The organism is Mesorhizobium sp. INR15, assembly GCF_015500075.1.
Classification (GTDB): domain Bacteria; phylum Pseudomonadota; class Alphaproteobacteria; order Rhizobiales; family Rhizobiaceae; genus Mesorhizobium.
This window is the reverse complement of the sequence record NZ_CP045496.1, coordinates 2,094,687-3,017,432: the sequence shown is the minus strand read 5'-3', so window position 1 is coordinate 3,017,432 and position 922,746 is coordinate 2,094,687. Positions and strand designations below refer to the sequence as shown.

The following is a 922,746-nucleotide window of genomic DNA, read 5'->3' as shown; positions in this document are numbered from 1 at the left end:
GAACACCACATCGGCGGCTTCCGGGTCGCCATAGACGTTGAACTCCGCCGCGGGCGTGATGTTGCCGCGCGTGTAGGCTCCGCCCATCGCGACAACCCGCTTCACCCGCCCGATGATGCGCGGATCCTTGCGGGCGGCTAGCGCGATGTTGGTGTAGGGACCGACCGGCACCAGCGTGACGGTCTTCGGCTCATGCGCCATGACGGTGTCGATGATGAAGTCGACGGCATGCCGCTTGTCGAGATCGAACGACGCGGGCGGCAACACGGGGCCGTCGAGCCCGGTCTCGCCATGGATCTCGACGGCCAGCACCTGGTCGATGATGAGCGGACCTGGAGAGCCCTTCGCCACCGGCACCTTGATGCCATAGGCGGTGCACACGGAAAGCGCATTGCGTGTGGTGTTCTCGACGTTGTGATTGCCCGAAACCGTCGTGATGCCGAGGAGATCGATGTTCGGATTACCCGCCGCCAGCAGAATGGCGATGGCGTCATCATGCCCAGGGTCGCAGTCCAGGATGATTTTTTCCATGATGGCACCTCTCTCGTCGGCGGATTCTGCCGGAACAAGAGACCGCCGCGCCGGCGCAGTCAAGGTTTTGGTGCCAACCGGCTAGGGCGGCCCCGCCCCTCCGAAGATCTCACAGCGCCGCGTGCACGCCGGCCACCAGGCTGCGTCGCGGCAGTCCCCAGGCCAATTTCGATCGCCTGATCAGTCCATCAAAAGCACCAGAGCGGGATGCAGTTTCTTCAGGTTCGGCAATGATTTCGATTGCCAGGGTATGTCGGGCGTTCCGCGCACGACGAGCCGAACATCGGGATGCTTGCGCACCTCGATGGTAAACTTCGCCAGCAGGTTGATGCCGGAAGAATTGAGGAACTGAAGGTTCTTCAGGTCGAGCGTGATGGAAGCGGGATTTGAGGCAAGAACATTGGTCGCCAGGGCCGTGATGGGCGCACCGGCTTCGGAACTGGCAAGCCGCATGGCACCATCGAAGAAAATATCGCTTCCTTCAACCCACACGCGGTATTCGTCGGTCTTGATTTCCATAGCCGGGCTTCGTTCCATCTAGGAGCCCGTCCAGTTAGCGTTCCGGTCGGGTTCATTTCATTAGATAGTCTGATTGCGACAGGCTCTCGGGTGACGATAGCCTGGTCAGGAGGCCCTGAGGAGGCTTCCCAGCTTCACGAGGTTGTGGGCGGTGCAGATAATCGCCCATTCGGCACGCACGTTTGCCAGTCCCCGCAACAGGAACTGGCGGAAGCCGCGTGCCTGCTTGATCTGCCCGAACACCGCCTCCACGATCTGCTTTCGCAGTCGGTAGGGGGTCTCGAAGCCGCCGTCGGCGATCTTTTTTCTCATTGCCTGTGTCAACGGTCCGCCGCCCTTGCCGTTGTCGGCGGTGGGGTGTTTGGCGCGTCCGGTGGCGATGTAGCCATCGATCCCGCGTTGGTCGAGGCTGGCGAGGTTGACTTCGCTCAGATAGCCGCTGTCAGCGGACGCTTGCTCCGGTTTGCGGCCGAGATTGGCTTGGATGCCATCGACCAGCGGCACCAACTGGCCATAGTCGCTCGTGCTCGGCGTCAACCCGTGTGCAACGATGATCTGCGCTTTGCCGTCGACGGCCGCCTGCGCGTTATAGCCCTGGATGAAACCATCCTTGGTTTTGAGAATGCGGCTTTCAGGATCGGTGAAGTTGCGCTGGGCCTTCGCGGCGGGCTCGTCGGATGGCGCAGCCGCGGGCTTGCCGGTCTTCTTGCGGCCCTCGGCCTCGCGGCTCTTCTGCTTCTCGGCCTCGATGCGGCGCTCCTCGTCGGCCGCGGCCTTCGCCTCGGCCTCCAGTTCAGCCTTGGCCTGGGCGATCCTGGCGATCCGCCTCTGTTTGTCGGCGACCCAGCCGGGCAGTTCGTCACCTCGTTTGTTGCCGTGCAGCTTGTCCTCTTCGGCATCCGCCGCCTCAGCGGCGGCCAGCCAGCGATCGACCTCCGCCTGCAACTCGGCTTGGCGCTTCTTCATGTGCTGATAGCTCATCGCCTTGTGTTTGGACGCGTTCGCCTTGATCTTGGTGCCGTCGAGCGCGACATGCCCGAGCCGCACCAGCCCGGCCTTCTCGGCCAGCTTCAACACCTGCACGAACAGCCCGGCCAGCTGTTTGAGGTGCCGCTTGCGGAACTCGGAAATGGTACGGAAATCCGGCGCATCCAGCGCCGCGATCATCATGAAGTCGGCGCGCTCAACGCACGCCTTGGCGATGCGCCGGGAGGAATAGAGGCCGCTCGCATAGCCGTTGAGCAGCAGCGCCACCATCAGCCGCGGATCGAACGGCGGCTGGCCAAGCGCACTCCTATAGCTGCTGGTAATCTCGCTCAAATCGAGGCTCTCCCGCACCAGATCCACGATGAACCGTGACAGGTGGTCCCTCGGCACAAAATCCTGCACGCTCGGCGGCAACAACTGCGGCTGATCAATCTTCCACGCGCGAAAATGCTTGCTCATGGTCGCAATTAGAATCAGACTCGTGCCCAATTGAACAGCGACTACTCGGACAGGCTCCTAGTTGTGAGTTTGCGAGATCGGAATGGAGGCATATGTCTCCACGCAGATCCGGTCGCTTTGGTCGGCGGGGCTGAATATCCAAGCCAGGCGTGCGCCATAGTCGCTCATCAACGTCAGCAATCCCAGCCCCGAGCCTCCCACGTCGGGGTTCGCGGCATTCGCTTCAATGCGCTCTATCAACAGGTCGCTGGGGTCGCCAACCGTGATGGTCGCCAGGAGATTTTGGAACCCGGACGCGGTTTCACCATCGACATCATTCGAAACCTTGATCTTGAAGCATCCTGAATCCATCGATGCCTCTATCACGATCTCACCTGGCGCCCGAAACTTGACGGCATTTTCGATGAGTTCGTTGACCAGATATCCGATGCTGTGCCGCGCTTCCCTGTAGTCATTACGGGAAGATTGGAAACGCAACGCGAAAAGATCGGCGATGAAGTCCGCGGTCGTCGCACAATGACGCCAGCTCAAGTCGAGGGGCCCGTCGTACAGCCGCACGCGACTGGCGCTTTCCATCATCCCGATTGCAAGCTCAGGGGTACCGAACAGCGTGGTCATTCCTATCTGTGCCTTATGATCACGAGGGTGATGTCGTCGTGGATCTTCTGGATTCCGATGTGAGCCATGAGATCCTCGATAATGCCTGTCTTGATTTCCTCGGCGCTCTCGCCTTGACGTTTTCGCGCGCTCTGGCAGAGCCGCTCGAACCCGAACAGCTTCTTGTCTTTGTCTTCAGCCTCGGTCACACCGTCGGTGTGCAGCACGATCACGTCGCCGCGGCTAAACAGGATGTCACGAGTGGCGATGAACTGCGAGATGTCATTCTCAAGACCAACCGGCATGCCCAGATCGATCGTATCGATGCGTTCCACGCCCCCATCCGCACGCACGACGAGAACGTCCTCGTGTTGGCCTGACAGCGTTACCCGCTCATTCTCAAAGTCAAGAAAGGCCAGCGAGAGATGCTTGTTGGTATTGGTGCGCTCGATGTTCTTGTAGATCGCCCGGTTCAGCCGATCCAGAAACTGGTGCGGATTCCCCTCGCTGGTTTCCTGCAGCGCGCGTGCCACGGATTGGACCATCAGCATCAGCACGCCGCTCTCAAGACCATGACCGGTCACATCGCCAATGCCGATCTTGACCCGTGACCCGTTCTGAAGGACGTCGTAATAGTCACCGCCGACCTCGTCGGCCGGCCGCATATAGGCTGCGATCTCCAACCCGGGGATCGCCGCGAGTTCGGAGGCTTTCGGCAGGACCATCATCTGGATCTGCTTGGCAACAGCGAGCTCGGCGCCGAGGCGGACGTTCTCGTCCCGCAACTTTTCGTTGAGCGCGGATATTTCCTGATTTGCGTCGCCGAGCTCCCTGGTTCGCTCATCGACGAGTTGCTCGAGATTCTCCGTGTGGAAGCTGATCTGCTCAGCCATCCGGTTGAAGGCGATGCCCGCCGCTCCGACCTCGTCGCGCGTCGGAATGCTCACGCGGACTGAATAATCCTTGGACTGCAGCCGCTGGGCAGCGCTGGCAAGCGCCCGGAGGCCCGCGGTGATCCGCTTCGAAATGCCGAGCACGGCCGCGAAGACAATCAGAAGCGAGACAGCGATCGCCGCGATCTGAAACAGCAGGATACGATTGGTCGCGCGAGAAATACTCTCCTGCGCGGCGAACAGGGATGCATAGATCTCCCGTTCGGGGACGACGATTCCGACCGACATCGTTTCGGACTTGACCGGTCCCGAACTCCACAGGTTGGTCGGCTTCAATCGCTTGAGGACAACAATATAGGGGACGCGTTCGCCCTTGTCGTTGAGCATGATATGCTGAATGACACCGTCATTGTTCCGGTCGAGAGGCAGCGTCGCGATAGCGGGCTGTGCACTCCCCCGCAGGGACCTCTCCAGGCCGGTGACGCCCTGCGTGCCCGCATCGTTCGATGCCGTCAGGCCGATAATCGCCTGGCCCGCCGGATTGATCGCGACCACGTTGCCGTTCGACATCGTCAGGAAGCCGAAGCCGGTTTCAGCGATCTTCACCCTTTCGACGACCTCCGCGAGCTGGTCGAGAGTGATATCCGCACCCGCCGTGCCGGCGACATCGGTGCGATCGCGCGTCCACAGCGGGTGGAAGAAGCTGACGATCAGCTTTCCCGTAATCGCATCGGTGTAAGGCGCTGTCTGGGTAATGTCGTCGGGGGCCGGACGTGAGGCCGGATCCTTGGCCCATTGCTGCCATGAGCCATAGATTCCCGGAAAGAAGAATTCCCAGAATTCCGACTTGTTGTGGCCGGGATAGAGCCGGTCGAAGGTTTGTGCCTGATCCGTATACGGCACCGTCCTGAAGATCGGCCGTTCTTTTGGACCAATATAGTACATCTGCAGTTTGGACGCCCCGCTGGCCATGAGAGTCGGCGCGACGAGATCGATCACGGTGCTGTTTTCTATCTCCTGCTGAACGCCCGGCAGCGGACTGTGGTCGGCGCCCAGCAGGTAGCCCCAGACGCTTACCACGGAAGGCGCGCCCGGCAGGTTCTGCGCCCAATCGCCCCGCGCATCGTAGGCGAGCTTGACGGAGCCGGGCGCCTCTTGCGAAAGCGTCGCTCCGACCTGCTGCTGCCTCTTTGGATCGTCGATCTGGACCTGCAACACGCCGGCCAGCGCCTTGACGTCCCCATGCACCCGATCGAGCAGCAGGTCGACGCTCAACGCTGTCGAATCGGCATAGGAGCGAATGTATTCCTGGTTCGCGGTCGTCAGGCCTTCACCGACTTCCGATGTGGCGTCGCGCGACAGCTTCTGAACGTTCCAAAGCGCCAGGCCCCCGCTCAGCAGGAGGTCGAACAGGACCGCGCCGCCAACGACCAATACGAATTTCGCTCGAAAGGAGCGCATGCCGAAGCGCGGCGTCGCCTCATTGTCGGCTTTCATTGCGGCCGCCGCCCCGATGCGACCCAGATTGGCCAACCGGCATAGCCCTTGGGGTGAAGTGCCGCGAAAATGTGGTCCTGGAAGCCCTGCCGGAACCGTTCGACGAATTCCGGTCCGTCACCGCGTCTGGCCGCCATCTCGCCCGCATAGACATCAGACCAGGCTTCAATGACATCGGCGAAGTCCTGCGGGTCGCCGTCCAGGTTGGTGACCATGAAGGACTCGACACGTATATCCTCGAAGCCGGCTTCAAGCAGGTATCGCCTGCTCTTGGGTCCAAGCTCGACGTCCATCTCGAAATGCGCGAACAGCTTCGCCACCTCGTTATAGGTCCAGTTGATGCTTTCGGAGCGCGGCTCGCCGAGGCAATGCGAATTCTTCTCGTTGGTGATGTAGACCCGCCCGCCTGGCTTGCATATGCGGTAGAGTTCCTTGAGGATCAGTTCAGGCCGATTGAAGATCTGCAGGGAATGCCGGCAGGTGACGAGGTCGAACTGGGCTTCGTCGAGCAGCATCTCCGACGCATCGCCATAGGTATATTCGATGCCCCGGATATCGAACTCCCGCATCACGCGCCGGGCGTAGCTGAGGCTTGTCATGGAGTGGTCCAGAGCGACGATCCGCGATGGCTGGAACTCCTTTTGCACGAGCACGGCGAAATCACCGATCCCGCAACAGATGTCGGCCATGACGATCCCGGGCCGCATGCCATGTCGCGGAAGGATCGCGCGCTCGTGGCGCCAGGTCATCTTTGTCTGTGTGCGCAGGATCGGAACGAACCCGCCCTCCTCCAGGAAGCCCTGCCCCGGATAGAATTCGCTGTCATACTCCTCGACCGTGATGTTCGGTTCGATCCCGCTCAAGCGCCCGAATTTTCGCGAGGTCCATCCCACCACGCTTGATGTGATGACGACGAATTTGAGATCGGGCCGCGCACGGCAGGCATCAAGGATGATCCTCGAAAAGGCATGAAACGCGGCGTTGTTCATCTGCGTCAGGCGTCTGACATTGACGTAAAGAACGCCGCGCACACGACCGATCGCATCGCGAAGCAAGGCTATGCTGGACCCGAGATCATCGGCGGTCTGCGGCCGGACCACTCCCGATATGGAGAACTCCTGGTTGTTCGCGTCGTATTGCGCCTTGAAGCGCGGGTGAAGGTCATAAGGGCTCAATTTCGCAAGCCTTCAAGCGGAAGATCAACGACAAGCCTGATTGCATCACCGGCTGCTTCCTCGACCCTGAAAGTCGCGTTGTAGTCGACGGCAAGCTCCAGCAGCACGACCTCCCGGCTGGGCGCGAGATCACCAGACACCGAGCTGAGGTATCGCTCCCTGGCCTCGAATCCCGCGACTTGCGACACGGCCTCCTGGTAGAATTGGCGATCCCCCGGCACGCAGGGGAATGTCAGCTCGATCCTGTCCGTGGCGCCATGGCGAGACACCCTGCATGCCAGGTCGCCGCCGGCATGGCGCGTACGAAATGCGACTTCCAGCAGTTCGTTCAAGGCCGAGGAAAAGAGATTTGAGTGCCGGACCGAGTCCGACCTGTTCTGACTGATCATGCGGGCCATGTATGTCGAGACGTAATCGCAGTGTCTCCAGGCGGAGACGAAAGCCTTGATCTCCATGTCGACCTGGATCGTGGGTTCAAAAGTCGGCTCGCCAGCCAGTTCATGTTGAACAGGTCCCATCGGCATGCTCCCTTGTTCCATCAGCATTGAGCCCTGGCAGGGCGATGAACGCCGAGGCGGAAAATCTCACCACGCCCGGTCATGAGTCAGTCTCGCACGGACTGAAAGGATTGCGCGGTATCTGCCTCGATGGCCCCTGCTAATCTCGACTTCACCGTTAACAAAGGGTGCAAGGCGCTAGACCGCCCGATTTGATTCCTCCATCGCTCTCACAACCCTCAGTGGGGACCGCCCGATGAAATCATTGGTTGCCTCGACGCCGAGTGGCCGCCCCAGGAAATTGCCTTGCAGGGAATCGCAATTCTCCTTGATCAGCCACCGTGCCTGCGCCGACGTCTCGACCCCCTCGGCGGTAACGCTTATTCCCAGGCCATGCGCCAGATTGATGATTGACCGCACGATCGTTTGGCTTTTGAGGTCGGTCTCCAGGTCCGTGATGAAGTATTGGTCGATCTTCAATGTGTCGAACGGGAAGTTCTTGAGGTAGCTCAGCGACGAATAGTACGTTCCGAAATCATCAAGCGATATTCGTATTCCCAGTACGTTCAACGTGTTTAATGTATCGATGTTGTCGATCGTCTTCTCAAGAAGAACCGTCTCGGTGATCTCAAGCTCAAGCCGATCAGCAGGAATTCCAACCGCGTCGATGATCTGGGCAATCGTGTCCGTCAGCGAGCTGCCCAGGAACTGCGCCGGCGACAGATTCACCGCGACTGTCAGCGAGGAAGGCCAGGTCAATGCCTGGCGGCAGGCTTCCTCGAGCACCCATCGGCCAATCTCGTCCATCAAGCCGTCGGCTTCGGCGATCGGGATGAACACGCTGGGAGGAATGATGCCGATCTCGGCGTGCCGCCAGCGCAGCAGTGCCTCGAAACCGATCACCGACGAGGGCGGCCGGATCAGGGGCTGATACTCCAGAAAGAGCTCGCCGCGCTCCAGCGCGGTTCGAAGGCTGCGCCTCAGATTCTCGCGCTGCTCGAGCAGCAGCAGCATCGAACGGTTGAATATCCGAGCGCAGCCGCGTCCATCCGTCTTGGCTGAGTAGAGAGCAATGTCAGCCGCTTTCATCAACTGCTCGCCATCCGTGCCGTGTTCCGGCCCGAACGCAATTCCAATACTCGAGCCGACAAAGACGGGGATGCCGTTGATGATGAACGGTTGCTTGAACGCTTCGATGAGCGATCCGGCGAGGCGCTCGGCCTCTGCTGGCTGCTCTTTTCCCAATTGAATGACAGCGAACTCATCGCCGGCATACCGGTACGCGGACTCGCCATCCCGCAGCGCGTCGCGGATACGACCCGCCGCGAGTTGAAGCAGCGTATCGCCTGCTCCATGGCCGAGCGTGTCGTTGACCGCTTTGAAATCGTCAAGGTCGATCTGCAGCAGGGCGGCTTTCAGCTTTGGCTCGCCAAGGGCCGCCAGCGCTTGCTGCAGCCGCTCGCCAAATCGCCGCCGGTTCTGCAGGCCGGTCAGCACGTCATGCGTCGCCTGATGGAGCAGAGTTACATGCTCTTGCTCCTCGGCGACGCTCCGTTCACCGCGCGCCCGTTTTTCGATGATTCCCACACCATTGGCGGAGGCGAAAACGAAAACGGACCGCGGCGCTTCGCCCGATGATCGCGGCAAATCGATGCTTGCCGGCGCGCCACCGTGGAACACACGAAGAAATTCGTCGCGAACCCTCGCATCGAGGAAACCAGGGTAGATCTCCCAAACGGCGGCACCCGGCGTCACCGCGTCTCCGTACACGCCTTTGAACATGGTCGCGTAATGCGTCAGGCAGAATTCGCGGTCGTAGAATGACAGAAGCTCGGTTGTGTGTGCCAAAAGGTCGGCGAGCAACGCTTCGCCGAGACGTGGAACATCGCTTGGGGAAGACCCCTCACGCTCCGGGTCGACGCCTGATGCGTCTTGATGCAATAGCCACCTCCATAGGCGGTGCGAATCCACGTCCCCCAGTCCAGAAGTAGCATAACCGTCAGGCTTGGCAAACGTTCAACGCGGGGTCTTAACAAGTGACGTATGCGGCGTAGTTGCAATGTATGCTCCGCCGTGATTGCAGCCGGAAAAGACGAACAGTCCAAGTTGGTTAACAAATTGTTAATTGTAAGATTTACTTACACGATCCATGGCTTGTTTGGCGCAATACGCACCTCGGCCTGCGATTGGAGTAACATTAACCAAGCGCTTGAATACCTGACCTGTTCGACCGATCTTGAGATTTGTCATGGATCGCGCCGATCTATGTCAGTGGCCGCTTACAGGAGCGCTCAATCCACACATGCAGGGTGGCGGAAACTGATCGGGAACGAGCGGCTGCTTGCCGGCTATCTTTCCGGGCAGACGGATCTCTTGCGGCCAACCGCGGTCATTTCGACGCGGCTGGCCTCCTTGGGACACTCAATGCCATCGTCAATCCGTTGATTGAGTGCCGCCCAATCCGTGTCACGCCCGTACCCTGCCGCCAAAACTCCGCATCAGCCCCTTCGGCAGGAACAGCATCGCCAGGATGATCGTCAGGCCCGAGATCACCGGGTGGTAATCCGGCACCACGATGCGCGCGAGGTCGAACACCGCGTACATGACGAAGGCGCCGAGGATGGGCCCAAGCAGCGTGCCGGTGCCGCCCACCACGGTCATCATCAGCGGCAGCAGCATCCAGTCGAGGTCGAACACGGAGTCGGGGCCGACATGGAAGAGGTAGTAGGTATAGAGGCTGCCGGCGATGCCGGCGATGAAGGCGCTTCCGGCGAAGGCGGCGACCTTGACCCTGAGCGTGTCGATGCCGTTGGCCGAGGCCGCCATCTCGTCGTCGCGTACCGCGATCAGCGCCAGACCATAGCGCGAGCGCATCAACAAGCGGATGGCCAGCGCCACGCCCACCATCAGGCCCAGCCCGACCAGATAGTGCGGCAGCAGCGTGTCGAACGTGCTGGCCGGCGCGACGACGCCGAAGGCGCCGCCGGTGAAGTCGCCACCATTGATGAACATCACCTTGACGATCTCGCCGAAACCCAGCGTGCCCAGCGCGAAATAGTCGCCGCGCAGTTTGGACAGAAGCGGCATGCCGATGATGATCGCGGCAAGTGCCGCGACCAGGCCGCCCAGCACCATGGTCACCGGGTCGAAATAATAGATGCGCGGATAGGCCTCGTAGAGCGAGCCCCAGAGGTAATTGCCGCTCCACAGGATGGCGGTCGTATAGGCGCCGAGCCCGAAGAAGGCGTGATTGCCGAGGCTGATCTGGCCGCCAAAACCGGCCACCAGATTCCAGCCCTGCGCCATGATGGCGTAGATGAAGACGAAGAACAGGAAGGAAAAGGCATAGGAGTCGATCGCCCCCGGCAGCAGCGGCAGCAGCACCAGCGCGGCGACGACGAGGACGGCGACCCCCGTCCAGATTTGTTTCGGCCAGGTTTGCTTCAACATGGCCTCACGCCTTCTTGTAGGGCCGGCTGAACAGGCCTTCCGGCTTGAACATCAGCACGGCCAGGAACACGCCGTAGGCGATGGCGTTGGTCCAGCCGCCCGAGATGAAATACTGCACATAGGCCTCGATCAGCCCGAGCAGGATGCCGCCGGCCAGCGCGCCGGCGACATTGCCGATGCCGCCCAGCGCCAGCGCCACCAGCGCCTTGAGGCTGAAGATGAAGCCGGCGAAGGGGTTGAACGGAAATGTCGTCGCCACAGCCACGCCGGCTGCCCCTGCCAGCGCTATGCCGATGGCAAAGGCAATGGCGTTGACGCGGTGCGGGCTGATGCCCATCAGCGTCGCCGCCTCCATGTCCTCGGAAGCCGCGCGCACCGCCTTGCCGACCAGCGTCTTGCGCAGGAACAACACCACCAGCCCGGTGCCGGCAAGCGCGATCAGGAAGCCCATCGAGCGCGTGAACGAGGTGCGCACGCCGAGAATCTCGATACCGCTTGCCGTATAGGAGGTGACGACGGCGGCGGTGTTGCCGCCCCAGATCACCGTCATCAGGTTCTGGATCAGGAACATCAGGCCGACCGCGATCAGCAGCGAGATGTTTCGATCCTCTGCCGCTGCCGCCCTGCGGAACAGGCCTTGGTACATCAGCCAGCCAACGCCAAGCCCGACCGGCACGACGATGAGCAGCGACAGGAACGGGTCGATGCCAAGGCCGTAGAACAGAGCCCGAACGAAATAGGCGGCGAGGATGATCATCGCGCCCTGCGCCAGGAAGATCAGCCGCATGGTGCCGAAGATCAGGCTGAGGCCGACGGCGGCAACGCCGTACATGGCGCCGCCCAGCGCGCCGTTGAGCGACAGTTGCAGCAGGATATCTGGAGGCGGAATGTTGAATGTCATGGCTACTCCAACACGCCCATATAGGCCTTCTGGATTTCGGGATCGGCGAGAAGGTCGGCGCCTGTGCCTTGCATGGCGAGTTCGCCTGTCTTCAGCACGAAGGCATAGTCGGCGACCTTCAGCGCCTGGTGGATGTTCTGCTCGACAAGCAGGATGGTGACGCCCTGCTTGTGCAAGGTCTCGATCAGTGAAAACATCTGCTGCACCACGATCGGGCTGAGCCCCAGCGAGGGCTCGTCGAGGATCAGCAGCGACGGGTCCGACATGGTGGCGCGCGCGATAGCCAGCATCTGCTGCTCGCCGCCCGAGAGCGACCCCGCCTTCTGCCCTGCCCGCTCCTTGAGGCGCGGGAAAAGCGTGTAGGCCTTTTCCAGCGACTGCTTGAAATGCTTCCGCACCTTGGGCTGGAAAGCGCCAAGCTCGAGATTTTCCAGCACCGTCATCTGGCGGAACAGGCCGCGCCCTTCCGGCACATGGGCAATGCCCATGCTGGCGATCTCTTCCGGCGCCTTGCCGGCCAGCGGCACGCCGGAGAGAAAAATCTCGCCGCGCTTCGGCTTCAGCAGGCCGGAAACGGTTTTCAAAAGCGTCGTCTTGCCGGCGCCATTGGCGCCGACAATGGCGACGATGGTGCCGGGGTCGACATGGATCGACACGCCCCACAGGGCGCCGACGTCGCCATAGGCGACTTCCAGTTTGTTCACTTCAAGCAGCCGGTTCGCCAAGATAGGCCTCGATGACTTTGCGGTTGGCGACAATTTCGCGGGGCGTGCCGTCGGCGATCTTCTCGCCGTGGTCGAGCACGATCACCCGGCTGCACACTTTCATGATGGCATCGACCTTGTGCTCGACCCACAGGATCGAAACGCCTCGTTCGCCGCGCACCCGGCGGATGACGTCGACCATGCGCTGGATCTCGGTCGGGTTGAGCCCGGCCATCGGCTCGTCGAGCAACAGCAGCGACGGGCAGGACGCGACCGCCCTGGCGATCTCCAGCAAGCGCCGGTCGGACAGCGTCATGTGCGCGGTCCTGATGTCGCGCTTGGCGGTCAGGCCGACCAGCTCGAGCGCTTCTTCGGCAGCAGTGGTGGCATGCTTCACCCGGCCGCCGGCGCCATAGACCGCGCCGACCATGACATTCTCGAAAGCCGTCATGGTCAGGAACGTGCGCACCAGCTGGAACGTGCGCGCGATGCCGAGGCGGCAGATGCGATGCGGCGCCGTGCCGGTGATATCCTTGCCCCGAAACCGGATCGATCCTTGCGTCGGCGTGTAGATGGCGGTGATGATGTTGAACAGCGTCGACTTGCCGGCGCCGTTGGGGCCGATCAACCCGATCAGTTCGTTGGGACCAACGGCGATGTCGATGTTGTTGAGGACGACAAGCCCTCCAAAGCGTTTCTGGACCGCTTCGAGGCGAAGCAACGTCTCGTCCGGCTGCATCGTGTTTCCGTTCTCCATGTCAGTAGACGGGCGGGGTCAGGCGGGTCAATGGACAGGCGGGTGCCCGGCTTCGCAATCAGGCACCCGCCTCCCCCCTGCGCGACCCCCTCGCGTCGGGGGCGTCTGGATCAGTTCGCGATCAACCGGGCAGTGATCCAATCGTCCATGCCCGGTTGATCAGCGTCCCGTCGTTTAGCGCCAGTTGATCAGCGCCAGTCGGTCAGCGCCAGTCGGTCAGCGCCAGTTGGTCAGCGCTTGTCCCAGGCCGGCGCCGGCTTGTAGGTCCAGGTGCCATTCGGGAAGATCAGCTGGTGCTTGCCTTGCCACCATTGCGTGGCGACGCTGGGGATCAGGGCAAAGCCGGTCTGGTCGAACTTGAGATCGCCGACGACCGTGTCCTTGAACTCCTGGTTGAAGATCGCGTCATGCAGCGCATCGGCATCGGTGGAGCCGGCCTTTTCGATCGCCTGCGCCAGGACCTGTGCGTTGGCGTAGAAGGCGCCGACCGTCACCGAGTCCTTCTTGAACTCGGCTTCGTAGCGGTCGCCGAGGCTCTTGGCGCCGTTGTAGGGGTAGCTCGCCGACCAGAAGCCGTCGGTCATGATATAGTCCGAATCCGCCCCAAGCGCCTCATGGAACTCACCCGTCCAGGTGCCTTTCCAGCCATGCAGGTATGGCACGCTGAAGCCGAGCTCCTTCATCTGCCGCAAGAGCGTGATCGTGTCGGCTGGTGAGCCGAACACCAGCATGGCGTCGACATTGGCGGCCTTGAGCTTGGTGATCAGAGCCGAATAATCGGTGGCGCCGATCGCCCATGGATCATCGACCGCGAACGTGTAGCCGTATTTCTTGGCCGCCGCCTCGAAGGCGCCGCCAAAGCCCTTGCCGTCTGGCGAATCCTCGGAGACCAGCGCCGGGTTCTTCGGCTTCTCATTGGCCGGCAGCTTGTCCCAGATCTCGAACGGCACTTCGGCGCCCGGGCCCGGATGGAAGAAGAACAGGGCCGAATATTTCAGCTTCAACGGCTGCCATTCGAATGGGAAGGCCGTCGTGATCATGTAAAACTTCTTGTACTTCTCGGCGACGATGGCGCCGGCGATGTTCATCGGCCCGGAATGGGTCGACAGCAGCGCATCCACCTTCTGCACCTTGATCAGGTTTTCCAACGCCGAGGCGACCTTGCCTTCCGAGCTTTCATCGTCGGCGACCACGAGGCGCACTTGCAGCTTCTTGCCGGCCGACTTGACCATGATGCCGCCGGCCTTGTTGATGTCGGCCACGGCCTGCTCATAGGCCCATTTCTGCTCCTTGCCGTCACCGGCCAGCGGGCCGGTCAAGGAGATCGGCGCGCCGATGACGATCTCGTCGCCGGCGGCATTGGCCGCCCCCATGCTGCCGACCTCCAGCGCGGTCGACAGCACCAGGCCCGCCATCATTCCTTTCAGACAGATTCCCATTTCATCCTCCTCCCAGGTTTTCATCGGGCGGACGGCGAAGCGCCGGGCCCGCATGCACGTGCCGACGCCTCAAACCGTCGCCGCGGCGACCAGCTTGGTGTCGGTAAACTGCTCGAAGCGCACGGCCTTGCCGTCCGCCATGTCCCAGACATGGACGACGCGCGCCGCCATGGTCTTGCCGGTCTTGCGGTAGACGCCGGAGTAATTGCCGAGGCCGACGATTGTGGTGCCGCCATCGACCAGTCTTTCGAGCGTGAACGAGTAGCCTTCCCACTCCTCGCCGATGCGCTTGAAGACGCCTGATATGATGGCGTCAGGGCCGACATAGGTGCCGGCATAGGGAAAGCCGGCCATCTCGGTCCAGGCCGTCTTCTCGGTGATCGGCGCCATCATCGCCGCGAGATTTCCGACGTCGGAACCGGCGTAGTGCGCCTTGATGGCTTCGTAATTGATGTTCATGACGTTCTCCCGCGCGCTCAGACCGGCGCCTTGTCCTTGTCGTAGGAGGCTCTGGATTTCTTCTCGATGAAGGCGCCGGCGGGCTTGTTCTCGATCTTGCCCTGGCTGGTCACGCCGAGGAATTTCCCGGTCGAGTGCATGACGTCCCAATTGTAGAAGAACAGCGACGCGACCGGGATGATGAACTCGCGGAAGCCGAACACATACTGGTTCTCGGCGAACTTCCAGGTTGTCGCCAGGTCGACATCGCCATGGCCGCGCTGGATGCCGACAAGGTTCTGCCAGGCATAGCGCTCCGAGGAGAGATAGATGTGCTCGTAGACGTGGTTAGGGCTGTATGTGTAATGCGCGGTCAGCCCGATCAGGTCGCGGGTCGGCGCCGGCTCAATGCTGGTTGGCGGCATCGATGGATCGCCAAGCACACCCGCCGACCAGACCTGCGATACGCGCGGTTCGCCGGGCGCCTCGCTGGCGTCGCGCACCCGTTCGCGCACCGACAGCACGCGGCGTGTGGTCGTGTTGACGATGAAGGCTTCGTCCTCGGCCGAGCGGGCGGCGAAAGTCATGTTGATGAAGAACACGTTGGAGGCGACTTCCAGCGCCTCGTACCAGTCGGCGCCGGCATCACTGCCTTCGCTCCAGGCCACGGTGTCGGCGGCGGTGAAGGCCAGGTCGATGGTGCGGCCGGTGTTCAGCGTGATCTTGAAGGTCTGGCCGCGCAGCGCGCCCGTCGTCGGCAGCCGGTTGGTGGCGATACCGGCGGCGAAGTCATCGAAATGCTTCCAGTCGGTCGGCCTGTTCTGGTCGTTCATTCTACTCTCCACATCGATCGGCAAAAGCCGGATCAGTCCACAAAAGCCAGCGTCGGCAGGTCGACCACGGTGGCGCCGCCATCGACGGTCAGGATCGAACCGTTCATCATCGCCGCCTCGGGCGACGCGACGAAACAGATGACGTTGGACACTTCTTCCGGCGTCGCCGGACGGCCGAGCGGCACGTCCTTGGTCACCAGCCGGTAGGCCTCGTCGATCGAGCCCAGCCCGTGCTTCTCGACGATCACTTCCATCTGCTCGTCGGCCATGTCTGTCGACACCCAGCCCGGGCAGATGATGTTGGTGCGCACGCCCTGGCGGCCATAGTCGCGCGCCAGCGATTTGCCGAAGCCGACGCAGGCATGTTTCATGGTGACGTAGCCGGCGGCTTCCGGTCCGGCGAACAGGCCGGCGATCGAGGCGATGATGACGATGTTGCCCTTGCGAGCGATCAGGTCGGGCAGGCACTCGCGGGCGCAGACGAAGGCGGTGTCGAGATTGCTGCGCGTCGCCAGGCTCCAAGTCTCGTCGCTCATCGAAATGGTCGGCCCGACGCCGTGGCCGCCGGCATTGGCGACCAGGATGTCGACCGGTCCGATTTTCTCATGCACTTCGGCCAGCGCGGCGCGCACGGCTTTCGGGTCAGCGGCATCGCCCTGCACCACCAGCCCGCCAATGTCCTTGGTGACAGCTTCAAGCGGCTCGCGCCGCCGGCCCATCAGCACCACCTTGGCGCCATCGGCGGCCATGCGCCGCGCCACTGCGGCACCGATGCCCGTGCCGCCACCCGTGATGAAAACCGTCTTTCCCGAAAATCTCATTGCATGTCCCGAATATTTGTCCTGATTGCCAGGCACGCCGACCACGGCCCGATCCTCGATAGGGATAGTGCATTGCCGGCCGCGCGTCGTCTTGTCCGAGGAGGAACTTTGTTTTGACTGAGCGCGCACTTCGCCGCGTGCCGGGAGACGTGCCGCGCGTCCCTGGGCGCGCGGCACTTTTTCGAGGCGCCTATTTCTTGATTGCTTCGAGATCGATGACGATCTCGACATCCGGTCCAAGGCCGAAGCCGGCAGCCGCCTTCGCCATCGGAAAATCGGCGGTGCTGACCTTGCCGGTGGCGGTGAACGCCGCCTTGGTCAGCGTCGCATCCCAAGGCGCCGGCGCCTCGTTGATGAGGGTCACGTCAAGCGTGATTTCCTTGGCAACGCCGCTGATGGTCAGGTTGCCGGTCACCTTGCCGGTCGTGTCGCTGACCTTCTCCACCTTGGTGCTCTCGAAAGAAATCTTCGGAAACTCCGCCGCGTTGAAGAAGTCCGGCCCCTTCAGGTCGCTGTCGCGCTGGTCGTAGGCGGTGTGAACCGAGCCGACATCGATCTCGGCCTTGACGCTGCTCTTCGAAGGATCGGCCTTGTCCATCACGATCGAGCCTGACGCGGCGTCGAACTGGCCATGCGCGATGCCATAGATGCCGTGCTTGATGGTGAAGGTGATCCAGCTGTGCTGGCCGTCGATCTCGAAATTGTCGGCATAAGCGCCAGATGCCAGCGTCGAAGCGCCGATGAAGGCAAGGGCGGCGATTGTGTTGCGTAGTCTCATGCTGGTCTCCCCAATCAGGTTGTTGTTGCAGGCTAGGAAAAGCCGAGGGCCGCGCCATGCGGCGCCCGGATGATGGCGATGAGCACGGCCAGGATCGCCGGAACGGCAATCAGCAGCCCGGCGAGGAGCGGCCGCAGCAGGGCGGCACCTGGAAGTACCCCCTCTAGGCGACCAGGTGACAGCGCGGCGATGAACAGCGGCAGCGGCGACAGCATCAGCGCCGCCGGATCGGCCTTGGGCGCCAGCAGCGCCACCTGGATCAGCGCCGTGGCGGCGGCGAAGAGGAAGAGAAATTCGACACCCTTGCCCCAGCCGATGGCAGGCCGGCCACGCAGTACGGCGAGATATTCAAAGAGGCACCAGCCGCCAGTCAGCGCCGCCAGCGACCCGAGCAATTGCCCGACGACGATGGACGCGCCGAGCACCGAGATGATGGCCCCGGCAAGCGACAGGCTGAGAACGGCGGCGGGTGCCAGGAACGGTTGCTCCGCTGACGCCGACGGCTCTGGCCGCATTGCCATCAGCACACCCGCCCCGGCTACAGTCAGCAGCCCGGTGATCAGCGCGGCGGCCATCGGCAGGTCGACGGGACCAGCCGCGATGCGCCGCCAGCCGAGCCAGGCGAAAGCAGCGACGATGGCAATGGTAGCGAACACACCGGCCCAGGGACCGTCCAGGCGGCGCTCGGCCAGCAGGCCGGCAATGATGCCGGCAGCGGCCAGATAGACCAGCTTCTGGCTGGCGGCGATCGGCGGAAAAGCCGGCGCACCGACTGTATCCCAATAGAGGAATAGCACCGCCGCGCCTGCGATCAGCACGGCAAGGACCGGCGCCTTCGCCGCGCCAAGCCGGACGAGTAGCGCGAACGCAATGCCGAGCAGCAGCGGTAGCGCCGCCGTGGTGACCATCGGATTGCCCAGAAACGCGCTCAACCGCCGCAGCCCTCCGATGTCGGTTCCTGATCGAACCGCCGGTCCGATCGCATTTCTCAATCTTGATTGGCCGCGTGCCGCGCGTCTTGTCCGAGCGGGAACTTTGTTTTGACTGAGCGCGCACTCGCGCTGTCAGGCGCTTGAACCGGGCCGGCCCGCTCCATAACCCTCGGCCCAATGTGTTCAGCAGCAGTCGAGGAGGATGGCGTGAACGAGAGAACTGTGCCGCCGATCAGTGCGGCGGCCGCCGCTTTCCTGTCGCGGTCGCACCGGCCCTTCATCAATGGCCGCTTTGTCGATGGCCTTGCCGGTGACGGCCTCGCCGTCGACGATTCCGCCTCGGGCGAGATCGTCGCCCGTGTGCCCGAAAGCGGCCCCGAGCTGGTCGACCAGGCGGTGCGCGCGGCACGGGCCGCGCTCGAGGGACCATGGGCATCGATGCGGCCGGTCGACCGCCAGAACCTGATGCTGAAGCTCGCCGATGCTGTCGAGGCCGACGCCGACCTTCTGGCCGAGATCGAAAGCATAGAGAACGGCAAGTCGCTGGGCGTAGCCCGCATGCTGAGCGCCGGCGGCACTGTCGACTGGCTGCGCTATTACGCCGGCTGGGCAACCAAGCTCGAGGGCTCTACCTTCCAGGTTTCCATTTCGGTCCCGCCCGGCGCCAAGCATCATGCCATGACCGTGATGGAGCCGGTCGGCGTCGTCGGCGCCATCGTGCCGTGGAACTTCCCGCTGCTGATCGGCGTGTGGAAGATCGCGCCGGCACTTGCCTGCGGCTGCACCGTGGTGCTGAAGCCGCCGCAGGAAACGCCGCTTGGGCTGCTGAGGCTGGCTGAGCTGATCGAGGCGGTGGATTTCCCGCCCGGCGTCGTCAACATCGTCACCGGCAGTGGCAGCATCACCGGCGAAGCGCTGATCCGCCATCCCGGCATCGACAAGCTGACCTTCACCGGCTCGACCGAGGTCGGCAAGCGCGTCGGCCATGCCGCGATCGACCGCGTCGCCCGCTTCACGCTGGAGCTCGGCTCGAAATCGCCGATGATCCTGCTCGCCGACATGGAGGAAGGCATCGAGCCACTGATTGCCGGGCTCGGCATGTTCTTCAACCAGGGCCAGGTCTGCACCTCGGCCTCGCGGATCCTCATCGAGAAGTCGATCTACGACCGCACGCTGGCACGCCTCGCCGAGATCGCCGATGGCATGACGATGGGTGCTGGCCGCGACGCGGAAGCCCAGATCAATCCGCTGGTCTCGGCCAAGCACAGGAAGAGCGTCGAGGGTTTTGTCGAGCGCAGCCTGGCCGCCGGTAGCGAACGGATCAGCGGCGCGCGGCCAGTGCCCGGCAAGGGCCACTACGTCGCGCCGACCATCCTGCACAATGTGCGCCCCGACATGGAGATCGTGCGCGAGGAAGTGTTCGGTCCCGTCGTGGCGGCAATGCCGGTCGCCGATCTCGATGAGGCGATCCGCGTCGCCAACGACACGCGCTACGGGCTGTCGGCCTCGATCTGGACCCGCGACATGGGCAAGGCGATGACCGCCATCCATGGCCTCAAGGCCGGCACGGTGTGGGTCAATTCGCACAACACGCTCGACCCCAACGCACCGTTCGGCGGCTTCAAGCAGTCCGGCATCGGGCGCGAGCATGGCCGCGCCGCCATCGACGGCTATCTCGAGACCAAGACCGTGATCATGCGCTACGCCTGAACAGATGAGCGGCACCTACGACTACATCATCGCCGGCGCCGGCTCTGCCGGCTGCACGCTGGCCAACCGGCTGGTCAATGCCGGCAAGCGCGTGCTGATTGTCGAGGCCGGCCCGGCCGACAACACGCGTTTCATCGACATGCCCGCCACCTTCGCCAAGGTGATCGGCACGGCGCGCAGCTGGATCTACGAATCCGAGCCCGAGCCGAGCGTCGGTGGCCGCAGGGTGCCGGTGCCGCAGGGCCGCACACTGGGCGGCGGCTCCTCGATCAATGCCATGCTCTATGTCAGGGGCCAGCCTGAGGATTACGATGGCTGGCGCGATCTCGGCTGCCCCGGCTGGGGCTGGGACGAAGTGCTGCCGGTGTTCAAGCGGCTGGAGCGCAACGAGCGCCTGGCCGGCGAACGCCATGGCACGACAGGTCCCCTGCCCGTTTCGGATGCGCGCCATCGCCATCCGCTGTCGCTGGCCTATGTCAAGGCCGCCCAGCAGGCCGGCTACGCCTTCAATGACGACTTCAACGGAGCCAGGCAGGAAGGCGTCGGCTTCTATCAGACGACGACGGCGAACGGGGAGAGACAGTCGGCGGCAAAGGTGTTTTTGAAGCCATTGGCTGGCAACGCCAACCTTACTGTCGTCACCGATGCGCTGGTCACCGGCGTGACGCTGGAGAATGGCGCGGCCAGCGGCCTCGCCTACACCACATCGGACGGGCAGAGCCATGCGGCAATGGCCAAGGCCGAGGTGATCCTGACCGCAGGCGCGCTGGCGACACCCAAGCTGATGATGCTGTCCGGGCTCGGGCCCGCCGAACATTTGAGCGAGCTCGGCATTCCCGTCATCCGCGACCTGCCTTCGGTCGGCCGCGACCTGCAGGACCATGTCGCCGCGCCCGTCTATGCACTGACGCGCCAGCCGATTTCGCTGCTCGGCGAGGACCGCGGCTTCAAGGCGCTGCGCCACGGCATTCAATACATGCTGTTCCGCACCGGCCTGCTCACCTCCAACGTGGTCGAGAGCGGCGGCTTCTTCGACACCGACGGCGATGGCCGGCCAGACATCCAGTTCCACGTCCTGCCGGTGATGATTGAAAGCGCCGAGCATGGCTCGATCGAACGGCACGGCATGGAGCTCAATCCCTGTGTGCTCAGGCCGAAGTCACGCGGCACCGTAGAACTGCGCTCACGCGACGCGGCGGATCCGATCCGTTTCACCACCGGCTTCCTGTCCGATGCGGATGACCTCGCCTTGCTGCTCGCCGGAATGAAGATCGCCCGCGCCATCCTGCGCCAGCCGGCGCTGCGGGCGGTCATTTCGGAGGAACTGTCGCCCGGCGACGCCGACGATATCTCGGACCAGGCAATCATCGACCACATCCTTGAGCACGCCAAGACGGTCTACCACCCTTGCGGCACCTGCCGGATGGGCACGGACGAAGCGGCGGTGGTCGATCACGAGCTGAGAGTACGCGGTGTGCCGCGCCTGCGCATCTGCGACGCCTCGATCATGCCGCGCCTGACCAGCGGCAACACCAACGCGCCGGTGATCATGATCGCCGACCGCTGCGCCGACTTCATCCTTGGCGTCGGGCGTCACTGATCACCTGTTGATCTGCTCAGACGTCGAGCGCGACCATGATGCCGCGCACCTCGGCCATTTCGAGCAGCAGGTCCAGCAGACTGTCATCCATCAGCGCCGCGCTGGTTCGCGACAAAAGCTCCGCGATGCTCTCCTTCATCGAAATGACGGCGGCGCCGGTTTTCTCGGAAAGCAATTGTCCGATGGCGTTGCGGATCAGGATGTCCTGGTCAGACATGGGGCAAATTATCTCCCGGCAGCATGGCTTGGGCTCAGAGGCGGCGGCCTGCAGTCAGGCTTGAAGGTCGCCCGCACGAGCGCCGGCCAGTGCCGGCCCCAGCACCGACAAGGATGGCAGAACCGACCAGTTGGCGGGCCTCAGCGCATCATTCACCGTCAACAGCGCGAGCGGCACCTGGTGCCGGTACATGCCGATGAATGTCTGTCCTTCGACAGTCACCGGCAGCCCGGTGAGCGTGTCGAAAATCGAGAACTTGCCCGTAGGCTCCTCCAGGATCTCAAATCGGTCCATGCAATGCCCCCTCACGCACAAATGAGCCTCCCAACGCGCATGTGTGCCGGAGGTTCCTTCGGTCCGGTACTTTTTACGTTGGAGTCCTACGGCGAATCCGCCTGCCTCCAACGCGGCTCGAAGAAATCCAGAAACGCACTGATGCCGCGCAAAGTTTCACGGCCATCCCCTTGCTGCATGGCAGCGTGGCTGCTCACTATTTCGCGCATCAAATCCGAGGTGTTGCTGGCCGTTCAGAGTTGCCCTAAGAGCTTTCAAATGTCGAGATTAGCAAGATGGCTGCGTGAGAATAACATTCTCGGAGAGAAGAACCCGTTGCCGATTGGTGTGACGGTCGGACGCCATACCTATGGCGTGACAAAGCGCACGGCTTATATGCCGTCCAAGGCTGCCCCCTTGAACATCGGCACTTTTTGCTCGATCGCCGGTGAAGTAGTCATCATGTGCGAGGGCAATCACGCGATCGATTGCGCGACATCCTACCCTCTTCACATCCAGTTGTTGAAAAAGCCGTCCCCGGTAGAGAATGGCGGCAAGCTCAGCGGTGTGAACATTGGCAACGATGTCTGGATCGGAATGCGGGCAACAGTATTGCCCGGCGTTAATATCGGTCACGGCGCCGTCATCGGAGCAAACGCCGTGGTCAGCAAGGACGTTCCGCCCTACGCGATTGTCGTGGGAAACCCAGCAAGAGTCGTTCGATATCGTTTCGCTGAGGAAACCATCGAGAAATTGCTGGCGATCCGCTGGTGGGATTGGGATGACTACAAGATCAAACGTGAGGCCGACGCGCTGACCGGCCCGATAGAAGGCTTTGTCGAGCGGCATTTCCAGCCGGACATCGGCATGAAAAACAGCTAGGCCTGATTACCGTGTCACGTTCATCAGCCTGATATGGCGCGCGCCACCTTGGGTTGCGGCCGCAGCAGCAGATAGAATGCGGCGGCGTGCGTGATCATTAACAGGGGCACATAGATGACCGGGATCGCGTAGGCAGCGCCGAGCTCCCCTGCCAGTTCAGGAAGGCCAAGCTGAACGCCGTGATAGTAATCGATGACGATGTCGACACTTCCGACGAGATTGAACGCGATGACGAGCGGCCAGAAGAGCAAGGGCAGACGTGCCGTCAGAAGCGCCAGCATGGCCAGCAGTCCGGTTGCGAAGTCGGCATAGGCGGCAAAGGCAGCGAAGCCGGCAGGCAGATGGGAGCCGACGACTCCCGGAAGGATGAACACAAGCCCGAAGAAGCGGAAACTGTGCAGCGTGGCAATGGCGCGCTGCGCATCGAGGCGGTCCATCGACCTGAGCCTGGGCCAGACATAGGCGCCGAAGCAAAGCAGCCATGGCACGTAGCCCAGGGCAAGATGCAGTTGAAAGATCGTTGCGGGTGACATCTTCGCCTCCTGTCATTCGTTGCCTGGAATGGCCTCGAAGATGGCGGTCAGAACGCCCAGCCTGCCTTCCGCCAGGCTTCGTCCAAGGTTGGCGGCAAGTCCCGCGAAGCCGGGCCCCATGACGACGCCGAGATTGAGCTGAGGGGGCAATCCCGACGCCCTCATCCGTGCGAACCAGGCCGTGGCTGCGTCAGTGTCGTCTTGCCCCACCAGCATGCCGAACCCCGCTTCCTCGACCCGCTCTCGCGTTTCAGTCGCGGTCAGCAAAAAGCTCTCGGCCTGACTTGGCGCCCAAGGAACGGGATAGTGCGGGTCGCCGCCTTTCCGCACCACGTCGAACGTGGCGAATCTTCCACCCGGCTTCAGCACCCGCCTGATCTCGCGATAGAGACCTGGCCGATCGGCGATGTTCATCGCCACATGCTGCAGCAACACGGCATCGAAGTGGCTGTCGCCGAACGGAAGCGCCAGTGCGCTGGCGGCCTCGAACGTCACGCGCCCACTCTGCCCCGTTCGCTCGGTCAGATAGCGCGCGGCCTCGACGAAGGGCTCGCTGAGGTCGACGCCCGTCACCCGGCAGCCATGGGTCGCGGCCAGGAAGCGGGCCGGCCCGCCAAGTCCCGATCCAACATCCAGGACCAAAGTGCCGGCCCCAATCCCGGCCAGTCCGGCAAGCTCGGCGGTAGCCGCCAGGCCACGGGTGTGGAACTGGTCAAGCCCGGCCAGTTGCTCAGGCGTCAGCCTCTGCTCCTCCGGTCCGAGCGCTGCCAGCGCCGCCCTGAGACGCTCGGTCAGGCCGGCCGCGCTGTAATGCGCGCGCACGCGGTCGAGATCATGTGTCATTGCCGGCTCCTCTGGATTTCCAACGCTGACCGCAGAGATAGGACCGCTTTCGAACTGCTACTATCCACGATAATATCGATGCGCCATGAAGCAGAACTTCACAGTCAGACAAGGCGCGCTTGACGGCGTCGAGGCTTTCCTGAGCGTCGCCCGGCACCGCAATTTCCGCAAGGCGGCGGCCGAGCTTAACGTCACCCCGTCAGCGATCAGCCAGGCGGTGCGGACGCTCGAGGCGCGCATTGGCGCCGCGCTCTTCGTCCGTACGACGCGCAGTGTCGGCCTGACCGAGGCCGGTGAGCGCTTCCTTGCGCGCGCAAGGCCGGCATTCGAGGAACTGGTCGCCGCGAGCGCGGTTGCCCGCGACCTTGGCCAGCGGCCGACCGGGCTGCTGCGTCTCTCGGTGCCGCCGTCGGTCGTGCCGATCCTGCTGGAGCCGCTCATCGCTTCCTTCTGCCAGGCCTATCCGGAAATCGAACTGGAGATCGTGGCGAGCGGCGAACTCGTCGACCTTGCCGCCGAGGGATACGATGCAGGCATAAGGCCCGGCCAGTTTATCGCCGCCGACATGATCGCGGTACGGCTGACACCGCCGCTGCCATTCATGGTCGTTGGCAGCCCCGACTATCTGCGCCTGCGCAACGTGCCTGAGCGCATCGAGGACCTACGCGGCCATGCCTGCCTGCGCATGCGCCGTTCAAACGGGTCGATCGCGCCCTGGCCTTTTGTCGACGGCAACAAGTCGGTTGAGGCCATCATCTCAGGGCCGCTCATCGCGCATGACTACCCAACGCTTCTTGGCGCCGCGATCCAGGGGGCCGGGCTTGCGCAGGTGCCCGCACCGCTCGCCAGGACGCCGCTCGCGGACGGCCGATTGCAGGAAGTGCTGAGACCCTTTGCTGCAACATCGCCAGGGCTTTTTCTCTACTATCCCGGAAAACGTCAGGTCCTGCCCAAGCTGCGCGCCTTCATCGACCACGTCAGATACCGGGGCGACGCCGAGACCCCTGCCGCCTAAGCCTGGACTGAGTTGACGTCTACTTGCCGCAATGGTGATCGTTGATCTTGTTCAGCGCGTTCGCATCAGGTCCAACCCTGTCGTAGGAGCATTCGCCGGCCGCCGTCGTGAACAACTGCTGATCATAGTAACGCGGGCCACCGAACAGGACCTCGATAATATCGCGGTCGGCGGGAACGTAGCGTTCGGGTTGAGCCTGGTGATGCTTGGCCCCGGCGTACGCCGAGGAGGCGCTGCAAACTGTCGCGAACGCAAGAGCAACGATCGCAAGGCGTTTTATCGTCATCGGCAATATCCTCCTGCTCACCCAAAATCGCATCATACATGCAAAATCGCCAGCTGGACAAAAGTTCCAACCGGGGCAGTTTCATCAAAGCTGGGCCTGGCCGCTCCGAGATGATCAAGCATGGCACCGCCAGACGTGTCGTCGGCCACACTTGCAGCGTCCTACGTCTGTGCCTAAAATAAGCACAGACGTAGAGAGATACGATGACATGAACACCCGCTTCGCCGTTGCCGTCCATATCCTGACCTTTCTCGAAACCCAGGCCGGTTTGCCAGCGACATCTGAGTTGATCGCCTCGAGCGTCAACACCAACCCAACCTTGATCCGGCGGCTGCTGTCGCAATTGGCCAAGGCTGGACTGACGACGTCGCAGATGGGTTCCGGCGGCGGTGCGCTTCTTGCACGATCGGCCGAGACAATCTCGCTTCTCGATGTCTGGCGCGCCATGGACGAGGCGCGTGAAGTGTTTGCCATGCACGAGGCGCCAAACCCGATGTGCCCTGTCGGGCGGAACATCAAGAGGACGCTCGGGCTGCGGATCGCTGGAGTTCAGGCGGCAATGGATGCGGAGCTCGCCAGGACCACGATCGCCGCCATGGCGCACGATATCTCATCCGACGAACAGGCACGGATGGCGGCGATCGCCTGAACCGACGCCGCTTGGGCGAACAATCGGCTTGACGTAGATATGTATCCATATTAGTCACACGCATGTGCAATCAAATTGGATACATATAAATGACCCAGTCAGTTTCCCGCCGAGGACTCGTCGCGCTGGCGCTAGGCACCATCACGCTCGCCTCGCTTTCAGTCGCATCCGCAACCACCGCCTCTGCTCAATCGGAGACCAAAATGTCCATTCAGAAGAAACAGGTCGTGGAGCTGCTAAAAGCTATTGAAACCGGTGCCGGAGAACCCGTCGCGGTGATCAATCCCGACAAATACATCCAGCACAATCTTGGCGCCGCCGATGGCCTTGCCGGCTTTGGTGCACTGCTTGCCGCCTTGCCCCCGCATTCGGCGAAGGTAAACACCGTGCGCGTTTTCCAGGACGGCGACTTCGTCTTCGCCCACACCGAATATGACTTCTTTGGCCCTAAGATCGGCTTCGACATCTTCCGTTTCGAGAACGGCAAGATTGTCGAGCATTGGGACAATCTGCAGGAAACCGCAGGCCCGAACTCAAGCGGCCATTCGATGACCGACGGCCCGGCCGCAGCCGTCGATCTCGACAAGACGGAGGCCAACAAGAAACTGGTCACCGCCTTTGCCGACGACATTCTGGTCAATGGCCGCATGGACAAATTGGCCGGCTATTTCCAGGGCAATGGCGACAGCTACACCCAGCACAACCCGCTGATCGCCGATGGCCTGTCCGGGCTTGCCGCCGGTTTCACGGCCCTGGCGAAAGCCGGCATCACGATCAAATACGACCACATCCACAAGGTGCTTGGCGAAGGCAATTTCGTCCTGATCGCCAGCGAAGGAACGCTCGGCGGCAAGCCGACATCGTTCTATGACCTGTTCCGGCTTCAGGACGGCAAGATCGCAGAGCACTGGGATACGATCGAGGCCATCCCGCCGAAGTCCGAATGGAAGAACGGCAACGGCAGGTTCTGATTAGCCAAGTTCTGACCAGCCAAGTTCTGACCAGCCAAGGTTTGCTCGGCCAAGGTTTGGTCGGCCAAGGTTTGATCAACATGTGACAAGCAATCGCGGTTCTGGCCCGCAAGGAATCGCGATTGGACCTTGCCGAAGCTGGCGGCCACGCTCATGAGGAGCGCAGCCACAATGCCAGCTTGGGAACTCATGATGACCGATGACGGTTTTCACCTTGTCGAAGCGACAATCAAAAAGCTGCGGCAAGCGCTCGATACCGGCGCTGTCACCAGTGTCGAGCTGGTCGGCGCCTGCCTGCGCCGGATCGCGCATTACGACCGCCACGGCATCACGCTGAACGCTGTCCCTGTGCTCAATCCGGAGATGTTCGAGGAGGCCGCAGCCTCCGATCTGCGCCGCTGCGAAGGCACGACGCTCGGGCCTCTGGACGGCATCCCCTACACCGCCAAGGACAGCTACAAGGTCAAGGGCCTGACGGTTGCCGCCGGCTCGCCCGCCTTCGAATATCTCGTCGCCAATGAGGACGCCTTCACCATCGCGCGCTTGCGGGCCGGTGGCGCGGTGCTGATCGGGCTGACCAACATGCCGCCGATGGCCAATGGCGGCATGCAGCGCGGTGTCTATGGCCGCGCTGAAAGCCCCTACAATGCCGCCTACCTGACCGCCGCCTTCGCCTCCGGCTCGTCCAACGGCTCGGGCACCGCGACCGCCGCCAGCTTTGCCGCCTTCGGGCTTGGCGAGGAGACCTGGTCGTCCGGCCGGGCGCCGGCGACCAACAATGCACTGGTCGCCTACACGCCGTCGCGCGGCGTCATCTCCGTACGCGGCAACTGGCCGCTGGTGCCGACCATGGACGTGGTCGTGCCGCACACACGCAGCGTGCCTGACATGCTCGAACTGCTCGATGTCATCGTTGCCGAAGACGCCGAGACGAGAGGCGATTTCTGGCGTGCTCAGCCTTGGGTCGTCTTGCCCGCGATTTCGCAGGTGCGCCCGCCAAGCTATGCCCACCTCCCGCTGGAGGGATCGCTGAAGGGCATGCGGCTCGGCGTGCCAAGAATGTATATCGGCCGAGATAGTGAGATCAGAACACCGATCGAGACCCGCGCCTCGGTGCTGGCGCTGTGGGAAAAGGCGGCCGCCGACCTCAGGCGGCTTGGCGCCGAAGTTGTGGAGGTCGATTTCCCCGTCGTCTCCAATTACGAACGCGACCGGCCCGGCGCGCAATCCATGGTCGATCGCGGCATGGTGCCGGCAGCTTTCGATGCTCACGAAATCTGGGACCTGTGCATCTTCGGCTGGGACGACTTTCTGCGTGCCAATGCCGACCCTGAGATGCCCGATCTCGCCTCGGTCGATGGTGCGAAAATCTTCCCGCGGCCGCCGGGCACGCTGCCCGATCGCTATCAGGGCGACTTCATCCTCGCCGAATATGTCGAGCGGGCAAGGCGCGGCGTCACCCCGCTGGCTGATATCCCCGAAATGGAACGCGGCCTGAAAGGGCTGGAGGCGACAAGGCGGATCGACTTCGAAGACTGGCTGGACCAACACCGGCTCGATGCGGTGGTGCTTCCCGCCGCCGCCGATGTCGGGCCAGCCGACGCCGACATCAACGAGGCCTCCGCCATCCTTGCCTGGCGCAATGGCACCTGGGTCGCCAACGGCAATGTGGTGTGGCGCCACCTCGGCATCCCGACCGTCACCGTGCCGATGGGCACCATGGCTGACATCGGCATGCCGGTCGGCCTGACCTTCGCCGGCAAGGCCTACAGCGACACCAAACTGCTGCAACTGGCCGGCGATTTCGAACGCTCCGGTTCACGCCGCACCAGCCCTCCCCGTACGCCTGAACTGGCCGACGACGTCTTTGCGGCGCCATCAGCTACCAATCGGCCTGGCAAAGTTCCTCCCCTGGCCATCACACTCTCCGCTGCGGCCATTCATATCGGCGATCAGGTCGAAATCACTGTCGTGCTCGACCTGCCCGACGACGATGCTGGCATCACCGCCAAAGTCCATATCAACGGAACACCCATCGATACGCAGCGAAACGGCGCCCACTTCACCGGGCGCGCCGTTGTGCCGTCGGCGACACACAAGGGATCCCATAGTGTCTGGCGCGGTTCTTACGGTTCGATCGTCACCGCCATTGCGCGCCATGAAGACGGACGCACCGCCGGCGCCTATGTGGTGATCGGCGGCATAGGGTGAGGCGCGTAATTTTCACCGCCATCGGTCGACGGCCTGGAACGACGCCCGATAGGCCTCAAACCTCTTCGTAATCGCCGCGATCAACCCTGATATAGCCGCCCTCTCCGAGTGCCTCGGGGGTCATCACCTCGTTCTCGGCGACGGCGGGCAAAGCCTGGAAAGCGCTGGCCCAGTCATTTTCGAATATCCTGGTAAAATACTCCGCAATACCGGGATGCGTCAGCCACACGCCCGCTTCGCGGTTCTTCGATACTGCCGCATCCGACCAGTTCTGCGAACTTACCAGCACGCTGTTGCCATCGACCACGATCATCTTGTTGTGACAGTGTACGAACTGGTCCGTGTTGATGTAACGGATGTTGTCGGCCAGCTTCAGGCCATACTCTTGGGCAAGGTTCTCCAGGTTTTTCGTTTCCTTGACGACATCGCTTTTGCTGAACAGCTTGCCCAACACGATACGCACATCAAGGTCGGGTGCCGCTTCGCGTGCCTTGGCGATCGCGGCGAGGAGCTTGCTGACGAGCGGCTGCGACGAGCGGATATACTGCTGCTCGATCAGGATGGACTTGCGCGCCTTGGCGATAAGGCCGGGCATCACATCCATATAGTTGTCGGGGCTCAACACGGGCTGGATCGTCAACTGACCATCGAGTTGGAACTCCTGGCTCGGGAACAGTTGTGCGGGCATATGCTTCGGCGCGCTTTCCACAAGGAAGAAATCGTCATCGACCGGCTTGCGCAACATTTCGGGTACGGCCTCGACCAAGGCCATGTCGGACTCAAGAATGTCGGTGAAGAATTTCGCCAATTCGTTCGACTTGATTGCAAGACCAGTGTCGCGGTTGCCAGTTCGGAAATGGGCAGTGGCCTGCCCATCCTCGACATTCATGGGAATGCTGTTGGCGCTGTAGTTGCCGCTTTGCACCAAGACCCACTCGCCATCGATGACGATCACCTTCTCATGCGACGAGCTGAACACATGGACAGTAGGGTTCGCGCATGACGGCGCTGATACGCCGTGCACACCCATCTGCACGAGACGGTCGAACATATCGCTTTCGGTCTTGGAGTCGATGTCGAGCATCAGCGAGACCCTCACCCTGCGGGCCAGGGCGGCAAGCAGAAGCTCCTCCATATAGGGGGCGGTGAAATCGTAGATGCCGATGAGAATTGACGTCTGTGCGCCGTCGATCAGCTTCTTTGTTACCGCGAAAGTCGAGTCGGGCGAGGCATAGGCAATGATCTGCTTGCTCACCTGAAAGGTGGGAATGGCGCGTTTGTCATAGCCTTCCAGATGGCAGCTTCGTGGCACCATCTCGGGAACGGCGATCTCGATTGTGGTCAGTTCGGCGACCGCCTGCGCGGCGGCAAGAGCAGGCAAGCGTGTCTTCAGGACAAAGGTCGGCATGGCATTCCCCCATCTGCATCACTGTGCTTCGAACGGTTCCGAGTCTTTGACGACGACTGGCACGTCGACCGCCTTTCCTTCGTGCTCGGTCGTGAGGGCCGCTGGCAGGTCATGCACCGTGCCTGGTTCCACATACACAACCACAACCCATCCTTGGCGACCGAAGCTTTCCCCCTTCTCAACCCCTATCGCATGCGCTCCGATCTTGCCGAGATCATCAGCATGCTCTGCTCGTGCGCTGTTCGCCTGGCTTAAGGTGGCCATGAAGCCTCCGTCAAAAACTGAACTTCAATGTCTCCATGACGGCACGGATCGGTGTGAACACGCTGCCTTGGGGTGACCCGGCGAAATGGAGGCCGACGATCGCTCCGCTCTCTTGCGCCACGATCAGCGCCCCGGAATCGCCGCCTTCGGTATAGGTGTCGCAAAGGACCTGGCCAGTAAAGCCAACCACACCGACGCCTTGATATCGCACGAGGACACGGAAATCGACGTCACGCACCACCGATTGCGTATCACCCGAGGTTCGGCCGCGCTTCTTCACGACCATGTCGCGCTGAGGCGTGGCGACCTTTAACGGCGTCGTTGCCGACCAGATCTCCTCGTCGATGTCGCCTAGCCGATCCTCGTCGACTTCACCCAGAGCCGCGTCGACGGTGTTGGTGAAGCTCGGGCCGATCGCGAATGGTGAGAATGCGCTAAGCTTGGCAACCACGTCGGCGGGCTGCCTGCCATCGTCCTGCGGGCCAGGGTAGAGAAGCGCATCTCCCACGGCGCCCAATCCCGAATTAGCCAGGACATGGGAATTGCTCAACAGGAATCGCTTGCCGTCCTTCCTGACGACCGCACCGAGCGTGCCGGCTGTTACGTCCTTGTGGCCCACGCTGAAGCCGCTCTTAAGCGGGCTCTTCATGACATTGGCCTGAGGCACGATGTCGCCGATCTCGACTACGTCGGTGTAGACCGCTCGACCGTTGCTGGCTGCCATTACCGGCGGTAGCACGTGGTCAGGAAGAAGCTCGGCCGGAGGAATCTTGCGGCGCACGTAAAAGACGATGCTGAGATCTTTTGTCCGCTCTTCGCCCGCCACCTTTCGCGCGATGCCAGCGCCAATAATGTTTTCGTCCTCGAAAATCGTGCGAACACGGTCGTAGTGGCGACGGGTATTGAGACTGAGCGTTTCGGGTTCCGCGATGTCTGGCTCGGTCACACGATCCAATATATCTCGCAGTGTTCTTGGCGTCGACAAAGACAGCCTCCCCTTGAGCCGTCAGGTTGCTACAGGCGAACATTCGATGTCATCGCTCGAAAATAGTCAAGATAAATTCAAAGATTCTGATCCATTCTACATCAACAATATTAGCTGATTAATGAAGCTGTCGAGAATAATTACTTGATTGACAAGCGAAATATCTAAAAACAGTGACAGCTACGTTCGAGTGGCCTCTATCGCTTGAATCGGTCCACAGGAATGCGACATCGGTCACAGTCAACGACGACAGGCTGGTGAAGGGCTACTCCGCCGCCTCGGCATAATTCGCCGGGACATAGTTGAGGATCGGTCCGAGCCAGCGCTCGACCTCGGCCAGCGGCATGGCCTTGCGCCGGGCGTAATCCTTGACCTGATCGCGCTCGACCTTGGCGACGCCGAAATAGTAGCTTTCGGGTTGCGCGAGATAGATGCCCGACACCGAGGAGCCCGGCCACATGGCAAAGCTTTCGGTCAGGCTGACGCCGGCATTGCGTTCGCCGTCGAGCAGGCGGAACAGCGTTGCCTTCTCGGTATGATCCGGCTGCGCCGGATAGCCAGGCGCCGGACGAATGCCGCGATAGGGCTCGCCGATCAGGTCGTCGGGCACAAGGTTCTCGTCAGCGGCGTAGCCCCAGAACTCCTTGCGCACCTTTTCATGCAGGCGCTCGGCGAAGGCTTCGGCGAAGCGGTCGGCCAGCGCCTTGACCATGATCGAGGAATAGTCGTCATTGGCACGCTCGAACCGTTCGGCGATCGCCACTTCCTCGATGCCGGCGGTGACGATGAAGCCGCCGAGATAGTCGGCCTTGCCGCTGTCCGTCGGAGCGACGAAATCCGACAGCGCGACATTGGCCTTGCCGTCGCGCTTGGTCAGTTGCTGGCGCAAGGTGAAAAAGGTCGCCAGGTCCTGCGCGCGCCGGTCATCCGTGAACAGCTTGATATCGTCGCCGACGGCATTGGCCGGCCAGAAGCCGATGACGCCCTTCGGCGCGAACCATTTTTCATCGATGATCTTCTTCAGCATCGCCTGCGCGTCTTCGAACAGTTGCCGTGCGGCGGGGCCCTGCGCCTCGTCGTCCAGAATCTTCGGATAGCGCCCCTTCAACTCCCAGGTCTGGAAGAACGGCGTCCAATCGATATAGCGGGCGAGCTCACCAAGATCCCAGTTCTCGAACACCTTCACGCCGAGGAAGGACGGCTTCGGCGGTTCGTAAGCGGCCCAGTCGATCCGGTGTGCATTGGCGCGTGCCTTGGCCAGCGGCAGCCGCAGCTTGTCGGCCTCGCTGCGCGCATGCGCGTCGGCGACCTTCTGGTACTCGGCCCGGACCGTGTCGACATAGCCGCCCTTGGCCTCGTTCGACAGCAGCGCCGAGACGACACCGACCGCGCGGCTGGCGTCGGTGACATAGACCGTCTGCCCCTTGCTGTAGCGCGGATGGATCTTCACCGCCGTGTGCACGCGGCTGGTCGTCGCTCCGCCGATCAGAAGCGGAATGTCGAAACCCTCGCGCTCCATCTCGGCGGCCATGTGCGCCATCTCGTCCAGCGACGGCGTGATCAGGCCGGACAGGCCGATGATGTCGACATTTTGCTCGCGCGCCGTCTGCAGGATCTTTGCCGCCGGCACCATGACGCCGAGGTCGATTATCTCGTAATTGTTGCAGGCCAGGACCACGCCAACGATGTTCTTGCCGATGTCGTGGACATCACCCTTCACCGTCGCCATCAGAATCTTGCCGGCGGTCTGGCGCTCGCCAGTGTCGATACCATTGGCGGCATTGGCCAGCTTCTCGGCTTCCATATGCGGCAGCAGACCGGCCACCGCCTGCTTCATCACCCGCGCCGACTTCACCACTTGCGGCAGGAACATTTTGCCCGCGCCAAACAGGTCGCCGACGATGTTCATGCCGGCCATCAACGGGCCTTCGATGACATGCAGTGGCCGCTCGGCGGCCAGCCGCGCGTCCTCGGTGTCGGCGTCGATGAATTCGGTGATGCCATTGACCAGCGCATGCGAAATGCGCTGCTCAACCGGCCGGTCACGCCACGCGAGATCGCGCTCCTGCGCCTCCTTGCCGGCGGTACCCTTGAAGCGCTCGGCCAGTTCCAGCATGCGCTCGGTCGCCGAGCCGCCGCCTTTCGGCTCGCGGTTGTTGACGACATCCTCGCAGGCTTCGCGCAGTTCCGGGTCGATCGTGTCATAGACCGCGAGCTGCCCGGCATTGACGATGCCCATGTCCATGCCGGCCTGGATGGCATGGTATAGGAACACCGCATGCATGGCCTCGCGCACCGGCTCGTTGCCGCGAAACGAGAACGACAGGTTCGACACGCCGCCCGATATGTGGACATGCGGCAGCGCGCCGGTGATCTCGCGTGACGCCTCGATGAAGTCGACGCCGTAATTGTTGTGTTCCTCGATGCCGGTGGCGATGGCGAACACGTTGGGGTCGAAGACGATGTCTTCGGGCGGGAAACCGGCCTGCTCGGTCAGCAGCTTGTACGCACGGGTACAAATCTCGACCTTCCTGACCCTGGTGTCGGCCTGCCCGTCCTCGTCGAACGCCATCACGACCACCGCCGCGCCATAGGCGCGCACCAGCCTGGCATGATGCAGGAACGCTTCCTCGCCTTCCTTCATCGAGATGGAATTGACCAGCGGCTTGCCTTGCACGCATTTCAGGCCGGCCTCGATGATCTCCCATTTCGAGGAGTCGACCATGACGGGAACACGCGCGATATCCGGCTCGGCGGCGATCAGGTTGAGATACTCGACCATCGCCTTCTTCGAATCGATCAGGCCCTCATCCATGTTGATGTCGATGATCTGCGCGCCATTGGCGACCTGGTCGCGCGCCACGTCGAGGGCGGCGACATAGTCGCCCGCCGTGATCAGCTTGCGGAACTTGGCCGAGCCGGTGACATTGGTGCGCTCGCCGACATTGACGAAGGGAATCTCGTCGGTCAGCGTGAACGGCTCCAGCCCGGACAGCCGCATCTTGCGCTCGATCTCGGGAATGGCGCGCGGCGGATACTTTTTGACTGCCTCGGCAATGGCCCGGATATGGTCCGGCGTCGATCCGCAGCAGCCGCCGACGACATTGACCAGCCCTTCCCGCGCAAAATCCTCGATCTGCGCGGCCATGAAGTCCGGGCTCTCATCGTACTGGCCGAATTCATTGGGCAGGCCGGCGTTCGGATATGCGCAGGTGAATGTGTCGGCGACACCGGAAATCTCGGCCAGGTGCGCGCGCATCGCATTGGCGCCAAGCGCGCAGTTGAGGCCGATGGTGAACGGGCTGGCATGGCGCACCGAATGCCAGAAAGCGGTCGGCGTCTGGCCCGACAACGTGCGCCCCGACAGGTCGGTGATGGTGCCGGAAATCATCACCGGCAGATGCACGCCCTTCTCGATGAAAATCTCGTTGCAGGCAAAGATCGCCGCCTTGGCGTTCAGCGTGTCGAAAATGGTCTCGATCAGGATGATGTCGGCGCCACCATCGATCAGCCCGCGCAGCTGCTCGCCATACGCAAGGCGCAGATCGTCAAAGGTTACAGCACGATAGCCGGGATTGTTGACATCAGGCGACATTGAGGCGGTGCGGTTGGTCGGCCCGAGCGCACCGGCGACGAAGCGGCGCTTGCCGTCTTTCTGCTCCGCCCTTTTCGCCGCCCGCCGCACCAGCCGAGCGCCATCCCGGTTCAGCGCATAGACGGCATCTTCCATGCCATAGTCGGCCTGCGCGATCGACGTCGAGGAGAAGGTGTTGGTCTCCAGAATGTCGGCGCCGGCAATAGCGTATTGATAGTGGATTTCCTCGATCGCCTTCGGCTGCGTCAGGATCAGAAGGTCGTTATTGCCTTGCTGGTGGCAGGCGCAGCCGGCGAAGGTCTCGCCGCGAAAATGCTCCTCGTCGAAACCGAGACCCTGGATCTGCGTGCCCATGGCGCCGTCGAGGATCAGGATGCGCTCGCGCGCCGCCGCCGTCAGCGCCGCAAGCACGTCCGAACCATCCGATTTTGCAGCGGCAGGGCCGAAAAGGTCGTCCAGCGATGAGGTATTCTGCGACATTTTTTATCCCTTGGGCGACAAGCCTTCCATGTCACATAAGGATATCTTTATGTCAATATACGGCAATCGCTCCTCATTGTCACGCGCACGCTGGCGCTGAATTGATCACTTCTCCCGCGCTAGGCCGTGTCGAAAAAAGATGACGTACTTTCCACGATGCGGAATCCGTATCTTGTTTTGATATGGTTTCGGAAGAATCTTCCCGCATCGGCTTTCCAGGGAGGATACAATGTCGACAAGCATAAACCGGTCGCTGGAGAGCGACGGCGCCGTGAACCGTGTGGAGGGATTGATCGACGATCCTCACACCCACAATTTCAGAAAATCGCTTGGCGTCTGGCACGTCGTCGGGCTCGCCATGGCCGACGTGTCGCCAACCATGGCGGTGCTTCTGCTGACTGCCGGCGTGGTGTCGATAAGCGGCACCTTCACCATCGGCGCCTGCCTGATCCTGAGCGTCATCGTGGTGCTGATCGCGCTGTGCCTCGGCGAACTCTCCGCCATGAGCCCGTCGGCCGGCGGCATGTATTCGATCGTCAAGGACGTTCTGCCCGCCCCTGTCGCCTGGATCACACTGCTGAACTACCTGCTGCAGGGCATCGTCATCCCCGGCAGCCTGACGCTGGGCATCGCGATCTTCCTGAAGGACCTGTTCCCCGGCATTCCGCTCGGCAATGGCATCATCGCGCTCATCGCCCTGTTCGCGGCTGCCGCGATCGCGCTCACCAAAGTCGAAGTCGGCGCCTGGACAACCGCTGTCATGGTCCTCGTCGAGGTCTCGGTTCTCGGCCTGATCACGGTCGCCGCGATCCTCAACTGGAGTCAGGACCTCACCGCTGTCATCGTGCATCCCGTGCACCTCGTGGACGGCAATCTTCTGCCCGTCACCTTCGCGGTGGCGATCACCGCACTGGCGCCCGCCTTCAACATCATCAACGGCTACGATGCAGCACTTGGCTTCTCGGAAGAGATGCATGATGGCCCGCGCCAGATCGGCAAGGCCGTGCTTATCGCGGCAATCCTTGCCAGCCTGCTGATCACCATACCTTTCGCGGCTGCGGTCGTCGCCGCGCCCGACCTCAAGACCTTCCTCGCCAGCCCGACCCCGGTGGTCTATTCCGTCGAGCAGGCGCTTGGCCCGATCGCCAAGGCGGTGGTCGACATCGGCGTCATCATCGCGCTGTTCAACGGGGCGCTGTCGTTGCTCATGTACTTTGCCCGCGGCGTCTTCGCCACCGGCCGCGACAGCCTGTGGCCGCGCGCCGTCAGCCAACGTCTCGGCTCGCTCAACAGCAAGGGCGTACCGGGCTGGGGCGTGCTGGTGCTTGTCGTGCCGGCCATACCGCTGGTCTTCGTCAGTCAGCTCGACTGGCTGATCATCTTCTCCGGAACAATGATCACCGCCGTCTACTTCTGCGTTGGCCTCGCCGCCCTGTGGAGCCGTATCAAGGACAAGACCAGCCCCCGGCCCTTCCGCATGCCGCTGTGGCCGATCCCGGCACTCGTGGTCACGCTATTCACCGGCTTTGCCCTGATGCAGCAGGAGACGCAGTATCTGATTGGTGAAGTGGTGGTGATCGGCGCGGGCATCGTCCTGTTCGCGCTGTCCAAACTGTGGTCGGCGCCGGCTCGCTAAAACCGAGAATTGGGCTTGCATGAAGCAGCATGATCAAGATGGGTGAGACAATGCAAAAGACTATCATCGTGACAGGCGGAGGCCGGGGTATCGGCCTCGCCGTGATCAAGCGCTTCGTGGCGGATGGCGACACGGTTGTCGCCACCGACCTCAAGTTCGGCGACGAGGCAAAGGCTCTTGCAGCGTCGGCCAATGGCAAGCTCACGCTGGTCGAGGGCGACGTCTCGAAACCAGCCGATGTCGCCGCACTGGTTGCCGATGCCATCGCCCGGCACGGCCACATCGACATCCTCGTCAACAATGCCGGCGTGCTGCTCTCCAAGGCGACGGTCGATACAACCATCGAGGACTGGACGCGCGTCATCGCCATCAACCTGACCGGAACATGGAACTGCCTGCATGCCGTGCTGCCCGGCATGATCGCGCGGCGTTCCGGCAGGATCATCAACATCTCGTCCGAACTCGGGTTGATCGGCTTTGCCACCTACGCTGCCTATTGCGCCTCCAAGGGCGGCGTCATCGCGCTGACCAAGGCGGTGGCCAAGGAAGTCGCGCCGCATGGCGTGCTGGTCAACTCGGTCGCGCCCGGCCCGATCGAGACCGACATGCTGAAATACGACACCATTGAGTTCAACGACGAGACGCGCGAGCAGATCCCGCTGCGCCGTTTCGGCCAGCCGGACGAAATCGCCGCCGCAGTACATTTCCTGGCGGGGCCCGGCGGCAGCTACATGGTCGGACAGATCATCAGCCCCAACGGCGGCACCGCCATCTGATGGCACGGAGACAAGGCACATGAGCGAAGTCCAATCCCTCCTGCGCGGCCTGTCGATCCTCGAGGTCCTGGCCGAATTCGATACCAGCGGCGCGACGCTTGCCGACATCGCCGAGCGCACCGGCCTGTCGCCAAGCACTGCGCACCGGCTGCTGGCGACCTTCGTCGAGGCCGACTACGTCACCCGCGGCAAGGACCGCAACACCTACGTGCTCGGCCACCGCATCATTGGCGTGGCGGCCTCTGTGCAACTGCGGACCGCGCATCTGCGGGTGCTGGTTCACCCCTATCTCGAGGCCATCGCGCAGGAGAGCGGCGAGACCGCCAATCTCGTCGCGCTGGATGGACGCAGTTCCGTCTATATCGACCAGGCCGAAGGCACGCGCGTACTGCGCATGTCGATCCGCGTCGGCAGCACCTTTCCGGCCAACACCTCGGCGTCGGCCAAGGCCATACTCGCCTACCAGAATCCGGACGAAGCGCTGAACCTGATCTTCGGCGACCGGCGCGCGCGCCAGTACACCCGGCGCACCATCATGGACGCCGAGGCGTTTCGCGCCGATCTCATCAGCACGCGCGAGCGCGGCTATGCCATCGAACGCGAAGAGGTCGAGGATGGCGTCAGCTGCATCGCCGCGCCGATCCTTGGCCGCAACGGCGTCGCGGTCGCGGCCATCAGCGTGCCCGGTCCAACCACCCGCATCCTCAGCCCGACGCCCGAACGGCTCGGCGCACTCGTCGTCAGCCACACAACCAAGATCTCGCAGGCGCTCAAGGCCGAGAGAGCAAGGCGCGCCGGCTGATCCCCTATCCATCGCAAAGGACTGCACCAGAATGGCATCGATCCTCGTCACCGGCGGCCTCGGCTACACCGGCCGCACCATCGTCCGGCAACTTGCCGCCCAAGGCATCAACGTCGTCAGCTACAACCGCGATTATTCCGAGCTGGCGACCGACTTCGTCACCGCCGTGCAAGGCGAACTCTATGACGTGCCGCGCCTGGTGCGCACCATCGAGAAATATGGCGTCGACCGCATCATCCACACGGCGGCGATGTCGCACCCGGACCTGTCCATCGACCTGCCTTTGACCACCGTCGTCGCCAATATCGACGGCACCGTCAATGTCATGGAAGCGATGCGGCTTGCCGGCATCAAGCGGCTGGTCAACTTCTCCTCCGAGACCGTCTACGGCAACCATGCCGGCCCGATCGACGAGAACTCCACAACGACGCCGACCACGCCCTATGGCGTCACCAAGGTGGCGATCGAGCATTTCGGCCGTGTCTACAACGAACTCTATGGCTTGCAGACAGTGTCGCTGCGTTTCAGCGAGGTCTACGGTCCGGGCAACCGCATGCCGCAGATCCTGCGCGACATCGTCAAGACGGTGCTGCGTGGCGAGCCGTTCGTCATGGAGAGCGGCTCCGATCACCTGTTCCATTTCATCCACACCGAGGATGTGGCGCATGCCGCGATCCTTGCGGCCACCTCCGAGACCATGAAAGGCTCGGTGTTCAACATCTTCGGCGACCACGCCTGGACATTGGCGCAGTCGGCGGATCTGCTGCGAAAATTCTTGCCGCGGGCCTCGATCTCGATCGGCCCCGGCTATTGCCATCTCGACAGGCAAGGTCCGTGGGATCAGTCCGCCGCGATCCGCGAACTCGGCTATGCCCCGCAATACACGCTCGAGGACGGCCTGGCACGCTATGTCGATTGGCTGAAGACGAATGAGTACTGAGCCATGGGCGCACAACCGGATCAAAGGACTGACCAAGGGCTGGTCATATCGATCGAACAGCTGACGCGCGAGGCCTTCGCGCCGTTCGGCGATGTCATCGACGACACCGGCCCGCTCGCCTTCCCCACCAATGGCGGCACCGCGACACGCATCCACGAACTTGGGCTGGCTGACTGCACCGCAGATGGCGGCAGGACGCTTCTCAGCATGTTCCGCACCGACAGGCCGACAGTGCCGGAATTCCTGACGCTGATGGAGCGCCATCCGATTTCAAGCCAGGCTTTCGTGCCGCTCGGCGGCGAGCGCATGATCGCCGTCGTCGCGCAACCCGGACGGAGCCCTGCGGCGGCCGACCTGCGCGCCTTCCTCAGCAATGGCCGGCAAGGCGTCAACTACCATCGCGGCACCTGGCACTATCCCCTGATCACGGTCGACGCCGGCTCGTTCCTGGTCGTCGACCGCGCCGGCCCCGGCCCCGGCTTCGACCAGGACTACGAGGAAGTCGCCCTCGAACCGGGAACAAGGCTGGCCCTCGCCAGCGTCAACGCGTTCGGCACATCGAACAGAAATGGAACGGGACAATGATCACCAACGGCATTAAGTGGCCCAATGGCGCGAAATGCGCCGCCTGCCTGACCTTCGACATGGACGCCGACAGCCTGATCCATGTCGACTATCCCAATGACGGCGATCGCCGCGTCTCCGCCATATCGATGCTGCGCTACGGCCCGCAAATCGCGGTGCCGCGCATCGTCGACACCTATCGCGAACTCGGCATCAAGCAGACCTTCTTCGTCCCGGCCTGGTGCATCGAGCAATACCCCGATGCCGTCGAGGCAATCCTTAGGGGTGGGCATGAAATCGCCCATCACAGCTACATCCACGAAAACCCGCTCGAACAGACCGAAGCCGATGAGGCGCACTGGCTTGACGTCGGCATCGAGGTCATCAAGCGTGTCACCGGCAAGGCGCCGCGCGGCTGGCGCGCGCCGCTCTACAACTTCTCCGACAAGTCGCTCGACCTGCTGCTCGATCGCGGCTTCAAATACGATGCGTCGCTGATGGGCGCCGACATCCCCTATGTCATCAAGAGCCGCAAGACCGGCGGCGAAGTCATTGAACTGCCGAGCCATTGGGGGCTGGATGACTGGCCGCAATATGTCCAGTCCTTCGACCTGCACTACATGATGCCGGTGCGCAGCGCCCGCATCGGCTTTGACCTCTATCTCAGGGAGTTCGAAGCCGCCTATGCCTATGGCGCGCTGTGGGTTCCGGTGCTCCATCCCTTCGTCACCGGGCGGCTGTCGCGCTGGCATGTGTTCCGTGAGTTCCTGGAAAAGGTGGTCGCGCAAGGCGATGTCTGGTTCGCGCCGATGGAAGAGATCGCCGCCTATGTCCGCGCCGAGATCGACGCCGGCCGCCACAAGCCGATGGTCGAACTCATTCCGCAATATGAAAAGCCGGTCGGCCGGGTGCTGCCGCGCCGCTAGGACAATGCCAGGAAAAGCGCGCCAACGGCTTCCGTCTGGAATCTTATGAAAACAGAGGGTTAGAGCGGTCCGGTGATTCAATCGACGCCGGGCCGCTCTCCAGAGGGCGCGTGCCCATCATCGCAAGCAAGCAGAGAGGCCGCGTGTGACAAGGTTGCGTTTTGCAACGCCGGATGGCGGGGAGATCTTTCCTGCCGTCCGGCAACTGCTGCTGGCCGGATATTCCGGCCGCAGCGAAATCGATGTCGACAAGCATCTGGCCGAAATGCGCGCGCTGGGCGTCGCGGTGCCGCAGAAGGTGCCGGTCTTTCATCCCGCCATGACCTGTCTTTTGACGCAGGGCGACAGGGTGGAAGTGATCGGGCCCGACTCGCGGCCCGAGGTCGAATTCGTGCTGTTCGCATGCGAGGGCACGGACTACGTGACCGTCGGCAACGACCAGTTCGACCTCGCCACCGAGCGGCATTATTCGGCGCAGAAGTCGAAAAGCCTGTGCCAGAAGGTTGTCGCCTCGACAGCCTGGCCACTCAGCGAGGTGCGCGGTCACTGGGACCGGCTTGTGCTGGAATTGCGCTGCGGCGACCGGTTGCTTCAAGCCGGCAGCGTCGACGGCATCCTGACGCCAGCCAGCCTGGTCGAGCGGGTGCAAAAGCAGCAGGCATTCAACCGCGACCACGGCATCTTGTTTTCGGGAACTGTGCCGATGCTGGCGCCTGTCGAGCACGATATGCTGGACTTTTCCATTGCCCTTCGCGATCCGGTTCTGGGCCGGGTGATAGGCTGCGACTTCCAGGTGGTGGACATCACATGTAGGGTTGGCTGAGCCGGCGGTGTGCCCCCGCGCCGGCGGATTGCCTGAACCATGAATTGCGTCTGACGCTCTCCTGCTGACCCGGATACCCATGCTGGAACAATCCCGCCATATCGGGCTGCCGCCAATTGCCTGGAATCCGGATGCCGCGCGCAACGCCATCGATGAGATCGTGGCCGACGCGCTGGATCATTTCAGTTCGGACAATTTCTGGCCGAGCCACCCCGCCGAGGATCGTGTGCCGCATGGCCAGACGGGGTTCTACTACGGCGCGACGGGAACGATCTGGGCCTTGCACTATCTGCAGCAGGTCGGGGCAACGACACGCGCTTTCGATTTTAGAGGCAATCTGCCGCATCTGGTTGCCGCGAACCGCAAGGAGTTCGCCAGGCGGATGTACCGGAGGCACGGTTCGTTTCATTTCGGCGATATGGGAACGGCACTGCTGGCGATGCGGCTCGACCCGACGGCCGAGTATGCTGACCATGTCCATCAACGCGCCCAGGCCAACAACAAGCTTCCCATCCGTGAGTTCATGTGGGGCATGGCCGGGTCGATGCTGGCCTGCGTGCATATGGCCGGGCTGGAGCCGTCCCCGAGATGGCGTGACCTTTTCCAGCTTCAGGCGGCGCGGCTGCTGAAGGATTTGCGCGACAGCGATGACGGGCCGTTGTGGATCCAGGCGCTCTATGGCCGCAAGCTGCCATGGCTCGGCCCGGTGCACGGCTTCGCCGGCAACATGATCCCATTGCTGGCCGGCTGGTCCTGGCTCGATCCGCAACAGCAGATGCGGGTTCAGGACGCCATCTGCCGCGTCCTGGTCGCGACTGCCTGGCAGTCGCCGATGGGTGCCAATTGGGCTGCCCGCGCGAAGGAGGAGGAGGCGCCGAAAATGTGCCAGCATTGCCATGGCGCCGCCGGCATGGTGACCAGTTTTGCCTCGGCGCCTTTCACCACGCCCGAATTCGAGGACATCTTGCGCAAGGGCGCGGCTTTCACCTGGGAAGCCGGACCTCTGGCCAAGGGCTCGAATCTTTGCCACGGCACAGGCGGCAACGGCTATGCGCTGCTGAAAATACATGCGCGCACCGGCGACAGGATCTGGCTCGACCGGGCGCGCGGTTTCGCCATGACAGCGATCGAGCAATGCGACGAAACACGCAAGCATGTAGGCCGTGGCCGCTACAGCCTGTGGACCGGCGACATTGGCCTGGCGGTCTATCTCTGGGATTGCCTGACGGCCAGACCCAATTTTCCGACGATCGACGTGTTCTAGAGTGCTGCTGGAGAGGTGATCCGGTGAACCCGCGGTTCTGGCTCCGGCGACTATCCCGGCTTGAAAGCCGCGAACATTGCCGCCAGCCCCGCCGTGCCGAGATCAGCCTCGGCATGGGTCAGACCCGAGAAGCCGAACAGGAAACCGTGCAGCGGCATGGGCGCCACGTGCATCGGCGAAACCGGCAGGACCGCGACCCCATGCCGGCGCGCTGCCTTGGCCAGCGTGACATCGTTGCGCCCCGCGCCAAGCCGCGCCAGGAGATGGACGCCCTGATGCGGGGAATCCACCCGCAGGTGATCGGCCAGACGCGCATGCAGCAATGACACCAGCACGTCACGCGACGCGCGATAAGCCTCGCGCAGCCGCCGCAGATGGCTGGAGAAATGACCCTCGGCCAAAAAGTCGGCGACGACCAGTTGCTGGAACGGTGCCGGGAACCGGTCGAGCAGTGCCCGCATCACCCGAAACGCGGGCACCAGATCCTCCGGCACCACGAGATAGCCGAGGCGCAGACCCGGCAGCAGCGCCTTGCTGAACGTGCCGGCATAGATGACGCAATGATGCTCATCAACGCCCTGCAGGGCCGCCAGCGGACGATCGTCATAGCGGAACTCGCTGTCGTAATCGTCCTCGATGACCCAGGCTCCGGTGGCCGCCGCCCAATCGAGCAATGCCAGGCGGCGCGCCATCGAGAGAACCGTGCCGGTCGGATACTGGTGCGATGGCGTCACATAGATTGCCCGTGGCGCAGCGGCGAGCGCGGCAAGCGCGGTGACATCAAGGCCGTCGCCATCGACCGGCACAGCCGCCAGCCTGGCGCCATGAACAGTCAGGGCAAGCCGTGCTGGCGGATAGCAAGGATTTTCGACCGCCACGACATCGCCGGGATCGATCAAGGTGCGGATCGCCAGGTCGATCGCCTGTTGCGACCCGGCCGTGATGAAGATCTGGCTGGGTAGACAGCGCACGCCACGCGCCGCCAGAAGATAGGCGGCCACGGCTTCCCGCAGCACCTCCTCCCCCTGTGGATCGCGGTAATGATCCGACAGGGCGCCGAGATGGCGATGGGCAATGCGGGTCAGGACACCGCGTGTCTTTGCATCCGGCGGCGTCCGGCCCATGATGAAGGGTATTCCCAGGGGTGGATCGGCGAGCTGCGGGACCGGCGTCGCGACCGCGCGGGCGGCGCGCGAGATCAGGCGGCCGTGCTCCGGCGCGACCCACCCCGCCCCGCCAGGACGCGCGGCGCGCTCCGGCACATCGGTTGAGACATAGGTGCCGGAGCCGACGCGGCCGATTGCATAGCCTTCGCTCAGCAGCGTCTCGTAAGCTTCGGTGACCAGGCCGCGCGACACGCCCCAGAGGCGCGATGCCGCCCGCGTCGACGGAAGGCGCTCGCCCGGCGGCATGCGGCCGGCGACGATCCCCTCGCGCAGGGCGAGGTAAAGCTGCCGCGCAAGCGGCACATGCGAGGCCCTGTCGACCTCGATGTCAACCAGATGCGCGGTGCCTTCGCGCCGGCGGGTATCAGCTGATGTCACGATTGCCCCTCACCAAGTGGTTCTTGCGGCCAAATCCAAGTGGACCTGTCATTTGAGCATTATTGGCGGAATATGCAGGCCAATTGTAACAAGAGTCAAAACATCATGCGCGCATCCCATGCCTATTGCCTGTTTGTCGGCAGCTTCCTGACGGCGGCCGGCTACGGCGCGACCTTCCTTCTGACCGAGCATTTCCGGTCGCTTGGCGGCAGCGAGATCGAGACTGGCGTCACGCTTGCCGGCGCCATGGTTGGCACGCTGGTTGGCGTTCCCTTGGTCGGCTGGTTCGCTGGCCGCTTCGGTGCGGCCCGGATGGCGGCACTGGGTGCGCTGTCCGTCTGCGCCGGCTATCTCGCGCTTGCCGCGTTGCAGACCCTTTCGCCGCTGATCGGAGCTGTCGGCTTTCTCATCGGCATCGGTTGGGGTGTGTTCTATCTTGCCGCGCCAATGGCATTGTCGGAGCGCGTCACCGACCGCGAGCGCGGTTTCTGGTTCACCCGCTTCGGCGCGTTCCTGATGGCCGGCATCGGCGCCAGCCCTGTCGTCGCGGGCGCGCTGACGGGAGGCCTCGGCCTGTCCACCTCGATGGCCTTCTGCCTCGTGGCGGCGGCCTGTGTTCTTGCAGCGCTGCTCTTGTGGGTCTTCGAAGCCCTGTCGCCGAGGCCTGCCGCCACGACACAAGCAAGCAATGGCTGGGTGCGCAAACTGCCTGGCATCGCCAAGACGAGAGCCATCTATCCGATCCTTATGGTCGGCCTCGGCGCCTGCGTGTTCAGCGGCGTTCTGACGTTCCAGACATCCCTGGTGCGTGGCACCGGCCTGCAGGCGAGCACTTTCTTCGCCGCCTATGCCATGACAGTGGTGGCATCGCGCTTCGTGCTGGCCCCGATCGTCAGCCGGGCCAATGGCGACCGTGCCGCGCTCGTGCTCCTGTCACTGATGATCCTTGGCGTGGTGGTGGCCTTCGCGCTTCGCTATGGCGTGCTGGTCCAGATCGCCAGCGCTGTCCTGCTCGGCCTCGGCTACGGCCTGGTCTATTCGGTCATCCAGACACAGGCGGTCAACGATGGCCCTCCTGAGCAGCGCAGCGCCGCACTGACCTGGTTTGCCATCGCCTATTTTCTGGGGATCTTTGGATTTCCCATGCTGGGCGGATGGCTGATCGTCAAGGTCGGCATTGCCGGGTTCCTCGGTGCGGTGCTGATCTTCGCCCTGGCCGAGATGGGACTGGCATTGCTGCGTGTGCGCAAGGTGCCGCGCGCCCTGCCGCTGGCGGTGTCCTTCGACGAACCAGGTCAAACGGTGGGTCCGTGATGGCCCATTCGCTGACGGACCAGGGCGAGGAATGCCCCAAGACGAAAGCCGGCATCGGGCCGTTGCCCGCTCGGCCGGGGCACACCAGCCGGCGCCTGTGGCTCACCTTCTTGGATGCGTGGCTGTGGCGACGTGCAAGCCATTTGACCCGGCGCTCGTTCGATGTCGGCGCAAGATGGTCTGATCGTTGGGAGCGCGGCATCGCCGATTGCCAGCTTGGCCCCGACCAGGGCTGGCGCGACCCGCCACGATAGACGCGACGCAACCGGCCCGGCCGACCCTTCAGGAAAGTCGGAACGCCCGCGGCTCCGCGAGGGCGAGCGAGTTCACGAACCCGGAAATCTGGCCGGCGCCGCGCAGGTGCACGACCGGCACCAACGGTCCCTTCGCCAGCCGCTCCGCTTCGATATGCGGCCGGCTGTCCCGGTCGAAAGTCCAGACATAGCGCAGGAACGACAGAAAATCCGCGTCCGGCCGCTCGACACATCCGGCTGGCAGATCCGGCCGGGGGCGGTTCAAGGCAGTGCGCAGCACAACCCGCTTCAGACAGGTGGTGCGCGGCGTGTCCAGCCAGATCACCAGATCGGCACGCGGCAGCCTCAGATCAAAACTCTGCCGGTAGTAATTTCCCTCGCAGACCCAGCGCTCGCCGGAAATGGCTTCGCTGACCCGAGCCCGAAAAACCTCGTTCTCGGGTTTGCTCCAGTCCGGTCCCCAGAAAAGCCTGTCGAGATGGACGACCGCCAAACGCAGCCGGGCACCCAGTTCCCGCGCGAGTGTCGACTTGCCGCTGCCGACATTTCCAAGAATGACAATCCGCTGCATGACTGGCCGCCTGTCATGGATCCTCGAATTTGGGAACCGCTCATCTTCCAGCGAGTCGCCGACGGAGCGCCGGTATTCCATGCCTCGATCGGTCACCACAACCTCAGGTACAGTGCACGATCTGCATTGGCTCTTGAACCATCAGCGCGCACGCGCCTAAATGGCGCCACACCCTATGCTCAAACTGAGTCTGCCTTCCCAGGCTGGTTCCTGGAATAGTCTGGATATTGTCCTTGAATATGGATGCACCCAGCAGCGCCCAAAAGCGCGGCAAGTCCTTTTCCCATGTCGCCGAGGCGTCCTGGGGCAAAGGCCTTAGCACTCTCTTGCGCATCACCCGCATGACCTTGCGCCATCCCTGGCAGGTCGCGATTACCATCATCTCCACCTTCATCGCCGCGACGCTGCAGCTTTTCATCCCGCGCCTGCTGGGGCGCGCCATAGATCAGGCGCAGGGCGTCATCGCCGCCGGGGCCAGTGCCGCGGCGCAGCACGCGCTGTGGAACACAGCACTCACCTTGCTGGTCATCAGCATCCTGCGCGGCCTTTTCACCATGTCGCAGAACTATTACGGCGAGGCCGTCGGCCATCAGACCGGCTATGAACTGCGGCTGGCCTTCTACGAAAAAATCCAGCGCCTGAGCTTTTCCTTCCACGACCGTGTCCATACCGGCGATCTGATCACGCTCGGCCTGCTCGACCTCGACGGCGTGCGCATGTTCTTTTCCACCGGCCTCGTGCGCGTTGTCCTTCTCAGTGTGCTGATCGGCGTCGGCGCCTACCTGCTGATCAGCACCGACCTCGTGCTTGGGCTGCTCAGCCTGAGCTTCGTGCCCTTCGTCGCCTGGCGGTCCTCGGTCACCCAGCTCGCCTTGCGCAGCACCTGGCTGACCCTGCAGGAGCGGCTCTCTGTGCTGAGCCGGGTGATGGACGAGAACCTTGGCGGCATCCGTGTCGTACGCGCCTTCGCCGCCCAGAACCATGAGCTGGAAAAATTCGACCGCGCCAAGCGCAGCGCGCTTGAACTCGCCAACGAGCGCGTCGACATCCGCGTCGCCAACACCAGCGCGATGAATTTCTCCTTCCTCGCCGCCATGGGCCTGGTCCTCTGGTTCGGCGGCCAGAAGGTGATCGATGGCGAGATCAGCGTCGGCACGCTGACGCAGTTCCTCACCTTCATGACCATCCTGCAGATGCCGGTGCGCCAGCTCGGCCTGATGGTGAATTCCTTCGCGCGCGCCTCGACCTGCGGCACGCGGCTGTTCGACCTGCTCGACCAGGAACTCGACATCAAGGATGCGCCAGGCGCCAGGGACCTGACCATCACAGACGGCGTGCTGCGCTTCGACAATGTCGGCTTCCGCTATGAAGGGGCCGGCGAGCGCCAGACGCTGTCTGGGATTTCCTTCGAGGCGAGGCCCGGCGAGACCCTTGGCATTGTCGGTCCTCCCGGCAGCGGCAAGTCGACCATCGCCCATCTGGTGCCACGCTTCTACGATGTCGGCAGCGGCGCCATCACCATCGATGGACAGGACATCCGCGATGTCACGCTGCAATCGCTGCGCAAGGCGGTCGGCGTCGTGCAGCAGGACTCGTTCCTGTTCACCACCTCGATCGAGAACAATATCGCCTATGGCAATCCCTGGGCGCGCGAGACCCGCATCGAGCGCGCCGCCGAATTCGCACAGTTGCACAACTACATCATCGGCCTTCCCTCGGGCTACACGACGGTGGTCGGCGAGCGCGGCGCGTCGCTGTCCGGCGGCCAGCGGCAACGGCTGTCGATCGCCCGCAGCCTGATGCTGCGGCCATCCATTCTGATCTTCGACGATTCCACGGCGGCCATCGATGCCGGAACCGAGCAGCGCATCCGCACCGCGATGAAACGCTTCGCCGCCGATCGCGTCACGCTGATCATTTCGCACCGGCTGAGCTCGTTGATGCATGCCGACCAGATCCTGTTCGTCGAGAACGGACAGATCGTCGAGCGCGGCACGCATGAACAATTGCTGGCGCTTGGTGGCCGCTATCGCGCGCTCTACGACCTGCAGCTTCGGCCTGATGAAGGAGCGGCATGATGGCGCCCCAAAACGAAGACGACGATGACAATGAAAGCACCGGCGCCCGGCCGATCAAGGCCGTCGTCGGTTCGCACCGCGACGAGGAAGAGGTCTTCGGCAAGGTCTACGACCCGCGCATCGTGCGGCGCATCTGGAGCTACGTGAACCCGTACCGCGCGAGGATATTCATCTCGGTTGCCGCCGTCCTGGTGTTCACCCTGACGCAGCTGGCGATCCCGCTGATCATCCGCTACGCCATCGACCACGGCATGATGGCGGGCCGCTTCGACCAATCGGTGCTGGTCTGGGCGGTCGCCGCCTTCGCGGTGACCATTCTCATCAACTATGCCGCCAGCCATGTGCAGGAAAGTGTTGTCGGCAAGGTGGCCGAGAACGTGCTGTCGGACCTGCGCCGCGCCATGTTCAACCATCTTCAGCGCGTATCGTTGAGCTTTATGGACAAGACCGAAGTCGGCCGGCTGATGTCGCGCCTGCAAGGTGACGTCAACTCTATGCAGGAGTTCCTCGAAACGTCCGTGATGTCGGTCGGCGACATCGTGCTCTTGTTCGGCATCGTCAGCGTGCTGCTGTGGCTCGATCCACGGCTAGCGCTGCTGACGCTGGCGACCATGCCGGCGCTGTTTATCGTGCGCCTGTTCTGGCTGCCGCGCGCCAAGGTCGCCTTCATGGCCGCGCATGAAACCAATTCCATCGCCAACGGCGCGCTGGCCGAAGGCATTCACGGCGTCCGCACGGTGCAGAGCCTGGAGCGCCAGCACGTCAATTTCGAGCTCTATGACGAAAAGGTGCTGAGCAATCTCAAGGCGCATCTGAGATCGGCCAGATACGCGCAGGTGATGGTGCCGATCGTCGACACGCTGACCGGCATCGCCATGGCCACGGTCATCGTTGTCGGCGGCTCGATGGTGCTCTCTCACAGCCTCGACATTGGCATCATGGTGGCCTTCCTGTTCTACATCCAGCGCTTCTTCGACCCGATCCGTTCGCTCACCATGCAGTACAGCGTGATGCAGCGCGCCATGGCGTCCGGCCAGCGCATCTCCGAAGTGCTCGATGTGCCGGTGGATGTGAAGGACAAGCCAGGCGCCATCGCGCTGTCACGCGACATGGACGGTTCGGTCGAGTTCAGGAACGTCACCTTCGGCTACAGGAAAAACCTGCCGGTGCTGAAAAACATCAGCTTCCGCGTCAATCCGGGCGAGACTGTCGCGCTGGTAGGCCCGACCGGATCGGGCAAATCGAGCTCGATGGCGCTGGCGCACCGCTTCTACGATGTCTGGAGCGGGCAAGTGCTGGTCGGCGGCCATGACGTGCGCGACCTCAAGCAGGATTCGCTCGGCGACCAGGTGGCGATGGTACTGCAGGAACCCTTTCTGTTTTCCGGCACGGTTCTGGAGAACATCCGCTACCACAAGACGGCGGCCACCCGCGACGAGGTGGTGCGCGCGGCCCAGGCTGTTGGCGCGCACGACTTCATCGAACAACTCCCCAATGGTTACGACACCGAGCTCGAACAGCGCGGCGGCAACCTCTCGCTCGGCCAGCGCCAGCTGATCAGCTTTGCCCGCGCGCTGGTCGCCGACGCCAAGATCCTGGTGCTCGACGAAGCCACCGCCAGCATCGATTCCTACACCGAGATGCTGATCCAGAAAGCGCTGGTAAAATTGCTGGAAGGCCGCACCGGTCTCGTCATCGCCCACCGGCTGGCCACCATCCGCGGCGCCGACCGCATCATCGTTCTGCAGAATGGCGAGATCGTCGAAACCGGCAACCACGATCAGCTGATGGCCAGGAACGGTCTCTACGCCAAGCTCTACAACATGAATTACGCGTCATTCGACGACATTGCCGTGGACGGGCTGGAAATGGCCGCGCCGGTTGGAACGGCGACCTGACGCCGCGTTCTTGTGAAGATAGGCCCGCATGGCTCCGATCCCCTCTTCAATCCCGGCACGGCCAAAACCAATCCGAAATCGATTGTCGAGCGTGGGGTTGAGTTCGGAGCGGTACATGCTTGCGGGCAACAAAAGCACACCGGAGCTTTCGACGAGATCGCGCGCGAAGCTTTCGACACCATCGGCACGACACTCGGTGCCGCGATATCCGGCAAACTCGTCTCACGCCTGCCGCGTTACAAGTTCATGGCCGTTGGCGGCATGGCGCTTGCAGCGATCTGCCTGACGATGCTTGGCATGCTGGCCGACACATCCTCGCTCATTCTGGTGGAAGTGCTGCTGTTTGTCGCCGGCGCCGGCTTTGGCGCGATGTTTCCGATCGGCACCGTCTCCGTGCAGAACGCCGTCGAATACCGCAACCTCGGCATTGCCACGGCGACATTGACCTTCATGCGCAATCTCGGCTCCGCCATTGGTGTCGCGGCGATCGGCGCTGTGGCCTTGATGAGCGGCTTGCCGGGATTGAGGGACGGCGCAGGCGCCATCGACCTCGCGACAGCCGTCGCCTTTCGCCACATCTTCCTCGTCGCGGCCGCGCTCGCGCTGCTCGCCATGCTCTTCTTCATGGCGATGAAGGAGATCAGCCTGCGAACCACCGTCCGCAACGATTGATCAAACGCCGCACTGAGCCCGCCGGTGCTTCAGAACCTGTCCGAGGCCAGATGGGCGGCCTGCGCCCCGGCCTCGTAGTAGATTTCCCTGGAATGCCTGAACCACGGCTCCTGAACCTCGGTCCGGGGCAGCGGCAGGTCCGCCACGCTTTTCTCGCCAAGGATCAGCAAGGCGAGCTCGCGGCCGAACACGGTGCCGGGCGAGATGCCGCGCCCGTTATAGCCGGAGAAGCCGACAACGTTCCTGTCGAACGTGTGGAAGCGCGGCAGCGCATCGCTGGTCATGCCGATCTGCCCGTACCACTCATGCTCGAAGGCGACATCGCGCAATTGCGGGTAAAGCCGCGCCAGCGCCCGCCGTGCCCACGCCTTGTGAATGGACGTGCCGGAATTGCGCAGTGCGCCGACGCTGCCGAAAACCAGCCGCCCGGATCGGTCCAGGCGGAATGACGACAGGATCGTTCGCGTGTCCCACGCGCCCTGATGTTCGGGCAGGATGGTTCGCAGCAGATCGGCACTGAGCGGCTGCGTGGCCAGATTGAAATAGGGCAGATGCACCTGCTCCGCGCGCGTGCTCTGCCAAGGCCCGGTACCGTATGCATCCGTGGCCACCACCACCCACTCGGCATCGACGGTTCCATCCGCTGACCTGACCACCCAGCGGTCGCCCTTCTTGCTGGTCTCGACAACCGGGCTCGACGTGTGGATCGTCACGCCGGCACGCACACAGGCATGCGCCAGGCCGCGCGCATAGGCGAGCGGCTGCAATGTGCCGGCGCGCCGATCGAGCAAGGCGCCGGCATAGGCGGACGTGCCCAGCAATCTTTCGGTTTCCAGCGCGTCGAGGGCTTGCACAGGCGCGGCGCGCCTTTGCCATTGCGCCTCACGCTCCTTGATTTCCTTAAGCCCCTCCGGACCGACAGCGCAGTGGAGCGTACCGTTTCGCTGCAACTCGCAGTCGATGCCATGCCTGTCGATCAGTTCCATCACCAGCGACGGCCCGTCGCCGAGCAGCCCGAGCAGCCGCTCGCCATGCACAGGGCCAAGCGTGGTGATCATGTCGTCCGGCATCAGCCACAGGCCGGCATTGATCAATCCGACATTGCGGCCGGCGCCGCCGAAGCCGATCTCGCGGCCCTCCAGCAAGACCACCCGCCGCCCGGCTTCGGCCAGATGCAGGGCGCAGGACATGCCGGTATAGCCGCCGCCGACGACAACCACATCGGCGGATAGCGATCCACCGAGCGTGGTCGTGACTGGCGCCTGCGGCGCGGTCGCTTCCCAAAGGCCGTGCGAGCGGCGGTCATTCAACATCGGTCAATCCTGTTCCCAAGCAGCACTGGCTAGACGAGCTTCGCACAGGCGGCGGCAATGCGCTGCATGGCTTGCTTCAGTTCCGCTTCCGACGTCGCGTAGGAAATCCGGAAGAACGGAGACAGGCCAAAAGCCGCGCCCGGCACAACCGCGACATGGGCGTCCTCAAGCAGGTAGTCGCAAAAATCGGCGTCGGTCTCGATCCGTTTGCCGGCCGGAGTCGCCTTGCCGATCAGGCCGGCGCAGCCCGCGAACGTGTAGAAAGCGCCTTCCGGGACGCGGCAGTCAATGCCGTCGATGGCGTTCAGGCCGGCGACAACGAGATCGCGGCGATGGCGAAAACTTTCCGTCCTCGCCTTCAGGAAATCCTGAGGCCCCGAAAGCGCCTCGAGCGCGGCGGCCTGGCTGACCGATGACGGGCAGGAGCTCGACTGGCTCTGCACGACCGCCATCGCCTTGATCAGTTCGCGCGAACCACCGGCATAGCCGATGCGCCAACCGGTCATCGCATAGGCTTTCGAGACGCCGTTGACGGTAAGCGTCCGCGCCCTCAGGCGCGGTTCCAGCGCCACCGGCGTGGTGAAGCGGAAATCGTCATAGACGATGTGCTCATACATGTCGTCGACCAGCAGCCGGACATGCGGATGCCGCAACAGGACATCGATCAGCGCGCGATAGTCGGCCTCGCTATAAGCCGCTCCTGATGGATTGGAGGGCGAGTTCAGGATCAGCCACTTCGTCCTCGGCGTGATCGCGGCTTCAAGCTGCTCCGCTGTAAGCTTGAACCCGGCCTCGGCGCTGCAGGGAACACAGATCGGCTTGCCCTCGGCGATGGCGACGATATCCAGATAGGACGTCCATGCCGGCGTCGGGATGAGGACCTCGTCGCCGCTGTTCAGCGTCGCCATCATCGCATTGAACAGAACCTGCTTGCCGCCGACCGCCACCGTGATTTCATCGGCCGCGTAGTCAATGCCGTTCTCGCGCAGGAACTTCTCGCGGATCGCCTGCTTGAGTTCCGGGGTGCCGTCGAGCGCGGTGTATTTGGTGTCACCGCGTTCGATGGCCCGGCAGGCAGCCTGCTTCACATTGTCGGGCGTGTCGAAATCCGGCTCGCCCGCGCCCAGGATGATCATCGGCGCGCCGGCGCGTTTCATCGCCTGCGCGCGGGCGCCGATCTTCAGGATTTGCGAAACCCCGATGGTGGAGATGCGCGATGCCGGCACGAAACCGGCTTCGTCGATCCTCGTGTTGACGGTCATGGGCCTGTTCCTCACTCGATATCGAAGGAGACGCCCTGGGCGAGCGGCAGCGCCTTGGAGTAGTTCACCGTGTTGGTGGCGCGGCGCATATAGGCCTTCCACGCATCCGAACCGCTTTCACGGCCGCCGCCGGTCTCCTTCTCGCCGCCGAACGCACCGCCGATTTCCGCGCCCGACGTGCCGATGTTGACATTGGCAATGCCGCAGTCCGAACCATCGACACCAAGGAAGCGCTCCGATTCCTGCAGGTCGCGCGTGAAGATCGACGACGACAGGCCAGCGCCAACCGCATTGTGCTCGTCGAGCACGGCGTCGAAATCGGAATATTTCATCACATAGAGGATCGGCGCGAAGGTCTCTTCCGTCACCGGCGAGACTTGGCTTTGCATTTCGACAAGGGCCGGATGCACGTAATAGGCATCGGGATGGCCGTTCTCGACCCGCGTGCCGCCGGTCACCTTGCCGCCATGGGCGGTGGCTTCGCTCAGCGCCTTCTGCATGGCGTCATGCGCGGCCTTGTCGATCAGCGGCCCGACCAGCGACGACGTCTCCAGCGGATTGCCGACCGAGACGCTCTCATAGGCCTTCTTCAGGCGGGGAACGAGCTGGTCATAGACGCTGTCATGCACAAACAGCCGCCGCAGCGTCGTGCAGCGCTGGCCAGCCGTGCCCATGGCGCCGAAGGCAATGGCGCGCAACGCCATGTCGAGATCGGCGCTGGGGCAGACAATGCCGGCATTGTTGCCGCCAAGTTCCAGCACCGCGCGGGCAAAGCGCTTGGCCAGGCGCGGGCCGACATCCCTGCCCATGCGCGTCGAGCCGGTCGCCGAGACCAGCGGCACCTTCGGATGGTCGACCAGGATCTCGCCAACGGCGCGGTCGCCAATCAGCACCGGCGCCAGTCCCTGCGGCGCATCCGCGCCGAAGCGCTTGACGGCGCGGGCAAAGATCGCCTCGCAGGCAAGTGCGGTCAGCGGTGTCTTCTCCGATGGCTTCCACACCACGGCGTCGCCGCAGACCAGCGCCAGCGCTGCATTCCAAGACCACACCGCGACCGGGAAGTTGAAGGCCGAGATGACGCCGACGACGCCGAGCGGATGCCAGGTTTCCATCATGCGGTGACCAGGACGCTCGGTGGCGATGGTCAGGCCATAGAGCTGGCGCGACAGACCGACGGCGAAATCGCAGATGTCGATCATCTCCTGCACTTCGCCAAGACCTTCGGAGGGGATCTTGCCGACCTCGATCGACACAAGGCGGCCAAGCTCGCTCTTGTGGGCGCGCAGTTCCTCGCCCAGCAGCCGCACCAGTTCGCCGCGTCGCGGACCTGGCACCAGCCGCCACGACTGGAACGCCTTGTGCGCGGCATCGATGACCTTGGCGGCATCCGCCGGCGTGATCGTCTTCAGCGCCGCGATCCGCTCGCCCGTCACCGGGCTCCGCACGATCAGGTCACCACCGACAAGCGCATCCCTGGCAACGCCAAGTTTCGCCAAAAGCTCGGATGTTTCCTTGGCAACATCCACTGACTTGACTGCAATGTTCATGCGACGAACTCCTGTTTCTGATTATCCAAAACACACCGAGCCGAGGCTGCCTGGCGACGTCAGTCGCTTCAGGCCCGCGGCAAGGTCCTTGTTCTTTTGCTGGGTGTAACGATCGTAATAGGCCTGGTTCTTGCGGCCGATGCCGTGCTCGGCGCTGAAGCTGCCGCCGAACCGGTCGACAGCGACCGAGTAGACCCAGTCGCGCAGCCGCTGTTCGAAGGCGGCATCGACCTGACTTGCATTGCCGGCCACCAGATTGAAATGCACGCCGCCATCGCCGATATGGCCGAAGTCGAAAATGTCGACACCGGCGAATTCCCTGGGTAACTCGGCCTTCATCCAGTCGCAGAACGCCAGAACGTCGGCTCGGCGAAACGACAGGTCGAAAGCCACCAGCCGGCCCGCGTGCTTGACGCCTTCCGACAGGGCGTGACGCAGCGCCCACATTTCATGCGCCGGCCCGACAAAGGCATCGGCGAGCGGCGCGCCGTCCTCTTCCCAGATCCCGGCCAGCACCGTTTCGAGCACCGCATCCAGCGGCTGCTCGTCCGCGCGCGCCGCCCAGCTGCGTGAGATTTCGGCAAGGATGACATAGTCGGGGACATCGCCGTTCTGGAACGGATTGCGCAGCGCCGGAACATGGGCGAGCGCAGCACCGATCGCATTTCTCGACATGCCTTCGAATGCCGATAGATACGAACCAAGCCGCTCCTCCATCATGCGCAGCAACGGCATGACGGCGGCGGCGGTTCGCGGTACCAGATAGGCCGTCGAGACCTGCCTTGGCAGGCGCTCGAGATTGAGCACGCATTCGGTGACAATGCCGAAGGTGCCGGACGTTCCGACGAAAAGCTGCTTCCAATCGACGCCGGTGTTGTTCTTGCGCAGCCCCGACATCAGATCGACGACCGTGCCGGCCTCGTCGGCCAGAACGACCTTCACGCCAAGTGTGTTTTTGCGCACATCGCCATATCTCAGGAAGCGCGAGCCGCCAGTGTTGGTCGCCAGCATGCCGCCGATGCGCGGATCGGCGCCGAGGTCGACCGGAAAGAAAAGCCCGCTCTGCTCAAGCCGCCCGTTGATGTCGGACAGCCGGATGCCGGCATCGACATGGAGCGAGCGGTTGTCGATGTCGAGATCGAAAATCCGCGTCATGCGGTCGAGGCTGAGCACGGCCTGCGTTCCGCTGGCATCGGGCGTCGAGCCTGAGACCAGCCCGGTATTGCCCGATTGCGGGACAAGGGAAATGCCTTCGCGAACGCAATAGGCGACGCAGGCCGACACCGCCGCCGTGTCGCGCGGGCGCAGCACGAGCGCGGCACGGCCCTGGTCGTAGCGGGCGCCGCTCTCATAGGCGGCCATGCCGGAGCTATCCCCAACGACGCCTTGCGCGCCGAGGATTTCCGCCAATGCCACCTTGTGCCGCTCGCTGACCATGCCGGCTGCCTACTCCGCCGCCTGCAGGCCGCGCAGCGCACGCAGACAATTCTCGATCGACGCCTGTTCGATCGCCGCATAGTGCTCGAACTCATCAAGGACACTGGCGCCAAGGGCGGTTTCGAAACGCTGCTGATTGGGGCTGGCGACAAAATCCTGCCCGGCCTCGTCGCCGAGATTGGACTGGAAGATGCCGGCGGCGCTGACCGGCAGGAAATCCTCATAGACGATCGGATCGAAACGGACGTAGCCCTGCGCCACCAGCTGATCGATATCGTCATGATGAATGCCGTTGGCCTTCTGGCCGCGCTCGGTCAGCGAATAGGTGAAGTAACCGAGCCCGGCCGCACGGATGCCTTCCCACGTGTCGGGGAACGCTTCGAACGTCCTCGACAAGGCCGCGACATACTCAGCCGCATTCGACCCGTCAGCGGCCGGCCGGACAATGGCGCGGGTGGCCTCCAGCAGCCTGTCATAGAGCGCCCTGCCCTTGGGTGTGAGTGCGATGCCGCGCTGCTCGATCTCGCCGAAACGCGCCGTGTGCGAGCCTTCGGTCCAGCCCTCACCTGACTTGAACGACACCGGCTCGTCCAGCGCCTTGAATGATGTCTGCCGCAGCAGGATCGGACAATGGCGCGAAGGCGGCCCTTCGACCACCGCCTTGGGCAGGATGCCGTGCGCCGGCATGCCAAGCTGCACCGCATCGATGTCCAGCGTGCGTGGCGTCAAATGATTGATATGCGGCCCCCTGAAGGAGACCACATCGGCGACCAGCCGATGCGCCTGGTGCAGCCGGTGGTACATCTCGACGCTGACGCAGGCCCGATCATGCCAGCGGAAAGTCTCAAGAATCTCGGCGACAAACCGGTCCGCATCTTCGCGATGCAACCCGCCCTGCTTTTCGGCGAGATCGGTCAGCCTCGCCGCGTTGTCCGTGAATATTCTCCGCTCCGCGAGGATCCGCTGCGCTTCCGCCCGCAAGCCCTCGTCCGCGATCAGGTCGATCCGCAGCAACGAAGTGAAGACGCGAAACGGATTGCGGCTGAGCGCCTCGGCGCCGACCGGACGGAACGCTGTCGCATGGACCGGCACGCCGGCCGTGCTGAGATCATAATAGCCGACCGGAAACATGCCCATCACCGCGAACACGCGCCGCATCATCGCCAGTTCGGCTGGCGTTCCCAGGCGGATGGCGCCATGCCGCTCCTGCGAAACGCGCTCCAGCGTATCCGTGTCCTCGAGGCTTTTGCGCAGCCCTTTGTCAGTCGTCAGCAGGCTGGCATTCGCCTCGGCCACCAGTTCCATCAGCGTGCCGTAAGCCGGCACCTCGGCCCTGTACATGGCCGACATCGCCGCCGAAAACGCGGCACGGATATCATCGGAGCTTACAAACGCGGCGTCTCGCACGGTGCTGTCTCGCTTCTCAAAAACAGAGAGATCATTCCTGAAAAGGGTGATATCAATTAGTTGGCCTTATGGATTGCAACGATTTCGACTGACTTGATGCGAGTTACGCATGATATTGAGCAGAAAATTGATGCCCGACCTGATCGCCATCCAGGCGTTCGAATGCGCGGCAAGACATGCGAGCTTCACGCACGCGGCCAGGGAGCTCAACCTGACCCAGAGTGCCGTCAGCCGTCAGGTCAAGGACCTTGAAGGCCATCTCGGCACATTGCTGTTCGAGCGTGTCAGGCAGCGCGTGGTGCTTTCCGAGGACGGCCAGCGCTTTCTGCCCGAGGCACGAAAGCTGCTGCAGCAAGCCGAAGAGACGATGTTGCGGGCCATGTCGTCAGCCGACGCCAGATCAAGCCTGAGCGTTGCCACCTTGCCGACGTTCGGCAGCCGCTGGCTCAGCCCGCGCCTGCCCGATTTCCTGCGTCAGCACCCCGGCGTTGTTCTCAATGTCGGCTCGCGCTCGGCGCCGTTCGATTTCGAGGAAGAGAACTTCGAAGTCGCCATCCACTACGGCCAGCCGGTCTGGGCGAGAGCGACCTGCACCTACCTTTGCAGTGAATCGATCCTTCCTGTCGCCGGCGGCGCCTTGCTGATGTCCAAGCAAGCGATGACACCTGCGGATCTGCTGCACCAGCCGTTGCTTCATCTCGCCACGCGGCCAAGGCTCTGGTCGCAATGGCTGGAATGGGCCGGGCTGCCAGGCGAAACGGCATATCGGGGCCACCGCTTCGACCAATTCGCAATGATCATCGAGGCGGCCGTCGCCGGCATGGGTTATGCGCTTTTGCCGCGCTACCTGATCGAACAGGAATTGCGCTCCGGCGAGCTTCGCGTTGTGCTCGACCTGCCGATGCGGACCGAGAACAGCTACTATGTCGTCGTGCCCGATGCCATGAGCACAAACCCGCTGCGGCAGGATTTCACGGCCTGGCTGCTGACGCAGGTGACCAACACAATCTGACGCTGCTTAGCCCAGAAGATTGCGGGCCGTGCGCATGAATATCCGCGACCCGATCGGGATCAGGTCATCTGGAAAATCATAGTCCGGATTGTGCAGCGCCGGGTGCTGTTCGCCCGCGCCGAGGAAGAACATCGCCGAAACCGCGCCGTGGCCGAATATGCCGAAATCCTCCGAGGCACGCATCGGCAGGCCTTCCTCACCTTGCATGACACCTTCCTCGTCGAGGGCGCGCCGCAGGTTCTCCACCGCGTCCGGTGCGTTGACGCTGGCAACGAATATCTCGTGATAGTCCCACCGGGCGGAAAGGCCGTGCTGCCCCGCGATCTCGATGACCAGCGCTTCCGCCGCCGCGCACAGGTTTGCCATATTGCCGTCGCGCCGGGTGCGCAGCGTCGCCCAGACTTGCGCCTCGCCAGGGGCAATGCCGAACACCGCTTCGCCCATCGTGGCGTGGGTGACGGTAAGCATGCTGAAATCATCATCCGCGAAGGTCCCGCGCCCGAGCGTTGGCAATGCCGGCATCAACTGGCTGATCGCCATCATGGGCGACACGCCGGTCTCCGGCATCGACGAATGCGCCGTCTTGCCTTCGAGCGTAATGCGCATGCCGCGCGAGGCACAGTTGACCACGCCGGTCTTGAGCCGCACTTCGCCAAACGGCACGCCCGGCAGATTGTGCAGCGAGAACGCGAAATCCGGCGCGATCTCGCCAAAGCGCGGATCGGCGACGACACCGGCGGCGCCATTGCCGGTTTCTTCGGCAGGCTGGAACATCAGCACGACGCGGCCGCTGGCAGGCCGTTCCCGTCCAAGCTGGCGGCCAAGTGCCGCCAGGATCGCGGTGTGCCCATCATGGCCGCACATATGCGACTTGCCCGACACCAGAGAGGAGTGCGGCACACCAGAGAGTTCGTGGATAGGCAGCGCATCGAGTTCCGAACGGAACAGCACTGTCGGCCCCGCCTTGCCGCTCTCATAGACCGCCGCCACGCCGTGTCCGCCCAATCCGGTCAGCACCTTGTCGGGCCTTGTGTCGGCGAGGAAGTCGACAACCTCCCTGGCGGTCTTCTCCTCTTCATTCGAGATTTCCGGATGCTGGTGCAGCTTGCGCCGCCATGCCGTCAATTCGATGATGTCTCGATTGGTCAGGGTCACATTCCAACTCCGCTTGGGCTCAGCTCCGTATAACACCCGCCGTTGTCCCGGCGCGTCAACCGGCCTGGAGCGACGCAGCGACGATGGCAACGAAATTGCCTTGGTCCAGCCACGGGCGCCGCATCGTTCCTGGCGGGACTCGATCCACTGAATCCGGCAAGGGCAGCCGTGAAAAGATTGGGGTGTCGCACGTGAACGCGAACGTTGACGTTTTCGCTATAGCGTCAATGTTGCTTGAAAGAGTGAAAAATACTTGGAGTTCTATTCGGCCTCTCGATTGCCTATCGCGCGTGTTTTGGGCCAACCGCTGGCGACATCACTTGCACGGTTAACCACTCGCTGAGGTCATAAGTTAAAGAATTACTAATTTAGTTGACTCTTTTTCCCCCGAGTATATTTTTGCGATGTTGGGGTGTGCAATTTTGGCGAGCAATTTACGCTAGTGACATCAAGAGCACGGCGAAGATTTCGGACGAAATGGAATGCCGAGCGGCAACTCACATGCCGGACAGGCTTCGGTCCAGTAGGCTCAAAAAAGTAATTTCTCGCACATCAGCAGTAATGATTCCGCTTTCGCGGAGGATCGTCGCGCGTCGCAAGAGCGTGGCCGGTCGCGCTTTGTCTCAGCAACGCTTGCCTGGCCGCAGGGGTATGTAGTGCGTAGAGGGTTGGGCATGAGTAAGATTCTGGAAGGTATAAATTCTGCCCCCACGGCACCTACGTTATACCGCCAGGAAGTTTCGATCCGTGCGCGGAAGACAACTGTCGTCGGTTCTCTAAACCCGATGGAGCTCACCCGAAAACACAGCGCCTGGATATTCCAGGCCCTCATCTCGAACCACGACGGTCGCCCGTTTGTGACCAGCATTGCCGTCCACAAGTCGCGGCCTTTGCTTTCTTGTCACTTCCTTGTCCGCCGATGGGTGCTTCACTACAACCGCAGCGGGTCGCGAATGTGTGATATTTTTGCTACATTTTGCAACCATATGGCCAAAATTCGACCTTCAGCATGGTCTAAATCAGTAAACACTCACGCATTTCGTGAATCTGTTGGATAATCAATCGGAGCCAAGGGGTTGGCTTTGCTAGTCAGCGCTTTGAAAAGCGCGGAGTAAAAGTTGGGTGGGGAAATGAAGGCGACAAGTCTCGCGACCATTGGCAAGCGCCTTGGTCTTCTTATCACAGTTTCGATGCTGGCTTGCGGCAATGCCGATGCTCTTACGCTTAAGGAAGCCATGGCTGTTGCGGTCGAGTCCAATCCGGAAATCGGCCAGGCCATTGAAAACCGCGAAGCAATCGAATTCGAATTGCGTCAGGCGAAAGGGCTCTATCTGCCCAGCGTCGACATCGAGGCATCCGCAGGGGTGCGCCGTCTCGACAACTCATCGCGCCGCGCGCTGTCCATTGAGGATGACGCGCTCTATCCGGCGGAAGCCGATGTTGTCGTCACGCAGAAGCTTTACGACAATGGCGCACGGCGGGCCGAGCTGAGCCGCCAGGCATCGCGGGTTGATGGCGCTTCCTTCCGTGTCTTGGAGCGGTCCGAATTCATTGGCCTCTCCGTTGTCCAGGATTATCTCGAATACATGCTGCAGGCTTCGATCGTCGCCGAGGCGAAGAAGAACCTGGGCTTTCACCAGGCTATCCTGAGCGACATCCGCGCGGGCATCGAAGGTGGCGGGCTGAACGAGGCCGACCGGCAGCAAGCCGAGGAACGGCTCTTCGCGGCCAAGGCACGCATGCAGGAAGCTTCCGAAGAGCTGGAAGCGTCCAGGATCCGGTTTTTCAAGACCGTGGGCAAACCGCTGACAAGCGCATCGCGGCCCGCGTCTGTCGCCAGCGCGCTGCCGAGATCGCTCGACGACGCGCTTGGCCTGGCGCGCGCCAACAATCCGCGCGTGCACATGGCCAACAGCGATCTGGATGCTTCCGCCGCCCAGGTGGATGCCGCCCGGGCGAAGTACGGTCCCGAAATCATCGCGGAAGGCCGCGCCAGGGGCGGATATGACATCGACGGCGACAATGGCGACGCATCCGATCTGCAGGCACGGCTCGTGCTGCGCTGGAACCTCTATCGAGGCGGCATCGACAAGGCCAACGAACAAGAGCAGATCCGCCGCAACAGCGAGCAGCGGCTTGCGGTGCACCAGGTCTTGCGCGAAATCGAGGAAGCCGTGCGCACATCGTGGGACCGCCGCTTCCGGCAGGCGGATCTGGCAAAGACGCTGAAGCAACAGGCCGCCGCCAATGAAAAGCTGGTCGCTTCGTACCGCGAGCAGTTCAAGGTCGGGCAGCGATCCCTGCTCGACGTGCTTGACGCGCAAAACACAAGGTTCAACACCGCGACGCTGGCGGACACGGCGTCCTACGCCTCGCTTTTCGCCGAGTATCGCCTCCTGGCGGCGACCGGCCAGTTGCTGAAGACGATGGATCTCCAGCCGGCGAAGCAGGCCACCGCCTATGCTCAAACCGAGTTCGCGGTTCCTGCGACCCCTGACACCGAGACCTACGCGAGAACCCCGTCGGAACAGAAGAATGACCTGCCTTTCGACATCCTCGCACCGGTCAGGAAGAAGTGAACCGGCATGAGGATTGACTGAAAGTCCTGGCGTACGGATCGTGAATCAGCAGCCGCACATCCTCTCGCCCAAGGAGGCATTCAAACTATGCCTTTCGGCGATTGCTGCCTATCTGGGCAGGCCAAGCGCTGAAACCGTGCTCTTTGCGGGAGTGCCGATTTCAGAGACGCGCATTGAAGTCAACGAGATCAGGCATATCGCCGAACGCATTGGGCTTGAGGTCAACGAATTCAATCACCGCGACTTCCTGCGCGGAAAGGTCGACCTTCCAGCGATGCTTTTCCGCGTCAGCCAGCTGCCAATTGCCTTGCTGGCGGAAACCAGTGCCGGGGAATATCTCACGGCTCCCCAAGAGGATGGGCGCACGACAATTGGCCGGTCCGAGCTGGCCGCGAGCTACATCAGCGGCGGTGTCTCCTTCTCGATCACCTATGCCAATGCCACCGAGGAAATGAGCGTCGGATCCGCTCAGAAGATCGAGCGGCGGCATTGGCTGACGGGAACGATGGGCGCCTTCTGGCGCACCTATTCAAAAGTCGTTCTGTCAGCGGTGTTTATCAACCTTCTGGCCATTGCTTCCCCGATCTTCACCATGAATGTCTATGACAGGATCCTGCCTAACAAGGCGATCTCGACGCTCTGGGTGCTGTCGATCGGGATTGGCGCCGTCATCGTGTTCGACCTGCTTCTGAAGACGGCCCGGGCTTCGCTTATCGACTATGCCGGGCGAAAAGCCGATCTCAGGATATCCTACCTTTTGTTCGAAAAGGTGCTCAATTCATCGCTCTCGGCGCGTCCCGGATCAACCGGCGAGTATGCAAACCGGATAACTCAGTATGAGTTCGTGCGGGAGTTCTTCACCTCCAACACCATCAGTGTCTTCATCGATACGGCTTTCGTCTTTGTCTTTCTCCTCGTCATTTACGCAATCGGCGACTGGTTGGTGATCATACCGGCGCTAGCTTTCGTGTTGTCCGTGATTGTCGGCCTGGTCACCCAACGCCGCATCGGCAAGCGGGTCGCCGCATCGATGAATGAGGCCTCTCAACGCCAGGCCCTGCTGGTCGAGTCCATCTCCACGCTGGAGACGATCAAATCGCTGCGCGCCGAGGCCTATCTCTTGAGGAAATGGGGCGAGCATTCCAAGAATGCCGCCAACACATCCGAGAAGATCAAACAGCTCTCGGCCGCCGCCGGCAACATCACCCAGGCCATTCAGCAACTGGTGACGGTTGCCCTTGTCGTAGCCGGGGCCTATGCCTTTTCCGAGGGGCATGTTTCAACCGGGGCGATCATCGGCACAGTGATGCTGGCGAGCCGGGCGGTGGCGCCGCTGGGCCAGATCGCAATAACCTTGTCCAGATCCAGGCAGGCCATGCTCTCCTTGAGAATGGTGAACTCGATCATGGCTCAACCGGAAGACCGGCCGGACACGGTTGGCTTCGTCAACCGCCCCATCCGCAGTGGCGCTATGGCGTTCAAGAACGTCGGGTTCGTCTACCCAGGGTCGGAAACCGAGGTTCTGTCGGGTCTGAATTTCTCGGTCAAGCCGGGAGAGCGCATCGGCATCATCGGCCGTATCGGTTCAGGCAAGACAACGATGGGGCGCCTGATCGGCAGGCTCTTCCTGCCCACATCAGGCGAGTTGCTGCTCGACGGTATCGATATCCGCCAATACCACCCGTCCGAGGTCCGCAGCGCGGTAGGCATCGTCGCGCAGGCTGGCGACCTGTTTTCGGGAACGATCAAGGAAAACCTCCTGATGGCGTGTCCTGAAGCGACCGATGACCAGATCATCGAAGCCGCGAAGGCCGCCGGTGTCGACGAGTTTGTCTCCCGCCACCCTCGTGGCTATGACATGAATGTCGGCGAACGGGGCACCAATCTCTCCGGCGGGCAGAGGCAGACGGTGGCCATCGCGCGGCTGCTGCTCACCAAGCCGAAGATCGTCTTCCTCGACGAGCCGTCGGGCTCGATGGACCTTGCCTCGGAACGGCAACTGATAAGGCAGCTCAAGACCGCCTTTGACCACAACACCACGCTGATCGTTTCAACTCACCGCTTCAGCATGCTCGAATTGGCGGATCGTCTCATTGTGATCGAGCAAGGCAAGATAGTTGCTGATGGTCCGAAAGAACAAGTCATTCAAGCGCTGCAGAAAAACAGTGCATGAACAACAGAATCGTATCGGTCTCGAATTCGATATGATCGCGGGGCGTAGGAAATGCTTGCCAGGGAAGACCGCCCGCCGCTTTTCGCGACGGCATCCATATTTATCATAGCGGCGCTTTTCGTCGCCTTTGTCGCTTGGGCATCATTCGCCGAGGTCGACGAGATCGCGCGTGGCGACGGCAAGGTCATACCCGCCTCCAAGACCCAGATCATTCAGGCCAGTGAACCGGGCGTGGTTCAGGAGATCGCGGTAAAGATCGGCCAGGTGGTCAAGAAGAACGATCTGATCATTCGCCTCGACAACACGTTGAATACATCCAGCCTCGGCGAGCAACAGGCCAAGGCGCGCGCGCTGGAAGTGCGCATCGCCAGGCTCAAATATGAACAGAGTGGTAACATCACAGGCTCATTCCCCTGCCCGCAGGACATACAGTCGGTTGCTCCGCAGATCTGCGACAATGAGCAGAACCTGCTCGTTGCCCGGCGCGAGAACTTCGACAACAAACTGTCCGTGCTCAAATCGCGCCTCGACCAGCGCCAAAGGGAGCTGGACGAGGCGACCGCCAATTCCGATCGCCTGACCAAGAACCTGGCTGTGACCGACCAGCAGGTAAAGCTGGTCGAGTCGATGGTCAAAAAGGGCCTGATGGCGAGAACCGAGCAGCTCAAGGCCGAGCAGGAACAGACCGAACTCAACGGCCAGCTGAACCTCGCCGGCGAGACGATCAAGAAAGCCAAATCGGCCATCATCGAGGCACAGCTGCAGGTCGAGGAACTGGGTCTGCAGTTGAAACAGGAAGCGCTGGATGACCTCACACAGGCGCTGGCCGATCTTTCGGTGGTGGACGAGACCATTCGCGGCGCGACCGACAAGGTGGCGCGGACCGACATCCGCTCTCCTGTCGACGGCATCGTCAACACGATGGAATTGAACACTGTCGGCGCCTTCGTGCAGCCGGGCGCGGTGGTGGCCGGCATCGTGCCGACCTCCGAGACCTTGCTCGTCGAAGCACGCGTTTCGCCACGCGACGTCGCCTTCATCCGCCCGGATCAGGATGCCTTGATCAAAGTCACCGCCTACGACTTCTCGATCTTTGGCGGCATCGAGGGCAAGGTCTCCAACATCACCGCCGACAGCCTCGTCGACCAGAAGACCGGAGAGCCCTACTATCAGGTGCGCGTCGCTACCGAGACGTCGACGCTGCTGAGGGATGGAAAGGCGTACTCGATCATCCCTGGCATGATATGTTCCGTCGATATCAAGACCGGACGCAAGACAATCCTGAGCTACCTTTTGAAGCCGATCAACAAGGCGCGTCAGGAGGCAATGAGTGAGCGATAGCGCCACCTTGACCATGCCCTTGCGCGACCGGCCGCACCTGCCGCTCGCACCGGAAGATTTCGGGCTTGAGTTTCGGGTCGTGACGCGCGGCGGCACAAGGCGCGGCATCCGTCTGGAACGCGCTTTCTGGATCTCGCTGAAACAGATGGCGGAAAGCCGCAAATGTACGATCGGCATGCTGATCGACGAGATCGCCGAAAATCAGCTGGACAAGAAGAACCTGACTTCGGCGATCAGGGTGGCTTGCATACGCGCGCTGGCGGACGAAAATCTGACATTGCGCAGGCTTGCGTCGATCAAGACGATCAACGCCATTCTGGTCGCGTGTCCCTCCCCCGCCTTCGCCCTGGCATCGTCGAAGAAGATCCTGACGTTCAATGCGCCGTTCCAGCAACTGGTCAAGCGTCAGTTGCCTATTGGTCCCAACGACGATGCGCGGCAGGATCTGAGGTTGGCATTGGATCTCAATGTGACGGACATATTCGCCCGCCTCGACGCCAATGGTGAAAGCCCGGTCGCCAGCGGCTTCGTCATCGGCGCTGGTGACCGCCGCTATCGGGGCCAGCTGAACGCGGTGCGGGCACCGGTGGTGGAACCGGAATTGCTAATGGCGTTTGTCTTTAGCGGCTAATGCATGTCGCCCAAAAGTGACCTCGGTTTTGGGACGACGACATGCGTGAAAACAAAGACTTAAAGCGCGTCGCCTGAATCCGTTTCGACGCGACGCGCTTTAATAGGCATCGCCCAAAAACAGGATCGGCGTCGTGACGACGAGGGGCGCAGCATTCGGCCGCGCCGAAAGCGCGCCCTTACCTGATATCGGCCTGCAATCCCTCGCCCGGCGCCACGGTCTGGAGGCCACCCCTGAAGTCGGCCACCTGCGGGGCACCAGGCCTTGATCCATGGATCCATGCCCGATCGGTGCTGAACGAATACAGCGGCTGGTAGTCCGGCAGGTCGCTATCCCTAAGCACCTTGTTGCCAAGGCTGTCGAGAATGAAGGCGCCGCTCGCGGTGCTGACCGACAGCACGGCATGAAAGAAACCTCGCTTGCGGTCCTGGAGCACCACGAGCGACATGCTTTGTGCCGGGATACCGGCGCGCAGCAGCGCCGTCATCTTCAGAATGGCGAAATCCTCACAGTCGCCGGCTCGATGGGCAAGAACTTCCTCGGGTTTTGCCCAGTAGTCGAGCTTGCCGTAGACGACACTGTCCTTCCGGTAGGCAATGAGCCGATTGACACTGCTGTTGATGAAGGACAGTTTCTCTAGGAAGCCCTTGCCTTGTGCCGCGGAAATCATGCTGGCAAAGGCCGGGCTCTTGCGCTCGCAGGCGCTGCCCGCCGAGCAGCCGACTATCGCCTGATAGACAGGCGCCCAGCGCGCTGAAACGGGAAAGTTGCGCATGGACAGGGCAACTGACCCGAACACGCCCGGAATGATCGCTGCCGTCTGTACGGGATCGATCCCAGGAGAATCCTGCGCCATTGCCGGGTCAAGATCGCCGCTTTCGGGCGCTGGGCCGTAGCCGCTCGCGACAATGCCGGTTCGATAAGCCTCGGCGGGCTGCCAAGGCTGGTATCTATCCAGGGAAACACCGCCGAGACAAGGCGGTGCCATGACCGCCTCCAGCGAGCTCTCCCGAGGCAGATCAACCTTGGAATCCGGCCTGGCGTGGGCGGGCATCGCCAGCCCCGCGAAGCCGATTGCCAGCACAAGAACTTTGAGTCTGGTCGTTCCCAGGACGTTTTTTTGTTTTTTCATAGCGCCCACCTTTGACTGCGGACACTACCTTTCTTGTCTCAAATTATCGGAAAGGAAGGTGGATAACTTTGATGCAAGAAGCTTTGTCTATTTTGTGTAAAATTTTACACGTATTTATACTTCTATTTACCAAGCCGGCGTTGGCCGCGCGGGCGGAGATCGTGCTACCTCAGTCACCCTATAACCCAATATATCTACCCGGTTTACCAAGCGTAAAAAAAGCCATTACTCGCATATTCAGATATATCTAATATATTGACGGACCGTTGCAAAGGCTGGGCGCGGGCTGTCTCTTTCCGGGAAATGCCGGAGGGGTTTGGCTATGACGACCAGTATTGAGTTGGATAATGTTTCGGGCTCGTGGGACGAGCATTCCGTTTCCAGCAACCACAACGATCCGATGATGCCGTTCCAGGTCGCGCAGGCCGCTCCAGCAGAGCAGGCAGCGCCGACGGCTCAGGCCGCGCCTGCCGCGCCAGAACCTGTGCCGGTCGATGTCGGTGGCGGCGCACCGGTGGTCACCCCTCCCGTGGCGAACGCCCCGCATGAATATGTTGCTGATGCCAGCAACATCGTCAGGCTTCCCGCCAATGTCTCAATCGATAACATAAAGGTCGATGGCCACAACCTTCTGCTCGAGCAGGCCGACGGCTCCGTCATCGTCATCAAGGACGGCGCGCTGAATGTGCCAACCTTCATTATCGGCGACGTCGAACTGCCGCGCGTAGCCTTGCTCGCAGCCCTGGAAGGGAGCCATGTCGACGTTGCCTTTGGCGCGGACGGCTCCATCTCCGCTGGCGGCAACACGACCACCAGCAGTGCTGGCGGAAACTTCGAGATCCCCGCCGGCGGCATTGGCGACGGCTTCGGCCTGTCGGCATTGTTGCCGCCTACGGATCTGCAATTTGGGTTGCTGGACCGGCGTGAGCTGTTTGTAGGCCTCGCGGAAAAGAATTCCACCCCTTCGATCGGCGCCATCGGCGAAGCAACTGTCCACGAAGCGGGCCTTCCCGCACGCGGCGGCGAGTCCGAAGGCTCGGACGCGGCTTCAAATTCGGAAACCACGTCTGGCACGATAGGCTTCAACTCGCCTGATGGCGTGTCGGAAGTGTCATTGGGTGGCCATGTGCTGACCAGCGCTCCGCAGACCTTCAGCGATGCGACAGGATCGCTGACCGCCAGCTATGTCTTCGACCCTGCCACCGGCGTCGGCACGATCAGCTACTCATACACGCTCCTCGACAACACCTCGGGCGACCACACCAGCGTCAGTTTGGTGGTTGGGGTGACGGACGCCGATGGCGATCCAGCTCCGGCCGGCAACCTGATCATCAACATTGCCGACGACACCCCAACGGCGGTCGCCGATACCGATGCGGTGGCGGCGGGTGCCTTCGGGCCGGTCGCGGGCAATGTCATCGACGGCAGCGGCTCCGACGGCAACCCGGCGGGCGCCGACACCAAGGGCGCCGACGGCGCGACGGTGGTTGGCGTTGCCGCTGGCAACACCAATACCGATATCGACAACGCCGCCACCCTGGGCGTGCAGATCCAGGGCCTCTACGGCAAGCTGACGCTCGCCGCCGACGGTACCTACAGCTATGTGCGCGATGCCGGCTCGCAGGGCGGCCACAGCGATGTCTTCACCTACACCATCAAGGACGGCGACGGCGACACCTCGCACACCACGCTGACCATCGCGATCGGCGATTCGACCCCAGTGATCGCCGACCTGACGCCAGAAGCCCGTGGCGGTGACGTCACCGTCAATGAAGCGGCCCTGAACGTCGGCACGCCAGGTGGCCCAGGATCCGATCCGGCAAGCACGGCCGAGGCAGCGTCCGGAACCTTCTCCATCACCTCGCCCGACGGCATCGGCTCGATCACCGTCAACGGCCAGGTCATCACGGCCGCCGCCCTCGCCAACAGCGCAGCCGTGCATATCGACGTCACAACGCCGCTCGGCAACACGCTCACCATCACCGGCTTCAGCGCCGGTCAGGTCAGCTACACCTATACCCTCCTCGACAACGAGACCCATCCCGCCGCCGGCACGGATTCGATCTTCGACAACATGACCGTCACGGTGACCGACACCGACGGTGACACCTCCCTTCCCGGCACGCTGTCGGTCCAGATCGTCGACGACGTGCCGACGGCAAACCTCGACACCAACAGCATTGCGTCTGGCCAGTTCGGCCCGGTGACCGGCCAGGTGCTGACCAACGACGTGTTCGGCGCCGACGGCGCCACCACGACCGCCCCGGCGGGCGGTGTCGTGGGCGTGGCGGCCGGCGCAACGGCCGGCGGCGAAGACGCCAATGTCGGCAACCAGATCCAGGGCCTCTACGGCAAGCTGACGCTCGCCGCCGACGGTACCTACAGCTACACACGCGATGCCGGCTCGCAGGGCGGCCACAGCGATGTCTTCACCTACACCATCAAGGACGGCGACGGCGACACCTCGCACGCCACGCTGACCATCGCGATCGGCGATGCCATCCCCACCGTCGGCGACCTGACGCCGGATACCGGCGGCGGCGACACCATCGTCAACGAGAAGGGCCTGCCGGCAACATCCGGCTCGGAAGGCTCGGGCGAACTGGCCGCACCCGGCGCTGACGGCGACACTTCCGAGCACAACACCGGAACCTTCTCCATCACCTCGCCCGACGGCATCGGCTCGATCACCGTCAACGGCCAGGTCATCACCGCCGCCGCCCTCGCCAACAGCGCGGCCGTGCATATCGACGTCACAACGCCGCTCGGCAACACGCTCACCATCACCGGCTTCAGCGCCGGTCAGGTCAGCTACACCTATACCCTCCTCGACAACGAGACCCATCCCGCCGCCGGCACGGATTCGATCTTCGACAACATGACCGTCACGGTGACCGACACCGACGGTGACACCTCCCTTCCCGGCACGCTGTCGGTCCAGATCGTCGACGACGTGCCGACGGCGCATGCCGACACCAACAGCGTCACGGAAGGCGCGGCGGTTCTGGGCAATGTCCTGACCGACGGGACGGCTGATGTTCTGGGCGCCGACGGCGCGGCGCCTGGCGGCGCGGTGACCGGCGTGGCGACGGGTTCGAATGTCTCGAGCCCAGTCAGCGGCGGCCTGGGCGGCGCCGGTATTGTCGGCACCTACGGCACCCTGGTTCTGGGCGCCAACGGTGCCTACACCTACACGGCCAAACCCGACGCGGTGACCACCAATGCGGTCGACCACTTCGTCTACACCATCACCGACGGCGACGGCGACACCTCGACGGTGACGCTCGACATCACCGTCAACAACGTGACCGTGACGGCATCCGACACCGATGCGCTGGTCAGCGAGAAGGGCCTGGCGACAGGCAGCTCGCCGCTGGACGGCAGCCAGATTTTCAACGGCGCCATCACGCCCGCCGGCGGCACCGGCCCATACACCTATACGCTGACCTCGCCGGCTGCCGGCGGTTACGGCAATCTGGTGCTCAACGCCAACGGCACCTACACCTACACGCTGACCCACACCTATGACGGCGCGACGGCCAACAATGGCATCACCACCGAGCAGGACAAGGACAGCTTCACCTATACGGTGACCGACGCCCACGGCAACACCACCACCGGCTCCATCCTGGTCGACATCGTCGATGACGTGCCGACGGCGCATGCCGACACCAACAGCGTCACGGAAGGCGCGGCGGTTCTGGGCAATGTCCTGACCGACGGGACGGCTGATGTTCTGGGCGCCGACGGCGCGGCGCCTGGCGGCGCGGTGACCGGCGTGGCGACGGGTTCGAATGTCTCGAGCCCAGTCAGCGGCGGCCTGGGCGGCACCGGTATTGTCGGCACCTACGGCACCCTGGTTCTGGGCGCCAACGGTGCCTACACCTACACGGCCAAACCCGACGCGGTGACCACCAATGCGGTCGACCACTTCGTCTACACCATCACCGACGGCGACGGCGACACCTCGACGGTGACGCTCGACATCACCGTCAACAACGTGACGCTGACCCCTGTCAACCAGACCGCGCAGGTCAATGAAGCGGCGCTCGACCTGACGAAGGATGGCTCGGACCTCGCCGCCGGCACGGCGACGGGCTCAACCCCGTCGAGCACCGCCGAGACGGTGACCGGCCAACTCACTGTCACCGGTACCGGCATCACCTACACGCCGATCAGCACCACGACCGCGCATGGCGTGTTCCAGCTGCAGGCCAACGGTGCCTGGACCTATACGCTGACATCGCCCTTCGACAGCGGCGCAACGCAGGGCGCCAACGTGCTGGCGGCCGCGGAGAGCTTCACCTATACGGCGAAGGACGCCAACAACAACACGGTGACAGGCACCGTCAAGATCGACGTTGTCGATGACGTGCCAAAGGCCAATGTCGATACAGGGAATGTGACGGAAGGCGCACTGCTGACAGTGACAGCGGTGGCCGGCGTGCTGGCCAACGATGTCGCCGGAGCCGATGGCTATGCCGCCGCCGGCGGTGTGGTCGGGGTGCGTGCGGCAGGCGCCGACACCACGACCTCGGTGATCACCGGCGTCAACACCAGCATAACGGGCCAGTACGGCGTGCTGACGCTGCAAGCGGATGGCTCATATACCTACAAGGCGACGGCGAACGCGGTCTCGGCCAATTCGGTCGACACGTTCGTGTACACGGTCAAGGATGGCGACGGCGACCTGTCGACGACAACGCTGGCGATCAATGTCGCGAACGTGACGCTGACCCCTGTCAACCAGACCGCGCAGGTCAATGAAGCGGCGCTCGACCTGACGAAGGATGGCTCGGACCTCGCCGCCGGCACGGCGACAGGCTCAACCCCGTCGAGCACCACCGAGACGGTGACCGGCCAACTCACTGTCACCGGTACCGGCATCACCTACACGCCGATCAGCACCACGACCGCGCATGGCGTGTTCCAGTTGCAGGCCAACGGTGCCTGGACCTATACGCTGACATCGCCCTTCGACAGCGGCGCAACGCAAGGCGCCAACACGCTGACGGCCGCGGAGAGCTTCACCTATACGGCGAAGGACGCCAACAACAACACGGTGACAGGCACCGTCAAGATCGACGTTGTCGATGACGTGCCAAAGGCCAATGTCGATACAGGGAATGTGACGGAAGGCGCACTGCTGACAGTGACAGCGGTGGCCGGCGTGCTGGCCAACGATGTCGCCGGAGCCGATGGCTATGCCGCCGCCGGCGGTGTGGTCGGGGTGCGTGCGGCAGGCGCCGACACCACGACCTCGGTGATCACCGGCGTCAACACCAGCATAACGGGCCAGTACGGCGTGCTGACGCTGCAAGCGGATGGCTCATATACCTACAAGGCGACGGCGAACGCGGTCTCGGCCAATTCGGTCGACACGTTCGTGTACACGGTCAAGGATGGCGACGGCGACCTGTCGACGACAACGCTGGCGATCAATGTCGCGAACGTGACGCTGACCCCTGTCAACCAGACCGCGCAGGTCAATGAAGCAGCGCTCGACCTGACGAAGGATGGCTCGGACCTCGCCGCCGGCACGGCGACGGGCTCAACCCCGTCGAGCACCGCCGAGACGGTGACCGGCCAACTCACTGTCACCGGTACCGGCATCACCTACACGCCGATCAGCACCACGACCGCGCATGGCGTGTTCCAGCTGCAGGCCAACGGTGCCTGGACCTATACGCTGACATCGCCCTTCGACAGCGGCGCAACGCAAGGCGCCAACACGCTGACGGCCGCGGAGAGCTTCACCTATACGGCGAAGGACGCCAACAACAACACGGTGACAGGCACCGTCAAGATCGACGTTGTCGATGACGTGCCAAAGGCCAATGTCGATACAGGGAATGTGACGGAAGGCGCACTGCTGACAGTGACAGCGGTGGCCGGCGTGCTGGCCAACGATGTCGCCGGAGCCGATGGCTATGCCGCCGCCGGCGGTGTGGTCGGGGTGCGTGCGGCAGGCGCCGACACCACGACCTCGGTGATCACCGGCGTCAACACCAGCATAACGGGCCAGTACGGCGTGCTGACGCTGCAAGCGGATGGCTCATATACCTACAAGGCGACGGCGAACGCGGTCTCGGCCAATTCGGTCGACACGTTCGTGTACACGGTCAAGGATGGCGACGGCGACCTGTCGACGACAACGCTGGCGATCAATGTCGCGAACGTGACGCTGACCCCTGTCAACCAGACCGCGCAGGTCAATGAAGCGGCGCTCGACCTGACGAAGGATGGCTCGGACCTCGCCGCCGGCACGGCGACAGGCTCAACCCCGTCGAGCACCACCGAGACGGTGACCGGCCAACTCACTGTCACCGGTACCGGCATCACCTACACGCCGATCAGCACCACGACCGCGCATGGCGTGTTCCAGTTGCAGGCCAACGGTGCCTGGACCTATACGCTGACATCGCCCTTCGACAGCGGCGCAACGCAAGGCGCCAACACGCTGACGGCCGCGGAGAGCTTCACCTATACGGCGAAGGACGCCAACAACAACACGGTGACAGGCACCGTCAAGATCGACGCTGTCGATGACGTGCCAAAGGCCAATGTCGATACAGGGAATGTGACGGAAGGCGCACTGCTGACAGTGACAGCGGTGGCCGGCGTGCTGGCCAACGATGTCGCCGGAGCCGATGGCTATGCCGCCGCCGGCGGTGTGGTCGGGGTGCGTGCGGCAGGCGCCGACACCACGACCTCGGTGATCACCGGCGTCAACACCAGCATAACGGGCCAGTACGGCGTGCTGACGCTGCAAGCGGATGGCTCATATACCTACAAGGCGACGGCGAACGCGGTCTCGGCCAATTCGGTCGACACGTTCGTGTACACGGTCAAGGATGGCGACGGCGACCTGTCGACGACAACGCTGGCGATCAATGTCGCGAACGTGACGCTGACCCCTGTCAACCAGACCGCGCAGGTCAATGAAGCAGCGCTCGACCTGACGAAGGATGGCTCGGACCTCGCCGCCGGCACGGCGACGGGCTCAACCCCGTCGAGCACCGCCGAGACGGTGACCGGCCAACTCACTGTCACCGGTACCGGCATCACCTACACGCCGATCAGCACCACGACCGCGCATGGCGTGTTCCAGCTGCAGGCCAACGGTGCCTGGACCTATACGCTGACATCGCCCTTCGACAGCGGCGCAACGCAAGGCGCCAACACGCTGACGGCCGCGGAGAGCTTCACCTATACGGCGAAGGACGCCAACAACAACACGGTGACAGGCACCGTCAAGATCGACGTTGTCGATGACGTGCCAAAGGCCAATGTCGATACAGGGAATGTGACGGAAGGCGCACTGCTGACAGTGACAGCGGTGGCCGGCGTGCTGGCCAACGATGTCGCCGGAGCCGATGGCTATGCCGCCGCCGGCGGTGTGGTCGGGGTGCGTGCGGCAGGCGCCGACACCACGACCTCGGTGATCACCGGCGTCAACACCAGCATAACGGGCCAGTACGGCGTGCTGACGCTGCAAGCGGATGGCTCATATACCTACAAGGCGACGGCGAACGCGGTCTCGGCCAATTCGGTCGACACGTTCGTGTACACGGTCAAGGATGGCGACGGCGACCTGTCGACGACAACGCTGGCGATCAATGTCGCGAACGTGACGCTGACCCCTGTCAACCAGACCGCGCAGGTCAATGAAGCGGCGCTCGACCTGACGAAGGATGGCTCGGACCTCGCCGCCGGCACGGCGACAGGCTCAACCCCGTCGAGCACCACCGAGACGGTGACCGGCCAACTCACTGTCACCGGTACCGGCATCACCTACACGCCGATCAGCACCACGACCGCGCATGGCGTGTTCCAGTTGCAGGCCAACGGCGCCTGGACCTATACGCTGACATCGCCATTCGACAGCGGTGCAACGCAGGGCGCCAACGTGCTGGCGGCCGCGGAGAGCTTCACCTATACGGCGAAGGACGCCAACAACAACACGGTGACAGGCACCGTCAAGATCGATGTCGTCGACGACGTGCCGACGGCCCACAACGATACCGATACCTTCGGCAGCGCGGCGACAGGCACATCGATCTCAGGCAACGTCATAGACGGCACCGGCACCAACGAAGGCCTAAACGGCAGCGGTGCGGATGCTGCCGGTGCCGACGGCGCCAAGATCAGCGGTGTCGTTGGCTCGGGCGGTTCGGATGTAGATCCCACAGGCGGCTTTGTCGTCAACGGCCTGTACGGCACGCTCACGCTGCAGGAAAACGGCGGTTACACCTATGTCCGCACCTCAGGCTCGGCCGGCAGCGACGTCTTTACCTACACCTTGAAGGACGGCGATGGCGACACTTCCACGGCGAAGCTGACTATAGGCCTCGACGATACCGGCAAGATGATTGTCGGCTCGAACCAGAACGATGATGGCACCGGTTCTCACACCGATACCAGCTATGACCATATCGTCCCGAACGGTCCTGCTGGCACCGATGGCATTCTCACCGGCTCAGCCGGAAACGACACGATGGTCGGGGATCCGGGTGGCGTGACACTGACGGCGGGCGACAAGGCCAATATCGTGCTTGTGCTCGATCTTTCGCAGAGCATGACCACCAGTATTCCCTTCGGCGCGGGCAGCGAAGCGCGCATCGAGGCCCTCGAGGACGCGGTCAAGGCGCTGCTGACACAGCTTGCCGGCACCGGGGCATCGGATGTTCGTGTCCAGATCATCTCGTTCGAAATCAATGCCGCGACCGTCACCACGGTCGACATCATCAGCAACGGCGTTCCGATCACGAACGATGCGTTGGCGACACTCAACAGCACCACCATCGAGAATCTGAGCAGCCGCCTCCAGCCCGGGACCAACTACGAAGCTGGCCTGTGGGCCGCCGCACAATGGATCGGCAGCTCTGGCGCCGGCGCACCGTTGGCCGGCGCCAACGTCAACAAGGTGCTGTTCATATCCGACGGCGAACCGAATGCGTATCTGCAAGGCGATCACGGCGCCGCGGTTGTCGGCCAGGTGGGCAATACCGCTGCATCCAACCTGGCGATTGCACATGTTCTTGGCACCGCGCCTGGCGACACCACCAACGAGCTGGCGCTCATCCAGAGCGCCGGTTACAGCCTCAAGGCCATCGGCATCAACGTGGACGCCACAGCCGACAGCTATCTCGACCAGGTCGATGGGGGCCACAATGAGACGAATATAACCTCGGCCGCGCAATTGAGCTCGGTCGTGGGCGCGCTTGGCGGTGGCTCGGAGATACCGACCGTGGCGGGCAGCGACACCATCAACGGCGGCGCCGGCAACGACCTCATCCTGGGCGACGTGCCGTTTACCGACGCCTTGGCGGTGGCAGCGGGGCTGACGACGGGTACCAACGCGACGTTGCCCGGCGCCGGCTGGTCGGTGTTCCAGAAGCTCGAGGCGCATCAGAGCACGGTGGCCGGCTACATGACATGGAGCCGCGCCGACACCATCGCCTATCTCCAGGCGCACCCCCTGGCGAGCGCCCAGGAAAGTGGCCGCACCGGCGGCAACGACACCATCACCGGCGGCGCCGGCGACGACATCATCTATGCCCAGGAAGGCAACGACAATATCTACTTCGCCGTCGCCACGGATGGTCATGACATCATCAATGGCGGTTCCGAGCCGGTAGGCGGGGCCGACGTGCTGCATCTCGACATTTCGGGCGCTGGCGGCACCATCTACCTTGAAACCGTTGCCGCTTACGAGGCCCGCACCGGCAACAACTACGTGCTGCCGACCGGCGGCTCTCCGGTAGGCAACTTGCTGACCGCCAACGAGAGCGAGGTGATCCTTGTCTCCAACGCGGACTCGAACTCAGGGGCGGGCGTCGGCGCCGGCCATCAGATTTTCGTCCAGATGACGGAAATCGAGGAAGTCGACGTCACCGGCTCGAGCGCCAACGACACCTTTGTTGTTGGCGGTAACTTCACCGGCACCTCGCTCTCGCCCTCGACAATCCACTTCGATGGTCTTGGCGGCGACGACACGCTCGATTTGTCCGGCCGCCAGTCGGCCCATCGGGTCGTAGCCGACGGCGGCGCCAATACCGCCGCTGGCGACACGGTGAAGCTCGACTTCGCTTACAGCGCGGCCCACATCACAGCCATCACAGCCATCGCAAACGGGCTGACCATCACCCATGACGGGATCACCGACCAGTTCACGAACTTCGAGAATTTCGTGTTCCAGGGAGGGCAGACCCTGACAGCCGACCAGGTGTTGAACGACGCCCCGGTGATCGACCTTTTGGCAACCGCCGGCATCCAGACAACCGGTACGACGGCCGCTTTCACGGAAAATGGCGGCGCGATCGCAGTGCTTCCGCAGATCGACCTGACGGATGTCGACAGCGCCAACCTGGCGGGAGCAACGGTGACGCTGTCCAACGCCCAGGCCGGCGACGTGCTTACCGTCAATGGTTTGACCAGCGGCACGGTCGGCGGCGTCAGCTTCAATGTAGTGGGCAATGTCGCTACATTCAGCGGCAACGCTTCGGTCGCGGCCTACGAAGCCGCGCTGAAACTGGTACAGTTCAACAATGCGAGCGAGGCGCCCGACCCTACGAACCGTGCCTTCACGGTTCAGGTCGACGACGGCGGACTGTTCAACCATACCGCCAGCGCGACGGCCACGCTCACCGTAACCGCGGTGAATGATGCGCCCGTTTTTGCCGCCACCAGCTCTACGCTAACCCTCGTTTCGAATACAGGACCTGGTGCGGTTACCTTTACCGAGGCAGCTCTGGCGCAATATTTCACCGACGTCGATAGCGCTGCCGTCGGCATCGCGAGCGTCGCTATCGTCTCGAGCAGCCTCCAAAGTCTTACCTCCACTGGTCTAGGAGCGGGGAGCGTTGGCACTGTCGGCACGATTACAATTGATGACGATGGTACACTCGGGGGGACATTCTCGGCCATTGCCACCGATGGCACAGCCAGTTCGTCCTCAACCAATGTCACGTTCACGAACAACGCCATCGGGACGACCACTTTGAACGCAGCCGCGAGTGGAGATTCCATCATCGTCAACTCGCAGACTGCCGCGGCGACTTTGAATGGCGGTGCCGGTAACGATTACCTGATCGGCAATTCAGGTGCGGACACCCTTAACGGCGGTGCCGGGGCGGACACGCTCATTGGTGGGTTGGGTGGCGATACGCTCACGGGTGGAGCCGGCGCCGACAGGTTTGTCATCGCCGCGGGTGATTCGACGCCGATCACAGCGCAGGGAAGTAGCGGTAACAATGCCGCCAAAAATGAAAATGGCACCATTTCCGGTCATGACGTCATCACCGACTGGGGTGCTGGCGGGACGGCGGACAAGCTTGACTTCGCAGTCGCCCCCATTGCCGCCACCGCTACGTCGGGATTCAATGGCAACGACTCGACCCTGACCTTCGGCGGCCAGACGATCAAGTCCGATGCAATAGACGCCAACGGAATAATCACCTTCGATGATGCCAACACTTATTCAGCAGCGCTGAATCTAAACACTGCCGGCGGGGTTGCCGCGGCGGTTCAATACCTGATGGCGAACGACCTCGGCAACGCCGGCACAACCGTGGCATTCGTCGGAAACGGCAACACTTATGTGTACGAGCAAACCACAAACAGCGCCGGCGGCTCACTGGTTCAGTTGACCGGCATTACCAACATCACCAATCTGAACACTCTCATTTCGAATGGTGCCGTCGACCCCATCATCCTCGACCTGAACCACAATGGCTTCGCCTTCTCCGACCTGAACCACGGTGTCCAATTCGACATCAACGGCGATGGGCATAAGGACCAGGTCGCCTGGAACAGTTCCAATGACGGCATACTGGCGATCGATCTCAACCATGACGGCAAGATCAACGACGGCACCGAACTGTTCACGCCGAGCTTCAACGGCGGTCACTTCGCCAGCGGTGCGGCCGCACTGGCCTCGCTCGACAGCAACCATGACGGCGTCATCGATCACAACGATGCGGCGTTCGACAGTTTGCTGATCTGGAAGGACACCAACGCAAACGGCGTCAGCGACGCCGGGGAATTGTCTAGCCTTGCCCACAACGGTATAGTTTCGATCAGCACCAACCCCAACACGACGGTTGGCGAAATCGATGGGCAGACCGTGTCCGGCAACGGGACCTTCCAGATGGCCGACGGCACCACCGGCAACTATATCGAGGTCGAGCTCGACACGTCACTGGCCGCACAGGCTCCATCGACCATCGCCTCGGACGGCTCCAGGACTTTCACCATCGCCTCGCTCGAGGTCACCGACCTGATCGCCGACTTCCACGATGGCGCCGGTGGCGACAAGATCGATCTCTCGGCTCTGCTCAAAGGGCTGGCCGGTGTCGTCGATCTTGAATCGGCCGGTTATGTCCAAATCGCGCAATCATCGGCCAATCCGGCGAATGCCGAGGTCTCGGTCGACACGAATGGCGGCGGCGACAACTTCCACGCCGTCGCCGTGCTGGAGAACTATGTCTTCAACAGCGCCGCCGAAGCCGTGAAAATACTCTACGATGACGGCCATGGCACCAAAACGGACGTGGCTTGAGCTAAAGGAACGGGGTGGGAACATGAACAAAATCTTGCGTATCGCTTTCGCGGCCGGACTGTTGTCGATCCTCTCCACAGGGTTGCAAGCCGCCGACATCATCGGCGGCTCAACGGCAGACTATTGCCGTGTCGCCGGCAATTCGGATCTGGTGCGGACGGAAAACATCATCGACCTGAAGAACCAGGTCGTGAAGCTGATGGACGAGTCGGTCGCCGTCGCCAACAGTTCGGAATGGATCAATTCATCCCGGCCCGTCTTCTTGTGGGCGTCCGAAGCCAAGGTCGCCTGCGGCAAGGCCTACGGCTATCTGAAGACGAACTACCGTGATGAAGACTATCTCGACAAGTGCGAGTGTTTTCATGAACGCATGGTTGAGTACATGAACTGATCCGGAAACGCGGGAACGCGCCGGTTGCACCGATGATTGGCGATCAGACGCCGCTTGCCGCGATCGCTGAAGCGATCGCATTGGCCAGCCCCTTGCCGCTGGCCGCCCCGGCCAGTTCTCGCGAGTTTGAACAACCCTCCAGCGGCCAATGGGATGCGGCAGACCCGCTGCGGTGCAGGGTCCAAATGGCCGCAGCAGGCCTTCAAGATGTTCGCGACATGCCAGCCATCGCGCTCCGGCGTCGAGCCGGCGTTGGCGCATGCCGCGATGGAAATCGAAAGCAGGTCCGATCCTGATGTGCGCGGCGGCGTTTCTGTGAGACGATGAGCTGTTTTGGTCGACGACAGGCCGGGAAGGACGGAAGACCGCCATGTCAGGCGGCACATAGGGGTGGGGGCAGTCATGGAATTTGGCCGACAGGTCCATAGTCCACGGGCTTGGGCGGTAGCCTTGGTGCTGGTGGGAGCCTTGCTCGGCTGTCAGTCGAAAGGCAGTGTGTCGGATGCGCTCGATCCGGCTGCCATCAAAGCCGGCAATCCGCCGGCCGGCGGAGCTGTTGCCGGCCCAAGCCAGGCAACGCAGTCTCTCGGCACCGGGCCAACAAAGGTTGCGTTGCTGCTGCCCCTGTCCGCGCCTGGATCCGTAGGCGAAAACGGCAGAAAAATGCTCGATGCCGCCAAACTCGCGATGACCGACCTTGGCAATCCCCTGCTCACGCTGACGGTCGAGGACACGCGCGGAGACGTCGGCTACTCCCAGCAATTGGCGATAAAGGCCATAACCTCAGGCGCGAAAGTCGTCATCGGCCCAACCGAGCTGCCCGCGGCCCAGCATATCGCCAAACTGTCGGGCTCGAACCGGCCGCCGGTCCTGGCTCTGGCCGACAATTTTGCCGGCGGTCCCGGCGTTTACGCCGTCTGCCTCACCGAAGCGGACAGTGCCGCGGCCGGGGCCGGCGCGATCGCCGCGAAGGGCGGCAAGAAGTTCGTTTTGCTCGTGCCGGCAGGCGCGAATGCCAGTGTCGTCGAACACCGGGTCGCCAACAGCCTCAGCGTCTATGGAGCCAACATCGCCGTCACCATCCCCTACTCGGCCGGCGACAGCGGCGCGAAGGCGGTGGCAGACATGGGCTCGCTCGTCGACGTTCCCGACGCCGTTATCGTCGCCAGTGGCGACGGCAGTCCGGCGCCGATTCTCGTCGCCCTGAAATCAAAGGGCATTCCAGGAAAAACAACGTCGATTGTCGGGACAAACCGCTGGCTGGACCGTCCGATCGATCCGCTTTTTGAAGGTGCGTATATCGCCATGCTCGATCAGCGCGAAACCGGTCCCATCGCGGATCGGTTCAAGACAACCTTCAACTACCAGCCTGACGTCAACGTCGCTTATGCCTATGATATGGTTGCCCTGACGGCAGGGATCGCGAGCGCGCTTGGACCCGGGAGTTTCAACAGCAAGGTCTTCGAGAACCCAAGCGGGTTTCGTGGATCGACAGGCTTGTTCCGCTTTCGCGCCGACGGGTCCAGCGAACGGTCGATGCCGTTTTATCGGATTGAAAAAGGTGCGCTCAAGCTGGTTGCCAAATCGACATCGAGTTTCTGACTGGCCGGGGCTTCGCGCAACAAGGCCGGGCGCGGTGTAACGTGATGAGAATATCGCGCCGCGCCGGCATCACGATTGGGATCGGAAGCCTCCAGCTCCTGATCGGGATCATGATGATCGTCAAGGCCGCCTCGCTTTTTCCCGTCGACAGGCCTGTTGCCGACGCGCCTCCTCAAATCGGCACCGATCAACCTGAACTTCCGATCCGCCCCTTCGTCAATTCGGCACGCAGAATTGCTCAGGATCGCATCGCGCCGCCGCAGGTCGAGGCATCGGACATGGAGCGCGTCGAGCCGCGTTCGCCGCTTGGCGAACTCGGCCTTGCGCCAACGCCGAAAACGCCGATGCCGCGGGATTGGCGCGAGATGCTGCTCTTCAGCCCGCTCGCTACATCCTCGGCCGGCTTCGAAGCAATGGGGCGAAAACTGACAATCAGCGGTGTCGAGAGCGTCGGGATCGACAGGATGTGCCTGTCCGGCGCCAGTTCCTGGCCCTGTGGGCAGCGGGCTCGCGCGGCTTTCAACCGCTGGCTCCGTGGCCGGGCGCTGAAATGTTTCGTACCGCCGGAAGTCGACCGTTACCCGATCGCCGCGCCCTGCACACTGGGCAAGCAGGATGTCGGTGCCTGGCTTGTATCCAATGGCTGGGCTTTGGCCTTGCCAAGCGGTCCCTACGGCAAGGCTGAAGGCGTGGCCAGGACGGCGGGAATGGGGATCTTCGGGCCGCCGACATGAGGGCATTGGCTATTCGTCGGCACGATCCGCGACTGGTCCCTGAGGGCGGCCCGTAACGAAATGACCTGACCAATCCATCAAATTGTATTGTCCTTCGAAACCGAAATCGTAACTTGCCGGCTATATCCTTGTAGATTCAAACAGGAGATGGCCGTGACAAAAGCACTGGCGGACGCCCCAGCCCAACCATGGAAGAGCATCCTGCGGTTGGCTGTTCTGGGCACGATCGGCAGCCTGTGCGTGTCTCTTGCCTTGAACTATCTGCTTTTGTTCAGCGATGCCCTGACGCCATTCGGACGCGGCGTGATCACCGCAACGGTTCTGCCCGTGGTGATTTGCCTGCCGCTGTTTGTATTCATAGGCCTGAAGCTGGCCGAAATCCGCCGCTACAGACGGGAGCTGAACAGGGCAGCCACCTATGACGGACTGACCGGCTGCCTGAACGGCACGGTTTTCACATCATTTATCGAACGCAGAGCGGTCGGCGTTTCCACTGCCGGCTCGCGGTCTGGTGCTTTCCTCGTCATTGAACCCGAACATCTGCGCGCCATCAACCTGCGCTTTGGCCTTGGCTGGGGGGACGAGGCCTTGCGGCTCATCGCGTCGACCATCCGATCGTCCGTGCGCGCTGAGGATATCATTGGCCGCATAGGCGCTACGATGTTCGGAGTGTTCCTGCCCGGAGCAAGCGAGGACGACGCCAGGAACGTCGGCGAGCGCATTCGAGAAAGTGTCTCGCGCATCTATTTCGCGCCGCAAGGCGCCGAGGAGATCCTCGCTGTCAAAGTCGGTGGCGTGGTCTTTGAGCAGGAACTGGCATTCGAGGACATGTTCCGGCCCGCCGAAGAACGCCTGTTCGCGGCCCAGCCAGGAGACAAATTTGAACTGTCGCGTGTCACGAGCAATTGAAACAAGGATAATGTGCGCCGAAGGCGTAGGCATTTTGATGCCCGCCGCCATGGCGTTCTGAGCCGGCCTGGCTGGCCGCTACGGAACCGGACCCATGACAAGCACGATCGAGGCCAGGTAGGGCAGCGCCAGCCGCAACCGGTGCGGCACGCTGCACGCCGCCACCTCGCCTCCACAATATTCCGGCCGCCGGCATCATTGTTCTCGATTCAAAATTCTGGAACGAATAGACAATATCGGAAGAGGCTTATGGCAAAGGCGTTTGTCACGGCGGCTCGACACGTCGAGGCGTGAAAGGACTTGCCGCTTGGCGCGTGAACTTCTCATCGTGAAGCTGAGCGGCGACGCGGCGTCGTAGGGCATGAAGACCGAGGCGCCATGCAGTTACCTTGGCCGACATTCGCGGATGAAATCGGAGATATTTTGAAGCAGCCAGCAAAAGCCGACCAGCGACTTTCAATTGTGGCTGAACTGATCGCGGTGCTGGCCGCCGTAACCACTGGTCAGCCCCGCGTCATGACCGTCGAGAATGGAACGGCCCTGCCCTCCGGTCCGTTCGAGCTTGGGCACCGCTCGCTGCAGTCCGGCCTCAGGGGCTGGGTGGAACAACAGACGCGGCATCCCCTGGGCTATATCGAACAGCTCTACACGTTCGCCGACCGCGACCGGGCAACCGACGAAGCACACCGGGTGATTTCGATCAGCTATCTCGCCCTCGCCCGCGAAGAACAGGCAGCATCCGCCGACGAGGCAACCTGGCGCGGCTGGTACGACTATTTTCCCTGGGAAGATCACCGCGGCGGCATCCCGCCGGCGCTGCCGAACCTCATCGTCCCGCGCCTGAACGCCTGGGCGGAGGCCGCTGACAGCCTCCAGATGCGCAACGACCGCCAGCAGCGGACGGCAATCGCCTTCGGTCTCGGCGAACACGCCTGGAACGAGGAACTGGTGCTGCAGCGCTACGAGCTGCTTTACGAAGCGACGCTTGTCGCGGAGACACATCGCGACAAGGTCAAGGACAACACGCTGTCGGCGCTCGGCCCGGCCATGGCGGCGGATCACCGACGCATCCTGGCCACCGGCATCGCCAGGCTGCGGGCCAAGATCAAGTATCGTCCCGTCGTCTTCGAATTGATGCCGCCGACATTCACGCTGCTGCAACTCCAGCGCAGCGTCGAGGCGCTGGCGGGCCGGCTCGTGCACAAGCAGAATTTCCGGCGGCTGGTCGAGCAGCAGGAGCTTGTCGAAGAGACCGGCTCGATGACGACCGAGACCGGTGGCCGGCCAGCCAAGCTGTTTCGGTTCCGGCATGGCGTGCTGGCCGAGCGCGCGGTTGCAGGGACAAAATTGCCACTCTCACGTGCTTGACATTTCTTATGCTCAATATAAGCATATGTCCCATATATACTCATATGGAGCATATCTCGAATTGCAATGGCAAGCGAACAGACCCCGAGTTCCGCACTCTACGACCGCGTGCGGCGCGTCATTCCGGCCATCGAATGGCCGGCCTTCGCCGGCGATATCGACGCCATTCTTGACCTGAAGCGGCGGCGTAACGCCGTCATCCTGGCGCACAATTACCAGACGCCCGAGATCTTCCACTGTGTTGCCGACATCGTCGGCGACAGCCTGGCGCTTGCCCGCAAGGCAATGTCGACCGAGGCTGACGTCATCGTGCTGGCCGGCGTGCATTTCATGGCCGAGACGGCGAAACTGCTCAATCCGCAAAAGACCGTGCTCATTCCCGACCTGCGGGCAGGCTGTTCGCTGGCGGATTCCATCACCGCTGAGGATATCCGCCTGCTGCGGCAACGCTATCCGGGCGTGCCGGTGGTCACCTACGTCAACACATCGGCCGAAGTGAAGGCAGAGTCCGACATCTGCTGCACGTCAGGCAACGCGAAAGCGGTCGTCGAGTCTCTCGGTGTTCCCCGGGTGATCATGCTGCCGGACGAATATCTCGCCCAGAACATCGCTGCCCAGACCGACGTCGAGATCATTGCCTGGAAAGGCCATTGCGAAGTGCATGAGCGCTTCACGCCCGCCGACATCCGGCAATTGCGCGAGGATCATCCAGGCGTGACGGTGCTGGCGCATCCCGAATGCCCGCCAGAAGTGGTGGCGGAAGCTGATTTTTCCGGCTCGACCGCTGCCATGTCCGACTATGTCGGACGGCAAAAGCCGCCCCGCGTCGTGCTGATGACCGAATGCTCGATGAGCGACAATGTCGCGGTCGAGCATCCCGAGGTCGACTTCATCCGGCCCTGCAACCTGTGCCCGCACATGAAGCGGATAACGCTCGCCAACATCCGGACAGCGCTGGAGCAGAACCGCCACGTCGTGACCATCGACCCGAAGGTCGCCGGACCCGCGCGGCTGGCCGTCGAGAGGATGCTGGCCATATGAGCATCGACATCCACGGCCTTACCGGCCGGCCTGTCATCATCGGCGGCGGCATCGCCGGACTGATGACGGCGCTGCATCTGGCGCCCGGGCCGGTGCTGCTGCTGTCGCGGTCGCCGCTTGGCGCGGACGCCTCCAGCGCGTGGGCGCAAGGCGGGCTAGCCGCCAGCCTGGGCGCCGATGACGACCCTGCGCTGCATCTCGCCGACACGCTGGCCGCCGGCGACGGCCTTTGCGATGCGCAAGCCGCAAGGCGCATCCTGTACGCGGCGCCCGCCGCGATCGAGCATCTGGCGCGGCTTGGGGTTCGCTTCGATCGTGCCGGCGACGGAACCCTGCATCTGGGGCTGGAGGCCGCCCATAGCCGCCGGCGCATCGTTCATGCCGGGGGTGACGGCAGCGGACGCGAGGTCATGCGCGCGCTTGTCGCCGCCGTGCGGTCCACGCCGGGTATTGAGGTCATCGAAGGCGTCGAAGCGTGCCGGCTGGCCATGAACGACGGCAAGGTCACAGGCGTCCTGGCGCGTTCCACGACGGGCCTGCTGTTCTTCGCCACGGGACGGGTCGTTCTTGCCACTGGCGGCATCGGCGGCCTGTTCCATGACACGACAAACCCGCTCGGCAGTTGCGGCCAGGGCCTGGCGCTGGCAGCGCGTGCCGGTGCAACCCTCGCCGACCTCGAGTTCATCCAGTTCCACCCGACCGCGCTTGATGGCCCGGGCCGGCCGATGCCGCTGATCAGTGAGGCGGTTCGCGGCGAAGGCGCAATAATCGTCGACGAGACCGGGCAGCGCTTCCTCGATGGCGTGCCGGGCGCCGAACTCGCGCCGCGCGACATCGTCGCGCGCGCCGTCTGGAGACATCTTGGCGACGGCCATCGCGCCTTCCTCGACGTGAGCGAAAAACCGGGCGCGGCTTTCGCGAAGCATTTTTCAGAGATCGCCGCGGCCTGCCGCAACATCGGCATCGATCCGGCGCGCGACCTCATCCCCATTCGGCCGGCCCAGCATTACCACATGGGCGGCGTCGCCGTGGACCTGGCCGGGCGTACTTCCGTTGCGGGTCTCTGGGCTTGCGGTGAAGTCGCTGCGACCGGGCTGCATGGCGCCAACCGGCTTGCCAGCAACTCGCTGACCGAGGCCGCCGTCTGCGCGCGCTGGGTCGCCGAGAGCGTGGCGGGTTCTCCCGAGGGCTGCGCAACGCGAATGGAGGCGACGGAGCAGCCGGCGTCCGATCCTGGACCCATACGCCCTCTCCTGTCGCGTGCCCTCGGCGTCATCAGGGACGGCGAAGGGTTGGAAGCGACCGCGCGTGGCTTGCTGCCGCTGGCGCAACGCCAGGGCACGCCATCCGATCCCGCCATTGTCGGGCTGATGATCACGATTGCCGCCTTGCGGCGCCAAGAGAGCCGCGGTGCTCATTTCCGCACGGACTTTCCCCATCATGCGGCCGTCGCCCGCCGCTCCGAAATCACGCTTCAAGCCGCCTTGACGGCAGCGCAAGAGATCGCACACACGCCAGCGTTGGAAAGCGTCACATGACGAACCTCTCGCCACTACCCGCGATCATGCTCGAGCCTCTGGTGCGAACCGCTCTCCTCGAAGATCTTGGCAGGGCCGGCGACCTGACCACCGATGCCATCGTGCCGAAAGACAGTCATGCCAGAACAGTGCTTTCGGCGCGCCAGGCCGGAACTGTCGCCGGGCTCGATCTGGCGGTGCTGGCGTTCCAGCTCATCGATCAGAATGTCGAGATGACCATAAATCACGCCGATGGCAGCGAAATCGCGCAAGGCGACATCATTGCGTCGGTCAGCGGTCCGGCGCGGGCCATTCTCACGGCGGAACGCACGGCGCTCAATTTCCTCTGCCATCTGAGCGGCATCGCCACGGCCACGGCATCGGTCGTCGCGGCGATCCGCGGCCATGGCGCGAAAATCGTCTGCACGCGCAAGACCACGCCGGGATTGCGGGCGGTCGAGAAATACGCGGTGCGCGCCGGAGGCGGCTGCAATCACCGCTTCGGCCTCGATGACGCGATCCTGATCAAGGACAACCACATCGCCATCGCCGGCGGCATTCGCCCGGCCGTCGAGCGGGCGCGGGCCGGCGCCGGCCATCTCGTCAAGATCGAGGTCGAGGTCGACACGCTGGCCCAGTTGGAAGAGGCGATGGCCTTCGCCCCCGACGCTGTCCTGCTCGACAACATGTCGGCCGAGCAATTGCGCCAGGCGGTGGCGATGGTTGCCGGCCGGGCGATCACCGAGGCGTCGGGCAGGATCACGCCCGCGACAGCGCCCGCCATTGCCGCGACCGGTGTCGACCTGATTTCTATCGGCTGGTTGACTCACAGCGCACCGATCCTCGATATCGGTCTCGACTTCAGCGAGCTTGACGGTCCGGACTGACCGGTCGACCAACTCCAACGGATCGCGCGGGTCGCGGCGTCGGCCGAACGCGCTTGACAAAACAGCGCCGGACCGTTCAACTCCAGACATTCACCAGGGGGGTCCCGACAAGGGGCTGAGATACTGCTGGCTTTCGCAGCGCAGTGACCCGTTGAACCTGATCCAGTTCATACTGGCGTAGGGACGGTGCAAGCGCTTTGCGGGAATCCATGCCCGAAGACCTGTCTCGGCAGGTCAGCCAAAGCGTCTTTTCATCCTTCCGGCACAGAACTGGGTCTCCAATGCAATGAGCAAAGGAGCCTCATATGAATGCCTTGACCCCTGCGGTTTCCACGGGACCGCTGCCTGCCTCACGAAAAATCCACAAACCCGGCGTGCTTCATCCGCGGATCAGGGTGCCGATGCGCGAAATCTCTGTCCATCCGACAGCGGGCGAACCGCCCGTGACGGTCTACGATCCATCCGGCCCATATACCGATGAGACGGTCGAAACCAGCATCGACAAAGGCCTGGCGCGGCTTCGGCACGAATGGATCGCCGCGCGGGGTGACGTAGAAGCCTATGACGGCCGCCATGTCAGGCCGGAAGACAACGGCTTCGCCGTGGGCGAGCGTCTGACGCCGGAATTCCCCCTTCGCAACCGCCCGTTCAAGGGCAAGGCCGGCAAGGCGGTGACCCAGCTTGCCTATGCCCGCGCCGGCATCATCACACCTGAGATGGAGTTCGTCGCCATCCGCGAGAACCTCGGCCGCGAGATCCTGCATGGCAAGCTGCAACGCGACGGCGAAGCCTTCGGCGCGGAGCTTCCTGATTTCGTCACGCCCGAATTCGTGCGCGACGAGGTGGCGCGCGGCCGCGCGATCATCCCCGCCAACATCAACCATCCCGAGAGCGAGCCGATGATCATCGGCCGCAATTTCCTGGTGAAGATCAACGCCAATATCGGCAACTCCGCCGTCACCTCCTCGATGACCGAGGAAGTCGAGAAGATGGTGTGGGCGATCCGTTGGGGCGCCGACACGGTGATGGATCTGTCGACCGGCCGCAACATCCACAACATCCGCGAATGGATCGTGCGCAATTCGCCGGTGCCGATCGGCACCGTGCCGCTCTATCAGGCGCTCGAAAAGGTCGGCGGCGTCGCCGAGGACCTGACCTGGGAAGTCTATCGCGACACGCTGATCGAGCAGGCCGAGCAAGGCGTCGACTATTTCACCATCCATGCCGGCGTCAGGCTGCATTACATCCCGCTCACGGTCGAGCGGGTCACCGGCATCGTCAGCCGAGGCGGCTCGATCATGGCGAAGTGGTGCCTGCATCATCACAAGGAGAGTTTCCTCTATGAGCATTTCGAGGAAATCTGCGACATCTGCCGCGCCTATGACGTCTCGTTCTCGCTCGGCGACGGACTTCGTCCGGGCTCGATCGCCGACGCCAACGACGCCGCGCAATTCGCCGAACTGGAAACGCTTGGCGAACTGACGAAGATCGCCTGGGCCAAGGACTGCCAGGTGATGATCGAGGGGCCTGGCCATGTCCCCATGCACAAGATCAAGCAGAACATGGACAAGCAGCTCGCCATCTGCGGCGAAGCACCCTTCTATACGCTCGGGCCGCTGACGACCGATATAGCGCCAGGCTATGACCACATCACATCGGGCATCGGCGCCGCCATGATCGGCTGGTTCGGCACCGCCATGCTCTGCTACGTGACGCCCAAGGAGCATCTCGGGCTGCCGGACCGCAACGACGTCAAGATCGGCGTGATCACCTACAAGATAGCAGCGCACGCCGCCGACCTCGCCAAGGGCCATCCGGCGGCGAAAGTCAGGGATGATGCCCTTTCCCGCGCGCGCTTCGAGTTCCGCTGGGAAGACCAGTTCAACCTCTCGCTCGACCCGGAAACAGCCCGGTCCTTTCACGATCAGACCTTGCCGAAGGAGGCGCACAAACTGGCGCATTTCTGCTCCATGTGCGGGCCGAAATTCTGCTCCATGCGCATCTCCCATGACATCCGTGCCGAAGCGCAGAAGGAAGGGATGGCGGCGATGGCGGAAAAATACCGCGATGGCGGCAATCTCTACATGCCGGTGAGCGACACCGCGCTCAAAGGGCCAGAGCCGTCATGAGGGTACTGGTCAAAGGGGCCGGCGTCGCCGGCCTCACGGCGGCCTTCGAACTGGCCAGACGCGGCGCGGCGGTCACCGTCGCCGAAATCGGCTCTGGCCTTGGCGGCAACGCATCATGGTTTGCCGGCGGCATGCTGGCGCCATGGTGCGAGCGCGAAAGCGCCGAGCAGCCGGTGCTCGACCTCGGACGCGGCGCCGCCGACTGGTGGGAGACGGCCCTGCCCGGTCAGGTGACACAGGCCGGAACGCTGGTTGTGGCGGCACCGCGTGACGCCGGCGAACTGGACCGCTTCGCCGGCCGCACCTCGGGCCATCGCTGGGTCGATGAGGCGGAAATCGCGCGGCTCGAACCAGACCTCGCCGGGCGTTTCCGGCGCGGGCTGTTCTTCCCCGGCGAGGCGCATCTCGACCCGCGCCGGGCGATGGCGGCGCTTCACGGAAAGCTAGTCGCAATGGGTGTCGACATCAGCTTCGCCACGGACGCGCGGCAACTGTCCGGATTCGAGCACGAGATCGACTGCAGGGGAATGGCGGCGAGCGATGAAAGGCTGCGCGGCGTACGCGGCGAGATGATGATCCTGCACACGCCTGATATCGTGCTGTCGCGCCCGGTGCGGCTGCTTCATCCACGCTTTCCGCTCTACGCGGTTCCGCGCGCCAACCATCGTTTCATGATCGGCGCGACCATGATTGAGAGCGACAGTGCTGGACCAGTCACGGTCCGCTCAATGATGGAGCTTCTAAGTGCGGCCTGCACGCTCCATCCGGCCTTCGGCGAGGCCGGCATCGCCGAGACCGGCGTCGGTGTCCGCCCGGCTTTCTCCGACAATCTCCCGCGTGCCCAAGCGCGTGGAAACACCGTCGCGATCAACGGGCTTTATCGCCATGGCTTTCTTCTCGCGCCCGCCATGGCCCGCCTGGCGGCCGAGCTGGTCTTCAATCACGCCCAACCAACGGAGCTTGGTCATGAAACTGACCGTCAACGGCGAAGCGCTTGAGATTGCCGCCACCACGCTGGCGGCGCTGCTCGCCGCGCTCGACTATGAGGGCGACTGGCTCGCAACCGCGGTCAACAGCGACCTCGTGCATGCGGTCGACAGGACAGAATTCCAGTTGAACGACGGCGACCGGATCGAAATCCTCTCGCCCATGCAAGGGGGCTAGCGCCATGTTCGATCTTCTTGGAACGGCGCTCTCCTCGCGCCTGCTTCTCGGCACCGCCCAATATCCTTCGCCGGCCATCCTCGCCGACGCGGTCAAGGCGTCAGGCACGTCGGTGGTCACCGTCTCATTACGCCGCGAAATGGCAGGCGGCAGGTCCGGCGACAAATTCTGGTCGTTGATCCGCTCGCTCGGTGTCAATGTCCTGCCCAACACTGCCGGCTGCCACTCCGTCAAGGAGGCCGTCACGACCGCCAGGATGGCGCGCGAGGTCTTCGGCACCGCCTGGATCAAGCTCGAAGTCATCGGCAATCACGACACGCTGCAGCCGGACGTGTTCGGCCTGGTCGAAGCCGCCCGCATCCTGTGCGAGGACGGCTTTGCTGTCTTTCCCTATACGACCGACGATCTCGTCGTTGCCGAGCGGCTGCTGGAAGCGGGCTGCAAGGTCTTGATGCCCTGGTGCGCGCCGATCGGTTCGGCGCTCGGGCCGGTCAACATCATGGCCTTGCGCTCGATGCGCGGACATTTCCCTGATGTTCCGTTGATTGTGGACGCGGGACTCGGGCGGCCTTCGCACGCGGCAACCGTCATGGAACTCGGCTTCGATGCCGTGCTTCTAAATACGGCGGTTGCCAAGGCAGCCGATCCGGTCGGCATGGCGCGTGCGTTCGGCAAGGCCGTCGATGCCGGACGGGAGGCTTTCATCTCGGGAATGCTCGAGCCGCGCGATCTCGCAGTGCCGTCGACCCCAACCTTCGGCAAGGCGCATTTTTCATGAAACTCGATCCCTTCTACCTGATCGTCGACAGCGCCGCCTGGATCGAGCGGCTGGTGCCGCTTGGCGTCAAGCTGGTGCAGCTGCGCATCAAGGACATGGACGAGACCGCGTTGCGCGCGGAGTTCGGCAAGGCGAAGGCCTTGTGCGCCCAAAACCGCTGCCAGCTCATCATCAATGACCACTGGCGGCTGGCCATCGAAGAAGGCTGCGACTTCGTGCATCTCGGCCAGGAGGACCTGCAAGCAGCAGACCTGTCGCAAATACGCGCAGCCGGCGTGAAGCTGGGGCTCAGCACGCATGACCATGCCGAACTGGAAACGGCCATGGCCGCGCGGCCTGACTACATCGCACTCGGCCCCATCTACCCCACCATCCTGAAGAAGATGAAATGGGCGCCGCAAGGGCTTGAACGGATCGCCGAGTGGAAGCGCCTCGTTGGACCGATCCCGCTGGTCGCCATCGGCGGCCTCAACCCGGACCGGATCGGCGGTGTTTTCGAGGCCGGTGCGGACAGCGCCGCTGTGGTCACAGACATCACATTGAACGCCGATCCCGAGGCACGCACGCGAGAATGGATCGAAAAGACCGGCCGATGGCGCTAAGGCGAGAACCACATGTGCTTGTCGTCGGCGGCTCGGACTCAAGCGGCGGTGCGGGAATTGCTCGGGATATCGAGACGATAGCTTCGATGGGCCTGCGCACCTGCCTTGCTGTCACCGCGATAACGGTGCAGACGCACGACGCCGTCAGCGACATCCAGCATCTGCGCCCGGCACTGGTGCGCGATCAGATGCGGGCGGCACTTCAGGCCAACGAAGTGATGGCCATCAAGATCGGCATGCTGGCAACGGCTGGAGTCATCGCAGCGGTTGCCGCTGTGCTTTCCGAGAACCCGCGCATCCCAGCTGTGCTCGATCCGGTGCTGGCGTCTTCGTCAGGCAGGCTACTCCTGCAGACGCGCGCGATCGGCGCACTCAGGCGCGAACTTATGCCGCTTTGCCGTCTCGTCACGCCAAATCTCGTCGAGCTGGCCGTCCTGACCAGCTCCGAAATGGCAGGGGGTGACGATGATGTGCTGCTGCAGGGAGAGCGATTGCTGGCTGCGGGCCCGTCAGCGCTGTTGCTCAAGGGTGGCCATGCGACGGGCCCCTTGGCAACGGACATTCTGCTTCGCTCCGATCACCAACCTGTCCGCTTCGACACGCCTCGTCTTGCCGGGTCTATGCGCGGGACAGGCTGCATGCTGGCCAGCTCGATTTCAGCGCATCTGGCCAAAGCAACGCCGCTTGAAGACAGCGTGCGCGAAGCCAAGCGGTTTGTTTTTGAGACATTCCAAAGGGATGCCGCCAACTGACCATTCCGAAGCGGATCAAGTCCCGGAAGATCGGGCCCAATCGCGCGTATGTGCGATGATCTGAGTTAAACACTCTGCGATTATTCTGAGTCAGACATCAGGAGGATGCAACGTCGAAGAGCTTCCAGCCGGACGGTTGGCCCACAGTGACGCCAAGGATAATTACACAAGATGTGGAAGGTGTGGTGGCGTTCCTGAGAATGGTCTTCCACGCGTCCTGCGACATCAATCCGGGAAGGCCCGCCGAAGTGAGGATCGGTGACTCGATGGTTATGGTCAGTGACGGCGGAGGTATTCGCGACGCTGGCACCGCGTTCCTCTACGTCTATGTCGAGGACGCGGACCGCGCCTACCGCGACGCGATTGGAGCTGGCGCTGTCTCGGTCGAAGCCCCCACGACCATGCCGTATGGCGATCGGAGGGCGACGGTAGAAGACACATGGGGCAACATTTGGCAGATCGCGACCCGCCGTCGCGATTAGCAGGCCGGTCGGGCAAACCATCATCTCTCGCGCAGGGCCTCCTGCTTGTAGCGCATGAGAGGCGAAAGCAGGTAGCTGATGATTCGGCGAGAGCCGGTCTTGATCTCGACCGTAACCGACATCCCAGGCGAGAGGTCGGCGGACCTGCCCTCAATCTGCATCTGCGCGCTGTCGAGCGAAATGCGCGCTACATAGGTGAGCCCTTTTGTCTCGCTCGTTGAATTTTCCGCCGCGGATGGCGGTTCGCGGGAGGCATCGTCGCGCTGACCATTGATTACGGCATCGCGCGAGACACCGAGCACCCGCCCGTGCAGCAGCCCGTAGCGCGTGAAATTGAAGGTATCGACCTTGATCTCGGCCTTCTGCCCCGGAAAGACGAAGCCGATATCGTTGTTCGACACCATGGCCTCGATCTCGAGAGCGGCGTCGACCGGCACGATCACCGCGAGCGGCTGCGCCGGAGTGACCACGCCTCCGATCGTATGCACCGAGAGCTGCTGCACGACGCCGTCGACCGGGGCGGTCAGGGTTTGCATTTTGCCCTTGTGCTCTGCCTTGACCATGTCCTGGGCGAGACCAGCTTCCTTTTGCTCGGCCTTCGCCAGATCGTCGAAAAGCGAACGGCGATATTCGGCCTGGGCCCGCGCGCTGGTCTCCCTCAGTACCGCGACAGCCGCCTCGGCTTCGCGGCCACGGCTCTCCAGGACCGGGAGATCGTGCTGCTGGCCGATCAGGTCCTGCAAGTCGGTGAGATAGGTAATCTTGGAGGCAAGGCCCTTGTCGTAGAGGCTCTTGTCCATGCTCACACGCTCCTGGAGCGGCGGGAGGACTGCCTGCAGCTTGTCGATGGTGGCCGTGATTGTTTCGCCCTCCGCTTGCTTCTCGGCAAGCTGGCGCGTGATCTCGGCGAGTTTGGCGTCCTGCTCGGCTGTCTGCATCACGAGGAAGCGGCGCTGTGTCTCGATCAAGGCCTGGCTCGCGTCGGCGGGGGCGACGAAATCATCGAGGGGATTGGCATCCCCCGCGAGCGCCGCCCGCAGCCGCGCCACCTCGAGCTGCGCGGCGACGAGATCACTCTTGATGTGGTCGGTCTCCGCCGCGCTGACCGTCGGATCGAGCTCGATCAACACGTCTCCCGCCTTCACCGAAGCGCCGTCGCGCACATGTATGGCATGCACGATGCCGGTCTCGAATGGCTGGATGACCTTGACGCGGTCATCGGGCACGATCCTGCCGGGCGCGGTCGCGACGATATCGACCTTGCCGACCGTCGCCCAGGCGAGGGCCAGGCAGAAAAAGGCGATGATGGTCGCGCCGATGGCACGACCGATGGGTGAAGGCGGCGTCTCCATGACCTCGAGCGCCGCCGGCAGGAACGCGGTCTCGTGATCGCGGCGGCGAACCTGCCGCGTGGGAAATTCAACGATGTTTCCGGCGGCTGCCATTGGTATTCCCCGCTTGCAGCTGATGCAGGTTGGCGTAACGGCCGTTCGACCGTATCAAGTCGTCATGCGTGCCGTCCTCGACGATTCGGCCGCGGTCGATGGTGATGATGCGGTCGGCATGGCGTACCATCGACAGGCGATGGGCGATGATGATGACAGTGCGCCGTTCCGACATGCTGCGCATATTGTCCTGGATGATGCGTTCACTCTCATAATCGAGAGCGCTGGTCGCCTCGTCGAAGATCAGGATGCGCGGATCGCCAAGGAGCGCGCGAGCAATGGCAATGCGCTGGCGCTGGCCACCGGAGAGCGAGCAACCACGCTCGCCAATGACCGTGTCGTAGCCTTCCGGAAGCTCGAGGATGAATTGGTTGGCTCCGGCGAGTTCGGCCGCGGCGATGACATCCTTCATCGGTGTCGCGGGGTCGGCGAGCGCGATATTGTCGCGTACCGAGCGGTTGAAGAGCACGTCCTCCTGCAGCACGACGCCAACCTGCCGACGCAGCCAGGCCGTATCGACCATGGCGAGATCGACACCGTCGGCGAGGACGCGCCCGTTCTCGGGCACGTAGAGGCGCTGGACGAGCTTGGCGATCGTGCTCTTGCCTGAACCCGATGCGCCAACAAGACCCACGATCTGGCCTGGCGGAAATTGAAAGCTCACATCGTGCAGCACCTCCGGCCCGTCGATGCGGTAGCGGAAGTCGACATGCTCGAAAGTAATCTCGCCGCGGATCGGCGGCAGCGAGGCGCGGCCCGCGCCGAGCGTCGGCTCAGGTTGCGTATTGAGAATATCACCGAGCCGTTCGATCGAGAGGCGCGCTTGATGGAAATCCTGCCATATCTGCGCCAGTCGCAGCACCGGTGCGCTCACGCGGCTCGCCAGCATATTGAAGGCCACCAGTTCGCCTACAGTCAGCTTGCCATCGATGACGAGCTTGGCGCCGAAGAACAGGATGGCGGCGGTGACTATCTTGCTTGCGAGCTGGATAGCCTGACTTGCCATGTTGCCAAGGCTCATCACGCTGAAGCTTGCGGAAACATAGGCGGCAAGCTGTTCCTCCCAGCGGCGCTGCATCTGCGGTTCAACCGCGAGCGCCTTCAATGTCTCGACCCCGGTGATGCTCTCCACGAGCAGAGCCTGATTTTCGGCGCCGCACCTGAACTTCTCGTCGAGTCGCTTGCGGAAAAGGGGCGTCGCGCCCGCCGAAACGCCGATGTAGACGGGAAAGGCGCTCAGCACGACCAAGGTCAAGAGCGGCGAATAGATGAACATCACGCCGAGGAAGACCACGGTGAAGGCAAGGTCGACGACCAGGGTCAGGGCCGAGCTCGTGAGGAAATTGCGGATATTCTCGAGCTCGCGTACGCGGGCGATCGAGTCACCCGCGCGTCGCGCCTGGAAATAGGCGAGCGGCAGCGCCATCAGATGGCGATACAGGCGCGCGCCGAGCTCGACATCGATGCGGTTGGTCGTATGGGCAAAAAGGTAGGTGCGCAGCCCGCCGAGGACTGCCTCGAAGACCGCGATCGCAACGAGCCCTACGGTGAGGATTTCCAGCGTGCTTATGCCCCGGTGCACCAGCACCTTGTCGATCACGACCTGGAACAAGAGCGGGCTGATCAGCGCGAAGAGCTGAAGGAACAGGGACGCGACGAGGACTTCGCCCAAGAGATGGCGATATTTCCGGATCGCGCCAAGAAACCAGGTTATGTCGAAGCGCCGAGACAGGTCCGATAGCGAGGCCCGGCGCGTCATGAGGATCAGCCGCCCGTCCCAGATTTCCTCGAACTCGGCGCGCGACAATGCCTCCGGGCGCGGCGCATGGGGACGCTGGACGAGGACTTGCTCCTCCCCAGCCTTGCCGAGCAGCAGGAAGCCGCCATCCTTGAGCGCCGCAATGGCCGGCAAGGGCGTGCGGGCTAGGCGGGGCCAAGCGGTTTTGATGCTGCGCGCCTTGAGCCCGACGTCCTTGGCGCAGCGCAGCATCTCCGTTGTGCCGATGCGCGCCTGGCCGAGCCTGTGGCGTATCTGCGGCCCCTCGGCAGCAACGCCGTGGAGTTGCAGGAGCATGACGAGGACGCCGAGCCCCTGGTCGTCTTCCTGGCCAATCCCAGGGCCTCCGAAGGACATCTGCGGGTTCCTCTCAGCGCTCGAAATGGCCTGGCGTCGCCAGGAACGCCAGGGCATCGTGGCCACTCTGCAGATGCGATGTCTGCACGATCTCTCCGGCGCCTGATCGGTTGTCGTGAAAGCCCGATGCAACATACTGGTTGAACAAGGCAATGAGGTTCGATGTCGGCCCGGTCATGATCGCGGGGGGATCCGTAACCGTCATGGTCCGCGATGTCGAACTCGCTGTTTCGCCAAGGGTCGTATTGCTCGCAACGATCGTCAGCGTGGCGACGGGATGGCCCGTGCCGCCATAGGAGGATGCCAGTACGAGTCCTGAGATCGGCTTGCCGATCGTGGAGGAGGTCTCGCTGATCGTCCACGTATAGGTGCCGTTCAACTGCAACGCCCGGCTGACGCTGTAGCCGCTTGGGGCGGTGATCGTCTCATAGCTCGGCAGGCCCGCGATCTTCAACGTGACGCTATCGTCCGAATCGATGGGAGTTGCAGTTATTCCAAGTGCGATCGAGCCATGTGCCTGGACCGTCAGCGCGGTGTTTGCGATGACCAGGATCGGCGCTTCGGGCAGTTTGTCTTCGTCGACGATCAGGGCCCTGGTAGCGAGCGGTGCGAGATTGCCTGCCTTGTCCGCCACGTCGGCCGTCACGGTGTAGGCGCCGTCGGCGAGCGCCTGCGCCTGCGCACTCGTCACATTCACGGACCAGGCATTGTTCTGGTCGGTGGCCGTGTAGCTGTCGACGACAATGTTCTGGCTGTTGCGGATATTGACCGTCACGACCTGGCCGTTCTCGACATTGGTCGAGGTGCCGCTGATGGCGAATCCTGTCAACGCTTCCAAGCCACTGACGTTGCCGTTGCCGGCGATCGTGTTGATGGCGACCGTTGGTACCGTCGTGTCGATCTGCAGTGTGCCGGCCGGATTGTAGTTGTTGGCACCCGAGAGATTGGCATTGTTGGTTGCTAGATCAGTGACGGTCGAGCCGTTGAGGTTGAACGAGGAGACCGTCAGGTCGGAAGTGTTCTGGCCGACGGCAACGGTATAGGTGAAGGTCAATGCCGTCGTGCCAGATCCGCCGTTGTAGGTTGCTATTCCACCGTCGTTAAGAAGAAGCCTTGGCAAACCTCCCGCGGTGTTGACCGCTACCGCCTGGCTGAAATTCACCGCCAGCGTGACGGTCTTGCCGGCGTTCAGGTCGCCAATACCATTGGCTATTCCCGCGCCGGAGGTAGAAATCGATGCGATCGTCGGCACCGCCGTGTCGATCTGCAGCGTCCCGGCCGGATTGTAGTTGTTGGCGCCCGAAAGATTGGCGTTGTTGCCCGCGGGGTCAGCGATGGTCGACCCATTCAGGCTGAGCGAGGATACGGTCAGGTCGGGCGTATTCTGCCCGGAGGCCACGGTATAGCTGAAGGTCAATGCTGTCGTGCCCGAACCGCCGCTATAGGTCGCGATGCCGCCGTCATTGAGAAGAAGCCTTGGCGAACCTCCGGCGGAGTTGACCGTCACGGCCTCGCTGAAGGTGACAGTCAGCGCGACGGTCTTGCCGGCGTTCAGGTCGCCATTGCCGTTGGTTATCCCGGCGCCGGACGTCGCGATGCCGGCGATCGTCGGTATCGTCGTGTCGATCTGCAATGTGCCGGCCGGATTGTAGTTGGTGGCGCCGGAGATGATGGCGCTGTTGGCTACGCCATCGGCGATGGCCGATCCGTTTAGATCGAACGAGGATATGGTCAGGTCGGACGTGTTCTGCCCGGCGGCCACTGTGTATTTGAAGGTCAATGCCGCCGTACCCGAGCCGCCGCTATAGGCAGCGATGCCGCCATCGCCGAGGAGGAGTCTTGGCGAGCCTCCCGCGGAGTTGACCGTCACCGCTTTGCTGAAGGTCACGGTCAGCGTAACAGTCTTGCCCGCGTTCAGGTCGCCATTGCCGCTGGTTATCCCGGTGCCGGACGTGGCGATGCTGGCGATCGTCGGTATCGTCGCGTCGATCTGCAATGTGCCGGCCGGGTTGTAGTTGGTGGCGCCCGAGGGATCAGCGCTGTTGCCCGCGCCATCTGTGATGATCGACCCGTTCAGGCTGAGCGAGGAGACGGTCAGGTCGGGCGTATTCTGCCCGGAGGCTACGGTGTAACTGAAGGTCAATGCCGTCGTGCCGGAGCCGCCGCTGTAGGCAGCGACGCCGCCGTCGTTGAGAAGAAGACTTGGCGAGCCTCCGGCGGCGTTGACCGTCACCGCCTCGCTGAAGTTCACCGTCAGCGTGACGGTCTTGCCGGCGTTCAGGTCGCCATTGCCGCTGGTTATCCCGGTGCCGGACGTGGCGATGCTGGCGATCGTCGGTATCGTCGCGTCGATCTGCAATGTGCCGGCCGGGTTGTAGTTGGTGGCGCCCGAGGGGTCAGCGCTGTTGCCCGCGCCATCTGTGATGATCGACCCGTTCAGGCTGAGCGAAGAGACGGTCAGGTCGGGCGTGTTCTGCCCGGCGGCCACGATGTAACTGAAGGTCAATGCTGTCGTGCCGGAGCCGCCGCTGTAGGCAGCGATGCCGCCGTCGTTGAGAAGAAGACTTGGCGAGCCTCCGGCGGCGTTGACCGTCACCGCCCCGCTGAAATTCACCGTCAGCGTAACGGTGCTGCCGGCGTTCAGGTCGCCATTGCCGCTGGCTATCCCCGTCCCGGATGCTGAGATCAATGTCACCGTTGTCGTGCTCACCGGAGCGAAGGTCATGATCGGCGCCGTGGCACTCGAGCCCAGCGTCGGAAGGCCATACGTGTTTTCGATCGTATGCAGCAGCGAGTAGTGGTCGAAGAGCTGGCTGTTCTGTCCCACCCCGACACCTGCGCCCAAGACGATCGTTGCGACCTGATTGTTGCCAGAGCCGTCGTTTTCGTCGGAGGTAAGGACCAGAATGCTGTTATGGGTTTTAGCCCAATTCACGTAGGCGCTGAGATTGGTGCTGAGCCATTGGTCGCCCTGGGCGACCGTGCCGTCATGCATGTCGTTGTTGACGTTGGGGATGACGAAGGAGACGGTCGGAAGCTTGCTGAAATCGGTCGGGAAGTTGCTGAAATCCTGACCTGTGTTCTGCGAGTCGCCAAAGCTTGCCCAGGGCATGTGATCTTGTTCCGGAGGGGATTCCGCATAGCCGACAAAGCTGTCGCCAGCTTGCAACAGCTCGCCCGCTAGCGTTGGCGCCGTTGGAAAGAAGAAGGTGCCGTCCGTGGTGATTCCCTGCGTCGAGCCTGAGAATATCGCAAAATAATTTGGCTCGCTCGGGTGAGCGACCGCATGGTAATTGGTGAAGAGCGTGCCCTGACTGACGAGCGAATTGATGTATGGCGCGGCCGGATTTCCGATTAGATCTGAGTAACCGTGATTTTCTTCCACCACGATTACGATATGGTCTGGGGCCACTGCCTGGTAGGTGTAGGTGACCGGCATGCTGCTGCCGACGTTGCCAGCGGAATCCGTATCACGCGCCGTCAGGGTGTTCGTGCCGTTGGTCAAGGTGATATTGGTGCTCCAACTTCCGTTCGCCTGGACGGGCGCCGTTCCGACCTGGGTCGTACCGTCGAATATCGCGACCGTCGCGCCTGGACCGGAAACATCGGGGTCGCTGACCGTTCCTGTCACTGTCAACGCCGCCTGACTGGCCGTGCCGCCGGCATTGGTCATCGTCACCGCCGGAGGCGTGGTGTCGAGTGAGAAGGTCAAGGAGGCCGATCGGAGATTGCCGAGCGCGTCCGTCTCGCTTGCGACGATTGTATGCTGCCCGTCAGCAAGCCCCACCGGAGTGAATTGCCAGGCTCCCGTGCTGTCGGCCGTCGCCGTGCTGGAGATGGCGGTCCCGTCCACAACAAAGTGCACCACCGCATTCGCGGTGCCGGTGCCGGCCAGCGTGGCATTGCTCGTGATTTTGTCGCTCGAGGATGCGCCGGTGTCGTTGAGCAAACGCTCGGTCGGCGATCCTTGAACGGCGACTTGGGCGACGGCGGTCTGCCACCAATTGTTTGCGATATATTCGCTCGATATCCAGAAGGCGTTTGGATTGTTGGGATCGACGACCGCGGAAGAATTACTCCCCCACCGATTGGTATCCAGCGCAAACGGCTGGGAACTGGCTTGGTAGAGAACCGGGGTGGTGAACCCGAAGGACAGATTGTCCGTCTTGCCCAGCACATAGTAGTCCGACGGAAGCATGTTCGGACCACTGGCGTTGAAGTTGATTATCACATCTCCGGCCGCATCGACCGCGATCGACCCGTTGAAGGTCGCCACGTTCGCGCCGATGGTGTCGCCGGATATCGTGCCCTGTGCCGCCATCACGGGGCTGGCCGGATTGCTGACGTCGATCTTGAACCAGTGGACACTCGGAACGCTCGATCCCGGAGATTGGATCTCGTTCGTGCCGTAGAGGAAGCCGTTGGCGTAGACGAGATTGCCGATCCGGCCGTCGTTGACGTCCAAAAGCACGTTCGAACCTTGTTGCTGGGCGTAGTAGGTCGTGCCGCCGGTGCCCTGATCTATATTACCGAACGAGATGCTGGTGACCGATCCGAATGTGTTCGTGGCAACGTCGTAGACTTGCAGTGCCATGAAGCTTTGGCCGCCGTTGTCATAGGCGCTGGCGAAATAGGTCTTGCCGTTGTTTCCCGCCGCATCGCGGAAGATGCCTTGGCTGGGGTCGGTCAGTTGGGTCGCGATGATGGTCGGCGTGCCGCCGTTGTAGATGCCTCCGCCCGCCCCGGCCGTGTCGCTGATGACCCACAGTTCCGATCCCAAGTAACCAGGGCCGGAGGCGTTGTACTGCGGAGACGCTATGTAGATATTGGTTCCGTCGACCGCCAGCGTCGGCTCGTCGGATTCAGTCGCCACGCCGTTGATGGTCGTCGAGGTACTGATCGAACCGAAATACCAGCCATCATTCGGATTCGAACCCTTGGAAACCGCAAACACTTCGTTGGTGCTGCCAGGGCTGGAGTGAGGATTGAGGTTCTCGCTGCTGTAGACGAAGCGGTTGTTGACCGCATCGTATGCGCTGAACGTGTCCTTCAGGGAGCCAACCCATGAGTTTGCGCCGGCAGGTGGGGGGAAGAAACTGTAGGCCGACATGTTCGTGGCGGCGGCGCCGGCAAGATTTGTCCATTCGACCCGCTGCCCTTCGGCCATCACAATGCCGCCCGGCCCCACCGCTAGGCCGTTGTCCGGCGGATCGTCGGACAGATCGGAGAGGCCTGTGAACGTCGTCTGGATCGACGATGACGGCGTCGTGATCGTGTAGGTGACCGGAGCGCTAGTCCCCATATTGCCCGCCAGATCCGTGTTCCTGGCGGTCAAGCTGTTCGTACCGTTGCTCAAGGTGATGCCGGTGCTCCAGGTCCCGTCAGCCTGGACGGTCGCCGTACCGACCTGGGTCGTGCCGTCGAATATCTGGACTGTCGAGCCAGGCCCTGAGACATCGGGGTCGCCGACAGTTCCTGTCACCGTCAGCGCCGCCTGGCCGGTTGCGCCGCCCACGTTGCCGATCGCCACCGTTGGGGTCGTGGTATCGAGGGTGAACGTCAGCGACGCCGGTGAGGGATTCCCCGGCGCACCGGTCTCGCTGGCCACGATCGTATGCGGTCCGTCCGCGAGCCCACTGGGCGTGAACGTCCACGCGCCGCCCGCGTTGGCTGTCACCGTGGTCGCGATAGCGTTGCCGTCGACGGTGAAGGACACGACTGCGTTCGCCACGCCGGTGCCGCCGATTTTGGCATTGCTGGTGATCGTGTCGCTGGACGAGGCGCCAGTGTCCTTGCTCAGCCGATCAGTCACGTTCGCTGTCGGCGTCTGGATCACAACCTGCGCCACCGATGTCTGCCACCAGCCACTAGCGACGTATTCGCCCGACAACCAGAAGGAATTCGGATCGGAAGGATCGGCGGTCGCCGACGAATTGTTCCCCCATCGCTGGACATTTCCGCCATCGCCATTGGCCAGGTAGCTCGAGCTTGCCTGGTAGAGGACAGGGGCGCTGAATGTACCCGATGGGTCGGCCGCCGCCATGAAGCTGTAGTAGTCGGCGGGATATATGCCCGGGCCGCTCGCGGTGTAGTTGATGATGACGTCGCCCGCCTGGTCGACGGCGATCGAGCCGTCGAAGGTGGCGACGCCGCTGCCGATCGCAGCACCTGGAATATCGCCCTGCGCCACCAGGGTCGGGCTGCCCGGGTTGCTCACGTCGATCTTGAACCAGTGGACCTGGGGCGTGCTGGAACCGGCCGACATCACCTCGGAGACGCCGTAGAGGAAGCCATTGGAATAGGCGAGGTTCTGGATGTTCGCGTCGCCGGCATTAAGCAGGACGCTCGTTCCTTGTTGCTGAGCAGTGTAGTCCGATCCTCCGCCACCTTGATCGATGTTGCCGAGCGACACCGTGGTTGTCGGGCCGAAACTGTTGGTCGCAGGGTTGTAGGTCTGCAGGGTGATGAGGGTTTGGCTGCCGGTGTTCTCCGCCGAGGCATAATAGGTCTGGCCATTGTTGCCGGCGACGAGTCTGGCGATGCCTTGGTTGGGTGATGCGACCTGATTGGCCACGACTGTCATCGTGCCGCCATTGTAGATGCCGCCTCCGGCGCCCGTCGTGTCGCCGATGACCCATTGTTCCGTCCCAGCAAAGCCGGAGACATTGACGCCATATTGGGGGGTGGTGATGTAAATGTTGGTGCCGTCGAGCGACAGGGCCGGCTGATCCGCGGCCGTCAGTTGACCGTTGATCATGATCGATGTGTTCAACGAATAGAAATACCAGCCGTCATTCGGGTTCGAGTCCCGCGACACGGCGATGTCGACGTTGCTGATGGCGCCGCCCGAGCCGATATTGTCGATGGTTACGACATATCTCTGATTGACGCTGTCATATGCCGCGCGCGGATCGAACAGGGCATTCGTCGCGGTCGCCCCGAGCGAACCAAAGAACTGATAGACGGACTGCGAATTCATCGCGCCGCCGGACAGATCCGTCCACTCGACCTTCGATCCTTCCGCCATGACGGCATTGTTCGGTCCGACGGCGAGCGCATTGTGCGGCGGATCGCTCGATATATCCGAAATGCCGGAGAACAAAGTGTTGATCTGAGACGAGCTGGCCATTCGAAACCCCCGATCCATCAGAGTGGAGGATCTTCGTCTAGTGATGATCTAGACATCAATCCGACCCTCGCGAGATCGGACACCGCTCTCCGTCTCGCGCAAATTCCTCGATGCGTTCCGATCTTGGCGCGGCCGACGCGGTAGACGCCGGGTACTCCTCGCGTAACGCATCCTGAAGCAGTGTTCCGGAATAGGCCGGCGCAGCGCCGTACGCACCCTCCATTTGAATGATACTGCTGGCCGATCCCACAAGGAGGGCATGATCCGCGCTATTTTTGGCGCCGCGGATCATTTTCGCATTTCAATCGATGCCAATATTCTGCGCTGTGCAGTGCTGAAAGCCATGCCTGAACGCCGTTCGAATGATGCAATTCCGCGGGTGTAGGCGCATGTCTTTTATCAGCCGGCGTCCCTACCCCTACCTCAGCCGGTCAGGCCCGGCGGTGTGCCGATCGCCCCCGATTGCAACCGTCGGGCCGCCCCGCTCGTCGCGTGTGGCCGGGCTGTCCGCTCTTGATGGTAGCCACGCCACCTCTCAGCTACGGCCACTGCGGTCAAGCCCATTCAGTGCATCGACGACAGGCGTCGCAGCCTGCGAGTGGCCGACGATCCCAACCATACGGCACATGGCATTGCATTTGCCCCAACCCCTGGAGCTATTTTGTACTGGCTGGAATCAGGGCCTCTGGGGCGCACTCCCTGGGTCCCTCAGTGCGGCGACAAGCAAAGAGCAGTCGAGCTCCTCGGTGAACGAAATCTGTAAATCCGCCTCCGCCAGCAAAAACAGGGTACGAAGCGATTTCAATCTGGCCGTTTTGGCAGCGCGGCCGAAAGGCCTTGCCGGAACCCATTGCGCGCCGCTCCTGTCCCTACCGAGTCTCATGGGCTCTCGCATTTGTCGCCCTTCATTGTGATGAAGACAGGTCAGGCATGGCGGCTTATTGGCTGAAGCGCCGTCATCGGCCCTAAGGGGATCGGATGCGCGACGAACCGCGACGAACAATGTGTTCGTTCGAATGATGCCTTTCCGCCACCTCGCGCGCATATCTGCACCAGCCGGCGACCAGCATCCCAAAAGCCCGCCGGTTAGGCCCGGCAGCTGGAGCACATCCCCAACAAGGTGCCGGGCCGCTCCGTGACCAATGTGACGCGTTCGAAGCGCGGGCTTGCGATTGCGCGCCATGCTTTGCTCGCGTGCGCTCCCTTGCACCACACTTGATCCCGCTGACCCCGACCGGTGACGAGGCGTCTTCAATCAAACCCGCATCGCATGGCGCCTCGCCCACACCAGGCGCAAGTCCAGCCCTATGCCCGACAGACTCGCCTGTACGATGTCGCCCAATGCCAGGTTGACTGCAACCAAGTCCGTTGGCCGGCATTGATATAAGCGATGCCCTGTGGAGCCGGTGAATGCCAACCTACCTCGTTGAGGAAATGCAAAACGACCGTGCCACGAGATCACGGACGATTGATGCGCCCACCCCCCTCGTGGCAGCATCGAAACTGATCAATCGAAAACTCAACGGACGAACGTGGGAAAAGGATTGGATTCGGGTGACGGACGAAGCGCGCGGGAAAGTTTTTTCATACTCCATTGCGGACAAGGACACTCAAAACACGAAGGCTGCCCGGCGCGAAAAGCCTACTTCGGCATAGGTCGGGAGGACCTTGGCATCGTTTGATTGCACGAAGACGCTGACCTGATCCCTCGATATGTATCAGGTCATGAATTTCAGGGACCTGCTCAAGCGTGCCGACACTACGCACAAGGCAGTCGATGCACTCGAAGCTGACTTGGCCAACGCTGTCGAAGAATGTCTTCGTATGGATGACGTGCTGGAAAACCACACGTTTCCTGACGAGACGCCGTTGGAAAGGGATGACAATGCGCAATCCGAAGGCGGTGCGGTCATCCCCGAAACCACGAGGCGGCTGACCACTCATACGCAGAGCCGTATTGCTGCGTTGAGTTCCTTTGATGGACTGTTTCGCGATACAAAGCTCAATTTCGAGGAGATCAACGCGAAGCTGTCGGAGGTCGCGAACACGCACCACCTGACCCGCGACCTGTTCCACATCCTTCACGCCGACATTCTTCGCGCCAACGAACTGGAGTTGGCGAATCTAACCCTGACCACGGAGCAAAGGGGCCTGTCGGACAGGTTCAATGACCTGACCAGGAAACTGCATGAGCGTGAGAGCATCATGGAGGCTTTGCAACAGCACGAGACAACCCTTGCTCAAGACGGCGAAGCACTTCGCGGTGCACTGGCCGCTGCGAGGCTGGAGCTCGTGGAAGCAGCGAACACAAGCGCAAGGACCGAGGCGGAATTTGGCGACCTTACGAACACGCTCGCCAACGTAACCGTCGAGGCAGATAGGCGCGCGAGAGAGAACAAACTGCTGCGGGAGAAGAATGTCAGCTTGTTGATCGACCTCGAGAGAGCACTGAAGCGCGAAGATGAGGCGCGGCACAGACTCGACGAGTACTCAACGATACACGCCGGCGAAGCGACACGAAATTCCGAACTGCAGGGTGCGCTCGGCAAGAGCGAGAAAGAAGCGATACGGCTTCAGACGGCGCTTGAGATCGCCCAGGCCAAACTATCCGAGGCAACGGAAGCCGCCCGCATCATGGAAGGGGACAAGGGCGCCGAACTGGAGCGCTGCGGTGTCGAGATTCGAGGTTTGCGTTCAGAAATTCAGAACCTCCATTCGCGAGTTGAGCTTGCATCCGGCGCAAACAACGAGGCCACAAGCGAGATCGCCAAGCTCAAGCTTCAATGGAGCGATGCCGTGGCGGAAAAGCAGGTCGCCGATGAAAGACTGGCTGCGCTCATCAAGGAGACAGAAACCGACAAGCAGAACCTTTCGAAGGCAACCGCGAATTTTTCACAGCTTTCGCTGCAGCAGGCGTCCGATCAGATACAGCTCGATATCCGCCAGCAAGAATGCGAAGATCTGCGGGCCGAAATTACATTGGTCAACGCCCGGATCAGGGAACTGCTGCCCTATGAGAGGCTCCACCGGGCCACGAACACCATGCATCAGGACAAGGGCGATCTGACTAACGTCCCCGCGACGGCGGAGCAGGCAGCGCACGCCGTACGCCGCGCCCGCCGAAGGGTGCACACCGCATCGTAGCAGGGTAGAGCTGCTTCGCATTCGCGGCTCTCGCCAACGCGATCGATTGCGCCTCTCGGCGCCACAAATCGGCCGACAGCAGCTTTTTTCGCACCCGATCCTAGTCAATTCCCCATGTCATTGGCGGAAGGCTCGAGACATCTGATCGGTAAGCGGCTTCAGCAAGTAAGACCAGGCACTGCGCTGATCGGTGCTTATGTGGACTTCGGCCGGCATTCCCGGCTTGAGCACCTTTGAGTCCGTAAGGCAGTCCACTTTATTTTCGACACTGATGCGCGCGGAGAAATATGAGAGCTGGCGTTGCTGATCCTTGATCAGATCCGCTGAAATGCGCCGAACCGTGCCCTGGCAGGCCGGCGTTGTGCCGACATCGAAAGCGGGGAAGCGGATCGAGACGGGCTGACCGGGACGAACGTCATCAATACGCGATGGGGGGATAAGCGCATCCACCACGAGATTGTCGGCATCGGGAACAACCATCATGAGCACTTCCCCGGCACCGACCACGCCGCCGATCGTGTGGACGGACGATTCCTGTATTGTTCCCGACTGTGGGGCGCGGATGGTGGTCTTGGTCAGTTCGTCGTCCGCCACAACTCTGCGCTCGTTGAGCTCCGTCACCTTGGCTTCCGTCTCGCGGAGTTCGCTGGTGACGTCGCTGCGCCGTTGCTCGTCCAGTTGGAGGATTTGCAACGCGGTCTCGCTAACCCGGGCCTCCGCCTCCGCGACCGCCGCGGCAAGGCGTCCGGATTCTCCGTGGGCTCGCGTGGCTTCCAGCCTGACGTTGCTCAGCCTTTCCTTGGGCACCAGTTTTTTCGAATAGAGTGTTTCGACATCGGTCCGATCTCGATCCAGCAGGACAATGGACTCGTCTGCCGAGGCCTGCTGGGCCTTCAACCCTTCGATCTCATTTTCGAGTTGTTTCGAGCGGCTTTGCAACTGTGCCTTCTGTCCCGCAAGAGCAGCCGCGCGGCTTTCGAACAGCGCGCGTTCGCCATTGACAAGCCCCGCCAGTTCCGAATTGCCCGTCCGGACCTGTAGACTGGCGGGGAGCTTCATTTCCGGTAGCCCCTGCCGTTCGGCCTCAAGTCGCACAAGACGAACGGCCGCGCGATCGAGGTCCTCATTGATTATCTGCAAGTTCGCCCGCGTCACGGTGTCGTCGAGCCTGACCACCACATCGCCGGCCTGCACGTGATCGCCGTCTTGCGCGAAGATACCGCCGATGGTGCCGCCGGTCTGATGCTGGATTTTCTTTATGTTGCTTTCGACCACCACCGTGGCAGGCGCGATCACAGCGCCGGCGATTTTGGTCAAGCCAAGCCAGAGCCCCCCACCGACAACCAGCAGAACCGTGGTCATCAGGCCCAGGATCAGATTGGCGCGGATGCCGTCCGACGCTTCAAGCGGCCCGGTCCATCGGCTTCCACGGTCAGCCGGGGCGTGTGACGACATCGCCGCGTCAGACACAGAGTAAGTTCTCACGCACCGCCCACCCCTTTCTGCAGCGGGACGACCGAACCCGGCCGCTCGGCGACTGATGGGAAGGGCCGGATAACGTTCGCCAGGACCTCCTCGCGCGAGCCAAAGGAATGAACCATTCCATTCGACATGACGAGGACCTTGTCGATATTGGTGAGGGCGGAAGGTCGGTGCGCGACAACGATGACGATGCCTCCACGCCGGCGTACCGACAGGATCGCTCCGGCCAGGGCGGCATCGCCGTCTACGTCCAGATTCGAATTTGGCTCGTCAAGGACGACAAGAAATGGATCGCCATAGAGAGCCCTGGCGAGCCCGACGAGTTGCCGCTGCCCCGCGGACAGCGCGGTCCCTCCGTCGCCCACCCGTGTCTGAAAGCCTTCCGCCAGGCGCATGATCATCTTGTCGACGCCCGCGGTTCTGGCGGCTGCCAGAACTCCTTTGGAATCGCTTTTGCCCCGGAACCGCGAAATGTTGTCTGCAACGGTTCCATCGAACAGTTCAACATCCTGGGGCAAGTAGCCGACATGCGCGCCGAGCTGTTCCGGATTCCATTGGTCGAGTGAGGCTTCGTCCAGCCTTACCGTTCCGCGAAGTGGCTTCCACACTCCTACCAACGCGCGCACGAGCGTCGTCTTCCCAGAGCCGCTTGGACCAACGATGGCTAATCCCGCGCCCGCCATCAAATGGAAGCCAACATTGATCACCGTCGGTTTCTGTTGGCCTGGCGGAGCGATTGTCAGTTCCTCGACCACGAGCGTGGCCTGGGGACGTGGCAGTTCCATAGGCTCGCTCTTGCTACCGAAAGCAGCCAGCGCCGCCGCCAGTTGGGAATAGCTCTGCCGGAACGCCGCGAACCCCCGCCAGTTCGCGATCGCCGCATCGACGGGAGCCAGCGAGCGGCCCAGCAATATGGAAGACGCGATGATCACGCCTGGTGAAGCTTCGCCGCCTATCACGAGATAGGCGCCGAGCCCCAGAACGGAAGACTGCAAGGCCATCCGGAGTGCCCTCGACAGGGAACCGGTGGCGCCGACAATGTCGGAGAGCCGCTCCTGATGCATGAGATACGCGTGACTGACCTCGCTCCAGCGACCGACGAGCCGCTCCGAGAGACCCATTGCGCGTACGACCTCTGCATTGCGGCGGCCGGAATCGGCAAGGTTCCGCTGCGCCAGAAGTGTTTCAGACGCACGCTTGACCGGTCCACGGCCAAGGATTTCCGCGACCACCGTCAGCAGCATGACAACAATCGCGCCGGCCGTCGCCAGCATGCCGAGCGAGGGATGTAGCAGATAGATGACCGCCAGATAGAGCGGTATCCAGGGGGCGTCGAAGATGACAGTCGGGCCCAATCCGGAAAGAAAGTCGCGCAACTGGTCGAGATCACGAAGCGGCTGCACTCGGCCCGCGCCATGCCCGACAACGAGCGGCAGAGAAAGCGAGAGAGTGAAGACCTTTTGCTGCAGATTTTTGTGGACGCGATTGCCGATCCGAACGAGCAGGCGGAGCCGCACGAAATCGAGCAGTCCATAGGCTGCGTAAAGACCCAGCATCCCAATCGTAAATCCGACGAGCGTGGGGACGCTCTGCGAAGGCAGAACGCGATCATAGACTTGAAGCATATAGACGGAGCCAGTCAGCGCCAGAATGTTTATGACCGCGGAAAACAGGCCAACGCCAACCAGCCCTGGTACACAGCCCAACATGGCGGTGCGCAGGTCTAGCGAGCGCCCTTCCCTTGGCGTCATGACCTGCCATCTCCCACGCGAAAAGGCCGCATGATCTTGCTGGCGCCGCCGATGATGGACAACCTTCTATCTTCCCCGATCAGCTTGCAGCCGCTCCATATGAAATATTTACCACCGCTAATATACGTGGCCGGGCTAAATGCAGCGAAATCGTGACCCGGCCCTGAAAAACTCGAAGCTGGCTTGCCAAATCAGGGGATAAGGCACCGGAGACTGTGACTTTCGAGCTATCCGGTAATTGCGTCTTTCGGACCCGTCTTCGGTTCGGACGGGGCTGACTTATTGGACCGCGGCGCTTTCGAGGTCGCTCGTGAACCTGACCTCAACCGTATCGCCAGGCGCAACCTCCGTGTCTTCGTCGGCGGTCAGTTTTCGCCATTCATCACCTATTTTGCGGACGATCTTCACCTGGGCTCGGACCGTTTCGCCTGCAATCGGCAGGGGCAGCGCGGACGCTCCGGTTGGTTGCAATTTCTGGCTGGTGGCATGAAGCTTCGAAGTAAGGTCCGCCAGCAGCGCGTCGGTGTCCTTCAGTTCGGTCAGGAGGTCGATCTTTCTCTGATTGTCGCCGTGCTCGCGCTGCCTGGCGTAGTCCTCCTGCTGATGTTGCGTCCGCATCAGTTCGACCGATGTTTGGAGCGCCCCGCTGGACGAGAGAAGCAGGGCGCGGCGGACATCAGCCAGTCTGTTGTTGGTCAGGTTGCCTGCTTCGTACAACTTGGTCACGCGCGCCATGTCTTCCTCATCAGCCTTGACCCCCTCGGCCTCGACTCCCTGGCGCTTGGCAAGCACTTCGACCTGAGCCGCCGTGTCCTTTTCGGCCTTGTCGAGGAAACTCTGCTCTTGCTGATAATCGCCGAGAGCGATCTTGAGTGCCTGGCCTTCGGACTGGGCGATCGCCGCGCTGATGCTGTCTGGCAATGGCGAGCCTTGCGGCATCTGGATGTCAAAGGTGTCCTTGTTTTGAAGTTCGGCCCGGATGCGGGCGCCGTGAAGGTAGGCCTTGGTGTACTCTCCCCAGAGCGTTTCATAGTCGCGTCGCAAATCGACTGGATCAGGACCTGCCTGGCTTGCCCGTGTCCGCAAAAGGCTGAACCCACCTGAAACCGCGACCGCCTGCCGCACGGTCATCAGTGGACGGTATGCCTGTTGCCCCGGAGTGAGCACGTCGCCAGTCACGTAGACGGGGCGATAGTCGGCGATGACGGCGGTTACGTCGCTTGGGTTGATGACAATCGTCTGCTCTCGTCCATCGGACAGACGCATGGAGAAGATCTTGCTGGGCAAGATCGTTTCCATGCGTGCCTGCAGTTCGCTCGAAGTCAGGCCCCCCACCGAGATCACGCCGACTTCGGGAAGTGCGATCGTGCCGTCCATCTGGACCAAGGCACGCCGAGTCCGATCGGGGATGGAGGCAATTCCTATCTCGACTGTGTCGCCAGGGGAAATCTTGTAAGGGCCTTGGACGTCGGCCGCCACGGCCACATGCGTGGCGCAGAGCACGCCAATCGAGGCCAGCGCAATTCGACTAGTGAAGACCATTTGCGACAATCTCCGGTTGCTTCGCCGCCTCCACCCGAGGCCAGTCGAGGCGGGTGACGAAATCGTAGACCGGGCCGCCGGGGATTCCCCAATTGCTCGACCAAACCACCTGCGAACCATCCGGGGATGGCGAGGCATGGGTCTCGCTCCAGTAGTCGAACGGAACGTTGCGGGTCTGGACGACGCGCCGGACATCTCCGCTGCCATCAATGCGCAGTGCGATCACTTCTCGGGCATAGGGCGCCCAATCCGGATGTTTCGAGACCTGATCCGGACTGCCGCCATAACTCAGGAACACCCAGCCGGGCATGCCAAGGGACCTGAGTGAGGCATGCTGGGCCTCACCGTATTTCATCAGCGAGGTTACTTTCCCGTCGGACAGCCTCCGCTTGATGACCTGATACTTGTCCGGATCGGATTTGCTTATCCCTACGTAGATTTCACTGCCGTCGGCATCGACTGTCATGTCGCCATGGCCGGGCCGATGATGTTCCGTCCAACTCTGGGTCAAGGTTCCATTCACGGAGAAAATGAATGCCTGTTCGGTGCCGTCTTTCAACGTTTGAAAACAGAGAATGTCGCCACCGAGCGGAGAAATTGAACAGGCGCCATTGGTCCCGTCGAGTTGCGCAAGATCGATATCCGGGAACTTCCGCCGCTGCTTCAGGTCATAGGCGAAGACAACCTGGTGGCCATCCTCGCGGGTCGCCCGTACCACAATGCGGTTGCCGTCGAGGCTAGGATTGCCCTTGTATGGCCCAAACTGAAGATCGCGATAGTTCGTCGAAGCGAACTGAACCTCCTCGCTATCGGTGCGCGGCGCCCAGGTCGCGATCTGCCGACCGTCAACGCAGATCATCAGATTGGGATCGTGGGGATGCCATTCGCATTCAGTCGATCGGTCGCGGTGAAACAACGGGACGTAAGTCCGCCCGTCGAAAAAGCACATGCCGCCGCAGCCATTCGTCAAGACAAGCAGGCTCTGGTCCGCATTCCACGCCTGGGCACTTGAATAGCGGTGGCTACAGTAGTTGTTGCCGCAAACAATGCCTTGACCAAGCGCGCCCGGCTTGGTGATGCGGGTAGAGGTCGTGCCAAGAACCGGATCCTTCATCGAATGCAGATAGTCCGGCAGGTCCATCGCGACCGGTGCTTCGAACTGTCCAGGCGCGCTGCTCCCCCGGCTTCCGGCCACCGCCAGAAGCGAGGATACGGCCCCGGCAATCAACATCAGCGCCAATGCGTGCCGACGAAGCAAGGTCATGTCATATAGCCCTTTTCGCGGCGTACCCGGCCTTCACTTAGGCGCGCCCGCCACCAGGCGATGGTCCGCTCCAGGCCGTCATGCAGGGTGGTCCGAGCCCGCCATCCGGTTTCGCCTTCAAAGCGCGAGGAATCCGCCAGCAGGGCTCGGACCTCCGAGTTATGTGGCCGTAGACGGCTTTCGTCGCGATGGACCGGTTTCTTGGAGCCGCTTAATTCGATCACGAGATCCAGCACATCGGAAATCGTCACGGCACGCTGGCTGCCGGCATTGTAGGCATGGCCGAATTCGAGCTTGGCCAGCCCCGCGGTCAAGAATGCCGATGCCGTGTCTTCAACGAATGTAAGGTCACGGATCGGACTTGTGTCCCCGACCATGATCGCCGCGCAGTCTGGATCGAGTGCCTGCCGTATGATGGTTGGCACAATGGCCCTTTCACTCTGCCGTGGGCCATAGGTGTTGAAAGGCCGCATGATGACGACGGGAACGTCGAACGACCTGGCATAGGACTCCGCCATCATGTCGGCGCCAATCTTGGATGCCGAATATGGCGACTGCCCCTGCAGCGGATGAGTTTCGCTGATGGGCATGGTCAGCGCGGTGCCATAAACCTCGCTGGTCGAGGTGTGCACAACACGCTCGGTCTCCCACTGACGCGCCGCTTCGAGGACATTGACGGTGCCCAGGATGTTGGTTTCCACATACGACTGCGCCGCGGCGTATGAGTAGGGAATCGCGATCAGCGCTGCCAGATGAAACACCACGGCCTGACCACGCATGATCCGGTTCAGGAACGCGCAATCGCGAACGTCACCGCGAACGAGCTTCAACTGGCTTCGAATGTTGTCGGGAAGATCGTCCAGCCAACCATGACTGTCGAAGGAATTATAGAGAGCCAATGCCGTGACATCCGCTCCGCTGCGCACAAGCGCTTCGGTGAGATGGGACCCGATAAATCCATCCGCGCCCGTCACCAGAACTTTCTTGCCCTTGTAGCCCATGGCCAAACATTCCTTGTCTGATTTGCGGTGCTCACCCTGGGGATACGTGGATCCGCGGTGGCTGGACCCGGCCGAGAACCGCCAGAAGGCCCCACGCCATCCAGACGATGTCGGAGGCTATCGTGCGCTGCGGATAGTAAGAGAGATCAAGCCTCGCCTTGGCTGGAAACAGAATCTCACGGTAGAACAGCAGCGGATCGGTCGATTGAGGATAAAAGTGGGCTTCGTGTCGGAAGAGAACCTGGGCTGGACCCAGCAAGCCCGGCTTGTATCGTAGAACGGCCTCAAAGCCGCCATGGAAGCAATCGGCGAAGGCGAGGCTTTCCGGTCGCGGTCCGACAATTGCCATCTCGCCCCTGAAGACATTCCAGATTTGCGGCAGCTCATCCAACTTGGTGGCGGCGAGGATCCGGCCTATTCTCGTCATGCGACTGTCGCCGGCAACGGTCAGCGCGAGACCATGAGGGCTGCATCGAACGCCGAATTTGCGGAATTTGTACATGCGGAAGGGTCGGGCACCGGCGCCCATACGGGTCTGCGTGAAAAGGACAGGCCATCCGCTTTCGAGCAGAAGGGCCAGAGCAATCACCACCATCAGAGGTGCGAATATGATGGCCGCGGCACTTGCGACGGCGAGGTCAATGGCGCGCCTCGCAAACCCGTGGGCAGCGCTTGAAGCGAAGCGTCGATGCAAGGATAAATCCGGCGCATTCATGCCGCTGCTCCCGTTTGAGCGCAGTTGCTCAGCGCAATTGCCAGACCAGACACAACCGCCTCGACCACGGATGCGGTGATCTGGGGATGCAGGGGGATTGTCAGCTCCCTTTGGGCAAAATCCTCTGTCAGGGGCAAATGAGTGCCGGGAAACCGCTCGCGGTATAGCGTCATCTGGTGCACCGGCGGATAGTGGATCGTGGTCTGTATCCCTTGCGTCCGCAGCTCGTCGATAACGTCTTGCCTCTTTGCGTAGCGCGGCAGAAGGATAGGCATGATGTGATGAGCAGACGTCCGCGGCTGACTGAATGGAACTGCCACGGTCGGGCATTTTGTTGCAATCAGACGCCGGTACAGGACGGTCAGGATGCGTCTGATCTCGTTCCATTCCTGCAGGTTCTGCAGCTGAACCAGACCGATCGCCGCGCGCATTTCGTCCATGCGATAATTGAACCCGAGCATGGTAACATCATACTGCGGTGTGCGGCTGTTTAGCCGTTGATGTGTCCCTGTCGTCATCCCGTGCCCGCGGGCCTGGCGAATCCTCTCGCGCAGGTCGGGGTCTCGGGCAATCACAATCCCGCCCTCCGCCGTTGTCATGTTCTTGTTGCCATAGAAGCTGAAGGCGGCCGCGGCGCCGAACGTTCCCACCTCCTTCAGGCCGGGAGCATGCGCGGCATCCTCTATGATCTGCAGGCCACGTGCTCGGGCGAATTTTTGCCATTCCAGCCGATCGGCAAGGTAGCCCGCGAAGTGTACGAGAATGACGGCCTTGGTGCGCGGCGTGCACCGCGCTTCCGCCTCTACAATCGACATCAACGGCACATCGGCCGACTCGATGTCGACAAAGACGGGAGTGGCACCAACATAAAGCACTGCATTCGCGGTCGCCACGAAGGTCATCGAGGGGACCAGCACCTCGTCTCCCGGACCGATTCCCAATGCGTGCAGAATCAGATGAAGGGCCGCTGTACAGGAACTGACCGCGACGCAATCATCCGCCCCATGCATGGTGGCGAAGGCTTCTTCGAAGGCTCGAACACGTTCGCCCATCGTCAGCCAACCGCTATCGATGACCTTTGACAGAGCCGCCTTCTCGGATACGCCCAGAATTGGGGCACTCACCAAGAGCATCGTGACCTCCTAGACCTGTTACTTGAGGCTCAAGATCGAGACATTCGTCACGCAGCCGCGGCGGCGACCTCGATCGAGGCCGACTGTTCTTCCCAGGAAATCGCCTGAGCATTCTGAAAGTCGTCGACGCGACCGATGTCGAGCCACAGACCATCATGCTTGTAAACGTGCACGACCGTGCCGCCCTGCATCATCTGCAGCATCAGATCGTCGAACCCGAATGGTATTCCGGAAGGTATGAACTGAAGAACATCTGGGTTCATGCAGTAGATCCCCATGCTGACGAGATGAGTGAGCGTCGGCTTTTCACGGAAGATCTGCACCGCATTGTTGACCTCGTCTATGACGCCGAAGTCCATCTTGATCACCCTGGAGGTAGTCGCGATCGTCACGGGATCCTTGTGCATCCGATGAGCCGCCACAAACCGGCTGAGGCTTAGATCGGTAAGGACATCGCCGTTGAGCACGACGAAGGGCTCGTTCAATTCATCCCGGATCAACGAAAGTGGTCCGATGGTGCCGAGCGGCTCCATTTCCTGGGTATACTTGATCCTCAGGTTCCATTGCGAGCCGTCGCCACAGACACTGCGGATCAAGTGCCCGAGATACCCCGTCGTGACGTAGACCTCTTCGATGCCATTGCGCCGCAGCCACTTCAGAAGCAATTCCAGAACGGGTCGAGCACCGATCGGCATGAGGGGTTTTGGCAGGACGGATGTGAAGGGCCGAAGACGTGTCCCCATTCCACCGCATTGAATTACCGCTTTCATCTGATCCTCCCAAAGTTCGTTCAGTTCTAACCGCCATCGTCACGAGGCAGTTGCCGAATGGGTGCTCCGAGAGCCGCGTCGCAGGCCAATCCGGACATTGTGAAGTGAATGGTATGGCCACTCCGGAGGGGTGTCGTCGTGCATTCGAATGGCAACAATCCGCGGCTTCTGATGTTCAATGTCGAGCCGTCCCAGAAAGGCCGGAATATACGCAAAGGTCCAAGGCGGACTTATGCGATCAGGACTTGGATATGAGACCAATTGGAACCCGCGTGAGTGTTTGCGGCAAGGCCGCAAAATGTTGAACTGGCCCGCGACCGCTCGGCGGAAGCTCGTGCCAGCATCAAAGGAAATGTGCGGCACGCAAATTTTGGACATTGGGAAAGATCACGAGATCGTGCGAAAGCCTCACGTCAGGTTCCAAAGAAAAGGAGCACTTTCCGTTTTTTGGCGCTATATTAGCATCGCGATATGTTCGTGGTCGGGGCCACTGCAGAGTTCGCCTGAGATGTGTCGACTAGTGATTGGCCACGACTTTCAAGCTCGTCACGGTTCTGTGCATCGCGGTGGAATGGTACGGTAGGCTGGTAGTGACTTGCCCGCCGTGCGTCTGTGTAAGCGTTGGGGTAGTTCAATGTATCGGATCGTCATCGCCGACGATCATGGCCTGTATCGTCGCGGCCTGAGACTGGTGCTCACCGCAGGCATTGTTGGCGTCGAAATTTTTGACGCCGCGTGCTTCGACGCCGTGGTCTGTCTGCTGGAAGAGCACGCATCGATCGATCTCGCGATCCTGGATTTGAACATGCCGGGCCTGTTCAATCAGGAAGTGCTCGGCGACGTTCTGTCAGCCTATCCCAATACGCGCTTCGCGATCGTTTCCGCGGATGATTCACGCGCTGAGATACTCAAGGCGCTTTCGATCGGACTTCACGGCTACATCGTGAAATCGCAGAAGGACGAAGAGGTCGTGATGGCCGTGAACGAGATCCTCTCCGGCCGCATCTATGTTCCTGCGCTTCTGTCCCGATCATCCGCGGGACAGGGACAGCAAATATCTCCGCCGTCCGAGCGAGACCCAACCCGACGGCGCCTGGGCGCCCACAATCTTGGCAGGCTGACATCAAGACAGAAGGACGTCCTGAACTTGATGGCGGAAGGGTACTCGAACAAGGAGATCGCGCGCAATTTGGATATTGCCGAAGCGACGACGAAAATCCACGCCGCCGCCATTCTGCGCGAGCTTGGGGTACGAAACCGGACTGAAGCAGCCGTTTTACTGCAAACCTTGCTTGCTAGAAACGCGAGCTAGAATTCAATTTCCTTCCGCGATAGCCGCAACGAATATCTCAGTCCGTGCTCCGATATTTCCAGCTTTGGGGAATGACCGACAAGCGGCGCACCGTCCATGCCGATTATCATGGAACCGAAACCGTGACGCACGGTATTGGTGATCTTCCGCTGCCCCGATTCCACCCAATCGAACACGATATCGTCACCTGCCTCACCGGAGCCGAACCCCCAGTTTACTTCGACCCGGCCATGCGAATCCCCCAGCGCGCCATATTTCACGGAATTCGTCGTGAGTTCGTGAAGGATCATCGCAAAGCTCTCGGCAGCGCCAGCCGGCATCATGACGGAGGGGCCGGCGACGGCTATGTCCCGCGTCTCCACAAAGGGCTGCAACTCCTGCGCAACAAGATCATGGAGCTCCCCTGATGTGCCTGCGTGGCGTGAAAGGAGAAGATGCGTCGCTTCCAGCGTTCTGATCCGGTCGATCAACATCTCCTTGTATTTGACAACGTTGTTCTCGGGAGCATTGATCATTTTTACCAGGGCCGTGATGACTGGAAAAACGTTGCTGAACCGATGGCGGTCCTCGAGCATGGTGCGTTCGCGCTTCTTCACGGCAGCGCGCAGAAGTGTGGTTTGTCGACGTTCGGTCAGGTCAGCGGCCACACCGATACGCAACGGACGGTCACCGTGTTTTTCCTCGCGTCCACGAAGGGCGATCCAACGCACGTGGCCGTCCCCGCGCCGAACGCGAATCTCGGTGTCGTAGTTCGCTTCCGATGATTTCTTTATGGAGGCTGCCAGCTTTGGCCAATCGGCGGGATGGACGACGGCCGAGAGTTCTTCCAGGCGGCGGGTGGGAACCGGGGGCAGGCCGAGGATGTCCCAGAACTTGCCGGAGCCCATGACTGTCCCGTCCTTGAAATCGATTTGCCACGTGCCCAGGCGCCCTGCGGACAGGGCGAGATCAAGCCATTCCTTCTGGGCCCGCAGCGCCTCGCGGGCCGTCCGTCGCTCCGAGATATCGTCGACCACTACGAACACGCTCTCGGCAAGTAGCTGTTCATGCCAGGACGAAGAGAGGGTCAGACGAGCCCAGAATGTCGTGCCGTCTTTCCGCAACAGACGGACCTCCGCGCCAAACGAAGCCGCTCCGTCGCCCAGACCTCTCAACAACTCCAGCAAAGCGCCTCGACCGTCAGGATGAACGAGAGCCTCGAGCTGCAACTGGGAAAGCTCATTTTCGTCGTAGCCAGTCATCTCGCAAAGCCGTCTGTTGGACTGCAGCAACTCGCCGCGTCGATTGGTGTTTGCGAAACCCATGGCAGCCCGCTCGAAAGCCCAACGGTAGCGGCTCTCGGTCGCCTCGACGGCGGCGAGCCTGGCCTCCGCGATCTCAAGCGCCGCTCGCAGATCTTGCCGCAGGCGGTGGAATATCGAGGCGATTACCCCGCCCGAGACCAGAAGGAGAATGGCGCGCGTCCAGTCCTCAGAAGAAATTTGGCCATTCAGGACGCTCTGCGCCCATAGGCCCGCAGCCGCCATCACGAGCGTCGCGGTGATCGCGGCCACCCGGCCTTCAAGGTATACAATAACAATAATGGCAGGAATGAACGAAATAAACGCCCCATCCTGGCCAACATGCATTGAATTTGTTGCTTCAAATACTACCGAAGCTGCCAGCACCAATATGGAAGCAACATGGGCCAGCGGTGTGCCTGACACGCTCGAATTCAGCCAGCGCAAAAACGAACCCATGCAAGCAGACTACAACCTTCGGCCTAGCCCGTCGAGACTAGGCCGCAAGAGGGCAACCTAGTACCACCGTGGGATTGCTATGCCTTAGCCGACGAATAGAATCAGATCGTAGGGCTTCATCGGAAAGCATGTCTCCATTGAATGCGGCGGATCAAAATCCGCCGCGAACCCTTAGTCATGCTGGAATTCAAGTGGAAGGAACAGGTTCGGATCAGAAACAATCTCAAGTAATTCATGAAGAGTTCACTTCTGGCGGAAGAAACTATAGTTGGGGTAGAAAAATGACTCTGATTGACAGGCGCAACGATACGGTTGCGGGCGGGCGGTACATTGCCCTGAAGAATGCGTACGCGTGCCAGTCACACTCTACGCACTCTTCACATAGTTCAGATCGACCAGACGCCTGGCTTGACGGGCCGGAACGTCGCAGTTTGGAATCCATCACTGGCATGCTTGACCGCATCGGCTGCGGCTATCTCATACTGAGTCGGGAAAAAAAGGTGATTGAATGGAACGCAGCCGCTCAAAGCACGCTTGAGCGTCAGGGCGAAGCCGCTGATACGGCTGGCGAGCTTTCAGCCGCGCTAAGGCGGCTGGTTGCCAATGTTCCCGCCCATTTCCTGCCCGGTTCATTGTCATGGGTGGTGATCAGCGGCAGGAGCGACAGGCCGGCGGTGCTGAAGGAGATGGACTTCACCGCGCCTGACGGAACGTGTATCGTCGCGCTGCTGGATCGCGAGAACAGGTCGTCGGCCAATCCCCAGACACTGCAAAGGATGTTCGGCTTGACGAGCGCTGAAACACACCTTGCGTTGCGCCTGGCTCAGGGCGACGCCCCCTTGGAGATCGCTCGCAGTTGGCGCCTCAGCCGCACCACGATCCGTTCCCAGCTTGCATCGCTGTTCGCCAAGACCGAGACGAAACGGCAGGCGGAGCTGGTAGCTCTCTTGTGGCGCGTTTCGGTCTTGCCATAGGGCAGCAGTCCAGAGGTCGGGCCTGCGTCGCATGGCTGCGTCCGCTGTTTGTTCGAGTCAGGTCGCCGTGAACCGAAATCGACCGAGGCGCTCGGCGCAAGTGCGCCCAATCTGGTGCGCCCAATCTGGCTTGCGGTTCCGCCGACCCAGTCTGGCCGGCGGATACTCTGCGTGAATGCGGACGGTCGCGGCGCTCGCAATCCCGTCTCGATATGGTTCGACGATTACGATCCGAGGATGCTCGGCATGCTCAAAGCTTCCTCCAGATCGCGGCCTTGGCCGCACTGATGACGTCAGCCAGCGGCTGGCCGGCATCCACGCTCACCACAGTAACGTCCCCAAAGGCCAGTTGCTCCAGGGCTGGCACCCGCCTGCCGATGACCAGTGGATCCATGTCCGGCTCGCGCGCCATGATGACCTGGGGGGTTGTCTGTAACTTGATCACAAGATCTGGCGGCAGCCGTCGGGCAAGCGCATAGGCGTTGGCCTCAAACCGTCGAAGCCAGGCCGGGACATTTGCCAGTCGGGGCAGCAGCGGCGCGTCGTTGAAATCCGCGATCTGGTCCTGGGGGAATCTGTCGGCGATGACGACCATGCCTCGATCCGCTCCACGACGCGCGGCCACCAGCTTCGTTGCCTTCTCTACAGCCGCGACTGTTGCCCAGATGGCAAGAAGAATGCTGTAGAACGGTCCCGGCGCATGATCCGAGACTGGGCCGTGCGAACTGCCCGCGGGTTTGGTTCCAAGCACCCAAGTTGCCGCCGGTATCAGCAATTTGAACGGCAGCAGGAATAGCGACGGCCGCCCTCCTCCTGTGCCAAAATAGATGGGAAGCACATCGACCTCCGACCCAAGCCACTCGCGGACCGCCGCGACCAGCGTCGTCTTGCCGCTTCCGTCGATGCCAATCACCGCCACCACAATGCCACCACCGGGCGCGCGGCGGCTCCACGGACGGGGTATATGGAGAAACCGCTTGTTCAGGCTTCCTGCGGTCCATAGGGCGGCTCGTCCAGCGCCGCGCAGGATGCCCTCGAAGGCGTTGTAGGTTCGATACACCGCCAGGTCCCTGCGGATATGCCGGCGAAGGCGATGCTGAGCCGCGAGATGCGGCTCGAATAGTGCATCGGCAATTGCTTCCGCCAGATCATCTTTTACGAGCCTTGCCGCCAGATCACGAAGACCGCGACGATCGACGCGCGACGCCAGATCCAGCCGGTCTAGCTCGAATTTCTGTTGCGTCGCCCGCCAGTCACGAAGCGCGATGGGATCTCGACGCCTCAATTCGAAGCTGGCCCGCACCAACAGCAAAAGCGCTTCGACTGCCGGATCCAATAGCCGGATCGGCAGTGTCGGATGGGGAATCGCCGAGGCCAGAATGAGCCGTTCCCATGGAAGCTGATAATTTCTCAGAAGACGCTCGCCGACGACAAGGCGGAAGTGAAGATGGAGATGGATGATGCGGCCGCTCGGCTCGTCATAGCCCAGAAAGCTCTGTATCGCGGGATGGCTATGGCAATCTATGGACTCGAAGCGCTTGAGGCCGCAGGCGAGCAGCGCCTGAGCGGCCAGATGCTGATCGGATCTCGCGATAAGCAGATCGAGGTCAGATTCACCCAGCAAGACAGCAGGCAGGCGCCGGCTGCTCTTCCAGTAGCAGCATTCGACATTGCTTTGCCGCAACGCGATGAGCGCCATAAGCAGAATATCCAGCACCTGGAATTCTCCAGCCGGTTTGGCATTGGCACTTCCCACGCTGTCAGCCCTCGCAGCCGCTGCGGAATTGGGCTCAACCCGCGAAAGCCAGTTCTCCTGATGACCGGCAAATGTCATTGTACCGACCTCCTAAAGAGGGACATGCTGCTATCCCTATCGAGCCCTGAGTTGTCCCGACCTGATCGCCAAGGCAGCAAAGATCAGACCGGGCAGGATATTCAATCGCTTGCGGATATAGATCGCCATCGCCAGATTCCAGACGACCAGGGCGAGCACGACGCCCACTGCCGCTCCGATCGTGCCATCCAGCTTCATGCCAATCGCACAGGCCACAATGTTGACGGCGGCGCCGGCAACCATGGTCGTTGCAGCGGCCCATTCATGCCCGGTCATCGTCAGGAGGTTCAGCTGCGGTCCGCAAAACGCGGTGCAGACATAACCCATGATGAGAATCCGTGCGATCAGTGCCCCCGCCACAAAATCTTCGCCGAACCAACGCAGGAGAGGCTCGGTGACCAGCAGCAACGGACAAGCGGTAGCCATGGCCCCGCCGAAAGACAGAACAGCGGCGCGCGAGAACAGCCGCTGCAACGCCTCGTGATCCTGGCGAGCGTGAAGATCCGCCGCTGTTGGCGAGAACATCGTGCTGACGGCGACACTTGAAAGGCCCACCAGCAACGCCACGTTGAGGCCCAGGGCGAAGATGCCGGCCTCTCGAACCTGGCCGGTCGACCCCAGAAGCACGACCCCGGTCCGGCTTACGAAAACGTCAAGCCCGGTGATAAGCATGGTCGGGGGGACCGCGGACCACCACTGGCGTCCGCTATAGGCCGCCTGTGTGTCCCGCAGGCCGGCAGGCCGTAGTTTCGTCGCGGTGACGAGCACGAGCACCACGGTGACGGCCGAGCTCGCGACGACCGCCATCATCGCGAACCGGGCATCCAGGGTCCACCAACCCGAAAATGCCGCGCCACCCAAGAGAGCCAGCAGAAGTCCATCACGCGCAACGCGCTCGGGTAAAAGAGCCGACACGACACCGCCAAAGGCGCGGACCAGGGTTGCGCCAATGGCATAGGCAGTGATCAAGGGCACGGCAGCCATGCCGAGGAGCAGGGTCGCCTGAAGCTGCTGATCGAGGTGTTGCGAAGAGAGAAAGATGACGAGCGCGGCTCCAGTCAACCCCGCCAGTGTCGCCGCCAGCAGCGACCACCTCAGCGCGAAAATGATTACCCCGCGCGCCAGGTCCAAACGCCCGGCGGCCCTGTACGCTGGCACAAAGCGCAGAAGCGACACGTTGAAGCCAAGCATGGAGAGGGAGGCAAGAACCGTGCTCCAGGCAAGGGTGTAGGAGTAGATACCGTAGCTTGTCGCACCGACAAGGCGCGCGATGCCGAGCTGCGCCATGCTGGTGAGCCCCGCACCACCGATATAGACCAGGAGCGCGAAGATGCTTGCATGGACGAGGCGCCGGCCGACATCGTGACTCCCGGCATGCGTGGCGGTGGAGGCCGTGCCACCGATTGCGGCAACGGGCGGCGAGATACCAACGACCTCATCGGCGGTTTGATATTCCAGCGCATACCCCTCGGAGCGATCGTTCATGCCTGGTTCTTTCCTAGCCTGCGTTTGGCCGGCAAATCATTTCGCTCCCGCCCCTTGGAGATGGCCGAAACTTCGATCAGCGATAGCCGCGCCAGGATTTCCTCTTCCACCTGACGAAGGCCGCTGGAGGATGATTGCTGGTCGATTGATTGAATCGAAACGATGTTTCGGTGCGCGCTCACGAGAATCTCGCCGATGTCGTCGAATACGCGAAAGGCGTTCATGTTGTCCGCGATATCCACTTCAAGGAGCCGCTCCGCCGCCGCTTCGCATGTCATTCTTGCCCGCAGCCGTGTTTCCACCACATCGCGCGGCACGATTATCCGGACCACCAAATCGGCCTGGGGGGCGACTTGAAGCGCTTGTGCGATCAACGCGTCATCTGCCGCACTATTGAACATCGCCAGTGACCCGATTGCCTGAACAAAGCCCTGGTCAAATATTGTTATGTTCGTCGATCTCTGAGCCTGCTTCCAACAGCGCGACAACCGTATGATATATTGCCAAATACGCGCACGCCATTTTATACTTTCAGGAGGCATGATATTCAGCAATTTGGCGCTTATTTTTATCTCGTATCTTTCCCAAAACGATGAAAATAGTACCAAAAGAACAGAAAAAGCAGCCGAAGACATCCTGTAACCGACTGAGAATATCCCCAGGAAATCCCAGCCCTCGCCTCTACTCCGCGGCTGATAGCAGAGGATGACCTTGGCCATGTACCCTCTGTCACGCAGGCGGCTGGCAAGCGCATGCGCGAGGGTTGTTTTGCCGGACGCCGGCGGGCCGAAAAATTCAATGATCATGCCAATTCAAATCCGGAGGTCTCGTTGTCCCTGCTTGTCGCGATGGTCGTCGATCCGCGGCTGAAGCCGCCCGTCAAAGGTTGGTGAGCAAAAGGCCGCCACTATCCTCGAACCGATAGCTGGCGTGTTGTTTCAGATTGACCTGCGTCAGAACGCTGACCGTGGAAGCGGACAGATTCCAAGGCAGGCTCTCCTCGACCCCGATGGACTCAAGCACGCCGCGCGCGATGTTCCGCGGCGTCTCACCCCAGCGCACGGTCAACAGGACGGCGTCTGCCCAACCGGTTAGGAATCTCGCTTCCGGCCCCGGCAGCCCCGAGGGACCGTCTATGATCACGACAGTGTATTTCTCTCGCAACCTGTCCATGAGTTTCACACCGTCCACCGTCGATACGAGATGGAGGAGGTCGCGGGCAATCGGTGGCGCGGGCATCAAACTGACACCAATTTCCGGCATGTCTTCAACCGTTTCGGACAGAGCTTGACTGCCGATCAGGAAGTCGGCGACGTTGCAACTGGTCCTGGATTTGCTGAACTCATGGCGAAATTCGCGCGTCATCGGCGCTCCCTGCTGATCAAAGTCTAGCAAAAGGACCCGCTCTCCAAGCCGGGTCGCGGTCAATGCAAGGCTCCACGCGAGCGATGTTTTGTCTTCGCCGCCGTCACTGGCCATGACCAGAATTATTCCCGGTAACCGCAATCTCGAATTGGCCAGGGAAATCAGCAGTGAACCAACGGCGCGCGTATAGGGGGCCTTGTGTTGCCCCAGCAGCAGACCGCAAAGTCGCCTCGCGCGCGGCCGAACGATCATTGGAAGGAGACCAAGGCACGGAATCCCCAAGGCAGCCTCGGCTTCGGCCTCGCTGCGAAGAGTTCGATCGAAGCGCCGGCGCACGAGCACAAGAACGGCACTGGCGAGGCCAAACACGATCATCCCGGGGGGAACCAGAAAAATCGGAGATAACGTCACCGGACGCGCTGGCGGCCACGCCGCGGACAGGATCGCCACGCCCGGCGCCGGAGACCCGATCCGCTGTGACAAATCCTGTTGCCGCGCCAACAAGTCGTTGTAGCGTTGGGAGACGACATCGACCTGCAATTCGAGCGCGCGCAAGCCTGAAAGACGACTGACGGCATCGGCTGCGGCCGCCCTGAGCGTTCCGCTCCGCTCCTCAAGCAACGTTATTTGAGTGAGATAGATGCGCCTTTCCGCATTGAGCCGAGCGACCTGACGCTCGATCTCGCTCGCGATCGCCTGCCGCCGATCCGGGCCGCTCCCGGTCGCCGGCGTGGCGCCGGTGTCGCCAGCCGCGCCTGCGACGAGATCAATCAATGAGGGCGACCCGATTGCCTCCGCCAGATCCTTGACCGGCGCTTCGGTCTTGCGAAGGTCCTCAACGCGTCCGAGCCGCGCCTCGACCGCGATGAGACTCGCCTTGACCAAGGACATCCGCTGGCCGAGGTCAGCAATCTCCCGGCCGCTGTCATCCGCACTTCCACGATCAGGAGCACCATTGGTCAAGCGATAGGTCTGCAGTTGGTCCGTGGCGCGCGCCAGTTCGCCCTGCATCACTGTCAAGCGGGAGACGACCGAGGCAAGATCACGTTGGTCCGAGGCACGGTTTTGCTGCGCCATGTCCTCGACGTAGACAGTGGCAACCGTGTTGGCGACCTGAGCGGCTCGCGCCGGATCGCGGTCGGTGAATCCGATGCTGACGATTCTTGAGCGCAGTTCCTGGCCGACCCTCAGTCCGTCTTTCAATACCTTGAGCGCAGCCGCATCCGCCGCCTCCGGCGTTGCAGCGGCAGCCTGTCGATCGAACCAGCTCTCTGGCAAGAGACTGCTTGCCCGCGCCCGCGCCTTCAACAGCATCGCAACAACGGCACCGCGCAGGGAACCCGGTTCGGCCCCGGCGGAGGCCGAGCGCGCGGGACCCTGCTCCTCGTCCGCCTTGCGCAGGGCCGCAAGCACGTTCCTCAGATGCGCTTCCGACGAAAGCAAAGTCAGATGACCGTCGACAATGGCAGCCAGCATGTCCTGCGGCGCGTTCGCCGTACCGGCCGGCGAACCGTTGCCAGGCAGGTCAACGATCACTTGTGTGCTGGCCTCGTAAAGCGGGTGGCGCGCCAGTCCGGTAAATCCGGCCAGGATGCCGCCCAGAATGCCCATGCCGAGGACCAGCCACTTTTTCCTCCAAACGGTGACCGCGGCCTGCTGGAAGGGCATTGAGTCATCCGTCTCTTCAAGACGTGGCTGCCGCAATCGCACACTGGATCCGTGCGTTGGCACCGACGTTTTCTTTGGCCGTAGAAGTTGAACTTGGTTGACCATTTCAATCACCCATCAACGCGTACTCTCGGGACAAGGTTGTTTCTCTGGACGCGGCCAACTGCCCCGCCTCGTTGCGCCACGCTTGAAACATCAGCACCGGCCACAGATCGCGCGCGCGATCTTGTCTTCCGTCGATGTGGTCGCGCCAGCAGGCGTCAATCCTCGCAGAATCGAGAATCCCGTCGCCCGCGAGCCGTGCCCCGGCAATCAGGTCCGACGCCCATGCGCGGAGAGGTCCTTTAAGCCAGGCTCCAATCGGCACGTCGAAGCCTTGCTTTGGTCGGTCAATCAGCCGCTGCGGCACATACTGGCCCAGCAACTGACGAAGGATCCATTTGCCCTTGCCATTTCGAACCTTGGCGTTGGCCGGCAGCCGCCATGAGAATTCAACGACGCGATGGTCAAGAATCGGGCACCGGACTTCGAGGCCATTTGCCATGCTGGCGCGATCGAGCTTCACCAATATATCGCCGGGCAGATAGCCGGTCATGTCGTCGAACAGGAGCCGGGACAACAGGTCATCGAGTTGTGGTGAACCGGAATTCGAGGGCATTGGCTGGCGAGCAAGCAGGTTCCCGGTCAAGGGCCCCGTCAGCCGCTGAAGCAAATCATCCTCATCCGCCGCGTCGAGCAGACCCGCGAGGCGGTTCAACCGGTCACTTCGCAACATGTGCCGAACACGTGCCGAGAGCGGCAGGCTGCCGACGAGATCATGCAGCGCGGGTCTGGCCAGCAGCCCGGCCCCCGCGGCCAACATCCGGCGAACTGGTGATGGAAGCACCTGCTGCCTTCTCAGGCGGGTTGCCAGGAAGTGCCGGGAATATCCTGCGAAGCATTCGTCGCCACCGTCACCCGAAAGAGCGACCGTGACATGCTGGCGCGCGAGCCGAGACACCAGCAATGTCGGGATCTGTGATTCGTCGGCGAATGGTTCGTCCCAGACACGGGGCAGCTCTGGAATTACGTCCCGTGCAGCGGCCGCGGAAAGGTGGAGCTCGGTATGATCGGTGCCAAGGTGCCGTGCCACCGCGGCCGCATGTGGAGCCTCGTCAAACCCGGGCTCGCCAAAGGCTATGGTGAAAGTCCGCACCGGCTTTGTGGACTGGGCCTGCATCAGGGCGACCACGGTCGAGCTATCTATGCCGCCCGACAGAAAGGCGCCAAGCGGCACGTCGGCGACCATTCGTTCGCCGACCGCGCGTCGAAGCAGGCTGTCCAACTCGGTCGTAAGGTCCTCGTCGCTGCCGGCCGCCGGTTCCCGCTGCCCTTGCCTGGCGACCTCGGCCAGAGACCACCAGTACCGAATGTGGTGAGCAAGAGAGCCGGCACTGCGTGCGGCGGCAAAATCCGCGGCCGTCACCGACATGATCGAGCCGGGTGGCAGCTTCAATACCCCTTGCCAGATACAATTGCTGTCCGGCACCCATCCCCTTGAAAGCATCGCTGCAGCGGCACCGACATCGAGTGCGGCCGCGAAGCCCGGGAACTGGCTGATCGCCTTCAGTTCCGAAGCGAAAATCAACGCCTCGCGCGTCGAGGCGACGTAAAGCGGCTTCTTTCCCATCCGGTCGCGGGCGAGGTGAAGGGTACGGGTCTGCAGATCCCACAACCCAAGCGCAAACATACCGGCGAAACGCGTGAGTGCCGCGTCAAGGCCCCACGCCTCGATCGCGCACAGCATGATTTCGGTATCGCTGGTGCCGCGGAAGAAGTTGCCCGCAGCCTCCAGCTCGCGGCGCAAATCGCGGAAATTGTATATCTCGCCATTGAAGGTGACGACATATCGGCCACTTGCGGAATGCATGGGCTGGCGCCCAGCCTCCGACAGATCGACGATGGCCAGACGCCGATGACCGAACGCGATCCCGGCCTCGCGGTCCATCCAGAATCCATCGCCATCCGGTCCGCGGTGGCGAAGCGCTGTCGTCATTTGCCCTATCGCCCGCAGCGGCTTCGCATCGGCTGCGTCGGGTGCAAGAAGAATTCCGGCAACGCCGCACATCTTAGTACCCCCGGTGGCGAACGGTCGCCGGAAATGCGCGCGGAGTTCCCGCGACGAGGCACATGGTCAGCGCAAACCACACAATCGGATGCCGGATGATCAGATGCGGAATACTGAACACGATGATCGATGCGACGACCGCCAAAAGAGCGTCGGATTTTGCGCGCCATGCGGACAAGGTTGCCGAGCCGACGATCCACATCAGCGCCAAGACCGCGATCAGGCCACCTTGGGTGTAGAGATCGAGAACGGTGCTGTGAGCCTCGAAAGGCCTTGGCAGGAACTGCTTGTCGACGATGGGAGGACGTTCAAGATGCGGGCCCGGACCAAGGCCCAACGACCCGGATTCCCCTCCCTTGTCCAAGGCTTCACCCCAGAGAAAAAGACGAAGTGCGGCGGTTTCCTCGGTCGCCTCCCCGCCCCTGTCCTTGGTAAGGCTCTTGGCGAAATTCTCGACGCTGCCGGCCTCGGTGAGGGCGTAGGGGGCCAACGACATCGCCAAGGGAAGCGAGCCTACCATCAACAGGAGCACAATCTGCCGGAAAAGGCTGGCCTTGGCGCCGCCGGTCGCAAGCCAGGTCCTGACCCGCAGCGCTACGAATATCAAGCAGGTCAGGACGCTCGTATAGAGGTACGTATCGCTCTTTGTCAGCCTGCCGACATAGAAGGTCAGAACCAAGCTACTCAGTCCGAGTAACCTGCCCCACGAACTGCTGGTGGTCGTCGCGAGATGCAGGGCCAGCGGACCAAAGAGTGCGCAATAGAGCGCGAGCTGGTTGGGATTCTCCGACCAACCACGGAAGCGATCCCAATACCAGGGATCGACGCCGGATTGGTGAATCCAACCCCAGCCAAGCCCCACCTGAATGACGAAGCATGCATTCGCGACAATGACTATCCACCAGGCACTGCGGCGCAAATGCGCACCGGCGTCGGGCTCCGCGGCTGCCAGGCAGGTAACGCAAACCAACAGCACGTAAGCTATGGTGTCATGCAGCAGCGGATCCAGGTACAGCACCGTCGTCAGAAAGCCGACGACGGTGCCTATTCCCAGGGCGAATGTCAGGATCAGCCAGAAGCCCGCAAGCCGGGCCAGGGCCGGCGTGGCTTCCAGCTGGGCGCCAGCCAGGATCCGTCCGATCGACAGCATGATCCAAAGCATGAGGAACAGTTCGCCATATCCAAACGGCAACTTCGGGATGGTGAGCTGCGCCGCATAGGACATAGCGACACCGCATGCCAGGAGCGCGTCGCGGATCATTGTCGCGCCTCACCCAATCGCGGATTTCCCGCATCCTTTGCCGTCAACATCACAGGCGCCGATTGCGAAAAATTACCGTGGGTTCTGCCGGCAAGGACACTCTGGTACAGGTCGCAATACTGGTCGACGACCCCAGAGAGCGCAAACCGCTCGCGGACAAATCCGACCGAGCGGCCGCCCATGATTTTTGCCTGGGTGCGATCGGACAGGATGTCGATTATTCTGGATGCAAGGCCGTTCACATCGCGCGGCGCGACGAGATAGCCGTTCCATCCGTCTTTGACCACGTCATTGCAGCCGGGCATCCTTGAGGCCACGATTGGCAAACCGGCCAACCCGGCCTCCAGCAGGACGCGCGGGATACCCTCGCGATACTGCGTGGGAAACGCGAACAGATCAGCCATGCCAAGGAGGGCCGAAACATCCTGCCTCGGTCCAAGGGCCATTACATGAGGAGCCAATCGGTCGATCTGCGCCTTGTCGACACCAAACGGACCTTCGGATTCACGCGGGCCGACAAGCACGAACCGCGCATTGGGCCTTTCGGAAAGGATGCGCGGGACCGCCGCCAAGAGGGTTGGGATCCCCTTCTGACGGGTCAGACGGCCGACAAAGATCACGATTTCAGCAGCCTGAAGCCCGAACTCCTCGCGCATCGCCGCCGCGGAAGGACCGCTATGCCTGGCGGCTGCGAACGCATCCACGTCGATCCCGGAACCGGCGATCAGCCGTCCCGTGCCGCGTCCAACCAGCCGATAGCGCTCGAAAAAGGCCTGGTCGTCCCGATTTTGGAAAACGGTTGCGGCTGTCCAGCATGACGCTGCCGCCTGGAGACCGCAAAAGACAGGACGCAAGGCCACGGCCCGCGGCTCCAGCGAGGAAAAGATCCAGCCAAGGCCGTTGATCGTGCGGACGACCGGTACCTGCCCACGCACCGCCAGCGGCGTCAGGAGGTTGGGCTTGGTATCAAAGCTTTGAATAATGTCCGGCCGAAGCTTTGACATCAATCCGCGGACCGAGCGCAGAGCGCTCCAGTCTCCACTGCCACTGGCAAAGCGGTCGAACCCAAATCGGTGATGGGGAATGCCATGAGGTAAAAAGGCGGCACCATCGCCGCTGGAGACCGCGGTGACCTGGAATCCCCTGTCGCGCAGCGCTGTCAGGAACGCGATTCTCAAGGGGTGATCCTCACCCCCCACGCAAACCAGATGCGGATTCATCCGGCCTCTCCACGATGTGCGCGGTGCCTCAATCGGCTGGCGTTTGGATTTGCTCTCATGGCCGGTCGGATTGCTTCTGTGCGAAATAATACCCAGTTCACGCTAGGGGCATGCTTGTGCACTGTCCTCGTCCGTTTGAATGAAGCAGCGCTTGTTCCAACGCGGCGTCGCGCCGAGCCGGTTTCGGCGCCGACGCATCACATCAGAGGATCGGCGCCGCTTTGATTGCCCAGGTCCGACTTTGCATCTCAATCAGAAACGAAGGAAGCCGTGGAGGCAGCCGGCGCTCAAGACAGAGCCCGGGGCTGACGGGGTATCATCGGGCAGATGATTTCCGGTAGGCGGCTCTTCGCTTCCCTGATCAACTATTCTGACCAGCGGGTGCACGTATTTGACTTGTCGCTAATATGCCCATCGAGTAGCTAGGACAGGGGCTTGCCGAATCATACGAGGGAAATCGGATGACAACGCTCCATTACACGTCAGGATCAGGCGGATTGGGTACGAACATTGCGGCGGCCGGATTCAATCTGGTTGACGTCCAGTCCGTCGATCAGCTCAACGCGCTGCCGGCCGGCATGAAGGGTCTGGTGTGGCTCGATGAGGTCAATGGGACGTCATCCTCGTTCATCCAGAAAGTCACTCCCTTCATAGGCAATCCGAATCTTTTCGGTTTCTTCCTCGTTGACGAGCCTGACCCCACGGGCAAGTGGGGAACCTATGCGTCCGCCGCTAATCTGATGGCTGAATCCGACTGGATTCATAACCATTTGCCTGGCGCGAAGACCTTTATAACCATGATGAACTTGGGGTCTTCCGCCAACCCGGATTTCTCGAACACCTACAATCCGGCAAACACCCATATCGACTACTTCGGGCTGGATCCCTATCCGGTGCGTACAGGAACAACCACGATCGACTACAACATGATCGACAGAGCCGTGACCGCCGCCGTGGCGTCGGGCATCCCGGTCAGTCAGATTGTTCCCGTCTACCAAACGTTTGGTGGCGGCAGCTACGCCACCGACACGGGCGGCAAATATGTAATGCCGACCACGTCCCAGGAGCAGACCATGATGGACCATTGGGCTGCGCTGGACCCATCACCCGCCTTCGACTATGCGTATGCTTGGGGTTCCCAGCAAGGCGACACCGCGCTCGGCAGCGATCCGACGCTGCAAGCCTTGTTCCTCCAACACAATACCCAGAGCACCACCACTCCACCTCCAACCACCACTCCACCTCCAACCACCACTCCACCTCCAACCACCGTGCCGCCCCCAACGAGCGGCGGTACCTTCTACGGCACGCCCGGCGCTGACGTTCTTCATGGAACAACCGGCGCGGACACACTGATCGGCGGCGCCGGCAACGACACCTATTATGTCGACAATATCGGTGACAGGGTGATTGAGGCGATTGGTGGCGGCACGGACAAGGTGCTTGCTTCGGTGAGCTATGCGCTCCTGCCGGGTTCGGAGATCGAGCTTTTCGCTACCACGAATCCATCCGGCACCGCGCCAATCAAGCTCACCGGCAATTCGTTTGCCCAGACCATCCAGGGAAATGCCGGCGACAACGTCATCAACGGCGGCGGCGGCCACGATATCTTGACGGGAAATGGGGGGCACGACACCTTCGTCTTCAATAGCACTGTCAAAGCCGGCAATCTTGCCACGATTACCGACTTCAGCGTTATCCGAGACAAGATACAGCTCGACCACACCGTCTTTACAGGGCTTCACGCAGGCGCCCTGCCGACGGCAGCCTTCCACATTGGCACGGGCGCGCACAACAGCAGTCAACACATCATCTACAACAGTTCGACCGGAGCGCTCTCTTTTGACAGCGACGGCATCGGCGGCGCGCATCAGACACAGTTCGCCACCCTTTCTCCGCACCTCTTGCTTACAGCATCTTCATTCGTTGTGACTTGAGCCCTTAGAACATCCGTCTTGGTCAAGAACTATCGGCCGTGGGTCAGAACCCGCGTGATTGCATTTTGTTGCCGCCGATTGCCGCAGGTGGGCTGAACGACATTTTCTGGGTGCCGCGATCCTGTGCGCGCCATGGCGCGATCTGCCATGGCGACGCGGTAAAGATGATCGACACCTCCATTGTTCGCGTCCATCAGCAGGCGCGACGGCAAAAAAGGGAGGACCGAGATCATTGTCTCGGTCGATCACGAGGCGGGCTGACAACCAAAATCCATGCTCCTGTGGACGCCAAAGGCAGAGTTCGTTTCGACGACCGATGATGTGATGCGGCGGAAGAATTTGCCGGCGCGATCCCGACTCTCTTGGCCCGTACCGCATGCTTCAAATCGAACCGCCTGCTTTAGCGAAACCGGAGCGACGGAGTATCGGCGGTCGCACATACCGTCAAAATGGGGAAATATTCGTAGCTCCAATCGATTTCAATTTTACTATGTGTTGCTTTCAACATGACGCTTTTTATATTATCCGTGATTCGCAATATTTACTACTAAAGTTTACACTAATATAAAATCCTCCCCCATGGACACGGATCGCTTTGCCAAAGCAGGATTATCGGCGTGACATCGATGGCCTACGCGCAATCTCGGTTCTCGCCGTGCTGCTTTATCATCTCGGCATTTCAGCGCTGCCTGGGGGGGTTGTCGGCGTCGATGTGTTCTTCGCTATCTCTGGCTACTTGATCGGCGGGCGGATTTTCCAAGGCTTGGCGGCCGGACAATTCAGCTTCATCGATTTCTACGAACGGCGGGCGCGGCGGATCCTGCCGGCTTATTTCTTCGTGTCGACGCTGACCGCGGTTGCCGCTTACGCCTTGTTCATGCCAGCCGAATTGGTGAGCTTCTCGAAGTCCCTGATCGCCTCTTCACTGTTTTCGGGAAACCTTGCGACGCAGGACAATTATTTTGGACCAGACGTGGAGACGTTGCCGCTCCTCCACTACTGGTCGCTCGGGGTAGAGGAACATTTCTACCTGCTATTCCCGGTCATAACTCTGCTTGCGTGGCGGTTCGGCCGTCGAGCCTTCGCAGCGACCCTTGCGACCCTGCTTGTCGGCTCGCTCTTTGCCTCACAATTGATATTGCCTATCTCTCCGACCACGGCTTTCTACTGGCTTCCATTTAGAGCTTGGGAATTGCTCATTGGCAGCATGCTCGCCCTGCCGTTTATCGAGCCTCCGAAATCGGCTTTGACAGGCTCCATAGCCAGCGCTGCAGGCGTTCTCGCGATTGTGGTCACGCTGCTTCTCTATTCATCGGCTACCTCGTTTCCCGGTATCGCGGCATTGCCTCCGTGCGCCGGGGCGGCTCTCATGATCTGGGGTGGACAGCATCCGAATTTTGCCAGCCGCGTTCTTGGTCTGGAACCGCTGAACTATATCGGCCGCTGTTCCTACAGCCTCTATCTTGTCCATTGGCCCGTCATCGTCTTCGCCAGGCAACTTTACCCTGACGCATCGCCCTCGATGTTCCTGACAGGCACCGTCGCCATATCGTTGGGTCTGGCCGTGCTCTTCTACCAATTTATCGAAATACCGACTCGCAACCGAAAAGGGTTCTGGCGACAGCGCCGGATTTTCGAACTGTCCGCGTTGGGCGTCGTCGCATCACTCGCGTTGGCGTTTTTCACGTCAGTAAATGGCGGCTTCCTCAACAGACTGCCCGCCGACGTTCAGCGACTCCTTGCCTATAGCTCAAAGTACGATCTCCGCATGCGTGCGGACTATCGCTTTGGTCAGTGTTTCGTCGGACCCGGGCAGACCTACGCAGACATAGATCAAGCCGCCTGCCTTCCCGTCGGAGGATCGGTCGCGCTGCTTTGGGGCGACAGTTATGCCGCGCATTACACGGTTGGGCTTCGACCCATTCTTGAAGGTGAGGGTTTCGTGTTCGCCCAATTGAACGCTTCCGGCTGCCCGCCGATTATCGGGCTTGATTTTCCGCGGCGACCCAATTGCAGGGCCTTCAATGACGCTGCATTCGAGTGGATCAAGAAGAACCGGCCAAAGCTTGTCATCATGTCGTCAAGGTGGTTTTACGCGTCAGGACGGTGGTTTTACGACGAGCAGGCCATGCAGTTCTTAAAAAGGGAGATGTCAGAATTTCCCCCTGAAACGACCGTCGCTATCCTTGGACAATCACCGGCTTACGTGGAAGAGGTGCCTGTCATTCTAGCGCGTCGGTGGCTGCGGGGGGACCGCTCCACTGTTTCCGAAGGCGAGATCCGCAGCCGCGTTTTCGACGCGGATAAGGTGATGAAGGCCACGATGGCTGGGACATCGGCCTTGTATGTGTCCGTGCTCGATATCGTGTGCCCCGACCGGAAATGCCCGTTGTACGCCGACGAAACCCCTGTCCATTTCGACAGCGGGCATCTGACGGATGTCGGATCAAAACTCTTCGCGGAAGAGATCAAAGGGGAGATCGGGCTCATCCGAAAAGTTGAGCGCTAAATCAGCTGTTTTGACAACGCTGCGAATGCGATGTCGCAATACAGGCCAGAGCCGAGGCCTCTGGTGCAAGCTTGCAGGGCTTGCGAAGGTGCTGATGCTGCACGGACTAAGAAAGTCACTCGGCGTCTATCTCGCCGAGGCAGAGGCTTCGACCAGGCAGCTCATGGATGTGCTGGGGCACGACGACATAGACCACGCTGAACTGTATTCACGTGAGGCATCGCAGGTTCGTCTGGCGGTTCGGGGCATGGATCGCGTCGTGAGGCTCGTGACCCGCAAGCCGATGTCTGACCTCCAATTTCTCGCGATCGGCGACGCACACCGCCCTCCAATAATCCAAATCCAACGACGCTTGATTGTGGAAGAGTACACAACCTCGAGCGTCACCTTGGCTTGTCGCCGTAGAGGACCACCTCGGAGGCAAAAGCGGACCTCATTTCGCGGCCGCCGCCGCGGCTTTGCCTGCCACTGGCTCGGTGCGGTTTCCGAAGATCGCAAGCGGAGGGTTTCCTCCCTCATCCTCTGGCTGATCAGGTGACCCGCAACAGCTCGCGCAGCCGGACCGGCAGTCGCGGCGAGGCCTGCAGTTCGACACAGCTCGCCTCCCATCGCTTCAGGTACTCAGCGATAGGGATACCCGTGCGGCCAGGCCAACGGTTAAGTGCGCCCAGCGCCTCGACACAGTCCGGCGCGCGGTCGTATTCGGCGAGAATCGTCAGTGACATCGCCTGAGCGAATGGATTGAGGTTCGGTATCTCGATTTCTCTGCGATGATCGGCGAACCACGCCGCAGCGTCGCGAGTGAGCCCCTGGCTATCGGCGAGCACGGTATAGCCTTCGATGATATTCTCGCGATACTTGGCAATGGCATCGCCGAACGCGTTGTCGCCGGCGAAGGGCGGAGCCTCCTTCCAGCTTTTCGCCAGTCGCCCGAGCCCGCGTAACGAGTGGGCCTCCACCATGGCTTCCTCGAGCCATTGGCAGGGGGGCGCTGGCCTGGCGTCCGGCTGCCAGCTGTTGCAAAGGACATGGCCGAGCTCGTGGCCGAACTGGTAGGCGAGCTTCGACCAGTCTCGCTCGCCGATGTCGACGATGATCCACGCCATGCTGCTGCCATCAGGGTGCAGCCAGATGGCCGGCGAGCCGGACGTGTGCTCGTCGACGCGCAGCCGCGTCGGCTGGCGGTCGGAGAGCAGCCGCACGCCATCGAGGCAGGCATGCCGCATGCGCTCAACGACCTGCTCGGCGGAGCGAGGAAGCATGTGGCCCCAGTCGCCGGCGAGCTCGATGGGGGCGGTGAGCAACTTTTCCGAAGAGAGGGGTGTCACGGCTGCATAGCTCCTCTCGGGGTTCCTCCGCATCGCAAGCAGTGGCGGAAACACGCTGAAGCCCGCTGACGTGACAATTAGCGCGGCAAACTCTCTCCGCTTCATCACAGACCTCTGATTACCGGCGTAGGACTACAAAATTATCCCCGGAGTGGCCAAGATGAAAGGAAAACCCCTCTAAAACAAGCTTTCGCATCATTGCGTCTGTCACGGTCTCACCTGAAACCGCATAGTGTGTTTCCATGATGATCAGCCGAATGGCTGTCAAATCGGCCTCCATCAGGAGTTCAGTTTCCCCACCTTCGATGTCGCAGATAAGAACATTTGCAGCATGGGTGCATATGGCGTCTTCAAGGCAGTAGATCGGAATCTGTACTGTTTTTACGATTCCCGGTGTGGTCAAAGACGCATCGAGCCTGGAGGCCCAAAAAGCCTTGTCAATATAGAAGTCCACCGTTTCATCGCTTCCCGCGATCTTCCGTCGATTTTTTAACACACCGTTGCGCGACAGAATCTTGGAAAGCCCATTCCGGTCAAAGTTTTGCCGAGCGTGTTCGATAATGTCCGGATTCGCATCGAAGGTTAGGACATTTTCCGCCCCCACGATCAGTGCGGCCGTCATCGCCACTATCCCAATTGCGGTTCCAGCTTCGATGACACGGTCTGAGGGATGAAGTAGTTCGGCAGTCAAATGCCGCTCGCGGCGCTCATATGAGTTGTTGTCAAGGGCAGTAATAATGGTAGGAATATAGTCTCTGGTATCCACGAACACGCTAAATCCGCCTACGTTCGTCAGATATCCATCTCGCCCTTTCGGAATAGCGGTTGCCAAGCCTTCATTCTTCGTAATTTTCTCACGTGTCGCTTGATCAAGAGGGACACCAAAAACTTGGCATTCACTAAAGTGCAGGCATTCGTAACCATCAAGCTGCACTCTGACGAATCGGGCGGGATGATCTCCAGAGATATCCGCGACATAAGGGCGAGGATCGGAGTCACCAAAGATTGCGCTGTCGATTTTTCTATAGAAAACCGACCAGTGTTGACCATCCAACGATCTTAAAAGACTGAAGTGCCTCAACCTATGTGCTTGATGCTGCCGGTTATAGAGGATAACCTTATAGACTAAGAATTCATCCCCTAGGTCGACTTGCCACCACGGGTCCTGTTCTCGCTTAGTGTGAAAACCCATCTCGGTGGAGATATTGCCGTTGTTCCCACCCTTCGCATCTTCCTCAGGGCGCCGGCCAAATGACCACTCCGAAATAGAACTCTGTGTTGCGGGTTTGTTGAGTGCAAGGTTTGTCATGTCAATCTCCCGGCAAGCATCGTCTGATGCCCTCCACAGCGCCAGCGTAAGTTGCTATGTTGCCTTCGCGGCAGGGAAGAGCATTTGAATCGGCAGTGGCTCTGTTTTCTCACGCACCGATTTGCGTCATATCCCACAAACACATCGCCTTCGATGCGTAGTGCTCCTCCGGCATGACGAGGAGTGGTAGGGGCAACGAGAATGGCGGTTGCTGCAAGTTGAGAAATCCGAATCCGCCCGTTTCCAGCGCGATGTCCTGCGCGGAGGTCGAATGGCTTGAGGTGAACAGCCAGCGCGCGCCGCACCTCTTGAAGTTGCGCAGCGCGTGCCAGATATCGGGCTCGGTCAGATGCTGGAGACAGTCGCGTGAAAAAATGAGGTCGACATTGGGCAGGAGTTCGGCAGCTAGATCGAGCACATGGAATTCGCGATTAGCGTATCGCATGCGATTCGTTTCGATGACTTCCGGAACAATATCGCAACCGATGTAGTGCGTTTTACCCAAGTCGACGAAGCGCATCCAGTTGAAGTCGCCGCAGGGCGCATCGAGCATGGATTTTACATCAAGTGCCCGTAAAAGCATCGGCAATATGGTTCGCACGCGATGCGTCGTCGCGTGTGCTGAACCGAGGCCGGAGCGCGATTCCGCGGAGCCCCACTCGTTGCTTTGGTAAATGCGCGCGAAGGCTTCGCGGGAACCATCGGGCGTGCTTTGCGTCATCGAATGCACCTCATCGCCGACGGCAAACTAGCTCGGTTCTCGTTGATCCGCGGCTGTCCGATCTGACGTCTGCTCGTCATCATGGATGACGAGCGGCGGCATACAAACGAAAGCCTTCATAGAGTCGTACGCGGCTGACATTGCGCAGTCGATGCCAGTGTCGTCGAGGACTACTCCAGTGCCAGGGAATGGAATAACCCTTTTTCGTAGCGGCAGACATTTTTCAAGAAGTATTCGTGCGCCTCTTGGCGTGACTGTGTAGCCCTGAGTCCCAAATGAGTGCACTACTCTGATGAGGGATCTGGAGAATTTCTCGGACTGAAACAGGGCAGCGTTATTCTTGTATCGACGGTCGTAAAAATCGATCTTGGCCTTGGAGAAACCAAGGTCCAACCATAGGAACAATGGATCGAAAATGTACCCCCACAGGATCATGTCCCAGTCTCGAGGTGCTTGAGAGAGGATGGTGGCGGATTCCTCCATAAATCGCAATGACGATCGAACGTCGTCTTCGAAGATAGTGATTGTTTTGTTTTCTGAGACCGAGAGCTTCCACAGGTTGATGTGGGACAGCGCACATCCCAAAGCGCCTGCGGGATATGAGCAGTCATCGGCAATCAGACCCTCGTTTATGAGCGCCTCCCTGTCGAGGGAAACGCCATCAACGGCCGACACTCGAGTGGTATTGTGCACTAGATGCCAGTTATTGCCTTGATATCTGCTCCAGCGCTCGACGCTGCGGTCGAGGTTTATCAGGTGAATTTTGGGCGAATCCGTCTCGACAAGACGAGCTGGCATCGGTGTAGGGCCAGAGGGCGTGGCGCCAGTGAATGCGGGGGTGTCGCCTGCTCCGTGCAACAACTCTCGTGCGCGCTCGATCCCGTCGCTCAGATGGTGTTCACCGTCACCGAAAGTAATGTAGCCATAGACCTGCCTGTTATCCAGATACTGAACGATGCCGGCCTTCCTGGCACTGTCGGCAAAGATCACGTACTCATAGCGCGGTGTGTCGTCCTCGTATGTTAGCTCGGTCAGCACATCGGCACGGACGAGATAGGTGCAATGTACGAGCGGCATCTCTATGACGCCGCGCACATGGCGATTGAGCACCCAACCATATTGATCGCACTGCATGTAATAGCCGTTCGCGTCGACCTCGGCGTGGTAGTTCGAATAGTATTTGCCGGGCGAGATGGAGCGAAGCAGCGGAGCAACGATCGGCAGGTCGAGCGCGACAAGCTCTCGCAGCGTCGCCGACCGCACGAAATTGTCGACGTCGACAACAAAATAGAAATCGCAGCCGTGCTCGAGAGTTTTCCGCAAACTTATGTTGCGGATTCGGCCAAGCACCCTGAAACGCGTCTCATTCCATTCGTGCTCGCCAAACTGCTCGACCCGATCGACTACGTCCGAGGCGTCGATCTCAACCGCCGCATAGAGGTGGCCGACGCGCTCCAGCCATTCGCGCAATAGGTGCTCGGTCCTGTCGGTGTTGTTGTTTGTCCGGATATAGAGGACAATCGAGTCCTTCGGGTAATCGAGCGCCTCGATACATTCGAGGTAAAGCGCGAGCGCGGGCTCCTTCTGTTTTGCCAAGATCGACACCAGAACGCGTGGCATGCCCTTCAACCGCGACCGCAACGACCGCTGCGGAACCAGCTTGTGCTGTTCGACCAAGCTCTCAGCGCCGAGTGTCCCCGGTTTCGGCGGCTCATAAACTGGAAGCTTGTCGGCGGCAAAACGCGCGTTGGCTACCACTCGCTTTAGTATGTCCGTTGGCAATTTGTCGGAAGCCAGCAGCTTTAAGCAGGCATCGAGTGTCTCCCGGTATGCGCCTGCCCAGTATGCGTTGATCGAAAACTCATCGAGCAGTCCGTAGTCGTAGACCCAAGGCTGAACGAAAAGTCCGGCAGGCTCGGTGAGGCTCAAGCCGCGACGCGCATACTCCTGCCCTTCTGTGTTCCGGCCTTGGTTGCGGCAGTAACGGCTCGCCTCATGCAGCGCTTCCGCGCGGGTGGATACTGTCTCAGTCGCACGCTCGTAAACGGCGACGACCTCTTCGAATGGCCGGTCCAGAGCGGCCATCAGGTTACCAGCCTCAAGGAGGCTTACATAGACCTCTTCGGCCCAGAAACCCAGTTCCGCGCGCCTTAGGTAGTGCTCCAGCGCCTTCTCACGTTCACTGAAGTCCCTATAGCTCTGCGCCAAATAGAACGTGTACCGCGAAATCAGGAACGGGTCAGTCTCCGTGACAAGCGCATTTTCAAGAACGGCCGCGTCGTCCTGGTACTTTCGTGGATTTTGACTGCGCGCTCCGCCACGGCCCGTCGCGATACGAAAGCCCTTGGCCGTCTCGCGCGTTAAAGGGCCTGGCGGAGCCTCGAGATATTCATGCAGCACACCCTTGAAGGAGAAGGGCAATCTGTTGCGACATATCTGAGGGCGATAAAACGAAATGCCGGCGTGAGAGACTTCAACGTCGTATAGATCGTGTTCCATCCGCGACTTGAATGCGACTGGATCGAAGCTGGAATCCCGAATCAGAAAATCGTCCGCGTCGATGATCATCGCGTAGTCGACAGTCTCGACCTCGCGCAACCGGTCAAGGGCGAAAGTGCGGTTATATGCGAAGTCACGCCACGGTTCGTCGATAACAGCGCCCTGGACATTGTGAGCGGCGAGGAAGTCGCGGATGAGCTCTTGTGTACCGTCCTCGGAACCGGTGTCGACGATGAGCACATAATCGACAAGGGGCAGCACGCTGGTGAGACATTGCAGGATGACCTTCGCCTCGTTCTTGACGATCATGCATAGGCCGATGGTGCTCATGCTAATGCCTCCGCGGAGCGGCTTCGTTATGCGCCTGCTCGAAATTGTGGAAGGGAACCCATGCATTTCACTAGGACACATTGCGCGCGGCAACCGCGTCGAGACAGCGCTCGATATTTGCCGCCTCGTTCTTGACGATCATGTTGAGGCAGAGGCGCTTGCCGTTTGTCATCTGTGAATTGTCGACTCTCAATGTGCCGTCGGCTACGGGGATTTGTCCGAGTGCCGCCTTGCCTTAAGTTCCGCACTTCGCCGCCATTTGCTGACTGCCGTCAAGGTTGAGCAAGCCACGGCGATGACAACCTCGATTGTCGCGGATGCTGCGTTGCTGCACGTCATTCGTTTGAAGGTCGACCGGTTTTCCATTTCAGAGTTTGCTGACCAGTTAACGCCGAGCCTTCGGCGCGACCTGGGGAGGGATTGAGTAGTGGGGCGGATGATATCACCTGCCGACCGGTGCCGTGGTGCAACTCGCCGGTTCGATAGGCGCAAAATCGATTTGCAGCCAAGCGCTGGAAACGATCCTCCGGAGATTGGCGGGCATCCGTCCTCAGCTGCTGCATCCGGCGGCCCACGACGGAGTCGCCTCTGCTTCGACGATCCCCTCCACGAAAACCAATGCGGCGCAGTGGGATCCCACGGCGCCAGCCACCCAGCAGAGTCTATCCGCCCGCTCGCCGCCCGCTCGACCCGGCCACGCCAAGCGTCGCCAGCGAGCTTCCAGATTTGAACCCAATCCGAACCAACAGGATCTCGCCATGACCCGAGCCTCCGAACTGCTTTTCGTCGATCCCTTGGTGTCCGATCTCGGCACGATCCTGGGAAACTTGCGGCCCGAAGTCGAGGCGTTCGTGCTCGACGCCGATCGCCCGGCCGCGCGCCAGATGGCGCAGGCGCTCGAAGGCCGCGAACGTCTCGATGCCGTTCACGTCATTGCGCACGGCGCTCCCGGGCGGGTGAGCTTCGCCGCCGGCGAGTGGTCGGCTGAGACGCTAAAGAGCGAGGCGAAGGATCTGCGCTCGATCGGAAGGGCGCTGGGTGGATTTGGCGATCTGCTGCTTTGGAGCTGCAACGTGGGCGCATCCGCCGCCGGCCTGGGCTTCGTGGATGCGCTGTCGCGCGCAACTCGAGCGCCGGTTGCGGCGGCGAACGATCTCGTTGGATCGAAAGCGCTCGGCGGACGGTGGGAACTAGGGGCACGGGCGGCAGACGCGGCGAGGCAACCGCCGCTAACGGACGCCGGCCTGGCGGGCCACACGGGAGTGTTTTCCGTCACATTGAACTCAGCAGGCAAAGGTGAACGGATTGCCGTTTTCGGTCGATGGTCCGCCGGTACGGCTGCCGGCACGTATTTCATAGTATTAAACGACGGCGGTACGTTGAATATTATTGGGCAATTTATTGTCCCAACAAATTTCGGAGGTACTTTCGCGATTTCCGAAACCCTCCCGGCTGGAAATTACCTTGTAGGACCAAACGCTCCGGGTCCGAGCACTATCGCTGTCTACAACGGCAGCTGGAATTCTGCTGGCAAAAATGCCGGGACTTGGTCCGTTGGCGATTTCAACCCCAAGATAACGGCAACTCTGAACGACACAAGCGACGTCACCTCGAACCAACTCAGCCGGGGGGCAACAAGATGAAAAGCCCTCGCGAAATCGCCTTCATCGACCCGTCTGTCGCTGACGTTCCCATTCTCGTCGCAGGACTGAGGCCGGGCGTCCTTCCGGTGCTCCTCAGCGGCGCAATGCCCGCGTTGCAGGAGATCGCGCGCGCCTTGCACGGCCGCGAAGACCTCGACGCAATCCACATTGTCGTTCATGGCCGTTCGGGCGAACTCAGCTTCAGCGAAGGCGCGATCTCGCTCGCGAGCATTGATCGGTTCGCGGACGAACTCGCTGCGGTTGGGGATGCATTAAGACCTGACGGCGATCTGCTGCTTTGGGGCTGCCGCACGGGTGAAGGTGCCTGCGGGAAGGCTTTCGTTGAAGGCCTGTCGCGCGCGACAGGTGCGCCGGTTTCGGCGGCAACGGGCCTCGTCGGTGCCGCGGCCCGCGGCGGACGTTGGGAGATGGAGGCGGGGTCGCCTCGCAAAATGGTGCGGCCACCACTCACGGCGATGGGCATTAGTGCGTATGGCGACGTCTTAGCCAACAATACCTCTGCTCCGGCTGGGCTTAGCTTTGTCGAGATTACCTATCCTAGCAATGCGAGTGCCGGTCTTTATTTTGTTACAGCGTTAATAGGCGTAAATACAGTAGTAGTTGGGTCTTTTAATTTACCATCAGGCGTTGCAAATAGTGGAACAATTGTAGTTCCTATATATCTTTCTGCGGCAGCCACTGTTACTGTAGATTCTGGTCACTATGAGAACTCTGGTATTTGGTCAGTTTCTGCTGCGGTGAACACCAGTACTTGGGCCGTAGTCGATCTAACTGCCGCAGGTGCGACCGGCGCTACTGGCGCGACCGGCGCCACGGGTTCAACTGGCGCCACAGGTTCAACAGGTGCGACCGGCCATACGGGATCGACTGGCGCCACGGGTTCAACCGGCACGACCGGAGCTACTGGATCGACCGGTGCGACTGGCTCGACTGGTGCAACTGGCGCCACAGGCTCATCTGGCTCGACAGGTGCGACTGGATTGACCGGTGCAACTGGCGCCACAGGCTCATCTGGCGCAACAGGCTCGACAGGTGCGACCGGCTCGACCGGTGCGACTGGCTCGACCGGTTCGACAGGAGCAACAGGCTCGACCGGTGCGACTGGATTGACCGGTGCAACTGGCGCCACAGGCTCATCTGGCGCAACAGGCTCGACAGGTGCGACCGGCACGACCGGAGCAACAGGCTCGACCGGTGCGACTGGATTGACCGGTCCAACTGGCGCCACAGGCTCATCTGGCGCAACAGGCTCGACAGGTGCGACCGGCACGACCGGAGCAACAGGCTCGACCGGTGCGACTGGATCGACCGGAGCAACTGGCGCCACAGGCTCATCTGGCGCAACAGGCTCGACAGGTGCGACCGGCACGACCGGAGCAACAGGCTCGACCGGTGCGACTGGATCGACCGGAGCGACTGGATTGACCGGTGCAACTGGCGCCACAGGCTCATCTGGCGCAACAGGCTCGACAGGCGATACCGGTGATACGGGCGCAACAGGTGCGACTGGTTCGACAGGTTCGACGGGCTCAACCGGTGCAACAGGCTCGACGGGCGATACCGGAGCGACCGGCTCCACCGGCGATACTGGAGCAACTGGTGCGACTGGCTCGACTGGTGCGACCGGTTCGACCGGTGATACCGGCGCAACCGGCTCGACAGGTTCGACGGGCTCAACCGGTGCAACAGGAGCAACAGGCTCGACGGGCGATACCGGAGCGACCGGCTCCACCGGCGATACCGGCTCAACCGGTGCAACCGGCTCGACAGGTTCGACGGGCGATACCGGTGATACGGGCGCAACCGGTGCGACTGGTTCGACAGGTTCGACGGGCTCAACCGGTGCGACTGGAGCAACAGGCTCGACGGGCGATACCGGAGCGACCGGCGCCACCGGCGATACCGGCGCAACCGGCTCGACTGGTTCGACAGGTTCGACGGGCTCAACCGGTGCAACAGGAGCAACAGGCTCGACGGGCGATACCGGAGCGACCGGCTCCACCGGCGATACTGGAGCAACTGGTGCGACTGGTGCGACCGGTTCGACCGGTGATACCGGCTCGACAGGTTCGACAGGTTCGACAGGTTCGACGGGCTCAACCGGTGCAACAGGAGCAACAGGCTCGACGGGCGATACCGGAGCGACAGGTTCGACGGGTGATACCGGAGCGACCGGCTCCACCGGCGATACCGGAGCAACTGGTTCGACAGGTTCGACGGGCTCAACCGGTGCGACAGGAGCAACAGGCTCGACGGGCGATACCGGCTCGACCGGTGCAACCGGCTCGACTGGCTCGACAGGCTCGACTGGCTCGACTGGTTCGACCGGCACGACCGGTGCGACTGGCTCGACAGGTGCGACTGGCTCGACGGGTGCTACCGGCACGACTGGAGCAGCTGGTCATACTGGAGCGACCGGCACGACTGGCTCGACCGGTGCGACGGGCTCAACCGGCGCGACTGGCTCGACGGGTGCTACCGGCACGACTGGAGCAACTGGTCATACTGGAGCGGCCGGTGCAACTGGCTCTACAGGTGCTACAGGTTCGACTGGAACCACAGGTGCGACTGGCTCGACAGGTGCGACTGGCTCGACGGGTGCTACCGGCACGACGGGTGCTACCGGCACGACTGGAGCAACTGGTCATACTGGAGCGACCGGTGCGACTGGCTCGACCGGAGCCACCGGAACCACAGGTGCTACTGGTCATACTGGCTCGACCGGGCCGGAAGGCGATGATGGACACAAGGGTGACACCGGGCCAAAGGGTGCAACCGGCCCGACCGGTGCGACTGGCTCTACTGGTGCGACCGGCTCGACCGGGGCAACGGGCTCGACAGGAGCGACTGGCGCCACCGGCTCGGCGGGCGCGACGGGCTCTACCGGCGCCACCGGCTCTACCGGCGCCACCGGCTCGACGGGCGCAACCGGCTCGACCGGAGCAACTGGTTCGACAGGTGCGACCGGAGCAACTGGCGACACCGGCGCAACCGGAGCCACGGGTGCAACTGGAGCGACTGGCGACACTGGAGCCACGGGTGCGACAGGTGATTCCGGAGCGACTGGTGCCACGGGGGCAACTGGAGCGACCGGCGACCCCGGCGCAACCGGAGCCACGGGGGCAACTGGAGCGACCGGCGACACTGGAGCCACGGGTGCGACAGGTGATACCGGCGACACCGGAGCGACTGGTGCCACGGGAGCAACTGGAGCGACCGGCGACACTGGAGCCACGGGTGCGACAGGTGATACCGGCGACACCGGCGCAACCGGAGCCACGGGTGCAACTGGAGCGACTGGCGACACTGGTGCCACGGGTGCGACTGGTGATACCGGCGACACCGGAGCGACTGGTGCCACGGGGGCAACTGGAGCGACCGGCGACACTGGAGCCACGGGTGCGACTGGTGATACCGGCGACACCGGAGCGACTGGTGCCACGGGGGCAACTGGAGCAACTGGCGACACCGGAGCCACGGGTGCGACAGGTGATACCGGCGACACCGGCGCAACCGGAGCCACGGGTGCAACTGGAGCGACCGGCGACACTGGAGCCACGGGTGCGACAGGTGATACCGGCGACACCGGAGCCACGGGTGCAACTGGAGCGACTGGCGACACTGGAGCCACGGGTGCGACTGGTTCGACCGGCGACACCGGCTCGACCGGAGCAACTGGCGACACCGGAGCCACGGGTGCAACTGGAGCGACCGGCGACCCCGGCGCAACCGGAGCGACTGGTTCGACCGGCGACACCGGCTCGACCGGAGCGACTGGCGACACTGGTGCCACGGGTGCGACTGGTGATACCGGCGACACCGGAGCGACTGGTGCCACGGGGGCAACTGGAGCGACTGGCGACACTGGAGCCACGGGTGCGACAGGTGATACCGGCGACACCGGAGCGACTGGTGCCACGGGGGCAACTGGAGCCACCGGCGACACTGGAGCCACGGGTGCGACAGGTGATACCGGCGACACCGGAGCGACTGGTGCCACGGGGGCAACTGGAGCCACCGGCGACACCGGCTCTACAGGCGCTACGGGCTCTACCGGAGCGACTGGTGCGACTGGTGATACCGGAGCGACTGGTTCGACTGGTGATACCGGAGCGACTGGTTCGACCGGCGCAACTGGTTCGACCGGTGCGACTGGCTCGACAGGCGCCACTGGCTCGACCGGAGCAACTGGTTCGACAGGTGCGACTGGCTCGACAGGTGCAACCGGCTCGACCGGAGCGACTGGTTCGACAGGTGCGACTGGCTCGACAGGTGCAACCGGCTCGACCGGAGCGACTGGTTCGACAGGTGCGACTGGCTCGACAGGTGCAACCGGCTCAACCGGAGCAACTGGTTCGACAGGTGCGACTGGCTCGACGGGTGCCACAGGTTCGACCGGCTCAACCGGCTCGACCGGAGCAACTGGTTCGACCGGTGCGACTGGCTCGACAGGTGCCACTGGCTCGACGGGTGCCACAGGTTCGACCGGCTCAACCGGAGCGCCTGGTCCGACCGGTTCGACAGGAGCAACCGGCTCGGGCGGTGACGATGATAAGCATCATCATCATCATCATCATCATCACCATCACCACGCCAACAATGGCGACCACGACGACCGCAACGACAGCCGCAACCCAGGCAAGGGGCGCGACAAGGACGACCGCGACGACGATGGCAAGCCCGGCAACGGTAACACCGCCAAGGTCACGTCCACCTCGCTCGGGCTCAAGGATACGAAGCAATTCCTGCAATCCGGCTCGACTGACGGCAACGGCAGCCATGGGACGTTCCGCCACCTGATCGGCCTTGCGACGACTTCGGTGACGACAGACCTGCTGAATGTACTCAAGTTGATCAGTGGATTCGGTAACAACCAGAATAAGCCGTCAGGGGCGAGCACGGATCTTACCTCGGACCAGACCAAGCCAGGCGCCGGCTACGCCAGCAACGACCACAACACCAAGACCTCTATTAAGGATCTCTTGAAGCCGCACGAATGAACAGGGAATTTGAAGATAGACCACCGATGGGCAAGCGCGAATTCCGTGCGAAAGCGGAATTCGCGCAGCCGATCGGGGTACAATACCGCATCGCCGGAAATCTCGGCGGAAACTCCTCACTCTGGCCTTTGCTGAACCGTAGCTCGGCGTACCGGATGAGAAATCCATGGTGAACGTCCCTGTAAACACCGAAAACCAGCCGGTCTCGATCCGCGCCGGCACCAAAGTCGAGGGCGCCGGCGGTTTGGCTGGCGGCCACGAGGCGGCGGCGCGGCCCCCCGGCGGCCCCGCCGATCGCGAAAAGGTCGGGCCACGCCTCAAGGCCGTGTTGCATGCCGCCCGCTATCACGGTGTCGAGCTCGACCCGGACGAATTCAGGGCCGCGGGCGCGATTCCGGCCGCCGCCGATCTCTCCGAGTGGGCGCAGAACGCCGGCATGTGGGCGCGCGCCGTCCGCATTCGCTGGTCTCACCTTTTGCGCTTCCAGGACACCGGTCCGGTCGTCCTGTTGTTCAGCGATGGCGGCGCGGCTCTGCTTACCGGGGCGAGCACCGAGCGAAACATCGTCTTCCTCAAAAGTGCCGACGCGCCAGACGACGGTGAGGCCACCGCCATCGATGAACTGCGGCTGGCGCAGGTGTGGACGGGCGAGGCGGTGCTGCTGCGGGCGACACGGTCCCATGTGGCAGCGGATGCACCTTTCACCCTTCACTGGCTCGCCCAGTTGGTGCGGCTAGAAAGCCGGCCCCTGCGCGACATCGCCATTGCCTCGTTCACGCTGAGTATCCTGACCATCCTGCCACCGCTTATCGTCATGACATTGGTCAACAAGGTCCTGCAGTTCAACAGCATCTCGACGTTGGTGCTGTTGTCGGCGGTGATCGCCGTGGTCTTCGCCTATGAGACGCTTCTTGGCCATGCGCGGCGACTGATCATCAATGTTGTCGGCGCCCGTCTGGATACCAAGCTGCAACTGCACGTCTTCAGCCGTCTCCTGCGCCTGCCGCTCGACTATTTCGAACGACATCCGGCCGGCGAGACGATGTATCACCTGGCTCAAGTCTATCGTATCCGCGAGTTCCTGACCGGAAAGCTCCTCAGCACGTTCCTGGATATGATCACGCTTTGCGTGCTGGTGCCGGTCATGTTCTACATCAACGCCACGCTCGCCTGGATCGTATTGGCCTGCGCGGTCGTGATCATGCTGATCATCCTTGCCTTTCTCAGACCGCTGCGCCGCAGATACCAGCGAGTGGTCGAAGCCGAGACCTGGAAGTCGGCGGCGCTCGGCGAGACTGTCGTCGGTATCAAGACAGTGAAGGCGCTCGGCCTCGAGCCGCAGCGCAAGGCGCTCTGGGATGAGCGGGTGGCGGAAGCCGGAAAGGCTCGTCTTGCGTTCGGGCAACTTGCAAGCTGGCCGCAGACCCTGGTCACGCCGGTCGAACGTGTGATGGTGCTCGGCACCATGCTGATCGGCGCCTATCTCGCGCTGAATGACCGTTCGGGCTACATGGTCGGCAGCCTGTTCGCCTTCATGATGATCTCCCAGCGCGTGGCGCAGCCGCTGGTCGGCCTGGCGCGACTGGTTGAAGATTACGAGGAGGTCGGTGCAGCGATCGGCGAGGCTGCGTCGGTCCTCAACCGCCCGCTGGAGAGCAGTTCGAATTCCACCGGCCTGAGACCCAAGCTTGTCGGCGAGGTCGCGTTCAGTGACCTGACCTTCAGCTATATCGCTACCAAGACACCGGCGCTCGACCGGGTCAGTTTCCACATTCCCGCCGGCAGCATGTTTGGCATTGTTGGGCGCAGCGGGTCGGGAAAATCGACGATCGCGCGCCTCCTGCAAGGGATCAACCGCGACTACAGCGGCTTCCTTAAGCTTGATGGCGTCGACCTCAAGGAAATCAATCTGCGCCATCTTCGCCAAGGACTCGGCGTGGTTCTCCAGGACAACTTTCTGTTCCGCGGGTCGATCCGCGACAACATCATCGCCGGGCGCCCAGGCCTGACGCTTTCCGACGCCATGCGTGCCGCGCACCTCGCTGGCGCTCAGGAATTCATCGAGCGGATGCCGAATGGCTATGACACCTACATAGAGGAAGGTTCGCCCAATTTGTCAGGCGGTCAAAAGCAGCGGCTGGCGATCGCACGCGCCCTCATCCACGATCCGACAATCCTTATCCTCGACGAGGCGACCAGCGCACTCGACCCGGAGAGCGAGGCTGTGGTCAGCGCCAACCTCATGCGCATCGCCAGCGGGCGCACCATGATCATCGTTTCGCACCGGCTGTCGTCGCTGACCGAATGCGACAATATCCTGGTCATGGATCAGGGTAAGGTCCTCGACGTCGCGCCGCACGCGACGCTGCTCGAACGATGCGCGCTCTACCGCCAGCTGTGGTCGCAGCAAAACCGGCACCTCGATGGCCGCCATGGCCGTCCGGTCGCCATGCCGCCGCGGTTGGTTTGACGATGCCGCGGCTCATATGCGTTTCAGGTCCGGTAACCCATGAGTAGCACCTCTCTCATCGCCCTCCCCGCTCGGCGGCATCGGATGGAAACGAGGGATCCGACAACGCCAGCCATACTCGAGTTCCAGTGGCCGTCGGCGGCTGTCGCCAATGCGCCTATTCCTCGGGCGGCGCGCGGCATCGTCTGGATCATCGCGAGTCTGGTCATGGCGCTGATCGCCCTGGCAGGACTGATACCGGTCGATCAGGTTGTGACGGCCAGAGGGCTCGTGGTGTCAAAATCGCCCAACATCGTCGTGCAACCGCTGGAAACCGCGATCGTGCGCTCGATCGACGTTCGTGAAGGACAGCACGTCCAGGCCGGTCAAGTGCTTGCTCGCCTCGATGCGACCTTTGCTTCAGCCGACCTTGCGTCGCTTGCGATGCAGGTTTCGACGCTTGAAGCTGAAGTGGCGCGATTGAAGGCGGAAGCCGACGGCCAGGCCTTCAACTACGAGGGTCTCGACCCGAGCTGGACCCTGCAGGCATCGATCTTTGAGCGCCGCAAGGCAGTCTATGACGCCAAGGTGGAGAATTTCGACCGCCAGCGCGACGAACTCAATTCCGTAATCTCGCGTTCGCTATCGGATGCAGATGGCTACCGCCAGCGGCTCGCGGTCGCGGGCTCGATTGAAGAGATGCGCAAGCAGCTCGAGGCAAGGCAGGTGGGCAGTCGCCTCAATACACTGCTTGCCGAGGACAATCGCGCGGAAATGTCTCGGGCGCTCGGCAATGCCGAGCAGACAGCGGAAGCCGCAAAGCTCCAGCAGGCGGCGGTGGCGGCCGAACGCGACGGCTACATTCAGGGTTGGCGAGCGGATGTTTCGCAGAGCCTGTCGGAGGCGAGTTCGCGGATCTCCGACGCCCGCGAACTTCTCAACAAGGCAAAGCTGCGCAAGCAACTGGTCGAGTTGAAAAGCGAAGCAGACGCCATCGTTCAGTCAGTGGCCAAGGTCTCGGTCGGTTCGGTCCTGCAGTCCGGCGAGCGGTTGATCACGCTGGTGCCGGCCAACGCACCGCTTGAGATAGAGACAAACATCGTCGGCCGCAGCAGCGGCTTTGTGCATGTCGGCGACCAAGTGGTCATCAAGTTCGATACCTTCCCCTATTCGCAATACGGCCTCGCTCATGGCACCGTGCGGGCGCTCAGCCCTGATTCCTTCTCGGCGCAGGAGCAAGCACGCGATCCAAACAGCTCTCTGGCCATGCTGCCTTCTGACGCCGAGCCGTTCTATCGCACGCGCATTTCCATCGACCAGGTTGCCCTCCACGGCGTGCCCGCCGGCTTCTCTGTAAGCCCCGGCATGCCGGTTACCGCCGACGTGAAGGTCGGCCGCCGCACAGTGCTCAAATACATTCTCGGTGTGATGCTCCCGATCGGCCAGGAAGCGATGCGGGAGCCATAGAATCAGAGGCTTGGATCGATGGCAATCCTGGATCGGCTGACTTATCTGGCCTCCCCGGCAGCAGCGTTGCGCCGGGCGATCCAGCTCTCTGACAGCGGCAAGCCCGCGGATGCCTTTCCGCTTATGGCGACAGCGGCGCGCGCGGGGATCGTCGACGCCGAGTACCGGGTCGCGCGTTGCTATCTCGAAGGCTCGGGTGTGCCACCGAGCCGTATGGAAGGCGCACGATGGCTGCTGCGGGCAGCCAACCACGGGAACGCCGATGCGCAGGCGCTCCTCGCCGCTCTCTACGTCACCGGGCTGGTGACGGCGGAAACTGACGGCAAAGGCGCCGAATCGGAGCAATTATTCAAACGGGATTCCTCAAGCGAACCGGACTTTGCGGCTGCGTTCGGCTTTGCCACGAAGGCAGCCGAGGCAGGCTCGGCAACGGGGCAGGCGATCCTCGGTTACATCCTCACCAGCGGCCCCGAACCGATGCGCAATGCAGATGCGGCGCACCGCTGGTATGAGAAGTCGGCTTCTGCCGGCTGCGCCGAAGGATGTCTCGGCCTCGCCCTGTCGCTGGCCCGGCGCGGCAAGCGCGAAAATCGGGCCAGGATTGCAGACGAAGTGAGACGCGCGGCCGACGCCGGCCTGCCGACCGCAACCTATCTTCTCGCGGTCCTTACCGAGCACGGGCTCGGCGTTGCACGCGACATGGCTGCAGCCGCGCAACTCTATCAGGCTGCGGCGGAGAAGGGCCTTCCCTCAGCCCAGTTCCGGTTGGGATTGGCGCTGATCGATGGTGGACTGGTCGACCATGATACCGCTGCCGGAGAGGCGTGGATGCGGCGTGCCGCCTTGGCTGGCAATATCGAGGCAGCCAATCTTCTGGGCGATCGCTGTGTGAAGACGCAGCGGCCGGATTTTGCAGAAGCCGCAAACTGGTATCGGCGGGCGGCCGAAGCGGGCCATCAGGCCGCCGCCCGCGCTTTGGCCTCGCTCTATTTGACGGGAAACGGTGTGGCCGAGGACGTCGAGGAAGGGGCCCGCTGGCTGCGCACTTCTGCAAATGGCGGCAATCAGGAGGCACAGACCGACCTCGCCAATCTTGTGCTCGGAGGGGCCGGCGAGCCGGACGACGGTGCAAGCGTTGCCGGATGGTTCGAGGCGGCCGCATCATCGGGCGACCTCATCGCGGCATTCAACCTTGGGCTCTGTTTCGCCAAGGGCGTCGGCGTTCGCCAGGACGAGGGGCAAGCGGCACACTGGCTGCGGCGCGCGGCCGAAGGCGTCGCCGAGGCGCAATATATGTATGCCCGCCTCCTCCAGGATGGACGCGGCGTGGCGGCCGACCCAACTCAGGCCCGAGCGTGGTTTGCGCGGGCCGCCGACGCCGGCGTGCTTGATGCACGGGTGGCGCTCGCCGAGATGCTGCTCAACGGGCGCGGAGGCACGCGCGAGCCGACGGCTGCAATGCGGTTGTTCGAGCGGGCCGCCGCCGACGGTCACGCCGGGGCGATGTTTGCGCTTGGCGCGCTGTACGGAGCCGGCCACGGCCTGCCGGTCGACCAGACAGCAGCGCAGAAATGGTACGCCGCCGCTGCCGGACGTGGGCATAGCCAAGCTCAACTCATGCTCGGGCGCTATCTCTCCAAAGGTCTCGCCGGGGAGCGCGACCCGTCGGCCGGTCGCCTTTGGCTCGAGCGAGCGGCTGCGCACGGTATCAATGAAGCGGACGACGAACTCGCCGAGCTCTGACTGAATCAGAAGCGCGCCGATTTCGCCGAACCGCGACAACGGTCACACAAGTTCAGCACTCGCGACGACTGGATCGATTCGATGTCCTTGAAATGCGTAAAAACGCTTCGAGGTTCTTCAAACGAGAGTGGGTTCGAGCCCATATCGTAGGCCACTCTCGAAAAATACCGCGATAACAATGGCTTATCTGTAGAGACAAATTCTGGGCGATTCAGCTAACTGCTTGAAATTGCACCACCTGACAAATGATAGCGATTCACGCGCCAAACAGAAGCGATTCAAACGTTCAATATGGCTTCGATCAAGACTAGACTACCAGCCCATCAAAAAAAGGCCCGGCGGCATCAGCCCCAGGCTACTATTCAGTCATTTCTTGAAAAAGCGATTAACTGCCGAAATTACGGTGCCGGCCACACGATACCCGCTAGCGCGTGGGCAGTATCCGTGCCAGTTGCAGGACGTCTCTTCGGCGCCAGACGCGCCTCTTTTTGTAGGTGGTCGTGTAGGCGGGTTCGAGTCCGGAGCCGGACAAGATGCTGGATGTGTCCCAATCCTCAAGATCTTCGCTGCCGCTGAGCAGACGAGCGGCTTCGTTGCTCATGACAAACACGTCATAGAACTTTTGGACCTCGCTTAAGGTAGGCTGTCTGCTCAAAATCCCATCCTGTATCAGGGCATAGACGGATGGGGTTGGAAGATCGAGAAGGAAGCCGATATCGGCGCGTGTGAGCGGTGCGCGATCCGTCGGCTCAGGCCAAGTGAGGGCCCTTTCAGAAATGGGGGAAATGGCAGCTTCTTCCAGAAAGTACCTCCCGAGCAGAGCTTTCCCGGAACTACGCGAAAAGAGCTTAAGCTGCCCCTCAAGCACTCCTCGGAAGATGCCCGGCCAAGGGTTCTTGCTGGGCGAGCCGGCGAGCAAGGCGGCCCGGCGCAGATCCACGAGATTGGTTCGCGTCGAGATCGGATGCGCGCGGCAATCTAACTGTCCCAGCAAAGCATTGACCGTACCCTCGACGTAGTAGGAACCGGGCGCAAGGCCGACAGGGTTGGCTTTTTCCTCCAGGACGCCGGCCTTGGCCAAACTTTGCAGGACCATAACCGGAAATCCGAACTTTTTCGAAAGGGACGTGGCTGGCACGAATCCGTTCCTGGCCTTCAATATCGATTCAATTTCTTTTCGTGATACCAGGACTGGAGCTCTCTCCGCAGTTCCGGCGCGATGAGCGCCAATCGCCCCGTCGTCGACAAACCGACGCATGGTTTTTCGGGTGATGCCGAGATGTTTCGAGGCCTGCTGCATGGTCATCAGGTCCTCACGAAAAAGGTTCTCCTTCCGACGGACCATGGTGTGCCCAGTCGCGGTTCGCCGCATGTCCTGCTCGATCGCCATCCTAGACTCTTCGCGCAAGCCAGGTTCGATGTGGGGATCCAGCCTGAGCGCCAGGAGGGCGCCCAGTTCCTTTTTGATGCCGAAATGCCCTTTCCGAAGAGCGGCGTTCTCTCTCGCCATGGACGCCAGCCGATCGAATCCTTTCGGCCATGACAGGATGGTTCTTCCAGCTAGCGCAAGGACCTCAGGCGAAAAGCGAGAATACCCCCCCCGTGCCCCCGGTCGTGGCAGAAATGCGGTTACCTTCACGGGATCAGCGGTAATCGCGCATGCGAGCGCGACCGCGAATTCGAACAATCCACCTCTCGAGTAACTTTGAAGCGCTTCCGGAAGTGCCGGATGGAAGCTCGACCTCACCTCCGGATTAGGATCGATCAGTCCGGTAACGAAGTCGAGCGCCTCCATATCCTCAACTTCCACCCTCGGCTGCGGATAGTCCCTCAGATCGATGCGACCCCGGATGAAGCCCTCGGTGTCTTCGTGGAGGCACTTGCCGCAAGAGGATACCCCATAGCTGATTCCGTAACCGAGCCAGGTGCCGCATTCAGGACATTTGTCCAGCAGCGTTTCCTTCGTCGCAGGATCAAACGACAGAACCTTTACGGACCACACGGCCCGACCGTGGTTAGACTGCCGCAGGGCCAAAGGAGATACCCGGCGTCTGAGTACCTCCCGATGAGCAACGCGCATCGGCGTGCCAAAAAACTCGTGCCAACCAGGCCTGCCTTCGACCGGCCTATAGATCAGGTTGACTAGCGTTTCCTTCCCACCCTCAACACCTAGAGTGGAGGCAAGCGCTTGCTCATGCCCAATGGCGTTCGTGGCAATTCCTGCAGCGTAGCGCCCGGAGAGAAACCGGCCTGTGACCTCAACTAAGCCCCCCGAGCGTACCCTGATTTCCCGCGCCAGTGCCGTATATGAGGACGCAATATTCCTTCGGCTGGCCAGGCGGACCCGGAAGGAGATAGAGGCGCTCCTTCAGCGAACTAGCCGGATAGTCAAATCTACCGGTTTCGTTGCGAACTTGGATCAGCCATCACCACGGGCTGAGCAATTACAGGCCCCACATCATGGCTCCGATCGCGACACTGCCGCGATCCTCTTTCCAGCTCTGCGTGCCTCCACACCGAACTGTAGCTGCCGTGCTACCCCCTCTCTAACGCAGCATGGAACCGCGCGCCGTGCGGCGAGATAATCTGGGAAACGCGGAAGTCAGGACCAACCCTGGGGCGAAGGCAAGCAAGACAACGGCGCCTTTGTCCGTTTAGCTAAGGCTGCTTGGGAGATAATTCGAAGGATTCCGCCCTTGTCTATGCGCCACCCCATCGATCTTCGGCACAACAGGGTATGAAAGGACTCGTTGCGAATGATTCCTACTATAAGTTGTCAGAATCGCAGACGCTTAAAATGAATCCTTAGAGAATTTTACACGACGCTTAGTTTGAAAAACCACGTTGGAGATTTTTCCCTACGCATTACCTATGACAAGTTCTGAATTTCATCCGTTTCATAGGTAGACTGATGACACTATTGACTCTCAACCTGACTATACCCATCATGGCACCTCGCGATGCAGCAACGGCTTTCGCAAAGAGAGAACGCCGGATCGTTAGATCGAAACGATCAGCGAGAGGGGGCTTTACCAAATGGGAATGTAGCCGACTGTGCCGCAAGGTGGGGATTCTGCGACCTGCCTGCGCGGCGTGACCACCTTTGAGATCAGCACCCCCCGGACGGTGGTGTGTGCGTTACCTCGTTACAGGAAGCATCAATGCGGATTAATCTTTCAAGCGACGCGCGACCGAAAGGGGTGGCTAAGTCCCTAAAGAAAAACGCCGAAGCGGTCGGAATTTCGTTGAATCTGGGAACAGCCCAGCACATCACCGCAAATATCTACGGCTATCGCAACTGGCATGACATGCGTGCGTCGATGGGCATGATGCCACCGTCCGACTGGGACGACAGCGTGGAGCCGGCAGAGGCGAAGCTGCGCAAACAATTTCAGACTGACGTGGTGGCGTCCGCTCTCGGCATTGATGCGACGATTGCTGCGGCCCTGATCAGCAAGGTGCTTCCAACCCGTGGTCATTCATTCCCCGACGGAGCGTCGTTGCCCATCGGTGCAAGCGCCCGTTCGAATGCGCCTGCGCAAACCGTGTCACATCGGTCTGAGGTCGTCGTGGTCGTAAACAAGACTCGGAACATGCGGAAAGACCCAATGAGCAACGTTCGCGTGTTTGATTTAACTGTTTCTCCGTCCAAATCTTCCAAACCAGGCAGCGTCAAGGATGATTAGCGCCCCTCCGTCCGCCACAAGGGCTCGACGAAGCCCATAGGCTCACAATGAAAAAATCGCCAACAAGGAAAGCACCGACATTCGACCATTCCGAACTCGGTCTAGGGTCTGCCGAGCTCAAGGCCATACGAAAATGTGAGGCCGAGATCATGCTGCTAGGCCGAAGAACGACGGAAGAAACCTTCGATCTCGGCGATCAACTGAACATAGCCGCGGCGTTCATCCCTGACGGCATGTTCGGAAAATGGGCCGTCTCGGTATCTCGATATAGCCGCCAGCATCTTTTCAGCCTGATGAAGATTGCGACCGTCCTCAAGGATCATAGGACGCGTCTTGTAGAAGCGCGCATGTCCGCTACCGCCATGGGCCATCTGGCAAGTTCCCCAGAGCACGTGAACGAGGTTCTCGCCGAATTCGAAGCAGGGCGATCCTTAACGGCCAAACAGATCCAGGCAATTGTCGGTGGCGGTAATGAAAAACCTGACACCGATCTGCCAAACCTCGGCGGCGTCGCCGGTCTAAAGGCGAACGCACAGGCGAAGTTGAAGCTCGGCATTTCCGAGTTCACCCGAAAGATCTCCTCGATCATCGCGGATATCGAGGCTGCGCTCGTTCCGGCATTGGAAGGAAAGCGGGTGTTGAAAGGCCAACTGGCGGACAAGATCGAGCGCCCAGCGAGACTCGCCCGTTTTCAGCTGGAAAACGTTGCCACCTTCGTCGAACTGAACCCAAACAATTCGGCGGCATCCCAGGTGATCGGTTTTCCCAAAGGCAGCAAATGGCGGGAGGTGACCGACTTGCTGTGGGTGTTGGGCGGGCGCGACAGCTGGACCCGCGAGGAACTAGCCCCTTGGCTGCAAACAGGCGTGCTTCCGCTTCTCGCCTGGTCGGTAGGCGATGGGAAGGATGTTTCGACTGATCCGGAGTCTGAGTAGTCGGTAAAATGATTTTACAAACCGCCTACAGGCTGGGTGCTGACGGAGAAGGTGCAGCGACTGGTGCATCTGATTGTCAAACGGCTTCCCTCCCGAGGCGTCACGACATCTCACGCAATCTGATCCGGATACCCGGTCACGTCACGACGGTCTTGTTCCCGTTACTGCGGCCAGCGCCGGCCAGACCCAGCGCGAAATAGATTGCGCCCAGAACGCCAAACCAGGCAGCAGCGAAGTAGAATGCAATTCGCGTCTCGGGATCAAAGGCCATCAATATGACGATGACACCAACGAACACGAGAACAAGCCAATTGGTGACAGGAGAACCCGGAAGGCGGAACGCGACACCTGGTTTGCTGCCGTTTTGAACGGCCCGGCGATAGCGCATATGCGACACCATGATCACTATCCATGTCCATAACAGAAACACCAGGACACCGGTGATCGCATAGTTGAAAACGCTGGCAGGCACCAGATAGTTGAGCAGGACTCCCAAGAGCATCATCGCAACCGAGACGGCCAGGCACCGGCTGGGAACCTGGTGTTTGTTGAGATGTGAGAGAAAGCGCGGAGCTTGGCCGGAGCCGGACATGGAGTACAGCATCCGGCTGGTTGCGAAGAGCCCGCTGTTGCATGCTGACGCTGCTGCAGAAATCACGACAATGTTGACGATCGCGGCGGCGGCGGGAAGGCCTATACGCGCGAAAACCAACACGAAGGGGCTCGCCTTCGGATCGAGTTGGTCCCACGGATAGAGCGTCATGATCACCGTCAACGCGCCGATATAGAAGATCAGAATCCGGTAGATAATCCCGTTGAATGCTTTTGGAAGCGATTTGCTGGGGTCCTTCACCTCTCCGGCGGTCAGCCCTAGGACCTCGGTGCCGCCGAAGGAAAAGGCGGCGATGGGGAGCGCGAGCAGCACGCCCGTGGCGCCGTGCGGAAAGACGCCCCCGTGCGACCAGAGATTGGAGAAATCTGCAGGACCGGATGTGCCCTTCAAGCCAAAGAAAATGATCACCGAGCCCAATGCGATCATCGCCAGGATCGTGACGACCTTCACCAGCGACAGCCAGAATTCGATCTCGCCATACAGCTTCACGGAAATAACGTTCGCGCCATAGAGAACGATGACCGCGCAAAGTGCTGGAATCCATTGTGGCAGATCCGGGTACCAGTAGTGGAAATAGATCCCGATCGCGCTGACTTCCGCTATCCCCGCCAGGATCCAGTTCAACCAGTATGACCATCCCGTCAGAAATCCTGCCCAGGGGCCGATGAACTCCTCGGCATAGGACGCGAAGGATCCGGCGACGGGTCGATAGATCGCGAGTTCGCCAAGCGCCCGCGCAATCAGAAAGACGATGATCCCTGTAATCATGTAGTCCAGGAGCAGGCCCGGGCCGGCTTTGTGGATGGCCTCGCCAGAGGCGAGGAACAGGCCGGCGCCAATAGCCCCGCCGATGGCAATGAACTGGACCTGGCGATCGCCCAAAGCGCGCGACAATTGACCAGGTTCGGTCTGGACCACCGCTGCGGCGCCTGGACTGGTTACCGCTGCGGGCGGTGCCACAACCTGGCTGCCAAGTTCACCCAAGGTTGCCAACCTTCAGGCGTTGATTAGAGCGCGCAGAGGTCATTTCACTCGCCTTGGGCGAATCACTGCTTGGTGCCGTGGGTTGAGACCGGTCACGCGCGATGATCCGGCCAATTTCCTTTTTCATTATCTCGAGATAGGACTGCCAGCTCTCCGGATAGCTCGCGACCTTGACGATCCAGGGATGGAGCACGCAGCACCTGAGCACATAGACGTTGTGGATTCGGTTCCATTCCGCCTCCGGGATTCCCAGTCGGCCAACCAGTCCCATCGGTGCATTGCCATAGGAATCGAATTCAAGAACGGTGTGCGACGTAATCCAATCGTCCGCGTAGAGCGGGCCGCCTTCATAGGAGGACGCCTTGTAAATCTGGGCATTCAGATTGTTCATTTTGGTCAGATCGGTATTGCCCTTGTAGTTGAAGGCCATGCAAACGACATTGAAATCCGGTCCATCGAGGAGCTGCTCGCAGACGATAATCTTGTCACCGACCATGAATTCCCGAACGCTTTCCAGCGCCTTGGCAAAGTGCGCGGCACCGGCAACGCTGCGACCGATCAACTGGCCATACCCGGCGATGTTGAGCGGCAGCAGCCTGTGCGCCGCCCATACGCCGGCCGCGGCGGCACCGGACTTGGAGCCTTCGAGTATGACGCTGCCAAGGTTCATTTCCAGATTTTGCTTGTTGTCGAAGACGTAGGCCGCATCGTAGGAGACGAGACCCAAAATGCGCTTGTCCTGCAATGCAATACCGCCCGCAGCATAAGGAATGTAGCCCATCTTGTGCGGGTCGATGGTGATCGAATCCGCCGCAGGCATCGCGCGATAGGCGTTCCAGACGTCCTCGGACGGGAACATGGCCTCCGAAGCCGGAACGCCCATCTCGGCGATCTTGGCGCGAACCTCGGCGAAGCTCATGAAATGGCTTGCCTCGTCAAGGAAGACCGCGCGCCCGTAGCCGCCGTAAGCCGCATCGACATGGAAATAGAACGAAAGACCCTGCTTGGCATATTCGTCGCGCAGCGCCGCCACGGCGGCGATGTCATCGACGGCCCCCTCCTCCGTCGTCGCAACCACGGCGACGACCGATATGATTGGCGTCTTGGACTTGATACAAGCGTCGATCGCCGATCGGAGCGCACCGATATCCATGCGATAGCGATCCGTGACGGGAATCCGGATGAGATTGTCGACGCCGATGCCGAGGACATCGGCCGCCTTGTCCCAGGAGTAGTGCCGGGTCTGCGGCACAATGATCTTTCCGAGCTTGCCGCCGCCGGCGCCGCGCGCACGCGCCGATGCCTTCAGTACAAGACCAAAGGTCTTCTGCTCCTTGGTGCGATCGACCAGGTCAAGGATCTGGGTCACGGACAGGTTGAGCAACTGCCAGTCGTCGAGACCTTTGACAAGCTCGGGACTGACCTCCTTGACGGCTAAAGGGAACGACTTGAGGTTGCGGGCAAGCCACAGCGATTCATAGTTCGCGATTGTGCCGTCCGACGTGATGTGGCCCCAGGAACGATCCGGATCGTAGCCAAGCAATTTCGCGAAATCGCCACCGCACTCAAGTTCCATATGCGCGGTTGCGACCGAGGATTCGTAGGCGACATTGTTCGGGTTGTATAATGTGGCCGCCATCTGGGCGAGGTTCGCCACCATCAGCGTGTCCGAATTCATGTGGCCTAGGTAGCGTGTCGAGAACCAAGGCGTGGAACTGTCCTTCAGTTTCGCCGACACCATGTTCAAGACCGCCGTCGTGCGGTCGAGAGTGGAGGTAAACGGCTGCTGCCGCATTTCGCTCGGGGTGACCATTTCGTCATCCGCCGGATGGAAGTCACGCCGCCAGTGGACGTGCTCATCCATCAAAAAGTCGAGCGTCGTCTTGAAGAAGGCCTGGTTTTCCGATTTCGGCCCGAGGAAGAGGGCTTCGACGGCAATTGGTTCTTGGCTTACAGTTTTCACGTTTTGCACTCAGCTTTCAGGATTTTGCACAGTTAGTGCGGGGATGGTTCGACTGCTGATCCGTCTTCGCTTCCGGCGCTACGCTACGGGCAACGGAATGACCGCGATCTGTTTCCAGTTGGTTTTGCGGAAGCGATAGATCGCGATCGGGATGAGGCACACGACGATCGTACCGATGATCATGAAGAGTTCGAACGGCAGCGGGTCTTCCTTGACCTGCGTCGGCGGCAGCAGCGAGATCACGAAAATGAAGGCAGCCGCGACAATTCCCCAGCCCGCCATGAGCCACATGCCCAGCTTGCCGCCCGGAATCCGGAACTTTCGCGGTGTGTCCGGCTGGGTGTATCGCAACCGGATGGCGGCCGCGTACATGAAGAAATACATGACGATATAGACCGAGGTCGTCAGGGCGAAGAGCGCCCAGAAGCCGGCGCTGACGCCGCCTGGCAGTACGACGAAGACCGCTCCCCAGAATGTCACCAGAACCGCCTGCAGGAACATAAGCGCAGTCGGCACACCCTGCTTGTTTTCCTTTTGGAACACGGCAGGCAAAAGCCCGTCGCGTGCCGCCACACTAAGTCCGCGCACCGGGCCTAGCACCCAGGCGATGACCTCGCCCACCGCTCCGACGATGATGAGAACACCGACAACGGGGGTGATCCAGCTAAGCCCTGGACCAAACACGACTTGAAAACTTTGCATGATTCCGGCGATCAGGCTGAGGTCCTTCACCGGGACGATCCAGGCAACGACCAGTCCGCCGATGACGCTTGTGACCGCCATGATCACGCCGACGACAAGGATCGCGATCGGGTAGTCGCGGTTGGGATTCTTCATTTCATTGGCGTGTGCGGCAGAGACCTCGATGCCAATGAAAAAGAAGACGAATGTGATCAGGAGGACGAGATCGCCGGCATCGGAGAACCGCGGAACGAGGTCCTTTGCGGACGGGATCAGGGGAATGAGGACGGGGTGGCCTGACCAGATATAGAGAATACCGCCGCCTATCAGGACGATCATGGGAATGAAGGCGCCCAGGATTACGAAGAGCGTCGTCCAGCGGGCGTAGGTCTTCAAGCCTTGGAGGTTGAGCAGTGTGGCTCCCCACCAAACGCCGACAACCACCGCGAAGATAAAGATCTTGCTGTCGGCCAATGCCGGGTTGAACAGATAGGCGGCTGTGCCCGCGATAAAGGTCAGGATGCCGATGAAGCCTATGGTCATCTGAAACCACTGCAGCCAGATCGCGACGAAGCCGCATTGTTCGCCGAAGGCCTCCTTGACCCAGACATAGACACCGCCCTCCTTGGGCCAGCCAGTCGCAAGTTCAGCCGACACGAGCGAGGCCGGGATCAGGTAGAGGATGATCGCCAGGGCGTTGAAGGCGATGGTTTGCCAGCCGACAAGGGCTTGCAGCGGGAAGGTGCGGATGCTGATTAGGACCGCCGATGTGATCATGATGAACGTTGGGAGCGATAGGGAATAAGTGGCTGGTTTTGCGGCGGTCGCCATGAGGTCTTCCGATCCAATTATCTGTACGTGATGCTACCAATTACCCATGTGACCAGCGCGATACGTTCGGCTGGAGCGATGGCTCTCATCAGCTCGATCATGAGCGCGTGAGGCAGCTGTTGGATGGATTTGATGGCAAAGCGGATTTATTGGAAGGATCGGAATCTACCTATGGTCCGACAGGGACCGAAGCAAAATTACCGCTACTGTTTCGAGCGGCTGCGCGACACAGGCAAGGCCGAGCCATCGCGTGCCCGCTGAAATCTGATCATCCGTGAGGTGCTCGATCTCGATTGCCGCCCGATCCGAGCCGTTATGCCGCCTGCGTAGTTTCCGATCCTGTGGCCGCGATCTCAAGAGGACTAACGTCGGTTCCAGGCAGCATGCTGGCCGCAGACAAGACGATGAATCCTGCGCCTCTGGCCAGTTTCCCTGACCATTTCCCTTGGCCTGGTGATGCCTCTGGCATCGATGGCTGGTCCCGCTGCTGCATCAGTGAACCTGCGAAACAGACCACAGATACAAGGAAGCTCACAATGTTGAGGCACAAATCAGAAATCATCGGCTACGCCATCGCGGCAAGCGATGGCGCCATAGGCATCCGTTCGCAGCGCATGATCCGGCGTGTCGTAGTAGACAGACTTCAATCGGCGTTTCTTGTGATCCACAACATTTCTATGCAGGGTCGGCGCGGCGGCGATCGCGTCGAGCTGGTCCGGTTGTGCGACCAACATCTTGAGTTCGATTTCATGACCTGTCCCCGCCTTTGTGGCTGCCCGTGACGCATGGTTGGAAGCGATATGGTTGCCGGGAGGACGTATTTGCCCGCCTCGATGTTCGCATAGCGGCTTCATACGATCACATCCTCGACCGGGCGGCGTGGCGACCCAGGAAGGGTCGGACCATATCCATACCGCATCACTAAGTCGGGGCGCCTTCCAGGGACGCCTATCAGCGCGGCCAGTTCGGGACGCAAATCCGCCACCTCAACGGGCTGATTGATGAAGGCATGCTTCAATCCCAGTGCGGTCGCTTGCAGGGCGAAGCGCTGGCAGGCTTGTCCGGCCAGGATCCAATGCTCACGATCGGCCTTGGCCGCGACGAAAACGGCAACGCCCGGCGACGTCTTCAACTGACGCGCATACTTTTCGTTCTCAGATTTCGCTTGAAAGAAGAGGTCGAACATATGAGGCCCGAGCCATGTCGGAAGAATCGGACTTCCGCTCGCGCCACTGTAGAGGCCATCCCCAGAACGAAGCGCTTGGCGAGGATTGAACCGGAGCCAGCTCTTGAGTTCCTTGACGAAAGCCGAATCCATCATCTGCGCGTTGTTGCCGGCCATGACCAAGTCGCGAACGCGATCGATTGTGGGACGATCCGTGATCAGCTTTACATCAACCCCGGGTAACGCAGCGGCGGACGCGAGGATTTCAAGATCAGCCGTGCTGACCGTCCTGCCGTCATATTCGGCGCGAGTGGACTGTCGATGGGGGATCGCATCGAACAGGTCGGAGGGGCGACTTGACCCGTCAACGAACTCGAATACGGCGGCCCCGTCCTTTGCTCCGTCGAAACGCAGTTCGCCGGGCCGTCCTCGGGCGCTCGACGCCAATGCCAGGTTCTCGGCCGCACAGCCAAGGCTGACGAAAAGATGATGTTGGTCCGGATCAACGGCTGGCGTATGTCGGGAGAAGTCCGGCAATACCTCGATACGACCGTCCGATGACCGAAATCGCCAAGCCTGGGTGTTGTGGCTGTTTGCGGCAAGCGTTGCAAATCTGATCAAATCCCTGAAGTCGGGATTGCCAGGAAGCGCCCCGCGACCGGCGGCTATGGCGGTGTCATAGCCTGTCACCGACCCCATCTGGAGATAGCTGTATGACGCCGCGCCGGCGCCGGCGAGAACGACGGCGGTTCCGCCGACCAACATTGCTCGCCTGTTCATGGCTTCCTCTGATGCTTGCTCTAATTCTGCTGGCTGTGGGCCGCCATCGACCGTCGAATGCTCGACGGCGGGCCGCCCTCTCGATGAACATAGGCTTGGCGCGACCGGTTTTGGGAGCGTCGGAAACTACTCATGCCCGTCCGCCAGCTGAGCGCTTGGCGAATTCGAGGATCCGTCGCGTGTCAAAATCCGCTCGAAGACCCTCGTGTCGGGTTAGCCGAGATGCACGCCGAAGTCATAGCGATCAGGTGAAATGGGTGTCCCATCACCGGAACTTGCTGGAAGCGCTTGCCTGGTGTTGGGGATAAACAAGCGGCATTCCCGCAAAGCAGATCTGGCCTAGAAGTCCTAGTGCCCCGGCAGCCGAGCCCCAGCCCGCAGCGTAGCCGCTAAGGCTGGTGCCGAAGACCAGCACAGCAAGCATCGCCTCGACAACCATGAGCAGCATGAACGCAAGCAATCCCATGATGAGCCTCTCTGGCAGGCTGGAGATGGAGAACCGCTGCAGAGACCGCCCGCATGCCAGCCAGGAGGCGCCGAGAATGAAGGGAAGCTCGATCAACACTCCCCAAAGGTTGCCAATAGCTGGCGCGATCCAAAGGGTACGGGCCGTTCCTAATACAAAGCCTACGACGAAGACGCTGGCGAAGTAGACCATGCCGGCTATCACCGCAGCGGTGACCGAAGGAACCGCCATGCCGCCAGATGTGGCTTTCACTGAACTATTCCATGGCGGCCAGTCATCGTGACGATCTGGATCCGGTAGTAGACATATGATTTGGATGGCGCCTCGCCCTCGGCGTCGATACTGCCCGGCTCCCACCAGTTTGCGTGCTTCTTCAAGAGTTTCCAGGCAAAATCGCTGTCCTTGTCATAGTAGGGGCCGGGGGTCAGTTCTTCGAACCTCCCGTCTACCACAACCGTTCGCCATCCCCTCTCGCCATCCGCCTCGAAGACCTCCACCGCCACCAGTGGATTGGCTCGCATCCATTCGATCTTTTTGCCGACCGTTGAAAACGCATAAATCTGGTTGCCGGAGAATCCATATGAAATGGGCACGACATAAGGCTGGCCGTCCTTCGCGCAGGCCAGACGCGCGGTGTGGTTTCTGGACAGCACGTCGGAGCATACATTGCGTGACAAAGTTTCGATCCGCACCTCTTGCCTCCTAATCAGTTGCTTGCGGCATGGCCGACAACGCTGGCTTTTCGTTGGATGCGCCAAGCAGCGCGCTCGCAATGGCGCGCGCCAGGTCGGATTCGCGATACGGCTTCTGAATGACGACGGCGCGCGGATCGCGCGGACAGCCGGTGAGGATATCGCCACTCGCGAAGATGTGCGGAATAAATGCTGACTTGAGAATTTCCTCCACCGCCGCGATGCCGCTTCCGGTGCCCAGGCGTGCGTCCACGATCATGACATCGGGCTTCGTCGCCAGAGCGGCCGTTACCGTCTCCTCTTCAGTCTCCGCGGACGCGCACACCGTGTGACCCATCTCCTCAAGCATTTCGATGAGCATGATGTTTATGAACGGCTCGTCTTCCGCGACAAGTATCCGAAGCCCTTTCATTCTGGTGGCTCTCCGCCCGCGCCGCCCTCGTTGATCCAAGCCTCGATCTGATCGCGAACGAGCAACGCCGATGGATGCGGCCATGGCCGTCCGTCTGCTGCATCAACGTTTGTCGTAAAGTCGTGACGCGACCAAACCATTGTCTGGGCTCTCGGCTGTTTTGGCATTGGGTGCATTTCGTTCATTGGAAACTGCGTATCACTTGAGTTCCGGCTCGAAGCCGCGGGCGGAAAAGGTACTTTTGGTCTAACCATGCGGATGCTCCGCTGGCGGAGCCGAAAGAGTATCGAAATACTGGCCACATCAGATACGTCTCAGGAGCATCGAGCCGGGCCTTGGCCTTTGGTCACACTCGCCGTCGCGTGACCGGCCTGACGGCGAATTGGACGGCCATTCGCAGCCTGCCACGACCGACGCCTATCCGGGTCGTCCATGATCAAGAACCGGACGCAAAATCCGGGCTGCCAACCTGACGAGAGCACCATACCCTCTACAAATGCTCCCGGGAGCATCGGAAACTACTCATGCTGGTGACAGAGATTTCGATCGGTAGCCCAAGGAGTTCGGTCGTGGACACCTGCAATCGGTCAGGCAATAGCGTTTCCATCAATCTATGCCTGGAACGCGATGTCCCTGTTGAACGTTACCTGTGGGCCAGATCGAGAATTGATTTCAATCAAGACGGCAATTGCTGGCGATTGTTAGCACGCTCCATCCGCCCGTTCATTGGAGAGCAGGCTCAAAGGAAACCCAAAAAATGCCTGGGACCGCTCCCGATCATGCGGCGACGGTACGACCGCCGCCAAGTCGGGCTGTGGCATCCGCGCCTGCCAAAGAAAGCGATCCGACCAATTTCCCGGTTGTTGCTATTGGCGCTTCCGCAGGTGGATTGGAGGCGTGTCAAAAGCTGCTTGATGCGCTTCCGCCAAAACTGGACATGTCCTTCTTGCTGGTGCAGCATCTGGATCCCTCGCATAAAAGCCTTATGGTGGAGTTGCTCGGCCGCCATACGACGATGACGATCGTCGAGGCATCAAACGGGACGGCAATCGAACCAAACCACCTCTACGTAATCCAACCCGGAACATATCTTGCCGTAAAGAACGGGACACTTCTCGTGTCCAAGCCCAACGCCCCGCACGGCGCGCGCCTGCCATTCGATTTCCTGCTCAACGCTGTTGCCAACGAGTATGGCGCGCGCGGCATCTGCATAGTGCTTTCCGGAACAGGCGACGACGGCAGCGTCGGACTGAGGGTGATAAGCGCGCTTGGGGGACTTGTCATAGCGCAGGACCCTCATGAGGCGACCTTCGATGGCATGCCCAGAAGTGCCATAGCCACGGGTCTTGTCGACCTCGTCATGCCTGTCGGCCGGATCGCCGAAGCGCTGGTTGCGAGAAGCGAGCCGTCTGGCAAAGACATCATCGAACCACTCGATCCGCGCTCATCGGACCGACCGCGCGAGGAGATCATCGAATATCTGCGCACTGAAACCGGGCACGATTTTACGCACTACAAGACTGGCACGCTCCAGCGCCGCATCGAGCGGCGTATGGGCATGGCAGCGGTCAAGTTCGACGACATGACGGACTATCTGAAGCATCTCAAACAGGACGAAGTCGAACGTGATGCACTCGCCAAGGACCTCCTTATTCATGTCACGCGTTTCTTCCGTGACCCCGATGCATTTGAGTTTCTGACCAAGGAGATCGTCCCGGACCTTGTGAAAGCCGCGGCCCCAGAGCGCGCTCTTCGGATATGGATCGCCGGCTGCAGCACTGGCGAAGAGGCCTACTCCCTGGCCATCCTGTTCCGGGAGGCGATCGATGCTGCCAACAGCAGATCCAAGCTGCATGTGTTCGCCTCCGATATAGAAGCCGACGCCATCGCAACGGCACGCGAGGGCTTCTATGGGCATGCGATCGACGCCGACATTTCGGAAGAACGGCTCGCCAAATATTTTTACCGGGAAGACACCGGGTACCGTGTCTCGGCTGAGCTGCGCGCCAGTGTCGTCTTCACGGTGCAGAACGTCCTGTCAGATCCGCCGTTCTCCCGACTGGACTTCATTTCCTGCCGAAACATGCTGATCTATCTCGGGCCGGATGCCCAGAAGAAGGCGATTGCGCTGTTTCATTTTGCGTTGGATGACGGCGGAATGCTCTTCCTGGGAAGCGCGGAAACGGTCGGCAATGCCGAGGGTCGCTTTGAAGCCGTAGCCAAGTCCCAGCGGATTTATCGGCACATAGGCCGCAGCCGCCCCGGCGTGTTCGCCTTTCCGTTGGCCGCCGGTGCGGTCGATATGACGCATTCCAAACCCGGGCAGCGCCGAACCCTGTCCCGCCAGGCAACGCTCGGCGAACTTTGCCGTCAAATGATACTGGATTCCCACGCGCCTGCAGCGGTGGTGATCAACCGCAAGAATGACTGCCTGTATGCGGTCGGGCCAATCGACCGTTACCTGAGCGTGGCTCAAGGGTCACCGACGCTCGATCTGCTGGCTCTTTCGCGGAAAGGCATCCGCAACAAGATTCGTGCTGCCGTTCAGCAAGCGGTGCAGACAAATGCCTGTGCTCGGCTGTCGGGCGGCCAATCCGAACGAGATGGCGTCGCGATTTCCCTAAGCATCGATGTCCAGCCCTTCATAAGCGAAGGCGAAGACCTTCTGCTCGTTTGCTTTCATGAAGAGACATTTCGCGCGATGCATGGTGCTTCTTCCCTGCCTGAGGACGTTCCTCGGATAGCCGAACTGGAGAGAGAGCTCGACGACACACGAACGGAACTTCAGGATGCCATTCGCAACCTGGAGATATCGGGCGAGGAGCAGAAGGCGATCAACGACGAGACGCTCTCGGTCAACGAAGAATATCAGTCGACGAATGAGGAGCTGCTTACTTCGAAGGAGGAGCTTCAGTCGCTCAACGAAGAGCTGACGGCCCTCAACAGTCAACTTCAGGAAACGCTGGAACATCAGCGCACGTTGTCCAACGACCTTCAGAACGTGCTGAACAGCACGGATATCGCGACCGTGTTTCTCGACCGGGATCTCAATATCCGTTTCTTCACGCCGGCGACAAAACAACTTTTCAACGTCATTCCAGGCGATGTGGGTCGGCCGCTGGCTGATCTGGCCTCAATGGCCTCCGATGCCGCACTTCTGGTACATGCCCGCACGGTGCTTGAATCACTCGCCCCGATCGAAAGCGAGATCGAGGCTTCAGATGGCGCGTGGTACATGCGGCGGATCCAAGCTTATCGTACGCAGGACAATCGCGTCGAAGGGGTGGTGATCACATTCGCTGATATCACCAACCGCCGGCACGACGCGGACGCCCTGATTGCCGCGAAGCGTGAGGCTGAACAGGCGACGTCGGCGAAATCGCGGTTCCTTGCGGCCGCGAGCCACGATCTTCGCCAGCCGCTCCAAACGCTGACATTGGTACAAGGCCTGCTTGCCAAGACAGCCAAGGGCGAGAAGCAGGAGAGGCTGATCGCGCGTTTCGATGAGACGCTCGACGCCATGACCGGAATGCTGAACGCCCTGCTCAACATCAACCAGATCGAAGCGGGCATCGTTCGCGGCGAGATTGTAAATTTTGCGGTTGGTGACCTGCTGTCCCGGCTGGGGCGTGAGTTTGTCTATCTCGCCCAGGCAAAGAAAATCGAAATGTGCCTGGTCACGACCAGTTTGCGAGTCCGAAGCGATCCGCGTCTTCTCGAGCAGATTATCAGGAACCTGGTCGCCAACGCTTTGAAATACACGAAGGCTGGCAAGGTGCTGATCGGATGTCGTCGTCGCCTCGGCAAAGTCAGTATCGAGGTTTGGGACACGGGGCCAGGCATCGAGGGCGGTGATCTGCAGGCTATCTTCGACGAGTATTACCAGATCGACAATGCCGCTCGTGAGACAAACAAAGGGCTCGGCCTTGGACTATCGATCGTCAAACGCCTTAGCGACCTCCTCGGCCACAACGTTCGTGTTCACTCGACACTCGGAAAGGGCTCGGTCTTCGCGATCGACATTCCGCTCGCCTCGGATGAAGTTGAAGACGTGGAAGATATGGTTGCGGAGCAAGATATTACACCGCCCCCAAAGGAAAGAAGCGCTGTTGGTGCGATCCTTGTGGTGGAGGATGATCCGGAAGTCCTTGAAATGCTCGAGGACCTGCTGAAAGATTCGGGCCACCATGTGCTGGTCGCTCCCGATGGCGCTTCGGCGCTGGAACTGACGCTTCATGGGGCCATCAGGCCCGACATTGTCCTGGCGGATTTTGGCCTGCCGGGGAAAATGGACGGCGTCCAGACGGCAATTACGCTTCGCGAAAAGCTTCACAGATCCGTTCCGGTAGTAATCCTCACCGGCGACATTTCCGCCGACACTTTGCGGGTTATCGCACAGAATGGGTTTGCGCAGCTTCACAAGCCCGTTCGTCTTCAAGAACTGACCAACCTCATCCAACGTCTGCTATCGGAAGAGCGCGCATCATCAGTGATTTCCGAAGAACGCGCGGATACAGGCGGTGCCATCGCCGTGCCGACGATCCATATCGTGGATGACGACAGCAATATCCGCCAAAAAATCAAACGCGTGTTCGAAGATGACGGATACGCACTGGAAACGTATGAAAGCTGCGAGGCCTTCCTGGAGAGCACCAAAAGGAGGCTGCCGGAATGCTTGCTTCTCGATGCGTACCTGCCGGGAATGAGCGGCCTGCAGCTTCTCGAAAGGCTGCGTCAACGAGGCGATGTTCTTCCCTCGATCATGATCACCGGCGAAAGCGACGTGTCGATCGCGGTGGAGGCGATGAAGGCGGGGGTTTCCGATTTCATCGAGAAGCCGATCGGTCTGACCGAACTGCGTGCCAGCGTTCACCACGCGCTCGATCTGGCCAGGGATTCGAACAGACGGGCGCTATCGCAGGAATCGGCGGCGTCCCAAATGGCGGAGTTGACCCTCAGGCAGCACCAGATCATGGATCTCGTGCTTGCAGGTCATCCCAGCAAGAACATCGCGGCCGCCCTCGGAATCAGCCAGCGGACAGTCGAGAACCATCGTGCCGCCATCATGAAGAAGACCGGCTCGAAGTCGCTTCCCGCGCTCGCCAGGCTGGCGGTGACGGCTGTCAAGGTTCCAACGGATGCCAGACGCGCAGCCGTCGCGTTCGATGTCGAAATCGCCTTGCCTTCGCGAACCAGGAACGCTTCATGGATAGATACCCGATAGGCCCGACGTCGCAGCTTCGGGGTCGGCGAGCCGCAGCTGTGTCGATTGCGGCCTCGCTGTATTTCTTTGCTGCCGCGAATTGGATCGAAACATCTGGTCCTTGTTACTCGCCATGCTGCTGTTGAGGGCGCCGACGTTCCGGCGAGTTGATTGACGCAGTGCGACATCGACGACCACATTGGGCCAGGCCTTGTCGAGTTTGGCAGCTGGGTTAGCTCAGACAAGATGTCAGCCATTGGGACGACTGGCATCGAGCAGAGCCCAGGCATCGCGTCCGATCTGTTCATCCTCCTGTGATGGGAGAACCATCACTTTGCAGCGGGACGCCGGATCGCTGACAAGACAGGCGTTGGAACTGTTCCGGGTTTCATCAAGTCTGACGCCATTCCAGGACAAACCAGCGCAGATCTCGGCGCGAACATTTCCGTCATTCTCTCCAATGCCACCAGTGAAAACGATGAGGTCCACTCCATTCAGGGCAGCGTTCATCGCGGCGATCTGCTTGCGCACGGAATAGCAGAACATCTCAATCGCGAGACGCGCATCCGACGCGGTGCCTTTGTGTAGCTGTCGCATATCACCGCTCAAGCCCGAAATTCCGAGGAGACCTGAATGATGATCGAGCAGATCTTCGAGCATCGGCGCATCAAGCTTCTTCTCGCGCATCAGATAGACCAGCAGGCCAGGATCGAGATCGCCGCTGCGCGTGCCCATGATGACGCCACCAGTCGGGGTCAAGCCCATGCTGGTGTCGATGGACTTGCCGCCTCTGACCGCAGTGATGCTCGCTCCGTTGCCTAGATGAGCGATGATCACGCGCTCCGGTAGATCGCCGCCAAGCTGATGCAGGATCGATGCGCAGGAAAGGCCATGAAATCCATAGCGCTGGATGCCTTCTGCCCGCAATTCCTTGGGAACAGGAAGGACGCGGGCGATATCAGGCAAATCGGCGTGAAAGGTCGTGTCGAAACTCGCCGCCTGTGGCAGGTTTGGGAAATGCTCGCGTGCAAATTTTATGACGGATAGAGCTGGCGGCATGTGCAACGGTGCGAACGGGATAGCCGCTTCGAGTTGCTGCAGCACGGCATCATCAATCAGACACCGCCGCCGCAGGTTCGGTCCGCCATGCACGATGCGATGCCCGACCGCGTCAGGTGCGGGCGCCTCGGAGCCGGCGAGAAGCCGGCCGACGCGGATGACCGCCTCACGTTGATCGGCAATACGCCCCGTCACTTCCGGCAGTCTGGTTCCGTGCGCATCCGTCGCGTGGAACTTGCTGTTGCTCCCACCGATCGACTCGGCCTCACCCGCAAGCAGCATTTCGGTCCGCGAGGCGTCGACACGGTACAATCCGAATTTGAGCGATGACGAGCCACTGTTCAACGTGAGGACGACAACGTTCGGCTTGGCCTCTGTCATTGAGCATCCCGCTAGGGTGAGGTCAGGATTTCCAGCACCACTCGCGGATCTCCGGCATGTCGTCGCCATATTCGCTGATGTAGAGCTTGTGACGTTCCATGGCGGCCCAGTAAAACTCCGTCGCGTTCTGAACGCGATGACTGAACCTCGGGATTCGGCTGACGGCATCCAGCGCGAGCTGGAAGCGGTCCAGATTGTTCAACACGACCATATCGAAAGGCGTCGTCGTGGTGCCCTCCTCCTTGTAGCCGCGCACATGGATGTTGTCGTGATTGTTCCGGCGGTAGGTCAGCTTGTGGATCATGGCGGGGTAGCCGTGGAACGCGAAGATCACCGGCTTGTCCAGCGTGAACAGTTCGTCGAAGTCCTGATCTTCCAGCCCGTGCGGATGTTCCGACTGAGGCTGCAGGACCATCAGATCCACCACGTTGACGACACGGATGCGAATGTCGGGATAATGGGCGCGCAGAAGCTTTACAGCGGCAAGCGTCTCCAGCGTCGGGATGTCTCCCGCGCAGGCCATGACCACATCGACCTCGTCGCCGTCGTCGCTAGCCCACTGCCAGATGCCGGCACCGACAGTGCAGTGCCGCGTGGCGGACGCCATGTCGAGCCACTGCCATTCGGGCTGTTTGCCGGCGACGATCAGGTTGATGTAGTTGCGGCTTCGCAGGCAGTGATCGGCGACCGACAGCAGACAGTTCGCGTCGGGCGGCAAGTAGATGCGCACCACGTCCGATTTCTTGTTGGCGACGTGATCGATGAAGCCGGGATCCTGATGGGAGAAGCCGTTGTGATCCTGCCGCCAGACATGCGACGTCAGCAGATAGTTCAGCGAGGCGATCGGTTTGCGCCAGGGAATGGTCTTGCTGACCTTCAGCCACTTTGCGTGCTGGTTGAACATGGAATCGATGATGTGGATGAACGCCTCGTAGCAGGAGAACAGACCGTGTCGGCCTGTGAGCAGATATCCTTCGAGCCAACCTTCGCAGAGGTGCTCGCTCAGCACTTCCATGACACGTCCATCGGCGCTGAGATTGATATCGACGTCGTCAATCTCGGCCATCCACTCCTTGCCGGAAACGTCAAAGACGGCTTCCAGCCTGTTTGACGCGGTTTCGTCGGGACCGAAAAGCCGGAAGTTCTGCTTGCCGAGATTGAGCTTCATTACGTCACGCAGAAATGTGCCGAGAACGCGTGTCGCTTCCGCCTTGACGCCACCGGGCTCAGCCACGGTTACCGCATAATCATGGAAATGCGGCATCGACAGCGGCTTCAGCATCTCGCCGCCATTGGCATGCGGATTGGCTCCCATGCGGCTATGGCCCGTGGGAGCGAGCGCTGCGAATTCCTCGCGGAACTTTCCACCTTCGTCGAACAGTTCGTGGGGCTTGTAGCTCAGCATCCAGTCTTCAAGTTGCTTCAGGTGTTCGGGGTTCTTGAAATCCGCGATCGGAACCTGATGCGCACGCCACGTGCCTTCGACGGGTTTGCCATCGACGAATTTGGGCCCTGTCCAACCTTTGGGCGTGCGAAGGATGATCATCGGCCAGCGCGGACGCTGCGGTCCTGCGGCATCACCGGAAGCACGCGCTTCCTTCTGAATTTGCCGAATCCTGTCCAAGACCTTGTCGAGCGTGGCGGCCAGCGTCTGGTGCAGGATTGCCGGATCATCGCCCTCCACAAAATGCGGATCGTAGCCGTACCCGAGAAACAGTTGCGTCAGCTCCTCGCGGCTGATCCGCGCCAGCACCGTCGGATTGGCGATCTTGAAACCGTTGAGGTGAAGGATCGGCAGAACCGCGCCGTCACGCGCCGGGTTGAGGAATTTGTTTGAGTGCCAACTGGCCGCGAGCGGTCCGGTTTCGGCCTCCCCGTCGCCGACGACGCAAGCAACGATCAATTCGGGATTGTCGAAGGCCGCGCCGAATGCGTGCGTGAGGGAATAGCCGAGTTCCCCGCCCTCGTGAATCGAACCAGGGGTTTCCGGCGCTACGTGGCTAGGGATTCCGCCAGGCCACGAGAACTGTCGAAACAGGCGAAGCATGCCATTGCGGCTGCGCTCGATCGCCGGATAGCGTTCCGTATACGACCCTTCGAGATAGGTATTCGCCACGATGCCGGGGCCGCCATGGCCGGGACCTATGACGTAAATCATGTCGAGGTCGTTCTTCTTGATGAGCCGATTGAGGTGGACATAGAGGAAATTCAGTCCCGGTGTCGTGCCCCAATGGCCGAGCAAACGAGGCTTGACGTGTTCGATCTTGAGCGGGGCCTCGAGCAGCGGGTTGTCGCGCAGATAGATTTGGCCAACCGACAGATAGTTGGCGGCGCGCCAGTAGGCGTTCATTTTCGCCTGCAGATCGGGCGACAATGGACCCGGCGAAAGACCTGTTGCCGGATCAATCAACATCTTCATCTGTCCGGATCGAGGCGCCGCCCTTATGATCGTTTGACCGCCCTTGGGCGGAGTCCAGCAGTCGCCGCAGCTTCCTTGTCGCGCCCTCCACGGCCTCCTCGATGGTTGCGCGATTGTCGGTCACCGCCACTGGGTTGCGCCCAGCGGGCCGGATCTCGATGACGCAGCGCTTGTCGGCGTTGCCGGATTTGGCGGCATTCTCGTCGCTCAAACGGACCTCGATCGACGTGATCCCATCGCTGAACCGGGCAAGCCCGGCCTTGAGATTGGCTTCAACGTGACGCGTCAGCCCTTCATGTCCATCAAGATTGTGGTCGGTGCTGACGTGGATCTGCATAGATTTCTCCTGATGCTCCGAAGTTGCCGCCCAAGCGCCACTGCACCATGCGTCCGCCGATCGACTCGATCATCGGTCCGTGTCAGCCGCCTGCCGGAGCCGAGGGAGCCGCCTCTGTGACCTTTGCACCGACCTTGGATGAAAAAACCGGCGCCGTCATGCCAGGTGCCACGCCGAGAAAAGCGACCAACGACCATATCTGTTCGTCGGTTTGTGTCGGGGCGAACCCTGGCATGGCAGTCATCTTGACGCCGTACTTTATGAACTGGAAATTCTCGTCCGCCTCTGGCACCCGGCTCGCACGGAAGAGATCCGGCGGCTGTGGATTGAGACCACGCGAAATGTTTGTTCTCTCAAGTCCTGGCCCGCCGTGGCAGACGGAGCAATTCTGTGAAAACAGATGCGCGCCAGCCTCGATCGTCGCTGGCTGGTCCAGCCCGGACGGAACCTTGATTGCCCCAAGGCGTGCGCCGACCGAGCGATCCGACGTGGTGTGGACGGCCCAGGCAACAATCGCACTATCAGGGGTCGTTGCCGAAACATCGTATATGCCCGAATAGATGAAAACGAGCCCGCCGGCGGCCGCTACGACTAGACAACCGAGAATCGTCAGCAGTATTTTCATCACAGCGTCCATCCCATTATCGAAAGCACCAGCGTCTCGATTCCCGCATTTGGGCGCGAGGAACCAACGAGGTGTGACGAGCAAATCCTAGCTGACGTGGTTGGCGCGGTGGAGGTTCGGAATATACTCAGGCCGAGTCCGCATCGTGACCCTGGCAGGTCAAGGCACGAGAACCGCAGCACCTTCGAACCGCCCGGCGCGCAGGTCGTCCAGGGCTTCGTTGGCTTGCGGCAGGGGATATCGGGTTGTCCTGGTGACGATGCCGATTTTCGGGGCGAGCGCGAGGAAGTCGATACCGTCCTGCCGTGTCAGATTGGCAACCGAGACAAGCTGCCTTTCCTCCCAGAGAAGACTGTATGGGAAGCTGGGGATGTCGCTCATGTGAATGCCCGCGCAAACGACGCGCCCGCCCTTGCGGACCGCCTTCAAGGCGATCGGCACCAGTTCGCCCGCAGGCGCGAAGATGATGGCCGCATCAAGCGGTTCGGGCGGCGTGTCGCCGGAGCCTGCCGCCCAGACGGCACCGATCTCGCGCGCGAACGCCTGCGTCGCCAGATCGCCTTGCCTGGTGAAGGCGTAGACCTCGTGCCCTTGCCATTTCGCGACCTGCGCAACGATGTGGGCGGCGGCCCCGAAGCCGAAGAGCCCAAGCCGCTTGCCGGCGCCGGCAATCGACAGGGACCGCCAACCGATCAAGCCTGCGCAAAGCAGCGGCGCCAACGACGCGTCGTCACCGGCTTCGCCGAGGGGAAATGCAAATCGAGCGTCGGCAATGGCTGCGGTGGCAAATCCGCCGTCTCGCGTGTAGCCCGTAAACAGCGGATGATCGCAAAGGTTTTCCCGGTTGCTCAAGCAATAGGAACAGGCGCCGCAGGTGCGGCCCAGCCAGGGGACGCCCACGCGTTCGCCGTCCACCAGGCCGACAACGCCAGGGCCGATCGCGTCGACCCGGCCGACGATCTCGTGACCGGGAATGACCGGCAACACCGGGTTGGGCAGTTCACCGTCGACGACATGCAGATCGGTACGGCAGACCCCGCAAGCGGTAATCTGAATCCTTATCTCGCCCGGCCCCGGTTGCCTGTCAGGCAACTCCATCCATGCAAGAGGGGATTTTAGCCGATTCAGAACCATCGCCTGCATGGCTGTTCTCCATCTCCGGCCAATCCTGACGGATATGGTCGAATGTCGTCGGTTCCGTTCTAGGCGAAGTCGAGGACGATCCGGCCTGCCACCTTGCCGTGCTCCAGCCGATCGAAAACGGCATTGATGGCGGACAGAGGCTGCATCTCGATGTCGGCCTTGATCTTGCCGTCGGCGGCGAATGCAAGCGTCTCCGCCATGTCCTCGCGTGTGCCGACGAACGAGCCACGAATGGTGATGCAATTGGCCACCATGTCGAACAGAGGCACCGGAAATTCGCCGGGCGGCAGGCCGACCAGCACGCAGGTGCCGCGCTTGCGGGCCATGGCGATACCCTGTTTGAAGGCGCCAAGCGAAGGCGCGGTGATCAGCACGCCATGCGCGCCGCCTCCGGTGCCTTTTCTCACGGCCTCCACCGCGTCAGGGGATTTGGCATTGACCACGAGATCGGCGCCGAGGCTCTTGGCGAGCGCCAGCTTGCCGTCGTCGATATCGATGGCACAGACCTGAAGCCCCATCGCCTTGGCATATTGGATCGCCAGATGGCCGAGGCCGCCGGCACCCGAGATGGCCATCCACTCGCCAGGCCGGACATCGGCCACCTTGATCCCCTTGTAGGTCGTGATGCCGGCGCAGATCAGCGGCGCCGCCTCGCGCGGCGTCAGGCCATTGGGGATATGGGCGACATAGTTGGGGTCCGCGAGAATGTACTCGGCAAAACCGCCGTTCTTCGTATAGCCGCCGAACTGCGCCTCGCCGCACACCGTCTCCCACGCAGCCAGGCAATGTTCGCAATGGCCACAGGCGGAGTATAGCCATGGCACCCCTACCCGGTCGCCCTCCTTGACGATGGTGGCGCCGGCGCCAACGGCGGTAACCCGGCCGATGCCCTCATGGCCGGGAATGAAGGGGGGCGTCGGCTTCAAGGGCCAGTCGCCGCGCGCTGCATGGAGATCGGTGTGGCAGACGCCACAGGCTTCTGTCTTCACCAATATCTGGCCCGCGCCGGGAGTGGGTATATCCCACTCCCGGAACTCAAGTGGCTTTCCGAAACCTGTAACGACCGCGGCGTGCATCTTGGATGCCATGGGGAGATCCTTTTCTTTTTGAGTCTGGTGCCGGCTGTTCAGGAGCCGGCGTCAAGCAGCGGCTGACAATCCAAGGCTACGCACGGCCTCGATCATCTTGATGAGCACGGCCTGGGCGTCGCCGTAGACCATGTCGCAGTTGTCGCCGTAAAAGGGCGCGTTCTGGATGCCAGCGTAGCCTTTGCCCTCGCCGCGCTTCACGACGAAAACCTTCTTGGCCTTGTCGGCGTTTAGGATAGGCATGCCGAAGATCGGCGAGGATTTGTCCGTGCGAGCCGCTGGGTTCACCACATCGTTGGCGCCGATGACGAGGGCGACATCGGCGTTGGCGAACTCGTCGTTGATGTCATCGAGCTGGAAGATGAGGTCGTAGGGCACGCCGGCTTCGGCAAGCAAGACGTCCATCTGACCTGGCATCCGGCCAGCCACCCGATGAATGGCGAACTTGACCGTGACATCTGCCGACTGCAGCAGCTTGACGAACTCGTAGAGCTTCTGCTGGCCCTGCGCGACCGCGAGACCATAGCCCGGCACGATGATGACCTCCTTCACGTAGCGCATGAAGATGCCGGCATCACCGGCTGCGGCAGGCTTGAGGCTGCCCTTGATATCACCCTGCTTCTGCTTGGTGACGGCACCGAAGTTCGTGAACAGGATGTTGCTCACCGAGCGATTCATGGCCTTGGCCATGAGCAGGGTCAGCAGCAGGCCAGCGGCGCCGACCACCATGCCGGCGATCATCAGGGCCGGGTTCTGCAAAACGAAACCTTCCAGGCCGACCGCGAGGCCGGTGAAGGCGTTGTAGACGGATATCACCACTGGCATGTCGGCCCCGCCGATCGGCAGGGTCATGAGGATGCCGAAGACAAGCGCCAGGGCGAAGAAGAGATAGATCAGATCGGGCGTCGCAATCAACGGCGCCGCGCCTGCCTCAACGGCAAAGACAAGATAGCCCCCGACGACAAGAGTGGCCATGAACACAAGTCCATTGACCAGTTGCTGCCCTTTGAACCGAAGCGGCTTGTTGATCACACCATCGAGCTTGCCCCAGGCGATCAGCGATCCGGACAGAGACACGGCGCCGATCAGCGCGCCTGCCAGGGTGACGATGAGCTGGGTAGCGCCCTGGGATTTACCGCCGAACAGTTCCACGGCCGCGATAGCACCGGCCGCGCCGCCGCCCATGCCGTTGTAAAGGGCCACCATCTGGGGCATGGCGGTCATCGCGACCTTCCGACCGCTCCACCAGGCAGCGCCTCCGCCGACAACGAGTGCGACAAAAGCAAGCCCGATATTGGTCGCGAGGAAGGGCCTCGCTTCCGTTGTAACATCGAACGCGTAGAGAAAGCTGGCGAGGATCGCGACGACCATGCCAAGCCCGGCGACGAATATGCCCGAGGGCGCCGTCACGGGCGACGACATTCGCTTGAGGCCGTAGAGGAACAGGAAAGCAGCCGCTAGATCGGCAGCCCCGATCAGGAGTTGCGGGATGATGGTGAGCATGGCGGTTCCTCAGCCCTTCTTCGGGTGAAGGGCCTTGGCGCGGCCGGATTTTGCGTGCGCAGGCTGATGTTCGCTGGTCTGGAACATCGCGAGCATGCGATCGGTAACCGCGTAGCCACCCGCGGCGTTGCCGGCACCAAGCAGCACGGCAAAGAACCCTATTGCCTGTTCCAGCGTCGTACTCGCATTGAGCAGCGCAAAAATCCCGCCGACCACGACGATGCCGTGAACGAAGTTGGAGCCGGACATCAGCGGCGTGTGCAGGATCGCCGGAACATGGCCGATAATGACCCAGCCGGCGAAGCCCGCGAGCATGAAGATGTAGAGCGCGACAAACCCGCTGATCGAGATCGAGAAATCCATGGTGTTCTCCTGTGGCTCAGGCCACTTTCGCGGCCGGCACGGAATTGCGGTCCTTGCCCATGCCGGGGGGCGCGATGGTTTCCGCATGTGGCTTGGCCGCCTGGTTCTTTATCGCGCCGTCATGTGTGAGCACCGTCCCGGCGAGGATCTCGTCGTCCCAGTCGATCGTGATGATGTTGTCCTTCATCATCAGCGCGAGCAGATTGTACTGGTTGCTGGCATAGAGCCGGCTGGCGTCTTCGCCGAGCAATGACGGCACGTTCAGTGGCGCGACGATAGTCACCAAGCCGATCTGCGCCGTTTCACCGGGGCGCGTATCTTCGCAATTGCCGCCGCCTTCCGCGGACAGATCGACAATGACCGCGCCGGCCTTCATGCCGGCGACCTGCGCCTTGCTGATGAGCTTGGGTGACGGCCGTCCAGGAATGGCCGCGGTGGTGATGATAAGGTCCGCGGCCTGAATATGCGCGGTCAGCACGCTGGCAACCTTGGTCTTTTCCTCGGCCGTCAGTTCGCGGGCGTAGCCGCCCTTGCCTCTCGCATCGACGCCCGTCTCAACGAAGGTCGCGCCAAGCGACAAGGCCTGTTCCTGGGTTTCCGGACGCACATCATAACCCTCGGTCACCGCGCCCAGGCGATGGGCGGTAGCCAGTGCCTCCAGGCCAGCGACGCCAAGCCCCATGACCAGAACCTTGGCGGGACCAACTGCACCAGCGGCCGTCGTGAGCTTCGGAAGGATCCGGCCAAGATGCGTGGCGCCGAGTTGCACGGCATAATATCCGGCGAGCGCGGACTGGCTCGACAACGCGTCCATTGATTGCGCCCGTGTTATGCGCGGCAGCTTTTCCATGGCAAAGCAGGTGATCTTCCTGTCCAAAAGGCGTTCCACCAATGCCGGCTCCTTGTCGGCGTAGATGAACGAGATCAGGATCGCACCCGGCTTCATGGCATCGACCACATCCAGCGCGGGCGGCTGGACCGCGAGAACCACATCGGCGTCGGCAACCAGCTTTTTGCGATCGGGGATGAATACGACATCCCTGAAGGCCGAGTCCGCCAGCTTGATGGCGTCCCCTGCCCCTTTCTGCATGTGCAGCTTTCCGCCCAGCTTGACCAGCTTGGGCACGACCGATGGCACCATAGCCACACGCCGTTCATGCGGCTGCGTCTCTTTCAGAACGGCAACATTGACGTACATCGCGCCCTCCAATGTCTAGCGAGTGCCAGGGATCCGCGGATTCCGTTCACCGGAAAGCCTTTATCGCCGCGGCGAGCTGGACCTTGATCGACTTGTCGTGATGCAGGATTGGCGGCACCTCGCGGTCTATCTTGAGCAATTGATAGACGGCGATCTGAGCAGCCCGCACCGAATACTCCACGGTGAAGACGACATCCTCGGGGATTTCGACGAACTGGCTGACGAAGGCCAGATTGTTGGAATTTTTGGGAACGGGCAAAGGACGATCGCTGTGTGCCCGGGGCATGAACATGCTGGTGATGTAGGGCATCCGGCATGGAATGCAGTTCGCCGAGCCAACGGCTTCAAGGCCGAAATTCAGATGTCCGCAAAGCTCCTGCAGGATCTCCCGGCCGTTGCATTCGCTCATCGGTTTGGCGACGAAATTGCCGATGCGATCGGGATGGAGCCCGTATCCCCAGAACACCTGAACGCCCGCGGGCTGATCGGCAAAATGGGGTTGATGCGCCAGAACAATGGACATCAGCCAGTTCGAATCCTTCAGCGTCACCAGTCCGCCCGTTCCGGCTTCATTGCCAGTGAATTCTTCCATCCTGTCGAAGAATGGCGAACCCTTGAGCGTTAGGGTGAAGGACTCCCAGAACGATTCCGGTATGCTGGCGTTGAACGCTGCGGGATTGCCAAACTCCGGACGGCCAGTGGCCAATTTCTCCCATAGGCGCCAACCGCCGCTATCGGCTTTCGTCAGCGCCTTCGGCGCATGCGACATCGATCCAAAGCTCGATGCGTCGGTCATCGATCCGTTCTGGAAGAAGACCAGATCGCCGTCCGCGACAGGGATTGTCTCAACTGCACCGGCGCGCTCGCAGGCGATACCTTGGACGGTGATTCTTCCGCCCTCGGTCCGGAGATCGATATCCGTAACGGTGCAGTTGGTGATGAAATTGACACCCTGCCCTTCCAGCCAGCCAAGCAAAGGGCGCACCAGGGAGTCGTATTGATTGTAGACGGTGCGTTTGACGCCAGCGAGCGTCTCGATGCGCGTGAACTCGAGCATGAAGCGATGCAGGTAACGCTTGAATTCGATTGCGCTGTGCCAGGGCTGAAATGCGAAAGTCGTGGCCCACATGAACCAGAAGTTCGTCTTGAAAAACGACGGCGAAAGCCAGTCGGTGATCGGGCTCGTACCAAGCTTCTCTTCGTCGGCTTCGGTGATTTTCAGCAGCTCGAGCCGGTCAGCCATCGAGAAGCCCATGGATGTCACATCCATGCGGTGCCGATTGCGATCGACCAGCCGCGCCATGGCATTCGACTTGTGCCGATCGTTGAACGCAACGGTTTCGTCAAAGACACTTGTGCCAGGAGAAGCCAGCGAGGGAATGGTCTTGAAGAGATCCCAGGTGCATTCGTAGTTGTCGGTCGTCAGCATGCGGCCGCCACGCAACGTGTAGCCTTCCTTTGGATTGCCGCCGCCATCGAGGCTGCCACCCAAAATCGGCATCGCCTCGTAGATCGAGATCTTGTGACCCGGGATATGCCCGTCCCGGATCATGAAGGCCGCGGCAGCCAACGAACCGATCCCGCCTCCGACGAGGTGGGCTTTGTTGTTGGCTGCGGCCATTGCGGCCACGGATTGCTTTGCCATGTCGACGTCTCGCGATCTGGAACTGGAAGAAAAGCTTGGCCGTGGTGAACCCTTGGGGCCTAGGCCGGGGCCTTCATCGTCGCGACGCGGACCAGCTTCTTGTTGACGAACTGCTGGATGCCCATGTCGCCGAGTTCGCGGCCATAGCCGGAGTCCTTGATGCCGCCGAAGGGCAACTCCGCGTCGGACCAGTCGATGTTGTTGATGAACATCATCCCTGTCTCGACCTTCGAGGCGATCCGCTTGCCGCGGGCGACATCCTTGGTCCAGACCGAGCCGCCGAGACCGAAGTCGGAATCATTGGCGAGCGCAATGGCCGCATCCTCATCCTTGACCCGGAAGAACAGCGCCACTGGACCGAAGAACTCGTCGCGGAAGGCTGGATTGCCTGGCTTGATGTCCGTCAGAATCGACGGTTGCATGTAGGAGCCAGCCCGATCGACGCGCTTGCCGCCCATCAACAGCTTGGCGCCATTGGCGACGGCGGTTTCCACCTGCTTGAGCAGTTGCACCAGGGCCGCTTCGCTGGACAAGGGACCGAGCGTCGTCTTTTCGTCCATCGGGTCGCCCGCTTTGAGCGCTCCGAGCGCGGCCTGGAACCGTTCGATGAATTTGTCGGCGATGCTGTCTACCACGATGAAGCGCTTCGCCGCGCAGCAAGTCTGGCCGGTGTTGTACATCCGGCCCCAGACCGCCCAGGGGATAGTCAGGTCAAGGTCGGCGTCGTCCAGCACGATAAAGGCGTCGCTGCCGCCGAGCTCCATGGATGAGACCTTGAGGTTCTTTCCGGCGCGCGCGGCAATGCTCTGACCCGCCGCCACGCTGCCGGTCAGGCAGACACCCTTGATGCGGGGGTCATCGACAACCTTGTCGGCCTGATGATGGGAGATGAAGAGGTTGGTGTAGAGACCGACAGGCGCACCCGCGTCGAGCAACAGCTTTTCGAAAGCCAGCGCGCATTGCGGCACGATCCCGGCATGCTTCACCACCAGTGTATTGCCGGCCATCAGGTGCGGCCCGGCGATCCGCGCCAGTTGGTAATAGGGGAAATTCCAGGGCTCGACGCCGAAGATCACCCCGATCGGGCTGCTCTCCATATGCGCTTCGCCGACCGTCGGATTGAGCTTGACCGGGGCCAGGAAGCGCTCCGCATTCTCTGCGTAGTAAGCAAGAATCCTGGAACTGAACTCGACCTCGCCGCGAGCCTCGCCAATCCGCTTGCCCATTTCCGACGTCATGATCTTGGCGAACGTGTCGGCCTGATCGTGGAGCAGTTTGGAGGCCTTGGCGATGATCACCGCCCGTTCGGCGTAGCTCTTGTGGCGCCAGGTTTCGAAACATGTCTGGGCCGCTGCCAGCTTGGTCTCGTATTCTCCCGCGTTGATTTCGTCAAAGCCCTCGACGAGCTTGCCATTGAAAGGGTTGGTGCTTTGATAGGTCATGGACGTATCCTTTTCCGAACATTTGGGGCGTGCGATTTCGCTCTAGACGGTCAAGGTTCGATCATGACCGATCCGAGCCAGGCTGTTTGTCGGAGCGGACCGTAGCTATTGAGAACGCAGGTGCGAAAGCATCGGAAACTACCTAGGGGCACTGCCGTCAGGCGCTCAAAACGGGCGTAATGCCTGACGCGCGAGAAGCGGATTCTTGAGTAGTTTCCGAACCTGCTTTCCAGCGACGAACCCGCCTAATGTCGCGTCTTCGTGACCGCCGCCACCGGCCCAGAAAAGCAGCATTGCATGACGGCCGCGAAGCCGAACGAGCCTCGCGGCTCAGGCGCCGGACGACGACGCCTTTCCACCTGAAGGAGATCAAAAATGAAGACCATGACCGACGCAGCCATCGCCATATTTCCCGATCACGACGCGGCGGAATCGGCCGTAAAACAGTTGAGCGCCGCTGGATTTGCGATCAGCAGCCTGAGCGTCGTAGGCAAGGGCTACCATACCGACGAGAAGGTCGTGGGCTTTTACAATGCCGGTGATCGCATCACGTTCTGGGGAACACGCGGCGCGTTCTGGGGCGGACTGTGGGGTCTGTTTCTGGGCGGCATGTTCATAACGCTGCCACTGGTCGGGCCCGTTGTCGCGGTGGGCTACATCGCCGCTGCCTGGATTGCCGCACTGGAAAGCGCGATTGTCGTCGGTGGTGTGAGCGCGCTTGGCGCCGCGCTTTACAGCATCGGTGTGCCCAAGGACAGCGTCATCCAATACGACAGTGCCATCAAGGCCGACAGCTTCATGGTGTCAGTTCACGGAATGCCTGAAGAAGTGACCCGAGCCAAGGCCATCCTCGGCACCTTGAAGCCATCGCGCCTCGATGTGCATTCCGGCCTTGGAAAGAAGCACGATGACACCGCTGAGCTCGAATGCCTCGTCCTCACGTAGAAAATCACCTCGTCGGACGCATCGGCTGGCTGAGAGCGGCGGTGCTAGGCGCCAATGACGGCATCATCTCGACCGCAAGCCTTATTCTCGGCGTGGCGTCGGCCAGCCTGTCTTCCGGCAATGCCGTCCTTGCCGGAGTGGCGGGATTGGTTGCCGGCGCCATGTCGATGGCAGCCGGGGAGTATGTCTCGGTCAGTTCTCAGAAGGATACCGAGCAGGCAGACCTCGCGAGGGAAAGCACGGAGCTTGCTGCCGACCCGGTGTATGAGGCGCAAGAGCTGACCCGAATCTATGTGGCGCGCGGGTTGGATCAGGTTCTCGCGGGCCAGGTCGCCGCACAACTCATGTCGAAGGATGCGCTTGGGGCCCACGCCCGCGACGAGCTTGGCATTTCAAGTTTAACGACCGCGCGTCCCGTTCAAGCCGCGTTCGCTTCCGCCGCCACCTTTTCGGTCGGGGCGGCCGCTCCCCTTATCCTCGCATCGGTCGCGCCGACGTCTTGGCTGATCTGGTTCGTCTCGATCGGATCGCTGATCTTCCTCGCCCTTCTCGGCGCTATCGGGGCGAAGGTAGGCGGCGCCGACCTTTTCAGGCCGACTATTCGCGTCCTGTTCTGGGGGGCCTTGGCGATGGCCATCACCGCGGGCGTAGGCGCGGCGTTTGGCACAAATGTCTGAGCCGCTTGATCCCCACAAGCGGCATTTGAGTAGTTTCCGACCCTGACGACCGACTACGCCTCTCGGCTAACATCCCTGCAGATTGATAGCCCGACCCCAGAGCGCCTCAGGCTCTTCAGGTGGCGGATACAATCGTCAAAGTCGGAGCGCGGCTGGGATATGGCGCGGCTCCTGACATTTCCTGATCGGAGAATTCCATGAACAATGACAAGCGACTCAAGGACGCCGTTCTCGCTGAACTGAACTGGGAACCCAGCGTCAATGCTCCTCATATTGGCGTGACCGCGAAAGATGGCGTGGTTACCCTTTCGGGCCACGTCGAAAGCTATGTCGAGAAGCGGGCGGCCGAGTCTGCCGCGAAACGCGTGAAGGGCGTCAAGGCTGTTGCCGAAGAGATCAAGGTACAACTGCCGTTTGAACTCCAACGCGGTGACGAGGCCATTGCCTCAGCCGCAATCGACCGAATTGCTTGGGACGTTTCCGTTCCCAAGGACGCGGTCCAGATCAAGGTCGAGAACGGCTGGGTCACCCTGACCGGTCAAGTAGGCTGGCACTACCAGCAACTCGCCGCCGAACATGACGTCCGCGGCCTCCACGGGGTAGTCGGCGTCTTCAACCAGACAACTCTCAAGCCTCGCGTCAACACGTCGGATCTCAGCGACGACATCGAGGTTGCCTTGAACCGGTCGTGGTTCTTTGAACCGAACAGGGTCGACGTGAGTGCCGACGAAGGAAAGGTCCGCCTCAGCGGCGCAGTCCATTCGTGGCACGAGCGCCAGGTCGCTGAATCCACGGCATGGGCAGCACCTGGTGCTACTTCGGTCGAAAACAATATTTCGATTATCTGACCTGTTTCTACAAACTGCCCACCGACGGCCCATGCCGCCGGTGGATTTTTCAAATCCTGCTGCGTCCGCCGGGCCTCACAGCCGGATATTCCACTGACGTCGCTGCGTCGGTTCGCGACCTTGGACTAATGGGTTATCGAAATGCTGCTTCGCGAAGGAGATGCGCGGGACAATGACGTCGACCGCCGCCTTGCCAGCGCGCTCGCTGCCGTCGCCGGCGCGTTGAACGCGTCGGCATTTCACGCTGTTGGCTTTTTCTCCGCAAATATGACTGGCAATGTTTCCGCGCTTTCGGACCAGCTCGCGACGGGTGATTTCGTTGCGGCCGTTTTTTTCTTGGCGATCGTTCTTGCGTTCGTTGCCGGAGCCGCTCTTTCGACATTGTTGGTCAACGTCGGCAAGGAGAGACATACAGGCGGAATCTACGCCTACAGTATCCTCCTCGAATCCGTCCTGCTCGCACTTCTGGGAGGTGCGGATCTGTATCTGTCCGGTGCGCACCGCGTCACGACGCTCGTGTTGAGCCTGAGCTTTCTGATGGGACTTCAGAACGCTGTCGTCACCCAGATCTCCAATACACGCGTTCGTACGACGCACGTCTCGGGGATGCTGACGGATATCGGCATTGGCCTTGGCGTACTGTGCGACATTGCCTTTGGCCGGGAGCGCGACAAGGATTCGGCGGAAACCCGCGTGAAGTTGAGACTTCATTTGACGACCGTGCTGTCATTCTTTGTTGGCGGCATCGGCGGTGTTCTTGTTTACCGCGAGGTGGGCGGATTTCTGCTTTTCGGTGTAGCCTTGATCCTGTTCGCTATTGCGATCCCAGGCGCGCTGCGCAGCAGGGGCTGACGGCCCGACGGCTTGACTAGCCGGAGAAGGCACTTGTCGTGGTCGGGTTAGAAGCGCTCTGACAGCCAATTGTCAGCTGAGTCGTGAGACATTGCTTGTGAACCGCCGCGAAAATCGTCGGCGCAGGATTCGGTGTGAAACGGAAACAGCCATGAAACAGATCGCCCTGTCACTCGTCCTGATCGCCGCCTCGGGCGCCTATGTTTGGGAACAGGCTGGCAAGGCTCCCGTAGATGGCATGCTTAGTCCGGCACTGCCGGCCGATGCCGGGGAAAGAGGTTCTGCGTCGGCGGTCGTTCCCGCGGCACCAGCCCTCGATAGCCGGGTTCCCGAGCCGGACACGCCCGCGCCAGAGATTGGCCAGCAGAATGAGCAGGCCCAGCCTCGGATAAGTGGCCCGCCCGCAGTCAGCAAGGAAACGTCGGCCGCGATTGCCGCGCCGGCGCCAAAGCCGCAACCTGTCGCCAGGCCGGCGCAGGTTTCGCTGGCTCCTGTAGTACCCCCGCCGCCTGTCACGGATATTTCGGTGACAGGGGCCGTTCCTGCACCGGAAACGCCAGCTTTCACCATAACTCCGGCGGTTTACATCCCGATCCCGCAGCCGCGCCCTGACTACAAGGAAACACCCGCTCGCTTCATCAAGGTCGGCATGAAGCCATCCGTCAATCTCGGCCCCAAGCCGGCTGGGCATGGCTTTGCCGATGGTACCTACACCGGCCCCGTGACGGATGCCTACTACGGCCTCATCCAGATTCAAGCTGTCCGTCGTCAGAACATTCGGCTCAGTTTGCGGCGTAGCTTAGCGGAGTGTCGGCCTCATCTTGGGGTTGATGTTATGCGGCGATCTTGCGGTGCTGCAAGCGCCGATGTTGGATGGTTTGCCGTTTGATCCTTTCGCGCTGTTTGATGATGGTCTGGGCCCTGCCGAAGTAGGCGTCGGCTGGGGTCACGTTGTCGAGGCTCTCGTGGTAGCGCCGATGGTTGTAATGCTCGATGAAGGCTGCGATCTGGGCTTCGAGGTCGCCGGGCAGGAAGTAGTTTTCCAGCAGGATCCGGTTCTTGAGGGTCTGGTGCCAGCGCTCGATCTTGCCCTGGGTTTGGGGATGCATCGGGGCGCCCCGAACATGGCTCATGCGTTGGGCCTCGATATAATCGGCCAGTTCGCCGGCGATATAGCTGGGGCCATTGTCGCTCAACAGACGTGGCTTGTGGCGGACATGGGCCTGATCGCAGCCTGAGGCGGCCAACGCCAGATCCAGCGTGTCGGTGACGTCCTGCGCCCGCATGGTGCTGCACAGCTTCCAGGCGATGATGTAGCGGGAGTAATCGTCGAGCACGGTTGACAGATACATCCAGCCCCAACCGATGATCTTGAAGTAGGTAAAATCGGTCTGCCACATCTCGTTGGGCCGAGTGGTTTTGGTGTGGAACTCGTTCGCCGCCTTGATCACCACATAGGCCGGGCTGGTGATCAGATCGTAGGCCTTGAGCAGCCGGTAAACACTGGCTTCCGACACGAAGTAGCGCTTCTCGTCGGTGAACCGCACCGCCAGTTCGCGCGGGCTGAGCTCGGACTGCTCCAGCGCCAGTTCGATGATCTGGTCATGGATGGCAGGCGGGATGCGGTTCCACACGCGGCTCGGCGCCGATGGTCGATCTTCCAGCGCCTCAGGGCCGCCACCGAGATAGCGGTCATACCAGCGATAGAAGGTCCGTCGTGGGACCCCCAGCCGGTCCAGCGTTTTGCGGGTGGGCAGGTGCGACTGCTCGACGAGCCTGATGATCTCGAGCTTTTCGAATGCGGGATATCTCATTCTTGCTCGTCCCCATCTGCGATCATGCTTTTTTTGAGCAGGCGGTTTTCCAGCGTCAGGTCGGCAACGCATTCCTTCAACGCGCTGGCTTCGCGGCGCAGGTCCTTGACCTCATCGCTGGTGGCAGCACGCGCCGTATCGCCAGCCAGGCGGCGCTTGCCGGCCTCCATGAACTCTTTCGACCAGGTGTAATACAGGCTCTGCGCGATGCCTTCCTTGCGGCACAGCTCGGCGATGCTGTCTTCGCCGCGCAAACCGTCCAGCACGATCCGGATCTTGTCTTCCGCTGAAAAGTGCCGTCGGGTCGCCCGGCGGATGTCCTTCACAACCTGCTCGGCAGGCTTTTTGGCACTTGAGGATCTAGGGTTCATCTTGGTTCCTTCGTCAGCTGACGAGACCAAAACCCTCCTTAATTCACAACCTCAAATCTGGGACACAGGTGCTGACGGGGAACACCCCCGACGACCTACTAAGCGATAAACGAATGGGTCGAAAGCTGCGAGTAACAGTCGGGGAGACATCGGCATAAACAACATGGCACCCGAGTTGCCGAAACCATGGCCACCTAAGAAACGCTTCTGTACGTGGTACCTGTTCGTGTGCACTGCGGGATCGTCCGAGGAGATGAACTCGCGGACGGTTTCATTGACCAGTACGCAGGTTTCTAAATCTCCTATGGTTGGAAGGGTCGATTCGTACATTTCGATCGCCATTTCCACGAGTTCCGTATTGGTGCGCGTAAACTGCGCTAGAAATTCTGGTGTCCCCTCGTCTTTGAACATCTCCCGGTGGGCATCGAGGAGCGTACGCTCTCTGTCGATCCAAGCGGCGCTTCGAAACACCTGCAAGAACATCAGCGTGCGCAATGCAAGTAGGTCTGCCGTCTCTAAGCTGGACGGATCTGCCACAGCCTTCTTTGGGCATTGCGCGTAAAGCCCCTCTGGCTCCTGCAGCGCCTTTTCAAGCTCACCATCCTTGCCGTAGAAATATGGGCGCGCGCACTGGCCCCTAGCCACATGGCGCATTTCGCGGATGAACTTGACCGTGCGGAACGCGAACACGATCCCAAGGCCGATCGTGATGCCAGCGGCGGGATATATTCCCCGCATGGCGGAAGTCGCGCCGTTGCCGCATGCGTAAAGCCCATCGATCAGCTTGCCCCGCTCGTCGAGCACCCGCAATGGGTGTCCGTCGCAAGACCGGTCGCCGTTCCCAATGTGGCGGGAACGATCCGCAAGGCGACGAAAGGGCCGATCCTGATCGGACCGAGGTTGGGATTGACCTTGCCGACGGAAGGATCGCCGAGCGTCCGGTTGAACGCGGATTCGCCTCGCTGGAAATACGGATCGACGCCCGTTCGGGCATGCTCGTTATGCTGCTGAACTGTCTGTTCAAGCGCCTTAGGATCGAGGCCGATCTTGGCGGCCAGCGCCGCGAGCGTATCGGCCACCTGGATGTATCCGGCACGCTCGTAAGATTTCGTGCTGAGGGTCCACGGCCACGGAAGAAGTTGAACCATACGCGCTTCTTGAGAAATTCATGATCGCAGATGAAGTAGAAGCGCTCATCCTTCGGGTAGCGGTTCTCGAACATCGCAATGCAGATGTCGTGATACGGGTTCGACTCGTTGACGAAACGCCGCGCGTCCGGGCCGACGGCAATCACGCCAGGGCGGCCGCGGTCTAGCCAGCCGTCGCCCCGCCCTAACCGACAACAACCTGTTGGGGCTCTGCACCTAGGCCTTTGGCTTCGCCTTTCTAACATCCTCAATGGCCATGTTTAACGCCGTATCAAAGGCGCGCCTTAGGCCAGAAATTTTGTCTTTCCTAAGCGAGGCTGTTTGTTTTGAAATAGGCGCGAGTTCCCAAATGAGTGCGTTGCCTGTCTCCAGCAGGTGAGCCAGAGCTGCATCCGTTGCCTGGCTCGTTTCCAAAAGGTCGCGCGCCTTCCCAATGTTCATCTGCAAATGACGCGTGATCCCTTTCACGTTGCCCGCTTCCGCATGGATCGCCTCTCTGCGCAACTTATGCAGGTACTCCACCGCTTCTCCGATTGGCATTTGTTCCTCCCTGCTGTCGAATCCTAACGGATGATCGTACGCCTCATTCTGAACGAGGGCGCGCGATATCGTGGACTTGGCGAGTTAGGCAAAACCAACCAGCATTGGTGTTTCCTCCGCCGAACTGTTGCCATTCGCCCTGACACAGTCAGGGCCGGTTGAGCATCGGCCCCAGTAGGGTCTCCAAAGTCCCGCCTTCCGGAGAACCTTGATGGCAACAGTCCCTTTCGACTACGGCACTCATCATCCGCGAGCCGCGCCCGATCGAGGTCGTGGACGTTTTCGACAGCCTCCCGCGTGTTGCTGCTTCCAACGAGAGCAACGCGATTTTCCCGCTGAATGAACCTGTCCCGTTCTTCACTCATGAGGCCGACAAGATCGCTGCCCTCGGTGCATATATCGCCACCACAAAGAGCGTCGTCGGCTCGCCGTATTCTCCAAGCGACGGGTTCGCATTACGCGACCATGCAATCACACCGGCCTGCTTCCCCGCCACTTCGCTGTTCTCGTTGTCAGATAGGCTTGTGACTATCGGGAAAAGACGGTTAGATTGGGAATGAAACGGTCGCACTCCAGCATCTTGACGATAGGCTTTCTGGCACTTGGCATCGTTGCCACCGAGGCAAAGCCGGTTCAACTGACCGCCGATCAAATCGGAGTCGTCGAGCAGACCATAAGATCCCTGCTGAAAGACCAAACGAACGTATCATTCGGTAAACCCGCAGCCATTGCGACTTCAACCGGATCAATCATGGTTTGCGGTCGGTACAATGCAAAGAGCGGCTTTGCCGGGTATTCCGGCGAGACCGCCTACAGGGGCCAGTTCGATAGCGCCGACAGCGAGACAAAATATCTCCCAGCGTTCGACATTATCACAATGCCCGAAAATCAAACTGAAACCGACGACCTTGTAAAATTCTGCACCAATTCAGGTGTCGATCTGCCGCCGATCAGCAAATAGCCTGAAATGCTTCTCGCAGCCACGTGCCGACAACGCTTGATCAGCATGGCTGAAAGCCACGCCCTTAAGGGCAATTGGGGCCGACAGCGGACGATCCGGTTTCAACCAACTTCTGCGGTTAGCTGTCGTTCCGAAACCGACCCACAATCGGTCGCCGCGCTTGTCAAAGCCGCCTCCCGTACGAGTGCCGACCTCATCGTTGGCGAGTGGCCCAGTGTCAGACTTTCAAAAATCGAAAGGCGAAGCGATCGGTCTGACCCTTGATCGAGGGATCGAAGACCTTGATCGAGTGCGAATCGTCCTTGTTCGCGAGGATGGTGATTTCCGCGTCCAGTACGAAGCCGGCCGCCTCCACCTCCATGCGAACGGATGCAGGCTCAATACGATGCAGTGACTGGGCGTCGCTCGTACCCGTCCCAACGGCAGCAGCGTGGTCGACGATGACGTAGGACCCACCGGGCTTCAGCCGGTCGTAGACGGCTCGATTGAAGTCGGCCGCCGTCGCTCCCTTCTTCTGCATCAGCGCGGTGTGGAGATCGTGGTAGAACAGGTGCAGCCACAAGACATCCGCTGGTTGCGTGGCCTCCCGCATCGCCACGAGGTCCGCCGATACGGCCTCGACGTTCTCTCGGCCCGGCTCCTTCGCGAGCGTCCGCATGCGGCCAACCGGATCGTTCTTGAAGTCGGCGACTTCGGCCGGCACGAAGCTGTAGACCCGTCCTTCGGGTCCGACGACGTCGGAGAAGAGGCGCGTCCAGTCGCCGTCGCCTGGGTAAACGTCAATGACAGTGGAGCCCGCATCTACACGTGCGAACCGGATCAACTCGGATAGCTTGGATTGGTCGTACATCGGAATCTCCTTTACGGTGGGCATTTCGCTTGGATCGGATCGTGCGCGATCCGATCCAAGCGGTTGGCATGTGTTCATCCGTCGAACTTGACCAGGTCCTTAAAGACTAGATGGCCCCAGCTATTTCCGCGAGCCTGGACTAGCAGCCCACCTTCTGACAGCCCGCCAAGTTTGATCGGCGAAAAACCAAGATTTTCCGCGAGCGCACCAATCTCCGCTGCGCCAGCGTCGTCGTCGCTCGCCAGGAACACAATTCTCCTGCCACCATGCACGGCCGGGTCTTGGTCAAGGGTGGCAGCGCCCAAATGGTTGAAGCCCTTGACCAGCCTTGCACCGGAGAATGCCTGTGCAACGAACTTGGACGAAGGCTGTCCCCCCAGTTTTTCAGGAGGCACGCCGTAGGCATTGGTCACATCGACGATGGTCTTCCCCTGCCAGGTGGCGAGCGCCTTCGCGACATCCGGGTGCGACTCGAAACGAACAGCCAAAAAGATGATGTCCGCCTTGACGGCTTCCGCCAGTGTTTTGGGAATGACCGTGGGGCCGATCGCGGCCGCATCGGCTGAAAAGCTTTCAGGGTCGCGCGTGGTCGCAACGGACACGTCGATGCCCTTGCGCGAAAACGCCTTGGCCAGGGCCTTGCCGATATTGCCGAAGCCGATAATTGCGTAGCTCACAATATTTCTCCTATCTTGTGCTGGAACTAAAGTTTGAGAAGCGGGGTCACTACTGGCGGAGCTGAAGGGCCAGCCGCGGCACTGCGCCAGGCTCAGACCTGCGCCATGCCTCCATCAACGGCGAGATCCACACCGGTGATGTAAGAACTATCATCCGAGGCGAGGAACGTGACAGCGGCCGCGATTTCCTCTGGCTTGCCCCTGCGACCCATTGGAATCTGTGAAGCAAACTGGGCGACCGCTTGCTCGGCTTGCTCAGGGGTAAGGCCCGTTGTTGTCGCCAAGGCGGGGGTCTCGATGGCTCCGGGGCTCATCGTATTCACTCGGATTTTGCGGTCTTTCAGCTCTAGGGTCCAAGCGCGCGAGAAGTTGCGCACTGCCGCCTTACTCGCGGCGTATGTGCTAAACCCCGGCAACCCCAACACGTTCGAAACCGAAGAATTCAGAATAATCGAACCGCCGTCTTTGAAGAGGGGAAGGGCCTTCTGCACCGTGAAGAACAGCCCCTTCACGTTCACGTCGAAGGTCTGGTCAAAGTGGGCCTCAGTAGCTACTGCGAGCGGTGCGATTGTTCCCGCGCCAGCGTTCGCGAAGAGAACGTCGATGTGACCATGTTTCTCTTTGACGATGGCATAGAGCCGGTCCAGATCTTCCAAGCGTGACACGTCGCCCACGACCGTCGTAATATTAGTCTTAATGAAGGCTGCGGCCTCCTTCAGCTCTTTCTCTCGTCGCCCAATGATTACGACGTGTGCACCTTCTTCTGCAAAGCGCTTGGCCGTCGCCAAGCCAATCCCGCTGCTTCCGCCAGTGATGACTGCAATCTTACCTTCGAGTTTTTTCATAATCTTTGACCTTTGGTCGTGTTTGGTTTTGTCTCAAAGTTTGAGAAGCGTGGTCCCGCATGGGGTCAGAGTTGGGCCAGGCCGCCGTCGACGGCGACCTCGCTGGCGGTCATGAAGCTGCTATCCGACGACGCGAGGAAGGCGGCCACCGCCCCGATCTCCGCCGGATCGGCCATGCGCTGGAGCGGAGTCATCGCGCCGTAGGCCTTCTGGCCCTCCTCGCCCAGCGCTTCCTTCGCGAGTTCGGTCGCCGTCGCCCCGGGCGACAACACGTTCACCCGGATGCCGGTGCCCTTCAGGTCCGCCGCCCAGGTCCGCGCTAGATTGCGCACTGCCGCCTTGCTCGCGCTGTAGGTGGTGAACCCCGGGGCGCCCGTGGTGCCGGCGCTCGATCCGGTCAGGATGATCGAACCGCCCAGGCCCATCAGCGGCAAAGCCTTCTGGACCGTGAAGATCGTGCCCTTCACATTGGTGTCGAAGGTTTCGTCAATGTGCTCGGCGGTGATCTGGCCAAGCGGAAGCGGGCTGCCCACCCCTGCATTGGCGAAGACGATATCGAGGCTTCCGCGCTCGGCCGTCACCGCAGCGTAGAGCCGGTCGAGGTCGGCCTCATTCGAGACCGAGCCCTTCACCGCGCGGGCATTAGGCCCAAGGTCGGCCACAGCCGCGTCGAGCGCTTCCTGGCGGCGGCCGAAGATGAAGACGAAGGCGCCCTCCTCGACGAATCGCTTTGCCGCGGCGCGGCCGATGCCGGTGGCGCCGCCTGTGATCACGGCGGTCTTTCCATTCAGTCTGGTCATGACGTGCAGTCTCCTTGGTTCGCCGTCTCAAGTCTCTGGTTGCTCGAGTAGGCCCCTGAGACGCTGAAGATGGGTCCGCCGGAGTGAGGCGTTCAGTGCGCAAGCGCGCACATCGGTGGTGCGAAATCGATCCGGCTGGGCGACTGACGTCAGCGTGATGGTCGCCATACTTCCGGTCGATGTGCTAGATACGGGCTTGGAAGGCGCACCGTGCGGTGCCGGATTGCACCATGATCGACTGGGATGATGTTCGCTACTTTCTTGCCGTCGCACGCGGAGGCTCAGTGCGGGCCGCCGCCAAGCGCCTCGGTGTGAACCACGCGACCGTGCTGCGACGCATCGCCCAACTCGAGGACCGCCTGGGCGCGCATATGTTCGAAAAGCTGCCTTCGGGCTACCGCCTGACGGCCGCGGGCGAGGAGGTCCTCGATCTCGCGCACCAGATGGAAGCGTCGTCGCACTTGCTGGAGACGCGCGTCTTCGGTCGCGACCAGAGCGCGCGCGGGCTTTTGCGGGTGACGCTTCCACCGTTCCTCGCCACACACCTGCTCATGCCGGATCTTGCCGAATTCGCCCGTTTGCATCCGGACATCGAGATGGAAATCTTGACATCCGGCGAGGTGGCTAATCTGACCAACCGAGAGGCCGACGTCGCGATCCGTATTGTCGCCGACCGCAAAACCCTGCCGCTCAATCTTCACGGCCTGAAGGGACCGCAGTTGTTCAGCGGCGTCTACATGTCTCGCGATCGACTAGCCGCGTTGCGTGCGGGCGCGACTGATTCCACCCGGTGGATCGTCATAGAAAATCATGGAATTCCGGACTGGGCGCGCGACGGAGAAGTTCGCACCACGGGAGCTCCGTTCAGGACTCCGGACGCCGAGACGCAGATCATCGCGGCGCAGCAAGGGATCGGAATGACTAAACTGCCATGCTTCGTCGGAGATACCGACCCCCTGCTGGTCAGGGTGCCGGGCACCAACCTGCCCATGCATGGGACACTCTGGATTCTCACGCAGGGGGAGACACGCAAGACGAAGCGCGTTCGGCTCTTCACCGAGTTCGTATCCCGCAGGCTCGCAGCGTACGCGCCGCTTCTCGCGGGAGTGTCCCTACCGCGCGACTGACTGCTGGCAGGTCACCGGCTACGCTCGCCGTGGATAAGCAATGACTTGCCCATAGTAGCTTCATGAACCTGTCCGTGAGGAAGAGGCGCGGTGGTTGTATCTAATCAACGCTCAGGGTGACGTCCCTACGTTGCGCCATGCGTCCATGAACCAGGTCCCTTGCTCCACCGGTAGAAGCCGGCGCAGCACTCACATTGGCATCAGAATGCGCTGTCTTGAACGGCGTATCGAGGCGCCAAGAGCCGTCGGTGGCGACGGTGCAGCCGTCACCGGCCAGATGAGCGAATGGCGGCCTTTGGGAGCAAAGAACTTGGCACGAATGACCGAATGGAGGCGCATTGTTGTCCGGAGGTTTTGAACCCGAAAGTAGACAGTTTCTTCGTGAACGCCTATCTTCGCGCACCGCGCCCCCCCCCGTGAAATCCAATTGGGTTTGCGGGGAAGGTCAGTACGCTCTACTTCCCTCGCTTTTCAATCTTTAGGTTTGGGAGCTCGGGTCGCTTGGATTTCACACCGGCCTCCTTCAAGGCCGTGTATCCTACCTTTTTGAGGAGCTTCTCTGTTTTGGCGCGCTCCTTGTTGAGAGCGCTCTCACCTTTGACTTTGGGCATCCGTCCTCCATTTGGTTCGTTCTCGTTCGCTAGCAAAAAATTGCCAGCGATATCGCGCGATGTCAGCTTTGAGGCTGCGGCAGAGACTAGGTCAATGACCGAAATTGGGCGCGAAGCAGCCACCCGTGATCTGGCGTTGAAGTATCAGCTACTGGTCATTCTTCGCCTTCATCCATGAGCTACACGCTCAAGACCAGCGCTGGATCGAATACCGCATTCTCGTCATCGTATCCGCGCGGATTGCAGACGATCCGGGTGCTTCCGACTATGTAGTCGCAGCTGTCGTGCGTGTGGCCGTGAACCCAAAGAGTTGGGTGCCCGCTTTCGATGATCTCCGTCAGATCGGACGCGTAGGCGGCGTTGAGAAGGTCGCCTTTGAATCTCGAAGGAATCGATTTCGTGTGCGGCAAGTGATGCGTAACGACAACCGTGGCGATCCGATCAGCTTTCAGCGCGGTATCTATGAACCGGCGCGAGTCCTGATGCATCCGAAACGCCGCCTCCGGCACGAATCTTTGCCAAGGATTCCGCTGTTTCGCGATCTGCTTGTAATCATTCATGCGCTCCCGTGCATGGTACATCGCTACTTCCGGATGCCCTTCGATGCGATAGTCGGTCCACAGCGTTGCGCCTATAAAGCGCACGCCGTCGATGACGACGGAACCGTTCTCCAGGAAATGCACATCGGGGAATCCCTCAGCCGCCGATAGGCCGTCCTCAAGGCCTTCTTTGATCGAGCCCCGATAGTGTTCGTGGTTTCCCGCAACATAGATGCAAGGCATCGCATGGGCGACGTTTTTAGCCAGCCAAAAAACACCGTTCGCCGGCGCGCGACACAAATCGCCTGCAACCACACAGACGTCGGCATCCGGGATCGCCATCGGCTGCCGCAGATCCGCATATTCCAAGTGAAGGTCGGAAAACAGCCAGATTTTCATAGGATCGGATCCCTGATTTTCACGCTCGCGAGCCCCCAATAGGATTCACTTCCTGGCGCCGATGGGTCTCTTCATTCCGATCGACGTGCGATTATCGTGGTGAGGTCATCCGCTGCATGGCTTCGTCAGAACCTCACTCAAGCCTTCGCCCGCCAACGTTCCCCGCTCCACGCTGGCCTATTCGAGGGAGTCCCGGATTTCTGTGGGCATCCGTGACTCGGTCGGTGTCGAAACACGTGGGATTCCTTGTTGCGGAGCGGTCGCCATGTCACGAATCCTTCGAGACATCACTGACCGGTCTTCCCAGCTGATACCATCGGGATTCTGTTCTTCCCAAACCGAGTTGCTCGGAGAACATCCACAAGCCAGACGTCACGATCGCCCGTTGCTGGCCCGGAAGCTTCGGATGCCCTGTGGTCAATCCGGTGAGGCAAAGGGTCGGGCGAAGTGCCAAACGCCATTCCTCCAGGATCGGCGCATCACGTGTGACGCTCGACGCCGGGCACTTGTTGAGACTAATGTGCCAAAGGTCAGCGGCCAAAGCCTCAAGCCGGGCGATTTCCTCGCCGAAAGCTTTCAGATCAAGATCGATATCTGTTCCAAAGTGCAGCATGGCGTCTCTCTTCTCCTGTTACGGTGGACGGCTGTATTTGCAGTCCACTCCCTGCTTATGCCTACCGCAGAGAATTCCGGTTCCTTCGTTCACTGTCGCGGCTGATGCCGCCCCCTGGCCTCGACAACGGTTTCGATCAGCCGCTCGAGTTGTCTGATGGAGCCACCCGGCCAGTTGGCCGCCAACACCGCAAGCTCGGTCGCATCGAACGGCGTCGCCCAGCGTGGGTCATGCCCGGAATCCGCGTAAACGCGTTCGAGAATGCGGGGCGCGAGTACTGCAAGGTGTTCTGGGCCGGGTTCGGGAAAGGCAAGGATTCGACACCTGTCGCGCAGCACCGGCGGGATCGTCGCGACCGTGTTCGCCGTCATCACCCAGGAGACATGGGAGAGATCACAGGCGGATTCGACGTAGGGGTCGAACCAGCGCGACGAGGTTTCCTTCTCGAACTGCCCGATCAGGACATCGTGAAAGTTTCCGTTATGGCGACTGGTGCCGATCTTCTCAATCTCGTCGAGGACGATGATCGGGCCGGCATTGCGGTGGCGGCGGATTGCCATCACGGCGAGGCTGGGTTCCCCCGAAGACCAGCGCCTTGCCGTCCCGCCAAGCGCGCTGTCGCTTAAGCCGCCGCACGGGACAAGTTCGTAAGGGATCGCCAGTTCTTCGTATAACCGCCTGGCAAGGCGGGTCTTGCCGCATCCGGGCGTCCCGACAAGGATGGTCGGCCGCACATGGATATGCTTCCTGCCGACGAGACGCTTGAGGATGTCGTCGATTACCGCGATGGCGTAGGGAAACTCTACTGCAAGCTTGGCCCGCACCGGCGCAAGCTCCGGCGTCACGGGCAACGGCAGCGCTACGTCGAGCAATGTCTCGAATTCATTGACCACGCGCTTGCCCTCGGAGGTGGTGTCGTTACCGATGGAGCGGAAGACAACGACCGCGCCGTCCGTCCCTCTGGCCCTCTCCACCGGTTCGTCCAAGAAGTCGTTCCATTTCTTGGCAGCGGGTGGCTCCTTGTCCTTGAGCTTCTCGTCCGGTTCCTGCTGCCGGATCGCTGTCTCGAATTTTTCGGCGTAAGCGCAAACGTCGCGATCCACCTTGCTTGGCGACCACAGGACGGGGCCGTTTCGATGCATTAAGGCGTAGGAGTTGGCGACCTTGGCCCAGGCCAATGCTCGCGATACAAGTCTGAAATCCCCATGGTCGCGCATATCGCGAAGCGCCATCGCTGCGGTCTCGCCCGCGATCGCAGCGGCCGCTTGCGGATGGCCGTAAAACGCAAGGTAGACCTGGCAACGCAGCTGGGCGGCGTGGGTCCACATGACGTTGAAGGCCGCAGCCTCGGCCAATGCCGCCTCCACGACTTGCACCGCTTCGTCGTTTTGCTCGATCGCAAGGTCGTCCAGGGACGCAGCAAGCGGCGCGAATTCCAAACGTCTGAGCCGCTTCACCCTACGCGCCAGGCGCTCGCCGTACTCGTGGATGTCGCTGCGGATGTCATCACCTAGAAATGGCATGCCTCGCAGCAGCTCCACTTCGCTCGGCAGATGCAGGCCCGCCAGCGCCGCCTTGCTGCGTCGCTCGAAATGCCGGTCGAGACGTGAATCCTTGGCGGTCATAGCCTACACACTCAGGAATCGAGGCAGGAATGCTCGGCAGGACGCCCGAGTCGGTACCAGCGGCTGAGCGTCCTGCCCCAAGCCCGGTCTTCGGAGAGCGCCCATAGATCCGACGTGCCTATGAGCCGACCTTCGCCAACAAGCCGCGGATGTCCGGTCGATAGCCCGGCCAGACAGGGAACGGCCCGTTGGCCAATAATCCATCGGTCGAGAATTGGGGCTGCGCCACCGCCATTACTTCCGGCGGCACGCCACGACGGAGGCGCTCCAGATCAGCGGCCAAGTTGACAAGGCGGTCAATCTGGAAAGTGACCATCTCGTCGGTTGGCGTTTCGCGGCCAAACAGCAACATCAAAGCCTCCATGCTCCGATCGAAGGATCCGCTTGGGTGAGAATCCTTTGATTCGCGGGAATCAACTGCGCGATTCATACGGCGCCTGCCATGCGGCGTCCACGACGCCGCATGCGATTTCTAGGACGCCTCCAAGTTTCGAACTTCAGGGTTTCCGTGGGGACATCTGGAATGACGGGCCATTCCCGATGTAGGAGAGCGAATGGATGTCCCGAACGAACTCTTAAGGGCAGCGCGCGTTGCGCTCGGCATTGGCCAACGAGAGCTGGCAAAGCTGACAGGTGTCGGTCAGCGCACAATCCTGCGTATCGAGCGCAATGACGAAACGGTCACAGTGGAAACCCGTCGCCGGCTACAGGACGCCTTTGAGGAAGCGGGCGTCACGTTTATCCCCGATGACGGCACATCAGGACCTGGGCTGCGTGTGCGTCGGGATGTTCTGAAGCAGGGCAATTTGAGGTTCTGATCGTCGGCGTTGACTGCAAGTCGCTCAGTAGGCCGGATATGGACCGCCATTTCATGGCGGTAGGCCTTGCAAAATCTGAATTCGAATTTGGAGACGACAGCATCAGGCCACGGGGTCTGACTGCTTTAGTATGAATCAGGCATGGCGCTACGTCAGTGCTGATTTGCCGCTTAACCACGACGTTCGTCGTGCGGTCATGCCACATCACATCGCTCTGAACGTCAGCTTTGAATCGCTAGCACTTGTTTTTCGAAAGGGCGAATTGTGTCAAGAACAAGATCTGGCTGAAGCGAAGCAAGCGATATTTTGCGATGATCTGCACTAAAAGTGCTTTCAAATCAGAAGCTTAATGGACCATATATCTCGGCAATGAACCGTTATGATTTGGTTTTGAACCGCTCCGATTTGGTTTTGAACCGCTCAGGATTTGTTTCTACATTATCCGGATGTTCTGGTGGGCCCGGAGGGTGTACGACTTTTCAAGAAAATCAATGGTTTAGCGGATGGTTAGCCAACCCATATCCTCCGTATGATCTCGTATGGTCTGGCGACCCTGCGGACTAAAAGAAGGAATGATATCGCAAAGCTTGGGAGCGGCTCGTCGTTGGTGCGCGGCATGTGGTCTCAATGGCTGGCTCAAATCAGAAACGTTCAACCTCCCAAACTCAGTACGATCAGAAACGCAGGAACCGCTTCACCCACCTTGAAGCCGCGAGGCCAACGTCGCGAGCAGACATCAGCCGGCGCCGAAGACGCTTCGAGGCTGCTGCTAGCCGGTCTGAGTAAGCATCTCGACAAAGCGTGCGACCTTGGGCGGGCGGAACCGGCCGGCCGGATAGACGGCATGAATGCCGCCGGCAGGCAGCTTCCAGGCAGGCAGGACGGGCACCAGCCTGCCAGCCGCCATGTGATCGCCGACAAGGAAATCGGGAAGGACCGACATGCCGGCGCCGGCAAGAGTCGCCTCCAGCACGGCCGGCGTGCTGTTGATCGTCATGCCGGGCTTCATGCGCACTGTCCGCCGTTCATGCTCTCCCCGGGCAAACCGCCACACCAATGGCTCCTTCAGCGCGACATTCGCGACGAAAGGCAGGCTGGACAGATCCTCGGGCTCGCTGGGGGTCAGGTCTCGGGAAACGCTGGGCGCGGCGACCAGAAACTGCCGGAAGGAGCTGATCCGGCGCGCCTGCTGGCTGGAGTCGGTCAGCCAACCTACGCGGATCGAAAGGTCGATCTGATTAGCGACCAGATCCATCCTCGCATCCGAGAGGATGAGATCGACCCGGCATGCCGGATAGATGCGGCAGAATTCGGCCGCCAGCGGCGCGACGGTGGTCGTGCCGTAGTCATTCGATGCGGTGATCCGCAGCACGCCCATCGGCTGGGCATTGGTCTGGGCAAGCTCGTCAAAGGCCTCTTCCGCTTCGCGCAGGATCATCACGCACCGCGCGTGAAGCTGCCGGCCTGCCTCGGTCGGCTCGACCCTGCGCGTCGTGCGCAGCAGCAGGCTGGTCTTTAATTCCGCTTCGAGCCGCACGACCTGCTGGCTGACGACTGTCTTGTTGACGCCTAGCCGGTCGGCCGCGCGCGTGAACGAGCCCATGTCCACTACTGCTGCGAAGTAGGCCAGTCTGTTCAGGTTGATCGCTTCCATGGCCGTCCCATTTTTCAATTGTGCACTTATACCTCACATTGAATCCAATTCATTGATATTTATTGACCAATCGAAACAGTCCATCTTCTGCGTGTTGCCCAAGCTTGCAAAGGAGGAACCGCAGATGACGACCGAGACCTTTCCCGCGATCGGCCACGTTTACGAGGCCCGTTTCGGCGACCTCGCCTTTCATCTGAAGTTCGACGCCGACGGCGCCATCATGCGCTTTGCCCAGACCGACGCGGCCAACCTCGCCAAGGCGGAGGCCGTTCGCTATCGGGCGCTGGGAATCCGGCCTGATGTGTTCATGGTGACCTGGACCGAGGCTGACGGGACGACCGTCACCCATGTCGAGGACTTCGAGAACGGCGTCGTCCACACCAACATCACGCGGCCCGACCTGAGCTTCCTGAATTTGTCCGGCAGTTGGAGACGGCTGACCTGATTCCACTGTCGGGCGCGTAGCCCCGTTTGTTCATCGCCATCCAATCCGAGAGGAAATCCACATGCTAACGAGGAGACAAGCCATGAAAACCACCCTTGCCATCGGCGCTGCGGCCGTCTTCGCCCCCGCCGATATGGGACGTGCCGCCGGAACCGGACTTGCCTGGAAGCATTTCCCGGCTGGCCCGAACGGTTTCTTCCGTGCCCCTGTCCTGCTTTCCGGGACCAACGAGGCGCTGCTGATCGACGGCGGCTTCACCTATCCAGACGGCCGCGCGCTGGCCGAGGCCGTCAAGGCCAGTGGCAAGAAGCTTACCACTATCTATGTCAGCCAGTCGGACCCGGACTATTATTTCAGCCTGAAGCCGGTGCGTGAGGCTTTCCCGGAGGCCAAGGTCATCGCCGCATCGGACACGGTGGCTGCGATCAAAACCTCGGTCGAGAAGAAGCTCGCCGTCTGGGGACCCCAGCTCAAGGAAAACGGTCCGCAGACCCTGGCCGACATCGTCCTGCCCGAAGCCTTTGACGGTCCGTCGCTTACCGTGGACGGCGCGACGGTGGAGATCGTCGCCGCCGAGGGCCTCGCCAACCGCCGCTATCTGTGGGCGTCTTCGCTGAACGCGGTGTTCGGTGGCGTCATGGTGTTCGCCGGCGTGCACGTCTGGACCGCCGACACGCCGACGAAGGAAGAACGCGCGGCCTGGGTTGCCAATCTCGACAAGATCGCCGCGCGCAAGCCGGCTGTCGTCGTGCCGGGGCACATGACAGCGGAGGGGCCGGTCGACATCTCGGCCGTCGAGCACACAAAGACCTATCTGCTGGCCTTCGAGGAAGAACTCGCCAAGGCCGCCGACGCCGCTGCGCTGAAGGCCGCGATGGAGGCCCGCTTCCCGAACCTCGGTATGGGCGTTGCCCTCGACATCGGCTCGAAGGTCGCCAAGGGCGAAATGAAGTGGGGCTGACATGACCAGCAATCTCGAACTTGTGCGCCGGACGTATGAGGGAAGCTCAGAAGACAACGGTCGCAATCTTCTGGCCACACTCGCCCTCGATATCGAATGGACCGAGGCGGAAGGCTTCCCCTATGCCGGCACTTATGTCGGCGTGGAGGCCCTGATGGAAGGTGTCTTCAAGCGCCTGGGATCCGAGTGGAGCGGCTACCGCGCCGACGTGCATACCTATATAGCCGATGGCGACAAGGTGGCGGCATCGTAACGTTAACTGCGCGGCGATTGGCCTGTGCGATTTTGCGGCATGACCCACACTTTTCGTAATGCCCTTTATCGCCGCCACCGGTTCCCGGCTGAAGTCATTGCCCAGGCCGTCTGGCTTTACATTCGTTTTCCGCTCAGTCTGCGGATGGTCGAAGATTTGCTGGCGGCGCGCGGGATGATTGTCTCGCACCAGACAGTCCGCCTTTGGGTCGAGAAATTCGGTCGCCACTTTGCCAATGAAATCCGGCGCCGGCCAGCCGGAAAGCTTGGCGACAAATGGTATCTCGATGAAGTCGTCATCTCCATTGGCGGCAAGAAGCACTGGGTTTGGCGGGCCGTTGATCAAGATGGTTTTGTTCTCGACGTGCTGGTGCAGAGCCGTCGCAATACCAAGGCCGCCAAACGTCTGATGCGAAAGTTTCTGAAAGGACAGAGGCATGCGCCGCGCGTGATGATCACCGACAAACTGCGATCCTATGGCGCTGCCAAGCGAGACATCATGCCCGGCGTCGAACACCGTTCGCACAAAGGATTGAATAACCGGGCGGAGAATTCACATCAGCCGACACGACGCCGAGAGCACATCATGAAGGGCTTCAAGTCGGCTCGACATCTCCAGCGTTTCGTCTCCATTCACGACCCAGTCGCCAATCTCTTCCACATTCGACGCCACGACATTCCATCCGACCATCACCGCGAATTGAGAACCGCTGCCATGCTGATGTGGAACGAGATCGCACGCATACCAGCCGCATGAGCAAACGCCGCAGACAAGATTCTTGACCGGCGTCCTTTAAGTTTACGATGCCCCGTAGTCGCCACCATCATCCGATACGGCCACGCTCATACCAGCGCTTCAGCCGGAATTGCGGGTGCTTATGAAGCTTACTTGCTGATAGATATCGACAAGGTGTGGAATTCAGCAAACTGCCGCGGAAAATTATGGGCCAGGTACCGCACCACCGGAATGATCCATCAACCGGGCGAAACACGCCGACTGCATCAAAACAGGTCAAAGTCTCCAAAAATCTCGTTGCGCGATAGCCACGGAATCTGACGACCACTGGTTTGCCCTGCAACCAGAGACTTCAGCTCGGCGTACAGTTCATTGACACTTATCCTTCCGTTGCCGTCGCTGTCCGTCTTGCGGAGTTGATCGGTCAAGGCGTGCTGGAATGCGACAGAGAAACGCCCGCCGCCAATCGAGGAAGACTCCTCGCTGAATTGCCGGCCTTTCGAGGCTGATATGATGACAACTCCGGCACCAGAACGGGTGGTGAGCAAATTCACGGCATCGTCGTTGGATGCTACGCTGATCTGGCCCGATGCGCCTGCGTGACACACATCAAGGAGCACGATCACGCGAGCCTGAGCTTTCGCGACGCGGGACGCTATCTCGTCGAAATCCAGGCTGGTTTCTTCGATCGCATTGGTTGCCGTCGATGACAAAGCGAGCCTGAGACGCCCCCGGGCATCAAGCAGGCCGTGACCTGCGAAGGCGAGCAATATCGTGTCCCGAGCGTGTGCACTTTCGACGATGTCATCAAGCTTGGCTTTAATGGCGTCGATCGTGGCCGCCTCATCCAGAAGCGTTTCGACTTTGACGCCACTGTAGTGCGCGCTCGCACCCACGGTGGTGGCAACGCGCCTTGCGTCGGAGGCTGCGTATTTAAGGTCGCTTCCTGGCATTGCCGGGTACTTATCGATGCCAACAGCCAAGGCAAGAAGCTCACCTTTGCTTTTCTCGCTACTTGCCCCGAGCGTGAATTCGATGGGCGCGCTTGCCAGACCTGCCGTGTCGATGGCCGTGACGCTTGCAATGCCGCTGTCGCCGACTTCATCCGGCGAGAGCAAGACCTGGGCTTGCTTGCCATCGAGCGGTACGTTCCTGACAACACGACCATCCGCCAGCACGTGCAATGATCGCAGTCCGGTCAAACTGGACGCATCTATCCGCGCAGTTTTTCTGCCACCCGTTTCGTCAAAAGAGACCTGGAGCGATGGCGGTGCCACAGGATCCGGCGGCAGACCAAGGTTCTTGCCCTGGATCACCGCGTTTGCAAGGCCGGGAAAACGCAGCTGGGTGGCAAATTGCGAAAGCAGTTGTCGCCCCGGCAACCCCGGAATTTTCAGTTCGACATAGGCACTCGCATCCGGTGATCCGTCAAAGCGCCCCTTGCCGTCCGTCACGACGAGTTCGCCATCGGTCAGAATTCCGCTCAGGAGCCTCGATGGGCTTGAGCAGGAATAGACTTCAACGCCACCACCCTTGTTGATCTGGGCGATATTGCGGGCCCCTTCCATTAAGGCCAAGCGATCTATCGCTGCTTGGTTGTAAGGCTTCGAGACGATACAGATGGGCCTCCAGGTCTTGAGGTCGAAGGCGATCAACCGCACCACGGGACGCGTTACGAGCAAGAGATAACGGCTGTCGACGATCGAGACAAAACTCGGTCTATCGAATGCCGCGCCGAGACCAGTTCGCAAATCACCACGCTGGATGAGGCCTGAAGCACCGCTTCCTTCGGCATCCGATATATCGGCTTCGACGGATTTATCCTCCAAGAGGTCGGCCATCCGCAGGTGACGGCCATCCTCTCCAAGCAACGTGAAGCTGAAGGAATGACCAAGCCGACCGGATTCGACGGTCTGGGTCAGCCAGTAACGTTTGTCATTGGCCATCCAACGCCACGTGTCGCGGCCTGGCAGATTTATGTCGAATAGTATTGGCCCATCGTCTCCAACGCCCTGGTCAGGCTTGGGAAATGGCTCGGTATTGTATCGAAGCGGCTCATCGGCCGGCCATTTGCCGAATTTGACAACTTTCGGATCGTAGAATTTCGCTATCTCCCTGGCAATATCGTTCAGCGCCTTGCTAGGCGCTCCCGAGCGGAGTGCGCGAATTTCTGTTCCCGAATCCAATCCCAGGCCGACATCCGCGCCAACCACTGGCGTCGAGGCCACAGCGATAGGAACCGCGCCGCGCACACGGAAATCTGCGGATCCGGCAACATTCTGATCGGGCGTGGCGGCCTTGCTCGTCTGAGTGGGCTCGGCGGAGAATGCGATCGGGCTCTTCGGTTGCTCCTCGGTCCCGTCGGATGTCGCGGGCTCACCGTCCGGCCGCTGGCCATCGGAATTCCCTGCCGCTGCTTCAGCTTCCTGCATGCGACGGTAGGCTTCGCTGCTATAGTAATCGAAGCTGCGCTTGATCGTTTCATGCGCGTTCCAGCCGACCATCAACGGCTTTGCGACGCCAAATGAAGAGGCAAGCGTTGCACCGAGTTCAGTTCTGGTTGACGTTTTGATCATCGCGTTGCCACGGCACAGATCGATGACAAGCCCGTCCATCACATCACCGGGTTCCTGGTAGTCATGGGCCATCAGGCTCCAGCCGACAAACGCCATGACCCCGCCTTCCAGAGACAGGTCGAACCGCCAGGCCTCACTTCCAGCTGTAAAGGACAGCCCGAGTGCGCCAGGATCGATGTCTTCTGAATTGGCATCTATGCCGCCATCCAGCGGTTCATTTGGCGTTGGGCTGCCATCCTCTCGAAAGCTTGTGAGCAGCGCGACCTTAGGCGCGGACTCTATGCTCTCGCGTGTCCCGTGGAGCGTGCGGATAATCTGCATATCCGCTCCCCATTCCTGATCGAGATAGAGGAAGCTGTCGGCATGGCTCCAGTACATTGCCACGCTTTGAAAGCGTCCGATTCTTCGTTCGGTTAGCAGATCAAATACGTCACTGATTTGCGCCTCATCCGTGACGACCGACAGGAAACGTCCAGTTGGCGAAAAAGTGGGTTCGTGGCCCGTGGTTTGCAGCACGATCTCGCCGGTGTCGATGTTTCTGACCTCTACAAATCCCTGAAACACGGTCGCTCTGAATGGCCCCTTCGTCGGTGTGATTTCCTGCTCCGGTTTTGCTTCAGTGAACTGGTTCCTGGCGACGAGTTGTGGGGGGCCTGGCAAGATCTCGATGGTCCGTTTGCCTGATATGTCCGAAACGTGCTCGCCGCAGCTATCAGCCTGCACGATGGCCCATCCGACACTCATCTCGCCCGCTCGGTAGGGAATGATGTCGACCTCGCCAGCGGTTTTTGAAAAGCGCGTGTGAAGTGGGACGATCACCCTTGTGCGATCCGCACCAAACTTCAGTCCGTAGGGTCCCTTCGCACCGGCGGCGAGCGCGAAAAAGCCGGTCCCTTCGAACCGCACGGCGTCGGGTGTCAGGATCACCAGATAGGTTGGAACCTCAAATGCTGCCCTGTAGCTTGGCCCAGCGCTGGTGAGTTTCCAGTCAAACGGAAGTGCTTTGCCGACAACGGATGTTTCGGGAAAGACTCCGGCATCCAGATTGCCAGGAAATATTGGCCAACCGGCTGCGCAGTCGCGGCTTTCCCTGTTGGTAGCGGCACTGGCTGTCGGGGTAATGTGCAGCCAACCCGTCACGAGGATTATGAAAGCGATGATCGCGCACAATTGCGCCGCGAGCCGCAACGACCCCGAAGGTGCACCCATTTCAATCTCCCCACCCCAGTCGATGCGCCGCGATCAGCTTTTCACAAAAGAATTTACGCGCGGGCAAGCGGGCGCAATTGAAAGCTGACCACACGCGGTTTGTCGAAATCGCGAACATGGCGGCATCGTGTCCGCTCAAGCAATCCAACATGAAGAAGCCCGGCGGCAGAAATGAGGAGCTGAGGCCGAAGGCTGCGGCTTGGTCTGCATTTCAGACTGAGATACTGCCCCAAAATCTATTTCCGGTCCGCGCGGCCATGCCGCTGCCTTTAGGGCAGCGCTAACATGGTTCCAAAAGCGCCACCGGGTCAATGAGCGGCGCTAGGATAGGTTGAATTGATCAGCTCGGCGGTCACCCACAATGCGAGGCCGGCGAAAAATAAGATCGCGACCGCGATGAACAAAACCCGCATCGCCATCCGTGTCCCTAACCCTTTGCGCTCGATTAAGCCCGACAGCCCGCTACCGGGCAGATTGCGCAGGCAGCGGGCCATTGGTTTCGGCAGGTGGAGGCCCACCGGGCAGCAAAGTGCCGTTTGCCGCCGAAGGTTAAGGTTAGCTGGCGGTGCGCGGATCGACGACTTACGGATTCGTAAGGAGGGTTCCTTCGAGGAAAGTGGCGGTGATACCATGGCCCGCTCAAGGGCCAGGGAAACAACTAGAGCAGAATCTGATCATTCCGGCTCATATCCTGTTGCGGCGAAGTAGTTGGCGCACTCTGTTGGTGTGAAGCATGGCAGTGCGGCGCTGATGGTATCCCACAATTCCGCGACGGTTCGTGCGGCGGCTTTGCGTAGGATCGATTTCAGCTTGGAAAAGGCGTTCTCGATCGGGTTGAAGTCAGGAGAGTAGGGCGGGAGGAACATCATCCTTGCGCCGGTCGCTTCGATCGCCTCACGGGCGGCTGCGCTTTTGTGCGCCGGCAGGTTGTCGAGGATCACGACATCGTCGGGCCGCAGCGTCGGCACGAGAACCTGCTCGACATAGGCGACGAACCATTCGCCCGTCATCGGGCCGTCCAGGACCATTGGCGCGGTCATGCCAGTGAGGCGCAGGGCGCCGGTGAACGTCGTCGTCTTCCAATGGCCATGCGGGATTGGCGATCGGCACCGCATCCCGCGCTTCGTGCGCCCCCGCAGTCGAGCCATCTTTGTCGAGGCTCCGGTCTCGTCGATGAAGACCAGATGCTCGGGATCAAGATCGGGCTGGGCGTCGAACCACGCGTTTCGTCGCGCGGCTACGTCTGGTCGCTCCTGCTCGCTGGCGTGCGCCGTTTTTTTTGAAGGTCATGGAGTGACGATCGAGAAAGCGCCAGATCGTGCTCGTCGCAAACGACGCGCCATGCTCTTGTCGCAGCAACTCGGCGAGTTCGACCAGCGTGATGTCCACCCGCCTCTCGATCGCCGCCAGAAGGATGTCGCGATACGCTTCGACGCGGTGGGACCGCCTGTCGCCGCCCTGCGGCTTTGCGCAGGTGGATCCGCTCGCGCGCCATTCCCGGACCCAACGCACCGCGCTTGCCGCCGCCACGCCAAATCGCGCCGCTGCCGCCCGTCGCGACAGGCCGCCATCAACCGCTGCGACCACGCGAGCCCGCAAGTCTTCGGATAAGGATTTCGCCATGCCACGCCGGCCTCCTAATCCAGCAGATATGCTGAATCAGATTTCCAATCCCCACGAAACCCCTATCGATTCTATTCGCTCGGATTTTGCTCTAGGCAAGAGATGATTTCCATGAACATCAAAAACGTGTGCTTGGGAGCACTGGCAGCGACCGTATTGGCTGGCGCAGCTTTGGCCGGTGCCCTCGATGAGCCCAAGATGATGTCGCCATTCTTCACCGACGCGAGCATGAAGCATTCGAACGGTCAATATCGTCGGCAAAAGAGGGTCGAATAGGGCTGTCGGCGCCTCTGGCGTGGGAACGGAAGATTAAAGTAGCAGATCTCCCGTGTGCGATTTTTACACACTGCATCGCGCAATCGTTGATATTGTTTATCTATCTGGCATGAGAGAACACGACGAAAACACCGCCGCCCCGATCACCCCTGCCAAGTATAACATTGATGTTGATTGCATCGGTCACAACAGTAATACTATTCCCAGCGACCGCAATTTGCCCTGTCATCATAGCCAGGCCTACCTCCTTATGCGCGCTGTTGCCCATTGGCCTCAATTGATTCAAACCGTTTGCCGATGCGGCAGGCCCGATTGATTGCTGGGAATTCGCCGACCAGGCGAGCTGCCAGGCGGGATGGGTCTGTCGTTTCCGCCGATCGCAGTGGTGCCTATGATCGGCACCATTGGAGGCTCAAGTTTTTTTGCAGAACGCGAGGATTTGAGATCTTCAATCTCATCATCGCGCCGCACTATACGGCTCTCGAGATTGGCGATGCGCTCGGTCAAGAAATACCGCCCCACCCAAAAGCCCCCACTCCCAAATAAGATAGCAATGGTGGCGAAGGCGACGGGGTCGGCAGCCACGAGTGTCGCGTTCGTGTGGAAGAAATCGATCAAGTCGTGCACTTTATGATCCTCTGCACTGCCAGACAGCCAAGCCAGTGGATCGGATGGACTTGCAATTCCACGTACCAAGGCTGCAACCGCTGCTTCTCTCCGACTGGGCAGGCTAGAAGATAAGAATATATTCCTTTTTTGTCAAGACGCTCGCGGCCCTCAGTTGTTAAATTGCCTCACATACGGGACAGGCCGCCAGCATGATCGCCGAACTCGACCCGTGCCTTCTGACCATCTCGGCATGCCAGTCTCGAACCTATCCCTCGCGGGCCAATAGCTGTTCCATTTGCGTAGATAGCTCTCGGTCCTGCGGTCGGTAATTCGAAAATGTCTGTTACGTGGTCCAATGCAGAAACGACCGGATCGGTACGGGCATTCGCCCCGGTCTTGGGCTGGCGCCATATCCGCATTCCCGCTATCCATCGCGCCCAGCGCCTGGCTTGATCCACTACCCTCGTAGGTGGTGCAGTTGTTCTTGCCGGCACGCACCGACCCGTCACTGCAAACGAACGTGCTGTCTTGGCAATACGAGATTCCGCCCTTTCGGCCACTCAACGGAGTGTTCGATGCCAGAGACGGCTGAATTGCCAACGCCGCGGCGGGCCCGACTGCTACAAAATGCGAACTTGTCTTCAGCGCGTTGCGGCAGGGCGAGTACAGTTATCTTTTTTGATCCAGCTTGGCGGAATGATTGTACGGTATTGGTAAAATTTCTAGATAGTTCTGATCTCTTGGGAGCATTTAGAGACATCATGCGCAGCGCAATCTTTGCCGGATCACTTCTTTCGATACTTGTTCAAGCGCCCCCCGCCCTTGCCTGGTGGGACAAGGGACACATGGAGATCGCGGCGGCCGCCTATCCGCTGCTAGATCCCCCGGTCAGGGCAAAAGTCAACGCACTGATCATGATGAACCCTTACTACCCCTCGTGGATCGCGGGGGGCGACGAGGGATAGCCAAGCTGCGTATTGGGCCATTGTGCATGCCGCGACATGGGCGGATGACATCAAGAAGCCCGCGAGCGGCTATACGAATGAAGGCGAAAGCTCGCTCGTGCCTGGGGCAGGCCTCAACATCGGCTATTCCGATATGCTGATGCACCGCTACTGGCACTACAAGGATATTGAGTTTTCGACAGATAACACACCAACGCCAAATACGCCGCCGATCAACGCGGAGGCCGTGATCCGCAATTTCAGCGACACGCTCGCCTCGAGCGCCGCGCCTTACATCAAGTCTTACGACCTGGTCTGGCTTATCCACCTCGTGGGTGATGCTCACCAACCTCTGCACGCCGCGGAGCGTCAATCGCAAGCCCTTCATGGAGATCAGGGCGGCAACCTGATCGAGATTACGCCGGCAGGAGCGCCCAAAAGTCAAACTTCATGCCTTTTGGGATTCGCTGTTGGGCGAGACCGCAACGCCGGCGGAGGCCATTGCAGCCATCGCCTCGCTTCCTCCTCCGGATCCCATCCGCTCGGCCGTATCGGATCCTGGCGCCTGGTTCCACGAGAGCTACGATCTGGCGCGCCAATACGTCTACACGTCCGACATCAAGGAAGATAAGGGGCCTTATGCAGTGCCACAGAGCTATGTCGACGACGCGAAAACATTGGCGCAATCACAAGCAAGCATTGCGGCTGCACGTCTTGCGAACTTGCTCAACAACGCATTGAAATAGAGCCCTCAAGTTTTGTAAGGGATGCCCGCAAACGGACCGTCGGTGGCTTGGGGCACGTCGCCACCATTCCGCAGGCGCCTCGCTCCACCTCTTCGGTTACCAGCCTATCAAGGTTTTCGTTCAGGCGCTCTAGCATGCCGACGAGCGTCCGGAGCTGACGCTGCCGGATGTCAGGCAACATGCCGAGATGCGGGCCTAACCCATCTCTTGGCGTCAAGCATAAATGGGGGGGCGCGGAGGCGTGCGACGCTCCACGCTCCACGCCCCGTCAGTATGCTCAGTAGTTGCCGTCGTAATATCGGTCGTCGCATGGCGCGGTGTAGATGCGTCCGCGACGGTCCTGGTAGCGACAGAGCTGGTTGCTGCGCCGGTCCGGTGTCGTCGCGCTGCCCACGGCGGCGCCCAGAAGCGCGCCACCAGCGGCCCCAATCAGAGTGCTCTCGGTGTTTCCGCCGATGGCCTGCCCAACCAGCGCGCCACCCGCACCGCCGATGAGTGCGCCCGTTCCGGCTCTCTGCTGCCCCTCGGTCTGCGCACAACCCACGAGAGCGGTGGTCATCATCACGGCGGCAATGGCTTTATGCAAGTTCATGTGAGGTCTCCGTTGAAGGCCTGTATCCCTATGGCTTGCCACGTGCGGCTGTAATGCGGCGGAACGGGGGCACAAGGGCTCACGATATGAGTCATGGTTTCTCGGACGTTGATGGCGATCTCTTTAGCGCGGGCAATGAATAGTAGGTGTTGAACGGGCAATTCGGCGCGCATGGCGTATCCCGTCGTACCGGCGGGTCCGTTGCGGCCAGCACGGCGAGGCATCCCCGGGATAATTGACAAACCAACCTCGATAAGGCCTGAGAGAATGGCGGCCTCGATGACCGAAGCCGCGCCTCGGCGAGTTTCGATGAAGATTCTGAAGAAACCAATCGACGCCATTAGCCGCTCTCCCCTGGTCGGCAAGGTGAAGTCGATCCGCAACAGGTTGTCCTACCTGTTCTTTCAAGCCAAGGGCGCCAGCCGGGGGCGGGAGTTTTCGCGCCTGCTGAAAAAGTCGGGTTCGTCCCGCTTCTGCTTCACCATCGCGTTCAACACGCCCTGGGTGATCGATGCACTGACCAAGGCATGGCAGCTGCATCCGCCGGGCTTGTCGCTGGTGGTGGTCGACAATTCATCCGACGAGGCGGCCAGGAAGTTTATCGAGCATATCTGCTCGGTCAGGGGCGTGCCCTATTTCGGCCTGCCCAGCCGGCGCGAGCGGCACTGGTCGCGCTCGCATGGAACGGCGCTGACCTGGGTGTTCCACAACATCGTCCGGCACCTTCGGCCGGAGCTGTTCGGCTTTATCGACCACGATTGCTTTCCGGTGGCGCCACTGGACATTCCGGCGCGGATGGAAGGCAAGGCGGTTTATGGGCTGAAGCTCGCGGCAAATGAGAACTACCTGTTCAAGCCGGCCGAGAACGAAGCCGGATGGCACCTGTGGGGCGGCCTGTGCTTCTTCCGGTTCGCGGCGGTCGACGGGATGACGCTCGACTTCGGGCCGCGCATGGAACTTGGCCTCGACACCGGAGGCGGCAACTGGCGACCTCTGTTTTCGCGGCTGGGCGCGGGCGATATCGCCACTGCAACCGCTGAACCAGTTCACCTTGTGCTGGGTAGCGCGACGGGTGAGCATGAACTGTTCGATGGCGCGCTTTTCCACTTGGGCGGCGCTTCCTATGCCGCGCTCAAGACACGCCACCAGCGCACGGCCGAGCACCGCGACTTGCTGCGCGACTATATCTGGAACCAGTTCCTGGGTGGCGTCGCCGGGCGGATCGTCGACGACAGCTGATCGTGCTGACCTTGATGTCGGGTTGTAGGTCGGCACCGAGCAAAAATACGCGGCTTTAGGTGCCGCCCTCGCCACACCCGGTCTGCCTGCGACGTGGCCAAACATGTATGTGCCGGTGGACCGAAGCAGGTTTGGACGGCATGATACCGAGCCAGAAATCGTCGGGCTGAGCAGATGCTGCGAAGCCCGCCACCTTGAGGGAAGGTGACGGGCACTTTGGTGTTCGAAACACGGCTAGGGGTTGCGACCACCACTAGCAATACGCACAAGGCATGGTTTAGTTCCACAAATGGAAAAAGCCCCGCCGAGCGGAGCAAGTGCGCCAATATTGCTTGAGGACAGAGATGATCCCGACTGTCGACTTCGAAACCAAATGTTACGAGAACGATTGGGAGATCGTTCTCGGCAGGGGATATCTGCGAACCGTCGTGGATCGCTGCGCCCACGATTTTTCCAGGCGCCGGCTGATCATCAACAATGTAAAGGCACGCGGGCCAGTCGAAGAAGCCGCAAAGTCGGCAATCGCTCGCGGCGACCTCGACGAGTACCTGTTTACCGAGGATCACGCAGCGGCGGCCCTGGAGTTTTTCCAGATTGAAAAATCATCTTTCGGCCGAGGCTATCGCTACTCGATCAGCGAACTAGACTAGGGTCAGGACTCATTGATCCAGAAGATGAAGACAGCAGCGAAGGCGATTGCCGACAGGAAGGTATGAGCACATCGGTCGTATCTGGTGTGGATGCGCCGCCAGTCCTTGAGGCGTGCGAACAGGTTTTCGATCCTGTGGCGCTGGCGGTAGAGGACCGGATCGTAGGCGTGCTGGATGCGGTGGCTGGCATGCGGTGGAATGCAAGGCGTAATGCCGCGCTCGACGAGCGCCTGTCGGAAGGCGGCGGAACTGTAAGCTCGGTCGGCCAGCAGGGAGTTGGCTTGAGGCAAGGTTTCGATCACTGCGGCAGCGGTCTTGTGATCATTGGCCTGCCCTTCACTCAAATGCAGCAGCAATGGGCGTCCCTTGCCGTCGCAGACCACTTGCAGCTTGGTAGTCAGTCCGCCTCGGCTGCGTCCGATACATCGGGGTAGAGCCCCTTTTTGAGCAGACTGGCGGCGGTGCGGTGCGCCTTCAGATGGGTGGCATCGATCATCAGATTGTCCGTCTTGCCGCCCCGCGCCGCCAGTTCGGCCAGGATGCGGTTGAACACACCCAGCCGGCTCCAGCGGATGAAGCGGTTGTAGATGGTCTTGTGCGGAGCGTAACTGGCAGGAGCATCCCGCCAGCGAAGGCCATTGCGGATCACGAACAGGATGCCGCTCAGCACCCGGCGATCATCCACTCGCGGCACACCATGCGACAGAGGAAAATAGGGTTCGATCCGCCGCATCTGCTCCGGCGTCAACATCAGCAAATCATTCAAGGCAGCACCTCCTGCCACCTTGAATCATCGAATACTCTTCAATTCAACAAATTAATGGGTCCTGACCCTAGTTGGCCTCAAGGCCTGCACGGCTGATTACCTACTTCATTTCGCCAGCGACTCATATCCGAGGCGTCGTCACCAGTGGGTGGCATCCGCGATCGAACTTATGGAAAGCAGAAGCGATTTCGTAGTCGCCAACCTGTGTTGGAACAAACGAGCCAGAGCTGCAAGAGCCGAGAGTTTCGATCGGCAGGGTGAATTCTTCATCGGTTACGGCTTCTCCGATCAGTGTTATCTGGCAAAGACATCTGTCTTTCGCGCGCCGATCTACAATGAGCACAACGCAGCCTCGGAACGCTATCCAGACTATGCCGACGAGTTATTCGAAAAGCGTGTCGACGCGTATATGCGCAACCATGACCTGAAGCGCCTGACACATGTCCGGGATCGCTATACACACCGGAATATCCCCAAAGGCGGCATCATGAGAGCCTGGCGTCGGTTGCGGCCTCTGGCTTAGGCACCTTCTCGGTCAGACAACTGCGCCGCCAGTGTTACCGGAACACAGTCATTCCACCGGCGCCGACCTGAACCGCCGCACCAGCACCTCGAATACAATCCACTTCGCCGAGACACCGATGGCAGACGCCGCAGCCAGCGTCGTCGTCGGCTACCGGCAGTCCGGCCGCTTCTCCCTTTCGAATTGTATTAGGATCAGCTAAGGAGGCACCGGCACAGGCGACGTGCCATAAATTGAGGGGAAGCCGTGAATTGCCTGGTGATAAATCTCGACCGGTCAGTCGACCGGTTGGCTCATATAACCTCCGAATTCGCTAAGATCGGGGTCGCGTTCGAGCGAGTATCGGCAGTTGATGCCTCTCACGAGTTTCCGCTCCCTGCTTCGCCGCATCTCACCAAGTCGCAAATTGCCTGCTCTCTAAGCCACCGAAAATGCTGGCAGATCATTGCCGATGGAGCAGATCAATATGGCACAGTCTTCGAAGACGACGCCGTATTCAGCAGCGATGCCGGCCGATTTCTCTCCGATTATTCTTGGGTTCCGGTCGATGCTGATATTGTCAAACTTGAGACGTTTTTCGAGAAAACGAGGATCGGCAATCGGCAGATCGAGATCGGCAATGGATACGCAGTTGCCCGGCTGGTCGGCTCCCATTCCGGCACTGCCGGCTACCTCATTTCGAGATCGGCCGCCAGAAAGCTGCTCCACCACACCAGGCGGCGCATCAGCGGTGTGGCGGACCACTTCTTGTTCGATGCCACGTGCCTGACGTGCATTCTCAGCAGAAACTACCAGTTGACGCCGGCCATATGCACTCAAGCACAATTCGTCCATCTACAAAGCCCGCTTGCGACGCTCATTCAGATTAATGCTCCGCATTGGACCAAGGGGCCGATCGCCAAAATTCGCTCAGAATTTATGAAGGCTTTTGGACATTGTTGGAATGGAACTCTCTGGGGCACCAGAAAGGTGGGGTTCATCACGCTTGGACAATTAAGCCCAGGCCCTCGCAACGAGTTTTCAGCTTGCGTTTGTGATGCCGCTAGACCGCTCTTGGCCGGCGGCGCTACCCAGGGAAGGACTGCGCCGCATTCCCCCCAACTTCCGGGGTAAGGCGAGGTTCCAGCTTCGACCAGAGCCTGTTGGGGCCGGCACGTTAAATTCACTTGCCCGGAGCCATCGCCATTTCGGCAAAGGCTCCGGACGCACCCACGGCTAGTTTTCGTAGACCGTGGCCGAATCCGAAACGTTCATGCTGTGAAACATCAGTCGGGCCTGCGTTGGGACCAAGGTCTGACCTGATTAAGCAATGGTCTCAGCCTTGGCTCCAGGGAGGAATAAGGCACGCTTCGTTCTGTTGTTCGGTGCAATCCTGGGAGACGTTTATGGACAAGAGCATTAGCCAGGCGCGCTGGTTGTTGGCACCTGTATTTGCCGTGGCGATCACGCCCCTGGCGATTGGCGGAATACTTGCGTAGCGGCGCCAGAGAATTTGATCCAGCGCAATCCTAACTGTCCAAGCCAGTCCGGATTTTCTGGGCCACGCTTTCAATGCCCTTGGAGTGGAATAGCGCTGGCACGAGCTGTTGAACTGGCACCAAGGACGACAAGGCCAGACAGAGCGAGGATCGCTTATGTCAATGCGCCAGCCCTTGCTATCACCACGCCACCCTTACTTGAAACGCGGCACATATCGTCTTGATGATCAACGGGCCCTCCTGCACAACGGAACCCGACACCACCCTCTTTAGAACAGCTGCCGCTGACCTATTTGTCTGTAGGTCGGATGGCTCATTGCGTGCCTTCCCCCGCGCTGCTGTCATTTGACATTCGCGTATTGAGAGCTGAATCAAACAGAGCCGGAAAATGGTAAAGTCTGCATGAAATCAAGCGAGCCAAAGAATTTTGGAAAGCGCAAGTCCCCGGCAGAAGCTTTAGCGCGAGCGGGAGCCAAGCTTATCGGCATCGTCCGGAAACGAACACTGAACCGGACGACCGCCAGTAAAGGCGAAAAGACCTCCTCCCCTTCTTTGATGACGGAATGGCCGCTTGCGCCCGCGGCCACCTTGGGGTCCGCGGTTCGCGCCAAAGGCATCGAGCGCGAATTGCGTGCACGATTGCCATGGGCAGTGCGCACCCACCTCAAGGCGGAGACTGGTCGCATTGTCTTGCAAATGCCGGAAGGCGAGGCAGAGGCGTTCGAAATCGCTTCGGTCACCATTTCCAAGACGCTGCAAGGCATCGAAGACCTGCCCGTGCTTCCACGCGAGGCAGAAGATATCCTGACCATCTTAACGCGCGAGCGTCACAAGTGGCTCAAGGACGGCCGGTTACAAAGCATCGGCACCCGCACCGTCAAGATGCGCGGTCGCTCCAAGGCCGTCACCTTCCATGTTTTCGATCCGCGATACATCGAGGATGTGCTCGATCGTGATCTGTCGACGGTGTGGCGAGAGCAGGATGCGGTGGAGGTTGCTGAAAACAGGCGCCGGGGCGCGGGGAAGGCCGCGCTGACGCGTGCCGGTAAGGGCAAGCACAAAGATATGCAGGGGAGAAGACCCCGAAAGGATGAGGGCTCGCGGCCAAGATTGGAAGGTTGGGACGATTTCGAGGACGAGGGTTTGCTGCGCTAGTGCATTGCGCAGGCCCCGCTTCCTTCAGATTGCGCCTGTCCCGCCATTGGCGCCGAAGACACTGCCATCGGTGTATGTGATTTCACCGGAAGCCAGCAGGACGAATAGCGGCGCAAGCTCCGCCGGCTGGCCGGCGCGCCCCATGGGGGTATCTTGACCGAACTCGTTCAATTTGCCGGGCAACTGACCACCGGCAACCTGCAACGGCGTCCAGACTGGCCCAGGGGCGACGGCGTCGACCCGTATGCCTTGTTTTGCCAACTGCTTCGCCAGGCCTTTGGTGAATATCGCAATGCCGCCTTTCGTCGTTGCGTAGTCGAGTAATTCCTCGCCAGGATTGAACGAATTCACGGAGGCGGTGTTGATGATCGCCGCACCCGCTTTCATCAGAGGGAGCGCCGTCTTGGTGATCGATAGGGTGGAACTTGTCTTGGTCTTGACGGGATTTCACCGAGCGATTTCCGCAGCGGATTGGCAGGTTTTGGTGAAGCGGTGGCGCGTCGGCGCTGCAATGCAGACGACAGTTTTTCAAGCAGCTCTTTAACTTCCATTTGAACGCGTCTCCTCCCCAGAGAGCCCCCAATTCAGCGCTTACCATCTGGAGTCCAGGGCTGGCATTTAATTTTGATGTATTCTGTCGGAGGTGTTTGGCGGGGCGCACAGAAGGTTTCCCCATGGCAAAGCGATCGTGGGGCTTCAAGCTGGAAATGCTGACCGCCTCACTACAGTCCAAAGGTAGTTTCGTCTCTGGCGCACGGCAGGGTTCGCATCGGTGGCCGGGTGTTGATCTCCGGACTGCGACGAATGCGGCCTCGCTCGCAACACCCGCCCACATAAGGAAGTATCCATGGGGAGCACGATCAGCCAAGCGTCTGACCGTCGTGCGCCTAAATCGAGGCGCAGGGCGCCAAAGGCAAGGCTAAGAAGGCAGTTGGCGACGCGAAATCGGCAGTCAGGGATGCGAACAAAGTTGCGGCGAGACAAAGGAAAACCGCTAATCCAATCCAGGGAATGAGGATTGCCTTGCGCCCCCGCGCGGACCAGTTCTGCCACATCCTGTGCATCGGGCTCTTCACTGGGAAAGTAATTGATCGCTACGTCCGCCCCTTCGCGAGCGAAGGCAATCACGGCGGCGCGTCCGATACCGGAATCGCCGCCCGTCACCAGAGCCTTGCGGCCTGCCAAACGGTTAGAGCCGAGATAGCTGGTCTCACCACAGTCCGGGACGGGGTCCATGTCGCGTTGAAGCGCTGGCCATTCCTGGCGCTGTTCCTTGAACGGTGTGCTGGTGTACCTCGTCGCGGGATCGCGCATCTTTTTCTCCGTCAATCCGACAGGGGGGCTCGGCTTTTTCAGAGGTCAACTTTTGCGTTGTCGCCCACATTCGGCCTGGCACCGGTGACAGCGGCGAACACCATCTTCGCGGTAGCGACGACCAGCCCTGGACTGTCCCACAATTCGCCTTCGTCAGGGGCCACCGTTATCAGGCGAATTTCTGGATCGTCAGCATCGTCCCACCAGGCTGCGTCGGTCTTTTCCCAAAGAGTGGCGATCTTTGGCCTGTCATTGCCCGCAGCCGCCGATCAGGCCGGCGAGCAACATGTAGCCGTCGCCGCAAGCCGGCAGACTTTTGGATTTCAACCGCGCCAACGCATCCATGGATGGGAGGTTTCTAGCTCCGAGTGACGCTGCGGTCGGTATTTCGTGACGCGCGGAAACGCCGGAGCGTGCCACATCGACGGCTATCTCGTGAAGGCACCGGTCCTCCAATGGCCTGTAGAGGAAGCCGAAACCAGGAACCGTGTCTTGAGAGGGGAAATCGCTGCCCCGCTCGACGTGTCCAGCCGGATCGCCTGTTTTGGTGCTGGCCTCAATCCCCGAGCCTTGTTTAACAGAACGCTCTATCCAGCCAGGCCCGGGTAGTGTTTCACTTTCAGAAGTTTGGCCAGATGGGCGGCATTTGAAGCCGCCATCTCGATCATGCCGACAACCGCCTCGGGCGCTGCGGGGAGGTCTATATAATTGACGTCGCCCATCGCCTCGCCAACCCAGTAAATGCCAGAGTTTGCCGGAATAGTGAACCCGACATCGTTGAGTGCCTGGAAACACTCGGCGTGACAATGATGAGCACCATCCTCGTTGCCAACAATAGCGACGAGTGCAACCTTCCCGGCGGCTGGCATCCGGCCCTTGGCATCGGTTTCCGACAAGAATGCGTCCATGCGTTCAAGCATCCGTTTGGCCACGCTTGACGGCTGCCCCATCCAGATGGGCAGCCCGAGAATGAAGATATCGGCGCCGACAATCTTCTTGCGAAGCTCGGGCCAATCGTCGCCATCTCCCATATCTGAAAGGACACCAGGTTTGACGTCGTAATCCAATGCTCGGCTGATTTCGCCCTTGACGCCGTGCGGCACCATCGCTGCCATCAAGTCTCCAAGAAGTCTGTCCGTGGACGATTTCTCGGAATCAGCCGATGTCTTCAGGGTGCAGTTAAGAGCGAAAGCGGTGAGTGACATCTAAATCCGCCCCAGGACGACAAGTATGATCACGATGATCAAAACCAGCCCTAGGCCGCCGCCGCCGTAATAGCCGGTGCCATAGAACGGTCCACCGCCGAGGCCACTGAAGCCTCCCAGCAATGCCACAACCAGAATGATGATGAGAATGGTGCCCAAGCCCATGACGATTGCCTCCGTGCGCGCGGCCCAATCGGCCGCACGAAGCAACGCTGTCGAAGACTTCTCGTTCCCAGCACCAGACATTTCTAAACGCCGGTGGTGACAGCAAAGCCCAAGTCTTGGGAACCATCGGGCCCGATACGGATTGATTGAAAGGGGAACGGGGCCTGGTTCTCCGGCTTGACTCCCTGGTGAAAAAAGGGCGGGCGAGGTACTTTCCCACCGGCCTGGCGTTGAGCTGAACGGTGAAAAAATGCCACGCAGGGTTCATGAAAGTTGGGTTCTGCTTCGGGAAAGCGTTACCGGCTACATCACCGACAATGCTTTAAGCCACGGTGCAGCGATGGCATTTTACGCAACGACGTCGCTCGCGCCGATTCTCATCATCGTGGTCGCGATTGCCGGCCTTGTCGTGGGCGATGATGCGGCACGCCTTGCTCTGTCAGCCGAGATCTCCGGCGTGATGGGCCCGCAGAGTGCCGACCTTTTGAAAGCAACGCTGGAAACCGCTTCGCAGCGATGGTCCGGCACGCTCGCCACGGCGGTCGGGCTGGTGACCCTGTCCATCACCGCCTCCGGTGTGTTCGGAGAAATGCAGCAATCGCTGAACGAAATTTGGAAGGTGAAGCCGAATGGCGTCACCTTTTCGCGTCTGGTGCGGGCGCGGGCAGCCAGTCTTGGCCTCGTCGCGGCGCTGGGTTTCCTGCTTCTCGTATCGCTCGCAGCAAGCACCGCGATCTCGGCACTCGGCGACATTATCAATGCGCACCTGCCGTTTGGCGAAACGATTGTAAGTATCATCAACACCATCGTTTCCTTTGTGCTGATCGCCCTTCTCTTCGCCGCGATCTACAAGATATTGCCGGACCGGTCGCTCAAATGGCGCGATGTCGCCGTTGGCTCGGTCGTCACAACGCTGCTTTTCACAATCGGAAAATCACTGATCGGCTGGTACATCGGGACCGCATCGATCGCGACCTCATATGGCGCCGCGGGAGCTCTGATGGTCGTGCTGTTGTGGGTCTATTACTCGGCGCAGATCTTCCTCTTCGGGGCTGAGATCACGCGGGCCTATTCCGTGCGGCGCGGCAGCCGCAAGGACCTTGCGCGGGTCGTGGCTACAGCCGATAGTGGATCCCAATCAGTTGCCAACGCGCAGCATTCGCCGGTGAACATCGGACTTGCTCCGACCCGCGGGACAGCCGATGACAAAGACGTCCGCGCATGGATCGTGATCAGTGCCGTGATCACGGTGCTTGCCATGCGCCTCTTTGCTGCTCGCGATTAAGCTCGATTCACGAGCTTCGCGCGCTTCCTCCACTGCCGTCCCTAGCAGCCCCTCCTTGTTGGCGTTGCGGCAGGATCGGCATGGCGATGCACAAGCATCCACTCGGCCCCCTAGCGCCGGAAAATCTCGGTCATGGGCAATTTCATCTTGGTCGGCTCTCCGCCAATTTCACCCTCGAAATCCTAAAATCCAGTCCACAAACCAACGTCGTTCGAGGCCTGAGCCTGGAGGATGCTCAATATGGTTTGCTGCCCGTTGAGAAGGCCTTGGCGTCGGCAGCATAACGCGAAGCAACCCTGCGGCACCGGAAACCGAGCCGCCCGTGGCGGGAAAAAACGTTACCTCGGATCGCCGCCGCGCTAAAGCTTCTGCTCGCCGAGAGGCCAGGGCCTGTTTCGATTGCTGCAAGCATCACCGCGTTGCGGGCGAAGATTCGGATGGCGACCTGCAATCGTAAATCGGGACATTCGCTGCCGAGGGCGGGCGCGCGATTCAATTCGACCGTTCTACAGTTGAGTGGTCCTGCACCCGTGTGTTCAAGCGGTAGGCGCACGTTTCTTGTATCGAGCCTCCCGGAAGTCGAGCAACTTCTGAAACACCTCAAGCTGCTCGACGAAATTGCGCGCTAGATACCGCACGAGCTTGGGGTTGTTCAGCAACCGGTCAAAATAACTCGTGACGGCGATCAGGTTCAGCATTCTTGCGCCGTGGGCGCTGGCAGCGCTCAGATACTCATCGCAGACCTTGGCAAGATCGGTTTCCATCTCAGCCATTTGCGACGCGGAGACACCCTCGTATCTTTTTCTATGAGCCGAGGGATTGGTGAGTTGCGGCCGTGGTGTAAGCTCGATCAAGACCCTCGCTACTCGAAATTGGACGCGGTCCATCGCGAGCATTAGCCGGACAATTTCAAGCTGCCGGCTCGGCACGACCTCTCTTAACAAGCCGAAAATCTTCAAGGGGGCACCGAAATCATTCAGCATGTCGAGAACGTCGAGGCAGATGCCTCCGACAAGCCGCGGCTCGGCGACCGGCGGCAAGGGAGTCGCCTGGTCTTCGGAGATATCGGCTTTCGCTCCGGCGTCTGGCGAAGCTTGCGCCAAGATTGAAGGAAGCGTTACGAAACCATCCGCTTGAAGCAACATTCGAAATGCAGCGATGCGCAGAATTTGACCAAAGGCATCGACGACACTTTCCATCTGGTGTTGTACCGCGTCGCCTTCCCTGATGAATTCCTGCATATTGTCGAATTGGCGCTTGTAGGTCCGCAACAACCCGGGGCCACGCAGCGGGTTCATTGGGGCCTGCAAATCCTCCGTCAGCCGAATGGCATGCCGGTTGTTTGTGACGAAGCGTCGAAGCTCGGCCTTTGTCGTTCTCATACACTTGCCGGAATCGGTTCTCGTCTCGCCATCTCCACCACAGGATCCAGCGAAGCGAAGAGGAAGGCATCGAGGCGCACGCCATTGCCTGCCTTGAGCATGCGAAGAGCAGACTGCGCCTCATGAGCGGGCGCGATCAGGAAGTCACGAACAGTCTGATGATCGGACTCCATTCTGATCAAGATCGTCACGTCCGGCCCAACGAGACCCCGCTTCCAGAATGGCCAGCGTGGATAACCGGTGACGATAATCCGATATTGCGCAATCCAAATCGCGACGGAGAATTCCTCATTGACAAGCATAAGCTTTGTTCGGGGATCGTACCGCGCGGAGCCACCGACCCTGCCGATGTCCGATATCAAGTTGTCGATTGTTTCCTGCCGGATCCGATCGAGCCCGTTGCGGATGTCCAGTTTTCGAAAATTCGCCGACGCATCATATCCGATCAACTTGTAGGCGGCCTTCATGCTTCCAAATCGGTGCCAGTAAATGTTGGCCGAATGACAGCCGGGGGCCGCGTCAATGATTGGGCTGGACAGCTTCCCCCGCTCTTTCAGAAGCCTGGTAAGATCGGCCAGCAACTCCTCATCGGGTCTGACGTAAGTGCGCGCAGTCTTGATGGCTTGCGCTCGATCAAACAGCGCCCGGGTTACGAGCGGCTCGATGACATCGTCAGCGCGAACAAACGCGCTGGGCGGATTTCGCACCCGGTTTTGCAAGAGCCTATGGGATATCCGGTTCCATACACTGTTGCCGATATATTTCTCGCTGGCCAGGATCGAGCTTACGCACGCTCTGGTCCATGGCCGGCCAAGCTCCGTGACCAGGCCGCGCGCGTTTAAAGCAGACGCAATTTCGACTTCCGTTTTTTCCTTTTTCACGAACTGGTTGAATATCCATCGGACAGTCGAAATCTCACTCTTAGGCCCAGGGACAAGGATGACGCGGTCACTGGCCAGACCTTTTCGCTCGTCGCGATAAAGCATTGCCTTGGGATTTCCCGAGCCGTCAATAAGAAGGCGCCTGTAGCCGTATCCGGCGGGGCCACCGCCGCTGAAACCCAGTTTGATTATGCGGCTTTGACCGGCAAAGACCCTGTTCGACAGCATGCGGCTGTACTCCGCGGCCATGCTGCGCTTGATGGCCTTCAGTACGTCAGACCCGATGCTCCCGTCGTTGACGAACAGCTCGGCGCAGAACTCGATCCGCACCCCTGCCCTTTGGCACCGGTATTCATACGAGGCGCTTTCATCGGTATTCTGAAAGCGCCCCCATCGGCTGACGTCATAGACCACGACTGTTTCGAAATCGGCCCGCCGGCTTTCAATATCTTCGATCAGCCGCGTCAAACCCGGGCGCCCCCAGATGTTGAGCCCGCTTCGGCCGGGATCTTCATACGTGGCAACGATCTCGTAACCCATGACCTCTGCATAGTTACGGATCGCGTCCCTTTGATTGTTGATGGAGTAGATTTGCCTCTCCGTCGACATGCGTAGGTATTGGGCAGCGCGAGCCCTTCGCCTTTCAAAGTCGGCATGTATCGTTGCTTGGTCCATCGCCGCGCGCCATGGTACTCAGACCCAACGATTAGAAGCCGTGCCGCCTGCTATTTGGTTAGGGAAACCTGTCCAGTTTGTTTCGAATGCGAGCCGCTGGCCACGTCGGAGGTATACCTGTGCGCAACTATATCGGTCTGATCTATAAAGAGCAGGGACGCGATTTCGGGGCTTCCCTGGCTTTCTTGGCGTTGTCACCGCGGCCGGTAGCTTGGCCGAGGCGTGCAACATGGCCGCGCAGGCGCTTGCTTCCCACGTTGAAGGGCTCGTCAAGGATGGCGAAGGCCGCCGAACGGCAGAGATGAGGCCAATGAGGCCGCTCGCTACACCGCTATTGGATGGGGCGCTGGCTGCTCTTGGAGTGTCGTGAGCGGAGCCAGACCCAGTCCTGAATTCAGCCCGCCTTCACCTTCGGCTCGCGCGCCCAGAAGCGCAGATCGCCAAGCTTGGTCATGAAGCCTGAGATATCCTTGGCGGATACCAGGGCGATGACCCCCTCATCGCCTGCAATGCCGGCTTTGTCGAGGAGCGGGGCCGCCCCCTCAACGAAGCCGATGAACTTGCAGTGCGCGAAGGCATCGGCGACGAAGTCGCGGGCCGTGGATTCCTTCAACAGATCGGCCATTGCAGTCTTTGCCGGCAACAGCGCAACCGCATCGTAGAGAACGGACGGCGCGCCCGCGATCATCTGCTGCGCATCGATCCAGCTGCCGTCGCTCGCCTTTGCGCCGCCGACTTTCGGCGCAATGATGTCGAACGTCGCCCCGGCCTTGGTCAGTGCCTGCTTCAGGCCATTGAGCATACCGGCGTCCGTGCCTTCGGTCACCAATATGCCAAGCTTGCGGCCCTCGAAACGCCCGGGTCCATTCTTGAGGATGCTGAGCGCATCCGACGCGTGAAGGTCCTTGCGCGTCGGCACCGCCGCATCGGCGGGCTTCGGCATGGTTTTCAGTCCCAGCGCATCCGCCACCCTGCCCGCCATCCCGTCATCGATGTTGAGAAGATGGGATACGATCCGCTCGCGGATAACGGGGGTTTGCACCTTGCTCAACTCAAACGTCAGCGCTGCGGCGATGTGGCCTTGTTCGACAGGCTGCTGGCTTATGTAGAACTGGCGTGCCTGGCTGTAATGGTCGGCAAAGGTCTCCGAACGCAGGCGCGCCTTCGGTCCGGTTTCGACCTCGACGAAGGAGCGGAACCCCTTGGATGGCGACTCGCGCGGGCCGTCCTCCCAGGAATTGGGTTGGTAGTTGGCGCGCCCGACCGGGTTGCGCATCGCCATGTGACCGTCTTGCTGGAAATTGTGAAATGGACATTTCGGCGCGTTGATCGGGATGTGGGTGAAATTGGTACTGCCCAGCCGTTTGATCTGCGTGTCGAGGTAAGAGAAGTTCCGGCCCTGGAGCAGCGGATCGTTCGAGAAGTCCACGCCGGGCGGAACGTTCTGCGTCATGAACGCAACCTGCTCGGTCTCCGCGAAGAAATTATCGGGCATGCGGTCGAGCACCAGACGGCCGACCGGTATCGGCGGCAGCACCTCTTCGGGAATGAGTTTGGTCGGGTCCAGAATGTCGAAGTCAAAACTGTCGGCGAATGCCTGGTCGAACAGCTGCAGCCGCAACTCCCATTCCGGGAAATTGCCTGCCTGGACGGCGTCCCAAAGATCGCGACGATGGAAATCGGGATCGGCGCCGTTGATCTTGACCGCCTCGTTCCAGGCGACCGACTGCAGGCCGAGCTTGGGCTTCCAGAGGAATTTCACGAAGGTTGATTCATCCTTGGCGTTGAGCAGGCGGAAGGTGTGGACGCCGAACCCTTCCATGAACCGCAAGGACCGGGGGATGGCGCGGTCGGACACGGCCCACATGATCATGTGCATGCTTTCCGGGGTGAGCGAAATAAAGTCCCAGAAATTGTCGTGAGCGGTCTGCGCCTGCGGAAAGTCGCTGTTCGGCTCGGCCTTGGCCGCGTGAATCAGGTCAGGAAACTTGATCGCGTCCTGGATGAAGAAGACCGGCATGTTGTTGCCGACGATGTCCCAGTTGCCTTCCTGAGTGTAAAGCTTGACCGCGAAGCCGCGGACATCGCGGGCAAGATCAGCCGAGCCCTTGTTGCCGGCGACGGTGGAAAAGCGCACGAATGCCGGCGTCTTTTCGCCTGCGCGCTGGAAGATGTCGGCGCGGGTGTACTTGGCCAGCGATTCATAGGTTTCGAAATAACCGTGGGCGCCGTAGCCACGCGCATGGACCACGCGCTCCGGAATGCGCTCGTGATCGAAGTGGAAGATCTTTTCGCGGAAATGGAAGTCTTCCATCACGGTCGGGCCGCGGGCACCTACCTTGAGCGAGTTCTGATCATCGGCTACGGGGCCGCCCTGCGCGGTCGTCATCACCGGCGTGGCGCCTGACGCAGTCTGGTGCAGTTCGCCGCCTTCCCCGCGCTGTGGTTTCTGGTCGTGAATGGTGGCCACCGAGGCAGCCGCTCTTTTTGTTTGCTTTGCCATGCCGGAATCCTTGAGTTTGAGCGCGGGCTGCGCCTCCCGGTCAATGTCCGGGTTGGAAATCTGTTCCTTCCTGGTTTGGTCGATTCAACTACGACCTCGAACACGCTCCGGACGTTGGCTCGCCTGCGCTCGCCAAAGCGTGAAAACAATCGGGAACCACGCTCGTCCGAGCGGGTTGATTGACGTCCCTACTTCACGCCCGGATCGACGCCATGCTCAGTAAGATCGACAATTCGCCTATCGTCGTTGTTGACCGCCACCCGATACACGCTTTCCTGGTCCCCTTCCCTATGGCGTGTTTCAGCGGTGCCCTGCTGACGGATCTCACGTACTGGCGCACGGCCGAGATGATGTGGGCCGATTTCTCGGCCTGGCTTCTGGCCTTCGGTTTGGTTCTCGGCTTTTTAGCAGCGCTCGCCGGTCTGTTTGACTACTTCACCAACCGCTTGGTTCGCCGTGACGCGAGGGGTTGGCTCCATATGATCGGCAGTATCGCGGTACTCGCGCTTTCCCTTCTCAACGCGTTCGTCCACAGCCGTGACGCCTGGACGTCAGTGGTGCCAACGGGGATGATCCTGTCGGCCGTCGTGGTGTTTTTGATGATCGTTTCCGCATTCGCGGGCCGCTCCATCGCAGCGACAACCGCGACCGCAGGTCACCCATGAACCGCCCGTTGACGTTGCGGCATGGCACGCTGCGCCGCATTGGTTTGGCTTTGATCGCCGCGACAGCGCTGACGCTTGCGGCCTGCAGCGAGGATGCCGCAGACCCGAGCACCCAGATCGGCCCCAATCCGACATTGCCTGAACCGCAACAATATCTCATCCCGCCAGTGAACCTGGCCAAGGTTGTCGGATGGACAAAAGAGGAGAGGCCGACCGTCCCAGCCGGCCTGCGGATCAACGCCATGGCGAGTGGCCTGTCCCATCCACGGTCGCTTTACACCTTGCCTAACGGAGATGTCTTGGTGATCGAGTCGCAGGGGCCGGCAAGCGAGCCGGTCAAGCGGCCGAAGGACCTGATCATGGGCTTCCTGCAGTCGCTTGCCAGCTCAGGCGGCGGAGGCGAGCCAAAGCCGACCAACCAGATAACGGTGTTACGGGACGCGGACGGCGACGGGATACCGGAGACGAAGGCGGTTTTTCTGGATCACCTGAATTCGCCGTTTGGCGTGGCTTTGGTGGGCAATGACTTCTACGTTGCCAACACCGACGCGATCATGCGCTATCCCTATACGCCCGGCGAAACAAAAATCTCGGATCCGGGGACGGTGCTGACCCTCCTGCCCGGCGGCCCCATCAATCATCACTGGACGAAGAGCCTTGTCGCCAGCCGTGACGGGACTTTGCTCTATGTCGGCGTCGGCTCAAACAGCAACATCACCGAGAATGGCATCCAGGCGGAAAAGGATCGCGCCGCAATCTGGGAAGTAGACAGGGCCTCGGGCCGGTCCAGGATTTTTGCCAGTGGGCTGCGCAATCCAAACGGGCTATCGTGGGAGCCTAAGACCGGTGCGCTCTGGACCGTCGTCAACGAGCGCGACGAGCTCGGACCAAACCTGGTGCCCGACTATATGACCTCGGTCAAGGACGGTGCGTTTTATGGCTGGCCATACAGCTACTTTGGCCAGCACGTCGACCCAAGAGTCATGCCGCAGCGCCCTGATCTTGTGGCTAAGGCAATAGCACCAGACTATGCGCTGAGTTCTCATGTCGCGCCCTTGGGTCTGACTTTCTACACCGGAAGCGCGCTGCCGCAATCCTACCAGGGCGGGGCCTTTGTTGGCGAACATGGGAGTTGGGATCGCCCGGCACTCAACGGCTACAAGGTTGTCTTCGTCCCCTTCAAGGACGGCCATCCCGACGGTATGGCCCAGGACTTCGTTACCGGTTTTCTCAATGGCAAGGACGAAGCCCGAGGCCGTCCTGTCGGTCTGGCGATCGACAGGACTGGCGCTCTGCTGATCGCGGATGATGTCGGCAATACCGTATGGCGTGTCACCGCTACGGCAAAATGAACTCGCGCAAAGCCATGGCAATGAATCGCGATATCACCAGCAATGTCTCACCAGACAAGGACACTTCAATGACCGATCCCAAAACAGGCAAGCCCGTTACGGACGAGCAAGCGATCCGGCTGGCCGAACAGACCGACGTGTCGCCTAAACAGGCAAAGGAACTGATCGAGCAACACGGAGAGGCGGAGGCCAAAAAGAAGGCGAAGAACTACAAAGCCGAGGGATAGTCACCCGACTGTTCTCAACACTGGATAAAAACGTCACGCCCCCGATGCGGCTGGGGTCGAACCAAAAGAAAAGCCCGCCGGCCGAGACCAGCGGGCTTGACGCATGATAGGCAGTGGCTCAGTTAGCGCCGCCCAACATCTTCGTCTTCTTGCAGAAGTCGTCATGCGACTTGCCGATGACGTTGTCGCCGCAATCCTTCTTCATTGATGTGCGGTCATCGTCGGTCAAAGCCATCCAGGCCTTTTTGAAATCGTCATCCGACTTCATCGTTTTCATGCCGGAGTCGGTAAAGAACGGCGACATCTTCGCGGGATCATCGAGCGCCGAGCCGTGGATGCGCCGGCGAGAGCTGAACCAGTCATGATCGCGAGCAGGTCGGCAGCTTGTTTCACCAACGTCGCTTCGAAGGATAAGTTGCCGAACATTATCGGGAGGTCCGAAGTGACCAGAATGTCTCTCCCCGGCGTGTTGCGAGAGCGCGTCCGCGAGCAGCTTAGGCCTGTCCTTTAGACGCGTATTCAAAGGATCTGGAAGATGCATGCGGCGCTTTAGAGATTGATCAAACCAATACGCTTGGAACAAAGGGCCACACCGCGACTTCAATGTGTTGCAATCGTTCTGGTGCGTTGGCCAAGCCAAGGACGCAAACGGTGTCAGTCGCCCTGAGTGATGTGTCCCTTTCCCGGTTGAGTCGTCCATCGAATGTCACAAACAAAAACCAGACAGAAATCCGCCCGTTCAAAAGATCGCCGCACAGCGGAGGTTGAAATCGAAGGGCATGATGCCAAGGCCATGACCGAGGACGAAGACTTGGCCGTCCCGCCACCTGAAGCGAACGAACCAGGCCTGGATGTGACGCCCGAGGAGGCCGAGCAGGCCCGCAAGAAATACCTTCTCGAGCGGTTCTGGATAAGTGCGCGCGGATATTGGAGCCGCAATGGCGACAAACTGGCGTGGCCATTCACAATCGGCCTTCTGGCGCTGATCCTGATGAATGTCGGTTTCCAGTATGGCATCAACGTTTGGAACCGCTCCATTTTCGACGCTATCGAAAAGCGCGATGCCCACACGGTGTATATCCTCAGCATTGCCTTTTTGCCGCTCGTGGCCGGCAACGCGAGCCTCGTCGTTGCGCAAGTCTTCCTTCGCATGACCATTCAGCGACGCTGGCGGTCCTGGATGACCACCTCGGTCATCGGGCGGTGGCTGACCAACGGCCGCTACTATCAGTTGAATCTCGTCAGCGGCGACCACCAGAATCCCGAGGCCCGGATCGCGGAAGACTTGCGCGTCGCCACTGAGTCCCCTGTCGATTTTGTCGCCGGCGTCACTACCGCGTTTTTATCGGCCGCAACTTTTATCGTCGTGCTTTGGACGATTGGCGGCGCCCTTACCTTGCCACTAGGGGGCTCGATCATCACCATTCCCGGCTTTCTGGTGATCACTGCCGTGATTTATGCCGCGATCACCTCCACCTCGATGGTATTCATAGGCCGCCATTTCGTTGAGCTGTCGGAGCGGAAAAACCAGACGGAGGCCGAATTTCGTTATACGCTGACGCGGGTGCGCGAAAACGGCGAGAGCATTGCATTGCTTGGCGGCGAGGACGAGGAGCGTAGCGGCATCGACGCTACTTTCGCAAACGTTCTTAAGCAGTGGGCGCTGCTGACAGGCCAGCACATGCGCACCGCCTTGGTGTCGCAAGGGTCAAGCCTGTTCGCGCCGGTGGTACCCGTTCTGCTGTGCGCACCAAAGTTTCTCGACGGGTCCATGACACTGGGTCAAGTCATGCAGGCCGCCTCGGCTTTCGCCATCGTACAGGGAGCGTTTGGTTGGCTGGTCGATAACTATCCCCGTCTCGCCGACTGGAACGCCTCTGCACGCCGGATCGCCTCACTGATGATGTCGCTTGATGGCCTTGAGCGCGCCGAAAAGAGCGACGCACTCGGACGGATCAGCCACGGTCAGACGGATGGCGCTGCCATGCTGAGCCTTAAGGATCTCTCGGTTTCCCTTGATGATGGAACCGCCGTCGTCAAGGAAACCGAGGTCGCAATCGAAGCCGGCGAACGCGTCTTGGTTTCCGGAGAATCCGGATCGGGCAAGTCGACCCTGGTTCGGGCGATCGCCGGCTTATGGCCGTGGGGCGAAGGCAGCGTTAATTTTCATCCTGACAAGAGCATGTTCATGCTGCCGCAGCGGCCATACATCCCGTCCGGGACGTTGCGCCGCGCGACGGCTTACCCTGCTGCGGCCGATCGCTGGACATTGACCGAGATCAAATCCGCCCTCGAAAAAGTCGGACTTGGGCACCTCAACAACCGCGTCGAGGAGGAGGCTCCTTGGGACCAAACACTGTCCGGCGGGGAAAAGCAGCGTCTCGCGTTCGCGCGTCTTTTGCTCCACGCCCCCGACATTGTCGTGTTGGACGAAGCCACGGCGGCTCTGGACGAGAAGAGCCAGGACAAGATCATGGAGACCATCATACGTGAGTTGCCAAATGTGACCGTCGTCAGCGTTGCGCACCGGGTTGAACTTGAAGCTTTTCATAGCCGCAAGATTACTTTGGAACGCCGCAAGGGCGGGGCGAAACTCGTAAGCGACATCGACCTTATCCCCCGCAAGGGTGGCCGGAAATTTCTTGCCAGCCTGCTTAGGCGTCGGCGCAAATCAACCTAGGCCTTCCATGCGCGTCATTGGTCAAACGACAATTTCCCCTTTGCACCGGCTGCGCTCACGAAGAGCGTCCGTGCCGGTCAGGCAGGCATTGTTTGCGAATGAGGTTCGGAAAACACGACCTTTTCACAAGAGTGCAGGTCCGCTGCGCGGTGATGCCGATCTCAAGCTTCGGCATCATCCTCACTTGGCTTGGACGCGATACCTATCGTGTCACCATTTCCATGCACTTGGTCACGGTCCCAGTCATTTGTTTTGTCCAGTTTCGTGACCGACGCGTCTTGCTTTTCCTTTCCCTCGCCCTTGCGAGGTTTTGCGCCCGGCATATCGCGCGACGTCTTCAATCTCATGGTCTCCTCCTCGAGAGCTTACGCCCGCCTCGCTGCCCGCCGGTATGATTGGCCACCGCTTCAACCATGATTGCAAACAGGCTATCGACCTCGGCCTCTATTTCGCGCGGTGAAAGGCCGGCCCGAACCGCATCTGCAGTCGCGCGATCGGCAAGGCGTGTCATCAGTCCCGAATCCGCGGACGAACAGGGATGTTGCTTCCATCCAGTTCAAAAAATCCAGGCCACGTGCGCTCATCGAGCCATAAGCTGATTCAGGGCCTTAAGTTCCCTGCGTGGAGCAGTTGAGCCTCATTGACGCGTGCGGGGGCGCGGACAGCGCCGTCAAACGGGGTGACCAACACAAGCTTTGCAACAGCCCGGAACAAACATGTCGGCGGGAGGTTGGGATACATCGTCCCCTCCGACCAAGGAACTCCCGCATGACATTCAACCTATGCGTCGCTTCGCTTTCGATCGCCACCGCGATCACCTTTGCGCTGCCCGCGCTTGCGGCAGAGACGGCACAGGACTTCGTTACCAAAGCAGCCATCGACCCGGCGGGTCGCGGGTTACGGAAGCGGCTACACGACTGAAGCCTGGATGCAAAGCGTGTCATACAAAAGGAGGAACGACAGTGAATCCGCACAAAACACGAATTGACGACGGACAGATCGAGGCGCCGTCGATCGAAGAGCAAGACTGGGACGCGCTCAAAGGCGCAAAGATTCCTCCTGACACTATCTCGGAAGATGACGGCGGCGCCTCAAGCATCGAAAAGGACCGCGACCTCGCAGAGGAAGACGACGACAATGCCTACCAAAACAGCGACGACGCATTGCCCGACGATGAGGAAGAACGGGCCATCAGTCGCGACCCATCAAGGGAAGGCGGACGTTTTGATGAAGATTAGAGAACCTCGGTGGCCAAGCTCCAGCTTGCGCAGTACGGCCGCTGCATTTTGCCAATGGGGCAACCGTTTGAGCCCCTGAGTTTCGATCAAAACTATAGTCTGGATAGAGCGGCATAAGATCGACTTACGCTATTGCCGGGCACCTACCCGACCGCACGGCAGCATGTGGCGATCTCACAGCAGGCTTGCTCAGGTTGGCTTTTTCTGCTGCAGTTCAAGTGCGGCCCGTTCGGCTTCAGCCAGAGCACTTTCCATTGTTCTGTCGAGGCCGATCATCGCCCCGAGATGCCCATGATCAACGATCGACTTGCGCAACATACGTATTGCCAGGATCGCGTCCTGCAATGCCTGATCGACATTCTTTACCATGGAATCCTCTGTCAGGTGCCCGGTCGACGCGGGCGTTTGGTCGACATTGCCTCGCCCATCGACGGGCGACCCCGCTCATCGCCGCTCATCCCGAGCGCCTCGGCAGCGAGAGGGTCCGGCTCGCCTGCCGGCATGATGACCGCGCCAGGCATTGCCGCACCGGCCTGTTCGCCTGGCTGTCTGTCTTCACGCTCAGTTTCGGCGCTCGCCTGATCCCAGTGATGCTGATGCTCGCCGTGGCCCTCGCCACTTCTTTGCCAGATTTCATAGGCACGGCGCCGAATGCGATCGTCTTTATCGTCGACCATTTTTCGCTCCTTTGTCTCTCCTCTAACGCACGCCGAGCTCTATCGATCCACGCGACGTTGTCCGACAACGGCACGCACCGCTTCCTGCGGATAGGTGGCAGATCAGCTTCCTGACATTGCCGCCGCCACATTGGATGGGGAGCGGGCAGAGGTATTCCGTCGCATTTTCGCCTGCTGGTGCATTTCGACGCTTACCGTCGCCCTGACCTGCTCATATTCGCCAACGAATCCGGAAAATATTCTTCATCGGTCGACAGGGCATTGACTTACGTGTTCCTATTTTGTTCACTGACTGCGGAATTGGTGCAGGAGGCAGCGATGCCACTTCGATTGGTAATCGAGAACGCGACGTCGAAGGAACTCGCCAGAGGGGTCGCCGCCGCGAAGGCAGCATTCGAACGCTCTGGCATATCCATCCAAGATGCCATGAGTGGCATGCTCGCGCTAGAACTGTGGGACATGAAAGGGTTTCCTGAGGGGGAGCAGCCGACTGAGGAAGAAGAGGCAGCGGCTGGCGTCTGGTTCGAGGCCGAGAGAGAGGCATCTGAAGCCTGTTGTGCAAGCTGGCCTGAAGATAAGATCGTTCTAGCGCACGGCGTTTTGGGGTTCGGTCTTGGCGAACCGAAGGTGAAGACTGCCAACCTGGCGACCTGGGTTGACAGACAGCAGCGCTACCAGGAGGTCATTGAACGACTGGAAACGGCCACCGGTTCCGATCGGCAACTCGATATCGACATCTGCTATGTGATGGGATGGATCAATGAGCCCGGGACGCCTGAAGAAGCCGCGCAATTGGGTTTGCCATACCTCACCTCCAACCTGGCTGAGGTCGCAGCGATCACCGCGAAATCCATCCATGGATGGAAGATCGAGATTGACCAGCAACCCTGCGATGCTCGGATAGTCGAGCTTGATCTCGATGAAGATGACGAGGATAATTTGAGCGTTGCCGCATGGCGATGCTTTGACGGTCGCCTTCATATGATGAGGCCGCCGGCCAATGCCGCGATTGCTTTAACCCTCGCAGCCATGCGCCTCCAGGCCGACAGTTTTCTGCCAGGACGATAAATCGTCCGCGTATAGGCGTGGGTCTTCGCTGCAATGATGCACGACAACCGGTCGCCAGAAGACGCATGCGCCAACTTGCTCGCGCTTCAATTTGGCGTGCGGTCAAATGGATCACAAAAGCGCATGAGGCGCGTCGGACGAGCCGGCGCCAATTCAGGCAAGCCAGGCTCGTGCACGGTGGCATCGAGTACCGTTTCAGGACGCGGACCGTCTTCTCAATCTCCTCCATGCCGATGCTTCGCGCATCATTCTCTGTATTGCGTTGGCGACCAGATGACGACGGTACTGCTGATGGTCGCGGGGTTTTCGCGCAGCCATTCGTGTAGAAATCTGTTCGCATATGCTCATCCGCAAAAGGCCTGAATGCCAATCCAGGTTTCCCCACTCCGCCCTCGGAAGCCGCTAGGCGGCGGCGACACGCACATGCCTGATTGGTCTGCCGCCTGAAATCACCTCCGCCGCGAGCGTTATTCCTTGAGCATCGATGCCGTAGTGACGATACAGATCGGCGACGGTGCCGGTCTGCCCAAAATGCTCCACACCAAGCGACCGGATGCGGTGACCGTGCACGGACCCCATCCAGGCAAGTGTGACCGGATGGCCGTCGACGACCGTCACCAGGGTACAGTTCACGGGCACCTGGTCCAGAAGCCTTTCAATGTGGCTCCTTGCACCGGGCAAGCCGCGTTCACGCGCACGCTGGGCGGCGGTCCAGCCGGCGTTCAACCGATCGGCCGAGGTCACGGCAAGCAGTCCAACGTCTCGCCTGTCCTCTGCCATCATGCCGACCGCTTCGATCGCCTCGGGAGCTACGGCGCCGGTGTAGATCACAACGACTTCCGAATTCGGCCCAGGCTCACGCATCCAGTAACCACCGTTGACGATATGCCCGGAAAGTTCGGACCCGATCGTGCGCTTCGGCTGCTCGATTACACGCGTCGACAACCGCAGATAAACAGAGCCGCCGACCGCGTCCCGCAGCCAGGTCGTCTCGTCCGGACCGGAATCTCCCGAGCGCTGAACGTATTCGAACGAAAACCGCATGATCGCCGCCAACTCGTCGACGAAGGCGGGCTCGAAAGCGGCCAAGCCGTCCTGCGCCATGCCGATGAGCGGCGTCGCTATCGACTGGTGAGCGCCACCTTCCGGCGCCAGCGTCACGCCTGACGGAGTCGCGACCGCGATGAAGCGGGCGTCCTGGTAGCAGGCGTAGTTCAGGGCATCGAGGCCCCGCTTGATGAACGGATCATAGAGCGTCCCAACCGGCAGCAACCGTTCTCCGAAGATCGAGTGCGAAAGGCCCAGCGCCGAAAGCAGGATGAAGAGGTTCATCTCGGCGATGCCGAGTTCAATATGCTGCCCGCCAGGTGAGAAATCCCAGTTGAAAGTCGATGGAATTCGTTCCTTGCGGAAGAGATCGGCCATCTCGTTTCGAGCAAACAGTCCGCGGCGGTTTATCCAGGCACCAAGGTTGGTCGAGACGGTGACATCCGGTGATGTCGTGACAATGCGGCGAGCGAACTCATCATCCCGCTTGCTGATCTCATGCATCAGCAGGCCGAAACCCTGCTGGGTCGACATCTGCGGTTGCGGCGGCACGCTCAGCACCGCCGGCACATCGACACGAGCCGATGCGTAGCGTCTTCGTCCTTTGGCATTGAACGGGGCGTCGCGGACAAAGTCAGCAACAGCAGATGCTTGCGAAAGGCCCTCGAAAGGCTCCCACTCCCTGCCCTGCCTGACGCCATGCGCGGCGCGCAATTTGTCGACCTGGGCCGCGGTCATCAGCCCGGCATGATTGTCCTTGTGGCCGGCGAGCGGCAGACCAAAGCCCTTGACGGTGTAGGCGATGAAGCAGACCGGCCGATCATGTGTGCGCGCGGCGGCGAAGGCCTCGACCAGTGCCGGCAAGTCGTGACCGCCAAGATTGGTCATCAACTGAGCCAATTCTTCGTCGCTGCGGCTTTCTATGAGCCTGGATACCGCGCCCTGGTCTCCGATATCATCAAGCAGCCGTTTTCTCCATGCCGCGCCGCCCTGATATGTCAGAGCGGAGTAAAGCTGGTTGGGACAGTCATCCACCCATTGTTTGAGCGCCGCGCCGCCCGGCTCTGAAAAAGCGGCTTCCAGCAAATGGCCGTATTTGACCAGGACCACGTCCCAGCCAAAGTTTTTGAAAAGCGACTCGAATCGTTCCCACAGGCCTTCGCGCACGACCGCGTCGAGGCTTTGCCGGTTGTAGTCGACGATCCACCATGTGTTGCGAAGCCCATGCTTCCATCCCTCCAGAAGGGCCTCGAAGATATTGCCCTCGTCCATCTCGGCGTCGCCGATCAGGGCAACCATCTTCCCTTCTGGCAGCTGCTTGCCCAGCCCCTTGGTGCGCAGATAGTCCTGCACAAGCGACGAGAACAAAGTCTGGGCAACGCCCAGGCCAACGGAACCGGTCGAGAAGTCGACGTCGTCTGTATCCTTTGTCCGCGAGGGGTAGGATTGGGCCCCTTTATAGCCGCGAAAATTCTCAAGCTTTTCGCGGCTCTGATTGCCAAAAAGATACTGGATGGCGTGAAAGACCGGACTGGCATGCGGCTTGACCGCCACCCTGTCCTCGGGCCGAAGAACCGAGAAGTAGAGGACCGTCATGATCGTTGCCAATGAGGCGGAGGATGACTGGTGGCCGCCGACCTTCAGCCCGTCTTCGTTTGGCCGGATGTGATTGGCGTTGTGGATCATCCAGGTGGAGAGCCACAGGACCTTTCTCTCTAGCGCCGTCAGCAGATTGAGCTGTTGTGTGTCCATCATGCCGCCCTCATTTGACGGATCCGAAGATAGACGAGAGCCGAAAGCAATTTCGGCTAATTCATGCTGCGAAATGCCATCCAATTGGCTATATCGACGAATATTGTTCGCCTTGGAGACCAAAAATGTCAAAAATCGCGATCGACAGTATTGACCGCAAAATTCTGGCGATATTGCAATCCAACGCGCATGCCACGAGCGAGCAGCTGAGCGACGCGGTCGGATTGTCGCCATCTCCCTGTGCCCGCAGGGTCCGCAATCTCGAAGCAGCCGGTGTCATCACCAGCTATGTCGCGGTCGTCGATCAGTTGAAAGTCGGATTGCCCATCAGCGTCTTCGCCTCGATCAAGCTTGAGCGGCAGCGCGAGGAGGAACTCGACCGTTTCGCAACGGCGGTCCAGCGCTGGCCGGAGATCGTGGAGTGCTACCTGATGACAGGACAGCGTGACTATCTGTTGCGCATCGTCGTAAAGGACCTGGAAGCCTATGAGGCTTTTCTGAAGCGCACGCTCACCCGGCTTGAAGGGGTCGCGTCGATAGAATCGAGCTTTGCGTTAGGGCAAGTGAAGCACGCGCGGCCACTGCCTATTGAGTAGACCCTTGATGCGCGCTTTGCCGGCATCCCTGGACTAGTGCCTCTCCCTCCTTGCTTTCGCGAAGCCGCGATCGGTCGCGATGAACCGCTCGAGCATCGGCGCGATCAGGCGCACCGGGTCAGCAATGGGTTGCCCCGCCTCGCGCCCAAGAATCTCTGCATATGTCACCAGATCGCGATGCAGCGGAGCGGGCAATTCCACCGTGATCTTGACCGGCCTGTCGTCGGTGATCGCAGCGAGTTTCAGCTTGGGCATATTCAGCCTCCATAAGGTTCAAGCACAAGGTCGCGGGTGACAAGGACGCGAACGGGGAAGCCGGGCCGGATCGCAAGCGTCGGCGCGATGTCGAGCTGGCGCTTGACGATCTGCTGGCCGACCTGGTTGACACTTTCCGAAGTGCCGCTGCGCAGCGCGCGTGCGATGTCGCTCTCCTGGCCGGAGGAGCCGGCTTGCGCGCCGACGCTGAGAAGCGTCGAGAGTGCCGCCGCCTTGAACAAATCCGACCAATGGTAATCGACGCCGTCTTCCAGACCGGCATAGCCCCGCGCATCAGTACCGGGCTGCCGCTCGAGGACGATGGAGCGTCCATCGGGAAAAATCAGCCGGTTCCAGACAAGCAGCACGCGCCGTTGTCCGAAGCCAACGCCGTTGTCGTACTGGCCGACAATGCGTGTTCCCTGTGGAATGATGAGCGCCCGGCCGGTGGGACTGTCATAGACATTCTCGGTCACCTGGGCACTGACCTGACCAGGCAGATCCGAGCGGATGCCGGTGACGAGCGCGGCCGGGATCACAGCCCCGGCCTGAAGCACATAAGGTGACGCAGGGGGCATGATGCGATCAGGCGCCACGGTGCGGCGATCCGCGGCGGCGCCGAGGAAATCGGACTGATGGTCCTGCGCATTCGGCTGGCCGCCCTGCTGAGCGAGCTCGTCAAGACCCGGCACGGAAAGCGATCCAGGCGCAACGGCAGGCACCGCGCCTGTCTGTCCTTGCTGGAAGAAGACGCGCGAGGTTCTGGCCGCCTCCTCTTCGGCCTGCCGGCGCTGCTCTGCTTCGTCCACCGCCGGGGCCGCCATCATTGGCGGCACGACAGCCTGGCCCTTGTTCTGGGCATCGAGGATCGGTCTGCCCAGGTCGCCAGGCAGCGGCGGCCCAAGGATCGGACCGGAATAGTCGCGCGGCAAGCTTGCCAGTCCGTCGGCGGGCTGCCGATTGGACGTCAAGATCTGCTGCTCGCCCTGCCCGGTCGTGTCGCTGTCCCGCAACGCGTATATCAGCGCGCCGCCAATGCTGAGCGAGGTGGCCAACCCAATGCCTGCGAGAACCTTGCGCGACAGACGGGTCACGCGCGGCGGATCGGCGCGAAGCCGCATCGGTTCGAGAGCGATATCCTTCTCGGTCATGGTTGCCCTCCCCTTGTCCTTGTGCCCGGCACCTCCGGCGCGGCGCCAACGCCTGGCAACAGCCGCCGCCGATCCAGTTTTCCCCAATCGGTGCGGGCGATCCTCACCGTCTGCTGCCGGTCGCCGCTGCCAAGACGCAGTTCGGCCGCGCCAAAGAGACGGTCGACGATCAGGATGTTCTGGTAGACGCGGCTGTTGGCGATCTCGGCCTCGCCGTCCGGACCGATGACGAAGAGCGGTGGCATTTCGCCTTGAACAATCCCCCGGGGAAACTCCAAGTAGGCCCTGCGCCCGTCATCGTAAGCGTTCACGGGCCGCCAGGGCGGTGCATCGCCGCTAAGGCCGTAGCGATAGTTGCGTGCGGCGATCTCGGGTATGACCGGCGTCGTCGGGACGGCTTTTTGAACCGCCGCCGGCAGGACCGGATAGGACCAAGCGACGGCCGGCATATACGGCTTCGCCCCCGCACGCAGTTCGAGCATGTAGCTGCGGCGGTCCGTGGCGATGACTAGATTGGTCACGATGTCGGCGCGCGAGGGTTTCACCAGGACATGGACGCGCCGGGTGGCACCGGAACCGCTTTCGGTGTCGCCGATGATCCAGCGCGCCGTATCACCTGCCGCGATCGGACCCTCGCCTGCAAGGCTCTCGCCCGGCTCGAGAGCGATGTCGGTTATCCGGCCCGGCGTGGCGTAGACCTGGTAAAGCGCTCCTTCGCTCCAGGGATAGATCTGGATGGCGTTGTAGTAGCCCTCGCGGCGCGGTTCCACGCGCGCGGCCGCGTTGGCGTTCTCGACCCGCCCCGTGGGTGCCTCGCCAGCGGCCCCGCCACGCGCTGGGGGCCACCCTGGTGGCACAAGCAGCGGCCTTGGCCTTTCCTCTTTCGCGAGCTTCGGCAGCGCCGCCAAAGGCGGAACGTCGGGATCGTAACGGATGTTCGGCGGCTTCTTCGGTGGTATGGCGCAGCCCACGAGCAGCGCCGCTGCCGAAACCAGTCCGGCCCGCAGCAAGCCTCCCGTGACAAGACGCGACGCCGAGGTCATTGGCTCATCTCCCGCGACCAGTCGATGGCGTTGACGTAGATGCCGAGCGGATTGGCGCGAAGCCGCTCTGCGTCGCTCGGCGGCTGCGTCACGACTGTCAGGATCGCCGTCCAGCGTTCCGTTCCAGCGAGCTGGCCAAGTTCGTAGTGACGCTCGATCCAGGCAACGCGAAACGACGCCGGCGAGGCTCGGATGACCGACGACACCTCTACCGAAACCTGCTGCTTGCCGACCTTTGAAAACGGGTCGTTGGCGCGCGCGTAATCGTTGAGCGCCGCGGCACCTTGATCGGTGGTCCATTCATAGGCGCGCAGCCAGTCCTGGCGCACGACGATCGCATCGGCGGGGATGGAACGTACCTGCTCGATGAACCGGGCGAGATGCCATGCTATCTGAGGATCGGTTGGTTTGTAGCCGGCGACAGCCGGAGCGGTTGCCTGAGCCTGCCCGAGCCTGTCGACCTGCACCACCCAGGGCACGACGGTGCCACGCGACGACAGCCAGACAAGCGCGGTTGCGAGGCCGGCCGACAAGACAAGCGATCCGAACGCCATGACGCGCCAGTTCCGTGCCTGGACGCGAGCGGAGCCGATGCGCTCGTCCCAGATCTGCGCTGCCTTCTGGTAAGGCGTTTCCGGTTGAGGGGTCTTGCCGTAATGGACAGCGGGGCGCCGAAAGACATTCATTGATCATTCGCCTTCAGAAAGAGAAATCGATGCACCGCCGCCGTGGCTGTCGCCGGCGCGCACGGCATGGGCGGCAGTCTGGGCGCCATGAGACAGGCGCTGGGATCGCTGCAAACGTTTGGCCCATTCGGGCTGAGCGCCGGATGGGCTGCCGGGCCCTGGAGAAAGAGCCGAGGCCGGCGGGACGGCAACCGTAGGCTTGGCGGAAGAGCCGCCCGTAATCCCGGCAGCCGAACTGGCACCTTCGGCAAAGCTCGAATTCAGCGATTGACCGGCATGCGCCGCAGCGCGCTTGAACGGTGTGGCAGCAGCAACCGCGCCAGCGCGTGCGATGCCGCTGACGCCAGAGGCAACGCCCTCAGCGCCTCCCTGTCCGGCCGCGCCGAGCGTGTAAGCCGCCGAGCCGCCGCCCGCGAGCGAAGCCGTGCCGCGCGCTGCCGACGCCGCGCCCTGGAATGCGATTGTTGCGCCGCGCACTGCAAGACCGGCAGCGCCGGAGCCCGCGACAGCCATGCCGCTCGCCGCAAGGCCGGTGCCGACGGCAGCGCCGGCGCCCAGTTGCGGTCCGCCCGAAACAATACCGTTGGCGATCCCGGGGCCGAAGATGCCGAGCCCAAGCAATGACAGCGCCGCCAGGACGATGGCCATAGCCTGATCGATGGTCGGGCTCTCGCCGCCGAAGCCCCGGGTAAACTCCCCGAACAGCGTCGAGCCGATACCGATGACAACGGCCAGCACCAGCACCTTGATACCCGACGAAATGACGTTGCCAAGCACCCGCTCGGCCATGAAGGCCGTTTTGCCGAAGAGGCCAAAAGGGATGAGGACGAAACCGGCCAGTGTCGACAGCTTGAATTCGATCAGCGTGACGAAGAGCTGCACCGCCAGGATAAAGAATGCGAGCAGCACCAGAGCCCAGGCGAACAGCAGGCAGGCGATCTGGATGAAATTTTCAAAGAAGGAGACATAGCCCATCAAGCCGGAGACGGCCTCGAGCAAAGGCCGTCCGGCATCGAGGCCGGTTTGCGCGACCTTGCCGGGCCGCAGCAGGTCCTGAACCGAGAAGGCGGTGCCGCTGGCTTTCAGGCCAAGACCCGAAAAACTTTCGAAAACGATGCGCGCCAGGCTGTTCCAGTTGGAAATCAGATAGGCGAAGACACCGACGAAGAGCGTCTTCCTGACAAGCCTGGCCAGTATGTCTTCATCGGCGCCAAAGCTCCAGAAAAGCGCGGCGAGCGTCACATCGATGACGATGAGCGTTGTGGCGACGAAGGCGACTTCGCCGCCGAGCAGGCCGAAGCCGCTGTCTATATAGCGCGTGAATGTGGCGAGGAATTCATCGATGACACCGGTGTTGCCCATGTCTATCGCGTCCCGTCAGCGCTCGAGGCCGCAACACCCGATGCCGGATTCGCCGGCGGGCGTCTGAAGCCCAGAAAGTGATCGCGCTGCGCGGCCCACAGGCGCGTGCAATCGGTATCGAGCAGCGCTGCCTCACCGAGGCCCTGGCAGTGGCGAAGGCCTTCGCGCAGCGCACTTGGCACCAGGGCGATCGGCGGTCGCGAGGGCGATCCGGCCGAACCTCCCTTCGTGTGCGTCATCGCGAGCGCGGCAGCGCCAAGGGCGGCGCCGGCGAAGACCAGGGCACCTAGGCGAAGACGGGTCTTGCCATCCATGTCCCAGCGCCTCAGCGATTGAACATCGCGGCACTGCCGGCCGCGTAACCGGATCCGGCGGCCAGAAAGCGACGGCGCTGCTCGCGCCCCTGCTCCGCGGCCGCGGACATTTCCGCGTCCCTCAACGCCTGGGCGCGTCCATTGGCGGCGACAACAGCCGTGAGGTCAGCCAGTTGCTGGGCCTGGAGCGCCAGGAGCTGGTTGCCGGCCTGCGTGGCCTGCAGCGCGCCCGCCGCCGATTGGCTGGCGCCGACCAGCGAGGACATCTGCGCGCGGTTGGTTTCGATGTTCGCGACGGCGCCTGCCTGCACCCGCATCGCGTCCTGCAGACCGCCGACGGTGTACTGCCATCGCGAACGCGCGTCCGCGACAAGCTGCTGCTCCGGCGCGGAGAGGGAAACCTTGCCGTATTTCTCCTGGAACACCCTGTCGACCTGCTGGACGTCGAAGGCAATGTTCCGCGCCTGATTGAGGAGCTGTTGCGTGCGTTGCACCGACTGCTGCAGCTCCTGGAGCGAGGAGAAAGGCAGACTGGCGAGATTACGGCCCTGGTTGATCAGCATCTGGGCCTGGTTCTGCAGCGATGTGATCTGGTTCGTCACCTGCTGAAGCGACCGCGCGGCCGTCAGAACGTTCTGCGCGTAGTTGGAAGGATCGAAGACGATGAATGCCCGGGCTGGTGTTGTCAGCATCGTCGCCGGGACAGCGAGCGGCACCGCGAGCATGGCGCTGAGCAAAAGCATGTGTGCCCGCGAACGATAAGTGTTCATGACTGGACGTCCTTCTTGGGTTCGAGGTTGAGCGATGAAAATCCGGCAACGAGATCAGCGGCCCAGGTGATGTTTCGGGCGTGCAGCCAGGCCTCGAGAAAATCGTCGCGGCCATGTTCGGCGGCGACGCTGGCGATCAGGGCCTGGTCCGCCTTGGAGGACGCGGCGCAAAGCGCAAGGCCAACTTCGGACAGGCCGAGCTCGAACAGCCGGTTGCCGCGTCGGGACTGGCAGTAGTAGTCGCGCTTGGGCGTGGCGCGCGCCAGGATCTCGATCTGTCGGTCATTCAGGCCGAAGCGGCGATAGATAGCGGTGATCTGCGGCTCGATCGCGCGTTCGTTTGGCAACAACAGCCTGGTCGGGCAGCTCTCGATGATCACCGGCGCGATGTCGGACCTGTCGATGTCGGACAGGGACTGGGTGGCGAAGACGACGCTGGCGTTCTTCTTGCGCAATGTCTTGAGCCACTCGCGCAGTTGACTGGCGAAACCCCGGTCATCGAGCGCAAGCCAGCCTTCGTCGATAATGAGCAGCGTCGGACGTCCGTCGAGCCGGTCGCCGATGCGATGGAACAGGTAGGAGAGCACGGCCGGCGCGGCCTGCGTGCCGATCAGGCCCTCGATTTCGAATGCCTGCACGGAGGCCTGGCCGAGCTGTTCGGTCTCGGCGTCAAGCAGCCGGCCGTGAGGTCCTCCGACACAATAGGGCCGCAGCGCCTGCTTCAGCGTATTGGCCTGCAGGAGCACGCCGAGGCCAGTCAGCGTCCGTTGCTCGACCGGCGCCGAGGCAAGCGATGTCAGCGCCGCCCAGATATGCTCCCTGGCGTCAGGCGTGATATGGAGGCCCTCGCGTGTGAGGATCGCGACGATCCAGTCGGCCGCCCAGGCGCGCTCGTATGTGTCGTGAATGCGGGCGAGCGGCTGCAGCGAGACGGAAGCTTCGGCGCCCTCGGTCAGCCCGCCACCCAGATCGTGCCAGTCGCCGCGCATGGCGAGCGCGGCGGCGCGGATCGAGCCGCCGAAGTCGAAGGCGAAGACCTGAGCCTTGTCGTAGCGGCGGAACTGAAGCGCCATCAGCGCCAGCAGCACCGACTTGCCGGCGCCTGTCGGGCCGACGACCAGGGTGTGGCCGACATCGCCGACATGAAGCGCCAACCGGAACGGGGTCGAGCCTTCGGTCTTGCCGTAAAGCAAGGGAGGACCGGCCAGATGCTCGTCCCGTTCCGGTCCCGCCCACACCGCGGACAGCGGAATCATGTGGGCGAGATTGAGGGTTGAGATGGGAGGCTGGCGGACATTGGCGTAGGCGTGCCCCGGCAAGGAGCCGAGCCAGGCCTCAACCGCGTTGACGGTCTCGACGATTGTCGTGAAGTCGCGGCCCTGGATGATTTTTTCGACGAGCCGCAATTTCTCGTCGGCGACGCGCGGGTCGGCATCCCACACGGCGACGGTCGCGGTGACATAGGCCATGCCCGCCATGTCGGCGCCGAGTTCCTGCAGCGCGGCATCCGCATCCGCCGCCTTGTTGGCGGCGTCGGTGTCGATGAGCGCGGACGTCTCGTTTGTCATGACCTCCTTGAGGATCGAGGCGATGCTCTTGCGCTTGGCGAACCACTGGCGCCGGATCCTGGTCAGGAGCCTGGCGGCATCGGTCTTGTCGAGCAGGATCGCCCGCGTCGACCAGCGATAGGGGAAGGCGAGCCGATTGAGATCATCGAGCAGGCCAGGCGTTGTCGCGGTCGGGAAGCCGACGATGGTGAGCACGCGCAGATGCTGATGACCAAGGCGTGGCTCGAGCCCACCGGCGAGGACCTCATCGGCCACAAGCGCATCGAGATAGATCGGCGTCTCGGGAACGCGCAACCGATGGCGTTTGGTCGAGACCGTCGAATGCAGATAGGTCAGCGTTTCTCCATCATCGAGCCACCGGCATTCGGGCATGAGTCCGTCGAGCAGGGACAGCACACGCCCTGTCCGGTCGACATAGGCGCGCAGGATCGCGCGGGGATCCGCACTCGATTGCTCGCGGCCGTCGTAGAGCCATCCCTCGGCGCGCGCCGCGTCCTGAGGCGGCGGCAGGAACAGCAAGGTGAGAAAATAGCTCGAGACGAAATGAACGCCTGCCTCTTCGAAACCGGCTTTGCGCTCGGCGTCGAGCAGAGCGGACGCCGCATCGGGAAACGCGCTCTCGGGATAAATCGCCGCTTCGTGGCGTTGCGCCTCGACGAAGATGCTCCAGCCCGAGCCGAGGCGACGAAACGCATTGTTGATGCGCGCGGCGACCGCGACCAGTTCGGCCGCGACTGCGGAATCGAGATCGGGGCCGCGAAAGGTCGCGGTGCGCTGGAAGCTGCCGTCCTTGTTGAGCACGATGCCTGGCGCGACGAGCGCGGCCCAGGGCAGGTAATCGCAAAGGCTGCTGGCGGTCCGTCGATATTCGGCAAGGCTCATCATCGAGAGACCTCAAACCGCGAGATGCGCGGGCAGCCGCAGGTGCCGTCGCGCGACTTCGAAAAACAGCGGATCGCGCCGGGCGGCCCAGACCGCGCAGAAGTGGCCGAGGGCCCAGATGAGGAGGCCGGCCAGCCAGAGCCGCAGCCCAAGGCCGACCGCACCGGCAAGAGTGCCGTTGAGGATCGCGATCGCGCGGGGCGCGCCGCCAAGCAGGATTGGCTCGCTCAGCGCCCGATGAAGGGGAACCGTCCAGCCCGGCACGGCATCGAGTTGTTCGAAAGCCGTCGCCATCAGATCAGTGCCCCGCCGCCGAAGGAAAAGAACGACAGGAAGAAGCTCGACGCGGCAAAGGCGATGGACAGGCCGAAAACGATCTGGATCAGCCGCCTGAAGCCGCCAGAGCTGTCGCCAAATGCCAATGTCAGCCCGGTGACGATGATGATGATGACGGCCATGATCTTGGAGACCGGTCCTTCGACCGATTGCAGGATCTTCTCAAGCGGCTGCTCCCACGGCATCGATGAGCCCGACGCATGGGCTGCCGGCACCAGCACGAGGCTGACGGCAAGAGTGACCGCGGCGGTGGTGACGCGATCGCGGCACAGGCGCGCGAGCATGCGGATCATGAATTCTCTCCCGTGTTGTTCAAGCTGGCTTCAACGGTGCGGTAATCGCCATCGGGCCCGAGCCCTTCGACGCGTGTGAGCTCGGTCAGCCGTCGCGCTGAACCGCGACCGGCGAGGACCGCGACAAGGTCTATTGTGTCGGCGATCAGCACGCGCGGGACGGTGACGACGGCTTCCTGGACCAGCTGCTCCAGCCGACGCAGGGCGCCAATCCCGGAACCGGCATGAAGGGTGCCGATGCCGCCAGGATGCCCGGTGCCCCATGCCTTCAGGAGATCCAGCGCCTCGGCGCCGCGCACCTCGCCGATGGGGATGCGATCGGGCCGCAAGCGCAGCGAGGAGCGAACAAGGTCGGACAACGTGGCGACGCCCTCCTTGGTGCGCAGGGCGACAAGGTTGGGAGCGGCGCATTGCAGTTCGCGGGTGTCCTCGATGAGGACAACCCGGTCCACACCTTTTGCGACCTCGGCCAGCAGTGCGTTGGCCAGCGTCGTCTTGCCGGTCGAGGTGCCGCCGGCGACGAGGATGTTGGCGCGCCCAGCAACGGCGGCGCACAGGATCGCGGCCTGGCCAGCGGTCATGACGCCTGCCGCCTCATAATCATCAAGCGTGAACACGGCGACGGCGGGTTTGCGGATCGCGAAGGCAGGTGCTGCGACCACCGGCGGCAACAGGCCTTCGAAACGCTCACCGCTTTCCGGCAGCTCGGCCGAGACGCGCGGGGAACCGGAATGCACTTCGGCGCCGACATGATGAGCGACGAGCCGCACGATCCTCTCGCCATCGGCAGGCCGCAGCGTTTCTCCCGTATCGGCCAGCCCTTGCGAAAGCCTGTCCACCCAGATGCGGCCATCCGGGTTCAGCATGACTTCCACGATTGCTGGGTCGTCAAGGAACCGCGTGATGGCTGGTCCAAGCGCGGTGCGCAACATGCGCGAACTGCGCGCCATTCCCTCGGTATTGCTATGCGAGATGACCATCTTGTCCCTGTCTCGGCCGGGAACAATCGGAAAGGTCCCGGCCGGGGACGATCAAGAAGACCCCGGATCAGCCCGGTTCAACACCTTTCGGTCCTCCCCGTGGCATGGCGTGCAAAGAGAAGCGAACGGCGGCGTCACGGAGGAGAAGCCATGACGTTGCATGGCGCCTGATCAGCTCTTTCTTATAAACATGTACAAATGCAATAATTTGTACATGTTTATTGACAAGCATCGACTGCTCGATCTATCAGGAGCCAGCGACGGATGGTCATCCAGCCGATCGCCCTTGCCGATACGGAGGATGTCATGAGGTCGGGTTCGGGAATGCCTCGGCGAACAACCGGCTGTTTCGGATGCCATCGGGAGGTACCGGTCCCCTTGACGTCGCTATCCCGCATCGCGAAGGCAGGTGGCGCCCTGTGAGCACGTTCGATATCTGGCTCGGCATTCTGCAAGGGCTTCGCACCACGGCGGCGGTCACCGCTTACGGCCTGGTGTTCGCGGTTCCCTTCGCGCTTGTTTTTGGCATCGCGCAGTTTCTGAGCCGTGGGATAACACGCTTTCTGGTCACCGCCGTGATCGAGTTCTGGCGCAGTTCCGCGGTCATCGTGTTGCTGTTCGTCTTCTACTATGTGCTGCCAGTCGTTGGGGTCACTTTGTCGGCGCTGACGGTCAGTGCCCTTGTGCTCGGTCTCAACGCCGGCGGCTATGCCAGCCAGGCCGTTCGCGCCGGCCTGCAGTCCCTGCCTGCCGGCCAACGCGAAGCCGGCATGGCGCTCGGCCTCTCACGCTCAAGGATTCTGCTCCTGGTCGAGCTGCCGCAGGCCCTCGTTGCCATGAGCCCGACCTTCGTCAACACCCTTATACAGCTCGTCAAGGCGACGGCGCTCGTGTCGTTGGTGACGCTGACGGACATGACGTTCCGCGCCAAGGAAATCGCGCAGACAGAATACAATCCGGTCGCGATCTATTCGGCGCTGCTGCTTGCCTTCTTCGTCGTCTGCTATCCGATCGCGCTCGCAGGCCGGTGGCTTGAGGCGCGGATCAACTCCGGAAGAGGAACATCCCGTGGGATTTGACGCAGGCTTCGCATTATCGACGATCCCGACCATTCTCGGGGCGATCGGGGCCACCCTGATTGCCACCGTTTTGAGTTGCGTGGGCGCCTCGGTTGTCGGCTTTGGCTTCGAAATGATCCGCCGCGGGGGCGGCGTGCCAGGCCTTGCCGTGCGCTTTCTGATCGACTTTATCCGCTCGACGCCGGTTCTGGCCTGGCTGTATTTCCTGTATTTCGTCCTGCCCTTCTATGGGATCCGTCTTGGTGCCATGACGGTGGGCATCCTGGCGCTCAGCCTCTACTACAGCGGTTACCTCGCCGAGGTCTTCAAGGCTGGCATCGATGCTATCCCGAAGGGCCAGCAGGAAGCGGCACGAGCGTTGTCGCTCAACCGCCGCGATACGGTCATTTTCGTCATCGCACCGCAGATGCTGCGCAACATCGCCGCGCCGCTGGGCAACTACCTCGTGTCGATCCTCAAGGCGACCCCCTATCTCGCGATTCTGGCCGTGCCGGAAATGCTGGGACGTGCTTTTGACATCGCATCCGAAACCTATCGGTACGCCGAGCCGCTCACCGTCGCCGGCATTCTGTTTCTCGCGCTGGCGCTTGTCATTTCCTATGGGGTCAAGCGCATCGAGCAGCGTCTGCTTGCAACCGGGCGCCGCTGATGCCAGCTCAAGACACCCTTTCGGCGGCTCAGCCAAAACCCATTGTCCGGATCGAAGGCCTGAACAAATGGTTCGGCCCCTTGCACGTCTTGAACAACATCGACCTGACCGTTCGAATGGGTGCACGCATTGTCGTTTGCGGGCCCTCGGGCTCCGGCAAGTCGACGCTGATCCGTTGCATCAACGGTCTTGAGCATTTCCAGAAGGGGGCAATTCAGGTCCAGGGACTGACGCTGGGGCGAGGCGCTCGCGACGCGGCGACTGCGCGCCGGCAAACTGGCATGGTGTTCCAGAGTTTCAACCTCTTTCCCCACTTCACCGTACTGGCAAACTGTACGCTGGCGCTGCGGCGGGTGCTTGGCAAATCGGCACGCGAGGCGCAGGAGATCGCGATGCATCATCTGGAAGCAGTGCGCATCCCTGAAAAAGCGAACGCTTATCCCGCTCAGCTATCGGGCGGGCAACAACAGAGGGTGGCGATCGCGCGCGCTCTTTGCCTCGATCCAAGCATCATGCTTTTCGATGAACCCACCTCGGCTCTCGACCCGGAAATGATCAAGGAAGTGCTTGACGTCATGACCGCGCTGGCGCGAGACGGCGTGAGCATGATCTGCGTCACCCACGAGATGGCCTTCGCACGCGAAGTCGCGGATGAGGTTGTTTTCATGGATGCGGGCCGCATTGTCGAGCACGCTGCTTCCAGAGACTTTTTCGCGGCGACCGCTCATCCGCGCGCCCGGCTGTTCCTCGATACGATCCTGAGACATTGAGAGGACGCGGCCTGAAGGCCAGCAGGAATCGCATCGAACAAACGCGATTGCCTGATCTGGCTGAAAGTGCCTGCCGGTTACCAATCCGGCGCGAAGGCATACCCGGCCGAGCGGACGGTCCTGATCACATCGCTCCCGACGCAGGCGCGCAGCCTTTTGCGCAACCGTGCGATATGCACGTCGACACCCCGCACGTCGGTCGCGGCCGCGTGTTCCGGCCACGCGGTCGCAACGAGCGCTTCCCGGCTGAAGACCTTGCCGGGATTCGCCAGAAGGCTGCGTAACAGCCTGAACTCGATCGGCGGCATCATGATCTCTTTTTGCCTGAAGAAGGTCTGGTGGGTCCTGTGCTCCAGCCGAAAATCACCCTGTACCAGGTCGCCGGATACAGTTTCGCGTGACAGCTTTGCTGTGCCGGCCCTGCCCTGCAGCCAGGTTAGAAGCTGTTCCGGCGCGAACGGCCGCGAAAAGATCTCGTCGACGCCGGCCTTGATCAGATCCAGGTGCAGCTTGCCGGAACCTGGCGCGACCAGGCCCGCGACCGGGGTGCCGTTCGTTGCCGCGGTCGACTTCAACAAGATGCACTGTTTTATGACAGCACCGTCGCCCGCCTGGCAGTCCAGGATCACCGCGAGTGGCTTTGCCACCTCGGTGAGGCGGGCGACTTCCTTGTCTCCGGTGAGCTGTGTGTCGAAGCCCGCGACCGAAAGTATGTGTCCGAAGACCAGGAAAAAATCCGGATCCTTTGAGGATATCAGGACAAGGGGCCTCATAAGGGGAAGAACAGGGTTTGCCGCGCCATAAGGCTGACTACCGCGCTCGCGGGCGCGACACAATACGCTACAACAGTCGGCGGTCCGCGAACTTCCCCCCAACCGCTTGCGTATCGGCCGGGCTAAGCCTCATCCGCGAGGATGGCTCCGCTGATGGAATAGGCACGGCGCGTCGCCTGGATTGCCTGAAGCGTGACGTCGATCAGAAGTGCGACAATGTCTCCGTCGGGATGTTCAAGAACCGCGCCCAGCTCAGTCAGGGTCCAGCCAAGTGCGCGCAGGCGTTTCGGCCAGAACGCTTCACAGACAACGCTGATCTGTCGGATTCCGAGTCTTTGAGCCGTTTCGAGAAGGCCGCACAGGACCAGCCCCGCGACAGGCGAAGACGCACCTGCCGTGCGAAGCGTAGGGATGACGAAGAAACGCGTCCATTCGAATATATCCGCGGCTCGCGGAGGCGTTCCCCCGGCGAGAACAGGAAACACCTCGCTCATCAAATGCGGCTCCAGCGTCGGGACAAGGCGCGAGCCACCAACGATCTTGCCGTTGGTATCAAGCGCCAGAAGATACCGCGCATGCTCGGTATCGAAGGCGTCGATCTCGATGTTGATCGGCCGCGCGACGGCGCGCCACCGCCTCTGCCTGACGTAAATGTCGTACCTGATGCGAAAATAGCGCTCCAGAAGTTTCCTGTAGTGCTTCCTGTTTGCCCAGGTAACCAGATGAATACGAACCATGACGCCTCCAGCCGGACGTCGTAGGAAACCGCGCTTGGCGCACGTATGACGGTATTCAGGTATTGCTAAATCTGGATTTCCTGCCTTCGCAGAGCTTTGACAATGGCATGCGAAACGTTGATCGCATCGAGCTTGCCGCGAATGTTGCGATGATGACTTTCGACCGTGTTCCGGGTCAGGCCGAGGATGCAGGCTATGTCTTCGTTCGACTTGCCCTCCGCGCTCCATTGCAGCAGTTCGCGCTCACGCGCCGTCAGGGGCGCGGCCCCACTGCCTTGGCCGCTCGCTTCCAGCCCCGAGAGACGTCGGAACGTGTGGACGCAAAGCGTTTCGATAAGTGGCAATGCGCTCGCCGGCACGTCGATCCGATCACTCGCGGCGGTGACGACGCCTGGACCCGCCAGTGGCACGTGAATGGGGACACAGATGCCTTCCCGCATTCCAAACTCCGCCGCCTCGTCCATCACCAGTTTCGCGCGCGCGAGCATCCTTCCCGCCGGCAGGTCGTTCCACCGGAACGGCTGGGGCGAATGCCGGCATTGCGCCACGCAGGGATCGTGCGGAAAATGATCTTCCTTGAGGTAGCGAAGGGACCATTCGGGCGGCCAGCCATCGCCCAGAATCTCTCGCTGCCAGGCCGTGTCATGCGGGACGGGCAAACCGGTAATCAGAAAATGACGCAGTCCGTATCGCGCCATGGCAGAGCGAAACTCTTGCAGGATCGCATCCGCCGACCGCCCAGTGTCGATCCTTGAAATCGCTGCAAAGAGCTCACCAATACTATCATTTTCCATTGGAGACCTCGACCAATGTCAGGCCCAATCCCGGCAACAACTTAAGCGAGCAGAGACGTCACCTTCAATGGGACTTGCTGCGAATGTATACTGAAGGATTCATTAGCCGGGGCAAATACAAAGAAATATTAGCCAGTTCAATAACCTATCGAACGCTGATCACGTCACTCGGCTGATTTTGATGCAACCTGTTTCGCCACGCGAGCAGGCCGCCGATGTCCCTGGCTTGCCGAAATCAACTCCGCCGGTTCGACGCCCAAGGCCTTTGCCAGGATTTCGACCGTGTCCAGAGTGGCGTTGCGGCGGCCGGCCTCGACGCTGCTGATATAAGCCCGCGTGCGCCCCGAAATGAAAGACAGCTGCTCCTGCGAGAGTTTTCTTTCCCTGCGCAGCCGCTGCACGTTCAGACCGAAAACGCCGCGAAGTTTCATCAAACAACGGATGCTACGGCGCGCACTATGGTGCGACACACTATAGTGCACATTCCGCATTGACAGCCGTACCGTTGACTGTTTGAAACGACCGGCGAATTCATCGTTTCCTGGAAAAGGAATTGCCATGACGAGCCGGCCGTTTCGCGAGGTCTTGAGCAGCAGATCCGCGCATTCCAAGGTCGAAGGAAGCAGCAGTGACGTGGATCGAAACCGGCTCACTGAATTCGCCTGCATCCGATGCGGCGCCGCCTATCCAGCCGATCTCGCCATCGACTCCAGAGGATGCGAAACGTGCCGCGCAACCGCGCCGGCAAATCTCCGGCCGGTATATTCGCCTGCGCCCCCTCACCCGCTCGGCAGCGCCAGCACAGCAGGCTCGCTATGGCGTTTCGCACCGATGCTGCCTTGCGCGGCCGAGGACGCCGTGACGCTGGGCGAAGGCCTGACGCCGCTGCTCGCGGCGCCGCGCATCGGCGCTTTTCTCGGCGTGGCAGACCTTGCAATCAAGGACGAGGGCCGCAACCCGACCTGGTCGCATAAGGACCGCTTCTCGACCGTCGCCGTCAGCGTCGCGCGAGCCCGTGGCGCAAAGATCGTCGCGACCGCCTCGTCGGGAAACGCCGGCGCTTCGCTGGCCGCTTACGCTGCCCGGGCTGGACTGAAATGCATCGTCACCACCTTCGCGGGATCCGCCGGCGCGATGCTCTCGCAGATCCGCAAATATGGCGCGACGGTTCTCCCGCTGGTCACCAAAATGGATCGATGGTCGCTGCTTGCGCAGGCGGCGAACCGCTACGACTGGTTCATCGCCTCCCCCTATCACGGCCCCGTCGTTGGAAGCCATCCGCTCGGAATAGAAGGCTACAAGACGATGGCCTACGAGATCGTGGAGCAATCGGGTGGCACCGCACCGGACTGGTGCGTCCTGCCGGTCTGCTATGGCGATGCTTTGTCCGGCCTCTGGTCAGGCTTTTGCGAGCTGTTCGCACACGGCGCGATCACGCGCCTTCCCAGGCTCGTCGCGGCGGAAGTGCATGGTTCGCTGGCAGCGGCGCTCGCGAGCGGCGCCGATGCGCTGGCGGATCGTCAAATGGTCTTCGACAGCCTTGCCGTCTCGATCGGCACGCCGCGCAGCACTTTCCAGGCGTTGAAGGCGCTTCGCGAATCCCACGGCCACGCCGTGCCTGTTGGCAACCAGGGTCTGGTCGCAATGCAGGAGCGCCTTGCCCGCGAGGAAGGGATCTTTGCCGAACTCGCATCGGTTACACCGCTGATCGCGATCTCGACATTGCGCCAAAAGGGCATCATCGCCGCGACGGACCGCGTGGTTGCGGTCGTGACGGCCAGCGGACTGAAGGATCTCGACCGGTCCGTCACGCCGGACACCAATGATCAGATTTTCCAGACAACCCAGGATGCCTGGCGCTGGCTGGATGCCCATGAGCCCGGGCTCACGTCGTAACCGCCGGACGTGTCAATCAATCGGCTGGGCCTTGAGGACTGCCTGTGTTTCCAGCACATCGGCCAGGCCGCGCCGGTTCCAGACAAAGCGCGTCCATTGCGTTTCCGCCCTCGGCGCAATGATGGTCAGTGTGTTGGGTTCACTGACTGGTGCGCATGGCCAACCAGGCAAGGTTGAAAGCCAATCGTCATTGTAGACCGTCTCGACATGACGGTGACCTTCATCAGGCATGATGACAGCGACCTGGGCGTCCGGATTCTTGGCCGCGACCCATTGCGCCACCAGCGCCGCGGCGCCACTGGTCGGCCCCATGAAGATGCCGTGCTCGCGCAGCAACCGGTGGGCCGCCATGAAGGCAGGGTAGGCACCGACCCAATGGATTTCGTCGACGAGCTCGTGGCGAACATTTTTCGGCAGGACGCTGTTGCCGAGCCCGCGCAGCATGCGTTTGCCAACCGGTTGCCCAAACAGGATGCTACGATGGGTATCGACGGCAAAAACCCGCAGATGCGGAAAGACCGTCCGCAGGAACCATGCCGTGCCGCAAAGCGAGCCGCCCGTCCCGACACAGCCGACAAGGCAGTCAATCTTTCCCATCGCGCGGATCAGGAGTTCCGCCAGCCGCGCATAGGCGAGCCAGTTTCCCGGACTGTCGTATTGACGGGTCCAGAAGCCGTCCGGCTCCCTGGCCAGGATGTCGAGCAAACACTCGAGCCTGCCAGGCTGGTTGCCATCACCACGCGGGTCGTCCAAAGCGATGACGGTGGCACCGATGCGCTCGAGACGCGCCTGATATTTGGGATCGATGAGCGTTGAGGCGGTTACAAGCGTGAGGCGGTAGCCGCGCGCCGCGGCGAGCAGCGCCACTGCCATTCCAAACGTGCCCGACGTCGTCTCGACGATATGCGAGCCTGCCTTCACCTCACCATTCGAGGCCGCGCGGTCCAGGATGTATCGGGCCGGCATCAGTTTCATCAGCGGGAAGGCCGCGGCAACAAGATTTCGCGACAGATGCGCCAGGCGCGGGGTCTCGAGATCCCTGAAATAGTCGGCATCCAGGGCTACCATTGCCATCCCTCCCCGTTGACCAGATGAAGCTCGACATCCGTAAATCCGCCCTGTTCCACGTGTCGCGCAACCAGACTGGCCTTTCGCCGCAAGTCCTTGTCGAGGAGGTCGAAAATCACGCCGAACAGCGAGCCGCTGTGAGCGACTTGCACTCCGCACGCTCCGGCGTCGGCGGCCATCTGGACGACATTGTCGAAATCCTGTTTCGGCAGGTGCCGTTGGCTGATCAGGGCGCTGGCCGAGGCGGCGCGCCCCAGGAGATGGGGATCCTGAAAGCGGACGGCTCGCGCCACCAGGGCGCGAAGCACACCGAATTCATGTATCTCCGCACTGTCGTAACGCGCGGGCGGCAGTTGCAACGTGTCAACCGGGGCGCCACCGTTTGCCTTGAACCCCACCAGCAACAGCGGCGGCAAGGAACCGCCGAAGTTTTCGATCACCGTGCCTTCGCGCTGCGCAAACAGGACCGCGTGGTCATCATAGGCGATGGCGTCGCTCGCACGCTCCGCGGCCACGGCGAGACGGCCGACGCTCGATGGCCGCAACTGAATCTTGAGAGCCGCCGCGACAGCGCGGATCGAGGCGACAACGTCCGCTGTGGATGACCCATACCCATGTCCGACCGGAATTGAACTGCTAAGTGTCAACTCCCCGCCGCCGCCGGCATTCAAGAAATCAAGCGCCAGGCGCGCGGCGGCCCCTGCTTTGACCTTGTGATCGGGGGAGACAATGACGGGAGCGCCGTCGCCTTTGGCAAAGGTCGCCTCCGATCTCATTGCCGCGATTGGCAGTGTGACAAGGCCGCGCCGAAGATGCCCGGCATCATCCTTGAACACGCCTTGGATAAGCTCGCCGTGATGGGCAATTGCCGCAGCCGTTCCTGTCCAGGGCCGGGGCGTGTCACGGGTCTCGAAATCGCCTTCCATCGCCATCTTTCATCTCCGCGGCTTTTCCTCGCCACGGAAAGGCAATGATGCAAACCATCGACAGCCGCCCTCAATGAATTCCGGTATTGACGAGGTATTGGCTGGGTGAGCCCCGCCCGGACGAGCCGATCTCCAACACCCTCATGGTAGAAGGCTCGGCAAACCATCGCAACAATATTTGCAATATTTAGTATATATTTTGTACATATATATTGACGAACCGCCCGCCTCGCCCGTAACTTTGAGTTGCCGCGGCTGAACCGGATCGGGATGTCCGCGCGCAATCAATCTCACGGGAGGACTGTATGATGAAATTTCGAGCCCTTGGCTTGGCCTGTATCGCCTTTGCCGCAGTCGTTGGATGTGTGCTGCCGGCCAGCGCGGAAACGACGAAAGAACGCGTCCTGAGGGATGGACGCATCGTCATCGGGATCCATAACCGGGCCCCATGGGGCTACAAGAAGGAGGGAACGGGCGAGTTGATCGGATGGCATCCTGACCTCCTCAAAGCTGCGTTCGCCGACCTCGGCGTCAAACAGATCGACTTCGAGGTGACCGAGTTCGGAGCATTGATCCCGGGGCTGATGGCCGGCCGTTTCGATGCCGTGGCGTCCGGCCTGTCGATCACGCCGGAGCGGTGCAAGCAGGTCGCCTTCGGCGGTCCCGACCTGAAGTCCGACGACGCGGCGCTGGTGCTTTCCGGCAACCCCAAGGCGATTCACAGCTACACGGACCTGGCTGCCAAATCTGACCTCATCATGGGCGGCGGCCGCGGCAGCAACGTCATCAAGAATGCGATCACGGAAGGCGTGCCGGAAGACCGGATCCTGCAGTTTCCCGACATCGAGACCAACATCGCGGCACTGCGCGCCGGCCGCGTCGACGCGGCGGTGTTCTCGTCGCCGGCGGTGATCGGGCTGCTTGCCGGAAACAAAAGCCCCGATCTCGAGCGCGCCAATCCGTTCACCACGGACGAGAAATCAATCAGTTATATCGCCATAGCGTTCAGGAAGGACGATGGCGATCTGCGCGACCTCTACAACCAGGGGCTGGCGAAGGTCATGTCAAACGGCACAATCGCCACCATCATGGCAAAATACGGATTTGGACCGGCGGAAGCAGTGCCGACAGGACTGACAACAGCACAGCTCTGCGGTTCAGCCAACTGAGCTGCCCTGGCAGCCGCACCCGGCAGCATCGTGACCCGGCGACAGTGGCGCCGCACGCGCCTGCGGCGCCGCTGTCGATCAACAGGCTGCCTCGGCGGACTGTCAGTCAGCATCGCCGGACGAAGCGACATCCTCAGGGATTTCCTGGCGCAAGTTCGGCCCCTTGGCCAGGCGCTTGCCAAGAGCAGACACGAATGCGTTGTAGCGCTCGCTTGCCTTGGCGCGTGCTGCCTGAGCCATCGGTTCAGGCAGCGCGGGCGTTGTCGCCAGCCAGAAGCGAATGAACACCGCCAGCGTTTCGACCGAGATGCCGACATCGCGCTCCAATCGCGTCATGCGGCGGTCGATCTGATCGAGACGCTTGGACAGCGCCGCCTCACGCTGCGCGTCGGCATCGGGGGAGAGGAAGGACGCGATCGCCGCTTCGGCGATGAGCGACTGCGATCGGTCGCGCCTGGCGGCATAGTCAACAAGCATCAGCATCACCGCAGGGTCGAGATAGACGGAGATCTGCACCTTTTTCTTGCTCGCCTTCATGGTCGTCATAGCTCCATGCCATCGTCGCGATCTAGCGCGACTTGCCGCGCGACCGACCGCGCGGCGCGGGCCATCCGGCCGCTGCTCGCGGCGAGATCATCTGCCTCGTCGGCCGTATCGATCTCGAATTCGTTGGCTGGCGGCGGAGGCGCTGAAGGCGGGACACCATTGTCGAGCTCGGGCTGACGCCGCCAGCCGGAGTCGGTCGCATCCTGCATGCCTTTTGTGCGAGCAACCACGGCTGGTGGCCCCACGGACCGGACCGGCAATGGAAGGCTCGTCCAGTCGTCAGGCTTGATCACGGTTCGCGCGGTGAGCGCCGGCGGAGGCAGGACGCGGTCCTTCAACCGCCGGTCTTCGAAGTAGCGCGCCTTCTTCGCCCGGATCGGCGGCGTCCCGGCCAGCATGACGATTTCGTCGCCAGCCGGCAGTTGCATGATTTCGCCAGGTGTGAGCAACGGCCGCGCCGTCTCGGAGCGCGACACCATGAGATGTCCGAGCCATGGCGAAAGCCGGTGACCGGCATAGTTCTTCATCGCTTTCAGCTCGGTTGCCGTACCCAGGGCATCCGAAACGCGTTTGGCGGTGCGCTCGTCATTTGTCGCGAAGCTGACGCGTACATGGCAGTTGTCGAGGATCGAGTTGTTGGGCCCATAGGCCTTCTCGATCTGATTGAGCGACTGCGCGATCAGGAAGCTTTTCAGGCCATAACCGGCCATGAAAGCGAGCGCGGATTCGAAGAAGTCTAGCCGTCCAAGCGCCGGGAACTCGTCCAGCATCAGCAGCAGCCGATGACGATCCAGCCCTTCGGGCAGATCCTCGGTCAGGCGGCGGCCGATCTGGTTGAGAATGAGACGGATCAGCGGCTTGGTGCGACTGATGTCGGAGGGCGGAACGACGAGATAAAGCGTCGCTGGAGACGCATCCGCGACGATGTCGGCGATGCGCCAGTCGCATGAGCGGGTGACCGCCGCGACGACCGGATCGCGGTAGAGCCCAAGAAAGGACATCGCGGTCGACAGCACGCCCGAACGTTCGTTGTCGGACTTGTTGAGCAGCTCCCGTGCGGCACTGGCAATAACGGGATGCGGACCGCCCTCCCCCAAATGCGCCGTCGTCATCATCGCGGCCAGTGTCGATTCGATCGGCCGCCTGGGATCGGACAAAAATGCCGCGACGCCGGCCAATGTCTTGTCCGGTCCGGCGTAGAGCACGTGCAGGATCGCGCCGACCAGAAGCGCGTGACTGGTCTTTTCCCAGTGGTTGCGCCGCTCAAGCGAGCCTTCGGGGTCGACCAGAATATCGGCGATGTTTTGGACGTCGCGCACCTCCCATTCGCCCCGTCGGACCTCCAGTAAGGGGTTGTAGGCGTTCGACCTGGCATTGGTCGGATCAAACAGCAGCACCCGGCCGTGCCGGGCGCGAAAACCGGCGGTGAGCCGCCAATTCTCGCCCTTGATGTCATGGACGATCGCCGAGCCCGGCCAGGTCAGCAGCGATGGCACCACCAGGCCGACACCCTTGCCCGAGCGCGTCGGCGCAAAGCAAAGCACATGCTCGGGCCCGTCATGGCGAAGATAATGCGGCCCATACCGCCCCAGCACCACACCGTCCTGGACAAGCAGGCCGGCGGCCTTGACCTCGTTCCTGTCGGCCCAGCGCGCGGAACCGTAGGTCTCGACCTTCGTCGCTTCGCGGGCCCGCCACAGGGACATGCCGATCGCGACGGCGATCGCGATGAAACCACCCGAGGCGGCGATGAGGCCGCCGCGCATGAAGATCCCCGACGCATACGCGTCGTAGAAATACCACCACCAGAAGACAGCTGGCGGATAGTAGATTGGCATGCCGGCGATGACGAACCAGGGCGGCCCCAGCTGTGTCTGGTAGCCCAGTTGCCACGCCGACCATTGCGTCGCCCCCCAGGTGGTGAGAAGCACGACCAAAAAGACAACGGCAATCTGGCCCCAGAGGACTTTCGTTCCTGACATGCGTTCTCCTCGCTGGGCAGAGGTCAGGCAAACTGCATTTGAATTCAACGGCCGCTACGGGCCGATCGTGTGGTGTCGAGCTGTCGGCATGGAAGACAGGCGATCGGCAGCCGTGGACGCCGCTTCGTTCGGTCTGCAACGACAGGACCCGGCGTCGGCCACGTCATCGCCGCAGCTGGCAACTTCACGAAACGTCCGATTGATCCAAGACCGCCTGCGACGCGTATAGGGTCAAAAACGGAGTTTCTCGCGCGCTACCGGTATCTCGCTGCCCTGCCACTCCCGAAACTGAATCCAAGCTGAGTGGATATGGGTTCGCGACATGCGGAGGCCTGAAAGGTCGACGATCGCCTCTAGTTTAGACAGCCGGCCTGAGAGGCTTCCTGAACACAGCTTCCGATCTGGAGCAAAAGTCAGGTTATTGCATTTCGCCACGAAGCGCAGTGATCATTTCAACTAGCCCTACTTATCGGCAAACTTCTTGCCACCCCATGTTGGATCGAGGCCAAGCCCAATGACGGCCACTAACGCGCCAATCATCGTCTTATTTCGAAACGACCTGCGGGTCTCGGACAATGCGGCGCTCGCAGCCGCCAGCGCCACGGGCAAGCCGATCGTACCGCTCTTCATTCTGGACGAAGAGGCGAGGGATGAGCGTTCGGCAGGTGCTGCAAGCCGCTGGTGGCTCCATCATTCGCTTTCAGCGCTTGGAAATTCCTTGGCAAAGCTCGAAACGACGTTTTTCATGCGACATGGACCAACCAAGACGATCGTTGCTGAGGCAGTGAGCGCTACGGGCGCTGACTCCGTGTTCTGGAATCGGCGCTATTCTCCGTCAGCCGTGACGAACGACATGGCACTGAAGGCCGAATTGCGTGCAGCGCAGTTGGCCGTGGAAAGCTTTGACGGATTTCTCCTGCACGAGCCATCGCGTGTCGCGACACGTTCAGGCGACTTCTACAAAGTTTTCACGCCTTTCTACAAAAGGCTCGCGGAAGACGACCCTAGAGATCCCGTTGACGCACCGATATCGCTTGTCGCCTGGAAGGGTCGTCTGCGCTCCGACAGGCTTGAAGATTTCAAGCTTCTGCCGAAGAGTCCAGATTGGTCGTCCGGTCTGGCCGAACGGTGGCAGCCTGGTGAGCAAGGCGCAAAAGACAGACTGGTCACCTTTCTTGATGACAGACTGGAAGCTTACGCCGAAGACCGCAACGTCCCAGGCGTCGAGGGCACCTCGGGACTCTCGCCGCATCTTGCCCATGGTGAGATCACGCCGTTCCAGATGATGGCGGCGCTTCGGCGCAGGCGCGGCAACGGGGCTGAGACATATCGCAAGGAAATCGCTTGGCGCGAGTTCTGTTATCATCTCCTTTTCAATCGGCCCAAGCTGCATCTCGAAAATTTTCGTTCCGAATTCGATGCCTTCAAGTGGAGAAGTGCGCCAGCGGCGCTGAGGGCTTGGCAGACCGGACGAACCGGCTACCCCATAGTGGACGCAGGCATGCGCGAACTTTGGCAAACTGGATGGATGCACAACCGGGTTCGCATGATCGCGGCGTCGTTCCTGGTCAAGGACCTTATGATTGACTGGCGTGATGGCGAGCAATGGTTCTGGGAAACATTGGTCGACGCCGACGCTGCGAACAACCCCGCCAGTTGGCAGTGGGTGGCAGGATCGGGAGCCGACGCCGCTCCCTATTTCCGAATTTTCAACCCGGTCCTCCAAGGCGAGAAATTCGATCCCGATGGCAGTTACGTCCGGCGCTATATACCGGAATTGGCAAAGCTGCCCGACCGTTATGTCCATCGTCCCTGGGAAGCGCCGACAGAAGTCCTCAACGAATGCGGCGTCAACATTGCAGAAAATTACCCCACGCCGATCGTCGATCATGCAGACGCCAGGGAGCGCGCGCTGGAAATCTATCGCGGCACACGAGACGCATAGATATCGCCCAAATCATCCATCAATTCCTCAAGATGTCCGTCAATTCCTCAAGATGTCCGTCAAGAGCCCGGAAAGCCACGAAAGTCCAAAGCCAAACTCCGACAGACCGCGCGAGAGCCTAATTCGGCGCATACCTACTGCTGCGTTCTCCTTAGAGCCTGAACAGGGGCTGTATGAGCCGCCCAAGCCTGCTTTGAAGCTTGATGCTGCCCTGCAATGCGACGATGCAAATGCAGGGCGCGCCTTCGCCAACAGTGGGCTTGTGATCCATCGTTTCGTCGGCCTCGTCAAAGTCGCCAGGGCCGTAACGGCCGAACTGATGCTCGAATGACCCTTCGAGCACACATGTCCATTCGTATCCGCTATGTCTATGATGTGGCAGCTTGGTTCCCGGCGCCGCCTTCAGCATGAACACCTTGATATCGGCGACTTCCGGAACCGATACGGACCGTTGTCTCAGACCAGGCCCGACCCAGCGCCATGGCCCAAGTTCATATCGGTCGAGTGGTTCTTCCGGCGCGCTGTCAGGCGCCTCCGAGGTATTGTCGATCAGGCACAAGACGTTTTGAAGCGCTCCAGGCGCCAAGGATGCCAGCGGTGCTCGCTCAAGAAGCGCGCCGCCTATCGCCTCATACGTAACGACATTGCCGCTGCAGCAGGAGCACATGGACAGATGCATCGAAACGACGAGGCTGCGCGCTTCATCCAGCGTGCCCGAGGCAAAAGCAGCGAGGGTTTCGTCGGATGGATGATGGGTAATTGATTTCATCATTTCAGCTCACCAAGTCTGTCTCTCAGGCGCTGCAGAGCTAGCCTGATCCGCGACTTAACGGTGCCGAGGGGTATGCCGAGTTGATCCGCTATCTCGGCATGTGCGAGACCATCGAAAAATGACAGCCGGATGACCCGCAATTGTTCGTCCGGCAGGCTGATAATTCTCGATCTCACGAAGCTTTCGCGCTCGGCCACGAGAAGGTGCAGTTCGGGCTGATCCGGATCTATCTCTTCTGGCAAGGTCTCATCCTCTATCCAGGCAGTCGCGCGCCCTTCGCGACGAACAACATCGACGCTGACGTTGCGCGCAATCGAATAAACCCAGGCAGAGGCCGAAGCGCGGGTCGGATCATATTGTGCCGCCTTATGCCAGACTCTGATCAGCGTCTCCTGAGCCAGATCCTCGGCGCGGTCGGAGCTTGCACCACGCCGCATCATCATGGCCTTGATGCGTGGGGCGTAGTATTCGAACAGCGCCGAGAACGCGTCGCGATCCTGAGCGGCTGCGACACGTGTGACTAGCCGGTCTGAATCGAATTCCGCCATCGGTTTGTAGTATACGCTTAAGCTTGCTCCGGCTGGCAAGACCGCGCTCCGGGGTTTTATCACCTCATTACGCGTCGGTGGATCAATTGGATCACCAACTTGATGGGCGCCGGCAGCAAAATCGTATCCGGCTGATCTTTCTATCAGCCAATTGGATCTCTTACGCGATGAGTGGTGATCCATTTACCACCGACATCCGTAAACCCTCAGAGTCACATGAAGCGTCACAGTCGGAATGGCGTTGTAAATCTGGTCGAGTTGGCTGGACAAAATCCAGTTCTCCGAAGGCAGATGCTCGCGAGGCAGGCATGCGTGACGTTTGCCGGAGAGTGTGGGCCGACAAGCTGTCGGCCCACATTGATCACCTTTTGGAGAGGAACCCGCCGACGTGCCAAATATCGTTCTGATCGTCGGCAGTGCCCCAGATGCCGTCAGATGCCGAGATTGGCCCCGGGCGGCGTTTGCCTCGATCGTTGTCATCAACAACGCCTGGGGCGTGCGGCCGGATTGGGACTATTTGATCCACGCTGATGATTTTCCTCATGAGCGCATGCCGATGGATAAACGCCTGGGAGTGGCGTCGATCATAACATCCGGCGACTTCGTTCCTACGCAAAACGCATTCGGTGGCTTTGTCTATGCAGGGGGCACAATGGCGTTCACCGCTGGCTATTGGGCCCTTAAGGCACTCAAGCCTGAGGTGATTGCCTTTTTGGGTTGCGACATGATTTATCCCAGCAACGCACCGACGCATTTCTATGGGATTGGAACAGCCGATCCATTGCGCGACGACGTAACCCTGAAAGACCTTGAGGCCAAGTCTGGAAGGTTTTTCGTCAAGGCACTGCGTCACGGGACAGTCTGCCTCAACCTATCAAACCTTCCTGAAAGTCGCCTTGCAATACCGCGGGTGACGATGCCCACAATCGATCGACTGACCCCGGCCCGGATCAAAGCGATCAGAGTGATGCTCGAGGCCACTGTCGACAAGATTTCCATGGACAGCGCCAGCAGGCTTGAAACTGAGCTTGGCTACCTTGTCGAAGATGGACGGTACTGGGAACACACATCGGATTTCGATGAAGCAGCGCTCTGGAAAATTGATCGGCATTGGAGTGCATCGGTCGATCAAATTCCAAAATCGGTCGTTCCCAAAGGAGCCTGCTGGGCGCGCGGCCGCGCGCGCGTAGCCCGCCAGGGCCACCATCAGTCCCTTGCCACTGACAACGCCCGCCCAATTGGCGAAGGCGCTTAGGTCAAGGTGACAGACGAACTGGAGGCGCTTGGCATGAGGGCTCAACGGTGCTCACTCGAGACGACATAACAAAGCTCATTTTAAGAACAGGCGCTCAGGACCGACCTGCGTTCGATATCCTCTATCGTCACACTTGCGCTAAATTATTCGGCGTGTGCTTGCGTATTCTGGGCGATCGCGGAGAAGCTGAGGATGCCCTGCAGGAAATTTATATAAAGATCTGGGCAAAAGCCGATCGCTTCGCGATTTCGGAACTCAGCCCGATCTCATGGCTTGTCGCGATCGCGCGCAACCATTCGATAGATCGTATAAGGGCACGCCGCCCGCCATCTGTCGGACTTAGCGTGGCGCAAGACATAGCCGATCCGGCCCCAGGGCCGGATGCGCTTGTGATTGCGGCAACCGATGCCGAGCGTCTCCGGCGATGCATCGATGGACTCGCAAGCGAAAAAGCCGACGCCGTTCGTGGCGCATATCTTGACGGCGAAAGTTATGCAGAGCTGGCTCGGCGTTACAACGTGCCGATCAACACGATGCGGACCTGGCTTCGCAGAAGCCTCATCAAAATTCGAGCGCAGCTTGAGGGATGAACTCGCGCCATGGCGCGATCGGCCACGCGGCAGACTGGCGTTCGCGTCGCCGCGTTCGAGAGCGGTTGGCTTCGCGCCTGGGGTTTGGACGTTGTATAGCTTCTTGGCATGCGGCGATCCGCGTTTGGCATCGTCCATACGCCAGTTTCGAAGGTCCTGTCCGTTTTGGGGGGTGGCGGGAGGTACGCGGCTTAGCGCCGCAACAGTTCCTATCTTCTCTTGTAAGTTCGGCCAACAGATCACGGTTTATCCTTCCTATTCATGGGGATACTTCAACGACATCGGCCTGGATCGATTACCTTTCTGTTGGCGAATTCGATTGCCGGGTGTCGCTGCCGCGCATGGAACAATTGAAAATCCCGCCCGTTACGATCTTCACCTATGTCGGAGAGCCATGTGAACACAGATGACGCGTCACCAATCGCCTCGGGCGTGGCCGGGCTCGATCATATTTTGCGTGGCGGATACGCCAAGTATCGCTCGCATCTTATCGAGGGTAGGCCTGGATCGGGAAAGACTACCCTTGGTCTACAGTTTCTGATCGAGGGTGCGGCTCATGGCGAAAAATGCCTCTACATCACATTGTCGGAAAGCAAGCGCGAACTGCTTTCAGTCGCCGGTCGGCATGGCTGGGACCTGCAGGGCGTAGACATCCTTGAGCTGGTGCCGCCAGAACTTAGCCTCGACCCCTCCAAGTTGCAGACACTGATTCATGCCTCGGAACTTGAGCTTGGCGAGACTGTGCAGGCGGCGTTGGCTGAAATCGGGCGGATCAAGCCCGACAGGGTCGTGTTTGACTCGCTCTCCGAAATCCGGCTGCTCTCACAGGGCTCCCTGCGATATCGCCGGCAGGTTCTGGCGCTGAAAAGCTTCTTTCTTCTCAACAACGCAACGGTGCTGCTGCTGGACGACCTGACCGGAGAGGACGAAGATCTCAACCTTCATTCAATCAGCCATGGCGTCATTCGCATGGAGCAATTAACGCCCGTTTATGGTGGCGAACGGCGGCGGCTGCGTGTCATCAAGATGCGCGGAGTACAAATCCGGGGTGGCTACCATGATTTCGTCATCAGGCCCGGCGGCGTTACGGTGTTTCCGCGTCTTGTTGCGGCAGATCATAAACCAGCCCCGAATGGTTCGCTGGCACTCAGCGGTAATGCGGTTGACACGCTGCTCGGCGGTGGACTGGACCGCGGAACCAGCACCCTGCTGATGGGACCTTCCGGCGTTGGGAAATCCACAATTGCAACGTCCTTCTGCCACGCAGCGCTGGAGCGAGGCGAGCGTGTTCTTGTGCTGCTTTTCGATGAGACCGAACGGATTTTCCTGGCCAGGGCTGGTGGCGTGGGAATGGAGCTAAAACCATTTATTGCATCAGGGATGTTGGTGCTGGAGCAAATCAATCCGGCCGACCTGTCGCCGGGAGAATTGTCATCTCAGATACGGACTGCCGTCGAGAGCCGGGATGCCAGGCTTGTCGTCATCGACAGTTTAACTGGGTATCTCAATGCGATGTCTGAGGAGCAGCATCTGGTCCTCCAAATGCATGAGATTCTTACGTATCTTAACCAGAAGGGCGTGGTGACAATCCTGCTGCTGGCCAATCACGGACTGATCGGGCAAATGGGTGTGGACGTCGATATGACGTACCTGTGTGATGCTGTGATGCTGCTACGATTTTTCGAGAGTGGCGGGCGCATCCGGCGAGCGATCTCGGTGATAAAGAAGCGAGTGGGCCCGCACGAGGACACGATCCGAGAGTTTCGGATCGATGGTTCTGGTATCACTGTTGGTGAGCCGCTCAATCGTTTTCGGGGTATCCTAACGGGCATTCCAGTTTTCGAAGGCGAGCGGTCTGATCTTATCACAAACAAGGCATCCTGATGCAGGAGCCCCCGGTCCTCTTGCTCACGCCATCTGGACGCGACGCGCAGATCGCTGCCTCGATATTGGCGACAGGCAACATCGCGACCCGGGTTTGTCCCGCGTTGGAGGACGTGCTGCCACTTCTCGACAAGGCGCAATGTCTGGTCGCCGCCGAGGAAGCGCTTATCAGCGCCGGTCGACATGCGTTAGCCGGGTGGCTGGAGAGCCAGCCGGCCTGGTCGGACTTTCCGGTTGTGCTGTTGGTGAGGCGCGGGAGAGAGATCGATGGCCGCCTGGGGTTTCTAGATCGATACCTGATTGTTCTCGAGAGGCCTTTTCTCGCTTCCAGCCTGTCAAACTCGGTCCGCTCGGCGCTTCGCGCCCGCGCCCGCCAGCTTGAGGTCAAATCCTACATAGAAGAAAAACAGGAGGTCGCCGACCGCCAAAAACTTCTTATTAGGGAACTTCATCATCGGGTTAAGAACACGCTCGCCAATGTGCGCGCGATGATGGGGGCTACAGCACGGGCAAGCGGTGATATTGACGATTTCGTTCGCGATTTCTCGGCCAGGCTCGTGTCGTTGGCCGACACACATTCCATTTTGACAGACGATTACTGGCAAATGGCTTCGCTGCGGAAAATCCTGGAGGGTGAACTGAGACATTACGAAACGCGCGACAAGCCCCGGATTTCAATGGAGGGTCCGAATGTCGACCTCGTTGCCGATCTGGCGATACCGATTGGCATGGCATTCCATGAGTTGGCCACCAACGCCTCGAAGTTCGGTTCGCTGTCGCAACGGCAAGGGAGGCTTGAGGTGCACTGGACACTCGCCGACTCAGGCCAAGGGCCGGTTGTGACGTTTGATTGGCGCGAGCGTGATGGACCCCAGGTCGATCCGCCCAAGCGACGTGGTTTTGGCACCACCTTGCTGGAGAAGGTTGTGACCGTCCAATGCGACGCGAAAATAGCGTTGAACTATCACCGTGAGGGTCTGCATTTTACCATGGCGCTTCCACTGCGCGATACGAGACTTGTCCCCTCGTACTCCTGACGAGAGTGCAGCCTCTGGACTTTGCTTTGGCAATGGTAGGGGCAACGCATCACTGATATTGGTGTCGCTGACTTCCACTTAGGTGCGAAACATGACATCAGATTCAAATAAGGCGGAGGCCGTCGAGCAGCTGCTCGAAACGCCTGACCTTGTCACTGCGCTGGAAAGCGAACAGTTCAAAAAATTCCTCGACCAGGTCCCGATAGCCATCGCGGTGTCGGACCTGAGCGCTAAGGAACGCGTTGTTTATGCCAATCCCGAATTCGAAAAACTCTCAGGCCTTACAGCGGTGGCCCTTACCCGGAAGAACTGGGCAGCGCTCCCCGGCATCGGCATGCACCAGCAAAAAGACCGGACACTGGCCCAGGCCGTGGTCGAGGAAACCGATTTCGTCGGCACTTTCCGGCTGAAGCGCGACGAGGACAATCAAGCGCTTCTCGACGTCTATTCCAACCTCATCGAGGACGACAGCGGCAAAATCTGCTTCCGGCTGGTGGCGCTTGTTGACGTCTCCGCTCACGGCGAAACGGAAGATGAGCGCTCGGTCGAAGAACGTGTCCGGGAAAAGGACACGCTGCTGCGCGAGTTGCAGCACCGCGTGAAGAACAATTTGCAAATGATCACCGCATTGATCCGTCTGGAAACCCGCAATGCGACCGAGCCGGACCGGAAACGGTTCGAAAGGCTTGCTGGGCGCGTCGACGCGCTCGCGATCCTCTACCAGACGCTGTCAGCCGACGAGCAGAAGGACGAGGTCGACCTTGGTATCTATCTCAGCCAGATCGCATCAGCGGTCATGACATCGCACGCGGTCGAAGGCATTCGCCTTGATATGAAGGTCGACACCTATCCGGTGTCGATCAACGTCGCGATGCCGACCGGGCTGGTGGTCAACGAACTGCTTACCAATGCGCTCAAGCATGCCTTCCGCGGCCGCGACGGCGGCACGATAACCCTGCACAGCATCGTCGATGGCGATGGCTGCAGGATCGTCGTGGCCGACGACGGTATCGGGCTGCCTGAAGGCGAGACTTGGCCCAAGCAGGGCAAGCTCGGGGCGCTGATCGCGCGCTCGCTGACCGAGAACGCCAAGGCGGAATTCGACGTCAACTCGAGTGCCACGGAAGGGACGAAGGTGACGATCGTTTTCAGGCGGTCAGCTGCCACCGCGAACTGAATCGCCCGCGCGGGCAGCACGGACATGAAACCCACCACAGGCCGATTGAGCCTAGCTCGAAGCTTCAAGGGCGTGACATCGGCATGTAACCCATCTCCAGCTCAACCCAGCCGCTTCGCGCTGATCGCGGCGATGGGTTTGACCGTCCCGACCGGCTGGCTAATGACGACTGACGTCTGTTTCGGCGTATCATGGGTCGAGGCGGCGCAAGCTTGCCAGCGCACGGCATGCTGCTGCTTGTCCTCACGCACATTGGCGGTGTGACGCTGGCAAGCCTGCGCCATCGCGAAAATTCGGTCCAAGCCATGATATCTGGCGAAAGACGCAAGGCAGGACCCGGCTGACTACGCCCAGCGAACTGGCAACGCGGAAGTCTCGTTCTCCCGAACAGATCACAAGCCCAATCCTTGCTTGCGCCCGAAGCTCCAATCGATGCCACCGTCGCCGCGGGCAATGCCGGCGACATGTTTGCCGTGATGCCGCTCCAGCGATGGCGTCCAGGGCAAGAGTTGAAAGCCGAGCCCGTCATCGATCATCGCAAAACGGCCGGACGCCAGCGCGAAGCGCTGCCTGTAAATGCCGGACACGAATTCACCCTCACCTGCCCGGTTGAAGGGCTGGCCGGACACGGCCGCGAGCTTGCTGCCCAGGGCGGCGAGCTCCCTCCGGCGCAAAGTGTCGACCAAGCCGTTGGCGAAGACGATACCGCGCGCCTGCCGCTCAGCCAGACCCAGGCCGACCAGATGCTCGGAGCGCCGGTCCATCGCATGACGCACCTCAGTACCAAATCCGCCATCGGACAGCGCCGCCGGCGTTCTCGCGAGCGCCTGCCTGTCCAGCCAGGTCGCCCCACCGGCGATGACCTGGCGTTCGATGTCGAGGTCGCTGCGCACAGCAAGCGCAAGCCGCTTGCGTCCCTGGGCGTCGTCGAATTTGCGCAGCTCGACGATCGAGCCCGGCGCGCCATCACCCGCCGCGTCGAGATCCGACAGTCGGACATGATGGCAACGGCCGTCGACGCCATCTATGACCGCATAGGCCGTGCCCTTGAGTTCGTCATCCAGCCCGCGCTCGACGAGGCGGCCCAAGATGGTTTCGTCCAGCCTCTCCGCTGCCAGCACATAGTTCCCACTGGTCCGCTCGATGCCGCGTCCGGAAAGCGCTCGATGCAGGCGTCTGATGATATCGCCGCGCTCGCCCAGCTCACGCAGCGTCGCCTCGGCTTTGTCGCTGACGACCCACTGGCCAGGACCGATCTGATCGGCAAGGCCGAGCACCTCCAGTCTGCGCAGACGCCCGGCCTTGAAGGTGCCGAATTCGTCAGCCCGGCGATCGGCGTAAGCCGCAAGGTCGATGAGGCCATCCTCACCGGCATCGCGCATCAGCTGGCGGTCGAGCCCGGTCCAGCCATCCGCATCGACCTGTCGCTCGACATGCCGGCGGACTTCCAGATCGGAGCGGGGGCCGAGCTCGCGTGTGACCAGATCGCTGGCGCGATCACGCATGCCGCGGCTGATGTAGTCGCGCGAGATCACCAGGTCCTGACCATCATCGCCCCGGCCGCGCAAGATGACGTGGAGATGCGGGTTGTCGGTGTTCCAGTGATCGACCGCGACCCAATCAAGCGATGTGCCGACGTCCTTTTCCATCCGGCCCATCAAATCCCGCGTGAAGGATTTCAGGTCCGCCATTTCCGCAGCGTCCTGCGGCGAGACGATGAAGCGGAAATGATGCCGGTCATCCTTGCAGCGTTCGGCGAAATCCCTGGCCGCGACATCCTCGGCCTCGGGGCCGAACATGCGGGCTTTCTCGCCGTCGCGCGTCACGCCTTCGCGCTGCAGATAATTGAGATGGGTTGCCAGCGGCGGAGCGCGTTTCGAGTGGCGGACCACGCGGGTCTTGATCACCGTGACGCGGGAGCGGCTGGTCAGCAAGCGATTGGCCTGAATGCTGGCCGCCCTGCCCCGGCCGAATTGCGAATGACTGGCGGGCCGGATCCGGCCGGAGCGCGACATGCTGCCGCCAGCCTTTTTCGCGGCGGCAAGCGCCTGGGCGATGAAGGGCCGCGAGGACTGGGACCGCGTCGAGCGGACGCGGCCCGGACGGATGCGGAAGTCGCGCTCATCGGCCATGAAGATCGCCCGCAACGTGCAATGATCGCTGCAGAAACAACATCTTGTCTGGCTCCGGCACGTTGCGCCGAAGCGCAGCAATGTGCCGAACGACGCGAAAACCCCAACAAAAACAACCGACCGGCCGGCGCACAAGGTGCGCCCTTTTATCTCGCCATCCATCGGTTGTTGGGTCGTGGCCTCTCCATCGCGCACGCCACAACGCCCAACAGGACGCCCTGGCGCGAATTGAGATCAGATGCTTCATGGTGCCGACGTCCCGACATCGGGACCGCTGAACAGTTCGCGCGGCCGCGAACGGGCCGAAAAAAGATCGCCCGCCCGCAGCGATGCTGGCATGCCGGCCAATGCGCCCTCGGACGACAAGCGATCGGCCGCGGCGATGGAGCCGGAACGCGTTGTGAACAGCGGCGCGGCGGTCCATGCGTCGGCGTTGCGCCGAGCGGCGGGGAGCGCGCCGGAACCATCACCGCCGCCCCAGAAAGGGCGCAGTTTTGCGACGTAGGAACGGGTCTCTGCCGGCAGGGGACGGCCTGTCAAAGAGGCTTCGTAACGCCCCGGCCCCGCATTGTAGGCGGCCAGGAATCCCGGAGAGCCGTAGCGATCAAACAGCTCGCGCAGATAGGCCGTTCCGGCGAGGATGTTGTCGCGCGGATCAAAAGGATTACCGCCCAGATGATGGCGAAGGCGCAGTTCGGCAAAGGTCGCGGGCATGACCTGCATCAACCCCACCGCGCCTTTGCGCGAGACGGCTGCCGGGTCGCGAGCGCTTTCCAGGCGCATGATCGCCCGGATCCAGCGTTCTGGCATGCGGAAGCGATGCGACGCCTCGGCAATGTGCGCGGCATAGGGGTCGTCCGTGGACTGCTTTGAGACAGGTGCTGATTGTGCGCTGGCGCCCGTCAATCCATGGCAGAAGACCGCAATGCCGACAGCAAACAACAGAGTTCCAGGTTTTACCGGCAGGCTGCCGAGGAAGCGCATTGCGGCCGCACAGGTCTTCGCCGCGCGCGCGATCATCGTGCGCGATCCTGACGTGATTTCGGCCGGCTCCAGCGCAGCGACCAGGAACCCTCGTCCGCACTGGAACGGAACAGGTTGGCGCGGAAACGCCGACCAAACAACGGATCCTCCAACCGGCAGGACAAATAGTCGCCGGCCGTCTGTCCGTTCTCCTTCCAGGCGGCGCCGATTTCCGGACCGCTGCCGTCGCCAATATGGATGCGAAAGTCCGGCGCATTACCGTCAGACGTTCGCGTCGGGACGATCACCACCTCGGCATCCACAAGCAAAGTGCGAATGCGCCCGCGGTACCCGGATTCAGTTCGTTGGAAAACGCCGATCTCGGTCATGGACTATCTCCTTCCTGTTTTGGCTTGGCTGGTTTTCAGTTCGCTGGCGCGAGCCAGACGTAGCGTCCATCGCCGCTCTCGTCGGTCCAGAGCGGCAGCGCGCGTCCGATGATCGAGGTCATCGGGAAAGGGCCGAAATAGCGGCCGTCGAGGCTGTCCCCGACCTTCGGGTTCATCACGAAGATCTCGCCAGTGGCGATGATGCGGCAGCCCTGCCAGTCAGGCAGGGGACGTCCCGTATGGTCGCGCGCCAGCGCCGCGCCCAACGCGACACCGTCGACTGTGACAATGCGGCCGATACGGCAGACCTTCTGCCCAGCAAGGGCAACGATATGCTTCAGCATCGGCATGCCGGCCGGCAGATAGCCGCGCTGCGCGACGAACGAGGCGACCGGCTTGGGCGGTTCGATGACTGCGAGATCACCAACCGTCAGGCGGCGGCTCCTGCTGATGGCGTAGAGACCGATCGGCGCGCTCGCTGATGCGTTCCACATCAGCAGCGGCGGCATCTTCGCGACAGCCGGCGCGATGATCGCGGCGACAGCGCCAAGCGCCATGATCGAGCAAGCAATGCGGCTCATGACGTCGCTCGCTTGCGCAACCGAAAGGCCTGATGCTGTTCCAGCGAATAGGCGCGTGGGGCTCCGCCGGCGACCAGGCGGTTGTGGCTTTGGCGCCAGTAGTCGGGCGCCGCGTCTGCTGGATGGATGCCGATCGCCTCGATCGCATCGATCAGCTGGAGAACCCGCTCGACCTTGTCCCAGCCGGTGATCCTGAGCAGCATCTCGCCGCCGGGCCGGATGTGAGGCAGCGTCTGATAGGGCTCCCGAGGTCGGACGGCGCGCACGATGTCGATGCGCGAAATGACCGTGCCAAAGTCGTTTGCCGCCCAGCGCACAAAGGCAAAAACACTGTCCGGCGCGAATGCGAGAACGCGGCGCCGCCTGTTGACGATCGTCTCATGGACGGCGCGGCCGAAGCGGATGCGATGTTCAATCCGCTTCTCGATCCAGGTCAGCTCGACGCTCGTAAGCTCGCCACGCGGCACGGCTCGTGGAAACGACATCATGTGTCATCTCCCGCGCAGCGCCCGGCGTGTTGCCCTTCGCGTGTCGATCGGCCAGCATCTGGCGGCGTCTGTTCCTCACGCCCGTTGCGTGGCTGCCGCGCAAGACTGTTAGATTGACTGTTAGACTCTAAGTTAGGAGCGCGATTTTCCTCGCCCGCGCCAAGACTTAGGGCCGTTGGCGGTTCCCGATAGCACGATAGTGCGGTTCCCGATGGCACGAGGGTTCGGGTTCCCGATAGCACGAGCCTGTCAACAAGGGCCGGCATCGGTTCGAACGCCAGAAGGACGCGGCCGCTGGCTTCGACTTCCGTGAACAGAAGGTATCCCGGCAGGGGTTGGCGGCGCACGATGTCGCGCAGCTCGAAGGCGAAGCGTTTGAGCGGCGCAAGGCTGCCGGACTTTTGATGCAGGTGCCGAATGTCGAAACGCCAGCCGGCACGCTGGCGCCCGCCATGCTTGCGCACCAACCGGTAGAGCCAGCGATCGAGGCCGCCCGTCAGCCCAAAATAGGCACGATCAATCGTCAGGATCAGCGCATCGTCCAGAACGGCGCGGTAGAACCAATCGGGCAAAATCAGCTCAAGGCCGAGCGGGCGGCCGCTTCGGCCGGTACGCTCCTGCCACTCATTGATCCACGAGAAGCGATGGCGCCTGCCTTCGGCGGGTTGGCGGATCGAGGTGACGACGCTCGTCGATTGCAGGCGATCGAGCGCTGCCTTCAGGCGCAGATAATCTCGCTTCGAGACGCCGCGGCCGATGTAGGTCAGCATCTCGTATGGCGTCGCAGCCATCAGGCGCGAGGTGCGCAGCCCGGCATCGCGTGCGTTGACGATCTGGCTCGCGGCCCAGATCAGGATATCGGCGTCCCAGATTGTCGCCATGCCGTGGTCAGGCACGGCTTCCACCCTGATGGTGACATCACCGGCACGAAAGTCGATCGGCGCGATGCGTCTAGACTTGGCGAGGGAAAAGAAGGGATAGGCCATGAGGTCCTGCGCATCGCGTGGCGCGAAATCACCTGGCAGCGCATGGAACAGGTCGAGCTGTCCGCGCTCGGAGGGTTCGCGTGTTCGTGCCGACATCTGGAGCGCGGCCGCTTAGCGGGTTTCGCGCCCGGCATAGGGGATCAAGCGCGCGGCATGAGGCTTGGCCGGCAGGACGGAGCCATGCGGATCGGACGTCGAGGTCATTGCCCCGCGCTTCACCCAGGCCTGCAGATCGTCGACGGCGTAGACAACACGTCCGCCAAGCTTGCGATAGGCAGGCCCGGTCCCGTAGGTGCGGTGCTTCTCCAGCGTGCGCGGCGAGAGGCTCAAAAAATGCGCGGCCTCCGCGGTGCGCAGATAGCGCGGCGGCATTGCGGCGGTGTTGGCGTTCATGAGGTGTCTCCTTCCGGCCGTCGCGGTTGAACGGCGATCCATGGCCAGAATGGAGGAGCGAGGGGACGGTGATCAGGTGCGCAATTGACGGGCCCTGTTTCGCACCGTGGCAGGCATCAGGTGAGCCGTCGCCGCGCACGCAGCAATTGCCGATAGCCGCGCTCGACCATCTTCAGGCCGTCCCGCACCAGGCGGTGCGTCTGGTAGCGGAAGGCGGAGTCATGCCAGTCAGCCGCACTGACCAGCCGCCGGCCGAACAAGGCGGTCGCCACTTCAAAGTGAGATGCCTGTTCCTCCCGGCCATCGAGGCATCGCAGCATATGGCCAAGACGGCGGCGTTGGGCCGCGGTCAAACGGGCGTCGGGACAATGCTGCCTGGCGATCGAGCGGATGAAACGCTCAAGAGCCAGAAGCCGGTCGTGCGCCATGTCATCGAGCGGGATGATGGCCGCCAAAGCCCTGCCCGGCTTCGGGTCACCAAGAAGCGCCACTTGCGTGCCGCTCGGCTGAGCACGCGTGTGGAGGCCGATCTCGTCGCGCTCGCCTTCGGCAAGCGCAACGACGGAGGACCTGTCCTGAGTGGCGCGCAGGCCGGGGGGAACCTCAACGAGGTTGATGACGCCAGGGTCTAGTTGGGGCGACCAGTAGACGGGTTGTTCGACCGCAGACTGGTCAGGCCTGGCGGCGAAAATGCAAACCCCAGCGCTTGCGCAACGCGCGTATCGCCTTGGCCGATCGGGAGGCCGCGAAGTCTTGCTGATACCGCGGATTGCGCCGCAGAAACTCCCAGGCGATCACATCGGCGGCGGCACCTTTGACGAAGGCGTATGCCTGTGGGTCACGCCACTGCGATGTATCCGGTTTCATCCGCGTCTGGTCCCTTGTCAAAGATTTGATAGGGAGTCGCGTAATCGAACGAAATCCTTGGATTCCGTCATTGACGAAACCGGCAAGAAGCGATCACGGCGCTACATGATCAGCCGACGACTATCGAAACGCCTACTGCTTTGCGCCTTGCAGTGTCTTGAATGTCTGTGTCCAGGTTCGATAGGTTCGTCATCGCCCTGGCTCCAGGCAGCAAAGGCGCGCCAGGCGGCAAATGATGATGCGGACTGCCCGAACAGCGAGCCGATCGGCTCACCGCCGGGCCAACCGGCCGGACGGTCGCCCGCCGCGTCGTTTGTAAGCCGCCGCAGATCGGCCAATGCCGCGGCAATCCGCTGGTCGTTCGAGGCGGCTGATATAGAATTCCTCGCCGAGAACGGCGGTGCTGGCCTGCGTTTTGCACGAAGGTCTGATGAGACATGATCTTCAGGCGCGAGTACATAAGTGTCTCTCGCCCGGCCAGTGGCCGGGCGAGAGGATTGAGATTTACTCGCCGTTGCGGCGGCTCGGGCGGGACCAGATAAGGCTGTGGCCGTCGCCTTCCTCATCGGCGAAGAGGTTGGCGTAGATCGGAGCGGTGAAGCTCGGATCGTCCAGCTTGAGGCCGAGATAGTCGCGACCCTCGTTGGAGCGCTTGGACCAAGCGGCGCCGATTTCGGCCTTGCCGACCACGATGCGGTGGCTTGGAGCGTTCTCGCCGGTGGCGCGGGTGTCGGGTACGATGCGCACCCCCTTGGCATGGACGCTGAGGGTGACGATTTCGCCGGTGAACTCGTTTGCGTTGGTCTTCTTGAAAGTGCCGATGGTAGCCATTTTCAGTCTCCGTTCTTTCGTTTCCGAGCCCGCACCATGCGACCTCGATGGCGATCAAGAGGCCAAAGGCGACCGCCGCCGCATCGCTTGCGACCGCAGCGAAGCGGAGGATGGCGCAGGCACGAGTTTCTTGCCTCGCGAGGAATGGGCTTTGCCCAGGGGAAGAAAATCGCGACGCGCCATTGCGGGACAGGCGGTCGAGGCTTCAGCCGGCCTTCGGCCAGATCAGCCCGTTCGAGAGGTCGTTGGTGCGCTCTGTGAAATGGTCGACGGAGCCGATGGCGGCATCAGCGACTGACAGAGATGAAGCAGGACAGGTTCGCCCGCATGTCTTCGGCCAGCTGCCTGGCATGGACTGCATGATAGAACTGAACCGTCCGCTAGCCTGTGCTACCTAGCGACCGAGGCTTGGTTTGGCTTCGAAATACCCTTGGCTCCGCAGGCAACCCGACGTGTCTCGTTCTAAGTGAGAACAATTCTGATCCACTCGCTCAGGAGACCCACGGCGTTGGAGACGACAAAGCGTAAGGCTGCATCGGTCTCCTCCTCGCCGGTCCGGTTATGGGACTGTCGGCGGCGTCGGCGTTAGAAGCGTTCGAATACCGCTGGCTGGATTGCTCCGCGAATGTCTCATTGGGGGCCGGAAGCGGTCGGTCCGATGTCAGAGAGCGTTTGGCGAATAGCTGCTGCTTCTCGGGGGTAATGCGCCGACAGCGAACTGGAGCCACACCGAATATTGGGTCGGCGTAGTTTCGGCCTCCGGCTTCGCCGCATAAAGCTTAAGACGTCAAATCCTCGCCAGGTATTTCCGAGACGCGGGACTAGCATGCACTCGGGAGGTGGGCGATGGCCAATGTCTCGATCCGCCGGGCGGATTTCTTGATGGTCCTGGCCTATGCGTCGGACCTTGCGACAGGCCATTCTCGCGACTTCGCGCTGAAATCATGTGTGCTTGCAATGCGGATCGCCCAGCTTGCAGGCCTTTCCGTACAGGTTCGGTGCAATGCGTATCATCAGTCGATGCTGCGCTATGTCGGCTGCAACGCCGACACGGACCTTCTGGCGGCCACCTTCGGTGACGAAATCGCGCTCCGCCAGGATCTTGTCGGTCTCGACATGGGCAACCGTGCGGAACTGGGCAGGGTCTTCGTGCAGGCCTTCAAGCGCTTATACTACGACCTTGAGCCTGACGCGCAGGCCAAAGCGATCGAGGCCGGGATGTCTCAAGCGCTGGCGGTGGCCCGCCCGGTCCTCACCGCGCATTGCGAAGTCGCGCAACAAATCGGCGAACGGCTAGGCCTGTCCGAGGAGATCCGGCGCAACCTTGGACAGATCTACGAACGTTGGGACGGCAAGGGTCTGCCGCGTGGGCTGAGCGGCGAGGATGTTTTGCCGGCCGTGCGCCTGATTACATTGGCACAGGATGTCGTAGCTCTCAGCGATACCGTCGGTATAGACGCGATGGCCGAAACCATCGACAGTCGCGGCGATGGTCCATACGAAGCGGGCTTGGCCCGCCTCGTCGCCGTCAACGCCGCGGTGCTGATGGAGGGCATGGGCGCGACGGTCGAGCGCGAAACGATTTTGGCACTGGAGCCCGATCCGCCGGTGACGCTGGATGAGGCAGACTGCGACCAAGCATTCCTCGCCATCGCCGACATGATCGACATGCGTATGCCGTTCACGCATGGCCATTCACGGATGGTTGCGGAGCTGGCCGAGGGCGCGGGGCGGCGATCGGGCTGCCTCTCCCTGACATCCGTGCGCTGCGCTGGTCGGGCTGCATCCATGACATCGGCGAACTCGTGGTGCCGGTGGCGACCTGGATGCGGAACGGTCCGCTGTCGGTGCGCGAACGCGACGCGGCACAACTGCACGCCTATTACGGTGAGCGGGCACTGGCCTCTTTCGGCCGCGAGGGTGGTTTGATGGCCGCTCTTGTACTTCGCCATCACGAACGCTTGGATGGCTCCGGCTATCACCGCAAGGTCGGCGGTTCCGACCTGTCGCCGGCGGCGAGGATCCTGGCCGCTGCCGAGGCGTTCCAGACGTCGCGGGAGGAGCGCCCACACCGCAAGGCGTTGTCCAGCGAGGCGGCGGCGGCGGAACTCCGTACCGCCGTTCGTGAGGGCTGTATCTGTCCCGACGCCGCCGAGGCTGTACTGTCCTTCGCCGGACAGCGGTCGCGACGCCCGCCGCCCCGGCCGCTGGCCGGCATGACGCCGCGCGAGATCGAGGTGCTGCGCCTGATCGCCGGCGGCCTCACCGCTAAGGAGACGGCGCGGAAGCTGGATATCTCACCCAAGACCGCAGATCATCATATCCAGAGCGTCTATTCCAGGATCGGCGTGACCACCCGCGCCGCCGCCGCGCTCTACGCGGTCGAGCACGGCCTTATCCGACCTGGCGAAACGCAAGCATAGGGAATTCACCCCATGTGCGCCTGCCTCGAGGCGCGCATCCTGATCCTGTCGACGGACCGATGGTGGCCGCGACCGACAGGAGGAAATCAGATGCTTCTCGCAACGACAAAGGTGGCGGACGTCGACCGCTTCATTCGTATCTTTTCGACCAAGGGCGCCGACAAGCGCCGGCTGCACGGCTCGAACGGTGCGACCGTATTCCGCGACCCCAGCGAGCCCGACCGCGTCTGGGCGATCTTCGACTGGGACGCCGAGGGCTGGAAGAACTTCGTGTCGGATCCGGAGGTGCCCGCGATCCTGCAGGAAGCTGGTCACGTCGGCAAACCGCAGGCGGCGCTGCTGCTCGGCCACTACGAGGCCTGACGTCCGCGCTGGCGCACCGCGCGCCGCCGGCGGCGGCGCGTTCGATGAAACCCCTAGAATCGGAGAAATCAGATGGACTCGAAACCTATAAAGATCGGCCTTATCGCCGAACTCACCGGCCCGTTGTCCTTCATGGGCATCGCCAACGCAAACCTCACGACCATGCTCGTCGACGACATCAACGCCAAGGGCGGGCTGCTCGGCCGGCCGGTGAAGCTCGTCATCGAGGACGGCGAGACCACCGAAAGTGTCGCCAAGGAGAGGACCGCGAAACTGATAGACGTCGACAAGGTCGATTTGGTTGTCGGCGGCATCTACAGCTCGACCCGCCTGGCCATCAAGAGCGAAGCGGTCACACGCGGCAAGACACTCTACATCTACACCGAGCAATATGAGGGGCAGGAAAACGATCCCCTTATCTTCTGCACCGGCCCCGTCCCGGCACAGCAGGTCGAGCCATTGATCCCTTGGCTGATGAAGAGCACCGGGGCAAAGAAATTCTACCTGCCATCCGCAGACTACATCTGGCCGCATTTGTTGAACAAAGCCGCGAGCCGGGTGGTGCGCGCCAACGGCGGCGAGATCGTCGGCGAGGAGTACTTCCCCCTCGATACCGTCGATTTCCGGCGGATCGTACAGCAGATCATGGCGAGCGGTGCCGACGTGGTGTTCAACACCATCGTTCCGCCAGGCCTAACGCCATTCTTCGACGAACTGCACAAGGCCGGTTTCGGCAAGCGGGGCGGCAGGATCGTCTGCACCTACTTCGACGAGAACTTCTTCAATCTCGTGCCGTCCGAACAGATCGAGGGCCTCTACAGCTGCCTCGACTACTACCAGGAACTCGACGATCCGTTTGGCCGCGCGGTTTTGCGTCGCTATGGCGAGCGGTTTCCCGGCAGCGCGATGTTGACGGCGGGCAGCGGCTGCACCGGCCACTACCGGGCGATCAGGATGTGGGAAGCGGCGGTGAGGGAAGCCGGCACGGTTGAGCGCGACGCGGTCATCCGGGCGCTCGATCATGCCCGCATCAGCGAAGGCCTCGGCGGCCCAGCGGAAATGGTTCCCGGCCAGCACCATGTTCGCATGAATATGTACATCGCGCAGGCGCATGGCGGTCGCTTCCGGGTCGTGAAGAACCTGGGTCCGATCAATCCCAACGAACGCGTGCTTGCCGACGAATTCCAATTGAGCAATGCGGGATGACCGGCGACGCCGGTCACTGTTCTTGCAGGTGTCGGGGCGGCTGGATTGCCGCCTCTCCACCAACCTGCCGACAGTTTCAGTTTCAGTCACATCAAGAGGCGCCGAAAGTCGCTGACAGGCAATCATTCAACCTCCGCTCTTGGCAGGACCTCCAGTGTTTGTCGCCGGCAATGTCTGTTTTCAGGCAGAGACAAAGGTCACTGCAACGACTCGCCGGCTGAACAGGCCAAGAACTGCCTTGGATAGCCGGATTTCTTAAGCTGCCTACATTGTGGAACCAGGTTGAGTCGTCAAAGGCAGCGAGATGCTTGTCCGGCTATCCGCCAGCAAGACGCGGCAACAGGAAGATTTCAGCGTCTTTTGGCAATTCCTTCGACCATGTGTCGCGGTAGATCGTCCCGTCGATGGCGACGGCGATACCGCGGTCGATGAAGGGCTCGAATCCGGGATACTGTTCCGCCAGCTTCCTGAACAGCTCCCTGATGTCCTTGGCCTCGATATCGACCTTGTGCTTGCCACCGGCGAGCTGGCCGAGCGCGCCCCAGAGCGTGACTTCGACCATCAGCGCGAACCCATGCCCTAGCCTCGCCGTTCCGCCTCTATCGCCGCGAGGATGCGCGGTGGTGACATCGGGATGTGGGTTATACGCACGCCGGCTGCGTTCGACACTGCATTGGCGATCGCCGCCAGCGGCGGCACGATCGAGGTCTCGCCGACGCCGCGCACCCCATAGGGGTGGTTGGGATTGGGAATCTCGAGGATCTGCGTGTCGATCATCGGCAAGTCCGAGCAGACCGGAATGCGGTAGTCAAGGAACCCGGCATTCTGCAGCCGCCCGTCCTTGCCGTAAATATACTCCTCGTTGAGCGCCCAGCCGATGCCTTGCGCGGCGCCGCCCTGGTACTGTCCCTCGACATAGGTCGGGTGCACCGCCTTGCCGGCATCCTGCACGACCGTGTAGCGGATGACCTTGGTGGCGCCCGTCTCGGGATCAACCTCGATATCGCAGATATGGGTGGCGAAGGAGACGCCGGCGCCATCGGCGACGAGCTCGCTGTGGCCAGCGATTGGCCCGCCGGTCTTGCCGGATTGGGCGGCGATCTCCTTCAGCGAGAGTGCTGCGAGATTGCCGTACTTCTCGCCCCTGGCAAGCGCGTGGCCCCTTTCCCAGACAACGTCGTCGACGGGGATGTCCCACATCTGCGCAGCGCGCTCGCGCAGGATCTTGATCGCGTTGCGGGCGGCCGAGATCGTCGACATGGAGGAGGAGAAGGTGCCGCGGCTGCCATCGGTCATGTCGTTGTAGCCGAGGCTGGAGGTGTCGGCGACGATTGCCTTGACCTGCGAATAGTCGATGCCGAGCTCCTCCGCCGCCACCAGCGACAGAGACGCGCGCGAACCACCCACGTCGACCGTGCCGACGGCGAGCGACACCGAACCGTCCATGCCGATGTTGAGGTCGGTGCAGGTCTGGCCGCCGAAATTGAACCAGAACCCGCAGGCCATGCCGCGCCCCTGGTTTACTTTCAGCGGCGCCTTCATGTGCGCATGGTTCTTCGCCGCCTCCAGCGTCGGGCCGATGCCGATTGGGCCGTAGACCGGGCCGTACGACGACCTTGTGCCTTCTTGAGCGGCGTTCTTGATGCGGAACTCGACCGGATCGATGCCGATTTCCTTGGCCAGCTCGTCGACGGCACTTTCCACGGCAAAGGCTGCCATGGGCGCAGAGGGCGCGCGATAAGCCGCGGTCTTCGGCCTGTTGACGAGCACTTCGTAGCCCACAGTCTTGACATTATCGAGCCTGTAGCAGGCAAACGCGGTCATGGCGCCGATCTCGGCCCAACTGCCGGCATACGGACCGCAGGAATAGCGCAGCCTCGCTTCGGCGGCGGTGATGGTGCCGTCCTTGCGGGCGCCGATCTTGACGTCGATCGAGGTGGCGCTGGTCGGGCCCGAGGCGCGGAACACCTCGTCGCGGGTCATCACCAGCTTCACCGGCCGGCCAGCCTTGCGTGACAGAGCCAGCGCCACCGGCTCGGCCCAGACATGAGTCTTGCCGCCGAAGCCGCCGCCGATCTCCGAGGAGGTGACGCGCAGCTTCGAGGCTTCCATCCCAAGCAGCTGCGCGCAGTGCTGGCGATAGACGAAATGGCCCTGCGTGCAGACCCAGAGGTCGGCGGTGCCGTCGGACGAGACGCTCGCCACGCAGGCATGCGGCTCGATATAACCCTGGTGCGTCTGCTCGGTCTTGAAGGAGCGCTCGACGATGAAGTCGGCGTGGCCGAAACCCTGATCAACATCGCCATGGCCGAACTGGCTGCGCTTGGTGACGTTGGAGGGTTTTAGCGGCTTTTCCTCGAGGCCCTCCGTGAAGATGGTGTCGTTGATCAGGGGTGCTGAGTGCCTCATTGCCTCGTCGACATCGGTGACATGCGGCAAAAGCTCGTATTCGACCTCGATTAGCTTCAGCGCCTGCCTCGCCGTGCGGGCATCGACGGCGGCGACAGCGGCCACCGCATGGCCGTCATAGAGCGCCTTGGTGCGTGCCATGCAATTGTCGAGGATGTCGTACATGGCGGCATCGCCGTCGGTCAGGTCCGGCAGGTCCTTGGCCGTGATAACTGCCTTCACCCCGTTCAGCTTTTCCGCCTTCGAGGTGTCGATCTTCCGGATGATCGCATGCGCGTGCGGGCTTCTGAGAACACGCCCGACCAGCTGGCCGGCCATATTGAAGTCGGCGCCATAGCGGGCGCGTCCCGTCACCTTGTCGACGCCGTCGGGGCGGATAGGGCGCGTGCCGACGGATGCGAAGTTGCGCGAGGAATAACGCGGATCGAAATTCATGCGTGCGCTCCCTTCATCACGTGTGCGGCGTCCTGGACCGCGCGCACGATCTTGTCATAGCCGGTGCAGCGGCAAAGATTTCCCGCGAGGCCGAAGCGGATTTCCTCTTCGGTCGGGTCGGGGTTCTTGGCAAGAAGGTCCTTCGCCGCGATCAGGAACCCGGGCGTGCAGATGCCGCATTGCAGCGCCGCGTGCTCGAGGAATTTCTGCTGCAGCGGATGCAATTGATCGCCATGCGCCATGCCCTCGACGGTCTCGATGCGGCGGCCCTCGGCCTCCGCGCCCAGCACCAAGCACGAGCACACCAGCCGGTCGTCGAGTATTACGCTGCAGGCGCCGCAGTCGCCGGTGCCGCAGCCCTCCTTGGCGCCCGTCAGCCCCAGGCGATCGCGCAGCACGTCGAGCAGCGTCTCATCAGGCTGGCAGAGATATTCGATGGTGTCGCCGTTGATTTTCGTGGAAACCGCTATACCAGCCATAATTTGCCTCCTGCACGTGCATAGGCGGTGGTGGCGGCCCGCCTGGCCATCACACCCGCAACCTTTCGTCTGAACTCGATGGTACCGCGCTTGTCGTCGATGGGGCGGCAGGCCCCAAAGCAGACCTTGGCGAGCCGCTCGAGTGCGGCTTCGTCCAACTTCCTGCCGATAAGGGCCTCGGCTGCCTCTTCCACCAGAAGCACCGTCGGTGCGGCGGCGCCTAGCGCCACGCGGGCCGCCTTGACGACGCCGTGCTCGTCGAGCGTCACGTTCACGCCGGCGCTGACCACAGCAATGTCCATCTCGGTGCGCGGAATGAAACGCAGATAGGCATCGCCCGAGCGCGGCGCGCGCTTGTCGAGCAGGATTGCCTCGATGATCTCGCCTTTGGCCAGCGACGTCTTGCCCGGCGCGGTCGGCACGCTGGCCACGGGGACCGTGCGCCGGCCGCCTGGCCCGACGATCGATGCTCTGGCACCCGCCGCGACCAACGCCGGCACGCTGTCGGCGGCCGGCGAAGCGTTGCAAAGATTGCCCGCGATTGTGCAGCGGCCCTGTACCTGTTTCGAGCCGATCAGCTTGGCCGCTTCGACGACGCCCGGCCATTCCGTCTTCAGCGCAGCGCTTTCTCCCAGGACCGCGCAAGGAACCGCGGCGCCGATGCTGAAGCCGTCAGCCGTCTCCCGGATTTTGCTCAAGCCATCGATGGCTTTGATGTCGACGATAAGGTCGGGTTCGACAAAGCCGCCCTTCATCCTCACTAGAAGGTCGCTGCCTCCGGCAAGAATGGCGGCCGTACCGGTCGACCCGGCCAGCAGGCCAACAGCATCTTCGATTGAAAGCGGACGTATGTAGCGCATCGTCTCCCCTTGATCATCGCGACCTCGCCAATCGTTATAAACAATCGCCTCATAATGACCATCCGGTTGCTCGGCCGTGGCGATTGGGCCAGGCACCCAACCTGAAGTGGCGTGCACATTTCGAATCGGAAATTCTCCGAAATGGCGACTTGCGCGCAGCCTGCTTAATGGCTGCAAGGGGGCCGAAAGCGGTCGGGCAACTCAACTTATCTCAAACGTCGACAGCCGACGCTCAGCACTGACGGTTTTCAGCTTGCATATAGCGCTACGGTGCGCGGTCGACCGTCGCTGTTACTGTAACACGCAGTTACCCACAGCCTGGACTGGCCGCCATCTCCATAACCCCGGGTATTAAGCGAAATGGCAGCCCATCCAAACGGTGCTAACTATGCCGAATTTCCGTCCCGAGAACTTTCAGGCACTCCCGGATGAAGGCAGCAAGTGCTGTCCAACCCTTGGCCGATACCATCGTTCCATCGACATAGGCATCCGTCGGTGAGAGGTCGATATACGTGCCGCCAGCGAGTGTCACCTCCGGTTCGCAGGCCGCAAGCGCGGCGACCTTTTTGCCTCGGACGACGCCATCGACCGCAATCAGGATCTGGACGCCGTGGCAGATCGTGAAGATCGGCTTTTGGGCTTCATGGAAATGGCGGACCATCGCCTGAATACGCTTGTCGGTGCGAATGTATTCCGGGCCACGGCCGCCGGCGCAGTAGACGGCGTGATACTGGTCGAGCTGCTTCTCAGCTTCCGAGAAGGTTTTGTTGATCACCTGAAAATGGCCGAGCTTTTCGGTGTAGGTCTGGTCGCCTTCGAAATCGTGGAGCGAGGTCTTGATCAGGTCGCCTGCATTCTTGTCCGGGCATACCACATGCACGGTGTGGCCGACGGCTTCCATAGCTTGCTGATACACGAAGATCTCGTACTCCTCGGTGAACTCGCCGGTGAGCATCAATATTTTCTTGCCTGACATGGTCTGGTCCTCTTTCGTTAAAAAATGCGGGGCGAGCTGTGCTGCGCCCCGCGCTATTCGGTTTCGATTTAGAACGGGGAGTCAGGGAAATAATATTCCTTGGCGTTGTCCTTTGTGATCAGCGGCGCGTCGAGCTTGACGGCGCCCCGGACCGGTGCCTGACCGACGACGTTCGCCACGGTCATGTAGATGGCGGTTTTGATCATGGCTGGTGGGTAAGGCGTCTCGATGGGCGTCATCGAATCGCCATCGATCACCTTCTTGACGATCTCCTTCATGCCATTGGCCCCAAGCGCCAGTTTGATGTCGGTGCGACCGGATTGCTTGATGGCCTCGAGCACGCCTAGCAGATTGTCGTCGTCACTGGCCCAGACAGCATCGATGTGCGGATATTTGGCGAGGTAATCCTGCATCAGCTTGAAGGCCTCATCACTGTTCCAGTGGGAGTACTGCATGTCGAGCACCTTGATGCCGGTGCCTTTGATCGTGTCCTGGAACCCTTTGATGCGCTCGTCGTCGATGACGGTCGGGATGCCGCGCAGCACAACCACATCACCCTTGCCACCCATCTTGTCGATCATGAACTTCGCTGTGTTCCTGCCGACAGCGATGTTGTCGCCGGCAAGATAGAGGTCCTGGATCGACGGATCTGTCAGGCCGCGGTCGACAACGGTGATGAACGTCCCCATTTCCTTGACCGCCTTGACGGGTCCCGTCAGTTCCTCGGAACTGTAGGGCAGGATCACCAGCGCATCCAGCTTGCGGCTCGCCGAAAGGTCTTCGAGCGCACTGACCTGGTCCGCCGCCGAGGGCGACGTTTTGACGATCATTTCGACATTGGGGAATGCCGCATTGATTTCCTTGGCGGCGGCCTGCGCATGATAGACGACGCCTGCGGTCCAGCCGTGGTCAGCCGCTGGTATCGAAACCGCGATGATCTTCTTGTCCTCAGCCATGGCGTGGCCGCTTATAAGCAGCGAGCCAAGTGCGGCCGCCGCGATCCATTTTCTACTCAACATTGTCTTCTCCCATTGGACCTACAAAAATTTGCGCCGCGTGGTCCCGACACGGAGCTATTTCGAATTCGAAAACCGCTGGATGAGCATCGCGATGATGATGATGATGCCCTGGACGGCGGCAACCAGGTATTCGGAGACGAAATCCGAAAGCACCATGAGGTTGGCGATGAGTTCCAGGATGACGGCACCGGCGACGGTTCCCCAGACATGGCCCTTGCCGCCGCGCAGCGCGGTGCCACCGATCACCACGGCGGTGATCACCTGCAATTCCCAAAGCTGTCCGGTGGTCGGCGTTGCGGCACCCAGGCGCGGTACATAGCAGATCGCGGCGATCGCTACGCACACGCCCTGGACGATGTAAGCGATGGTGCGGGTCTTGATGACCGAGATGCCGGAATAGCGGGCGACATCCTCATTGGCGCCAACTGCCGCGCATTTGCGTCCGTATTTCATCTTGTAGAGGATGAAGGATGCGACCGCGGCGACGGCAATCGATATCAGGATTGGGACCGGGATACCGGCAACCGAGCCGAAATAGACCGGCCGATACGCTTCGCGCAAAGACCGGTCGATCGGTATTGTGCCACCGTCGGTGAGATAGGTGATCAGCGCCCGAAAAATCCCCATCGTGCCGAGAGTCGCAATGAATGGTTCGATCCGGCCGATGGTGACGATAAGGCCGTTGGCGAGGCCACACAGCAGGCCGACCAGAATAGCCACGAGCATTCCGGCCGGAATGGCCCATACCCCGACGTGTGGCGCGACCGAATTCATGAACATGATGGTAATGCCGGTGACGAAGGCCGCCATCGACCCGACGGAGAGATCGAGCCCGCCGGATGAGATCACGAATGTCGCGCCGACCGCGATGATGGCGATGAAAGCACTGCGGGTAATGACGTTGGCAAGATTGGTCGCCGACAGGAAGTCGGGATTGATGAGGAACCCCGCCACGAGCAGGGCAGCCAATGCCACAAAGGGCCCGACATCCGTCCAGGTGAGATTCAGATTGCTGAACCGGCGTGTAGTTGGGGACCCGGTTATGACAGCCATTGTATTGCTCCCTTGGCCTTTGGCCTCGGCTTGGGGCCACTGGTGGCCAGCACGGCCACGTTGCTTTCAGTCATTTCGGCACCGCTGACTTCTCCGGTGACGTGCCCTTCACGCATAACCAGGATGCGATCGCACAGGCCGATCAGTTCTTGCATCTCCGAAGAGATGACGATGCAGGCTTTTTCCTTGGCCACCAGGGCGTGGATGAAGGCGTAGATTTGGGCCTTGTTGGCGATGTCGATGCCGCGCGTCGGCTCATCGATGATGACCACCGATGGGTTGGTCAAAAGGACCTTGGCAAGCAGAAGTTTCTGCTGGTTGCCACCAGAAAGTTGGGCCGCCTTGGCACCCAGGCTTTTTACCCTGATATCATAGGTTTCGACGGCCTTTTCCAAAGCCTCCGTTTCGCGGCGGCGGCCCATCGAAAGGCCGGGATGGAACACATCCAGAGCCGACAGCGTCAGGTTGGGCGCCAAGCGCTCCTGCAGTAGCAGCCCCTTGCCTTTGCGATCCTCGGTCAAGTAGCCGACGCCGGCATTGATCGCGGCGCGCTGCGACTGGAAATGGATCGGCTTGCCTTCGAGCTCGACCGTCGCGCTCCCTAGGCGCAGACCGATGATGCCCTCGAACAATTCGGTTCGTCCGGAGCCAACCATGCCTGCGAAGCCGAGGATTTCGCCCTTGTGGACCGTGAACGATACGCCCTCGGCATAGCCAGGAACGGTGGCGTTGATGACTCTCAGCATTGGTACGTCTGACGGCGCCACCCTCCTTTCGGGATAAAGCGCGGCCAACTCGCGGCCGACCATAAGGCGAGCCATGTCCATCTGGTCCAGCGTCTTGCCGGGGTAGGTCCCGACCATCTTGCCGTCGCGCAGAACGGTCACCTTGTCGGCGACCCTTTGCACCTCATCCAACCGGTGGCTGATATAGAGCACGGCCGTGCCGTGAGCCTTCAGTTGCAGCACGATCTCCAGCAGCCGTTCGACTTCTCCGCCAGTCAACACTGCGGTTGGCTCATCGAAGATTACCACCTTGTAGTCGTCGAGCAGCGCGCGGGCGATCTGCACCATCTGCCGATCGGCCAGCGAGATGTCGCGCACCAGCGCGGTCGGCGATACGTAACAGCCGATTTGCGCCAGCTTCTCTGCCGCCAGCCGCCGCATAGTACGGTCATCCACGATCGGCCCGCGCGAAAGCTCGCGCCCGAGGAACAAATTGTCGGTGACCGTCAGCGCCTCGGCGAGCAGGATTTCTTGATGGACCAGCGCGATGCCGGCATCCTGCGCCTGATCGGGTTTGCTGAAGGTCATCTGTCGGCCGGCCATCGACAAGGTGCCGCTGGTCGGCTCAACGTAGCCGGACAAGAGCCGCATGAAGGTCGACTTGCCGGCGCCATTCTCGCCGATGATGGCATGAATTTCGCCGGGAAAGATGTCGAGCACGACATCCGAAAGCACGGTCACAGGGCCGTATTGCTTCGAAAGGTTTTGCGCGCGTAGCACCGGTGCCAAAGCGCCAAGCGTGTCGTCATAGGGCAGCGTTCTTCCTCCCTCCCCAGCAAAATTCGCGGTTGCGGACATTGGTTCAGGCCTCAATCGAACGCCGGTAACAAGCGATCGCGAGAGTGCTCGATGTGGAGACGCATCGCTTTTTGGGCGGCATCAGGATCGGCCAAGCTGAAGGCGGAGAGGATCGCTTCGTGCTCGTCTAGCGCTTCTTCCGTCACGCGCGAATGGAACATCAGTCGGAAGATGTGGAAGTGCGTGTGCTGATAGCTCAGCGTTTCGCGAATGAGCTCGTTTTCAGAAAATTCCATGATCTTGTCGTGGAAAATGGCGTCTTGCCTGGCGAAGTTCGAATAGCGCAACCGGTCGTCCTTACCTTCGCGGCGCGACATCACACCGGCCGCCTCGGCTAAGATGTCGAGCTTGGCCTCGTCCATGGCTACGGCGGCCCTGGCCGCACCGTGGGGCTCGAGCAGCAGGCGCATCTCGTAAAGTTCGTCGAAACGGCGCCGCGTGATCTGCGGCGCCGCGCGGTAGCCGATCAGATGCGTCTTGAGCACCAGGCCTTCGCCCTCGAGGCGGCCCAGCGCTTCGCGGATAGGGGTGTGCGAGACGTTGAATTCCTTGACCAGGTTGTCGACAGTGATGCGCGACCCCGGCGCGATCTTCAGAGACATCAGTTGCGCGAAGATGGCGTCGTAGACGTCTTCGACGAGGCTGTTCGATCGCTGGATGCGGCCGACGCCTAGAGAATTTTCGCCTACACCGCTGAAGTTTTCCGACTGCATTTTTCGACCCTTGACCGTGCAGACTGCTAACACGAGCATTTGACCGATGCAATACGATATCCTATAGGATTTTAAACAGCCAAGTTTTCAACGAACGCCACGAACATTCTCCTTTTCCAACAATTGCCCAAAGGATGCGCGCCACCATGAGCCTTTTCGCTGCCCTCCGGCTACCTCGCGAAATTCTGTTCGGGAAGGGACAGCGCCATGTGCTGCCCATGGTAGCAGGCAGGTTCGGCCGGCGCGCGGTGGTCTGCACCGACGAGCGTTTTGCCGGCACCACAGTGTTCGCGGAAATCGTCGAAGCGCTTCAGGCCGCGTCGATCGAAGTGCTGGTGCATGACCGCGTCCTGCCTGACGTGCCGCGTGACACTGTCGGCATCTGTGTCGATGAGGCTAGGGGATTCAAGCCTGAAATGGTGATAGGCATTGGCGGCGGCAGCTGCCTCGATTTCGCCAAATGCGCGACCTTGCTTATCAGCCATGGCGGCAAGCTTCAGGACTACTATGGTGAGTTCAAGGTGCCCGGTCCGACGCTGCCGTTGATCGCCGTGCCCACGACGGCCGGCACCGGTTCGGAAGTGACGCCCGTGGCGGTCATCTCTGATCCCGACCGGACGCTCAAGGTCGGCATATCGAGCCCCTATCTTATCGCCGCTGTCGCGCTATGCGACCCTGAATTGACGATGACCTGTCCGCCCGGCCTGACGGCGATCGCCGGCGCCGACGCCCTTACGCATGCAATCGAGGCCTTCACCGCCATGCGCAGAGGCGAAGACCCCAACCTGCCGCAACATCATGTCTTCATTGGCAAGACCGCGCTGACCGACCATTTCGCGTTGCTGGCCATCAAACTGCTTGGACGCAGTCTTGAAAAGGCTTGCGCCAACGGCGGCGACGCCGATGCGCGCGCCGATGTCATGATGGGTGCGCTGGCGGCAGGCTGCGCGTTTGGCACCGCGGGCACGGCGGCAGCACACGCTATACAGTATCCCGCCGGCGCCCTGACACACACGGCCCACGGTTTGGGCGTGGCGACGATGATGCCTTACGTCATGACCTACAACCGTCGCGTCGCCGCCGCCGAGATGGCCGAGATCGGTAACGCACTTGGCCTCGAGGCCAAAGGGCGGGACACTGACGAGATGGCGGGCGCGACTATCGAGGAAGTCAGCCGGATGTTCGCGGCGATCGGCATCACGCCAACGTTGGCCAGTCTCGGCCTTCCCGCCGACAAGCTCGACTGGACCGCCGAGCAAGCGCTCGGCATCGAACGGTTGATCAAGAACAACCCGCGCCCGTTTGATCTCGTCGCGATGCGACGCCTCGTTCAGGCGGCGCATGACGGCGACCTCCAAGCCTGCGCCATGTAAACCGACGGAACACGACAATGAACCTTCCCTTTGACGCCCAGCAGATCGACCAGGACGGCTACGACGTGCGCGGCTTTTCCCATGGACTTTACATTGACGGAAGATGGCGTTCCTCCTCCGACGGTCGGCTTATTGATGTCGTTGATCCCTCTTCCGGGGCGGTGATCGCGGCGGTTCCCGACGCGACGCTTGAAGACGCCGCTGCCGCTGTAGAGGCCGCCGCCAAGGCCGCCAAGGGATGGCGGGAGACGGCACCGCGCAAGCGCTCGGAAATTCTCAGGCGCTGTTTCGAGCTCATGGTCGAACGGTCGGAAACGCTCGCCATGCTGATTTCGCTGGAGAACGGCAAGGCGCTGCGCGACGCGCGCGGCGAGGTGGCCTATGCGGCCGAATTCTTCCGCTGGAACGCGGAGGAAGCGGTGCGCATCACTGGTGAGTTCGGCACCGCGCCGTCCGGCACCAACCGAATCGTGGTCGACTATGAGCCAATCGGTATATGCGTGCTGATCACGCCATGGAATTTTCCGGCCGCCATGGCAACGCGAAAGATCGCGCCCGCACTGGCGGCGGGCTGCACGGTGATCCTCAAACCGGCTAGCGAAACGCCGCTGACGGCCTATGCGCTGGCCGCGCTCTACAGCGAAGCTGGTGTTCCGCCTGGTGTCGTCAACGTGGTCACCACGACCAATCCCGGTCCTCTGGCATCGGCGATGCTGGCCGATCCGCGGGTGAGAAAACTGTCCTTCACCGGCTCGACCGGGGTTGGCCGGACCTTGCTCGGAGAGGCGGCGAAGCATGTGATCTCCTGTTCTATGGAGCTTGGCGGCAACGCGCCCTTCGTCGTCTTTGATGATGCCGATCTCGACGCCGCGCTGGACGGTGCTATGATCGCCAAGATGCGCAATGCCGGTGAGGCTTGCACGGCCGCCAACCGCTTCTATGTACAAGCGGGCATCCACGACGCGTTCGCCGACGGCCTGCGCAAGCGCATGGCGGCGCTGAACGTGGGGGCAGGCACTAATGCCGAAACCGAATGCGGGCCGATGATCACGAGGAAGGCTGTCGAAAAGATCGATCGGCTGGTCAAGGACGCGGTCGAGCGGGGGGCAAGGGTGCTGTGCGGTGGGTCGATTTCGGAAGAAGATGGCTTCTTCTATCCGCCGACCGTGCTGTCTGAAGTGCCGCGCGACGCCGATATGGCTCATGAGGAGATTTTCGGACCGGTAGCTCCGATCACGCGATTCGAAACTGAGGCCGAGGCTATCACCTACGCGAATGACACCGAATACGGCTTGGCTGCATATATCTATACGCGCGACGTGGGGCGCGGCATGCGTGTGGCGTCGGGTATCGAGGCCGGTATGATAGGCCTCAACCGCGGGCTGATGTCGGATCCGGCAGCGCCATTCGGAGGCGTCAAGCAGAGCGGTCTCGGCCGCGAAGGCGGCCAACACCACGGCATCGCTGAGTTCATGGAAGCGAAATACATTGCCGTCACTTTCTGAGCCCGCTCCCATGCCGACAGACCCCTTCCGCACCCGGGACCATGTTCCTGAATTTGACGACATCGTTGCCGACATCAAGGACCGCAGTGTCGCGACGCGCGTCAGGCTGCCTATGCTGGCTGACATCGCCTATGGTCCCCACAATGCCGAGCGGCTCGACCTGCTCTTTCCGCGCGACCGCATCGGGAATCTGCCGGTCCACATCTTCATTCATGGCGGCTATTGGCGCATGTTTTCCAAGAGCGACTACTCCTATATCGCCGATACAGTTACCAAAGCAGGAGCGATCGCGGTCGTTATAGAATACGCGCTTATGCCGGAGGTCAGGATGGCGACGATCGTCGACCAGGTCCGGCGGGCCAAGCAGTGGGTGTTAAACAACATCGCCGCCCATGGCGGTGATCCTAATAGGCTAACCGTCAGCGGTCACTCAGCGGGCGCCCATCTTGCCACATTTCTATTCGACAGGGATTCGCCGGGGGCCGTTCGGTCGACCTTGCTGCTCGGCGGGCTCTATGACCTCAGGCCATTACAGGATTCATTCCTGAAGCCACTAATCGGTATCACCGACGAGGAGGTCGAGGCATTTTCGCCCATGAAACGCGATCATCCGCCGCAGACCGACGTGATGATTTTGGTAGGTGAAGCGGAAACACAACCATTTCACCTCCAGGCATCGCGGTTTGCCAAGCTCTTAACGACACAAGGGCTTGCGGTGAACGAATTCATCCTTGAGGCCCGGAACCACATGAATAGCGTTCGTGATCTGGGCGACTATCAATCTCGCGCCGGCTGCTGCCTGGCAAGGCTCATCGAAGGCGTTCGTTAATAGATGATCCGAATGCGTGCTCGCTTACCGCAGTGGCTAGCTCTTCCTACGTCGGTCGCGAAAAACCTCCATCGCCAAGTCGCTTCTCTCGCCCGATTTTGACGCCGGGTCAGCGGTCTCCTGCAATAAGTCGTCCGCTCCCAAATCTTACTACCAAACTTGGCTGTCAGCGGCGTATGCTTTCGAGCAATGGAAAAGCAGCCTTAACGACCGAATGTGCACGCAAAGCTGCCAGACAAGGCGTGGGGGCTGGAAAGAGCCCGACTGCTTCAACGATGAACACATTGCCGCTAGGCAATGCCTAGAACGATAGAAGCGCCGGAGAAAGCAAGGTGAGGTCAGCAACCGGTATTATGAAATGCCGATAGCGCATCCGACGCGTCGCCGCCCGATCCTGCGCAGCCATGTCGACGCGTCGAAAAGTGTGAATGATTACCAGCGGCTATTGCCAATCGCAACAGACCGCTCACTGTCTCCAGATGGCGGCAGGTCATATTGAATTGGTGTTGTTCGAGCAGTCGCTTGCCGATGGTGACGGAATGCATCGGCCGTTTGGTGAGCGTATCGCCGATGCCGCAGACAAAACCTCGGGCCATGTCTTGTTCGATGTTCGTGTGGACGGTGACGCGCAGATTCGCAGAATGGCAGCGATAGGGTACGGCGATGCCGACGCTGCTATAGTCGTGCTTGAGAAAGGCGGCCAACTTAAATGCACATCAGTAAACGGTGATTCGACACTCCTGGTGGCAGACCTGGCTGCATGGGAGGCGGCTCCATTGAGGGATCATGTGAGAAATCAGTACCATGCGACGGCACTGATCCTGTTGTCGAAGCTTCGTGGGTCCGGTCACCTCACGTAATCGGCGCGGCGTCCACAATTTGCGATAATGCGATGTTGGATGAAAACGGGCTCATGTCTCACGGGTCGCAACCATTCTTACACTAGCAAAGTCAGCCTTGAACGGCCGTTCTGAGCTGCGAGGCATCCGTTTCGCCGAAGCCCGGATGATGATTCCACAACCACGGAAGGAAGGCGGGCGCCGCAGCGGACTCATCCCTTGACTCTTCCGCACAAAAAGCAGAACAAATAAAGAACATGCTTATATGCGCTTTCATGGAGGTCAACCACCATCTTGCGGCCGGAGCCCGCCATAGACTCATTGCGTGCGCGGATCGAGAAGATCGAGGGGCGCAATCGCCGCGCCAGATCGGTGCTGCCTTTCGGCATCGCCGCGTTGGATTCACGACTTCCCGGTGGAGGACTGGCGCTTGGCGCCCTGCATGAAATCGCCGGCGGCGGAAACGGCGCCATCGATGGCGCGGCCGCAGCACTTTTTGCGGGCGGCGTTGCGGCGCGCACACGAGGCAAGATCTTGTGGTGCATCACCCGGCCTGACCTGTTCGCGCCGGCGCTGGCGCAGGCAGGTCTGCCATCGGACCGCGTCATCTATGTCGAGGCCGGCGACGACAAGACAATTCTGGCCTGCATGGAAGAAGGCATCCGGCACGGTGGACTTGGCGCCGTCGTCGGTGAAGTCGCACGCCTGAGCATGACCTCTTCGCGGCGCCTGCAACTCGCCGCCGAGAGCGCCCACACGATCGGTATCGTGCTGCGAAGATGGCGGCGGCAGACGGAGGCAGCCGATTTCGGCCAGCCCACGGCCGCGATGACACGCTGGCGCGTCTCCGTCCTGCCCTCGGCGCCGCTGCCCGTTCCTGGCGTTGGCCGTCACCGATGGCTGGTCGAATTGATCCGCGCCCGCGCGGGTGAAAGTGCGGATTTCGAACTGGAGGCGTGTGATGACAAGGGTCGTCTCGCTGTTCCTGTCGACCTGGTCGACAGATCGGGCGCGGCGCAAGGCCGGCGACGCGGCGCCTCCGCCTGAGGCGCCGCTTGTCCTGATCGGCCGCGATAAAAACAGGCGTGTGGTGCTCGCGGCGGATGCCGCGGCATTCGCCGCAGGCCTGCGTCCAGGCATGCCGGTGACGAAGGCGCAGGTGCTGGTGCCGGGATTGGTGGTCCAGGACGCCGATCCTGCCGCGGACGCCGAGGCGCTCGAGCGGCTCGCCGTCTGGATGCTTCGATTCGCGCCGATCGTCGCGCCAGATCCTGCGTGCGGGATCGTCATCGACTCGACAGGCGCCGACCATCTCCATGGTGGCGAAGCCGCCATGCTGGAGGGCATGATCGGCCGCCTGGCAATGTCGGGGATCGCCGCGCGCGCAGCGGTAGCCGATAGCCGGGGCACGGCGCACGCTCTGGCCCGGCACAGTGGCCAGCCCATCCTCATTGCACCGCCCGGTCACGGTCGATCCATCCTCGAACCGCTCCCGCTCGAGGCGCTGCGGATCGCGCCCTCGACAGCAGCCGAGCTGAGAAGGCTCGGCTTCCAGCGCATAGGCGATCTCTTGAAGCAGCCGCGCGCGCCACTTGTCCTGCGGTTCGGCCCGGAGATCGGCCGCCGCATCGATCAGGCCCTTGGCGACACCGCCGAGCCGATCGAACAGGTTCGGCCGCCTGACATTGTCGAAGTCCGCCGCGCCTTCGCCGAGCCGATCGGCGCTGCCGAGACACTGGCCCTCTATATCGGCATACTCGTCGCTCAACTCTGCGAACGGTTGGAAAAGCGCGGCCTCGGGGCCCGACGCCTCGACCTCATCTGTCAGCGCGTCGACAGCCAGGCCCAGGCGGTCCGGGTCGGCATGGCGACGCCCGTCCGCGACGTCAAACGGCTGACAAGGTTGCTCTGCGACAAGATCGAGACCATTGCACCCGGCTTCGGCATCGAAATGATGACGCTGGCAGCGACATCGGCCCAACCCGTGGAGCGCAGGCAGATGGCGAGCGCGCTCGTCGACGACAGCGTTCCCGATGTATCCGACCTCATCGATACACTGATAAACCGTGTCGGCGAGCGCGCCGTCTACCGCTTGGCGCCCGTCGCCAGTGATGTGCCGGAGCGTTCCGTCGGCCGGATCGCAGCGATGGCCGCCGATACGGGCGTAACCTGGCCCGGACACTGGCCGCGGCCATCGCGCCTGCTGCCGCAGCCGGATCCGGTCGAAACCGTGGCGCTTTTGCCCGACCATCCGCCGGTCTCTTTCACCTGGCGCGGCGTGCGCCGGCGCGTCAAGCGCGCGGACGGGCCAGAGCGGGTCTTTGGCGAATGGTGGAAGCGTGACGCCGAACTCGCGGCGGTGCGCGATTATTTCCGCGTCGAGGACGACGCCGGCGAGCGCTACTGGCTCTATCGCGCCGGCGACGGCGAGGATCAAGCGACCGGATCGCACCGCTGGTTCCTGCATGGGGTGTTCGGATGAGCGCGGCCCGCTACGCCGAACTGCAGGTCACCTCGCATTTCAGCTTCCTGCGCGGGGCATCCTCGGCCGAGGAACTGTTTTCGCAAGCCGCCCTTCTCGGCATCGAGGCGCTCGCCATCGCCGATCGCAACGGTCTCGCCGGTATCGTGCGCGCCCATGAGGCCGCCAGGACGACCGGCGTGCGCCTGATCGTCGGTTGCCGTCTCGACCTCAACGACGGCAGATCGCTGCTTGTCTATCCGACAGACCGGGCAGCCTATTCCCGGCTATGCCGGCTGCTCTCGCTTGGCAAGGGACGGGCCGGAAAAGGCAAATGCCAGCTCGAATGGAGCGATGTCGTCGCCTATGGCGAGGGTCTGATCGCCATGCTGCTGCCTGACATGGCCGATGACGACCTGGCGCTCAGCCTGCGGCATCTGCGCGAAGCGTTCGGCGATCGGGCCTACATGGCGCTGACGCTCAGGCGCAGGCCCAACGATCAGCTTCGCCTGCATGACTTGGCCGCCCTTGCATTTCAGATGAAGGTGCCGACAGTCGTTACCAACGACGCGCTCTTCCATGAGCCTGGCCGGCGCATGCTGCAGGACGTCGTCACCTGCATCCGACACAATGTGACGATCGACGTGCTCGGCGACCGACGCGAGCGCCATGCAGACCGCTATCTCAAGCCGCCGGCCGAAATGCAGCGCCTTTTCGCGCGCTATCCCGAGGCGCTGGCCCGCACGCTCGAGATCGCCGACCGCTGCCGGTTTTCCCTTGACGAGCTTGCTTACCAATATCCTGAAGAGCGTGACGACCCGTCGCTGACGCCACAGCAGTCGCTTGAAGAATTGACCTGGAAGGGCGCCGACGAGCGTTACCCCGAAGGCGTGCCGGATGGGGTCGTGGCCTCGCTGCGCCACGAGTTGCGGCTGATCGAGAAGCTGAACTACGCGCCGTATTTCCTGACCGTGAACGCGATCGTGCGCTTCGCCCGATCGAAGGACATCCTGTGCCAGGGCCGCGGTTCGGCAGCCAATTCGGCGGTCTGCTATGTACTCGGCATCACCTCGATCGATCCCGGCCGCAACGACCTGTTGTTTGAGCGTTTCGTCTCCGAGGAACGCCGCGAGCCTCCCGATATCGACGTCGACTTCGAGCACGAGCGGCGCGAGATCGTCATGCAATGGGTTTTCGACACCTACGGACGCGACCATGCTGCACTCTGTTCAACAGTTGTCCGCTATCGCACCAAGGGAGCGTTGCGCGATGTCGGCAAGGCGCTCGGCCTGCCTGATGACCTCATCCGCACTTTGTCAGGCCAGGTCTGGGGCTGGTCCGAGGAAGGCGTCGAAGACAGACATGTCGAGGCGCTCAACCTGAACCTCGCCGACCGCCGCTTGCGGCTCGCGCTCGATCTCGCGCGTCAGCTGATGGGCGCCCCGCGCCATTTGAGCCAGCACCCGGGCGGCTTCGTGCTCACCCATGACCGTCTAGACGACCTGGTGCCGATCGAACCGGCAAGCATGAAGGACCGCCAGGTGATCGAATGGGACAAGGATGATATCGACGCCCTGAAATTCATGAAGGTCGACGTGCTGGCGCTCGGCATGCTGACCTGCATGAAGAAAGGCCTCGACTTGCTTGCCGACCACAAGGACATCCGGCTCGACCTTGCCACCATCCCGGCGGAGGATCCGCGTACCTACGCCATGATCAGGAAGGCTGACACGCTCGGCACCTTCCAGATCGAGAGCCGCGCCCAGATGTCGATGCTGCCGCGGCTGAAGCCACGCACCTTCTATGACCTCGTCGTCCAGGTCGCGATCGTGCGCCCCGGGCCGATCCAGGGCGACATGGTCCATCCCTATCTGCGCCGGCGCCAAGGACTGGAGCCGGTGCATTACCCGAAGCCGGAGCTTGAGAAGGTGCTCGGCAAGACGCTGGGCGTGCCGCTGTTCCAGGAGCAGGCGATGCGCGTCGCCATCGAATGCGCCGGCTTCACGCCGGGCGAAGCCGACATGCTGCGCAAGTCCATGGCCACCTTCAAGTTCACCGGCGGGGTTTCGTCATTCAAGACCAAGCTGATCGAGGGCATGGTCGACAATGGATACGAGCGCGACTTCGCCGAGCAGACATTCAGGCAGCTTGAAGGCTTCGGCTCGTATGGCTTTCCAGAAAGCCACGCGGCCTCCTTCGCGCTGATCGCCTATGCCTCGGCATGGCTCAAATGCTGGCATCCAGACGTATTTTGCGCGGCTCTGCTGAACAGCCAGCCGATGGGTTTCTACGCACCGGCACAGATCGTGCGGGACGCGGCAGCACACGGCATCGACATCCGCCCGGCTTGCGTCAACGCTTCGCGTTGGGACTGCAGCCTCGAGCCCGCTTCGGATGATGGCCGTTTCGCCGTTCGACTGGGACTGCGCATGGTGCGAGGGCTTGCCAATGCGCCCGCCGGCACGATCGTCGCCGCCCGGGCCGACCAGCCCTTCGCCAGCGTTGATGATCTGTGGCGCAGGGCCGGTGTGCCGCAGGCGGCTTTGGTTCAGCTCGCCGAGGCCGACGCATTCGGCCCCTCGCTTGGCCTCGCGCGGCGCGAGGCGCTCTGGGCCATCAAGGCGCTGCGGGATGAACCCCTGCCCCTGTTTGCCGCCGCGTCGGCCAGGGAGGCGGACATGGTGCCCGAAGTGATCGAACCGGCAGTCGCGCTGCGGCCGATGACCGCCGGCGGCGAGGTCGTGGAAGATTACCGCCACATCGGCTTGTCATTGCGCAGCCACCCGGTCTCTTTCCTGCGCGGCGATCTGCGCCGCCGCGGCATTGTCTCCTGCGCCGAGGCCATGGACGCGCGCGACGGCCGTTGGCTGGAAGCCGCGGGTATCGTTCTGGTCCGGCAGCGTCCGGGTTCCGCCAAGGGCGTCATGTTCATCACCCTCGAAGACGAAACCGGCGTCGCCAATCTGGTTGTCTGGGCGAAAGTGTTCGAGCAGTTCAGGCGCACCGTGCTGTCAGCGGGCATGGTCGCGGTGCGCGGCCGCATCCAGCGGGAAGGCGAAGTCGTCCACCTCGTCGCACGGCGGATCACCGATCTCTCGCATGAGCTGGCAAGTGTCGGCGAGCGCGAGGGCAGCTTCCCGGTGCCGTATGCTCGCGCGGACGAGGTGCGCTATGGCGGCGCGGGACCTGATCCGCGCCAGCTGCCGCCCAAGGGGCTGCGCACCCGAGACATCTACATTCCCGACCTGCGCATCGACAACATCAAGGTGAAGACACGGGATTTCAGGTGACGTTATTTTCTCGGCCGGTCTAAAACCGTAGGGTCGGCCGGTAAGGACACCCCGACATTACCCGACCTGCTCGACCAAAAGCGTTCCCGCCTGCAGGGGCTTGATCAGGGATTTCGCGGACACCGACGGGTCGAGCCAGCTTGCCCAATCCTTCCGGTCGAGGATGACGATCTGCCGGTCGTGATAGGGCGCAATGTCGGGACCCGGCTCCATCGTGAGCATCGTGAACGCTTCACCGACGTCCTCCGTTTGGCGCCAGATGCCGGCAATGCAGAAGATCGGCTCATCGCGTTTGGTGAAGAGCCACTTGTCCTTGCGTCTCTTTCCCGTCTCTGTCGGGTCGGTGAACTCATAGAAGCCATCGGCCAGGATCAGGCAGCGGTTCGATGCGAATTCGCGACCATCCGAGCGGAAATTGTAGACCGGTCGCTTGTTCTGTGCGGGCCAGCTCCAGCGCCGCTGGACCAGATCGCCCTCGCCGCCCACGCCGTCGAGCCCGCGGACAATTGGCCCGGCATCCGTGATCTTGATGTCCTGACGTGCCTCAACGTTCGGCATGCCTTCGCTGAAGCGTATCTTGATCTTGAGATCGGCGAAATCCTCCATGATCGAAGCGACATCCACCATCAGCCGATAATCATTGCACATGTGTCACCCGGTTTATTCGGTGTTGCGTGGCAAATTTGTTCCTGTTATGTTCTTTTGAGTATGAGCGCAAGAGCTTTCGATTTCGACGGACCGCTCGACGAACGCCGCGTCATCATAAGGCGCACCGGCCGCGATGTTGAGATGCTTGAGTTGCCGTGGGGCCTTCAACCCCAGGAACCAGGCGGCCGCCCCTTCACCACCGTGCGGGCGGAGGAGCGCGTGTTTGCCAGTCATCGCTGCCTCGTGCCGGCCTCCGAATTCCGCCATCACAGCCAGGGCAAGAATTACAGCTTTCGCCTTGCGGATGGCGACTGGTTTTATTTCGCCGGCATCTGGCGGCCCGCGACGCGCGATTGGCCGGAGGCTTACGCAATTCTTACGATCGACGCCAACGACGACATAGCGCCCTATCATGACCGCCAGATGGCCGTGCTGCGGCGCAACGAACGCTCGGCCTGGCTCGACATGACGCGTCCAGAACAGGACGTGCTTCGTCCTCTGCCTGGAGCGAGTTTTTTGATTTCGCGTCACCGGCAGGCCCGTCGGCAAGGTGAATTCGCGATCTGAAAATTGTAGGTTCCGGCAGCAAGAAGTTCAGACCCAGACGGATTGATAGTTGCCGGCAATGTCTCCTGTCCGCGCCTCAGGCCAGCGCAAGATCATCCACGTCGACATGGATGCGTTCTACGCTTCGGTCGAACAGCGCGACAACCCGGACCTTCGCGGCAAGCCGCTTGCCGTGGGCGGAGCAGCCGCGCGCGGCGTCGTTGCGGCCGCGAGCTACGAGGCCCGCGCTTTTGGCGTTCGCTCTGCGATGCCATCGGTCACGGCGAAGCGGAAATGTCCCGAGCTGATCTTCGTGCCGCCGCGCTTCGAGGTCTACCGGGCCGTCTCGGCGCAGATCCGCGACGTCTTCGCCGAACACACCGATCTCATCGAGCCGCTCTCGCTTGACGAGGCCTATCTCGACGTCACGGAAAACCGGCTCAACATTGCCGCTGCGACGACGGTCGCCGAGATGATCAGGGCGAGGATTCTGCTGGTGACCGGTCTCACCGCGTCCGCCGGCATTTCATACAACAAATTCCTGGCAAAGATGGCCTCCGACCAGAACAAACCGAACGGCCAGTTCGTCATTCCGCCTCGGCTCGGCGCGAGCTTCGTCGAGCAGCTGCCGGTCAAGAAGTTTCACGGTGTTGGTCCCGCGACAGCCGCAAAGATGCAAGGGCTCGGCATCGAAACCGGCGCCGATCTCAAGCAACGATCGCTCCCCTTCCTGCAGCAGCATTTCGGAAAATCAGGCCTCTGGTACTATCAGATCGCACGGGCCATCGACGAACGAGCGGTCGAGCCGGACCGGCCGCGCAAATCGATCGGCGCCGAGGACACCTTTGCGGCGGACATGTTCGATCTCGATGCTGCGCTTGGCGAACTGGCAGCGCTGGTCGCCAAGGTCTGGCGGCATTGCGAAGGCAAAGGCATTCGCGGCAGAACCATCACGCTCAAGGTCAAATTTGCCGACTTTCAGCAGATCACGCGCAGTCGCACGCTTGCGATGCCGATTGAGCTTACCCATTTCGAGGCACTCGCGGCCGATCTTCTGACGTGCTTGTTTCCGGTGAAGAAGGGCATCCGGCTATTGGGCATCACACTCTCGTCGTTGAGTGCCGAATTGCCATCGGAACAACGTCAACTGCGGTTCGAGCTCTAGGGTGAGAGGAGGTCCGGTCAAAGGCCTTCCGGGTCATCGCGCGTGTGGATCGATTTCGCGCACGATCTGCGAAGTCTCTCCGTCATATTCGTCGGCCGGCACGACGGTCAGGCTTCCGTCGCCGGCGCGGAAGATGACAATATTGACCATCAGCGACTTTGCGAGGCTGAAGGCGAAGGCATTTGCTTCTGAGATGGACATCTTCCCGGCTCCTGTTTGAGGCGGGGAGCGATCCCCGCGTGACAGGCGCCCGAAGAGACCGGCCGAGGGCCGCAATCACCGTGAAGGCGGAGCCGAAATGGCGGCACGCTTTGCGTAGTCCGACCCTTTACGGGTTGATGGCATCAGGTCGTCGGACCGGATCAAGGAATTGCGCCAAGAACGCAGGGATCGATCCACGCCCAGTCTGAGGAGCGGGCTGGACCTCGAACTCAAAGCTCACTGCCTTGCCGTCGTCGTGGCCTTGGTTTGCAAGAGTCCGCGCCGCGCCCAGGTCTCGCAGCGACTCGTGACAGGAATGCTGGTGCTGTCGGCTTGGCTCGGCCGAGGGACGACCATCAGGTCGTCCCAAACCTCATGACCGGGATGCCGAGCTTGCGGGCCTTATCGGCGAGATTATCCTGGATGCCAGTGCCTGGAAAATGGATCACGCCTATCGGCATCGTATCGAGCATGGCGTCATTGCGTTTGAACGGAGCGGCCTTGGCGTGCTTCGTCCAGTCGGGTTTGAAGGCGACTTGCGGCACCTTTCGGTTGTGCGCCCACTTCGCGGCGATCAACTCGGCGCCCTTGGGTGATCCACCGTGAAGAAGAACCATGTCCGGATGCTTGGCGTGCACCTGATCGAGCTTGGCCCAGATAAGGTGATGGTCACTGCAATTCAGACCTCCGGTAAAGGCGACCTTCGGACCCGAGGGAAGAAATGCCGTGACGTCGGCGACTTTTCTGGCGGCAAGGAAGTCCCGGCTGTCGATCAGGGCAGCCGTGAGATGACGGCGGTTGATCTTTGAACCGGTGCGCGGTCGCCAGATCGAATGCGTGTGACGCTCGAAGTGCTCGGCGGCCTGGTCACGCATCAACTCGAAGGCATCACGTCGTTCGAGCAAAGTCTGACCTTCGGCGATGAAACGCTCGAGTTCGACAGATTTGACCTCCGATCCATCCTGTTCCGCCTGGAGCCGCCGTTGCGCGCCTTCGTTGTCATCGAGTTCGCGTTCGATCCGTCCCGAAGCTCGATGGAACAGATTGACGGTGCCCCAGAGCAGTTCCTCCAGGTCCGGCTCGAGGCGCGTGTCCGACATCGCCACGACAAGAGCGTCAAAAATGTCGGCAATGCTGCTTGCGACAACTTGGCCCTCTGGAAGCGGGCGCGGATCGGGTTCGTCTTCGAAGGGTCGATAGCCATAAAGCTGGAGTTCGTGCAGGACGTGCGCGGTTGGTGAAGAAGCATGCGTCGGTTCAAACTCGATTTCATGATGGTCGTTCATGTCGCTTTCCTTTTGAAGGATCGGCCGCGCCCATCGCGGCCTTCATGGCGATGAGGGCGACGGGCGGTCCGGATCTGCACCCGCAGCGGCAGCGAAGGGCCGCAACGACGTGGAGGATGGCGAGGCCGGCTATTTTGTTTCGCGATGGAAAGCCCTGTCCACGCGGCGCTCCGGCCGCGTGGACAGGGCTTCAGGAAAATAACCGGGCGCAGCCATTGCCGATCCGGACTGGCCGGCGCACCGATCGCCCTCTGGAAGGCCGTGGGCCGCGGCTTTCCGGCAAGGAATACGACACTGCAGCGACTATGGATCAGACGCTGCTTTCTTCCCTTCCCGGATCAGCCTGCTTGCGTCTTCAGGTGCGTGACGTCCAGCGCGGAGATCTGGCGACGCAGGTTTGACCAGAGGGCAGCGGAACCAAGCAGACGCAGATCCTCGTTGAAGTCGCCTCGTTGCGGCGTCAGAACGATCGCCTCGATGGCCGCAGATCGGGCGCGCTCCAAAAGCGTTGCTACTGCTCCATCACCGGCGGGGTCGATGTCGCGAGCAATATAGAGCCGCTTCAGCCCGCCGGGGAAAAGCGTTGCCGACAGGTGGGCGGCTGACAAAGCGGCGATCACGGGCATGGACGGCAAGACTGTGCGCAGCGATAGCATCGTCTCGATGCCTTCACCGGCTGCCATCACATCGTGGCACACCCCAAATCGGACTGCGTGCCCAAGCAGTTCGCCCATGGCCCGTCGCGGCGTATCGAGCGGAGCGCGGCCGAGATGGGCCTCGCTGAAACCATCTGGATCGAGCCAGGTGCGATGCACGCCAGTGACGTTGCCATGGAGATCGGTGACGGCGGCAATCATCGCGGGCCAGGTCTCGGTCGGACCGCCATCGCCAGGGCGATAGTAACAATGAGGATGAAACCGCAGGCTGCCGGTTTCGTGCAACGCCGTTATGCCGCGAGCGCGCAAGTACCGTTCCGCCAGCGTACGGGCAATCGGTTGCGAAACGGCGATCAGTCGCCTTGCCGCTGCACTGGATCCGCTTGAGCCAGACGTACGTCGAATTCGGCGCCCGGTTGAAGCAGACGGTATCCGCGGCATTGACAAAAAGCGGCGCGCTTCGGCCGCAACGTCCTTGAAATTGAGCAGTCCAAGTGATTCCTGAATGACGTCGAGGAGATCGCCATGCTCGCCGGTCGCGGCGTCTGTCCATTTCCCGGCCGAGCCCCTGCCGGTTTCCTGCCCCTTCAGGCGGACGAACATTGAGCGTCCTGACGCATTGCGAACATCACCAACCAGCCAATATCTGCCCTCACGATGACCGCTGGACAAATAGTGCCGGCATACCGCTTCGGCCTCCCGGCTAAGCCTGGAAGCCAGTTCGGAAGCATCGTGGGAGGACATCAGGCAGCGTCCTTCTCGATGATCCGCAGCACCGGAAAATGTTCGAAGACCTTGGCGACGACAGTGGGGCCTTTCGCGTCGACGGGAATGAACATACGCAGTTTCCAGGAGATGATCTCGTGGAAGAGCCCGTAGGCCGAGAGCCGATCGCGCATGGCATCGGTAAAGCCACAGAGTTCTATGCGATCGGCACCCATGACGCGGACGCGCCGAAGCTGAAGATCATCAGCAAGATCGAGCGTTGCGCACCCGTCTCGTAGCACGTTGAAGGCATCATCCGCCGTCAACGTGGTCGCGCCTGTGCCGAGGGCGCCAGCGGCCCAGTCCGCGGAGACCTTGCGGCCAATGACGCGCTCACCGCAATCGGTCTGGAGCCGGTAGACGCGGGGCGACTCCTTGGGGAGCCGCTTCCAGATCGGTAACAAGAGACCGGCCACGATGTGGATGATGGAGTCTGTGAACTGCGGAACCGCAGAAAATTCGTCATTCCAGGCGGTCGCAAAGACGTCGCGCTCCGCTTGCTTCCAATGGCTGTCCTCAATCATGCGAAGCGCGACACGGTGTTGTTCCATCGGACGAATGAGGCGGACACACTGTTCGATTTCGCCACCATCGAGCATGATCGAGGGCACCGGGATCTGAACGGCGGCTCGTGCTGAGCGCTCATTGACGAGCAGGACGGCGCGTCCATCGGCGAAATGGGCGAATGCCTCGTCGATCGGCATCGGCCGATTGCGCTGACGCTGGGCAATTGTGAGAAGTTGCGTCTCGGCGCGCGTGTCCGGATGGCTGTAGATCGTCGCCCGGCCGGTGACGACGAAGCTTTCCGCCCGCAGCGTTTCCAACCCGACGTCATAGATGCCGGCGGCAATGGCTCCCTCCACCTTCGCGGCCAGCAGTTGCTCGAACGCGACGAAGAGGATGTTTTGCAGATCGATGGTGAGCGCCAGCAGTCGGTTGAGGAAGGTGGTGATCGGCGGCAGATTGTCCTTGATGCCGTTTTGGTCCAGCAGCTTCAGACCGGTCGTTTCCTCGAACAGTTGAAGCGAACATCCCTCGATCCTGCCACGCGCGATCAGAAGGTAAAGCTGGCGCAACGCGTCGCGCGCATAGTGCGATTCCAGATTGTCCTCCGGTCGAAACATGCCTTGCCCGCCTGTCTGGCGCTGGCCGCGCGTGATGGCGCCAAGCGTGTCAAGTCGGCGGGCGATGGTCGACAGGAAGCGCTTTTCCGCCTTCACATTGGTGGCGATCGGGCGAAAGAGCGGCGGTTGCGCCTGGTTGGTCCGGTGGGTGCGGCCCAACCCCTGTATGGCCGTTTCGGCTTTCCAGCCGGGTTCGAGCAGGTAATGGACGCGAAGCCTTCTGTTTCGCGCCGAAAGTTCAGCGTGGTAGCTGCGCCCTGTCCCACCGGCGTCGCTGAAGACAAGGACGCGTTTGACGTCGCCCATGAATGCCTGCGCCTCGAAGAGATTGGCGGAGGCCGCGCGGTTCTCGACCGCCAGACGGTCGCCCCGTCGCACGATGCGACGCGATCTTCCCGTTGCTTCAGCTATGATATCCGTGCCGAAGCGCTGGATGATCTGGTCGAGCGCTCCGGGAACCGGCGGCAGGCTGGCAAGCTTTTCGATCAGTGCCGTGCGGCGGTTGACGGCCTCGCGGCTTTCGACCGGCTGGCCGTCACGGAAGACCGGTCTCGACGACAGGTTTCCCTCGGAATCGGTGAACGGCTCATAGAGCTGAACCGGAAACGAGTGCGACAGATAGTCGAGCACATATTCGCGTGGCGTAATGTCGACCCGTACATCGGTCCATTCCTGCGTCGGAACCTCGGCCAGTCGGCGTCCCATCAGTGCTTCGCCGGTGGAGACGATCTGGATGACCGCCGAATGGCCGGCCTGCAGATCCTGATCGATCGAGCGCATCAGCGTCGGCGTCTTCATCGATGTCAGCAGATGACCGAAGAAGCGCTGCTTGGCGCTTTCAAAGGCCGAGCGCGCGGCCGACTTCGCCTGCCGGTTGAGCGTGCCGGTCTCACCGGTGACGTTGGCGGCTCGCAGGGCGGCATCGAGATGATTATGAATAATGGCGAAGGCACCGGCATAGGCGTCGTAGATTCGCCGCTGCTCTTCTGTCAGCCTATGCTCGACCAGGTCATACACGACGCCATCGAAAGACAGCGATCGCGCCGTGTATAGGCCAAGCGCACGAAGGTCGCGGGCCAGCACCTCCATCGCCGCCACCCCTCCTGCCTCTATCGCTTCGACGAACTCCGCGCGGGTCGCGAAAGGAAAGTCTTCACCGCCCCACAAACCGAGCCTCTGGGCGTAGGCCAGATTACCGACCGTTGTGGCGCCGGTAGCCGAGACGTAGACGACGCGGGCACCGGGCAAGGCGTGCTGGAGACGCAGGCCAGCGCGACCCTGTTGCGAAGGCGCGACGTCGCCGCGTTCGCCCTTCCCGCCTCCCGCGTTTTGCATGGCGTGGGCCTCGTCGAAAACCAGAACGCCTGCAAAGTCGGCACCCAACCATTCGACGATCTGCTTGACGCGCGAAACCTTGTCGGCGCGATCATCGGAGCGCAGCGTGGCATAGGTTGTAAACAGGATCCCTTGCGCCAGAGTGATGGGGCGCCCTTGAGCAAAACGGGACAACGGCGTGACCAGCAGACGCTCCATGCCAAGAGCGGCCCAGTCGCGTTGCGCGTCTTCGAGCAGCTTGTCCGATTTGGAAATCCAGACGGCTCTGCGGCGTCCCTGCAGCCAATTGTCGACAATGATACCCGCCGATTGCCGACCCTTGCCCACGCCAGTGCCGTCGCCGATGAAAAAGCCGCGCCGGAAGCGAATTGCTCCATCGGCGTCCTCCGCCGCCACCTTGACGAGGTCACAGGTTTCATCGACCGACCATGATCCCGAAAGGAGCCCGCAATGGGCCTCGCCAGCAAGGATTATCGTTTCGAGCTGCGCAGCCGAGAGTCTATCCAGGATATCGCAGGGAAGCGTGGGGCGGTAGCTCGGCACGGGCGGCGCCACCGATGCCATGGCCGCGGACTGCACCAGCTTGGTCGGATGCGGCTGGGAGCCCGGGATACGGATCGTCTGTAGTGCGTATTCCTCATAGATGGCATCGGTCATACGGGCGTCGTCGGTGGGAACCCAGGCGATCGTCTCGTAGTCGAGTTCCACACCCATCGGTTCGGCGAGTTTCGAGACGGCCACGACCGGCAAGCCTGCTCGATAGCCGCCTATAGTTCGAGGTAGGGACGAGGCATGGGCGAAATCGAGCCCGCCGGTGACCGGCAGCCGCGCCGGTAACTGCTCCTCTATCCAGCCGAGCAGCGTTGCGACATCAGGGGCAAATCCTGGCGAGGCTGGGAAGATTGAGGGATCGTCGGCGGGATGCTTGTCGATGACTGTCAGGCGCGTCTCGATGGCAGTACCGTGTTTGGCATAGACGGAGCCGTCGACAGCTGCGGTGAAGACGACGCGACCACGCTCCTGCAGTCGAACAAATGCATCCCGCCAGGCAGGCGCCTGTGGTCCAAGGTTCGCCGCCGTTATCGTGACAAGGCGACCACCATCTGCGAGCCGGGCAAGTGCTGCGCTGATGTGGCGACAGGCTGCATCGCCGACACGACCCTGAACATTGGCGAGGACCGAAAAGGGCGGGTTCATCAACACGACCGTCGGCACGACAGCCGCATCGAGATTGTCGTCGATCTGAGCGGCATCAAATCGCGTAACCGACAGCGCGGGAAACAGGGTGGAAAGCAGGGCCGCGCGGGTCGCGGCAAGCTCATTCAGGATGAGGGTCCCGCCGGTGATCTCGGCGAGGATGGCTAGCAGGCCGGTGCCGGCGGAAGGTTCAAGCACGCGGTCCCGCGCCGTGATGGCCGCCGCGGTCGCGGCAACGAAACCAAGTGCGATCGGCGTCGAGAATTGCTGGAGCGCCTGGGATTCCACGGAGCGTCGCGTATGTGTGGGCAACAGCGCTGCAATCTTGCCAAGCAAAGGCAGGACACCGCCAGCAGACCCAGCCTTGCGTAGAAGTGCCCTTCCGTATTTGCGCAGAAGAAGCGCGCTCGCGATCTCACAGGCTTCATAGGCAGCCTTCCAATTCCAAGCGCCGCTCGTGTCAGATGCCTGAAACGCCGTTTCCATCGCGTTTCGCAAAACGGTTGCATCGATGCGCCGCCCACGTTCGAGATCTGGAAGCAAATGCAGCGCCGCGGCATAAATGGCCGCGGCCGTTTCGGCATTCTCGGAGGTGGAAGAGACTGGGTCGCAGCCTGCGATCGCAAACGGTAGGTTCATCGGATTGGCCTCGGAGAGCAAAAGAGGGAAAGCCGTCGGCGCTCTCTGACCAGACAGGCTCAAATCCATCTCGGCCGGCCTCTCACTCTGTCTCGCGCAAAAAAAATGCCCGGCGCTCGCGGGAGCGCCGGGCAGTCGGATCAGAAACCTTCTGATTACTCGGCAGCGACGGGCCGATCCACCTCGTCGCTGGTCAAGTCGTTGTCGGCCTCGTCGGCGAGAAATTCGGGCAATGCCTCGCCGTCATCGGGCAAGTTGGCGCCGAGCGCTTCGGCGTCGGCAAGCCGTAGCGGCTCAGGAAGCCAGCATCTGTCCACCAGCAGCCGTTCCGCCTCCCTGGCCATGTCGCCCTTCTTGAGATGATCGATAAGCTGCGCGGCTTGCTTGCCCGCCCCTTCGCGAACGGCCTCGAGAATGCGCGCCTTGGTGACGCGGCCGAGATAATTGCCGACCGTCGGCCGCCACCCTGCAGTGATCATGTCCAGGCCGACGGCACGTGCCAGGTGATCGGCCTCGGCAAGACGCTGCTGCACGCCATGCGCCGAAATGGCGCCATTGCCGTGTCGATCGGCGCGTTCATAGAGGGCGTTGACGCCAAAGGACGCACAATGCGCGAACAACTCGCTTTGTTCGGCGTGGGTGAGTGCGGCAAGGGCGTCCCACAGTTCGCTGAGATCGGCTGGCAGACGCGCTTCCCAGGCTTGCTGACGCGCTTCGATCGCCCGCGCGAAGGATGTGTCACGAAGCTCGGCGGACTGCCCGGAAAAGGTGGTCCCTCGTACGGAAACTTCCATCGCAACACCCTGCGCGCTGTAGCGGCCGAAAACATCGCGAACGAATTTATGCAGCACGGCCAGAAATGCGGCAGCAGGATCGTTCGCAAGCTTGTCGCGCAGTGCCAGCGTGCGCTCGGCGGTCAGTTCCGTAATCAGGCGATCCGGCAATGGCTTGATGCCGTCCTCCTCGTCATCGTCTGGGTCGGTTGATTGCCCACCGATGGTGATGACTGCCCGCTGAACCGATCCGGCTGTCTCGGGGTCGCCAGCGGCGCCCCCACCAGGGCTGGAACCGCCCTTCGGGCCGTTGGAACTGTCATCCTCCGGCTTCACATAGCCCCGCTCGACGAGAAGCGCCCCATCAGCATCGACGCTGACAAAGACGCCGGCTCGCGCGACCTGCGCCGGATCGAAGCGTACTGGTCGTGTTTCCAATTGCCCGATGGCTGCTTCGAGTTCGCCCAACCGCTGGTCGACGTCATCTGGAAGCTCGTCAGCCTCTTCATACGCCGCCTGCAACGTGTGGAACTCATCGCGCAACGCGCTGAGTGTCGCCGTTTCCTCGTCATTGAGATCAACGGGCGTGCCCTCGAGTTCGCGCAAGCCGTGAGAAACGCCATAGGGCAAGCTGACCGCGACCTCGATCCACTTCCAGCCTTCATTGGCGATTTCGCTGGCCACCATGTGCAGCTTCTCGGTCACGAGACGATCGAGCAACGATGGATCTTGCAGCCATCCGCCATCGTCGGATTGAAAAAGGTCACGCAAAACATCTCCCCCCGCCGCCTCGTAAGCCTCAAGGCCGATGAAGATTGCTCGTTTGTCGGACGCGCGAACCGTGTTTTCGGTCAGCATCCGGCGGATCTGATATGGTTCTTTCGACCAGCTGTTGCTGATTGCCTCCCACACCTGCTCCTGCCTCGCGTGGTCATTGTTGACGCAGAACGCCTCGAGTTGGGCAATCGTCATGCCGTCTTCGGCGTAGATATCGAGGAGCGCCGGCGAAACGGTTGTGAGCTTCAGCCGCTGCTTGACGATATTGACCGATATGAAGAACGCGGCAGCGATTTCCTCCTCGGACATGCCGGCGTCGCGCAGATCCTTGAAGGCCCGATATTGGTCCAAAGGATGAAGTGGCGCGCGTTCAATGTTTTCGGCCAACGAAACTTCCTGCGCGAGGATGCCGCTGGAAGCACTGCCGACGACACACGGGACAGGCGCGGATTTGGCGAGACGTTTCTGCTTGACGAGCATTTCAAGGGCCCGGTAGCGGCGCCCGCCGGCCGGCACCTCGAACATCCCTGTCTCCTGGCCTTCGGCACCGAGCACCGGGCGAACATGTATGCTCTGGATCAATCCGCGTCGCGCGATCGAAGCCGCCAGATCCTCGATCGAGAGACCAGCCTTGATGCGGCGGACGTTGGTCTGGGCAAGCACCAGCTTGTTGAATGGAATATCGCGCGAGGACGACAGCGTGATCTTTTGAACGGAAGTGGTCATTTGAGGTTCTCCGCGACGGACCGCCGAGAGCCTCTCTCTCGGTCCCGAGCCCGTCACCAGATCCCTTCAAACCTCTTCCTCTCCATGCCTCCGCACCGGCCAGCACACCGTGATCGATGGCGGTGGCCTCGATGAGGCGTCATGTGCCGAAGCGAGGCGGATCAAGAGCCCAGGCACGTCATTGGCGCCATGATGAACATCAAGCCGCCCGCTTTTCAGTGGCCGAGTGAGACCTGATCGTTGGTTCGGCTAGAGAATGATTCAGGATCCAGTCTGCCGCTTTGCTTGCCTGGCTGGCGGCACGCACGATGGCGCGATTGTCTTCCCGCAACACCTCGAGCCAGGAGCCGATATAGTCCGCATGCCGAACCGTCGGCACGATGCCCAACGCCGCACAGCAGAAAGCCGCATTGACCTCTGCCACCAGCTCCTCGAACGCATACTTCTTCGAACCGAAAGAGCCAGAGAGATCGCGCGCCAGGCGTGAACCGTGGCCGGTCGCGTGGCCAAGCTCATGCAGAGCTGTGCGATGCCAGTTGATCGTCTCGAAGTAAGCCTGAGGAGGAGGCACCTGCACATAATCAGGGACGGGCACGTAGAAGGCCCTGTCACCCCCGATGCGGAATGGCACTCCGGTTGCCTTGATTAGCTTCTCAACCTGGGGCTCGATCAAACCTGCGGCAGGCGCTGGCCCCGAAGTCGCGACTTCAGCAGGCAGCCCCTCACATTGTTCGATGTTGAAAACAGTAAAGCGCTTCAGGAACGGGATCGCCTGGGCATCCTCGCCCGTCTCGCGAGCGCGCTTTTTCTCATCATTCGGGACGAAACGGTCGGCGTAGACGACCGTGCTACCACGCTCGCCCTTGCGGACATTTCCGCCGAGCCCGAGAGCCTGTCGGTACGTCACCCAGGCCTGTGTTGAATACCCGCGTTCGATAACGGCGCCCCACAGAATAAGAACGTTGATACCGGTATACGAGCGCTGCGTGCTGGCGTTCTTCGGCAAGGCAAGCGACGCATTGGCTGCGGAAGTCCCCCATGGCTGGACCCAAGGAAAACGACCTGCTTCCAGTTCGGCGATTATTTTGCCGGTGATCTCATCATAGAGGCTCGAACGCTCGGCGACAGCGTGGCCCCGATTGCTTTGGAACGTCATCATGGTTCTCCGCGACCGGCGCCGAAGGCCTCTCCTTCCGCTTTCAACTGGTCGCGGAAAACTCGGCCCTCCTCTTACTCTCCGCCGGGAGAGCGTCCGGCTCGCCCGGCCAAGCCAACAAGGGCGCACAAGGCGGAAGCACCGAAATGTCCGTCACCGAGATTCAGTCAGTTCGGTGCTGGAGCAGGTTCGTGGCCCTGAGACCGGTTCAACAGGGCGGCCGTAGGAGCATCAGCGTAGCGCCGCCATCAGGCGGAATGCGGGACCGACCGCCCCCGGCGAGGGGCGCCGTATGAAAACCTTACTCGGTAAATTGACTGCCCCGGGGGAGAGTTCAATGAGGCCGCGATAAACGACGCCAGCGGTGCGGAACTGCGCCCCGGGAGGAAGCGGCATAGGCCAGATCGGTGCGTGAATTCAGTTCCTGAGATAGCTCTTCCGGCCGCTGTCGGTGATGCAGTAGTGTCCCCCACGAGGCCCAGTGCAGAATTGCCCATTCCGGCAACCGCACTCGCTCTCACCGTTGGCAGGCGACATCTCGGAAGATCCGCCGCCAATGAGTCCAAGTGCCTGACCCGGCGATCCGCCCATTTCGGCCGAGCAATTCTTCTTGCTGGCGCTGACCGACCCGTCGTTGCAAATGAAGGTGCTGCCCTGGCAGTGCGAGATTCCGCCTTTATGCCCGCTGCAGGGTGTGTTCGTTGCGAAAGCCAGATGCGGGCCAAGAAGCATCAAAATCGCCGCGAGAAGAAAAGACCTGGACAGATGCAAAGAAAGCCTCCCAAGGCCAGTGCTCGAAGCGTAACCACAGGATTGAAGATTAGATAGTCCTGTCCGGCTTCTTCTGGTGGCAGATCGCTGCGTCCTATCACGCGACGTTCGACCTCGGCTATGCCGCTTATATCGTGTTCCTGGCGTTGCAGTTTTCGAATTTGATCGTCGCCGCCCGCGATGCTCGAACGGTTCATGACAAATTCGCGGGAAGCAGAGTGCCGGACAGTGATACCCTCAAAAGCGCAGCCGCATTCATTGCCTTCGTGCTTGCCGGCCTATGGGCCTATTTCCGGCCGCAGCGGCGCCCGGCAGCCGGTACGGTTCTTACAGGCGTCGGGCTTGAGCTCGGCACGCGAGAGCAAACCGCTCGTCTGATTGAATAGGTCAAGCGTATCGCCGACGCAGTCGAAAACAAGAACCAGGAGATGATTCAGGACAGCCTTGGGAATCTGGCGGACAAGGTCGACCAGGAATTGGGAACGGCGAGTGCGGTAACGTCCACGTGGAACCTAAGCCACCCAGCAGGGTTCATCGTCCGAAGAGGAGAAGAAGCCATGGAACCAAAGTCAAGCCGCGACATGCCAGGTGTAAAACCTCGCAAGGATACAGACCGCGAGACGAGAGAGGCGGTCGTGAAAACACCTGAAAAGACAAACGACTGGGATTGGGATCAGGTCCACGGTGACGGTAACACCGTCGGGATAAAGCCTGAACAAGGCGTAGAGTCTAAATAGCGACACGCTATCCATAATATGACGCGGGAGGCGCCGTCGACGCCCGCAGCCACCAGGCAAATTATCTGGGGCATGACAATTAGATGGCTCGGTCAGTTTTGGACCATGCCCCAAGTCGCGACCGCGATCATGGCTATAATTGCGACGTATTCCATCCACAGTCGACGAGAGGGCATGGATGGCCATTTTTCTTTTCAAATCGACACCGCGAGAAAGCGTCGACCTCCCGTTGGTCAACCCTGTCGCAACCAATCCTGCATCCGCAAGTTGACCCCCTGCTGGTTGATCCCAGCACACTCCAGACTTCGCCCGCCAGCCCACCCTGGCGGGCTTTTTCTTTTAGGCGAAACTTTTCCTTGTCAACGGAGTTTACGGAACAAGCTGCTGACATGGCAGTCTTAACCGGAGGAATTTTCCATGAACTTTAAGATGCTCAGCATGGGCGCAATGGCGCTTGCGATGATAACCGGCTCGGCTTTGGCTGGCGGCAGCACCGGCACTTCGGCGCTCGACGACCCGGCAAAGATGGCTCCTTTCTTCACCGATCCCGGAATGAAGACCATGAGATCCGAAGCTGAATTCAAGACTGCCTGGATGGCGATGAAGGAAGAGGATCGCGCCGGCATGATGAAGGAATGCGGCGATGAGGCGATTGCCAAATCGCATGACAATTTCTGCAAGATGACCAAGCAACTCGGCGGCGCCAACTAATCGCGGCACTTAAGCCTCTGTACGACGGCCCGTCAGCTCCGGCTGGCGGGCTTTTTTGTTCTCCCTTGGGAACCGCTGAACCCTGGCGAAGTTGGCATAGGTCAGCTGGAAAGCTGGTGACCGGCCCTCCGGTCGGCCCGCGTGCGTCCCGCCAGATTGTGCGCGGGCCATCCATCCGGGGAAACATGCGGGATTGATTTTGAACTACGCCAGAAAGCGAATAGCAGAAATAAAAGAAGATCGCCGAAAAGCGATATCGCGGGACGTATCAGTGCCGAAATGTGCAGCGATCTTAACCGCTCTCGCTCACCCCACACGCCTTCTAATGATGGTCTACCTCCTGGAGGGCGATGCTACTGTTGCAGACTTGCTAGCCAACGTAGGCGGCAGCCGCTCAGGGCTATCGCAACATTTGAAGGAGATGAGGGAGATCGGGCTGATAGACTCCCGCTCAGAAGGCACCTGGCGCATTTATTTTTGCAACTCGAACGAAGCACGTATTATCGTCAGATGGCTAGAGAAGCTTGCCGACCAGGGAAAGATATTGCAAAACAGTTTCATTTCTTGAGGGGATTTTGTTTGTCCTCAAGCTCGTTGTTGCGGCGCGCATCAACCCGTCGCAGCACCTCAATGCACGCGGCAACCAACCCCGCCCCCGCAAGGTGACCTCTGCTGGATGATCCTTATCGGCTAAGTGTCTACTCGCACCCGACGCCGTCGTGATCGCCGTCTAAGTGATTTGGGTCTGCGCCAGTGATCCGCACCGGACCGGCAACAACCGGATTGTTCCCTTTACCGCCAGTACAGTCTAGGTCCCCGCCGGACTGCGACGCGACACGACGGTAAGCGTTAACTACCGCCAGTGCTCGCGCCCCGTCGCCTTCAATATGAGTGTTCTGGCTGTTTGGGTTTAGTGGATCGACCGTCTGCAACATTAGGTTAGATTTGTTGGCATCGTCACTCGCGAGTGTCACACCGTCGTAATGGTTGATATAGTCTGCTGCGCAGCCGCTGAGAAATACGATAGACAGAATTGCCCTCGCAAAATGAATTCTCATGACAGCCCCCGAGACCAGGGGAAGACTATGCTGGAATTGATTTCATGTCGAATCGCTAATATTAATCTCATGAGCGGAACGGCGCGACGTTTAAAGCCTTTGGACTTCGACCAGCGAGGCTTTCTTGTTTCTAGCAACCAATCCCGCTGTTGCAGTTGATGTCCGCTGGGTATCACAGCACCGCTCCAGACCCCCTTGGCGGGCTTTTTGTGTCACCTTGACACCATGGAACAAACGGGCCGGAGCGATGTTAGGGCTAAAGCTGGGGGATGACACCTCATTCCCTGGCATCAAAAGCCTCGTCGCTCTCTCCCGTAAGCGGCAGGCTTTTTTCTTGTAGCAAACAGGTGTGCCCTACACGTCCTTGACATGGCCGGCTGCTTCGCCAATCTCACAGCTAGGGAAGACAACAAATGAAGAAGACCTACCAACGGCCGCAACTTGTGAAGAAGACGAGGCTCGCCACCATTACGGCATCGCCATCGGCGCCCATTCTGCTACCGCTTACCAACGGCTGAGTTATTCCGCGAAGAGAAGTCCGCTGCCGGAGGTGGCGGGCTTTTTTGCATTCTGGAACCGACAGCTTGTCGCGAGCTTATCTCGCCATGAGCGCACGCGGAACGAACTTCCTCCACGAATGGCTGAGTGAAAACCTGCCGACAATTACCGGCTCCGACATCATATCGGTCGCGGACGCGATACAACGGATGACGCGCGCCGCCAAATTGCGCGGCATCGGCATGGAAGAGATCGAGGAAGAGACCGGCAGCGTCTATGAGACGGTCTTCGACGCCATTGTTCACCATGACTCAGGGCACCACAATGAAGGGTAGGACCAAAAAACTGCTTGGCCCGGCCTATGTCATCTATCCGCCGCCTCTACACGGCTTGCCCTTCCTGGCGGTCCTTCTGAAACCCGACGGCTCCGTTCTCGCTCGACCGTTCTTCTCGGTGGATGAGGCCATCGCATTTAACAACTCAGCCTCGGAACAGCCGCCGAATTGATACTTCGGACTTTTGGAACCATTTCAGCGTAAGCTAATTGAATCGCGGTTTTGCGAGTCAGTTCATGCGTTTGAAGTTTGTCGAGCCGCTCATGCCAACCCTAGTGGAGAAGCCTCCAGAAGGGTGACGACTGGATTAAGGAAATCAAATTCGACGGCTACCGCTCGCAGATCATTCTCGACCAAGATGTCAGCATCTTCACCCGAAACGGTTTGGACTGGACGGCGAAATATCGCGACCTTGCCGGCGCGGCCAAGCGCCTCGGCTTGGCCAACGCCATCCTTGACGGCGAGATCGTAGTGCTCGACGGTGCTGGCCTGTCTGATTTCGGCGCCCTGCGAATAGCCATCACTGGGCGTCAGCATGATCTATATTTTGTCGCCTTCGATATGCTCCATCTCAATGGCCACGATCTGGGGGATATGGGTCTGGAAGACCGGCGGGAAATCTTCGAGAACATTGTCCAGCCTGGGAGTCACATACAATTCAGCGAGGCGCTGCCTGGCGATGCCAAGGCGATATTCGATCTGATCGATAAAGCCGGCATCGAGGGCATGGTTTCAAAGCGGCGCGACAGCAAATACCGCAGCGGCCGATCGACGAGCTGGTTGAAGATCAAGAGCTATGCAGTCGAGGAATACGATCTGCTTCGCGTCGAGCGGGAGCCAGGCAAGCCGGCCTTCGCACTGATGGCGGATCGCAAGACCGGGAAATATGTCGGATCCGCCTTCATCAACTCCAGCCGCATTATTCGTGAGCGGCTATGGAGACGCGTACAGGAGCATGCCGGCCCGGCGCCGAATGGCATGAAACGACCGGCGACGCAGTGAGTCAAGCCCGGGCTCGTCGGCCGGTAAAGCATTTGCGCGGCGAAGAGGATTTGCGTCACGCTTCCTTGCAGGACTTCCGTTAGGAATAGGGGGCAACTGAGCGCTGGGGGCTCGGCGAAGTTCGAATTCTTCGCGACGAGCGCCCACTGTGCACGGCTGGCGGTGTCGACATCGCGGAATGGATGGTGAGACGAGGCTTTGCGCTCGACCGGCCAAAATACAGCGCCGGATTCTACACAAAGCCCAAGACGAAGCTCGAATGGCGCAGCGCGGTGTTTGGGCCGGTCGTTCGACGAGCCTTGGGCGTGGCGCAAGAAAATGACGGTGAATAGGCTTTATCGGCGCCAGGACGGCAAAAGGCTTGGACGAACCCTCACCGTCGAACCCAACCGTCCCTTTCGTACGCCGCGACACTCCAATCTACCCGGCACCGGTCAAACCAGCTTTCCGTTGGCACGACGAGCCTCTACTTCCATCGCGAACCGTTTCACGCGATTTGAAGTGCGACCAGAGGACCAAGGTGATGAAGAGCGACACCCTCTCCTACCCACCGCGCGGCCTGTCACGCGATGACGCAGCAAGATACGTCGGCGTAGGCGTGACGAAATTCGACCAAATGGTCGCCGACCGGCGCATGCCGAAACCGAAGAAAATCGATAGTCGTGTGATCTGGGATCGCCTTAAACTGGAGGCCGCGTTCGTAGATCTACCCGGCGACGATGACGACAATATCGTCGACTTTCTCTTGCAAGGGAATCATCGAGGGTAATATTCTGGTTCTGCTATGGAACAGCGTCTGAAAGACAAATATCCGGGTGTGTCCTCTTATGAGGACCGCCATGGAAAGACGCGCTGGCGCTACCGCGCCAACGGACGTCTGGTGCCGCTGCCTGCTCCAAACGAGAGAGATTTCAACGAAGCCTATCAGGCCGCTGTCGAAGGTCGCAAGATTCAAAAACCGCCGGTTGTCACAATGCCGGGCGCTGCCTTGCCAGGAACCTTCGGAGCAGCGGAAAAGAGATTGAAGGCATCGGTCAAGTGGCTCGCCCATGATGACAGCACGAAATTCAAGAACAGCCGTCTGATCGAGGAATTTCTGGGTCTGCGGGTTGTCGAGGACCATCCACTCACATGGCGCGATGTGCCGGTTAAGAACTTGAGGCGGGTCCACGTCGAGGAGCTTCTGGGATGCTTCATCGCGACACCACACAAGGCGAAGCATCTGCTGGTCGCGATACGCAAGCTCGTCTATATCGCGATACGACTGGACTGGATCGAAATCGACCCTACTGCTGCGGTCGAGTGGCGTCCTGCCTATACGGGCTGGAAGGCTTGGCCGCACGAAGCCATGCAGAAGTTCGAGGAGCGCTGGCCGCTCGGGACTGCTGCGCGCACCTGTTATGGGCTGGCGCTTTGGCTGGGCAATCGTCGCGGCGATGTCGCCGATTTACGGTGGGACCAGAGGGTGACGCGCAAGGTCATGATCGATGGCCAAGAACGTCATTTCGACGGCTTTGACATCGTCCAGGGAAAGAACAAGAACAGGACCGGCGGCAAGCGGCTTTTCGTACCGATTACGCCCATGCTTGCCGAAATCCTTGAGGCCACTGACAAGCGCGGCGAAACCGTCCTGGTGACCGCTTATGGCCAACCCTTCTCCTCCAAATCGCTGACCGGGACCATGGCACGCTGGTGCGAGCTTGCCGGGCTTGCGAAAGGGCTGACTCTGCACGGACTGCGAAAGTCACTCGGCGTCTATCTCGCCGAGGCCGAGGCCTCGACGAGGCAGCTCATGGATGTTCTGGGGCACGACGACATCGATCACGCTGAGCTATATTCGCGCGAGGCATCGCAGGTTCGTCTGGCGGTTCAGGGCATGGATCGCGTCGTGAGGCTCGTGACCCGTAAGCCGATGCTTGGCGAACCTGTTGGCGAACCTGTTGGCGAACCTACTCTTAAGCCATTGATAAATAACGATAATGGTGGGCCCGGAGGGAACATTTTATCGTAGTATTTCATATAGTTACTAGGTGAAATACCACGCTTAGATACCACACTGTCGTAGGATGCATTGGGACTTATGGGTACATAACGGCTGGTCGTACTCACGCCATTTAACCGCCGCGTTGTGACCGGCAGCACCGCAGATCGTTCAAAGACGATCCGCGAAGGACTTGATCTCTTTGAAGGTGCTGCCCTCAAGCTTGACTTCAAACGCATGGCTTTTTCTGGTGCCAACCTTCTCGATCGTATCCCAATCGAGTTCATAGATACGAACAGCGAAGCCTTTCATCGGGACAACGCCAAGTACGATCGCGCCTTCCCGCGCGGCGTGCGGCACCAGGAAATACTGCTCGCCGTCCTCGCCCAACACCGTGTTGATGTGGAAGCGATAGTGAGCGCCACGGATGATCGCATAAAGGTCGATCTTGCTTGCCGTTGAAAGCGAATCGTTTTCGTCGGGAAATGAGGGATGCCCGCCGTCCATCTGAATGAAGCCTGCAACCAGGTTGACAGCGCCACCAGCCACAACGTTGTGCATCTTGCGCTGCGTGTCAGTGAACTCAGGTGACTTGCCCGTCGTCAGCCAAGACTCATCCACAGTCAGAATTCGTGCCAGCGCGATCATGGCTAAATGGCGCGGCCGGGTCTCGCCCGCAAACCACTTGCGGATAGTCTCCACCGACACCTTCACGTTGTGCTTTGCGAGTTGATCGGTGAACCAGCCGAGGCGTCCGTGGTTCAGCTGTGGAACATCGGGATTTCCATCGCAGGCTCGCTCAAGCCTACGTCCAAATTCAGGGTGCGCAATGTCTTTCATTGTGTCCTCCTTTCCATGCAATGCCTCGTCTGTTGCAATCAATAGCCGAATCTAAACGTGGAAATGTGAACATTCTACGTGAAAGTCAAGTCCGAAGCGTGAAATTGCGTATGATTCGATCCTGGGTGGCGTCTTTTGCGTTCAGAATGGTTAAGGCGCGCTCGTCGTAGGTCCCCTCGGCTATAATAGGATATATGAGAACTTGCTTACGTTGTCCCGGTCGCGGCAGTCTCGCGTTTGCCTGTTTCCACAGTTCTAGGGAGAACGTCAGGCCATACCAAGCGGCGATTCGACCCCCATATTGCAAATTTACGCCATGTCCGATCGAGGCAGGATGCGCCAGGCCGAGGCGAATTTTCCCTTTATTCCAGTCAGTTACGAAGTCTTTGCTCTCGTTGGCAACAACCGCGTGCGGAAAACGTTTTCGAATGGCATCCTTGTCGAACTTGAAGCCGTAAAAGAGAAGAATGCTTTCACCTTGGGCGCTGCCGATCAGTTCCTCAAGGGCATCCATTTTAGCGTCGTGAACATGCACGACGGAGCGATCCTCCTTGTACAGGTGTCCGTTGGCGAATTGCAGTAACTTGTTCGCGAGGACGCCATTTGACACGGCTTCGACATCGTGAGGTTCACTATAAAGTGTTTTCTCGAACTCCCGATAATCACGCATTGCCTGTTCCGGCAGCCGCACTTTCATCGGAATGAACTGCGCCTCTGCGGCAACGTTCTCCGAAGGAATTGTGACCATGATGTCAGCCACTCGCGCAAGAATTTCCGCCTCGGCGCCGGGCTTGAGCGTGACTTCATAGGTGTACTGGTTCTTGTCGAACCAACGTCGCTCGAACTCGCTCTTAGTGCGGCCGAGTCGTTCCCCTTGGTCCAGGGCGTAAATTTGTCCCCATAGATCGGCTACGCCCTGCGGTGTCGGCGTGCCGGTCAACTCGATCACGCGGCTGATTTTTCTCCTGGCGGTCGTCAGAACTCCGAACCGGGTGATGTTGCCACCTTTGCGGACTTTCACGATGCCATCCGCACCTTTTACTTTCATAGCCTTGGTGCGGCGCTGGCCGGATTTCAGTCTGCTTGATTCATCAACAACTACTGTGTCCCAAATCCAATTCTCAACGGAACCTATGTGTTGCGCCAGCCACGGCAGGTTCTCGAAATTCAGAGTCGTGATTTCAGCCTTCTTAGCGATGGCTGCCGCCCGTTCGGCGGGCTCTCCCACGGCGACGGCGTAGGAGAGAGCGCGGGTGTGAGCCCATGCACGAATCTCGTCGGGCCATGTATTCGCCGCAACGAATCGCGGCGCAATTACGAGCACATGTTGAATTTCGAACCTGCTGAGCATGACGTACAATGCGTCGAGCGTGGCACCGGTTTTGCCCTGTCCCATGTCCTGAACAATGAGCTTGGTGGGGTTTTCGCGGATGATGCGAGAGACGACTTTCTGGCTCTCTCGGAGAGCCGATCTCGGACGGGCCGTCATGGGGCAAGCAACCATATTGCGAGGGCTTTTTGTGCGCGGCGCCGCGCGTGGACAGCGGTCGAAGCTGCAGAGGTTTTGGCTCTGGATTCCGGTGTGGCCCGTGTGGCTTTCAACGACGCCAGCCGCCTGGCTCTAAGTTCGGGTCGAGCCCATTCTGCTTTCCGCGCAAGCGACATAGCTTCCCGAGCCTCATCGCTCGAATAGGCCGCCTTCAGTGCGGCCACGCGTCTAGCTTTATCACCGGGGCGAGCATGAGCAGTTCTGTGTGCGGCGGATCGTCTTGCTATGACATCGGAACGAGTGCAAGATTCCTTGGTTGCGGCCGATATCTTGGCACGAGTTTCGTCTGATGGTGGCGCTTTCATACGAGCAGCCACCGCCATTCTGGCCTTTGTTTCATCGCTAAAAATCACTTGAGCCGAACTGTCCAGCCGTAAATTGTAACCGAATGATCGTTCACAACTTTTATAATAGCCCATCCAATGAGCTTCGCGATCGGCAAGCAGAATTGGATCTAAAGTGTCAAATTTTTCTAGTATTTCGAAAGAAAAAACGGAAATCCCGTGCTTCTTAATGGCGCGTGCAAGATATCTATTTGCCGGCGCCCTCCGATGCCTAGCCCACCGCTGCTCAATTCTCTTTGATTTACCAATGTACAGTTTACCGTCAACGGTGTTACGGATGCAATAGATTCCTATCGTCATAGCAGGGGCATCATGCTTTCGAGGAATGCGATCGCATCCGCCCCGGTATAAAACACATGCACCGTCACGCCGCGATCCGCGTAGCATTTGAATTCTTCTTTCTGGCCGGCTGACAGCTTGCCATCCCGCGACGGGGTTTTGCCCTTCCGCTTCATCTCGATCACGAACATTTGCCCGTATCCGACGAACAGGCGATCGGGACAGCTTTTGCGCCCGATGTACTGAATTTTGCGGACCAGCCATCCATGGTTTTCTGCCCATGCCACGGCATCCAGTTCGCCGGCTTTTTCGTAGATTCTCGGGGTAAAATCGAAGTCATCAAGAACTTTCATGCTGCCACCTGGCGGCGCGGCGCGCGGTTGTTGAACGACCAGCGCTGATCTCGTGGGCAATCGTCCGCGCGGCTGGCAATTTCAGCCTCGGACGCGCGCGCCCGCTCTCTCGCCGCGTTCTGCTTTCCGATCCACTTCGGCGACTCGTAGCCGGATCGCGACCAAATCTTGGCCACCATCTCTTTGGCGAATGCTTCGGCGCGTCGATGAAACTCGGCATCGCGTTCGAGTTCATCGGTTGACATGTATTTCCTGCTGCTGCCGCTCATGGTGCCGTGCTCCAAAGTGCGTAGAAAATGAACCTGTTTGCTTTTGTGATCCGCAGCGGCTTGCGGGGCTCGACCTTCGGCCCGTAGAAGCCGAGATCGCTCAGGATTTCCTCGGCCTCGGACATGTATTTCTCGTAGTCGATGTCGTCGGGGAACTCGTCAGGAAGCCTCATGCACGGTGCCGCGCCGTCCGTTTTAGGCACCTTGGGGAAGTTGCCCGTGCTCGGGTGAGGTTTTGCCTTGAATATCGGCGCCCCATCCGTTGACCAGTAATACCGAACCACTTTGCCGAGGTATTCGTCCCGCCAGGTCGCACCGCCGTCCGATTTGATGACCGTGACGAACTGCTTGATGTCGTGGCAGCTGCGGATCGTCACTTCAACGGGCGTTCCGTCCTTGATCATGGCCAGCGCCGCGTCCGAGCAGATCGTCGCCTGCGGATTCTTCATCAACTGACCGCGCACCGGGTCGAAATCGTCTGGATGCTCGCTCCAGGGGTTGCCGAGCGGCCCCTTGCGCTTATGCCCGCCGTCCGCCTTGATCGTGAAATACGAATTCACCGACTGGTTATAGAGCGACCTATACTCGCCAAATTCGAGATCGAGCGTGGTGTCGGTTTCCCATTGCTGACAAATGTCGGCGAGCCGCGACGGCTTTAGACGGTCGCCATCCAGTCCCGCGTAGTGCTTGCGCGGACATAGGAACATGACGCCATCTGTGTTGCCGCTGACAACGCTGATGCCGGCGCGTTCGGCCCGCTCGATCAGCATCAAAAGCGTCAACTGTCCGGTCAGCGTGACCGAGATCAGGAGATGTGGTGCGTAGAGAACGCTGTACCGGCTGCCGAGCTTCCCGTAGACGCCGTTGAGAGCGATCTTGAAGCCCTTGTCCTTGACCTTGCAGGCTTCCAGTTCGGCTTCGAGCGCAACCTTTCGGTCGGGATCATTGACCTCTTTCAGTTCGATCTTGATGGCCTTGGCGCGCTTTTTCGCCTTCAGCCGCTCGCCCTTGATCTCGCGATAGACATCCAGGAAATGCTTGCCGAGGGCCTTCGGATACAGGCCGAGCATGAGGATGATGGCCGGATACTGTGAAGCCACGTCAGCATCGACGAGAACGTGGGTTTCGCTCGAATGGACGGCACGGTTGGACTCGGTTGAGTGCAGCCCGCCGATACCCATCTGATAGGTCGTATCGCCGATGGTAATTGCGGTGTCGGACAGCCACTTCGGCATGTCTACTTTGCCGTCATCAGTGATCGTGAAATCGGTTTCGCGAAGCTTGTCGAGGATTGCCTGCAACTCAGGCGTCTCGAACTTCATGAAATCGGGAATGGGATACCGGAACTGCGTACCGGCCTTCACACCAGCCTTTTCGGCCCGGCTGCCCGACAACTTCTCGACGCGCGACTTGACGATCATCTCGCCGATCTGCGCATCCGATTTGCACATGAAATTCTGGTCGTAGAGCGGCCCGAGGGCGCGGCGCAGGTCCAGCGGCTCCTTAAGCGCGTTGAACAGGTTCTCCGTGGCATCCAGATCGGAATGCAGGCAGTAGTTGCCGACGATCTCCATCTGCTCGGGCGTCAGCCACAGGTCTGGATCAAACGGCAGGTCCTGCAACTGTTTGCCATGCATTCGACCGTTCAGCGCCTTGAGACTGGCGAATGCGTTGGGCTGCGGTTCGATCAGATCGATGTGCCGCTTCTTCAGGTCGAATGGGATGCGGATGCCGAGAAGGTCTTCAACCTCCCACCAGGGCACGCGGCCCTTGATGATCCGGTCGGACGCGGCCTTCAACTTCTCATTGGTCACGTCGTCTTCGAGCGAATACCAGAGCATCGGCAAGTCATAGGAGAGACTGTTGAAGCCGATCGTCGTGTGCCGCAGCAACACGTTGCGCACGTAGGCGCGATCATAGACCGGCTGTCGGCTGCTATACTCGACACCGACGCGTTTGCCGTCTTCTTGCCTCTTAAAACCGACATAGAAGAAGCCGTGGTAGCACTCGATATCCGTAAATATTGTGCTCAAACCAGCAACTCGTCTTCGAGGTAGAAGAATTCGACGTGATGCTCGTCGCCGGTTATCGCCGAGAGTTTTTCTGCATCGGCATGTAAAGCAGCCTGCATTTCCACGCTGAAACCCGGCTTTTGACTGTGGGTCCAGGCCGTCAATGCCGCGTCGAGCGCTTCCTGGGGAGTATCCCCGAAGCACGTCTGCCCCGGCCCGACCTGAGCATGGATAGTCATGCCGCCGTTGGTGTAGCCGACGACCCAATCCGGCCCTGGTGGTATCTTGGAGATGTCGAGCGAACGTTTGCTGACCCATCGGCCGCCGATGTAGTCGAACTCACCACGATAAACCTGATCGAGGATCGCACTATCGACTTTCTCGCCGGGGCAATCGGTTGGCATCGCCCCTTCTGCGCCGCCGCAGATGGTGCAAAGGCCGAGGCCGCCACGGCAGACGAAGCATTCATGGTCGTTGCATTCGTGAAGGATATGCTGCATGGTGAGCCTCAAATATCGAGCAGATCGTCGGATGCCGTGGTGGGAGTTCCAACCTCGGTCTTGATCGGTGTCAGCCGGCGCAGTCCCTGCCAATAAACTGAGACCCAATTGGCCTGGTGCTTGGCATCATCGAGCGCGGTATGCGCCACTCCTTCGAGTTTGCCCGTAAAGCTCACAACACCATCGGCCAGTTCCTTGATCGTGCGACAGTCACGCACGTTCCAGAACTTCCATGGTGCCTGCTTTTCGAGGATGCGTCCGAAAGCGTATTCGAGGATCGAAATGTCGAAGGACGATCCGTTGCCCCAGGGGTGGATATCGTCGCCGTGCTTGCGGCAGAATTCGTGGAATTTCTCGAAGACGAGTTGCGCTGGATGCCTGCCACGCACCACTTTTTGCCGCGCTGCGTCACCTTGGCCGAGCCACCATTTCAGCGTCGATCCAGAGACGCGCCCGTATCGCAGCGCGTCCTCCACGTCGATCGCAGCGTCAAAGGTCTCGCCCTGCTCACCCGTATTTGGGTCGAAATAGACCGCGCCGATGGCAACCACGGGTGCATTGGGGGCTGTGCCCATGGTCTCAAGATCGATCATGCAGTGCGTGAATTTCATGTGATTTTCCCGTTAAACGTGAGAGAGAGACGGCGGCCGAAGCCGCCGCCAGTTGCCGGATCAGAGAAGCAGATCGTCGGACTCGGAAGACTTGCCCGACTGCGACGGGCCGCTGTCGAACGTGTCGTCGTCTTCCAGGTTGTCGAAGTCGTCGGCATCGACGTAGATACCGCCGCCCATGCGCTCGCCGTTTTCATGCGAACGGATGGCCTCGATCGAGCAGAAGATGCCGCGCGAGCCCTTGTCGGTTCCGTAGAAGGACAGGATCACGTCGGCATAGCAGCCGCCGTAGAAGATATCGAGGATTTCCCCTTCGCCGAACACCATGTTGGCCTTGATCTGCTCGCCGGTCGCCTGGTCGCGAAGAACGCGCTTGCGGCGATCGAGAAGCTTCGGACGCTTGGTGCCGCCGCTAGGCCCGTTGGCGGTGACGGCGCGATTGCCCTCATAGCCGGCGTAGACCTTGCCCTCCTTGTTCTTCCACTTCTCGCCCTTGCGGTAACAGACCCGCTTCGGAGCGTCCTCGGCGATCGTCTTGTATGCGTCCTCGTTCTTGAACGCCTGCAAGCCGGCCTCCTTGAGCGCCCCAACCACCTTGGCGTTATTCGCCTCGAATTCGGGCTGGTCAGCTTCGAGAATGAAGTTGCAGCCGTGCGTTTCCTTGTCGGATTCCGCGCTGGTGGTGGCCTTGTCCTTGAGGCGATTGGTGAAGGAAAGACGGACACGCTTCAACTGGACGGTACGACCGTCCCCTTTGTTGCTATCGGTAGCCATTTGCAATGTTTCCTGTTGTCAGTTGCTCGGTTGTGGCGGTTGCTTAGTCCAGATCGTCGAACTGGTCCGCGAGAGGCACTAAGGCCGGTCGGGGATGCTCGGCTGGCACCAACTTGGGTTTCCCAGGTGGCCGGTCTACCAGCTTAAGAAGGGCGTCCCAGGTCTCCGGGTGTCCCTTCTTTCTCTTGCCCGGCTTCACCAGTTTCTCGATCTCGGTGATGCCGATCAGATTTCTCGGTTTGAACGCCTTGTCGCCGAGCGCTGCTTCGAGCAGTTCTTCGGCCTTCTTGGCATCCTTGAAATATCGGTCGCCTAAGTCGCCATCGATAGCCTTCGAGCCCGGATCGGGGTTCCCGTTGATGGCTGCGTTCAGACTGTCTTCGTGCTGCTTGGCGAGCCACGAACGGATAACGCTGGTGTGCTTGACAATGTGCCAGCGGCGCTCGGGTGTGATCGTGATGCCGTCGATAAGCTTGGGCTCATCGCCTTCCAAGTCCTCGAACGCGTCTACGATCATGTTGATAACCCAAGCGTTACGGGCCGGGCAGCCGCCTTCGACATCCTTGACGGGGCACCAGCGGCACGCCTTATCGCCTGGGGCAAACTCCACGTCGCCCGCTTCGATCTTGGCGTAGACAAGCTTCATTTCTTCGCCAAAGGCCAGCAGTTCGGGGAGCGTGATGTCCCAATATTTCATGCCGCCCGCGCGAGGCTGGTCGATATTGAGTACGACCTTTTCCACATGCGGACGGCCGAGATACTCCCACACGCCGAGCGCATAGAGCCGCAACTGCTTCGTGCCAACGGCCTCGACCGGAACGCCTGCGCCGTACTTGAGATCGCTCACATAGAGCGCGGTGGTGGACAGCAGGAAGTCTTCCAGCCAGCCCGTGTCGCAGGTGCCGAACTGGCCCGGCAGCCAGGCCGACAGATCGACGCGGATTTCCACCAGCGGCGCGCCCGTATGCTCGCGCACCCAATCGATACCAGGCTGCAGGTGATCGGCCATTTCGTCATCGACGGTGTATGTGAACCCGTCTGCACTGATCACAGCGCCGACGAAGTGAGATGGATCGAGCCCGAAGTCGAGACACATCTCACGCACTTCATGCGCTACGGTGCCCTCGGCCGACCACTCCGACGACTCGCGGTCGCGTATCTCACCCGTCAGATGCAGACTGTCGATGAGCGCCACCGATGCAGTGCAAGTTGACCAGCGGTCGCAACCGGAAGGGGAAAGGCGTGCGTGGGCAGTCAATCGAAAACCTCCCTCACGATTTCCCACAGTGCCGCCTCACTCATGGCCGCGTGACGCATGAAGTCGTTATCGGGCTTCTTGCCGATCGGGCAGAACACGCGGACGGGAATGTTGCGCGGCTCGCCCTTGAGCATCAGCGTTGCGGTGGGCTGGTTCACGAACGTCTCATGGATCGAGCCTGCCGGCAGCCGGTAGCTTTCACCCACAGGCACTACATGCGCGTGATAGGGCGTGATCCGCACCGACTCGCCGAGCGGCACCAGAACCGTGTCTTCGCCCTCGCGGACCTGCGGCGTGTAAACGTCATGCGTCGCCGGCTGTATTCGCTGCGGATATGCCTTGTAGACCGCGTTGCACATCGCACCGCGCAGCACGAAGCTGTAGAAATCGAAGCGATGGTCGTGAAGCTGCGTCGCCTGGTTCTGGCGCGGGATGCCCTGGTGCCCCCAAACGTTGACCCGCTTGTTGTCGGGCAGGTCGATCTGGATGAAACCATTTCCGTGGACTCGAATGCCCGAGCCCTGCTTCACGATCTCGTCAAACGTGATCATGAGAAGTGCCTCACGATGACGGCTACCCACATGGCCACGCCCACGCCGAAGAATGCCCACGGTGCCACCCGGTCAATCCAGGCAAAGCGATCGGGGATATAATCCGAGCCGACTGTCGGCTTGTAATAGCGGGCCGATTTCATGGCCGGTTCTCCATGTCCCCATCGGCGGTGAACGGCCCCTCGAACGTAACTTCGGGGTGGCCGAACTTCCTGCGGGTGGCCTTGTCAAAGAGGCCATGGGTCGTCGAGTAGTTGTTGGGAGACTCCGTTAGGATTCTCGCAGGGAAACGCTTCTCACCGACCACGACCAGGTGTCGGTACTTTGGGAAAATGGCGGGCATGGTTACTCCAGTCGCGTTGTGAGAAATGCCGTCCACATGAGCATGGCGATGGTGAAGCTTACGAAGTAGACCGTTAAGCCCCACCAAGCGGCCGGCAGCGCGTAGATCGCTGGTGGGCCAAGCAACAAGATCGGCACTGCCAACTTGATCGGAATGCGAAGCAGAAAGCGCAACGCCAGTCTGATGAATAGGTTGATCGCTATGGACAACAGGAACATCAGGCGTTCGCCAAACAGCCGAAGCGACCTTTGACCTGTTCGAAGGGAATGCCGCTACGCTCCACGATGGTGTTGCATTCGGCAAGCTGACGCCGCGCCTCGGCGCGGTTCGCCCGATCGCGTCGAGCGCGTTTCTCATCGCCGCGATAGCTCGGGTAGATGCCCCGGCTCCGACGCCTGCCCACGGCCTTCATCGCGTTCGCCTCGTGATATGGGCCGGACGTTTTGAAAGATGACAGTGAGGCCATTGCGAGGGCGGCCAATGAGCCCATGAGAGAACCTATACGCATCGCTTTTCTCCTTGTGTTGAGGCGCTTGAGGGGCGAGCGGGAGGCCGCAGGGACAACCCGTATCCGAGAGCTTGGGAGGATGTGTCTCGGAGCCCGCTCGCCGCTGAAGCGCCTCCCGGCAGCGCGCCGGGAGGAACTGCGTTCAGTCGATGCGCAGGATCAGATGTCGAGGTCGTCGGACTTGGCTTCGGCCGGCTGCGTGATCGCCCCCTTGGCCTTGAGCGCCTCCATGTTCTTCTTGAACACGTCGACGGCGTCTTCCTTGATGTGATCGGCCGCCGTGGCCTTCTCGACTTCCGGCTTCTTGATCTTCTCGTGGTTCAGCAGGTTGCGGACCTTCTCCTTGCGGGCTTCGCGTTCCTCGGGACGGTCGATTTCGGTGACATAGCCCGCGATCATTTCCTTGATGCCCTCGTAAGGGTTCTTGCGGTCTTCGGGGCTGGTCGAAATCTGCCCCTTGTCGGCTTCGGCCACCTTGGTTTCGGTGGTCTTCGCGGTGTCAGTCTTGCCCTTGCCGGCGTTGACGGCAGCCGTGACCTTCTCCACGGCCTCAGTGCGCAAGGACAGCAGGTCCTTGGTGGCGGCAAGAAGGTCTTTCATGACGGCGGTATTCTCGGTGATGGCAGCTTCGAGGCTCATAATGTCTCCTAGTGATGGGTCAAATATCACGTCAAACGTGAATGCATCGTCGTTAAAACACGTTTGGTTTCACGTTTCAAGCCCGATGCGCAATAAATTCACGTTTAACTTGATTTTGTAGATCGAGACCGCTAAGGTCGGGAAAATCCAACTTAGGGGACACAATGCTACCCACGTCAGAAACGACCGAGGCAAAGCCGAGGATCACGGGCCGACCAAGCAAAGTCAGCGGGCCTCCCCTGTATGAGAAGGCCCTCTACAAGGTGCTGCTCGAAAAGCTGCCGTCCAAATTCATCAAGTTCGGTCGTCTGGACACCCAGGCGATTTGCGACGGGACGGGCAATGCGCGCTTCACCATCTACCGGTGGCTGAACGAACAGAAGCTTTCCAAGAACGCCATTCGGTCGCTGCTCACGCTGTCGTTCGAGAGCGACGAAGCCAAGAAAAAGGGCAAGTTGAAGAAGGCGGATTTGATCCCCTTCTTCGATCTCGGCGACGACCTCTGATTCCCGCAGGGGAAGGCGTAAAATGGCAAGTGCTCCCACGCTCGACGGCGTGCTCGGTTCCGTCCGCTCTCTAATCGAAGCGGGCGCGTCACTACATTGGCTTGTGCCGTTCGAAAAACGTCCGATCGAGACCGCATGGTCGACTGCTCCGCTGCAAACGGAAGCGGACCTACGTGATTCGTATCGACGAAACGCCAACATCGGCATCCGGCTCGGTGAGCCGTCGAAGACCGCTGCCGGCTACCTCCACGTTCTCGATCTCGACATCCGCAAACCGGAACTCGCCGCCGAGGCTTGGGCAGCGGTCGAATCGCTGTGGCCCGAGGCGCGTTCCCTTCCATCGGTGATCAGCGGATCAGGCGGCGAGAGCCGTCACCTGTATTTCGTCGCCGACGCTCCCCTGCGGAAGAAGACCCTGGCGCAGTCCACGGGCTCTGAGAAGTTTTGGGACGAGCGGCTGCAGAAGATCGTCGTCAAGCGTGACTGGATGATCGACCTGTTCGGAACGGGCGTTCAGGTCGTGCTGCCACCCTCGATTCACCCCGACACGAAGTTGCCCTACATTTGGGAACGGCCGCTCGATCTCGACATGATCGAGTTCGGCATCGGTCCGATCATTCCCGCCGCGACGGTCGAAGCTTGGGGCGCACGCACGTCGGTTGCGGAGGAACCGGAAGACGAAGACGATCTTTTCGCCATCGTCCGCACCGATCCGATGGACCTGGATGACGCGCAGATCGCAGACATCCTCAAACACATTCCCAACGACGCGGCCGGCGCTCACTATGACGACTACGTGCAGGTCGGCATGGCGCTGCATCACCAGTTCCGTGGCACCAAGGCGGGCTTCGACCGGTGGTGCGAGTGGGCGAAGCAGTCCGATAAGTTTGATGCGAAGAACGCGGCCGTGCGCTGGCGCTCCTTCAAGCAGGACTCCAAGAACCCCGTCCGCATGGCGAGCCTGATTCAGATCGCCAACGCCAACAAATATTCGCTCGATCTCGATCTCGAAGAAGACGACTTCGACCGCCCGACAAACCTACCCGTCGTCATCGACACCGGGAACGACCTGAGCGATTTGCTCGGCGACGCCAATGATCTCAGCGATTTGCTCGGCGACGCTTCTCCACCCGCCGCGAAAGCGGTCAAAAGCGACATTCTGGACCCTGACTGGCAGCAGAAGTTGCACCGCACCGAGGAAGGCGAGCTAAAGAGCACCCTCCCCAACGTCGCCCTGGTGGTCAACAACGATCCGCGCACGCGCACAGTGTCGGCCTTCAACCAGTTCACACAAGAGATCGTGCTGATTGCCGGGCCCGGCCGCGTCAAGAAGAAGCGCGACTCGAGCCACGAGCCCGTCAACCTCGAAGGCGAGCTTTGGGACTTGAAAGACCAGCTGAACGGCGACAACTGGACCGATAGCCACGACACCGCGATCCGCACCATCATCGAGAGCAAGACGCAGTTGAAGGGTTACGGCATCAAAGTCTCCGACCGCGATCTGCGTGGCGCAATCGACATGAGCGCTCGTCGCCGGTCGTTCCATCCGATCAAGAAGCTCGTTGAGTCCGTCACCTGGGACGGCAAGGCCCGCGTCGAGACCGTCTTCATCGACTACCTGGGCTGCGAAGCCAACGACTATTACCGCCAGGCGTCGCTGATGACCTTCGTCGGCGCCATTGCCCGCATCTTCCGGCCCGGACACAAGTTCGATTTCGTGCCGATCCTCGAAGGCGTGCAGGGCAAGGGCAAGACCACCTTCATCGAAATCCTCGGCCTGCAATGGTATAACGAACTGACCGGCGACATCAGCGATCCCAAGCAGATGGTCGAAGTCATGCAGGGCTCCTGGATACTGGAAATCGGCGAGCTTTCGGCCATGCAGCGCTCGGAAGTCAACGATCTCAAGGCGTTCGTCAGCCGCACGCATGACAAGGTGCGGCTGGCATGGGAGAAGCGGGCGAAGGAGTTTCCCCGCCAGTGCATCTTCATCGGCTCGACCAACGACCGCGAGTATCTTCGAGATCAGACGGGCGGCCGCCGCTTCTGGCCGATAGTTTGCCAGATTGTCGGGCAGATCGACAACCCGAAGCTGCGTCGCGAAGTCATGCAGATATGGGCGGAAGCCCTGCACATTTTCCGGGCCATGGAGCAGCGCTACAAGACCGATACCCTGCCGCTCTACCTGACCGACGAGGCCGCCAAGCAGGCCGTCGTGATGCAGGAAAGCCGCCGCGTCGAGAGCAGTGAGGAAATGCTGGCCGGCAAGATTGGGGCATGGCTTGAGCAGCCGATCGGCACCGATGACCGCTTCGACGACCTGGACCTGACCGCGCCAAAAGCCTTCCGCAATGAGACCTGCGTGCAGCACATTTGGGAGGAAATGCTCGGCCGAGACGGTTCAATCCCGCACACAGAGTCCATCAAAATCGGCCGAGCTATGCTGCTCGTCGGCTGGACCCGCACCGAAGGCCCGGTTACGGCGCGCGAGATCAACAAGAAATTCGGAAAATGCCGGGTCTACATTAGACCGGGTGTTGCATTATAATCGATCATCGAATGTATTGCACTTGAACCCGCTTCGGCGGGTTTTTTGTTGCCTGATGCACAGCAATGGATGATCGCATAGGTTCCACTTCCTATTTTTCGCAAATGGAACCTATCGCATTTCCTCCCCCCAATTCTCAGTCTCTCACACTCTCACATGGATTCCCATATAGTTTAAAATGGACCCCCTCACGACCACCTGCCGGCTTTAGCCTGTCTCTTGTTACTCCCTTTATATAAACTACCTTACTTTTAGACTGAGAAGACTGAGAGAGTGAGAGAGTATTGATTTTGTTACGTTTTTTCTCTCACTTAGGGCACAATCAGACTGAGAATAAGTGAGAACTCGTTTCACTGAGCAAAATTAACCAGAAACCGGTTAAACATGAGGAATACTTACGTTTGAAATCGTTTCTCTGTGCTGAATTTCAATTTGTATGTGAATCGCGCTCGGTGTCCCCCGCATCCCGGCGACCGGTCGAGGAAGGACCCAAAGCCACTATCCCATTGAAATCATTGACTTTTTCGCGTTCGAACGTATCGCATTTGCAGATTGATCCTATTCGATTTGACCTGCTAACCATCTGAATTCATTAGGTAAATGTGTCACGCTGCCGCCATTCGCCACCACCACGGGCAGCGCTGCAGCAAGTCAACGCGTTGAATTCATTAGGGAAAGGCGTTGCGATAGGTCGCATTTGAGACCTGCCGCCATGTCGCCGGCCTAGCTGCAATGGGCCCATGGGGCAGCACGGCAGCACGGCAGCACGGCAGCACGGCACCTGGCAGCACGGCACCTGGCAGCACGGCAGCACGGCACCTGGCAGCACGGCAGCACGGCAGCACGGCAGCACGGCACCTGGCAGCACGGCAGCACGGCAGCACGGCAGCACGGCACCTGGCAGCACGGCAGCACGGCACCTGGCAGCACGGCAGCACGGCACCTGGCAGCGGGGCAGCGGGCAGCGGGCAGCGGGGCAGCGGGCAGCGGGGCAGCGGGGCAGCGGGGCAGCGGGGCAGCGGGGCAGCGGGGCAGCGGGGCAGCGGGGCAGCGGGGCAGCGGGGCAGCGGGGCAGCGGGGCAGCGGGGCAGCGGGCAGCATGTCGCCGGCCTAGCTGGCACGGGCTCAGCCATGGAAGGAATCCCGCGCGCATGAGACGTGGCACAAAATAGCGTTTGACTCGGCAGATAGTTTCACGTTTAATGTGAAAGTCACTTAACGGAGTCGAGACCATGGGTAGACCTTTCTGGACTGAGCATATGATGTCGCAAGGCAAGTTTCAGCCTATCGCCGATTTGGTTGCATCTGGATCGCATAAGGTCGAGATTTTCGGCAGCGCTGCCGATGGTTGGCAAGCGTTTCTGGTCGACGCGGATGATTTGTGTTGCATCTCGATCAGCGGCATTTTCCACCGCGCAACGGGCGATACAATGCGAGCTTGCCGAGATGGCGCCGCGCGTTGCTATGGGCTGCCGGTTTCCAGCGTCAAGAAAACGCGCGACTGGCTCTAGCTTTCACCTTTAACGGGAGATTCACCAATGCTTGCAAAATTAATCGCTGCCACGCTTGCCACGGCTGCCGGCAGCTTCGCTATTGCCTTCGGCCTTCCGCCTGAGACCGCAACGGCGCCAGTCTATCAAATCGAAGTCACTACGTATGACGGGCAGCTTTTCATTGCCGGCAGCGGCGACGATTGCCGCGCGGCTTGGCAAGGCGCCGTTGTGCCGAAGGGTTGGCAAGAAATCGTTTGCGTTCAAGCCGGGCAGGCTGAGCTTTTCCCTTTTCCGGTCATTTCACTTCTAACGGGAGAATAACGCCATGAATCACGCTCACGCAATTTCGCTTATCACGCTGGCGCGCCACGCTTGGCAGCACGGTTTCCCGATAACGGCCGATGTCTACATGAGGCAGGCGCTGGCTTGCCTTAACCGGACAAAAGACACGCGGCACAAGGCGGCACTTTTCACCATTCGTAACAAAATGCGGCCGCATGTCGCGGCAGCGCTGAGCCCTTCGCGGGCAGGAGTCTAGACCATGTTGACCCAATTGCAGCATTTTGAATCAGCGCGGCGCCGTATCGCCGATGCCAATATCACATTTTTGGAATTGGTGAATCATCCTACCAATCCCCTAACGCGCGAAGATTTGGCAGCCAATATCAAGCGGCGCCCGGCGACCTGGCAGCGTTTCGCCGGTTTTCTCGATAAACTACCGTCGCGGGCAGGAGTCTAGACCATGTTCGCTTTCTACCAATTGAAGCGCTGCAGCGTTCTTTTCAACATGCGGCTGCAAATCGGCCTTTATGTCGATTGCGAGCGGAAAGAAGCTCATTTCAGCATGTCCGTCGACGGCCGCATTACGCCGATAACGTGGACTGAGCCGCGATGGTTTGAAGTCGAGACGCCAGCAAAGGCGGAAGATTGGTTTCGGCGCATCGCTATGGATTCAATCGCTGAGCGGCTTTGGATCGAAAAGCGCAACGCGGCTGCAGAGGCTTAGGCCGGCGCCGGTTTCACCAATTCACAAATCAAGGAGTCCACCATGTTCCATAGTTCATACAAAGGCGCTTCTATCTATCGCAACACTGAGCCCGGCTATCGCATGCGCTGGACTTCGCTTTGTTTCGGCAGGCGATACGCCGCAGACACGCTTGCGGGAATTCGGCAACTTATCAGCGACGACATAAGCCAATTGATTTTGAAGCGTCGCTGAATTTCACGGCCGCGCCGTCGCATTTCACAACAAATCAAGGAGTCCACCATGACAAACGACCTGCTTTTGAACGCGTATCGCTTCCACCGCTCGACCACTCGCACCGCTCGCAAGTGGGGAATTCCGTCGCGCAATCCCGCATGGGATGCTTTGAACTTGGCCCGCGCCGACGTTGCGGCCGGCAAAACCCGATATCCGCGCGACCATTTCGCGGCCGTTTGCTGGCAGCCGGTTGACGCTGATTCCCCTTCCTATGCGCGGCGCGCGGAACGGCTTGCTTTCGTCCAGAACGTCGACGGCGCCGGCTTGCGGCATGTCGGCAACGTGGAAGCGGAATGCGGCAGCCGCAACGGCTTCTGGTCAAACCGCGACTCGTGCGGCTGGTATAGCGACAATGATCAACAGGAAACGATTTACGGAGTCGTCTACCAGCTGACCGGCCGCGACGGTAAAGCCCGGTTTGTGGCAGGCTATGCAAGCGCGGGAGATTGCGACGGGCTGCCGACTCTCGACTTCGGCACAATCTACTCTGAATTCGTCGGCGATTATGCATATCGCGAAAGCGCAACCGATATCGAGGCAGCCCGCGACGCTGCCCGCGCGGCCGATAGCATGGCGCAACATGCGGCCGAGACAGAACGCGATTATCAAGCCGCATGGCAGGCCGGCAGCCGGTTTGCCGGGCTTGCCGAGACCATTGCAGCCAATCGCAAGGCCGCGCTTGAATTGCTGAGCGAACGGCGCCGGGCTGCCAGTGTCGACCAGGGCGCCACATACCAGGCAATTTGCAAGGCGATACGCGACAAGGTGGAGTCGCTATTGGAAGCGATGAGCGAAGCCCGCACGGAACGCGGCAAGCTTAAGGCAGGCGACCATATCAACGAATGGCTGCCCGGCTTCTGGACTGGCGACAAGCGGCTGCAGGCGGCATTTAATGATGGCGCTGGCGAATCCATCTTTTCCGTTTGACTCGCCTGTTAATTTCACTTAAAAGGTGAAAGTCACTTAAAAGGAATTAGCCAAATGCGCCGCAAGTCTCGCCTTTCCACGATACGCCGTCGCCGCGAAACGTTGCAACTTGTAGCGATCTCGGCCGGTTTTATCGTGGTGGCGCCGCTTGTCGCAATTGTTGCTTGGGCAATGGGTAGCGCCTTCTAAGCTTCACTCTTAACGTGTATATCAACATAAGGAGTCATGTCATGATGAAATATGAATCGCCTAATCGACGCGACACTTTCGCGAACCGTGCCGAAGGCCGAGTCCGTCGCGATACGCGCCGCAACGCCATTGCGGCAAAGCGGACATGGCTCGAGTCCTAGTCGTCGGGCCGCTCAGCTTCACAATCGATCAATCAAGGGAATCTCAAAATGTCGCTTTCCATTTCTGCCACCTATAGCCCGGAAGATAACAAAATCCGCCTGTATGCGTCGACGCGATTGGACGCTGAGACCTACGCACGGGTAAAGGCTGCAGGCTTTTCATGGGCGCCACGGCAAGAACTATTTGTGGCGCCCAAATGGTCGCCGAAGCGGGCAGATTTGGCAATCGAGCTTGCCGGCGAAATTGAGCCGGAAGAAATGACCATGGCTGAGCGGGCTCAGGCAAAGGCCGAGCGGCTTGACGAATTGGCGCACAAACGCCACCGGCAGGCAAACGCGTATAATCGCGCCGCTCAAGAACTGTCCGAAGCATTTTCGAACGGGCAGCCGATTCTTGTCGGCCATCATTCCGAAGCGAAAGCCCGGAAGACTCAAGCCCGAATGCATTCGGCTATGTCGAATGCAAACAAGGCCGAGAAACTGGCAAACTATTGGCTCTATCGTGCCGAAGGCGTGGAAGCTCATGCGAATTACAAAAATGATCCGCGAGTCCGCGCGGGCAGGATCAAAACGCTTTTGGCCGAGTTGCGCGACATGCAACGGGATATCAACCACGGGCATTTGTGCCTGGCCGCATGGGCGAAGATAACGCAAGATGAGGCAATCAAGATTGCAGTCGGGCGAAGCATTGCAACCGGTTCGCTTGCGCCATGGGATTTGTATTCCAAGGTCGACAAAGGCGAAGTGTCGCCACAAGACGCGCGGCAGCAATGTATCGACGCGGCGACGCGAACAATCAATAACGACTATCGGCGCCGCTATATCGAACATACCTTGAACCGGCTCAGCTATGAGCGCGAATTACTCGGCGCCGTGGCACGTTTCGAAGGCGAATTGACTCCCGTCATCCTGCAGGCATTTGCCCGCGAACATGGCGCCCATAAGCCGGAAGGCCGGAAAGTTGATGCTGAGACGTTCATAGTTGAAAGCTCGGCCGTGCTGCCGTTGCACATGGCAAATGACACGGTTTTGGAGCTTTCCGGCGACGAATGGCGCGACCTTATGCAATCGGCCGGCTATGAAGTGCCAGCGAAAAAAGACGGCATGGCGCCAATCTTGAATCTCAAATGCAAGGCTTTGCAGGCAAAACACCGCTACCACCGCGACCAAATCGAAACGTTTCCCGTTGTCGAAATGACAAAGGCGGAATATGGCAAAATTTACGCCGAGCAACGCGGCACGCGGCCGTCACTTTGCGGCGAATTCCGTTTCAAGATTTGCCCGAATCCAAAGTTTGACGGGCCGCGATACATGGCGGGATGGTGCGCCGTTTTCTTGACGGACTCGAAGGCGCATCCGCTGCCCGACTCGGTGGCAGCGCTTGAGAATGCCGAAGCGGTGGCAGCATGACGCGGCCGGCGATCTACTCGCGGCCGGCTAAGCCAATGGTGATTCCCGTCACAAGGCGGAATGACTTCGCGAAGCTTGCCGCGCCTTCAATCGCTGAGCCCGTCATGGTCGACAAGTTTACGGAATGCCATGTGACGCCTAGCGACGTTGCAGCGCGAATGGTCGGCTATCTCGGCAGGCAAGGCGACTATTTGACATTGGAGCCTAGCGCGGGCACTGGCCAGCTTTCTAAGGCGCTACTAGCGGCCGGACATAGCAAGTTTGAGCTTGTGCAGGTTGAACGGCATATCAAGCTTGCGGGCAGCCTGGCAGCCTTCGGCACGGTTCAGAACCGTTGTTTCCTGGAATACGCGGCCGAGATCGCCGGCAAGGTGGAATTCCCGCGTATCATCATGAATCCGCCATTTAGCGACGTGCGCAAGCACGTTGCAGCTGCCGTTAGTTTGCTCGGCCGCCATGGTCACGCTGAGCCGGCGACTCTAGTCGCACTTGTGCCCATTACTTTCGAACGCGGCGACGCTGAGACGCTGGAAACGCTGCCGGCCGATACATTCGCCACGGCTAAAGTTTACACGAAAATCATCCGAATTCGCCGCTAACGGCTTAACCGATTTCCAGTTAATTTAAGGATCAAACACAATGCCGAATTTTCATGACAATGCGCCGCAAGGTTATATGGGCGATTGGTCGCGTGGCGCGCCGCTAGGCCGCGTCTCGACCTTGCCGGAAACCGAGACGGCCGAAACCTTGGAAAGCAGCGCTCAGGTTATGGAAGCATACGCAAATCAGGCTGAGCGGCGAAAAGAGGACAGGCGGCCCGATGGTTTTAAGCAATCATGTTGGCAGCAAGCGGCGGCCGATTATCGCAACCGGGCGGCCGAGTTCCGGGCTCGCATTCCGGCCGCAAAAGCGATGGTTGCCTATGCGCCAAAAGTGACAATGCAGCGGATTCGCCTGGACTCGGGCGGTTATGATCCGGCCGGCGCCTATTGGGGAATCGGTTCGCCGCTCTATTGGGCCGCGACCGACGACGGGCAACTTGACGAAACGTTTCGTGCTTCCAGCCGCGACGCAGCAAAGGCGCATGTGCGGAAAACCATCCCGCAAGCTCGCTTTTATCGCTGAGCCGATTTCACCTTTAACGGGAGATTCACCAAATGTTACCGAAACACCTTTTCGTTTCTAGCGGCGACGGCGCCCTATACGATACGCGGGCAGCCGATTGGAGCAAGGCCGCGCCATTGCGCGCCACCTATTCGCGCCACGTCGCCGAGATTAAAACGGCAGCCGATTTCAAGGCTTGCTTGCGCGCTGGCGCCCATGCATGGCCTGGCGGATATCCGCTCTATTTCGTTACTCATAGCGGCGCGGCGTTCTCATTCGACGCTGCCAAAAGCGAAGCGCGGGAAATCATCCTGGCGTTGCTGAGCGGCGACAAGCAAAGCGATTGGCTAGTGGTCGCGCTAGAAACCAATTTCGAAGACTCTGACCTGATTTGCGACCATTCCGGCAAGCCTATCGAGTCGGCCTATGGTGAGGAGTCCGAGTCATGACTTATCACACATTCAACCGCGCCGACCTGGCCGCGTTCAAGTCAACATGGCCGTGCCACGGGCTGCCCGACTCGCTCAATTCCCTAACGTTTGAATTCGGCAGCAATGGCGATTTGGTCGACATCGAAGCCAAAGCCCGAAACGGCCGGCAGCTGGACTCGGCAGCCTTTGACGGCTCCGCAATGGTCGCGCTTTCTCAGGATGGTCAAAAGCTTGCGGCTGAGCCCATGACTCCCGTGCTTTTCAGGATCGATCGAAGCGGCAAACACCGCGATGTTACGGCGGTTTTCCCTACGCTGCCAAGCGACGCGGCCGGCCGCTTTATGACCTGTTACGCTCATATCGGGCAGCATGGCAGCGCCTCGCATCAATGGTACGTTTCGGCGACTCGGCCGGCGACGGCTGCCGAATATTCGGCTTTGAAATCTGAGCTTGAATCGGCGCCCTATAACTATCGGCTCCAGGTTTGCCAGCGGATGACGGCCGCGCACCGCGACGCGTTCAACGCCGCATTGTGCCGCCAATGACCGCGCTGCAACTCGGCAGCGGCGCCGCTATCCCGTGGCGCTACCTGGCGCGCCATGTCGGCATTTTCGGCGCCACGGGCTCAGGCAAAACAACGACTCTAGGGGCGATCGCTGAGCGGTCGCCTTGTCCGGTTTTGATCCTGGACGCGAAAGGCGACCTAGAGTCGCTTGGAGCTACGCTATTGCGGCCGGCAATGCGCGTTGACGCAATGGGCGCCGATTTGATCGCACGCGCGCTAGACCTGAGCGAGGCGCAAGCCGGCGCCCTTCAAATCGCGCTGGCATGGGCGGAAGATTCCGGCCGCGCCGTCGCCACGCTGGCAGACTTGCGCGACCTATTGAACGATTCCACGCGGCACGATTTAAGCCGCGACTATGGTTTGATTTCCCCGGTTTCCGTTGCTGCCGTTCAACGGGCTCTATTGCGCCTTGAACGCGGCGCGCCATGGGTTTTCCAGCCGTCGCGTCACGATCCGCGCGATACGCAAGGAATCACGGTTTACGGCTGCAGCGATTTAACTTCGCTGCCCGGCCTATATGGCGCCTTTGTCGCTCATACGCTGGACAGGCTTTATGGTGGACTCGCCGAAGTCGGCGACGTTGCCGCACCTGGCTTGCTTGTCATGATCGACGAAGCACATTTAATTTTCGACGGCGCAACGGCTGCCATTGTGCGGCGCATCGAACAAATCACGCGACTCATCCGATCGAAGGGAGTCGGTTTGATCTATGTCACGCAATCCCCTTCCGACTTGCCGCATATCATCGCCGGGCAGCTGGCAACGCGGATTCAGCACGCGTTGCGCGCGTCGACGCCATACCACCACAAGGCGCTAAAGGCGGCAGCCGAGACTATGCCGGGCAATATCAGCGCGGCAAGCATTCTCGGCCTGGCGACCGGCCAAGCCATTGTGAGCGTGCCAGACGCAAGCGGCGCGCCGCTGCCCGGCCGCGTAGTGGCAATTCAGCGCGGCAGCCTGCCGTTATGCGCCGTAGGGCTGCCGCCTGCCGTTGTGCCGCGACATGCGCCACGGCGCGACCTGGTAGACGCTCAGCCGCTCCATGTGGCAGCGCCACGGCCGCGACCGTGGTATTTTTGGCCGGCATTGCTGGCGCTGGCGCTATGGGGCGCCGTGGCGCTAGGGCACATCACCTAAGCAATCAAAGCCCGGCAGCAATGCCGGGTTTTTTGTTGCGACGGCGCGTTATCCCCTAATGCATTCGTGCTTGACGGAGTCGGCGAAGTTGCGGGCAGCCAGTGCCCTAGCGTCGCCGGTCGCGGCGATTGGTTCGCCATAGGCACGCGATACGATTCGACGCGCTTCGCCGCTCATATCCTGGCGCATGGCTGCCGACTCATCGCTGCCAAGCTGGCGCAACGCCATTGCAGCGCCTGCCATTTCCGCAAGCCGATTGCATTTGGCGAAGTCGATTTGAGCCACGGCCGGCCGCGACGGCGCGGCAAGTCGCGGGTTTACCATGGCGTTTGCGACCGCGACGGCAGCCAGACCGATAAGCACGATTCCGATTAGTCGCCGCATGTTCTGACTCCCCTGCCCGTTTCCGAAGGCCGGCAACATAGCGTCGACGCGACCTGGCGCGCAAGTCGAGCGGATGGAAGCCGGTTAACGGCAGGCTGCCGCATACTGTAATAATATAACATTTCATTAGGAATTTCGTCCTATTCGGCGATTCTGCCGCTGAAAAATGACCCTCGGCCGCGCTACCCTCCCCCAACCGGCACCCCGGAGAAATAGACCCCGGAGAAATAGAGTTAGACGCCCCGGAGAAAATCACAGGCTGGCCCGCCAGGCTCTCGGAGAAAATCAGCGCTCGCGGCTGAGAACCGGAACGGTTTTCGATTCCAAATCGCAGCTGCCGGTCGTATCTTCCTCGACGCGGCGCTCAATAGACCTCGGAGAAAATCTGAGATAGGCCAGTCCTCCAGAGAAAATCGGATACGAGCAATGTCAGACGAATCGGAAGAAGCCGCGCGCCAGAGGGCGGATCGCTTGCCAAAACCTCTCGTTTTCGCTGGCGCATTTCACAAATTCATTCCACCGCATCTGCTCCTAGCCAGGTTGTATAGGTTCACCTTCGAGGGGAAAACGCATGTCTATACGTCAGACCGCGAAGCCGTTCAGGTAGTTCGCCGATTGCAGGCGAACGTCCACTACTCGCACCCGGAGCAGGTAATACCCACCGTCGAAGTCGAGGTTATGAGCGTCCAGAAACTGACAAAGCTGAATGTCGTAGCGATCTTTGCAGCGGGACTTGAAAGCATCGTTATCGACCGCGAGATGCGGACCCTGCCACCCTTCACGCAGCTTAAGCGATACAAGCGCTACACGGTCGGCTTCATAAAGAAGCCGCGCAAGCCTAAGAAAAAGCCTTCGGAGAAAAAGACCTAACTGTATCGCTGTAAGATCGGCACGATCTTCGTGGCAACGTCATAGCCCCCTGTCTTGGCCGTCTCGATCACTCGACCGCCCTCACGGAAGACAACGTGCGACCATGTGCGTTGTGTCAGGGATGCCTCGAACGCGGCTTTGGCCACCGCGAAATTGTTGGCGATTATATATTTAGCGCACCCAGCAATAGGGGCGTTTACGGTTCTCCAATTCGTTGAGTTGAACTCTCAGAGAGGAGGCCATGGACTCCATCTTTTGGAAGACAACGAAATCCTATTCATCGGAAAAACCGCAGTTCCGATGGGTACTCAATCGATGACATTATATGTCAGATCGTTAGCGCTATGAATGAAGGCGCATTGCCGTTCACGTCGCCGATAGTTACATACACACAAAATCCAGCATCGAGAGATGACGGTTATGGCAATCTCGTGCACGATAGGGCCGTTTTCGAAATGAGAAGCCAAAGGCAGAACTCTTTTCAGTTATGCCAAAAGGTGACTATTTAAAGCCACCGAAAAAGTAAAGGCCACCTTGCGGTGGCCCTTTAGGTGAGACGACCCCGGGTAACTTGTTGGGCCCCGGCGCCTCCGTCTCGAAGACACATATATGCCATCCATGCGGAAAAGTCCACATTAAATGGTGAAAATCACACGAGCCCAAGCTTGTATGCGCTGAATGGCGCCGAGGCCGAAAAGCTTCCGGCATCACTCATCAAGCAGATCGACACGCTCATCTGGAAGACGGAGCATCTGCAGCGCAACATCGAAAGCCGCTGAGATGGCAGCCGAGACCCACGACTACTCGAACCTTTCCGACGACGGATTGGCTCGCGCATTGATGCCGCTGAAGCTCGAACTCAATGCCGGCTACGGAAAGAACCCCACTGCGGAACTGACGCGTTTTGCAGGGTTGCAGGCCCGCGTGGCGGCGATCCGGGCCGAGCAGAAACGTAGGGAGGAGAAATCAACATGAGGTTGATGCGCCACGTCGATGCTGTGCCAGAACACCTAAAATTCGGCTATCAGCGGAACAAAGAATGCGACGAACACAGGGCGCGCCTGATCGCCGAGGGCATGGAAGTCGGCAGTGTCCAACTGCACTTCGCCGTTGTCGCGGCTTACGATGAGGCCCACAAAAACGATCCGACATTCCGAGAGCGCCTGGCGGCGTGGCGAGAGAAGAACACTACGCAGGTGATCAACGTTCTGAGCGTCGAGGAAATCGACTACCTCGTCGAGCGCCTGCACGGCGCCAACGATCCGCTCGGCGTTTCGGCCTCGGAGAAATTAGTTCGCATGAGAGGCATTTGATTTTATCACGTTACTTTCACTTTTTAATTGACATTCACCATAAGACGTGTGAATTTTTGACCACGCCCAACGGAGCGCCATCGTGTCACCCACTCAAGCAGTCCTCATCATTCTCGGCGTCGTCGCTGCCAACATGAGCGTAGCCCTGCTGACGGTACACCTGACCAGGAAGTGGAAATGACCATGCGCAAGAGCCTGATCCTCGCAGCTATTCTATCATTGACGAGTTGATCGTCGCTCACGGCGACCGGCTTTGCAAGATCGCCACCGACTACTCGGTTGCCGACTATTCCGAGCACGCTGCGGCGGGCAGCGGGGAACCCTACGCGCTTGGCAGCCTGTTTGACAGCAAGGGGACACCGGAGACGCGCATTTGCCGCGCCTTGGGCGCAGCAGAAGCCAATTGCAGCGGCGTCCGCGCACCGTTCACAGTAAAAACCACCAGGAAGGAGATTGCCTGATGAACGCCATAACGAAACCTATCCATGCAATGGACCTAGCGGAGCGACACAAGACGCATTTCATCCTAGACTGCGACGGCGTGCTGCTCGACTGGACGGGCGGTTTCCGCCATTGGGTCTCCGTCAACCACGGCATCGAGCCAAGCGCCAGCGGCCCGAAATCATGGTCACTGTTCAACTGGCTAGGGCTGCCCGAGGCCCGCTGCTTCGAACTCATCGCCGAGTTCAACGCATCGCAGTCATTCGGCCAGTTGTCCGCTCTGCCTGGTGCGAAAGAAGCGGTCGCGAAGCTCAAGGCTGCCGGGCACAAGCTGACTGTGCTGACCAGTTGCTCGGACGATCCGGCAGCGGTTGCGAGACGCAGACAGAACCTGGATGGCGAGTTCGATGGTGCCTTTCAACGTATTATCTGCCTGGCGTTGCGCGAGAGCAAGGATCACTGGCTCGAAGTGCTGCGGGGCGGCGTCTGGATCGAGGACAATTACAAGAACGCCATGATGGGCGTGAACGCTGGCCACAAGACCATTATGTTGCGGCATTTGCACAATGCCGACGACGAACGCTCAACGGATTCCCGTATCCATTGGGTCGACGATTGGCGGCCAATAGTTTCACTTTTTAGTTGATTACTGGCGAGAAACGTGAAACTGTAAAACATGGCAACACCGATACTGCAGACACAGAGAGTCGCGCCTCGAACCGCATCCACTGTCGTGAGAGAATTGTTCGAAATCCTGCGGGCGCGACGCATCACCATTCTCGATTTCGCAACCGCCAATAACTACGGCAGCACGGCAATCAGTTTCTGGAAAAGCGGCAGGACTGAACCTCGCATCACCGATCTGGAAGTGGCTCTGAGCACTCTCGGCCTCGAACTCAAGATCGTTGAGAAACCGAACGGCAAAAGTCTGTTCTAAATATCACTTTTAAAGTGATAAAAGGAGACAACGTGAAACATTCCGATTTTACCTTCCACGGCTCGGTGACACCGCTCGAAATCGCGGCGGTCGAAGGACTGCGGGCTGCGCAAAAGCTTGCGCACCAGACTGCGACAAACGCCGGCTGGTATACTGACCCCAAGACGGGTGAGCCGATCGAGCGCAACTTCGGCGAAGTGGTCGCGCTGATGCATTCGGAACTGTCCGAGGCGCTTGAATCTCACCGGAAGAACAAGAGGCGCGACGACAAGTTGCCCCATCGCGGCGCAGTCGAAGTCGAACTCTCTGACGCGATCCTTCGTATCCTGGACACCGCTGCGGCCACGCAGATTGACGTGGCATCGGCGTTCCTCCCATGCCTGCGCCACCTGGCGGAATACGGCGATCTGCCGAAGCGGCTGCCGGGTCTCGATCAGTGTGCGGTGAATTTCGCCAACACCATTATCCGCATCCTCGAACTGTCGCAGACGCGCGGCGACGACCAGGCCGGATCACTTGTCGATAAGAACGCCTTCAACCGGACCCGCAGCGACCACCGGATTGCGAACCGGCAGGCCGAAGGCGGAAAGCGCTATTAAGATGCGCAAGCTCGTCAACATCGCCCGGTCAACGGTCGCCACCTACATCAACGTCCTGCGGCCGGTCTATGTCGCCTACGCGTGGCACTGCGCCGCTGTGGCGTTGCTCTGGCTGTTCCTGCCCTTCGACCGCGCCTGTCTCGTCTGGATCGTTCTCAATTTCGCTGGATGGGACGCGGCTGCGGGCTACGGGATCGCCAGCCGGCGTCGCAAGTAAACGCCATCAAATCTCAAAGGAGGATCGCATGAAAACTGCCATGCTTTTGCTTGCCACCTTGCTATCGCTCGTCGGATGCTTGGCCACACCGGAGGGCTCTAACTGCGCCTCTTGGGACAATGTGCCATATGACATCAGCCAGAAGCCGTGGCGCGAGTTCGATTGCCCTCTCACTGGGCAGGTGAACAGAAAATGACGCGCGAAGGGCTGGACGTAGACGCATTGGCGCAGGAAATCAGGCGTGTTGATGGAAACCACGACCTTGGAGCCGGGCAACTGGCCGAAGCTCTCATGCCGTTCATCGACGCCACCCGCGCCTCTGTAGCGCCAGTGCAGGTGAAGGGGCTGGGATGGCGACCTATGAAAATGTCAGGGGAAAGTTGGATATCAGATAGTTTGATTGGCGTTTATTTAATCCACAAATTTCCTAATGGTTTCGCATGGTTTCTAGACGGTATAGGACCTGGAACATTACACCCGACTGAAACCGAAGCCAAAGCAGCCGCGCAAACTGATTACGAAACGCGCATCCTCGCCGCCCTCACCGCCGCCCCTATACAGCCGGTGGCTGTCTTCGGGCACGGAAATCTCTTGGTCGATACAGGCACCTTCGGCGGTGTTCCAGCGGTATTCATCAAGCCTGTCATGCCTTCTGGCGAGATAGGGGCGCTCGCCCCCGCCGAGCATCAGGGGCCGCTAGATCGTCTTGTCGCGGGCGAGGTCTACCTGACTTTCCCGACGATAGGACAAGCCCAAGCCGTCGCTGACGCAATGGTTGCGCCCAACGCCGCCCCTGTACAGCCGGTGACCGGGGATTTGGCTAGGTTGGTTGAGCGGTTGAAAGCGCACGCCGATACTCAGATCGCTAACAATATTTCCTATATCCAAACAGCAGACATATTGATGCGCGAAGCCGCCGCCGATATCACCGCACTGCAAGCCAAGCTGGAAGCGATGAAGAAGGAACGGGACGAAGACCGGGATGACGCCGAAGTCAACAGGCAGATATTTTTCCACAATACCCGGCAGATGATATCTAGGTCCAATCACTTTCGCATCCGAGCCGAGCGCGCCGAAGCCACCGTCTCCGAGCTACTGGCTTGGAAGCCGACGCACCGCCATGTGAAGCGCGGCAGCGAGTACGCCATCGTCGGGCAGGCGCAAGTCCAGTGTGAAGACGGCCTGACGGACTACGAGATTGCCACAGTCTATCGCGGCAAGGATGGAGAACTTTGGGTGCGTCGCAAGTCCGAATTTGAAGACGGTCGTTTCGAAGCCCTCACACAGGAGTCGAAGCCATGAGCACACAAACGGAAGCGCTGCGCCTTGGCGATATTGTCGAGACGGTCAAAGGGGCCAAATTTTGGGGTGAGATCGACAGCTTCTACAAGGGCGGATGGGGTGCTGTCGTGGTCGCAACCGATCCCGGCTTTCTTGGGTGTACGCACGTCTACCCCTTGGCACAGTTACGTCGTCGGGAGCCGAAGCCATGAGCCGGGTTACGGAGGCGCAGGTCGAGGCGTTCCAGCATAAATACCGTGAGATTGCCGAGCGATGCCGGTGGGGGCACTCATGGCCAAGTCGCGAAACCAGTCGCGAGTTGATTGAAGCAGCCCTCTCCGAACCGGAGGGGAGCGAGGCGGCGGCAGAGTGCATGTGGACTGACAAGCCATGCACATGCGGCGGCGGCCACTGTGAGCAAGTGTCTTTCGGCGCGGATAACCCCGCATCCGACAATAGCGCGGTAACGGAGGCGGACGTTGAGCGTGTGGCCAGAGCGATTTGCAAGTCTAAAACCTGCGAAGGCTTCTTGTGTTGCCAGAACCCGGCGCAAATGGGCCGTACTACGAACTGCCCCGTCAAGCGGGGCGGATATGACGATGCCGCCCGCGCCGCTATCGCCGCGCTTGCATCGGAAATACGCACCCTTGCGCGTGTCGGCCAGCGCAATGAAGTTTGCGCGCAAGGAATCCGCATATCGCAGTTGGAAGGCGAAGCCCGCGCCCTTCTGGACGAACTGGCACGGGCTGTCGAGGCTATGACGGACATTGCCACCAGCGACGACATCAACAATGCCCTCGATCCCGCTCGCAATAAACGTGTTGCAGCCGCCTTCCTCGCCGACCGCTTCAGGCAGAAGGGGCCGCGCTGCTAACGTTGCTCAAGAAAACATGAGAAACATTCACGTTTAAAGGGAAAAACACGATGCACAATACTGTCATTGTTTCTGGCCCGCAAGGCTGCGGCAAGACAACCAACGCTCTCGCGCTGATGAAGTTCTTCGGTTGTGATACGCTCATCGACGGATGGTGCGACGGGCAACCGGTTGTGCCGCACGCGTTGCATCTGACAAGTGATACCATGACGCGGTGGGAAAGTGTGTATTATCCAACCCCTCGTAGGGGGTACGCGATCCACCGATACGCGGACGCTATGGCAGCCATCGCGGCGTCCACGGCAGGCAAGGCGACGAATCCAAAGGACGCGGTGGGCGTCCGCAAATGGCGTCAGTTTGCAACCATCCCCTTCACCGTCATCTGCGAAATCGGCGTGGCGATGATGGAAGGGGCGCTGAAATACGGTCGCCACAACTACCGCGTCGCTGGCGTCCGCGCCTCGGTCTACAAGGACGCCGCGATCGGCCACATCATGTGTTGGTGGGAAGGGGAAGACCTCGATCCCGACACCAAGCTCTCGCACATCACCAAGGCCATTGCGTCCTTGATCGTGCTCCGTGACGCTATGATCCAGCGCAAACTGAACGACGATCGGCCGCCCAAGGGCAACCTGGATGAGGTTCGAGCCAACTTGCAGGCGGTGGTCGACGCCATGTTCGACAAGTATCCCGCGCCCAAGGACGCCTTCACCGAGATCGGCGTTCGCGGTGGTCAAGGAATGACCGCGATAACGATTGACAGTAAGGTCGACCTTTCATCGATCTCTGCCAACGTCGGAACGATGATCGCCGGCCAGTTTCGGCCCGGTGGTGCAGTCTGATGCGGCGACCCTACCGAAAGTTGGCTCAGCGCTTCCTGGTGCGGCGCTACGTCAAATCAGTCAACGGCAACTGCACCTATCGCGAGATCGAGCAGGCGACAGGAATCCACCGCGAGACGGTACGGAAGATTTGCCACGCGAACAGCTACGCCGTCGAGCATGACAACCCTGCGCCCAGGTCACGCGTTGTGCCTGTCGACAGCTTTATTGCGATGCGGATGCCGTTCGCACGAAATATGTATTGACGCATCCATTTTCACGTTTATAGTGATATTCACCATTTCGGAGAAGCAGATGCCGTTCCCAAATAACACGGAAAACGAGGACGAACTGATCATGGACGACATCACCGACACCAGTCAAACCGTAGCGGCCGGCCAGTTGCGCGCCATCATCGAGCGCATCGAGCGGCTTGAGGAAGAAAAGAAGACGATTTCCGACGACATCAAGGAAGTCTACGCGGAACTGAAGGGGGCAGGCTTTGATTCGAAGGCCGTCAGAACCATCGTCCGTGAGCGCAAGAAGGATCAGGCAGAGCGTCAGGAAGAAGCGACGATACTTGATCTGTATCGCGCGGCGTTGGGCATGGTATAATGGCAACTCTTACCAATTCAATGAGATGGGAGTCGCATCCTGATTTCCCTCTCTACGAGGTTTCCGAATACGGGGACTGCCGTAGAATTGGTACAGATGCTAGAAAAGGAAGACGGCTTCGCGGCTCATTGGATGCTGACGGCTATCTACTTTATCATATTTACAACGCAAAGGGTATAAAACAGAACGTTCGTGCGCATTGCTTGGTTCTCGAAACTTTTGTCGAATTTGCGCCATCCTCGGAGCATGAAGTTGCTCACAACAACGGCTCACGTGTATTCCACCACTTTTCGAACCTCAGATGGGCATTGTCAGTCGACAATCATGCCGACCGAATCGAGCATGGCACGACTTCGCAGGGCGAACAGAACGGCAGAGCCCATCTGACGGAGACCGCCGTTTTGGTACTCAGACGCGAGCGGCACGCAGGCACTTTGCGAGGGGAGAGAGTCGTCGCATTGGCCAAGCAGTTCGGTGTGTCCTTTTCGGCAATCTATAACGCTGCCAGGGGCAAAACCTGGAAGCATATTTAAGTCAATCACCTAAATCGGAGACACAAATCATGAAGCTCGGCGAACTGCGCGCGGCGATCCGCAAGACGAAGGAGACACCCTTCGTGAACATCTATCCCTTCCCCGGCACCGATAAGGGCTTCCGTTTTGCCCTGCAGAAGACACCGCTTCTTGCCGAACTGGAACGCGTCTATCCTGGCGGCAAGGCCGCCGAAACCGGCCTCGAATTCAACGTCGATACCGGCAAGCTGAACTGCCCGACCTATGACGACTACATGGGTTCCAGCGTGGCAGACAAGGCAGCAGCGTTCGAAGGGTCGACTGTGCAGCCCGGCGCCGCTACCGAGGACGACGACCTGCTCGGCGACGTGCCGCTCATGGGTGTCAGCCTAATCGACGACGACGATTTGCTGGTCTGACCATGGATGACGCCGCACTCGGTCTGAAACTGGTATCGGCGCTGCGCGCCATCTCCAACTCGCGCGATGTGCGCGGCGCGCCTGTCAGGGGCAAGCTGACCAGCCTTGTCTTGAACATCGGCCCCGAAGGGTGGCAGGCGATCTCACAGTTCTGGTTTACCAACGACTGGAATGTCAGCGTCGGCAAAGACCCGGTTGCGTGCCTCGTCGAGGTTCTGACCAAGGAACCTGACCTATCGGAATCGTATGATCCGAAGAAGCGCCTGGCGTCGTTCGCAAAGCCTCAACTGCCGGTGAGCGAGATCATGGTTGCGGGCAAAGCTCCGCTGCAAGACGTTCGCAGCCAAGCGCCAGACTTAGATGATGACGATCTGCTCGTGTGATGCACCGCTACTCGTATGAATGGGTAGACCCCGAAGACGGTGAAGCCGCGCATTTCAGCGACGATCTCTACGCGATCTACGATTCAAAGCGCGGCTTCACCGATCCCTTTGCTTGGGGGTGGGACCGCAGCGCGACAGAACTCATCGTCGATGCTTTGAATGCACTCGACGAGCGTCTGCGTCAGGCACGGACAGCGCGGCAACGGCAGCAGTACGATTTGAGCGATCTGCTCAGTTAACGACTCACTTTTAACGGGATTGTCACCTTATGGGCGGCCAAATCACTCTGCATGATGGCGACAACCGCATCAGTCTACGCCGACTGATTGATCAAGGCGTTCGCGTCCATTCGGTTGTGACTGACCCGCCCTACGCCCTCACCAGCATCACGAAACGTTTCGGCAGGCAGGGCGCGGCGGCGGCTCGCAGCGAAGGTAACGACGGCAGCTTCTCACGGCTCTCGGGCGGCTTCATGGGCCACGGGTGGGACGCCACCGGCATCGAGCGCGACCCCGAGTTTTGGAAGCTGGTGTACGACATTCTTTTGCCAGGTGGCTGCGTCTTCGCCTTCTCAGGAGCCCGCACTGGCCACTGGCAGGCGTGCGCCATGGAGATCGCCGGCTTCATCATGCATCCGATGCACGGTTGGACCTACGGTAGCGGATTTCCAAAAGGTCACAATCCCGCTCTCCCCGGTTGGGAGGGCTGGAAACATGGCACGCAGACGCAGAAGCCGGCGCTGGAACCTATCTACCTCGGTCAGAAGCCATACGACTCCAAGACCTGTCGTGAGAACCTGATCAAGCATGGTGTCGGCGCCTTCAACATTGACGGCTGCAAGGTTGGGGACGGCTCCGAAAGCCGGTCACGCGACGGCGAGCTTGCGATGGATCGCCGGTACATCGACGACGGCTCGACTAATTTTGCGGCACTGCCGGGTTCTGCAAGGGGCGGATCGCCGGCTGGACGCTACCCATCCAACTTGATCCTCGACGGTTCGCCCGAGGTTGTGGCGCTGTTCCCGCAGGGCAAGAGCGGCAAACCGGGAACCATGCGCAAAGGAAAGAACGACGGTGCCTGCTATGGCGCAGAGAGTCGCGCACCAGGCACGCCGATGAGCGGCTATGGCGACGAGGGATCGAACGCTCGCTTCTTTCACCAGTTCGCGCCGACCGCCGAAGACTACCAATGGGCGATCGACACTGGTGTGATCTCCGAGGATCGCGGCGACGCCATCGTCTACAACGCGAAGGCAAACAAGGCCGACCGCGCCGGCTCCAAGCACCCAACGGTCAAGCCGATCACCCTCATGCAATATCTGATCCGCCACATCACGCCACCTGGCGGCACGGTGCTCGATATGTTTGCCGGAACCGGCACGACGGCCGAGGCGGCGCGGCGTGAGGGATTCGACTGCATTCTGATGGAAGCGGAACCGAGCTATCTCGAATTTCTAAATTCCCGCTTTCATTTTGCAAGTGAAACTCGTATAGGAGAACATTCCTATCTCGGTGAAGCGTCAAAAATCGAAGCCCCTAGCCCCTACGATAACGACTTGTGTCTTATTGACATTCTGAGTGATCGAATCGTAGTGAGCGACGAACTTCGAACAACGGAAGTGGTCGGGAGTGGCAGATCAGTAGCCGGCAATGATCTGACGGATTTGTTAAGTTTATGACTGGCGCAATAGGGAAGAAGATATGAAATTCAATGAACTATCATTTGTAGGTCAAGATACAAGCGGAGAGTACACGCGGCCTAGACCGTGGCACCCAAAGCGAACAGGTGACTATTCCAGGGATTGCTCGCAAGGTCGCGCATATTTTGACGAACTGTATCTTTTTATGGTTGAGTCCAACAATCCGACTTTCCTGTCACGCGTCCTAAGCGCGCAGGTGCAGGGCGGAATGTGGGAAGCCGTCGAAATCGGCTTTAGCCAGGCGATGGCCGAACGGCTATTCCAAGCTCGATAAAGCCGAGCAAAACTCAAATAGGATTGTAACGGTTCACCGGGGGAGTTCTCGGTGAACCTCGATTCCTACTACGCCGGCACCGTGAAGCGATCGACCTCACCACGGTCTTTATGCAACGTAATCGACACCATATTACGCGGGCTTTGATAGCCTTCACCCGCGTGCCAGGCATCCTTCGCCGCGAGCGTGTTGAAGCTCTCGGCGCGAAGACCGCGCAGCGAATTCCGGCTCAACTCTTTTTCGTTGTGGATGTGGCCGGTGTAGCCATACCTGTGGACAGTTGCTCCCCATTCGACGGGATACTGCGCGGCAGCGAAGCCTGCTAGATCGCCCATCTTGAGCATGTCGCCGTGGGTCGCCACAACCATGCACTTGCCATGCTGTTTCATATAGAAGCGGCTTGGGCTGGTGTTGACCTTGACTCGATCGTTGTTGCGGAAGTGCGCGGCCACCGCGACCGCGAGCATCAAACTGGTCTCGTCGTCATGGTTGCCGGGCGTCTTCCGGTACTCCACGAAATCGTGCTTCTGCAGCGCAAGCTCGACGCACTGGATGACCAGTTCGAAGCCGATCTGCACGACTTTGGCATATCTCGAGTCCACGTCGAGAGGATTGCCAGAGCGCGCCGTCTGGTTGCGGCTGTTGTCCGCATGGAAGTAGTCGCCCATGTCGAGAACCAGGGCAGTCTTCGAATTAGCGCTACGGGCCACCAGGTTGTTCATGCTCGATCTGAGCAGATCGGCAGCAATCTTTAGGTCGTAGTCGGCGCCGGTCTCTTTCGCCCACGAAAACATCCCGAGATGAAGATCGACGATCGGGTAGACCGTCAGTAGGTCGGCGTTGGTGAAGGGTGGAGCCTTTATCAGGGCTGCCGGTCGGTATGCCTCGAACGCTGCCCTGATGCCGTCCAGGAGGATCGGCTTGCTGTCCTCGGCGGTCTTAATCCACTTAACGATCTCGCGACCGTCTTCGTTGACCAGCGCTGAAACGGCCTTGATCTTCTGGCCGGCAGGCAGTTCGAATTTCTCGCCGCGCTCGGGCTTCTGCTGAATGAATTCGGCTGCCAACTGACCGTCGCGATAGACTGCGGTGGTCTGACTAATGCGGAAGCCTGGCACCAATGGTTCCGTGCCGCACATCTTTCGCTCGCCAGCCACCTTCAGCCGGCTATCGAAGGTCTTTGGGTTGAGGCCGAGCGCGGCTGCTGCAGCAGTCTTCGTGCCGTGGGCTCTGAATGCGTCTGCTGCGGCTTGTGCCAGGTCGTCGGTGAGGCGGGGAGTTGGCAAAATGATTGCTCCAACGTCAATGAACGATGATTAGGAATGACCTTTGAATGACGCCCATATGAGCCCAAGGATCGCGACAGTGACCGTGGCCACGGCAATCATTAGACCCTGACGGGTGATCGCCTCCGAACCGAGGCGCGTCTTGCGCACGAACAGCATGTCGGCCTGAGCTTCGAGCGGCTTGTTTGGATCGAAGCCGAGAGTCAGCAGGGTCTCTTTCACCGCTTCCCGTGCCGCCTGCCGGGCGATCTCATGGATTTGAGCTTCAGTCATGGCTTCGGCTCCCTGGCGTCGAAGTTCTTGGCGTACCAGGTGGCGCACCAAAGGGTCTGATCGTTCGCGGCTCCGAGGGCGATGTCGGCCTTCTCGTTGGCGGTATCGAGACGGTCTTGCAGCAGGACGCCGCTGCGGTGCGTCCGCTTGCAGCGTTCGGGATAGACCGGCATCCGGCGAGCTTCCTGCACGCGCTTCTCGGCCTCTGCGAGCGCCAGCGGCACGATCTCGGCTTTCGCCTTGGCCGTGTAAGCCTGGTCGAGCCGCATTTTATTTGTTGCGCAGCCGCTGAAACAGAAAGTCGTCAACACGGCAGCCGTCAGGAGTCGGCCTCGCTTCGATTTTTGCCAGGTCATCCTTTTTCTTTCTTTCGTCGATGTCGGATAGGGCGAGATTTGTTTCGAGTTCTTCGAGCGACTTGCGCTCGGTCTCGGCGACCTGGTTGGCTTCGGCAGCCTTGGCATCGCTCCACTGGCGGATGCGGCGTTCTTCAGTCAGCCTCGCGTTCAGCGCCTCGATCTCAGCGCCGGCCACAAGCTTGGTGACGGCGGCGCGGACGGCTGATGCCTTGTCGAAGTAAAGCCACGCACCGACGATTAGGAAGACCCACACCGGCAACGTGATGCCAAAGGTGAGGATGGGCAGAACCCATTTGCGCAGGAAGGCCGAGATTGCCAGCCAGGTCATTTGCTGAGACCCGACACGCAAAGCTCGGCCTCGCCGATGCGCTGTGCGTCTCCCATTTCGCGGCGCTTGACGAGACCGTCGACGACTGTGATTCCGACCTTGTTGAAGGCGGTCTGAGCTTCGCAGCCCTTGCGGTACTCGCCAGCCATGTGCCAGCGGGTCGCCGTTGAGCCAGCCATGCCTTTCCTGGATTTGACCGTGCCAACGCCGAAATTGTAGGCGCCCGACAGCATGGCCGCTTGGACGCTGATCGGGAAGTTTACGAAACCTGGAACTTCTTTGACCAGTGGCAGATAATACCCGTGGTAAATCTGCTCACGGGTCAGCTGCTCGCACTGCGGGCGCGTGAACGACATGTTCGGGCCGACAGGCTTGCCGTTGATGCGGGTGATGCCGCCGCAGATGTCGTAGATTTTGGCGAACCGGTCCCAATGGGACTTCAGCACCATGCCTTCCCATGGAAGGATCAGTGCGTCGGTTGCCAAGATCACGGCGGGCGGGAGAACCTTCGGTGTGGTGTCCTTTTGCGACTGCCAGCCGCCGATACCGGCCGCGACGATGGCTGCGGCAATGGCCGCCACGCCACGCTTGGTGCCCTTGATTTTGTTAATTGGCATCGGTCTTCTCCGGGGGAGCCAGCGTCTGCGGTTGCGGAGTTACCCGTGCCCAAGCAGCGCCGATCAGGATTGTCATCGTGAGGAAGGTGAAAAGGCCGTGGGGAATCCCAAACGAACCTTCGTCGATGTAGGGGAGCAGCCCTTCGAACACCTGGAAGGCGAAGGCCAGGTACATGAGCCTCATGCTCCAAGCCCGAAGCAGGATCGCGTGCCAGTCTCGCACGAGAAAAAGGTGAACGCGGCCAGCGAACGGTACGTGGAACGTGAGCTTCATGATTTCCGGTCCAGCCATTTGGCCAATTGCAGAGCGCAGTGGTTCGGCTCGATGAGGCGAGACATGATGCGGCAGAACAGGCACTGGACGCCGCGCCGCTCTGCCATCCGAGCGCACAGGGTTTGGTCTCCGTGTCCGCCGCAGAGCCGGTTCAAACGACCAGAGACTCGATAGAAGTTCATGCGCCACCACCGTGGATGGGGTTAAGCGCCATCTTTCGCACGTTCCTACGTGATTATCAAGCTAAACGTGATTTTAAGAAACGCGACAGCGCTCGATGGAAACCTTGCGTTCAGTGAGATAGGATGCAAGCGCTGCTGCGGCCGCGCTAGACCAGAGGCGGGTCTCGTCGCCCCCGACAATCCAGAACCAGTCCGACGGGAAATTATACATACTGGCCTCCTGTCGCTGTCGTTCCTGCGACGGTACCGGGGAAATAGCTTGCACCCGAGCCGGCTGTATAGATCACAGCATTCGAGTCGGCATTGTACCTCTTGCCCGTCACCGTGCCCGAATAAGTCGCACCAAGCCCAACAATGCCGGAACCAATCTGCGACTGCACAAACACTGTGAAGGTGGGTGAGCCAGTGATCGTGACCGTTGCCGCCCCAATAGCACGAATGCACGCACCGAACGTTTCGGTCCAGAAATGGAAGGTCGCGGCAGCCGTGATGTTGTAGGAAATACCTGAGACATCGATAATACCACCATATTTTGTGTGGTTGTGGGCTCCAGCGCATGCGCCGTAGTCCATCTTTCCAGATACCGCAATCTGCCCGCAATCGGCCGCGAGCAAGCCATCAGCACCGGACGACGCGACCTTCAGGCCCTCAACCGACAATTTCACGCTAGCGCCAGATGCGGTGATGCAGCCACCGGCCATAGATAGGGCTACGTTGGCTGGCGTGGTCGTGTCACCGCTGATCTTCAAAACGCCCCCAACGGCGGGACGAGTCATGAGGACGCCGGAGGCATAAGTCCCCGCGCCAACCTGAATGGTGACGGAGAAGCCGCCAAGGTCGAGCGTATCTGTAACTGTATTAATCGCCTTCTGTATCGTCAGGAACGCCCCACCACTGGTGTTCGCCAAGCCGGAATTGCTGTTGCTACCATCGGTTCGCACGTAATAGGTTCGATTGGCTGTAAGAACCTCCCGGCGAGCCCAACCAAGAATACCTGTAACGCTGGAGGACAAATCTGTAATCTGCCTCTGCAATTTGCCGACCGCTGACAACACCGTGTCTGTAGCCGTAATCGCGGCATTAATAGCAAACGAAACACCGGTCAGGACTGCTCCGACGTAGGACGGCAACACCGCATCCGCGATCTTTCCGTCCGCGTCGAGAACAGGCACATTGCCCGCTGCTTCGCCCGCCGTGAGCGCGGCAGCACTTCCGAGCGCAGGCTTGCCCATCAGATCGCCATAGGCTCCGCTGGTGGCGACTGTCGCCAGCGCAGGCTTGCCCATCAGATCGCCATAGGCTCCGCTGGTGGCGACAGTCGCCAGGTCAGCTGCAAACTTGGCGCTATCGGCCAAGTCCTTGAGAGGCGCACGCAAATCGGCAGGAGAGATTTCTTGCGACGTGTTGTCGGGAAGCAGCGTATCGATTTCGCTGTTGATTTCATCGCGCGTTTTGACGGTCATGAGTTGTATCCTAGTTAAAACCGGAATTGAAGCCGCTGCTGAAACTTGCCCCCAAGGCGACGGAGAGCTTCATGGCTTGCAGAGACTGGAGACTGGCTCGCTCGGCACTGGCGGTGATGATCAGCCGCTTCTTGCCGTTTAGATCAGCCAGTGGAATGATCTTCGACGTGCCGCTCAGGCCCGTGTAGGTGACGACCGGATCGCCTTCGAGCGTGGTCACGACAAGCTTTGTGGTCTGCCCGGCCTCACCGGCAACGTTTGCGTCGCCCCACTTCATTGCCTGGGTAGATTCCAGGATGCGGTTGCGGTTCGACCAAGTGACGGTCAGTTCCGTGATGCCGAAACCAGCCACTGTGCCGAAGCCGGTGCCATTGACCTTGACGTTCGCTGGCCGGTTCGGGAGATAGGGCCGCTCGCTCAAGGTCACATTGACCTGCGGCGCGTCGGTGAGATCAAGAAGTCCACCCGTTGTCCGCGTCAAAATCCAATAGGACGCATCCTCGAACGCCGATCGCACCGTTTTATCAACCAACGGGGCGGCAGCAGGTATGACGAACGCGTGGGTGCCGATCGGCCAGTTGCGTGGAACCGTGTCGAGCATCCCGCGATTTAGATGGAAGCCGCTACCGTCAACGGCCTGCACAGTTGCGATCTCGGTGTATTGGTCTGGCCCGGTGCCGATCAGGATGAAGTCGCCGGCAACGGGTTGTGCGCCGCGCAGGCCGGGCAGATCAGCCAATACGGTGGTTGCTTCCGGCACCATAGCTTCGATGAACGCCCAAGTGCCGCGATAGGCACTGGTCCCGAGCGCCGCCTGTGATGGCGTGCCGTTGACATCGGTGACGTTCGACACCAGGTCAAAGTTCACGTCATCGTCGCTGTCGGCGCCAACGGTGACGGCGCTGAGAACTTCCGGGTAGGTCAACTCGGACGGATCGGTGAGACGCAAGGTGGCCGCCGCCATGAAAGCCGGTGCGGTGCCCACCTGGTAGACCGTTGCCGGCGTCGGTCGCTGCGACGGGTTCACCCATCCAGTGTCGCCTGGCGTCAGGTAGCTTGCCTGATCGAGGCCGAAGATGTCCTCGTAAAGCGACAGGGTGACGGTGTTGTCGTCCTTACTAACTTCGGAGACTCGGAAGATGATTTGTTCGATGTTCCGTTCCGGCCACGATAGCTTCACCACGTCGCTGCTGACGGTCTTCCAGAACTCGCGGGTGACGGTCGCCTCGCATGTGGCGATTGGGTTGACCATGGTCGCGAGATCGCGGTCTGCCAGTCGGATGGCGAGCGCTTCGTGTGGCACGCCGTAATAATTCTGCGACGTGGATACGACGCCGCCCTCGGCGGCGATGCCGGCAAGGTCTTGGCTTGTGACCGTGGCGTCCTGACCGGTCTCGGCGTTAGTGTAGGTCACGACGACTTCGTTGGAAATCTCACCCCACGTCTTGCGCTTGAAGCTGGAGAGCTTCGCGTTGCTAGGATCGATGATCGGCAGCGCATCGAAATCGTAGTCGGCCCGCAGCAACTTGATCGTGTGCTTGCCCGTGGCCGGATTGACGAAAACCGCTGCTTGGATGTGCGTGTCGATCTCGCCGATGAACTTCCCGACTTCGCTCTGTCGGGTCCAGATCATGTTGAGGCCGAACTGCTCGTCGTAGATTGTCTGTGCAGCAGATTCGAACGACGCTTTGTCTATCGCCCCTGGAAGCTCGCCCATCCCCCAATCGGTATTGGTCAAAGCTTCGTAGATCATATGGACAGCGTTCGATGCAAACTGCTGATTGCCGTTGGAATCATCAGGAATACGGATCAGAGCGATGGCCGGATTCAGGCCGATGGATGGGCGTCGAACGCGAACGGAAATGGCACGCAGGTATGGATTGTTGGCGCCAAGGTAGAAGCCGGCATTGTTGTTGCCGGGCCATCCCATAAGTGCGTTCAGGATGCCGCCCGACCACCAGGGCGGGCTGCTTGGCTCGGTGGCGCCCTTCGTCCCGGTCAGGAAAATGGAACCGAGCCCCCTGAAACCAGGGCACGTCACGCTCGTAAGCCCAAGCTTCTTCGCCAGGGTCTCGGGCATTACCTGATTGGATTTGCCTGGCAGCCACCATAGGAGTCCCTTGACGCCGCCTTCCTTCTTCGAGCCGCCGAACAAGTCCGTTTTATCGATCGGCAGAACCGCCTGATCGACCTGGTTGCCGCGCCAGAATTCTTTGTCGCCGTATTTCATGGCGATAAGGCTCAGGCCCTCGCCGGCTGCACATACGCCGACATGCAGGGACATCGTGTATTCATGTATTTCAATTTTGTTGTCTGATTTACCGCCCATCGGACGAGCCTCGATCGCGGATCATCTCAACAGCGCGGTCAATCTGTGCGTCGAAACCGTGGCCGCGAAGTTCGGATGCCTTTGCGCCTTCCCTGATGAATTTGGGGAAGTCGACACCCGCACCTTCCAGGTGCTTCTTGACACCCTTCACGCAGTAGAGGACTCGAAGGTCAGCCATGGTCAGATGTGGATCGTCGTTCATGCGTCGATCTGCCGTGTCGTGGTCGCCTTGTCGCCGAACCAGATGATGTTGACGCCCTTCACCCACAGTTCGCCGAACACAACGGGAATCGGGCGTCCGCCTTCCGCTGTCGGGCTATCCATGTCGGTGACTTCTTCGGTCTTCTGGCTCTTGGACTTCGGCATCAAGAGATAGCCGAGCGCCTGCAGCCCGACGCCGATGATAAGGTTGATCAGCAATGGAAGAAGGAAGAACGGCATCGTTCACCAATTGCACGTTTCTAAGGGATTGTCACGTTAAACGTGATTTCTTAGTAGAACTGATTTTTCTGCGATAGAGGGTTTTCCAGTGGTATTGCGAACTGACCGCCGTAATTGTGGATGTTCGAACCACCCTCGACGCTGTTAGTGTGCTGGTTGCAACCCGTCATCTGGTGGTTGCAACCACGGCTTAGCGCCAGGTGCGTGCCAGCTGCAAGGCCGCGAGCAATACCACGGATGGTCACTTCAAGCCCGGCAGGATGCACCGCCGATATAGTGCGAAGTTCTCGACGACCATTGCTGGAATTCGCCCACTCAATCAGGCCACCGACATAGAGGCCGTAAGTGCCGCCGAGAGTTGTCTCCATCGTGATCTTGTTGCGCGACACCGACACGACTTCTCGCGCTACTGTCGCGGCTGGTTTGCTTGCACGGCACTGCGGACCATAGAGGACGTGCGGGCACCCCACTTGATAGTTGCGCCGCAAGCCGGGGCGCTTGATGGAGGTTGAAACGGGCAGACCTGACAATTCGATCTCATTGGTGTCACTGTATGCACCCGAGACGATGCGGCCCATCCAGGTCGCCGGGTAGTTCGCCTCCGTCACTTCATCGCCGAGATGGCCCTCAAAGATCGTCAGATTGACCACCTGCGACGGCGGATAGGCAAGGAACAGATCGTCCATTTCCGAACCGTTGGCCATGGTTACGGTGATGTCGGATTTGTCGAGCGTGCCGTCGTGCGAAAGGTCACTGTTCTTTATCGGCCAGGGTTGGAATTCAACGTTGACAGGGGCGCCCACGGCGTTCAGCACCGGCCGCGTGATAGGTGTCTCTCCGTTAGTGTAGGCGAAAGGTCCAAGCGGCACATCGTCGTCCGTGTTGACACCCTGAACAAGGTAGAGCTTGACGGGTTGGCCGGTATAGCGACTGGATTCGCGAGTGTTGAAGGTCATTGTGCTTCTCCGATGGAGGACCAGTCGATTGCCGCCGCCTGTCTGATTTGGGCTGGATTGCTTGCTACCCTCACGGCCGCCTTCGCACCGAGACGCTTCGCTTCGATCTGCGCAGACAGCACGGTCCATTGTTCAGCCATCGTCAGAACAATCACGGCCTGGTCAAAAGGCTCGATGCCATTCAGACTAGCTTCCGCGACGATGTGGGGGATCGTTGCGTGAGCCGTGGCAGGGTCAGTTATTAGCAATTCCGCCTCGACGCGCTTCTGCTGATAAACCATCTCTTGGCCGGGAATAGATGTGATGAATAGCTTCCGAAACTCCCCGGCAGACACGTCAATTTCAGACATGGCGGCGGCGCGCAGTGGTTCAAGGTTTTTACTCAGCAGGAGCATGTGCGACCACCTTCACGGTTTTGGACATATAGGGCCATTGGACGAATTCCAGTGTATATTCTGCCGGCACATCCGCCCTTAGTTCGAGTTCGTTGAGCACGTTGGATACGGTCAGGGGTTCCCCATCGACGGTGATGTCGCACGGGTCAGGGATTTCCAGTGTTTTGGTATCCGCTCCGTCAGCAATGAGTTCGACTTCATCCGGCAAATCGAACAAGGGCCGGGCCGTCACGACGCCTTCAAGGATGTAATCCCCGGCGATATCGCAGCGCTGAAAGATGACGCCAGGCGACACCATTTTCGGCGACCCATCTTCGTTATAGCGAAGCTCGCCAGTGTCCCAATCCCGCTCATGTTCGAGTGGCTTTTGGATAGGCGGAAGATTGAGCACGCCGCTCTCCCGCGTCAGCATCATTTCCAGAACCATAGGATGAACAGGGTCGGAAATGACGTGGAAAATTCTGCCGTTCTGCTCGTATTCGATGATCATAAGTCCAAATCCCATATAATGTATCGTGAAACCAGTCCGTCTTCTAATGGAGCATAGTAAGTAAAACTCGAACTCCCAACCCTGACGTATGCAGAAGCATTGGAAAGCGAGGCAGACAATACCCAATCATTGATGAACTGACTGTAGAAAGTCGCAGAACGCGTAACCAAAAACATAATCATCGGCATGTTTGAGAATGTTTTGCCGTAAGATAGTGTTCGAATTGTAGAACTTGAAAAAGTTACCGTCCCCTTCATGTGCATCGGCGCTTGGCTAAAGTCACTATTGAACAATAGGTCAGCGTCGGCGGCGGTCAGCACATTGACGCCCGCACCAGATACCTTCAGGCCACTCGGTTGCAATAACACTCTATTAGCCAACGGGAAGCCTCAGAACGACATATGTTACGGTTCCATCAGTAGAAATACCATTTGTCTCACAATGAAGTGTGATAGAAGAATTGCTATTGTATTTAGCCCACGATATCTGCGAAAAATTGGCTGAGAAGCTTGTCACTTTCGGAAAGAACATAACCATGGGCTTATAGCCGAGATCGGGAACTGTGATCGTCACTTCCTTGCTACCAGGGAGTGACAGCCTACCCGTCTGAACAAACTGAAATGCCTTCGCCCCCGTTGAGAAGATCATGTCGTCGTCGCCAGCCGTCATAACATCTATCCCCGGCTTGGAGATGAACAAGCCGATGTCAGACGTTCTCGCGCCAAGACAGAGCCTAGCTACCAAACTGATTCACCATTACAACATAATATATTATGTTGCCTGTGCTGCCGTTCTTGCTAAAGGCGATTGAGCTTAGGTCCGTTCGGAGACCAATGCTTCCGTCAGCATATATAACGTTACCGAAAGTGCTCAAAGGATAGAACACACCGCTAATACTGATCATAGCGATGACGGTTATTCTAGCGGTGAAGATCGGCAGCACGAGTTGAAGGACTCCGCTGGCCCCCATGGCCACGCTGCCGGTCATCAACACCTTTCCCGCATCACCCCAATCGCTGCTGAAGGCCAATTGCTCATTTGGGAGTGCCGTCGTGACATCGAAACCTGGTCTCGAAACCTTAAGTTTGTAGGAGCCGCCGATCGCACCAAGAAGGACTCGATTCGCCATCAGGTGTTGTCCGACATAACCAGGCGCGCATTGGTCAGGCTGAAATTGACCTTGCCGTCCGTAGACTGAACCGTTCCGGCCGTCAGCGTGCCCACGTCGCCTGTGATCGCAGAAAGGGTGCTGACGCTAAGCATAGCAGCCGTGATCGAGCCGGCGATCAGAATGCTCGTGCGGAAGGACGCGATGTCAGCCTGCGAAGCGGTGATGGAGCCCGTTTTGATATGCGAACCGTCGATGATCGTTCGACCGTAGTCGTTGACGAGATCAAGGGCCCCTTTATAGGTAGCCAGCACAACCCGATCGGACTGGAAGGCCGTCGCAGGGGTCGCCGTCGAGGCAAGCGCAGTGGCGCCCTTCACGTAATAGACGTAGAGCGTCCCGGTTGACCAGGTGCCATTGCCTGCGGTGATGTTGAAGCTGGCAATGTTCCCGTCGTCGCCGATATATTTTATCGTGCCAGCGGTCCATGAGACCTTGTTGGTGGTCGGGCTGTTCGCCTGAAACTCAAGTCCTTCAAGCGTGAGACCTCGCTGGCCGAACACCGCTTTTTCGGCCGTGACAGAACCTACCGACAGCATCGTTCCGTCGATGTAAGTTCCCCCGCCTGCGATCCAGTTCGAGAGCGACGTGCCCGATGAGATGTAGATTTGACCTGGAAGCACCTTGGTCGTGCCACCGTTGACGGCTGCACCCCCGTCATCGATTCGGTACGCTCCGTTGACGAGAAGTGATCCTGTCATGGTCGTGCCTGCCGTCAGTTTGGCGGCATCCAGTTCGACGATCTTAGCGTTGGTGATAATCGCGTCGGCGATCTGCGCCGCACCAGTGATGACCGCATCGTTGGTTACAAGCTGATTGGCGCCGATCGTCTGCGCGAGGATCAGACCTCCGTCCATGAACGCCTTGCCAAGCACAACCTGGAAATCTGTGCCGCCCTTGTAAACACCGAGGATCACGGAGTCGGCCGCGTATAGCGCCGCGAGTGATGATGTCGTGCTGATCGCCGTGTCACCTGGCGTGTAACAGACGTAAATCGTTCCGGTTGTCCAATCGACGTGTCCGCTCGATAGCGCCTGAATCGTCGGCGCATCACCCGCAACGCCGTAGCTGATACTGCCTGCGGTCCAGGTGAGACGGTTGCCTGTGTCCTGCGCAGGCGCAAACGTTACGCCGATCAGCGCTACCTTGATCTCGCCTCGAATCTTGCCGGTTTCGGCGTTGGTTTCAGCCGACCATGGCGAGGCGTTGCCCGACGTATCGACGGCACGAACCCAAAAATGGAGATGCGTTTCCATGTCGAGGCCGGCGCGCACAAAATTGTTTGCGAGCGTCGTGTGCGACGGCGTGGCGGCGTCGAGTGGCGTGGTGGCGCTTGCGCTTTCGTAAATCTCGTAGCGCGCCATGTCGGCCTCGGTGTTGGCCGTCCAACTGATCCAGATGGACTCGAGACCGGCCTTCGACGAGATACCAATCGGCATGGCTGGCGGGATTGTGTCCTTGGCAGTGGTGTGTGTGACGGTTGAACAGAACACCGAAGCGTTGCCACTCTTGTCCACGGCGCGGATGCGGGCGCTGAAGCTCACGTTAGGCTTGACGGCCGCAACATAGGTCTCGGCGGTAGTCTGGACGCCGATCCATTCGCCAGCGCCTTCCTTGATCTGGAAGTCGTAATAGAGGAAATCGTCTTCGCTATTGAAGTCCCAAAATGCGTTCAGGATCGTCTGCCCATCGACCACGTGCGACGTGAGCAGCAGGCCAGTCGGCACCGCTGGAGGGGTGTGGTCGAACATGGCCGCGAGTTCTTCGGGGCTGACCGATCCAAGACTGCCCGCAGCCGCGCCAGCGATCAGCAGGTTGATCTTTTCCCGAACGCTGAGACCAGCTTCGCCATTCTCGATAGGTGAAATGGAAACAGGCATCGCTCAGTCCTCCCAAACCGAGCCGTCTTGCCATTGGCCGGTATCGCGCCAGTAGCCGGTTGCCAGAATCCAGTTGTTGCCGAAGCTTTCTTCCGCAGCCAGGTTGGCCAACGTGACGAAGGACAAGACGACGTTGGCAACGCCATTCGTGACCCATTGAACGGTCAGCGAGTCGCTCGCAAAGCGAGCAACGAACATCCACGATATGATGTCTATCTGACCCGCCGTGGCACCGATCGGCCTCTCCGTCGCAATCAGGGTGTCGCCGCTGTCGGTGGTCATGCCGCTGATTTCGTGCGGTATCAGCGTGCCGTCGAGCGTGCGAATCAGGATTGCCTTGTGTGCCGGATCGGCGTGATAGGCATCGTAGAAGTCGGTTCCGGCGACGCGAATATTCGAGCCCGAGAGGCTCTTGATCGGCGGAAGATCGTTACCGAAAGTGGGGACATAGATTTCGCTTGCCCGGCCGCGCGCACGAATGAAGATGTCGAGCAGCGTCATCACGTCGGCGCGCGTCACTCCCATGTAGGTAGCGGTTAGTGTGCGCGAGATCATCGGGACAGGCGTGAAAGTCTTGGTGATGCCGCGCTTGTAGTCGACGGTCTCGAAACCCAGGTTGAACGCCATCTGCGGCTGCTGAAGATAGTTCGGCTTCCGCAGCAGAACATAGCGCCCATAGAACAGGCCAGCTGGTCCGAAGACCTGGCTTGTTTCACCCTGGGGACCGCCGTCGAAGGGCAGCGGGTCGGCAGTACGAACCACGGTGCCGGGCTCGACGGTGATCTTGAGTGACGACGTGGCAACGATCGTGGTGTACAGTGAAACGGTGTTGGTCGTGGCGAGAGACGCGGAAACAAGCGGCATAAGCTGCGCGCCCTGCCCTACGGCGCCGACAACGCCCATCGGCAGCGTGACCTGGTTGCCGGTAACGTCGGCAGCAAACAACTTGCGAGCCTTGCGTCCGGTCAGCAGCACGAAAGGCGCGCTGGTAACTAGCCACGCCGGAACGTGATCGACGTGGAGGATCACGCCGCCATTGGGGACGGTCTCTGTCAACGTGGCGCTATCGCCCGTGAAGTCACTGATTTCCACCTTGCCGTCGCGCGCCAGATGGATCGCGTCGGAGAAGGTGCGGAGCCGGTCGCCGTCCAGGATCACGGCCGCTTCAATCGAGCGTCGCGGCTGGTCACGCTGCGCCCGTCGCTGTTCACTACCGTCGCGGGTCGTGAACACGTTCGTGTTGAATTCGTAGGTGTCCCGCACACCGTTTTGCCAGTTGGGGACAATCGGAAGAAAAACGGCCATAGCAGCCCTTCACGTTCAGATAGTGAAAATACCGTCTAACGTGAAAATTGGCAAGCGCTAACCGCCATTTAGAATGGCCTGGAGTTTCTTCGGATTGCGCGTCAGGAAGTTGAAGAACACTTTCTCGCCTGCCACTGTTGAAAGTGCGTGCTCCAGCACGTCTGCCGGATCGAACAGGTTGACGTTCTTGAGGTTGACCGCCTGACCGCCACCGCTGCCGCCCTTGCCAAGGTTCTTGATGTGCCGTGGATCGTCGCTGGTCAGCATTTCCTCATCCTTGAGGCCAATGATCGGCACTTCGTTCGGCCCGAGGCCGAGCACGCCGCCACTGTGAAACCGCTGCGCTCCAGCAAACACGGCCGGGTTGACCATGCGCGACATGGATGAGCCTTCGCCGATCACGCCGCCGCCATGGAACAGGCTTGTGATCCAGCCAGCGATGCTACCGCCGATGCCGCCGCTGCCACCGGCACCCGCGCCGCCCGAGAGGGCGTTGAAGATCGCCTGCTTGACGATCGCCTTGCCGATCTCGATCAGGAAGTCAGCGAGACCCTGCTTGAGGGCATCGAAAAACGCACGACCGGCGTTCTCTCCATTGGCGAGCGCCTGCGCGAAGGCACTGAATGCATTGCCGCCGATATCGGCCAGTTGCTCGTTGAGTTGCTGTGCCTGCGGCAAGAACTGCTTGTCGATCCGCTGCAGCGTTTGCCCGATGCCTTCCTGAATGGCTTGGAGTTTCGCGATCTCCTGATCCGCACCGCTGCCGCCGATAGCCTGCCAAAAGGCGATGGCTGCAGGAATAGCGCTCGTCAGCTTTTCCTCGACCTGCGAAATGAGATCGATGGTGTTCGCGACCTTGCCCTGATCGCCTGCCTGTTGCGCGATCTGCAAGCTCTGGAACAGAGCCGTGCGCTGCGCGACAAGCTGATTGACCTGATCGTTGGCGTGCGCGCGATCAAATTCGGCGCCGGCCTGCTGCTTCACCAGGTCAAGCTGCTGCTGCGTGAGTTCGACACCAGCCTTCGTCGCCCGATTGGTCTCATCAACCACGGCCTTGTTGATGGCCGCCTGGCGCGTAACCTTGGTTTTCGCCTCCAGTTCCGCTTGCGCTGCATCCGTGCGCGCCGTGAAGTCCTTCTCGTATTCTTGGGTCTTCTTGGCCTGATCGGCAACCCCTTGATAAGCCGCCAGCAGCCCTTCGGCCTTGGCAGCATGATCGCCCATCTGCTGTGACACCTTGTCCAGGACCGTGCCGGGCGTCCCGCCATTCTTCTCGTCGGAAGCGTTGATGTTCTTTGCGTTACCAGCGTTGATCGCGGCGTAGATTTGCAGCAGCCCGTCACCGGCTTTCACGCCAGCGTCGGTGAGATACTTGCCTGCGGCCTCCATTTGCGCCGCGATCGAGGAGTCCTTACCCACGCCGTAACGCTCTCGGGCACCAGGGCCAAACTGAATGAGACCCTGGTAGTTGCCGCCAGCGCCGCCGACGATCGAAGGGTTGAAGGTGCCCTTAGTCTCGAAGGAGATCGCGGTGAGGATATCCTTGGTGCTCAGTTGCAGCTTGTCGGCAAGAATGGCGGCCTGCTTGACCACTTCGGCCATCTGCGAGGCAGATGCTGATCCTGAATTCCGCTGCGCAACGTAGTCAGCCTCGTAGTTCTTGTGCGTGGCGTCGTATGACAACCCTGCCTGCGCACGAATCTGCTTAGTCTGATCCGCAGTCAGCCCGAGGATGTCCTGGTTCAGACGTTTTGCTTCTTCCAGCGCAGAATTCTTGGCCTTGAGCAGTTCGGCCTCAATGTAGCGCTCACGGTTGGTGAGGTTTGCCTGTTTGGTTTCGAGCAGTAGCGTCTCGCCCTGCTTGTCGAGCACCGCCTGAATGTCGAGCCGCGCCTTCTTGTCGGCCTCGGTCTGATCGGCGACTTCCTTTTGCGCTGCCGCGCCGTCCTTGATAGCCGTCAACTCGTCTTGGCGCGCCTGGACAATATCCGCGAGGGCTGCCCGCTGCGCTTCCAAAGCGCTGGTATCTGCGTAGACAGCCTGGCCCGATTCCAGGAGCTTCGCCTGATCGGCGATCTGCCCGTTGATCTCCGCGAGCTTCGCCTTCACGGCATCCAGGTCGTTCGTGTCAACGTTGCCGGTGACGGCGTTCGAGACACTGCGGACCTTTTTGACAACGCTTTCGACTTTGCCTGCAATGTTTAGGAGCGTGTTTCCGGCATTTTCGGTTTCTTTTGCGATAACATCGACGACACCCGAATCTTCGATGATATGCACAAGATCGTCCCATGCGCGCCCGGCAGCCTTAGCCGCCTCGCCCCAAGACGAAGTTTTGTCAGCACTCATTGCCAGTTTGCCAGCCAGGATGTCCTGGGCCAAGCCGAGAGCACCGGCGCTGTTACCGCTCTTGGCCATGGACTCAATCTGCGCATACTGCGTAGCCGTCAGGAAGTTCAACTGCTTGTCGAGAACTCGAACATTATCGACCGTGCCGCTAAAGGCTGTGGAGATGCGTTTGCCAGCGTCAACGACGCCCTCTCCGGTGATGGCGCTCAACTGTTGGGCCATCTTGGCGAACGGAACGATGTCTTTATCCGCTACGCCATCGCGGACGAATTGCTTCACCAGGTCGCGAGCCTTGCTAGTGGCTATACCGAACTTGCCCATCTGGTCTGTCGCGGCGGCCAGGTTCTCGGCCGTGTATCGGCTGCCGTCAGCAGAGATCGCGAGTTCCTTCGAGAAGATCGCAACGGAGTCTGCCGTTGTCTTCAAGCGGAGCGCGGTCGCGATGAACGGTGCCAATACGGCACCAACGCCCGCAATGATCGGGATCGAGCGCGCGAGCGTGACCATGACGTTCGGCCAGATTTGTGCGAACTGGCCGGCCTGTTGCGAGAAGACCTGCAACGGCCGCTGACCCATCGCCAGGCCGGAAATAACGTCATTGATCTGGTAGCCGAGGTTCGTCAACTGGTAGGGCTTAAGACCGAAGACATCGACACTTTGGGCTTCGCCCTTGGCGCCGTTTGAGAGGGGTGCCCTTACGCCGCTACCGATCTTTGAACCGGATGCCACCGCCTGACGCCCGAGTGAGACGTTGGTCGCGTCAACCTTCTTTTTAAGGATGCCCTGTGCAGTGCCCGCCGCAGTCGACGCTGCGCTCATGGCGTTCAGTTCGACATTATCGCGTTCTAGGGCCGTCGCCATTTGATTGAAGGCACCAAAGCCGCTCCTGGTCACGCCGGTCAGGCCGTCCAGTGCAACACGATGCTGGTTCAGGGTGGTGATGGCTTCCAACGACCGCTTGCGCGTGAGCGAAATCGTGTCAGCAAGCTCGCGCATTTCAGATGCGCTGAGCGAGCCGGACTTCCTGCCGTTTTCCAGTGCGGTCTTGTAGCGATCGACCTCGCTGGTCAAGCGCTTATAGTTGTTGGTGGCAACCGTGATCTCGTTGTCTGCCACGCGTATTTTGCTGGCAGCTTGGGCAGCGGCGGACAATTTCGCCTGCTGCTGCCCAAGGTTGTTCAGGACAGCCGAGTATTCGTCGCGCGCCTTTACGGCGAACTCTACGACTCTTTCATTCGCCATCGATCATGCCCTTCAAGTGCTTTGAGAGTTCCCTGGCGGCAGTCTTTCGGGCGCTGTCTTTCACGCTCATGTTAGGAATGGTGGAGAGCGCCATCTGAAGAAGTGATGTCTGCATGGCCATGTGAGCGTTGATGCGTTTGACCACAAAACTTGCTTCTTCAAAAACCTTCCAGATTGGATATGACAGTGCGTCAGGGTGTCCGTGATCAACCAAAAGGCTGACCTGGCGTCGGACACCTGTTATCCAGCGTCCGAGGTTGACAGGGATGTCAGCTTTGCCGTTGCTGACATCGCCCTGGCGACGATCTCCATCAATTTTTCCAGCCCACCTTCACCTACCAGCGTCAGGCGCACGATCTTCTCGATGGCGTCGACCTGAACGGAGAATGGCAATTGGGCAGCCTTCTCCGTCTGCGTCGGCGCACCAGTTCCACAGGCGATGACCATGGCTGCAAGCGGGGCGAAATCGTCGATGATCGACATAGCGATCTGCTCAACGCTTCCTTCCAACTTGCCCACGATGGCATCGTTGTAGAGTTGGTCCAAAACTGCGCGATGATGGCGAACGATGTGCGTAATGTGGACCACGCCGAGACCGTAGACCGTGAGCGAAGCGCTCCCGACTGCCACGGTCTCGGATGGGATAATCAGCGTCTCCAACTGACCCATCATCGTGCCTTACGCTGCCGGCCGGCCGTCGCGATAAGCGAGCGCCAGGTTGCCCTTCTTGAGCGCTGTCACGGTCAGACCCATCGTCTGCCAAGCCGGCGATTCCGGGTCGTTGACCAGCGCCATATCGCCGTTCGGTGCGAGACTGACACGCGGAAGCGTGATGTCTGCCTGCTCACCAAATGCGTTGAAGGAGATGAATTTCAGTTCTCCCTCGACCTGGGAAACGCTTGCGGCGATCTGCTGGCGCGTCGAAACCAGCGTGTCGAAGTTGACCACCCACTTCGCCGCGTCGAGCAGCGCTGTGACGAGACCGAGTTCCGCGTCGACCTCGTAGTCGGTGCCGAGAACGAGCGTTGCGGGTGTGGTCGGGGCGCCGTCCGTGACTTCCACGTTGGTCAGCTTACGCGCGCCGGTCGGATTGGCGGTCGAGCGACCAACCTGGAACGTGTCGCCGGCCTTCACCAGCAAGTACGTCTCGACTTGGGCAGTCAAAGCCGTCGCCGAGATCGTGGATACGGCACCCATGAACCAGTACGACACATTCTCGGGACGCATATCGTTGGTCTGAACGGTGCCGTTGAGCGCGGTCGTGATCGGGATTTCCTCGTCCAGCACCTGCAGACCAGCCTGCGAAGAATAGTTCTTCAGAGTGGTGGCGGCGGCCGTCAGCGTGAGTTCGGGGCAGTTGCCGAGTTCGCGCAACGGGCCGGGGTTCTGCGTGCCGGGCAGGAAGCGCGCGAAGAACGCCTTTCCACGCGGAACGACGAGATTTCGAGATTGGGTATCCATCTGGCATTCTCCTTTTCGTGAATATCACGTATAACGTGATTTTAGATTAAGCGAAAGGTGTCTCAAGATTTTCTGCCAGGGTGAGAGTCACCGGGACCAGAAAATATGCGACGGCGGAAACTTCATCGTCGGGTGGACGATGAACGGGCTCTCCGATCGAGATGCCAGTCACGCAGGGACCGACGTTCCCGAGACCGAGGAAATTGTAATCCTTGACTTTTTTCGCCTTGGCAAGTGCCGAGACGACTTCTGCTGATGCGATGTACGCAGGATCGAGCGGATGCATCTTGTCGTCGGGCACGAACCCTTGGATCAGTAACCGCCACTGGTTCCCGGCCAACACTGATCCGCTGGCGTTATTGGGATCGCGGGAACGCGGGTCTTCCAGGACCGATAGCATCGGCAACGGATCGTTCTCCCCGTAGATCGTTCGGCCGCGAAACACGCGTTCGGCCGGCCGGCCGGCGTCGTCGGTAAAATCCGAGAAGTCGAGCCGGTAGCCGTTGGACGGCGCGATGCTCTTGAGCACGCCGCAAAACGCCTTGGCCACGCGCAGACGGAAAGGATCGGGCAGCACGTCATCAGCCATTTTCCAGCAACTCCATTTGGCGGTTAAATTCGGCTTCAAGGAATTCCAACGAGTCGTCGCTCATTTCCTCGAAGACGCCGCCGTCCTTCGACGCGGCGCTCAGAGCCTGGTCAACAGATGGCCCGTAAAGCAGCCATAGGTTCTTGCCGATCGGCTTTGGCCTGTAGGCGCCGTGAGGCGCTGAGCCGTTTGTTCGCACGGCCAGGCCAAGATTGTTGTTCTTGAGACGAATGATGAAAGCGCGGCTGATAGATTTCGTTTGGCCGGGCTTCACCGTCACGTTGATCTTGCCGCCACGGTGGCGAGTTCCGCCAGCCAAGGCGCTCTGCTTGCTGAAACGGGCGAGCGAGGTTGGCGTGCCGCGTCCCTCGATCACGGTGGTAAACGCGCCCTTGCGAGCGCGAGTCTTCACCCACAGTCGTTTGTTTGAGGGCGAGACGTAGGAGGCGGGAAAATTGATCTGAGTGCGCGCGGCTCGGGCGAACTTGGTGCGGTCTCGATCCGCTGTCCGGTTGAGCGCTCGGGTCAGCGCGGTATCGACGGCAGGGCTCATTTCCTTGATGAATGATACCTTGTCGAATTCCAGAACGATCACAGCCGCGCTCAAGAGATGATGCCTTCCCAAACGGTTCCGGTCGTATCAACCGATGAGAGCAGCGCGGTCAGGTCAGCTTGGGGAACCTCGGAGACTTCCACCCAAATGTAACCCTCGCGTTCGGGCTTGCTTGGGCCGGTGATGTAGGCTTCGGAGTTTCCAAAGATGACATATGCGCGGGTGTGGACCTTCGGCAGGGCCAACGTTTTCTGAAATTTGATGCGATTAGTCATGTCGAGCACCGTGGCACCGTTCGACCAGTCGTCGATTTGGTTCTGCTGCACGACCTGCGCAAGGTGGAGACGGACGTTGACGCGAACAGGCGTGCCGGCAGCGTGCGTGAGGTACACGGCCGGAATCTCGAAGGTCCCGTGGATATCCGCGAGAGCCTTCTGCTTCTGTTCGCGCCAACCGGCCATCAGACCAGCGACTCGTCGTCGGCAGCGGCCTTCTTGCCTTTGCCCTTTTTGTCAGCGGCAGTCTTGTCGGAGGCTTCCTTCTCGGCAGCAGCCTTGTCGGCGGCTTCCATTGCTGCAAGCTCAACGGCATCCCGCTCGGCCTGCTCAGCAGCAGCCTTGTCGGCGGCTTCAGGAATGATACCTGCCTTCACCAGGTCGGCCTCGGTGGCTTCCACGGCGGCGTTGGCAGCCAGCATTGATTCCAGTTCGGTCCCGTGCAGTTCCCCGACAGCACCCGCATGGATGACTGGCGGCGTGTCTTTTGGATCGCGCTGAATGGTGTGAATTGCCTTGATGTACATTTGCGGTGGTCTCCGGTTTTGAGAAAACGGCCCGACAACGATTTGCCGGGCCGCTGTTTGTCGCGTCAGTCTGGCTTACGCCAGCACGCGAGCCTTGAAGGTCCGGTTCGGGTAGAGCGGAACCGGCAGCGGCGACGCCTGGTGCATCAGGCAGTCGTCACCGGGATCGTCGGTCTTGAACGACTTGCCGAATACGCGGGCATTCGACAGACCGCTCTTGATGGCGTCGTTGTCGAAGATAGCGCCGTAGCACTTCACGCCGGTTGCGCCAGGCGCGACGAGCAGAACGTCCTTCGGATTGAGCAGGTCGATCTTGGTCTTGCCGCCAGCGCCATCCGGCACGTCGACAGTGTCCTTGTAGGCCCACACGCTCAGACCGGAGGCAAGCTGGCCGATGTAGGTCAGCGGCTGCTCCATCCGCATGATACCGAGCGAGATCGACACGGTGTCATTACCCCGGTAGTTGGTGTCGAGCGCAGCCTTGACGCCCGTGTTCTTGCGGAACAGCGGGGCGACGGAAGCACCCACGATCAGCTGCGCGGCAGAGCCGCCGCCGCTGGCGAGGAACATGGTGTTCATCCACCCTTCGATATCACTGAGGATGTCGGTTGCCGGATCGCTCCAGTATGCGCTCGACTTGACGACGGTGTGACCCGCCGCGCGGCCGAAGTCGAGCAGGACGGACGGATGTTTGGCGCCCTGATCGCGATCGTAGCTGATCTGCACCTTCCCGTCGATGAACGCCCGCGCAGCCATCCAGGCTTCACGCACGTCGATCGCGCGGTTGTGCATTTCAGTGATCTCGGAAACGCGCATGTCGTACTTCTCGCGAAGCGTGGGAGCGCGGCCGGCGTTGATGAAGATTTCCGAAGGGCGGACGTTCTTCAGGTCGGTCGGACGGATCGCGTTCTTGATCTTGATGTACGGCGCGGTGATTTCCGAGATGGACTCGGCCTTGGCGTTCTGCATCGGCTTGCCCTGTTCATAGGGCAGGACGAACGGCGCCAGGAAGCGATCGGAATCGGGCAGGTCCGCAAAGCGGATTGCGCCGTCTTCCGAGAAGTGGGTCTGCGTGAAGAACGTATCCAGGAAGTAGGACGGAATCGACTTGAATCGATCGTCCTGCCGCAAGGTGTACAGTTCCTTGGGAGTCCAAAGCTCGATTGCCATGATGGCTGGTTTCCTTCGAGTTCGAGTTTAACGGTGAACGACGATCGGTCGCTCGATTACGGGGCAGCCACGGTCGAGCCGAAGTAAACTTCGCGCACGACGATGTTGGTGGGAGTAGGCGCGCCGGCAAAGGCTGCGAACTTCTTCGCATCCGTGTCGAAGCTGGCCGGCCAGGCGATCATGTGCTTTGCGAGGCAAGCCGAGCGCAGGATCGGCACGCCGGGGTTCTGACCACCCGGAACCACGATCTTGTAGAGCGTGATGCCGATTGCCTTGATGCTGTTCGCCGGGGTGCCGGTATCCAGCAACGCCGCAACCAGGTTGCCCGAGCCGTCAAACCCAACCGGGGTATAGGCTTCGAGCGTCTGGCTGGCTGCCAGTTGCATGTCCTGAGTGACGACGGCCGGCGTTTCGCCGACAATCAGCCCTTCGAGGACTGGGTTGATGGTGTCGGTCCACTGCGACGGAACGCCAGCGGAAGGACCGAGGTTCGGAAGATTGACAGTCATTTCGTCTTCTCCTTACGGCTTCGGTTGCGCCTTGGGCTTACTTGCCCTTGACCATTGCGAGCGTCTTTGCGGCGCGGCTCATTTCCGTGTCCTTCTCGTCTGCGTCGGCGTCAGCGCTGATGCCGGCGCCGCCGTTCTCCATCGCCAGCCGCAGCATTCCTTCGGGAGCGCCAGCGGTGACGGCCGCCTCTGCGGGCAGATCGGCCAGGTAGGCGGTAGCTTCGTCGGCCGCCATGCTGGTCTTCAGCGCTGCGCCGAGTGCTGCCTTCGGACGCGCCTTGCCGGCGTCGCTGCCGATAATCGCGTTAATACGAACAAGTGCGGCAGCGGCGCCGTCCTTGGCACCTTCCGCTTTGCCTTCGGCGATGCCCTTGGTGTGTGCAGCGGCAACGGCAGTGTCGAGGTCGGCCTGAGTGATTTCGGCCATCTGTTCATCTCCTTCTGAGAAAGTGGCCTCAAAGGCCGTTATGGCGTCGTCGAGAGCCCCGATTTCATCGGCAAGCCCGTTGTCGATCGCCTGTTGAGCCATGAAGGTATGAGCCTTGGTCGCATCGACCGCCTCAAACTCCAATGACCTGTTCCTCGCCACTGACGTGACGAACTGCTTGTGGAATTCATCCACGCGCTCTTGAATCCGCTCGCGCGCGCCCTCCGACAGTTTTTCGTAGGGATTGCCCTCCATCTTGTCGGGCGTGGAGCGGATGATGTTGACCGTGATGCCCGAGGCTTCGAGCATCTTGGAATATTCCAGTGCGACGACGACAACGCCGATCGAGCCGACACCACCAGTGCGCGCGACCGTGACGTGATCGGCGGCGGAAATGATGTTGTAGGCGGCCGAGTAGGCGTGCTCTGCGGCAAAGCCACGGATCGGCTTCTTGCCACGGAACGCAAAGATGCGGTCCACCAGGTCGAAGTTGCCCGAGACCATGCCGCCGCCCGAGTTCACGACTAGCGCGATACCCTTGACGTTGGAGTCTTCCACGCCGCGCTTGACGGCCTGATAGATGTATTCGTAGCCGGTGGCGTAGTTGCCGTAGGCGTAGGTGAAATCGTTGAGCAACACGCCCTTGACCGGGACATGCAGGATGCCGTTCTTCACCACGTAGGGGCGATAGTAGGCACGCCAATCGTCTTCCGCGAACCAGAAGCTATCCGCTGCGGCGGCGTCGGCCTTTTCCAGTTCGCCGAGGCGAGCGGCGACGGCAGACAGGCAGCCTTCGAGCCAGGCGCTGTGGCCTTCTTCGATGAGTGCCGGCTGGTCCTGAAAGCGTGCGAGAATGGGGTTCATAGTGCTTCCTCCAGCGCGCCCTCATCGACATCGGTGTCAGCCATGGCCTTGCCTCCGTCGCGCGGTTTCGCCGTAAGCGAGTTCTGCATGTTCTTGGTGTTCTGGTCGTAGACGGACGGGTTGCCGTACTTCTCATCCAGGTCGCGTTCGCGCTTGATCTGGCGCGCGGTCTTGCGCCAGTCGCCGCCCGACATTTTCGCGATCTCGGTTTCCTTGGTGGACAGACCGTTCTTGATCTTGAGAACCGATGCCTGCGTTTCTTTCAATGGGTCAATCTGACCCTGGCCGGCACCAATCCATTCGCACGAGCTAAATGCTTCGGCGTTGAGGCCGTCGTAGAAGCGCGGCATATCGCGGCGCTTAAAGCATTCGAGTTCGTTGTAGTTGATCGCTTCTTCGAGCCAGAGGCGGTAGATGAAGTTGGCGGTCTTGTCGGCCACGATGCGCTTGAGCGACAGCATGGTTTTGAAGGTCTCGCCCAACGACGCACGCGCCGACGAATAGTTTGTCTGCGTGTAGTCGCGCGACAACTGTTCGTAGGACACGCCGAGGGCCGCAGCAATGTAGCGCAGCAGACTCTGCTCGAACTTGTCGCCTTGCGGACTGGCCGCGCCGGGGTTCTGGATTTTGAGCTTGGTGCCGGGCGCGAAAATCGGAATCTTGGCGCCGTCCATGTGCAAGTTCTTCGCACCACTGGAATACTGCGCGATGGTGGCGAGATAGTCGGTCATCCACTGCGTCGTGGCGTTGCCTTCACCGGAATTCGCAGCACCAAGCGCCGCAGCCACGTCGGTCGGGATTTCCGATTCGATGGATGCGGCATAGGTTGCCGCGACAACCGCGCGTTCCAGTTCCGTCTTTCGGAAGTGCTTGGTCATCCGCATTTCGGTGAGAGCGGAAACCATGGCAGAAACGCCGCGAGTCTGATCAGGGCGCAGTTCCTCGTAGACGTGATTGATCAACATGCGGCCCCACGGCTTACGGGCCGGGACACGCTTCCATTTCATGTTGTCGAGGTAGCCGTTCACGCCGCCATTGCGGTAGTCGGCCTGATGCGCGTTGCGGATATAGTAGGCGATCGGAGCGCCATACGTGTCGCTCTCCACGCCTTTGCGTAGGCGGCTGCCCTTGAAGGGTGCGAAAATGCGGTCGCGCGGATCGGACAACCGAGCCGGGTCAATCGTCTGTACGGCGCTGGCGTAGGGGCGCCCATCGTCGAACCATTCTGCGGATTGCAGCGATTCGCCGTTCATCAGATGTACGCCCACGGCCAGGCGCACGATATCCGTCAGCGTCTTGGTGCGGCGCGCGTCGGGCCAGCACTGATCGCTCTCGGCATAAAGCGTAAACTTGGTCTCGATTTCTTCCTGGGCTTCGGCTTCCCACGTCTCGTCTTCCTTGCCGAACAGGACTTTGGTTTCCGGCTTGGCGTTGAGAAGAAAGCGAGTTCCTACGATGGAGTCTTTGCGTATCGTCGCGCCGCCAGCCACGTAGGCGTCGTTGCGCCCCGTATCGAGCGAGCGTGCGTCGAGATCGTCCTTCGAAGGAAGCAGGTCGGCATCAGCCGAACGCAACGCAGGCTGCCAGTCGGCAAGTCGATTGAGCCTGTCGGCCCCGTCATAGGCGACACCGCCGCCCGCTGCCACCGCCGAGGCAACGGGCGGATGCGCCGCATGGATCGCCGGGGAGACTCCGGCATCTGATCCAAGCAGGTCTGTGAGATCGAGATTGTTCATCCCCACACCGGCCGCAGCGGACGGGCCACGGGCGAGCAGCCCGCAATCTCTGATTCGAGGGATTTGATGTAGGCGAGCAGACGGCTCGCATTGGCCGCCGTGTAGCGAATGGATTCGCCGTTGCTATCGCGAACTTCAACCGCCGCCGTCCCGATCTGCAATCGGTGATAGGCAGTTTTGGCTTCGATAAGGAGGTCGGCGGTAGTCGCCATCAGTCATCCAACTCTAGTTTCACGTATCAGTAGCGCAAACGTGAAACTTTTACAACAGTTGATTGAATTTCAATATAAAAGTGAAAGCCTACGCCAGCTTTGCCCCAAGCTCCGCGAAGCTCAATTCCTTCTTCGCGGCCTTTGTCGGTTCGGCGCCCCCATAGATTAATTCGTTGCTGTCCCAATCGGCCGCCCAGGTGGGGGGTTCATTCCAGTCCAGCCTGTCCATGTTGAAGGCGACGTATGGCACGCCCTGTTCGATCGGTCGGATAGCCATGCCGAGTGCATAATAGGCCAAGTCGAACGCTTCGTTTCGGCGCTTGCGGGGATTTTCCCATCCCTTTTCGGTGCGAATTTCAGTGGTCATCTGATTGTAGAACCACGCATCGAACCAATCAGGGTAGCGCAACATTCCGCCGACGCTCTCATTTTCCCCGGAGTCCTCGACGCGACGCGCCATCATGATAGAGATTCGATCCTTCATCAGGTTCGAGTTGAGCAGGATCACAGGCACGTCGCCCTTGGCGATAGCCAGCTTCCCCTTCTGCTTTGAGTCGGGCCAGGTGGTGTATGCGTGCGGCGCAGTCTTCGACACGTCACCCTTGAGCAGGCAGAAGCGACGATGCAGCCCATCGCCGCGCTTTCGCAGCCGACGCCAGAAATTATAGGCGTGGCCGGTAACGCCCTCGGCGCCGCCAGAGTCACCACCGGTTGCCCGGATACGCATTCGCCTGCCCGAACCGTCCGCCAGCGGATAGGTTTTCAGGATCAAACCGTCGATCAGAACGTCCCAATCCTCGGCAAACGCCGCAGGGTCTATTGGCAGTTTTTCACCGGCACCATTCAGCCGATTCGACAGACGCATTTTGAAGCCGTCGATCACCACTACGTCGCCGGTCGCGGTGAAACCGTGGACCTGAACGACGAATGCGTTCTTCTGGATGTCGGCCGTAGCGATCATGAATCGGACACCGTGCGGCACCGTTGGTTCGCTTTCGGTCGAGCCCCAATCCTCGGCCATATTCTTGAGGTCTTCTGGCGAACGCTCCGACAGGCGCGATTGGGGAATGTAATAGCTTCCCTGGTCGGTTGTGACCGTCTTGCGCAGCGGCGCGTCGTCGGCTGTGTCCTTCAGCGCCTTCATCGCGCGAAGATATTTTTCGACCAGCTGTCCCCAATCCTGATACGCGGCAGCTGGTCCCTTCATCCAGAAAGAGGCGATGCTCGATCGTGCCGCCCTCATACCGTTGCGCTCGACGATCTGCCTCTCAGCCGGCAGCCATATCATGCCGTCCTTGACCCACCGGCCAGACTCGTTCAATTCCTCTTTCATCGCTGGTTCGAGGATGCCGCCGCAGCATGGGCACGCCATGAACGTTTGCTCCCGCGCTTCCATGATATCGGCACTGTCAGGATAACGCAGCAGCTTGAAATCTGGCTCGAAGGCTTGCTCGCACTGCGGGCAGGACCAATACCAGCGCCGCCTGTCGCCACGGTTGTAAAGCTCGAAGATGCCCCGGATCGGCGGTGCCTCGTGCGGACTATGCGGCGGTGCCCGCCACTTCGGGTCTTGAATTTCCTTGTTCGGGTTTGGTGACGACTCGGCCACGGTCATGCCGAAGCGCTTGAACGTCGTCGTTCGCATTTGGAGAAGATCGAAAGGATTGCCTTCGCCGTCGACGTTGTCATCCATGCGGTCGTAATCGATCAACCAGCCGCGCGGCACGGTGATGCCAGACAGGTTGCTCGCCGTGGGATAGGCGAGCAGGAAACGCATCCCTGACTTGAACTCCTTGTCGAAGGTGTTGTCGTCCTGGCGGCTGGTGAACTGCTCCGCGCGGATTTCGGTAGACGACTCAAGGTATCGCTTGAGGTCGCCGTTCGACCATTTGCGCGCGTTCTCGCGATCCATATGAATGTAGAGCATGTCGGCCGGATCGGTTTTCACCGTATGTGACAGCCAATTTAGCGACATATAGGTTTTGCCCGTCCTCGCAGGCCCGACAAAGATCATGCCCTGGTAGTCGAGACTGGTGAGTGTGTCCTGCGGCTCTTGCAGGTATGGCGTGCGCTTCAACGACCACGGCGCGCTATGGCCACCGCCGCTACCGATGCGCGTGTATTTCTCAGCAGCCTCGGTCACGGTCAGACGATGCTGCGATTCCAGGCTCTCGAAGCCCTTGACCGCGATGTCTTCCAGCCGTTGATAGGGTGCCTGCTCGATCAATTCCTCGATCGAAGGCGGGCGCATTCTAGAAGTCATTCGTCACCCGGCATTTCGCCTGGCATCGGGCGCGTGTCGGTGCCGGCAAGCTCTGTTTCGATCTCGCGGGAATGCGCGTTCGTCTGATGCTCGCGGGGCAGCGTTTCCAGCTTCGTCTTGATCTGCTTGTTCATATCGGCGACGCGATCCATCAGGAAATTGTACTGCTCGTCGATGATCTTATCGCGGCCCGGCATATCCTCGATCCACATCTTGCTTTCCTGGCGGATCAGCATCGAGACGCGGGCAAAGGTCATCAGCACGTCTTCGTCGTGCCAAAGCTGCCCTGCTGCCGTGAGCGCGCGGATACGGGCGTTGGTCATCTCCCAATATGCTTTGGAGACGATCGGCGGCAACGACGCCTGGTTCTGCTGCGCCAGCCAGTCTTCAATGCTTCCCTGCGGCGCGATCAGGTACGACATACCTGTGAGAAAATCGTACATTGGATGAGGCTTGCCGCCGTGGGACTTCCACGAGTCAACGGGGCAGCGCTCGAGTCGCTTCTGAATTTGTTTGGGCTGCGCGCCGAGGATATCGGCGAAGAATGTCACGCCAACCGGGCGCCGGAATTCCGTGTAGTGGGGCAGAGCGGCAAGCGCCTGCGCCTGCAACTTGGCTGCGGCTTCTTCACGCGTCGGCCTTCCGCGTCTCGGGCGCGGCGCGGAGACAGGCTCATCGCCGAGCAGGTCCGACAGATCGTCGTCACTCATTCGGCCACCTCGACTGGAAGTCGAAGCGCATAGAACTGGTCGCGATCGACGTTGGTGACTATGCGCTCACTCGTGTTTCCAAGGATGGATTTGCCGTAGTCGTGTCGTGACCAGGTGCTGCCGCCGCTCCAGTGCGAGCCTTCTTCTTCGAGACGACAGTGCAGACAGATACGGCGCGCCGACAAACCGGACGATCTGTAAGCAGTCTCGGCCACGATCTCATGGGTACAACCCGCTTGGATGTGGAAAGCTGTGCGTGACAGATGCCTAGTGGCGTGCAGTCGCCCTTCAATCGCCGCTGCAATTTCTTGGTTAAGCCTACTCACGTTCAGAGTCCCCGTCCAGTTCGTCGAGGAACGGGGCGCGAGAAACCTCACCGCCGCATCCACAGAGTTCGGGATGGATTGATGCGCCGACATCATTTCGAGAGATCACTGTGTAGCCGAACGGAAGGCGCGTCACCCGACCTTGTGCCACGGCCTCGGCGATCAGGTCGGCTATGTCCTCGCTAGGCTGCACGGAGAAAGTCCGCCACCCAGGCGTCAACTTCAAGCTTGCTCCACCTGGCTACCTTGTGGGAGTGCCGGCGCTGCTTGGGAAATGTCCCTGCCGCGATCTTTCGGTAAATCTCGCTGCGTGAAAGCGCCGTCAGGCCAATCACCTGGGGCAGTCGCAGCAAACCGTCTTGTTCCATTGTTCACGTCTCCGAGTGCTGCCAACTTGATAATCACTTTTAACGTGACAATCAAGGAGAAACACGATAAAAGTGAAACATTGAGTTCGAGACGACCTTCAGCTATCGAGGGAGGCGACCATGAATTCGGCGGGTAATGCCGCCTACGGAGCGCGGGTTTCGGTTGGGTGCCCCATGTAGGCCAATGCTAAGTCTGCACAATGCAGCAATAGGCCGACGACCCGAAAGGGTAAACCGATGACAGCCGGCAAAGACCGGCAAAAAGAGGTCTAACGCTGAACACGATAACGATGGATAGTTCGTTCCACTAAGAGTGGTGTGAGCGTCAGATCAGAAACGACTTGGCCCGCTGTCAGTCTTGTGAGGCAGGGTGCGAGCCCCTGGCGCCACTGAGTGGCGATTTAGCAAGCGCATCAACCGGGCGGGCCAAGTCGTTTCCATATGCGAGCGTCGTCTAATGGTAGGACGGGCCTTTGGGGTAAGAACGCGCGGTTCGAATCCGCGCCGCTCGCACCCGTCATTCATCCCAATAGGTCAGTCAGATCGGTGTCCTTGGACAACAGAAAATTGCTGTACCAGTTCATCATTCGAACCCGCTCGTCCCAATAGAGAGCCGCATTATAGGCTGCCCTGACCTCGTTCTGCGGAACGTGCGCAAGCTGCCGCTCGATAGCATCAGGCCGCCAGAGGTTGCTTTCATTCAGGATCGTCGATGCCGTGCTTCGGAACCCGTGGACGGTGGCTTTCGAGTGGTAGCCCATCCTATAGAGTGCAAACAGCAGCGTGTTCTCTGAGATCGGCTTGTAGCCTTCGACACCTGGCAGAAGCCACTCACTGCCGTTTGACTCCTCTCGTAACTGTTCCAGCAGCTTCAAGACCTGCGGCGTGAGCGGCACCAGGTGCTCCTTGCGCATCTTCATTCTGTCTTCCGGTATCCGCCAGCGGTCTTCCCCGAATTCCGTCCACTTGGCGAACCTGATCTCTCCTGTTCGAACGAACGTATGCGCGACGATTTCAATTCCGAGTCGAGTAGCCTTCTCGCCGTCGTAAGCGTGCAGCCGTTTGAAGAAATCTGTCAAACCATCCTCACGCAGCGCGGCCCGGTGCTTCTGCCGAGGGTTCGTCTTCATGGCATCGGCAAGTGGCGCGGCCGGATCGACTTTGGCTTTGTCGTCAGCCACGGCGAACCGGAAAATGCTGCTCACAGTCTGCCGCACCCGCTTTGCCATTTCCAAGGCGCCGCGATCCTCCACGGTGCGCAGCATCTTCAACACCGCTGACGGCTCGATCTCAGCCACGTCGTCATCGCCGATAGCCGGAAACACGTCATCTTCCAGCCTGGCCCAAATGCGCTCTGAGTACGACGATACCCATCCGGTGGCGCGACTGTTGAACCACGCCTTTGCCACCGCTCGAAACTTTCGGTCGTCCGAGACGACATGGCCACCGGAAGGATCAATCCCCTTTGCGAGTTTGGACTTTGCGGCGTCGCGCGCTTTCCGCGCATCCCCGAGGCCGACGCCGGGATAGACCCCGATTGAAAGGGTCTTTTGCTTCTCGGCGAACGAGTAGTTCATTCGCCACAGTTTCGATCCCGTGGGCTTCACTAAGAGGTATAGGCGCCCGGAATCAGTCAACTTGTAGTCTTTTTCGGCGGGCTTCGCGTTCCGGCAGGCTGCGTCTGAAAGCGGCATTCTGTGGTATCCTCAAATTCAATACCACATTCGATACCACAGCCGCTAACTGGATGTACAGAGATGCATTGGGACGCATCGGGAAGTCATCACCTTGATTTGCAAGGCTTTCAGCCTCTATTTGGGACGTATGGGGATTTGTGGGGAAGGGTAATTGGTGGGCCCGGAGGGACTCGAACCCCCAACCAAGCGGTTATGAGCCGCCGGCTCTAACCATTGAGCTACAGGCCCCACGCGGGCTGGATTAATGTTTTTCCTTCACCGGCACAAGGCTTTCTCGACAGGCTCTCGGAGATCGCCCAAATCAGCCCATAATCGCGCCCTACTCGACCCTTGCGACTGGATCGCGGACCAAGGAGATTTTCATGACCAAAAATGTTTTTTTGCCCCTAGCGCTCGCCGCTGCAATCGCTTTTCCGGCGATGGCTGGAGCCACTGATTCGCAGACACCGCCCCGCATCATCGTTTCAGGCGAAGGCGAGGCAACCATTCCTCCTGATTTGGCGCTGCTGTCGCTCAGCGTCATGCGCGAGGCCAAGACCGCGCGCGCGGCACTTGATGCCAACAACGACGCCATGGCGGCTGTGATCGCGGCGATGAAGGCAGCCGGTATCAAGGACCGCGACCTGCAGACATCGGGCATCCAGATCAATCCGCGCTACAACTACACCAACAAGCCGGATGGCAGCCAGGATGCCGAGCTTGTCGCCTACCAGGTGACCAACACGCTTGCGGTGCGCGTGCGCGACATCGACAAGACCGGCGAGATTCTCGACAAGGCGGTATCGCTCGGCGTCAACCAGGGCGGCGGTATTTCCTTCACCAATGACAATCCGGCGGCAACCATCACCGAGGCCCGCAAGAAGGCGGTGGCCAACGCGGTGGCCAAGGCCAAGACGCTGGCCGAGGCCGCTGGCGTCAGCATCGGTAGGGTGCTGGAAATCAACGACCAGAACATCGCGCCGCCGCCCATGGCGATCAACGCCAAAGCCTTCGATGCCGCCGCCGGTGCGGCTGTGCCGACGCAGGCCGGCGAAAATTCCTACAACGTCCAGGTCACTGTCACGTTCGAGCTTAAGTAACGTCTGAACGTGGCCGAGCCCGTCTCGGCCACGGACCCGTTCCGGTGATTTCCGCGCATGAAAAACCCGCGAGATTGCTCTCGCGGGGTTTTGTTTGAGCCGCGCACTCCAGGGCGGAGGGGCTCGTACTACTCCAGGCTGATTTTCATGGAAAATCATGCCTCCAGGCTCGTCCTTGCAGCGGATCGCGCGCAGGCTGATTTTCATGGAAAATCATGCCTCCAGGCTGGTTCCGGCGGAGACCAGCCTCCGAATGGTTCAGCGGTAGATAATCGGGCAACCGCGCTCGTTGGCGAACACGATCACAACGCGGTCGCCATCCTGACGGCCCACGACCTTCACCGTACGGCGGCTGACGTCGACGATGCGGGCGCGGTAGAGGCCCATGCGCTCGGCCTTGTCGAGGGCGCGGTCCGGCGAGCAGCCGCGGCGCCAGTCGCCACGGCGGTCATCACGGCGATCGCGGTAGTCGCTGTTGTCGCCCTGATAGACGCCAAAGCGCTGGTCGTTGTTGTTGCCAAAGCCGAGATACAGGCTGTCCGCATGGGCGGGAACGGCTGCAAGCGTGCCGAGACCGACCAGGGCCGAAAGGGCTGCCGTCTTGATCGTGTTGAACATTGTCTTCTCTCCTTCTTGCGGGCTTTCGCCCGTCCTCTTGAACCGATGACGAGAGAATGCGCTTGCCTGTCTGAACTATTTACGAACCCGGCGTTCATGTCCGGTTCATGTGGCGGGAAAAGGGAATTTCCTGGCCTTTCGAAACACTTACGGCAGCCTGCGAATGATCCTCGAACGATCAGCAGCGCGCCTGGTTCCTCCCCGCGCGGCGACAGGACTAAACTGTCAGTATTCGTTGTCTCAGTTGCGAGCCCTGGTAGCTCGACGCCATGCAAGCCTTATGGCTCTTCGTCCAGCATATAATCAAAATAATCTTCCGGCTCGGCCAGATCGGTTTCGCTGGCGGTGACCCGGCCGCGCATGGAAATGCCGGCCTCGTGCACTGTCTCGGCGCTGCCCGACAGGAGCGGGTGCCACCAGTAGAGGTCGCGGCCCTCCGCCACCAGCCGGTAGGCGCAGGTGCCGGGCAACCAGCTGATGGTGCGCACGTTCTGTGGCGTCAGCCCGACGCAATCGGGAACGCGCGCCAGGCGGTTGGCATAGTCCGAGCAGCGGCATGTCTCGGCATCGAACAGGCGACAGCCGACGCTGGTCCAGTAGATTTCGCCCGTATCCTCGTCCTCGAGCTTCGACAGGCAGCATTTGCCGCAGCCGTCACAGAGCGATTCCCACTCGGCCGGGCTCATCGCCTCCAGCGTCTTGGTTTTCCAGAATGGCGTTTCCATTGTCGGGATGTGGCCCCGGCCGGCAACAAGGTCAAGCACCAGAACGGCCTGAATTCGGCCAGCATCGGACGAATGACACGAAGTTGCCTTCAAAATGCCGACCAATCGCCCTCTCGGGCCGCTAGCCATGCCAAACTGGAACCAATCCGGCTATTAGCGGTTTGGGCCAAGGATGGGACCCCACAAGGAGAATTTTCGATGAAACGCCAACCACGGATTCTGGCAGGCACCGCCCTTGGCCTGCTGATGGCATCCGCGCCGTTGGGCGCGTACCCGCTGCAAGGCAATGCCGCATTCGGCCCGGCCCAGCGCACGTCAGCCCCGTTCGTTCTGGCACAGGCCGCCTGCGCCGAAGGGGAATCGGCCGAAGCCTGCGCGCAAAAGCCAAAAGCTGAACCCGAACAGAAACCTGAAAAGAAGGCTGAGCCCGAACAGAAGGCGGCGCCCGTCGAAGCAGCCCCGGCAGAGGCGGAGCAGCCACGCAAGAAGAAGCAGCAGACCGAATCCGCTCCCGCCGAGCAGGCTGCACCTGCCGCCGAGGAACAGCAGCCGCGCAAGAAAAAGCGCGATCAGCAGCAGCAAACCGAGTCCGCCCCCGCCGAGCAGGCTGCCCCGGCCGTCGAGGAGCAGCAACCGCGCAAGAAGAAGCGCGATCAGCAACAGCAGACCGAATCCGCCCCCGCCGAGCAGGCTGCCCCGGCTGCCGAGGAGCAACCGCGTAAGAAGAAGCGCGATCAGCAACAGCAGACCGAATCCGCGCCAGCGGAAGCAGCGCCTGCCGAGCAACCGGCCACCGAGGAGCAGCAGCCGAAGCCGCGCAAGAAGAAGCATGATCAGCAACAGGCCGAGCCAGCTGAAGCAGCACCCGCAGGCCAGGCCGAACCAGCCAACGATAATCAGCCCGCCGAAGCAAAGCCCGGCAAGAAGCACAAGCAGGATCAGAAGGCTGAGCCAGCCGAGGCTGCGCCGGCAGTCAAGCCGGAAGTCGCCCCGGCACAGACCAAGAAGGAAGCTCCCGCTGGGGACGTGACGCCGAAGGCCGAACCGGCCCCGGCTGCCGAGCAGCCGGCACAGGGCGAGCAGCCTCAGGACAAGATGAAAAAGCATGGCAAGAAACCGGCAGCTGAACAGCCCGCGAATGGCGAGCAGCCGGCGACTGGCGAACAGCCAGCCAATGGCGCAAAGCCCGCGACCGGCGAACAGCCGGCCGCTGGCGAAAAACCCGCCGTTGGTGAGCAGCCTGCCGCCGGCGAAAAACCGGCCGATGCCACGAAACCCGCTCCCGCTGGTGAAAAGCCGGTGCAAGGCGAAGCGCCGGCCGATCCGAACGCCGCCCCCATTCTGGACAGCCAGAAGGATGCCGAGCGCAAGGACAAGGGTGGCCAAGGTCAAGGCAGCAAGGAAGGCGGAGGCAAGAAGCACGGTAACCAGGATGGCCAGCAGAATGGCGATCAGGGCCAGAAGCCGGTTGTTGCGCCGGTCGATCAGGGGCCGCCTCCGACCGACGACAAGGCAGCCCAGCAAGAGATCAAGCCTGAAAAACTCGTCCCGGTAACGGAGGAGAAAGGCAAGCGTATCGATCGCGCGCCCGAAGAGAACATCCGCGACCGCCGCCGCCCCGAGGGCGCCGACGTGCTCAAGCAGATCGGCAACCGCATCATCATCCAGTTCAACAACCAGACGATCGTCGAGAGCGATGACAGCCCGCGCATGAATCGTGGCGCCAAGGACGTCTACTACGAGGATCTGTCGGGCGGGCGCAGCCGAGAGACCGTGGTTCGCGACAACGGCAACCAGATCGTGACCATCCGCAACCGCAACGGCGATGTCATCCAGCGTTCACGCATCACGCCCGATGGCCGCGAATATGTGCTGAGCTATGTCGACGAGCGGCACTATGAGGATGTCCGCGACTGGCGCGATCCCGGCGACGACCTGCCGCCGATGCGGCTGACCATTCCGCGTCGCCAGTACATCCTTGATTCCGAGGATATCGAAAGCCCGGACGACTACTACGACTTCCTCGAACAGCCGCCGGTGGAGAAGGTCCAGCGCCTCTATTCGATCGATGAGGTGAAGCGTTCTGCCCGCGTGCGCGACATCGCACGCCGCGTCGATCTCGACACGCTGAACTTCGAATTCGGCTCGGCCTCGATCTCCGACACCGAGGTGCAGAAACTCGACGGCGTCGCCAGCGCCATGGAGAAGCTCTTGAAGAAGAACCCGGCCGAGACCTTCCTGATCGAAGGCCATACCGATGCTGTCGGCACGCCGGTGGCCAACCTGGCGCTGTCGGACCGCCGCGCCGAGTCGGTTGCGGAGGCTCTCACAAATGCCTTCGGCATTCCGCCGGAGAACCTGACGACGCAAGGCTATGGCGAGGAGTATCTGAAGGTCAACACGCAGGCGCCGAACCGCGAGAACCGGCGCGTCGCCATCCGCCGCATCACCTCGCTGGTGGCGCCGGTGGCCAGCAACAAATGATCTGGCTTTCCAGCGGCTTGAGACAGCTTCTGGAATCAGGTCGGCAGGAAAAAGCCCATCCCGGCAAAACCGGGATGGGCAGGATCGCGGACAGGTTCCGCTTCAACAAGAATTGTATCGACACCAGAGCCGGCTCATTGAATCGCCGCCGCACCCACCCCAGATTCTGGACAGGGCGTTCCCTGCCCCGTCCCGACTCCAGCGGGACGCATTGAGCCCCGCCGGCCCTCCCGGCGGGGTTTTTTGTCTTGCAAACAGTGCCGGGCTGACAGAAATACGGGCTCCGCTACAGCACGAGCACCCAACCGGAACCAGCCCATGAAGCGCCTCGAACTCGCCGTCGAATCGATCATTCTCGCTTCGCGCTGGCTGCTTGTGGTTTTTTACCTCGGGCTCGGCGTGGCGCTCGCCATCTACGCGCTATCGTTCGGCAAGAAGCTCTATGAGTTCGTCACCATGGCCTTCACGCTCGGTGACACCGACACCATCCTGAAGATGCTGGGCCTGATCGATGCGGCGCTGGTCGCCTCGCTGGTGGTGATGGTCATCATCTCGGGCTACGAGAATTTCGTCAGCCGCTTCGACGACCAGGATGGCGGCGTCCACTGGCTGGGCACGATCGATGTCGGGTCGCTGAAGGTCAAGGTCGCCTCGACCATCGTTGCCATCTCGTCCATCCACCTTTTGCAGGTGTTCCTGAACTCGTCCTCCTACACCACCGACCAGCTGATGTGGCTGACCATCATCCATCTCGCCTTCGTCGTCTCGGCCTTCATGCTGGCCTATATCGATCGGCTTATGGGCCTGAGCAAAGGCAAGAAGGACGAGGAGTAGGGGGCCAGCCTAGCGCATGGACTATCCCAGGCACATCTAGAAGGCTGTCTTGATCTTCGTATCGGAATTGGCGAACACCTCGTCCGGCACGAAGAAGTCGCCGGCCAGCGCCCCGGTCGCGCCCGGCGCATAGGCCGAGAAATCGCTGACGCCCTCGGCGCGCAGCACCTCCTCGTCGATGTAGAAGTTGCCGGTCGCCTCGCGCGAGGGCCGCATGAAGATCGCGTGCGCGGCATCGGCCATGATGTCGGGCAAGCGGCTCATCGCCGCCACAGTCGCGCCGCCCAGCAGATTGCGGATGGCCGCGGTGTCGATGGTCGAGATCGGCCACAGCGAGTTGACGGCGATGCCGTCCTTGGCGAACTCGGCGCTCATGCCCAGCGTGCACATCGACATGCCGAACTTGGCCATCGTGTAGGCAACATGGTTCTTGAACCACTTGGCCTTCATGTCGAGCGGCGGCGCCAGATTCAGAATGTGAGGGTTTTGAGCTAACTTCAGGTGTGGAATGCACATTTTGGAGACCAGGAACGTGCCGCGCGTGTTGATCTGATGCATCAGATCGTAGCGCTTCATGTCGGTCTCCAGCGTGCCGGTGAGCTGGATGGCGCTGGCATTGTTGACGCAGATGTCGATGCCGCCGAACTTTTCGACGGTCTTCGCAACGGCCTCGGCCACCTGCCCTTCCTCGCGGATATCGCACAGCACAGGCAACGCCTTGCCGCCAGCCTGCTCGATCTCCTCGGCGGCACTATAGATCGTGCCCGGCAGCTTCGGATGCGGCTCTGCGGTCTTGGCCGCGATCGTCACATTGGCGCCGTCGCGCGCGGCCCGCAGCGCGATCGCCAGCCCGATGCCGCGCGACCCACCGGAGATGAACAGCGTCTTTCCCTTGAGCGACATGTGCTTGGCATCCTCCCTTGCATGTGACCAGCGCAATCCTTGCGCGGCGCGGAAGCGCAGCGCAAGGCCCGACGCGCTTGGATAAGGGTTACGCAACGTCGGCCAAGGGAAGGTAGGACAAGGGGCTTAAACCAGCACCAGGCCCTGCCGCATGGCGATGGCGATGGCGTCGGTGCGGTTGGCGGCGCCGAGCTTGATCAGGATCGCCGCAACGTGGAACTTCGCCGTATGCACGGAAATGTTGAGCCGCCGCGCGATCACCTTGTTGGGTGCGCCTTCGGCCAAGAGTGCGAGCACTTCCGCCTCGCGTGGCGACAGCGCCGGGCGGGCACCAGCGTCATCATCGGGATGGTCTTCGTCAAACAGCCCGTCGCCGCCAGCGTCATGGAAACCATCATGTCGATCAGGGACGGCGCCGCTGTCGCTGGAGACGCGATAACCGGCAGCGGCCAGCCTCGCGGCGGCGGCGATCAAGGCGTGATCGGCCCCTGCGGGCAACACGGCAAAAATCGGCCCCGCCGCCTTTTCCAGATCTGGACGCGCGGACAACAGCACCTGAGGCGTCATAACAGCATTCCCTGCCGCCTCGGTGCTGAGAGCCTCATCGGTGATGACGACATCGGCTCTCACGCCACTGCCGGTCACCACCGGCAGCAGATCTTCGGTCGCGGCAAGCGATGCCGACAGATGCTCGGCGCGCGCGGCGTCACCAACCGCGACCAGCACAACCAGCTGCCGCGCGGTGATGCCGCTTTCCATGATTTCACCTGCCATGACCGCGTCCATCGATCGCCTCAGCTGAGCGGCTTTTCGCCGATGGCCAGCGCGACATCGCGCTGCTCGCCTTGACGCAGGACGCCAAAGGTCACCGTTGCGCCGGCACTGTCCGGCCCAAGCCTGCGGATAAGGTCGCGCGGACCATGCACCGCCTCGCCATTCCACGAAACGATGATGTCGCCGAGATGCAAACCGGCGGCCTTGGCCGGACCATTGTCGTCGAGGCTCATCACCATCGCGCCATGCGCGTCGCGGTCGCGCACCGGATGCAGGCCGGCGCCGAGATAGCCCCGTGCGACGTGACCCTTCTCGCGCAGGGTCGCCACCGCCCGTTCGATGGTCTCGTAAGGCATGACCAGCGCGCGCCGGCGCGGCCCAAACAGCAGCATGCCGATCAGCGCGCCCTTGGCGTCGAGCACCGGCCCGCCCTCGAAACGTCCGCCGGCGCCAACCGCCAGATTGATGCGCCGGTCGATCGTGCCGCCGCGCATCGAGCGCCAGGCGGGACCGACCTCGCCAACCGAACCCGAAACCGCCAGCGCCGAGCCGGCGCTGTTGCCGATCGCGATCGCGACATTGCCCGGCCGCACCGCATCCGCCTTGGCCAGCGACACGGCATTGGCAGCGCCAGCGGGTTTCAGCAAGGCAACGCCGGTCGAAGGATCACGGCCAATGAGTTCGGCCTTCACCGTCTCGCCGGAAGCCAGCGTCAGTTCGATCTCCTCGCCGGTCTCGACGGCCTCCTCGGCGGTGACGAAATAGCCGTCACGCCAGTGGAAGGCGCTGGCCGTGCGGTGGTGATGCGTGACGAAGCTCGCCGTCGCGGGTGCCGCCTCGGCGGCCAGATCGGCGATCGCCTCGGAAAATGCACTCAGGTTGAAATCGCTCATGTTGGTCTCCTGGGTTTCTCTCATGCCCCAGATATCGCTCGACAGCGCGCTCGGAGGTACTCGCCTGACGGCTAGTTGCTGGCTTGACTGGCCATCTGGTCAGGTCGCGGCCAATCGAACCGCTCCGCACATATAGTCATCGCTTGGTGGAAACACACGGTACCTGACCGATGGCCCTCGCCGCTCAAAGACTACAGTCCGACGACACCCTGCTTGACGCCTATTCGGAGACGGTGGCCGACGCGGTCGACCGTATCGGCCCCGCCGTCTGCCGCATTGAACGCGTCGGCGGCCAAGGTGGCCACGGCTCGGGCTTCGTCATCGCGCCGGACGGCCTCGTCGTCACCAATTTCCATGTCGTCGGCGATGCCAAGACGGTGCGCGTCTCGATGCCCGACGGTTCATCCAGCGAGGGCCGCGTGCTCAGCCGCGACCCCGATACCGACATTGCCCTGGTGCGTGCCGACGGCAGCTTCACCGATGTCGCGCCGCTGGGCGATTCCAAGCGGCTGCGGCGCGGTCAGATCGCCATCGCCATCGGCAACCCGTTCGGCTTCGAATGGACCGTCACCGCTGGCGTCGTCTCCGCGCTTGGCCGCTCGATGCGCGCCTCGACCGGCCGGCTGATCGACGACGTCATCCAGACCGACGCAGCGCTGAACCCCGGCAACTCCGGCGGACCGCTTGTGTCGTCGGCGGGCGAGGTCATCGGCGTCAACACCGCCATGATCCATGGTGCACAAGGCATCGCCTTCGCGGTCGCCTCCAACACAGCCAATTTCGTCATTTCGGAGATCATCCGCTTTGGCCGCGTGCGCCGCGCCTTCATCGGCATCTCCGGCGACACCACCAACCTGCCCCGACGCGCTGCCTTGCTGTCCCATGTGGCGAGCAAAACGGCGGTGCGCCTGCGCAGCGTCGAAAAAGACGGCCCCGCAGCCAAGGCCGGCTTGAAGGAAGGCGATATCATCGCCGCCATCGACGGCCGCCCGGTGACCGGCGTCGACGATCTCGTGCGCATGCTCGACGCCGAGCGCATCGGCCGCGAGACGTTGTGCACCGTCGTGCGCCGCACCGGCATCAGTCAGATCGCGGTGACGCCGGTGGCGAGAGCAAGCTGAGCCCTATCCTGCGGCGAACACCTGGCCAATCAGCGAGACCAGCAACGCCGCCAGTTCGCCAGTCGGATCGAGGTCGGGATCAAAGATCGTCACGTCCATGCCGACGCACTGCGGGTCGGTAACCAACCCGGCAAGGATGACAACGAGATCATCCGGGTCGATACCGGGACTGCCCGGCGAATCCACCGCCGGCATCACTGTCTGGTCGAGCACATCGATGTCGAGGTGCAGCCAGTAAGGCAAGCCGCTTCGAGCCAGCACCGCACGGGTCTTCTCCAGAACCTTGGCCGCGCCGAGATCGCGCGCGGCAAAAACATCGATCAGCGTCATGGCGGTGACATTGATGTCAGGCCAGGCGAAATCGGCGTCGCGGCTTTCCCGCTCGCCGATCTGGACCACGTGTTCGTCCGCGACGAGTGGCCCGGCAATGCCCGGCCATTCGGTCAGCAACGCCTCGCCGCGTCCGGTGGCGAGCGCGAGATCCATGCCGGCTGCGGAACCGAGGACCGCGTTGACATCGTAATTGCCGGGATGGCGGAAATCGCTGTGACCGTCGACATGCACCAGCGACAAGGGACCGGTGCGCCGCGCCGCCGCCAAGGCGCCGAGCAGCACGGTGCAGTCGCCGCCGATGATCAGCGGAAACTCGCCGCGCCGGAGCGCGTCGGCAACGACATCCGCCAGCTCCAGGCAAAAGCCGCGGATCGCGGGGCCGTTGCGCAGCCGCGTGCCCGGCTGCGGTTCGGTGCTGTAGGCAGGCCGCTCGAGATCGATCACGCTCGACGGTGAAAGCACTTCAATGAGCCCCGCCTCGCTCAATGCCCGCGGCGCACGCCACGTCCCGGGGATATGGCCTGGCCGCAAAGGGCGAAGGCCAAGGTTGGTGGGCGCACGGACGAGGCATATCTTGGGCATGGGAACGGTCCAGATTGCTGATCCACCTTAGAGCGGCGAGGCGCGGCCGGCCAAGCGTTGCAGACCTTCACGCTAAATCTGCCGACAGTTCCTGCCAGCGCAGCGCCGCTCAGGCGCCGGCGGCGCCTTCCGCATACTGCGCCAGGAATTCCTCGCTTGGCGGGATCGGCTTGATCACATCGATCAGCACGCCATTCGGATCCCTGGTGATGAAATGGCGCTGGCCGAACGGTTCGTCGCGCAAGCTGCGCAGAATTGGCAGGCCGGCGGCAAGCACCCTTTCATAGACCGCGTCCGGGTCGCGGACCTCGAAATTGATCAACAGGCCCGACGTGCGGCCCCGCCCCTCTTCCGGGATCGTCTCATGGTCGCCCTGAACGATGCCGAGATTGACGCGCTTATTGTCGGTCGACTGCAGATGCACGTACCAGTCGCTTTCAAACAGCGGCCGGAAGCCGAAATGCCTGACATAAAAAGCCGCCGTGCCGGCGACGTCTCCGGTCATCAGCACCGGGTAGTAGCTCGTGGTCTTCATCTTTCCTTCTCCTGCCAAACAACATACAGTCTGCATGTAAACCTGAATTAACATACAGGCTGCATGTATGCAACAGGAATCCGGGCGCCGTTCCAACCGTGATCGCACCGAAGCGACGCGCGCCGATCTCATCGCGGCAGCGCGGAAGCTGTTCACGGAAAAATCCTATGCCGAGACCGGCACGCCGGAGATCGTCGCCGCCGCCGGCGTCACCCGGGGCGCGCTCTATCACCATTTCGCCGACAAGCAGGCCCTGTTCGGCGCCGTGGTCGAGCAGGAGGCGGCAGCGGTGGCGCGCGAGATCGAAAAGGCATCGCCACCCGCGCTCAATGCCCGCGATGCACTGATCGCCGGCTCGGACGCCTATCTGACCGCGATGCGCGCGCCAGGCCGCACAAGGCTGCTGCTGCTTGACGGACCGGCGGTACTTGGCCGCGCCGGCATGGACGCGATCGACAACCGCCACGGCAACCGCTCGCTGCGCGAAGGTCTTGTCGCGGCCATGCGATCGGGGTCGATGAAAAAGCTGCCGCCGGAAGCATTGACCATGCTGCTCGCCTCGGCTTTTGACCGGGCGGCTCTGGCTATCGAAGCCGGCGGTTCAAGCGAAGACTATCGCGCCGTTCTCATGGCGCTGTTTGATGGATTGTCCCGCGCATAGTCGAACCGCGGATGCAGCCTTGAGCGCGCTTCAGACCGTCAGCCGACAGGGCCCGGCTCATTGTAAAGCTTTGGTTCTTCCTCGGGCATTTCGTTCGGCTCGAACTCGTTGAAAGAGCCGAGTTCCCGTTTGAACTGCTCGACAAGCCACGCCGCCGCCGGCTTCGGGCTGCGGTCACTGCGGTGCATGGCAAACATAGGCGAACTGACTTCCTTGAAAGGCTCGAGGTCGAGCTCCACCAGCCGGCCTTTTGCCAGATCCTCGGCAATCAGCCATCGCGGCAGGCCGCCCCAGCCAAGCCCCTCACGCATTAGTATATGCTTGGTTCGCATGTCGGTGAGCCGCCAGGTGCGGTAGGCGAAGACGCCGTAATCATGCCCGCGCGTCCGCTCCGACTGATCGGTGACAACAAGCTGCGTGTGTTCGCGCAGATCCTCAAGAGCGACCGGTTTCGGCAGCAGCGCCAAGGGATGGTGTGGCGCCGCGGCAGGCACCATCGACATGAAGCCGATGCGCACAAGATGCACATCGACATCGCCGAGCAGGCCGCCGATGCCGAGATCGGCCTGGCCATTGACGACGAGGTCGGGGATGAGGCCGAGCGTGCCGATATGCAATCGCAGCGTCACCGTCGGAAACTGCGCCTCGAAGGCTTTCAGCACCCTCACCAGCACTGGCGAAGGCAGCGCCACATCGACCGCCAAGGCAACCTCGGCCTCCAGCCCCTGATGGTAACCATCGACGCGCGAGCGGATGCGCTGCAGCACGCCGACCATGCGCTGTGCGTCTTCCAGCATCGCCCGGCCGATCCCGGTCAACTGCGGCTCCCGCGTGCCGTCGCGCTCGAACAGTTTCAGCCCGAGCTGCGCCTCCAGATTGGCGATGGCATAGCTGATCACGGACTGGGCCCGGTTGAGCTTGCGTCCGGCGGCCGAGAAACTGCCGGTTTCGGCGACGGTCACCAGGATCTGAAGCTGGTCAAGCGTGGGATTGGGCTGCATCGTCATATCCACTTTCTGGATGGATCATATGTAAATTATACCAGTTTTTCAAATGGGTCGAGAACTCCATATCTGGCTGGACAATTCATTCCAATCTGGAGAGCCCACCATGTCCATCCTTCTCGTCACCTCGAGCCCACGCGGCAATGCCTCGCACTCGACCCGCATCGCCACCGAATTCGCTGAAAAGCTTGTCGCCGCCGATCCGTCGGCCACGCTTGTCGTGCGTGACCTTGTCGCCAACCCGCTGCCGCATATCGATGCGGACTATGCGAGCGGCATCTACACCCCGGTTGAAGCCCGCACCCAGCGTCAGGCCGAAGTGGTCGGTGTTTCCGATGCGGCACTTGAAGAGTTGTTTGCCGCCGACACCGTCATCCTGGCCACCGGCTTCATCAACTTCAACATTTCCTCGACGCTGAAGTCCTGGGTCGATCACGTCGCCCGCTCCGGCAAGAGCTTCAGCTATGGCGAGAACGGCCCCAAGGGTCTCGTCACCGGCAAGAAGGTCTATATCGTGCTCGCCTCCGGCGGCATCTATTCGGAAGGCGCTGCCGTACAGATGGATCATGCGATCCCTTACCTGCGCAGCGTGCTCGGCTTCATCGGCATGACCGATGTCGACGTCATCCGCATCGAAGGTGTCGGCATGGGCCCTGACGCGGTGACCGCGGCGCTCGCCAAGGCGACCGCCAAGGTCGACGCCGTGGTGGCCGCGACCCAACAGATTGCTGTCGCCGCGTAAGCACTAGGCAATATCCAACTAAAAAGGCAGGCGCCCCGGCGCCTGCCTTTTTTGCTTTCGGTGAAATGTCCGGCGAGTCCCGCCACCTGTCGGCGCAAGTATGGGGAACCTTGACGAACCACCTTGGTTCATCAATATTCACAATGAACCAAGGTGGTGATTATGACTGCTTTTACGGTACGCCTTCCCGACGATACGACAACCAGGCTCGACCAGCTTGCCGAAAAGCTCGATCGCTCGCGCTCCTATGTGGCAGCGCAAGCCATTGAGGATTTTGTCGCCCGCCAGGAGTGGCAACTCGCCGAGATAGAGGCCGGAATGGCGGAGGCCGAGCGCGGCGAGTTTGCCAGCGAACAGGAGCTGGCCGCGGTGATCGCGAAACACGTCAGGCCCTCCGGCCAATCATGAGCCGCAGGACGATCCGCTGGACCAGGCGGGCGTTGCTTCGGCTCGACGAGATCGGCACGCATATCGAGAAAGACAGCGCAGAGGCGGCCGCTCGTGTCATCGCCCGCATCGTGTCGGCGGCGGAACTGCTGACCGAACAACCGGCCATGGGCCGCGTTGGGCGCGTCAAGGCGACGCGAGAGCTCGTCTTGGCCGATATTCCCTATATCGTCGCCTACCGCCTGAACGAGGGAACCATCGAAATCCTCACCGTCATACACGCAGCTCAACAGTGGCCGCAGCGCCTGTAGAGCTGTCTGGCCGCCTTTGGCCGTCCAATAATTCTGATGCTATCCGCCGATGACAACGCGACCGCCTGCGATCCAGCCAATATCACCTGAAAACCGCTTCGTTTTTAGACTGGATAATAAATGCAACCAGATTGTAGGATCGGGGGAAGCGCCGGCGTCCTTCGGAGGCAAGCGGTGCGGCCAAGCCAGGCCGTGCCGTCAAACAATGCCTTACGGCATGGGAGAAAACCATGAACCTTTCCTATCGTTGGGTCATCGTCGCGGCTGGTGCGCTGATGTCCTGTGTCGCCATCGGGACCATGTTTTCGCTGGCGATTTTCCTCGAACCGATGGCACTCGACACCAATTGGTCGCGCGCCGGCATTTCGAGCGCCATGACGCTCAACTTCCTCGTCATGGGCCTCGGCGGCTTCGCCTGGGGCGCCCTGTCGGACCGCTTCGGCGCCCGCATCGTCGTGATGATTGGTGCTGCGTTGCTCGGACTGGCGCTGGTTCTGGCCAGCCAGGCCGGCTCGCTCCTCAGCTTCCAGCTCACCTATGGCGTGCTCGTCGGCCTTGCCGCCAGCGCCTTCTTCGCGCCGATGATCGCGCTGACCACGGCCTGGTTCGACACCAACCGCAGCCTTGCCGTTTCGCTGGTGTCGGCCGGCATGGGCGTAGCACCGATGACGATCTCGCCCTTCGCGCGCTGGCTGATATCGGCCTATGACTGGCGCACCGCCATGTTCGACATCGGCATCACCGCCTGGGTGTTGCTGCTGCCGGCGGTGCTGCTGGTCCGCCAGCCGCCAAAGCCAATCGCCGCCGATGCGGCTTCCGCGCCGGTCGCCGAGGGCGGCGGGCTTACCGTGGCGCAGGCGCTGCGTTCACCACAGTTCATCGTGCTCGGCCTGACCTTCTTTGCCTGCTGTGCCGCGCATTCCGGGCCGATCTTCCACATGGTGAGCTATGCCATGCTGTGCGGCGTGGCGCCGATGGCCGCGGTATCGATCTACAGCGTCGAGGGCCTTGCCGGCCTCGGTGGCCGGCTGCTCTATGGCGTGCTCGCCGACAGGCTGGGCGTCAAACCGGTGCTGATTGCCGGGCTCGCGCTTCAGGCGGTCGTCATCGCCGCCTATCTCTCGATCAGCCAGCTCGACCAGTTCTACATGCTGGCTGTCATCTTCGGCGCCACCTATGGCGGTGTCATGCCGCTCTATGCGGTGCTGGCGCGCGAATATTTCGGCCAGCGCATTCTCGGCACGGTGTTCGGCGCCGCCACCATGCTGTCCAGCCTTGGCATGGCGATCGGCCCGCTGGCCGGCGGCATGGTGTTCGATGCCTATGCCAGCTACCACTGGCTGTTCATCGGCTCCGCCATCATCGGCCTCGGCGCGGTTGGCATCGCCATCGCCTTCCCGCCGCTGCCGCGCAAGGAGCTGTTGCCGGCTTAGGAAAGTCCTGGCGGGCGCGGGCGATGGCCAACGCCCGCCGCCGTCAGTGTCCGAACCAGCGGGCGCTGCGGCTGGAGCCAAACTTCTCCTTGTCCACCCGCAAAGCCTCCGACGGTTCGTAGAAGGCGCCGGTCGGTTTCGGGCCGGAGAAGAAATCCACATCCACCCTGGCGATCCTGTTGGCGCCGAACTCGATGTAGCAGGACCCCGCGCCCGGGTTTTTCGCCGTTGGTTCCTCATGGCGGAACTTGGCTATAAGGTTCGCGGCGACAGTGCGCGCCGCGCCCTCGGCGAAGACGCCCGCCTTGGGTGCGCCGGTATTGGCCAGATCGCCGATCGCGTAGACGCCGGGGAACCGGGTTTCCAGTGTCCGTGGATCGATGGTAACCCAACCGCCCTCGGTCAGGCCGGCCTCGACAACCACGTCGGGCGCACGGTTTCTGGGCACACCCAGGAACAGATCGCATGGCAGCTCGCTGCCATTGTCCAGCGCTACGATCTTGCGCCCCTCATCCACCGAGACCACGCGCGCGCTGGGGATAAAGGTGATGCCGCGTTCGGCGAAGGCTGTCAGAAGTGCCTTCGACGTTTCAGGCGAAGGCGGCACCGGGCTCGACATCGGGTTCACATAGGTGATTTGGCAGTTGCCGCGTACGCCTTTCTCGGTCAGGTAGTCGTGCAGCATCAAGGCGCATTCGCTGGGTGCCGGCGGGCACTTGTAAGGCGCGCCGCAGACGCCGATCACGGCATGACCGCTGGTAAAGCCGGGCAGCACCTGCGCCATATGGGCAGCGCCCGGCACCGAGTAGAACTCGTTGCGGCCGAGCGTGATACCGGGCGTGCCTGAAACGTCGTAGTCGGCGCCGAGAGCGACCACAAGTATATCGGCTTCGTGCACGCCCTTGTCCGTCGTCACACGCCGCCGTTCGGGATCGATGGCGGTAACGGTTTCGCGCTTCAACGTGACACCGGCCTTGGCGTAGTTGGCATATGGCAGCCGCACGGCCTTCTCGGTCGCGCGGCCGAACATCAGGTCTAGCTTGGCATAGCCGAACACGAAGGTGTCAGACTTGTCGATGAGGGTGACAGCGATGCTGTCACCCAGGGCTTCGGACAAGGAGGTGCTGAGTTCCAGCCCGCCGAAGCCAGCGCCGAGGATGAGGATGCGGGTTTTCATGATATCACCTTTCCTGTTGTGCGCTTGGGGAGGCTCAGGCGTTGCCGGCAGGCTGCGGGACGATGCGGATATAGGGCTTGGGCTGCTTCCAGCCGTCGGGATAGAGCACTTTGGCTTCATCGTTTGAAACCGAGCCGGCGATGATCACGTCGTCGCCCTGCCGCCAGTTCACCGGCGTGGCGACACGATGCTTGGCGGTGAGCTGCATGGAGTCCACCACGCGCAGGATCTCGTCGAAGTTGCGGCCCGTGGTCATCGGGTAGGCGATCATCAGCTTGATCTTCTTGTCCGGTCCGATGACGTAGACATGGCGCACCGTCTGGTTGTCGGCGGCCGTTCGCCCTTCCGCGCTGTCGCCCGCAGTGGCGGGCAGCATGTCGTAGAGCTTGGCGATCGCCAGCATCGGGTCGCCGATCATCGGGAAGTTCGGCGCATGGCCCTGGGTCTCGGCGATATCCGCCGCCCATCCGGCGTGACGCTCGACCGGGTCGACCGAGAGCCCGATAATCTTGACGTTGCGCTTGTCGAACTCGGGCTTCAGCTTGGCCATGTAGCCAAGCTCCGTGGTGCAGACGGGGGTGAAATCCTTGGGGTGAGAAAACAGGATGCCCCATGACGTGCCCAGCCACTCGTGGAAATTGATCGGGCCGTGAGTGGTTTCGGCGGTGAAGTCGGGGGCCATTTCGGCGATACGAAGCGACATCTGGATCTCCTGTACGAGGTTGGAATTGACTACCAGCCCAGACTAGGCAACCTATGTTCCGCCAGCGTTCCCTGTGGCCGATGCTCGTGTGACGGCTAGATTCCTGGCGGATCGGCAGCCCGTATTTCTGAAAGGGTGCTCTAGATTGCGCGTCCAGATCCAATTGCTCGGCGGGTTCAATATCCGTCTTGACGACCAGGCCATTCCGGCCACGGCCTGGCGCCGTGACCGAGGCGCGGCGCTGGTAAAGCTGCTTGCCGTCACCCGTTCGCACCGCATTCACCGCGAACAGGTGATGGAGGCCTTCTGGCCCGATCTCGATGCGGAAGCTGCCGGGGCGAACCTGCGCAAGGCTGTCCACTTCGCCCGGCGCGCCTTGGGAGTGCATGATCTGATCGAGCTGGCGGGTGACGTGATCGCCCTTGCCTCCGGCGCCGATCTCGAAATCGACGCCGAGGCCTTCGAGACCGCCGCCAAGCTTGCGCTGCGCGGCGCCGATCGCGCCGTCTGCGAAATCGCTGCGGATCTCTATGGCGGCGACCTATTGCCCGATGATCCCTATGTCGATTGGTTCGAGACCCCTCGCCAGGCGCTGCGGCAGCGCTACGCCCAGGTGCTGCGAGCAGGCAAGCTGTGGCAGCGGCTGATTGCCTTGGATCCAGCCGATGAACAGGCGCAATGCGCCCTGATGCAGGCCGCGCTCGATGCCGGAAACCGGGCCGAGGCGATCAGGCTGTTCAATCAACTGAGCGACAGCCTGCGCATCGACCTTGGCGTGGGACCTGGTGCTGAAACCGTGAAACTCTACGAAAAGGCATTGGCGGTGCCGTCGGTCGACCCGGTCGGACTGAGCGACCGTATCCGTGCCTCCCTCGCCTGGGGCCTGCTGCATCTGCAAAGCGGTGATTTCGCCAAGGCCGGCCAGGTCGGCAGGGAAACCCGCGAGCTGGCAATGGGAGCCGGCCTTGCGCGCGAAGTCGGCGAGGCCAGCGCCCTGATCGGGCTGGTGGCCCACATGCAAGGAGGATGGCGCGAACTGTTCCGGGCCGAGTTCATCGAATGGGTCCGCTCGAAACCCGCTTTCGTCTCCAACGTCTTCGACGGCCATCTTTGCCTTGCCGAATTCTGCCTCTGCAGCGCCAAGGGCCATCACGACATCGGCGCGGCCGCGCGTGAACTGCTTTCGGTTGCCGAGGGCGCCGGCTCCCTTGTCGGGCGTGGCCTGGCCTCACTCGTGCTGGGCGAGGCGGAACTCTTTTCGGGCCAGTTGGGCGAAGCCGAGCGCCTGCTGACCGAAGCGGAGAAACTCTATGCCGAGGCCGGCGCCGTCGCCGGCCGCGTCATCGCGCTGCAGCGCCTGACGGAACTCGCTTTGGCGCGCGGGCAGAAATATCAGGCGGGGCGGCTGATCCGGCGCGCCACGGCGCTCGCGCAAACCTCATGGCTCGCGCCCCATCTGCTGATCAGCCTCAAGGGCCTGGCGGTGAAGGCCGCATCATCGCCCGAGAAGATCGCGGAGACGATCCACGAAGGCGACCGCATGCTGTCCGCCGGAGGCATCTGCCAGCCCTGCTCCATGACCTTCCGCACGGCAGCGGCGGTTGCCCTGGCCGAGGCAGGCGAGGTGGAACAGGTCAACCGGCGTCTCGACGAGGCCGAGCGGGTGGCCGGCATGTGGAATGGCGGCCCCTGGGTTGCCGCTGTCTGGGAAGCGCGCGGCGTGCTGCGCCGGGCGGAGCGGAGCGAAAATCGCGCGATGGCGGCATTCGAAGAGGCGGCCACGCGCTTTGCCGCTCTTGGCAGGCCGATCGACGAGGCCAGGTGCCTGCAGCGGATGGCCGAGCTGGTCTAAAAGCAGAATTCCGACGGGATATGTGATACCAAGGCCTGATCAAATCAGATCAGCGCGAGGGCGTTATCTCCAAACCGACCTTCATCGATATCGCCCTCCGCGCCGGGGTCGGCACGGCGACGGTCGAGCGCGTGCTCAACGGCCGCGGCGGCGTCCGGTCTGAAACGGTGGAAAAGGTCGTCGCCGCCGCCCGCTCGCTCGACTATCCGCGCCGGCTGCCCGAGGCGCATCGCGGCATCATCCGCATCGAAGTCATCCTCGTTCGCCCGGATTCGACGTTCTTCTCCCGGCTCTCGCGCGCCTTCGAGCGTATCGCCGCGAGCCTCGACCGGACCATCGCGGTGCACCGGACATTTCTTGACGAGGAAGACCCGGTCGCCGTCGCTCGACGAATCCGCGAGCCCGGCCTTCGCCGTGGTGCGCTGATCCTGGCGGTGCCCGATCATCCGCTGATCTGCGAGGCGCTTGCCGAGGTCGAAGCCAAGGGGTTGCCAACAGCCTTGGTCGTGACGCGGATCCCCGGTTCCAGGGCTGACTATGTCGGCATCGACAATTATGCCGCCGGACGCATGGCAGCGCATCTGATGAGCGGCATGCAGCAGCGGCCCGGCACGATCGCCGCTCTGTGCCACAGCCACATCTACCAGGTGCATCGCGACCGTATCCGCGGCTTTTCGGACTATCTCGCGGAGCATCCACGGCAGGATCTCACTTTCACCGAATTGCTGTTCGGCCATGACGACGGCGGCCGAAGTGCCGATCTTCTTGCCGAGACACTGCGGCGGCGCCCAGATCTCGTCGGCTTCTATAACGCTGGCGGCGGCAATGGCTCTCTCAACCAGCTCTTGCGTAGCCACCCGCGCCGTCACGAGATTTTCTTCGTCGGCCATGAATTGACCGAAGGCAGCACCGCCGCCTTGCGCGAGGGCACGATGGACGTCGTGCTCGACCAAGCGCCGGAGGCTCAGGCGCGCCGCGCCATCGATCTCATGCTGGCGCGGCTCGGCCTGCATGACCTGCCGATCGACAACCCGCCGATCCGCTTCGTCACCTTCACGCCTGAGAATCTTTGACACGAGCCGATCCTTGATCTGATTTGATCAGGGAATCGCAGGCCTCTCGCCGGCCTTGCTGTTATGTCTGCCCGAAAGGGAGGACACCCGGTGACGAGACGGCTGACAGTACACGATCTGCTGAGCCAGAAAGGCAGCCGCAAATGGCAGCAGCTGCATGTCGACACTCCAGCCGAGGCGGCGGCGGCGGTCGCTTGCGACATCGTCATCCTGTCCTGCGAGCCCGATCATAACCTGGAATTGATCCGCGCTGCCGCTCCCCACGCCTTCCTGTCGGTCGGCATGCCGCATGGCGCGGTCGCCTCGCCCGACGAAGCGGTACGGCGCGGCTTTGCCATGATGAGCCGTGGCGCCGACGCGGTCTATTGCTCGCATTCGCCGCGCTTCATCGAGGCGATGGCGGCGGAAGGCATTCCGGTGACCGGCCATGTCGGCCTCGTGCCCAACCGCGCCACCTGGACCAATTTCCGCGCCATCGGCAAGACCGCCGAGGAAGCGCTGAAGGTGCTGCGCGCGGTGAAGGACCTTGAGAACGCCGGGGCGGCTTGCATCGAGGTCGAGGTGGTGCCGGTTCGCCTCGCCGATCATATCACCCGGACCACGCCGCTGTTCACCATGGGCATGGGCTGCGGCGCCGTCTGCGACACGCAATATCTCTTCTCCAGCGACGTGCTCGGCACGCATACCGGCCACTATCCGCGCCATGCCAGGCGCTACGCCGACTTTGTCGCGCTGGAGGCTGAACTGCAGGCAAAGCGCATCGCTGCGTTCCAGGCTTTTGCCAGCGACGTGGCCGAAGGCTCCTATCCCGAAGCTGGACATCAGGTGGAGATGGATGACGCCGCGTTCGAGCGCTTCCTGACCCTTTCCCAGTCCCTCTGAGGCAAACACTCGTGAGGCTGCAATGGACGATCTGAAATACGGCAAGCGCAACAAGCGTGGCGACTGGGGCCCCAACGAACCGGCCGGCACCGCGCCGCTCTTCGTCTTTCCGCCACGCCCGCTGGCGCTGCTGAAATGGCTGCCGCACTATTTCCTGCCCTACAATCTTCTGTTTGCCCTTTCGGCGGTGGCCTGGTGGCACTTCGTGCTGCCCGACGCCGCGGTCATGAAGACCCTCGCCTGGGGCTGGATCCTTTGGCTTTTCGCCGTCAATTGCGCGGCGCTTCTTGTCTTCTTCGGTGCCTTCGAGCTCCGGCTCTACACCTTGCGCGCGCAAGGCAACCGCTTCAAATACAACGGCAAATGGCCCTCGGAGCAGAAGAGCAAGGCCTTCTTCTTGGAGAGCCAGAACATCGACAACATGCTGCGCACCTTCGGCACCGGCCTGCCGATCTGGACGGCGATCGAGGTGGCTATCCTCCACGCCTATGCCAACGGCTACGTGCCGTGGCTGACCTTTGCCGACCACCCCGTCTACCTGTTCTGCCTGGCGCTGGCGGTGCCGGTCATTCACGAAACCCATTTCTTCATGCTGCATCGGGCGATCCACTGGGGTCCGCTCTACCGGTGGGTGCATTCGGTCCACCACAATTCGGTGAACCCCTCGCCCTGGTCGTCGCTTGCGATGCATCCGGTGGAGCAGTTCGGCTATCTCGGTGTCGCGCTCTGGCATCTGGTCATTCCGTCGAACCCGATCATGGCGCTCTATCAGCTGCACTACGCCGGCTTCGGCGCCATTCCCGGCCATATCGGCTTCGACAAGCTCGAACTCGGTGAGGACACCGCCGCCGATAGCCACGCCTATCTCCACTACCTCCACCACAAATATTTCGAGGTGAATTACGGCGACGGCCTGATCCCTTTCGACAGGTGGATCGGCACCTTCCACGACGGCAGCAAAGAAGGCGAGGCGCGCATGGAGGCCCGCTACGAGAAGAAAAGGGCGCGCGCCAACGCCGCCGCCGACAGCGGAAAACCGTCGGGCTGACCGGCATCCGGCAGCTTCGGTCCCACTGCGTCAAGCGACCCCAGAAAATCTGAAAATGCATCCGGCGTTCAAAGGTGAACCGGCACCGCAGGGAGGAACTTTATGAAAAAACTCATGCTCGCGGCGGCTTTCGCGACACTCATGTCGGGCACAGCTTTTGCCGCCAAGATCGGCGTCAGCATCGTCAACTTCGACAACAATTTCCAGACGTTGCTGATGCACGGCATGCAGGCCCGCGCCAAGGAGAAAGGCGCCGACATCCAGGTCGAGGATGCGCAGAACGACGTCGCCAAGCAGCTTGACCAGGTGAAGAACTTCATCGCCAGCGGCGTCGACGCCATCATCGTCACGCTGGTCGACACCAATGCTTCGAAGACCATCAGCGAGGAGGCCTCGAAAGCCGGCATTCCCCTCGTCTTCGTCAACCTCGAGCCGAGCGACATGGCCAACCTGCCCGGCAAGCAGGTCTATGTCGGCTCCAACGAAACCGAGTCCGGCACGCTGGAGGCGTTCGAAGTGTGCAAGCTCCTGCGCGCCAAGGGCAAGTCGGCTGGCGCCAAGGCCTACATCATCATGGGCAGCCTGGTGCATCAGGCCGCATTGCAGCGCACCAAGGATGTCGAGCAGATCTTCGCCACCGACATGTGCAACTTCATCAAGATCGTCGACAAGCAGTCGTCCGACTGGTCACGCGACAACTCGCAGAACCTGATGACCAACTGGCTGACCGCTGGCCAGGCACCGGACGCCGTCATCGCCAACAATGACGAATCCGCCATTGGCGCCATCCTGGCGCTGAAAGCCAACGGCGTCGACATGAAGAATGTCGTGGTCGGCGGCATCGACGCCACCCAGGATGGCCTGCAGTCGATGAAGGCAGGCGATCTCGCGGTGACCGTGTTCCAGAATGCTAATGGACAGGGCGGCGGCGGTGTTGATGCCGCACTGGCGCTCGTCAAGGGCGAAAAAGTCGACCGGGTCGTCTATGTCCCGTTCGAACTGGTGAGCCCTGAAAACATGGACGGATACCTGAGCAAGAATTGATCCAGCGGCGGTGACGGCCAGGCCGTCACCGCTCGCATCGCCAGCCCAAGCCAGCCACGAGAGACGAGATGACCGACTGGATTGCCGCCTGCAGCCTTGACGACATCGAGCAGGAAGGCGCCTTGCGCTTCGACCATGGCGGCAGGACCTATGCCATCTTCCGCTCCCCCGATGACGAAGTGTTCTGCACCGACGGCCTATGCACGCACGAAGCCGTCCACCTCGCAGACGGACTGGTGATGGACTACGAAGTCGAATGCCCGAAACATTCCGGCGCCTTCGACTACCGCACCGGACAAGCCAAGCGGCTGCCGCCTTGCATCAATCTGAGAAGCTATCCTGCAAGACTGGAAGGCAGCGTAGTGCTGATCAACGTACAAGAGTAATCAACCTGCCAGAGTAATCCTGACAGGCCCGCACCGCGGCAATCTCACGGCCCCTTGCAAATCGGCACCGGTTGCGGCGGCGGCGCCGGATGATCCGCCTTGTACTGGGCAATGACCGGTTCGAGGGTTTCCCTCGGCCAGAATTTCGGAGTGCCGATCTGCTTCAGGCAGGATGCATTCCAATAGGGTCCAGCACCTGAAAGCGCCCGGCCGCCCGCCGCTGCTTTAGCCACAGCCGCGATATCGCGCGATTCAGGATAGATGTAGAGCGTCGTCGGGTTGCCCTTCACCATCGAAATGATCTGCTGCGCGTCCGATGACGACCAGCTGGTGCAGCCATTGCTGCGGCCGCCGGCATAGTCCACCAGCGTGCCGAACGGCACGTAACCGTCATGATCGGCGTGCGAGCTGGTCGGATTTTTCCGCATGCACATTCCCTTCAGCACTTGCGCCGCATGCCCGCCGATGACCCGCTGCCTGGCGTTCGCGGCCTCGCCTTCGCCGTCGAATTGTATGAACGTGCGCATGAAGGCCGCGTCCTGTTTCGCGGCGACGCGGTAAAAGCCCTTGAAAGACGTTTTCGCCTCGCGGGTCATATAGGCGCCGCCAGCCGTCAACTCCGAATCCATGGCATTGCCGAAGTTCTTCGCGCACTCCCGTCCATTGACGAAATTCACCACCCCTTTCAGGTTCCGGCCGCCGCCATGACCTGACGAGATGGCGCGAAACGACTGGCTGGCTTCGCAGACAACGTAATAGCGGTGTCCAAGCACGCCACCACCGAGATCACTGGGGCGCGTCGCATCCATGGCGAAGTAGCAGGGGTTCTTGACCGCGCCCTCGTCCACCTTCTTGAGGTAGAGCGCACGCGCCCTCTCCAGCACCACCTGGGCGATCTGGTCCTGGCCCGCACCGACATGGGCTTGCAGCCAGGCCGGAACGCCCGATGCGGCAAAGGACCGGGCCGACGCCGTCAAGGCAATGACGACGAGAAGGCCGAGGATAGTGACGAAACCCAGAGGAACAGATCTCAACCGCACCGATCAATTCTCCTGTCGAGAGAGCTTTGCGTTTCCATGGCAGGTGCCGCCATCGGGAATCAATCATAAACGGCCTCGCCTCAATGGGCGATGAACATCTTCTTGAGCAATGCGCTTTGCCTGAAAGGAGGCCGGCCTAGCCGAACATCCTCTCGCCCTGCTCGTCGACCAGTTGCATGCCCTTCTTGATCGAGATGTCGACGGCGTCATCGAGCCCGGCGAAACGGTCGGCGCGGATGAATTTGTGTTCCTTCATGACGCCGCCGATCTCCTTGGAGACGATGCCGCAGGTCTGGTACTGGCCGCCATCGGACTTGTAGGGCGTGGCGCTGATCAGGAAACCCTTGTGCTCGACCTGCTTGGCCGGCGCTGAACTCTTTGGCTCGGCCGCTTCACCGCCGCCACCGCCGCCGAAAAGACGCTTCAGAAAAGACATCGCTCAAATCTCCATGTTCGCCCTGGCGCGTGGAAATCGCATGCGCCTGTCGTGGTCATGATTCACGACCTTGTCGTTCCAGCATGCGCGAATGTCCCGCCGCGTTCCAGTCCCCTGATGAAAACGGCGACAAGGAGGTCAATCTGCCGCTCGATCTCGTCGGCCTGCCGGCGGTCCGATCTCGCCGCGTAGCCACTGGTGACGATGCCATGCACGCTTGACCACAGGGTGCGCGCGGCAACCCCTCGCGTCTCCTCGTCAAGGTCGAAGTCGCCGCCGGCAAGCACGCCGCCGATGATCTCGAACAGCAGGTCGAGCCTCGCCTCATAGGCATCGGGCTCCGTGCGTACTGGGCGGCGGCGGTTGAAGGCCAGGAGTGCGGGCCAGCTGCCGGGATGCGCCTCGACGAAACGCATATATGCGCCGGCCAGCGCCAGCAGCCGCTGCCGAACATCCGTCACGCCGCGCTCCCGCAGGTCGGCCATGGCCGCCGCGCCCGCCACGCCCAGCCTGTCGAGCAGCCGCATGTTGACGGCGCGGTGCACCCCGTCGAGATCGGAGAACAGATTGTAGACCGAGCCGACCGAGATGCCCGCCTGCTCGGCGATGGCCCTTGCCTTGAGATTGTCCATGCCACCGCTGTTGATCAGCGTTTCGGCGATGACGAGCACGCGCTCGCTGATCTCTTCCTTGTCCAGTGCCATGACTATCCTTCTTGTATACGTCGCGCCGGAGCCGGCCAACGCAGCTTACGCCCCTTCATGTCGATCTCCGTTTACCATATCCGGGAAATCGTGAACAGCGTTCAAATTCCTCTTGAACGACGTTCATTTCCTGTTATGTTGAGTTTTTGAACATTGTTCATAACGATCGAACGAAGGGAGAAGAACATGCTTAGCCTGATCAGAACTCTACTGGACGGCGCCAGTGCGCGGGCCGAGGACGGACTGAAGGACCGCTTTGCCATCGACCTTCTGGCGCAGCGGATTCGCGACGCCGAAGCCGGTCTCACCGCCGCCAAGCAGACACTCGCCTCGCTGATTGTCCGCCAGCGCGCCGAGCAGGCCGGCCTTGAGCAGCTCGACCGCCGCATCGCCGACCTAGAGACACGCACGATCAGCGCGCTGTGCGCCGGCAATGAGGCTCTCGCCGAAAGTGGCGCCGGCGCCATCGCCGAACTGGAGAACGAACGCGAGGTCCGCCGCACGACAGTGAAGAGCCTTGGCGAAAAGACCTTGCGCATGCGGCTCTCGGTGGAGCGGGCGCACCGCCGCATCATCGACCTCAACCAGGGCATGATCTCGGCCCGGGCCATCGATGCCGAGCGCAAGGCGCAATCACGCTTGAACCGCTCGATCGGCCGGACGGCAAGCCTCAACGACGCGGAAGACCTGCTCGCCCGCATCAAGGATGGCGGCGATCCGTTCGAGGAGGCCGGCATTCTCGACGAGATCGATGGTGAACTGCGTCATGAGGCGATCCGCGACCGCCTCGCCGAGGCCGGACATGGGCCGGCGGTGAAAGTCCGCGCCAAGGACGTGCTTGAGCGCCTGAGGACCATCAACTGAAACACCGCATTGCAGGCCTGAATTCCATCAATCCAGATCAAACCAGACGGAGAACGACAATGAACGCCAACCAGACCTACATCATGTTCAACACCGCCGCTGTCGGCGCCGCTTACTTCATGCTCGGCCTGTCGCTGTGGCTGGCGCCGGTCGACCTCTCGACCAAGGGCTATTGGGCCATGGGCATCCTGCTGCTCACCGGCAGCCTGGTGAACCTCGTGAAATACCGCACCGACGAGCGCCTTTCGACTGAAATGACCGCCAAGATCGAAAAGGCACGCAATGAGAAGCTGATCAGCGAGTATGTCGGCAAGGAGTGATTTCCACACCGACGACGAAAAAAAGCCCGGAAATTCCGGGCTCTTTTTTTTGGCGGGCTTGGGCATAACGCCACTCGGTCACCCGCGCGACAGGGCTTCCAGAGCCTCGGCGGCGCCTTCTAGAACAGCGATCGCCTCAGCCTGCTTGTCGGCCGGCGCGTCGACGAAGTCACCCAGCGCAGCGCGTAGGCGATGGCGCACGGCGCGGAACGCGTCGCGGGCCTCCGAACGGTCGCCTCGCCCACCACGGCCGCCGCGACGCCCACCGTCCTCGCTTTCATCGTTCCAGCCGAACCAGTCGCGCGCCTTGGCCATCTTGCGGCCGAAACGCTCGAGATGCTCGAGCACGCCATCGATCATCTCGCGGTTGTCGGCAAGATGCGCCTGCCCCGCTTCGGTGATCGAGAATACCTTCTTGTTGCCGTCGGCGGCGGAAGAGGCATAGCCGGCCTCTTCGAGGAAGGTCAGCGTCGGATAGACCACGCCAGGGCTCGGGCTGTAGATGCCGCTGGTGCGCTCTTCCAGCGCCTTGATGATGTCGTAGCCGTGGCGCGGTGCCTCGGCCAGCAGCGACAGCGTGATCAGCTTGAGATCGCCATCGGCCAGCATGCGCCCGGCACGGAACATGTCGCCCGGGCCGCCACGGCCACCGCCACGACCGCCATGGCCGAACGGGCCGAAGCCGCCGCCACGGCCACCGAATTTGCCGGCCATGTGCATGAACATGCGTTCGCCGAAATGATGATTGCCAAAATGTTTGTGCATTGATTGCTCCTTGAGTTACATCTTACGATATATCTTAGTTAGGCTCGCCCTCCTGGTGAGTCAAGATATATCTTACGATGTATCTGAAGACGGCGCCACGGGCTTCCCTTCCGCTGGGCTTCACGAACACGTGCTGTCGCCCGCGAAACAAACCCGGCAAACGCCGCGAACCCCGGGAAAGGCAACGCAATGAGGTCGTGCCATGCCGTCAGGAATAGACAACAAGACAGCGCTTGTGCTGGCCGGTGGCGGCAGTTTCGGCGCCGTGCAAGTGGGCATGCTGAAGGCACTGGTCGCGTCCGGAATGACCGCCGACTTCGTCGTCGGCTCCAGCGTCGGCGCCATCAATGGCGCCTACTATGCCGCCGCCGGCACGGTGGAAAACATCGCTCGGCTGGAAACCCTGTGGCGCGGCATCACCCGCAACGATGTCTTTCCGGTCAGCTGGCGGTCAATGCTGGGCTTCGCGGCGCGGCGGGATTTCCTCTCCGCCTCGCACGGCATCCGCAATCTCATCGAACGCAATCTGCCCTACCGCAATCTCGAGGACGCGCCGATCCCGATCCACATCATTGCCACCGACCTGTTTTCCGGCGAGGCGGTGGTGCTGTCGAGCGGCAATGCCGCCGACGCGATCGCCGCCTCCAGTGCCATTCCGGTGGCGTTCGCACCGGTTAAGGTCGGCGACCGGCTGCTGATCGACGCTGCGGTGACCTCCAACACGCCGGTCCGTGTCGCGGTCGGCCTTGGCGCGCGCCGGCTGATCGTGCTGCCGACCGGCTTCGCCTGCAATCTGCATGCGGCTCCGCAGGGCGCCATCGCCAACGGCTTGCATGCATTGACCCTGATGATTGCCCGGCAACTGGTTCGCGAACTCGACAACCTGCCCGCTGAGGTCGACTACGCCATCGTGCCCTCGCTCTGCCCGCTGGCTGGGTCACCCTACGACTTCACCCGCACGGGCGCCCTGATCGATGACGCAGAGACATCGACGCGAAGCTGGATCGAGGGTGGCGGGCTGTTCGAGCGCGTCATCCCGAACCAGTTGCGCCCGCACAGTCACCACTAGGCACGTTGCGCTACCAGCGGCCGTTGCGCCGGTTCCAGGCATAGAGCAGGTCGGCGAAACGGTCGTAGCCAAAGCGCGTCAGCGGCAAGACAATCCGATTTCCAAACAGGCCTGCCAGCCAGCCCTCGCCCGGCGTTGCTTGCCAAACCGCGATCGCGACATCGGCGCCGACCAGAAGACGGCCGTCCGCGTCGGTCGCGTGCAGCCGGCGGCGGATGTCCTCCAGCGAGGCGCTAAACCCAGCCAGCGCAGCCGGCTCCAGATTGATGTCGCGAAACTCGATCCGCCCCGCCTTGATTGCGTCGATAAGCCGCCGCTTCTGCCTGCTGATGCCGGCATCGCAGACGGGACAGCGGGTGTTGTACCAGACGGTCAGCAAAGGCTTGGGGCTCTACCCATGGCTGTGCCGGTGATGCAGATCGGGATAATGCGGATGCTTGTGGCGCAGCGGCGTATGCACGTGCGGGTGTGAGTGCGGCTCCGTCACCGGCCCATCGTGATGGTGCTGGTGGTGCTCGTCATGCACATGGCTGTGCTCATGTTCGAGATGCTCGTGGTCGTGCTCGTGCTCGTGGCGCTCCGACAGATGCAGCCAGAGGCCAACGCCCATCAAAAGCCCCGCCATTGCCAACTTTAACGTGATGGGATCACCGAGGATGGCGATTGCCAGCAAGGCACCGATAAAGGGCGCCAATGCATAGTAGGCGCCGGTACGTGCGGTGCCGAGGTGACGCAGCGCCAGGATGAACATCACCAGGCTGACGCCAATGCCAAGAAAGCCGACGACGGTGGCAGCAGTGACAATGGAGATCGCTGGAAACGAAGCGCCGGCAATCAGTCCCAACCCGACATTGACGAAACCCGCCACCAGGCCCTTCAGCATGGCGATGACAACCGGGTCGGTTGCCGAGATCCTGCGCGTGAAATTGTTGTCCAGCCCCCACGCCAGGCAAGCCCCGGCGACCAGCAGAGCGCCAAGGTTGAAGGCGACGCCGCTGCCCTGCCAGGACAACAGAAGCGCGCCCACCAGGATGGCGAGGGCGCCGAAAAGCAGACGTCGGTCGACATTCTCGCGATAGACGAGCCAGGCAATCGCCATTGTCGCCAGCCCCTCTAGGTTGAGCAGCAGCGCTGAACTCGACGCCGTGTTGAGGGTCAGGCCGAACATCAGCAGCACTGGCCCGACGATGCCGCCGGTGCCAATGGCCAGCGCCAGCCACGGCAGGTCCTGGCGCTGCAGCTGCGCCTCGCCTGAAGCAGCCACCCTGCGGCGCAGCAGGCGATAAAGAGCCAGACCAACACCTGCACCGAGATAGAGCAGGCCAGCCAGCATGAATGGGTTCACGGCATCAAGCAGCAGCTTGGAAAGCGGCGGTGTCGCGCCGAACAGAGCGGCCGATCCGAGCGCGAGCGGCACGCCCGGCCATAGATGTGAATGATCGTCAGACATGGCCCTGTCCTATCACAATATAGCGCCTGCGATGGCGCATCACTTGCGGTGCATGGCGGCTTTGGGCCCGATGCACTTGTTGTCGCGAAACAGCGCCCACTCCTCGCACAGGCGTCCATTGGGCAAGCGGCAAAACCCGTATTCGTTGCCGGCCTTGTCCTTGCGCACGACAAAACGCCCACCGATCGCACCGCAATGGACCGATGCGGGATTGGCCATGCCGACCTGTTTTTGCGCGGCACCGGCATCGATTGGGATCAGCGATACCAGGAGAAGCCCGATGGCCAGTCCGGAAATTCTGTTCATCGCGCTCTCCTCCTGGCCACGGTGTCGGCATCCAAAACGTTGCAGCACAACCTTCCTCGATACGGTCATTATGACCGAAGGACTGCGTTCCAGGCACTAGCCCTGCAGCTGAAGAAGTGACCCCATCAGCCCGTCTGGACGGCGGAAGGCAACGATATCCTCGGAGAATTCCGGCGCGTCTCTTTCCCCTGCCCTCAGCCTGTCCTTCAGAGGCCCCCAGTCCGTTGGCTCGATGGAACCGGTGCTTTGATCGATCAAGGCCGCGGCAAAGCCGTTTGCAATCAGCAACTCACAGAGGTCATCTATGCTTGCCCCGCATTCCCTGAGCATCAACGGACACAGTTCGCAGACAAGGACGATCTCGTGGGGATGGTCGCCGAGCAGCCGTTGGCCGCCGCGCAGCGCGTGCCATTCGCTCCCCTGCACATCGAGCTTGATGACGAGCGGCCGACGCCGGATGCCAGCATAATCGTCGAGACAGCGGACTTCCACTTTCACAGCGGAGCGGCCGTCGCGCGACAGTCCGAGGCGGTGGTCACCCAGATTGTGGTCGCTCAGATTGAGCGCATCGACACGGTTGCTATCCGAAAGCGCCCATCCGTTCACAACGACATTTCCAAGGCGGCTTAGCGCAACATTCGTCCGCAGCTTCTTGAGATTCCGCTGCTCCGGCTCGAAGCAGTGAACCTGTCCCCTGTCGCCCAGGCGATGGCCCGCGACGACGCTGTGCCAGCCGATGTTGGCGCCGACATCAATCAAATCAGCGTCGTTTCGAAGCAACTCGAGAAGCAGCCCGGTCGTCGCTTTCTCCCAGATGCCCCAATGGTCGATAGAGCCGGAGATATGGACGTCTGCACGCCCGTGGGTTTCAAACCGGAACGGCGGAAGGCCATCGAGCGTGATGGCGCGCCGACGGGGTGGCCGCAGCCGCCGGAGGCCGTGCTTCATCCAGGCGAACGGGTTTCGCAATGCAGTCTTTCCTCTCACTTGCGGCGCATGGCGGCCTTTGGCCCGACGCATTTGTTGCCGCGAAACAGCGCCCACTCCTCGCACAGCCGCCCATTGGGCAGGCGGCAAAACCCGTACTCGTTGTCGGCTTTGTCCTTCCTGACCACGAAGCGCCCGCCGATCGCACCGCAATGGACCGATGCGGGATTGGCCAAGCCGACTTGTTTTTGCGCGGCACCGGCATCGATTGGCATCAACAACATCGAGACGAGGCCGGCAGCCAGTCCAAAGATTCTTCTCATCGCGGTCACGTCTCCGGGTGCAATGCCATCCTTTCAGACACGATGCGTTTCAGCGCGGCAAGTCAAGGTGACGCCGCCAGACAGACCGGGCAACTCGTGTCATACCAGACGGCCAGCAGTGGCGGCGCCGCGGCCGGACAGAATGGCACAGCCCGCAACAAGACGGACCGTTGCCACGCCGCCACAGCGCCTCAGCCGAGCGAAGCGACAATCTCGCGGTAGGCGAATTCCGGAAACGCCTTCAGCGTCCGCGTCTTGATGTTGCCGCCCGAAGCCATCAACAGAGCGAAACGCGCCAGCACCGCATCGTCGGGCGCTTCGACCACCGCCACCATGTCGCATTCGCCCATGGTCAGATAGAACTGCTTGAACGATCCGCCCATCTCTCCCAGCAACTTCTTGGCGGCATCAAGCCGCTTCGGCGAGTCCCGCACATTCTTGGCGCCGTGCTCAGTCCAGTTGATCAGCAGGATGTAGGTTGTCATGGCACACCTCCCTCCGGGCCACGGAGCACGGCGTCAGGTCATGAACTCACAGATCTCGTCGCGTGAGACCATGATCCGCGCCGGGGCGGGCATCTTGGTTATCGCCCAGAAAATGCATCCGACATTGAAACTATCCTCCCGATAGGCCCGGCCCGCAAGAGCACATGCACAAACGAAAAAGGGCGCCATTGGCGCCCTTCAATCGTTGTATCGGCAGGTCTCAGCTGTCCAGGAAGCTGCGCAGCTTGCGCGAGCGGCTTGGGTGCTTGAGCTTACGCAACGCCTTGGCTTCGATCTGGCGGATACGCTCGCGCGTGACCGAGAACTGCTGGCCGACTTCTTCCAGCGTATGGTCGGTGTTCATGCCGATGCCGAAGCGCATGCGCAGCACGCGTTCCTCACGTGGCGTCAGCGAGGCCAGGACGCGCGTCGTCGTCTCGCGCAGGTTGGCCTGGATCGCCGCGTCGATCGGCAGGATCGCCATCTTGTCCTCGATGAAATCGCCCAGATGCGAATCCTCCTCGTCGCCCACAGGCGTTTCGAGCGAAATCGGCTCCTTGGCGATCTTCAGCACCTTGCGCACTTTCTCGAGCGGCATGGCGAGCTTTTCGGCCAGTTCTTCCGGCGTCGGCTCGCGGCCGATCTCGTGCAGCATCTGGCGCGAGGTACGCACGATCTTGTTGATCGTCTCGATCATGTGCACCGGAATACGGATGGTGCGCGCCTGGTCGGCGATCGAACGGGTGATCGCCTGCCGGATCCACCATGTCGCGTAGGTCGAGAACTTGTAGCCGCGGCGGTATTCGAATTTGTCGACCGCCTTCATCAGGCCGATATTGCCTTCCTGGATCAGGTCGAGGAACTGCAGGCCGCGATTGGTGTATTTCTTGGCGATGGAGATGACGAGGCGCAGGTTGGCCTCGACCATTTCCTTCTTGGCGATCGCGGCTTCGCGTTCGCCCTTCTGCACCTGGTTGACGATCTTGCGGAATTCCAGGATCGAGATCGCCGTTTCGGTGGCGAGGTTCTGGATTTCGGCGCGCAGGTCGCGGATCGCGTCCTTCTCGTTCTTGGTGAATTCCTTCCAGCCGCGCGAGGTCAGGTTGCCGATCGAGCGCGTCCAGTTCGGATCGAGCTCCGAGCCCTGATATTCCTTCAGGAACTCCTCGCGGCGCACGCCATAGCTTTCGGCCAGGCGCAAGAGCTTGCCTTCGTTCTGCACCAGGCGCTTGTTGATGTCGTAGAGCTGCTCGACCAGCGCCTCGATGCGCGCCGTGTTGAGCGACAGCGACTTCACCGCCTTGATCAGCTGGTCCTTCAGCTCCTTCAGCCGGCGGTCCTGGCTGGGTGAAAGCGTGCCGGCAGCGGCCAGACGGTTCTCGACCTGCTGGTCCTGCAGCTTGCGGAGCTTCTTGTAGGTGTCGGCGATGACGTCGAGCGTCTCCATCACCTGCGGGCGGAGTTCCGCTTCCATCGCCGCCAGCGACAGGCTCGCTTCGTCTTCGTCTTCCTCGTCGTCATCGACCAGGCCGCGCGTATCGGCGCCGACATTGGTGATGTCGTCTTCCTCGTCGCGCGAACGGCGCGACTTTTCCTCGGCCTTGGGCGCTTCCTCGATGCGCTCGACCACCGGCGCCTGCTTGGCTTCGGGACCGGCATAGGTCGCTTCGAGATCGATGATCTCGCGCAGCAGGATCTTCGATTCGTTGAGCTCGTCACGCCAGATGATGATGGCCTGGAAGGTCAGCGGGCTTTCGCACAGGCCCGCGATCATCGTCTCGCGGCCAGCCTCGATGCGCTTGGCGATGGCGATTTCGCCTTCGCGCGACAGAAGCTCGACCGAGCCCATCTCGCGCAGATACATGCGGACCGGATCGTCAGTACGGTCGGTCGGCTCTTTCTTGGTGGTGGTGGCGGCAACGGCGGTGCCGGTCTGCTCGGCCAGCTCGTTGGCGTCTTCCTCGGCGTCGGCGGCGGTGTCGGCGGCCTCGGGCTCTTCGCCCTGCTCGTCATCCTCGACCACGTTGATGCCCATGTCGGACAGCATCGCCATGGTGTCCTCGATCTGCTCCGAGGTCACTTCCTCGGAAGGCAGCACCGAGTTCAGCTCGTCCATGGTGACATAGCCGCGCTTCTTGGCGGCCTTGATCATCTTCTTGACAGCATCATCGGAAAGGTCGAGCAAGGGCCCATCGGTGGCGCCTTCGCGTTCGGTTTCGACCTCTTCCTTTTCCTTAGTCGCCATAGTCTTTATCTTCTCCAAGCGGCCGAGCATCGAAGCCGCGTAGGCTGCCGGCCCAGTCAGATCGGTTGCGTTTGCCTTGAAACGCGCCTCACCGGGCCAGTAGCTGCATCATTCATTGTTGCGTGTGTGTCGTTACCCCAAACCGGTTTCCACTCTTGGGCGACATGCATTAAGTCCAGATTAACCCTGATATCTGTGGCAGGAGGCCTGCCTGTCCAGTGACCAATACCTCACATCGTTCATTTCCCGTCGATGCGGGTGCGGGTTAACGTTTCGAATCGTTCTGATTCCGCCATTCTGCCAGAAGGTCAAGCGCCTCTCGCATGATTCGCATCAAAAAAGCGAATCAATTACCCGACTTAGCCGCCACACACCCGCATGGGTGCACGGCAAAGCTCTCTTTATTTCACGCTCACGCTTAAGCCCGCCCGGCCCGACCCGAGGACACGCCAAATCCTTCGATCAGCGCTTCCGTTGCCTGTACATCCTGAAATTGCGCCTGAATTTCGATCAGGTGCCGGTAGTTTTCGTCAGTGGGATCGGTGGCGAGCGCCGCTTCCGCCTGTTTCAGTTCCTTATGTAAGGTGCGCGCGCTACGCTGCAAGTGCAACGCCTGGCTGAAAGCGTCGCGGGCATCGTCAAGCGCCGCGGTCTCCAGCGCTGGCCATTGCCGCATGCGGCGGATCAGGCCTACGGCGCGCTCCCAGATCGCGGCGCAGCCGGCCCGCTCGATCGTCGCGACAACGGCGTGGCGGTCATTGGCCATGTCATGCGCCATCGCATCGAGAATGGCGGCATGCAGCCGCTTCAGATCCGAATTGGCGAGATCGAGAAACTCGATATGGGCGAAGTTCTCGTCGATCAGCGCCGGATGGTTGACCAGCGCGACGATGATCGTCGCCTCGCGCACCGACATCATCTCGCCGCCCCGCTTGACCAGCGCCGAGCGTCCGAGGCTTTCGGTGATTGCCGTGCGCCCGCCGCCAGCCTTGGCGAACTGTCCGCCTGGCGGTGGCGGCTTGCCCTGGCCGCCTTGCCGGCCCCCGCCATCACGGCCCTGGCGCGCGCCGCGCTGGGCGCCGAAGAAGCTCTGTACCCGCTCGCGCATCTCCTGCTGGTAGTGGTAGCGCACGCTCTCGTCGCGGATGCGGCCGGTCAGTTCGCTCAACGTCTTTCCAAGTTGCGCCCGCCGCTCCGGCGTGTCGAAGACGCCGCCCGCTGTCTCGCGCATCCATAGGAGATCAGCCAGCGGCCGCGCCTCGGCCAGCACGATGCGGAATGCATCCGGTCCTTCTGCCTTGACCAGATCGTCGGGGTCCTTGCCTTCGGGCAGCAGCGCGAAGCGCGCCGTGCGCCCGGCCTGAACCACCGGCAGAACCATGTCGGCGGCGCGCCATGCCGCCTTCAGCCCGGCCTTGTCGCCATCGAAGCACAGCACCGGTTCACCGGCCATCCGCCACAACAGCTCTAGCTGGTTTTCGGTCAGCGCGGTGCCGAGTGGCGCCACGACATTCTCGAAGCCGGCCTGCGCCAGCGCGATGACGTCCATGTAGCCTTCGACGGCAATGACCGTGCCGCCCTTGGCCAACGCCCCCTTTGACATCGCTTGGCGGGCGCGGGCGAAATTGTAGAGCACGTTGCCCTTGTGGAAGAGCTCGGTGTCGGGCGAATTCATGTATTTGGCCAGCGCATCGGGCGCCAGCGCCCGCCCACCGAAGGCTATGATCTTGCCGCGCGAATCCGGGATCGGAAACATGATGCGGTCGCGGAACCAGTCATAGGAAACCGGGATATCGTCGCCATGGCGCACCAGCCCGCACGCCTCGATATCGGCTTTCGGCACGCCCTTGGCGGCGAGATACTCCTTCAGCGCGTTGCGGCTGTCCGGGGCGAAGCCGAGCCGGAACGACTGCTGCGTCGCCGGCGTCAGCCCCCGGTCGCGCAGATAGGCGCGGGCCTTGGCGCCTTCCGGCCCTTGCAGTCGCTCCTGGAAGAAGGTGGTCGCCATCTCCATGACATCGGTCAGGCTGGCGCGTTCCTTTTCGCGCCGCTCTTCCTGCGCGTCGCGCACCGGCATCGGCACGCCGGCCATCTCGGCGACCTTCTCGACCGCTTCGGGAAAGCTCATGCCGTCGAGTTCAGTCAGGAACTTGAAGTGGTCGCCGGAGACCGAACAGCCGAAACAATGATAGCGGCCCTTCTTGTCCTCGCAGTGGAAGGAGGGGCTTTTCTCGCCGTGGAAGGGACAGCAGGCCCAATAGTCGCCGCGCGGCGCATTGGTCTTTTTCCGGTCCCATGCGACGCGCATGCCGATCACCTGGGAAATCGGCACACGGTCACGTATCTCGTCGAGAAAGGCGGGTGGAAAGCGCATGTCAGGGAACGGCTCGTTTCCACACCATATAATCACGCTTGCCGGGTCCGACGACCCCTAATGCTAGCCATACCCGGTTTCCACAGGGCAAAAAGAAGGCGGCCATCGCGGACCGCCTTCCTTTTGAGTTCCGGCTTGGCGCCGGTCAGCCAATATTACCGCGCGGCGAGCGCGCCGAAGATCACACCGGAGACGATACCGACCAGCACATAATCGTTGCCGACACGGATCCATTCCTGGCCACGGCCGGGACGATGCAGACCGTAGCGGCCGTAGTCGCGGATCGGCTGGTGGTTCTTCCAGCTCGAATATTTCTGGCCGTTGCGCCAGTGGTCGCGCTTTACGACCACCACCTTCTTCTTCACCACGACACGCTTCTTCACATCGCGATGGTTGCCGGATTTCTGCCAGTCGACCTTGCTGTAATTCGACTGCGGCGCGGCCGGTGCATTGAGCGGTGCGGCCTGGCCTTGCAGCGACGTGGCGGCCAGCATCGAGAGAGCCATGATGGAAAGAACAATGCGTTTCATCTGAGATACTCCTTGGTTGTCGATGCCCCGAGAAGTAGCGGCCGCAGGATGAACCGAAACTGAATGGGCGCATTACAATTCTGTAATGAATTCCGTTGGTTGTAGCGTCAAATTCACCATGGCCTCAAGGCCGCGCCATGCCCCGTGTTCCAGCGTCACGAAACCTGACCAGCCCAAGGCGGCCGGGCGGCGCTGTCATTTCCGCGCTGACCCATTTCCGACACGGACCGTCGCGTGCCAGCAATCTGTCGCAGTGGACAAAATTTATTATCCGGCTAAAGTAAATCGACCTCATATTTGGCTACCCTGATGCTGATGATTCGCGCCCTCTTTCGCCCAAGCCCGCTCACCTCATTGCCATGGACGCGTGCCGGCTTGTCGAGGCTGACATGAGCGGTTCCGTCGTCCTTCTGCATCTGGCCGGCGCGGTGGCGCTGATGCTGTTTGCCACCCGTATGGTGAAAACCGGCGTCGAACGCGCCTATGGCAACGTGCTGCGCCACAAGCTGCGCGCCACCATGCGCAATCCGCTTATGGCGGTGCTGGCCGGCTGCGGCCTCTCGGTGGCCCTGCAAAGCTCCACCGCCGTGACATTGCTGGTCGGCTCCTTCGCCGGCGCAGGCATCGTTTCCGGCATGTCGGGCCAGCTGGCCGTGCGCGGCGCTGAAATCGGCTCGGCGCTGGTGGTCAAGCTGCTCACTTTCGATCTGACCTTGCTGGTGCCGCTCTGCCTGATCACCGGCACGGTCATGTTCATGGCGACCGAGCGGCGCGACTGGCGCCAGACCGGCCGCATCCTGGTCGGCATCGGCCTTCTGATCCTGTCGCTGGAAATGATCGGCCAGGCCTCGGAGCCGCTGCGCAACAGCCAGTTACTGCCGGTCATCCTCAACTACTTCTCCAGCGATTCCATCACCGCCTATCTTCTGGCGGCGCTGATCACCTGGCTGTTCCAGTCCAGCATCGCCGCCGTCCTGCTGATGGCGACGCTGGCCGGCCGTGGCCTGATCACCCCAGAACTCGGCTTCGTCCTCATCCTTGGCGTCAATCTCGGTTCGTCGCTCATCGCCCCGATGCTGACCCGCTCGGCGGGGCCTGAAGTGCGCGTCGTGCCGATCGGCAACCTTTTGATGCGCGGGCTCGGCTCTTTGATCATCCTGATCCTGTTCATGACCTTCAAGCCGCATGTCGCCTTCCTTGGCGCGACGGCCTCGGACCAGATCGTCAACGCCCACATCCTGTTCAACGTGGTAATCCTGCTGGCCGGCCTGCCGCTGGCGGGGCTCGTCTACCGCGCCTCGGAAAAGATCGTGGCGCTCGGCACCAAGCCCGCACCCGCGACGCTTGACGTGGTGGAACTGTCCGCCCTCAATGAAAGCGCCCTCGACGTGCCGAGCCAGGCACTGGCCAATGCCACCCGCGAGGTGGTGCGGGTCTGTGAGACGGTCGAGATCATGATCAAGCGCATTATCGAACTCTACGAAAGTGCCGACTCCGACAAGATCAAGGCACTGGCGGCCCTCGATGACCGCGTCGACCGCAAGCACGCGGCAATCAAGCTCTACCTCGCCAAGGTCACTAAGAACCCGCTGACCGAGGACGAGGCGCTGCGCTGCCAGGAACTGATCGGCGCCTGCGTCAAGCTGGAGCAGGTCGGCGACATCATCGTCCGCAACATGCTGGTGCATGTGAAGAAGAAGCTGGAGCGCGGACTGGAATTCACGCCAGAGGGCTGGAGCGAGCTCTGCGCCTTCCACACCTCGGTGCTGGCCAATGCACGGCTGGCCTTCAATGTGCTGGTGTCGCGCGACCTCGAGACCGCCCGCCAGCTTGTGCTGGAGAAGGACCGGCTGCGCGACCGCGAGAAGGAAACCAGCGCCAGCCACTTTGTGAGGCTGCGCGACGGCACCGCCAAGAGCGTCGAGACCAGTTCCATCCACCTCGACACCATCCGCGACCTTAAGCAGATCAACTCGCTGCTGGCCTCGATGGCTTATCCCGTGCTGGAAGAGCGCGGCCTGCTCGGCGGCACAAGGCTGAAGGCGAGCTGAGACAGCGGCTTCTCTGCCGCCGCTCTCCAAAAATTGCGCACTGCCAGTGTTTCGGCGGCAAAATTACCTTTGCCCCATTTCCACCGATCAGGATAAGCATCGCAGTCCAGACTTCGGAGGAAATCGATGGATACCCATTCGCGCAGTTTCGCCAAGGCGCTGTCCTGGCGCGTCACCGGCACCATCGACACGATGATCATCTCGCTCATCATCACAGGCAGCATCAAGCTCGCCGCGACCATTGGCCTGACCGAGGTCGTCACCAAGTCGCTGCTCTACTATTTCCATGAACGCGCCTGGTTGAAGATCCCTTATGGACGCAAGACAGCGGCCTAGGCTTGCCATGGATCAAGAAAAGCTAAACCGGCGGCGATAATTTCTGGATTGCCCACCGCGATCATCCGTGGTTTGAGCCCTTCCTTTCAAGGTCCCACTGCATGTCGCTGCCGCTGATTGCCCTGTTCATCGCCGCTTTCGCTTTCGGCACCACCGAATTCGTCATCGCCGGCGTGCTGCCGCAGGTGGCGGAAGGCCTTGGCGTCTCTGTTCCCTCGGCCGGCTATCTCGTCTCCGGCTATGCCGGCGGCATCGCAATCGGCGGCCCGTTGCTGACGCTGGCCACCAAGAGCCTGTCCCGCAAGACCTTGCTGCTCGGCATCGCCACCGCCTTCACCATCGGCCAGGCGGCCTGCGCGCTGGCGCCTGACTTCACCTCCATGCTGTTGCTGCGCATCGCGGTCGCCGTGGCGCATGGCGCCTATTTCGGTGTTGCCATGGTCGTTGCGGTTGGCCTGGTGCGCGAGGATCAGCGCGGCATGGCTGTCGCCGTCATCCTGTCCGGCCTCACCGTTTCCAACATTATCGGTGTGCCGGCCGGCACGGCCATCGGCAACATCTGGGGCTGGCGCGCCACCTTCTGGGTCATGTGTGGCCTGGGTGCGGCGTCGACACTCGCCATGGCGGCGCTGTTGCCGCGCACAACGGGGTCGTCGGCCAAGCCGGCCAGCCTGGCGCGCGAAGTTCGCGTGCTGGCCCGCCAGCAGGTCTGGACGTCGCTGATCCTGATGCTGATGCTGATGATCGGCCAGTTCGGCCTGTTCACCTACATCACCCCCACGCTGGTCGAAGTCACCGGCCTTGATGAAAGCCTGGTGCCCTGGGTGCTGCTGCTCAACGGTGTCGGCGCCACCATCGGCGTCTTTCTCGGCGGCAAGCTCGCCGACTGGAAGCTGATGCCGTCACTGATCACCATGCTTGGCCTGCAGGCGGTGACGCTTGGCGTGATCTATGCCGTCAGCCCCTACCCCGTGCCGATGGCCATCGCCATCGTCATCTGGGGCGGGCTCAACTTCGCCATCGGCACGCCAATCCAGACCCGTATCCTGGCCTGGACCGCTGACGCATCGAACCTTGCCTCGTCGCTGATCCCGTCCGGCTTCAATGTCGGCATCGCGCTTGCCGCATCGCTTGGCGCCGCCATGCTCAACAGCGGCTATGGCTACCGCAGCCTGCCACTGCTCGGCGTGCTGGCCATGCTGGTGGCGATGGTCGTCGCCGTCACGTCCCATATCTGGGAAGCCCGCAGCGACGTCAGGCCACCGCAGCCTGCCACCACCGCCTAACTCAAGCAATCATCCGCGCCAGCGCAGCAGGCGCATGGCGTTGGCGGTGACCAGCACGGTGGCACCGGTATCGGCCAGGATCGCCGGCCACAGGCCAGTGATGCCGGCGATGGTGGTGACCAGGAACACCACCTTCAGTCCCAGCGCCACGGTGATGTTCTGGCGGATGTTGGCCATGACCGCGCGCGATAGCTTGATCATGCGCCAGACATCGGTGACCCGGCCATGCAGGATCGCCGCATCCGCCGTCTCCAGCGCCACATCCGTGCCGCCGCCCATGGCAATGCCGATATCGGCAGCGGCAAGCGCCGGCGCGTCGTTGATGCCGTCGCCGACCTTGGCGACCTTGAGCCCCTCGCCCTGCAACTCGCCGACGATGCGCTGCTTATCCTGTGGCAACAACTCCGCCCGCGCCTCGATGCCGAGTGAAGCAGCGATCGCTTCAGCCGTGCGGCTGTTGTCGCCAGTCAGCATCACGGCGCGGATGCCCTCGCCCTTCAGCGCGGCGATGCCGGCCGCTGCATCCGCCCTCGGCTCATCGCGCATCGCGATCAGTCCAGCCACGGTTCCATCGGCGACCAGCACCGACACGGTCTTGCCCTGGCTGTTGAGACCGTCGATGGCCAGACGCTGCGCTTCGGTCAGCGTTGCGCGTTCAGCAGCTGCCTGCCCTGAGCCAAGGAAGACCGCGACACCGCCAACCTTGCCTTCGACGCCCTTGCCGGAGATCGCCCTGGCCGCCAATGCCGGCGGCACCGGCGCCTTGTCGGCCTTGGCCCGGTCGAGGATCGCCACGGCGAGTGGATGGCTGGAGCCTTGCTCCAGTGCCGCCGCCAGCGCCAGCACGGCGCGTTCATCCCGGCCAAACGGCAGCACATCGGTGACCACAGGCTTGCCCTGCGTCAGCGTGCCGGTCTTGTCGAAAGCCACCGCCGTGATCCCGGCAAAGCCTTCCAGCACCGCGCCGCCCTTCATCAACAGGCCGCGCCGTGCGCCTGTAGCCAGGCCTGCCGCGATCGCCGCCGGCGTCGAGATGACCAGCGCGCAGGGGCAGCCGATCAACAGGATCGCCAGGCCTTTGTAGATCCATTCGTTCCAGTCGCCGCCCGCCAGCAGCGGCGGCAAAAGCGCCACCAGCGCACCGACCACCAGCACCGCAGGCGTGTAGTAATGCGAAAAACGGTCAATGAACCGCTCGGTCGGCGCCTTGGCCTCCTGCGCTTCCTCGACCAGCCGCACCACGCGGGCAATGGTGTTGTCGGAGGCCGCCGCCGTGACCCGCAGCTTGAGCACGCCGTCGGTGCTGATCGTGCCGGCAAAGACTGCTTCGCCGACACTCTTGCGCTTCGGCGTGCTTTCGCCGGTCACCGGCGCTTCATCAATGTCGCTCGATCCCTCGATGATCTCGCCATCGGCCGGAATGCGGTCGCCGGGCCGCACGACGATCACATCGCCGACAGCGAGTTCTTCGGCGGCAAGCTCGACGATGTCGCCATTGCGCTCGACCAGTGCCGTCTTCGGCACCAGGTCGGCCAGGCCCTGGATGCTGGCCCGTGCCCGCCCGGCGGCGACGCCTTCCAGCATTTCGCCGATCAGGAACAGCACAACCACGGCGGCCGCTTCTTCCGTCGCGCCAATCATCACCGCGCCAACGGCGGCAATGGTCATCAGCATTTCGATCGAGAACGGCGTACCGGCCAACGCCGCCATCAACGCGCGCCTGGCGATCGGCACCAGCCCGACCAGCAGCGCCGCCAGAAACGCCCATCGTTCAACAGCGGGGACCACATGGCCGATGCCATAGGCTGCAAGCAGTGCTGCCGCACAGCTCAGCGTCAGTGCCGCGCGGCGGGAGCGCCACCATGCCTGCCCCGGCTCGGCATCGCTATGAAGATGAGACGAAGCCGCCGCTTCCTTGCCGGCAGGCTGGCCGCCATGATCATGGCCCTCATGGTCGTGGCCTTCGTGATCGTGGCCCTCGTGATCAGCATGGTTGTGATCATCCGCCTTGCCAGCCGAAATGCGCGCGCCGGCTTTGACATCAGCCTTGACGATGCCGTAGCCGAGCCGCGCCACCTGCCGCAGCACCTTGTCTTCGGGCAAGGCGCCGCCATGGCTGACCGTCATCGAGGCGCCGGTCACGGAAACCGAAACGTCGGCAACCCCGTCGAGGCGGCGCACCGCAGTGTCGATCTTCGCCGCACAGGAGGCGCAATCCATGCCGCCGATCTTGAACCGCGTCTGCTTGAGGGAAGCCGTCATCACATCACCTGTCTGTCTTTCCCCCGCGCGGCGTGCCGCCGCAGGGGTCTTGAACCCTGATGTCGGACACTGTAATTCCTCTAGTCACTAGAGCTTCAAGAGGAAAATTTTATGTTTTCGATCGGTGACCTGTCGCGCCGCACCGGGGTCAAGGTGCCCACCATCCGCTACTACGAGCAGATGGGCCTGGTTGCCGCGCCGGAGCGCTCCGAAGGCAACCAGCGCCGCTACTCCAGGCAGGAACTGGAGCGGCTGGCGTTCATTCGCCACGCCCGCGACCTCGGCTTCGCCGTGGAGGACATCCGTGCCCTGATCGAGCTCAGCGGCCACCCGGAGCAGCCGTGCGGCCACGCCGACCGCATCGCCGGGGAACAGCTGGTTTCCGTGCGCGACAAGATCGCCCAGTTGAAGCGGCTGGAAGCCGAGCTCGAGCGCATCGCGACGTGCTGCGACGGCAAGACGGTTGGCGACTGCTATGTCATCCGCGCGCTGTCCGACCACGCGCTATGCGCCGACGAGCATGGCTGACGTGGCCTGAGCAGGCCGAACGCGCCTTGCTGAGCCGACGGGGGCCTAAACGGCTGCCTTACAGATCGATCCGGAAGCGCAGGCTCTCCACCCCGCCATAGGCGGCGTGCTCGAAAAATCGCTCCACCAGCTTGCCGCCATTGGCCAGGATCACCTTGTGCGAGGCCGGGTTGCCGGGCTTGGCGGTGATCTCGACATAGGCGAGGCCAACCGCCCTTGCCTCATCCAGCATCAGCCGCAGCGCCTCGGTCGCATAGCCGCGCTGCCGCTTCCATGGCACCACGGCATAGCCGATATGGCCAAGCACATGCGGCGGCAGCGCCGATGTGCCCTTCTGCCAGCGAAAGCCGATCGAACCGGCCGCTTCGCCGTCCCAGATCCAGCGCCGGAAGCCCGGCAGGCGCGGCACCTCGCTGCCGTCCGGCATGGTGATCGGCGGCCCCTTGGCTTCTGGGTCGTCGAGGCTGGCCAGAAAACCAGCTGGATCCTCCTCGATGGCGGCAAGCTGCTCGCGCGTCGCTTCCATCAGCCGCACATTGTCCGGAGACCAGCCGCGCTCCAAGGCCGCCTTGTAGGACGGCAGATGTTCCAGCCCGGGTTTGACGATTTCAATCATGATCCATGTCCTGGCCCCGAAACGGGCATAGCCGAGGCCAGGACGTGTCTCAAGCCGGTGTCATCTAGAGCCGGATCGAGGAAGCTTGATCGAATTCGTCATCCGCCCTCGCTCAGCCCAGGAAATCGAGTACCGTCCGCATGAACTCGGCGGGGTATTCGACGTTCGACAGGTGAACCGCGGGCAGGACAACCAGCTTCGCCCCAGGCACCACAGCCGCGATCAGCTCGCTGTGGCTGGCCGCCGTCACGGTGTCGTGCTCACCGGCGATCACCAGTGTCGGGTTGGGAATGAGTGCGATGGGCCGGCGAAGGTCGGCATCGCGAACCGCCGCGAACAGGCCGGCCAGGCCGTGCCGGTCGATGCCGAGCAGCATCGCGCGAAATTCCTCGATGACAGGCTCATTTGCCGCCACCATGCGCGCGGGAAACCAGTTGTTGAGGAACACTTCGGCTGTTTCGGACATGTCCGGCGCCTGCAGCGTGGCGACAATCCGCTCGTCGAAATAACTTGCCGGCGACAAATGGGATGAGGTGTTGCTCAGGATCAGCCGGTCGATCCGCTCAGGCGCATGCACGCCGAGCCATTGCCCGACAAAGCCACCCAGCGACAAGCCGAGGAAATGCACACGTCCAATGGCGAGCGCATCAAGCAGCTCGATCACGTCGCGGCCGAGCCGGTCAAGCGAATAGGCACCGGCCGGAGCACTCGACCCGCCATGGCCGCGAAAATCGTAACGCAGGACGTGGAAATGCTGCGACAATTCGTCGATCTGTCCGTCCCACATGTGCAATGTGGTGCCGATGGAGTTCGACAGAACCAGCACCGGTTTCCCGGCCTCGCCGTCGAAGCGATAGGCGATGCGCGTGCCATCGCCGATGATCACGAAATTCAGCTCATTCATGGTGAAATTCCTTCTGGACCTTTGAATGAGGCAAAGCGTAGTCGTGGTCTGTTTTTGGTGATATTACAAAGATAAGACATTCTCTGTAAGAAAAGCCGACATGGCCGAATTCACACTGCACGACCTGCAATGCTTCGATGCGGTGATCCGCACCGGTGGCTTTCAGCCGGCGGCAGCCATACTCCACCGCTCGCATCCGGCGGTGTTCGCCGCCGTCGCCAAGCTGGAACGACAGCTCGACCTCATTCTCCTTGATCGCAGCGGCTACCGCGTACGGCCGACGGAAGCCGGACTGTCGTTCCACCGCCGGGCTCGGTCGCTACTGCATGAATTGGAAGGCCTACGCGTCCATGCCGCCCAGCTGTCGATGGGAGAGGAAAGCGATATCCATGTGGTGATCGGCGACCTCTGCCCGCGCCCACGGGTGCTGGGGACGCTGGGGCGGTTCTTCGCCCAATGCCCCGGCACGCGGTTGCACCTGCATTTCGAGTCAGTGTCCGGCCCATGGGAACGCCTCTTCGATGACAAGGCCGACCTCATTTTGCACTGGATCGACAAGGGCGATGCCCGGGTCGAATGGATCGACCTCGGCAAGGTGCCATTCATTCCCGTGGTGGCCCCGGGCTTTCTGCCGCAGCCCATTGAACAGCCGATCACGCTGGAAAAGATGCAGGCATTCACCCAATGCGTCATGCGCGACAGCGCCCGCCATTCACCGCAACAGGACTATTTCGTGATCGAAGGCGCGCCACAATGCATGGTGGCCGACCAGGGTATGAAGAAGGAAATCATCCTGCAGGGCCTCGGGTGGGGCCACATGCCCCGCTTCCTGATCGAGGACGAGCTGCGCGACGGGCGCCTGCTGTCCATTGCCGGCCGTCATCTGCCCGGCCGCATCGAGGAGCTGGTGGTCGCACGCCGCCGCGACCGGCCGCACGGACCGGTCGCGAGCCGCTTGTGGGATCATGTCCAGCAGGAAGCACCAGGTTTGCTGCGCGCGCTACCTGGGGAACTCGGCTTGTAGGCAAGTCGAGAACCGGGCGCAGAGTGAGGACGCCGTTTGGTCGCACAGGCTGCATACGTGCGAGCCGCGGCAAGCCTCCTACTGCAGCAGCCCCTTGACGATGCCGCTGGCCTTGCCGAAATCCATCTGACCGGAATATTTCTGCTTCAGCGCGGCGATCACCTTGCCCATGTCCTTCTGGCTGGCGGCGCCGGTGGCCGCGATCGCTTCGCGCGCCGCGGCGGCAATAGCGGCGTCGTCGAGCTGCGTCGGCAGGAAGTCGCGGATGATGCTCATCTCATCGCGCTCCTGCGCGGCCAGTTCCGGACGCTTGCCGTCATCGAACGCCTTGGCCGACTCCTCGCGCTGCTTCACCATCTTGGCCAGGATCTGCAGGATTTCCTCGTCGCTGGCCGGCTCCTTGGCCGAGCCGCGGTTGAGGATGTCGCGGTCATGGATGGCGGCCTGGATCAGCCGCAGCGTCGGCAGCCGGCGCTTGTCCTGCGCCTTCATGGCGCTCTTCAGGGATTCGGCGATTTTTCCGCGCATCATGCTTTCTCCTTCAATCGGCGCGGACAATAGCCTCGCCGAAAGCGCAAGGCAAACCCGGATTCCATCAAGCAAATCACTGATATTGTTCAGGGAAATAAATCGGTGCCGGCCATTGGCTGCATCATTGACCGTTCTGGCGCCTTCCCCTATGTACTCGGCCTTGCATATGACAATGAGTTCGTGCCGCCCAAAAGCGTCCAGCGGTTTTGGGAGACGGGATGAACAGGATAGAAGATTAGCGCGCAGGCTCGAGAAATCGCTGCCGCGCTGTTTGCTGCGAGGATCGTCCCGTTGCCGGGACAATCCGCAAGCAGCCTGTTAGGAGCGCCACCATGGCCACCACCGCGTCCACGCCCGCCTGGGCCAACGAAAAGCCGACCGCCTTGCTGGTCCTGGCCGACGGCACGGTCATCGAGGGTCGCGGCCTGGGCGCCACCGGCTCGGCGGTTGCCGAGGTCTGCTTCAACACGGCACTGACCGGCTACCAGGAAATCCTCACCGATCCGTCCTATGCCGGCCAGATCGTCACCTTCACCTTCCCGCATATCGGCAATATCGGCACCAATGACGAGGATATCGAGGACCTCAACCCCGTCGCGCGGGCCGGCGCTGTCGGCGCGGTGTTCAAGGCCGATGTCACCAACCCGTCCAATTACCGTGCCGGAGTTGGCCTCGATGAATGGCTGAAGAAGCGCGGTATCGTCGCGCTCTCGGGCATCGACACCCGCGCGCTGACCGCCCTGATCCGCGAAAAGGGCATGCCCAACGCCGTCATCGCGCACGCGCCCGATGGTGTCTTCGACATTGACGACCTGAAGCAGCGCGCCGCCGCTTGGTCGGGCCTGATCGGGCTCGACCTCGCCAAGGAAGTGACGTCAGGCCAGTCGTCGGTCTGGCGTGAAACACCCTGGGTGTGGAACGAAGGCTTTGGCGAACAGGCCGAACCGACCATGCATGTCGTGGCCATCGACTATGGCGTCAAGCGCAACATCCTGCGCCTGCTTGCCGGGCTTGGCGCCAAGGTCACCGTGGTGCCGGCCAAGACCGGCGCCGAGGAAATCCTCGCCATGCAGCCGGACGGCATCTTCTTGTCCAACGGCCCCGGCGATCCGGAAGCCACCGGCGACTATGCCGTGCCTGTCATCCAGGACCTGTTGAAATCAGACATTCCGGTGTTCGGCATCTGCCTTGGCCATCAGATGCTGGCCCTGGCGCTGGGCGGCAAGACCGCCAAGATGCATCAGGGCCACCACGGCGCCAACCATCCGGTCAAGGACCACACCACCGGCAAGGTCGAGATCGTTTCGATGAACCATGGCTTTGCGGTCGATGCCGACTCGCTGCCATCGGGCGTCGAGGAAACCCACGTCTCGCTGTTCGACGGCTCGAACTGCGGCATCACACTGACCGGACGCCCGGTGTTCTCGGTCCAGCACCACCCCGAGGCATCGCCCGGCCCGCAGGATTCGCACTATCTGTTCCGCCGCTTCGTCAACCTGATCCGCGCAAAGCGTGGCGAGGAACTGCTGGCCGAGCGGGCTTAGAGGAATTCCAGGAAAAAGGCGTAGCACTTTCCGTTGGGAATTGCGTAAAAACAAAGAGTTAGAGCAGTTTAGTGATTCTACCAATCACTGAACTGCTCTGATCCTCAAGCCACCGGCCGGCCTTCGCTGGCTTCCAGGAGGGAGAACCATTGCTGGCGGTCGAGCACGATATCGAGCGCCTTGACCATGGCAGCCAGCCGTTCCGGCTTCATCGAGCCCAGCACCGGCACCAGCCGCGCCGGATGCCGCAGCAGCCAGGCGATGGCGACCGTGGCGAGATCGCCGGCGCCGGTTTCAGCAGCGACGCTCGCCAGTGCCGCGCGCACCCGCGCCTCCCTCTGCTCCGTGCCCGTGAAGAGCGAGCCGCCGCCGAGCGGCGACCAGATCATCGGCGCATAGGCAAGCCGCTGCGCATGGTCGAGGCTGCCGTCGGTCAGCGCAGAGGTCTTCAGCACCGACATCTCGATCTGGTTGGTGACAAGCGCGAAGGGCAGCCGCGAGGCCAGAAGATCGAACTGCGATGGCGTGAAATTGGAGACGCCAACCGCCCTCACCTTGCCGGCCTTGACCAGGGCCGCCAGCGCCGCCGCCGTTTCGTCGGCATCCGTCAGCGGGTCCGGCCGGTGCAGCAGAAGCAGGTCAAGATAATCGGTACGCAGATTGGAGAGCGAACGGTCGACCGACGCCGTGATATGGCCGGCACTGGTGTCATAGTGCTTCAGCCGGTTTTGCGGGCGGTTGGCCGAGGCCAGCATGATATCGCATTTCGAGATCAGCTCGATCGCATCCCGCTTTCCGTGCCAGTGCGCCAGCCCGGCGCCAAAAGCCGCCTCCACCTCGTAGTTCCCATAGATATCGGCATGGTCAAAGCTGGTCAGGCCGAGATCGGCCGCCGTGCCGATCAGCCGGGCAACGGCCTCCGCGGCCGGAGGCACCGCGCCATCGAGGAGCCGCCATGCGCCGAAGACCAGGCGCGACAGCGACAGCCCATCGCTGGTCAGCCCAATGCGGCTGTCATGGCTCATACCTGCGCTCCCTCTTCCGCGACGCCGACCGTGACGGTCTTGAGCATTGCCGGCCGCGCGACCTTGGTGACGAAGACGATGAGCGCCAGGACGAGGAACACCGCGCCGAGGAGATAGGGCGCGCCGCCGAACACCACCGGCGCATTGGGGCCGGTGAACCAGGAAAATACCGCCGTATAGAGCAGCGGCGTGATGATCGAGGTGATCGAGAAGATCGAGGTCATCGCGCCTTGCAACTCGCCTTGCGCCGAAGGCGGCACCTTGCCGGCGGCCAGGCTTCTGAGCGGCGGGTCGGCCAGGGCTTCAAGGCAGCCGGCGACAATCACCGCGTAGATCATCCAGCCATGCGTCGAGAAGGCATAGCCAAGAGCGCTGAACGCTGTGAACGCGAGACCGATCGCCGCCGTCTTCCATTCACCGAGCCTGGGGATGACGCGCGGCAGGACGGTCGCCATGACAATCGCTCCGCACAGGCCGAAGGCGCCGAGCGAGAAGCCGATCTGCTGCTGGCTCCAGCCATAGCGGTAGCTGGAGACGAACGACCAGACCGCCGGATACATCATGTGCCCGAGCGTCATCAGGAAGAAGACGAGGCCGATCCAGCCGATGCCCTTGTATTGGCGCATCTGCAGCAGCGTGCCGACCGGGTTGGCGCGTTTCCACTCGAAGCGGCGGCGGTGCTTGTCGTCGAGTGTTTCCGGCAGCAGGAACATCGCGATCAGGAAATTCACGAAGGCAAGCCCGGCGGCGAAAAAGAACGGCACGCGCGGCCCGAACGTGCCGAGCAGTCCGCCCAGGACCGGCCCAATGACGAAACCGACGCCGAAGGCTATGCCGAGCAGGCCGAAATTCTTCGCCCGGTTCTCGTCGTTCGAAATGTCGGCGATGAAAGCCGATGTCGTCGAATAGCTGGCGCCCGAAATGCCGGCCAGCACACGCCCGATGAACAGCATGGGATAGGACCACGCGAGTGCGCAGATCAGGTTGTCGATGGCGAATGTGAACACGGAGGCAAGCAGAATTGGCCGCCGTCCGAACCGGTCGCTCAACCCGCCCATGATGGGTGCGAAGAAGAACTGCATCGCGGCGTAGACGAAGAACAGCCAGCCACCCTCGATGGCAGCCTCGCTGACGCCGACGCCGGTCAGTTCCTGCAGATAGGCCGGCAGCACCGGCATGATGATGCCGAAGCCGATAATGTCGAGCAGCAGCGTTGTGAAAACAAGCGCAAGGCCCCGCCTGGCGGTTTTGGGGTCTATCATGACGGGTCAAGCTCCTCAGCCGCACAGGTGCAAGCGGACGCACCTTATAGGCGAGCCCGCGAAAAGGAACAATGCGAGAACAGGCAAGAATGTTTGATCCTGACATTCCCTGACGGCTTCTTTGCCATCAGGAAATTGCGGTAGGACGAGTGCTTAAAGCGGGCCGCTCAGCGTGTCACAATCCGACAGCTTGCCGCTCTTGTAGCCTCGCGCCAGCCAGGTCTGGCGTTGCTGCGATGTGCCATGGTTGAAGCTTTCAGGCACGACATAGCCCTGCATCTTCTTCTGCAGCGTGTCGTCGCCGATCTGCTTGGCGGCGTTGAGCGCGCTTTCGATGTCGCCCTGCTCCAATATGCCCTTCTGCGCGGTGAAATGCGCCCACACGCCGGCGAAGCAGTCCGCTTGCAGCTCGATGCGCACCGACATCTGGTTGGCGTCGGCCTCGCTCGCGCCTTGCCGCGCCTGATCGAACTTCGCCATGGTGCCCAACAGGTTCTGGACATGGTGGCCAACTTCATGGGCGATGACATAGGCCCGCGCGAACTCTCCCGACGCACCGAATTGCTGGTCGAGCTGCTGGAAGAAGGTCATGTCGAGATAGACCTTGCGGTCGCCAGGACAATAGAAAGGTCCGGCCGACGAGGAAGCGGACCCACAGGCAGAGCGGATTTGCCCACTGAACAGCACAAGCTTCGGGTCCTCATAAGTCAGGCCTTGCGACTTGAAGATGCCGGTCCAGGTGTCTTCGGTCTCGGCCAGCACGGTCGCGACGAACTGCTTCATCTCGTCATTGGCGGGCGCGCCGGTGCCGCCGCCCTGATTACCGCTGTTGTCGGTGACCTGGCCGCCGCCACCCGGCAGCACGCTGCCATCGCCACCGCCCAAGATTGCCGAAGGATCGAAGCCGAAATACCAGCCGGCAATCACCACCAGGATGACCAGGATGATGCTGCCGCCACCGCCGGCGCTGCCACCAATCGGGATGCGGAACTGGCCCGGGCTGCCGCCGCCCAATCCGCCGCCGCCGCTGTCGCTGCGGTCGTCCTCGACATTGTCACTCTGACGACGGCCCTTCCAGAGCATGGCAACTCCTCGCGCTGCGAACTTCCCGGTTTGAGCCGGCACACAGGGCCAGCTCGACCCAACAAACAATTATCCCAATGGTTGCACCAAGTCACAGCATTTTTCGTGGCCAACCGGGGCGATGTGCCGGCTTCGCCACTCTGGCGGGGACGGCGCCAGGGCTGTAGCATCCTGGGCAAAGAGGGAAATGCGGCTTGCGGATATCAAACCTGATCCTGTCGCTGATTGCAGCGCTGTTCTGCCTTGGCTCTGACCCTGCCGGCGCGACAACGCTCGATTCCAGCGTCGCCGTCACCGATCCCGCCACCTTGCAGGCTTTGGAGCGTGACGGCCTGTCGATCAGCCGTTTGCTCGGGCCGGCTCTTGGCCTCACCCGCGATGTCGACAATCACGGCCTGTTCTCGGTGCCGGCACTAGCGACAGTCCGCGACGCCGTCAAACAGCAGATCATCGACGAACCGAAAGCCAGCCCCGACCCCTATGTCGCGGCGATGGCGAGGTCGAACGACACCAGCCAGAAATTCAACCCGAAATACATTGATGACGACGGCTCGACGCTGGATCTGACCGGCGTCATCAACCGCATGGATCGCGGCTATCTCGGCCACACCGAATGCGGCGAGATCCGGCTGGTCTACCGCTTCCACTATTCGGTCGAGGAGAAGGCGGCCAAGGGCAAGCCGGCACAACGCATTTCCTCGCGCCTGCCACTGACCATGAGCCTGGTCTTCAATGCAAAACCCACGCAGGCGCAGGCGCGCGCTTCGAAGGACTTGCCACGCGCCACCGATGCGTCCTGCGCCGATGTCGCCAAACGCTGGCTTGCCGCCGGGCAAAAGGACCTGCCGCCGGATCAGCTGGCGGCATGGCTGCGCTCAAGCGAAGGTCCCCTCTCCGGCGCCATGCTGAATTCGTCGCAGATCATGCGGCTTGAGCTCAACATGCAGGTGCTGCGCCTGTCGGCCTCGACACGGCGCGATTTCGGCGGCCATGCCGAGTATCTGCTGAAGATCTTCAAATGGGACCCGGCGACATCGAGCTTCCATGAATCGAAGATGGAAAACCAGATCGACCGCGCCACCGTGCTCGCCGACAAGCCGGCCTTCGCCAAATGGCTGCTGACCGACCGCAACATCTACGACCTCGACCATGGCCGGCTGCTCATCGATGAGAAATTCCTGGCCAAAAGCGCCGTCTCCGTGGCGCCCGGCGGCTTGAGCCGGTCGCAGAACAACATCGCCTACGGGCTGATCGATGATGCCGATATCGACAAGGCGCTGAAGGATTATGTCGCCAAAGGCAACACGCTCGGCAGCGTCAAATCGGTGGCCGGCTTCAACCTGCGCCTCAATGAGATGAGCTGCACCGGCTGTCACCAGACGCATGGCATCGCCGGATTCCACTATACCGGCGCTGACCCGGCCAGCGAGCCGCGCCGCAACGCCGTGTTCGTGCCGGGGTCGGCCGTCTTCTTCGCCGACCTGCCGCGCCGCCGCGCCATAGTCGAGGAATTCGCCGCCGGCGGTCATCCGGATTTCACCAAGGGATTCGCTGCCCGTCCGGACCCAAAATATGCCGAGGCGCTGAAAGGCACCGACCTCTACAATGGCTGGGGCTCGATCTGCTATCGCGGCAACGATGAGAGCTTCAAGGACTGGACCTGCGGCGAAGGCCTGCGCTGCGCCGGCGTCCACGAAAGCGCCATCCATCCCGGTTTCGGCACCTGCGTCAGCGAAAAAGGCACCGCGGTCGGCGACCCCGTGGAGTTCGGCGAGATCAGGATGTCGGCCTGGGGCAATGACAAATATTGCCGGCTGTCGCCGGCCACCGCCAAGGATTGCGCCATCGACCCGGCGCGCGACAAGAAGCCGGTGGTGAAACTCGCCGGCTACGGCGCGGCGCGGCAGCGCTATGACAATCCCGAGCAGAAAACCGGCGGCTTTCCCGGTGGCATGCTGCGCAAGGCGACATGTGACAAGCTGCCGGACGAGGCGAGTTGCGGCCGTCTCGCCAAGACCGGCTTCAACGATTGCATCGCATCGGGCAAGGACCACAAGTTCTGCACCAAGGAATTCACCAAGACCGCCGGCCTGCGCGCCTGCGACAAGGCGCATCCCTGCCGCGAGGATTACATCTGCACCGCCGGTTACGACGATCTGCCCGAAGCAAAACCCGGCGAAGGCACCTGCATCCCGCCCTATTTCATCTTCCAGTTCCGTGTCGACGGCCACCCGCGCAGCTGGAAGCAGGACACGCAGTGAGCGCCGCTTTCAACTGTCGAATTGATCGTTGCTAGATTTTCTGCTTGCTGCCAGCGCTCTTGCCGTCGGAGCTTTTCGATCGCTCCTCGAAGCGGGCAGCGCCCTTCTTAAGCGGATGACCGGTCTCGGCCTCGGTCTTGCGCTCGTCCTGCGCGGCGGCCTGCTTCAGCCCCTTGGCCGCCTGCTTGCCCTTCGCCGTCGGTGCCTGTTCAACGCCCATGATGTCCTCCTCTGCCGCGCGCCAATCGCGCCATGTCGGAGCAACGCATCGGAAGTGTCGCGGTTCCGCGAGTTTGGAAGTTCCGCGCTTGGTGGAGGTTTAGCGCGCCGCGGTCATCGCCTTGCGGAACGCTTCAAGTGTTTCGACGCTGACGTAATGCTCGATGCCTTCGGCATCGATGCGCGCCGTCTCGGCGCTGACGCCGAGCGAGCGCAGGAAGGCCTCTACCGTCTGATGGCGGATACGGCTCTCCTCCGCCACCTTGCGGCCAGCATCGGTCAGGAACACGCCGCGATAGGGTTTTCTCGATACCAGCCCGTCGGCGCACAGCCGCGTCAGCATCTTCGCCACCGTCGGCTGGGCGACGCCGAGCCGTGCCGCGATATCGACCTGGCGCGCCTCATTGCCATCCTCGATCAGGTCGGCGATCAGCTCGACATAGTCCTCGACCAATGCGCTGCGGCGCGCTTCGCGCGTCTGCCGGAAACCCTCCGAGTGAACGTCGGCATCAAGCAGCGGCTCGCGAGGTACCGGTCTGTTCTTCAGCGCCAATACGCGCTCCTCCTGAGTTTTGTTAGTCCTTGCGGTTATAGCACAGGCTCTGATTCTTCTCGCCGTTTATTTGCATTCCCCGGCCCGCGCAACCAGCGATCCATGATCCCTTCGCATCGGCGGCCGGAGGAGCCGATAGAAAGCACAAACAATGAAATATAGCCTATTGCATAATGTTGAGCCGTGGCATAGCTTGATGGAAACTGCCATCCAAGCCTGCGGAAAGCCTTTCGATGTCTGAAGCCGAAGCCACAGCCTCCCGATCCAACTGGCGGTTCGCCAAGCCGGAGGATGATGACCAGCCCAGCCTGCGTGAAGTCAATTCAACCATCGCGGTGCCGAGTTCAGGCGCCTGGTTCCGCCGGCTGTTCGCCTTCATGGGGCCGGGCTACATGGTTTCGGTCGGCTATATGGACCCGGGCAACTGGGCGACCGACCTCGCCGGCGGCGCCCAGTTCGGCTACACGCTTCTCTTCATCATCATGCTGTCGAACCTGATGGCGATCCTGTTGCAGGCGCTGGCCGCCAGGCTTGGCATCGCCACCGGCCGCGACCTTGCCCAGGCCTGCCGGGCCTATTACCCGCGGCCGGTCAATTTCGTACTGTGGGTCGCTTGTGAGCTGGCGATCATCGCTTGCGACCTGGCCGAGGTCATCGGCACCGCCATCGCCTTGCAGCTTCTGTTCGGCATTCCGCTGATTGGCGGCGCACTTCTGACGGCGCTCGACGCTTTCCTGGTGCTTCTCCTGATGAACAAGGGGTTCCGCTATCTCGAAGCCTTCGTCATCGCGCTTCTGATCATCATCTTCTCGTGCTTTGCCATCCAGATCTTTGTCGCCGCGCCGCCGGCCGGCTCGATCCTGCACGCCATGTTCGTGCCGTCGTCCGAGATCGTTACCAACCCGGCGATGCTCTACATCGCCATCGGCATCATCGGTGCCACCGTCATGCCGCACAATCTCTACCTGCACTCTTCGATCGTGCAGACCCGCGCCTATGAACGCACCGAAAAAGGCAAGCGCGACGCTATCAAGTGGGCAACGACCGACTCCACCATCGCTCTGATGCTGGCGCTGTTCGTCAACGCCTCGATTCTGATCGTGTCGGCCGTGGCCTTCCACAACACCGGGCATCAGGACGTCGCCGAGATCGGCCAGGCCTTCGAACTGCTGTCGCCGCTGCTTGGCCTGAGCATCGCTTCGATCCTGTTTGCCGTGGCGCTGCTGGCCTCGGGCCTGAACTCAACGGTGACGGCGACACTGGCCGGCCAGATCGTCATGGAAGGTTTTCTGCGCCTGCGCATCCCGAACTGGGCACGCCGGCTGTTGACGCGCGGCCTCGCCATCATCCCGATGGTGGTCGTCACCGCGCTCTATGGCGAGAAGGGCACCGGCCAGCTGCTGGTCTTCAGCCAGGTGATCCTGTCGATGCAACTGCCCTTCGCCGTGATCCCGCTGGTGCAGTTCGTCTCCGACAAGAAGATGATGGGCAATCTCGTCATTCCGCGTGGCGTAGCAGCGCTTGCCTGGGTTGTCGCGGCGGTCATCCTCGTGCTCAACTTCAAGCTCCTCTACGACACCATGTTCGGGGTCGGCTGAGTTTCACGCGGTCGGCTTTCAAGGTTTCCTCTTGCCTGGAAAAGGCAGGGGAAACACCGCGACAAACCGGCAATCGGCGCTATCTTCTCCCCCGTCATGACGAGGATCGAAGACGCCAGATCATTCTATGCCCGGCTGATGGCCGCCCATGCCGCCTCGCCCGATCCACGCCTCGAATCGGTTTTCGCCGCCGTGCCGCGCGAGGCCTTTCTCGGGCCAGGTCCTTGGACGATCATCGCCGGCAACGGCAAGATCACAACGCCGAGCGCCGATCCAGCCATGATCTACCAGAACGTGCTGGTGGCGCTCGATGCCGCGAAAGGCATCAACAATGGCGAGCCGTTCCTGCACGCTATGTGGATCGGGAAACTCGGCCCGAAACCCGGCGAGACCGTTTGCCATATCGGCAGCGGCACCGGCTACTACACCGCCTTGCTCGCCCGGCTGGTTTCGCCCGGCGGCACTGTTACCGCCTTCGAACTGGAGGCCGATCTCGCCGCCAAGGCGAAAGCGAACCTCGAAGCCTATGGCAACGTCACCGTCATCCATGGCGATGCTGTCATCGCGCCCCTGCCCCGGTCCGACATCATCTACGTCAATGCCGGCGTCGCGGCGCCACCAGCCGGCTGGCTGAAGGCGTTGCAACCCGGTGGCCGCATGATCTTCCCATGGCGGCCAGCCGAGCGGGTGCCCTTCGCGGTCATGGTGACCCGCACCGACAAGGGCCTCGCCTGCGACCCATTCATGCGCTCATGGTTTATCCCATGCTTCGGTGCATCTGTCGCGGACCTCACAGCCAAGATTCCGACGCGCGAGCAGGCCGCCCGCGGCCGCTCGATCTGGCTGACCGAGGACAAGCTGCCCGACCGCACCGCCACGGCCATCTTCGACGAAGTCTGGTTCTCGTCGCGCGGCCTCGCCAAGCCCCGCGATTGAGGCGCGGACCTCTATGACGACAAAATTGTCCATGGCCTGTCGGACCCTTAGCCGGTCGCGCGTCCTTGGGCTGAAGTCCGGCCACTACGGCATGGATCAAGGAAAAGGAAATATCCCATGAGAAAGATCATCGCCGCGACATTCCTCAGCCTTGACGGCATCATGCAGGCGCCGGGCGGACCGGAAGAGGATCCGGCAGGCGGTTTTCAGTTCGGCGGCTGGACGTTCCACTACTGGGACGACGCCATGGGGGCTGTCATGGGCGAGGCCTTTTCGAAGCCTTTCGACCTGCTGCTCGGCCGCAAGACTTACGACATCTTCGCCGCGCACTGGCCCTATCAGGAGAATGACCCGATCGCCGAGAGCTTCAACGCGGTCACCAAATATGTGGCGACGCACCGGCCCGACAGCCTGTCCTGGCAGAACACCCAGCCGCTTGGCGACGATGCCGTGGCAACGCTGCGCAAACTCAAGCAGGAGGACGGTCCGGATCTGCTCATCCAGGGCTCGAGCGAATTGATCCAGACCTTGCTTGCCAACGACCTGATCGACGAGATCAGCCTGCTGATCTTCCCGCTCGTACTGGGCAAGGGCAAGCGCATGTTCGGCAATGGCACGATGCCCAGCGCGCTCAAGCTGACCCGCTCGCAAACCTCGAGCACCGGTGTCATCATGGCGACCTATGAACGTGGCGGTGAGATCAAGGTTGGGTCATTCGCCCCCGAGACGCTGTCCGACGCCGAGATCGAACGGCGCAAGAACCTGAAATAGTAGGGTCCCTCGCCCAGCTGTGACGGTCGGCGTGCGTGCCGACCGCCGCAATCTTCCCTCAAGCCGCGTAGCGTGCCGCTGGCTTGCTGGCGTGCAGGCTGCCGTAGAAGCCCTGCCGCGCGCCAAGGAAAGCATCCAGCTTGGCCGCGTCGGCGAGCCCCGGCACGGTAACGGCTTCGCCCCGGGCCAGGCCGACAAGGGCTGCGTCGACCATATCGTCAGCCGTCATGATGATCTCCTTTGGAAGGTTATCGATGTCGCTTCCCGCCAGTTCCCAGAAATCGGTCCGGGTAGCGCCCGGCAGAACCGCCTGCACCTTCACCTCGGTGTTCGCGACCTCGCGCTGCAAGGCCTCGGTGAAGTTGACGACATACGCCTTGGTACCGCTGTAGATGCCGCCGAATGAGGTGTCGAAGGCCAGCACCGAGGCGATGTTGACGATGGCGCCTCGATTGCGCGCCAGCAGTCCCGGCAACACGGCACGCGTCAGACGGGTCAAGGCGATGACATTGACCTTGATCATGCGTTCGGCCTCGTCAGCGTCGGCCGTTGCCACCACTTGCTGGCCGCCAATGCCGGCATTGTTGACCAGCAGCGTCACGCTGTCGTCGGCGGCGATTGACTGCTCGACGCGACGCACGTCGCCGTCATCGGCCAGATCGGCGCCGATGACACTGACTTTGTGGCCGTAGGCGTAGCGTAGTTTCTCGGCCAGTTCCTCGAGCCGGTCGGCGCGGCGCGCCACCAGCACGAGATCATAGCCCTGCCCGGCCAGCCTGTCGGCATAGATCGCGCCGATACCAGCCGAAGCGCCGGTGACGACCGCCGTGCCCTTGTTTTCCCCAGTGCTCATTGTCCTGTTCCTTGTTCTGCCGGACGAGGCTGATGCCCTTCGTCTCATGGCCAATCTGAATTAGTGGCATATGCCACTTTCATGAAGTAGGCATATGCCACTATCTTGTCAACGACGGCGATAGAAACTATTTCTGCGGCAGGCCTGCGAATGCGTTCGCTGGTCAAGGAGTTCGCATGACCAAAGCTCAGCCGCCGGGATTCAGCCTCTGCAACAACGCCACACTGCGCCGCGCAGGACGCAGCCTTGGCCGTTTCTATGATGACATGCTGGCGCCTTCCGGGTTGAAGGGCACGCAATTTGGCCTGCTCTTTCAGATCCATGCCAGCACCGAGCCAGCGATGGGCACCCTGGCCGAGGCGCTGATCATGGACCTGTCGGCGCTCGGCCATACGCTGAAACCGTTGATCCGCGACGGCTATGTCGAAACCTTCGCCGACGCCAGCGACCGCCGCGTCAAGCGCGTGCGGCTGACGCCGCGGGGCGAGATGAAGCTCGAGGAAGCGATAAAACTATGGAGCGTTGCCCAGCAGCGCTTCGAGGCCGTGGTCGGTCAGCAAAAGGCGACGGACCTGCGCGCCATGCTGGATGAAGTCGCCGCGCTGGATCTTGAAACGCCGACGGCCGCCCCTTCTGCCTGAAGGAGCGGCCGCCTGACTGGTTCTGTCGGGAATTCTACTCCGCCGGCACGGCAACCGGCTTCGCCAGCCGCCCGGCCAGCACGATACCAAGCCCGATGATCGGGAACGCCGCGGCGATCAGGCCGAGGTCGGCCGGCGCGCCGTAGCGCAGCACACCGCCGCCAACCACCGCGCCCAGCGCCACGCCGAGATAGAGCGCCGAGCCATTGAGCGACAGCACGATCGGCGCCGAATCAGGCGCCAGCTTGATGATGCGGCTGGCCTGCGCCGGCGGGAACGCCCAGCCGACAATGCCCCACGGCACCATCATCGCCATCAGCACCGGCCCGGCGATGTCGCGCGGCAGGAAGGTCGGGACGACCGACAGCATGACCAGCATGGCGGCGCTTAGCGTCAGCGACCAGCCGACGGTGCGAGTGGCGCCGAAACGGTCTGCGGCCTGGCCGCCGACGATGTTGCCAATGACGGCGCCGACACCGAAGGCGAGCAGCATGCCGGGCAGCGCGATCTGGCTGAGGCCGGCGCCTTCGATGGCGAGCGGCGCGACATAGGCGAACACCGTGAACGCACCGGTCAACGCCAGCAGCGTGGTGAACAGGATCGGCATCACACCGGGACGGAGCGCCGCCGAAAGCCGTTGCCCGAGCGGCAGCTTGGTGCCGACAATGCCGCGCGGCAGCCGGTACCAAAGGATCGCACCGGCCAGCGCGCCAAGCCCGGCGATGGCATAGAATGTGCCGCGCCAGCCGGCAAAGGCCGCGACCAGCGCGCCGAGCGGGGCGCCGACGGCGACCGCCACCGTGGTGCCGCCAACGACGACGGCAATGGCGCGCGCCCGGTGATGGCTGTCGACCAGCGCCACCGCCGTGCCTTGGGCCGTCGCGGCGAACAAGCCGGACGACAGCGCCATGACGATGCGGGCGATCAGAAGCAGTTCGAAGGACGAGCTCATGGCGGCGGCAATGTTGCCGATGACGAAGAACACCAGCGTCCACAGTATGACGCGGCGCCGGTCCCATTCGCCGGTCAGCGTCGCCAGGATCGGCGTGCCGATCGCATAGGCGAGCGCGAAAGCGGTGATCAGCGTGCCAGCCAGCGGAATGGAAATGCCGGCGTCAGAGGCGATATCGGGCAGAAGGCTTGAGATGACGAAGCCCTCGGTCGAGATCGTGAACGATCCGAGCGCAAGCCAGAAGAGACGCTTGTCCATGTGGGATATCCCCTTAGTTCAAAAGTTATTGAACAATTGGACATAACAGGGCATGATGTCAATCAACCCTCGTGAAAATAGCTGAACCCTGCTGACAGCCCTGTGTCAGCAAGGATCGCTTCCGGAGAAACTCTGTGCACCCCCAGGAAGGACTGATGCGTTGAAATCCCCCCGAACTGTGCTTAGTTTCGAGGCATGACCTTGCCTCACCCCAATGCCGACCAGATCAGCCTGCCCATCGTGCTCGGCGTGCTCGGCGACCCGACGCGGCTTGCCATCGTGCGCTACCTCGCCAGCAAGGAAGGCGTGCCGCTGAACTGCAGCCAGTTCCTCGATCTCTGTTCGAAGACCAATCTCAGCTACCACCTGGCCAAGCTGCGCGAGGCCGGCGTCACCCGCGCCGAGGTGGTCGGCACCAGCCGGCTGATCACCTTGCGCCGCGCCGATCTCGACGCCCGCTTCCCAGGCCTGCTTGACAGCGTTGTTGCCGCTGCCGGCGATGACGCCGCGTTGCCGATGATCGGCGGCCACGAAGCCGAGAAGGTCCAGGCGTAGGACCTCGCAGAATTTGGCTTCCTCGCCCCACGGGAGTGGGAGAGAACGCTGCCTCGCCACAGGAGCTTCCCAATGCGCATTGCCGTCCTCGCTGATATCCATGGCAATGTGCTGGCCCTGGACGCCGTGCTGGAGGATTTGCGGCAGCGCGGCGGCGCCGATCTGACCGTCAATCTCGGCGACAGCGTTTCCGGTCCCCTGTGGCCCCGCGAAACCATGGAACGGCTGGAGGCGCTCGATCTGCCGACGGTGCGCGGCAACCACGACCGCCGCGTTGCGCAGGACCCCGCGAACGATGAGATATGGCCTTCGGATCTCTATGCGCAGCAGCGGCTGACACCGGCGCAGCGCAAGGTGCTTTTCGCCCAGCCGCTCACCTTGGAGATTGTGCCCGGCGTCATCGCCTTTCACGCCCGGCCCGACCATGACGAGAAATACCTAGCCGACGCGATAACCGACGGTCAGCTGGTGCGCGCGCCGCTGGCCGCCATCAGGCGCCGGCTGAAGATGCTAGACCCCCGATACCGCATCGTGCTGTGCGGCCACAGCCACCGCAGCGAGCTGATCCGCCTGCCCGATGGCCCGGTGATCTTCAATCCCGGCAGCATCGGCTGTCCCGCCTATGACGATTCGACACCACCGGCGCATGTTTCCGAGCAGGGCTCGCCACATGCCCGCTATGGCATCGTCACGCTGGGCGATACCGGCCAGCCCGACCGCTTCGAGGCCATCGCCGTCGACTACGACCACGAGGCGGCGGCCCGGCAGGCCGAACAGGCGGGACGCCCGGAATGGGCCCATGGGCTGCGGACCGGGTTCATGCCAGGTTGAACGCGCTCATCCGGGCGTTAAATTTTCAGGGTTACATCGCACCGCGTCGTCCCTTATAAAATCGGCTCGGTTCGCGGCGGTGCTTTTATGGCCGGTCGCGCCCTTGGTAACAGTTGATCGCCACGGCCAGGTAATGAGGCGCACGGTAACGTTACGGACGACGCTGCAGGCGCTGATTGTCGCCCCTGTGCTGCTGACCGCTTTGGCGGCCAGCGCCGAGGAGACGCCCGCTATCGTCTCCCCAACCATCGTTTCGATTGTCACGGGCCTGGCGCCGGGCGACCTGCTCAACATCCGCGCCAAGCCGTCGCCGATGGGCAAGACCGAGGCCCGCCTGCCCGATGGTTCGAGCGTCAACAACCTCGGCTGCAACGACATCGACGGCCACCAATGGTGCAAGGTCCAGGACATCGAGAATCCAAGAGTGAGCGGCTGGACCCCGGCGCGCTACCTGAACCCGATCAATCCGACAGCCATCGTGGATGCAGCACTTTCGGCGGACACGCCTTCTGTCGCCAATGCCGGGACAATCGGCGGAACCGCGGCATCTGCTCCTGTGAAGGAACCGTCCCTGGCGACGCTGCCGCCCGATTTGACGGAGCGCCTGGGTGGAACAGGCCAGGTGGCCAGCCCCTCCGTCGCGACGATAGCCATGCAGGATGCCTACGGCCTCGCCTTCGCGGCGCAGGAAAACCCGATGACCGGCGAGATCGAAGACCCGACGGCAGAGCAGGAGCCAGCCAGGTTGCCTGTACCGGTTCCGACGCAGAGGCCCGACCAGGCCGATGCCACATCGGCCGCCGACACCTTGACCGTCGCGCGAGCCGAGCCGCAGGCTGCCTTAAGCGCCGCCGACGCGCCAAGCGAAATCCCTTGCGCCCGCTATGTCGGCCAGCCGATGGTTGGCTGCCGGACGAGTGTCGTGCACACCGACGGCAATAAGGCCCAAGTCACCGTGAGCTGGCCCGATGGCGGCACGCGCGTCATTTCCTTCGATGCTGGACAGCCCGCCGGCTCGGACTCGCCCAGCGACTTCCGCTTCACCCGTGAAGGCAGCCTCAACATGATCCGCGTCGGCGTTTCCGAGCGCTTCGAGATCACGGACGCGCAGGCGCTTGGGGATTAGGGACTAGGCAGTAGCCAATAGGGAATAGGCAACAGACACTCGAACCTCCCTGCCTACTGCCTACTGCCTACTGCCTACTGCCCTAATCCCCAATCTCCCTCATTTTCGGGGTTACATCGGGCAAAACTCTTCCCTATAAGGCCCTCCTAGCCTGACACCAGAATCGCGAGCACAACCGGCCGGGTCTTCCCGTCCCGGTTTTTTGTGCAAGCCGCTTGCCGAACGGATTTTCGCCCATGCCAAGACGCACTGACATCAAGTCGATCCTGATCATCGGGGCCGGCCCCATTGTCATCGGCCAGGCCTGCGAGTTCGACTATTCCGGCACGCAGGCCTGCAAGGCGCTGAAGGAGGAAGGCTTCCGCGTCATCCTGGTCAATTCCAACCCGGCCACGATCATGACCGACCCGGAACTGGCCGACGCCACTTATATCGAGCCGATCACGCCCGAAGTGGTGGCCAAGATCATCGCCAAGGAGCGGCCCGACGCGCTGCTGCCGACCATGGGCGGCCAGACCGCGCTCAACACCGCTCTGTCGCTGCGCCGCATGGGCGTGCTCGACCGCTACAATGTCGAGATGATCGGCGCCGATGCGCATGCCATCGACAAGGCCGAGGACCGGGCCCTGTTTCGCGAGGCGATGCACAAGATCGGCCTGGAAACGCCGAAGTCGATGCTGGCCAACGCCACCGACGTCAAGAACGCCGACCGCAAGACACATGAGGCCGAGCGCGCCGCCGTCAAGGCCGAGGCGCCCGCCGATCTCGACGCCGCGCTCGATGCGCTGGAAACCCGCTGGAACCTCGGTGAAGGCGACCGCAAGCAGCGCTACATCAGCCATGGCATGGCGATTGCCGCCCAGGCACTTGACCATGTCGGCCTGCCCGCCATCATCCGCCCGTCCTTCACCATGGGGGGTACCGGCGGCGGCATCGCCTATAACCGCGCCGAATTCTACGAGATCGTGCAGTCCGGCCTCGACGCCTCGCCGACCACCGAAGTGCTGATCGAGGAAAGCGTGCTTGGCTGGAAGGAGTATGAGATGGAGGTTGTCCGCGACAAGGCGGACAATTGCATCATCGTCTGCTCGATCGAGAACATCGACCCGATGGGCGTGCACACCGGCGATAGCATCACCGTCGCCCCTGCCCTGACCTTGACCGACAAAGAATACCAGATGATGCGCAACGCCTCGATCGCGGTGCTGCGCGAGATCGGCGTCGAGACCGGCGGCTCCAACGTGCAGTTCGCGGTCAATCCGGCCGATGGCCGCCTCGTCGTCATCGAGATGAACCCGCGCGTCTCGCGCTCGTCGGCCTTGGCCTCCAAGGCGACCGGTTTCCCGATCGCCAAGATCGCCGCGAAACTCGCCGTCGGCTACACACTGGACGAGCTGGAGAACGACATCACCGGCGGTGCGACGCCGGCCTCGTTCGAGCCGAGCATCGACTATGTCGTCACCAAGATCCCGCGCTTTGCCTTCGAAAAATTCCCCGGTGCCGAGCCGGTGCTGACCACCGCCATGAAATCGGTCGGCGAAGTCATGGCCATTGGCCGCACATTCCAGGAATCGCTGCAGAAGGCGCTGCGCGGTCTCGAAACCGGCCTCACCGGCCTCGACGAGATCGAGATCCCCGGCCTCGGCCATGCCCTTGGCGACAGTCCGGACGACCGCAACGCCATCCGCGCCGCACTCGGCACGCCGACGCCGGACCGGCTGCGCATGGTGGCGCAGGCCATCCGCATGGGCACCTCGCTGGAAGACGTGCACGCCATGTGCAAGATCGACCCGTGGTTCCTCGAACAGATCGCCGGCATCGTTGCCATGGAGGCCCGCATCCGCGAGCACGGTATTCCGCAGGACGCCGTCAACCTGCGCATGCTGAAGGCCATGGGCTTCTCCGACGCCCGCCTCGCGTCGCTGACGAAGACCGACGCGGAAGTGATTCAGAAGATTCGCGAAAAACTCGACGTTCATCCAGTTTATAAGCGCATCGACACCTGTGCGGCCGAGTTCGCCTCGCCCACCGCCTACATGTACTCGACCTATGAAGTGCCCTTCGCCGGCAGCCTTGCCAACGAGGCGCATGTCTCGGACCGCAAGAAGGTCGTCATCCTCGGCGGCGGGCCGAACCGCATCGGCCAGGGCATCGAGTTCGACTATTGCTGCTGCCATGCCGCGTTCGCGCTGCGTGACGCCGGCTATGAAGCGATCATGATCAACTGCAACCCCGAGACGGTGTCGACCGACTACGACACCTCGGACCGGCTCTATTTCGAATCGCTGACGGCGGAAGACGTGCTGGAGATCCTGCGCACCGAGCAGACATCTGGCGAGCTGGTTGGCGTCATCGTCCAGTTCGGCGGCCAGACGCCGCTGAAGCTGGCGGATGCGCTGGAAAAGGCCGGCATCCCGATCCTCGGCACATCGCCCGACATGATCGATCTGGCCGAAGACCGCGACCGTTTCCAGAAGCTCTTGCACAAGCTCAACCTCAGCCAGCCGAAGAACGGCATTGCCTATTCGGTCGAGCAGGCCCGCCTCGTTGCCGGCGAACTCGGTTTCCCGCTGGTGGTGCGCCCGTCCTATGTGCTGGGCGGCCGCGCCATGCAGATCATCTACAACGAAGGCATGCTGCAGACCTACCTGCTCGACACCGTGCCCGGCCTGGTGCCGGAGGACATCAAGCAGAAATACCCCAACGACAAGACCGGCCAGATCAACACGCTGCTGGGCAAGAACCCGCTGCTGTTCGACACCTATCTCTCCGGCGCCATCGAGGTCGATGTCGACTGCCTCTGCGACGGCAAGGCGACATTTGTGTCAGGCATTCTGGAGCACATCGAGGAAGCCGGCATCCATTCCGGCGACAGTGCCTGCTCGCTGCCGGTGCACTCGCTGCCATCGGACTTGGTTGACGAGCTGGAGCGCCAGACGGCGGCCCTTGCCCGCGCGCTCAATGTCGGCGGCTTGATGAACGTGCAATACGCCATCAAGGACGGCACGGTCTATGTGCTGGAGGTCAACCCGCGCGCGTCACGCACCGTGCCCTTCGTCGCCAAGACCGTCGGACGTCCCATTGCGAAAATCGCCGCCCGCATCATGGCCGGCGAGACGCTGGAAGACGCCTTCGCCCATTACGGCCCCATGCCCGACCCCAGAAATCCCGGTCACATCGCGGTCAAGGAAGCGGTGTTCCCCTTCGCCCGCTTCCCCGGCGTCGACATCCTGCTTGGCCCGGAAATGCGCTCGACCGGCGAGGTCATGGGCCTCGACCGCGACTTCGCGCTCGCCTTCGCCAAGAGCCAGCTCGGCGCCGGCGTCGACCTGCCACGCTCCGGCACGCTGTTCGTCTCGGTGCGCGACGAGGACAAGGCCGGCATCTTGCCGGCGGTGAAGCGCCTCGCCGGCCTGGGCTTCAAGGTGCTGGCGACATCAGGCACGCAGCGCTTCCTGGCCGAAAACGGCGTCGACGCCCAGAAGATCAACAAGGTCCTGGAAGGCCGCCCCCACATCGAGGACGCGATCCGCAACCGCCAGGTGCAGATCGTCTTCAACACGACGGACGGCCAGAAGGCGGTGTCGGACTCCAAGTCGCTGCGGCGGGCAACGCTGATGCAGAAGGTGCCGTATTACACGACGCTGTCGGGTGCTGCGGCTGTGGCGGAAGCGATCGCGGCACTGAAGGCGGGGAGCCTCGAGGTGCGGCCGCTGCAGGAATATTTTGCTTAGCTTCGGGCAGACCTAGTAGCAAAAGATAGTAGACACTCGATGAGGCAGTGCCCGCTGAGCAAACTTCGCAGGGAATACGCGGAGTTGGACAGCTTGGCATTAACAAGAAAAATACGACGGACGGATTTACAACGGCGCAACTAAGCTCTTAGTTTGCAGAGGGGTTGAATTTCAGCAAAGCGACAATTCAAAAAGGGGAGATGGCATGTCGGATGGTTTTGGCGACGGCATAAATGACGGTGTGTCAAAATCAATTGCCCAACTGGTAGAGAAAACTTTTCTAGGGATAATGCAGAACTCAAAAGAAGGTGTGGGCTACCTTTCATCAAAATATTCCGTTGGATTTCAGAAATATATTTCGACGAAGCTAAATTCGTGCTCGAACGTAAAAACACTCATATCCACCAATCACCCAATTTCTCTCGAAAAAGCCTACGAACCAGTAAATTTAATTGGCCAAAACGAAATACACGTAGATATAGATAAGTATATATCGGATTTTGGAAAAAAATCAAAACACTCAGTGATCACAGCCACACTAGGGGCTGGAAAATCGTTTACAATGAAGCATATATACAGAACGTGGGCTAACGACCAAGATCTAAAGAGAGTACCAATATTTATTGAACTAAGATATATCAATTTTCAAGATCAAAGTATAATTTCATACATAACCCAGCAATTATTACCATTTAACAGCTTCGTATCAGAGAGATCGGTACAGGCTGGATTGAAGAATGGTGCGTTTGCTTTGGTAATGGACGGCTTCGACGAGATTTCTACGCGACATCGCGCCTCCGCTGAAAAACAAATATTACGAATGGCGGGAGATTACCCAGAGACGTTTATTATATTGTCTTCGAGGCCAGATATAAATCGATTCCTTGGTTGGAACACGTTTTCTGAATACAGCGTCGCTCCATTGTCCATTGAACAAGTCGAAAGAATGATAAGACGAATAGATTATGATGAAAAAGATAAGGCTTCATTTCTGAAGATGATACGAGAAGGACTCTACAAGACTCACGAAAAACTTCTATCTAATCCTCTTTTGGCCTCGATGATGCTTTTAACATTTCGAGAGTTCCAAGATATACCGTCCAAGATGCATGTGTTTTATGGAACAGCATTTGACGTACTATTCCGAAAACACGACACCACAAAGGCCGAGTACCATCGGGAGTTTGCGACAGGACTCGACCTGGATGACTTCAAAAGAATATTTATGACTTTTTGTTTCACTAGTTACGTCGACAAGAAGTATAGCTTTGATGAATCTTCATTGCGAAGATATTCAGAAAAGGCGATACAGTACGAAGACAGCAACGTAAAATATTCTGATTTTCAACACGACGCCATCAAGAACATCTGCATAATGCACAGAGAAGGTGAGGTAATATCGTTTATACATCGATCTTTTCAGGAATATTTTACGGCATTATTTCTTTCGAAAAGAAGCATACCTGAGGTGTACGAATTTATAGACTTTATCGTAAAGGACTCAGTCGATGTAAATGAATGCGTACAAATGTTTATTGACATCGACAGCGAGGAGTTCGAACGGAAATATCTAATACAGCGTTTAAATGACCTTGACAAAGCGATTGACGGCGCAAAGGGCACGAGAGCTTTGGCAGCGGTATTGGCACCGTATTACGTCATCGGAAAAATTTCCGACAGCACTGGCGAAACAGCCCGAGAAGAGCCTTACATTATTGCGCCGTGGACCCGATTTTACAAACAGTCGCCGAGTTTAGATTGTAATTATAAGCTGATTCAGCAGCTAACGCAGCACTACGAAGTTGATACGTATAATGTGTACGTGCACGGAGATTCCGACTGGTCTAAGAGCCTCTCAAGAAAATCGTTGGACGACACCCGGATTTCTCTGGTAGAGGCAGCCAAAATACCCGCAGCAACAGTGAAACGCGCTGGCCTTGTCAAATACGTTGCCAATTTATCTAAAGTAATTAAGAAGTTGATTAGAGAGCTGACAGAAAAACATGAAAGGAAAAGGAAATTACTATCTGCTTCCTTAAAAAAGTGAACGGGATAGTTATTTTATTGTCGCTCTGAAACATTGGGTCGAATACCTCACGCCACCGCCACACATTCAATCTCGATATCGAACTCCATCGGCCACGACGCCACCGGCACGAAACTCCGCGCCGGCGGATTCACGCTGAAGTACCTGGCATAAACCCGGTTGATGGCGTTGTAGAAGCCGGAATTGACGGCGTAGATGCGCACCATCACCACGTTTTCCAGCGAGGTGCCGGCCGCTTCCAGGCAATGTTTCAGCGCCTTCAGCGACGCGTCTGTTTGCGTTTCGATGTCGCCGCGCACCATATCGCCTGTTTCCATGTCCACCGGCGGCGTCGCCGAGATGAACACAAAGCCGTTGGCCTTCACCGCTGTCGAACAGGGCAGGCCCAGCGCCCGCACCTTGGCCGACATGACGGGCACTTCGATGACTTCTTTCTTCATGGTGGTCCTCCCCAGGGTTTTGAGGAGGGAGCTTAGCGGGCTGCGGGATGAACGCCAGCGCCGTTCTTCCCTTTTCCCCTTGTGGGAGAAGGTGGCCGAGTGAAGCTCGGACGGAGGAGGGGTGTTCCAGCTTGGCAACACCGCTTGTCCAGCCGTGACCGTATAACTGATTATCAGTGTCTCATTCCGCTGGAACACCCCTCATCCGGCTCGGCGCTGACGCGCCGATCCACCTTCTCCCACAAGGGGAGAAGGAAGGCCTGCGCCGCCCATCACCCCTGCCCCGGATACGGCGTCCCATCCCTGTGCAGGAACCGTCCATCGGAACTCGGGCTCATCATGTCGATGTCGGAACAGGTGATGACATCGTCCTGAGAGCGCGAGCCGACCTCCAGGTAGAGCGCCGTCACCGGGGACCGGTTGATCATATGGTGGCCGTTGCCGCTGTTCCTGGCGAAGGTCGCGCAATCGCCGGCGCGCAGCACCGTCTCGCCGCCATCCTCGACCAGGATCAACTCGCCCTCCAGCACATAGACAAGCTCGTCCTCATGGCTGTGCCAGTGGCGCTGGCTCGACCATCCGCCAGGCGGCAGGTGCATCAGGTTGACGCCGAAATCCGTGAGCCCGCCGGCATCGCCGAGACGCTGCCGCGTGCGGGTGGCGCAAGGCTGGTCGAAAGGCGCGGGATAGCCGGAGCCCTTGCGGACGGGCACCGCGGAGAGGTCGATTTTTGGCATGTGGGGCTCCTTTCACAGCTTATGTTTGGTGGACACGCCGCCGCGCTACTTCCCTTCTCCCCTTGTGGGAGAAGGTGGCCTCGCGCAGCGAGGTCGGATGAGGGGTGTTCCAGCTTGGTGTGTGCTTATGCGCAGCCCATCACCGCCACGGTTGCAAACTTGCATCTCGTACATAGGCGATAATGGTGTCGCAGACGGAATCCAATTCGCGCAGCACCTCATCATTCCAGAAACGCAAAATGCGGAAACCACGCAGCTTCAGTTCGTTGTCCCGCTCCCGATCAGAGCTAGAGTCCGCATGCTGACTGCCATCGATCTCGATGATCAACATGGCCTCAGCACAAACAAAATCGGCGATGAACCGCCCTATCGGGACCTGCCGGCGAAACTTGATGCGGTCGAGTTTTCGACCGCGCAGTTCGTGCCAAAGCTTGTCCTCGGCATCAGTCGGTTCTCGCCGCAAAGTTTTGGCGAAATGCCTTTTTGCCGGCAGTACGGGTTGGTGTGGCATGGTGAGAGGATAGGCGAGGTTGGCACTCACTGGAACACCCCTCATCCGACCTCGCTGCGCGAGGCCACCTTCTCCCACAAGGGGAGAAGGGAGAGCCGCCACCCCTAATGACAACACGCCGCGCCATACTGCAGCTGCTCGTCCCAGTCCGGGCGGCCCTCCGGCGTGAAGTCCATCAGGTTCCACAGGGTCTCGCAGGTGCCGAGGCCGCGCGGGTCCTGGCCGGGGTCGGTCGGCGCCAGGTCGAGCTCCGACGACCAGAAATGGCGGATGCCGTCGGCGTCGCGGTGAAACACCGACAGCAGCGGCAACTGCGCGCCGTCGTCGGCCTCGGCATTGTAGTCGCGCTTGAAACTGTTGCCGGCCGAAGAGACCAGCCGCATGTTTTTCCAGCCACGGTCGCGGCCGAGCGCCGTCAGGTTTTCAAGCGCGGTCTTGGCCACCACGGCGAAATTGAAACCGGCGGCCTCGAGATGGCCGATGGCGCCGTCGAACTGGTCGAGCAGGCAGGTGCATGAAGGGCAAGGCTGGTCGTGCCTGGCAAGCTTTGCGGTCTCGCCGCCCGTCGCCACATCGCGCTTTTCCTGGGGATGGCGGGGGAACATCATGTTGTAGAGGATCAGCGTGCCCTTGTCGGGCGCGAAAAGCTCCGACAGCTTGATCTTCGCCGGCTTGCCGGCATCGTCCAGCCCGTCGAATACATAATCCTGGCGGATCAGTCCGCCCGGCGGCAGGGCCCGGCGCGCCACCGCCACCGCTTCCATGGCGCGGCGCAGCTCGATTTCCCTCAGCAGCAGTTTTTGGCGAGCGGTGCGGTATTTGGCGGATTCGTTGGGAAAGGTGATCATGATCAGGCTCCTTCGGCCACAGCGCCGGCGTCCCGGCAAGGGTGCTCTACAGACGAAGGACGGATGGCGAAGATCGGTTCCGACAATTTACGCCACGAAAGATCGCCCTATATGCTTGCCTGCCATACCAAGGGGAGAATCATGCACGACGACGACGAGATCGACCTGCGCTGCCCCAAGGTGGTGGCCGACAACGCCGCCAAGGGCCTGCGGCTGCGCGGACAGTTTGGCCGTGGCGGCACCGAGATCGGCGTGGCGCGCGCCACCGAATTGAAGAACCGCGAGAAGCTGGCGCCCTCGACCATCCGCCGCATGGTCAGCTACTTCGCCCGCCACGAAGTCGACAAGCGCGGCAAGAACTACGGCAATGAGGCAAACCCTTCGGCCGGCTACATCGCCTGGCTGCTGTGGGGCGGCGACGAAGGCCGCGCCTGGGCGCTGGAACTCAAGCAGAAAATCGGCAACGCGCCCGACATCTGATCAGCCTGTCCAGGCGACCTCGAACATGCCGAGCCGTTCGTAGAGCCTGACGGCAGCGGCGTTTTCCACGGTGTTGGTCTTGAGGTCGACCTGCGATGCGCCGCGTTCGCGAAAGGCGGCGAAGGCATGCCACATCAGCGCCTCGGCAAGGCCCTGGCCGCGCGCTTCGGGGTGAACCGCCAGGTCCTTGACGAAAGCGCTCGTCCAGCACACGGCCGCACCCGCCAGCCGGCCCTTGCCGTCGATCGCCAGGAAGCACAGCGCCGGGTCGAATTCGGGGTCGCCTGATATACGCGGCCACCACGCCTCGAAGGGCCCGTCGGCGCCGTCATTGAACACTTCACTCAACAACGCATGCAAGGCATGCGCGTCGGCCGGCTCGAAACAGCGCATGACAAAGCCCTGCGGCCAGTGCGGCGCCACCAGTGTGTCATCGAGAATCTTGCGCAGCCGGATGTCGTTAGGAACCGGCGGGCGCGGCTCAGGCATCCGGCACGGGCTGAGCGCGACGGCGCTGGCGGTCGACACCGAGGCCGGTCGCCTCCAGCAGGCCCTTGCGCTTGGCGTCGAAATAGTAGCCGGTCTGGTAGAGCCAGTCGGCGCGCTTGGCGTTGCCATCGGACACCAGCCAGGCGCCACGCAGATATTTGACCGCGTATTTCAGGTTGGTCTCGGCATCGAACAGACCCTTGGCCGGGCCGTCATAGCCCATGCCCCGCGCCGTCGCGTGCTTGATCTGCATCAGCCCCCAATGGCCGTTGTTGTAGGCCTTGGGGTTGAAGGTGCTTTCGCGGTTGACGACATGGCGCACCAGATCCACCGGCACCTGATAGAGGGCGGCGTATTTGACGATCAGGCGATCAACATCGCCGCGCACACCCGTCGCATGCGGCTCTTCCTGCTGCTGCACGGGCGCGGCGGGAAACTGGACAAGGGCGGCCGGGTTCCTTGGCACGACATAGGCAACCTGCTGCACGCCAGGCATGACGCCGGCCTGAGCGGCCGTGCCGCTCGCCAGCGGCAAAGTAGCCTGCTTGCCGGCGGCCGGCGCAACGCCAGCGATCGCATAGGCGGACGCGGCGGTGGCATTGGTCTTGACGACGGCAGGAGCCGCCCCCGCGGTCATCACCGCCGGCACGGCGGGAACCGCCAGCGGGGTCGGTCCGGCAAAGGCGTTGGCCGGCTGCGCTGCCGGATCGAGCGGCAATTCAGCTGTCTGAACGGGGGCAATGCCGGAGGATTCCGGCAGCACTGTCACGGTCTCTGGCAGCGGTATGGTGAAGCCGGCATCAGCGCCAGCAGCGGCGACTGTTTCCGTGAAAGACGGCGCGGGCTTCATCTGTGAAGTGGAGGTGCAGCCACTGAGGCCGGCAACTCCGACGATCACACCGATCGCTATAAGGTTTAATCTTGCTGGCAAGCCGCGCTCGGGTCCGGTTCGTCGGGTCGTTAAGAAATCACTTACACCAGCGATTCCCGGCGGGCAATCGGGGCGCCCAGGTGGTTTTCGGGTGGCAAGACTCAGGCCGAACTGCCATATTGTTCCTGATATGTACTAGCGCGAATGCCGCTTTCCCGCCATTTTGCGAAAGGAGCAGACCATGCAAACGCCATCAGAGATCACAGCCGGCCACGCAGTGTTAGAAACAGTGATCGGTTTCATGGGCATCGCCTGGAGCGAAAAGGGCCTGATCCGGCTCTGCCTGCCCGAGCGCAGCCGCGAGGCGGTCGAGCGCCGGCTTCTGCGACATGCCGGTGTCGACGCCTCCAACCCAGGCCAGCAGCCAGCATGGGTGGCCGAGCTGATCGCCTCGATCAAAGCTTATGCAGCGGGCGAGGATATCGACTTCACCGGCGTGCCGGTCGACCTTGCCGGCGTCGATGATTTCCGCCTCGCCATCTATGATGCGGCGCGCAAGCTCGCCTTCGGCGAAACCACCACCTATGGCGAACTGGCCAAGACCGCCGGCCATGCCGGCCTTGCCCGTGAAACCGGAGCGGCCCTTGGCGCCAACCCGGTGCCGCTGGTCATCCCATGCCACCGCATTCTTGCCGCCGGCGGCAAGATCGGCGGCTTCTCGGCCCCCGGCGGTTCCGCCACAAAGGAAAAGATGCTGGCCATGGAAGGCGTGCGCGTCGGTCCCCCGCCGGCGGCGCAAGTCTCGTTCGGGTTCTAGGCCGGGCGACATCGACGAGCCGCGCACCGAGGCGTCTCGATGCCGAAGCCGGCATCACCGGAATCGGCAAAATCTTCAGTGGCGCCGGAAGAATCGGCGATGGAAATGATCGGTCTCCACGCGCTTGCAGATGTACACTGGGCAGGACTTGGTGTCGGCGCTCGGCACATAGGCGCGGGTCCTGACCTCGCCCATGGTGCAGAACTGCTGGCTCTGCACATAGCGGTCGTAAAGCGGCAGTCCTGGCACGCGGGTCGATTGATAGCGCAGGATCACGGCACCCTGCCGCGCGATGGTCGACTGAACCTTGCCGCAACTCATATGCGTCGGGTCATAGCGCGAGATCGCCTGCGCCTCGGCGGCCACCAGTGTCAGGCAGGCGGCAAGCAGAATGGTCTTCATGATCCTCTCCCAAGCCGGATCCCAAAGCCGTTGGCAACGCGATCCCACGCCGAGGTTTTCATGCGATTGGGGCGGCCATTGGGCAGCGGCCCGATCACAGCTTTCTCACGCAGTCTTGTTTTTCTTGCGAAAGCAGACTATATGCGTCCCATTGATATTTCGGCCGATCGATCCGGGCCTCGCGATCTTCGCGTTTGCTGACGTCTATCTCCAAAATCTCGATGCACACCGGCTGAATCCATATTCGGTCAAACTAAAGCAAATGTTGAAGGACTATCTAAAATGGCAACTGGAACGGTCAAGTGGTTTAACTCCACCAAGGGCTTCGGCTTCATCCAGCCTGACAATGGCGGCGCGGACGTTTTCGTTCACATCTCCGCTGTTGAGCGCGCTGGGCTGTCGACCCTGGTCGAAGGCCAGAAGATCAACTTCGAGATCGAGCAGGACCGCCGCACTGGCAAGTCGTCCGCTGGTTCTCTGAGCAAGGCAGCCTGATTTTGCGAATGGCGCGCGCCGGGTGAGAGCCCGGGGCGCACGGCAAGTCACGGATGTACTGACAGTCGCGCGAGAAGCGCACCGGAGCGAATGACCCGACAAGCTGGATCAGCAGATAGCTGCCAGCCCGGACCAAACGCTCCCGATCAGGCTACCGAAAATGGGAAGGCGGGATTTATCCCGCCTTTTTATTTGTCTAAGCCCCAGCGGCTGGTGGTTGGCTAAGGCGGCAGCACAGCCTCCTTCTCCCCGTCTCTATACGGGGAGAAGTGCCCGGCAGGGCGATGAGGGGCAGCGCGGCGCTTCAGGACTACCCCAAGCACGATATTGCGACAAAGGTCGGCGCTGCCCCTCATCTGGCTGCCGCCATCTTCTCCCCGTATAGCGACGGGGAGAAGAACGCTTTGGTCGAGGCCTTTGCCAATCCCTAATGTTCACCAAGATGATCCGCGGTTAGCGCCTTGGTCGAACAAACCTAACCCAGCCACTCGATGGGCACATGCCCGTCATCCGCTTCCACCCGCCTCAGCCATTCGACCACAGCCGGATAGGCGTCGAGCTGGAAGCCGCCCTGCTCCGCCGTGTGCGTGTAGGCATAGAGTGCGATGTCGGCGATGCTCAACGCCTTGCCGGCGAAGAACGCGCTGGTCTCAAGCTGCCTGTTCATCACACTGAGCGCCTTGTTACCGCGCTCCAGGGTTGCCGCCAGCCGTTCCGGCGTCGCGTCCCGGGCGCGTTCGGGAAACGTCAGCAATGCCTTGCGCACCGCTATATAGGGCTCATGGCTGTACTGCTCGAAGAACAGCCATTGATAGGCGAGCCCGCGTTCGTATTTATCATCAGGCAGGAACCGCGTGCCTTCGGCAAGATAGAGCAGGATGGCGTTGGATTCGGCCAGCCGCCTTCCGTCGTCGAGTTCGAGCAACGGCACCATGGCGTTGGGGTTCTTGGCGACAAAATCCGCTTTTCGCGTCTCGCCGGTATGCGAACTCACCTCGACATTCCTGAAGGCAAGGCCGAGCTTTGCCATCAACAGGCGCGGCTTGTAGCAATTGCCGCTGTCGACCATCCCGTAGAGTATCATTGCTGCTCGCCTCCCCGCTCCGGAAAGGCGATTATCGCCACGGCGGCAATTTCATCCAATCATTTGTTTTGGCCTGTGGCCATCAGCGCCGCTTATGCAACGGCACCACCTTGTCGCTCATGCCGAGCAGCGTCTCGATCACCAGCGGCTTCTCCTCGAACACAGTGCCGGCCAGCGCCGGGCGGGCGAGCAGATAACCCTGCAGCAGGTCGACGCCGCCTTCGAGCGCGACACGCAGATGCGTGGACTGTTCGATGCCCTCGACCAGCACCTTGGCGCCACGGTCATGCAGGGTCGAGACCAGCGGACGGAAGAACCGTTCGGCGGCGGCGTGGCGGCAGAATTCCCCGAACCACGTGCCGTCGATCTTGACGATGTCGGGGTTGAGCAAAGTTACCCGCTCCACGGTCGAGTGGCCGGTGCCGAAATCGTCGATGGCGATGCGGATGCCGTCGCGCCGCATTTCGCGCACCAGCCTGACCAGCAACGCATCATCCGCGGCCTGCTCGGTGATCTCGCAGACCAGCATGCCCGGCGCGAGGCCGAGGTCGCCAAGATGCCGGGTCATCAGCCGGATTTCGGCCAGCGCCCGCCCCAGGTGATCGTTGATCATCGGGTTGTAATTGAAGAACAGCTCAAGCCCATCAACCCCGATATTGCGGTAATTGCTGAGATGCAGCATCCGGCACATGGTCTCGACGAACAGGCGATCCTGCGGCGGCACGCCGTCGAAGAAGGTCTGCGCGGCGCCCGGCCTGCCGCCACGGTGCGGCTCGATCAGGCCTTCAACCGCGACGGCGCGCAGCAATCCGTCATGCGGCGCGAAAATCGGCTGATAGGCGCTGCGCAGCCGGAATTCGCCATAGACGCCGAACTCGATGCCGATCTCGTCGGCAAAGATCGCGTCGCCGACATTGCGCCGCCGCTCGGACCTCATTGCGCCGTCCTGCGCCCGAACGCTTTCACTGGCCGCCCCGATGGCAGCGCCGGTGCCGCGACAGGTGGTTTGTCCGCGTCGCGGGCCGCGGCGGCTGGCTGACTGCTCTTGCCGAAGACACGGAAGCTGGTCGGCGCCAGTTCCGGCCGCGCCAACACGAACCCCTGCACCATCGAGGCTCCCGACTTTTCGGCCAGCTCGAGTTGCCAGCCCTCCTCGATGCCTTCGAACACGGTGCGGATGCCTTGCGCCTCGAAGCCTTTCACCATGGTGGTCAAAAGCGCGAAGCCGGCGCCGGACTCCATCAGCTGCGTGATCCAGTAGGCATCGAACTTGACGATGTCGGGCTTGAGTTCCTTGATGCGGTTGATGTCGGAATCGTCGGCGCCATAGTCGTCGACGGCGATGCGAAAACCATTGGCACGCAGCGCTCCGACAAAGCTGTGCAAGGTGTCTTGCGATGCCGATCTCTGCTCGGTTACTTCGCAAACGACGCGGCGTGGGTCGATGCCGGCCTCATGCAGCACCAGCCGCATTTCGCGCAAGGCGTTGTCGGCAATCGAGCGCTCGGTGAACACCGAGGGGTCGAAATTGACGAAGATCGACGCCTCCTGCGGCAGGCAGGCGCCGGCGTTCAGAAGATGCAGCGTCCTCGTCAGCGCTTCGATATGCAGGCGGTCGGCGGCCGGACAGGTGCTGAAGAAAGCCATCGGCGACTGCGGCTCGCCATCGCGGAACGGCCGGATCACCCCTTCGAAAGCAGCGATCGAGAGCTTGCCTTCGTTGAAGGCGAAAATTGGCTGAAAGGCACTTTGCAGCGTGTAGATGCCCCAGACACCCGTGGAGGTGCCGTCGTCCTGGCGAATGATATGGGCAAGCCCGATGCTGCGCGACAAAGGTTCCTCGCTCCGCGATTGGAGTGCGATCCTGCCATGCAAGCGTCTACCGCCCGTTAATGAATTTATTGTTGCCGTTCACGCCACCTTGAGGGCTGGCTCAGCGGACAGTGCTTGCATCAGGCAAAATCATGCGACATGAGAAGCGCCGCGGCCATTCCTGGCCGCGCTGATCCTTTGTTGCCCCTTTGGAGACCTCAGATCATGGCCTTTCTTGCCGACGCCCTTTCCCGCGTAAAGCCTTCCGCGACCATCGCGGTGACGCAGAAAGCGCGCGAGCTGAAAAACGCCGGCCGTGACATTATCGGTCTGGGCGCCGGCGAGCCGGACTTCGATACGCCCGACAACATCAAGAATGCCGCGATCGAGGCGATCCGCCGTGGCGAGACCAAGTATCCGCCGGTTTCCGGCATCGCGCCGCTGCGCGAGGCGATCGCCAATAAATTCAAGCGCGAGAACAATCTCGACTACAAGCCCGAGCAGACCATTGTCGGCACCGGCGGCAAGCAGATCCTGTTCAACGCCTTCATGGCGACGCTGAACCCAGGCGACGAGGTCATCATCCCGCGTCCCTACTGGGTCAGCTATCCCGAAATGGTGGCAATCTGCGGCGGCACCTCGGTCTTTGCCGATACCTCTATCGACAATGGCTTCAAGCTGACGCCGGCGGTGCTGGAGAAGGCGATCACGCCGAAGACCAAATGGCTGTTGATGAACTCGCCGTCGAACCCGTCGGGCGCCGCCTACACGGAAGCGGAACTGCGGGCGCTGGCCGATGTCCTGTTGAAGCATCCGCATGTCTGGACGCTGACCGATGACATGTACGAGCACCTGACCTATGGCGATTTCGTCTTCAAGACCATCGCCCAGGTCGAGCCGAAACTTTACGAGCGCACGCTGACCATGAACGGCGTGTCGAAGGCCTATGCCATGACCGGCTGGCGCATCGGCTATGCCGCTGGCCCGGTGCAGCTGATCAAAGCGATGGACATGATCCAGGGCCAGCAGACGTCGGGCGCCTGCACCATCGCCCAGTGGGCATCGGTCGAGGCTTTGAACGGTCCGCAGGACTTCATCGCCAAGAACAAGGCGATCTTTCAAGGCAGACGCGACCTCGTGGTCTCCATGCTCAACCAGGCGCGCGGCATCACCTGCCCATCGCCCGAAGGAGCGTTCTACGTCTATCCGTCCTGCGCCCAGCTGATCGGCAAGAAGACCAAGGCTGGCAAGGTGATCGACACCGACGAGAGCTTCTGCTCGGAACTGCTTGAGGCGGAGGGCGTGGCGGTGGTGTTCGGCTCGGCCTTTGGCCTTGGCCCGAACTTCCGCATCTCCTATGCCACCTCGGAGACGCTGCTTGAGGAAGCCTGCACCCGCATCCAGCGCTTCACCGCATCGCTGACCTGATTGCACAGCGGATCGCAAGAATGAAAAACCCGGCTCAGCGCCGGGTTCTTTATTGGGATCACGCCTGCTGTTTGGCTTCCCTGGCCGAGCGCGCCTCGGCGGGCGAAAGTACGACAACCAGCAACGCCGCGGTGAGGAACGCGACAATCGCCGCCGTCAGCATCGCGGCGTGGAAGCCGTCGGCGTAAGCCGTGGCGAACAAGCCGCGCAACCCGCCCTCGCCCATGGCGGCATCGGTTGCGAAATCATGCCTGGAAATGGCCGCACGGGCCACCGCTTCGGCATTGGCAACACCGGCATCGCCAAGATATCCGGTCAACAGACTGGTCGCCCGCATGCTCATCAAGGCGCCGAGCAAGGCGATGCCGATGGCAAGACCGCTCTGGCGGGTTGCGTTGATGACCGCCGACACGATGCCTGAACGTTCGCGCGGCGCATAGGACATGGCTGCCGCGCTGCAACTCGGGATCGCCAATGCATTGCCCAGACCGCCAATGGCGAAGAGAAGGCCGATCGCGCCATAAGGCGTCGAAGGCCCGGCCCAGCACATGCCGAGCATGCACAGGCCGATCAAGGCATAGCCGATGGCCATCAGCGCGGAATGGCCATAGCGCGCGCTCAGCCTGCCGATCCACGGCGACACCACGATCTGGACGATGAATGTCGGCGCCATGCACAGGCCGGTCTGCGTTGGCGACCAGCCCTGCACCTGCTGCAGGAACATCGAATAGAGGAAGACGCTGGTGTAGGAGGTCAGGCCGAGCGCGAACGAGGCGACATTGGCAACAGCGAAGCGGACGTCGCGAAACAGGCCAAGCGGCAGCATGGGCCGCGCCGTCCGCGCCTCGAAGATCAGGAAGGCCGCCAGGCCGACGATGCCGGCAGCGATGGCCGTGACCGTCCTGGGATCGCTCCAGCCCGTCTCGCCCGCTGAGATCAAGCCGAAGGTCAGAGCGCCCAGCCACAGGATGCTGAGCGCCAGGCCGACAAGGTCGAGATGGGCATGTTCAGGATGCGCCGTCTCGCCGATCGACAGAGCGCCAAGCACGATCGTGACCAGGCCGAGCGGCAGGTTGATCAGGAAGATGCTTTGCCAGCCGACTGTCTCGACCAGGATGCCGCCCAGCACCGGACCGACAAGCAACGAGATGGCGGCGAACGAAGCCCAGCCGCCGATGACACCGGCACGTTCGCGCGGATCGGGAAAGGCCTGTGTCAGGATGGACAATGCGCCTGGAATGAGCAGCGACCCGGCGATGCCTTGCACCACGCGCCCTGCGAGCAACACCGCCAGGTTGGGCGCCACGGCACAGATCAGCGAACCCAAGACGAAGATGCCGACACCAGCCAGCCAGGAACGCTTGCGGCCATAGCGGTCGCCGATCAGGCCCGACGACAGCATGAAGGCCGACAGGCACAGCGTGTAGGAATCGACCACCCATTGCAGCCCGCTGAAATCGGTCCGCAGTGCTTGCTGGATGGTTGGCAGGGCGACGTTGACGATGCTGACATCGAGCAAGGCGACAAAGGAACCGAGATAGACGGCGGCGACGAGCGGCAGGCGGCGGTTCGGCATGACATATCCTGAATGTGATTTCAGTGCTCATATATGCCACTGACCGATGGTCAGTCAACTATGGTAAGTCATTTTAGGATAATTATAAAAGACTTGTGTGTTGAGCCAGAAACGGGATACTGGCGAACCAACTCATGCCTGCCGCCTCATATTCAAGGAGGTCCTATGACCGCCAAGAAAGTCCCGAAGCCGCGCACCAAGCCGGCCGAAGTCCGCCGCGATGAAATCCTTCAGGCGGCCGCGTCGATCTTCATCGCCAAGGGTGTCGGCCCCACGACCGTGGACGAAATCACCACCCGCGCCGAAGTGGCCAAGGGTACCTTCTATCTCTACTTCACCTCGAAGGAGGACCTGGTCGCGGCGCTGCGCGAGCGCTTCATCAGGGGATTTCGCGCCCGCATCCATGCCGCGATAGAGGCCTGCCCGCCCGGCGACTGGACCGGACGCCTGACGAGTTTTGTCCGTGCGGGGTTCGACGCCTATCTCGACGACTATCAGTTGCACGATGTTGTCTTCCATGACCACCGGCCCGACCAAAGGCGGATGAAAGGCGACAATCCTCTGCTCGGCGATATCTCTGCCTTGCTCAAGGCCGGCGCGGAGGCTGGCGCGTGGTCCGTCGCCGATCCGGATCTGGTCGCCATCGTGCTGTTCCAGGGGCTGCATGGCGCCGTCGACGATGCGATCGAGCGCGGCGTACGCGACGGGACGGAGCTTGCGGAAAGCCTGTCCGCCCTGTTTCTCAAGATGCTTCGGCCACAATAGTGGCAGGCTCAGCCGCCATATTGCTCCGCGCTCACCTGCTCCAGCCAATCGGCATGAACGCCGTCAAGCGCTTCCTGCATGGCGATATGCGTCATCGCCGATTTAGCGCCGGCGCCGTGCGAGTGCTTTTCGTCAGGCGCGAACGAAATGACGTCGCCGGCCTTGATCTCCTGGATCGGCCCGCCCCACGTCTGGGCGAGGCCCGCACCTGATGTAACATAGAGCGTCTGGCCAAGCGGATGCGTGTGCCAGTGGGTGCGCGCGCCGGGCTCGAAGCTGACCAGCGTGGCGCGCAGCCGCGCCGGCGCCTCCTTCTCGATGATCGGGGTTTGCAGCACTCGGCCGGTGAAATATTTCTCTGGTGCGATGACGGTCGGCACGCTGCCGCAGGCAATGATCTTCATAGTCGGTGATCCTGGGTCTTGGCGAGTGGAGGACGGCAATCCGCCCGCTCGTCGCCGTTCGATAGGCCATCACCTTCCTCCGATCGCACGCGTCGCGCAACAGCGGATGATCGCCACAACCGTTATCCGCATCAAGCTCCTTAACCATGAACGATCTATCATCCGCGCCGCCTGCCAAATTCGCCAGCCGATGGCGATAGCTCAATGTCTTCTTAACAGCTGCGCTCTAGCCGTGGGCCTGCATTGCAGAGGGCGATGAGATGAGCATTCTGGCGACGATCAAGGACCACAGTGGCCGCATCTATCGCGGCATCCAGTCCCTGCTTCTGCTCAGCATCGGAACGGCCCTTGTCGGTGCGTTCGATCCTTCCGAGACCATGTCCTCCGCGAGCGCCTTCACAGTCTCGATCATTGCCACCGGCCTGGCCCTGATGGCGTTGATGTACATGCGCAGCAGCGTCGTCCACCGCCTCAAATCCGCGGCAGCCGCCGAGGCGGAGAAGCACCATTTCCTGACCATGGACGCAATGACCGGGGCAATGACCCGCCGTTACTTCCTCGAAGCGTTGAGCGACAGCCTGGGCACGATGCGCGACTGGCGCGAGGCAGCCTTGCTCTTGATCGATCTCGATCACTTCAAGCAGCTCAACGACACGTTCGGACATCAGTTCGGTGACCGCACACTTGCCCACTTGGTCAAGACCGCCGAGCGCATCTTTGCCGGCAGCATGGTCGGGCGGCTCGGCGGCGACGAGTTCGGCATCATCGTGCCGCACAGCGATCTCATAACCATCAACAAGGACGTGCGACGGCTGCTCGATGCCATGCGGGCCGGAAAATCGCATGAAGGCAAGACCATCCCGCTTTCCATCTCGGTCGGCGTGGCGCTGGCGCCGTCGCATGCCTCCAACGCCACGGAGCTGATGCTGCTTGCCGACCTGGCACTCTACGAGAGCAAGGCCGGTGGGCGTGGGCGCGTCACGGTGTTCGACGAAGAAATGCTCTCCGACAAGCGCTATCGCCGCCTCGTTGAGCGCGAACTGCGCGCGGCGGTCTATCTCAGTGAACTCGAGCTTCACTACCAGCCGATCGTCAATGCCGACGGCTCTGCCTATGCCCTGGAAGGGCTGATCCGCTGGCGTCATCCGGTTCGGGGTCTGATATCGCCGGCCGAGTTCATCCCGATCGCCGAACGCTCGACCCTGATCGACATGCTTGGCGAGTGGGTGTTCAAGCGGGCCTGCGCCGACATCGGCCATTTTCCTGGCCGCCGCATCTCGATCAATGTCTCCGGCGAGCAGCTGAAGCGCGACGAGATCGTCACCATGTGCGACCGCGTGCTGAAGGAAACCGGGCACTCGGCGGCGCAGTTTATCATCGAGATCACCGAGACGGTGGCGACCGCCGCCACGCCCGAAATCCTGCGCCGGCTCGAAGCATTGCGCGGCCTCGGCTTCCATATCGCGCTTGACGATTTCGGCACCGGCCATTGCGGCTTCAACTATCTGAAGACCTTGCCCATCGACGGCATCAAGATCGACCGCTCCTATATCCGCAGCCTTGCCCACGACCAGGTGGCGCAGATATTCGTTTCGGCGCTGGCGCAGATCGCACGCATCCAGGACGTCACCATCGTCGCCGAGGGCGTCGAGACGCATGAAGAATTCGCGCTCGCCAAGGCCGCAGGCTGCAATCGCTTCCAGGGCTATTTCTTCGGCCGGCCGGCGCCTCGCGACAAGGTTGCCCCGCTGGACGCCGCCGAACCGCTACCGCTTGCGCTGAGTGCCTGACACGGTGCTACGGAACCGGCTCTATTTTTCTTGCCCTGCCGGCAAACAAGTGGGACGATGCCTTCGGGCAGGTGGCTATTGAAAAGAACCCCGCCCGCGACGGTCGAACAGGCCGGCCGCCGCTCAGGACCGATTGACCACGCCTGAACCATGCATGCCAGTCGGTCCTACGGGAAACGCCTGAGTGGAGGTCAGTCATGGGTACTCGCGCCGGAGGACGACGCACGGGACCGAAATGCATTGCCATAGTCGGTCCCTTCGCAAGCGGTAAGACAACACTTCTCGAAGCCATATTGGCCCGCACGGGCTCAATTCCCCGACAAAACCCGGTTTCATCTGGAAACACCGTTTCCGATCACTCACCCGAGGCGCGCGCCCACGCCATGAGCGTCGAGGCGACTGTCGCCACCACCGAATTCATGGGCGAGCAGCTGACCTTCATCGACTGTCCCGGATCGATCGAATTCTCCTTCGAGGCCGAGCCTGTGCTGGCCGCTTGCGACATCGCCGTGGTCGTCGCCGAGGCCGACGAGAAGAAGATCCCGGCCCTGCAGCTGATCATGCGCAAGCTCGACGATCTCGGCGTGCCGCGCATCCTGTTCCTCAACAAGGTCGACAAGGCGATCGCAGGCGTGCGCGACACGCTGAAGATGCTGCAGCCGGCCAGTGCCGTGCCTCTGCTGCTGCGCCAGATTCCGCTGCGCAAGGACGGCATCGTCATCGGCTCGATCGATCTCGCGCTGGAGCGCGCCTATATCTACCGCGAATATGCCGAGAGCGAGGTTGCCCAGATTCCGGGCGACGACAAGGCGCGCGAACTGGAAGCCCGCTTCTCCATGCTGGAGACGCTGGCCGACCATGACGACCATCTGATGGAACAGCTGCTTGAAGAGGTCGAGCCACCCAAGGACGCGATCTTCGACGATCTCGCCGCGGACCTGCGCGATGGCGCGGTAACGCCGGTGCTGATCGGCACCGCCGAGAAAGGCAATGGCGTGCTGCGCCTGCTGAAGGCGATCCGCCATGATGCGCCCGACATCGAGGCAACGCGCAAGCGCCTTGGCGCACCGGATGGCAGCGCCACTGTCGTCCAGGTGATGAAGACCATCCACACGCCGCATGGCGGCAAGCTGTCGATCTCGCGCATCCTGTCCGGCCAGGTCGCCGACGGCTCGGAACTGTGGCTGCCCGGCGGCGACACGGCCAAGGTTTCAGGCATTTACAGAATGCTCGGCAAGGACCAGTTCAAGCTGACCGGCGCCAAGGTGGGCGACACGGTGGCGCTGGGCAAGCTGGATGAGGTCAAGACCGGCCAGACGCTGACTTCGGCCAAGAGCGGCACGCGGCAGCTGTTCGGAGTCGAGCCGCCGCAGCCCGTCTTCGCCTTTGCCCTTCGCCCAAAGGAGCGCAAGGACGAAGTGAAGATGTCCGCCGCCATCCAGCGCCTCGCCGAGGAAGATCCCTCGCTTACCTTGCGCCACAATCAGGACTCGGCCGAAACCGTGCTTTCAGGTCATGGCGAGATGCATCTGCGTGTCGTGCGCGAGCGGCTGGAAGGCAAGAACCAGATTCCGGTCGAAGGCCACAGCCCGGCGGTGCCTTATCGCGAGACGATCCGCAAGACGGTGCAGCAGCGCGGCCGCCACAAGAAACAGTCGGGCGGCCACGGCCAGTTCGGTGACGTGGTGATAGAGATCAAGCCGCTGCCGCGTGGCTCCGGTTTCCAGTTCACCGACACGATCACGGGCGGCGTCGTGCCGAAGACCTATATCCAGTCGGTTGAGACAGGCGTACGCGACTATCTGAAGACCGGCCCGCTCGGCTTCCCCGTCGTCGATGTCGCCGTCAACCTTTCGGACGGCTCCTATCATGCGGTCGATTCGTCCGACATGGCCTTCCAGATGGCGGCCAAGCTGGCGATGAAGGAAGGCATGGCGGGCTGTTCGCCGGTGTTGCTGGAGCCGGTGATGAAGGTCGAGATCGTGACGCCCTCCGAGGCGACCTCGAAGATCATCGCGCTCATCCCGCAGCGGCGCGGCCAGATTCTTGGTTATGATGCGCGGCCCGACTGGCCGGGGTGGGATGTCGTCGAGGCGACAATGCCTCAGGCGGAGATCGGCGACCTGATCATTGAGCTGCGCTCGGCCACCGCTGGCGTCGCCAGCTACCGCGCCGCTTTCGATCACATGGCGGAACTCACCGGCCGGCTCGCCGACGACGCGATGAATGCCAACGGCAAGGCGGCCTGAAACATCCAGCACGGCAGCGGCTCAATCAGCCGCTGCCGGAGCCGCCATTTTGAGACCGCAATAAAACGGCGCCCAGATATCTGGGCGCCGTTTTATTGCGGACCGTTTTCGTGGGAGGTGAAACGGCAGGTCCGCCGCATGAAGCCGCCGACATTTCGTCGGAAGAATGGTTCGGACGCGGTAGCCGCCTGAGCCCGGGTCTTGCGAGTGATGCCCCCATCTCCCGCACGAACCACACCGCGTCCTATGGTCTGCCTAGCACCTTGCGGACGTCTTTGTCATGTTACCCGATGTTACATGTCACTGTTACGCGGCAATGAAGGTGGCATTTACGCGCGCGCTAACAGACCCCAAACAACAAAAAAGCCGGATCAACGAAGATCCGGCTGAGTTTGATGGAAGTGCCAGTTAAGGCTAACCTCCAGAGGGGAACACTCGAGGACGCTAATGGGAGGAGAACGCGTCCAGGAGATGATCTATATATCTGCTCATCATGCCCAAGAAACAAGCATCTATTTTGCAACACACGCATGCAAAAAGACGTAGGCTGTGGTCTAACCCATCTCCAGAGCCAATAGGACCAGCAAAATCAACGAAACGAAGCGCCACGCAGCACAATTGTCACTGCGGAATCGCAAATCGCGACAGGTTTTTGCCTCGAAATGTCCGAACTACGCAATGACGTGGAAACGGGCAGCAGGCGTACATTTTTACAGCAACCAGCCAGGACGCACCCAATGCGGACATTTTCGGCGATCGTCGGCAGCGCGGCTTTCTTCATCGCGGCCCCTGGCGTGGTTGCCGGGCTGATCCCCTGGCTGTTGACGGAACACTGGGGCTTGCCATGGTCGAGCCTGCCCGGATTCGTCCCGGGCGGCTGGCTTTTGATCGTCGTCGCAATCGCGGCGCTGCTCCACGCTTTCGGGCGCTTCGCACTGGAAGTGCCTCGGCACGCCTGCCCCGGTCGCGCCGACCGAGCGACTCGTCATCGGCGGCATCTACCGCCATGTGCGCAACCCGATGTATGTCGCCGTGCTGTCGATCATTCTCGGCCAGGCGCTGCTGTTTTCAAGCTGGACGCTTGCCGCCTATGCCGTCATCGGTGCGGTCGCGATGGGATCCTTCGTGCGCTTCTACGAGGAGCCGACACTCGCACGCCGCTATGGCGCCGAATACAACACCTACCGCCGCAACGTGCCTGGCTGGCTGCCGAGATTGACACCCTGGCGTGAGTGAGAGCTGGACTGCACCCTCTCTGGGTATGTTGAGAAGCCATCGTTCGCAGGCCGGCCTCACCTGAATGTCGACATACCCTAGAAGGACCAGCTGCGCGCCTTGGCAATGATGAAGTCGCGGAACACGTGCAGCTTGGCCTGGTTCTTCATCGCATCCGGATAGGCGAAGTAGGTGTCGAAGGAAGGCACCTCGGTCTCCGGCAAAAGCTGCACGAGGCCTGAGTCCTTGCTGATGACGTAGTCGGGCAGCATGGCAATGCCGGCGCCCCCCTGAACCGCGCGCTTGATCGACAGGATGTCATTGATCTGCAGCGTCGGCACTCTTTGCCCGCCGTCGAAATCACCAACCGTTTCCAGCCAGTTCAGCTCCGACAGATGTGAAGGCACCGGCACGCCGAAGGTGACGATGCGATGGCTTTTCAGCTCGGCGACCGAGTTCGGCTTGCCGTGCTTGGCGACATAGGCGGGCGAGGCATAGAGGTGGAAATGGACGGTGAACAGGCGGCGCTGGATCAGGTCAGGCTGCTGCGGCTGGCGCAGCCTGATGGCGCAGTCAGCCTGGCGCATGGTGAGGTCGAGCTCCTCATTGGCCAGGATCAGTTGCAGGCTGATTTCGGGGTAGAGCTCGATGAACTCCTGCACCCGCTCGGTCAGCCAGCCGGCGCCGAGGCCGACCGTGGTGGTGACGCGCAGCACGCCTGACGGCCGGTCCTTGGTCTCGGTCAGCTTCGACTTGATGGTCTCGAGCTTCATCAGCACGTCATGCGCCGTGCGGAACAGCATCTCGCCCTGTTCGGTCAGCACCAGCCCACGCGCATGGCGATTGAACAGCGGCACGCCGACATCATGCTCGAGCGCGCTGACCTGCCGCGAGATCGCCGATTGCGACAGATGCAAGGTCTCGGCCGCATGGGTAAACGACCCCGCCTCCGCCGCGGCGTGAAATACGCGTAGCTTGTCCCAGTCCAACGCCATGATTCCCCTCGTTCTGTTTTTGGCGTCTGAATGAAAAATCAGGCTTTTACACGGCGTTTCTCAGCCGTTTTTTGAAGTCTCTATTCCGCCGCTTCGCGGTGCACTTCGATGCCGGCCAGGTATTTTTCCGCTTCCAGTGCCGCCATGCAGCCGAGCCCGGCCGCCGTCACCGCCTGGCGGTAGATATCGTCGGTCACATCGCCGGCGGCGAACACGCCGGGCACGTCGGTACGGGTTGAATCCGGTGCGGTCCAGAGATAGCCGTTCGGCTTCTGCTTCAGCTTGCCGGCGAACAGTTCGACGGCCGGCGCATGGCCGATCGCCACGAACACGCCGTCGACCTTGAGATGCGTCTCGGCACCGGTTACCGCGTGCTTGAGTTTCAGCCCTTCCACCGATGGCGGCAGCGGCGTCTTGCCGGGACGGCCAGTGATCTCGTCGACGATCGTGTCCCAGATGACGCGGACATTGTCCTTCTTCAGCAACCGCTCACGCAGGATACGCTCGGCACGGAAATCGCCACGCCGGTGAATAACCGTCACGCTCTTGGCGAGGTTCGACAGATAGAGCGCCTCTTCGACCGCCGAATTGCCGCCGCCGATCACCGCGACATCCTTGCCGCGATAGAAGAAGCCGTCGCAGGTGGCGCAGGCCGAGACGCCGAAGCCCATGAAGGTCTGCTCGGTCGGAATGCCCAGCCACTTCGCTTGCGCGCCGGTGGCGATGATCAGGGCGTCGGCGGTGTAGGTGGCGCCGGAATCGCCCTTGGCGCGGAACGGCCGCACATTGAGATCGACCTCGGTGATGATGTCATTGATGATGTCGGTGCCGACATGCTCGGCCTGCTTCAGCATCTGTTCCATCAGCCAAGGGCCCTGGATCGGGTCGGCGAAACCTGGATAGTTTTCAACATCGGTGGTGATCATCAGCTGCCCGCCTTGCTGCAGGCCGGCAACCAGCATCGGCTTCAGCATGGCGCGGGCGGCATACACCGCCGCCGTATAGCCGGCGGGGCCGGAACCGATGATCAGGACGGGAGCATGCTTGGTGGTCATATAAAACCTCGGCTGGATAGCCAGCGATTGTGCCGTGAGATGGTGTCTGATGTCGCGCGTAATGTAAGTGTTGCGAAGCATGCCAGCAAGGCAATCGGCCCGTCGTCCCCGGAAAGCTTCAGCGCCTCTGTCTATTCGTTGGCGAGCGGCTTTTGTTACCACCTCAAAATCGTGCCCAGCAGGGCTGGCATAGACTCAAAAGTCGTTTAATTACAAAATCACGAAAGATTCTTTCGCCGATCCGAGACCGCCATGCCCCTGAAAGCCGACCTCGACGCCATCGACTGGAAAATCCTGCGCGAGCTTCAAGCGGACGGGCGCATGACCAATGTCGAATTGTCGAACCGCGTCGGCATCTCGGCGCCGCCATGCCTGCGCCGCGTCAAGCGGCTGGAGGAAACAGGCATCATCCGCGGCTACCGGGCCCTGCTCAACGCGCCCTCGCTTGGGCTCGACGTCGTCGCCTTCTGCCTGATCGGCCTGCACCACCAGGCCGACGCGGAGCTGCGTACCTTCGCCGAGCGCACGCGCGGCTGGCCGATCGTGCGCGACGCCTGGATGGTCTCGGGCGAGTCCGATTTCCTGCTGCATTGCGTGGCAAGCGACCTCGGTGCCTTCCAGACCTTCGTCATCGAGGACCTGACCTCGACACCCAATGTCGACACGGTGCGCACCGCACTGACCATCCGTCGGGTCAAGGACGAAGGACTTGTGGCGTTCAGCGCATCGTAGGCAGCAAGCATGTCAGCCGTCTGCCACCAGTCTTCGGGCGACTCTTGCTGGATTATACTGATTCTGATATAAAAACTCAGGATATGCCATGAAGGAGCTGAAATTCGTCGGTGACAGTTTGGAGCGTATTAGGGACTTCCCGTTCGGCGCTCGCAAGGAGATCGGGGTCCAGTTGCATATGGTGCAGCAAGGCCTTGAGCCCGACGATTGGAAGCCGATGACGGGTGTAGCGCAAGGGGTGCGGGAAATTCGTATCCGCGATGAAGCCGGAGCGTTCCGAGTGATCTATATCGTGAATATTGAAGACGCCGTCTACGTATTGCATGCCTTCCAAAAAAAGACGCAGCAAACAGCCAAGCGAGATTTGGACCTGGCTGTTGCTCGGCTAAAACAGATTTAGAGAGGCAGAACCTATGGAAATTCAGACCTTCGCCAATGTGTGGGATGCGTTGGAGGATACTCCTGAGGAAGCCGCTCACATGACGATACGGTCAAATCTCCTCATTGCTATCGGACAGCGTGTGAAAGGCTGGAACGTCACTCAGTCCGAGGCCGCGCGACGGCTCGGAACGACGCAACCCAGACTCAATGACTTGCTCCGGGGCCGGATCACGAATTTCAGCTTGGAGGCCCTGATTACCCTTGCTGGGAAGGCAGGGCTAGCCGTTCGACTCGACATCGCCGACGCTGCTTGAGCGGCGCTGTCGCAACCATTCAAAGACCTTCGATAGCTGCGTCGCAACTAACCTTGCAACATCTCGATCAAGACAACCAAATCGTCCAGATCATTCCGATCATTCAGCGGCGAGACCCTGAAACCGGCTTCATCGGACAAATTGCCGTCAACCAGCCAGCCATGCGCCAAGCCAGCGCGGCGGCCCGCCTCCATATCAGCCGGCTTGTCGCCGACGATCAGCGAGCGCGGAAGATCGATGCCGAGACGCTTGGCTGCCTCAACCAGCATGCCTGGATTGGGTTTGCGCATGGGGTGGTCGGCAATCGCCAGCGGCCCCGCGCCGGCTTCGTGATAAGCGCAGGCGAGAACCATGTCGACGAAGGCGTTCTGGTTTCTCAACAGGTCGAGCACGCGGCCGTTGACGGCGGAGAAATCACCCCAGCCGAAATAGCCGCGCGCAATGCCGGACTGGTTGGTGACGACGACAACCGGAATCCCGGCGCGGTTGGCGGCCTCGATGGCGGGCGCGATGTTGTCGCGCAGTCCGATCATGGCGGGATCATCGGGGTAACCGGTATCGATATTGATGGTGCCGTCGCGGTCGAGGAACAGCGCCGGGCTTGCCCCAGGGAAAACCCTGTCGCCGATCCGCTCGACCCATAGGCCCGGCTCGGCCAGCGGATACGCGCCCGAGATCCCTGCCCTGTCAGCCATCGCTGAGGCGCGCTTCCACCACCTCGCACAGATAGTGGTAGAGGCACAGATGTCCCTGCTGGATGATCGGCGTCGAAGTCGAGGGCACGTTGAGCAGGATATCGGTCAGCGGCTTCAGCTTGCCGCCGGTGTCGCCGGTCAGGCTGATCACCGTCATGTCCATCATCCGCGCCTGTTCGGCTGCGGCAAGGATGCTGGGCGAATTGCCACTGGTCGAGATGGCCAAAAGCACGCCGCCGGCCGAGCCATGCGCCTCGACTTGGCGCGAAAACACCGTGTCGAAGCCGTAGTCATTGCCCCAGGCGGTCAGCACCGCGGCATTGGCTGGCAACGCGATGACATTGTATGCCTTGCGCTCCTTGAGAAAGCGGCCGACCAGTTCACCGGCTATGTGGATGGCGTCGCTGGCCGAGCCGCCATTGCCGCAGATCAGCAGCGCCTTGCCCGACGAAAGCGCGGTGACGACGGCGCTTGCCGCGCGTTCCATCTCGGCGGTCAGGTCACGCTCGACCGTCGCCATAATCGCGGCCGCCGAGCGGACCATGTAGTCGTTCAGTTCGGACATGAAAACCTCAGTTTGTGTTGCCGCCGGCACGCAATTTGCCGATGGTTCCAGTCGTACTCTTGCCGGCGACGAGATCGACGAGCACCACGCGCCCGCCGGCCTTTTGCACGACATCGGCGCCAACCACGGTCTCGACCGTGTAATCCGCGCCCTTGACCAGGATGTCGGGCAGCAGCGCTGCGATTAGTGCCAGCGGCGTATCCTCATCGAAGACCACCACCGCATCGACCGAGGCCAATGCAGCGAGCACGCAGGCGCGGTCATGCTGATCATTGACCGGACGGCTGGGGCCCTTGAGCCGGCGCACCGAGGCATCGCTGTTGAGGCCGAGCACCAGCCGGTCGCACTGGCTGCGCGCCGCGTGCAGCAGGCTGACATGGCCGGCGTGCAGGATGTCAAAACAGCCATTGGTGAAGCCGACGCTCAGCCCCTCATCCTTCCACGCCGCCACCAGCCGTGCCGCGGCGGTCGCGTCGAGAATGGCATCCTTGTGGACGGTCGGGCCGTGCGAGCGGAACAACGCGCCGCTCAACTCCTCGACAGTCAGCCGCGCCGTACCGCGTTTGCCCACAACCACGCCGCCAGCGGCGTTGGCGAGCGAGGCCGCCGCCGTGCGATCCGTGCCAACCGCCAGGGCCAGCGCGAAAGTCGCGATCACCGTGTCACCGGCGCCCGAAACGTCGAACACTTCGCGTGCCTGCGTCGCGATATGGCTGACGTCGTCGGCGCTGACGACGCTCATGCCCTTTTCGCTGCGCGTCGCCACGACAAAATCGAAACCATGCGCCGCGATCTGCTGCCGCGCCGCCGCGACGATCTCGTCATCGGCGAACACCGCGTGGCCAACGGCCTCGCCGAGTTCCTTGCGGTTGGGCGTGATCGCCGTTGCGCCGGCATAGCGCGCGTATTCGCGGCCCTTCGGGTCAACCAGCACCGGCTTGCCCGCCTCGCGGCAGATCGCGATCAGTTCAGCGGCGACCCCGTCGAGAAGGACGCCCTTGCCGTAGTCGGAGAGAATGACGATGTCGGCGCGCGAAAGCGCCGCCTGGAAATGCCGGATCAGCGTTGCCCGTTCCGCGGCGCCGAGCGGCTTGATCTCTTCCTCGTCGAAACGCAGCACCTGCTGGTTGAGCGCGCTGAAGCGGCTCTTTGACGAGGTCATGCGGCCGCGCTCCTGCGCGAGACCCGATGTGTCGGCGCCGAGTTCACCCAGCATCCGCACCAGCGTGTCGCCGGCTGGGTCCGTACCGATCACCGAGACCGGAATGGCGGATGCGCCGAGCGAAACGATGTTTGCGACGACATTGCCGGCGCCGCCCATCGCCGAGATTTCGCCGCGCCCATGCAGCACGGGGATCGGCGCTTCCGGCGAAATCCTCTCGATGACGCCGTTGACGAAACGGTCGAGAATGAGATCGCCGACCACCAGCACGGTGGCGCCGCCAAACCGCGCAATAGCGCGGTGCAAGGGTTCTGGAGAAGGCGGATTGTGCTTCATCATCTCATCTGCAACGCGTGGGGAAAGCCGATCTCAGATAGGTTGAAACGCCCGATTTGCGAGGGCCAGCCGGTCATGGGCAAGCCGATATACCGCAATTTGACCCAGCGCAACGCCGGGCCCAGGGCGAACAGGTCAGGTTTTCTGCAAGGCAACGTGGACACCGAGCCCGACCAGCAGCGCGCCGCCGGCACGCTGCATCACGCGCTGCGCGCGGCTCGAGCGCCGCAGCCTGCCGATGATGGCACCGGCCAGGAAGACGCAGACGACATCCGCGAAGGAGAACATCAGGTTGACGATGGTGCCCAGCAACACGAACTGCAGCCACACCGGGAAGGCCGCCGAGGCATCGATGAACTGTGGCAGGAACGCCATGAAGAAGATCGCCGTCTTGGGGTTGAGCACTTCCACCGTGATGCTCTCGAAAAAGGCGCGGCGCGCCGATTTCCGATCGATCTCGGGCAGTGCCATATCGCCCCCTGCCCGCCTGCGGAACAGGGCAATGCCTAGCCATATCAGATAGAGCGCGCCGACGAGCTTGACCGCCATGTAGAGCGGCGGCACGGCGTGGAACAGGACTGACAGGCCGGCGGCGGCGGCGAAGACATGCACATAACCGCCCAGGTGGATACCGAGCACCGCCGTCAGGCCGGACCAGCGGCCGCGCGCCATCGTCTGCGCGGCGGCGTAGAGCATGGCCGGTCCCGGGATATAGGCGAAGATCGCCGTGGTGGCGAAAAACGCGATCAACAGTTCGGTCGAAGGCATTGTCCTGGTCCCTCAAGATCGGCTGGGCGGCTATGACCGACTGAAGCAGGCGCTTTGCGGCCTCACCGTGGCATTCGCGGCTCCGCTCCTCGTCAGCTTTATCGACAGCCCATCAAGGCTCCCTTATAAGGACCGGAATCGGAAGCAACCAGAGGCCTTCATGATCATCGTCACGGGCGGCGCCGGCATGATCGGCTCCAACATCGTCGCCGCGCTCAATGCCGAGGGTCACAGCGACATCCTGGTCGTTGATGATCTCACCGACGGCCACAAGATCACCAATCTCGCTGATCTCAGCATCGCCGATTATCTCGACAAGGACGATTTCCTGGCCACGCTCGAGGCCGGCGGGCTAGGCCGCATCGAGGCGGTCTTCCACCAGGGCGCCTGCTCGACCACCACCGAGTGGAACGGCAAGTTCATGATGGAGGTGAACTATGCCTGGTCGAAGCGGCTGCTGCATCAGTGCCTGGCGCTGCGTGTCCCCTTCCTCTACGCCTCCTCGGCTTCCGTCTATGGCGGCGGTTCCGAGTTTCGCGAGGAGCCGGACTGCGAGCGGCCGCTCAACGTCTATGCCTATTCGAAGAAGCTGTTCGACGACTATGTCCGCCGCACCGTCTTCGATACCGATCATTCGCCGGTGGCGGGCCTGCGCTATTTCAATGTCTATGGCCCGCGCGAGGCGCACAAAGGCACCATGGCCTCGGTCGCCTTCCATCTGTTCAACCAGGTTGAACGCGGCGAGAACCCGAAACTGTTCGGCGCCTATGATGGTTTCGGACCCGGCGAGCAGAGCCGCGACTTCATCCATGTCGGTGACGCCGCCGACGTCAATCTGTGGCTGTGGAAGCGTGGCCTGAGCGGCATCTTCAACTGCGGCACCGGCCGCGCCCAGCCGTTTCGCGCCATTGCCGAAACGGTGATCGACACGTTGGGAAAAGGCGAGATCGAGTTCATCGAATTCCCGGATCACCTCAAGGGTAACTACCAGAGTTTTACGCAAGCTGATATGTCCCGGTTGCGTGCAGCCGGATACAATGGCCAATTCAAGACAGTGGAAACCGGCGTCAGAGACTATGTCGAATGGCTGAGAGCCCAACGATCCTCGTGATCGGCCCACGCTGGGTGGGCGACATGGTCATGGCGCAGTGCCTGTTTTCGGCGCTGAAGGAATTGCATCCGAACGCCGCGATCGATGTGCTGGCGCCGGCCTGGGCCGCGCCGCTGGTCAAGCGCATGCCCGAACTCCGCCAGCAGATCGATTTTCCGCTCAAGCCCGGCGCGCTCGAATTCACCATCCGCCGCCGTTTCGGCCGATTGCTGCGCGGCCGCTACGACAGGGCCTATATCCTGCCGGGCAGCTGGAAATCGGCGCTGATCCCGTTCTTTGCCCGCATTCCGCGCCGTTTCGGCAATCTGCGCGAAATGCGCTATGGCCTGCTCACCGACATCGTGCCCCTGCCCGGCAGCGTCAAACGGCGTACCGCTCAAGCCTATTTCGGCCTCGCTCAGGGCGGCACATTCCGCGCGCCCCGGCTCTCGGTCGACGCTGGCAACCAGGCCGCGCTGCTGAGCCGGTTTGGGCTTGAGCCGGAGAAGTTCATCGCACTCATGCCCGGCGCCGAGTTCGGCCCGGCCAAGCGCTGGCCAAGCGAACATTATGCCGGGCTTGCCCGCGGCTTCATGGCCAAGGGTTTCCGGGTCGCGCTGTTCGGCTCAAAAAACGACCGCGACGTGACGGCCGAGATCGCGTCGCTTGCATCCGGTGTTGTCGACCTCGCCGGCCAGACGCGGCTGGAAGACGCCATCGACCTGATCGCCGCCGCCAGGCTCGCGGTGTCGAACGACAGCGGGCTGATGCATGTCGCGGCGGCTGTCGGCACGCCGGTCGTTGCCGTCTATGGCTCGACGTCGCCGGAAAACACCCCGCCCCTGGCCGAGCATCGCGAATTGGTCTGGCTCAACCTGTCCTGCTCGCCTTGCCATGAGAAGGTCTGTCCGCTCGGCCACCTCAACTGCCTGAAGACGCTTGAAGTCAGCCAGGTCGCGGCGGCGGCGGAGCGCCTGCTGGAAGTCCCGGCCGCCGTATGAAAGTGCTCATCGTCAAGACGTCCTCGATGGGCGATGTCATCCACACGTTTCCCGCACTCGAGGACGCGCGCCGCGCGCGGCCCGATATCGCCTTCGACTGGTGCGTGGAAGAAGCCTTCGCCGGCATTGTCGCGCTGCATCCGGCAATTAGAGGGATTCACACGGTCGCGATCCGGCGCTGGCGCAAGTCGCTGCTGGACAAGAACACCTGGCGCGAGGCAGCGCACCTGCGCTCGGCCTTGCGCGGCTGCCGCTACGACCTGGTGATCGATGCGCAAGGCTTGCTGAAATCGGCGCTGGTGGCAAAGCAGGCTTCAGCACCCATTTCCGGTTTCGACAAGGCCAGTGCCCGCGAACCATCAGCCACACTGTTTTACAACCACCGCTACGCCGTGCCACGCAACCTGCACGCCATCGAGCGGACACGGCGATTGTTCGGGCTGGCGCTCGGCTATCAGCCCGACCTTTCCGAACTCGGCTCGGGCATCGTGCCGCCGTCCGGCGACTGGGCGGGCATCGACGGCAAGACCGCTTTCCTGCTGCATGGCACCAGCCGCGAAGACAAGAAATGGCCGGTCGAAGACTGGATAAAGACCGCGCAAATGATCGTGGCGTGGGGCATGACGCCGGTCACCACCTGGTCGAACGCGCCTGAGCGGGCCGTGGCCGAGGCGATCGCCAAAGCCGAGCCACGGACAATGGTGGTGCCGAAATCGCCGCTTGCCGGCATTGCCGCCATTCTCGGCCGATCGACCCTGGTGATTGGCGCCGACACCGGCCTTACTCACCTCGCCAGCGCCTTCGGCCTGCCGACGGTTGCGGTGTTCCTCGCAACCGAACCCGGTCTCACCGGGCCACGCGGGCCATTTTCATCGACGCTGCTGGCTGCTTCCGGTGGTCGCGTGACGCCGGCCGAGGTGATGGCGGAGGCGGAAAGGCTGCTGGCGCTTAGCCGCGCGAATATCAGTAAAGATTGAATTTCAATCTGAAGGTCGGCGCTGCCCCTCATCGCCCTGCCGGGCACTTCTCCCCGTAAGTGACGGGGAGAAGGAAGCCTTCACCGATGATTTCGCCACTCATGAACGTTGCAGAAAATAGAGCCTATGTTGCGGCCAGCCTCTTCTCCCCGTCTCTATACGGGGAGAAGATGGCAGCAGCCAGATGAGGGGCGGCGCGGCGTTTCGGATTGATAGCCTGCGCCTTCGATGCCTAAATAAACTGCACCTGGACGATCTCATACCCCCTGGCGCCGCCAGGAGCGTTGACCTCGATGGCGTCGCCGACTGCCTTGCCGATCAACGCGCGGGCGATCGGCGAAGAGATTGAGATACGGCCTGACTTCACGTCTGCTTCCTGGTCGCCGACGATCCGGTAGGTTTTCTTCTCCTCGGTATCCTCATCGACCAGCACCACGGTGGCGCCGAACTTGATCTTGTCGCCGCTGAGCTTCGAGACATCGATGACCTCGGCCCGCGCGATGTAATCCTCCAGCTCGTTGACGCGGCCCTCATTCAGGCTCTGCGACTCCTTCGCGGCGTGATACTCGGCATTTTCGGACAGGTCGCCATGCGAGCGCGCTTCGGAGATCGCCTCGATGATGCGCGGCCGCTCTTCCTGCTGGCGCCAGCGCAGTTCTTCCTTCAATGACGCGAACCCTTCGCCTGTCATCGGGACCTTGTTCATAATGCCTGACCTTTCCTGCCGCCACCCCCGCGTTTCGGGGAAAGCCTTGTCGATGGGTACAAAAAGAAAACGGTCCGGAAGCCTCGGGCTAACGGAACCGTTTCACCGAAATTTGCCCTAATATAGCAATGTCGCCGGGTTTTTCACGCCAAAAAATCGGTTTTGGAAAAATCATCCGCTGTTTTCGCAAATGCCGCTGCGGCACTTCCGATCGAAGGGCGGCGGCAACAAAAAACCGGCCGCGATTGCTCGCGGCCGGTTTTGAAGAGCGTTGCGAGCAGAGTTAGCTCCGCATGAAATGATCGATCTGCTCCGACAGCATGCCGTACTCGCGCGAACCCTTGCCGGTGCGCTTCTCGATTTCCGACAACTGCTGCTGGGCGCCGGCCAGATCGCCGATCTGCAGATGCGCTTCGCCGAGATATTCGCGCACCAGCGTGTAGTTGGGGTCGATGCGCAGCGCTTCCTCGTAATAGCCGAGACCGACGGTGACACGGCCCGAATGGCGGTGCGAATAGCCTAGATAATTGAGAATGCGCGGATCCTGCTTGTTGGCGGCAAGGCTGAGCACGGCGATCGCCTCGTCATAGCGCCCGGCCAGTGCCAGCGCATGGCCGGCATCATAGATGCTGTCATCGTCCAGCATGCCTTCCTGCGGTGCGACGCACTTTTTCTTCTTCTTGTCCCAGACCTCGCCCTTCTTGCACTGGGTTACGGTCTGGTCGGTGCCAGAACTGTCGCCGCCGGCAGCGAACACCGGAACCGCAAAGAACTGCAGCGCCACAAGCGCGGTCGCCGCCTGGATAAGCAATCTTTTATGCATCGAGGCCTCCTTCAGGGTGAGAATGCAACACTAACGCCATGCTGCGGCCATTTCATCCCAGAAAAAGCAATGCCATCGAACATGACGTGACGGACGCTGCAAATCCGCTATCATCCGTCTAACGGAAGGACGGAGCCCACGGAGACGGCCAGTGCAGCGGCGCCTTGAAAAGGAATGGGAGCTTTCGATCGGTCCCGATACCGTGCGCCTGTTCATCCTCAAGGCCAAGGGATTGAGCGCCGCCGTCAATGAGGATTATGCCGATGGCGCCGAGCATGAGGTCGAGCTCGATGCCGAAGCGCATGTCAACCATCACCACGACGGCCTGGCCGAGGAAAGCTCCGAAAATCTGGCCGAAGTGGAGTTGCGCGAGCTGATCAACGATCTCAACGTCGACGAAGCAGCTGAACTCGTGGCCTTGGCCTGGGTCGGCCGTGGCGACTACGACGCGGCGGAATGGACCGACGCCCTGACGGCGGCACGCGAGCGCGCCAACAAACGGACGGCAAAATATCTGCTCGGCATGCCGCTGCTGGCCGACTGGCTGGAGGAAGGGCTGGAAGCGATCGGCGCGTAACGGCGCGGTTACCGTTCGTGATCGGGCCAAGGCAACCTCCAGGCGTCGGCGCCGTTGACGGCCATGACGTCGTTTGTCTTTTCGAGAATGTGCAAGATGGCGATGGTCATGACCGTTGGCGCCTTGTTCGTTGATCCAGCCGCCGCCAAACATCGATACCGGCACCATACGCCGCTGACACGGATAGAGCAGCCACTCTCGTCGCGCGTTGACCAGCCGCTGAAGCCGAGAGGCGCGAAGCGGTTGAAACACCGGCGCGCGCAGCAACCCGCCTCGAACCCGGCCCCACAGAAAACGCAGGATTCCGTGCCGCCGCCCGCCATTGTTCCGGTGCCGGAGCAGCGTCCAGCGGGCGCTCCGATAGTCGAAGAAACCCCGAAGACGGAAGAGCAGAAGACGCAAGGCTCGAAGACCGGCGGAGCGTCTGATCGGTTCAATGAAGAAAAGGCCCGCGAAAAAAGGCAGGCGCGCCCCGAACCATCGGCCCCCAAACCATCGGCCGATACGGAAAACGAACCCGAGCCCGCCAATACGGAAAACGAGCCGGAGCCGCCGGCAGTGGTACCAACACCAACACCAAGGCCTGATGTCCCAGAGCCTGCTATCCAAGGTCCTCCTATCCCCGCGCCCGAGGTTCAGCCGCCTGCTGTCGCCCCACAGCCTCCGCCAAAGCCGGCGGACGCGGGCGACAAGAAGATGCTGCCCGATCCCCGTTCGGCCGATCTGCCGGCCGACAAGATGCCTGCGGAGGAAGTCGCTTGCCGTGAGCGGCTGAAGACGCTCGGCGTCGAATTCGAAGAGCACAAGGCGGAGAGCAATCCCGACATCGGTTGCTCGATTCCCTACCCAATCGTCGTGAAGACGCTCGGCAAATCCATTGCCATCGGCTCCGGCACCGAGTTGAACTGCCAGATGGCGGAAGCCGCCGCGCGCTTTGCCGCCGATGTCATCCAGCCGGCGGCCAAGGCCGAATTCGGCGCCGATCTGAAGTCGATCAGCCAGGCTTCGGCCTTCGTCTGCCGGCCGCGCCACGGCACCAGAAAACTCTCGGAACATGCATTCGGCAACGCGCTCGACATTGCCAGCTTCACGCTTTCGGACGGCAAGAAGATCGAGGTCGGCCCGACCCCGCCGGAGAAAGAAGGCAAGTTCCTCAATGCCGTTCGCAACGCCGCCTGCGGGCCGTTCAAGACCGTGCTTGGCCCCGGCGCTGACCCGGATCACGAATTGCACTTCCACCTGGATCTTGAACCGAGGCGCCATGGCGGAACGTTCTGCCAGTGAGGCCCGCCGCATTTCGGCCTCAGGCGTGAACGCCGGCGCTGAGTTTTCCTTTACCCTTGATCGTTAAAATGCCGGATATCCAGGAACGGGATTCCGCCAATGGCCGCGACAATTCGCGCCGCATTGAAGGCCGCGCGCCAATCGAAACGCATGCGCGTCGCTGCCGCTGGGCTGACGGCCACGCTTGCCATTGCCTCCATCTCGGCCTGCAACACCGGCAATGTGCTGTCGCTGGAGCCGGCTGTCGATGTCGGCTCGCAAACGGCGGCCGTGCCACAATATACCGGCATGCAGAAGCTGGTTCCGTCCAACCCCTACATGACCGCCGCCTATCCGCGCATGGACGAGCCGATGTCGCCGGCCGAACAGATGCCGGCCAGCGAGACCGACTGCCGCCAGCAATTGAAGCGCCTCGGAGTCACCTACACCGATGTTACGCCAATCCATGAAGGCCAGTGCGGCATCGACTATCCGGTCAAGGTCTCGGCCATCGGCAGCATCGAGATGAAGCCCGCCGCCACGCTGACCTGCGACATGGCCGCCACTTTCGCTGGCTGGACGAAGAACGAACTCGTTCCTTCCGCGCGCTGGCGTTATTTCTCCGGTGTCAAGACCATCCACCAGGGTTCGAGCTATTCCTGCCGCAACATCGCCGGTGAGGGCGTGCTGTCGGAACACGGCAAGGGCAACGCGCTCGACGTGATGAGCATCGAACTCAACAACGGCGACGACATCGACGTGCGCAAGCCCGGCCTGTTCGCCTTCCGCACGCGAGGCTTCCTCAACAATGTGCGCGCCGACGGCTGCCAGTATTTCACCACGGTGCTTGGCCCCGGCTACAATTACGACCACCGCAACCATTTCCACTTCGACATCAAGAACCGCAAGAACGGCTATCGCGCCTGCCGCTGACCGTGTCGGCCCTTTGCCGAGGGCCTGATACGAGGCTTATCATGCGCGCGGAATCGAGCCGCATTGATGAGCAAACCAAGCCTCCGACGACGCGTCACCATCTGGCTGGCGGCCTTGCTCGCCGCCTATCTGGCGTTGGCCTATTTCGCCGCGCCGGAATTCTGGACCTTTCGCGATCGCGGATTTCGTTCACAGCGCTTCGAGATGGTGACGCACACGCCGCAAGGCATTCAAGGTGATCCGATCAACATCGGTCTTGTCGGCACGGAAAAAGAGGTGGTCCACGCCTTCGCCGTCGCCGGCTGGGACACCGCCGACGCGGTGACCCTGAAGACGGCGATCGAGATCGGCGAAAGCGTGCTGTTCAACCACCCCTATCCGGACGCGCCGGTCAGCCGGCTGCTGTTTGAAGGCCGCGCCCAGGATCTCGCTTTCGAAAAACCGGTCGGCGGCAGCGCCGACCGGCGTCACCATGTCCGCTTCTGGCGGACCGATGCGGCCGGCGACAATGGCCGGCCGCTGTGGCTGGGCTCCGCCAGCTTCGATCGTGGCGTCGGCCTGAGCCATGACACCGGCGCCATCACCCATCACATCGGCCCCGACATCGACGCCGAGCGCGATACCGTAATTCAGGACCTGACCGCCGCCGGCATGCTGATCTCGACCAGCGACATCGCCGGCATCGGCGCCACCCGCGCCGGGCGCAATGGCGGCGGCGATCCCTATTTCACCGATGGCAAGGCCGTGGTCGGCATCCTGAAGCCGTAGAGCCAGAAATCAGGCCGTGGTGATGACGATCTTGCCGAACGGCCCCTTCTCCAGATGCTGCATGGCAGGAAAGACGTCATCGAAGCCATAGACCTTGTCTATGACCGGCTTGATGGCCAGCGCCTCGATCGCCTGATTCATCCGCTCGAAGGCGCGGCGATGGCCAACCGACAGGCCTTGCACGACAATGCGGTTGCGCATGAACGGCATGATCGGAAAGCTGAGTTCCATCGAGCCCAGCAGGCCGATGATCGACAGCCGGCCATCGGCGGCAAGTGCATTCAACGACTGGCGCGCATTGTCGCCGCCGACCATTTCCAGAACATGGTTGACGCCCATGCCGTCGGTCAACTCGCGCGCCGCCTCGTCCCAGGCCGGCTGCGTGCGATAATTGATCACTTGCCAGGCGCCGAGCGCTTTCGCCCGCGCGAGCTTGTCGTCACTGCTCGAAGTGACAATGGCGCGCAGGCCGAAAGCCCTGGCGAACTGCAGCGCAAACAGCGACACACCGCCAGTGCCTTGAATGAGAATGGTCTGGCCCGGCACCGGCCGGGTCGCCTCGGCCATGGCGAACCAGGCGGTGAGCGCGGCTATCGGCAGCGTCGCCGCCTCGATATCGCTGAGCGATGGCGGCGCCAACACCGCGGCATCCTCGCCGAACACGACATGGTCCGAAAGCATGCCCGACAGCGTCGAGCCCAGCGTGTGCTTGTGCAGCACCGGCGGGGCGTCGCCATCCGGCCAGTCGGCAATCACCTGGCCAAGCACCCGCTGGCCGACCTGGAAACGGCTGACCGCATTGCCGACAGCCACCACTTCGCCGACCGCGTCGGATGTCGGCACGAAAGGAAAGGCAAGGTCTGGGATCAGCACGCCATCGACGACCATCTTGTCCTTGTAATTGAGCGATACGGCCTTGGTCCGCACAAGCAGGTCGTTCGGCCCGGGCACGGGAACCTTGCCCTTCACCTGGCTTAGCCTGGAAAGGCCAAAGCCGCTCATTTGCCAGGACCTGTTGATGTCAGTGCTCATGTCTTTTCGCGCTCCGTGATTGATGTCACGCGAGACATTTATGCCATTTGACTATGGAAAATAGTGCTTCTATGCGGCATATTATGCAACTGATTGAGGATTATGATTCTACAATAGGAAACCGGGATGGAATCAGTTGACCTGCAAGGCATCGTCGCATTCGTCCAGGCTGTGGAGGCCGGCAGCTTCACCGGTGCCGGCGAACGCATGCATGTGACGAAGTCGGCGGTCGGCAAGTCGATTGCCCAGCTTGAGCAGCGGCTTGGCGTGCGCCTGCTCAACCGCACCACCCGCAGTCTCAGCCCGACCAGCGAAGGCATCAGCTATTATGAAGCGTGTGTCAGGGCGCTGGCAGAGATCGAAACAGCACAGTCACTGCTCGCCGCGCGCCGGCAGGTTCCCTCCGGCCGGCTTCGGATCGATGTGCCGCTGGCCTTCGGCCGCCGCTGCGTCGCCCCCGTGTTGTTCGATATCTCCAAGAACTTTCCGGACCTGACGGTGGAGATTTCCTTCAACGACCGCCGCGTCGACCTGATTGAGGAAGGCATCGACCTGGCGATCCGCATGGGCGAACTCGACGACAGCCTGTCGCTCGCCGCGCGGCGCATCTATGCCCAGCGCTCGGCCATCTGTGCGGCCCCCGCCTATCTCGAGCGGCATGGCAGGCCACGCAAAGTCGAGGATCTCGCCGCGCACAGCGTCATCGGCTATGGCCGTGAGGGCGTCATCCGCCCCTGGACGATAAAGCATCCAGACGGTCACCTCGTGACATTCGTACCCAAGGCACGGCTCGTTCTCGGCCACGGCGAACCGATGCTGGATGCCGCCCTTGCCGGCTGCGGCATCTCCTTTCTGCCGACCTGGCTGGCCGCCGACAGTCTGCGAAGCGGCGACCTCGAAATGGTGCTGTCGGACTGCCTGGTCGAACACATCGTCGTGCATGCCGTCTGGCCAGTGACACGCGCATTGACGCCGAAAGTGCGGGTCGTGGTCGATGCGCTGGTCACGCATTTTTCAGCGCCGGCCTGGGACGCCGAATGAGCGATGATCACGTCATTGTCTAAAAAACATGGCGGGCTATTTTCGAAGACCGCGCCGCAATGCTATTGACCGCTCATGCTATACGTTGAAATCGCGATCGTGGTCGTCCTCATCTGTGTGAACGGCCTTCTGTCGATGTCCGAACTCGCCATCGTCTCATCCAGGCCAGCCCGCCTCAAGACCATGATCGACCGTGGCGTCAACGGTGCCGGCCGCGCTCTGGAGCTTGGCTCCAATCCCGGCAAATTCCTGTCCTCGGTGCAGATCGGCATCACGCTGGTCGGCGTGCTGTCCGGCGCCTTTTCCGGCGCCACGCTCGGCGAACGTCTGGCACAATATCTGGCTTCGAACGGCATCCGCGAAAATCTCGCCGACCCGCTTGGCGTCGGCATCGTCGTTGCCATCATCACCTACTTCTCGCTGATCGTCGGCGAACTGGTGCCCAAGCAGATCGCGCTACGCGACCCCGAACGGGTCGCGGCAAGGGCAGCCCCTGCGATGACCATTCTCGCGACCATCTCGGCCCCGCTGGTCTTCCTGCTGGATATTTCCGGCCGCGCCATCCTGTGGCTGCTTGGCCAGCGCGGTGAAAGCGAGGAGAAGGTCACCGATGAGGAAATCAAGATGCTGGTCGCCGAGGCCGAGCATCACGGCACCATAGAATCCGACGAGCGGCGCATGATCGCCGGCGTCATGCGGCTTGGCGACCGTGCGGTTCGTGCGGTGATGACGCCGCGCACCGAGGTCGACTGGATCAACCTTCAGTCCGACGAGGCGGCCATCAGGAAACTGCTGATGGAGACGCAGCACTCGCGCTTGCCGGCCGGCGACGGCGGCGTCGACGTCATGGTTGGCGTGGTACAGACGCGCGACGTGCTGGCGGCTCTGCTCGCCGGCCGGGCGCTTGACCCGCGCAAGCATGTCCGCGCCGCTCCGATCGTCTATGATCAGGCCGACGCGCTGGATGTTCTGTCCAAGCTGAAGGAATCGGATGTGCCGATGGCGCTGGTGCATGACGAATACGGCCATTTCGAAGGCATCGTCACGCCCGCCGACATTCTCGAAGCCATCACTGGCGTCTTCCGCGCCGATACCGACGCCGGCGACGAGGAAAACGCGGTCCAGCGCGAGGACGGCTCATGGCTGCTCGCCGGCTACATGCAGGCCGACGAGATGGCTGATGTGCTCGGCATCGACCTGCCGGAAAACCGCGACTACGAGACCGTTGCCGGTTATGTTCTGGCGCACATGCATCATCTGCCGGCGACCGGCGAATGCGTCGACGCGCAAGGCTGGCGCTTCGAAGTGGTGGACCTCGACGGCCGCCGCATCGACAAGCTCATCGCCACTCGCCTGCCCGGTGGCCATCGCGAACCGGGGCGCTGAGCGATCCGTCACGCTCGGCTGAAATAGCCCCAGAGCTCGCGCACTAAATTAGGTTTGCGATTGTGCTTTCGATTCCGGGCCACTTTGCCCCAGGCGTGGCTCTGTCCCAGCCAGCAACCGCTGAATGTTGGCACGATGGCGCACAATCACGTAAATGCCGCCGGCAATCACCAGCACCCGATAGGGCAACGGTTGCTCCAAGCCAGCAATGAGGGCGATCGCGGTCAACGCCGCAAGCATCGAACTGAGGGAAACAATCCGAACGACAGCCAGCACAACGCCAAAAGCCGTCGCGGCACCCAAGCCTACTGGCCACGATATCGCCAACAACACGCCCAGCCCAGTCGCTGCGGATTTTCCGCCTGCGAAATTCAACCAAATCGAACGGCTATGCCCCAGCAACACGGCAAGCCCTGCCAGGCAAACAGCCCTAGGCACCCAGGTTTGTGGATCAAGCGCTGTCGGTGGCGTGACGGACGGCAATGTAAGAGCCAAGGATAAAACCAGCGGGCAAGGACGATCGCCGCCACACCTTTCGACACATCCACCAGGAGCACCGCCAACGCGGGCCATTTCCCCAAGGTTCGCAAAACATTTGTCGCCCCAACGGATTTGGAGCCATGCTCTCGCAGATCAATGCGCCTGAGCAGTTTCCCAGCCAGATAGCCCGTGGGCATCGAACCCAGGAGATAGGCGATCACCAATCCAGCCACGCTCGCGATCCAGAAAGCCATGGGATTCACCTCGGCGACCAATTTCAGGCAATCATCATTTGGTCGTCTACGTTTTTGACCGCCAAGGCTCAAGATCCGACGTTCGATATTCAAGAAGCGAAGGTCGCGTCCAGGCACATATGTCTGCTCGGTATCATTTCCCGTCCAGCCGGCGGGCAAGTCGCACGCCTGGTCCTCCCCCTGGTCCCGGGAACGAAATCAATTCCTGCGCCTACCCATGCGCTGATGATCCATCGCAGCCGTGTTGGGACGGCCGCCTTGGTGATCGGCGGCTCGATCATCCGCGCCTCGCGCCTTTGCGAACCCGAACAGTCAGCAGTATCGTGCCCTCGGCGGCGATGAGGACGATGGCGGCCCAAAAGCCGACTTGAACCGGATCGCTGCCGCTGCCGCGCAACGCGTAGCCAAGGCAGAGGAACGGCCCATTCCACATGAAACAGCCGAGCAATGTTGCCGTCAAAAAAATTCTGAGCTGAAGCTTTAAAATACCGGCTGGCAGCGCCAGATAAATCCGGATCGCGGGAATGATCTGACCGGAAAGCGTCACCCAGAAATGGTTGCGTTGATACGCATTTGTCAACCGGTCATACAAGGCCGGTCTCAGAAGCACATATTTCCCATAGTGGGCGATTGCCGAGCGTGCCTTCTGTGGCCCGAGCCACCAGCCGATTGCATACCAGCCAAGCCCGCCAACAACGGATCCGAGTGTCGTGGCGACAATGGTCAGGACGAGGGTCGGGATATCTGGAACAGTCAATCCCAAGAGCATCAGCAGCACATAGGACGGGAAGAGAGGGACGAACTTTTCGGCAATGGCGAGACAGCCAACACCGACAAATCCGAAGCTCAGCAATAAAGAGACAATGCTGGACGGTTCCATGGCGAACTCAGGAACGGGCGTGGCGTCTGGATATCCGGTAGACGGACGCTGGCGGTAAGTTCCATATTGTCCGGCCAATGTGCGCCGCATGAAGGCCGAGCTGGTCGAGAACCGACGCTGGAACCGGACAGCGCGGACCGTAGGTGATTTGGTAAAAGGCTCCATCAGACCGCAGATATTTGAAAGCCCCGCCCAGGATGGCAGCGACCTGATGCGGGGGCATGCTGCGAAAGCCCAATCCGCTGACGACTGAACCAACAGGGGCATTTTCGAACAGGCTCAGATCGCCAATCCGCGCTGCATCCATTCTCAGGACACGCGCTTGCGGGAAGCGCTTTCTCAAGAGCTGGACGAAATCCGCGCTGAATTCCACGAGCGTGAGATTGTTCTCAGAGACACCGCGATCGAGAATGGAATAGGTAAAGGATCCAGTGCCTGGTCCCAGTTCAATGACAGGGCCTGTTTGGGCGTTGATCTCTTGCGTCATCAACGCTGCAACCCTGGCACCCGATGGGGTTACGGCCGCTATACGGCGCGGGTTGCGGATCCATGCGAGAAAAAAAGGCAGGATGTCAACTATCGGCATGTCGGCCATCCGAAGGTTGAAGTGTAAGCCCAAGTCATGATTCGTGGATCGGCCGCAAAGCCGATGGCGGTTGAGGTCATTGTTCTTTCCCTATTCAGATGACAATCCGGGGTATTTCACGCACGGATTGAGGGAACCTGTCATGAACGAGAAAAAACAGAATCGACTTGACGAGCCCAGAGGCGCATTGCTGACAATGCGCCATGTCCTGGAAGGCAAACCTTCTCGGCCATGATCCGTGATCGGATGGACGACAATCGATCAACCACGACGCCTACGGTATCCGTCTTGGTCAAGGCATCTGAGGCACCAGCACCACTTTGCCCGTTGAACGGCGCTCCTCCAGCAGCCGGTGGGCTTCGCCGGCCTGCTCGAGCGGGAAGCGGCTGCCCCTGGGCACCACAAGCGCACCGCTTGCCGCGAGCTGGAACAGCGAAGACAGGCTGGCGTTGATTGCACCGGGCGAAAGCAGCGGCAACAGCGCGAAGCCGCGCAGGGACTGGTTGCGGCCGATCATCGCCTCGAGATCCGACGCGCCGATCGCATAGCGGCCAAGCGCTGCGAACACCAGTTCGCCGCCTGGCGCCAGAGCCTGCAAGGAAGCAGCTGTCAGCAATCCGCCAACAGTGTCGTAGACGATGTCGACGCCGGCGCCACCGGTCGCCTCCTTCACCTGCGCCATCCAATCTGGCTCGCTGTAATCGATGGCCGCGTCAGCGCCGAGCGACAAGGCAAGATCGAGCTTGGCTGTGCCGCCCGCCACGGCGATGATGCGGCTCGCACCATCACGTCTGGCCAGTTGCACCAGCAATGAGCCGACGCCGCCAGCGGCGGCACTGACCAGCACGGATTTGCCTCGGGGCGGGCTTTGCCGTGACAGATGAAAAGCGGTCAGCCCTTGCACCAGGAGCGCGTTCGCATCTTCGAACGACAGCGCGTCCGGCAACGGCACGGCCAGGCTGGCGTCGATCGTCACATAGTCGGCGTAGCCGCCGTAGGGACGCTTTGACATGAACAGCGGCGCGGCGACACGGGTTCCAAGCAGCCCCTTGTCCACACCTTGGCCAACGGCTTCGACAACGCCCGCCGCCTCAACTCCGGGCACCATCGGCAATTGCGGCGTCACCGCGTAGCGGTCACCCCGCATCAGCACTTCGAAGAAATTGATGCCGACGGCATGGACGCGGACCAGCACTTCGCCGGCCTGCGGCTGCGGCGTTGGCAGGTCGACCACCTCCAGGACATCTGGACCGCCGAAACGGCTGAATTGAACGGCTCTCATGGCAAACTCCGATGGCTATGGTTTCATCGGCGGTTTGCCACTATCTGCGTGACCTCGACCACACACTCTTTTGTCCCCTGCTGACCAGGAGGTGACCATGACCAGACCAACGAAAAGACTGCCGCTGCTGCCGGCGGAACGGGCGCTCAAGGTGATTTCGGGGCGCTGGAAGGCGGTCATCCTCTACCATCTCTTCGATGGTCCCCGGCGGCTGAACGCGCTGAAGGCGATGATGCCCGGCATCACCCAGAAAGTGCTGATCCAGCAGTTGCGCGAGATGGAGGAACACGGCCTCGTCAGCCGCGAGATCTTTGCCGAGATACCGGCACGCGTCGAATATTCGGCCACACCACTCGGCCTCAGCCTTGAGCCCATCTTGCTCGCGCTTTGCCAGTGGGGCCAGCACCACGCCGATGAGCTGGACGAGACGCATCGCCTTGCCGACTGCATCATTCGGCCAAGGCAGTCACGGGATGCACACAGCAGCCCCGCGATGTAAAAAAGAAGGCGGCGCAAGCGCCGCCCCGTCTCCTTGGGAGGATTATGTCGAAGCGGTTCAGGCCGCCTTGACTTCCTCGGCCAGGATGTCGGCCTGACGCGCGGTCTTGAGCGCCTTGGCCCACCAGGCAACGTCGTTCACCAGCGCGGCTGCTGCCTGGTTCAGATGTTCGAAATCCTCGAGTTTCTTTTCGCCCTGACGCACGGCGAGGAAATCGGCCCAGGCGATATGGACGGCGGACTTGACCGGCGCCATCTGCAACTCGACGGCATGCATGCGCAGTTGCTCGACGGCACGCGCGCCACCGACGCTGCCATAGCCGACAAAGCCGGCCGGCTTCTTGTTCCACTCATTGGCGGCATAATCGATGGCGTTCTTCAGCACGGCGGTCGGGCCATGATTGTATTCGGCGGCGGTGAAGATGAAGCCGTCATATTCGGCGACCTTCTTTTGCCAGCGCAACGCCACTTCGTTGGTTGACGGCACCCACGCGGACGATGCAACCTCGTCAAAGAAGGGCAGCGGGAAGTCGCGCAGATCGACGACTTCGACGTTGATGTCGGCATGCGACTTTGCGATCTTGGCGATCCACTGGGTCGGAACGTCGGCGAAGCGGGCGGCGCGCGTCGAACCGACGATGATGGCGATTTTGGGCTTGGACATGGGGCTCTCCTGGTAGGAAGTACTGGTATCGTTTGGATACCGGCGCTATATGAGATACTGTCAACGTGACGCGCAAGGAGGCACCTTTTTGATACCGAGGCACCCACACCGCACCGAAGACTGCCGCGCCGTCTCGGAAATCCTGCAGCGCGTCGGCGACAAATGGACCGTTCTGGTGGTCGGCAAGCTTGGCGACGGACCACTGCGCTTCAATGAATTGCGCGCGGCTGTCGGCGGCATTTCGCAGAAGATGCTGACCACCACCTTGCGTGGGCTGGAGCGCGACGGTTTCGTCACCCGCACCGTTTTTCCGACCATTCCGCCGCGCGTCGATTATGAGCTGACCGAACTCGGCCACGAGTTGCTCGTGCCAGTTGGCGCGCTCGGCGAATGGGCCCGCATCAACACCGTGCGGGTTCAGGCGGCACGGGTAAAGTTCGACGACATGCATGTCTGAACCCCTTGCGATGCAAGGAGTTTGAGCACGGCTCGGCGCCATGTCCGGAGACCGTCCCAACTCCACGCCCCGGCCGGCGATTGTGATCGGATCAGTCTAGTCAGGTCACCCTGGCCGAAGCTGATCGGTACGCTATCCAGATCGCAGTGTCCTAGCTCCCGACCGTTGCTGAAGCCGCTCTGCCGGCGCTACGAGCCTTCGCCGTTCAGCGGCTCCGTTTCCTGGTCCGCCGGACTGCTGATGATGCGGTTTGCGTTGGCACAACACCCCCCGGCTTCACCCTGCTCGATCCCGATATAGGCACCGGCCGCCAGCAGGCAGAGCACCTCGACGAGCGCAACCGCCAGTGCGCCGTTCAGCAATCGTTGACGCATTGTCTCCCTTTGGGATCCGGCCACCAGCCCAGCCGAAAACATTGGAATTCGCATCTCCCGCGCGGATGACGCGAATGCCAGGAGCAGTCGTCGCAGTGCCGCGAATAAGCGCTCAGCTTTCCGCTGGAACCGCCTTCGGCTTGCCCTCGCCGTCCAAGGCGACCATGACGAAATCGGCGTGCGTGACCTTCTCCATCAGGTCGGAGAGATAACGCTGCGCCCAGGCCTCGACCTTCAGCACCATCGAGGTGCGGCCGACGCGGTCTACGTGGGTGTAAATGCACAGCGTGTCGCCGATCTTCATCGGCTTGGCGAAGGACATCTCCTTCACCGCCGCCGTCACCACACGGCCCTTGGCGCGCTCGGCGGCGCGGATGCCGCAGGCCAGATCCATCTGCGCCATCACCCAGCCACCAAAAATGTCGCCGGCGGCATTGGCGTCCGAAGGCATGGCGAGCGTGCGCAGCGTCAGATCGCCAAGCGGCCGTCCTTCAGCATAGTGCACCATGGGAAATCCTTCGCGATCGATTGGCTTCGATCCCGTACCGTCATGGCGCGAGCGCGTCAACGAACTCGGAGCGGGCTGGACTGAAATGTCGGTTCCTTGATGGCGTTTCCAAAACGCGCGCTGTCCCGGTCGCTTTTTTCACAACGCATGCCGGAACGCCCGGCGACTTCTGGACACCGCCGCGTCTAGGCTGGTGCCAGATTTCCGGAGCCGCTTGTTTCCATCATGCAGACCTATGACTTCATCATTGTCGGCTCCGGCTCGGCCGGCTCGGTCCTCGCCGACAAACTGTCGGCTTCCGGCCGTTTCTCGGTTCTGGCTCTCGAGGCCGGCGGTACCGACCGGCGCTTCTACGTGCAGATGCCGCTCGGCTACGGCAAGACCTTCTTCGACCCCAAGGTAAACTGGAACTACAAGCCCGAGCCCGACCCCGGCCTTGGCGGCAATGTCGATCACTGGCCACGTGGCAAGCTGCTCGGCGGTTCGAGCTCGATCAACGCCATGGTCTGGATCAGGGGCGCGCGCGAGGATTTCGACGACTGGCGCGACGCCGGCAATCCCGGCTGGGGTTTTGACGATCTGCTGCCCGCCTTCAAGGCACTCGAGGACAACGAGGCCGGCGCCGATACATGGCGCGGCACCGGCGGCCCGCTGCACATCAGCGACACCACCAACGCCGTCCACCCGCTGACGAAACGCTATCTCGCCGCCGGCCAGCAGGCCGGCCTGCCGCTCAATCCCGACTTCAATGGCGCGGCCCAGGAAGGCGTTGGCATCTACCAGATCTCGACCAAAAACGGCCGCCGCATGTCGGCCGCACGCGCCTTCCTGCGCCCGGCGATGAAGCGCGGCAACGTCCGCGTCGAGACCAATGCGCTGGCAAGCCGCATCCTGTTCGATGGCAAGCGCGCCGTCGGCATCGAATATCTGCAGAACGGTGAAACGAAAACCGCCCGCGCCGGCCGCGAGGTGATCCTGTCCGCCGGTTCGATCAACTCGCCGCAACTCTTGCAGCTCTCCGGCATCGGCCCCTCAGCACTGCTCGGCGGCCTGGGCATCCCGGTTGTCCACGCCAATGAAAATGTCGGCGCCAACCTGCAGGACCATGTCGGCATCAACTACACGTTCAAGGGCAAGGTCCCGACGCTGAACCAGATCCTGCGGCCCTGGTGGGGCAAGCTTCTGGTTGGCATGCAGTACATCCTTACACGCTCCGGTCCGCTGTCGCTGTCGATGAACCACGGCGGCGGCTTCTTCCGCACCGACCCAACGGCCACGCGGCCCAACATGCAGCTCTATTTCCAGGCTTTCTCGACCGTCATTCCGAAGAGCGGCGAGCGCCCGATCCTGACGCCTGATCCATGGCCTGGCTTCTCGATCGGCCTGTCCAACTGCCGCCCGTCGAGCCGTGGCGAGATCATGATCCGCTCGAAGAACCCGCTGGATTATCCCAAGATCGTCGCCAATGCCTATTCGACCAATGCCGATGTCGAGGAGATGCTGGCGGCGGTAAAATTCGTGCGCAAGATTGCCTCGATGCCTGCGATGGCGGAAATCATCGCGGAAGAAGTCTTGCCCGGTCCGTCGATCCAATCCGATGCCGACCTGGTGCAGGATTTCCGCAAGCGCTCGGGCACCGTCTATCACCCGGTCTCGACCTGCCGCATGGGGCCGGATCCCCAGCGCGCCGTGGTCGACCCGCGCCTCAAGGTGCATGGCCTCGAAGGCCTGCGTGTCATCGACGCCTCGATTTTCCCGGACAACATCACCGGCAACACCAACGCCGCCTCGGTCATGACCGGATGGAAGGGCGCCGAACTGGTTCTGGAGGACCATCAATGAAGATCACCGACGTCAAGACCTGGGTTGTCGGCAACCCGCCGCCCGGCATCGGCGGCAAGTATTTCATCTTCGTCAAGCTCACCACCGATGGCGGCGTGGTCGGCTATGGCGAGGCCTATAACGCCACCTTCTCGGCCCATGTCACCGCCAGGATGGTCGAGGACATGGCCGAGCGCTACCTTGTCGGCCGCGATCCGCACGACATCGAGACCTTCTTCCGCCGCGCTTATTCCTCCGGCTTCACGCAGCGTCCTGACGTGTCCGGCATGGGTTGTTTCTCGGCACTCGAAATGGCCTGCTGGGACATTATCGGCAAGGAGGCCAACAAGCCGGTCTACAAACTGCTTGGCGGCCAGGTGCACGAAACGCTGCGCTCCTACACCTATCTCTATCCGCATACCGGCAGTGTTCATTCCGAGGACGCGCCGGATGGCAAGAACGTCTACAACGACCCCGATCTGGCGGCGGCCTGCGCGCTCGAATATGTCGAGCAGGGTTTCAATGCCGTGAAGCTCGACCCGGCTGGTCCCTATACGGCTTTCGACGGCCACCAGCCGCGCCTCGTCGACATCGATGTCTCCACCCGCATGATCAAGGCGATCCGCGAAGCGGTCGGCACCCGCGCCGACATCCTGTTCGGCACGCATGGCCAGTTCACCGCGTCGGGCGCGCTGCGCATGGCCCGCGCTATCGAGCCTTATGATCCCTTGTGGTTCGAGGAGCCGGTGCCGCCTGATATGCCCGAAGTGATGGCGCAGGTGGCGCGCGGCACATCGATCCCGATCGCCACCGGCGAGCGGCTGACGACCAAGTTCGAGTTCGCCCGTGTCATCGAGAACCGCGCCGCGACCATCCTTCAGCCCGATCTCGGCCGCTCCGGCGGTATTCTCGAAACCAAGAAGATCGCGGCGATGGCCGAGGCCTATCACATCCAGATCGCGCCGCATTGCTATTGCGGACCGATTGTCGGCGCCGCCAACATCCAGCTCGCCGTGACGCTGCCCAACTTCCTCATCCTGGAATCGCTGAAGCAGTGGGACGGCTTCCACGCCACGCTGCTGAAGAAGAAGATCGAATGGCAGGACGGCAATGTCATTCCCTCGAAGGAGCCCGGCCTCGGCGTAGAACTCAACGAGGCGGTCTGCGATGCCCATCCCTACACCGGCAAGGACCTGCATCTGCAGATGATGCAGACGCCGTTGATGCCGTGAGCGAGAGCTACGCCTTCATCGGCCTCGGCCATCTTGGCGGCAACCTTGCCGCCAGCCTGATCCGCAACGGCTTCGCGGTCACCGTCTTCGATCGTGACCCGGCCGCTGTCGAGCGCCTCGTCGCGCTCGGCGCGGCAGCCGCGAACAGCCCCGCCGAGGCCGCCGCCCGCGCCGGCAATGCCATCACCTGCCTGCCCTCGCCCAAGATCAGCGAAGCGGTGCTGGCCGGCCCGGGCGGATTGCTGAAAGGCCTGCCCAACGGTGGCACCTGGATCGAGATGTCGACCAACGGCCGGGACGAGATCATGCGTCTCGCAGCGCTCGCTTCGGCAAAGAGCATCGACACATTGGAATGCCCTGTTACCGGCGGCGTGCATTTGGCCGCGGCCGGCAAGATCACCGCACTGGTTGGTGGCGATGCATCACTCTACCAACGTCATCGCCCGGCCATCGAAGCGATGTGCGCGAAGTCGTTCCTGATGGGTCCGATCGGCTCGGCGGCGGTGATCAAGGTCATCACCAACATGCTCGCCTTCATCCATCTCGTCGCCGCCGGCGAAGCCCTGATGCTGGCCAGGCAAGGCGGGCTCGACCTCGGCCAGTCCTACCACGCCATCGTTGCCTCCTCCGGCAACAGCTTCGTCCATGAGACCGAGAGCCAGCTGGTGCTGAACGGCTCCTACGATATCGGCTTCACCATGGACCTGGCGCTGAAGGATCTTGGCTTTGCGCTGGCCATGGGCGAAAAATCCGGCGTGCCGCTCGACCTGGCATCGCGCGTCAACGCGATTTTCGAGCAAGGCAAGGCGGCCTATGGCGGCGGCGCCTGGTCGACACAGATCGTCAAATTGCTTGAGGATGCGGTCGGCACCGACCTGCGCGCATCGGGTTTTCCGGCCAAGCTGGAGCTTTGATAAAAAACCAAAATCAAAGCAATTTCATCGGCCTGGTTGATTAGCCGGATTCGGTTTCGGAACCACTTGAATCAACTAGGCAACGACTTGATTCAATATCTGAGCGTCAGTGCGCCCGGCAGGATTTCAAAGGTCGCCGGGATACGCCCCGGCGATTCGCCGTCGATATCGACCAGCGCGCCGTTCTTTTCCACATCTCCGAGCGGTTCGACAACCACTTTCTTTCCGCGCAGGATGGTGATTGCCGGATGGTTGCGATGCCGCCCGCCATAGAGCAGGCGGATGTCCCAGATCAGCTTGAGCTTGCCCGCCGCGCGCAGGATGACGATGTCGAACTGCCCGTCCGTCAGCTCCGCGTCCGGCGCGATCATCATGCCGCCGCCGAAGAACCTTCCATTGGCCACCGCCACGAGCGCCATGCGCGCTTCAACAGGGGCGCCATCGTCGACAGTGATGCTGACGTCTTGGAACCGATAACGGATGAACTCCACGACGGTGCGCCACAGGAACAGCGCCTTCGCCGACATCTTGCCCTTGCGCTTGTCGGCATTGACAGCGCGGTCGGTGGCGCCTGACAGGCCGAGGCTGGCGATGTTGATGAAATGCCGGCTGGCCAGCGCGCCATGGTCGTCGATGTAGCAGATGCGCCCGGCATCGACCTTGCGCCCTTTGGCATCCGCGATCCGCTTCAGCACCGCGTCCACGTCGCGCGGCAGGCCGAGCCCACGCGCGAAGTCGATGCCGGTGCCGCATGGCAGGAGACCAAGCTCGGTTGCCCGCCCGCTCTCCATGGCGGCCTGTAGCAACCCGTCGGCCACCTCGCTGGCAGTACCGTCACCGCCCGCCGCGATCACCAGGTCGTAGCCGCTCGCGGCCAGGTCGAGCGCCAGCCTTTCCGCATCACCTTCGGCCTGCGTCTCGCGCAGTTCGAATTCGCCGAAATGCTTTTTCAGCGAGACGGCAACCTCCGCCCATTGCCGTTTCAGCCGGCCGCCACCCGCTATCGGATTGAGAACCACCCCGACTTTCAACTGTAGCCTCCCCCAGGAAACTCGAAGCCAGACGCGGCTTTCAAATCCTTTGCCGGCATTGAAGCCCGCGCCGCCCAGCGGAGCAAGGCGGAATATCGGGCGACGGCACCTGGCCCCAGAAATGGCCAGATTGGCCATCGATCGGGAATCTACGTCGCCGCCACGATCCGTCCCCGATAATCCCGCTATCCACAGGCCTGCCGCAGTTTCGCTAACCCCTTACCCAGCGTAGGTTTAACCCATCTCAGGCGGCTACCGATCGCCAAGCCGAAAGGCGAAGTGAAAGGCGGATTTCCTGAGGCCCGTACGGCCCCGATCGAGAGCAGGCTTGCCTGTTCAAGAGAGGAAGCCGAGACCTACGGGGCCGCGGAAAGCGTGCCAACGCCAACGGCGGACCGATGCTGCCATGAAGGACGGCAAAAACCTTCGATGGTGCGCAGGGCAAAGCCCGCAAGGGCCAGGACCGGCGTGGTCTGGAACGGACGAGGCCTTCGGGCAGCGGCTGGCAGGACCGTCAAAATCAAGGCCGGCATGGCGCGACGACTTTACGGAAGTTGCTGCCGCGACCGTGTCCTGATCTGACAGGGAGGCGCTGGGAGAAATCCCGGCGCCGACTGTCTTTATGCCCCCCGCGGTTCTTTCCCGGCAAAGTTGCGGGCGCCGCTTCACCGCGCGATAAAATCGGTTAGTATCGCCTTGTCAGAGTCCATTTGCGATGGGCTCCAAGACTGTTTCGAAACTCGCTTCGTCAGATGGCCGCCGGAGTAGAGTTTCCAAACAGTCTGCTTGAAGGGGGATACTTCATGACCTTGATCCAGAAGCTTGCCGTCGCCTATGCCTTCCTGTTCTTCGGCGTTGTCGCCATCGGCTACATACCGGCTTTCAACGATGCCAACGGCAATCTGTTCGGCCTGTTCTCGCTGCAATGGTATGACGACCTGCTGCACGCCTTCTCAGGCGTCTGGGCGCTGGCCGCCGCCTTCATCTCGCACCGGCAGGCGGTGTTCTATTTCAAGCTGTTCGGCTCGGTCTACCTGTTCGACGGTGTGCTTGGCCTGATCACCGGTTCCGGCTGCCTCGACGCCGGCATCTTCATCAACGGCTTCCGCTCCTTCAACGACATCGAGTTTCCAGCCCGCTTCTTCGCCAACCTGCCGCACATCGTCATCGGCGGCTTCGCCGTCTATGTCGGCTTCCGGCTGTCGAAGCGCATCTACGACCACTTCGCCACGGCCTGACCGGCCATGTTCCTGTTCCGCTGGCTAAGGCGCATCATCAAGACGATCCTCTGGCTGGTCGTCATCGTCATTCTGATCCCGATCGCAGGGCTCACCTATGGCTTCCTGACGACGCCGTCACTGGACACAGCGTCCTTGCCCGGCATTGCCGAAGGCGCTCCGCCAAAGGCGCTTGCCGACAAGGTCCGCGCGGAAATCCCCGGCTACCAGCGGCCGGAGGAATCGACCTTTCTGACCTATCCCGAATGGGCGATCGTATACGCCGCGCGCGAATATGCCGGCTTCGTCGACAGGAGCCAGCCGAGCGGCTTCCCCTACTTCGCCTATATCGGCCGCTTCTGGCAGGACTACGCGACGGTGATCCGCGCCAGTTCCACATACAAGTTCAATTTCGAAAACCATCAGATGCTGGTCATCATCGGCACCAGTCACACGATCGAGCACGCCCTGCAATGGGCCTATGAGAACACCGCCGGCCGCATCACCGAGGCAATTGCCGGCAAGCGGACCGCGGCCGACATCTACCAGGCCAAGGTGGCCGCCGACTATGCCGCCTTCCTCGATCAGGTCCCCTGGTATCAGTTCCCCTATGCCGAGAAGCGCGCCGAGTTGTTCGCCGTGCAGCCGGCGCCAGGCGACAGCACGGTGCGCAGCGGCGAACGCAAGCTTGCCTTCGGCCTCGCCGACACCATCAAGCAAGCCTATGCCGACCTGATAAAGCAGGCGCTTGCCGCGACCTCGGACCCGGCTTTCCCAGACATTCATGTCTGGGCCAAGGGACCGGTCGGCGAAGCCGCCCGCAACGAAGCCGACACCTTGCTCGAACGCGATCTTGGCGCGGACGGCACCATCTTCGTCACCAAGCGCTATCAGGTGTTCACCGAAATGATCCCGCGCCTGATCGACAAGGGCGTCTCCTTCGTCGAAATCGGCGGCAATGACGAAATCATGGTGACCGTTCTGTCGCCCGATCCGGTCACCACGCCGGACGGTGCCCGAGCACTGTTCAGCTATCCGCTGCCGGCCAAGCCGGAGATGCGCCGAACCGGGCTGACTATCGCCGTACGCAAGCTGCATCTCGTACTGCCGGCGCTGATGAAGGCCGGCGCGAAGCTCGAACACGTCTACGATTACTGAGGCGGTGACTGCCCTACGTGGAGCACAGGCGCGTCAATACACCGACCAGGCGCCGGCGCTGACGATGCCGCAAGTGTCGATCCAGTCGGCGGCGTCGCGCGCGTCAATCGCGAAGCTGGAAACGCTGTCGGCGCCGACCATGACGGTCGCCCATTCGGAAAACTGGTTCGTCAGCCCCCAGGCACCGGAATCACTTGGCCAGGTGGTGCCGGCAGGGGAATAGAGCTCGATGAGCGGCGAATAGCAGTAGTCGACGCTGTTCAGGCCAAGCTGCATCGCGATACAAAGCGACCGCACGCCGAACCGGTAGCTTGAGCGGCTCGCACCGACATCGACGATATCGCCTTGTGCGACGCTGCCGCCCAGTTTCAGGCCTGTGGCGGTCGCGGCCACGGACATCTCGACCAGCGCAAGATCAAGGCTGTTGATCGCACAGGTTGGGGACCCGCGCCGCGGATTGGGATGGCACACGCTGCCGCTTGCCATGGATACCTGGGTCGTCGAAGCCTTGACGTCCCCACATTTCCTTCCCGTGACATCGGTTACCACACCGCCACTGGCGACATGCGAGCACGTCAGGCCGTACACGGTGCCGCGATGATCGGCGATGAAGCCGCCGATCGTGCCGCTTTTACCACCCGATAGAATAAGGTCGCCGCTCGCGAACTGCAGCTTCATCGCGCCACGGCGCTGGACGGTCACGAAAAGCGGGCTGTCATTGGCAAGACGACGCACAATCTCGGCCTGGGACAGATCATATGCGTCCTGACGGACATGCAATTCGATGTGAAAGGGGTCTCGCGGTTTCTCACGTCCGATCAGATGTTCGCTGATTCTGTCGTCCTGGAACCGATCCTGCATGGCATCCCAATCCAGATCGGGCTGGTTTCGGCCAGGCATCATGAACGGATTGGCGAACTCCGGGCCAATCCACATGTCCTCGAAAAGCAGCGGATAGCCAATGGCATGCGACAGAAAATCCGAATACCGAGCGAATGCCCGGTAGCCGTCATAGTCCAGAAGCAGCCACGGCATGACGCGCACCGTAACCGCTTGCGCACTGGGCAATGCCATGAACTTCGAGAGCAAGTCGTCCAGGGCTTCCAACTCACGCGCCCGCGCTCCGATTTCCCTGATATCAATCATTGCCCACCTGCCCCTCGGACTATTTCTTCCCGTGTCCGGGCGGCTTCTTTTTGGACATGCCCGCCAGGAAGCCCGGACGTATGGCGCCACTGATCACGGTGAAGGTTGCCAGCATCACGCTCGCCAATGCGCCATCGTGCCAGGGCCGGAACGCCAGGGCGTCCACCGCATAAGCCCAGAACGGAAAGGCCAGCATCGACATGACGATGTTCGTGCCTGGAGCTTCCGCCTTGTCATCGGAATCACTCATTGATTTCAGATAGATCGGCGTCATCAGCAGCGCGATGATCAGCACGGTCCATGACACGGTCCAGACGCTGATGCCCGCCATGGTCACACCCATGATTGCCGCCTTCACGGCAGCGGGGATGTCCGCTGAATTTCCCGCCAATGCCGCAGCCACGGGTTTCTCAGTCGCGTTGTCGAGGATCGAGTTGACGAAGATGAAAAAGGCCACGATTTCGGCAGGCACATATTTGGCCACCCGGTCGAGATACCCGTCGCCGGCTTTCGACTTGCCGCCGCTCTTTCCCCCTCCGCTACTTCCACCTCCGCCGTCCAGGGCGGCTTTGCCGGCATGAAGACTGCCTTTGCCAATCTCCCCTTCCTGCCTGAAATACCCTTGTTCATCCTGATCGTCATCCGATGCGGACCGAACAATTCTTCCCATGTGAGCCCCCCGGCATCCATATGGTTACATGGGCTTCATCCTAGGAGAAAAGTTCAACGGAGAATAGTTGCCAGGAGATACTTGGCGATGTTTATTTTTGCTGCGGCTGCACCAAGACATAGCCGCGCTTTTGCTGAAGCTGAATCAACGTCTTACTCGAGGCGCCTGGGCAGGCCAGCCATGGCAAAATCGCTTGGTCACGCTCATTTCACAATCGCGGCCAAATCCCGCCTTGTTCGCGCGCGATGGGTTGCCTTGATATGCCGGGGGGCATCTCGAAGGGACAAGACCGTGATCAAGACCGCCCTTGTCGCCATGACCATTGTTGGCTGCGACTGCGACGCGAAGCTTTGCGAATATATCGGCGAGACGCCGGCCAAATGGTCGACAATCGCCGATTGCGAAGCCGCTATGAAAAGCCAGATGCTGCACGAGCGCGGTTTCAACTATCCGCTGATCTCGGGCATCTGCCGCCCCGCCCATTCGGCGTCGTCCTCGAAGCTTGCAGCCATCGCATCGGGACCGGAGTTGAAGCCCGCCAGCCGGATTGTCGAGACCACCGATCCGCTGCCGCCGGAACTCAGTCATCGGCCTAGTGTTTCTGTTGGCGCGCAGACAACGGCCGTGGAAGCGGCCGCGGCCCGGCCCGTCGCCTACGAAGCCGTGGTCGGCGGCGGAACCGGTGTGCTCTATCGCACCAAGAATGGCTACGCCGTGGTCAAGACCGACCTTGGCCGCGCCGCATTGGCGACGGTCAGCATAGCCCGGCGGTCGGCGAACTGGCTGGCGTCGAAAATACCGGACGGGCTGTAGCAGCCCGTCGTCAGAGCTTGATCTTCAGGCTCTCCCAGAACCTGTCGATCAGCGAGGCCTCGGCCGGTGCGTTTTCGCGGTCGAGCCGGGTGACCAGGATGATCCCCTGGTCGGTCGTGCCATAGCTAACCACTTCAAAATCGGCGCTGTCGGTGCGCGATTTCACCGTGGCGCGAAGGCCGCTCATCTCCTTGCCGTCGGCAAGTTTCCGCGTCGTCGGCTCCTGCGTCAGCTTCGCACCCGCCTGTACGGATTCCTTTGTCATTTCCTGCAGCATCAGCTGGTTGAGCGACACCGGATTCATCTTGCCGTATTCCTGGACGACGACGATCGTCCCCAGTGCCGATGCCATCAGATACTGGGTGATATGATCGCCGAGAGCGGTCTTGGTCACAGAAATGTCGCTCGGATGCACAAAGGAGAAATTCTCGCCGGAAAAGGTGGCGAAGTCATTCTTGTCGAGTGTCACCTTGCTCTGCTTGCCGCCAGGCAAGGTCACATCGAGGCTCTCGCCCGGATTGATGTCCACCGCCACGCCGTCGATCGTCAGCTTGAAGGCCTTGAGGTCTTCCGATTGGCCTGAACCAGCGCCCAGCATGATGAACGCGAGTGCCGCCGCCGTTGATCTGATCCGCATGACTTCTCCTGTCGTCTCTTACGCAACCCCGCTCAACGCCTTGATGGCACGGTAAAACGTCGAGGAAAACAGTTCCGTCGGGTCATATTGCCGTTTAACGGCCAGGAAGGCCGGCAGTTCCGGATAGGAGGCCAGCAACTCCTTGGCCGTGTAATGCAACTGGTAGGGCAGGAAAAACCGCCCGCCATGCTTGATCGTCACGTCGATCAACGCCCGTGTCAGCGCCCGCATCCTGGCACTGCCGTCAGCATCGGTCGGCTGGTTGATGTAGAGCACCAGCGAATAGGCCGGCTCCGGCGCGTAGGTCAGAGCGACATCCTCCTTGTGGACAATGCGCACCGAGGCGTTGAGAACCGGCAGGTCCTGGTTGCGCAGGATTTTACGCGCTTCCGTGATGAACCCGACATAGGCGGCGCGCGGGATGAAATACTCGTGCAGAATGTCGGTCTCATCCATCAGGTCGTTGAACAGATAGGGCACGGAATCATGCATCGGGTTGTTGCGTGTGACGAGACAGGCCTCGCCCTCGGCCATGGCTGACGTGCGCGGCACCGTGCAGTTCTCGAATTTCGGCTCCAGCGTCTTTTCGGTGAACCACTTCAATTCCTGGAACAGGCTGCCCCATTTCGCCAGGTTGATGATCACACGCTTCAGCCCCACCCCATCAGGCTCGCCAATCGCCGGCTGGCCGGCCGGCGGCTGGTCGGCAACCTTGTCGTAGCGGTAGACGATCATGTCCTCGAGGAAATTGCCCGGCGCCGTCGACAGATGGCCGTAGAACAGGCCGATATCCTTGTTCGGCTCCAGCACCTCGGCGAAGAACTTTGGAAAATCATCGGATTTGATGATCTCCCTCGATGTCCGGTAGACGGTGTTGTCGACGATATCGAGCGTCGCTTCCAGCACCACCCCGAACAGGCCGTAACCGCCGACGACATGGCGGAACAGGTCGTTGTTTTCGGTGGGCGAGCAGGTCGTTACCGAACCATCGGCCAGCATTACCCGCATCAAGCGGATCGAGCCGGCGACCGAGCCGGCCTGGTGGTCCATGCCATGCGCGTTGACCGACAGCGAGCCGCCGACCGAAAAGATGTCGGTCGACTGCATGGCCTTCACCGCGAAACGCGGATGCAAAAGGTTCTGGATATCGTGCCAGCGCGCGCCGGGCTGCACGGTCATGGTTCGGGCGGCGGCGTCGACCGTGACCTTGTTGAATTTCCTGAGGTCGAGCACCAATGCGTTGTCGTCAAACGCGTGCCCGCCCATGGAGTGGCGGATAGCGGCCAGCGACACTTTCAGGCCGTTGGCACGGGCGAAGGCCAGCGCCTTGGCGATATGGTCTTCCTCGCTCACCTCGACCACGCCATAGACCGGCGTCCTCGACAGGCCACTGGCATCGTTGAGGTCGCCGCCCTTGGCAGACCATGCCAGCGACGGGTCATAGGCCGGCGCATTGGCGAGCGGCTTCAGCGGCAGGGCGATACCGTCGATATCGGCGATGCGTCCGGCATTCTTCGGCCCTGACGGCCCGCGCGCCAGCCGCGCCACGGTGTTTCCGCCCCACAGCACCGCGCCGCCAACCACCGCCGCGCCCAGCAGCAGCCGCCGCGACAGGCGAAATGCCTTTTGCTCTTCCACCATGACCGCACCCCCGCTTCATCAGGGATAACGCGGCCTTTGGGCAAAAACCATAGTGGCACTATCGGGCGGCTTGCCGTTAAATCCAGTTCGCCGGGTCCGATCATCGAAATCAAAGAAAATGGCCGACCCAGAAGGGCCGGCCAAGTGTGGAACAGGGTCTGAAAAACGCCGTCAGCGGGACCGCTGACGAATTGCGCTATGTCTACGAAGCCTTCTTGATCGACGTCACGATGCCGGTCTTGTCATCGACGGTAACCGCCACCTTGGCGCCGACCTTCAATTTCCCGATCGCCGCTTCAGGCGACAGCTGGTAAATCTTGCCATCGTCGAGTGTGATCGACTTGGTCGTCGGGTCGACGGCCTGGATGGTGCCCTGAACGCTCGCGGCATAGGCGGTGCCCAGGAAGGCGAGCAGAGCGGCGGTGGTTGCAAGGGTTTTCTTCATCGGTAGGTACTCCGTTTCGGTTCGCCGGGGTCGCCGCTGTCTGAGCGACAACCGCCGACGGCCTGAAACTGGAACGGAAGGCAGGCCGTTCGCAAATCACGTTGAGTGACTTTTAGCAAACATAATCAGTGGCTTAATTCCGACACATTGTCATCGGCTCACGCAGCATCGGTCGTTAGGCCATCCGGATGTGACAGTGCTTTACCCAACAAATGAGTCGGTTAGCGGGCCGCTACGGCCGGCTTGTGACCATCTCAAGTCCGCCGTATTTGCCGGCCGGTGGCATCACGAAACGGCTCGCGAAAATCCCGGCGGACACATTTTGTTTCATGCCCCCTGCCCTGGGTCAGGCCTCGTCCTTCGCGCCGATCTTGCGCACCAGAGCCGCCGTCGCCAGGATCGCGCCCATGTCGGCGATCATCGGCGCGACATGGGTCTTGTAGTCGAGCGGCACCGAGATGGCAGGCAGTTCGAAAAGATTCCGGGTTTCGGGCAGCAGCAGAAAGCCGTCGCTGCCGTTGAGCGCGATACGCGCCGGATCGTCCGGCCAGGTTTCGCCCAGCCATTTCAGTGCCTGCGCCAGCCGGCCGGTCACCAATGGCCGCGCGGCCTCGATATTGTCGGAGCGGAACTCGTAGATGGCATCGAGCTCAGGAACGCCGGAGGACATTTCCTGCATCTTGGCTGCGAACATGCCGCGGAAGAAGCCGACGATCCCATCGGCCCGCCGCGCCGCCACCAGTATCCCGGGGAATGGCTCGATCGTCTCGAAGGCAACGACCACGCCCTTGAACGTCGTCGCCTTGTTCTTGGTCGCGCCCCCGTCCCACAGATCGGCTTCGTAGAGTTCGAACGGGAACCCTTCATAGCGCCCGGATATGATGTCGTCGAAGCGGCTCATGGTGAAGCCGCCAACTGTCTCGCGCGGCAACCGGTCGAAGGAATGCGGCGTCACGTCGTGCTGGTAGCGCATGTCGCCAATGAAGCCGAAGATGATCGGCACCAGCGTTTCGCGGAACGACTGCTGAAGCCGCGTCGCCGGCCTGATTGCCCTGAAGTAAAGCAGGATCGCCGCGACGAAGCCGATGACATAGAGAAACACATGTGGCGTCGAGAACCACTGTTCGTTGGGATCGGCCACCTTGTTGAACAGCCAGGCGATGAGCGCGACGATTACCAGCACCAGTCCGACGAACAGCGGCACGCGCCAGCGCACTTGCCAGACGGCAGAGGCCCTTGCGGCTTCATAGGCGTCGAGGTCCTTTCGGATCTTGGCGACGTCGGCCTCGCTCGGCATGAAATTTTCCATCGGCCACCCCACCGCCAGTGTTGCCGCATGATAGCCGCTTTTGTCAGAGCCGCCAGCCGGGGCTACCCCTTCTCCCCTTGTGGGCTCAGCCAAAAATCGCTGTCAGCCGCTTCAGAACCCTCGGCCTCATCGCCCCCTCCAGCCCTTCCACCGGCACCAGACGCTCGTGATCACCGGTGCGCAGGCGCATGAAAGGATGCATCCGGTAGGATGCGACTTTCCCGCGCGTCCCGGCGTCCGCGCTGACCTCGACCGTCAGGATGGCGCCGATGCGGCCGGGCCATGGTTGCCGCGCAAATGCGGTGCCTAGGAAATCGCCAAGGCCATAGGCAACAAGCGCCTCGCCGATCCTTTCCACGGGCTGTACGACATGCGCGTGGTGCCCGGCGATCAACCCAACGCCATGTCCGGCCAGCCGCCTGGCCAGTGCTCGGGTCTCGGCACGCGGAAAATGCCTGAACTCCCAATCCCAATGCGGCACGGCACAGAGAAGATCGACGCCGCTGGCGGCATCCCGCGGCCATCGCGCCGGGTCGCTCTCCATCGACACACGCGTGGCGAACACAGCTTCGTCGGCATTGCGCCAAAGCGTGAAGGCGGCCAGGCCAAGCATCAGCGGCCCGACGGCGACATGCTCTACCGGGCCATTCCCTGTAGTGCCGATGGTGCGGATCCCAAGCCGTTGCAGCGCCGCGACCGTTGCCTCAAAGCCAGCGAAGCCTTGATCAAGCACATGATTGTTGGCCAGCGACAGCACCAGTTTTTCCGGTGCGATGCCGACCGCTGCCAGTGCGTCGCCGAGAAAACGCTCCGTCATCGCGTGATGCGTGCCGAGCTTGGTTCCCAGCACCGCGCTTGGTTTTTCCACGATCGGGCTTTCGCAATTGCCAATCACCAGATCGGCGGCCCCAAGCAGTACCGCGATCGCCGGATCGCACGCCGGCGCGCGGCGATTGGCCACCGCCGAGATATCGCCGATGAAGGCAAGCCTTACCGTCTGGCCTGGCTGCGGTTCCATCACCCTCCCGGCCATTGGCGCGAAACCACTGGCATCGCCCAGGACCGACGGCTTCAGGAACCGCGGCAGCCATGACAGTTTGTAGGAGAGCGGATAGTTCGACACGCGATGCCCAGATTGTTTGCCCTATGTAGACCGTCCGTCGGGCCGGTTGAAGCATGTCCGCCAACAATCAGGGGGTTTGAAACGTGCTCGCCCAATCATTTGCCACCAGACATTCACCGCGCCGCCGCGACTGTGCCATTGAGCCGCCACGGTCGGCGCATTAGCATGGCCTGGGTCTTTGAATCTTTCGGGCGCGAAGATGGGGATGGCGGACCGGCATCGCGGCACCACGGACGCGGCTTTTTTGCTGGCGCTGTGCCTTGCCGTGTTTTTCCATGCATCGTCAGCTTGGGCTGAGGATGCCAGGCCGATGCGTGGCGTGGCGCTGGTCATCGGGGAATCCCGCTACGAACACCTCACCGCCCTGCCCAACCCGGCCAATGACGCCCGCGCCGTCGACCGTTTGCTCGGCGAGCTTGGCTTTGATGTCACCTCGGTCACCGATGGCGACAAGGCCAAGCTCGACCGCAGCTTGCAGCGCTTCGCCGAGGATGCCGCCGGCGCCGACGTGGCGCTGCTCTATTATTCGGGCCACGGCATCGAGGCCGGTGGCGAGAACTACCTGGTGCCGGTCAGCGCCGCTCCATCGTCGCTTGCCGATGCCGGCAAGAACCTCGTCGCGCTATCAGGCCTGTTGGCCGAACTAAAGGCCAAGGTTCCGGTCGCCATCGTGCTGCTTGATGCCTGCCGCACCAATCCGTTTCCAGCAGGCGCGAGCATCACTACCGCGTCCGGTCCGGCGCCCGTTGCCGCCGCCGGGCTCGGCGTGACACGAGGTGCCGTCCCGCTTGCCGATACACCCGATGCGCCGCAGAGCCTGGGAGAAGTGATCGGGTTCGCCGCCGAACCCGGTCATGCCGCGCTCGACGGCGACGCCGGCGGCAACAGCCCCTATGCCGCGGCCCTGCTGAAGCACCTCGCGGCCGGAGGCTTTGCCTTCGGCGACGTGATGACGATGGTTGCGGAGGAAGTCTACGTGCAGACCGGCGGCCGCCAGCGCCCTTGGACCAATGCCAGCCTGCGCCGTCTGCTCTACTTCGGCCTGACACCGGAACAGGCGACTGGTGACGATGCGGAGATACGCGGCGAGCATCGCAAGCTCCTGCTGACCATTGCCACCACCCCCGCCGACACGCGCCGGATCGTCGAGGCCGCAGCCAACTCCGGCGCCGTGCCGCTCGGCACGCTGTATGGGCTGCTTGGAGCCTTGGGCAAGGACGTGCCTGGCGATCCTCGCGAACTGGACCGGCTGCTGCGCGGCCAGACCGAACATCTCAAGGCCATCATTGCCGAGCGGCAAGCGCTGACGAGCACCGACGTGGACATCGTGCGCTTGTCGAACCTCGCCGAAAAGGCACTCGCCGATGGTGCGGTGACGACGGCGATCAAATTCCAGCAACAGGCGAAGATGCGCGTCGCGCAACTCTCAAAGACGGTCGACAAGGCGGAAGCCGACATCAAGGCGAGACGGATTGAATTCGCCGAGGTCTACAGCCGCAGCGGCGACACCTATTTTCTTGCCTTCCAGCAGATGAAGGCCGCCGACGACTACGGCAAGGCGTTCGAACAGGTCAGGCGATACGATACGGGCCTCGCCTGGCACTACAAGTTGGCGCAAGCCAATGCCATCCGCGCTTTCGGCACGTTTCGCGGTGACAACAAGGCACTGCAAGCCGCGATGCGCACATTTGGCGAAGCCGCCAAGCTGCTTCCGCAGGACCGGATGACGCCGCAAATGGTCATGACCCAGAACGACTACGGCCTGGCGCTGTATATGTATGGAACACGCCAGAGCGGCTCGGCGTCACTGGAGCAGGCCGTGGCCATTTTCTCCAGCATCGTCTCCAGCGGCATCCGGCAGACCGATCCTTCGCTGTGGACGGAGGCTCAATCGAATCTCGGCACCGCGCTTGTACTGCTTGGCACCCGCAAGAGCGGACCGGAACAATACCAGCAGGCGGCACTTGCCTTCGCCGCGGCCCGACAGGCGATTACGCGGCAGGACCAACCACTCAAATGGGCCTTGGCGCGCAAGGGAGAAGCCGACGCCATCGCCTGGATCGGCTTGCGTGGCAACAATCCTGACCAGCTGCGAGAAGCCGTCGATGCCTATCAGGATGCGCTGACGACGCTGACGCGCGATCTTGATCCTCTCTCCTGGGCCGCGACGCAGGACGCGCTGGGTAGCGCGCTGTGGGCCATCGGCGACAGGCTTGACGGCAGCGAGATGCTGCAACGTGCCGTCGACGCCTATAATGCGGCGCTCACCGAGAACACGCGCGAACGCGTGCCGCTGCTCTGGGCAACGGAACAGAGCAACCTTGGCAACGCCTTGTCCTCGCTCGGCCAGCGCGAAACCGGCACGGCGACGCTCGAGCGGGCGGCGGATGCCTATCACAACGCGCTGGAAGAATGGACGCGCGAACGCGAGCCGTTCAGCTGGGCGACCGCGCATAACAACCTGGCGCGCAACCTCGTGCTCACCGGTGAGCGGACGGGCAATGCGGCGACTGTCGAGGCTGGCCTTGCGTCCTATCGCGAAGCGCTGAAGGAATGGACGCGCCAGACCGCGCCGCTGCAATGGGCGTCCCTGCAGGGCGGCGTCGGGGCAGCCCTGCTCATTCTTGGGCGCGACAAGGCAGACGCCGGCATCCTGCGCGACGCACAGGATGCCATGCAGCAGGCCTGGACCTTTTACCAGAAGGCCGGCTATCCGCGGTATGACGGGTTTTTCAGGGACCGCATGGCCGAGATCGACAAGGCGATGACGGCATTGAAGTGACAGCGCGTTGCTTCGAATGCGCCTATCATTGAAATCTAAAACCGGAGGACCAAGATGACCCGACTTTCGAGCCTCCTGGCATCAGCGCTTTTCCTGATCCTGCCACTGTCTTCAGCCCATGCCGCCATGCCCGAAGCGGCAACCGCCCTGTTCGAAGCCAAGACAGTGAGTGCGCGCAATACGGCCCTGTCGACGCTGGAGGCCGCTGCGCCTGGCGACCCGGCCTCGGCCTATGCCGCCGGTGCCGGCGAATTCTTCACCGCATTGGAATTGCTGGCTAGCGGCTTGCACCGCCATGGCTTCGATAGTCCGCGCTCCTTCATGCTGCCGCTGATGCGGTTGCCGGTGCCGGACAATCCCAATCCCGAACCGCTGACCTATGAACAGTTCCGCGCCATTCTGGTGGCCTTCCGCGACCGGCTGGAGAAATCAGCCGCGACGCTGGGATCGGTGCCTGACAATGCCGATATCGGCATGGTCATCGATCTCACCCATGTCGGCATCGACCTCAATGAGGACGGCGCCATCGCACCGGATGAAAGCATTGCCGCTATCATGGCCTCGCTGTCGCGCGGCGGCGGTGCGCCGGATGGTGCCGCGCCCGCGCTCACCTTCCGCTTCGACCGCGCCGACGGCTACTGGCTGCAGGGCTATGCCGAGTTCCTGATGGCGCAGGCCGATTTCTGGCTGGCGCATGATTTCAAGAACACCTTCGACAGCTCGTTCCACATGCTGTTCCCGCGCGCCAAGCTACCGTTGCAGGATATCCTCGTGCCGCTGGATGGCGGCATGGGCGGCGGCATCCTCTCGTCGGAATGGCGTCTCGCCGACTTCATCTCGCTGGTGCATCTGGTCAACTGGCCGGTGGTAGAGCCGGAGCGCCGGAAGGCGGCGCGGCGCGAACTGCTCGAAATGATCCGGCTGTCGCGCGAGGACTGGAAAGCGATACGCGCCGAGACCGACAACGACCGCGAGTGGCTGCCGGGGCCGCAGCAAAAAGGCGAAAACCCGCTCACCGGCCTCGAAGTCGGCGAGGAGCAGGTGCAGGCCTGGCTCGCCGCTCTGACCATGGCCGAGGACCTTCTTGAGGGCCGCGTTCTGCTGCCGCATTTCCGCATCACCGGCAAGGGCATCAACATGAAGCGCTTCTTCGACGAGCCGAAGCCTTTCGACCTTGTGCTGTCGATCACAGGCCCTGGAATCGCGCCCTATCTCGAAAGCGGCAAGATCCTGACATCAGACGATTTCGACCAGATCCAGCGCCAGTTCGGCGGCGGCGGATTTCTGACCTTCGCGCTGTGGTTCAACTGATCGGCCTTGCAGAACTGAAGCCCTGAAGGTTGAGATTCAGGTCAGGCCGAGTCGAAAATGATGGCTTCTGGGGTCGCTCTTGCGACGAGCGGAGCGTACTTTTGTACGTGAGCACCGGAAGCGCAGGAAGCCAACATTTGCAGGCCGGCATCACCTGAATATCAGCACACCTAACGCGGAAACCCGTGCAGCCGGCCAAGCAGCCATTGCAGCGGGTTGCTGACGAAAGCGCGGGTGACGAACGTGTCGTGGCCGGCATCGGATGCGATGAGGGAAACCGTGCCGGCTTCAAGACGGCGCGGTGGATCGGAACTCGCATCAATGCCATGGCCAGCCAGCAACTGCCGGATCTCAGCGTTGCCGGATGCCGAGGCCTGGCCATAGGCGCTGACGAAGAAGCTGGATTTGTGCCGCGCGATCCAGTTGGCGAAGATGTCGCTGTCGTCGAAAACGGCGTCGAGCAGAATGACGCCTAGCAGGCGGTCGCCGGCATCGCCATTCCTGAGCACGGAGGCAGTCGGGTTGTAGCCGCCGCTATAGGCGACGAGCACGATCGGCATGGCATCGAATTTCGCAGGCGTGGCGCCGGTCAGTTTGCCCAGCCCTTGCGCCGCCTCCGCCATGAATCGCGCGAAAACACCCAGCGTCCAGAAATTGCCGGCGCTGGAATCCTGCGCATTGCTGGCGAATTGCGGCGCCACCAGCACCGCGTTGAGGCCGGAGGCTTCGACCTGGGCAAACACCCGCTGCCGGCCGACCACATCGCGCGCCAGGGTAGCGCCATTGCCGTGGAAGAACACCACGATGACCGCCGGCTTGGCCGGATCGAATCCCTTGGGCACCGCCAGCAGCGTCGAGCGGTCGGAATAGGTCTCGTCTTCCCAATAGATGCCGCCGCGCGGCGAAGTGTGGCCGCGCCGGCCGTTTGCATTCACGTCGAGAAATGGCCCGGAACCATCCGGCAGTTTTCCCTCATAGGGAAAGGGTGACGTCTTGAACGGCACGATCGTTGATATCGCCTTGCGCAAGCGCGCCCCCTGGCTTGCCACCGGAAAGACCGTCGTGGCCAGCAGTCCGGCGACGATGGCGCGCCGGTCCACCATCAGGCCGCGACCAGCCGGATGGACGGCGCTTTCGACGGCAACAGCACGGCAAAGAAGGCCGGGATGGCGATGAGATAAGCGATGGCGGCCCATTGCAGCACGGCACTGAGGCCGAAGCTGGTGGCGACGATCGGCACCGCCGCTGAACCGATGACCGAGAAACAGCCATTGATGCCCCAGGCCCAGACGAACAGGTGTTCCTTGCCGAGCCGCGCCAGCCAGGTCATGGCAGTGGCCATCGGCATCCCCATCAGGAAAGCCGGCGGCGACACCAGCAGGAAACACAGCAGCAACCGCATCGAATAGGGATAGGCACCAATCCAGTCGAGCACCGGCGACAGATAGAAGCCGTAGGCCAGCAGCAGCAGGCAGATCGCCAGCAGCACGACGGGCAGCAGCGTTCTGGCGCGGTCGAAGATGCGCTCGGCATAGAGGCTGCCAAGTCCGGAGAACACCAGCATCGACGAGATCAACACCGAGGCCGACACCGTCGGGTTGGCCAACGCCACTGTGAAGCGGCTGATCAGCCCGACCTCGACCATGATGTAGCCGAGGCCGAGACAGGCGAAATAAAGGATGGTGCCGAGTTTGCCGCGCGAGCGGGAAAACACGATGCGCCAGCCGAAAATGACAGGCAGCAGCACCAGCGACGCCGCCGTGACGCAGGCGATGCCGAGCGTTGCCCAGATCAGGAGATAGCCCCAGTCGTCCTGGAACAGGTCGAGCCTGTCCAGCGTCAATGGCAGGTCGGCGACCTTCACATAGGCGGCGAAATACGGCTGGTCGTTGCTGAGCGGATGCGCGTCGAAGACATAGTCGCCGGCAAGCTTCGCCCAGCCGCCGGTCAACAACGCATGCCAGGTCATGCGCTGCAGCGCCGTCGCCGGCAACACATCGGCCCCCGGAACGGCTTTGGCGCAGACATCCAGCGTCGGATCGGCGGGCGCCGTCGGGTCGCAGTCGGGGCTCGCCGGCGCGGTTGGGTCGGCTGGCGCCGTCGCATCGGCGGCGGGCTGGGTCAGCGTCGCATCCTCTCCGCTGCCGAAGATCGAGGCGCGATAATCGTCGAGGATCTTTTGCGCCGTCGAACCGTCATACGGCATGCCGGGATAATAGACCTCTTCCCACGACATCGACCTGGTGTAGTCGCGCAGCGTCTTGATTTCGGCCTCGGTGAAGCCGCCGCGCTTGAACAGCACCGTCGTCGTCGACAGATAGCTCGACACGGCGAAGATGTCGTTGGCGGCGCCCGACGGATCAAACGCCTCTGCCGCCCCGGCAATGGTCGAATAGAGCTTCAGCACCGACTTCGGCGGCTCTTCCTTGTTCCACAAGGTGACCGACAGCACACCGCCATCGGCCAGCGCGTGCATGTAGCTCAGCATCGCTTCCTTGGTGTAGGCGTATTTTTCCGAAATCGCGAAGCCGCCCGGGTTGGACAGGCCGACGCTGTCGGCAAGGCTGAGGTCGATGACGTCGTAGCGCTCGGCGGTGTTGGCAAGGAACAGGCGACCGTCGTAGTCGATCACCTTGAGACGCGGCTCGGCCAGTATGTCGCCGGTGACGTCCTTCAGGACCGGATCGCGGAATGCCCGCAAAGTCATCGGATTGCTCTCGGCGACGGTCACCGAGGTCGAGCCGGCATTGAGCGCGGCTTGCGTGGAAATGCCGCCGCCGAACTGCACCACGAACGTCTTGGGCTTCTCCTTGATGACATAGGGATAGTGCATCGGCAGGTAGCGGAAATAGAGCTGTTCGGCCGGCGCCAGGTTGCGCATGACGCCTTCCGGCCCATCGCCGTCACGGTACATGCCGACATAGGTGTTGGCAGGAACCTCCGGCATGCCGAAGGCGGCGTTGTCGCTCAGGCCCGGCGCGAAATGCATGTAGGAACTGGCATAGACCTGCAGGTCGCCGAACGGCGAGACATTGCGGTAGATGCGCTTGCCGTCGGGAAAGTTGCGGGCATAGGCAACGCCCTTGTACTGCGAGACGGTGATGTCGGGGATGCCGGTCAGTCCGGGCAGCATGAGGTAGCCCGCGATCGACAGTGCGGCGACGGCGACGCCGGCGGCAACGCTCTTCCAGGCGCGGAAAGCAAAGAACCACAGCAGCGAGCCGGCGGCCCATAGCAGCAAAGGCACGACGATGATGGTTTCCGGCGCGAACCAATACATCGACACCAGCACGACCAGCCCGGCGAGGCCAGAGCCGGTGAGATCGGCGAAATAGATACGGCCGAAAGCCGTGCGGCTTTTCAGGAAAACGATGCCGAGGAAGAACGCTCCGGCCAGGAACGGCAGGAGATAGAGCAGGAAATTGGCCAGCAGACGCCATTTCTGCTCCGGGTCGGAAACCAGGAAGATGGCGTTGAACGGCACGGTCTGGGCGATGAGGTTCGAGGCAACGGCAAGCGGGCCGATCAAAAGCAGGGCGGCAGTGGCGGCCCCTTGCCAGTGCCGGTCGAACCAGTCCTTGCCGGCGAAGATGACGACGCTGGACAAGGAGAAGCCGAGCATGGCGAGGCTGACCACCAGCGAGCCGAAATGCGACCAGCTGCCGACAGCGAAGACGCGCATGACCGATATCTGCAGCGCGATGACGGCACCGGCGATCAAGCCGACCGCGAGATAGTGCGCGAGGCGCGGCGCCTCCAGGGAGGCGATGCTCAAACGAGAGGTCGAAACGACGGCTGCCATGCAGGCCCCTTGATGCGGCGGTTCAGCCGGCGCGGCAAATCAGCCGTTATGCGTGCCGACGATCTGGTCGCCTTCCAGCTTGGTAAAGGGCACGAAAGGCACCACCTTGCCATTGTAGATATCCGAGCGGACGATGTTGAACGTGCCATCGGCGAGCTGCTGCTTGACCACCTTGAGCACATGCTGCGCGCCAGGCGGTCCGACCGGGATGACCATGACGCCATTGGGCTTGAGCTGCTGCAGCAGCGACGGCGGGATATGGTCGATGCCGCAGGTGACAATGATCTTGTCGAACGGACCGACGCTTTCCCAGCCGTAGTAGCCGTCGGCGTTCCGGCTGGTGACCGAGCCGAACACGCTGTAGCCGCGATCGATGAGTGCGTCATAGGTGCGGCGGGTGCGCTGTGCCAGCGGGTTGATGATCTCGATCGTGTGCACCTTGTCGGTAAGGTTGGCGAGATAGGCCGACTGGTAACCGGAGCCGGTACCCACTTCGAGCACGGATTCGCCGAATTGCACGTCGATGGCCGTTGTCATGCGTCCGACCAGATGCGGGCCGGAGATGGTCACGCCATAGCCGATATCGAGAAACGCGTGGTCATAGGTGCGCGCCAGATTCTGCGGCAGCACGAATTCCTCGCGCGGCGTCGCCAGAAACGCCCGCTTGTTGCGGTCGTCCAGCACATCCTTGTTGTAGACCATGATCTGAAAACGATCGAATCGCTCGGCGAGATACTTCGGATCTTCGCCGCGATTGGCCACCATCCAGTCGATGAAGGTCTTTTTGTCGGTCACCGGCACTTCGGCGTTCCGGTCATAAGGCACCGGCAGAGCCGCCCTGGCGATACTAGGAAGAATGGAAAACGCCGCCGCTCCCGCCGACAGCGCCAAGAAGTCCCGACGCTTCATGGAAAAAGCCTCCAAAAGTGGCCTTTGCCACCCCAAAACCAAGCACTTGATCCGATTGCACCGCCCCCCAAAACGAGTCAATGGCCGTCGAGAGGCGGCGGTTCGGTCGGGGAATTTGTGGCAAGGGGGCAACAGTTTTCCGGCCAGCCGGGGCTCTTGCCGCCTGAATCAGCCGTCAATCGGGCCTGTCGGAATCGCCTTCAGTCCGCCTGCGAAAAAAATTCGCTACGACCGTGTGCTTGACTCGGCGAACAAAAACGGGCAGCAAAACAGCCTCGGAAGGGCAGCAACACCGCTTTTTAAGTCGTGGACAGAGCCTTCTTTGGCACAGGTCCACATCTCACCGTTGGTTTTGAGAGGGATTGATTAACCAACTTTGTCCATATTTTGAGGCAATCGGCAACCAACGACAGGCGCGGAAAACGCGCCGGGGACCACCTGGGATCACTCACAGAATGGTCTTCGCGGCTATCGGGGCCGCGAAAGGGAAACCGATTGGAGCAAGATTGGTTGCATGGCGTTCTTGAGTAAGAAAAATATTGTCTGGGACGAGCGCGGGGACTGCGAGCCTGCCGATCACGCGTCGCGTTCCTCCACCTTCACCCCTGAACGGATCGTCCGCTGGGTCGCGGTGCCTGGCGTCAGCGCCGCCGTCGGCCTGTGGCTGATCGGCACCATGGTCGGCCTGAGTTCCGTCGGCGCCTCGCTGTCGACGACTTCCGGCGGCCTGCAGCAGACGCTGTCGATGCCCGGCTCGCTTGCCCTTGCCGATCCGCTGAAGCAGCATTTCCTGACATCCTCGGCGCCGTTAGTGCTGGCCAATGCCCATGGCGGCACGCAGGCCTTGCGCGACCATGTGGTGCAATGCGGCGCCAGCTGCTTCAAGCTTGCAGCGACAAGCGCGTCGGCCGGCAAGTCCGGGCGCCTCGTGGCGCAGGCCAAGCCAGTTGTTGCCAGGACCGAGACGCAGGAACGTTTCGAACGCATGGAAGCATCGCTGTCGCCAACCAGGCTCGCCGCCGCCTTTGCCAGCTCTGGCAAGCCTGTCGTGGCAGCCAACAGCCCGGCGCGCCCGGTCATTTCGAGTGTCCCACAGCAATATACGGTCGCCTCGCTGGTACCATCGGCTCCGGTTGTGGCCAGCCTCGCTGCGGAGACCCCTGCTCCGGCGGCGGAACGCTTCGCCCGGTTGGACACCGGTTCGGTGGTCGTACAGACCGCGCCACAGCCGATGGGCTTTGCCCAGGCCGAAACCCCCGACAATGCACAATTGGCTTTGGCGCTCGTTCAGTCGCTGCCGGTTGAAGACCAGGCCTTTGCCTCGCCGCTGCCGATCGAGGAATCCTCGGCGGAAGTCGCGGTTTCGCCTGTCGAGACCCAGCAGGAACAGCCCGGCGATGTCACCGCATTGCCTGAAGCCCTCACCAATGACGTGCCATTGCCGACCCAACGCCCGCAATTCGACGCGCCACAGCCGCCTAGGGCCGCGCAGCAATCCAAGCCTGCCCAGCAACCGAAGCCGGCTCGCGAAACAGTCCAGCAGGCGCAGGCGCCAAGGACGGCTCAACCGGCCCGCCAAGGCAGACCAGCGGATGGCGGCGACGTTCTGGCCTATGCCAAGCCGGACACGCCGTCGGGCGGCCTCGGCCAGGCATTCAAGAACCTCTTCAACTCGCCGGGCGGCAGGACCGGAGCCGGCAATGGCGTCGCGGTCTATGACATCTCGGCCAAGGTCGTCTACATGCCCGACGGTCAGCGGCTCGAGGCGCATTCGGGCCTCGGCTCCATGGTCGACCAGCCGCGCTATGTCCACGTCAAGGATCGCGGCCCGACGCCGCCCAACACCTACAACCTGTCGCTGCGTGAATCGCGCTTCCACGGTGTCGAGGCCCTGCGCCTGACCCCTGTCAGCGGCGGCAACAAGTACAACCGCAATGGCCTGCTTGCCCACACCTACATGCTGCGCGGCGGCCGTGCCGAATCCAATGGCTGCGTTGTCTTCAGGGACTATGCCCGCTTCCTCGCCGCCTTCAAGAAGGGCAAGGTTACACGCCTCGTCGTGGTGGATCGCCTGAACGGATCGGCGACTCGTGTGGCGTCAAACGGAAGCGGCGCCTGACACGAGGTTGAACCGGAACCTTGCCATGCTCCTGACAGCCTTCTGTCAGGAGCATGGCGCCGCCGCCGGCCAGCCTCCATCGCGCTCTTTCCATTTCGGCCGAGTCCTCCCATATTCCCGACATGGCCAAATCCCCCGACAAGAAGACGCCGCCGAAGGCGAATAGCGAGCCCAAGCGGCGCAGCCCGATTACCGATTTCCTCGATGCCTCCGAGCCGCTGCACAGAGGCGGCTTCGACGAAGCGCCCCAGGCAGAACTTTCCGGCACCCCGCTGACCGGCTCGATCGCCGACTGGGCCGAACAGATCGAGCAGGAGGCCGAGAAGGAAGGCCGGCTTGCAGGCAAGGGCGACAGCGGCAAGGCATCCAAGCCCTCGAAGAAGATACCCGAGCGCTCCGCCGCTCCAGGCCGAAGCTCGCGCGGCACCTCGATGGGCGGTGCGGCAACGGCCAGGGAGCGTACGGCAGCCGGCCTCAATCCGGTCGCCGGTCTCGACATTTCGCTGGAAGACGCCGAGACGATGGCCTCGGGCAGTGTCACCGCGACCGTGGCGGCACTGTCGGCGCTGATCGAATCCGGCAATCCGCTGCACAAGGACGGCGTGCTGTGGACGCCGCACCGCCCTGCGCGCCCGGAAAAGTCCGAAGGCGGCATCGCCATCAAGATGGTGTCGGATTTCGAGCCGGCCGGCGACCAGCCAACCGCGATCAAGGATCTTGTCGAGGGCGTCGACAACAGCGACCGCACCCAGGTGCTGCTCGGTGTCACCGGCTCCGGCAAGACCTTCACCATGGCCAAGGTGATCGAGGAGACGCAGCGCCCTGCCCTGATCCTGGCGCCAAACAAGACGCTGGCAGCGCAGCTCTATTCCGAGTTCAAGAAATTCTTCCCCGAGAACGCGGTCGAGTATTTCGTCTCCTATTACGACTACTACCAGCCGGAGGCCTACGTTCCGCGCACCGACACGTTCATCGAGAAGGAATCCTCGATCAACGAGCAGATCGACCGCATGCGCCATTCGGCGACCCGCTCGCTGCTTGAGCGCGACGACGTCATCATCGTCGCTTCGGTGTCCTGCATCTACGGTATCGGCTCGGTCGAAACCTATACGGCGATGACCTTCCAGATGCAGATCGGCGACCGGCTCGACCAGCGCGCCCTGCTCGCCGACCTCGTCGCACAGCAGTATAAGCGCCAGGACATCAACTTCGTCCGTGGCTCATTCCGCGTGCGCGGCGACACGATCGAAATCTTTCCCGCCCACCTTGAGGACCGCGCCTGGCGCATCTCGATGTTCGGCGACGAAATCGAGCAGATCACCGAGTTCGACCCGCTGACCGGCAGCAAGACCGGCGAGCTGAAAAGCGTCAAGATCTACGCCAACTCGCACTATGTGACGCCGCGCCCAACGCTGAACCAGGCGATCAAGTCGATCAAGGAGGAGCTCAAGCATCGGCTGGTTGAGCTCGAACGCGCCGGCCGGCTGCTGGAAGCACAGCGGCTGGAACAGCGCTGCCGCTTCGACCTGGAGATGTTGGAAGCCACCGGTTCCTGCGCCGGTATCGAGAACTATTCGCGCTATCTGACCGGCCGCCAGCCGGGCGATCCACCGCCGACGCTGTTCGAATATATTCCCGACAACGCGCTGGTCTTCATCGACGAAAGCCACGTCACCATTCCACAGATCGGCGGCATGTACAGGGGCGACTTTCGCCGCAAGGCAACGCTGGCCGAATACGGCTTCCGCTTGCCGTCCTGCATGGACAACCGGCCGCTGCGTTTCGAGGAATGGGACGCCATGCGCCCGCTCTCCGTCGCCGTTTCGGCGACCCCGGGCGGTTGGGAAATGGAACAGGCCGGCGGCGTCTTCGCCGAGCAGGTCATCCGCCCAACCGGGCTGATCGACCCGCCGGTCGAGGTGCGCCCGGCCAAGAGCCAGGTCGACGATGTCGTCGGCGAAATCCGCGACACCACCAAGGCCGGCTACCGCACGCTGGTCACGGTTCTGACCAAGCGCATGGCCGAAGACCTGACCGAATATCTGCACGAGCAAGGCGTGCGCGTGCGCTACATGCATTCCGACATCGACACGCTGGAGCGCATCGAGATCCTGCGCGACCTGCGCCTTGGCGCCTTCGACGTGCTGGTCGGTATCAACCTTCTGCGCGAGGGCCTCGACATTCCCGAATGCGGCTTCGTCGCCATTCTCGACGCCGACAAGGAAGGTTTCCTGCGCTCGGAGACGTCGCTGATCCAGACCATCGGCCGCGCCGCGCGCAACGTCGACGGCAAGGTCATCCTCTACGCCGATCAGGTCACCGGCTCGATGGAACGGGCGATGGCCGAGACCAGCCGCCGCCGCGAAAAGCAGGTGGAATGGAACGAGGCCAACGGCATCACGCCGGAATCGGTCAAGTCGCGCATCTCCGACATTCTGGATTCGGTCTACGAGAAGGACCACGTCCGCGCTGACATCTCGCAGTTCACCGACAGCGCCGGCGCCATGATGGGCAACAATCTGAAAGTCCATCTCGACGCGATGGACAAGCAGATGCGCGACGCCGGCGCCAATCTCGACTTCGAGAAGGCGGCGCGCATCCGCGACGAGATCAAGCGGCTGCGCGAGATCGAACTGTCCATCTCCGACGACCCGCTGGCACGCGAGGTTGAAGGCCAAAGTCCCAACTCAGGCCGCGAAAAAGGCAAGCACAACAAGGGCGTGGCCAAACATCGCACAGTCGAGGAACAGGAGCGTTTCCGCAAGTTCGACGAAGCGCGTGCGGCTGAAGAGGCCGCCAAGGCTGCCCGGCCCAATCTCTTCCGCAAGCCGCATCTCGACGAGATGGGCGCCGACGGCGCGGTGCCGGTCAAGACGCCGTTGTTTTCGAAACCCTCGCTCGACGCCATGGGCCCAGGCACCGACATGACGACACCGGCCGGTGCGGTGTCGCGCTCGCTGTTCAAGAAGCAGTCGGCCGAGGAAGCGCATGGTTCCGACTTCGGCATTCCGGGTGACGACGCCAAGCCGCTGTTCAAGAAGAACACACTTGATGAAATGACGGTGCGCCGTACGGAGACGCCGATCGAGGGCGACAGGCCGGTCAAGCGCGAGCGCGCCGGCATCGGCTCCTACGAAGATCCAGGCGACGCCCGCCGGGAAAAGCGGCGCCCCGGCAAGACGGGACGACCAGGCAAATAGGGCGGCCCTTCCCTTCTCCCCCAGGGGAGAAGGTGGATCGGCGCGAAGCGCCGAGACGGGTGCTGGACGGAATGAGACGCTGGTGTTTTCTGGATCACCCCTCATCCGACCTCGCTTCGCGAGGCCACCTTCTCCCACAGGGGGAGAAGGGAAGCGCGTGCCCATTTTGCTGCCCGTTTGACTCCGTCCGGTAGTCTGCTTCCCTGACCCGCCGCCTCGCCCTACCAGTTGAACTGCAAGCCGGCATTGCCGCCGACCGCACTCTCGGCAAAGGCGATGCCCAGCGTCCCGGTAAGCTTGCGGCCAAAGCCCTCGCTCAGAAGCGCGGCGCCGGTAATCCCGACGGCATCCGAGCCGCCCGCGTTGCCCCAGTTGATGCGAACGCCGAAGTGCTCGCCCTCGACAAGGTCGGGGCTCGCCAGGGCGGCGGCGATCGAGGCATTCTCAAACGTCCGCGTGATGCGGGCGTCGGTGTCGTCAACATGTTGCGCAGGGGCGGTTTTCCCGGTGACGATACCGTCCGCCGTTTGGCGATTTGTTTGGCCTGTGTCGGCATTGATGCAGGTGTCGGTGCCAGGACTGTAATAATATTGCGCGCCATAGGCATCGCAGATTTTTATATATTCGACAGGCGCGGCCAGAGCAGGTGCCGACATGCCTGTTCCGACGGCCAGTAGCGTCGGCAAAAGCCCGCCCCCGCCATCAGAAACGCAAACGCTGTAATACGGTTGATGCCCCGCATTGCCCTCTCCAGATCAAACATGATTGAAACCTGGCGCGAGAAGCACATGTCTGGCCTCGCTCTGTCAACGACGAAACCGGATCGGCATCTGACTTTAATTGGGACGAGTTTTACCGCCTTGGCCATGCCCCTGTACTTGCCAGTCTTCGGCGGAAACTGTACGGCCTGCCCATCCTCACGCTTCCGCACCGAAGCAAAATCTCCTGCCAGCCGAACGACCATGAAATCCAGAGATATCGCCGCCTACGTCTTCCTGGCCATCACCTGGGGCCTGTCCTTCCTGGTCCTGCTCAAGGTTGTGCATGCCTTCGGCTGGATCGGCGCGGTGACCTTGCGTTCCCTGGTCGCCGGCATCACACTTATCCTGCTGGCGGTGGTGACGCGGCGCCGGCTCGACTTCAGCGCCGGCTGGCGGCCATTCGCCGTTGTCGGCGCAACCACGGTCGCGGCACAGCTGATCGGCCTGTCCTACGCCACGCCGCGCATCGGCACGGCGATGGCGGCCATTCTCGTTGCCGCCATTCCGCTGTTCTCGATGATCATCGGCCAGCTGTGGGGGCTTGAGCGCATCACTCTTCGCGGGCTGGCCGGGCTGCTGCTCGGCACCGCCGGGATCCTGCTTCTGGTCGGCTTTCCGTCAGTGCCCGTAACACCAGCCTTCGTATTTGGCTGCGCCGCGTCGCTGTTCAGTTCGTTCTCGGCCGCCTTCGGCAGCAACTATGCCAACCGTCATCTGCGCTCAGCCGGCTCACTGGAACTCACCAGCGCCGCCTTCCTGTTCGGCGGGCTGATGACACTGCCGCTGCTTTTCGCGGTCCCGGTGCCTGCCATGCCCGGCGCCATAGATTTCCTCTACCTCGCCTTGCTCGCCTGCGTGATGAGCGCTTTGACTTATGTCGTCTATTTCCGGCTGGTGGCCAGCATCGGCGCGACCAGGACGATCAGTGTCGAGTTTGCCGTCACCGTGGTCGCCGTGCTGGTCGGCACGATGCTGCTTGGCGAGACGCTGTCGGCCATCCAGATCGTCGGCGCGGTGGCGATCATCGGCGGCTGCGTGCTGGTGCTGGACCCGTTTCCACGCCGGGCGAAAGCAGTGCCGCTGGCGTGAGGCGGGGGGCGATTAACGCCCCAACACCTTGGCGGCCCGCTCGCTCAACTGGTCACAGAAGGCGGGTGTCGGCCGGCTTCAGGTCGAAACGGTCATTGCGGCCGTCGACATAGTTGATGGGCGCTCCCGCCAGCTCATCGGGATCGACGCCGTCGAGCAGCGTCACCTGGATCGCGTGGAAAGCGCCACCCATGGCTTCGGCCTCGCCCCACGCCGGCGTGCGTATGCCGCAGTTTCGGCAGAAGTGGAATTTGAAATTCGGCCCGGCGTGCCCCGGCGGGGTCCATTGGTATAGCGTCTGGGCCTCGGCGCCGGCAATCAGCCGAAAGCGGTCAGGCCTGGCGACCACCAGCCACGAACGCGCCTTGGTGCAGCTGGAGCAATTGCATTTGAAGGTTCCCTGGCTGAGATCGACATCGGCTTCGAAGCGAACCGTGCCGCAGTGACAGCTACCCGAATAGGTCTTTAGAGCCACGAACTGATCCTTTCCCGTTCCCATCGGCGCGGGCTGCGCCGATGTTTGCGTGGCCATTACGGCTGCCGGGTTGAACAGGATACGTGGGTGATGGATTCTTTTAGTGGACGGTCACCGAGGCGGCGGCATTCAGAACCCACGCACTCTTCACATAGTCGGTGATGCTGACGATGCGGCTGTCGGCGATGCCGAGACGTATCACTGAGAATGGCGCCAGCCCGTTCGGTCCCTCGAGCAAGATGATGACCATCGTCTCGCCATCCACTTCGCCAAGCGCCATGCGCCAGGGGATGCTCCGCCGCTCGTACTCGACGAAATACGGCGAGTCGGCAAGGCGGCCTGCGAAGCAGTCGGCAACGCGCAGGCGAGCGTCGGCACTGGTCAGCTCGCGCACGCCATCCCAATCGCGCTGGTTGAACAGAAGGACATAGCGGCGCAGCAGATCCTGCACCTCCGCATTCACGGCAGGCCAAGCCTTGGCCGTATCCGGCAGCGCTTCCAGCTTGCCACGGCCCCGACTGAGAGCCGCCTTGACGCCGCCGACCGTGGAATCGACCAACGGGGCGATCTCTTCCAGCGAATAGTCGAAGACATCCTTCAGGAGCACGCAGGCACGCTCCTTGGGCGGTAGGTTCATCACCAGCCGCTCGACGGCGCGATCAAGCGCCGGCCCTATGGCGTGGACAGGCTGCACAGTGCCGGGCTCCGCAGCTGCTGCTTCCGCCTCCCGCCAGACCTTGCGGCGGCGCAGGAAGTCGATGCATCTGTTGTGGGCGATCCGGAACAGCCACGGGCCAAGCGCACGGCTGTCGTCGAAATGCTCCAGCTTGCGATAGGCTTCGAACACCGCTTCCTGCATCACGTCCTCGCCGTCCAGCACCGAGCCGGTCATGCGGGCGCAATAGCGGTGAAGTTTTGGACGCAGATGCGCGATGGTTTCCAGAAAGGCGACGTGCCGTGGTTCGAAGAGACCGATCGCTTCGAAGTCGGGGCTCATATTAGACGTGATGTCACCCTCCTCCGCAGTCGCCGGGTTTCAAAATGTTATATGACAGCGGCGGCACGGAATTCAAAATGTCGTGCAAACCACGCTCCCCTTGCCATCGCCCCCGCCTTTGGTGTAATCGCCTCGCCACATCAAACGTCTCGAAAGGAGGGCTCACGTGTTTACGTTTTTTCGTCACCATCGTCAGCGTGGCCCGATTTCTGCCCTGCGAGCTAGCTTGCAGGGCTGACCAGGGACGGTCCGGGTTTTTCCCGCTTCGATTTTTTGGTCTGCCCTTCGTGGTGTGCAACGCCGAGCCTGATGCCGGCACGCGCACCGACAAAGTGCATTGAACCGGAGTACGCCTCCGGACAGACCAGAGAAATCAACATGGCCCTGATCAGCCTCAAATCCCTCGGCGTCACCATGAGTGCGCCGCTCTTCGCCAACCTCGACCTCACCATTGGCACCGGCGACCGGCTCGGCATTGTCGCCGCCAATGGGCGCGGTAAATCCACTTTGCTCAAATGCCTGACCGGCGAGTTCGAACCGACGGCCGGCGACATCACCCGCACACGCGGCCTGCGCGTCGGCTATGTCGAGCAGTCCGTTCCCCCAGCCCTTTTCAGCCGCACATTCTATCAGGCGGTGGCCGATGCCTTGCCGCCGGAGCAGGCCGACAGCGAGCTTTGGCGGGTCGATATCGTTCTCGATTCCCTCGACGTGCCGGAGCCGATGCGCGAACGGCAGATGCAGGCGCTGAGCGGCGGCTGGCAAAGGCTGGCGCTGATCGCGCGCGTCTGGGTCACCGACCCGGATGTGCTGCTGCTCGACGAGCCGACCAATCATCTCGACCTCGCCAGAATCAGCCAGCTGGAAGCCTGGCTGAACACCTTGCCGCGCGAAGTGCCTGTCATCATCGCCAGCCACGACCGCGCCTTCCTCGACGCCGTCACCAACCGGACGCTGTTCCTGCGCCCGGAACAGTCGCCAGTGTTTGCCTTGCCCTATTCACGGGCCAGGGATGCGCTGGATGAGGTCGATGCCTCGACCGAACGCAAGTTCCAGCGCGACATGAAGGTGGCGCAGCAATTGCGCCGGCAGGCGGCCAAGCTCAACAACATCGGTATCAATTCGGGCAGCGACCTGCTGACCGTCAAGACCAAGCAGTTGAACCAGCGCGCGGAGAAGCTGGAGGAAGCGGCGAACCCGGCGCACCGCGAGAAATCGGCCGGTGCGATCAAGCTCGCCAATCGCGGCACCCATGCCAAGGTGCTGATCACGCTGGAGGACGCGGCGGTGGAAACGCCTGACGGCACGCTGCTGTTCAGGACCGGCAAGCGCCACATCTGCCAGGGCGATCGCATCGTGCTGCTCGGCCGCAACGGCGTCGGCAAGTCGCGATTCGTCACCTTGATCCGCAACGCCATCGCCGACCCTGAGATGGTGCAGAATGTGAAGGTGACGCCATCGACTGTGCTTGGCTATAGCGACCAGGCGCTCTCGGGCATCAGCGGTGACGATACGCCGCTGGCCATGGTCTCACGCCGTTACGATGTCGGCGAACAGCGTGCGCGTTCGCTGCTCGCCGGTGCCGGCGTCAGCATCGACATGCAGGAGCGCAAGATCGGCGTGCTGTCGGGTGGACAGAAAGCAAGGCTGATGATGCTGGCGCTGCGGCTCGCCAATCCCAACTTCTACCTGCTCGACGAGCCGACCAACCACCTCGACATCGACGGCCAGGAAGCGCTGGAAGAGGAGTTGCTGAAGCATCAGGCAAGCTGCGTGCTCGCCTCGCATGACCGCTCCTTCATCCGCGCCATCGGCAACCGCTTCTGGCTGATCGAGAAACGGCGGCTGACCGAAGTCGACAGTCCGGAAGACTTCTTCCGTTCGGTAGCGGAAGCCGGTGGCTGAGGCTTTGATGACGGCCGGGCCTCGCGGGTCCGGCCCGTCACGCTTTCCCGTTTATCGGAAAAGGCGCATCCTGCCACGCCTCAACCCAGGGAGGGGAACCGGTCATGCGTGGCGCCGACATCGTCATGGATCTCTACAAAGCCTACGCGAATCGCGACATCGAGGGTGCGCTCGCGCACTGCGCCGACAATGTCGTCTTTCGCTGGATCGCCGATGAGGCGCATTCGCACCATGCCGGCGTCGCCAGAGGCAAGCAGGAGTTTCTAGCCCGGCTGATGGCGCTTGACGGCCAGTTCGAGTACCGGCGTTTCGTGCCAGGCGAAATCATCGATGGCGGCGACAAGGTCGCGGCACAGGTCGAACTCCATCTGACCCGCCGTACCACCGGCAAGGAATTCGTCATGCGCGCCGCCAATTTCTGGACCATTCGCGACGGCAAGATCGTCGAGATGGTGGAGTATTACGACACCGCCCTGGCGGCCTCGGTGATTTGAACACTCCTATAACGTGGAAAAAATTCGGCGGTCTGTCGGGTCGAGACCCCGCGCCACGTCCTTGGGATGCCGGCACGCTGATGCCGGCGTCATCAAGGAGAATGACAATGCTGATCCTGTCATCCATCGGCCGCATCGCGACCCGGTATTCCGCCTCCCGCGCCCGCTACCTCAGCGAACGCGCCCTGCTCTCCCTGCCGCTCGATTTGCGCAAGGACATCGGCTGGCCTGAAATCCTCGATGCGCGGCAGAACCCGCGTATCCGCAAATCTTCCTGACTGGCGCGCCACGAGACGGCCGCGGGTCAATCATGCGTATCGCCCGAAAGTGGCGTCGCCTGCATCGACGCGCGCATCTCGAAAGCCTCGAACCAGCGCGCCAGCCTCGTTCGCGAGCGAAAAGGCGGAAGCTGGCGGAACGCCATCCAGGACAGCGTGGTGGCGAGTGCTATGTGGCCGACATGCAGCGGCTCGGTGTCATCCAGTGTGCCCTCGATCCAGTCGTAGCTGGCCTCGATTTTTTCCCTGAAACCGTCGGCAAGAGCGCCATAGCGCAGCTTCTCAGGCCGCCTTTCCGTCTCCCAGCGCAAGGCAATGCCCGCCTGCGCCAGGCCTTGGGCGACCGACTGCAACCGCAACGCTTGCCAGCGCGTCTCACCGTCTTGCGGCACCAGCTTGCGGCCCTCATGCAGCGTGTCGAGATAGGCGCAGATGACATCGGAATCGAAGATCGCTGAAGCGTCGGGGCGCAGCAGCACCGGCACTTTGCCGAGTGGATTTTCGGCATAGACCTGCGCGTTGCGCGAGGTCGGGCTGGTCTCGTGATGAATGACTTCAAGCCGGTCGGCAATGCCAACCTCGTGCGCGAAGACGAGCGCCTTGCGCGCGAAGGGCGAGTGGGTCTGGTAGTAGAGGATCATTGTCGTCTCGTGGTTTGAGGAGACAGAGTGTGGTCACCTTTTTCTAGCCCGCGCGCAGCGAGAATTGCGCTCTGATTGGGCGCCGCCGACGCAAGTTCATTTCGCGCGTCTCTTCGTCCCGAAGGTGCCTGTCTGGTCCGTCTGCCCGCGAGGAAAAATCTTCTCGGCCATGTAGGATCGCCGATGCCTCGTTCGTCCTATGGTCGCAAGGCCAAACCAAACGCAAAGAGGAACAAGAGATGACCGACCAGACCCCCGTTCAGCCGGCAGTGAAAGTGCTTGGTGGATTGACCCCCTACCTGCAAGTGGACGGCGCCTTCAAGGCGGCCGACTTCTACGCCAAGGCCTTTGGTGCCGAGCAGGTGTTTTCCTATCCGGCGGATGAAAAAGGCCGCACCATGCACGTCCATCTCCACATCAACGGCTCGACGCTGATGCTGGGCGACGCCTATCCCGAGCACGGCCATCCGCATCAGGACCCGCAGGGCTACACCATGCAGCTGCATCTCCAGGACGACACGATCGAAACCTGGTGGAAGCGCGCCATAGGCGCCGGCTGCACGGAAGTCGTGCCGCTGCAGGTCATGTTCTGGGGCGACCGCTGGGGCCAGCTGCGCGACCCCTTCGGCGTGACCTGGGCAATGAATGCGCCGGTGAAGGCCTGAACCCTCTTACCTCTCCCCTTGTGGGAGAGGTCGGATTGCCCCGAGTTGCCCTTCGCAACTCGGTTGGCAATCCGGGTGAGGGGTAACTTGGCGCTAGCTGGAGCACCCCTCATCCGACCGAGCTTCGCTCGGCCACCTTCTCCCACAGGGGGAGAAGGGAGATCGCTGTATAAACAGGAGACTGCCATGTCCTATGTCGATGGCTTCGTGCTCGCCGTGCCCACGGCAAATCTCGACGATTACAAGAAACTGGCCAACCTCACCGGCCCCATATGGATGGAACACGGTGCGCTCTCTTATGTCGAATGCATCGGCGACGACGTGCCCTATGGCGAGCTGACCTCGTTTCCACGTGCCGTACAGGCCAAGGACGACGAGATCGTCGTCTTCGCCTGGGTGGTCTATGAATCGAGGCAGAGTCGCGATGCGGTGATGGCCAAGGTGATGGCCGACCCGCGTTTGAAACCCGACTGGGGGACCATGCCGTTCGACGCCAAGCGCATGATCTTCGGCGGCTTCAAGCCTTTCATGGAATTGTAGCAGCCTGACTGTTCAGTCCAGCCTGTCGAGCAGCGGCTTCAGACGGTCGCCATAGCGCTTCCACAGGTCGACCGAGCCCTGATACATCGGCTGGCGCACCTGCGCGGCCGAAGCCGTGCGCACCGGCCGGTCGGTTTCGTGGAACGACAGCGCCGCATCGTCCCAGGGCAAGCCGAGATAGTCGATCAGCGCCCGTGTCTGCCCTTCCTGGTCGGCGACGAAATCCTCGTAGCGCACATCGTGCACCACGCCAGGCAGCACGTTGCGCCAATGCGCCATGATGTCGGTGTAGAGATTATGGAAGTCGGCGAGTTCGCTGAGGTCGTAGCCGTAGCGGTGGCTATCGCCGCGGAAATGCACCTTGTAGATCGACAGGCAAGTCGCCGCCGCATCGCGCGCGCAATGGATGATCTTGGCCTTCGGCAGCATCAGGTGCAGGAAGCCGACGAGCAGGAAATTGCCCGGCATCTTGTCGGTGACATGCTTGAAGCCGGGATAGCGCGCGTGCAGCATGTCGAGATAGGCCTCGCCGGCTTCGGTGAACGCCTTGTCGGGCATGTCGGCGATCCCTGCGGGGAAGCCGCCCTTCATGGTGAGCGGAAACTGCTTGCCCACCGCCGTCTTCAGGATGCTGAGCTCGCCCGCGCCATAGACCTGAGGATGGCTGGCGATGATCTGCTCGACCAGCGTCGTGCCGGAGCGCGGCATGCCCACGACAAAGATCGGCGTGTCGTCCGAGATCGTGCTTGGCCGGTGCTTGTCGAAAAAGCCGGCATCGAAGGTTGCCTTCATCGCCTCGAATTCGGCGCGCGTCCTGCCTGTATCATAGTCGATGCCCTTGCGGCGGATGGCGTTGCCTTCGGCGAAATAATCAAAGGCTCTGTCATAGTTCTTCAGATCGTCATTGGCCTTGCCGAGACCGAAGGACAGCTGCATGCGCGCCAGGCTGCCGGCCGGCGCCTTGGCGTGCTGCGTTTCCATGCCGGCGAGTTCGGCATCGCGCTCCTTCTGGCGCTTCACTTGCGTCAGCATCAGCCAGGCGCGCGCCATGCCGGGATCGACCGCCAATGCCTGCCGGAAAAGATCGGCGGCTTCATCGAGCCTGCCCTTTTCCATCAGCCCGACGCCCAGCCCGTGCAGAAGGTCGGCGTCCTTGGGCCGGATGGTCAGCGCCTCACGGAAGACGGCCAGCGCCGCATCCAGCCGGCCAGCCTCCTGCAACGTTTCGGCAAGCCCGACGCGGGCGCGGACATGGAAAGGATTGCGCCCGACCGTGCCACGATAGATGTCTTCCGCACCCTCGAACTGACCGAGTTGCTTCAACGCAGAGCCAAGATTGTCGCGCGCCGCGAGCTGGTCCGGCCGCAGCCCTACCGCCTTGCGGAAGCAATCGACGGCTCCAGCCACACGGCCAAGGTCGCGCAGGACGGTGCCGAGATTGTTGTGAAAATCCGGATTGTCCGGAGTCAGCCGCACCGACTGCTCGAGCAGATCCATACCCTCGACGCTGCGCCCGGTCTGATGCAGCAGCAATCCGAGGAAATGCGCGGCGGCAGCGTGATTGGCCTTCTGCGCCAGCACCTGCCGGTAGATCGCCTCGGCCTCTTGCCTGCGTCCGGCCTGGTGCAGTTGCAATGCCTGCTGCACGCGCTGGTCGAGGCCGAGCGGCGGCCCCCCAGAACTGGAACCGCCCGCGCCCGCCGCTCTTCTTTGATCTCGGTTGATGGGAAACCTGCCGTATTTGTCCGCTTGCCGGACCTAAGGCATGGGCGATGGAGATTCAAGGGTGGAGTGCGATGCCCCCCTTCCCAGTCGGACCTCACTGGCAGCGACCGGTTCAAATCAGGCGGTTGGTCTCCGCCACGTGTCTGGCCCGCCTCACCGTGCCGTCGGTATCGGCGATCATGCGCCTTGCCGCCTCGTCGCTTCTGATGGTCAGCCGTGCCGATTTGACGATCATCGGCTTGCCGTTCAGCCCAATAGCTATGGCGTGGGTCGCGGCTGGGTTAGCGATCGGTTTGATCGGCACGGTCATGCCTCTTGAAGTTCTGGTGGAAACCATGGCTTTTGTCCTTTCAGGAATAAATAAAATGCAGATGCCGGAGCGAAGTTCCAGCAGGGCTGCAAATAACATGTTTGAAAGCCTCCGAGGCTTACCAGCTTTTTCTAAATAATTATAGCGATCTGTTTTTTTGCCAATTCACGGTCTTTTTGGGAATCTTCTTGAAATAATTACCCCGTCGAGCTATATAACAAATATCGATTTGGGCCAGATTTGGCATCTCGTGGCGTCAGAGGTTCTCGACCCGCCAATCTCATTCCAAACCATCGATACCGGGCGCGCGGCATATTCGCTCCGTGACCGCTTCTCATTCTTCGAAAGACACGCCACATGAGCACTGGAGCCGTGAAGTTCTACAACGGCCAGAAGGGCTTTGGCTTCATTCAGCCTGCCGATGGCGGCAAGGACGTTTTCGTTCATGTCAGCGCGCTCGAACGCGCTGGCTTTCCCGGCCTTGCTGAAGGCCAGAAGCTGCGGTTCGAGCTTGAGCGCGACAACAAGGGCCGCGAGTCGGCCGCCAATCTGCAACTGATCTGATCCGGCCAAATTCGATGAACGCTGACCACGGATGTACTGGCAGCTCTCGAAAGCGGCTGATTTCCCGCGATTGCCGGAAATAGGAAAGCGGGGCTGGTCCCCGCTTTTTTGCTTTTGCGACCGCGTGTTTACTTCAAAGGAAGACGATGTCTCCCCGCACCACTCACTCCATCGCACATTTCAGGGCACCTTTCGTGCTCGGCGGGCTGGCCGGGACATTGCCGGCGGGCGACTATGACATCGACCATGATGAAGAGCTTATCGACGGCCTCTCATGGCTTGCCTGGCGACGCGTCGCCACCTTCATTCATCTGCCGGCAAGGACGGTGACGAGCCCGACCAGCCAGCTCGTCGCTATCGACCACGCCGAACTCGAAACAGCCCTTCGGCAAGACAGGGAGAATGCCGCATGATCCGCTTCCAGCAGAATGCGCGCCCGCGCAACGACACGCCCTCGCATCTCTTCGCGGTTGGCCAGCGCGTCCGCATGAAGAGCCGCGTCGGCCTCGTCCAGAAAACGGCCGAACTGTTCGAGATCACGAGCAGGCTGCCGGTCAAGGACGGCTCGCCGCAATACCGCATCCGCAATGAGATGGAGACCCATGAGCGGGTCACCACCGAAGACAATCTCGAAGCCGCCGACAATCCGGCGGTCTGATGCATATCGCCCAAAACTGCGCAGCGGTTTTGGGACAACGACATGCATGGAGCCGAAGACGTAAAGCACGTCGCATCGACGCGGCTTGCTTTACGTGAGCGTCATTATTTCGCCGACGTCATCAACCAACGAGGATAAAAATGGCCAAGAGTCAGCAACGCAGTAACCGCGAGGCACGCAAGCCCAAGAAGGACAAGGTGGCGGCGAAGCCAGCCTCGCCGTTCGGCTCGGCCGTCAAGCAGGCGGAAACCAGCCTTAAGCCGAAGTCGAAGGGTTAATTCCGAAGCCTCTCTCTTCGGCTCCCTTCGGCGCCGAAGAGAGAGACCTTGGCCACGATCCCGAAAAGTGAGGTTTCGGCAGGATGATGGTCAGGCAAGAAGATCGCGGCAGCGGACCGCGCAATATCCCGCCACGGAGGCGCGCTTGAATTTCGTTATCGAGTTCTATCGCTCGCGCGACGCCGACGAGGCCACGCTCGACAAAGTATCCCTGGAAGCGCCGAATCTGCGCGCCGCCCTGCAAGGTGCGACCGCGCTGTTCCACACCCTGGCCATGCCTCAAATCCCCGACCGCCTGCGCATTTCCGACGAAGACGGTGGCGAGCTATATGCCGGCCCGGCCGATGGTGCGTATCCCGCAGGGGTGTGAAGCGCCCCCTCCCGCCGCAGGAAAAGGGGCCATCAACATCTCAGCAGGGTCCGTCGTCAACCACGCGATAGTCCGCGGCGCGGGCTTCGCAAGCGTTGGGGAAGGTTCGCAACTGGCCGTCGCGGCGGGCGCAAACCGGTGCGTATTCGCGGGTGCAGAAGGTCTGCTCGCCGCCACCACCACCGCCACCGCCATCGCGGCATGGGCCATCGCGTACGATCCGGTATCCGGCCCGGTCAGCCTCGCAGGAATTGGCAAAGGTCTGGCGGTCGCCGCCACGGCGGGCACAGACCGGTTCATACTGCTTGGTACAGAATTGCGGCTCCGGCCTTGGCGGACGCGGGCGCTGCCCCGGACCGTCATCGACCACCACGGTACAGGCGGCAAGAATTGCCGACAGGAACAGGATGGCAAAACCCTGGCGTGAGAAAATCGCCGCAAGAAATTTCATGATCATATTTTCCTCGACCCCCGTCCGGATGCGCGTCGCGCAAGAGTGCGCGGCGATTTGGAACAACGAGATCCAAAAAGCAAAGCTTAAATCCGCCGGCTCTCACGCGATCCTCGCCATTCCACTGCCAAATGCAACCCCGGCGCCTCGCGCTTCGCCGGAAGGCGCCAACGATAAACGACATGCTCGTCAGCCACGACAACAGGGCGCGCCCTCGCTGGCCTACTCGTGGCCTCGCTCTGGGCCGATGACCCCGCCGGCGACCGGGGCTATCTCCGGCCCGTCGCCGCTCAGATCGGTCGATTCATGCGTCGGATGCGCCCATTGGGCCACCCGCGGCGCTATCTTGCAACCTTCACGTTTCCATGCGATAAATTTTGTGTTCGGGCATTTACGACCCGGAGAGCGGAACGTTTTGGACGACCTTTCCCCGATACTGTGAATCTCTGACGGCCCCGTTTTCGGCGGGGGGTTCGACCATGCGCCAATGCATGACTGCCGAAGAAACCACCGGGACTTGCCCTCGACGCCAGGTGGCGGGCAGGACCATCAAAGACTGAACGGGTGAAGGAGTTCCCCAATGCAGACCGGCACCGTTAAATTCTTCAACGCTACCAAAGGCTTCGGTTTCATCACGCCCGACGGCGGCGCCAAGGATGTGTTTGTCCACATCTCCGCGATCGAGGCTTCGGGCCTGCGCACGCTCGTCGACGGCCAGAAGGTCACCTTCGACGTCGAGCCGGATCGCATGGGCAAGGGCCCGAAGGCGGTCAACCTCCGCGCAGCCTGAGCGATCGGCGCGCCGCACGTCCCTGTCGACGTGTAAAGGAGCCTCCGGGTCTAAGCCTTGGAGACGGGTTTTAATTTCGAAAGGCGCGGCGATTTTCGTCGCGCCTTTTTCATATTGCGGGCGTAGCCTGATGCCTGTCGCTTAGAAGTGGCCCGGTTTTGAGGCAAAGACAGGCATGGACGCAAAAACCCAAAGCGTCGCATGAATCCGTTTCCACGCGGCATGGTTTAGGCCCCGCAAAACTTTCTCTTGCCGATAGCGCTAAAATAAAGGACAAATTTCCCATCGGGCATTTGCCGGCCCGAGACTGGACTTTATGGGATAAAGGAGCTTCCCATGCCGCAGACCGGCACCGTGAAATTCTTCAACCATGCCAAGGGCTTCGGCTTCATCACGCCCGATGATGGCGCGAAGGATGTTTTCGTCCACATTTCAGCCGTGCAGGCGTCGGGTCTTCCCGGTCTCGAGGATGGACAGAAAGTGTCATTCGACACCGAGCCGGACAAGCGTGGCAAGGGCCCCAAGGCCGTCAACCTGTCAGTCGGCTAAGCCGCTTTCCGACAGACGACGGCTTCGACGGGACGGTTCCGCTCCTTTGGGAGCGTGCGATTTTCTAATGCCTGTTTTTGAATTGTACCGTTGAATTCCGTTCAGCCCCCGTTCAGCCACGGTCGCATATTAGTCTTTGGTAAAGCCGGACCGCATCCCCCGAAACTATACGGGCCGGCACGAAGGAGACCGACATGAACCGAATTTTCAAGACCGCCATTCTGTCCGCCGCGGTTGTCGCCACCACGCTGGCGACCTTGCCTGCGGCAAACGCCGGTGACTGGCGCCGCCACCATGGCCGAGGCAATGGTGATGCCATCGCGGCCGGGGTGCTTGGCCTCGCGGCCGGTGCCCTGATCGTTGGCGCGCTCAACAACAACAACCGCCAGCCCAGCTACAACGACTATGATGGTTACGACGGCTACGACGACGGCTATTACCGAGAAGTGCGGCCGCGGCCGGCCCCGATCCGTCGCTACTACGCCGAACCGCGCGTCGTCTACAACCAGGGTTACGCTGAGCCGTGGACCCGCGGCTGGTACGAATACTGCTCGGACCGCTACCGGACCTTCAACGCCCGCACCGGCACGTTCACCGGCAATGACGGCGACCAGCATTTCTGCACCGCGAACTAACCAAGAGGTTCCCTGCCTCAAACAAAAAGGCGCTGGCCGCGAGGCCAGCGCCTTTTTGGTGTTCGCGTCTCAAAGAGTCAGGTCAAGAACGGATTCGTCCGCCGTTCTTCCCCGAAACGGCCGCCCGGCCCGTGACCGCAAATGAAGCCTATGTCGTCGCCGAGCGGCAGGAGCTTGTTCTTGATCGAGGCGATCAGCGCCGCATGATCTCCACCCGGCAGGTCGGTGCGCCCTATGGAACCACGAAACAGCACGTCGCCGACATGGGCGAACTTGGCCGCGCGATTGTAGTAGACGACATGGCCGGGCGCATGGCCTGGGCAATGCAACACCTCGAATACATGCTGGCCAAAAGACACCGTCTCGCCTTCGCTGAGAAACCGGTCGGGAACACAGTTGCGCACGGTGTCGGTGATGCCGAAGCGCTTCGCCTGGTTTTCGAGATTGGCGAGCAGCGGCTTGTCGTCCTCATGCGGACCGATGATCTCGACCCCGAGTGCGTCTTTCAAATCCATGGCGCCGCCGGCGTGATCGATATGACCATGCGTGATCCAGATCGCACCGGCAGTAATCGCGTTTTCCTTCAGCGCCGCCAGCACCTTGTCGATATCGCCGCCCGGATCGACAACGACGCCCTGCTTGTCGTCCATGTCGAACAGGATGGTGCAGTTCTGCTGGAACGGTGTGACCGGCACGATGCCGGCATTGAGCTGACCCATGATCGTCCTTTCGCTGCCTCAGCCTCGATGTAGAGGCGCGGGAGAAAGGCGTCCACCTTGAAAAATCGAACAGAGAGTATCCGCGAAACAGAAATGGGCGGCCGAAGCCGCCCATGCGAAAATCCGAGACCGTGAGGCTTACTTCTTCATCGCGCCCATGACCGCGCCCAGAATGCCGGTCAGGATCGCGCCGCCGCCGGCACCGCCAACGATGTTCTTGAGGTCCAGAACGCTGCCCAGGCCACCAGCTGCCGTGGCAGCCGCCGCCGGATCGATCGTGCCGCCGCCAAGCAGGCTGCCGAGGATCGCCGCGCCGCCGACGCCGCCAATGGCACCGCCCAGGATTTTGGGAAGCTGGCCCATCGCCGCGTTCTTGAGCGCCACACCGATCGCCTGACCACCGATGACGCCCGTAATCACTTGTACAATGATCGGAAGAAGCGTGTTCATGTCCATATTACTAGTCCCTCCATAGCTGCCAGCCTCCCGGGCCGACACCATCATGAGACGCCGAATTGGACGAAAGTCAAATGCGCAGATGCTGAAATAAAAGGGGCGGCCTGAAAACCGCCCCTGCTTGCTGGAAAAGCTGTGACTATCGTTATTCCGCGGCGATCGCTTGCTTTGGCTGAACGGCCGCTGAGTAGTCATTCATCAATGTCTTGGCGATTTCACCAACCTCGAATCGGTAAGGGCCGATCTCCGAAACCGGCGTTACTTCCGCCGCGGTTCCGGTCAGGAAACACTGCTCGAAGCCTTCCAGTTCTTCCGGCATGATGGCGCGTTCGATGATTTCCAGGCCACGGTCCTTGGCCAGGCCGATGACCGTGCGGCGGGTGATGCCGTCAAGGAAGCAGTCCGGCTTCGGCGTATGGATCTTGCCGTCCTTGACGAAGAAGATGTTGGCGCCGGTTGCCTCGGCGACCTGGCCACGCCAGTCGAGCATCATGGCATCGGCATAGCCCCTGGCCTCTGCGGCATGCTTGGACATGGTGCAGATCATGTAGAGGCCGGCGGCCTTCGACTTCGACGGTGCGGTGCGTGGATCCGGCCGGCGCCATTCCGCCATGTCGAGACGGATGCCTTTCAGCTTCTGCGCCGGGTCGAAATAGCTCGGCCATTGCCAGATGGCGATGGACACATTGATGCGGTTGTTCTGCGCCGAGACGCCCATCTGCTCGCTGCCGCGCCAGGCGATCGGCCGCACATAGGCGTCCTGGAAACCCTGCTTCTTCAAAAGCGTGGTCGAAGCATCGTTGAGTTCGGCGACCGAATAGGGAATCTTGAACCCAAGCAGCCGCGCCGATTCATGCAGGCGCTCGGTATGCTCGTTCAGCTTGAAGATCGCACCGCCGTAAGCGCGCTCGCCTTCAAAAACCGCGCTGGCGTAGTGCAGACCATGGGTCAGCACATGAACCTTGGCGTCGCCCCATTTGACGAATTCGCCGTTCATCCAGATAAAGCCGTCCAACTGATCGAAGGGAACGGATGCCATCATAACCTCCCACGGGCCCCTGCCCGCCTAGTCTTGTGCCGTTGCGTGTTTCATGTCGGCCGAGCCATGCTTGGCGAGGGCTGACCAATGCTTTGAAGCGTAAGCGGATATCCGTGCTCTGGCAAACTCAGGAAGTTCCGGAAAAACGGCTTCGCCTTGCCTTTTCGTTCGCAATCCGCCGAAAAGCTTGTCAAAAATTACCATTGCAGGGAAATTACGTCAATAGTACTGACATAATCTTCCTTTCCTACGGAGAAATGATGACGGATCGAAGCCAAGCAGCCGGAAAACCGATCAGGACGGCCATCACCGACGAGGACGGCATCGACTTCGCCATCATCGAACTGTTCTTCTTCGCCTATCGCGACTTCACCTCCGATCCGGACCAGATCCTGGCCGATTACGGCTTCGGCCGCGCGCATCACCGCGTGCTGCATTTCGTCAACCGCAGGCCAGGCCTGACGGTCGCCGAATTGCTCGACGTGTTGAAGATCACCAAGCAGAGCCTGGCGCGCGTGCTCAAGCAGCTCATCGACACCGATCATATCGTCCAGTTGCAGGGGCCGCGTGACCGCCGCCAGCGCGAACTCTACCCGACCGCCAAGGGCCGTGCGCTGGCACTGGCGCTGGCACGGCCACAGTCACGCCGCATCCATGCTGCATTGGAAGATTCCGGAAATCCGGAACGCGCCTTGGTTGAACGTTTCCTTGAGGCGATGGTCAATCCGGAACTAAGAGCGCAGATCGACGTTGGACCGGCTAGAGGGAAAAGCCATGGAGAACATTGAAAGCGGTCCGGCCGCACCGGACGATGATGCCCCGCATCTGCTGGTGGTCGACGACGACACCCGCATCCGCAACCTGCTCAAGCAGTATCTGACCGAAAACGGCTTTCGCGTCACCGTCGCCGGCAATGCCGGTGAAGCCCGGCGCAAGCTCGCCGGCTTGGACTTCGACCTTCTGGTGCTCGATGTAATGATGCCGGGCGAAAGCGGCGTCGACCTGACCAAGTCGCTGCGTGCCGAGAAGACCGTGCCGATCCTGATGCTGACGGCGCTGTCGGAAACCGACAGCCGCATCAACGGACTGGAGGCCGGCGCCGATGACTATCTGCCAAAGCCTTTCGACCCGCGCGAACTGATCCTGCGCATCAACAACATCCTGCGCCGGGGCGGCCCGGCGACGACACCCAAGGTCGAGCAGCTTGTCTTCGGGCCCTACACGTTCCAGATCGCCAGGCGCGAGCTGAAGCGTGGTGGCGAGGCCCTGAAACTGACCGACCGCGAGCAGGAGATTCTGGCGATCTTCGCCGCGCGGGCCGGCGAAACCATCCCGCGTCACGAACTGGTCGGTGACGAATCCGACGTCGGCGAACGCACCATCGACGTCCAGATCAACCGGCTGCGCCGCAAGATCGAGCGCGATCCATCCAACCCGGTGTGGCTGCAGACCGTGCGCGGTATTGGGTATCGGCTCAGCGTGGAATAGGATGTCGTTCGCGGCGCTTTGCTAAGCGGCCGCTGACGAGCGAAAAGATCGAATGGCAACCACGGAACTGCAACAGCCGGGAGATGGCGGCTTGAGCGCTCGCGCGACGCGCACGCTGAAGGCGGTACCGCGCGCCTGGAACCGGTTCTGGCGCCTCGTTTCGCTCTACATGCCCAAGCGGCTCTATGCCCGCTCGCTGATCATCGTCATCGCGCCGATGATCCTGTTGCAATCGGTTGTCGCCTTTGTCTTCATGGAACGCCATTGGGCAACCGTGACGCAGCGCCTGTCGCAGGCCACGGTGCGCGACATCGCCGCCATCATCGACATGATGGAGACCTATCCGCACGACGCCGACTACGCCAACATCATCCGCGTCGCCCAGGACCGCATGCAGCTGAAGATCGACCTCTTGCCGCCCGATCCGCTGCCGCCGCCCGGCCCCAAACCTTTCTTCTCGATCCTCGACGAAGCCTTGTCATCGGAGATCACCCGCCAGATCAACCGTCCCTTCTGGATCGATACGGTCGGCAATTCCAACATCGTCGAAGTCCGCGTCCAGCTTGAGGGCAAGGTGCTGCGCGTCTTCGTGCGCCGCAGCCAGGCCTATGCTTCCAACACCCACATTTTCCTGATCTGGATGGTCGGCACCTCGCTGGTGCTTCTGATGATCGCCATCCCCTTCCTGCGCAACCAGATCCGGCCGATCCTGACGCTGGCCGAAGCCGCCGAAAGCTTCGGCAAGGGCCGGCCGATGCCGCGCGATTTCCGTCCGCGTGGCGCCGAAGAGGTGCGTCGCGCCGGTTTCGCCTTCATCCAGATGCGCGAGCGCATCGAACGCCAGATCGAGCAGCGCACCGCCATGCTGACCGGCGTCAGCCATGACCTCAGAACCATTCTCACCCGCTTCAAGCTGCAGCTGGCGCTGGCCGGCAGCCGGGCCGACACCAAGGCGCTCGACCAGGACATCGACGACATGCAGTCGATGCTTGAGGGTTACCTCGCCTTCGCGCGCGGCGAGGCATCGGAAGACGCCGGCCGTTTCGATCTCGAGGCCTATTTCCAGAAGCTCAGTGAAGAGGCCAAGCTGCGCAAGCGCAAGCTGTCGACCACGCTGGCCGGCGACCGTGACGTGCATGTGAGGCCGCACGCCTTCGCGCGGCTGATGTCCAACGTCATCGGCAATGCCTTCCGCTATGCCAAGACGGTTGAAGTGACCGCCAATCATGGCCGGGGCTCGCTTCTCGTCACCATCGACGATGATGGCCCCGGCATTCCGGCCGACAGGCGCGAGGATGTGTTCAAGCCCTTCGTGCGGCTGGACGAGGCGCGCAATCTCGACGCCAGCGGCACCGGCCTCGGCCTTTCCATCGCCCGCGACATTGCCCGCAGCCACGGCGGCGACATCATGCTCGACGACAGCCCGCTTGGCGGCTTGCGCGCCGTCATCAAGGTCCCGGCCTGACCTGAACCGCACTGCTCTGCCGCTGGCCAGCGGTTAGGGCTTCATCCGCCCGTCATGAAACCATGGTGAAGAGCGCGCATGAAGCGCGCGACATCACTTGATTCGGCCTTGCCGCCTCACTTCGACCCTGTGCCCGTTCGGGTGCGCTGGAGCGAAGCGAGCCTCGCCGCGTGGTCGCCGTTCCGCCATCGTAACAAGGCAATGAACCTTTCAAGCTAAGGGCCGCCATGCGCATACTGATGGTTACCGACGCCTGGCGCCCGCAAGTCAACGGCGTCGTCCACACGCTGGAACGGCTCACCGAGACGCTGAAATCCTTCGACGTCGCGGTCGATTTCCTGACGCCGAACATCTTTCGCACGCTGCCCCTGCCAACCTATCCCGATATCCGGCTGGCGCTGACCACGCCCGGCAACGTCGCGCGCCTGATCGATGCCCGCAAGGCCGACCATATCCACATCGTCACCGAAGGCCCGCTCGGCATCATGGCGCGGCGTTATTGCCGCAATGCCGGCCGTCCGTTCACGACCAGCTACCACACCCGCTTTCCCGAATATCTGAGCGCCCGCCTGCCGGTGCCGGAAAGCTGGGCCTACCGCTGGCTGCGCGACTTCCACAATTCCGGCCAGGGCACGCTGGTGGCCACGCAGTCCTTGGCCGATGATCTCGCCTCGCGCGGCTTCAACAAGCTGAGACCCTGGACGCGTGGCGTCGACACCGACCACTTCCGCCCGGAAAAGAAGAAGGACCTCGGCTTTCCGGGTCCCATCTTCCTCTGCGTTGGCCGCGTTGCCATCGAGAAGAACCTCAGCGCTTTCCTCGATCTCGACTTGCCCGGCAGCAAGGTCATTGTCGGTGAAGGTCCAGAATTCGCCAAACTCAAGGCAAAATACCCGCAAGCCCATTTCCTCGGTCACCGGCCCAATGATGAACTGGCCGAGATCTATGCCTCGGCTGATGTCTTCGTCTTCCCCAGCCGCACCGACACGTTCGGCAACGTCATCATCGAGGCGCTGGCCAGCGGCACGCCCGTCGCCGCCTATCCCGTCACCGGGCCGATCGACATCGTCGGTGATGGTTTTGGCGGCGCGGTGTCAACCGATCTCCGGGAAGCGGCACTCGCGGCACTTCACGTCGACCGCGCCCAGGCACGCGAACGCGCCATGCGCTACAGCTGGAAAGCCTGCGCGGAGATGTTCCTAGACACGGTCGAGGAAGCGCTGGGAACGACGCGAAAGCTGGCTGCCTAGGAGTTGTTGCAGCCTGGGATGTGTTGAGATTCAGGTCAGGCCGAGTCGAGAATGGTGGGCTCCGAGAACCGGAGCGCAGCGTACGTTTGGGTACGTGAGCACCGGAAGCGCAGGAGACCGCCGTTCGCAGGCCGGCATCACCTGAATATCAACGCATCCTAAAACAGCCGCCCACCATCCGGCACCTTGCGCTCGATCGCACCGAGCACAACCGCGCCTTCCTCATCGGGAAAACCCAGCGTCAGCACTTCCGACATGAACGGCCCGATCTGGCGCGGCGGGAAATTGACTACCGCGAAGACCTGACGGCCGATCAGCGTTTCTGGCGCATAGTATTTGGTGATTTGCGCCGAGGATTTCTTCACCCCGATGTCGGCGCCGAAATCGATCTTCAGCTTGAATGCCGACTTGCGCGCCTCAGGAAACGGCTCGGCCTCGACGATCGTGCCGGCACGGATGTCGACACGATCGAAATCGGCAAAGCTGATCTCGGGCTTGCGCTCGCTGCTGGAACTCATCTGGCTCAAGCGTTTCCGTGGGTCTCGAACAGCACGCTGGCCAGCGCATCCTTGGCCGAGGTTCCCGACCAGACGACAAACTGGAAAGCCTGGAAATAGCATTCGCAGGCTTCAAGCGCCGAGGACAGCAGCACCTCGACCTGCTGGCTCGATGGCTCGACCCCGCCGGCCAGCAGCAGCGACTGGCGGAACATGATCGCGCCTTCCTGCTCCCAGAGGTCGAAATGGCCAAACAGCATCTGTTCGTTGATCAGCGACAACAGCCGCATCACTTCCAGCGCGCGGGTTTCCGGCACCTTGATGTCAAAGGCGCAGGCCAGGTGCAGCGCCTCGAAATCCTCCATCCAGGAGAAGGACACATGATAGTCGGTCCAGCTGCCGGCAACCGAGATCGAAATCTCGTCATCGCCGGCCCGTTCAAAGGACCAGTCATTGTTGTGGGCCACCTGCTCGATCACATCCACCGGATGAATTTCGCGGGACACTTCGAGTTCGAGAAGTTCCATGGAATGCTTCCTGTCGTTCTAAGGAGCGCCGCCACACGCTCCGCGGGAGGGCACACACAACGAACAATCTTGTCTAGAACTCGGACGGCCAGGACTTCTCGACACAAAGACCCCAGACCGAACCCCACCGCCCGGCGACATGACCCTGCTCCGAATCATGCAACAAATTCAGTCTATTGATCGGGAGTCGCGTGAACAGCCCAATTTTTCGCACTGCGTCATTCGCATGTGGAAAGGCGCTGTCACAAAGATTCATGCAATGCCGTTAAGCGATTCACGGCAAAGCGCTTTTTAGGATTGTGCTTTGTGGAAAAGTTTAACGATTATTTTTTTGGCCGGGGCTTCGCCGCAACCGCCGGTGTGGCCTGTCCGGTCAGTTCGGCAAGCTTCGCCTCAAGCGCCTCGATACGCTCGGCGAGCCGGCTGTTTTCTTCCCGCGCCTTGGCCGCCATCTCGCGCGCGGCTTCGAACTCTTCGCGCTGCACCACGTCCATGGTGTTGAGAATGCGCTCGGCCTGACCCTTGAAAGCGGTCTCCACCTCACGGCGCACGCCCTGAGCGGCACCAGCGGCGTCGGTCATCAGCTTGGCGAATTCATCGAGAATGCGGTTCGGTCCGGTCGACATGGCAAATCCTCGCTTGCTCGAAATGACGTAGTGGTGCCGCGCCTCGAATGCAAGAACGTTGCACGGCCATGGGGCGTCACCAGGCCGAAACTTGGCCCATCTGCGCTGCTATGGCGCACGTTCTTCAAGACTATACGCGACGGTGCCAAATCGCCTACTCTAATGCTTCACTCCATATTCCGTCAGGCACGAGGTGCCTCAGTCAGGGTCAACCAATGGCAACGCCCCCACGCCGACCAACAAATCCATTTGAAGCCGCCGAAGCCGCCTTCAAGCCGGTCAAAAAGCCGGCACCCCCGGTTCGCGAGCCCTCCGCCGCACCGAATGTCAGAGAACTTGTTTCGATCAGGATCGATCGAGCCGTGCTGGACCATTTCCAGGAAGATGGTCCAGGCTGGCAGGACAGGATCAATGATGCGTTGCGGCAATTGGTGACCGCCAGGCATCAGGACTGACCTCAGCCGTCCGGGCTAAGGGCATGGACAGGTTGCATATTGCGCCTGGCGCGCCAGACCTCGGTCGATCCCGTCTTGCGACGATTGACTGCGGTCACTCTGCCTTGACCCTGCCAAAACCCTGCCGCATGGTCCGCGCCGATCGCAACCGAGAGTTATCAGTTGAACGAATATTTCCTGCTGCCGCTCGCCTCCCTGCCCTTCCCCCAGATCAACCCGATCCTGATCCAGATCGGGCCGCTGGCGGTGCATTGGTACGGCGTCGGCTACATCGTCGGCATTCTCTTCGCCTGGTGGTATGCCAAGCGGCTGGTCACCAATCCCAAGCTTTGGCCCAACGGCGTCCTGCCGATGAAGCCTATAGACCTCGATGATTTCATCATCTGGGCAGCCATCGGTGTCGTGCTGGGCGGGCGCACCGGCTACGTGCTGTTCTACGACCTGCCGCGCTACATCGCCCACCCGCTCGACATCGTCGCGGTCTGGCAAGGCGGCATGTCGTTCCATGGCGGCCTGCTTGGCGTCATCCTCGCCATGACGCTGTTCTCCTTCAAGCGCGGCATCCGTACATGGTCGCTGTTCGATGTCGTGGCCGCAGGCGTGCCGGTCGGCCTTGGCCTTGTGCGTGTCGCCAACTTCATCAATTCCGAACTCTGGGGCCGGCCGACCGATGTGCCATGGGCGATCGAATTCCCCAATGGCGGCCCCTTCACCCGCCATCCGAGCCAGCTTTACGAGGCTCTGCTGGAAGGCTTGGTTCTGTTCATCGTCCTGCGCATCCTCACCCATTCGCGCTTCAAGCTGAAGACGCCGCGTTTCGTCGGCGGCGCCTTCATCTGCGGCTATGGCCTGTCACGCATCTTCGTCGAGTTCTTCCGCGAACCGGATCAGCAGCTCGGCTATCTCCTTGGCACCAACTGGCTGACCATGGGCATGATCCTGTCATTGCCAATGGTGCTGGCCGGCATCTGGGCGATGGCGACAGCCAAACCGGTGACGCAACCGCAGCCGGCATGACCCGGCTGAAGACCCGCATCGTCGATCTGATCGAGGCCCTGGGGCCCATTCCGGTCAACGAATACATGGCGCTTTGCCTGTTCGACCCGAGGGACGGCTACTACACGACACGCGAGCCCTTCGGCGCTGCCGGCGACTTCATCACCGCGCCGGAGATCAGCCAGATGTTCGGTGAACTGGTTGCCGTCTGGCTTTACCAGGCCTGGCTGGCGGCAGGCCGGCCCAAGCCGGTCACCATCGCCGAGATCGGCCCCGGCCGCGGCACGCTGATGAAGGACATGCTCCGCACCTTGTCGCGGCTCGATCCGACGTTGAGCACCGCCGCATCCTTCGCCCTGGTCGAGACCAGCCCGCGCCTCACCGAGGTGCAGAAGCAGACGCTTTCCGGCCTGCAGGCGAAAATGGATTGGCACGAGACCATCGACACATTGCCGCGAACACCATTGTTCATCGTCGGCAACGAGCTGTTCGATGCCGTGCCGGTGCGCCAGTTCATCCGCGCCGGCGCCGGCTGGCGCGAACGCATGGTCGGGCTTGATGATGATGACGCGCTGCGCTTCTTCGCCGGCGCCGGTTCGGTCGAGGCGGCATTGCTGCCCACTGACGCCGAACATGCCCCGCAGGGCGCGATCGTCGAGATCGCGCCCGCCCGCACCGCCTTGATGACGGCCCTCGCCGAACGCATCGCCAGGCATGGCGGCGCCGGCCTGTTTCTTGACTATGGCCACCTTCAGCCCGGTATCGGCGACACGTTGCAGGCCTTGCGCCAGCACAGTCACGAAGATGTGCTGGCCAATCCCGGCGAGGCCGACCTCACCTCTCATGTCGATTTTCACGCCCTTGCCGCCACGGCACGTGCGCATGGCCTTGATGCTCACCTGTCAACGCAAGGCGGCTTCCTGATCGCGATGGGATTGCTCGAACGTGCCGGCCAGCTCGGCGCCTCGGCCGATGAAGCGGGCCGGGAGGCAATCTCGGCGCAAGTCGAACGCCTTGCGGGTCCGCAGGCCATGGGCGATCTGTTCAAGGTGCTAGCCATCCTGCCCGGCGGCATTGCAGTCGCGCCATTTCCCCTGGCGGATTGACTTTTTGCTGCGGTCTCTCCCAATCTGCCGCCCTGTGAAGGCCGAGCCGCCCCCGGAACTTCACCTTGACGAAACAGCCCACACGGACAACAACGCCCGCATGCTCAATCAGACCAAACCGGATCCCGTTCGGTCGCCGCTGCTGGACAAGGCGCAGGCGCAAGGCATCCGCCACGGCTATTTCACCCGCGCCGGCGGCGTTTCCACCGGCATCTACCAGGGCCTCAACATCGGCTCCGGCTCGGATGACGACCAGGCGCTGGTCGCCGAGAATCGTGGCCGTGTCGCAGCCTGGATGGGCGTGCCGGCAACGCATCTCCTCACAGCGTGGCAGATCCATTCGCCCGATGTCATCGTCGCCAGGGAGCCTTTTGCCGGCGAGCGGCCAAAGGCCGACGCCATCGTCACCGACCGGCCCGGCATTGCCATCGGCGCCTCGACCGCCGATTGCGGCCCGGTCCTGTTCGCGGATGCGGAGATGCGTGTCATCGGTGCGGCCCATGCCGGTTGGAAAGGCGCTTTCACCGGCGTGCTGGAAAACACCATCCTGGCCATGGAAGGCCTTGGCGCCCGCCGTGAGCGCATCGTTGCCGTGCTTGGACCGTCTATCGGCCCCGAAAACTACGAGGTCGGGCCTGAGTTCATCGCGCGCTTCGTCGAGGCCGACGCCGAAAACGACAGGTATTTCGAGCCTTCCGCGCAGCCCGGCCACGCGATGTTCGACCTCAATCTCTACACGATCGACCGGCTGAAGAAGGCTGGCGTCACCGCTGAAGGGCTCGGCCGCTGCACCTATGCCGAGGAAGATCTGTTTTACTCCTACCGGCGCACCACGCACCGCAAGGAGCCTGATTATGGCCGGCAGGTTTCGGCAATTGTTTTGGAGAGGGAATAATGGCGCTGCATTTTGAACGATCGGAATTCGACGCCCGGCGCGACCGGCTGATCATCGAGATGGCCGAAAAGAAGCTCGACGCCATCCTGCTGTTTGCGCAGGAAAGCATGTATTGGCTGACCGGCTACGACACGTTCGGCTTCTGCTTCTTCCAGTGCATGGTGGTCAAGGCCGACGGTTCGATGGTACTTTTGACCCGTTCGGCCGACCTGCGCCAGGCGCGCCAGACATCGATCATCGACAACATCGTGCTGTGGACCGATCGCAACGGCGCCAATCCGGCGGTCGACCTGCGCAATCTGCTCAATGAACTCAACCTGCTCGGCGCCCGCATTGGCGTCGAATACGACACCCACGGCCTGACCGCCTTCAATGGCCGCCGCCTTGACGAGCAGTTGCAGACCTTCGGCCAGATCGCCGACGCCTCAGGCATCGTCAACCGGCTGCGCCTGTTCAAGAGCCCGGCTGAGATCGCCAAGGCAGAGAAGGCCGCCAATCTCGCCGACGACGCGCTGGACGCGGCCTTGCCGCTGATCAAGCAAGGCGGCGACGAGGCCTTGATCCTGGCCGCCATGCAAGGTGCCGTCTTTGCCGGCGGCGGCGATTATCCGGCCAACGAGTTCATCATCGGCTCCGGCACCGACGCGCTGCTTTGCCGCTACAAGGCCGGACGCCGCAAGCTGACCAAGAACGACCAGCTGACGCTCGAATGGGCCGGCGTCTTCCACCACTACCATGCCGCGATGATGCGCACGGTGCTGACCGGCAAGGTGTCGAAACGCCATCAGGAGCTTTTTGACGCCGCCCGCGCCGCATTGTTAGCCGTCGAAAAGGCGATGACGCCGGGAAACACCTTTGGCGACGTCTTCGACGCGCACGCCCGCACCATGGAGGCGCATGGGCTGACCAAGCACCGGCTCAACGCCTGCGGCTATTCGCTGGGCGCCCGCTTTACCCCATCCTGGATGGATATGCCGATGTTCTACCAGGGCAATCCCGAGCCGATCGCGCCCAATATGACGCTGTTCGCCCACATGATCATCATGGACTCCGAAACCGAGACCGCGATGACCCTTGGCCGCACCTATCTGACCACCGAATCCCAGCCAAAGCCGCTTTCACGCCATGATCTCGACTTGATCGTACAGTGAATCCATAATGGGAGGCGTTCTTCGCCAAGGAGTTATCAGGCAAATGAGACGATCGCATGTGACGACCGTGTCATTGCTCGCCGCGCTCGCGCTGGCTGCCTGCACCAACGCCAAGGACGTTCTCGAACCATCGGCTATCACGCCGCCGCCGACTTCGACGCAGTCGATGGCCCCGGGCGGCACGGCCGCAACCACCCTTGCCCCGGCAACTGGCGCGCCCGTCACCTCGGCGCCAGCCGCCTCTGCGGCAAGCGCGGCGGTGCTGACCAAGACCCGCCTGCAGATCGCGCCGATCGTCGGCGCCTCGGTGGAGGCGGCAACGCCGTTGACGGCGGAGCTGCAGACGCGGGCCAAGCAGCGCGGCATCACGCTTGCCGGCAGCGCCGACCAGACCGCGACACATGTGCTGAAGGGCTATTTCTCTGCGATTTCCGAAGGCAAGGACACCACCGTTATCTATGTCTGGGACGTCTATGACCCATCGGGAAACAGGCTGCATCGCATCAACGGCCAGATGAAGGCCCCCTCGGTCAATGGCGGCGACAGCTGGAAGGCGGTTGCGCCGGCAACCATGCAGGCGATCGCCGACCAGACCATCGACCAGTTCGCCTCCTGGCTTGGCGGCGGAGCCGGCTGAGATGGCGCCGATGTGCCACCGCACGAACATTTCCTAGGATTAGCCGGCGGATTCCCGATGACGGCGCTTGCAATACCGGCGCGGGCCGCTAAAAGCCCGAAGAAATCCTCCACCAGGAACGGTGCATGAAACTCTTCGCCGGCAATTCCAACAGGGTTTTGGCCGAAGCGGTCGCCCGCTACCTCAATGTTCCGCTGGGCAAAGCCAGCGTCCGGCGCTTCGCCGACCAGGAAATCTTCGTCGAGATCCAGGAAAATGTGCGCGGCGAGGATGTCTTCATCCTGCAGTCGACATCGTTCCCGACAAACGATCACCTGATGGAACTGCTCATCATGATCGACGCCTTCATGCGCTCGTCGGCCAAGCGCATCACGGCGGTCATTCCTTATTTCGGTTACGCCAGGCAGGATCGCCGCGCCTCGGGCCGCACACCGATCTCGGCCAAGCTGGTCGCCAACATGATCACCCGGGCCGGTGTCGATCGCGTGTTGACGCTGGACCTCCATGCCGGCCAGATCCAGGGCTTCTTCGACATTCCGACCGACAATCTGTTCTCGGTGCCGGTGATGGCCCGCGACGTGAAGGCGAAATACAAACAGCTGGGCAATGTCGTCGTCGTGTCGCCCGACATTGGCGGCGTGGTGCGGGCGCGTGCGCTGGCCAAGCGCTTCGACGCCCAGCTTGCCATCGTCGACAAGCGCCGCGAGCGTCCAGGCGAGTCGGAAGTCATGAACATTATCGGCGCGGTCGCCGGCAAGGACTGCCTGCTGATCGACGACATCGTCGATTCGGGTGGCACGCTGTGCAATGCAGCCGATGCGCTGCTGGCCAATGGCGCCACCAGCGTCACCGCCTACATCACCCACGGCGTGCTGTCGGGCGGCGCCGTTGCCCGTATCAGCGGCTCGAAGCTGCAGGAACTGGTCATTACCGATTCCATCCAGCCGACCCAGGCGGTGCTCGACGCGCCCAATATCCGCGTCATCTCGATCGCCGACCTGATGGGCGAAGCCATCTCGCGCACCGCGACCGAGGAATCGGTGTCCAGCCTGTTCGACTAGGCTTCTTGGGCGTCCATAGAGAATCTGCCCCGTAACCATCCCAAACACCGTCGCGAAAGGAACGCACCGGATGCCGAAGCGATTCAAGGCAGCAAGCATCGCGGCGATGCTGCTGGCAACGGGCGTGGCCGGCGTAGTCCTTACGCCGACGATCGCTCCGATTTCGACCGCGCAGGCTCAGACGGAATATCTTCCCACGCAAAAGGACTTCATTGGCAAATGGAGCATCGCGGGATCCGCTATCCGGCCGCCGCGTGATCTGAAAGAGCCGGCGAAGCCAGACCAGGAAACGGCCGCGACCGAGTTTCAGCAGACGGTGACCGCGTTTTACGGCGCCTTCGACTACCTGGAGATCACGGCGGACGGCCGTTACAATTTTCACCAGCCGGGCGACGCCACGTCCGGGCCATGCGTCTGGTGTGGGACATGGTCTTTCAAGAACGATTCCCTGTGGCTCGACCTGGATACCGCGCCCAGGCTCGACATTTACGCGCAGGGCGGCGACATGCAGATGACCTACACGGCGGAGCCTGAAGAGACGTCACGCTACAAATGGCTTGTTTTCAGCTGGACCAAGGCCGACTGACGGCATCGACGGTTCCCGTCGTTAAGGCGATCACCCCCATCGCATCGTGCTGGTGAAATCGATGAAGGCGCGCAGCGGTGCGGGTAGCAGCCGGCGGCCCGGGTAATAGAGAAACGGGCCTGAGAAGCGCTGCCACCAGGGTTCAATCACCGGCTCCAGGGCGCCGCTGTCGAAATACGGCCGCAGCCAGTCTTCGAACAGGCTGATGATGCCGCAACCGGCGACCGCCGCATCGACGGCAAGGTCGATCGCACCGCCGATGCGAACGATCAGCGGACCTGTCGGGTCCACCTTCACCACCTCGCCATCGCGTTCGAATTCCCACACGGTCATCGCACCGCTGGCAAAGCGGCCCCGCAGGCAGGCGTGATCGAGCAGGTCGCGCGGGTGGGCAGGCCGGCCGCGCTGGTCGAGATAGGCCGGCGACGCTGCAAGCGCGAAACTCTGCTCGCGCGGGCCGATCGGAATGGCGATCATATCCTGCTCCAGCAACTCGCCATAGCGGATGCCCGCATCACAGCCGACTGCCAGCACATCGACGAGAGCATCGTCGGCGATGACCTCGAGCCGGATGTCGGGAAAGGCGGCGAGGAAGGGCGGCACGATCCGCGGCAGGATGAGCCGTGCCGCAACGACCGGCACGTTGAGCCTGAGCGTGCCCGCCGGCCGGTCGCGAAAACCATTGACCACGTCCAGCGCGGCCTCGACCTCGCCCAGCGCCGGGCCGAGCCGCTCGAGCAGGCGCGCGCCGGCTTCCGTCGGCGCCACGCTGCGCGTGGTGCGGTTGAGGAGCCGCACACCGAGCCCGGTTTCGAGCCGGCGTATGGTTTCGCTGAGGCTGGAGGCGCTGCTGCCGCTTGCCCGCGCCGCCTCGCGAAAGCCGCCGGCACGCGCCACGGCAACGAACGCCGCGAGATCGCCAAGGTCCGTCGCCATTGTTCACCTTTCCGCACAGCCTGTGCTGATTGCATCATATTATCGCGCAGGCTGGCCTTGTCTATATGCAGGGTCCACGCACAGGAGACGGACCAATGACCATCAGCAAAGCCGGAACATTCAAACTTGGCGGCCGCACCGTGAACCGCCTTGGCTACGGCGCCATGCAGCTTGCCGGACCGGGCGTGTTCGGGCCGCCCAAGGATCGCGACGGCGCGATTGCCGTGCTGCGCGAGGCGGTGGCCAGCGGCGTCAACCATATCGACACCAGCGACTTCTATGGCCCGCACGTCACCAACCAGATCATCCGCGAAGCGTTGCACCCCTATTCCGACGATCTCACCATCGTCACAAAGATCAGCGCCCGGCGCGGCGCGGACGGATCGTGGATCCCGGCGATGTCGCCCAAGGAACTGGCGCAGGCCGTGCACGATAACCTGCGCAATCTCGGCCTGGACAGGCTCGAAGTGGTCAACCTTCGCAGCATGCTTGGCATTCATGGGCCTGTCGAAGGCTCGCTCGAGCCGCAACTCACGGCGCTCGCCGAGCTTCAGCGGCAAGGCCTGGTGCGCCACATCGGCCTCAGCAACGTCACGCCAAGGCAGATCGCCGACGGGCGCCGCATCGCCGACATCGTCTGCGTGCAGAACCAGTACAATCTCGCGCATCGCGAGGATGATGCTCTGATCGATGATCTGGCCCGCGACGGCATCGCCTATGTTCCGTTCTTCCCGCTTGGCGGCTTTTCACCGTTGCAGTCGACGGCACTGTCGGATGTCGCTGCAAAGCTCGGCGCGACGCCGATGCAGGTGGCGCTTGCCTGGCTGCTGCGGCGCGCGCCCAACATCCTGCTCATTCCCGGCACCTCGTCGGTCGGGCATCTGCGCGAGAACCTGGCCGCCGCCGATTTGAAGCTGTCGGATGAAACTGTGGCCGTGCTTGACCAGATCGCGAGCGAAAAAGCCGCCGCCTGACACAGCTCATTGCGTCAGGGTAGACCCGTGCCCGGCCCCTGGAGGACCGGCCTCGGGTCTAGGCTGGACCGCTGATGCGGCGCATGCTTTCGCTGTCGCGTGCGCCGCGCATATAACCGCGCGGCGACGTGCCCAACATGCGTTTGAACATGGTGATGAAGGCCGGCACGCTGTCATAGCCGAGATCGAGCGCCACCCGCGTGATCGGTTCGCCATCGGCCAGCCGTGGCAGCGCCGCGAACAGGCAGGCCTGCTGGCGCCATGTCGACAATGACAATCCGGTCTGGCGATGGAAGGCGCGCGTGAAGGAACGGCGGCTCATGCCGACGGCCTCGGCCCATTCGTCGATCGTCGCATGCGGCGAAGGCGCCGCGATAAAGCGCCGGCACAATGCCGCCAGCCTGGGGTCGGACGGGAACGGCAGGCCAAGCGGCAGCTCCAGCAGGTTCGGGATCTCGTGCAGCAACAGGCTCATGATCAGCCCGCCACGCCCTTCGAGCTCGCCGCCTTGCGGCAGCTTTTCCGATTCCACGATCAGGCTATGCATGAGGTCGGTGACGCCGACGACCCGCAGCCCTTCCGGCAGTCCCGCGATCGCCTGCGGCATGACATAGACCGAACGCATCGAGACATCGCCCAGCATTTCAACGGAATGCTCGGTGCCGGCCGGGATCCACATGGCATGATTGGGCGGCACCATCCAGCGTCCATAGCGTGTCGTCACCAGAACGACGCCGACCAGAGCATGCAGCAGCTGGCTGCGGCTGTGGCGGTGCTGCGGCACGGTGTAGCCGTCGGGATATTCGGTCGGCAGCGCGACGACCGGCCCGACCGCTTCCTCCAGCCATTGCCAGCGGCTCTCGTGCAACTGGCCGAGATTGGTCTTGCCTTTTGCAAAGATTTCCCGGCCGTGCGGCATCGGATATGGCCCACTTGCGAAACTATTGGACCAAACCACGAAAGAAGTCGCCTGGCAACCAGCCTATAAGGCGGCGTGCGGCAATGACCGCCGACCATGCCCCGCGGGATACGCCCGCCAAGAAAAGACCACGGAGCCTGCCTTGACCGACACAACAGCCACCGCTGTCGCCGCGCCGGCGACTGTCAGCCCCACATCAGCCCAGGCGACGGCCTTCACCGTCATCCTGGCGGTGAGCTTCTGCCATTGCATCAACGACATCATGCAGTCGCTGCTATCGGCCATTTATCCGCTTCTCAAAGACAATTACGGCCTCGATTTCTGGCAGATCGGCCTTTTGACCTTCACCTTCCAGGTCACCGCGTCGCTGCTGCAGCCGGTGATCGGCATGATCACCGACAAGCGCCCGATGCCCTATTCACTGCCCTGGGGCATGGCGTCGTCGCTGATCGGCCTGGTCGTGCTCGCCTATGCCGGACATTATTCGCTGCTGTTGATCGGCGCTTCGCTGATCGGCATCGGCTCGGCCATTTTCCATCCGGAATCCTCGCGCATCGCCCGTTTTGCCTCGGGCGGCCGCTTCGGCCTGGCGCAATCGCTGTTTCAGGTCGGCGGCAATTTCGGCCAGTCCATGGGGCCGCTGCTGGCGGCTTTCATCGTCGTGCCGTTCGGCCAGACCAGCATCTCCTGGTTCGCCATCGGCTCGCTGATCGGCATCGTCGTTCTGTGGCAGGTCGGCGGCTGGTACAGCCGCATGCGCGCCGCGCAAGCCACCCGCAAGGCGGTGAGCTTCGTCTCGCCCTTCCCGCGCCGCAAGGTGATGTGGGCGCTCGCCGTGCTGACGCTACTGGTGCTGACCAAGAACGCCTATATCGCCAGCCTCGCCAGCTACTATACCTTCTATTCCATCCATAAGTTCGGCGTTTCGGTGCAGATGTCGCAGGTCATGCTGTTTCTGTTCCTCGGCGCCTCGGCGCTGGGCATCCTGCTTGGCGGTCCGTTCGGCGACCGCTACGGGCAGAAGGCGATGATCTGGTTCTCGATCGTCGGCGTGCTGCCTTTCACGCTGGCACTGCCCTACGCCAACATGGAATGGACGATGGTGCTGACGGTGCTGATCGGCCTGATCCTGTCGTCGGCCTTCTCCAACATCGTCGTCTTCGCGCAGGAACTGGTGCCGGGCCGTGTCGGCATGATCGCCGGCATCTTCTTCGGCTTCGCCTTTGGCATGGGCGGCATTGCCGCAGCCGTGCTCGGCGTCGTCGCCGACATGAAGGGCATCGACTTCGTCTTCCAGATTTGCTCGTACCTGCCGCTGCTCGGGCTGCTGACGGTCTTTTTGCCCAACATGCGCGAAGCAAGAAAGCTCGAAGTCGCCGCCCGATAGTCTCATCGATGGCAACGAGAAAGAGGGCATCCGCCGTCAAGCGGATGCCCTTTTCCGTCCTGTAGCGAAGGCCTCTACGCCTTGAAGAAGGCCAGGAGGTCGGCGTTGATGACCTCGGCATGGGTCGTGGCCATACCATGCGGGAAGCCCTTGTAGACCTTGAGCTCACCCTTCTTCAGCAGCTTGATCGTCAGCAAGGCTGAGTCCGCGATCGGAACGATCTGGTCGTCGTCGCCGTGCAGAACCAGCACCGGCACGTCGATTGTCTTCAGATCCTCGGTAAAGTCGGTTTCCGAGAAGGCCTTGATGCAGTCATAATGCGCCTTGGTGCCGCCCATCATGCCCTGGCGATACCAATTGTCGATGACACCTTGCGACACCTGCGCGCCCGGCCGGTTGAAGCCGTAGAACGGACCGGCGGGAACATCGATGTAAAGTTGGGCGCGATTGGCCGCGACCCCGGAGCGGAAGCCGTCAAACACCTCTATCGGCAGACCACCGGGATTTGCGTCGGTCTTGAGCATGATCGGCGGCACCGCGCCGATCAGCACCGCCTTGGCGATGCGGCCTTGCGAGCCGTACCGGGCGACATAGCGCGCCACCTCGCCGCCGCCGGTCGAATGGCCGACGTGAATGGCGTTCCTGAGATCCAGATGCTCCGCGAGTTCCGCGACATCGGCTGCGTAGGTGTCCATCTCGTTGCCGATGTCGGTCTGCGTCGAACGGCCATGGCCGCGACGGTCATGGGCGATGACGCGGTAGCCCTTTGACAGGAAGAAAAGCATCTGGGCGTCCCAGTCATCGCTGCTCAGGGGCCAGCCATGGTGGAAGACAACAGGCTGACCGGTTCCCCAGTCCTTGTAGTAGATCCGCGTTCCGTCCTTCGTGGTGATCGTGCCGCTGCCCGAGCCGGTTTTGGGTTGCGAAATCTGGTTCATCTTGAAGTCCCTTCAATTGCTGTCGCGACAATAAATATCGCGATAATAATACGCTAGCGCGGCTCAAACGCGCTGTCTATCGAAATATGTATCGCGATATCATTTTCCGTGGTACACAAATGGTGTCGCCCTCGGCAAGAAGGAATGCATCGTGCCTCTCCCGTTGGACAACCAGCTCTGTTTCACGCTTTACGCCACCAGCATGGCCATCAATCGCACCTACAAGCCGATGCTGGACGAGATGGGGATCACCTATCCGCAGTACCTCGTGCTCAACGCGCTGGGGGAAGCCGACGGCATGTCAGTCGGCACCATCGCACACAGGCTGGCACTGGAATCGAGCACGGTCACGCCGCTGGTCAAGCGAATGGAACAGGCCGGGCTGGTGACCCGCCAGCGCAGCCAGGTCGACGAGCGCCAGGTGCAGGTTGATCTGACCGCCGCCGGCCGCAAGCTGCTCGTCCAATGCAATTGTCTGAATGAGACCTTGGTCGAGCGCTCGGGCATGACGCTGGCACAGCTCGATGCCTTAAACCGGCAGGTCCAGGCGCTCCGGGACGCATTAAGCGGCGGCCAGTAGACACAGCTTTTTAAGGGACGAGCGATGCTTGGCTGAGCGGCTGCACTTCGGCTGTCAACCTATCGCCGCCAGGCATCGGGGTAGGCGCCTGCAACGCCCCTACGCGGACTTGAGGACAGTGAACGGGCGCTTCTGCACAGGCCGCTTGGCCTGAAAATTCGCCGCGGGAGCGGGGCGGCCGACCCGAAAGCCCTGGACCTTGTCTATGCCGATTTCGCGCATAAGCGCCATCTGCTTGTCGGTCTCCACCCCTTCGACCAGGATTTTGTGGCCACGATTTCGAACCAGGGCGATAATGTCCTGGAGCATCGCCATGCCCTTCGGGGTGCCGCAGTCGTGGAGAAACGAACGATCAATCTTTACCGTGTCGAAGTCGATCAGGCGAAGCCAGGAAAGACCGGCGAAGCCTGTCCCGAAGTCATCAAGCCATATCCTGATGCCCAGCACCTTCAGGTCGCTGATGCAGCGGAGAATGTCCGAGTGCATCTCCATCTCCAGCCCTTCGGTGATTTCGAAAGCCAGCCTGTTGCCGGTGACGCCGGTCTCGCCCAGAATGGTCGCCACGGACGCCGCGAAGCCAGGCGTCTTCAGCTGGATTGGAGAAACATTGACGCTGACGACACGGACGTGGTCGTCAACCAGAAGCTCGGTGCACACCGTCTTTATTGCCCAGCGCCCGAGTTCCAGGATCGCGCCGGTTCGTTCCGCAACGGGGATGAACAGGCTCGGCGGAACCAATGTACCATCCAGCATCTTGAGGCGCATCAGGGCCTCGACGGCTTCGAACTTGCCTGAAGCGACATCCTGGATGGGCTGATAAACGAGCGAAACGAGGTTCTGGCCGATCGCGATCTTCAGCAACGCCGCGAGGTTCTCACTCTCGTCGCTGCTCTGGGGATCGGTCGGGTCGAACAGCCGGGCACAATTTCGGCCGCCCGCCTTGGCCAGATAGAGCGCGCGGTCGGCCTCGTGAATGATCTTCTCCAGCTTGGCGCCAGTCTGCTTCCTGGTGAATGCCGCGCCAACGCTCGCCGTCACGATCGAGACACCGTCTCGCCGCAGCTCGTGGGTTATAGCCAGGCTCTCCACGGCGCGGCAGATGGCTTCCGCGAGATCCGTGACCTGATCCTTCTTCTCCATACGGGCCAGGACAATGAATTCCTCGCCGCCATAGCGTCCGATCGAGCCATTATATTGCTTGATCAGATCGCTGAGAGCATTGGCAACCTGGATCAGGCAACGGTCGCCTTCCTGATGGCCGTAGCAGTCATTGAACTTCTTGAAAAAGTCGACGTCGATCAGGATCGCTACGAAACCGGTTCCAAGCTTTTGCCAGTCACTCCAGTAGTCCCGCAGCTTCTCATCGATTGCCCGCCGATTCTCCAGGCCCGTGAGCGGATCGGTCCGCGACAGCCTGAGCAAGGCCTTGCCACGTTCGGTGGCCTCCTTGTGCTGAATTCTGGCTTCCAAGGCATTCAGGAAGACGTTGTAGCGCTCTTCGTTCAGCTTCCAGTTCACATACGACGTGAACACGAAGCATGAAATATAAAAGGAGCCAAATACCAATTTGTAAGTTATGGTTGACGGCACATAGTAATTCACGATATACAGTATGCAGAGTATTATTGTTGACGTTATGATAGATATCTTGAACCTGAACGTAAAAAACAGGTTCGCGCTCATCATGAATATGGTACCGAAGACCATATAGTATGAGACGCTTTCCTTGTCGGCACCCATAACCGCTGGGCACAACCAGCCGACATAGCCAAAAATGATGGCCGCGGCGCAGGTCATGTCCAACCAGCCCGTTCCGACTCCACGGCGAAGCTGCACCTCCAGGGTGAGAAGCGCGGTCACTCCAACCACGAAGCGCGCCATGATCGTATAGGCCGCGACATCCGGGATCAGGATCAGATCCGTCGCCGAAAACAGCAGATAGATGACGACGGCGATCCAAAGCCCTGGCCTGGCTTCCTTTCTGCGCGTCGCTTGGGATTCGGCCTGGTAGAGATTGCGGAGCTCGCCGGAACTCGGCTCGTGGCGTGGTTCGAACGGCTCCATTTGCGCTGTATCGCCCATTGATACGCGTTCGCTCATCCCGGATGAAACGCGTTCGTTCATTCCGGATGAAACACCTTCGTTCATTCCGGATGAAACGCCTTCGCTCATCGCGACCGGTCCCGTTTGGTCGGGATTTTGTATTCGAAACTCATTTCTCGCTTCTGCCCCCACGCGGGCCAACTCCTTGCGACGTGACGGTGATCTATGACGCCGCTCTAATAAATGCAGCAGACCGAGACAAGTTTCCGTTAACTCGAACCGGATTTCGCCCCTGAAAAATTCAACGATCCAAGATGGTTATCGGGAAATTAATCATATCGTTAAAATGTTCCCGAGCTGACATTGGCAAATCAAGCATTCTACGCAATAAGTTAACTGACTGTTAACTATGGAGTCTGGGTGTGCAAACCGTCTTTGATGGAAAAAGTCTGATCACTGCCGAAATGATCGCCGGCAGTCACCGTCGAAGCAATATCGAGCATCACCGCGAAGCATTCGAAACTGCTCGCATCGAACTGGCGCTCGTCCTCCACACGACACATCAGCAAATCGGACAAGAAAAAGACCCCGCCGAGGTCATTCGCCGCCTGATGTCGCATCTCGAAGCAATGCATTCCAGGCTTCATCCTGATGTCTGGCAGGCATTGATACCGGTGGCGCAAGGCCATCCGATCATGGAGTATTTTCTCCAGGATCCGCTCACGCACTGGTCCTTCACCAAGCCCAGGGGTTACTCCGGTGACGCGCAGTTACTCGACTATATCTATTGCGATCCGCACGTGGCCGAGAGCGTGGCCAATGCATCGGAAATCGGGAAGGCACTCTATAGCTATACCCAGAACGTACCCTCATGCGTCGCGGCACGGGAACGGCGCGATCTTTTGACCCGCTACGTCGACGAGGCCGCGGACAAAAGCGGACCACAAACCGAGGTGCTGGCGATCGCGGCCGGCCATCTCAGGGAAGCCAACCGTTCGGTGGCCCTGGCGGAGCGCCGTCTCAAGCGCTGGGTTGCGCTGGATCAGGATCCCCAGAGCGTTGGATTGATCGCGCGCGACTTCCAGGGCACGGCGGTCGAGGCCGTCGACGGCTCGGTGCGGACCGTGCTTGCCAGGGGGCACAAGATGGGCAAGTTCGACCTCATCTACGCCTCCGGCCTCTATGACTACCTGCAGCACAACGTCGCCGTGAAGCTCACCAAGACTTGCCTGCAGATGCTGAAGCCGAACGGCACATTCCTGTTCGCGAACTACGCCGATCCCAATTCCGACGCCGGCTACCGGGAAACGTTCATGGACTGGGTTCTGCTGCTGCGGTCGGAGGTTGATATGTGGAACATCGTCAATGCCAGCGTCGACCGCAACACCGTCGAGGCTCAGGTGTTCTTTGGCGAGAACCGCAACGTCCTTTACGCCGTCATCAAAAAGCTCGTGTAACGACCGCACAGGACCACGCCAGCGGCATGACGTTCTGCCCATTGCCTTTGACTTGCACCGCCAGCCGCCTTCCGCTATAGAGCCGCCACCCGCGTAGACACCCTTGGAGGCAACGCGGCGGAAGGCTGCCTTCCCGCATGATCCCGAACAAGATCCGCATGACGAGTGCGGTTTTTAAAGCTGGATCATCCAGGCCCGGCGGCTTTCGACGTTTACGGCCCAGGCACCTCGCCTGCCGCGAACGCTCCAGAACAACGCGAAAGGAAATACCATGAGCCACGATACTTACGAGCTCAAGGCCGAAGCGCGCGAACAGGTCGGTAAGGGGTCCGCCCGTGCAGTTCGCCGCGAAGGTAAAGTGCCTGCGGTAATCTATGGTGACAAGCAGCCTCCCCTGGCTATCTCGCTCACCTACAAGGACGTCTTCTACAAGATTCATGGCGGCGGGTTCCTGACCACGATCGCCACGATCGACCTCGACGGCAAGAAGATCCAGGTCCTGCCGAAGGACTTCCAGCTCGACCCGGTCAAGGACTTCCCGATGCATGTGGATTTCCTGCGCATCGGCAAGGACACCGAAGTCAATGTCGACGTGCCTGTCCACTTCATCAATGAAGACAAGTCGCCCGGCATCAAGCGCGGCGGCGTGCTCAACATCGTGCGTCACGAAGTCGAGTTCCACTGCCCGGCCAATGCGATCCCGGAATTCATCACGATCGATCTCACCGGCACAAACATTGGTGACTCGATCCATATCTCGGCCGTCAAGCTGCCGGCCGGCGTCAAGCCGGTGATCTCCGACCGCGACTTCACCGTCGCCACCATTGCCGGTTCGTCGGCGATGAAGCCGGAGACGGAAGAGACGGCTGAAGCGGCTGCACCTGAAGCGGCTCCTGCCGCCGAAGAGAAGTAAGACCCTTCCACCCGGAGAAGACGATGCTGCTCTTTGCAGGTCTCGGCAATCCGGGCGCGAAATATGCCAACAACCGGCACAATGTCGGCTTCATGGCGGCGGACGCAATCGTCCGCCGCCATTCGTTTTCGCCCTGGTCGAAGAAGTTCCAGGGCCTGATTTCTGAAGGCACGCTCGGCGGCGAGAAGATCGTCTTGATCAAGCCGCAGACCTTCATGAACCTGTCCGGCCAGTCGGTCGGGGAAGCGCTGCGCTTCTACAAGCTTGAGCCCCCGGCCCTCACCGTCTTCTACGACGAGATCGACCTCGCCGATGGCAAGCTGCGCATCAAGACCGGCGGCGGAGCCGGCGGCCACAACGGCATCCGTTCTATCGACGGCCATGTCGGCAACACCTACCGCCGCGTGCGCATCGGCGTCGGCCACCCCGGCGTCAAGGAAATGGTCCAGCACCATGTGCTGGGCGATTTCGACAAGGCTGACCGCGAGTGGCTGGAACCGCTGCTCGAGGCAATCGCCGACAATGCCGCGATGATCGTCAAGGGTGATGAATCCGGTTTCATGAACAAGGCCGCTCTCAGCGTGCAGGGCAAGTCAGCTCCAGAACCGGAAAAGCCGGCGCAAAAGCAGCAGGCGCCCAAGCAGCAAAGCCACGTGCGCCAGGCGCGCCCGCAGCAGCCTGTCGTCAAGCTGCCGGAAAGCGGCCCGATGGCCGCCATGCTGAAGAAGCTGTTCGGAAAAGATTGAAGCAGCCGGCGCTGCGTCTACAAAAGCTCAACGCCGGCCACGCAAATTACATCGCGCCGACGGCCATGCCCTTCGCCGTCTCGTCAATCGCGCCCTTGACCAATTCCATGGCCTTTACACGATGGCCCCCCTTGTCCGGAAGGGCCGCCTGCAGCTGGTTGAGCGCGGCCTGGAGATCTGACAGGGCCTTGCTCATATGCGGTTGCGCGGCTTCGGCCGGCACCGTGGCAAACGCCGCAGCGGCGGCTCCGGCCACGCCAAGCACTGCAATATTACGCAGACTGTCACGACGGGAAAGCTTGAACTCGCTCATGTCAGAACTCCCTCTGGTGAAAACTGTCGTCATGCGACCAGCTAAATTAGCGCATGCCCGCATCACGCCGTATTGACGAACGCGTGATACCTCGGGGTCCGATCGCTCGCCGATCACCGGCCCAGATGGCGCGTAGGGCTTGACGATGTCAGGCCCGATCGCCCATAGCCTGATCAAATTTCTAGATTTCCCGATAGGACCGGACAAAATGGGTTTCAAATGCGGCATCGTTGGCTTGCCCAACGTCGGCAAGTCGACGCTTTTCAACGCGCTGACCAGGACTGCAGCGGCACAGGCCGCCAACTATCCGTTCTGCACCATCGAACCGAACACCGGCGAAGTGGCCGTGCCGGACCAGCGCCTGCAGAAGATCGCGGCCATCGCCAAGTCGAAGGAGATCATCCCGACCCGCATCTCCTTCGTCGACATCGCCGGCCTGGTGCGCGGCGCCTCGAAGGGCGAAGGACTGGGCAACCAGTTCCTCGCCAACATCCGCGAGGTCGATGCCATCATTCATGTGCTGCGCTGCTTCGAGGATGACGACATCACCCATGTCGAAGGCCGCATTAACCCGGTCGCTGACGCCGAGACTGTTGAGACCGAGCTGATGCTCGCCGATCTCGACAGCCTTGAACGCCGCATCGTGCAGTTCCGCAAGCGCGCCGGCTCGAAGGACAAGGAAGCGATGACCGTCCTGCCGATGATGGAAGCGGCGCTTGAGCTGCTGCAGGCCGGCAAGCCGACCCGCATCCTGCTCAAGGGCATCGCGGCGGAAGACCTGCGCATCCTGCAGGGCCTGAACCTGTTGACGTCGCATCCCGTGCTTTATGTCTGCAACGTCGCCGAAGCCGACGCCGCAACCGGCAACGCTCACACCAAAGCGGTCGAAGCGATGGCCACCGCGCAGGGCGCCGGCACCGTGGTGATCTCGGCTGCGATCGAGGCCGAAGTCGCCCAGCTCTCCGACGAGGAGGAAATGGAGTTCCTGTCCTCGCTTGGCCTCGATGAGCCCGGCCTGAACAAGGTCATCCGCGCCGGCTACGATCTGTTGCACCTGATCACCTACTTCACCGCCGGGCCGAAGGAGACGCGCGCCTGGACCATCCACAAGGGCGACAAGGCCCCGCAGGCGGCCGGTGTCATCCACACCGATTTCGAACGCGGCTTCATCCGCGCCCAGACCATCGCCTACAACGACTACATCACGCTGGGTGGCGAAGTGGCGGCCAAGGAAGCCGGCAAGGCACGCGACGAAGGCAAGGAATATGTCGTCCAGGATGGCGACGTCCTGCTGTTCAAGTTCAACACCTGAGCCCCTGCCCGTTCGGCGATGTCGCGCGGTTCCCTTGATCCGGACTTGCCGGAAGGCCTGCGCGGCCTGATCTCCGGTCATGGCTGGAACCGGCAGACGATCGGCCAGTCGCAGGCCGGCGTGTTCCGCCTGGAGGCAAAGGGCAAGCCCACGCTATTCCTGAAAATCGAGCCGGGCGGCCCCTTTGCCGAACTGGCCGACGAGGCGGCCCGCCTGCGCTGGCTTGGCCGGCAGGATATCGATTGCCCTGAAGTCATCGCCTTCGAAACCCACGCCGGTCATGACTGGCTGCTGATGTCGGCGGTCCCCGGGCGTGACCTGGTGTCGGCGCAGCCGATCGATGCCGCGACATCGATCGGCATCATGGCCGATGCGCTGCGCCGGCTTCATGCCCTCGATATCAGCGCTTGTCCCTTCGACCACAGCCTCGACCGGCGGATCGCCATCGCGCGGGCACGCATGGAGGCGGGCGAGGTCGATGAGACGGATTTCGACGACGAAAGGCTGGGATGGACCGCTGCAAAGGCCTTCGCCGAACTTCAGGCGCAAAAGCCGGACAGTGAGGATCTGGTCGTCACCCATGGCGACGCCTGCATGCCGAATTTCATGGTCGCTGACAATCGCTTCAGCGGCTTTATCGACTGCGGCAGGCTCGGCATCGCGGACCGCCACCAGGACCTGGCGCTTGCATGCTGGAGCATCCGCTACAATCTCGGCGAAGCGTGGGAAAAGCCGTTCCTCGAGCGGTACGGCTCAAGCGGTGTCGATCCTGGCAAGCTTTCATGGTATCGGCTTCTTGACGAATTCTTCTGATCATTAGAGCCCATTCGCCATGGCAATTGTCTTGCGGACGCAGCTGTGCAAGTCTCCGCGACAGTCGGAGGGTCGAGCTGGTGATCAAGGCCTTTCTCTCGTCTTTGCTTCTGCTTCTCCTTGCTTGCGCCCCGTCCCTCGCGGATGACTGGTGCATCGGAAAGGATGCCGTTCCCGCTGACGACGGCACATATCGCTTCTCCTATCAAAGCTGGATCAGAGCGCGGGCCAATGCCTTTATGTATGGCCGCTGCATCGAGGTGCTGGATCCCACCGAGAAGCTGCGCAACCACTGGGAAGGCGTCCTCCCGGAAGCCATCGCCAGGAAGGGCAGGCCAACGGTTGGCGGGCAGGGCTTTGTCGACAAGGTGAACGAAAACCGCACAGCGACGCTGCATTACGGCAACTCGGACAGCAAGATAGACGCGGCTTACTTCGCGCATAAGGGCGAGCCAAGTCGCGCGGCGTCCGAGGCAAAAGACCCGTCTTTCCGCAAGACCATCGAGGATGCCATAAAGGAGACCGGCGGTTTCCTTCTGGAAAGCATCTATTCATTTTCAACGCAGCTTGTGGCATCGGACGACGAAAGCACCTTGGACATCGACGCTTCGTTCTCATCGAAATTCGATGGAACCACGTTCAACTATGTATTGGACTACACGCTGAACGCCCCGTCGCCCAAATACGCGGAGACAACGCTTACCGTGCGATTTGACGGCGAAGCGCTGGATCAGCTGAACAGGATTTCCGAGAAGCGCTGGATCATGGCTCCGGGAAAGGGTCAGTTATCTTTTACGGCCGCGGCAACAGCCGCCAACCAGGCGGATTTCGTCGACTATGATATCAGCCTGGTCGACCAGGACGGCAGATCCATTGCAACGCTGCCGATTTCATACCTTCTGCCGGCGGCGAACTAGATGGCCGGCATCAAGGATGCAATTGGCCGGTGGCAAGGCTATCCCGCGACAATCGCGACGATGTTCGCCCCCTGGTTTCAGCCGTTCCGAAATCTTGGCTGGATCAACTCCGACTGGTCGCCGGTCATAGATTCGGTGACAACAATATTGGTCGGCTTGTATTTTCTGTACATGATGGGGTCCGGTTTCTTCGACAAGGACGCCGCCGCCCTAAAGCGGTCATTGTTGTGGTCCGCGGTCGCAACCGCGATCTTCGCGGCTTCTTGCTATCTGACGACGCATCGCTTCATTCATCTGGTCGACCCCGACTGGCTGTTTGTCGCCAACGCCCTGTGGGCAATTGCCTATGTGGCAATGTTCCTGGCTTTCATGCGGACCATCATCTCGGCATTGATGTTCGCGAAATGGTAAAGCCGCATCAGTGCACTCTCTGATTAAAGGTCTCCTTGCTTGATCCGGCCGCGCAGCAGGCTTGTGCGCCGCTATTTCGAGGCCGGCAGGGGGCGCCTTGACCTTGTCACATCACGGGTCTAATCGGCTGCGACACATGGCTGGCGCTTTCACCGAAAGCGCCGCCTTGTACCATCCAGAACAGCGCGTCCGCTCAGAACGCACCCTTTGACCCAAGCAAGGGATATCAGGCGATGATCAAGGCCTTCGTCGTGGACAATGATCGCCTGCGTGTCGTCGACGATCTCGTGGCAAATGGCGACAAGGTCGTCTGGGCCGACCTCATCAATCCGACCAAGGAAGAAGAGGCCACGATCGAGAACTGGCTTGGCGTCGCCATTCCGACCCGCGAAGAGATGGAAGAGATCGAGATTTCCAGCCGGCTCTACATCGAGGACGGCGCCTATTTCATGACGGCCACGCTGCCGGCGCAGACCGAGGTCGATGATCCCCTGATGTCGCCTGTCACCTTCGCGCTCGCCGGCAACCGGCTGATCACCGTGCGCTATCACGAGCCGAAAGCGTTCAAGACCTTTCCGCTGCGTGCCGAGAAGGTGGCGACCGGCTGTACCAGCGGCGACACCATCCTGATCGGCTTGCTGGAGGCGATCGTCGACCGCCTCGCCGACATCCTCGAGCGCGCCGGCCGTGACGTGGAAGCGATTTCGCGCGACATTTTCGAGGCGCGCTCGACCAAGGTGTCGAAGCGCAACCGCGACTTCCAGGAACTGCTGAAGGCCATTGGCCGCAAGGAGGACATCGCCTCCTCGGTACGCGACAGCCTGATCTCGCTGCAGCGGCTGGCAGGCTTCCTCGCTCATGTCGCGACGCAGACCAAGATGAGCAAGGATGTCCGCGCGCGCATCAAGACGATGTCACGCGACGTGCTGTCGCTCGCCGATCACGCCACCTTCCTGTCGCAGAAGATTTCCTTCCTGCTCGACGCGACGCTTGGCATGATCTCGATCGAGCAGAACGCCATCATCAAGATATTCTCGGTGGCAGCGGTGATCTTCCTGCCACCGACGCTGGTCGCCTCGATCTACGGCATGAATTTCGACATCATCCCGGAGCTGAAGTGGGAGCTCGGCTATCCATTCGCTATTGGTTTGATGATCCTGTCGGCGATCCTGCCCTTCTGGTATTTCCGCCGCCGCGGCTGGCTCTGAGCAGGCCGCTTCCCATCGGCAACGCCGGGCTGGCGCACCAGAAATCGCTTGACCAAACGCCGTCTGGCCGTCATCCGGGAACCCGATCCTCATTGGACTTGAACAAAATCGGGATCGCGGGTTTCCGAACCGGATTGGACCATGACTGCAAAAACCTGGGCCTATGAGGATTTCGACGAAGGCGTGTCGCTCGACCTCGGCACCAAGCTGGTGAGTGCTGCCGAGATCATCGAATTCGCGCAGGAGTTCGATGCCCAGCCGATGCACCTGGACGAGGAAGCCGGCAAGGCCAGCATCCTCGGCGGGCTGGCGGCCTCGGGCTGGCACACCTGCGCCATGTTCATGCGCATGCTGTGCGACGCCTTTCTGCTGGACTCGACCTCGCAAGGCGCGCCAGGCGTCGACTACGTCAAATGGAAGAAGCCGGTTCTGGCAGGCGATACGCTGAGCGGCAACACCACCGTGCTCGCCAGGCGCGTCTCGAAATCGAAGCCCGGCATCGGCCTCGTCACCATGCGCAGCGAATTGTTCAACCAGCGCGGCGAGAGCGTCTTCGAATTCGAAAACACCTGCATGTTCTTGACCCGCGAGGCCATGGCGTGACCCTCGACGAATTCTTCCGCATCGGCACCACCGTCTCCCTCGGCTCGCACACGTTCGAGCCCGAAGCGATCAAGGCCTTCGCCAGGAAATACGATCCGCAGGTCTTTCATATCGACGAGGAAGCGGCCAAGAACAGCGTGCTCGGCGGCCTCTGCGCCTCAGGCTGGCACACCGCCGCCACCTGGATGAAGCTGAACCTCGAAACCCGCATGGATGCCGAAGGCTGGGATGGCCGCGGCCCGGTGCCGGAATTTGGCCCCTCGCCCGGCTTCAAGAACCTCAAATGGCTGAAGCCGGTCTATGCCGGAGAGACAATCACCTTCACCCGCGCTGCACTCTCCCACCGCCCCATCGCCTCGCGCCCCGGCTGGCGAGTGCTGGCGCTGCGCTCGGAAGCTTTTGATTCGACCGGCGACAAGGTGCTGGAGTTCGACAGCGCCGTACTGGTGAAGGTTGGGTAGCGCCCTTGCCTTCTCCCCCTGTGGGGTGAGCAGCCGGTTCGCGTAAGCGAATTCATCGTGCCAGTGGCACAATGAAAGGCCGGCGAACGCCGGGACGCTGCGAAGCAGCGGGGACCCGGCTGGTGGATCAACCACCCCCGGCCCTTCGCATGGCTCAGGGCGTTCGTAGCTCGAAAAGCCAAGCAATTGGCTTTTCGTCCGCTACGCGGACCGCTTCTCACCCCACAAGGGGAGAAGGGAAAAAACTCAATGCCCGTCAAACCCGATCAGCGTTCTCACCGGCACGCCGAGCGCCTCCAGCTTGGCGCGTCCGCCGAGATCCGGCAGGTCGATGACGAAGCAGGCGGCGAGGATGTCGGCGCCGATCTGGCGCAGCAGCTTGACCGCCGCCTCCGCCGTGCCGCCGGTAGCGATCAGGTCATCAACCAGGATCACCTTTTCGCCTGGCGTAACGCCGTCCTTGTGCATCTCCATCTCGTCCAGCCCGTATTCCAGGCTGTAGGCGACACGCACCGTCTCGTAGGGCAGCTTGCCCTTCTTGCGGATCGGCACGAAGCCGGCTGACAACTGGTGCGCGACAGCACCGCCGAGAATGAAACCGCGCGCCTCGATACCGGCGATCTTGTCGATCTTCTGGCCGGCATAGGGATGCACCAGCTCGTCGATGGCACGGCGGAAGGCGCGCGCATTGCCCAGCAGCGTGGTGATGTCGCGAAACAGGATGCCGGGCTTGGGATAGTCCGGAATGGTGCGGATCGCGGCAAGCAGCGTGTCTTCGAGGGATGATTTCATGGGTTGCATTCTTACCTGAAACGGAGATTCGCGCGCGTCAATTGTTCGACAGAGGTGCAGCCCATCAGCTTCATGCCGCGTTCGATCTCGACCCGCATCTGTTCGAGCGCCTTTTCCACGCCCGCCTGCCCGGCCGCCGCCAGTGGAAACAGATAGTAGCGGCCGACGCCAACCGCCTTGGCGCCAAGCGACAGCGCTTTCAGCACATGCGTGCCGCGCTGCACGCCGCCATCCATGATGACATCGATCCTGTCGCCGACGGCATCGACGATCTCGGCAAGCTGGTCGAAGGCCGCACGCGAGCCATCCAACTGCCGGCCGCCATGGTTGGACAGAACGATGCCGCTGCAGCCGATCTCGACAGCGCGCCTGGCATCCTCCACCGACATGATGCCCTTGAGGCAGAACGGACCCGACCACAGCTTGACCATCTCGGCGACGTCATCCCATGTCATCGACGGATCGAGCATCTCGGTGAAATAACGGCTGATTGACATCGTGCCGCTGCCCATGTCGACATGCTCGTCCAGCTGCGGCAGCTTAAACCCCTCATGGGTAAAGTAATTCAAGGCCCAGCCCGGCTTGAGCGCGAATTGCAGCATTCCGGCCAAACTGAGCTTGAAGGGGATGGCGAAGCCGGTACGCTTGTCGCGCTCGCGATTTCCTCCGGTGATGCTGTCGACGGTCAGCATCATGACCTCGACGCCGATATCCTTGGCGCGCTGCATCATCGCCCGGTTGAGGCCGCGATCCCTGTGGAAATAGAATTGATAGACCTGCGGTCCGCCGCCGATCTTGCGTGCCTCCTCGAGGCTGACGGTGCCGAGCGAGGACACCCCGAACATCGTCCCGTATTTGGCGGCCGCCTTGGCGACCGCGCGCTCGCCCTGATGATGAAACAGGCGCTGCAGCGCGGTCGGCGAGCAATAGAACGGCATTGCCAGTTTCTGGCCCATCACCGTCACCGACATGTCGACGTCGCTGACCCCGCGCAACACGTTGGGAATCAGGTCGCAGGTCTCGAAGCTCTCGGTGTTGCGGCGATAGGTAACCTCATCGTCGGCCGCGCCATCGATGTAGTTGAAGATCGGCCCCGGCAGCCGCCGCTGCGCCATCCGGCGGAAATCGGAGAAGTTGTGACAGTCCTGCAGCCGCATCGGCGAATTCCAAACCCCATGGCGTTGGTTGCAAGCGGGATGCACGCTCCGACGCGGCCGACAACGGCTAGCGCGATGTGGCTCCCGAGACAAGCGTATCCGGCAAAGGATTGGTGTCGGTCGCCTTGTCCCAGGCCTGGGCGACGATCTTCCACTGTCCCTCGGTCTTCACCAGAAGCAGCATCTCGACGGAGCGGCTGGTCTCGGCCTCGTTCTCGGTCATCTCGGCGGCAGCCGCGGCGATGGCCACGTTACCGAACACCTGAACCATGACATCAAGCACAACCTCGTCGAACGTCCGCAGTGACGTCTCCGACAGACCGCGCATGCGCGCGACGAAATCGGCGACACTGATTGGCTTCGCCGGGCGCGAGGCGGCGTAGAGACTGGCGCCGGGGAGGAAATCCCCGGCAAAATCGTCCCAGCCCGGCGCGACGCCGTTGCCCCAACTCAGGCTGGCGAACTGGCGGGCGACGACAGCTCGGATTGCATCTTCATCGGCGCGGCGTCGGTTGTCATGCATGGTCGACCCTCCCGGTCTGTCTGCCACGCGAACTATAGGACCATCCGCGGCCCGCGGAAACGATCGCCGACCGCGACACCACAACAAGAAAGGGCGCCCGAGGCGCCCTTTCTCAGATTATGCCAGCGAACGCTTACATGCCGAGGTCGGAGCGCAGCTCGGCCTTGGCCACGTCGTACTCGGCCTTGAAATCATCGCGGTTGAGCAGGGTCGCTGCGATGACACTGCCGGAAATTTTGCCCATCTCGACGTCGGACGGATAGTGGATGCCACCAACGATGCGGTTGTGGGCGAATTCGGCTGCACGGGCCATGATCTCGGCGCGCTTTTCCGGAACCATGTCGGAGAGAATGATGCCCATCATGGTGCCGACGGTGGCGTGACCCGAAGGCCAGGAGCCGGAGCTCGACAGCTTGACCACCGGCTTGACCAGGTCGCTCAGCTGATGCGGGCGCGGACGCTTCCAGACATCCTTGGCCGGGTCAACGACGGCGCCTTCGGTGGCCACGACGCGGTCGAAGAAAGCGCTGAACTTCGGCAGCGTGTCCTTGTTGAACTTCGGTCCCATGACGTTGGCGAAGCGCCAGACGTTCTCTTCGGCGTCAGCGACCGCGCCAGCCACCATTTCGGGCGTGCGTGTCACCTGCATCGTCAGCACTTCGCCCAGTTCGGCCTTGGTCTGCGCCGAATCGTTTGCCGGAGGCGGCGGCAGGATCATCGTCAGGTCGATGTCCTTGTTGGTGACGAAGGGCTGGGCGTCTTCGGCATGGGCCGCTGAGGCGACGACAAGCAGCACCAAGGCTGCTGCGAACAATGCATATTTCTTCATGGGCGCGATCCTTTGCTGGGAAAGACGCAAGATCACCAAAAGCGGTGACGGCCATGTGACATGAAAGGCCACGAACAACCCGGAAAGCAAAAAGGGCGCCTCACAGCGCCCTTTTCAATCCTTTGGTGGTGCGCGCTCAGTGAGCGACGCCCTCCCAGACCTTGCGCTTGGTCAGATACATCAGCGCGCCGAACAGCAGCAGGAAAACCAGCACGCGGAAGCCCATCTTCTTGCGGTCTTCCATATGCGGCTCGGCAGCCCACATCAGGAAGGCCGAAATATCGCGGGAATACTGCTCGACAGTCTGCGGCGAGCCATCGTCATAGGTCACCGCGCCATCCGAGAGCGGCTTGGCCATCTTCAGTGACACACCGGACATGAAATGCGGGTTGTAGTGCGTGCCTTCCGGGATAACCATGCCCGTCGGCGGCGTCTGGTCGAAGCCGGTCAGCAAGGAATGGATATAGTCGGGACCGCCGGAGTCATACTGGGTGAAGATGTCGAAGACGAACTGCGGAAAACCGCGCTCGACGCCACGCGCCTTGGCCAGCAGGGACATATCGGGCGGAGCAGCACCGCCGTTGGAGGCAGCGGCTGCTTCCTCATTGGCGAATGGCGCCGGGAAATGGTCGGACGGCTTGCCGGGACGGTCGAACATGTCGCCGGCGTCGTTGGGGCCGTCGTGGATGGTGTACCCGGCGGCGAATGACTTGACCTGCGCCTCCGAGTAGCCAAGGTCTGAAAGCGTGCGGAACGCCACCAGGTTCATGGAATGGCAGGCCGAGCAGACTTCCTTGTAGACCTTTAGGCCGCGCTGCAGCTGTGCCTTGTCATAGGTGCCGAACGGACCCGAGAAACTCCAGCCCATTTCCTTTGGCTCTTGCATCGGGAAATGCGTCGGCGCCGCCGCGTTGTGTGCCTCTTCGGCGGCTATCGCCCAGGTGCCAGCGGCCCCAGTGCCGGCGGCCACGAGACCGATCAGGGCCAGCGAGGTGAGAATCTTTTTCATGCCAAATCCCCTTAGATTCTCTACCGCTCAGCCCTTGGTCTCAGGTGCCGCCGTGGCGCCCGCCGGATGCCCGCTGCCGCCCTTGTTCTTTTCAAGAACAGCCTCGGTAATCGAGTTCGGCATCCGCCGTGGTGTCTCGATCAGGCCGAGCACCGGCAACGCGATCAGGAAGAAGGCGAAGTAGAAAAGTGTCGCCATCTGCGCCATGAACACATAGCTGCCTTCCGCGGGCTGCGAGCCCAGCCAGCCGAGCAGGATGGCATCGGCGACAAACAGCCAGAAGAACAGCTTGTACCAGGGCCGGTAGACCGCCGAGCGCACCTTGGACGTGTCGAGCCAGGGTACCAGGAACAGCATCACGATGGCGCCGAACATCAACAGCACGCCGCCGAGCTTGGAGTTGATCGGCCCGACGTTGAAGGTGATGGCGCGCAGGATCGCGTAGAACGGCAGGAAGTACCATTCCGGAACGATATGGGCCGGCGTCTTCAACGGGTTGGCGACCGTGTAATTGTCCGGGTGGCCGAGATAGTTCGGCAGGTAGAAGACGAAATAGGCGAAGAAGAACAGGAACACGATCATGCCGAACGCGTCCTTGATGGTCGCGTAAGGGGTGAAGGCGACGGTGTCGGTCTTCGACTTGACCTCGATGCCGGTCGGGTTCGACTGCCCGACCACATGCAGCGCCCAGACGTGCAGCACGACGACGCCGGCGATCATGAACGGCAAGAGGTAATGCAGCGCGAAGAAGCGGTTCAGCGTCGGGTTGTCGACGGCGAACCCGCCGAGCAGCAGCTGCTGGATCCAGTCGCCAACCAGCGGGATGGCGCTGAAGAAGCTGGTGATGACTGTCGCACCCCAGAAACTCATCTGACCCCATGGCAGCACGTAACCCATGAAGCCGGTCGCCATCATCAGCAGATAGATGATGCAGCCAAGGATCCAGAGCAGTTCGCGCGGCGCCTTGTAGGAGCCGTAGTAGAGGCCACGGAAGATATGGATATAGACAGCGACGAAGAAGAACGAGGCGCCGTTCGAATGCAGGTAGCGCAGCAGCCAGCCCGAATTCACGTCGCGCATGATCTTCTCGACCGAGCCGAAGGCGAGATTGGTGTCGGCCGTATAATGCATGGCCAGCACGATACCGGTCAGCATCTGCGCCACCAGCATGATCGACAGGATACCGCCGAAGGTCCAGGCATAGTTGAGATTGCGCGGCACCGGGTAGGCGACGAAGCTGTCATAGACCAGCCGCGGCAGCGGCATGCGGGCGTCGAACCAGCGTCCGAGACCGGTTTTGGGCGTATAGGTCGAGTGTCCCTCGCTCATCGAAATATCCCCCTGCCTCAACCGATAAGGATTTTGGTATCGGAAATGAACTTGAATACCGGCACAGCCATGTTCTCGGGGGCCGGGCCTTTGCGGATGCGGCCCGCGGTATCGTATTGCGAACCGTGGCACGGGCAGAACCAGCCGCCGAAATCACCTTCCTGGCCGAGCGGGATGCAGCCAAGATGGGTGCAGACCTGAACCATCACCATCCAGGCTTCCTTGCCGGGCGTGGTGCGGTTGGCGTCGGTCGCTGGCGCGTCCGCCGGCAGGTTGGCGTTGCGCGCGATCGGATCCTTGAGATCGGCCAGATTGACCGCCTCGCCGTCCTTCATCTCTTGTTCGGTGCGGTTACGGACCACGACCGGCTTGCCGCGCCATTTGACGATCAGCGACATGCCCGGCGTCAGCGAGGCGACGTCGACCTCGACAGAGGCCAGCGCCAGCGTCGAGGCGTCGGGGCGCATCTGGTCGATGAACGGCCATGCAACGGCGCCCGCGCCGACCACGGCAGCCATGCCGGTGGCGACGTAAAGAAAATCACGACGGTTGGGATCCTGGATGTCGGTTGCGCTCACGGGTGCCTGATCCTTTCGCCTCTTCCGCGCCGGTGGCTGAGCCTTGTTCCCCGCTCAATCACGCCAACCCGACAGCGCATGGCGAACAGGCTAGCGAATTCCTCCGGCATTTGGACTTCGGTTTATGCGTGAAGCCCGTTTTTGTCCAGACGGGTGAAGGCACAAGGGCAGATTGTCGCGGGGACAAAATACCCTATCGCGCGGGATGCCTCCGAATAGCCGCCAGACATCGCTAAACAACCGGCAAATGACCTCAAATCCGGCACCTGCCATTGCCTCGACAGCCGATGCGGCCTCGGTCTATCCTGAACCTCATGGCGCACGTCATCGACCGCGAGCAATGGGCCGTTCACCCCGACCGCTGGAAGGGCGAACTGCAATGCGGTCCCTACGGCTCCAACTCCTGCCTGATCTTCAACTTCTTGCCCGACGCCGGCGGTGGCCCGCGCCTGCACGCGCACCCCTACAGCGAGATATTCATCATCCGTCAGGGGACCGGGCTGTTTACCGTCGGCGACCAGGAAATCGAGGCGTCAGCCGGCCAGGTTGTCATCGTGCCGCCTCACACGCCGCACAAATTCACCAATCTCGGTCCCGGTCCGCTGGAAACGGTAGACATCCACGAGAACGGCACGTTCATCACGGAATGGCTCGAATAGGCTCTATTTCGCTCCAAGCCTGGCCAGCACGGCCTTCGGAATGCTGTATTCGCGGATGACGGCGTCGTGCTTGCGCAAGCCGCACAGTTCGCGCTGGATGAAATAGCCATGCACCGCCTCGGCGGCATCCTTGAGCAACCGGAGCCGATGCTCGTGATCGTCGCCATTGTCGCGGAGCCTGGCCAGCGTTTCCTCGACACGCTGTCCGGCGCGACCCAGTGCCGCCGCCTTTTCGGCGAGGATTTCATGGCCGAGCAGGTCGAGCGCGGTTTCCTGAGCGCTGGCTCCGCTGAAATTCGAGGGCATGCGCACTGACATCGCCTACTCCGCCGGCCGCGTCTCTTCGAGCACGCTGTCCTCATGGTAGAGAAAACCGCCGGATTGCCGCTTCCAAAGCCGGGCATAGAGCCCATCCAGCGCCACCAGCTCGTCATGCGTGCCTTGTTCGACGATGCGGCCGCCATCCAGCACCACCAGGCGATCGAGCGCCGCGATGGTCGACAGCCGGTGCGCGATGGCGATGACGGTCTTGTTCTCCATCAGCCGCGTCAGGTTCTCCTGGATCGCCGCCTCGATATCGGAATCAAGCGCCGAGGTCGCCTCGTCCAGCACCAGGATTGGCGCATCCTTGAGAAAGACGCGAGCGATCGCCACGCGCTGGCGTTGGCCGCCAGACAGTTTGACGCCGCGTTCGCCGACAAAGGCCTCGTAGCCGGCACGCTCGCGGTTGTCGCGCAGACCAAGGATGAAATCATGCGCCTCGGCCTTCTTCGCCGCGGCAATCACCTCGGCGTCGGTGGCATCCGGCATGCCGAGCTTGATGTTGTCGCGCAGCGAGCGGTGGAACAGGGCCGTGTCCTGGCTGACCACGCCGATATTGGCGCGCAGCGAGTTCTGCGTCACGCCTGAGACATCCTGGCCGTCGATGGTGATCTGGCCGCTTTCGAGGTCGTAGAGGCGCAAAATCAGATTGACCAGCGTCGTCTTGCCGGCGCCGGACGGGCCAACCAGCCCGACCTTCTCGCCTGGCCGCACGACAAGGTCGATGCCATTGAGCACGCCAAAGCCCTTGCCGTAGTGGAATTCGACGTTCTTCACCTCGATGCGGCCGCCGGCCACAATGAGCTCCTTCGCATCGGGCGCGTCGGTCAGGCCGAGCGGCTGCGAGATCAGCGCCTTGGAGTTTTCCAGCACGCCGAGGTTTCGCAGGATGCCGTTGAGCTGCATCATCAGCCGGCCAAGCAGCATGTTGAGCCGCAGCACCAGCGACAGCGTGAAGGCGACCGCACCGACGGTGATCGAGCCTTCGACCCAGAGATAGACGGCAAAACAGGCAATCGCGGTGATCATGATGCCCGACAGCATCGTCAGCGCCATGCGCACGCCGGTCAGCCGGCGCGTGAAAGGCCGCAGCGCGTCGAGATAGATGTCGAAGCCGCCCCTGATGTAGCGGTCGTCGCCGTCGGCCGAAAACAGCTTTAGCGTCTGCACGTTCGAGTAGGAATCGACGATGCGGCCATTGATCATAGAGCCCGCTTCAGCGGTCGCCTCGGCATTCTTGCGGATCGCCGGCAGATAGAGCTTGGCCAGCAAGCCGAAGGCGGCGATCCACACCACCACCAATGCCGCCAGCCGCAGATCGAGGCCAGCGACCAGCGCAAGCGTCGTCACCGTGTAGACGAGCATGAACCATACGACCTCGATGAAGCTTTCCATCAGGTCGCCGGTCGCCTGCCCTGCCTGCCAGACCTTGGTGGCGATGCGGCCAGCGAAATCGTTCTGGAAAAAGGCGTAGGACTGGCGCGAGACATGCCGGTGCGCCTGCCAGCGTACCAGATTGTAGAAACCCGGCGTGATCGTCTGCTCATCGACCAGCGCCGACAGGCCAACGACGATGGTGCGGATGACCAGCACCACGACGATCATGAAGACCAGCTCAGGACCTGCCGCGTTCCACAGCGCGTGCCAACTGCGTTCGCCGGGCAACTGGTCGAGGATATCGACCAGCCGCCCGACGAAATAGAACAGCCCGGCTTCCACCAGCGGCGCGATGCCGCCGATGACCAGCATGGCGAAGAACGCGAATTTCGCCTGGCCGACATAGTGCCAGATGAAGCCGCCGACACTGGCCGGCGGCCTTAGATTCGCTGGCTCCCTAAACGGGTAGACCCAGTTCTCGAACCAGCGGTAGATGGCAGTCATCATTCGGCGGCTTCACCCTTTGCCAGTTCGTCGTTGGCCGCATCGGCCAGGGCCGTGTCCGCCGGACCATCCTCGAGCAGGAACCCGCCCGACTGGCGCTGCCAGAGCTGGGCATAGAGCCCGCCCTTGGCCACCAGCTGCTCATGCGAACCTTCCTCGATGACATGGCCCTTGTCCATGACCACCAGCCTGTCCATCGCCGCTATGGTCGACAGCCGGTGGGCAATGGCGATGACGGTCTTGCCTTGCATGAGCTTGTACAGGTTCTCCTGGATAGCCGCCTCCGCCTCGGAATCGAGCGCGGACGTCGCCTCGTCGAGAATGAGGATCGGTGCGTCCTTCAGCATAACGCGGGCGATGGCGATGCGTTGCCGCTGGCCGCCGGACAATTTGACGCCGCGGTCACCGACATGGGCGTCGAAGCCCTTGCGGTCACTGGCATCCGAAAGGCCGGCAATGAAATCCAGCGCCTCGGCACGCCCAGCCGCCTCGACAAGCATCTCTTCGCTGGCGTCGGGCCGGCCGTACAGGATGTTCTCGCGCACCGAACGATGCAGCAGCGAGGTGTCCTGCGTGACCATGCCGATCTGCGCGCGCAGCGAATCCTGCGTCACCGACGCGATCTCCTGCCCGTCGATCAGGATCCTACCGCTCTCCAAGTCGTAGAAGCGCAGCAGGAGATTGACCAGCGTCGACTTGCCGGCGCCCGAGCGGCCGACAATACCGACCTTTTCGCCAGGCCTCACCGTCAGCGACAGGCTCTCGATGACACCCTTCTGCTTGCCATAGTGGAAGCGGATGTCGTCAAAGCGGATTTCGCCCTGGGTCACGGCAATATCCTTTGCCCCCGGCCGGTCCTCGACCAGGCGCGGCAACGAGATCGAGCCGATGCCGTCCTGCACCGTGCCGATGTTCTCGAACAGGCCGGACATTTCCCACATGATCCACTGCGACATGCCCCACAGCCTGAGCACGAGGCCGATGACCACGGCGACAGCGCCGATCGTCACGGCTTGGCCGAGCCACAGCCACAGCGACATGGCGGTGACCGAGAACAGCAGCAGCGCGTTCATGACGTAGAGCAGGCCGTAAAGCACCGTCACCAGCCGCATCGACCGGTAGACCGTGTCGAGGAAGCCGCCCATGCCTTCCTTGGCGAAGGTCGCTTCGCGGCGCGCGTGGCTGAACAGCTTGACCGTCTGGATGTTGGAATAGCTGTCGACGACGCGCCCGGTCATGATCGAGCGCGCGTTGGCCTGCTCCTCGCCGACCTTGCCGAGCCGCGGGATGAAGTAGCGCAGCAACAGGATGTAGCCGACCAGCCAGACCCCAAGCGGCATCGCCAGCCGCCAGTCGGCCGAACCGACGATGAACAGCATGCCGAGGAAATAGACGATGACGTAGTTGAGCACGTCGATCAGCTTGATGACGCATTCGCGCACGGCGAGCGCCGTCTGCATCAGCTTGGTGGCAATGCGTCCGGCGAACTCGTCCTGGTAGAAGCTCATCGACTGCTTGAGCAGGTAGCGATGCACCTGCCAGCGGATGCGCATGGGATAGTTGCCCATCAGCGTCTGCTGGTTGAGCAGCGAGTGGAACCACACCGTGCCCGGCAAAGCGAACAGCACGATGAAGGCCATGCCCGCAAGCTTCCAGCTTTCCGTCTGCAGGAAGGTCTCGCGGTTCTGCCCCGACAGCCAGTCGACGATCCGGCCGAGGAAACCGAACATCCACACTTCCGCGATGGCGATGGCCGCCACCAGCACCGCGTCGATCAGGATATAGGGCCACGCGCCGCGCGTATAATGCACGCAGAAGGCAACCAGCGTCTTGGGCGGCTCGACCGGTTCCGCGGAAGGGAACGGATCGAGCCTCTTTTCAAACCAGGCAAACATATCTTGGCACTCTATTGATAGGCAATTAACCGCTCACGCGGCGCGGGATCGCATGGCGGGAAAGGCCGACGATACGGAATCATCCGACTCGCCGCCCTTGCTTCGCGCAATATAGGGTGCCGCCGGCATTTCGCCGACAGGCTCCTTTGACGATCCTGACGCCGCGCTGTCCACAATCCGGACCTTCGGGCCGGGGCGGATCAGCCGGATGATCCGGCGCACCAGCGACGGCCGGCTCCGATCGGGAACCGCGCGCGAGAAATCGACATCCGGCAGCATGCCGCGATGCGGACGTCGGCGCGTCTCGGCGTGAACCGCCGACGAATAGGTCTCGCCGATCAGCAACGCCCAGGTCGCCATCTTTTGCTCATGAAGACTTCTTGAGCCGGGTATTCTGTAGGGATCGAACATCGGTCCGTCCTCCGTGTGAAAATAGAGATAAAATGGATGATTGATATCCTGCCGCGGGCAGATTGCCGGAGGCGGATCAGTCGAGGCGCGTTCGGGTGGGGCAGTCAGCCCCTTCGGCAGCTTGAAAAACATCGCGGGATTCCTTCGAAGACCAGAAAATGGTTTCGGCGGAAATCGGTGCGGAAGTGTCTAGAAGTTCAGGAGAACCATCGTACCGAAACCGCCTGCAGGCTGGTAAGCCCACGGAAGGGGCGCTGGATGTACATGTGCATGGTCATCATGAATTACCCCTCCTTCGGTTCGGGTTGACAATGCCGGTCGTATAAACGCATTCGCACAAAATGACCAGACGGAAGTCCAGCAGTCGCCGAAACCATGAAGCTGCTGTGGCCGATCTGCCACTTATTAGAAAGGCGCGGAAATGAACTGTAGTCTCCGCATCGCCCTCTACCAGCCGGATATCGCCGGCAACACCGGAACAATCCTGCGTTTCGCCGCGTGCCTCGGGCTTGGTGTCGACATCATCGAACCCGCCGGGTTCCCGCTCTCCGACCGGGCGCTGAAACGGGCTGGCATGGATTACCTCGAAATGGCTGACCTGACCCGGCATGTCGACTGGCACGCCTTCGAGCAATGGCGCAAGGCTGGCGCACGCCGGCTGGTGCTGCTGTCGACCAAGGCGGCGACCGCCTATACCGACTTCACTTTCAGCAGTGGCGACATTCTGCTGTTCGGACGCGAATCCGCGGGCGTGCCGGATCCGGTCCATGAGGCGGCGGATGCCCGGCTGACGATCCCGATGCAGGGCTCGGCGCGCAGCATCAACGTCGCGCTTTCCGTCGCCATGGTGGCTGGCGAAGCCATCCGGCAGCTCCGATAGAGGCTGCACCGCCAAGCCCTCTCCGGTCATTCTCACCCAAGCGCACATCGCCTTCTCCTGCCGTTTGCATATCCAGGCTCACCTCGCTACAAGCTCAACTTAACTTGAGGTCAAGCGGAAATCACAAATGGCTCAGGCGAAGGAATTGACGGTTGGCCAGGTGGCCATGCGCAGCGGCGTGGCGGTATCGGCGCTGCATTTCTACGAGGCACGCGGCCTGATCCGCAGCCACCGCACATCGGGCAACCAGCGCCGCTACGGCCGCGATGTGCTGCGGCGCGTGGCGATCATCCGCATCGCGCAGGAAGTCGGCATCTCACTGGGCGAGATCGGCTCGGCGCTTGAAGCCTTGCCCGAGGGCCGCACGCCGACGCGTGACGACTGGCAGTTGCTGTCGACGGCATGGCGTGACGAACTCGACCACAAGATCGCCCAGTTGAAGAAATTGCGCGACGGCCTGACCGACTGCATCGGCTGCGGCTGCATGTCGATCGACAAATGCCCGCTCAGGAACAAGGACGACAAGCTGGCAAGGGAAGGAACTGGAGCGAGAAGGCTGGTGGCGGAGCGCTAATCCGCCGCCGGCAGACGCCTTATGGTGAACTCGATAAGATCACCCGGCCGTTCGAACCAGCTTTCAATCTCGGTCCAGTAGGCCTGCTTGGGAAAGCGATCGAACCATTCCTTGGCCTTGAGCCGCGCGTCGGAACGCGACAGCACGAAGGTCTCGCGCAGGAACCCATCGCGCGGCATGCGCTCGCGCTCGGCCCGGCTTTGATCGAGCCTTTTCTTCAAGCCATCCAGCGGCGGTCTTGCCGGGGTGCGCACGAAAGAACTCCCTGCACCTTTAATGAGACTTGACCCTTGCACCCAAGAGATTAGGGATCGCGCCGGCAAAAGACGAGTCATTTATACGCTCGCGATCGGAGATGGAATTTGGAACGACCTGAGATCCCGATGGGGCTGCCGGCTGACATCGAACAGAAGAAGATGAAGGCACGGCTGTGGTTCGAGGCGCTGCGCGAGCGGATCTGCGCCACCTTCGAGCAGATCGAACAGGATCTGCAGGGACCGCTCGCCTCATGGTTGCCAGGCCGTTTTCAGAAGACGCCGTGGGAGCGTGACCAGGGCAAGGGCGGCGGCGGCACCATGTCGATGATGCATGGCCGCGTCTTTGAGAAGGTCGGCGTCCACACCTCGACCGTCTATGGCGAGTTCTCGCCCGAATTCCGCAAGCAGATGCCCGGCGCCGAGGAAGACCCGCGCTTTTGGGCCAGCGGCATCTCGCTGATCGCCCACCCATGGAACCCCAATGTGCCGGCCGTGCACATGAACACCCGCATGGTGGTCACCTCACGCCAGTGGTTTGGCGGCGGCGCCGACCTGACGCCGGTGCTCGACCGCCGCCGCACCCAGGATGACCCCGACACGACAGCGTTCCACCGGGCGATGCAGTTTGCTTGCGAGAAGAACCCTGAAGTCGCCGATCACCCGAAATTCAAGATCTGGTGCGACGAGTATTTCTATCTGCCGCATCGCAACGAGCCGCGCGGCACCGGCGGCATCTTCTTCGACTGGCTGCATTCGGCCGAGGAAAAGGGCGGCTGGAATGCCGATTTCAACTTCGTCCAGGATGTCGGCCGGTCCTTTCTCGTCGTCTATGGCCACCTCGTGCGCGCCAATTTCAACGAAAACTGGACCGACGGCGATCGCGACGAGCAGCTCATTCGCCGTGGCCGCTATGTCGAGTTCAACCTGCTTCACGATCGCGGCACCATCTTCGGCCTGAAGACCGGCGGCAACGTCGCGTCGATCCTGTCCAGCCTGCCGCCCGAGGTCAGATGGCCGTGAGCCTGGACGGCAAGGTCGCCGAGGCCGCGCAGTAAGGCGGAGCCGCGCGGGTCCGCCTTTTTGCGATTGACCGCAACCAATCCCGCCCCATCTGTGTTATGGCTTCCACCGCTCCACGATCAAGAGACCGGACCGGAAATCGGATCGGGAGCCAAAACTGCCGGAGCCCCAGACGTCCCTCCTAGGGACCAACCAGGCTCCACGGAGGAAAAGGAGAAATCCCATGAAGCAATTTCACTGCGGGTCGCTTGTCCCCGGCTGTGAGTGGCACACCCGTGCCGAAGAAGAGGCCGAGGTTATGCGCCGCGCCGCCGAGCACATGCGCGAGACGCATGGCGAGACGGTCATCCGCGAGACGATGATCGAAGCGATCCGCTCGCGCATCGAGAAGGTCCGCGACGCGGCCTAGTTGCCTTCCCGTCCAGCCATGATCTTGTCCGAAAACCGGCCGGCACTCATGGAATAAGCGCCTGCGCGGCGCGCTCGAGCAGCGCGTCGCGTTTCGTCGCGAAACCTGACTCGATCCACTCGGCTTCAAGGTTTTTCAGGGTTGCGCCGAGCTTTGGCCCTGGCGATGCGCCAAGCGCCGTCAAATCCGAGCCCTTGAGCGGAAATTCCGGCTTTTGCCATTTGACGGCATAGGCCAGCAGGCGAGAAAACCCGCCGGCCTCCAGCAACGCGTCATTGTCCTCGACAGCGCGCGCCCGTGCGCCTGCGAGCGAGAGCCGCAGCCGGTCGACAAAGCCTTGCCGGTCGCCGCGATAGAGCTTCTTGGCGAGTTCACCTTCGGTGGTTTTTGGCTCGATGACGGTTGCAAGCGCCCAATGGCGCAAGCGGTCCGCTTCTGCCGTCGAAAACTTCAGCCGCTGTGCCAGCGTCTGCATCCGCGCCGCATCCGGGGGGACCATGGCTTCCAACCTGAGCATCGGATCCGCCGGCCAATCCAGATCCAATCCCGTCCTGGTCAGGCCATGGACCGCATCGATGCCCCATTTCTCGCTTTCCGGCAGCACGCGGGTCAAAACACCCGCCTGCCGCATCCACAGCAAGGCGCGTGACGGATCAGGCGCCGAAAGCAGCTTTTTCAGCTCGGACCAGACCCGTTCGGCCGAAAGCTGGGCAAGCCCATCCTTCAGCCGCGCACAGGCTTTCAGCCCCTCCGCATCGGGCCGGCCTTCGCCATACCAGGCAAAGAAGCGGAAGAAGCGCAGGATGCGCAGGTAATCCTCTGCGATTCGCGCTTCCGCATCGCCGATGAAGCGCAGCCGGCGCGCCTCGATATCGGCGATGCCGCCGACGAGGTCGATGACCGTGCCGTCGGCCTCGGCGTAGAGCGCGTTGATGGTGAAGTCGCGCCGCTCGGCATCAGCCTTCCAGTCGCGCCCGAACGACACTTTCGCGCGGCGTCCATCGGTCTCGATATCGGCGCGCAGCGTGGTGACTTCGTAAGGCTTGCCGCCTGCGACAACGGTAATCGTACCGTGCTCGATGCCGGTCGGCACGGGTTTGAAGCCTTCCGCCTCGGCGCGGCGGATGGTTTCCGAGGGCAGGCAGGTGGTGGCGATGTCGATATCGGCGACGGTCTGGCCCATGAGAGCGTTGCGCACCGCGCCGCCGGCGACGCGGGCAGCCTCGCCACCCTCACTCAGGATGGCGAGCAAGCGCTGCAGATGCTTGTCGTCCAGCCAGTCGGCCCGGCCCGCGATCGAAACACTCACGCATAGAGCCTTTCATACAAGGTACGGATCATGCCGGCGGTGACGCCCCAGATGCGCCGGTCGCCATAGGGCATGTCATAGAAGAACCATTCGAGGTCGTTCCACATGCGGCTGTCGCGCTTGTGGTTGGCCGGATCCATCAGGAAGCGCAGCGGCACTTCGAAGGCGGCGTCGACCTCGTCGGCGTTCAGCGACAGCTGGAAGCCCGGGCGCACGATGCCCAGTACCGGCGCGATACGGTACCCGCTGCCGGCGACATAGTCGGGCATGCGGCCGATGATCTCGATGCGATCCTGGCCAAGGCCGATCTCTTCGAAGGTTTCACGCAGTGCCGCGGCCTCCGGACTTGCGTCGGTCGCATCGATAGTGCCGCCCGGAAATGCCACCTGCCCCGAATGGCTGCGCAGCTTTTCCGCCCGTTTGGTCAAAAGCACCGTTGCTTCGCCTTCATGATCGACCACTGGGATCAACACCGCAGCATCGCGCAGCGGTTTGGCTTGATTGAGGCGCGGATGGCCCGGATTGAAGCGATGGTCGCCATAGTCGTCGCCGGCATGCGCATCCGGCTGCGTGGCGAAGCGCGCGCGAAAATCCGCTGACGAGAACGGCGCCGGCCTCACCTGGTCCATCACGCACTCAGCCGCTTCAACTGATCCGCCGGCATGATCGGAAACACCGCGCCCCTGGAGCGCACGGCGAACATGGTTTTGCCGCCGATCTCGATCTCCTCGCCATGCCCGACCAGTTCGTACATGACCGGCCGCGCCACCAGCGCCTCCAGCCGGCCGCGCACCAGCACATAGGGCTTCAGCCCGCCGGTCTCCGTCTCGTCGACGAAGCGCAGCGGCCGCTCCGGCCCGGCCTCGACCACGTCGCCGACATTGGTGCGGAAGGTGATGATCTGTTCCTCGCCGCTGCCCGAAACATCCATCTCGACGGCGATGAAGGGCGCATCGGCGACACGGATCCCGACCCGCTCAACCGGCGTCACCAGATAGGTCTTGCCATCCTCGTCCTTGCGCAGCACCGAGGAGAAAAGCTGCACCAGCGGCATGCGGCCAATCGGCGTGCCGAGATAGAACCAGGTGCCGTCGGCCTTGATCTCCATGTCGAGATCGCCGCAGAAGTCAGGATTCCAGCGCTCGACCGGCGCGGCACCCTTGCCGGCGCGGGCGGCGCGCGAAATCAACGCCTCGAGGCCGCGCGCCTCCGTAGCGGTAGTGAGGCTTCCTTCACGATGTTCCAAGGCTTCCGTCATGGTCACGAAATAGTCACTGTTGTTCCGCTTGTCAGCCTAAGTCTGCGATTTAAGTTGGAAGCCAGTGTGGCGAACCCACCATTCGAGAGACTTTGAAGAAGCGTGATGAGGGAGTTTCGGATTCAAAGCCACGCCAGAAACTTATTGAAATCCAGTGTCGTTTTGGAATTGAGACTCTTGATCATTGATGCCACCAAAATAACAGGGACTTCCCATCCACCACACTAGCGTCAGGTGAGGCCGAATCGCGGCACATATGGTATGGTGGATGCCGGTACTTCCAACCACAAGGATCGAGCTGCATGAGCGTGATGGTCAAGGAAAGCCCGATCAGCGAAAAGGACATGATCGCCGAAGCCGAGAAGGCGCTGGCCGACATATCCAGGGTCCGCGACGGGGTCGGCCGGGTCATCTTCGGCCAGGAGAGCGTTGTCGAGCGCACGCTGGTGGCGCTGCTGGCCGGCGGCCACGCACTGCTGGTCGGTGTGCCCGGTCTGGCCAAGACCAAGCTGGTCGAAACGCTGGGTGTCGTGCTTGGCCTTGATTCGCGCCGTATCCAGTTCACGCCCGACCTGATGCCGTCCGACATTCTCGGCTCCGAGGTGATGGAGCAGGACGAGACCGGCAAGCGCTCTTTCCGCTTCATTTCCGGGCCGATCTTTGCCCAGCTGTTGATGGCCGACGAGATCAACCGCGCCTCGCCGCGCACCCAGTCGGCGCTGCTGCAGGCGATGCAGGAGTATCACGTCACCATTGCCGGCGCCCGCTACGACCTGCCGGCGCCTTTCCATGTGCTGGCAACCCAAAATCCGCTGGAACAGGAAGGCACCTATCCGCTGCCCGAGGCCCAGCTCGACCGCTTCCTGATGCAGGTCGACATCCTTTATCCCGAAATCGAGGCGGAGCGTCGCATCCTGCTGGAAACCACCGGCATCGAGGACGCCAAGGCGCGGAACGTGCTGCAGCCGGCGCGGCTGAAGGAAATCCAGATGCTAATCCGCCGCATGCCGGTGCCCGAAAGCGTCGTCGAGGCGATCCTCAAGCTGGTGCGCTCGGCGCGTCCGGGCCAGGGCAATGCCGAGACCGACAAGCATGTCGCCTGGGGGCCGGGCCCGCGCGCCAGCCAGGCGCTGACGCTGTGCGCCAGGGCGCGTGCGCTCTACGACGGTCGGCTGGCGCCATCTGTCGATGACGTGCGCGCGCTGGCCGAGCCGGTGCTGCAGCACCGCATGGCGCTGACCTTCGCCGCCCGCGCCGAGGGCACCACGGTGCGCGATGTGGTGGCGAAACTGGCCAAAGGCATCTGATGGCGCGCATAGGCGAAGTCCAGGCACCGGCAGCGACACGCGATGCGCTCGCCCGTGGCCGGCTGCGGGCTTCGCTGGTGCCGGACCTGCTGGTCGAGGCGCGCCGCATCGTCAACACGGTGATTGCCGGCTGGCATGGCCGCCGCAAGCGCGGCATCGGCGAGAATTTCTGGCAGTTCCGGCCCTATGTCGAAGGCGATTCCTCGCGCATCGACTGGCGCCGTTCAGCGCGCGACGACCATACCTATGTGCGCGACCGCGAATGGGAAGCCGCTCATACGGTTTGGCTGTGGGCCGATCCGTCGCCGTCCATGCTTTACAAATCGACCGGCGCCAGCGTGTCAAAGCAGTCGCGGGCCCTGGTCCTGGCGCTGGCCATGGCCGAGCTTCTGTCGCGCAGCGGCGAGCGCATCGCCTGGCCGGGCCTGACCGATCCGTTCACGGCCCGCAACGGCGCCGAGCGCATCGCGGCCCAGCTCATACATGCCGGCGATCTTCCGGCCAAGCCTGACCTGTCCGGCATCCGCCGCTTCTCCAATATTGTCATTGCCAGCGATTTTCTCGACCCTGTCGAGGAGACGATGGCCTGGCTCGACGTACTGGCCCGCCACGGCGTGCGTGCGCATCTGATCGAGGTTGCCGATCCGGCCGAGGAAACCTTCCCCTATGCCGGCCGCACCGAATTCACCGACCCCGAGACCGGCGACAAGCTGACAGCCGGCCGCGCCGAGATGCTGGGCGATGAATACCGCCTGCTCTACACCGCCCGCCGCGGGGAATTGGCCAGCTGGTGCAAACGGCTGGGCTGGAGCTTTACCGTCAACCACACCGACCGCCTCGCCTCCGACGCGCTGGTACGCCTGCACATGGCAATGACCGCCGATGGTGGCTATGCCGCCAGTGGCGGTCAGCCCGGCATGCCCATAGGTCAGCCTGGCATGCCCATAGGTCAGCCTGGAAAGGTCGGCGCATGAGTTGGCTGGCTCTCTCCTTCGGCGCGCCGATGGTGCTTTGGGGCCTTCTGGCGCTGCCTGTTATCTGGTGGCTGCTGCGGCTGACCCCGCCGAAGCCACAGGCGGAGATCTTCCCGCCATTGAAAATCCTGGCGCGGGTGCTGAAGCGCGAGGAGACGCCGCAACAAAGCCCCTGGTGGCTGACGCTGCTCAGGCTCCTGATGGCGGCGCTGATCGTTGCCGCATTGGCCGAACCGGTTTTCAACCCGCGTGAGAAACTGCCCGCCGAGGGTGCGGCACTTGCGCTCGTCATCGACAATGACTGGGCCAGCGCCGCCGACTGGGGTAAGCGCGTTGCCACCGCCGAACGGCTGATCGCCGATGCCGGCTCGAACGGTGTGCCTGTCATCATCGCCTTCACCGCCGAAAAGCCCAATGCCGAGGTCGGGCCCTTTGATGCCGCCGCGGCACTTGACCGGTTGCGCGCGGCAAAGCCGCGGCCGATCCCGACCGACCGCCCTGCCGTCTATGCCCGCGTCGCCGGAGCATTGGAAACCTTGCCCGGCGCCAGCGTTGCCGTGCTCGCCGATGGCCTGGCAGCGAAAGGCGATGAAGCTGCCTTCAACACGCTTCTGTCCAAAAACGCCGCGCGTGTGGTGTGGGCCAGTTCCGATCGGCTGGCGCTCACCGGCCTCACCGGCGCCGAGAACCAGGTCGACGGGTTTGCCCTCACCGCCATCCGGGCGCCGGGCGATCCGGCCCCCGCACAGATCACCGCCGGCGCCTTCGACGACAAGGGCCGCCGCATCGCCGATGCGACGCTGACCTTCGCGCCGGGCGAAGCCACCGCCACCGGCACCATGTCGGTGCCGTTCGAGTTGCGCAACGACTTCGCCTCGATCGCGCTAGACGGTGAACGCCAGGCGGGCGCCGTGCGCGTGCTGGACGAGAGCTCCAAGCGCCGCCGTGTCGGCCTGCTGTCGCAGGCCGAGGCCGATCAGGCGCAGCCGCTTCTGTCGCCGCTCTACTACATCAGGCGCGCGCTGCAGCCCTTCGCCGACCTCGTCGAACCGTCGAGCGCCGATCTCGCCGACGCCATTCCGCAGATCCTCGACCAGAAGCCGGCGATGATCGTCATGGCCGACGTCGGCACCATTCCCGAACAGGTCCACCAGAGGCTGGCCGATTGGGTCGACAATGGCGGCACGCTGGTGCGTTTCGCCGGCTCGCGGCTGGCTGCCGCCGGCAATGACGACGACCTGTTGCCGGTCCGCCTGCGCACCGGCGAACGTTCGCTTGGCGGCGCGCTGTCATGGACCTCGCCGCAGCCGGTCACCGAATTTCCGAAGGCAGGCCCTTTCGCCGATCTGGCGCCACCGACCGAAGTGACCGTGACGAGGCAGGTTCTGGCCGAGCCGACACCCGATATTGTCGAGCGCACCTGGGCCGCCCTTGCCGACGGCACGCCGCTTGTCACCGGGCTGAAAAAGGGCAAGGGCACGCTGGTGCTGTTCCATGTCACGCCCGAGGCGACATGGTCGAACCTGCCGATCTCGGGCAGCTTCGTCGAGATGCTGCGCCGCATCGTGCAGATATCGCGCAACCAGGGCGCGGCGGTCGCCAACGCCGAAGCCGCCGCCACCTCGCTGGCGCCTTACCGTATGATATCGGCCGAAGGCACGCTGGTGCCGCCGACGCCCGATGCACGGCCGCTGGTGCCGGGCGCTGGCTTGCTGCCCGTGACCTTCGAGAACCCGCCTGGCCTCTACGGCTCCGAGGCCGGTGTCTTCGCTCACAATCTTCTCGAGGCCGGCAGCGCCTTCGCACCGCTGGTGCGCCCACAGATCGCCGTGCCCGTCACCACGATCCAGTATGCCTTCGATGAATCGCGCAATCTGAAGGGCGGCCTGGTGGCGGCAGCGCTGGGCCTGATGGTGCTCGATACGCTGGCGGTGTTCTGGATGGGCGGCCTCTTTGCCCGCCGGCGGCGGCGTGGCAGCGCGGTCACAACCACCGCCGCATTGCTGATCGCGTTTGGCGCGCTCTTGGGCCACGCCGACCTCGCCCGCGCCGACGATGCCAAGCCTGGCGATGCCGCGGCCATCGAGGATATTTCCAAGACCCGCATCGCCTATGTGTTGACCGGCGTGCCGGGGGTCGATTCGATCAGCCGCGCCGGCCTCGAGGGCCTGACCCGCTTCCTCATCGAGAAGACAGCACTCGAGCCGGGCGCACCGGCCGGCGTCGACATTTCGAAGGACGAGCTCTCCTTCTATCCCTTGATCTACTGGCCCATCGATCCCGCCGCCCCGATGCCGACCGAGGCCGCGATCGCCCGCGTCGACGCTTATATGCAGCAAGGCGGAACCGTGCTGTTCGACACCCGCGACCAGTTCGCCAACGGCATCGGCGCCGATTCGACCAGCCCGGCGACAGAGCGGCTTCGCGACATCCTCGGCAATCTCAACGTGCCGCCGCTGGAACCGGTGCCGGCCGACCATGTGCTGACCAAATCCTTCTTCATCCTTCCCGAGTTTCCCGGCCGCTTCAACGGCAGTCCGCTCTGGGTCGAGGCGTCGCTCGACGCCAGCAACACCGAGAACCGTCCGGTGCGCACCGGCGACGGCGTCTCGCCGATCATGATCACCGCCAATGATTTCGCTGGTGCCTGGGCGGTTGACGAGAATGGCGATGCCTTGCTGCCGACCGTGCCGAATGATCCGATGCAGCGCATTTATGCGATGCGTGCCGGCGTCAACATCATGATGTACATGCTGACCGGAAACTACAAATCCGATCAGGTGCATGTCCCCATACTGCTCGAACGGCTGGGGCAGTGAGATGACCTTCTTTGTTGCACAGACTGTGCGGATTACCTCTCCCCGGCAGAGGAAGGGGTAAGACATGAACTGGTCGATCTCCTTCGAACCGCTGATCTCCTGGCCGCTTCTGGCAATCGTGCTGGTCCCGCTGGCGCTGCTGGCGCTTGTCGGCCTGTGGTTTCGCCAGCGCGGTGCGGTCTTCCGCTTCGTTGCCCTGCTGGCGCTTGGCGCCGCTTTGCTCAACCCGGTCTTCCTCAACGAGGAGCGTGAACCGCTGAAAAGCGTCGTTGCTCTGGTTGTCGACCGCAGCCAAAGCCAGGATATCGGCGATCGCACCAAACAGACGGACGAGGCCTTGGCCGGCCTTCAGCAGCGTCTTGGCCGCTTCAAGCAGTTCGACGTGCGCGTCGTCGAGGCCGGCAGATCCGAAGCCGCGGAGGAACGCACCGAGACGAAGCTTTTCGGCGCGCTTGAAGGCGCCTTCCGCGATGTGCCGCCATCGCGCATCGGCGGCGCCATCATGATCACCGATGGCGAGGTGCATGACGCACCGGCCGGCGCTCCCGACTTCAATGCTCCGCTACATGCGCTGATCACCGGCAACGATCACGAGAAGGATCGCCGCATCCGCTTCGAGAGCGCGCCGCGTTTCGGTCTGGTCGGCAAGCCGCTCGACATGACCTACCGTGTCATTTCGACCGACAACAACGCCGCGCCGGTCGATGTCCGCGTTTCGGTCAATGGCGAACAGGTCGCGATCGAACATGCCACCATCGGCCAGGTAATGCCGCTGCAGGTCACCATTCCCGGCGCCGGGCGCAACATCGTTGAACTTGCCATTGACCGCGAACCCGATGAATTGACCGACACCAACAACCGCGCCATCGCGCTGGTCGACGGCATCCGCGAAAATCTGCGCGTGCTGCTGGTCTCTGGTGAACCGCATGCCGGCGAGCGCACCTGGCGCAATCTGTTGAAGTCCGACGCCTCGGTCGATCTCGTCCACTTCACCATTCTGCGGCCGCCGGAAAAACAGGATGGCACGCCGATCAATGAACTGTCGCTGATCGCCTTCCCGACGCGCGAATTGTTCGTCGAGAAGATCAAGGATTTCGACCTTATTATCTTCGACCGCTACCAGCACCGCGACGTGCTGCCGATCCTCTATTACGACTACATCGCCGAATATGTCGAAAAGGGCGGCGCACTGCTGATCGCCGCCGGACCCGAATATGCCGGTGAAGCCTCGATCGCCCGCACGCCATTGATGTCGGCGTTGCCGGCGATGCCGACCGGCGAGATCGTCGAAAAGGCCTTCTATCCGCGCCTCACCGATCTCGGCCAGCGTCATCCGGTGACACGTGGGCTCGACGGCTCGGCCACCGAGCCGCCGCACTGGAGCCGCTGGTTCCGCACCATCGGCGTCAAGAATCCCGAGGGAGAAGTGGTGATGAAGGGGGCCGACGACCGGCCCCTGCTGCTGCTCGACCGCAAGGGCGAAGGCCGCGTCGGCATGCTCCTGTCAGACCAGGGCTGGTTGTGGGCGCGTGGCTTCGAAGGCGGCGGGCCGCATGTCCAACTCTACCGCCGCATCGCCCACTGGCTGATGAAGGAACCGGAACTCGAGGAGGAACGGCTGACCGCCGATGGCCGTGGCATGGTGCTGGAAATCCGCCGCCAGACCATGAGCGACGACCCCGGCCCAGCCCAGATCATCACCCCCACCGGCAAGACACTGGCGGTCAAGCTCGAGAAATCCGAACCCGGCGTCTTCCTCGGCAGCGTCGAGACCCGCGAGATCGGCCTCTACCAGATCGCCAATGGCGACCTGACGGCGCTCGCCCATGTCGGGCCTGTCAATGCGCCGGAATTCTCCGATGTCATTTCCACCCAGGACCGGTTGAAGGCGCCGGCGGAAGCCACCGGCGGAAGCGTGCGGCGGCTGGCGGCGGCATCGGCCCTCGGCGGCAGCGATATCACCTTGCCCTCCATCGTGCCGGTGCGTTCTTCGGGCGAGGCAGCGGGCAGCGACTGGATCGGCCTGCGCACCACCGATGACAGCGTCCTGAAGGCGGTGTCGCGCGTGCCGCTGTTCGGCGGCTTCCTCGGCCTTGGCCTGCTGCTCCTGGCAATGGGCTCGATGTGGTACCGCGAGGGGCGGTAGAAGAGCGCCCCTGCTCTACTCCTCAGGCTCGGTCGTGAACATCAGCGGATAGCCCTTTGCCTTGCCCGCGTCTGTCGCCCGCGTCGCCTTGGTCTCGGCGACGTCCTTGGTGAACACGGCTACGACGCAGACACCGCGCCGGTGCGCGGTTATCATCACCCGGTGCGCCTGGTCTTCGCTGAGTTTGAACTCGCCCTTCAGCACTGTCACCACGAATTCGCGTGGCGTGAAGTCGTCATTGATGAGGATGACCTTGTAGAGCTTGGGCCGCTCGACCTGTGGCTTGACCTGGACGCGCGGCTTTGTGGTGATTTCAGGCATTGGAACCGACAATTCGCATGAGCGACGACCTGGCACGCATTTTGGCATCCGCGACGGCCGTCGTCTATTTGGAAGCACGCCACCGGAAGCCGGCGGCGGTCATTCCAGGATATGTGGGAATTGTCGGATGCCGTTCAACGGCCCTGGCGGCCAAACATGCGCCGGGATGGAACCTGCCGTGCGCTTGCTGGCGGCTGCGTATCGGGTCGAGGCTTGTTTCCGGCCGCATCCGCCTGGCGCTCCAGCCACGCAAAAAGCCCCCAGGCGGCAAAGCAGGTCAGCGTAGCGCTGGTGAGGACGATCAGCAGCCAGGTTTGAAGCGGCGTGATGTAGTCCCAGTTGGCGGAAATCTCGGGTGCGAAAAGCGAAGGCTCGGTTCTGCCGCTGGCCAGATCAGGCACGGGGCTGGCGGTGAAAAGGATCAGCACCCGGGCCGCGCCGGTGGCAATCAGGCCGCCAAGAGCCATGGAGCGCAGAACGGAGGAAACCCGCTTCTTCATGCGGAATGGTCCTACAGGGCCGGATTGCGAACAGTAGAATGGGATCAGGATACCGGGCGGGAAGCGGCGGAAGGGCCACTCCAGCCAAAACCCGGCTGGAGTGGCCTTCTAAAAGCCAGCTTGCGCTACCGCATGTCGCTCAAAAAGTTTTGGCAATCAAATGACATGCATCACAACAAGAAGTTTGCTTGGATCAGGGCTTCTTCGGCGCCATCTTCTTCGGAGCCATCTTCTTGGCCTTCTTGACCGGGCACTTGTGGGTCTTGGTCACCTTGCAGGCCATGGCCTTCTTCATCTCGGCTTTCTTCGGAGCAGCCTTCATCGGCGCGGCGGTAGCCGGCGCGGTCGTAGCCGGAGCAGTCGTGGTGGCGGCAGCGGCCGGAGCAGCGGTGGTGGCGGCGGCGTTGCCGAGAGCTGGCATCGAGAAGGCGAGAGCAACGGCCAGGCCGAGAGCGGAGAGGAGGGACTTGTTCATGGCTTCGTTTCCTTTTTTATGCTGGTCGAATTCGAGTTTCACTGAACCGGGTCGTTCGGTGTAACTCCAAGCAGCTTCAGAGCATTTGCGAGCATCCGGATACCCTGTGCCTGTTTCTTGTTGGCGCAGAACCGGTTGCCTTTTCTTTGAAGTGCCTTTGCCGCGGTGACCTGCGTTGCCGTGGCGTGGGTTTCGAGGGCTTCATCAAATTGGTGGCTAAGATTGGTGCAACGCTCGCTCCGGGTAAGCGCTACTTTTGCATCCGATTGTCCGACAGCGGCAGTGACGAGCGAGACGCTCAGCAACGCACCCATCAAACTGATCGAAAACCTCTGCATTGGTTTATCCGTAAACTCCGGAGACTTGGCGTCGCAGCCGATGACCTGACCGCCACGGCACCGTTATGCCTTTGAATTTTTTCAGGAGTTTTTCTGAACTGTAGAATTTTGTTTCTGAAGTGTGTCTGAGAAACCCGGTGTGAACCCATCATCGCCACTGGCCAACATATGGCCTGAATTCTATCGTGTGGGTCACCACATAAGGTAGCTTGGCCGCGAACCATGACAGGACCGCTGTGAAATCCGACGCACACATACTGATCGTTGACGACGACAAGGGCATCCGCGACCTGCTTCAGGAGTTTTTCCAGAAGCGGGGTCTGCACACTTCGGTCGCCGCCGACGGCATCGAGATGGAAACCATCCTGCGCCGCGCACAGGTGGACCTCATCGTTCTCGACGTCATGCTGCCCGGCAAGAGCGGACTGGAGCTGTGCCGCGATCTTCGCGCCCAGTACTCGACACCGATCATCATGCTGACCGCCGTCACCGAGACAACCGACCGCGTCGTCGGCCTGGAGATGGGGGCTGACGACTATGTGCCGAAACCCTTCGACCCACGCGAACTGCTGGCCCGCATCCGCGCTGTGCTGCGGCGCAATGGCGCCGCCGAGCCGAAGCGCGCCACCACCAAGCAGATCTACCGCTTCGCCGGCTGGACGATGGACTGTTCGCGCCGGCGATTGATTGCGCCCGACGATGTCAGGGTCGAGCTGACCATGGCTGAGTTCAACCTGCTGCAGACCTTCGTCAAGAGCGCGCAGCGCGTGCTGACCCGAGACCAGTTGATCGAACTGTCCGGCGGCGACAGCGACTATTCCTTCGACCGCAGCATCGACATCCTGGTCTCCAGGCTGCGGCGCAAGATGGAAGACGACCCGAAAATGCCGAAACTGATCCTGACGGTGCGCAGCGGCGGCTACCAGTTCCTGCCCGAGACGACCTCCGAATGAGACGCTTCCTGCCGCAGACCTTGCCTGTCTGGGTGCTGCTGATCGTCATCGCCGGCCTCCTGATCAGCCAGGTCGCGACCCTCTATATCGTGTCGCGTGACCGCGCCGCCGCCAATGACGTGGTCGATCTCTACCGGCTCAATGATCGCGCGTTCTCCCTGGTGCAGCTGATGCATGAAGCCACCCCGGAGGAGCGCAAGGCAACGGCGACCGGTCTTTTCAACGCCACCTATGCGCTCACGGTTTCGGACACACCTGCCGTCAGCTCATCCATCGCCGGTGACGACGAACTGGCTGAACTGGAAGACATTCTCGTCGGGCGGCTGTCGAAGTTCGGCGTTACCGACGCCCGCGTGCGGCGCGATCCGGCGACGCGCGAGGCCGACGATGCCGCCGGCGCGGCCGAAGGTCCCGATATCGGTCAGGTCGAACGCGACCTTCTGGTGCTGGCCTCCGATTTCGCCCAGAGCGACAAGCTGACGGCCTCGCTGCGCTTCGCCGACGGTCAGTGGCTAAACTTCACCGAGCCGATCACGCCGGTCGGTCCGATCCTGAGTTTTGACAGCCTGCCGCTCTACTCATTGATTGCCGGATTGGTGGTGATCATGTCGATCTGGTCTCTGCGCCGGCTGACCGCGCCGTACCGGATGATGGAAACCGCCGTCAATCGGATCGGCAAGGACCTGAAGAGCCCGCCGATCACCGAGAGCGGCAGCCGCGAGGTCCGCGCCGCCGCCAAGGCGATCAACGCCATGCAGTCGAGATTGCGCGAATATGTCGAGGACCGCGAACATCTGGCGGCAGCACTGGCGCACGACCTGCGCACGCCAATGACCCGGATGCGGCTGCGCCTGGAACTGCTGCGCAAATCAGCGGTTCGCGAAGCACTGACTCATGACCTTGCCGACGTCGAAAGCATTGCCAGTTCGGTCATCGATTTCGCCACGTTCGAGGTGACGGAGGAGAAGAGCGAACGCATCGATTTCTGGTCGCTCGTGGAATCGATCGCCGACGGCTTCCCGGATGCCTCGTTCGACAATGACGACACCCGGTCGCGCGGCCTGATCTGCATGGCGCGGCCGGTCGCGCTCAGGCGCTGCGTCACCAATCTGGTCCAGAATGCCGTGACCTACGGCAAGAAGGCGCATCTCACCCTGCACCGGACGGACGACATGATCACGCTGATCATCCGCGACGAAGGCCCGGGCATCCCGCAGGCGCAGATCGATGCGGTCTTCGGCTCGTTCGTGCGCCTGGAACAGTCCCGCAACCGCCAGACTGGCGGGCTTGGCCTCGGCCTGACCATTGCCCGCAACATCGCCCGTGCCGCCGGCGGAGAGATCAGCTTGTCCAACCATCCCGGCGGCGGCCTGCTGACGCAATTGCGGCTGCCGGCCGCGGTTTGAAATAGGGCGGTCGGCTGAACTCTACCTTCTCAAAACCGCGCTCAGCACGTCGCGGATGCCGATGGCACCGACGAAGCGCGACTGGTCGTCGAAGAGCGCGACCGGTGCCGTCTGCGAACGATGCATGGCCAGCATGACGGTTTTCAGCGAGGTGCCGGGATTGGCCCAGAATACTTGTGCCGCCTCCTCCGACTGGCCCTCGACATCGGCGCAGGACACCCACACCGCCGGCTTGCCGTCGCGTTCGGCCGCCGCCACCAGGCCATGTTCGTCGATCTTGAAGCGCGTCGTCTTGCGCCGGTCGAGCCACACCCAGCCATTGTCGCCATGCTCAAGGTCGCGGCTGTCGCGCATCACATTCCAGGCGGTCAGCACCGAGAGCGGGTTCACATTGGCGATGAAGTCGCGGACATAGTCGTTGGCGGGGCGCAGCACGATGTCTTCCGGCGCGCCGGTCTGTACGATGCGCCCGCCTTCCATGATGGTGATATGGCTGCCGATCTTCAGCGCTTCTTCCAGATCGTGGCTGACGAAGATAATGGTCTTCTTCAGCTCCGCCTGCAGCTGCAGCAATTCGTCCTGCAGCTTGGTGCGGATCAGCGGATCGAGCGCTGAGAAGGGCTCGTCCATCAAAAGGATCGGCGCCTCGGTGGCGAAGGCACGGGCGAGGCCGACACGCTGTTGCATGCCGCCCGAAAGCTCATGGGCGTATTTGTTCGCCCACTGGTCGAGATTGACCAGCTTGAGCTGGCGCTGCACGCGTTCCTTGCGCTCGGCATCCGGCACGCCGGCCAGCTCGAGGCCGAGGCCGACATTTTCCTCCACCGTGCGCCACGGCAACAGGCCGAACTGCTGGAACACCATCGCCACTTGCTTCTGGCGCAACCGCCGCAAGGTCGCCTGGTCGCAGGTGACGACATCGACGGTATTGTCGCCATCCTTGACCAGCACCTGGCCGCGCGACACCACGTTCAGCCGGTTCACCGCCCGCAGCAGAGTCGACTTGCCCGAACCGGACAGGCCCATCAGGACGGAAATTTCGCCCTCGTGCACGGTCAGGCTGGCACCGGCGCAGCCCAGAACATTGCCGGTTTTCTCGAGGATTTCCGCGCGGGTCGCGCCGGCGTCGATCATCGCCAGCGAGCCGGCCTGGTCGGCGCCGAAGACGATATCGACATTTCTGAAATCGACGGCGACGGTCATTTCTTGCCTCCAACGGCGATGCGGGTCATGCGGTCGAGTACGATGGCGAGCACGACGATGGCGAGGCCGGCCTCAAGCCCGAGGTCGATCCGGCGCGAACCGAGCGCACGGTTGATCTCGGTACCAAGGCCGCCGGCACCAATCAGCGCCGCGAACACCACCATAGACAGCGACAGCATGATCGACTGCGTAAGGCCTGCCATGATGGTCGGCAGCGCGGAGGGCAACTCCACTTTCCACAACAGCTGGCTCTTCGTGGCGCCGAACGCCTCGCCGGCCTCGACGATCGATTTCGGAACCGAGACGACCCCGAGATGGGTGAGCCGGACAGCGGTCGGGATGACGAAGATGATTGTGACGATCAGACCGGGTGCGTTGCCGAGGCCGAACAGGGTCAGCACCGGGATCAGGTAGACGAAGGTCGGCAGCGTCTGCATCAGGTCGAGCACCGGCAGCATGACGCGATAGACCTTCGGCTTGTGCGCGGCCCAGATACCGAGCGGCACACCGATGGCCATCGCCATCGCCGCCGCCGCCACGACCAGCACCAGGGTCTGTACCGTCTGTTTCCAGAGGTTCTGGTTGATGATGAAGATCAGGCCGAGAAAGACGCCGATCGCGAGTGGCCGCGAGCGCTGCAGCAGCCAGGCGATAACCGCGATGACCAGCGCCAGAAGCACTGGCGGCACCATCAGCAGAAGATCGACCAACCCATCGAGCAGGAAGTTGAGGCCGTTGGAAAAGGCCCTGAACACCGTGTCGAAATTGTCGGTGAGGAAGCCGAAGAAGGCCTTTCCCCAGGCGCCGACCGGAATCTTGTAGCTGACCAGGAATTTCGAAATCGGATCCATCTCGCCCCTCTCCTACCCTACCGCCGCCGCCCGCTCTCGGCCCGATACTGTCGCAACGTCATCTTGTCACAGGATATGAAAAAGGGCAGCCTTTTCTAAATGGCTGCCCTTTAATTTCGGCCAGGCCGAAATCGCAGTCGGCTCAGCTTCCGAGCGCGGTCTTGATGGCTGCCGCGGCATCCTTACCGTCGAAGGTGGTCACGCCGGCGATCCAGGGCGCAACCGCACCCGGATTTTTCTTCAGCCAGTCGGTCGCCACCGTGTTGGCGTCGCCGCCCTTCAGGATCGCGTCCATCATCTGGCCTTCCATGTCCAGATTGAACTTGAGGTTGGCGATGAACTTGCCGGCATTCGGGCATTCGGCGGTGTAGCCCTTGCGCACATTGGTGTTGACGACGGCCGCACCGAAGCCGCTGTCGCCCATGCCGTCGAGATAGGTGATCTTCATGGCGCCCATCACCGGATGGGGCGTCCAGCCGAGGAAGGCGATCCATTCATTGCTCTTCATCGACTGTTCGGCCTGCGTCAGCATGCCGGCTTCCGAGGATTCAACCAGTTCGAAACCGTCGAGCTTGTCGGCCGGGTTCTTGATCATGTCGAGAATGATGCGGTTGCCGTCATTGCCGGCCTCGATGCCATAGATCTTGCCGTTGAACTTGTCCTTGAACTTGCCGAGGTCCGTCAGCGACTTGACGCCGGCATCCGCGACATAGGTCGGCACGACGATGCCATAACCTGCACCGGCGAGGTTCTGGCTGATGGTCTCGACCGAGCCGTCGGCAGTGTAGTCCTTGATGTCGTTGGTCATCGACGGCATCCAGTTGCCGAGGAACACGTCGAGATCCTTGTTCTTCATCGAAGCCATGGTGACCGGCACCGACAGCTGGATGACTTTCGGCTCGTAGCCAAGCGCGGTGAGAAGGACCGATGCAAGCCCGGTGGTTGCCTGGATATCGGTCCAGCCGACATCAGAGAGGCGGACGGTCTTGCAGCTTTCTGCATCGCCGGCGAAGGCGGCGGTCGTCGAAAGCAAAGCCGCCAGGCCGAGGCCCGCGGCGAAGGAATTCATGCGCGACATGTGTATTCTCCCATTGTGATTCCGAAGCGGAGCGAAGTTACGGTTTCTCTGCCCGCCTTGTTTCGTCAGCCAAACACCATTCTGGTGTGGTTTCAAGCACCAAGGCAATCACGATCAACGGCGCGGGCTGGCCAATCAGCGACACGGCTGACGCTTTTGTCGCGCAAGGCGGGTTTTCTGGGGAATGCGCTGGCGCCCCCTCCCCGCGCGCGGCCAAGTCGGCTTAAAAGAACGGCATGGCCAAACTGTACTTTCACTACGCGACGATGAACGCCGGCAAGACGACGATGCTGCTGCAGGCGTCGTACAATTACCGCGAGCGCGGCATGGCGACGATGCTGTTCGTCGCCGGCCACTACCGCAAGGGCGATACCGGCCTGATCTCGTCGCGCATTGGCCTGGAGACCGAAGCCGAGATGTTCCGCGACGGCGATGACCTGTTCGCCCGGGTCGCCGACCATCACGAGCATACCGCCGTGCATTGCGTTTTCGTCGACGAGGCGCAGTTCCTGGAGGAGGAGCAGGTCTGGCAGCTTGCACGCATCGCCGACCGGCTGAACATCCCGGTCATGTGCTACGGCCTGCGCACGGATTTCCAGGGCAAGCTGTTTTCCGGCTCGCGCGCGCTGCTGGCCATCGCCGACGACCTGCGCGAAGTGCGCACCATCTGCAGCTGCGGCCGCAAGGCGACAATGGTGGTGCGTCCCGACGGCAAGGTGGCGAGACAGGGCGAGCAGGTGGCGATCGGCAAGGACGTCTATGTCTCGCTCTGCCGCCGCCACTGGGAGGAAGAGATGGGCCGCGCCGCGCCCGAAGACTTCATCGGCTTTGCCAAGACCTGAGCAGGCTCACGCCGCTACGCTCCGCCTTCGTGGAAACCGCCAGCCAAGCCGGACACCGAGCGAGGCCAGTGCGATCAGCGCCATGCCTGCGGCCTGCGCCAACCCAAGCGGATGCGCGTAGATTGCCCAGTCGACGATGATGGCGACGACCGGATAGATGAAGGTAATGACGCCGATTACCGGTGTCGTCAGGCGCGGATAGGCTGAATTCATCAGCACGTAGGCAATGCCCGTGTGCAGCACGCCGATGCCGATCAGCCAGCCCCAGGATGCCGGCGCGATGGGCTGGCTGATCCCGGCGAACGGGGCGAGCATGACAACGCCCACCACCGTCTGGCAAAGCACGGTGATTTCCGCACGTTGCTGGCCGAGGCCCTTGGCGAGGATCGTCGCGACAGCATAGAGCAAGGCTGCGCCCAGCGTCAGCGCGATGCCGAGCGCCCTGTTGGCATCGACCTGACCATGCGCGGCGACAAGGCCGCTGGCCAGCACGACACCGAGAAACGCCCCTAGCATCCATAGAAGCTGATCAGGCGAGATGCGCTCCTTGAGGAAGACCACGCCGATCAGCACGACGAAGAACGGCTGGACATGATAGACGATTGTCGTCGTGGCGATCGACGTCATGGCGAAGCCGGCGAAGAAGGCCGTCCAGCTTAGCACCATGCAGGCACCGGCCAGCGCTGCAAGGCCAAGCCGGGATAGTGAGAGCGTCCTGTCAGGCAGATAGCCGCGCAGCAGGCACCAAATTGCCAGGAACACCGCACCGAACACGCAGCGCCAGAAAACCACGGCGACGGGATGCAGGCCGGATTCCGTCACGAACGCGCCGACGGTGCCGGCGATCACCATTGCCAAGGCGAGGTTCGCGGCCGGAAAGCGGGCTGTCGATGCGTCTGCCATGGAGGCGTTCCACCAGTGATACAGAAGCCATCTGGTCAGCAAGGCATCTCTCAAACAAGCGAATAGATTTGGAGCAACCTATTCGATATGCTGATAGCATCATGGCCGCTCCGCTTGACCTCAATCTGCTCAAGACTTTTGTCGCTGTCGTCGAGAGCGGCAGTCTTTCCAATGCCGCGCCTCGGGTTGGCCGCAGCCAGTCGGCGGTCAGCATGCAGATGCAGCGGCTGGAGGAGATGGTCGGCAACCAGCTTCTGGTGCGGGGTCCGAGAACCGTCACCCCAAATGCCATTGGCGAGGATTTCCTGATCTATGCGCGCCGGCTGTTGAAACTGTCGGATGAGGCCTGGGCGAGCGTCACCCGGCCGAAGGAGACAGGCAGCGTGCGCCTTGGCGTTCCGGACGATTATGCGGCGTTCCTTTTGCCACCCGTGCTGTCGCGCTTCGCCGCGGATCATCCTCTGGTGACGGTGGAGTTGATCTGCGAACAATCGACCGCACTCGTGAAGACGCTTGCCGAGGGCCGGCTCGACCTGGCGATCGTCACCCGCTTGCCGGAGCAAGCCCTCGACGTGATCCGGCTGGAGCGCTTCGTCTGGGTCGCCTCACCCAACCATGTCGCCTGGGAGGCCGACCCGCTTCCCGTTGCCTTGTTCGAGCCCGGCTGCGCTGCCAGGATGAATGTCCTGCAAGCGCTTGGCGACGCCGATCGCTCCTACCGCTGCACCTATTCCAGCGCCTCGCTGCTTGGCCTGATCGCGGTTGTCCAGGCAGGACTGGCCGTGGCCGGTCTCGCCCAGCGCAGCGTGCCGCCCTCGCTGCGCATCATCGGCGGCAATGAAGGGCTGCCCGTGCTGCCGGATCTTGAGATTGGCATCTTGCGCAACCCGCTGTCGACAACGCCTGCGGTTGAGCGGCTGAATGATTTCCTGCGTCGTGACCTGGCACAGCATGCCTGATCGCTAACCAACATCGGAGTTGGCAAGCTTTCCGCAATCCGGCCACGATGCAGCGTTTGTTAAGGCCTGACGTCTATTTTGCGTCATCTCGTTCCAGCCAGAACTCGGCAGGGGTCAGCCATGTTTCGAGCCGCTTCGTCCGCCGGTGTCATCCTTCTTGGCAGCATGGTTGCCGCTCACGCGGGTGGCGACCCGGCGCTGGGCAAGAAGGTCTTCAACCGCTGCATCGCCTGCCATGAAGCAGCCACCGACCGCGACAAGGTCGGCCCGCACCTGATGGGCGTCGTTGGCCGGACCGCAGGCTCCGCAGAGAGCTTCCTTGGCCATTATTCAGAAGCGATGAAAAGCGCCGGCGCCGCCGGATTGATCTGGGATGAAGCCAACCTTGCTGAATATCTCAAGGCACCCAAGCTGAAAGTTCCCGGCAACAAGATGGCCTTTGCCGGCCTGAGCAACGATGACGACATCGCCAATGTCATCGCCTATCTGAAGGCCGATCCCAAGCCCTGAGCCAATCACCATAGCGACGGACATTCGCATCCTCGGCACGCCGGAGCTGTTTCAATGCTTTGCCAAATTTCGAGGCATTCGACGCCATCGGCGATGAGCGCCCCGTTGTAAAGCCAGCTTCGCGGAAGTCCAATCGCAGGTAAGACTCGGCTGACGGGCGCGCTAATCACGCCATGACCACGCCTTCATTGGCTTTCAAGACCACAACCAATTCTTTTGTTTTCGGCGCGGGTCTTGTCTTGCGTCTTTCAATCCCCTGATACCCCACATATATTCGCCGCTGTTCGCGACCAGCGACGTGATGCCGAAGCGGGAGGCCCCAATGGCGACATTGCAGAATTTCGATGCCGAAATTGCCAAGACCAAGCAGGTCGTGCAGGACATGCGCTCCAAGATAGAGCAGTCCGGCACCGTGCTCGATACGCTCGCCACCGCCGACAAGAAGATCGGCGACGCCAATTTCGACATCGAGAATGCCCGCATCGAGGATGTGCTGAAGCAGCAGAAGGTCATGGAAGGCAACATCGCCGACCTGATCATCGGGCTTGAGGACGCCACCAACGTCTTCGGCGCCGAGTTCGAAAGCATGAAGAACTACACCGGCTGGGAAAAATTCATCGGCGTCTTCTCCAGCCAGAGCAAACAGCGCATGCGCACCGACCGTGTCCGCAACATGTCGCTGGCCGGCAATCTGCAGGAACTTCTGGCAAAGTCCGACACCATCGTCGGCATCCTGAAGGCGCAGAAAGAGGTCCTCGACCAACGTTACAAGACCTCGGAGGCCAGCCTGTCGCAGGTGATCGAGCGCCGCAAGACAACCATGACCAATCTTGAAGGCGTGCAGAAACGCATCGAGGAACTCAACCCGATGCTGCTCGATATCGAGAACAGGATCGCGGCCTCGACCAGCCAGAAGGACCGCACGCAGCTCGAAGGCGAGCGCTCCAAGCTCGCCACCGAATACAACGAGAAGCAGGCAAAAGAGCAGGAATTGCTGGCCGAGAGCCAGACGCTCGAGCGCTACACCTCGATGTTCCAGACGTTCGTCGATTCACTCAACAACCAGATCGCCGCGCAATCGACGCTGATCAACAAGCTGACCATCGATACCGAGCAGCGCATCGTGCTCTACAAGGCCTTGGAAGATTCGTTGAAGACCGCGGCGCAGCAGGATGTCGCCCACAAGATCAACACGCTGGGCAGCCAGGTCGACAACACCGCCGAGGAAACCATGGCCGGCATCGGCGCGGCTTCGCAGAAGCATATCGGCGACCTGCTCGAGATGCATGAGAAGAACATGGTCGCCAGCGCCGACATCCAGCGCCGCAAGAAGCTGGCCGACGACGCCTTTGCCCGCCGCTTCGATGAGGTGCTGAAGAAGCACAACGCGGCGAACTACGTGCAGTCGTAGGGGTGATACGACTGCCCGCGAGCGCACAGGCATGACCCCCGAAAACGAAGCGGCGGCACGGTATTTCTCCGCCATCACGGCCGCGCTAAGCGGCCTTGAAGTGTTCATGCGCGACGATCGCTCGCCGCTTTACAGGCATGGCATCGTCGCCAAGATCGTCGCCGAATACATCGCCCGGCTCGACAAGTCGTTTTCCTGCTGGCGCAACCGGCTGGGCTTCATGGACACGTTTCGGATTTCGCGCGCCGAAAGCGGCTTTCCCGTCTTCCAGAACCTGCTTGAGCTGGAGAACGACCGCCGCCAGGCCGATGCACGGCTTGCCAACATCCCGCAGGCCGGCGAGTTGCGCGAGGAAATGGCCGACTTCATCCTGCGTCACAAGGAATTCCCCGAGGCGCTGCAGAAATCGATGGCCGAGCGGCTGTATCTTGAGGATGTGAAGAGCGAGGCGACGTTCGGTCCGTTCACGCTGGCGCAGACGGCGAATGTCTCGGTCAACCCGAAAACGGCGCGGCCTTACTACCTCGTCCACTGGGCCACATTCGACGGCAGCGCCAACCTGCCGCTGGTCTATATGGCGACGGTGGAGGATTCATCCGAAAGCATGATCCGGCAACTGGTCGACCGAGACGGCAAGCTCAATGAAAAGATCGACATCCCGCTGCCGGTCGATGGCCTGCTCAACCCCGAGCTTGCGCATCGTTTCGACGATTTCACCGAGAAGAATTCCGCCTACACGCTGTCGCCGGCGACGATCGCCGTCAACCTCGACAAGGATTTCGAGCCGCTTCACCCCAAGCAATTGCGCCGCGTGGTGCTCGGTCCTTTCTATTCGGCCGGCATCACCGACAACAATTCGACGGTGACCGAGGTTCTAGCCAAGGTACGCAAGCCCGAAAACGCCTGGCTGCTGACCTGGACCATCCAGGAAGTCTATTCCAAGGGCGAGAAGCCTGGCCGCAAGGGTCTGTTCTCAAGCGAGAAGACGACGCAGGAATTCTTCATCAACACCGACGATCTGGAAGCCGCGCGCCAGGGCGTGTCGAGCTACGAAAACCACGCACTGATCCCGCACGAGGCCTACCAGGCCCTTTACGCCGCCGGCGAGGCGCAGAAGATCTTCGCCGGCTACAAGGTTCACATCCTGTCCAACGGACAGGTCATCTCAGACGTCTGACCGCCACACCACGGAGCACCCTTCATGGACACCGGCCTGACCACGATTTCGGAAGCCGCGATCGAAAAGCACCGCGCCACGGCGCAGAGCTTCATCACCCGCATCGTGGTGCTGGAGGATCCGGCGCGCGAATCCGGCACGGCGCTGGCCGGCACCAACCGGCGCTTCGTCTCGACAGTCTCGGTCGGCTCGGTGCGCCGCACGCGCGAGGTCGAGCTCTCCAAAACCGTTGGCGCCATCCATCCGGACGACCAGTTGCTGACCATCGCGCAGCACACGCTGCTGTTTCGGGCACGGCGCGGTGCCGCGATCGCTCTGGCCATATCAGATGTCTTCGCCGAGGGGTCCGACCTCGAGAGCCTGCAGGCGCGCAACGTCCGCGCGCCGCTTGAAGGCGACGATGCCGCCACGTTCAAGAAGCTTCTTTCAGCCTCGGCCTATATCTCGGCCTTCAGCCTGGCATCCTATCTGTTCCAGCTGATCGACAGCGACGGCGAGGCGCCCAACGACACGCAGGAGCCGGACTTCCTGTTCGACACGCCGCAGGACGCGGTCAAGTCGATCCTGGCCGGCCTCGACAAGGCGGTTGCCGGATCGGCTGACGATGCCGATCTGATGACCAGGGCGCGCGCCTTCGCCCGCGTCGCCATCGATGGGCTTCTGGCACGCAAGGGCCGCTTCGACGGCATCGGCCCGTTCGAGAATGCCCATATCCGCATCGAAGCCGACGACTTCACCCTCGATGGCTTTGACGTCGCGCCTGGCAAGCGGTCGAAGCCGCTGGTGATGACTTTCAAGAAACCGGAAGAGGTCGTTGGCAACCACATCGCCAAATACCAGTCGGTCAAGCTCGCCAAGATGCTGATGGCCTATGATTTCGAGCGTGAGCTCAACCCTTTCGTCGAGCTCGGCGGCTTCCTGTTCACCTTCATCGGCGACGGTGCGCCCGGCACCGGCAAGACGACGCTGATCCAGATGATCGCCGGCCTCGTCAACGGTTACTGCCAGGTCGCCGGCTATCCCTTCGCCTACGAGAATTTCGGCGTCGACCAAATCTCCTCCTATCAGGGCAAGTCAGGCCAGAATTGCCGCCAGTTCATCAACAACGTCCTGAACCCGCGCGTCATTGGCTTCGGCACCATCGACGACATCGACCAGGTTGCGGCGCGTCGCTCCGACGACCGCGCCTCGGCTGGCCAGCAGGAAATCACCGGCGTCTTGATGGATGCCTTCGCCGGTGCGGCCACCGTCGTGCGCGGCAATTGCTCGTTCGGCATGTTTTCCAACTACCCCGAGAATGTCGATGATGCGCTGCGCCAGCGCGCCGGTGCCCGCTGGCTGGTCGACGGACCGCAAACGCGAGACGACTATATCGACATCTTCGTCCTGCTCGCCGGCAAGAACCACAAAATCCCACTCGGCGACCACAAGCTCTACGCCGCGCAGGAGATCCAGCGTGCCGTCACCGAAGCCTATGAGGAGCATGAGAAGCCTCAGGAAGATGGGCTGATGAAGGTCTATGAGCGCTACATGAAGGAGAGCGGCGAGCCGAAATCGATGGCCGACATCGGCACCTACCTGCACCTGATCAAGGATGCCGAACCGCGTTTCACCGGCCGCGCCATCAAGAACGTCACCGACGCCATCAAGATGCGCGCCATGGACATCGAGCTTCCCGATGACTGGTTCGAGAAGCCGGAAGCCTTCATGCACAAGGGCTACGATGAGAAGAAGGCCATGATCGAGGAACTGCGCGGCCCGTTCTCGATGGATATGGTGATGCAGGAGATCAACCGCTACGCCGACAGCGAGTTCCGCTACTCCGACAAGTCAGACGATGCCGCGGTGGAAAAGCTGCTGCGCGACGTACGGTTGCGCGAACGCGCGGCACGCGAGATGGAGGAGATGAAGAAGAAGGGGCTGTGGAATGCGTGAGCTTTCTGCCCCCCGGATTCTCAAGGCCGAAGGACGAAGCGCCAGCGCTGACGCCCCCCTCTCCCCGTTCCTTACGGGGAGAGGGTAAGGGTGAGGGGCAGCGCATGCGTGGACCAGAAATCGAGACAACAGGCCGAGCGAGGCGTTTGCGCCAATCGGATAACGACGCGGAAAACGCACTCTGGATGGAACTCCGCGATCGTAGATTGAATGGTCATAAATTCGTGCGGCAATTTCCAATTGGTCGCTATTTTGCGGATTTTGCCTGCAGGGACTGCCAGCTTGTTGTCGAGGTCGATGGCAGCCAGCATGTCGACAACAGTTATGACCAGACCAGGGATCGTTTCATGATTTCAAATAGCTGGTCGGTCCTGCGCTTCTGGAATGTCGACGTCTTGAAGGAGCGGGAACCAGTGCTTGAAACGATCCTGGCTGCGCTAGAGGGACGCCTGGAACGCCTCATCGAGACACATGAGCTTCGATTTATTGCAGCCGAAGGCTATGGGGAGACATGTCCTTGACCGTTCGCGCTGCCCCTCACCCTTACCCTCTCCCCGTAAAGAACGGGGAGAGGGGGACGTCAGCGTCGGAGCCTTGTCTCCCATCGGAATCTCCTTTGGAACTGCCCCTATGAGCCCCGCTAAAAAACCCGATCTCCTGCGTGACAATGAGCTGATCTACGGCCGGCTGCTGACGATCGACGAGCCGCATCTCATCCAGCGCTACAACAAGGCTCTGGAGGCGTTCGGCAAGAAGCCGACGAAGTTGAAGAGTTTCCAGATCGACCGCACCGGTTTCTCACCCGAAGTGGCCGAGGAGTGCGGCGACTACGACTATCTTGATCCAGACGAGGTCAACCGGCGCTTCATCATCCTGACGCCGTCGCAGATCGATCTACCGGTGGTGCACACAGCCTTCTCCAACACGTCGCAATTGATGTTCGAGTTCATGACCAAGAACCAGCGCGCCATCGACGCGCTGACCATCAAGGATGTCATCTACGGCGAGATCGAGGATTCCGTTCCCAAGGTCAACGACATCGAGGATCTGCTGTCGATCAGCCAGGTCGAGTTCAAGGTCCTGTCGGCGGAAGACGTGCTTGGCAAGGCCGCAGAGCTCGGCAAGCTCGTCGACCGGTTGAAGCAGGAACCCAACGCCTGGCGCGACAACACCATGCTGACCCGCATGGTGGAACTGGCCAAGGTCTGCGGCGACATCCGCGAGAATGCGCTGGTGCCCGACCAGGTGATCTTCCGCCACAACGCCTACTGGACCAGCCATTTTGGCGGTCTCTACGTGTTCGTCGACCCAGACATGACGACGGTGATCAGCGATCCGGCGGCGCCCGGCTTTCGCCGTTCGCGGCCATGGCAGGTCAGCTACATCTCGATCACCGACGCCGACAAGGTGTTCAAGTTCCTCGCCTCCACCGGCCGTATCGAACTGCCGCGCGCGTCGTGGATCGAAACATCAGGATATCTCGAACACCGCGCCGAGATGGTGGTGCGCGCGCTGATCCGCGATGCCGATCCCGGGCGCAACCTGACCGACGTCGACAAGGTCTGGCTACAGACCTGGATCCAGAGCCATGCCGACATGATCACCAAGGATGGCAATTTCCCCTTCCTCAACGCCGCCAAGCGCGAGATCGCCCAGCTTGGCCATCTCAAGATCGAGGATGTGCTTCCACGGCAGCGTTTCCTGGTGATCCGTGGCAAGCCTGATCATCCAGACGCCTGGCTGACCAACCGGCTGATCTCGGATTTCGTGCCGTCGGACTTCGTCTCACGCTACATCTTCAACAAGGACGGCTTCTACAAGGACTATGAAGGCTTCAGCGACGCCTGGCGATCGCATGTTGTGGACGTTCTCAAAACCACATATTTGAAAGACAAGGTGGCGTTTCGCACGCGCCTCTATGGCCTGACGGACTGACAGACGAGGGGGTAACATCGCCATGCTCGATCCGATCGTGAATTTCTTCACCCGGATTTTCCAATGGATCGGCCGCGGCATCGGCCTTCTGATCGGCGTTATCCTGTGGCCCGTCATGTGGACGGGACGCTGGTACACGCAGCGCGGCTGGATTCTGAAGGCGGTTGTCGGCCTGGCCTTGCTGGTCTTGATCGGCCTTTACGCCAACTTCTTCTACGCTACCCAGTGGTGGAACAATTTCAACCCGAGCTATCCCGACACCTACACGTTCGAGAAACGCAACGTTTCCGCCGGCGAACAGGTGGCGGCGGGCACGGGTACCGATACGGCCAAGACCTGTGGAAATTCCGGCATCGCTCAGGTGGCCGCCGACCTGACCGACTTCAATGTCAACCAGAATGCCTGGATCTCGTCGATGATCCTCTACAAGGTCGGCCTGTTCGGCATCGACTGGGACAGCACGCCCTGGATGGACAACAAGGCCTCGTTCCAGCGCGGCATCAACCAGGCGGTAAGGCGCACCGCGACCGAACTCGCCGACAATCTCGGCCGTGTCAGGACGACATCGCAGATCGACACCGACCTGCAGGATGCGCGCGGCAATCTGCAGTTCGACGAATACACCTGGTACTTTGGCCTGAGCCCGTTTGGCCCGAAGACACCAACGCCAAGCTACTATCGCGACGCGGTGCGCAAGCTGCGCTCGTTCAACGCCCGCCTCGCCACCTGCCAGGCGACATTCGACGCCCGCGCCGACAATCTGAAACAGTATATCGACCGCATCGCATCCGACATCGGCTCGACCTCGGCGATCCTCAAGGAGCGCGCCGAGAACCACAACGATGGCTGGTTCGACTTCCGTGCCGACGACCGCTACTGGTTCGCCTATGGCCAGCTTTACGCCTATTACGGACTGATGAAGGGCGCGCAGGCCGACTTCGAGGACGTGCTCAAGGAGAAGCACCTGCAGAGCCTTTGGGACACGATGGACGCGCAGTTCGTGTCGGCGCTGAAGATACAGCCCTTCATCATCGCCAATGGCCGCGAGGACGGCTGGCTGCTGCCGACGCATCTGACGACGATGGGCTTCTATGTGCTCAGGGTGCGTTCCAACATGGTCGAGATCAGCAACGTGCTGACCCAGTAGGCGCGTCCGCCGCAATGCATGTCGCCCAAAAGTGGTCCTGGTTCTGGGAGAACGGCATGCATAAGGACAAAGGGCCAAAGCGCGATGCGCTTTAGCCGGGCAATGGCGAATTTGCGCCGTCGCCTCTGTCGCATTCCGTGCATTGTGCGGCTGTTTTGAGACGGCGGAACGGCGCTTCCTCTGGCTTCTATACGGCGCGGCAACGGAGCCAGGAAGAACCGGCGGAAGGTCGGCCGGCCGCAAAGAAATTTTTCTTCATAGGAAACATACTTGCATGCAAGTTGACGCCGCGGCAGCGACAGGGTTAGAACATGGCCCCGCGCCCGTTGCCAACATGCATGCGAGTGAGATCAAACCCGTCCCCTCCACCGTCCAATCCAGAGGAAAGCCGTCATGGCCGAAGTGAAGTCCGACATCGAGATCGCGCGCGGCGCCAAGAAAAAGCAGATCCAGGAGATCGGCCAGAAGATTGGCATCCCCACCGAACACCTGCTGCCCTACGGCCATGACAAGGCGAAGGTTTCCGCCGAGTTCATCAAGTCGGTAAAGTCCAACAAGGACGGCAAGCTGATCCTCGTCACCGCCATCAACCCGACCCCGGCCGGCGAAGGCAAGACGACAACCACGGTCGGCCTCGGCGACGGCCTGAACCGTATCGGCAAAAAGGCGATCGTCTGCATCCGCGAAGCCTCGCTTGGCCCGAATTTCGGCGTCAAGGGCGGCGCCGCCGGCGGCGGTTACGCGCAGGTCGTGCCGATGGAGGACATGAACCTCCACTTCACCGGCGACTTCCACGCCATCACCACGGCGCATAACCTCCTGTCGGCGCTGATCGACAACCACATCTACTGGGGCAACGAGCTCGGCATCGACACCCGCCGCGTCGCCTGGCGCCGTGTCATGGACATGAACGACCGTGCATTGCGCGAGATCATCTGCTCGCTCGGCGGTGTCGCCAACGGTTATCCGCGCGAGGCTGGCTTCGACATCACCGTCGCCTCGGAAGTCATGGCGATCCTGTGCCTGTCCACCGACCTGAAGGATCTGGAAAAGCGCCTCGGCGACATCATCGTCGCTTACCGCCGCGACAAGTCGCCGGTCTATGCCCGCGACCTCAAGGCGGACGGCGCCATGGCGGTGCTGCTGAAGGACGCCATGCAGCCAAACCTCGTGCAGACGCTGGAGAACAACCCGGCCTTCGTGCATGGCGGTCCGTTCGCCAACATCGCCCATGGCTGCAACTCGGTCGTCGCCACCACGACGGCGCTGAAACTGGCCGACTATGTCGTTACCGAAGCCGGCTTCGGTGCTGATCTCGGCGCCGAGAAATTCTTCGACATCAAGTGCCGCAAGGCCGGGTTGAAGCCTGCCGCCACCGTCATCGTCGCCACCGTGCGCGCCATGAAGATGAATGGCGGCGTCAAGAAGGAAGACCTCGGCAAGGAAAATGTCGAGGCCGTCAAGAAGGGCTGCGCCAACCTTGGCCGCCACATCGAGAACATCCGCCAGTTCGGCGTGCCAGCGGTGGTTGCCATCAACCACTTCTATTCCGACACCGACGCCGAGATCCAGGCAATGAAGGACTATGTCGCCTCGATGGGCGAAGAGGCGATCCTGTGCAAGCACTGGGCCCACGGCTCCGCCGGTATTGAGGAACTCGCCAACAAGGTGGTGGCGCTGGCTGAATCCGGCGCCTCACAGTTCGCACCGCTCTATCCCGACTCCATGCCGCTGTTCGAAAAGATCAACACCATCGTCCAGCGCATCTATCGCGGCTCGGAAGCGATCGCCGACAAGTCGGTGCGCGACCAGCTCAAGGCCTGGGAAGATGCCGGCTACGGCCACCTCCCGGTCTGCATGGCCAAGACGCAGTACTCGTTCTCGACCGATCCGAACCTACGCGGCGCGCCGACCGGCCACACCGTGCCGGTGCGTGAGGTCAGGCTGTCGGCCGGCGCCGGTTTCGTCGTCATCATCTGCGGCGAGGTCATGACCATGCCGGGTCTGCCGAGCAAGCCGTCGTCGGAAAAGATATTCCTCAACGAAATGGGCCAGATCGAAGGCCTGTTCTAGAGCAATTCCAGGAAAAGTGCGCAGCGGTTTTCCGTCCGGAATTGCGTAAAAACAGAGACTTAGAGCGGGTCAGCGATTCTATCAAACGCCGAACCGCTCTAGGATCCATGGTCGCCAATTGAAAAAAGGGCGCCGCATCGCTGCGGCGCCCTTTTTTATTTCGAGCTGATGTTTATGCGGCGTTGCGCGCCAGCGCCCGCTGGTTGGAGGCGACGATCGTGTCGCGCTCCGGTAACGTGCCGGTCTTCAGGCCGTCGACCCAGTCGGCCGTCTTGAGCACAGCGGCGAAGCGCGACTGAAAGATGACGGTGATCACACGGTGAATCTCCTCCGCCGAGGCATAGCCGGCGCTGTTGGCATAGGGCAGAGAGCCTGAAGCATCGGACAAGAACTCGACCGCAAAGCCCATATGGACAGCGTGGATGACGGTCGACAGATCGCAATTATGCGTCATGTAGCCGACGACAGCGATCGTATCGATGGCGTTGGCGCGCAGCCATGCCTCGAGGTCGGTGCCGGTAAAGGCGGAAGGCATTGTCTTTTCGACATAGTGGTCGCGCTTACGCCGGGCGATCTCGGGATGCAGTTCGGCGCCGTGGCTGCCCTTGGCGAAGACCGGTGCCGTCTCGGGCGCCAGTTGCTTGATGACCACGACCTTGATGCCGGCAGCGGCAGCGGCGTCCATGGCACGCGCGACATTGACGACACTGTCGCGGAAAGGCGGGTGCTGAATGGCGAGGTTGCCGCCGTCATAATCGTTCTGGACATCGATGACGATGAGCGCGCGGCGCGGTGTGGTGTTGACGGGGTCAGACATGGTGTTTTCCTTCCGGCTTGGATGCGATGGGGTGAAAATAGGCGCGCCGCCAAATTGTCGAAAGTGTCCTGATTGACATCATTCGAAAGAATTGGGACAAACCATTTTTCAGTCCCTGGAGCCTCCAATGGCCGATCCGATCGTTGCCGTCCTCGCTTTCGACACCATAAGTCCGTTCCATCTCTCGGTGCCATGCCTGGTGTTCGGCACAGACCGAACGCCGCTCGGCCTGCCGCGGTTCGACTTGCGCATCTGCGCGATCGAGACCGGGCCGGTCCACACCGACGCGGGCCTGACCGTGGCCGCGCCGTACGGGCTCGATGGTTTCGAGGAGGCTGACATCGTTATCGTGCCAAGCTGGACAGACCTGGAAGCGCCGGTGCCGGCGGCGCTGGTGGAGGCGCTGCAACGAGCCCACCGCAACGGCGCGTTGATTGTCGGCCTGTGCCTCGGCACCTTCGCCATTGCCGCCGCAGGGCTGCTTGCGGGCCGCCGTGCGGCAACACACTGGGCCTATGCCGACCGGCTGCAGGCGCTTCATCCCGACATTACCGTGGATGCCGAAGTGCTCTACATCGACAATGGCGACATCGTCACATCAGCCGGCGTGGCCGCCGGGCTCGACTGCTGCCTCCACATCGTGCGTGGCCGCTATGGCGCGGAAGCAGCACTTCGGCTGGCCCGGCACATCGTCCTTTCGCCGCATCGGCAGGGCGGGCAGGCGCAGTTCATCGAGCGGCCAGTGGCGAAGACGGCCAGCACGGACCGTTTCACGCAGGCGCTCGATACGGTGCGCGCGTCACTTGGTGAAGCGCACAGTCTCGACCGCGTCGCCGATGCCGCCGGCCTGACCCGGCGGACCTTTACCCGCCGGTTCCAGAACTCGATCGGCACCAGCTTCGGCGACTGGCTCACAGACCAGCGCGTCGAACTGGCACAGAGGCTGCTGGAGGCGACGGACAAGTCGATGGACGTTGTGGCCTTCGAAGCCGGCTTCGGCAGCGCCACGTCGCTCCGCCAGCATTTCGCCGCGCGGATCAGGACGTCGCCTGCCCAATACCGGCGCGAGTTTTCGAAAGGCGTGAGCTTGGCCTGAGGAAGGACGCCGCATCGATGCGACGTCCTTCAAATCAGGTCGCAGGCCAGTCAGGCAATATCGTCCCGCGACGGCGCCCGCTTTCGGCCCGTAACCATCGCGCGAACAAGGTTCTCGTGGTGGCGCAGACTTGCCAGCAGCACGCCGCCGACATGCAGTCCGATGAGCACCAGGATGCCGTTGCCCAGGATCTTGTGCGTGTCCTCGACCCAGGCCACACCCCAATAGGCATCGGTTGTCTGCATCCAGCCTGTCAGCGCAATTCCGGCCACGCAACACAGCAACGCCAGCACCATGGCGCCGCCGGCAGGATTGTGACCGAGATAGCGCCGTTCGCGACGATGCGCGACATCGGCAAGATATTCGGTCACCGCGCCCGGACCGCGCACGAACTGTCGAAACCGGGCGTATCGCGATCCCAGGAGCCCGGCGATCAGCCGCGAGGCGATCAATATGCCGGCGCTATAACCGGCCAGTTCGTGCACCTTCATGATCTCGCCCGAGGACAGCCACGCCACCGCCACGCACAGCACCAGCAACCAATGGAACAGGCGGATGTAAGGGCTCCAGACCTTGACCAGGGATTTCCCTGTCGAAACGGTGGCGTCCATGGCGATCAACCGTCGTCGGAATCAGCGCCAACGGTCTCGAGCGTCTTGGGGTTGAAGACGGCTTCGAGCTTCTTGCCCTTGGCGTCGATCGCCTTGGCCTCGTAGCAGCCGTTTTCGCTCTTGATGCTGCGGACCTTCCAGCCCTCGCCTTCCAGCTTCTTCTGCAGGGCTTCGCGCGGCTGCCACTGGTCGGCCGGCACATCGCATTTATCGGCGGCAAAGGCCGAGCCGGCGAAGCCGCCGGTGAGCAGGAAAGTGGCGAGAATGATCTTCTTCATGGCATGTCTCCATCGGTTGATCCGATGTCGCCGAACCTGACCAGCAAACCTGACAGCAGCCTGAATGGTGCCGATGCCACCCGAATGTCGCGGTCCGCCTCTGTTCAGGCTAGTGTCAGACTCCGGCCATATGGGGAGCACATGTATCGAGCGCGGGGGTGACGTGCGGGTTCTGCTGATCGAGGACGATGATGTGCTGGGCGAGGCCGTGCGCGATCACGTTGCCGCCGACAGCCATGCCGTGGACTGGAGCAAGACGCTTGCTGGCGCTCGCGACCATCTCGATGTGGTGTCCTATGAACTCCTCCTGCTCGATCTGCACCTTCCCGACGGCAGGGGCCTCGATTTCCTGAAAGCGTTTCGCCAGCAAGGCAAGGATACGCCGGTGATCATCCTGACCGCCCGTGACCAGTTGTCCGACCGTATCGAGGGGCTGAACTCCGGCGCCGACGACTATCTGGTCAAGCCGTTCGATCTGGGTGAATTGTCGGCCCGCCTCGCCGCGGTCGCGCGCCGCTACGCCGGAAATCCGAATCCTCTGATCCGGCTTGGGCCAATCGAAATCGACCAGGCCCGCCGCCGTGTTTTGGTCGGCGGCAAGGAGACGATGCTGACCGCGCGCGAATGGGCTGTTCTGGAGCAGTTCCTTGGCCGGCCAGGCGCCACCGTCGGCAAAGGTCAGATCGAGGACGCGCTCTACGCCTTCGGTGCCGAGATCGAGAGCAACACCGTCGAGGTGTATATCAGCCGGCTGCGCCGCAAGATCGGACGCGAGGCGATTACCACCATAAGAGGACTGGGCTACCGCCTGGCGTCCCGATGAAACTGTTCCACAGCCTCGCCGGCCGCCTGGTCGCGTCACTGATTCTTGTCACCGTCGTGTTCGGGTTGGTTGCGGCCGCCGCCGGTAGCATCACCCTGCATCGCGAAATCAATGAAGCGATGGACAACTCGATGCAGGAAGCGGCGCGCCGGCTGCTGCCGCTTGTCATCGACGATCTCTTCGAGCACGAAACACCACAGGCTCCGCGCAGGCTGGCGGAGGCGGTTTCCGACGATGAAGGCGGACGGTTGATCTTCCAGGTGCGTGACGGGGGCGGCCGTGTGCTCATTCACTCTTACGACGCGCCGGCGGAGCCGCTCACCGCCGGGCTGACGCAAGGATTCTTTGAGCAGGCAGGGTGGCGCATCTACACCGAACCAGCGGTCAGCGGCACGGTTTTCGTTCAGGTCGCCGAGCTTGAGACCCGGCGTGACGAGGAGACTTTCGAAGCCGCCATCGGCTTCCTGGTGCCGATGGTGGTGCTGACGCCATTGAGTGCCATCATCGCCTGGTTCACCCTGACGCATTTCCTCCGGCCGATCGCGGCACTGCGCGGCGAGATCAGCGCCCGTCACGGCGACAATCTCGTACCCATCCCCACCGAGCAACTCCCCTCGGAACTTGCCACCATTGCCAAATCCGTCAACAGCCTGATGCGGCGCCTGCACATGGCGCTCGATGCCGAAAAGGAATTCACCGCCAACGCGGCCCATGAGTTGCGCACGCCGATTGCCGGCGCACTGGCTCAGACCGAGCGCTTGATAGCCGAGGCGCCGGACGAGGCTGCAAGGAAGCGGCCTCGCCAGATCAAGACGGCCTTGTCCGATCTCGCCCGGCTGTCCGAAAAACTGATGCAGCTTGCGCGCGCCGATGCCGGCATGGCGGTCGGCGGCAAACCGGTCGACCTCGCTGCCGTTGCAGCACTGGTCATCACGGATTTTGAACAGCACGACGAAAGCCGTGGCCGCATCCACCTTGAACTGCAGACGAAAGGCGAGCCGCATGCGGCAATCGACACGGATGCGCTGGCCATTGTCTTGCGCAACCTCATTGAAAACGCCTTGCGGCACGGCGCCGAGGCCGGGCCGGTCATCATACGCGTCGGCGACGACGCCACGCTCAGCGTGATGAACGAAGGTCCGATCGTTTCAGCCTCGTCCTTGAATGGCTTGGTCAGGCGCTTTGAGCGCGGCGTGACTCGCGCCGAAGGATCGGGCCTCGGGCTGGCGATCGTCAGCAGGATTCTACAGCAAACCGACGCAACGCTTGTAATGAACTCACCGGCATCGGGCCGGCAGGATGGGTTCGAAGCAGTGATCCGGTTTCCCCGGGCTTGAGGATCAGCGCGCTATCGGCCTAGCGGGATTACCCACCACGGTGGCGTTTGCGGGCACGTCACGCGTCACCACCGCGCCAGCGCCGACGATGGCGCCGTCACCGATCCTGACGCCGCCCAGAATGATGGCGCTGCCGCCGATCCAGGCGTTATCGCCGATCTCGACCGGCTTGGCGATTTCGAGTCCCGCCTTTCGGCCAACGGCATCCCGGTGATGCTCGGCGCAGTAGATCTGCACGTTGGGGCCGAGCAGCGTTGCCGTGCCGATGCGCACCGGTGCGGTGTCGAGGATCGTGCAGCCGGCGTTGAGGAAAGTCCCCTCGCCCAGAAATATGTTGAAGCCATAGGCACAATGGAACGGCGCTTCGATCCGGGCGCCCTCGCCTGCTCCGCCGAGCAGCGCTTTCAGCGCCGGCCCAAGATTGCCGCGCTGTCGCGGCGGCAGCGTGTTGTGCTCGAACAGCGCGTCGCGCGCCGTCACGCGCAGCGCCTCCAACTCGTCATCCAGGCACGTGTACCATTCACCGGCCGCCATCTTCGCGCGCTCGCTTTCAGCCATGGCCGTGCCTCCGTTTGACTGTCTTTGCCAAAGCATAAATGCAATGAACCGAAAAGTGCCACCGCGAAGGCCGGGCCTGACAAACAACGAGTGCGAAAATCCATTCCGATTCTTGACAGCACACGCTGGTGAAAAGCCGGGCCTGTGCTAGCTTCCCTTCAGCGGGGCTCTCCCAGCCCAGGCTTTGAGGGGACCAACCATGCTGTATATTCTCGCACTTCTGATCGGCGTCATCGCCGGTCTGCGCGCCATGACGGCGCCGGCCGCGATTGCCTGGGGCGCTTATCTCGGCTGGCTGCCGGTCGCCGGCACCTGGGCCAGTTTCATGAGCCATTGGGCCGCCGTCGGCATCTTCACCATCCTGGCCATCGTCGAACTGGTCACCGACCAGTTGCCCTCGACGCCGAGCCGCAAGGTGCCGCAGCAATTCGGCGCCCGCATCATCATGGGCGCCTTCACCGGTGCCGTGATCGGAGCCACCGGGGGGGCCACCATCGGCGGCCTCATCGCTGGTGCGATTGGCGCTGTCATCGGCACGCTCGGCGGCGCCGAAGTGCGTGGCCGGCTGGCGGCGGCCTTCGGCAAGGATCCGCCGGCAGCCTTCATCGAGGACGCGGTGGCGATCATCGGCGGCCTGCTGATCGTGGCTGCGGTGGTATGACGGCGAAGGTCTTCGACGCCATCATCATCGGCGCCGGCCAGGCGGGATCGCCGTTGGCCGGGCGGCTGACAGCCGCCGGCATGAGCGTGGCGCTGATCGAGCGCAAGCTGGTTGGCGGCACCTGCGTCAACACCGGCTGCATGCCGACCAAGACCATGGTCGCCAGCGCTTATGCCGCCCATCTGGCGCGCCGCGCCGCTGACTATGGCGTGACGTTTTCGGGCCCCGTCGGGGTCGACTACAGCAGGATCAAGGCGCGCAAGGACAAGGTCACGAACGATGCCCGTGGCAATCTGGAGGCGTGGATCGCCGGCATGAAAGGCTGCACGCTCTATCGCGGCCACGCGCGCTTCGAATCCGCCAACACCGTGCTCGTCGGCGACGAGCTTCTGACGGCGGAAAAGATCTTCCTCAACACCGGTGGCCGCGCCTCGGTGCCCGACCTGCCGGGCATCCACGACATCGATTTCCTGACCAACTCCTCGATGATGGATCTCGACGTGCTGCCGCGCCATTTGATCGTCGTTGGCGGCAGCTACATCTCGCTCGAATTCGCGCAGATGTTTCGCCGCTTCGGCTCGGAAGTCACCGTTATCGAGAAGAGCCCGCGCCTCACCGGCCGCGAGGACGAGGACGTCTCCGACGCCATAAAATCCATTCTCGAAAACGAAGGCATCGCCATCCATGTCGGCGCCGACGACATTGCCTTCGCCAGGCAAGGCAAGGACATTGCGGTGACCTTCTCCGCCGGCAAGGCGCCAGCCGTCGGCTCGCATGTGCTGCTGGCCCTGGGGCGGATGCCCAACACCGATGATCTCGGCTTGGACAAGGCCGGTGTCGAGGTCGACAGGCGCGGCTTCGTCAGCGTCGACGACCAGCTGCGCACGACGGTACCCGGCATCTGGGCAATGGGCGACTGCAACGGCGAGGGCGCCTTCACCCACACGTCCTACAATGACTACGAGATCGTCGCCGCCAATCTGCTCGACGATGATCCGCGCAAGGTCAGCGACCGGATCGAGGCCTACGCGCTCTATATCGATCCACCGCTCGGCCGTTGCGGCATGACAGAGGCGGCGGTGAAGAAATCCGGCCGCCGCGCGCTGGTCGGCCAGAGGCCGATGACCCGTGTCGGCCGCGCCGTCGAGAAGGGCGAGACGCAAGGGTTCATGAAAATCCTGGTCGATGCGGACACCAGGGAAATCCTCGGCTGCTCTGTGCTTGGCCCTGGCGGCGACGAGGCGGTGCATTGCGTGCTCGACCTGATGTACGCCAAGGCGCCGGTCGATACGCTGGCCCGCGCCGTGCATATTCATCCGACGGTCTCGGAACTGCTGCCGACCATCGCCCAGGAGCTGAAGCCGCTGGTGTAACCTCGCCAAAAAGGGCGCTCGATCTCAGCCGAGCGCTGGCAGTCGCGCGCGCAGCTGCCAGCGCTTCTCGTCCGCTCCTCGTTTTCTGCATTGCTGCATTGCAGCAATGGCGCTTGTCGATACGGCATTTCCTCGCGCAGTCTCAGCTTTGAACCGATTCAGTCTGGACGCCCCATGCCATTGCCGATCCTAGCGCTTGCCATCGCGTCCTTCTGCATTGGCACCACCGAATTCGTCATCATGGGCCTGCTGCCCGAGGTTGCCGCCGATCTTGGCGTTTCGATCCCGGCGGCCGGGCTGCTGGTCACTGGCTATGCCCTGGGTGTGGTGTTCGGCGCGCCGATTGTCGCCATCGCCACGGCGCGCCTGCCGCGCAAACCGGTGCTGGTCGGGCTCGCAGCGCTGTTCGTTGTCGGCAATCTGTTTTGCGCCATCGCGCCCAATTACTGGACGCTGATGGCCGCGCGCGTCTTCACCGCTTTTGGCCACGGCGCCTTCTTCGGCATCGGTTCGGTCGTCGCCGCCAGCCTGGTGCCGCGCAACAAGCGCGCCAGCGCCATCGCCCTGATGTTCGCCGGGCTGACGCTGGCCAACATTCTTGGCGTGCCCGCCGGAACGGCATTGGGCGAAGCCTTCGGCTGGCGCGCGACATTCCTGGCCGTCGTCGGCATTGGCCTGATCTCGGTCGCGGCCATTGTCTGGCTGGTGCCGTCGGGCGTCGCCCAGCCGAGCGGCGGCGGCCTGCGCGCCGAAGTCCGCGTGCTCGGCAAGCTGCAGGTGTGGCTCGCCATGCTGATCGCGGCGCTGACCTCGGCCAGCCTGTTTGCCGTCTTCACCTATATCAAGCCGTATCTTACCGACGTGTCGGGCCTCTCCACCGCGGCTGTCACCTGGGTGCTGCTGCTGTTCGGCGCCGGCATGACCATCGGCAACATCATCGGCGGCAGGCTCGCCGACTGGAAGCTGATGCCGACCGTCATCGGCACGCTGCTGATGATGGTCGTGCTGTTCTTCTTCTTCACGCAGTTCGGCGCAAGGCCGGGCATCGCCATCGGCATCGTCTTCCTGTGGGGCCTGCTGCTCTTCGTCGTCGTGCCGCCACTGCAGATCCGTGTCGTCGAGGCGGCGTCAGAAGGACCGAACCTTGCCGCGACGCTGAACCAAGGCGCATTCAACGTCGGCAACGCCGGCGGCGCCTGGATTGGTGGACTGGCGCTCTCCTGGGGTGTCTCCTATGCCAACCTGCCGCTGGTCGGCGCGGGATTGGCGCTGCTGGCTGTTGTCGTCGCCGTGATGTCGCAAGCCTTGGATCGCCCTGTAGCGCTTCAGGCCGCGGCCGAGTAACCTCCTTGCGCCCATAGCGCGGTGGGCTGGACCAATCGACATCGACACCATCAAATGGGCATGTCACGCGCTCTTGATGGAGGATGTCATGCAGAAATCGATCGAACGCGTCACCGGCGACAGCGAGGGCGTCTCCTACGAATTTCCAGTGTTCCGCTTTGCCGGAGCCGTCAAGGCGGCCCCTTCAGCCTATCTTCAGGCGGCACTCCACGCCGGCGAACTGCCTGGTGTCGTCGCCATCGATGCGCTGATGCCGATGCTGAACAAGGCCGAGGCCGAAGGACGCATCAAGGGCGACATCACCATCGTGCCCTGGGCCAATCCCATTGGCCGCGCCCAGTATCATTTCGGTGAGCATCTGGGCCGCTTCCATCTCGGCACCCGCACCAACTTCAACCGCGCCTTTCCGCTGCTTGCCGCGCCGGATACCGCGCTGTTGCCGGACACCACGCATGGCACGCCCGACCAGCGGCTGAAGACGCGCCTGCTGGAGCTTTCGCTCGGCCACGACATCGTGCTCGACCTGCATTGCGACGATGAAGGCCTGGCCTATCTCTACGTCCACACCAGCCTGTGGCCGGCCATGGCCGATTGCGCCGCCGCCATGGGCGTCGATGGGGTGCTCTTGTGGAGCGAAGACACCGACGGCACTTTTGAAGGTGCCTCGATCATGCCCTATCAGAACGTTCCCGCCACTATGGCAAAGCTTGACCGGCGCGTTGCCACCACGGTTGAATATCGTGGCATGCTCGATGTCGAAGGTGATTATGCCGCCTCGGATGCCGAAGGGCTCTACCGCCTGCTGGTAGCGCGTGGCGTGGTCACCGATACGGCCCTGCCCGCGCCCGGTCCATTCAAGGGTATTGTGGCACCACTCGAAAACATCGACATGATGCCGTCGCCCCGCGCCGGTGCTGTCCTTTACGACGTCAAGCCCGGCGACCGTGTCGCCAAGGGGGCGCGGCTCGCAACCATCGTCCACACGCCAGGCGAAGCCGGCGGCCGCACGGAAGTGTTCGCCCCGCAGGCCGGCATCATCCTGACGCGACGCTCCCGCCGCATCATCCGCACGGGCGAAGACCTGCTCAAACTGGTCGGCGACAGGAAGAGCGGCGATGCCAGGTCAGGAACGCTGGAGGATTGACCAGCGCCTGCGCGCCGAACGGTCGCGAACGACCCAACCCAGGTAATTTGTGCTAGTCTTGCGCGCAACCAACTGGGCCGGGTGATGCGATGTTGGAAACCGACAAGCTATTCGCCGGATCGATTCCGGAAAACTACGACCGCTACATGGTGCCGTTGATTTTCGAGGCCTACGCCGCCGATATGGCACAGCGGGCGGCAGCCTTGTCGCCGAGCGCCGTTTTGGAAACCGCCGCCGGCAGCGGCGTTGTCACCCGCGCCCTGGCACCAAGACTGGGCAGGGACGCAACCTATATCGTAACCGACCTCAACCAGCCCATGATCGACTACGCCGCATCACGGCAGCCTCACGACAGCCGCATCCAATGGCGCCAGGCGGATGCCCTGGCCCTGCCGTTTGAAAATGCGGCCTTTGATCTCGTTTGTTGCCAGTTCGGCGCGATGTTCTTTCCCGACCGCACAGCTGGCTACCGCGAAGCAAGGCGGGTCCTGAAGCCCGGTGGACACTTCCTGTTCAGCGTATGGGATCGCATCGAGGAGAACGTTTTCGCGGATGACGTAACAAATGCTCTCGCGAAGGTTTTTCCGAACGATCCGCCACGCTTCCTGGCACGCACACCACACGGCTATTACGATACGGCGCTGATCCGCGGCCAGTTGGAGGACGCGGGTTTCTCGCAGGTGGTGATCGACACGAGAGCCGAGCAGAGCCGCGCATCCTCGCCGCGCATTCCAGCCGTGGCCTATTGCCAAGGCACCGTTCTTCGCAGCGAAATCGTGGCCCGGGATGCGGCAAAACTGGAGGCTGCAACCGACTACGCGGCGTCCGTGATTGCGCAGAAACATGGCAGCGGCGAGATTGCTGCAAAGATCCAGGCGCACGTGATCACGGCCGTGGCCTAGACCCAGCGGATGGAGCTCCATCCCGATTTCGCGGGATGGAACGGGCTCTAACCTGAAATCGCCTGACGCGCCTTGGCTTCCAGCCATTCGGCCATCTGCCGGTACGGCACGGGACCATGACTGATCCTGGAAACACCGAGTTCCGCGAGGCGCTGGCGCGGCGGCACATGCGCCAGCGCAATGATATTGACCGGCAGCTTCGTCGACTTGCACAGCGTCTCGATCAGGCCCTCGTCACCGAGACCCGGTGCGAAGAGACCGCTCGCGCCGGCCTTCTCGTAAGCCTCGGCGCGCTCGATGGCCTGGTCGAGCAGCACGTCATCATGCGCATCCGGCTTGGCCTTGAGGAAGATGTCGGTCCGGGCGTTGATGAAAGCCGGGATGCCGGAGGCCTTGACGGCGCTGGCCGCCGCTTCGATACGCTTCACTTGCACGTCAATGTCATGCAGGCCGCTGCCGCCGACGATCTGATCCTCGAAATTGAAACCGATGGCGCCGGCACGCAAGGCCAGCGTCACCGTGCGCGCGACGATTTCCGGATCGACGCCATAGGCGCCCTCGAGATCCATGGTCACCGGCAGATCGACCGCCGCGACGATGCGCTTGATGTTTTCGAGCGCGAGCTCAAGCGGGATCTTCTCGCCATCGGCGAAGCCAAAAGCCGCCGCCACCGGCCAGCTTCCGGTCGCTATGGCCTTGGCCCCTGCCTTCTCCACGATCTTGGCCGAGCCTGGATCCCAGGCATTGTAAAGGACGACAGGATTTCCCTTCACGTGCAGGGCGTGGAATGCGCGTGCGCGGTCGACTTGCTCGGTCATGTCTTGCCTTCCTGTGTCTCAGCCGGTCACCTTGTCTAGAGTGTGGCCCTGGCTTTGGCGATGGGGCAGCCTGTGCGGAAACGACAGCCACGCCACGGAGCTTTTCTAAACCTGTTGCGCATCCTTTTATTCGCGGCTATGGATTTCGCCATGAACATGCGTTCGATCAAGACCATTTGGTGGTGGGCCTGCTGACAGCGGCCTGTTCGAACGCGTGCGCGTGAAAATAGAAGGTGGCCGCAACGGAATGTCCGGGCGGCCATTTGTTTTTTCAAGCCAATCCCGGGTCGGTTGCCCCAAGAGACTGACAATGCGGTGGAGACGGCAATGACAATGACTGTTCTGGAAAACGGGGCCGAGCGCTTTGTAACCGAGGGTGGCATTTCCATCACCCGCGAGCGCCATGACCGGCCCTATGAGGGCGCGATCGACAGCTATATCGACGGGCTGAATTCACGCCGTGGCGCGGTGTTCTCCTCAAACTACGAATATCCCGGCCGCTACACGCGCTGGGATACCGCCATCATCGACCCGCCGCTGGCGATCTCGGCACGCGGCCGCGCCATGCGCATCGAGGCGCTGAACAGCCGTGGCGAAGTGCTGTTGCCGGTCATCGGCAAGACGCTCGCGGACCTCACCGAGGTGACGGTCACCGAGACCTCGAAAAAGCTGATCCTCCTTGATGTCGCCAAGCCGGGCCGCGTCTTCACCGAGGAGGAGCGCAGCCGCGTTCCCTCGGTCTTTACCGTTTTGCGCGCCATCACCGCGCTGTTCAAGACGGCGGAAGATGCCAATCTCGGCCTCTATGGCGCCTTCGGCTACGACCTCGCCTTCCAGTTCGATCCGGTCGAACACACGCTCGTGCGCAAGGAAAGCCAGCGCGACCTGGTGCTGTTCCTGCCCGACGAAATCCTCGTCGTCGACCACTATTCGGCCAAGGCCTGGACCGACCGCTACGACTATGCCGGCGAGGGTTTTTCGACCGAAGGCCTGACGCGCGACGAGGTCGCCGAGCCGTTCAAGACCGCCGACCGCATCCCGCCGCGCGGCGACCATGAGCCAGGCGAATACGCCAATCTGGTGCGCAAGGCGATGGACAGTTTCAAGCGCGGCGACCTGTTCGAGGTCGTGCCCGGCCAGATGTTCTACGAGCGCTGCGAGACGCAGCCATCCGAGATTTCGCGCAAGCTGAAGTCGATCAACCCGTCGCCCTATTCCTTCTTCATCAACCTCGGTGAAGGCGAATATCTGATCGGCGCTTCGCCCGAAATGTTCGTGCGCGTCAATGGCCGCCGCGTCGAGACCTGCCCGATCTCGGGCACCATCAAGCGCGGCGACGACGCGATTTCGGACAGCGAACAGATCCTGAAGCTGCTCAACTCGAAGAAAGACGAGTCCGAACTCACCATGTGCTCGGACGTCGACCGCAACGACAAGTCGCGTGTCTGTGAACCGGGCTCCGTGCGTGTCATCGGCCGCCGCCAGATCGAGATGTATTCGCGCCTGATCCACACCGTCGACCATATCGAGGGCCGGTTGCGCGAAGGCATGGACGCCTTCGACGCCTTCCTCTCGCACGCCTGGGCTGTCACCGTCACCGGCGCGCCGAAACTCTGGGCCATGCGCTTCATCGAGCAGAACGAGAAGAGCCCCCGCGCCTGGTATGGCGGGGCGATCGGCATGGTCAATTTCAACGGCGACATGAACACCGGCCTCACCCTTCGCACCATCCGCATCAAGGATGGCATCGCCGAGGTGCGCGCCGGCGCCACATTGCTCTTCGACAGCATTCCCGAGGAAGAAGAAGCCGAAACCGAACTGAAGGCATCCGCCATGCTCTCCGCCATCCGCGACGCCAAGACAGGCAATTCCGCCAGCACCGAGCGCACCACCGCGCGCGTCGGCGACGGCGTCAACATCCTTCTGGTCGACCACGAGGACAGTTTCGTTCACACGCTGGCCAATTATTTTCGTCAGACTGGCGCCAACGTTTCCACCGTGCGCACGCCGGTCCCGGAAGAGGTCTTCGACCGGTTGAAGCCCGACCTCGTCGTGCTGTCGCCCGGACCCGGTACGCCGAAGGATTTCGACTGCGCCGCGACCATCAAGAAGGCGCGCGCCCGCGACCTGCCGATCTTCGGCGTCTGTCTCGGCCTGCAGGCGCTGGCCGAAGCCTATGGCGGCGAGCTGCGGCAATTGCACGTGCCGATGCACGGCAAGCCGTCGCGCATCCGCGTCTCGAAGCCCGGCATCATCTTCTCCGGCCTGCCCAAGGAAGTCACAGTCGGCCGTTACCACTCGATCTTCGCCGATCCGGTGCGGCTGCCCGATGATTTCATTGTCACGGCAGAGACGGAAGACGGTGTCATCATGGCTTTCGAGCACCGCAAGGAGCCGATCGCGGCAGTACAGTTCCACCCGGAATCGATTATGACGCTGGGCCACAATGCCGGCATGCGCATCATCGAGAACATCGTCGCGCATCTGCCGCGCAAGGCCAAGGAAAAGGCAGCTTAGCCCGCAATGACAGTCATCGCGCCCAAAGCCGCCGCCAAGAAGAAGATCGCCGCGCTCGCCTTCTGGTCGATCGTGATCGCGTTCGTCGTGCTCGGCCTGAAGCTTGCCGCCTGGTATGTCACCGGGTCGGTCGCACTCTATTCGGACGCGCTGGAATCGATCGTCAACGTCATTGCCTCGATGGCCGCCTTCTGGGCGATCCAGGTCAGTTACAAACCAGCCGACCAGGATCATCCTTTCGGCCACCACAAGGCCGAGTATTTCTCGGCCGTGCTGGAAGGCGTGCTGATCGTGCTTGCGGCACTTTTGATCCTCAACGAGGTCTGGCGGTCCTGGCAGACGCCCTCGCCGCTTGAGCAGCCCTGGGAAGGCCTTGCCATCAACGGCGTCGCCACCGTGATCAATGCCTTCTGGGCCTGGACGCTGATCCGCGCCGGCCGCGCCGAGAAATCACCGGCGCTGGTCGCCGACGGCAATCACATCATGACCGACGTGGTCACCTCGATCGGTGTCTTCGGCGGCCTGGTCGGCGCGATCCTGACCGGCTGGCAGATCCTCGACCCGGCATTGGCGGTGATCGTGGCGCTGAACATCCTGTGGCAGGGCTGGCACGTTATCGGTTCGTCGATGAATGGGCTGATGGACCGCGCCGTCGACACGCAGGAGCATATGCGCATCCGCGACATCATCTCGGCCAATTGCAAGGGTGCGTTGGAAGTGCACGACCTGAAGACGCGCATCGCCGGCCGCGCCACCTTCATCGAGTTCCACCTGGTCGTCGACGCCGACATGTCGGTCGGCGCCAGCCACGTCATCTGCGACCGCATCGAGGACGCGCTGCAGGCGGAAATCCCTTCGGTGCGCGTCATCATCCATGTCGAGCCCGAGGACGAGGCGAAACTCCCCAAGGGCACGACAGCGGTGCCCTTCGCTTGAGCCTCACCACGTTTCAATCGCGAGATCCTTGATCCGCTCGAATTCTCGGACATTGCGGGTCACAAGGGTCAAGCCTCTGGCGCGGGCCTGCCCGCCGATCAAAGCATCATAGGGGCCGATGGGAGTGCCAGAGGCTGCGAGCAGCGCCCGAATTTCGCCGGCATGCCTTGCATCTTCCCGGTCGAACTCAAGTACCTGAAACTGCAGCGCTTCTATCCGCAACAGATTGCCGTCCTGTTGTTGGCTCTTGTACGCCCCATAGTAGAGTTCGTGCACGACGATTGCCGAAAGCGCGTGGTCCTGTGGCCCGCCTCGTTTGAGCCATCCCAGCAAATCCGCGTCGCGTTTCATAACTGCGATGACGGCGTTGGTATCGAGCAGATAAATCACTTGAAAACGTCGTCGAGGGCCGGCCGCACCTGTTCAGCTGGTTGCTCCAGGACAGCTTCGACAAAATCGTCGTCGACCGGTCCGGCGAGCTGGTCGAGCCATGCCCAATCCTGGGCCAGCGGCTCCAGAATGACAGTTTTTCCGTGACGGCGAATCGAGACCTCGTCGGTTTCGAAACGGAATTCCTTGGGCAAACGTACCGCCTGCGAACGGCCCGACCAGAACACCTTTGCTTTTTCCATCACTCTATCCTCGATGAGATATAGCAAAGATATATACCACACTGCCGCGACAGACAAGATGAGCGCTTACGGCGCGCAGGCCGATTGCGGCATGGCTTCCAGCCGGTAGACTTTATCGTCGGACCTCGTCTTGCCGTCGGCCGCCTTCGAGCACAGATCTACGATCGCCACGCTGCTGTTGGGATTGGCCAGCATCATCGTGCCGTTTGCGCCGCGCTTGAGGAAGACTTCCTTCTGCGCGATGTCGCAGGAGAAATTGCTCATCTTCGAACTGGCGGCGCAGCGCCATTGGTCGGCCTCGCCCTGGCAGGAATAGGTCTGCGTCACCTTGCCCGATTTCAGCCTCGTGGTGACGGCCACGGCAATATCGGCGCCATCCGGCCAGTTGGCGGCCTCGCCGCCCGAGGCGAAGGACGCAAGTTCCACCGGTCCGCGGAACACCCGGATCGACTGCGTCAGCTGGTTGGGGTGTGAGGCCAGGTGTGACGCATCATAGTCGCGGCCAAAGCAGAACGGCTGATCTGGCTTCAGCCGCACGCGCAGTGGATCCCCAAGCGCCGGATCGATCGGATCGATGCGCGCGAACTCCGCCTTGCAGGTTGCGGCGGGCATGGGGTCGAGTCGAAAATTGTCATCTTCCTTGCCGAGTGCCTGCCGGTCATATTCCGCCGTGCCGAGTTCTTCTTCCGAACCGGCGTCGAGATAGAGGTCGGACTGCACATCGGAAACGATCAGCCGGCCTTTGTCGTCGACCTTCAGCGAAGCCATGGTGCGGTCGCAGTCCATACCGCAATGGATCGGGCCTGATTTGCCGTCCTCGGACTCGTGATTGCACCAGCCGCCAGCCCATTGCGGCGCCTTGGCGCCACGCAGAGTGGTTGTGAGAAAGCCATTGTAAGATGTGTCGGAAGGCGTCGGCTCCTCATTTGGATGACTAACCGGATCATGGCCGTAGTAGAAAAATATCCGCGCCACCTTCTGCTTGGGATGCGCCTTGAGATGGGCGGCGTCATAGACGCGGCCGAAACAGGCATCGGCACCGTTCGGGCTGAGTTCGGTAAGCTTGAGTGCATCATCGGCAATGGCCGTTCCAGCCAGCAAGCCAAGCAAAACCGCCGCAAGACCGGTAGCTGCCAGTCCGTTCCCAAACGTCATGTGACCTCTCCTCGCATCGACAGGACGTAACGTCAGTTTATGCTACTATTGCGGCGTGAACCACGCAAATGCGGTGAGAGCGAGGAGGGATGCGATGCGCCGGCGAGACATGTTCCGCGCGGTCCTGGCCGGGACCGGAACGCTCTTCGGCCTGCGCGCCGCAGAGGCCGCGACCACACAGTCCGCACGGCTGAAGGTCGCCTATCATCTCAGCGATCTCGACAAGATCAATTTCGTGCTCGGCAACATCAAGAACCACTACGAGGGCACCGGCGGCAATGTCGACATCGTCCTGGTCGTGCACGGCCCTGCCCTCGCCGGCTTCAAGTCGAAAGGCATATCGGCGGCCGTCTCCGGCCGCTTCGCCGGCCTGGTGCAGCAGGGGCTCGATCCGCACGCCTGCGCCAACACGATGCAAGGCATGGATATCGGGCTGACCGACCTGCTCGAAGGTTTCCACGCCGCCGAAAAAGGTGGCGTCGTCAAACTCGCCGAACTGCAAAGCCAGGGCTACGCCTATCTAAGGCCTTGACGGCGCATGGGCTTGAATGCCCGAGGGCTGAATGCAAGGGTGGCAAGGGTCCACAAGGGGCCGACAAGAATCCCGGAGGACAACAGTGCCAGCCACGACCGCCCTTAGCATACCCGATCTTGCCGGCAAGGCAGTGCTGGTCACCGGCGCATCAACCGGCATCGGAGCAGCGCTCGCACTGGCCTATGCCGCGCAGAAATCCCGCGTAGCGCTCCATTACAATTCGAGCCGCGAGGCTGCAGAGAAACTCGCCAAGACCATCGCCGGGAATGGCGGCGACGTTTTCCTGACGCAGGGGGACTTTTCCGTTGCCGCCGATGTCGAGCGCGTCGTCGAGGACAGCGCCAGGCATTTCGGCCGGCTCGACGGCCTGGTGAACAATGCCGGCGGCATGCTTGGCCGCGTGCCCTATGCCGAGCAGACCGAGGCGCATTACGACGCGGTGATGGATCTCAACGCCCGCTCGGTGCTGACCGCCTCGCGCAAGGCGATCCCATGGCTGAAGAAACAGGGCGGCTTCATTGTCAACACCTCGTCGATCGCCGCGCGCAATGGTGCTGGCGGTGGCGCCGGCCTCTATGGGTCGGCCAAGGCCTTCGTCTCCAACGTGACGCGTGGCATGGCCAAGGAATTGATCGGCTTCGGCATCCGCGTCAACGCGGTGGCGCCGGGCACCATCCTCACGCCTTTCCACGAACGCTATTCGAACGACGAGCAGATGAAAGGCATGGTCGCCACCATTCCCCAGGGCCGCGCCGGCACGGCGGATGACTGCGTCGGCGCCTATCTGTTCCTCTCCTCGGATCTCCTGAGCGGTTACATTACCGGCCAGGTGATCGAGGTGAATGGTGGCCAGTTGATGCCGTGACCGGCGACCGGCATACTCTTGCCCAAGACTTCAATCTATCCAAGACCTCAACCTATCCAAGACTTCAACCTGTCCAAGACTTCAAAGGGAGATGAAGGCATGTACGGACTGATCGGCAAGATGCGTGCGACGCGCGGCCAGCGCGACGCGATCATGGATGTGCTGATCACCTCGACCGGTGCCATGCCGGGCTGTCTGAGCTATATCATCGCCCGCGATCCGGCGGATGCCGATGCGATCTGGGTCACCGAAGTGTGGACCGATGCCGAAAGCCACAAGGCCTCGCTGCAACTCCCGGAAGTCCAGACCGCGATCGCCAAGGCGCGGCCGTTCATTGCTGGCTTTGAATTCCAGGTCGAGACCCACCCCGCCGGCGGCTTCGGCCTGCCTGATGCCAAGACTGGCTGAGGCGCGCGACAGCCCGCTTTTCCGACAGGCCCGGGTTCGCATCGTCCCGCTTGGGGTCTAAGACCGAAACATGGATTCCTCGGCCGAACAGCCTCTACCTGAACAGGTCCCATCCGAGCCCGTTGCCGAGCGCATGGCGCGGATGCGCAAGCTCTGGCAATGGCTGGCAATCATCATCGTCTCGGCCCTGTTTGCCGGAGCGCTGGAACTCGCAGCCCTGCCGGCGGCACTGCTGATCGGGCCGATGCTTGCGGCCATCGTCGCCGGCACCAATGGCGCCACCGTGCGCGTGCCGCGTGTGCTGTTCGCCGCCGCACAGGCGATCGTCGGCTGTCTTGTCGCCGCTTCGATCTCGGCCGACATCTTTCGGGTTTTCTATGCCGAATGGCCGCTGTTCCTCGGTGTTGTGGTAGCGACAGTGACGGCTTCCAGCCTGCTCGGCTGGCTGATCAGCCGCTGGCGCATCCTGCCAGGCACCACCGCCGTCTGGGGCTCCTCGCCGGGTGCGGCCACCGCCATGGTGCTGATGGCCGGCGCTTTCGGCGCTGACCAGCGCCTCGTCGCCTTCATGCAATATCTGCGCGTCATCTTCGTCTCGATGACGGCGGCATTGGTAGCCAAGTTCTGGGTCGACACATCGGGCGTCGAAATGCCCACCATCATCTGGTTCCCGCCGATCGAGCCGCTGGTCCTCGCCGCCACGATCGGTATCGCACTCGTCGGCGGCCTGTTCGGCAAACTCATCAAGCTGCCCTCGCCCTTCTTTCTCGGTACCTTCATCTTCGGCACGGCGATCCATCTGGGCCTCGGCGTGGAGATGCAGTTGCCGCCATGGCTGCTGGCGGTCAGCTACGCGATGGTCGGCTGGTCGATCGGCCTGAACTTCACCCGGCCGATCCTGCGCCACGCGACACGTGCCCTGCCGCAGATCATCGCTTCGATCGTGGCGCTGATTGCTTTTTGCTGTGGCCTTGCCTTCATGATCAGCCATCTACTCGGCATCGATCCGCTGACCGCGTACCTCGCCACCAGCCCCGGCGGCATGGACAGCGTCGCCATCATCGCCGCCGCCGCGCACAACGTCGACATTTCCTTCGTCATGGCGCTGCAATCCGCACGCTTCCTGATCGTGCTTCTGGCTGGCCCAAGCGTGGCGCGGCTGGTGGCGAGAAGCCTGAAGGACTGATGCGCGAGCTTTGGCTGAATGCCCTTGGCGAGCATTAATGTCCAGTTCCCAGCCGCTCGGCGAGGAAGTCGACGAAGACGCGGACCTTCGGCGCCAGATAACGGTTCGACGGCCACAGCATGCGAAACTGCCCACGTCCGTCGACATGGTCGTCGAGAATCGTTCGCAGACTTCCAGCGGCAAGCGCCTCGCGCACCAGGAAATCAGGCATGCAGCCGATGCCAAGGCCGCCGATCGTGGCGCCCTTCAAGGCCTCCATATTGTTGCAGGTCAGCACCGAGCGAACTTGCGGCTCCACATCGGTCCCGACCAGAGGCCAGCCCTGCAGCTTGCCGCTGTTGGGAAAGCGAAACCGTATGGAGAGATGGCCGGCAAGATCTTGGGGTGTTTGGGGAATGCCGTGCCGCGCGAGATAGGAAGGCGCGGCACACAGATGCAGCCGGAACGGTGCGAGTGGCCGCGCCACCAGCCGTGAATCCGGCAGGTCCCCGCTCCTGATCGCCACATCGACACCTTCCTCGATGACATCGACAATGTGGTCGTTGAAATCGATATCAACCTCGATTTCAGGGTAGCGGGCCATGAAGTCGGGCAGCACCGGCAGCAGCATGTGATAGGTGACGATCGGCGTCGAGACGCGAAGCCTTCCACGCGGCGTCTCCCGCGTCCGCGACAGCATCGCCTCGGCATCGTCGATATCGTCGAGGATGCGCCGCACCCGCTCGTTGAACAGGCTGCCTTCCTCCGTCAGCCCGATACGGCGCGTGCTGCGCTGCAGCAGGCGCACGCCAACCTCCTGCTCGAGCCGGGCGACGCTCTTGCCGACAGCAGAAGCGGAGAGACCGAGCACCCGGCCGGCGGCGACAAAGCTGCCGAGTTCAGCGGTGCGGGCAAAAGCCAGAAGGCCACCAAGACGGTCCATGACATCAATCCATTCAAGCGTTTCATTCCGGTATAAACGGAGATTTACCACCATTTTGATCGGATAGCCGCGGGTCTATCTTGATTGGCATGAGCCGGCCTCGGCGCGGCTCGTCCCAATCCTGTGGGCGCCGGACGTGTTTGGCGCTTGCCCAAATCCAACCTGAGAACTGGAAAAATCCATGACGTCGAAGATTCGAACCACCGGTTCGAAGCAGAGATGGTTTGTCGTGCTGTCGGTGTGCCTTGCAGCCATGACAATGCCCTTGACCTTCACCGGGCCTGCCATCGCGCTGTCGAGAATATCAGCCGAGCTGGGCGGCAGCCCGATCGAGCTCAACTGGGTGACCAACGCCTTCATGCTGACCTTCGGCGCCACCTTGATGTCCCTCGGCGCGCTGGCCGACAACCATGGCCGCAAGCGCATATTCCTGGCCGGGCTATTCGCCTTCGTGCTTGCCTCCATCGGCGCGACCCTGGCCCCTGACATTGTCTGGTTCGATCTCTTCAGGGCGGCACAGGGCCTGGCCAGTGCGGCGGCATTTTCCGGCGGTGCGTCAGCACTGGCGCAGGAATTCGAGGGCCGGCTGCGCCTGCGTGCCTTCAGCCTGCTCGGCACCAGCTTCGGCATTGGCCTCGCATTCGGGCCGATCGCCTGCGGCCTGCTCATCGGCGCCTTCGGCTGGCGCGCCATCTTCCTGCTGATCATCGGGCTGGCGACCTCGGCCTTCTTCCTCGGCCTGCGCTCCCTCTCGGAATCCCGCGACCCCGATGCGGCAGGCGTCGACTGGCCAGGAACCATCACCTTCACGGCAACGCTGGCAGCACTCACCTATGGCGTGCTCCGTGCCCCGCAACGCGGCTGGATGGATCCGTTGGTCATAGCGGTGCTAGCCGCCGCGATGCTCTTCCTCGCCGCTTTCGTCGTGGTCGAACGGCGCGCACGGCGTCCAATGCTTGATCTCACGCTGTTCCGCTACCCACGCTTCGTTGGTGTCCAGCTTCTGGCGGCGGCGCCCGCCTATGCGTTCGTCGTGTTGCTCGTGCTACTGCCAATCCGCTTCATTGGCATCGAAGGCATGAGCGAAATCGAGGCCGGACAATTAATGATCTGCCTGTCCGGCCCCCTGTTGATCCTGCCCGTGCTCGCAGGACTTGTAACCCGCTGGATCACGCCAGCTTCGATCTGCGGCGTGGGCTTGCTGATTGCGGCTTCTGGCCTTGTCTGGCTCAGCCAGGTGCCGGCCGGCGAACCGGCAATCGTGGCGCCGCTGCTGGCGATCGGCATCGGCATCAGCCTGCCCTGGGGATTGATGGACGGGCTGGCCGTCAGCGTCGTGCCCAAGGAGCGCGCCGGCATGGCGGTCGGCATTTTCAACACCACGCGTGTCGCCGGCGAGGGCGTTGCCTTGGCGATCGTCAGCGCGGCCTTGTCCGGCTTCACCGCGGCGCAGCTTGGCGCTCAAGGTGCCGTTCCCTCAACCGCTTCGTCCACCGCACAGTTGCTGGTCACCGGCGACCTTGGCGCAGCCGTGAAAACCCTGCCGCAGGTTGGCCAGGCGATGCTGGTCCATTCCTACGAGATGGCGTTCGATACGCTACTGATCGTGCTTGCGGCAGTCACTGTCCTGACTGCTATCGTCGTCTTTGTCGGCCTGCGGCGCGGGTCGGAGCAGGAAAATGAGGGCGAGGCGCGAACGGCTTGCCAGGAGGGATAGCACCGCCTGATCCAAGGCGATCGCGGTCGTTCGCGGGCCAGCCCCCTGAATATCGATAGTGCTCAGTCCAACCTGTGCATCAGATCTTCGTCCAGCCAGCGGCCGAAGAAATAGACCAGTTGCTTGTGCCACCACGGCCAGTCGTGGCTGACGTCGCCGCCCCAATAGTCGACCCAGGCGGGGATCGACTTGTCGCGCAGGATTTGCTCCAGCTTGCGCGTCTCGACCAGCATGCGTTCTTCCCAGGCGCCCTGCCCGCAGCAGAAGATCATCCGCAACGCCTTCAGCCGGGCAAGCAGCTTCGGGTCGACGATCCCTGGCAGATAGTCGAGCGGTGAATTGTAGAAAATGTCGCCCTCGAGCGCCTTGCCGAAGAAGTCGCGGGCCGAGTAGACACCTGAGAGCGCGATGACGCCGCTAGCGAGTTCGGGGAAACGGAAGACGAAATTCGATGAGTGGTAGCCGCCCATCGAGCAGCCTGAGAACAGCGGCTTGAGGTTGCGGCCGCCATTGGCGTTCGACGCCGTGGCCAGGAATTCCGGCAGCGCTTCTTCCCGCACATAGCGGAAATAGGCTTCATGGCGGGCAATGCGATGCGCGGCGTCGGCGTGCTTGTTGAAGAAGCTCTCGGAATCGATGCCGTCGACGGCGAACAACTGGATGCGGCCGGTATCGATGAACTCGGCCAATGCCGCGACCCCACCGGAATCCTCGAACTGGTAGAAGCGCCCTTGCGAGGTCGGGAACACCACCACGGGCCGGCCAGCATGGCCGTAGCGCTTGTACTCCATGTCACGGCCGAGATTGTGGGCGAAACCCTTGTGATAGGAAATGTCCATCGCCTCACACCTTTTCCGCGTGGATATAGGCGACCGCCTCGCGCAGCGCTGCCTCGTCTTTCGAGCGCATCTGGTAGGCGTAATTCCCCATGGCGCGGCTGAAAACCTCTTCGATGGCCTGATGGTGGACGATCTTGTCGCAATGGGCGGCTAACACGTCCTCATGGCTGTGCAAATAGCCGAGGCGCCGTTTGCGGCTGGCATAGGCGGTGAAGTACTTGCCTTCATAGGGCCCGCCGGCGGCATCCTTCACCACCATGTCGGCCCAGGCCGCGTAGACGTCGATGTCGAATGTATAGTTGATCGCATCGGTCATCCAGGCGCCGGGCGGGCGCATGTTGACCTCCAGCGCGATGACGCGGTCGTCCTTGGTCTGGAACAGCTCGATGTGGAAGAAGCGCTCGCGCACGTCGAATGCTTTCAGGATCTTTCTGCCGGCCTCTTCGATCGCCGGGTTGATCCTGGGAAAGCAGGTGTAGCTCATGTGGTGGTCCTTGTTGACCACCTCCATCACGCTCTGATCGTAGCGATGGCTGGCCGCCAGCACCACCTCGCCGTCGCGGTTGACCAGCCCATCGAAGGTCACCACCAAACCCTCGATGAACTGTTCCATGACGAATGTCACATCCTCGGGCTTGTCCTTGAAGAACTGGTCAAGCTCCCTGGCATTGGAGATCTTGTAGGTGTTCGAGGCGCCGGAGCCGGAGTCCGGCTTGACCACGACGGGATAGCCGACACGGCGGATGAAGGTCATTGCCCCGGCGCGGTCCGAGCATTTGCGTTGCGCGATCGTATCGACGCCGCTCTTGCGGAAGAAGGCGCGCATGCGGCTCTTGCGCTTCAGGTTCTTCACGAAATCGAGCTTGGTGCCGTAGATGTTGAAGTCGGTGCGGATGTTGGCTTCGAGTTCGAGCCAGTGTTCGTTGAGCGATTCAAAGCGGTCGACGCGGCCCCATTTGTGGATGAAATGGCCCATCGCCCGGAACACAGGATCGTAATCCTCCATGTTGGCGATGCGGTAGTATTCCGAAAGGGTGGCTTTCAGCTTGCTGTCCAGCGTATCGAAAGGCGCATCGCCAATGCCCAGCACCCTGGCGCCCGCCTTCTTCAGCCGGTCGCAAAAGTCGGCGCCATTGGCGGGAAAATGCGGCGAGAAGAACACGAAATTCATCGACAACCCCTGCGGATGGCAACCCGTCGAGAGCCAAGTCTGGCGCATTTGCGGCGCGTGGGGAAGAGCACGCGCATTAGGGACAACGCTCGATTGGCCCGGCCGGCCACGCCGCCCCCACTTGCCTCTCCAAGGCCGCTCCTGTAAGAGAGCCGCCATGAACACGCGCGCCACCAACGCTTCCCGTCAGACCGGTTTTGCCGGCGAGACCGTGCGCGCGCTCGCTTCCACCCTGCTTCTTCTCGGCCTTATCGGCGATCGCCGGGTTCGCTGAAGGAGCGCCCGGCGGTCGAACCGCCGCGCAAGCGCACGCTCCTTGGCAAATCAAATCAAGCGAACGAAACTTTGGTAAAGGCGCCGCTCGGCACCAAATCCGCCTGAAGGTGGACCCGCGAGCCGCCGGGAGAAATCGACGATGAACGCACGAGAAGACATCCGCACGAATGCCGGCGCAGCCGATAGGGATGCGACCCGCAGCATGCCGGACGCAGCCCGTAAATATCAACCCTATCCGACCGTCGGTCTCAGCGACCGCACCTGGCCGTCCAAGGTTATCGAGAAGGCGCCGATCTGGTGCTCGGTCGACCTGCGCGACGGCAACCAGGCGCTGATCGATCCGATGGGTCACGAGCGCAAGGCGCGCATGTTCGCGCTGTTGCTCGACATGGGCTTCAAGGAAATCGAGATCGGCTTCCCCTCGGCCTCGCAGACCGATTTCGACTTCGCCCGCTGGTGCATCGAGCAGGGCAATGTGCCCGCCGACGTCTCGCTGCAGGTGTTGGTTCAGTGCCGGCCGGAATTGATCACCCGCACCTTCGAGGCATTGCAGGGCGCCACCAACCCGATCGTGCATTTCTACAATTCGACCAGCGAATTGCAGCGCCGGGTCGTCTTCGAGAAAGACGTCGCCGGCATCAAGCGCATCGCCACCGATGCGGCCAAGATGATTACCGACATGGCGGCGAAGGCCGGCGGCGGCTACCGCTTCGAATATTCGCCTGAGAGCTTTACCGGCACCGAACTCGAAGTGGCGCTGGAGATCTGCAACGCGGTGACCGAGATCGTCAGGCCGACGCCCGACAACAAGTTGATCATCAACTTGCCGTCGACGGTCGAGATGTCAACGCCCAACATCTATGCCGACCGGATCGAGTGGATGTGCCGCAACCTCGACAACCGCGAGAACCTGCTGGTCTCGTTGCATCCGCACAATGACCGCGGCACCGGCATCGCCACCACCGAGCTCGGCCTGATGGCGGGCGCCGACCGCGTTGAAGGCACCCTGTTTGGCAATGGCGAGCGCACCGGAAATGTCGACATCGTGACACTGGCGCTCAACATGTACACGCAAGGCGTCGATCCGGAACTGGATTGCTCCGACATCAACCGAATGAAGGATGTCTACGAATATTCGAACCAGCTGAAGATCCCCGAGCGCCATCCCTATGTCGGCGAATTGGTCTACACCGCTTTTTCCGGCTCGCATCAGGACGCCATCAACAAGGGCATGAAGGCGCTGAAGAAGGCCAACACGCCGCACTGGGAAGTGCCCTATCTGCCGATCGACCCAGCCGATGTCGGGCGTAGTTACGAGGCGATCATCCGCATCAACTCGCAGTCTGGAAAAGGCGGCATCGCCTATGTGCTGCAGGCGGATTATGGCCTCAACCTGCCGCGCAACCTGCAGATCGAGTTCAGTCAGGAAATCCAGGCGATCACCGACGCCGAAGGCAAGGAAGTGCCGGTCAAGCGTATCCACGAACGCTTTCTCGAGACCTATGTCGACCAGCCGGGCGCAAGGCTGAAATTCCTCGATCACCACACCTACCCGGATACCGTGGTCAAGGGCCGTCGCGTGGTCGAGGCGGTCATCCTCGACGGGGGCAAGGAGGTGACCATATCAGGCACCGGCACGGGCCCGATCGACGGTTTTGTCGACGCCCTTTCGCGCCATCTCGGTGTCGAGATGTCGGTGCTCGACTATTCCGAGCATTCGATGCAGCGCGGCTCGAACGCCTCGGCGATTTCCTATGTCGAGATGGAATATCCCGGCGGCAAGCTGTTCGGGGCCGGCATCAACACCAACATCGTCGCCGCCTCGCTGGAAGCTGTGATGTCGGCCGCCAACCGCATTGTCGGCCGCAAGGCCGGCTAGAGAGGCGGGTCTCGGGATATGCATCGGGTTCGAGAGAATCCGATGCATAAACAAGCAGATAGGTGGTGACATTGTTCAGCCGCAAGGGTTGCCGATCCACCGGTTCCTTGGTCGATCTTCGTATATTAACCACCGGAAAATTATCCGGTGGGGTACGCGATCGCATAATGCGTGTATACTTGTGTGGCGGCACGGTAACTATATGATCGCGCCTCAACCTGTGCCGACTTCGAGAGGATCGACACTTGCAGCATGCCACGCCTGCCGCCCCCGCAGTGCGCGAGACGTTGGAGCGATTGCTTGCCAGCGAAACGTTCGGGAGATCCGAGCGCGCGCGCAAACTTCTTCGCTATCTTGTCGAGCGCGAGCAGGCAGGGGAAGCCGATCGGCTTAAAGGCTTTTCCATTGCCATGGATGTCTTTGGCAAGGACGGCGATTTCGATCCGTCGACCGATGCCGTGGTGCGGGTGCAGGCCGGCAGGCTGCGCGAGCTTCTGCAGCACTATTTCGCCAATGAGGGCATAGCTGAACCCGTCCGCATCGCCATTCCGCGCGGCGCCTACGTGCCCGCCTATGAGCTCAACGCCATCCGGCTGCCGGAGACCGTGGGAACCGCGGAGCTGGCGGCAGCGGCATCCGAGCGGGCCGGTGATACGGACGTCGGCATCCATGCCGAGACAACGACGGCGGCATCCACGCCGGCCCCGTCAGTGGTGCGCCATCTTCAGTTCTTCTGGATGGCGATCGCCTTGGTCATCGCCATGCTGGGTATCCTGATCCTTCGTCAGGGCGGCAGCGCCCTGCTCTCGAGCGGCGATACCTCGCCAACGTTCGAGGTCGCCTCGGCGACCAACAGCATCTCACCGTCACCTGCTGTTGAGGCCCTGCCGCTTGTCTACATTTCCGTCAAGGCCAGTGGAGCAGGGGCCAGCCGCGTCGCCGCATCGCTGCGCGCGGGCCTGTCGGGTTTCGACACGATCGACTTCATCGGCCGTGACGCCGCGGGCAAACCTGATCCGGATGCCGACGCGACCAGCTTCGTCTTCGATGTCCTGCCTGGACCGACCGTTGGCGACATCACCATCGAGCTTCAGAGCGTCGCGACCGGCCGCGTGCTTCTGTCGCGCAACCTGACCGCCACCGACAGCCCGCCGACAGCCATCGAGGATCGCGTCGCTGGCATCCTGAGTTCCGCCATTCCGGCTTCTGGCACGATCTACAACTACATCGAGCAGAGCGGCCTTCAGACCGGTCTCACGGAATGCCTGCTGCTCAACGACAAGTACTATCTCGACCAGAACGCCAAGACCTACGAAGCCGCCTATCGCTGCCTCGAGTCGCTTGCCAACAACAATGCGAAATCATCACTCGTCTACTCGGAACTTGCCTCCCTGAACCTCGAGGCGGTTACCGATCACTATGCCTACCCGCAGGATGCAACGGTCGAGAGGGCGATGATGTTTGCTCATCGCGCCTTGCAGATGGGGCCGACCAGCCCTTACGCGCACCGGTCCTACGGCTACATCAATTCACGGGTCGGCAATGCGGAAGAATCGATCCGTTGGATGCGCAAGGCCTATGAACTCAATCCCTACGATCTCGCGATGGCCGCTGCCTATGGCTATGGCCTGATTTTCGCGGGCCAATACGCTGAAGGCACACCAATCATCGCCCATGCCGTCGATGCTTCCAGCGGGCACCCGACGTGGTGGGACTTCGGGCTCTTCGCCGGTGAACTCATGCTGGGCGATATGGACAAGGCGGCATTGGCCAGCACCGGGTTGAGAACGACCGCGACAAAGTCACACTATCTAGCCGCGCGGCTGATCGGCGCCAGGATTGCCGGTCAGGATAATCTGGCCGGAAAGCTTCTGGATGAACTGAATGCCAAGTTCCCGAAATTCGCCGCCGATCCCCGCGCGACATTCGTCGACAGAAAGTATCCAGCCGACCTGACCGACCGGCTGGTCAAGGCGTTGCGCGCGGCAGGCCTCGGCGACGCCAGCTAATCAAAGCAGGCACTTGGCGGGAGCCTTGGGCAATCGCGAAGATTTTACTGGCCATCGCACTGGACAAGGGGCAATTCAGCTACATCTGATATTCGGTTGTCCCGCCTCCCTTTTGTCCTACAATTAAAGCCACTCGCTTCATGATCTCATCGCTATACGCCGCCGAACAGGGTGCTGGCTCGAGGGCCATCATCCTGTTGCATGGTTTTGGCGGCGGTCACGAACTCTGGCGCGAGGTGGCAGCTTCCCTGGTCCCGGATGGGCGCATACTGGCCTATGATTTGCCCGGACATGGGCTGTCGTTCGATTTTCCTGGCGCGGGGCCGGCCAAGGTGGCGGCAAGGGCGGTCTTGGAAGACCTTTCAGCGCGTGGGTTGAATCGGGTCCATCTTGTTGGCCACTCAATGGGCGGTGCCGTCGCGGCCCTGATCGCCTTGGCCGCGCCTGAGAAGGTGGCGTCGCTGACACTGCTCGCCCCTGGGGGCTTTGGGCATGAGATCAATGGGCCGCTGCTGCGCCGCTACGCCGCCTCGGTCGAAAAGGACGATATCCGCGCTTGCCTTGCCGCCATGTCCGGACCGCAAGGCCTGCCCTTGCAGCGTAGCGTCGACGTTCTTGCCGAAATGCGTGGCCGTCCCGGCCAGCGGGAAAAGTTCGTCGAAATCGCTGCCGCGATGACAAGGGAAGATCGGCAAGGGGTTATTCCGCGTGACCAGCTCGAGACGCTCAACATGCCGGTCATGGTGGTGTGGGGAACCGACGACGCGGTGCTGCCGTTCACACAAGCCGACGATCTGCCGCCGCATTTCCATGTCCACCACGTGCTTCAGGCCGGCCATTTGCTGGCCGAGGAAGCGCCCGATCTGATCGCCGAGATCGTTCGCCGCACCATCAGGCGCCGCAGCAGACGGCCACGCCCAAGGCTGGCCGCCGCGGCAAGCTGACAGCGCTCTGGAATCCCGCGGCCCCTGCCCGGTCCGCCTGACTGTCTCCTCCACAGGCTCAGCGGTCGCGCCAGTGCATTTTAGCTACGCCTGTGTTAACCCCGTGTTAACCAAACTCGCGAGGCAGGTGCCGATGAAAGATGCTGGCGAAAACATCACCCCCATCGATCAATCGCGAAAACTGTCCGACGCCATCCGTGACGTGAAGAACGCTTTCGCCGACCGTGATGATGTTGTCGTCGACATGCGCGAGGCGCATCGCATGCGGCTCGAACTGCTGGCCGCCGAACTCGCGCCCGTCTTTGCCGACGTGCCCGCCGACATGGACAATTTCGATTTCGCCGTTTCATCCGGGCTGCAGCCACGGCTGTGGATCGACGCCGTCAGCCATGTCGCGATGGGACGCGACCGCCGTACCTACCGCTTCCTCAGGGACACCCGCATCGGCCGCATCGTACTGGCCGAATCAACCGAGATGAAACCCGTCGCCGATCAGGTGACGCGCTACGTCGCCGAGCGCGTCGTCGAGCGCCAGAGAATGATGGAAGGTGGGGTTGAGAACCCCATCGCCAGCATGACGCGCGCGGCGGTGCAGGAGGCCGAGCCGCCGCTCCGGGCCACAACACGCGGCAAGGCATGGTCGGCCGTGCTGTCTGGCCTTGGCCTGATCGCCGCCGGCGCGCTGGTCGGGTTGGCGGTCGCGGTCGTGCTGTTCTGGGACCGCATCATGGCAATGAAAATCAGCTTCTGAGCAAAGGCGACTGCGGGCCGAGTTCGAGCGTCTGCAGATCGGAGGGTGGCGTCGCCGGGCCGGTCAGGCCGCGCCGGGTCAGCCTGATTTGCCAATTCCCGCCTTCGCCGTCGATGTCGAGCAGATTGTATTGTGCCGCCGGGTGCTTGCCGCCCGGCGCCTGGCCGGCCGCCGCAACTCCGACCACCGGGATTTTCACGCCACGCCCGCCCATGAAGGACAGCGACGGCAGATGCGAATGCCCGTGCAGGACAAGCTCGGCGCCATGGCGCCGAACGATCTTGTGGAAGCGGGCAATGCCGAACAGCCGCTTGTGCTGCGGAACGGCGCCACGGACCGGCGGGTGATGGATCATGATCACTCGAAACAGGCCCTGGCTGGCCGTGGCATCAAGCACTTTTCCCAGCCTCTTCGCTTGCCCCTCCATGAAGAAGCCATTGGCCATGAACGGCGCGGTCGCGCGCGCCGTCGAAACGCCGATCAGCGCGACATTGCCGCGCACCCGCAGATAGGGAAAGGCATTGCGGTCGACCGGCGTGTTGACCCCGTCGCCGGTCATCCATGGCGCCCAGGCGCGGCAGGTCTTGTCGAAGGCGCCGGGCACATAGGCGTCGTGATTTCCCGGAACAACAGACACGTCGTGCGGCGAACCCAGCGTCTCCAGCCAGTGCTTCGCCATCTCGATCTCGCCGTCGAGCGCCAGGTTGACCAGATCGCCGGTGACCGCGAGGTGGTCGGGTGTGCTCGCCTTCATGTCGGCAACGATCGTATCTATGACCGCGTCATGCATGTGGCGGCGGCGGTTGCGCTGCCAGTTGACGTAGCCGAGCACCCGCTTGGAGGCGAGATCGCGATAGGTTACATCGGGAAGCGGCCCCAGATGGACATCGGAAATATGCGCAAGCCTGAACATGCCTCCTTCATAGGTGACGGGCGTCCCGCTTTCCACTCAAGGTTTTCTTTCCGCCAAGGGTTTCGCAAATGATGCCCGATGATCGGGAAAAGGCCTTCCGCCAGACCGGCTGGGCTGGCCTCCGGGCGAAGCTGTTTCATCTCTATTTCGTGCTGAGGCGGCCAATGACTCTTGGCGTGCGCGGCCTGATCCACGACACATCAACCAACTCCATCTTCCTCATTCGCCACACCTATGTGCCCGGCTGGCAGCTTCCCGGCGGCGGCGTAGAGGCCGGCGAGACTCTGGCTGAAGCGCTGGCGCGAGAGCTGAGCGAGGAAGGCAACATCGAGCTGACCGCGCCGCCGGTGCTGAAATCGATGCATTTCAACCGACGGTCGAGCCGCCGCGACCATGTCGGCTTTTATCTGATCGAGCATTTCAGCCAGACCACGCCAAAGCTGCCCGATCACGAGATCGCCGAGGCCGGCTTCTTCCCGCTCGACCGTTTGCCGGAAGACACCACGCCGGCGACACTGCGGCGGATTGAAGAGATTTTTAGAAAACAGCCCGTCTCGGCATATTGGTAAGCTTACTTTCGCTGCCCGAAAGAACCTAAGCTCTAGTTCGGACCGGTTTTTTCGGGGAAAATCATGAGCAAAGACGATGTACAATCCGTAAGCGTTTTGCCATATGTTTGGTATTATACTATCATGACGTTCGTGCTGACTATTGTACTGGTGGTTGTATTGAATTTCTTACTGTCGCTTTCGGAAGACGCAATAAGAGCAGCTGGATTCATAATAACAATAGGGTCGACTATTTTTGCCTATTACAAATTTATTAAAGGAAATGGGCGGCTGTTAAATCGACAGGAATATTGGAGGATGGTCGCTCTCTCGACCTTGGGGGCCTGCTTGATCTCGGCATTGGAAGGTGGGTTAGCGTTGATGGGAGGAGCCGCGAAAGGCTTGGGCAATGTTCCCTTGGCTGTGTGGGCAGCAGGCGCTCTGTTTGGCTTCTTGCTGGTTTTTAGCATGAACGCTGCCGGATTTGGTGGCCGGTTTGGAAAGACCATGCTGAAAGCCGTACTTGCCAAGCGGGCCAAGGTCGACACCGAAACCTTCCGCTAGATCGCCGCCTTCACGCCGCCTTCTTGAATCGCACCCGATCATGCGGCGCCGCATAATCCAGGTCCGGCCCCACCGGCACGATCCGCGTCGGATTGATCGTTTCGTGGCTTGCGTAATAGTGCGCCTTGATGTGATGCAAATTCACGGTCCCCGCGACACCTGGCACGGAATAGAGATCGCGCAGATAGTTCGACAGGTTCGGATAATCGGCGATGCGGCGCAGGTTGCACTTGAAATGGCCGACATAGACCGGGTCGAAACGGACGAGCGTGGTGAACAGCCGCCAGTCAGCCTCGGTGAGGCGGTCGCCGACGAGATAACGCTGGTGCGATAGTCTCGCTTCCAGCGTGTCGAGCGCCGTGAACAGTTCGCCGAAAGCTGCTTCATATGCGGCCTGCGTGGTGGCGAAGCCGGCGCGGTAGACGCCGTTGTTGATGGCGGGATAGACCAGTGCATTGATCGCATCGATCTCGCCACGCAGGTCAACGGGATAGAAATCGAGACTGGCGTCACCCCACGTATCGAAGGCCGAATTCAGCATCCGGATGATTTCGGAGGATTCGTTGGAGACGATGGTCTGTTCCTTTTTGTCCCACAGAACCGGCACGGTTACGCGGCCGGAATAGCTTGGGTCCGCCTTGGTGTAGATCTGGCGCAGGAAATCGAGGCCGTGGAGCGTGTCGCCGGTGGCACCATCCTCAGGCAGGAATGTCCAGCCATCGGCACCCATGAAATGATGCACGACCGATACCGATATGACGTCTTCGAGCTTCTTCAGCGCGCGGAAAATCAGGGTCCGGTGCGCCCAGGGACAGGCAAGCGAGACATAGAGGTGATAGCGGCCGGGCTCGGCCTTGAAACCACGGCTGCGGCCTTCGGCCGGCACGCCGTCACGAGTGATCCAGTCGCGCCATTGCGACTGCGCCCGCACGAATTTGCCGCCGCTGTCCTTGGTGTCGTACCAGCGGTCCTGCCATTTTCCTTCGACCAGCAATCCCATGAAATATCCTTTCCTGCTTGCCCTCCAAGTAGGACGTCGGGCGGCCGCTCGGAATTCGCCTGGCGGTGAACAGATCGTCAAGCAGCCGGGACGCGACATGAAACCGCCGATTGCAGCGGCTGAAAATTGATGCTAGCGGACAATCCGCATGTTTGACTTTGCTTTGATCCGGATCGACCGACGACGAAAGGGCGCCCGCGCTTGATGAAGCGCTGACTGGCGAATGCCGCCGTTTGCGGCAAACCTTTACTCGTATACCGGAACGCGAAGACCATGAGCCTTGCCGACGTGAAATACCTGCCGGAAACCCCGGCGCATGATCCTGAAATCGACGCCATCAATGAACAGGCCTTTGGGCCTGGCCGTTTCGTGCTGGCTGCCTACAAGATCCGCGAAGCGGGTGGCCACGAGCGCTCGATGTCCTTCGTCGCTGTCGACGGCGACACGGTGATCGCCTCGGTGCGGATGACCCGCATCGCCGCCGGCGCCGGCCGCGCGCTGATGCTCGGCCCGCTTGCGGTGCGGCCGGCCTTCAAGAATCTCGGCATCGGCCGCCGTCTGGTGGCGATCGCGCTGGAGGCTGCCGCCAAGGCCCGTGTCCCTGCCGTGATGCTGGTCGGCGACGAACCCTATTACGGGCCGCTTGGCTTCAAGAGAATCCCGCGCGGGCAGATTTCCATGCCGCGCCCTGTCGATCTCGACCGGCTGCTGTCGCACGAGATCGTGCCCGGCGCGGTGGCTAAGCTTTCGGGCGAAGTCTGCCATGCCAGCCAGGCAAGGGTTGGCGAGCACGGCAACGCGATGGCTTGACCTGTCGCGTGCCACAACGAAGGATGTTGCCATGAACCCGAACGGCCAGATTGCAATCGTCACCGGCGGCGGCTCCGGCCTGGGCGAGGCTACCGCGCGCGCCCTTGCCGCCAAGGGTGCCCGGGTCGCCATTTTCGATGTCGGCATCGACCGCGCTGCAAAGGTGGCCGCCGATATCGGCGGCATCGCCATACAATGTGACGTCAGCAGCGCCGATAGCGGCGCGGCCGCGGTCGCCGAGGTTGCCGCCACGCTTGGCGCGCCGCGCCTCCTGGTCAATTGCGCCGGTGTCGCCATCGGCGTGAAGACGATCGGCAAGGACGGCCCGCACCCGCTCGACCAATACCGCAAGGTGATCGAGGTCAATCTGATCGGCACGTTCAACATGATCCGCCTCGTCGCCGATCAAGCCTCAAAGCTCGAACCATTGCAGGGCGGTGAGCGCGGCGTCATCGTCAACACCGCATCGGTCGCGGCCTATGATGGTCAGATCGGCCAGGCCGCCTATTCGGCGTCCAAGGGCGGTGTCGTCGGCATGACGCTGCCGGTGGCGCGTGATCTTGCCCGCTCCGGCATCCGCGTCTGCACCATCGCCCCTGGCATCTTCAAGACACCGATGATGGCCGGCATGCCGCAGGACGTGCAGGATTCGCTCGGCGCGGCCGTGCCCTTTCCGTCGCGGCTCGGCGAGCCTTCCGAATATGCGGCACTGGCGCTGCATATCATCGAGAACCAGATGCTCAATGGCGAAACCATCCGCCTCGACGGCGCCATCCGCATGGCGCCGAAATAACGGATCATGAACGCCGGCGTCTCCGACACGGCGAAGACCGGTCCGCTTGCCGGACTGAAGCTGATCGAGATGGCCGGGCTCGGCCCGGTGCCCCTGGCCGCGCTGATGCTTTCCGAGATGGGGGCGCAGGTGCTGCGCATCGAACGGGCCGATGCGAGCCGTCCGTTCATCCCAATTCCGGATGAATACAATATCGACCGTCACGGCCGCTCCATCCTGCGGATCGACCTGAAGCGTGCCGAAGGCGTTGAACTTGCCTTGCGCCTTGTCGAAAAGACCGACCTTCTGGTCGAGGGCTTTCGCCCTGGTGTCATGGAGCGGCTTGGCCTTGGCCCGGAGATTGCCCTTTCGCGCAACCCGGCACTGATCTACGGCCGCATGACCGGCTTCGGCCAGGACGGTCCGCTCGCCGGCCGCGCCGGCCACGACATCACCTACCTTGCCTATTCCGGCCTGCTGCACGCCATTGGCCACGCCGGCGGCCGCCCAGTCCCGCCGCTCAACCTCGTCGCCGACTATGGTGGCGGCGCCATGATGCTGATTGCCGGTGTGCTGGCGGCCCTCTTCCAGCGCTCGCGCTCCGGCAAGGGCCAGGTGATCGACGCGGCAATGGTCGAGGGTGCTTCGATGCTGGCAACGCCGTTGCACGCCTTCATCTCCGCTGGCCTGTGGGGCGGCCAGCGCGGCGAAAACCTGCTCGATTCCGGCGCTCCTTTCTACGACACCTATGAAACGGCGGACGGAAGGCACGTCGCAATTGGTTGCCTTGAGCCGCAATTCTTCGCCGAATTCGCCAGGCTGCTGCCACTAGACGAACGCTTCGTGCGTGGCCAGTACGACAGGATGCTGTGGCCGGAGCTGCGCGGCGCCATTGCCGACCGGGTCCGCCAGAAATCGCGCGACGAATGGGATCAGCTCTTTGCCGGGACTGACGCCTGCGTAGCGCCGGTGCTGTCCATGCGTGAAGCGAAGCACCACCCGCACAACCGGGCGCGCCACGCCTTCGTGACCGCGGGTGAATTCGAGCGCCCTGCCCCAGCGCCTCGCTTCTCGGGCTCTCAGCCGACACTTGCCACAATGCATACAGATGACGGTCTCTCGCCATTGACGGCGCTGGCGGATTTCGGCCTCGCGGAAGGCGAGATTGACGGCCTTGTCAAATCCGGTCTGATTGACCGATAACCGGATAAGAAAAATCAACTTAATGCATGTCGCCCAACGCAGGACCTGATTGGGAAGAACGGCACGCAGGCACGAGATGTGGTGAGCATTTTGACCGAGCAAAAGAAGGACGTGATCCGCGAGACCGATGCCGAGGCGATCAGGCTGGCCAGGACCTTGCTGCGCGGTGCGCGCTTCGGCGCGCTGGCGGTGATCGAACCGCAAACCGGTTCGCCGCTGGCCAGCAGGGTCGGCGTGGCCACCGACGTCGACGGCACGCCGCTAATCCTGGTGTCGATGCTGTCGGCCCATACCGGCGCCATCCTTGCCGATCCGCGCTGCTCCCTCTTGCTGGGTGAACCGGGCAAGGGCGACCCGCTGGCGCATCCGCGACTGACGCTGGTGTGCCGAGCGCGGCGGCTCGCACGCGGGTCCAGCGAACACGCCCAGGCCGAACGCCGTTACCTCAACCACAACCCCAAGGCGGCGCTTTATGCCGGGCTCGGCGACTTCTCCATCTTCCGCCTCGAACCGGAACGCGGCAGCCTCAATGGCGGCTTCGGCAAAGCCTATCTACTCGATTCCGCTGATCTTTTGACCGCGGGACCGATCGTGGCCGAGATCGCTGCCAGCGAACAATCCGCACTCGACCACATGAATGCCGACCACCTCGATGCGATCGCCGTCTATGCGGAGTATTTTGCCAAGGCCGCGAAAGGCAGTTGGACGGTTGCCGGTTTCGACGCCGACGGCATGGATCTGCTGTCGGGCGATGATGTTTGCCGGGTCTTTTTCCCGCAACCGTTGCAGGCAGCGCGAGAGCTCCGACACGTTTTGGTCGACATGGTGAAGCGCGGCCGGGCCACTGACCAGACCTAGACGCCGAGTTAATCGTGCCGGATCAAAAGCAGCTCTTGAGATTTGGCTAAAATGTTCTACCTTTGGCGGGTGACGCTGAATCGCCAGCGCCAACTCATAACTGAGTTTATGGAATCAGATGCCATTGCCCCCATGGCGTCTGGATGAACAAAAAGCATGGGGCATCGATGGTCTCGACAAAGCTAATTGACAACGCCGGACCGGCGGCCGAATTTCTGATGCTTATGGGCAATGAGAAGCGGCTGCTGATCATGAGCTATCTCGCCGACGGTGAAATGTCGGTTGGTGCCATTGCCGACAAGGTCATGTTGAGCCAGTCCGCATTGTCGCAGCATTTGGCCAAATTGCGGGCGCTCGACCTTGTCGAGACCCGCCGCGACCGGCAGATGATCTACTATTCCTGCAAATCGGACTCCGTGCGCGAACTGCTCGACATGCTGGACGGCATTTTCGGCAACGGCAAGGATGAGCTGGCGCAGATGGTGCACCGTTTGCGCCGCGCCGGAACTTGACCGACAGGCGCTCCAGCCGCTTACCTCGCCAGTGATTCCAGAGCGTTCTTTTTGTGCCTCCCGTAGAGGCGCGGGTTCTGCTCTGGAACTTTGAGCCGAGGAACGCATGGATCCAATCCGCATCGACGACCCGCGGGACCCGCGTATCGCTGCCTATCTCGACATCCGCGAGCGCGATCTTGCCGGCAGGCAGGGCCGCTTTGTCGCCGAGGGCAAGGTCGTGCTCGACATGCTGCTTTCAGGCCACCGCTTTTCAGCGGAATCGGTGCTGGTCCTCGAAAATCGCCTGGCCGGCCTCGAAGACATCTTGCGCAAGGCTCCGGCCGACCTTCCGGTCTATGTCGCGGCCAGCGAGGTCATGGACGGCATTGCCGGATTTCACATGCATCGCGGCATACTGGCCATCGGCCGCAAGGGCACGCCAATGGCGGCCGAGGCCTTGCTTGACACCTTACCGGCACGCGCGCTGGTCGTCGTGCTGGTCGGCATCGCCAACCATGACAATATGGGCTCGATCTTCCGCAACGCCGCTGCCTTCGGCGCGGATGCCGTGCTTCTGGACGAGACCTGCTGCGATCCGCTCTACCGCAAGGCGATCCGGGTGTCTGTTGGGGCCGCGCTGAAGATTCCCTTCGCGTCCTTTGCCGACACCGATGTCTTCACCGCGACGCTTGGCCGTCAAGGCTTTGAGCAGTTCGCGCTCTCGCCGCGCGGCCAGACCGACATTCGCGAAGCAAAACGGACGCAACGCCTGGCGCTGTATCTCGGCACCGAGGGTGAAGGCTTGCCCGAAAATCTGCTCAGCCGTCTTCACACGCTACGCATCAGCATGTCCGAAGGGTTCGACAGTCTGAATGTCGCCGCCGCGTCAGCCATCGCGCTGCATCATTTTTCGAGCTGTTGAACCTGCCAAAATCGATTTGTCTTTGGCGGCTCGGCAAGCCGCGTCGTGCCTTCAGCTTACTGACGCGGCCTTCTGCAAAGCCCGCACGCGATCGGCGATGCTGCGCCCGGCATTACCGGGCCGTTTTTCCTGCGGCGCATCAAGTGCCTTGGTGATCGGTGAATCCGGCCCTTCGAGCTTTGCCGTCAGGTTGACGACCTCTGCCGCCAGTTCGTTCATCTGTTCGCGCAAGGCGGCACTGGCGCCGCGCGGGTCATTGCCATTTTCAGGCATGGGCGCTTCCGAGGCGGCAAGCTCCGTCTTCAGTCTCTTGTTCTCGCGCGCCAGCGTCGTCAGTCTGGCCTCCAGCCGCTCGCGGTCGCCGTCGAGCTTGGCGATCGCCTGGTCGACATCGGTGCCTTGCGGGCGAACAAGGCGCGCCGGTGGCGCCGATTCCACAACGTCGCTCTTCGATTTTTCGCGAAGCCGCGCCATTTCCTTTTCACGCCGCTCGAGCTTGTCTTCGCGGTCGGCAAGCGTGGCCAGCAGGCGCTCGACCTTCTTGTCGAGATCGCCGGTCCTTTTCTTCTCGGCCTTCAAGGCATCACGGGTGGCTTTGCTTTCAGCAGCGGCCTCCTGGTTGCGCCGGTCAGTCTCCTTGCGCTGGCCGCGCAAGAGCGAAATATCGCTGGCGAGTTTCTGCAGATCGGATTCACGCGCCACCAGTTCGATCTGACGGCTGCTCGAGGAGAAGCTGGCATCATCATACATGTGCTCCAGCTTCTCGAGTTCGAGCGCGCGCTTTTCCAGTTTGCGTTCGGTTTCAGTGAGCCGGTCGGACAGGCGCTGCAATTCTTCCTCGCGCTGCCGCAGGGCTTCATTTTTGAGCCCGAGCTCGGAAAGCGCCTGATTCTTGTCCTGGCGCTCGACCGCCAGTCCCTTTAGCGACTCGCGGTTGCGGTTGATCTCGACCAGCTGCTCCGCCGATTTCTCGCGCAATGATTTGACGCTTATCTCAAGCCGGCGCGTCGTCATGGCGAACTCCGCCCGGATGCGGTCCTTGTCGGCCTGGATCTCGGCCTGCGTCAGCGGGATCGAGGCTTCGACGCGTCTGCGCGTCAAGCTGACGGCCCGGCGCCATATGGGTGGCGCGACCAACAGCGCCAGAAAGCCCGCGCAGAGGAAGCCGAGGGCAAAGAACAGAACCGACTGAACCAAAGGACTACCCGTTGTGGATTGGACCGCCAAATGCGTCGCGCGCTTGGACTGTGCCATGTTCGCATGGCGGAAATCCAGCGCCGCGGCAAGGTTTTGCCGCGGCGTATTCAGATCATCGGCTCAACGATGCGATAGAAGCACGCATCCGGTCAGAATGGATTCCAGGTGGCGCGCTCGGTCAGCTTGAGGTAGCCGAGATTGATGCCAAGCCGGGCGCCGACGCCGGTGCGGATCGGCACCAGCAGCACATTGTTGTTCTTCAGCACGTTGAAACCGACGCCCGCCACCACATAGGCTGAGCCGGCGACGCCGCCATAACGGTTGTAGAGATTGCTGACATCGTCGAGGTTGTAGACCAGCATCATCACCCGCGAGCCTTCGCCGCCGAAATCCCATCCAAGCGAAGGACCTTGCCAGAACACTTTATGGTCGCCGGCATTCTTGGTGTAGAGCTTGCCCTCACCGTAAGTCAGGCCGCCGATCACCGCTCCCGAGCCCTCTTCACCCAGGAGATAGCCGTTGGGCAGGCCATAGGAGGCGAAAATCTTCTCGACCACGGTGGCGAGCCCACCCGATGTCGCGCCGAAGAATTTGTGACCGGAATCAACAATCTCCTGAGCGGTATATTCCTGAGCCCGCAAGGCCGAGGTTGAAAAGACCAGAACGCCCATGAGCGCAATCGTCATTGTGACGACACGGAGAAAACTCCGGCCGGGAACGCCGCGGAAAAATTTCCGGTCGTAGAATCGGGAAACCATGCTTCCAATCTCCGTCAGGGAGCACTTTCGCCGACGCCTCTCATCCGTACGGTTCTTTAGGCGACCGTTAAGGATGACTGTTACGGGCAAACTATGCCGTAATTCTTTTTCAACCATTAAACTCCCACATGAAGATGGCGGTTCGAAGGCTGGTTTGGGGATCGCGCGTAACAGCAGCATGCGTGAACGCGCCATATGCCATGACGACAATTTTGGGTTTGTTGCCGCACGCACGGGCGCTGTGTATTCAGAAAGCCTCGGAAGAGAGCGTGATTCGTGTGGGCGGGCGCGACGATCGATCGCTCGGCTATGAGTAGTCAAATTTTTGCAGGGATTTTCGCCGATGGCCGAACTGTTCGCCCTTTCCGCCCCCGATCTTGCCGCGCTTTTGTGCAGCCGGGTCTGTCACGACATCATTTCGCCGGTCGGCGCCATAAACAACGGGCTCGAACTGCTCGATGAAGGCGGCGCCGACGAAGACGCCATGAAGCTGATTCGCCAGAGCGCCAAAAATGCCTCGGCCCGCCTGCAGTTCGCCCGCATCGCGTTTGGTGCCGCCGGCTCGGCTGGCATGCTGATCGACACCGGAGATGCCGAGGCCGTCGCCATCGGGTTTCTGAAGAACGAGAAGCCGGAGCTGATCTGGAACGGCATCCGCGCCCTGTTGCCCAAGAACAAGGTCAAGCTCTTGCTCAACCTGCTTCTGGTCGCCAATGCCGCCATTCCGCGCGGCGGCAAGCTGGTCGTCACGCTGGAAAACCTCGAGACCGAGCCGCGCTTTGCTCTGGCGGCGAGCGGCCCGATGCTGCGCGTGCCGCCGAAATTCCTCGAACTCCATTCCGGCCACAAGCCGGAAGAGCCGATCGATGCGCATTCCGTGCAGCCCTACTACACGCTGCTGCTGGCACGCGAGGCCAATATGACGATTTCGATCCACGCCACGGCGGAAGAGATCGTCCTGTCGGCGGCATGAGATCTTGCCGCTGATGCTGGCAAGTATTTTACAGCGAATATTTGCAATTCTGCTCTGATGGAATGAAGTGAGCTACGCCATCTCGATGATGCAAAAGCATTGTTGAAGAAGAGCTCGCAAAAAGCATCTTTGCAAAAATTTTACCTAACGGCTTTTCGGCTTCTTTACCAGATTGGCCTATGGTGCCAATCGGATGCCCTGACGCTACCGGATCGCCATCAGGCACAGAGGACCGGAAAATGAAACGCTGCATGTTCGTCGACGACTCAAGCGTCATCAGGAAAGTCGCGAAGCGCATCCTGGGCGGCTCCGACATGATGGTCATCGAAGCAGCAAGCGGACTTGATGCGCTGGAAATGTGCGCCGCCGATATGCCCGATGTCATCGTCGTCGATGGCGCTTTGCCAGACGTACAGGCGGTGGATCTGATCCGCCGTGTCCGCGCCATGGAAAGCCCTGTCGTACCCCAGATCCTGATTTCCCTGGTCGAGCTCGACATTGCCTCGATCATGCGCGCAAAGCGCGCCGGCGCCCAAGGCTATCTGCTGAAGCCGTTCAACCGGCCGCAGTTGCTTGAGCGCTTTCGCGCCTTGAAGATCGCGGCCTGAGGAAATTCCAGAAAAGGCTGAAGCGGTTCCTATCCGGAATTGCCTAATGACAGAAACGAGCGAGTCGGCGTTTCCGTGAACCGCTGAAAGCTGACCGCATATAAAAAACCCGGCCGAAGCCGGGTTTTTTGTCACGGTCGGTCAGGCGCCTCAGGCGCTGACGCGGATATCTTCCGGCTCGCGCAGCACATAGCCACGGCCCCAGACGGTCTCGATGTAATTCTGACCGCCGGATGCGGCGTCGAGCTTCTTGCGCAGCTTGCAGATGAAGACGTCGATGATCTTCAGTTCCGGCTCGTCCATACCGCCATAGAGGTGGTTGAGGAACATTTCCTTGGTGAGCGTGGTGCCCTTGCGGAGCGAGAGCAGCTCCAGCATCTGGTATTCCTTGCCGGTGAGGTGGACGCGCTGGCCGCCGACTTCGACGGTCTTGGCATCGAGGTTGACCACCAGGTCGCCAGTGGTGATGACCGACTGGGCATGGCCCTTGGAGCGCCGCACGATGGCGTGAATGCGGGCGACAAGCTCGTCCTTGTGGAACGGCTTGGTCATGTAGTCGTCAGCGCCGAAGCCGAGGCCGCGCACCTTGTCTTCGATTCCAGCCATGCCGGACAAGATAAGGATCGGCGTCTTCACCTTGGAGAGACGCAGCGTTCTCAAGACTTCGTAGCCCGACATGTCGGGCAGGTTGAGGTCGAGGAGAATGATGTCATAATCATACAGCTTGCCTAGATCGACGCCCTCTTCACCGAGGTCGGTCGTATAGACATTGAAACTTTCCGATTTCAGCATCAGCTCGATGCTTTGTGCGGTTGCACTGTCATCTTCTATCAGCAGAACACGCATTTCATTCCCCTTTTCTGCCGCCGGACCATTTCACGACCCGTCCAGGACCGGAGCAGTGGTTGCCTTGTGCAGAGGCTGCCATCGAATGGTTAACAAAACCTAATTTCCCGTCCAAAACGGTATCAGATTTTTTAACCCCTTTCTACACCCTCTTGAATCTAATAACGAATCACAGACCCAAATTCGTAATGCAACACATTAATAAACCGGACTAAGTGACTCCAGGGACTCATCAGCCGCGCTTCCGCTTCATGAGCCGGAATTTTTACCCGGCCTTAAGTCCTGACCCGTATGATTAACAATGCCCGTAAACGAATGGTTACCGCCGGCAAAAAACTTTAGGAATTTGTTTCCCATAGTTCGGGGAAAGCCGGTGGACACGGGTGACGCTTGGGCCTTTCCAAGTGGTTTGGACGATATGTGCGGGTGTGCGTTTCCGGGAGTACCGAATCATGAAGTCACGTGAAAACCTCGTTCGGCTGAAGCAGTTTCAGGTGAATGAGAAGCGGCGGCAGCTGCTGCAGCTCGACATGATGATCGCCGAGTTCGAGCGCATGGCCGTCGAACTGGAACTTCAGATCACCGCTGAAGAAAAGAAAGCCGGCATCACCGACATCAACCATTTCGCCTATCCGACCTTCGCCAAAGCAGCGCGCCTGCGCCGCGACAACCTCAGAAACTCCCAAGGCGACCTCGCTCAACAGCGAAGCGCTGCCGAATCACTACTCGGTGAAGCTGAAGCGGAGCTTTCCAAGGCGGAAATGCTGGAGTCGCGCGACACAAAGATCCGTGACGCGGAAATTGTCGGCCGCAGCGCCATGATTGGCTGAAAACAGACCCGGCGCGCATCCGAAGCGCCGCCAGTATCGTTTCAAACACAGCCGTCGGGGCGCCATGCTCGCGTCGGCCTATCAGGCCCGGACCTGGCGAACTCCCTTTTTTGAGCATGATCCGAGGTTCGCTGCCGATCTCTAAGCAGCCCAATTCCCTTGGCCATCCGCGGCGGCCCTCGCCCGAGCATCCCTAATGTCGGGGGCATGCTGTTCGGACCAGGACCGTATCTGCTGAAGCAATCCTGCCAAATTTTGACCGAGATCGGTCAACTCATACTCAACCCGCGGCGGAATGACCGGAAAGATTTCACGCCGCACGAGGCCATCACGCTCGAGCACGCGCAAAGTCTGCGTCAGCATTTTCGGCGTGATGCCTTCAAGCTTGCGGGCAAGCTCGCCATTGCGCTGCCGGCCTTTTCGCAGCGCACAGACCACCAGATAGACCCACTTGCTGGCAAGCACCTCCAGCACCGTGTGCGAAGGGCAGCTCCGCCGGAAAGCATCATAACCGAAGGGTGCGTCGAAATCACTATCCATGAGGTACCTATGTATCACAAAGGTACATACTGGACAACGGGATATTACTATCCAAATGATAGTGGCACCAATCAAGCAGGAGAGAGACAAATGCGTGCCATCACCCAGAACGCAGTTGGCGGCCCCGACGTCCTAATTGTCGCCGACCAGCCGGACCCCACGCCAAAGGCCGGCGAAGTGCTGGTCCGCGTCAAGGCAGCCGGCATCAACCCCGTCGATGTCGCGGTTCGCGCCGGGTACTACCCGCTGCTGGGCGAGCCGCCTTTCATTCTCGGCTGGGATATTTCAGGAACCGTCGAGGCAGTTGGCGCCGGCGTGGTCAATTTCAAGGTCGGCGACGACATGTTCGGCATGCCGCGCTTCCCCAGGCAGGCGGCAGCCTATGCCGAGCTGGCGGCCGTGCCTGCCGACGAAATAGCACTGAAGCCCAAGGCTGCCGATCACATCCAGACAGGGGCGCTGCCGCTTGCCGGCCTCACCGCCTGGCAGGGCCTTGTCCGCCACGGCGGGCTGAAGCAGGGCCAGCGCGTGCTGATCCATGCGGGCGCTGGGGGCGTCGGTCATCTGGCGGTGCAGATCGCCAAGGCGCGCGGCGCCTATGTCATCGCAACCGCCAGTCCCGAAAAGCTCGACTTCGTCCGCTCGCTCGGAGCCGACGAGGTCATTGACTACACCAAGGCCGATTTCACCCGAGAGGTTCGCGATATCGACCTGGCGCTGGAGCCGGTCGGCGGTGACCACGCCGATCAGTCATTGAAGGTGATCCGGGACGGCGGCACATTGGTGTCCTTGCTCAATGTCAACGACGCCACCAGGGCGCAGGCCAGCGCACGCGGCATCCGGGTCGAGCGCATGTCCGTTGTGCCTGACGGCGAAGGGTTGCGGGAACTCGGTCAACTGATCGACGCGGGGAAACTGGCCGTTCATGTCGCCAAGGCATTCCCGCTCGAACAGGCGGGCGCGGCGCACGCCTTTCTCGCCACCAGGCCGATCGGCAAGGTGGTGCTGGTGGCCTGAAGCCGAAAGAAAGGTAGAGAAAACCAAAAAGGGCGCGGTATTCCGCGCCCTTTTCTGGAATCTCAATTGTCAGTGCCGGTATTGCTGGATGCGCGTCGTGCGCAGTCCCGCAAGGCCATATTCGTCGATCGATGCCTGCCAGGACAGGAATTCCTCGGTTGTCAGCTTGTAGCGCTGACACGCCTCTTCCAGGCTCAAAAGCCCGCCACGCACTGCCGCAACGACCTCCGCCTTACGCCGGATGACCCAGCGACGCGTGTTCGTCGGCGGCAGATCGGCAATAGTAAGAGGGCTGCCGTCAGGCCCGATAACATATTTGACTCGCGGTCTAACCAGATCGGTCATCGTACTCTCTACAAAAAACTCAAAGACCCAATCCCCACCACGTTACCGCCACAGCTTTAAAAATTGCCTAAGCAGACCCTAATGACTAGGTAAGGATCATGAACGCCGCGTTAGTCTTTTCAGCGGCATTTGAAACACCTGCCGGCAGGGGCGCATTCTCCCGCGAAAAATCGGCCATCCGGCAAAGCTGGCGCAGCTGGAAAGCTTGACCTATATTGTCACGATTGGCATTCAAGCGCCGAGCAGAACGAAAGAACCATGAACAGCCTCGACCTTCCCGAACGCCCCGAAACCACCCGCATCGTCGTCGCCATGTCGGGCGGTGTCGATTCATCGGTCGTCGCCGGCCTGTTGAAACGCGAGGGCTACGATGTCGTCGGCGTGACACTGCAGCTCTATGATCATGGCGCGGCGACACACCGCGCCGGATCGTGCTGCGCCGGCCAGGATATCGACGACGCCCGCCGCGTCTCTGAGACCTTGGGCATTCCGCATTATGTGCTCGACTATGAAGAGCGCTTCCGCAAGGCGGTGATCGATCCCTTCGCGGAGAGCTATGTCGCCGGCGAAACTCCGATCCCTTGCGTGTCGTGCAACCAGACGGTGAAGTTCGCCGATCTCCTGGCCACCGCCAAGGAACTTGGCGCCGACGCGCTGGCCACGGGCCATTATATCCGCTCCGGCACCAATGGCGCGCATCGCGCGCTGTTCCGGCCGGTCGACGCCGACCGCGACCAGAGCTATTTCCTGTTCGCCACCACGCAGGCGCAGATCGACTATCTGCGCTTCCCGCTCGGCGGCCTGTCGAAGCCGCAGGTCCGCGCCATTGCCGAGGAGATGGGGCTGACGGTCGCTGCCAAGCAGGACAGCCAGGACATCTGTTTCGTGCCGCAAGGCAAATATTCCGACATCATCGCCAAGCTGAAGCCGGCCGCTGCCAATCCGGGCGACATCGTTCATATCGATGGCCGCGTGCTTGGCCGTCATGAAGGCATCCTGCGCTACACGATCGGCCAGCGCCGCGGCATCGGCATTGCCTCGGGCGAGCCGCTCTACGTCGTCCATCTCGACGCCGACCGGGCTCGTGTGATCGTCGGTCCGCGCGAGGCGCTGGAGACGCACAAGATCTATCTGCGCAACATGAACTGGCTGGGCGACGGATCGCTGTCGGATGTGCCTGCCAGTGGCCTGGAACTGTTTGCCAAGGTGCGCTCGACGCGCCCGCCGCGCCCTGCCGTGCTGCATCATCGCGCCGGTGCCACCTGGGTGGAACTGGCCGATGGTGAGTCCGGCATCGCGCCCGGGCAGGCCTGCGTGCTCTATTCCGATGACGGCAACGAGGCCCGCGTTTTCGGCGGCGGCTTCATCGAGCGCTCGGAGCGTGGCGCCGAGGCCGAGGCTATGCTGAGCCGGCTCGCCGCCCGCCCTGTGCAAATCCCCGCGGAATAATCAGCCAGGCTTCAGGAATTTGATTTGGTGTGCGTGATCGTGCCGGCGGTCAGGATGCGTAGCACCCTGATGGCTTCCTCACCGCTGGTGCGCGGTTCGGCGCGTGTCTCGATACACTGGATGAAGTGCTCGAGTTCCCGCGTCAGCGGCATGCCTTGCGCGACCGATACGTAGGACGGCTCATTGGTGGTAAAGGCCCATTGGCCGCTGTCCTGCCACACGGCGTGGCGATAGACGGCTAGCTTGCGCTCCCATGGTTCGACGTCGTCAAACACCGCCATCGCCTTGGTGCCGACCACGGTCAGCCGCCGCTCGCGATAGGGATTGAGCCGCGACGCGAACAGGTGGCTGCGCAAACCGTTGGGAAAGCGCATGTGCAGATGCGCGAAGTCGCTGAGATTGTCGAGGAGGGCGGCGCCCTCGCCGCGCACCTCAACCGGTTCGGTGCCGGTAATGGCCAGGATCATCGACAGGTCGTGCGGCGCCAGATCCCACAATGCATCATTCTCGGTGTGGAATTTGCCCAGGCCCAGCCGATGCGAATGGATATAGCGGACTTCACCGAGTTCGCCCTTGTCGATCAGCCCCTTCAGCGTCTCGAATGCGGGATGATAGCGCAGCACATGACCAACCATGAAAACGCGGCCATTGTCCTTGGCCGCCTGCACCGCGCGTTCCGCATCCACCACCGTCAGCGCGATCGGCTTTTCAACCAGCACGTCCTTGCCGCCCTCGACCGCACGCACGGCCATGTCGGCGTGGAGTTGCGGCGGCAGCGCCATGACGATGGCGTCGATGTCGTCACGGACGAAAAGCTGCTCGGGTTCGATCGCCAGGCAGTCTTGTTCGCTGGCAAAGCCTTCGGCGCGTGCACGGTTGAGGTCGGAGACCGCGTGCAGCGCGCCAAGCGCCTTGAGGGTGCGGATGTGGTTTGAGCCCCAGTATCCGCAACCGAGGACTGCGATGCGCGGTTTCATTCTGTTCAAACTCTAAAAACTCTTGGCCGAGACATAGCGGCGCGCCCCGCCGAACTCAACCCCGGCAGCCGTGCGCAAATGTCCGCGCTGCCAAGCTTTTCGGCAATGACAATATGCTGGCATGGAGTTTGTTTCGAAGCTTGACAGGTTCGCCCTCCCAACCTTATATCCGCACGACCTTGGCGAACGCCTCGACATGCCTTTCGATTTGAGGCGGATTTCGGGCCTTTCGTCACCCTGGCGGGGTAGCTCAGTTGGTTAGAGCACGGGAATCATAATCCTGGGGTCGGTGGTTCGAGTCCACTCCTCGCTACCAATCTACCCCACATTCCTTTGACACGGTTGGGGTAGGCTTCCGCGCCCAGAAGGGCGGTCAGCCGCTCAGCGATTTCGATTTGCTGGTCTTCAATGGATCTCGAAACACATCAACGATTTCGCCCCCGCATCCCTTCAGCGGATTCGCTTCATCCTATTCGGCTTCTATCGGCAATAAGGCGCACCTGCTCAGAGCAGGCCGCCATGCCGATCATGCACGGCACTCAATTTTGCCTTGAACGACAGGGGTATTCTAGCCCGAGGTTTCGAGAGGCTAGTTCCCGACGTCCCATGCTGAGATATGTTTGGAATCCATGAATTCCTCCAATCCCATGACGCCACCTTCGCGGGCGCGGCCGGACGCTTTGATGCCGCCGAATGCGGAGCCCGCACCGCGTGATTCCCGGTTCATTTCGATCATACCGGCACGCAAACGACGTGCAACACGGTTGCGGCGCGCGCCATCGTTCGACTGGACAAAGTTCGTCAGCCCGTAAATCGTATCGTTGGCGATGTCGACCGCCTCATCCTCGCTGTCGAAGGGAATGATCGAAAGCACCGGCCCGAATATCTCCTGGCGAGCGATCGTCATCTCGTTGTTGACGTCCGCGAAAACCGTCGGGCGTACGAAATAGCCGCGATTGAGCCCTTCGGGCAGGCCAGGTCCGCCGGCGACCAGGCGTGCGCCCTCGGAGATGCCTTGCTGGATCAGGTCTTGAATCTTGTCCCACTGCGGCTTGCTGACGACCGGACCGATATGATCGCCTGACAGATGGGCGGATGCCACCCCGGTTTCCCTCGCGGCACGCGCCGCGGTTTCCACCGCCAAGTCGTAGGCGGAGCGCTCCACCAGCATGCGTGTCGGCGCATTGCAGCCCTGCCCGCTGTTGAAGAAGCAACGCCATACGCCCCACTCCACCGCTTTCGGGTCGGCATCGGCGAAGATCAGATTGGCACCCTTGCCACCGAGTTCCAGCGTGACTTTCTTCAACGTGTCGGCAGCGGCCTTGGTGATCGCTATGCCTGCACGAGTCGAGCCCGTGAAGCTGATCATGTCGACGTCGGGATGCCTCGACAGTTGCGTGCCCACACCTGCCCCATCGCCATTGACGAGATTGAAGACGCCTTTCGGCACTCCCGCTTCGTGGACCATTTCAGCGAAGAGCAAAGACGACAGCGGCGCGATTTCGGAAGGTTTGAGCACGGCGGTATTACCGGCGAGCAGCGCGGGGATCACCTTGAGCGTAAGCTGGTTCATCGGCCAGTTCCACGGCGTGATCAGGCCAACGACGCCGAGCGGCTCCCACGCCACCATGGTGGTCGGAGCATGATCGCCGAGCGGCCGGACGAACTCGAAATTCTTGAACGCCGTGATGAAATTCGCGATGTGGAATGTGCCGGCTTCGACCTGGTAGGCCAGCGACATGTCGCTCGGCGCGCCCATTTCCGAGGTCATGGCCGCGGCCATTTCGTCGGCCCGTGCGTTGTAGATCTCGAGGATCTTTTCGACATAGGCCAGGCGCTCGGCCGGCGCTGTCCGCGACCACGCCGGAAAGGCGGCCTTGGCTGCAGCCACCGCGCGATCGGTATCCGCCTGATCGCCAAGGCTTATTACGGCAATGGCTTCCTCGGTCGACGGGTCGATGACTTCAAGGTCGTTCGGCCTGGAAGGCCCAAGCCATTCGCCATTGATATAGAAGTTCCGCTTGTCCAACAGGTCAGCCATTTTGCCCTCTACATCGTGAAAACTTCATCGTCTGAACTGGCGGGGCTCGATGAGCGGCAGCGCCGGGCGCTTTAGAGCCAGAGCTCTATAATTGCGCGAGACGCAGCCGCGTTCAGACGGGCACGGTCATGCTCGACGCGGATCGTTGGGATCCGCGGTGCCGACGCGTCTGGGCATCGGCACCGCAGGCAGGACGGTAGGGCTACTTTGCCAGATACTTCTGCTGGGCTTTGGTGAGAATATCAGCCCATTGCTTGCCAAGCTCCTCGGCCGTGATCTGGCCGAGCAGCGCCTGTTGGCTGAGCTTCACCGCGGTCGAGCCGGCAAACAGGCTGTACTCCGGCAGATAGGCCGGGGTGATGGTTGGGATGGCATCCTTGTCGGCCAGCGTGTCGAACCATGCACGGTATTTCGGATCGGCGTAGGTCGGGTCCTTCTCGGCGCTTTTGAACACAGGCAACGCCCCCACGGCCTTCGTCCATTCCAAATCCGTCTTGGGTTCGTCGAGCATGGTCAGGAATTTCCACGCCAGATCCTTGTGCTCGCTCTTGGCCATGATCCCCCAGGAACCGTAGGTGAGCACAGGGAACGACTTGCCGTTCTTGCCCTTGGGCATGGGAACCACACCATATTCGTCGGGCTTCATGTGTTCGGCCGTTGGCGCCAGCACGTCCGCATCCTGGTCGAGCATGGCGCAGGTTCCGGTGTAGAAGCCGGCGACTGTTTCCTTGTAGCCCCAGTTGACGCTGTCCTTTGGCGCCCAGCCGTTCTTGTAGATATCGATCTGCTTCTGGAAACCGGCAACCCAGCCGGCATCCGCCAAGGTCGATTTGCCGTCCTTGTCGAAGAAGGCGTTGTCGCCGTTGGCGGCCGCTCCCATCATGGCCCAGGCGTTGAAGGTGCCTGTACCGCCGCGCAGGCAGTATCCGTATTTGCCCGGAATCGCCGACACTTTCTCCGCGGCCGTCATGAATTCGTCGATCGTCTTCGGCGGCTCGGCAATACCGGCCTCGGCAAGCAGCTTCTTGTTGTAGAAGAGCGACTTCACGAAGAAACCGTAGGGGAGGACATAGGCGGTGTTCTTGACCTTGCGCGCGAGTTCCAGGGCCCTGCCGTTGAAGTCGCCGGCGTCCTTCCACTTCTCAATATAGGGTTCGAGATTCTCGAGGTGCCCGGCATTGGCGTAGAGCGCCACCCAGTTGTCAGGCATTTCGGCAACGTCAGGGATGTCGCCGGCGGCGACCATGGTGGCGAACTTCTCGAACGAATTATCCCAAGGTATCGAGATGAGTTCAACCTTCACACCCGGGTTTTCCGCCTCGAATGCCTTGATCACCGAATTGAGGACAGCCAACGACTCGTCGCTGGTGTTGGTCTGCACAAAGCGTAGCGTCGTGTCCGCCTGAGCATGCCCGGCATAAAGACCAGCCAGCATGGTGGCGGCGAGAAGCAGTTTCTTAAGCATCCAATCCTCCCATTTTGCTCCTGATCCCGCGATCCCAGCCCCGATTTATCCGGGTGCCAGTTGGAGCGTTTCCTCGGCTCAAGAGATATAAGGATCATTTGATCAAGTCAATGGCGACGGCTATCGCCTTGTGAATTGGCTCGCCCAGCGAAAGAAGGGTTCGGCAGGGCGTCTTGCAAAATATCGACGCCGGCTTTGCCGCCGATGTTCCAACGGATTCGTCGGTGCGGGTGCGCCTTCCATTCAGAGTGGATGGCCTGATGAGGGGGGCAATGCAGTCGCGCTCTGCCGCTGCCGAACCTCCCACGGCGAGACACGATTCCCAGAGTTGGCCGATCAATCCCGGCAGGCGTGCCCCCTGCATTGCCTTATGCAGCCACCCGCTGGATAGTTCCGGCAATGTTGGAGAATCTGTCGACTCACTGGTCCCTCGTCCTGGCGATCATCTCCGTGATCATGGCGACCGTTGGCATCGCCCATGCCGTCATGACCAAGGAGGACGTGCGCGCCGCCACCGGCTGGGTCGGCATCATGCTGTTGTCGCCGATCCTGGGCGTGATCATCTACGCCGTGGCCGGCATCAACCGCATTCGCCGCGCTTCGATCAGCGCCCAGCGGCCGCTCGCCGGGGACGCCTTGGTCCGCGACGCCGCCGCCGAAGAATTGATCGGCGAGCGCTATGGCCAGCGCTTCACCGGGCTGAAGACGCTTGGCGACCGGGTGGCGCGGCGCGCGCTCACCTCAGGCAACACGATCACCATGCTGAGGACCGGCGACGAGGCCTACGCCTCGATGTGCCTCGCCATCGACAGGGCACAACACAGCATCCTTCTGGAAACCTACATCTTCGACAATGACGCCGTTGGCCTGCGTTTTGTCGAAGCGCTGGCCGAAGCGGTGAAGCGCGGCGTCACCGTTCGCGTGCTGATCGATGCCGTCGGCGCCCGCTACTCCGTGCCCAGCATCCTTGGCCATCTGCGCGACGCCAACATCACCGCCGACCTCTTCAACGGCAACATCATCATGGGCATGCGGCTGCCCTATGCCAACCTCAGGACGCACCGCAAGATCCTGATCATCGACGGCGCGACGGCCTTTACGGGCGGCATGAACATCCGCCAGGGTTTCTCGGCCGAATTCGCCGGCGACGCCAGTGCCAGGGACACGCATTTCCAGGTCAGTGGACCTGTCGTGGCCGACCTGTTCTCGGTCGCTGCTGAAGACTGGCGCTTCGCCGGCAATGAAAGGCTGAAAGGCGATGCCTGGCGGATCACGCCATTTTCGTCCCCCGCCGGTCAGCCGATGATGGTGCGGGCGGTTGCCTCCGGGCCGGATTCAAGCAACGAAACCAATCATAAATTGCTGATCGGCGCCTTCTCCGTCGCCCGCAAATCCATCCGCATCATGTCGCCCTATTTCCTGCCGGACCGCGAGTTGATCAGCGCGTTGATCACCGCAGCCAGGCGCGGCGTCGAGATCGATGTCGTCGTGCCGGCGAAGAACAATCTTTTCCTTGTCGACCGGGCCATGACCGCGCAATTCGACCAGATCCTGAAGAATTATTGCCGGATATGGCGCACGCAGGGACCGTTCGACCATTCCAAGCTGCTTTCGATCGATGGCTTATGGGCCTATGTCGGCTCGTCCAATCTCGACGCCCGGTCCTTGCGGCTGAATTTCGAGATCGACCTGGAGGTTCTCGACGCCGAATTTGCCCAGGAGATCGACGCCCGCATTGCCGCGGCGATCGAAACATCGGCGCCCGTGACGCTGGAGGCCTTGCGGGCTCGTCCGTTCATCATCCGCCTGTTCGATCGCATATTGTGGCTGGGCTCGCCCTACCTTTAACAAAACGACGTGTTTGACGGTTAGTTGTCACATCCATGGAACATCGCCCGCGGGACTCTATTTAAGGTGCAATGGTGAGAGCAGCAGGCATGACAGGCGGTGGATGCGGATGAACGGGCGCAGCCTCCCGGCAACCATGCTTTTGTCCATCCGCGACAGGCGAATGCAAAAGGCCAACGCCACGGCCCTGAAGAAGGCCGGCGCCACCGGCACGCTGGTTGCGTCCTACAACGTCCACAAATGCATTGGCCTCGACCGGAAGTTCGATCCTGAACGCACCAGCCGTGTCATCCGCGAAATCGCCCCGGATGTCATCGCGCTGCAGGAAGCAGACAATCGTTTCGGCGACCGTGACGGACTGCTCGATCTCTCCCGCCTGGAACTGGAGACCGGCCTTGTGCCGGTGCCGATCGCGGCCACCGGCAAGGGCCATGGCTGGCATGGCAATGTGCTGCTGTTCAAGAAGGGCGTCGTCCGCGATGTGCATCAGATCAGGCTTCCCGGCCTGGAGCCGCGCGGCGCGGTCGTGGCGGAAATCGATCTGGACGGCAACCGTACCTTGCGTGTCATCGCGGCCCATCTCGGCCTCTTGCGGCGGTCGCGCTCGCAGCAGGCCAGGGTCGTCCTCGATCTCATGAACAGCCCGGACGAGAAGCCGACCTTGCTGCTCGGCGACCTGAACGAATGGCGGCTTGGCAACCGTTCCGCCTTGAACACGTTGCATGTCACCTTTGGCCCGCAGCCGCCGGCGGTTCCCACCTTTCCGTCGAACCTGCCCCTTCTCGCACTGGACCGGATCATGGCCAATCGGCATGGCATGATATCGGCGGTGGAAGCACATGACACGCCGCTGTCGCGCGTCGCCTCCGATCATCTGCCGCTAACGGCGTTCGTTCGCTTGTAGTGCAATTGTAGTACGGCGGCGCATGGATGCGGAGGTTTGGCTTGGGATTCGACCCCGAGTCGATCTTTCCAAGACACATTCGCCAAGACACATGCGCAAGCCAAAACCTGTGCCGCAGCGCGAAGAGCTTACGGATTTGTATGGGAACGCTAATCGCTTCCGTGAGTTATATGGCTTGAACCGCAGGAGGACGCGATATGAAGAAATTAATTTTGGCTACCGTGTTGGCATTGACCGCAACAGCAGCAGCCATAGCGCCAACGCAAGCAGCAAGCGTGATTATCCAGTCCGATGATGGTAGCCGCTATTCGCCGGATGATCAGTCCGACAATGGCCAGATCGTCATTCGCCGCCATCATGACCGGCACAACAATGACAATCAGTATGGTAATGATGAAAACAACAGTGTGCAGTACGGCGACTACAATGACGGCGAATACCGCCGCCACCACCGCCATCACCGCTGCCATCTGGAGGTGGTCACCCACTGGCGTCACCACCACAAGGTGATCGAGCAGGTCCGCGTCTGCGGCTGATCTCATTCAGTTGAGTACGATCGGCCGGCAAATGCCGGCCGATCGTTCTTGGCATACCTCACGTCAGCTCACGAAATAACGCTGCCATTCGAAGTCGGTGATGTGCGATGCCTGCCAGGCGTCGAACGCCGCCTGCTCGGCGCGTCGGCTCTCCGCATAATTGTCGCGGAACGCCTCTCCGAAAGCTTCCGCACAGAATTCGGAGTTGGCAAACGCCTCGATCGAGGCGTTGAGCGTCCTTGGCAATTTCGGCTTGTCGAGATTGGCTAGGTTCGATGTCACCGGCGCCTCGAGTGGCAGGTCCTGCTCGATCCCCTCACAGCCCGCCGCGATTATCGCCGCGACCGACAGATACGGGTTGATGTCGGCGCCCGGCGCACGGTGCTCCAGCCGGCAGGCGCCGTCATTGGGTGTGGTGATGGCGCGGATCGGCGCGGTGCGGTTCTCGAACCCCCAGGCAACATCTTCGGGCGACCACGCTCCGCGGTCGAAACGGCGATAGGAATTGACCGTTGGCCGAAACAGAAGATGCGTTTCCTGCATCCGGTTCAGCACCCCAGCGAGAAATTTCTCGGCCACCGGCGTCAGCCGGTTCGGTCCGGCGGCAAAGGCCGGCTTTCCATCCTTCCACAGGCTGACATGGTGATGCGCGCCACAGGCGCTTTCCTTGCCCGGCGGCTGGAAGCGCGTCATGAAGGTGGCGACCAGCCCGCGCTCGGCGCACAGTTCGCGCAGATGCAGCTTGGCGCGCATGGCGTCGTCGGCGGCTTGCAGCGGCGTTTTCGGCGTCAGCGCGTATTCATACATGCCATAGCCATATTCGGTGACCAGCGAGGCGACGCCGATGCCGATGCTCTTCATGCGGGTGATGAATTCGGCGGCGAAGTCCTGATATTCGCCACTGCGCACCAGGTCGTAATTGATCAGCGAATGGCCCCACGGCTTGAGTTCGCGGTAACGCCCGGCACGCATCAGGTCGTGATCGGCGTGGAAGATGCCAAATTCATATTCGAGTGCGACCATCGGCTCGTAGCCGAGCGCCTTGGCGCGCTCCTCGACGCGGGCCAGCACGATGCGCGGGTCGAAGGCGCAAGGGTCTCCTTCAAGAGTGTAAGAGCGCGTGATGGCCGAGGCGAATCTCGGCTTCCAGCCATGCTGGACCACCGTTGCCGGATCGATGATCCCCTTGATGTTGGGAAAGCCGTTCTCCTCATTGGCGCTGGCCGACGTGAAGGCGACATCGCCCATCGGCTGGCCGTCGCCATGGGTGACGCAATAGAGGATGGCGTTGATGGATTCGCCCGAAGCCGACAATTTCAGCGGCGCGATCTTGGAGCGGAAAGCTCCTGACGTATCGACCGTATGCACCTCGATGAACTCGACGCCGCGCGTCGCCAGTTCCTTCTGCAACGCCTCGAGCCTCGGCGCATACTCCGCCGCTCTGTCCTCAAATTCCACGTTCAACCCTCCACCAAAGAAACGTCAGCCTGGCTATTTTGCCTTGCGCCCGAAAAATCGCGACAAGAGCTCATCGAGCTCGTAGCGGCCGCTGATGCCGCTTGGCCGGAAGGCCATGCAAAGCACGATCACCACCCCAAGCGCCACACCGGACAGGCCGAGCAGTTGCGGCAGCTGGATGCTGCCGATCGTCACGCCGGATTCGATGCTGCGGATGAATTCGAGCCCGACCGAAAGCACGATCACCCCTGTCACGGCGCCCGTCACCGTTGCCATGCCGCCAAGGATCAGCATCGCCAGCGTGTTGAAGATCATCTGGAAGTAGAACAGTTTTGGACTGATCGTGCCGGCGAAATAGGCGTAGAGCACGCCAGCCAGGCCGCAGATCAGTGCTGACAGGACCCACGACATCAACCTGAGGCGACGGGCGTCAATGCCAAGTGCGGCAGCGGCCTGCGGGCTCTGGGCGCTTGCCCTGAGCTGCAGCCCCCAGCGGCTGTCCTTGAACAGCCGGGCCAGCACGATCACCACCACCGAAAACACCATCATCCAGGGCAAGCCAACCACCTTCGGGATGCCGAAGAAGGCCTGGTTGCCCTTGAACAGGTCGGTCCAGTTCAGAAACACCGAGTGGACGATGATGAGCAGCGCCAGGCTGACGATGGTTGCCGCGACACCGGAAAGCCGGCTGATGACCTTGCCGCTGACGGCCGCAATGATGCCGACCACGATCAGCGCGATGATTGCCGACGAAACCGGATCAAGCTCCAGTGTCGCGAAGCCGAAAGGCGCGTTGGGGATCGACAGCTTCTTCATCGCCAGTGGCGTCGACAGGATGGCGACGCCATAGGCGCCGAGCCCGACAAAGGCGCTATGTCCAAGATTGGCGATGTTGCTATTGCCCATGAACACCTGCAGGCCGACAACCACGATCAGGTTCACGAAGGCGCCCAGCGCCAGAAAGGTGTAGTAGGTCGGCGCGAAATTCAGGATCGCCAGCCCGATCACCAGCACCGGCAGCGACGTTATCAGCCCGCCGATGAAAGAACGCGTGAGCGCGCTGGCGGGCTGCCGTACAACGGCAGCGGAAGGTGCGGTATTTTCGATAGAATGCGACACCCTCAGATCTCCTTGTCGCCGAGTTCGACCCGCTGGCCGAGCAGGCCCTCCGGCCGGTAGACAAGCAGCGCAACGATGATCACGTAGGTGAGTGCATCCTTGAAGCCCCCATATTCCTGCGGCAGGGCAACGAGCAGGCCCACTTCAATGAAGCCGAGCAGCATGCCGCCGGCGGCGGCACCCGCCAACGAGCCGAATCCGCCGATCACGCAAGCGACGAATGCCTTCAGCACCAGGCCGAAGCCGAGATCGGGAGAGACACTGCCACGCCGCGCGATGATGAACACCGCGGCAATTCCGGCCAGCGCGCCCGATATGGCGAAGGCCGTGGCGATCACCCGGTTTGCCCTGATCCCCATCAGCCGCACGGTGGCGAAATCGCGCGATGCCGCGCGGATGGCGAGACCAAGCGTCGAGCGGTTGAGAAAGAGCACCAGCGCCAGGATCGTCAGGCCCGAGACAATGAGCTCCATGACCTGCAGCGACGACACCGCGAACGGACCGAAGAACCACATCTGGTTGAGCCCGTTGAGGATCGAGACCGACTGCGGTTTCGGCGAGATCAAGAGCATGAACAGGTTCTGCACGACGATCGAGACACCGAAGGCGGTGAGCAAGCCTGTCGTCGTTGGCGCATAGCGCACGGGGCGGAACGCCACGCGCTCGAAAGCGATGGCCGCGAGGGCGGCAACGGCAACCGCAAGCAGCACGGCCACGATCGGCGAGGTCAGCCCGAGTGCCGCCGCCAGGAAGACACTGTAGGCGGAGACGCCGATGATCTCACCATGGGCGAAATTGACCAGGCCCATGATGGAGAACACCACGGCAAGGCCGAGCGCGACCAGTGAGTATTCGGCGCCGAAGGCGAGCGCGTTGAGAAGCTGCTGCAGAGCATAATCCATGTCGCCGCCTATCCGCCGATATAGAGGTTGAAGAGGCCGTGCTCGTCGGCAAGGCTGGCCGGCGGCCCGCTGTGGCGAAGCGTGCCGGCGCTGACGACATAGACCTGGTCGGCGAAGCGAAGCGCCTGCCGGGCGTTCTGCTCCACCACCAGCAGCGTCAGCCCTTCCGCCTTGAGTTCGCCGATGAAATCGAAGATTTGCACCACGATCTTCGGCGCCAGCCCCAGAGAGGGCTCGTCGAGGAGAAGCAGCTTCGGCCGCGACATCAGCGACCGGGCAATGGCCAGCATCTGCTGCTCGCCGCCCGACAGCGTGCCGGCGGCCTGCGCGTAGCGTTCGGACAGCACCGGGAACAGCGCCAGGAAGCGCTCGATATCCTGGCGCACGCCCTTGGGATCGCGCCGCGTCGCCGCGCCCAGCCGCAGGTTCTCGCCAACCGTCAGGTTGGCGAAGATATGCCGGCCTTCCGGTGTCGAGGTCAGGCCGGCACGAATGCGGTCCTCGGTGCGGACACGCGAAATATCCTGGCCATCGAGCGTGATGCGTCCGGAAGCCGGCGTCACAAGCCCGGTCAGCGCATTGATGGTCGAGCTCTTGCCGGCGCCGTTGGGCCCGAGCAGGGCGACAAGCTCGCCCCGCCCAACCTTCAGGCTCAGGTCACGCACCGCCGTCACCGCGCCATAGCGCACGATCAGGTTGTCGACCGTCAGCACGGCCGGACCCGCACCGCGAAGACTCTATCCACCATCACGCGCCTGCCCGCCTCAGTTCAGCGCCGGAACGAAGGTCGGCGGCGCGTCTGAAATCAGCACCCGCTTGCCGTTGGCAAAGCCCATCACCGGCACGGCCTTGACGGGATAGCCCTTTTTCTCGGCGAAGGAGATGATCGGCGCCGTGGTGCCGGGATAGCCGCCCGGTGCACGGATTGCCTCACGCAGGGCTGCGGGCTCGACCGTACCGGACTTCTTGGCCGCCTCGTAGCTGATCTGCACCATGTCGGCGCCGAGCGCGTCGAAGATGCCGTTGATCTTGTAGCCGTCGGCCTTGCACTGCGCCAGGAACGCGTCGATCGGGCCGTCGACGCCGGTTGCGCCATGCGTGGCGAACATCACTTTCTCCAGCGAGGCCGGATCGCCGACCGTGCCTTCCAGCGACTTGTCGTCAAAGGCGTCGCAGCCGGCGACCCAGCCGTCATAGCCATTGGCGCGCAGCTGGCGGATCAGAATGCCGACATCCGGAAGCACGGCGCAGATATGGATCGCGTCCGGCTTCTGCGGCAGCGCCTTGATGCTGGCGATCTGCGGCGACCAGTCCGATGTGCCGTAGGAATAGTTGAGCTTGGAGACAACCTTGCCGCCGAGATGTTCGAACACCTCGCCGAACCATTCCGGCAGCTTTTCCGAATAGGAGCCGGCATCGGGTGAGACCATCAGCGCCACGGTACGCGCGCCCTTGCCGTACAACGCGTTGGCGGTCGCCGCCGCGTTGATCGGATCGGGCACCGCGCCGGCGATGAAATTGTCGAGGCCGGCCTGCTGCATTTCGAGCTGCGTGTTCGGTGCCGAAAACACCGTGGCGCCATAGGGCTGGGCAATCTGCGCGGTCGGGATCAGCGCATCCGGGAACGGCACCCCGGTGATGATCTGCGCCCCGGCATCGAGGAATTTCTGGCCGAGCGACACCGAGAGCTGCGGGTCGGAACGGTTGTCCTCGATCATCAACTCGACTTTGGGATCGCCCGCACCTGCCGCCTTGTTCAGCTTGTCGGCCATGCAGCGCGCGCCTTCGGCTTCGCTATAGGGTGCGTAGGTGCCGGTCATCGCCACCGCGAGCCCGATCTTCAGGTCGTTGGCGCCGGCATGCGCGACCTGCAGCAGCCCTGCCGCCACGACCCCCGCTCCCAAAATCATCTTGTCCATTGAACCCCTCCTTCTCTCTCGTTGTCCTTGATACCTGTGAGGGCCGTCACGACGTTTCCGACTGCCCGACATAAACCTCGATGACGCGCGGATCGCGCCACACCGCTTCGGTCTGCCCCGATGCGATCACCTGGCCCTGGTCCATGACGCAGAGCCGGTCGCAGAGCCGGTTGATGAAGCGCAGATCGTGATCGATGACGATGGTGGCGCAGCCGACATCCCGGCGGATGCCTTCGATCGCCACTGCCAGTGTTTCGGACTCGCCCTCGTTGAGACCGGCCGCCGGCTCATCGAGCAGCAGCAGCGATGGACCCAGCGCCAGCGCCCGGGCAATTTCGAGCCGGCGCTGGCTGCCATAGGACAACGTGCCGGCCGGCACGTCCGCGAAACCATCCAGCTGATACTGCGCAAGCAACTGGTCGACGCCAATGCGCGCGGCGGCCTCGGGCCGGACCGCACGGCAGGTTATATGGGCGACCTCGACATTCTGCCGGACGGTCAATTCCTTGAACAGGCGGATCGTCTGGAAGGTCCGGCCGACGCCGGCGCGCGCGCAATATTCAGGACCGCGCCCGGTGATCTCCTTGCCGGCCAGCGTGACGCTGCCGGTATCGGGCTTGAGCACGCCGGAGATGGCGTTGACCAGCGTGGATTTTCCCGCGCCATTGGGGCCGATCAGGCCTAGGATTTCGCCGACCGCGCAGGACAGCGAGGCCTTGCGCAAGGCCTGCACGCCGCCAAAGGTCTTGCTGACCGCCTCAACCGAAAGCATCGGTTCCATCTCCCATCCAGCCGATGGTTGTTTTCTCCTATCGGCCGGTCAACAGGATGCTAGACCTCCGACTTTTCCATAACAAGTATTTTTTTCCATTTTAGAAAATAATCTTTGAAGCCTCGCGATTCCGCCCCGAAAATCGCGGGCATCGCGCAACGCTCAGATCCCGGCGCCAGGCGGAAGTCCGTCGCGGGGAACCGTGTTGGACATCAGCATGATGACCGGCTCGTTGCCGCGCGCGATATAGGCGTGCTGCATCTCGCCATCGAACAGGATGCTGTCGCCTGGCTGCAGCACCGTCGGATCATAGTGGATTGTATGCAGCTCAAGGCTGCCGCTCAGAACGTGGATGAATTCCTCGCCCGAATGGCTGCGCCAGCCGCCATTCTCCTCAAAGCTGTGCGCCCGCAGCGTGACGCGCCAGAAGATGTTGGTCTTGTCGCGGAAATCGCTGCACAGGACCTCGAATTCCATGGCATTGCCCTCGTGCATGATGCCGCTGCCGGCACGCGTGATCGAGCGGCGCGCCTGCATGCCTGGCTTCGGGCTGAACAGGAAGGACGCCACCGGCACATGCAACACGCCGGCGATCATCAGGGCGACATCGACCGTCAGCCGAGCCTTGCCGTTCTCCAGTTTGGAGAGTTGCGAAACCGAGAGGCCAGAGCGGTCGCTGAGGTCGCGCAGCGTGATGTTCTGCTCCTTGCGCGCGTCCCGGATCTTGCTGCCCACATTGCCTTGCATCGCCCACGCCCTTGGCTGTCGTGTTTCCAATTCGACAAGCTCTAGCGGCGCGGCGCGAGACCGTCCAGCCTTTAGACGGCTACGGCTGATTTCGGCCATAGTGACATCGCGACAGACGCAAATGCGGCTTCCAGGGCCTGGGCGACACGCTCGAATGTTTCCGGATCGGAAAGCAGGTCGTTGCGGACTTCGAGATAGACGCAAGGCCTGCCTTGCTCGATCCCATGCCGGTTCAGCGTATAGCCGACGGCCTGGCGCCAGTCGTAGGGCTCGTTGTCGCCGACCCTGAGACCCGCATTCCTGCCGAACGTGCCAAGGTTTTCCAGAACCGAGCTGACGAACAGCGAGGGTTCGCGCCACAGCACGCCGATATCGACCTCGCGCCGGATGCCGCCCATGACCGGGGTGAAGGAATGCACAGAGATCAGCGCCTGCCTGCCCGAGGCCTCCTCGACGATTGCCTGTTCGAGTGGCGCCCAGGCGATCAGCTTGCGCAGCCGGGCGTCGGTTTCGTCGACGGCGAGATTGCCTGGCACCGGAATGCCGCCGAGATCCGGGCGCATGAAATCCCACTCGCCGGCCGGGCGATTATAGTCGAGAAACAGCCTGGAATAATGCGCGATCACCGCCGGCACCCGCATGGTTCGCGACAGCCTTCGGGTCAATGTATCGATGCCGAGATCAACGGCGAAATGCGTGCCGCGATAGGGCGCGGCAAGGCCAAGGTCGCGCCATGGCCGTGGCACCTGATTGCCGGCATGTTCGGCAATCAGCAGATAGGGGCTCACGGCGCCCGGTAACAGCCGCTCGACGCTGGCCTCAGCCAGCGCCGCGACTGCGGCATCGTCGAGGGAGCTAACCAATGACGGAGCGGACATGATAGGCCTTCGCCGCTGTCGCTTCCGCAAGGCCGGCGCGGCCATTGGTGCGGCCGAGTCCGGAATTCTTGATGCCGCCCCAAGGCAGGTACAGGTCGGCATGGTCGCAGCGGTTGAGGTAGACGGTGCCGGCCTCGACGTCGTCGAGCAGCGCCACGCCGTGATCGATATCCTGCGTCCAGATCGAGGCGCTCAAGCCGAAATCGCTGTCGTTCATCAGGCCGATCGCCTGCTCGTCGCTGCTGACAGACTGGATGCAGGCCACCGGCCCGAACAGCTCATCGCGCATGATCTGCATGCTGTGGTCGACACCGACCAGCACTTCCGGCGCGACGTAAGCAGCCCCGAGGCCGGAGGCCTTGCGCGTACCGTCCTGCGGCATCAGGCGCCGGGCCCCTGCCCGCACCGCCCTTTCTGTCAGGTCGCGGATCGTGTCGGCCGCCGTTGCCCGCACGACCGGTCCAATCATCGGCTTTTCGCCGATCGGATGGCCGACGGTCCATTTCGCAGTTTCGGCGACGAAGGCTTCGACAAAACGATCATGGATCGCCTTATCGACATAGATGCGTTCGACCGAGCAGCAGGACTGTCCGGCATTGGAGTAGGTGCCTTCGGCGATTTGCGGGATCGTCGCTTCAAGGTCGGCGTCGGCGCGGACATAGGTCGGATCCTTGCCGCCAAGCTCGAGATGAACTTGCGTAAAGGTGCCGGCGGCGGCGGCATGCACACGCCTTCCGCCATTGACCGAGCCGATGAAGTTCACGGCATTGAAGGCGCCCGACGCAATCAGGCGCTCGGCATCGGCGTGGTCAAGGTGCAGGCTCTGGAACACGCCGTCAGGACCGCCCGCCGCACGGAAAGCTTCTTCCGCGATCTCGGCGATCAGCGGGGTCTGCGGCGAATGCTTGAAGATCACGACATTGCCGGCTGCCAGCGGCGCGGTGACGAGATAGCCGAGCATGGCGGTCGGATAGTTCCAGGCGCAGATCGACAGATGCAGGCCGCCGGCCACCGGCCTCGCATAGCGGCGGATGTTCTCGTCGGAGGGATAGGGCACATCGGCCAGCGTTTCGGGCGCAACACCGGCAAGCAGCTCTCCGACCAGCGCCAGGCGCGGGGTCTCGTCGGCCTGCCACAAGGGACGGCCAATCTGCCAGGCGACCATCTCGGCCAGCGGTGCCGCACGCGCCTTCATCTCCTCGCCGAAGCGCAGCAGGATCGCCAGCCTCTCGGCAAGCGGCGTCCGCCGCCAGGACGGCAAGGCCGCGCGGGCGCGGCCGAGCGCGGCCTCGATGGCGGCAGCTTCCGCATAGGGGCGTGTCGCATAGATCGAGCCGTCAATGGGAGAGGTCACGGAGAAGCTTCGCACGCCGGAACGTAGGTTCATGGTCTTGCAATCCACCTGGTCAGAGAAGTCATCATTTGGCGGCACGATATCGCGATTTTCCATTTTGGCAAATTTTTTCTAATACCGCTTGATGGATTTTTTATCCGCCCCTATTGTCGCCTGCATCGGACATTTCAGCAGAAGCAGACGAGGGGTTGGAGATGATCGCCTACGATTTTACGGGCAGGCACGCGGTTGTGACCGGGGCCGGTGGCGGCATGGGGGAAGCGATCACGCTGGCGCTGCTCGAAGCCGGCGCCTCGGTCACCGCCATCGACGTGAAGACCCGCCCGGCCTCGCTCTCAACCTATGATGACAGGCTGACCTTCGCGCAGGGCGATCTCACCGACCCCGCCTTTGTCGACCATGCCATCGGCACCGCAGGCCGCGAACGCGGCGGCATCGACTATCTCGCCAATGTCGCCGGCGTGTTGTGGTTTGGCCGCGACAAGTCCGCTCTCGACATGGATCTCGACGTCTGGGACGACGTTTTCAGGATCAACCTGAAATCCTTCGTGCACACGGCGCGCGCGGTCGTGCCCTACATGCGTTCGGGCGGGCGCGGCGGCGCCATGGTGCATTTCTCGACCATCCAGTGGTATCGCGGCGACGCCAACCCGCAGGATGCCTACCAGGCTTCCAAGGCCGGCGTCTGCGCCCTATCCAAATCGCTGGCCATGCAGCTTGCCGCCGAGCGCATCCGCTCCAACGCCATCTGCCCCGGCATGGCGCTGACGCCGCTGCAGGCCCGCTGGGACACCGACGAAAAGCGTTCGGCGGTGGCGAGCTACGCGCCGCTCGGACGCATCGGCACGCCGCAGGACATGGCCAACGCCGCCCTCTTCCTGCTCTCCGATGCGGCAAGCTACATTACCGGCATCGAGCTCGCCGTCGACGGCGGCCTGCTGATGCGCATGTAGCCTGAGACCAGTCAGCCGGCGTGACGGCAATCCTTACTGGACTGACGCGCCGGCGCAGACCGAGGCGGCGTCCCCCATGGTTTGGCAGAAGGCGGGACCATCAAGCCGTGGGTCTTCGATCAGCGTTTGCGTATCGCTATCAGCCGGAGCGCCGGTGAAGAAGACCGGAGCCGGTCGACCGCCACCATGTGCGTAGGTATTGTAGGCAACTGTGCTGGCGGCTTCGCCCGTTGGGATCGTGTTGGGTGGCGACACAATCAGGTCGGCGCCGACATAGGTCAGCTCATAGTTTGCCGAGATGGCGAGGCTACCTTGCTCGATTGCGTAGCTGCCGGGCGCGCTTGCTGGGGTCGCGTCGGTCGACAACACGCCGGAGAACGTGTCGCCATTGACCAGTCCCAAGCCGCCAACCGTGTAGGTAAGGGCCGGGTTGACCGTTCCCTGCGGCCGGCTTTTCGCATCGGCCACGACGGTGATGGCGCGCTTGCCGATGCTGAAGCCGGCCCCAACATAGGTGATGTCATAGTTTGCATTGGCCGCGTCGGTCAGCGTACCGCGGCCGATCGCATAGCTGCCGGCGCCTTCACCTGAAGCACGGGCCAGATCGCCGACAAGGGCAGAGCCGGTACCGAGGTCCGTGAAACTGTAACCGTAGGTCAAGGGATCGGCGTTGCCATAGGTCTTGCCCTGGCCCGAATTGGCGGTGACCGTTACCGCGCGCTTGCCGATGCTGAAGCCGGCTCCAACATAAGTGATGTCGTAGTTCGCATTGGCCGCATCCGTCAGCGTGCCGCGACCAATCGCATAGCTGCCGACATCCTCGCCTGAAGCACGGCTGAGAGCGCCGGCCAAGGCCGCGCCGCTGCCGAGATCCGTGGATGCATAACCGTATGACGAGGGATCGGTATTGCCATAGACCTTGCCTTGGCCACCGGATGCCGTGACCGTGACCGCGCGTTTGCCGACCGTGAGGCTGCTGCCTTCATAGGTGATATCGTAGTTGGCGTTGGCGAGGCTGCCCTGGGTGATGCCATAGGTGCCGACATCAGCCGAGGCCGTAGCGGTCGCTGCCAATGCACCGGAAAAGCTGTCGTTGTTGACCAGATTACCCGCGCTGAGCTGATAGGTCAGGGCCGGATTGGCGTCGCCATAGATCCGGCTCTTGGCATCGGCCGTCACCGTCACGGCCCGCTTGCCGACAGTGAGGCTGTTGCCAGAATAGGTGATGTCGTAGTTGGCGTTGGCAAGAGTGCCTTGGGTGATGCCGTAGCTGCCGACGCCGGACAACGTGGTGGCATCCGTTGCGAGCGCACCGGAAAGGGTGTCGCCGTCGACCAGATTGCCCGTGGTAACCTGATAGGTCAGGGCTGGATTGGCGTCGCCATAGATCCGGCTCTTGGCATCGGCCGTCACCGTCACCGCACGCTTGCCGACAGTGAGGCTGCTGCCTTGATAGGTGATGTCGTAGTTGGCGTTGGCGACGTTGGTCAGCGTGCCTTGGGTGATGCCGTAACCACCGACACCGGACAAATTGGTGGCACTCGTGGCAAGCAGTCCCGAAAGGCTGTCGCCGTTGACCAGATTACCCGTGGTCACCTGATAGGTGAGCGCCGGATTGGCATCGCCATAGACCCTGCTCTTCGCATCGGCTGTCACAGTCACCGCGCGCTTGCCGACCGTAAGGCTGCTGCCTTGATAGGTGATGTCGTAGTTGGCGTTGGCGAGGCTGCCCTGGATGATGCCGTAGCTGCCGACGCCGGACAATGTGGTGGCACCCGTTGCGAGCGCACCGTAAAGGGTGTCGCCGTCGACCAGATTGCCTGTGGTAACCTGATAGGTCAGTGCCGGGTCGGCGTCGCCATACGCGCGGGTCTTGGCATCCGCGGTGACGGTGACCGCCCGCTTGGCAACGGAAAGCAGGCCGGTACTGTTGAAGGCAAGGGCGTAGCCGTTCAACCCTGCGACGTTGCCTGCGTCGAAGGTGATCGTGTAGGTCCCAGCTCCGAGCTGCTGCGTGGCCAGCGTAGCCGGGGTATAGAGCATCGGCGCACCGGAGAACGCGGTGGTGGCGCTGTCGCCGAGATAGGCGTTGGCCACCCCCGCTTGATAGCCCGATACCGAATAGGCCAGCGTCGGCATGGCGTCGCCGTAAACCTTCGACGCATTGGTCGAGGTGAAGGTCAGCGTCGGCTGATAGTTGAAGACATAACGGTTGCCCGTCGCACTTACCGCGCCGCCGGCAGCCGTGTTCCAGATCGCCGTGTTGCCGCTGTCGAGGTTGCCGAAAGTGTTGCCGGTCGGGTTCGCCGCATAAACCAGCCAGCTGCCGCTGGTCGCCGACACGGCGTCGCTGCCGCGACTGTTGATGAATTTGCCTGTCGCCGCGAGCACCGGGTTGGTGCCGCTGACTTTCGCGCCCGCCGCGATGGTCAGGTCGCCTGTCGTCTGCAGCTTGACCGAACCCGTCGTGGTGGAGCCCGTCGTCAGCGCTCCGCGCGCACTGGTCACGCTGCCGATGACGAGGCCGCCCTGATCGACCAGATTGACCGACCCCGCATTGGCGGCGACCGTGCCGATCTGGTTGCCGGCATTGGAAAGGTTGAAGCCGCCGCTGCCGCCGAGCACCAGCGACGCCGCTGCCAGGCTGTCTGTTTGCGTCACCGTGCCGTTCGACGACAACACCAATGTGCCGGCGCCTATCGACACGGCCTGGTCGAGCGCGAAAGTCGTCGCGGCCGTTTCGATCTGCCAGTTGGCAAAGGACAGGCTGCCAACATAGGTCGACCCGACGGTCGTTGCAGAAGCGTTTTGCAGCGCCGAAAGCGACGTCATCGAGCTATCGACCTCGTCGAGACGCCAGTCGCCATAGACGTTTAGGTTCGCGACATTGCCACCGGACAAGCCTGTCCGGAAAGTCACGCCGTTCCTGGCGCCCGAACTGTCGTTCGGATGCGGATCGCGAACCGTATAGGCAAGCACGCTGTCGGTGATCCAGCCGGTCGGTACGGCGATGTAGTAGTAGCCGTTGACGCCAGTGGTGACCGTGCCGATGTCGACGCCGTTCGAAACCCCCGTTACAAAGCCGGGGTTCTTGACATAATAGGGCTGACGCGTACCCGATGAGAGCGGCGTGACGCCATTGTCCTTGTAGGCGATGCCGGAGATCGCCTGGACGCCATTCGGATAGAAGCTTTTGAGATAGGGATACAGGCCAGTGCTTCCGCCGCTGAAAGCCGCGCTAAGCCCGGTGGCACCGCTGCCTTGCAACTGCGCCGTGGTCAGGCCGGTGCTGGTGACGCCGGCGGTGCCTCCACCAACGCCTGTGGTCATTCCCGACGTAGTGATATCGAAATAGACGTTGGTGACCGTACCCCATGAAAAGCCGACGCTGCCTCCGAAAGTGCCCCCCATCGTTCCATTCACGGCGCCGGTTGAATAACCATCGCTAAGTGCGCCGGCATTGAACCCGACCAGGCCGCCGACTTTGTCGCCGCCGAGAACCGAGCCGCTTGCATACACCTGGCTGATCGTGCCGCTGTTGTAGCCGGCGATGCCGCCGACATTGTTGGAATCGCGCGATTGCACTGCCACCGTCGAGAACGAGCGCGTGATCGAGCCTTCGTTAAAGCCGACCAGACCGCCGGAACCACTGACACCTTGCAGGTAGCCGCTCGCCCAGACCCCTGAAATCGTACCCTTGTTCCAGCCTGCGATTGCACCAGTGTCGTACGAGCCGCTGATATAGGCGTCGACCAGCCCGACATTGCGCACGACGCCGCTGGCGCCGACATAGCCGAATAGGCCGACATAGTTGGCCGGGATCTGCCGCACCCAGATCTGGTTGATGATGTGGCCAAGCCCGTCGAATGTGCCGTTGAAGCCGTTGCCGCCATTCTGGATGTTGGTGTTGCCGTCGGTGCCGAGCGCCGTGAAGCCGAGAAGGTTGTTCCAGTAGTAGGTGGCGCTGGCCTCGATGGTGTTGGCGAGTGCATAGCGGCCATTGAGGCCACTATTGATCGACTGCAATCCGTTGACGTCGTAGATCAGCGTGTAGCTCTGCCCGTTGATCGACAGCGCCTGCGCGCCTGGCGTCCCGGTGAATGTCGCCGAGGCGCCGAGCGCGTAGGAGATGACGCCCCCGGTGCCACCATTGTTGTTGACCAGCGTCAGCCCGCCGACGCCGCCGATCGTGGCGCCCGCATTGAAGACAATCGAATGGTGGGCATTGAGCGTCAGCGTGTTGGCATTCCAGCTGATCGGTGCCGCCACAGTAATGTCGCCGGCTTGCGCGCCGCCACTGCCGGTTGAGATTGTGACGTTGGCCGTCGCCAGAAGGTTCTGCAGCATGGTGACGTTGATGACGCTGTCATTGGTGTTGGCGTCCATGCTGCCACCGGTGTTGCCGGTGCCGTTCGAGATGGTGACGTTGTAGGGATCGAGCAGCAGATCTCCGGTGTCGCCGAAGCGCGCGCGCAGGTCGACCGAGCCGGTGAAATCAAGACGCTGCTTGCCCGACACTTCGGTGAAGCCGCCATTGCCACCGATGTCGCCGCCGCGCGCCGAGATCTTGCCAGCGAACCTTGTCTGCTCGTCGGACCAGACGATGACGGTGCCGCCATTGCCGGTGCCGGTGGCGTCGGCACTGATCGTGCTGTCGGCATCGATTGTGGTCGTGTCGGCATGTTGCAGCGTACCCGAACCCTGTTTGTCGCCGCCGATCTTGATGGTGCCGCCGCCATCCTTGCCCGAGGCGTCGACGGTGGCGTGCTTGAGCTTCAGTTTGCGCCCGGTGACAGTGACCTTGCCGCCCTTCCCGCCTGACTTCGCCGAAGCATCCAACGTGCCTGATATCTCTACCGTGCCCTCGCCGCCGCCAAGCACGATCGCGCCGGACTGGCCGGAGACAGTGCGGGCTTCGACCACGCCTGACATGTTGACCGCTTGGCGCGCCGCATCGCGCACCGCGGCGGCCTTGAGTTCCACCGTCCCTCCATCGGCGCTGATGATGCCGGAATTGCTCACCAGCGCGCTGCCTCCATCCGCCTTGGTCGGCACCGAGACCTGCAGAAAGCCATCGCCCGACAGATCGAGGGCCGCCTGTTCGCCCGAGCCCAGCCCCACCTTGCCCAGCGGCACGGTGATCGAGCCCGCATTGTCGACACTGCCGCCGATCAGCGCGGCATAGCCACCACGGCCGATGCTGACAGCACCCTCGTTGGCAACAGCCGCCGAGGCACCCTTGCCTTTGAACTTCAGTTTGCCGGCCTTGAAATCGTCGTCGCTGATGTCAAGCGACGAACCGACAAAGCCGGCGGCACTGACCTTGCCGGTCTTCGAAATGGCGATGCCGTTCGGGTTGACCAGGAACACCTGGCCATTGGCATTGAGCTGGCCCGAAATGGTCGATTTCGTGCTGCCGGTGACGCGGTTCAACATCGTCGATGTCGATGTAGGCTGGTCGATATCGACCCTGGCGCCGGCGCCGATCGAAAAGCTCTGCCAGTTGACGATCGCTGAATGGTCGACTGCTTGATCGTCAATTGCGTCGACGACGGATTGGCGATGGTGACGCCGCCCGAAGCGACGCTGCCGCCGGTCGGCAGTTCCTGCGCCCGCGCCGAGGTGAAGCCGACAAGCGCTGTCGATGTCAGCAGCAGCGCCATCAAGGGCGCTGTGGTGCGGTTCAGGAGCCGTGGCGGGATGGTTTCGCGCTGCATGGTCATGTCTCTAGAACTGGATGGCGCCATTCAGCGAAAAGCGATCGCTGGTCGGCAAATGATCGTCGCGATGCTGGCGGCCCCATTCGAGGCTCAGGCTGGTATTGGCCGCGTCGCCGGCGAGCGCCGTTCCGACCTTCAGCCCAAATCCGTAGGACGCACCAAGGATGTCCTTGCTTTCGAGCGCGGTCGGCTTTTCCAGATGAACCTGCCCGACAGCGCCAAAAACGTATGGCACCAGCGAAACCAGGCCGCCGCTGAAGGGCACGTACCAGGTCGAGGACAGCTCGCCGCGCACGACATAGCCGGAATCGCCCTGCAGGGCGCCGGCATCGAAACTCGACAGGCTGTTGGCGCCAACCAGCCCGAATTGCTCCGACTGCAGCAGCGGCTTGCCGAACGAGGTCTGGGCACGAGCGAAGAGATCAAGGCCGATATGCTTGGCCAGTGGCTGACTGTAGCTCGCTGAGATCTCCAGCTTCTGGAACGCCGCATCCGCGCCCTGGCGCGACAGCGGCAGCAAGGGCGTGGCGTCGGCGGCGGAGCGCGCGCCAAGGCCATCAATGCCGAATGACGCCACCACATTGCCGACGAGCAGGCCGCCGAGCGGCGTGAACCATGTGCCGTCGAGACCAAGCCTGGCAATGCGCAGGCGGTCCTCGGCGATCGGCAGCGAAATCGGCGTCACCGCGTCGAGATTGTCGTTCTGCGCATCGAAGGACAATTCCGTGCTGATGGTAAGATCGCGGCTGCGGATCCAGGGATAACGAAGCCGCGCCGAATAGCGCTCGAAGGCGCTGCCGAAGCCGAGCGTGCCCGGCTCGGCGCTCGGATTGGCGCGCGTGCGAGTGGCTTCGAGGTTCAACGTCAGCCCATCATAGCCGATCGGCACGACAATGCCCGCGGCATAGGTGCGGTTGCGCGGATTCCCGCCCAACACGCTGTTGTCGCCGCCGTTGGGATAGCCGCTGGCGCGCAGATAGACGAGTTCGCCAAGGCCGAGCAGCGAGTTGAAGTCGACACCGGCGCCCGTTGACCAGCGCTGCAGCGATGGCGACAGCGAATTGTCCACGCTCACCTGGCCGCCGAGCGGACGATACTTGCCGTCAATGACCAGCACGCTGGCGCCACTGGCGGAGCCGGCTTGCAGCGTTGAGCGCAGCCTCGCGCCCGGCGTGTCGCCGGCCAGGAGCAGCTTGCGCTCGATCGCCGACAGCTTGATGCTTTTTTGGCCGACGAGCGGCGCCAGCGTCGCTTCGACGCGGCCGCGTATAGGTTCGGGCAAGTTGCTGGTGTCGATCCGCTCAAGAAAACCATCGACAACGACGAGCCGCAGCTTTGCCCCGTCATTGAGCTTCTGCGCCGGCAGCACGACCCGCACCAGCGCATAGCCGGCACGGCCATATTCGGTCTCCAGCATGCGCGCGGCGGTGAAAATCTCGGCAGCGGTCACGGTGCGATGCGCAAGACCCTCGATGATCTTGCGTGTCGCTTCAGCCATCGCGGGCAACCCGCCTTCCACCCTGACGTCCGCAAGCCTGACCTTCAACTTCTCGGCGCCCGCCGGCGCTTCAAGCCCTGAACCCTCGGGAATGGAAACCTGAGCTGTGTCGGGCTTTGGCAGAGGCCGGAAACTCGGTGGCGTGATCTGGCTGGCGGTCTGCGCGAACGCGCCCGCCGGCACCCATGGCGAGGCCATGACGGCCAACAAGACGGCACGGAAACGCCGTTGCCCGCACGCCGCGTTCAACCTGGTCAAGGCGATCCGGGGCATGGCGCCGATCGCCGTTCTGGTTCCGTGAATATGCTTCACTCGGTCACTCGTATTTCGAGGTCGAGAACCAGGCAAAGCTTCGCCGCCGCCGATGCGGGGCATCGCACGCCAATTCTCCGCCATTACAAAGTTCAAGCCCGAGAGGCGTCCCACCCTTCGGATGACGCGGAACCTATGCTCGCCTCCTCAGGGCGTCAATTCAACGGGCGGCTGTTGGGCCGACTATTATTGGGAGGAGTTTTCCAAGCTATAGCAATCAGTTAGCAAGATGGCGCCTGAACTGGCTGTATCCGGCTGGTCCTGTTCTCGGTATCTGGTAGCTCTGGACACAAGTGTTGAAGACTGAAAATGTGGAACGTGATTTCACGCCACGCGTTGGACTGGAACACAGGAGGATAACGCTGATTTTGGAAGATATTGCCGGCCATCCGGCATTGGATCGTTGTGTTCAGGAGCAGTCGTTGGCGCTGCTTGGAATTTATGAAGCAAGCCCGCGTCTTGCGGCCGTATTCGCCACCCAGCAGCGCTGGCTTTTGGGTCATGTCGGCTTGGCGATGCACTTCCGGCGCGACCCCCATGATCGCCGTAAGGAACTCACCATAGCGCGTTTCATTGAGGTCGTGCGTCAGCACGATGTGGCGAGCCGCAACACAGCGGAAGCATTCATCCGGGAGATGCTGTACTACAAGATTGCCGAATATGTATCCGAGCACGAGGACGGACGGACCCGTCCGCTGCGGCCGACCGCGGCTACCATCGAAGTATTCACCGGCTGGATTTACGCGCATCTGAAGACGCTGGATCGCCTCGACGACGGCAACCGATTGATCAGGTTCCTGGAGCGGCCTGACAAGCTTCGCTGCCTTCAGCCGATTGTGGCCGACGGCCTGCTCTCCTCCAAGCCGGTACGCGAGCCAAAGCAGACCTTTTCGCTGTTCATCTGGCTGAACAATGGCGGCATCGTCATGGACTGGCTGATGTCCGGCATCGACCCCGACCATGCGGGCCTCGACCGGATACCGACGAGTGTCGTCTCGATCGGAGAGTTCGCCGATTGGCTCAAACTGTCGCGGACCCATCTCGCACGCAAACTGCGCGCCGCCGAGGAACTCGGCAGCATTGGCTGGCTGGGCCGGCGCGGCCGGTCGGTCATGTGGGTATCGAGCCAGTTCTACCAGGAATACATGACCGTTCAGGCCGCCAAGCTCGCCATCATAGACGCGGCCTTCGACGCCTGCTTTCCCGCACCGGAGAATGGCTGAAGGCCAGCTGAATAGTCTTATGCGCTGAGCCTGTACAACGCTCCCGGACGATCCTATCTGGACACTGGCCGTTAAGGCTGAGACTGTTATCGACGTCTCATCTTGAGACGGCCGAAGGGGGACGGGGGATGGCGTTGAACCTGGAAGACATTGCCGGTCATCCGGCGCTGCATCGCTGTATTCGCGTCCAGGCACAGGCAATGAACCAGACCTATGAGATGAACCCGCGTCTGTCTTCTGTGTTTGCCACTCAGCAACGCTGGCTGATGGCCCATATCGGCCTTGCCTTGCATTTCAAGCGGGAGCCCGACGACTATCGCAAGGAACTGACGGCAGCGCGCTTCATCGAAGCGATCCGCCAGAATGCCGTCGCCAGCCGCAACACCGCCGACGCCTTCGTCAAGGAAATGCTGCACTACGGTTTCATCGAGTATCTGCCCGCGACACAGGACGGCCGCATCCGCCCGTTGCGGCCAGCGGTGGCTTCGCTGGAGCCGGTTACCCTCTGGCTGATGGCGCATCTGCACACGCTTGACAGTCTCGACGGCGCGAGCCGCCTGGCCACGTTCCTGGCACAGCCGGACGCACTCGCCATGGTGCAGCCACGGATTGCCGATGGCTTGCTTTCTTCCAATCCGGTGCGCGAGCCCAAGCAGACCTTTTCCCTGTTCACCTGGCTCAACAATGGCGGCGTCGTCATGGACTGGCTGATCGCTGGCGTCGACCCTGACCATGCGGGGCTCGATCAAATTCCAACCGGCATTTTCTCGATCGGCGACTTCGCCAAATGGCTCAAGCTGTCGCGAACCCACCTTGCCCGCAAGCTCCGCGACGCCGAGGACCTTGGCAGCATCGGCTGGCTGGGCCAGCGCGGCAATTCCGTGATGTGGATATCGACGGATTTCTACCAGGAATACATGGCCGCCCAGGCGGTGAAACTGGCCATCATCGACACGGCCTTCGAGGCATCCGGCGTCGCGGCCCGAAAGTTCCCCGGCATCTAGAGACCTGTCCCATCCCGACGAATACGGGATGGGTTCCAGGCATGATCGCAAGCTCACTCGATATCGAAGGAGACGCCCTGGGCGAGCGGCAGCGCCTTGGAGTAGTTCACCGTGTTGGTGGCGCGGCGCATATAGGCCTTCCACGCATCCGAGCCGCTCTCGCGGCCGCCGCCGGTTTCCTTCTCGCCGCCAAACGCACCGCCGATTTCCGCACCCGACGTGCCGATGTTGACATTGGCAATGCCGCAGTCCGAACCATCGACACCAAGGAAGCGCTCCGATTCCTGCAGGTCGCGGGTGAAGATCGACGACGACAGCCCCGCGCCCACCGCATTGTGCTCGTCGAGCACGGCGTCGAAATCGGAATATTTCATCACATAGAGGATCGGCGCGAAGGTCTCTTCCGTCACTGGTGAGACCTGTTTCGGCATTTCGACAAGCGCCGGATGCACGTAATAGGCATCGGGATGGCCGTTCTCGATCCGCGTGCCGCCGGTCACCTTGCCGCCATGGGCGGTGGCTTCGCTCAGCGCCTTCTGCATGGCGTCATGCGCGGCCTTGTCGATCAGCGGCCCGACCAGCGATGACGTCTCCAGCGGATTGCCGACCGAGACGCTCTCATAGGCCTTCTTCAGGCGCGGAACGAGCTGGTCATAGACGCTGTCATGGACAAACAGCCGCCGCAGCGTCGTGCAGCGCTGGCCAGCGGTGCCCATGGCGCCGAAGGCAATGGCGCGCAGCGCCATGTCGAGATCGGCGCTGGGGCAGACAATGCCGGCATTGTTGCCGCCGAGCTCCAGCACGGCGCGGGCAAAGCGCTTGGCCAGGCGCGGGCCGACATCCCTGCCCATGCGCGTCGAGCCGGTCGCCGAAACCAGCGGCACCTTCGGATGGTCGACCAGGATCTCGCCAACGGCGCGGTCGCCGATCAGCACCGGCGCCAGGCCTTGCGGCGCATCCGCGCCGAAGCGCTTGACGGCGCGGGCAAAGATCGCCTCGCAGGCAAGTGCCGTCAGCGGCGTCTTCTCCGACGGCTTCCACACCACGGCATCGCCGCAGACCAGCGCCAGCGCTGCATTCCACGACCACACCGCGACCGGGAAGTTGAAGGCCGAGATGACGCCGACGACGCCGAGCGGATGCCAGGTTTCCATCATGCGGTGACCAGGACGCTCGGTGGCGATGGTCAGGCCATAGAGCTGGCGCGACAGACCGACGGCGAAATCGCAGATGTCGATCATCTCCTGCACTTCGCCAAGACCTTCGGAGGGGATCTTGCCGACCTCGATCGACACAAGGCGGCCAAGCTCGCTCTTGTGGGCGCGCAGTTCCTCGCCCAGCAGCCGCACCAGTTCGCCGCGTCGCGGACCTGGCACCAGCCGCCACGACTGGAACGCCTTGTGCGCGGCATCGATGGCTTTCGCCGCATCCGCGGGCGTGATCGTCTTCAGCGCCGCGATCCGCTCGCCCGTCACCGGGCTCCGCACGATCAGGTCACCACCAACAAGCGCATCCCTGGCAACGCCAAGTTTCGCCAAAAGCTCGGATGTTTCCTTGGCAATCGTCATCTTTTGTCCCTTTCAAATCTGCCGCTCATATGGCGTCGGCAAAAGCCTTGCGCCATCCCTTCCGCGTGCTGATTGGCATGCGAGGCGCTGTCATGACGTGGCATTACTCGCTTCAGGGAAAAATCGCCACCCTGGCATGGTCTAAGCCCGGGCCAGACCGTTGAACCAGATCAACGCGCTGTCCGCGCGGCGCCGTCCTTCATCAGCCGGTCGATATGCATGCGGATATGCGCGGCTTCCGCGGCTGTGTTGGCGAGCGCGATGGCGCGGTCGAAAGCAATGCGGGCTTCCTCGCCACGGCCAAGCTGCATCAGCAGGCCGCCCTTGAGGCCGAAGAAATGGAAATAGCCTGATAGCCTCGGCTCAAGCGGTTCGATCATGGCGAGCGCCGCTTCCGGTCCACGCACCTTGGCGACGGCAACCGCCCGGTTGAGTGTGATCACCGGCGACGGCTGCATCTGCTCAAGCAGACTGTAAAGCAGGTCGATCTCGGTCCAGTCGGTGTCCTCGGCCTTTTCCGCGCGTGCATGCAGCGCGGCGATCGCCGCCTGCACCTGATAGGGCCCGGGCTTGCGATGCCGCAAAGCCTTGTCGACCAGCGCCAGTCCCTCGTCGATCATCTTGCGGCTCCAAAGGCTCCGGTTCTGGTCCTCGAGCAGCACGATCTCGCCGTCTTCATCGAAACGGGCCGGTGCGCGCGCATGCTGCAGCAGCAGCAATGCCGTCAGCCCCATGATCTCCGGCTCGGTCTGGAACAGCCGCAGCAGCAACCGCCCCAGCCGGATCGCCTCCTCGCACAGCGGCGCGCGCGCCGGCGCCTCGCCGCTGTTGGTCGAATAGCCCTCATTGAAGATCAGGTAGACCATGGCGGCAACCGCCGCGAGCCGCTCGGAGCGCTCGACCGCACCCGGTGTCTCGAACGGCACACCGGCATCCGCGATGCGTGCCTTGGCCCGCGTGATGCGCTGTTCCATGGCGCTTTCGCCGACCAGGAAGGCGCGCGCGATCTGCTTGACGGTAAGCCCGGAGACGATGCGTAGCGCAACCGCGATCTGCTGCGTCGCCGGCAGGTCAGGATGACAGCAGATGAACAGCAGCCGCAAGATGTCATCGCGGTAATGCGCACCGTCCAGCCGCTCCGCAATGTCGCTTTCGGCGTCCTCCAGATCGGAGATCTGGTCCTCTTCCGGCAGCGGCGCCTGCTTGGAGCGCTTGCGGACCGCATCAATGCCGCTGTTGCGGCCAACAAAGATCAGCCAGGCAGCCGGATCGCGCGGCGGCCCGTTCTGCGGCCAGTTCTTCAAGGCTCGCAGACAGGCGTCCTGGAAAGCTTCCTCCGCGGTATCGAGGTCGCGGAAATAGCGCAGCAGCGCACCCATTGCTTGCGGACGGGCAGCGCTGATCGCCGAGCTGATCCAGGCAAGTTCGGTCATGCAGGAACCCTGGCGGGATTGAAGACCGAAACCGGCCGTATCTCGTAGGAACCGCCGCTCGGATTGACCTCGGAGAGCTCCCGCGCGAATTCGACGGCCTCGTCGAGATCGGCGCATTCGAGCGTGTAGAAACCGAGGAACTGCTCCTTGGTCTCCGCAAACGGGCCATCGATGACCACCGCTTCGCCCTTGACCTTCCGCAGCGTTGTCGCCGCCGTCGTTGGCAGCAACCGCGCCACCGGCCCGAGCCTGCCGGCCTGAGCGTATTTTTCCTGCACGTTGAGCAGCTTGACCATGACGTCGTCGTCCTGCTCCTTGCTCCAGGAACAGACAACATCTTCAGAGGCGTAGCAGAGGATAGCGTAGAGCATGGAGCGTCCTTTTCTTATCAAAGGACGAAACACTAGGACCGATCCCGACACGGCGTCGATAAAAAAGTTGGCTAGACACAACTGACCCCCAGGCCATTCTCGGCTTTGGTCAGCCCTCGCGCGCTTTCAACCATCTCAGCACCAGTGCTTCTTCATCATCAAGGCCGGATATCTGGCGTTTGCGCTGGTTGGCCTCCGTCATCTCCTCGACCAGCCGGCCGTCGGACCACGCCTCGAAAACCAGCGGGTGGATATAGCATTTGCGGCAGACGGCGCGTGTATTGCCGAGCCGTTCGGCAACCTTGTCAATGACGCTGTTGATTGTCCGCTTCTGCTGGGCCTGGCTTTCGGGAAGTTCTGTCCGCGCAAAGAGAGATGCCGCTCGGATCGTGCCGCCCCAGGTGCGGAAATGCTTGGAGCTGAAATCGGCACCGGCAGCGCCGCGAATATAGCGGTTGACGTCATCGGAACGCACCGGCCGCCTGTTTCCGCCCTCGTCGAGATACTGGAACAATTGCTGGCCCGGCAAATCCTGCGATTCACGCACGATGCGGGCAATGCGGCGATCAGCCAGTTTCAGCCGCCATTCCTTGCCGGACTTGCCCTTGAAGGCAAAGCGCAGGCTTGAACCGACAATGTCGACGTGACGATCACGCAGTGTAGTCAGGCCGAAACTCTTGTTGTCGCGGGCATAGGCCGCATTGCCCACCCGGATCATGGTGTTGTCGAGCAGCCAGACGACGGCGGCCACGACACGCTCGAGCGGCAGGCCGTGGCGGCGTAAATCAGCATCGATCCGGTGCCGCAGGTTTGGCAGCTTTTCGGCGAAGGCGACGAGGCTCGAATATTTGGCGCCGTCGCGTTCCTCCGCCCATTGCGGGTGATAGCGATATTGCTTGCGCCCACGCTGATCCCTTCCGGTTGCCTGGATATGGCCATCGGCGTTAGCCGATATCCAGACGTCCGTCCAGGCCGGCGGAATGACGATCGCCTCGATACGCGCAAGCGCCGCGCCAGAAACTGCCCGCCCATTAGACCCTTTGTAGGAAAATCCCTTGCCTGCCTTTACCCGGCGAATACCGGGGTCGGCATCACTGACATAGGTAAGCTCAGCTTGATTGGCCGAAGCCTGCGCGGCAGTCGTCGATACGGCGTCAGTTGGAGGCGACGACCCGGATTTCTGCAGCATGTTGGCTCCACGGAAATATCCGGGGATAAGCTGCTTGCCGGCGTCTGGTTCCGCCGTCGCTTGAAAAGTGCCGGCGCTATTGGCCTACAGGGCACCCTGCCATTGTATCTGCGGCAGCGAAAAGCGCTTTCGCGCCGCGATCTTGAACCGGTAGCGCATGCAGCGCCAGGTCTCGGAACGTGCCTTTGGCGCAGCCGCGGCAATGGCCAGGAAGCGGGCGGCGGTATCCATGTCGCCGCGCGCGTAGTGGACGCGGGCGATCTTCAGCGCAACCAATCCTTCCCTCGTCTTGAGCGCGGCTTTGGGCAGGCCGCAATCGACGAGCCTATGCAGTGCAAGGCGCCAGTCGAGGAAGCGCCGCGCCGGGTTGACGGTAAAGCGATTGTCGGACCGCTCAACCGAAACCTCATAGATCATCACGGGTTGCGGGATCATGGCGAGCGAGGCCTTGCTCATCAGCCGTGCCCAGAACAGCGTGTCTTCGTCATAGGCCAGCCCGACCGGGAACCTTGTCTCGCCGATAATGTGCCGGGCCACCAGCACGCTGCCCACGGCGACCGAGCGGATATCGCCCTTTACGTAGGCCGAGGCGTTATCGAGAGAGGCGGCTGTGTAGCCACTCGGAACCTTGATTTGCCGGTCCTCGCCGTCGACCCTTCGCCGAAAGCCGCCAACGATCATGCCGGCCTTTGGTTCGGCCTTCGACCGCAGCAGCAAGGACCTGAGCCCGCCTTCAAGATGAAGGTCGTCGGCATCGATCATGTAGACCCAAGGGAAGCGCACTTCGGCCAGCGCCACATTCCGGGCACCGCCGGAATCACGACAACTGGCCGCGATAACACGCAATGGCAGCCCTAATTGCGAAGCGACGCGACGCGCCACATCAGTGGTATTGTCAAGCGACGCGTCATCGACCAGCAGGATCTCGCCAATCACGTCGATCTCTGGACGCAACGACGCCAGCGTGGTCGCGATGGTGGTCGCGGCATTATGCGCGGGGATGACGACGCTGACAGCTTTCAATTACAAAACCCCGAAACCGGAAATACCGCCCTCACCCCTCTCCAATACAGGGTAACGACCATATCGATGTTTGAGAAGTCGTCTTATCCGATCCAGAATAATCGGATAGGGGTGTTTTGTCGCAAACTGTGTTTGCCGTCACGCTTTTTCGAGCACAACCGGGATGACGTCGACCGCTTGCTCGCCGACCTGCCCGCCGGTCGTCTTCAGCACGCCAACGATTGGCGCCACATCCGAATAGTCGCGGCCATAGCCGACGGTGATGTGGTCGTTCGAGGCCCGCATCCCGTTGGTCGGATCGAATTCCTGCCAGCCGGCATCGCGTCCGCACCACACCTTGACCCAGGCATGCATGGCGTCAGCACCTTCCAGCCGCGGCTTGCCCTTCGGCGGGATGGTGCGCAGGAAGCCACTGACATAGCCCGCCGGAATGCCAAGGCCGCGCAGGCCGGCGATCATGATATGCGAGAAATCCTGGCAGACGCCGCGCTTCAGCTTGAAAGCGTCGCTGGCCCGGGTGCGGACCGTGGTCGCCTCGCCGTCATAGGCAAAATCACGACGGATGCGGTTGCACAGGTCAATGGCTGTGCCGACCGCCGAACCGCCGACACTGTCGCGTGCGTAGGCGGTGATCGCCGCATCAATGCTCACATGATCGCTGGCGGCGAGAAAATGATGCGGCGATGCCGACGACAGCGAGCGCACGGTGACGAGTTCCTGGCGAAGCCGATGAAGGTCGGGCGACACATCGAGCCCGGGCTCTGGCCGCGACACCGCGACACGCGCGCTCATCCGGATATCGAGCGCGTCATGCGCGTCGCGAAAGGCGATCGAGGTGACGCTGTTGCCGAAGAAGTCGGAAAAATCGGACCGTTCATTGGGCGCCGGCGCAAAAGAGAGCGAAGCAGCGATGACGCGCTGCACACCGGCGATCGTCGACGGCAGCACGCGCACCTGGTGACGGCCGCCCCCGGCCGCCGCCGCGTAATCGTAGTGGAGATGAAGCCTGATGTCGTAGAGCATACGCTACTTTTCTTGTCCTGCCGCAGGGTCGCAAGACCGCGTGGCGCCTTCGCGGCACCGGCTCACCCGAAATAGGCCTTGGCGATGCTGTTGTAGAGACCGCCGATTTCGTGGGCGAGATCGCTCAGCGCCTTCACCGTCATGTCCGAAGGTTCCTTGATGGCGATGGCGGTGTTGAGCTGCAGGATCTCCTTGGCCGCCGGCGACATATGCCCCTCCCCGCCCAGCGCCGGCAACAGGCCGATCTCGGCCTTCAGCCTTTCGAGCTGAAACAGGATCGACCTCGGATTGAGCGGGTCGAGCGCCAGGAGATCGATCACGGTGCGGCGGCCGGCCTGCACGGGATATTGCCGCCGGTGGGTCATGACGCTGTCGCCGATCTCCAGCATCATGTCGAGCGCGCCATCAGGCGCCTTGGGATTGGTCAGGCGGGCCAGCGTGCGCGCGATCTGGATGCCGCGCTCCAGCCGTCGGCCAACCTCCAGGAAGCGCCAGCCGGCGAAACGGTACATGTTTTCATGCAGCAAGCCCGAAAAACCGGCAAGCTTGCGCAGGATGACGGTCATCGCCCGTGTCGCGTCATCGCCGGGCGCCACTGTCGTGGCGAATTGATGAATGGTCTTCGACAGGTCCTTCAGCGCCAGCCAGCCATCCGGCGAGAACCGGTCGCGGATCTGCCCGGCGCTGTAGACGGCGCTGTCGAGCGTGCCGATCAGCCCAGACGGGATCGCCGTCTCGACGTCGATGCCAAAAGGATCGAGATAGTCCCTGATATCGGCCAGCAGCGGCATGTCAGGATCTGAGGTCTCGGCCAGCCGCACATGATAGGCGCGCAGAATGCGCACCGTGTCTTCCGAGCGTTCGATGTAGCGGCCAAGCCAGGTCAGGTTTTCCGCCGCCCGGCTGGGCAGGCTGCCCGGCCTTGTGCGGGTAAAGCTGTCGCTCTCTTGCGGCAGCAGCGTTTCACGCTCCACCGGTTTGTCGCTGACCACCCAGACATCCGCGGCCTGGCCGCCGCGTTGCATGGCAATCGCGGTCGGGTCGAGCGAAAGGCCGACGCGGGCAAAGCCGCCCGGCATCACCGTCCAACCGTCCGGCGTGCGCGCCAGATAGACGCGCAGGCTCGCCGGCCGTGGTTCCAGCCAGCCGCCGACATAGACCGGCGTGGTCGACAGCGTCACCGCTTCCTGGCCGACGAAATCGCCGCCGGCACGTTCGATACGCGCCACAAGCTCCGCGCGCTCTTGCGCCGACAGGGCTGAGCCGAGCCTGGTCTGGTCGTCGTCCTCGAAGGCAAGCCGTGTCGACAGCGCCGGGCCGATCACCATGCGCTCGATGTTGGCCAGCACATGCGCGCGCTCCTTCTCTTGCCCGCACCACCAAGTCGCGACGCTGGGTAGAAGCAGTTCCTCGCCGCGCAAGGCACGCGAAATCTTCGGCAAAAAGGCAAGCAGCGCCCGCGTTTCCATCAGGCCGGAGCCGAGCGCGTTAACCGAGGAAACGGCGCCTTGGCGGATCGCCTCGACCAGGCCTGGCGTACCAATCTGCGAATCCGAACGCAGCTCGAGCGGATCGGCGAAGGCGGCGTCGAGCCGCCGCCAAAGCACGCTGACCGGCATCAAGCCCGAAACAGTGCGCACCATCAGCCTGCCGCCGGAAACGGTAAGGTCCTCGCCTTCGAGCAGCATGATGCCGAGATAGCGGGCGATATAGGCGTGCTCGTAATAGGTTTCGTTGAGCGGCCCCGGCGTCAGGATGGCAACCCGGCCATCGGATTCCTTGGCCATGCCGATCAGTGCATCGCGAAAGCGGCGGAAGAAACCTGCGAGCCGATGCACATGCATTTCGCCGTAGAGATCCGACAGCGCGCGTGTGGTGGCAACGCGGTTCTCCAGCGCGAAGCCGGCGCCCGATGGCGCCTGGGTGCGGTCGCCAAGCACCCACCATTGGCCATCCGGACCACGGCCGAGCTCAAAGGCGCAGAAATGCAGGAAATGCCCGCTGGCCGGCACGGTGCCGACAACAGCACGCAAATATTCGGGGCTGGCGGCGATCAGTCCTGCCGGCAGGATGCCCTTTTCGACCAGCCGGTTAGGGCCATAAATGTCGGCAATCGTTTCCTCGAACAACTCGGCGCGCTGGACAAGGCCGGCGCTGATCGCGGCCCATTCCTTATCCTCGATGAGCACCGGCACATGCGCCAGCGGCCATTCGCGCTCGTTGGCGCCGGCCTTGTCATAGACACGGTAGTAGACACCGGCATCGCGCAGATACTGATCGGCACGGGCGAAGCGCTGGCTGAGCTTTTCGGGCCCGAGATCGTCAAGCGCCTCGATGAAATGCTTCCAGACCGGACGGGGATTGCCCGCCGCATCGACCATCTCGTCGACGACGCCATCAATCGGCTGGTAGTGCTCCAGCAGGCTGTGGATCTGCGGCTTGCCGCGTATCCTCTTGTGATTCCCCTTTGCCATCGCTGATCACAGTCTTGCTGGACGCCGAAGGTCAAGGGTCATCGGGAAATCTTCTCCGGGTTGTTCGTCGCGCAGCACATAACCCGAGGGCGTATGGCCGCGCGGTTCAAACCGCGCAAGCCGCCGCGCCTCAGCCTCGTTGCCATTGACCGGGAACGTATCGTAGTTGCGCCCGCCCGGATGCGCGACGTGGTAGACGCAGCCGCCTATCGCCCGCCCCGCCCAGCGGTCGTAGATATCGAACACCAGCGGTGTGTTGACCGGCAGCGCCGGATGCAAGCCCGAAGACGGCTGCCAAGCCTTGAAGCGGACGCCGGCAACCGCGACTTCCCGGTTGTCGGTCACCTTCATCGGCACCACGCGGCCATTGCAGACGATGGCATGACGTTCCGGATTGAGGCCCTCGGTCTTCACCTGCAGACGCTCGACCGAGGAATCGACGAAGCGCACGGTGCCGCCGATCGCGCCTTGCTCGCCCATGACGTGCCATGGCTCCAGCGCCTGCCGCAGTTCCAGCTTGATGCCGGCATGCTGGACGTCACCACAGAAGGGAAAGCGGAATTCGAGCTGCGCGTCGAACCATTCCGGCCGGAATTCGAAACCGTTGAGCTTGAGGTCGTCGAGCACATCGAGAAAGTCGGCCCAGACATAATGCGGCAGCATGAAGCGGTCATGCAGCGAGGTGCCCCAGCGCACGAAGCGGCCGTCGAGCGGATTTTTCCACGCGCGGGCAATGATGGCGCGCACCAGTAATTGCTGGGCAAGCGACATGCGCGCATTAGGCGGCATCTCGAAACCGCGGAACTCGACCAGCCCCAGCCGTCCTGTCGGCCCATCTGGCGAAAACAGCTTGTCGATGCAGATTTCCGAGCGGTGCGTATTTCCCGTAACATCGGTCAAAAGGTTGCGGAACAACCGGTCGACCAGCCACGGCAAGGGTGCCGCGCCGTTGTCCGGATGCGGCACCTGCGCCATGGCGATTTCGAGTTCATAGAGCGAGTCATGCCGCGCTTCGTCAAAGCGCGGCGCCTGGCTGGTCGGGCCGATGAACAGGCCGGAGAACAGGTAGGACAGTGCCGGATGCCGTTGCCATTCCAGCACAAGGCTCTTCAACAGATCGGGGCGGCGCAGGAACGGACTGTCATTGGGCGTCGCGCCGCCAACCACGACATGGTTGCCGCCGCCGGTGCCGGTGTGGCGGCCATCGATCATGAACTTGTCGGCGCCAAGCCGCGTCAACCGCGCTTCCTCGTAGATCGCCGTGGTCGTTGCCACGCAATCCTGCCAATTGGATGCCGGATGGATGTTGACCTCGATAACGCCGGGATCGGGCGCCACCCGGATGACATTGAGGCGCGGGTCGTGCGGCGGCCCATAGCCCTCGATATGCACGGGCAGGCCAATGGCCTTTGCCGCGTTCTCGGCGGCAGCGACCAGTTCAAGATAATCCTCCAGCGCTTCGACCGGCGGCATGAACACGCAAAGCCGGCCATCGCGCGGCTCGACCGAGAGCGCGGTACGCACCGCGCCGCCGATCTCGGTGATCTCCTGCTCGACCCGGTCCTGTTGGCCGGTCGCGGCGGTGAAGGACACCGCCTGCTGACGGCGCGCCATTTCGTCAGCGCCCTCCAGTTCGGCGGGAGCAGCCACGGGCAGTATTGCCTCCCGCGCCGGCAGCGCTCCGCGCGGCAGCGAGGGATCGACCGGCACGATGTAAGGGAACTGCGCCGGCGGCACATAGGGCAGCGTCCCCAGCGGCAAGCGATAGCCGACCGGTGAATCGCCCGGTACCAGGAACAGCCGCCCGCGCCGCGTCTTCCACTTTTCCGAGCGCCAGCGCGGACCGGATGCCTGGCTGTTCCAGCGCTGCACCGGCAACACGTAGCCCGATGGTTTGGTCAGCCCGCGCTCGAACACTTTCGCCATACGGCTGCGTTCTTCCGGGTCTTCCAGCTTGGAATTGGACGGATCGACATTCTCGGGCAGCTTGCCTTCCTTGAGCAGCCATTCGGCTGGGTCCTCATAGGCTTCGCTGACCATGGTCTTCTCGATGCCGAGTTCACCGGCAATCGCCGTCAGCAGGCTTTCGGCCTGTTTCGGCCCGATATCCGCCTCGCTCTTTTCGCGTGCGATCAGCGACGGATCGCTCCAGACCGGCTCGCCATCGGCGCGCCAGTAAAGCGAGAAGGTCCAGCGCGGCAGGCTTTCGCCGGGATACCATTTGCCCTGGCCGTAATGCAGGAAACCGCCCGGCGCGAAGCGCTCACGCAGCTTGCGGATCAGCGCATCGGCCTTCTCGCGCTTGGTCGGGCCGACAGCGGCGGTGTTCCATTCCGCCGACTCGAAATCGTCGATCGACACGAAGGTCGGCTCGCCGCCCATGGTCAGCCGCACGTCTTCGTCCTTCAGCACGGCATCGACCTTGTTGCCGAGCGCATCGAGCGCCTGCCAGCTTTCGTCCGAGAATGGCTTGGTGATGCGCGGATGTTCGGCGATGCGGTCGACCCGCATATCGAAGCCGAATTCGACATTGGCGAAGCTCGCCATGCCCGAAATCGGCGCCGCGTTTCTGAAATGCGGCGTCGCCGCCAGCGGCACATGGCTCTCGCCGGTGAGCAGGCCGGAGGTCGGGTCGAAGCCGATCCAGCCGGCGCCCGGCAGATAGACCTCGCACCAGGCATGCAGGTCGGTGAAATCGACGGCGGTTCCGGCTGGGCCATCGAGCGCGACAAGATCGGGCTTCAACTGGATCAGGTAGCCGGAGACGAAGCGCGCGGCTATGCCGAGATTGCGCAGGATCTGCACCAGCAACCAGCTCGTGTCACGGCACGATCCCTTGCCGGCGGCCAGCGTCTCCTCCGGCGAGAACACCCCGGTTTCCATGCGCACGATATAGGCGATCTCACGCTGCAGCCGGGCATTGAGGTCGACGAGGAAATTGACGGTGTTGGGTGCCTTGCGGTCGATGGTCTTGAGAAGCGCCGAGAGCAGCGGACCGGCCGGTTCCGGCGTCCGGTAGATGGTCAGGTCGTCGCGTATTTCCTCCGGATACTCGAACGGAAACGCCTCGGCCGACGGTTCGACAAAGAAATCGAACGGATTGTAGACCGTCATGTCGGCGACGAGATCGACTTCGATCTTCAATTCCGTCACCGGCTCGGGAAAGACGAAGCGGGCGAGGAAATTGCCGTAGGGGTCCTGCTGGAGATTGACGAAATGGTTCGCCGGCTCGACCTTGAGCGAGTGGCTCAAGACCTTGGTGCGGGAATGCGGCGCCGGCTGCAGCCTGATGACCTGGGGACCAAGCACCACCGGCCGGTCATATTTGTAGTGGGTCAGGTGATAGACAGCTGCCAGAATTGCCATGGAGCCCCGGAATTCAGCGTTTCAGAACGAACACCAGACCCTGACACAGATTATAGCCGATCTCCAAGCGGATGTTGCGGTGCACCCAATCGAACGCCTTGTTTCGCCTCCCCGAGCAGGTCGACCCCCACTCCGGAGTGGGGGAAGGCGGTCCTCATCGCGCGGACTTTTAGTAACGCGATCAGCAACCCATTCAGGTGCGAATTGCCTTTATGGCGCTGCCCGGCTCAGAAGAACGCCTGCAAACCGGTCTGCGCCCGTCCAAGGATCAGCGCGTGCACGTCATGCGTGCCCTCATAGGTGTTAACCGTTTCCAGGTTCTGCGCGTGGCGCATGACGTGATAGCCGATCTGGATGCCGTTGCCGCCATGCATGTCGCGGGCCTGGCGGGCGATGTCGAGCGCCTTGCCGCAATTGTTGCGCTTGACGATCGAGATCATCTCCGGCGCCATCTTGCCTTCATCCAGCAGCCGCCCGACGCGCAGGGAAGCCTGCAGCGCAAGGGCGATCTCGGTCTGCATGTCGGCGAGCTTTTTCTGGTAAAGCTGCGTGCCGGCCAGCGGCTTGCCGAACTGCTTGCGGTCGAGCCCATACTGGCGGGCGCGGTGCCAGCAATCTTCCGCAGCACCCATCGAGCCCCAGGAAATGCCGAAGCGGGCGCGGTTGAGGCAGCCAAACGGGCCGCCAAGGCCCTTGGCGTTGGGCAGCAGCGCGTCCTCGCCAACCTCGACGCCTTCCATCACCACTTCACCGGTGATTGAGGCCCGCAACGACAGCTTGCCGCCGATCTTCGGCGCCGAAAGCCCCTTCATGCCCTTTTCGAGCACGAAGCCACGGATCTCGTCCTTGCCGTTCTCGCCCTTCAGCTTCGCCCAGACGACGAACACATCGGCGACAGGCGCGTTGGAAATCCACATTTTCGAGCCGGAGATCCGGTAACCGTTCGCCGTCTTCTCGGCGCGTGTCTTCATGCCGCCCGGGTCGGAACCCGCATCCGGCTCGGTCAAGCCGAAACAGCCGATCCATTCGCCGCTGGCCAGCTTGGGCAGGAATTTCTGCCGCTGCTCTTCCGAGCCATAGGCGTAGATCGGATACATCACTAGCGACGACTGCACTGACATCATCGAGCGATAGCCGGAATCGACGCGCTCCACTTCGCGCGCCACCAGGCCGTAGGTGACGTAGTTGGCGCCGAGCCCGCCGTATTCCTCGGGAATGTTGAGGCCGAGTAGACCGGCTTCGCCCATTTCCTGGAAGATCGCCGTGTCGAAAGTCTCGTTGAGGTAGGCCTCCTCGATGCGTGGCGCCAGCTTGTCGGCGGCAAAGGCCGCAGCGCCATCGCGCACCATGCGCTCGTCTTCGGAAAGCTGGTCCTCGATCAGGAACGGGTCTTCCCAGACAAATGCATTCTTGTCGGCGGCCATGGCTCTCTCCCAACCTGATGCCTGTCATCCAGACCGTTCAGATCTGGGCAACAGGCACAATAATCTTGAAGTGCCCGGCTTATCATCCCCCGGCCTAAAAAAATCAAACGAAATTGCTTCGCCGATCAATGAGCGTTAGTAATGGATCATGAATGTCCAGCGCCGTCTTTTGCCCAACATCAGCGCCCTTGCCGCCTTCGAGGCGGTGGCGCGTCTTGGCAGTTTCACCGCCGCCGCGCAGGAACTCGACCTGACTCAAGGGGCCGTCAGCCGGCAGATCAGGCTTTTGGAGGACCAGTTCGGCCGCCGCTTGTTCGAGCGCGACAGCCGCAATGTCAGGCTGTCGGGTGCGGGCGAAATCTATGCCGATGCTGTGCGTTCAGCGCTTGGCCAGTTGCGCGACGCAGCGCTTGGATTGATGAGCAATCGGCATAGCGGCATCTTGAACCTGGCCATTTTGCCAACCTTCGGCACGCGCTGGCTGATGCCGCTGATCCCGGATTTCGTCGAAAGCAATCCCGATATCACCATCAACTTCGTCACCCGCGTCGGCCGCTTCGACTTTACCAGGGAACGGCTGGATGCAGCCATCCACTATGGCTTGCCTGACTGGCCGGATGCCGATTCCACGTTGCTCGTGCGCGAGGTGGTGGCACCGGTGGTGTCGCCCGAGTTTCTGGCTGGCCGCCATATAGTGGCGCCAGCCGATATTGGCCGCTTGCCGCTGTTGCATATGGCGACACGTCCCGGGGCCTGGACCGAGTGGTTCGAGCATCAGGGATTGAGCGCGCCGACCGGGCCGGGCATGCAGTTCGAGCAGTTTGGCACCGCTGCCCAGGCCTGCATGGCCGGCCTGGGTGTCGCGCTGCTGCCGCAGATCCTCATATCGGGCGAGTTGCAGCGCGGCCAACTGGTGCCGGCGCCCGGCCGGCCGATGCAAAGCCGCAGCGCCTATTACCTCGTCGTGCCGCACGACAAACGCAGTCATCCACCGGTTGCCAGCTTTCGCGACTGGCTGCTGACGCATGTCGATACGTCGGCGGCCTGGCTTGCTCAGCCGCCGAAATAGCGGGGATGGTCAAGGTCGGCGATCAACCCGGCCTGCTTTGGCCGCCAGCCCAGCACATCCCTTGTCTTCTCACTCGAGGTCGGCCAATCCCTGCCGAAGAAATGTCCAACGAAGCCGAAATGACCGGCGGCCTCGTCGGCCGTCTTGCTGACAACCGGCAAGTTCAAGCGACGGCCGATAACTTCGGCGATCTCACGCGTCGGCACCCCTTCTTCGGCGACACCATGGTAACGCACGCCGCCGGTCCCTTTCTCCAGGGCGAGCCGGAACAATGTCGCGGCATCGAGCCTGTGAACGGCAGGCCAGCGGTTCGCACCATCGCCAATATAGGCCGAAACGCCCTTCTGGCGCGCCGCTGCGATCAGCATTGGAACGAAGCCATGATCGCCATCGCCATGGACGGAGGGCGAAAGACGCACCACCGACGCACGCACGCCACGCGCCGCCAGCGCCTCAGCGGCGGCTTCCGAGGCGCGCGGTATGGCGGCAGAAGCGGGAATAGGGTCGTTAGCCTCCGTCGCCACGCCGCCATCCCTGACCAGGGCCAGGCCAGACGTGACAAGCAGTGGCCGCTCGGAGCCCTCCAGCGCCGCGCCGATCGTCTCGATAACGCTCCGGTCCAATTCGCAACTGGCCGCGAACCTCGAAAAGTCGTGATTGAAACCGGTGTGGATCACGCCATCCACCTGCGCTGCGCCGCTGCGCAGGCTATCCAGGTCTTCGAGATCGCCGCGATGAGCCTCGGCGCCAGCAGCCACGAGCAAGTTTGCACCCGTATCCGAACGAGCAAGGCCAAGCACCTGATGACCCGCCGCAACCAGGTCCTGAACAACAGCGGACCCGACAAACCCGGTCGCCCCGGTAACGAAAACACGCATGACGATTTATCCTTGATCTGATTGAGGGCAGCGCCGTTGCAATCAAGGTAAGTGGTTGAGAAAATACGATCTATGCTCTAAGGTCCGTATTATCTTCGCAATCGTCCGGAAATGTCTATGGATCCTCTGTCAGACGTGCTGTCGCTGCTCAAGCCGCGCAATTACCTCTCGGCTGGCCTTGAAGCAGGCGGTGACTGGTCGATCCAGTTTCCCGACCAGCAGGCGGCCATCAAATGCGGCGCCGTGGTCTCCGGCCAGTGCTGGCTGTCCATGGACGGCGTTGCCGATGCAGTGCTGCTGGAGACAGGCGACTGCTTCCTGTTGCCGCGCGGGCGGCCTTTCCGCCTTGCCAGCGACATGGCCATGACGCCGGTCGATGCCCGCACGGTGTTTTCGCCCGCGCGCTCAGGCGGCATCACGTCCCACAATGGTGGCGGCGATTTCCTGCTGGTCAGCAGCCGTTTTGCCCTTGCCGGCGACCATGCCGGCATCCTGTTGCGGATGCTGCCATCCATCGTCCACATCCGGGGCAACTCGGCGCTGCGCTGGCCGGTGGAGCGGATGATGCAGGAATTGCGCGAGCACCGGCCCGGCGGCTTTCTGATTGTCGAGCACCTCGCCCACATGATTCTGATCGAGGCCCTGCGGCTGCATATGGCGGAAGGCATGAAGGGTGGCGTCGGCTGGCTCTTCGCCCTTTCGGATAGGCAGATGGGCACGGCGATCAGCGCCATGCATGACGATCCGGCACATGGCTGGACATTGCAGACGCTGGCGGAACGCGCCGGCATGTCGCGCTCGACCTTTGCCCTGCGGTTCAAGGAGACGGTCGGGACCCCTGCCATGGACTACCTGACGCGCTGGCGCATGTTCTTGGCCGGCGACAGGCTGGTGCATTCCAGCGATCCGGTTTCCACCATTGCCTTGTCGCTCGGCTATGAATCAGAAAGCGCCTTCAGCACGGCCTTCAAGCGGGTAATGGGTTGTTCGCCACGGCAATATGGCCGTGGCCGGGCTTCCGCGTCCGCGCCAAATGGCGAAGCGGAAGCCGCCAACGCCAATCGGCTCGCACGCGCAGCAAGCTGACCAGCATTGGCTACTTGCGCTTCAAGGCATCCGCCAATGCCGCGCCGAAAGCGCCTTGGCTCGCTGGTTTCTCAGGCTGGCGCTGCGGTGCCGGTGAGCGCGGCGCCGGCCTGCCCCCGGGATTGTCGCGCGGCCCGCCCTTCGAAGCGCCGCCGTCACCATCCTTGCGCATGGAAAGCGCGATGCGTTTGCGTTTGATATCGACATCGACGACGCGCACCTTGACCACGTCGCCGGCCTTGACCACCTCATGCGCGTCCTTGACGAAACGGTCGGCGAGCTGCGAGACATGCACCAGCCCGTCCTGATGCACGCCAATGTCGACGAAGGCGCCGAAGGCCGCGACATTGGTGACAGTGCCTTCGAGCTGCATGCCGGGTTTCAGGTCCTTGATATCGTCAATGCCGTCGGCGAAGGTCGCGGTCTTGAAGCCGGGGCGCGGGTCGCGGCCGGGCTTTTCCAGCTCCGCCAGGATGTCGCGCACTGTCGGCAAGCCAAAACGCTCGTCAACGAAGACGCGCGGATCGAGCGCCTTGAGTGCCGCACTGTCGCCCATCAGGGAACGCACATCGCGCCCGCAGGCAGCGACGATCTTCTTCGCCACGCCATAGGCCTCCGGATGCACCGATGATGCGTCAAGCGGTTCCGAGCCATTGGCAATGCGCAGGAAGCCGGCGCACTGCTCGAACGCCCGAGGTCCAAGCCGGGACACGTTGAGCAGCTCCCGGCGGCTGGCGAAGGGCCCGGTCGCATCGCGATGCGCGACGATGGCATCGGCCAGCGACGCGCCAAGGCCTGACACGCGCGCCAGCAGTGGCGCCGATGCCGTGTTGAGGTCGACCCCGACGGCGTTGACCGCGTCCTCGACCACCGCTTCCAGCGAGCGGCCGAGCCGGTACTGGTCGACATCGTGCTGGTACTGGCCGACGCCGATCGACTTGGGTTCGATCTTGACCAGTTCGGCCAGCGGATCCTGCAGGCGGCGCGCGATCGACACCGCGCCGCGCAGCGACACATCGAGGCCGGGAAATTCCGCCGCTGCCGTCGCCGAGGCCGAGTAGACCGAGGCGCCGGCCTCGGAGACGATCACCTTGAGCGGCTTCGGCCCGGAATCCGCGGGCATGTCGGCCAGCATGTCGGCGACCAGCTTTTCCGTCTCGCGGCTGCCGGTGCCATTGCCGATCGAAATCAGCTCCACCTTGTGCAGGCGGATGAGCTTCGCCAGTTCGGCCTGCGTGCCGCGCACATCGTTCTTGGGTGGAAACGGATAGACGGTCGTCGTCGTCAGCACCTTGCCGGTGCCATCCACCACCGCCACCTTGACGCCGGTGCGGATGCCCGGATCGAGCCCCATCGTGGCGCGCGAGCCTGCCGGCGCGGCGAGCAGCAGGTCCTTCAGGTTGCGGGCGAAGACGTGGATCGCCTCCTCCTCCGCCCGCTCGCGCAGGTCCCGCATCAGGTCGAGCGTCAGGTGCAGCGACAGCTTGATCCGCCAGGTCCAGCCAGCCACCTCCATCAGCCAGCGATCGCCCGGCAGGCTGGCACCGATGGCATAGGCATTGGCGATCATCCGCTCGACAGGCTTCACCGCCGACGTGTCGTCGGCATCGACCTCGATATCGAGCGACAGCACTTCCTCGTTGCGCCCGCGCAGCATCGCCAGCGCGCGGTGCGAGGGCACGTTGCCCCAGCGTTCGACATGCTCGAAATAGTCGGAGAATTTCGCGCCGGCCTCCTGCTTGCCGTCGACGACGCGGGCGCGCATGAAGGCGCGATCCTTCATGTAGGTCCGCAGCTTGCCGACCAGATCGGCATTCTCGGCGAACTGTTCGGACAGGATGTCACGCGCGCCGTCGAGCGCTGCCTTCACGTCCGCCACCTCTTCGGTCACATAAGTCAGCGCCAGCTCGGCCGGCACCAGCGAGCGGTTGGCAAGGATGGCTTCGGCCAGCGGTCCCAGACCACGCTCCCGCGCGATCTCGGCCTTGGTCCGCCGCTTCGGCTTGTAGGGCAGATAGATGTCTTCCAGCTCCGCCTTGGTGGTGGCGGCGGTGATCTTGCCTTCGAGTTCGTCTGTCAGCTTGCCCTGTTCGCGGATGGAACCAAGGATGGTGTCACGGCGCGCGTCGAGCTCGCGCAGATAAACGAGGCGCTCGGCAAGGTCGCGCAACTGCGTGTCGTCAAGCCCACCGGTGACCTCCTTGCGGTAGCGCGCCACGAACGGCACCGTCGCCCCCTCGTCGAGCAGTCCGATCGCTGCCGCCGCCTGTTCGGGCCGCGCCTTGATCTCGACCGCGATGAGGGCTGCGATGCGCTTGATGTCGGATGCCATGTCGTTCCTGCTGCTCGCCAAAAGAGCGGCGACCATAAGCGCGGAGCTTCAGTCCGCCAACTGTGGCGTTTTCATTGACGCCACGGGTCCACAGGAAAGCGTGACGTCAGGATTGATCAGACCATCCGGCTCAGCGCCTCGAAAAAGGCAACGATCTCGAGATCGAGGATGTCGTCGACCGGTTCCGGCTGCGACGACATCTTGGCAATCACGACCTCGGCTTTCGGGTCGACATAGAGCCATTGGCCATGAATGCCGATGCCGCAATAGGCGCCGCTGGAATTGCCCGTCTGGTACCATTTGTTGCGATAACGCCCCTTGGGGAACAGCGGCAGCATCGCGCCGCGCTGCCACGCCTCCGCACTGCCGCCGGTGACCGTGGTATCGCGCACCCAGGCCTCCTGCACGACACGGCGGCCGTTGGCCGTGCCGCCTTGCCGCATCATTTCGCCGACGCGCGCCAGGTCGCGCGGTGTCACCGAAATGCCACCGGCGGTGCGCGCAGTGCCTTCCATATCGACGCCGATCGAAGCCTCGCTGACGGCGCCCAGCGGTATCCACAGTTTCTCGCGCATCAGGTCGATGAAGCGCTCTCCGGAAGCACGTTCGAGCAGCAGGCCGAGCATATCGGAATTGGGCGAGCGGTAGCGAAAGGTCTGGCCATGCGGCTCGGCAAGCCGCTGCAGCGTCAGGATGAATTCGCGCAGGCTTTCCGTGCCGCCGCCGGGATTCCACAGCGTCGCGCGGCGATAGCGGGCGAAGGCGCTTTCCGGATCGAGATAGGCCTCCTCGAAGTCGAGGCTGACGCTCATGTCGAGCACATGGCGCGCGCTGGCGTCGCCATAGGCGGAACCAGCCGCTTCCGGAATGTAACGCGTCACCGGGGCCTCGGGATCGAACACGCCCTCGCCTTCCAGAATTCCGGCAACGATTGCCGTCAGCGACTTGCTGATCGAAAAGATGATGTGGCGGGCGCCGAAATCCATATGCGGCGCGAACCAGTCACCAACGATCCTGCCGCCCTTCATCACCGTCAGTGCGTCCGTGTTGGAGCGCACGAGGAATTCAACCACCGTTTCTGGTGCACTTGCCACCGTGACGTTGTCGCCAAGCAGGCCACCCAGATCCTGTATGGCCGCCTCGGCACCGCCTGCCGCCGCCACACGCGCGGTCGGCACCACTTCGCCGAGGTTCTGGAATGACCAACGGTTGAACGGATTTTCACGCCAATTGGAGAGAAGCACCTCGTTGCGGCGGAAGCCGTACCTGGTTTCGAACGCGGTCTTGCCGGTCATGGCGTTTCCTTCCGGATCTTCTGGTTTAGCCGAGCGCGGCGGCGATGGCGTGCACGGCTTTCACCGTTGCCACTGAGTAGGCGACATTGCTGAAATCCGGGAAGGTCGAAAGCTTCACCACCACCATGCGGGTATGCCAGTCGATGTGGATCATCTGCCCGAACACGCCCCGGCACATCAGCGCGCGTGAGCGCGGATCCTCGATCCAGAACTGGTTGCGATAGCTGCCCTCGGGCAGGCTGGGACTGAAATCCGGCCCGTGCCTGCCGTTGCGCGTCGCCTCGATCCAGTCGGCCGGCACCACGCCGCCGCCATTGTCGAGGATCAACTGGCCGAAGCGGCCATAGTCGCGCAGTGTGGCATTGAAGCCGCCATCGGCCAGCGCATAGCCGGCGCTGTCGACGGTGAAGCAGGCGCTCTCCTCGGCGCCGAGTTTTTGCCAAAGCTCCTCGGAGACCAACTGCGCCAGCCGCTTGCCAGTCACCCGCTCCATGAGGAAGGCAAGCACGTCGGTCTCGACCGAGCGATATTCGAAAGCCGCGCCATGCGGACGGGTCGTTTCCTTCAATCCAAGGATCAGCTCGAACATGTGCGAGGGCCAGCGGAAGTCGGGATCGCTGCCTGGCGGCACCGGCTTCCAGCCGGTCGCGACATCGACTTGGCCGATATCGGAATAGGCGTCGGTATACTCCTCGGAAAAGCGCACGCCGGTGGTCATGTCGAGCACATGCTGGACACTAGCGCCGGCCCAGCCTGTGGCGCCAAGCTCGGGCAGGTAGGTTGTAACCGGGAGGGCCGGGTCGATCAGCCTACGTCCGACCAATATGCCAAACACCGAGCCGGTGACGGATTTCGCCATCGACTGCGACAGATGCAGCGTGCGCTCGCCCATGCCGTTGAAATAGCGCTCATAGGCTATCTTGCCATCCTTGAGCACGAGGAAGCCGTCGGTATAGGTCTCGTCGAGCAGGCCGGCGAGTGTCGTCGGCGCGCCTGTGCTGTCCCCGACCGGCAATGCATCGAGATCGACCTCGGCCCGCTCGAAGCGGTGGCGATGGCCGTTACCGCGCCAGACTTCGGCGGTCGGCAGAAACTCCCTGATGTGCTGGAACGCCCAGCGGTTCCACGGCGGCCGGTCCCAGTCGAGCTTCGGCGGCACCATGGCCGGCGGCGACCCTTGCATGATCGGCGGCCGCGCCTCGCTGTTGCGGTAGGATTCCATGAAAGCCGAGCCCCGATGAACATGAAAACGGGCCCGGCGGCGTCTGCCGCCGGGCCCGTCGTGGACCCCTTACTTCTGCAGTTCGGTCCAGATCTTGGTGTAGACGTCCTGCAATTCCGGCGAGCACAATCTTTGCAGCTCGGCATGCGGCTTGTCGGCGGCCGGGATGACAACCTCGGGCGCATCCTTCATGTCGGCCGGCATGTACTTGTCCGAACCGGTGATGGCATTGGCATAACGATGGAAGGCCGAGAGGCCGGCCGCGTTTTCCGGATCCATGATGAAGTTCTGGAACAGCTTGGCGTTGTCGACATTCTTGGCTTCCTTGAGAACGACCACGTTGTCGCTCCACAGGCCAAAGCCTTCCTTCGGATAGTTGTAGTGGATGGCCGGGTTGGCCAGCCGCTGGCGCAGGGCGGAGCCGTTCCAGTCGCTGGTTGCCTTGAAGTCGCCGGCGCCCATCTTCTCGATGGTGTTGTATTCCATGGCGATCCAGTTCGGCTTGGCCGCCACCAGCAGGTCACGCACCTTCTTCAGCACAGCCTTGTCGTCGGTGCATTGCTGTCCGCCGACATATTTGATCGCGGCGAAGATGACGTCGTTCATTTCGGGAACGACATTGACCTTGCCCTTCAGCTCATCCGGCGTGTTGAAGATGATGCCCCAGCTGTCCGCCGGACCTTTGTAGGTGTCGGTATTGACCACAACGCCGACAGTGCCCAGGGCCCACGGCACAGAATATTTGCGGCCTGGATCGAAGTCGGGATTGGCCCATTCCGGCGCCACGTTCTTGAAGTTCTCCATCTTGCCTGGATCGGTCTCGAGCACGAGGCCTTCCTTGATCCAGATCGGCACGTAGGTCTGGGACGGCACGGCGATGTCGAAACCGGTGCCGCCCTGGCGCACCTTGGCCAGCGCGGTATCGTTTGAATCGTAGTCGGTGATCGTGACCTTGATGTTGTATTTCGCTTCGAACTTCTTGATCACGTCAGGGCTGGTGTAGTTGCCCCAATTGTAGATGTTCAGAACGCCGTCGGCGCGCGCAAGGCCCGTCGAAGCGAACAACGCCAATCCCATGGCGGTCGCGGTTGTCTTCCAGTTCATGGTTTTAACTCCCATTGTCGGTTTCAGTCTCGTTTCCTGCTGACGAAGAAAAACAACGTGACGATCGCGACCGAAAGCAGCAGGAAAGCGGTCGATATCGCGTTGATCTCGGGTGTAATGCCTCGGCGGATCTGGCCGAGCATATAGGTAGGCAGCGTGTCCTGGCCGCCCGACTTGACGAATTCGGTGATGACGACATCGTCAAGCGAGATGACGAAGGCAAGCATCAGGCCGGCGAGAATGCCGGGCCACAAGAGTGGCAGCGTGATGCGCCTGAAGGTTCGCCATGGCGTCGCGTAGAGATCGGCGGCGGCGCGCTCCAGCGTCAGGTCCATGTTTTCAAGACGCGCCCTGATCGGCAGGTAGGCGAAGGGAATGCAGAAAGCCGTGTGTGCGGCGATCAGATAGCCGAGGCCGGAATAACCGGTGAGGATCTTGATACGCGAGAAGAAGATCAGCAAGGCAACGCCGGTGACGATCTCCGGCACCATCAGCGGCTGGTTGATCGCCGCGTATTTAAACGTCAGCCCCGGATAGGATGCCGTTCGCGTCGTGGCGAGTGCCGCCATGGTGGCGAAGATGGTCGAAAACACCGCCGCGAAGGCGCCGATCTGGAAGGAGCGCAAGGTTGCATCGATGACCTGCGTGTTCTGCCATGCCGACTGGAACCATTTGAACGAGAACCCGCCCCATTCGGAGGTCGAGCTCGCTGCGTTGAAGGCATAGATGACCAGCACGAAGATCGGCAGGTAGAGCACGACGAAGCAGGTCGCGGCGATCGCGGTGAAGCCCGGCTGGTGCTTTATGGAGAAGTTTTTAGCCATGACGCACCCCCGACTTGCCGGCATTGCGCACATAGAAAAGCAGTGCGCCCATGACGATGATCATCACCGCGATCGACAGCGCCGAACCAAGCGGCCAGTTGCGGCCCTGCCCGAACTGCAATTCGATCAGGTTGGAGAGCATCATGTTCTTGCCGCCGCCAAGCACGCTTGGCGTCACGTAGGCGCCAAGTGCGGGAATGAAGACCAGGATGGACCCGGCGATGACGCCAGGCTTGACCAGCGGGAAAATGATCCGCCGCAGCACCTGGAACCGTGTCGCGTAGAGGTCATAGCCTGCTTCTACCAGGCGGAAGTCGAGCTTCTCCATGCTGGCGTAGATCGGCAGCACCATCAGCGGCAGGTAGACGTAGGCCATGCCGATCAGGATCGCGGTGTCGGTATAGAGGATCTGGATCGGTGCCGAGATGATGCCGAGCTTGAGCAGGATGGTGTTGATGATGCCCTCGTTGCGGATGATCTGCAGCACCGCGAAAGTGCGGATGAGAAGGTTGGTCCAGAACGGGATGGTGATCAGGAACAGCCAGAGATCACGGGTCTTTTCGCTGCGTGTCGCCATGAAATAAGCGGTCGGGAAGCCAAGCGCCAAGGTAGCGATTGTCGTGATCACCGAAAGCTTGATCGAACGCAGGAAGATGTTGACGTGAGCGGCGGCAATGGAAAGCGTGTCGTCGAAAATGTCACGCTCCAGAAACACCGCCACCCAGGCTTCCGGCGAGAATTGCCACTTCACGTCGCCATAGGATCCAGGCGTCAGGAAGGAATAGACGAGCACGATCAGCAACGGGCCTGTCGCGGCGAGAAAAATGATCAGCAGCGCCGGCGCTGACAAAAGCCAGCGGTCACGGATATCGCGCCGCTCGGCTGCCTTGGCGACTTCCTCTGCGGTCGCCATCGTCAGTCCTTCAAGACCTGGGCGGCATCGCCGCCGATGATGATGCCGACCTGGCCACCTTGCACGATGCCGTCACCGGCACCACGGCTGTTCTGGCGCCGCACGATGAAGGTCCCGCCATCGGCGAGGCGCAAGTGAAAATGCGTGTCGGTACCGAGATAGACGATGTTCTCGACCGTACCCGACAGCGAAGCGCCGGAGCTTGCCGCGCTCAGTTGTGCATGTTCGGGGCGCACGACGATGGTCACAGTGCCTGTCGGCGTCAGGCCTTCCGGCAGCGAGGCCGGGATTTCCGCACCCGACGACAGCTTGACCGTCGCCTTGCCCGCCGTCACACCCACCACCTCGGCCTTGAGGAAATTGGATTCACCGATGAAGTCGGCGACGAAACGCACCGCCGGCTTGTCGTAGATGTCGCGCGGCGAGCCGACCTGCAGGATCTTGCCCGACGACATCACCGCGATGCGGTCCGACATCGTCAGCGCTTCTTCCTGGTCATGGGTAACGAAGATGAAGGTGATGCCGGTCTCGTGCTGCAGCCGCTTCAGCTCGATCTGCATTTCCTTGCGCAGCTTGTAGTCGAGCGCCGAAAGCGGCTCGTCGAGCAGCAGCACCTTCGGCTGCGGCGCCAGTGCGCGGGCCAATGCCACGCGCTGTTGCTGGCCACCTGAGATCTGGCTAGTGCGCCGGTTTGCCAGCGCCTCCATCTGCACCAGCTTCAGCATCTCGGCGACACGCGCCTTGATCTCGGCCTTCGGCTTGCCCAGCATTTCCAGGCCAAAGCCGATATTGTCGGCGACCGTCATGTGCGGGAACAGAGCGTAGGACTGGAAGACGGTGTTGACCGGCCGCTTGAAGGGCGGCAGCGGCGCGATGTCCTGGCCATAGAGCAGGATTTCGCCGGCGGTTGGGAAGTCGAACCCGGCGATCAGCCGCAGCAGTGTGGTCTTGCCGCAGCCGGATGGTCCAAGAAGGGTGAAGAACTCGTTCTCGCGGATCGACACCGAGACCGTGTCGAGGGCCGCGACCTGCCCCTCACCCGATCCAAAAATTTTACTGACTTTTACGACTTCAATTGCATTCCTATCCGGTTTTTCCGGCACGATTTCGCCTCGCTGTTGACCCCGCTCTTGCTGGCGGAGCTCTTCCCCTGTTGGATGTGAACACATGGCCGGTATGTTGGCAAGCCCGGCACTGAATCACAGTTCAGTTAGCAATATTGGCTAGCAAGCCTCATGCCGCAGTCATGCTTGGTAGGTAATTTTCCCGCCACAAATCGTTGTCACCGGCCGCACTTTGTGCAGCGCTTCCGGCGCCGTCGCTTCCATATCGGCCGAAAGCACGACCAGGTCGGCCATGTAGCCTGGCCTCAGCTTTCCCTTGCGATGCTCGGCGAATTCGGCGTAGGCGCCCTCGACGGTGTAGCCGGCGAGCGCCTCGTGCAGCGAGAAGCTCTGGTCCGGGTCGTCTTCCGCCCATGGTTTGCGCAGCACGGCCGCCTGGATGCCCAGGATCGGGTCGATCGGCGATACCGGCCAGTCCGACGCGAAGACAACATGCGCGCCGGCATCCTTCAGCGTCCGCCAGGCATAGCTCAGCGGCCAGCGCTCCTTGCCGATGCGCGACACGGTCGGCTCCAGCGGAAAATCCATGGCGCCGGGCGGATGCGGCGGCTGCATCGAGGCGATGACGCCAAGCTCGGCAAAGCGCGGCACGTCGGCTGTTGTGGTGACCTCGATATGCTCGACCCGGTGGCGGCTGTCGCGCTTGCCATTGGCCTTCCGCGCCGCCTCATAGCCATCGAGCACGGCGCGCACCGCGCCGTCGCCGATCGAATGCACCGCGATCTGCAGCCCACGCTTGTCGACGGCAACCGCGAGATCGATGAATTGTTGCGGCGTGAACAGTGGCTCGCCCACCCAGTCCGCGCGGTCGGCATAGGGCTCGACCATGACCGCTGTCCAGGAGTCCAGCACGCCATCGTAGAACACCTTGACCATGCCCGATGACAACCATTCGCTGTCATAGCGCTCAGCCATCGTCGACGCTTTCTCCAGCATGTCGAGCGTCATGAAATTCTTGTAGTGGAACGGTATCTGCGCCCTGCAGGACAGGCCTTCCTCCGCCTCGATCTCCGCCAGCAGTTCGAGCTGATAGAGGTTGCCGTCCATGTTCTGGATCGAGGTAATGCCATGCTTGGCGCACCAGGCGAGCCCGCGCCGCATGATGTCACGGTCGGCGGCACGCTCGGCCGCGGTCGGTGCGGGGTTCGGCTCGCCGCCGGTTGATAGCCCCAGCCGCACCCGGCCTTCGCCGGCAAGATCGAGCACCGGACCGAAGGCTTCGCCCTCGCGCAACTCACCCGCTGCCAGGCCGTCGTCAGCCATGACGATCTCATTGCCAGGCCCGAGCGTGCGCCCATGCAGGATGCCGGCCATTTCCAGCGCCTTGGTGTTGGCCCACATCGTGTGATGATCGGGCGCGGCCATGCAGAAGGGGCGACCGGGCAGGATGGCGTCGAGATGATGGCGCGTCACCCGCTCGTCGCCAAGCACCGTATAGTCGACGCCTTGCCCGACCAGCATTTTCGCGTCGGGCCGTGTCGTTGCGTAGTCGCGGATCGCCACTTGCAAGGCTTCGAATCCGTGAACGCCCGACAGTTGCAGATGGGCGAGTTCGGCCGCACCCGAGAAAAGATGCATATGGGCTTCGATGAAGCCGGGGATCACAGAACCACCCTTGGCGTCGATGACCTTGGTGGCTGGTCCCTTCAACGCTTCGATGGAGGCACGGCTGCCAATGGCGATGATAGTGCCGTCCTTGACGGCAACAGCCTCGGCGGCCGGATTGTCATGGTCCATGGTCAACACGTGACCGTTGACGATGATCAGATCCGCATTGTGACCCGCACCTGTGACAGACATCGCGACTCCGCGCTTTGACGACTGACTGTGACCGGCAACCTCGTGCCCAGCGATCCGCCGCTCCGCTGAAGCGACGCCATGGGACAAAAATGATGCCAGCGCGCTGTCTTCGAAATTCCCCTTGTTATCCCTGGAGACAGCGTGGATAAAGAATGCGACTAATTATTCGCGTTTGTCAACACGCGGAATCTGCAATGCATTGTGGACAGCATCCTCGGCTTGTGGTGAGACCGGACGGGGAATGAGGACATCAGGCCGTGAAGCGCAGTCTCGACCGCAAAACCAAAATAGCGCTCGAACCACGCAAGCAGCCGCGGCAACAGCGGTCGAGCAAGGTGGTCGACCGGATTCTGGACGCGGCGCTGATCTTGACGCGGGAGCAAGGAACCAGGACGCCAACGACGCTCGCGATTGCGCAGCGCGCCGGCTTGTCGGTCGGCTCGATCTACCAGTACTTTCCCAACAAGGAAGCCATTCTCCTGGACCTCGCCCGGCGCTGGCTGTCATCCTTTCCCGAGGTAATCGCGAAGCGCATCAAGGTCCCCCCGCCCACCACCCGCGAAGAGTTTCGGCGCGACGTGCGCAAGCTCTTCATCGACACCTCCAGGCTGTATCTCGAAAACGCCAGCCTGATGCCGGTCATCGAGGCTATTTCAGGCAACGCCGACCTCAGGCCGATCCAGAACGAGTATGACGACCAGATCATCGCCCTCTACGCCGCATGGCTGAAGCATGTGAACCGGGACCTTGCGGACAAGGTCGCAAACCGGCTCGGCATGTTGGTCATGGAGGTCGGGCACGCCTGCCGGCTTGCCGGGTTGAAAAAGGACCGCAGGACCTACGACCTTATCGAGGACGACGTGGAAACCATGTGGCTCGCTTTGGTGACCCCTCATCTCAATCTTGACTAATCCAGCCCTTCGAGAGGAATTTCATGAAGACAGTTTATTCGCCCCTTCACGCCGGCCATGCCGGCCAAATGGAACTCGTTACATCCGCCATCGTGCCGGGTTTCGAAATGCCCTCGCGGGCCGAGTTCATCAAGGCGCGCGTCGAAAGCGAGAAACTTGGCCCCATCATCCTGCCGCTTGAGCACGATCTCAGCGCCGCCAAGCGCGTCCACAAGGCCGACTATATCGACTTCCTGCCGACTGTGTGGCCGCGATGGACGGCTGAAGGCCATACAGGCACCGCGATGCCATTCACCTGGCCAACGCGCGGCCTGCGCGGCGACGTGCCCCCGCAGCGCATCGACGCCTTGCTTGGCTATTACTCCTTTGATGGCGGCGCCACTTTCGTCGAGGGCACATGGGATGCAATCAAGTCGTCCTATGACGTGGCGCTGACCGCTGCCGGCCTCGTCAAGGGCGGCGAGACATCGGCCTTCGCATTGTGCCGCCCGCCGGGCCATCACGCCGGTGCCGCCTTCATGGGCGGCTATTGCTTCATCAACAACGCAGCTGTTGCCGCGCAATGGTTCCGCGACCAGGGCGCCAAACGCGTCTCGATCCTCGACGTCGACTATCACCATGGCAACGGCACGCAGGAAATCTTCTATGACCGCGCCGACATCCAGGTCATCAACCTGCATGGCGATCCGATGGTCGAATATCCGTTCTTCCTCGGCCATGCCGACGAGCGCGGCGAAGGCGAAGGCGAAGGCTTCAACATCAACTATCCGATGCCGTTCGGCACCGGCTGGGATGCCTGGAGCGCTTCGCTGGAGGATGCCTGCGCCAAGCTCGCCGCCTATGCGCCGGATGTCGTTGTCGTCTCGCTCGGCGTCGATACGTTCGAGAAGGACCCGATCAGCCAGTTCAAGCTGAAGAGCGCTGACTATCCGAAGATCGGCCAGCGTATCGCCAAGCTCGGCCTGCCGACGCTGTTCGTCCAGGAAGGCGGCTATGCCGTCGAGGAGATCGGCATCAACGCCGTCGGCGTGCTCACCGGTTTCGAAGGCAGGTAACAGCGAGGGCCGGGCGACAGCACCGCCCGGCCCTCGCATTCAATCAGGTCGCGGCACCAGCGCTGGGCGCCGCGACGGGTGCGCCCGCCTTGCGCGAGCGGCCGAGGTAATAGACCGCCGCCGCCGCGATCAGGCCGGCGGCCAGGATGCCCGCCGCCAGCAGCGGCCGATACCAGAACCAGGCGATGGCCATCGTTGTCGTGCCGACCAGGATCGCCAGGAAGAAGGCGATGATGCCAGTGCCCATCCGCGCCATGCTGCCCAGGAACGGTATCACGTCGAGGATCACGCCGATCGGGCTCAGGAACAGGGCAAAGCCGATCGTCAGCAGCAGCAGGCCGGCGGCGCGCAGCAGCCAGGTAATCAGCGTGTTTTCGGAGACCGCCTCGGCGAACATCTTGTCGGCCGGCACGTTGCCGGTGTCGACCATCAGCAACGCATCGCCGGCTTCTGTCTGGTAGGGCTCGAAGCGGCTGCCGGCCTGGCGCGCGACGATGCTGACCACGCCGAGCGGCGCCAGTTCGTAGCCGATGCGGTAGTCGCCCAGCGCAGGCGTTGTCGTATCCGTGCCGAGATAGATTTTGCCGTCGACGATGCTGAGCGGCTTGGCGCCGGTATAGGCGGACTTGATCGCCGCCGACTGATCGGACGACAGCGCATACGCCTTGTCGCCCTCGATCCGGTCAAGCACCGGCTGGTCGAGCGTGAAAGCGCCGAGCTTGCCTTCCGGAATCTGGAAGGTCCTGCTGTGGATTGCCATCGGCGGATTCTGGTGGCCGTCCGGCTTCTTGAAATCCGACGAGTCGATCTGGCTGTCATCCCACACCTTCGAATAACTGTAGGTGGTCACCGTCTCTTCGCCGCCACCGAGCTTCTTCTCCGTCTCGGATTTGGACTCCTCCTTCCACTGGTACATTTCGGCCGTGCGCGACAGCCGCAGCCCTTGCGCCGCGATGCCGAAGTCCGGATCGGCGACCCCGCTGTCAGCCGCCACCGGCCCGCTGACATGCACCAGCTTGCCCTCATTGGCGGCGGCGACACTGTCGGTGCCTGTCGAGATCACGGCGCCCGCCCCTTCGGCCAGCGAGCGCGCCGTCTGCACCGCGCGCCCCTCGTTCCAGAACAGGCCGATCACCATCAGCACGATCAGCAACAGGCCAAAGACGACCCCGCCAACCGCGCGCTTGATCCGCCCGAACCACGAGACGGATGTAACTTCCCGAAATGAATCGCTCATCGTTTCCCCCGAAACATTGCTGTCAAAAATTGCACGCGGCCAGCGGCCGCGCGTTCAATAGCCTAGTCGGCGTGAATCCGCGCGCCGCAATCCTTGCCGCTGACACAGGAATGCACCGCCCTGGTCGTGCCGCCATCGCCAACCCGCCACGGCGAGGCGGACAGCGGCGCCTGTTGCTTGCCGCCGAGAAGATCCAGCGCACGCATCGCGGTCTGCTCCTCTTCACCGCCGCGCTTCACGACTTCGACGTCCTTGAGCCCGATCGCGGCCAGCTGCGGCATCACCACATCCGGATCGCCCGCCACGACGATCAGCGAAGGGTCCAGTGACGACAAGGCCAAGGCCTGTTTCTGCACCGCGTCCAGGGTGAGTTTCGTGCGGGCCGTCATCCGGTTCTGCTGGTCTTCCAGCGTCGACCCGCCGCCAACGGCACCGATCAGCGAGCTGAACAGGCCGGCCGATGTTTCCGCCGATCCAGCCAATGCGCGGCGATAGACCGTCACGGTGCGGTCGACCTCGTCTTGCGCTACCGGCAAGGTCGTCAATCCGGCAAATCCCTTCAGGATTTCGGTGATCGCCGGACCAGTGTTGGCGCGCTCGACGGTGGTTGCCACCACCAGACCGGAACCCGCTTTCATCGGGCTCAGCAGGTAGCTCGACACGCCATAGGAATAGCCCTTCTCCTCGCGGATCACCGAATTCAGGCGGCTGGAAAAATCGTCGCCGAGCAGATTGGCGACCGCGGTCGATTCCGCGCGCTCGCCTTCGTCGGAACCGGGTGCGGGCCGCGCCACGAACAGCGCCGACTGGCTGGCACCGGGTTCCGGCACCAGCAGGATTTTGTGTCCGCCGCCAAAACGCGCCGGCGGCGACGGCTCTTCGGTATAGCCGGCTGTATTGTCCGCCCATGTCCCGAACGCCTTTTCAAGGCTTGCCGCCACGGTCGCGACCGGCACGGGGCCGACGCTGAAGAATGTCACCGACTTTGGCTTGAACACCCTCTTGAAGGCACCCTTGGCATCGTCGAGCGAAATCGACGCCAGCGCCTTCGCCGACCAGTCGATTGCCGCCTTGCCGGGCACTTGGCGAACCAGCGCGGCCTTCGCCGCACGGCCGGCGACAGCAGGCAGATCGGCCTCACGGCCATTCAGCCAGTCGGCGGTTTGCGCCATCAGCACACTCCAGTCGGCCTTGTCGAAGCGCGGCTTCAGCACCGCGTCGGCAAGCAGGCCGATGCCTTGGTCAAGCTTTTTCGGCGGTACGCCAAGTGTCATCGTGGTGGTCAGGTTTCCGGCCTGGTAGCCAACGCCGGCGCCGATATCGCTGGCCGCCTTGGCGAAGTCAGCCGAGCCGCGCTCGCCAGCACCTCGCGTCGCCATGCTCGCGGCAAGCTCCAGCAGACCTTCCTTGCCTTCCGGCACACTGTTCCAGCCGCCTTCCGCACTCGCCGCGACATAGACCATCGGCGCTTCCGGCATCGTGTAGTGAACGAGCTTGATGCCATTCGAAAGCGTGGCCGTCTCCATGACCGGCAGCGTTGCTGTCGGCGCTTCGCCGGCAGGGTGCTTTGGAATATCGATCGCCGCCCGCTCCGGCGCCGTGAACGGACGCGGTGTACCCGACGATCCGATCAGCGCGTCGGGGTAACCGCCGCGCGGGCCGGGTTTCAACACCAGCACGCTGGCTTCCTCCGGCTTCAGCAGCCGCTTGATCGTCGCCTCGATTTCCGCGACGCTGACATTCTTGACATGCGGATCATCGACCAGCGCGCTCTGCGCGTCGCCCAGAATGTCGGCATTGTAGGAGACGGTGCCGGCGCGGTCCTTCAGCGCCTCGCTGCCAAGCCGCGTGGCCAGCAAGATGCCGTTGCGCGCACGTTCCACATCAGCCTGATCCAGCGGCGTCTTTTCGAAATCCGCGAAGGCGGCTTTCATCGCACTTTCGAGCACTTCAGGCGTCACGCCCTCCGCGGCACCGGCCTCGAAGGTGAAGCGGCCGCCGAGCAATCCGCCTGTCCAGCTCGCGCTGGCATAGGTGGCGACCCCCTGCTCCGAAACCAGCCGGTTGCGCAGGAAACCATACTCACCATTGCCCATCAGCTCGGCGGCAATGCTGAGCGCGCCGTTGTCGGGTGATTGCGCCGCCGGACCGCTGAAGCCCATCACGACGACGGGAGACGGCACACGGTCCTCGAGCACCAGCTTGAGCCGGGCCTGGGTTGGTTCGGGTATTGCTGGCCGCACCACATCGGCACCGCGCGCCACCCTGCCGAACGTGTCGGCGATTAATGCCTTGGTGTCGTCGATCTTGAGGTCGCCGACCAGCACCAGAACCGCGTTGTTGGGCAGGTAGTAGGTGTTGAAGAAGCCGCGCACGTCGTCGAGCGTCGCCGCGTCGAGATCGGCGACCGAGCCGATGACCATGCGGCTATAGGGATGCGGCTTGGGGAACAGGCCGGACCAGAAGGCCTCCCAACCGGATGCGCCGGCTTTGTCGAGCACATTCTGGCGCATCTCGTTCTTCACCACCGAGCGCTGCAGATCGAGCTTTGCCTGCGTCACCGAACGGCCGAGATTGGCCATGCGGTCGGCTTCCAGCGACAGGATCATCGGCAGCGACGACGACAGCCCGTCGACATAGAAGACCGTGCCGTCCTCGGTGGTCCAGGCATTGATCTCATTGCCCAGGGCCGCATGCGCGCCGAACACATTCGGCCAGGCCGGGGTACCGGAAAACATCAAGTGCTCGAACAGATGCGCGAAGCCGGAACGGCCCGCCGGTTCGTTCATCGAACCGACACGATAGCGCAGGTTCATCACCACCTTCGGCGCGCGATGGTCAGGCACCAGCACCACCTGCAGCCCGTTGTCGAGCGCATAGGTGACGATCGGCTCGGCCTTGGCGGACTCTGCCACCAACGCGCCGCCACAAAGTAAGAACATCAGCGTGAACGCCAGGAAAACCTGCTTCATCATCAACCCCCATGGCGATGGCCGCGAAACAGCGCCATCTATGCCGCCCTGCACAGCCGAAGGGACGCCCATCCCTTCCAGCCGCCGAAAACCTACCGGAATCGATCGGCTTTCGATACGGCAGGTTTGCAACAAGCTCCGGCTTTTTCGTGTCGAACTTCAGCAACCCAAGGCGGCAAAAGGCCTTGAGGGCCGCCGCTGAGTCGCGAGGGAGTCCACCAGATTCGATTTTGTCAAATCGCGTTTGATGTCGGATTCATCTGCGGGTAGATTAGAAACGAATCAGCCGGTCCTGGGGGGCACGGCGACCACCCAAAGTCTCAAGTTCCGGAGTTTTCCGGCGCCAGACGCGGAAGGTTTCGCGTTCCCTGCAAGGATTCGGGCCTGATTGGGCGCGGTTGTGCGCCCTGAGTGTGTCTTCGTCAAAGTAATGCGTATTCGGAGTTCGGCAGCTGGTTTCCAGCATCCGGACAGCAGAAACGATTCCGGCCAAAAGCAACAAGAATGAGCAGTCCCGCCGCGCTTCTACAATCCGATACATTGGGCTCGCGCCTGACGTCGCGCGGTGATCTCACCAGCTTTTTCATGCAGCTGACAGCCGAGATCGGCGCCGACAGCTACATGCTTGTCGCCATCGTCCACGACCAGGACCGCAACGACGCCCGCATCGTGTCTTCCAACTGGATTTTCGACGCTATCGAACTGATCGGCAAAAGACTGATCGCCGGTCTCGCCCAAGGTGCGCTTACCGTCGCGCCGGGCATCCGGCCAAGACCGCTGGTCGCGTCCCAGGCGCCCGACGCCGATGGTTTGATATCAGGTGAGGAAGCCCGCCTTCTCGATGTGCTCGGCCACGCCGAGATCTATTCGCTCAGGTTGAATGTCGGCCGCCAGCGCCTGTTCGCGCTGTTCTCCGCCGCCGACGCCGGCAGAATCGACCAGCCGGCGCTGATGAGAGCCCAGCTGAAATGCTGCTATGCCCTCTCGCATATTCCGCAATTGATCGCTGCCGCCGCCATGCAGGACCCGCTGTCGGACCGCGAGCGCGAATGCCTGTTCTGGGTCTCCGAGGGCAAGACCACGGATGAGGTCGCCGTGATCCTTGGCGTCTCGTCCAACACCGTCAACAGCTACATCACCCACGCCATACAGAAATTCGCGGCCAGCAACCGTGCGATGGCCATCGCCACGGCGATCAGGAGCGGCATCATTTGAAACACGCTGACATCAAGGAGGCTGCCGAAGCGCTTTTCAATGCGCAACGCAACCCGTTCGGCGCCTTCTCGCTTGGCTCCGAAACACACCACGCCGTCACCATCCCTGATGCGGTGCGCCGCTGCCGCTGGATATCAGTCGACATCAACGCGGTGGCCTTCGGCCTGTTCTTCGTCAGCCCCTCGCCGGAGCGCGCGCGGCTCGTCCCGTGTCTCGATTCCGACTATCCCGGCATTGCCGTCGCAACGAAATTCATCGCCGGCGCCAACGGCGAAGAGATCGTGCGCCACACCCGCATCTCGACGGAACCGCGCTGGTGGGCGGATGACGGCATGCCCGGCATGCAAGAGACCTTCCGCGATCTCGCCTGGACGGATCAGATGGCACCACTGGCGCCTGGCACCAGCGGCATCGCCTTTCCAGTCCACGCCGATCGCGGCCAATGCGGGCTTGTCGTCTTCATGGGCTCGGAGATCGCCTTGCCGCAGGAAGCGCTGTACGAAATTCACGCCCGTTGCTTTTCACTCTTCGCCGCCGTCGCCCGCATTCGCCCTGGCGATGTCGGTAGGACACGGGCTATCTCCAAGCGCGAGCTCGAATGCCTGAAGCTGACCGCGAACGGCAACACCAGCGAAGAGATCGCCCGGCTTCTGAAACTGTCGGTCCATACCGCCAACCAGTATTTGACGCAGTCAACGCAGAAGCTGAATGCCGTCAACCGCAACCAGGCCGTGGCCAAGGCTTTGCGGCTTGGGCTTATTGAATAGTCTCAGAAAGCCATCGGCTCGACCCTGCGGATGCGCGCCTGGTCAATCACCACCTCCAGCAAGGCTGTGTTGTGTTCGGGATCCTCGCCCGGCTTCTCGAACGAGACGTAGTTGACCACGACAGAGGCGCCGTTCTCGCTCAGCGTCAGCTGAAAATAGACAGTGACACCCGGCGGCCTGAGTTCGAGGTCGAGCACGATGCGCGGACTACCGCTCCAGTCGACATGCGCCTCGCCGCCATGGCCGAGCCGCAGCGTGCCCGCCATGAAATACAGCTCGGCGGCTGAATCCACCAGATCCGACAGGCAGGCGAAATGCTCCAGCCGGATGAAGGCGATGTAATCGGCGACATCGATCAGCCGCAGCTCTCCCACCACCTGTTCGATGGCGTTGGCGACGATGATCTCGCGTGTGTTTGCGTGCGGTTGCCGGTTCATGACGTCAGTCTGCGCTCAGCTTTTTTCGAGTAGACGATCCGCACCAGTTCGGCGACGGCCTGATAGAACTGCGATGGGATGACATTATCGACCGAAACTTGCTTGTACATGGAGCGGGCGAGCGCCACGTCCTCGAAGATCGGAATGTTGTTTTCCCTGGCGATCTCGCGGATCTTGAGCGCCACCAGATCCTGCCCCTTTGCCACCACCACCGGCGCGGCGTCGACATCGCGGACATATTTCAGCGCGATGGAGAAGTGCGTCGGGTTGGCGATAATCAGCGTGGCGGTCGGCACCGCCGTCATCATCCGCTTGCGGGCACGGTCGCGCGCCAGCGAGCGCAGCCGGGCCTTGATGATCGGGTCACCTTCGGACTGCTTGAACTCGTCCTTGACCTCCTGCTTGCTCATGCGCAGGTCCTGCTTCCAGTGGAAGCGCGACCAGACAAGGTCGACGGCGGCGATCAGGCCCATGACGAACACGATCGCCACCAGGATATCGACCGCTATGCCGCGGATGACGAGGCCAAAGGCGACCGGGTTGGTGATCATGCCGGCCAGCAGCTTGCGATGGTCTTCCGACAGCGTGAAGACGAGCACGACGATGGCGAAACCCAGCTTGCCAAGCGACTTCAGGAACTCGACCCAGCCCTGGACGCCGAACATCCTGCTCCAGCCCTTGGTGATCGAGATGCGCGACATCTGCGGCCGGATCCGCTCGCCGACGAATTGCGGCATGTTCTGGAACACCGAGGCGCCGATGCCCGCGACCGTCAGCAGCACGAGCAGGCTGAGGACAGCGCGGCCGACCTCGATGATGACAGTCTTGTAGAGCGCGATGACATCGGTCTCGGTGTCCATCGGCCAGGCTTCCGGCTTTTCCAGGAACATGGACAGGAACATGCCGAGGTCGACGATGGCATCCTTGGCGTAGAAGACGGTAAAGACCAGGATCGCGACGAAGGAAGAGAGGATCGCGACTTCGCGCGAATGGGGCAGCTTGCCCTGTTCGACGGTGTCGCGGATTTTCTTTTCCGTCGCGTCTTCGGTTTTCGAATCCTTGTCGGGTCCGTCGGACATGGTGCTCTAACCGCCCAGCGCTCGTCAGGCCGCGGCGCTCTGTGCCTCGGCGCTCTGGGCCTCGGCGCTTTGCGTCGCGGGGAGCTCGAAGGCTCCTTCGCGCGAAAGCCGGATCGTCGTCGCCACGATCGTCTTGCGTGCCGTCGCGATGTCGGCCGCGGGGACACCTTCGGAGCCTTGTCCCAGTTCGGACTCGATCATGCGGCGCGAGCGCGCGCCGATCGCCGAAAGCACGGCTTCCGCAAGCCCTGCCTGCGCGCCGCGCAGCGCCAGCGTGACCTGCTCGGTCGACAGTCCGTCGAACAGCAGCACGCGCGCCTTCTGGGTGAGCAGCGGAATATCGTCGAAGGAGAAAAGCCGGGCCTTGACGCCATCGAGATCCGGCGTGCCGGCGGCCTCCAGATCCTGCATGACCTCATCGAGCTGCGTCTTTCCCAGCTCGTTGAGCACGCTGGCGACCCGCGCCTGTCCGGCCGACGTATCCTTGGTCGAGGTCTCGGTCAGCACGCTGGTGCGCAGGCGGTTCTCGACGATCCTCGTGGCGGCGTCGGGAACCTTCGCCATCGTCACCATGCGCTTGATGATCTCGCTGCGCATCGACTTGTCCAGGGTGAGCAGCACGTTGGCCGCCGTCTGTGGCGCCAGCTTCGACAGTACCATGGCTGATGTCTGCGGATGTTCGCCGGCCAGGAATGAGCCAAGCCGCGTCGGCTCGAGCTTTTCCAGCTCGGGCCAGATCGGCGGCGGTCCTTCCGGCGCCACCTCGAATTTCTTGTCGCCCATGATGGCGCTCATTTCTTCCGGCGACAGCGATTCATTGAGGATCGTGTCCATCCGGTCGGCGGAATCGAGCAGGCCCGCGCCCTCGGTGAACTCGGCCTCAAACTCGGCGACAATGCGTTCGAGATCGCTTTGCGGAATGGTACGCAGCAGGCGGGCGCCCTCGATAAGCGCCTTCAGTTCTTCCTGCTTGAAGAATTTCAACAGGCGGCTGGCGGAGGGCTTGCCCATCGCCACCAGGATCGCGGCGGCCTTCTGGGCACGCGTCAGCGTTACCGGCACCGTCATGCCCCTCGCCCCTGCTGTCCGTCGCTCATTTACGCGCCCTTCGTGCCGGCGATGATTTCAGTCAGCCTGATGCCGAAGCGCGATGGATCGCTTTCCAGCACGGTGATCTCGCCACGCGCGATCTTGCGGCCGTTGACCACCACGTCGACAGGCTCGCCGATGCGGCGGTTGAGCGCCACGGTGGAACCCTTCTGCAACGCCATCAGATCGGACACCGGCATTTCGGTGCTGCCGAGGATGATCTGGACATCGACCGGAATGTTCATGATGACGCTCGAATTGGCACCAGCCGCCCTGAACGCCGCATCCGGGCGCTGCTCCTCTTCCTTGAGAACGCCGCGCAACTCTTCGATGGCACGATCGAGCTGCTCGTCCGGCTGGTCGGGTTCGGCTTCTACCTTGGTCTTGGCCATGCGTCGTCTCCAAATGCTCAGGCGCGTCCGGCGTCGGCCGGCATGAGCCCGTCGATAAAGTCCTGTCCGGCATCGTAAGGGTGCCTGATTCGAACGGTGTAATTCTGCCCGAGTTTTCCGAATTCACATACGAACAGCGTCTTGTCGCGAGCGCTGAGCCGCGCCTGGGATTGCGCCGCTTCCTCGAATTCGATGATCTGGCCGGCCTCGAAATTGGCGAGATCGCCGAGCGTCATCCGCGCCAGCGGCATGGTGGCTTCGAGCGCCACGGTCGAGCGCATGACTTCTTCCGAAAAGCGCGCCCGCCAGCTCGAGCTGTGATCATCCTCGTTCACACCGGCGGCAGCACCACCACGGCCAGCCAGAAGGATGCGCTGCGGGATCATCACCGTGACGGTGCCGGTATCGGCCGGCGTCGAGATGCTGAAGACAATGCGGACCGCCGCGCCATCGCGCAAAACGTGTTTTCTCGCCTCAATGCCCGACATCGCGCGCGGCACCGGCAATCGCAGTTCGAGCGAACGCCGACCCGATCCGTTCAGCGCTTGCGCGACCTCCTGGAACACCATGGTCGAGACATCGGCCTCGATCTGCGACAACTCGCGTTCGATTGGCGAGATCGGCAGATCCGGATCGCCGCCAAACAGCGTGCAGACCAGGACCGCGATGGCCGGAGCATCCATCACCACCGTCATGGTGTCGGAAGACGCCGGCGACGGCACGACGGTCATGGCGAATGTTTCGCCGGCGCGCGAGCGCGCTTCCGTGACGCGGCCGACTTCGACAGTCTTGAGATCGACGATGACCGGCACGCCAAGCTCGTTGGCCAGGCTCTTTTGCAGCAAGGGCACGGCACGCTCGGCCATGGCCTGGCCGGCCTCGATGACCTGGGCGGCCTCGCCGCTGTCGCCAACCAGTCGCTCGATGATCAGCGAGCGCGCCTCTGAAGGGCTGCCGGAACCGGTCATGACCGCGTACGGCCCCTGTTGTCGCCACCCACCGCTCAGGCCGCCTTCTTGTCGGCGTGGCCGGTGTTCATCGTGCTCTGCTCGACGGCGTCGATCGTTGGCCGTTCATAAGATGAAATGGTCTTGCGGCCGAACTCGATCGCCACCTGCGGCAGCGCACCGTTCATGTAGGCCAGCAGCGTCTGCTTGACGATGATGTAGAGGCGGTTCTTCTTTTCGCGCACCGTCTTGATCTTGGTCGCGACCGGTCCGACCACGGCATAGGACAGGAAGATGCCGAGGAACGTTCCGACAAGGGCGGCGCCGATCAGGCCGCCGAGGATTTCCGGCGACTGGTCGAGTGCGCCCATCGCCTTGACCACGCCGAGCACGGCGGCGACGATGCCGAGCGCCGGCAGGCCGTCACCCACCGCCACCATCGCGTGATAGGCTTTCAACTTGTCGGTCTTGATGGTCTGGATTTCCTCATCCATCAGCGCCTCGATCTCATGTGAGCGAGCATTGCCGATAATGATGATGCGGCAATAGTCGCAGATGAAATGCGTCAGGTCGTGGTTCTTGAGGACGGTTGGAAAGGCCTGGAAGATCGCCGATTCTTCCGGATTGTCGATATGCGCTTCAACCTCACTGCGTGATTTCGACCGGAGTTCGCGCATCAGGCTGTGCAGCACGCCCAGCGTCTCGAGATAGTCCTGTTCCTTCGGCACGGCCTGCTTGAACGCCTCGATAATGGCCTTGCCGGTATCCTTGACCGTCTTCATCGGGTTGGCGACCAGGAACGTGCCAAGCGCAGCGCCGCAGATGACCACCGCTTCCCATGGCTGGACCAGCACATGAAGATGCCCGCCCATGGCCATGAAGCCGCCAAGGACGCAGCCGAGCGTCACCACCAATCCAATCAGAATGCCCACGAAAGGTCCTTCCGCATTTCAAGTCAGAACCAACGGATAGTCCCCGTGCCTTGTGTGAGGCTTGAATCGAAGCTGCGGCAGCCGATTCAGCTTCGCGCAAGGAAGTGGAGGTATTGTGCCCGGATAGCTTTGACCGGAGGCGCGTCTTGCTCAGTACGATTACCAGCTTTCAGCTTATCACCAAGGACATCGCCAAGTCGCTCGACCGGATCGAGCAACAGCCGACGGTCGACCGTGATACCAAGTACTATCTGGACAACATCACCAAGGTGAAATCGATCGACGATTTCGTCAAGAATGATCGATTGTTCAAATATGCGATGAAGGCTTATGGGCTAGAGTCGATGGACTACGCCAAGGCCTTCATGGTCAAGGCACTCAAGGAAGGCGTCACCGATCCCAACAGCTTCGCCAACAAGCTGACCGACAAGCGCTACGCGGACTTCGTCACCGCCTTCAATTTCGCCGCCAACGGCGCGGACGCGACCATTTACAGCAAGGCGCAGCAACTGGTCACCAAGAACTACGCGATCCAGGCGCAGATCGCCGGTGTCGATCCCAACTCGGATTACGTAAAGGGCGAGACGACCTACTATCTCGCCAACATCCCCAAGGTGAAATCCATCGACGACCTGATGGGCAACAGCCGGTTATACACCTACGCACTCGCTGCCTTCGGGCTCGATTCGGCGACAGAGGACAAGGATCAGATCAAGGCAGTCCTGCAAGGTGGTGTCAGCGATCCCAAGAGCGTCGCCAACACCCTGAAGAACCCGGCCTATGCCGCCCTGGCCTCCGCCTTCAATTTCCAGGCCTATGGTACGAACGCCACCACCTACAATGCGGCGCAGCAGCCGACAGTCGACAAATACATGCGCCAGTCGCTGGAAGAGGATGCCGGCAAATCCAACGAAGGCGTGCGGCTCGCGCTCTATTTTCAGCGCAAGGCGCCCACCATCACCAACTGGTATGACGTTCTGGCCGATACCGCCCTTGCCAGCGTCGCGCGCACCGCGCTTGGCCTGCCCGATTCCTTCGCCACGGCCGACGTCGACAAGCAGGCGCAGTTGTTCGGGCAGAAGCTCAACATCGCCGACTTCTCCGACCCTCAGAAACTCGGCAAGTTCCTGACCCGCTTCACCAGCATGTGGGAAATCAACAACCCGACCTCGACCGCCGTGACATCGGTCAGCGTGCTCTTCGCACAGCCGATCACGGTCGGCATCTCCACCGATCTGATGATGTCCATGCAGAAGCTGAGGTTCTGAAAATATCATGCGGGACAGTCTCTACGTCGCCCTCTCCTCGCAGATCGCGCTTGAGCGTCGTCTCGACACCATCGCCGACAATGTCGCCAATGCCTCGACCATAGGCTTCCGTTCGACCGGGGTGAAGTTCGCGGACGTCGTGTCCGGCACCGGACAGAACTCCGTGTCCTTCGCGTCCCCGGGCAAAACCTACCTTTCCGGCGCGCATGGTTCGTTGACCGAAACCGGCAATCCGTTCGACTTCGCGGTCCAGGGCGATGCCTGGTTCGCCATCGACACCCCGGTCGGCACGGTGATGACCCGCGACGGACGCTTCTCGATGAACGAGAATGGCGAGCTGATGTCGATCGAAGGCCATCCCGTGCTGGACTCCGGCGGCGCACCGATACAACTCGACCCACGCAATGGTCCGCCCAAGGCCGGTGCCGATGGCTCGCTTCGGCAGGGCGATCAACTGGTCGGCTCCATCGGCCTCTACAATTTCGACCCCGGCGACAATTTCGTGCGCTACGGCAATTCCGGCATCATTCCGGCACGCACGCCCGAGCCAGTCACGGACCGTTCCGATATCGGTATCGCCCAGGGCTTTGTGGAAGAATCCAACGTCAATCCCGTGCTGGAGATGACACGGCTGATCATGGTTCAGCGCGCCTTCGAGAATACCGCGGCGCTCATGCGCCAGACGGATTCGTCGACCGACGAGGCGATCAAGACGCTCGGCTCGAAGTAGCCGCATGTCGCACGATCTGCCATCCATACGCGAGCCCGAAAGGCAGCAGCTGCAAGAGGCACAGCCGGAACACCGGCTTGCGGCGCTGGAACGCATATGGCGGCGTTTTGGCGATGAAGACATGCTGCTCAAGCGCGGCGGCCGCATCAATGAGGTCACGCCGACGCATTACAAGGTGCGCGGCCTTTCCGAGTTCGCCAGGCTCGGTGACGTCGTCGAGCAGCGCGGCCAGGCTGGCACGCGCCGCGGTGAGGTCGTCAAGATCAATCGCGATGAGATCGTCGTGGCGCCCTTCGAGCGCAGCGCCGACGCCGGCATCGGCGATGCCGTGTTCCGCCGTGGCCCGCTGACGGTGACGCCACACACATCATGGCGCGGGCGCGCCATCGATGCACTGACGCGCGCCATCGACGGCGGCCCGCCCCTGGTCAGGGGTGGCGGCACACCGGCGGACGCAGCGACGACGCCCGGTGCCATGTCGCGGCAGCGTGTCGGCACCGCGTTCATGACCGGCGTGAAAGTCATCGACATCTTCACCCCGCTCTGTCTCGGCCAACGCCTCGGCGTCTTCGCCGGCTCGGGTGTCGGCAAGTCGACGCTGCTTGCCATGCTGGCCGGCGCCGACGCCTTCGACACGGTTGTTGTGGCGCTGATCGGCGAACGCGGGCGCGAGGTCCGCGAATTCCTTGAAGACACGATCGGCGAGAGCATGGCCAAGACCGTGGCTGTCGTCGCAACCAGCGACGAGAGCGCCATGATGCGCCGGCGCGCGCCGGACACCGCCATGCGCGTCGCCGAGCACTTTCGCGATCAGGGCCACCGTGTGCTTCTGGTGCTCGATTCGATCACCCGCTTCGCCCATGCGCTGCGCGAGGTGGCAACCGGAACCGGCGAGCCCCCGGTCGCACGCGGTTATCCCGCATCGGTCTTTACCGAACTGCCCAAATTGCTTGAGCGCGCCGGCCCCGGCGCGGAAGGCCCGGGGTTGGAAGGCAGGGGCTCCATCACCGCCATCATCTCCGTGCTGGTCGACGGCGACGACCATAATGATCCGGTCGCCGATTCCGTGCGCGGCATTCTCGACGGCCATGTCGTGCTCGACCGCACGATCGCCGAGCAGGGCCGCTATCCGCCGGTCAATCCTCTGTCGTCCATATCGCGTCTTGCCGGCAAGGCCTGGAGCCCGGAACAACGGGCGCTGGTCACCAGGCTGAAATCGATGATTTCCCGTTTCGAGGACACGCGCGATATCCGCCTCCTTGGCGCCTACCAAGGCGGCGTCGATGCCGAACTCGACATCGCCGTGCGCCAGGTGCCGCTGATCTACGAAGCGCTCACGCAGTCGCCGAAGGACCGCCCGTCGGCCGATCCGTTCTCGGATCTCGCCCGCCACCTCAAGGGTAAGCAGAATGTCGATGCAGGAGACTGAACGCGAGTACACCGAGCGCATCCTGCGCGAGATGATCGCCGAGGCGAACGCCGCGGAGGAAGCAAAGGCCGACGAAGCCCGGGCTGCCAAGGCAAAGACCGCGCGCGCCAATGCCGCCAAGGCCGAGGCTGTGCTGGCCAGGGCCGCTCGGCCCGCTCTGCCCAGGACCGCCGCGCCCTCCATGCCAAGGGCTCCCGAGGTAGAGCCCCCCGACATGGCGCAGGCCAGCCGCGACTCGCTGATGGATGGGCTGTTCCCAGCCACCGAATGGCCGCAGCCGCCGAGAGCGCAATTTCCGAAACTGCGCAAGAAGGCCGACCGGCGCAGCGACCTCGTCATCGCCGCGCTCGGCATTGCGCTCGGGCTGACCTGCGCCCTGTTTCCCTGGTACATCTTCTTCAATCAGGACCAATTCGGCGTCCAGGCCATCAAGTTCGGTGGCACGGGCACCAATTCGGGACGGGCCGGCGGCGGCGTCATCGCCCAGCGCAGCGCGCCGCTGACCGCGAAAGATGTTCCGGAAGCCAATATCGATCTGCTCGCCACCGGTACGGTGCAGGACGACCCCCAGCCTCCCCCCGGCCTGGATGAGCAACCCTTCCCGGCCGACGCCACGAAATTCCGGATGGTACATGTCGCCAATGGCCGCGCCATGATCGAGGACGATACCGGGCTGTGGATCGTCCAGCGCGGCTCGACACTGCCCGACTCCAGTCAGGTATCTTCGATCGAGCAGCGCAACGGCAAATGGGTCATGGTTACCAGCACCGACCAGGTGATCGAGCTTTCCCGGTAAGTTCGGCGTTTCCGGCGCCGCCATCCGCAAGGTCCGCGCAAGACTGGCGGCCTAGTCTCTGGGCATCTGCTCGGAGATTCCCATGGAGCCCGTTTCCCTTTTTGATCTCGCCACCAAGCAATCGGAGTGGCTGGCCGTGCGTCAGTCGGCCATTGCTGGCAACATCGCCAATGCCAACACGCCAGGCTACACGGCAAATGACGTCGAACCCTTCGAAAAGGTGCTCGACCGCGCGGTCGTGTCCTTGCAGGCCACGCAGGCCGGGCATCTGGGCGGCGCCACCAATGCCAGCTTCAAGGTCAAGCCGGATGAAGCCGACGGGGCGATCATGCCGTCCAAGAACACGGTGGTGCTGGAAGATCAGTTGATGAAGGCTGGCGAAGTGCGCCGTTCCTTCGAACTCAACACGGCGATCGTCAAGGCGTTTCATTCGATGATGATGATGGCGGTGAAGAGCTGACCATGGACGCCTTGACCGCAGCCCTCAAAGTCGCAGCTTCCGGCCTCGGCGCCCAGTCCGAGCGGCTGCGCGTGGTTTCCGAAAACCTTGCCAATGCCCAGTCTACCGGCACGACGGCAGGCTCCGACCCTTACCGCCGCAAGACCATCAGCTTCGTCTCGGAGCTCGATCGGGCGACTGGCAGCTCGACGGTTGAGGTGAACTCGATCGACCGTGATCCCGGTGACTTTCCCATCGAATTCCAGCCCGGCAACGAGGCCGCCGACGAAAAGGGCTATGTCAAGATGCCCAACGTCAACGTGCTGATCGAAATGGCCGACATGACTGAAGCCAACCGCTCCTATGAGGCCAATCTTCAGGTCGTCAAGCAGGCGCGCGATCTCATTTCCATGACCATCGATCTGATGAGGAACCAATGATTGTCGGCGGTATCAACGCGCTCCAGCTGAAGCCCGGTATCGGCGGCGGCACCGATGTGACGACCGACCTGTTCCAGGGCGGCGCCGCACCCGTGGCCGGCACCAGCATCGGCACCTCCTTCGCCGAGATGGTCACCCAGGCGGCTTCCAAGACCGTCAACACATTGCAGAATGCCGAGCAGGTATCGATGCAGGCGCTCAAGGGCGACGCCGATACGCGGCAGGTGGTCGATGCCGTGATGAGCGCCCAGCAGGCGCTGCAGACGGCCGTCGCCATTCGCGACAAGGTGGTTTCCGCATATCTCGAAGTCAGCCGCATGGGCATCTGAGGAATTCAGTCATGAAAGCACTCGCTATCGCCGCCACCGGCATGAATGCCCAGCAGACGAACCTGGAAGTCATCGCCAACAACATCGCCAACATCAACACCACCGGCTACAAGCGCGCCCGCGCCGAATTTTCCGACCTGCTCTATCAGGTCGATCGCACCCAGGGCGTGCCCAACCGATCCAATGCATCGCTTGTGCCGGAGGGCATCTCGATTGGCCTTGGTGTCAAGACGACGGCCGTTCGCAACGTGCATACCCAGGGTGTGCCGACCAGCACTGGCAACAGTTTCGACCTGGCGCTCTCCGGCCGCGGCTGGTTCCAGATCCAGGGTGCCGATGGCGGCACGCTCTACACCCGCGCCGGCGCCCTCAACACCAACGCCACCGGCCAGCTGGTGACGGTGGACGGCGCCAGCGTCATCCCGGCGATCACTGTTCCCGTCGACGCCGTCGAAGTCATCATCAACAAGACAGGTCAGGTCTTCGCCCGCATCGACGGCCAGACCGACCTGCAGAATCTCGGCCAGCTCCAGATCGCCAATTTCGCCAATGAAGCGGGCCTGGCGCCGCTCGGCGACAATCTGTTCCAGGAGACGACGGCCTCCGGCCCAGCCAATGTCGGCGTGCCCGGCGATCCCGGCTTCGCCACCATCCAACAAGGCTATCTCGAGGCTTCCAACGTCGATCCGGTCAAGGAAATCACCGAGCTGATCTCGGCGCAGCGCGCCTATGAGATGAACTCCAAGGTCATCCAGGCGGCCGACGACATGGCCTCCGTCGTTTCCAAGAACATCAGGTAACGGATGATGGCCATGCCGATCTCCTGCTCCGCATTCCACCGCACCGCGCTTGTCCTTGCGCTGGTGGCCGGCGGCATGCCGGCTTTCGCCCAGGACTCGGCCAACCAGTCGGCCACGCAGATCGCCAGCAATCAACCCGCCGGCGAGGTCGTGCTGATCCCCAACCGGGTCATCTATCCCGGCGAGACCATCGAGCTCGCCACCCTGAAGCAGGTGACGCTGGTTGCCGGCAGGCACAAGCCGGATGATGTCGTGACCCGCGCCGAGGAACTCACCGGCAAGGTTGCCAAGCGCACCTTGCTGCCCGGCCGCTACATCCCCTCCACCGCCATCCGGGACGCATGGCTGGTCGAACAAGGGGCGGCCGTGCAAGTCTTTTTCATTGCCGGAGGCCTGACCATTTCGGCAACCGCGGTAACGCTGCAGCCGGGCGCCGCGGGCGACCTCGTCAAGGTTCGCAACACCGACAGCGGCAAGATTTTCTCAGGCACGGTGATGGCCGACGGTACCATTCGGGTCAGCTCTTCATGATGCGTGGGTTTGCTCTACTGCTTGCCACGGTGCTCGGCCTGCAGCCGGCGCTGGCCGATGGGTTGACCCCCAAGGCCAAGCGCGAGCTTGCCGCCAAGAACGGCGCTGCTTTCAACGATCCTGAATATGATCCGGCCACCACCACGCGGATGTTCCGCGTTTCGTCGGGCCCAAGTTCCTTGCCCCCCGGTCAGGTCGCGGCGCGCATCAAGGACATCGCCCAGCTGCAGAGTTCGCGCGACAACCAGCTCGTCGGCTACGGCCTGGTTATCGGCCTGGCGGGATCGGGCGACAGCCTGCGCAATTCGCCGTTCACCGAACAGTCGATCCGCGCCATGCTCGAAAATCTCGGTATCGCCACGGAAGGCGGCAGCGCACGCGCCAAGAACGTCGCCGCCGTTATCGTCACCGCCAACATGCCGCCCTACGTCCAGTCGGGTGCCCGCATCGATATTGACGTGTCCTCGATGGGCGACGCCACCTCGCTTGCCGGCGGCACACTGATCATGACGCCGTTGAAAGCGGCGGACGGCGAGATCTATGCCGTCGGCCAGGGCTCGGTCATCGTTTCGGGCTTCACCGCCAAGGGCCAGGCTGAAACGCTGACGCAAGGCGTGCCTACCGCCGGCCGCGTGCCCAACGGCGCTATCGTCGAGCGGGCCGTTCAAGCCGAGCTCGACGACCAGGCGACGCTGACGCTGCAGCTGCGCAATCCCGATTTCTCCACCGCGATCCGCATCGCCGACGCTATCAACGATTATACGAGCCAGCGCTTCGGCATGCGCGTGGCGGCCGAGCGTGATGCGCGCACCGTGCAGATTAGAAGGCCGAAAGGTGTCTCCGCAGCCCGTTTCTATGCCGAGATCGAGAATCTCGTCGTCGAGTCCGACACCCCGGCCCGCGTCGTCATCGACGAGCGCACCGGCACCATCGTCATCGGCAATGACGTCAAGATTTCCAGGGTTGCCATCAGCCATGGCACGCTGACGGTGCGCATCACGGAGGCGCCGCGCGTCGTGCAGCCCGAGCCGTTCTCGAAGGGCGAAACAGCCGTAGAACCTTTCACCGCCATTGATGCCAGCCGGCCAGATGCGCGTGTCGCTGTGCTCGATGGACCCGACCTTCAGACGCTGGTCTCCGGCCTCAATCGTCTCGGCGTCAAGCCCGATGGCATCATCGCCATCCTGCAAGGCATCAAGTCGGCCGGCGCCCTGCAAGCAGACCTGGTTCTTCAATAGGCCATGCCGATGACCAACGCTTTGCCTCACCATCACCAACGCCGGCCCGCCGGAACGCTTTTGGCGGTTGCCGTTCTTGCCGGCACGCTCTTCGCTGGAGGTCCCGCCCGCACCGAGACGGTGCGCCAGGTGCTTCCAGGGGCTCCGCCCCCCGTGGCGCCGCAACAGCTGACCAAGGAAAAGGCGCCGGACGAAAGCGAAATCCAGCGCTTCTGTTCCAACATCGCCGACGCTGCCCGCGACCGCCGCTACGCCTTGCAGGCGGAGGAACTCAAACAGCTCCAGGCCGGCATCGACCAGCGCATGAAGGCGCTGGATGAAAAGAAGACCGAATACGAGACGTGGCTGAAACGGCGTGAGGTCTTTCTGGCCCGCGCCGAGGACGGCGTCGTCAAGATCTATGCTGACATGAAACCCGATGCCGCGGCCGAACGCCTGGCAATCGTCAACGCCGACCTCGCGGCGGCTATCCTGATGAAGCTCGAGTCACGCAAGGCCGGCGTCATCCTCAATGAAATGGACCAGAAGGCGGCGGCGACGCTCACCGGCATCATGGCCAGCGCAGCCCGAAGGGTAGATCCGTCATGATTCGCAAAACGCTCATCCTGCTTGCGATCGGCGTGCTGTCCGGTTGCGGATCCGATTTGAAGCAGGTCGGCAGGGACCCGTCGTTGTCGCCGGTCGGTTCAGGCATCGATGGCGACAGCACATCCTCGCTCTACCGTTACCCACAGAGCCCGCGCGCGCCGGTGAAGAAATTCTCGCTGTGGGATGATCGCCAGAGCCGGCTGTTCACAGATCCGCGGGCGCTGTCGCCCGGCGACATTCTAACCGTCAACATCAAGATCAACGACCGGGCCAACTTCAAGAACCAGAACGACAGGAGCCGCACCTCCGGACGCAAGCTCGGCTACGATGTCGCGCTCGGATGGGATCAGTACAGCACAAGTGGCAAGGGCAACGCCGGTTTGAGTTCCAACACATCGACCAATGCCGACGGCGAGATCAAGCGGTCGGAAAGCCTGGATCTGAATGTCGCCGCCGTCGTCACCGATGTCCTGCCAAACGGCAACCTGATCATCAGCGGCTCGCAGGAAGTGCGCGTCAATTCCGAGCTGCGGGTGCTGACCATCGCCGGCCTCGTCAGGCCAGCCGATATCGGCGCTTCAAACACCATTCCTTACGAACGCATCGCCGAAGCGCGCATCTCTTATGGCGGGCGCGGACGTATCACCGAGGTCCAGCAGCCCGCCTACGGCCAGCAGGTCCTCGATCAGGTCCTGCCCTTCTAGGAAGAGAGAATAGCGCTGTGGCCAATGCCGAACAGGTCCTGCCCAAGAAAGGGCCCTCCCTTGTCGTCCAGCTCGCCATGCTTCTGGTGGTGACGGCGGCGGCTGTCGGCATGGGTTGGCTGTCGGGCGGTTACCTCAAGGGCGCCGGGGGGCCGGAATCCGTGCCCGCCGCACCCGAAAACCAAGGCAAGACCGAAAAGTCGGCCGCATCGGCGCCGGGCATCGGCCCGACACTCGTCGCGCTGGCTCCGATCACCACCAACATGGCCTCTCCGACCGACACCTGGATCCGGATGGAAGTGTCTGTCGTCTACGACGCGCCGCAGCCGCAGGCCATGACCGACGATATCCACCAGGATCTGCTGGCTCTGGTACGCACCTTGAAGATGCATCAGATCGAAGGCGCCAGCGGTTATCAGCATCTGAAGGCCGACATCGAGGATCGAGCGGCGATCCGCAGCGGCGGTCACGTCAAGCAGGTTCTCATCATGACGTTGTTGGTTGAATGAGAAAGCTCCTCCTCGCATCCGCGCTCGTCATTGCCGCCACAACGCTGGCCGGAGCCCAGCAACTGGACCTGGGCGGCATCGGCAAGGCCGACGGCAGCACCGTCGGCTACATCATTCAGATGTTCGGCCTGCTGACCGTATTGTCGGTAGCGCCGGGCCTGCTGATCATGGTGACCAGCTTCACCCGTTTCGTCATTGCCTTCTCGATCCTGCGCGCCGGCATCGGCCTGCAGTCGACGCCGGCCAACCTGATTTTGATCTCGCTGTCGCTGTTCATGACCTTCTACGTCATGGCGCCGACTTTCGATCAGGCGTGGAACACTGGCGTCAAGCCTCTGATGGACAACCAGATCAGCCAGACCGAAGCCTTCGAGAAGATTTCGGATCCGTTCCGCACCTTCATGCTGCGCAATGTGCGTGACAAGGATTTCGATCTTTTCGCCGACCTCGCCCGCGAGCGGGGTCAGGTGGTGGCCAAGGAAACCGTCGATCTGCGGATTCTTGTCCCAGCCTTCATGATTTCGGAAATCCGGCGCGGCTTCGAGATCGGCTTCCTGATCGTGCTGCCGTTCCTGGTCATCGACCTGATCGTCGCCACGATCACCATGGCGATGGGCATGATGATGCTGCCGCCAACGGTGGTGTCGCTGCCGTTCAAGATCCTGTTTTTCGTCCTCATCGACGGCTGGAATCTGCTTGTCGGCAGCCTGGTGCGATCCTTCAACTGATCGCCTTTGGCGCATGGCGCCTTTAGCTCAAAATTTACGCAATATATTTTCGATTAACCGTCCCGTTTAGGTCTTTGGTAGGGACTTGCCGCCATATTCGCTCGCAGATGGCGGGTGGTCCAAAAGAGATCATTGGCATGATGCCGTACCGTCATACCGGAGAAGCCGGTATGCCAAAAAAACACGTGTAAAAACAAGGTACGAGTACCATGGCCAGTATCATGACGAACACCGCGGCGTTGACCGCGCTGCAGAGCCTTAACGTCACCCAGAACAACCTCGCCACCACCCAGTCCCGCATCTCCACCGGCTATCGCGTCTCCCAGGCTTCGGACAACGCTGCCTACTGGTCGATCGCCACCACGATGCGTTCCGACAACCAGGCCATGTCCACCGTTTCGGACGCGCTCGGCCTCGGCGCTTCGAAGGTCGACACCGCCTACACCGGCATGAACAGCGCGATCACCACGATCAACTCGATCCAGCAGAAGCTGACCGCTTCCTACGGCCAGACCGACGCCTCGAAGGAAAAGACCCAGGTCGAAATCAAGGCGCTTCAGGACCAGTTGAAGGCCTACGCTGCTGGCGCCACCTTCTCCGGCACCAACATGCTTTCAGTGTCCACCGCTTCGGGCACGGCAGCCGACGTGAAGATCGTTTCGGCCTTCAACCGCGACGCGGCTGGTGCTGTTTCGATCTCGACGATTGACGTCAAGGTGGAAAACATCAAGCTCTATGACGGCGGCGCGGCTCCGACTGCCAAGGGCATCCTCGACACGGCCCGCCTCGGCACCACCGGCGCTGCCGTTACGACTGCCGCGCCCCCGACCCTCGGCGCTGCCGCTGCGGCTACCGACACCTATTCGGTCGCCAGCATGGCCATCTTCTCGGGCACCACGGCAGCCAGCGACAGCCAGATCTCGCAGATGATGACCGTCGTCGACGCCGCTCTCAAGGACATGACGACCGCCGCCACCAAGCTCGGCGCCGCCAAGAGCTCCATCGATCTGCAGAAGACCTTCACCTCGAGCCTGATGGACTCCATCGATCGCGGCGTCGGCCAGCTCGTCGATGCCGACATGAACAAGGAATCGACCCGCCTTCAGGCCCTGCAGGTCCAGCAGCAGCTGGGCGTCCAGGCGCTGTCTATCGCCAACGGTTCGTCGCAGTCGATCCTGTCGCTCTTCCGCGGCTAATCGCTCTCGACCCACTGAAACCGGACATCGGGCCGCGCCAAAAGCGCGGCCCGATTTGCGTTCGCTCAAGGCTCGCGCAACCCTCGTTCCTTAACTCTCGAAGCTGACTTTTAACAGGCTGTTAACCATAACGCGGTAGTCATGGTTAACCAATAGCTTACAACAGGTTGTCGAATCGGCCGGAGCGGCTCGATGGCAATCGGTGAGCAGGCCGATCCGGCCTGTGTGGGCATGCCCGGCTTTAGAGAAGGAGCGAGTTTCTTGGCAAGCATCATGACGAACGCTGCGGCGCTGACCGCACTTCAAAGCCTCAACGCCACCAACAAGTCACTTGAACAGACACAGGCCCGAATCTCCACCGGCTACCGGGTCTCCCAGGCTTCGGACAATGCCGCGTACTGGTCGATCGCGACCACGATGCGCTCCGACAACATGGCCCTGTCAACCGTGCAGGACGCGCTCGGCCTCGGCGCCTCGAAGGTCGATACCGCCTACACCGGCATGAACAACGTGCTGACGACGATCGACAAGATCAAGACCAAGCTGCTCTCGACCGTCGGACAGACCGACGCCGCCAAGGCAAAGACGCAGACCGAAATCACCGCGCTCCAGACACAGATGAAGTCGTTCGCCGATGCGGCGACCTTCTCGGGATCGAACTTCCTGTCGGTGACCTCAAAGCAGGTCGCCGCTGCCAATGACGGCGTCCAGGCCGACGCCCAGATCGTGTCTTCCTTCAACCGCTCTTCGTCCGGCGCCGTCCAGCTCGGAACGATCAACATCGATGTCGAAGGCACCAAGCTCTTCGATTCAGGCCTTTCCACCGCCGTCAAGAACCAGGGCATTCTCGACCGCCAGACATCGGTCTACTCCACGGGAGCGGCGCAGACCTTGTATGACACGGCCTATTCAGCTTCGATCGCAGGTGGATCAACGGATATCGCCGCCAACACCGCCGGCCAGACCGCGGCGGGCGCGGTCGCCAAGGTTGACAACATTTCCGCCTTCAACCTCGACATAACGGCAGCCGGCGTGACCGACGACATCATCACCCAGATGATCACCAAGATCGACGGCGTGATGAAACAGTTGACGGACTCGGCCACCATCCTTGGTTCGGCCAAGAGCAGCATCGACCTGCAGAAGACCTTCACACAGAGCCTGATGGACTCCATCGACCGCGGCGTCGGCCAGCTCGTCGATGCCGACATGAACAAGGAATCGACCCGCCTTCAGGCCCTGCAGGTGCAGCAGCAGCTCGGCATCCAGTCGCTGTCGATCGCCAACAGCTCCTCACAGAGCATCCTGTCGCTGTTCAAGAACTAAGCGGTCGCGCCGCCGGCGCGACCCTTTCGCTCTCCAATTGACGGGCCGCGCTCATGAGCGCGGCCCGATTTCATTTTCGCACAAGCTTCGAGGACTAGTGTTCCGGCGGACAGTCATGCTGGGAGTAGTCGAACCGTGCCGGAACAAATCCAGAGCATCATCTCGAATCTCCGCGGATTCGGTGTGAAGCGCCTCGCCATGCTGGCTGGCATCGCCATCCTGGTGATGTCCGTCATCGGCGTCGCCTCGGTCTATCTCAACCGCCCTGCCTATGAGACGCTCTATGTCGGGCTCGATCGCGCCGACGTGAACCAGATCGGCCTGGTGCTGGGCGAAGCCGGTATCGGCTTTGACGTCGGCTCGGACGGCACTTCCGTGCTGGTGCCGGCTGGCACCACCGCGCAGGCGCGCATGCTGCTCGCTGAAAAGGGCCTGCCGACCAGCGCCAATGCCGGTTACGAGTTGTTCGACAATGTTGGCTCGCTCGGCCTCACCTCCTTCATGCAGCAGATCACCCGCGTGCGGGCGCTTGAAGGCGAGATCGCCCGCACCATCCAGTCGATATCCGGCATCAAGGCGGCGCGCGTCCACATCGTCATGTCCGAACGCGCCAACTTCCGCCGCGACGAGCAGCAGCCCTCCGCCTCGGTGGTCATCCGCTACTCCGGCATCGATGCAGAGAAGAGCGCCATGTCGATCCGCCATCTCGTCGCCGCCGCTGTTCCCGGTCTCTCGGCCGACAAGGTGACCGTGCTTGATTCCAACGGCAACCTGCTTGCCGCCGGTGACGATCCCTCCAACACCAGTGCCGCCCGCACGCTTGGCGTCGAGCAGACCGTCGAGGCGCAGATCGGCGACAACATCCGCCGCGCGCTGACGCCCTATCTCGGCCCCGACAATTTCCGCGCCAGCGTCAAGGCCGACGTCAACACCGACACCCGCCAGACCGAGGAAACGATTTTCGACCCGAACTCCCGCGTCGAGCGCTCCATCCAGTCGGTCCGCGCCAACGAAGCCAACAACCAGAAGCAGGCCTCGACCCCGGCCAGCGTCGAGCAGAACCTGCCCGAGGCTCAGGCAACCGCCACTGATGGCCCGCAATCCTCATCGAAGAACGACCGCAAGGAAGAAATCACCAATTACGAGATCAATTCGAAGAAGATCGCGACCGTCTCCAACGGCTACACCGTCACCAAGATGTCGATCGCCGTTGTCGTCAATCAACAGCGGCTGATGACCATTCTTGGCAAGGATGCCACGCCGGAGCTGATTGCCAAGCGCGTCGCCGACATCCAGAAGATGGTCTCCTCGGCCACCGGCCTCGACGACAAGCGTGGCGACGTCATCGACGTCTCGGCGGTCGAATTCATCGACGGGCTCGATGGCGAAGCCATTCCGCAAGCCGGAATGCTTGATTCCATCGGCCAGCATGCCGGCACCATGATCAATGCCGGCGCATTCATCGTGGTGGTGTTCCTGGTGGCTTTCTTCGGCTTGCGGCCGATGGCCGCCGCCTTGACGGCAAAGGCCACGCCAGCCATCGCCGGCCCCAACTTCGACGAAGTTCAGCGCTCGCTGCCGACGCCGGACGCAACGGCTTCCGCTGAAGGCGTCGCCATTGGCGCCCTGCCGGGCACGCGCCCCAGCTCTACTCCGCTCGACGATCTTCGCCAGAAGATCAGGCCCGCGCCGCAGGAGCGGCTTGCCAGAATGGTCGACATCAACGAGGAGCGCACCGCGCAGATCCTACGCAAATGGGCTGCCCAGGAAGTGGCGGGCTAGACCATGCCCTCCGCCGCCCTTTTCGATCTTCTGCCGGATTTCGGCACGCGCGCGCAGCGCATCAGCCAGCCCAAGGCCGCGACCGCGACCATGCCGGAAGAGCACCAGCAGGCAGCCTCGCCCCAGGCCGATATCGGCACGCTGATTGCCGAAGCGGTGGTTCAGGCCGAGGCCGCTCTGGAAGAGCGTCTGTCGATCGCCCACGAAGCAGCGCTCGAAGCCGAACGGCAGGCCAATGCCGATGAAGCCAAGGCATTTCTCGAGGGCCTCGGTGACGACGTCGGCAAGGCTGTATCCTCGCGCATCGACATCATGGAAGCGCGCGTCACCGAGCTTGTCGCCGCGACCGTCGCCCGTATCATCGGCGGCATCGTCAGCGACGACCTGCAGAGGCGCTCGCTGGAGGCGCTGGTTCGCTCGGTTCGTGAGGCAGTCGGCGACTCCGAGGCGGTGCGCATTTCCGTTCGCGGACCGCTCTCCCTGTTCGAGACATTGAGGGCTTCGCTCGGCCCGCGTGCGGCCAATCTTGATTTCGTCGAGTCGCCTGGTTTCGATCTCACCGTCATGATCGACGAGACCGTATTCGAAACCCGCATGGCTGAATGGGCGGTCACGCTTTCCGAGGTGCTGTCATGAGCGTCGCCGACGCCGCGCACCCTCCCCACGAGATCATCATCGTCAAGCGTGGTCACCACGACCATGACGAAGGTCACCATGGCGGAGTCTGGAAGATCGCTTTCGCCGATTTCATGACCGCCATGATGTGCTTTTTCCTGGTAATGTGGCTGATCAACGCGGCCAATGAGCAGACCAAGGCGGCCGTGGCCAGCTACTTCAATCCGGTCAAGCTGGTCGACCGCAACTCAAGCCGCAAGGGCCTCGAGGATCTCGGCGACGGCCCGGCCGCGATGGGCCTCAGCGGTGACAACCCCAAGGAGGCGACTGCCAAGACTGGCGAGAACGGCAACGGCGGCGCCGGCTCTTCCGACAAGAAGCAGGACAAGCCGGCACAGCAGCAGGCCGAGCATTCCGACGAGCATCTTTTCGCGGACCCCTACGCCGTGCTTTCCGAGATCGCCGCAGACACGGGCGTCCAGCAGAATGTCAGCCAGAAGGGCGACGGCGGCGCGCAGAGCGCGGGACCAGCGACCGGCGCATCCGGCGGCGCGTCCTACCGCGATCCGTTCGAGCCGGACTTCTGGTCGCAGCAAGTGGCAGCGCCCGCCGCCGAGGCAAGTGCCGAGCGCGCCAGGATCGAGGGCGATCCGGTCAAGCCGGGCGACAAGGCCGCCGAAACGCAGGTGCCCAAGGTCAAGGCCGTTCCGCCGGCGCCACCCCTCACAGCGGCTCCGCTCGAGCCTCTGGCGAAGGAAGCCGCTGCCAAGGACGCATCGAAACCCGGAACGGCAGCAACCAAGGCCGACGACGCAAAGGCTGGCGACACAAAGCCTGGTGAAATCAAGCTCGAGGCATCCGCGGCAGCGCAGGAGCCCGCCAAGCCCGACGTCCAGGAGAAGCCTGACGTCCAGGAGAAGGCGCCAACGGCTGCCGCCCTTAAAGCAGCGGCCGACGTCAAGCGGCAACTTGCCGACGCTTTCAAGCCCGGCGACAAGCTGCACGATGGCGTCTCGGTCGAAGCCACCGACAAGGGCGTCGTCATCTCGATCACCGACCAGCTCGATTTTGGAATGTTCGAGATCGGCTCGGCGCTGCCGAGCCACGAATTGGTGCTGGCCATGGAAAAGATCGGCCGTATCGTCAACAGCCAGAAAGGCACCATCAGCATCAACGGACACACCGATGCGCGGCCGTTCCGCGGTGGCACCTATGACAACTGGCGCCTTTCCACCGCCCGCGCGCATTCCGCCTATTACATGCTGGTTCGCGGCGGCGTCGATGAGCGCCGCATCACCGAAGTCGCCGGGTTTGCCGACCGCCAGCCGAAGGATGCCGCCAACCCGATGTCGGCGGTCAACCGCCGCATCGAGATCATGATGGCGACGGGCGGATGAAGCGGGCGGCCATCACCAGCCATGTGATTGGCCTTGGCCTGTTGTTGACCGTCGCGCACCCGTCGGCCGGCCATGCGCAGGACGCGTTGCAGCCCTATCAGCTGGTGCGGTCATTGCAGCTCGTCCAGGACCGCATCGCCGCAGGTGATCACGCCGCGATGCCGATGCAGGCCAAGCTGCTTGAGATGACCGACGCGCGCTTGCGCCAGGCGAATGCCGAGGATTTCAAGGATCCGAGGAATTTTCGCGCCCTTCTGGTTTACGGTATGAGCGGCGGCAACCCCGTGACCGTCGAGGCCGCCGCATCGCGCGCCACGCCCGACCCGCAAAGCCTTGCCATCGCCAAGGGTGTCATGGACTACCTGAACGGCCGGCCCGGCGAGGCGATCGAGGCCCTGAGGCCGATTGATCCGATGACGCTGCCCACGGACCTCGGCGCCTTCCTCGCCCTGGTCAAGGGGTCACTGCTAGCCACCGACGAACCGGCGGCGGCCCTCGTGCTGCTCGACGAAGCCAAGTTGCTCAGCCCCGGCACATTGGTCGAGGAGGCCGCCTTGCGCCGTTCGATCGGCATTGCCGCGGCGAAGGGCGACGCGGCGCGCTTCGCGCGTGGCTCAACCCAGTATGTCGAACGTTATCTCTACTCTCCCTACGCCAGCCAGTTCGCGGACTCTTTCGTGTCAGGTGTCATCGCGCTGCACATGGCGATCAGTCAGGACAAACTCGTCGACATCACCTCGATGATGGATCCCGAGCGCGAGAAGGTGATCTATCTGCGCATTGCCCGCCGTGCCGCCATCGACGGCCTGAATGATCTGTCGGCCTTTGCTTCGGCGCGGGCCGAGCAAGGCCGTGACGGCATCCACAACCAGGACGATCCGCGCGCGCTACTCTATGCCAGCCTCTCCACCGTGACCTCCGGCACCATGGACGACGTCCGTGCGAGGCTGGACAAGATCGACCGAGGCAAACTGTCGGAAGGCGACCGCGCCTTGCTCGATGCCGCGCAGGCCATTTCAGGCCAGGTGGTGGCGCCGCCGGCTCCACTTCCGACGAAAGAGCCGGCCTCCCGTCTCAAGGACGAACCTGACGCAGCTGCTCCACAAAGCGCCGATGAAACCGGACTGCCGCCGGTCGAAGGCGTACTTTCAGAACAGCCCGCCGTGGCCGCTGCCTCCGGCGCCGCCGTTGCCAGCGCGCCAGCCGCGCCCGTGGCCAGCACGCCCGTCACGCCTGCCGTCGCGGCCGCCCCAGCGGGTGGGGCGACCATCCTGCCGGCCTCGGCGGCAGTGACGGTTGCCGGCCCTGTCGATCCGACAGATGCCGCCATGACCAAAACACGCCGACAGCTCGATTTGATCGACCAGATGCTTGGAGCCGCCCCGAAATGACCACCAATGTCGGCCCGGCTTTGCCAGGATTCGCCTCAGCTCGCGCTTCGTCGGACCAATCGGCCGCTGGAGGCAAGAAAGACACAGGCTTCGGCGAAATGCTGGGCGGAGCCGGAAGCCCGGCTCGGCCTGAAAAGCAGCCGGCGGCCGAAACGGGATCACGCGAGCAGCGCTGGGCAAAGCTTGCCGCCGCTGCCTTTGGCGGTCACGGCGGCAAGGGTGAAGCCACGACGGCTGACTCCGGAAAGACCGCCCCGGCCAAGGGGCAAGCCGCGAAAGTCGCCAAGGACAGCGCGGACGCCAAGTCGCACAAGGACGCCGCCGACACTGAAGAGGCGGCCTCCGATGCCGACACCGCGCCGCTCCAGGACGACTTGCCGCTGCTCATTGCATTTCACGATTTGCGCCATTTCTCCACGGCGGCCAAGGCAGGTGGGCGTGACGCGGCCACAGGTGAGGCGGCACAGGATCCCGCACTCGACGGGCAGGCGCCGCTGTCGAAACTCTACCGGTCGAAATCGGTGGGACGCGAAGTTCTGGAGACCATGTCGAAGCCCGAGCAGGCCTCGCTCGTCGATGGGCCTTTGACCGCGCTTGACGGCAAGGCCCCAGGTGATGCCGGTGCTGACTCCGCCATGCCAAAGCGTGAAAGTACGGCCGGCGCGCAGCCATTGCCGGGCGTATCGGCGGCTGATGTCCCTGGTGTGCAGGCGAAGCATGCCGGGCCGGCGATGAAGAGCATCGAGGATGTCCAGTCTTCCATGCGGCCCGAACCCGGAAAACAGTCATCGTCCGCCGGCCGCATCGACGTGGTTTCCGAACGCAGCTTCCCGGCGCCGGCGCAGAACCCGATGAGCCAGGCAGCGCTCAACGTTGTCAGCGCCATAGCCACCGATGGCGGCCCGCAACAGACACTTTCATCTCCCTCGGCCGCCGGTCAATTGGCCTCCTCTGTTGCCGTTCCGACACATATGTTGAAGATCGAACTTCACCCCGCAGAGCTGGGCATGGTTACAGCCACTCTTAGGCTCTCGGGAGAGCAACTTTCGATTGAGTTGAAGCCTGAAACCCATGATGCCCATCGCCGCCTCAGCGCCGACAGCGAAGCGATCGTCAAGTCGCTGCGGGGGCTAGGTTTCGAGGTTGACAAGGTCACGATCCTGCAACCTTCGGTAGCGGTTCCCGCAGCGACCCGCACCGATGCAACCGGCTCCTTGCCTTCGGCAACAGGCCGCGACCAGTCATCCTTTCAGCCCGGAAATTCAGGCGGCGACAATGGTGGAGCCGGCGGCCAGCAACCGGGAAGGAACCGCAAAGATGACGCACAGGAATTCGGTCGCGCCGGTTCGCCGGCTCGCGAACGTGCTGGCGGCGATATGTTTATCTAGCCTTGCCGGCGGCACGGCATTCGCCGCCGCCAATCCCTGCGAGCCGGAGATCCTGCGCGCCGCCGATCGCTACGGCGTGCCCGCCGGCATCCTCTATGCTGTCGGCCTGACCGAGACCGGCAACAAGGGCAGTCTTCAACCTAATGCCTTGAATATAGAGGGAAAAGCAGTTTTTCCAAGGAGCCGAAGTGAGGCGCTTGCCGCCTTCGCCAACGCCCGGCGCGAGGGCAAGACATTGATCGACCTTGGCTGCATGCAGATCAATCACCACTATCACGCATCGCATTTCCGCAGCGTCGAGGACATGCTCGACCCGCATCAGAACGTCGACTACGCGGCGCGCTTCCTGGCCAGTCTGCATGCCCGCCACGAGACCTGGTCGATGGCTGTCGCCCGCTATCATGCCGGTCCCGACAATGATCCGGCGCAGAAGATTTATGTCTGCAGGGTCATCGCCAACATGGTCGCGACCGGCTTTGGAAAGTGGACTTCTAACGCGCGGACCTTCTGCAACCCATAAGCGCCTTCAACTTTTTCAATCACGAGCCGCACCGCCCCAATACTGTTGTTCAAGAGATGATCGAAGCAGGCCCGTCGGACTATGTTGCAATGCGCTAATGCAACTGAAACGATTCCCGACTCCCAAGAAACTAGCTACAAGAAATGACGGTTGTTCAGGATTCCCGCCAGCGGATACCCCTTTCTTCACGGGGCAAATAATTTGATTCGGAGGCGGGCCGATGATTGTAATCGTTGACGAGCGAGAGCTCGTAACAGAGGGATACAATTCACTTTTTGATCGTGAGGGCGTCGCCTGCGCGGGCTTTGCGCCAGGCGAGTTCGGTGAGTGGGTAAGCTCGGCGGCCGACACCGATCTGAGGTCGGTCAGGGCCTTCCTCATCGGCGACTGCCGTGAAGGTGCCATCTCTCCCCGGCAGATCCGCGATCGCACGGGCGCACCGGTCATAGCACTGAGCGAGCAGCACTCGCTGGAGAACACGCTGCGGTTGTTCGAGAGCGGCGTCGACGACGTCATCCGCAAGCCGGTTCACATCCGCGAAATCCTTGCCCGCATCACCGCCATCCGCCGCCGTGCCCAGGAAGACGTCTCCTACACCGAGATCGGCGCCATGCGCATCTTCATGGACGGCCGCGATCCGGAGATCGATGGCCAGCCCCTGCCCTTGCCGCGCCGCGAGCGCCGCATCCTCGAATATCTGGCGAGCAATCGCGGACGCCGCGTCACCAAGACCCAGGTTTTCAATGCCATCTACGGCATCTTCGACGAAGAGGTCGAGGAGAACGTGGTGGAAAGCCACATCAGCAAATTGCGCAAGAAGCTGCGCGAGAAGCTGGGCACGGATCCGATCGATTCCAAGCGCTTTCTCGGCTACCGGCTCGTGTTCTGATGCGACGCCGCGCCAGCTTCGCGCAAGACACAACGCGTAGCCTCGAAGCCAGTGGCATGGACACTCGGGAGACCTTTCAATGAGCCTTTACGGAATGATGCGGACCGGTGTTTCCGGCATGAACGCGCAGGCGAACCGCCTGTCGACGACAGCCGACAACATCGCCAATTCCGACACCACCGGCTACAAGCGTTCTTCGGCCGAATTTTCGACACTGGTGATGCCGTCAACCGGCGGCGCCTACAATTCCGGCGGCGTCACCACGACGATCCGCAAGGCGGTCAGCGATCCGGGCGTGCTGCAGTACACGACCTCGGTCTCCGACCTCGCCGTCAGCGGTGACGGTTTCTTTGTCGTTCGGGATCCGAGCGGAACGCCCTTCCTCACCCGTGCCGGCGCCTTTGTCCCCGATGCGCAAGGCAGGCTGGTCAACGCGGCCGGCTTTCAGCTGATGGGCTACAGTTACGCCAACGGCGTGCCGGCGGCGACTGTGAACGGCTTCGAGGGGCTGGAGCCGGTGGTCATCTCCGACCAGGCGATGACGGCAACGCCAAGCACCCAGGGCAGCTTCAGCGGCAACCTGCCCGCGGGCGCGACCCCTGTCGTGGCCGGCAACTTGCCCGGCGCCAACGCCGCGACCGCGCAGTACACGTCGAAATCCTCGATGGTCGCCTACGACAATCTCGGCAACAAGAAGCTGCTCGACGTCTATTTCACCAACACGGGCGCCGGCACCTGGCAGGTTGCGGTCTTCGATCAGTCAAAGGCCACGCCTGGAACAGGGTTCCCCTATACCGGCGGCGCGCTCGGGTCAGCCAACCTGACCTTCGACACCACCACCGGCCAGCTCACCGGCACTCCCACGAGCGTTTCGTTCACCGTGCCGAACGGCGCCGCCATGAACCTCGACCTGTCCAAACTGACCCAGCTCGGCACCGGCTTCACCGTTACCGACGCCCAGGTCAACGGCAACGCGCCGAGCACCATCGACAAGATTCAGATCAGCAAGGACGGCACGATCCTGGCGCAGTACAAGGATGGCTCGACCAAGCCGCTCTACAAGATTCCGCTGGCCGACGTGCAGAGCCCGGACCAGTTGGCGGCCCTTCCCGGAAACGTCTACGCGCAAGGCACGGATTCCGGCTCCATTCGTGTCGGCTTCGCCAATGAAGGCAAGCTCGGCTCCATCGTCTCCGGCGCGCTTGAGAACTCCAACGTCGATATCGCCGAAGAACTGACCGACATGATCGCGGCGCAGCGCAGCTACACCGCCAATTCGAAAGTCTTCCAGACCGGTTCCGATCTGATGGACGTCCTTGTCAACCTGAAGAGATAACAACGGGCGCCGCCCGTGAAAGACCCGCATGTCGCTGTCCACTGCATTGAACATCGCCCAGTCGGCGCTTCTAGCCACATCACGGCAGACCGCCGTCGTCTCCCGCAATGTCGCGGATGCCGATAATCCAAACTATTCCCGCCGCATAGCCGTCGTCACCAGCACGGCACCGGGCGCGCGGTCGGTCGATATCCAGCGCGCCACCGACGACTTGCTGTTTCGCCAGAATCTGAGCGCGCTTTCGGCCTATAGCGGCCAGAACGCGCTCTACAGCGGAATGGACAGGCTCGGCCTTTCCGTGAATGGCGTCGACAACGCGTCCTCGCCCTCGACAGCGATCGCCAATCTGCAAAAGGCGCTGCAGCTATACGCCACCTCGCCGTCCAACCAGAATATCGGCTCCACTGTCATCGACGCGGCCAAGCAGGTGGTGCGCTCGCTGAATGACGGCAGCAAGGCCATCCAGGATTTCCGCACCCAGACCGATGGCGAGATCGGCACCGCGGTCAACGACCTCAACTCGCTGCTGGGCCAGTTCCAGGATGCCAACCGTGCGGTGATCTCGGGAACCCGCTCGGGCACCGACGTATCCGATGCGCTCGACCAGCGCGATGCGCTGTTGAAGAAGATCTCCGACTATATCCCGGTCTCGACCTTCACGCGCGGCGACAATGACATGGTCGTCAACACCGCCGATGGCACCACGCTGTTCGAGACCATCCCGCGCTCGGTCACCTTCACGCCATCGTCCGGCTATGCCGCCGGGGCGGCCGGCAACGCCGTCTACATCGACAATGTGCCGATTTCGGCGGGAAGCGGCGGCAACACCACCGCCAGCGGCAAGCTCGCCGGCATGCTGCAGCTGCGCGACGGTGTCGCCGCGACCATGCAGAGCCAGCTCGACGAGACGGCGCGCGGGCTGATCACCGCCTTTGCCGAAACCGCGCCGTCCATGCCCAATGCAGCGGGCTTGTTCACATGGCCGGGCGCGCCGGGCGTGCCGCCTTCCGCCACACTGATCAACGGCCTTGCCAGCACGATAAGCGTCAACGCGGCGATGGATCCGAGCGCCGGCGGCAGCCCGACAGTGTTGCGGGACGGCGGTGCCAACGGGGCTGCCTATGTCGCCAACACCAGCGGTGGCGCCTCCTACTCCACGCTTCTGGTTGCCTATGGCGACAAGCTCGACCAGCCGATGAGCTTTGACCCGGCCGCCGGGATTTCGGTCACGTCCAGCGTCTCCGACTACGCCGCCAATTCGATTGGCTGGTTTCAGGGCGTCCGTCAGCAAGCCTCGACCGCGGCTGACGCCAAAGAGGCTCTCGCGCAGCGTACCGCCGATGCCCTGTCCAACGCGACAGGCGTCAATGTCGACCAGGAAATGTCGTTGATGCTCGATCTCGAGCACACCTATCAGGCATCGGCCCGAATGATGAAAACCGTCGACGACATGTTGACGGCTCTGCTCAGTGCGGTGGGATAATCCATGACTTCAGTCTCTTCGGCTGCCCTCACGAACGCCATGCGCTACCAGCAGATGCGCATGCAGGCGGATCTCGTCAAAGCCACGAAAGAGTCCTCGACCGGCAGGGTCGCCGATGTCGGGCTGGCCCTGGGCGCGCGCACCGCGCAATCTGTCACCTTCTCGCGCGACCTCGACCGCCTGAACGGCATCGTCGATTCCAACGGCCTGATCAGCGCCCGGCTTTCCGCGACGCAGACCTCGCTTGGCCAGCTCTCCACCGCTGCCCAGAGCCTCCTCTCCAGCCTGACCAGCGCCTCATCCGGCGACGGCGCCAACAGCATCACGCAGTCCGCCGGCAATTCGACCCTGCAGCAGCTCACCTCGATCCTCAACACAAGTGTGAATGGCGAGTATCTGTTCGCGGGCACCAACACCGACGTCAAGCCGATCAATGACTTCTCGGCTGCTGGCTCGTCCGCCAAGGCCGCCTTTGACGCCTCCTTCGTCGCGCGCTTCGGCTTTACCCCAGCCGATCCGGCAGCGGCCAACATTACAGCCGCCCAGATGGACAGTTTCATCACCAACGATGTCCAGCCGCAGTTCTTCGGCGCGGGCTGGCAGGCGAACTGGTCGAACGCCACCGACCAGCAGATCGTCAGCCGCATAGCGCTCAACGAAAACACCCCGACCTCGACCAGCGCCAACCAGGACGGTATTCGCAAGTTGGCCATGGCGGCGACCATTGTCAGTAGTCTGATGTCCAGCAACGTCAGCAAGGCAGCGAAAGACACGCTTATCAGCCGTTCGACGACAATGGTTGGCGAGGCACTGAGCGGCATCGGCCAGGTCCAGTCGCAGACTGGCATCATTCAGAAACGGGTGAGCGACGCCACCGACCGGATGAAGACGCAGGTCGATCTCTTCGAACGGCACATTCTCGATCTGGAAGGCGTCGACCCGGCTGAAGCAGCGACCCGTGTCGCGAACCTGACGCAGCACATCGAGAATTCTTTCGCGCTGACAGCGCGCCTGCAACAGCTTAGCTTGTTGAAATACCTGACCTGAGAACTCTGACACGGAACGGTAGAGCCCCCATAATGTACCAATTCTCCTACGCCGATATCCAGAGCAACTCCGTTGCCGACGCGAAGGATCGCGAGCGGGAGCTGCTGACACGCTCGATCGACATGCTGGCGGCGGCCTCAGCCGCCGGCCGCAACTCGATGGAGGCGATCGAGGCGCTGCATTTCACCAACCGCGTCTGGACGACCTTCGTCGAGGATCTCGGCTCGAGCGACAACGCTCTGCCCAAGGAACTTCGCGCCAACCTGATTTCCATCGGCCTGTGGCTGTTGCGCGAGACCGAGGATGTTCGCCAGGGCCGCACCAACAATTTCGAAGGCTTGATCGAGGTGTCCCAGATCATCAGGGACGGCATTCAATGACCAACACGCTGAAGATATCGCTGAAGCCGAATGAGAAGATCTACATCAACGGCGGCGTGATCCGTGTCGACCGCAAGGTCACCATTGAACTGATGAATGACGTGCAGTTTCTGCTCGAGAGCCATGTGATCCAGGCCGACGACGCCTCGACGCCGCTCAAGCAGCTATATTTCATCCTGCAGGTGGTGCTGATGAACCCGGCCGGAGCGGTCGAGGCCCGCGACATGTTCCGCCGCTCGTTGCCGCTGTTGCTGGCCAGCTTCGAGGATGAGCAGATTTGCGGCACCCTGAAGCAGGTCGACCGCATGGTCGGCGAAGACCACATCTACGAGGCGCTGAAGGCGATCCGCTCGCTCTACGCGCTCGAACGCCGCGCGCTTGGCGGCAATGACGACATCCCGGGCGCATCGCGCCCCCTGGCCGTGGGAGCACGATACTAATGAACGTGGACATGACGACGACGATACCGGTTGGCGCCAACCAGGCCAACCAGCAGACCTCCAAGACGGCGGTCGACTATCAGTCCTTCCTGAAGCTTCTGATCGCTGAGATGAAGAACCAGGATCCGACGAAGCCAATGGATTCGACGCAGTATGTCGCTCAGCTCGCCACCTTTTCACAGGTCGAGCAGTCTGTGCAGACCAACACCAAGCTCGACCAGATCATGCAGTCCTCGGCGCTGTCGCAAGCGGACGCGCTGATCGGCCGTTCGATTACCTCAGCCGACGGCAAGACCACCGGCACCGTCAGCTCGGTTCGCCTGGCGAGCAGTGGTCTGATCGCGGTTCTGCAGAACGGCACTGAAATCGCGGTCGGCCCCGGTGTCTCGGTCAAGGCCGCAAGCTAGACCTTGTAGCCGAGCGAACCCATGAACGAGGCCGACGCTCTCGATATCGTCCAGTACGCGGTATGGACGGTTCTGACCGCGTGCGCGCCGGTGGTGCTGGTCGCCATGGTGGTCGGCATCGGCATCGCCCTGATCCAGGCGTTGACGCAGATCCAGGAAATCACGCTGACCTTCGTGCCCAAGATCGTCGCCATCATGCTGGTGGTGGCGCTGACCGGTCCGTTCATCGGCGCCCAGATATCAGCCTTCACCAACGTCATCTTCGAGCGCATCCAGAACGGCTTCTGATCCCCGCTTGCGGGCTGCGGGGTTCTCGCTAGATTGCTGCGGTGACCTTCCAGGCAGCGCTGCTCTTGATGTCACGGGGAGACCCATGAACCAGGCCAGGCCGAGCGGCAGACCATGTGCGGGATAGCCGGCGTCTGGCGGAAGCGAAGCCCGATCGGCCCGGGTGATGTGGCCGACGTTGCCCGAATGATGCAGGCGCTGGCGCATCGCGGCCCCGACGATCACTCCAGTTGGAATGGCAACCGGCTCGCTCTCGGCCACCGCCGGCTTTCGATCATCGACCTCTCGCCCGCTGCCCGCGAACCGATGCTGACCGCGTGCGGCCAGGGCGTGCTGGTCTACAATGGCGAGGTCTACAATTACCGGTCGCTGCGCGACACACTTGAGGCCGAGGGCAAGGTCTTTCAAACCGTATCGGATGCGGAAGTTGTTCTGCAGGCCTTGCACCACTGGGGGCCGGAAAAGGCGGTTCCACTGTTCAACGGCATGTTTTCGCTCGCCTATTACGACGCTCGCGAAAGCGCGTTGTGGCTTGCCCGCGACCGGCTCGGCATCAAGCCGATGTCGGTGGCCGAGACGGCTGAGCGGATCGTGTTCGCCTCCGAGGACAAGGCGATCCTTGCCTGCGACAGCTTCCCGCGTGACATCGATGCCCGCGAGATCACCTTGCACCTCGCCTGGCAAAGTCGTGATTCAAGCTTCAGCCTGTTCGACAAGATAGAGCGGTTGCCACCGGCCGGCCTGTGGAAGATAAGCGATGCCGGTATCGAGAAGCGTCGCTTCTGGCATGTCCTTGACGTTCTCGATACGGCACGTATCACCAGTGATACGGCTTCCGACGCGGACCATATCGCAACGCTCGAAGCGCTCATCGAGGACAGTGTCGCGCTGCACTGCATCGCCGACACCAGCGTCGCCTCGGCCTGCAGCGGCGGCGTCGATTCCGGCCTGATCACGGCGCTGGCCAAACGGCGCAGACCTGAGATGCACGCCTATGTCGTCGACCCGCGTATCGGCAAAAGCGAGGCAGCCAACGCGGAACGGACCAGCCGTCATGTCGGCATCGATCTGCGCAAGGTGCCTGTCGACAGGAACAGGTTTTTCGAGCTCTGGCCAAGGGCGGTCTGGCATCTGGAAAGTGACGGCTGGCACCCCAGCCATGCCTGTCTGCTGGCGCTTGCCGAACAGTGCCGCGCCGACGGCGTCAAGGTGCTGCTCACCGGCGAGGGCGCCGATGAGCTGTTTGGCGGTTACCCCTGGCAGGTGGCCAGCATGAAGCTTTGGCGCCAATGGTCGTGGCCGCGACGCCTGTTCCAGGGCAGAGGCCGGCTGGCACGCAGGTTCGAGCGTCAGCGCCATGCTCCCTTCCAGACATCGATCGGCGCTGCCCATGGCTGGGACCGTAACATCGCGCTGAGGGCACTGTCGCCGGAACTGAACTTCCTGCAGACCAGGATTTTCGACCGGTTGGACCCGGTGGCGCCGCTTGGTGACCGCGCCTTCCTGGGATGCTGTCTCTACGACCTCTATTCGCACCTTCAGGACCTGCTCCACAGGCACGACCGGCTCGCCATGGCGGCTTCCGTCGAGCTCAGGGTTCCCTTCCTGGAGAACCGGCTGATCGACTTCGCCATCCATCTGCCGAGGCGGCACAAATATCGTGACAAGACCGGAAAATGGCTGCTGAAGAAAGTCGCGGAAAAATACATCCCGCATGAAAACATAGCCGCGCCGAAAGTCGGTTTCGAAGTGTCGGCTGATTTCACCGCCGGCACGCAAGGCCTGCTGCGTGGCGGGTTCCTGCGCGATGCCATGAAATGGCCGGCCGCATCCGTGGAGGATCTTGTCGATCTGGCAAGGCGCGATGAATCGTCGAGGCTAAGGCTGGTCGGCATGGAGCTGTTCCTGCGCCTTCACGCCGGTGGCGAGACGGTGGGCAATCTCACCGAAGCACTTCATGCCGAGGTCAGGGCCGCAGGCTGATGTGGACCTCAGCTATCTCATTGTTGGACCATGAGCTTTCTCGAAAGGCATTCGCCCTTTGGGGCGCTATGCCCTACTTTCGACATACGGTCTGAGGAACCCGGTACCAGGCACGCGAAGGCAAGGAAATACCGATGATTGACGAAAAGCCGGACAGCGAAAGCGTCTCGGCGCTGGCGCCCTTCCGGCATGGCATCTTCCGCGCCGTGTGGTCCGCCAGTCTGGTCTCGAATTTCGGCGGCCTGATCCAGGGCGTCGGCGCTGCCTGGATGATGACGACGATCGCCACCTCATCCTATCAGGTTGCCCTCGTCCAGGCCTCCACCACCCTGCCGATCATGCTGTTCGCGCTCGTTGCCGGCGCGATCGCCGACAGTTTCGACCGGCGCAAGGTCATGCTGGTCGCCCAGACCTTCATGCTGGTCGTCTCGGTGCTTCTGACGGTCTTCACGTATTATGGCCTGATCACGCCGTGGACGCTACTTGCCTTCACCTTCCTGATCGACAGCGGCACGGCGCTGAACAGCCCGTCATGGCAGGCCTCGGTCGGCGACATCGTGCCGCGCAACAAGGTGCCGGCCGCCGTCGCGCTCAACTCGATGGGCTTCAACCTGACCCGCAGCGTCGGTCCCGCGATAGGCGGCATCATCGTCGCCGCGGCCGGCGCGGCTGCCGCCTTTGCCGCCAACGCGGTGAGCTATATCGGCCTCATCGTCGTGCTGGCGCGCTGGAAGCCGGACCTGCCGGTATCGGCCTTGCCGCGCGAGTCCCTCGGTGCCGCCATGGGTGCCGGCCTGCGCTACGTCGCCATGTCGCCCAACATCGGCAAGGTGCTGGTGCGGGGCCTGGCCTTCGGCTTCAGCGCGGGTGCCGTGCTGGCGCTGTTGCCGCTGGTGGCGCGCGATGTGGTCAAGGGCGATGCCTTGACCTACGGCATCATGCTCGGCGCCTTTGGCATCGGCGCCGTCGGCGGCGCGCTGCTCAGCGTGCGACTGCGCCAGCTTCTGTCCAGCGAAACAATGGTGCGCTCGGCCTTCGCCGGCTTCGCCCTCTGTGCCTTCAATGCCGCCATCAGCACACATGCCTGGCAGACATCGCTCGGCCTCTTGATTGGCGGCGCCTGCTGGGTGATCGCGCTGTCGCATTTCAACGTCACGGTTCAGATGGCCACCCCGCGCTGGGTGGTCGGCCGGGTTCTATCGGTCTACCAGACGGCGACTTTCGGCGGCATCGCGCTTGGCAGCTGGGTGTGGGGCGTGGTCGCCGATGCGCACGGCGCCGAAACCGCGCTGATCGCGGCTGCCATCACGATGCTGGCCGGCGGCGCCATTGGCCTGCTTTTGCCCTTGCCGCAGCAGCCGATCCTCAACCTCGACCCGCTCAACCGCTTCAAGGAGCCGCATCTCGCGCTCGACCTCAAGCCGCGCAGCGGCCCCATCGCGATCATGATCGAATATGTCATCCGCCATGAGGACGAGAAGGACTTCCTTGCCATCATGTCCGAACGCGGCCGCATTCGGCGCCGCGACGGCGCCCGCAACTGGACTCTGGCGCGCGATCTTGAAAACCCCACCATCTGGATCGAGCACTACCACACGCCGACATGGCTGGAATACATCCGCCACAATGGCCGCATCACCCACGCCGATGCCGTCATCGGCGAGCGCATCCGGGCGCTGCACTCAGGCGACGAGCCGCCACGCGTGCGCCGCATGATCGAGCGTCCCACCACTGCCGGCACCGCGCTCGTGATGGCCAAAGGGCCGATCGAGCATTGATCCATGATCCCGAAAAGTGGGATCCGGTTTTCGGACAAGATCATGGTCAAACAAGAAGGTCAGTTGGCCGTCTGGATCATGTAGAGCTTGCGTGTCGTCTCGCGGATCCGCCATTCGCCCTTCCACCCCAGCGGCAGGACAAGCAGATCGCCTGGGCCAAGTTCCCGCGTCTCCCCGTCAGCGCGCCGCATCTCCACGCGGCCGGAAATGATGTGACATATCTCCGACGAATCCGAACGGTCGGCCGTGAACAGGCCGGGCGTGCATTCCCAGATGCCGATTTCCAGGGTGCCGTCCTGCGACTGAAAAAGCGCGCGCACCGCCTCGACCTGATTTCCCTCGATGGAAGTCGGCTTGGGCGAGAACGTGCCGATATCGGTCTTGGCGAGATCTTGAAAAGTCGAAAGGTCGATCAAGTCGGGCTCCATGGTCAATGGCCTGTGATACGGTCCGCCAGGGCGGCAAGCTTTGAAGTTCGGGCCAGTCCAGCGGCTTCTCGGCGGTCGGCAATTCGGTAGAGCTGATACATCGCGTGCACGCCAAGCCACCGCAAAGGCTCCGGTTCCCAGCGCCGCACCGTACGGTTGACCCAGGGCAGGCGCACCAGGTCGGTGTCCTCGCCAAGGATAAGGTCGGCCAGCGTGCGCCCAGAGAGATTGGAGCTCGAAACGCCGAGCCCGACATAGCCGCCCGCCCAGCCAATGCGGGTCTTCGGATCGAGGCCGACGGTCGTGCACCAGTCGCGCGGCACGCCGAGCACGCCGCACCAGGCATGCTCGATGCGGCACCCAGCCGTTTGCGGCAAAAGGCTGGTCAGGATCGTATGCAATTGCTCGATCGTCGCCTGCTGCGTCTGCCCATTGACGTCGGTGCGCGAGCCGTAGCGATAGGGCACGCCGCGGCCACCCATGGTGATGCGGCCCTCGCGCGTCCGCTGGGCGTAGCAATAGGCGTGCGCCGCATTCCCGAGCAGTTCGTGCCCGTCCCAGCCGATGTCGCGCCAAAGCTCCGCCGGCAGCGGCTCGGTCACGATCTGGGCGCTGTTGAGCGCGAGCCATGTTCGCTCTTCGCCAGGAATGCCCGCGGTAAAGCCCTCCGTCGCGCGGATGATGGTCTGTGCCCGCACCATGCCGCGATCGGTTGTCAACTCGCCCTTGGCGATGGTGGTCACCGTGGTCTGCTCGTATATCGGCACGCCCAGCCGCTCGACGGCGACGGCCAGTCCGCGCACCAGCTTGGCCGGCTGCACCCGCGCCTGGCCGTGAACGACGAAGCCGCCCAGGACATTACGGACGTTGATGCGCGCGCGGGTCGCTGCGGCGTCCAGCAACTCTACGCGCGTGGGGTCGACATCCCAGGCCCGGATCGTCTCGCCTTCCGCGTATGCCCGTTCAAGCTGGGCCGGGTTGGTGGCCACGGTCAGGTTGTCGACGCGGCGGATATCGGCATCAATGCCTTCCGCCTCCGCCACCTTGATGACCTCGTCGACGCAGCCCGCCATGGCCTTCTGCATCGCCGTCACGCCTTGCCGGCTCGATGTCTTGAGGTATTTCTCCCGCGACCAGCTGAACCCGCCAGACAGCCAGCCGCCATTGCGGCCGGACGCGCCGAAGCCGGCGAACGCGCGCTCGATCACCACGACGCGAAGCGACGGCTTGGCCTTCTTCAGATAGTAGGCGGTCCACAGTCCGGTATAGCCGGCGCCGACGATGGCGACGTCTGCTTCTATGTCGCCGGGCAAAGGCGGGCGCGGAGCGGGAACCGCGCCCAGATCCGCATACCAGAACGATATGTCGCCGTTGCGTTTGGCTTGCATGGAATGACTCTCGGATGGAATTGGATCAGGTCAGTGTCTGGTCGGCCGCGCTGTCGTCGGCCAGCAGCTTGGCATCAGTGCCGTCGAAGCAAAGCTCCACCTGGTCGCCCAGGTTGAAGTTTTCGCCAGTCAGCGACGAGCGCACGACCGCCGTGGACCCGTCACCAAGCTTCACTTCGTATTTCGATCCCGAGCCAAGGTAGATGGCTTCCGCGATCGTCCCCGGCAATCGGTTGGCGCCGCTGGTCATGTTTTGGCCAGGCCGGCTGATGGCGAGTTTTTCGGGGCGCAGCAGCATCACCGGGCTGATCTCGCCCGTGATCCGTGTCGGCGCCGTCACCGTCACGCCAGCGATCCGCAACGCCGTGCTGGTGCCATCGCTTCGTGCCTCTCCGCGCAGGACGGTGGAATCGCCGACGAAACGCCCGACGAAAAGTGTCGCGGGCTCATCATAGAGCTGGCGACCGGTGCCGACCTGCTCGATCCGCCCGCGATTGAACACGGCGATGCGGTCTGACAGCACCAGCGCTTCCTCCTGGTCATGCGTCACATAGACAAAGGTGGTGCCAAGCTCGCGGTGGATGCGCTTGATCTCGAGCTGCAGCCATTCGCGCAGTTTCTTGTCGAGCGCGCCCAGCGGCTCGTCCATCAGCAGCAGCGGCGGGTCGAAGACGATGGCCCGGGCGAGCGCGACGCGCTGCTGCTGGCCGCCCGACAATTCGCTTGGATAGCGATGCGCGAAATCACCCATCTTGACCATGTCGAGTGCTCTTGCCACACGCGTGGCGCGGGTCGCCTGGTCGACCCCGCGCAGCGTCAGCGGATAGGCGACATTGCCGCCAACCGTCATGTGCGGGAAAAGCGCATAGTGCTGGAAGACGACGCCGATGTTGCGCTTGTGCGCCGGGACGCCGACCACACTCTTGCCGCCGATCAGCAGCTTGCCGCTGGTCACATCCGTGAAACCGGCGACGACATTGAGCGTCGTCGTCTTTCCCGAGCCGCTCGGGCCGAGCAGCGTCATGAATTCGCCGGGCTCGATCCGCAGCGAGACACCGTCCAGCGCCATGAAGCCGCCATAGGCCTTGGTGATCGCTTCAAGGTCGATCGCGGCTCCCCTGCTCTCTTGTCTCGGATTCATGGGCGTCCCTTCCGCTCGCGGCCAAGGAGAAGCATGCCGCCGCCGATCAGGATCGTGGTGGCGAAAAGCAGGATCGTGCCGACGGCCGCGACCGTCGGGTCGGCGTCGCGCGTGATGGAGGCGAATATCTGCACAGGCAATGTCTTCAGGTACGGGTTGGTGATGAACAGCGACACCACGATCTCGTCGAAGGACGTGGCAAAGGCGAACAGCAGGCCCGACAGGATGCCGGGCAGGATCAGAGGCAACGTCACCGTGCGAAACGTGGTCAAGGCCCCGGCGCCAAGGCTCGCGGCAGCTGTCTCAAGGCGCCTGTCGAAGACTTCGAGACTGGCCGAGACCGCGATCAGCACGAAGGGAAGCGCCAGCACGGTGTGAGCGAGCACGAAGCCCAGCAGCGTTCCAACAAGCCTTGTGTCGAGATAGACGGCGTAGATGCCGATGGCCAGCACCACACCGGGCACCACCATCGGCGTCAGTATCAGCATCCGCAACAGGTTCGCCGGCCGCGCCTTCATGCGGTCGAGACCAAAAGCCGCGAGCGTGCCGAGCACCGTCGCCAGCACCGCCACCACGCAGGCGACCTTGAGTGAGTTGAGGAAACTGGCTGACCATTCCGGGCTGGTGAAGAAATTCTGGTACCACTGCCAGGAGAAGCCCTGCGGCGGAAACGCGAGCGACTTGTTGGCGTTGAACGACATCGGCACGACGACAAGCGTCGGCGCCACCAGCCAGATGGCCACCAGGAGGCATACAAGACCGAGCAGGACGCGGGTGAGCGGCTTCATCTCCATCAGCGCCGCCCTCCTTCCCTGTACTTCGACCGCATGACCGGGGCGGCAAGCGCGAGCAACAGGAAGGTGGCGGCCAGCAGCACGACGCCCATGGCGCCGCCCCTGCCCCATTGCAGCAGGCTCAGCACCTGGGTCTGCACCAGCGTCGACAGCATGGTCGAGCGCGGGCCTCCGAGCAGGGCAGGCGTGATGTAGAAGCCCAGCGCCAGAATGAAGACAATGATCGCGCCAGCATAGACGCCTGGCAGCGAGAGCGGCAGATACACCGTGAAGAAGGCGCGCGACGGCCGCGCGCCAAGACTTTGCGCCGCTCGCATCAGCCTGAGGTCGATGCCCTTCATGACGGAATAGAGCGGCAGGATCATGAACGGCAGCAGCACCTGCGCCATGCCGATCACGACGCCGGTCTGGGTGCGGATCAGCCGGACGCCGCTGAACCCGGCCGATCTGAGCAGCGAGTTGATGACGCCTGAGTCCTGCAGCAGGATCACCCAGGACAAGGTACGCACAACGCCGCTTACCCAGAACGGGATCAGGACGCAAAGGATCAGCAGCAGCCGGGCCCGTGGCCCGACAGCGGTCATCAGATAGGCATAGGGGTAGGCCGCGATGACGCAGACCAGCGTGACCCACGCCGAGATGGTGAAGGTCCGCTGCAGCACCGTCAGATTGACCGGTGCACCGAAGAACCAGGCATAGTTCTGCAGGCCCCATTCCGGCTCGGACAGGCTGCGCAGCACGATCGTCAGCAGCGGGTAACCGATGACGGCGGCAAGCAGCACCAGGGCAGGCAGGGCGAGCGCGAACGGCCTCCATGCCCATCCCGGCCGCGTGGCGGCCGGGTGGCTTGTCGGTTCGATCGCGCTCACCGCTTTGCCCCTTTCAGCCGGTCAGTTGCCGGCCATCAGCGCCGACCACTTTTCCTGCGCCACCGCGAAGTTCGGGACCCAGAACTTGAAGTTCTGCTTGTAGCCCTGCTTCTGGCGATCCGGCGTGTTGGTCAGGAAGGCAGCCACCGACGCATCGACCTTGGGTTGCGCATCGTTGTTGATCGGCGTGTAGGAGGTCTTCTCCGCCAGGATTTCCTGCGACTGCTTGCCGAGATAGGCATTGAGCAGGGCGTAGGATGCATCCGTATCCTTGACGCCGACAGGGATCGTCATCTGGTCCATCACCACCAGCCAGTCCTGCCAGGCCGGCGCGTATTTGGCGCCGTTCTTGACCGCCGTCATGGCCCGGCCCGTCCACATCATCAGCATGTCGGCCTCGCCGGATTCCGCCAGTTGCTGCGATTCCGCACCGGTCTTCCAGAAGATCGTGTCCGGGCCGAGTTTGCGGACCACATCGATGGCCTTGTCGATATCGGCCACCGTCATCGCCTTCGGGTCACCGCCGGTGAGCTTGAACGCCTGTTCGAGCAAACCGCCGGTCGGGCTGCCGGAGCCGTCGATGCCGCGTACGCCTGGGAATTTCTGCGTGTCGAAGAAGTCGGCCCAGCTCTTGGGCGGATTGTCCTTGTACTTCTCCTTGTTGTACATCAGCACGACGCCGTAATTCATCGCCGGCACCGAGCATTCACCAACCTGGCCTTCCGGGATTTTCGAGACGTCGAGCTTGGTCAGATCAAGCTTCTGGAACAGCTTGCCGCAATAGACGTAGGGCGGCAGGTCGTCGGTGTCGACGACGTCCCAGGTGACGTTACCAGACTCGACCTGCGCCTGCAGCTTGGCAATCTCGGTCGGTCCATCGTTGAGCAAGGTGGCGCCAGACTTTTCGACGAAGTCCTTGAGCGCGGCCGCCTGGCCGTCCTGGTAGATGCCGCCATAGGAGACCAGCGTCAGGGTCTTGCCCTTGAGCGAACCTTCCTTGACCTCGCCCGCGACCGGCTTTTCCTGCGCGAAAGCCGCGGTTGCCAGAACACCAAGCACCAGCGCGGCGCCAAGAGTGAGATGTTTCGATTTCAGCATGATTGTCATTCTCCCATTGATAACCCGCGCTGCATCGGACCTACCTGGCTGCGAGCGGTTTCCAGGCGGTGTATTTGTCGAGTTCGGCGCGCACCGAGGTTGGTGGCGCTATGATCCACATCACCTCGGCCCGGCCGCTGCCGATGTTCTCGATGCGATGTGGTGTCGATGTCGCGTATTCGATGCTGTCGCCTTCCTCCAGAACATGGATTGCGTCACCGAGGGCGGCTTCCACCACCCCGCGAAGCACCACAAGCATCTCGTGCGCGTCGCCATGGGTATAGAGGTCGGAGCCGGTCGAGCCGCCGATGTCGAATTCGCCGATGTAGACTTCCATGTCGCTCAAGGGCGGGCGCGACAGCAGCATCTTGCGGCAGCCGTCGCTGGGCGGAAGGCTTGGCCGTTCGCTCCGCCGCAAGACGCCATGGCCCTGCGTCGTGCTTTCCTCGAACAGCATCGCGACGCTGACCCCCAGTGCCGAAGCCATCTGGTTGAGCGAGGCCGTGCTGGCGCCGGTCAGGCCGCGTTCGAGCTGACTGATGAAGCTGGCGCTCGTCCCGGTCGCCTCACCAAGCTGGCGCAGCGAGAGCCGGCGGCCAAGGCGCAGGCTCTTGAGCCGCATGCCCAGCACCTGATGCGCCAGGGTTGCGGCTGAACCGCCGCCATCCTTGTCCGAAGCCTGGCCTTGACCAATTGGCTTGCGCATGCCGCTTCCTCATCCCACTGAACAGTTTGTACAGTACCACTGTACAGATGGCAAGCGACGAACAGCAGCATCCGACCGAACCCGGTTCGCCGGCAAACCTGTGAGCCGAGATTGAGCTGCATTCCGATTGCCGCTGTCCGGCGTCCCGTCGTCGCTGAGAAAGGCCGGTCAGCCCTCGCCGGACAGATCCCGGCGCGCCTTGTCGAGTTCCTCGGCATAACGGCGCATCAGATGGCCCTCGGTCAGAAGCCCAAGCACGATGCGGTCGGCGAAATCCTCGACCACGGCCAATTCCTCGGCGCCGGCGCGCTGGAAGGTTTCGGCGGCGGACTGCACGTTCATGCTCGGCACCAGGACCGCATCCTTGTACTGCGCGAGATCGCGCACAGTGACCTCGCCATCGGAAGGATCGCTGTGCAGTTCGGCCACGATCAGCACGCCGACATAGTGATCACCCGGGTCGACGGCGATGACGCGCTGGGCCGAACCCAGCGGCACCTCCTTGCGGAAGGTCGCCAGCGTCGTCGCGGCATCGATGGTGCGGATGTCCTTGCGCATCATCGAGCCGACCGTCAAGCTGCGCATCCAGCCGACATCATGGGCGCTGCGGATCGTTTCGCCGCGCAGGTGGAAACGCCATGTCGAGAAGGAATAGCCGAAGGTTTCGCGCACCAGGATCGCCGACATGATCGAGGCGGCCAGCACCACGCCGGTGAGCGTCAGGTCACGGGTCGATTCCAACGCCAGGAACGTCATCGTCAGCGGGCCGCCGACGACACCTACCGCCAGCGATGTCATGCCGACGACGGCGGCGACGGCGGGATCGATGCCGGTCGCCGGCGAAATCAGCGCCATCACCCCGGCGAAAGCCTTGCCGAGCAAGGCGCCGAGAAACAGCGAGGCAAAGAACAACCCGCCGCGAAAACCGGAGCCAAGCGAGATCGCCGACGCCGCCAGTTTCAGCACGAAGACACTGGCCACCACCGCAAGTCCGTAGTTCATCGAGAATTCGCGATGCAGCGCGCCGTGTCCGCTGGACAGGACCTGCGGCGTGATCAAGCCAAGCAGCCCGACGAACACGCCGCCGATGACGGGGCGCAGCGACGTGTCGACCGACAGCCGCGCGAAACCGCGCTCGATCAACGTCACCAGCTGCATGATGGCGATGGAGGCGGCGCCGCCGAGCAGCCCAAGCAGCAGGAACGGCAGATACTGGCCAGCGGTCAGCGCTGGCAGGCCGGAGAGCTCCAGCGGAAACGGCACCCCGCCAAACACCTCGGCGGTCAGGGAGGCCGAGATCGCGGCGGTCATGACCGGCGCGACATTGGCGACCGAATAGATGCCGATGACCAGTTCGAAACCATAGAATGCGCCGGTCAGCGGCGCGTCGAAGGCGGCGGCGATGGCGCCGGCGGCGCCACAGCCTACCAGGATGCGGACATCGTTGCGGCGCAGCCTGAAGATGCGTGCCAGACGCGACGCCAGGCCGGATCCGACCTGCGTGTAACCGGCCTCCAGGCCGACCGAGGCACCGAAACCGCTGGAGATCATCGTCTGCCCGACGATGATGAATGTATCGGTGAGCGACATGCGCCCGCCATAGAGTGCATTGGCTTCGATAGGGTCGACGGGCGTGCGGAACTTCCGCATCCGCAGCCAGATCACCGTCAGCCCGAGCAGGATGCCGCCGATCGCCGGAATAAGCGCCTGCGCCGGATGATCGAGGGAAAACATCGCTGAAAGCCGGCCGCCTGGCTGAACGCCATAGAGCAGCCCATGCATGTCCTGCACCATCTGGCTCATCGCGGTGACAAGTATGCCGGCCATGACACCGACCACTCCCGCCAGAATGACCACGGCGATGCCCCGCGCCTCAAGCAGCGGGACCGATCTGAGCAGCACCGCGCGCAGTCGGCGGGCATAGACTTGCGGTTGGTTTCTGGAAAGCACCGGAGCGGCTCGCCGATATCAAGGACGATGGAAGGCCTGCCGTGCCTGATACGCCCGACGCCTGCGCATGGCAACCACAATGCCGCCCCCCGGAGGCGCCATTTTGGCACATGCCCAAGGCGCGCCTGTCAGTCCGGAATTGTCAGCGCGCCGCAATCGTCGTCGGCGATGAAGGTGGCCAGCAGTTCCGCTGGCTCCGTGGCACTGGCATTTTCGGCGAACAGATGGATCACGCCGGGTGGCTCGAACCAGGTCTGCCCCTTGGCAAAGGTGCCGACCGGACCGCCCTCCAGTTGCGAGCGCAGCGTGCCCTTCAGCACGAAAGCGCTCACCGAACCGGGGTGACGATGCCTTGACGTATAGGCATTCGGCGGAAACGCGACGATTGCGGTGGTGATCGATTTTCCCGGAACGTTGGGTAGCCGCTCGCATGAAATCGGCGTGACGACCGTCTTCGGCCGCGCCTGGGCGCCACTCCCGGCATCGGCCATTGCCATATGCATATGCACGCCGACATCACCGTCGGCGGTCATCGCGATTCCTTGATGGGTTTGAACCACCATCGTCGCGAACGCGGCCAGCGCCGCGCCCAGCAGTGTCAACGGCAACACGGCCCGCGAACCGAAAGGATTCCCGATCGCTCTCATGACAATATCTCCAGCAATTGGTTCGTTCAGGACGGCAGGCGAAAGTCCGCGCGCCAGCCAAGCCCGGCGACAGCTTTTTCCGTTGCGGCGTAGCTGTTGGGTTCGGCCACGTTGAAGGCACCCGCTTCGCCCTTCTCGATAGCAAGCAAGGCGGCATGGGCGGCCGCGTCGACATGCACCGGCGCCGAGCCGGAGGCCGCCTCAACACCCGTACCAGGGCCATAAAGCTGGCCATAGCGCAGCACGATGCCGGTCAGGGGTGGCGAGCCAAGCACCTGGTTTTCAAGCGCGATCACGCCGCCGACGCTGATGCCCCGATTGCCCTCGGCCTTACCGTCGAGGGGATCGGTTTCAGCGTGCGGCTCGGGGCCCGGCGCATAGGCCCAGGCAATGCTCTGCGCGATCAGGCGGCGGGCGCCGGCCGCCCTTGCCGCGGCGACGAGATTGCGCGTCCCCTCGTCGCGAATGCGGGCATTGCGGGCTACCGCCTCGCCCATTCTGGCCGGATCAAGACCGGCCGGCAGATCGGTCAGCTGGTGGATCAGGATGTCCGGCTTCGCCGCGACGACCGCACGCGACAATGCGCCGGCGTCGAAGACATCGACAATCACGGGCCCGACGCCGAGCGACCGCAGTGCCTCGGCCTTTCTCGCCTGGCGCGTGGTTCCGGTGACATGATGACCCGCGCCGAGCAGCAGGGGGATCAGCCGCTGGCCGATGGCGCCCGAAGCGCCGGCAAGAAAGATTCGATAGCCCATCGTCATTGCTTCCATATCGTTATAGTATCAGTGCACGAACAACATATAAGAGCTCTTACATTATGCGCAAGCCCAATCCGCATCCGCCTATCCCGGCTCCTGGCGAGGGCAAGCGCGGCGAAGAGGGCTATCTCGGCTACCTGCTGCGGCAGGCGGCGGGCGCGCATCGGCTCAAGGTGGAACGGGCGCTAGCCAGTCTCGATGTGACGCAGCCGCAATTCGTGACGCTGACCATGCTGGCCGCCTATCCCGGGCTTTCCAACGCCGACCTTGCCCGGCTGGCCGTGCTCACCCCGCAGACGGTCAGCGTCATCGTCGCCAATCTCGAGCGCGCCGGTTCGCTGGTGCGCAAACCGCACGCGATCCATGGCCGTATCCAGCATCTCGATCTCAGTGACAGCGGCAAGGCACTCTTGAAAACCTGCCGCGAGCGCGTGCATGCGATCGAGAACGAACTGACGGAAGGCCTATCCGCCGAGGCGGAGCAGAATGTCCGGCGCTGGCTGGTCAGCGTTGCGACGGGCGCCGCCGCCAAAGCTTGAACCGCTGCCCTCAGGTGGGCTTGGCTTCGCCCGCTTCATAAAGCACGAGACTGCGCTCGCCGATGCCAAGTGCCGGCCAGCTCGCGCGCCAGTCCGCCAGGTGCGGCGAGGCGAAATGCGCGTCGAGCGATGCCCTGTCGCTCCACACTTCCGTGACCCGGATGAGCCCGGCATCGAAGACATCCCGCGCATAGGAATATTCGAGGCAGCCGAGTTCGGCGCGGCTGCCTGAAACCATGCGCTCCATGGCCGGCCTTGCTTCCGCGAGCTTATCGGGCGGCAGACGGATAGTGCCGATGATCACCAGCATGCGCTTTTCCCTTTGCAAGACACCATCTGGTTAGCCAGTCTCCCACCCTCGCGCAAGCTTGACCGTCTAGGCTCACAGGGCTGCCACGCGGGCAGGTCTGTGACTTGAGGACGATATGGCGATCAGCGAAAGCATAGCGACAGGCTCAGCGGCCAAGAATGGCCGCGACGTCTTCTTCGCCATCGGCATCGTCACCATCCTGGCCGTGCTGTTCCTGCCGATCCCGGCATTTCTCATCGATATCGGCCTCGCCTTCTCGATCGCGCTTTCGGTTCTGATCCTGATGGTGGCGCTGTGGATCCAGCGGCCGCTGGATTTCTCGTCCTTCCCGACCGTGCTGCTGATCGCGACCATGCTGCGGCTGTCGCTCAACATCGCCACCACGCGCATGATCCTGTCGCATGGCAACGAGGGCACGCATGCCGCCGGCTATGTCATCGCCGGCTTCTCAAAGCTGGTGATGGCCAGCGATTTCGTCATCGGCCTTATCGTGTTCATGATCCTGATCGTGGTGAACTTCATCGTCATCACCAAGGGCGCGACGCGTATCGCCGAAGTCGGCGCGCGCTTCACTCTCGATGCCATCCCCGGCAAGCAGATGTCGATCGACGCCGACCTGTCCGCCGGCATGATCGACGACAAGACGGCGCAGCTGCGCCGCCGCGAACTGGAGGAGGAATCCTCCTTCTTCGGCTCGATGGACGGTGCTTCGAAATTCGTGCGCGGCGACGCCATCGCCGGCCTCATCATCACCGCCATCAACATCGTCGGCGGCATCGCCATCGGCTACATCAGGCACGGCATGGGCATGGGCGAAGCCGCCGACGTGTTCATCAAGCTGTCGGTCGGCGACGGTCTCGTCACCCAGATCCCGGCGCTGATCGTCTCGCTTGCCGCCGGCCTGCTCGTTTCCAAGGGCGGCACCCGTGGTTCCACCAACCAGGCGGTGTTCGGCCAGCTGGGCGCGCATCCGCGCGCGCTCTATGTGGCGGCGTCGCTGCTGGTGCTGCTCGGCCTGATGCCCGGCCTGCCGGTGTTTCCGTTCTTCGCGCTGGCCGCCGGCATGGCCGGTCTCGGCTACGTCATCCCGATGCGCGCCAACCGCGCCATCGCCGAGGCGGAGGCGGTCAAGAGCCAGGAGAAGGCAACCAAGGCCGAGGAGGAAAAGAACTCGGTCAAGGCGTCGCTCGCCACCGCCGAGATCGAGCTTCTGATCGGCAAGCAGCTTTCCACCCGGCTGCTGGTGTCGCACCAGGAACTGGTCTTCCGCATGTCCAAGATGCGCAAGAAGTTCGCCACGCAATACGGCTTCGTCGTGCCGGAAGTGCGCGTCGCCGACGACTTCGCCATTCCGCCGAAAAGCTACCAGATCAAGGTGCACGGCACCGTCGTCGCCGAATACCAGATGCGCGTCGGCGAAATCATGGTGCTGCTCGGTAACCGCAACATACCGGAAGTGCCCGGCGAGGAGATCCGCGAGCCGGCCTTCGGCATGCGCGCCTACTCCGTGATCGAGACCTTCGCCGAGGATCTGAAGCGCGAGAACTACACCTTCGCCGACAACATGTCGGTGCTGCTCACCCACCTCTCCGAAGTCATCCGCAACAACCTGCCGCAGCTTCTGTCCTACAAGGACATGAAGGCGCTGCTCGAGCGGCAGGACCAGGAATACCGCAAGCTGGCCGATGAGGTCTGCACCACGCACATCTCTTATCCGGGCCTGCAGGCGGTGCTGAAGCTGCTGCTTGCCGAGCGCGTCTCGATCCGCAACCTCCACCTGATCATCGAGGCCATCGCCGAGATCGCCCCGCATGTTCGCCGCACCGAGCAGATCGTCGAGCATGTGCGCATCCGCATGGCGCAGCAGATCTGCGGCGACCTGTCGGAAGGCGGCGTGCTGAAGGTGCTGCGCCTCGGCAACCGCTGGGACCTGGCCTTCCATCAGAGCCTCAAGCGCGACGCCAAGGGCGAGGTGCGCGAGTTCGACATCGACCCGCGCCAGCTGGAAGAATTCGGCCAGGACGCCACCAAGGCAATCAAGCAATATCTCGAGGCCGGTGAGCGTTTCGTCCTCGTCACCGCGCCCGATGCCCGTCCCTATGTGCGCATGATCATCGAGCGCCTGTTCACCACGCTGCCGGTGCTCAGCCATGTCGAAATCGCCAAGGGCGTTGAGATCAGGGTGCTCGGGACCATATCGTGACCGCGCTCTCGCAAGGCGTCGTCATCGCGGCGTTCCTCGCCTTCTGCCGCATCGGCGCTTGCTTCATGCTGATGCCGGGCCTGTCCAGCGCCCGCGTGCCGATCCAGGTCAGGCTGTTCGTCGCGGTCGCCGCCACCGGCGGCCTGCTCACCTTCCTCTGGGACCGCATCTTTCCCTTTGTCGATCCGCGCCCGCAGATCCTCGTGCCGATGATCATCTCGGAACTTCTGGTCGGCGGGCTGATCGGCGCCATGACCAGGCTCTACATGGAAGCCTTGCGCTTCATGGGCTCGTCCATCGCCATGCTGATCGGCTATGGCGGCTCCGGCGGCCCGGCGATCGAGGAGCCCGAACCGCAGGCGGCACTTGCCGCCCTCATCTCGTTTTCGGCGCTGATGCTGCTCTTCGTCTTCGATTTCGACCATGAGATCGTGCGCGCGCTGGTGGCGTCCTACACGGTTGCGCCGGTCAACATCTTCTTCAACCCGCAGGCGGCACTGGTCGATGTCACCGACACGATTTCGGATGCCTTCTTCCTGGTCATCCGCCTCGGCAGCCCGTTTGTCGCCTATGCCATCCTCATCAATCTGACGATCGGCTTCGTCAACAAGCTGACCCCACAGGTCCCGGTCTATTTCATCTCGCTGCCCTTCGTCATCGCCGGCGGGATGATCATCTTCTATTTCGCCATCGGCACCATGCTGTCGCTGTTCGCCAACGGCTTCGTCAACCTCACGCTGGCACGGTGAAGCGATGAGCACGCGCAAGGACCGCCTGAAGAAACTGGTCAAGGTGCAGGAGCAGATGAAGGCGCTGCACGAGACCCGCCACGCCACCTTCCTCGCCGCAGCCGCCACCGCCGAGACCGAGGCCAGGGAACTGGTCGCGCATTTCGACCAGACGGACTCCCTCTCCGGCATTTTTCCAGATCTCTATCACCGCCGCATCGCCAGCGCCGTCGTGCGCCAGGAGGCTGGGCTTGAGAGCGCCCGGAAGGAAGCCGGCCTGATCGCCGCCGCCACCGCCCGCACCAACATGGTCGAGCGCGCCTACAAGGACGTGCGCAACCGCGACGAACGCGAACGCTCCGACCGCGAACGCCTAGACCTGATCGCGCAGAAGCGGAGTGACGGGTAGCGGGGCGCGTGTTCTGATTGTGGCCTTGGGCAGAACCGGTCAACACATATCCGACCCGCCAGCGTCAGATCCTGCGGAGCGCGTCAGCGGGGAGAAGGCGCGTGGCGCGCCAAGCCGGGTAGAACGCACCGAGGGGCCCAGCGATGAAGACGAAGATCAGTGCCTGCGCTATCGACCAGCCAGACAGGTAAGGCACGATCAGCCCCGCCGCGAACTTTGTCTTCGCCGCCATTTCCATGGCAATGGCGCCGAGAATGATCCCGATAATCCCGCCAGCTGCGCTCATGATGACGCCTTCGATCAGAATGAGCCGAAGAATCCGCGGGGGTGACCAGCCAAGCGCTGCGAGAACTCCGATCTCGAATGTCCGTTCGTTCACGGCCATCAGAAGTGTATTGGCAACGGCGACAGAGGCCATCGCCATAACGACCAGTGAAATTGTCTGAGCAATCGCCTGAAGCAGATCGAAGATGCGGATGCTGCTGGCAAACTGCTCGGTGTCGCCCACCTCGAACCCCGGTGCGGCTGCGATGAGCCGGTTTCGGGCAACAGCGATATCGTTCTTGTCGAGCGGGCGCTTCAGCTTCACCTCGAACAAGGTAAACACGTCCTGCCGCGACAGGAGTTGCTGCAAGCCTTCGAGCGGAACGATCGCGCTGTTCTGGTTCAGCACGGACGAGAACGAGGCGATGCCGACAATCGTGTAGGGCTGGAACTGCAGCTCGACAGTATCGCCGACCCGCTTGTCCAACGCGCTGGCGATCGACTGACCAAGGATCACGGGCCATTGGTCCCCCGGCGCCGGCACTCGCCCCGCTACGAGCGGCATGTCCTTCCACAGGAAGCTGCCGCTCGGCCAGCCGGCCATGACAATATTCGCGGCGTCGTCAGCGGTGGTGATGTTGAGGAGAACGCCCGAAACGGCCTCGACGTTCGGCACCGCGGACAGCGCCGGGCCGAGCGACGTTGGCACGGTGCTGCTCACCAGGTTGAAGGCGCTGCGCTGGCTGACTACAACATCCGCGCCGTTCTCATCGATCCCCGACGCAAACGAGTGTTGGACACCGGCGGTCAGCCCGGTAAGTGACACAAACCCCGCGACCGCCAAGGCGATGCCGAGAACCGTCAGCAAGGTGCGAAGTGGCCGTGCAAGGAGACCGCGCAAGGGAAGGGTCAGCTCGGTCATGGGTCAGCCGATCCGCGACACAGGCGTCGCCGCCATTCGGCTGTCCGAACGGATGCGGCCGTCGGAGATTTCGACCCGCCGGCCGCACAATGCGGCCACGTCCTCGTCATGCGTCACCACGATCACTGCCGTACCGAACTCGCGGTGCACATTGCCGATGATGCTCATCACCGATTGGCTCGTCTGCACGTCGAGGCTGCCTGTCGGTTCGTCGGCGACGAGAAGTTTTGGACGGTTGGCAAGCGCCCGCGCGATTGCCAGCCGCTGGCGTTCGCCGCCCGAAAGCTCTGCCGGCCGCAGCGTAGCGCGCTCGGCAAGACCGAAACGGGCAAGAAGTTCCAGCGCGCGGTCGCGACGCTGCCGCGCGCCGCCGAGGTTTCCCAACAAAGCCACCTCGATGTTCTCGCGCGCCGACAGGGATTGGAGCAAGAAGAAGTTCTGGAAAACGATGCCGATCCTGCTGGCCCGGACGGCTGCCCATGCAGCCCTGCCGTTGACGGCCCGTCCTTCGAACCGGACTTCGCCGCGCGTCGGCCGGTCGAGCCCGCAGATAAGGTTCAGGATCGTGGACTTGCCGCTGCCGCTGCGGCCGACAATGGCGACGGTCTCGTCATTTTCGATCGACAGCGAGACGTCTTCAACGGCGACGATGCGGCCGCCGTCAAAGTCGCGACCGACATTGCTCAATTCGACGAGGACGGACATGAGCACCGGCGAGGGATCATACCCGGCCTTTCCTGAGATCGGCCACAAGGGCCGGGATCGAGCCGCCATTGCCGGCGAGCAGCTGGGCAATACGGTCGCGCTGCTGCACGGTCACCGAGCCGCCGTCGACAAAGACATCGCCGATGCACAATTGTCCGCGGCAGTGGCGCACACGCCAGTCAACCGACGTTGGGCGATGGAGCGCCCGGCGGAATTCGCTGCGCACCAGGATGTCGCCGTTGGCCAGGGCTTTTGTGCCGAGCACGGCGAAATTCCTGTCCTGCGTCCGCTCCAGCTTGTCGGCCAGCCTGTGCGCGATGGCATAAAGCAGCGCATCGACCACCGCGGCGCGGTCGTCCGCACTGGCGCTGCGCCAATGCGTCCCGAGTACGGCTTGGGCGATTCCTTTTCCGTCGAACGCCGCGGAGATCGAGCGGAGCTGCGCCGCCTCGGCGGGTCCGCCGTGCCCAAGCACAATCGCCGCCTGGCGCACGGTCTCAACCAGCTCAACGGCGCCATTCTGCTCATCGGCGGCCGCCGAAAACGATGGAGCACAGGTCGCGAGCAGCAGAGAGACAAGTAGAAGCCGGGCCAAAGCTGCCCAGCGTGCGTGCGACCATGGGCCTGCTGTCATGATCCCATGTCATCCAATGCGCGGTTGGCTGTCAATATCGAGCGTCCCGGGAGCCGGCGCAGGCGCATGGCCAAAAGCGGCGGCCAGCGGTTCGAGGCGGGCCACACGCGCTTTCTGCGCTTCCGTCAGGTCGGGATGGCGGTTTCGCACCCGTTTGCCGAACGTCGCGGCGACCCGGGGTATCCGCTCCTCGCAGGCCTGGGAAAATGGCAGACCCAGCTCGCGGTAAATCCGCTTCATCTCGCCCATGGGATCGGCACTGAGGTCCTGCAGCCGTACTTCCGCCAGGTCGGCGGCGGGAATCCGGGCTCTATCCGCCAGATAGTGCATCTCTGTCGCGAGATACTCGCGAGTGATGATCTCCTCCTGCTCCTCCTCGGGCAGTGGCGACTGCAGGGCGAATGCACGTTGCAATTCGCGCACCAGAAGGATGTTGGACCTGAACACCACTTCCGGCGAACGGGAGATGTGGACAAACTTGGCGCCCGGAAACAGTTCCAAAAGGTAGCGGACGCGCGCCGTGTGGCTCGGCGACTTGAGCAGCAGCCGCCGCCCCCCCGCTATCAGCGTAAGTTTCTGGACGAAAGCGAATTGATGGGTGCGCCAGCGGCTGAACTCGTCCGCCGAAAGCGCGTCGAGATCGTGAAAGCGATTGAAGAAGGCTTGCCTGCGAGGGAGTATGGCGCGCCCGGCGAGGATGGACATCCCGCCCAGATTGTTCAACGCGAAGTCGTCCTCCGCTGGCAGCTTGCCGCCCACCGGCACGACCGCGTTGAGGCGCGTCAACGGTAGCAAGGGTACGAAGAGGTAGCGCAGGAGAACCCACCCAGCGACGAATCCTTGAGGGGCAAGGACCTGCGGCCAAGTCGGCGATTTCAGGCTCGGATCGGCTGCCAGCAGGTTCTGCAAAAACGTCGTACCGGACCGGAAATAGCCGAGGACGAACACGGGCGCGTTGTCATGCTCCATCCGGGGAGGCCGCAGCCGCAACCATGCCCAAAGGATCACGCGCTCCGGCATGGAGGCGACCGTGGTGACCGCCGAAAGCAGGAGCAGCAGAAACAGGCGCGGCCAGTAAGCGGGAGGGATCTGGCCTTCCGCGCGCCACAGGATTCGCAGTACGGGATCAAGAGGTGCCACGCACATAAAGTGCGGATACGGCAAATAGGGCACTAGCCAAGAGGCCGCGAAAGCTCGGATGCGTTGTCGGAGACGCGGCAATGCGATGTTTTCGCGCATCGCCTTCATCAGGCAGTCCGGAACATCATGGTCTCGGTAGTCAATCCGGGTCCGAACGCCATGCCGCAGCCCAGCAAGCCCGACGGCTCCTTCAGCATCTCGGCCATCACGAACATCACGGTTGCCGACGACATGTTACCATATTTCCGGAGCACTTCGCGCGATGCGGCGAGCGCTACCGGCTCCAGCTTGAGTGCCCGCTCAACCGCGTCAAGCACGGAGCGGCCGCCAGGATGCACCGCCCACAAATCGATCTCCCTGGCCGGCCTGCCGCCGAGGATGGCCGCATGGTTGTTGCGCAGCGTCTCACGCACCGCGCCGGGAACCTGGCCGGACAGCACCATGTCAAAGCCGTCATCGCGGATGTGCCAGCTCATCAGCTCCTTGCGCTCCACTGCCACGATGGCGTGGAAGCTTTCGAGCAGAATGCCGTTCGGTTCGGCTGTTACCAGCGAGGCCGCGCAACCGTCGCCCCACAGGCAGAACGAGATCAGCTTCTCAAGCTCGGCGGCTTCCCTGAAATGCAGCGTGCACAATTCGATGTTGACGATCAGCACGCGGGCCTTGGGGTCGGAGCGCACCATGTGGCGTGACAGCTTCAAGGCGTTGATGGCGGCATAGCATCCCATGAAGCCGACGATGGTACGCTCGACCGACGTCGCCAGGCCGCATCGCTGCACCAGCTCGAGGTCGATGCCAGGCGCCGAAAAGCCGGTGCAGCTGGTCACGATCAAATGCGTGATCGCAGAGCGGTCGTCGTCAGCCAGAAGCTTGTCGACGGCCTTTTGCGCGAGCGCCGGCGCGGCGGCTTCGTACATCTCCATACGGATCGCGGTGCTGGCGAACGAGCCCCTGACCGAGGTGCCGCCGCGGTCGATCGCCCCGCCACGCGGATCGTCGGCGGGCGCAAAACAGGAATAGCGATGTTCGATCCCAGCCAGAGCGACCATTCGCTCGAACACCGTCGAACGCTGGGCATCGTCTTCAAGCAGCAAAGCTCCATAGCGGAGGTAGAACTGATGCACGTCGTGTTCGGGGACACACGTCGCAACCCGGTTCAAGTATGCCTGTGGGGACAAGATTACTCCGAAAACGAGCCCAATCGGGTCTCATACGAGGTCTAGGAATTGGGAAACGTTTCGTAATGCAAACGCCGGCATAAAGTGTTTTATTGCACGGCACCGATATTTCTCATCGCAAACTGTGATATCAGCCTCTGCTGATGTATGAAAGTGATGGACCTTCGGCTTCGCCATCCAGATTTGTGCCATCTCCGATTCATCGCATGACCGACATAAATTACCGGCATCTGGAGCCAGAGCTCCTCGACGGCCTCCCGGCCGACGATCCCTCGGCGATCGCGTCGCGTCGTGATCTCGTTCTCATCAATACATTGATGTTCCAGGCCAGGATCATGGCATCGCTGTTGCGGGCGAATGTGCGGACGCCGCCGCGGCGCATCCTCGAAATCGGCGCTGGTGACGGAAAGTTCATGCTGAAAGTGGCGCGGCTGATGGCCAAGCGTTGGCCCAGCGTCGAGATCGTCATGGTCGATAGGATCGACCTGATCGGCCAGGACGTGCGCAACGCTTTCGCCAAGATCGGCTGGCGGGCGCGACCCGTAATCGCTGACATGTTCGATGTGGCGAACGAAGCGCTGCACGGGCCCTTCGATCTTGTCTGCGCCAACCTCATCCTGCATCACTTCGACGACACGCGCCTGCTGGAGCTGTTTACTCGGATCATGACGATGGCGCCGATGCTTGTCGCGGCGGAGCCGTTGAGGGCCAGGGTGCCACTTGTCGCGACACGGGTGCTGCCATTGATCGGCGCCTGCGCGGTAACGCTGAACGACGCGGCGCAAAGTGTCCGCGCCGGTTTTCGCGGCACCGAACTTTCCCGGATATGGCAACAGTGCGGTGGAACGCCCGTGGTGGAGGGCCGCAAGGGTCTGTTCACCCAAGCTTTTGTCGGCGCCAGCATGCCCGGCACCAGATGACGCACGACGCGATCGTCATCGGTGGTGGTCCTGCCGGCAGTTCCGTCGCCATTGCGCTGGCCCAGCATGGCTGGTCGGTCGCAATGGTGGAGAAAATGGTGTTTCCACGCCGGAAGGTCTGCGGCGAATTCATGTCCGGCACCAGCCTTGGCTTGCTCGACCGGCTGGGCGTCGGCGATATCTGGCGCGCGGAAGCCGGTCCCGAAATACGTCGCGTCGGGTTCTTCTCGGGCGATGTCTCGGCGCAGGCGCGCATGCCGATCGCCAGGACGGGTCTTGGCCGCGCGCTCGGCCGCGATCGTCTGGATACCATCCTGCTGCAGGCCGCCGAAAACGCGGGTGTCGAAATCCTCCAGCCCTGCAAGGCTGTCGCCATTGATCGGCGCGATGATCTGCAATTCGTGACCGTCGAGGCGGACCAGCAGCAAAAAACGCTCAGCGCGCCTGTCATCATTGCCGCGCATGGATCCTGGGAACCCGGGAAACTGCCAAGCCAGATTCAGAGAATAAGCCAACCTTCCGACCTTTTCGGTTTCAAGGCGCATTTTACCGGCGCCGCGCTGGCGCCCGACCTGATGCCGCTGCTGGTGTTCCCGGGCGGCTATGGTGGGATGGTAACGGCGGACCGTGGCCGGGTTTCGATGTCCTGCTGTATCCGCCGCGATGTTCTGTCCGGGCTGCGCCAGCGCTTTGGAAACATCGCGGCAGCGGATGCCCTATCGCGCCACGTCGTGGTCTCGTGCCGAGGCGTGGCAAATGTGCTTGATGGTGCCGAACTGGATGGCCCATGGCTCGCTGCCGGGCCTATTCATCCCGGCATTCGGGCCGGCTATGAACAGGGCATCTTCCGCGTCGGCAACATCGCGGGCGAGTCGCATCCCGTCATTGCCGAAGGGATTTCGATGGCGCTGCAATCCGGCTGGCTGCTGGCGCGGGAACTGGTCGCATCGGGCAAAGGTCATGAGGGCCGCGACGACGCCGGACATCGCTACGAACGCGAGTGGCGCCGGCAATTCTCGACTCGTCTGCGTGCCGCGGCCTTGATTGCGCGAATAGCTCTCAGGCCCGGCAGTCAGATGGTTATGCGAACCGTGATCAAGACTTTCCCGGCGGCTCTAACGCTTGGCGCTCGATTGAGCGGAAAGACCCAGCCTGTTCCGGGCTTTTGACGTCAAGTAGCGCTGCTCGCTGACCTGCCAAGGGCTGACGCTAGATGAACGCTCGTCCCCGTCGCGATCACCCAGGTTACGAGCTGAATGGTGGCCGGCCTGACGGGGTTTTGCTTCGGGATGTCGTACCGATGTTGGTGCTCGAACTGGCGGCTGGCCTCAGCCATGGCGCGGATCCAACAACCGCCTCCTCTCTCTCGCGTAAGCCTGCCACAAGCTTGCTAAGGCATGGTCTAGCCACGGAAAACCGGCAAAAGGCGGACTTTCTTGGCTATTTCTCCACCCAGTGACATCGTGATGGATGTTGCCCGCGCTGTTGAGCCGGCTGACATCGAGGCGGCCAGGGCCGCGCTAACCAAGCGCGCCGGTGGCGCTGCCGGCACGTTCTCGATCGACACGGCGGACGCCGTCAATGCCGGCTCGATCCTGTCGCGCGCCACGGCCGACGCCGCGGCGGTGACAGCCGACCCCTCCAAGAAATTCAAGAAATTCGAGGCCATGGTGCTGCAGACGTTCATCCAGAACATGCTGCCCAAGGACACCGAGGGCGTCTACGGCAAGGGCTTGGCCGGCGACATGTGGAAATCGCAGCTTGCCGAGCGCATGGCCGATGTCATGGCCGATCGCGGCGGCATCGGCATCGCCAAGTCCATGCTGGCCGACCACTATCGCAAGGGCAAGCAGGTGGTGCCGATCGGCCCGGTCTCGGGCGGACCGGAAAAGACCGAGATCGACCAGCAGACCCGGCTCTCCACCTCGCTGGTGCATGAATTGCAGCGCAAGGCCGCGAAATCGATGACCGGCGACGATATGACCATCAAGACAGACATCAAGATCTAGGATTCTCATGGCTGATTATTCGGAATTCAACTCCAATCTGCCGGCACGCACTGTTACGGCGGAAGCGCCGATTCCGTTCGCGCGCCCAGGAAACCTCGCCGCCATCATCGGCCGCATCGAGGAGGTGGTCGAGGAAGAGACGGCCGGCATCCGCAGCGACACAAGCTACGACCTCAAGGCGTCGAACGCCCGCAAGAGCCGCTATCTCTATGAGCTGAACCGCGCCATGAAGGGCGGCAGCGAAGCGGAATTCCTGGAACAGCACCGCGAGGGCCTGACACGGCTGCGCCAGAAGCTGGCCAGGAACGAGGCCGCGATCGTCGCCCATCTGAGCGCCGTCAACGAAGTCGCCAATCTGCTGAAGAGCGCCATCCAGCGCGCGGAGGCCGACGGCACCTACTCGGCCGGCGAATTCGGCTGGGCCAAGGGTTAAGCTCGGGGCCAGATGTTCAAAGTCATCGCCATCGCGATCTGGGTCTGCGCCGCCACGCTCGGCGCGGTGTTCTATTCGTTCCAGGCAACAGGCCAGCGCGGTGTCGGCGAGACGCCGAAGCCGATGCTGGGCGGCCTCGACTACGTCAAGACCGACGTCATCTCGGTGCCGCTGATCCATGACGCCAAGATCGACGGCTATTTCCTGACCAAGCTCGTCTACACGGTCGAGCCCGAGCAGATCAAGAAACTGTCGATCCCGGCGGACGCCCTGATCACCGACGAGGTCTATTCCTACCTCTATGCCCATCCGCAGATCGATTTCACCAAGAAGGACACGATCGACCTCGACGCCTTCCGCGCCGCCATCCGCGATACAATCAACACCCGTGTCGGCATCACTCTGGTGCATGAAGTGCTGATCGATCAGGTCAATTTCCTGGCCAAGGATGAGATCCGCGACAATTGGCTGCGCCGCCGGCAGGGGGCCACGGCGCCAGCGCCCGACACGGCCAAGCCGGCCGCCGCGCACTGACAAGGCCTTCAGCGCGCATTGCACGCCGGATTTGATTGGCGCGAGGCGATTGAACTGTGACTGGACCCGCCCCCGCATCGATAAATCCTCCCTGGTCCAGGGAATCGCGTTGACGTAAACGTCAACCCAAAGCTATATGCGCAAGCGATCATAATCGCCAAACATGCGGGCACCGCGATTTCGGCCAGGTCGAAACGCCATTGCGCGACAGAAGCAACCAGACAAGGAGAACCGCCATGAGCGTTCAGGAGATTGCCGACAAGATCAGCACGCGCGTGGCAAGTGCCGGGTTCGACCGTTCGGTGAAGTTCGATACCGGCAGCGATGGCGTCATCGTCATCGACGGCGCAAGCATCTCGACCACCGATGCGCCGGCCGATTGCACTATCAAGCTCTCGCTCGATGATCTGGATTCGCTGATCTCGGGCGATCTCAACCCGACCATGGCTTTCATGACCGGCAAGATAAAGGTCGAGGGCGACATGACGGTCGCCATGTCGCTCAGCCAGCTGCTAGGGTGAGAAGCAATCCGCGCAGCGGACAAAAAGCCAATTGCTTGGCTTTTTGAGCTTCGAACGGTGAGGCCCAGTCCGCCCTCGGGCGGACAAAAAGGTCCGGTGGACCTTTTTGAGGGACTGAACGCCCGAAGGGCTGGGAGCCTGCGAAGGGCCGGATGACAAGACAAGAAACGAAAGAAAACTCCGCCCGTCCGGGCGGCGTTTTTATTTCAGGACAGTTCCGATGTCTCAAGCCGCTGATGTCAGTTCCTGCGCCTTCAGTTTGCGGCCGGCTGCCTTCAGCGTGCCTTTGGCGCCATCGAGCGCGCCGTCCAGCAGTTCCAGCGCCAGCAGGCGGTGCCGCTCGTAAGGACCGGGCATGGCCAGCGATCCGGTCTTCTCAGCGGAAAAGCCGAAGCGCTCGTAGTAAGGCGCATCGCCGACCAGCATAATCACGGCATGGCCAAGACGCGCCGCTTCCGCGACGGCGTGCTGCATCAATGCCGAGCCGATGCCGGCGCCCTTCAGCGCCGGGTCGACCGCGAGCGGGCCGAGCAGCAAGGCCGCCGGGCCACCCTCGCCCAGCCGCACATCCCAAAGCCGCACGGTGCCGGTCACAGCGCCCGACGCGTCACGCGCGACAAAAGCCAAGCCCTCCGAGGGCCGGCGGCCGCGCCGCAGCTTCTCGGATGACTTCTTGCGGCGCTTCGGCCCCATGGCCTGGTCGAGCAAAGCCTCGCGCGCCGCGACATCGGCTGTGGTTTCGCAAACAATGGCAATCGCCCCTGTCGAGGGGGAGATACCGCCGAAAGCGGAAGAGGGGGTCGAAAGCGTAAAATCTGCACTGTTCATGTCCGCAATCCCTGGCGAGCGGAGATCTGTTCCACAGGCGAGCCGAAGCCGGCGATTGGATCGCCGGCACCGGATGATCTGAAGGCGAGAGCCTTCAGATCACGTAGGATCGGAGAGGCTCGAAGCCGTTGAACGCGACCGCCGAGTAGGTGGTCGTGTAGGCGCCAGTGCCTTCGATCAGCACCTCGTCGCCGATCGTCAGCGACAAGGGCAGCGGGTACGGCGTCTTCTCGTACATCACGTCGGCCGAATCGCAGGTCGGCCCGGCGAGCACGCAGGGCGCGGTCTCGCTGCCGTCATGCGCGGTGACGATCGGATAGCGGATCGCCTCGTCCATCGTCTCGGCCAGACCGCCGAACTTGCCGATGTCGAGGAACACCCAGCGCACATTGTCGTTTTCGGCCTTCTTCGAGATCAGCACGACTTCCGACTTGATGACGCCGGCATTGCCGACCATGCCACGGCCCGGCTCGATGATGGTTTCGGGAATGGCATTGCCGAAATGCTTGCGCAGCGCAGAAAAGATCGCCTGGCCATAGGCCTGGGCCGCCGGCACGTCACGCAGGTAGCGCGTCGGGAAACCGCCGCCCATATTGACCATCTTCAGGACGATGCCTTCGTCAGCCAGCGTCGAGAACACCTTCTTGGCATCGGCCAGCGCACGGTCCCAGGCGGTCAGGTCCGTCTGCTGAGAGCCGACATGGAACGACACGCCATAGGCGTCGAGGCCAAGCGCCTTGGCCTGGCGCAGCACGTCGACGGCCATTGCAGGCACGCAGCCGAACTTGCGCGACAGCGGCCACTCGGCGCCTTCACCATCGGTCAAAACGCGGCAGAACACGCGAGCACCAGGAGCGACGCGGGCGATCTTCTCGACCTCTTCGACGCAATCCACAGCGAAAAGGCGAATGCCCAGCTGATAGGCGCGCGCGATATCGCGCTCCTTCTTGATGGTGTTGCCGAAGGAGATGCGGTCCGCCGGCGCACCGGCGTCCATCGCCATCTCGACTTCGGCAACGGAAGCGGTGTCGAAGGACGAGCCCATCGCAGCAAGAAGGCGCAGGATTTCCGGCGCCGGGTTTGCTTTCACCGCGTAGTAGATCTTGGAATCGGGCAGTGCCTTCTCGAAGGCACGGAAATTGTCGCGAACGACATCGAGGTCGACGACGAGGCAGGGGCCGGCCGGACGTCGGGTGGCGAGGAAGTCAAGGATGCGCTGGGTAGCCATCGTGGTTTCTCCAACACGCCTTTCGGCGCGCACAAGGGTGCGGACGCGGGCTATCGGCCTCGCGAACACGCGGTCAAACAAAGGCGGGACGGCAATCCATGGAACCAGCCGGTGGAGACCCCGGAACCATGAAACGCCGTCTCGCGGCGATGAACCTCAGCCTTGCCCGGCTTCGGTTCGCTTTGTCTGCCTTGGCTTGGATTGGGAGAACCCCGTTCCGCACTGCCGGCAATGATGGTGTGCCTCTTCAGTAACCCCGGTCTTTGGACAACCGGCAGAGAACCAGAAAGGCCCGCACCGTCGTTGCTTCAAGGTGTCCTCGGTCTGGCGGTTGGCCGCTAAACCGACTGGAGGGGTTAGCTCCAGTTACCTTACCGATTTCCCTCACCATTCGAGGATCGGCGGACACCCACAGGCACGTGCGACTTTGGGCAAGCGCGATATATGGCTGGTTGCCGTCACAATCAATAAAAATCGTATCTCAGGTTGTAAAATTCCTGGCATCGAACAATGCTGCGGCAATCGTATCCGGATATCGAACGATGACAGGCACACACGGCCCCTTCAACGCATTTCTCGACCTCCGCCAGATGCCGGTGGCCAATGCCGAACTCGGGCCGTTGGCAGGCCTGCGGCTGGCGGTCAAGGACATCTACGATGTCGCGGGATATCGCACCGGCTGCGGCAATCCCGCGAAGTTCGCCGAAAACCCTGCCGCGTCGCGCTCGGCACCTGCCGTGCAGATGGTACTCGACGCCGGCGCGCGCTTCGTCGGCAAGACCCAGACCGACGAGCTTGCCTTCTCGCTGTTTGGCCAGAACGCGCATTTTCCGTTCCCGGTAAACCCCGCCGCGCCGGATCGCGTCACCGGCGGCTCATCGTCCGGATCGGCCGCTGCGGTGGCGGGCAGGCTCGCACAGATCGCCACCGGCTCCGACACCGGCGGCTCGATCCGCGCGCCGGCGAGCTTTTGCGGGCTGATCGGCCTGCGCACCACGCATGGCCGCATCCCGCTTGACGGCGCCATGAAGCTGGCGCCGAGCTTCGACACGTTCGGCTGGTTCGCCGACGACATCGAGACCTACGAAACGGTCGGCAAGCTGCTGCTTGGCCGCGACCCGCATCAGCACCCGTTGGACCGCCCGCTGGCGCTGGACTGGCTGGACGAGATGGTCGCCCGCCCGGCACTTGCCGAATATGCCGGGATGAAGGCGCTGGCTGGAGCGGTTCTCGGCGCGCCGGCGACGCCGACGATGCGCTTCACCTCATCTCCCGATGAACTCTACTGGTGCTTCCGCCGGCTGCAGGCCAGGGAAGCCTGGGCAACGCACGGCACCTGGATCACCAGTGGCGAGCGCCAACTCGGCCCCGGCGTTGAAGAGCGATTCGGTTTTGGCCGTGCCGTTGATGACAGGACGGCGCAAACCGAGAAGGTGCGGCGGCTGACCTTTCGCGGTGAGCTGAGCGCCCTGCTCGGCAAGAACGGGTTTCTCATCCTGCCAACCGTTCCTGGCCCCGCGCCCTATGTGAACAGCACGCCCGAGCAGCTCCAGGCCTACCGCGAGCGGGCGCTGCATCTCCTGTGCCTGGCCGGCCTTTCCGGTTTCCCGCAGATCACGCTGCCGATCGGCTCGGTCGCCGGCGCGCCTTTCGGCCTTTCGCTGCTTGGCCCTTCCGGCAGCGACATTGCCCTGATACGGCTCGGCCGAAAACTTCTCGATGCGGCACGAAAGGCCTGATTCATGGACACACTGACCCGGATGCGCGCCTTCATCGACGTCGTCGAGGCCGAAGGCTTTTCGGCGGCGGCGCGCAAGATCGGCCGCTCCAAGGCGCTGCTGTCCAAATATGTGCGCGAGCTGGAAGACGAGCTCGGCGCGCTGCTCCTCAACCGGACCACTCGCCAGTTCTCGATGACCGAAGCCGGCCACACCTATTACCGCCGTGCCTCCGAAATCGTGCGCGAGGTCGACAGCCTTGCCGACGCGGTGCGCGAATCCTCAGGCGACGTGCGCGGAAGGATCAAGCTGTCGGCGCCGCGCACCTTCGCCGATGCGCCGATCGGCCAGTCGCTGATCGACTTCGCCAAGCAGTATCCCGACATCGTGCTCGACATCCATCTCGACGACCGCTTCGTCGACCTGGTCGAGGAAGGCTTCGACCTTGCCGTGCGCATTTCGCGGCTGGAGAATTCGTCGCTGATCGCCAGGCGCCTGGCGCCATTTTCTATAAAGCTGTGCGCCTCTCCCGAACTCATCGCCAAGCACGGCATGCCGCTGCGCCCGCAAGACCTTGGCCGCATCCCCTGCATTGTCGACACCAACGGAAAGGGGCTGAACAACTGGCAATTCAAGGGCGACAATGGCGACATGGTGAGTGTTTCCGTCTCCGGCCCTATCGAGGTCAACAGCCCGATGGCGGCCAGGGCAGCTGCCGTGGCCGGGCTTGGATTTTCGATCCTGCCGGATTTCATCGCCGCCCCCGATATTGCCAGCGGACGGCTGGTGACGGCGCTCGATGACCGCATCCTGTCGGGCGGCGGCATTTTCACCGTCTATCCGCACCGCCGCTACCTGCCGGCCAAGGTTCGCGTTTTCGTCGACTTCCTGGTGCAGTGGTTCAAGACGCTTGACGCTGCTTGACGCGATGCAGCCGCCGCACGGTCCCAATTTCGCCCCGTTTCTGGTCACGTTCGAAACCTCTCCGAGGCCGATGGAACAGCGACCGAGAATGCACCTGAAACGAAGGGCGATCATGCTGGTTTCGGCCCTGGCGGCGACACTGGCCGCCGTGGGACCGGCGCAAGTGCATCCACACGTCTTCGCCGAGGCGCGCCTCGACGTCATCCTCAGCCCGGATCACCAAAGTGTGAAAGCGCTGCGCCATCTCTGGCGCTTCGACGACCTGTTTTCCAGTACGGTGATGATGGAGTTCGACAAGAACTCCGACCTGAAGCTTGACGACAAGGAGCTGAAGGATGTCGCCGACACCGTTCATGCCTCGCTGGCCGAGTACAATTACTTTCAGCTGGTCACCGTCGACGGCAAGGACGTGACCATGGTGCCGCCGCCGCATCTGATGGCCAATTTCGACAATGACCAGCTCATCATCCTGTTCGAGTCCGAACCGAAGGTGCCGATCAAGCTCGTCGGCAAGATCGATATCGGCGTCTACGACCCGACCTTCTACACTGCGATCGACTTCACCGAGGACGCCAATCTGAAGGTCGAGGGCCTGCCCTCGAACTGCACCAGCAAGGTCGTTCGTCCGGACCCGGACGAAGCGATCAAGGAAAACCAGAAGACCCTGACGGACGCTTTCTTCAACGATCCGACAGGCACCGACATGAGCAAGATCTTCGCCACCAAGCTTGAACTGAACTGCCAGCCAGAAGGATGAACCCGGTGAATCTGATCGGAAGCCGCTCCAGGCCGTCCCTGCGTCTGGCATTCGGCCTGTTGGCCATCACCTTTGTCATGATGCATTTCGCCAATTCCGCCCATGCCCAGAGTTCGCTCGGCATCGGCGTGAATGACGGCATGGCGCCGACCACCGGTCCGTTCGCCCACATCCTGATGTGGATCAACCTGCGGCAGCAGGAATTCTATCGCGAGCTGGCAACGGCGATGAAGGCGATGCGTGACGACGGCAGCAAGCTTTGGGTGCTCATCGGCCTGTCGTTCGCCTACGGCATTTTCCACGCCGCCGGCCCCGGCCACGGCAAGGCGGTGATCTCGTCCTACATGGTGGCCAACGAAGTGGCACTGCGGCGCGGCATCCTTTTGTCCTTCGTCTCGGCACTGCTGCAGGGACTGACCGCGATCGCGGTCATGCTGCTCGCCTATTTCGTGCTGCGCGGCACCACCATTTCGATGACCGACGCCGCGTGGTTCATGGAAATCCTGAGCTATGTCTTCGTCACGCTGTTCGGCGCTTGGCTTTTGTGGCGCAAGCTTGGCCCTTCCGTCCTGCGCCTGTTTGGCAGAGGCCCCGCCTACAGCCTTTCGGCGGCCCACGCCGGCCACTCCCATGCAGGCCATTCGCACGCGGGTCATTCGCACGCGGCGCATGCCCATTCCCACGCGCTTCACGCCCATGACGCGCACGACCATCATGACCATGCGCACGATCACGCCGCGCATGACCATCACGACCATGGCGCGCATGGTCACGGTGCACACGACCAGCATCATCACGATCATGCGGCGGGCGAGGTCTGCGACACCTGTGGGCATTCGCATGCGCCTGACCCGGCGCTGCTCTCCGGTGATCGCTTCGACTGGCGCACGGCGTGGACGGCGGTGGCGGCTGTCGGCATCCGCCCCTGCTCCGGCGCGCTGATCGTGTTGAGCTTCGCGTTGCTCAATGGGCTCTGGCTCGGCGGCCTGCTGTCGGTTCTGGCGATGTCGATCGGCACGGCGATCACCGTCTCGGCGCTGGCGACGCTCGCGGTGACCGCCAAGAACTGGGCAGTGTATTTCGCCGGTGACGGCCGCATGGGCAACCGCATCCACACGATCGTCGAGATCGGCGGCGCTGCCTTCGTGTTCCTGTTCGGACTGCTGCTCCTGTCGGCGAGCCTGGCGGCTTAGTCTGGCTTCTTGGTGTTTCGAACCTGAAACTCCACATCCAGGCTGTCCAAAGCGTCCTTCGACCAACTCGAAACAAGCGGCATGAAAATTAGATCGACGAGCTCCGTTATGGCTTCTGCTTGCAACGGCTTGCGAGTGACAAACATCTCGTAGCGCGTAAGATCCATTGCGACACGACATACCCTCGGCGATGGCATGGCAGGACCAATCTCACCTCGCACCATGGCACGGTCCATGGCTATTGTCATGAAATGTACCGAGGATTGAGTGACGTTGCCTTCTACATCCGGCAACTCCACCATGATGCCTCGCATGATATCCGGAAAGCTCTGATAGCGATCGGACAGCCATGTCAAAATGGCGACGACATCGTCTCGAAGGTTGCCTTTGTCTGGTGCTCCGGCCGGGGCGGCGGAGTTCTTCCGCAAAGAGGCAAGCACTAGCTCTACCCGGCTCGGCCACCGCCGGTACAGAACTGTTTTGCTGGTTCCGGCGCGGGCTGCAACCGCATCCATCCGCAGTCCCTCATAGCCGGTCACGGCGAGTTCGGCCCAGGCGGCATCCAGAATGGCATTCTCGAGGAGAGGGCCGCGACGACGAGATTTCATAGTCACGGTCCTTTCTTGACAGGTTTTCCCCACCACATGGATTCGCAATTTACCGTAACGGCAAGGCGCTTTTCAGATCGCTACATTTAAGATACTGAAGTACCTTATTGTAAGCAAGGCCGTTCGCGGTTGATGTGAAGGGAAGACGGCGATGGCCAGGATTCTTGTTTCCGGTTGCAGCATTGCAGGGCCGACGGTCGCGTATTGGCTCAGCATCTCGCGGCATCGCGTCACCATCGTTGAGCGCGCGCCGGGACCGCGGCCCGGTGGTCAGGCAATCGACGTTAGGGGATCGGCCCTCGATGTTCTTGCCCGGATGGGAATCCTGGAAGATGCACGGGCAAAACGAACGGCGATGAAAGGGGTCTCGCTCGTGGATGCCCATGGCGTCGAGACATGGCGCTCCGAAGAAGGGACGCTCAGCGGCGGAAAATTTGCCTCGGGCGACATTGAGATCCTTCGAGACGATCTGTCCATGCTCATCTTTGGGAAATTGAGCCCAGATGTCGAAGTGATCTATGACGAGTCCATAACGAACATCGAAGATCGGACCGATCAGGTTCTGGTTACTTTCCAGAGCGGAGCCACGCGATCCTTCGATCTCGTCATTGGCGCGGACGGACCGAGATCAGAAGTTAGAAACCTTGTCTTTGGCAATGACCCAAAATTTGTCCATTCGTTGGGCGTAGCCTTGGCGGTTTTCACAGCTCCGAATTCTCTTGCGTTAAAAGACTGGCAGATCGCGCATCGGCAAGGAAAAGGAGGTTTCCTGATCTATACGGCACGAGACAACCTCGAGCTGCGCGTCGCATTTGGCTTTGAAATAGCGGGCGATGAAGATCGGGCGATGGACGTCGCCGAGCAGAAAAAGCTGCTTGCGGATCGCTGTGCGCATTACCGCTGGAAAATTCCCGAGCTGATCAAGGCAGCACAGGCTGCTTCGGATTTTTACTGCGGCACCGTCGCACAAGTCCGGATGGATCGATGGTCAAAAGGAAGGTGCGCGTTAGTCGGCGATGCCGCCTATTGTCCATCACCCTTCTCTGGGCAGGGCACCAGCCTTGCAATGGTCGGCGCCTATGTTCTGGCATCGGAACTGACAGGAGATCCAACGCAGCATGCAGCGGCATTCGATCGCTATGAAGCGCGCTTGCGCCACTACGTCGAGCTGAACCAGGCGTTGGCCTATCTCGAAGATGGCGATCCCAAAGCGGATGGGCTGCGTGAAAGCGCCAAAAACGCCATCTGCATTTGACTAGAGCAATTCCAGGAAAAGTGCGCAGCGGTTTTCCGTCCGGAGTTTCGCAAAAACAGAGGCTTAGAGCGGAAACGCTCCGGGACATTTCGCCATGTGGCGCCGCGCTGGACCTATAGAAACGGCTGATCGATAGGTGCCAGGCATTCTCAGTTGGCCCCATGCTGTACGCGTGACACAGGCTATGGCACCGCTGCAGGCGGCATGGTTGTCAACGCGATCCATCTCGCAAGCTAGTCTAGATCTTCCCGCCGAGCTCATCCTCGATATGCGCGCGGATGATCTCGTCGAAACTCTTCTCGGCGGCAAAGCCCAATTCCCTTGACCGCCGTGCCTCGAACCGGGTCGGCCAACCCTTGACGATCGCCCAGATCGTCTCGTCCGGCTCCTCACGGATCAGCTTGACCGCCTTGGCGCCGGCGATGCGTTCCAGCGCGTCGATCTGTTCGCCGACGGTGACGGCAACGCCCGGCATCGTCAGGTTGCGGCGCGGTCCGACGGCTGCGCCATCGATGCCTGCCGCATGGATCAGGAAGTTCACCGCCGATCGAGGGCTGGCATGGGTGTGCACGACAGAGCGCGGCACCGGCAGGATTGCCTCCTGCCCGCTCAGCGGCTCGCGAATGATCCCCGAGAAGAAGCCGGAAGCGGCCTTGTTGGGCTTGCCGGGGCGCACGCAGATGGTCGGCAATCGGATGCCGATGCCGTCGAAAAAGCCGCGCCTGGAATAGTCGGCGAGCAGCGCTTCGCTCATCTGCTTCTGGGTGCCATAGGAGGTCAGCGGCGTCGGATGGAACTCATCCGGGATAACATCCGGGAACGGCGCTCCGAACACCGCGATCGATGAGGTGAAGACGACGCGCGGCACGAAATCGGCCAGTCTTATGGCGTCGAACAGTGCTCGTGTGCCATCGAGATTGACACGATAGCCGAGATCGAAATTGGCTTCCGCCTCGCCCGACACGATGCCAGCGAGATGGAAGACGACGTCGGGGCACGATGCGACCAGGCTTTCCGCAGCGCCCGGTTCCGCCAGATCGCCGGTATGAAGCGTGACATCGACGCCGTCGATGGCTGGCGCGGACGGCGCCACGATATCATGCAGGTCGAGCGCGGCGATCTTACGGCCGCGCAATGCGCCGTCCTTGGCCAGCCGGGCGATGAGCTTGCGGCCGACCATGCCGGCCGCGCCTGTGATCAGAATGCGCATTTCTAAGACCCTGTTATTTGCCCTGGTTCTTGCGCTGGTTGCGAGCCCGCAGCCAGAACACCATGAAGAACGCCAGCACGAAGACGATCCCGACGAAGCCCGCGAGCACGGTCGAGACATTGCCCACGGCCAGCATCACGGTCGGCAGGAAGTAGGCGGCGATGCCGAACAAAAGCAGGATCCAGAGCGCCGCGATGGCGGCGTTTTTCGTGTCGCGGTCCATCATTCTGTCCCGGCGCGGACGGGAGCCGTCAAGTTCTGGTTCGATGCCATGGGGTTCCCTGCGTCAGTGATGGTGGCCGTGATGCGAAGCCGCCTCATGCTCGTAATCATGATCGTGTTCTTCACCCTCGTCGGCACATTGCCCGAATTCCGGTTCCACAGTGGCATGGCTGATGCCGTGCTCGCTGGCAAGCCGCTTCTTGATGGTGCTGACCGCCTGATGCGCATCGACGCCCTCGTCGAGGCAGGCATGCAGCGTCGCCATTGTGCTTGAGCCATCGAGAGACCAGACATGCATGTGGTGCACCTCGCGCACGCCCTTGACCGTCGCTTCGATATCCCTGGCGATCAGATCGCGGTCGAGGCTTGGCGGCACGCCTTCCAGCAGGACATGCGCGGCTTCCCGCATCAGCGACCATGCCGTGGACAGGATCAGCAGCGACACCAGCACCGACAGGATAGGGTCGATCGGCGTCCAGCCGGTCGACAGGATAACCAGCGCCGCCACGATGGCCGCCGCCGAACCGAGCAGATCGCCAAGCACATGCAGGATGGCGCCGCGCATGTTCAGGCTATCGCGGTCGCCGCCATGCAGCACGAAGAAGGAGCCGATGTTGACCAGCAGACCAAGGATCGCCACGACCAGCATCGGACCGCCCAGCACCGGCGCCGGGGCCTGCAGCCGGCCCCACGCCTCGTAGACGATCCACAGCGCAATGACGAAGATGGCAATGCCGTTGGTATAGGCGACCAGAGTCTTGACCCGGCCAAAGCCATAGGTCAGCCGCCCGGTCGCGGGCCGGCTGGCGAGGTGAAAGGCATACCAGGCAAGGCCAAGCGCGATGGAATCGGCCAGCATGTGGCCAGCGTCCGCCAGCAACGCCAGCGACCCCGTGAGGATGCCGCCCAGCGCTTCCGCCACCATGAAGCCCGCTGTCAGGCAGGCCGCGATGAGCACGCGTTTCTTGTCGGTCGAGCCATGGACGTGGCCGGCGCCGTGACTGTGGTCATGCCCTTGCGATGCGTGGTCGTGGGAATGAGCCAATAGCCAACTCCTGTCAGGCGCCAAACTCGGCGCGAAAATCCTCGAGCCGTCGCTTCTGCTGGCCGTCGCCATCGAAATTCGCCGGATCGAGCCACGCCTCGTAGGCTTTGCGCAACGCCGGCCATTCCTTGTCGATGATCGAATACCATGCCGTGTCGCGGTTTTCACCCTTGACCACGAGATGCTGGCGGAAAATGCCTTCGAACTTGAAGCCGAACCGTTCCGCCGCCCGCTTCGAAGGCTCGTTGCGGTTGTTGCATTTCCATTCGTAGCGGCGGTAGCCGAGTTCGTCGAAGATGTATTTCATGAACAGGAACTGCGCTTCCGTCGCCGCCGGCTTGCGTGAGATGATCGGCCCCCAATAGATGTTGCCGATCTCGATGACGCCAAACGCCGGATCGATGCGCATAAGTGTCTGGCGCCCGGCGATCTTGCCGCTTGCCTTGTCGATGACCGCGAAGAACAAGGGATCCTCACTGGCCGAGGATTTCTCGAGCCAAGGCTGCAGCGCCGCGCGGCTTTCCGGCACGGTGTCGAACAGCCAGCGAAACCGCGTGTCGCCATCCGCGACGGCCGACGCTTCATACAGGCCATCGCCGTGCTTTGCGGCGCTCAAGGGCTCAAGCCTGACGGTGCGCCCCTCCAGAACCTTGCGCTCGGGTCGCGGGCGCGGCTGCCAGTTTTCAAGATTTTCCGACACCTGGAACTCCAATCCATTTGACATTTTCCATCGGACGCTCACAAAAACGCACGCGCACAGTAAGAACCACAGGGACGGGAAAAATGCTCCACACGATTGCGGCCTTCGACCGTCTCGGCGAGGAAAATGCCTTCGCGGTGCTCGCGAGAGCCACGGCGCTGGCGAGCCAAGGCCGCGACATCGTCAACCTCGGCATCGGCCAGCCCGACTTCAAGACGCCGCAGCACATCGTCGAAGCCGCGATCAAGGCGCTGCGTGATGGCCACCACGGCTACACGCCGGCCAACGGCTTGCAGGCGACACGCGAGGCGGTTGTGCGGCGCACGCTGACCACCACCGGCGTCGAAGTCTCGCCGGAGGCGGTGATGATCCTGCCCGGCGGCAAGCCGACCATGTTCGCCGCGATCCTGATGTTTGGCGAACCGGGCGCCGAAATCCTCTATCCCGATCCCGGCTTCCCCATCTACCGCTCGATGATCGAGTTCACCGGCGCCGCGCCGATCCCGGTGCCGATGCGTGAGGAGAACGGCTTTGCCTTCTCGGCCGAGGAGACGCTGGCGCTGATCACCTCGAAGACCAGGCTGCTGATCCTCAACTCGCCCGCCAACCCGACCGGTGGCGTCACACCGCGCGCCGAGATCGAGAAACTGGTCAAGGGACTGGAGGCGCACCCGCAGGTCGCGATCCTGTCCGATGAGATTTATGACGTCATGACCTATGACGGCGAGACGCATTGTTCGCTGCTCGGCTTTCCCGAGATCCGCGATCGGCTGATCGTGCTCAACGGCTGGTCCAAGACCTGGGCGATGACCGGCTGGCGCATGGGCTGGTCGATCTGGCCGAATGGCGACACGGGCGCTCATCTCTACGACAAGGTGCGCAAGCTGGCGGTCAATTGCTGGTCCTGTGTCAACGCGCCGAGCCAGTATGCCGGCATTGCCGCCATCGATGGACCGCAGGACGATGTCGACACCATGATGCGCGCCTTCGACCGGCGCCGGAAAGTGGTCGTCGAGGGCCTGAATGCCTTGACTGGCGTCTCCTGCATCACGCCCAAGGGTGCGTTCTATGCCTTCCCCAACGTGTCGAAGACCGGCTGGAAAGCCAAGAAACTCGCCTCGGCCTTGCTTGATGAGGCCGGCGTGGCGCTGATCGGCGGGCCCGATTTCGGCATCCTCGGCGAAGGCTACATCAGGCTGTCCTACGCTAATTCAGAGGAAAACATCCTGCGCGCGCTGGAGCGGATCAAGGCATTCCTGGCCAAGTGAGCCTCAGTTCGTTCTGTCCAGATAGGTTCTCGCGATCGACCGCAGCTCCTCCTGGCCGATCGGCTCGCCATGTCCGCAATAGGCACGGCTGAACTCGACCTGCAAGAGCCGCTGCATCGTCTCCCGGTAGGACTGCACGTCCGACCCCGGAAGGTCGTCGATCAGCGTTCCACGATAGATGGCATCGCCGGCGAAAAATTCGCCACTGCGTTCATCGAGCAGGCCGATCGACCCATTGGAATGGCCCGGCAGGTGCAGGACGAGAAGTGACCTGTCGCCGGTCTCGATCCTGTCGCCTTCGTCCAGTATCCGGGTCAGTGGCGCCGGCCTGACCTGAAACCCCTGTGGCGACCATGCCGCGTTGGGCAGCCTGTCAACAGCCTCCGGCAGCGCGCGAAAGAGATGCGCCAAAGTGTGTTCATCCGCCATCTCGGTAAAAAAGGCGGCCTCTTGGCGGGGCCCTGCCCTCGTCTCGAACTCGCCCAGGCAACCGACGTGATCGACATGGATATGCGTCGCGACGGCAATGACCGGCTTGGAATCTGGCAGGTTCAATGACGGCCTCAGCGGCACAAGGCCCATGCCGGCGTCGATGACCAGATCGACATCACGCCCGCGAACATGAAAGATGTTGCTTCTGAAATAGTAATGAACATGCGGCTCCGATATCCTGACGATGCTTGGTCCCACGTCTTCGTGTGAAAACCAGCCGGAAGCTTCGCCGGGCGCGGTCACCGACATCAGCGATGACCCCGCGCAAGCAGGCGTTCGAGCCTCATCTGCAAGACCGTCAGAACCGAAACCATCGACATGTAGTAGACAAGCGCCGCGCCATACCATTCCAGGAACCGGAAGCTGGTGGCGATCGCGAACTGGGTCACGGTCATGAGCTCCTTCAAGGAGATGACCGTCGCCAGCGAGGTTGCCTTCAGCAACGAAATGAATTCGTTGACCAGAGCCGGCAGCGCGACGCGAAGCGCCTGAGGCAGGATGACCAGGAAGAATATCTGGCCCCGGTGCAAGCCAAGGGCCGCCGCACCTTGGGATTGCCCTTTGCCGATGGATGCATAGGAACTGCGCAGTATCTCGGTCAGGTAGGCGATCTGGATCAGGGTCAGTGCGAGAAATGCCGCCACGAATGGGCTGAACCAGTCCCCCCGGAAGACCGCCGAAATCTGCGGCAGCCCGTTCCAGATGAACAGCAGCACCAGCAGCGCCGGTGCGCCGCGAAAGAGCCAGACAAAGGCGGCGATCGACAGGCGGACCCAGCGCCGCTTCGACGTGGCCAGTGCTGCCGTTGCCAGGGATATTGCCAGGGCAACGGTCATCACCAGGACCGACAGGACCAGCGTCAGCAAAGCCCCCTTGGCAAGGGGCCAGCCGAACAGGGCCGTCAGGAAGAGCTTGCTGTCAAACACGACCGCCCGCCCTTCAATTGGTCGCGTGCTTGACGTCGGTCGCGGTCTCGGGAAGGTTCCACTTCTGCAGCAGCGCCTTCATCTCGCCGCTGGCCTGCAAGGTCTCGATGGCCTTCACCAATGCCTCGCGGTTGTCGCCGCCCTTCCTCAGGTAGATCCCGTAGGTTTCGCCGTCGCCATAGTTGTAGGGCACCTGCAGCCGGCCCGGCATCTGCTTGATGCGGAACGCCGCCGTCGTGTCCTGGGTAATGGTCGCCGCCGCCCGGCCGACCAGGATCTGCTCGATGACGGCGGAAGCCGACGGATAGGTCTGTATCTGTGCCGGCGCCTTCCCGGCTTTTGCCAGCTCGGCGTTGAGGTCGGCGGCCGTCTTTTCGTAGGTGGTACCCGCCTCGATCGCCAGCACTTTGCCGCTGAGGTCGAGCGGCGCCTTGGTCTCGGTGTCAGTGGCTGATGTCACCATCACCACGTTGGAGACAAAGTAGGGAACGGCGTCATAGGCCTGGAGGCGCTCCTTGGTCACCATGATGCCGCTGGCAACGAGATCGCAGCGCTCGGCGCCGAGGGACGGCAACAGCCCCTTGAAGTCGCCCACCACATATTTGGTGGTGCCACCCCATTGCTTTGCGATGGCGTCCACGACGTCGACCTCGAAGCCGACGAGTTTCTCGTCGCCCGGGTTGGCGTAATACTGCATGGGTGGGAAATCGCCGCCTGTGCACACGTTGAGCACGCTGTCATGCACCAGAGCGGTTTCAGCGGCTTGTGCGGTGGTGCAGAAAGCCGTGATGATCATCGCGCCGCCCAAGGCGAACCTTGCGGCGGTGGAAGTTTCAGTGTTTCGCATGTTGAAGTCCCCTGTCGGTTTTTATGTGTTGACGAGGACGGTATGTTGCGAGTTTCTATCAAACAAGCTAAATCTTTAAGCGCAAAAACTGTCAGTTTTTCTAAACTAATGGTGTCGGATGAGCCTGCCCTCGCTGCATTCGCTTCGGACTTTCGAAAGCGTCGCTCGCCTCGGAAACATCGCAGCAGCAGCAGCGGAGCTGCATGTGACGCCGGGAGCGGTGAGCCAGCAATTGCGCGCGCTGCAGCTGTCGCTGGGTCTTGACCTGTTTGAGAAACAGGGGCGCCGTCAGGTGCTGACGGAGCGCGGCACCGCCTTGCAGAAGAGCGTGGCGATTGCCATGCGGCAGATATCGGGATCGATCCGCGACATATCGGCGAATGCCTATAGCGCGGCCACCAAGGCGACGCTGCGCGTGTCGGTGCCTTCGGTTTTCGCGACAACCTGGCTGGCGACGAGGATCTTCCGGTTTCTGGACGAGAACCAGGACATCCGCATGCAGATGCTGACGGCGGTGCGGTTCGAGGAAGTAGACTGGCGGAAGGTCGACGTTGCCATCGTTTATGGAAACCCGCCCTGGCCAGGCTTCTGGTGGCGGCTGCTGCAGAGCCTTCCCATGACCCCTGTATGCAGCCCGCAATTGCTGCGCGGGCCGCATGCCATTCGCGAACCGCGCGATCTCTTGCATCATCGCCTGCTTCACGAAGACGACGGCAGCCAATGGCGGCGCTGGCTGAACGAGGCGCGCGTACCGCACTTCGTGGAATCCGATATCTATTTCGACAATTTCGCCATGGTGCTTCAGGCCGCCCGCGACGGACACGGTGTTGCGCTTACCAGCGGCATCATATCGTTCAGGGACCGGGACGAGGGGCGCCTTGTGCAACCACTGACGCTCAACGTGCCTTCCGCCCCCCAATACCACTGCATATGCCGTGAGGAGGGCCTGGAAAATCCGCTCATTGGCCGGTTTGTCGACTGGCTTGTCAATCAGGCTTCGAGGCCATCCGGCTGGTAGGACCGACAAGACCGGCGCGCATCTCGCGCCGCGGCGCCGCTGGCTGCAATGGCTGTGTCATGAACTGTCGGGATGTCCCTGACCGAGGCTGGGCGGGCATACCGATAATGACTAGGGTCGGCGTCCTTTGGATCAGGATCGAAGTGAGGCGACATCCGATGTTCTATGCCATCCTTGCCTACCACGTAGAGGACGCGATCAAGGCACTGACGCCGGAGGAGGACTCGGCACTCATGGCTGACCTGCTCAGGATTCATGACGGGCTCTACGAGAGCGGCAGCCTTGGGCCGTCCGCGCGGCTTGGGGCCACACAATCGGCCTGCACCTTGCGCGGGCCGGGCGCAGGCACCGTCATCGACGGGCCATTCGCCGAGACCAAGGAGCAGTTGCTCGGCCTCTATGTCGTCGACTGCGCCAAGCGCGACGATGCGATCGCCATCGCGCGCGACCTTCGCCGCGTCAACCCGACCGCCGTCTACGAGATCCGCCCGATCACATTCTATCTGCCGGGCGTGCCGCTGGCGGACAGCAAATAGGCACCGGCTTCTCGGCGACTGAAACCGCGTCTACCCACGCCCCACGAACGGCATCTTGGTGGCCATGACTGTCATGAACAGCACATTGGCATCGAGCGGCAGGCTGGCCATGTGGACGACCGCGTCGGCGACGCGCTGAACATCCATCACCGCTTCGGCGGCGATCGAGCCATTGGCCTGCGGCACACCAACCGTCATCGGCTGTGCCATCTCGGTCAGCGCGTTGCCGATGTCGATCTGGCCGCAGGCGATGTCATAGGGCCTGCCGTCCAGTGCCAGCGTCTTGGTCAAGCCCGTGATGGCATGCTTGGTCGCTGTGTAGGGCACCGAGCCAGGCCTTGGCGCATAGGCCGAGACGGAGCCGTTGTTGATGATGCGGCCGCCCATCGGCTTCTGCTTGCGCATGGCGCCGAAGGCCGCGCGGGCGCACAGGAACGATCCCGTGAGGTTGACGCCAACGACATCGTTCCAGACCTCGACCGGGATCTCGTCGATCGGTGTCGACTTGTAACTCATGCCGGCATTGTTGAAGAGCAGGTCGACACGGCCGAAAGCCTCGATCACTCGGCCGAACATGGCATCGACTTCATCGGCCTTGCTGATGTCGCAGGCAACCGCCAGCGCCTTGGCCTGGATCGGGCCTGCGTCGGCGATCGCGGCGTCCAGGACCGATTTGCGGCGCCCGCAGAACACCGTATTCCAGCCGGCCTTGAGCAGCGCCGTGGCGACGCTCTTGCCAATGCCGGTGCCTGCGCCGGTGACGATGGCGGTTCTGTGCTCTGTCATGATGTCCTCCACGGTAAGCCCCAGCCATCGCAAATGATGGCAGCCGTGACAAGTCGGACAAATGCGTGAAGGCGCCCGCCGACAAAAAGGGCGGTCATTGGCGACCGCCCTGATCTGAACCGGGCTTGGGAGGAGGAAAGCCGATCCGACTGTCTCGAATGATGCGCTTGCTGGGTTAACGAAAGGTTATCGCCAACCACCGGTTCTGTGCCGATTTGACCTACCAGCGCGGATTGGGGGAAGTCCCGGTCTTGCTTGACGGGACTTTTGCCGCCGAAACCGTCGCCTCGACATGGTCGATCAGCGCATCCGGCAGACCAAGGCGGCCGGCCAGAAGATCGAGATAGCCGCGCTCGGCGCGGGTATCGGGATCGATGGTCAGGCGCGATGCCGTGTAAAGTTCGAGTTTCTGCGCATCTGTATGAGCGCCGGCGACCAGTGTATCGAGGTCGAGCGGGCTCTCCAGTTCCGCCATCAGGAACTTTTCCGCATCGGAGCCTATCCCGGCCAGGCTGAGCTTGCCGGCGATCTTCTGGCGTTCGTCGTCGTCGACATGGCCGTCGGCCTTGGCCGCCGAGATCATCGCCCGCACCAGGGTCAGCGTGAATTCATCCTCGCCTTGCGGCGCCTGCGACGGGTGGAAGGCGGTGTCGGCGGGTGGCGGCAGCAATTCCGGCTCGCCGGCGGCGGGCGCTTCGGCCGGCGCATTGCCGCTCTTGTAATTCTGGTAGGCCTTGTAGGCGAGACCGCCGATGGCAGCCAGGCCGCCCAGCTTCACGGCGGCGCCCGTCACTTCACGGCCAGCACCAGTCCCAAGCAGCACCGCGGCCAGCGCTCCGGCGGCCAGCGGATTGTCCTTGGCCATCTGCACGGCCTGCCCGGCCTTGTCGCGGACGGTGCCGCTGGTGCCGGGTATTTGCGAGCCGAGCAGATCGTCGAGAAGCTTCTTGGGATCGAACATCAATGCCTCCAGAATGTGCCCAGCCGAACGGGCAGGTTTCGAACGTCGAAGAGGTAGGTCCCAAACCTTGACATTGCAATGACAGACCCTGCCTTGCCGCTACGGCAAACGTCAGGATTACGCGGGCTTCCGCCGCGCCATCTCGCTAGCTTCCGATATGCGGTCCCCTGCCCTGCGCCTGTGCCAATTCCACCTGGCGCTGGCGCTCGGCATAGCGCCGGCGATCCTCATCGGTGCGGGCATCGAAACAATGCGGGCATGAGACGCCGGCGGTGTATTTCGGCGATCTCAGGTCGTCTCCGGTCAACGGATGCCGGCAGGCACGGCAGAGCTCGGCGTCACCCTCGATCAGCCCATGCGACACGGACACGCGCTCGTCGAAGACGAAGCACTCGCCTTGCCACAGGCTTTGCCCCGCCGGCACGTCTTCGAGATATCTCAGGATACCACCCTTGAGGTGGAACACGTCTTCGATGCCGAGCGACTTGACGTAAGCCGTCGCCTTTTCGCAGCGGATGCCACCGGTGCAGAACATGGCGACCTTCTTGCCCTCGAGTTCGGCGCGATGCGCCTCGACCCAGGCCGGGAACTCGCGAAAGCTCGCCGTTGCCGGGTCGACAGCACCCTTGAATGTGCCGATCGACACCTCGTAGGCATTGCGCGTATCGATGACGATCGTGTCGGGCTTGGAGATCAGCGCATTCCAGTCGGCCGCCGCGACATAGGTGCCAGCGCTGTTCGCCGGGTCGATATCGTCGATACCCATGGTGACGATCTCGCGCTTCAGCCGCACCTTCATGCGGTGGAACGGCATCTCGGTGGCGCTGCTGTATTTGACCTCGAGACCGGCGAGCCCTTCCATGGATTCGAGGTGATCGATCAGCGCGGCGATATCGGCTTCGTTTCCGGCGACCGTGCCGTTGATGCCCTCATGCGCCAGGAGCAGCGTGCCCTTGATGCCGCGCCCGCAGCAGAAGGCAGCGAGAGGCTGGCGCAATTCCTCGAAGGCGTCGAGCCTGGCGAAGCGGTAGAGTGCCGCGACACGGAAAGGGGTTGTTGGCAATGTCATCGCCCAAGCCACTAAACGCTCATGCCAGCCGATTCAAGGCAGCGTGCTAACGTCTGCAAACCCCGCCCGCGCGTGACATCGCGACACGGCTGGTTTCGTGGACAGGAAAACACCCTTCTGCTAATCGGTTGAATTATCAAGATCAAGTTGAATTATCCAGATCAAGGAGAGACGAAGTGCCCAGTAAGACCGAAAAACTCCTGTCACTCCTCAATGGGCAGCCTGTGATCCCAGTACTGAAGATCGCCAACGTCGCCGATGCGGTGCCACTGGCGCGCGCGCTCGCACGCGGCGGCCTGCCGGCGATCGAGATCACGCTTCGGACCGCCGATGCGCTGGAGGCGATCCGGCGCGTGGCAGGCGAAGTCGAAGAGGCCATTGTCGGCGCCGGGACCATTCTGGACGCCCGCCAGTTCGACGAGGCGGCGGCGGCTGGCTCGAAATTCATCGTCAGCCCCGGCATCACCCGCGAGCTTCTGGCGGCGTCGAAGGACAGTGATGTCCCGTTGCTGCCTGGCACCATCACCCCCGGCGAGATCATGGCCGCGCGCGAAGCCGGATTGCGGTTCCTGAAATTCTTCCCGGCCGAGCAGTCCGGCGGCATCCCCTCGCTCAAGGCTTTCGCCTCGCCGCTCGCCGACGTGAAATTCTGCCCGACCGGCGGCATCTCGGCCAAGAACGCCGCCGACTATCTCAGCCTGCCCAACGTCATCTGCGTCGGCGGGTCCTGGGTAGCGCCCGACGATCTGGTCAAGGCCGGCAAGTGGGCCGAGATCGAGGCCTTGGCGCGGGAAGCGAGCAAGCTCGCCAAGTAGGAACCTAAGTTGACCGGGTATTTTGCCTGGCAGCCACTCACCAGCAGCGGGCCGCCAAAAACCCGGCCAACTTTCGCCGGCCGAGCCATGATATTGCTTCTCTGGATCAGTTGCAGACCCTGACCTTCTCGACCACCTTGTGGTGATGCCGCCAATGGGTGACGATCTTGGTTCGGCAATGCTTCTTCATCATGTGCATATGATCATTGGTCTTGATGACCACCGTGGCGGCCTGCGTGGGAGCGATCGCCGCCGAGGCGGTTGCCAATGCGATGACCGAAGCCAGTAGAATATTTTTCATGGATTTTCCTAGGGTTGAATGAACACCAGGGAAACCGCTGAAACAGCAGGCCGTTCCGTCATCACGAGAATGTCAGCTCCGCGCGCCTTTGCCGGCTTATAATCGCTGAACGTCAGAAACCGATGCCGGCCCGGACAGCAAAAAGCCGCGCGGGTTGCCCGGCGCGGCTCTGCAGAATGCTTGGTCGCAAATTATTTGGTCTGGAAGCGTGCGACCGACAGGAACTTGACGGCGTTGCCGGTGAACTTGTTGGCATCGGCCATCTGGTTGTCGGCCTGGAAGCCAGCCGTATAGACCTCGCTCGGCGCTGTATGCACCAGATTGTAGGCGTAGCGCGGTGCTGTCGTTGGGCTGGAAACGGTGGCGACATTCTCGCCGCTGCTCAGCGCCCAGCGGGCGGCCTGCGGCGCGGCGGCAACCACGACGGCCTTGGGGCCGGGCTTCAGGTCACGTGTGGTCGCTCTCGATTCCTTGCGGGTGGTTTTCACGCCGGCACCGATCGCCGACGCCGGGTCGGAACCAGCTGGCCGGGCAACAACCGCTCCACGCGGCGATGCTGCATCGACGCCTGCCGGATCGTTGAAGGCCGAGCGCGGCTCGGACAGCGAGGCGACCTGGTATTCGCCAGCCGGAGCGGCATTGGCTTCGTCAAGCACGGCCTTGACTTCATCGCGCTTGGCCGTATCGGGGCGTGCGCTCGGCAGAACCGAGAACGCGTCGGTCGCCGTCTTGCCGTGATCAGCCGTATCCGCCAGCGCCAGCAGTACATCCTTGCTCGGCGGCGTCGACAGGTCGGCTGGCACCGAGCGATCGGGGCGCCAGGTCGGCAATGGTATGTTGTTGACGGCAACGCGTGCCGGGTCGGCGGCAGCCGACGGATCAGCCATGCCAAACGGAACGCTGGCAGGCGCCTGCGCGGTCGCAACGGCCTGTTCGGTCGTCGCGGTTGCATCCGCCGTGCCGAACGGAACGGTCTCAGGCTGCTTGGCACCGACATCGACCTTCGGGCGCGGCGCGAAATCGGGCAGCGGAATGCTGCGCGCCGGCAGCGCGGCGATGATCGTCTCAGGCGTATCCTTCTCCGGCTCCGGCGCCTGCTCGTCGGCAACCTGCGGAATCTCGGCGCGCTGTGCATTCTCCGGCGCCACGATGGCGATGCCCGGAAGATTGCTGCTCCTGGCGGTCGCCAGGGCCGGCTTCACGGCGCGAGGCTTCGGCGCGGGTGCGCCTGTCCCGACATCGGCACTGTCGTCGGCTTCGTCGTCGCCACCGCCGCCGAAGAAGGCAGCCAGCAGGCCACCTGATCTCTTGGTGCTGCCGCCGGCGCTGGCCATCTCGATGGCAGGAGCGCCTGAACCCTTGCGGGCCTTGTAGGACGCAACCGCCTGCTCATAACCGGGCAGCGGCCTGCCGTCGCTCGGCACATGCAAGGTCTTGCCATTGGGGAACAGGCTGACGAGTTCCTGGCGGCTGATGCCGGGCCAATGGCGCACGTTGCCAACGTCCATATGGACGAACGGCGAGCCTGAAGTCGGGTAGTAGCCGACGCCGCCACCCTGCATCCTGAGGCCGATGTTGCGCAGCTTCTTCAGCGGCACGCCGGGAATGTAGAAGTCCATCGCCTTGCCAAGCATATGCTGGCTTTTCTCGGCGACGCCCCTGCTGCGGCTGCGCAGCATGGAATTGGTCGACGGCGAACGGTAGCCGCAGACGACCTGGATATAGTCGGTGGCGCCACTCTCACGATAGGCTTCCCAGACCAGATCCAGCAGACGCGGATCCATCTTGGTCGGCTCGTTGCGGCGCCAGTCACGCAGGATGATGTTGATTTTCCTGAGGCCCTCGGCATCGTAGCGGCCGTTGCGCTTGTAGACGATCTCGGCCTTCTCGTGCGTGTGCAGGTGGTAAAGCTTCAGCGAGCGTGTCTCGGCGCTGGCGCCGGTCGCGGCAGCGGCAACCAAACCAAAGGCAATAACCAGAGCAGCCAGCCACTTCGGCCAGACGCTCACATGGTAGTGCCGCCCGTTTGTGTGTCGTTCGATTCTGTTCAAATCAAAAGGCCCTGCAGGCTGCCGTTTGTCCCCGGATTTGCCCAAACGGATGCGTTATTATCACATCCGAATATCGATCCTAATGGTTAATCATCGCTTATTGAAGCTGAAATGCGGTAACACCGTGGCGATATCCCGTCAAAAATTGTGTACAGGATTTCTTGGTAAACCGCTGGTTTAGATGATGTTTCGGGGTTTTGCCGAACACGATCTGTTACCGTTGGCCTTAATGCGTGAACAGACATGTCCACAACCCCCGCCACATTCCAGCTCAAAGCCCCGTACCGGGCCCGTTCTGGCATGGCAAGCTGGCTTCAGCCTTGCGTCTCAGGAGGCCAGCCGGTCGACGCGCCCGGTTTCCGGGTCGATTCCGTATTCCTTGAGCTTTCGGTACAAGGTCGAACGGCCAATGCCGAGCCTGCGGGCGACTTCGCTCATCTGGCCGTTATAGTGATCGATGGCGAGCTTGATCATTTCAAGTTCGACATCAGCCAGCGCCCGCACGTTGCCGCGGTCATCGAGGGCACGCAACGTACCGAAGCGCGGCTGGAGCCTTGCCGGCGGATCAAAACCGGCGGCAGGCATGTCGTCCCGCGGCAAGGCATTCTCGTCGCGCGGCTGGATGCCCATCGCCGATTGCGGCAACGCCCCATCGGTGTCGAGATTGACGGTGCCCTCCACCTGGGCCCGGATCTGCGGAAACTCTTCTTCGGTCAGCACATCGCCTTCACACAGGACCGAAGCCCGGAAGACGGCATTTTCCAGCTGCCTGATGTTGCCCGGCCAGTCATAGGCCCGCAGCATGGTGAGCGCGGAGGCCGAAATTCCGTGCAGGCGATGGCGCGGGTCCGCCGGCGCCACCTTCTCCATGAAATGCGTCACCAGATGCGGGATGTCGTCGCGGCGGTCGCGCAGCGGCGGCACGAAAATCGGATAGACGTTCAGCCGGTAGAACAGATCCTCGCGGAACTTGCCGTCCTTGACCTGCTGCAGCAGATTGCGGTGCGTCGCCGAGATCAGCCGGATGTCGACCTTGACGGTGGCGCGGCCCCCGACCGGATCGACCTCGCCGTCCTGCACGGCGCGCAGAAGCTTGACCTGGACATCGAGCGGCAGGTCGCCGATCTCGTCGAGAAACAGCGTGCCTGAATGCGCCTCGACAAACTTGCCGGCGTGCTTTTCCGTGGCGCCGGTGAACGAGCCCTTCTCGTGGCCGAACAGGATCGATTCGACCAGATTGTCGGGGATGGCGCCGCAATTGACGGTGACGAAGGGCTTGGCGCGGCGATCGCTGCTGCCCTGGATAGCGCGCGCCACCAGTTCCTTGCCGACCCCGGATTCACCCTCGATCAGGATCGGGATGTTGGATGCCGCCGCCTTCTGGCCAAGCCGGATGACCCGGTCCATGGCCGGACTGTGCGTGATCATGTCCTTGAACGTCAGATGGCCGCCGCGCCGCCGCGACGTGCGCTTGACCTCGCCTTCGACCGCCTCGACCTTGAGCGCGTTGCCGATCGACGCCTGCAGCCTCTCGGGCGAGGCCGGCTTGACGACGAAATCGAAAGCCCCGTGCCGCATCGCCGAAACGACGGTTTCGATGCCGCCCTGCGCGGTCTGGATGATGACAGGCGTTTGAATGTCGCGCTCGCGCATCGCCTTGAGCACGCCGATGCCGTCGAGCCCCGGCATCACCATGTCGAGGATGACCACCGATACGTCGCGCGCGTTTGGCCCGTCGAGCACGGCAAGACCCGCCTCGCCGCCATCCACCGCGATCGCGGTGTAGCCAAACCGTGTCACCGCCGCCTCGAGCAGCCGGCGCTGCACGGGATCGTCATCGACTATGAGTATGGAACCTGTCATGACTGGTATGACTATGCCGCCCGAGGAAATCTACCTTGTGGACCATCTTGGCACAGGGTTCTAAACAAGGTTTCAAAAAACCCGGTGAACGAATTCCTTAGGATTTGACCGGCTTCTCATTTCCCCACGGCTCCCGACCCGGAAGGTATTGGCAATGCACAAGGTTTTTGCTCGGCAGCTTGCGGCGGCAGCCTCCGGTCACGGCGCCGCGGAGCTTGGCGATTTGCCTGAATGGAACCTTGCCGACCTCTACGCCGGCATGGAAGCGCCAGAGCTCAAGCGCGATATCGCCAAGGCGGCCGCCGATGCGATCAGTTTCGAGACCCGCTGGAAAGGCACGCTCGCAACCGAGGCCGGACGCGGCGGTGCAGGCAGGCTGGGCGAAGCGCTCCAGGCCTATGAGGCGCTGGAGGAACTGATCGGCCGCATCGTCTCCTATGCCGGCCTGGTCTATGCCGGCAACACGGCTGATCCGCAGCGCGCCAAGCTCTATGGCGACATCCAGGAGAAGATGACCGATGCCAGTGCGCATCTGCTGTTTTTCGCGCTCGAGCTGAACCTGATCGACGATGCCGCGATCGAAAACGCGCTCGCCGCCGATTCAGCCTTTGGCCACTACCGCCCGTGGGTGCTCGATCTGCGCATGGACAAGCCCTATCAGCTCGAGGACCGTGTCGAGCAACTTTTCCACGAGAAATCGATCACCGGACGCGGTGCCTGGAACCGTCTGTTCGACGAGACGATGACCGACCTGCGCTTCGACATCGACGGCGAGCAAATGTCGTTGGAGCCGGCGCTGAACCGCCTGCAGGATGCCGATGGCGAGGTCCGCCGCCAGGCGTCGGAAGCGCTGGCCGCGACCTTCCGCAAAAGCTTGCGCACCTTCACGCTGATCACCAACACGCTGGCCAAGGACAAGGAAATATCGGACCGCTGGCGCGGCTTCGAGGACATTGCCGATTCCCGCCATCTGGCCAACCGCGTCGAGCGCAGCGTTGTCGATGCGTTGGCCTTGGCGGTGCGCGAAGCCTACCCTCGCTTGTCGCATCGCTACTACGCGATGAAGGCGCGCTGGCTGGGCATGGAGGTGATGAACCACTGGGACCGCAACGCCCCCTTGCCCGAGACGCCGCAAGCGGTGATCGGCTGGGACGAGGCCAAGCACACCGTACTTTCCGCCTACCAGCGCTTTTCGCCTGATATGGCCGAGATCGCCAGAACCTTCTTCGACCGCAACTGGATCGATGCGCCGGTCAGGCCCGGCAAGTCACCTGGCGCCTTTGCCCATCCGACGGTGCCGTCGGCGCATCCTTATGTCCTGTTGAACTATATGGGCAAGCCACGCGATGTGATGACGCTGGCGCATGAACTCGGCCATGGCGTGCATCAGGTTCTGGCCAGCGGCCAGGGCGCGCTGATGGCCTCGACGCCACTGACGCTGGCCGAGACGGCGTCCGTGTTCGGCGAAATGCTGACCTTCCGCTCGCTGCTCGACCAGACCACCGACAAGCGCGAACGCAAGGCCATGCTCGCCCAGAAGGTCGAGGACATGATCAACACGGTCGTGCGCCAGATCGCCTTCTACGAATTCGAGCGCAAGGTGCATGCCGAGCGCAAGAATGGCGAATTGACCTCCGACAAGCTCGGCCAGTTCTGGCTGGAAGTGCAGGCGGAAAGCCTCGGTCCGGCGATCAAGCTGCGCGAGGGCTACGAAGTGTTCTGGACCTACATCCCGCACTTCATCCATTCGCCCTTCTATGTCTACGCCTACGCTTTCGGCGACTGCCTGGTGAACTCGCTCTACGCCGTCTACCAGAATGCCGAGCGCGGTTTTCAGGACAAGTATTTCGAGATGCTTCGCGCCGGCGGCACCAAGCACCATTCGCAGTTGCTGGCGCCCTTCGGCCTCGACGCCACCGACCCCGCGTTCTGGCAGATCGGGCTTGGCGTGATCAGCGGCCTGATCGATGAACTGGAAGCGCTCGACAATTGACAGCTGTCGAATGTGTCTTGCGCGACAGCGCAAGCCCAAGAACAGTTTAGCCGGGATGCATACTGGGATCTGTCTATTCTTGCGCTAAATATCTGTTCTTGAAGAACTCTCAGCGGAAGTTTTCCGATAGCTTTCCGTAAGCTCTATGATAGCCTCCGCCTCAAGCTCAGCCGGAGCGTATGCGGATCGGCGGGGGAGTCTCAGCCGGCAGCGTCCTTCTGGTAGACGCGACAACGGTCGTTGGATACGGGTAGCAAGCCTGTCGCCGACAGCTCGATCGAAGCCGGCTGTTCCGCGAACCCGCGGAACCAGCATCGAATGATCCTTCGCCAAGGTCATCACTTGAGGCCACGGCTCGCGGATCGCACTGGAGAGAGACAATGGGCACTTTTTTCTACGTGATCCTGGCGTTCCTGGTTGGCGTGTTGGTCGGCTGGTTCATCTGGGGGCGCTTGCGTGGCGAGCTTGACAGTTTGCGCGGCGACCTTGACCGCACCCGCAGCGAACGCGACAGACTGCGCACCGATTCCAACCGGCTGACCGGTGAACTGGATGCATGCGGCAAGACCCGCGCTGATCTCGAACGCCGGTTGCGCGAGGCGCAGGCGGCACCCGCCTCTGCAAGCGGCACGGCAAAACCCGCCGCCTTGATGTCGACAGCCGAGACCGCCAAATCGGCGCCGGTAAAGCCTGCTCCCGCCAAACCTGCCGCCGCGAAAACAGCGCCCGCTCCGGCAAAGGCCGTCGCTATGGCTCCAGCCAAATCCGTGGCGAGCAAGCCCGCAGCCGCCAAGCCAGCGGCAGCCAAGGCTGTTGCCATGCCAAAGGCAGCCGCGCCGGCCAAGGCAGCACCGGCCGCGAAGAAAGCCGCACCAGCAACCAAGTCGGCTGCACCGGCTTCGGCGAAGCCCGACAACCTGCGCCGCCTGATCGGCATTGGTCCGGTCAACGAGAAAGTGCTCAAGGCGCAAGGCGTAACCAGCTTTGCCCAGATCGCCGCCTGGACCCCCGCCGACATCAAGCGCATCGAGGACGTCATGAACTTCGACGGCCGCATCGCGCGCGAACGTTGGATCGAGCAGGCGAAACTGCTGGCCGCCGGCAACGAGACGGAATTCGCCAAGCAGTTCCCGACGGCTGGAACCGCCAGCAACACCTGATCAATCATCTCGCGGGATTGCGATCGGCGGCGCCCAAAAGGCGCCGGCGATTTGTTTTGCGGGCAGGCTGGCGTGAAGGTCAGCTCAAAAGGTTGGCCCAAGGTCGTCATTGAGTGGCAAGGTGCCGTTCCCTCGATTGCGCACGACCGGCCCCCCATATAGAGCGGTCAGTGGCTTACTCGACTGCAGCAACCGGTTTCCATGTCCCTGCCCGCCGCAATTTTTCGCAACGACGAGAGCGCGCGCCAGCTGGTTTTCGACCGGCCGGCTGACCTCATCGTGGCGCATGCGGCAAAGGATTTCGAGCTGGCGCTGGCGGCGGCGCAAGCAGCACATGACGCTGGCAAGTGGCTGGCCGGCTATTTTTCCTATGAAGCAGGCTATCTGCTCGAGCAGAAGCTCGTGCCGCTTTTGCCCGACGGACGCCGCACGCCACTGATCTGCCTCGGTGTATTCGACGCGCCGGTCGAGGAAGCGGTGCCGCCCCGCATCGCAGCCGCGAGCAACGGTCCGATCTTCGACGCCCGCGCCACCTGGTCGATCGATGACTATGAAAAGCGCTTCGCGCGGCTGCACCAGCACATTAGGCAAGGCGATTGCTATCAGGGCAATCTGACCTTTCCGATCCACGCGCAATGGTCGGGCGACCCGCTTGCCGCCTTCGACGCGCTGACCGAACGCCAGCCGGTGAAATACGGCGCGCTGGTCGCGCTTGGCGATCCCATCATCTTGTCGCGCTCGCCCGAGCTGTTCTTCGAGGTCGATGCCGGCGGCATGATCGAAACGCACCCTATGAAAGGCACGGCACCGCGCGGCGCCACCAAGGCCGAAGACGAACGGCAGAAGATGTTCCTGCGCAACGACGAGAAGAACCAGGCTGAGAACCGGATGATCGTCGACCTCCTGCGCAACGACATTTCGCTGATCAGCGAGGTCGGCACGCTGGATGTCCCAGCGTTGTTCCGCATCGAGACCTACCCGACCGTTCATCAGCTGGTCAGCGATGTCAGGGCAAGGCTCTTGCCCGGTTTGAGCATCCGCCAGATCTTCGCGGCCCTGTTTCCGTGCGGCTCGATCACCGGTGCGCCAAAGATCCGCGCCATGGAAATCCTGCATGATCTCGAAGGCACGCCGCGCGACGCCTATTGCGGCTCCATCGGCTGGATTGCGCCCGGCGGCACGATGCGCTTTTCCGTGGCGATCCGCACCATCTCGCTCTTTGCCGGTGGCGAGGCCGTCTACAATGTCGGCGGCGGCGTCGTCTTCGATTCGACGGCTGAGGAGGAGTATCAGGAGTGTCTGCTGAAAGCGCGCTTCGCGACGGGAACGCCGCCGGCTTCGACCTGATCGAGACCATGCGCTGGGAGCCGGATCCTGGTTTCCTGCGCTTCGACCGCCATCTCGCCCGCCTCTACGGGTCAGCGGCGGAACTTGGCTTTCACTGCGATCCTGGCAAGATTGGCGAGGCGCTGACAAATGCAGTGGGCCGCTCCGCCACCGCCTTGCGCACACGCCTGGTCTTGTCCAGCGATGGCGTGGTGGCGGCATCCGCGCAGCCCTATGAGCCGCTCGCCGCCGGCAAGGTCTGGGCCTTGCGGCTGGCACGGACAAGGCTCGATTCGACCAACACGCTGCTGCGCCACAAGACCAACCGGCGGGCGGCCTATAGCCACGCCCGCGCCGAGTATCTCATTACCCAGGCCGACGAAGTGCTGCTTGCCAATGAACGCGGCGAAATCTGCGAAGGCACGATCACCAATCTCTTCGCCGATTTCGGTGACGGTGTGCTGGCGACGCCCCGGCTAGATTGCGGCCTGTTGCCTGGCGTATTACGCGCCGCGCTTCTGGATGAAGGCCGTGCCGCCGAAGCCATCTACAGCTTCGACGAACTGAAATCCGCCAAGGCGCTGTTCGTCGGCAATTCGCTGCGCGGGCTGATCCCCGCGAGGCTGGCTTGACCAGAACCGGAGAATGCAATGTTCGTCGTGTCGCTCAACTACAAGGTCCCGCTGACGGAGATCGACCGGCTGCAGGCAGCCCATGTCGAATGGCTGAAGGCTTGCTACGCGGAGGGGATCTTCGTCGCATCGGGGCCGAAACGTCCGCGCACCGGCGGCATCATCATCGCGCAATGCGCCCGTGACGTGCTCGATGCCAGGCTGGCTGCGGACCCCTTCGCCAAGGCCGACGCCGCCGACTATGACGTCACCGAATTCACGGCGAGGATGACCACCGCCGCGCTGGACCCGATCAGGGAATCATGAATTCATCTCAGGCACTTCCTGTTCACACGCCCTATGATGGCTCGTCGAAGCTGTTCAGCATCGGCTTGAAGCCACTCGACGCCGAGAAGTGGATCGAGGTCGACGAATACCTTCTGGCTTACCTCGCCGAAAAGCGCCGCCTCTACGGCGAGGTTCCAGACAAGGTTTTTGTCGAGGAGGACGGCACGCGCGACGCCCAGCGCGAAGTGCTCGAATTGCTCAAGGCGCATCTGGCCGCGGGGTTTCCCGAAATCTACCGACGCAGCGGCGCACAGGTCGATGTGGCTGGTGTCACGGATACGGCTGGCGCGTTCAGCGACGCGCCGCTCGTGGCCGCATCGCTGCTCGTCCAGGAGGACCTGATCCTGATGCGCCGCGACGAGAATGGCTGGCGGCTGGTCGCAGGCTCGCTGTGCTTTCCCTCGTCATGGTCGCTGACCGAGAAATTCGGCAGGCCGCTGCAGGAGATCCATGCGCCGGTGCCAGGTTTCGGACCCGGTACAAGACCAGCGGATCTGATCAACCGCATGTTCGACGGTCTCCAGGGCCAGGCGGTCGAGCGCTACAACTGGTCGATTCAGTCGGACGACGCGCTTTATCATCCGCTCTCCGATCTGCAGCGTATCGACCGCGCCACCAACCGGCCGTCCCGGTTTCCCGATGGCGACATCAACGCCCATGCCTTCATCCGCGTCGAGCGGCAAACGCTGCGCAAACTCCCTGCCTCGCGCGACATCCTGTTCACAATCCGCATCCATCTCGACCCGCTTGCCGTTCTCGCCCGCCATCCCGACCGGGCAACGCTTGCGGCATCCTTTGCCAGCCAGCTCCATGCGCTGGACCAGGCGCAGCTTGACTACAAGGGCCTGACATCGGACCGTGACAGGCTGGCGGAATACCTGGACGCCATGGCTCGGGGGTAAGAATGTCAGCTCGCAACCGGCTTTCGCTATTGGCCGCTTTTCTGATTGTGGCCGCAGCCGCGCAAGCCGCGCCGGTGACCTATGCCGGCAAGGTCGGAGCAACCGATATCGTCGTCGAATTCACCGGCGATCCCTCAGCGCCGGACGCAGCGCTTGCCGGCCGCTACTTCTACCGCTCGCAAGGTATCGACATTCCACTGCAGGTAAGGCCGCGCAAGGGGCGGTGGTTCGAACTGGCGGAGGAGGAAGCCTGCGGCGCCGAGAAATGCGGAGAAGGCCAGGCGGCACCCGTGGCCGCGACCTGGCGTCTCAGCACAGCCGACAAGGGCAAGACGCTGGAAGGCACCTGGAACGGGAAGAAGACGCGAGTCCTGAAACTGACCCGGATCGCGGCCCGCGAACAGACTGAAACGCCGGCGGCGAGTCCGTTTGAGCTCCATGATTTCACCGACAGCAAATTCTCCGGTGAGGATGGGCCGATCACCATGGATGCATCCCCCTACGACTATCTGCGTCTCGATTTTGCTGCCAAAGTCGGCGAGAAGGCCGGCTGGCCCGACGCGTCCTACAGTTACGTCACTGATCCCCGCACCAAATTCGCCAGGCCGCGCATCGTTGAACTGTCTGGCAATGTGCCGATCGATGCGGCCAACGCCTTGCTCCAGAACCGTCATTGGCATGATAGCCTGAGCGCATTGAATTGTGCGGCCCTCCGCTATGCCGGCTTTCACCAGAATGGCCCGATCAGCACCATGGATGACGGCTCGCTCGGCGGCTATGAGGAGAGTTCGTCCGAGGTCACCTCGCTGACCCCGAAACTGATGAGTTGGCGGGAATCCGGCAGCCTCTTTTGCGGCGGCGCGCATCCGGACAACTATTCGGATGCCTACACAATGGATGTCCGCCGCGGCGTTCTGCTTGGCCTCCAGGACATGTTTACCGACACTGTCGACGGCAAGCCCGGGCCCTCGCTCATCGCCTTCGTCAATGAGCGGCGCAAGAAGCCGACGGAACAGACCGAGATCGATTCCGAGGCCGAATGCGGCACCGATGACCTGATCACCGAATACCTCGCCGCCAGCTTCAAACGCGACGGCGACACACAGCGCCTGGTGTTCGGGTTGCAAGGCCTTCCGAACGTGATCCAGGCCTGTGGCGACGACGTTCTGGAAATGCCGGCATCCGACGCCCGTGCCCTGTTCAAGCCGGAATTTGCACGTTTGCTCGACCAGTAAGCAAGGCGTGAAGCCCGGCAGGCGCTTTGAGGTCTGCCTGAGATCGAGGGTCGCCGCCCTTAACCACATGGCCAATACAACGCCGCCTCTGGTTGGCGCTTTTCACTGGTTTGTGACAATGATCTGTGATGTAGCGCAGGGTCGCCGGGCAAAAGCTCGGTCTTTTTGCGTGTTTGCCCGGCCATCCGGGCCTTGAAGGAGTGCTCTAAAAAATGGCGAATGAAAACTGGCCTGTTTACGGTGAAATCAGCGGCCCCGTGGTGATGATCGGCTTCGGCTCGATCGGCCGGGGAACGCTGCCGCTCATCGAACGCCATTTCAAGTTCGACAAGTCGCGCATGACGGTCATCGATCCGCGCGACACCGACCGCAAGCTGCTCGACGAGCGCGGCATTGCTTTCGTCCAGGAAGCAGTGACCGAGAAAAACTACAAGAAGCTGCTGACGCCGCTGCTGACCAATGGTGGCGGCCAGGGCTTTTGCGTCAACCTGTCGGTCGACACCGGCTCGGTGGATCTGATGCGGCTCTGCCGCAAACTCGGCGTGCTCTACATCGACACGGTCGTCGAGCCATGGCTCGGCTTCTATTTCGATGCCAAGGCCGACAATGCGAGCCGCACCAATTATGCGCTGCGCGAGTCACTGATCAAGGAAAAGCACGAGCGGCCGGGCGGTGCGACCGCGATCTCCACCTGCGGTGCGAACCCCGGCATGGTCTCGTGGTTCGTCAAGCAGGCGCTGCTCAACCTCGCCACCGACCTCGGACTGGGATTTTCCGAGCCGGCGCAGGAGGACCGCGACGGCTGGGCCAAGCTGATGAAGAAGGCCGGCGTGAAGGGCATCCACATCGCCGAGCGCGACACGCAGCGCACCAAGAAGCCCAAGCCCATGGACGTGTTCTGGAACACCTGGTCGGTCGAAGGCTTCATTTCGGAAGGCCTGCAACCGGCCGAACTCGGCTGGGGCACGCATGAAACCTGGATTCCCAAGAACGCCAAGAAGCACAAGCATGGCTCCAAGGCGGCGATCTATCTGGAACAGCCGGGCGCCAACACGCGCGTGCGCTCATGGTGCCCGACGCCCGGGCCGCAATACGGCTTCCTGGTGACCCACAACGAAGCGATCTCGATCGCCGACTTCTTCACCGTGCGCGGCAAGAAGGGCAAGGTTCACTACCGTCCGACCTGCCATTACGCCTACCACCCGTGCAACGACGCCATGCTGTCGCTGGACGAGATGTTCGGCGCTGCCGGCAAGCCCCAGCCCGTGCACCATGTGCTCGACGAGAACGAACTGGTCGACGGCGTCGACGAGTTGGGCGTGCTGCTCTATGGCCACGACAAGAACGCCTACTGGTATGGTTCGCAGCTGTCGCTCGCCGAGGCGCGCAAGCTGGCGCCCTATCAGAACGCCACCGGCATGCAGGTCACGTCGGCGGTGCTCGCTGGCATGGTCTGGGCGCTTGAGAACCCTGAGGCTGGCATCGTCGAGGCCGACGAGATGGACTACAAGCGTTGCCTTGAAGTGCAGTCGGCCTATCTCGGCCCGGTCAAGGGCTACTATACCGACTGGACACCGCTCGACAGCCGCCCTGGTCTTTTCCCTGAAGACCTCGACCGAACCGACCCGTGGCAATTCCGCAACATCCTGGTTCGATAGCACCCTGCGGACCATGCTCCACTGCCTTGCAATCGCCCGGAAATCGGGCGATTGAAGGGTTGCGGACTAGAGCGACGTGCGTCCAATTGGACGCACAAACGACGCTCTTGCACTTTGGATGCGGCAGGAGAGGATTTTCACAATGAACATTGCGCGCAAGTTTCTTTCGATGTGCGTTGCGGCAGCCACTGTTGTGGGGCTCGCCGCCTGTGCGACCAGCGGCCCTGACGAGCCGCCCATGGCAGCGGCGCCGAAAGGCGTCGAAGGTTCGTGGATCGACGCCAAGGGGACTGGCCTGTCGACCTTCACCGGCGGAAAGTTCACCACCGTGGCGACCGACACCGGCCAGAAGCTGGCCGATGGCAGCTACACCTTGACCGGCGCCACGTCGGTCGAGATCAACGGCACGTCGCTGATCCGCCAGACGCCGGTCAGCTTCAACTGCCTGATGGTGTCGACCAGCCAGCTCAACTGCACCAGCGTCAGTGGCCAGAACTTCGTGCTGACGCGGCGCGCCTGACCCGATATCGAACGGCTTGAAACAAGACGGCGGCCAACTGGCCGCCGTCTTTTTTTGCGCCGGCAAAGCGCGCCCTGATTCCGCCCGTCCTGATTCCACTTGCATGCCTAGGAATGCGATGGGAACATGCTCGAAAGCTGGCTGTTATAGTCCAGTCAAGCAAGAGCGTTAAACGCTTCAGGTCAGTTCATCCGGGAGACGAAGATGAAGAAGATCGCCGCCATTGCCGCCCTGTCCGCCTCAGCACTCGGCCTGTCGGCCGGCGCATCCTTTGCCGACTACACGTTGAACATCCTGCACATCAACGACTGGCACAGCCGTATCGAAGGCAACAACAAATATGAATCGACCTGCTCGGCCGACGAGGAGACCAAGGGCGAGTGCATTGGCGGCGCTGGCCGGCTGATCACGGCCATTGCGCAGGAGCGCAAGAAGCTGGAGGGCCAGAATGTTCTTCTGCTCAGCGCCGGCGACAATTTCCAAGGCTCGCTCTTCTACACGACCTACAAGGGCAAGGTCGAAGGCGAGTTTCTCAACGAGATGAAATTCGACGCCATGGCGCTCGGCAATCACGAATTCGACGACGGCGAGACCGCGCTTGCTCCCTTCCTCGACATGATCAAGTTTCCCGTGCTTGGCGCCAATGTGAAGGCCAACGCGCAATCCAAGCTTGGCGATCGCGTCAAGCCATCGATCGTGGTTGAAGTCGGCGGCCAGAAGATCGGCATCATCGGCGCCATCACCAACGACACGCCGGAACTCGCTTCCCCCGGCCCAAACGTCACCATCGAGGACGACGTCAAGTCGATCACCGCCGAAGTCGAGAAGCTGAAGGGCCAAGGCGTCAACAAGATCATCGCTGTGACCCATATCGGCTACAAGCGCGAGCGTGACGTCATTGCCAAGATTCCGGGCATCGACATCGTGGTCGGCGGCCACAGTCATTCGCTGCTGTCGAACACCGATCCCAAGGCGGAAGGCCCCTATCCGACGATGGTCGACAACCCCGACGGCTACAAGGTGCCGGTGGTGCAGGCAGCGTCCTATTCGAAATATCTCGGCGAGTTCAAGGTGGTGTTCGACGACAATGGCGTCGTCAAGTCGGCCAGCGGCGACCCGATCTATCTCGACAAGTCGATCACGCCGGATCCGGCCGTTCTCGCCCGTATCAAGGAACTCGGCGCGCCGATCGAGGCGCTGAAGAACAAGGAAGTCGCCGAAACCACCGATGTCATCGACGGCAGCCGCGAGAGCTGCCGCACCCGCGAATGCGCGATGGGCAATCTCGTCTCCGACGCCATCCTTGACCGCGTCAAGGGACAAGGTGTCGAGATCGTCATCTCCAATGGCGGCGGCCTGCGTGCCTCGATCGACAAGGGCACCGTCACCATGGGCGAGGTGCTGACCGTGTTGCCGTTCCAGAACACGCTGGCGACCTTCCAGATTTCCGGCAAGGACCTCGTTGCCGGCCTCGAAAGCGGCCTCAGCCAGGTCGAGGACGGTGCCGGGCGCTTCCCGCAGGTCGCCGGCCTGAAATATTCCTTCGACAAATCGGTCGCGCCCAATGCCGGCCGCGTCAAGTCGGTGGAGGTCATGGAAGGCGGCGCCTGGACGCCGATCAATCCCGACAAGGACTATCTCGTCGCCACCAACAACTACGTTCGCCAGGGCGGCGACGGCTACAAGATCTTCGCCGAAAAGGCCAAGAACGCCTATGATTACGGTCCTGGCCTCGAGCAGGTCGTCGCCGACTACCTCGGCGCGCACCGGCCCTATACGCCGAAGATCGAAGGCCGCATCACTGAGATCGCGGCGACCGTAGCGGCGGCCCCGGCCGCAGAACCGGCAAAGCCTGCCGAACCAGCCAAGCCGGCTCCGGCGGAACCCGCCAAGCCTGCCGAGGCAGCACCCGCCATGCCTGAATTGCCGGCCAACTCAGGCGATATCGCCAACACCCCACCGGCGATCTCGACAGAGGCGGCACCTCCGCCACCAGCCCCGCCCGCGCCGGCTCCTGCTCCGGCGGCGCCCGCGCCTGCCGAACCGGCCAAGCCCGCGGAGGCCGCGCCTGCACCGGCACCTGCAGAACCCGCAAAGCCAGCCGAGGCAGCACCCGCCGAAGGCAGCCATGTCATCGCTGCCGGCGATACCTACTGGGACCTGGCAAAGAAGGCCTATGGCGACGGCACCAAGTGGAAAGTCATTTCCGAGGCAAACAAGGGCTACGAGCCGCGCCGGCTTCCGGTTGGCGCGACACTGACTATCCCGGCGAAGTAATTTCGCTTGAGCCTCACGAACAGTCAAACCCGTCCGGGAAGCCGGGCGGGTTTGATGCATTCCAGCTAAGGTGCGGCCAGACGCTGCATTGAAAGCGTGCGCAAGATGGTTAGGTTCGCGTCTCCTGGAGAACCCCTATGACGCTTCCCACTGCTGTCGATCCCAAAGCCGCGAAGGCTATCGGCCCGCTGCCGGCCGGGCACGCGCCGGTGAAAGCAGGCAAGATCGGCGTCATGCTGGTCAATCTCGGCACGCCCGACGGCACCGACTTCAAGCCGATGTGGCGCTATCTCCGCGAGTTCCTGTCCGATCCGCGCGTCATCGAGCTAAACCGGGCGATCTGGTATCCGATCCTCTACGGCCTCGTTCTCACCACGCGCCCCAAGAAATCCGGTTCCAACTACGCCCGCATCTGGAACCGCGAGAAGAACGAGTCGCCGCTGCGCACCTACACCCGCGCCCAGGGCGAAAAGCTGGCTGAGGCCCTGCGGGACCTGCCCGATGTCGTCGTTGACTGGGCGATGCGCTATGGCAATCCGTCGACCGAGAGCGTCGCCAAGCGCCTGGTCGAGCAAGGCTGCGATCGCATCCTGTCCTTCCCGCTCTACCCGCAATATTCGGCAACGACGACAGCCACCGCCAATGACCAGCTGTTTCGTGCGCTGATGAAGATGCGCCGAGCCCCAGCCGTGCGCAGCGTGCCGCCCTACTATGACGAGCCCGTCTATATCGAGGCACTGGCGCGCTCGATCGAACAGCATCTGGCGACGCTCGATTTCGAACCGGAGGTGGTCATCACCTCCTATCACGGCATCCCGATGCCCTATTTCGAGAAGGGCGACCCCTACCATTGCCACTGCCAGAAGACGACGCGCCTGTTGCGCGAACGGCTCGGTTGGGACGAGAAGAAGCTGATCATCGCTTTCCAGTCGCGCTTCGGCGCGCAGGAGTGGCTGCAGCCCTACACCGACAAGACCGTGGAAGAACTCGGCAAGAGGGGCGTAAAATCGATCGCCATCGTCAATCCGGGTTTTTCCGTCGATTGCATCGAGACATTGGACGAGATTGGCCGCGAGGTGGCGGAAACCTTCCACCATGCCGGCGGCGAGAACTTCGCCCACATCCCGTGCCTCAACGACAGTGCTGAAGGGATGGCGGTGGTCGAGGCGATGGTGCGGCGCGAACTGTTAGGCTGGGTCTAACACCGGAACAACATTCACTACGAGGCGTTGAGGCCGGCCTCCGGAGAATCTGATGCCCCGCAAACTCGACCTCAGAAGCGGCAGAACCGTCTGGTCCGCCTATCGGGCGCCTGTCGTCCCGACAAGCCCATTGACCCGCGATGCCAAGACCGACGTGCTGATCGTCGGGATGGGCATCAGCGGCGCCATGATGGCCGAGACCTTGACGGCGGATGGCCATTCGGTGATCTGCATCGACCGCCGGGGGCCTTTGAAGGGTTCGACATCGGCAACGACGGCGCTGGTGCAGTTCGAGATCGACCAACCGTTGACCAAACTGAGCCGGATGATCGGCAGAGCTTCGGCGGAGCAGGCGTGGCGAAGGTCCAGGCTTGCGGTCTCCAACCTTGCCGCCCGGATCGACGAACTGTCCATCAACTGCGGCCCCAGCCGCACCCAGTCGCTCTATCTGGCCGGCACGGTGCTTGGTCCTTTGCAATTGCGCGATGAAGCCGAAGCAAGGCGGCAGGCCGGCATTGGCGCCACCTATCTGACGCCACGGCCGCTGGCCGAGACATTCGGCATCGAGCGCGACGGCGCCATCCTCAGCCATGGCAACATCGCGCTCGACCCGCGCAAGCTGACCGCCGGCCTGTTGCTCAAGGCGCTGGAGCGCAAGGCACGTTTCCACGCGCCGGTCGAAGCCACCATGATCGAGGACAGCGCTGACGAGGTAATCGTCGCCACCAGGGATGGGCCGACCATCACCGCAAGGCACCTGGTGCTGGCGACGGGATACGAACTGACCGACATCGTACCGGCTACCGCGCATCAGATCATCTCGACCTGGGCGATCGCGACACGCCCGCAATCGCCAAAAATATGGCCGGGCGCGGCCTTCATCTGGGAAGCATCCGACCCCTATCTCTACATGCGGGCAACAGCCGACGGCAGGGTCATCTGCGGTGGCGAGGACGAGGATTTTGTCGATGAGACACGGCGCGATTCATTGATAGCCGACAAGAGCGAGCGCATTGCCGAGAAGCTCGGCCGGCTGTTCCCGCAACTCGATACCAGACCCGATTTTGCCTGGACAGGCTCCTTCGGCACCACCACCACCGGCTTGCCCTATATCGGCGCCATCCCCAGGCACCCACGCATCCATTCGGTGATGGGCTATGGCGGCAATGGCATCACGTTCTCCCGCATCGCGTCGGAGATCGTGTCCGCCTCGGTCAACGGAATGAATGACACGGATGCAGGCTTGTTTGCCTTCAACCGCTGATGGCAAGTCCACAAATATCACTCATCACCTGATTGTAACGTTGCTGAAACACACTTAAGTGTTTGGTGAAGTCGGCCACGCGGCAGTGCTGTGGCGGTCGGCATCTGAGGGAGAGCCAAATGGACTTCAGTGGTTTTGATATCGCGATTCTTGTTCTTGTCGCCCTTGTCGTTCTGGTGCTGTTCAAAGGCATTCGCACGATCCCGCAAGGTTACAATTATACCGTCGAACGCTTCGGCCGTTACACCAAGACACTGACCCCAGGCCTCAACCTCATCGTGCCATTCGTTGACCGCATCGGCGCCAAGATGAACATGATGGAGCAGGTGCTTGATGTTCCAAGCCAGGAAATCATCACCCGCGACAACGCCATTGTCGGTGTCGACGGCATCGCCTTCTTCCAGATCCTCAACGCGGCGCAGGCCGCCTACCAGGTTGCCGGGCTGCAGAACGCCATCCTCAACCTGACGATGACAAACATCCGTACCGTCATGGGTTCGATGGATCTCGACGAGCTGCTGTCGAACCGCGACGCCATCAACGAGCGGCTGCTGCGTGTCGTCGACGAGGCGGCGCATCCGTGGGGCATCAAGATCACCCGCGTCGAGATCAAGGACATCAATCCGCCAGCCAACCTCATCGAATCGATGGGCCGGCAGATGACGGCCGAACGCAACAAGCGCGCACAGATCCTCGCCGCCGAAGGCCTCAAGCAGTCGCAGATCCTCGAGGCCGAGGGCCGCAAGGAAGCCGCCTTCCGCGACGCCGAAGCGCGCGAGCGCTCTGCGGAAGCCGAGGCGCGCGCCACGCAGGTCGTGTCCGAAGCCATATCCAAGGGCGACGTGCAGGCGCTCAACTACTTCGTCGCGCTGAAATACACCGAAGCGCTGACCAAGATCGGCTCGGCCACCAACAGCAAGGTCGTGCTGATGCCGATCGAAGCCTCTTCGCTGATCGGCACGCTGGGCGGCATCGGCGAGATCGCCAAGGAAGTGTTCCGCAGCGAAGGCACGGCTGGTGCCGCACGCCAGGCCGCGCGCCCGCCGGTCGTCAGGCCGAGCGACAACTGATCTGGTTGCAATAGGTCAAAACCCATGATCGACCGCATCATTTCCGAACTCGGTCCCTGGAACTGGATGGTTCTGGGCTTCGTCCTGCTGGTGATGGAAGTCATCGCGCCAGGCATCTTCATGCTGTGGATCGGCATCGCGGCCCTGCTGATCGGTGCCGTGTCGCTGCTGATCTGGGATGCTGGCTTCTGGACCTGGCAGATCCAGGTGCTCGCCTTCCTGGTGCTGTCGCTGATTTCTGCCTATGCCGGCAAGAAACTGGTGGGTGGACGCAATGACCCGACCGACCAGCCGCTGCTCAACCGTCGCGGCGCACAGATGGTCGGCCGCATGGCGACGCTTGCCGAACCGATCCGCGATGGACGCGGGCGCATCAAACTAGGCGACACGCTGTGGCGGGTCTCCGGCCCGGACCTGCCGGCCGGCACTCAGGTGCGCGTGACCGGTGCCGCTGACACGGATCTGGAGCTGACCGTCGAGGCCGTATGAGACTGGGCTGAAAAGTCAAAGAGCGGCTGGACGTAGCCGCTCTATGCGGCCCCAATCCGCAGCAAATCGTGCAGGTGGACCAGTCCAACCGGCCGCTTGCCTTCCACCACCATAAGGCTGGTGATGGCTGATGTGTTGATCGTCTGCAGCGCCGTCGCCACCAGCGTGTCCGGTCCAGCGGTCTTTGGACCCTTCGTCATCACATGATCGACCGTCATGGCCAGCAGATTGCCGCCGATATGGCGTCTGATGTCGCCGTCGGTGATGATCCCGATCAGCGCACCATCGGCGGCGGTGATCGCCACGCAGCCAAAGCCCTTGCGCGACAATTCAAGAATCGCTTCCTGCATGCCGGTGCCCGAAACAACCAGCGGCAGCCTCTCGCCGACATGCATGATGTCGCGAATTTGGGTCAGATTGGCGCCAAGCTGCCCGCCTGGATGGAATGTTCGGAAATGATCCGGCGTAAAGCCGCGCGCTTCGAGCAGCGCGATGGCCAGTGCGTCACCCATCACCAACTGAAGCAGTGTCGAGGTCGTCGGCGCAAGACCGTGCGGGCAGGCTTCCTGGGCCCGAGGCAACAGGAGTACCACGTCCGCCGCCCGCGCCAGCGCCGATGTCTCGCCCGCTGTCACCGCGATAAGCGGAATGGAGAAGCGCCGGGAATAGGCGACGATGCCGTTGAGTTCCTTGCTCTCGCCCGACCAGGACAGGGCAATAATGGCGTCGTCTCTGGCGATCATGCCGAGATCGCCGTGGTTGGCTTCGGACGGATGGACGAAGAAGGCGGGCGTGCCGGTCGAGGCAAAAGTCGCCGCTATTTTCGAGCCGATATGACCGCTTTTGCCGACGCCGGTGACGATGACCCTGCCCTCGATTCGGGAGATCATGTCGACGGCCCGTGCGAAGGGGTCGGCCAGTCCGTTCTGAAGCGCTTCGGCCAAGGCCGCCACACCGGCCTGTTCGGTTGCTACTGTCCTGAGCGCCGAAGCAATCGATGCCTGATTGTCCAACGGCTTCTTTTCTAGGGATCCCGCATGCATGGGGAATGCGATTAACGCTTTGCCGCGTTCATGTCCAACAGAAATATCACGTGATGTATCTCGCTCACGCTCTCGAATGGCGTGATGCGCCATTGGCAGAGAGCCCGGAACAAGCTGCGGAATCCCTTGGGACATCAGCGTTTTTTGGCACGTCGATCACGAGCCGCCTCAACCCTCCGTTAACCATCCCCGTTTACGGTTCGGTAAGTATGGCGCGCGTGCGCCGCGCAAGCAGTGGTGGCGATGTCCGGGGCCCAGCCTGAAAAGAAAAGAGCACGGAGGAGCAAGGCGGTCTGCGCCTTGCTGCTGGCAACCAGCATGTTCGCGCTGCTGCGGCCGACCCTGCTTTTCGCCCAGGAAACAGAACTGCGCGGCGAGGTTTCGGAATCAGCGATACAGTCCGACCAGCAGCGCCGGGCCAGACAACTGGGCCTAGCCGGCCAGCAAGCGCAGCAGGCGCCGGCCAAAGCCGTGCAAACCAGTGCGCCAGCCCCTGCCTATCTGCCGGCGAGCCCGGGCGCCGTGCCGGATGACGACGCAGCAGCCACGGGAAGCCTCTTCGATCCGCCGACAGCCAGCGACGACACGACCGTTGACACTCCGGCACCCGTCAAGCCGCGCCGCCCATCGGCTGGCAGGAAAAAGGCGGATGACGACAAGGCTAAGAGCAAGACCGCCGACAAGTCGAAGAAGAAAAAGTCAACGCCTGCGACAACGGACACCACAGCTGCCACAGCCGACGACACCGATACAAATGGGGTGGATCAGGAAGCCGCCAATCGGCGTGCCGTCACCATCGACAGCACCGACAAGGTCAAGCTCGACCGCGGCGCCGAGCGGACGGCATCTATCGAAGGTCAGAACAAGAAACCCGAGGAAGATCCTTTCGCCGCCCCCGGGGTCAAATGGGGCTCTTTCCTCATCAGGCCAACGCTGGAGCAAGGCCTGACCGCCACATCGAATGCCAATTCGAGCAGCGACGGCAAATCAGCGCTGCTTTCTGAAACGGCGCTGCGCTTCACCGCCGCTTCCGACTGGCGCGAGAATTCGGCAATCATCGACGGCTACGGCACTTTCCGTAACACCGTCTCTGGCGACAAGATCAATGACGCGCAGGGCCGCATCGAAGGCCAGCTCAATGTCGACCTCGACAATGAGCTGCGTGCCATTGCCAAGCTCGGCTATGAGATCGTACCGGAATCGGCTTCGTCGCTGGATGCGATCGCAGGTGTCTCCTCGCAGCCGCTGCGCCAGACCGTGGACGGCAGCCTCGGCGTCGAGAAGGCCGTCGGCAAGATGCATTACGCGCTGACCGGCGCGGTCTCCCACGACTTTTACGGCGACGCCAAGCTCTCGGACGGCACATCGCTATCGCAGAAGGATCGCGATTCGACGCTCTATACCGCCACTTTGCGCACCGGCTATGAAATCTCGCCGGCCCTCACGCCTTTCAGTGAAGTCGAGGTTGGCCGGCGGGTCTATGATCTGCGCATCGATACGGGCGGCTATGAGCGCTCCTCGACGCGTCTCGGAGCGCGCGCCGGCTTGCAGCTGAACATGGGCGAGAAACTGAGCGGCGAGTTTTCCGCTGGCTGGCTGCGCGAAGCAATCGATGACGATCGTCTCCCGGCGATCTCGGGTGCAAGTGTGAATGCCGATCTCAAATGGTCGCTCGAGCGCGGCACCACGATCGGCCTCACCGGAAAGACCACCGTCGAAGGCACGACCAGCGCCGGCCAGAGCGGCGATATCCTCTATTCTGGCCGCCTCACCGGCGAGCGCCAGATCCGCGCCAACCTCACCGCCAATGCAGCACTGGGTCTGGACTGGCGCGACTACATCGGCATCGACGGTCATGACAGTACGCTGAGCGCCGAGGCCGGGCTGACGTGGTGGCTGAACCGCTATGTCGGTCTCACCACCCGCGCCAGGACCGAAAAGCTGACCAGCAACCTGGCAGGACGCGATTACACAGCCAACAGCATTTATCTCGGCCTGAAGCTGCAGCGGTAAAATTCTGGGTCCAGGAACCGGGCCAAGCGTATATCTCAGGATGCCGGCGCCGGCCCGCATTTGCAGGCCGGTATAGCCTTGATGCCTAGATAGCCGCGCCGCGCCGCTCCGAGGGCTGCATCTCATCGAGAAGCGTGCGGATGACGCCGGCCATGTTGGCGTTCATGTCATTGCGCCACAGCGCGAAGGCGACGTTGGCTTCGACAAAACCTTCCGGCGATCCGCAATCGAATGTCCGGCCCTGGTAGTGGTAGCCATAGAAAGCCTGCTGCTTTTCCAGCTTCAGCATCGCGTCGGTCAACTGGATTTCGTTGCCCGCGCCCCGCTCCTGGCCTTCGAGAATGCCAAATATCTCCGGCTGCAGGATATAGCGTCCGTTGATGTAGAGATTGGAGGGCGCTGTGCCGGCCTTCGGCTTTTCCACCATTTCGGTGATGCGGAAGCCGTGATGGGTGTCTTCGCCACGGCCGACAATGCCGTATTTATGAGTTTCGGCCGGGTCGCATTCCTGCACCGCGATGATGTTGTTGCCAGTCTCCTCATAGAGCTCGACCATCGACTTCATGCAGCTTTTGTCCGACTGCATGATCATGTCCGGCAACAGCAGCGCGAACGGCTCGTCGCCGACGAGTTCGCGCGCGCACCAGACGGCATGGCCAAGGCCGAGCGGCACCTGCTGGCGGGTGAAACTGGTCTGCCCAGGCGCCGGCTGCAGCCTTTGTAGCCGGGCAAGCTGGTCGTCCTTGCCGCGCTGCGCCAGCGTGTCATAGAGCTCGAACTGGATGTCGAAGTGATCCTCGATGACGGCCTTGTTGCGGCCCGTCACGAAGATGAAATGTTCGATGCCGGCCTCACGCGCCTCGTCGACCACATACTGGATCACGGGTCTGTCGACCACCGTCAGCATTTCCTTCGGCACGGCCTTGGTGGCCGGGAGAAACCGCGTGCCGAGACCGGCGACCGGGAAAACTGCCTTGCGAACTCTCTTCATGCTGTCAATTATCCGTTTGTTTGGCGGTTCTGCAATCCCGCGTCCAGAACATTTTCATGCCGGAATCGACGACTACAGATCGGTTGAGCGGCTCGCGGACAGAGCCATCGGTTCGTCTTGAGCGTACCCGCGGCTAGTAAAGTATCAGAGCATCTTTTCGTTCCCGACAATGCCTATGGTAAACTAATTCCTAACCCGGTTCGGTGATGAATGGTCTTTCCTGAGATGAAGAAGGAGGAAAAGATGTCCGTTCGCAATGCCGCAAAGCGTTTTACCAGCGTCATCACGGCCGCCAGCCTCTCGATCGCCCTGCTCATGCCAGCCGGCCCGGCTTTTGCCGACGCGGGCTTCCGGCAATGGGTTGCCGGCTTCCGCGCCACCGCCGTTGCCGGCGGCGTTTCAGGCGCCCTCTATGACCAGGCTTTCAGGGACATCAAGGATATTGACCCGGTCGTGCTGGAAAAGGCACGCACGCAGCCCGAGTTCACGGCGCCGGCCTGGGACTATTTCGACAACCGTGTCCATGACCAGTCGATCGCCGTTGGCCAGCAGATGGCCCAGAAATGGAAGCCCTGGCTGGACAAGATCGAGGCCAGATTCGGCGTCGACCGCTACATCCTGCTGGCCATCTGGTCGATGGAATCGAATTATGGCGAAATCCTCAAGCGCGACGACATCATGCGCAACGTCGTGCGTTCGCTGGCGACCTTGGCCTATGCCGACCCGAAGCGGGCGAAATTCGCCCGCACCCAGCTCATCGCCGCGCTGAAGATCCTGCAGACGGGCGATATCGATGAAAGCCATCTGAGCGGATCCTGGGCCGGCGCCATGGGCCACACCCAGTTCATCCCGACCAGCTATCAGCACTATGCCGTCGACATGGACGGCAACGGCAAGCGCGACATCTGGAACTCCATCCCCGATGCGCTGGGGACGGCCGCCAACTTGTTGAAGAAGAATGGCTGGCAGGCAGGCAAGACCTGGGGCTACGAGGTTACCTTGCCGGCCGGGAAGCTTCCCAGCGGCTCGAAGACGCTGGCGCAATGGCAGGCGCTCGGCGTTGTCAGGGCCAATGGCAAACCGTTCAAGAACGCCACCGACAAGGCGACGCTGAAAGTGCCGGACGGCCGTGATGGCCCGTCTTTCCTGATGATCAAGAATTTCACCGTCATCAAGGCGTACAACAACGCCGACAAATACGCGCTGGCCGTCGGTCTGCTTGCCGACGAGATTGCCGGCGGCAGCGGTCTGGTGCAGGACTGGAAGCGGCCATTCACCAAACTGTCCTTCGAGGAGAGGCAGGAGTTGCAGAAGCGGCTTTCACAGCATGGCGTTTACGACGGCAAGTTCGACGGCAAGATCGGCGACGGTTCCAAAGCCGCCATCATCGCCTATCAGGCAAAGGTCGGCTTGACCCAGGACGGGTATCCGAGCATGGAAGTGCTCAAATGGCTCAGGAAGAAATAGAGCCAGTCCGGCGCGCTCAGAAGGGGTGCCGCGCCACAGGGATGGAGAGGCGATTGGTTTCGGCTGTGCGTATCCGGGTAATCGTTCGCCGCGTGCCGATCCTGATTCTGGCCATAACCGTGCTTGCCATTGGCGTGACTGCCTCTCTTCACAGCCCCGCCCTGGCGCAGGAACAGCAGCAGAGCCGCGGCTGGTCGCTGCGCGACCTTCTGTTTCCGCGCCGCAGCGAGCGCGTCGAGCCACCGGTCCAGCAGACCAAGCCAAAGGCGCGCAAGCCTCGTGCCGCACCTCGCCAGCCCGCCGAGCCGCAGGTTCCGATCGTCGAGAAGACACCGGACGCCCGCACGGTGCTGGTGGTCGGCGATTTCATGGCGAGCGGGCTGGCCGAGGGCCTCGACACAACCTTCGCCGAAAACGCAGGCGTCAAGATTGTCGTCCGCAGCAATGGTTCATCCGGCTTCGTGCGTGACGATTTCTACAATTGGCCCGAACAGATCAAGTCGCTGATCGAGACCGAAAGGCCCGCCGCCGTTGTCGTCATGCTGGGCTCGAACGATCGCCAGTCGATGAAGGTCGGTGACGTGCGCGAACAGCCGCGTTCCGAGAACTGGACCAAGGAATATGAACGCCGCACCGATGCGCTTGGCAAGGCGATCGCCACGGCCAAGGTGCCCTTCCTATGGGTCGGCATGCCGGCCTTCCGGGTGCCGAAGATGACATCCGACATGCTGGCCTTCAACGACATCTACCATCAGGCGGCGGAAAACCATGGCGGCGAATTCGTCGACGTCTGGGACGGCTTCGTCGACGAGAACGGCGCCTTCGTCTCCAGCGGACCTGACATCAACGGCCAGCCGGTGCGGCTGCGCGCCGACGACGGCATCAATGCTTCCAAGGCCGGCAAGCGCAAGCTCGCCTTCTACACCGAAAAGCCGCTGCTGAAGATCCTCGGCCTGACCGCGCCCGGCAGTGCCGTCATCGCCTCCGCCCCCGCGGGCGCACCCGTCGAGGCGCCGGCTCCGGCCGCGGCACCTGTTGTCGTCGACCGCACGGTGCCGATGCTGCTCAGCGATCCCGCGCTCGATGGCGGCACCGAACTCCTTGGCTCAGCCCCGCCGATAAAAGCCAATCTCGACCTGCCCGGCGAAAAGCTTGTCAACGAAGGCAAGGCATCGGACGCCTCGCCCGGCCGCGTCGATGATTTCTCCTGGCCGCCCAAGGTCCAGCCGGCAACGACGGCGGCCGCAAACGGCTCGGCGACGGCGATCAATCAATAGGCAATTCAGAGTTCATGGGAAAAGGCGCCAAACCAGCGCCTTTTCATTTCAAAACAGAAAGCCTCACCTCGGCAGAACACTCGATCCCATCAAGGCCTCGTCGATGGAGCGGGCGGCCTGCCGGCCTTCGCGGATTGCCCACACGACCAGCGACTGGCCGCGGCGCACGTCGCCTGCCGCATAGAGCCCGTCGACGCTGGTCTTGTAGTCGTGGTCATTGGCCGCCACATTCCTGGAGCGGCGGCTGTCGGTGACGATCGTCATCTGCCCGTCCATTTCCGCCACCAGCCCGGCCGTCGTCGGTCCGGCAAAGCCGATAGCGATGAAGGCCAGATCAGCGCGGATGACGAATTCGGAGCCGGCGATCGGCTTGCGCTTGTCATCCACCTCGCAGCACTTGACGCCGGTCAGTTGGCCTTCTTCACCGATGAATTCCAGCGTTGCCACCTGGAACTCGCGCTCGGCGCCCTCAGCCTGTGAGGATGAAGTGCGCATCTTGGTCGCCCAGTATGGCCAGACCGAGAGCTTGTCTTCCTTTTCCGGCGGCTGCGGTCGGATGTCGAGCTGAGTGACGCGCACGGCGCCCTGCCGGAAGGCGGTGCCGACGCAATCGGAAGCGGTATCGCCGCCGCCGACGACCACAACATGCTGGCCGCTGGCGATGATTGGATGCGACGGCCAGGCCACCGACTGGATCGGCTCGCCGCCGACCCGCCTGTTCTGCTGCACCAGGTAGGGCATCGCGTCATGGACACCGCCGAGATCGTCACCGGGAATGCCGGCCGCGCGCGGCGTTTCCGAGCCGCCGCAATAGAGCACTGCATCATGTTCGGCGAGCAATTCGGCCATGGGCTTGTCGACACCGACATTGACGCCGCAATGGAAGGTCACACCCTCGCCCTGCATCTGCTCGATGCGGCGGTCGATATAGTGCTTCTCGATCTTGAAGTCCGGGATGCCGTAGCGCATCAGCCCGCCCGGCCGGCTCTCGCGCTCATAGACATGGACGTCGTGACCAGCACGGCCGAGCTGCTGCGCGGCGGCCATGCCGGCAGGGCCGGAGCCGATGACGGCGACCCGCTTGCCGGTCTTCTTCTCCGGCGGATAAGGCCGGATATGGCCGGTCTCGTAAGCCTTGTCGGCGATCGCCTGCTCGACCGTCTTGATGGCGACTGGAATGTCCTCGAGGTTCAGTGTGCAGGCTTCCTCGCAAGGTGCGGGGCAGATGCGGCCGGTGAACTCAGGGAAATTGTTGGTCGAATGCAGGTTGCGGATCGCGTTATCCCAATCGCCGGCATAGACGAGGTCGTTCCAGTCCGGAATCTGATTGTGCACCGGGCAGCCCGTCGGCCCATGACAGAACGGAATGCCGCAATCCATGCAGCGCGCGGCCTGTTTCTCGACCTCCTTGTCCGACATCGGCAGCGTGAATTCACGGAAATGCCGGATGCGGTCGGAAGCTGGCTGGTACTTGTGCACCTGCCGGTCGATCTCAAGAAAGCCTGTTACCTTGCCCATAGTCCAGTTCCCTGCTGTCCAGATGGTGCGGTTTTCGCCGCACCCGTAACCTCATAAGGCAGCCGTGGCAACCTTCAGTCCGAGGTCGGGATTGTTGATGATGTGCCGGCCGGGAAGCCAGACTTCCCGGCTCTTGCAAAAATCTATTCGGCCGCGACGCCCATGCGCATGCGTTCCATCTCGATCAGCGCGCGGCGGTATTCGACCGGCATGATCTTGCGGAATTTCGGCCGGAACGTCGCCCAGTCGTCGAGGATTTCGCGCCCACGCACCGAACCCGTGTAGTGCACATGGTTCGAGATGAGCTGGTAGAGCCGCTCCTCGTCATGGCTGGTCATGTCACCGGAGACGTCGACGCGGCCCTTGTGGTCGAGATCGCCGCCATGGTGCAGCAGCCTCTCCATCAGGTCGTCTTCTTCCGGCACCGGTTCCAGTTCGACCATCGCCATGTTGCAGCGCTCGGCGAAATCGCCGGCCTCATCCAGCACATAGGCGACGCCACCCGACATGCCGGCGGCAAAGTTGCGGCCAGTCTTGCCGATGACGACGACGATACCACCGGTCATGTACTCGCAGCCGTGGTCACCCACGCCTTCGACGACGGCAGCCACGCCCGAATTGCGCACCGCGAAGCGCTCGCCGGCCACGCCTGCGAAATAGGCCTCGCCTTCGGTGGCGCCGTACAGGACCGTGTTGCCGACGATGATGGAGTCAGCCGCGACGATCTTCGAATTCTCTGGCGGGCGAATGACGATACGTCCGCCCGAAAGGCCCTTGCCGACATAGTCGTTACCGGCACCGACGAGCTCAAACGAAATGCCGCGCGCCAGGAACGCGCCGAAGGACTGGCCGGCGGTACCGGTCAGCTTGACCGAGATCGTGTCCTCGCGCAGGCCCTTGTGCCTGAAGCGCTTTGCCACTTCGCCCGACAGCATCGCGCCGGTCGAGCGATCGACATTGCGAATGTCGACCTCGATGCGAACCGGCTGCTTGCTCTCGAGCGCCGGCTTGGCCAGCTCGATCAGCTTGCGGTCCAGCACATCGTCGATCGGGTGCTTCTGCCGCTCGGTCCAGTGCACGGCCTCGTGCGGCGCATCGGGCTTGTAGAACATCTTCGAGAAATCGAGCCCGCGCGCCTTCCAGTGCTGGATCACGTCGCGCTTCTCCAGGAGATCGGCATCGCCGATGATCTGGTCGAGATGGGTGAAGCCCATCTCGGCCAGCAGCCCGCGAACCTCTTCCGCGACATAGAAGAAGAAGTTGATGACATGCTCCGGCGTACCCTTGAAGCGCTTGCGCAGCACCGGGTCCTGCGTCGCGACGCCGACCGGGCAAGTGTTGAGATGGCACTTGCGCATCATGATGCAGCCAGCCGCGATCAGCGGCGCGGTCGAGAAGCCGAACTCGTCGGCACCCAGCAACGCGCCGATGATGACATCGCGGCCGGTGCGCAGGCCGCCATCGACCTGCAGTGCCACACGCGAACGCAAGCCGTTGAGCACCAGCGTCTGATGCGTCTCGGCAAGGCCCATTTCCCAAGGGCTGCCGGCATGCTTCAGCGAGGTCAGCGGCGAAGCACCCGTGCCGCCGTCATAGCCGGAGATGGTGATGTGGTCGGCGCGCGCCTTGGCAACGCCCGCCGCGACCGTGCCGACACCGACTTCAGACACCAGCTTGACCGACACGTCGGCCGCCGGATTGACGTTCTTCAGGTCGTAGATCAGCTGCGCCAGATCCTCGATCGAATAGATGTCGTGATGCGGCGGCGGCGAAATCAGGCCGACGCCGGGCGTCGAATGCCGGACCTTGGCGATGGTCGCATCGACCTTGTGGCCGGGCAGCTGGCCGCCCTCGCCGGGCTTGGCGCCTTGCGCGACCTTGATCTGCATCATGTCGGAGTTGACGAGATATTCCGCCGTCACGCCGAACCGCCCGGAAGCGATCTGCTTGATCGCCGAACGTTCCGGGTTCTTGCCGCCGCCGGGCAGCGGCAGATAGCGGTCGGACTCTTCGCCGCCCTCGCCGGTGTTCGACTTGCCGCCGATCTGGTTCATGGCGCGCGCCAGGGTCGTATGCGCCTCCCGGGAGATCGAGCCGAAGGACATCGCTCCCGTCGAGAAGCGCTTGACGATATCCGCCGCCGACATGACGTCGTCGAGGGCGACCTTCTTGCGGCCGGTTTCCTCGGCCAGCTTGATCTTGAACAGACCGCGAATGGATTGCGCCCGCGCCGTCTCGCTGTCGATCTGCGCTGAATACTCCTTGAACGTGTCCCAGGAACCCTGGCGCACGGCGTGCTGCAAGGTCGCGACCGCGTCGGGTGACCAGATATGTGCCTCGCCGCGCATGCGGAACAGATATTCGCCGCCGACCTCCAGGCTGTTGCGCAGCACCGGATCGTTGCCGAAGCCGTCCGTGTGACGGCTGACGGTCTCGCCGGCGACCTCGTCCAGCCCGACGCCTTCGATCAGCGTCGCGGTGCCGGTGAAGTACTTCTGCACGAAGTCCGACTTCAGGCCGATGGCGTCGAATATCTGCGCGCCGCAATAGGACTGGTAGGTCGAGATGCCCATCTTGGACATCACCTTGAGGATGCCCTTGCCGATCGACTTGATGTAGCGCGAGACGACTTCGTAGGCGTCGACCTCCGCCGGCAGTTCGCCGCGCTTGTGCATGTCGAGCAGCGTGTCGAAGGCGAGGTAAGGGTTGATCGCTTCCGCGCCGTAGCCGGCGAGGCAGCAGAAATGATGCACTTCGCGCGGCTCGCCGGATTCAACGACGAGACCGACCGACGTGCGCAGGCCCTTGCGGATCAGGTGATGATGCACGGCCGCCGTCGCCAGCAGCGCCGGAATGGCGATGCGGTCCGGCCCAAGCTGGCGGTCGGACAGGATGATGATGTTGTAGCCGCCTGCGACCGCCGCTTCAGCCCGCTCGCACAGGCGGTCGATGGCGCCCTGCATGCCGGACGCCCCCTCGGTCGAAGCATAGGTGACATCGATCGTCTTGGTGTCGAAACGGTCCTCGGTATGGCCGATCGAACGGATCTTTTCCAGATCGCCATTGGTCAGGATCGGCTGGCGCACCTCGAGCCGCTTGCGGCGCGAATTGCCGACGAGGTCGAAGATGTTGGGCCGTGGCCCGATGAAGGACACCAGGCTCATCACCAGTTCCTCGCGGATCGGATCGATCGGCGGGTTGGTGACCTGGGCGAAGTTCTGCTTGAAATAGGTGTAGAGCAGCTTCGACCTGTCCGACATCGCCGAAATCGGCGTGTCGGTGCCCATCGAGCCCACGGCTTCCTGGCCGGTGGTCGCCATCGGCGACATCAACAGCTTGGTGTCTTCCTGGCTGTAGCCGAAGGCCTGCTGGCGATCGAGCAGGGAAACGTCCTTGCGCAGCGCGCGCGGCTCGACCGGCTTCAGATCCTCCAGAATGAGCTGTGTGTTGGCCAGCCAGTTCTTGTAGGGATGCTTGGTCGCGATCTCCGACTTGATCTCCTCGTCGGAAACGATGCGGCCCTTTTCCAGGTCGATCAGCAGCATGCGGCCGGGCTGCAGCCGCCACTTCTTGACGATGCGCTCTTCCGGCACCGGCAGCACGCCGGCTTCCGAAGCCATGATGACACGGTCGTCATCGGTGACGATGTAGCGCGCCGGGCGTAGACCGTTGCGGTCGAGCGTGGCGCCGATCTGGCGGCCATCGGTGAAGACGACCGCGGCCGGCCCGTCCCATGGCTCCATCAGCGCGGCATGATATTCATAGAAAGCCTTGCGGTCGGCATCCATGAGCTTGTTGCCGGCCCAGGCTTCCGGGATCAGCATCATCATGGCGTGGCTGAGGCTGTAGCCGCCCTGGAACAGGAATTCGAGCGCGTTGTCGAAACAGGCGGTGTCGGACTGGCCTTCATAGGAGATCGGCCACAGCTTCGAGATGTTGTTGCCGAACAGTTCGGAATCGACCGACGCCTGGCGCGCCGCCATCCAGTTGTTGTTGCCGCGCACCGTGTTGATCTCGCCATTATGCGCAACCATGCGGTAGGGATGCGCCAGCTTCCACGATGGGAACGTGTTGGTCGAGAAGCGCTGGTGGACCAGGATCAGCGCGGTATCGAAGCGCGGGTCGGTCAGGTCCTTGTAGTAGGCGCCGACCTGGTAGGCCAGGAACATGCCCTTGTAGACGATGGTGCGCGCCGACAGCGAGACGCAATAGGAACCGATGTCCTTGTTGTCGTTCTCGGCATAGATGCGGCCCGATATGACCTTGCGCAGCAGGTAGAGCCTGGCCTCGTATTCCTCGTCGTCGGGAATGTCCGACGTGCGGCCGATGAAGACCTGCCTGTGGAACGGCTCGGAGGCAACGATATCGGGAGCCTTCGACAGCGATGAATTGTCGACGGGCACGTCACGGAAACCGATCAGCGGCAGCCCCTCGGACTGCGCCGATTCGGCGATGATGTCCTCGATATGAGCACGAAGTGCCGCGTCCTGCGGCATGAACCAGTGGCCGACGCCGTACTGGCCCGCTGGCGGCAGTTCGATGCCCTGGGCAGCCATCTCCTCACGGAAGAACCGGTCCGGAAGCTGGACCAGAACGCCCGCGCCATCGCCGACCAGCGGGTCGGCGCCGACAGCGCCGCGATGCGTCAGATTCTCCAGAACGGCAAGGCCGTCCTTGACGATCTGATGCGACTTGACGCCCTTCATGTTGACGATGAAGCCGACACCGCAGGCATCGTGCTCGTTGCGCGGATCGTAGAGACCCTGCGCCGCAAAGCCGGTGGTGGCTCGGATGTGGTTGGTGGTATTTTTGACGGTTGCCGCTTTCGTCTGCGCGGCCTGGCCGTTCGTCGCAGAAAGCGTCATGTCCGTCATGTCCTGTCCTCCGTTACCAGCCCTTCGGGCGCTGGCCAGTTCTTCGGTCGCCAATTTGCCTCGGCAAGCACTTGGCTCACCCTCGATCCTTGCGTCACGTCTTGCGAAATCCTTGCCGAACCGTGCGGCTTTCCGCATGGTCCGTATTCGTACAGGCCAGAGTCATTCCTACTGGCAGCAGTCCGGCCGTCCACCTGTCGCTCGCGGCAACGGCCGGAGAGGCCCAAATGATACGCCAATCCAGCTTGTTTTGTGCGACAAAATAAGACAGCACTACTGTCCTAAATTTTTATGACAGAATTCCTGGACACACACAAGACCGATTCACAAAAAACTTGGCCGTTCGGCGACAGAAAATTACGTGAAGTGGAGTGAAAACGTAAGCTTCATTCGCCGCGTATCTACGAACCCGCCGCTCTGGCTTTACCGGTTTTCCAAGCCTTGGCCCTTGCGAGCAGCCCATCAAACCGGTCAAGGTTCTGGCGATTTCCCTGATTTCCCCAAACACAGGCAGACGCATGTTTTTCGCTTCCGACAACTGGGCAGGCGCCCACCCCAGCATCGCGGCCGGCCTTTCGGCCCACTCCGGCGGCTTTTCAACCGCCTATGGCGACGGCACGCTCGACCAGACCGTCTACAACCGCTTCAGCGAGATTTTCGAGCGCGATGTGGCGGTATTCTTTGTGGCCACCGGCACGGCTGCCAACTCGCTGGCACTGGCCGCCTACAACAAGCCGGGCGGCATTTCCTTCGCCCATCGCGAATCGCATGTCATCGAGGATGAATGCGGCGCGCCGGAATATTTCTCCGGCGGCTCGCGCCTTCATGCCATCGACGGGGCACTGGGCAAGATGGATCCGCACAATCTTGAAAAGGCCGTCGGCCGTTTCGCTCCCGAGATCGTCCATTGGGGCCGGCCCATGGCGATCTCACTCACCCAGTCGACCGAAGTCGGTACTGTCTATGGCCTCGATGAGATTTCGGCGATCTCGGCGATCACCAAACGGCATTCCTTGCCGTTGCATATGGATGGCGCGCGCTTTGCCAACGCCTTGGTGGCGCTTGAAACGACACCGGCTGAAATGACTTGGAAACGCGGCGTCGATATTCTTTCCTTCGGCGGTACCAAGAATGGTTGCTGGTGCGCCGAGGCGATCGTGCTGTTCGACCTCGACCGCGCCAAGGAACTTGCCTTCCTGCGTAAGCGCGCCGCGCAACTGTTCTCCAAGTCGCGGTTCATCGCGGCCCAGTTCGAAGCCTATTTCACCGATGGCCTGTGGCTTGAGACAGCCCGGCACGCCAATGCCATGGCAGCGCGCCTGGCCGCGGCAATCGAGGATTCCGCCTCGGCACAGCTGGCATGGCTGCCGCAGGCCAACGAGGTTTTCGCGGTGATGAAGACAGCCCAGGCCGAAAGGCTGCAGGCGGCGGGCGCCGCCTTCTATGACTGGCACAAGCCGCATGGCTTCGATGGGCATATCGGCGAGGGCGAAACGCTCTATCGCTTCGTCACCAGCTTTGCCACCACGACTGAGGAAGTCGACCGCTTCGGCCAGCTGATCGCCTGAGCACCGGGAATCGCGAGAAAGCCAAAATGACGAAACCGCCTCTCGGTTCAACCATGCGGATCGTGCATCCGGCGCCGAATGTCGTCGGTTTCTATGATGGCCGCATCGAGGGTGTCCGCGCCTGGTCGGACGAGCCCAACTGGCTCGACGACGGCGCCTACACGCTCGGGATCTGCACCTATGCGATCGTCGATGGGCCGCAGGCGCTTGTCTACGACACCCATGTTTCGCTGCCGCACGCCCGCATTGTCAGGCGGACGCTGGAGGCCATGGGCGTAACCTCGATCCGCGTCGTGCTCAGCCACTGGCACGACGATCATATTGCCGGCAACGAGGTCTTCCAGGATTGCGAGATCATCGCCAATGGCCTGACCGCGTCCGCGCTCGCACAAAACCGGGTCGCGATAGAAAGCGGCAATCCGCCAATCAGGCCGCTGGTGCTGCCCAACAGCACCTTCGATGGCAGCCTCGGCCTGATGGTCGGGTCGATCGCCGTCGAGCTTCGTCAGGTCGAGATCCACAGCCATGACGGCACGGTGCTGTTCATGCCCGACACCGGCCTCTTGCTGGCGGGCGACACGCTGGAGGACCCGATCACCTATGTCGCCGAGCCGGCACGGCTGGTTGAGCATCTGAAAGATCTCGAACGCATGGCAGGCTGGCCCATAGACCGCATCTTGCCCAACCACGGTTCATTGCAGGCAATAGAAGCAGGCGGCTACGACAAGGGCTTTATCACCGCCACGCAAGCCTATGTCAGCAAGCTGCTTGCCTGCCGGGACGAGCCAGATCTGGCAAGGCAGGATCTGAAAACCTTCGGCGCCAGCATCTTTGCCTCGGGCGCGGTCGACTATTTCGCCCCATACGAACCCGTTCATCGGGAAAACGTCGCGGCGGTGTTGGCGGCCGGAGCCGGGCAATAAAAAGGCGGCGCCTTTCGGCACCGCCTTTGCCTTGGGAGGCTATGGGGTCAGTTGGAGGTCTTGGCCTCGATCTGCTTGGCCTTGGCCGAAGACGCCGTAATGGCGATCTTGCGCGGCTTCAGCTCCTCGGGAATGTTGCGCTTGAGGTCGACGAACAGCAGGCCATTCTTCAAGGAAGCGCCGACGACGTCGACATGATCGGCAAGCTGGAAACGACGTTCGAACGCGCGCGAGGCAATGCCGCGATAGAGCAGTTCGGAACCTTCGCCGGTGCCCTCGTCCTTGCGCTCGCCTTTAACGGTCAGCACGTTGCGATGGGCTTCGATCGAGATTTCCTCGTCCGAGAAGCCGGCGACAGCCATCGAGATGCGATAGGAATCCTCACCGGTCCGCTCGATATTGTAGGGCGGATAGGTCTGCGCGCCATCAGGCTGCGCAAGCGAATCGAGCATCGTGAAAAGACGGTCGAAGCCGACGGTCGAACGGTAAAGCGGGGAAAAATCAACGTGACGCATAGGGTGTTCTCCTGCTGAGCAACAAGGTTTGCGTATGGCCGGTGCGAAACCCGTGAGCGGCGTTTCGGATAGACCAGCGGCCCCGACATTGGCGACCGCATTCGACATTTGGGGAGCGGGCGAAGGCATTTCAAGATTTTGCTTCCCGGCAAAAGCCGTCCAGCCTCATTTCGATGAACGGCAGATGAACCGGCGCTTCGGCACGCGTTCAGACAGGCGGCGCTACAGTGTCCTCAACATCAGGATATGCGGCGCCGAAAGACAGACATCAGGCACCGCGACGAGGCCGACCGGGGTGTAACGTCCCTTCCTCCCGGATCGACAGAGGCCGGAAGCACGCATGACGCGGCTTCCGGCCTTCCCCGTGTCAGGCGGTCATCGTCAATCTGCCTGGAATTCCTTTGCTTTTGCCGCGTTGGCGTCTATCACCGTGGCCAAACCTGTGTCTGACGCACACCAAGACGAAGCGCCGAATGACGGACCTCTTCCACGACATTCCAGGCAATCCGCGACCGGAGAACGCCACTGGCGGTTTCTTCACCACGCGAGACGGCAAGAAGATCCGCTACGGCCTGTTCGCAGCGGTTGCCCGGCCGATGAAGGGTACGGTCGTCCTTTTGACCGGACGCAACGAGTGCATCGAGAAATATTTCGAAACCATCCGCAACCTCGCCGATCGGGGTCTCGGCGTCGCCACGCTGGACTGGCGCGGCCAGGGCGATTCCGACCGGCTGATCCGCGACCGCCAGCGCGGCTATGTCCGCTCGTTCCGCGACTACACCAGCGACCTCGAGCAATTCTTCGAGGAGATCGTGCTGCCTGATTGCCGGGGGCCATATTACATCCTGGCGCATTCAGCCGGAGCGGTGATCACGTTGCTGGCGGCGCCCTCGATGGTGAACCGGGTACGGCGCATGGTGCTGATCGCGCCGTTCCTGACCTTGCCTGATCTGCCGGTGTCCATATCGACCGTTCGCCGCGTCTGTTCCTTTCTCTGTCTGCTGGGCCTCGGCCGGCTTTATGCCGCCTGGGGGCCGCGGCCGAAGCAGCCGGCCCCTTTCGCTACCAACAAGGTGACGTCGGATCCTGTGCGCTTTGAGCGCAACACGCAGATCTATAAAACCTATCCGCGGATGGCGCTTGGCGGCCCGACGATCCGCTGGCTGCAGGCAGCGGCGAAAGCTTCCGAAGCCGTCAGCGATCCGGATTTCATGGCCAGGATTCAGGTTCCGCTACTGATTGTCGCCGCCGGCGCCGACCGGGTCGTCTCGACCAAGGCGGTCGAGGCCTACGCCAGGCATCTACGCCTCGGCTCGCTGCTGATGATTGACGGCTCGCGCCACGAAATTCTGCAGGAAGCCGACATCTACCGCGAGCAATTCCTCGCCGCCTTCGATGAATTCATTCCCGGCACCGACGATCCTACGGCCTGACTGGCAACGGCGGCCTACATCCAGGCCGACTGCTGACACCCCGTTGTCAGGAGGACGGATCGACGGCGCCAACCGCACCCAAAACCGCTAAAGAATCCGACAGCCCGAACCGCTCGAAATCGCTCATCTGCCTGTGTCGAACTGAACGCCATGGAGATGAGATCATGACCGAGAAAACCTGCGCCGCCTGCGATTGCCAGCTGGACGCCAACCCGATCCGCGTCAAGGTCGGCGGCAAGACCGTCGAAGTCTGCTGCGAGGAATGCGCGCAGGCGCTGAACGAAGCCGGCGCCTCTGCAACCAGCCCCAGTGAGGACTGAGTGATGCACCACCATCATGCAGCCACCCCACGCCTGGCCAGCCCCATCCGGGCAGACACCCCGGCGATCCAGGCCTCACCGAATATCAAACGGCTCCCGCGGGCTGCGATCGTTGCGATGGCAAGCTGGATCAGCCTCCAGTTGGAGAGGCGGCGGAGCCGGCGCGCTTTGCTCGAAATGAGCGACGAACAGCTCAAGGACATCGGCCTGTCACGCGGCGAAGCCTATTCGGAATCCGTGCGGCGGTTGTGGGATTGAGCAGCGGCCTGGTCAGAAATCTCCTGGCAGGAATGGGCAGGCCGATTGGGTAAGGTCCCGGACAATGCCGGAACCAGATTTCGGCGCAAGGGAGAGCACGCAGCCGCCATGTCGCAATTCACCGTCCAACCGCTCCTGGAAACAGGCATCGTCAGGGTCAGGGATGTCGTCTGCAGCGGTGAATGCCGGCACAAAAGCGTGGAAGAATGCACTTCGGCCACGCATCTGGTGTTTCCCCATCGCGGCGTCTTCGTGCGTCATGTCGGGCGCAACGACGCCGTTGCGGAGGCCAACCAGCTGCTGTTCTTCAACGAGGCGGAAGCCTATCAGATCAGCCACCCCGTCGAGGGTGGCGATGCCTGTCTCGATATCGTTGTCGAAGAGGCGCAGTTGCGGGAACTGGCGCCAAAGGAACAGTTGCGCGGTGGCGGCCTCCTGGCATTTCGCCGCCAGCGCCGCCGCATAGACCCGCGAGCGCAGGCTCTGGTGGCGTTGCTCCGCCACAGCCTGAGCCGCGACATCGCCGAGACGCTGGAAGCGGAAACCCTGGTGCTGACGCTGGTGCGGAGGTCTCTCGGCGAGCGCACCTCGCATGTCGCCGGCGCCAGCCCCGGCCGGCAGAAGCTGGTGGACCGCGCCAAGCTGGTGCTCTCATCCGACCTGTCGCGGCGCTGGACACTGGCTGAAATCGCCGCCGAGGTCGGCGTTTCGCCCGTCTACCTCACCCAGGTCTTTCAACAGGTCGAAGCCATGCCGCTCTATCGCTATCACCTGCGCTTGCGGCTGGCGCGTGCGCTGGACCTGCTTGGCCGCTACGACAATTTGACCGCGCTGGGCATGGATCTCGGCTTTTCCAGCCACAGCCATTTCAGCGCTGCGTTCAAGCAGGTCTACGGTCGCACGCCGGCGGAATTTCAGCGCTCGATAAAACCACGTTGAACCCAGGCGATTTCAGCCGCGCAACGCGGCCATCGCAGCCGCATGAAGCTCAGGGGTTGCCGCTGCCAGCACATCGCCGCCCTTTTCCGCCGGCCCGCCGTCGAAAGTCGTGACAATGCCGCCGGCCTTCTCGATGATCGGGATCAGCGCCACGATGTCGTAGGGTTTCAGGCCTGGGTCGGCAACGATGTCGACACTGCCTGAGGCAACCATGGAGAAAGCATAGCAATCGGCGCCGTAGCGCACGAGTTGCACCTGATTCTCGAATTCATCGAAGCGTTTGCGCGCCTCGCCCTTGAACAGCGCCGGCGTGGTCGTGAACAGCGTCGCCTCGGAGAGCTTGGTCGTCTTGCGGGTCGTCAGCTTTCTGGGCCCGCCTGGCCCCTCGTAATGCGACCCGGAGGCGTTGGCATAGAAAAGCTCGCCGGTGAACGGCTGCGACATCATGCCGGCGACAGCATCGCCATCGACCGTCAATCCGACCAGCGTTCCCCACACCGGCAGGCCGGAGATAAAGGCGCGTGTACCGTCGATCGGGTCGATGACCCAGACGTGCCGGCTGGAGATGTTCTCGCTGCCATGCTCTTCGCCCAGGATGCCGTGATCGGGATACTCGGCACCGATTAGCGCGCGGATCGCCCTTTCAGCCTCGCGATCGGCCTCGGTTACCGGATCGAAGCTGCCTTTTTCCTTGTTGGCGACCGCGCCCTGGGCGCGGAAGCGCGGCAAGGTCTCGGCCGCGGCCGCCTGTGCGATCCGACGCATGAAGTCGATGCTGATGTCCAAGTGATTCTCCCGCATTGCAGCATGCCCGGACGGTCGTTTGCCGGGTGTTTCCCCTCAAAACAAGGGTGTGGAACGATTTTTTCTCGCGAACAACTGTTGCCCGAATGTCACGCAACCGTCATTGAAATGCAATTTCCACATCAGAGTGAATTAAAAAGGCCTGTCGATCGCTTGACATTTGTGCAGCGCACAATAGGCTCATCGTCGGACAGGGTTTCCTGTCCATGCCCTCCTTGGGCGTTTCCTCCCTAGACTTCGACCGTATCGTGCAAACGATGCGGTCTTTTTTTTACGCCGGCATGCGGCACACGTTCCCCGCTTGCTTTGCCCGTTCCGCGTTCGCGCCGTTTCCCCTGCATTTGCTTGTGCCCAAGAGCCTGCAAACCGTCACTCAGCTGCCAGCGGCAGGTCGACAAAGTGATGATCGGGCATCGACATCAGATTCGCCGAGAAGCGCGTCAGATCGTCGGCCAGCGCATCGAAGCCGGCGGCCTTCTGGAAAGTCCGCTCGTTCATGTAGAGCCCGCGATTGACCTCGATCTGCAGCGCGTGGAGATGCCGCGCCGGCCGGCCATAGTGCTCGGTGATGAAACCGCCGGCATAAGGTTTGTTATGGGCCACGGTGTAACCCATGGCGGAAAGCAGGCCGATCGCCGTCTCGGTCAAGGCGGGCGAAGCCGAGATGCCGAAGCGGTCGCCGACGATGAAATCGGGCCGCAGGCCGCTGTCGCCGACCCGGATGCTGGCCGGCATCGAATGGCAATCGATCAGTACTGCATAGCCGAACCGCGCATGGGTTCTGGTCAAAAGCCGCTTCAGCGTCTCGTGATAGGGCTTGTAGACGGCTTCGATGCGGGCCACCGCCTCCGCCAGCGGCAAGCGGCCGGCATAGATGTCGAGGCCCTCGCCCACCAGCTTGGGCACGGTGCCGAGCCCGCCGGCGACCCGCGCCGAGCGGATGTTGCAGAAGGATGGCACAGGCTCGGCGAACATGCGCGGGTCAAGTTCCCACGGCTCACGGTTGACGTCGAGATAGGCGCGCGGAAAGTTCGCCGAAAGCATCGGCGCGCCGAGCGCAACCGCGCCGCCGAACAACTCGTCGACATAGCAATCCTCGGAGCGGCGGATAGCGTTGCTGTCCAGCCTGGCCATGGCCAGGAAGCGTTGCGGATAGTAGCGGCCGCTATGTGGCGAGTTGAAGAGGAAGGGAACGCGTTGCTCGACGCCCGAACGGATTTCGAAGGGTGGAACGACCGAAAAATCCTCGGCTGCCGTCGTCAATTTGAACGAACCCAAAAACACCAGTGCATCATGGGGTGAAAGTGCCACCTTGGCGGCCGCATGTCCAGCATTTCGGCACCGGCATCGCCTATCCAAATGCGGATAATGCTTCGCCACGTTCACTTGATGTTTACCGTCACCTCCTCATATACAGGATGGTTAACGGGCTGGCCCCACGGCAGTCTCGGGCGGGTGATTCGGACGGGATATGATGGCACGCATTCTTCTGGCGGAAGACGACGACGATATGCGCCGCTTCCTCGTCAAGGCGCTGGAGCGCGCCGGCTACCAGGTCAGCGACTTCGACAATGGCGCCAGCGCATATGAGCGGCTGCGCGAAGAGCCCTTCTCGCTGCTGTTGACCGACATCGTCATGCCTGAGATGGACGGCATCGAGCTCGCTCGCCGCGCCACCGAGATCGACCCCGACCTCAAGGTCATGTTCATCACCGGCTTCGCCGCCGTTGCATTGAACCCGGATTCCAAGGCGCCGAAAGACGCCAAGGTTCTGTCAAAGCCATTCCATCTGCGCGATCTCGTCAACGAGGTCGAGAAGATGTTGCACGCAGCCTGAGGCATTTTAGGCAGGGCGCCGGCGACTGTTTGCCGGTGCGGCAAAACGGAGCCTTCTTTCCTTTTTCCTGCTATTGACGCGCCGTACCAAAAATGGTGTATGCGCGGCTTCGGATGGGCGTGTAGCTCAGCGGGAGAGCACTGCATTGACATTGCAGGGGTCACAGGTTCAATCCCTGTCACGCCCACCATCCAAACACTTCCTATCGCGCCACCACCCCGGCGACTTCGCAAGCGCCGGCGATGTCACGTCGTAGCGCGCAAAATCGTTTGGCACTTCCGCGCAACTTCACTTGGCACCAAAAATGTGCGCGCTGAATGACCCTTTAAGGGGCCTTCAATGCCGTGGCACCTTCAGTCAGGCCATCCGCCTGGCTTCAATGCGTCAGGTTGATGCAAGAGGACAATTTGCTGGCCGGCGAGAGCTCTCATGACCAATATCACGCCGCAGGCCACCGCCATCCCTGCCAGGATATCGCTTAAGTGGTGCCCGCCCTGGCGGATGACATGGCCGAAGAACAGCGACACTACCAAGATCCGATTCAGGCGCAGCTCGGCGAGCGGGTCACCAATCTCGGCCGCCGGCAGACGGACCTCGAGGCCGAGATGCGCTCGGGTTTCAGGCAAATCGAACAGTCGTTCTCGTCGTTCACGAATGAGACACGAAATTCCATCGCCGCCCTCGGCACGTCGATATCCGAGCGCAGCCGCCCTCAATGGCAGGCGCTTGGGGTGACGGTGTCAGTGGTGGTGGGTGCTTGGCGGGCTGGTCTACTGGCCGATTCGTGAAAGCACGAACGATCTGAAGGCGCAGGATATCGAGACTGGGCGCCTGATCCAGAGCCTCACCAGCGAAACAACGAAGGCGATCCAAACCCTGGCTGCAAACACAGTCACCCGGCAGGAAATGGACTGGCGCGCACAGCGCGGTATCGAGGATCGCAATCGGATGGAAAACCGCGGCCGATATCCGCTCAAGCCTTGTGCCGCGTACCGAGTTCGAGGCGTTCAAAGCGGATATGAAGCGCCAGCTTGACCGGGCAGAGTCACGTAAGCCGGAATTCGCTACACGCTGAGCATTCTCGCAACAACAAATGGGATTGTTCAGAATTTGTACGCGATGCCGATGCGGATGTCGTGGGTTTTGAAACTCACATCGCTGGGGACAGTACCGGGGATCCAGCCAAACGCAAAGTGCGTCGTGCCGAAATCGGCATAGCGATATTCGACACGTGCCACGAGTTTGTCAGTGAACGCGTGCTCCGCGCCGATGCCGACAGTCCAGCCTATTCTTGTCTCAGAAGCGTTCCCACGAGGATTGCCGCTATCCTCAACGCTGGTGTTTAGACCAGAAAATGCGACGCCGCCTGCCGCGTAGAGCAGGGTCCGGTCAAGCGCATATCCAATTCGTCCGCGCAAAGCCGCTGTCCAATCAATGTCGGACTTCCATTGTTCTAGACTGTCAATTCCTCCATTGAATCGGATGCTATCGGATCCGTGGGCGTCAGAGTAATTGACGTCAGCTTCGACACCGACAACCAGGCGATTTTGAAGCTGATAGTTGAAGCCGCCGTAGACACCGCCGACATAGCCGGACGGGTCTGGATCGGTAAAAGGATGGTAAGAAGGGTTGTCGAACGTCGCCGGCGAAACTCCCCACGAGTACCCTGCTTGAAGGCCGACATAGGCGCCCGACCAATTATAAGTTGAAGCGACCGGCAACTGGACGGGGTCATCGGCAAAAGCGCTGCCAGACAGAGCGGCAATCGCCACTGTGGCGAGTAGAATGGATTTCATTTTTAAGGCCCCCCAGCCCAATGGTCCCAAGGTCAGAATGCTTGTTTCCACCTATTTGTGGAGATATCAACCCAAGCCAGGCCTTGTCTTGACTTGGCGCCCTGATCGCCGCTGCCGCCAATCGCGTCTTCAGAACTTGTAACTGAGACCAAACTTAATGGACTGTGCCGTCAATTTGCGCTCGAAACCAGCAATTTGGGCGTCCGGCTGTTTCACGTAGGTCATCGGTTTGGATGCGGTGCCGAAATCATAATAGCTGTATTCGACCCTGCCGGTAATGTGCTTGAAAAATGCATATTCCAGACCACCGCCGATCGTCCAGCCGATCCGATTATCCGAGCCTTTGGTGTAAAGGACGCCCGGTTCAGGTCCATTCTCCTGACCACCTATATAGTTGTCCATGCCCACAAAGGCCACGCCACCGGTCGCGTAGAGCAAGGATCTGTCCAGAGCGAAGCCCGCTCTCGCAGACACGTCCCCCATCCACTTGATCTTGCTCGCGCAGAACGCCATGCCCTCTTCGCAGTTTGCAAGTCGATGACCAGACTTGTCGATGTCAGCGAACAGGAATTCGCTCTCTAGGCCAAACACCCACCCACCGGCTTGAAAATTGTATCCACCATACAACCCGCCAAGTGGCCCATCTCCATCTATGCTGCTGAATACAGCGTCTTGGGCAGGAGGGGGCCCTTCCCACTGGGGATTACTCCAGGCTTTGCCGCCTTGCACGCCGATATACGCGCCGCTCCAGTCGTAAGTTGTTGTTTCGGCAGCAAGAGCTTGGCCGGAAAGACCTACGCACAAAGAAACCAGTGCAAGAACACGCTTAGAAATTCGCATATGACACCCCAAAATCCCTAGCGCAACCTGCTCTATCGCAAGTAAGAAGTCTAGCCAACAAGTCACAACCAGCGTTCGCCGTCCGCCAGTTTGCGCGGGATTAGAGTTGAGGAACTCGGGGAAGACACCGGCAGCGTCTATGAAGCGGTCATCGACGCCATCGTCCACTATGACCCAGGGTTACCAGAGTGAAGGGCAGGATCAAAAAACAGCTTGGTCCGGCCTATGTAATCTATCCACCGCCTCTGCACGGTTTGCCCTTTCTGGCAGTTCTTCTAAAGCCCGATGGCTCCGTTTTTGCCCGACCTTCTTCTCGGTGGATGAGGCCATCGCCTTCAACAATTCAGCCTCGGAACATCAGCCGAATTGACACCCTCGAGGATGGCCTAATCAACCGATCTGCCATTCAAAGCGAGTGGCTTTGTCGCCACCGGCCCTCAACCCAAAGCCCTCTTGTTGGTCGGCGCCGTCGTCATTGTAGGAAAACAAAGTCCCGCCGCCTGAAAGCGTAATGCTGTCGATGTTTATATGAAAAACACCGCTTTCCGCGTCAAGAAAGTCGGAATTACCTCCTGTCCACTTCCCGCTCTTTGCCTTCGGACTGTCCCGGAGGAGCGATAGGTTCATTGTCCCAGCACCAGTTTTTTTCGAGCAAGTAAACGCGAGCGCAAGGTGGAGGCTACCATAGAGCACATGATCGGCGTTCTTGACGGAATGGACGGAGACGCCGACTTGGAGCTTGAGCCTACGGAAGAGCTGCACGACTGCTAAGCCGATCCGGCCGAACGGGGCATCGCTGACAAGGTTTCGTTGGATTTCGTGGTCGCGGAAGTGGCCCGACGATATCGGTTGAAGCGAAGCGACACTGATTGCCCACGAATGCAATCGGCGACCAACGCATACTTTGCCTGACGAGGCAAACATGAAAACGTCGGTCGCCATTTTAGGCGGGGTGGCACGGATTAAGGTTCGGTGCCAGGCGACCTATTGAACTTGTCGCCTACAACCAGATTGGCCCCATATGTTAAACGAACGAATAATTCCACAGGCTCGGCGCCCTACCCCAGCGGCTAGCCTGCAGCCGGGCACAGAAACGGCACAGATACTTTCGGATGTTTTTGCTTCGTCCTTGGTCTGTTGGCGCATATTAGCGAATGAAAACAGACAAGGCACTGCATTGACATTGCAGGGGTCACAGGCTCAATCCCTGTCACGCCCACCATCCAAACACTTCCTATCGCGCTACCACCCCGGCGACTTCGTAAGCGCCGGCGATGTCATGCGCACGCCCCGGCTTTGGCCGTAACGGGCGACGGCGGATCGGATCATTGTGGCGTCGGAGTCCGATCCGGCGGCGTGTGCTGTTAGTCGCTGTTCCCGCCTTCGCGGCAAGGCGCATCATCGATGCCGCAACACTTTCCGTTGTAGGTGATCTTCGTACCGGGTTTGTCGCAAACCGTGGGCGCCGTCTGACACGCCGCCAGGGCTAAAGCCGCGACGACCGCAAGCATGATGTTTCGCAGTGAATTTGGAAGGGTGCGCGAGCCGTTGTCCCGGCTGCCGAATGGGTCCTGACGATGCTATCTTGAACGTCTGTCGACTATGATGCGCGACGACGATGAAGCCTCTCAGAGGCGGACATCGCCTTGTTCAATATGCCGGAGAAACCACGAAAAGGTCTGCTCCAATCCGCTTCGAAGCGAGTATCGGGGCCGCCACCCGGTGGCGAACAGTCTCGACACATCCATCAGCTTGCGCGGCGTGCCGTCCGGTTTTGTCGGATCGAAGGTGATCGTGGCCTCCGCGCCGACCACGGACACAATGGCGCGGGCAAGTTCGGCGATGGTGATATCCTCGCCTGAGCCGACATTGACATGGCTGTCGCCGGCATAGGCCTTCAACAGATAGACCAGCGCGTCGGCGGCATCGTCGACATGCAGGAATTCCCGCATCGGCGTGCCTGACCCCCAGACCTGCATGGTCTTGCCGCCGGCACGCTTTGTCTCATACGCCTTGCGCATCAATGCAGGCACGACGTGGCTGGAATTCAGGTCGAAATTATCGCCCGGGCCGTAGAGATTGGTCGGCATCGCCGAGATGTAGTCGACGCCATATTGGCGACGATACGCCTGGCACAGCTTCAGGCCCGCGATCTTGGCGATCGCATACCATTCATTGGTGGGTTCGAGTGGACCGGTCAGCAAGGCGTCTTCCGAGATCGGCTGCGCCGCCAGTTTCGGATAGATGCAGGACGAGCCGAGGAACAGGAGCTTCGTCACCTCGCTGCGAAACGCGCTGTCGATGATGTTGGTCTGGACGACGAGATTCTCGCTAAGAAAATCGACCGGAAACCGGTCATTCGCCAGGATGCCACCCACCTTGGCCGCCGCCATCACAACGGCATCCGGCCGGCGATCGGCCATCCAGCGGCGCACCCCGGCCTGGTCAAGGAGATCGAGCTCATCGCGCGATGCGGTCAGCACCTCGCAATCCTCGACAGCCAGCCTGCGCACGATGGCCGAGCCGACCATGCCGCGATGCCCGGCAACGAACACGCGCTTGCCCCTGAGATCGAAAACGTCGCTCACAGGTCCCGACTCTTTGTCCGTCATTGCTGCCCTAGTCCGCATTCCCCGCGATACCGAAAACAGATTTGTCCGGACAACGCAAATGAGACAAGCCAAGTCCGCGGCCGCGGCCGGAAGCGGTCTCCTGCCTCGTGGCTACACGCCGGCGACAGAGCAGAGGCTTTTCATCCTGGCGACCGCGAGCTCCGGATCGGCCAGCAGTCCAGCCTCGTCTGCAAGGCGGAAGACATCGGCGTAGTGGACGATGCCGCGCGCCGATTGCATGCCGCCAATCATCGAGAAATGATCCTGATGGCCATTCAGCCACGCCATGAAGACAATGCCGGCCTTGTAATATTCGGTCGGCGCCTCGAAAATCCTGCGCGACAGCGGCACGGTCGGCGCCATCAGCGCGTCATAGCCGGCGCGATCACCGTCGGCCAGTTTCGCCAGGGCTGCGTTGGCCACCGGCGCGATGGCGTCGAAAATGCCGAGCAGCGCATGCGAATGTTTCTTGCCGTCGCCGGCGATCAGCTCGGGATAGTTGAAGTCGTCGCCTGTGAACATGACGACGCCCTCGGGCAGCCGGTTGCGCAGCGCGATCTCCTTGCCGGCATCGAGCAATGAGATCTTGATCCCTTCCACCTTGCCGGCATGACGCTCGATGATGGCGACCACCGTGTCGAGCGCCGTATCGAAATCGCCACTGCCCCAATAGCCCTTCAGGGCCGGGTCGAACATGTCGCCCAGCCAGTGCAGGATGACCTTGCCCGAAGCCTGGCCAAGTATCCGGTCATAGACATGGGCATAATCGTCCGGGCCCTTGGCCACCGCAGCCAGTACGCGGCTGGCCATCATGATCGGCTTGCCGCCCAGGCCTTCGACGAAGGCAAACTGCTCCTCATAGGCGGCAATGACGTCACCAAGCGTCCTGGCAGCGGCCGGCGCCAGATGATCGGTGCCGGCGCCCGAGGCAAGGTCGGCGCCGGAGACGGTTTTTGCTTCTGCGATAGAGCGGCGGATCAATTCCCGCGCGTTCGCCCAGTCGAAACCCATGCCGCGCTGGGACGTATCCATCGCCTCGGCGATGCGGAACCCCAGCCGCCAGAGATGATGCCGGAACGCCATGGTCCTGTCCCAGTCGACGACAGGCCGCGACCACGGATTGCTCATGGCGAGCGGATCGGCAACGACATGGGCGGCGGCATAGGCGATGCGCGAAAACCGCGCGCCCACGACCGGCTGCACCGGCTGGCCGACAAGCACGTAGCGGCTGCCGCGGCCACCTTCACCAGGCAAAGCAATGTCCATCGAACTCTCCCTTTGCCGCGCCTATAAATGGAACGTTCCAATAAATCAAGAACCTTTACGATTCAAGGTCTGCCGCAACGAAATGCTGCACCGCAGCACATGATGCCTTGTCAGCAAAGACATTCAGCGGTGAATGGTCAATTTTTCGGATTCAGAAAAAATCCTGATTGACTCGCGGTGAGCGCGGTGATTAGAACGTTCCAATAATTCGACCAAAAAAATATGGGAGGATAGATCTGGATGGCCAGCCGGGCCAAGGCAACGATACTCGACATTGCCCGCGAGGCTGGCGTGTCGAAGTCGACTGTCTCACTCGTGCTCCAGGGCAGCGGGCTGATCCGGCCTGAAACGGCAAGCAAGGTCCGCAAGGCGATCGAGGATGTCGGCTATGTCTACAACCGCGGCGCCGCCAATCTGCGCAAGGCACATTCCAATGTCATCGGCATGGTGATCAACGATCTCACCAACCCCTTCTTCGCCGAACTGGCGGTCGGCATGGAGCGCGTCTTCCAGTCGGCCGGCATCGTGCCGTTCATTGCCAACACGGCGGAGAACCCGGTGCGCCAGGAAGAGGTCTTGAAGTCGCTGATGGAGCAAGGCGTGGCCGGCCTGATCGTGTCGCCGGCGCGTGGCACGACGCCAGGCGCTTTCCGGCGGCTGGAGATGGCGGGGCTCCCGGTCGTCTTCGCCATGCGCCGTCTGCCTGAAAGCCGCATCCCGGTGATCGCGCCCGACAATCATCGCGGCGCCTACCTCGCAACCGCGCATCTGATCGGCAAGGGGCATCGCCGGCTAGCCTTCTTCGGCGGCTCGTCCGATCTGGTGGTCTATCACGAAAGGCTGGGTGGTTTTCGCGAAGCCTGCGAAGCGCATGGCATTGCCGCCCGCGACACGCTGGTCGTCGAAGGCGAGACCAGCCGCAGGGGCGGCATCGCTTGCCTGGAAGCCGCGCTTGCAACGCCTGAGCCGCCGACCGCCGCACTCTGCTTCAATGACGCGGTCGCCTTTGGCGTCATGCTGGCGCTGCGCAAGCGCGGGTTGGAACCCGGGGCGGATTTCGCCGTCGTCGGTTTCGACGACGTGGTCGAGGCCGAGCATTATATGCCGGCGCTGACCAGCGTCTCGGTGGACACGGCCGGCCTTGGCGAGCGTGCCGCCCATGTCATGCTGAAGATGATCCAATCGCGCACGACACGCGCCGAGGATCACATCGGCGCGGTTAACCTGGTCGTCAGGGACAGCTGCGGCCCGGATCGCTCTCCCCGGGCAGGAATAGGAGATGCGGCATGACCGTCAGATGGGGTCTGATCGGCGCCAGCACGATCGCCAGGCAATTCATGATCAACGCCATCCGGGCGCAGGCTGATGGCGAGGTCGCGGCTGTCATGAGTTCCAGCCCGGAACGCGCCACGGCCTATGCCGGAGAAAACAACATCCCCTTGGCTGTCTCTACCGTGGATGCCTTGCTGGGCGCCGACATCGACGCGGTCTACATCTCCACCACCAATGAATTGCACCTTGAGCAGGCGCTGGCCGCCATCAAGGCAGGAAAACATGTGCTGTGCGAAAAGCCGCTGGCACTGACCAGCGCCGACGCGCGCAAGATGGTCGCCGCCGCCAAGGCAGCCGGCATCGTGCTCGGCACCAATCATCATCTGCGCAATGCCGGCGCGCATCGCGCCATGCGCGACGCCATTGCCGCCGGCCGCATCGGCAAGCCGATTGCAGCGCGTGTCTTCCACGCTGTCTATCTGCCGGAAAATCTGCAGGGCTGGCGCATCACCAGGCCGGAGGCCGGCGGTGGTGTGGTGCTCGACATCACCGTGCATGACGCCGACACGCTGCGCTTCGTGCTCGGCGACGATCCCCTCGAGGTTTCCGCCTTCACGCAGTCGGCCGGCATGGCCGGCAGTGGGCTGGAAGACGGCGCCATGTGTATCTGGCGCTTCGGCTCAGGTGTCATTGCCCAGTCGCATGAGGGCTTCACCACCAGATTCGCCGACACCGGCTTCGAGGTGCATGGCTCCGAGGGGTCGCTGATTGCCCGCAATGTGATGACACAGAAGCCGGTCGGTTCGGTGACGCTGCGTACCGCCAAGGGCGAGGAGGAGCTGAGCTTCGACCGCGAGGACCTCTATGCCCGCTCGTTGCGCCAGTTCCATGCTGCGATCCATGGAGAGGGCCAGCCCGCCGCCACCGGCGAGGACGGCATCTGGTCGCTCACATCAGCCGAGGCGGCACTTCAATCGGCCAGCTCCGGCAAGGCCGTCAAGATCGACCCGAAACTCGGGAGCATGAATTGAGCAAGGTCGTCTCCGCGGCGCAGGCAGCAGGCCTGATCAAGGACGGCATGGTCGTGTCGGTATCCTCGTCGAGCGGCCTTGGTTGCCCGGATGCGGTGCTGGCCGCCATCGGCGAGCGCTACGAGGCGGAAGGCCACCCGAAGAACATCACCACGCTGCACCCGATCGCCGCCGGCGACATGTATGGCATCAAGGGCATCGATCATCTGGCCAAGCCCGGTCTGCTGAAGCGCACCTTGTGCGGCTCCTACCCCTCAGGCCCGTCATCCTCCGAGCCGCCGCTGATCTGGAAGATGATCGGCGACAATTCGGTCGCCGCCTACAATGTGCCATCCGGCATCCTGTTCGACATGCACCGCGAGGCCGCCGCCAAGCGCCCGGGCGTATTGACCAAGGTCGGCCTCGATACTTTCGCCGACCCGCGTCACCAGGGCTGCGCCATGAATGCCGCGGCCAGCGAGCCGATTGTTTCGGTGCAGCAGTTCGATGGCGAGGAATGGCTTTATTTCCGCTCTATCGTGCCGCAGGTCTCGATCATCCGCGCCACCACGGCGGACGAGCGCGGCAACCTCACCTACGAGCATGAGGGCGCCTATCTCGGCGGCCTCGAACAGGCGCTGGCGGCGCGCAACAATGGCGGCGTCGTCATCGCGCAGGTCAAGCGTGTCGTCGAAAACGGGTCGTTGAAGCCGCATGATGTGCGCGTCCCCGGCGTGCTGGTCGATCACATCGTGATCGCGCCCGACCAGTTGCAGACAACGCTGACGCCTTACGACCCGGCGATCTCGGGCGAGATTTTCCGGCCGCTGTCGAGCTTCCGCAACGCCGAGATGAACGTCCAGAAAGTGATCGCGCGCCGCGTCGCGATGGAGCTTCGCGATGGCATGGCCGTCAACATCGGCTTCGGCATCTCAGCCAATGTGCCGCGCATCCTTCTTGAGGAAGGCCAGCACGGCAAGGTCACCTGGGTGATCGAGCAAGGTGCGGTCGGCGGCGTGCCGCTGCTCGACTTCAAGTTTGGCTGTGCCTCGAACGCCGAAGCGATCATGCCCTCGCCGCATCAGTTCATCTATTTCCAGGCCGGCGGGTTCGACGCATCGTTGCTGTCTTTCCTGCAAATCGACCGTCACGGCTCGGTCAACGTCTCCAAACTCTCGGCGCGGCCGCATGTCACCGCCGGCGCCGGTGGTTTCGTCGACATCACCGCGCGCGCCAGGAAGATCGTTTTCTCCGGCTTCTTCAATGCAGGGGCCAAGCTCTCACTCGCCGATGGCGGCATCCGCATCGACCAGGAGGGCAAGGTCAAGAAAATCGTCGCCGAGGTCGAGCACATCTCCTTCTCGGGCAAGCGCGCTGTCGCGCAGGGGCAGGACATCACTTACGTCACCGAGCGCTGCGTGATGAAGCTGACGCCGGAAGGATTGGTCGTCACCGAACTCGCACCTGGCATCGACCTGCAGCGCGATGTGCTTGCGCAGTCGGAAATTCCGCTCGGCATCGCCAAGGACCTAAAGACGACGCCGGACGCCCTCTACCGCGACCAGCCGATCGGGCTGTCGCTGAATGGCGGCGCATCGCTCGGAGGCGCGCATGGCTGACCGCCTCGTCACCTTCGAGCAGGATGGCGCCATTGGCATCATCACGCTGCGCCGGCCGGAGAAATTCAACGCGCTCGACATTCCGATGCTGCGCGGGCTGGAGGCAACACTTGATGAGGCTGAGGCGGCGGACGGTGTCCGCGTCGTGCTCCTCTCCGGCGAAGGCAAGGGCTTTTGCGCCGGCGGCGATGTCGAGGCGTGGGCGCAAATGAGCGCCGCCGACTTTCAGGTGCAATGGGTGCGCTATGGCCACCGCGTCTTCGACCGGCTGGCGCGGTTGCGCCAGCCAACCATCGCCGTGCTGTCCGGCCACGCACTGGGCGGCGGGCTGGAACTGGCGGTCGCCTGCGATTTTCGCGTTGCCGAGACGCACGTCAAATTGGGCTTCCCCGAGACCTCGATCGGCGTCGTGCCCGGCTGGTCCGGCACGCAGCGCGCGGTGCGCCGTTTCGGTGCGCAGACCGTGCGGCGCATGGCGCTGGGCGGCGAGGTTCTCCAGGCGGCGGAGGCGCTGGCCCTGGGCGTTGTCGATCGGGTCGTCGAAACCGGCAAAGCATCAGCCGAAGCCAAGGCCTGGGCCGAAAAGATGGCCGAGCGCGGCCCCCTGGCGACGGAAGCCGCCAAGCTGATGATCGCGGTGGCCGAAGGCGAGGAAAGTGCCGCCGCGACCGAGGCGCTGGCCAGCGGCTTCATTGCGCTGACCGGCGATCTCAAGACCGGCGTCGGCGCCTTCAAGACCAAACAGAAACCCGCATTTTCAAGATCCTAGAACTGAGCTGAAGCCATATGAACCTGCCCCTCAAGATCGCCATGCCCACCGAGGCATCCGCTGCGCCAAAGACTTACCGGCTGCTGGTCGACGGCAAGCATGTCGATGCCCGCGACGGCCGCACGCTGGAGCGCAAGAGCCCCGGCCATGGCTTCACCGTCTCGCACTACGCACAGGCCGGGCAAGCTGAAGTCGAAGCAGCGGTCGCTGCAGCGCACAAGGCATTCGAGACCGGCCCGTGGCCGCGCATGAAGGCAGCCGAACGCGCGGCGATCCTGCTCAAGACAGCCGACCTCATCGAGGCGCGGCTGGAAGACATCGCCCGGCTCGATGCGCTGGAATCCGGCAAGCCGATCGCCCAGGCGCGCGGCGAGATCGGCGGCGCCGTCGACATCTGGCGCTATGCCGCTTCACTCGCCCGCACGCTGCATGGCGAGAGCTACGCCAACCTCGGCGACGCCATGTTGGGCGTGGTTTTGCGCGAGCCGATCGGTGTCGTCTCGATCATCACGCCGTGGAATTTCCCCTTCCTCATCGTCAGCCAGAAACTGCCCTTCGCGCTTGCCGCCGGCTGCACGGCGGTGGTCAAACCGAGCGAGATGACCTCGGCCTCGACCTTCGTCCTCGGTGACATCCTGATGCAGGCCGGCCTGCCCGCCGGCGTCGTCAACATCCTCGCCGGTCTGGGCGCCGATGTCGGCGCACCGATGGTCAGCCATCCCCTGGTCGAGATGGTGTCGTTCACCGGCTCGACCCGCGTCGGCAAGATGACCATGGCCTCGGCGGCGCAGTCGCTGAAGAAAGTCTCGATGGAGCTTGGCGGCAAGAACGGCCAGATCATCTTCCCCGACGCCGATCTCGAAGCCGCCGCCGATGCAGCGGTGTTCGGTGGCTTCTTCAACGCCGGCGAGTGCTGCAACGCCGGCAGCCGGCTGATCGTGCATGAGGCCATCGCCGACGATTTCCTCGCTGCCGTCAAGGCGCTCACCGCCAAGGTAACCGTTGGCGATCCGCTCGATATCAGAACCAAGGTCGGCGCGATGATTTCCTCCGACCACCTGGCCAAGGTAACTGACTATGTCGCGGCGGCGGCGAACGAAGGCAGCAGCGTCTACAGCGGCGGCAACCAACTGGCCTCGAATGCCGGCCAATACCTCGACCCGACCATCATCCGCGGCGTCACCGAGGACATGGCCATCGCCCGCGAGGAAGTGTTCGGGCCGGTGCTCTCGGTGCTGACTTTTGAATCGATTGAAAAGGCGTTGCGCATCGCCAACAACACGCCTTATGGTTTGTCGGCGGGTGTGTGGAGCGCCAGCATCGACACCTGTATGTCGGTGGCTCGCAGTGTGCGTTCGGGAACCATTTGGGTGAACACGTTCATGGAAGGTTATCCCGAGCTGCCTTTCGGAGGCTACAAGCAGTCCGGTCTTGGACGCGAGCTCGGGAAGCGCGCCGTGGAAGACTACACCGAGGAAAAGACAATCCAGTTTCATCGCGGCCAGCGCACCGGATGGTGGGTCGGTTGAGTTGAGAAGAACCCGGCGGGCATCCGCCGGTCGTGTAATGCAACAAGGGAGGAAGTACATGTTGCGTAAACTGCTTATCGGAACGGCTCTTGCGACAAGCTTTGCGTTCTCGGCGCATGCCGCGGACGTCAAGGAAGTGCAGATGCTGCATTGGTGGACGTCGGGCGGCGAAGCGGCTGCTCTCAACGTCCTCAAGGGAGATCTGTCCAAGGAAGGTTACGCCTGGAAAGACGTGCCGGTGGCCGGCGGCGGCGGCGACGCTGCCATGACCGCGCTGAAGGCAATGGTCGCCGCGGGCAATTACCCGACCGCCTCGCAGATGCTCGGCTACACCGTGCTCGACTATGCGGCGGCCGGCGTCATGGGCGACCTGACCGAAACGGCGAAGAAGGAAGGCTGGGACAAGTCCGTTCCCGCCGCCCTGCAGAAGTTCTCGGTCTATGAAGGCAAGTGGGTCGCGGCTCCGGTCAATGTCCACTCCGTCAACTGGCTGTGGATCAACAAGGCCGTCATGGACAAGATCGGCGGCACCGAGCCGAAGACCTTCGACGACTTCGTTGCCCTGCTCGACAAGGCCAAGGCGGCAGGCGTTGTTCCGCTCGCGCTCGGCGGCCAGAACTGGCAGGAAGCCACCATGTTCGACTCGGTCGTGCTGTCGACCGGCGGACCTGAATTCTACAAGAAGGCCTTCAACGACCTCGACGACGCTTCGCTCAAGTCCGACACGATGAAGAAGTCGTTCGACAACTTGGCCAAGCTCGTCACCTATGTCGACCCGAACTTCTCGGGCCGGGATTGGAACCTTGCCACCGCCATGGTCATCAAGGGCGACGCCCTGGTGCAGGTCATGGGCGACTGGGCCAAGGGTGAGTTCCACGCCGCCAAAAAGACCCCGGGCACCGACTTCCTGTGCTATCGCTTCCCGGGCACCGATGGCTCCGTGATCTACAACTCCGACATGTTCGGCATGTTCAACGTTCCGGACGACCGCAAGGCCGCCCAGATCGCTCTGGCCACCGCCACGCTGTCGAAGAGCTTCCAGTCGGCCTTCAACGTCGTCAAGGGTTCGGTTCCGGCTCGTACCGACGTTCCGGACACCGACTTCGACGCTTGCGGCAAGAAGGGCATCGCCGACCTGAAGGCAGCCAATGACGGCGGCACGCTGTTCGGCTCGCTCGCCCAGGGCTATGGCGCGCCTCCGGCGGTCGCCAATGCCTACAAGGACGTCGTTTCGAAGTTCGTCCATGGTCAGATCAAGACCTCCGACGAAGCCGTGACCGAGCTGGTCAAGGCGATCGACGACGCCAAGTAAGCGTTCCCCAAGAAACACCTTCCCCGCTCTGGCGGGGAAGGTTCCACTTCGCGATTGGCCGATCTAGGATCGCCCAAAAACCCCGCCTGCACGGGGACCTGCCTCGCACCTGATGTGAGGCACGGACGACCCGAAACGGGAGGAGCTTCATGAGTACGGTTGCGACAAGCCAGATCAAGCTGACGCCGGAGCACGCCAATCCGCGCGCCTCGGTGCGCTCGCGCCTTCAGGACGCGCTGCCGAAGATCGTTTTGGCGCCGAGCTTCGCCATCACCATCGTCTTCGTCTACGGCTTCATCCTGTGGACCATCTATCTGTCCTTCACCAATTCCAAGACCTTCCCGTCCTATGTCATCACCGGCGCGCGCGCCTATCAGCGGCTGTGGGGTTGGACCTTCGACACCGACCCGCCGTCGAGCTGGTACACGTCGATCACCAACATGGCCATTTTCGGCTTTCTCTACATCGGCATCTGCCTGTTGCTCGGCCTGTTCCTGGCCATCCTGCTCGACCAGAAGATCCGAGGCGAAGGCGTGTTGCGGCCGATCTATCTCTACCCGATGGCGCTGTCCTTCATCGTCACCGGCGTCGCCTGGAAATGGTTCCTCGATCCCGGCCTCGGGCTTGAACAGACCTTGCACCAATGGGGCTGGACGAGCTTCCATTTCGACTGGATCAAGAACAAGGATTTCGTCATCTACACGGTGGTCATCGCCGGCGTCTGGCAAGCGTCCGGCTTCATCATGGCGATGTTCCTGGCCGGCCTACGCGGTATCGACGGCGAGATCATGAAGGCGGCGCAGATCGATGGCGCCACCACCTTCCAGCTCTACCGCCGCATCGTCATCCCGCTGCTCCGGCCGATCTTCCTGTCGGCCTTCATCGTGCTCGCGCACCTCGCCATCAAGTCCTACGATCTTGTGGTCGCGCTAACCAGCGGCGGGCCTGGCGGCTCGGCGTGGCTGCCTTCCAACTTCATGTATGAGTACACGTTCAAGCGCAACGAAATGGCGGTCGGTTCGGCCAGCGCGGTGATCATGCTGATGACCATCGTCGCCATCATCGTGCCCTATCTCTATTCGGAACTCCGGGAGAAGCCGCGATGAGCGCTGTCACCACTCCCGCCCGCCAGACGACCGGCGGCATCAGCTCCAAGACCCTCAACCGCATCGTCATCTACGGACTGCTGGCGCTGTTCGCGGTGTTCTACCTGATGCCGCTCTTCGTCATGCTCGTCACCTCGTTCAAGACCATGGATGAGATCCAGAACGGCAACATGCTGGCGCTGCCAAAGGCACCGACCTTCGATCCCTGGCTGAAGGCCTGGGGCGAGACCTGCGTCGGCCTCACCTGCGCCGGCATCAAGGGTTATTTCTGGAACTCCATCAAGATGGTGGTTCCGGCCGTGCTGATCTCGACCCTGATGGGTGCGCTTAACGGCTACGTCCTGACCAAATGGCGCTTCCGTGGCCACACGCTGGTGTTCGGGTTGATGCTGTTCGCCTGCTTCATTCCGTTCCAGTCGGTGCTGCTGCCGATGGCGACGATCCTTGGCAGCCTCGGCCGCTTCGGTGTCACCTTGCAGAACACGATCGGAACCAGCCTCGGCCTCGGCAATCCGACACTCAACCTGGTCTTCGTCCACGTCGTTTACGGCCTCGGCTTCACCACGCTGTTCTTCCGCAATTACTACGAGGCCTTCCCGACCGAACTGGTCAAGGCCGCGCAGGTCGACGGCGCCTCCTTCTTCCAGATCTTCCGCCGCATCATGCTGCCGAACTCGCTGCCGATCTTCGTCGTCACGGTCATCTACCAGTTCACCAATATCTGGAACGACTTCCTGTTCGCCTCGGCCTATGCCGGCACCGGCGACGCGATGCCGATGACGGTGGCGCTCAACAACGTCGTCAACACCTCGACCGGCGTCGTCGAATACAACGTCAACATGGCTGCCGCGATGATCGCGGCACTGCCCACCCTCCTCGTCTATGTGCTCGCCGGCCGCTACTTCGTGCGCGGTCTGATGGCGGGCGCCGTCAAAGGATAATCTGATGGCTTTTCTGGAAATTGATGGTCTGAGGAAGCGTTTCGGTCAGGTTGAAATCCTGAAAGGGATCGATGTCGAACTGGAAAGGGGCGGCTTCCTGGTGCTGGTCGGCCCGTCCGGCTGCGGCAAGTCCACGCTTCTCAACACCATCGCCGGCCTGGAGACGATCACGTCAGGCGAGATCCGCGTCGATGGCCGCCCGATCAATGACCTGCACCCTTCGAAGCGCGACATCGCCATGGTCTTCCAGAGCTACGCGCTCTACCCGAACATGACGGTGGCCGGAAACATCTCCTTCGGCATGGAAATGCGCGGCGTGCCGGCGGCGGAGCGTCAGAAGGCGATCGACAAGGTGGCCAAGGTTCTGCAGATCGGCCATCTGCTGCAGCGCAAGCCAAGCCAGCTTTCCGGCGGCCAGCGTCAGCGCGTTGCGATGGGCCGGGCGCTGGTGCGCGACCCCAAGCTGTTCCTGTTCGACGAGCCGCTCTCCAACCTTGACGCCAAGCTGCGTGTCGACATGCGCATCGAGATCAAGCGCCTGCACGCCACCACCGGCACCACCATCGTCTACGTCACCCACGACCAGATCGAGGCGATGACGCTGGCAACCAAGATCGCGGTGATGCGCGACGGTGAGGTGCAGCAGTTCGGCACGCCGGCCGAAATCTACAACAACCCCAGCAATCTCTTCGTCGCCGACTTCATGGGTTCGCCGGCGATGAACCTGATCCCGGCGACCATCGCCACGTCGGGCAACGCGCTGTCCGTTGTCCTGCAGCGTGAGGCGCGTGAACCGATCTCGCTGCCGATGGCCAATGCGCCTGCCGGCCTGTCGGCATTCCAGGGCAAGCCGATCATCTTCGGCGTCCGCCCGGAGGCCCTGACCGATCCGGAAGGCGCGGAGCGCAACGCCTCCAACATCGCCACCGCGGACCTGCACATCGAAGTCGTCGAGCCGGCGGGATCAGACACTTTCGCTGTCACCAATCTCGGCGGCAAGGGCGTTGTGGCGCGGCTGCGCGCCGATGCCAACATCCAGCCGGGCACCAACACGCCGCTCGCCTTCAACCTGACAAAGGCGGTGTTCTTCGATCCGGCGACCGAGAGCCGCATTCGCTGATGCATGTCGCCCAAAAGTGGATCCGGTTTTGGGGCAACGACATGCATCAAAACAAAGGCCTGAAGCGCGGCGCATCTGTCAGTTCCAACACGGCGCGCTTTAGGCCATGACCAGCCCGGACATTGTCATCATCGGCTCCGGCGTCGGTGGCGCCACGATCGCCTCCGGTCTGGCTGGCAGCGGCGCCTCGATCCTGATCCTGGAGCGCGGCGAGCCCTTGCCGGCGACGCCGCACGCGCGTGATACGCGCTCGATCTTTGTCGATGGCCACTACCGGCCGAAGGAGATGTGGCGCGAAGCTGGTGGCGCAGCCTTCAACCCTGGCAACTACTACTATGTCGGCGGCAATTCGAAATTCTACGGAGCGGTGCTGATCCGCTACCGCAAGGAAGATTTCTCCGCCATGGAACACTTTGGTGGCGTCTCGCCGGCATGGCCGTTTTCCTACGACGAATTCGAGCCCTGGTATTCGAAGGCCGAGCAGCTGTTCCGCGTGCGTGGCACGTTGGGCGAGGACCCGACGGAGCCGTTCCACTCGATCCCCTATGCCTACAAGCCGGTACCCGACGAAGCGCCTATTGCGCGCGCCCGTGCCGAACTGAAGGGGCTTGGCCTGCATCCGGCCTCGTTGCCGCTCGGTGTCGACATCGACACCTGGCTGAAGGAAGGCAAGACCGGCTGGGACGCATTCCCGAACGCCGGCCAAGGCAAGGTGGATGCGCAGACAGGACCGCTGACGGCAGCGCTGACCGACCCGAACATCAGGCTCGAAACCGGCGCCTATGTCGACTATCTCGAAACAGCGCCTGACGGCAAATCGATCGCCGCCATCCATTACGTCAAGGACGGTTCCAGGAAAAAGCTGACGCCGAAGCTGGTCATCCTGTCGGCCGGCGCGGTCAATTCAGCGGTCATCCTGCTGCGCTCGCCCTCACCTGATGGCAAAGGCCTCGCCAACCGCTCCGACCAGGTCGGCCGCAATTTCATGAACCACAATTCGAGCGCCATGCTGGCGATCGATCCGCGTCGCCGCAACGATTCCGTCTACCAGAAGACGCTGATGCTGAACGACTACTACCTGTCCGACCGCAAGGGCGGCAAGCCGCTCGGCAATGTCCAGCTCCTCGGCAAGATCGACGGCAACATGCTGAGGGCCAACGTCAAGCTGGCGCCGAAATTCGCACTCGACTACATGGCCGGCCATGCCGTCGACTGGTACCTGATGTGCGAGGATCTGCCAGACCCCGAAAGCCGCATCATGGTCGACGGCAAGGACATCGTCATGCAATGGCGGCGCTCCAACATGCAGTCGCTCGATGGGCTGACCAAGGTGATGCGCGAGCACTTCCGCGCCTGCGGCTATCCGATCGTGCTGTCGCGCCCCTTCGACAAGCGCACTCCCTCGCACCAGTGCGGCACGGTCAGGATGGGCACCGATCCGGCGACATCGCCGCTCGATCCCTTCTGCCGCGCCTTCGACCACCAGAACCTGTTCGTCGTCGACGGCGGCTTTCTGCCGACCTCGGCTGCCGTAAACCCGGCGCTTTCGATCGCAGCCCAAGCGCTGCGGGTCGCGGGCCATATCCGCAAAAACGAGCTTGCCGCATGACCCGCCCGGCGGCCATCGTCACCGGCGGCGCGCGCGGCATCGGCCTTGCTTGCGCCCAGGCACTGGCCGACACCGGCTTTGACATCCTTGTCGCCGATCTTTCCGAGAAACCCGCTGATGATCTCGCCGCCGATATCACCGCGCGCGGTGTGAAATTCGCCTATGTCAGCTGTGACATCGCCGATCTCACCGGTCATGCCGCTCTTGTCGAAACCGCGCTGCACGCCTTCGGCCGTATCGACTGCCTGGTCAACAACGCCGGCGTCGGGGCCGCGGTGCGCGGCGACCTGCTGGACCTGAAACCGGAGCATTTCGACCGCGCGTTGAACATCAATCTGCGCGGCACCGTGTTTCTCAGCCAGGCCGTCGCCAAGGCGATGCTGACCACGCCAGGCGATCTTGCGAAATCGATCATCACCATCACCTCGGTCAGTGCTGAAATGGCATCGCCCGAGCGCGCCGACTACTGCGTGTCGAAAGCCGGGCTCTCGATGTGGGTGAAGAACCTGGCGCTGCGGCTCGCCGCCGAAAATATCGGCGTCTTCGAATTGCGGCCGGGCATCATCCGAACCGACATGACCGCAGGCGTTACCGCGAAATACGACGCGCTGATCGACGGCGGCCTGGTACCGGCAAAACGCTGGGGCGAAGCCTCCGACATTGGCGCCGTGGTGGCCACGCTTGCCGCCGGCAAGCTTGGTTTTTCAACCGGCTCGATCATCAATGTCGACGGTGCGCTCTCAGTGCCGCGACTGTAAGTGGATAGTGTCATGACCGACTACATCATCGTGGGCGCCGGCCCGGCTGGTTGCGTTCTGGCCAACAGGCTGAGCGAGGATCCGTCCAACTCCGTGCTTCTGCTGGAGGCCGGCGGCAAGGACTGGCACCCCTATATCCATATGCCGGCCGGCTTCGCCAAGATGACCAAGGGCATCGCCTCCTGGGGCTGGTCGACGGTGCCGCAAAAGCACATGAAGGACCGCGTCTACTGGTATACGCAGGCCAAGGTGGTCGGCGGCGGCTCCTCCATCAACGCCCAGATCTACACGCGCGGCAACGCCCGCGACTATGACACCTGGGAGAAGGAGGAAGGCCTCGCTGGCTGGGGCTACCGCGATGTGCTTCCCTACTTCAAGCGGGCCGAGAACAACCAGCGCTACGCCAACGATTTCCACGGCGACCAGGGCCCGCTCGGCGTCTCCAACCCGATCTCGCCGCTGCCGATCTGCGAGGCCTATTTCCGCGCCGGCCAGGAGATGGGCATTCCCTTCAATCCGGATTTCAACGGCGCCAGCCAGGAAGGCGTCGGCTACTACCAGCTGACGCAGAAGGACGCCCGGCGCTCCTCCGCCTCGGTCGCCTACCTCAAGCCGATCCGCGCGCGCAAGAACCTCACTGTCAGGACCGATGTGCTGGTCACACGCATCGTCGTCGAAAAGGGCCGCGCCATCGGCGTCGAGATCGTCGACAAGCCGGGCGGCCAGAAAACAATCCTGCGTGCCGATCGCGAGGTCATCGTCTCGTCCGGCGCCATCGGCTCGCCGAAGCTCTTGATGCAGTCGGGCATCGGTCCAGCCGATCATCTGAAATCGGTCGGCGTCACACCCGTGCATGACCTGCCCGGCGTCGGCTCCAACATGCAGGACCATCTCGACCTGTTCGTCATCGGCGAATGCACCGGCGACCACACCTATGATAACTACGCCAAGCTGCACCGCACGGCCTGGGCCGGCCTGCAGTATCTGCTGCTCAAGAAAGGGCCGGTGGCCTCCAGCCTGTTTGAGACCGGCGGCTTCTGGTACGCCGACCCGACCGCCGCCTCCCCCGACATCCAGTTCCATCTCGGCCTCGGCTCGGGCATCGAGGCTGGCGTCGAGAAGCTGAAGAACCCGGGCGTGACCCTGAACTCGGCCTTCCTGCGGCCGCGCTCGCGCGGCACGGTGCGGCTGAAGAGTGCCGATCCGGCCGATCATCCGCTGATCGATCCGAACTACTGGTCCGATCCTTATGACCGCGCCATGTCGCTGAAGGGGCTGCGCCTGGCGCGCGAGATCATGCGGCAGAAGGCGCTTGCCCCTTACGTGCTGCGCGAAGTGCTGCCCGGTCCATCGCTCGCCAGCGACGACGAGTTGTTCGACTATGCCTGCCGCAGCTCGAAGACCGATCATCACCCCGTCGGCACCTGCCGCATGGGCCATGATGAGATGGCCGTGGTGACGCCCGATCTCCGGCTGCGCGGCATCGAGGGCCTGCGGGTGTGCGACGCCTCGGTGATGCCGCGCGTGCCCTCCTCCAACACCAATGCGCCAACCATCATGGTTGGCGAAAAGGGCGCCGACCTGATCCTTGGCCGCGAGCCGCTGGCGCCGGCGGTGTTCTCCGGCAATCGTGCGGCCTAATTCCAGGAAAAGTGTGGAGAGCGAAAAGATGATCAGGCACTGTGTCTTCGTCAAATTCCGCAACGATGTCGGCACCGGCGAGCGCAAGGCGATCCACGCCGACCTCCAAGCGCTGCGACAGGTGATCGACGGCATGGCTGCCGTCCAGTTCAGCGCCAATGTCAGCCCGGAGCCTTTCGCACGCGGTTTCACCCATGGCTTCACCATCGACTTCCGCGATGCCGCCGCGCGTGACGCCTATCTCGTGCATGAGGCGCATCAGCGCGCCGGCGCTCGCCTGGTCGCGGCGCTCGAAGGCGGCACCGACGGGCTGATGGTCTTCGACCTGGAAATCTGACCAAAGCTGGAATACGAAAATGTGAACGCCGGTTCTTCGAAAGCCGGCTGACAGCTGTTCTCTTTTGCCAACCGGGCGACATATCGTTCGTCGGGGGCGGTAAAGGGAGGACGCCTTGAACCTCAACTCACAGCAGAAGAAAACAGTCCTGGCCTCCTTTCTCGGCTGGACGCTTGATGCCTTTGATTTCTTCCTTCTGACATTCCTGCTCTCGGATATCGCAACCGAATTCCAGACCGATGTCCCGGCTGTTTCCAAGGCCCTGTTCCTGACCCTGGCGACACGCTTTATCGGCGCGTTCTTTTTTGGCATGCTTGCCGACAGGTTCGGGCGCAAGCCGATCCTCATGCTCAACATTGTCAGCTATTCGGTGATCGGCGCCTTGGCCGCCTTCTCGCCCAATCTCGGCATCTTCCTGGCGCTGCGCGCTTTGTTCGGCATCGCCATGGGCGGTGAATGGGGGCTCGGCAGTTCGCTCGCCATGGAATCCATTCCGCCCAGCGCACGCGGCATGGTTTCAGGCATCCTGCAATGCGGATATCCGGCGGGCTACCTGCTGGCGGCGGTGGTCTACGGCCTGCTCTACCAGCAGACGATCGATGGCTACACGATCGGCTGGCGGGCCATGTTCCTGCTCTCCTTCATCCCTGCCCTGATCGTCCTGTTCATACGCTCGCACGTGCCGGAATCTCCGGCCTTCGTCGAGGCGCAGAAAACGGTCCGGCCGGGTCTTCTGGAGACGCTACAGAAGCACTGGGGTGTCGCCCTTTATGCCGTCGTGCTGATGATGTTCTTCAATTTCTTCAGCCATGGCACGCAGGACCTCTATCCGACTTTCCTGAAGAAGCAGCATGGCTTTGATCCGCACACAGTGAGCTGGATCACCATCGTCGCCAATCTTGGCGCCATCGTCGGCGGCCTGACGTTCGGCGCGCTTTCCGAGAAGATAGGCCGTGTGAACGCTATCACCCTGGCCTGCGTGATCGCCTTGCCGTCAATCCCGTTATGGGCTTACAGCACGACGCCCTTCATGCTGGCCATCGGCGCTTTTGTCATGCAGGTCGCGGTCCAGGGCGCCTGGGGCGTCATCCCGGCGCACCTCAACGAGCTTTCGCCGGGCGTGGTGCGGGCGACCTTGCCTGGCTTCATCTACCAGGCCGGCAATCTCGCGGCGTCCTATGGCGGCCCCTATCAGGCCGGCATCGCTGAAGCCGCCGGCGGCAGCTACGGCTATGCGCTGGCGCTTTTTGCCGGTGTGGTTGCCGTCTGCATCATTGTCGTCATCCGCTTCAGTCCGGAACGGCGCGGTCAGGTGATGTCAGTGCTCACCTGAAGCGGGGCTAACCAAGTCTCAGCGCAATGACGCCAGCGACGATGCTGAGCGCGGCGGCGCCGCGCCAGCCAGTCATCTTCTCGCCTAGCGCGAAGACCGAAATCACCATGGCGAACAGGATCGAGGTCTCGCGCAGCGACGCCACGGAGGCGATCGGCGCTTTGGTCATCGCCCACATGACGATCCAGTAGGCGGCGCCGCTGAGCACACCGGTGAACAGGCCCGTCTTCCAGTCGCGCGCCAGCACCGGCAGCGCCTTCGGCCCTCGGAAGATCAGGCACAGAACGAGCGCTCCGAAGGCATCGCAGATGAACAGCCAGGCGGCATAGCTCTGCGCCGTGGCGGCGAGCCGAGCACCACTACCGTCGGACAGCGTGTAGCTGGCGATAAAGATCGAGGTGCCAAGCGCAAAACCGACCGCGCGCCGGTTGAGCTTCTCCAGATGCGCGCCGCCGCGAAACGACATCACCAGCGTGCCAGCCGACAGCAGCAGGATGCCGACAATGGCGAGCGGCGCCGGCACCTCGGCTACGACGAACATGCCGCCGATCGCTGCCAGCAAAGGCGCCGTGCCGCGCGCAAGCGGATAGGTCTGGGCGAAATCGCCGGACTCGTAGGCGCCGATCAGGAAGGTCCTGTAGCCCATGTGGAAAATCACCGAGGCGATGATGTAGGGCCACACCTCGGCTTTCGGCACCTCGACGAAGGGCAATACAAACAGTGCGGCAAAGCCCATGCCGAGCGTCATCAGCGTGATCGACAGGAAGCGGTCGAGATGCACCTTGACCAGCGCATTCCAGATCGCATGCATGGCGGCGGCGGCAAGCACCGCGAAGAAGACGAAAAGCGTCATGCGCGGCTCATGTGGCGATGCCAGGTGTTTCGAGGTCGATGTCGACCCTCAGTGGAAAATGATCCGAGGCGACTTCGTCGATATCGGCGCTGACCGAGCGCACGCGGCCAGCGAACATGCCGCTGACGAAGCAATGGTCGAGCCGGCGTTTTGTGAGCTTGCCGTCAATGGTCTTCACATGCGTGTGGAAATCATGAGCCGGTTCGCTGGCAACGGAAGCGGCATCGACGAAGCCGTCGAGATAGGCGGCGCCACGATGATAGGGCGTGCCGCCGACGATGCGGCGGTATTCGGCGCTGCCCGGCTCCATGTTGAAGTCGCCCATCCAGATCGCCGCAACTGGGTTTTCCGGCTGCGGCTCGCCATGCGTCCAGTTGCGCGATGGCTCGTCATCAGCGCCGCTCCAGGGACCGCCATCGGAAGGCGCGCGGCGATGCTCGGCCAGGAGATAGTCGATCTGCTCCAGCCGCTCCTCTTCAGCGATATGGGCAAGATGCAGCGACAGCACCCGCACCGGGCCTGCCGGCGTGCGGATCATGCATTCGAGCGCCGCGTTTCGGGTGTTGAGTGGCCGCAGCGTACGGCGCATCGGCAGCGCATGCAGCCGCGACCAGACGATCGGCAGCCTTGACAGAACCATGGTACCGAATTGCCGGCGCCGGTTGACCACGCGCCCATCGCGCCTTTCGCTGGCGTCCATGTCGAAGGCGGGGCCATAGACCCAGTGATATCCGGGCAAAAGGTTAGACAGCACCTCCGGCTGGTCGTCGAAATTGCTGCGCTGCCAGTGCCGCTCGACCTCCTGCAACGCGATGATATCGGCGCCGTCAACGATGCGCGCCGCGCGCGCCAGGTCGTAGCGGCCATCGCCACCGAACCCGTACTGGATGTTGTAGCTGACCAGCTTCATTGATTACCCGGCTCACTTTCGGTGATGGCAGTAATGGTTCGGCAGGTTGGTTGCAATGTGCAGAAGTACGGAACGGGCTTGGGCCAGAAGCCCCTGCCCTGTCCAGACGGGACCATGCACCGATTCCAGAACAGTCGGGTATCCCTAGCGCGGCGAAAATGGGCGCGAAGGGTCAGGCTGTTTTACGTTGTGAGTGACTGAAAACGGCCGGCGGGCGATGCCGCCAGTTCCGACCAGTCGATTTCCTCTTCCAGGCGGTGATAGGCCTCGTCACCGATCGTCCCGTTGCGGCGCAACTCCTCGAGCGTGTCGCGCTGGCGGTTGATGGCATAGAGGCGCAGCCGGTCGTATTCGGTCGCCGCCTGGGCATCGTCAGGGTTTTCCGCGATCAGGCGCTGAGCCTCGTATTGTTCGCGCACGACAGCCGCCGCGGCCGACGTCTTGCGGCTCAGCACGTCGAGCGCTGCCTGCATGACGGCGACGCGCGCCTGCGCCACCTCATTGTCGACCGTTCTGTCCGGATCGAAGTCGAGTACCCGCAGCAAAGGCTTCAGGCTCATGCCTTGCAGCACCAGCGTGCCCAGAACGACCGCGAAGGCGGCGAGCACGATGGGGTCGCGGCCCGGAAAATCGGCCGGAAGGGCAATGGCCACCACCAGCGTCACCAGGCCTCGCATGCCGCACCATCCGACCAGTATGGCACCGCCAAATGTCGGGGCATCGCGCCTTTGCTCTTCGCTGCCGAAACGGGCGAACCATCGTATGACCGCAACGTAGCCCGCCACCCAGACGAGGCGCGCCACGATGACGACCGCCAGCACCGTTGCGGCGAAGAGAAAGGCTTTGCCTTGCCCGTCGCCGGAGAGCCGGCCAATGATCGACCGCGCCTGCAACCCCATCAGCACGAACGCCAGCACGTTGAGCACGAAGACCGCCGTTTCCCAGACCGAATAGGTGCTGACACGCCGCCTTGCCGACATGCGGCGCGGCGCCCTGCGCGCAATGGTCATGGCGTAGACGACGATGGTGATGATGGCGGACAGGCCCAGCCTGTCGGCGAGGATCCACACGGCGAACGTTCCGGCGAACTGCACCACCGTGCTGCTGGCCGCGTCCTCGATCCGCGAGAGCGTCAGCAGCGAGAGCCGGCCAAGCAGATAACCCGCGACCAGGCTGCCGATCGTCGACAGCAAGATCACCGGAACGGCGTTGCTTAGCATGATCGTGCCGAGCGCCGCCGACACAGCCAACCGGTAGATCAGCAGCGCGGTCGCATCGTTGAGCAGGCTCTCGCCTTGCAGGATGGCGGTGATGCGGTGCGGCACCTTGAACTGGCCAAGCACCGCGCTTGCCGCCACCGCATCCGGCGGGGCAACGATGGCGCCGAGCGCGATCGCCGCCGCGATTGGCAGGCCAGCCATCTTCCAGCCGACAAAGGCAACCACCGCGGTGGTGAAGACAACGGCGCCAAGCGCAAGCAGCACCAGCGACAGCCTGTAGCGCTTCAGATCGCGCAGCGAGGTGTCGTAAGCGGCGTCCAGAAGCACCGGCGCGATGAACAGGGCAAGCGCCAGCTCCGGATCGATCTGGATCGTCGGTGCGCCGGGCACGAAGGCTATACCCACTCCGGCCAAAGCCAGCAGGGATGGATAGGGAATCTCCAGCCGCCGCGACAGCGCCGTCAGCGCAACAGCTGTGAGAAGGAGGACGAGGGTTAGTTCGAAAAGAGCCATGGTCCGTTATATCCGGGAAGCGGAACTATCGGCAGTGGCAATGCATGTGGAAGCTGTTGATGGGTCATCATGCAAGACTGTCTGGCAGTAGGCCGCAAGCCGCCTGATGGCGTACAAATCGCGGCATGATCCTCATCGGCCAGTATGACTCGCCCTTCGTTCGCCGCGTCGGCATCGCGCTGACCCTTTATGGCATCACTTTCGAACACCGCCCGTGGTCGGCCTTCGGCGATGCCGACAAGATCCGCCCCTACAATCCACTGACGCGAGTGCCTACCCTGGTGCTGGACAATGGCGAGGTGCTGATCGAGAGCCACCTGATGCTTGACTACCTGGACAGCCTTGTGCCGGAAGATCGCAGGATGTTTCCGCCAGAGGAGCCGGCGCGTCATAAGGCGCTGAAGGTCTCGGCCCTGGCGACCGGGCTTGGCGACAAGGCTGTCAGCCTGTTCTACGAGACACGGCTGCACGACAAGGTCTCCGATCCATGGGTCGAGCGCTGCCGCGCGCAGATCGAAAATGTACTGGCTATGCTGGAAGCCGATCGTGCGGTAAGGCCCTCACCCTACTGGTTCGGCGACCACATCGGCCACGCCGATATTGCCGTCGCCGCCGTGCTCTGCTTCATCGGTGAAGCGCATCCGGGTCTGGTGCCGCTCGCAGGCTACCCCGCCTTGGCAGCCCATGCCGCACGGATGGAGGCTTTGCTTGTCTTCAAGACCGTGATGCAGCCATTCATTGCACCGGCTTGAGGCGGTCCGACCTCGCGCTGACGCGAGTGCAGGCCAGCATCACCTGAATATCGATATAGGCTAGTGCAGCACCAGCATATCGCTCGACGAGAATGAAATCTCGGCCTTCTCGCCAACAGCTGGCGGCGGAGCGGCCGGGCTGTTGAACGTATCGAGCGAGACGGTGTTGTTGCCAATGCCGACGCGAACCCGGATGACCGAACCGAGGAAATGCACCTCGGAGATTTCACCTGACAGGCTGGAGTCACGGCCGGGCTGGCGGCCAAGCGAGATCGCTTCGGGCCGCAGCGCCAGCGACAGCGTATCCCCTGACTTGGAGCCGTTCAGCTTGCCCTTCAGCGAGACCTGCTCGGAATTGACCCGCACCGTGCCAGCCGCGGCATCGGTGACCGTGCCTTCAAGTACGTTCAGCGTGCCGACGAAATTGGCGACGAACTTGGTTGCCGGACGGTTGTAGATCTCGAATGGCGTGCCGACCTGCTCGGCCTTGCCGCCATACATGACGGCGATGCGGTCGGAGATCGACAGCGCCTCTTCCTGGTCATGCGTGACGAAGATGGTGGTGATGCCTAGCTTCTTCTGGATCGAACGGATTTCCTCGCGCAGCGACACGCGCACCTTGGCGTCAAGCGCCGACAGCGGCTCGTCAAGCAGCAGCAGCTTCGGCTTCGGCGCCAGTGCACGGGCAAGCGCGATGCGCTGCTGCTGTCCGCCGGAGAGCTGGTAGGGATAGCGGTCGCCCATCTGCGGCAGCTTGATGATGTCGAGCATCTCAGTGACGCGCTTGTCGATGTCGGCCTTGGGCATGCCGGCGACCTTCAGGCCGAAGCCGATGTTCTGGGCGACGGTGAGGTTCGGAAACAGCGCATAGGCCTGAAATACCATGCCGACATTGCGCTGGTTGGGCTTGAGCCGGGTGATGTCCTTGCCGGCGACGACGATCTTGCCGGCCGATGGCTCCTCGAAGCCGGCGACCATGCGCAGCACCGTCGTCTTGCCGCAGCCGGATGGCCCGAGAAAGGAGACGAATTCGCCCGGTTCGACGTCGAGGTTGAAATCCTGCACCACGGTGGTGGCGCCGAAGGATTTTCGCACATGCTGGATTGATAGAAATGGCTCGGCCATGGCTTTTTCTTTCGATTAGTTCGGGCGGTTCGCCGATCTCGGCGCGAAACGGGACAGGATCTGGATCAGCGACATGCAGCCCCAGGTGATGGCGAAGGCGATGATGGCAAGGGCTGCCGGCTCATAAGCGCGGTTGGCGCCGATGTTCTGCAGGTAAGGACCAAAGGCCGGCCGGTTGAGCAAGCTTGCCATGGTGAACTCGCCAATGACGATCGCGAAAGTCAGGAACGCGCCCGACAAAACCGCGATCAACACATTGGGCAGGATAACCCTTGTGACGATCGTCGACCAGCCGGCACCAAGAATCTGCGCCGCCTCGGTCAACGTGCGCACATCGATGGTGCGCAGACCGGTGTCCACCGCGCGGTACATGTAGGGCAGTGCCAGCGTCGCGTAGCCGATGACCAGCAAGGCGTTGGTGCCGGTATCACTGGCCAGGAACGGCAGTGGCGAATTCGAGCCATACATTCTGATATAGCCGAAGACGATGACGATAGCCGGAATGACCAGCGGCAGAAGCGTGATGAACTCGACGATGGGGCGCAGCTGCGGCAGGCGCAGCCGGATCCAGTATGCCGCCGGCACCACGATCAGCACGCCAAGAATGATGGTGAAGACAGCCGCGAGCACGGAATAGCCGAAGGTCGCCTGGAAGCGCGCATCGCCCAGCACGACCTGATAGGCATCAAAGGAATAGACACCGCGCCGCATGCGCATGGAGAATTCCACGGTGGCGATCAGCGGGATGAAGAAATAGGCGGCGCCCAGCGCGAAGACGACCCAGGCCCAGAACTTTCCAGACTTCATTTGAGCCACCTCTCCGAGCGGGTCCGGAACCAGATGTAGAAGACATTGGCAAGGCCGGTGATGAAGATCATGCCAAAGGCAATCGCATAGCCGAGATGGGCATTGTGCAGCACGTCACCGCGGATCTGCGCGTAGAGCAGGATCGGCACGATGTTGAGCGACGAGCCGGTCAGCGCATAGGCGGTGGCGATGGCGCCGAAAGCATTGGCGAAAAGCAGGATGACGGTGCCGAGGAAGCTCGGCCAGATCACCGGGATGACCACCATGCGCCAGAATTGCGACTGCGTGGCGCCAAGCGTCGCGGCCGCCTCGCCCCATTCCTTCTTCAGACCGTCGATAGCCGGCACGATGATGACCACCATCAGCGGGATCTGGAAGTAGACATAGGTCAGCGTCAAACCCCAGAACGACAGGATGTTGAAGCCGTGAGCGTAGATGTTGAGGCCAAACAGGGTGTTCAGGATGACCGTCGCGAGGCCGAGGCGGCCCAGCGTGGCGATAAAGGCGAAGGCCAGCGGCACGCCGGCGAAATTCGAGGCAACACCGGAGAAGGTCAGTGTCGCGGAGCGTATCCACTCCGGCAGGCCACCGCGCACGATGGCAATGGCAATGGCAAGACCGGCGAAGGCGCCGATCAATGATGAGGCAAGGCTGACCTTGATCGAAATCCAGTAGGCGGCAACGATCGAAGGCTGCGCCAGTGCTGCAATGTTTTCGAAGGTGAACTCGCCCGCATCATTCTGGAATGCGCCCAGCATCAGGTAGAGCGTGGGCAGGATCAGGAACATGATGGCGAAGATGAAGAACGGTGCGACGCCAAGCCATTGCGTCGGCAGCCTGAGGCTGCGCGCCTCGGCGGGGGGCGCTGTCTTTCCGGTAACAGCGTGGTCGGACAATGAGATATCGGTCATGCGCCGGCTACCGTCTTCGAGAGAAGGACCGGGCGGCCTCGAGGCCGCCCGGCATGGTGTGTCAGTTTACTTGACGTTGGCGCCGACAACGGCGTCCCAGTTCTTGGTGATGGCTTCCTTCGACTTGCCCTGCTCGTCGAGGGTCGGGAACACCGCCGCTGCGTAGGATTCAGCCGGAGGCATCTTGGCCAGCATTTCCGCCGGGATCTTGCCCTTCTTGGCGAGATCGTTGAAGCGGATCGGGTGGCAATAGCCCTTGAGCCAGCCAAGCTGGCCTTCGTCGGAGTAGAGGTATTCCAGCCAGAGCTTGGCTGCGTTCGGATGCGGCGCGTAGGCGCTGATCGCCTGCACGTAGACGCCAGCGACAACACCGGTCTTCGGCACGACGACGTCGACGGGCGGGTTGCCCTTCAGCGTGTCGCGGCCGGCGAGCGCGTTGTAGTCCCAGGTGATCAGGATCGGGGTCTGGCCCTGAGCGAGCGTCGCGGCCTTGCCGATGACCGGCACGAAATTGCCAGCGGCGTTGAGCTTCTTGAAGAAGTCGAGACCAGCGGTGCCGGCGGCTTCACCAGCAGCGGCGCCCGTCGACAGGCCAGCGGCATAGACGCCCTGGATGGCCTGGTTCGAAGCGCGCGGATCGCCAGCGAGCGCGACGGTGTTGGCGAATTCCGGCTTCAGAAGATCGGCCCAGTCAGCCGGCGCTTCCTTGACGATGTCCTTGTTCACCTGGAAGGACAGCACGCCGTAATAGTCGCCGGTCCAGTAGCCTTCAGCATCCTTGGCGCTGTCGGGGATCGAGTCCCAGGTCGACACCTTGTATGGCTGGATCAGGCCGTCTTTCTTGGCCGACGGGCCGAAGGACAGGCCGACGTCGATGACGTCAGGCGCCTGCGGGCCCTTGTTGTCCTTGTTGGCCTTGATCGCCTCAACTTCGTCGCCGGAGCCGGCATCGGGGTTGAGTTCGTTGACAGTGATTTCCGGATACTTCGCCTTGAAGCCGGCGATGACGTCGCCGTAACCGCACCAGTCATGCGGCAAAGCGATGGTGGTGAGCTGGCCTTCGGCCTTTGCAGCCTTGACGAGATCGTCCATCGAAGCAGCGGACGAAATCACCGACGACACCATCAGGGTCGCGGCCGAAAGGGAAAGCACTTTCCCCGTGAATTTGAACATGTGTTCTCTCCGTTGAACTGACGCCGTTGGACGCCTGCGATCCGGTATCGTCTTCATGTGACAGCCAGATGAAAGCTTTGTGAAACCGGGTGCTCGCAGTACGAAAAAGTAAACTCTTTTTAACCTGATGTAGCAATCGCCTCGCGATTCTTTTTCCGGCTAATTAGTTTTTGCCTTGCCCTTCATCCTCCCCCCTTGTTTCTCTACCCCTTTTTCAGATCAACTCCCTGCGCGAAAAACGCCTCAAATCTCGCCGGCGATGGCGTTTTCGAGCAAGCTCAGCGCCGCCTTCTTGGTCAGCTTGATCGGATTGCCCCCCGCGGTCGGGTCGACGACCGCCATGTCGGCGATCAGGCCCTTGCGCTTCTTGTCCATGTCCAGCCCCTTGATCAGCCCGGGCAGCGCATGCGGCACCTTCAATTCCTTGCGCAGCTTCATGATCGCCTTGGCGAAGCCGTCAAAGCCGCCCTTGATGCCGCAATAGGCGGCCAGACGCGCGATGCGCTCCTCGATGGCGTCACGGTTGAAGGCGAGCACGTAAGGCATGAACACGGCATTGGTCATGCCGTGATGGGTGTCGTAGAGCGCGCCGACCGGATGCGACAGCGAGTGGATGGCGCCCAGCCCCTTCTGGAAAGCGGTAGCCCCCATCGCGGCGGCGCTCATCATATGCGCGCGGGCGACAAGGTCCTTGCCGTTGGCATAGGCCTTCGGCAGGTTTTCAAAGACCAGGCGAACGCCTTCGACGCCAATGCCGTCGGCCATTGGGTGATATCCCGGCGCGCAATAGGCCTCGAGACAATGTGCAAGCGCGTCCATGCCGGTGCCGGCGGTGATGAAAGCAGGCATGCCGACCGACAGTTCCGGATCGGCGATCACGATCGCCGGCAACAGCTTCGGATGGAAGATGACCTTCTTGGTGTGCGTCGCCTCGTTGGTGATGACACCGGCGCGGCCAACTTCCGAGCCGGTGCCGGCCGTGGTCGGCACGGCAATGATCGGCGCGATCGCATCCGAGTTGGCGCGCGTCCACCAGTCGTCGACATCCTCGAAATCCCACACCGGCCTTGTCTGGCCGGCCTGGAAGGCGATCAGCTTGCCCAAATCGAGCGCAGAGCCGCCACCGAAAGCGATGACGCCGTCATGCTTGCCCTTCTTGAACACGGCAATGCCGGCGGTGAGATTGGACTCGACCGGGTTCGGCCTGACCTCGGAGAACACCCCATAAGGCACCTTGGCGTCGTCGAGGATCTTCAGGGTCGAGGCGACGACCGGCAGTTTCGCCAGGCCCGGATCGGTGACGAACAGCGGCCGCTTGATGCCGGTGGCCGCAAGCACATCGGGCAGTTCCTTGATGCGCCCGGCGCCGAATCGGACAGTGGTGGGGTAGTTCCATTTGGAGATGAGTTTGGACATTCTTTTGTCTTTCGAAAAATCAGATGGCTTCGCGCAGATGGAAGGACTTCGGCCTTGTCAGATTGTCATAGCCGATGGCTGACAATGCGGCACCCTTGCCGGTGTCCTTGACGCCGGTCCAGACCAGCGCCGGGTCGAGATAGTCGCAACGGTTCATGAACACGGTGCCGGTCTCGACACGGTCGCCGATCGCCACCGCATGCTCGGTGTCGGCGGTCCAGATCGAGGCCGTCAGTCCATAGGGACTGTCGTTCATCAGCGCGATTGCCTCTTCGTCATTGCGCACCTTCATGATGCCGACGATCGGGCCAAAGCTCTCCTCGCGCATGACGCTCATCTGGTGGTTGACCTCGGTCAGCACTTCCGGCGCCAGGTAGGGTGAACCTTCCCTGTCGTTAGCCACCTTCATGTTGATATGCGCCTTGGCGCCCTTGCGCAGCGCCTCGGCCTTCTGCTCGCGGATCAGGTCGGCGAAGCGCGCATGCGCCATCGGACCCATCGTGGTTGCCTGCTCGAGCGGGTTGCCGACGACGTAGTTCTTCGTCTCGGCGATGAAGCCTTCGACGAACTGGTCATAGACCTTCTCATGCACATAGACGCGCTCGATGCCGCAGCAGCACTGGCCGGAATTGTAGAAGGCGCCGTCGACCAGATTGGCGACCGCATGGTCGATCTTGGCGTCGGCCAGCACATAAGCCGGATCCTTGCCGCCGAGTTCGAGACCGAGCGACATGAAAGTGCCAGCCGCCGCCCTTTCGATGGCGCGGCCGCCGCCGACCGAGCCGGTGAAGTTGACGTGATCGATCTTGCCCGAGCCGAGCAGCTTCTCTGTCTGCCCATGGTTCAGCACGACATTCTGGAACAGGCCCTTGGGCAAGCCGGCCTTGTCGAAGGCCTGCTGGAAACGCTCGCCGACCAGCAGCGTCTGCGCCGCATGCTTGAGGATGACGGCATTGCCGGCCATCAGCGCCGGCACGATGGTGTTCACGGCAGTGAGGTAAGGATAGTTCCACGGCGCGATCACCATGACCACGCCGAGCGGGTCCTTCTTCACATAGCGGCGGAACCCGTCCTTCGGATTGGAAGCCGGCACGGACTTGAGTGCCGCTTCGGCGATCTCGACCATGTAGTTGGTGCGTTCCTTGACGCCGCCGAACTCGCCGCCATAGCGCACCGGGCGCCCCATCTGCCAGGCGATCTCCGGCACGATCTCATCGGTCATCGCCACCAGCACTTCCAGCATGGCCAACATGTACTTGCCGCGCTCGACGATTGGCGTCTGCGCCCATTTTGCCTGCGCTGCCTTGGCGCGTTCGACCATCGCGCTGATCGCCTGGTCCGTCGCGACGGGCCGCTCGGCATAGATCGAGCCATCGATGGGGGATATGAGTTTGACCGTTTCGGTCATTTTGTAAGTCCTCGCACTTTGTAACAATTGAAAATCACATGGCTTGGCGCTGCCCCTCATCCGCCTTCCGGCACCTTCTCCCCGTATAGAGACGGGGAGAAGGACGAAACTCCTGAGTCGGCGCCCCCCTCTCCCCGTTCTTCACGGGGAGAGGGTAAGGGTGAGGGGCAGCACCGACGTCGCCAATGTCTAGTACCGCTCAAACCCGCGATGCAGTTCCCAATCCGTAATGCGCCGGTCGTATTCGAGCTGCTCCCAGCGCGCCGTGTGCACATAGTGCTCCAGCACGTCCTCGCCGAAAGCCTGCTTCAGCATTTTCGACTTCGTCAGCGTCTCGGTCGCATCGCGCAGCGTCTTCGGAATCTCCGGCAGGCGCGACGCCTGATAGGCATCGCCAACGAACGGCTTTTGCAGCTCCAGCTTCTCATCGATGCCGGCAAGTCCGGCGGCGATCAGGGCCGCGAAAGCCAGATATGGATTGAGGTCGGCGCCGCCGATACGGCATTCCATGCGGATACCCTTGGTGCCCTCGCCGCATAGCCGGAAGCCGGCGGTGCGGTTATCCTCGCTCCACATGATCTTGGTCGGCGCGAAAGTCCCGGCCTGGAAGCGCTTATAGGAATTGATGTAGGGCGCCAGGAACCAGGTGAATTCCTTGGCGTATTTGAGCTGGCCCGCCGCCCATTGCTGGCCAAGCGTCGACAGCGTCCAGTCGGCGTTCTTGTCGAAGAACAGCGCCGTCTTGCCATCGGCGCTCCACAGCGAATTGTGAATGTGGCTGGAATTGCCGGCCAGCCCGTAATTGTACTTGGCCATGAAGGAGATGGCCTTGCCTTCGGACTCTGCGATCTCCTTGGCGCCGTTCTTCAGAATGACGTGACGGTCGGCCATGTCGAGCGCCTCGGCATAGCGCACATTGATCTCTTCCTGGCCCGGACCCCACTCGCCCTTGGAGTTCTCGATCGGGATGCCGGCCGCTTCCATCTCGTTGCGAAGCCGGCGCATGACGCCTTCTTCCTTGGTGGTGATGCCGATCTGGTAGTCGCCGATATAGGGCGAAGCCGTGTCGAGGCCCTGCCAGTGCTTCTTGCGGGCGGAATCGTAGGTCTCGCTGAACAGATAGAATTCGAGCTCGGAGGCGAAATAGCCGATATAGCCGCGCTCCGTGAGGCGCTTGACCTGCTTCTTCAGCATGGCGCGCGGCGAATGCGGCAGGTCGTCATGAGTGTGGTGGTCGAGCACGTCGCAGATCACCAGCGCCGTCTTTTCCAGCCACGGAATGCGCCGCAGCGTCGCCAGGTCCGGCTTCATGACGAAGTCGCCATAGCCCTTCGACCAGCTTGCCGCCTTGTAGCCGGGCACCGGCTCCATATCGATGTCGGCGGCCAGCAGATAGTTGCAGCCATGCGTCTCGTCATGGGCGGAATCGACAAAATACTGCGCCAGGAAACGCTTTCCCGCCAACCGGCCCTGCATGTCGACGATGCAGGCCAGCACGGTGTCGATCTCACCGCTGGAGACCGCTTTCTTCAATTGATCGAACGAGAAATTTCCGGCCATTCTTTTGGCACTCCAGCGCTAGGCGTTTCGGATTTGACGACGTTGAATGGGAACAAAAGCCGTGGCGAGCGAACCCGCCACGGCCTTGGTCGGTTGTTTATGCGGATTCGCCGACCGCCTTCTCAGCGGCTGCGATGGTCGCCTTGCGCTTGGCGATTGCCGCCTCACCGATGGGCGGACCCTGGAAGCGGCGGTTTTCGACAGCGAACCACAAAACGACCAGCAGAACGATCAAGCCGATGGCATAGTTGATCAGGATGTCGAAGGGCGGCTGGATGCCTGCATACATCAACACCAGAACACCAAGCATGGTGATGACGGCGAACGGCTTCGACCAGATGCCGAGCCGGAACGGTCCGAATTCGGTCCAGCTCTTTCCTTCGGCGAAAAATCCGGCCGCTATCGGCATGGCATAGGAGACGTAGAGGAAGAGAGCGCAGCCGGCTGCAAGCGCCGCGAAAGCCGGCGAATAGAGCGTGGCGGCGATCGACAGCACGACGCCGAGCCAGATAGCCGGGACTGGCGTGCGCCAGGTCGGCGAAACCTGCTTCCATAGCGACGACCCCGGCAGACCTCCGTCACGCGAAAACGCGAAGATCATGCGCGAAGTCGAAGTGAGGCCGGCCAGTGCGCAAAGATAGTTCGACAGCACGATGCAGATGCCGAGCAGATTCTTCAGCCAGGTTGGCGCCGGGAGATTGTTGAACAGGTTGAACCAGGCATTGCCGCCGTCCTTTGCGGTGGCCACGAGATCGGGGCTGGCGATGACGAAGGAGACTGCCATGACAAAGCCGAAGACAAGAGACCACAGGACGGCGTGGATCATGCCTCTGGGTACCGCGACGCGGGCATTGTGCGTTTCCTCGGCGGTGTGCGCCGAAGCGTCAAAGCCGGTGATCGTATAAAGCGGGTAGAGAAGGCCTATCAGGAAAGCCACCAGCGCCGTGCGGGCGGTGGGAACATAGGCGCCACCGGGATCGCCGGTCGTGTTGACGAAAGTTGTAAACCGCGAAAGATCGAAGCCATGCGCGCCCCAGATCAGGAAGGTCAGCGTCAGAACGACCGCGACAACCAGGATTAGATAGCCCGAAAAGTCGGTCAGCATCGTCGTCGTTTTGATGCCGAGATGATTGAACAGGCCCTGGGTGACGGTGATGGCGACGACTGCCGCGGTTTGCTGCCAGAAGCCCCAGGCTGATGTGTCCAAGCCGAAGATCGGTCCCGCGACGAGCCCCTGAAACAGCAGATAGACGCCGACATTCACGGAGGCGACGACGAAGATCAGGCCGAGCAAATTAATCCACGCTGTTGCCCAGCCCCACCCGCGCCCGCCGAGAATCGAGGACCAGTGGTAGAGGCCGCCAGCGGTAGGGTAGGCAGAGCCGATCTGGCCGAGCGAGGCGGCGACGACAAGGGCGAAGAGCCCGCCGATGACCCAGCCGATAGTCGCCTCGAAACCGCTGCCGGTTCCCATCGCCAGCGGGAATGAGGTGATGCCGCCGGCCAGAATGCAAATGATCGAGAAGGAAATGGCGAAGTTGGAGAAACCGCTCATGCGGCGAGCCAATTCCTGGGCGTAGCCCATACTGTTGAGGATCTTCACATCCTCCGATTTTTCATGTTCTGTAGGTGCCATTTTGAAGTCCCCTATTGTTTTCTTAGCTAGCCGATTGAACTGACTTTCCGACTGAATGCGACCTGGGGTGTCCAGCCTCCTCGTATGGCTCCAGATCCGAAAAAATGCCTGTGAGCAGATCCGCCCATTTCCGCTGCCCGGCTTCGCCGGAAATTTCGTCGTTGCGGATTTCGATCATCGCACAGGGCAGCCCGCGCGAACGCGCATGCCGTTCCAGCGTGAAATAGACGCGGTCATCAGGCGAATACGGCTCATTGATGCCGACCGTGACACCGGCGAGCCGCTTCAGCGCCGAGATCAGCGGCGCCGCAAGCCGGCGGTCGTCATCATGAATGATGCCGATGTGCCAGGGCCGGTTGCGGCCCTTGTAGACTGGGGTGAAGGAATGGACCGAGACCAGCCTGGTCTCCTGCCCGCGCGCCAGCCTGTCGGCAATGACGCCCTCGATGGCGCCATGAAAAGGTTGCCATGATAGAGCAATGCGCTCGGCGCGCTGCTTGTCCGACAATCCGGCATTGCCCGGTATGACGGTGGTCTCGCTGACCGGTGGCACCAGATCGGGCGCGTCGAGCGGACGGTTGCAGTCGATCACCAGACGCGAAATGCGGGTTTCGACCAGCGTTGCATCGAGCGCCTCGGCCATGCGGCGGGCGACCGGCAATGCGCCGGGGTCCCAGGCGATGTGGCGCGACAGGTCTTCGGTGGCGAGGCCGAGCGTTCCGAAATGGGCCGGCAGGAAATTGGAGGCGTGATCGCAGGTTAATACGAAGGGGCTCGACCCGCCGGGGTTCATCACCCCTACGGTATCAGCCGTTGCAAGGCTGGCGGGCCGTGCTTTCTCCATACTCTGCCGTCCCCGGGAGCGCTGTATCGTATGTTACGTATTTTGCCTCATTGCGTCCCTACGGATGATTTCATACAGTTTGGTTGGCTTTGTCAAATGCGATTTCGCAAAAGGCGATGGGCCAGATCAGAGGTGGGGAAAAGATGATTTCCAGCATTGCCGAATTGATCGCCGACCGCATCGGCACGATGCCCGCCGGAGAACGGCGCGCGGCACAGACGCTGATCGCCAACTACCCGCTGATCGGCCTCAAAACTGTCGCCGAATTCTCGGCCGCGGCCGGCGTGTCCTCACCAACGATCCTGCGTTTTGTCGCTAGGCTGGGTTTCCAGAATTATCCGGAATTCCAGACCACCTTGCAGGACGAACTGGCGGCGCAATTGCAGTCGCCGGCAACCCGCACGCTCAATCCACCGTCGCCGGACGGCAGTGCGGTGTCGCCGATGCTTGAGGCCACACTCGACAACATGCGCGAGACATTCAGGCATCTCTCCGACAAGCAGCTTGCCGACATTGCCAGCAAGCTCGCCGACCGGCGCGGCAAGACATTCCTGGTCGGCGGCCGCTTCACCGATCCGTTGGCGCGTTACATGGCCGCCCATCTCGCCATCATCCAGGCTGATGTCTTTCATCTCGCCGGCCAGGAAAGCATCTGGCGCGACCGGCTGATCGACATGGGCAAACGCGATGTGCTGGTGATCTTCGATATCCGGCGCTACCAGGAAAGCCTGATCCGTTTCGCCGAGAAGGCGCATCAGCGCGGCGTGCAGATCGTTCTGTTCACGGACCAATGGCTGTCGCCGATCGCGCGCTTTGCCCGCCATGTGATTGCCGGGCGCACCGCGGTGCCGTCGGCATGGGATTCCTCCGCCGCCCTTTTTGTCGTCGCCGAAACGCTGATCGGCGCCGTCACCCGGCAACTCGAGGTAGACGGCGCCAGGCGCATCCGCGAAATGGAAAATCTGCGCTAGCGGCTGCCGCGCAAGCCTTCGCCCAGCTGGCCCGATCGGCGAGTTCCGGATGACGCTAACGTCAAACGTTACGCATATTTAATGTGCGCGAGCACTGGAGAGTTGTCATAAAGGCGCGATATCGGGATTGGCTTCTTGCCCTATAATAAACTCGCCGCGTCTGCTTCTTCTCGGGAAACCGGTAGACGAAAGGATTGTTTTGCCAACCGGAGTGCCGATGGCCGCCTGGAAACAGATCGTTTTTGCGCTTGTGGTGCTGTTGGTGGCGTCAGCCGCCTGGTTGCGCTTTTATCCCGGTGCGCCGGATGTTCTGGCGCGTCTCGGGATCGACTGGGCCCATGCGGCAACGCCCCCGGCTGAAACCGCTGCCGGCAACGCGAAACAAGGCGGCAACCGCAACAGTGGCCAGCAGGTCAATGTGGTCGCGTTGCCAGCCATTTCGGCAACCATCAATGACCGTTTGCAGGCGATCGGCACTGGCCGCGCCAATGCCTCGGTGACGGTCAATCCCTACAGCACCGGCCGCCTCGCGGAATTGCTCGTTCAATCCGGCGCCCATGTCGACAAGGGCCAGCTGATCGCCACGCTTGATTCCGACACGGAAGTGATCGCGCAGGACCGCGCCAAGCTCGCCTTGCAGGATGCGCAGGCCAAGCTCGACCGGGTCAAGTCGCTTCAAGCTTCCAATGCCGCGACAGCCGTCGCGGTCGCCGACGCGCAGGTGATACTGGCCAACGCGAAGCTGGCGCTGCGCGATGCCGAGCTGGCGCTGCAGCGCCGTTCGATCCCGGCCCCGATCGCAGGCACCGTCGGCATCCTGCCAATCTCGGCCGGCAACTATGTCACCAGCCAGTCGGCCATCGCCACGCTTGACGACCGGTCCAGCATCCTGGTCGACTTCTCGGTACCGGAGCGCTTCGCCGCCGCCGTGAAGGTTGGCGCCCAACTGTCGGCAACGCCGATCGCCAATCCCAACAAGGCCTATACCGGCACGGTCTCCGCCATCGACAACCATATCGATGAGAAAAGCCGCACTCTCCTGGTCAAGGCGACGATCGCCAATCCGGCGGACTCGCTGCGCGCCGGCATGTCGTTCGGCATCACCATGAAATTTCCGGGCGACAGCTATCCGGCGGTCAGCCCGCTGGCGATCCTCTGGGGCTCGGACGGCGCCTATGTCTGGGCCGTCGAGGACGGCAAGGCAAAGCGTGTTCCCGTGCGCATCATCCAGCGCAACACCGAGACCGTGCTGATCGACGCGGAGATCGACAGCGGCGATATGGTGGTGACCGAAGGCACCCAGAATGTCAGCGAAGGCGGCGCGGTCCGCATCGCCGATGAGGAACAGCGCGCCGTCGACGCCGAAGGCTCATGAGCGGAACCGTGAACGCCGCCATCGACACAGGCTTCACCGCGCTCTTCATCCGCAGGCCGGTGATGGCCTTCGTGCTGAATGTGCTGATCGCGGTCGCCGGCCTTGCCGCCTTCTATGGCGTCGAGATCCGTGAACTGCCCGATGTCGACCGCGCCGTCGTCACCATTTCCACCACCTTCGCGGGGGCGGCGGCCGAAACCGTCGACCGTGAATTGACCGACACGATCGAAGGCGCGGTGGCCCGCGTCTCCGGCGTCAAGTCGATCTCGTCGACCTCCTCATTCGGCTCGAGCCGGGTGACCATCGAGTTCAACGACGGCGTTGACCTCAACGTCGCGGCGTCGGACGTGCGCGATGCCGTCGGCCGTGTCGCCAACCAGATACCCGATACCGCCGACCCGCCGCGCATCGTCAAGGCCGATGCCAATTCCGACGCCGTAATGCGGCTGGCGGTGACCTCCGACACGATGTCCGTGCAGGATATGACCGTCGTCGTCCAGGACCAGATCGAGGATGAACTGGCCGCGGTGCCGGGCGTTGCCGACGTCCAGGTCTATGGCGACCGTGACAAGATCTTCCGCATCGACGTCGACCAGAACAAGCTGGCCAGCCAGGGCTTCACGGTCGCGGATCTGCGCGCGGCGCTTGCCTCGGTGGCCTTCGATTCCCCGGCCGGCTCTATCACCACCACCAACCAGGACCTGATCGTGCGCACGACGGCGGACGTGACGACGCCTGAGGAATTCGGCAACATCATCATCGGCGGCACGACACGCATCCGCGATGTCGCAACCGTGACGCTCGGCCCCGACATCGGCCAGACCACGCTGCGTTCCGATGGCAAGACCGGCATTGGCATCGGCATCATCCGGCAGGCGGAATCGAACACACTCGACATCTCGACCGGCGTGAAGGCGGCTGTCGCCAAGCTGCAGGCAAACCTGCCGCAAGGCATGTCGATCAAGGTCACCAGCGATGACGCGGTGTTCGTCAACGGCGCCGTGCATGAGGTCGAGATCGCGCTGGCGCTTTCCGTCTCCATCGTGCTGATAGTCATCTATCTCTTTCTGCTCGACTGGCGCGCCACGCTTATTCCGGCGCTGTCGATGCCGGTGGCCATGATCGGCACCATCGCCGCGATCTATCTCGCCGGCTTCTCGATCAACATCCTCACGCTTCTGGCCCTGGTGCTCGCCACTGGCCTTGTTGTCGACGATGCCATCGTCGTGCTGGAAAACATCGTTCGCAGGCGCAACGAAGGCATGGGGCCTCGCGCCGCCGCCGTGCTTGGCGCGCAGGAAGTGTTCTTCGCCGTCATCGCCACGACGTTGACCCTGGTCGCCGTCTTCGTGCCGATCTCCTTCCTGCCCGGCCAGACCGGCGGCCTGTTCCGCGAATTCGGCTTCGTGCTCGCCATGTCGGTGCTCTTGTCCTGCGTCGTTGCGCTCACCCTTTGCCCGATGCTCGCCTCGCGCATGCTGTCCACCGCATCGCTTCACCACGAAGGCGGCACCGGCATCGGTTCGCGCATCGGCGGGGCGCTCAACGCAGCCTACCGCCGTTGCCTGCATGCCTGTCTCGGCGCGCCCTGGATCGTGGTCCTGGTCGCGGTGCTGTTTGCCGGCACGGCGTTCACGCTGTTCGGCACCATCCGCCAGGAGCTGACGCCGACCGAGGACCGTGCCGTCGTGCTTCTGCGCATCAACGCGCCACAGGGCGTCAGCCTCGACTACACAACGCTGCAGATGCAGAAGATCGAGAAGCTGATCCAGCCGCTGCGCGATTCCGGCGAGATCGTCAGCACCTTCGAGAACGCCGGCCAGAACGGCGCTTACAACAATGGTTTCATGGTGATGACGCTGGCGCCCTGGGATGAGCGCGGCCGAAGCCAGCAGCAGATCATGGCCGAGATCAGCCAGCTGACCAAGCAGGTGCCGAGCGTGCGCATCTTCCCGGTGCAGCCCAACAGCCTCGGCATCCGAGGCGCCGGCAACGGCCTGCAGTTCGCGCTGGTCGGCAACAACCGCAAGGCGCTTGGCGACGCAGCGGTGAAAATCATCGCCGAAATGCAGAAGGATCCGCGCTTCCAGTCGCCTCGGCTGAGCATCGACCCAACGCAGCCGCAGCTTGCCGTGGCTATCGACCGCGAGCGTGCCTCCGACCTCGGCATCGACATATCAGGGCTCGCCAACACCTTGCAGGCCATGCTCGACGGCAACGACGTGGTCGATGTCTATATCGCCGACCGCAGCTACGGCGTGAAGCTGGTTTCGACCACCAACCCGATCAACGATCCGACCGATCTGGAAAACATCTTCCTGAAGACGGGCGACGGCCGCTTCGTGCCGATGTCGACCATCGCAACGCTGACCGAACGCGCCGTGCCGCCGTCGCTGACGCGTGAACAGCAGCAGCCGTCAGTGGCCATCACATCCAATCTCAGCGGCGATTTCGCGCTGGGCGAGGCACTGACCCGCGCCGAGGAAATCGCGGCACCGCTCCTGCCGGCGGGCAGCCGCATCCTGCCATTGGCCGAGGCAGCGACACTGGGCGAAACCAACAGCGCCATGGTGACCATTTTCGGCTTTGCCCTGGTCATCATCCTGCTGGTGCTTGCCGCTCAGTTCGAGAGTTTCGTCAGCGCCGTCATCATCATGGCCACGGTGCCGCTCGGCCTTGCCTGCGCCATCTTCGCCTTGCTGCTCTCAGGCACCAGCCTCAACGCCTACAGCCAGATCGGCCTTGTGCTCCTGGTCGGCGTCATGGCCAAGAACGGCATCCTGATCGTCGAGTTCGCCAACCAGTTGCGCGATCGCGGGCTTGGCGTGCGCGAGGCGATAGAACAGGCTTCGATCATCCGCTTGCGTCCTGTGATGATGACGATGATCTGCACCGTGCTCGGCGGCGTGCCCCTGGTCCTGGCCGCGGGTGCCGGCGCCGAGGCACGCGTCGCGCTCGGCTGGGTGATCGTCGGCGGGCTTGGACTGGCCACCGTCTCGACGCTGTTCCTGACCCCGGTCGCTTACCTGCTGCTTGGCCGCTTCGTCACGCCAAAAGCGCATGAAGAAGCCCGCCTGAAGCGCGAGCTCGAGGAAGCCGCTTATACGAACGTGGAACCGGCGGAGTAGAGAAATTCCGTCTGGAATTTCGTCAAGACAGACAGGGCGCTACTTTACAAGGCGTCCTTCGATCGACCAGCGCGCTGCCAGGAAATTCAGGACGGCGGCAACGACAACGCCGCCGATCTTTGCCGGCCAGACGCCGATGACGCCGGCAAGCAGCGCCAGCGACAGGCTGGAAACGCCAAGCGATATCAGCGCGCCCAGCGAGATGAACCGAAAGAACGCGTTGTGCAGCGGGATCGCCCGGTCGCGCTCGAACGACCAAAAGCTATTCGCCGCGAACGAAAAGGCGACGGCCACCACCCAGGCGCCAAGATTGGCGGCGAGCGGCAGCGCATGCAGGCTGACCAGCAAGGTGAAAACGGCCAGATCGATAGCGGTGTTGGCGAGCCCGACGACGGCAAAACGGATGATCTTGTCACCCGTCGAGCGGCGAGGCTGCTCCGCGTCGCTCATCCCTCGCCACCGATGATGCCGACGCCGGCGCGGGCTAGGCTTGCACCGAACTCGTCCGATGCCAGGAATGCGAACTCGACCTCGCGCACGTTCCGCATCGGGTCACGCGCACGCAGCGTTTCGTCGACATGGCCGGGATGGCACATGAACAGGCCTTGCTCAGGCAAAGTCTCGATGGCGGCCAGAAGCACCGGGACGAAGCTGTCGGGTTGCCGCCAATCATAGATGCCGGTGAGCGGCCGCATGACATCGAAGCCGGCGCCTTCCATCGTCCGGTTGAACCCCGCGGCCAAGGCAGCGATCGCGGCGACCTTGACCGCGACAGCGATCTTGCCGGGCCGGGCCGGCGCGCCGCGCAAAGCCGGCATCGCGGCGCTTCCGGGAAAGCGGGCCAGCAGCCATTTGCGCACGACGGGCAGGAAATGCACGTGCTGATGGCCATCGATGAAATCAGGCTGGCGTCCAAGTGCTTCAACGAAACGGCCATATTGAGCGTCGAGCTCGGCATGAACGTCGCGGTCTTCGAAGCGGCCACGCAAGACCGGCAGTGCCAGCGAGCGATGCGGCGGCAGCCGGCCTTCCGGTGCTAGACTCGACCGCCCGGTCACGGCAGGCTGGTCGGTCAGGGTCAGATGAAGTCCGATCGCCACTTGGCCGCTCAACGGCCTGATCCGCGCCGCCTCACTTTCCCATTCCGGAAAGCCGGTCATGCAGCTGGTGCCGCTGAGACGCCCGCGCTTGAGCAGGTCGAGAATCGCGGCTGAAACGCCGGGCGCCAGGCCGTAGTCGTCGGCAATCAGGCGGATACGCCGCGTCATGGATCGGGAGCGCTCAGCATGCCTGTGCCACTGCGCATGACATCGCGCACGATATAGACCGGCCGGTCCTTGCTTTCGCTCAAAGTCACCCAGACATATTCGCCGATCAGGCCAAGCAGTGTCAGGTTGAGACCGCCGAGCAGAACCACGGCAACCAGCAGGCTCGGATAGCCTGGCACGGCAATGCCGTAGAAGATCACTTCGAAGAACACCTTGGCGCCGTAGACCACACCCGCCAGCGCAGCGAGCAGCCCGCAAAGGCTGATCAGGCGCAACGGGATGACCGAGAAGGAGGTGAACCCCTCCAACGAGAAGGCAATCAGGTTAAGCCGACTCCATTTCGACGTGCCGCTGGCCCGATTTTCCGGCGAGTAGGACACCGCTTTCTGGCGAAAGCCGGCCCAGGCAAACAGACCCTTGTTGAAGCGCCGCTTGTCACGCAGGCTGGTCAATGCGCGCGCCACGGTGCCGCGCATGACGCGAAAGTCGCCGGCGTTTTCCGGTATGTCGAAACGCTGGCTGCTGTTGATCAGACTGTAGAAAAGCTTCGCCATCTGGCTGCGCCGCCAGCTGGCCTCACGCCGGTCGTTCTGCGCGTAGACGACATCGATTTCCGGATCCGCCATCAGTTCGGCGATCAGCTTCAGGCTGATATCCATCGAATGCTGAAGATCGGAATCCATGATCAGCACCATGTCGCCGCGCGACTGGTCGAGGCCGGCGAGCACAGCCACTTCCTTGCCGAAATTGCGGCTGAGACGGACAATCTCCCACGACCCCGACAGCGCCTGCGAGAACCGCGCGACGCCGTCGTCGCGGCTGCCGTCGTCGACCAGGATCTTGTGAACCTTCATCCCGAAACGCTGCGCCACCGCTGCCTCAAGCTGGACAAGCAGCCCGGCAAAGGCTGACGCCGACTGCGCCTCGTTGAAAAATGGGGCGACGATATCGAGTGTGGATTGCTGCTCAGCCATGTGTGACGGGCCCGGCACTGACGACCTTTTCCCGGGCTTTTGCCCAAAACCACCAAATCAACGCGCAAGCAATGACAGTCACCGCGATCGGCCGGAACCATGGATAGAAGAAGTCATTCAGCTGGCGGTCGATGCCAGTCAACCCGGCCAGGAATTGCACCGTGGCCAAAACCATCGCCAACGCGCCGCCCCGCTCTTGCCGCCACAACAAGGCGATAGCAAGACCAGCAGGCACGGCGATCATGGCATAGGTGTTGGGCTCGACGCGCGGATTGAAGACGCACATGTAGAAGGCCGCCGTCACGAAGATCGCCAGGCCGGCAACCCCACGCTCGAGTTTGCGATCGAACCAGAGAACCGCCGAGAGTGTGAGCAGTGCCGCCACCACGCGCACCACCGTGGCATCGATGGCCGGGATGAGCAGCCCGATCTTGGTGAAAGGCGCGGTGAAATCGGTCGGTACGAAATGCCCCCCGCCGTCGGCGGCCATCGAGGTCAGCATCTGGAAGAAATCGCGATACAGGGCGTTGATGTAATCCGCCGGGGCGAAGAGGTACGGTATGGCGAGCACGGCCAGCACCGCGAGCACCAGCACCGGTATCAGCCGGGGGCGCAATGCGCCCGCCAGCAGCAGCATGACGATCGCCGTCGGCTTGGCGATGATCGCCACCGAGGCCCAGAAAAAGGTTTCGGCGCGCCGCCCTTCAAGCGCCGAAAACGTGAGAAACCAGCAGGCGGCGGCCAGCAGGATCGTGGCCTGACCGTTGCGGATCGCACCCGCCGCCATCGGCAACGCGAGGCAAAGGCCGAACGAAAGCAGCCACATCAGGTCCTGGCCGCCGACCTTGCGCACCTGCCGGATCGCGGCAAGGGTCAGCACGGTAAAGCCGAGCACCCGCCACAGCTGGTCGCCGAGATATGGCCCAAGCTTGGCGAACGGAATGTAGAGCGCGGCAAAGGCTGGCGTGTAGAGATAGCCCATCGCCAGCTCGACATTATAGAGCGGGCGGCCCTCCAGGAACGCCTCGCTGCCATGCCGGTAGACGAACACCACCGAACGCGAGTCGGGCGACAGAACGGCCAGGGCAAGCACGACCAGCAACAGCAGGATCCACAGGCCAAACCCCAGACGGTCGAAAGTCTGCTTGGATATTATCATCAAATACTCACACACCCGCCCAGGACAATTTCCCATCACTGTCCCGGCACTCGATGGCGGCGACATATCACGGACAAAGCCAACCGGCATAGAGGGTTCGATGGCCGCGAAGCTCGTCGAACCGACATTATGTCGCGGGGCCGATGTCCGGCTCAGAGCTCCATCTGGCTAATTGCCCGTGAATTCGGGCAAGTGGATGTATGGGTTACGCTGATCATAGGGGTAGTTCGGCTCACCCTTTCCGGCCGAAACGGCGCCTGGGATCAGGACGCCATTCGGCCCGAACTGATAGTCGACCCCAGCGCAAAGGTAGGCGAGGTCCTGGTAGTTGAAACTCCGCAGCGCGCTGCCACCCTGGAATGCCGCCGCCTTGAGCTGCTCGGGCGAGAGACCGCCGATCGTTCTTTCGCGATAGGCCTTGACCTTGGCCTTGTTGAGCTTTGACGACTGACACAGGGCACCAATCACCCGGGCCAACATGATGTTTCTGACGGCGGTTCCGGCAGGATCATCCAGAGGAACAGAATATTTCTTGAGAAAGTAGTTTGTATTCGGATCGTTCGTCATCGCCTTGCGCCAGAATGGCGGGAACTTGTCTTCCGCTTTTGCTTCAAGGGCGAAGGCCATCGACATCAAGAAAATCGGAACACACCACCATTTTCTCATAGGCTTCCTGCTTTCGGCAATTCTACCGGAGTTGATATCCTGGCCCACGCTCATTCACGGCTTGATGAAAACCTTGCCATTGGGCATGGCGAGTGCCGCTGGCACCCGCGCCATCGCTTCGGTCAGTGGCACCACGGCCGTCACGTCGGTCGACCAGCGCCCGTCGGAAAAGCGCTTCTGCGCTTCCAGGATCGCCGGGCCACGGCGGTCACGAAACTGGCGCATCCATTCGCTGAGCCAGAAGCCTTCGATATGCTTGTGCTGGAAGATCATCTGGCCAGGTTCCCGGATGACAGTGGTGTCCGGATCGAGCCGTCCATAGATGATCCAGCGGGAGCGCTTCGGCATGGCGTCGAAAATGACTGACGCCAGCGGCCCGGTCACCGCGTCGAGGAAGATGCGCGGCTGCTCGGCCTTCATCACCTCGCGCAGTGTGGCCTTGAAGTCCGCCGCCTTCTCGTTGAGCACATGGGCAGCACCCATCTCCTTGAGCAGCGCGATCTGGTCGTCGCGGCGCACGGTCACGATCGGCCGGAACCCCTCTTCCTTGGCCAAACCAATGATCAGCTTGCAAAGCTGGCTGGCGCCTGCGGTCATGACGAAGGCCTTCTCCCCCGCCTCTTTGACGATTTCGAACATGGCGATCGCGGTGAGCGGATTGACGATCATCGCCGCGCCATCCTCGTCGCGCACCGTGTCGAGAAGCGGAATGCAGGCGGCGGCTTCGGCGACGGCATAGTCCGCCCACGAGCCCCAGTTTGAGACGCCGGTGGCGAAGGCGATGCGCTTGCCGGCGAGGCTTGTGGCGTATGGCTCTCCGCCAGTGGCTACGACCGAACCGACACCCTCGAAGCCAGCCGGTTGGCCCTTCGCGCGCGGCTGGCCATATTGGCCCTTGATGAAGGCGACATCGGACGGATTGATAGAGGCGAGACTGACCTTGATCAGCACCTGGCTCGGCCCCGGCACCGGAACGGTGATAGTGCCCGGCTCAAGATAGGGCTCCATCGCCTCCAGCACGCTGCCGCTCGGCGTCTTGGTGTAGCCGTCACCGGTCAGCAGCAGCGCCTTCATTTCGGACGGAATGGTCATCGGCGAACTCCTTGGTCGGGATGAGTGCGAGCGATGGCGCTCAGACCTTCTCCTGCGTGTATTTCTTCAGCTCCGTACGCGCCACCTGGCGGCGATGGACGGCATCCGGCCCATCGGCGAGGCGCAGGGTTCTCAGATGCGTCCAGGAGCGCGCCAGCGGCGTGTCCTGGCTGATGCCTTGCGCACCGAACATCTGCACCGCCTCGTCGGTGACCTTCAGCGCCACGCGCGGTGCCACCACCTTGATCTGGCTGATCCAGGGCGCCGCGGCGCGCGCATCGCCTTGGTCGATCATCCACGCCGCCTTGAGACAGAGCAGCCGCGCCATCTCTATCTCCATGCGGCATTCGGCGATGATGTCGAAATTGGCGCCGAGCCTGGCCAGCGGCTGGCCAAAGGCCTCGCGCCGCACCGAGCGCTTGCACAGCATCTCCAGCGCCATCTCGGCGTGGCCGATGGCGCGCATGCAATGATGGATGCGGCCAGGCCCAAGCCGCCCTTGCGCGATCTCGAACCCCCTGCCCTCGCCAAGGATCAGGTTCGACGCCGGTACCCGCACACTGTCAAAGCGAAGGTGCATGTGGCCATGCGGCGCGTCATCCTCGCCATAGACCTGCATGGCGCGCAGCTTGGTTACCCCCCTGGCATCCGACGGCACCAGGATCATCGAGTGCTGGCGGTGCTTTGGCTCAGCGTCGGAGGTTTTCACCATGACGATATAGATGGCGCAGCGCGGGTCGCCGGCGCCCGACGCCCACCACTTCTCGCCATTCAGCACATAGTCGTCGCCTTGCCGTTCGCAGCGCAACGAAATGTTGGTGGCGTCGGATGAAGCGACATCCGGCTCGGTCATCAGGTAGGCGGAGCGGATCTTGCCTTCGAGCAACGGCTCAAGCCACTCTTTCTTGTGCTCCGCCGAGCCGTAGCGCTCCAGCACCTCCATATTGCCGGTGTCGGGCGCCGAACAGTTGAATGTCTCGGCGCCAAGATGCGCCTTGCCCATTTCCTCCGCCAGATAGGCGTATTCGACCGTCGACAGGCCATAGCCGCGCTCGGACCCGGTCAGCCAGAAATTCCACAGGCCGCGTCCCTTGGCGGTGGTCTTCAGACCCTCGAGGATCTCGGTCTGGCGCGCGCTGTAGACCCAGCGGTCGCCGCCCTTGCCGACTTCGGCCAGGAATTCCTCGCCAAGCGGCATGATCTCGTCGCGCACCATGGCCGTGACACGCTCATGGATCGGCTTCAGCCGCTCGGTCATGCCGAGATTCATCTCAGTCATCGGTCGCTAGCCCTTCATGCGCGCCAGGCATTTTGTCGGTGGCAAGGATGACCGTACTTCGGATAGCCTTGTCAACGCGAACTCTTTTGCCCGCATGCCAAGGCAGAGCGCTGGGGAATTGCGATGAGCTATCTGGACGAACTGTTTTCCGTGGCCGGCAAGACCGCGCTGGTGACCGGCGCGGCAACCGGCATCGGCCGCATGGCGGCGACCGCCCTGGTGAAGGCTGGCGCCAAGGCGATGATCGCTTCGCGCAAGGGCGAGGACTGCGTCAAGGTCGCCGGCGAGTTGAACGGGCTTGGCGCCTCCGGCAGCGCCGAGGGCTTTGCTGGCGATGTCTCCAGCGAGGCTGGCATCGCGGCATTGGTGGCAGAGGTCAAGGCCCGGACCGCGAAACTGGACATTCTCATCAACAACGCCGGCGTCTCCTGGGGCGCGCCTCTGGAGAGTTTTCCCTATTCCGCCTGGGCCAAGGTGCTGGGCGTCAATGTCACGGCGGTCTTCCATCTCACCCGCGAACTGCTGCCGCTGCTCGACGCCGCCGCCAGCGACAGCGATCCGGCGCGGGTTATCAATCTCGGTTCAGTGATGGGCACGCAGCCGCTGGCCGACGACGCCTATTCCTACACCGCTTCGAAAGCCGCCGTTCACCACCTGACGCGGACCCTGGCGCTCGAGTTCGCCGGCCGCCGCATCACCGTCAACGCTTTCGCTCCCGGGCCCTTTCAAAGCCGGATGACGGCATTCGCCACCGGTACCGACGAGCAGGCAAAGCATATCGGCGGCCATGTTCCGATCGGCCGCATCGGCACGCCAGATGACATTGCCGGCGCAACGCTCTATTTGTGCAGCCGTGCAGGCAGCTATGTCACCGGCGCCATCCTGCCGATTGACGGCGGACAGTCGGTGCAGCATGGGCTGACGCTGTTCAAGGAATGACATGCCCGGCCGCAGAGCCGGCGTGTGGAGTGGAGGACAGAGCGTGGAACCGATCAGTCTCGATGTGCTTCTGGCCAATGTCGGCAAGGAAGTCGGTGTATCGCCATGGCGCGTGGTCACGCAGCGCATGATCGACCAGTTCGCCGACGCCACGGACGATCACCAGTTCATCCATTGTGACCCAGAGCGCGCCACGCGCGAAACGCCGTTCGGCGGCACCATCGCGCACGGCTTCCTGTCGCTGTCGCTGCTGTCGGCGATGACCTTCGAGACCATGCCGCCGCTGGAAAACAGCAAGATGGGCGTCAACCATGGCTTCGATTCCCTGCGTTTCCTGGCGCCGGTGAAGACCGGCGCGCGCATCCGCACCCGGTTCGTGCTGGCCGACGTCAAGGTCAGGCCGTCGGGCTGGGTGCAGACGGCGCATGACGTGACGATCGAGATCGAAGGCTCGAAGAAGCCGGCCCTGACCGCACGCTGGCTGACCCTGACCCTGATCGAGCGGCAGCCCGAAACCGCATGAGCGATCCGAACGCGCTCGATCAGGCAGCACTTGCGCCTTATCTCGACGCGGAAGTCCCCGGGTTTTCCGGGCTTCATTCGATCGAAAAATTCAAGTCCGGGCAGTCGAACCCGACCTACCTTTTGACCGCTCAAAGCGGCCGCTACGTGCTGCGCGCCAAGCCGCCGGGGCAGTTGCTGAAATCCGCGCATCAGGTCGACCGCGAATTCAGGGCCATGAAGGCGCTGTCCGGCACCGCCGTGCCGGTGCCCGAGATGCTGCATCTCTCGGACGAGGCCTCGCCTATCGGCCGGATGTTCTATGTCATGGGCTTCATCGACGGCCGAATCTTCTGGGACCCGGCCTTGCCCGAAGCCTCCGGCAACGATGAGCGGGCCGCGATCTACGATGCGATGAACGCCACGCTGGCGGCCTTGCACGATGTCGATGTCGAGGCTGCAGGACTTGGCGATTTCGGACGGCCAGGCAGCTATTTCGAGCGGCAACTGGCGCGCTGGACCAGCCAGTACCGCGCCTCGGAGACCGAACCTGTCGCCGACATGGATCGGCTGATCGCCTGGCTGGAAGCTCACATGCCCCCTGACGACGGCTGCGTCTCCCTGGTGCATGGCGACTACCGGCTGGACAATCTGATCTTCGCGCCGGACCAGCCAAAGGTGCTGGCGGTGCTCGACTGGGAACTGTCGACGCTTGGCCACCCCTTCGCCGACATCGCCTATCAATGCATGCAATGGCGCCTGCCGCACGCCTCCGGCTTTCGCGGCCTTGGTGGCGTCGACCGTTTCGCGCTCGGCCTGCAGTCCGAAGCGGATTATGTCGCCGCCTATTGCCGGCGGCGCGGACTGGACGGCATCGGCAACTGGAACTTCTTCCTGGCCTTTTCCTTCTTTCGGCTGGCCGCGATCTGCCAGGGCGTCTTCAAGCGCGCATTGGACGGCAACGCTTCCAACCCGGAGAAGGCCAGGACCTATGGCGAGGCGGTGAAGCTGCTTTCACACCTGGCCGTGAAACTGATCGACAAGGAGGCATGATGCGTCGCTTTGACGGAGCCACGGTGCTGATATCGGGCGCTGCAGGCGGCCTCGGCCGAGGTGCCGCCAGGGGCTTCGCCGCCGAAGGAGCGCGGCTGATCCTTTCGGATTTGGACGAGACGACGCTGGCCAAGCTTGCTGAAACCCTCGACACCGAGACCGCGATCCTGGCCGGCAACATCGCTGACGAGGCCCTGTCCGAAGCCCTGGTGGCGCTGGCTGTCGAAAGGTTCGGCCGGCTGGATGTCGCGATCAACAATGCCGGCATTGTCCACGGCTTCGCCCGTTTGCCGCAAGTCTCTTCGGACGAGGCACGCCGTGTCCTCGAGGTCGATCTGCTTGGCGTCTTCTACGCCATGAAGCATCAGATCCCCCAGATGGAGCGGCAGTTCAAGGCAAATGGCAAAGGCGGCGCCATCGTCAACATCGCCTCGGTTGCCGGGCTGGTCGGCGCGCCAAAACTGTCGGTCTATGCCGCCGCCAAGCATGGCGTTGTCGGCTTGACCAAATCGGCGGCGGCGGAATACGCCACCAAGGGCGTGCGCATCAATGCCATCTGTCCGGCCCATACGCGAACGGCGATGGTGGATGGGTTCGTTCGCGTCTCCGGCGCTCCGGAGGCCGACGCGCTGGCCGAGCTGACGCGCGGCGTGCCGATGAAGCGGGTGGCGGAAGTCGACGAGATCACCACCGCCATCCTGTTTGCCGCCGACCCGGCCAACTCGTTCATGACCGGCCATACGCTGGCCATCGACGGCGGCATCGGCGCCATCTAGGGCATGATCCCGAAAAGTGGGTACCGGTTTTCGGAGAGATCATGCTCAGACAAATAGCTAGAGCCCCATCCCGATTCTGTCGGGATGGAACAGGCTCTAGGCAAATTGGCGAAAAGATCGTGGTCAAACAACAGGATGCAACCAACCGCGCTCTTGTTCGTTTTCGTACAGCGTATATAATTTAGCCAGCCCATCACCAGACAAAGGCAAGCGACATTGCCATTGAGCGTCCAGAAGCGCCGTGAAAAACAGAAAGCCGAACTGCGCTCGGAACTCGTCGATGCGGCGCACAAGCTTGTGCAGGAAGAGGGCTATGAGGGCCTGACCATCCGCAAGCTGGCCAAGCGCGTCGGCTATGCGCCGATGTCGGTCTATTCCTATTTCGCCGACAAGCAGGACATCCTCTTCGCGCTGGCTGAAGACGCTTTCGAGACACTCGCCCGCCGTATCGAGGAGCACCCCTCTGACGATCCTATCGAGGCACTGCAAGCCGTGATGACGGAATATGCTGCCTTCGGTCTTGGCAATCCCAACGAATACCGCACCGTCTTCATGACCGAAAAGTCCAAACTGCCGGAAGGCAGAAGCTACGAGGACATGGAAGAAGGCAATCCGGCGATGAAAGTGCTGATCAGCAGGGTCGAGGCCTGTGTCGCGGCCGGCAAGCTCAAGGGCGATCCGCGTGCCATCGCCACCATGCTGTGGGCGGTCGGGCACGGCACGATCTCACTTCTGATCACATTTCCATTCTACCCGTTCGGCGACCCACAGGCATTCGTCAAACGCATGTGCGATTTCACGCTGGCCAGCCTGATGACGCAGGATGTGCCGCCCCTGACCGCCGAGCCGATCAACTGCTGAACGGCTTCATCTAAAGCAGATGACGGGCGATATGCGCCACAGCCATGTCTAGCGCGATTTCCAGGGGACGCATGGAGCGGCTGGTCTTGGCCAGCAGAAGCCCCCCCTGGACGGCGCACAAGGCTGCTGTGGCAAGATCATGCGTGTTCACCAACGCATCGATTTTGCCTTGCTCCCGCATTCTTTCGAGGCTGCGCTGGATCTCGATGCTCCAAGCCTCGAAGCTGCCAAGAAGCAGGCTCCGGCTGTTTTCTGATCGATCCGCCAGTTCATTCGCCAGCGACCCGAGCGGACAGCCGCCGAGCCCTCCGCCAGCCTTGTTCATTTCGACGATCGCATCCCGCCAGCGCCGCAGCGCTGGCAAGGAGTCCAAACTTTCCAGGTAGTAACGTTGACCGGCAAGGACCCGGCTTGTCTGCAGCTTTATCACTTCGCCGATGAGACCCTCCCTGTCCGCGAAGTAATGATACATTTGCGACTTGCTGGCTCCGCACGCAGCCATGACGTCGTCGAGGCTCGTGGCGCCGGCGCCGCCGAAAAAGACGAGATTGGCGGCAGTTTCCACGATGCGTGCCCGCGTGGCGGCGCCCTTGGCGGTCAATGGCCGCGTCGCGGTCCGGTCCATCGCAATCATCTTTCCTCAGCCGCCGTCATTGGGCTCCCGATAACACAAGATGGACTTGACAGTCCATTATTTCCAGTCAATTTTGGACCAGTCGGTCCACGAAAAGGAATTCCCGCATGACGCGACTGCACAACGGCCAGATGTTCCCTCAGCTCGAAATTCCGCTCACCGGCGGGGGTACCATCAAGCTGCCCGAGGCGCTCGCGGGACAATTCGGCGTGGTGCTGATCTATCGCGGAGCCTGGTGCCCGTTCTGCAACACGCAGTTGGCCGCGTTTGAAAGAGCGTCGGAAAAATTCGCAGATATTGGCATCAAGGTCGTTGCGTTCTCGGTAGACGACGAGGCAACGACAACGGCGTTGGTAGCTAAGCATCATCTGCGTTTTCCCGTCGGATATGGCGTCGACGCTGGGCAGATTGCGGCTGCCACCGGCGCCTACACCAACGACACGCCGAGTTTTCTCCAGACCACCGGCTTCGTTCTGACGCCAAACGGTTCGGTGATCAACGCCGTGTATTCCAGCGGGCCGATAGGCCGGCTGGTTCCTGACGATGTCGCCGGTTTGGTGAGCTACATCAAGTCAAAGGCGTAATTCAAAACTGGCTAGCCACACGACAACCGCGTTCGCCGCTTTGCGGCGAATCGTCTGTTCAAATTAATTTGTCGTACATGTACATTTTCTGACTTGAACCTCTCCGTCTTCGCTCGTATATGTACATCGCACCGTACATGTACGGAAAAAGATTCAACCGCGAGTTCGAATTGAATTCGACCTTGAAGAACGGAGACTGACGATGAAAAAGACAATCCTTACGCTTGCCGCCGTGCTGGCTCTTTCGGGCTCGGCATTTGCCGCCAACACCAACCAGCAGATCAAGCAGGCTCCGGCCGCGACCTGCGTCGACAGCCGTACTCATGTGAAGCTTGATTGTGCTTCGACCGGTTCGCTCGAGAAGCAGGGCACCACGGAAAACACCGCTGCCGGCAAAGGCCCGCGCCTTGGCATCAGCATCAATCCATGGATCGTGCCGAGCGCATTCTAAGCCGACGAGCTGAAAAACACCCCCCTTGGCCGGCACACGTGGAGCCGGCCTGGTGGGCGCCATCCTTTGAATCCGACGCTGTTGACCAGATGTCAGGCTATCGAGACCGGCAGTTTGACCGCTGAGCTCTCGAAGGCGGCATCGATCAGCTTCTGAATGTCAGCGGCGCGCCGGAAGGAAGGATCACCGTTCTGGCCGGTATCCAACGCATCGGCGAAACGCCGGGCATTGCGCTTGACCTCCGGCGTTACCAGCGTGCGCCAGCGCTGCAGGTCGACATCCTTGCCCAGGCAAGCCGACAGGTGCGATGTTCCCCCATCGGTCTCGACCTTGATCGCGCCCTTGGTGCCGTGCATGGCCAGCGACAGGTCATTGGTGTGACCGGTCGTGTAGCGGCTTGCCACGATCGTCGCCAGCGAGCCGGACTTCAGCCGCGCCGTAATGGCCACGCTGTCATTGGCGTCCAGGACATAGTCACCGATCCGATCGCCCGCCGCCTTCGGAAAGGTCACCAGGTCGGCATGCAGGCTGACGATATCCTGGGCCGCGCCATAGGTGGCGAAGTCCAGGATGTGAATGCCGACATCGCCCAGCACGCCGGTCGAGCCATGCTTGCTCGACAGACGCCACAGCCATTTGTCCTCGACGCGCCAGTCGCCCCACGACTTGCTGACCAGCCAGCTTTGCTTGTAGCTCGCCTCGACATGGCGCAATTCGCCGATCTCGCCGGCCTGCACTAGGCGCCGTGCCTCCTGGATGGCCGGCGAATTGCGATAGGTGAGATTGACCATGTTGACGACGCCCGCCGCTTCGGCGGCTTCGGTCATGGCCAAGGCATCGGCGTGGTTCGGCGCCAGCGGCTTCTCACAGAAGACATGTTTGCCGGCGGCAAGCAGCGCCAGCGTCGTCGCCTTATGCGCGCCATCCGGGGTCGCGTTGATGGCTGCGTCGAACTGGCCCCAGGCGATCGCCGCTTCCAGGCTCTCGAAAGACTGGCCAATCTTGTTGGCGGCGGCAAACGCCGCCGCGCGGCCGGGCACCTGATCGACACAGGCGACAATGTCGCAGCCCGGTATCTTGGCGAACTCTTCGATATGATGGCCGGCGATGCCGCCGGTACCAAGCAAAAGCAGACGGTGCATCAACCCCAACCCCTGATCAGCTAAGACCCTTGTCGCCATCGGCATGCAGGCGCAGGCCCTTCTGGACGATCTTTTCCTTGGCCGTGTCGGTCGGCACGTTCGGCGCATTGGTGATGCCGGACCAGGCCGGCGCCGGGTTGTGCGCCCAGCGCACTGCGTTGCGCAGCACCTGCTGCACGCCTTCATTGTGGTAGATCGGATAGGTCTCGTGGCCCGGCGAGAAATAGAAGATCCGTCCGGCGCCGCGCTGATAGGTCAGGCCAGAGCGGAAAACCTCGCCGCCCTCGTACCAGGACACGAACACCGTCTCCAGCGGCTCCGGCACGGCAAAGGGCTCGCCGTACATTTCCGTCTCGCCGATCTCCAGGCACTCACCGATGCCTTGCGCGATCGGGTGGCTGCGGTTGATCGCCCAGACACGCTCGCGCTCGCCGGCCTCGCGCCATTTCAGCGAGCAGGGCGTGCCCATCAGCCGCTTGAAAATCTTCGAATAGTGGCCGGAGTGGAGCACGATCAGCCCCATGCCTTCCCAGACCCGTTTCTGGACGCGCTCGACGACCTCGTCCTTGACCTCGCCGTGGGCGGCATGGCCCCACCACAGCAACACGTCGGTCGCGGCAAGGCGCTTTTCGCTCAGACCATGTTCGGGTTCCTGCAAGGTGGCGGTGGTAGCCTCGATGCTCTTGTCCTGGTTGAGTGCAGCCGCGATGGTGCCATGCATGCCCAGGGGATAGAGATCGCGCACGGCGGCATTGGTCTGCTCATGGACGTTTTCGCCCCAGACAACCGCTTTTGTCGTCATTTCCATCTCCCAAAGCGCTTTAAATAGCGCATACAAGATGGGTTTGAGAAGACCAGATTTGACTGGACCACCGGAAAATCAGGGTTTGCGCTTGCGTCCGGGCACGGCCTTGGCTTTTCCGGGTTTTGCCGGAGCGCCGGGAATGGCGGTTCCGGTGATCGACACCGGATCGCTGGCGGGGAACGTATCCTCGAGGCCTTCCTCGAGTTCCTCTTCCGCGCTTACCTCGTGACGGCGCTCGTGCTCAAGCGAGCGCACAGCCGCGCTCTTCTTGGGCGACTTGGGCGCGGATTTCGACGGCATCGGCATTCTCCCTCGGCGTGCGGATGCAGAACGAACCTGCCCTGCAAACGTTCCGAGTTCAGACGGCTGCGTCGCGCGATCCCTCGGACAGGAAAGTAAAGACATAGTCGGAGAAGGAACGCCAGCATTCGACCCGGAAGGCATCGGCTGCCGTGCGCAACAGCACGATCTCGACCTTGCCCAGGATGGTGCGGGAGCACGCACCCACAGGGAAAGCATCCAGCGACAGGTCCTGCGGACAGCCTGAATTGACCGTCGCCGCTGCCCCTTCACCGGTAACCGCGATCGCGATGTTGCGATGCGAGACACCCACCGCCGAATGCAGGGCCGTGACCTTGGCGCAGTCTGCGAGCGGATCACCTCCGGCTTCATCGATCACCAGCCACTCGTCGGGTCCGAGCCACAGCGCCGTGCGGCCGGCCTTCGAGGCAGATGTCTTCGGCGCCTTGGGCAAGATCACGCCGAGCGCCTTCGAAAGTGCCGCCAGCGAAGCTTCCGGTGCGCGCAGCGACATCCGTTCGGCCGGCGGCAGCACCTCGACCTTGGCAGCAGTGGCGGACGTGTTGCGCCCAGCCAGCGCCGGGCGGCGCTGCACCGACGGCGTTGCCTGTGGCGCGGTGGTTTTTGCAGCAGCCTTAGCCATTGAGGCGTCCTCCCGTCTCGTCCAGGAACACCATTCCGGTAACCTCCACTTCGATCACCCCGTTCGGCATCGGCACATAGAGCGTGTCGCCCATGCGGTCGCGGCCGCCGGCAACCAGCGCCAGCGCGATCGAACGGCCGCAATTTTCCGACCAGTAGCTTGATGTGACGTGGCCGATCATCCTCATCGGGATCGCCTGTTTCGGATCCTCGACGATCTGCGCGCCCTCTTCCAGGACCACCTTCGGGTCCTTGGTCTTCAGGCCGACCAACTGCTTGCGGCCCTTGGCGACAAGGTCCGGTCTCATCATGCCCCTGATGCCGACGAAGTCCGTCTTCTTCTTGCCGACCGCCCAGTCGAGGCCGGCATCGTTCGGCGTTACGGTGCCGTCAGTGTCCTGGCCGACGATGATGTAGCCCTTCTCGGCGCGCAGCACGTGCATCGCCTCGGTGCCGTAGGCGGTGGCGCCGTGCTTCTGGCCCTCGGCCCACAGCGCCTCCCATACGGCCTGGCCGTAATCGGCCGGAACATTGACCTCGAAGCCGCGCTCGCCGGTGAACGACATGCGGAAGAGCCTTGTCGGCACGCCGCAGATCTTGCCTTCGCGCACCGACATATGCGGCAGCGCCGCGTCCGACATATCGATGCCTTCGACCAGCGGCGCGATGATGTCGCGCGACTTCGGGCCTTGCACCGCGATAACAGCCCATTGCTCGGTGATCGAGGTCAGCCAGACGTTGAGATGCGGGAACTCGGTCTGGAGATAGTCTTCCATGTGGTTCATGACGCGCGGCGCGCCGCCGGTCGTCGTGGTCACATGGAAACGGTCCGGCGCCAGCCTGCCGACGACGCCGTCATCATAGATGAAACCGTCCTCGCGCAGCATAATGCCATAGCGGCAGCGGCCGGGCTCCAGCTTCTCCCACGGATTGGTGTAGAGCAGTTCCATGAATTTGGCCGCATCCGGCCCGACCACTTCGATCTTGCCCAGCGTCGAGGCGTCGAACAGGCCGGCCTTGTTGCGGACGGCGACGCATTCGCGGTCGACCGCCGCATGCATGTCTTCGCCCGCCTTGGGGAAATACCATGCGCGCTTCCACTGCCCGACATCCTCGAACACGGCACCTTGTGCCTCGGCCCAGGGATGGATCGCGGTTCTGCGCGTCGGGTCGAACAGCGGCCCGCGTGCATGGCTGACGATCGCGCCGAACGTCACCGGCGTGTAGGGCGCGCGGAACGTGGTGAGGCCAACTTCCGGGATCGGCTTGCCGAGCGTCTCGGCGGCAATCGCCAGACCGTGCATGTTGGAGGTCTTGCCCTGGTCGGTCGCCATGCCGTTGGTGGTGAAGCGCTTGACGTGCTCGATCGAGCGCATGCCTTCATGCACCGCCTGGCGGATGTCCTTGGCGGTGACGTCGTTCTGGAAATCGACAAAGGCCTTGACGGTCTTGTCCGGTCCGGCGCCGGGTGCCGCGCCAAGCATGCCGCGCGACCAGCTTTCCGAGGCGTCTACCTTCGGCTTGGTGCCCTTGCCCGCCTTAACGCTAGAATCCTTGGCGCCGGCTTCCTTGGCCGCTTTGGCGCCCGCCGCATAGGCTTCGTCGACCGATGCCGACAGGCCGTCCGTGCCGTTGCAGGCACCAACCGAGATACAATCCTGCGCATAGGTGCCCGGCACGAAGCGCTTGGTTTCGTCGTTGAAGGCAACCTTGCCGCGTGACTGCGAGAACAGATGCACGGACGGCGTCCAGCCGGCCGACATCAGGATCGCATCGACCGGAATGGTGCGCTCGCCGCCGCCATTCTTCGGCTGCACGGTCATCGACGACACACGCAACTTGCCGCCGGCGCGGATCACAGCGCGGCCGAAATTGACCTCGATGCCGAGCGCCCTCGCCTCGTCGATCACCGGCCCGGTCGGATTGTCGCGCAGGTCGACGATCGCGGCCACGTTGACGCCGGCCTTCTTCAGATCGATTGCCGCGGCATAGGCGGAATCATTGGCGGTGTAGACGCCGACATTCCTGCCCACCGCCACGCCATAGTGATTGAGATAGGTGCGCGCCGCGCCGGCCAGCATGATGCCCGGCCGGTCATTGTCGGCAAACACCATGTGCCGCTCGATGGCGCCGGAGGCCAGCACGACGCGCTTGGCGCGAACCTGCCACAGCCGCTCACGCGGCAGATCATGGCCAGGTGTCGCCAGATGGTCGCTGACCCGTTCGACCAATCCGACGAAATTCTGCGCGTAGTAACCGAAAGCGGTCGTGCGCGAGAGCACGCGGACATTGTGCATCGCACGCAGCTTGGCGATGGCCGCCAGCGCCCAGGCAAAACCACCCTGGCCGTCGATCTTCGCGCCCGTCTCGAAACGCAGGCTGCCGCCGAATTCGGCCTGCTCGTCGGCAAGAATGACGCGCACCCCGGTTTCAGCCGCCGCAAGCGCTGCCGCGATGCCGGCGGCACCGCCGCCAAGCACCAGCACTTCGCAATGGGCGTAGCGCGAGGAATAGTGGTCGGGGTCCGGCTTGTCGGGCGAAACGCCAAGGCCTGCGGCGGCCCGGATCTTGGGCTCATAAAGGTTTTTCCAGGCCGCCTTCGGCCACATGAAGGTCTTGTAGTAGAAGCCGGCCGAGAAAAACGGCGAGGCAATGTCGTTGACGGCGCCAACGTCGAAGGACAGCGACGGCCAGCGGTTCTGCGACTGGGCGGTGAGCCCGTCATAGAGTTCCTGCACGGTTGCGCGCACATTCGGCGTCTGGCGCGCCGCGTCGCGCTCGATCCGGACCAGCGCGTTCGGCTCCTCGGCGCCCGCCGACAGGATGCCGCGCGGACGGTGGTACTTGAACGATCGGCCGACCAGATGGACGCCATTGGCAATCAGCGCCGAAGCCAGCGTGTCACCCTCGATGCCGGCATAGGACTGGCCATCGAAGCTGAAGCGAGCGCTCTTCGCCTGCTTGAGGCGGCCAGCGCCGGGAATACGGAACGCGCCGCTCATTTGGCAACTCCCGGCAACTTCGAAGGCTTCGGTTCGCCGGCCTTGTAGGTCATGATGAACTTGTCGGTGACGGTATCGCGCACGGCGTTGAAGAACCGCGCGCAGCCATGCATGTGCCGCCAGCGCTCATGGATGATACCTTTGGGGTTTGAGCGGATGAAGAAGAACTTTTCGAAATCGTCATCACTCTCGCCGGCCATGTTGGCCGAGCGCGCGATATGCGCCTCGCCGGCATTGCGGAATTCGAGTTCCGGACGCTCTTCCTCGCAATAGGGGCAGCGGATGAGAAGCATGTATTTGTTCCTACAATTCGCCGTGGCCGACGCGCGCGCCGGCGGGTTGATCGCAAAGCTTCTGGCCCATGGTCACAAAGGGCGCGACAAGTGCCATACGCTCCTCGACGCTTGCCGAGGCTCGAAACAGATCGCGGTTGGCCATGTTGCCCAGCGTCAGTTGCATCGGATCCGTGGTGACGATGACGCCGCTCGGTTTGAACGTCTCGTCTTCGTCAAGGTCGTCCGGCTTGCTTTCAAAGAACATGACCACTTTCTGGCCGGCGCTCCAGACGCAGGCCAGCGTCCCCTCGTCGATTGAAAACGGCCAGCCCGCTTCGTTGCCGGCGCGGCTGATCGGTTGCAGCCGCACCTCTTCCGGCGTCGGAAAATGGAACATGCCTTGTTCCCCCGCCAGCATCAGCGGCACAGCGACTGCCACTTCGGCCATCATCATCAGTGCGCCACCGCCGCCGCCGCCGCTTCGTCGATGAGCCGGCCGGTGCGGAAGCGCTCGATGGTGAAGGGCGCGTTGATCGGATGCGGATCGTCTTTGGCAATCGTATGGGCAAAGACATGGCCCGAGCCCGGCGTCGCCTTGAAGCCGCCCGTGCCCCAGCCGCAATTGACGTAGAGGCCAGGCACCGGCGTCTTGGCCAGGATCGGCGAGCGATCCGGCGTCACGTCGACGATGCCGCCCCAGGAGCGCAGCATCTTCATGCGCGTGAAGATCGGGAACATCTCGCAAATCGCATCCAGCGTATGCTGCAGGATGTGCAGGCCGCCGGTCTGTGAATAGGAGACATACTGGTCGGTGCCGGCGCCGATCACCAGTTCGCCCTTGTCGGACTGCGAGATATAGGCGTGCACCGTGTTGGACATCACCACGCAAGGCACCACCGGCTTGACCGGCTCCGACACCAGCGCCTGCAGCGGATAGCTTTCCAGCGGCATGCGCACGCCGGCCATGTTCATGATGACGGACGAATGCCCGGCGGCAACGACGCCGACCTTCTTGGCGCCGATGAAGCCGCGTGTCGTGTCGACGCCCATGACGGCGCCGTTCGGCGCGCGCTTGACCCCGGTGACCTCGCAATTCTGAATGATGTGCACGCCGCGCGCCGAGGCGCCGCGAGCATAGCCCCAGGCGACGGCATCGTGCCGCGCCGTGCCGCCACGGCGTTGCAGCGCCGCACCGACCACCGGATAGCGGGCTTCCCTGGACGTATTGAGCGGCGGGCAGAATTCCTTCGCCTGCTCAGGCGTCAGCCATTCATTGTCGATGCCGTTCAGCCGGTTGGCATGGACGTGGCGCTTCAGCACCTGCACGTCGTGCACATTATGCGCCAGCATCATGACGCCTCGCGCCGAATACATGACGTTGTAGTTGAGTTCCTGGCTCAACCCATCCCACAATTTCAGCGCATGATCGTAGATGCCAGCGCTCTCGTCATAGAGATAGTTGGAGCGGATGATGGTGGTGTTGCGGCCGGTGTTGCCGCCACCGAGCCAGCCCTTTTCCAGGACGGCGACATTGGTGATGCCGTGCACCGTGGCAAGGTAATAGGCGGTGGCAAGACCGTGGCCGCCGGCGCCGACGATGATGACGTCGTATTCCTTCTTCGGCTCAGGCGAGGACCATTGTTCCTCCCAGCCCTTGTGGCCGCGCATGGCCTCGCGGGCGATGGCGAATACCGAATATTTTTTCAACGTTCCAGCCTCGCAAATGGCAGCCAAGCGTTCATCAGGCCTCGGCGCGCGAGGTGTATCACTAGCGAAACGCGGCTTCCACCCTTGCGCTGTTTGCGACGGCGCTTGCCGTTTTGCGCCGCGATGAAAAACACACATGCAATCTGGCGGCTGCAAGTGCCTTCAGCCACACTGCTTGCCGTGAGTCTCGGGAGAACGATTGTGGGCAATGCCTGGTGGAATATGACGTTGCGCTTCCTGCTTGAGCTCGCGGCCCTGCTCGGCCTCGGCATTGCAGGCTGGAGCCTCTCAGGTGGGATATGGCGCTGGATCCTCGCCCTCGCCTTGCCGCTCATCGCTGCGGTGCTGTGGGGCACATTCGCCGTGCTCAATGATCCCAGCCGGTCAGGCCGCGCACCGGTTCCGGTTCCAGGCATGGTGCGGCTGGTGATGGAACTCGTCATCCTGTTTGGCGGTGCCGCCGGATTCCATCTCGCCGGTCACACGGCCACGGGCATTGCCATGGCTCTGCTGATCGTCGTCAGCTATGCCTGCTCGCTTGATCGCCTGGAGTGGTTGCTGAAGCAGTAACTCCGAGAAGCCTGTCAGGTTTTGGGTGGCTCCAACCCGCCCCATTTGCGACCAAGCATCCGATCGCCGGCGAAGCTGGCGCAAGGGAAAAGGATGCCAGACATGCTCGCACTCACCAACAAGATCGCCATCGTCACCGGCGCCAGTTCCGGCATCGGCCGCGCCACCGCGAAGCTGTTTGCCGAGGAAGGCGCCAAGCTCGTCGTCACCGGCCGTCGCCAGGCGGAGCTTGACGCCCTCGTCACCGAAATCGAGGAGGCCGATGGCGTCGCCGTCGCGCTCGCCGGCGACGTTACCGAGGAGGACTTCGCGAAAGCGCTGGTCCGCCTCGCCGTGGAGAGGTTCGGCGGGCTCGACATCGCCTTCAACAACGCCGGCGCCGTCGGCCCGATGGGTCCGGTGCCCGACATGTCGCCAAGGACCTGGCACGGAACGATCGACACCAATCTGACCAGCGCCTTCCTTTGCGCGAAACACCAGATACCGGCGATGCTGGAGCGCGGCGGCGGCTCGCTGATCTTCACGTCCAGCTTTGTCGGCCGCACCGCCGGCATACCCGGCATGGCCGCCTATGCCGCCGCCAAGGCGGGCCTGATCGGGCTGACGCAGGTTCTCGCCGCCGAATACGGACCACAGGGCTTGCGCGTCAACGCGCTGTTGCCCGGCGGCACCGACACGCCGGGTGCGACCACCACCACGCCGGAAGCACGCGCCTTTGTCGAAGGCATCCACGCCTTGAAGCGCATGGCGCAACCCGAAGAGATCGCGCGCTCGGCACTCTATCTGGCTTCCGACGCCTCGAGTTTCACCACGGGAACCGCACTATTTGCCGATGGCGGCGTCTCGATCAACCGGACGTGACCCGAAATCTCAAGCAGATGGTCTTGCTTTTGCCTGAAGATTGTCGATTGCCTATCTCGGCACAAGAACATTCGGGCAGGGAGAGACCATGCTGCTGATCAGCACCTACGTCGCCGCGAGCAGTATCGAAGGCGTCGGCGTCTTTGCCGCCGTGCCGATCCGCAAAGGTGCCTCGATATGGCGGCTCGATCCGGATTTCGACCGGCTGATCCCGGTGGCAAAGGCGGTTTCCGCACCGCCCCACCTCAAGGAACTGCTGGAGCGTTATGCCTATCCGAGTCCCGACAAGCCGGGCTTCATGGTCTATGAAGTCGACAATGGCCGCTTCATGAACCATGCCGACGATCCGAACACCGATTTTTCCCAGTTTGGCGGCGCCACCGCGACCCGAGACATCGCGGCGGGCGAAGAAATCACCTGCGATTACGCCGAATTCCACGACGGATTTTCACTGCTTCCAACGCCAGGCGAGGCTGTCGCGATGAATGGCGGCGCCACCTGAGCACCGCCTGTCGGACCGGGATTGGTTGCCGCCAGGCGCACTCCCAAGGCCCAGAAAAACGAAAACACATACCGTGGACAGTGGACAGCGCGGCATGATTCTGGTATCAGCCGCCACAATTCGTGGTGTAGACCGCCGCGGAGGCTAGTGGCTATGGCTGCTTGCCTGTTGATTTCAAACACGAAAGACAGGATTGCCCGTGCAGGTACTCGTCCGCGATAACAACGTTGATCAGGCGCTTCGCGCGCTCAAGAAAAAGATGCAGCGCGAAGGCATTTTCCGCGAAATGAAGATGCGCGGCCATTACGAGAAGCCTTCCGAGAAGCGCGCCCGTGAGAAGGCTGAAGCCGTCCGCCGCGCCCGCAAGCTGGCCCGCAAGCGCGCACAGCGCGAAGGCCTGCTGCCGATGACCCCGCGTCCGGTTGCTGCTGGCGCCGCCGGTGGTCCTGGTGGTGCTCCGCGCCCGCCGCGGTTCTAACGCCAATTTTTCGTCCTTTTCGAAGGATATCAGAGGTGGCGCGATGCGGAATCGCCGCCACCTTTTTGTTTAGAGCGATGGGCGTTGAATTGGACGCGCAGCGTACGGCCTAGGATTTTGCGATACCTTTGACCCGGCCCGGAGGGGGAACCGGACCTGAGCGGCGCGGCGGCAGTGAGGACAGGGCAGATATGAACGCAATCACCGTGGAGCGCCGAGCCACTTGGCGCGGTTTCGCCCTGACGGCAGCCCTGCTTTCCGGGTTGGCACTCGCAGGCTGCCAGACGGCTGGCCCAACCGGCGAGTTCAACAACATCG

General features: G+C 61.9%; 881 protein-coding genes, 4 tRNA genes, 10 pseudogenes and 1 riboswitch (2 of these 896 running past the window's edge). Of the genes and pseudogenes, 434 read left to right on the top strand and 461 right to left on the bottom strand.

The features are described 5' to 3' along the window. The 18 genes from GA829_RS14630 to GA829_RS14545 all read right to left on the bottom strand — a co-directional run. On the bottom strand, positions 1-531 hold the 5' portion of the coding sequence (locus GA829_RS14630) for a nucleoside hydrolase (RefSeq protein ID WP_195179168.1). 444 nt of this gene lie to the left of the window's left edge; the window shows 531 of its 975 coding nt (coding positions 1-531); the start codon lies at positions 529-531; its stop codon lies off the left edge, out of view. 180 nt (positions 532-711) lie between these two features. After that, positions 712-1,050, bottom strand: a complete 339-nt coding sequence (locus GA829_RS14625; protein ID WP_195179167.1) for a slr1659 superfamily regulator — start codon at positions 1,048-1,050, stop codon at positions 712-714. Between the two features lie 105 nt (positions 1,051-1,155). After that, positions 1,156-2,496, bottom strand: a complete 1,341-nt coding sequence (locus tag GA829_RS14620; RefSeq protein ID WP_195174571.1) for an IS1182 family transposase — start codon at positions 2,494-2,496, stop codon at positions 1,156-1,158. 57 nt (positions 2,497-2,553) lie between these two features. Then, a complete protein-coding gene (locus tag GA829_RS14615; RefSeq protein WP_195179166.1) occupies positions 2,554-3,114 on the bottom strand; it encodes a slr1658 superfamily regulator in 561 nt (186 codons plus the stop codon). A gap of 2 nt (positions 3,115-3,116) precedes the next feature. Then, positions 3,117-5,483: a SpoIIE family protein phosphatase gene (locus GA829_RS14610; protein WP_195179165.1), complete on the bottom strand. Its 2,367-nt coding sequence runs from the start codon at positions 5,481-5,483 to the stop codon at positions 3,117-3,119. Next, complete coding sequence (locus GA829_RS14605; RefSeq protein ID WP_195179164.1) at positions 5,480-6,658, bottom strand: class I SAM-dependent methyltransferase; 1,179 nt, start codon at positions 6,656-6,658, stop codon at positions 5,480-5,482. Before GA829_RS14605 ends, GA829_RS14610 begins: the two co-directional genes overlap by 4 nt. Continuing rightward, on the bottom strand, positions 6,655-7,176 hold the full coding sequence (locus tag GA829_RS14600; protein ID WP_195179163.1) for a ubiquinone biosynthesis methyltransferase UbiE: 522 nt from the start codon (positions 7,174-7,176) through the stop codon (positions 6,655-6,657). The genes GA829_RS14605 and GA829_RS14600 overlap by 4 nt, the downstream gene beginning before the upstream one ends. Positions 7,177-7,353: 177 nt before the next feature. Further along, positions 7,354-9,018, bottom strand: a complete 1,665-nt coding sequence (locus GA829_RS14595; RefSeq protein WP_195179162.1) for a putative bifunctional diguanylate cyclase/phosphodiesterase — start codon at positions 9,016-9,018, stop codon at positions 7,354-7,356. Between the two features lie 603 nt (positions 9,019-9,621). Beyond that, entirely contained in the window at positions 9,622-10,605 is a 984-nt protein-coding gene (locus GA829_RS14590; protein WP_195179161.1) for a branched-chain amino acid ABC transporter permease, read from the bottom strand. A gap of 4 nt (positions 10,606-10,609) precedes the next feature. Continuing rightward, on the bottom strand, positions 10,610-11,506 hold the full coding sequence (locus GA829_RS14585) for a branched-chain amino acid ABC transporter permease (protein ID WP_195179160.1): 897 nt from the start codon (positions 11,504-11,506) through the stop codon (positions 10,610-10,612). 2 nt (positions 11,507-11,508) lie between these two features. After that, a complete protein-coding gene (locus GA829_RS14580; protein WP_195179648.1) occupies positions 11,509-12,219 on the bottom strand; it encodes an ABC transporter ATP-binding protein in 711 nt (236 codons plus the stop codon). Then, the gene (locus GA829_RS14575; RefSeq protein WP_195179159.1) at positions 12,212-12,949 is read right to left on the bottom strand and encodes an ABC transporter ATP-binding protein; all 738 of its coding nucleotides are present in this window, start codon (positions 12,947-12,949) and stop codon (positions 12,212-12,214) included. Before GA829_RS14575 ends, GA829_RS14580 begins: the two co-directional genes overlap by 8 nt. A gap of 248 nt (positions 12,950-13,197) precedes the next feature. Beyond that, positions 13,198-14,406 carry an amino acid ABC transporter substrate-binding protein gene (locus GA829_RS14570; RefSeq protein ID WP_195179158.1) on the bottom strand — a complete coding sequence of 403 codons (1,209 nt, stop codon included), beginning with the start codon at positions 14,404-14,406 and terminating at the stop codon, positions 13,198-13,200. 69 nt (positions 14,407-14,475) lie between these two features. Beyond that, complete coding sequence (locus GA829_RS14565; RefSeq protein ID WP_195179157.1) at positions 14,476-14,865, bottom strand: nuclear transport factor 2 family protein; 390 nt, start codon at positions 14,863-14,865, stop codon at positions 14,476-14,478. A 17-nt stretch (positions 14,866-14,882) separates the two neighbouring features. Continuing rightward, a complete protein-coding gene (locus tag GA829_RS14560) occupies positions 14,883-15,677 on the bottom strand; it encodes a MoaF C-terminal domain-containing protein (RefSeq protein ID WP_195179156.1) in 795 nt (264 codons plus the stop codon). A 32-nt stretch (positions 15,678-15,709) separates the two neighbouring features. Next, positions 15,710-16,498: an SDR family NAD(P)-dependent oxidoreductase gene (locus tag GA829_RS14555; protein ID WP_195179155.1), complete on the bottom strand. Its 789-nt coding sequence runs from the start codon at positions 16,496-16,498 to the stop codon at positions 15,710-15,712. A 190-nt stretch (positions 16,499-16,688) separates the two neighbouring features. After that, positions 16,689-17,276, bottom strand: coding sequence for a YceI family protein (locus GA829_RS14550; protein ID WP_195179154.1), 588 nt, complete (start codon positions 17,274-17,276; stop codon positions 16,689-16,691). 32 nt (positions 17,277-17,308) lie between these two features. Next, positions 17,309-18,208 carry a hypothetical protein gene (locus tag GA829_RS14545; protein ID WP_195179153.1) on the bottom strand — a complete coding sequence of 300 codons (900 nt, stop codon included), beginning with the start codon at positions 18,206-18,208 and terminating at the stop codon, positions 17,309-17,311. A 207-nt stretch (positions 18,209-18,415) separates the two neighbouring features. Here GA829_RS14545 and GA829_RS14540 point away from each other — a divergent pair, with 207 nt between their 5' ends. Beyond that, positions 18,416-19,918 carry an aldehyde dehydrogenase family protein gene (locus GA829_RS14540; protein WP_195179152.1) on the top strand — a complete coding sequence of 501 codons (1,503 nt, stop codon included), beginning with the start codon at positions 18,416-18,418 and terminating at the stop codon, positions 19,916-19,918. A 4-nt stretch (positions 19,919-19,922) separates the two neighbouring features. Continuing rightward, positions 19,923-21,518 (top strand): GMC family oxidoreductase, encoded by a 1,596-nt coding sequence (locus GA829_RS14535; protein WP_195179151.1) that lies wholly within the window; start codon positions 19,923-19,925, stop codon positions 21,516-21,518. 16 nt (positions 21,519-21,534) lie between these two features. Here the strand turns inward: GA829_RS14535 and GA829_RS14530 are convergent, their stop codons facing one another. Both GA829_RS14530 and GA829_RS14525 read right to left on the bottom strand, forming a co-directional pair. Further along, positions 21,535-21,735 (bottom strand): hypothetical protein, encoded by a 201-nt coding sequence (locus tag GA829_RS14530; protein WP_195179150.1) that lies wholly within the window; start codon positions 21,733-21,735, stop codon positions 21,535-21,537. Positions 21,736-21,789: 54 nt separating this feature from the next. Continuing rightward, the gene (locus GA829_RS14525; protein WP_195179149.1) at positions 21,790-22,029 is read right to left on the bottom strand and encodes a hypothetical protein; all 240 of its coding nucleotides are present in this window, start codon (positions 22,027-22,029) and stop codon (positions 21,790-21,792) included. A gap of 141 nt (positions 22,030-22,170) precedes the next feature. Between GA829_RS14525 and GA829_RS37310 the strand changes: the two genes are divergently transcribed. After that, entirely contained in the window at positions 22,171-22,890 is a 720-nt protein-coding gene (locus GA829_RS37310) for a CatB-related O-acetyltransferase (RefSeq protein WP_308462335.1), read from the top strand. 23 nt (positions 22,891-22,913) lie between these two features. Here the strand turns inward: GA829_RS37310 and GA829_RS14515 are convergent, their stop codons facing one another. Beyond that, positions 22,914-23,423 (bottom strand): hypothetical protein, encoded by a 510-nt coding sequence (locus GA829_RS14515; protein ID WP_195179148.1) that lies wholly within the window; start codon positions 23,421-23,423, stop codon positions 22,914-22,916. A gap of 12 nt (positions 23,424-23,435) precedes the next feature. Continuing rightward, positions 23,436-24,266 (bottom strand): class I SAM-dependent methyltransferase, encoded by an 831-nt coding sequence (locus GA829_RS14510; protein WP_195179147.1) that lies wholly within the window; start codon positions 24,264-24,266, stop codon positions 23,436-23,438. Between the two features lie 85 nt (positions 24,267-24,351). On the opposite strand from GA829_RS14510, the gene GA829_RS14505 reads away from it, so the two are divergent. After that, a complete protein-coding gene (locus tag GA829_RS14505; RefSeq protein ID WP_195179146.1) occupies positions 24,352-25,281 on the top strand; it encodes a LysR substrate-binding domain-containing protein in 930 nt (309 codons plus the stop codon). Positions 25,282-25,300: 19 nt separating this feature from the next. Here the strand turns inward: GA829_RS14505 and GA829_RS14500 are convergent, their stop codons facing one another. After that, positions 25,301-25,567, bottom strand: a complete 267-nt coding sequence (locus tag GA829_RS14500; RefSeq protein WP_195179145.1) for a hypothetical protein — start codon at positions 25,565-25,567, stop codon at positions 25,301-25,303. A gap of 208 nt (positions 25,568-25,775) precedes the next feature. On the opposite strand from GA829_RS14500, the gene GA829_RS14495 reads away from it, so the two are divergent. From GA829_RS14495 to GA829_RS14485, 3 genes are all read left to right on the top strand, one after another. Beyond that, entirely contained in the window at positions 25,776-26,216 is a 441-nt protein-coding gene (locus tag GA829_RS14495) for an Rrf2 family transcriptional regulator (RefSeq protein ID WP_195179144.1), read from the top strand. A 203-nt stretch (positions 26,217-26,419) separates the two neighbouring features. Then, positions 26,420-27,187, top strand: a complete 768-nt coding sequence (locus GA829_RS14490; protein ID WP_210337763.1) for a nuclear transport factor 2 family protein — start codon at positions 26,420-26,422, stop codon at positions 27,185-27,187. A gap of 192 nt (positions 27,188-27,379) precedes the next feature. After that, positions 27,380-29,398, top strand: coding sequence for an amidase (locus GA829_RS14485; protein ID WP_195179646.1), 2,019 nt, complete (start codon positions 27,380-27,382; stop codon positions 29,396-29,398). 55 nt (positions 29,399-29,453) lie between these two features. Here GA829_RS14485 and GA829_RS14480 read toward each other — a convergent pair whose 3' ends face one another. The 4 genes from GA829_RS14480 to metH form a co-directional block, all read right to left on the bottom strand. Beyond that, on the bottom strand, positions 29,454-30,806 hold the full coding sequence (locus GA829_RS14480) for a phospholipase D-like domain-containing protein (protein WP_258052292.1): 1,353 nt from the start codon (positions 30,804-30,806) through the stop codon (positions 29,454-29,456). A gap of 18 nt (positions 30,807-30,824) precedes the next feature. Continuing rightward, complete coding sequence (locus GA829_RS14475) at positions 30,825-31,070, bottom strand: hypothetical protein (RefSeq protein ID WP_195179142.1); 246 nt, start codon at positions 31,068-31,070, stop codon at positions 30,825-30,827. Positions 31,071-31,080: 10 nt separating this feature from the next. Beyond that, positions 31,081-32,025 (bottom strand): chymotrypsin family serine protease, encoded by a 945-nt coding sequence (locus GA829_RS14470; protein WP_195179141.1) that lies wholly within the window; start codon positions 32,023-32,025, stop codon positions 31,081-31,083. Positions 32,026-32,320: 295 nt separating this feature from the next. After that, a complete protein-coding gene (gene metH, locus GA829_RS14465) occupies positions 32,321-36,130 on the bottom strand; it encodes a methionine synthase (RefSeq protein WP_195179140.1) in 3,810 nt (1,269 codons plus the stop codon). 229 nt (positions 36,131-36,359) lie between these two features. Between metH and GA829_RS14460 the strand changes: the two genes are divergently transcribed. From GA829_RS14460 to GA829_RS14425, 8 genes are all read left to right on the top strand, one after another. Continuing rightward, positions 36,360-37,766 carry an APC family permease gene (locus GA829_RS14460; RefSeq protein WP_195179139.1) on the top strand — a complete coding sequence of 469 codons (1,407 nt, stop codon included), beginning with the start codon at positions 36,360-36,362 and terminating at the stop codon, positions 37,764-37,766. 50 nt (positions 37,767-37,816) lie between these two features. Continuing rightward, the gene (locus GA829_RS14455; protein ID WP_195179138.1) at positions 37,817-38,542 is read left to right on the top strand and encodes an SDR family NAD(P)-dependent oxidoreductase; all 726 of its coding nucleotides are present in this window, start codon (positions 37,817-37,819) and stop codon (positions 38,540-38,542) included. Positions 38,543-38,561: 19 nt separating this feature from the next. Beyond that, on the top strand, positions 38,562-39,344 hold the full coding sequence (locus GA829_RS14450; protein WP_195179137.1) for an IclR family transcriptional regulator: 783 nt from the start codon (positions 38,562-38,564) through the stop codon (positions 39,342-39,344). A gap of 31 nt (positions 39,345-39,375) precedes the next feature. After that, positions 39,376-40,284 (top strand): NAD-dependent epimerase/dehydratase family protein, encoded by a 909-nt coding sequence (locus GA829_RS14445; RefSeq protein ID WP_195179136.1) that lies wholly within the window; start codon positions 39,376-39,378, stop codon positions 40,282-40,284. A gap of 3 nt (positions 40,285-40,287) precedes the next feature. Then, positions 40,288-40,869: an ureidoglycolate lyase gene (locus GA829_RS14440; protein ID WP_195179135.1), complete on the top strand. Its 582-nt coding sequence runs from the start codon at positions 40,288-40,290 to the stop codon at positions 40,867-40,869. After that, positions 40,866-41,774 carry a polysaccharide deacetylase family protein gene (locus tag GA829_RS14435; RefSeq protein WP_195179134.1) on the top strand — a complete coding sequence of 303 codons (909 nt, stop codon included), beginning with the start codon at positions 40,866-40,868 and terminating at the stop codon, positions 41,772-41,774. The genes GA829_RS14440 and GA829_RS14435 overlap by 4 nt, the downstream gene beginning before the upstream one ends. 145 nt (positions 41,775-41,919) lie before the next feature. Beyond that, a complete protein-coding gene (locus GA829_RS14430) occupies positions 41,920-42,597 on the top strand; it encodes a DUF2848 family protein (RefSeq protein WP_195179133.1) in 678 nt (225 codons plus the stop codon). Between the two features lie 79 nt (positions 42,598-42,676). Then, positions 42,677-43,861 carry a lanthionine synthetase C family protein gene (locus GA829_RS14425; RefSeq protein ID WP_195179132.1) on the top strand — a complete coding sequence of 395 codons (1,185 nt, stop codon included), beginning with the start codon at positions 42,677-42,679 and terminating at the stop codon, positions 43,859-43,861. A gap of 50 nt (positions 43,862-43,911) precedes the next feature. On the opposite strand, the gene pdxR is transcribed toward GA829_RS14425, so the two are convergent. Further along, positions 43,912-45,405: a MocR-like pyridoxine biosynthesis transcription factor PdxR gene (pdxR, locus tag GA829_RS14420; protein WP_195179131.1), complete on the bottom strand. Its 1,494-nt coding sequence runs from the start codon at positions 45,403-45,405 to the stop codon at positions 43,912-43,914. A 105-nt stretch (positions 45,406-45,510) separates the two neighbouring features. On the opposite strand from pdxR, the gene GA829_RS14415 reads away from it, so the two are divergent. Then, positions 45,511-46,719 carry an MFS transporter gene (locus GA829_RS14415; protein ID WP_195179130.1) on the top strand — a complete coding sequence of 403 codons (1,209 nt, stop codon included), beginning with the start codon at positions 45,511-45,513 and terminating at the stop codon, positions 46,717-46,719. 282 nt (positions 46,720-47,001) lie between these two features. On the opposite strand, the gene GA829_RS14410 is transcribed toward GA829_RS14415, so the two are convergent. Further along, positions 47,002-47,544: a P-loop NTPase family protein gene (locus GA829_RS14410; RefSeq protein ID WP_195179129.1), complete on the bottom strand. Its 543-nt coding sequence runs from the start codon at positions 47,542-47,544 to the stop codon at positions 47,002-47,004. A 239-nt stretch (positions 47,545-47,783) separates the two neighbouring features. Between GA829_RS14410 and GA829_RS14405 the strand changes: the two genes are divergently transcribed. Genes GA829_RS14405 through GA829_RS14395 form a run of 3 tightly spaced genes read left to right on the top strand, consistent with a single transcriptional unit; the run spans position 47,784 to position 52,192 of the window. After that, a complete protein-coding gene (locus GA829_RS14405) occupies positions 47,784-49,622 on the top strand; it encodes an ABC transporter ATP-binding protein (RefSeq protein WP_258052338.1) in 1,839 nt (612 codons plus the stop codon). Continuing rightward, on the top strand, positions 49,622-51,520 hold the full coding sequence (locus tag GA829_RS14400) for an ABC transporter ATP-binding protein (protein ID WP_374940403.1): 1,899 nt from the start codon (positions 49,622-49,624) through the stop codon (positions 51,518-51,520). The genes GA829_RS14405 and GA829_RS14400 overlap by 1 nt, the downstream gene beginning before the upstream one ends. A 12-nt stretch (positions 51,521-51,532) precedes the next feature. After that, positions 51,533-52,192, top strand: a complete 660-nt coding sequence (locus tag GA829_RS14395) for an MFS transporter (RefSeq protein WP_195179126.1) — start codon at positions 51,533-51,535, stop codon at positions 52,190-52,192. A gap of 29 nt (positions 52,193-52,221) precedes the next feature. On the opposite strand, the gene GA829_RS14390 is transcribed toward GA829_RS14395, so the two are convergent. Genes GA829_RS14390 through hglS form a run of 5 tightly spaced genes read right to left on the bottom strand, consistent with a single transcriptional unit; the run spans position 52,222 to position 59,158 of the window. Next, entirely contained in the window at positions 52,222-53,505 is a 1,284-nt protein-coding gene (locus GA829_RS14390; RefSeq protein ID WP_195179125.1) for an NAD(P)/FAD-dependent oxidoreductase, read from the bottom strand. Positions 53,506-53,534: 29 nt separating this feature from the next. Further along, entirely contained in the window at positions 53,535-54,767 is a 1,233-nt protein-coding gene (locus tag GA829_RS14385) for a pyridoxal phosphate-dependent aminotransferase (protein WP_195179124.1), read from the bottom strand. An 11-nt stretch (positions 54,768-54,778) separates the two neighbouring features. Next, complete coding sequence (gene amaB, locus GA829_RS14380) at positions 54,779-56,314, bottom strand: L-piperidine-6-carboxylate dehydrogenase (RefSeq protein ID WP_195179123.1); 1,536 nt, start codon at positions 56,312-56,314, stop codon at positions 54,779-54,781. Between the two features lie 21 nt (positions 56,315-56,335). Next, a complete protein-coding gene (locus GA829_RS14375) occupies positions 56,336-57,751 on the bottom strand; it encodes an FAD-binding oxidoreductase (protein ID WP_195179122.1) in 1,416 nt (471 codons plus the stop codon). 9 nt (positions 57,752-57,760) lie between these two features. Further along, on the bottom strand, positions 57,761-59,158 hold the full coding sequence (gene hglS, locus GA829_RS14370; protein WP_195179121.1) for a 2-oxoadipate dioxygenase/decarboxylase HglS: 1,398 nt from the start codon (positions 59,156-59,158) through the stop codon (positions 57,761-57,763). Positions 59,159-59,267: 109 nt separating this feature from the next. On the opposite strand from hglS, the gene GA829_RS14365 reads away from it, so the two are divergent. Then, a complete protein-coding gene (locus tag GA829_RS14365; protein ID WP_195179120.1) occupies positions 59,268-60,170 on the top strand; it encodes a LysR family transcriptional regulator in 903 nt (300 codons plus the stop codon). Between the two features lie 6 nt (positions 60,171-60,176). Here GA829_RS14365 and GA829_RS14360 read toward each other — a convergent pair whose 3' ends face one another. Further along, positions 60,177-61,325 (bottom strand): amidohydrolase, encoded by a 1,149-nt coding sequence (locus tag GA829_RS14360; protein WP_195179119.1) that lies wholly within the window; start codon positions 61,323-61,325, stop codon positions 60,177-60,179. A 1,130-nt stretch (positions 61,326-62,455) separates the two neighbouring features. On the opposite strand from GA829_RS14360, the gene GA829_RS14355 reads away from it, so the two are divergent. From GA829_RS14355 to GA829_RS14340, 4 genes are read left to right on the top strand one after another with little or no spacing between them, the layout of a single operon-like run. Then, a complete protein-coding gene (locus GA829_RS14355; RefSeq protein WP_195179118.1) occupies positions 62,456-63,904 on the top strand; it encodes a TolC family protein in 1,449 nt (482 codons plus the stop codon). A gap of 40 nt (positions 63,905-63,944) precedes the next feature. Continuing rightward, complete coding sequence (locus GA829_RS14350; RefSeq protein WP_195179117.1) at positions 63,945-66,077, top strand: type I secretion system permease/ATPase; 2,133 nt, start codon at positions 63,945-63,947, stop codon at positions 66,075-66,077. Positions 66,078-66,128: 51 nt separating this feature from the next. Further along, positions 66,129-67,418 carry an HlyD family type I secretion periplasmic adaptor subunit gene (locus GA829_RS14345; protein ID WP_195179116.1) on the top strand — a complete coding sequence of 430 codons (1,290 nt, stop codon included), beginning with the start codon at positions 66,129-66,131 and terminating at the stop codon, positions 67,416-67,418. Then, positions 67,408-68,049: a ribbon-helix-helix domain-containing protein gene (locus GA829_RS14340; RefSeq protein ID WP_195179115.1), complete on the top strand. Its 642-nt coding sequence runs from the start codon at positions 67,408-67,410 to the stop codon at positions 68,047-68,049. Before GA829_RS14345 ends, GA829_RS14340 begins: the two co-directional genes overlap by 11 nt. Positions 68,050-68,227: 178 nt before the next feature. On the opposite strand, the gene GA829_RS14335 is transcribed toward GA829_RS14340, so the two are convergent. After that, a complete protein-coding gene (locus tag GA829_RS14335; protein WP_195179114.1) occupies positions 68,228-69,181 on the bottom strand; it encodes a transglutaminase-like cysteine peptidase in 954 nt (317 codons plus the stop codon). A 322-nt stretch (positions 69,182-69,503) separates the two neighbouring features. On the opposite strand from GA829_RS14335, the gene GA829_RS37305 reads away from it, so the two are divergent. The 16 genes from GA829_RS37305 to GA829_RS36475 all read left to right on the top strand — a co-directional run bounded on the left by GA829_RS37305 (position 69,504) and on the right by GA829_RS36475 (position 96,099). Then, positions 69,504-81,743, top strand: a complete 12,240-nt coding sequence (locus GA829_RS37305; protein ID WP_195179113.1) for a beta strand repeat-containing protein — start codon at positions 69,504-69,506, stop codon at positions 81,741-81,743. Between the two features lie 22 nt (positions 81,744-81,765). Further along, entirely contained in the window at positions 81,766-82,134 is a 369-nt protein-coding gene (locus GA829_RS14325; protein WP_195179112.1) for a hypothetical protein, read from the top strand. Between the two features lie 402 nt (positions 82,135-82,536). Further along, the gene (locus GA829_RS14320; protein ID WP_195179111.1) at positions 82,537-83,736 is read left to right on the top strand and encodes an ABC transporter substrate-binding protein; all 1,200 of its coding nucleotides are present in this window, start codon (positions 82,537-82,539) and stop codon (positions 83,734-83,736) included. Between the two features lie 44 nt (positions 83,737-83,780). Further along, complete coding sequence (locus GA829_RS14315; RefSeq protein WP_195179110.1) at positions 83,781-84,470, top strand: thermonuclease family protein; 690 nt, start codon at positions 83,781-83,783, stop codon at positions 84,468-84,470. Positions 84,471-84,557: 87 nt separating this feature from the next. After that, positions 84,558-85,379, top strand: a complete 822-nt coding sequence (locus tag GA829_RS14310; RefSeq protein WP_258052291.1) for a GGDEF domain-containing protein — start codon at positions 84,558-84,560, stop codon at positions 85,377-85,379. Between the two features lie 411 nt (positions 85,380-85,790). Further along, positions 85,791-86,747, top strand: coding sequence for an NUDIX hydrolase (locus GA829_RS14305; RefSeq protein WP_195179643.1), 957 nt, complete (start codon positions 85,791-85,793; stop codon positions 86,745-86,747). A 66-nt stretch (positions 86,748-86,813) separates the two neighbouring features. Next, positions 86,814-87,788 carry a quinolinate synthase NadA gene (nadA, locus tag GA829_RS14300; protein WP_195179109.1) on the top strand — a complete coding sequence of 325 codons (975 nt, stop codon included), beginning with the start codon at positions 86,814-86,816 and terminating at the stop codon, positions 87,786-87,788. Further along, positions 87,785-89,326: an L-aspartate oxidase gene (locus tag GA829_RS14295; protein ID WP_195179108.1), complete on the top strand. Its 1,542-nt coding sequence runs from the start codon at positions 87,785-87,787 to the stop codon at positions 89,324-89,326. Before nadA ends, GA829_RS14295 begins: the two co-directional genes overlap by 4 nt. Next, positions 89,323-90,192 (top strand): carboxylating nicotinate-nucleotide diphosphorylase, encoded by an 870-nt coding sequence (gene nadC, locus GA829_RS14290; RefSeq protein ID WP_195179107.1) that lies wholly within the window; start codon positions 89,323-89,325, stop codon positions 90,190-90,192. Before GA829_RS14295 ends, nadC begins: the two co-directional genes overlap by 4 nt. An 85-nt stretch (positions 90,193-90,277) precedes the next feature. Continuing rightward, positions 90,278-90,394, top strand: a riboswitch (TPP riboswitch). Positions 90,395-90,497: 103 nt separating this feature from the next. After that, positions 90,498-92,321, top strand: a complete 1,824-nt coding sequence (gene thiC, locus GA829_RS14285) for a phosphomethylpyrimidine synthase ThiC (protein WP_195179106.1) — start codon at positions 90,498-90,500, stop codon at positions 92,319-92,321. After that, positions 92,318-93,319 carry a glycine oxidase ThiO gene (thiO, locus tag GA829_RS14280; protein WP_195179105.1) on the top strand — a complete coding sequence of 334 codons (1,002 nt, stop codon included), beginning with the start codon at positions 92,318-92,320 and terminating at the stop codon, positions 93,317-93,319. Before thiC ends, thiO begins: the two co-directional genes overlap by 4 nt. After that, positions 93,288-93,485: a sulfur carrier protein ThiS gene (gene thiS / locus GA829_RS14275; protein ID WP_195179104.1), complete on the top strand. Its 198-nt coding sequence runs from the start codon at positions 93,288-93,290 to the stop codon at positions 93,483-93,485. The genes thiO and thiS overlap by 32 nt, the downstream gene beginning before the upstream one ends. Before the next feature lie 4 nt (positions 93,486-93,489). Further along, positions 93,490-94,263, top strand: a complete 774-nt coding sequence (locus tag GA829_RS14270) for a thiazole synthase (RefSeq protein ID WP_195179103.1) — start codon at positions 93,490-93,492, stop codon at positions 94,261-94,263. Further along, positions 94,260-94,865, top strand: coding sequence for a thiamine phosphate synthase (locus GA829_RS14265; protein WP_195179102.1), 606 nt, complete (start codon positions 94,260-94,262; stop codon positions 94,863-94,865). The genes GA829_RS14270 and GA829_RS14265 overlap by 4 nt, the downstream gene beginning before the upstream one ends. Beyond that, positions 94,856-95,617, top strand: coding sequence for a hydroxymethylpyrimidine/phosphomethylpyrimidine kinase (locus tag GA829_RS14260; protein ID WP_195179101.1), 762 nt, complete (start codon positions 94,856-94,858; stop codon positions 95,615-95,617). Before GA829_RS14265 ends, GA829_RS14260 begins: the two co-directional genes overlap by 10 nt. Positions 95,618-95,883: 266 nt before the next feature. Beyond that, complete coding sequence (locus GA829_RS36475) at positions 95,884-96,099, top strand: VOC family protein (protein ID WP_210337761.1); 216 nt, start codon at positions 95,884-95,886, stop codon at positions 96,097-96,099. A 20-nt stretch (positions 96,100-96,119) separates the two neighbouring features. Here GA829_RS36475 and GA829_RS14250 read toward each other — a convergent pair whose 3' ends face one another. Genes GA829_RS14250 through GA829_RS14240 form a run of 3 tightly spaced genes read right to left on the bottom strand, consistent with a single transcriptional unit; the run spans position 96,120 to position 106,807 of the window. Next, positions 96,120-97,544, bottom strand: coding sequence for an HlyD family type I secretion periplasmic adaptor subunit (locus tag GA829_RS14250; protein ID WP_195179099.1), 1,425 nt, complete (start codon positions 97,542-97,544; stop codon positions 96,120-96,122). Continuing rightward, a complete protein-coding gene (locus tag GA829_RS14245) occupies positions 97,519-99,678 on the bottom strand; it encodes a type I secretion system permease/ATPase (RefSeq protein WP_195179098.1) in 2,160 nt (719 codons plus the stop codon). Before GA829_RS14245 ends, GA829_RS14250 begins: the two co-directional genes overlap by 26 nt. Positions 99,679-99,691: 13 nt before the next feature. Next, the gene (locus GA829_RS14240; RefSeq protein WP_195179097.1) at positions 99,692-106,807 is read right to left on the bottom strand and encodes a beta strand repeat-containing protein; all 7,116 of its coding nucleotides are present in this window, start codon (positions 106,805-106,807) and stop codon (positions 99,692-99,694) included. A 259-nt stretch (positions 106,808-107,066) separates the two neighbouring features. On the opposite strand from GA829_RS14240, the gene GA829_RS36665 reads away from it, so the two are divergent. The 3 genes from GA829_RS36665 (at position 107,067) to GA829_RS14230 (ending at position 109,951) form a co-directional block, all read left to right on the top strand. Next, a complete protein-coding gene (locus GA829_RS36665) occupies positions 107,067-107,192 on the top strand; it encodes a hypothetical protein (protein ID WP_258052290.1) in 126 nt (41 codons plus the stop codon). Between the two features lie 1,025 nt (positions 107,193-108,217). After that, a complete protein-coding gene (locus GA829_RS14235) occupies positions 108,218-108,463 on the top strand; it encodes a hypothetical protein (protein ID WP_195179096.1) in 246 nt (81 codons plus the stop codon). Positions 108,464-108,520: 57 nt separating this feature from the next. Beyond that, positions 108,521-109,951, top strand: a complete 1,431-nt coding sequence (locus tag GA829_RS14230; RefSeq protein ID WP_258052289.1) for a hypothetical protein — start codon at positions 108,521-108,523, stop codon at positions 109,949-109,951. 117 nt (positions 109,952-110,068) lie between these two features. On the opposite strand, the gene GA829_RS14225 is transcribed toward GA829_RS14230, so the two are convergent. From GA829_RS14225 to GA829_RS14190, 8 genes are all read right to left on the bottom strand, one after another. Next, positions 110,069-111,421, bottom strand: a complete 1,353-nt coding sequence (locus tag GA829_RS14225; protein ID WP_258052288.1) for an HlyD family type I secretion periplasmic adaptor subunit — start codon at positions 111,419-111,421, stop codon at positions 110,069-110,071. An 11-nt stretch (positions 111,422-111,432) separates the two neighbouring features. Continuing rightward, positions 111,433-113,184 carry a type I secretion system permease/ATPase gene (locus tag GA829_RS14220; RefSeq protein WP_195179094.1) on the bottom strand — a complete coding sequence of 584 codons (1,752 nt, stop codon included), beginning with the start codon at positions 113,182-113,184 and terminating at the stop codon, positions 111,433-111,435. Positions 113,185-113,463: 279 nt separating this feature from the next. Then, positions 113,464-114,726: a polysaccharide biosynthesis/export family protein gene (locus GA829_RS14215; protein WP_195179641.1), complete on the bottom strand. Its 1,263-nt coding sequence runs from the start codon at positions 114,724-114,726 to the stop codon at positions 113,464-113,466. Then, a complete protein-coding gene (locus tag GA829_RS14210) occupies positions 114,713-115,957 on the bottom strand; it encodes a hypothetical protein (protein ID WP_374940425.1) in 1,245 nt (414 codons plus the stop codon). Before GA829_RS14210 ends, GA829_RS14215 begins: the two co-directional genes overlap by 14 nt. 29 nt (positions 115,958-115,986) lie before the next feature. After that, positions 115,987-116,991, bottom strand: a complete 1,005-nt coding sequence (locus tag GA829_RS14205) for an SDR family NAD(P)-dependent oxidoreductase (protein ID WP_195179092.1) — start codon at positions 116,989-116,991, stop codon at positions 115,987-115,989. Positions 116,992-117,022: 31 nt separating this feature from the next. After that, on the bottom strand, positions 117,023-117,586 hold the full coding sequence (locus GA829_RS14200) for a sugar transferase (protein WP_258052336.1): 564 nt from the start codon (positions 117,584-117,586) through the stop codon (positions 117,023-117,025). Between the two features lie 116 nt (positions 117,587-117,702). Then, positions 117,703-118,839: a DegT/DnrJ/EryC1/StrS family aminotransferase gene (locus tag GA829_RS14195; protein ID WP_195179090.1), complete on the bottom strand. Its 1,137-nt coding sequence runs from the start codon at positions 118,837-118,839 to the stop codon at positions 117,703-117,705. Positions 118,840-118,886: 47 nt separating this feature from the next. Then, positions 118,887-119,609 carry a nucleotidyltransferase family protein gene (locus GA829_RS14190; RefSeq protein WP_195179089.1) on the bottom strand — a complete coding sequence of 241 codons (723 nt, stop codon included), beginning with the start codon at positions 119,607-119,609 and terminating at the stop codon, positions 118,887-118,889. 634 nt (positions 119,610-120,243) lie between these two features. On the opposite strand from GA829_RS14190, the gene GA829_RS14185 reads away from it, so the two are divergent. Then, on the top strand, positions 120,244-120,921 hold the full coding sequence (locus GA829_RS14185; protein WP_195179088.1) for a LuxR C-terminal-related transcriptional regulator: 678 nt from the start codon (positions 120,244-120,246) through the stop codon (positions 120,919-120,921). On the opposite strand, the gene GA829_RS14180 is transcribed toward GA829_RS14185, so the two are convergent. Beyond that, a complete protein-coding gene (locus tag GA829_RS14180; protein WP_195179087.1) occupies positions 120,918-122,660 on the bottom strand; it encodes a PAS domain S-box protein in 1,743 nt (580 codons plus the stop codon). The genes GA829_RS14185 and GA829_RS14180 overlap by 4 nt on opposite strands. A gap of 281 nt (positions 122,661-122,941) precedes the next feature. Here GA829_RS14180 and GA829_RS14175 point away from each other — a divergent pair, with 281 nt between their 5' ends. Beyond that, on the top strand, positions 122,942-123,634 hold the full coding sequence (locus tag GA829_RS14175) for a helix-turn-helix transcriptional regulator (protein ID WP_195179086.1): 693 nt from the start codon (positions 122,942-122,944) through the stop codon (positions 123,632-123,634). A gap of 250 nt (positions 123,635-123,884) precedes the next feature. On the opposite strand, the gene GA829_RS14170 is transcribed toward GA829_RS14175, so the two are convergent. The 7 genes from GA829_RS14170 to GA829_RS14140 all read right to left on the bottom strand — a co-directional run bounded on the left by GA829_RS14170 (position 123,885) and on the right by GA829_RS14140 (position 134,574). Beyond that, entirely contained in the window at positions 123,885-125,468 is a 1,584-nt protein-coding gene (locus tag GA829_RS14170; RefSeq protein ID WP_195179085.1) for a nucleoside/nucleotide kinase family protein, read from the bottom strand. Positions 125,469-125,504: 36 nt separating this feature from the next. After that, positions 125,505-126,953: a lipopolysaccharide biosynthesis protein gene (locus GA829_RS14165; protein ID WP_195179084.1), complete on the bottom strand. Its 1,449-nt coding sequence runs from the start codon at positions 126,951-126,953 to the stop codon at positions 125,505-125,507. Further along, entirely contained in the window at positions 126,950-127,759 is an 810-nt protein-coding gene (locus tag GA829_RS14160) for an AAA family ATPase (protein ID WP_195179083.1), read from the bottom strand. The genes GA829_RS14165 and GA829_RS14160 overlap by 4 nt, the downstream gene beginning before the upstream one ends. 73 nt (positions 127,760-127,832) lie before the next feature. Continuing rightward, positions 127,833-129,986, bottom strand: coding sequence for a GumC family protein (locus tag GA829_RS14155; RefSeq protein ID WP_258052287.1), 2,154 nt, complete (start codon positions 129,984-129,986; stop codon positions 127,833-127,835). Between the two features lie 106 nt (positions 129,987-130,092). Beyond that, a complete protein-coding gene (gene asnB / locus GA829_RS14150; RefSeq protein WP_195179082.1) occupies positions 130,093-132,093 on the bottom strand; it encodes an asparagine synthase (glutamine-hydrolyzing) in 2,001 nt (666 codons plus the stop codon). 1 nt (position 132,094) lies between these two features. After that, positions 132,095-133,354, bottom strand: a complete 1,260-nt coding sequence (locus tag GA829_RS14145) for a polymerase (protein WP_195179081.1) — start codon at positions 133,352-133,354, stop codon at positions 132,095-132,097. Continuing rightward, positions 133,351-134,574 carry a glycosyltransferase gene (locus GA829_RS14140; protein WP_195179080.1) on the bottom strand — a complete coding sequence of 408 codons (1,224 nt, stop codon included), beginning with the start codon at positions 134,572-134,574 and terminating at the stop codon, positions 133,351-133,353. Before GA829_RS14140 ends, GA829_RS14145 begins: the two co-directional genes overlap by 4 nt. 461 nt (positions 134,575-135,035) lie before the next feature. Between GA829_RS14140 and GA829_RS14135 the strand changes: the two genes are divergently transcribed. Then, positions 135,036-136,511: a calcium-binding protein gene (locus tag GA829_RS14135; RefSeq protein ID WP_195179079.1), complete on the top strand. Its 1,476-nt coding sequence runs from the start codon at positions 135,036-135,038 to the stop codon at positions 136,509-136,511. A gap of 43 nt (positions 136,512-136,554) precedes the next feature. Here the strand turns inward: GA829_RS14135 and GA829_RS14130 are convergent, their stop codons facing one another. Further along, a complete protein-coding gene (locus GA829_RS14130; protein WP_195179915.1) occupies positions 136,555-136,692 on the bottom strand; it encodes a hypothetical protein in 138 nt (45 codons plus the stop codon). Between GA829_RS14130 and GA829_RS14125 the strand changes: the two are divergent. The 3 genes and pseudogenes from GA829_RS14125 to GA829_RS14115 form a co-directional block, all read left to right on the top strand. Further along, positions 136,661-136,810, top strand: a pseudogene (locus GA829_RS14125) (IS5/IS1182 family transposase); the annotation flags it as partial. The gene GA829_RS14130 and the pseudogene GA829_RS14125 overlap by 32 nt on opposite strands. A 296-nt stretch (positions 136,811-137,106) precedes the next feature. Beyond that, on the top strand, positions 137,107-139,020 hold the full coding sequence (locus GA829_RS14120) for an acyltransferase family protein (protein ID WP_195179078.1): 1,914 nt from the start codon (positions 137,107-137,109) through the stop codon (positions 139,018-139,020). Positions 139,021-139,105: 85 nt separating this feature from the next. Further along, positions 139,106-139,288, top strand: a pseudogene (locus GA829_RS14115) (tyrosine-type recombinase/integrase); the annotation flags it as partial. Positions 139,289-139,550: 262 nt separating this feature from the next. On the opposite strand, the gene GA829_RS14110 reads toward GA829_RS14115, so the two are convergent. From GA829_RS14110 to GA829_RS14095, 4 genes are all read right to left on the bottom strand, one after another. Next, positions 139,551-140,453: a hypothetical protein gene (locus GA829_RS14110; RefSeq protein ID WP_258052286.1), complete on the bottom strand. Its 903-nt coding sequence runs from the start codon at positions 140,451-140,453 to the stop codon at positions 139,551-139,553. 13 nt (positions 140,454-140,466) lie between these two features. After that, a complete protein-coding gene (locus GA829_RS14105) occupies positions 140,467-141,657 on the bottom strand; it encodes an FkbM family methyltransferase (protein ID WP_195179077.1) in 1,191 nt (396 codons plus the stop codon). A 109-nt stretch (positions 141,658-141,766) separates the two neighbouring features. Then, positions 141,767-142,378: a class I SAM-dependent methyltransferase gene (locus GA829_RS14100; RefSeq protein WP_195179076.1), complete on the bottom strand. Its 612-nt coding sequence runs from the start codon at positions 142,376-142,378 to the stop codon at positions 141,767-141,769. A gap of 27 nt (positions 142,379-142,405) precedes the next feature. After that, complete coding sequence (locus GA829_RS14095; protein ID WP_195179075.1) at positions 142,406-145,207, bottom strand: glycosyltransferase family 25 protein; 2,802 nt, start codon at positions 145,205-145,207, stop codon at positions 142,406-142,408. 758 nt (positions 145,208-145,965) lie between these two features. On the opposite strand from GA829_RS14095, the gene GA829_RS14090 reads away from it, so the two are divergent. From GA829_RS14090 to GA829_RS14060, 6 genes and pseudogenes are all read left to right on the top strand, one after another. Further along, positions 145,966-146,850 (top strand): DUF4347 domain-containing protein, encoded by an 885-nt coding sequence (locus tag GA829_RS14090; RefSeq protein ID WP_195179074.1) that lies wholly within the window; start codon positions 145,966-145,968, stop codon positions 146,848-146,850. Next, positions 146,847-147,296: pseudogene (locus GA829_RS36660) on the top strand (DUF4347 domain-containing protein); the annotation flags it as partial. The gene GA829_RS14090 and the pseudogene GA829_RS36660, both read left to right, overlap by 4 nt. 312 nt (positions 147,297-147,608) lie before the next feature. Continuing rightward, positions 147,609-151,871: a collagen-like protein gene (locus tag GA829_RS37775; RefSeq protein WP_308462352.1), complete on the top strand. Its 4,263-nt coding sequence runs from the start codon at positions 147,609-147,611 to the stop codon at positions 151,869-151,871. 166 nt (positions 151,872-152,037) lie between these two features. Next, positions 152,038-154,341, top strand: coding sequence for a peptidase domain-containing ABC transporter (locus tag GA829_RS14070; protein ID WP_258052285.1), 2,304 nt, complete (start codon positions 152,038-152,040; stop codon positions 154,339-154,341). 84 nt (positions 154,342-154,425) lie between these two features. Beyond that, positions 154,426-155,787: an HlyD family type I secretion periplasmic adaptor subunit gene (locus tag GA829_RS14065; RefSeq protein WP_195179073.1), complete on the top strand. Its 1,362-nt coding sequence runs from the start codon at positions 154,426-154,428 to the stop codon at positions 155,785-155,787. An 18-nt stretch (positions 155,788-155,805) separates the two neighbouring features. After that, positions 155,806-157,530, top strand: coding sequence for a tetratricopeptide repeat protein (locus GA829_RS14060; RefSeq protein WP_195179072.1), 1,725 nt, complete (start codon positions 155,806-155,808; stop codon positions 157,528-157,530). A 424-nt stretch (positions 157,531-157,954) separates the two neighbouring features. Here GA829_RS14060 and GA829_RS14055 read toward each other — a convergent pair whose 3' ends face one another. Next, entirely contained in the window at positions 157,955-159,565 is a 1,611-nt protein-coding gene (locus GA829_RS14055) for a helix-turn-helix domain-containing protein (RefSeq protein ID WP_195179071.1), read from the bottom strand. A 1,126-nt stretch (positions 159,566-160,691) separates the two neighbouring features. On the opposite strand from GA829_RS14055, the gene GA829_RS14050 reads away from it, so the two are divergent. Further along, entirely contained in the window at positions 160,692-161,216 is a 525-nt protein-coding gene (locus GA829_RS14050) for a hypothetical protein (protein WP_195179070.1), read from the top strand. A gap of 47 nt (positions 161,217-161,263) precedes the next feature. After that, positions 161,264-162,151, top strand: coding sequence for a hypothetical protein (locus GA829_RS14045; RefSeq protein ID WP_195179069.1), 888 nt, complete (start codon positions 161,264-161,266; stop codon positions 162,149-162,151). A gap of 136 nt (positions 162,152-162,287) precedes the next feature. On the opposite strand, the gene GA829_RS14040 is transcribed toward GA829_RS14045, so the two are convergent. The 8 genes from GA829_RS14040 to GA829_RS14005 all read right to left on the bottom strand — a co-directional run bounded on the left by GA829_RS14040 (position 162,288) and on the right by GA829_RS14005 (position 170,822). Then, entirely contained in the window at positions 162,288-163,748 is a 1,461-nt protein-coding gene (locus GA829_RS14040; protein ID WP_210337755.1) for an amino acid permease, read from the bottom strand. Then, complete coding sequence (locus GA829_RS14035; protein ID WP_210337752.1) at positions 163,741-165,711, bottom strand: pyridoxal phosphate-dependent decarboxylase family protein; 1,971 nt, start codon at positions 165,709-165,711, stop codon at positions 163,741-163,743. Before GA829_RS14035 ends, GA829_RS14040 begins: the two co-directional genes overlap by 8 nt. 78 nt (positions 165,712-165,789) lie before the next feature. Beyond that, complete coding sequence (locus tag GA829_RS14030; protein ID WP_195179068.1) at positions 165,790-167,223, bottom strand: APC family permease; 1,434 nt, start codon at positions 167,221-167,223, stop codon at positions 165,790-165,792. Positions 167,224-167,774: 551 nt separating this feature from the next. Then, the gene (locus tag GA829_RS36645) at positions 167,775-167,957 is read right to left on the bottom strand and encodes a CYTH domain-containing protein (protein ID WP_258052284.1); all 183 of its coding nucleotides are present in this window, start codon (positions 167,955-167,957) and stop codon (positions 167,775-167,777) included. A 116-nt stretch (positions 167,958-168,073) separates the two neighbouring features. Further along, positions 168,074-169,168 (bottom strand): Acg family FMN-binding oxidoreductase, encoded by a 1,095-nt coding sequence (locus GA829_RS14020; protein WP_195179066.1) that lies wholly within the window; start codon positions 169,166-169,168, stop codon positions 168,074-168,076. Positions 169,169-169,433: 265 nt separating this feature from the next. Continuing rightward, on the bottom strand, positions 169,434-169,886 hold the full coding sequence (locus tag GA829_RS14015) for a hypothetical protein (protein ID WP_195179065.1): 453 nt from the start codon (positions 169,884-169,886) through the stop codon (positions 169,434-169,436). After that, a complete protein-coding gene (locus GA829_RS14010) occupies positions 169,883-170,326 on the bottom strand; it encodes a pyridoxamine 5'-phosphate oxidase family protein (RefSeq protein ID WP_195179064.1) in 444 nt (147 codons plus the stop codon). Before GA829_RS14010 ends, GA829_RS14015 begins: the two co-directional genes overlap by 4 nt. 10 nt (positions 170,327-170,336) lie before the next feature. Then, positions 170,337-170,822: a response regulator gene (locus GA829_RS14005; RefSeq protein ID WP_258052283.1), complete on the bottom strand. Its 486-nt coding sequence runs from the start codon at positions 170,820-170,822 to the stop codon at positions 170,337-170,339. Between the two features lie 673 nt (positions 170,823-171,495). Between GA829_RS14005 and GA829_RS14000 the strand changes: the two genes are divergently transcribed. Further along, positions 171,496-175,962, top strand: coding sequence for a chemotaxis protein CheB (locus tag GA829_RS14000; RefSeq protein WP_195179063.1), 4,467 nt, complete (start codon positions 171,496-171,498; stop codon positions 175,960-175,962). Between the two features lie 228 nt (positions 175,963-176,190). On the opposite strand, the gene GA829_RS13995 is transcribed toward GA829_RS14000, so the two are convergent. From GA829_RS13995 to GA829_RS13945, 11 genes are all read right to left on the bottom strand, one after another. Further along, on the bottom strand, positions 176,191-177,381 hold the full coding sequence (locus tag GA829_RS13995) for an acetate/propionate family kinase (protein ID WP_195179062.1): 1,191 nt from the start codon (positions 177,379-177,381) through the stop codon (positions 176,191-176,193). A gap of 22 nt (positions 177,382-177,403) precedes the next feature. Continuing rightward, positions 177,404-179,794 carry a phosphoketolase family protein gene (locus tag GA829_RS13990; protein WP_195179634.1) on the bottom strand — a complete coding sequence of 797 codons (2,391 nt, stop codon included), beginning with the start codon at positions 179,792-179,794 and terminating at the stop codon, positions 177,404-177,406. After that, positions 179,784-180,137 (bottom strand): HPF/RaiA family ribosome-associated protein, encoded by a 354-nt coding sequence (locus GA829_RS13985; protein ID WP_195179061.1) that lies wholly within the window; start codon positions 180,135-180,137, stop codon positions 179,784-179,786. The genes GA829_RS13990 and GA829_RS13985 overlap by 11 nt, the downstream gene beginning before the upstream one ends. 82 nt (positions 180,138-180,219) lie before the next feature. Then, a complete protein-coding gene (locus GA829_RS13980) occupies positions 180,220-180,762 on the bottom strand; it encodes a c-type cytochrome (RefSeq protein ID WP_195179060.1) in 543 nt (180 codons plus the stop codon). A gap of 159 nt (positions 180,763-180,921) precedes the next feature. Then, positions 180,922-181,905, bottom strand: coding sequence for a zinc-dependent alcohol dehydrogenase family protein (locus tag GA829_RS13975; RefSeq protein ID WP_195179059.1), 984 nt, complete (start codon positions 181,903-181,905; stop codon positions 180,922-180,924). A gap of 59 nt (positions 181,906-181,964) precedes the next feature. Beyond that, the gene (gene adhP, locus GA829_RS13970; protein ID WP_195179058.1) at positions 181,965-182,993 is read right to left on the bottom strand and encodes an alcohol dehydrogenase AdhP; all 1,029 of its coding nucleotides are present in this window, start codon (positions 182,991-182,993) and stop codon (positions 181,965-181,967) included. Between the two features lie 51 nt (positions 182,994-183,044). Continuing rightward, positions 183,045-184,496 (bottom strand): NAD(P)(+) transhydrogenase (Re/Si-specific) subunit beta, encoded by a 1,452-nt coding sequence (locus GA829_RS13965; protein ID WP_195179057.1) that lies wholly within the window; start codon positions 184,494-184,496, stop codon positions 183,045-183,047. A gap of 9 nt (positions 184,497-184,505) precedes the next feature. Continuing rightward, positions 184,506-184,859, bottom strand: coding sequence for an NAD(P) transhydrogenase subunit alpha part 2 (locus GA829_RS13960; protein WP_195179056.1), 354 nt, complete (start codon positions 184,857-184,859; stop codon positions 184,506-184,508). A gap of 16 nt (positions 184,860-184,875) precedes the next feature. Then, a complete protein-coding gene (locus GA829_RS13955) occupies positions 184,876-186,057 on the bottom strand; it encodes an NAD(P) transhydrogenase subunit alpha (protein WP_195179055.1) in 1,182 nt (393 codons plus the stop codon). Positions 186,058-186,103: 46 nt separating this feature from the next. Continuing rightward, positions 186,104-187,702, bottom strand: a complete 1,599-nt coding sequence (locus tag GA829_RS13950; RefSeq protein WP_195179054.1) for an oleate hydratase — start codon at positions 187,700-187,702, stop codon at positions 186,104-186,106. A 59-nt stretch (positions 187,703-187,761) separates the two neighbouring features. Next, positions 187,762-189,144 carry an NAD-dependent succinate-semialdehyde dehydrogenase gene (locus tag GA829_RS13945; RefSeq protein WP_195179053.1) on the bottom strand — a complete coding sequence of 461 codons (1,383 nt, stop codon included), beginning with the start codon at positions 189,142-189,144 and terminating at the stop codon, positions 187,762-187,764. A 375-nt stretch (positions 189,145-189,519) separates the two neighbouring features. On the opposite strand from GA829_RS13945, the gene GA829_RS13940 reads away from it, so the two are divergent. The 5 genes from GA829_RS13940 to GA829_RS13920 all read left to right on the top strand — a co-directional run bounded on the left by GA829_RS13940 (position 189,520) and on the right by GA829_RS13920 (position 193,355). After that, positions 189,520-190,089: a hypothetical protein gene (locus tag GA829_RS13940; protein WP_210337750.1), complete on the top strand. Its 570-nt coding sequence runs from the start codon at positions 189,520-189,522 to the stop codon at positions 190,087-190,089. Further along, positions 190,071-190,766, top strand: coding sequence for a VIT1/CCC1 transporter family protein (locus GA829_RS13935; protein ID WP_195179052.1), 696 nt, complete (start codon positions 190,071-190,073; stop codon positions 190,764-190,766). Before GA829_RS13940 ends, GA829_RS13935 begins: the two co-directional genes overlap by 19 nt. 197 nt (positions 190,767-190,963) lie before the next feature. Further along, positions 190,964-191,614 (top strand): BON domain-containing protein, encoded by a 651-nt coding sequence (locus tag GA829_RS13930; protein WP_195179051.1) that lies wholly within the window; start codon positions 190,964-190,966, stop codon positions 191,612-191,614. Between the two features lie 141 nt (positions 191,615-191,755). Beyond that, positions 191,756-192,466, top strand: a complete 711-nt coding sequence (locus GA829_RS13925) for a YoaK family protein (RefSeq protein ID WP_195179050.1) — start codon at positions 191,756-191,758, stop codon at positions 192,464-192,466. A 97-nt stretch (positions 192,467-192,563) separates the two neighbouring features. Then, positions 192,564-193,355 carry an FMN-binding protein gene (locus GA829_RS13920; protein WP_195179049.1) on the top strand — a complete coding sequence of 264 codons (792 nt, stop codon included), beginning with the start codon at positions 192,564-192,566 and terminating at the stop codon, positions 193,353-193,355. Here the strand turns inward: GA829_RS13920 and GA829_RS13915 are convergent. The 5 genes and pseudogenes from GA829_RS13915 to GA829_RS13905 form a co-directional block, all read right to left on the bottom strand. Then, a protein-coding gene (locus tag GA829_RS13915; RefSeq protein ID WP_195176347.1) for an IS3 family transposase occupies positions 193,300-194,651 on the bottom strand; the annotation gives its coding sequence in 2 pieces (ribosomal slippage) (positions 193,300-194,315 and positions 194,315-194,651; 1,353 coding nt in all). The two genes, GA829_RS13920 and GA829_RS13915, sit on opposite strands and share 56 nt — an antisense overlap. 51 nt (positions 194,652-194,702) lie before the next feature. After that, positions 194,703-195,305, bottom strand: a complete 603-nt coding sequence (locus GA829_RS36640) for a DUF4238 domain-containing protein (protein WP_258052335.1) — start codon at positions 195,303-195,305, stop codon at positions 194,703-194,705. Positions 195,306-195,413: 108 nt separating this feature from the next. After that, positions 195,414-195,799, bottom strand: a pseudogene (locus GA829_RS37520) (FAD-binding protein); the annotation flags it as partial. An 80-nt stretch (positions 195,800-195,879) separates the two neighbouring features. Then, positions 195,880-196,044: pseudogene (locus tag GA829_RS37515) on the bottom strand (hypothetical protein); the annotation flags it as partial. After that, complete coding sequence (locus GA829_RS13905; protein WP_195179048.1) at positions 196,016-196,339, bottom strand: hypothetical protein; 324 nt, start codon at positions 196,337-196,339, stop codon at positions 196,016-196,018. The pseudogene GA829_RS37515 and the gene GA829_RS13905, both read right to left, overlap by 29 nt. 272 nt (positions 196,340-196,611) lie before the next feature. On the opposite strand from GA829_RS13905, the gene GA829_RS13900 reads away from it, so the two are divergent. Continuing rightward, positions 196,612-196,899, top strand: a complete 288-nt coding sequence (locus tag GA829_RS13900) for a hypothetical protein (protein WP_195179047.1) — start codon at positions 196,612-196,614, stop codon at positions 196,897-196,899. Next, complete coding sequence (locus GA829_RS13895; RefSeq protein ID WP_195179046.1) at positions 196,896-197,300, top strand: hypothetical protein; 405 nt, start codon at positions 196,896-196,898, stop codon at positions 197,298-197,300. Before GA829_RS13900 ends, GA829_RS13895 begins: the two co-directional genes overlap by 4 nt. 217 nt (positions 197,301-197,517) lie before the next feature. On the opposite strand, the gene GA829_RS13890 is transcribed toward GA829_RS13895, so the two are convergent. The 4 genes from GA829_RS13890 to GA829_RS13875 all read right to left on the bottom strand — a co-directional run bounded on the left by GA829_RS13890 (position 197,518) and on the right by GA829_RS13875 (position 200,472). Continuing rightward, positions 197,518-198,150, bottom strand: coding sequence for a class I SAM-dependent methyltransferase (locus GA829_RS13890; RefSeq protein WP_195179045.1), 633 nt, complete (start codon positions 198,148-198,150; stop codon positions 197,518-197,520). A 74-nt stretch (positions 198,151-198,224) separates the two neighbouring features. Next, a complete protein-coding gene (locus GA829_RS13885; protein ID WP_195179044.1) occupies positions 198,225-198,827 on the bottom strand; it encodes an NADPH-dependent F420 reductase in 603 nt (200 codons plus the stop codon). 92 nt (positions 198,828-198,919) lie between these two features. Then, positions 198,920-199,672 (bottom strand): SDR family NAD(P)-dependent oxidoreductase, encoded by a 753-nt coding sequence (locus GA829_RS13880; protein ID WP_195179043.1) that lies wholly within the window; start codon positions 199,670-199,672, stop codon positions 198,920-198,922. Between the two features lie 65 nt (positions 199,673-199,737). Next, positions 199,738-200,472 carry an SDR family NAD(P)-dependent oxidoreductase gene (locus tag GA829_RS13875; RefSeq protein ID WP_195179042.1) on the bottom strand — a complete coding sequence of 245 codons (735 nt, stop codon included), beginning with the start codon at positions 200,470-200,472 and terminating at the stop codon, positions 199,738-199,740. Positions 200,473-200,702: 230 nt separating this feature from the next. Here GA829_RS13875 and GA829_RS13870 point away from each other — a divergent pair, with 230 nt between their 5' ends. After that, a complete protein-coding gene (locus GA829_RS13870) occupies positions 200,703-201,599 on the top strand; it encodes a LysR family transcriptional regulator (protein ID WP_195179041.1) in 897 nt (298 codons plus the stop codon). A gap of 790 nt (positions 201,600-202,389) precedes the next feature. On the opposite strand, the gene GA829_RS13865 is transcribed toward GA829_RS13870, so the two are convergent. The 5 genes from GA829_RS13865 to GA829_RS13850 form a co-directional block, all read right to left on the bottom strand. Beyond that, positions 202,390-203,148 carry a metallophosphoesterase gene (locus GA829_RS13865; protein ID WP_195179040.1) on the bottom strand — a complete coding sequence of 253 codons (759 nt, stop codon included), beginning with the start codon at positions 203,146-203,148 and terminating at the stop codon, positions 202,390-202,392. A gap of 268 nt (positions 203,149-203,416) precedes the next feature. Further along, positions 203,417-203,761, bottom strand: a complete 345-nt coding sequence (locus GA829_RS13860; protein WP_195179039.1) for a DUF6634 family protein — start codon at positions 203,759-203,761, stop codon at positions 203,417-203,419. An 89-nt stretch (positions 203,762-203,850) separates the two neighbouring features. After that, positions 203,851-205,386, bottom strand: a complete 1,536-nt coding sequence (locus tag GA829_RS13855) for an AAA family ATPase (protein ID WP_195179038.1) — start codon at positions 205,384-205,386, stop codon at positions 203,851-203,853. A gap of 11 nt (positions 205,387-205,397) precedes the next feature. After that, positions 205,398-205,559: a DUF6634 family protein gene (locus tag GA829_RS37510; RefSeq protein ID WP_374940423.1), complete on the bottom strand. Its 162-nt coding sequence runs from the start codon at positions 205,557-205,559 to the stop codon at positions 205,398-205,400. Further along, positions 205,505-205,738 (bottom strand): hypothetical protein, encoded by a 234-nt coding sequence (locus GA829_RS13850; protein ID WP_195179037.1) that lies wholly within the window; start codon positions 205,736-205,738, stop codon positions 205,505-205,507. Before GA829_RS13850 ends, GA829_RS37510 begins: the two co-directional genes overlap by 55 nt. 202 nt (positions 205,739-205,940) lie before the next feature. Between GA829_RS13850 and GA829_RS13845 the strand changes: the two genes are divergently transcribed. Further along, entirely contained in the window at positions 205,941-206,204 is a 264-nt protein-coding gene (locus GA829_RS13845) for a helix-turn-helix domain-containing protein (protein ID WP_195179036.1), read from the top strand. Between the two features lie 769 nt (positions 206,205-206,973). Here the strand turns inward: GA829_RS13845 and GA829_RS13840 are convergent. Next, the gene (locus GA829_RS13840; RefSeq protein WP_195179035.1) at positions 206,974-207,858 is read right to left on the bottom strand and encodes a LysR family transcriptional regulator; all 885 of its coding nucleotides are present in this window, start codon (positions 207,856-207,858) and stop codon (positions 206,974-206,976) included. A gap of 124 nt (positions 207,859-207,982) precedes the next feature. On the opposite strand from GA829_RS13840, the gene GA829_RS13835 reads away from it, so the two are divergent. The 4 genes from GA829_RS13835 (at position 207,983) to GA829_RS13820 (ending at position 210,273) form a co-directional block, all read left to right on the top strand. Beyond that, positions 207,983-208,303: a MoaF-related domain-containing protein gene (locus GA829_RS13835; protein WP_195179034.1), complete on the top strand. Its 321-nt coding sequence runs from the start codon at positions 207,983-207,985 to the stop codon at positions 208,301-208,303. Between the two features lie 61 nt (positions 208,304-208,364). Further along, on the top strand, positions 208,365-209,264 hold the full coding sequence (locus tag GA829_RS13830) for an MBL fold metallo-hydrolase (protein ID WP_195179033.1): 900 nt from the start codon (positions 208,365-208,367) through the stop codon (positions 209,262-209,264). A gap of 1 nt (position 209,265) precedes the next feature. Beyond that, positions 209,266-209,517: a nuclear transport factor 2 family protein gene (locus tag GA829_RS13825; protein ID WP_195179032.1), complete on the top strand. Its 252-nt coding sequence runs from the start codon at positions 209,266-209,268 to the stop codon at positions 209,515-209,517. 39 nt (positions 209,518-209,556) lie between these two features. After that, entirely contained in the window at positions 209,557-210,273 is a 717-nt protein-coding gene (locus GA829_RS13820) for an IS6 family transposase (RefSeq protein ID WP_195179031.1), read from the top strand. A 245-nt stretch (positions 210,274-210,518) separates the two neighbouring features. On the opposite strand, the gene GA829_RS13815 is transcribed toward GA829_RS13820, so the two are convergent. The 3 genes from GA829_RS13815 to GA829_RS13805 form a co-directional block, all read right to left on the bottom strand. Continuing rightward, positions 210,519-214,037: a caspase family protein gene (locus GA829_RS13815; protein WP_195179030.1), complete on the bottom strand. Its 3,519-nt coding sequence runs from the start codon at positions 214,035-214,037 to the stop codon at positions 210,519-210,521. Between the two features lie 308 nt (positions 214,038-214,345). Beyond that, a complete protein-coding gene (locus tag GA829_RS13810) occupies positions 214,346-214,531 on the bottom strand; it encodes a hypothetical protein (RefSeq protein WP_195179029.1) in 186 nt (61 codons plus the stop codon). Positions 214,532-214,711: 180 nt separating this feature from the next. Then, positions 214,712-215,660, bottom strand: a protein-coding gene (locus GA829_RS13805; RefSeq protein WP_258052023.1) for an IS630 family transposase whose coding sequence is annotated in 2 segments (ribosomal slippage) — positions 214,712-215,318 and positions 215,317-215,660 — 951 coding nt in all. Because the reading frame shifts where the segments join, the coding sequence is not laid out codon by codon here. Between the two features lie 111 nt (positions 215,661-215,771). On the opposite strand from GA829_RS13805, the gene GA829_RS13800 reads away from it, so the two are divergent. Then, a complete protein-coding gene (locus GA829_RS13800; protein ID WP_195179028.1) occupies positions 215,772-215,936 on the top strand; it encodes a hypothetical protein in 165 nt (54 codons plus the stop codon). 282 nt (positions 215,937-216,218) lie between these two features. On the opposite strand, the gene GA829_RS13795 is transcribed toward GA829_RS13800, so the two are convergent. Beyond that, positions 216,219-216,563, bottom strand: coding sequence for a hypothetical protein (locus GA829_RS13795; protein WP_195179027.1), 345 nt, complete (start codon positions 216,561-216,563; stop codon positions 216,219-216,221). Positions 216,564-217,306: 743 nt separating this feature from the next. Here GA829_RS13795 and GA829_RS13790 point away from each other — a divergent pair. The 3 genes and pseudogenes from GA829_RS13790 (at position 217,307) to GA829_RS36635 (ending at position 218,235) form a co-directional block, all read left to right on the top strand. Further along, a complete protein-coding gene (locus tag GA829_RS13790; protein ID WP_195179026.1) occupies positions 217,307-217,510 on the top strand; it encodes a hypothetical protein in 204 nt (67 codons plus the stop codon). A gap of 22 nt (positions 217,511-217,532) precedes the next feature. Further along, positions 217,533-217,853, top strand: a pseudogene (locus tag GA829_RS37505) (S1/P1 nuclease); the annotation flags it as partial. A gap of 106 nt (positions 217,854-217,959) precedes the next feature. Further along, positions 217,960-218,235 (top strand): S1/P1 nuclease, encoded by a 276-nt coding sequence (locus tag GA829_RS36635; protein WP_258052281.1) that lies wholly within the window; start codon positions 217,960-217,962, stop codon positions 218,233-218,235. 277 nt (positions 218,236-218,512) lie between these two features. Here GA829_RS36635 and GA829_RS13780 read toward each other — a convergent pair whose 3' ends face one another. Continuing rightward, positions 218,513-218,827: a YMGG-like glycine zipper-containing protein gene (locus tag GA829_RS13780; RefSeq protein ID WP_195179024.1), complete on the bottom strand. Its 315-nt coding sequence runs from the start codon at positions 218,825-218,827 to the stop codon at positions 218,513-218,515. Continuing rightward, the gene (locus tag GA829_RS13775; RefSeq protein ID WP_195179914.1) at positions 218,824-219,168 is read right to left on the bottom strand and encodes a hypothetical protein; all 345 of its coding nucleotides are present in this window, start codon (positions 219,166-219,168) and stop codon (positions 218,824-218,826) included. The genes GA829_RS13780 and GA829_RS13775 overlap by 4 nt, the downstream gene beginning before the upstream one ends. Between GA829_RS13775 and GA829_RS13770 the strand changes: the two genes are divergently transcribed. Together GA829_RS13770 and GA829_RS13765 are read left to right on the top strand one after the other, a co-directional pair. Continuing rightward, positions 219,137-220,066, top strand: a complete 930-nt coding sequence (locus GA829_RS13770; protein ID WP_258052280.1) for a hypothetical protein — start codon at positions 219,137-219,139, stop codon at positions 220,064-220,066. The genes GA829_RS13775 and GA829_RS13770 overlap by 32 nt on opposite strands. Positions 220,067-220,410: 344 nt before the next feature. Further along, positions 220,411-220,716: a hypothetical protein gene (locus GA829_RS13765; RefSeq protein ID WP_195179022.1), complete on the top strand. Its 306-nt coding sequence runs from the start codon at positions 220,411-220,413 to the stop codon at positions 220,714-220,716. 2 nt (positions 220,717-220,718) lie between these two features. Here the strand turns inward: GA829_RS13765 and GA829_RS13760 are convergent. Next, a protein-coding gene (locus tag GA829_RS13760; protein ID WP_195179021.1) for an IS5 family transposase occupies positions 220,719-221,482 on the bottom strand; the annotation gives its coding sequence in 2 pieces (ribosomal slippage) (positions 220,719-221,149 and positions 221,149-221,482; 765 coding nt in all). A gap of 169 nt (positions 221,483-221,651) precedes the next feature. Here GA829_RS13760 and GA829_RS13755 point away from each other — a divergent pair. The 3 genes from GA829_RS13755 to GA829_RS13745 all read left to right on the top strand — a co-directional run bounded on the left by GA829_RS13755 (position 221,652) and on the right by GA829_RS13745 (position 224,638). Continuing rightward, complete coding sequence (locus GA829_RS13755; protein WP_195179020.1) at positions 221,652-222,005, top strand: hypothetical protein; 354 nt, start codon at positions 221,652-221,654, stop codon at positions 222,003-222,005. Between the two features lie 246 nt (positions 222,006-222,251). After that, a complete protein-coding gene (locus tag GA829_RS37500) occupies positions 222,252-223,118 on the top strand; it encodes a glycosyltransferase family 25 protein (protein WP_374940402.1) in 867 nt (288 codons plus the stop codon). Between the two features lie 920 nt (positions 223,119-224,038). After that, positions 224,039-224,638 carry a hypothetical protein gene (locus tag GA829_RS13745; protein ID WP_195179632.1) on the top strand — a complete coding sequence of 200 codons (600 nt, stop codon included), beginning with the start codon at positions 224,039-224,041 and terminating at the stop codon, positions 224,636-224,638. A 24-nt stretch (positions 224,639-224,662) separates the two neighbouring features. Here GA829_RS13745 and GA829_RS13740 read toward each other — a convergent pair whose 3' ends face one another. The 5 genes and pseudogenes from GA829_RS13740 to GA829_RS13720 form a co-directional block, all read right to left on the bottom strand. After that, positions 224,663-225,025 (bottom strand): SDR family oxidoreductase, encoded by a 363-nt coding sequence (locus GA829_RS13740; RefSeq protein WP_258052278.1) that lies wholly within the window; start codon positions 225,023-225,025, stop codon positions 224,663-224,665. Between the two features lie 648 nt (positions 225,026-225,673). Next, a pseudogene (locus tag GA829_RS37770) lies at positions 225,674-225,952 on the bottom strand (SDR family NAD(P)-dependent oxidoreductase); the annotation flags it as partial. Between the two features lie 38 nt (positions 225,953-225,990). Then, positions 225,991-226,191 (bottom strand): pyridoxamine 5'-phosphate oxidase family protein, encoded by a 201-nt coding sequence (locus GA829_RS13730; protein ID WP_258052334.1) that lies wholly within the window; start codon positions 226,189-226,191, stop codon positions 225,991-225,993. Between the two features lie 348 nt (positions 226,192-226,539). Next, a complete protein-coding gene (locus GA829_RS13725) occupies positions 226,540-227,157 on the bottom strand; it encodes a flavodoxin family protein (protein ID WP_195179018.1) in 618 nt (205 codons plus the stop codon). Next, positions 227,158-227,322: a DUF3309 family protein gene (locus GA829_RS13720; protein WP_195179631.1), complete on the bottom strand. Its 165-nt coding sequence runs from the start codon at positions 227,320-227,322 to the stop codon at positions 227,158-227,160. It lies immediately after the preceding gene. 250 nt (positions 227,323-227,572) lie between these two features. On the opposite strand from GA829_RS13720, the gene GA829_RS13715 reads away from it, so the two are divergent. Together GA829_RS13715 and GA829_RS13710 are read left to right on the top strand one after the other, a co-directional pair. After that, positions 227,573-228,607 carry a YihY/virulence factor BrkB family protein gene (locus GA829_RS13715; protein ID WP_195179017.1) on the top strand — a complete coding sequence of 345 codons (1,035 nt, stop codon included), beginning with the start codon at positions 227,573-227,575 and terminating at the stop codon, positions 228,605-228,607. Between the two features lie 80 nt (positions 228,608-228,687). Further along, positions 228,688-228,891, top strand: a complete 204-nt coding sequence (locus GA829_RS13710; protein ID WP_195179016.1) for a hypothetical protein — start codon at positions 228,688-228,690, stop codon at positions 228,889-228,891. A 252-nt stretch (positions 228,892-229,143) separates the two neighbouring features. Here GA829_RS13710 and GA829_RS13705 read toward each other — a convergent pair whose 3' ends face one another. The 3 genes from GA829_RS13705 to katE all read right to left on the bottom strand — a co-directional run bounded on the left by GA829_RS13705 (position 229,144) and on the right by katE (position 234,048). Further along, the gene (locus tag GA829_RS13705) at positions 229,144-229,905 is read right to left on the bottom strand and encodes a plasmid partitioning protein RepB C-terminal domain-containing protein (RefSeq protein ID WP_258052277.1); all 762 of its coding nucleotides are present in this window, start codon (positions 229,903-229,905) and stop codon (positions 229,144-229,146) included. An 80-nt stretch (positions 229,906-229,985) separates the two neighbouring features. Further along, complete coding sequence (locus GA829_RS13700; RefSeq protein WP_308462341.1) at positions 229,986-231,479, bottom strand: recombinase family protein; 1,494 nt, start codon at positions 231,477-231,479, stop codon at positions 229,986-229,988. Between the two features lie 460 nt (positions 231,480-231,939). Next, entirely contained in the window at positions 231,940-234,048 is a 2,109-nt protein-coding gene (gene katE, locus GA829_RS13695; protein ID WP_195179013.1) for a catalase, read from the bottom strand. Between the two features lie 212 nt (positions 234,049-234,260). On the opposite strand from katE, the gene GA829_RS13690 reads away from it, so the two are divergent. The 3 genes from GA829_RS13690 to GA829_RS13680 all read left to right on the top strand — a co-directional run bounded on the left by GA829_RS13690 (position 234,261) and on the right by GA829_RS13680 (position 236,292). Continuing rightward, complete coding sequence (locus GA829_RS13690; protein ID WP_195179012.1) at positions 234,261-234,713, top strand: DUF2231 domain-containing protein; 453 nt, start codon at positions 234,261-234,263, stop codon at positions 234,711-234,713. Then, positions 234,710-236,065 (top strand): PQQ-dependent sugar dehydrogenase, encoded by a 1,356-nt coding sequence (locus GA829_RS13685; RefSeq protein WP_195179011.1) that lies wholly within the window; start codon positions 234,710-234,712, stop codon positions 236,063-236,065. Before GA829_RS13690 ends, GA829_RS13685 begins: the two co-directional genes overlap by 4 nt. A 68-nt stretch (positions 236,066-236,133) precedes the next feature. After that, entirely contained in the window at positions 236,134-236,292 is a 159-nt protein-coding gene (locus tag GA829_RS13680) for a hypothetical protein (RefSeq protein ID WP_195179010.1), read from the top strand. 118 nt (positions 236,293-236,410) lie between these two features. Here GA829_RS13680 and GA829_RS13675 read toward each other — a convergent pair whose 3' ends face one another. Then, a complete protein-coding gene (locus GA829_RS13675; protein ID WP_374940400.1) occupies positions 236,411-236,833 on the bottom strand; it encodes a hypothetical protein in 423 nt (140 codons plus the stop codon). A 162-nt stretch (positions 236,834-236,995) separates the two neighbouring features. Here GA829_RS13675 and GA829_RS13670 point away from each other — a divergent pair, with 162 nt between their 5' ends. Continuing rightward, positions 236,996-238,972 (top strand): ABC transporter ATP-binding protein/permease, encoded by a 1,977-nt coding sequence (locus tag GA829_RS13670; RefSeq protein WP_195179009.1) that lies wholly within the window; start codon positions 236,996-236,998, stop codon positions 238,970-238,972. Positions 238,973-239,133: 161 nt separating this feature from the next. Here the strand turns inward: GA829_RS13670 and GA829_RS13665 are convergent, their stop codons facing one another. Continuing rightward, on the bottom strand, positions 239,134-239,319 hold the full coding sequence (locus GA829_RS13665; protein ID WP_195179913.1) for a hypothetical protein: 186 nt from the start codon (positions 239,317-239,319) through the stop codon (positions 239,134-239,136). Between the two features lie 421 nt (positions 239,320-239,740). On the opposite strand from GA829_RS13665, the gene GA829_RS13655 reads away from it, so the two are divergent. Next, positions 239,741-239,893, top strand: a complete 153-nt coding sequence (locus GA829_RS13655; RefSeq protein ID WP_195179007.1) for a hypothetical protein — start codon at positions 239,741-239,743, stop codon at positions 239,891-239,893. A 41-nt stretch (positions 239,894-239,934) separates the two neighbouring features. Further along, complete coding sequence (locus GA829_RS13650; RefSeq protein WP_195179006.1) at positions 239,935-240,210, top strand: hypothetical protein; 276 nt, start codon at positions 239,935-239,937, stop codon at positions 240,208-240,210. Positions 240,211-240,399: 189 nt separating this feature from the next. Here the strand turns inward: GA829_RS13650 and GA829_RS13645 are convergent, their stop codons facing one another. After that, complete coding sequence (locus GA829_RS13645) at positions 240,400-240,579, bottom strand: hypothetical protein (RefSeq protein ID WP_195179005.1); 180 nt, start codon at positions 240,577-240,579, stop codon at positions 240,400-240,402. 11 nt (positions 240,580-240,590) lie between these two features. After that, positions 240,591-240,887, bottom strand: coding sequence for a DUF2934 domain-containing protein (locus GA829_RS13640; protein WP_195179004.1), 297 nt, complete (start codon positions 240,885-240,887; stop codon positions 240,591-240,593). Positions 240,888-241,064: 177 nt separating this feature from the next. Here GA829_RS13640 and GA829_RS13635 point away from each other — a divergent pair, with 177 nt between their 5' ends. Continuing rightward, positions 241,065-241,955: a hypothetical protein gene (locus GA829_RS13635; protein ID WP_258052276.1), complete on the top strand. Its 891-nt coding sequence runs from the start codon at positions 241,065-241,067 to the stop codon at positions 241,953-241,955. A gap of 402 nt (positions 241,956-242,357) precedes the next feature. On the opposite strand, the gene GA829_RS13630 is transcribed toward GA829_RS13635, so the two are convergent. Further along, entirely contained in the window at positions 242,358-244,754 is a 2,397-nt protein-coding gene (locus GA829_RS13630) for a transketolase (protein WP_195179629.1), read from the bottom strand. Between the two features lie 125 nt (positions 244,755-244,879). Here GA829_RS13630 and GA829_RS13625 point away from each other — a divergent pair, with 125 nt between their 5' ends. Next, complete coding sequence (locus GA829_RS13625) at positions 244,880-245,350, top strand: Lrp/AsnC family transcriptional regulator (RefSeq protein WP_195179003.1); 471 nt, start codon at positions 244,880-244,882, stop codon at positions 245,348-245,350. Between the two features lie 33 nt (positions 245,351-245,383). Here GA829_RS13625 and GA829_RS13620 read toward each other — a convergent pair whose 3' ends face one another. From GA829_RS13620 to trbB, 11 genes are read right to left on the bottom strand one after another with little or no spacing between them, the layout of a single operon-like run. Further along, complete coding sequence (locus tag GA829_RS13620) at positions 245,384-245,605, bottom strand: DUF2274 domain-containing protein (RefSeq protein ID WP_195179002.1); 222 nt, start codon at positions 245,603-245,605, stop codon at positions 245,384-245,386. Between the two features lie 2 nt (positions 245,606-245,607). Then, positions 245,608-246,756, bottom strand: coding sequence for a TraB/TrbI/VirB10 family type IV secretion system protein (locus tag GA829_RS13615; protein ID WP_195179001.1), 1,149 nt, complete (start codon positions 246,754-246,756; stop codon positions 245,608-245,610). After that, positions 246,753-247,799, bottom strand: a complete 1,047-nt coding sequence (gene trbG, locus GA829_RS13610) for a P-type conjugative transfer protein TrbG (protein ID WP_195179000.1) — start codon at positions 247,797-247,799, stop codon at positions 246,753-246,755. The genes GA829_RS13615 and trbG overlap by 4 nt, the downstream gene beginning before the upstream one ends. Further along, the gene (trbF, locus tag GA829_RS13605; RefSeq protein WP_195178999.1) at positions 247,796-248,485 is read right to left on the bottom strand and encodes a conjugal transfer protein TrbF; all 690 of its coding nucleotides are present in this window, start codon (positions 248,483-248,485) and stop codon (positions 247,796-247,798) included. Before trbF ends, trbG begins: the two co-directional genes overlap by 4 nt. Before the next feature lie 3 nt (positions 248,486-248,488). Then, positions 248,489-249,847, bottom strand: a complete 1,359-nt coding sequence (trbL, locus tag GA829_RS13600; RefSeq protein ID WP_195178998.1) for a P-type conjugative transfer protein TrbL — start codon at positions 249,845-249,847, stop codon at positions 248,489-248,491. 2 nt (positions 249,848-249,849) lie between these two features. Then, the gene (trbK-alt, locus tag GA829_RS13595; protein WP_195178997.1) at positions 249,850-250,161 is read right to left on the bottom strand and encodes a putative entry exclusion protein TrbK-alt; all 312 of its coding nucleotides are present in this window, start codon (positions 250,159-250,161) and stop codon (positions 249,850-249,852) included. An 11-nt stretch (positions 250,162-250,172) separates the two neighbouring features. After that, complete coding sequence (gene trbJ / locus GA829_RS13590) at positions 250,173-250,931, bottom strand: P-type conjugative transfer protein TrbJ (RefSeq protein ID WP_195178996.1); 759 nt, start codon at positions 250,929-250,931, stop codon at positions 250,173-250,175. Then, positions 250,928-253,384, bottom strand: a complete 2,457-nt coding sequence (gene trbE, locus GA829_RS13585) for a conjugal transfer protein TrbE (protein WP_195178995.1) — start codon at positions 253,382-253,384, stop codon at positions 250,928-250,930. The genes trbJ and trbE overlap by 4 nt, the downstream gene beginning before the upstream one ends. A 9-nt stretch (positions 253,385-253,393) precedes the next feature. Further along, positions 253,394-253,675: a VirB3 family type IV secretion system protein gene (locus tag GA829_RS13580; protein WP_195178994.1), complete on the bottom strand. Its 282-nt coding sequence runs from the start codon at positions 253,673-253,675 to the stop codon at positions 253,394-253,396. Beyond that, on the bottom strand, positions 253,675-254,010 hold the full coding sequence (locus GA829_RS13575) for a TrbC/VirB2 family type IV secretion system protein (protein WP_195178993.1): 336 nt from the start codon (positions 254,008-254,010) through the stop codon (positions 253,675-253,677). The genes GA829_RS13580 and GA829_RS13575 overlap by 1 nt, the downstream gene beginning before the upstream one ends. Continuing rightward, a complete protein-coding gene (gene trbB, locus GA829_RS13570) occupies positions 254,007-254,990 on the bottom strand; it encodes a P-type conjugative transfer ATPase TrbB (protein WP_195178992.1) in 984 nt (327 codons plus the stop codon). The genes GA829_RS13575 and trbB overlap by 4 nt, the downstream gene beginning before the upstream one ends. A gap of 419 nt (positions 254,991-255,409) precedes the next feature. Here trbB and GA829_RS13565 point away from each other — a divergent pair, with 419 nt between their 5' ends. The 3 genes from GA829_RS13565 to GA829_RS13555 are packed head-to-tail and all read left to right on the top strand — an operon-like array spanning position 255,410 to position 257,488. Continuing rightward, positions 255,410-256,069, top strand: a complete 660-nt coding sequence (locus GA829_RS13565; protein WP_258052275.1) for an amino acid ABC transporter permease — start codon at positions 255,410-255,412, stop codon at positions 256,067-256,069. After that, complete coding sequence (locus GA829_RS13560) at positions 256,059-256,718, top strand: amino acid ABC transporter permease (RefSeq protein ID WP_195178990.1); 660 nt, start codon at positions 256,059-256,061, stop codon at positions 256,716-256,718. Before GA829_RS13565 ends, GA829_RS13560 begins: the two co-directional genes overlap by 11 nt. Next, the gene (locus GA829_RS13555; RefSeq protein WP_195178989.1) at positions 256,718-257,488 is read left to right on the top strand and encodes an amino acid ABC transporter ATP-binding protein; all 771 of its coding nucleotides are present in this window, start codon (positions 256,718-256,720) and stop codon (positions 257,486-257,488) included. Before GA829_RS13560 ends, GA829_RS13555 begins: the two co-directional genes overlap by 1 nt. A 77-nt stretch (positions 257,489-257,565) precedes the next feature. Here the strand turns inward: GA829_RS13555 and GA829_RS13550 are convergent, their stop codons facing one another. The 4 genes from GA829_RS13550 to GA829_RS36625 form a co-directional block, all read right to left on the bottom strand. Continuing rightward, positions 257,566-258,324: a winged helix-turn-helix transcriptional regulator gene (locus GA829_RS13550; protein ID WP_258052274.1), complete on the bottom strand. Its 759-nt coding sequence runs from the start codon at positions 258,322-258,324 to the stop codon at positions 257,566-257,568. Between the two features lie 59 nt (positions 258,325-258,383). Then, entirely contained in the window at positions 258,384-258,998 is a 615-nt protein-coding gene (locus GA829_RS13545; RefSeq protein ID WP_195178988.1) for an acyl-homoserine-lactone synthase, read from the bottom strand. A 65-nt stretch (positions 258,999-259,063) separates the two neighbouring features. Beyond that, on the bottom strand, positions 259,064-259,792 hold the full coding sequence (locus tag GA829_RS13540) for a LuxR family transcriptional regulator (protein ID WP_195178987.1): 729 nt from the start codon (positions 259,790-259,792) through the stop codon (positions 259,064-259,066). Positions 259,793-259,956: 164 nt separating this feature from the next. Further along, on the bottom strand, positions 259,957-260,445 hold the full coding sequence (locus tag GA829_RS36625; protein WP_258052273.1) for a helix-turn-helix domain-containing protein: 489 nt from the start codon (positions 260,443-260,445) through the stop codon (positions 259,957-259,959). Between the two features lie 178 nt (positions 260,446-260,623). On the opposite strand from GA829_RS36625, the gene GA829_RS13530 reads away from it, so the two are divergent. Then, on the top strand, positions 260,624-261,688 hold the full coding sequence (locus tag GA829_RS13530; RefSeq protein WP_374940399.1) for a threonine synthase: 1,065 nt from the start codon (positions 260,624-260,626) through the stop codon (positions 261,686-261,688). A gap of 12 nt (positions 261,689-261,700) precedes the next feature. Here GA829_RS13530 and GA829_RS13525 read toward each other — a convergent pair whose 3' ends face one another. Next, positions 261,701-262,756 carry a PLP-dependent cysteine synthase family protein gene (locus tag GA829_RS13525; RefSeq protein ID WP_195178985.1) on the bottom strand — a complete coding sequence of 352 codons (1,056 nt, stop codon included), beginning with the start codon at positions 262,754-262,756 and terminating at the stop codon, positions 261,701-261,703. After that, positions 262,750-263,682 carry a GHMP family kinase ATP-binding protein gene (locus GA829_RS13520; RefSeq protein ID WP_258052271.1) on the bottom strand — a complete coding sequence of 311 codons (933 nt, stop codon included), beginning with the start codon at positions 263,680-263,682 and terminating at the stop codon, positions 262,750-262,752. Before GA829_RS13520 ends, GA829_RS13525 begins: the two co-directional genes overlap by 7 nt. 305 nt (positions 263,683-263,987) lie before the next feature. On the opposite strand from GA829_RS13520, the gene ehuB reads away from it, so the two are divergent. After that, positions 263,988-264,851: an ectoine/hydroxyectoine ABC transporter substrate-binding protein EhuB gene (ehuB, locus tag GA829_RS13515; RefSeq protein WP_258052270.1), complete on the top strand. Its 864-nt coding sequence runs from the start codon at positions 263,988-263,990 to the stop codon at positions 264,849-264,851. A 102-nt stretch (positions 264,852-264,953) separates the two neighbouring features. Here ehuB and GA829_RS13510 read toward each other — a convergent pair whose 3' ends face one another. Further along, positions 264,954-265,388 (bottom strand): CopG family transcriptional regulator, encoded by a 435-nt coding sequence (locus GA829_RS13510; RefSeq protein ID WP_195179625.1) that lies wholly within the window; start codon positions 265,386-265,388, stop codon positions 264,954-264,956. A gap of 5 nt (positions 265,389-265,393) precedes the next feature. Next, positions 265,394-267,379: a conjugal transfer protein TraG gene (locus GA829_RS13505; protein ID WP_195178983.1), complete on the bottom strand. Its 1,986-nt coding sequence runs from the start codon at positions 267,377-267,379 to the stop codon at positions 265,394-265,396. Positions 267,380-267,893: 514 nt separating this feature from the next. Here GA829_RS13505 and GA829_RS13500 point away from each other — a divergent pair. Then, on the top strand, positions 267,894-269,324 hold the full coding sequence (locus tag GA829_RS13500; RefSeq protein ID WP_195178982.1) for a cryptochrome/photolyase family protein: 1,431 nt from the start codon (positions 267,894-267,896) through the stop codon (positions 269,322-269,324). A 151-nt stretch (positions 269,325-269,475) separates the two neighbouring features. Here GA829_RS13500 and GA829_RS13495 read toward each other — a convergent pair whose 3' ends face one another. Beyond that, entirely contained in the window at positions 269,476-270,096 is a 621-nt protein-coding gene (locus tag GA829_RS13495; protein WP_258052269.1) for a ChrR family anti-sigma-E factor, read from the bottom strand. Further along, positions 270,093-270,683, bottom strand: a complete 591-nt coding sequence (locus tag GA829_RS13490) for a sigma-70 family RNA polymerase sigma factor (RefSeq protein WP_258052268.1) — start codon at positions 270,681-270,683, stop codon at positions 270,093-270,095. Before GA829_RS13490 ends, GA829_RS13495 begins: the two co-directional genes overlap by 4 nt. A gap of 349 nt (positions 270,684-271,032) precedes the next feature. On the opposite strand from GA829_RS13490, the gene GA829_RS13485 reads away from it, so the two are divergent. From GA829_RS13485 to GA829_RS13465, 5 genes are all read left to right on the top strand, one after another. After that, positions 271,033-271,899, top strand: a complete 867-nt coding sequence (locus GA829_RS13485; protein ID WP_195178981.1) for a hypothetical protein — start codon at positions 271,033-271,035, stop codon at positions 271,897-271,899. Positions 271,900-271,946: 47 nt separating this feature from the next. Then, the gene (locus GA829_RS13480) at positions 271,947-272,489 is read left to right on the top strand and encodes a sigma-70 family RNA polymerase sigma factor (RefSeq protein ID WP_195178980.1); all 543 of its coding nucleotides are present in this window, start codon (positions 271,947-271,949) and stop codon (positions 272,487-272,489) included. 381 nt (positions 272,490-272,870) lie between these two features. Then, positions 272,871-274,373, top strand: a complete 1,503-nt coding sequence (locus GA829_RS13475) for an ATPase domain-containing protein (protein ID WP_195178979.1) — start codon at positions 272,871-272,873, stop codon at positions 274,371-274,373. Next, positions 274,373-275,410, top strand: coding sequence for a sensor histidine kinase (locus GA829_RS13470; RefSeq protein WP_195178978.1), 1,038 nt, complete (start codon positions 274,373-274,375; stop codon positions 275,408-275,410). The genes GA829_RS13475 and GA829_RS13470 overlap by 1 nt, the downstream gene beginning before the upstream one ends. A gap of 91 nt (positions 275,411-275,501) precedes the next feature. Further along, entirely contained in the window at positions 275,502-276,587 is a 1,086-nt protein-coding gene (locus GA829_RS13465; protein WP_195178977.1) for a histidine kinase dimerization/phosphoacceptor domain -containing protein, read from the top strand. 101 nt (positions 276,588-276,688) lie between these two features. Here the strand turns inward: GA829_RS13465 and GA829_RS13460 are convergent, their stop codons facing one another. The 11 genes from GA829_RS13460 to GA829_RS13410 form a co-directional block, all read right to left on the bottom strand. Beyond that, a complete protein-coding gene (locus GA829_RS13460; protein WP_195178976.1) occupies positions 276,689-276,889 on the bottom strand; it encodes a hypothetical protein in 201 nt (66 codons plus the stop codon). Positions 276,890-276,979: 90 nt separating this feature from the next. Then, on the bottom strand, positions 276,980-278,719 hold the full coding sequence (locus GA829_RS13455) for a relaxase/mobilization nuclease domain-containing protein (protein WP_195178975.1): 1,740 nt from the start codon (positions 278,717-278,719) through the stop codon (positions 276,980-276,982). 243 nt (positions 278,720-278,962) lie between these two features. After that, on the bottom strand, positions 278,963-279,739 hold the full coding sequence (locus GA829_RS13450; protein WP_258052267.1) for a lytic transglycosylase domain-containing protein: 777 nt from the start codon (positions 279,737-279,739) through the stop codon (positions 278,963-278,965). Beyond that, on the bottom strand, positions 279,736-280,071 hold the full coding sequence (locus tag GA829_RS13445; protein WP_195178974.1) for a DUF736 domain-containing protein: 336 nt from the start codon (positions 280,069-280,071) through the stop codon (positions 279,736-279,738). The genes GA829_RS13450 and GA829_RS13445 overlap by 4 nt, the downstream gene beginning before the upstream one ends. 35 nt (positions 280,072-280,106) lie before the next feature. Continuing rightward, complete coding sequence (locus GA829_RS13440; protein WP_195178973.1) at positions 280,107-280,652, bottom strand: S26 family signal peptidase; 546 nt, start codon at positions 280,650-280,652, stop codon at positions 280,107-280,109. Beyond that, on the bottom strand, positions 280,649-281,140 hold the full coding sequence (locus GA829_RS13435) for a DUF2840 domain-containing protein (RefSeq protein WP_195178972.1): 492 nt from the start codon (positions 281,138-281,140) through the stop codon (positions 280,649-280,651). The genes GA829_RS13440 and GA829_RS13435 overlap by 4 nt, the downstream gene beginning before the upstream one ends. Then, entirely contained in the window at positions 281,137-282,222 is a 1,086-nt protein-coding gene (locus GA829_RS13430; protein WP_195178971.1) for a replication initiator protein A, read from the bottom strand. The genes GA829_RS13435 and GA829_RS13430 overlap by 4 nt, the downstream gene beginning before the upstream one ends. 15 nt (positions 282,223-282,237) lie before the next feature. Continuing rightward, positions 282,238-282,519, bottom strand: coding sequence for a helix-turn-helix transcriptional regulator (locus tag GA829_RS13425; protein WP_195178970.1), 282 nt, complete (start codon positions 282,517-282,519; stop codon positions 282,238-282,240). A gap of 116 nt (positions 282,520-282,635) precedes the next feature. Beyond that, positions 282,636-283,010 carry a DUF2285 domain-containing protein gene (locus tag GA829_RS13420; RefSeq protein ID WP_258052266.1) on the bottom strand — a complete coding sequence of 125 codons (375 nt, stop codon included), beginning with the start codon at positions 283,008-283,010 and terminating at the stop codon, positions 282,636-282,638. A gap of 181 nt (positions 283,011-283,191) precedes the next feature. Further along, complete coding sequence (locus GA829_RS13415) at positions 283,192-283,386, bottom strand: transcriptional regulator domain-containing protein (RefSeq protein WP_195178969.1); 195 nt, start codon at positions 283,384-283,386, stop codon at positions 283,192-283,194. A gap of 504 nt (positions 283,387-283,890) precedes the next feature. After that, the gene (locus GA829_RS13410; RefSeq protein WP_195178968.1) at positions 283,891-284,217 is read right to left on the bottom strand and encodes a DUF736 domain-containing protein; all 327 of its coding nucleotides are present in this window, start codon (positions 284,215-284,217) and stop codon (positions 283,891-283,893) included. Positions 284,218-285,063: 846 nt separating this feature from the next. Here GA829_RS13410 and GA829_RS37295 point away from each other — a divergent pair. The 4 genes and pseudogenes from GA829_RS37295 to GA829_RS13395 all read left to right on the top strand — a co-directional run. After that, a pseudogene (locus GA829_RS37295) lies at positions 285,064-285,600 on the top strand (HD domain-containing protein); the annotation flags it as partial. 245 nt (positions 285,601-285,845) lie between these two features. After that, positions 285,846-286,640, top strand: coding sequence for an HD domain-containing phosphohydrolase (locus tag GA829_RS36615; RefSeq protein ID WP_374940421.1), 795 nt, complete (start codon positions 285,846-285,848; stop codon positions 286,638-286,640). A gap of 90 nt (positions 286,641-286,730) precedes the next feature. Beyond that, positions 286,731-287,003 (top strand): hypothetical protein, encoded by a 273-nt coding sequence (locus tag GA829_RS13400; RefSeq protein WP_091581466.1) that lies wholly within the window; start codon positions 286,731-286,733, stop codon positions 287,001-287,003. A 72-nt stretch (positions 287,004-287,075) separates the two neighbouring features. Beyond that, complete coding sequence (locus GA829_RS13395) at positions 287,076-288,209, top strand: substrate-binding protein (protein WP_195178967.1); 1,134 nt, start codon at positions 287,076-287,078, stop codon at positions 288,207-288,209. A 316-nt stretch (positions 288,210-288,525) separates the two neighbouring features. Here GA829_RS13395 and GA829_RS13390 read toward each other — a convergent pair whose 3' ends face one another. The 9 genes from GA829_RS13390 to GA829_RS13350 form a co-directional block, all read right to left on the bottom strand. After that, complete coding sequence (locus tag GA829_RS13390) at positions 288,526-288,771, bottom strand: MoaD/ThiS family protein (protein WP_195178966.1); 246 nt, start codon at positions 288,769-288,771, stop codon at positions 288,526-288,528. Between the two features lie 17 nt (positions 288,772-288,788). Further along, positions 288,789-291,053, bottom strand: a complete 2,265-nt coding sequence (locus GA829_RS13385; RefSeq protein ID WP_195178965.1) for a xanthine dehydrogenase family protein molybdopterin-binding subunit — start codon at positions 291,051-291,053, stop codon at positions 288,789-288,791. After that, complete coding sequence (locus tag GA829_RS13380) at positions 291,050-291,532, bottom strand: (2Fe-2S)-binding protein (protein WP_195178964.1); 483 nt, start codon at positions 291,530-291,532, stop codon at positions 291,050-291,052. Before GA829_RS13380 ends, GA829_RS13385 begins: the two co-directional genes overlap by 4 nt. Then, positions 291,520-292,392 (bottom strand): FAD binding domain-containing protein, encoded by an 873-nt coding sequence (locus GA829_RS13375; RefSeq protein WP_195178963.1) that lies wholly within the window; start codon positions 292,390-292,392, stop codon positions 291,520-291,522. The genes GA829_RS13380 and GA829_RS13375 overlap by 13 nt, the downstream gene beginning before the upstream one ends. A gap of 382 nt (positions 292,393-292,774) precedes the next feature. Beyond that, a complete protein-coding gene (locus tag GA829_RS13370; protein WP_195178962.1) occupies positions 292,775-293,368 on the bottom strand; it encodes a DJ-1/PfpI family protein in 594 nt (197 codons plus the stop codon). Positions 293,369-293,436: 68 nt separating this feature from the next. Beyond that, entirely contained in the window at positions 293,437-294,387 is a 951-nt protein-coding gene (locus GA829_RS13365; RefSeq protein WP_195178961.1) for a substrate-binding domain-containing protein, read from the bottom strand. Positions 294,388-294,441: 54 nt separating this feature from the next. Beyond that, positions 294,442-295,440: an ABC transporter permease gene (locus tag GA829_RS13360; RefSeq protein ID WP_195178960.1), complete on the bottom strand. Its 999-nt coding sequence runs from the start codon at positions 295,438-295,440 to the stop codon at positions 294,442-294,444. Next, on the bottom strand, positions 295,428-297,023 hold the full coding sequence (locus GA829_RS13355; RefSeq protein WP_195178959.1) for a sugar ABC transporter ATP-binding protein: 1,596 nt from the start codon (positions 297,021-297,023) through the stop codon (positions 295,428-295,430). Before GA829_RS13355 ends, GA829_RS13360 begins: the two co-directional genes overlap by 13 nt. A gap of 11 nt (positions 297,024-297,034) precedes the next feature. After that, on the bottom strand, positions 297,035-297,736 hold the full coding sequence (locus tag GA829_RS13350; RefSeq protein WP_195178958.1) for a GntR family transcriptional regulator: 702 nt from the start codon (positions 297,734-297,736) through the stop codon (positions 297,035-297,037). A 146-nt stretch (positions 297,737-297,882) separates the two neighbouring features. Here GA829_RS13350 and GA829_RS13345 point away from each other — a divergent pair, with 146 nt between their 5' ends. The 7 genes from GA829_RS13345 to GA829_RS13315 all read left to right on the top strand — a co-directional run bounded on the left by GA829_RS13345 (position 297,883) and on the right by GA829_RS13315 (position 308,033). After that, positions 297,883-299,109, top strand: a complete 1,227-nt coding sequence (locus GA829_RS13345; RefSeq protein ID WP_195178957.1) for an iron-containing alcohol dehydrogenase — start codon at positions 297,883-297,885, stop codon at positions 299,107-299,109. A gap of 17 nt (positions 299,110-299,126) precedes the next feature. Beyond that, entirely contained in the window at positions 299,127-300,614 is a 1,488-nt protein-coding gene (locus GA829_RS13340; RefSeq protein ID WP_195178956.1) for an NAD-dependent succinate-semialdehyde dehydrogenase, read from the top strand. A 10-nt stretch (positions 300,615-300,624) separates the two neighbouring features. Next, positions 300,625-301,443, top strand: coding sequence for an alpha/beta hydrolase (locus tag GA829_RS13335; RefSeq protein ID WP_195178955.1), 819 nt, complete (start codon positions 300,625-300,627; stop codon positions 301,441-301,443). 479 nt (positions 301,444-301,922) lie between these two features. After that, positions 301,923-302,303, top strand: coding sequence for a hypothetical protein (locus GA829_RS13330; RefSeq protein WP_195179620.1), 381 nt, complete (start codon positions 301,923-301,925; stop codon positions 302,301-302,303). A 273-nt stretch (positions 302,304-302,576) separates the two neighbouring features. Beyond that, positions 302,577-303,329, top strand: a complete 753-nt coding sequence (locus tag GA829_RS13325) for an ImuA family protein (RefSeq protein WP_195178954.1) — start codon at positions 302,577-302,579, stop codon at positions 303,327-303,329. Beyond that, complete coding sequence (locus GA829_RS13320) at positions 303,244-304,764, top strand: DUF6504 family protein (protein WP_195178953.1); 1,521 nt, start codon at positions 303,244-303,246, stop codon at positions 304,762-304,764. Before GA829_RS13325 ends, GA829_RS13320 begins: the two co-directional genes overlap by 86 nt. Next, positions 304,761-308,033 carry an error-prone DNA polymerase gene (locus GA829_RS13315; protein WP_195178952.1) on the top strand — a complete coding sequence of 1,091 codons (3,273 nt, stop codon included), beginning with the start codon at positions 304,761-304,763 and terminating at the stop codon, positions 308,031-308,033. Before GA829_RS13320 ends, GA829_RS13315 begins: the two co-directional genes overlap by 4 nt. A gap of 57 nt (positions 308,034-308,090) precedes the next feature. Here the strand turns inward: GA829_RS13315 and GA829_RS13310 are convergent, their stop codons facing one another. Beyond that, positions 308,091-308,681 (bottom strand): SOS response-associated peptidase, encoded by a 591-nt coding sequence (locus GA829_RS13310; RefSeq protein WP_195178951.1) that lies wholly within the window; start codon positions 308,679-308,681, stop codon positions 308,091-308,093. 60 nt (positions 308,682-308,741) lie between these two features. On the opposite strand from GA829_RS13310, the gene GA829_RS13305 reads away from it, so the two are divergent. Both GA829_RS13305 and dinB read left to right on the top strand, forming a co-directional pair. Further along, positions 308,742-309,248, top strand: coding sequence for an SOS response-associated peptidase family protein (locus GA829_RS13305; RefSeq protein WP_195178950.1), 507 nt, complete (start codon positions 308,742-308,744; stop codon positions 309,246-309,248). A gap of 58 nt (positions 309,249-309,306) precedes the next feature. Next, the gene (gene dinB / locus GA829_RS13300; RefSeq protein ID WP_195178949.1) at positions 309,307-310,392 is read left to right on the top strand and encodes a DNA polymerase IV; all 1,086 of its coding nucleotides are present in this window, start codon (positions 309,307-309,309) and stop codon (positions 310,390-310,392) included. 33 nt (positions 310,393-310,425) lie between these two features. On the opposite strand, the gene GA829_RS13295 is transcribed toward dinB, so the two are convergent. The 7 genes from GA829_RS13295 to GA829_RS13265 all read right to left on the bottom strand — a co-directional run bounded on the left by GA829_RS13295 (position 310,426) and on the right by GA829_RS13265 (position 321,995). Continuing rightward, complete coding sequence (locus GA829_RS13295; RefSeq protein WP_195178948.1) at positions 310,426-310,593, bottom strand: hypothetical protein; 168 nt, start codon at positions 310,591-310,593, stop codon at positions 310,426-310,428. A gap of 356 nt (positions 310,594-310,949) precedes the next feature. Continuing rightward, positions 310,950-311,879: a DUF2493 domain-containing protein gene (locus GA829_RS13290; protein ID WP_195178947.1), complete on the bottom strand. Its 930-nt coding sequence runs from the start codon at positions 311,877-311,879 to the stop codon at positions 310,950-310,952. Positions 311,880-312,217: 338 nt separating this feature from the next. After that, the gene (locus GA829_RS13285; protein ID WP_195178946.1) at positions 312,218-313,279 is read right to left on the bottom strand and encodes a DUF7146 domain-containing protein; all 1,062 of its coding nucleotides are present in this window, start codon (positions 313,277-313,279) and stop codon (positions 312,218-312,220) included. Beyond that, a complete protein-coding gene (locus GA829_RS13280; protein ID WP_195178945.1) occupies positions 313,279-317,595 on the bottom strand; it encodes a strawberry notch family protein in 4,317 nt (1,438 codons plus the stop codon). Before GA829_RS13280 ends, GA829_RS13285 begins: the two co-directional genes overlap by 1 nt. Positions 317,596-317,750: 155 nt before the next feature. Further along, positions 317,751-319,871, bottom strand: coding sequence for a ParB/RepB/Spo0J family partition protein (locus tag GA829_RS13275; protein ID WP_195178944.1), 2,121 nt, complete (start codon positions 319,869-319,871; stop codon positions 317,751-317,753). Between the two features lie 199 nt (positions 319,872-320,070). After that, the gene (locus tag GA829_RS13270; protein ID WP_195178943.1) at positions 320,071-321,027 is read right to left on the bottom strand and encodes an ArdC family protein; all 957 of its coding nucleotides are present in this window, start codon (positions 321,025-321,027) and stop codon (positions 320,071-320,073) included. Positions 321,028-321,758: 731 nt separating this feature from the next. Next, positions 321,759-321,995 (bottom strand): hypothetical protein, encoded by a 237-nt coding sequence (locus GA829_RS13265; RefSeq protein WP_195178942.1) that lies wholly within the window; start codon positions 321,993-321,995, stop codon positions 321,759-321,761. Positions 321,996-322,226: 231 nt separating this feature from the next. Here GA829_RS13265 and GA829_RS13260 point away from each other — a divergent pair, with 231 nt between their 5' ends. The 8 genes from GA829_RS13260 (at position 322,227) to GA829_RS13225 (ending at position 328,150) form a co-directional block, all read left to right on the top strand. Continuing rightward, positions 322,227-322,535 carry a hypothetical protein gene (locus tag GA829_RS13260; protein ID WP_195179912.1) on the top strand — a complete coding sequence of 103 codons (309 nt, stop codon included), beginning with the start codon at positions 322,227-322,229 and terminating at the stop codon, positions 322,533-322,535. Positions 322,536-322,952: 417 nt separating this feature from the next. Continuing rightward, positions 322,953-323,246: a hypothetical protein gene (locus GA829_RS13255; RefSeq protein ID WP_195178941.1), complete on the top strand. Its 294-nt coding sequence runs from the start codon at positions 322,953-322,955 to the stop codon at positions 323,244-323,246. A gap of 199 nt (positions 323,247-323,445) precedes the next feature. Next, complete coding sequence (locus GA829_RS13250; RefSeq protein WP_195178940.1) at positions 323,446-323,814, top strand: ArsR/SmtB family transcription factor; 369 nt, start codon at positions 323,446-323,448, stop codon at positions 323,812-323,814. A 1,095-nt stretch (positions 323,815-324,909) separates the two neighbouring features. Continuing rightward, positions 324,910-325,137, top strand: a complete 228-nt coding sequence (locus GA829_RS13245; RefSeq protein WP_195178939.1) for a DUF768 domain-containing protein — start codon at positions 324,910-324,912, stop codon at positions 325,135-325,137. Beyond that, positions 325,127-325,309, top strand: a complete 183-nt coding sequence (locus GA829_RS13240) for a hypothetical protein (protein ID WP_195178938.1) — start codon at positions 325,127-325,129, stop codon at positions 325,307-325,309. Before GA829_RS13245 ends, GA829_RS13240 begins: the two co-directional genes overlap by 11 nt. Before the next feature lie 134 nt (positions 325,310-325,443). Next, complete coding sequence (locus tag GA829_RS13235) at positions 325,444-326,139, top strand: ATP-dependent DNA ligase (RefSeq protein ID WP_463671733.1); 696 nt, start codon at positions 325,444-325,446, stop codon at positions 326,137-326,139. Positions 326,140-326,662: 523 nt separating this feature from the next. Further along, positions 326,663-326,908, top strand: a complete 246-nt coding sequence (locus GA829_RS13230) for a hypothetical protein (RefSeq protein WP_195178937.1) — start codon at positions 326,663-326,665, stop codon at positions 326,906-326,908. A 15-nt stretch (positions 326,909-326,923) separates the two neighbouring features. Continuing rightward, positions 326,924-328,150: a tyrosine-type recombinase/integrase gene (locus tag GA829_RS13225; RefSeq protein WP_258052263.1), complete on the top strand. Its 1,227-nt coding sequence runs from the start codon at positions 326,924-326,926 to the stop codon at positions 328,148-328,150. A gap of 141 nt (positions 328,151-328,291) precedes the next feature. Here GA829_RS13225 and GA829_RS13220 read toward each other — a convergent pair whose 3' ends face one another. From GA829_RS13220 to GA829_RS13150, 15 genes are all read right to left on the bottom strand, one after another. Next, entirely contained in the window at positions 328,292-328,960 is a 669-nt protein-coding gene (locus tag GA829_RS13220; RefSeq protein WP_195178936.1) for a helix-turn-helix domain-containing protein, read from the bottom strand. A gap of 85 nt (positions 328,961-329,045) precedes the next feature. After that, positions 329,046-330,449 carry an SNF2-related protein gene (locus GA829_RS13215; protein ID WP_195178935.1) on the bottom strand — a complete coding sequence of 468 codons (1,404 nt, stop codon included), beginning with the start codon at positions 330,447-330,449 and terminating at the stop codon, positions 329,046-329,048. Further along, positions 330,446-331,153 carry a GIY-YIG nuclease family protein gene (locus GA829_RS37490; protein ID WP_195178934.1) on the bottom strand — a complete coding sequence of 236 codons (708 nt, stop codon included), beginning with the start codon at positions 331,151-331,153 and terminating at the stop codon, positions 330,446-330,448. Before GA829_RS37490 ends, GA829_RS13215 begins: the two co-directional genes overlap by 4 nt. Then, positions 331,150-331,485: a PDDEXK family nuclease gene (locus GA829_RS13205; protein ID WP_195178933.1), complete on the bottom strand. Its 336-nt coding sequence runs from the start codon at positions 331,483-331,485 to the stop codon at positions 331,150-331,152. The genes GA829_RS37490 and GA829_RS13205 overlap by 4 nt, the downstream gene beginning before the upstream one ends. Next, positions 331,482-331,754 (bottom strand): hypothetical protein, encoded by a 273-nt coding sequence (locus GA829_RS13200; RefSeq protein WP_195178932.1) that lies wholly within the window; start codon positions 331,752-331,754, stop codon positions 331,482-331,484. The genes GA829_RS13205 and GA829_RS13200 overlap by 4 nt, the downstream gene beginning before the upstream one ends. Further along, positions 331,751-333,787, bottom strand: a complete 2,037-nt coding sequence (locus GA829_RS13195) for a DNA polymerase domain-containing protein (RefSeq protein ID WP_195178931.1) — start codon at positions 333,785-333,787, stop codon at positions 331,751-331,753. The genes GA829_RS13200 and GA829_RS13195 overlap by 4 nt, the downstream gene beginning before the upstream one ends. Next, on the bottom strand, positions 333,784-334,266 hold the full coding sequence (locus GA829_RS13190; protein ID WP_195178930.1) for a hypothetical protein: 483 nt from the start codon (positions 334,264-334,266) through the stop codon (positions 333,784-333,786). The genes GA829_RS13195 and GA829_RS13190 overlap by 4 nt, the downstream gene beginning before the upstream one ends. Before the next feature lie 8 nt (positions 334,267-334,274). Further along, entirely contained in the window at positions 334,275-334,877 is a 603-nt protein-coding gene (locus tag GA829_RS13185) for a 3'-5' exonuclease (RefSeq protein ID WP_195178929.1), read from the bottom strand. 60 nt (positions 334,878-334,937) lie between these two features. Further along, the gene (locus GA829_RS13180) at positions 334,938-335,651 is read right to left on the bottom strand and encodes an ssDNA-binding protein (RefSeq protein ID WP_195178928.1); all 714 of its coding nucleotides are present in this window, start codon (positions 335,649-335,651) and stop codon (positions 334,938-334,940) included. 43 nt (positions 335,652-335,694) lie between these two features. Next, entirely contained in the window at positions 335,695-336,846 is a 1,152-nt protein-coding gene (locus tag GA829_RS13175) for a DUF2800 domain-containing protein (protein ID WP_258052262.1), read from the bottom strand. 59 nt (positions 336,847-336,905) lie between these two features. Then, positions 336,906-337,460, bottom strand: coding sequence for a hypothetical protein (locus GA829_RS13170; RefSeq protein ID WP_195178926.1), 555 nt, complete (start codon positions 337,458-337,460; stop codon positions 336,906-336,908). Continuing rightward, complete coding sequence (locus GA829_RS13165) at positions 337,457-337,603, bottom strand: hypothetical protein (protein ID WP_195178925.1); 147 nt, start codon at positions 337,601-337,603, stop codon at positions 337,457-337,459. Before GA829_RS13165 ends, GA829_RS13170 begins: the two co-directional genes overlap by 4 nt. A gap of 202 nt (positions 337,604-337,805) precedes the next feature. Then, a complete protein-coding gene (locus GA829_RS13160) occupies positions 337,806-338,021 on the bottom strand; it encodes a hypothetical protein (RefSeq protein WP_195178924.1) in 216 nt (71 codons plus the stop codon). Next, positions 338,021-338,215 (bottom strand): hypothetical protein, encoded by a 195-nt coding sequence (locus GA829_RS13155; protein WP_195178923.1) that lies wholly within the window; start codon positions 338,213-338,215, stop codon positions 338,021-338,023. The genes GA829_RS13160 and GA829_RS13155 overlap by 1 nt, the downstream gene beginning before the upstream one ends. Before the next feature lie 255 nt (positions 338,216-338,470). Next, entirely contained in the window at positions 338,471-338,950 is a 480-nt protein-coding gene (locus GA829_RS13150; protein WP_195178922.1) for a hypothetical protein, read from the bottom strand. Positions 338,951-339,114: 164 nt separating this feature from the next. Here GA829_RS13150 and GA829_RS13145 point away from each other — a divergent pair, with 164 nt between their 5' ends. The 13 genes from GA829_RS13145 to GA829_RS13085 all read left to right on the top strand — a co-directional run bounded on the left by GA829_RS13145 (position 339,115) and on the right by GA829_RS13085 (position 350,682). Further along, positions 339,115-339,456, top strand: coding sequence for a hypothetical protein (locus GA829_RS13145; RefSeq protein ID WP_195178921.1), 342 nt, complete (start codon positions 339,115-339,117; stop codon positions 339,454-339,456). Between the two features lie 22 nt (positions 339,457-339,478). Then, entirely contained in the window at positions 339,479-342,004 is a 2,526-nt protein-coding gene (locus GA829_RS13140) for a VapE domain-containing protein (protein WP_195178920.1), read from the top strand. 1,259 nt (positions 342,005-343,263) lie between these two features. Then, entirely contained in the window at positions 343,264-343,515 is a 252-nt protein-coding gene (locus GA829_RS13135; protein ID WP_195178919.1) for a hypothetical protein, read from the top strand. Between the two features lie 27 nt (positions 343,516-343,542). After that, a complete protein-coding gene (locus tag GA829_RS13130; RefSeq protein WP_195178918.1) occupies positions 343,543-343,818 on the top strand; it encodes a hypothetical protein in 276 nt (91 codons plus the stop codon). Positions 343,819-344,038: 220 nt separating this feature from the next. Beyond that, a complete protein-coding gene (locus GA829_RS13125; RefSeq protein ID WP_195178917.1) occupies positions 344,039-344,236 on the top strand; it encodes a hypothetical protein in 198 nt (65 codons plus the stop codon). 3 nt (positions 344,237-344,239) lie between these two features. Continuing rightward, entirely contained in the window at positions 344,240-344,503 is a 264-nt protein-coding gene (locus GA829_RS13120; RefSeq protein WP_195178916.1) for a hypothetical protein, read from the top strand. 261 nt (positions 344,504-344,764) lie between these two features. Then, complete coding sequence (locus tag GA829_RS13115) at positions 344,765-345,685, top strand: hypothetical protein (protein ID WP_195178915.1); 921 nt, start codon at positions 344,765-344,767, stop codon at positions 345,683-345,685. A gap of 398 nt (positions 345,686-346,083) precedes the next feature. Then, entirely contained in the window at positions 346,084-347,445 is a 1,362-nt protein-coding gene (locus GA829_RS13110; protein WP_195178914.1) for a DUF3560 domain-containing protein, read from the top strand. A 35-nt stretch (positions 347,446-347,480) separates the two neighbouring features. After that, positions 347,481-348,044: a methyltransferase type 11 gene (locus tag GA829_RS13105; protein WP_258052261.1), complete on the top strand. Its 564-nt coding sequence runs from the start codon at positions 347,481-347,483 to the stop codon at positions 348,042-348,044. Between the two features lie 40 nt (positions 348,045-348,084). Next, entirely contained in the window at positions 348,085-348,570 is a 486-nt protein-coding gene (locus GA829_RS13100; RefSeq protein ID WP_195178912.1) for a hypothetical protein, read from the top strand. Positions 348,571-348,602: 32 nt separating this feature from the next. Continuing rightward, on the top strand, positions 348,603-348,998 hold the full coding sequence (locus tag GA829_RS13095) for a hypothetical protein (protein WP_195178911.1): 396 nt from the start codon (positions 348,603-348,605) through the stop codon (positions 348,996-348,998). Then, positions 348,995-349,525 (top strand): hypothetical protein, encoded by a 531-nt coding sequence (locus GA829_RS13090; protein ID WP_195178910.1) that lies wholly within the window; start codon positions 348,995-348,997, stop codon positions 349,523-349,525. The genes GA829_RS13095 and GA829_RS13090 overlap by 4 nt, the downstream gene beginning before the upstream one ends. After that, positions 349,522-350,682: a helicase HerA-like domain-containing protein gene (locus GA829_RS13085; protein WP_195178909.1), complete on the top strand. Its 1,161-nt coding sequence runs from the start codon at positions 349,522-349,524 to the stop codon at positions 350,680-350,682. The genes GA829_RS13090 and GA829_RS13085 overlap by 4 nt, the downstream gene beginning before the upstream one ends. A 48-nt stretch (positions 350,683-350,730) precedes the next feature. Here the strand turns inward: GA829_RS13085 and GA829_RS13080 are convergent, their stop codons facing one another. Next, positions 350,731-351,066: a hypothetical protein gene (locus GA829_RS13080; protein ID WP_195178908.1), complete on the bottom strand. Its 336-nt coding sequence runs from the start codon at positions 351,064-351,066 to the stop codon at positions 350,731-350,733. 426 nt (positions 351,067-351,492) lie between these two features. Here GA829_RS13080 and GA829_RS13075 point away from each other — a divergent pair, with 426 nt between their 5' ends. The 18 genes from GA829_RS13075 (at position 351,493) to GA829_RS12990 (ending at position 362,026) form a co-directional block, all read left to right on the top strand. After that, positions 351,493-351,936: a hypothetical protein gene (locus GA829_RS13075; RefSeq protein ID WP_195178907.1), complete on the top strand. Its 444-nt coding sequence runs from the start codon at positions 351,493-351,495 to the stop codon at positions 351,934-351,936. A 780-nt stretch (positions 351,937-352,716) separates the two neighbouring features. Continuing rightward, the gene (locus GA829_RS13070) at positions 352,717-352,911 is read left to right on the top strand and encodes a hypothetical protein (protein ID WP_195178906.1); all 195 of its coding nucleotides are present in this window, start codon (positions 352,717-352,719) and stop codon (positions 352,909-352,911) included. Then, positions 352,908-353,249, top strand: coding sequence for a hypothetical protein (locus tag GA829_RS13065; RefSeq protein WP_195178905.1), 342 nt, complete (start codon positions 352,908-352,910; stop codon positions 353,247-353,249). Before GA829_RS13070 ends, GA829_RS13065 begins: the two co-directional genes overlap by 4 nt. A gap of 227 nt (positions 353,250-353,476) precedes the next feature. Beyond that, positions 353,477-353,710 (top strand): hypothetical protein, encoded by a 234-nt coding sequence (locus GA829_RS13060; protein ID WP_195178904.1) that lies wholly within the window; start codon positions 353,477-353,479, stop codon positions 353,708-353,710. Positions 353,711-353,790: 80 nt separating this feature from the next. After that, complete coding sequence (locus GA829_RS13055) at positions 353,791-354,336, top strand: hypothetical protein (protein ID WP_195178903.1); 546 nt, start codon at positions 353,791-353,793, stop codon at positions 354,334-354,336. A 96-nt stretch (positions 354,337-354,432) separates the two neighbouring features. Beyond that, positions 354,433-354,627, top strand: coding sequence for a helix-turn-helix domain-containing protein (locus GA829_RS13050; protein WP_195178902.1), 195 nt, complete (start codon positions 354,433-354,435; stop codon positions 354,625-354,627). A 32-nt stretch (positions 354,628-354,659) separates the two neighbouring features. Next, positions 354,660-355,226: a nucleoside triphosphate pyrophosphohydrolase family protein gene (locus GA829_RS13045; protein WP_195178901.1), complete on the top strand. Its 567-nt coding sequence runs from the start codon at positions 354,660-354,662 to the stop codon at positions 355,224-355,226. Between the two features lies 1 nt (position 355,227). Beyond that, positions 355,228-355,443 (top strand): hypothetical protein, encoded by a 216-nt coding sequence (locus GA829_RS13040; RefSeq protein WP_195178900.1) that lies wholly within the window; start codon positions 355,228-355,230, stop codon positions 355,441-355,443. Positions 355,444-355,635: 192 nt separating this feature from the next. Continuing rightward, a complete protein-coding gene (locus GA829_RS13035; protein ID WP_195178899.1) occupies positions 355,636-356,745 on the top strand; it encodes a hypothetical protein in 1,110 nt (369 codons plus the stop codon). Next, the gene (locus tag GA829_RS13030; protein WP_195178898.1) at positions 356,742-356,936 is read left to right on the top strand and encodes a hypothetical protein; all 195 of its coding nucleotides are present in this window, start codon (positions 356,742-356,744) and stop codon (positions 356,934-356,936) included. The genes GA829_RS13035 and GA829_RS13030 overlap by 4 nt, the downstream gene beginning before the upstream one ends. Next, positions 356,933-357,598, top strand: a complete 666-nt coding sequence (locus GA829_RS13025; protein WP_195178897.1) for a hypothetical protein — start codon at positions 356,933-356,935, stop codon at positions 357,596-357,598. The genes GA829_RS13030 and GA829_RS13025 overlap by 4 nt, the downstream gene beginning before the upstream one ends. Before the next feature lie 50 nt (positions 357,599-357,648). Further along, positions 357,649-358,440 carry a dATP/dGTP diphosphohydrolase domain-containing protein gene (locus GA829_RS13020; protein ID WP_195178896.1) on the top strand — a complete coding sequence of 264 codons (792 nt, stop codon included), beginning with the start codon at positions 357,649-357,651 and terminating at the stop codon, positions 358,438-358,440. Further along, entirely contained in the window at positions 358,440-358,685 is a 246-nt protein-coding gene (locus tag GA829_RS13015; protein WP_195178895.1) for a hypothetical protein, read from the top strand. Before GA829_RS13020 ends, GA829_RS13015 begins: the two co-directional genes overlap by 1 nt. A gap of 88 nt (positions 358,686-358,773) precedes the next feature. Further along, the gene (locus GA829_RS13010; RefSeq protein ID WP_195179619.1) at positions 358,774-359,034 is read left to right on the top strand and encodes a DUF2312 domain-containing protein; all 261 of its coding nucleotides are present in this window, start codon (positions 358,774-358,776) and stop codon (positions 359,032-359,034) included. Between the two features lie 562 nt (positions 359,035-359,596). Continuing rightward, positions 359,597-359,965 (top strand): hypothetical protein, encoded by a 369-nt coding sequence (locus GA829_RS13005; RefSeq protein WP_195178894.1) that lies wholly within the window; start codon positions 359,597-359,599, stop codon positions 359,963-359,965. 2 nt (positions 359,966-359,967) lie between these two features. Continuing rightward, positions 359,968-360,348 carry a hypothetical protein gene (locus GA829_RS13000; RefSeq protein ID WP_195178893.1) on the top strand — a complete coding sequence of 127 codons (381 nt, stop codon included), beginning with the start codon at positions 359,968-359,970 and terminating at the stop codon, positions 360,346-360,348. Next, positions 360,348-360,587 carry a hypothetical protein gene (locus GA829_RS12995; RefSeq protein WP_195178892.1) on the top strand — a complete coding sequence of 80 codons (240 nt, stop codon included), beginning with the start codon at positions 360,348-360,350 and terminating at the stop codon, positions 360,585-360,587. The genes GA829_RS13000 and GA829_RS12995 overlap by 1 nt, the downstream gene beginning before the upstream one ends. Positions 360,588-360,616: 29 nt before the next feature. Next, positions 360,617-362,026: a site-specific DNA-methyltransferase gene (locus GA829_RS12990; protein ID WP_195178891.1), complete on the top strand. Its 1,410-nt coding sequence runs from the start codon at positions 360,617-360,619 to the stop codon at positions 362,024-362,026. Between the two features lie 363 nt (positions 362,027-362,389). Here GA829_RS12990 and GA829_RS12985 read toward each other — a convergent pair whose 3' ends face one another. The 33 genes from GA829_RS12985 to GA829_RS12825 form a co-directional block, all read right to left on the bottom strand. Then, positions 362,390-363,607 (bottom strand): oxidoreductase, encoded by a 1,218-nt coding sequence (locus GA829_RS12985; protein ID WP_195178890.1) that lies wholly within the window; start codon positions 363,605-363,607, stop codon positions 362,390-362,392. A gap of 30 nt (positions 363,608-363,637) precedes the next feature. Continuing rightward, complete coding sequence (locus GA829_RS12980; protein ID WP_195178889.1) at positions 363,638-363,880, bottom strand: hypothetical protein; 243 nt, start codon at positions 363,878-363,880, stop codon at positions 363,638-363,640. After that, a complete protein-coding gene (locus GA829_RS12975; protein WP_195178888.1) occupies positions 363,877-364,149 on the bottom strand; it encodes a hypothetical protein in 273 nt (90 codons plus the stop codon). Before GA829_RS12975 ends, GA829_RS12980 begins: the two co-directional genes overlap by 4 nt. A gap of 1 nt (position 364,150) precedes the next feature. Then, the gene (locus GA829_RS12970; RefSeq protein ID WP_195178887.1) at positions 364,151-364,567 is read right to left on the bottom strand and encodes a hypothetical protein; all 417 of its coding nucleotides are present in this window, start codon (positions 364,565-364,567) and stop codon (positions 364,151-364,153) included. Continuing rightward, positions 364,564-365,184, bottom strand: coding sequence for a glycoside hydrolase family protein (locus tag GA829_RS12965; protein ID WP_195178886.1), 621 nt, complete (start codon positions 365,182-365,184; stop codon positions 364,564-364,566). The genes GA829_RS12970 and GA829_RS12965 overlap by 4 nt, the downstream gene beginning before the upstream one ends. After that, entirely contained in the window at positions 365,174-365,458 is a 285-nt protein-coding gene (locus GA829_RS12960; protein WP_195178885.1) for a DUF7940 domain-containing protein, read from the bottom strand. The genes GA829_RS12965 and GA829_RS12960 overlap by 11 nt, the downstream gene beginning before the upstream one ends. 385 nt (positions 365,459-365,843) lie before the next feature. After that, positions 365,844-367,103 (bottom strand): hypothetical protein, encoded by a 1,260-nt coding sequence (locus tag GA829_RS12955; RefSeq protein WP_195178884.1) that lies wholly within the window; start codon positions 367,101-367,103, stop codon positions 365,844-365,846. A 10-nt stretch (positions 367,104-367,113) separates the two neighbouring features. After that, positions 367,114-369,432 carry a phage tail protein gene (locus GA829_RS12950; RefSeq protein ID WP_195178883.1) on the bottom strand — a complete coding sequence of 773 codons (2,319 nt, stop codon included), beginning with the start codon at positions 369,430-369,432 and terminating at the stop codon, positions 367,114-367,116. Continuing rightward, positions 369,422-369,634 (bottom strand): hypothetical protein, encoded by a 213-nt coding sequence (locus tag GA829_RS12945; RefSeq protein ID WP_195178882.1) that lies wholly within the window; start codon positions 369,632-369,634, stop codon positions 369,422-369,424. Before GA829_RS12945 ends, GA829_RS12950 begins: the two co-directional genes overlap by 11 nt. Then, positions 369,631-369,873 carry a hypothetical protein gene (locus GA829_RS12940; RefSeq protein WP_195178881.1) on the bottom strand — a complete coding sequence of 81 codons (243 nt, stop codon included), beginning with the start codon at positions 369,871-369,873 and terminating at the stop codon, positions 369,631-369,633. The genes GA829_RS12945 and GA829_RS12940 overlap by 4 nt, the downstream gene beginning before the upstream one ends. 50 nt (positions 369,874-369,923) lie before the next feature. Further along, the gene (locus GA829_RS12935) at positions 369,924-370,829 is read right to left on the bottom strand and encodes a hypothetical protein (protein ID WP_195178880.1); all 906 of its coding nucleotides are present in this window, start codon (positions 370,827-370,829) and stop codon (positions 369,924-369,926) included. After that, positions 370,826-371,224, bottom strand: a complete 399-nt coding sequence (locus tag GA829_RS12930; protein ID WP_195178879.1) for a hypothetical protein — start codon at positions 371,222-371,224, stop codon at positions 370,826-370,828. The genes GA829_RS12935 and GA829_RS12930 overlap by 4 nt, the downstream gene beginning before the upstream one ends. Further along, a complete protein-coding gene (locus tag GA829_RS12925; protein ID WP_195178878.1) occupies positions 371,208-371,714 on the bottom strand; it encodes a hypothetical protein in 507 nt (168 codons plus the stop codon). The genes GA829_RS12930 and GA829_RS12925 overlap by 17 nt, the downstream gene beginning before the upstream one ends. 733 nt (positions 371,715-372,447) lie before the next feature. Further along, complete coding sequence (locus GA829_RS12920; protein ID WP_195178877.1) at positions 372,448-372,843, bottom strand: hypothetical protein; 396 nt, start codon at positions 372,841-372,843, stop codon at positions 372,448-372,450. After that, entirely contained in the window at positions 372,843-374,762 is a 1,920-nt protein-coding gene (locus GA829_RS12915) for a phage tail protein (RefSeq protein WP_195178876.1), read from the bottom strand. The genes GA829_RS12920 and GA829_RS12915 overlap by 1 nt, the downstream gene beginning before the upstream one ends. A gap of 3 nt (positions 374,763-374,765) precedes the next feature. Continuing rightward, positions 374,766-376,067, bottom strand: a complete 1,302-nt coding sequence (locus GA829_RS12910) for a hypothetical protein (RefSeq protein ID WP_195178875.1) — start codon at positions 376,065-376,067, stop codon at positions 374,766-374,768. Between the two features lie 57 nt (positions 376,068-376,124). After that, a complete protein-coding gene (locus tag GA829_RS12905; protein WP_195178874.1) occupies positions 376,125-379,655 on the bottom strand; it encodes a phage tail length tape measure family protein in 3,531 nt (1,176 codons plus the stop codon). Beyond that, positions 379,645-379,869, bottom strand: a complete 225-nt coding sequence (locus GA829_RS12900) for a hypothetical protein (RefSeq protein WP_195178873.1) — start codon at positions 379,867-379,869, stop codon at positions 379,645-379,647. Before GA829_RS12900 ends, GA829_RS12905 begins: the two co-directional genes overlap by 11 nt. A 26-nt stretch (positions 379,870-379,895) precedes the next feature. Beyond that, complete coding sequence (locus GA829_RS12895; RefSeq protein ID WP_195178872.1) at positions 379,896-380,315, bottom strand: phage pre-tape measure protein; 420 nt, start codon at positions 380,313-380,315, stop codon at positions 379,896-379,898. Between the two features lie 18 nt (positions 380,316-380,333). Continuing rightward, a complete protein-coding gene (locus GA829_RS12890) occupies positions 380,334-381,116 on the bottom strand; it encodes a phage tail tube protein (RefSeq protein ID WP_195178871.1) in 783 nt (260 codons plus the stop codon). Between the two features lie 46 nt (positions 381,117-381,162). After that, a complete protein-coding gene (locus GA829_RS12885) occupies positions 381,163-381,705 on the bottom strand; it encodes a hypothetical protein (protein ID WP_195178870.1) in 543 nt (180 codons plus the stop codon). Then, positions 381,698-382,312 (bottom strand): hypothetical protein, encoded by a 615-nt coding sequence (locus tag GA829_RS12880; RefSeq protein WP_195178869.1) that lies wholly within the window; start codon positions 382,310-382,312, stop codon positions 381,698-381,700. Before GA829_RS12880 ends, GA829_RS12885 begins: the two co-directional genes overlap by 8 nt. Continuing rightward, on the bottom strand, positions 382,309-382,719 hold the full coding sequence (locus GA829_RS12875; protein WP_195178868.1) for a hypothetical protein: 411 nt from the start codon (positions 382,717-382,719) through the stop codon (positions 382,309-382,311). The genes GA829_RS12880 and GA829_RS12875 overlap by 4 nt, the downstream gene beginning before the upstream one ends. After that, on the bottom strand, positions 382,719-383,060 hold the full coding sequence (locus GA829_RS12870) for a hypothetical protein (protein ID WP_195178867.1): 342 nt from the start codon (positions 383,058-383,060) through the stop codon (positions 382,719-382,721). Before GA829_RS12870 ends, GA829_RS12875 begins: the two co-directional genes overlap by 1 nt. A gap of 75 nt (positions 383,061-383,135) precedes the next feature. Continuing rightward, positions 383,136-384,230, bottom strand: a complete 1,095-nt coding sequence (locus tag GA829_RS12865) for a major capsid protein (RefSeq protein WP_195178866.1) — start codon at positions 384,228-384,230, stop codon at positions 383,136-383,138. A 56-nt stretch (positions 384,231-384,286) separates the two neighbouring features. Then, positions 384,287-384,739 carry a head decoration protein gene (locus GA829_RS12860; RefSeq protein ID WP_195178865.1) on the bottom strand — a complete coding sequence of 151 codons (453 nt, stop codon included), beginning with the start codon at positions 384,737-384,739 and terminating at the stop codon, positions 384,287-384,289. Positions 384,740-384,776: 37 nt separating this feature from the next. Next, positions 384,777-386,030 (bottom strand): S49 family peptidase, encoded by a 1,254-nt coding sequence (locus GA829_RS12855; protein ID WP_195178864.1) that lies wholly within the window; start codon positions 386,028-386,030, stop codon positions 384,777-384,779. Then, complete coding sequence (locus GA829_RS12850; RefSeq protein ID WP_195178863.1) at positions 386,027-387,766, bottom strand: phage portal protein; 1,740 nt, start codon at positions 387,764-387,766, stop codon at positions 386,027-386,029. The genes GA829_RS12855 and GA829_RS12850 overlap by 4 nt, the downstream gene beginning before the upstream one ends. Next, a complete protein-coding gene (gene gpW / locus GA829_RS12845; RefSeq protein ID WP_195178862.1) occupies positions 387,763-387,978 on the bottom strand; it encodes a gpW family head-tail joining protein in 216 nt (71 codons plus the stop codon). Before gpW ends, GA829_RS12850 begins: the two co-directional genes overlap by 4 nt. Positions 387,979-388,066: 88 nt before the next feature. Beyond that, a complete protein-coding gene (locus GA829_RS12840; RefSeq protein ID WP_195178861.1) occupies positions 388,067-390,229 on the bottom strand; it encodes a terminase gpA endonuclease subunit in 2,163 nt (720 codons plus the stop codon). Between the two features lie 8 nt (positions 390,230-390,237). Next, positions 390,238-390,951 carry a hypothetical protein gene (locus GA829_RS12835; RefSeq protein ID WP_195178860.1) on the bottom strand — a complete coding sequence of 238 codons (714 nt, stop codon included), beginning with the start codon at positions 390,949-390,951 and terminating at the stop codon, positions 390,238-390,240. Then, positions 390,948-391,373 (bottom strand): hypothetical protein, encoded by a 426-nt coding sequence (locus tag GA829_RS12830; protein ID WP_195178859.1) that lies wholly within the window; start codon positions 391,371-391,373, stop codon positions 390,948-390,950. The genes GA829_RS12835 and GA829_RS12830 overlap by 4 nt, the downstream gene beginning before the upstream one ends. An 86-nt stretch (positions 391,374-391,459) precedes the next feature. Further along, positions 391,460-391,645, bottom strand: a complete 186-nt coding sequence (locus GA829_RS12825; protein WP_195178858.1) for a helix-turn-helix transcriptional regulator — start codon at positions 391,643-391,645, stop codon at positions 391,460-391,462. A gap of 443 nt (positions 391,646-392,088) precedes the next feature. Between GA829_RS12825 and GA829_RS12820 the strand changes: the two genes are divergently transcribed. Next, a tRNA-Gln gene (locus GA829_RS12820) sits at positions 392,089-392,158 on the top strand. 8 nt (positions 392,159-392,166) lie between these two features. On the opposite strand, the gene GA829_RS12815 is transcribed toward GA829_RS12820, so the two are convergent. Beyond that, entirely contained in the window at positions 392,167-393,339 is a 1,173-nt protein-coding gene (locus GA829_RS12815) for a tyrosine-type recombinase/integrase (RefSeq protein WP_195178857.1), read from the bottom strand. Positions 393,340-393,494: 155 nt separating this feature from the next. Beyond that, positions 393,495-393,570: transfer RNA gene (locus GA829_RS12810), tRNA-Ile, on the bottom strand. Positions 393,571-393,704: 134 nt separating this feature from the next. On the opposite strand from GA829_RS12810, the gene GA829_RS12805 reads away from it, so the two are divergent. After that, complete coding sequence (locus GA829_RS12805) at positions 393,705-394,421, top strand: SIMPL domain-containing protein (RefSeq protein ID WP_195178856.1); 717 nt, start codon at positions 393,705-393,707, stop codon at positions 394,419-394,421. Positions 394,422-394,679: 258 nt separating this feature from the next. On the opposite strand, the gene GA829_RS12800 is transcribed toward GA829_RS12805, so the two are convergent. Then, positions 394,680-395,039: a hypothetical protein gene (locus tag GA829_RS12800; RefSeq protein ID WP_195178855.1), complete on the bottom strand. Its 360-nt coding sequence runs from the start codon at positions 395,037-395,039 to the stop codon at positions 394,680-394,682. Between the two features lie 278 nt (positions 395,040-395,317). Further along, the gene (locus GA829_RS12795; protein WP_195179618.1) at positions 395,318-395,764 is read right to left on the bottom strand and encodes a YcgN family cysteine cluster protein; all 447 of its coding nucleotides are present in this window, start codon (positions 395,762-395,764) and stop codon (positions 395,318-395,320) included. Between the two features lie 198 nt (positions 395,765-395,962). Between GA829_RS12795 and GA829_RS12790 the strand changes: the two genes are divergently transcribed. Then, on the top strand, positions 395,963-398,248 hold the full coding sequence (locus GA829_RS12790; protein ID WP_195178854.1) for an OmpA family protein: 2,286 nt from the start codon (positions 395,963-395,965) through the stop codon (positions 398,246-398,248). A gap of 318 nt (positions 398,249-398,566) precedes the next feature. Beyond that, the gene (locus GA829_RS12785) at positions 398,567-399,082 is read left to right on the top strand and encodes a TIGR00645 family protein (protein WP_195178853.1); all 516 of its coding nucleotides are present in this window, start codon (positions 398,567-398,569) and stop codon (positions 399,080-399,082) included. Positions 399,083-399,118: 36 nt separating this feature from the next. On the opposite strand, the gene GA829_RS12780 is transcribed toward GA829_RS12785, so the two are convergent. The 3 genes from GA829_RS12780 to GA829_RS12770 all read right to left on the bottom strand — a co-directional run bounded on the left by GA829_RS12780 (position 399,119) and on the right by GA829_RS12770 (position 401,652). Next, a complete protein-coding gene (locus tag GA829_RS12780; protein WP_195178852.1) occupies positions 399,119-399,985 on the bottom strand; it encodes an SDR family oxidoreductase in 867 nt (288 codons plus the stop codon). A gap of 126 nt (positions 399,986-400,111) precedes the next feature. Beyond that, a complete protein-coding gene (locus GA829_RS12775; protein ID WP_195178851.1) occupies positions 400,112-400,771 on the bottom strand; it encodes a response regulator transcription factor in 660 nt (219 codons plus the stop codon). Positions 400,772-400,779: 8 nt separating this feature from the next. Beyond that, positions 400,780-401,652 (bottom strand): S1C family serine protease, encoded by an 873-nt coding sequence (locus tag GA829_RS12770; RefSeq protein ID WP_195178850.1) that lies wholly within the window; start codon positions 401,650-401,652, stop codon positions 400,780-400,782. A gap of 170 nt (positions 401,653-401,822) precedes the next feature. Here GA829_RS12770 and GA829_RS12765 point away from each other — a divergent pair, with 170 nt between their 5' ends. Beyond that, positions 401,823-402,773, top strand: a complete 951-nt coding sequence (locus GA829_RS12765) for a S1C family serine protease (RefSeq protein WP_195178849.1) — start codon at positions 401,823-401,825, stop codon at positions 402,771-402,773. 3 nt (positions 402,774-402,776) lie between these two features. Here GA829_RS12765 and GA829_RS12760 read toward each other — a convergent pair whose 3' ends face one another. Both GA829_RS12760 and GA829_RS12755 read right to left on the bottom strand, forming a co-directional pair. Continuing rightward, a complete protein-coding gene (locus GA829_RS12760) occupies positions 402,777-403,688 on the bottom strand; it encodes an arginase family protein (RefSeq protein WP_210337748.1) in 912 nt (303 codons plus the stop codon). Between the two features lie 109 nt (positions 403,689-403,797). Continuing rightward, complete coding sequence (locus GA829_RS12755; RefSeq protein WP_195178848.1) at positions 403,798-404,223, bottom strand: VOC family protein; 426 nt, start codon at positions 404,221-404,223, stop codon at positions 403,798-403,800. Positions 404,224-404,290: 67 nt separating this feature from the next. Here GA829_RS12755 and GA829_RS12750 point away from each other — a divergent pair, with 67 nt between their 5' ends. Next, positions 404,291-404,884 (top strand): TetR/AcrR family transcriptional regulator, encoded by a 594-nt coding sequence (locus tag GA829_RS12750; protein WP_195178847.1) that lies wholly within the window; start codon positions 404,291-404,293, stop codon positions 404,882-404,884. Positions 404,885-404,922: 38 nt separating this feature from the next. On the opposite strand, the gene GA829_RS12745 is transcribed toward GA829_RS12750, so the two are convergent. After that, complete coding sequence (locus tag GA829_RS12745; RefSeq protein ID WP_195178846.1) at positions 404,923-405,885, bottom strand: LysR family transcriptional regulator; 963 nt, start codon at positions 405,883-405,885, stop codon at positions 404,923-404,925. Between the two features lie 109 nt (positions 405,886-405,994). On the opposite strand from GA829_RS12745, the gene GA829_RS12740 reads away from it, so the two are divergent. The 4 genes from GA829_RS12740 (at position 405,995) to GA829_RS12725 (ending at position 408,761) form a co-directional block, all read left to right on the top strand. Further along, positions 405,995-406,630: an FMN-dependent NADH-azoreductase gene (locus GA829_RS12740; RefSeq protein ID WP_195178845.1), complete on the top strand. Its 636-nt coding sequence runs from the start codon at positions 405,995-405,997 to the stop codon at positions 406,628-406,630. A 159-nt stretch (positions 406,631-406,789) separates the two neighbouring features. Further along, positions 406,790-407,038, top strand: a complete 249-nt coding sequence (locus GA829_RS12735) for a CopG family ribbon-helix-helix protein (protein WP_195179616.1) — start codon at positions 406,790-406,792, stop codon at positions 407,036-407,038. Beyond that, entirely contained in the window at positions 407,035-407,328 is a 294-nt protein-coding gene (locus tag GA829_RS12730; RefSeq protein ID WP_195178844.1) for a type II toxin-antitoxin system RelE/ParE family toxin, read from the top strand. The genes GA829_RS12735 and GA829_RS12730 overlap by 4 nt, the downstream gene beginning before the upstream one ends. A gap of 230 nt (positions 407,329-407,558) precedes the next feature. Continuing rightward, positions 407,559-408,761: an MFS transporter gene (locus tag GA829_RS12725; RefSeq protein WP_195178843.1), complete on the top strand. Its 1,203-nt coding sequence runs from the start codon at positions 407,559-407,561 to the stop codon at positions 408,759-408,761. Between the two features lie 43 nt (positions 408,762-408,804). Here the strand turns inward: GA829_RS12725 and GA829_RS12720 are convergent, their stop codons facing one another. Together GA829_RS12720 and GA829_RS12715 are read right to left on the bottom strand one after the other, a co-directional pair. Continuing rightward, the gene (locus GA829_RS12720; RefSeq protein ID WP_195178842.1) at positions 408,805-409,938 is read right to left on the bottom strand and encodes an NAD(P)/FAD-dependent oxidoreductase; all 1,134 of its coding nucleotides are present in this window, start codon (positions 409,936-409,938) and stop codon (positions 408,805-408,807) included. 34 nt (positions 409,939-409,972) lie between these two features. Next, entirely contained in the window at positions 409,973-410,641 is a 669-nt protein-coding gene (locus GA829_RS12715; protein ID WP_195178841.1) for a peroxiredoxin, read from the bottom strand. Positions 410,642-410,786: 145 nt separating this feature from the next. Between GA829_RS12715 and GA829_RS12710 the strand changes: the two genes are divergently transcribed. The 6 genes from GA829_RS12710 to GA829_RS12685 all read left to right on the top strand — a co-directional run bounded on the left by GA829_RS12710 (position 410,787) and on the right by GA829_RS12685 (position 416,926). Next, positions 410,787-412,493, top strand: a complete 1,707-nt coding sequence (locus GA829_RS12710; protein ID WP_195178840.1) for an AfsR/SARP family transcriptional regulator — start codon at positions 410,787-410,789, stop codon at positions 412,491-412,493. A 65-nt stretch (positions 412,494-412,558) separates the two neighbouring features. Further along, a complete protein-coding gene (locus tag GA829_RS12705; protein ID WP_195179615.1) occupies positions 412,559-413,566 on the top strand; it encodes a LacI family DNA-binding transcriptional regulator in 1,008 nt (335 codons plus the stop codon). 90 nt (positions 413,567-413,656) lie between these two features. After that, positions 413,657-414,448 (top strand): 3-methyl-2-oxobutanoate hydroxymethyltransferase, encoded by a 792-nt coding sequence (locus GA829_RS12700; RefSeq protein WP_195178839.1) that lies wholly within the window; start codon positions 413,657-413,659, stop codon positions 414,446-414,448. Between the two features lie 22 nt (positions 414,449-414,470). After that, complete coding sequence (locus tag GA829_RS12695) at positions 414,471-415,496, top strand: sterol desaturase family protein (RefSeq protein WP_195178838.1); 1,026 nt, start codon at positions 414,471-414,473, stop codon at positions 415,494-415,496. A gap of 102 nt (positions 415,497-415,598) precedes the next feature. After that, the gene (locus tag GA829_RS12690; protein ID WP_195178837.1) at positions 415,599-416,540 is read left to right on the top strand and encodes a substrate-binding domain-containing protein; all 942 of its coding nucleotides are present in this window, start codon (positions 415,599-415,601) and stop codon (positions 416,538-416,540) included. 68 nt (positions 416,541-416,608) lie between these two features. Continuing rightward, positions 416,609-416,926, top strand: coding sequence for a MocE family 2Fe-2S type ferredoxin (locus GA829_RS12685; RefSeq protein WP_195178836.1), 318 nt, complete (start codon positions 416,609-416,611; stop codon positions 416,924-416,926). Between the two features lie 44 nt (positions 416,927-416,970). Here the strand turns inward: GA829_RS12685 and GA829_RS12680 are convergent, their stop codons facing one another. From GA829_RS12680 to GA829_RS12670, 3 genes are all read right to left on the bottom strand, one after another. Continuing rightward, the gene (locus GA829_RS12680; RefSeq protein ID WP_195178835.1) at positions 416,971-417,966 is read right to left on the bottom strand and encodes a hypothetical protein; all 996 of its coding nucleotides are present in this window, start codon (positions 417,964-417,966) and stop codon (positions 416,971-416,973) included. 136 nt (positions 417,967-418,102) lie between these two features. Then, positions 418,103-418,402 carry an HlyU family transcriptional regulator gene (locus GA829_RS12675; protein WP_195178834.1) on the bottom strand — a complete coding sequence of 100 codons (300 nt, stop codon included), beginning with the start codon at positions 418,400-418,402 and terminating at the stop codon, positions 418,103-418,105. 62 nt (positions 418,403-418,464) lie between these two features. Beyond that, the gene (locus GA829_RS12670) at positions 418,465-419,106 is read right to left on the bottom strand and encodes a TetR/AcrR family transcriptional regulator (protein ID WP_195178833.1); all 642 of its coding nucleotides are present in this window, start codon (positions 419,104-419,106) and stop codon (positions 418,465-418,467) included. Between the two features lie 186 nt (positions 419,107-419,292). Here GA829_RS12670 and GA829_RS12665 point away from each other — a divergent pair, with 186 nt between their 5' ends. Continuing rightward, a complete protein-coding gene (locus tag GA829_RS12665; RefSeq protein ID WP_195178832.1) occupies positions 419,293-419,970 on the top strand; it encodes a PspA/IM30 family protein in 678 nt (225 codons plus the stop codon). Between the two features lie 59 nt (positions 419,971-420,029). Continuing rightward, a complete protein-coding gene (locus GA829_RS12660; protein WP_195178831.1) occupies positions 420,030-420,290 on the top strand; it encodes a YiaA/YiaB family inner membrane protein in 261 nt (86 codons plus the stop codon). Between the two features lie 78 nt (positions 420,291-420,368). Here the strand turns inward: GA829_RS12660 and GA829_RS12655 are convergent, their stop codons facing one another. After that, entirely contained in the window at positions 420,369-421,055 is a 687-nt protein-coding gene (locus tag GA829_RS12655; protein WP_195178830.1) for a PadR family transcriptional regulator, read from the bottom strand. A gap of 202 nt (positions 421,056-421,257) precedes the next feature. Here GA829_RS12655 and GA829_RS12650 point away from each other — a divergent pair, with 202 nt between their 5' ends. After that, entirely contained in the window at positions 421,258-422,124 is an 867-nt protein-coding gene (locus tag GA829_RS12650) for a patatin-like phospholipase family protein (RefSeq protein ID WP_195178829.1), read from the top strand. A 10-nt stretch (positions 422,125-422,134) separates the two neighbouring features. On the opposite strand, the gene GA829_RS12645 is transcribed toward GA829_RS12650, so the two are convergent. The 9 genes from GA829_RS12645 to GA829_RS12605 all read right to left on the bottom strand — a co-directional run bounded on the left by GA829_RS12645 (position 422,135) and on the right by GA829_RS12605 (position 430,764). Further along, on the bottom strand, positions 422,135-422,503 hold the full coding sequence (locus GA829_RS12645) for a thiol-disulfide oxidoreductase DCC family protein (protein ID WP_195178828.1): 369 nt from the start codon (positions 422,501-422,503) through the stop codon (positions 422,135-422,137). Positions 422,504-422,515: 12 nt separating this feature from the next. Further along, complete coding sequence (locus GA829_RS12640) at positions 422,516-423,574, bottom strand: DMT family transporter (RefSeq protein WP_195178827.1); 1,059 nt, start codon at positions 423,572-423,574, stop codon at positions 422,516-422,518. A 39-nt stretch (positions 423,575-423,613) separates the two neighbouring features. After that, entirely contained in the window at positions 423,614-423,880 is a 267-nt protein-coding gene (locus GA829_RS12635) for a putative hemolysin (RefSeq protein WP_195178826.1), read from the bottom strand. 96 nt (positions 423,881-423,976) lie between these two features. Beyond that, a complete protein-coding gene (locus GA829_RS12630; RefSeq protein ID WP_195178825.1) occupies positions 423,977-424,849 on the bottom strand; it encodes an FkbM family methyltransferase in 873 nt (290 codons plus the stop codon). A 14-nt stretch (positions 424,850-424,863) separates the two neighbouring features. Further along, on the bottom strand, positions 424,864-425,130 hold the full coding sequence (locus GA829_RS12625; RefSeq protein WP_195178824.1) for a putative hemolysin: 267 nt from the start codon (positions 425,128-425,130) through the stop codon (positions 424,864-424,866). Positions 425,131-425,321: 191 nt separating this feature from the next. After that, on the bottom strand, positions 425,322-425,615 hold the full coding sequence (locus GA829_RS12620) for a GYD domain-containing protein (RefSeq protein WP_195178823.1): 294 nt from the start codon (positions 425,613-425,615) through the stop codon (positions 425,322-425,324). 220 nt (positions 425,616-425,835) lie between these two features. Further along, the gene (rpoD, locus tag GA829_RS12615; protein ID WP_195178822.1) at positions 425,836-427,860 is read right to left on the bottom strand and encodes an RNA polymerase sigma factor RpoD; all 2,025 of its coding nucleotides are present in this window, start codon (positions 427,858-427,860) and stop codon (positions 425,836-425,838) included. A 418-nt stretch (positions 427,861-428,278) separates the two neighbouring features. Next, positions 428,279-430,234, bottom strand: coding sequence for a DNA primase (gene dnaG / locus GA829_RS12610; RefSeq protein ID WP_195178821.1), 1,956 nt, complete (start codon positions 430,232-430,234; stop codon positions 428,279-428,281). A gap of 155 nt (positions 430,235-430,389) precedes the next feature. Then, entirely contained in the window at positions 430,390-430,764 is a 375-nt protein-coding gene (locus GA829_RS12605; RefSeq protein WP_195178820.1) for an RcnB family protein, read from the bottom strand. A 389-nt stretch (positions 430,765-431,153) separates the two neighbouring features. On the opposite strand from GA829_RS12605, the gene GA829_RS12600 reads away from it, so the two are divergent. The 3 genes from GA829_RS12600 (at position 431,154) to GA829_RS12590 (ending at position 434,437) form a co-directional block, all read left to right on the top strand. Then, positions 431,154-432,815: a Na/Pi cotransporter family protein gene (locus GA829_RS12600; protein WP_195178819.1), complete on the top strand. Its 1,662-nt coding sequence runs from the start codon at positions 431,154-431,156 to the stop codon at positions 432,813-432,815. Positions 432,816-432,941: 126 nt separating this feature from the next. After that, positions 432,942-433,151, top strand: a complete 210-nt coding sequence (locus GA829_RS12595) for a DUF2061 domain-containing protein (protein WP_195178818.1) — start codon at positions 432,942-432,944, stop codon at positions 433,149-433,151. Positions 433,152-433,252: 101 nt separating this feature from the next. Next, complete coding sequence (locus GA829_RS12590) at positions 433,253-434,437, top strand: MFS transporter (protein ID WP_195178817.1); 1,185 nt, start codon at positions 433,253-433,255, stop codon at positions 434,435-434,437. Between the two features lie 9 nt (positions 434,438-434,446). Here GA829_RS12590 and GA829_RS12585 read toward each other — a convergent pair whose 3' ends face one another. Continuing rightward, the gene (locus GA829_RS12585; RefSeq protein WP_195178816.1) at positions 434,447-436,699 is read right to left on the bottom strand and encodes a heavy metal translocating P-type ATPase; all 2,253 of its coding nucleotides are present in this window, start codon (positions 436,697-436,699) and stop codon (positions 434,447-434,449) included. Positions 436,700-436,810: 111 nt separating this feature from the next. Here GA829_RS12585 and GA829_RS12580 point away from each other — a divergent pair, with 111 nt between their 5' ends. Continuing rightward, entirely contained in the window at positions 436,811-437,227 is a 417-nt protein-coding gene (locus GA829_RS12580; RefSeq protein WP_195178815.1) for a MerR family transcriptional regulator, read from the top strand. 58 nt (positions 437,228-437,285) lie between these two features. On the opposite strand, the gene GA829_RS12575 is transcribed toward GA829_RS12580, so the two are convergent. Beyond that, positions 437,286-437,843, bottom strand: coding sequence for a GNAT family N-acetyltransferase (locus tag GA829_RS12575; protein WP_195178814.1), 558 nt, complete (start codon positions 437,841-437,843; stop codon positions 437,286-437,288). Between the two features lie 112 nt (positions 437,844-437,955). Continuing rightward, entirely contained in the window at positions 437,956-438,747 is a 792-nt protein-coding gene (locus tag GA829_RS12570; RefSeq protein WP_195178813.1) for an alpha/beta fold hydrolase, read from the bottom strand. A 100-nt stretch (positions 438,748-438,847) separates the two neighbouring features. Between GA829_RS12570 and GA829_RS12565 the strand changes: the two genes are divergently transcribed. Beyond that, entirely contained in the window at positions 438,848-439,771 is a 924-nt protein-coding gene (locus GA829_RS12565; RefSeq protein WP_195178812.1) for a LysR family transcriptional regulator, read from the top strand. Positions 439,772-439,849: 78 nt separating this feature from the next. On the opposite strand, the gene GA829_RS12560 is transcribed toward GA829_RS12565, so the two are convergent. Beyond that, positions 439,850-440,302, bottom strand: coding sequence for a GatB/YqeY domain-containing protein (locus GA829_RS12560; protein WP_195178811.1), 453 nt, complete (start codon positions 440,300-440,302; stop codon positions 439,850-439,852). A gap of 332 nt (positions 440,303-440,634) precedes the next feature. Here GA829_RS12560 and carA point away from each other — a divergent pair, with 332 nt between their 5' ends. Further along, complete coding sequence (carA, locus tag GA829_RS12555; protein ID WP_195178810.1) at positions 440,635-441,846, top strand: glutamine-hydrolyzing carbamoyl-phosphate synthase small subunit; 1,212 nt, start codon at positions 440,635-440,637, stop codon at positions 441,844-441,846. 104 nt (positions 441,847-441,950) lie between these two features. Here carA and GA829_RS12550 read toward each other — a convergent pair whose 3' ends face one another. From GA829_RS12550 to ypfJ, 3 genes are all read right to left on the bottom strand, one after another. After that, on the bottom strand, positions 441,951-442,871 hold the full coding sequence (locus tag GA829_RS12550; protein WP_195178809.1) for an aldo/keto reductase: 921 nt from the start codon (positions 442,869-442,871) through the stop codon (positions 441,951-441,953). After that, positions 442,868-444,133: a TCR/Tet family MFS transporter gene (locus GA829_RS12545; RefSeq protein ID WP_195178808.1), complete on the bottom strand. Its 1,266-nt coding sequence runs from the start codon at positions 444,131-444,133 to the stop codon at positions 442,868-442,870. The genes GA829_RS12550 and GA829_RS12545 overlap by 4 nt, the downstream gene beginning before the upstream one ends. Before the next feature lie 153 nt (positions 444,134-444,286). Further along, entirely contained in the window at positions 444,287-445,216 is a 930-nt protein-coding gene (gene ypfJ / locus GA829_RS12540; protein WP_195178807.1) for a KPN_02809 family neutral zinc metallopeptidase, read from the bottom strand. A 194-nt stretch (positions 445,217-445,410) separates the two neighbouring features. On the opposite strand from ypfJ, the gene GA829_RS12535 reads away from it, so the two are divergent. Continuing rightward, complete coding sequence (locus GA829_RS12535) at positions 445,411-447,477, top strand: hypothetical protein (RefSeq protein ID WP_258052259.1); 2,067 nt, start codon at positions 445,411-445,413, stop codon at positions 447,475-447,477. 31 nt (positions 447,478-447,508) lie between these two features. Here the strand turns inward: GA829_RS12535 and GA829_RS12530 are convergent, their stop codons facing one another. Both GA829_RS12530 and mntR read right to left on the bottom strand, forming a co-directional pair. Further along, positions 447,509-447,697, bottom strand: a complete 189-nt coding sequence (locus tag GA829_RS12530) for a hypothetical protein (protein ID WP_195178806.1) — start codon at positions 447,695-447,697, stop codon at positions 447,509-447,511. 99 nt (positions 447,698-447,796) lie between these two features. Further along, entirely contained in the window at positions 447,797-448,249 is a 453-nt protein-coding gene (gene mntR / locus GA829_RS12525; RefSeq protein WP_195178805.1) for a manganese-binding transcriptional regulator MntR, read from the bottom strand. Positions 448,250-448,482: 233 nt separating this feature from the next. Between mntR and GA829_RS12520 the strand changes: the two genes are divergently transcribed. The 3 genes from GA829_RS12520 (at position 448,483) to GA829_RS12510 (ending at position 451,554) form a co-directional block, all read left to right on the top strand. Then, complete coding sequence (locus GA829_RS12520; RefSeq protein ID WP_195178804.1) at positions 448,483-449,847, top strand: Nramp family divalent metal transporter; 1,365 nt, start codon at positions 448,483-448,485, stop codon at positions 449,845-449,847. A 96-nt stretch (positions 449,848-449,943) separates the two neighbouring features. Beyond that, complete coding sequence (locus tag GA829_RS12515; protein WP_195178803.1) at positions 449,944-450,783, top strand: protein-L-isoaspartate O-methyltransferase family protein; 840 nt, start codon at positions 449,944-449,946, stop codon at positions 450,781-450,783. A 117-nt stretch (positions 450,784-450,900) separates the two neighbouring features. Then, positions 450,901-451,554 (top strand): dihydrofolate reductase family protein, encoded by a 654-nt coding sequence (locus GA829_RS12510; RefSeq protein ID WP_195178802.1) that lies wholly within the window; start codon positions 450,901-450,903, stop codon positions 451,552-451,554. Between the two features lie 58 nt (positions 451,555-451,612). On the opposite strand, the gene GA829_RS12505 is transcribed toward GA829_RS12510, so the two are convergent. Beyond that, complete coding sequence (locus GA829_RS12505; RefSeq protein ID WP_195178801.1) at positions 451,613-452,407, bottom strand: SDR family NAD(P)-dependent oxidoreductase; 795 nt, start codon at positions 452,405-452,407, stop codon at positions 451,613-451,615. Between the two features lie 176 nt (positions 452,408-452,583). Here GA829_RS12505 and GA829_RS12500 point away from each other — a divergent pair, with 176 nt between their 5' ends. Continuing rightward, positions 452,584-453,048 (top strand): MarR family winged helix-turn-helix transcriptional regulator, encoded by a 465-nt coding sequence (locus GA829_RS12500; RefSeq protein WP_195178800.1) that lies wholly within the window; start codon positions 452,584-452,586, stop codon positions 453,046-453,048. Positions 453,049-453,082: 34 nt separating this feature from the next. Here GA829_RS12500 and GA829_RS12495 read toward each other — a convergent pair whose 3' ends face one another. Further along, positions 453,083-454,258: an MFS transporter gene (locus GA829_RS12495; protein ID WP_195178799.1), complete on the bottom strand. Its 1,176-nt coding sequence runs from the start codon at positions 454,256-454,258 to the stop codon at positions 453,083-453,085. A gap of 195 nt (positions 454,259-454,453) precedes the next feature. Here GA829_RS12495 and GA829_RS12490 point away from each other — a divergent pair, with 195 nt between their 5' ends. The 5 genes from GA829_RS12490 (at position 454,454) to GA829_RS12470 (ending at position 462,551) form a co-directional block, all read left to right on the top strand. After that, positions 454,454-454,813: an ArsR/SmtB family transcription factor gene (locus GA829_RS12490; protein WP_195178798.1), complete on the top strand. Its 360-nt coding sequence runs from the start codon at positions 454,454-454,456 to the stop codon at positions 454,811-454,813. Between the two features lie 72 nt (positions 454,814-454,885). After that, positions 454,886-455,644, top strand: a complete 759-nt coding sequence (locus GA829_RS12485; protein WP_195178797.1) for a metallophosphoesterase family protein — start codon at positions 454,886-454,888, stop codon at positions 455,642-455,644. A 133-nt stretch (positions 455,645-455,777) separates the two neighbouring features. After that, positions 455,778-456,770: an SH3 domain-containing protein gene (locus GA829_RS12480; protein ID WP_195178796.1), complete on the top strand. Its 993-nt coding sequence runs from the start codon at positions 455,778-455,780 to the stop codon at positions 456,768-456,770. A gap of 236 nt (positions 456,771-457,006) precedes the next feature. Continuing rightward, positions 457,007-460,504, top strand: coding sequence for a carbamoyl-phosphate synthase large subunit (gene carB / locus GA829_RS12475; protein WP_195178795.1), 3,498 nt, complete (start codon positions 457,007-457,009; stop codon positions 460,502-460,504). Between the two features lie 205 nt (positions 460,505-460,709). Continuing rightward, a complete protein-coding gene (locus GA829_RS12470) occupies positions 460,710-462,551 on the top strand; it encodes an NACHT domain-containing protein (RefSeq protein WP_195178794.1) in 1,842 nt (613 codons plus the stop codon). A gap of 47 nt (positions 462,552-462,598) precedes the next feature. On the opposite strand, the gene GA829_RS12465 is transcribed toward GA829_RS12470, so the two are convergent. The 4 genes from GA829_RS12465 to GA829_RS12450 form a co-directional block, all read right to left on the bottom strand. Then, the gene (locus GA829_RS12465) at positions 462,599-462,991 is read right to left on the bottom strand and encodes a Rid family hydrolase (RefSeq protein ID WP_195179613.1); all 393 of its coding nucleotides are present in this window, start codon (positions 462,989-462,991) and stop codon (positions 462,599-462,601) included. Between the two features lie 272 nt (positions 462,992-463,263). Beyond that, positions 463,264-463,728 (bottom strand): cupin domain-containing protein, encoded by a 465-nt coding sequence (locus GA829_RS12460; protein ID WP_195178793.1) that lies wholly within the window; start codon positions 463,726-463,728, stop codon positions 463,264-463,266. A 139-nt stretch (positions 463,729-463,867) separates the two neighbouring features. Continuing rightward, a complete protein-coding gene (locus GA829_RS12455) occupies positions 463,868-464,269 on the bottom strand; it encodes an endonuclease domain-containing protein (protein ID WP_308462333.1) in 402 nt (133 codons plus the stop codon). Positions 464,270-464,343: 74 nt separating this feature from the next. Then, entirely contained in the window at positions 464,344-465,087 is a 744-nt protein-coding gene (locus GA829_RS12450; RefSeq protein WP_195178792.1) for a DUF899 family protein, read from the bottom strand. 141 nt (positions 465,088-465,228) lie between these two features. On the opposite strand from GA829_RS12450, the gene GA829_RS12445 reads away from it, so the two are divergent. Beyond that, positions 465,229-465,567, top strand: coding sequence for a hypothetical protein (locus GA829_RS12445; protein WP_195178791.1), 339 nt, complete (start codon positions 465,229-465,231; stop codon positions 465,565-465,567). Here the strand turns inward: GA829_RS12445 and GA829_RS12440 are convergent, their stop codons facing one another. Beyond that, positions 465,568-466,056: a GNAT family N-acetyltransferase gene (locus GA829_RS12440; RefSeq protein ID WP_195178790.1), complete on the bottom strand. Its 489-nt coding sequence runs from the start codon at positions 466,054-466,056 to the stop codon at positions 465,568-465,570. It abuts the gene before it with no gap. Continuing rightward, a complete protein-coding gene (locus GA829_RS12435; RefSeq protein WP_195178789.1) occupies positions 466,049-466,987 on the bottom strand; it encodes a lytic transglycosylase domain-containing protein in 939 nt (312 codons plus the stop codon). The genes GA829_RS12440 and GA829_RS12435 overlap by 8 nt, the downstream gene beginning before the upstream one ends. 181 nt (positions 466,988-467,168) lie before the next feature. Here GA829_RS12435 and GA829_RS12430 point away from each other — a divergent pair, with 181 nt between their 5' ends. Beyond that, positions 467,169-467,744 carry a methylated-DNA--[protein]-cysteine S-methyltransferase gene (locus GA829_RS12430; RefSeq protein WP_195178788.1) on the top strand — a complete coding sequence of 192 codons (576 nt, stop codon included), beginning with the start codon at positions 467,169-467,171 and terminating at the stop codon, positions 467,742-467,744. 75 nt (positions 467,745-467,819) lie between these two features. Here the strand turns inward: GA829_RS12430 and GA829_RS12425 are convergent, their stop codons facing one another. Continuing rightward, positions 467,820-468,146, bottom strand: coding sequence for a hypothetical protein (locus tag GA829_RS12425; protein WP_195178787.1), 327 nt, complete (start codon positions 468,144-468,146; stop codon positions 467,820-467,822). Positions 468,147-468,428: 282 nt separating this feature from the next. On the opposite strand from GA829_RS12425, the gene GA829_RS12420 reads away from it, so the two are divergent. Further along, positions 468,429-468,641, top strand: coding sequence for a cold-shock protein (locus GA829_RS12420; RefSeq protein WP_112396569.1), 213 nt, complete (start codon positions 468,429-468,431; stop codon positions 468,639-468,641). 475 nt (positions 468,642-469,116) lie between these two features. Here the strand turns inward: GA829_RS12420 and GA829_RS12415 are convergent, their stop codons facing one another. The 3 genes from GA829_RS12415 to GA829_RS12405 form a co-directional block, all read right to left on the bottom strand. Then, a complete protein-coding gene (locus GA829_RS12415; protein WP_195178786.1) occupies positions 469,117-469,725 on the bottom strand; it encodes a glutathione S-transferase family protein in 609 nt (202 codons plus the stop codon). 82 nt (positions 469,726-469,807) lie between these two features. Beyond that, a complete protein-coding gene (locus tag GA829_RS12410; RefSeq protein ID WP_195178785.1) occupies positions 469,808-470,662 on the bottom strand; it encodes an EAL domain-containing protein in 855 nt (284 codons plus the stop codon). Further along, positions 470,659-471,558 (bottom strand): EAL domain-containing protein, encoded by a 900-nt coding sequence (locus GA829_RS12405; protein ID WP_195178784.1) that lies wholly within the window; start codon positions 471,556-471,558, stop codon positions 470,659-470,661. The genes GA829_RS12410 and GA829_RS12405 overlap by 4 nt, the downstream gene beginning before the upstream one ends. 204 nt (positions 471,559-471,762) lie before the next feature. On the opposite strand from GA829_RS12405, the gene GA829_RS12400 reads away from it, so the two are divergent. Further along, a complete protein-coding gene (locus tag GA829_RS12400; protein ID WP_195178783.1) occupies positions 471,763-472,965 on the top strand; it encodes a pyridoxal phosphate-dependent aminotransferase in 1,203 nt (400 codons plus the stop codon). A gap of 58 nt (positions 472,966-473,023) precedes the next feature. On the opposite strand, the gene GA829_RS12395 is transcribed toward GA829_RS12400, so the two are convergent. Continuing rightward, a complete protein-coding gene (locus tag GA829_RS12395; RefSeq protein ID WP_195178782.1) occupies positions 473,024-474,541 on the bottom strand; it encodes a DHA2 family efflux MFS transporter permease subunit in 1,518 nt (505 codons plus the stop codon). 165 nt (positions 474,542-474,706) lie between these two features. On the opposite strand from GA829_RS12395, the gene GA829_RS12390 reads away from it, so the two are divergent. After that, positions 474,707-475,306 (top strand): TetR/AcrR family transcriptional regulator, encoded by a 600-nt coding sequence (locus GA829_RS12390; RefSeq protein ID WP_195178781.1) that lies wholly within the window; start codon positions 474,707-474,709, stop codon positions 475,304-475,306. 8 nt (positions 475,307-475,314) lie between these two features. Here the strand turns inward: GA829_RS12390 and GA829_RS12385 are convergent, their stop codons facing one another. Next, on the bottom strand, positions 475,315-475,710 hold the full coding sequence (locus GA829_RS12385; protein WP_195178780.1) for a (R)-mandelonitrile lyase: 396 nt from the start codon (positions 475,708-475,710) through the stop codon (positions 475,315-475,317). Positions 475,711-475,970: 260 nt separating this feature from the next. On the opposite strand from GA829_RS12385, the gene GA829_RS12380 reads away from it, so the two are divergent. The 3 genes and pseudogenes from GA829_RS12380 to GA829_RS12370 all read left to right on the top strand — a co-directional run bounded on the left by GA829_RS12380 (position 475,971) and on the right by GA829_RS12370 (position 480,985). After that, positions 475,971-477,500 carry a putative bifunctional diguanylate cyclase/phosphodiesterase gene (locus GA829_RS12380; protein ID WP_195178779.1) on the top strand — a complete coding sequence of 510 codons (1,530 nt, stop codon included), beginning with the start codon at positions 475,971-475,973 and terminating at the stop codon, positions 477,498-477,500. A 197-nt stretch (positions 477,501-477,697) separates the two neighbouring features. After that, positions 477,698-479,749: an elongation factor G gene (locus tag GA829_RS12375; RefSeq protein ID WP_195178778.1), complete on the top strand. Its 2,052-nt coding sequence runs from the start codon at positions 477,698-477,700 to the stop codon at positions 479,747-479,749. Between the two features lie 737 nt (positions 479,750-480,486). After that, positions 480,487-480,985: pseudogene (locus GA829_RS12370) on the top strand (methyltransferase family protein). A gap of 77 nt (positions 480,986-481,062) precedes the next feature. Here GA829_RS12370 and GA829_RS12365 read toward each other — a convergent pair. Then, entirely contained in the window at positions 481,063-481,959 is an 897-nt protein-coding gene (locus GA829_RS12365) for a LysR family transcriptional regulator (RefSeq protein ID WP_195178777.1), read from the bottom strand. Between the two features lie 80 nt (positions 481,960-482,039). After that, positions 482,040-483,014 carry a thioredoxin-disulfide reductase gene (gene trxB, locus GA829_RS12360; RefSeq protein WP_195178776.1) on the bottom strand — a complete coding sequence of 325 codons (975 nt, stop codon included), beginning with the start codon at positions 483,012-483,014 and terminating at the stop codon, positions 482,040-482,042. Positions 483,015-483,266: 252 nt separating this feature from the next. Here trxB and GA829_RS12355 point away from each other — a divergent pair, with 252 nt between their 5' ends. From GA829_RS12355 to GA829_RS12345, 3 genes are all read left to right on the top strand, one after another. Next, a complete protein-coding gene (locus tag GA829_RS12355) occupies positions 483,267-483,746 on the top strand; it encodes an Lrp/AsnC family transcriptional regulator (RefSeq protein ID WP_195178775.1) in 480 nt (159 codons plus the stop codon). 88 nt (positions 483,747-483,834) lie between these two features. Further along, on the top strand, positions 483,835-484,146 hold the full coding sequence (locus tag GA829_RS12350) for a type II toxin-antitoxin system RelE/ParE family toxin (protein ID WP_195178774.1): 312 nt from the start codon (positions 483,835-483,837) through the stop codon (positions 484,144-484,146). Positions 484,147-484,159: 13 nt separating this feature from the next. Next, the gene (locus tag GA829_RS12345) at positions 484,160-484,441 is read left to right on the top strand and encodes a helix-turn-helix domain-containing protein (RefSeq protein WP_195178773.1); all 282 of its coding nucleotides are present in this window, start codon (positions 484,160-484,162) and stop codon (positions 484,439-484,441) included. 47 nt (positions 484,442-484,488) lie between these two features. Here GA829_RS12345 and GA829_RS12340 read toward each other — a convergent pair whose 3' ends face one another. The 4 genes from GA829_RS12340 to GA829_RS12325 form a co-directional block, all read right to left on the bottom strand. Next, the gene (locus GA829_RS12340; protein ID WP_195178772.1) at positions 484,489-485,136 is read right to left on the bottom strand and encodes a D-glycero-alpha-D-manno-heptose-1,7-bisphosphate 7-phosphatase; all 648 of its coding nucleotides are present in this window, start codon (positions 485,134-485,136) and stop codon (positions 484,489-484,491) included. After that, entirely contained in the window at positions 485,129-485,701 is a 573-nt protein-coding gene (locus tag GA829_RS12335; RefSeq protein ID WP_195178771.1) for a D-sedoheptulose-7-phosphate isomerase, read from the bottom strand. The genes GA829_RS12340 and GA829_RS12335 overlap by 8 nt, the downstream gene beginning before the upstream one ends. Positions 485,702-485,708: 7 nt before the next feature. Beyond that, positions 485,709-487,202, bottom strand: coding sequence for a D-glycero-beta-D-manno-heptose-7-phosphate kinase (rfaE1, locus tag GA829_RS12330; RefSeq protein ID WP_195178770.1), 1,494 nt, complete (start codon positions 487,200-487,202; stop codon positions 485,709-485,711). Positions 487,203-487,334: 132 nt separating this feature from the next. Next, positions 487,335-487,967: a LysE family translocator gene (locus tag GA829_RS12325; protein WP_195178769.1), complete on the bottom strand. Its 633-nt coding sequence runs from the start codon at positions 487,965-487,967 to the stop codon at positions 487,335-487,337. Between the two features lie 160 nt (positions 487,968-488,127). Here GA829_RS12325 and rfaD point away from each other — a divergent pair, with 160 nt between their 5' ends. Genes rfaD through waaC form a run of 3 tightly spaced genes read left to right on the top strand, consistent with a single transcriptional unit; the run spans position 488,128 to position 491,035 of the window. Beyond that, positions 488,128-489,078 carry an ADP-glyceromanno-heptose 6-epimerase gene (gene rfaD, locus GA829_RS12320; RefSeq protein ID WP_195178768.1) on the top strand — a complete coding sequence of 317 codons (951 nt, stop codon included), beginning with the start codon at positions 488,128-488,130 and terminating at the stop codon, positions 489,076-489,078. Continuing rightward, positions 489,051-490,058 (top strand): lipopolysaccharide heptosyltransferase II, encoded by a 1,008-nt coding sequence (waaF, locus tag GA829_RS12315; protein ID WP_195178767.1) that lies wholly within the window; start codon positions 489,051-489,053, stop codon positions 490,056-490,058. The genes rfaD and waaF overlap by 28 nt, the downstream gene beginning before the upstream one ends. After that, positions 490,055-491,035 carry a lipopolysaccharide heptosyltransferase I gene (gene waaC, locus GA829_RS12310; RefSeq protein ID WP_195178766.1) on the top strand — a complete coding sequence of 327 codons (981 nt, stop codon included), beginning with the start codon at positions 490,055-490,057 and terminating at the stop codon, positions 491,033-491,035. The genes waaF and waaC overlap by 4 nt, the downstream gene beginning before the upstream one ends. Positions 491,036-491,267: 232 nt before the next feature. Here waaC and greA read toward each other — a convergent pair whose 3' ends face one another. Together greA and GA829_RS12300 are read right to left on the bottom strand one after the other, a co-directional pair. Further along, on the bottom strand, positions 491,268-491,741 hold the full coding sequence (gene greA, locus GA829_RS12305) for a transcription elongation factor GreA (RefSeq protein ID WP_195178765.1): 474 nt from the start codon (positions 491,739-491,741) through the stop codon (positions 491,268-491,270). Positions 491,742-492,024: 283 nt separating this feature from the next. Next, positions 492,025-492,564: a tetratricopeptide repeat protein gene (locus tag GA829_RS12300; RefSeq protein WP_195178764.1), complete on the bottom strand. Its 540-nt coding sequence runs from the start codon at positions 492,562-492,564 to the stop codon at positions 492,025-492,027. Between the two features lie 151 nt (positions 492,565-492,715). Between GA829_RS12300 and GA829_RS12295 the strand changes: the two genes are divergently transcribed. The 4 genes from GA829_RS12295 (at position 492,716) to GA829_RS12280 (ending at position 496,105) form a co-directional block, all read left to right on the top strand. Then, entirely contained in the window at positions 492,716-493,141 is a 426-nt protein-coding gene (locus tag GA829_RS12295) for a DUF3775 domain-containing protein (protein ID WP_195178763.1), read from the top strand. Positions 493,142-493,837: 696 nt separating this feature from the next. Next, positions 493,838-494,425: an extensin-like domain-containing protein gene (locus GA829_RS36610; protein ID WP_258052257.1), complete on the top strand. Its 588-nt coding sequence runs from the start codon at positions 493,838-493,840 to the stop codon at positions 494,423-494,425. Between the two features lie 99 nt (positions 494,426-494,524). Continuing rightward, on the top strand, positions 494,525-495,337 hold the full coding sequence (locus GA829_RS12285; RefSeq protein WP_195178762.1) for an extensin-like domain-containing protein: 813 nt from the start codon (positions 494,525-494,527) through the stop codon (positions 495,335-495,337). Positions 495,338-495,403: 66 nt separating this feature from the next. Then, on the top strand, positions 495,404-496,105 hold the full coding sequence (locus GA829_RS12280; protein ID WP_195178761.1) for an LssY C-terminal domain-containing protein: 702 nt from the start codon (positions 495,404-495,406) through the stop codon (positions 496,103-496,105). A 9-nt stretch (positions 496,106-496,114) separates the two neighbouring features. On the opposite strand, the gene GA829_RS12275 is transcribed toward GA829_RS12280, so the two are convergent. Beyond that, positions 496,115-497,137, bottom strand: coding sequence for a zinc-dependent alcohol dehydrogenase family protein (locus tag GA829_RS12275; protein WP_195178760.1), 1,023 nt, complete (start codon positions 497,135-497,137; stop codon positions 496,115-496,117). Between the two features lie 126 nt (positions 497,138-497,263). Between GA829_RS12275 and GA829_RS12270 the strand changes: the two genes are divergently transcribed. Both GA829_RS12270 and GA829_RS12265 read left to right on the top strand, forming a co-directional pair. After that, positions 497,264-498,178: a LysR family transcriptional regulator gene (locus GA829_RS12270; RefSeq protein ID WP_195178759.1), complete on the top strand. Its 915-nt coding sequence runs from the start codon at positions 497,264-497,266 to the stop codon at positions 498,176-498,178. Positions 498,179-498,253: 75 nt separating this feature from the next. Further along, on the top strand, positions 498,254-499,564 hold the full coding sequence (locus GA829_RS12265) for a hemolysin family protein (protein WP_195178758.1): 1,311 nt from the start codon (positions 498,254-498,256) through the stop codon (positions 499,562-499,564). Positions 499,565-499,612: 48 nt separating this feature from the next. Here GA829_RS12265 and plsY read toward each other — a convergent pair. From plsY to GA829_RS12245, 4 genes and pseudogenes are all read right to left on the bottom strand, one after another. After that, positions 499,613-500,298, bottom strand: a pseudogene (gene plsY / locus GA829_RS12260) (glycerol-3-phosphate 1-O-acyltransferase PlsY). Between the two features lie 277 nt (positions 500,299-500,575). Further along, on the bottom strand, positions 500,576-501,178 hold the full coding sequence (locus tag GA829_RS12255; protein WP_195178757.1) for a DedA family protein: 603 nt from the start codon (positions 501,176-501,178) through the stop codon (positions 500,576-500,578). 7 nt (positions 501,179-501,185) lie between these two features. Beyond that, the gene (locus GA829_RS12250; RefSeq protein ID WP_195178756.1) at positions 501,186-501,764 is read right to left on the bottom strand and encodes a class I SAM-dependent methyltransferase; all 579 of its coding nucleotides are present in this window, start codon (positions 501,762-501,764) and stop codon (positions 501,186-501,188) included. Positions 501,765-502,056: 292 nt separating this feature from the next. Beyond that, complete coding sequence (locus GA829_RS12245) at positions 502,057-503,046, bottom strand: quinone oxidoreductase family protein (protein ID WP_195178755.1); 990 nt, start codon at positions 503,044-503,046, stop codon at positions 502,057-502,059. Positions 503,047-503,143: 97 nt separating this feature from the next. Here GA829_RS12245 and GA829_RS12240 point away from each other — a divergent pair, with 97 nt between their 5' ends. Further along, positions 503,144-503,545, top strand: coding sequence for a winged helix-turn-helix transcriptional regulator (locus GA829_RS12240; protein ID WP_195178754.1), 402 nt, complete (start codon positions 503,144-503,146; stop codon positions 503,543-503,545). A 57-nt stretch (positions 503,546-503,602) separates the two neighbouring features. On the opposite strand, the gene GA829_RS12235 is transcribed toward GA829_RS12240, so the two are convergent. Beyond that, the gene (locus GA829_RS12235; protein ID WP_195178753.1) at positions 503,603-504,208 is read right to left on the bottom strand and encodes an NADPH-dependent FMN reductase; all 606 of its coding nucleotides are present in this window, start codon (positions 504,206-504,208) and stop codon (positions 503,603-503,605) included. A gap of 88 nt (positions 504,209-504,296) precedes the next feature. Between GA829_RS12235 and GA829_RS12230 the strand changes: the two genes are divergently transcribed. Next, complete coding sequence (locus GA829_RS12230) at positions 504,297-504,665, top strand: winged helix-turn-helix transcriptional regulator (RefSeq protein WP_195178752.1); 369 nt, start codon at positions 504,297-504,299, stop codon at positions 504,663-504,665. A gap of 188 nt (positions 504,666-504,853) precedes the next feature. Here the strand turns inward: GA829_RS12230 and GA829_RS12225 are convergent, their stop codons facing one another. Beyond that, the gene (locus GA829_RS12225) at positions 504,854-505,027 is read right to left on the bottom strand and encodes a hypothetical protein (RefSeq protein WP_195178751.1); all 174 of its coding nucleotides are present in this window, start codon (positions 505,025-505,027) and stop codon (positions 504,854-504,856) included. Between the two features lie 124 nt (positions 505,028-505,151). After that, positions 505,152-505,547 carry an acyl-CoA thioesterase gene (locus GA829_RS12220; RefSeq protein WP_195178750.1) on the bottom strand — a complete coding sequence of 132 codons (396 nt, stop codon included), beginning with the start codon at positions 505,545-505,547 and terminating at the stop codon, positions 505,152-505,154. Positions 505,548-505,772: 225 nt separating this feature from the next. Here GA829_RS12220 and GA829_RS12215 point away from each other — a divergent pair, with 225 nt between their 5' ends. From GA829_RS12215 to GA829_RS12205, 3 genes are read left to right on the top strand one after another with little or no spacing between them, the layout of a single operon-like run. Then, positions 505,773-507,389, top strand: a complete 1,617-nt coding sequence (locus GA829_RS12215) for a GMC family oxidoreductase (RefSeq protein ID WP_195178749.1) — start codon at positions 505,773-505,775, stop codon at positions 507,387-507,389. Beyond that, positions 507,386-508,600 carry a mandelate racemase/muconate lactonizing enzyme family protein gene (locus GA829_RS12210; protein WP_195178748.1) on the top strand — a complete coding sequence of 405 codons (1,215 nt, stop codon included), beginning with the start codon at positions 507,386-507,388 and terminating at the stop codon, positions 508,598-508,600. Before GA829_RS12215 ends, GA829_RS12210 begins: the two co-directional genes overlap by 4 nt. Further along, positions 508,597-509,514 carry an NAD(P)-dependent oxidoreductase gene (locus GA829_RS12205; RefSeq protein ID WP_195178747.1) on the top strand — a complete coding sequence of 306 codons (918 nt, stop codon included), beginning with the start codon at positions 508,597-508,599 and terminating at the stop codon, positions 509,512-509,514. The genes GA829_RS12210 and GA829_RS12205 overlap by 4 nt, the downstream gene beginning before the upstream one ends. Before the next feature lie 92 nt (positions 509,515-509,606). Here the strand turns inward: GA829_RS12205 and GA829_RS12200 are convergent, their stop codons facing one another. Beyond that, positions 509,607-510,545 carry a diacylglycerol/lipid kinase family protein gene (locus tag GA829_RS12200; protein ID WP_195178746.1) on the bottom strand — a complete coding sequence of 313 codons (939 nt, stop codon included), beginning with the start codon at positions 510,543-510,545 and terminating at the stop codon, positions 509,607-509,609. An 803-nt stretch (positions 510,546-511,348) separates the two neighbouring features. On the opposite strand from GA829_RS12200, the gene GA829_RS12195 reads away from it, so the two are divergent. Beyond that, positions 511,349-511,783 (top strand): hypothetical protein, encoded by a 435-nt coding sequence (locus GA829_RS12195; protein ID WP_195178745.1) that lies wholly within the window; start codon positions 511,349-511,351, stop codon positions 511,781-511,783. Positions 511,784-511,789: 6 nt separating this feature from the next. Next, positions 511,790-512,920 (top strand): hypothetical protein, encoded by a 1,131-nt coding sequence (locus GA829_RS12190; protein ID WP_195178744.1) that lies wholly within the window; start codon positions 511,790-511,792, stop codon positions 512,918-512,920. Between the two features lie 33 nt (positions 512,921-512,953). Here the strand turns inward: GA829_RS12190 and GA829_RS12185 are convergent, their stop codons facing one another. Both GA829_RS12185 and GA829_RS12180 read right to left on the bottom strand, forming a co-directional pair. Beyond that, the gene (locus tag GA829_RS12185; RefSeq protein WP_195178743.1) at positions 512,954-514,066 is read right to left on the bottom strand and encodes a hypothetical protein; all 1,113 of its coding nucleotides are present in this window, start codon (positions 514,064-514,066) and stop codon (positions 512,954-512,956) included. 19 nt (positions 514,067-514,085) lie between these two features. Continuing rightward, positions 514,086-514,736: a hypothetical protein gene (locus tag GA829_RS12180; protein ID WP_195178742.1), complete on the bottom strand. Its 651-nt coding sequence runs from the start codon at positions 514,734-514,736 to the stop codon at positions 514,086-514,088. 291 nt (positions 514,737-515,027) lie between these two features. Between GA829_RS12180 and GA829_RS12175 the strand changes: the two genes are divergently transcribed. Beyond that, a complete protein-coding gene (locus tag GA829_RS12175; RefSeq protein ID WP_195178741.1) occupies positions 515,028-515,549 on the top strand; it encodes a hypothetical protein in 522 nt (173 codons plus the stop codon). Positions 515,550-515,559: 10 nt separating this feature from the next. Here the strand turns inward: GA829_RS12175 and GA829_RS12170 are convergent, their stop codons facing one another. The 5 genes from GA829_RS12170 to GA829_RS12150 form a co-directional block, all read right to left on the bottom strand. Further along, positions 515,560-516,186, bottom strand: coding sequence for a hypothetical protein (locus tag GA829_RS12170; RefSeq protein WP_195178740.1), 627 nt, complete (start codon positions 516,184-516,186; stop codon positions 515,560-515,562). Positions 516,187-516,204: 18 nt separating this feature from the next. Further along, complete coding sequence (locus tag GA829_RS12165) at positions 516,205-517,827, bottom strand: FAD-binding oxidoreductase (RefSeq protein WP_195178739.1); 1,623 nt, start codon at positions 517,825-517,827, stop codon at positions 516,205-516,207. Between the two features lie 202 nt (positions 517,828-518,029). Beyond that, on the bottom strand, positions 518,030-518,272 hold the full coding sequence (locus GA829_RS12160) for a DUF1344 domain-containing protein (protein WP_195178738.1): 243 nt from the start codon (positions 518,270-518,272) through the stop codon (positions 518,030-518,032). Between the two features lie 346 nt (positions 518,273-518,618). After that, entirely contained in the window at positions 518,619-519,569 is a 951-nt protein-coding gene (locus GA829_RS12155; protein WP_374940398.1) for a hypothetical protein, read from the bottom strand. A 97-nt stretch (positions 519,570-519,666) separates the two neighbouring features. Next, positions 519,667-520,704: a CapA family protein gene (locus GA829_RS12150; protein ID WP_195178736.1), complete on the bottom strand. Its 1,038-nt coding sequence runs from the start codon at positions 520,702-520,704 to the stop codon at positions 519,667-519,669. Positions 520,705-520,909: 205 nt separating this feature from the next. On the opposite strand from GA829_RS12150, the gene GA829_RS12145 reads away from it, so the two are divergent. Both GA829_RS12145 and GA829_RS12140 read left to right on the top strand, forming a co-directional pair. After that, a complete protein-coding gene (locus GA829_RS12145; RefSeq protein ID WP_195178735.1) occupies positions 520,910-523,486 on the top strand; it encodes a caspase family protein in 2,577 nt (858 codons plus the stop codon). 54 nt (positions 523,487-523,540) lie between these two features. Further along, positions 523,541-524,797: a hypothetical protein gene (locus GA829_RS12140; protein WP_195178734.1), complete on the top strand. Its 1,257-nt coding sequence runs from the start codon at positions 523,541-523,543 to the stop codon at positions 524,795-524,797. Positions 524,798-524,967: 170 nt separating this feature from the next. On the opposite strand, the gene GA829_RS12135 is transcribed toward GA829_RS12140, so the two are convergent. Genes GA829_RS12135 through GA829_RS12125 form a run of 3 tightly spaced genes read right to left on the bottom strand, consistent with a single transcriptional unit; the run spans position 524,968 to position 529,508 of the window. Then, entirely contained in the window at positions 524,968-525,900 is a 933-nt protein-coding gene (locus tag GA829_RS12135; RefSeq protein WP_195178733.1) for a hypothetical protein, read from the bottom strand. Further along, positions 525,900-528,599, bottom strand: a complete 2,700-nt coding sequence (locus GA829_RS12130) for a spermidine synthase family protein (protein ID WP_195178732.1) — start codon at positions 528,597-528,599, stop codon at positions 525,900-525,902. Before GA829_RS12130 ends, GA829_RS12135 begins: the two co-directional genes overlap by 1 nt. 39 nt (positions 528,600-528,638) lie before the next feature. After that, on the bottom strand, positions 528,639-529,508 hold the full coding sequence (locus GA829_RS12125; RefSeq protein ID WP_195178731.1) for a protein-L-isoaspartate O-methyltransferase family protein: 870 nt from the start codon (positions 529,506-529,508) through the stop codon (positions 528,639-528,641). 514 nt (positions 529,509-530,022) lie between these two features. On the opposite strand from GA829_RS12125, the gene GA829_RS12120 reads away from it, so the two are divergent. Both GA829_RS12120 and uvrB read left to right on the top strand, forming a co-directional pair. Then, positions 530,023-531,627 carry a DUF2778 domain-containing protein gene (locus GA829_RS12120; RefSeq protein WP_195178730.1) on the top strand — a complete coding sequence of 535 codons (1,605 nt, stop codon included), beginning with the start codon at positions 530,023-530,025 and terminating at the stop codon, positions 531,625-531,627. A gap of 122 nt (positions 531,628-531,749) precedes the next feature. Next, positions 531,750-534,827: an excinuclease ABC subunit UvrB gene (gene uvrB / locus GA829_RS12115; RefSeq protein WP_195178729.1), complete on the top strand. Its 3,078-nt coding sequence runs from the start codon at positions 531,750-531,752 to the stop codon at positions 534,825-534,827. Between the two features lie 221 nt (positions 534,828-535,048). Here uvrB and GA829_RS12110 read toward each other — a convergent pair whose 3' ends face one another. Further along, positions 535,049-535,483, bottom strand: coding sequence for a porin (locus GA829_RS12110; RefSeq protein WP_195178728.1), 435 nt, complete (start codon positions 535,481-535,483; stop codon positions 535,049-535,051). Between the two features lie 306 nt (positions 535,484-535,789). On the opposite strand from GA829_RS12110, the gene GA829_RS12105 reads away from it, so the two are divergent. Beyond that, complete coding sequence (locus tag GA829_RS12105) at positions 535,790-536,677, top strand: DMT family transporter (RefSeq protein ID WP_195178727.1); 888 nt, start codon at positions 535,790-535,792, stop codon at positions 536,675-536,677. A gap of 52 nt (positions 536,678-536,729) precedes the next feature. On the opposite strand, the gene GA829_RS12100 is transcribed toward GA829_RS12105, so the two are convergent. Together GA829_RS12100 and GA829_RS12095 are read right to left on the bottom strand one after the other, a co-directional pair. Next, positions 536,730-537,209 carry a GFA family protein gene (locus GA829_RS12100; RefSeq protein WP_258052256.1) on the bottom strand — a complete coding sequence of 160 codons (480 nt, stop codon included), beginning with the start codon at positions 537,207-537,209 and terminating at the stop codon, positions 536,730-536,732. A gap of 43 nt (positions 537,210-537,252) precedes the next feature. Further along, complete coding sequence (locus tag GA829_RS12095; RefSeq protein ID WP_195178726.1) at positions 537,253-538,149, bottom strand: RNA polymerase sigma factor; 897 nt, start codon at positions 538,147-538,149, stop codon at positions 537,253-537,255. Between the two features lie 378 nt (positions 538,150-538,527). Here GA829_RS12095 and GA829_RS12090 point away from each other — a divergent pair, with 378 nt between their 5' ends. From GA829_RS12090 to GA829_RS12080, 3 genes are all read left to right on the top strand, one after another. Then, positions 538,528-540,054, top strand: coding sequence for an ABC-F family ATP-binding cassette domain-containing protein (locus GA829_RS12090; RefSeq protein WP_195178725.1), 1,527 nt, complete (start codon positions 538,528-538,530; stop codon positions 540,052-540,054). Positions 540,055-540,158: 104 nt separating this feature from the next. After that, on the top strand, positions 540,159-540,548 hold the full coding sequence (locus tag GA829_RS12085) for a nuclear transport factor 2 family protein (RefSeq protein ID WP_195178724.1): 390 nt from the start codon (positions 540,159-540,161) through the stop codon (positions 540,546-540,548). 107 nt (positions 540,549-540,655) lie between these two features. Further along, complete coding sequence (locus tag GA829_RS12080) at positions 540,656-540,826, top strand: hypothetical protein (protein WP_195178723.1); 171 nt, start codon at positions 540,656-540,658, stop codon at positions 540,824-540,826. Positions 540,827-540,852: 26 nt separating this feature from the next. Here the strand turns inward: GA829_RS12080 and GA829_RS12075 are convergent, their stop codons facing one another. Further along, complete coding sequence (locus tag GA829_RS12075; RefSeq protein ID WP_195178722.1) at positions 540,853-541,467, bottom strand: glutathione S-transferase family protein; 615 nt, start codon at positions 541,465-541,467, stop codon at positions 540,853-540,855. A 239-nt stretch (positions 541,468-541,706) separates the two neighbouring features. On the opposite strand from GA829_RS12075, the gene GA829_RS12070 reads away from it, so the two are divergent. Beyond that, complete coding sequence (locus GA829_RS12070) at positions 541,707-542,132, top strand: VOC family protein (RefSeq protein ID WP_195178721.1); 426 nt, start codon at positions 541,707-541,709, stop codon at positions 542,130-542,132. 186 nt (positions 542,133-542,318) lie between these two features. Continuing rightward, on the top strand, positions 542,319-542,672 hold the full coding sequence (locus GA829_RS12065) for a DUF1428 domain-containing protein (RefSeq protein WP_195178720.1): 354 nt from the start codon (positions 542,319-542,321) through the stop codon (positions 542,670-542,672). Between the two features lie 12 nt (positions 542,673-542,684). On the opposite strand, the gene GA829_RS12060 is transcribed toward GA829_RS12065, so the two are convergent. Both GA829_RS12060 and GA829_RS12055 read right to left on the bottom strand, forming a co-directional pair. Continuing rightward, positions 542,685-544,319: a tetratricopeptide repeat-containing sulfotransferase family protein gene (locus GA829_RS12060; RefSeq protein ID WP_195178719.1), complete on the bottom strand. Its 1,635-nt coding sequence runs from the start codon at positions 544,317-544,319 to the stop codon at positions 542,685-542,687. A gap of 190 nt (positions 544,320-544,509) precedes the next feature. After that, positions 544,510-544,806, bottom strand: coding sequence for a hypothetical protein (locus GA829_RS12055; RefSeq protein WP_258052255.1), 297 nt, complete (start codon positions 544,804-544,806; stop codon positions 544,510-544,512). Between the two features lie 258 nt (positions 544,807-545,064). On the opposite strand from GA829_RS12055, the gene GA829_RS12050 reads away from it, so the two are divergent. The 5 genes from GA829_RS12050 (at position 545,065) to GA829_RS12030 (ending at position 546,577) form a co-directional block, all read left to right on the top strand. Next, entirely contained in the window at positions 545,065-545,271 is a 207-nt protein-coding gene (locus GA829_RS12050; protein ID WP_195178718.1) for a cold-shock protein, read from the top strand. 146 nt (positions 545,272-545,417) lie between these two features. Next, on the top strand, positions 545,418-545,684 hold the full coding sequence (locus GA829_RS12045; RefSeq protein WP_195178717.1) for a hypothetical protein: 267 nt from the start codon (positions 545,418-545,420) through the stop codon (positions 545,682-545,684). Beyond that, positions 545,681-545,929 carry a hypothetical protein gene (locus tag GA829_RS12040; protein WP_195178716.1) on the top strand — a complete coding sequence of 83 codons (249 nt, stop codon included), beginning with the start codon at positions 545,681-545,683 and terminating at the stop codon, positions 545,927-545,929. Before GA829_RS12045 ends, GA829_RS12040 begins: the two co-directional genes overlap by 4 nt. Positions 545,930-546,069: 140 nt before the next feature. Then, positions 546,070-546,207: a hypothetical protein gene (locus tag GA829_RS12035; RefSeq protein WP_195178715.1), complete on the top strand. Its 138-nt coding sequence runs from the start codon at positions 546,070-546,072 to the stop codon at positions 546,205-546,207. A gap of 145 nt (positions 546,208-546,352) precedes the next feature. Next, positions 546,353-546,577 (top strand): hypothetical protein, encoded by a 225-nt coding sequence (locus tag GA829_RS12030; RefSeq protein ID WP_195178714.1) that lies wholly within the window; start codon positions 546,353-546,355, stop codon positions 546,575-546,577. 40 nt (positions 546,578-546,617) lie between these two features. Here GA829_RS12030 and GA829_RS12025 read toward each other — a convergent pair whose 3' ends face one another. Continuing rightward, complete coding sequence (locus GA829_RS12025) at positions 546,618-547,028, bottom strand: Kazal-type serine protease inhibitor family protein (RefSeq protein ID WP_195178713.1); 411 nt, start codon at positions 547,026-547,028, stop codon at positions 546,618-546,620. Positions 547,029-547,608: 580 nt separating this feature from the next. Between GA829_RS12025 and GA829_RS12020 the strand changes: the two genes are divergently transcribed. From GA829_RS12020 to GA829_RS12010, 3 genes are all read left to right on the top strand, one after another. Then, positions 547,609-547,818, top strand: coding sequence for a cold-shock protein (locus GA829_RS12020; protein ID WP_195178712.1), 210 nt, complete (start codon positions 547,609-547,611; stop codon positions 547,816-547,818). Positions 547,819-548,154: 336 nt separating this feature from the next. After that, a complete protein-coding gene (locus GA829_RS12015) occupies positions 548,155-548,367 on the top strand; it encodes a cold-shock protein (protein ID WP_013530020.1) in 213 nt (70 codons plus the stop codon). Between the two features lie 194 nt (positions 548,368-548,561). Continuing rightward, positions 548,562-549,002 carry a BA14K family protein gene (locus GA829_RS12010; RefSeq protein ID WP_195178711.1) on the top strand — a complete coding sequence of 147 codons (441 nt, stop codon included), beginning with the start codon at positions 548,562-548,564 and terminating at the stop codon, positions 549,000-549,002. Positions 549,003-549,079: 77 nt separating this feature from the next. Here the strand turns inward: GA829_RS12010 and GA829_RS12005 are convergent, their stop codons facing one another. The 3 genes from GA829_RS12005 to GA829_RS11995 all read right to left on the bottom strand — a co-directional run bounded on the left by GA829_RS12005 (position 549,080) and on the right by GA829_RS11995 (position 551,216). Beyond that, positions 549,080-549,721, bottom strand: a complete 642-nt coding sequence (locus tag GA829_RS12005; RefSeq protein ID WP_195178710.1) for an MBL fold metallo-hydrolase — start codon at positions 549,719-549,721, stop codon at positions 549,080-549,082. Positions 549,722-549,859: 138 nt separating this feature from the next. Further along, positions 549,860-550,177 carry a hypothetical protein gene (locus GA829_RS12000; protein ID WP_195178709.1) on the bottom strand — a complete coding sequence of 106 codons (318 nt, stop codon included), beginning with the start codon at positions 550,175-550,177 and terminating at the stop codon, positions 549,860-549,862. Positions 550,178-550,322: 145 nt separating this feature from the next. Beyond that, positions 550,323-551,216 (bottom strand): branched-chain amino acid aminotransferase, encoded by an 894-nt coding sequence (locus GA829_RS11995; protein ID WP_195178708.1) that lies wholly within the window; start codon positions 551,214-551,216, stop codon positions 550,323-550,325. Positions 551,217-551,476: 260 nt separating this feature from the next. Here GA829_RS11995 and GA829_RS11990 point away from each other — a divergent pair, with 260 nt between their 5' ends. The 4 genes from GA829_RS11990 (at position 551,477) to GA829_RS11975 (ending at position 555,419) form a co-directional block, all read left to right on the top strand. Continuing rightward, positions 551,477-552,004, top strand: coding sequence for a MarR family winged helix-turn-helix transcriptional regulator (locus GA829_RS11990; protein WP_195178707.1), 528 nt, complete (start codon positions 551,477-551,479; stop codon positions 552,002-552,004). After that, on the top strand, positions 551,991-552,704 hold the full coding sequence (locus GA829_RS11985) for a response regulator (RefSeq protein WP_195178706.1): 714 nt from the start codon (positions 551,991-551,993) through the stop codon (positions 552,702-552,704). The genes GA829_RS11990 and GA829_RS11985 overlap by 14 nt, the downstream gene beginning before the upstream one ends. A 52-nt stretch (positions 552,705-552,756) precedes the next feature. Next, on the top strand, positions 552,757-554,169 hold the full coding sequence (locus GA829_RS11980; RefSeq protein WP_195178705.1) for an ATP-binding protein: 1,413 nt from the start codon (positions 552,757-552,759) through the stop codon (positions 554,167-554,169). A 227-nt stretch (positions 554,170-554,396) separates the two neighbouring features. After that, positions 554,397-555,419 carry a glycosyltransferase family 4 protein gene (locus GA829_RS11975; RefSeq protein WP_195178704.1) on the top strand — a complete coding sequence of 341 codons (1,023 nt, stop codon included), beginning with the start codon at positions 554,397-554,399 and terminating at the stop codon, positions 555,417-555,419. Between the two features lie 158 nt (positions 555,420-555,577). On the opposite strand, the gene GA829_RS11970 is transcribed toward GA829_RS11975, so the two are convergent. From GA829_RS11970 to GA829_RS11960, 3 genes are all read right to left on the bottom strand, one after another. After that, complete coding sequence (locus GA829_RS11970; protein ID WP_195178703.1) at positions 555,578-555,937, bottom strand: tRNA-binding protein; 360 nt, start codon at positions 555,935-555,937, stop codon at positions 555,578-555,580. A 5-nt stretch (positions 555,938-555,942) separates the two neighbouring features. Then, the gene (locus GA829_RS11965; protein ID WP_195178702.1) at positions 555,943-556,443 is read right to left on the bottom strand and encodes a type III secretion system chaperone family protein; all 501 of its coding nucleotides are present in this window, start codon (positions 556,441-556,443) and stop codon (positions 555,943-555,945) included. A 323-nt stretch (positions 556,444-556,766) separates the two neighbouring features. Then, entirely contained in the window at positions 556,767-557,069 is a 303-nt protein-coding gene (locus GA829_RS11960; protein ID WP_195178701.1) for an accessory factor UbiK family protein, read from the bottom strand. Between the two features lie 215 nt (positions 557,070-557,284). Here GA829_RS11960 and GA829_RS11955 point away from each other — a divergent pair, with 215 nt between their 5' ends. From GA829_RS11955 to GA829_RS11920, 8 genes are all read left to right on the top strand, one after another. Next, positions 557,285-557,524, top strand: coding sequence for a BrnA antitoxin family protein (locus GA829_RS11955; RefSeq protein WP_195178700.1), 240 nt, complete (start codon positions 557,285-557,287; stop codon positions 557,522-557,524). 162 nt (positions 557,525-557,686) lie between these two features. Continuing rightward, on the top strand, positions 557,687-558,541 hold the full coding sequence (gene lgt / locus GA829_RS11950; RefSeq protein ID WP_195178699.1) for a prolipoprotein diacylglyceryl transferase: 855 nt from the start codon (positions 557,687-557,689) through the stop codon (positions 558,539-558,541). Continuing rightward, a complete protein-coding gene (locus GA829_RS11945) occupies positions 558,538-559,626 on the top strand; it encodes a class I SAM-dependent methyltransferase (protein ID WP_195178698.1) in 1,089 nt (362 codons plus the stop codon). The genes lgt and GA829_RS11945 overlap by 4 nt, the downstream gene beginning before the upstream one ends. Before the next feature lie 100 nt (positions 559,627-559,726). Further along, positions 559,727-560,521, top strand: coding sequence for a peptidoglycan editing factor PgeF (gene pgeF / locus GA829_RS11940; protein WP_195178697.1), 795 nt, complete (start codon positions 559,727-559,729; stop codon positions 560,519-560,521). Further along, positions 560,521-561,672 carry a M24 family metallopeptidase gene (locus GA829_RS11935; RefSeq protein ID WP_195178696.1) on the top strand — a complete coding sequence of 384 codons (1,152 nt, stop codon included), beginning with the start codon at positions 560,521-560,523 and terminating at the stop codon, positions 561,670-561,672. Before pgeF ends, GA829_RS11935 begins: the two co-directional genes overlap by 1 nt. 43 nt (positions 561,673-561,715) lie before the next feature. Beyond that, positions 561,716-562,309, top strand: coding sequence for a hypothetical protein (locus GA829_RS11930; RefSeq protein WP_195178695.1), 594 nt, complete (start codon positions 561,716-561,718; stop codon positions 562,307-562,309). 125 nt (positions 562,310-562,434) lie between these two features. Then, on the top strand, positions 562,435-563,370 hold the full coding sequence (locus GA829_RS11925; protein ID WP_195178694.1) for a ribose-phosphate pyrophosphokinase: 936 nt from the start codon (positions 562,435-562,437) through the stop codon (positions 563,368-563,370). A 70-nt stretch (positions 563,371-563,440) separates the two neighbouring features. Next, positions 563,441-563,956 carry a hypothetical protein gene (locus GA829_RS11920; RefSeq protein WP_195178693.1) on the top strand — a complete coding sequence of 172 codons (516 nt, stop codon included), beginning with the start codon at positions 563,441-563,443 and terminating at the stop codon, positions 563,954-563,956. A gap of 30 nt (positions 563,957-563,986) precedes the next feature. Here the strand turns inward: GA829_RS11920 and GA829_RS11915 are convergent, their stop codons facing one another. Further along, positions 563,987-564,892, bottom strand: a complete 906-nt coding sequence (locus GA829_RS11915; RefSeq protein ID WP_195178692.1) for a LysR family transcriptional regulator — start codon at positions 564,890-564,892, stop codon at positions 563,987-563,989. 95 nt (positions 564,893-564,987) lie between these two features. On the opposite strand from GA829_RS11915, the gene GA829_RS11910 reads away from it, so the two are divergent. Next, a complete protein-coding gene (locus GA829_RS11910) occupies positions 564,988-565,866 on the top strand; it encodes an aldo/keto reductase family oxidoreductase (RefSeq protein ID WP_195178691.1) in 879 nt (292 codons plus the stop codon). Positions 565,867-565,924: 58 nt separating this feature from the next. On the opposite strand, the gene GA829_RS11905 is transcribed toward GA829_RS11910, so the two are convergent. Further along, entirely contained in the window at positions 565,925-566,785 is an 861-nt protein-coding gene (locus GA829_RS11905) for an AraC family transcriptional regulator (RefSeq protein ID WP_195178690.1), read from the bottom strand. 142 nt (positions 566,786-566,927) lie between these two features. Here GA829_RS11905 and GA829_RS11900 point away from each other — a divergent pair, with 142 nt between their 5' ends. Continuing rightward, complete coding sequence (locus tag GA829_RS11900; RefSeq protein ID WP_195178689.1) at positions 566,928-568,172, top strand: MFS transporter; 1,245 nt, start codon at positions 566,928-566,930, stop codon at positions 568,170-568,172. A gap of 74 nt (positions 568,173-568,246) precedes the next feature. Here the strand turns inward: GA829_RS11900 and GA829_RS11895 are convergent, their stop codons facing one another. Next, the gene (locus GA829_RS11895; protein ID WP_195178688.1) at positions 568,247-569,110 is read right to left on the bottom strand and encodes an alpha/beta fold hydrolase; all 864 of its coding nucleotides are present in this window, start codon (positions 569,108-569,110) and stop codon (positions 568,247-568,249) included. A gap of 151 nt (positions 569,111-569,261) precedes the next feature. On the opposite strand from GA829_RS11895, the gene GA829_RS11890 reads away from it, so the two are divergent. After that, positions 569,262-569,690: a MarR family winged helix-turn-helix transcriptional regulator gene (locus tag GA829_RS11890; RefSeq protein WP_195178687.1), complete on the top strand. Its 429-nt coding sequence runs from the start codon at positions 569,262-569,264 to the stop codon at positions 569,688-569,690. Positions 569,691-569,789: 99 nt separating this feature from the next. Here GA829_RS11890 and GA829_RS11885 read toward each other — a convergent pair whose 3' ends face one another. Together GA829_RS11885 and GA829_RS37485 are read right to left on the bottom strand one after the other, a co-directional pair. After that, positions 569,790-571,772 (bottom strand): putative bifunctional diguanylate cyclase/phosphodiesterase, encoded by a 1,983-nt coding sequence (locus GA829_RS11885; RefSeq protein ID WP_258052332.1) that lies wholly within the window; start codon positions 571,770-571,772, stop codon positions 569,790-569,792. 368 nt (positions 571,773-572,140) lie between these two features. Beyond that, on the bottom strand, positions 572,141-572,353 hold the full coding sequence (locus tag GA829_RS37485) for a hypothetical protein (RefSeq protein ID WP_374940397.1): 213 nt from the start codon (positions 572,351-572,353) through the stop codon (positions 572,141-572,143). Here GA829_RS37485 and GA829_RS11880 point away from each other — a divergent pair. The 3 genes from GA829_RS11880 (at position 572,345) to pth (ending at position 574,849) form a co-directional block, all read left to right on the top strand. Further along, on the top strand, positions 572,345-573,190 hold the full coding sequence (locus GA829_RS11880) for a class I SAM-dependent methyltransferase (RefSeq protein ID WP_374940396.1): 846 nt from the start codon (positions 572,345-572,347) through the stop codon (positions 573,188-573,190). The two genes, GA829_RS37485 and GA829_RS11880, sit on opposite strands and share 9 nt — an antisense overlap. A gap of 271 nt (positions 573,191-573,461) precedes the next feature. Continuing rightward, complete coding sequence (locus GA829_RS11875; RefSeq protein ID WP_195178685.1) at positions 573,462-574,103, top strand: 50S ribosomal protein L25/general stress protein Ctc; 642 nt, start codon at positions 573,462-573,464, stop codon at positions 574,101-574,103. Positions 574,104-574,126: 23 nt separating this feature from the next. Further along, positions 574,127-574,849, top strand: a complete 723-nt coding sequence (gene pth, locus GA829_RS11870; protein ID WP_195178684.1) for an aminoacyl-tRNA hydrolase — start codon at positions 574,127-574,129, stop codon at positions 574,847-574,849. Between the two features lie 46 nt (positions 574,850-574,895). Here the strand turns inward: pth and GA829_RS11865 are convergent, their stop codons facing one another. After that, on the bottom strand, positions 574,896-575,162 hold the full coding sequence (locus GA829_RS11865) for a hypothetical protein (protein ID WP_195178683.1): 267 nt from the start codon (positions 575,160-575,162) through the stop codon (positions 574,896-574,898). 208 nt (positions 575,163-575,370) lie between these two features. Between GA829_RS11865 and ychF the strand changes: the two genes are divergently transcribed. The 7 genes from ychF (at position 575,371) to GA829_RS11830 (ending at position 580,887) form a co-directional block, all read left to right on the top strand. Beyond that, positions 575,371-576,474, top strand: a complete 1,104-nt coding sequence (gene ychF / locus GA829_RS11860; RefSeq protein WP_195178682.1) for a redox-regulated ATPase YchF — start codon at positions 575,371-575,373, stop codon at positions 576,472-576,474. A gap of 18 nt (positions 576,475-576,492) precedes the next feature. Continuing rightward, positions 576,493-577,287 (top strand): APH(3')-II family aminoglycoside O-phosphotransferase, encoded by a 795-nt coding sequence (locus GA829_RS11855; protein WP_195178681.1) that lies wholly within the window; start codon positions 576,493-576,495, stop codon positions 577,285-577,287. 80 nt (positions 577,288-577,367) lie between these two features. Further along, on the top strand, positions 577,368-578,204 hold the full coding sequence (locus GA829_RS11850; RefSeq protein WP_195178680.1) for a hypothetical protein: 837 nt from the start codon (positions 577,368-577,370) through the stop codon (positions 578,202-578,204). Then, positions 578,205-578,615: a hypothetical protein gene (locus tag GA829_RS11845; protein ID WP_195178679.1), complete on the top strand. Its 411-nt coding sequence runs from the start codon at positions 578,205-578,207 to the stop codon at positions 578,613-578,615. It abuts the gene before it with no gap. A gap of 233 nt (positions 578,616-578,848) precedes the next feature. Next, positions 578,849-579,823 (top strand): magnesium/cobalt transporter CorA, encoded by a 975-nt coding sequence (corA, locus tag GA829_RS11840; protein ID WP_195178678.1) that lies wholly within the window; start codon positions 578,849-578,851, stop codon positions 579,821-579,823. Between the two features lie 141 nt (positions 579,824-579,964). After that, positions 579,965-580,426 carry a MaoC family dehydratase gene (locus GA829_RS11835; RefSeq protein WP_195178677.1) on the top strand — a complete coding sequence of 154 codons (462 nt, stop codon included), beginning with the start codon at positions 579,965-579,967 and terminating at the stop codon, positions 580,424-580,426. After that, positions 580,423-580,887 carry a MaoC family dehydratase gene (locus GA829_RS11830; RefSeq protein WP_195178676.1) on the top strand — a complete coding sequence of 155 codons (465 nt, stop codon included), beginning with the start codon at positions 580,423-580,425 and terminating at the stop codon, positions 580,885-580,887. The genes GA829_RS11835 and GA829_RS11830 overlap by 4 nt, the downstream gene beginning before the upstream one ends. A gap of 246 nt (positions 580,888-581,133) precedes the next feature. Here the strand turns inward: GA829_RS11830 and GA829_RS11825 are convergent, their stop codons facing one another. The 7 genes from GA829_RS11825 to petA all read right to left on the bottom strand — a co-directional run bounded on the left by GA829_RS11825 (position 581,134) and on the right by petA (position 587,044). Next, the gene (locus tag GA829_RS11825) at positions 581,134-581,679 is read right to left on the bottom strand and encodes an adenine phosphoribosyltransferase (protein WP_195178675.1); all 546 of its coding nucleotides are present in this window, start codon (positions 581,677-581,679) and stop codon (positions 581,134-581,136) included. Between the two features lie 11 nt (positions 581,680-581,690). Next, complete coding sequence (locus tag GA829_RS11820; protein ID WP_195178674.1) at positions 581,691-582,836, bottom strand: alpha-hydroxy acid oxidase; 1,146 nt, start codon at positions 582,834-582,836, stop codon at positions 581,691-581,693. Between the two features lie 67 nt (positions 582,837-582,903). Next, positions 582,904-583,359 carry a nuclear transport factor 2 family protein gene (locus GA829_RS11815; protein WP_195178673.1) on the bottom strand — a complete coding sequence of 152 codons (456 nt, stop codon included), beginning with the start codon at positions 583,357-583,359 and terminating at the stop codon, positions 582,904-582,906. A 133-nt stretch (positions 583,360-583,492) separates the two neighbouring features. Beyond that, positions 583,493-584,188, bottom strand: coding sequence for an acid phosphatase (locus GA829_RS11810; protein WP_195178672.1), 696 nt, complete (start codon positions 584,186-584,188; stop codon positions 583,493-583,495). Between the two features lie 136 nt (positions 584,189-584,324). Next, entirely contained in the window at positions 584,325-585,197 is an 873-nt protein-coding gene (locus tag GA829_RS11805) for a cytochrome c1 (RefSeq protein WP_195178671.1), read from the bottom strand. A 27-nt stretch (positions 585,198-585,224) separates the two neighbouring features. Next, positions 585,225-586,526: a cytochrome b gene (locus tag GA829_RS11800; protein ID WP_195178670.1), complete on the bottom strand. Its 1,302-nt coding sequence runs from the start codon at positions 586,524-586,526 to the stop codon at positions 585,225-585,227. Between the two features lie 17 nt (positions 586,527-586,543). Then, the gene (gene petA, locus GA829_RS11795; protein ID WP_258052331.1) at positions 586,544-587,044 is read right to left on the bottom strand and encodes a ubiquinol-cytochrome c reductase iron-sulfur subunit; all 501 of its coding nucleotides are present in this window, start codon (positions 587,042-587,044) and stop codon (positions 586,544-586,546) included. A 374-nt stretch (positions 587,045-587,418) separates the two neighbouring features. Between petA and GA829_RS11790 the strand changes: the two genes are divergently transcribed. Next, positions 587,419-587,763, top strand: a complete 345-nt coding sequence (locus GA829_RS11790; protein WP_195179607.1) for a cupin domain-containing protein — start codon at positions 587,419-587,421, stop codon at positions 587,761-587,763. Between the two features lie 3 nt (positions 587,764-587,766). On the opposite strand, the gene GA829_RS11785 is transcribed toward GA829_RS11790, so the two are convergent. Genes GA829_RS11785 through GA829_RS11770 form a run of 4 tightly spaced genes read right to left on the bottom strand, consistent with a single transcriptional unit; the run spans position 587,767 to position 592,403 of the window. After that, positions 587,767-588,081 (bottom strand): DUF6665 family protein, encoded by a 315-nt coding sequence (locus GA829_RS11785; RefSeq protein ID WP_195178668.1) that lies wholly within the window; start codon positions 588,079-588,081, stop codon positions 587,767-587,769. 3 nt (positions 588,082-588,084) lie between these two features. After that, positions 588,085-589,968: an ABC transporter ATP-binding protein gene (locus tag GA829_RS11780; RefSeq protein ID WP_195178667.1), complete on the bottom strand. Its 1,884-nt coding sequence runs from the start codon at positions 589,966-589,968 to the stop codon at positions 588,085-588,087. After that, positions 589,965-591,860: an ABC transporter ATP-binding protein gene (locus GA829_RS11775; RefSeq protein ID WP_195178666.1), complete on the bottom strand. Its 1,896-nt coding sequence runs from the start codon at positions 591,858-591,860 to the stop codon at positions 589,965-589,967. The genes GA829_RS11780 and GA829_RS11775 overlap by 4 nt, the downstream gene beginning before the upstream one ends. Before the next feature lie 33 nt (positions 591,861-591,893). Beyond that, positions 591,894-592,403: a hypothetical protein gene (locus GA829_RS11770; RefSeq protein WP_195178665.1), complete on the bottom strand. Its 510-nt coding sequence runs from the start codon at positions 592,401-592,403 to the stop codon at positions 591,894-591,896. A 289-nt stretch (positions 592,404-592,692) separates the two neighbouring features. On the opposite strand from GA829_RS11770, the gene GA829_RS11765 reads away from it, so the two are divergent. Beyond that, a complete protein-coding gene (locus tag GA829_RS11765; RefSeq protein WP_195178664.1) occupies positions 592,693-593,151 on the top strand; it encodes a tRNA (cytidine(34)-2'-O)-methyltransferase in 459 nt (152 codons plus the stop codon). Between the two features lie 127 nt (positions 593,152-593,278). Beyond that, positions 593,279-593,725, top strand: coding sequence for a redox-sensitive transcriptional activator SoxR (gene soxR, locus GA829_RS11760; RefSeq protein WP_195178663.1), 447 nt, complete (start codon positions 593,279-593,281; stop codon positions 593,723-593,725). Here the strand turns inward: soxR and GA829_RS11755 are convergent. Further along, positions 593,722-593,979, bottom strand: a complete 258-nt coding sequence (locus tag GA829_RS11755) for a hypothetical protein (RefSeq protein ID WP_195178662.1) — start codon at positions 593,977-593,979, stop codon at positions 593,722-593,724. The two genes, soxR and GA829_RS11755, sit on opposite strands and share 4 nt — an antisense overlap. Positions 593,980-594,087: 108 nt before the next feature. Here GA829_RS11755 and hemF point away from each other — a divergent pair, with 108 nt between their 5' ends. Continuing rightward, a complete protein-coding gene (gene hemF, locus GA829_RS11750) occupies positions 594,088-595,002 on the top strand; it encodes an oxygen-dependent coproporphyrinogen oxidase (protein ID WP_195178661.1) in 915 nt (304 codons plus the stop codon). Between the two features lie 223 nt (positions 595,003-595,225). Beyond that, positions 595,226-595,411 (top strand): DUF1059 domain-containing protein, encoded by a 186-nt coding sequence (locus tag GA829_RS11745; protein WP_195178660.1) that lies wholly within the window; start codon positions 595,226-595,228, stop codon positions 595,409-595,411. 46 nt (positions 595,412-595,457) lie between these two features. Here the strand turns inward: GA829_RS11745 and GA829_RS11740 are convergent, their stop codons facing one another. Genes GA829_RS11740 through GA829_RS11730 form a run of 3 tightly spaced genes read right to left on the bottom strand, consistent with a single transcriptional unit; the run spans position 595,458 to position 597,978 of the window. Further along, a complete protein-coding gene (locus GA829_RS11740; RefSeq protein ID WP_195178659.1) occupies positions 595,458-596,720 on the bottom strand; it encodes a CCA tRNA nucleotidyltransferase in 1,263 nt (420 codons plus the stop codon). Next, positions 596,717-597,349: a CoA pyrophosphatase gene (locus GA829_RS11735; RefSeq protein ID WP_195178658.1), complete on the bottom strand. Its 633-nt coding sequence runs from the start codon at positions 597,347-597,349 to the stop codon at positions 596,717-596,719. The genes GA829_RS11740 and GA829_RS11735 overlap by 4 nt, the downstream gene beginning before the upstream one ends. Next, positions 597,349-597,978, bottom strand: coding sequence for a DUF1285 domain-containing protein (locus GA829_RS11730; protein WP_195178657.1), 630 nt, complete (start codon positions 597,976-597,978; stop codon positions 597,349-597,351). Before GA829_RS11730 ends, GA829_RS11735 begins: the two co-directional genes overlap by 1 nt. Positions 597,979-598,280: 302 nt before the next feature. Between GA829_RS11730 and GA829_RS11725 the strand changes: the two genes are divergently transcribed. The 4 genes from GA829_RS11725 to GA829_RS11710 all read left to right on the top strand — a co-directional run bounded on the left by GA829_RS11725 (position 598,281) and on the right by GA829_RS11710 (position 605,224). Then, positions 598,281-599,285 carry an AAA family ATPase gene (locus tag GA829_RS11725; protein WP_195178656.1) on the top strand — a complete coding sequence of 335 codons (1,005 nt, stop codon included), beginning with the start codon at positions 598,281-598,283 and terminating at the stop codon, positions 599,283-599,285. After that, positions 599,285-600,259 carry a DUF58 domain-containing protein gene (locus GA829_RS11720; RefSeq protein ID WP_195178655.1) on the top strand — a complete coding sequence of 325 codons (975 nt, stop codon included), beginning with the start codon at positions 599,285-599,287 and terminating at the stop codon, positions 600,257-600,259. The genes GA829_RS11725 and GA829_RS11720 overlap by 1 nt, the downstream gene beginning before the upstream one ends. Then, the gene (locus GA829_RS11715; RefSeq protein WP_195178654.1) at positions 600,256-603,078 is read left to right on the top strand and encodes a DUF4159 domain-containing protein; all 2,823 of its coding nucleotides are present in this window, start codon (positions 600,256-600,258) and stop codon (positions 603,076-603,078) included. The genes GA829_RS11720 and GA829_RS11715 overlap by 4 nt, the downstream gene beginning before the upstream one ends. 64 nt (positions 603,079-603,142) lie before the next feature. Continuing rightward, complete coding sequence (locus tag GA829_RS11710; RefSeq protein WP_195178653.1) at positions 603,143-605,224, top strand: hypothetical protein; 2,082 nt, start codon at positions 603,143-603,145, stop codon at positions 605,222-605,224. A gap of 15 nt (positions 605,225-605,239) precedes the next feature. Here the strand turns inward: GA829_RS11710 and clpS are convergent, their stop codons facing one another. The 4 genes from clpS to GA829_RS11690 form a co-directional block, all read right to left on the bottom strand. Further along, positions 605,240-605,545 (bottom strand): ATP-dependent Clp protease adapter ClpS, encoded by a 306-nt coding sequence (gene clpS / locus GA829_RS11705; RefSeq protein ID WP_027039419.1) that lies wholly within the window; start codon positions 605,543-605,545, stop codon positions 605,240-605,242. 134 nt (positions 605,546-605,679) lie between these two features. Continuing rightward, positions 605,680-606,045, bottom strand: a complete 366-nt coding sequence (locus tag GA829_RS11700) for a hypothetical protein (protein ID WP_195178652.1) — start codon at positions 606,043-606,045, stop codon at positions 605,680-605,682. A 193-nt stretch (positions 606,046-606,238) separates the two neighbouring features. Next, on the bottom strand, positions 606,239-606,520 hold the full coding sequence (locus GA829_RS11695) for a hypothetical protein (RefSeq protein WP_195178651.1): 282 nt from the start codon (positions 606,518-606,520) through the stop codon (positions 606,239-606,241). A gap of 38 nt (positions 606,521-606,558) precedes the next feature. Continuing rightward, the gene (locus GA829_RS11690) at positions 606,559-606,858 is read right to left on the bottom strand and encodes a hypothetical protein (RefSeq protein WP_195178650.1); all 300 of its coding nucleotides are present in this window, start codon (positions 606,856-606,858) and stop codon (positions 606,559-606,561) included. A gap of 236 nt (positions 606,859-607,094) precedes the next feature. Between GA829_RS11690 and GA829_RS11685 the strand changes: the two genes are divergently transcribed. Then, positions 607,095-607,811, top strand: coding sequence for a response regulator (locus GA829_RS11685; protein ID WP_195178649.1), 717 nt, complete (start codon positions 607,095-607,097; stop codon positions 607,809-607,811). After that, on the top strand, positions 607,808-609,217 hold the full coding sequence (locus GA829_RS11680; RefSeq protein ID WP_195178648.1) for an ATP-binding protein: 1,410 nt from the start codon (positions 607,808-607,810) through the stop codon (positions 609,215-609,217). Before GA829_RS11685 ends, GA829_RS11680 begins: the two co-directional genes overlap by 4 nt. Before the next feature lie 21 nt (positions 609,218-609,238). Here the strand turns inward: GA829_RS11680 and choV are convergent, their stop codons facing one another. From choV to choX, 3 genes are all read right to left on the bottom strand, one after another. Then, positions 609,239-610,420, bottom strand: coding sequence for a choline ABC transporter ATP-binding protein (gene choV / locus GA829_RS11675; RefSeq protein ID WP_195178647.1), 1,182 nt, complete (start codon positions 610,418-610,420; stop codon positions 609,239-609,241). Then, the gene (choW, locus tag GA829_RS11670; RefSeq protein ID WP_195178646.1) at positions 610,417-611,271 is read right to left on the bottom strand and encodes a choline ABC transporter permease subunit; all 855 of its coding nucleotides are present in this window, start codon (positions 611,269-611,271) and stop codon (positions 610,417-610,419) included. The genes choV and choW overlap by 4 nt, the downstream gene beginning before the upstream one ends. 142 nt (positions 611,272-611,413) lie before the next feature. Continuing rightward, positions 611,414-612,349, bottom strand: a complete 936-nt coding sequence (gene choX, locus GA829_RS11665) for a choline ABC transporter substrate-binding protein (RefSeq protein WP_195178645.1) — start codon at positions 612,347-612,349, stop codon at positions 611,414-611,416. A 236-nt stretch (positions 612,350-612,585) separates the two neighbouring features. On the opposite strand from choX, the gene GA829_RS11660 reads away from it, so the two are divergent. Further along, positions 612,586-613,191, top strand: coding sequence for a thymidine kinase (locus GA829_RS11660; RefSeq protein ID WP_195178644.1), 606 nt, complete (start codon positions 612,586-612,588; stop codon positions 613,189-613,191). A 6-nt stretch (positions 613,192-613,197) separates the two neighbouring features. Here the strand turns inward: GA829_RS11660 and GA829_RS11655 are convergent, their stop codons facing one another. Then, on the bottom strand, positions 613,198-614,094 hold the full coding sequence (locus GA829_RS11655; protein WP_195178643.1) for a DMT family transporter: 897 nt from the start codon (positions 614,092-614,094) through the stop codon (positions 613,198-613,200). A 101-nt stretch (positions 614,095-614,195) separates the two neighbouring features. Here GA829_RS11655 and GA829_RS11650 point away from each other — a divergent pair, with 101 nt between their 5' ends. The 9 genes from GA829_RS11650 (at position 614,196) to GA829_RS11610 (ending at position 625,241) form a co-directional block, all read left to right on the top strand. Next, the gene (locus tag GA829_RS11650) at positions 614,196-615,053 is read left to right on the top strand and encodes a LysR substrate-binding domain-containing protein (protein ID WP_195178642.1); all 858 of its coding nucleotides are present in this window, start codon (positions 614,196-614,198) and stop codon (positions 615,051-615,053) included. 120 nt (positions 615,054-615,173) lie between these two features. Continuing rightward, positions 615,174-615,563 carry a c-type cytochrome gene (locus GA829_RS11645; protein WP_195178641.1) on the top strand — a complete coding sequence of 130 codons (390 nt, stop codon included), beginning with the start codon at positions 615,174-615,176 and terminating at the stop codon, positions 615,561-615,563. 322 nt (positions 615,564-615,885) lie between these two features. After that, on the top strand, positions 615,886-616,974 hold the full coding sequence (locus GA829_RS11640; protein WP_195178640.1) for a hypothetical protein: 1,089 nt from the start codon (positions 615,886-615,888) through the stop codon (positions 616,972-616,974). Positions 616,975-617,005: 31 nt separating this feature from the next. Continuing rightward, complete coding sequence (locus GA829_RS11635) at positions 617,006-618,151, top strand: hypothetical protein (RefSeq protein ID WP_195178639.1); 1,146 nt, start codon at positions 617,006-617,008, stop codon at positions 618,149-618,151. 24 nt (positions 618,152-618,175) lie between these two features. Then, positions 618,176-620,086, top strand: a complete 1,911-nt coding sequence (locus tag GA829_RS11630; RefSeq protein ID WP_195178638.1) for an AAA family ATPase — start codon at positions 618,176-618,178, stop codon at positions 620,084-620,086. Between the two features lie 104 nt (positions 620,087-620,190). Further along, positions 620,191-620,607, top strand: a complete 417-nt coding sequence (locus GA829_RS11625; RefSeq protein WP_195178637.1) for an endonuclease domain-containing protein — start codon at positions 620,191-620,193, stop codon at positions 620,605-620,607. A gap of 109 nt (positions 620,608-620,716) precedes the next feature. Beyond that, on the top strand, positions 620,717-622,021 hold the full coding sequence (locus tag GA829_RS11620) for a DUF6638 family protein (protein ID WP_195178636.1): 1,305 nt from the start codon (positions 620,717-620,719) through the stop codon (positions 622,019-622,021). 22 nt (positions 622,022-622,043) lie between these two features. Beyond that, the gene (locus GA829_RS11615) at positions 622,044-623,168 is read left to right on the top strand and encodes a DUF2333 family protein (RefSeq protein WP_195178635.1); all 1,125 of its coding nucleotides are present in this window, start codon (positions 622,044-622,046) and stop codon (positions 623,166-623,168) included. Between the two features lie 393 nt (positions 623,169-623,561). Further along, a complete protein-coding gene (locus GA829_RS11610; RefSeq protein ID WP_195178634.1) occupies positions 623,562-625,241 on the top strand; it encodes a formate--tetrahydrofolate ligase in 1,680 nt (559 codons plus the stop codon). A 172-nt stretch (positions 625,242-625,413) separates the two neighbouring features. On the opposite strand, the gene GA829_RS11605 is transcribed toward GA829_RS11610, so the two are convergent. After that, positions 625,414-626,058, bottom strand: coding sequence for a cysteine hydrolase family protein (locus tag GA829_RS11605; protein WP_195178633.1), 645 nt, complete (start codon positions 626,056-626,058; stop codon positions 625,414-625,416). 127 nt (positions 626,059-626,185) lie between these two features. Between GA829_RS11605 and GA829_RS11600 the strand changes: the two genes are divergently transcribed. Then, positions 626,186-627,154 (top strand): helix-turn-helix domain-containing protein, encoded by a 969-nt coding sequence (locus GA829_RS11600; protein WP_195178632.1) that lies wholly within the window; start codon positions 626,186-626,188, stop codon positions 627,152-627,154. 50 nt (positions 627,155-627,204) lie between these two features. Here the strand turns inward: GA829_RS11600 and GA829_RS11595 are convergent, their stop codons facing one another. Both GA829_RS11595 and GA829_RS11590 read right to left on the bottom strand, forming a co-directional pair. Next, positions 627,205-627,765, bottom strand: coding sequence for a cytochrome b/b6 domain-containing protein (locus GA829_RS11595; protein WP_195178631.1), 561 nt, complete (start codon positions 627,763-627,765; stop codon positions 627,205-627,207). A gap of 5 nt (positions 627,766-627,770) precedes the next feature. Further along, positions 627,771-628,043: a PepSY domain-containing protein gene (locus GA829_RS11590; protein ID WP_195178630.1), complete on the bottom strand. Its 273-nt coding sequence runs from the start codon at positions 628,041-628,043 to the stop codon at positions 627,771-627,773. Between the two features lie 163 nt (positions 628,044-628,206). Between GA829_RS11590 and GA829_RS11585 the strand changes: the two genes are divergently transcribed. Further along, positions 628,207-628,866, top strand: a complete 660-nt coding sequence (locus tag GA829_RS11585; RefSeq protein ID WP_195178629.1) for a response regulator — start codon at positions 628,207-628,209, stop codon at positions 628,864-628,866. Further along, positions 628,863-630,203, top strand: coding sequence for an ATP-binding protein (locus GA829_RS11580; RefSeq protein WP_195178628.1), 1,341 nt, complete (start codon positions 628,863-628,865; stop codon positions 630,201-630,203). The genes GA829_RS11585 and GA829_RS11580 overlap by 4 nt, the downstream gene beginning before the upstream one ends. Before the next feature lie 3 nt (positions 630,204-630,206). On the opposite strand, the gene GA829_RS11575 is transcribed toward GA829_RS11580, so the two are convergent. Next, entirely contained in the window at positions 630,207-630,761 is a 555-nt protein-coding gene (locus tag GA829_RS11575; RefSeq protein ID WP_195178627.1) for a sugar O-acetyltransferase, read from the bottom strand. Between the two features lie 199 nt (positions 630,762-630,960). On the opposite strand from GA829_RS11575, the gene GA829_RS11570 reads away from it, so the two are divergent. The 5 genes from GA829_RS11570 to GA829_RS11550 all read left to right on the top strand — a co-directional run bounded on the left by GA829_RS11570 (position 630,961) and on the right by GA829_RS11550 (position 636,185). Continuing rightward, positions 630,961-631,422 (top strand): DUF4126 domain-containing protein, encoded by a 462-nt coding sequence (locus tag GA829_RS11570; RefSeq protein ID WP_195178626.1) that lies wholly within the window; start codon positions 630,961-630,963, stop codon positions 631,420-631,422. Then, positions 631,419-632,795 (top strand): FAD-containing oxidoreductase, encoded by a 1,377-nt coding sequence (locus tag GA829_RS11565; RefSeq protein WP_195178625.1) that lies wholly within the window; start codon positions 631,419-631,421, stop codon positions 632,793-632,795. The genes GA829_RS11570 and GA829_RS11565 overlap by 4 nt, the downstream gene beginning before the upstream one ends. A gap of 174 nt (positions 632,796-632,969) precedes the next feature. Further along, positions 632,970-634,139: an MFS transporter gene (locus tag GA829_RS11560; RefSeq protein WP_195178624.1), complete on the top strand. Its 1,170-nt coding sequence runs from the start codon at positions 632,970-632,972 to the stop codon at positions 634,137-634,139. An 88-nt stretch (positions 634,140-634,227) separates the two neighbouring features. After that, positions 634,228-635,283 (top strand): M14 family metallopeptidase, encoded by a 1,056-nt coding sequence (locus tag GA829_RS11555; RefSeq protein ID WP_195178623.1) that lies wholly within the window; start codon positions 634,228-634,230, stop codon positions 635,281-635,283. 89 nt (positions 635,284-635,372) lie between these two features. After that, positions 635,373-636,185: a class I SAM-dependent methyltransferase gene (locus GA829_RS11550; RefSeq protein ID WP_195178622.1), complete on the top strand. Its 813-nt coding sequence runs from the start codon at positions 635,373-635,375 to the stop codon at positions 636,183-636,185. 47 nt (positions 636,186-636,232) lie between these two features. On the opposite strand, the gene GA829_RS11545 is transcribed toward GA829_RS11550, so the two are convergent. Next, positions 636,233-637,003, bottom strand: coding sequence for an isocitrate lyase/PEP mutase family protein (locus GA829_RS11545; RefSeq protein WP_195178621.1), 771 nt, complete (start codon positions 637,001-637,003; stop codon positions 636,233-636,235). 327 nt (positions 637,004-637,330) lie between these two features. Here GA829_RS11545 and GA829_RS11540 point away from each other — a divergent pair, with 327 nt between their 5' ends. After that, a complete protein-coding gene (locus GA829_RS11540; RefSeq protein ID WP_195178620.1) occupies positions 637,331-639,520 on the top strand; it encodes an anthranilate synthase in 2,190 nt (729 codons plus the stop codon). 6 nt (positions 639,521-639,526) lie between these two features. Beyond that, positions 639,527-640,456 carry a cation diffusion facilitator family transporter gene (locus GA829_RS11535; RefSeq protein WP_195178619.1) on the top strand — a complete coding sequence of 310 codons (930 nt, stop codon included), beginning with the start codon at positions 639,527-639,529 and terminating at the stop codon, positions 640,454-640,456. Between the two features lie 3 nt (positions 640,457-640,459). Here the strand turns inward: GA829_RS11535 and GA829_RS11530 are convergent, their stop codons facing one another. The 3 genes from GA829_RS11530 to GA829_RS11520 form a co-directional block, all read right to left on the bottom strand. Then, positions 640,460-640,846, bottom strand: coding sequence for a type II toxin-antitoxin system VapC family toxin (locus tag GA829_RS11530; RefSeq protein ID WP_195178618.1), 387 nt, complete (start codon positions 640,844-640,846; stop codon positions 640,460-640,462). Further along, on the bottom strand, positions 640,843-641,088 hold the full coding sequence (locus GA829_RS11525) for an antitoxin (RefSeq protein ID WP_195178617.1): 246 nt from the start codon (positions 641,086-641,088) through the stop codon (positions 640,843-640,845). Before GA829_RS11525 ends, GA829_RS11530 begins: the two co-directional genes overlap by 4 nt. Positions 641,089-641,154: 66 nt before the next feature. Next, positions 641,155-642,243 carry a hypothetical protein gene (locus GA829_RS11520; protein WP_195178616.1) on the bottom strand — a complete coding sequence of 363 codons (1,089 nt, stop codon included), beginning with the start codon at positions 642,241-642,243 and terminating at the stop codon, positions 641,155-641,157. 94 nt (positions 642,244-642,337) lie between these two features. Here GA829_RS11520 and GA829_RS11515 point away from each other — a divergent pair, with 94 nt between their 5' ends. The 4 genes from GA829_RS11515 to GA829_RS11500 all read left to right on the top strand — a co-directional run bounded on the left by GA829_RS11515 (position 642,338) and on the right by GA829_RS11500 (position 645,237). Beyond that, positions 642,338-642,775, top strand: a complete 438-nt coding sequence (locus tag GA829_RS11515) for a DsrE family protein (protein ID WP_195178615.1) — start codon at positions 642,338-642,340, stop codon at positions 642,773-642,775. A gap of 85 nt (positions 642,776-642,860) precedes the next feature. Continuing rightward, entirely contained in the window at positions 642,861-643,643 is a 783-nt protein-coding gene (locus GA829_RS11510) for an SDR family NAD(P)-dependent oxidoreductase (RefSeq protein WP_195178614.1), read from the top strand. Positions 643,644-643,742: 99 nt separating this feature from the next. Beyond that, positions 643,743-644,051: a putative quinol monooxygenase gene (locus tag GA829_RS11505; protein ID WP_195178613.1), complete on the top strand. Its 309-nt coding sequence runs from the start codon at positions 643,743-643,745 to the stop codon at positions 644,049-644,051. Between the two features lie 70 nt (positions 644,052-644,121). Beyond that, entirely contained in the window at positions 644,122-645,237 is a 1,116-nt protein-coding gene (locus GA829_RS11500; protein ID WP_195178612.1) for an AbrB family transcriptional regulator, read from the top strand. Positions 645,238-645,271: 34 nt separating this feature from the next. Here GA829_RS11500 and GA829_RS11495 read toward each other — a convergent pair whose 3' ends face one another. Continuing rightward, positions 645,272-646,159, bottom strand: a complete 888-nt coding sequence (locus tag GA829_RS11495) for a LysR family transcriptional regulator (protein WP_195178611.1) — start codon at positions 646,157-646,159, stop codon at positions 645,272-645,274. Between the two features lie 181 nt (positions 646,160-646,340). On the opposite strand from GA829_RS11495, the gene GA829_RS11490 reads away from it, so the two are divergent. Next, the gene (locus GA829_RS11490; protein WP_195178610.1) at positions 646,341-647,876 is read left to right on the top strand and encodes an MFS transporter; all 1,536 of its coding nucleotides are present in this window, start codon (positions 646,341-646,343) and stop codon (positions 647,874-647,876) included. A gap of 62 nt (positions 647,877-647,938) precedes the next feature. On the opposite strand, the gene GA829_RS11485 is transcribed toward GA829_RS11490, so the two are convergent. Continuing rightward, entirely contained in the window at positions 647,939-648,715 is a 777-nt protein-coding gene (locus tag GA829_RS11485) for an esterase family protein (RefSeq protein WP_195178609.1), read from the bottom strand. A 4-nt stretch (positions 648,716-648,719) separates the two neighbouring features. Continuing rightward, positions 648,720-649,886 carry an ATP-grasp domain-containing protein gene (locus GA829_RS11480; RefSeq protein WP_195178608.1) on the bottom strand — a complete coding sequence of 389 codons (1,167 nt, stop codon included), beginning with the start codon at positions 649,884-649,886 and terminating at the stop codon, positions 648,720-648,722. A 415-nt stretch (positions 649,887-650,301) separates the two neighbouring features. Here GA829_RS11480 and leuA point away from each other — a divergent pair, with 415 nt between their 5' ends. From leuA to GA829_RS11460, 4 genes are all read left to right on the top strand, one after another. Continuing rightward, the gene (leuA, locus tag GA829_RS11475) at positions 650,302-652,041 is read left to right on the top strand and encodes a 2-isopropylmalate synthase (protein WP_258052254.1); all 1,740 of its coding nucleotides are present in this window, start codon (positions 650,302-650,304) and stop codon (positions 652,039-652,041) included. A gap of 245 nt (positions 652,042-652,286) precedes the next feature. After that, positions 652,287-654,050 carry a tetratricopeptide repeat protein gene (locus GA829_RS11470; RefSeq protein ID WP_195178607.1) on the top strand — a complete coding sequence of 588 codons (1,764 nt, stop codon included), beginning with the start codon at positions 652,287-652,289 and terminating at the stop codon, positions 654,048-654,050. A 140-nt stretch (positions 654,051-654,190) separates the two neighbouring features. Next, positions 654,191-654,994, top strand: a complete 804-nt coding sequence (locus tag GA829_RS11465) for an alpha/beta fold hydrolase (RefSeq protein ID WP_195178606.1) — start codon at positions 654,191-654,193, stop codon at positions 654,992-654,994. A gap of 133 nt (positions 654,995-655,127) precedes the next feature. Next, positions 655,128-655,745 carry a hypothetical protein gene (locus GA829_RS11460; RefSeq protein ID WP_195178605.1) on the top strand — a complete coding sequence of 206 codons (618 nt, stop codon included), beginning with the start codon at positions 655,128-655,130 and terminating at the stop codon, positions 655,743-655,745. Here the strand turns inward: GA829_RS11460 and GA829_RS11455 are convergent. Continuing rightward, positions 655,735-656,658 (bottom strand): metallophosphoesterase family protein, encoded by a 924-nt coding sequence (locus tag GA829_RS11455; RefSeq protein ID WP_195178604.1) that lies wholly within the window; start codon positions 656,656-656,658, stop codon positions 655,735-655,737. The genes GA829_RS11460 and GA829_RS11455 overlap by 11 nt on opposite strands. A gap of 71 nt (positions 656,659-656,729) precedes the next feature. Here GA829_RS11455 and GA829_RS11450 point away from each other — a divergent pair, with 71 nt between their 5' ends. Both GA829_RS11450 and GA829_RS11445 read left to right on the top strand, forming a co-directional pair. Next, complete coding sequence (locus GA829_RS11450; protein WP_195179605.1) at positions 656,730-657,227, top strand: NUDIX domain-containing protein; 498 nt, start codon at positions 656,730-656,732, stop codon at positions 657,225-657,227. A gap of 63 nt (positions 657,228-657,290) precedes the next feature. Continuing rightward, positions 657,291-657,770, top strand: coding sequence for an ABZJ_00895 family protein (locus tag GA829_RS11445; protein WP_195178603.1), 480 nt, complete (start codon positions 657,291-657,293; stop codon positions 657,768-657,770). A gap of 10 nt (positions 657,771-657,780) precedes the next feature. On the opposite strand, the gene GA829_RS11440 is transcribed toward GA829_RS11445, so the two are convergent. Further along, on the bottom strand, positions 657,781-658,770 hold the full coding sequence (locus GA829_RS11440; RefSeq protein WP_195178602.1) for a glutathione S-transferase family protein: 990 nt from the start codon (positions 658,768-658,770) through the stop codon (positions 657,781-657,783). A 273-nt stretch (positions 658,771-659,043) separates the two neighbouring features. Here GA829_RS11440 and GA829_RS11435 point away from each other — a divergent pair, with 273 nt between their 5' ends. The 6 genes from GA829_RS11435 to GA829_RS11410 all read left to right on the top strand — a co-directional run bounded on the left by GA829_RS11435 (position 659,044) and on the right by GA829_RS11410 (position 663,829). Further along, on the top strand, positions 659,044-659,580 hold the full coding sequence (locus GA829_RS11435; protein ID WP_195178601.1) for a GNAT family N-acetyltransferase: 537 nt from the start codon (positions 659,044-659,046) through the stop codon (positions 659,578-659,580). A gap of 31 nt (positions 659,581-659,611) precedes the next feature. Beyond that, positions 659,612-660,373, top strand: a complete 762-nt coding sequence (locus tag GA829_RS11430; protein WP_195178600.1) for a 3-hydroxyacyl-CoA dehydrogenase — start codon at positions 659,612-659,614, stop codon at positions 660,371-660,373. 6 nt (positions 660,374-660,379) lie between these two features. Next, positions 660,380-661,555 (top strand): CaiB/BaiF CoA transferase family protein, encoded by a 1,176-nt coding sequence (locus GA829_RS11425; protein ID WP_195178599.1) that lies wholly within the window; start codon positions 660,380-660,382, stop codon positions 661,553-661,555. Between the two features lie 90 nt (positions 661,556-661,645). Continuing rightward, positions 661,646-662,413: a HugZ family pyridoxamine 5'-phosphate oxidase gene (locus tag GA829_RS11420; protein ID WP_195179604.1), complete on the top strand. Its 768-nt coding sequence runs from the start codon at positions 661,646-661,648 to the stop codon at positions 662,411-662,413. Between the two features lie 167 nt (positions 662,414-662,580). After that, positions 662,581-662,925, top strand: a complete 345-nt coding sequence (locus GA829_RS11415) for an ArsR/SmtB family transcription factor (protein WP_195179603.1) — start codon at positions 662,581-662,583, stop codon at positions 662,923-662,925. A gap of 106 nt (positions 662,926-663,031) precedes the next feature. Beyond that, positions 663,032-663,829, top strand: a complete 798-nt coding sequence (locus tag GA829_RS11410) for a TrmH family RNA methyltransferase (protein WP_195178598.1) — start codon at positions 663,032-663,034, stop codon at positions 663,827-663,829. A 51-nt stretch (positions 663,830-663,880) separates the two neighbouring features. Here the strand turns inward: GA829_RS11410 and GA829_RS11405 are convergent, their stop codons facing one another. Together GA829_RS11405 and GA829_RS11400 are read right to left on the bottom strand one after the other, a co-directional pair. Next, positions 663,881-665,026 (bottom strand): coiled-coil domain-containing protein, encoded by a 1,146-nt coding sequence (locus GA829_RS11405; protein WP_195178597.1) that lies wholly within the window; start codon positions 665,024-665,026, stop codon positions 663,881-663,883. A gap of 149 nt (positions 665,027-665,175) precedes the next feature. Next, positions 665,176-665,712 (bottom strand): DUF1134 domain-containing protein, encoded by a 537-nt coding sequence (locus GA829_RS11400; protein ID WP_258052253.1) that lies wholly within the window; start codon positions 665,710-665,712, stop codon positions 665,176-665,178. Positions 665,713-666,127: 415 nt separating this feature from the next. Here GA829_RS11400 and chpT point away from each other — a divergent pair, with 415 nt between their 5' ends. Together chpT and GA829_RS11390 are read left to right on the top strand one after the other, a co-directional pair. Further along, a complete protein-coding gene (chpT, locus tag GA829_RS11395; protein ID WP_195178595.1) occupies positions 666,128-666,757 on the top strand; it encodes a histidine phosphotransferase ChpT in 630 nt (209 codons plus the stop codon). 239 nt (positions 666,758-666,996) lie between these two features. After that, positions 666,997-667,365, top strand: a complete 369-nt coding sequence (locus tag GA829_RS11390) for a response regulator (protein WP_195178594.1) — start codon at positions 666,997-666,999, stop codon at positions 667,363-667,365. A 150-nt stretch (positions 667,366-667,515) separates the two neighbouring features. Here the strand turns inward: GA829_RS11390 and ctrA are convergent, their stop codons facing one another. After that, the gene (gene ctrA / locus GA829_RS11385) at positions 667,516-668,211 is read right to left on the bottom strand and encodes a response regulator transcription factor CtrA (RefSeq protein WP_006203583.1); all 696 of its coding nucleotides are present in this window, start codon (positions 668,209-668,211) and stop codon (positions 667,516-667,518) included. A gap of 452 nt (positions 668,212-668,663) precedes the next feature. Here ctrA and GA829_RS11380 point away from each other — a divergent pair, with 452 nt between their 5' ends. Continuing rightward, a complete protein-coding gene (locus tag GA829_RS11380; RefSeq protein WP_195179602.1) occupies positions 668,664-669,041 on the top strand; it encodes a flagellar export protein FliJ in 378 nt (125 codons plus the stop codon). Between the two features lie 141 nt (positions 669,042-669,182). Here GA829_RS11380 and GA829_RS11375 read toward each other — a convergent pair whose 3' ends face one another. Next, positions 669,183-669,581 (bottom strand): winged helix-turn-helix transcriptional regulator, encoded by a 399-nt coding sequence (locus GA829_RS11375; protein ID WP_195178593.1) that lies wholly within the window; start codon positions 669,579-669,581, stop codon positions 669,183-669,185. A gap of 90 nt (positions 669,582-669,671) precedes the next feature. On the opposite strand from GA829_RS11375, the gene GA829_RS11370 reads away from it, so the two are divergent. Beyond that, the gene (locus GA829_RS11370; RefSeq protein WP_195178592.1) at positions 669,672-670,598 is read left to right on the top strand and encodes an NADP-dependent oxidoreductase; all 927 of its coding nucleotides are present in this window, start codon (positions 669,672-669,674) and stop codon (positions 670,596-670,598) included. A 69-nt stretch (positions 670,599-670,667) separates the two neighbouring features. Here GA829_RS11370 and sciP read toward each other — a convergent pair whose 3' ends face one another. Next, entirely contained in the window at positions 670,668-670,943 is a 276-nt protein-coding gene (sciP, locus tag GA829_RS11365; RefSeq protein WP_006203587.1) for a CtrA inhibitor SciP, read from the bottom strand. A gap of 258 nt (positions 670,944-671,201) precedes the next feature. Between sciP and mnmA the strand changes: the two genes are divergently transcribed. Next, positions 671,202-672,392 (top strand): tRNA 2-thiouridine(34) synthase MnmA, encoded by a 1,191-nt coding sequence (gene mnmA / locus GA829_RS11360; protein WP_195178591.1) that lies wholly within the window; start codon positions 671,202-671,204, stop codon positions 672,390-672,392. A gap of 11 nt (positions 672,393-672,403) precedes the next feature. Here the strand turns inward: mnmA and GA829_RS11355 are convergent, their stop codons facing one another. Further along, positions 672,404-673,369 carry a Gfo/Idh/MocA family protein gene (locus GA829_RS11355; RefSeq protein ID WP_195178590.1) on the bottom strand — a complete coding sequence of 322 codons (966 nt, stop codon included), beginning with the start codon at positions 673,367-673,369 and terminating at the stop codon, positions 672,404-672,406. 239 nt (positions 673,370-673,608) lie between these two features. Between GA829_RS11355 and GA829_RS11350 the strand changes: the two genes are divergently transcribed. Beyond that, a tRNA-Met gene (locus tag GA829_RS11350) sits at positions 673,609-673,685 on the top strand. Between the two features lie 273 nt (positions 673,686-673,958). On the opposite strand, the gene GA829_RS11345 is transcribed toward GA829_RS11350, so the two are convergent. Both GA829_RS11345 and GA829_RS11340 read right to left on the bottom strand, forming a co-directional pair. Continuing rightward, the gene (locus tag GA829_RS11345) at positions 673,959-675,401 is read right to left on the bottom strand and encodes an aldehyde dehydrogenase family protein (RefSeq protein WP_195179601.1); all 1,443 of its coding nucleotides are present in this window, start codon (positions 675,399-675,401) and stop codon (positions 673,959-673,961) included. A 211-nt stretch (positions 675,402-675,612) separates the two neighbouring features. After that, the gene (locus tag GA829_RS11340; RefSeq protein ID WP_195178589.1) at positions 675,613-676,875 is read right to left on the bottom strand and encodes an ABC transporter substrate-binding protein; all 1,263 of its coding nucleotides are present in this window, start codon (positions 676,873-676,875) and stop codon (positions 675,613-675,615) included. A gap of 399 nt (positions 676,876-677,274) precedes the next feature. Here GA829_RS11340 and GA829_RS11335 point away from each other — a divergent pair, with 399 nt between their 5' ends. From GA829_RS11335 to GA829_RS11325, 3 genes are all read left to right on the top strand, one after another. Then, positions 677,275-678,723, top strand: a complete 1,449-nt coding sequence (locus GA829_RS11335; RefSeq protein WP_195178588.1) for a phospholipase D-like domain-containing protein — start codon at positions 677,275-677,277, stop codon at positions 678,721-678,723. A gap of 103 nt (positions 678,724-678,826) precedes the next feature. Beyond that, on the top strand, positions 678,827-679,627 hold the full coding sequence (locus GA829_RS11330) for an endonuclease/exonuclease/phosphatase family protein (protein ID WP_195178587.1): 801 nt from the start codon (positions 678,827-678,829) through the stop codon (positions 679,625-679,627). Between the two features lie 197 nt (positions 679,628-679,824). Further along, entirely contained in the window at positions 679,825-680,163 is a 339-nt protein-coding gene (locus GA829_RS11325; RefSeq protein WP_195178586.1) for a hypothetical protein, read from the top strand. 63 nt (positions 680,164-680,226) lie between these two features. Here GA829_RS11325 and GA829_RS11320 read toward each other — a convergent pair whose 3' ends face one another. From GA829_RS11320 to GA829_RS11280, 9 genes are all read right to left on the bottom strand, one after another. After that, positions 680,227-681,621 carry a glutamine synthetase family protein gene (locus GA829_RS11320; RefSeq protein ID WP_195178585.1) on the bottom strand — a complete coding sequence of 465 codons (1,395 nt, stop codon included), beginning with the start codon at positions 681,619-681,621 and terminating at the stop codon, positions 680,227-680,229. 33 nt (positions 681,622-681,654) lie between these two features. Then, positions 681,655-682,740: a branched-chain amino acid ABC transporter permease gene (locus GA829_RS11315; protein ID WP_195178584.1), complete on the bottom strand. Its 1,086-nt coding sequence runs from the start codon at positions 682,738-682,740 to the stop codon at positions 681,655-681,657. Between the two features lie 2 nt (positions 682,741-682,742). Continuing rightward, complete coding sequence (locus GA829_RS11310; protein ID WP_195178583.1) at positions 682,743-683,642, bottom strand: branched-chain amino acid ABC transporter permease; 900 nt, start codon at positions 683,640-683,642, stop codon at positions 682,743-682,745. Positions 683,643-683,650: 8 nt separating this feature from the next. After that, a complete protein-coding gene (locus GA829_RS11305; protein ID WP_195178582.1) occupies positions 683,651-684,355 on the bottom strand; it encodes an ABC transporter ATP-binding protein in 705 nt (234 codons plus the stop codon). Between the two features lie 51 nt (positions 684,356-684,406). Then, positions 684,407-685,561 (bottom strand): ABC transporter substrate-binding protein, encoded by a 1,155-nt coding sequence (locus tag GA829_RS11300; RefSeq protein ID WP_195178581.1) that lies wholly within the window; start codon positions 685,559-685,561, stop codon positions 684,407-684,409. A gap of 46 nt (positions 685,562-685,607) precedes the next feature. After that, the gene (locus tag GA829_RS11295; protein ID WP_195178580.1) at positions 685,608-686,333 is read right to left on the bottom strand and encodes an ABC transporter ATP-binding protein; all 726 of its coding nucleotides are present in this window, start codon (positions 686,331-686,333) and stop codon (positions 685,608-685,610) included. Positions 686,334-686,495: 162 nt separating this feature from the next. Further along, the gene (locus tag GA829_RS11290; RefSeq protein ID WP_195178579.1) at positions 686,496-687,080 is read right to left on the bottom strand and encodes a helix-turn-helix domain-containing protein; all 585 of its coding nucleotides are present in this window, start codon (positions 687,078-687,080) and stop codon (positions 686,496-686,498) included. A 71-nt stretch (positions 687,081-687,151) separates the two neighbouring features. Further along, positions 687,152-687,958 carry an N-formylglutamate amidohydrolase gene (locus GA829_RS11285; RefSeq protein ID WP_195178578.1) on the bottom strand — a complete coding sequence of 269 codons (807 nt, stop codon included), beginning with the start codon at positions 687,956-687,958 and terminating at the stop codon, positions 687,152-687,154. Further along, a complete protein-coding gene (locus GA829_RS11280; protein ID WP_195178577.1) occupies positions 687,936-689,345 on the bottom strand; it encodes an aldehyde dehydrogenase family protein in 1,410 nt (469 codons plus the stop codon). Before GA829_RS11280 ends, GA829_RS11285 begins: the two co-directional genes overlap by 23 nt. Positions 689,346-689,506: 161 nt before the next feature. On the opposite strand from GA829_RS11280, the gene GA829_RS11275 reads away from it, so the two are divergent. Beyond that, positions 689,507-690,265, top strand: coding sequence for an SDR family NAD(P)-dependent oxidoreductase (locus GA829_RS11275; protein ID WP_195178576.1), 759 nt, complete (start codon positions 689,507-689,509; stop codon positions 690,263-690,265). A 33-nt stretch (positions 690,266-690,298) separates the two neighbouring features. Here GA829_RS11275 and GA829_RS11270 read toward each other — a convergent pair whose 3' ends face one another. The 3 genes from GA829_RS11270 to GA829_RS11260 are packed head-to-tail and all read right to left on the bottom strand — an operon-like array spanning position 690,299 to position 697,483. Then, a complete protein-coding gene (locus GA829_RS11270; protein WP_258052330.1) occupies positions 690,299-695,776 on the bottom strand; it encodes an MBG domain-containing protein in 5,478 nt (1,825 codons plus the stop codon). Then, the gene (locus tag GA829_RS11265; RefSeq protein WP_195178574.1) at positions 695,695-695,982 is read right to left on the bottom strand and encodes a hypothetical protein; all 288 of its coding nucleotides are present in this window, start codon (positions 695,980-695,982) and stop codon (positions 695,695-695,697) included. The genes GA829_RS11270 and GA829_RS11265 overlap by 82 nt, the downstream gene beginning before the upstream one ends. A 10-nt stretch (positions 695,983-695,992) precedes the next feature. Beyond that, positions 695,993-697,483, bottom strand: a complete 1,491-nt coding sequence (locus tag GA829_RS11260; protein WP_258052252.1) for a ShlB/FhaC/HecB family hemolysin secretion/activation protein — start codon at positions 697,481-697,483, stop codon at positions 695,993-695,995. A 142-nt stretch (positions 697,484-697,625) separates the two neighbouring features. Between GA829_RS11260 and GA829_RS36605 the strand changes: the two genes are divergently transcribed. The 3 genes from GA829_RS36605 to GA829_RS11250 all read left to right on the top strand — a co-directional run bounded on the left by GA829_RS36605 (position 697,626) and on the right by GA829_RS11250 (position 700,022). After that, on the top strand, positions 697,626-697,784 hold the full coding sequence (locus tag GA829_RS36605) for a hypothetical protein (protein ID WP_258052251.1): 159 nt from the start codon (positions 697,626-697,628) through the stop codon (positions 697,782-697,784). Positions 697,785-698,151: 367 nt separating this feature from the next. Further along, a complete protein-coding gene (locus tag GA829_RS11255; protein WP_195179599.1) occupies positions 698,152-699,018 on the top strand; it encodes a hypothetical protein in 867 nt (288 codons plus the stop codon). 128 nt (positions 699,019-699,146) lie between these two features. Beyond that, positions 699,147-700,022: a hypothetical protein gene (locus GA829_RS11250; protein ID WP_195178573.1), complete on the top strand. Its 876-nt coding sequence runs from the start codon at positions 699,147-699,149 to the stop codon at positions 700,020-700,022. Positions 700,023-700,075: 53 nt separating this feature from the next. Here the strand turns inward: GA829_RS11250 and amaB (GA829_RS11245) are convergent, their stop codons facing one another. From amaB (GA829_RS11245) to GA829_RS11205, 9 genes are all read right to left on the bottom strand, one after another. After that, a complete protein-coding gene (amaB, locus tag GA829_RS11245) occupies positions 700,076-701,590 on the bottom strand; it encodes an L-piperidine-6-carboxylate dehydrogenase (protein WP_195178572.1) in 1,515 nt (504 codons plus the stop codon). A gap of 170 nt (positions 701,591-701,760) precedes the next feature. Beyond that, positions 701,761-703,023, bottom strand: coding sequence for an RNA polymerase sigma factor (locus tag GA829_RS11240; RefSeq protein ID WP_195178571.1), 1,263 nt, complete (start codon positions 703,021-703,023; stop codon positions 701,761-701,763). Further along, positions 703,020-703,394: a YciI family protein gene (locus GA829_RS11235; RefSeq protein ID WP_195178570.1), complete on the bottom strand. Its 375-nt coding sequence runs from the start codon at positions 703,392-703,394 to the stop codon at positions 703,020-703,022. The genes GA829_RS11240 and GA829_RS11235 overlap by 4 nt, the downstream gene beginning before the upstream one ends. A gap of 109 nt (positions 703,395-703,503) precedes the next feature. Beyond that, positions 703,504-704,583: a DNA topoisomerase IB gene (locus tag GA829_RS11230; protein ID WP_195178569.1), complete on the bottom strand. Its 1,080-nt coding sequence runs from the start codon at positions 704,581-704,583 to the stop codon at positions 703,504-703,506. A gap of 84 nt (positions 704,584-704,667) precedes the next feature. After that, the gene (locus tag GA829_RS11225) at positions 704,668-705,606 is read right to left on the bottom strand and encodes a glycosyltransferase family 2 protein (protein WP_195178568.1); all 939 of its coding nucleotides are present in this window, start codon (positions 705,604-705,606) and stop codon (positions 704,668-704,670) included. A gap of 138 nt (positions 705,607-705,744) precedes the next feature. Continuing rightward, positions 705,745-706,629 (bottom strand): transglutaminase family protein, encoded by an 885-nt coding sequence (locus GA829_RS11220; protein ID WP_195178567.1) that lies wholly within the window; start codon positions 706,627-706,629, stop codon positions 705,745-705,747. Between the two features lie 62 nt (positions 706,630-706,691). Continuing rightward, positions 706,692-709,103, bottom strand: coding sequence for a circularly permuted type 2 ATP-grasp protein (locus GA829_RS11215; protein WP_195178566.1), 2,412 nt, complete (start codon positions 709,101-709,103; stop codon positions 706,692-706,694). 6 nt (positions 709,104-709,109) lie between these two features. After that, on the bottom strand, positions 709,110-712,469 hold the full coding sequence (locus GA829_RS11210) for a transglutaminase family protein (RefSeq protein ID WP_195178565.1): 3,360 nt from the start codon (positions 712,467-712,469) through the stop codon (positions 709,110-709,112). Positions 712,470-712,696: 227 nt separating this feature from the next. Continuing rightward, complete coding sequence (locus GA829_RS11205; RefSeq protein WP_195178564.1) at positions 712,697-713,893, bottom strand: acyl-CoA dehydrogenase; 1,197 nt, start codon at positions 713,891-713,893, stop codon at positions 712,697-712,699. A 148-nt stretch (positions 713,894-714,041) separates the two neighbouring features. Between GA829_RS11205 and GA829_RS11200 the strand changes: the two genes are divergently transcribed. Beyond that, entirely contained in the window at positions 714,042-714,962 is a 921-nt protein-coding gene (locus GA829_RS11200) for a LysR family transcriptional regulator (protein WP_195178563.1), read from the top strand. On the opposite strand, the gene GA829_RS11195 is transcribed toward GA829_RS11200, so the two are convergent. Beyond that, positions 714,947-715,840, bottom strand: coding sequence for an SDR family oxidoreductase (locus GA829_RS11195; RefSeq protein ID WP_195178562.1), 894 nt, complete (start codon positions 715,838-715,840; stop codon positions 714,947-714,949). The two genes, GA829_RS11200 and GA829_RS11195, sit on opposite strands and share 16 nt — an antisense overlap. A 117-nt stretch (positions 715,841-715,957) precedes the next feature. Between GA829_RS11195 and GA829_RS11190 the strand changes: the two genes are divergently transcribed. Continuing rightward, on the top strand, positions 715,958-716,926 hold the full coding sequence (locus GA829_RS11190; protein ID WP_195178561.1) for an AraC family transcriptional regulator: 969 nt from the start codon (positions 715,958-715,960) through the stop codon (positions 716,924-716,926). Between the two features lie 10 nt (positions 716,927-716,936). On the opposite strand, the gene GA829_RS11185 is transcribed toward GA829_RS11190, so the two are convergent. The 8 genes from GA829_RS11185 to GA829_RS11150 form a co-directional block, all read right to left on the bottom strand. Next, entirely contained in the window at positions 716,937-719,258 is a 2,322-nt protein-coding gene (locus GA829_RS11185) for a Tex family protein (RefSeq protein ID WP_195178560.1), read from the bottom strand. A 116-nt stretch (positions 719,259-719,374) separates the two neighbouring features. Continuing rightward, positions 719,375-720,553 (bottom strand): serine hydrolase domain-containing protein, encoded by a 1,179-nt coding sequence (locus GA829_RS11180; RefSeq protein WP_195178559.1) that lies wholly within the window; start codon positions 720,551-720,553, stop codon positions 719,375-719,377. Between the two features lie 25 nt (positions 720,554-720,578). Further along, a complete protein-coding gene (locus tag GA829_RS11175) occupies positions 720,579-721,775 on the bottom strand; it encodes a serine hydrolase domain-containing protein (RefSeq protein ID WP_195178558.1) in 1,197 nt (398 codons plus the stop codon). Between the two features lie 69 nt (positions 721,776-721,844). After that, positions 721,845-722,879 carry an extracellular solute-binding protein gene (locus GA829_RS11170; protein ID WP_195178557.1) on the bottom strand — a complete coding sequence of 345 codons (1,035 nt, stop codon included), beginning with the start codon at positions 722,877-722,879 and terminating at the stop codon, positions 721,845-721,847. A 23-nt stretch (positions 722,880-722,902) separates the two neighbouring features. Beyond that, the gene (locus GA829_RS11165; protein ID WP_195178556.1) at positions 722,903-723,703 is read right to left on the bottom strand and encodes an ABC transporter permease; all 801 of its coding nucleotides are present in this window, start codon (positions 723,701-723,703) and stop codon (positions 722,903-722,905) included. Continuing rightward, positions 723,696-724,616 (bottom strand): ABC transporter permease, encoded by a 921-nt coding sequence (locus tag GA829_RS11160; protein WP_195178555.1) that lies wholly within the window; start codon positions 724,614-724,616, stop codon positions 723,696-723,698. Before GA829_RS11160 ends, GA829_RS11165 begins: the two co-directional genes overlap by 8 nt. Before the next feature lie 2 nt (positions 724,617-724,618). Then, a complete protein-coding gene (locus GA829_RS11155) occupies positions 724,619-725,719 on the bottom strand; it encodes an ABC transporter ATP-binding protein (protein ID WP_195178554.1) in 1,101 nt (366 codons plus the stop codon). Positions 725,720-725,860: 141 nt separating this feature from the next. Beyond that, positions 725,861-727,540, bottom strand: coding sequence for an amidohydrolase (locus GA829_RS11150; protein ID WP_195178553.1), 1,680 nt, complete (start codon positions 727,538-727,540; stop codon positions 725,861-725,863). Between the two features lie 257 nt (positions 727,541-727,797). On the opposite strand from GA829_RS11150, the gene GA829_RS11145 reads away from it, so the two are divergent. Together GA829_RS11145 and GA829_RS11140 are read left to right on the top strand one after the other, a co-directional pair. After that, a complete protein-coding gene (locus tag GA829_RS11145) occupies positions 727,798-728,451 on the top strand; it encodes a TetR/AcrR family transcriptional regulator (protein WP_195178552.1) in 654 nt (217 codons plus the stop codon). Between the two features lie 23 nt (positions 728,452-728,474). Continuing rightward, entirely contained in the window at positions 728,475-729,506 is a 1,032-nt protein-coding gene (locus GA829_RS11140; protein ID WP_195178551.1) for a histone deacetylase family protein, read from the top strand. Between the two features lie 43 nt (positions 729,507-729,549). Here GA829_RS11140 and GA829_RS11135 read toward each other — a convergent pair whose 3' ends face one another. Further along, positions 729,550-730,743, bottom strand: a complete 1,194-nt coding sequence (locus GA829_RS11135) for a TMEM43 family protein (protein ID WP_195178550.1) — start codon at positions 730,741-730,743, stop codon at positions 729,550-729,552. 62 nt (positions 730,744-730,805) lie between these two features. Then, positions 730,806-733,715, bottom strand: coding sequence for a M16 family metallopeptidase (locus GA829_RS11130; RefSeq protein WP_195178549.1), 2,910 nt, complete (start codon positions 733,713-733,715; stop codon positions 730,806-730,808). Positions 733,716-734,219: 504 nt separating this feature from the next. On the opposite strand from GA829_RS11130, the gene GA829_RS11125 reads away from it, so the two are divergent. After that, entirely contained in the window at positions 734,220-734,930 is a 711-nt protein-coding gene (locus GA829_RS11125) for a helix-turn-helix transcriptional regulator (RefSeq protein ID WP_195178548.1), read from the top strand. Then, on the top strand, positions 734,927-735,697 hold the full coding sequence (locus GA829_RS11120; RefSeq protein ID WP_195178547.1) for a helix-turn-helix transcriptional regulator: 771 nt from the start codon (positions 734,927-734,929) through the stop codon (positions 735,695-735,697). The genes GA829_RS11125 and GA829_RS11120 overlap by 4 nt, the downstream gene beginning before the upstream one ends. Before the next feature lie 2 nt (positions 735,698-735,699). Here the strand turns inward: GA829_RS11120 and GA829_RS11115 are convergent, their stop codons facing one another. From GA829_RS11115 to motA, 6 genes are read right to left on the bottom strand one after another with little or no spacing between them, the layout of a single operon-like run. Next, positions 735,700-736,134 (bottom strand): hypothetical protein, encoded by a 435-nt coding sequence (locus GA829_RS11115; protein ID WP_195178546.1) that lies wholly within the window; start codon positions 736,132-736,134, stop codon positions 735,700-735,702. After that, positions 736,131-737,213, bottom strand: a complete 1,083-nt coding sequence (flhB, locus tag GA829_RS11110) for a flagellar biosynthesis protein FlhB (RefSeq protein WP_195178545.1) — start codon at positions 737,211-737,213, stop codon at positions 736,131-736,133. Before flhB ends, GA829_RS11115 begins: the two co-directional genes overlap by 4 nt. A gap of 24 nt (positions 737,214-737,237) precedes the next feature. Beyond that, entirely contained in the window at positions 737,238-738,281 is a 1,044-nt protein-coding gene (locus GA829_RS11105; protein ID WP_195178544.1) for a flagellar motor switch protein FliG, read from the bottom strand. Positions 738,282-738,310: 29 nt separating this feature from the next. Further along, positions 738,311-738,694 carry a flagellar motor switch protein FliN gene (fliN, locus tag GA829_RS11100; protein ID WP_195178543.1) on the bottom strand — a complete coding sequence of 128 codons (384 nt, stop codon included), beginning with the start codon at positions 738,692-738,694 and terminating at the stop codon, positions 738,311-738,313. 17 nt (positions 738,695-738,711) lie between these two features. Continuing rightward, entirely contained in the window at positions 738,712-739,662 is a 951-nt protein-coding gene (locus tag GA829_RS11095) for a FliM/FliN family flagellar motor switch protein (protein ID WP_195178542.1), read from the bottom strand. 35 nt (positions 739,663-739,697) lie between these two features. Then, complete coding sequence (gene motA, locus GA829_RS11090; protein ID WP_195178541.1) at positions 739,698-740,573, bottom strand: flagellar motor stator protein MotA; 876 nt, start codon at positions 740,571-740,573, stop codon at positions 739,698-739,700. 146 nt (positions 740,574-740,719) lie between these two features. On the opposite strand from motA, the gene GA829_RS11085 reads away from it, so the two are divergent. The 32 genes from GA829_RS11085 (at position 740,720) to GA829_RS10930 (ending at position 770,748) form a co-directional block, all read left to right on the top strand. Then, positions 740,720-741,841 carry a DUF1217 domain-containing protein gene (locus GA829_RS11085; protein ID WP_195178540.1) on the top strand — a complete coding sequence of 374 codons (1,122 nt, stop codon included), beginning with the start codon at positions 740,720-740,722 and terminating at the stop codon, positions 741,839-741,841. A 7-nt stretch (positions 741,842-741,848) separates the two neighbouring features. Then, positions 741,849-742,571, top strand: a complete 723-nt coding sequence (gene flgF / locus GA829_RS11080; protein ID WP_195178539.1) for a flagellar basal-body rod protein FlgF — start codon at positions 741,849-741,851, stop codon at positions 742,569-742,571. A gap of 4 nt (positions 742,572-742,575) precedes the next feature. Beyond that, positions 742,576-744,000, top strand: a complete 1,425-nt coding sequence (gene fliI, locus GA829_RS11075; RefSeq protein ID WP_195178538.1) for a flagellar protein export ATPase FliI — start codon at positions 742,576-742,578, stop codon at positions 743,998-744,000. Beyond that, entirely contained in the window at positions 743,981-744,796 is an 816-nt protein-coding gene (locus GA829_RS11070; RefSeq protein ID WP_195178537.1) for a hypothetical protein, read from the top strand. The genes fliI and GA829_RS11070 overlap by 20 nt, the downstream gene beginning before the upstream one ends. An 82-nt stretch (positions 744,797-744,878) precedes the next feature. Then, on the top strand, positions 744,879-745,256 hold the full coding sequence (gene flgB / locus GA829_RS11065) for a flagellar basal body rod protein FlgB (RefSeq protein WP_195178536.1): 378 nt from the start codon (positions 744,879-744,881) through the stop codon (positions 745,254-745,256). 2 nt (positions 745,257-745,258) lie between these two features. Next, positions 745,259-745,675 carry a flagellar basal body rod protein FlgC gene (gene flgC / locus GA829_RS11060; protein WP_195178535.1) on the top strand — a complete coding sequence of 139 codons (417 nt, stop codon included), beginning with the start codon at positions 745,259-745,261 and terminating at the stop codon, positions 745,673-745,675. Then, a complete protein-coding gene (locus GA829_RS11055) occupies positions 745,672-746,004 on the top strand; it encodes a flagellar hook-basal body complex protein FliE (protein WP_195178534.1) in 333 nt (110 codons plus the stop codon). The genes flgC and GA829_RS11055 overlap by 4 nt, the downstream gene beginning before the upstream one ends. A gap of 11 nt (positions 746,005-746,015) precedes the next feature. After that, positions 746,016-746,804 (top strand): flagellar basal-body rod protein FlgG, encoded by a 789-nt coding sequence (gene flgG, locus GA829_RS11050; protein WP_195178533.1) that lies wholly within the window; start codon positions 746,016-746,018, stop codon positions 746,802-746,804. A 6-nt stretch (positions 746,805-746,810) separates the two neighbouring features. Beyond that, positions 746,811-747,335, top strand: a complete 525-nt coding sequence (flgA, locus tag GA829_RS11045) for a flagellar basal body P-ring formation chaperone FlgA (protein WP_195178532.1) — start codon at positions 746,811-746,813, stop codon at positions 747,333-747,335. After that, on the top strand, positions 747,332-748,573 hold the full coding sequence (locus GA829_RS11040) for a flagellar basal body P-ring protein FlgI (RefSeq protein WP_195178531.1): 1,242 nt from the start codon (positions 747,332-747,334) through the stop codon (positions 748,571-748,573). The genes flgA and GA829_RS11040 overlap by 4 nt, the downstream gene beginning before the upstream one ends. A gap of 3 nt (positions 748,574-748,576) precedes the next feature. Beyond that, positions 748,577-749,161 carry a MotE family protein gene (locus tag GA829_RS11035; protein WP_374940395.1) on the top strand — a complete coding sequence of 195 codons (585 nt, stop codon included), beginning with the start codon at positions 748,577-748,579 and terminating at the stop codon, positions 749,159-749,161. Continuing rightward, positions 749,158-749,865 carry a flagellar basal body L-ring protein FlgH gene (gene flgH, locus GA829_RS11030; protein WP_195178529.1) on the top strand — a complete coding sequence of 236 codons (708 nt, stop codon included), beginning with the start codon at positions 749,158-749,160 and terminating at the stop codon, positions 749,863-749,865. Before GA829_RS11035 ends, flgH begins: the two co-directional genes overlap by 4 nt. Positions 749,866-749,942: 77 nt before the next feature. Continuing rightward, a complete protein-coding gene (locus GA829_RS11025; protein WP_374940420.1) occupies positions 749,943-750,374 on the top strand; it encodes a flagellar basal body-associated FliL family protein in 432 nt (143 codons plus the stop codon). Beyond that, the gene (gene fliP / locus GA829_RS11020) at positions 750,371-751,102 is read left to right on the top strand and encodes a flagellar type III secretion system pore protein FliP (RefSeq protein WP_195178527.1); all 732 of its coding nucleotides are present in this window, start codon (positions 750,371-750,373) and stop codon (positions 751,100-751,102) included. The genes GA829_RS11025 and fliP overlap by 4 nt, the downstream gene beginning before the upstream one ends. A 209-nt stretch (positions 751,103-751,311) precedes the next feature. After that, a complete protein-coding gene (locus GA829_RS11015) occupies positions 751,312-752,298 on the top strand; it encodes a flagellin N-terminal helical domain-containing protein (RefSeq protein WP_195178526.1) in 987 nt (328 codons plus the stop codon). A 261-nt stretch (positions 752,299-752,559) separates the two neighbouring features. Next, the gene (locus tag GA829_RS11010; protein ID WP_195178525.1) at positions 752,560-753,624 is read left to right on the top strand and encodes a flagellin N-terminal helical domain-containing protein; all 1,065 of its coding nucleotides are present in this window, start codon (positions 752,560-752,562) and stop codon (positions 753,622-753,624) included. A 135-nt stretch (positions 753,625-753,759) separates the two neighbouring features. Next, positions 753,760-755,406 (top strand): flagellar basal-body MS-ring/collar protein FliF, encoded by a 1,647-nt coding sequence (gene fliF / locus GA829_RS11005; protein WP_195178524.1) that lies wholly within the window; start codon positions 753,760-753,762, stop codon positions 755,404-755,406. 3 nt (positions 755,407-755,409) lie between these two features. Further along, positions 755,410-756,042 carry a hypothetical protein gene (locus GA829_RS11000; protein WP_195178523.1) on the top strand — a complete coding sequence of 211 codons (633 nt, stop codon included), beginning with the start codon at positions 755,410-755,412 and terminating at the stop codon, positions 756,040-756,042. After that, entirely contained in the window at positions 756,039-757,418 is a 1,380-nt protein-coding gene (locus GA829_RS10995) for a MotB family protein (protein ID WP_195178522.1), read from the top strand. Before GA829_RS11000 ends, GA829_RS10995 begins: the two co-directional genes overlap by 4 nt. Then, positions 757,415-758,809, top strand: a complete 1,395-nt coding sequence (locus GA829_RS10990) for a chemotaxis protein MotC (protein ID WP_195178521.1) — start codon at positions 757,415-757,417, stop codon at positions 758,807-758,809. Before GA829_RS10995 ends, GA829_RS10990 begins: the two co-directional genes overlap by 4 nt. Beyond that, a complete protein-coding gene (gene fliK, locus GA829_RS10985) occupies positions 758,806-760,197 on the top strand; it encodes a flagellar hook-length control protein FliK (RefSeq protein ID WP_195178520.1) in 1,392 nt (463 codons plus the stop codon). The genes GA829_RS10990 and fliK overlap by 4 nt, the downstream gene beginning before the upstream one ends. Beyond that, the gene (locus tag GA829_RS10980) at positions 760,127-760,717 is read left to right on the top strand and encodes a transglycosylase SLT domain-containing protein (protein ID WP_195178519.1); all 591 of its coding nucleotides are present in this window, start codon (positions 760,127-760,129) and stop codon (positions 760,715-760,717) included. The genes fliK and GA829_RS10980 overlap by 71 nt, the downstream gene beginning before the upstream one ends. Before the next feature lie 220 nt (positions 760,718-760,937). Then, a complete protein-coding gene (locus GA829_RS10975; RefSeq protein WP_195178518.1) occupies positions 760,938-761,606 on the top strand; it encodes a response regulator transcription factor in 669 nt (222 codons plus the stop codon). Between the two features lie 79 nt (positions 761,607-761,685). Next, on the top strand, positions 761,686-762,942 hold the full coding sequence (locus tag GA829_RS10970) for a flagellar hook protein FlgE (RefSeq protein WP_195178517.1): 1,257 nt from the start codon (positions 761,686-761,688) through the stop codon (positions 762,940-762,942). A gap of 28 nt (positions 762,943-762,970) precedes the next feature. Next, positions 762,971-764,425, top strand: a complete 1,455-nt coding sequence (gene flgK, locus GA829_RS10965; protein WP_195178516.1) for a flagellar hook-associated protein FlgK — start codon at positions 762,971-762,973, stop codon at positions 764,423-764,425. 3 nt (positions 764,426-764,428) lie between these two features. Further along, the gene (locus GA829_RS10960; RefSeq protein WP_195178515.1) at positions 764,429-765,472 is read left to right on the top strand and encodes a flagellar hook-associated family protein; all 1,044 of its coding nucleotides are present in this window, start codon (positions 764,429-764,431) and stop codon (positions 765,470-765,472) included. Positions 765,473-765,504: 32 nt separating this feature from the next. Then, positions 765,505-765,852 (top strand): flagellar biosynthesis regulator FlaF, encoded by a 348-nt coding sequence (flaF, locus tag GA829_RS10955; protein WP_195178514.1) that lies wholly within the window; start codon positions 765,505-765,507, stop codon positions 765,850-765,852. Next, on the top strand, positions 765,849-766,292 hold the full coding sequence (flbT, locus tag GA829_RS10950; protein WP_195178513.1) for a flagellar biosynthesis repressor FlbT: 444 nt from the start codon (positions 765,849-765,851) through the stop codon (positions 766,290-766,292). Before flaF ends, flbT begins: the two co-directional genes overlap by 4 nt. Beyond that, positions 766,292-766,699, top strand: coding sequence for a flagellar hook assembly protein FlgD (flgD, locus tag GA829_RS10945; protein WP_195178512.1), 408 nt, complete (start codon positions 766,292-766,294; stop codon positions 766,697-766,699). The genes flbT and flgD overlap by 1 nt, the downstream gene beginning before the upstream one ends. A gap of 21 nt (positions 766,700-766,720) precedes the next feature. Further along, positions 766,721-766,987 carry a flagellar biosynthesis protein FliQ gene (gene fliQ, locus GA829_RS10940; RefSeq protein ID WP_195178511.1) on the top strand — a complete coding sequence of 89 codons (267 nt, stop codon included), beginning with the start codon at positions 766,721-766,723 and terminating at the stop codon, positions 766,985-766,987. Positions 766,988-767,101: 114 nt separating this feature from the next. After that, entirely contained in the window at positions 767,102-768,970 is a 1,869-nt protein-coding gene (gene asnB, locus GA829_RS10935) for an asparagine synthase (glutamine-hydrolyzing) (protein ID WP_195178510.1), read from the top strand. A 134-nt stretch (positions 768,971-769,104) separates the two neighbouring features. After that, a complete protein-coding gene (locus GA829_RS10930; protein ID WP_195178509.1) occupies positions 769,105-770,748 on the top strand; it encodes an MFS transporter in 1,644 nt (547 codons plus the stop codon). Positions 770,749-770,807: 59 nt separating this feature from the next. On the opposite strand, the gene GA829_RS10925 is transcribed toward GA829_RS10930, so the two are convergent. From GA829_RS10925 to GA829_RS10880, 10 genes are all read right to left on the bottom strand, one after another. Then, entirely contained in the window at positions 770,808-771,176 is a 369-nt protein-coding gene (locus GA829_RS10925) for a cupin domain-containing protein (protein WP_195178508.1), read from the bottom strand. 2 nt (positions 771,177-771,178) lie between these two features. Then, positions 771,179-772,564, bottom strand: a complete 1,386-nt coding sequence (locus GA829_RS10920; protein ID WP_195178507.1) for an NAD(P)/FAD-dependent oxidoreductase — start codon at positions 772,562-772,564, stop codon at positions 771,179-771,181. Between the two features lie 25 nt (positions 772,565-772,589). Further along, positions 772,590-773,705: an ABC transporter ATP-binding protein gene (locus GA829_RS10915; protein WP_195178506.1), complete on the bottom strand. Its 1,116-nt coding sequence runs from the start codon at positions 773,703-773,705 to the stop codon at positions 772,590-772,592. Beyond that, complete coding sequence (locus GA829_RS10910) at positions 773,702-774,499, bottom strand: ABC transporter permease (protein WP_195178505.1); 798 nt, start codon at positions 774,497-774,499, stop codon at positions 773,702-773,704. Before GA829_RS10910 ends, GA829_RS10915 begins: the two co-directional genes overlap by 4 nt. Then, complete coding sequence (locus tag GA829_RS10905) at positions 774,499-775,368, bottom strand: ABC transporter permease (RefSeq protein WP_195178504.1); 870 nt, start codon at positions 775,366-775,368, stop codon at positions 774,499-774,501. Before GA829_RS10905 ends, GA829_RS10910 begins: the two co-directional genes overlap by 1 nt. A gap of 21 nt (positions 775,369-775,389) precedes the next feature. Further along, positions 775,390-776,466 (bottom strand): extracellular solute-binding protein, encoded by a 1,077-nt coding sequence (locus tag GA829_RS10900; RefSeq protein WP_195178503.1) that lies wholly within the window; start codon positions 776,464-776,466, stop codon positions 775,390-775,392. 40 nt (positions 776,467-776,506) lie between these two features. Continuing rightward, positions 776,507-777,172, bottom strand: a complete 666-nt coding sequence (locus GA829_RS10895; RefSeq protein WP_195178502.1) for a helix-turn-helix domain-containing protein — start codon at positions 777,170-777,172, stop codon at positions 776,507-776,509. Between the two features lie 168 nt (positions 777,173-777,340). Beyond that, positions 777,341-779,122, bottom strand: a complete 1,782-nt coding sequence (locus GA829_RS10890) for a chloride channel protein (RefSeq protein ID WP_195178501.1) — start codon at positions 779,120-779,122, stop codon at positions 777,341-777,343. A 128-nt stretch (positions 779,123-779,250) separates the two neighbouring features. Next, positions 779,251-779,769 carry a cupin domain-containing protein gene (locus tag GA829_RS10885; RefSeq protein WP_195178500.1) on the bottom strand — a complete coding sequence of 173 codons (519 nt, stop codon included), beginning with the start codon at positions 779,767-779,769 and terminating at the stop codon, positions 779,251-779,253. Positions 779,770-779,795: 26 nt separating this feature from the next. After that, a complete protein-coding gene (locus GA829_RS10880; protein ID WP_195178499.1) occupies positions 779,796-780,527 on the bottom strand; it encodes an NAD-dependent epimerase/dehydratase family protein in 732 nt (243 codons plus the stop codon). A gap of 62 nt (positions 780,528-780,589) precedes the next feature. Here GA829_RS10880 and GA829_RS10875 point away from each other — a divergent pair, with 62 nt between their 5' ends. Beyond that, positions 780,590-781,069, top strand: coding sequence for a MarR family winged helix-turn-helix transcriptional regulator (locus tag GA829_RS10875; RefSeq protein WP_195178498.1), 480 nt, complete (start codon positions 780,590-780,592; stop codon positions 781,067-781,069). A 10-nt stretch (positions 781,070-781,079) separates the two neighbouring features. Here GA829_RS10875 and GA829_RS10870 read toward each other — a convergent pair whose 3' ends face one another. Further along, positions 781,080-781,379: a putative quinol monooxygenase gene (locus GA829_RS10870; protein ID WP_195178497.1), complete on the bottom strand. Its 300-nt coding sequence runs from the start codon at positions 781,377-781,379 to the stop codon at positions 781,080-781,082. A gap of 115 nt (positions 781,380-781,494) precedes the next feature. On the opposite strand from GA829_RS10870, the gene flhA reads away from it, so the two are divergent. From flhA to GA829_RS10855, 3 genes are read left to right on the top strand one after another with little or no spacing between them, the layout of a single operon-like run. Continuing rightward, the gene (gene flhA / locus GA829_RS10865) at positions 781,495-783,582 is read left to right on the top strand and encodes a flagellar biosynthesis protein FlhA (RefSeq protein WP_195178496.1); all 2,088 of its coding nucleotides are present in this window, start codon (positions 781,495-781,497) and stop codon (positions 783,580-783,582) included. After that, on the top strand, positions 783,579-784,331 hold the full coding sequence (gene fliR / locus GA829_RS10860; protein WP_195178495.1) for a flagellar biosynthetic protein FliR: 753 nt from the start codon (positions 783,579-783,581) through the stop codon (positions 784,329-784,331). Before flhA ends, fliR begins: the two co-directional genes overlap by 4 nt. Positions 784,332-784,335: 4 nt before the next feature. After that, positions 784,336-784,719 carry a hypothetical protein gene (locus GA829_RS10855; RefSeq protein WP_195178494.1) on the top strand — a complete coding sequence of 128 codons (384 nt, stop codon included), beginning with the start codon at positions 784,336-784,338 and terminating at the stop codon, positions 784,717-784,719. Between the two features lie 64 nt (positions 784,720-784,783). Here GA829_RS10855 and GA829_RS10850 read toward each other — a convergent pair whose 3' ends face one another. Genes GA829_RS10850 through GA829_RS10830 form a run of 5 tightly spaced genes read right to left on the bottom strand, consistent with a single transcriptional unit; the run spans position 784,784 to position 789,508 of the window. Continuing rightward, the gene (locus GA829_RS10850; RefSeq protein WP_210337746.1) at positions 784,784-785,851 is read right to left on the bottom strand and encodes an ABC transporter permease; all 1,068 of its coding nucleotides are present in this window, start codon (positions 785,849-785,851) and stop codon (positions 784,784-784,786) included. 57 nt (positions 785,852-785,908) lie between these two features. Next, positions 785,909-786,610, bottom strand: a complete 702-nt coding sequence (locus GA829_RS10845; RefSeq protein ID WP_195178492.1) for an ABC transporter ATP-binding protein — start codon at positions 786,608-786,610, stop codon at positions 785,909-785,911. A gap of 16 nt (positions 786,611-786,626) precedes the next feature. Further along, positions 786,627-787,244: a Tgt2/MlaC family protein gene (locus GA829_RS10840; RefSeq protein WP_195178491.1), complete on the bottom strand. Its 618-nt coding sequence runs from the start codon at positions 787,242-787,244 to the stop codon at positions 786,627-786,629. A gap of 9 nt (positions 787,245-787,253) precedes the next feature. Further along, entirely contained in the window at positions 787,254-788,492 is a 1,239-nt protein-coding gene (locus GA829_RS10835) for a sulfotransferase family protein (protein ID WP_195178490.1), read from the bottom strand. Further along, the gene (locus GA829_RS10830; protein ID WP_258052250.1) at positions 788,492-789,508 is read right to left on the bottom strand and encodes a type III polyketide synthase; all 1,017 of its coding nucleotides are present in this window, start codon (positions 789,506-789,508) and stop codon (positions 788,492-788,494) included. Before GA829_RS10830 ends, GA829_RS10835 begins: the two co-directional genes overlap by 1 nt. Before the next feature lie 260 nt (positions 789,509-789,768). On the opposite strand from GA829_RS10830, the gene GA829_RS10825 reads away from it, so the two are divergent. From GA829_RS10825 to GA829_RS10800, 6 genes are all read left to right on the top strand, one after another. Then, complete coding sequence (locus GA829_RS10825; protein WP_195178488.1) at positions 789,769-790,482, top strand: class I SAM-dependent methyltransferase; 714 nt, start codon at positions 789,769-789,771, stop codon at positions 790,480-790,482. Then, on the top strand, positions 790,479-791,651 hold the full coding sequence (locus GA829_RS10820) for an NAD(P)/FAD-dependent oxidoreductase (RefSeq protein WP_195178487.1): 1,173 nt from the start codon (positions 790,479-790,481) through the stop codon (positions 791,649-791,651). The genes GA829_RS10825 and GA829_RS10820 overlap by 4 nt, the downstream gene beginning before the upstream one ends. A 297-nt stretch (positions 791,652-791,948) precedes the next feature. Next, complete coding sequence (locus tag GA829_RS10815) at positions 791,949-792,491, top strand: rod-binding protein (protein WP_195179598.1); 543 nt, start codon at positions 791,949-791,951, stop codon at positions 792,489-792,491. A 7-nt stretch (positions 792,492-792,498) separates the two neighbouring features. Then, on the top strand, positions 792,499-792,924 hold the full coding sequence (locus GA829_RS10810; protein WP_195178486.1) for a hypothetical protein: 426 nt from the start codon (positions 792,499-792,501) through the stop codon (positions 792,922-792,924). A 12-nt stretch (positions 792,925-792,936) separates the two neighbouring features. Continuing rightward, positions 792,937-793,458 (top strand): hypothetical protein, encoded by a 522-nt coding sequence (locus GA829_RS10805; RefSeq protein WP_195178485.1) that lies wholly within the window; start codon positions 792,937-792,939, stop codon positions 793,456-793,458. Between the two features lie 236 nt (positions 793,459-793,694). Continuing rightward, positions 793,695-793,979 carry an SCP2 sterol-binding domain-containing protein gene (locus GA829_RS10800; protein WP_195178484.1) on the top strand — a complete coding sequence of 95 codons (285 nt, stop codon included), beginning with the start codon at positions 793,695-793,697 and terminating at the stop codon, positions 793,977-793,979. A gap of 225 nt (positions 793,980-794,204) precedes the next feature. Here the strand turns inward: GA829_RS10800 and GA829_RS10795 are convergent, their stop codons facing one another. Both GA829_RS10795 and odc2 read right to left on the bottom strand, forming a co-directional pair. After that, entirely contained in the window at positions 794,205-794,807 is a 603-nt protein-coding gene (locus GA829_RS10795) for a GNAT family N-acetyltransferase (RefSeq protein WP_195178483.1), read from the bottom strand. A gap of 94 nt (positions 794,808-794,901) precedes the next feature. Continuing rightward, a complete protein-coding gene (odc2, locus tag GA829_RS10790; RefSeq protein WP_195178482.1) occupies positions 794,902-796,035 on the bottom strand; it encodes an ornithine/lysine decarboxylase in 1,134 nt (377 codons plus the stop codon). Positions 796,036-796,577: 542 nt separating this feature from the next. Between odc2 and GA829_RS10785 the strand changes: the two genes are divergently transcribed. From GA829_RS10785 to GA829_RS10770, 4 genes are all read left to right on the top strand, one after another. Next, on the top strand, positions 796,578-797,774 hold the full coding sequence (locus tag GA829_RS10785; RefSeq protein WP_195178481.1) for an amidase: 1,197 nt from the start codon (positions 796,578-796,580) through the stop codon (positions 797,772-797,774). A gap of 3 nt (positions 797,775-797,777) precedes the next feature. After that, the gene (locus GA829_RS10780) at positions 797,778-798,677 is read left to right on the top strand and encodes a LysR family transcriptional regulator (protein WP_195178480.1); all 900 of its coding nucleotides are present in this window, start codon (positions 797,778-797,780) and stop codon (positions 798,675-798,677) included. A gap of 88 nt (positions 798,678-798,765) precedes the next feature. Then, the gene (locus GA829_RS10775) at positions 798,766-799,434 is read left to right on the top strand and encodes a DUF1007 family protein (protein ID WP_195178479.1); all 669 of its coding nucleotides are present in this window, start codon (positions 798,766-798,768) and stop codon (positions 799,432-799,434) included. Between the two features lie 77 nt (positions 799,435-799,511). Then, positions 799,512-800,627 carry a nickel/cobalt transporter gene (locus GA829_RS10770; RefSeq protein ID WP_374940419.1) on the top strand — a complete coding sequence of 372 codons (1,116 nt, stop codon included), beginning with the start codon at positions 799,512-799,514 and terminating at the stop codon, positions 800,625-800,627. Here GA829_RS10770 and GA829_RS10765 read toward each other — a convergent pair. After that, a complete protein-coding gene (locus GA829_RS10765) occupies positions 800,624-801,235 on the bottom strand; it encodes a TetR/AcrR family transcriptional regulator (protein ID WP_195178477.1) in 612 nt (203 codons plus the stop codon). The two genes, GA829_RS10770 and GA829_RS10765, sit on opposite strands and share 4 nt — an antisense overlap. A gap of 151 nt (positions 801,236-801,386) precedes the next feature. On the opposite strand from GA829_RS10765, the gene GA829_RS10760 reads away from it, so the two are divergent. After that, on the top strand, positions 801,387-802,490 hold the full coding sequence (locus tag GA829_RS10760) for an FAD-dependent monooxygenase (RefSeq protein WP_195178476.1): 1,104 nt from the start codon (positions 801,387-801,389) through the stop codon (positions 802,488-802,490). A 238-nt stretch (positions 802,491-802,728) separates the two neighbouring features. Here GA829_RS10760 and denD read toward each other — a convergent pair whose 3' ends face one another. The 4 genes from denD to GA829_RS10740 are packed head-to-tail and all read right to left on the bottom strand — an operon-like array spanning position 802,729 to position 805,667. Further along, positions 802,729-803,700, bottom strand: coding sequence for a D-erythronate dehydrogenase (denD, locus tag GA829_RS10755; protein ID WP_195178475.1), 972 nt, complete (start codon positions 803,698-803,700; stop codon positions 802,729-802,731). A 13-nt stretch (positions 803,701-803,713) separates the two neighbouring features. Beyond that, complete coding sequence (locus GA829_RS10750) at positions 803,714-803,926, bottom strand: hypothetical protein (protein ID WP_195178474.1); 213 nt, start codon at positions 803,924-803,926, stop codon at positions 803,714-803,716. Positions 803,927-803,986: 60 nt separating this feature from the next. Continuing rightward, complete coding sequence (locus tag GA829_RS10745) at positions 803,987-804,967, bottom strand: cation diffusion facilitator family transporter (protein ID WP_195178473.1); 981 nt, start codon at positions 804,965-804,967, stop codon at positions 803,987-803,989. Positions 804,968-804,980: 13 nt separating this feature from the next. After that, a complete protein-coding gene (locus tag GA829_RS10740) occupies positions 804,981-805,667 on the bottom strand; it encodes a GNAT family N-acetyltransferase (protein ID WP_195178472.1) in 687 nt (228 codons plus the stop codon). 83 nt (positions 805,668-805,750) lie between these two features. Between GA829_RS10740 and GA829_RS10735 the strand changes: the two genes are divergently transcribed. Beyond that, positions 805,751-806,935 (top strand): pyridoxal phosphate-dependent aminotransferase, encoded by a 1,185-nt coding sequence (locus GA829_RS10735; RefSeq protein WP_195178471.1) that lies wholly within the window; start codon positions 805,751-805,753, stop codon positions 806,933-806,935. A 3-nt stretch (positions 806,936-806,938) separates the two neighbouring features. Here GA829_RS10735 and GA829_RS10730 read toward each other — a convergent pair whose 3' ends face one another. The 3 genes from GA829_RS10730 to GA829_RS10720 are packed head-to-tail and all read right to left on the bottom strand — an operon-like array spanning position 806,939 to position 809,200. Continuing rightward, entirely contained in the window at positions 806,939-807,676 is a 738-nt protein-coding gene (locus GA829_RS10730; protein WP_195178470.1) for an MBL fold metallo-hydrolase, read from the bottom strand. Then, the gene (locus GA829_RS10725; protein WP_195178469.1) at positions 807,676-808,353 is read right to left on the bottom strand and encodes an amino acid ABC transporter permease; all 678 of its coding nucleotides are present in this window, start codon (positions 808,351-808,353) and stop codon (positions 807,676-807,678) included. The genes GA829_RS10730 and GA829_RS10725 overlap by 1 nt, the downstream gene beginning before the upstream one ends. A 13-nt stretch (positions 808,354-808,366) precedes the next feature. Further along, positions 808,367-809,200 carry a transporter substrate-binding domain-containing protein gene (locus GA829_RS10720; RefSeq protein ID WP_195178468.1) on the bottom strand — a complete coding sequence of 278 codons (834 nt, stop codon included), beginning with the start codon at positions 809,198-809,200 and terminating at the stop codon, positions 808,367-808,369. Between the two features lie 118 nt (positions 809,201-809,318). Here GA829_RS10720 and GA829_RS10715 point away from each other — a divergent pair, with 118 nt between their 5' ends. Both GA829_RS10715 and GA829_RS10710 read left to right on the top strand, forming a co-directional pair. Next, entirely contained in the window at positions 809,319-810,218 is a 900-nt protein-coding gene (locus tag GA829_RS10715) for a LysR substrate-binding domain-containing protein (protein WP_195178467.1), read from the top strand. A 158-nt stretch (positions 810,219-810,376) separates the two neighbouring features. Beyond that, entirely contained in the window at positions 810,377-810,754 is a 378-nt protein-coding gene (locus GA829_RS10710) for a YciI family protein (RefSeq protein WP_195178466.1), read from the top strand. A 30-nt stretch (positions 810,755-810,784) separates the two neighbouring features. Here the strand turns inward: GA829_RS10710 and GA829_RS10705 are convergent, their stop codons facing one another. The 3 genes from GA829_RS10705 to trhO form a co-directional block, all read right to left on the bottom strand. Next, positions 810,785-811,540, bottom strand: a complete 756-nt coding sequence (locus GA829_RS10705; protein ID WP_195178465.1) for an SDR family oxidoreductase — start codon at positions 811,538-811,540, stop codon at positions 810,785-810,787. Positions 811,541-811,760: 220 nt separating this feature from the next. Then, positions 811,761-812,501: a tellurite resistance TerB family protein gene (locus tag GA829_RS10700; RefSeq protein WP_195178464.1), complete on the bottom strand. Its 741-nt coding sequence runs from the start codon at positions 812,499-812,501 to the stop codon at positions 811,761-811,763. 145 nt (positions 812,502-812,646) lie between these two features. Then, on the bottom strand, positions 812,647-813,570 hold the full coding sequence (trhO, locus tag GA829_RS10695) for an oxygen-dependent tRNA uridine(34) hydroxylase TrhO (protein WP_195178463.1): 924 nt from the start codon (positions 813,568-813,570) through the stop codon (positions 812,647-812,649). Positions 813,571-813,746: 176 nt separating this feature from the next. Here trhO and GA829_RS10690 point away from each other — a divergent pair, with 176 nt between their 5' ends. Beyond that, positions 813,747-814,385 carry a 2-dehydro-3-deoxy-phosphogluconate aldolase gene (locus tag GA829_RS10690; RefSeq protein ID WP_195178462.1) on the top strand — a complete coding sequence of 213 codons (639 nt, stop codon included), beginning with the start codon at positions 813,747-813,749 and terminating at the stop codon, positions 814,383-814,385. 106 nt (positions 814,386-814,491) lie between these two features. Here the strand turns inward: GA829_RS10690 and GA829_RS10685 are convergent, their stop codons facing one another. From GA829_RS10685 to GA829_RS10675, 3 genes are all read right to left on the bottom strand, one after another. Further along, on the bottom strand, positions 814,492-814,686 hold the full coding sequence (locus GA829_RS10685) for a hypothetical protein (protein WP_195178461.1): 195 nt from the start codon (positions 814,684-814,686) through the stop codon (positions 814,492-814,494). Between the two features lie 191 nt (positions 814,687-814,877). Next, positions 814,878-816,695 carry a peptidoglycan L,D-endopeptidase MepK gene (locus tag GA829_RS10680; RefSeq protein WP_195178460.1) on the bottom strand — a complete coding sequence of 606 codons (1,818 nt, stop codon included), beginning with the start codon at positions 816,693-816,695 and terminating at the stop codon, positions 814,878-814,880. Positions 816,696-817,064: 369 nt separating this feature from the next. Beyond that, a complete protein-coding gene (locus tag GA829_RS10675) occupies positions 817,065-818,600 on the bottom strand; it encodes a sigma-54-dependent transcriptional regulator (RefSeq protein ID WP_195178459.1) in 1,536 nt (511 codons plus the stop codon). 154 nt (positions 818,601-818,754) lie between these two features. On the opposite strand from GA829_RS10675, the gene GA829_RS10670 reads away from it, so the two are divergent. From GA829_RS10670 to GA829_RS10605, 14 genes are all read left to right on the top strand, one after another. Continuing rightward, complete coding sequence (locus GA829_RS10670) at positions 818,755-820,593, top strand: M3 family oligoendopeptidase (RefSeq protein WP_195178458.1); 1,839 nt, start codon at positions 818,755-818,757, stop codon at positions 820,591-820,593. Positions 820,594-820,973: 380 nt separating this feature from the next. Then, a complete protein-coding gene (locus GA829_RS10665) occupies positions 820,974-821,753 on the top strand; it encodes a proton-conducting membrane transporter (protein WP_195178457.1) in 780 nt (259 codons plus the stop codon). Between the two features lie 201 nt (positions 821,754-821,954). Beyond that, on the top strand, positions 821,955-823,100 hold the full coding sequence (locus tag GA829_RS10660) for an aminodeoxychorismate synthase component I (RefSeq protein WP_195178456.1): 1,146 nt from the start codon (positions 821,955-821,957) through the stop codon (positions 823,098-823,100). Beyond that, positions 823,049-823,711 (top strand): aminotransferase class IV family protein, encoded by a 663-nt coding sequence (locus GA829_RS10655; RefSeq protein ID WP_195178455.1) that lies wholly within the window; start codon positions 823,049-823,051, stop codon positions 823,709-823,711. Before GA829_RS10660 ends, GA829_RS10655 begins: the two co-directional genes overlap by 52 nt. An 18-nt stretch (positions 823,712-823,729) precedes the next feature. Beyond that, complete coding sequence (locus GA829_RS10650) at positions 823,730-824,017, top strand: YciI family protein (RefSeq protein WP_195178454.1); 288 nt, start codon at positions 823,730-823,732, stop codon at positions 824,015-824,017. Further along, complete coding sequence (locus tag GA829_RS10645) at positions 824,014-824,940, top strand: heme-dependent oxidative N-demethylase family protein (protein WP_195178453.1); 927 nt, start codon at positions 824,014-824,016, stop codon at positions 824,938-824,940. Before GA829_RS10650 ends, GA829_RS10645 begins: the two co-directional genes overlap by 4 nt. Before the next feature lie 2 nt (positions 824,941-824,942). Beyond that, positions 824,943-826,175, top strand: coding sequence for a hypothetical protein (locus GA829_RS10640; RefSeq protein ID WP_195178452.1), 1,233 nt, complete (start codon positions 824,943-824,945; stop codon positions 826,173-826,175). 212 nt (positions 826,176-826,387) lie between these two features. Beyond that, positions 826,388-827,833, top strand: coding sequence for a homospermidine synthase (locus GA829_RS10635; RefSeq protein ID WP_195178451.1), 1,446 nt, complete (start codon positions 826,388-826,390; stop codon positions 827,831-827,833). Between the two features lie 142 nt (positions 827,834-827,975). Beyond that, complete coding sequence (locus GA829_RS10630; RefSeq protein ID WP_195178450.1) at positions 827,976-828,353, top strand: hypothetical protein; 378 nt, start codon at positions 827,976-827,978, stop codon at positions 828,351-828,353. 204 nt (positions 828,354-828,557) lie between these two features. Continuing rightward, positions 828,558-830,630 (top strand): bifunctional metallophosphatase/5'-nucleotidase, encoded by a 2,073-nt coding sequence (locus GA829_RS10625; RefSeq protein WP_195178449.1) that lies wholly within the window; start codon positions 828,558-828,560, stop codon positions 830,628-830,630. 137 nt (positions 830,631-830,767) lie between these two features. Beyond that, positions 830,768-831,832 (top strand): ferrochelatase, encoded by a 1,065-nt coding sequence (gene hemH / locus GA829_RS10620; RefSeq protein WP_195178448.1) that lies wholly within the window; start codon positions 830,768-830,770, stop codon positions 831,830-831,832. A gap of 52 nt (positions 831,833-831,884) precedes the next feature. Further along, the gene (locus tag GA829_RS10615) at positions 831,885-833,096 is read left to right on the top strand and encodes an NAD(P)/FAD-dependent oxidoreductase (protein ID WP_195178447.1); all 1,212 of its coding nucleotides are present in this window, start codon (positions 831,885-831,887) and stop codon (positions 833,094-833,096) included. Positions 833,097-833,215: 119 nt separating this feature from the next. Further along, on the top strand, positions 833,216-834,166 hold the full coding sequence (locus GA829_RS10610; protein ID WP_195178446.1) for an SPFH domain-containing protein: 951 nt from the start codon (positions 833,216-833,218) through the stop codon (positions 834,164-834,166). A gap of 24 nt (positions 834,167-834,190) precedes the next feature. Further along, positions 834,191-834,655, top strand: coding sequence for an NfeD family protein (locus GA829_RS10605; protein WP_195178445.1), 465 nt, complete (start codon positions 834,191-834,193; stop codon positions 834,653-834,655). A 41-nt stretch (positions 834,656-834,696) separates the two neighbouring features. Here the strand turns inward: GA829_RS10605 and GA829_RS10600 are convergent, their stop codons facing one another. Next, positions 834,697-835,698 carry a KpsF/GutQ family sugar-phosphate isomerase gene (locus GA829_RS10600; protein WP_195178444.1) on the bottom strand — a complete coding sequence of 334 codons (1,002 nt, stop codon included), beginning with the start codon at positions 835,696-835,698 and terminating at the stop codon, positions 834,697-834,699. A 243-nt stretch (positions 835,699-835,941) separates the two neighbouring features. On the opposite strand from GA829_RS10600, the gene GA829_RS10595 reads away from it, so the two are divergent. After that, on the top strand, positions 835,942-837,711 hold the full coding sequence (locus tag GA829_RS10595) for an outer membrane beta-barrel protein (RefSeq protein ID WP_195178443.1): 1,770 nt from the start codon (positions 835,942-835,944) through the stop codon (positions 837,709-837,711). An 85-nt stretch (positions 837,712-837,796) separates the two neighbouring features. Here GA829_RS10595 and galU read toward each other — a convergent pair whose 3' ends face one another. Then, a complete protein-coding gene (gene galU / locus GA829_RS10590; protein ID WP_195179597.1) occupies positions 837,797-838,711 on the bottom strand; it encodes a UTP--glucose-1-phosphate uridylyltransferase GalU in 915 nt (304 codons plus the stop codon). Positions 838,712-838,945: 234 nt separating this feature from the next. On the opposite strand from galU, the gene GA829_RS10585 reads away from it, so the two are divergent. Beyond that, a complete protein-coding gene (locus GA829_RS10585) occupies positions 838,946-840,169 on the top strand; it encodes a lytic murein transglycosylase (protein WP_195178442.1) in 1,224 nt (407 codons plus the stop codon). Positions 840,170-840,222: 53 nt separating this feature from the next. Beyond that, positions 840,223-841,446, top strand: coding sequence for an SGNH/GDSL hydrolase family protein (locus tag GA829_RS10580; RefSeq protein ID WP_195178441.1), 1,224 nt, complete (start codon positions 840,223-840,225; stop codon positions 841,444-841,446). A gap of 63 nt (positions 841,447-841,509) precedes the next feature. On the opposite strand, the gene GA829_RS10575 is transcribed toward GA829_RS10580, so the two are convergent. Both GA829_RS10575 and gltB read right to left on the bottom strand, forming a co-directional pair. Next, entirely contained in the window at positions 841,510-842,964 is a 1,455-nt protein-coding gene (locus GA829_RS10575) for a glutamate synthase subunit beta (protein ID WP_195178440.1), read from the bottom strand. Between the two features lie 143 nt (positions 842,965-843,107). After that, positions 843,108-847,838 (bottom strand): glutamate synthase large subunit, encoded by a 4,731-nt coding sequence (gene gltB / locus GA829_RS10570; RefSeq protein ID WP_195178439.1) that lies wholly within the window; start codon positions 847,836-847,838, stop codon positions 843,108-843,110. A gap of 518 nt (positions 847,839-848,356) precedes the next feature. On the opposite strand from gltB, the gene GA829_RS10565 reads away from it, so the two are divergent. Together GA829_RS10565 and GA829_RS10560 are read left to right on the top strand one after the other, a co-directional pair. Next, positions 848,357-849,406 carry a threonine aldolase family protein gene (locus GA829_RS10565; protein ID WP_195178438.1) on the top strand — a complete coding sequence of 350 codons (1,050 nt, stop codon included), beginning with the start codon at positions 848,357-848,359 and terminating at the stop codon, positions 849,404-849,406. Between the two features lie 26 nt (positions 849,407-849,432). After that, positions 849,433-850,329, top strand: coding sequence for an MBL fold metallo-hydrolase (locus GA829_RS10560; protein ID WP_195178437.1), 897 nt, complete (start codon positions 849,433-849,435; stop codon positions 850,327-850,329). A 47-nt stretch (positions 850,330-850,376) separates the two neighbouring features. On the opposite strand, the gene GA829_RS10555 is transcribed toward GA829_RS10560, so the two are convergent. Continuing rightward, on the bottom strand, positions 850,377-850,844 hold the full coding sequence (locus tag GA829_RS10555) for an Hsp20 family protein (protein WP_195178436.1): 468 nt from the start codon (positions 850,842-850,844) through the stop codon (positions 850,377-850,379). Between the two features lie 473 nt (positions 850,845-851,317). Here GA829_RS10555 and GA829_RS10550 point away from each other — a divergent pair, with 473 nt between their 5' ends. The 4 genes from GA829_RS10550 to GA829_RS10535 all read left to right on the top strand — a co-directional run bounded on the left by GA829_RS10550 (position 851,318) and on the right by GA829_RS10535 (position 853,794). After that, positions 851,318-852,277 carry an alpha/beta fold hydrolase gene (locus tag GA829_RS10550; protein WP_195178435.1) on the top strand — a complete coding sequence of 320 codons (960 nt, stop codon included), beginning with the start codon at positions 851,318-851,320 and terminating at the stop codon, positions 852,275-852,277. Positions 852,278-852,441: 164 nt separating this feature from the next. After that, a complete protein-coding gene (locus GA829_RS10545; protein WP_195178434.1) occupies positions 852,442-852,597 on the top strand; it encodes a hypothetical protein in 156 nt (51 codons plus the stop codon). Between the two features lie 117 nt (positions 852,598-852,714). Then, on the top strand, positions 852,715-852,855 hold the full coding sequence (locus GA829_RS37290; RefSeq protein ID WP_308462332.1) for a DUF1127 domain-containing protein: 141 nt from the start codon (positions 852,715-852,717) through the stop codon (positions 852,853-852,855). A 108-nt stretch (positions 852,856-852,963) separates the two neighbouring features. Beyond that, positions 852,964-853,794 (top strand): helix-turn-helix transcriptional regulator, encoded by an 831-nt coding sequence (locus GA829_RS10535; protein WP_195178433.1) that lies wholly within the window; start codon positions 852,964-852,966, stop codon positions 853,792-853,794. Positions 853,795-853,806: 12 nt separating this feature from the next. Here the strand turns inward: GA829_RS10535 and hisN are convergent, their stop codons facing one another. Continuing rightward, on the bottom strand, positions 853,807-854,580 hold the full coding sequence (gene hisN / locus GA829_RS10530; protein ID WP_195178432.1) for a histidinol-phosphatase: 774 nt from the start codon (positions 854,578-854,580) through the stop codon (positions 853,807-853,809). A 387-nt stretch (positions 854,581-854,967) separates the two neighbouring features. Continuing rightward, positions 854,968-855,909, bottom strand: a complete 942-nt coding sequence (locus GA829_RS10525) for an N-formylglutamate amidohydrolase (protein ID WP_195178431.1) — start codon at positions 855,907-855,909, stop codon at positions 854,968-854,970. A 163-nt stretch (positions 855,910-856,072) separates the two neighbouring features. Here GA829_RS10525 and cpdR point away from each other — a divergent pair, with 163 nt between their 5' ends. The 4 genes from cpdR (at position 856,073) to GA829_RS36465 (ending at position 857,470) form a co-directional block, all read left to right on the top strand. Further along, positions 856,073-856,435 carry a cell cycle two-component system response regulator CpdR gene (gene cpdR / locus GA829_RS10520; RefSeq protein WP_010911372.1) on the top strand — a complete coding sequence of 121 codons (363 nt, stop codon included), beginning with the start codon at positions 856,073-856,075 and terminating at the stop codon, positions 856,433-856,435. A gap of 115 nt (positions 856,436-856,550) precedes the next feature. Beyond that, a tRNA-Val gene (locus GA829_RS10515) sits at positions 856,551-856,625 on the top strand. Between the two features lie 316 nt (positions 856,626-856,941). After that, complete coding sequence (locus GA829_RS10510) at positions 856,942-857,223, top strand: hypothetical protein (RefSeq protein WP_195178430.1); 282 nt, start codon at positions 856,942-856,944, stop codon at positions 857,221-857,223. Further along, positions 857,189-857,470, top strand: a complete 282-nt coding sequence (locus GA829_RS36465; protein WP_210337744.1) for a hypothetical protein — start codon at positions 857,189-857,191, stop codon at positions 857,468-857,470. Before GA829_RS10510 ends, GA829_RS36465 begins: the two co-directional genes overlap by 35 nt. Before the next feature lie 68 nt (positions 857,471-857,538). On the opposite strand, the gene GA829_RS10505 is transcribed toward GA829_RS36465, so the two are convergent. The 5 genes from GA829_RS10505 to GA829_RS10485 form a co-directional block, all read right to left on the bottom strand. After that, positions 857,539-858,231 carry an outer membrane protein gene (locus GA829_RS10505; RefSeq protein ID WP_195178429.1) on the bottom strand — a complete coding sequence of 231 codons (693 nt, stop codon included), beginning with the start codon at positions 858,229-858,231 and terminating at the stop codon, positions 857,539-857,541. 129 nt (positions 858,232-858,360) lie between these two features. Further along, entirely contained in the window at positions 858,361-859,239 is an 879-nt protein-coding gene (locus tag GA829_RS10500; RefSeq protein ID WP_195178428.1) for an outer membrane protein, read from the bottom strand. A 222-nt stretch (positions 859,240-859,461) separates the two neighbouring features. After that, entirely contained in the window at positions 859,462-860,013 is a 552-nt protein-coding gene (locus tag GA829_RS10495; protein ID WP_195178427.1) for a hypothetical protein, read from the bottom strand. A gap of 686 nt (positions 860,014-860,699) precedes the next feature. After that, positions 860,700-861,602 carry a GDP-L-fucose synthase family protein gene (locus GA829_RS10490; RefSeq protein WP_374940418.1) on the bottom strand — a complete coding sequence of 301 codons (903 nt, stop codon included), beginning with the start codon at positions 861,600-861,602 and terminating at the stop codon, positions 860,700-860,702. A 192-nt stretch (positions 861,603-861,794) separates the two neighbouring features. Continuing rightward, positions 861,795-862,949, bottom strand: coding sequence for a dihydrodipicolinate synthase family protein (locus GA829_RS10485; RefSeq protein WP_195178425.1), 1,155 nt, complete (start codon positions 862,947-862,949; stop codon positions 861,795-861,797). 240 nt (positions 862,950-863,189) lie between these two features. Here GA829_RS10485 and GA829_RS10480 point away from each other — a divergent pair, with 240 nt between their 5' ends. The 14 genes from GA829_RS10480 to GA829_RS10415 all read left to right on the top strand — a co-directional run bounded on the left by GA829_RS10480 (position 863,190) and on the right by GA829_RS10415 (position 879,305). Further along, positions 863,190-864,239, top strand: coding sequence for a LacI family DNA-binding transcriptional regulator (locus GA829_RS10480; RefSeq protein WP_195178424.1), 1,050 nt, complete (start codon positions 863,190-863,192; stop codon positions 864,237-864,239). After that, on the top strand, positions 864,236-865,252 hold the full coding sequence (locus tag GA829_RS10475) for a Gfo/Idh/MocA family protein (protein WP_195178423.1): 1,017 nt from the start codon (positions 864,236-864,238) through the stop codon (positions 865,250-865,252). The genes GA829_RS10480 and GA829_RS10475 overlap by 4 nt, the downstream gene beginning before the upstream one ends. A gap of 47 nt (positions 865,253-865,299) precedes the next feature. Continuing rightward, the gene (locus tag GA829_RS10470) at positions 865,300-866,850 is read left to right on the top strand and encodes an acyl CoA:acetate/3-ketoacid CoA transferase (RefSeq protein ID WP_374940417.1); all 1,551 of its coding nucleotides are present in this window, start codon (positions 865,300-865,302) and stop codon (positions 866,848-866,850) included. Next, on the top strand, positions 866,843-867,619 hold the full coding sequence (locus GA829_RS10465) for an enoyl-CoA hydratase/isomerase family protein (protein WP_195178421.1): 777 nt from the start codon (positions 866,843-866,845) through the stop codon (positions 867,617-867,619). Before GA829_RS10470 ends, GA829_RS10465 begins: the two co-directional genes overlap by 8 nt. A 17-nt stretch (positions 867,620-867,636) precedes the next feature. Continuing rightward, a complete protein-coding gene (locus GA829_RS10460) occupies positions 867,637-869,148 on the top strand; it encodes an aldehyde dehydrogenase family protein (protein ID WP_195178420.1) in 1,512 nt (503 codons plus the stop codon). A gap of 58 nt (positions 869,149-869,206) precedes the next feature. Beyond that, positions 869,207-870,460, top strand: a complete 1,254-nt coding sequence (locus GA829_RS10455) for an ABC transporter substrate-binding protein (protein ID WP_195178419.1) — start codon at positions 869,207-869,209, stop codon at positions 870,458-870,460. Positions 870,461-870,609: 149 nt separating this feature from the next. Next, positions 870,610-871,566 (top strand): carbohydrate ABC transporter permease, encoded by a 957-nt coding sequence (locus GA829_RS10450; RefSeq protein WP_195178418.1) that lies wholly within the window; start codon positions 870,610-870,612, stop codon positions 871,564-871,566. After that, positions 871,563-872,507 (top strand): carbohydrate ABC transporter permease, encoded by a 945-nt coding sequence (locus GA829_RS10445; protein ID WP_195178417.1) that lies wholly within the window; start codon positions 871,563-871,565, stop codon positions 872,505-872,507. Before GA829_RS10450 ends, GA829_RS10445 begins: the two co-directional genes overlap by 4 nt. A gap of 4 nt (positions 872,508-872,511) precedes the next feature. Then, positions 872,512-873,627 (top strand): ABC transporter ATP-binding protein, encoded by a 1,116-nt coding sequence (locus tag GA829_RS10440; RefSeq protein WP_195178416.1) that lies wholly within the window; start codon positions 872,512-872,514, stop codon positions 873,625-873,627. 106 nt (positions 873,628-873,733) lie between these two features. Further along, entirely contained in the window at positions 873,734-875,236 is a 1,503-nt protein-coding gene (locus GA829_RS10435) for a GMC oxidoreductase (RefSeq protein ID WP_195178415.1), read from the top strand. Beyond that, positions 875,233-875,994 carry a 3-ketoacyl-ACP reductase gene (locus GA829_RS10430; RefSeq protein WP_195178414.1) on the top strand — a complete coding sequence of 254 codons (762 nt, stop codon included), beginning with the start codon at positions 875,233-875,235 and terminating at the stop codon, positions 875,992-875,994. Before GA829_RS10435 ends, GA829_RS10430 begins: the two co-directional genes overlap by 4 nt. A gap of 12 nt (positions 875,995-876,006) precedes the next feature. Continuing rightward, positions 876,007-877,635 (top strand): GMC family oxidoreductase, encoded by a 1,629-nt coding sequence (locus GA829_RS10425; RefSeq protein WP_195178413.1) that lies wholly within the window; start codon positions 876,007-876,009, stop codon positions 877,633-877,635. A gap of 28 nt (positions 877,636-877,663) precedes the next feature. Continuing rightward, complete coding sequence (locus GA829_RS10420) at positions 877,664-877,972, top strand: Dabb family protein (protein WP_195178412.1); 309 nt, start codon at positions 877,664-877,666, stop codon at positions 877,970-877,972. A 115-nt stretch (positions 877,973-878,087) separates the two neighbouring features. Continuing rightward, positions 878,088-879,305 (top strand): MFS transporter, encoded by a 1,218-nt coding sequence (locus tag GA829_RS10415; protein WP_195178411.1) that lies wholly within the window; start codon positions 878,088-878,090, stop codon positions 879,303-879,305. A 7-nt stretch (positions 879,306-879,312) separates the two neighbouring features. Here GA829_RS10415 and GA829_RS10410 read toward each other — a convergent pair whose 3' ends face one another. The 3 genes from GA829_RS10410 to GA829_RS10400 all read right to left on the bottom strand — a co-directional run bounded on the left by GA829_RS10410 (position 879,313) and on the right by GA829_RS10400 (position 882,801). Beyond that, entirely contained in the window at positions 879,313-880,158 is an 846-nt protein-coding gene (locus GA829_RS10410) for an EamA family transporter (RefSeq protein ID WP_195178410.1), read from the bottom strand. A 7-nt stretch (positions 880,159-880,165) separates the two neighbouring features. Then, complete coding sequence (locus GA829_RS10405) at positions 880,166-881,068, bottom strand: endonuclease/exonuclease/phosphatase family protein (protein ID WP_195178409.1); 903 nt, start codon at positions 881,066-881,068, stop codon at positions 880,166-880,168. A 182-nt stretch (positions 881,069-881,250) separates the two neighbouring features. Then, complete coding sequence (locus GA829_RS10400) at positions 881,251-882,801, bottom strand: cation:proton antiporter (RefSeq protein WP_195178408.1); 1,551 nt, start codon at positions 882,799-882,801, stop codon at positions 881,251-881,253. A 125-nt stretch (positions 882,802-882,926) separates the two neighbouring features. Between GA829_RS10400 and GA829_RS10395 the strand changes: the two genes are divergently transcribed. Next, positions 882,927-883,553: a glutathione S-transferase family protein gene (locus GA829_RS10395; protein WP_195178407.1), complete on the top strand. Its 627-nt coding sequence runs from the start codon at positions 882,927-882,929 to the stop codon at positions 883,551-883,553. Between the two features lie 60 nt (positions 883,554-883,613). Here GA829_RS10395 and GA829_RS10390 read toward each other — a convergent pair whose 3' ends face one another. From GA829_RS10390 to GA829_RS10350, 9 genes are all read right to left on the bottom strand, one after another. Then, positions 883,614-884,678: an ABC transporter ATP-binding protein gene (locus GA829_RS10390; protein WP_195178406.1), complete on the bottom strand. Its 1,065-nt coding sequence runs from the start codon at positions 884,676-884,678 to the stop codon at positions 883,614-883,616. Positions 884,679-884,693: 15 nt separating this feature from the next. Continuing rightward, a complete protein-coding gene (locus tag GA829_RS10385; protein ID WP_195178405.1) occupies positions 884,694-885,485 on the bottom strand; it encodes an ABC transporter permease in 792 nt (263 codons plus the stop codon). Beyond that, positions 885,482-886,396, bottom strand: a complete 915-nt coding sequence (locus tag GA829_RS10380; protein WP_195178404.1) for an ABC transporter permease — start codon at positions 886,394-886,396, stop codon at positions 885,482-885,484. Before GA829_RS10380 ends, GA829_RS10385 begins: the two co-directional genes overlap by 4 nt. 66 nt (positions 886,397-886,462) lie before the next feature. Continuing rightward, complete coding sequence (locus GA829_RS10375) at positions 886,463-887,569, bottom strand: ABC transporter substrate-binding protein (RefSeq protein ID WP_195178403.1); 1,107 nt, start codon at positions 887,567-887,569, stop codon at positions 886,463-886,465. A gap of 243 nt (positions 887,570-887,812) precedes the next feature. Continuing rightward, positions 887,813-888,985 (bottom strand): iron-containing alcohol dehydrogenase, encoded by a 1,173-nt coding sequence (locus GA829_RS10370; RefSeq protein WP_195178402.1) that lies wholly within the window; start codon positions 888,983-888,985, stop codon positions 887,813-887,815. Positions 888,986-889,004: 19 nt separating this feature from the next. Then, positions 889,005-890,393, bottom strand: coding sequence for an aldehyde dehydrogenase family protein (locus GA829_RS10365; protein ID WP_195178401.1), 1,389 nt, complete (start codon positions 890,391-890,393; stop codon positions 889,005-889,007). Between the two features lie 189 nt (positions 890,394-890,582). Beyond that, a complete protein-coding gene (locus GA829_RS10360; RefSeq protein ID WP_195178400.1) occupies positions 890,583-891,953 on the bottom strand; it encodes a glutamine synthetase family protein in 1,371 nt (456 codons plus the stop codon). 97 nt (positions 891,954-892,050) lie between these two features. Further along, the gene (locus GA829_RS10355) at positions 892,051-893,589 is read right to left on the bottom strand and encodes an amino acid permease (protein WP_195178399.1); all 1,539 of its coding nucleotides are present in this window, start codon (positions 893,587-893,589) and stop codon (positions 892,051-892,053) included. A gap of 22 nt (positions 893,590-893,611) precedes the next feature. Continuing rightward, positions 893,612-894,433 (bottom strand): N-formylglutamate amidohydrolase, encoded by an 822-nt coding sequence (locus GA829_RS10350; RefSeq protein ID WP_195178398.1) that lies wholly within the window; start codon positions 894,431-894,433, stop codon positions 893,612-893,614. A gap of 143 nt (positions 894,434-894,576) precedes the next feature. Here GA829_RS10350 and GA829_RS10345 point away from each other — a divergent pair, with 143 nt between their 5' ends. From GA829_RS10345 to GA829_RS10335, 3 genes are all read left to right on the top strand, one after another. Then, on the top strand, positions 894,577-895,404 hold the full coding sequence (locus GA829_RS10345) for a MurR/RpiR family transcriptional regulator (protein WP_195179595.1): 828 nt from the start codon (positions 894,577-894,579) through the stop codon (positions 895,402-895,404). A 217-nt stretch (positions 895,405-895,621) separates the two neighbouring features. Further along, a complete protein-coding gene (locus tag GA829_RS10340; RefSeq protein ID WP_195178397.1) occupies positions 895,622-896,779 on the top strand; it encodes an efflux RND transporter periplasmic adaptor subunit in 1,158 nt (385 codons plus the stop codon). Then, positions 896,776-899,907: an efflux RND transporter permease subunit gene (locus GA829_RS10335; RefSeq protein WP_195178396.1), complete on the top strand. Its 3,132-nt coding sequence runs from the start codon at positions 896,776-896,778 to the stop codon at positions 899,905-899,907. Before GA829_RS10340 ends, GA829_RS10335 begins: the two co-directional genes overlap by 4 nt. A 39-nt stretch (positions 899,908-899,946) precedes the next feature. On the opposite strand, the gene GA829_RS10330 is transcribed toward GA829_RS10335, so the two are convergent. From GA829_RS10330 to GA829_RS10300, 7 genes are all read right to left on the bottom strand, one after another. After that, positions 899,947-900,357 carry a GtrA family protein gene (locus GA829_RS10330; RefSeq protein ID WP_195178395.1) on the bottom strand — a complete coding sequence of 137 codons (411 nt, stop codon included), beginning with the start codon at positions 900,355-900,357 and terminating at the stop codon, positions 899,947-899,949. After that, complete coding sequence (locus GA829_RS10325) at positions 900,354-901,175, bottom strand: ChbG/HpnK family deacetylase (RefSeq protein ID WP_195178394.1); 822 nt, start codon at positions 901,173-901,175, stop codon at positions 900,354-900,356. Before GA829_RS10325 ends, GA829_RS10330 begins: the two co-directional genes overlap by 4 nt. Beyond that, positions 901,172-902,149 (bottom strand): glycosyltransferase family 2 protein, encoded by a 978-nt coding sequence (locus GA829_RS10320; protein ID WP_195178393.1) that lies wholly within the window; start codon positions 902,147-902,149, stop codon positions 901,172-901,174. The genes GA829_RS10325 and GA829_RS10320 overlap by 4 nt, the downstream gene beginning before the upstream one ends. Continuing rightward, positions 902,142-903,308, bottom strand: coding sequence for a glycosyltransferase family 87 protein (locus tag GA829_RS10315; RefSeq protein ID WP_195178392.1), 1,167 nt, complete (start codon positions 903,306-903,308; stop codon positions 902,142-902,144). Before GA829_RS10315 ends, GA829_RS10320 begins: the two co-directional genes overlap by 8 nt. 168 nt (positions 903,309-903,476) lie before the next feature. Beyond that, the gene (locus GA829_RS10310; RefSeq protein ID WP_195178391.1) at positions 903,477-904,028 is read right to left on the bottom strand and encodes a hypothetical protein; all 552 of its coding nucleotides are present in this window, start codon (positions 904,026-904,028) and stop codon (positions 903,477-903,479) included. Then, positions 904,029-905,066 (bottom strand): zinc-binding dehydrogenase, encoded by a 1,038-nt coding sequence (locus GA829_RS10305; protein WP_195178390.1) that lies wholly within the window; start codon positions 905,064-905,066, stop codon positions 904,029-904,031. It lies immediately after the preceding gene. Between the two features lie 40 nt (positions 905,067-905,106). Next, entirely contained in the window at positions 905,107-906,345 is a 1,239-nt protein-coding gene (locus GA829_RS10300; protein ID WP_195178389.1) for an acyl-CoA dehydrogenase family protein, read from the bottom strand. A gap of 123 nt (positions 906,346-906,468) precedes the next feature. Here GA829_RS10300 and GA829_RS10295 point away from each other — a divergent pair, with 123 nt between their 5' ends. From GA829_RS10295 to GA829_RS10275, 5 genes are all read left to right on the top strand, one after another. Beyond that, complete coding sequence (locus GA829_RS10295) at positions 906,469-907,284, top strand: SDR family oxidoreductase (RefSeq protein WP_195178388.1); 816 nt, start codon at positions 906,469-906,471, stop codon at positions 907,282-907,284. Between the two features lies 1 nt (position 907,285). Further along, positions 907,286-907,807, top strand: coding sequence for a MaoC family dehydratase (locus GA829_RS10290; RefSeq protein WP_308462331.1), 522 nt, complete (start codon positions 907,286-907,288; stop codon positions 907,805-907,807). Then, positions 907,804-908,838 carry a phosphotransferase family protein gene (locus GA829_RS10285; RefSeq protein ID WP_195178386.1) on the top strand — a complete coding sequence of 345 codons (1,035 nt, stop codon included), beginning with the start codon at positions 907,804-907,806 and terminating at the stop codon, positions 908,836-908,838. The genes GA829_RS10290 and GA829_RS10285 overlap by 4 nt, the downstream gene beginning before the upstream one ends. Further along, positions 908,838-909,614 (top strand): SDR family NAD(P)-dependent oxidoreductase, encoded by a 777-nt coding sequence (locus tag GA829_RS10280; RefSeq protein WP_195178385.1) that lies wholly within the window; start codon positions 908,838-908,840, stop codon positions 909,612-909,614. Before GA829_RS10285 ends, GA829_RS10280 begins: the two co-directional genes overlap by 1 nt. A 216-nt stretch (positions 909,615-909,830) precedes the next feature. Continuing rightward, complete coding sequence (locus GA829_RS10275; protein WP_195178384.1) at positions 909,831-910,475, top strand: TetR/AcrR family transcriptional regulator; 645 nt, start codon at positions 909,831-909,833, stop codon at positions 910,473-910,475. A 10-nt stretch (positions 910,476-910,485) separates the two neighbouring features. On the opposite strand, the gene GA829_RS10270 is transcribed toward GA829_RS10275, so the two are convergent. Beyond that, a complete protein-coding gene (locus tag GA829_RS10270; protein WP_195178383.1) occupies positions 910,486-911,100 on the bottom strand; it encodes a TetR/AcrR family transcriptional regulator in 615 nt (204 codons plus the stop codon). 116 nt (positions 911,101-911,216) lie between these two features. Here GA829_RS10270 and GA829_RS10265 point away from each other — a divergent pair, with 116 nt between their 5' ends. Next, the gene (locus GA829_RS10265; RefSeq protein ID WP_195178382.1) at positions 911,217-911,693 is read left to right on the top strand and encodes a peroxiredoxin family protein; all 477 of its coding nucleotides are present in this window, start codon (positions 911,217-911,219) and stop codon (positions 911,691-911,693) included. Positions 911,694-911,895: 202 nt separating this feature from the next. Beyond that, a complete protein-coding gene (locus GA829_RS10260; protein WP_195178381.1) occupies positions 911,896-912,144 on the top strand; it encodes a DUF680 domain-containing protein in 249 nt (82 codons plus the stop codon). Between the two features lie 92 nt (positions 912,145-912,236). On the opposite strand, the gene GA829_RS10255 is transcribed toward GA829_RS10260, so the two are convergent. The 8 genes from GA829_RS10255 to GA829_RS10220 form a co-directional block, all read right to left on the bottom strand. Then, on the bottom strand, positions 912,237-913,286 hold the full coding sequence (locus GA829_RS10255) for a Gfo/Idh/MocA family protein (RefSeq protein WP_195178380.1): 1,050 nt from the start codon (positions 913,284-913,286) through the stop codon (positions 912,237-912,239). A gap of 16 nt (positions 913,287-913,302) precedes the next feature. Next, the gene (locus GA829_RS10250; protein ID WP_195178379.1) at positions 913,303-914,088 is read right to left on the bottom strand and encodes a ThuA domain-containing protein; all 786 of its coding nucleotides are present in this window, start codon (positions 914,086-914,088) and stop codon (positions 913,303-913,305) included. A 78-nt stretch (positions 914,089-914,166) separates the two neighbouring features. Then, positions 914,167-914,391 (bottom strand): hypothetical protein, encoded by a 225-nt coding sequence (locus tag GA829_RS10245; protein ID WP_195178378.1) that lies wholly within the window; start codon positions 914,389-914,391, stop codon positions 914,167-914,169. A gap of 58 nt (positions 914,392-914,449) precedes the next feature. Then, positions 914,450-915,034, bottom strand: coding sequence for a sarcosine oxidase subunit gamma (locus GA829_RS10240; RefSeq protein ID WP_195178377.1), 585 nt, complete (start codon positions 915,032-915,034; stop codon positions 914,450-914,452). After that, the gene (locus GA829_RS10235; protein WP_195178376.1) at positions 915,027-918,035 is read right to left on the bottom strand and encodes a sarcosine oxidase subunit alpha; all 3,009 of its coding nucleotides are present in this window, start codon (positions 918,033-918,035) and stop codon (positions 915,027-915,029) included. The genes GA829_RS10240 and GA829_RS10235 overlap by 8 nt, the downstream gene beginning before the upstream one ends. Next, a complete protein-coding gene (locus GA829_RS10230; protein WP_195178375.1) occupies positions 918,032-918,328 on the bottom strand; it encodes a sarcosine oxidase subunit delta in 297 nt (98 codons plus the stop codon). The genes GA829_RS10235 and GA829_RS10230 overlap by 4 nt, the downstream gene beginning before the upstream one ends. A 10-nt stretch (positions 918,329-918,338) precedes the next feature. Continuing rightward, positions 918,339-918,761, bottom strand: coding sequence for a hypothetical protein (locus GA829_RS10225; protein WP_195179594.1), 423 nt, complete (start codon positions 918,759-918,761; stop codon positions 918,339-918,341). A 2-nt stretch (positions 918,762-918,763) separates the two neighbouring features. Then, positions 918,764-920,017: a sarcosine oxidase subunit beta gene (locus tag GA829_RS10220; RefSeq protein WP_195178374.1), complete on the bottom strand. Its 1,254-nt coding sequence runs from the start codon at positions 920,015-920,017 to the stop codon at positions 918,764-918,766. 201 nt (positions 920,018-920,218) lie between these two features. Between GA829_RS10220 and GA829_RS10215 the strand changes: the two genes are divergently transcribed. The 5 genes from GA829_RS10215 to GA829_RS10195 form a co-directional block, all read left to right on the top strand. Further along, positions 920,219-920,587 carry a YrdB family protein gene (locus GA829_RS10215; protein WP_195178373.1) on the top strand — a complete coding sequence of 123 codons (369 nt, stop codon included), beginning with the start codon at positions 920,219-920,221 and terminating at the stop codon, positions 920,585-920,587. Positions 920,588-920,689: 102 nt separating this feature from the next. After that, complete coding sequence (locus tag GA829_RS10210) at positions 920,690-921,448, top strand: SDR family oxidoreductase (RefSeq protein WP_195178372.1); 759 nt, start codon at positions 920,690-920,692, stop codon at positions 921,446-921,448. A gap of 88 nt (positions 921,449-921,536) precedes the next feature. Continuing rightward, positions 921,537-921,950 (top strand): SET domain-containing protein, encoded by a 414-nt coding sequence (locus GA829_RS10205; RefSeq protein WP_195178371.1) that lies wholly within the window; start codon positions 921,537-921,539, stop codon positions 921,948-921,950. Positions 921,951-922,149: 199 nt separating this feature from the next. Next, a complete protein-coding gene (rpsU, locus tag GA829_RS10200; protein WP_023671138.1) occupies positions 922,150-922,428 on the top strand; it encodes a 30S ribosomal protein S21 in 279 nt (92 codons plus the stop codon). A 191-nt stretch (positions 922,429-922,619) separates the two neighbouring features. Continuing rightward, a protein-coding gene (locus tag GA829_RS10195; protein WP_195178370.1) for a tetratricopeptide repeat protein crosses the window boundary here: on the top strand, positions 922,620-922,746 show its 5' portion. 731 nt of this gene lie beyond the right edge of the window; only the first 127 of its 858 coding nucleotides appear in the window; its start codon is at positions 922,620-922,622; its stop codon lies beyond the right edge, outside the window.

Coding starts and splice junctions, on each gene's coding strand:
- GA829_RS14625 (WP_195179167.1), bottom strand. CDS start 1,050: ATGGAAATCAAGACCGACGAATACCGCGTGTGGGTTGAAGGAAGCGAT.
- GA829_RS14620 (WP_195174571.1), bottom strand. CDS start 2,496: ATGAGCAAGCATTTTCGCGCGTGGAAGATTGATCAGCCGCAGTTGTTG.
- GA829_RS14615 (WP_195179166.1), bottom strand. CDS start 3,114: ATGACCACGCTGTTCGGTACCCCTGAGCTTGCAATCGGGATGATGGAA.
- GA829_RS14610 (WP_195179165.1), bottom strand. CDS start 5,483: ATGAAAGCCGACAATGAGGCGACGCCGCGCTTCGGCATGCGCTCCTTT.
- GA829_RS14600 (WP_195179163.1), bottom strand. CDS start 7,176: ATGGGACCTGTTCAACATGAACTGGCTGGCGAGCCGACTTTTGAACCC.
- GA829_RS14590 (WP_195179161.1), bottom strand. CDS start 10,605: ATGTTGAAGCAAACCTGGCCGAAACAAATCTGGACGGGGGTCGCCGTC.
- GA829_RS14585 (WP_195179160.1), bottom strand. CDS start 11,506: ATGACATTCAACATTCCGCCTCCAGATATCCTGCTGCAACTGTCGCTC.
- GA829_RS14575 (WP_195179159.1), bottom strand. CDS start 12,949: ATGCAGCCGGACGAGACGTTGCTTCGCCTCGAAGCGGTCCAGAAACGC.
- GA829_RS14570 (WP_195179158.1), bottom strand. CDS start 14,406: ATGGGAATCTGTCTGAAAGGAATGATGGCGGGCCTGGTGCTGTCGACC.
- GA829_RS14565 (WP_195179157.1), bottom strand. CDS start 14,865: ATGAACATCAATTACGAAGCCATCAAGGCGCACTACGCCGGTTCCGAC.
- GA829_RS14560 (WP_195179156.1), bottom strand. CDS start 15,677: ATGAACGACCAGAACAGGCCGACCGACTGGAAGCATTTCGATGACTTC.
- GA829_RS14555 (WP_195179155.1), bottom strand. CDS start 16,498: ATGAGATTTTCGGGAAAGACGGTTTTCATCACGGGTGGCGGCACGGGC.
- GA829_RS14550 (WP_195179154.1), bottom strand. CDS start 17,276: ATGAGACTACGCAACACAATCGCCGCCCTTGCCTTCATCGGCGCTTCG.
- GA829_RS14535 (WP_195179151.1), top strand. CDS start 19,923: ATGAGCGGCACCTACGACTACATCATCGCCGGCGCCGGCTCTGCCGGC.
- GA829_RS14530 (WP_195179150.1), bottom strand. CDS start 21,735: ATGTCTGACCAGGACATCCTGATCCGCAACGCCATCGGACAATTGCTT.
- GA829_RS14525 (WP_195179149.1), bottom strand. CDS start 22,029: ATGGACCGATTTGAGATCCTGGAGGAGCCTACGGGCAAGTTCTCGATT.
- GA829_RS37310 (WP_308462335.1), top strand. CDS start 22,171: ATGCCGCGCAAAGTTTCACGGCCATCCCCTTGCTGCATGGCAGCGTGG.
- GA829_RS14515 (WP_195179148.1), bottom strand. CDS start 23,423: ATGTCACCCGCAACGATCTTTCAACTGCATCTTGCCCTGGGCTACGTG.
- GA829_RS14510 (WP_195179147.1), bottom strand. CDS start 24,266: ATGACACATGATCTCGACCGCGTGCGCGCGCATTACAGCGCGGCCGGC.
- GA829_RS14505 (WP_195179146.1), top strand. CDS start 24,352: ATGAAGCAGAACTTCACAGTCAGACAAGGCGCGCTTGACGGCGTCGAG.
- GA829_RS14500 (WP_195179145.1), bottom strand. CDS start 25,567: ATGACGATAAAACGCCTTGCGATCGTTGCTCTTGCGTTCGCGACAGTT.
- GA829_RS14495 (WP_195179144.1), top strand. CDS start 25,776: ATGAACACCCGCTTCGCCGTTGCCGTCCATATCCTGACCTTTCTCGAA.
- GA829_RS14490 (WP_210337763.1), top strand. CDS start 26,420: ATGTCCATTCAGAAGAAACAGGTCGTGGAGCTGCTAAAAGCTATTGAA.
- GA829_RS14485 (WP_195179646.1), top strand. CDS start 27,380: ATGACCGATGACGGTTTTCACCTTGTCGAAGCGACAATCAAAAAGCTG.
- GA829_RS14480 (WP_258052292.1), bottom strand. CDS start 30,806: ATGCCGACCTTTGTCCTGAAGACACGCTTGCCTGCTCTTGCCGCCGCG.
- GA829_RS14475 (WP_195179142.1), bottom strand. CDS start 31,070: ATGGCCACCTTAAGCCAGGCGAACAGCGCACGAGCAGAGCATGCTGAT.
- metH (WP_195179140.1), bottom strand. CDS start 36,130: ATGTCGCAGAATACCTCATCGCTGGACGACCTTTTCGGCCCTGCCGCT.
- GA829_RS14460 (WP_195179139.1), top strand. CDS start 36,360: ATGTCGACAAGCATAAACCGGTCGCTGGAGAGCGACGGCGCCGTGAAC.
- GA829_RS14455 (WP_195179138.1), top strand. CDS start 37,817: ATGCAAAAGACTATCATCGTGACAGGCGGAGGCCGGGGTATCGGCCTC.
- GA829_RS14450 (WP_195179137.1), top strand. CDS start 38,562: ATGAGCGAAGTCCAATCCCTCCTGCGCGGCCTGTCGATCCTCGAGGTC.
- GA829_RS14445 (WP_195179136.1), top strand. CDS start 39,376: ATGGCATCGATCCTCGTCACCGGCGGCCTCGGCTACACCGGCCGCACC.
- GA829_RS14440 (WP_195179135.1), top strand. CDS start 40,288: ATGGGCGCACAACCGGATCAAAGGACTGACCAAGGGCTGGTCATATCG.
- GA829_RS14435 (WP_195179134.1), top strand. CDS start 40,866: ATGATCACCAACGGCATTAAGTGGCCCAATGGCGCGAAATGCGCCGCC.
- GA829_RS14425 (WP_195179132.1), top strand. CDS start 42,677: ATGCTGGAACAATCCCGCCATATCGGGCTGCCGCCAATTGCCTGGAAT.
- GA829_RS14415 (WP_195179130.1), top strand. CDS start 45,511: ATGCGCGCATCCCATGCCTATTGCCTGTTTGTCGGCAGCTTCCTGACG.
- GA829_RS14410 (WP_195179129.1), bottom strand. CDS start 47,544: ATGCAGCGGATTGTCATTCTTGGAAATGTCGGCAGCGGCAAGTCGACA.
- GA829_RS14405 (WP_258052338.1), top strand. CDS start 47,784: ATGGATGCACCCAGCAGCGCCCAAAAGCGCGGCAAGTCCTTTTCCCAT.
- GA829_RS14400 (WP_374940403.1), top strand. CDS start 49,622: ATGGCGCCCCAAAACGAAGACGACGATGACAATGAAAGCACCGGCGCC.
- GA829_RS14390 (WP_195179125.1), bottom strand. CDS start 53,505: ATGTTGAATGACCGCCGCTCGCACGGCCTTTGGGAAGCGACCGCGCCG.
- GA829_RS14385 (WP_195179124.1), bottom strand. CDS start 54,767: ATGACCGTCAACACGAGGATCGACGAAGCCGGTTTCGTGCCGGCATCG.
- amaB (WP_195179123.1), bottom strand. CDS start 56,314: ATGAACATTGCAGTCAAGTCAGTGGATGTTGCCAAGGAAACATCCGAG.
- GA829_RS14375 (WP_195179122.1), bottom strand. CDS start 57,751: ATGGTCAGCGAGCGGCACAAGGTGGCATTGGCGGAAATCCTCGGCGCG.
- GA829_RS14365 (WP_195179120.1), top strand. CDS start 59,268: ATGATATTGAGCAGAAAATTGATGCCCGACCTGATCGCCATCCAGGCG.
- GA829_RS14355 (WP_195179118.1), top strand. CDS start 62,456: ATGAAGGCGACAAGTCTCGCGACCATTGGCAAGCGCCTTGGTCTTCTT.
- GA829_RS14345 (WP_195179116.1), top strand. CDS start 66,129: ATGCTTGCCAGGGAAGACCGCCCGCCGCTTTTCGCGACGGCATCCATA.
- GA829_RS14335 (WP_195179114.1), bottom strand. CDS start 69,181: ATGAAAAAACAAAAAAACGTCCTGGGAACGACCAGACTCAAAGTTCTT.
- GA829_RS37305 (WP_195179113.1), top strand. CDS start 69,504: ATGACGACCAGTATTGAGTTGGATAATGTTTCGGGCTCGTGGGACGAG.
- GA829_RS14325 (WP_195179112.1), top strand. CDS start 81,766: ATGAACAAAATCTTGCGTATCGCTTTCGCGGCCGGACTGTTGTCGATC.
- GA829_RS14320 (WP_195179111.1), top strand. CDS start 82,537: ATGGAATTTGGCCGACAGGTCCATAGTCCACGGGCTTGGGCGGTAGCC.
- GA829_RS14315 (WP_195179110.1), top strand. CDS start 83,781: ATGAGAATATCGCGCCGCGCCGGCATCACGATTGGGATCGGAAGCCTC.
- nadA (WP_195179109.1), top strand. CDS start 86,814: ATGGCAAGCGAACAGACCCCGAGTTCCGCACTCTACGACCGCGTGCGG.
- GA829_RS14295 (WP_195179108.1), top strand. CDS start 87,785: ATGAGCATCGACATCCACGGCCTTACCGGCCGGCCTGTCATCATCGGC.
- nadC (WP_195179107.1), top strand. CDS start 89,323: ATGACGAACCTCTCGCCACTACCCGCGATCATGCTCGAGCCTCTGGTG.
- thiC (WP_195179106.1), top strand. CDS start 90,498: ATGAATGCCTTGACCCCTGCGGTTTCCACGGGACCGCTGCCTGCCTCA.
- thiO (WP_195179105.1), top strand. CDS start 92,318: ATGAGGGTACTGGTCAAAGGGGCCGGCGTCGCCGGCCTCACGGCGGCC.
- thiS (WP_195179104.1), top strand. CDS start 93,288: ATGAAACTGACCGTCAACGGCGAAGCGCTTGAGATTGCCGCCACCACG.
- GA829_RS14270 (WP_195179103.1), top strand. CDS start 93,490: ATGTTCGATCTTCTTGGAACGGCGCTCTCCTCGCGCCTGCTTCTCGGC.
- GA829_RS14265 (WP_195179102.1), top strand. CDS start 94,260: ATGAAACTCGATCCCTTCTACCTGATCGTCGACAGCGCCGCCTGGATC.
- GA829_RS14260 (WP_195179101.1), top strand. CDS start 94,856: ATGGCGCTAAGGCGAGAACCACATGTGCTTGTCGTCGGCGGCTCGGAC.
- GA829_RS36475 (WP_210337761.1), top strand. CDS start 95,884: ATGGTTATGGTCAGTGACGGCGGAGGTATTCGCGACGCTGGCACCGCG.
- GA829_RS14250 (WP_195179099.1), bottom strand. CDS start 97,544: ATGGCAGCCGCCGGAAACATCGTTGAATTTCCCACGCGGCAGGTTCGC.
- GA829_RS14245 (WP_195179098.1), bottom strand. CDS start 99,678: ATGTCCTTCGGAGGCCCTGGGATTGGCCAGGAAGACGACCAGGGGCTC.
- GA829_RS14240 (WP_195179097.1), bottom strand. CDS start 106,807: ATGGCCAGCTCGTCTCAGATCAACACTTTGTTCTCCGGCATTTCGGAT.
- GA829_RS36665 (WP_258052290.1), top strand. CDS start 107,067: ATGATCCGCGCTATTTTTGGCGCCGCGGATCATTTTCGCATTTCAATC.
- GA829_RS14235 (WP_195179096.1), top strand. CDS start 108,218: ATGCCAACCTACCTCGTTGAGGAAATGCAAAACGACCGTGCCACGAGA.
- GA829_RS14230 (WP_258052289.1), top strand. CDS start 108,521: ATGTATCAGGTCATGAATTTCAGGGACCTGCTCAAGCGTGCCGACACT.
- GA829_RS14220 (WP_195179094.1), bottom strand. CDS start 113,184: ATGACGCCAAGGGAAGGGCGCTCGCTAGACCTGCGCACCGCCATGTTG.
- GA829_RS14215 (WP_195179641.1), bottom strand. CDS start 114,726: ATGGTCTTCACTAGTCGAATTGCGCTGGCCTCGATTGGCGTGCTCTGC.
- GA829_RS14210 (WP_374940425.1), bottom strand. CDS start 115,957: ATGTTGATTGCCGGGGCCGTATCCTCGCTTCTGGCGGTGGCCGGAAGC.
- GA829_RS14205 (WP_195179092.1), bottom strand. CDS start 116,991: ATGGGCTACAAGGGCAAGAAAGTTCTGGTGACGGGCGCGGATGGATTT.
- GA829_RS14200 (WP_258052336.1), bottom strand. CDS start 117,586: ATGGTGGTGATTGCTCTGGCCCTTCTGCTCGAAAGCGGATGGCCTGTC.
- GA829_RS14195 (WP_195179090.1), bottom strand. CDS start 118,839: ATGCTCTTGGTGAGTGCCCCAATTCTGGGCGTATCCGAGAAGGCGGCT.
- GA829_RS14190 (WP_195179089.1), bottom strand. CDS start 119,609: ATGAAAGCGGTAATTCAATGCGGTGGAATGGGGACACGTCTTCGGCCC.
- GA829_RS14185 (WP_195179088.1), top strand. CDS start 120,244: ATGTATCGGATCGTCATCGCCGACGATCATGGCCTGTATCGTCGCGGC.
- GA829_RS14180 (WP_195179087.1), bottom strand. CDS start 122,660: ATGGGTTCGTTTTTGCGCTGGCTGAATTCGAGCGTGTCAGGCACACCG.
- GA829_RS14175 (WP_195179086.1), top strand. CDS start 122,942: ATGACTCTGATTGACAGGCGCAACGATACGGTTGCGGGCGGGCGGTAC.
- GA829_RS14170 (WP_195179085.1), bottom strand. CDS start 125,468: ATGACATTTGCCGGTCATCAGGAGAACTGGCTTTCGCGGGTTGAGCCC.
- GA829_RS14165 (WP_195179084.1), bottom strand. CDS start 126,953: ATGAACGATCGCTCCGAGGGGTATGCGCTGGAATATCAAACCGCCGAT.
- GA829_RS14160 (WP_195179083.1), bottom strand. CDS start 127,759: ATGATCATTGAATTTTTCGGCCCGCCGGCGTCCGGCAAAACAACCCTC.
- GA829_RS14155 (WP_258052287.1), bottom strand. CDS start 129,986: ATGCCCTTCCAGCAGGCCGCGGTCACCGTTTGGAGGAAAAAGTGGCTG.
- asnB (WP_195179082.1), bottom strand. CDS start 132,093: ATGTGCGGCGTTGCCGGAATTCTTCTTGCACCCGACGCAGCCGATGCG.
- GA829_RS14145 (WP_195179081.1), bottom strand. CDS start 133,354: ATGATCCGCGACGCGCTCCTGGCATGCGGTGTCGCTATGTCCTATGCG.
- GA829_RS14140 (WP_195179080.1), bottom strand. CDS start 134,574: ATGAATCCGCATCTGGTTTGCGTGGGGGGTGAGGATCACCCCTTGAGA.
- GA829_RS14135 (WP_195179079.1), top strand. CDS start 135,036: ATGACAACGCTCCATTACACGTCAGGATCAGGCGGATTGGGTACGAAC.
- GA829_RS14130 (WP_195179915.1), bottom strand. CDS start 136,692: ATGGAGGTGTCGATCATCTTTACCGCGTCGCCATGGCAGATCGCGCCA.
- GA829_RS14110 (WP_258052286.1), bottom strand. CDS start 140,453: ATGAAGCGGAGAGAGTTTGCCGCGCTAATTGTCACGTCAGCGGGCTTC.
- GA829_RS14105 (WP_195179077.1), bottom strand. CDS start 141,657: ATGACAAACCTTGCACTCAACAAACCCGCAACACAGAGTTCTATTTCG.
- GA829_RS14100 (WP_195179076.1), bottom strand. CDS start 142,378: ATGACGCAAAGCACGCCCGATGGTTCCCGCGAAGCCTTCGCGCGCATT.
- GA829_RS14095 (WP_195179075.1), bottom strand. CDS start 145,207: ATGAGCACCATCGGCCTATGCATGATCGTCAAGAACGAGGCGAAGGTC.
- GA829_RS14090 (WP_195179074.1), top strand. CDS start 145,966: ATGACCCGAGCCTCCGAACTGCTTTTCGTCGATCCCTTGGTGTCCGAT.
- GA829_RS14070 (WP_258052285.1), top strand. CDS start 152,038: ATGGTGAACGTCCCTGTAAACACCGAAAACCAGCCGGTCTCGATCCGC.
- GA829_RS14065 (WP_195179073.1), top strand. CDS start 154,426: ATGGAAACGAGGGATCCGACAACGCCAGCCATACTCGAGTTCCAGTGG.
- GA829_RS14060 (WP_195179072.1), top strand. CDS start 155,806: ATGGCAATCCTGGATCGGCTGACTTATCTGGCCTCCCCGGCAGCAGCG.
- GA829_RS14050 (WP_195179070.1), top strand. CDS start 160,692: ATGCGGATTAATCTTTCAAGCGACGCGCGACCGAAAGGGGTGGCTAAG.
- GA829_RS14045 (WP_195179069.1), top strand. CDS start 161,264: ATGAAAAAATCGCCAACAAGGAAAGCACCGACATTCGACCATTCCGAA.
- GA829_RS14030 (WP_195179068.1), bottom strand. CDS start 167,223: ATGGCGACCGCCGCAAAACCAGCCACTTATTCCCTATCGCTCCCAACG.
- GA829_RS36645 (WP_258052284.1), bottom strand. CDS start 167,957: ATGTTGGTCGCACAACCGGACCAGCTCGACGCGATCGCCGCCGCGCCG.
- GA829_RS14020 (WP_195179066.1), bottom strand. CDS start 169,168: ATGAACAGGCGAGCAATGTTGGTCGGCGGAACCGCCGTCGTTCTCGCC.
- GA829_RS14005 (WP_258052283.1), bottom strand. CDS start 170,822: ATGGCCGCATCCATCGGCGTTGCTCGTTCGCGATCAGATCGAGGCTTG.
- GA829_RS14000 (WP_195179063.1), top strand. CDS start 171,496: ATGCCTGGGACCGCTCCCGATCATGCGGCGACGGTACGACCGCCGCCA.
- GA829_RS13995 (WP_195179062.1), bottom strand. CDS start 177,381: ATGACAGAGGCCAAGCCGAACGTTGTCGTCCTCACGTTGAACAGTGGC.
- GA829_RS13990 (WP_195179634.1), bottom strand. CDS start 179,794: ATGTTGATTGATCCGGCAACAGGTCTTTCGCCGGGTCCATTGTCGCCC.
- GA829_RS13985 (WP_195179061.1), bottom strand. CDS start 180,137: ATGCAGATCCACGTCAGCACCGACCACAATCTTGATGGACATGAAGGG.
- GA829_RS13980 (WP_195179060.1), bottom strand. CDS start 180,762: ATGAAAATACTGCTGACGATTCTCGGTTGTCTAGTCGTAGCGGCCGCC.
- GA829_RS13975 (WP_195179059.1), bottom strand. CDS start 181,905: ATGCAGGCGATGGTTCTGAATCGGCTAAAATCCCCTCTTGCATGGATG.
- adhP (WP_195179058.1), bottom strand. CDS start 182,993: ATGGCATCCAAGATGCACGCCGCGGTCGTTACAGGTTTCGGAAAGCCA.
- GA829_RS13965 (WP_195179057.1), bottom strand. CDS start 184,496: ATGCTCACCATCATCCCGCAACTCCTGATCGGGGCTGCCGATCTAGCG.
- GA829_RS13960 (WP_195179056.1), bottom strand. CDS start 184,859: ATGGATTTCTCGATCTCGATCAGCGGGTTTGTCGCGCTCTACATCTTC.
- GA829_RS13955 (WP_195179055.1), bottom strand. CDS start 186,057: ATGTACGTCAATGTTGCCGTTCTGAAAGAGACGCAGCCGCATGAACGG.
- GA829_RS13950 (WP_195179054.1), bottom strand. CDS start 187,702: ATGGCAAAGCAATCCGTGGCCGCAATGGCCGCAGCCAACAACAAAGCC.
- GA829_RS13945 (WP_195179053.1), bottom strand. CDS start 189,144: ATGACCTATCAAAGCACCAACCCTTTCAATGGCAAGCTCGTCGAGGGC.
- GA829_RS13940 (WP_210337750.1), top strand. CDS start 189,520: ATGAAGACCATGACCGACGCAGCCATCGCCATATTTCCCGATCACGAC.
- GA829_RS13935 (WP_195179052.1), top strand. CDS start 190,071: ATGCCTCGTCCTCACGTAGAAAATCACCTCGTCGGACGCATCGGCTGG.
- GA829_RS13930 (WP_195179051.1), top strand. CDS start 190,964: ATGAACAATGACAAGCGACTCAAGGACGCCGTTCTCGCTGAACTGAAC.
- GA829_RS13925 (WP_195179050.1), top strand. CDS start 191,756: ATGCTGCTTCGCGAAGGAGATGCGCGGGACAATGACGTCGACCGCCGC.
- GA829_RS36640 (WP_258052335.1), bottom strand. CDS start 195,305: ATGCGCCATGTGGCTAGGGGCCAGTGCGCGCGCCCATATTTCTACGGC.
- GA829_RS13905 (WP_195179048.1), bottom strand. CDS start 196,339: ATGCCAATCGGAGAAGCGGTGGAGTACCTGCATAAGTTGCGCAGAGAG.
- GA829_RS13895 (WP_195179046.1), top strand. CDS start 196,896: ATGAAACGGTCGCACTCCAGCATCTTGACGATAGGCTTTCTGGCACTT.
- GA829_RS13890 (WP_195179045.1), bottom strand. CDS start 198,150: ATGTACGACCAATCCAAGCTATCCGAGTTGATCCGGTTCGCACGTGTA.
- GA829_RS13880 (WP_195179043.1), bottom strand. CDS start 199,672: ATGAAAAAACTCGAAGGTAAGATTGCAGTCATCACTGGCGGAAGCAGC.
- GA829_RS13875 (WP_195179042.1), bottom strand. CDS start 200,472: ATGACCAGACTGAATGGAAAGACCGCCGTGATCACAGGCGGCGCCACC.
- GA829_RS13870 (WP_195179041.1), top strand. CDS start 200,703: ATGATCGACTGGGATGATGTTCGCTACTTTCTTGCCGTCGCACGCGGA.
- GA829_RS13865 (WP_195179040.1), bottom strand. CDS start 203,148: ATGAAAATCTGGCTGTTTTCCGACCTTCACTTGGAATATGCGGATCTG.
- GA829_RS13860 (WP_195179039.1), bottom strand. CDS start 203,761: ATGCTGCACTTTGGAACAGATATCGATCTTGATCTGAAAGCTTTCGGC.
- GA829_RS13855 (WP_195179038.1), bottom strand. CDS start 205,386: ATGACCGCCAAGGATTCACGTCTCGACCGGCATTTCGAGCGACGCAGC.
- GA829_RS13850 (WP_195179037.1), bottom strand. CDS start 205,738: ATGTTGCTGTTTGGCCGCGAAACGCCAACCGACGAGATGGTCACTTTC.
- GA829_RS13845 (WP_195179036.1), top strand. CDS start 205,941: ATGGATGTCCCGAACGAACTCTTAAGGGCAGCGCGCGTTGCGCTCGGC.
- GA829_RS13840 (WP_195179035.1), bottom strand. CDS start 207,858: ATGGAAGCGATCAACCTGAACAGACTGGCCTACTTCGCAGCAGTAGTG.
- GA829_RS13835 (WP_195179034.1), top strand. CDS start 207,983: ATGACGACCGAGACCTTTCCCGCGATCGGCCACGTTTACGAGGCCCGT.
- GA829_RS13830 (WP_195179033.1), top strand. CDS start 208,365: ATGCTAACGAGGAGACAAGCCATGAAAACCACCCTTGCCATCGGCGCT.
- GA829_RS13825 (WP_195179032.1), top strand. CDS start 209,266: ATGACCAGCAATCTCGAACTTGTGCGCCGGACGTATGAGGGAAGCTCA.
- GA829_RS13820 (WP_195179031.1), top strand. CDS start 209,557: ATGACCCACACTTTTCGTAATGCCCTTTATCGCCGCCACCGGTTCCCG.
- GA829_RS13815 (WP_195179030.1), bottom strand. CDS start 214,037: ATGGGTGCACCTTCGGGGTCGTTGCGGCTCGCGGCGCAATTGTGCGCG.
- GA829_RS13810 (WP_195179029.1), bottom strand. CDS start 214,531: ATGGCCCGCTGCCTGCGCAATCTGCCCGGTAGCGGGCTGTCGGGCTTA.
- GA829_RS13800 (WP_195179028.1), top strand. CDS start 215,772: ATGAACATCAAAAACGTGTGCTTGGGAGCACTGGCAGCGACCGTATTG.
- GA829_RS13790 (WP_195179026.1), top strand. CDS start 217,307: ATGCGCAGCGCAATCTTTGCCGGATCACTTCTTTCGATACTTGTTCAA.
- GA829_RS13780 (WP_195179024.1), bottom strand. CDS start 218,827: ATGAACTTGCATAAAGCCATTGCCGCCGTGATGATGACCACCGCTCTC.
- GA829_RS13770 (WP_258052280.1), top strand. CDS start 219,137: ATGAAGATTCTGAAGAAACCAATCGACGCCATTAGCCGCTCTCCCCTG.
- GA829_RS13775 (WP_195179914.1), bottom strand. CDS start 219,168: ATGGCGTCGATTGGTTTCTTCAGAATCTTCATCGAAACTCGCCGAGGC.
- GA829_RS13765 (WP_195179022.1), top strand. CDS start 220,411: ATGATCCCGACTGTCGACTTCGAAACCAAATGTTACGAGAACGATTGG.
- GA829_RS13755 (WP_195179020.1), top strand. CDS start 221,652: ATGGAAAGCAGAAGCGATTTCGTAGTCGCCAACCTGTGTTGGAACAAA.
- GA829_RS13745 (WP_195179632.1), top strand. CDS start 224,039: ATGACGGAATGGCCGCTTGCGCCCGCGGCCACCTTGGGGTCCGCGGTT.
- GA829_RS13740 (WP_258052278.1), bottom strand. CDS start 225,025: ATGAAAGCGGGTGCGGCGATCATCAACACCGCCTCCGTGAATTCGTTC.
- GA829_RS13725 (WP_195179018.1), bottom strand. CDS start 227,157: ATGTCACTCACCGCTTTCGCTCTTAACTGCACCCTGAAGACATCGGCT.
- GA829_RS13720 (WP_195179631.1), bottom strand. CDS start 227,322: ATGGGCTTGGGCACCATTCTCATCATCATTCTGGTTGTGGCATTGCTG.
- GA829_RS13715 (WP_195179017.1), top strand. CDS start 227,573: ATGCCACGCAGGGTTCATGAAAGTTGGGTTCTGCTTCGGGAAAGCGTT.
- GA829_RS13710 (WP_195179016.1), top strand. CDS start 228,688: ATGGCGATGCACAAGCATCCACTCGGCCCCCTAGCGCCGGAAAATCTC.
- GA829_RS13705 (WP_258052277.1), bottom strand. CDS start 229,905: ATGAACCCGCTGCGTGGCCCCGGGTTGTTGCGGACCTACAAGCGCCAA.
- GA829_RS13700 (WP_308462341.1), bottom strand. CDS start 231,479: ATGTCGACGGAGAGGCAAATCTACTCCATCAACAATCAAAGGGACGCG.
- katE (WP_195179013.1), bottom strand. CDS start 234,048: ATGGCAAAGCAAACAAAAAGAGCGGCTGCCTCGGTGGCCACCATTCAC.
- GA829_RS13690 (WP_195179012.1), top strand. CDS start 234,261: ATGCTCAGTAAGATCGACAATTCGCCTATCGTCGTTGTTGACCGCCAC.
- GA829_RS13685 (WP_195179011.1), top strand. CDS start 234,710: ATGAACCGCCCGTTGACGTTGCGGCATGGCACGCTGCGCCGCATTGGT.
- GA829_RS13680 (WP_195179010.1), top strand. CDS start 236,134: ATGACCGATCCCAAAACAGGCAAGCCCGTTACGGACGAGCAAGCGATC.
- GA829_RS13675 (WP_374940400.1), bottom strand. CDS start 236,833: ATGCATCTTCCAGATCCTTTGAATACGCGTCTAAAGGACAGGCCTAAG.
- GA829_RS13670 (WP_195179009.1), top strand. CDS start 236,996: ATGTCACAAACAAAAACCAGACAGAAATCCGCCCGTTCAAAAGATCGC.
- GA829_RS13665 (WP_195179913.1), bottom strand. CDS start 239,319: ATGAGATTGAAGACGTCGCGCGATATGCCGGGCGCAAAACCTCGCAAG.
- GA829_RS13655 (WP_195179007.1), top strand. CDS start 239,741: ATGACATTCAACCTATGCGTCGCTTCGCTTTCGATCGCCACCGCGATC.
- GA829_RS13645 (WP_195179005.1), bottom strand. CDS start 240,579: ATGGTAAAGAATGTCGATCAGGCATTGCAGGACGCGATCCTGGCAATA.
- GA829_RS13640 (WP_195179004.1), bottom strand. CDS start 240,887: ATGGTCGACGATAAAGACGATCGCATTCGGCGCCGTGCCTATGAAATC.
- GA829_RS13630 (WP_195179629.1), bottom strand. CDS start 244,754: ATGGACACACAACAGCTCAATCTGCTGACGGCGCTAGAGAGAAAGGTC.
- GA829_RS13625 (WP_195179003.1), top strand. CDS start 244,880: ATGTCAAAAATCGCGATCGACAGTATTGACCGCAAAATTCTGGCGATA.
- GA829_RS13620 (WP_195179002.1), bottom strand. CDS start 245,605: ATGCCCAAGCTGAAACTCGCTGCGATCACCGACGACAGGCCGGTCAAG.
- GA829_RS13615 (WP_195179001.1), bottom strand. CDS start 246,756: ATGACCGAGAAGGATATCGCTCTCGAACCGATGCGGCTTCGCGCCGAT.
- trbG (WP_195179000.1), bottom strand. CDS start 247,799: ATGACCTCGGCGTCGCGTCTTGTCACGGGAGGCTTGCTGCGGGCCGGA.
- trbF (WP_195178999.1), bottom strand. CDS start 248,485: ATGAATGTCTTTCGGCGCCCCGCTGTCCATTACGGCAAGACCCCTCAA.
- trbL (WP_195178998.1), bottom strand. CDS start 249,847: ATGGGCAACACCGGTGTCATCGATGAATTCCTCGCCACATTCACGCGC.
- trbK-alt (WP_195178997.1), bottom strand. CDS start 250,161: ATGGATGGCAAGACCCGTCTTCGCCTAGGTGCCCTGGTCTTCGCCGGC.
- trbJ (WP_195178996.1), bottom strand. CDS start 250,931: ATGAACACTTATCGTTCGCGGGCACACATGCTTTTGCTCAGCGCCATG.
- trbE (WP_195178995.1), bottom strand. CDS start 253,384: ATGATGAGCCTTGCCGAATATCGACGGACCGCCAGCAGCCTTTGCGAT.
- GA829_RS13580 (WP_195178994.1), bottom strand. CDS start 253,675: ATGGCGACGGCTTTCGAACAACTCGATGCCGTGCCGGGCTGGACGGTT.
- GA829_RS13575 (WP_195178993.1), bottom strand. CDS start 254,010: ATGATCCGCATGCTCGCGCGCCTGTGCCGCGATCGCGTCACCACCGCC.
- trbB (WP_195178992.1), bottom strand. CDS start 254,990: ATGGTCATCTCGCATAGCAATACCGAGGGAATGGCGCGCAGTTCGCGC.
- GA829_RS13555 (WP_195178989.1), top strand. CDS start 256,718: ATGCCAGCTCAAGACACCCTTTCGGCGGCTCAGCCAAAACCCATTGTC.
- GA829_RS13545 (WP_195178988.1), bottom strand. CDS start 258,998: ATGGTTCGTATTCATCTGGTTACCTGGGCAAACAGGAAGCACTACAGG.
- GA829_RS13540 (WP_195178987.1), bottom strand. CDS start 259,792: ATGGAAAATGATAGTATTGGTGAGCTCTTTGCAGCGATTTCAAGGATC.
- GA829_RS13530 (WP_374940399.1), top strand. CDS start 260,624: ATGCTGCCTTGCGCGGCCGAGGACGCCGTGACGCTGGGCGAAGGCCTG.
- GA829_RS13525 (WP_195178985.1), bottom strand. CDS start 262,756: ATGGTAGCCCTGGATGCCGACTATTTCAGGGATCTCGAGACCCCGCGC.
- GA829_RS13520 (WP_258052271.1), bottom strand. CDS start 263,682: ATGGAAGGCGATTTCGAGACCCGTGACACGCCCCGGCCCTGGACAGGA.
- ehuB (WP_258052270.1), top strand. CDS start 263,988: ATGATGAAATTTCGAGCCCTTGGCTTGGCCTGTATCGCCTTTGCCGCA.
- GA829_RS13510 (WP_195179625.1), bottom strand. CDS start 265,388: ATGAAGGCGAGCAAGAAAAAGGTGCAGATCTCCGTCTATCTCGACCCT.
- GA829_RS13505 (WP_195178983.1), bottom strand. CDS start 267,379: ATGTCAGGAACGAAAGTCCTCTGGGGCCAGATTGCCGTTGTCTTTTTG.
- GA829_RS13500 (WP_195178982.1), top strand. CDS start 267,894: ATGACGGCCACTAACGCGCCAATCATCGTCTTATTTCGAAACGACCTG.
- GA829_RS13495 (WP_258052269.1), bottom strand. CDS start 270,096: ATGATGAAATCAATTACCCATCATCCATCCGACGAAACCCTCGCTGCT.
- GA829_RS13475 (WP_195178979.1), top strand. CDS start 272,871: ATGTCGGAGAGCCATGTGAACACAGATGACGCGTCACCAATCGCCTCG.
- GA829_RS13470 (WP_195178978.1), top strand. CDS start 274,373: ATGCAGGAGCCCCCGGTCCTCTTGCTCACGCCATCTGGACGCGACGCG.
- GA829_RS13465 (WP_195178977.1), top strand. CDS start 275,502: ATGACATCAGATTCAAATAAGGCGGAGGCCGTCGAGCAGCTGCTCGAA.
- GA829_RS13455 (WP_195178975.1), bottom strand. CDS start 278,719: ATGGCCGATGAGCGCGACTTCCGCATCCGTCCGGGCCGCGTCCGCTCG.
- GA829_RS13450 (WP_258052267.1), bottom strand. CDS start 279,739: ATGATCGCGCGCGCGGCGAAGACCTGTGCGGCCGCAATGCGCTTCCTC.
- GA829_RS13445 (WP_195178974.1), bottom strand. CDS start 280,071: ATGACCGAGATCGGCGTTTTCCAACGAACTGAATCCGGGTACCGCGGG.
- GA829_RS13440 (WP_195178973.1), bottom strand. CDS start 280,652: ATGAGCCGCATTGCTTGCTCGATCATGGCGCTTGGCGCTGTCGCCGCG.
- GA829_RS13435 (WP_195178972.1), bottom strand. CDS start 281,140: ATGATGTCGTTTCCACGAGCCGTGCCGCGTGGCGAGCTTACGAGCGTC.
- GA829_RS13430 (WP_195178971.1), bottom strand. CDS start 282,222: ATGTCGGCACGAACACGCGAACCCTCCGAGCGCGGACAGCTCGACCTG.
- GA829_RS13425 (WP_195178970.1), bottom strand. CDS start 282,519: ATGAACGCCAACACCGCCGCAATGCCGCCGCGCTATCTGCGCACCGCG.
- GA829_RS13415 (WP_195178969.1), bottom strand. CDS start 283,386: ATGAAACCGGATACATCGCAGTGGCGTGACCCACAGGCATACGCCTTC.
- GA829_RS13410 (WP_195178968.1), bottom strand. CDS start 284,217: ATGGCTACCATCGGCACTTTCAAGAAGACCAACGCAAACGAGTTCACC.
- GA829_RS13400 (WP_091581466.1), top strand. CDS start 286,731: ATGCTTCTCGCAACGACAAAGGTGGCGGACGTCGACCGCTTCATTCGT.
- GA829_RS13395 (WP_195178967.1), top strand. CDS start 287,076: ATGGACTCGAAACCTATAAAGATCGGCCTTATCGCCGAACTCACCGGC.
- GA829_RS13390 (WP_195178966.1), bottom strand. CDS start 288,771: ATGGTCGAAGTCACGCTCTGGGGCGCGCTCGGCCAGCTCGCCGGTGGC.
- GA829_RS13385 (WP_195178965.1), bottom strand. CDS start 291,053: ATGAATTTCGATCCGCGTTATTCCTCGCGCAACTTCGCATCCGTCGGC.
- GA829_RS13380 (WP_195178964.1), bottom strand. CDS start 291,532: ATGGCTGGTATAGCGGTTTCCACGAAAATCAACGGCGACACCATCGAA.
- GA829_RS13375 (WP_195178963.1), bottom strand. CDS start 292,392: ATGCGCTACATACGTCCGCTTTCAATCGAAGATGCTGTTGGCCTGCTG.
- GA829_RS13370 (WP_195178962.1), bottom strand. CDS start 293,368: ATGTCAGGCAAGAAAATATTGATGCTCACCGGCGAGTTCACCGAGGAG.
- GA829_RS13365 (WP_195178961.1), bottom strand. CDS start 294,387: ATGTTGAGTAGAAAATGGATCGCGGCGGCCGCACTTGGCTCGCTGCTT.
- GA829_RS13360 (WP_195178960.1), bottom strand. CDS start 295,440: ATGGCTGTCATAACCGGGTCCCCAACTACACGCCGGTTCAGCAATCTG.
- GA829_RS13355 (WP_195178959.1), bottom strand. CDS start 297,023: ATGTCCGCAACCGCGAATTTTGCTGGGGAGGGAGGAAGAACGCTGCCC.
- GA829_RS13350 (WP_195178958.1), bottom strand. CDS start 297,736: ATGCAGTCGGAAAACTTCAGCGGTGTAGGCGAAAATTCTCTAGGCGTC.
- GA829_RS13345 (WP_195178957.1), top strand. CDS start 297,883: ATGAGCCTTTTCGCTGCCCTCCGGCTACCTCGCGAAATTCTGTTCGGG.
- GA829_RS13340 (WP_195178956.1), top strand. CDS start 299,127: ATGAACCTTCCCTTTGACGCCCAGCAGATCGACCAGGACGGCTACGAC.
- GA829_RS13335 (WP_195178955.1), top strand. CDS start 300,625: ATGCCGACAGACCCCTTCCGCACCCGGGACCATGTTCCTGAATTTGAC.
- GA829_RS13330 (WP_195179620.1), top strand. CDS start 301,923: ATGGCGGCAGGTCATATTGAATTGGTGTTGTTCGAGCAGTCGCTTGCC.
- GA829_RS13320 (WP_195178953.1), top strand. CDS start 303,244: ATGACAAGGGTCGTCTCGCTGTTCCTGTCGACCTGGTCGACAGATCGG.
- GA829_RS13315 (WP_195178952.1), top strand. CDS start 304,761: ATGAGCGCGGCCCGCTACGCCGAACTGCAGGTCACCTCGCATTTCAGC.
- GA829_RS13310 (WP_195178951.1), bottom strand. CDS start 308,681: ATGTGCAATGATTATCGGCTGATGGTGGATGTCGCTTCGATCATGGAG.
- GA829_RS13305 (WP_195178950.1), top strand. CDS start 308,742: ATGAGCGCAAGAGCTTTCGATTTCGACGGACCGCTCGACGAACGCCGC.
- dinB (WP_195178949.1), top strand. CDS start 309,307: ATGTCTCCTGTCCGCGCCTCAGGCCAGCGCAAGATCATCCACGTCGAC.
- GA829_RS13295 (WP_195178948.1), bottom strand. CDS start 310,593: ATGTCCATCTCAGAAGCAAATGCCTTCGCCTTCAGCCTCGCAAAGTCG.
- GA829_RS13290 (WP_195178947.1), bottom strand. CDS start 311,879: ATGAACGACCATCATGAAATCGAGTTTGAACCGACGCATGCTTCTTCA.
- GA829_RS13285 (WP_195178946.1), bottom strand. CDS start 313,279: ATGTCCTCCCACGATGCTTCCGAACTGGCTTCCAGGCTTAGCCGGGAG.
- GA829_RS13280 (WP_195178945.1), bottom strand. CDS start 317,595: ATGAACCTACCGTTTGCGATCGCAGGCTGCGACCCAGTCTCTTCCACC.
- GA829_RS13275 (WP_195178944.1), bottom strand. CDS start 319,871: ATGACCACTTCCGTTCAAAAGATCACGCTGTCGTCCTCGCGCGATATT.
- GA829_RS13270 (WP_195178943.1), bottom strand. CDS start 321,027: ATGACGTTCCAAAGCAATCGGGGCCACGCTGTCGCCGAGCGTTCGAGC.
- GA829_RS13265 (WP_195178942.1), bottom strand. CDS start 321,995: ATGAACCGTTCGAGCATCGCGGGCGGCGACGATCAAATTCGAAAACTG.
- GA829_RS13260 (WP_195179912.1), top strand. CDS start 322,227: ATGATTCAGGACAGCCTTGGGAATCTGGCGGACAAGGTCGACCAGGAA.
- GA829_RS13255 (WP_195178941.1), top strand. CDS start 322,953: ATGAACTTTAAGATGCTCAGCATGGGCGCAATGGCGCTTGCGATGATA.
- GA829_RS13245 (WP_195178939.1), top strand. CDS start 324,910: ATGAGCGCACGCGGAACGAACTTCCTCCACGAATGGCTGAGTGAAAAC.
- GA829_RS13240 (WP_195178938.1), top strand. CDS start 325,127: ATGAAGGGTAGGACCAAAAAACTGCTTGGCCCGGCCTATGTCATCTAT.
- GA829_RS13230 (WP_195178937.1), top strand. CDS start 326,663: ATGAAGAGCGACACCCTCTCCTACCCACCGCGCGGCCTGTCACGCGAT.
- GA829_RS13225 (WP_258052263.1), top strand. CDS start 326,924: ATGGAACAGCGTCTGAAAGACAAATATCCGGGTGTGTCCTCTTATGAG.
- GA829_RS13220 (WP_195178936.1), bottom strand. CDS start 328,960: ATGAAAGACATTGCGCACCCTGAATTTGGACGTAGGCTTGAGCGAGCC.
- GA829_RS13215 (WP_195178935.1), bottom strand. CDS start 330,449: ATGACGGCCCGTCCGAGATCGGCTCTCCGAGAGAGCCAGAAAGTCGTC.
- GA829_RS37490 (WP_195178934.1), bottom strand. CDS start 331,153: ATGACGATAGGAATCTATTGCATCCGTAACACCGTTGACGGTAAACTG.
- GA829_RS13205 (WP_195178933.1), bottom strand. CDS start 331,485: ATGAAAGTTCTTGATGACTTCGATTTTACCCCGAGAATCTACGAAAAA.
- GA829_RS13200 (WP_195178932.1), bottom strand. CDS start 331,754: ATGAGCGGCAGCAGCAGGAAATACATGTCAACCGATGAACTCGAACGC.
- GA829_RS13190 (WP_195178930.1), bottom strand. CDS start 334,266: ATGCAGCATATCCTTCACGAATGCAACGACCATGAATGCTTCGTCTGC.
- GA829_RS13185 (WP_195178929.1), bottom strand. CDS start 334,877: ATGAAATTCACGCACTGCATGATCGATCTTGAGACCATGGGCACAGCC.
- GA829_RS13180 (WP_195178928.1), bottom strand. CDS start 335,651: ATGGCTACCGATAGCAACAAAGGGGACGGTCGTACCGTCCAGTTGAAG.
- GA829_RS13170 (WP_195178926.1), bottom strand. CDS start 337,460: ATGATCACGTTTGACGAGATCGTGAAGCAGGGCTCGGGCATTCGAGTC.
- GA829_RS13165 (WP_195178925.1), bottom strand. CDS start 337,603: ATGAAATCGGCCCGCTATTACAAGCCGACAGTCGGCTCGGATTATATC.
- GA829_RS13160 (WP_195178924.1), bottom strand. CDS start 338,021: ATGTTCCTGTTGTCCATAGCGATCAACCTATTCATCAGACTGGCGTTG.
- GA829_RS13155 (WP_195178923.1), bottom strand. CDS start 338,215: ATGAAGGCCGTGGGCAGGCGTCGGAGCCGGGGCATCTACCCGAGCTAT.
- GA829_RS13150 (WP_195178922.1), bottom strand. CDS start 338,950: ATGAGCCTCGAAGCTGCCATCACCGAGAATACCGCCGTCATGAAAGAC.
- GA829_RS13145 (WP_195178921.1), top strand. CDS start 339,115: ATGCTACCCACGTCAGAAACGACCGAGGCAAAGCCGAGGATCACGGGC.
- GA829_RS13140 (WP_195178920.1), top strand. CDS start 339,479: ATGGCAAGTGCTCCCACGCTCGACGGCGTGCTCGGTTCCGTCCGCTCT.
- GA829_RS13135 (WP_195178919.1), top strand. CDS start 343,264: ATGATGTCGCAAGGCAAGTTTCAGCCTATCGCCGATTTGGTTGCATCT.
- GA829_RS13130 (WP_195178918.1), top strand. CDS start 343,543: ATGCTTGCAAAATTAATCGCTGCCACGCTTGCCACGGCTGCCGGCAGC.
- GA829_RS13125 (WP_195178917.1), top strand. CDS start 344,039: ATGTTGACCCAATTGCAGCATTTTGAATCAGCGCGGCGCCGTATCGCC.
- GA829_RS13120 (WP_195178916.1), top strand. CDS start 344,240: ATGTTCGCTTTCTACCAATTGAAGCGCTGCAGCGTTCTTTTCAACATG.
- GA829_RS13115 (WP_195178915.1), top strand. CDS start 344,765: ATGACAAACGACCTGCTTTTGAACGCGTATCGCTTCCACCGCTCGACC.
- GA829_RS13110 (WP_195178914.1), top strand. CDS start 346,084: ATGTCGCTTTCCATTTCTGCCACCTATAGCCCGGAAGATAACAAAATC.
- GA829_RS13105 (WP_258052261.1), top strand. CDS start 347,481: ATGGTGATTCCCGTCACAAGGCGGAATGACTTCGCGAAGCTTGCCGCG.
- GA829_RS13100 (WP_195178912.1), top strand. CDS start 348,085: ATGCCGAATTTTCATGACAATGCGCCGCAAGGTTATATGGGCGATTGG.
- GA829_RS13095 (WP_195178911.1), top strand. CDS start 348,603: ATGTTACCGAAACACCTTTTCGTTTCTAGCGGCGACGGCGCCCTATAC.
- GA829_RS13090 (WP_195178910.1), top strand. CDS start 348,995: ATGACTTATCACACATTCAACCGCGCCGACCTGGCCGCGTTCAAGTCA.
- GA829_RS13085 (WP_195178909.1), top strand. CDS start 349,522: ATGACCGCGCTGCAACTCGGCAGCGGCGCCGCTATCCCGTGGCGCTAC.
- GA829_RS13080 (WP_195178908.1), bottom strand. CDS start 351,066: ATGCGGCGACTAATCGGAATCGTGCTTATCGGTCTGGCTGCCGTCGCG.
- GA829_RS13075 (WP_195178907.1), top strand. CDS start 351,493: ATGTCAGACGAATCGGAAGAAGCCGCGCGCCAGAGGGCGGATCGCTTG.
- GA829_RS13070 (WP_195178906.1), top strand. CDS start 352,717: ATGGCAGCCGAGACCCACGACTACTCGAACCTTTCCGACGACGGATTG.
- GA829_RS13065 (WP_195178905.1), top strand. CDS start 352,908: ATGAGGTTGATGCGCCACGTCGATGCTGTGCCAGAACACCTAAAATTC.
- GA829_RS13040 (WP_195178900.1), top strand. CDS start 355,228: ATGCGCAAGCTCGTCAACATCGCCCGGTCAACGGTCGCCACCTACATC.
- GA829_RS13035 (WP_195178899.1), top strand. CDS start 355,636: ATGACGCGCGAAGGGCTGGACGTAGACGCATTGGCGCAGGAAATCAGG.
- GA829_RS13030 (WP_195178898.1), top strand. CDS start 356,742: ATGAGCACACAAACGGAAGCGCTGCGCCTTGGCGATATTGTCGAGACG.
- GA829_RS13025 (WP_195178897.1), top strand. CDS start 356,933: ATGAGCCGGGTTACGGAGGCGCAGGTCGAGGCGTTCCAGCATAAATAC.
- GA829_RS13020 (WP_195178896.1), top strand. CDS start 357,649: ATGCACAATACTGTCATTGTTTCTGGCCCGCAAGGCTGCGGCAAGACA.
- GA829_RS13015 (WP_195178895.1), top strand. CDS start 358,440: ATGCGGCGACCCTACCGAAAGTTGGCTCAGCGCTTCCTGGTGCGGCGC.
- GA829_RS13005 (WP_195178894.1), top strand. CDS start 359,597: ATGAAGCTCGGCGAACTGCGCGCGGCGATCCGCAAGACGAAGGAGACA.
- GA829_RS13000 (WP_195178893.1), top strand. CDS start 359,968: ATGGATGACGCCGCACTCGGTCTGAAACTGGTATCGGCGCTGCGCGCC.
- GA829_RS12995 (WP_195178892.1), top strand. CDS start 360,348: ATGCACCGCTACTCGTATGAATGGGTAGACCCCGAAGACGGTGAAGCC.
- GA829_RS12990 (WP_195178891.1), top strand. CDS start 360,617: ATGGGCGGCCAAATCACTCTGCATGATGGCGACAACCGCATCAGTCTA.
- GA829_RS12980 (WP_195178889.1), bottom strand. CDS start 363,880: ATGACTGAAGCTCAAATCCATGAGATCGCCCGGCAGGCGGCACGGGAA.
- GA829_RS12975 (WP_195178888.1), bottom strand. CDS start 364,149: ATGCGGCTCGACCAGGCTTACACGGCCAAGGCGAAAGCCGAGATCGTG.
- GA829_RS12970 (WP_195178887.1), bottom strand. CDS start 364,567: ATGACCTGGCTGGCAATCTCGGCCTTCCTGCGCAAATGGGTTCTGCCC.
- GA829_RS12965 (WP_195178886.1), bottom strand. CDS start 365,184: ATGCCAATTAACAAAATCAAGGGCACCAAGCGTGGCGTGGCGGCCATT.
- GA829_RS12960 (WP_195178885.1), bottom strand. CDS start 365,458: ATGAAGCTCACGTTCCACGTACCGTTCGCTGGCCGCGTTCACCTTTTT.
- GA829_RS12955 (WP_195178884.1), bottom strand. CDS start 367,103: ATGACCGTCAAAACGCGCGATGAAATCAACAGCGAAATCGATACGCTG.
- GA829_RS12950 (WP_195178883.1), bottom strand. CDS start 369,432: ATGGGCGGTAAATCAGACAACAAAATTGAAATACATGAATACACGATG.
- GA829_RS12945 (WP_195178882.1), bottom strand. CDS start 369,634: ATGAACGACGATCCACATCTGACCATGGCTGACCTTCGAGTCCTCTAC.
- GA829_RS12940 (WP_195178881.1), bottom strand. CDS start 369,873: ATGCCGTTCTTCCTTCTTCCATTGCTGATCAACCTTATCATCGGCGTC.
- GA829_RS12935 (WP_195178880.1), bottom strand. CDS start 370,829: ATGACCTTCAACACTCGCGAATCCAGTCGCTATACCGGCCAACCCGTC.
- GA829_RS12930 (WP_195178879.1), bottom strand. CDS start 371,224: ATGCTCCTGCTGAGTAAAAACCTTGAACCACTGCGCGCCGCCGCCATG.
- GA829_RS12925 (WP_195178878.1), bottom strand. CDS start 371,714: ATGATCATCGAATACGAGCAGAACGGCAGAATTTTCCACGTCATTTCC.
- GA829_RS12920 (WP_195178877.1), bottom strand. CDS start 372,843: ATGGCGAATCGAGTCCTTCTTGGTGCGATCGGCGGCTCCTACAAACTT.
- GA829_RS12915 (WP_195178876.1), bottom strand. CDS start 374,762: ATGCCTGTTTCCATTTCACCTATCGAGAATGGCGAAGCTGGTCTCAGC.
- GA829_RS12910 (WP_195178875.1), bottom strand. CDS start 376,067: ATGGCCGTTTTTCTTCCGATTGTCCCCAACTGGCAAAACGGTGTGCGG.
- GA829_RS12905 (WP_195178874.1), bottom strand. CDS start 379,655: ATGGCGAATGAAAGAGTCGTAGAGTTCGCCGTAAAGGCGCGCGACGAA.
- GA829_RS12890 (WP_195178871.1), bottom strand. CDS start 381,116: ATGGATACCCAATCTCGAAATCTCGTCGTTCCGCGTGGAAAGGCGTTC.
- GA829_RS12885 (WP_195178870.1), bottom strand. CDS start 381,705: ATGGCTGATGACGTGCTGCCCGATCCTTTCCGTCTGCGCGTGGCCAAG.
- GA829_RS12875 (WP_195178868.1), bottom strand. CDS start 382,719: ATGGCCGGTTGGCGCGAACAGAAGCAGAAGGCTCTCGCGGATATCCAC.
- GA829_RS12870 (WP_195178867.1), bottom strand. CDS start 383,060: ATGTACATCAAGGCAATTCACACCATTCAGCGCGATCCAAAAGACACG.
- GA829_RS12865 (WP_195178866.1), bottom strand. CDS start 384,230: ATGGCAATCGAGCTTTGGACTCCCAAGGAACTGTACACCTTGCGGCAG.
- GA829_RS12860 (WP_195178865.1), bottom strand. CDS start 384,739: ATGACTGTCAATCTTCCGAACCTCGGTCCTTCCGCTGGCGTTCCGTCG.
- GA829_RS12855 (WP_195178864.1), bottom strand. CDS start 386,030: ATGAACCCCATTCTCGCACGCTTTCAGGACCAGCCGGCACTCATCGAA.
- GA829_RS12850 (WP_195178863.1), bottom strand. CDS start 387,766: ATGAACAATCTCGATCTCACAGACCTGCTTGGATCAGATGCCGGAGTC.
- gpW (WP_195178862.1), bottom strand. CDS start 387,978: ATGGCGACTACCGCCGACCTCCTTATCGAAGCCAAAACTGCCTATCAC.
- GA829_RS12840 (WP_195178861.1), bottom strand. CDS start 390,229: ATGCGCCCGCCTTCGATCGAGGAATTGATCGAGCAGGCACCCTATCAA.
- GA829_RS12835 (WP_195178860.1), bottom strand. CDS start 390,951: ATGAGTGACGACGATCTGTCGGACCTGCTCGGCGATGAGCCTGTCTCC.
- GA829_RS12830 (WP_195178859.1), bottom strand. CDS start 391,373: ATGATGTCGGCGCATCAATCCATCCCGAACTCTGTGGATGCGGCGGTG.
- GA829_RS12825 (WP_195178858.1), bottom strand. CDS start 391,645: ATGGAACAAGACGGTTTGCTGCGACTGCCCCAGGTGATTGGCCTGACG.
- GA829_RS12815 (WP_195178857.1), bottom strand. CDS start 393,339: ATGCCGCTTTCAGACGCAGCCTGCCGGAACGCGAAGCCCGCCGAAAAA.
- GA829_RS12805 (WP_195178856.1), top strand. CDS start 393,705: ATGACCAAAAATGTTTTTTTGCCCCTAGCGCTCGCCGCTGCAATCGCT.
- GA829_RS12800 (WP_195178855.1), bottom strand. CDS start 395,039: ATGTTCAACACGATCAAGACGGCAGCCCTTTCGGCCCTGGTCGGTCTC.
- GA829_RS12795 (WP_195179618.1), bottom strand. CDS start 395,764: ATGGAAACGCCATTCTGGAAAACCAAGACGCTGGAGGCGATGAGCCCG.
- GA829_RS12790 (WP_195178854.1), top strand. CDS start 395,963: ATGAAACGCCAACCACGGATTCTGGCAGGCACCGCCCTTGGCCTGCTG.
- GA829_RS12785 (WP_195178853.1), top strand. CDS start 398,567: ATGAAGCGCCTCGAACTCGCCGTCGAATCGATCATTCTCGCTTCGCGC.
- GA829_RS12780 (WP_195178852.1), bottom strand. CDS start 399,985: ATGTCGCTCAAGGGAAAGACGCTGTTCATCTCCGGTGGGTCGCGCGGC.
- GA829_RS12775 (WP_195178851.1), bottom strand. CDS start 400,771: ATGGACGCGGTCATGGCAGGTGAAATCATGGAAAGCGGCATCACCGCG.
- GA829_RS12770 (WP_195178850.1), bottom strand. CDS start 401,652: ATGAGCGATTTCAACCTGAGTGCATTTTCCGAGGCGATCGCCGATCTG.
- GA829_RS12765 (WP_195178849.1), top strand. CDS start 401,823: ATGGCCCTCGCCGCTCAAAGACTACAGTCCGACGACACCCTGCTTGAC.
- GA829_RS12760 (WP_210337748.1), bottom strand. CDS start 403,688: ATGCCCAAGATATGCCTCGTCCGTGCGCCCACCAACCTTGGCCTTCGC.
- GA829_RS12755 (WP_195178848.1), bottom strand. CDS start 404,223: ATGAAGACCACGAGCTACTACCCGGTGCTGATGACCGGAGACGTCGCC.
- GA829_RS12750 (WP_195178847.1), top strand. CDS start 404,291: ATGCAACAGGAATCCGGGCGCCGTTCCAACCGTGATCGCACCGAAGCG.
- GA829_RS12745 (WP_195178846.1), bottom strand. CDS start 405,885: ATGCAGCCCAATCCCACGCTTGACCAGCTTCAGATCCTGGTGACCGTC.
- GA829_RS12740 (WP_195178845.1), top strand. CDS start 405,995: ATGTCCATCCTTCTCGTCACCTCGAGCCCACGCGGCAATGCCTCGCAC.
- GA829_RS12730 (WP_195178844.1), top strand. CDS start 407,035: ATGAGCCGCAGGACGATCCGCTGGACCAGGCGGGCGTTGCTTCGGCTC.
- GA829_RS12725 (WP_195178843.1), top strand. CDS start 407,559: ATGAACCTTTCCTATCGTTGGGTCATCGTCGCGGCTGGTGCGCTGATG.
- GA829_RS12720 (WP_195178842.1), bottom strand. CDS start 409,938: ATGAAAACCCGCATCCTCATCCTCGGCGCTGGCTTCGGCGGGCTGGAA.
- GA829_RS12715 (WP_195178841.1), bottom strand. CDS start 410,641: ATGTCGCTTCGTATCGCCGAAATGGCCCCCGACTTCACCGCCGAAACC.
- GA829_RS12695 (WP_195178838.1), top strand. CDS start 414,471: ATGGACGATCTGAAATACGGCAAGCGCAACAAGCGTGGCGACTGGGGC.
- GA829_RS12690 (WP_195178837.1), top strand. CDS start 415,599: ATGAAAAAACTCATGCTCGCGGCGGCTTTCGCGACACTCATGTCGGGC.
- GA829_RS12685 (WP_195178836.1), top strand. CDS start 416,609: ATGACCGACTGGATTGCCGCCTGCAGCCTTGACGACATCGAGCAGGAA.
- GA829_RS12675 (WP_195178834.1), bottom strand. CDS start 418,402: ATGTCTTTTCTGAAGCGTCTTTTCGGCGGCGGTGGCGGCGGTGAAGCG.
- GA829_RS12670 (WP_195178833.1), bottom strand. CDS start 419,106: ATGGCACTGGACAAGGAAGAGATCAGCGAGCGCGTGCTCGTCATCGCC.
- GA829_RS12665 (WP_195178832.1), top strand. CDS start 419,293: ATGCTTAGCCTGATCAGAACTCTACTGGACGGCGCCAGTGCGCGGGCC.
- GA829_RS12660 (WP_195178831.1), top strand. CDS start 420,030: ATGAACGCCAACCAGACCTACATCATGTTCAACACCGCCGCTGTCGGC.
- GA829_RS12655 (WP_195178830.1), bottom strand. CDS start 421,055: ATGCACAAACATTTTGGCAATCATCATTTCGGCGAACGCATGTTCATG.
- GA829_RS12650 (WP_195178829.1), top strand. CDS start 421,258: ATGCCGTCAGGAATAGACAACAAGACAGCGCTTGTGCTGGCCGGTGGC.
- GA829_RS12640 (WP_195178827.1), bottom strand. CDS start 423,574: ATGTCTGACGATCATTCACATCTATGGCCGGGCGTGCCGCTCGCGCTC.
- GA829_RS12635 (WP_195178826.1), bottom strand. CDS start 423,880: ATGAACAGAATTTCCGGACTGGCCATCGGGCTTCTCCTGGTATCGCTG.
- GA829_RS12625 (WP_195178824.1), bottom strand. CDS start 425,130: ATGAGAAGAATCTTTGGACTGGCTGCCGGCCTCGTCTCGATGTTGTTG.
- GA829_RS12620 (WP_195178823.1), bottom strand. CDS start 425,615: ATGACAACCTACATCCTGCTGATCAACTGGACTGAGCACGGCGCCAAG.
- rpoD (WP_195178822.1), bottom strand. CDS start 427,860: ATGGCGACTAAGGAAAAGGAAGAGGTCGAAACCGAACGCGAAGGCGCC.
- dnaG (WP_195178821.1), bottom strand. CDS start 430,234: ATGCGCTTTCCACCCGCCTTTCTCGACGAGATACGTGACCGTGTGCCG.
- GA829_RS12605 (WP_195178820.1), bottom strand. CDS start 430,764: ATGAAACGCATTGTTCTTTCCATCATGGCTCTCTCGATGCTGGCCGCC.
- GA829_RS12600 (WP_195178819.1), top strand. CDS start 431,154: ATGAGCGGTTCCGTCGTCCTTCTGCATCTGGCCGGCGCGGTGGCGCTG.
- GA829_RS12595 (WP_195178818.1), top strand. CDS start 432,942: ATGGATACCCATTCGCGCAGTTTCGCCAAGGCGCTGTCCTGGCGCGTC.
- GA829_RS12590 (WP_195178817.1), top strand. CDS start 433,253: ATGTCGCTGCCGCTGATTGCCCTGTTCATCGCCGCTTTCGCTTTCGGC.
- GA829_RS12585 (WP_195178816.1), bottom strand. CDS start 436,699: ATGACGGCTTCCCTCAAGCAGACGCGGTTCAAGATCGGCGGCATGGAT.
- GA829_RS12580 (WP_195178815.1), top strand. CDS start 436,811: ATGTTTTCGATCGGTGACCTGTCGCGCCGCACCGGGGTCAAGGTGCCC.
- GA829_RS12575 (WP_195178814.1), bottom strand. CDS start 437,843: ATGATTGAAATCGTCAAACCCGGGCTGGAACATCTGCCGTCCTACAAG.
- GA829_RS12570 (WP_195178813.1), bottom strand. CDS start 438,747: ATGAATGAGCTGAATTTCGTGATCATCGGCGATGGCACGCGCATCGCC.
- GA829_RS12565 (WP_195178812.1), top strand. CDS start 438,848: ATGGCCGAATTCACACTGCACGACCTGCAATGCTTCGATGCGGTGATC.
- GA829_RS12560 (WP_195178811.1), bottom strand. CDS start 440,302: ATGATGCGCGGAAAAATCGCCGAATCCCTGAAGAGCGCCATGAAGGCG.
- carA (WP_195178810.1), top strand. CDS start 440,635: ATGGCCACCACCGCGTCCACGCCCGCCTGGGCCAACGAAAAGCCGACC.
- GA829_RS12550 (WP_195178809.1), bottom strand. CDS start 442,871: ATGAGCCATGACAGCCGCATTGGGCTGACCAGCGATGGGCTGTCGCTG.
- GA829_RS12545 (WP_195178808.1), bottom strand. CDS start 444,133: ATGATAGACCCCAAAACCGCCAGGCGGGGCCTTGCGCTTGTTTTCACA.
- ypfJ (WP_195178807.1), bottom strand. CDS start 445,216: ATGCTCTGGAAGGGCCGTCGTCAGAGTGACAATGTCGAGGACGACCGC.
- GA829_RS12530 (WP_195178806.1), bottom strand. CDS start 447,697: ATGGGCGTTGAACAGGCACCGACGGCGAAGGGCAAGCAGGCGGCCAAG.
- GA829_RS12520 (WP_195178804.1), top strand. CDS start 448,483: ATGTCTGAAGCCGAAGCCACAGCCTCCCGATCCAACTGGCGGTTCGCC.
- GA829_RS12515 (WP_195178803.1), top strand. CDS start 449,944: ATGACGAGGATCGAAGACGCCAGATCATTCTATGCCCGGCTGATGGCC.
- GA829_RS12510 (WP_195178802.1), top strand. CDS start 450,901: ATGAGAAAGATCATCGCCGCGACATTCCTCAGCCTTGACGGCATCATG.
- GA829_RS12505 (WP_195178801.1), bottom strand. CDS start 452,407: ATGAGCACTGGGGAAAACAAGGGCACGGCGGTCGTCACCGGCGCTTCG.
- GA829_RS12500 (WP_195178800.1), top strand. CDS start 452,584: ATGACCAAAGCTCAGCCGCCGGGATTCAGCCTCTGCAACAACGCCACA.
- GA829_RS12495 (WP_195178799.1), bottom strand. CDS start 454,258: ATGGACAAGCGTCTCTTCTGGCTTGCGCTCGGATCGTTCACGATCTCG.
- GA829_RS12490 (WP_195178798.1), top strand. CDS start 454,454: ATGACCTTGCCTCACCCCAATGCCGACCAGATCAGCCTGCCCATCGTG.
- GA829_RS12485 (WP_195178797.1), top strand. CDS start 454,886: ATGCGCATTGCCGTCCTCGCTGATATCCATGGCAATGTGCTGGCCCTG.
- GA829_RS12480 (WP_195178796.1), top strand. CDS start 455,778: ATGAGGCGCACGGTAACGTTACGGACGACGCTGCAGGCGCTGATTGTC.
- carB (WP_195178795.1), top strand. CDS start 457,007: ATGCCAAGACGCACTGACATCAAGTCGATCCTGATCATCGGGGCCGGC.
- GA829_RS12470 (WP_195178794.1), top strand. CDS start 460,710: ATGTCGGATGGTTTTGGCGACGGCATAAATGACGGTGTGTCAAAATCA.
- GA829_RS12465 (WP_195179613.1), bottom strand. CDS start 462,991: ATGAAGAAAGAAGTCATCGAAGTGCCCGTCATGTCGGCCAAGGTGCGG.
- GA829_RS12460 (WP_195178793.1), bottom strand. CDS start 463,728: ATGCCAAAAATCGACCTCTCCGCGGTGCCCGTCCGCAAGGGCTCCGGC.
- GA829_RS12450 (WP_195178792.1), bottom strand. CDS start 465,087: ATGATCACCTTTCCCAACGAATCCGCCAAATACCGCACCGCTCGCCAA.
- GA829_RS12445 (WP_195178791.1), top strand. CDS start 465,229: ATGCACGACGACGACGAGATCGACCTGCGCTGCCCCAAGGTGGTGGCC.
- GA829_RS12440 (WP_195178790.1), bottom strand. CDS start 466,056: ATGCCTGAGCCGCGCCCGCCGGTTCCTAACGACATCCGGCTGCGCAAG.
- GA829_RS12430 (WP_195178788.1), top strand. CDS start 467,169: ATGCAAACGCCATCAGAGATCACAGCCGGCCACGCAGTGTTAGAAACA.
- GA829_RS12425 (WP_195178787.1), bottom strand. CDS start 468,146: ATGAAGACCATTCTGCTTGCCGCCTGCCTGACACTGGTGGCCGCCGAG.
- GA829_RS12420 (WP_112396569.1), top strand. CDS start 468,429: ATGGCAACTGGAACGGTCAAGTGGTTTAACTCCACCAAGGGCTTCGGC.
- GA829_RS12415 (WP_195178786.1), bottom strand. CDS start 469,725: ATGATACTCTACGGGATGGTCGACAGCGGCAATTGCTACAAGCCGCGC.
- GA829_RS12410 (WP_195178785.1), bottom strand. CDS start 470,662: ATGAGGTCCGAGCGGCGGCGCAATGTCGGCGACGCGATCTTTGCCGAC.
- GA829_RS12400 (WP_195178783.1), top strand. CDS start 471,763: ATGGCCTTTCTTGCCGACGCCCTTTCCCGCGTAAAGCCTTCCGCGACC.
- GA829_RS12395 (WP_195178782.1), bottom strand. CDS start 474,541: ATGCCGAACCGCCGCCTGCCGCTCGTCGCCGCCGTCTATCTCGGTTCC.
- GA829_RS12390 (WP_195178781.1), top strand. CDS start 474,707: ATGACCGCCAAGAAAGTCCCGAAGCCGCGCACCAAGCCGGCCGAAGTC.
- GA829_RS12385 (WP_195178780.1), bottom strand. CDS start 475,710: ATGAAGATCATTGCCTGCGGCAGCGTGCCGACCGTCATCGCACCAGAG.
- GA829_RS12380 (WP_195178779.1), top strand. CDS start 475,971: ATGAGCATTCTGGCGACGATCAAGGACCACAGTGGCCGCATCTATCGC.
- GA829_RS12375 (WP_195178778.1), top strand. CDS start 477,698: ATGGGTACTCGCGCCGGAGGACGACGCACGGGACCGAAATGCATTGCC.
- GA829_RS12365 (WP_195178777.1), bottom strand. CDS start 481,959: ATGGCGTTGGACTGGGACAAGCTACGCGTATTTCACGCCGCGGCGGAG.
- trxB (WP_195178776.1), bottom strand. CDS start 483,014: ATGACCACCAAGCATGCTCCCGTCCTGATCATCGGTTCCGGCCCCGCC.
- GA829_RS12355 (WP_195178775.1), top strand. CDS start 483,267: ATGCCCCTGAAAGCCGACCTCGACGCCATCGACTGGAAAATCCTGCGC.
- GA829_RS12350 (WP_195178774.1), top strand. CDS start 483,835: ATGAAGGAGCTGAAATTCGTCGGTGACAGTTTGGAGCGTATTAGGGAC.
- GA829_RS12345 (WP_195178773.1), top strand. CDS start 484,160: ATGGAAATTCAGACCTTCGCCAATGTGTGGGATGCGTTGGAGGATACT.
- GA829_RS12340 (WP_195178772.1), bottom strand. CDS start 485,136: ATGGCTGACAGGGCAGGGATCTCGGGCGCGTATCCGCTGGCCGAGCCG.
- GA829_RS12335 (WP_195178771.1), bottom strand. CDS start 485,701: ATGTCCGAACTGAACGACTACATGGTCCGCTCGGCGGCCGCGATTATG.
- rfaE1 (WP_195178770.1), bottom strand. CDS start 487,202: ATGATGAAGCACAATCCGCCTTCTCCAGAACCCTTGCACCGCGCTATT.
- GA829_RS12325 (WP_195178769.1), bottom strand. CDS start 487,967: ATGCCTTCGACCGAACTGTTGATCGCGTTTTTCGCCACCACGGCGATC.
- rfaD (WP_195178768.1), top strand. CDS start 488,128: ATGATCATCGTCACGGGCGGCGCCGGCATGATCGGCTCCAACATCGTC.
- waaF (WP_195178767.1), top strand. CDS start 489,051: ATGGCTGAGAGCCCAACGATCCTCGTGATCGGCCCACGCTGGGTGGGC.
- waaC (WP_195178766.1), top strand. CDS start 490,055: ATGAAAGTGCTCATCGTCAAGACGTCCTCGATGGGCGATGTCATCCAC.
- greA (WP_195178765.1), bottom strand. CDS start 491,741: ATGAACAAGGTCCCGATGACAGGCGAAGGGTTCGCGTCATTGAAGGAA.
- GA829_RS12300 (WP_195178764.1), bottom strand. CDS start 492,564: ATGCATAAAAGATTGCTTATCCAGGCGGCGACCGCGCTTGTGGCGCTG.
- GA829_RS36610 (WP_258052257.1), top strand. CDS start 493,838: ATGCTGCCCGATCCCCGTTCGGCCGATCTGCCGGCCGACAAGATGCCT.
- GA829_RS12285 (WP_195178762.1), top strand. CDS start 494,525: ATGGCCGCGACAATTCGCGCCGCATTGAAGGCCGCGCGCCAATCGAAA.
- GA829_RS12280 (WP_195178761.1), top strand. CDS start 495,404: ATGAGCAAACCAAGCCTCCGACGACGCGTCACCATCTGGCTGGCGGCC.
- GA829_RS12275 (WP_195178760.1), bottom strand. CDS start 497,137: ATGAGCACTGACATCAACAGGTCCTGGCAAATGAGCGGCTTTGGCCTT.
- GA829_RS12270 (WP_195178759.1), top strand. CDS start 497,264: ATGGAATCAGTTGACCTGCAAGGCATCGTCGCATTCGTCCAGGCTGTG.
- GA829_RS12265 (WP_195178758.1), top strand. CDS start 498,254: ATGCTATACGTTGAAATCGCGATCGTGGTCGTCCTCATCTGTGTGAAC.
- GA829_RS12255 (WP_195178757.1), bottom strand. CDS start 501,178: ATGGAACCGTCCAGCATTGTCTCTTTATTGCTGAGCTTCGGATTTGTC.
- GA829_RS12250 (WP_195178756.1), bottom strand. CDS start 501,764: ATGCCGATAGTTGACATCCTGCCTTTTTTTCTCGCATGGATCCGCAAC.
- GA829_RS12245 (WP_195178755.1), bottom strand. CDS start 503,046: ATGAGAGCCGTTCAATTCAGCCGTTTCGGCGGTCCAGATGTCCTGGAG.
- GA829_RS12240 (WP_195178754.1), top strand. CDS start 503,144: ATGACCAGACCAACGAAAAGACTGCCGCTGCTGCCGGCGGAACGGGCG.
- GA829_RS12235 (WP_195178753.1), bottom strand. CDS start 504,208: ATGTCCAAGCCCAAAATCGCCATCATCGTCGGTTCGACGCGCGCCGCC.
- GA829_RS12220 (WP_195178750.1), bottom strand. CDS start 505,547: ATGGTGCACTATGCTGAAGGACGGCCGCTTGGCGATCTGACGCTGCGC.
- GA829_RS12215 (WP_195178749.1), top strand. CDS start 505,773: ATGCAGACCTATGACTTCATCATTGTCGGCTCCGGCTCGGCCGGCTCG.
- GA829_RS12210 (WP_195178748.1), top strand. CDS start 507,386: ATGAAGATCACCGACGTCAAGACCTGGGTTGTCGGCAACCCGCCGCCC.
- GA829_RS12195 (WP_195178745.1), top strand. CDS start 511,349: ATGACCTTGATCCAGAAGCTTGCCGTCGCCTATGCCTTCCTGTTCTTC.
- GA829_RS12190 (WP_195178744.1), top strand. CDS start 511,790: ATGTTCCTGTTCCGCTGGCTAAGGCGCATCATCAAGACGATCCTCTGG.
- GA829_RS12185 (WP_195178743.1), bottom strand. CDS start 514,066: ATGATTGATATCAGGGAAATCGGAGCGCGGGCGCGTGAGTTGGAAGCC.
- GA829_RS12180 (WP_195178742.1), bottom strand. CDS start 514,736: ATGGGAAGAATTGTTCGGTCCGCATCGGATGACGATCAGGATGAACAA.
- GA829_RS12170 (WP_195178740.1), bottom strand. CDS start 516,186: ATGCGGATCAGATCAACGGCGGCGGCACTCGCGTTCATCATGCTGGGC.
- GA829_RS12165 (WP_195178739.1), bottom strand. CDS start 517,827: ATGGTGGAAGAGCAAAAGGCATTTCGCCTGTCGCGGCGGCTGCTGCTG.
- GA829_RS12160 (WP_195178738.1), bottom strand. CDS start 518,272: ATGAAGAAAACCCTTGCAACCACCGCCGCTCTGCTCGCCTTCCTGGGC.
- GA829_RS12155 (WP_374940398.1), bottom strand. CDS start 519,569: ATGCCGAGCGAGGCCGACGTCGCCAAGATCCGAAAGGACCTCGACGCC.
- GA829_RS12145 (WP_195178735.1), top strand. CDS start 520,910: ATGGCGGACCGGCATCGCGGCACCACGGACGCGGCTTTTTTGCTGGCG.
- GA829_RS12140 (WP_195178734.1), top strand. CDS start 523,541: ATGACCCGACTTTCGAGCCTCCTGGCATCAGCGCTTTTCCTGATCCTG.
- GA829_RS12135 (WP_195178733.1), bottom strand. CDS start 525,900: ATGGTGGACCGGCGCGCCATCGTCGCCGGACTGCTGGCCACGACGGTC.
- GA829_RS12130 (WP_195178732.1), bottom strand. CDS start 528,599: ATGGCAGCCGTCGTTTCGACCTCTCGTTTGAGCATCGCCTCCCTGGAG.
- GA829_RS12125 (WP_195178731.1), bottom strand. CDS start 529,508: ATGAAGCGTCGGGACTTCTTGGCGCTGTCGGCGGGAGCGGCGGCGTTT.
- GA829_RS12120 (WP_195178730.1), top strand. CDS start 530,023: ATGGCGTTCTTGAGTAAGAAAAATATTGTCTGGGACGAGCGCGGGGAC.
- uvrB (WP_195178729.1), top strand. CDS start 531,750: ATGGCCAAATCCCCCGACAAGAAGACGCCGCCGAAGGCGAATAGCGAG.
- GA829_RS12110 (WP_195178728.1), bottom strand. CDS start 535,483: ATGTCGGCACCTGCTCTGGCCGCGCCTGTCGAATATATAAAAATCTGC.
- GA829_RS12105 (WP_195178727.1), top strand. CDS start 535,790: ATGAAATCCAGAGATATCGCCGCCTACGTCTTCCTGGCCATCACCTGG.
- GA829_RS12100 (WP_258052256.1), bottom strand. CDS start 537,209: ATGGCCACGCAAACATCGGCGCAGCCCGCGCCGATGGGAACGGGAAAG.
- GA829_RS12095 (WP_195178726.1), bottom strand. CDS start 538,149: ATGAGCCCCGACTTCGAAGCGATCGGTCTCTTCGAACCACGGCACGTC.
- GA829_RS12090 (WP_195178725.1), top strand. CDS start 538,528: ATGGCCCTGATCAGCCTCAAATCCCTCGGCGTCACCATGAGTGCGCCG.
- GA829_RS12085 (WP_195178724.1), top strand. CDS start 540,159: ATGCGTGGCGCCGACATCGTCATGGATCTCTACAAAGCCTACGCGAAT.
- GA829_RS12080 (WP_195178723.1), top strand. CDS start 540,656: ATGCTGATCCTGTCATCCATCGGCCGCATCGCGACCCGGTATTCCGCC.
- GA829_RS12075 (WP_195178722.1), bottom strand. CDS start 541,467: ATGATCCTCTACTACCAGACCCACTCGCCCTTCGCGCGCAAGGCGCTC.
- GA829_RS12070 (WP_195178721.1), top strand. CDS start 541,707: ATGACCGACCAGACCCCCGTTCAGCCGGCAGTGAAAGTGCTTGGTGGA.
- GA829_RS12065 (WP_195178720.1), top strand. CDS start 542,319: ATGTCCTATGTCGATGGCTTCGTGCTCGCCGTGCCCACGGCAAATCTC.
- GA829_RS12055 (WP_258052255.1), bottom strand. CDS start 544,806: ATGTTATTTGCAGCCCTGCTGGAACTTCGCTCCGGCATCTGCATTTTA.
- GA829_RS12050 (WP_195178718.1), top strand. CDS start 545,065: ATGAGCACTGGAGCCGTGAAGTTCTACAACGGCCAGAAGGGCTTTGGC.
- GA829_RS12045 (WP_195178717.1), top strand. CDS start 545,418: ATGTCTCCCCGCACCACTCACTCCATCGCACATTTCAGGGCACCTTTC.
- GA829_RS12040 (WP_195178716.1), top strand. CDS start 545,681: ATGATCCGCTTCCAGCAGAATGCGCGCCCGCGCAACGACACGCCCTCG.
- GA829_RS12035 (WP_195178715.1), top strand. CDS start 546,070: ATGGCCAAGAGTCAGCAACGCAGTAACCGCGAGGCACGCAAGCCCAAG.
- GA829_RS12025 (WP_195178713.1), bottom strand. CDS start 547,028: ATGAAATTTCTTGCGGCGATTTTCTCACGCCAGGGTTTTGCCATCCTG.
- GA829_RS12020 (WP_195178712.1), top strand. CDS start 547,609: ATGCAGACCGGCACCGTTAAATTCTTCAACGCTACCAAAGGCTTCGGT.
- GA829_RS12015 (WP_013530020.1), top strand. CDS start 548,155: ATGCCGCAGACCGGCACCGTGAAATTCTTCAACCATGCCAAGGGCTTC.
- GA829_RS12010 (WP_195178711.1), top strand. CDS start 548,562: ATGAACCGAATTTTCAAGACCGCCATTCTGTCCGCCGCGGTTGTCGCC.
- GA829_RS12005 (WP_195178710.1), bottom strand. CDS start 549,721: ATGGGTCAGCTCAATGCCGGCATCGTGCCGGTCACACCGTTCCAGCAG.
- GA829_RS12000 (WP_195178709.1), bottom strand. CDS start 550,177: ATGGACATGAACACGCTTCTTCCGATCATTGTACAAGTGATTACGGGC.
- GA829_RS11995 (WP_195178708.1), bottom strand. CDS start 551,216: ATGGCATCCGTTCCCTTCGATCAGTTGGACGGCTTTATCTGGATGAAC.
- GA829_RS11990 (WP_195178707.1), top strand. CDS start 551,477: ATGACGGATCGAAGCCAAGCAGCCGGAAAACCGATCAGGACGGCCATC.
- GA829_RS11985 (WP_195178706.1), top strand. CDS start 551,991: ATGGAGAACATTGAAAGCGGTCCGGCCGCACCGGACGATGATGCCCCG.
- GA829_RS11980 (WP_195178705.1), top strand. CDS start 552,757: ATGGCAACCACGGAACTGCAACAGCCGGGAGATGGCGGCTTGAGCGCT.
- GA829_RS11975 (WP_195178704.1), top strand. CDS start 554,397: ATGCGCATACTGATGGTTACCGACGCCTGGCGCCCGCAAGTCAACGGC.
- GA829_RS11970 (WP_195178703.1), bottom strand. CDS start 555,937: ATGAGTTCCAGCAGCGAGCGCAAGCCCGAGATCAGCTTTGCCGATTTC.
- GA829_RS11965 (WP_195178702.1), bottom strand. CDS start 556,443: ATGGAACTTCTCGAACTCGAAGTGTCCCGCGAAATTCATCCGGTGGAT.
- GA829_RS11960 (WP_195178701.1), bottom strand. CDS start 557,069: ATGTCGACCGGACCGAACCGCATTCTCGATGAATTCGCCAAGCTGATG.
- GA829_RS11955 (WP_195178700.1), top strand. CDS start 557,285: ATGGCAACGCCCCCACGCCGACCAACAAATCCATTTGAAGCCGCCGAA.
- GA829_RS11945 (WP_195178698.1), top strand. CDS start 558,538: ATGACCCGGCTGAAGACCCGCATCGTCGATCTGATCGAGGCCCTGGGG.
- pgeF (WP_195178697.1), top strand. CDS start 559,727: ATGCTCAATCAGACCAAACCGGATCCCGTTCGGTCGCCGCTGCTGGAC.
- GA829_RS11935 (WP_195178696.1), top strand. CDS start 560,521: ATGGCGCTGCATTTTGAACGATCGGAATTCGACGCCCGGCGCGACCGG.
- GA829_RS11930 (WP_195178695.1), top strand. CDS start 561,716: ATGAGACGATCGCATGTGACGACCGTGTCATTGCTCGCCGCGCTCGCG.
- GA829_RS11925 (WP_195178694.1), top strand. CDS start 562,435: ATGAAACTCTTCGCCGGCAATTCCAACAGGGTTTTGGCCGAAGCGGTC.
- GA829_RS11920 (WP_195178693.1), top strand. CDS start 563,441: ATGCCGAAGCGATTCAAGGCAGCAAGCATCGCGGCGATGCTGCTGGCA.
- GA829_RS11915 (WP_195178692.1), bottom strand. CDS start 564,892: ATGGCGACGGACCTTGGCGATCTCGCGGCGTTCGTTGCCGTGGCGCGT.
- GA829_RS11910 (WP_195178691.1), top strand. CDS start 564,988: ATGACCATCAGCAAAGCCGGAACATTCAAACTTGGCGGCCGCACCGTG.
- GA829_RS11905 (WP_195178690.1), bottom strand. CDS start 566,785: ATGCCGCACGGCCGGGAAATCTTTGCAAAAGGCAAGACCAATCTCGGC.
- GA829_RS11895 (WP_195178688.1), bottom strand. CDS start 569,110: ATGAACCAGATTTCGCAACCCAAAACCGGCTCGGGCAGCGGCACGATC.
- GA829_RS11885 (WP_258052332.1), bottom strand. CDS start 571,772: ATGGGCGATACAGCGCAAATGGAGCCGTTCGAACCACGCCACGAGCCG.
- GA829_RS11880 (WP_374940396.1), top strand. CDS start 572,345: ATGTCGCATCTCGAAGCAATGCATTCCAGGCTTCATCCTGATGTCTGG.
- GA829_RS37485 (WP_374940397.1), bottom strand. CDS start 572,353: ATGCGACATCAGGCGGCGAATGACCTCGGCGGGGTCTTTTTCTTGTCC.
- GA829_RS11875 (WP_195178685.1), top strand. CDS start 573,462: ATGAGCCACGATACTTACGAGCTCAAGGCCGAAGCGCGCGAACAGGTC.
- pth (WP_195178684.1), top strand. CDS start 574,127: ATGCTGCTCTTTGCAGGTCTCGGCAATCCGGGCGCGAAATATGCCAAC.
- GA829_RS11865 (WP_195178683.1), bottom strand. CDS start 575,162: ATGAGCGAGTTCAAGCTTTCCCGTCGTGACAGTCTGCGTAATATTGCA.
- ychF (WP_195178682.1), top strand. CDS start 575,371: ATGGGTTTCAAATGCGGCATCGTTGGCTTGCCCAACGTCGGCAAGTCG.
- GA829_RS11855 (WP_195178681.1), top strand. CDS start 576,493: ATGTCGCGCGGTTCCCTTGATCCGGACTTGCCGGAAGGCCTGCGCGGC.
- GA829_RS11845 (WP_195178679.1), top strand. CDS start 578,205: ATGGCCGGCATCAAGGATGCAATTGGCCGGTGGCAAGGCTATCCCGCG.
- corA (WP_195178678.1), top strand. CDS start 578,849: ATGATCAAGGCCTTCGTCGTGGACAATGATCGCCTGCGTGTCGTCGAC.
- GA829_RS11835 (WP_195178677.1), top strand. CDS start 579,965: ATGACTGCAAAAACCTGGGCCTATGAGGATTTCGACGAAGGCGTGTCG.
- GA829_RS11825 (WP_195178675.1), bottom strand. CDS start 581,679: ATGAAATCATCCCTCGAAGACACGCTGCTTGCCGCGATCCGCACCATT.
- GA829_RS11820 (WP_195178674.1), bottom strand. CDS start 582,836: ATGCGGCTGCAGGACTGTCACAACTTCTCCGATTTCCGCCGGATGGCG.
- GA829_RS11815 (WP_195178673.1), bottom strand. CDS start 583,359: ATGCATGACAACCGACGCCGCGCCGATGAAGATGCAATCCGAGCTGTC.
- GA829_RS11810 (WP_195178672.1), bottom strand. CDS start 584,188: ATGAAGAAATATGCATTGTTCGCAGCAGCCTTGGTGCTGCTTGTCGTC.
- GA829_RS11805 (WP_195178671.1), bottom strand. CDS start 585,197: ATGAAAAAGATTCTCACCTCGCTGGCCCTGATCGGTCTCGTGGCCGCC.
- GA829_RS11800 (WP_195178670.1), bottom strand. CDS start 586,526: ATGAGCGAGGGACACTCGACCTATACGCCCAAAACCGGTCTCGGACGC.
- petA (WP_258052331.1), bottom strand. CDS start 587,044: ATGGCTGCCGTGGTCGGCGCGGGCGCCGTTGCATGGCCGTTCATCGAC.
- GA829_RS11790 (WP_195179607.1), top strand. CDS start 587,419: ATGGCGCACGTCATCGACCGCGAGCAATGGGCCGTTCACCCCGACCGC.
- GA829_RS11785 (WP_195178668.1), bottom strand. CDS start 588,081: ATGTCAGTGCGCATGCCCTCGAATTTCAGCGGAGCCAGCGCTCAGGAA.
- GA829_RS11780 (WP_195178667.1), bottom strand. CDS start 589,968: ATGATGACTGCCATCTACCGCTGGTTCGAGAACTGGGTCTACCCGTTT.
- GA829_RS11775 (WP_195178666.1), bottom strand. CDS start 591,860: ATGTTTGCCTGGTTTGAAAAGAGGCTCGATCCGTTCCCTTCCGCGGAA.
- GA829_RS11770 (WP_195178665.1), bottom strand. CDS start 592,403: ATGTTTTTCAAGCTGCCGAAGGGGCTGACTGCCCCACCCGAACGCGCC.
- GA829_RS11765 (WP_195178664.1), top strand. CDS start 592,693: ATGAACTGTAGTCTCCGCATCGCCCTCTACCAGCCGGATATCGCCGGC.
- soxR (WP_195178663.1), top strand. CDS start 593,279: ATGGCTCAGGCGAAGGAATTGACGGTTGGCCAGGTGGCCATGCGCAGC.
- GA829_RS11745 (WP_195178660.1), top strand. CDS start 595,226: ATGAAGCAATTTCACTGCGGGTCGCTTGTCCCCGGCTGTGAGTGGCAC.
- GA829_RS11735 (WP_195178658.1), bottom strand. CDS start 597,349: ATGGACCAGGTGAGGCCGGCGCCGTTCTCGTCAGCGGATTTTCGCGCG.
- GA829_RS11730 (WP_195178657.1), bottom strand. CDS start 597,978: ATGACGGAAGCCTTGGAACATCGTGAAGGAAGCCTCACTACCGCTACG.
- GA829_RS11725 (WP_195178656.1), top strand. CDS start 598,281: ATGAGCGTGATGGTCAAGGAAAGCCCGATCAGCGAAAAGGACATGATC.
- GA829_RS11720 (WP_195178655.1), top strand. CDS start 599,285: ATGGCGCGCATAGGCGAAGTCCAGGCACCGGCAGCGACACGCGATGCG.
- GA829_RS11715 (WP_195178654.1), top strand. CDS start 600,256: ATGAGTTGGCTGGCTCTCTCCTTCGGCGCGCCGATGGTGCTTTGGGGC.
- GA829_RS11710 (WP_195178653.1), top strand. CDS start 603,143: ATGAACTGGTCGATCTCCTTCGAACCGCTGATCTCCTGGCCGCTTCTG.
- clpS (WP_027039419.1), bottom strand. CDS start 605,545: ATGCCTGAAATCACCACAAAGCCGCGCGTCCAGGTCAAGCCACAGGTC.
- GA829_RS11700 (WP_195178652.1), bottom strand. CDS start 606,045: ATGAAGAAGCGGGTTTCCTCCGTTCTGCGCTCCATGGCTCTTGGCGGC.
- GA829_RS11695 (WP_195178651.1), bottom strand. CDS start 606,520: ATGAACAAGTCCCTCCTCTCCGCTCTCGGCCTGGCCGTTGCTCTCGCC.
- GA829_RS11690 (WP_195178650.1), bottom strand. CDS start 606,858: ATGCAGAGGTTTTCGATCAGTTTGATGGGTGCGTTGCTGAGCGTCTCG.
- GA829_RS11680 (WP_195178648.1), top strand. CDS start 607,808: ATGAGACGCTTCCTGCCGCAGACCTTGCCTGTCTGGGTGCTGCTGATC.
- choV (WP_195178647.1), bottom strand. CDS start 610,420: ATGACCGTCGCCGTCGATTTCAGAAATGTCGATATCGTCTTCGGCGCC.
- choW (WP_195178646.1), bottom strand. CDS start 611,271: ATGGATCCGATTTCGAAATTCCTGGTCAGCTACAAGATTCCGGTCGGC.
- choX (WP_195178645.1), bottom strand. CDS start 612,349: ATGTCGCGCATGAATTCCTTCGCCGCGGGCCTCGGCCTGGCGGCTTTG.
- GA829_RS11660 (WP_195178644.1), top strand. CDS start 612,586: ATGGCCAAACTGTACTTTCACTACGCGACGATGAACGCCGGCAAGACG.
- GA829_RS11655 (WP_195178643.1), bottom strand. CDS start 614,094: ATGGCAGACGCATCGACAGCCCGCTTTCCGGCCGCGAACCTCGCCTTG.
- GA829_RS11650 (WP_195178642.1), top strand. CDS start 614,196: ATGGCCGCTCCGCTTGACCTCAATCTGCTCAAGACTTTTGTCGCTGTC.
- GA829_RS11645 (WP_195178641.1), top strand. CDS start 615,174: ATGTTTCGAGCCGCTTCGTCCGCCGGTGTCATCCTTCTTGGCAGCATG.
- GA829_RS11640 (WP_195178640.1), top strand. CDS start 615,886: ATGGCGACATTGCAGAATTTCGATGCCGAAATTGCCAAGACCAAGCAG.
- GA829_RS11635 (WP_195178639.1), top strand. CDS start 617,006: ATGACCCCCGAAAACGAAGCGGCGGCACGGTATTTCTCCGCCATCACG.
- GA829_RS11630 (WP_195178638.1), top strand. CDS start 618,176: ATGGACACCGGCCTGACCACGATTTCGGAAGCCGCGATCGAAAAGCAC.
- GA829_RS11625 (WP_195178637.1), top strand. CDS start 620,191: ATGCGTGGACCAGAAATCGAGACAACAGGCCGAGCGAGGCGTTTGCGC.
- GA829_RS11620 (WP_195178636.1), top strand. CDS start 620,717: ATGAGCCCCGCTAAAAAACCCGATCTCCTGCGTGACAATGAGCTGATC.
- GA829_RS11615 (WP_195178635.1), top strand. CDS start 622,044: ATGCTCGATCCGATCGTGAATTTCTTCACCCGGATTTTCCAATGGATC.
- GA829_RS11610 (WP_195178634.1), top strand. CDS start 623,562: ATGGCCGAAGTGAAGTCCGACATCGAGATCGCGCGCGGCGCCAAGAAA.
- GA829_RS11605 (WP_195178633.1), bottom strand. CDS start 626,058: ATGTCTGACCCCGTCAACACCACACCGCGCCGCGCGCTCATCGTCATC.
- GA829_RS11600 (WP_195178632.1), top strand. CDS start 626,186: ATGGCCGATCCGATCGTTGCCGTCCTCGCTTTCGACACCATAAGTCCG.
- GA829_RS11595 (WP_195178631.1), bottom strand. CDS start 627,765: ATGGACGCCACCGTTTCGACAGGGAAATCCCTGGTCAAGGTCTGGAGC.
- GA829_RS11590 (WP_195178630.1), bottom strand. CDS start 628,043: ATGAAGAAGATCATTCTCGCCACTTTCCTGCTCACCGGCGGCTTCGCC.
- GA829_RS11580 (WP_195178628.1), top strand. CDS start 628,863: ATGAAACTGTTCCACAGCCTCGCCGGCCGCCTGGTCGCGTCACTGATT.
- GA829_RS11575 (WP_195178627.1), bottom strand. CDS start 630,761: ATGGCTGAAAGCGAGCGCGCGAAGATGGCGGCCGGTGAATGGTACACG.
- GA829_RS11570 (WP_195178626.1), top strand. CDS start 630,961: ATGCTGTATATTCTCGCACTTCTGATCGGCGTCATCGCCGGTCTGCGC.
- GA829_RS11565 (WP_195178625.1), top strand. CDS start 631,419: ATGACGGCGAAGGTCTTCGACGCCATCATCATCGGCGCCGGCCAGGCG.
- GA829_RS11560 (WP_195178624.1), top strand. CDS start 632,970: ATGCCATTGCCGATCCTAGCGCTTGCCATCGCGTCCTTCTGCATTGGC.
- GA829_RS11555 (WP_195178623.1), top strand. CDS start 634,228: ATGCAGAAATCGATCGAACGCGTCACCGGCGACAGCGAGGGCGTCTCC.
- GA829_RS11550 (WP_195178622.1), top strand. CDS start 635,373: ATGTTGGAAACCGACAAGCTATTCGCCGGATCGATTCCGGAAAACTAC.
- GA829_RS11545 (WP_195178621.1), bottom strand. CDS start 637,003: ATGACCGAGCAAGTCGACCGCGCACGCGCATTCCACGCCCTGCACGTG.
- GA829_RS11540 (WP_195178620.1), top strand. CDS start 637,331: ATGACAATGACTGTTCTGGAAAACGGGGCCGAGCGCTTTGTAACCGAG.
- GA829_RS11535 (WP_195178619.1), top strand. CDS start 639,527: ATGACAGTCATCGCGCCCAAAGCCGCCGCCAAGAAGAAGATCGCCGCG.
- GA829_RS11525 (WP_195178617.1), bottom strand. CDS start 641,088: ATGGAAAAAGCAAAGGTGTTCTGGTCGGGCCGTTCGCAGGCGGTACGT.
- GA829_RS11520 (WP_195178616.1), bottom strand. CDS start 642,243: ATGACGTTTGGGAACGGACTGGCAGCTACCGGTCTTGCGGCGGTTTTG.
- GA829_RS11515 (WP_195178615.1), top strand. CDS start 642,338: ATGCGCCGGCGAGACATGTTCCGCGCGGTCCTGGCCGGGACCGGAACG.
- GA829_RS11505 (WP_195178613.1), top strand. CDS start 643,743: ATGTACGGACTGATCGGCAAGATGCGTGCGACGCGCGGCCAGCGCGAC.
- GA829_RS11500 (WP_195178612.1), top strand. CDS start 644,122: ATGGATTCCTCGGCCGAACAGCCTCTACCTGAACAGGTCCCATCCGAG.
- GA829_RS11495 (WP_195178611.1), bottom strand. CDS start 646,159: ATGGACCGTCTTGGTGGCCTTCTGGCTTTTGCCCGCACCGCTGAACTC.
- GA829_RS11490 (WP_195178610.1), top strand. CDS start 646,341: ATGACGTCGAAGATTCGAACCACCGGTTCGAAGCAGAGATGGTTTGTC.
- GA829_RS11485 (WP_195178609.1), bottom strand. CDS start 648,715: ATGGACATTTCCTATCACAAGGGTTTCGCCCACAATCTCGGCCGTGAC.
- GA829_RS11480 (WP_195178608.1), bottom strand. CDS start 649,886: ATGAATTTCGTGTTCTTCTCGCCGCATTTTCCCGCCAATGGCGCCGAC.
- leuA (WP_258052254.1), top strand. CDS start 650,302: ATGAACGCACGAGAAGACATCCGCACGAATGCCGGCGCAGCCGATAGG.
- GA829_RS11465 (WP_195178606.1), top strand. CDS start 654,191: ATGATCTCATCGCTATACGCCGCCGAACAGGGTGCTGGCTCGAGGGCC.
- GA829_RS11460 (WP_195178605.1), top strand. CDS start 655,128: ATGAAAGATGCTGGCGAAAACATCACCCCCATCGATCAATCGCGAAAA.
- GA829_RS11455 (WP_195178604.1), bottom strand. CDS start 656,658: ATGTTCAGGCTTGCGCATATTTCCGATGTCCATCTGGGGCCGCTTCCC.
- GA829_RS11450 (WP_195179605.1), top strand. CDS start 656,730: ATGCCCGATGATCGGGAAAAGGCCTTCCGCCAGACCGGCTGGGCTGGC.
- GA829_RS11445 (WP_195178603.1), top strand. CDS start 657,291: ATGAGCAAAGACGATGTACAATCCGTAAGCGTTTTGCCATATGTTTGG.
- GA829_RS11440 (WP_195178602.1), bottom strand. CDS start 658,770: ATGGGATTGCTGGTCGAAGGAAAATGGCAGGACCGCTGGTACGACACC.
- GA829_RS11435 (WP_195178601.1), top strand. CDS start 659,044: ATGAGCCTTGCCGACGTGAAATACCTGCCGGAAACCCCGGCGCATGAT.
- GA829_RS11430 (WP_195178600.1), top strand. CDS start 659,612: ATGAACCCGAACGGCCAGATTGCAATCGTCACCGGCGGCGGCTCCGGC.
- GA829_RS11425 (WP_195178599.1), top strand. CDS start 660,380: ATGAACGCCGGCGTCTCCGACACGGCGAAGACCGGTCCGCTTGCCGGA.
- GA829_RS11415 (WP_195179603.1), top strand. CDS start 662,581: ATGGTCTCGACAAAGCTAATTGACAACGCCGGACCGGCGGCCGAATTT.
- GA829_RS11410 (WP_195178598.1), top strand. CDS start 663,032: ATGGATCCAATCCGCATCGACGACCCGCGGGACCCGCGTATCGCTGCC.
- GA829_RS11400 (WP_258052253.1), bottom strand. CDS start 665,712: ATGACGATTGCGCTCATGGGCGTTCTGGTCTTTTCAACCTCGGCCTTG.
- chpT (WP_195178595.1), top strand. CDS start 666,128: ATGGCCGAACTGTTCGCCCTTTCCGCCCCCGATCTTGCCGCGCTTTTG.
- GA829_RS11390 (WP_195178594.1), top strand. CDS start 666,997: ATGAAACGCTGCATGTTCGTCGACGACTCAAGCGTCATCAGGAAAGTC.
- ctrA (WP_006203583.1), bottom strand. CDS start 668,211: ATGCGTGTTCTGCTGATAGAAGATGACAGTGCAACCGCACAAAGCATC.
- GA829_RS11380 (WP_195179602.1), top strand. CDS start 668,664: ATGAAGTCACGTGAAAACCTCGTTCGGCTGAAGCAGTTTCAGGTGAAT.
- GA829_RS11375 (WP_195178593.1), bottom strand. CDS start 669,581: ATGGATAGTGATTTCGACGCACCCTTCGGTTATGATGCTTTCCGGCGG.
- GA829_RS11370 (WP_195178592.1), top strand. CDS start 669,672: ATGCGTGCCATCACCCAGAACGCAGTTGGCGGCCCCGACGTCCTAATT.
- sciP (WP_006203587.1), bottom strand. CDS start 670,943: ATGACCGATCTGGTTAGACCGCGAGTCAAATATGTTATCGGGCCTGAC.
- mnmA (WP_195178591.1), top strand. CDS start 671,202: ATGAACAGCCTCGACCTTCCCGAACGCCCCGAAACCACCCGCATCGTC.
- GA829_RS11355 (WP_195178590.1), bottom strand. CDS start 673,369: ATGAAACCGCGCATCGCAGTCCTCGGTTGCGGATACTGGGGCTCAAAC.
- GA829_RS11340 (WP_195178589.1), bottom strand. CDS start 676,875: ATGCTTAAGAAACTGCTTCTCGCCGCCACCATGCTGGCTGGTCTTTAT.
- GA829_RS11335 (WP_195178588.1), top strand. CDS start 677,275: ATGTTGGAGAATCTGTCGACTCACTGGTCCCTCGTCCTGGCGATCATC.
- GA829_RS11330 (WP_195178587.1), top strand. CDS start 678,827: ATGCGGATGAACGGGCGCAGCCTCCCGGCAACCATGCTTTTGTCCATC.
- GA829_RS11325 (WP_195178586.1), top strand. CDS start 679,825: ATGAAGAAATTAATTTTGGCTACCGTGTTGGCATTGACCGCAACAGCA.
- GA829_RS11310 (WP_195178583.1), bottom strand. CDS start 683,642: ATGGATTATGCTCTGCAGCAGCTTCTCAACGCGCTCGCCTTCGGCGCC.
- GA829_RS11300 (WP_195178581.1), bottom strand. CDS start 685,561: ATGGACAAGATGATTTTGGGAGCGGGGGTCGTGGCGGCAGGGCTGCTG.
- GA829_RS11295 (WP_195178580.1), bottom strand. CDS start 686,333: ATGCTTTCGGTTGAGGCGGTCAGCAAGACCTTTGGCGGCGTGCAGGCC.
- GA829_RS11290 (WP_195178579.1), bottom strand. CDS start 687,080: ATGCAAGGCAATGTGGGCAGCAAGATCCGGGACGCGCGCAAGGAGCAG.
- GA829_RS11285 (WP_195178578.1), bottom strand. CDS start 687,958: ATGTCCGCTCCGTCATTGGTTAGCTCCCTCGACGATGCCGCAGTCGCG.
- GA829_RS11280 (WP_195178577.1), bottom strand. CDS start 689,345: ATGAACCTACGTTCCGGCGTGCGAAGCTTCTCCGTGACCTCTCCCATT.
- GA829_RS11275 (WP_195178576.1), top strand. CDS start 689,507: ATGATCGCCTACGATTTTACGGGCAGGCACGCGGTTGTGACCGGGGCC.
- GA829_RS11265 (WP_195178574.1), bottom strand. CDS start 695,982: ATGCAGCGCGAAACCATCCCGCCACGGCTCCTGAACCGCACCACAGCG.
- GA829_RS11260 (WP_258052252.1), bottom strand. CDS start 697,483: ATGGCTGAAGCGACACGCAAGATCATCGAGGGTCTTGCGCATCGCACC.
- GA829_RS11250 (WP_195178573.1), top strand. CDS start 699,147: ATGGCGTTGAACCTGGAAGACATTGCCGGTCATCCGGCGCTGCATCGC.
- amaB (WP_195178572.1), bottom strand. CDS start 701,590: ATGACGATTGCCAAGGAAACATCCGAGCTTTTGGCGAAACTTGGCGTT.
- GA829_RS11240 (WP_195178571.1), bottom strand. CDS start 703,023: ATGACCGAACTTGCCTGGATCAGCTCGGCGATCAGCGCTGCCCGTCCG.
- GA829_RS11235 (WP_195178570.1), bottom strand. CDS start 703,394: ATGCTCTACGCTATCCTCTGCTACGCCTCTGAAGATGTTGTCTGTTCC.
- GA829_RS11230 (WP_195178569.1), bottom strand. CDS start 704,583: ATGCTGCAGAAATCCGGGTCGTCGCCTCCAACTGACGCCGTATCGACG.
- GA829_RS11220 (WP_195178567.1), bottom strand. CDS start 706,629: ATGCTCTACGACATCAGGCTTCATCTCCACTACGATTACGCGGCGGCG.
- GA829_RS11215 (WP_195178566.1), bottom strand. CDS start 709,103: ATGGCAAAGGGGAATCACAAGAGGATACGCGGCAAGCCGCAGATCCAC.
- GA829_RS11210 (WP_195178565.1), bottom strand. CDS start 712,469: ATGGCAATTCTGGCAGCTGTCTATCACCTGACCCACTACAAATATGAC.
- GA829_RS11205 (WP_195178564.1), bottom strand. CDS start 713,893: ATGGCCGCCGACAAGAATGCATTTGTCTGGGAAGACCCGTTCCTGATC.
- GA829_RS11200 (WP_195178563.1), top strand. CDS start 714,042: ATGAATGTCCAGCGCCGTCTTTTGCCCAACATCAGCGCCCTTGCCGCC.
- GA829_RS11195 (WP_195178562.1), bottom strand. CDS start 715,840: ATGCGTGTTTTCGTTACCGGGGCGACCGGGTTTGTCGGGTCCGCTGTT.
- GA829_RS11190 (WP_195178561.1), top strand. CDS start 715,958: ATGGATCCTCTGTCAGACGTGCTGTCGCTGCTCAAGCCGCGCAATTAC.
- GA829_RS11185 (WP_195178560.1), bottom strand. CDS start 719,258: ATGGCATCCGACATCAAGCGCATCGCAGCCCTCATCGCGGTCGAGATC.
- GA829_RS11180 (WP_195178559.1), bottom strand. CDS start 720,553: ATGACCGGCAAGACCGCGTTCGAAACCAGGTACGGCTTCCGCCGCAAC.
- GA829_RS11175 (WP_195178558.1), bottom strand. CDS start 721,775: ATGGAATCCTACCGCAACAGCGAGGCGCGGCCGCCGATCATGCAAGGG.
- GA829_RS11170 (WP_195178557.1), bottom strand. CDS start 722,879: ATGAACTGGAAGACAACCGCGACCGCCATGGGATTGGCGTTGTTCGCT.
- GA829_RS11165 (WP_195178556.1), bottom strand. CDS start 723,703: ATGGCTAAAAACTTCTCCATAAAGCACCAGCCGGGCTTCACCGCGATC.
- GA829_RS11160 (WP_195178555.1), bottom strand. CDS start 724,616: ATGGCGACCGCAGAGGAAGTCGCCAAGGCAGCCGAGCGGCGCGATATC.
- GA829_RS11150 (WP_195178553.1), bottom strand. CDS start 727,540: ATGTCTGTCACAGGTGCGGGTCACAATGCGGATCTGATCATCGTCAAC.
- GA829_RS11140 (WP_195178551.1), top strand. CDS start 728,475: ATGAAGACAGTTTATTCGCCCCTTCACGCCGGCCATGCCGGCCAAATG.
- GA829_RS11135 (WP_195178550.1), bottom strand. CDS start 730,743: ATGAGCGATTCATTTCGGGAAGTTACATCCGTCTCGTGGTTCGGGCGG.
- GA829_RS11130 (WP_195178549.1), bottom strand. CDS start 733,715: ATGAAGCAGGTTTTCCTGGCGTTCACGCTGATGTTCTTACTTTGTGGC.
- GA829_RS11125 (WP_195178548.1), top strand. CDS start 734,220: ATGAGCAGTCCCGCCGCGCTTCTACAATCCGATACATTGGGCTCGCGC.
- GA829_RS11115 (WP_195178546.1), bottom strand. CDS start 736,134: ATGAACCGGCAACCGCACGCAAACACACGCGAGATCATCGTCGCCAAC.
- flhB (WP_195178545.1), bottom strand. CDS start 737,213: ATGTCCGACGGACCCGACAAGGATTCGAAAACCGAAGACGCGACGGAA.
- GA829_RS11105 (WP_195178544.1), bottom strand. CDS start 738,281: ATGACGGTGCCGGTAACGCTGACGCGTGCCCAGAAGGCCGCCGCGATC.
- fliN (WP_195178543.1), bottom strand. CDS start 738,694: ATGGCCAAGACCAAGGTAGAAGCCGAACCCGACCAGCCGGACGAGCAG.
- GA829_RS11095 (WP_195178542.1), bottom strand. CDS start 739,662: ATGACCGGTTCCGGCAGCCCTTCAGAGGCGCGCTCGCTGATCATCGAG.
- flgF (WP_195178539.1), top strand. CDS start 741,849: ATGCGGGACAGTCTCTACGTCGCCCTCTCCTCGCAGATCGCGCTTGAG.
- fliI (WP_195178538.1), top strand. CDS start 742,576: ATGTCGCACGATCTGCCATCCATACGCGAGCCCGAAAGGCAGCAGCTG.
- GA829_RS11070 (WP_195178537.1), top strand. CDS start 743,981: ATGTCGATGCAGGAGACTGAACGCGAGTACACCGAGCGCATCCTGCGC.
- flgB (WP_195178536.1), top strand. CDS start 744,879: ATGGAGCCCGTTTCCCTTTTTGATCTCGCCACCAAGCAATCGGAGTGG.
- flgC (WP_195178535.1), top strand. CDS start 745,259: ATGGACGCCTTGACCGCAGCCCTCAAAGTCGCAGCTTCCGGCCTCGGC.
- GA829_RS11055 (WP_195178534.1), top strand. CDS start 745,672: ATGATTGTCGGCGGTATCAACGCGCTCCAGCTGAAGCCCGGTATCGGC.
- flgG (WP_195178533.1), top strand. CDS start 746,016: ATGAAAGCACTCGCTATCGCCGCCACCGGCATGAATGCCCAGCAGACG.
- flgA (WP_195178532.1), top strand. CDS start 746,811: ATGGCCATGCCGATCTCCTGCTCCGCATTCCACCGCACCGCGCTTGTC.
- GA829_RS11040 (WP_195178531.1), top strand. CDS start 747,332: ATGATGCGTGGGTTTGCTCTACTGCTTGCCACGGTGCTCGGCCTGCAG.
- GA829_RS11035 (WP_374940395.1), top strand. CDS start 748,577: ATGCCGATGACCAACGCTTTGCCTCACCATCACCAACGCCGGCCCGCC.
- flgH (WP_195178529.1), top strand. CDS start 749,158: ATGATTCGCAAAACGCTCATCCTGCTTGCGATCGGCGTGCTGTCCGGT.
- GA829_RS11025 (WP_374940420.1), top strand. CDS start 749,943: ATGCTTCTGGTGGTGACGGCGGCGGCTGTCGGCATGGGTTGGCTGTCG.
- fliP (WP_195178527.1), top strand. CDS start 750,371: ATGAGAAAGCTCCTCCTCGCATCCGCGCTCGTCATTGCCGCCACAACG.
- GA829_RS11015 (WP_195178526.1), top strand. CDS start 751,312: ATGGCCAGTATCATGACGAACACCGCGGCGTTGACCGCGCTGCAGAGC.
- GA829_RS11000 (WP_195178523.1), top strand. CDS start 755,410: ATGCCCTCCGCCGCCCTTTTCGATCTTCTGCCGGATTTCGGCACGCGC.
- GA829_RS10995 (WP_195178522.1), top strand. CDS start 756,039: ATGAGCGTCGCCGACGCCGCGCACCCTCCCCACGAGATCATCATCGTC.
- GA829_RS10990 (WP_195178521.1), top strand. CDS start 757,415: ATGAAGCGGGCGGCCATCACCAGCCATGTGATTGGCCTTGGCCTGTTG.
- fliK (WP_195178520.1), top strand. CDS start 758,806: ATGACCACCAATGTCGGCCCGGCTTTGCCAGGATTCGCCTCAGCTCGC.
- GA829_RS10980 (WP_195178519.1), top strand. CDS start 760,127: ATGACGCACAGGAATTCGGTCGCGCCGGTTCGCCGGCTCGCGAACGTG.
- GA829_RS10975 (WP_195178518.1), top strand. CDS start 760,938: ATGATTGTAATCGTTGACGAGCGAGAGCTCGTAACAGAGGGATACAAT.
- GA829_RS10970 (WP_195178517.1), top strand. CDS start 761,686: ATGAGCCTTTACGGAATGATGCGGACCGGTGTTTCCGGCATGAACGCG.
- flgK (WP_195178516.1), top strand. CDS start 762,971: ATGTCGCTGTCCACTGCATTGAACATCGCCCAGTCGGCGCTTCTAGCC.
- GA829_RS10960 (WP_195178515.1), top strand. CDS start 764,429: ATGACTTCAGTCTCTTCGGCTGCCCTCACGAACGCCATGCGCTACCAG.
- flaF (WP_195178514.1), top strand. CDS start 765,505: ATGTACCAATTCTCCTACGCCGATATCCAGAGCAACTCCGTTGCCGAC.
- flbT (WP_195178513.1), top strand. CDS start 765,849: ATGACCAACACGCTGAAGATATCGCTGAAGCCGAATGAGAAGATCTAC.
- flgD (WP_195178512.1), top strand. CDS start 766,292: ATGAACGTGGACATGACGACGACGATACCGGTTGGCGCCAACCAGGCC.
- fliQ (WP_195178511.1), top strand. CDS start 766,721: ATGAACGAGGCCGACGCTCTCGATATCGTCCAGTACGCGGTATGGACG.
- asnB (WP_195178510.1), top strand. CDS start 767,102: ATGTGCGGGATAGCCGGCGTCTGGCGGAAGCGAAGCCCGATCGGCCCG.
- GA829_RS10930 (WP_195178509.1), top strand. CDS start 769,105: ATGATTGACGAAAAGCCGGACAGCGAAAGCGTCTCGGCGCTGGCGCCC.
- GA829_RS10925 (WP_195178508.1), bottom strand. CDS start 771,176: ATGGAGCCCGACTTGATCGACCTTTCGACTTTTCAAGATCTCGCCAAG.
- GA829_RS10920 (WP_195178507.1), bottom strand. CDS start 772,564: ATGCAAGCCAAACGCAACGGCGACATATCGTTCTGGTATGCGGATCTG.
- GA829_RS10915 (WP_195178506.1), bottom strand. CDS start 773,705: ATGAATCCGAGACAAGAGAGCAGGGGAGCCGCGATCGACCTTGAAGCG.
- GA829_RS10910 (WP_195178505.1), bottom strand. CDS start 774,499: ATGGAGATGAAGCCGCTCACCCGCGTCCTGCTCGGTCTTGTATGCCTC.
- GA829_RS10900 (WP_195178503.1), bottom strand. CDS start 776,466: ATGCTGAAATCGAAACATCTCACTCTTGGCGCCGCGCTGGTGCTTGGT.
- GA829_RS10895 (WP_195178502.1), bottom strand. CDS start 777,172: ATGCGCAAGCCAATTGGTCAAGGCCAGGCTTCGGACAAGGATGGCGGC.
- GA829_RS10885 (WP_195178500.1), bottom strand. CDS start 779,769: ATGAGAGCGATCGGGAATCCTTTCGGTTCGCGGGCCGTGTTGCCGTTG.
- GA829_RS10880 (WP_195178499.1), bottom strand. CDS start 780,527: ATGGGCTATCGAATCTTTCTTGCCGGCGCTTCGGGCGCCATCGGCCAG.
- GA829_RS10875 (WP_195178498.1), top strand. CDS start 780,590: ATGCGCAAGCCCAATCCGCATCCGCCTATCCCGGCTCCTGGCGAGGGC.
- GA829_RS10870 (WP_195178497.1), bottom strand. CDS start 781,379: ATGCTGGTGATCATCGGCACTATCCGTCTGCCGCCCGATAAGCTCGCG.
- flhA (WP_195178496.1), top strand. CDS start 781,495: ATGGCGATCAGCGAAAGCATAGCGACAGGCTCAGCGGCCAAGAATGGC.
- GA829_RS10855 (WP_195178494.1), top strand. CDS start 784,336: ATGAGCACGCGCAAGGACCGCCTGAAGAAACTGGTCAAGGTGCAGGAG.
- GA829_RS10845 (WP_195178492.1), bottom strand. CDS start 786,610: ATGTCCGTCCTCGTCGAATTGAGCAATGTCGGTCGCGACTTTGACGGC.
- GA829_RS10840 (WP_195178491.1), bottom strand. CDS start 787,244: ATGACAGCAGGCCCATGGTCGCACGCACGCTGGGCAGCTTTGGCCCGG.
- GA829_RS10835 (WP_195178490.1), bottom strand. CDS start 788,492: ATGAAGGCGATGCGCGAAAACATCGCATTGCCGCGTCTCCGACAACGC.
- GA829_RS10825 (WP_195178488.1), top strand. CDS start 789,769: ATGACCGACATAAATTACCGGCATCTGGAGCCAGAGCTCCTCGACGGC.
- GA829_RS10820 (WP_195178487.1), top strand. CDS start 790,479: ATGACGCACGACGCGATCGTCATCGGTGGTGGTCCTGCCGGCAGTTCC.
- GA829_RS10815 (WP_195179598.1), top strand. CDS start 791,949: ATGGATGTTGCCCGCGCTGTTGAGCCGGCTGACATCGAGGCGGCCAGG.
- GA829_RS10810 (WP_195178486.1), top strand. CDS start 792,499: ATGGCTGATTATTCGGAATTCAACTCCAATCTGCCGGCACGCACTGTT.
- GA829_RS10805 (WP_195178485.1), top strand. CDS start 792,937: ATGTTCAAAGTCATCGCCATCGCGATCTGGGTCTGCGCCGCCACGCTC.
- GA829_RS10800 (WP_195178484.1), top strand. CDS start 793,695: ATGAGCGTTCAGGAGATTGCCGACAAGATCAGCACGCGCGTGGCAAGT.
- GA829_RS10795 (WP_195178483.1), bottom strand. CDS start 794,807: ATGAACAGTGCAGATTTTACGCTTTCGACCCCCTCTTCCGCTTTCGGC.
- odc2 (WP_195178482.1), bottom strand. CDS start 796,035: ATGGCTACCCAGCGCATCCTTGACTTCCTCGCCACCCGACGTCCGGCC.
- GA829_RS10785 (WP_195178481.1), top strand. CDS start 796,578: ATGACAGGCACACACGGCCCCTTCAACGCATTTCTCGACCTCCGCCAG.
- GA829_RS10780 (WP_195178480.1), top strand. CDS start 797,778: ATGGACACACTGACCCGGATGCGCGCCTTCATCGACGTCGTCGAGGCC.
- GA829_RS10775 (WP_195178479.1), top strand. CDS start 798,766: ATGCACCTGAAACGAAGGGCGATCATGCTGGTTTCGGCCCTGGCGGCG.
- GA829_RS10770 (WP_374940419.1), top strand. CDS start 799,512: ATGATGCATTTCGCCAATTCCGCCCATGCCCAGAGTTCGCTCGGCATC.
- GA829_RS10765 (WP_195178477.1), bottom strand. CDS start 801,235: ATGAAATCTCGTCGTCGCGGCCCTCTCCTCGAGAATGCCATTCTGGAT.
- GA829_RS10760 (WP_195178476.1), top strand. CDS start 801,387: ATGGCCAGGATTCTTGTTTCCGGTTGCAGCATTGCAGGGCCGACGGTC.
- denD (WP_195178475.1), bottom strand. CDS start 803,700: ATGCGCATTCTGATCACAGGCGCGGCCGGCATGGTCGGCCGCAAGCTC.
- GA829_RS10750 (WP_195178474.1), bottom strand. CDS start 803,926: ATGATGGACCGCGACACGAAAAACGCCGCCATCGCGGCGCTCTGGATC.
- GA829_RS10735 (WP_195178471.1), top strand. CDS start 805,751: ATGCTCCACACGATTGCGGCCTTCGACCGTCTCGGCGAGGAAAATGCC.
- GA829_RS10730 (WP_195178470.1), bottom strand. CDS start 807,676: ATGTCGGTGACCGCGCCCGGCGAAGCTTCCGGCTGGTTTTCACACGAA.
- GA829_RS10720 (WP_195178468.1), bottom strand. CDS start 809,200: ATGCGAAACACTGAAACTTCCACCGCCGCAAGGTTCGCCTTGGGCGGC.
- GA829_RS10715 (WP_195178467.1), top strand. CDS start 809,319: ATGAGCCTGCCCTCGCTGCATTCGCTTCGGACTTTCGAAAGCGTCGCT.
- GA829_RS10710 (WP_195178466.1), top strand. CDS start 810,377: ATGTTCTATGCCATCCTTGCCTACCACGTAGAGGACGCGATCAAGGCA.
- GA829_RS10705 (WP_195178465.1), bottom strand. CDS start 811,540: ATGACAGAGCACAGAACCGCCATCGTCACCGGCGCAGGCACCGGCATT.
- GA829_RS10700 (WP_195178464.1), bottom strand. CDS start 812,501: ATGTTCGATCCCAAGAAGCTTCTCGACGATCTGCTCGGCTCGCAAATA.
- trhO (WP_195178463.1), bottom strand. CDS start 813,570: ATGACATTGCCAACAACCCCTTTCCGTGTCGCGGCACTCTACCGCTTC.
- GA829_RS10685 (WP_195178461.1), bottom strand. CDS start 814,686: ATGAAAAATATTCTACTGGCTTCGGTCATCGCATTGGCAACCGCCTCG.
- GA829_RS10675 (WP_195178459.1), bottom strand. CDS start 818,600: ATGACAGGTTCCATACTCATAGTCGATGACGATCCCGTGCAGCGCCGG.
- GA829_RS10670 (WP_195178458.1), top strand. CDS start 818,755: ATGCACAAGGTTTTTGCTCGGCAGCTTGCGGCGGCAGCCTCCGGTCAC.
- GA829_RS10665 (WP_195178457.1), top strand. CDS start 820,974: ATGGGCACTTTTTTCTACGTGATCCTGGCGTTCCTGGTTGGCGTGTTG.
- GA829_RS10660 (WP_195178456.1), top strand. CDS start 821,955: ATGTCCCTGCCCGCCGCAATTTTTCGCAACGACGAGAGCGCGCGCCAG.
- GA829_RS10650 (WP_195178454.1), top strand. CDS start 823,730: ATGTTCGTCGTGTCGCTCAACTACAAGGTCCCGCTGACGGAGATCGAC.
- GA829_RS10645 (WP_195178453.1), top strand. CDS start 824,014: ATGAATTCATCTCAGGCACTTCCTGTTCACACGCCCTATGATGGCTCG.
- GA829_RS10640 (WP_195178452.1), top strand. CDS start 824,943: ATGTCAGCTCGCAACCGGCTTTCGCTATTGGCCGCTTTTCTGATTGTG.
- GA829_RS10635 (WP_195178451.1), top strand. CDS start 826,388: ATGGCGAATGAAAACTGGCCTGTTTACGGTGAAATCAGCGGCCCCGTG.
- GA829_RS10630 (WP_195178450.1), top strand. CDS start 827,976: ATGAACATTGCGCGCAAGTTTCTTTCGATGTGCGTTGCGGCAGCCACT.
- GA829_RS10625 (WP_195178449.1), top strand. CDS start 828,558: ATGAAGAAGATCGCCGCCATTGCCGCCCTGTCCGCCTCAGCACTCGGC.
- hemH (WP_195178448.1), top strand. CDS start 830,768: ATGACGCTTCCCACTGCTGTCGATCCCAAAGCCGCGAAGGCTATCGGC.
- GA829_RS10615 (WP_195178447.1), top strand. CDS start 831,885: ATGCCCCGCAAACTCGACCTCAGAAGCGGCAGAACCGTCTGGTCCGCC.
- GA829_RS10610 (WP_195178446.1), top strand. CDS start 833,216: ATGGACTTCAGTGGTTTTGATATCGCGATTCTTGTTCTTGTCGCCCTT.
- GA829_RS10605 (WP_195178445.1), top strand. CDS start 834,191: ATGATCGACCGCATCATTTCCGAACTCGGTCCCTGGAACTGGATGGTT.
- GA829_RS10600 (WP_195178444.1), bottom strand. CDS start 835,698: ATGCATGCGGGATCCCTAGAAAAGAAGCCGTTGGACAATCAGGCATCG.
- GA829_RS10595 (WP_195178443.1), top strand. CDS start 835,942: ATGTCCGGGGCCCAGCCTGAAAAGAAAAGAGCACGGAGGAGCAAGGCG.
- GA829_RS10585 (WP_195178442.1), top strand. CDS start 838,946: ATGTCCGTTCGCAATGCCGCAAAGCGTTTTACCAGCGTCATCACGGCC.
- GA829_RS10575 (WP_195178440.1), bottom strand. CDS start 842,964: ATGGGCAAGGTAACAGGCTTTCTTGAGATCGACCGGCAGGTGCACAAG.
- gltB (WP_195178439.1), bottom strand. CDS start 847,838: ATGACGGACATGACGCTTTCTGCGACGAACGGCCAGGCCGCGCAGACG.
- GA829_RS10565 (WP_195178438.1), top strand. CDS start 848,357: ATGTTTTTCGCTTCCGACAACTGGGCAGGCGCCCACCCCAGCATCGCG.
- GA829_RS10560 (WP_195178437.1), top strand. CDS start 849,433: ATGACGAAACCGCCTCTCGGTTCAACCATGCGGATCGTGCATCCGGCG.
- GA829_RS10555 (WP_195178436.1), bottom strand. CDS start 850,844: ATGCGTCACGTTGATTTTTCCCCGCTTTACCGTTCGACCGTCGGCTTC.
- GA829_RS10550 (WP_195178435.1), top strand. CDS start 851,318: ATGACGGACCTCTTCCACGACATTCCAGGCAATCCGCGACCGGAGAAC.
- GA829_RS10545 (WP_195178434.1), top strand. CDS start 852,442: ATGACCGAGAAAACCTGCGCCGCCTGCGATTGCCAGCTGGACGCCAAC.
- GA829_RS37290 (WP_308462332.1), top strand. CDS start 852,715: ATGGCAAGCTGGATCAGCCTCCAGTTGGAGAGGCGGCGGAGCCGGCGC.
- GA829_RS10535 (WP_195178433.1), top strand. CDS start 852,964: ATGTCGCAATTCACCGTCCAACCGCTCCTGGAAACAGGCATCGTCAGG.
- cpdR (WP_010911372.1), top strand. CDS start 856,073: ATGGCACGCATTCTTCTGGCGGAAGACGACGACGATATGCGCCGCTTC.
- GA829_RS10510 (WP_195178430.1), top strand. CDS start 856,942: ATGGCCGAAGAACAGCGACACTACCAAGATCCGATTCAGGCGCAGCTC.
- GA829_RS10505 (WP_195178429.1), bottom strand. CDS start 858,231: ATGAAATCCATTCTACTCGCCACAGTGGCGATTGCCGCTCTGTCTGGC.
- GA829_RS10495 (WP_195178427.1), bottom strand. CDS start 860,013: ATGGCGACCGACGTTTTCATGTTTGCCTCGTCAGGCAAAGTATGCGTT.
- GA829_RS10490 (WP_374940418.1), bottom strand. CDS start 861,602: ATGGTCGGCTCGGCCATCGTGCGCAGGCTGGCTGTCGAGGATTGCGAG.
- GA829_RS10485 (WP_195178425.1), bottom strand. CDS start 862,949: ATGGACATTGCTTTGCCTGGTGAAGGTGGCCGCGGCAGCCGCTACGTG.
- GA829_RS10480 (WP_195178424.1), top strand. CDS start 863,190: ATGGCCAGCCGGGCCAAGGCAACGATACTCGACATTGCCCGCGAGGCT.
- GA829_RS10475 (WP_195178423.1), top strand. CDS start 864,236: ATGACCGTCAGATGGGGTCTGATCGGCGCCAGCACGATCGCCAGGCAA.
- GA829_RS10470 (WP_374940417.1), top strand. CDS start 865,300: ATGGTCGTGTCGGTATCCTCGTCGAGCGGCCTTGGTTGCCCGGATGCG.
- GA829_RS10465 (WP_195178421.1), top strand. CDS start 866,843: ATGGCTGACCGCCTCGTCACCTTCGAGCAGGATGGCGCCATTGGCATC.
- GA829_RS10460 (WP_195178420.1), top strand. CDS start 867,637: ATGAACCTGCCCCTCAAGATCGCCATGCCCACCGAGGCATCCGCTGCG.
- GA829_RS10455 (WP_195178419.1), top strand. CDS start 869,207: ATGTTGCGTAAACTGCTTATCGGAACGGCTCTTGCGACAAGCTTTGCG.
- GA829_RS10450 (WP_195178418.1), top strand. CDS start 870,610: ATGAGTACGGTTGCGACAAGCCAGATCAAGCTGACGCCGGAGCACGCC.
- GA829_RS10445 (WP_195178417.1), top strand. CDS start 871,563: ATGAGCGCTGTCACCACTCCCGCCCGCCAGACGACCGGCGGCATCAGC.
- GA829_RS10440 (WP_195178416.1), top strand. CDS start 872,512: ATGGCTTTTCTGGAAATTGATGGTCTGAGGAAGCGTTTCGGTCAGGTT.
- GA829_RS10435 (WP_195178415.1), top strand. CDS start 873,734: ATGACCAGCCCGGACATTGTCATCATCGGCTCCGGCGTCGGTGGCGCC.
- GA829_RS10430 (WP_195178414.1), top strand. CDS start 875,233: ATGACCCGCCCGGCGGCCATCGTCACCGGCGGCGCGCGCGGCATCGGC.
- GA829_RS10425 (WP_195178413.1), top strand. CDS start 876,007: ATGACCGACTACATCATCGTGGGCGCCGGCCCGGCTGGTTGCGTTCTG.
- GA829_RS10420 (WP_195178412.1), top strand. CDS start 877,664: ATGATCAGGCACTGTGTCTTCGTCAAATTCCGCAACGATGTCGGCACC.
- GA829_RS10410 (WP_195178410.1), bottom strand. CDS start 880,158: ATGACGCTTTTCGTCTTCTTCGCGGTGCTTGCCGCCGCCGCCATGCAT.
- GA829_RS10405 (WP_195178409.1), bottom strand. CDS start 881,068: ATGAAGCTGGTCAGCTACAACATCCAGTACGGGTTCGGTGGCGATGGC.
- GA829_RS10400 (WP_195178408.1), bottom strand. CDS start 882,801: ATGGCTCTTTTCGAACTAACCCTCGTCCTCCTTCTCACAGCTGTTGCG.
- GA829_RS10395 (WP_195178407.1), top strand. CDS start 882,927: ATGATCCTCATCGGCCAGTATGACTCGCCCTTCGTTCGCCGCGTCGGC.
- GA829_RS10390 (WP_195178406.1), bottom strand. CDS start 884,678: ATGGCCGAGCCATTTCTATCAATCCAGCATGTGCGAAAATCCTTCGGC.
- GA829_RS10385 (WP_195178405.1), bottom strand. CDS start 885,485: ATGAAGTCTGGAAAGTTCTGGGCCTGGGTCGTCTTCGCGCTGGGCGCC.
- GA829_RS10380 (WP_195178404.1), bottom strand. CDS start 886,396: ATGACCGATATCTCATTGTCCGACCACGCTGTTACCGGAAAGACAGCG.
- GA829_RS10375 (WP_195178403.1), bottom strand. CDS start 887,569: ATGTTCAAATTCACGGGGAAAGTGCTTTCCCTTTCGGCCGCGACCCTG.
- GA829_RS10370 (WP_195178402.1), bottom strand. CDS start 888,985: ATGTCCAAACTCATCTCCAAATGGAACTACCCCACCACTGTCCGATTC.
- GA829_RS10365 (WP_195178401.1), bottom strand. CDS start 890,393: ATGACCGAAACGGTCAAACTCATATCCCCCATCGATGGCTCGATCTAT.
- GA829_RS10360 (WP_195178400.1), bottom strand. CDS start 891,953: ATGGCCGGAAATTTCTCGTTCGATCAATTGAAGAAAGCGGTCTCCAGC.
- GA829_RS10355 (WP_195178399.1), bottom strand. CDS start 893,589: ATGGCACCTACAGAACATGAAAAATCGGAGGATGTGAAGATCCTCAAC.
- GA829_RS10350 (WP_195178398.1), bottom strand. CDS start 894,433: ATGGAGAAAGCACGGCCCGCCAGCCTTGCAACGGCTGATACCGTAGGG.
- GA829_RS10345 (WP_195179595.1), top strand. CDS start 894,577: ATGATTTCCAGCATTGCCGAATTGATCGCCGACCGCATCGGCACGATG.
- GA829_RS10340 (WP_195178397.1), top strand. CDS start 895,622: ATGGCCGCCTGGAAACAGATCGTTTTTGCGCTTGTGGTGCTGTTGGTG.
- GA829_RS10335 (WP_195178396.1), top strand. CDS start 896,776: ATGAGCGGAACCGTGAACGCCGCCATCGACACAGGCTTCACCGCGCTC.
- GA829_RS10330 (WP_195178395.1), bottom strand. CDS start 900,357: ATGAGCGACGCGGAGCAGCCTCGCCGCTCGACGGGTGACAAGATCATC.
- GA829_RS10325 (WP_195178394.1), bottom strand. CDS start 901,175: ATGACGCGGCGTATCCGCCTGATTGCCGACGACTACGGCCTGGCGCCC.
- GA829_RS10320 (WP_195178393.1), bottom strand. CDS start 902,149: ATGGCTGAGCAGCAATCCACACTCGATATCGTCGCCCCATTTTTCAAC.
- GA829_RS10315 (WP_195178392.1), bottom strand. CDS start 903,308: ATGATAATATCCAAGCAGACTTTCGACCGTCTGGGGTTTGGCCTGTGG.
- GA829_RS10310 (WP_195178391.1), bottom strand. CDS start 904,028: ATGAGCGTGGGCCAGGATATCAACTCCGGTAGAATTGCCGAAAGCAGG.
- GA829_RS10305 (WP_195178390.1), bottom strand. CDS start 905,066: ATGACCATTCCGTCCGAAATGAAGGCGCTGCTGCTGACCGGTGACGGC.
- GA829_RS10300 (WP_195178389.1), bottom strand. CDS start 906,345: ATGACTGAGATGAATCTCGGCATGACCGAGCGGCTGAAGCCGATCCAT.
- GA829_RS10295 (WP_195178388.1), top strand. CDS start 906,469: ATGAGCTATCTGGACGAACTGTTTTCCGTGGCCGGCAAGACCGCGCTG.
- GA829_RS10290 (WP_308462331.1), top strand. CDS start 907,286: ATGCCCGGCCGCAGAGCCGGCGTGTGGAGTGGAGGACAGAGCGTGGAA.
- GA829_RS10285 (WP_195178386.1), top strand. CDS start 907,804: ATGAGCGATCCGAACGCGCTCGATCAGGCAGCACTTGCGCCTTATCTC.
- GA829_RS10280 (WP_195178385.1), top strand. CDS start 908,838: ATGCGTCGCTTTGACGGAGCCACGGTGCTGATATCGGGCGCTGCAGGC.
- GA829_RS10270 (WP_195178383.1), bottom strand. CDS start 911,100: ATGGACCGGACCGCGACGCGGCCATTGACCGCCAAGGGCGCCGCCACG.
- GA829_RS10265 (WP_195178382.1), top strand. CDS start 911,217: ATGACGCGACTGCACAACGGCCAGATGTTCCCTCAGCTCGAAATTCCG.
- GA829_RS10260 (WP_195178381.1), top strand. CDS start 911,896: ATGAAAAAGACAATCCTTACGCTTGCCGCCGTGCTGGCTCTTTCGGGC.
- GA829_RS10255 (WP_195178380.1), bottom strand. CDS start 913,286: ATGCACCGTCTGCTTTTGCTTGGTACCGGCGGCATCGCCGGCCATCAT.
- GA829_RS10250 (WP_195178379.1), bottom strand. CDS start 914,088: ATGACGACAAAAGCGGTTGTCTGGGGCGAAAACGTCCATGAGCAGACC.
- GA829_RS10245 (WP_195178378.1), bottom strand. CDS start 914,391: ATGCCGTCGAAATCCGCGCCCAAGTCGCCCAAGAAGAGCGCGGCTGTG.
- GA829_RS10240 (WP_195178377.1), bottom strand. CDS start 915,034: ATGGCTAAGGCTGCTGCAAAAACCACCGCGCCACAGGCAACGCCGTCG.
- GA829_RS10235 (WP_195178376.1), bottom strand. CDS start 918,035: ATGAGCGGCGCGTTCCGTATTCCCGGCGCTGGCCGCCTCAAGCAGGCG.
- GA829_RS10230 (WP_195178375.1), bottom strand. CDS start 918,328: ATGCTTCTCATCCGCTGCCCCTATTGCGAGGAAGAGCGTCCGGAACTC.
- GA829_RS10225 (WP_195179594.1), bottom strand. CDS start 918,761: ATGATGGCCGAAGTGGCAGTCGCTGTGCCGCTGATGCTGGCGGGGGAA.
- GA829_RS10210 (WP_195178372.1), top strand. CDS start 920,690: ATGCTCGCACTCACCAACAAGATCGCCATCGTCACCGGCGCCAGTTCC.
- GA829_RS10205 (WP_195178371.1), top strand. CDS start 921,537: ATGCTGCTGATCAGCACCTACGTCGCCGCGAGCAGTATCGAAGGCGTC.